This is a genomic window from Flavobacterium sp. GW821-FHT12A05 (assembly GCF_058807735.1).
Map to the genome: position 1 here is coordinate 1 of NZ_JBXAQY010000001.1, position 852408 is coordinate 852408.

Sequence of the window (852408 nt, forward strand, 5' to 3'; positions counted from 1 at the left end):
CTTTTGTTTTTTTCTTTAAAAAACAAAAGATTAAGCGGACAGCCCGGCCCGCCGCGGCGGGAAACGCCATAATTATTATATTAATTAATATGAAACTGGTTATTAGTTAATTGTGGATTTATGAATTAGATTTTTTTAGTATCAACGTCATTAATAAACTGGATTACGCCATTCATAAAGACTTTTTGATCGTCCCACATAGCTAAATGACTTCCGTTTGGACAAAATAAATAACGTCCTTTTTTGACTAATTTACTTTGTTCTTCCATTGCTTTCGGATCCATGGTATCGTATTTCGCACCAATCATAAGCGTAGGAATTGTAATTTCATGCAATCGGTTTTTGATATCCCATTTGGCTAATCTTCCGCTGATACCAAATTCGCTCGGGCCTTGCATTAAGGTATAAATTTCTCCATTTACATGTTTACTGGCACGATTTAATCCGTCTGGCCATTCTTTTAATCGGCATAGATGTTCTTTGTAAAAGTTTGGCAACAGTAATTCCATATATCTTGGGTTTCCGAAATCTTTTTTACTTTCTAAAGCTCTTATTTCCGCAAGAACTTCTGGTTTCATTTGTTTTGCTAAAACTTCATCAGCATATTTTCCGTACTCAGGAGCGCTGGCCATCATATTAGAGACTAATAATCCTTTCATGTTTTGTTGGTATTTCAGCACATATTCCATTGCCAGAATACCTCCCCAAGAGTTTCCAAGAACATAAAAATTTTCTTTATCGGCATTGATTGCTTTTCGTACCTGCTCGACTTCGTCAACAAATCTGTCAATTGTCCATAAACTACTGTCTTTTGGCTGGTCGCTGTAATAAGATCCGAGCTGATCGTATTCGTAAAACTCGAAACCTTCTCGTTGAAAAAATGTTTCAAAGCATTCCATATATTCATGGGTCATTGCCGGACCTCCGTGTAATAATAAGATTTTTATTTTTGGATTATTACCAAAACGTTTTGTCCAGACTTTAAATTCTCCTATTGGTGTTTTTATAGGAATCATTTTTACGCCTGCAGATTCTGGATTGTCTTGGCTGTAAGTGAAATAATTGGAGAGATTTGTACTATTTTCTTTTTTGCAAGATGTCATAAGTAATATAGCTGTAAAAGCAAGAATGTAACGCATTTGGTTATAATTTAATGGTTTTGACTAAGTTACAAATTAATGATTACGGATTTTAAAAACTTTAAAAGTTTCTTAAATAGATTTGATCGTGATTTTTCTTGCAGTAAATTAGTAATACAATACTTAAATAAATGGATTATGAAAAATGGAATATTTATAGCCGTAACATTGTTTTTATTGACAATTTCGACCAGTGCACAGAAAAAAATTGAAGTTACAGAACTGCCAAAACCTGCGCAGGAATTTTTGAAAAAGCATTTTAGCCACACTACAGTTGTAAGTGCTAAAAAAGATGCAGAACATGGTGAGAAGGGTTTTGAGGTTAAATTAAAAGACGGAACAGAAGTCGAATTCTGGAAAGACGGATCTTATAGAGAAGTGGATGGAGGAGACAAACCAATTCCGACCGCTTTTATCCCGGATAATATTAAAGCGTATGTTGCTAAAAATCATCCAAACGAAAAAATAACGCACATAGATTATGGACACAAAGATTTGGATGTTGATTTAACAAACAATATTGATTTGGAATTTACAAAAGAAGGTAAAATTCTAAAGGATAAAAAAGACAAATAAAAAACTATTGCTAAAAAGTTCCTGAATAATCTGCCATTTGAATAGCAGGTTATTCAGGATTTTTTTTGTTTACTCAATTTTAAGAAAAAGCATCTTGATAGAAAATAGTTTATATTTACAGCTCTATTTTTGTTTGAAAAGAGCCGCCCGGTAAAGTATAAATAAGAAAAATATAATTGTCATCTATGGATACGATTACACTTCCCGATGAAATGAATTTGGGAGAAGTACAATTAGTACATGTTGTGGATTATAGAAGTTCTCATGATGTTTCTAAACAGCAGATTATTCTAAATCAAAATATAATTAGTTTTCTTATTGAAGGAACAAAAGAAGCTATTTTTGATAATGCAGTATTGTCTGTAGATTCTTCCAGGTTTTTAATAATGAGGTCTGGTAATTGTTTAATGACTGAAAAAAAGATTTCTGAAGACTCTAATTACAGAAGCGTACTGCTGTTTTTCTCTAATGAAATGGTTTATAATTTCATCAGAAAAATGGAATTTAGTGATTTTGATGCTATAGATTCAAAATCTGTTTATGCTTTTGAATATGATGAATTTATACAACGGTTTGTTTTTAGCTTAGTTGATATTTCTAAACTTTCAGGAGATATTAAAATTAAATTATTAGAAATTAAGTTTGAAGAAATCATGCTTTATTTAACCGGAAAGTATGGAACTGAATTTCTATATTCATTAACTGTAAACAGTGATAATACCACTCAGAAATTTATTCAGGTAATCGAAAACAGCCACTTGAGTAAGTTAACCTTGAAAGAATTGGCCTTTTTATGTAATATGAGCATTTCGACATTCAAAAGAGAATTTGAAAAGCATTATGCTGAATCTCCTATAAAATGGTTTCAAAATAAAAGACTGGAATTTGCACATTATTTACTGCAGCATGAGCAAAAGAATCCATCGGAAATTTATTTTGAAGCAGGTTATGAAAACTTATCCAGTTTTACACAGGCTTATAAACTAAAGTATGGTGTTACGCCTAAACAAAATCAGAAAAACTGGACTTTTAGCAATAGTTTTTGATCCTTTCTCTAAAGTTTTTTTGACATAGCTGAACCTAAATTTGCTTAAAATTTTAAAACGAAATAAAATGAAAAAGCTAAATTTAATTTTGGTGTTGTCTTTAATTTTCACAACAACAATTTTTGCCCAAAAAACATTTACCTTAACGAGTAAAGATTTAGGAGGAGAAACGACTAAAATTCAGGAATTCAACGGATTTGGATGTTCTGGTGAGAATCAATCTCCGGAATTGTCATGGAAAAATGCTCCCGAAGGAACCAAAAGTTTTGCCATCACGATGTATGATCCCGATGCTCCAACAGGAAGCGGTTTCTGGCATTGGGTAGTCGTTGATATTCCGGCAAACGTAAATGAACTGGTAACTAATGCTGGTACAAAAAGCAACTTAATTCCAAAAGGAGCTATTCAAAGTATTACAGATTATGGAATTAAAGGGTTTGGAGGACCTTGTCCGCCGGTTGGTCATGGATTTCACCAATACATCATTACGGTTTATGCATTAAAAAAGGATAAATTAGGAACAAACGAAAATACGAATCCAGCTGTAGTTGGTTTTAATCTTTGGAACCAAACCTTAGCAAAAGCAAGTATTGTAGCTTATTACAAACGATAAAAAACAAATAAAGAATATCGAAATTTTAGGTTTTCAATTCTTGAATGTAACCCCGAAAAAGCAGGATAGTTTTTATAATTATCCTGCTTTTATTTGTTATAGAGATATGTTTTAGGAATTGTTATTTTATGTAGAATATGTGTTTTTTTAAAATAAAAAAGAATTTGATTTTCGGAATGTAATAAATTACTAGAGGAAAAAATATTTATAACTAACAATTTAAATATAAAAAGTATTTTTTTATTAATGAGTTTTAATTATTTTAGCATACCAGAACAGAACGGAACAGTATGCTAAACGAAGAACAAGAAAAATTTGTATTTACTATAAATCACGATAGTGATATTCCGAAATACCAGCAATTGGTAAATGGAATAAATAATGCAATTGCGGAGAATATTTTACAAAAAGGAGATTTGCTTCCTTCGGTAAATAGTATTTGTAAAACGAATCAGTTATCGAGAGATACGGTTTTTAAAGCCTATACGATTTTAAAGGATCAAAAAACGATCGATTCTGTCCCTAATAAAGGCTATTACGTTTCGGGTGAGACGAGAAAAGTGCTTTTGGTTTTAGACACTTTTAAGGCGTATAAAGAGGTTTTGTACCATTCGTTTGTCAATAATCTGCCGGATAATGTGATTACAGATGTGCAGTTTCATCATTATAATATAGATGTTTTTAAAACGATCATCAACAACGGAATAGGAAAGTATTACAAATATGTGGTAATGAATTTTGATCATGAAGATATTGCTCCGGCTTTGTCTGCAATCTCAAAAGATAAACTGCTTTTGATTGACTGGAATATTCAGGCAGATGAAAGTTATAATTATGTTTTTCAGGATTTTGGTAAAGCCTTTTATGAGTCTTTGACAAAAGCGGTCGATTTGTTTAAAAAGTACAAAAAGATACAATTTGTGTATCCGGATTTTACAAATCACCCAAAGGAAACAGTTGATTTTTTTAAGAAATTCTGTGCTGATTTCCGTTTTGAACATGAAATTATTACTGATGCTAAAAAGTTCAATATTGAGAAAGAAATGGCTTATATCAGCGTAAGTGACAGGGTTTTAGGGTACTTTCTAGAGCAGTGTAAAGAGAAAGATCTAGAACCCGGAAAAGACGTCGGTTTTTTGTCGTATAACGAAACGCCAATGAAGAAATTTATTTATAAAGGAATTTCGGTTGTATCAACTGATTTTAAAGAATTAGGAACCAAAGCAGCGGCATTTATTACACACGACGAAGAAACGAAGTGTTATGTGCCGACAAAATTAATAATAAGAGAATCATTATAAGTATGTATTATATCGGATATGATATTGGAAGTTCGTCTGTTAAGACAGCTGTGGTAGAAGCAGAAACGGGCAAAAAAATAATTGTTTTGCATGAACCGCAAAACGAAATGGAAATTTTATCTCTTCACCCGGACTGGGCAGAGCAGGATCCTGAAATTTGGTGGCAGCACATTTGTACAGCGACTAAAAGAGCAATTAAAGAAGCTAATATCGATGCATCTAAAATTCAGGGAATTGGTATTTCGTACCAAATGCACGGATTAGTGATTGTGGATGCAGCTGGAAATGCCCTTCGAAATTCGATTATTTGGTGTGACAGCCGTGCGATTGAAATTGGAAATAAGGCTTTCGCCGAAATAGGACCTGAAAAATGTTCAGAGCATTTGTTGAATTCCCCAGGAAATTTTACGGCTTCGAAACTAAAATGGGTCAAAGAAAATGAGCCTGACATTTATAATAAAATTGATAAATACATGCTTCCTGGAGATTACATCGCATTGAAATTGACAGGCGAAGTAACGACTACTAAAAATGGTTTATCTGAAGGAATGCTTTGGGATTATAAAGAAAATAAAGTGGCCCACTGGCTTTTGGATTATTACGCAATTGACCAATCACTGACGCCAAAAATTGTAGAGAATTTTACAAATCAGGGTGTTGTTACTCAACAAGCTTCAAAGGAATCTGGGCTTCCGGCAGGAATTCCAATTGTTTACAGAGCAGGAGATCAGCCTAATAATGCCTTGGCTTTAAATGTTTTGAATCCGGGAGAAGTGGCGGCTACGGGCGGTACTTCGGGGGTATTTTATGCAATAAGCGAAATATCTTCTGGAAAAAGCACACGAGTAAACAATTTTGTTCACGTAAACTACGAGTTAGAAACGCCTAGAATAGGGAAACTTTTAAATATTAATGGAGCAGGAATTCAATACAGATGGCTTCGAAATAATATGGGCAGCGAAACGTATGAATCGATGAACGAGAAAGCTTCAAAAATCGCAATTGGATCAGAGGGCGTTGTCGTGATTCCGTTTGGGAATGGTGCTGAGCGTATGTTCAACAATAAAAACATAGGAACACATTTTTTAAATCTCAACTTAAATATTCATAATAGTGCGCATTTATTTAGAGCTTCTTTAGAAGGAATTGCGTTTTCGTTTGTGTATGGAATGGAATGTTTGAAAGATGATAATGTAGCAATTAATGTCATTAGAGCCGGGAATGACAATTTATTCCGCTCAGAAATTTTCTCCAATACGGTGGCAACTTTAATTGGCCACGAAATTGAAATTTACAATACAACCGGAGCAGTCGGAGCAGCAAGAGCAGTGGGTTTAAAAGATAGTGATTACAACAAATTTGGTTCGAGCATTACGATCAACGATCATGTAATGACGTTTTTTCCATTGAAAAATGCCGAACCTTATAAAACGGCTTACCAAAAATGGAAACAAGAATTAGAAATAATATTAACAACTAAATAAAAGCATTACATGATAGTTTTAGGAGATAAAGAATACTACAAAGGTATTGGTCAAATTAAATTTGAAGGAAAAGAATCTGATAATCCATTGGCATTTAAATATTACAATCCGGATCAGGTTGTAGCAGGAAAAACCATGCGTGAACATTTTAAATTTGCAATCGCATACTGGCATACCTTCTGCGGACAAGGAAGCGATCCATTCGGGCCAGGAACACAGCAATTTGCCTGGGATCAGTCTTCTGACCCGTATCAGGCAGCAAAGGATAAGGCGGATGCGGCTTTTGAATTTATCAGTAAAATGGGATTTGATTATTTCTGTTTTCATGATTATGATTTAATTGCTGAAGGCGCCACTTTCGCAGAATCAGAAAAACGTTTGACATTTATTACAGAATACCTAAAACAGAAAAAAGCAGCATCTGAAATTAAATTGCTTTGGGGGACTTCAAACTGTTTTTCAAACCCAAGATTCATGAACGGAGCGGCTACAAATCCTGATTTTAACGTTGTGGCAAGAGCCGGAGGACAGGTAAAATTAGCACTTGATGCAACGATTGCTTTAGGTGGAGAAAACTATGTATTCTGGGGAGGCAGAGAAGGTTATATGTCGCTGCTAAACACAGATATGGGAAGAGAATTAGATCACATGGCGCAATTCCTTGCAATGTCTAGAGATTATGCAAGAGCGCAAGGTTTTAAAGGAACTTTCTTTATCGAACCAAAACCAATGGAGCCCTCTAAGCACCAATACGATTTTGACACGGCAACTGCAATTGGATTTTTAAAAGAATATGGTTTAGATAAAGATTTTAAAATTAATATCGAAGTAAACCACGCTACATTAGCACAGCACACTTTTCAGCATGAATTAGAAGTGGCAGCAAAAGCGGGAATGTTAGGAAGTATAGATGCTAACAGAGGAGATTACCAAAATGGGTGGGATACAGACCAGTTTCCAAATAACATTCAGGAAACGACCGAAGCGATGTTGGTTTTCTTAAAAGCTGGCGGATTGCAGGGCGGAGGCGTTAATTTTGATGCAAAAATTAGAAGAAATTCTACAGATCTGGAAGATGTTTTCTTAGCTCACATTGGCGGGGCTGATACTTTTGCAAGAGCTTTATTGACCGCAGACAAAATCATCACTTCTTCTCCTTACGAAAAATTAAGAACAGAAAGATACAGCTCTTTTGATTCTGGAAAAGGAAAAGATTTTGCTGATGGAAAATTAAACCTTAAAGATTTATACGATATCGCAAATCAAAACGGAGAATTAACACTTCAAAGCGGTAAACAGGAATTGTTTGAAAATATCATTAATCAATATATTTAATTGGTTATTTAGAGCTTTGTCAAAGTTTCAAATTTTGACAAAGCTTTTACATTGAAGGTCTACTTCAAATTATCCATAAGTGTTTCTAAAAAAACAATCATCGCTTTTTTCTCATACACATCTTTCAAAGAAATAAGCATTGCGGTTCGCGTCATTTTTTCTCCTTTTATAGGGATTGCAAACAATTCCTTTTCGTTTTCGATTGTGGTTTTCGTTAAGATCGTATGCCATTTTCCGGTTTTAATTAATTCCAGTAAAGTGGGAATATCGTTTATTTCGATCGTTACTTTTGGATTTAAATTGTTCTTTTCAAAAGCTTTATTGATAAACTGCGTGGTGCTGAAACCACTTGAAGGAAGTGCAAGCGGTAATGAACTTACCTCAGCAAGAGAAATACTTTTTTTGTGAATAAATGGGGTTTCAGAAGAAGTAACCAAAGCCATTGGAGAAGTAAATAATTCCCGGTATTTAAAATGCGCTTCAGAAGCAATTTCTTCAAAAGTCAAAATGACGTCAAGTTCAAAATGATTTAGTTTTTGAACTAATTCCTGCGAAGTTCCAAATACAATTTCGAATTGAATTTTAGGAAATTCAGAACTAAAAACAATCAATGCTTTTGTCACCACATGACGCAAAGCATACGTTACGCCAATGGCAATTTTTCCGGTTTCGAGCGTATTCAAATCCTTTAATACTTCAAGTCCGTCAGCCGCTTTACTAATAGATTGCTGCGCATAAACCGAAAATAGTTTTCCGGCTTCTGTAAGTGTAATTCTTTTTCCAATTCGGTTAAAAAGAGGTACTTGCAACTCATCTTCCAATTGCTTAATTTGTTGTGATAAAGTGCTTTGACTGATAAAAAGTGCCGAAGCGGCTTCGGTAAAATTCAATAATTCCTTAGCTTTAAGAAAATATTTGAGCTGTCTGAGTTCCATTTCTAAATCGGTTTTAGCGATTGATTTTATCGAAAAATAAGGTTTTACAAATATAGAAATTCTTAAGAACTTTGCTGTACTGCAAATTAGAGCAAGAAACAAAATGAAAATTATAGCTTTACAAGAAGGAAATTATATCGCCGATTCTAAAAAAGAATTCAAACTTATAACAGAAAATACAACAGATTTAGGACTAAAAATGGCAATTCAGCCTTTTGTGGTTGTTACAGAAAATGATGTTATATTATTAGATTTTGGTTTGGGATTTGTAAATGACGGAATTCCTTTTATTCATCAAATGCTGAAAAAGAATAATATTGAACCGGAGCAGATTACAAAAGTTTTGGTTTCGCATCTTCATAAAGATCATATCGAAGGAATTGGTTATTTTGATGCCGATACTTTTGTTCCTAATTTCCCTAATGCAACTATTTACATTCAAAAAAGGGAAATAGATTTTGCTTTAGAACAAATCAATAACCCGTCGTATGTTTTTGAAATATTGAATCAGTTAGAAAAGCTTCCAAATGTTGAGTTATTGAATACTGACTGCGGACAAATTACAGATGAGATTTTCTATGAAGTTTCGGCTGGACATACCAAATTTCATCAGGTATTTTGGATTAAAGCCAATGACGAAATTGTTTTTTATGGTGCCGATGATTTACCTCAAAAAGTTTATTTATCTATGCATGTGGCCTACAAAACAGATTTTGACGGAAAACGTGCCATGGAATCGCGTAAAAAATGGGAGCAGCAGGCAAAAGAACAAAATTGGAAAGTGCTTTTGTATCACGATATGAAAATGCCGGTTTTAGAGTTTTAGTTGAAGAGAGGGGAGAGAATAGAAACAAGAGGTAAGATAGCAGATAGAATTTAGAGAATAGTGTAAGATGAAAGATTTAGAAGTAATTCCGGCTTTAATTATTTACGGATCACTGGCGCCGGGCGAGTCGAATCATTCGGTTATGGATCCTATAAAAGGAGAATGGCGGAAAGCGATTATAAGAGGTAAACTGCAAGAAGGAGGCTGGGGATCTTCTTTGGGGTATAATGGTTTTATTCTTGTAAATACGGAAGAAGCCTCAACTATTAATTGTTATGTTCTTTTCTCTAAAGATTTACTCTTGCACTGGGATTACCTCGATGAATTTGAAGGCGATGGTTATAAACGCATTCAAACTGAATACGAACTCGAAAACGGACAAAAGGGAAGTGCCTATATTTATGCTTTAAATCAATAAAATTAAATATTCAATTTTTGCAACAAACCCGACAGGTTTTAAAAACCTGTCGAGTTTACGATTGTAAATATTATAAAACGTCATCACATTTTACTAAAAACATTCCAAAACCGTTGTTGGTCGAAATAACAACACTTAGAATAGTAATTTACATTAATATTGTGTTGTTCCTATTTTAATAATACGTTATGAATTGCCGTACGATGAAAAATGTTTTTCTTTTCTTGTGTTCTCTCTGCGTTACAATTGCTGTAAACAGCCAAAATACTGTAAAAGCGCCGGAACCTTTTGGTCCGCTGCCTACGCAAAAACAAATTAACTGGCAGGAAATGGAATTTTATGCTTTTGTGCATTTTTCGTTAAATACTTTTACCAATAAAGAATGGGGTTACGGCGACGAATCTCCGGCCTTATTTAATCCAACAAATTTAGATGTTCGTCAATGGGCGCGTATTGTGAAAGCAGCCGGAATGAAAGGGATTATTTTGGTTGCCAAACATCATGACGGATTCTGTTTATGGCCGTCGGCGTATACAGAACGTTCTGTAAAAAATTCTCCGTGGAAAAACGGAAAAGGTGATTTGGTTAAAGAATTGGCAGAAGCCTGTAAAGAATACGATTTAAAATTAGGCTTGTACCTTTCGCCTTGGGACAGAAACCGTGCCGATTATGGCAAACCGGAATATGTTACCTATTTCAGAAATCAGCTAAAAGAATTATTGACTAATTATGGCGATGTTTTCGAAATGTGGTTTGACGGCGCAAACGGCGGTGACGGCTATTACGGCGGAGCCAATGAAACCCGAAAAATCAATACGCTTGAATATTACAATTGGGATGAAACGTATAAATTAATTTACAAAACTGCGCCTAAAACTTTGGTTTGGGGAGTTGGTCCTTCAGAAGCCAGATGGATTGGAAATGAAGAAGGACGCGCCGGAAAAACAAATTGGTCTCTTTTGCGCCAAAAAGACGAACTGGCCGGAAAGGTACATTATTCCGAATTTACGTCGGGACATGAAGACGGCGAAAAATGGGTTCCGGGCGAAGCCGATGTTTCAATCAGACCGGGATGGTTTTATCATTCGGTTGAAGACGATAAAGTACGTTCGCTGGATGAAATGGTCGATATTTATTACGAATCAATTGGTCGAAATGCAACTTTATTGCTGAATCTTCCGGTTGATAAAAGAGGTTTGGTTCACGAAAATGATGAAGCAAGATTAAAAGAATTGGTTTCGACTATAAAAGCCGATTTTAAAACCGAATTATTATCCAAAACAAAAATTACGGCTGATAATGTTAGAGGCAGCAGCGAATCATTTGCAGGAAAAAATACGGCCGACCGAAATAAAAATACCTATTGGGCAACCGATGATAATATAAAAACCGCTTCTATAACTTTTGAATTTGACAAACCAACAGCTGTAAACCGCATTTTACTTCAGGAATATATTGCGCTTGGACAACGTGTAAAAGCATTTAATGTTGAAGTTAAAGTAGATGGAAACTGGAAAACCGCTGCAAACGAAACCACCATTGGCTACAAAAGAATTTTAAGAATCGACCGCGTTACAGCATCGGCATTAAGAATCAATATTACTGATTCTAAAGCCAGTATCGTGATTTCGAATATTGAGGCATACAACGCACCGACTTTTGTGCGAATGCCGGAAATTAACCGTGATAAAAACGGCGATATAACGATTAAATCTGAAGATGGAAATCCAGTTTATTATTCGCTTGACGGAAAAAATCCAACGAAAAAAAGTACTTTATATAAAGGAGTGTTTCAAAATAAAAAAGCGGTTACGATAAAAGCATTAGCTATTGATGCAGCTGAAAATATAAGCAGCGCTGTAAAAATAGTAAAATACGGTGCATCAAAAGAAAACTGGAAAATTGTAACGGTTTCCAGCGGTGATATAAATACTGCAAACCGAATTATCGATGGAAATTTAGATACAGACTGGAGTTTTGGAAATGAAAATAACAAACTCCCACAACAAGTTACCATAGATTTAGGAAGTCTTTTAACCTTAAATGGTTTTACTTATGTGCCTCAGCAAGTGGGCAATAATCTTAATTTAATATCAAATTATGAGTTCTACACCAGTACAGATAATGTTAACTGGATCTTACAATCTGAAGGCGAATTTTCGAATATAAAACACAACCCAATCGAGCAGGTTAAGACTTTCAAAAAAGTAAAAGCAAAATATATTCGTTTCGTTGCGAAGTCGGCAGTAGCGAAGGGATCGACGGTTTCTATTGCAGAAATAAATGTTATTGAAACCTTATAATTACTTTTTAATTTGTAATCGTTTTGTTTAAAGTTTCCAATTTTGTTTTTTAGCGAAGCTTACAGGTTATTAGTCGAATTTTTGATTATTTACATTGTGTAATATTTAATTTTATACTAAATAATTACAACAACAGGCAAATGATTAAAGAAAGTATAAATTTCAAAGAAGCTGGAAAGTTCGAAGAAACCCGTTTTGAGAAGATACATAATGTAATTTTCGACTCATCTCAGGAAGCTTCAATTCTAGTCGCTCAGGAAATCGCCAATATAATTCAGAGAAAAGAAGAATTAAACGAACCTTGCATTTTAGGATTAGCAACAGGATCGTCTCCTGTAAAAGTATACGAAGAATTAGTTCGTCTTCATAAAGAAGAAGGGTTGAGTTTTGCAAATGTGGTTACTTTCAACTTAGATGAGTATTATCCAATGGATAAAAACAACATTCAAAGTTACTGGTACTTTATGCACGAGCATCTTTTTAATCATGTAAATATTCAGCCTCAAAATATCAATATTCCTGACGGAAACATCAGCAGTGAAGACTTGCAGCAATATTGTATTGATTATGAAATGAAAATTAAAGCTTACGGCGGATTGGATTTTCAGCTTTTAGGAATTGGAAGAACGGGACATATCGGGTTTAACGAACCAGGATCTCACGTAAATTCAGGAACCAGAAGCATTACACTAGATCACTTAACGCGTGTTGATGCCGCATCATCATTTTTAGGAATTGATAATGTACCTAGAAAAGCGATTACAATGGGAATTGGTACGGTAAAAAATGCCAAAAGAATTGTACTTCTTGGATGGGGAATCAGCAAAGCAGAAATTATAAAGAAAACAATCGAAGGTGAAATTTCATCTCGGGTTCCGGCGACGTATTTACAACAGCACAACAACACAACTTTTGTTTTAGATACCGAAGCTTCATCAGAATTAACTCGTGTAAAAACACCTTGGCTGGTAAAATCTGTAATCTGGACAGACGAATTAAAATTGAAAGCTGTGGCTTGGTTAAGTGAATTGACCAAAAAACCTTTCCTTAAACTGACTGACAAAGATTACAACGATAACGGAATGTCGAGTGTTTTAACCGAAGAAGGAACTGCATACGATTTGAATATTAAAATGTTCAATAAAATGCAGCAGACTATTACGGGATGGCCGGGAGGAAAACCCAACGCCGATGATACGTACAGACCAGAGCGTGCCACACCGGAAAGAAAAAGAATTATCATTTTTAGTCCGCATCCGGATGATGATGTTATTTCGATGGGAGGAACTTTTGATCGATTGGTAGAGCAGGGACATGATGTACATATTGCCTATCAGACTTCGGGAAATATTGCGGTTTCGAATGAAGAAGCTTTAAAATTTGCTGAAATTTCGAAAGCATTAAACGCTAATTCTGTTGAGTCTGAAAACATTATTAACTTTTTGAAAAACAAAAAAAGCAATGATGTAGACTCACTTGAAGTTAGAAAACTAAAAGGTTTAATTAGAAGAAGCGAATCTGTCGCAGCAACCCGATATCTAGGCGTACCGGATTCTAATGTAAACTTCCTTGATCTTCCTTTTTATGAAACAGGAACGGTGAAGAAAAACAATCTTGGCGAAGCCGATATCGAAATTATGTGTGAGATTATCGAAAGAATAAAACCGCATCAAATTTACGCAGCCGGAGATTTAGCAGACCCGCACGGAACACACAAAGTATGTCTGGATAGTTTGTTTGAAGCTTTGAAACGATTAAAACATAAAAGCTTTATGGATGATTGCTGGGTTTGGTTATACCGAGGTGCTTGGCACGAATGGGAAACGTACCAAATTGAAATGGCGGTTCCAATGAGTCCGGATCAGGTGCTTAAAAAACGTCACGCAATTTTCTACCACCAGTCTCAAAAAGACGGTGTAATGTTCCAGGGTGATGACAGCAGGGAATTCTGGATTAGAGCAGAAGACAGAAACAGATTAACAGCAGAAAAATATCACGCTTTAGGTTTAGCAGATTACTCGGCTATCGAAGCCTTTAAAAGATATCATTTCTAGTTTTTAATTTTTACAATATAATAGACTATTTCATGTGGTTTATTTGGTTAGTTACCAACTTTGAAAATGCAGCTGTGGTTGGCTGCATTTTTTTTATGCTTTTTTTTACCGCAAAGTTTTTTTACCACAAAGTTCACTAAGGTTTACACAAAGAGCAAAAAGATTTTTTTGTTTGATCTAAAAATATAAAAAAAGTTCGCAAAGCTATGTGAATAAACTTTGCGAACTTTGCGTAAACCTTAGCGCTCTTTGCGATTAAATACTATATAGAAGAATTCAAAATTCTCTGTTTTACATGATCGATATACGATCTCCCAATAACATATCTCAGGCCTTCAATTTCAATACTGTTTCCTTCAACGGCGTCAATTTTATCGATGGCAATTGTGTACGAACGGTGAATTCTCAGGAAATTCTTTTCCGGCAGTAAATCTGTAAAGTCAGATAAAGTACTGTGAATAATATATTTTCCCGTTAAGGTGTTTATTTTTAAATAGTCTTTCAAGCTTTCGATCACTAAAATTTCATTGAAGAAAATCTTCTTCATTCTCTTTTTATCGATTTTTACAAAAATAAAAGGACTGTCAGGATTGCTTTCTTGTGGCGAACTGGCTTTGTTCTCTAACCTTTTACTGATTTTATTCAGCGTTTTCATTAACCTCGGAAACTCGATTGGTTTTACCAGATAATCTAAAACGTCTAATTCGTAAGTTTCGATCGCAAACTGACTATAAGCACTTGTAATGACCAATAAAGGTGGATTTTCAAGACTTTTTATAAAATTAATTCCGTCCAGAACAGGCATATTAATATCAAGAAAAATTACATCAACTTTATTGTTCTTAAGAAAATTCAATCCTTCAATAGGATTACTAAAGGTTTCTATTACCTCAAAATTTTCAATTGGCTCTAAGTAATTTTTAATAACATTGATTGCCAAAGGCTCATCGTCAATAATCAAACATTTTATTCTCATTTCTATAATCTTAGTTATTTGAGCGAAATAATTTAGCAGGTAAACTTATATACGAGGAAAAACGGTGTTAGGATACTTTAATCACCAGCTTTACGACAAAAATATCTTTTTTATTTTTAAATGAAAGCTTATAGTCACTTTTATTATAACCTAATTCGAGTCTTTTTTTAACATTCTCAATCCCTATACCACTTGACTTGTTAAAATTATCATGATGCTGCGTAATTTCTGGCGTTGGGTTTGAAATTGTAAAGTGCAGGAAATCATCTTTTACCTTAAATTTAATATCGATTTTTACTTTTCCGGTGTTTTTGTTTACACCATGTTTAAAAGCATTTTCGACAAAAGTCAGTAAAATCACCGGCGAAATTTCTTTATCATGAATATCTCCGGAAACTTCCATGTTTACTTCTAAACGTTCGTCGTTTCGTATTCGCTCTAAATCCAGATAATTTTGAATACATAAAATCTCATTTTCTAAACTTTGTTTTTTACCGCTTGTGTCATAAAGCATATAACGCATTAGTTCAGAAAGTTTTAAAACAATCTTAGGCGTTTTATTCGATTTCTCTACAGATAACGAATAAATATTATTCAAAGTATTGAAGAAAAAGTGCGGTGAAATCTGCGATTTCAGGAAAAGCAATTCGGTTTCTAATTGTGATTTCTCCAAATCGGTTACTCTTTTCTGTTCTTTCAAAAAGTCCAGCGTGATTTTAATTGCTGTAACAAAAGTAATTACATACAATTCTCCCATCATCATATCGATCGTATAATTGAGAGTTAACTTATCGATTGTCTGCGGACCTTCGGGCCATACATTGTGCGTGATGAAAAGATAAGTCAGGTTAAATTTTACGATTACCATCAAAAATATGGCAGACAAAACAGCAATGACATACAGTACATATTTTTTTCGGTAAACCAAATACGGCATAAATACCAGAATATTCAAATAACAAAGTGTCATGTGAATGGGAAATCCAAGCAAGTTGGTTTTGATAGAATACCAGTAATCGTTAAAGTAGCTTCCCCATCTAAAAGTATTAAATAGGAAATAAGTAAGCCAAAAAATTACATGATAATGCAAAGGTACGCGGTATAATTTATTAGAATTGAAATTCATAATATGAGTATGTTTTGTGACTTTTTTTGATGTTTATCTAAGTTTATGCGTTGTCCGTCTAAATTAGTTTTAATAAAAAGTCAGTTTATTTAAATTTAAAGTTAAATTAAGGTTGTTTTATATGAAGAAATTTCTCGTGCCTGCTTTATTTGTAATTCTGGTTACAAGTTGTAAAATAAAGTCATACAAAAATAATAATCAAGAAAATATTTTTGTTAATCATGTAGATCCGTTTATTGGAACTGGCGGGCATGGCCATACATACCCTGGAGCAACGGTTCCTTTTGGTATGCTGCAAGTAAGTCCTGATAACGGGATCTCAAGCTGGGACTGGTGTTCGGGCTATCATTATTCAGATTCTATCGTTTCTGGTTTCAGTCATTTACATTTAAGCGGAACAGGAATTGGCGATTTGGCCGACATTTTATTTATGCCGACAAACAAAAAAGTCGATTTAACATTAAAAACAACTTCACGCGATCAATTACCTTATAAATCATTTTACAGTCATGTTAACGAAAAAGCAGCACCGGGCTCTTACCAGGTTTTTCTTGAAGATCCTAAAATCAATGTAGAATTAACTTCTTCACAAAGAACAGCATATCATAAATATACGTTTGCCAAAAATGACAAACAATCCGTAGTAATCGATTTAGGATTTGCCATAAACTGGGACAAAGCCCTAAAAACCTCGATTACAATAGAAGACGAATATACGATAAGCGGTTACAGATACAGCAAAGGCTGGGCATTAAACCAAAAAGTATTTTTTGTGGCTAAGTTTTCAAAACCCATTACAGAATCAGTTTTAACAGCTGATAAACAAATTGTTAATTCCAAAAAAGCAGAAGGCGAAAATACATCGGCACAATTATTTTTTGATCCGAAAAATTCTGATGAACTATTTATAAAAGTCGCTTTATCATCTGTAAGTGCGGCCAACGCCAAAGACAATTTAGATGCAGAAAAAGCAACATTCGATACGACCAAAAAAGAAGCATCTTCGATTTGGAACAAAGCATTGAGCAAAATTAAAGTTGAAACACCAGTAGATTCGTTAAAAACGATCTTTTACACTGCGATGTATCACGCACAAGTTGCCCCTGTAACCTATAGTGATAAAAACGGTCAATTTAGAAAAGAGGATGATCAAATTGTAACTGCAAAAGATTATACCGCTTATTCGACCTTATCACTATGGGATACTTTTAGAGCCGAAAATCCTTTATTGACTCTATTGGCTCCAGACAAAACTTCAGACATTGTAAACTCAATGTTAGCCTATTACGATACCAAGAAAATATTACCGGTCTGGACACTATACGCCAATGAGACCAATACTATGACAGGATACCATTCCATTCCGGTAATTACTGATGCCTATTTAAAAGGAATAAAAGGTTTTGATGCCGAAAAAGCATTCGAAGCCATGAAAACCACCATGATGCAGGACGAACGTGGTTTAAATTTCTACAAAAAATACGGTTATATTCCGTATAACTTATTAGACGAATCGGTTACGATTACGCTGGAATATGCTTACGACGATTGGTGTGTGGCGCAAATGGCAAAAGCTTTAGGAAAAAATGCTGATTATGAATTTTTCTTAAAACGCTCTCAGGCTTATCAACATTTATTTGATCCGAAAACAGGATTCATGAGAGGGAAATCAGAAGACGGAAAATCATGGAACGAACCTTTTGATCCTAAACATTCCAACCACAGAGAACACACAGATTATACCGAAGGAAACGCCTGGCAGCACAGTTGGTTTGTACCGCAAAACGTCGATAATTTAATTTCGATTCACGGTGGGAATGAAACCTTTACCAAACGTTTAGAGCAGTTGTTTACCGAAAGTTCAGAAATTACAGGAAACAATGTTTCGGCAGATATTTCAGGTTTAATTGGGCAGTACGCACACGGAAACGAGCCAAGTCATCATATCGCGTATATGTTCAATCATGCAGGTCAGCCTTGGAGAACGCAATATTGGGTGCGTCATATTTTAGATACACAATACAATACAACACCAAATGGATTAAGCGGTAACGAAGATTGCGGACAAATGTCGGCTTGGTATGTTTTCAGTTCAATGGGATTATACCCAATGAATCCAGCTTCTGGAGAATACGAAATTGGAAGCCCGATTTTTGAAAAAGCAACCCTCAATCTTGAAAAAGGTAAAACGTTTGTAATCGAAGCCCAAAATGTTTCAGACAAAAACTTTTACATCCAGTCGGCAACTTTAAATGGAGTCGAATTCAATCAAACAGCAATCACACATCAGCAGATTTTAAAAGGCGGCGTTCTTCATTTTGTAATGGGACCTCAGCCAAATAAAAACTGGGGAACAAAAAAATAAACAAAAACAAAAAACGTAACTAACCCTAACAAACAAATAATTTAATGGATATTATTGACGTATCGATAATCGTAGCTTACATCCTGCTCTCTGTGAGTATAGGAATTTGGATTTCAAGAAAAGCAAAAAAAGGATTAGATGACTATTTTCTTGGCGGAAAAACAATCAAATGGTATTTTTTAGGTCTAAGTAACGGATCTGGAATGTTTGATGTTTCCGGAACTTCCTGGATGATTGGGGTACTTTTTCTATACGGAGTAAAAAGTTTTATGTTCATGTGGCTTTGGCCAATCTGGAACCAGATTTTCGTGATGATGTTTCTCGCTGTCTGGATTAGAAGATCAAAAGTAATGACAGGTTCTGAGTGGATTTTAACTCGTTTTGGAAGCGACAGAGCCGGAAAAGCATCGCATATTATTGTGGCCATTTTTGCCATTATTTCTACAATTGGTTTTATCGCTTATTTCTTCGAAGGAATCGGGAAATTTGTAACCATCATTCTTCCTTGGGATTTAGCGCTTCATTATGGCGATATGATTTTATTAACTTCAGAGCGTTCTTATGCCTTAATCATCATCTTTTTAACTACAATTTATACCGTAAAAGGCGGTATGTTTTCTGTAGTAGCCACTGAGGTTGTACAATACTTAATTATGATTGTAGCCGGAGTTTTAATTGCCGGATATGCTTTTGTTAATTATACGGATATTCAAATAAATTCGGTTATTACCGAGGAATGGAAAAATGTTTTCTTCGGATGGCAGTTTGAAACCCAGTGGAGTGATAAATTCCAAACCTTCAATGATTTAATTGATTCCGAAGGCTATAAAATGTTTGGTGCTTTCATCGGAATGACGTTGTTCAAAGGATTTTTTGCGAGCGTGGCGGGACCAACGCCGAGTTACGATTTACAACGTGTACTTTCAACTAAATCAGTAAAAGAAGCGGCTTATATGAGTGGTTTCACCAACTTAATTTTATTTATTCCGAGATATTTATTAATCACCGGAATCGTAGTAATAGCGTTAGTAAACTTAGCGCCGGAATTAAATGCAAACACAAGTTTAACCGGAGCCGATTTAGAATTATTAATGCCAAAAGTGGTCAATTTATACATTCCGGTTGGAATAAAAGGAATCCTTTTAGCAGGTTTATTAGCTGCATTTATGTCGGGATTCTCAGCTTTCGTAAATGCAGGACCGGCCTATATTGTAAATGATATTTATAAAAAATACTTTAAGCCGGTTGCCTCCAATGCACATTATATTAAAGTAAGCCAGATTTCCTCTTTCCTTGTAGTAGGTTTAGGAGTTTTTATGGGATTCTTTGCAGACTCAATCAATTCCTTAACGCTTTGGATTACAAGTGCTTTATACGGAGGTTACGTAGCAGCCAATTTCCTAAAATGGATTTGGTGGCGTTTTAACGGATGGGGTTATTTCTGGGGAATGTTTGCCGGATTAATCGTAGCTTCTTTGCAATTTGCTTTAGGTCAGGCCAAAGGAAGTTTAACCGAAGGATCATTCTTATACGATTTAGCACAAGTACAAGCGATTTACTTGTTCCCAATAATATTTGGTTTTTCTATTTTAGGATGTATTCTGGGAACGTTCTTAAGCAAACCAACAGATATGGAAGTTCTAAAATCGTTCTATGCCAACGTAAGACCTTGGGGATTCTGGGGTCCTGTTTATAAACAATTAAAGGCAGAAGATTTTACTTTCGAAAAAAACAATGATTTCTGGAGAGATATGATGAATTGTGCGATTGGAATTGTGTGGCAGTCCAGTATGATTCTGCTTCCAATATTCTTCATTATCAGAGATTATCCAAAAGCAATAACCGCTTTGATTGTGTTTTTAGTAACCACTACGATATTAAAATTCACCTGGTTAGATAGGGTTAGAAAAATAGAAGATTAGAGAATTAGAAAATTAGTCAATTAGAAAATTTAAGCACGCGACAACTTTGACAAAGTTTACGAAACAATAAACAATAAACTACAAACAATAAATAAAAAGATAATGAGCAGTATTCCTTGGCAAGACAGACCCGAAAACAGTAACGATGTAATGTGGAGATATTCTGAAAATCCAATTATCGACAGATATGCAATACCATCATCAAACAGTATTTTTAACAGTGCTGTAGTTCCTTTTGAAGATGGTTATGCGGGAGTTTTCAGATGTGATAACAAAGCGGTTCAAATGAATATTTTTGCCGGTTTTAGTAAAAACGGAATCGATTGGGACATCAACCACGAACCAATCGTAATGCAGTCTGGTAATACAGACATGATCGAATCTGCTTATAAATACGATCCGCGTGTGGTTTTCATCGAAGACCGTTACTGGATTACCTGGTGTAATGGTTACAACGGACCAACAATTGGTATTGGATATACTTTTGACTTTAAGGAGTTTTTTCAATGCGAAAATGCCTTTTTACCATTCAACAGAAATGGCGTTTTATTCCCTCAAAAAATAAACGGAAAATATGCCATGTTAAGTCGTCCGAGTGATAATGGGCATACACCATTTGGAGATATCTGGATCAGCTACAGTCCGGATATGAAATATTGGGGCGAACATAGATTGGTTATGAAACCAAGTCCGTTTGAGCAAAGTGCCTGGCAGTGTACAAAAGTAGGAGCAGGACCAATTCCTATTTTAACAAACGAAGGCTGGCTGATGATTTATCACGGCGTTATCAATACCTGCAACGGTTTCCGTTATGCAATGGGATCAGCACTTTTAGATGTTGATTCGCCGGATCAGGTAAAATACAGAACACAGCCGTATTTATTAGGACCTGCAGAAATTTATGAAATGGTAGGCGATGTGCCAAATGTTGTTTTCCCATGTGCCGCTTTACACAATACAGAAGAAGATAAACTGGCCGTATATTATGGTGCAGCAGATACTGCCGTAGCCATTGCATTTGGAAAATTAAGTGAAGTAATTCAGTTTACAAAAGATAACAGTTTATAGAAAAAGCATGCGTTTAAAATTTAAATGGTTAACAGTTGTTTTAGTTTCTTTTTCGGTTGTAGGTTTTTCACAATCGAAGAAAAACACAATTATTCCGAAAACATACGTTGCATCAAAAACAGCAAGTCCAATTATAATTGACGGAGACGAATCTGACGCTTCATGGAGCAAAGCAGATTGGACGGATCTTTTTGAAGATATTGAAAATGACATTAAACCCAAATATGCAACAAAAGTTAAAATGCTCTGGGATGAAACCAATTTTTATATTTTAGCTAAGATAGATGAGCCGCATGTTTGGGCCAATTTAAAACAGCGTGATACCATAATTTTTTACAACAATGACTTTGAAGTTTTTATAGATCCCGACAGCGATACCTTTAACTATTACGAATTAGAAATAAACGCCTTGAACACTGCTTGGGATCTATTTTTGTCAAAACCTTACAGAGAAAACGACAATGTAGTTTTAAACGACTGGAATATTCCGGGTTTAAAATCGGCAGTTAAAATTCATGGAACGCTTAATAATCCTAATGACATTGATCAGGGCTGGGTTTTAGAAATGGCGATTCCGTGGGCAGCTTATAAAACCTCTTATTTTGATCAAAACGTACCCATAGATAAATTCTGGAGAGTCAATTTCTCAAGAGTAAACTGGCAGCATTCTCTTGTTGATGGTAAATACGAACGCAAAAAAGACGCTGACGGAAAGTTTCTGCCAGAGTACAACTGGGTTTGGTCGCCAATGGGTGTAATTAATATGCATGAACCTGAAAAATGGGGCTATGTTTATTTTTCTTCAAAAGAAGGAAAAGATATCTTTACGATTCCGCAGGATGAAAAGATAAAATGGGAACTTTATAATTTATACAGAGCCCAAAAAGGATATTATCAAAAAAACAAAGACTGGGCAAAATCGCTGGTAAATCTAACGAAAGAAACCATCAAAGTCGATAATAAAATTTTAAAACCTATCTTAGAAAACCATTCTTCGGGATATAATATTGCAATAAAAAGCCCTTTTTCAAATCAAACTTTGATCATAAGGCAGGACGGTAAAATAATCACAAAATAAACCACAATGAAACTACCAAAACTATTATTTTTTTTACTGGCACTGAGCATTTTTTCTTGTGCCAAAAAAGAAGAAACAACCACATTTAAATTTGGAGTCTGGACCACAGCCGATGCCAAAAAATCAGACGCAGACTACACCAAAGAATTCAAAAAATACAAAGACGGCGGTATCGATGAAGTATTAATTAATACTACAACAGATCCTAAACTTTTAAAAAGATTAGTGCCTCTTGCCACTAAAGAAGGCCTAAAAGTTCACGCTTGGATTATGGCAATGAACAGACCGGGAGATTCAATTGCGTTACAGCACCCGGAATGGTATCAGGTAAGCAAAGAAGGAAAATCCTGCTTTGATAACCGCCCTTATGTCGATTACTACCAATGGTTATGTCCAACCAGAAAAGAATCAAGAGAACATGTTTTACATTTAGTGGAAGAACTGGCAAAAGTAGACGGAATTGAAAGCGTTCACTTAGATTATATCCGTTTCCCGGACATCTTTTTACCAATTAGTTTACTGCCAAAATACAACTTGGTTCAGGATGTAGAATTACCTCAATTCGACTTTTGTTATTGCGACGAATGTGTAAAAGCATTCGAAAAAATTCACCATAAAAACCCAAAACAAAGTCATAACACTTCTATCGATATGGAGTGGAAAAACTTCCGTTTAAATGCTGTACAAGCCGTTGTAAACGATGCTTATGAAATTGTACACAAACACAACAAACAATTAACAGCAGCTGTATTTCCTTATCCTGAAATGGCAGATCACATGGTGCGCCAGCGTTGGGACAAATGGAATATCGACGAAGTATATCCAATGATTTACCATAGTTTTTACGACGAAGAAATTGACTGGGTAGGTTACGCTACAAAACAAGGTGTTGCAGATTTACAAGACAAAAAAACGAAAATCAATACAGGAATCTACATTCCGGGATTGAAAAATGATAAAGAACTAAAAGAAGCGATTTTGTTAGCAAAAGAAAATGGAGCCACAGGAGTTTCCTTTTTCGACGGAAATGCATTGTCTGAAAGTAATTTAAAGACAATCAAAGAAACAAAAGCAAGTTTAAAATAATATTTTCTTAAAAGTAAGCAGCATGTCAAATAGAAGAGACTTTATCAAAAAAGCAGCTTTAGGCGCAGCAGCCGTAAGTTCTGTAGGCTTTAGCGGATTTGCGAAAGAAAAAGAAGAAGAAGGCGCATTAGAATTTCCTTCAAAAAAAGTAAAAAAACCAATCGTAATTTCGACATGGAATCACGGTTTACCGGCTAATAAAGAAACCTGGAAAGAATTAAAAGCCGGAAAACCAGCTTTAGATGCGATTGAAGCCGGTATGAAAATTCCTGAGGCAGATCCGAATGTCCGCAGTGTTGGTTATGGAGGATATCCGGATCGCGAAGGAAAAGTAACCCTTGATGCCTGTATTATGGATCACAACAGCAATTGTGGTTCGGTTTGTTTTTTGCAAGGCATTATGCATCCAATTTCGGTAGCCAAAAGAGTATTGCAAAATACACCTCACGTAATGCTGGCCGGACAAGGTGCTTTGCAGTTTGCTTTATCAGAAGGATTTAAAGAAGAAAATTTGCTGACTCCTGAATCTGAAAGAGACTGGAAAAAATGGCTGGAAGATTCTAAATACAAACCCGTTATTAATATAGAAAACCACGATACCATAAGCATGCTGATGTTAGATCAGGACGGAAATCTTGCTGGAGGATGTACAACAAGCGGTGCTGCCTGGAAAATGCACGGACGTGTAGGCGATTCTCCAATAATCGGTGCGGGTCTTTTTCTGGATAACGAAGTAGGAGCTGCGGCAGCAACCGGTTTGGGCGAAGCCGTAATTAGAACCGCAGGAAGCGCCATGGTGGTCGAATTAATGCGTCAGGGGAAATCGCCCTTTGATGCCTGTAAAGAAATCACAGAACGTATTTACAACAAACACAAAAACCACAAAGACATGGAGTATCTGCAAGTTGGTTTTATCGCCTTAAATAAAAACGGCGAACATGCAGGTTACAGCCTTCGATCGGGTTTTAATTACGCCGTTTCTGATGACGAAAAAGGCCACAGAATGGAAGACGCGAAATTTAAAATGTCGTGGGATAAATAAAATTCGTGTTTGAGCTTTGTCAAAGTTTCAAAATTTGACAAAGCTTTACGACAAACTTTGCAAAATACCATAGTGTAGTTTGAACTTTGTCAAAGTTTTAAACTTTGACAAAGTTGAATTACATAAACTAGTTCTCTATGTGTTTGAAAAAATTCACACAGAGAAACCAAAAAACAAAGAATGAAAAAAACAATATCCATATTAACCTTATTACTTTCAGTATTATCTGTAAATGCACAGGAAAAAGTTCCGTTTTGGCAGAATGAAAAAATCAATGAAGATAATAGAGAGCCCATGCACGCTGCCTATTATGTTTTTGAAAATGAAACATTAGCTGCTAAAAACGAATGGAGACAATCTAAAAACTATCTGGATATTAACGGAGCGTGGAAATTTAAATATGTAGAGAATCCAGCGGCGCTTCCAAAAGATTTTGAGAAAACCAATTTTAATGATACTGTCTGGGATAATTTTAAAATTCCGGCAAGCTGGGATGTAAACGGTTATGGATATCCGGTTTATGTGAATACAACTTACGATTTCGATTATTTAATGGCGCCAAATCCGCCGTTTGTTCCAACAAAATATAACCCGACAGGCGTTTACAGACGAGAAATCAACATTGATAAATCGTGGGAAGGAAAAGATATTTTTCTTCATATCGGAACAGCAAAATCAAATCTTACCGTTTGGGTAAATGGTGTATATGTAGGTTATGGCGAAGACGGGAAACTGCCATCGGAATTCAAATTAAACAAATACGTAAAAACCGGAAAAAACACGATTGTGCTTCAGGTTATGAAATGGAACGACGGTTCGTATTTAGAATGTCAGGATATGTGGAGAATGAGCGGTATTACACGTGATTCTTATTTAGTTGCCAGAAACAAAGCGCATTTAAAAGACTTCGAAATCATTCCGGATTTGGATGCCAATTACGTAAATGGAAGTTTAAAAATCACAACTCAATTTTCAGATTTAGATAAAAAAGACAATTATACTTTAGACGTTCAGTTAAAAGACGGCGACAAAATTATAACTTCAAAAGTGATTGCCGCTTTAAGCGAAAAACAAACTTTTGATTTTGCTGTAAACAACCCGAAGAAATGGAGCGCAGAAATTCCGAATCTATATCAAATCAGTTTTATTTTAAAAGATAAAAAAGGGAAAGCAGTCGAAGTTATCAATCAAAATGTTGGCTTTAGAAAAGTAGAAATTAAAGGCGGACAGCTTTTAGTAAACGGAAAAGCGATTTACATAAAAGGAGTAAACCGTCATGAAGTGGATCCCGTTACAGGACAGACCATTTCACGAGAAAGAATGGAACAGGATATTAAATTGATGAAAGAATTTAATATCAATGCGGTGCGAATGTCGCATTATCCAAACGATGAATATTTCTACGAATTATGCGATAAATACGGAATATATGTGGTTGATGAAGCCAATATAGAATCACACGGAATGGGGTATGATATTACCAAAACACTGGGCAATAAACCAGATTGGGAATTGGCTCACATTCAGCGTATGCAGCGTATGATCGAAAGGGATAAAAATCATACTTCGATCATTATCTGGAGTATGGGTAACGAAGCCGGGAACGGTTACAATTTTTACAGAGGTTATTTGTGGATTAAAAATCGTGATAAATCAAGACCAATTCAGTACGAAAGAGCCACTGCCGGAGCCTGGGACGGAAAGGATTTAAAATTCGAATGGGATTCAGATATTATTGATCCAATGTACAGTTCTCCAAACAAAATGGAAGAATATATCTTAGCAAACCCAAATCCGTCAAGACCTTACATTCAGTGTGAGTATGCGCACGCAATGGGAAATTCGATGGGGAATTTTAAAGACTATTGGGATGTTATTCGCAAATATCCAAACTTTCAGGGCGGTTTCATTTGGGATATGATCGATCAGTCGGTTTACAAAAAACTGGATAACGGAACTACGATTTTAGCTTATGGAGGAGATTTTGGACCTAAAGACGTAAAAAGCGATAATAACTTTGTAAACAACGGAGTTTTTACAGTAGACAGAAAACCAAATCCGCATGCTTTTGAAGTAAAAAATGTGCAGCAAAATATTTTGACTTCTTGGGAAAATCAGGAAACCGCAACGATAAAAGTATACAATGAATTCTCGTTTAAAGATTTAAGCAACGTGACTTTGCATTGGACATTATTTTTAGATGGAGTTAAAGAGGCAAACGGAATTATCGATTATTTAGCAATCGATCCAACGCAGTCTAAAACCTATACATTGCCAATAAAACTAGGAGATAAAAAATTTCAGGAAGCTTTTGTCAACATCAGTTATCAGCTAAAAGAAGAAGAACCATTTTTACCAAAAGGTTTCGAAATCGCAGCAGAACAATTGGCCTATAAAGGAACCTGGAAAAATGATATTACGGTAAAAGGAGACGGCAAAATTACGGTGGAGAAAAAAGCAAACAGCACCGTTTTTAAAAGCGATAAAACCGAGATTATTTTCGACAAGAAAACCGGATTTATCAGTGGTTATTCATTCAATAATCAACCCATTATAAAAGACGGATATCAATTGCGTCCTAATTTTTGGAGAGCACCAAACGATAATGATTTTGGAGCTAATTTTCAGAAAACCTTAGTCGCCTGGAAAAATGCAACAGAAAATCCAACGCTTGTAAATTGGACATTTTCTGCATTAAAAGACAATAAGATTTTAGTAAAAGCAACTTACAATCTGCCTCAGGTTTCTTCGACTTTAGAATTAAATTATGAGTTTAATGCAAACGGAGAATTAGCCGTAAAAGAAGTTTTAACTATCGATAAAAATAAAGAACAGCCTATTCTGCCAAGATTTGGAATGGAAGTAATTGTTCCGAAAGATTTCAGTAATTTGACTTATTATGGAAAAGGTCCGCACGAAAATTACATCGACAGAAATTACAGTTCTAAAGTGGGATTGTATACACAAACAGTTTCAGAACAATATTATCCTTACATTCGCCCGCAGGAAACAGGAAATAAAACCGAGGTGCGTTTCTTAGCATTATCAGGCGATAAGCTAAAGTTAACTGTAACATCTGACGAATTATTGGCTGTAACCGCTTTGCATTTCTTAAATGAAGATTTAGACGATGGTTTAGAAAAAGACCAAAGACACGCGGCCGAATTGAAAGAAAGAGATTTAACAAGTCTAAAAATCGATTCGAAGCAAATGGGAGTAGGAGGAATCGACAGCTGGCAGGCATGGCCAATGGAAAAATATCTTTTAAGAGACAAAAATTATCAGTATCAATTTAAAATAACCCCATCTTTAAAATAAAAATTATGAGATCATTAAAAACCTTATTCGTCTTAATCTTCTTAACTGTTTTCAGTTTGGGTTATAGTCAAAAAGTTTTTACTGCAAAAGACATTCAAATTATCCCAAAGCCAAACCAATTATTGATACAGCCGGGAAGTTTTGAGTTTTCTAAAAATACCGTTTTTGTTGCCAATACTGATTTTCAAAAGGAAATTTCAAATGCCTTAATCAGCAAATTTGAAGTTGCGGCAGGCTGGCGTCCGGTTTTGGGAGCAAAAGCACCGCAGAATAATTTTGTTCAGTTTAAAACAGATGTTAATCTGCATAAAGAAGCTTATAAAGTTGAGGTAATTAACAATACCATTACTATTACAGCAAAAGGAAATGCCGGTTTTATTTACGGATTAGAAACCATTAGACAATTGCTTCCCGTTGCGATTGAAAGTAAATATGCTATAACATCTGCAAAATGGCAGATTCCAAATGTATCGATTACAGACGAACCGCGTTTTCAATGGAGAGGTTTAATGTTGGATTTATCACGTCATTTCTTCGATAAAAATTATATTCTGGCAACGATCGATCGTTTGGCTATGCACAAAATGAACGTGCTGCATTTGCATTTAGTAGACGATCAGGGATGGAGAATCGAAATTAAAAAATATCCAAAACTAACAGAAGTTGGAGCTTGGAGAGTCGATCAGGAAAACATAGCCTGGAACGGAAGATTAACTACAAATCCGGATGAAAAAGGAACGTACGGAGGATTTTTTACACAGGAAGAATTAAAGGAAATTGTAAAATATGCCGCAACAAAAAACATCGAAGTAATTCCTGAAATCGAAATGCCGGCACACGTAAGCAGTGCGATTGCAGCGTATCCGGAATTGTCTTGTTTTGAGCAGCGCATTGGCGTTCCGTCTGGCGGTGTCTGGCCCATAACCGATATTTATTGTGCAGGAAAAGAATCTACGTTTGAATTTCTGGAGAATGTATTAGACGAAGTAATGACCATTTTTCCGTCAAAATACATTCATATTGGAGGTGACGAAGCAACAAAAACCAATTGGGCTAAATGTCCGCATTGTCAAAAAAGAATGAAGGATCAGGGTTTAAAAAATGTAGACGAACTGCAAAGTTATTTTGTAAAACGTATTGAAAAATACATCAATTCTAAAGGTAAAAAAGTAATTGGCTGGGATGAAATTGTAGAAGGAGGTTTAGCTCCCGAAGCAACTGTGATGAGCTGGAGAGGAACAAAAGGCGGCATTGAAGCGGCAGACCAAGGTCATGATGTAATTATGACTCCTGAATCGCATTGTTATTTTAATTTCTATCAAGGACCACAAAACGAAGAGCCTTTAGCTTTTGACGGCTATACGCCATTGAGCAAAGTGTATGAATTTGATCCGGTTGTGCTTACAATGTCGCTTATTGAAGCTAATCATGTTTTGGGCGGACAAGCCAATTTATGGGCAGAACATTTATCAACGCCAAAAGATTCAGAATACATGATTTTTCCAAGACTGGCTGCAATGGCCGAAGTTTTATGGAGTTCAAAAGAAAGCCGCAACTGGAATGATTTTACAACAAGATTAGCACCGTTATTAAAGCGTTATGATTATATGGGAATCAATTATGCAAAAAGTGCTTATTTGGTAACCGCTTCTGCCACTGCAGATTTGGCTAAAAAACAGGTTAATGTGACATTGAAAAATGAATTTCCAAATCCGGATATTCGTTATGTAACTGGTGATAAAAGTATCGATCATCATGCTGTGAAATATGTCAGCCCAATAGAATTTAAGGAAACTACTTTATTAAAAGCTTCTTTATTTCAGGATGACAAACCAGTAGGAAAAACATTTACAGATACAATTGTTTTTCATAAAGCGGTGGCTCAAAAAGTAAAATACCTTACACCATACAATGAAAATTACAAAGGCAACGGACCTTATACATTAACCAATACCGTAAGAGGAAGCAAAAATTTCCATGACGGCGAATGGCAGGCCTGGCTTGTAAATGATATGGAACTGGTAATTGATTTTGAAAAGCAGGAAAGTGTAGAACAAGTAATTGTTGGGACTTTAGAAAGTCAGGGTTCCGGCGTTAATTTTCCTGTAAAAGTTAAAGTTTTGGTTTCAAATGACGGAATTAAATACAGAGAAGTAGGGAAGATATCACGTCCGTATGCTCCAAATGTAACAGCTGAATTAAAAGATTTTAAAATCAATTTCGCCAAAACCGATACCCGATTTATCAAGGTAATCGCGTATAACCTAAAGAAAAGCCCAAAAGGAGAAAGTTCATGGTTATTTGTTGATGAGATTCTTGTGAATTAATAAAGATTTAGCACGTTTCTAACTTTGTCAAAGTTTTAAACTTTGACAAAGTTGATTAACACCAAAGGAACCACAATCTTGTAAAAGCTTTGTCAAAGGTTTAAATCCTGACAAAGCTGGGATTCTACATTTTTATATTTAAATGTAATTTCTACAATTAAAAAACAAAAAAACAACACCTAAAATAGAATAAAGATGAAAAAAGGAATATTGATAATCGCATTGTTATTTTCCGTTCAAATGTTTTCGCAGGCCATTTATGAAGATGAACGTTATGTACCGGAAACAGATCCGGCCGTATTGAAGAATTTAGAAGCATGGCAGGGCAAAAAGTTTGGATTATTAATGCACTGGGGAACATACAGTCAATGGGGAATTGTAGAATCATGGTCAATATGCCCGGAAGATTATGGATGGTGTGAACGTAAAAAAGGAAGCAATCCGGCTAATTATAACCAATATGTAGCCGATTATGAAGGTTTAAAAAAGACTTTTAACCCAACCAAATTTGATCCTGTAAAATGGGCAAAAGCAGCAAAAGCAGCCGGAATGAAATACATGGTTTTTACAACCAAACACCATGACGGATTTAATATGTACGACACCAAATATTCTGATTATAAGGTAACAGATGCAGCTTGTCCTTTCAGTACCAATCCAAAAGCTGATATTTTAAAAGAAGTTTTCAATGCTTTTAGAGCCGAGAATATTTCAACCGGAGCGTATTTTTCTAAACCAGACTGGCATAACGAAAATTACTGGGATCCGTATTTTCCTCCTTTCGACAGAAACGTAAATTACGATCCGTCATTATATCCGGAGAAATGGCAGAAATATGTTGATTTTACGCACAACCAAATTTTAGAAATCCTGACGAATTATGGTAAAGTAGATATTTTATGGCTTGACGGAGGATGGGTTAGAAAAAGAGATCAGCAGAATTTAAAAGAAAACTACGACGAGAAATTTGCAGAAAACGAATCTAAAAACGGTTTCATCAAACACAGAGTAGTAGATCAGGATCCTAAAATGGACGAATTGGTTGTAAAAGCACGTCAGAAACAACCGGGATTAATTGTAGTAGACAGAGCTGTTCACGGAAAAAATCAAAATTACTTAACTCCGGAAGGCCGTGTTCCTGCTAAAACACTGCCTTATCCTTGGGAATCTTGTATTACATCCGGCGGAGGATGGTCGTATTCTCCAGATGCAACGTATATGACAGGAAGACAAGGAATTCACATGTTAGTTGATATTGTCGCAAAAGGGGGTAATTTATTATTAAACGTTGCGCCAAGTCCGGAAGGAGAATGGCAGCAAGGTGCTTATGATTTATTGCAAGCTTACGCAGATTGGATGAAAGTAAACAGCACAGCGATTTACGAAACAAAACCAATCGAGCCTTATAAGGAAGATAATATCTGCTTTACACAAAATAAAGCCGGAAATGTATTCGCATTTTATTTAGCTAAAGAAGGAGAAGATAAAATTCCTGCCGAAGTTACCGTAAAATCTATCAGCCCTAAAAAGGGAACAAAAATTACAATGTTAGGGTCTAAAACTTCTTTAAAATGGACAAAAGAAGGAAACGGATTTAAAGTGGTAATTCCGGAAAGTCTTAGAAATAATTTGCCTGCAAAAGAAGCCTGGACTTTAAAAATTGAGGCAATTAACAGATAAAAATGAAACCTATGGTTTTAAATACAAATAAATTTCAAACAGCATGTATTTTTTGCATGCTGTTTTTTAGCATCACTATTTTTGCGCAGGAGCCTGCTGATTTTGTAAATCCGTTTATTGGGACTTCCAATTTTGGAGCGGCTTTTCCGGGACCAATTGCGCCTCGTGGTATGGCGAGTATAAGTCCGTTTAATGTTGCCGGAATAAAAAATACACCAATGGAAAAAGACAGCCAGTGGTTGTCGAATCCTTATGTAAACGAAAATACCTTTTTAACCGGATTTAGTCAGGTTAATTTAAGCGGTGTGGGCTGTCCGGAATTGGGTGTCATTTTATTGATGCCAACAACCGGAGAGCTTGAAGTTGATCATTTAAAATACGGATCTACGTATTCTAATGAAGTCGCAAAAGCCGGATATTACAGCGTAAACCTCAACAAGTATAAAGTTAAAGGCGAATTTACAGCCTCAAAACGAGTTGGAGTGAGCAGATTCACTTTCCCGAAAGGGCAGTCTAATATTTTATTAAATCTTGGATTGGGATTAACCAATGAAGAAGGCGCGATGATAAAAGTCGTATCGCGAACAGAAATTGAAGGAATGCGTTCTGTAGGCTCATTTTGTTACAATAGTCCGGAAGACGCTTATCCGGTTTATTTCGTAGCGAAGTTTTCTAAACCGGCAGCTAAATTTGGAGTTTGGAAAAAACCTTCGAAATATAACGGTGTTGAAGCTCAATGGATGGGATACAATGGAAAAGCGAGAATAATGGATAATACCATTAAAACGGTTGTAGGGGATAGTATTGGAAGTTATTTCAGATATAATTTTGACAAAGAAGAAACGGTTGAAGTGAAAATTGGGATCTCTTATGTAAGTATTGAAAATGCCCGTGACAACTTAGAAAAAGAAACCGGAAACAAATCATTTGATGCCGTTTATAAAGAAACGTATAACGAATGGAATGAAGAACTTTCTAAAATTTCAGTTGAAGGCGGTTCAAAAGACGACAATACGATTTTCTACACGGCTTTGTATCACACTTTAATTCATCCCAATATTTTAAATGATTTTAATGGCGAATATCCAGTAATCAAAAGAAGTAGAATTGGTAAAACCGATGGCACTCGTTATACGGTATTTTCATTGTGGGATACGTACAGAAATGTGCATCAGTTGATGTCATTGGTTTACCCAAAACAGCAATCTGATATGGTAAAAAGTATGCTTGAAATGTTCGATGAAAACAGTTGGTTACCCAAATGGGAATTGAACTCAACAGAGACTTTTACCATGGTTGGAGATCCGGCAAGTATTGTAATTACAGATACTTACTTGAAAGGAATTCATGATTTTGATGTTCAGAAAGCGTATTATGCGATGCTGAAAGGAGCAGATCAGATTGAAAATAATCCGCTTCGTCCGGGATTGAAAGATTATATCAAAAAAGGATATTTGACAACCGATTACAAAGGCCCGGTTTCGACGACTCAGGAATACAATATTTCAGATTATTCTATTTCGCTTATGGCCAACGAATTTGGTGATAAAGCCAATGTAAAACGTTTTAAAGAACGTTCGTTATCCTACAGAAAATTATTCGATAAAAACTTAAACCTGCTTCGTCCAAGAACGGCTGACGGAAAATGGTACGAGCCATTTGATCCTGCTTCCGGAGCTAATTTTGAAGAAAATGTTGGCTTTATCGAAGGGAATGCCTGGCAGTACGCTTTTATGGTGCCGCACGACATTAACGGATTAAAAAAGTTAATGGGCGGTGATATAGCATTTTCGGCGCAATTGCAGAAAATATTCGATACGAAACAATTTGACATGGCAAACGAGCCGGACATTGCCAATCCGTATTTATTCAATTATGTGAAAGGAGAAGAATATAGATCTCAGGAAATGGTAAAGAAATTGGTTCGCGAATATTTCAAAAATGAACCAAAAGGACTGCCGGGAAATGATGATACAGGAACAATGTCGGCTTGGTTAGTGTATTCGATGATGGGAATTTATCCAATATCGCCGGGAGATCCAATTTACACTATTACAACACCAATGTTTCATAGAGTCACGATCAAATTAGATCCAAGATATTATAAAAAAGAAAACATCGTAATTGAAAGACAAGAAAATAATGGCGGGAAAATCAATTCGATTGAGCTAAACGGAAAAACACTTAACAGCTTTTTTATTTCGCATGATGATTTTGTGAATGGAACAAAGCTTAAAGTGATTCAAAACTAAACACACACAACTATGTTACAATTAAAAATGAAGAAAACGGCCATTATTTTTGTAATGGCTGTTGGTTTTTTTAACCAAACCCATGCCCAGAAAAAGTATCTGTATCAAGATGCCCAGGCGCCTGTTGAAGATAGAGTAAAAGACTTGTTAAGCCGTATGACACTTGAAGAAAAAGTGCGTCAGATGGATATGTACAGAGGAGACTTTTTTAAAGATAAAGAAGATTTTGCGAAATCTAAATCGGCAGAAAAAATTGGGAAATTAGGAATTGGAGCGATTCATGATATTTATCCGCGTTCGGCGAAAATGATCAATGATCTTCAGACTAATGTCATCAAAGGAAACCGCTGGGGAATTCCAGCGCTGATTATGTGTGAAATGCTTCACGGTTATTTAGATGAAGGAAGTACCGCTTTTCCCATGAATATTGGTCTTGGTGCAACTTGGGATATCGCTGTAATGGACAAAGTTGGAAAAGTTATTGGCGCAGAGGCCAGAGCACATGGAGTTCATTTTGGATTTGGACCAAACTTAGATTTAGGACGAGAGCCAAGATGGGGACGTGTTGCTGAAACTTTTGGTGAAGATGCGTACTTGAACAGCGAAATTGGTTTGGCCATGATTAAAGGAATGCAGGGCGATGATTTAAAATCAGATCGTTCGATTATTGCAGAACCTAAACACTTTGCCGTTCATGGTATTCCACAAGCTGGAGGAAATTCTTCTCCAATTTTAGTGGGAGAACGTTCTGCGAGAGAAGATCATCTGCCTTCATTTGAAAAAGCATTTAGAAAAGGAGGTGCGTTAGGAACAATGTGTGCGTATTCTGAATTAGACGGAATTCCTTGTGCTGCAAACCATTGGTTATTAACCGAAGTTTTACGAAACGAATGGGGTTTTAAAGGACTTGTAGTTTCAGATTTAGGAGCGATCAAATACATTCAAACAACTCATAAAGTGGCTGATTCTCCAAAAGAAAGTATTCGCGAAGCAGTTTCTGCTGGAGTTGATATGCAGTTTTATGATTTTAGTAATGAATTTTGGCAGAACACCATTATTGAGTTAGTAAATGAAAAGAAACTGACAATGGAGAACATCGACCGTGCTGCGGGAGGAGTTTTGCGTTTGAAATTCTTATTGGGATTATTTGAAAATCCGTACACAGAAAAAAATCTGATTAAAGAGCGTTTTCATACCAAAGAAAATCAAGCTGTTGCTTTAGAAGCGGCTCAAAAATCTATGGTTTTATTGAAAAATGAGAATAATACTTTGCCTTTAAGTAAATCGTTAAAAAACATTGCAGTTATTGGACCAAATGCAAATGCTTCAAGATTGGGAGGTTATGCTCCTAAAAATAGCGTTGGTATGACAGTTTATGAAGGAGTTAAGGAATTGGTTGGAAAAACGGCCAATGTAGTTTATGAAGAAGGTGTGCCCTTAATTGTAAAAGGACAAATTATTCCATCTAAATATTTGTTTACTCCGGATGAAGCTCAAAACGGATTAAAAGGAGAATATTTTAACAACAGAAATCTGGAAGGAACTCCGGCATTGACTCGTATTGACAGTCAGTTAGAGTTTGACTGGCCTTGGGCGCCAGGTGATGGTGTCAATGTAGATGATTTTTCTATTAGATGGACAGGATTCTTAAAATCAGAACAGGCATTGGATGGCTGGTTAGGTTTAAGTTCTGATGACGGAATCAGAATGTATATTGATGACCAATTGGTAATAGACAACTGGACAAAAGGAGCGACAAGCATGGTGACGGTTCCAAAAAATATCGAAAAAGGTAAAAAGTATAAAGTCCGCATTGAAATGTGGGAAGGAGGCTGGGGTGCCAGAGCTCATTTCCGTTGGAATTTAGAAAAAGTAAACTTACAGCCGGCAATCGAAGCCGCTAAAAAAGCCGATGTTGCGATTGTAGTTTTAGGAGAATCTAACGAATTGGTAGAAGAAAACAGAGATGTTGCTTCTTTAGACTTATTTGGAATACAACAGCAATTAATCGAAGAGATTCAGAAAACAGGAACTCCTGTAGTTTGTGTATTATTAAACGGCCGTCCGCTTTCTACCAACTGGATTGCTGAAAATATTCCGGCAGTTTTAGAAGGCTGGTTTCCGGGAGAATTAGGAGGAAGAGCAGTGGCTGATGTTTTATTTGGAGATTATAATCCGGGTGGAAGACTGCCAATTACAGTTCCAAAATCGGTTGGACAGTTACCTATCTATTACAACCAAAAACCATCGGCGATTCATAAATATGTGGCCGAGAGTGAACATCCCTTATACACATTTGGTTACGGATTAAGTTATACCAAGTTTGAATATTCAAATTTAAAAGTCAGTTCGAAAGAAATTAAAACAAACGGAGAAGTAAAAATTTCTGTAGATGTTAAAAATGTTGGAGACAGAGATGGAGACGAAGTGGTTCAGTTATATATTAATGATGTTTATAGTTCTGTTACCACACCAGAAAAAACATTAAAAGGATTTAAGAGATTAAATATTAAGAAAGGCGAAACTAAAATGGTCGAATTTACCATTACCCCAGACGAGCTATCTCTTTGGAACAGAGAAATGAAGCGCGTTGTTGAGCCTGGAGATTTTGAAGTTATGGTGGGAGGAAATTCGACAGATTTACTTAAATCTACTTTTAAGGTTTTGAACTAAAAGGGGTTAAAAGTAATAATATGTTTAACGATTAAGAGAATTAAAAATGAATGCTGTTAAAAAATCGATAAATCGCTTAGATTAATTCGAAAGGTGTTTGGGAAATAAAGCGGATAAAGCTTACAATTTATAACGTTTTCGTACCCTAAAAATATAAATGTATTCCCAACACCTTTTCAAAATTGTCATTTGTCGAAATTTTAATTTGTTAACAGATTGTATTCTTAAGTTTAACATGTTATTAACTCAAAAAACAACTAAATATGTTCAAGAACGTACTAAAACTACTGTTCGTAGTGTGCTTATTTGGATTTCAGAATCTAAAAGCACAAACAACAGTAAAAGGAACGATAACAGATGCTCAAAGCGGAATTCCGATTCCGGGAGCAAATGTTGTTGTGAAGGGAACAAAAACAAGTGCCTCATCAGATTTTGATGGAAAGTACACGATTACAGTTCCAAATCAGTCAGCAGTTTTGGTTTTCTCTTATGTTGGTTCAGCTTCAAAAGAGGTAGCCGTAGGAACTCAAACTACAATTAATGCGGCTTTAGGCGCTGCAACACAACAATTAGGAGAAGTAGTGGTAACCGCTCTTGGTATTAAAAGAGAGAAAAAAGCCATTACGTATTCGGCACAAAACATTTCAGTAGACGAGCTTTCAGAAGCAAGATCATTAAACGTTGCCAACTCACTTTCAGGTAAAGTTGCGGGTCTTAACTTCTCTACGACATCAAATGGTGTTGGTTCTTCTTCCAGAATTACATTAAGAGGTAATAGATCGCTTACTGGTAACAACCAGCCTCTTTATGTAGTAGATGGTGTGCCAATTAGTAACGGAACCGGTGCTGGTAATGACAATGTTGATACAGGAGGTACAACACAGCCAGACGGTATTTCGAATATTAATCCGGAAGATATTGCTTCGATGACGGTTTTAAAAGGACCATCGGCAGCAGCACTTTACGGAACCAGAGCAAGTAATGGTGTTATTGTTATTACTACAAAATCTGGTAAAGCTGGAAAAATGTCGGTTTCGTTGTCATCTAATTTTATGGCTTCGACTGCTTACGACTTGACAAATTTCCAAAATGAATACGGACAGGGAGATTTAGGAAACTACAGTTCGTCTTCGACTTCAAGCTGGGGACCAAAGTTTGACGGAAGACAAGTTCCGGCATGGCAGCTTGTTCGTAATCCTGACTATGCAGGACCTGCAACGACAGATTACACCCCGCAGCCAAATAATGTTATGGATTTTTATAAAACAGGTTATAACTTAGCTAATACATTGGCTATTACAGCTGGAAATGAAAAATCGCAGGGTTATTTCTCTTATACCAACACGCGCGCAGAAGGTATAGTAGGAGGAAACCAATTAGACAGGCATAATATTAATTTAAGATTTACAAGCAAGCTTACAGAGAAATTATCATTAGATGCCAAAACAAATTATATTGTTCAGGATATCGATAATTTGTTAAGAACGGGAGAGGAGTCTATTGGTACATCTGCTTATTTATTGCCTCGTAGTATTAAATACAATGATTACAAAGATTTTGAATACCGTGATGCGGCAGGACAATTACAAAAAAATTACTTCGTAGATCAGGCTGGAACTCCGGGAGGGAATCCGTTTTGGTCAGCATTGCGTGACAACGATCGTCAGGACAAAAGAAACAGATTCATAGGTCTTGCGTCTCTTAAATATGATTTTACAAGTTCTTTAAGCTTACAAGTAAGAACTGGTCTAGATCAGACAACAAATAAAATTATTACAAAAAAATATGCTACTGTAGAGTTCAACCAAAATGTGGGTAACTACAATGAATTTTATGAAACAGCAACAGAATTCAATACAGATGCTTTGCTTTCTTACAACAAGAAATTTGGAGATTTTGCTGTAGGGATCAATGCTGGAGCTAATATGTTGAAACAAAATAGTTCTTCGCTGAGTGCCGGAGGACGTTTAGGAAAAAGAAATTATTTTGCCATGTCGAATGTGCCTGTTGTTGCGGCAACTTCTGCAAGTTCAGAAAGACAAATTAATTCTGTATATGGTTTTTCTCAAATCGGATTCAGAAACTATTTATTCTTAGATTTAACAGCCAGAAATGACTGGTCTTCAGCTTTACCATCAGATAATAGATCTTTCTTTTATCCTTCTGTAGGTTTATCAGGAGTTATTTCAGATATGGTTACGTTGCCGGAAGTTATCAGCTTTGCTAAATTAAGAGCTTCTTACGCAAAAGTGGGTAACGATACAGATCCTTACCAAACAAGTTCAAGATTAAGATATATTGGCGGTAACGGTGGTATTTTATTTCCACAGTCTACAGCAGGAAATCCTAATTTAAAACCAGAAATGTCTAATTCGATAGAATTTGGTGCCGATGTTAGATTCTTTAAAGGTCGTTTAGGATTAGATCTTACTTATTTTAAAACCAATACCAAAGATCAGATTTTCTACATCAATACTCCTGAATCTTCTTCAAAAGAAAGAGCGATTGTTAACGGCGGCGAGATTCAAAATAAAGGTTTTGAGGCGGTGCTTACAGCAACTCCAATTCAAACTGCAAACTTTACTTGGGATATTACAACCAACTTTGCAACTTACAAATCTGAAGTAAAATCTATTTACGGAGGAAGAGATGAATTAGTTTTAGGTCAGGGAAGATTAGTAAGAAGTAAAGTAGTATTAGGCGGCGAATACGGAGATTTATACGTGAAAGGTTTCCAAAGAGATCCAAACGGAAATATTATTGTAAACAGTGCAGGTCTTCCATTGGCAACAAACGGATTTGATGTAAGAGCCGGAAACTTTAACCCAGATTGGACTGCAGGTTTTAGAAACAGCTTTAAATACAAAGATTTCTCTTTAAGTTTCCTTGTTGATTTTAGAATTGGCGGCGAAGTTATTTCATATACTCAGGCGAGAATGGCTGGTTTAGGAGTAAGTGATATTACACTTAACGGCAGAGCAGGAGGAATTGTAGTTCCTGGTGTAGTTGACAACGGTAACGGAACTTATTCTCCAAACACTACCAGTATTACAGCAGAACAATACTGGACATCAATTGGACAAAGAGATCCGGTAGCAGAGCCTTTTATTTATGATGCTACCAATATTCGATTAAGAGAACTTGTTTTTGGATATTCTTTACCAAAACGTTTATTAGGCGATTCAGGTTTTTCAAGTATTGATTTCTCATTAGTAGGAAGAAATTTATTCTTCTTCATGAATAAAGCTAAATATTTTGATCCAGAAGCAGGTGCTGGTACAGGAAACCTGCAAGGTGTAGAGTCTTTCAACATTCCTTCGACGAGAGATTATGGGGTAAATGTTAAATTCGGATTTTAATTAAAAAAAGAGATATCATGAAATATAGTTTTAAAATAAAAACAATAGGAGTTGTATTAGCAGCGGTTTCTATTTTGTCAAGCTGTACAAGCGATTTTGATGAAATAAATACTGATCCTAATTCACTAACTGAAGATCAGTTAGATGCTTCTATGACAGGACCGGCATTTGCAACAGCCCTTTATGCAGGTATTCACAACGGAGCCGGTGAAACTACCGGATATGCAGATGATCAGGGAACCTGGGGTATTGCAACAGGTATTTTATCTTCTACATTCGTTCAATATCTTTCTTGTGGTTATGGTACAGAAAGAAATGATTTCGTAAACGGTTATGAGTCACGCGGATGGACAAGATTTTACACAATCGCAGTTCCAAGTTTAAATTATGCTTTTAAAGCTGCCGAAGGAAATGCAGAGGCTACCGCAATCCTTAAAATCTGGAAAGTGTTTATGTACAACCAAATGGTTGATGCTTATGGGCCAATTCCGTACTCTGAAGCAGGAAATAATAAAGAAAAAGTATCTTATGACAGCGTAGAATCTATTTACGAAGATTTCTTTAAATTATTAAATGAATCTAATGCAGTATTAAGTTCTACTTCTGTAAATACAGTTTTAGGTTTTGAGTCAAACGATAGAGTTTATCAGGGGAATACCGATAAATGGAGAATTTTTGGAAATAGCTTAAGATTGCGTTTAGCCTTAAGAATTTCTGATGTACAGCCTGCTAAAGCAAAAACAGAAGCAGAAGCCGCTGTTGCTGCAGGAATCATGCAAAACAATCAGCAGAGTGCTTATTTCTTAGTTAGTACCATTACACCAAACAACTTAAACATGGTTGTTGGCGGATGGGGCTACAAAATGACTGCTTCTATGGAAAGCCTTTTGTTAGGTTACAGTGATCCAAGGTTGCAAAAATGGTTCTCACCAGGAAGCACAGGTATATACATTGGCCGACCAGTTGGTACTATAAACAATTATTTCGATCAGGAAAAAAATAAAGTTTTCTCTCCTTTTAATGAAAATGTTTTAGGTTTAGGACCAAATCCCGGTTCTTCTCCTTTAAGCAATAGTAAAAATATAGAAATATTCATGGCTTCTGAAAACTACTTTACAAGAGCAGAAGGAGCATTAAACGGATGGAATATGGGCGGAAGCGCTCAGGCATTGTATGAAGAAGGAATTAGATTGTCTATGTCGCAATGGGGAATTACAGATCCTGCAGCGATTAACAACTACATTGCCGGAACTTCATTGCCAACAGCTCCAAATGTAAACACAATTTACCCTGGTTTAGTTACAGAAAGTATTCCGGTTAAGTTACCAGTTGCATGGTCGGCTTCTGTTGCAGATCAGCGTACGCAGATTGCAGTTCAGAAATATTTAGCAATTTTCCCAGAATCATGGGAGTCATTCTCTGATTTAAGAAGAAGCGATGCTAAAGTAATCTATCAGCCGCTTAATACAGACAACAATGATGCAGGAGTTGGAAAAAGCCTGCTAAAAAGAATTGTCTATGTTACAAACGAATATTCTTCAAACAGAGATGCTGTTCTGGATGGTATTTCAAAATTAAAAGGTCCTGATACCGGAGGAACAAAACTTTGGTGGGATACTAAATAATTAATTTGGTTGAGTAAAGAAACACACATTCTTTACTTAAAGGTAAAAGGAGAGGAAACTCTCCTTTTGCTATATATAAAAGTTAGATTATGAATTTTAAAATATATTACCCAGTTGTTTTATTGCTTTTTGTTTCCTGCACTTCGGTAAAGTACGAACCAAAAGCCATAAATATCACCCAAAATTATATTGCTGCAAATCCGGTTACTACGGCCAGTCATGCTTCAACAATAACAGAATTAGAAAATAATACGCTTTTAGCCGCTTGGTTTGGCGGTAAATACGAAGGCGCTAAGGATGTTGGTATTTATGTTTCTTCTTATAAAGAACAAAAATGGTCAACACCAAAAGAACTTATAAAACCTTTAATTAAAGACGGAGATACACTGCCATGCTGGAATCCGGTTTTGTTTAAAAGCAAAAGCCAGAATTTGTATTTGTTTTATAAAATTGGGAAAAATCCAAGAGAATGGTTTGGCGCCATGATTGTTTCTAAAGATGATGGAAAAACGTGGAGCGATTCAAAATATCTTCCAAAAGGTATTTTAGGCCCAATCAGAAACAAACCTATCGAAACTATTCCCGGCGTTATTTTATGTGGCAGCAGCACCGAAAGTATCGACGATAATAAATGGCGGGTTTTTATAGAAACCTACACAGAAACAACCGACAGCTGGACGATTAAGGATATTAACGACAAGAAAAATTTTGATATAATTCAGCCCACATTTTTAGTTCATTCTGATAAAGAAATCCAGATTTTATCCCGAAGCCGGCATAATAAATTAATTTCAAGCTGGTCTGAAGATAAAGGAAAAACATGGCAGAAAACAGACAGCATTAATGTAGTAAATTCAAACTCAGGAGTTGATGCGGTAACACTATCAGATCAATCCTTTTTATTGGTAAACAACCCTTTAAAAATGGGAAAAGACTGGTTTAACGGAAGAAATGTTCTGGATGTAGAATATTCGAAAGATGGCGTTTCGTGGAAGAAATTATTTGATTTAGAAAATCAGAAAGAAGGAGAGTTTAGTTATCCGGCCATTATTCAGACTTCAGATAAAAAAGTTCATATATTGTACACCTATAATCGAAAGTTTATCAAGCATACCACATTCGATTTAAAATAAAAACAGAGATTATGCAGAAATACTGTCTTGCCTTAGATTTAAATAACCACCCAGATTTAATTGCCGAATACATCGAATATCATAAAAACGTTTGGCCTGAAATCCAGAAAAGTATTAAAGATTCCGGAATCACCAATTTAGAGATTTACAATATAGGTGATCGCTTGTTTATGATTATGGAAACCAATGCCGATTTCTCATTTGCAGAAAAAGCAAAACGAGATGCCGAAAATCCGAAAGTGCAGGAATGGGAAACTTTAATGTGGAAATTCCAGAAAGCACTACCTCAAGCCAAATCTGGTGAAAAATGGATTTTAATGGATAAGATTTTTGAACTGAAATAAAGTTTTTTGGCACACGGATGAAACGGATTTGCTTCGCAAAAGCACGGATAAGCACTGATTTGTTTTGAAATCTATAAATAAAATCCGTTTAAATCTGCGTTTTCGCGATGCGAATCAGTAAAATCTGCGTCTAAATTTTAGATAATTAATTAAATATGAAATTTTTGCAAAACCTCAACTTTAAATTCATTTACGGCTTATTTTTTTTGAGCCTCATTACCAATGCTCAAAACAATAAAATGGCACAGACTTTTTACAAACATGATAAATATCTTTCTTCGGATAAATTAGAAGGTCGTTTCGTAGGAACAAAAGGGAATAATGACGCTGCAGCTTACATCAAAAAATATTTTAAAAAGTATGGTTTACAAAAGTTTAATGATACGTACGATCAGCCTTTTAAAGTATTTGTAAAAGAAGGAATCAACAAAGCAAAATCCGACAGTGTTTCGACCCAAAATGTTTTTGGATTTATTGAAGGTTCTGATGAAAAACTCAAAAATGAATTTATCGTTATAGGTGCGCACTACGACCATTGGGGCTGGGGCGGAAAAGGTTCCGGAAGCAAAAAGAAAGATACCATTGCGATTCATAACGGTGCAGATGATAACGCATCTGGAGTTTCGGCTTTGTTGTGTATTTTAGAAGAAGTTTCGAAATTGAAAGTTAAACCCAAACGAAGTATCATTTTTATTTCTTTCAGCGGAGAAGAAGAAGGTTTATTAGGTTCGAAATATTTCATAAATCATTTACCAGTCAAAAAAGAAGCCGTAAAAGTAATGCTGAATATGGATATGGTAGGAAGACTAAATGCCGAAAAACAAATTTATATGGGGGGTGCCGGAACTTTCCCCAACGGTGTTGAACTCATGAAAAAACTAGGAGAAAACAGCGGACTAAATCCGGTAGTTTTCGCAGGAGATGTCGGCGGTTCTGATCACGTTTCTTTTTACAAAGCTTCCATTTCCGCTATAGGATTCCACACAGGTGGACATCCGCAATACCACACTCCCGAAGACGATATTGATTTAATAAATTTTGAAGGTGGTGCTTTGGTTTCAAAATATATTTATAATGCTTTGGTAAGTATTGCGAATTATAATGAGGAATTGGTTTTTATAAAGCGGGATTAGAAGTGAAAACTGCGCAAAGTCAGAGACATTTGCGCAGTTTTTTGTTGGATATTTCAGAGAATAGATTAAATGAGACAAGTAATTCAATTCGTCGCTCCCGCACGAATCCTTTCGTGTGGTTATATGCTAATTAAAGTCTAGTTTTCAGAACGTATCATAACATTGTTAAAGCTTTTCTTTATATTCTTTGCCGATTATCTTTGTGCCACACGAAAGGATTCGTGCGGGAGCGGGGTTTTCTAGAATTTACGTAGCTTTTATTAATTATTTTGATATGAATCTATTTAGTTACTTGTAAGTTTTTCCTTCGCATTGCCAAGATAATGATAAAATTGTATCTTTTTTATGAATATTAAAAATTACTTCCCCCTTTCTTTTGATTATTGTATCTCCTATTGAAATAAGATTATTATATTCACTCCATCCATCATTTTGATATTCAATTTTTTGACCTGTTACAGGATTAATTCCTTTGATGTTAAATCTGTAAAATCCTGTATTAGGAACATCTTTAACGACGATAAAAAACTCATCGTTTTTTCTTTTTTCAAATAAACTCTCACAATCTGCTTTTAAACAAGAATTGAAGACAAAAAAAAGTGGGAAATATAAGTAATGTCTCATTTTAGTTTTTTTTTGAGTTATAAAAAATTATAGTTCTTGATCCTGTAGCTCCTCCATTAAATCCAGCTTGTAAGTTTAAACTTTTTGTTTCTACACCTTTATCTGAAACTTTAAAATCACTTTCTGCTGATTTAGTATATGTGCCACCAAAAATCAACGAGCCTGTATAGCCAACTGAATAATCTCGCATTCCAGAGAAAACATCCGTGTTACCTCCGTAATTATCATACATATCGTAAGATAAGCCAAAACCAAATTTAGGCATTCCAATAGTTCCGTTATAACCGATATTGCCTCCATAACTTCCAAAGAAAACATAATTGTTATTTTGGTCAAATGCAAATCCTATCGTCGCATGAAATTCTCCAAAAATACCTGTTGATACATTAACATTGGCAGAAAGGCCAATAGCATCAGGAATATACGGTGAATAAGGATTTGGACCATCTATATACTTATAACTATCAAAATAGCCTTTATAATAATTTTGAAAAAAGGAAAGTTTTTTCTTTTTAGAAGTAAAAAAAGTTTCATTTAATTCGGTCGCTTGTATCCAAGACCCATCAGGGTTAGCTTGATAAGCTGTGTTGTCACTTTTATCATAATACGTTTCCCCAGGTGCTCCTTTCCATTTGGGCTCAATATCATTATTAGAATTACTTGCTTGGTGCCTATCTGCCCAAGTTTGATGCCTTCCATTTATATTCTGACTATCATGAGTGTAATCTTTTGCTTCCATTCCATCTGGATCAATAAAATACATAGGGTTATTAAGTGCATACGTATATGGGTTAAATTTTCTTGATGTTTCTGCTAAAGGATCAATATTCATCCAACGCCCTAGTGCCAGGTCATAATTCCTTGCCCCATAGTCATAAAAATTGAGCTCCAGTTCGTCCTGCAGTTCTTTACCATTGTATTTATATTTATTTTCTACGCCAATTTTAACACCGTTATATCCTATATGTTTTAAACCAAAAGGATAATAGTTGTTTTCTTCCTGAATAGTTAAGCTTTTATCATAACTCAGACGGATGTTACCCAGATGATCTTTATACTGGTAAATATATCTATAAGAACCACCGGAAGGCTCCACATAGCCTTCAGCTGTTGGGAAGAACTTCAAAGAGGTGTTCTCGTATTGATATACTCCCAAATAATCTGTAATTGTCGGTTGCGGAACTCCGGTTCGATTTACGATTTTCTGTATTTTCTGTCCCTGCGCATTGTAAATGTAAAGAATATTTCCAGTTGAGGCAAAGGTTACTTTAAGGGGCAGGTTTAAATGGTTGTAGGTAATAGAAGTAATCTCTTTATTGGTATCTAAGATCATATTACCATTGGCATCATATTTATATTGGTCTGCTGCGTTTGTCTGCGCAATTTGAGTAGTAAAACCAAAATAATTGTTTCCTTCTTCTTTTACTCTGTTTAACTGGTTTCCGTTGTAGGAATAAATCATGTAATCCATCCACTCTAAATTTGCCTGCGAAACTACATCTCCGGAACGGTGCAGGAAAGTAATATTACCGTTTTTGTCGTATTGTAATTTTTCAAAATAACTTGAATTCTCGGCAGAGGTCGTATTGTTTCTAAAATCAGCATTTGTCAGCCTGTTGAGTTTGTCATAGGTGTAATTATAATTTCGAATTATATTTTCTGAATTAGAGGTTTTCCAATGGGTCTGGCTTATATTTCCATTGTATAATGGACTTCCTCCAGATGTTGGGCTGTTGTAATTAATCTGGAAAGCAAACAAATCTTTCGGGTCGCCTGGCTTAGAAAGCGCACCTACGTCATTAATTGCAGTAAGCCATCCTCTGGTGTTATAGCTGTAGTTAATGTTCTGAGTATTGTTTCCGACTTTTTTAGAAATAAGCTGTCCGAGTTCATCATAATCATTATTAGCAATAACCTCCACAGGTCCATTATTTATCTGGTGGGTCTGAGTTATTAATCTATCTTGAGCCGAGTAAGTAAAACTGTCTCTGGTTGTAAGCTCGGCATCAGATGCTGTTCTTTTGTGTCTGGTGATACTGTATTCTGGTTTTCCTGTAAAATCGAGTTTAATATCGCTGTAAGTATACCCTCCTAAATGGTTCAGATTATAGACTCTGACAGGTCTTGCACTCTCGTCATAGAAAGTAACAGTGATTTCTGCTAGTGTTTCTAAGGATGAGGTAAGCACTCTTGTCCAGGAAGCAGAGGCAAGTCCTTTAATTGAAGCCAGAATATTCTGTCCTTCTACACCACTTAGGAGTGGTACCGAAATTGCCGATAGATTAGGGAAATTATAATTATCATAATAATTAACGCTCAACAATTTAAAGGCTTTTGGTTCTGTATTATTGGTGTAATAAGCAGGGATTCCGTCTAAGGTGCCTGAGGTTGTTTTACTTTCGTTAATTACAGTAAGGCTGTTCTGTGTATTCTGCAGTGAGGCTCTTCCGGCAGAAGAGGCAGGCGCAGACGTTGACCATCCGGTATAAACAGGTCGGTTAAAAGCATCGTATTTGGTTATAATCCATCCCGCAGCGCTTAAATCAGAAAAAGGAGAGTTTGCAGGTCCTGTGGCAACAGGTCTGTCGAGTTTATCATACACGATAAATTCCCATTGTTTTCCAGGGAGTTTTTTCTCTGCCATACGGTTACGGCTGTCGTATTTGTACTGATAACATAAATCATCTAAAATTCTTTGTGTACCATTATTAATAACAGCCGAAAAAGTGCTTCCCGCCTGGGCATGAAAACCCGTTAGGAGTTTAATAGAATTTGAAGCTGTTAAGTTTAACGTATTTCCGGAAGTTATCACCGCTGTTGAGGTTAAATCTGCCTGCAGGCTTGTCGTGCCGTCAATTAAATCAGCTGCTTTTGGCGGGATAACAAAGGTAAGATTTCCGTAAATATCATAAACATAATAAGTATCATGTCTGGCCTGTGCATCATATGTTCTTTTAAGCACAACCTGTCCTTCCTTGTTTTTAAATTCTACTGTTGATCCGTTGATTTCAAGCGGAGCTGCAGCTGTATTTTCATCATAAGTGACAGTTTTGTAGAGTTCATTGTTATTATAATATCCGTTATTTATTAAGGTAACAGTATAAAGTCCCAATGAAGCATCCCAGCTGGTATTGGCCGAAAACAGTTTAACCTGATCTGCGGCAGTATTAGCCTGATAATCTATTTTTATTTCATGTCCATTTCCCAGTCTCCAGTCGTTTCCGGGAGCAGCTTGTTTCAGGACACGGTTAAGAGGAGAGGCTTCAAATTCTTTTTTACTGAAAGGATAGCTTGTGGCTTCCATGGCAGGATTTCCGTTAACTGCCGGATTTGGATTTGCATAATACGACAATGCATTTGCTTCAGCACCTGGGTCAAAAGCCATATTGGTGCTGGCAGATTTAAAAGGCAGGTAATCTGCTTCCTGTCTTCCAAAGCCATCATATTTTATAGGAGTAATGATATCATTTCCTGATTTAGACTGCTGAAAGGCTGTCTGCTGGATTGGTCTTCCCAGTCCGTCAAAGTAGGTTACATTCTGTGCGGCCTGAGAAACAGCAGGCGATGGTATTTTTACAGTGCTGCGTACTTTATATTTTACAGTTTTGATATAGTTTTCAGTCTGTGTCTGGCTGTTTACAATAAAAGGAAACAAAACCAAAAGAAGTTTTAGTATATTTTTCATGATGCTTTTGGTTTATTGTTTGTAATTGTACTGGTTCTCAGAAAGGATGTTTCCTTTGTCGTCTTTTACAAATTCAAGTCTTCCAAAACTGTCATAGGTGTAGGTTATGGTTTGTCCTTTTGGATCAGTTATGGTGCTTACTCCCACCAATGGAATATAGGTGTAAGTGGTAATCATCGCATCTGGCAGGGAATTCCTTAATGCATTTAAAGCTAAAATAAAGTTTGCCTCACTGCTTGTATTGGAATGATTCTGCAGATTTGATACATATGGAGCGACTTGGTTGTAAGAAGCATTTTCGATTTTTGCAATAGGCTGTGTTTTATTGTAACCCCAGATTATTGAAACGGGTGTACCGTTTTCAATTGAATATTCCAGAACGTTTCCGTTTCCTACTGTAACGCCGTTAATTATATCAGTATCATATAAAGTAAAGTTTATTTTTCGGTTTGCATCATTAAAAGGAAAAGTTTCGATTAATCCTTTTGAAGAATGAATTTCTTTTGGCAAAAGCAGGTTACCTGTAGCACTGCTCAGTTCATATTTAGTATTAGATTCTGATGTTTGTACATCGTTGACAAAAGTTTCTGTTTTTATAGGCTTGTCAATTTTGTTTTGGTTTATTAAGCCCTGCATTTCTACGCTTTGTTCTGTTGATACTAAATCCTGAGGATAGCTCAATTTAGTTTTCAAAGTTTCAGCTTTACTGTTTTTAGTTTCAGTTTTCGTTACTTGATAATGTGCTGGATTTTCATAACTATAAGTGGTTGTTTTTTGAGTTGTTGGATTCTCATTACTATCATAATCTGTCTCAATAGTATTAGTTATTACTTTTTTACCTTGTGACGTTTTCCCTACTGCATAGTAAAACTGGCCTGAGTAGTAATCATTACCTTGAACATACGGTAAGTTAAAAGATGCAGGATAATCTCCAGGAGTTTGTTGAGAGGGAAAATTATTAAAAACAACGTTATAAGAGAGAGCTGACTCTTTTAAAATAGTATATTGATTAACGACACTTTTAATTAGTTTAAACGTATTAGGAGTTCCAGCATTTTTATAAGTATTTGTTCTAAGTAACGATCCTTGATTCCAAAGATCATTTTTATAAAAAGCAAAATTAGTTAGGTACTGTAAGGGTAAACCTATATTAAAAGATTGGTTTATATTGAAAAAAGGGCTTTTGAAAAGAGTTGGCAAGTTTAGGGCATATATTTCAAAAAGACGACTCGATGGAATATTTTCATACAAGTATTCTGTTTTGCCGTTTTGGAGACTATTTTGAATGTCAGTGTCAAATTCTGTTACTTTGCCATAAGTAATTGCTGGTGAGCCCCCCGTATTATTATCGAAAATTGCCGAAGTAGAAAGTACCGGAATAATGTCTGATTTTACATTTAGTTCAAACATTCCTCTAACATAAGTTCCATTACCTTCTTTTACTAATACATTTTCATTTTCGTATAGAAATTGTTTTGTAGTGCTGGGATTACTATTTTTTCCATCATAATTTTTGATTGATTTTATTCTTAATCCTCCAATGAATTTAGTAGTAGGAGTAGTGGTAGATCCTGCACTTTCCGACCAGCTTACACTTATTGAAGTAATAGGACATCCATTAGCTCCAATATTACCAGATCTGTATTCATTTGCTGTTATAGTATGTGTGCCAGAAACTTCTTTTTTCATATAAAGGCTTCCTCCTGCTGTAAAAGGTAAAGGTCGATAGTAGGCTTGACCATCAAATGTCACATTTGCAGTTCCTCCAGATTCTTGGGTTGCCGGCATAAAATTAATAGATATTTCACCTGAACCTGAAATATAATTATTTGTAGTAAATGTTTTAGATTCAAAGCTGGGCAGATTTGGATTGGTACATCCTTTTCCAAATGCAGCCACAGAAGCACTTCTATAAGTAATTACTGGGGTAGTAACATTTTCAATGTATCTGTTTGCTTCGTATTCAAAAGAAGAGTATCCTCCCTCCGGGTAAGTTATTTTTTGAAGAATTCCGGATTTCATTCTAGCCTCGTTAGCAGATCTATTTCCGTTACCAATTGTTATTGTACCATCTTGATTAGCATAGTCGGATGTTCGTCTTAATAGAGTAGCGGGGGTTAAATTACCAGAATTATTGTTGATATAACCCCAGTAATCTTTTTGTGTTGTACCTCTTATTGGTAAAGTTGTACTTTCATATTCAAAAGTATGCTTAGTGTTTAAAATATTGTTTTTTAATTGCAATAGCCTTAAAGATTTAGATCTACTATTTTCATCTCGCTGTGATGGCATATAATAGGGATTAGCTGTTGTGATATAACCACCGCTTCTATTATAATAGTCATAAACAAAACTATATTCTTGTAAGAGTGTTTCACTTGATTGATTTGTTCGAAAAACACTAATTTTATCTAATTTGTAATCGTCTCCTAAATCGATTCTGTCTTTTGCAGATGTAAACTTTATTATTCCATTATTAAATTTTATAGACTCTAAAAAAAGTTTATTTGAAATTGTACTAAGGGAAAGCATAGATTTAAGATAGGCAGATGAAGAAGAAGCGTTAAAAGAGCCAATTAGTGATTCACCTGTAACAATAGGGTAATCAATAACGCTTGGGATATTTTTATAATAAAAATAAATGTTATCATTTGGGCTTTTACTATTTGGTGGAATTATCTCTTTTAAAAACCAAGATGTAACATACGTACGTAGATTTGAAGAACTGTTATTTTGGCTGACTGATTCAGTCGCATCTTGTGAATCTAAACCTACGCCAAAGTGATAAATAGTTCCATCGTCTTTAGTAATTTCAATTGTCTGCTGATTATTTATAAATTTGACTACTGTATTTTGTAAATCTTTAAAAACAGCCTTATTATTTACAAAATAATATGTACCAGATAAACCAGGTGCATTTACTATAAATTCGTCATATGCAGTATCATTGTCACCATATACTCTCGGATCTGCTTTGAATTGATTGTATAAAACAGCATAGCTTTGAGCATTAAATGACAAATTTGATAAATCTGGTATTGGAGTACCGTTGTCTGGTATTCCTTTAACATTTCTTACAATGGCACCTCCTGCATTTAAGTTCCAGCCCAAGCCTACCCAAGATGCAAGTTCGTCTAACTGTATACCGGCACTATTATAGCTTAGATTAATTGGTACAGTTAATTCTTTTGTTTTGATAGTATAAATAGGAATACTGATGTTTATTTTTCCAGTTGAATAATCTACTGGAAATAAACCTGGTTTAGCAAATGAAGCCGCATTTGGACTTACTGGAAAGTAATTAGGGACATCTTTGGTAACTTGCGCTAGTAATGAACTTGGAATTAATAAAATAATGAATATTACTTTTAGAATAGTAGTTTTGGTCATATAGGCTAATTAATTTATAAAGTAAATTTTGTTTGTAAGAATACTACAATGATAATTATAATTTTGTAGTATAACAGTCAAAATATGTGAATTAATATTAACAAAACTATTCTTTATTGTTAATATGTGTAAAATGTAATTAGCTAGTTAATCGCACTGCTTAAAGGAAATAAGGTAAATGAATTACTGCTCGTAACAAAGATTAAACTTAGTTCGGCAGATTAATAATTCAACCTTGCAGGATATAAAAAAGAAAACCTCGTAGTAGTTACGAGGTTTTGTAATTAAAATTATTAGTCAGTTATTTACTGATTTTGCTCAAAGAAAGATTTCCTAAAACGATTTCAGCTTTAGGACCTTGATTGGTATTTTGTAAACTTTGGACTTTCCATCCTATTGTCCTTTTTTTAGGCAATGTGTCAAGATTTATAATAATATTATTTTGATAACCTTTATAAAAAGCATCCTTATCTGTGTAATCAGAACCTATAAACCATGTTGAGTAATATCCTTTTAAACTTTCCTTATCACTAACTATAATTAATTGATATTTATCGTTAACTATTTCTGCTTTTTCGTTTTCTGCTCCTGAATATCTCCATTGATATTCTAACCATGCAGATTTAACGTTTATTGATAAAGTATCATTAATCTTGTACTGTTTTTTACTAGTTGCATATTCCTTAATAAAAACAGCTCTTGCTTTTGATTCTTCTATATTTGTGCTTGCTCCAATACCGCCATTTTCAACAAAGAAATTACAAGAAAAACAAGATATTGAAATCAGTATGCAGAATAAAACACGCAAGGACTCCTTTTTTTTAAGCGAGTAATCTAGAAAAGTTTTAAGCTTCATGACGTTTTTTTTAAATTAATAGATTTATTCAAGCGGCCCTGCAATAACTTTATATTGTGGTTTAGTTGGAAGATTTGGTAAATGTATTACTCTTCCTTAATAGTCTTAGCGATCAAAGCTAGAAACTTTTAATAGTGATTGTAGATTTAACCTAATTGATAGATTGGCTTAAGTTTATGAGGAAAACAAAAAACCTGTGCAAATTTATTATGCACAGGTTTTATTTTTAGGTTAGTGATTAAATCTTATTGTTTTGGATTTAAAAAACCAATTGGTATTAATAGAATTACAAAAACAACACTTAGAATAATGATTTTAAAAGGATTATTACCCATATAATTTTTATCAACAAAAAAATCGTTTTTTGAATCATACAGAAAAAGTGCTTTTTGTCCAATAATATAATTTTCGCAATCCTCTGTACTAGTATTAATAATGTATGTTTTTGTTTGAAAATTAATTTTCACATAAGTTTTAATTGATGGAGCAGTACTACATCTTTTGTCTACTATTAAACATTTTTTTACTTCTTTTGTTTCTTTAGATTTAGCATAATCAATGCTATAATAAACGAGCAATAAAAATGTTATTGCTATAAAAAAGATTCTATTTTTGCTATAATTTTTCATGTTTATTCGACTACTCCACCTTCTTCAAGAGTCCCAACTGAAACTGTTGATTTACTTGAACTTGACGAGTCATTTTTAAATAATGTATCTGTTAAAGCATTAAATCCTCCTTCTTTAAAAGCATTCAGTACTGTATTTACTCCGTGATATCCCGCTTCATAATTTTCGAACTTAATTTGAGCTTTATCTAATTTATCTTGTAATTTCCATTTTTTTCTTAAGTTATTTGCCTGACTTATTTTTTCTTTAAGCTTGGCAACTTTAGCAGCACTTTTATTCATTTTACTAAATAATTTGCTTTCTAATTTATCGATATATTTTTGAGGAATAATATTTCCTGCGACTGCCTCAAGTAACCCTCCGGTTAAAGATTTCCAGAAATTGAATTCTCCCTTTCCTGCATCTTTCATAACATTTTCGACAGTTCCTACAAGAAGGTCTACTCCAAAATTAATCATTTTTTTAAACATCTCCTTTCCAACTGGACTTGTAAGTACTGTTTTAAAAGAAGAAATCCCTCCTGATAATGCTCCAGATGCACCTGAGACAGTTAAAGACCATATACTAATGTCAGTGGTCATAGAGGTTTCTAAATCATGCTTGTCAAAAAAATAACTAAAACCTGCTTGGGCAATATAGTCAGATACAACTCCTATAACAAAGCCTACAGGGCCAGGCATTTTTCCATCATCATCAATAAAATTTAATGGATCATTATAAACATAAGCAAAGGGAGAATGGTCAGGATTTAATTCTGATAATGGATCAATGTTCATCCATCTGCCAAGAGAAGGATCATAATTTCTGGCATCGTAATCGTATAGATCTAATTCTTCTTGTAGTTCCATGCCATTATACTTATACTTTTGTCCAGCGCTATTTCCTTTACCAGCATAATCGGTTACAAAATTGTATCCCTTTTGCTTTAAGCCAAAAGGATAATAATTATTTTCTTCTATGATTTCTAGATCATCTGTTACGGTATTTTTAGTATAACTTAATCGTACACTGCCTAGATGATCTCTATATTGATATATATAGTCGAAATTTCCATTATTTTTAGCAACATATCCTTCGGGTTGTGGAAAGAATTTAAGGACATCATTTTCATAAATAAAACCAGAAGCATATTTTGTGGTGTTATTACCAATTTTTTTACTTTGTTTTGCTCCTAACGCATCGTATTTATAATCAATAACAGTTCCATTTGTAAGGGTAATCTGTGTAGGTAGATTTATGTGATTATAAGCAATTGATAATATACCTTTGTTAGTGTCACTTATCATATTTCCATTATTGTCATAACTGTAGTCATCGGTATTGTCTATAGCTGTATTTATAGCATCATCTTTAAATCCGAACCCATCAATTGGTGCTGAATCAGTTACCTTTAATAGTCTATTTCCTCCATCATAGTAATAATTAAGATCATCCATTGTACCAAAATCATTTGGATTAGTAATTAGGGGAACGGGGCTTCCTGTAACGATTGCCCCTAAACGTTTTAAATATGTAATATTTCCATTTTTATCATACTTAATAGTTTCGTTGAACTTATTTAAGTTATCAGTTGCATTAATTAATCTGTTTAAACTATCATAAGTATAATGATAACTTTTTAAGCTGGGATCATCGTTGGCTGTTTTCCAAAGAGTCTCACTTATGCTTCCATTAAATAATTTATCTGTTTGACTGTCATTATAATTGATTTGGAAACCAAATAGATCGTTTGCTGCTAAAGTTATTGTGCTATTATTTGTGTCTGAATCATTAATACTTTTTAGCCATCCTCTAATATTGTAACTAAGATTAACATTTTGTAAACGTGATTGATTTACTTTACCTCCAACATCTTTTGTAATTAAGTGTCCAAGATTATCATAAGTATTTGCCACTACAATTTCTTCTGTTTGATTATTAATCTTTTGCTTATGGATTGTCATTCTTCCCATATGATCATAAGTAAATACATCCACAATTGTAATTAATGCTTCGTTTAGTTTTTGATGTGTATTTATCGATTCAAGTATTTTACCTCCAAAATCAAATTGCCTTTTTGCAGTACTTACTATACTAAGATAATTGTTTTTGTTATAGTTATAAATGGGTCTTTCTTTTGAGTCATAGTAAACAACATTTGTAATCCAATCAGAAGTCTCTAGAACACGAATTTTAGAACAAGTGCTTAATCCTTTTGGATTTACAATTGGTGTTATGCCGTAGGATATACTAGAATCACCACCATTTAATTCAGTTGTTAAATTAAGATAATTATCATAATAATTTACGGTAAATAGTTCAACTCCTGTATTTGGTAAAGATCCAACAGGAAAAGAAATATTAGTATAATTAGCAGTTCCTGTTCCAATAATAGTAGAACTAGTAGTTCTGGTTTCGTATAAATTGCTATTTGCATTAGCCGCAGATTGAACAGCTGCTCTTGTAAGATTTACGGCATCTGTATATTCTCCGGTATAAACAATTCTATTAAATGCGTCATACTTAGTAAATAGCCATTTGTTTTTTGTTCTTTGATTAGCGTCTTGAGTTAAAATTTCTCTGTCAAGCTTATCATAAACAATATATTCCCAATCTTTTCCAGGTAGTTTTTTCTCCACCAATCTATTTTTTGTATCGTACTTATATTGGTAACATAAATCATTTAATATAGCTGTAGTAAAAGCTCCATCTGCTTTAGGGGGTAACACAAAAGTCAGATTGCCATAGTCATCATAAATGTAATATGTTTCATGAGATGTATTAACTTCTACGTTATTAACAACTGAGACGCCATATGTTTTTTTAAGTATTAAATGACCATCTTTATCTGTAAATTCTTCAGTAGTGTTATTAGTTCCACTTGTCCAATTTTCATCTTTAATAATAGTTTTAAATAGCTGACCAGTTTGATAATAAGTGGTTGAGGAAGGGATTGCATTGTAGGCGTTGTCTGATAAATTTAATGCTACAGTATACAGTTTTACTTCATTTGCTAAATTGGTTTGGTAATCTGTTTTTATTTCATGACCACTGCCTAAAGCCCAATCTGTTCCTGGCGCTGCCTGCTGTAGAACACGATCATCTGGAGAATCTTCAAATTTTTTCTGAGAAAATGGATTTGGAGTAGTACTACTAATTTCGTTTGGGAAATTTGAAATATAATAATTACTTGTACCCAAAGAAGCATTATTTCGATATGACGCTGTGGGATCAATAATTTCTGCATATGGAAGATAATCTTTATCTTTGCGCCCTATATTATCATATCCAATATAAGTAACAATATCTTTATATGATGGAGATCCTTTTATAGCGATTTTCTGCATTGGGCGACCCAAACCATCATAATAAACAATACTTTCTATAACATCTTTATTTGAAGTAATCTCAGAGCTGCTTTTTAATGCTTTTTGATAATTTCGATTAAAAATATAGTTTTCATTGCTAAACGTTAAAGCAGTGTAAGCATCTGAGGAAATTTTTGCGGTAAAAGTACTTCCAAATTGAATAATAGAAGTAGGTTTAATTATTATACTTTGAGTGGCAACAAGAGTTTGTGGACCACTTTCAGGAGTAACTGTATAATCTGTTTTTGTTATTGTTTCGGAAGTTTGAGCCTGAAACTGACCACTTGTAAAAAGAAATAGTATTGTTAAGTATTTTAATGTATTTATCATTGTACTACTAGTTTTTATATTTATATGTGTTTTCGGAAATAATATTTCCATCGGCGTCTTTTACAAGTTTTAGACGATTTAACTCATCATAATGATAGTAGGTAATATTACCCTTAGGATCAGTAACGGTACTTATCCCAATAAGTGGTTTATAGGTATAAGTAATTACCATAGCATTTGGTAAATTCGTTCTTAATTTATTAAGTTCCGTTATTAATAATTGCTCGTCCATACCATTAGAAAGAGTTTGCAAATTTGATATGTAAGGGTCTACTTGGCTTGAAGTTGCATTGTCAATTTGCGCAATAGGTTTGGTCTGGTTATAGCCCCATATGTAAACAGTAGATACCCCGTCTTTTTTACTGGCCTCTTTCACGTTTCCATTTGCATAATAACTTTGAAAATTAACATCTTCAAAATAATTGACTGATTTTGTAAAGTTTAAAATAGGTTTACTATCCTTAAGGTAAGAATCTATAAAAGCAGTGTTAGATCTTTCTAATTTATATATTTTAGATTTAACTATATTGGTGTTGTCATACTTATATTCTGTTAATGAAGAGGATAGGACTTTTTCTGTGCCATTATTTATTGTTTTTTTAACCTCTATTGGAAATTGTAAATTGATATCATTCATTCCTTTAATGACTTGGCCGAAAACGTCCAAAATATAGTTGTTTTCAGGCTGACAAGGACACCAAACGTTATAACAGTTTTGATCTGTTCCACATTTATATTTATTATCAATTTCGCATTGTTTTCTAAAAGCAACACAGTCGACAGTATATTTAATGTTAGTATTATAGTCAGCAGGGTATTTATAATATGTTGATAATTCTTGGCCTTTACTATTTATAGTTTTTATCTTTTTTATAAGATTAATAGTTGGATGATATTCGTTTTCCTCTGTTTCTACTACAGGATTTAATTCATTATTGTCATATGTTGTAGTTACTTTTTTTGTCAAATTATTTTGATAACTAAATATTCTATAACCATGGCTAAAATCCATTGCCCAATTAGACCCCATACTATTCAGATTATAGCGATTAGGATCATCATTATAAAAAAAGGAGATCGTGCTAACTTTTTTCTTGTTAGCATTGTAGACACTTAATTCTTTTAATTTACCTCTCTCTATAGAAGTATCATCAAAACGCACAGCATTCATTACATGAGATTTATTATCTGGATTTGCTAGGAAAGTATTAAGTTCTGCAGATTGAAGATTGGTTATATCTGGATTTGTTAAATTTGTGCTGAATTTTGAAATTTTTGTGCCTCCATTTTTATAAACTTCTGCTACCTCAGAGTATGTGATGTAATTATCATTATAGTTCATGTAACCTATATTGTCGCCTGCAAGTGAATGTATTCTCCATTGAGAAGCCGGGTAACTATAATAAACTAATGCACCAATCCAACCTGATGATGCTGACCTTACATAAGTCATTCTAGTGACATATTTTGGCCAATAATTTATGATACCACTTGATATTCCTGGTGTTGGGCTGTTATAATTTTGGATATATTTAAACTCGCGAACATTTTGGTTTCCTTTATTATCGTTGTCGGTAATTTTTGAGATTCTAATTCCTCCAGCCAAAGGAATATTTGCGTAGTCATAAAGTTTCGGATAAAAATTATTATCAGATTTACGTTCTAGTTTTTTTGAATATGTATGTAATTCGTATTCAAACTCAGATGTACCTTTTGTTGGATAGGTTACAGAAGTTAATACTGCAGTATTTGAATAAGAATTAGGTTCTTTTATGTTTGAAGTGTATTGAATATCGCCGCTTTGGCTGAAGTTAAAAGTAGGAAGCTGTAATTCACCAGTATCATTTCCGCCATTCCAAAAACCCCAATAATCTTTACTGTTTGTAAGCGGGTTAGGCAGGATTTGATTTTGTTTATAAGTAAACTTATAAGGACTTCCAAATTTTTCTTCAACATCAGTTAAAAATACTCTGTTATAATAATTTTGATATTTAAAATTAAACTCTTTTACAGTTTGAGTATCATATTTAATTTGAATACCATCGAGTTTTAAATTTTTCTGATTGAATCTTTGATTTAATCCAATGCTTCCTAAATCACTGGTATTATAAAAAGTATAATCATTTTCGATATAACTAAAATTAATCGTTGTTTTGTCAACAGTAATTTTTTCCAGATAAGAAGTTTTAGTTGCAGTATGATATCTTCCAGATCTAGGTCCAAGAGTATTTCCAGTGGTTTCATTATAGGATAGATTGAACCAGTTTCCTGCATTAAACAAATAATGCTGAGTGTCGCTGGTAGTTCCCGATGGATTGTTGAAATTCTTGTATTCGTATATAAGTTCTCTTCCATTAGGCGCTTTAACTTTTCGTAAATTCCAAGAGGTAATTTTTGGTGCCAGCCCATAGTCGTGATCCAAATCTAAACCCATCGAATATTCTAAATATTTTTTACTTCCTCCAAATGTGTAAACGTAACCTTTAGAATCAGTTATTGTGATTTCAGAATCGACTAATTCAGATTCATGTGTAGCAGCATTACATCTTTGGGCAGCGAATTTTGTTAAGTCAACCTTAAAATTTCCATCCGCTATGACATGTACTTCACCATTGAGGTCAAAGAAAAATTTTCCAGAGTATCCCATAAAATTGAAATTGAACATATCTGGACTTGTTTCATAATTTTTTGAATTATACCTTATTTTAATATCCGGTATAAATACATAATCAGAAGCATTTAAACTTCGATTAAGAAAGGCCTTTTGTTTTGCTAATGCATAATAACCTGAAGTAATAACTTCTATACAACCGCTGCAAGTTACTGATTGATCAACCACATCATCTGGTAAACCCTCTATAGAACGTGTTATGCTTCCTCCGGCATTTATATACCAGTCTAGGCCAACTGCACTAGAACGTTTATTAGGTTTGAAACCTGCAGTATTATAATTAATATCAACTCCAAAAGAGAAATCATTATCAGAATACTTATAAATTGGAACCGAAAGATTCAATGAGCCTGTATACTGAGAAACAGGAATATTTCCATATCTTATAAAATCATAAGTTTGAGGAGAAGGAATATCTATCCTATTTTGACTATAAGCGAAAGAACAAATAAATATTAAACTGGTTATTAAAATTTTTTTCATTGGCTGATTAGGAATTGGTTTAGATTTTGTTTCCCAAAACTAATGAATAATTCTGTCAAAAAAACTGTTGTAGTTTTAATTTTATAGAAAAAATGTTAATAATTTAAAATTAATAACAGGAAATTACAGTGAAATAAGGATAATTGGTAAGTTTTTGTGATTTTTCAATGTGAATAACTCTTTTTAAGTTTTTATTGTTTGCTACCCAATAGCACTGCTCAACTGGAACATTGGCAAATACATTGCTACTAATAAAACAGCAACTAAAACACCAACAAAAAGAATAATAAATGGCTCCAATACCGTTGTCATTACTTTAGATTGCTGTACAACTTCCTGATTGTATTGTTCGCTTAACTGCTTAAAAACATACTCGGTTTGGTTGGTTTCTTCGGCAACTTTTACAAGGGAAATAATTCGGTTATCGAAGAGAGGAGTGTTTTTTAAACTTGCGCTTAAACTGTTTCCTTTTAAAATGCTATTTTCGACCTGTTCGAGTGCTTCCTGAAGCGGTACAAAATGAATCATCTTTTTCACCATTTGAATACTGTTTAACAACGGAACTTTGGCAGTCGTAAGCAAGGTTACAGCCTGAGTAAATTGTGCCAGATAAACTTTTGTCATAAATGCGCCTAATACAGGAACTTTTACTAAAAAATAATGCAGTGCTTTTTTGTATTTATGGTTGTTCTTAAAAAACTGAGTTGAAAAAATGAAGACGATTATTCCCAATAAAAAATAAAGCCCGTAAGTTTTAGTCCACACCGAGAGTTTTACAATTAACTGGGTCAAAAATGGAAGCTCCATATTGTTTTGTTTGAAGATATCCTGAAACATAGGTACTACATAACTCAACATAAAAATTACCACTAAAACGGCTGTACTTAATACAATAGAAGGGTAGGTTAGTGCTGCAATTATAATTCTTTTTTGTTCGTTTTTACGTTCAAAAAAATGACCAAGTTCCTGGCATACTTGTGCTGTTGTACCAGTTTCTTCACCAATTTGAATAGAATAATACTCATACTCAGTAAACGATTTTGACTTACGTAAGGCTTCAGAAAAAGGCATTCCGTTTACAACATTATTTAATATGGTTTGAATTAAATCTTTATCGGCACTTTTCTTTAATGATTCAATAATCAATGATAATCCTTCCTTAAAACTAACTCCTGCTTTTAATAAAACTGCAAGTTCCAGATAAAAAGCCTGCTTCTTTTTATTATTAAAGCTGTCGCCAAAAAACGTGATTTCTTTCTTTAATAGACTTTCAATACTACTTGGGTTTGCAGATTGAATAGTTTTTTTATTTGGGGTGTTTTCTATTTTAAAGGCCATTTTCCTGATTCATAAAAAAGGTTAAATCATTTTTTTTTGAAACAAAAATTTGATAATCCGGTAATTCTGTTTCTGCAAATATTGACATAGCATCTATTTGTCCGCTGCTAATTTCTTTTCCTCTAAAAAAAGCTTTTTTAGGAATAACTTTTAATTTAATAGTATCCCGATTTCGCATGCTGAACTTCTCCTGAAAAGAATAAGTTACAGTATCGATTTCTGAAGTCATTATTAATAACTGTTTAGAACTATCGTACATGATATTATGAGGTTCATTAAAGTCCTGCCAAAGCTTTTGTTCGAAAAGGGATAATGTGGTAGTTTTTTCAAAATTAGTTTGAATGGTATGAATTTGTTTTTGAACAATTCGTAAAACACTAAATGCCATACCAACAACAATAGCCGTTATAATCATAACCACTATTAATTCTGAAAGTGTAAATGATTTTAATTTTCTTGCAGCCATATCACTTGTTGTTTTGTAATTTCTTTTTTAGAAATGTTATTTACTGCCGAAATTGAAATTATTTTTTTTGTAGAAATGGTTTCCAATTCAATATTAATATCCCAATTTTTAAAATTTTCCTGATAAGGTAATTTTATGGTATTGTTTTGAATTTCATATTCCAGTTCGTTGATTCTGGTTTCTACATTGTGCGTGTTTTTCGAAAAAGTATTAAAAACTAAATTATTTAATATTAAGCTGGCAATGATGAAAATAATGACCACCAAAACTGTAGCCACAATGGCTTCAACTAATGTCGCCGATTTTACTTTTTTTAGTATAACCATTTCAAAACAGTTTTAGGTTCTTGTTCTAAAATTATGCCTCCATAAATTGCAGGTATATTTTCATTTTCGATAGTAGCATTATAGACATGATTCATGAAAATCGAACCCGCCTGATTTGCAACAAATTGTTTCGTATAAACGGATCCGGAAACGGTGCCTTTTATTTCAAAATTTCCATTGCAATATACCTGGCCTTTTATTTTTGAGTCTTTTTCTAATACGATTTGGGTTTTAAAATCGGGTTTTTCTTTTGTCTGGAAATAGGTCACACACCCTTTTAAGGTACATCCTTCACCTATAAAAATTTGATTTTCTAATAAGCTGTTATAATTAGAGTTATTATCGGGATCGTTTTTATTGTCCTGAAATAAAAGCAAAGCCGATGGATAACTTAAATTGCATTTTTTTCCTAGGGTGATTTTTTTTGAAGCAATTGCCTGGAAATTCCCCATAGTTTCGTCTTCAATTTCAATACTGGGGGCAATTAAAATTATATCATTCAATAAAGCTGTTTTCTTTACCTTAATGGCTGTTTCTGATTTAATTATAATATTTCCTGAAATTATTTTATTTTCTAATGTTATGGCATTTTCGGAGTAAAAACCTTTTGTATTTTCTTTAAAAGAATTTAAAATCTTAATCCCAGAATTTAAGTTGATGTAGTCTTCCTGACGGTTAATTTTATATTCTTTTATATAAAAATTTATCGCATCGAGAAAAGTTTTTTCCATTTTTGGAAGGTTATCAGTACTCTTTTCAATACGGCCATAAATTAATTGCGAACCATAATAACTGTTTCCCGCAATATAACCTGAATTGACACCTTGTTTGGGTAAATAAGCAATACCGGTAATTTTAGTATTGCCCACAACAGTAAGGGCATTATGAGTTTCCTGCAGAAATAGAGTAGGGGTTTTATCTGCAAGGAGAAGAGATCCAATTATAGCAGTTTTGGTAAATTTCTTTTTACGAAATTGTGTCACTGTAATTCCTTTTTGAAATACTCCCCATTGCGATAAATGAGTTTTTATAATTTGATTTTCTTTTTTAACAAAATCAATTTGCGCAGTATCAGTATTTAATTCCTTTTGTTCTAAAAGTGACTGAATGCCAATATCGGCGATTTGAATGTTTTCAATGGCACCTTTCGATTGCTCTTTCATGTAAATAAAAGTATACGCATACAAAACCAAGCCAGCTAAAAGCAAAGCAATTAATACAGCAATAAAAACTGTAAATTGTAAAGCGCCAGATTTTATTTTAAGTTTTAATCTCAATCCTGAAGCATTATAAGATTAAGATTTCCTTTGTATTTTACGTAAATAGATTCCTTATCGCCGCTTTTAAGAAAAATTTCATTTTCAGTTTCCCCAATTTTCATGTAATAATTTTTGCCATCTATAATAAGCATGAAAAGCGTGTTTTTACCTTTTGAATCTGCGATTAAACCTTTATACACAATATTTGGCCAAACTAATTCTGGTTTTTTGACAACTTTTTTAATACTCTTATTACTTGTTTTTGCGTGAGAAACAGTTTCAGGATTGTACATTTTACCTAAAAAAGGATCTCGATAATTTACATTAATTGCAAATGATTCTCTTTTATTAACCTTTAGAGGTTTAAAAGTAAACTCAGGATTATCGGCAGGAGTTATTTCATCAGATTTTGTAAATGAAAACACCTGAAACAAAACAGCGCCCCAGACAAATAAAACCAGAGGCAAAAGGATATATATGTTTTTTTTGTTTTTCATTAATTTATTTTTGATTCATTTTTTTCTCGATTTTTGCTACTCGCAAAGCTAAAGCTTTTAATGTTTCAATTTCTTTTGACTGCTCTTCAATTTTTTTATTTTGTTGAATAGAGTATAAAGTCAGCTCTTCAATTTTTTGAAGCAGTTTAGCATTCATTTCACCCAAATTAATTCCATTTTTTAAAACCTCATCTTCACTTGGAATATTTTGTAAATGACCATTTGCAGCAATATGTTTTTCTACTTCTTCAAGTGTTGGCAATTTATATTCTTTTTTAAAAACAAAATCAGACCAATTAGTCATGTCTACTTTTACTTCTTGAGAATGTATGGTTCCTTTGACATCGAGTTTGTTTAATGGATTTGTAACGCCAATTCCAACATTGCCACCAAATGGATTTAGATTTAAAGAATTGGCGGATAAAGTAGTGCTATTAAAAGATTGTATAAATGGCATATCAGAATTCAAATATCCAAAGCCCAAGCTAATTGCGGGATTAGCTGTATTAATACATTGTGTTAGGGTACTATTTATATTGGTCAATGATGTTGTTATTCCGCCACCAGTAACTTCAAATTTGGAATTTGAAACGATTGAATTTCCTATTACTAAGTTTCCATTAATACTTTGATTTCCATTAAACGTATTACTTCCTCTAGTTGCCAGTTCTATCCACTCAGGATTTTTTGGATCAAGACTTCCTGCAATTTTTCTAAAAAATAAACGATCATTCATCGCATAGGATGAAGAAAGCTGCAGTTGATGATTATTTGCATCATTAGAGTGTCTAATTACAAATAAATGCTGCCATGAGTAGACTTGAGTGTCAGGATTCAGACCGTTTGGTAATGATCCTTGATAAGCTCCTGATTTTAAAGGTGCCGAAAAATCGGTTATTTCCAAAGCACGGCCATCTCCAATTTGTTGAGCAGAAGAAATGAATCCGAATAGGAGTAGAGTTATTGTGACAGCTCTTATTTTCATATTATTTCGTTTTAGAAGATATCAGGTTTTTAAGATTTTTTATTTCTTCGTTCTGTTTCTCATTTTGCTTTTCATTCTCTTTTTTTATCTCAATAATATAAAGCGTCAATTCTTCAATTTTTTGCAAGAGTTTGATATTCATTTCAGAAAGATTAATTCCGTCTTTTTGCATTTCTTTAGCCGAAGCAATTTCTGGTAAGTGTTTATTTTCTTTAATGAATTTATCTACAGATTCCAGAGAAGGTAAATTATAATCATTTTCAAAAACAAAATCGGCTCCGGCATCTACAGTAACTTTTACTTCGCGTGAAGCAATGTTTCCTGCAACGGTTAGCATTGAAGACGGATTTATGGTGCCAATGCCTACATTGCCATTTGCTTTTATTGCCATTTTTACGCTGGAATCTGTGGCAAAATTAATTCCGCCATGTTGACCTCCGGTATGATTATTTACAATGTTAAGATCAAAATAGCCTCCTAAACGGTGACCGCTATTGCTATATCCAGAGTTGACTTCAAAATCGCAGGTGTTATGATACCCAAACCGTACAATACTGCTGCCTCCGGTTCCCGTAGCAAATCTTTTTAATGAAGCGACAACTTCATTATTATTTGTATTAAACGTATTTGAGACTTCAAATTTGACTAAAGGATTATCGACGCCAATTCCAACATTCCCATTTGTAATTTTCATTACGCTATTACCTGTTAAGTCTCCAAAACGTATTCCGCCATACCAATGTAAATCTAAACCAGATGAACCGGGAACCTCATAAGTACTAATTCTATAATTCGGAGCATCGCCATGCCCAATTATTGGTAAGTTTTGACCATAAAATGAAAGAGATGCTATTGAGAAAAGAAACAAAATAACATGTTTTTTAAAATTCAGGACTTTCATATTAGACATTATTTATTTTGATTTTTTTCAAGATTTTCAATTCTTTTATTTTGTTCTATCATATAAAGCGTCATCTCTTCAATTTTTTTTAATAAAGCGATGTTCATTTCGGCAAGCATTAAACCGTTTTTTTCTATTTCTTTAGCAGATGGAATTTCAGGTAAATGTTTGTTGGTTTTTATGTATTCTTCAATTTCTAATAAAGATTTAAGTTTATAGTCATTTTCAAAAACGTAATCAGGCACGTTACCGGCATCAACTGTCACTTTTACTTCGCGTGAAGCAATATTTCCTGCAACGGTCAGCATTGAAGTTGGATTTGTTGTGCCAATCCCTACATTGCCATTTTTTATATAATGATTTCCAGATCCTGTAATTCTTAAATTGTAGTTTAAATCGTTATTTTCAGCAAAATCAGGAATATTGGTTCCTATAGGATTTGGATCAATTTTGATTTGATTGAAATCTGTAAGGATATCTACTTTTTCTTGTAAATAAGTAATTTTAATTTTATACATCGCATAATATCTTACATCAAAATAAATGGGTAGTTTTCTATTTATTTGATCCCCAATACCAGTTGATAAATCTACAGGAGTTCCTAATACAATCTTGCCAGAATGAATAAATCCATGTGATTCTACTAGTTTAAGTACTGCCGAACTGCCGGTTGATCCTTGGCCATAACCATTCTCTATAATATATTTTTCATAGCCTGTTGAATAGTATTTGTTAAAAAGTTCAATAATAATTAAACCTCCGTGCTGCCAATGGTAGGAGTTATATCCTATTGAAGCTATTTCGTATCTTTTTGCCTGTTCATTTTCTGCATATAATGGACCAATAACGGTCGATTTTAACCCATTTTGATCTGAATTAATTTGAGAAAATGTATTAAAAGCAGTAAGAAAGAAAATCACTGTAACTAGATTTTTAATCATGATTTAGTGGTTTATTTAAGTCTTTTTTTTAATAACTCAATTTCTTTATTCTGTAACTCAATTTGGTTATTTTGAGTTTTTAATTGCTTATTCTGTTCAATCATATAAAGTGTCATTTCTTCAATTTTCTGTAAGAGTTTAATATTCATTTCAGAAAGATTAATCCCGTCTTTTTGCATTTCTTTTGCTGATGCAATTTCTGGTAAATGCTTATTTTCTTTAATGAATTTGTCTAAAGACTCCAGAGAAGGTAAATTATAATTGTTTTCAAAAACAAAATCGGCACCGGCATCAACTGTCACTTTTACTTCGCGTGAAGCAATATTTCCTGCTACAGTAAGTTTTGATGTAGGATTTGAAGTTCCTATACCTACGTTACCATTTGATGAAACTCTCATTCTTTCTTGTAAGTTGTTGATTGCAGGATTATCAGTATCTCCTTCCCAGCCGGAATAAAAGACTAAAGCTTTTCTTCCATAATTTAGATCTCCAACTCCACGTAAAGCAACTCCATTGTTAGGTAAATATCCGCCGGTTAAAAGTAAATATGGAGTATTGGTGTTGTTATTACCTTGTGCGGAATGAATTCGAAGTCCCGCATCATTATTAGAAGCGTCTATTTGGAATTTTTTCTCTGGATTATTGGTGCCAATACCACTATTGCCTGTTCCTAAAATTCTTAAATTACCTGATGAAGCCACATCACTTTTTGAATCTAATAAATTTCTCCATTCTCCCCAGGTATCTTGACTGTAAAATGCACTTCTGTACATAATTTGGCCGCCCTGCCAATTGTTGTTAAAATAAAGCTGAGAAACAAGATGGCCATGTTGTCCATATATTTCTAATAAGCTTCCATATTGAGAAGGTGCATTTAAACCATTATAATTATCCCAAAGTTTTAATGACATGTCTGCAACACCAACTCGGGGAGGGCTATTGAAATCTTTCTGTTCTCTGGACCATTTTAAACTATTAGTACCTAATTCGAATGTTTGACTATATGCAAGAGTCTGAAATGCAATGAAAGCTAAGAGAAATACTTTTTTCATGTATGTTATTTTATTTTTTGTTCTAATTGAGACAATCTCTCAAGAATAGATTTTATGGCTTCGTTTTCCTTTTTTAGTAGCTCAATTTGATTATTGGATTTTTCAATTTCTTCTGATTGCTTTTTGTTTTTCTTTTCTTGCTCAATTATATAAAGCGTCATCTCTTCAATTTTCTGCAAGAGTTTGATATTCATTTCAGATAAATTAATCCCGTCTTTTTGCATTTCTTTTGCCGAAGCAATTTCTGGTAAGTGCTTATTTTCTTTAATGAATTTGTCTACAGACTCCAGGGAAGGTAAATTATAATTGTTTTCAAAAACAAAATCGGCCCCGGCATCTACGGTAACTTTTACTTCACGTGAAGCAATGTTTCCTGCTACAGTTAGCATTGAAGATGGATTTGTTGTACCGATACCAACATTTCCGTTTGTGAGAATTGACATTCTTACTCTGTAACTGCTTATTAAATGTAATGGATGCTCACTTTCTGTACCTACAAAACCGCCGCCGCCATACCATTCTTGATTATGAGAAAAAATACCAACTCTATATGTTGAATTTACTGAAGTAGCTAAAATTTTTGAGTGATCAGCTCCAGCAACGTCAAGTACATTGCCCCATCCTTGTAAATTTGATGGATATTCAGTTCCAATACCAACATTTCCATTATTACGAATTGTTAATCTGGGATTTGAAAAATCGCCTTTGCTTACAATCCATGATTGATCATGTAATGCGCCAAAATACCAATTATTTGTACCATCAAGCATTTTTGTTTGTATTCCAGCTGTAAACCCTCCTATATCTTCACTTCTTTGTAAAATTAGGTTTGGTGAATAACTACGTATTGTAACATCTCCTATTGTCGGATATTGATTTGTTTGTCCAGATACCAAATTTGTTAAGAACAAGGAGAAAACCAATTTTAAAAATGTGTTTATTTTCATTTTGTACTTTCTAATTTTGTTAACCTTATTTTAATTTCGTTTAAATCTTTGTTATCTTTTTTTAGTTCAATGATTTCTTTTTGCTGCTTTGACAATAATTTATTTTGCTCAATTATATAAAGCGTCATCTCTTCAATTTTCTGCAAGAGTTTGATATTCATTTCAGATAAATTAATCCCGTCTTTTTGCATTTCTTTTGCCGAAGCTATTTCAGGTAAATGTTTGTTTTCTTTAATGAATTTGTCTACAGATTCCAGAGAAGGTAAATTATAATTGTTTTCAAAAACAAAATCGGCTCCGGCATCAACTGTAACTTTTACTTCGCGTGAAGCAATGTTTCCTGCTACAGTTAGCATTGAAGATGGATTTGCTGTACCAATACCAACTCTGGCAGCATCTAAAACGAGAGGTTGATCTCCTGAACCTGTTTTTAAGAAAACGGGATATTGATTATTAACAAATGTTGCAAAATTAGCTGTATTGCTAATCTCTAATGATCTTGCATCTCCACTTCCAATTCTGGCCGGAAAAAAATTAGAAACACCATAAACAGTTAAGGGAACGTTTGGCTGATAAGTTCCAATACCAACATTTCCATTATTAGATATATGAAAATAAGGTGTAGATTGATTCTCTGACCAATTGTAAATTGAAAAACTAGATTCAGTTATCATATTTGCCCCGGAACTTATGGCCCAGGTTTTTCCTGCTGGATTTTTCAGAAATATTTTTGTAGTGTTTGCATTTACACTTTCGCTACCAATAGTTAATGCACCATTGGCATGTAATCTGGTTTCTGGATTGCTTAAGCCAATACCAAAATTTCCGGAGTATACAAATGAATTTCCTCCGTCTTTAAAATAAACATCATTTCCAATTCTTGTTCCTCCTTTAAAGTCACTTTCAAAGTTTAGGGATAAAACATTATGATCTGCATGTACAAAAGCCCTTCCTCCTGAACCTCTTTCTGGATACTTAAAAATAACATCGGCTGCACCGTTGTAATAAAAAATATTATTTCCGCTTGGTGAGAGAATTTGTGAAAATGCATTCAATGAAGTTATAATGAATAAAAGGCAGACTAATTTTTTCATTGTTTATTTTGGTTTTTCTTTAGTAATTCGATTTCTTTTTTCATTTCGATCATATAAAGCGTCATCTCTTCAATTTTCTGCAAAAGTTTGATATTCATTTCAGATAAATTAATCCCGTCTTTTTGCATTTCTTTTGCTGAAGCAATTTCTGGTAAATGCTTATTTTCTTTAATGAATCTATCTACAGATTCCAGAGAGGGTAAAGTGTAATCATTTTCAAAAACGAAATCGGCTCCGGCATCTACGGTAACTTTTACTTCGCGTGAAGCAATATTTCCAGCTACTGTTAATTTTGAATCTGTTTTTGCAGTTCCAATTCCAACATTCCCGTTAATACCATTAATCACTAAAGCATCGTTTGTAATTAATGTTCCATTTCCATTGTATACCTGAACATGTAGATTTTTATCAGTTCCTCCGTTATTTATTTGAAAAGCCTGACCATTTGGATCAAAAATTTCTCCATTAAATGATTCTCTGTTAAAGGCTAAAGTTCCAAAATAAGGTGCCGTTCCTGGGTGAATACTAACTCCCGTTCCTCCTGATTTAATAGTTAGTTTTGATTGTGGATTTGTGGTTCCAATACCTAAATTTCCTTCAATATTTTGATTACCTATAAAATTATTTGTTCCTCTGGTGGCTACCTCATTCCAAGTAGGATTAATCGAAGAAAGGTTATAGTTTGCCGCTTTTCTAAAAAACAACCTATCATTATCAGTAAAACTTGAAGCAATTTGAAGTTCATGATTATTTAAACTATTTGAATGTCTCGTGACAAGTAAATGCTGCCAGCCGCTATAACTCAAATCAGGGATTGATCCAATGGGATTAATTGCTTCATAAACACCAGAATTTAATGGAACAGTTAAATCAGTAATTCCAAGAGCTTTTCCGTCTCCAATTTGTTGAGAAAAAGCTGTAACTGTAATTAATATGACAGCAATTATTGTAATAACTTTGACTTTCATTTTTTTGTTATTTAGATGATATTTTAGATTTCAGAAATTTGATCTCTTCATTTTGTTTTACATTTTCTTTCTTCATTTCGATCATATAAAGTGTCATCTCTTCAATTTTTTGCAAAAGCTTAATATTCATTTCAGAAAGATTGATTCCGTCTTTTTGCATCTCTTTTGCAGAAGCAATTTCAGGTAAATGCTTGTTTTCTTTAATGAACTTATCTACAGATTCGAGAGAGGGTAAATTGTAATCATTTTCAAAAACAAAATCGGCTCCGGCATCTACAGTAACTTTTACTTCGCGTGAAGCAATGTTTCCAGCAACTGTAAGCATTGAAGATGGTTTTGTTGTACCAATACCAACAAAACCGTTTCCTTTTATAATAAACGGAACCCAATTTCCAGCACCAATATCCCGTACTCTAAAATAGCTGCTTCTTGCTGCATTTTCAGCCGTTCCAAATGAACTGACATCAATAGTAAAAGCATCAATTTGATCTCCGCTTCCGGGAACACTTAAATTTATTTTTGAGGTATTTAAAGTTTTGGCCGTAAAATCGGTACTTGAATTGTTTAGATTCCCCGAATGCCAAATTTTACTCCAGCCTTTCCATCCGTAAGCCCATCTTCCAAAATAAAAATCGTTTGTTCCAACCGCATTTACTAAGCTGGCATAATTATTAACATCAAAACCAAAATTTAATCCCTGATAATAATTTGCGCCGAGTGTACTGTTAGCCGGGCTAATTGCAAGCCATTGTCCATTTACTTTAGAAAATGATTCTAGATTGGTTTCCATAGTTCCTGAAGGAAAATAGGTTTGCGAATGAATAATTGAAGTAAATATTAGAAATAAAACGATATAAATATTATGGATGTTTTTCATTTAGATTTTTACTTTGAATTGTTTTCTATTTTTTTTAATCGGTTTTCTAAAACTTCGATTTTTTTATTTTGTTTTTGAAGATCCTCTATCTTTTTATTTTGTTCGATCATATATAATGTCATTTCTTCCATTTTTTTTAATAGCGCCATGTTCATTTCGGCGAGCATTAGTCCATTTTTCTCTATTTCTTTTGCCGATGGAATTTCTGGAAGATGTTTGTTTTCTTTAATATAACTTTCAACTTCTTGCAAAGTTTTAAGTTTGTAATCATTTTCGAAAACATAATCAGGAACTAACGGTCCGGCCATATCAACTCTTACTTCCTGCGTATGGATCTTTCCTTTTACGGTTAGTTTTTCGTCTGGAGATAATGTTCCAATACCTACATTAGAAGCGAAATAAGCATTTCGATTTTGATAAACACCTGTTGTTGTAGCATATTCATCTACTGTAGTTTTAAAATTATGTACAGGACCATTCACCTCATTATACGGTAATGAATTTTGTACGCCGTCATAAACAGTTGGAAAAACGGAATAATTAGATTGGTAATTATAACTTGTACCGCCACCACGCAGCCATATTATTACACATACGCAAGTTCCATTTGCTGTAGCATCCCGCCAACCACTAATAAAATTACTGTTTAAACCGTTTGATGGTTTTATATCAGCATCTACAAAGGATGAACCATGGCCGTAGTTTGAAACGTGGTATTGAAAAGAGGCAATTAAACTTCCTCTCCAATCTGAATCATTATGAACATTGCTTCTTCCTAATTTTAAAATTGTTGCAACATTCGATCCCCATCCACCATCATAAAATGTAACAGGGTAAAATTTATCAAGATCTCCACCAACACTAAAACTTCCTGATATCTGTCCAAAACTTTGTTTTGAAAAAATGATTAATAAGCTGATAAGTAATATTTTCTTCATGCTCTATTATTTTTTGAAATTTTTAAATTCTTGTTCAAGTAGTTTTTGATTGTTTTTAAGAACCTCATTTTCCTTTTTCATTTCAATCATATATAGTGTCATTTCTTCCATCTTTTTTAATAGCGCCATGTTCATTTCGGCCAGCATTAAGCCGTTTTTCTCTATTTCTTTTGCCGATGGAATTTCAGGAAGATGTTTATTTTCTTTTATAAATTCTTCAACTTCTGGTAAAGTTTTAAGTTTATAATCATTTTCGAAAACATAATCAGGAACTAACGGTCCAGTCATATCAACACGTACTTCCTGAGTATGGATTTTTCCTTTTACAGTTAGTTTTTCATCTGGAGATAATGTTCCGATGCCAACATTTGTCATGAAATAAGCATTTCGACCTTGATAAGTTCCTGTTGTTACAGCATATTCTTCTACTGTAGTTTTATAGTTGTGCGCAGGGCCATTTACTTCATTGTAAGGAAGTGCATTTTGAATGCCATCATAAACTACTGGGTTTACAGCATAATTGGATTGACAATAATAAGTAGTTGACCCGCCGCGAAGCCAAATGATAATTCTGCGTTCAGCATTAGACACAGATGCATCTTTCCAGGCTGCAATAAAGTTGGTATGTGAACCGTAAACTGAATTTGAAGGGGTTATTTTGGCTGTAATAAATTCTGAGTTATTTCCCCATTCAGTAACATGGTAATCGAAAGTTGCCATAAGTGAACCTCTCCAAGAAGAATCTGTATGAACATAACTTCTGCCTAAAACTAAGTTTGTAGGTACGTTATATGCCCATCCTCCATCATAAAAAGTAACGGGATAAAACTTATTAATGTCTCCTCCAACACTAAAACTGCTTGTTACCTGGGCATGATTTATCGTTGAAACAAAAATCAAAGAGAATAAAAAATATAGTTTTTTCATGAAGTTATTTTTTTAGTTTTAATTCTGAGATATCTTTTTTCATTTCTTCATTTTCTTTTTTCATTTCAATCATATAGAGTGTCATTTCCTCCATCTTTTTTAATAAAGCCATATTCATTTCGGCCAGCATTAAGCCGTTTTTCTCTATTTCTCTTGCCGATGGAATTTCTGGTAGGTGTTTGTTTTCTTTTATAAACTCTTCAACTTCTGGTAAAGTTTTAAGTTTATAATCATTTTCAAAAACATAATCAGGAACTAACGGTCCAGCCATATCAACACGAACTTCCTGTGTATGGATTTTTCCTTTTACAGTTAGTTTTTCGTCTGGAGATAATGTTCCAATCCCAACTTTATTTCCCAGTATCAAGAAGTTATTTACCTGATGAGTCTCGTTTATATTAGGTATGTAATCTTGTATGTTTGAAAGAATATCTGTGTTTATTGGAGCGCCACTTAATTCATAAGCTACTGATTTCATATTTTCGCCACTTGACTTTGTCCAGCCTGCAAAATTAAAACCCCAATCATGAAAGGCTGGTGAGTAAGGAACATCGAGAGCCAAATACTTTTTACCATTATAGATACAAGTTTTTAAAATCCAATTACCTGCGTCGTCAAACGATTTTATAGAAGCAGTAATACCATCGTATGATGATGATGAATTTATTTCGACTACATTAATTCTGTTAAAGGATGCTGCAGTACCTCTAAATGCTGTTATTGTTCCAATAGCATTATTCATAGGTAATAGCGTTCCATTATATATTTCATGAAGTAAAATTAAATTTCGGGTATAATCACCTTTGGTATTATTACCAATGTCGATAATTTTATAACTTCCTGCTAAGGGTATTGTTGAAACTTGTGCGTTAGTAAATACAGGAATTGCGAATATTGCTATAAAAATAAGTTTTAGCGTTTTAGTCATTACAAGTACTTTTTAGTTTGTTTTCAAGTGCTTGTATTTTATTATTTTGCTTTTCACTTTCCTTTTTCATTTCAATCATGTACAACGTCATTTCTTCCATTTTTTTTAATAGCGCCATATTCATTTCTGCCAGCATTAAGCCGTTTTTCTCTATTTCTTTTGCCGATGGAATTTCTGGAAGATGTTTATTTTCTTTTATATATTCTTCAACTTCTGGTAAAGTTTTAAGCTTATAATCATTTTCAAAAACGTAATCAGGGACTAACGCTCCGGCCATATCAACTCTTACTTCTTGTGTATGGATTTTTCCTTTTACTGTTAGTTTTTCGTCTGGAATCGCGGTTCCAATTCCCACATTTCCATTTTGGATCGCTTTTATGGCAAGAGTCGCACCATCTGCAACAAAAACATTTCCAACATATAAATCCCAATCAGAAGTCATTGGTACGAATTTAGAAACGGTTGTGTCGTTTCCAGTAGTATTTAAAGCAGTAAAAGTACCATTTGTATTTAAAGAAGTTACCTTGATATAAACCGTAATAGGAGTATTTATTCCTAAAGTATTTATTGCTCTTATTCTAAATCGGGGATTTGCATATTGTGTATTACAATCAATTGTAAAATTAACCCCTGATCCTACATAAGGATTATTGTTTACTCTTCCGGCCTCTCTCCATAAAGCGGGATTGGAATGAGATATTGAGGCAACATGAGTTGCTGCCGAAGCAACATTTCCTCTTGTATAATTTATGGAGATTTGATAATAACCACTGGCTCCAGCAGAAGCTGGATTTACACTTAAAAATTCGATATAATCACCAACAATATATCCTGCAGGGAAAGTAACACTGCTTTCATATTCTGTTGCATATACTAAACTATTTGATTTAGCAGAAAGTTGAATAAAAAATAAAACGGTAAACAGTAAAAGTAATTTTCTTTTCATTTTAAGGATTATTTAGTTAGGATTGTTTCGATTTTCTTTTCTAGATTTTCAATTTTTTTATTTTGTTCGATCATGTACAACGTCATCTCTTCCATTTTTTTTAATAAAGACATGTTCATTTCAGCCAGCATTAAGCCGTTTTTCTCTATTTCTTTTGCCGATGGAATTTCTGGCAGATGTTTGTTTTCTTTTATAAATTCTTCAACTTCGGGTAAAGTTTTAAGTTTATAATCATTTTCAAAAACATAATCAGGAACTAACGCTCCAGTCATATCAACACGCACTTCCTGCGTATGGATTTTTCCTTTTACGGTAAGTTTTTCATCTGGATTCATTGTTCCAATACCAACATTATTTCCCATTACCAAAAAGTTATTTACCAAATGGGTTTCGTTCATGTTTGGAATGTAATTTTGAATATCCGAAAGTTTATCAGTATTAACCGCTTGACCGTTTACTTGATAATTAACAGATTTCATGTTTTCTCCTGTTGATTTCGTCCAACCAGTAAATTGATATCCCCAATCATGGTGAGAATCGGCGTACGGAACATCAACGGCTAGATATTTCTTACCATTATAAATACAGGTTTTCAAAAGCCATTCGCCATTTCCGTCATAAGTTCTTAATGTTGCAAATGTGCCATTATAAGCTGATGAACTATTTATTTCTATGATATTTGTTCTATTATAAGATCCTGCAGTACCTCTAAAAGCAGTTAGTGTTCCTACAGCATTATTCATTGAGATTAAACCTCCATTGAAAATTTCATGAATCAAAATTAAATTTTTGGTGAAGTCTCCACCGTTTGTTCCTATTTCAATGATTTTGTAATCAGAAGATAAGGGAGTTGTTACCTGCGCACTTATAATAAAAGGAGAAAATAATAGCAGAAAATGAAAAATGGCGATTTTTTTATACATTGGTTTACTTTTTTAATTTCTTTTCAAGAGCCAATATTTTATCGTTTTGTTTTTCATTCTCCTTTTTCATATCAATAATATATAGCGTTAGCTCTTCCACTTTTTGTAAAAGTTTGATATTCATTTCAGATAAATTAATGCCGTCTTTTTGCATTTCTTTTGCAGAAGCAATTTCCGGTAAATGTTTATTTTCTTTAATGAATTTATCTACAGATTCTAAAGAAGGTAAATCGTAGTTGTTTTCAAAAACAAAATCAGCTCCGGCATCAACTGTTACTTTTACTTCACGCGCACCAATAGTTCCTGCAACGGTAAGTTTTGAAGCTGGGGTCATTGTACCAATGCCTATATTTCCTGATGGTAAAAATGTCATATATTGATTATTCCAATCTACTCCTATATAACTGCAATTAATAGAACTAACGCCATTTGAAGTGCCTCCAAATGAACCTAATGCGATATAATTTTTATCACCAGTTTCATTTGAAACTGAAAAAGCTCTTGCCCAGCCACTAGTTACTCCAGGGAAATTGGCCTTAATTTTCACACCATAACCAGGAGCGTCAGTACCAATCGAAACATTATTAAAAGTTGTATTTTGCGAAGTCGCTCCAATACTTATACAAAGAAAAATGGTAACTAATGAAATTATTTTTTTCATAAAAATTTTAATTTTTGGGTTGGTTAAATAGACAAAAGAGATTTCTTAAAAGGATTTTAATTTATAGTAAAATTAAAAACAGTACTTCTGGCACTTTGGTTTCCGGCTTCATCAAATGATCTTACAAACCAGTAATAAGTTCCGTTAGTCATGGTTTTATTATAAGGGCTTGTGCCTCGATCTTTAAAACTTAAATTTGTCAATGCACTTTCTTTGTAGACATATATACTGTCTCTTTCGGCACTTCCCGGAACAGCAGTTCTACTCCATTCAAAATTTATACTCTTGTTAGTTGTAGTGCTGGCATTTAAAGGACTAGATAGAGTAGGTGTATTTGGAACTTTAGTATCTACTGTAATTGATCTCGAAGTATAAAGCGTTTGCGCAGTACCATTACTTGCTCGTACTTTCCAAGTATATTTCCCTTCATCAAAAGTAAAATTAAGAAGTGTTGTTTCTGAAGTTTGATCTTTTACTAGGGTGTTGTTTTCGTCTAAAACCTGAATCTGGTAATTTGTAGCTCCAATGATAGCATCCCAGGATAATTTTTGTGACGCCGTTTTAGTAATTAAATTGTTACTTGGAGTTAATAATACAACAGTATTGTTTTGGAAATCATCATTATTTAAAATTTCAAAACTTCTTTTAGTATATACGGTTTCATAGGCACTATTAATTGCTCTTATTCTCCATTCGTATTTTCCAATATTTAACTGCTGTGTATAAGAGTTTTTTGAAACTACGGTGTCAAGGATGATCTGCCTTGCGGCTTCAAAACTTGGAATTGCAATTTGAAGCTGATATTTATCTGCACCTTCAACAGTTTCCCAAGAAAATGTAACTCCCGATGTTGATAGAATAGCATTGTTTGCCGGAGCAGTTAATGATACTTCCTTTTTGGTTATATCGTCGACCATTAGTATTTCTTCACAAGAAAAAAAAGAAAGAAGAAAGAAAAGGGAAAAATACTTAAGTGAAATTTTATTCATGATTTTTTAGAATAGTCTTAATTTATAATTTTAAAAACAAAATGCCGAAGCCATTACATATCAAACAAATCTTTATTGCTTTTTTTCTCGTTTGCTTTACTTTTTGTTATTCCGGTACAGCTGTTTTGTTCGTTTATTATATCGGCAATATTCCAAGTGCCTTTAATTGATTTTACCCAGCAAAAAGAGCTTACCTGATACGCCACAATTGTTTCTGGGTTTATATCAATATTGTCTGTTTTTTTTCCACTTTTAAACAAAGCAATTGTATATTTTTTGTATTGATTATTGGTTAAATAATAAGCATCGGCTTGTCGTATTTTAGCAATTTCTTCATTAGATAAACTGACAGCAAGACTTGAGATTATTTTTAACCCCTGAGTGTCTGTTAATAGTTTTAAAAGAGACGCATTATAATCGGCGTTTATTTCCTGAACAAGACCTGCGACATCCAAAATTTTAATCGTTACCAATTCTGGCTTAATTGGAAGACTGTCTATAAAAGCAACCTTAGTTTGGTTTTGATTGTATTTGGCTTTTGATTTATAAATCTTATTTAGTTTTTTGTTGTAAGGCACAACCCCAATTTCTACTCTAATATTATTTTCCAGTTTAGGAAGTCCTTTTGTTTCAAATGTATTTAGATTGTATGATAGTTTAGATGTCCCGATACTCCCCAGTTCTACTACTGAAGAAGAGAATTTGTAGTTGTCATTTTTTATTTTGGTTGTCTGGCATGCACTGCAGATTAAGACTATCAAGACAACAATTTTTTTTAACATAATGCGATGTTTTATAAATGAAAGATGTGAATTTTAATAACAATTAAAAATGAATTTTGACAGATTATTTCTATTATCATTAATTTAACAAATCTAGTAAAATGGATGTAATATATTGTTAAAAAAAATCTTTTATTTCAACAGAAAAACAATCTATTGTTAAGTAATATCTTATATTTGAATTCTATTTTTAAAACCTAATTATGAAAAAAACAATACTCTTTTTTGCATTTTTGTTATGTCAGATTACAAACGGTCAAACGTTTTCAACGAACTTAACTCCAGTAGGCTGGGAGCATAACACTTTATTTAATGCTACTACACGTTATACAGTAACACAACAAGGACCAACGGTTCATCTTCCAACATTTTTTGACGGAGGTATGAATCCTTACTATATTTCTGGTGTTACTCCTAGTAATCCTTCTGTTATTTTGATTGAAGGTTTATCAGCACTGCATACTCAAGCAGGAGCGTGGGTTGGATGGACAACGCGATATCTTCCGGCGACTCGGTTTAAGATAGAAGGTTATGATGAATACAATTCTGCCAACACATGGAGAATTATAGCAGATTATTCAACTGTTGATTATGCAGGTTTTAATTTTTCGGTTAGAATTCCGGTTGGCGGAAGTTATACTAAATTAAAATTTACATTTTACAGCGGTCAAGATTATAATGGAGGAAATGGAACAGTTGGGATTTCTGAATTGTTTTTTATACATCCGGAAGCAACTTATCCTTATGCAGGCTTACTAGCGACTGCTCAAGGTAACTGGCAGAATAACGGATCTGATTTAGTATTTAATACCGGAAATGTAGGTATAGGAATAGCAAAACCAAATAACAAATTAGATGTAAACGGAACAATCCATGCTAGAGAAGTGAAAGTTGATGTGGAAAAATGGTCTGATTTTGTTTTCAAAAAAGAATATAGTTTACCAACACTTCAAGAAGTCGAAAAACACATTATTGAAAAAGGCCACTTAGAAAATATCCCAAATGAAGAAGAAGTTCTAAAAAATGGAATTTCTTTAGGAGAAATGAATTCAAAGCTATTGCAGAAAATAGAGGAACTTACACTTTATATTATTCATCAGAATAAAGAAATCGAGGTTTTAAAAAATCTAGAAAAAAGTAATGCTGCGATTTCTATTAAAGTTGAGGAATTGCAAAATGAGATTCAAAAATTAAAAACAAAATAAAAATGCATAAGACTAGAAAAAAGATTTTAGGTAATTCTTATTACATTGTTTTTAAATTTTTCATTGTATTCACAAACAGGTAATAATTTTGATTTTACGCTCACAACTCCAATGTTTCCAAATGGGACTGCAAATCAGGCAGTAAATATTCAATTTCCGAATGTTCCTATCTGGGGATGGATAGAAGTGACAGTTACCTCTTTTTACAATTCGCAATTCAGCCCAGGAAAACTTACAAAGCGATATCAAATTGGCCATAATCCCAATGGTGGATATTTTAATCAGAAAACAGAAGTTGCTGATGCATTTGGGGCAGTCGCAAGTCAGTGGTATATAGGTGATTTTAATAAGGATACTAATAGTATACCAATCTATCATTTAGTAACTACAAGTAATTTTTTGGTTATAAAAATAGAAGGTGTTTTAGCAGATTCGACTTATGCTAACACATTGAAAACCGGAACAACAGTAAGTGCATTAGAAACAGTTGTATTTTCAGGGACACGTCAATATATGAGTATTATGCAAGATAGGGTAGGGATTGGTACAAATACACCAGATAGTGCTCTTGCAGTAAATGGAACTGTACACTCTAAAGAAGTAAAAGTGGATGTAACTGGCTGGCCAGATTATGTTTTCAAAAAAGAATATAATTTGCCTACTCTTCAAGAAGTCGAAAAACATATTATTGAAAAAGGACACTTAGAAAATATCCCAAGCGAAGAAGAAGTTCTAAAAAATGGAATTTCTTTAGGAGAAATGAACTCAAAGCTATTGCAGAAAATAGAGGAACTTACTTTGTATATGATTGAGGTAAATAAAAAAGTAAATGATCTTCAGGATAGTAATGATAAGCTTCTTAAAGAGAATAACGTATTAGTTTCGAAAGTCGAAAGATTGGAGAAAAAGTAATTGTAATATTTAGATTACATTTCTAAAAAAGTCGATTTATAAAGGTTAGATGTCAAAAACCTCGCATTATTGCGAGGTTCTTCCCTTTTTATTCTTTAATTTTATATATATTATTAACTCGAAAGGATTCTTTTTGGGGGGAGAACTAATATTTTTTAACATAATCCTTCCAATCATTTGGATATTTCTCTTTAATTTTTTCCAGTATATAATCAGGCATAGGCTCTTTGCTGTAATCCAAACCTTTTTCTTTCAAAAATTTTATTACTTCGAGCTTACTTTTATACTGCTCAGAATTTAGGTCAATTATACATTTTCGTAGTGCTTCTAGAATGTAAACCTCTTTTTCATCTACGGTTTTATATAAACTTAAATTAAAATCAGCACCGTTTTGTAAAAGATATACAGCAACATCCATTTTTCTAGCTGTAATTGCTTCTGCAATTGGTAGATTTGTGATTACTCCAGGGCTTTTTTTATAATAATTAATATCTGCACCAGCTTCAACTAATAGTTTAACTTTCTTCAGGCTGTTTGGGTCTACAAGATTAATAGCGGCTAATAAAGCTGTATTTCTAACTTGGTCATTCTCTTTAAACGCAGCATTTTCAACAGCATTAGGATTTCCTTTGTATTTTAGAACTAATTCGAGATATTGTGGGTTATCATTACTGGCAGCATTGATAACAGCCGTTTCACCTCTATATGAGTCCGCAACATTTGGATTAGCACCTAATTTCAGTAATGTTTTGGCGCTTTGATATTGACTATTCATTATAGATAGAGATAACAAGGTGCCTCCAAATTTAGGCTCTTTAAAATCAATATCAACTTTCTTATTGCTTAGAATCGCTTTCATTTTGACATTATCTTCATCTTCAACTGCTTTTGCTAATTCCCAAGCGGGAGTTTTTTGAAACAATCGATAATCATTTCCCAATAATCTTTTTTTATCAACAATGTTTTCTCTGTTATTGCAACTAATAAACGAAAATATCGTGATAAGGTATATAATTAGTTTTTTCATAATCTGCTTTGTCGATATTCTATGCGTCACAAGAAAGGATTCGTGCGGGAGCGGGGAAGCGGAGTAATATTTAATTAGATAAAAGCAATTGCCAATCTTTACTATTCCAAAAACGAATATCATCAAAATTAATGTCTCTTTTTTTATTATTTTTTTCTAAACGATTTAAAGTTGCTTCTCTTAACAGTGTTGAATTTTGCTTATAGCTTTTTGAATTAGTGAATGAATACTTATAAAAATAGACATCAAAACTATTTCCTGTTTTCTGTCCTATAAAACCATTACCATCAAAATGGGAACCTTCATATGGTAAATTACCATATTTTTCTAAATTGCTTGCTTCTTTTTTTGCTATTCCTTTATATAATTTTTTATTATCGTTTTCAACAATAACTAAAAAGGCAATTTTATTAAAATTTGGGCTATAAAAAATACTGTCAATATGTATTCTAGTCAAACTATCATTTATAAAATTACTATTCCTATTTATCACAATGGCATTGCTGTATGGCTCCTTGTGATTTTTTATTTTGTCGCTAATTATTGACACAAGAAGTAAACTGTCTTTTGAGTACTGATCTTTAGAAACTTGCACCAATGATTTAAATTCTTTCTTAGTATAATTATTACTTCTAAGTTCTAGCCATCCGAATATGTTTTTAAAATATATTAAAACTGAAATAATAATGATTAAACCGATAACATATATTACTGACTTTGTTTTCATGATTTACTTACTTATTGTTTTACTCAGCTAGTGCCATTCCAACTATATATTCCTAGTTTCCGCATAAATCTTTTTATATTTACAAAATCAATGTTATCTCTATCATTTCTCATTAGGTTTGTTTCAAACTTATCAAATAACAAATGCATAAATAACCTCTAAAAGACTTATTTAAAAAGCTATAAGACAAAAAAAACCTCGCATCTCTGCAAGGCTTTCTTTATATGCTTTTCTGCTATCAACCAAACGAAAGGATTCTTTTGAGGGAGAGAGCTAATATTTTTTAACATAATCCTTCCAATCATTTGGATATTTCTCTTTAATTTTTGCCAATATATAATCAGGTATAGGCTCTTTACTGTAATCCAAACCTTTTTCTTTCAAAAATTTTATTACTCCGAGCTTACTTTTATACTGCTCAGAATTTAGGTCAATTATACATTTTCGTAATGCTTCTAAAATATAGACTTTATGCCCATCTATCATTTCATACATGATTAAATTACTATCTGCTCCGTTTTGTAAAAGATATAATACAACATCCATTTTTCTAGCTGTAATCGCTTCTGAAAGAGGTAAATCTGTATGTCCTGGATTATGATAATTTACATTTGCACCAGATTCAACTAGAAGCTTAACTTTCCTCAGACTATTTGGGTCTAAAAAATTAATTGCTGCCAGCAAAGCTGTTTTCCTAGCTTCATCACCTTCTTTAAAAGGGGCAGTTTCAATTGCATTAGCATTTCCTTTATATTCGAGAATTAGTTCAAGATATTTAGGATCATCATTGCTAGCGGCAAAAATCACTGAAGAGGTCTTTCTATATGAATCTTGAACATTTGGATTCGCTCCCATTTGCAATAATGTTCTGGCACTTACATATTGACTATTAATTATAGATAGCATTAACAATGTACTGCCGAATTTAGGCTCTTTAAAATCAATATCACTCTTCTTATTTTTGAGAATTTCTTTTATTTTGATAGTGTCTTCATCTTCAACTGCTTTTGCTAATTCCCAAGCGGGAGTTTTTTGAAACAGTCGATAATCATCACCCAATAATCTTTGTTTATCAACAATGTTTTCTCTGTTATTGCAGCTAATAAACGAAAATATCGTGACAAGATATATAATTAGTTTTTTCATAATTTTAAATTATTTATACTTGTTCCACCAATTTGATACTGAATTTTTAACAAATCCTCCAATAGATTGTGTTTTTAAGCCTTCTATAACTGAATCAATGCTATGACCATTAGCGGCTCCTTGAGTACTTCCTGGCTCAATGAAATGCTTTTTCCCTCCAGCAGTTGGTAATCCAGTCCCCCCTTGTAAGGCATTAAGTGGATCGGTTGTAACGATATATGCATCTGTTTTGTCTGACTTTTGTAGCCCACCTGGTGAAAATACAGATAATCCCGCTGCATTAAAAGTAACGGCATTATCGCCTGTTGCAATTGAATTTGCTTCAGCTAACCCTCCCCCTAGAGAATGTCCTGTATAAGTTAATTCAGCATTGCCAATTTTATCTTTTAATTTTCCTGCAACTACAACAGATTCACTATATTGTTCTGACTTGCCAAATATCTGTTTTACATCTTGTTTAGTATCTTTCATGTCCTCCGTACCCGCAGTGGCATAAGTGTATTCTGTTTTACCTTTAACTGTTCGCTCATAAACCTGAGATTTGAATCCTGTTCTGTCATTATTTAATGCTAGTCCATTTCCTTTGTTAGAAACTTTCCAACCACCTATTAATTTAACATCATCACCATACACATGCTTTGACATAATAGCTGCTTCTAATGGTGATGGTATTGCATACATTCCATCAGGGTCAATGAAATAGACAGGATTATCAAGAGCATACGTATACGGATTAAATCTTCGACTTTTCTCTGCCAGGGGATCAATATTCATCCAACGCCCAAGTGCAGGGTCATAATTCCTAGCTCCATAGTCATAAAAGTTAAGCCCCAGCTCATCTTGTAATTCCTTTCCGTTGTACTTATATTTATTCTCTACACCAATTTTAACTCCGTTATAACCTATATGTTTTAAACCAAAAGCATAATAATTGTTTTCTTCCTGAATGATTAAGTTTTTGTCATAACTCAGTCGGATATTACCCAGATGATCCTTGTACTGATAAACATATTTATAAGAACCGCTTGAAGATTCCACATAACCTTCGGCTGTTGGGAAGAACTTCAAAGAGCTGTTCTCGTATTGATATCCTCCCAGATAATCTGTTGTAACAGATGCTGTACCGTTACGGTTTACAATTTTCTGTACTTTTTGTCCCTGCGCATTGTAAATGTAAACAATATTTCCAGCTGAGGCAAAGGTTACTTTAAGAGGCAGGTTTAAATGATTGTAGGTAATAGAAGTGATGCTTTTATTGGCATCAGAGATCATATTTCCGTTAAGGTCATAAGTATAAGCGTCAGTTGTCTGGGCATTATCTATAAAGCCCAGTGTTTTGTTACTGCTGTCGATTACTTTTATCAGCTGGTTGCTTTTGTTGTCATTAGCATAAGTATAAGCCAGATTATCAATCTGCTGAGCAGTTTCGCTTTCTCCGTTACGGGTAAGACCTGTAATGTTTCCGTTTTTATCGTACCACAAAGTCTCGTTGTAAGCATTGTTTACCACTCCGCTTTTTGCAGAAATACTTTCTTTTAAACGGTTGAGATTATCGTATTTATAACCATAGGATCTTACAATTCCGTTGTCTGAATTAGTCGCCCACTGGGTCTCAGAGATATTTCCGTTATAGAGTTTGTCTGCCCCGCTGAAAGAGGAGGGAAGGTTATAATTAATTTTAAAGGCAAACAAATCTTTCGGGTCGCCTGGTTTAGAAAGTGCACCGACATCATTAATTGCAGTAAGCCATCCTCTAATGTTGTAGGTGTAGTTAATGTTCTGAGTATTATTTCCAACTTTTTTAGAAATAAGCTGTCCCAGCTCGTCATAATCATTGTTGGCAATAACCTCAACGGGTCCGTTGTTTATCTGGTGGGTCTGAGTCATTAATCTATCCTGAGCTGAGTAGGTAAATCCGTCTTTAGTTATAAGCTCGGCATCAGATGCTGTTCTTTTGTGTCTGGTGATGCTGTACTCTGGTTTTCCTGTAAAATCGAGTTTGCTGTCGCTATAAGCATAACCTCCCAAATGGTTCAGGGTATATACTCTGACTGGTCTTGCATTCTCTTCATAGAATGTAGCAGTGGTTTCTGCAAGTGTTTCTAAGGATGAGGTAAGCACCCTTGTCCAGGAAGCAGAGGCAAGTCCTTTAATCTGATAAGTGTTCAGGATATTCTGTCCCTCTACACTCGCCAGTACAGGAATAGCTGATAAATTAGGGAAAGTATAATTATCATAATAATTTACCGTAAGCAGTTTAAAGGCTTTCGGTTCTGTATTATTGGTATAATAAGCAGGGATTCCGTCTAAGGTGCCTGAGGTTGTTTTACTTTCATTAATTACGGTAAGACTGTTCTGTATGTTCTGCAGTGAGGATCTTCCGGCAGAAGAGGCAGGAGCAGAAGCTGACCATCCGGTATAAACAGGTCGGTTAAAAGCATCGTATTTGGTTATAATCCATCCCACAGAACTTAAATCAGAGAAAGGAGAATTGGCAGGTCCTGCGGCAACAGGTCTGTCGAGTTTATCATACACGATAAATTCCCATTGTTTTCCGGGAAGTTTTTTCTCTGCCAGACGGTTACGGCTGTCGTATTTGTACTGATAACATAAATCATCTAAAATTCTCTGGTTTCCTGTTCTAATAGCGGCCGAAAAAAGACTTCCTTTTTGAGAGCGAAAACCAGACAGAAGTTTAACAGACTTTGAAGCGGCTAAGTGTAGTGTATTTCCGGAAGTTACCACCGCTGTTGAGGTTATATCTGCCTGCAGGTTTGCTGTACCGTCGATTAAATCAGCTGCTTTTGGCGGGATAACAAAGGTAAGATTTCCGTAAATATCATAAACATAGTAAATATCATGCCTTGCCTGCGCATCGTAGGTTCTTTTAAGCACAACCTGTCCTTCTTTGTTTTTAAATTCTACAGTTGATCCGTTGATTTCAGTCGGAGCTGCAGCTGTATTTTCATCATAAGTGACAGTTTTGTAGAGTTCATTGTTATTATAATATCCGTTATTTATTAAGGTAACAGTATAAAGTCCCAATGAAGCATCCCAATTGGTATTGGCAGAGAACAATTTAACCTGATCTGCGGCAGTATTGGCCTGATACTCTATTTTTATTTCATGTCCATTTCCCAGTCTCCAGTCGTTTCCGGGAGCAGCCTGTTTCAGGACACGGTTAAGAGGAGAGGTTTCAAATTCTTTTTTACTGAAAGGATAGTTTGTGGCTTCCATGGCAGGATTTCCGTTAACAGCCGGATTTGGATTTGCATAATAAGACAATGCATTTGCTTCTGCACCTGGGTCAAAAGCCATATTGGTATTAGCGGATTTAAAAGGCAGATAATCTTCTGCCTGTCTTCCAAAGCCGTCATATTTAATAAGAGTAATGATATCATTTCCGGATTTAGACTGCTGGAAGGCTGTCTGCTGGATCGGCCTTCCCAATCCGTCAAAATAGGTTACATTCTGTGCGGCCTGAGAAACAGCAGGCGATGGTATTTTTACAGTGCTGGGCACCTTATATTTTACTGTTTTAATGTAGTTTTCAGTCTGTGTTTGGCTGTTTGCCATTAAAGGGAACAAAACCAAAAGAAGTTTTAGTATATTTTTCATGATGCTTTTGGTTTATTGTTTGTAATTGTACTGGTTCTCAGAAAGGATGTTTCCTTTGTTGTCTTTTACAAATTCAAGTCTTCCAGCATTATCATATGTATACATTATTTTATCTCTTTTAGGATCGGTAATAGTACTTACTCCAATAAGAGGAATGTGAGTGTATGTAGTAACCATTGCATTGGGTAATAAAGTGCGTAAATTATCAATTTGAGATAATTGATTTTCAGTATAGGTGTTCAAAACTGATGTTGTTATTCCTAATACATTTGCAATTTCTAAATAGCTTGCATTTTCGATTTTTGCAATGGGTAAACTTTTATTGTATCCCCAAATAATAGATACAGTAGTGCCGCTTTCAGGAGTGTATTGTAAAATATTACCTTTGCTGTCATATTTATCATAAGTAATTTTTCTGTCAATATTATAGTTTATAATACCTTCTCCTTTATTAGAATAGATAAATTTTGGAAGTAATAAATTATTGGTTGTAATATCATTTTTATACTCTGTTTCTTGTTCGGCTATCTTTGTTCCGGATATAAAATTTTTCGTTGTTAAAGGTATTCCCGTTATGTTGCTGGAAATTAATTCACTTCTAAAAGGTTTGTTTACCATTTCTAAATCCTGAGGATAGAAAAATTTGGTTTCCAAAATGTCATCTTTTGAGTTACTGGCTGTTTGTGAACTTAACTGTAAATGACTAGGACTGGTATATAAATATTTATATACCGTTTTTAGATCCTGACCATTTAAATTTTCAGAAATAATTTTGCTCTTTAATTCGAATGTGTTGAAGTATTTCTTATATCCCTGAACCCAGCTTCCACTCATGTGGTTTATGGACACATAGTTATTGTTGTCGATCATTGAATTAGGATTATAATCAATAGGATCGTTATATTGATACTCAATAGTTTTTTTGCTTTTACCATCTTCGCCTATAAAACTTTCTTTTAATTTTAAGCCTCTTAAAGAGCTGTAATCTAAACCATATAAGTTTTTAAAATTTTTATCTAAATTTTCGGGAACCCTTACTGTTATATTGTCATTTGACCATTTGCGCAAGTTATTAGTATAAGGTGCAGCAATATCAGGTGTATTAGCATAATTGTAAAAGGAATGTTCAATGTATCCATTTCCTTTATTTATTTCATATACCTTAGAATAGCCCACATTATAGCTGTCTAGTGTGTTTTGCTGTACATTACTGCTGGATTTTAAAAACAGTTTCTCTGTAAAACCAGGAAAGCTGGATTCAAAGTAATAAATATATCTAGGCCAGTTCGATAAAATACCAGAAGATACTGTATTGGAAATATCTGAACTGTATCGATATTCTTTTTGGTTAGAAATAATACCTTGAGCAGAATAATCAGATTGTCTATAAATTCTGGCTCCGCCGCAAAGGCCTTGAGCATCCATTAAAACAGGTAAGAACATACTGTTTGAAGTCCTTTCAATTCTTTTACTATAGAGTTGAGGCTCATATTCAAAAATAGTATATCCTTTTGTTGGATAAATTATCTTATTTAATAACCCAGCTGATCCATACAAATAATTCGGATCTCGACTCGTATTGTTTAATGTATAATCTCCAGTTGCTGTATTATAAGTGTCAAATGGGGCATATTGAGTGTTTAAATCATTTCCATTCCAAAACCCCCAATGATCAATACCTGTTGTATAATAAGTTGGCAGTTTGTCTGTTTTACTATACTCAAAAGAATATTTTTTGTTAGAATCTGCTTCTTCAAAACCTGTTAAAAAAGGTCTTTTATTAGTGCCTCCAAAGTCTTTGTAATCAAACAAATATTTATTGACAAGTGATAAGCCATTCTTAATTTCAATATTATCGATAAGATATTCATTAAAATATAAGTTAGAACTCTCAAAATGCTTTATTGGATATCCCTGATCTTTATAATTAAATACTATATTTATATTATTGTATGTTATTTTTTCCAGCAAGGATCTTTTTAAAAGTGTGTACGAAGTGCTGCTGGTTGGACTTCCTTGTGATGAATTAAGACATGCTGAAATTCCTCCGGGACAATTTACGGCCTGCTCAATTCTTGTACCTTCTTGAAAATAGCTGTCTAAACTTAAAACTTTTGTGTTTTCTTTTAAATTAGCGGAGCTGGTCATCATCTGACAAAAATTACTTGCCAAAGTATCTTTATAATAATCAAAGGTTATAATTTCATTATTTGCCATTATAATCTTAGAAATATTGAAAGAGTTTATGGTTGGAAAGCCCGAAAAACCATTTTTACTTAAACCAGGCGAATTTCGATTGTATGTTATTTCGTATTTTGAGAAATCACCTCCAAAAAAATATTTGTTACCGCTTCCGTCTATTAGTATAATTTCTGAATCAGGAGGAATACAGTAGCCACCTCCTCCATAAGTTTTTAATCCGGTTATATCAACTTTTAGGTTTGGATCATTAGATTCAACTTTTACAACACCATCATTGCCTATCATAAATTTGCCTCTAAGCGCCAAAATACTAAAACTGTATAAATCAGGTTCTCCTTCATACCCATTACTATCAGAACTTAATTTCCAAGTATAGGGTCCTCCAGAGCCTGCACCGCTATTTAAATCATAAACCTGTTCTTTAGAAAAGGGTTTTATTCGAACGCCTTTTAAGAATCCGTGCAGATCAAGTCCAAAAAAAAGACCCAGAGCATTAGACCCAGGATTTCCTTCATATTCATCAGGAATTCCATTAATATTTCTAGAAATTTTTCCTCCTGCAATCAAAGACCAATTAGTGCCCGTAAGATCTGTTTTTTTATGAGGTACAAAACCAGAGGAATCATATGAGAGCGTTATTGGAATATTCAATAATTTCGCTTGTATATTGTAAATTGGAATTTTTAAATCAATAGATCCTGCATAAAGATTTATAGGAACATTTCCTGCTTTTTCAAAAGAATTTGTTTCAGGAGATTTAATCTGGATTGGGTTGCTCGATTGAGAATTTACAATATTAGCTAATGCTAAAAAAATGATTATTATTTTATTTTTTAAAATCATATTCTTTATTGTTTAAATATTGCTAAAAGTAAATTTCAGCAAATCGTATACATGAGTTTTTTATTACAAATATTTAATATTTTAAGCTAAAAACCTATTAAAATTTAAAATAATTGTAGGTAATATTTTACTTATTAGGCATATAAAGATATCTGATTGAAATTTAGCCATATAGCGCAGTCTGGTTAAACAAAATAGATTTTGAGTCTTTAAACTATTTGATCATTTAGACTTTTTCGACTGCTTTTTATGTTAGATTAATTTTGTATTTCTAAATATTTCTTAACAAATTAATTCTCATGTTTACCCTCTTTGTTTTCTCGATAAAAAAGATATATTTGTAAAAATTAATTTATATTTTGTTTTGAAGAAAAATCTATTAAAAAAACTGCCGTCTTTCAATCTTCAGGAAATGTTGATTGTTCTTGCGATCATCGGAATATTGCTTTTAATTGCTTTGCCAAACCTAATGCCGTTAATTACAAAAGCCAAAAGTGTAGAGGCTCAGGTACAGCTAAAGGCGATTTATAATGCTGAAAAACAGTACTATTTTATGTACTCTAAATACAGCCCTAATTTTACCGAAATAGATTTTGAAGCACCAAAAACGACAAAAGAAAACGGAAGCGCCAACTATGTGTATGAAATTGTACACTCAAGCAATAATGAGTTTAAAGTAAAGGCAACAGCCATTACTGATTTTAATGGAAATGGTGTTTTTAATGTTTGGGAAATAGATCAAAATGGTGTTCCAAAACAAATTACAAATGATTAATGTGGTATTTAAAATTAATATTAGTAATTGTATTTGCTTTTGTACTGTACCAAGACTTTAAAAGTCGTTTGGTTTACTGGTTTTTATACCCAATTATAGGTGTTTTAGCATTTGCAATTCAATTACAAAATTTACCAGTTTCAATTGCCCTGACTAACTTAGGATTTAATTTATTATTTGTAGTTTTAATTTTATTGGTTAGCACACTTTACATTAAATTCAGAAATTTAGATTTTAAAAACACAATTGGAATAGGAGATATTCTATTTTTTCTTTTTATAGCCGGCACTTTTTCTATAGTTTCCTTTCTTATTTTATTTGTTTTTTCGCTTGTATTTTCTTTGATTTTGCATATAGTTTTAAATAATAAAAAAGAGCAGACTACGGTTCCTTTAGCGGGTTATATGTCACTTTTTTTTGGTGTTGTTTATGCAGTTTCGTTTTGCTTTAACAATGCTTTTTTATATGCTTATTAGATGGAGAATTTTGATATTCCAATAGAATTTCAGCAGCTTGTAAAGTCAGAACAAGCTTATTATTACAGGATAATTCCGGTTGGAAAAGATCAGAACACTGTCATCTTAAAAACGGATGCGTCTGATATTGTAAGCCTGCAGAATGAATTAAGTATTTTACTTAGTTTTCAGGTTCAGCTAGAAACCGATTCTACAGAAAATGTAAACCGTTTTTTAAGTACCAATTATAGAAAAACTTCTAATAACGTTTCCGAGATTCATTACACTTCTGATTTTTTGGAGAAGATCGTTTTGAATGCCAAAGAAATAGGAAGCAGTGATATTCATTTTGAACCTTATGAGAAAAATGCAAGAGTTCGTTTTCGCTTAGATGGTAAGTTAAAAGAACAGTTTCATATTTCGGTAGAAGAATATCCAATTATTGTAAATAAAATTAAGATTCGCGCACAGCTTGATATTTCTGAAAAAAGACTACCTCAAGATGGACGTATTACGATGGTTACAGATTATCAGGATTTTGATGTTCGTGTTTCTGTTTTACCCACTTTGCATGGCGAAAAAGTAGTACTGCGTATTTTAAGTAAAGATACGAGTCATATTGATATTAACTCTCTTGGTTTTACTGATAAAGAACTAGCAGCCTATCTCGAAAATATAAAGCGTCCAAATGGAATTGTACTTATTTCTGGGCCAACCGGTTCAGGTAAAACGACCACTTTGTATGCTACTTTAAAAAGGCTAAACGTTCCTAACACCAATATTCTAACAGTAGAAGATCCAATAGAATATACATTAGAGGGAATCAATCAGGTTCAGTTAAAAGAAAATATCGGACTTGATTTTGCAGCTACTCTAAGGACTTTTTTACGACAAGATCCCGATATTATAATGGTAGGGGAGATACGTGATGTTAATACCGCTAATATGGCAATTCGTGCTGCCTTAACGGGGCATCTTGTTTTGTCTACGATACATACAAATTCAGCTTGGGCAACAGTTTCAAGATTAATTGATATGGGCATACCATCATTCTTAATTGCAAGTACGCTGAATATTAGCGTTGCACAAAGATTGGTTCGTAAACTTTGTAATTCTTGTAAAACAGAAGAAACAATTAATCCGGAAATTTTTCCAAGTGGTTTTGAGATTCCAAATGACTTAACTTCGCACCATATTGCCGTAGGATGTGAACACTGTTATCATACTGGTTATTCCGGAAGAAAAGCCATTTATGAGATCCTGCCTATAGGTTCAGAATTGTCTAATTTGATAAAAAACAATCAATTAGATATTAATGATTACTTAGAAGAGAAAGACATTTTTACACTAAAACGTAACGCATTGTTATTAATAAAAGAAGGAATTACTTCGGTCGACGAAGTTTTTTCATTACTATTGTAAAACAAATAAAATCCTACAACTGATATAATTTCATGAGAAAAATAATTACGCTGTTTTTTATACTAATTTTTCAATTTTCATTTTCGCAAGAAAATCGGATTCAACAGCTAAAAAATAATATTGAGTCCATTTCTGCCGATGCTCCTGGATTAAATGAAAAAGTAAATGTTAATATAAAAGAAGCTTCTCTTTCAAGCTTTTTATTGGCTGTTTCGCAAATTCATAAATTAAATTTTAGCGTTGCCGGAAACTTAAGCCAAATAAATATTGTAAATAATTTTTCGGATGTAACTGTGGGAGATCTGCTTATATTTTTATGTAAAGAATATAATCTTACGATTGATTTTACAGGAAATATTCTGGCTATTAAATCGTATGTAAAACCAACAGAAATTCCTGCTTTAAAAGCTATTGATGTATCATACGATCTGGCAAATAATTTACTTTCACTGAATTTGAAAGATGATAAATTGTATGATGTTTTCAGAAAGATTATGGACGAAAGCGGTAAGAATCTTGTTTTTGCGCCTGGTCTGGAAAATCAACTGCTTACTGCATATATTAAAAGCATGCCTTTTGATGCTGCTTTGAATAAACTAGCATTTGCAAATAATTTAAGTGTAACCAAATCACGAGATAACTTCTACATTTTTGATAAAGTAGAAGGGAATTTTGTAAGCGAAGGAACATCAGATCCAAATGCCATACGTCAGAATAAACCTCAACGAGCACGCAAATCTAATTTTTTCTTTACGGTTGTTGATGCCGATAAAAAACTGCTAAACGTTGATTTTGAGAATACTCCAATTTCAAGCATTGTTTATGATATAGGCAATGAATTGGATATAGATATGTTTATTTCGAGTCCGTTAGAAAGTGCCGGAAACGGAACAGTTAAAGCAAAAAACATCACTTTTGATGAACTTTTAGCAAAACTATTTGAAACTAAATCTGATGGTGGTGCTTCACAAGGAAATAATTCGCAGCAGTTTAGTAATAACAATTCGGGAGCACCAATGGCAGCTTCTGGCGGAGGCGGCTATACATTTAAAAGAAGCGGCTCTGTTTATTATTTTGGAACAAAAGATCAATTAGTGGTACGAAATATTAAATCGATTCCGTTAATGCATCGTTCTATTGAACTTTTAAGTGATCCTTCAAAAGAGGGCAGAAGTGCCGGTCGATTAAATAATACGAATAACTATTCTAACTATAATTCTTTCGATAACAATAGTAATAGATCCAATTCTAATTCAAACTACTCTAATCAAAACAGTAGTTTTAATAGTGGAGGAGGCAGCAGTAATTATTCGTCTTCAAGCGGAAGCAGCAGCAGTAATCCATCAGAATCTATTTTGACAATTATTCCTGATGAAATAAAGAAAGATCTAGACATAAAAATTGATAAAGAACTCAATAGCTTTTTAGTAAATGGCCCTGCGGCTAACATTGAAAGATTTGAATCTTTTATACACTACATAGACAAAGCTGTTCCGGTAATTTTAATTGAAGTGATGCTGTTAGAAGTTAATAGAAGTGCTACTGTAGAAACGGGGATTCAAGCCGGAATTGGTGATAAACCTGTGACTACAAAAGGAACTGTTTTTCCTAATGCCGATATTAATTTAGGAGCTTCGACAATCAATAAAATTATAGACGGTTTCAGCGGATTTGGTTCTTTAAACATTGGTCAGGTTGTTCCTAATTTTTATTTGAGTTTAAAAGCTATGGAAACAAACGGAAATCTAAAAGTACGTTCTTCCCCTAGATTATCAACTTTAAATGGACATAAAGCCTATTTGTCTATTGGAGAAACAACGTATTATGTTGTGACCAATCAGAATTATTATGGATCGCAGATTCCGCAGGCTTCTGAAGTAAAAAATTACCAGCCTATCGATGCTGAATTATCAGTAACTATTATGCCTTTGGTTTCTGGTAACGGACAAATTACTATGGATATTAAAGTGATTCAGTCTAGTTTTAACGGCCAAAAAGTAGATAAAGATGCGCCTCCGGGAATTAATTCAAGGGAGTTTACTTCAATTATTAGAGTTAAAGATCAGGACTTAATTGTTCTGGGCGGACTGGAAGAATCTGTAAAAAATGATTCAGGAACGGGTGTGCCATTGTTATCCAGAATTCCAATTATTAAATGGATTTTTAGTTCGAGAAAAAGAGAAGATTCAAAGAAAAAGTTGAGTGTGTTAATTAAACCTACAGTTATTTACTAATGGCCATATTATCCTTAAATACCTTTTTGCTTGGAAAACAATACATTGGTGTTGAGCACTTCACTATAAATAACGAAGATAAAGTTGCCTTACTTTTAGTTGAAAAGAAAAAAGAAGGATTAGTAATTACCAAAAAAGACAGGGTTAGTTATAACAGAAAAATAGCTGAAAAGTGGGATACTAAACTGCCTTTCTTTTTAGTAATAAATTCCAATCAGGTTATACAAAAAGAAGTTTTAGGTATCGAACCATCTGATGAAAAACTGCTTCATAAATCTTTCCCTAATACAAATTGGGATGAGTTTTATTATGAAATTTGGAGGTTAAAAACAAAATCTGTAATTGCAATAGCGAGAAAATCGTATATAAGCACTTTGCTTGAAGATTACGAAAATCAAAAAATATCGATTGCCGGAATCAGTCTTGGTGTATGTTCTATAGCAGATATTATTGCTTATACAGATGAAAGTGAACTTTATACAAATCATCAGAGCATTTCAAAAGAAGAAACACAAATAATTTCAGCAAGTGTTTTAGAATCGGCAATAACCTATACCATAAACGATCTTCAGATTGAGAACAGACAATTGCTGTCTTTTTCCGGAATTTTAAGATTAATATTAAATAATACACTGAATACAGGTTCTATAATTTCTTATAGCGACCAATTGTATAATGATTACAATCAGAAAACATTCTTTAATAAAGGAATTAAAATAATGGTTGGGATTGTTTTAGGAATCTTACTTCTTAATTTCGTTTTCTTTACACACTATTATAAACTAGCTCAGGAATCATCTGAAATTTTGTTGGTTAATAAATCTTCAATTGAAGATGTTAGTAAAATAAAACAAAGAATTATTGTAAAAGAAGAAAAAGTTAAAGGTATAGATGGAAGAATGACTTCGAGAAGTTCCTTAATTATTAATGAAATTACAAGTAAAGTTCCCTCTTCTATTTTGTTGACCGAACTTACTTTTAATCCTCTGGAAAAGAAAATCAAAGCCGAAGAACAAATACTTACAAAGGATAAAGTCATCTCAATTTCAGGAACTACAATTGCTAATGCTTCTTTTACTAAATGGGTAGAAGATATCGAAAAGCTAAATTGGGTTGATAAAGTTTTAATTACCCATTTTGGAAAAGATGAAAATAATGAAACAACGTTTTCTATAAACTTAACTCTGAAGTAAAATGAACTTGAATAAAAAAAACAAACTGCTTGTAATTGGTTTTTTTGTAGTGCTCTACGTTTGTTATTCTTTTGCGATATCAAATACCATAAATTATTATAAAGAATACCAGAATAAACAACAGGAGATAGTCGAGGATAGTGATATGCCCAAACTTGTGGCGCAGCTGGTTCAAAAAGAAAAACAACTGGACCAGATTTTATCTACTTATGATGTAATTATATCAGACTCATTTCAGAATGATTTATTAAAGCAATTAACTTCTTACAGTGATAGTTATCATTTAAAAATTGTTGATTTTAAAGAACCTCATATCATCTCTCAAAAAGGATTTACCACAACCAGTTATACCTTTTCTTTAGAAGGATCATTTAACGGATGTCTGGCCCTGCTTAATAAAGTAGAGAACAATCCGATGCTGGGGAATATTAAGCACTTAAATTTTGTAAAAAAGAGAAATTATAAAACCAATACAGACCAATTGTTTGTAGAGGTTATCATGCAAAAAAATAAAGGAGTTTAGGCAAAACTCATTATTAAAAACAAAACATAAACAAATTATGAAAAAGACTTTTTTATTATTTGTGGCATTTGCCGCACAGGTTAGTTATGCCCAACAAACTTCTGAAATAGGATCAATGAAAATTATTAATGACGGTGTTCATAATACTTTATTTGCAAGCGGTGGTATTGCGAGAATGAACATGGGATTTGATGGAAAAGGATATATAAAATTTGGAGCTCACACAGGCGGAGGACAAAGAGAAAATATTCTTTATATGAGAGGCAGTGATGGAAATGTAGGAATTGGAACAGATAATCCTGTTAGCAAATTGACCGTTACGGGTTCTTTAGCAATAGATGGTGGATTAGGGAATACCTATTCTCGACCATTAATTTCACATGGGACATTATTGAATGGAGAAATTAGAGGGTACAGTAATGCAACAGACTTAGCAGATGATGGATTTCTAAGAATTTCTGCGGGAGCAGGTACAAATTCATCTACAAAATCTTTTATTGATTTATCGGGGTATTCAACAGTTCCGGACATGGATCGAAATATTTTATTTGGAACTTCTGGTGGTGAACGAATGAGAATTAATAATGTAGGCAATGTTGGAATTGGAACATTAAATCCGCAGCAAAAATTTGTAGTTTCTAATAATGGCGGCGAAGGATTTGAAGTTTATTTAGATCCCGCCCTTACTGTTGTGGGACTACAGTCTTATAATAGAGCTTTAAGTTCTCATTCAAAAATGCAATTTGATGCGAGTCAATTTTCGTTTATGTATGGTAATGTTGGAATTGGAACATTAAATCCGCAGCAAAAATTTGCAGTTTCTAACAATGGTGCCGAAGGATTTGAAGTTTATTTGGACCCCGCTAATAGTATTGTAGGATTGCAGTCTTACGATAGAATTTCAAATACTTATTCAAAGTTGCAATTAGATGCGAGTCAATTTTCGTTTATGTACGGTAATGTTGGTATTGGTACATCAAGCCCAAACAATAAATTAGATGTAAACGGGACAATTCATTCTAGAGAGGTAAATGTCGATTTGAATTTTCCGGCTCCAGACTATGTGTTTGCAAGCGGTTATAAATTAAGATCACTTGAAGAAGTGGAAAAGTATGTGAAAGAAAACAGTCATTTACCAGAAATCCCTTCGGCAAAAGAATTCGAACAAAACGGAATTTATTTAGCTGAAATGAATATGGCTCTTTTAAAGAAAGTTGAAGAATTGACTTTGTACATGATCGAAATGAAAAAGGAGAATGATGCAGTAAAAAAAGAAAATTTATTGATGAAAAAAAATCAACTTGATTTAGAAAAGAGAATATCTAAAATTGAAAATAAATAATTATGAAAAAAACTTTTTTACTCATTATTGCATTTGCTGCACAGATAAATTTTGCTCAAAATACATTTCCATTTCCTGCTAATGATAATGTGGGGATTGGAACGATGACCCCAATAAACGGTTTGCAAGTTTTTAAACTTAATGATTTTAATGGAGGTTCCATAAGACTTGGTCACAGTGGCTCATCTGATGGAATTCTTAGTTTTGGGTGGAATCCTCAAACATTAAGCGATGCTTTTAAAATTTCTTATAGTCCTCATAATTCAGTTATTAGTACTACAGATTTATTAACAATTGGAGTAAATGGTAATGTTGGTGTTGGTACATCGAATCCATCTCAGAAATTGGACGTACTAGGGAATGGTATGTTCCAGGGAGCAATTATTAGCTCTATTCAAGATGATGCGGGAGGTCATATACAATTGAAAAACCCATCTAAAGGAGGTAATGGGATTGCAAATACCTGGATGATTTATAATATGACAGGAGTATATGGTAATAGTTTGCAATTTTGGGCTTATGATGATTTGGGTTGTGCCGGAGGAATGTGCAATAATCGCTTTACCGTTATGGATAATGGCAATGTAGGTATAGGATCAACGAATCCACAAAACAAGCTAGACGTAAACGGCACTATTCATTCTAAAGAAGTAAAAGTTGATATAAATTTTCCAGCGCCAGACTATGTGTTTGCAAGCGATTATAAATTAAGAACACTTGAAGAAGTGGAAAAGTATGTAAAAGAAAACAGTCATTTACCAGAAATTCCTTCGGCAAAAGAATTCGAACAAAACGGAATTTATTTAGCCGAAATGAATATGGCTCTTTTAAAGAAAGTTGAAGAATTGACTTTGTATATGATTGAAATGAAGAAAGAGAATGAAGCAGTAAAAAAAGAAAACCAAAAATTTCAAGAAATATTCGAACGACTAAATAAAATTGAAAATCAATTAAAATAAAATCTATAGTTATGAAAAACAAACTGATTTTTATTAGCGCTGTTATATTTTCTTTATCTGTTAAAGCACAATTATATACACCAAATAGCGGAAATGTAGGTATAGGAATAGAAAATCCACAAACTAAATTAGATGTAGCAGGTACAGGGCGTTTTAAAGTTCCGGATGATGAATCGGGTGTAGGAGGACTTACTATCGAAACAAATAATGGAACTAATTTAAAAATGGGAGGAAATACAACTTACAGCTGGATACAATCTCACATGTCACTGCCTTTATATATTAATGAACTTGGTAATAATACAATACTAAATCCAAGATATGGTAATGTAGGAATTGGTACAGCAGCACCAAGTGGTACTTTAGATTTAAAAAGACTAAATTCTAATCTGGTTTTTGATTTAAACACTAACAATTTCTGCAGAATTGTAAGTAAGGGATGGAATGCAAATATTGATATGCATACATTTCAAATCGACGGTACAGAAAATGTAAATCAATTTCATTTAAATGCAAATGGTAATGTAGGAATTGGGACTTCGGAACCAATTGGCATTTTAGATTTAAAAAAGTTAAACTCCAACTTAGTTTTTGATTTAAATACTAATAATTTCTGTAGAATAGTAAGTAAGGGTTGGAATGCAAATATTGATATGCATACATTCAAGATTGATGGTACAGAAAATTTGAATCAATTCCATTTAAATACAAATGGGAATGTTGGTATTGGAACATTAGATCCAACTTCAAAACTCGATGTAGCGGGGCAAATAAAAAGTTATAATGCAGCTTTTGGCCAAATAGATACAGAAACAAGTACTAAAGCTTATGCTAATTTTAGTACCAATAATCATGGAACTGTTTTGATGTCATCTAACTTATACATTTCTAATGGCGAAGACTTGAAAGTTGCCAATACACACCCTTCAATGTCTGGTGGCGCCATATTACTTCCAGGTAATGGAAGGTCTAATCAAGGATCCATTTTATTTTATACAAATAATTCCAAATCAGTATTGAAAGATGAATCTTTTTCAGGTTCTATTTCAATGAAAATAAGTGGAAATGGTAATGTTGGCATAGGAGAAACGAATCCAACTAATAAACTAGATGTAAAAGGAACTATTCACTCTCAGGAAGTAAAAGTAGATATGAAAGATTGGTCAGATTTTGTCTTTAAAAAAGAATACAATTTGCCAACACTTCAAGAAGTTGAAAAACACATTAACGAAAAAGGACATTTAGAAAATATCCCAAATGAAGAAGAAGTTTTAAAAAACGGAATTAATTTGGGAGAAATGAATGCGAAGCTTTTGCAGAAAATTGAAGAATTAACTTTGTATGTAATTGAGCAAAATAAGCGTTTAGATAAAGTTGAAAAAGAAAATGCAGATTTGAAAAGTCAGATAAATTCATCTAAAAAATAATACAATATGAAATTGAAAATTTTAATATTAGTTTTATCCGTCCAAATTAGTTTTTCTCAAAGTATTTTCCCTACTGATGGAGGTAATGTTGGTATTGGAACAAATACACCATTATATAAATTAAATGTATTTGGTTCCCATAGTGATGCTAGAATTTTATTGCATTCTATTGGAGGAGGCGATGATGCACGCCAAGCCGATTTAATGCTTTGGGCTAGTGAACCCCAAGTAAGTTATTCAGGGGTTGGAATAGGAAATAATGTAAGTGTATCAAGTGCCAGAGGATTACATTTATTAAATACTATAAGAGGAGGATCTTATATGAGATTATTAGACAATTCGATTTCGATAGGAATAGTTTCATCTGCTGGAACAATAAAAGAAACAATAAATGTAAATACAGAGGGAAATATTGGTTTTGGAACAAATTCTCCAGTAAGTAAATTATCTGTTGCAGGCTCTTTAACACTAGGTGGAGGAGTTGGTAATAATACTTTGCCAAGACCATTAATTACAGCTGGAACTTTACCAAATGGAGAAATTAGAGGATATAGTGGTGCAGGAAATGCATATGATGATGGATTTCTAAGATTATCTGGCGGAGGCGGAACAACTTCTTCTGTTAAAACATTTATCGACTTATCGGGTTATTCTACCGTTCCGGATATGAATGGTAATATAGTTTTTGGGACTTATGGTACTGAACGTATGCGTATTGATCGAAATGGTTACGTATCAATTGGTACAAAAGCTCCAGATGCGCTACTTACCGTAAATGGTACAATTCATTCAAGCGAGGTAAAAGTCAATTTAAACTTCCCTGCACCAGATTATGTTTTTGCAAACGATTATAAATTGAGAAGTCTGCAGGAAGTTGAAAATTATATAAAAGAAAATAGTCATTTACCCGAAATTCCATCAGCAAAAGAATTTGAGAAAAACGGAATTAATGTTTCTGAAATGAATATGGCGCTTTTAAAGAAAGTAGAAGAGTTGACTCTGTATTCTATTGAGCAGCAAAAAAATACTGAAAAGCTCTATTTATATATTGATGAACAACAAAAAAGATACGATGAAATGGCATTGCAGCTAAAAAAGCAAAATGAACGTTTAGAAAAGCTCGAAAAAAAGAATAATAATTAAGAAAATAAAAATGAAAAAAGTATTTAGATTAAGTTCCCTGCTCTTGTTTTTATGTTTTCAAAAAAGTATTTCACAAGGATTTATTACAGCAGCAGATAATAGTGTAAACGCAATTAATGCTTCTTCTGGTGTAATTCCTAAAACAGAACCTAGTACTGCAATGTGGACAGCAACAAATGCGTACTGGGCTACGCCTCTTATTTATAGAACAAGAAGATTTCCTGATGATGGAACAGGAGCTTTTCCTTTTAATAATTATGGCGAATTAATGATTCAGGGAACATCTCACGGAAACATGTATAATAAAGGAATTAGTTTTTTAACATGGGATGGATCTGGTGCAGAACCACAAATTAGAATGAGAGTTTCACCAGAAGGAAACATTGGTATTGGGACTTTGTCGCCAGATGCAAAATTAACCGTAAATGGTAAAATCCGTTCGCGTGAAGTAAAAGTCGATTTAAACTTTCCTGCACCAGATTATGTTTTTGCACCAGATTATAAATTGAGAAGCCTGCAGGAAGTTGAAAATTATATAAAAGAAAATAGTCATTTACCTGAAATTCCATCAGCAAAAGAATTTGAGAAAAACGGAATCAATGTTTCTGAAATGAATATGGCGCTTTTAAAGAAAGTTGAGGAATTAACTTTATATATGATCGAAATGCAAAAAGATATTTCTGTTTTGAAACAAGAAAATAAAGAATTGAAATCACAGATTAAAAGTAATTAACCTCATCTAAATAATACTTAAAAACCTATGAAACAAAAATATTTGATTTTGATATTGTTTTTTACAATCATCAGCAGCGCACAGAATTATAATAATATAGTAAACTATTCAATTAATGGTACTCCGGTTAATGGTGTTAAAATTAAAACCAATCTGCCTTTTGCAGCAGCAAGTCAAATGCCTACTATAACAATAACAGGGTTTAATTATCAGACTGCAGAGACGATAAACCTAACGATTGTTTATTATATATATTATAACGGACCAGATTCAGGAAATGCATCAAGTTATTATTTTCATACACCAAAAATGTCTTCATCAGGAAGTTATACCCCATCGGTTTACTTATCTAATGAAAATGGTAAAGTAGTTATTTTTATTAACGATAAAGTTTATTTTCAAAGATTTACAGTAAGTGCTTATGCGCAGGGTATGGCAGAAACGAGTAGTTGGTTTCAAGGATGGACAGCCGTTGATGAGCCTATGACAGGAACTAAAACAGTAGAAATTCCGTATCAAAATAGATTTAAAGGCAATGTTTATCTTTCCGGAGGAAGTATTTGGAATGCAGCAGGAAATGTTGGTATAGGAACTGAAAATCCAGATGCAAAACTGGCTGTAAATGGTACAATACATTCAAAAGAAATAAAAGTTGATTTAACCGTTCCTGCTCCTGATTATGTTTTTGCAAGTGATTATAAATTAAAAGACCTAAAAGAAGTTGAAAAGTATATAAAAGAAAACAGTCATTTACCCGAAATTCCATCAGCAAAAGAATTTGAGAAAAACGGAATCAATGTTTCTGAAATGAATATGGCGCTTTTGAAAAAAGTGGAAGAGTTAACTCTTTATACTATTGAGCAACAAAAGAATACCGAGAAGTTAATGAAGATTATCCAAGAGCAGAGTAGGAGGTTAGAGATTCTGGAAAAGAAAAGATAATTTAACCAAATAACATTAAGCCTAAAATAAGAAAACCGCTTTTATAATGAAGCGGTTTTTTATTTAAAATGGTTTGGGGTTTAGAATCTGAAAAAGAAAACATAACTTAACTTAACTACAGAAGTTAATTAATATGAAATTACTTCTTTTATATTGTTGTTATATCATTTTCCATGTCCCATTTCTATAACTTTCCCATTTTTAGACGAAATTTTTATGTGAAAAACCCCACCAAATCCAATTTTAAGAAACCTCCCTTTAATATCCCAAATACTGTCATTTTCTTTAACAACAATATATGGTCGTTGTGATTTAATTTGATCTTCGCCATAATTTTCAAATAATATTATTTCGGCTATCCCAACGGCAGTTTTTTCTTTTGTAACTAAGCATTCTTCACATTTTATATCACCTATAGAATTATACCATTCATAGTGATTGTTTTTTACTAAGCTCATTATTAGTAAAATAGCTAGTATTGCTATTATGAGAAATGGAATTATTTTTTTCTTCATGATATTGAATTTTTAATTAGTTTAATGTAAACCAGCCTCTTGTCGGTTCATTTTTCGGAAGAGTCTTAGAAGGAACACCTTTTTTTCCAGGGTGACTAGGATCAAATGGCACAGATTTGTGTATTCTTGTAGTCATAAGTGTTTCGACATCATACTTTAAAACTTCTCCAAGAGGAGTCGCTAAGTATGCATCAAGACCAGTAAAATTTGCCATGTTTAGATCATCTGGTGAAAAAATATCATTGTCATATTTTATACTCCAATTTGAATGAGTATGAACTGCTCCAACTAAAGTAGCATTTTTTATATTTACAAATTTAGGAATTACTCCATTTTCTCTGCCCCCAATATTAGGGACACTATATGTATAGTAACTACTTCCACTTTTTAAATCTATTCTGTAGATAGTTGCTCCATATTCTTTTTTATCTAGAATTGAGTTATCATTATATCGTTGTGCAAAGTTAATAGCTGCTCTTTCAGGAGATCTAAAAATACCCATTCCTCCAACACCTCCCGTATTATTGTATCTAGTGCCTCCAAAAGTAGTATTAATATCCATTCCATTCCCATCTGCGGATGCAGTACCAGATCTAACTCCCCAATCACCATTAATTTCGCTTTTGAAGACTGTGCCACCATTCCATAATGAATGCCATGCTGCTCCAATCCATGATGCCCATCCACCATCAGAATCAATAGAAGAAACGGGATTATTTCCCATTCCTAAATAAGGTGAATTATATTGACCATAAGGGTCAATAGACAGCCATCTTCCAATTCTTCCGTCCCAAAGACGTAATTTAAAAGCCTCCATTCCAGTTTCTGTATCTAATTCTTGTCCTTGAAAGGCGTATCGATAATTTAAAGAATTTCGGGTTGGTAATGGTTCTCCAAAAGGGTAATAATCAGCAAATGATTTAATAGCTGGATTGCCACTTTCTTTCTCTATAACAGCTCTAACATTTCCTAAGTGATCTTTGATTTCATAACTAGTAATTCCACTTGTTTTATTATAAACACCTAAACGATTTAATCCATACACAGGTAATTCTACTTGCGTAATATTTCCGTTGACGAGTAAATTATAGATTGCCATAGGATTTCCAGCAAGATCTAACTGATAAAAAGTTGTTGCTTGTAAGTTGTAAGGAGAACTTGTATTGTAACTTTCTTTTTTGATACGCTGCCCTCTTTCGTTATAAAAGAATTTTATTAAAGAAACATTATCTTTCTTTATTTCTGTTACTAGTCCTTGCGTATTGTAAATATAATTTAATTTTTCAGAAACATTTTCTATCAATTGACCAATTGCATCATATTTATAATTTTTTGGGTCAGTTTGATTTTTTATATCATCTGAATTAGGAATGATTTTACCACTATCAGTAACTTGGTTTAATTGGTTTTTATCAGCGTAAATATAAGTTAGATTATCAATAACCTCACCTGCATTATTAGTTCGCTTAAGGGTTTTTATGTTTCCATTTGGATCATAAGTTAATCCTCCTTCAGTTAGTATATTGTTGCTATTAATTGAAGCAGTCAATGGGTCAACACTACCAAATACTGCGTCGGTAAGCCAGTTGTTTCTATCATAATTATATAAATATGCAACTTGATCGCCAGCTTTTCCTTTGTTGGCCCATCTGGTTGCTTTTATGTTTCCGTTATAATCTACTCCGACAGTAGGTGAGGAGGTAATGTTTCGACCAGTGCGTGAATAATCACCGTTATAATAGTCAAGTGTTAAACCAAATACGTCATTTGTATCACCCCCAGGATCTTTAGAAGCTTCTAAACTTGGGTGGTTAATGGTTTTAAGCTGTCCTCCAAGAGTATAAACATAATCTAACCCTTGTATTCCTTGTGCAATATTTACTCTTTTTAATTCACCAGTTTTATAATAACTATAATCTGCATGCCTTGTAATAGGTTTATCAATTGTTGAAGTTTCTACGTTTGTTAATGCATCATTTGCGTTGTAGATATATTTGTGTACAAATAATTCAGTATCTTTATTTTTTTGAAACAAAATATTTTTTAGATTACCTCTATAATCATACTCATAATGAATAGTTTTTGCACCAATGCCTTCATTATATTGAACTATCCATTCTGTTCTTCCATTTATGTCATAACTGTACCAAGTAATCGCTGAAATTGTTGATGCTGGTTTTGTATATGTTACAGCTATATTTCCTGATAAATTATTTTGAGTATAATTTGTAATGCTTATTCCCGCAGTTGCTAATACACCAGACAAAGTTAAATTAGTTGGGGTTGTAGGTAATGCTATAGATGTTAAGTTATTTTCAGAATAATCATAAATTGTAAAGATTTGCTCAGAACGTACTCCGTTTATTAATGGACCATTTGGATTTGAAACAGCAGAAGTCCATATCCCATTACTTCCATTAATAACACCACTTTCTATTGGTCTACCTAACGAATCATAGTCAGTATAAGAAACCTGTGTGTCAGCTTGTAATGCACTTTGTGAATATCGGATCTTTCCATCATTTCTATAAGCAAATTTACTAGTTCCCTGATCTGGATTTGATGATTCAATTACTTGTCCTAGTCCATTATAAGTAAAAATTGATACAAAGTTAGCAGAAGTCATATGAGCAGGATTTGCAGTTATTAATGTATTATTTATATAACCTTTAGGTTGTATTGATTTTATTAACTGACTTGTTTTATTGTATATGTTTACAGCATATTCATAATAATTTACATTATAAGTTATTCCTAGTGAACCAGCATCATATGTCGGCGCTCCAGAAGAAATATAAACTTTTGGGTCTGAAGCAGGAGGTATTTTTGCTTCTATTCTGTATGTATTTCCACCAGTTATATTTGAAGTGATTAACCCTGTTTTTAAATTATATACATTATATAAATTGGCTGCTCCTATTAAACTCCCTGATGCAATACCTTTTGGAATATGCACATCTACGAATCCCTGAGTTCCTATAAGTGAAACAACCGGATATGAAACTCCTCCTTCTGAGCCTGATCTAGCAGAAGCTAATAATTTGCCTTCACCATCAGTAAAAACTACATTTTCATTACCATTAGCATCAACACTTATAGATTTGTAAAACTTAGTAATTACTTCTTCTCTTCCGTTAGAAATTGGGCCATCATAAAAATCAGAGCCATATACATAGTACATTTCCTGTGCAGCAGGAACAACATAAGAATAGCCCGTTTTCCATTCTCCATTTATTTTATTACCACCCACTACATTAATAACGTTATCGGGGTTTAATGAGTCATAATTGGTTTGAGTGAAAGGATGAGTGGCTGTAGCCTGATAAGGTTCGTCAGTATTATTGTCACTATAATAATTTGCTAAGCTTGCATTTGCTGAAATATCTGGTAGATTAGCAGCTGTAATTATAAAACTGCTTCCTGCCGTCGCAGTTACTGTAAAAGTATTTCCTAAATTTATACTTGGTGCAGTTAAAGTTACATTCAATCCCGAACCTACAGTACCAGTAGCTGTTATAGATTGCGATGCTTTATATGAATCACTTATTACAATATTATTTAATGGCAGAATAGAAGGATAGGCAGAAGCTGTTGACTCAGCAGTACTTTTTAGAAAATTAGTTTTGTTAAAAGTTGTAAGAGATGATGGTGCAATGAAAGAGGTCTTATCCGACCTTCCAAAATTATCATATGTTGTTTCTGTACCCCAAATTTTATTTGTAACATAATCCTTAGATAAGTTCACATCTGATTTTCCTAAATCATCAAAGTAAGACCTAGACTGGTTTTTTACATTTCCTTTGCTGTCATATGAAACGCTATGAACCCAATTGTAAAGATTATCATTAGAAATGAAAATTTCTTCACTGTCGCCAAGATCTTTACTAAAAGTTAAATAGCAGGCAGGTATAATGGGGGAAGTGGCCCCTGTATGGTAAAATACTAGATAATTAGATTCTATTTTAGCTCTGTAGTTAGTATCAACACTACCTTGTTTAATTATTCCTAATTCAGTATTTTGTAAAGGTACTCCGGTATTTAAGTAGAGAATTTGACCTGTTTTTAGTGTACAAGAACTAGACCAAGCACCTGTGATGCTTAGGTTTACTGTACCGTTTTTTATGGATATACTGCCATTACTGCTTCCTTCTCCGGTTGTACAAGTAAAAACGCTTGGCAGTACATTAGAGTAATTAACTCCTGCTGCATAGTTAGATGGTGATATGCTTATATTGGTATTTACACTTGTAACTAAATTTGCAGCATCATAAATTACTAAACTATTATTTTCAATTTTTGCATTATATCCGCTTGGAACACCGTTCGGGGTTATAAGTATGGGACCTAATTCAAGATTGGGCAGACTTGGAGAAATAGTTAATACTTTTATGACTCCAGTTTTCATTACAGTTGGCTGCCACCTGCCGCCAAAAACAAGAGATAAGACATTATTTGTAACAGATAAACTTCCTGAAACAGATCCATTTGAATTGACTAGATCTGATAAAATTAAATTTACCGTATAATTTGGATAGTTTCCAAAGGCGTCTAAATTGTATGAACCAGCTTTTTTATTATGAGTAATTCCCGGATTTCCAAAAATAAATATCGGAAATAAGATAAAATAGTATATATATTTTTTCATCGATTTTCTATTAGGTTAACAAACTCTTATTTATATAAAATTGATCTTATAAATATTTATTATTATATGTATTTGATTTAGCTAATTTAAAACCACCAGTGATTCCATTATTAGCATCATCAAGAATTTCCGAATACGTTTTAATTAATCTTCCAGCGGCATCGTATTCAAATCTTGTTGCAAGGCCATTGTTTGAAATAATATGGGTTAACTCATCCCATTCATTATAAACATATCCTGTTATTGATGCAGCCACAGGACGGATCATAAGATCATCAAAATATACTATTGAAGTATCTGCTGAAACTAAATAGATTGTATGCACCCCTGCAGCTACATTTACATAACCAGATTTCAGTACCCAGTTTCCGGCAGTGTATGATTCTGTAAAATCCACTATAGTACTATTATTATTTATCCTTGCTTTTGCAGCGTTTGATTTTTCAACCCAAACAGATACTTTGTATTTACCAGGTCTATGTTGACCACTTCTCATAGCGACCCCAAATTGTGAACTTGATGAGGCTGCAATTGATTTTTTGCCTGTATGATAATAAGTAGAATTTATTGAGGCATTATTCATTATCACTTCTGGTTCTATAAAGTTAACGAAACCTGTCATAGGGGCATTTTCACCACCAGCAAAAAATATTTCGTTATAACCTGCATTTCCTACAACAGTTACTTTGGTATTATTATCTCCCATTTTTGTTGATGTATAATTACCATTTATATCTTTTGTTTCAAGTGGTGCCGAAAAATGATCATATAATGTTATTTCAGAAATTTGCTTCCATTTAGAAGATTGTGGGTCATTTAAAGGAGAATTCCATTTAAAATCATCATCAGTGTCATAATTATTGCCACTGATATAACCTTTAAAAATACCATTGCTGTCTTTTTCTCCATTCCAAGTATAAGATTTATGTTTTCTCCAGATTTTTTCATTTAATAAAGTTGGAGATTGCGTTGCTCCAGCCATGTCTTTATATGACCATATATTATTCCATGTTGTAATACCAACACCAGTTTCTTTCCATGGTTTACTTGCACCGCCATTTTTATCAAAAATATAAGAATAATTAACTGCTACCTGAGATAACATGTTTTTGTATGTATTAGGATTATCAACTTTTGATCCCATTCCTCCATGTCTTAAATATGCTGGTACAATTTTAGTTTTGGTTATTTCTCCAGTACTATTTATTGTTCTTGTTTCAGTTGCCTGACCAGTTAAAAAGTCATAATTATCATAATAATTTGTAGACGACCAACCTCCATTTATTGTGGTTGTACTTTCTAATCTTGATGGAAAAACAACTTTTCCAATAGAATTGAAAGTATATCTGAAATCTTTTGCATTTATTGAATTTCTCTTTGTATATTCTTGTATAGCATATTTAAAGCTTTCTTGCGAAATACCATTTTCTTTGTCATCATATTGAAATTTTTTATATTTATTAATAGTTTGACTTATCAATTGCTGTTTAGAATTAAAATGCCTTACACTTAATAGTTGTCCTAATGACGAAAAATTATCGTACAACATGATCTTAGAAGTAGATACTTGACGATAATTGGAATTAAATTCTCTTCTACTGCCTCCGAAAAATTTTAAATAAAACTGATCTCCAAATTTATAATCATATTCTCCCTCATTCTGATTACTTTGCATCAGATCGTCCATTACTCTAAAATTAAAAAGAGAACTGGATAATGTTTCAGAATTGTTTTTTATAGTTGCCGTTACATATTCATATTGTACATTAGGTGAAGGAATTTCTTCTACAGCCTGAATATTATCTGCCACTTGCGGGTTATCTGATGGCTCAAAAGAAGTTACTCCTGATATATTTGTTGTGTAAGGATTTCTATAGTCATAATCCGTAAATAAAATATTACCATTATTAAAATCTGAAGTAGTAATTCGTCTAACTCTCAGTCCGCCTCCATTCTTTCCATTTCGGCCATATTGGGCAACTAATCGATTGTAATTAGCAATAATCTTAAAACTAAATGCGTATTCAGCCTGATTTGGTTCAGAATAAGTATATTGTTTTATCTCAAAATTTCCAGTACCACTGCTATGATAGCAAGATGGACCTTCGAAAAATCTTCTTTGAAGAGTAATATCTGTTTTATTGTTAGGCTTTAGAGTTAATTTTTTATTTGGATTATCTATACCAATAATGGTGTAATTATTTGTGTACTCATTCATGCGGGAATAATGAGTAGGATCTTTAAATTTAAAAGTTAAATCGATTTCTTGGTTTAAGCTAAATACGTCATTTAAATTATCGGATGAATATTTAAAATCTGTATTTATTGTTATAATATCATCTTGTACGGTATATTTAACAGGAGTATTGGTTAAAGGCTGGCGAACTCTATAATAATCAGCAGCAGAACTCGCGACTGTATTAGTGTTTAAAGCTGCTTCTCTCGAAAATGAATCAGGTTCGTAATCAATTTTTATTTTACCCCCAATAGGTGTTATAATTTCATTTAAACTCCATGCATCGGGGTTATCTTTTACATAGCCCCAATTATCTGAATTAGTGAAATTATACGGAACAGTACTTTTTAAGTAATTGAACTTATATGCAGGCATCGTTTTAATGTTATTTTTTCCATTAAGTTCAAGACTTCTTAAAGCCAGTCTTCCGTTATTTGCATTAGGTAAATTATTTCCTAGACTATAGTCATAATTAAAATTGATGACTTTTACAGCCTTGGTCTGAATATCAAAGCCTTGTGATTGATTTAAGATGTTAATATCTTCTGTATCAAGTACATTTTGATCAGTGTTAATATCCGAAACTTTTACATCATAAGGATTTTTACGGCATACATCATATGCTCCAAAAAAACCAAAATCAAAATAAGTGTAACCTTTCTTCCTATTGGTTCCAGTCCCTAAATTTTTATTTGCATTTGCAGCATCATTATTTTTTAACAGTATTATTTTATCAAGTTTCAAACTTAAATTCTCAGGTAAGTCTACATATTTATAGGTTCTATGCTTATAATCGTAGTCAAAGTTAAAATTCAAGGACTGGTATGTATTAGAACCACTTGATACGGGTACATAATAATATCCTTGCTCTATTGGTCTGGCTATTCTGTCTTGAAATGTTTGGGTTAAGTTTATAGGCATTGCACCAGACTGATATTGTCCATTTCGGTATTGTATAGAGGTACTTTTGTCATCTTCTCTAACTGACTTAACAAATAAAGCAGTATGGGTACGGGTTTTAACTTTATCTAAGTAGTAAATTTCTTTTCGGCCCCAAAAAAAGAAATTTTTACTATTATATGTTTTTCCTCCAACTTTTGGAGATCTCCACCCATATCCATCTGACCATTTTCCATACTCAAATTGAACATAATATCCATAATCATCCTTGTCAATAATGTTGTTATTGTTAATGTCTACATAATCAGGACCTGTAACAGCAGTTAATAGCCAATGTGTTGCATATGGTTTTGTTTTAATTGTTTCTAAAAATTTATCATTTTCATTACTCGTATTTGAGTAATTTTTATAAACTTCCTCAAAGCTGTATACAGGTAGTGAATAATGATATACTTTCCCATCTAAAGCGGTAATTCTGTAGGCTCCAATTCCATTTTCTGCAATATTTTTATAGTACTGTCTATCATAATTTGATGCTTCCAGAAAAGGAGTTGAACCTGTATTTCCATCTACAATTTGTTTATTTGTAAAAGCCTCAATGTACTGTCCATCTCTTTTTCTGTTACCAACCTTAGTTAATTGCCCATCTTTATTATAATTAGAGCTAAAAGTATTATCAGTATCGGTAACAATATTATTTACAAATCTTCCCATTTCATTTGAACCGTTGGAATTGACAGTATTATTGTCTAAATTAAATGTAGGGTCAAGGGATTTAAAATCTCCTGTTTGTGTTCTTAAAAAGGAAGAATTTACATTATCAAAATAAAAAAACAGTTTGTTGTTTAATTTATAGTTACTATCATTTGTGTTTGCAGGATATGTTAAATATGTTGCAAGATCATTTGCTTCATCTCCTTTGCCATAGAGCATAACTTCATCATAAATTCTTGGAGAAAATGAGCCGGACATTCCCTGTGCTGTTGCAGAATAGTTGTCATAATCAGGTAATGTTATTTCTGCTTGTGTAAACATTCCTGTGCTAGATGGACGATTTTTATCTACAACGTTATGAGTTCTAACATCCATTGAATATTTTATGTCCTGTTTGTATTGGGATTCTTTTTTTGAATCGAAAAGATTTAAAGTTCCAGAATTATAGCTGTTGGTAAGTTTAAAAAGCGAATATTCAATGTGTGTATGCTGATAAGCTATCCAAAAGAAACCAGCTGCATTTAAATCAAACCCACGATTAAAGTTATTTATATAATAATCTGAGTTTGTAACGGGCGTACTATTATTGCTCGAGACATTTAAAAATTGTGAAGTTACTTTGTTTGAAGCAGTACTATAAGAAACACCCAAAGCAGAGGCTTTTACTTCTCCGCTGGTATTTATAGTAAGGCCATTGTATGAGGCACCTGTTGCAGATAGAGTGTATGAACCGGAAACTTTTTTTGAATCTAAATTATATCCAACACCAACTCCTGCATATGAAACCTCAATTTGTTCAGAACCTACTCCAATTCCTACTCCTGCATACCCCACAGTTCCCCCCCAGGCTTTATGTGCTCCCCATGATCTACTCATTCCAATTGTTATACCATTAGGCAGAGTACCTCCTATTGAGAAGCTATAGTAGTTTAAATTTTGTCCTTGATCGTATAATAATTCTGAAACTCTTGTTTTATCCCAATCATCTGGAACTCCTTTTACGGATCTATTTATAGCACCAGGATTTAGACTCCATCCAAGACCAACCCAAGAAGCTTCTTCGTCCATTGCTATTCCCGCATGATTTGATAATGTAAGCGGATAACCTCCTTCTGGACTTGGTACATTTAATAAAGGCAAAACATAAGACATGTCTCCTGTATTAAGATTAACCATATCTGTGGCATCTATAGGTTCAAAACTAGTAGCTTCTGGAGCAACTGGTCCATTATTAGAAGCAAATAGATTATTAGGTAATAATGTTGGAAAAAATATCAACAAGAAAAAAGTGGCAATAATACGATGGCGCTTGTGGTATTTGGTCATTGGTTTATGATTTTAAAAAACTAGTTGAGGTTCGTTTATTAAGGCTTTGGTATTTATTTTGAATTTAACATCTCCGGTATTAAGACCCAAATCTTCGATTACAAAATTTAGATAGTCTTGTTTTAGATATTTTTCGTCACGGGGATAGACTATCATAATAGAAGTTGAGTTACTCATGCCGTACATTCTTGGATAAATAAAGTCGGCTAGGGCAAGGGTATCTTTTGCAGGGGTGTAAACATGTAGTTTTTCCTCCATTCCAAAAGCTAAATCATTGACCATTTGACCAAATTTTGCTTTGTCTTGCGCAACACTATTTAATAACTCCTGATTGTTTTTTGACATTGAAAGATTGAAATACAAAAACTTATTGTATTGCTTCCTTAATTTCTCTATCTCAGAAGGACTATTGTTTTCTGTTAATTCCTGTTTTACTAATAAATCAGTTGGTCTATATTGTAAAACATAATCAACACCAGATACCGTTTTTTTATAATGATAGCCGTTATCTTCGTCTTGTATATAAGCATTCATTTCCTCTTGTGTATCAAATGATTTGTTACAAGAGGAAATAAATAATAGTAAAATAAATGGTAAAAGTTTATTTCTTATCATATTCAGCATTAAGGCCTTTTAAAACTTTTTCGGTCAAGTCAGTAGATTCATCTGCATACATGATGTTTCCGCCGCCACTTGCGCCAAATATGATTTTGTAGTTGTGATTTTTTCCGTATTCTTTGATATAATCGTTAATATCGTTAATTACGGTTTGTGTTACTTTTTTATCTTCTTCCTGAATTTTTTTCTGAATAGCTTCTTGATAACCGTTAATTTGCTGCTGTTTGTTAGATAACAATTCTTGCTTTAATTTTAACTCTTTAGGAGATAAAGAAGCTCTCTCTTTTTCGTAGTTTTTTAATTCATTTTGCCAGTTACTGATTAAGGAATCTACATTGGCTTTCATTAAAGAGGCTTTTTTATCAAATTCTGCTTTTGCAACTTTTGTTTTACTATATCCAGTGATTAATTTATTAACATCAACATATACTAATTCTGAACTTGACTTTGCAAAATAGATTGCAAGAATGCTTAACACAACTGCTAAACAAGCAGCATACAAGGGGATTTTTTTCATTTTGTTTATTAGGATAATTTTAACAATATTAATCAATTAATTGCTAATTTAATCAGATGTATATTATTTTTTTAACATTTTTAATTGATTGATTTTTAACAAATTATCTATTTTTTATCTCAATTAATCAAATTTAACTAAATGAAAACTATCTGAATTATCTCTAAAAATCATACAAATATGTTTTTTTTATTTTAAATTTCTTTACGGGAAACCACATTATCACATTTTTTCTTAAAAAAATAAATTAGATGATTTAAGTTCATTTTCTTAACAAAAAAAGAGCAAAACTTTAAAGTTTTGCTCTTTTCAAAATAAGGTTAATTTTGCTAATTTTTATGTCGAAAAAGTCAGTCCTTTAGCTTTAAAATTGCTAAACAAAACTTGTTTGGCTGTGCTTATCGTTTCTTCTGTTCTGTAAATACTGCACCAGAATTTAATTTGTAATTTGAATTTTCCATCAGAAATAGAATTGTAATAAATCTGAGATGGTTTATCGTTGTTTACTAAAGGAAGATTTTCAAGAGAATTTAAAATAATGGCATTAATTTCTTCCGGAGCTGCATCTCCACTTATTTCAATAGAAATATCTACTAGTTTAAAGTTATCTGTATAGGTCCAGTTAGTAATATTTTGAGATAATAAATTACCATTCGGAATAATGATTTCTGCGCCATTTGGGGCATTGATTTTGGTGGTTCTCAATCCCATCGATTTTACGCGTCCTCTTTCAGAACTAATATCAATAACATCTCCAATTTGAATAGGTTTATCAAAAATTAAAATGATACCAGAAACGAAATTGTTTACTACGTTTTGAAGTCCAAGTCCAACACCAACACCTAATGCTCCTAAGAGAATACTCAGTTTATCTAAAGGCATTCCTGAAGCAGCAACGGCTAAAAGATACCCTACAATTAATACAACAAGTCTTGTAATGAGTAATTTAGAATGTTGTCTTTTGTTGATGTTTTCTTCGTTTTCATCTTCAATCTCTCCAAAAAAGTAAGCTACATAATTCTGTAATAAATGCGCAGCCCAAACAATGATAAAGAATAATACAATATTTCCTAACGTAAAAGTGATGCTTCCAATAGTATTTGGACGACTTAGTAAAGTACCCAGAGACGAACGTAACGATTCCCAAATGTTTAAATTGGAAGCAATTACAACCAGCCACATATAACTGATTACTATTATAAATGGTTTTTTCAATGTATCGGATAAATTCTCATAATCAAAAATCTTTTCGATACCACGTTTTACTCGGGTTGTGTAAATCTGTAAAAGAATAATTTCCAGAATAATTTTTAAAAGAACGCTTAATGCCACAATTTGAGTCAGCGAAATAAAAGCGGTTAAGCTCAACATATTAGACAGAGAAACTCTTCCGAAAAGATTATAAAGTATCGATAAAACATTTAATCCAATAAAAATGATGCTTGCCCATTTAAAAAATCCTTTAATATACAATTGATCTTTTAAACTTTTAATCTGAACCAAACCATAGCGGATTCCTAGAGCATTGATAATGATAAATGAACAACGTTGAAATAATCCAACTTCGATAAAAAGGTCCAGGAAACAAAGCGCAAAAAATAACCCGAAAAGCAATAACCAGTTCCGCATTGATTTTCCAGACCAATCATTTCTAAATAAAATAGTCAGAACACCTAATAAAGCCAATTGAAGTAATTCTAAAAACAGGGCAGGAGCGTATAAATTTGTTACTACGGCAATGTTCAGCGTTATTACAAGAACTGGAAGAATTATACCTTTGTTTAAATATTTAAAATTAAAAAGAGCAAGATTTTCTGCATGACCATTAGATTTTAGGTATTTCAAATTACGTGAAATATACCAGGCTAAAAGTCCCATAAAGAAGCATAAAGTAATTAACCCGCCGGCTTTGTAGCTTAAATAATAAGCGGCAACATTTTCCTCAATTATAACTTTTGCTTTAATGTTGTGCGATACTACTTTTTTAGATGTAGTATCTGAGCTCCATAATGAAGGATATTCTTTTTTTAGAATACTGATTCCTGATTTTTCTAGTTTAGTTTCTACCGTTGTCAAGGCATTTGAAACGGCAATTTTATGCTCAACAGTCAATCTCTTTTTTAGATTTAAAGTCTCCTGATTTTTGGTCATCAGACTGTCGGCTTTTAGATATCTTTTTTTAAGATTCGCTAATTCTGTTTTGAATTGCTTTCTTAAAACAGTATCCTTTATTAGCGTAAATAAAGTTTTGTCTTTGCGTAGATCGATAATCCTGTTTTTAATTTTTTCAAGATTCTGATTACGCGTGTTTATCGCTGTATTTTGATCGTTTAATTCTTGTTCAATTTCTTTCAAAACGATGCGATACATTTGCTGATTGCGCACATTTGGGTTGGCGCCTTTCAAGCTTGCTAATATTAAATCGAGCTTGCTTTCGGTTCTCTTAATGTCTCCAAACAAATGGAATGTGCTTCCTTCAAATTCAGCATCATTTGCGGCAGATTCTAAAACATCTCCGGCTTTTTCAATAGCCATCAAATAATCACTGTCGGTAGCGGTTTCTTCAAATAATTTGGATTTGTTTTCTGCTTTAGGAGCTGAAGCAGGTGTCTGTGAATACGAAAATGATGTAAAAAAGAACATCATCAATAAGGCTGATAAATAGAACGAATTTCTTTTTGAATTCATAATTAATTTGGTGTTTAAAAGTCACCAAATTTAATCGTTTTTTGGATAGGATTGGTTTAGGCAGAAGGAAAAATGATGAAGTCAAGTCTAGTGGGGATAAAAGACAAAATATCTATTAGTATTTTAAAAATGCTAATAGATATTTGTAGATTTTTTTTAGCTTTTTATTAGATTTGGTAAGCCTAATATTTAGTCTAGGTTGTATACTAATAGATTATGTTATAGGTAATTAATTATTGCCTTTCTAAAGCTTACTGCAGACACTAGGTCACCATCTGGAGCTCCTGCATTGACGGTTGCCATACTTGAGTGTACATTAATAATACAACCTGTTTTTATATTTTGAAAAATGGCATCTTGATTTAGTGTGGCTCCAATTTTTGTACATACTGGAGCATAAATTGATTCTAAAGAAGTACAATCTCTAAAAATATAATATCCTCCGCTTCCCATATTGGTTAATTTAGGTACGTTTACCGTTTTTAATGAGTAGCAGTAATCAAAATGATGTCCTCCGGAAAAAGTTGTACATTCAGGCAGACTTATATTAATTATTCCAGAATGATTGAAGGGGCCAGCACCACTACCATTGCCTTGTAAGACTAATAGTTTTGGAAAATTACACCATCTAAAATTTAGAGTACTCCCGAAAGCACTTGGATATAATTGTGTCACTAATCCATTTTTATCATCGAAGTATGTAATGTTTGAATCTGAAGCAAAAGTACTTGAAGCGATTGAATAAGTACCAATAACCATAAATTGAATATCATTTCCAATAATCGAAAAAGATTTGATTCTTGCTATTGGTAAACGTAATTTGGCGGCGACTAATTCTGGAGTATTGAGGGTACTTGCAACACCCCCAATAAAAGTATTTGCCCTATATTTATTATTACCAAATATGGTATTTTGTAATAAGCAGCTCATGATTAAATTTTATAATTAAAAATTGGTGTTTATCTCTAAATTGTACATTACAATTAAATTATGGAGATACATAAACAATGTTTGCTCCTCTTGCTCCAGAAGCATATATTAAATCACCATCAGGAGCACCGGCATTTATTGTTTGTAGAGCTGCCGGTACAGTTATTGTAATTCCTGTCTTTATGTTGTTAAATACAAGGTCATCTTCTGTTGTCGTTCCGCAAGATTCAAGTAAAGGGGCATTTATTGATGAATATGCGGAGCATTCTTGAAAGGCTTGATTTCCAAATGAAACGCAGTTTGTTAAATCAATTCCTGATCCAGTCAATAAAGCACAACCATGAAAGGCTTGTTTTCCAACACCTTTTATTTTAGATGTAGTCAAATTGCTTAACTTAGAGCACATATAAAAAGTACAGGTATCAATATCACCAGTTAGAAGCGGAGCATAAAATGTATTTAAGTTTAGGTTATTGTTAAAACAAAATCCAGTTTTAATCAGGTTTCCTCCTGTTATAGCTGTTAATTTTGGAGCAGAAAAAGTAACAAGAGAGGTATTAGATCCGAATGTTCCCTGTGCTAGACTATTTCCAATACTTTGGATGGTTTTTAATTCTGGGAAATTATAGGAAGTGATTTTAGAACATTTTAAAAATGCGCCGTTATTAATTGTAGTTACTTTATTTGCTGTAAAATTAGTCAACAAATTACATCCGCTAAATGTTTCCGATTCAATAATTAATAACTCATTTAAGGAATTTATAGTAGTAAGCTTAGTACAGTTAAAAAATGCTTGTGCTCCGATTACGGTAGATGTTGATAAATCAATGTTAGTTAATTCAGAGCAAGAATAAAAAGCTTGTGTGCCAACACCTTTTATTTCAGATGTAGTTAAATTATTTAACTTCGAGCACATATAAAAAGTACAGGCAGCAATATCACCAGTTAGGAGCGGAGCATAAAATGTAGTTAAGTTTGGATTACTGTTAAAACAAAATCCAGTTTTCGTCAGGTTTCCTCCTGCTATAGTTGTTAATTTTGGAGCAGAAAAAGTAACAAGAGAGGTATTTGATCCAAATGTTCCCTGCGCTTGACTATTTCCAATACTTTGGATGGTTGTTAATTCTGGAAAATTATAAGAAGTGATCGTGGAACATTTTAAAAATGCACTACTATTAATTGTGGTTACTTTATTTGCTGTAAAATTAGTCAACAAATTACATTCCCTGAATGTTTCTGATTCAATAATTAATAACTCATTTAAGGAATTTATAGAAGTAAGTTTAGTACAGTTAAGAAATGCTTGTGCTCCGATTACTATAGATGTTGATAAATCAATGTTAGTTAATGCAGAGCAAGAATAAAAAGCTTGTGTGCCAATACCAGTTAGTATTGATGAAGTAAAAGAACTTAACTTCGCGCACATGTAAAAAGTACAGGCAGCAATATCACCGGTTAGAAGCGGAGCATAAAATGTAGTTAAGTTTGGATTACTGTTAAAACAAAATCCTGTTTTCGTCAGGTTTCCTCCTGCTATAGTTGTTAATTTTGGAGCAGAAAAAGTAACAAGAGAGGTATTTGATCCAAATGTTCCCTGCGCTTGATTATTTCCAATACTTTGAATGGTTGTTAATTCTGGAAAATTATAGGAAGTTGCAGAAGTGCATCCCCAAAATGCTTGATTATTTATTGTTGTCACTAATCCCGAGGGATCATTATAGTATGTGAGTGCTGTAACTCCATTAAAAGCACTATTAGGAATAGAATAATTTCCTCCAATAACTGCAAATTGAATATCATTCTGAACGACAGCAAAAGATTTGATTCTTGCAATTGATAAACCAAGCTTAGATGCAATTAACGCTGGAGTATTAAGTGTATTTGCAACTCCTCCAATAAAAGTATTTGCCCTATATTTATTATTGCCAAATATGGTATTTTGTAATAAGCTGCTCATGATTAAGTTATATAATAAAATTGTTGTTTGTCTTTTTTTATAAATAAATTTAATTTGATATTGCTATAGCTTGATAATCGAATGTAATACCTTTTTGAGTCCAAGTCATACCAAAATCAGAGGATGAATAAATATACCCGCCAGATACTGCAATGACTTGAATTTTTCCATCTTTTGACATATCAAGACAAGAATAATAAACATTGTTAAACGTATTTGTTTTAACAGTCCAAGTGACGCCAAAATCAGAAGATATATGTACAAATTTATTTTGTCCAATCACAGTTTGATATTTACCATCAATACTCATTGCGACTTTTGGAAAGGCAAAGTTTCCATAAGCTGTTTTGCTTGTCCACGTTAAGCCGCCATCATTAGACACTTTTATCGTACTTCCACTTGATACAGCTGTTATGTATTGCCCATCATCAGAACAACAGACAGCTGAAACAATACCGTTTCCTGTTATAGGTGTCCATGAAAGACCATAATCAATTGACCTCACTATACTTGCGCCGTCAATATTTGTTGCAAGCATATATTGACCTGTTCCGCTTACAAAACAATCTCTTCTTCCGCCATATACAGCAAGATTCCATGTTACTCCATAATCTGTTGATAAATATGTACTTCCGCTCGATGCTGATGCTAACATATATTGCCCTGTATCACTCACAGATACACAAAAATATGTTGCCCCAGCTAAAGTTGTATTTGTAAAAGATTTACCAAAATCAGAAGATAACACTACACCAGAGTTATGCGCAAGAAGAACATATTTATTATTTGCAGATATTGATAACCCTCTGGTAGATGATTGAAAACCTCCGCTTGCAAAACTAACGCCATTATCTGTTGACTTTTGAAAGTTTGCTCCATAAGCACCAACAATAATAATACCTTGGTAAATTATTGTGGCACCTCTTGTTCCTGATGCATAAGTCAAATCACCATCAGGCGAACCATTGTTTACGGTTTTAAGATATGACGAGACTGTTATTGTAGCTCCTGGTTTAATGTTAAAAAAAACATTGTTAGTTCCTAAATCTGTACCGCATTTATTTAATGCCGGCATGTAAATATTTGCAAGCTGCGAACAACCACTAAAAAAACCATCATTTATAGAAGTAACTAAACCAACTGTGAAATTTATTAGTTTACTGCAGTTTAGGAACATATAAAGGCCTAAAGTTCCAGTCAATTTGGGAGCGATAAAATCTTGCATATTAACACAGCCGTTAAAAGCTCCTCCGGTTCCAGTAATATCAGTTAAATTATTAGCTGTAAAACTGACACAACCAGTATTATTTTGAAAAGTTCCACTAGTTCCGGCACTTGTACTTGTGGTAAAACTTAACAATGATGGAAAATTATAATGTATTACTGAATAGCAGTTATAAAAAGCGGTTGCGCCGATAGAAGTTACCGAGTTGGCAGAAAAACTTGGGAGTAAATAACAGTTTTTAAATGAATTTGATCCAATGGTCAACACATTATTCATATTATTGATATCATTCAAAACTACATTTCCATTAAAAGCATCATTTCCTATAGATGTTGCTGTGCTTAAGTCTAACCTAGTCAATTTTGTATTACCCATAAAAGCACTATCCTGAATTTCAGTAATTGCACCTATGGTGATTGATGTAAGATTAACATTATTTCTGAAGGAATATAAAGGTATTTTACCGTTTAAATTTGGTGCATTGAAAATCGTACAGGCTGAGTTTCCTTCGAACGCTGACCCAGTACCTAGTAATGATGTTAAACTTGGAAATGAAAAAGAAAGACAACTTGTGTTGTTTTGAAAAGTTCCACTTGTTCCGGAACTGGTATTACTAGTAATAGTTGTTACAGCAGGAAATAAATAGTCTACAGCATTTGTACACCCAAAAAAAGCTGCTATATTGATACTAGTGACTAAACCACTACGATCACGAAAATACGTCAAAGAAGTGTTACCGCTAAAAGCATTTAAAGGAATAGAATAATTCCCTCCAATTACCATAAATTGAATATCATTCTGAACGACAGCAAAAGATTTAATTCTTGCTATTGGTAAACCTAGCTTTGATGCAATTAACGCAGGTGTATTGAGTGTACTTGCAACTCCTCCTATAAAAGTATTTGCCCTATATTTATTATTACCAAATATGGTGTTTTGTAGTAAAGAACTCATAATATATTTAATTAAAATTATAATAAGAGCTGACTTGTTCAGTTTAATGGAATGAGTCAGCGTCTTATATAATGTATTGAAGTTTAATTTTTAGTTTATCAAGAAACTACTTTTTTACAAGGTTTAGTTTCAATTTTATACCCATAGTTTTTATATAAGTATTAATTTTCTTGGGCTATATTCCTCCATCTGTTATTACCCAATTATTTGGTGCAGATGTTAAAATTGCTTTTCCCGAACTAGAAGCCGATGTAGATTTTGCTGTTCCGAAAGTAATTATGAGGGAAGGTTTTAAGTTTTTTGAACTCCATCCGTTATAAATTGCATCTAAATTTGCTGTTGAAAAGTTTGCGGGAGATTTATTTATCATGAAATTGGTAAAATTAGTTACGTTGCTTACATCCCAATTTCCAATATTTTGATTAAAGGCAACGCTTCCTGCTGTAGCACCAAACATTTGAGACATATTGGTTACTGCTGATGTATTCCAATTTCCAATAGGTTGATTAAATGTGGTTAAATTATGAATATTAACATTGGAAAACATTTGATTCATGTTAACAGTCCCAGTTGTTTTTATAGCCCAATTATTTATATCCGGACTACCTCCATTATTGAACGGTTTTGCTCCTAAAAACATATTTGAAAAATCAGAAACTTTTGAAACATCCCAAGCACCAATGTTTTGATTAAATGATCCTCCATCAGTACCTCCCTGACTAAACATACTAGACATTGTTACTACATTTGAAGTATTCCAATTTCCAATTGGCTGATTGAAATAATGAAGTCCATTTCCTGTTTTTTGAAACATACCGCTCATATCTGTAACTGCAATTGTATTCCAGTTTCCAATTGGCTGGTTAAAACTCATGGGGTAACTGCCTCCACCACCTTGAAACATAGTACTTAAACTAACAGTTCCGGTTGTTTTTAAAGTCCAATTATTTATATCTGAACTGCCTCCATTATTGAAAACAAATGCACTATTAAACATTGATGAAAAAGAACCTACCTTACTGACATTCCAAGAGCCTAGATTTTGGTTGAATTTATTCGCTCCTTGAAACATTTGTGACATATTTGTTACGTTTTCAGTATTCCAATCTTTTAGCGGCTGATTAAAAATTATTGCATTTAAAAACATTTGCGGCATTGCTGTAACTGCAGATGTATTCCAATTATTTAACGGTTGATTAAATGACGATGCATTGGTAAACATTGATTTTAATGTTACCGGACCAGTGGTTTTTAATGACCAGTTATTAATATCAGAACTTCCACCATTGTTAAATAATGTTGAACCATAAAACATTAAAGAAAAATCACTAACATTCGACACATCCCAAGATCCTATGTTTTGATTGAATTTAGAAAAATAAAATGTATAGGATAAATCTGTAACACTTGAAGTATTCCATTCATTAATCCTATTAATGTAAGTAATTGTCGAGCAGTTGGTAAAAGCATGCTGTAGAGATGTAGTTCCGGTTAAGTCTAAAATATCGGCTACAGTACTTAAATTTAGATTTTGGCAGCCATAGAAATAAAGGCCTTGGTTTGTTCCCAATTTTAAATTACCCCATTTTGATATTGACAATATTTTCAGTTTATCACCTACATCTTTAAATTGCCACCCAACACATGTTCCTGTAATTGTTACGGTATAATTTCCAGGTAAAGAATAGTTATGAGTAGTTTGTGATTGATTCCATGCGGTTATTTTGTTAGTTGTTCCATCTCCCCAGTCAACAATAAAATTATAATTTCCTGAATTAATTAATGGCAGTTTTATTTGAGAAGCAGTACTCGATCCGTTCGAAATATTATCAGTTTTCCACGTAGAAATAAAAGGTTTATAAGTTAATTTATTTCGTCCAAAAACGGTATTCTGTAATAAGCCGCTCATTTTAAACGCCTAATAATAAAACACTATTTGTATTTCCTCTTTTAGTAAAGGTAAAAATTTGTTTTTCGGCAGTTACAGAAGGTGTTCCAAATAACCAAGTATGAGGAGCAGTAATAGCCCATGTAACATTTACTCCAGGCAGGGTGATTCCGTTAAAAATAAAACTTTCTAGTAACGAAGCAGGAACAGTAATTGTACAGCTGGTAGTAAACAATACTGTTTTACCATGCCAATCAGACGGAATAGTTTGACTTGCACTTACTTCAACCTGATTAGCAATGTCTTGTTTTTTCGATAAATCAATATTTCCGGTTCCAACGATAGATTCTCCATTTACTGTTTTAAAATTATTAGAAGTAACTAAAGTTCCGCTTGTTGAAGGAAAATTTAAATTTAAATCAGTTGGTACATCCGTATTAAAACGAATAGTTTTGTAAGAGTCATTTGTTCCTATCGCCAATTGATTAGGTGCGGTGGTATATACTGTTCCTCCAGAAGCACCTAATATAATAGCTCTGGGATGCTGATTTCCAGCTCCTGCATAATAACCCAAAGCGGTAACCATTTCTTGAATTGTTCCGTTACCTGCATTTTTACCAATAAAAGTTGATTTACGGCTAAGACCGGCCATACCACCGGATCCCACCTGAACTGCATCTTCACTTTCTGCTCCAACAAAGATCTGTTTACCTTCGTTACCAATCCACATATTTTTTGTTGCAGAATTGCCTGTTTCCAGAACGGATTGTAAATCCTGCTTACTTGCTATGCTGAATTCCAATTCTCCTTTTTGGTTTGTTATTAAAGTTTTATTAGGTGCACCTGTTTCTAAATCAGATACTTTTATTCTATTGTGATTTGTTGTCTCCATGTTTTTTTAATTAGAATTTTATAATAAATGCTTTCGGAATTACCGATTGCTGTCTGTTTTTAATACGTTGATTGAATAATTTTAGCAGCTTATTGAACTTTAAAGAAGATTTAATGGTTGAGTAAGAATGAGATCAGTTTTAGGAATACTTTTGTCCCGAATATGATAGAAAAACTATTTAACATATTCGACTTTACATATTTAGCGGTTTCTCAAATCTTACTTCAATTATTTACTTCTTTATACTATTATGAGTTTACCATTTATATCGTATGGTTTTGATAAATCAAATTCGTAAATACTGCTGGTGTAAGAGCTCCAAAACATTTTTAAACCGTCAATACTAAAATTAACAGCATAAAAGTTAGCAGCTGGAATGACTGTAGACAAATTAATTGAAGCAGAAGTATTTGCTCCAGCTAATTCATAAGGAGCTTTTAATGAAATTTTCATAACGGATCTTTCACCAACTAATTTTGGGTGAAATATTGTTTTACCATCAGGAGTAAAAACAAATGAATTAGCTGAAAAATTGATGCTTTGCGAAGATACAGCAGTATTCAAATCCCAGGGTGTCGTCAATAAGTATTTTATTAATGAACTTCCTGTATGATTAAAAAAACTCATCCCGTCTGGTGTAAAGGCAATTGTATTAGTATAAATCCCAAAACTCTTAAATCCTAAATAACTTGCGGTGCTGACATCCCAAGGGGTGGATAAAAGGTAACTTAAAACAGAACCAGAAGATGTACCTGATACAAATAATCTAGTACCATCGGGTGATATATAATGTCCCCTTGGCTGGCTTTCTCCATTTTGATTTATTGTCAAAGAACGATTTAAGTATACAGCTGTACTAATGTCCCAGGGTGTTGATAAAGAATATTGAGCCACTGAGTCAGGACCATTGTGCAGCGTAAGATATAATCTTGTTCCAGTAGGATTGAAAGAACTATACATCTGAGTAGATAAATTTATTCTATTTTTTCCTCGATAGTATATTGTACTTACTTTAGACCTTCCAAATATTGTTTTTCTTAATCCCATAATTATAGACCTAAAATCATTATTGAATGCTGACCATCGTTTTGCATAAAGGTAAATATCTGTTTTTCCCCTACTGTTGGAGGTGTTCCAAACTCAAATGTTTTAGGAGACGCAATAGACCAGCTTAATGAAGTTCCTATTTTTGTGATTCCTTCAAAACACATTCCTGAGTTAATAAATGAACTAGGAATTGACAGTGTTCCAGTACCGGTAAACTTTACCGTTTTTCCGTGCCATGTATCTTGAATAATTGCAGGTAATGTTACATTGATTTGATTTGATATATCTTGTTTCTTTGAAAAATCAATATTTCCATTTCCAAGAATTGATTCTCCATTAATCGTTTTTAAGTTTAAAGAAGATGTTATATCATTAAACTCTAATTCACCATTTTCATTAGTCACTAAAACTTTATCTCGCTGATTCGTTTCTAAATCCGCAACTTTTATTCTGTTATGATTTGTGTTCATAAGTTATTTTTAGTTAAAATTGACATTCTAAATAGATCTCACCAGTTTCGGCAGATATTGATAATACTGGTCTGTTATTGCTGCCAGGTGCAAAATCCTCTTTATCACCATTAGAAATTAGAAAAAAGTTGTAGGCTTGTCCTGAAACTAGTAAGTCTAATTGAGAAGGAGTCAGATTTATTTCGTTGTATGCTGTAGAATTAATTGGAACAGAAACACTATTGATGAATGTAGTTGAGTCCCAATCGTTCCAATCCTGAAGTTGAAAAGCTTGATTTAATGGGATTAAAATATTTGCAGCAAATAAATTAAAAGTCAATGCGTTACCAACTGTATTTTCGGCAAACTTAAATTTTATTTTAGCAGATTGCGGTTTCACTGTGATCGAAGAAGTATCGATAACGCCTCTATATCTATTAACATAATAGAAACTATCGCCTCCAGCTCCAATAAAAGTATTATTGATATGCTGTAAATCTGCAGCAATGGCATTCTTGCAATCATTCCATGACGAAGCTTGTTTTTCAAAAATAACAGACTTTGCTGCAGCCAGAGATAGAATAGAAGGAAGTGTTGTGATGTTTAAAACATTACTATTACTTGAATTTCCTGATGCATCTTTTGCTTTTACATAAAAACCGTATGTAGTAGATCCTGACAAACCTGTTATAGGATAACTAAGTACATCAGCTGAAGTTGAGCTTAGTAAAATTCCATTTTTGTAAATGTCGTAACCCGCAACTATTCCATTGTCAGTCGATGCAGTCCATGATAATGTTAATGTACTTGTGGTAATTGAAGACGCGCTTAAAAATGGACTTGTAGGCGGAGTTGAATCAGGAATACAAGTTCCTAAATTATTCGCATAAATTTGAGCATTATTTTCGAGCCAGACAATGGCTTGATTATTCGCATCGATTATACTTTCAGATGAAACAAATTGATTGGCATAAGCAATAAGTTCAACTTCAGTACCTGTTTCTCCGGCAAAGCAATTATTTTTTGCAACAGTTTTAGTTTGTTGCGTATTATAATATCGAACGGCAGGGGGGCACATTGTTGTATCTAAAGCCGGTGCGAGATAATCTGGATCTGTGGTTACATTAGGTTTTATTTCTCCAGTTGGAGTATTGTCATCAGTATAGTATTTTTCTAAAAAAGCAAAAGACATGTATCCTGTGTTTTCCATATTTTTAATAAGTTATTACAACCTTTGCAGTTGATTGGTTATTAGAATAATTAATGTAGCCAATAGGAGCAGCTTGATCTATTGAGAGTTGTTTACCCTGTACTGAAATATTTTTCGAAAAATTTAATTGCTGTACTTGGTTACCGTCATTATTTATAATGTCTTTACCTTCTTTTATCATTGTACCGCCAAGGAAAGTGGTAATTTCTACATCAATATTTCCGCTAGCCTTAGAAACCCACCAAACTCCAGCCATTCTAATTTGAATATCATTCAGATTAGAATAAACTTCTTTTACTTTTTTAAAGTTTACCAAACAAGTTTCGGTACCTGTTACATCCTGAATGTCACCGCCCCACATAATGTAAGAATCCTGTGCAATTGCGCTAGTCGGAATTTCATTTCCGAGTCCAAATCCTACCCATTTATTGTCTAAAGCACTAAGACCTGTATTTATAAAACCAGTAAAAGTATCTAAATCAACGCCGGCACCTGGAGCCCATTTGTATTTAATTACCATATAATCAAAAGGTAATAATGTTGTTGACGGTTCTAATACACATGAAGGATTCGCCCCACGCCATGCCGTAGGTCTAATTGTGCAGGCTCCAGTGTTGTTGGCATAAGCCTGAACATTTGCTTCGAGCCATGATTGGGCTTGCTCGTTTGCTTCGGCAATACTTATTGTGGATACAAATTTATTAGCACCAGCAGTTAAAGTAACAGGATTTCCAGTTGTTCCTTTTGAGCAGTCATTTTTTTTAACCGTTAACGTTTTTTCGGTATTGTAATAAACCTGTGTACCTTCTATTGGCGTATAATCGTCTAAATAAGAAAAGGGTTTATATGTTGTGTTTTCTTCCATACATTATGTTTTAGTAAGTAATAATGTTGTTTTTTTGTTTTCTAAAACCATTAAAAAGTTGTTGAGCAATTTTTTTATTACAATGGTTTTGAAGGCCAGACAATAGACGTTAAATCATCAAGATCAGTTAAATCTCTTAGTGCTTGTCTGTAATTTTTCCATTCTGTTTTTTTCTCATCAGAAAGAGGCGAATCTTCTACTTGAGTCCAGTCAGTTTCAGCAAGTAATATGTTTCTGGTTGTTCTTAAATTTTCCAGAATATCATCCTGACTTTGAACGAAAGTAGAGTAGGCATGTTTACCATTGATTACTTTGTAATCTTTAGATAAAGCTTGCTGCCATTCTTCTTCAGTTAATTCAATATTTGGCTGCGGAATATTCTCATGGATTCCTTCAACATAAAAGCCTGTGTATTCTCCGTTTTCGTTGTATGTTCCTTTGTACATCATTTTTTATTTTAAAGTTTTATTATTAATAACCAATTGCAAACATGTATCCAGAGCTGCCATCAATAATTGCATTGTATGATGTGTTTGTAACATTATAAACATGATTAAAACCTTTACTTCCAGAATCACGTCTATAAGTTGAAAGCACAACACTGCATGCTCTGTAAGGCCATGCAATAGGAAAACCGTAGTTAGTAGAACCAGATGTTATGTAAGCCCATTGAAGGATTAAGCCATTACTGAATTTTTGATATCCGCTGGCTAACGGCATAGTGTAATAGGAATGTCCGGCATCATAATCAGAACCTGTAGATGTAGATACAGAACCATCTGCCATTAAATATTGGTTAGAAGTACCTCCTGGTTTAATAAAACCTTTACTTTCAATTGCTTCTGTAAAAGTTTTATTTCCTTTAATAGATTGATTTGTAGTTAAATCAACATATTTTGTATTCAATTCAGGATCTGTTAAAGAAATTGGACCGGCATACCAATAATCGACTTCAATATTACGATTGCTTATTGGTGCAGAAAATTTAACAATTTTACTGCCGTCAACGATAGAATAGTCTTTGTTTTCTCTAAGCAGCTGACCGTTTTTATATATTCTCGCGCTGTATGTTAGAGGTGTTTCTTTTAACGTGATAGTGTCACTATTAAAAGTTAGTTCACTAAAATTTTCTTTGTAGGGAATGGATGCTTTACCAAACATTGAATCAGAACCGCCAGATGTTGGATTGATATTCTTAAACCAATAATTTACTTCAATGTTTCGACTGGTTATTATTCCAGAAAAAGCAATTACTCCAGTATTATGATTTAATGTATAATCTTTTTTTTCTTCTAATAGCTGCCCATTTTTAAATACTTTAACACTGTTTTCAATAGGCTGATGCTCTAATTCTATTGATGAACCCGTAAAATCATCTATAAACTCTTTGTAAGGAGCATAGCCGTTTCCGGAAAGAATTCCAGAGTTTTGAAAAACAGCTTTTAAAAGTGCCGGAGTAATATAATGTTCGTTTGATGTACCAGCTTCGACTATTTGAAAATTAGCTTTGTCTTCGTCTTTATGAACGAAACTTTCAAAGATCAGATCAAAGTCACTTTGCGTTGGTATATCCTTGTCCTGGAATTTAGTGCGAATATCATTTCTGCGTGTTGTTGCCATGTTGTTTAATTTTATTTCTTGCTTTAAATTTTATTGTTTAGCTTGATTTTAGTACCAATGAAATAACTTCATTGGTACTAAGTAGAATTTTTAAAGAGTTAAGATTTTTTCTTCACTGCTGAACATTCCTGAAGAGTTTTCAGCAATTAATTTGAAATGATGATAAATTCTTTCACCATTTTCATTTTTAATAATTAATTCATCTGTAAAAGATTTTACACTTTCCAATGGAAGAATGACATCTTTTAAGTTAGAAGAAACTTCATGAATCTTTTCCCAGTTTCCAGAGCGGGTCATTTTATATAAATGATATTTACCATTATGAACAGTTTTCTTCCAATTGAAAATTACAGGTTTTAAGATTTCAGCATTTACTCCGGTTACGTTTCCTGATGCTTCTAATAGAGGCGATTCTGGCGAAATAGTATCGGCAATAACTGTAGCTGTAATTTTTGAAGGTTGTGAAGGCGCATAGTCAACATTAATGATCGGGTTTTCTCTAGTCGAAGCAGGATCTGCATATTCAATTTTTCTTGAAACCGTAATTCGGTAGAAAAGACCATCGCCAAACGGAACAAATTCTAGACCTTCAAATTCGTCATAAACGGTCCAGACATTATCAAACTCTTTCGATAAAGTATCTTCATCAATTAAAATTTCTTTAGCCAGTGTCATCGTTCTTATCGACTGCGCATCCAGCATTGAAGAGGCGCGATAAATATTGATTTTTCCAATTTTATATTCTGGCTGGTAAGCATTTATTTCAAACTGAATCGAAGGCTTAATTCCTAAAACCTGATTTTCAAGAATTGGCATGATCCTCTTAATTTCCGGAGTTTGAGGCGGATTTGAAGCTACCAGTTTTACAGGTCCTATAGGATCACTAAGTTCACTGAAATTCATTTTAATATCCATTTCGCGAACTGCATAGAAATAAATACTTTGCGAATTTCCATCTAAATTAAAATCGGTAAACTGCGTTATATTTTTAGCTTCATTAATGATTTTCATCATTGGTGCAATGTCAAAATCCGGATCAGTTGGTTTTAAGGCATGACCGTTTTTATCTTTAATAGTCTGCTTTTTATTGTTTGGGACATAATTTTTGTCTTTAATGTATTCATACACAACCGGTACTTCTGTTAACGGAACATAGGCTGATTTTATCGCTTCTTCAATGAAATAAGATGCTAATACAGGTTTTTCAACTCCTTTTGAGATTATTGCCTTATTAAGTGCAGTTAATGAAGTAATTGTAGGCTCTTCAAGATCCGGATTGGCCTTATTATGCCATTCTATAAAATCGTTAATTAAACCTATAAATTCTTTATTATCCGGTAATGGAAATCTGTATTTTGGACCAGATCCATTTTCAGGAAAGGTTTGGTAATTACTATTAGTTTCAAGGTAATTAAAGTTTAAAAAGTTTTTCCATCTTTTCTCAAAATCAGGTTCTTCATTTCCTCCAAGTTTATTTAGCTCTTTGCGAATCGTATTAATAGTCTCTGTTTCATACAAAAGATTTAGAAAATCTTGTTCATTAGCTCTATAATGTAATGCACCATAAGGTTTACGTCCTATTTTGTATTCAGTAGTAAAAGTAAAAGTCGAACGATTGTAAAAATCAGGCCTTGTGGCATATAAATTATAACCTTCTGTAATTACAGGTTTTTCGGCTTTTTCAATTTTAACCGCATACATCGGACTAGGAATACTAATTTTTGATTTGTATTCGAAAGTTGGTCGAACAGCATGCGAACTAATCCCGAAAATAGAGTAGTGTGTACTTTCATCTGCTCTTGGCTGAATATTTGCTTTAGTAATTCCAGCAGCTTGATCTTTATACAGATATACTTTATAACTAGGATAATAGTTTACTTCTCGATCTCCAATAATGATTTCATCGTGTTTTTCATGCATTATTTGATTTACATAATCTCCTAATTTGAAATCGGTATCGTTTACATATAAAATTAAATTTCCTGTTTTACCAATATTTTCGGTTCGAACAACTTTAAACTCTTTTCTGGTTTTTACCGGAACTGAAACTCCTTGCTTAACAGAGCTTTTTGTAAACAAACGAACAATACCATTAGACCATTCTACAGAGTTTTCGTTTTCTGGTTTAAACTGAGGATGCTGAGGTAAATTAAAATCAGAAAAAGTGATTTGATATAAACCTAAGTGTTTTTTGTCAGCTAATTTGATTGGCTTTTCATCTTTATCCAATTCATATTGACCGTTTTCATCCATCTTGTATGTCTCTTCCAACACTCTTTCGATCTTGGCAGATTCCCAAATTCCTCTTGTTTTTTCTACTTGCAGCTCTTTAGTGTTTTCGCTTTCCGGCTGAATAACTTCACGATGAATCGCATTTAAGCCTGCAGGATATTGAACTTCAAAATCAATTTCCGGTTTATGCCAGTTAGTGTCTGTTAACATGTTTTGAACCAGAGTACACAATTTACTCTCAGGCATTTCAACGCCTTTAATTTGGTCAGAATCAATAGTTGCTTCTCCATCAGCATGAGCGCTGTCACTTACTTCTTTTTTAAGTACTGTTATGTCAGCATAATCAAATTCGTCAGGATCTTGAGGATATTGTTTTTGTTTCATAAAAACATTAATATCTTGAATGACATAGTTTTGATCACCAACTGTTAGAATTCCTCCGGTAAATCTTGTTTTATTGTTTTCCGTTAAGGTTACTTTAACTTCTTCACCGCTGCTAAGAACTTTATAGCTTTTAATTTTAATAATTGAGGTAAGTTCATTAAGATTATCAATTTTTTCAATTTCACCATATTCTACCTCTGGAAGTCCGTCTTTATAGTACAGTTTAAAATGATCTGCGAATATTTCTTCACTATCAGGAAAAATACTGTCTTTATTTTGCTCCGCTTCTTGAACAGACATTTCTGAAGGAACAGTATAACTTACTAATTCCTGAGCCGAATAATAGTCGAACAAAATTCTAATTAACGTTTGATCATCTCCTATAATCTTACCAAGACGCTCTTGTTCTGATTGAGAGGTAAAAATCAACGGGTTTTCTTCAGTAACTAACAATGCATTAATGCCAGTTGGAGGCATTAAATTGTTTGCAGGTTTAATTTCAGATTCAATACTTATCTGTCTTCCGGCTGTTGCTCTTGAGAAAATATTAATACCATATCCTTGATAGATGTATGTTTTTTTACCTACTTCTTCCTGGCGGACATTTAAAATGGATTTGCCAGAATCAGGAATAATAATTGGAACAGGTTCATAATTTGATTTGTTAAGATCTTTGTCGATATTACGGTATTCTAAATCAAAGGATAATTCTGGTTTTCTCCAGTCTGTTTCACCATCAATTTTAAAGTCGACACCTAGATAAACTGGAAATGTAAATGTACTTCCGTCATACTCAAATGAAGATTTAAAAAAGTCATTACCATCTTTAGATGTAATATCATAATCCATCACATCGTCCATAAATAAACTTACATATCTTTTCTTTCCATCAAAACTATATCCATTTGGATCTGTAATTTGAGCATTTTGAGTTTCATCGGCACCTACATTTAAACCAGGTTCAATTTTATTTAATTGAACTGGCAGAGAAAAACGTTCTGTGGCTATAGAAGTTGGAATACTCATAGAAAGATGCTGTACTTCACGCGCTCCCGCGCCATCTCCCAAATCACCAAAAGTGGTATATTCTGTTAGATAAACATACTCTCCCGAAAGAACTTCATCGTCAATATCAATGAAACCTAAACCTAGCATACGTGCGACATGATAGTCGTTTGCAGCGATATTTAATAAATCAAGATTTGATATTTTCGTTGCATCATCTTGTTCTTCTCCTGGTTGTGGTGCTTTGTTTGCATCAAGATCTCCAAAATTGATAGGATCTAAAGCAGTTGGATCATTTGGATTTTCACTTAATTCGATATAACGTTCAACGATTGACTTAATGTTTTTGTCGCTTTTATCACCTGGAACGGTTGGTCTGTTCCATTTTTCTTTATAATTGGCAATATTTACATATTCGTTATCATTGTATTTTAACCATTTTCCGTGTACTGCGTTGATTTTTGGTTCTAATTGTTCAAAAACCTGAATATCATTTTTGTTTAAACCATATTGTCCTTTTAGGTTCCAATCTCCGCTAGTATTGGCATGAGTAATAAAGTCAGAGTAATACTCAAAATCGATAGAACTCAAAAGACAGTTGTTAGCTTTTAATCGAATACTTCTTCCATTTTCAGCAAGTAAACGAATATTGTTTACCTGTGTTGAAGAATAGGTTTTACGATTTGTGACTCTTTTGGCAGCAATAATAGTATTCTCGGCAACAGATAAAGTTTCTAACTTAACATTGCTTAAAGAGGTTATAGACGAAAAGTTTAATTCAGCAGCAAAAAATAATTCGGTTTTATTTTCAATTTCAATCAAATTGTTTCCATACGCTTGTAAAAAAGCAACAGGATTAACTAATGGATCTATACCAAATTTAATCAGCTTATATTTTTCTATATTTTGAAATGTTACATAAATCGATCTCTTTGAATCTGTTGTTTTATAAATCCACAACGCTTTTTTGTTATCCACAACATTTGGCCCTTGTGTTAAATCTAGGGTATGGCTTACTTTGCTGTACGGAGCCCTGTACACTTTTACAAAGTCTTTTGGTTTATTAAAATTAATCTTTTCACCAGTGTATAGATCTCCCTTTGGAAGATGGTTTTTTCCTAATTTACCAGCAAGAAGCCATCTAAGATGAATTCCCATTGTACTGTCAGCCCCTTTCGAGCCTGCTGCTGCAATTTGCAAATAAGTAGACTGCAGATTTGTTTTTCCTGAAGTAATATCAATTACAGATGATTCTTTACCAACTCTAAAACTGATGCTAAAACCGTAAGGATTTTTAACATTGTTTAAAACAATTGGAGCAGAAAAATTTCCAAGCGCTGCAGGTTTTCCTTCAATTAGAATAGCAGCTTCAATTTCTGCCGAACCTGGAATTGTAACAGCATTTTGAAGTTTAAAGGTTAAACCATTTAAGCTGCCCTCGCTGTGTATTCTTGTTCCGGCACTTAAAGAAAGAGGGATTCGGCTTTTGTTTCTAAGAACCAAAGTTCCGGCTTGCTTACTTATTTTTTGGTCTTTCTTTAAAGCAGGATAATCAATTTTGTTTTTAATAATACTTACGTTCGAAATACAGCCTATTTGAGCAGTAGTTAAATCAGCAGCAAGTTTATTTAACTCTGTTCCTAAGGTGCCAAAATCAGGAACTCTAATATAATCTGAATCCAGAGCCGAAAGCTTATTCTCCTTTAATTTAGGTGTTCTTTCTAAAAAGGTATTTAAAGGTGTGGTTAATTCCTTAATATCCTCAGCAGTACTGGTCACACCATAAACAAAAACCTGTGATTTTAAATTTAAGTCAGTGAATAAACCTTTTAAAAATTCAGAATTGTTTACCTGAATACCATCGGTTATAACAAAAACAATATCAGGAGCTACAGTCAAATTCTTGGCGGTTTGCAAACCAGATGCCCAATAATCAGACTGGATAGTAACTTTACCATTGCCATATAGATTAATCCAGCTTAAAAAATCCTGTTCGTTACCAGCAATTTTTTTCTGAATAACATTATCGGTTCTGACAGCTGTATCGCTGTCAGACATTCCGATTAATGAAAGTGTGATTTTACTTTGACCCTGAGAAGTAATAAAGGCAGTAAGTCCATCTTTAATTTGCTGAGCCTCATCTGGGTTTATAGAACCAGATTCGTCAACAACAATTGCGATATATTTTTCGCAGCCTGCAGATTGATTTTCTACATTGAAATTAATTTTAAATCCATTGGTATTGTTAACATTATTAATAGCAATTAACCTTGAAAGATTACCAATATTTAACGGTGTTCCTTTTACAGAAAGCGGCACTTCTAATGTTGAACCCGCAGCAATAGTTACCGTATTTTTGATAACAAAACTTAATCCCTGCAGAGATGCTTCGCTGTGAATTTTTGTATCAGCAGTAAGCGTAAGGTCAATGCGGCTTTTGTTTTTGAGAACCAAACTTCCGGAATCACTATTGATAAAACTTCCAGCTTCTAATTTTGGATATTGAATTTTATTTTCAATAATATCAACATTAGCTATACAACCAACATTGGCAGAAGCTAAATCTGCTGTAAGTTGAGTTAATTCATTGTTTAATGTTGTAAAATTGGATAATTCAATATAATCAGCGGTTAAAATATTGTTATTAGCAGTCTTTAATAAAGGTGCTTTTCCTAAGTAATAAGTAAGAGCTGAATTTAAATTTGTCCATCTGTCTGTTTGATAAAAATTCGATGAAACACCATAAATAAAAACATGAGATTTAAGGTTTATTGCACTCAATAAATTTTTCAATTTATTGGTTTCTGTTATTTGTAAACCATCAGTTATTACAATTACAATATCAGGTGTTGTATTTAAATTATTTACAACGTCTAAGCCTGATGCCCAATAATCTGATTGGGCATTTATACTTGGAGCTCTGAAATCGCGAATCCAGTTTGAAAACTCCGTACTGTTGTTTGAAATTCTTTTTTCAATAACATGATCAGATCTTAAATTCGTATCAGTATGAGACATTCCAATCAAGGAAAGTGTAATATTACTTTGAGCTTGAGAGTTGATAAATGAAGTTAAGCCCTGGCGAATTTGCTGCGCTTCGGCTGAATCAATTGATGCTGAATCATCTACTACAATTGCTATATAAGTTTCGCAGCCTGAAGTCTGGCTGGCTTGAAGATTTATAGAACTCATTTTTTATTGTTTTTTTTAAAGATTTATATTTTCTGATTCTTCTTGTAGTTTTACTTGTATGTCCTGCTTGTCAATTGATGAAGTCAATACTCTGGTTTCATTTACAGCAATTGCTTCGTTATTCCACATTCTGTAATCAAACATGATAGACAGATTAGGTTCTAAAATGAATTTATTATCGTGCATGATCAATACCTGCGAATAATCTTTTGAATGCAATACTTTGTAAGCGTCTTTTTTAGTATATTCTTTCTTTTCGCCTTCAGTGATAGTTACCACAGAAATAGTATTCTGGATTTCCTTCAATGGTATTTTCGGAATATTAAATGGCTCCGGATTGCGAATTAAAAGTGCTATGATCTTACCTGTATTGGTATCAATGATTTTATTTACCTCGGTATTTTGAGCCGGATCAAGAGGAGACAGTTTTAATACTCCCTCAATGGCGCGATCAAACGAATGCTGGTATTTTAATACCATTGCATCACTTAATGCATTTGATTCGGTTTTTGCTGCTGTTAAATGATATAAGGCATCAATTTGTTCCTGATTAACGTTTACATTTACATTAAACAGGGCTTTACGTTCTGTGGCTGTATCAATGTTGTAACTCTGAATTTGTTCTTCAAAATTTTTGTAACGAGAAGTCTGGAATCCGTATTGATGTACTAAAACATTTTCTTTTTCATCTACTTCCTTGTTTTGGTTAACATCATAATAATTATTAGCTAAAACGGTATATAGTTTTGAAGGTTGTAAATCTGTTAGTTTTACTTCATAACCAAGAGATTTTGGTTGTAAAGGATCGCCCAGCAGTATACCGCACTTCATTTCAGGATGAGCATTGATAAAGTTGTTTAGCAGCTGAACACTCAATGGAATTCTAGGATCATTATCGCTTACCCATTTTGCATCTTTTTCTTTTGCTCTTGGATAGGTTACAGTTTCTTCTTCTAGAAGGGGATAAGGAATAAGAGTATCATTTAAAGGATCTTTTATAATAAGATTCAATGAACCCAGAATTTCACCTCTCTTTTCGCCATAACTTGACCAGCCTTTAAACATGTGATAAACATAAGGACTTGTAAAAAACATCGAGATCTTACATTGTTCATTGCCATAGAATACAGGTTTTGATTGCAATAAACTTCCATCAGCGTTTGGATAAGAACGGTTGTAATCCAGATATTGTCTTAACGAAGTCAATGGTGATTTCGATAGATCTGTCAATTCATTCTTTGCCGGAGGCAGCTCACCTGGTAATAAAGGCTCAGGAATAGGATCTGGAACAGGATAATGCCCAACAGGCCCTAATGTTTTAAATCCATAGAAATAATAAAAATCTTCTGTTTTTTTATCATCTACTGTATCAGTTAGTTTAAATTCTAAGCAATATGTCGTATTAGGTCTCCAGATTGGCTGCACCGTATTTTGTACAGCAGCTGTCATTGCCTCTCTATCTTTATCTATATCGTCTTGCTGAGGAATTGTTGTATTATGGAAATAGCTTTCTTTACTTAACCATTCGATACTTTGAACGCTGGTTGTATAGTCTAATTCAGGATCTTCATCAGCATATCCGTTTGAACAAATTGTATCATTAACCGTAATTAATTTAGAATTTTTGGTCCCTTTGTTATAAGCCACATTGGCAGTTAAAGAAAGTGCTGTTACACTTGTTGCTCCAGTTGTTAATGCTGATACAGATGTACTCAGCGTAACATTTTCTGCGGCATATAAAGAACAGTTATCAAACTGATTATTAAACAATGAGAAGTAAACTCCTTTTTCTTTTGGTTTAGAGGAAAGCATCAGGATTTCATTTGCAGAAGGTTCATTTTGAATATGAATAATCGATGCATTTTCAATCGTAGTTCCTCTTTTAATTAATCTGATAAGTTCCAATGCTGAGCCAAAAACAAATAAATAATCTTTATTATAGGCAATAATCGAATTGTCGGCTAAAGTCTTGTTAGATAAGTAAATTGCTGAATCGAAAATGGCATCTTGTTTTACAATATCTAATGAGTTTCCTGTAATTTGAGCCAGACCAAATTTTCCGTTTGAAAATTGAACCGTTACCAGCGTTTTTCCGTCTGAAATAACCGCATCGATAATTTCAGATACAGATGCATCAGAAAGCACTTTTGTATCGGTTACAAAAATTGCTTTCGTATTTGTATTTAAATTAAAGCGGATAATTTCTTTCCCTTTTGTAATCAAGCTAAATTCAGTATCATTATGCTGAAGCACTTTAATTGCTGTTCCATTTATTTTTACACGCTGAACAAGAGCACGATCACTTTCGTTAACCCAATTAATTTGTGTTTCATTTTCTAAAGTATTTATCCAAAGCAATTCATTATTAGCTAAAGACAATACTTTGTTAAACCCTAAAGAATAACTGTTTAGATATTGTACACCGGTACTTAAATTCAGTTCGTCATCCAATTCAATAAGAGCCATTGCATCGATAGAAGATTCGCACCCAATAATAAAATCAAGATCGATAATTGCTTCTCCAATTCCTTTGCATTGAGCTGCTTTTAGCGCCTGCGTTACTAATAATTTTCCATTTACAACCTGCATTGAAGTCACAACTCCGTTTAGAAAGCGTTCTCTTACAATAGCTCCATTTGAGTTAATTTGTAAAAGCACAGTTGTATTAGCCTGCGGGTGGAAAGAAATAATATAAGTATCGTTGTACTTGACTACTTTGTCAAAAGCATATAAAACTTTTCCTTTGTATCCGTAATAGTGAGTGAAGGTTAATGCGTTTGGTGTTTCTTCCTGGATATTATCATTTCCGGCATTAGCTTTTAATTCGTTTAATTTTGCAATTAATAAATCATACTTTTCAAGATCACGAGGTCCAGACATTTCGAAATCTCCATTTGCGCTTGTATAAGTAGTATCAAACAATGCTGCAATTTGGTTTCTGATATCTTTAATTTCGGCTGCTTTTGCTGCAATTGGCGTAATTACAATTTTGTCGATTTTGGTTTTAGAAACAACATCAATTTCTTTATTGTATAAAGTGATTTCTTTTAATAACTCCGCTTTTGTATAGGTTAATTCTTGAGAAACATCTTCAGTAGAAGTTTTTCTTATGTCTACAATTTCATAAACAGGAAGTTTAGCTCCTTCTTTAATAACAGAAGTATAAGCTTTTATTTTTACTTCTTTTGCCTGCGTTGTAAGCTTAAATGATGGTTCAATAGCCGATTGAGGGAAAATAACCTCTAACTCATTATAGTTTTTGAATGCTAACGATTTAGTGAATTTATGAGGATTTCTTTCTCCGGTAATGCTCATGAAATCGCCTTCAATAACTTGGCTGTTTTCCAGAACTTCCGGAACTTCTCCAATTAATTTAAAAAACAATCCGTTAATTTTATCGGCGGTGTATTGTGTTGGAACATAATAACGCTGTCCAATTTTTTTTCTAAGAAAATCAGTATGCTCTTTTTTAATTTTATCAGATTGACAGAACAATTTTGAAGGTGTAATTCCGAATTGTTCCGGCGCATGCCAGCCTGGTTCCCCAGAGCTTAAAAATGAAAACGGATTTGTTGCTAATACACGAATACTGTCGTATTGGTCAATTGCTTTCTGCCATTGTGCCCAAGGTAAATCTGCAACCAGTTTACGAGCTTCAAGGGTATCTTCTACAACTGCTTCAAAAGGATGATAATCTTCCCAATTAGAACCATTCCACGATTTTAAATCAATCGATTTAATTTCATATCTATGTTTAACCTGGCGAATTGGTCTTCCGGCAATTTTTTCAACTGGCGGCATCATATCTGTATAGTTTTTAGCATCACCAGTATATCCTCCAATTTTGTTAAATAATGATGGATCTGGTAATAAACCTTTAGCCATTTTAATATCGATATACGTATCCAGCGGAATTGTATTTGTAATTAACTCTGCTTTTGGCATTCCGTTATAAAATTGAGCTTCATTATAGCCTTTCTCTCCTGGCGATTTGAAATAATCAAGAGCAAAAGCTTGGTTGGTAAGCATATGAACACCTTTTACATTTTCTAATGTTCTGTTATCCTGATCGTCTCCAAATGTACCTTTAGGAAGCGGGCTGTATGGTGTACGATCAACAATTCGGTTAATATCCCATTGAAGTTCTACAACAAAGTTTTTACGAACTCTTACAAAAGCAATTTTAATACGAACACTTAGTTCCAGTTTTGCATAAATCAGGAATGGTCTAAAGGATTCGACAGAGAAAATAGTATCCAGAGCAACTTCAACATTAATAATTAAAAGTTTAATCTGTATGCCACCGCCGGCAGTAATATAACCACCCATTTGCGGACGTTTGAACGAAATTTTTCCGCCTAATTCTAAATATGCCCACAATTTTACTTTAGCAGGGCCAAAGCTTTTTTCGAGTTTAAAGTCTAATCGGGCACCAGCCTCAATTCCCTGAGCCGAAAGCATGATAAAAGCTTTAGCAGAAAATAAAGTCAGGATTCTGGCCATAATTGGGTCTTTTCTGGATCCAATATTTACATACCAAGGTTTTTGATTTTTAAAGAAGAATCCTGCTTCTAATAGTGCATGAAGCTGGAAAATTTCTCCACTGTCTTTTGGGATACTAAAATCTGCTCCGGCAGCCAGCTCTAACGAATCATCTCCAAATGCCACCATAGCAAAGAAAGGAGGATTGCTAGGATCATCTTCAATAAGACCTAATCGACCGGCAATAACATTTAATCCTGCTTCGATATAAAATAGAGTAGGAAGGGATAATAGCAGCATGGCTCTTAAAGACAATACATGTCCGCCATCGGCAATGGTTCCAAAAGTAGCTCCGGCTCCAATAGAAAATGGCGATTTATACTGCATAGAGTCAGGCGGACCGCTAAATTTATTGATATTAATTCCAGGTTTTGGATGTTTGTAAAACTCATACCAAGAATTGTCTTTTTTTAATCCTGCGGCTTCTTTAGTCGCTACATATCTATATCCTAACAAACCTCTAAAAGCAGAAATAGCAAGAAATCCTAACGGAATAGGTGTAGGCAGTTCAATATAAGCATCAACTAAAAACGCCGGATACTTAGGCATAAAGCGCATGGCAACACCACCGGCAATTTTTGCTTTAGGCAGTTTTAAAGAAACCTCACCTTTAAATTCTTGAGATTTTCCAGGCTCAGGAAGCGAAACCATACCGTTGATGATGGCCATTGCAGATGCTTCTGTAGCCGTTCCCGGAATGATTAAATCAACTTTTATGGTTTGAATTCTGATAAACGAGTCTTCGTGGCCTTCCTCTGTACAGTAATAGTATTTAACACCTTCACCACGAGCGTCAACTCCAAGCGGATTGATGCTGATAGCGCCGTCAAAACCAAAGAAATTATATTTACGGCCGTTAATTTGGGTAGAACCAAAGTTTACGTTTGTAACCGACATCTTAACCGGACCAAGCTCTAATGAAAAGTTGATAGGAATTGGGATCGAACCTCCTTCAACCTCAATACTTCCGTCGCTGTAAATTCGAAGTTTTTCAATGTTAATTCCTTGTCCTTTCATTAATCTCTGCATGACAACGCTTGGAAATGAAACATAACATGAAGTTCCTACATAGTAATCTTTATCTTCTTTGCCTAGTTCAAAACTGTAAAATTCAAAATCAACAAGCTTAAGTAAATTGGCACGTGGAGCTGTTTCTTTAGGAAAAGAAGCAGTAAGATTAAAGTCGCCGTCATCGTATAAATGTCCTTCAAGAATGGCGCTAAAAGGCCTTTCTGGTTCACCTTCTCGTATTATTTTAAGTTTTTCAAAAAGTAGTTTTCCTTTAATATTAGAACCAATTACTTTGTTTTGTTTAAATGAGATATCAAATTTGTTGAAACCAATTTTGAAACCATTTTGTGGAGAACCAATAGTTTTCCAAAGTGTATTATCTTTATTTAATTCGGATAAAAAACTTTGATATTCCTTAGCATTGCTAAAACTATAAGTTGCCGAGGACTTAATAGTGGTAGAAGCTAAATTAGAAAGTGTTGTTAATGATAAAGGATAATCAAAAGCATAAGGTTTTCCTTTGCTGTTTAATTCTTGTAAAAAGACAATTAAAGATTCATAATCAACAATTTCTTCTTTATTTACAACGCCGTCTTCACCATTATCGAACATGGCGATTGGGTAATTGAAATTGAATTTGTCGTTAAAATAATTAAAATCAGTACCCATACTTCTAACAGTTTCCAGGTAAATATTTCCCGAAATACCACCAGAACCTACTAATAAATCTGAAGCACCAATTTTTAATGTTTTATTTTCATTTTCAGAACCAGCTGCAGGATTTTGAAACCATCTTGAAGGTAATGTAACCGAAATGGCGCGTGCATAAACTCCAACGAAATCATTAGGACGTCCATCAGCATCTGCTTCAGGAATATTGGTTTTCTTGCTTAAATCGACTTTTAAAGTATCTAATTCAAGAATTAAGCCCGTATTACCAATCATAGCAAATTTGGTTGGACTTAAACTTCCGCCTAGCTCTAATTGGTAACCAATTCCGGCTTCAGTATCGGCGTATAATTGTGCCTTACCAAATACAAACATTGATTTAGCACTTAGATCTTTATAAAAAGAACCGTCTTCATTAGTTGGTCTTAATATATTTTGAGGGAACTCAATACCGGCACTCAAAGCTAAAGTTGCTTTGGCTTTTGGAGTAATGATTCTTTTAATATGAGCTTCTATACCATCTGGAGCGATGATATTATAGAATTCCTGAAGTTTTTGCTTCGTTGTGCTTAAATCTTCATTTAAAATGTAAGTGGCAAACAACAATAACGGAATTGTCTCTGTAATAACCGTATTGGTGTTGATAACCGTGATTACACTATTAATAGATTGTTCAACACCTTCAGGTAGTTTTAGTTTTTGTGCTTCGGGTAAATTAAGAAGCCCGTTAATATCTTCTACAAGCGTTTCATATTTTGTTTTTCCTTCTTCGGCTTCAACAAAAATGTTCAGCATGTGGGCTACAACTTGTTCTTCGCTGATGCGGAAAACCTGTAAACCAACAGAATAAAAATCTTTTACCGAAAAAGAGAAATTACTAGAACTGAAAGTCTTCAGGAAAGCTAAAATTTCCCATTGATATTCTAAAGTAATAGGGAACGAGGAAATAGTAGAATCTCCATCAAGATCTGGATTAAGTACAAGCCCTAAACCAAATGGTAACGGCAGGGCAAGCCTGTCGCTGGTAACGATATCAAGGCTGTAAAAAGCCGAGTCGCCGCGATATCCTTTAGAGTATTGTAAGTTTTTGTAGTGAATTTTGTCAAAGATGGCATTTAAACCATTTTCGACAAACGATAAAAATTCTGGTAAATCGTCTACAGTGATTATCTCCGATAATCGGGGATAATATCTTGGTGCAGGAATTGGAACCGCTGGAATAGGATTAGTTGGCATATTCTAATGTGTTTTTGACTTTAATTTTGTTCATATTCTGAATGAGTAAATTGTTGTTCGATCAAACCATTTTTTGCGATTAAAGGCATACTTTTTTGGTTAGCTGTATTGTTGAGGTCTGCTTTATTCATTCAAGCTTATTACTGCTTTAAAAAAGGTTTTTTTCTGTTTTTTTAGCACGGTTTATTCCTTTTGACAGTGTAAAGATCAGCCTAAATAAGGGGTTTAAAAAGCAGGTGCTTAGTGGTTTAACATGGGTGTTCTGGGGCTTTACAGAGTTGTAAAGTAAGTGGATGGGGAATTAAATTTTAACTTTGAAAAAAGTAAATAAAAGAGCTGGAGACTAATGTTTTTTTAGTTTCCAAAAATATTTCCAGATAAGAATTCGTTTAGTAAAAAATGCAGTTGAGAAAATTATAATGGAAGTCAAAAAGAAACTAATAAGGAGTTTCTTTTTGACTTAATTTTTATCGTATGGTTTCTATATTATTGTTTCTATAAAGAGAGCGTAATTATTAGTTCTCAAGAGTACCATTGTATTTAGACCATTGACATTTGTTGCATCTTCAAAATCTAAAGTATTAACAAAAACAAAACTAAAAGATGCTTCAGATGCTCCAAGAGTTCTTGTATTTAAAGCATCTCTTAAATAATAAGATCTATCAGTGCTTTTGACATCACCATCGATGAAAGTTTTTTCAGGAAATACAATTGTAGACCATTGTGCCTTAGATATGTCAGAATTTTGAATATCAAATAATAAAAGATCTTGATAGTTTTTATATCCATAAATATTAAAACCTGAGTATTCCATAATTTTAACTTGATTTACAGCACCTAACCCCGACCAATGTGTTGCAAATAATCCGTTATTAATTCTTAAAAAAACTTCAATTTTACAAGTAGTTGGTTTATTAGGATTTGAATTCCAAAATGTACAATTAGTTAATGTTGTCGCGTTGAGTCTTTGAACTGATTTATTTGCAATTTTACCAATAGCACTGCTGCTTGATACATATTGTTTTGTTTCTGACATTGAAGTTTGTAGATAAACTTCCAATGTATTTAAGAACTTATAGGCAAGTAAAATTAAATTGTCAGAGGTAGAAATTAATCTAGATCTTATGCCACTATGGGTTTCCCATATCTGACCATTCGAATCTCGTTCTATTGATCCATTTTGTAAATTAGAGGTTAAATCTCCGTTAGGTATAACAAGAGGTGGAGTATCTTTAGTACCAGAGGTTAGTGTGACTTTGTTAGAAAAATTCCAGGCTCCGGAAATGGTTTGTGTTTGTGATTTAATCCACTGCCACCAATTAAACAGTTTCGAACGGCTCACAACTTTGTTATCTTCTGTAACTGCAGTTGTTATTTGTGTTTCTTGATCAGTTGAAAGGTTAATATTTTTGTTATCAATCATATCCTTTAATACTTTTCCTTGTCTGGCGTCGAGTGCTTTGCCTTCGGTAGTGCAGTCAAGAGCATTATAATTTTCGGCTTGAAGATTGCTTAGATCGCTAAACTCTAATTCACCATTCAGGTTAGTTTTTAAAATTTTGTTGGACTGATTTGTTTCTAAATCTGCTACTTTAATTCTGTTGTGATTTGTACTCATTTTTAATTAATTATTACGGGTTTTAAAAATTACAGATGTGTATTCAGTTATTTTAGGGAGAACCGTAATTAATTCAGACTAAAGAATATCATTAAAAGGAATTTTTTAGGTTTTTTTGATGATACGATGGCAGTCTGAAAAATTATTGTTTTAAAAATTGTGTTAGTGGCGTCACAATAGGGTTTTGGTTTACATCGCTGTAAAACAAATAAGTAAAGTTTGGGTATTGGCTTAGATATAGCCAATAGGAGAGTGGGGAAACTTATAGATTAAGTTCCCTGAGTTTTTTTTAATGTAATTTTTTGGAGTTTAAGAGATTTGGTTCTCTTTTTTGATTTTAAAACAACTCAAAGATTTTTTTCTTTGAGTTGCTTTTATGTTTTTTGTATATCTTTTTTAAGATAAGACAAGAACCTAAAAATTAGGAATTGGCAATAACTCGTCTGTGAGGAAATAATTCATTTGTTCATTAGTTAGATCACAAATTTGTCTGCATGTTTCAATATCTAATGGAGCTGGCTGATTAGGAAAAAAATATTCTTTATCATAAGTGCTCTGTGAATTTAAAAAAATCTCTTTTAAACTACCATCTTCATTATATGAAGCACTAAAGACTTGAAAATCTTTGTCGAGAATTGTACCATCCTCTAAATTTGGAACACAATAATTATTATAAATATCTTCACTGTAAAAATACTTGACGGAACCTTTATGTCTAGGTAGATTTGTATGTATGTCAATCTGATTATACGCAATTACTCTTCCACTGCTATCTCTTAGTAAATTATTTTTTAAAAATAAATTTCGCTGTTTAATGTAATCTTCAACCTCAAATGTAAGATTATTTAAAACCTGTCTAGTTCTAATCTTAAAAACTTCAACATTAGGATATTCAAGAGATAAACTTTCTAAAGCATTCTGTTCATTCTCATCTTTATAATAGGTAACCTGCAGATTTCCACTGGCGTAATTAGTTTCTATTTTCTTAACAGTATTGTTAGTTTGAAACTCTTTCTTATAAGCATTCATTTTTAATGCCTGAGTTTCTGAAATTGATTCATTAAAAAAATTTTTATATATAATTGCCATAATTAGTTTGTTTTTATTGATAAATCCGGTTGTAGTCTCCTATCTGTTATAGTGACATCAAATAAATTAAAATCTGTAGATTTTGGTGTATTTGGTTTATTTTTCATATTAGAAATATCTTCTGCTAATGTATAAATATTTCCATCATCATCTATCCTAAAAAGAGCATGTCCATTAATTTGATCATTTTTATTTGCGTTATAAAGAGCTTTCTCGATTTTGTCAAGATACCAGAGCTCGTCTCTTATTATTAATTGTTCAGAAATAATAGCCCTATTTTTTTCGAAAAAATCAATATTTTTTGCAGTTAAATTTCGTATATGTTTTCTTCTAATATATCCAGAAATATCCATATCAGGGGGATTTAATTTATACAAAGCAGAACCAGAAATTTGATACTCATCTAAATAATTTAGAAGTTTTATATTTCCGCCATAATCATATTTGCTCAATATACTTAAAAATTCGGTTTTAAAATCAATAAAGTGTTTTGCATCATCTACTAGGCTGAAACAAAATGGTACTTTTTCTCTTTCTGTGAGGAATGTTTTGTAAAACCTCATTTGTTCAATAACTTCAGCTTTAGTTTTTTGTTTTATGGTCCTAAAACTTTTAAGGATGAAATGTTCGGTTACATCATTTGTGTTTTTAAAACGAATATCTGTTAGTTCATCTATTTCTAAAGATTTACCAATATCAATCATTTCTTGCAGCTCAGCTTCAGTATGTAAATATACATCTCCTCCCGTTACTCTTTTCCAAAGTTTGTTAGGTACAACTTCTATGTACTTGTATAATGAGAATCTCGGTAATTTTGAAAAAACAGCATTTTCATTTAAAGGAGTATTTTCTAAAATAGTAACAGATTCACGATAAAGTTTATTTTGTGCAAGTAATAACGTGTTTTTTAATTTTCTATAAAGCGCTAATGCAATTAGATCAATAGGTAATGAGTTTAACCGTCCTAATAATAAAATTCTAGTAGAAACTTCATCAATTATTTCTGGTGATGCGTTTGAACCTAATTGTTGTAATTTTGATTTTAAATTAGCAATTGTTTCAGAATCATTTGCGCCTTCACCAGCAATTTTGAGTAATTTAGCAGCTTCTCTTTTTGCAATTAAAGAGGCAATTCCAGTACCAACATTAGTAGTGAGACATGCCAATTGGAAAACTGCAATAAACGTTTTCATTCCTTGGCAGAAAGAATCATTTTCACTACACTCCACGAAGTTGGCAAAAAAGCCTAGAACTCCAGCAGTAAATTCAACTCCTCCAACAACAATCTTTAAACCTTCTAATGATTTTAATGCGACTTCACCTGCTTTTAATCCAGATGCCCCCCACTTGAGATGTTTTAGTTTTGCTAAATTTCCAATACCTGTAAAAGTTGTTGCTACATCAACAACATATCCTAAAATAGATTCGGCATCACTACTGTCTCCGTCTTTGTCAATAAATGACAAAACAAAAAGAGGGATGAAAGAATTTATATTTTGGCCATTAATTGAAATATTTTGGCCATTTACAGTAGATAAAGCAGACCTAGTTTCAATATCTGTGCTTAATAAAGTAACTGGTTGAAAAAGATCATATACTCCGTATTGAACCTCATTTTGTTCAACTAGAGTAAAGTTTTCGTCACTCCTTGATGATATTACGGGCAAAGATTGATAAGCAATTATTTTATTGCCACTTAGGCTAAAATTAAAATTATCAAAATATATGCCTAGAATTTTTGAAGATTGATACGGCATCAAAATAGGAGAAGCATCTGGTCTTGAAATTTTGTACTCTTTTATTTCTTGTGATGAATTTGTCCAATAAACTGGATCATAAGCGACATAATGTGTATAATTAAATAAAGAATGAGTGGTGCTGTCAGATGAAAAACTTGCAATTGAATTAGAACTTCTAAAGTCAATTGTTGAGTTTTTTAATTTGCCATAGTCATCAAAAGGATTATATTTACTAAACTGCCACAACATGTATAGTGCCATAACAAATTGCCCTTTCGTTGTTGTAGGTTGGTATTGAGTACCTAATACCCAGTTTGACAAGCCTAATAAACCTTGTTTCATATTAGTACTTGTACTCATACTATTATATAGTATTTCATAGAACGTAGTCTTTTTTTCTGTTCCTGTTTCGTATGGGTATAGAAAGAAGCTTAAAAATTGATCTATTTCATTAATATTAGATAAGTTAAAAGAATATAATAAATTTATAACAAGCTCTTCTTCTTTTATTCTTTCAAAATTATTGCTTAATTTATTTTTTATTAAATAATACAATATTTTCCATTTCTCATTGACTGGTAATCCTGATAAGGATTGAGAGCTAAGTCCCATTGCTAACCAGTAAAGTTTTTCTGTTCCTGAGGATTCTAATATTTTTAATTGATTTGAGTATGCAACTTTGTAATAATCGGTTATATTTTGATAGAACTCCGCAAGAGTTTCCAAACTAGGATTTATAAGAATTTCATCAGATAACCATTCCGTAATTTGATTATTTGTATAAGAAATTAGATCTTCATTTTGAGCAAATAATGGAAAGATTTCACGCTCAATTTTGTTAATCATTATAGCAGTTTTAGTAATTAGGAACGCTGCAGAGTCTTTTTCTTTAATTTCGTTAAAAGTATTAGCTATAGAAATTCTTTTAGTATAAAATTGCTTAGAAGTTATAGTTGCTTTATCAAAATTAATTATAACGGGCTCTTTATCAATAGGAATAATAATATTTTGATTACTATCTACAACAGGAATGTTTTTTATATAACCAATATTAAACTTCTCTTGTTTATAGAAATAATTATATGGTGATTTAATATGCAAACGAAATACTTCAATTTGATCACCATCCTTAGCAAAAATTAAGTCAGAATCTTTTAAAACATATTCATTTAATTTTTTAAGAGTTATAATATTTGCTATATATTTTAAAAATTCGCTTTGTAAGTAATAACCTGCTGAAATTGGTTTGTCATAACCATCTAAATCTTGGAGGTTAAAATTCTCTTTATTAACATGTTTGTAGATTCTGTCTGAATTTCCAATTGCAAATTGATCGGCAAAACCTTGCAAATCGATTTTTAAAGAACCAGAAATAAAAGTGGATTTTCTAACTACTTTTCCTGTTTTTAATATTACGGCATTTTCCATTTTTATTCCGTTTCTAAGTTTATATTTAAATCTAATTCTAACTTTGTTAAAATTGTATCTGGCATATACTCACTATACCCCTTACTAAAATGATATCTCCTATCAAGCGAATACACAAAAACAGCTTCGTTAGGTTGAGATAGTTTGTTTTCACCTTTAATATCTTCAGCTACAATTGCAACCTTATATTTTTGGTATTTGATGTTTTCAGGAGAAACAATCTCGTTTTCATCTTCAAATAAATCAATCAAAAACAAGCGGGGATTTTTTGTATCGTCTGTGATTAATGCTTTTATAGCATCATTTTCGGTCTTAGTTAATCCCAAAATGATTTTAGTTGGAGTAGAACCATCTAATGTTTTTAATTCCAGACCGGTAATGGTTTGAGTACTGTCTGTAAACATTTTGAGGTTATAGTAGTAAGGTTCTGGTAATTCGTAAGTTTTGCTTTTTGTAACGGAACCACTTGCAGAAGCTGTTGTTTTGGTATCCGGCGTGCTGCTTCCGGTTGCAGAAACAGCGTTGTTCATAACATCGATTGGTTCTGTAATGTAGGTAACACGAGAAACGGTTGAAGGTTCGTCAATTCCGGTTTCGATGACATCGTTAACTGTTAAAGTCTGTACTATCGAAATTCCCTGCTGCTTTTTATCGTAAAACTCATTGATAAGATTCAGTTTCTCAGAAGTCATTCTGGAATAACTTTTGTCACTGCTCAATTTTAATAATGGTTCTGAGTCAATTAAACTGAAAACATTATCAAAAAAGTTGGCTTGTCCGTATAAAATAATAAGATCTCCGTTTTCATCTAATGTTGTTCCTGCTGTATATTGATTCGTTTTTCCGTGATAAAGCAAAATGTTAAGGGATGCAATGTTTTTGCCTTGAACTGCAGGAGTGGTAAGCTGAATAGTTGAAGTTAGATTGCTATAATTTCCTGTTTCATCTGGAGGTAATCGTAAGCCGTCGGCATTGATGAAATTATCTTTTTGAGCATTGGCCACATTTGCAATTTGTCCGTAAAAAGCAGTGTTATTGTTATTGTCGGTTGGAAATTGCAGGTAAAGATTGTTTTTGGTAACTGTATTGGCTTGCGACTGATTGTTAATTAAAACCGGCCATCCAAAAGTGCCATAAGTTTCAGTACTCATTGGGACAACTTTAGTAGCAGGATCTTCTAACAAACCAGTTTTAAGGTTTTCAGTACTTTCTCCTAATTTATAGTTTCCGTAAAAATCATAACTGCGTGTGCGATCACTTTGAATGTAAACATACCAGTTGTTTTTTGTATAAAAACTATTGATAATACTGTTAAAAATTTCAGTGCCCTTTTTATTGGTTTTAGTTCCAGCAGAAACTACATCTATAGAATATTCAGGAACAAACAAACCATAAAAAGCAGCGATATCAACAAATTGCGTACTTTGTTCGCGTTGTAGTTTTTTCTTATAATCTGTAGAACCATCTGCAATAATTTTTGCATTTTTTGTACGCGCATATCCTAAATCAAAAACAAATTCGCCAGTTGCCAGGTTGTTTTTATAATCGCCATAATTTAAGACAACATCGATTCCGCATTCACCTTCGGCAAAATTTCCTAAAGATTTTCCTATATCAATCATAGGAAGTTCAAAAGGATCTTTTTCTTTAACTGTACCGTTTATATTTTCAAATTCAGATTCTTTAAAAAAGACATCTGAAAGTAAAGTACTGTCTGGAGTTGTGATGTCATAGCCAATATAAGAGGCTTTAAATGGAGGAACAGGAATTTCAGTAACCGTTTCGCCATTTTTAACTTTTCGGCCTTCATGAAAAGCTAAAAAATCTTTATTTATTTTGTCGATAAAATCAGAATACGTTCCTTCATTTTTAACGACTAAAGGATCTGTATCATTAGTGAAAAAATCACTTTTTTGTAAGCCTCTATAAATAAAATATTTGATATTTAATCCCGGAAAAGGCTGTTTGTAAGGTCTAAGAATTAGATTTACTTTGTTAGAATTGCCAGTTTGCGGCTGAATTAAAACAACACCTTTGCAAATGGAATAGGCTTTTTTGGAAGAAGCTAAAGAAAAGCTGGAGGTGAGGTTAAACTGGTCACTTGAGACGGGGCCAAACGCTTGTTCCTTAATTTGCGTAAGGCCTCCTGACTCTATAAAAAAATGAGACTGTGCAGACATATTTATGTGTTATTTAAAAGTTGAATTATTTAAGCCACAAAGACTTATAGATTTTGTACACGAATCTTGCAATTAGAAATAGAAGAATAAGAAGAAGCAGTCTTCCCATCCAGATTTGTACTTTTTGCCAAAAGGTTAAATGATTGACAAACTTGGTAATCGTGATTGTTTTTTCCTGAACATCTTTTACCTGTTTCGATTTCCAATGGGCGTAGAGTTCTTGTTCTTTCAGGTTGCAGTCAACACTGAGTTTATTGTTATCAAGTCGAACCCTTGGGCTTTTTAATGTACGCCCTGGTTCGGCCTGAATAACATTTTTAAGAACTGCTTTTCCGTTAATACAATCAAGTAATGCATTGTAAGAGCTGCTGTCTTTAGCGATTTTAAAAACAGTATCGTGTAAAGTTTCTGTGATTGTGATGGTTTGTACTTTATTTTCGTTTTGCACCGGTTTCGGACTTCGGCATGAAATCACGATTAGGATAAGAAATAATGAAACAGCGAAACATTTTAGTTTTTTAGTCATAAATAGAGTTGGTTTTTAAATTTAGTTTTGCAGACGTAAAAAGCCTTTTATACTTTTTATATCTCGTTTTCTTCTGGCTACTTTGTAACCCTCACGACCGCCGGTATCATTTGTGTTTCCTTCGATGGTGTAAATCGTGCTTCCGGCTACTTTTTCTACAAATCCGGTATGGCCTAAACCATTTTTTAAATCCATAATAAAAACATCTCCAGGCTGCGGAATTTTCTTTACCAAAAGCGGTCTCGAATTATATTGATCCAGAACACCTGCTGTTTTCTTTAAAGGATTTTTTGCATTAATCTGTAAGGATGCTTTTTGCGTGCACCAGTAAACAAAAGCCATGCACCAGGCATATCCTTTTGAAAGGCCGACGCTTCTTAAATAAATTTCGACTTCGGGGCCGGAGTTGCTGTTTCTGGGAATTTCTTCGACACCAATTTGTGCCGTGGCGATTTCTAAGGTTTTTTGGGTTAGTGTCATGAATTTTTTCCGTTTAGTTGTTTAAATTTTTGTAATTCATCAACCAGCTGCTGGTTGATAAGCATAAGTTCTTTGTGCTGTATTTCCATTTTTTTGATGGTATCTGTAGCTGAAGTAAGTCGGGCAGTAAGATCATCGAGAAGGTCACGGTAATATTTTACGGCACTTACGGCGTTGTCAAGTTCAGCGGCTCTGTCTTCGGCCAATGATTTTCGCATAGAAAAAAACCAGGTAATAAAAGCAGCAAAAAATGCGGTTAGAGTGGGGTATAGAAATTGCTCCATTGAATGTAATTAATGTTGAATGTTAGGTTAAATATGTTTCTGAGAAAACAACAGAAGCGTGTTGTTTTTTTAAGAAAGTACAATCCTTATAATAGCAGTTGGATTGCTGTGGTTCTTTCCTTTTGAGATTGCAAAGATTGGGTAAAAAAAGCCCTAAAAAAAACGAATGCAAGGTATGTGAACATTTGTATTCTAGGGCTTTACATAGTTGTAAAGAAAGCGAACAGAGCTCGTTTTTAAAGCAGAAAACCACTCATCTTTGCACCATAAAAACAATGTTTTTTACAGGTTAAAAGATTCGCTTTCTTTTTTATAATGATTAAGAAGACTTTTCCTGATTGCTCATAAGTTCTTCTATTTTTTTTAATTCTGAAGTAATAGGTGTACAAAGAATTTCATACAAAGTAGTTCGTGAAATTGGATAAACCGGATAAACGTATTTACGCCATACTACCGTAGTAGGAATATCTTCCGTTTTATGTTTTTGATACAATTCTTTAACAAGTTTGTAACGCAGTAATTTATTTTTTTGAATTCCGAGGCTTCTGTTTGAAGATATAGGCATGAGATAATATTTAGAGTGATAGAAAATGAAGAAGATTTTTTGAAAAGAGAAGAGTTATTAAAATGAAGATTTAATCATGATAAAAAATATTTGAATACTAAATGATGACATAAAGAATTACAGCAGCCAAACCATTTAATCTTTTTTAAGTAATGGTTTTTCTACTTCAATTGCCATTTTTTTGAACCTCGTTCTGAGGTGATATTTGTTAAAGATTATTTTTTAACAATTGAGGTCAGTACACTTCCTATCATGATCTCGTTCCACAGCTCTAAAGACTGGGAACTTTATAGAAAGAATGTTTTTTGGCTGCTTTTTTTGGGTAAAAACCGCCCATCTTCGGTTCCTGTTTTCCTTCAAAAGAAGTGATAAACAGGAACCATTTTTTTATGCCTGCTAAAGTTTTTTAGAATACAGGCTGTAAGGGATCTTTTTAGCCTTTGTAAGTGGCTGTTGTATGTTTTTTGAATCTCGGATTTTTAATTACGATGCTTTCATATTGGTTAAAAGCCTGCCGTTCTTTATTAGATAAATCATTTTTACAGTTCCAGTTTCCGAGTCCGTCTTTAAAAATAGTATGTTCATTAACCTTGTAACTTTCGTGGTCTGTAATTGGTTTTATTTTTACGCTCATTTAGATATTGTTTAAAAATTATTTTGATTCTGAAATAAAGCCATTCACGAAATAAAAGAATGGGTTTTAAGTTGGTTGCAATAAGCAGAAGGGCTAAAAGAGCCGACGCGTAAATATCATTATTAGGCTGCATGGCTTTGTTCGTTTTGCTGATTAAAGAAATTAAAAGCATATCCCTGTAAAAAGTCTACAGAAGACATAGACAACGGAATATTAGTTCTCACACCATTTTCGTCAATTCTGCTTGCCTCAATAAACCAGCTCGAGCGGATTGGTTTAAAAGACGAAGCAATAATTTCAACACCATCGGTAAATTCTTCATTATTAAATTCTTTAGTCAATTTTTGAAGCTCTAAAACGCGCGAGCCTTTTAAATTTCCTTTCGCATCCTTTTTTAATAAATTGAAAACAATTTTTACCAATGATGCCGTTTCTTTACTCGTAGAAAGCGACGAAATATAATTTTGCACCTTTTCAATACCAATGGTCACAGTATCGTCCCAGCCTTCGTTAATACGATATCCAATCGTAATTTCTTCCTTGTCATTAGAAAACGTATGCGACATTTGTTTTTCTTTAAAACCATAAACCTGATTCTTTAAATCCAGAATAGTTTCAAACAATTGAAAAGTTTCTGTTTTCGCATTTCTCATCATTTCAGAAGTCTCATGCAATCTCGAAAGTGCTTTCGGAATAGTTTCGGCGACTAATTTTTTATAAGCATCTCTTTCTTCATTTTTTTTATTTTCAATTCGGTTTAAAGCATCTTTTAATTGCTGTGCAGAAAAATGAGATAAATCTAAAGATGGATTGATTGTGTTTGTTACGGCAGTGTTCATAGTATATTGGCTTTTAGTTACGTAATAAAATTTCTTCTTTAAAAGGATCACCATAATAAGGTTTGAAATGATAATAATCAGCAAGTTTCCAGACCTCTTTTAATTTATTTTCAATTGTTTGCGAAACAGGTCGTGGAGAAGCCGTTTCGTTATCCAGAATATGCATCCATTGAAAACGTTCCTGATTGATGCAGATTCTCTCGCCTGGACTAAAAGTTTTTGTTCTTTCTGAGCAGTATTGCAATGCGAGATATAATAAAGCAATACGTTCTTCGATTTGTTTTTTACCCATGATTTTTTTCTAATAGAGTTCTTAATTTATTTATATCAGATTCGATTAAATTTCTTTCAGGACTATTTGGATTTTCAATCAGCCAATTTTCCAGTTCCTGAATTTTTTCTTTGATTTGAATTGCTTCCATTTTTATGATTTTTAATGCGTAATGAATGAGGTTTTTTGCATCTTAGTGATTAATATTACTGGTTAAGCGTAGTTTTATTCTTATTTGACGTAGTATGTTTTGTTTTATTTCTCAGTACCTTAAATTGTATATAATGCGCTGATTTTTAGTTGTATGTATAGGTATTTTGTTTTTAATTTGATTTTTTCTTTGCATAAATTTGTATGTAATTGTCTTGTTTTTGATATTTATTTTTCTTTACTTTGCAAATATAATGTAAAATAATACATCAAAACAAATTTTTAACGTAAAAAAATACATCTTTTTATGGGATCAACGGAAAGAATGAGGGAATATCTTGATTATAAAGGGATTAGTAAGTATAAATTCTGTAATGATTTGGGCTTTTCTAATAAGTTTTTAGATAATAGCAGTAATATGGGAACGGATAAAGCGTGTAAAATTTTACACTATTATCCAGACATCAGTTCTGAGTGGCTTTTAACCGGAAATGGACCCATGATAAAAGAGGATAATACTAATATTGTAATTATGAGTAACGACCGAAAAACAATCGATTCACTGCATGTGAGCCAGGAAATACCTTTATATGATTTAGAAGCCGTGGCAGGTTTACGAGAATTATTCAACAGCGGCAAACCACAAAGGGTACTGGATACGATAAAAATTCCCAATCTGCCAAAATGCGACGGAGCAATTTCTGTAACAGGCGATAGTATGTATCCGCTTTTAAAATCCGGAGATATTGTCCTTTATAAAGAAACCGAATTTGAAAATATCTTTTTTGGCGAAATGTATCTTTTAAGCGTGAAGTTAAATGACTGGGAAGAATACATTACAGTAAAATATGTTCAGAAATCAGATCAGGGATCAGATTTTGTGAAATTGGTAAGTCAGAATTCGCATCATCAGCCAAAAGATATCCATATTTCAAAAATTTCGGCATTGGCACTTATAAAAGCAAGCATTCGTATTAATACGATGATGTAAAATTTGATGATTCTCAGTAGTAAAATCTAAAAACCTTTAAATGATTAGTTTAGAGGTTTATGGGCTTTATTATTTAGAAATCATTTTATATAAAAAGTACAAATACCCCCCTTAAAAAGAAAAAATAACGACATCTCTTTTTTTGTATTAGATTTATCTTGCAGTGCGTTTGGTTTATTTTTTTTCTAAGTTTAGAACAAATAAATCGAACACATTAATTTAGCATTGATCTGTAAGTAAATCAATTTATGAAGAACGTTAAAAGCCGTATTTTAAGCCTTGTATTATTTCTTTCCGTTTCCTTTAGTGCTGGGGCGCAGGGATCAGATTTATATTTTGATCATATTGATTACGATGTGAGTTTTTCGCAGAGTATGATTTCGAGTATCCATCAAACTAAAACAGGGTTTATTTGGATAGGAACCGCAAACGGACTAATTAGTTACGACGGATATAATTTCTTAAGATATGTCTACAACAAAGACATTCTAAATACGATCAGCAACAACCATATCAATGTAATTCTAGAAGATAATCAAAAGGAACTTTGGATAGGAACCAACAACGGACTAAATCTCTTCAATAAAAAAGAAAATAACTTTTTAAGAGTCGACGTCCAAAAAGTAAAAGGCGGCAGAAACTACATTTCATCTATCATTCAGGACGATCAAAACAGGATCTGGGTTGGAACTTTTGGCGGTATAAAACTTTTAAACAGAAAGCAGTATTTACTAGAAGAAATTTCCAACGATCATAATTCCCCTTTTAGAAAAAGCAGGGTTTTGTCACTGTTTTATGATCGTAATTATGGTGTTTTAGTAGGCACAGCAAAAGGATTAGAATGTTTTGATCCTAAAAATGGGTCGCGAAAAGAACTTCCGAAAGTTTTAAAAGAAAACGACGCTTTACTGCATTCGAAAATTTGGAAAATCATCAAAGAAAAAAACGGCGATTTATGGTTTGCGACGGAAGCTAATGGCGTTTTCCATTATAACGCAGCCGGAAATTCCGTGAAGAATTATCTCCAAAATTCGGGCAATAAAAACAGTTTATCATCAAATTGGGTAAATGATATTGTTGCCGTAGATGCCAATACCATTTGGTTTGCTACAAAAAATGGCTTGTGCGTTTATAAAAAAGACAAAAATGAATTTACCAAATACCAGCACAATCCGTTAACTAACTACAGTTTGTCAGACGATGATATAAAATGTTTCTTAAAAGACCGTCACGATGATATCTGGATTGGAACCAATGGCGGAGGGGTGAACTTTTTTCAGAAAACCAACACGAATTTCACCAATGTAAGAGAAGTTATAAAACCCAATTTCGGATTAAACAGCGCCTTGGTAAATGCTGTTTCCAAAGAAAATAACAATGCGGTTTGGGTAGGAACAAACGGCGGCGGTTTGAATTTTCTTGATTTCAGAAATAACAAGAATTCCTCGTATTTAATCGATACTAATGATTTTGATAAAAGCGTAAATATGATCACCGCTTTGGTCAGTCAGAATCAGGAAAATTTGTTTTGCGGCACTTTTAACGGCTTATATAAGTTCAATAAAAACAGCAAAATCTTCAGTAAAATTCCGCTTTCTCCAAATCCGAAAGAGCGAAATCGGCCTATAACGGCCTTATTAATCGATAATGGAGATTTATGGGTAGGAACAAACGGAAACGGATTAAAAAAAATACTGCCAGACGGAACCATAGAAAGTTATATGGCCGACGGGACCTCGAATGCACTCAGCGATAATTTTATTACAGATATAGCAAACCGCGAAAATGGTTTGTGGATTGCCACACAATACGGATTGAACTTTTTTGATAAGAAACTAAAAAGGGTTACAAAAATCTATAAATCAGGAAAAGTCAGCGGACTGCCAAATAATAGCCTTACGGTCTTGTTTACTGATTCGAAGAAAAGATTTTGGGTAGGTTCTGAAAGTGGTGGCATCAATTTGTTGAATGAAAAAACCGGACACTTTTTCGAAATAAACCGCGCGCTGGGTTTTACAGATGAAACCATAAAAAGCATTTCAGAAGATGCAGAAGGAAATATCTGGATCAGCGATAATAATTTGCTGTATAAAATCAGAACCAAGAAATTTAGAACAACTCCCGCTATTTCTGATTTTGAAATTACTTCTTACTCCGCAAAAGACGGTTTAAAAGTAAAACAGTTTTCAAACAACAGCAGTTTAAAATTAAATGATAACCAATTGATCTTCGGATCTTCAAACGGATTGATCGTTTTTAATCCGTCTAAACTCATCAAATCTCCGGATAATGCAGAAATCGTTTTAACGAAACTTATCGTAAACAATGCAGAAATCAGACCCGGAAGTAAAGAAGTGGAACTAAAAGAAGATATAAGCGAAACTCAGGAAATTACCCTGCATCACGATCAGGGATATATTGGTTTGGAATTCAGCGCAATGAATTTTGTTTCTCCCGAAAAAAACGAATATGCCTATAAACTCGAAAGTTCCTTTAATAAAGATGATTGGCATACCATTGGTTCACAGCATTATATCAATCTTACCAATTTAAATTCGGGAACTTATCTCTTAAAAATTAAAACAGCAGATGGAGGCGGAAAATGGAATCCAGCCATTAAAACCTTAAAAATAATTATGTTACCACCCTGGTGGAAAACATGGTGGGCTTATATTTTCTATTTCGGATTATTACTAGCCGGATCCGTTTTATTGTTTAGATTTTTTAGAAATCGAGAATTATTAAAACAAGCTTTTTATCTGGAACAAGTCGAGAAAGAAAGACAAGAGGAATTATACAAAATGAAACTCGACTTTTTTACCAATGTTTCGCATGAAATCAGAACACCGCTGACATTAATCAGCGGACCGGTTGAGGAACTTTTAAATAGTGCCGAGAAAAATTCGAATCTCGAACACAAACTAAAAGTCATCAAAAACAATTCAGACCGATTATTAAAATTGGTCAATGAATTAATGGATTTTAGAAAAGCTGAAAAAGGAAGCATGAAAATTTATTGCGAACAGCAGGACATCGTTTCTTTCTGTTTTGATATTTACGAATCCTTTCGCGGATTTGCTGTTGAGAAAAAAATCGATTACAAATTTGTTCTCAACATCAATACCGCTTTGATTTATTTTGATAAAAATCAGATGGAGAAAGTGATTTACAATCTGCTTTCGAATGCTTTTAAATTTACCAGTAAAAACGGCCGAATCACTTTGGCTGTAGAACAAAAAGAAGCATCAGATTCCATCGAAATTAAAGTTAAAGACAACGGAATTGGAATTCCTGAAAATAGAAAAAAGAAAATTTTTAAAAACTTTTTCCAATTAGATGATCGCGGAAGTGCCAATTTAGGAAGCGGAATTGGTCTTGCTTTAAGCAAAAGTATTGTAGAACTGCATCACGGAGAAATTAAAGTACAAACAGAAGCCGATGCCAATTTCAACACCATATTTACCATTACTTTAAAGAAAGGAAAAGATCATTTTAAGAAATCTCAGATTGTTGAAAATGCCATTAAAATAGAAGAAAATGCAAATCCAATTTCTGATGTTCAAACCGAAATTGAAACCTATGAAGCAGAATATCTGGAAGAACCGGAAAACAGCTCCAAAAAGACCATTCTCGTTATAGAAGACAATGAAGAAGTGCTTTCTTTTGTGTATGATATTTTATACAGTGATTACAAAGTCCTGAAATTTACAGACGGAATAAAAGCGCTCGAATATATGGAAAAAGAAATTCCGGATCTTATTGTAAGCGATGTCATGATGCCAGAAATGGACGGTTTTGAATTGTGTAAAATTCTAAAAACAAATCTCAATACCAATCATATTCCGGTTATTTTATTGACGGCTAAATCATCAACTTTAAATAGAATCGAAGGACTTTCGACAGGAGCAGATGCCTATATTTCGAAACCTTTCAGCATAGAAGAATTAAAACTGACGATTGCCAATTTATTATCGGCCAAAGAAATAATGCGTCAGAAATACGGCGAAAGATTTATTTCAGATTCTGAACAAGAAAATGTAAATACGCCCGAAGGTTTATTCGTAAAAAAACTAACCCAGATCATCGAAGCCAATATCGACAATACCGATTTTGATGTTAATGATTTAGTCCGCGAAATAGGAATGAGCAGAACTGTGCTTTACAAAAAAGTACAAACTCTCACGAATCAGTCGGTCGCAGGATTTATAAAAAATATGCGATTAAAAAAAGCCGCTAGTTTATTACTCAATACCAGTTATTCCGTATCAGAAGTAACCAATATGGTAGGATTTAATGATCGAAAACACTTTAGTAAAGAGTTTAAACGATTTTACAATTTATCACCTAGTGAATATAAAGCTGCGAAAAATTAACCGTAAATATTTTTAACCGCAAAGTTCGCAATCCCGATAGCTATCGGGAACGCAAAGTCCGCAAAGTTTATTAAAGCTTTGCGGACTTTGCGTTTTTATTCTTTGTGTGCTTTGCGGTTAATTTTTTTCTCAAATTAATCAAATTTCAGTTTTTTAAGTTTTTTATTACGAATACTGTTTTTAAATAGCTGAAATTGCAAATAAACACATTGACGCCCCTAAAAACGAATATCTTCCTCCCTTCAAACCGTCATTTATTAATCACATTTGCAATGAAAATCACAACGATTTACTAACTAACCAAAAAAATTAAAATGAAAAATTACAAACACGTAAAGATGCTTTTTCTTGAGGGAAATTATCTAAAACTAGTTTTAATTCTGTTTATGTGTATGCTCACTTTTAATATGAGTGCGCAGGAAAGTTCGATTTCTGGAAAAGTAGTCGACAATGCAGGATTGCCTTTACCGGGTGTAAACGTACATGTTAAAGGAACAACAAAAGGAACTCAAACTGATTTTGACGGTAACTTTACTATAAGTACAGCTTCAAAAAGTACGCTTGTTTTTTCTTTCATCGGGATGGATGAGGTTTCAGTTGAAACAGAAAACAAAAAGAATCTAAAAGTGGTTTTAAAACCAAGCTCTCAGGCATTAGACGAAATTATAGTAGTGGGTTACGGTACCAAAAAGAAAAGCGACGTAATAAGTTCTGTTGCGTCTGTAAAACCGGGCGACATGATAAAAGTAGCTACTTCTGACGTTGGAGAAATGTTAAGAGGTAAAGCAGCCGGAGTTCAGGTTAGTTTGGCCGACGGCGGTCCGGGAAGTTCATCTTCTATACAAATTAGAGGAAAAAAATCGATTAACGGAAGCAACGAACCAATCGTTATTGCAGATGGTATTGTAATAGGAAACATCAACGATATTAATGCCAATGATATTGCTTCTTTAGAAATTTTAAAAGATGCCGCCGCACAGTCTATTTATGGAGCAAGAGCATCAAATGGAGTTATTTTAATTACAACCAAAAGAGGAAAAACAGGAAAAGCAAGAATCGCTTACAATGGTTTTTCGGGCGTGCAGACGGTAAATAGAAATTTTGATATTTACAACGGAGAAGAATTTGCACAGCTAAAAAGAGAAGCCTACAGAACAAGCAACGGAGGAGTTTACAGACCAGACGATCAGGTTTTCTCTCCGCTAGAACTGGAATCGGTAAAATCAGGAAAATATATCGATTGGGAAAAATACGCTTTAAGAACCGGAGTAACCAATAACCATAGTTTGAGCGTTTCATCGGGAACAGAAAAATCGAGCATTTTTACCAGTTTAAACTACATTAATACATCGGGTGTTGTGCCTAATACCGACTTTGAAAAAGTAGCTATGAGAATTAATGTCGATCAGAGAATTAACGACTGGTTAAAAGTAGGGATGAATCTTTCGCTTCAATTTTCAGATTCAAATCGTCCAAATGTGGGGAATATTTTGAATAATTCCATTAACACATCACCATTAGGAAAAATTTACAACGATGATGGTTCTTTTCGCCATCTTCCGGGAGGAATTCAGGAAACACCAAATCCGCTTATTGATATTTACGAAACCAATACAAAAGAGTTAAATAGAAACGATATCATGAATGTATTTCTGGATATCAACATTCTAAAAGGATTCACTTATAAATTAAATGCCAGCCGCAGGTCGTGGAATTATAAAGGAACAAGTTTTAATTCTTCCAGATCACTTTCTGGAATTGCAAATTCTGGGCAGGGAAGCGGCAGTATTTTGTATAAAGACAATGTCGAATATCAGTTAAGTAATATTTTGAATTACAACTTTAAACTGGCCGAAAAAAATCATTTCAGTGCTACTGGAGTTTACGAAATAACATCATCAGAATACAGCGAATTTAAAAATTCGGCAAGCAGAATTCCGAGTGATATTTTAGGGATTTATGGTTTAGAAAGCGCTTTCCTGAATACGCCTGAAATTGCAGCTAACGATCGATCGCTTATTTCATTTGCAGGAAAATTAGAATATGATTTTGACAGCCGTTATTATTTTACCGTTTCTGGCAGAGCCGATGGATCATCAGTATTTGGTAAAAATAATAAATGGGGATTTTTTCCGGCTGTAAATGCGGCGTGGAATGTTTCAAATGAAAATTTCATGAAAGAACACGTTCCTGTAATCAGCAATTTAAAATTAAGAGCCAGTTATGGTAAAGTAGGGAATCAGCCCAAAGATCCGTACCAAAGTATGGCCGTAGCAGACCAGAGAGATTATATTATAAACGGAATAAAAGTTTCAGGATATGTACCGGGAACACAATTGTCGAATCCCGATTTACGCTGGGAAACATCAACACAATTAAACCTTGCAGCAGATTTTGGTTTATTCAAAAACAGATTAACGGGAACAGTTGAGGTTTATAATACCGATACTTCAGATTTATTGATTTACGAAACCTTAAATGCCAATACAGGATATACACGAAAACTTTCGAATATCGGAAAAGTAAACAATAAAGGTTTAGAAATTACCCTAAATGGCGACGTTATCAAAAAGAAAGATTTCAGACTGGGCTTAGGCGCAACTTTCACCAAAAACAAAAACAGTATCGTAAGCATTTATGGTAAAGATGCCAACGGAGACGGAAGAGAAGACGACGATGTTGGAAACTTATGGTTTATTGGAAAACCAATCGATGTTTATTACAGATATAAAGCTGTTGGAATTTATCAGCAGGGAGAAAATATTCCAATTGTTACCGGAACAACTCTGTATCCGGGAGATATAAAATTATACGATGCAGATCCGTCAAATGGTGCAAATCCAAATCCGGATCAGGACAGGGTTATCACTTCAAAATTACCGGATTGGTTCGGAACCTTTTCTGTGAGTTTAGAATACAAACGTTTTGATTTCTCGGCAGATATCTATACCGTTCAGGGCGTTACAAAAGACAATTTGTTCTTGTACGATTATGTAAAAGGAGGTTCACTAAGAGGAGTAAAAAATGGTGTAAAACAAGATTACTGGACGCCTGAAAATCCGGGAGGAAACTGGCCGAGACCAAGAGATGGAAACGATCCGCCGTACATCAATACTTTAGGATTACAAGATGCCTCTTATATCCGTTTACAAAACGTATCGGTTGGATTTAAATTCCCTGAAAACACTCTTAAATCATTAGGGTTGAGTAATATGAGACTTTATTTAACAGGCAGTAATTTAATTACCATTACAGATTATCAATCCTATAGTCCAGAAAAAGATATAAACGATTATCCGGAACCTGTTACGTGTGTTATAGGCTTACAAGTAGGTTTTTAACAGCATTTAATAAATTAAAAAAATAACAAGATCATGAAAAATATAAATTTTCTATTTGTTTTGATATTCGGGATTTCTTTAGGATTGACTTCATGCGAAGATTTTCTGGAAGAAAACGTAAAAGATCAGATCGCTGTAGATTATATCTACAATTCTCCAGCCGGACTAGAAGTTGGAGTAAATGCACTTTACAACCAAATGAGGTACTATAATTCACCATCTGGAGATAATAATGATTTATGGGCCAATGTTTTCTTTATGGTTGCCACAGATCTAGGATTGCACAGAACCTGGAATACACCTTATGGAACCGGACATAATCCGCAGTCATTTACAGGATCAAAATGGATTCAGGGATATAAAATTATCGACAGATGTTCTGCCATTATCACTTCGGCAAGAAACATTAATATGGATGAAAATGCCAAGAAAAGATTAGTAGCACAGGCTCGCGTTATAAGAGGCGAATTGTATCTGGATTTAAAGCAGATGTATGGCGGTATTTTAATCGACACGATTCCAACAACGCCTGAAAATATTAACGACCCGGTAACCTACAAAGTAGCCAGCGATGCAGATGTTTACAAATTAATCGATGGAGATTTGGATTACGCCATTGCCAATCTTCCGTTTAAAGTAGATGCCGGACGTTATGGACAAGGCGTTGCCAGACACATACGCGGTAAAAGTGCTTTATGGCAGGAAAATTGGACCGAAGCTGCAGCGCAATTTGATGCCATTATCAACGACGGAACTCACGCTTTAGTTCCATTGGCTGAGGTTTGGGGACAAAACGCAAACCATAAAGAATCGCTTTTTACTTATCAAAGAGATTTTCTACTAGGTCCGAGTGATGATTTGGCAGGTGGCGGCGGTTTCTGGCTGGGAAGTGTTTTTACACAGCGAACATACGAATTAAATGCAAGCGAACTAACTCAGGATGTGGCTTATGGAGGTCAGTCTTTAGGATGGTTTTATCCAAATAATTATTTGAAATCACTTTATGATCAGACCAACGATTTAAGATTTAAAACCTATTACTATTCAGATAATTATCTGGATTATAAAATTAATGTTCCTGGAAATCCAAAATTCGGTCAGCCAATTACCAATCCGGCAATTGCAGCTCCAAATGGGAATTACAGAGCCTGGCACTGGAGTTTGAAAAAATACCATGATACAGAAAAACTGCCGATGACATCCAACAGTTATAAAGATTATATGTATTACAGATTAGCCGAAACTTATTTACTGGCATCAGAAGCTTATCATAATCTGGGCAACGATACAAAAGCACTTTTATATCTAAACAAAGTAAGAAGAAGAGGTTACACGGGCGATCCTTTAAGTGCAGTGGCAACTTATGACATTAAAGTCTGGACAGTAAATAATTATCTGGACGAATCAGCGAGAGAATTAGCTTTTGAAAACAACAGATGGTTCTTGCTGAAAAGGTTAGGGCTTTTGGTTGAAAGACAAAATTTATATTTCCGTTCAAGTCCATCCGGAACGAGTGCCGGAGAAGTGCCTTTAAAAATGACGCCTGCAATGGTTAACATGCCAATTCCGCAAAGTCAGATTGATTTAATGGGAAAACCGGCAGGATTTAACGCTGGATATTAATTCCGTTTTAGAAAAAGAAGTTTTTTGTTAGTAACAATAGATATGGAAATCAGATTCAGTTTTGATTTCCAGATCAAATAAAAAGGAACACAATGATAAAGAAACAATATATTTTAGGTCTATTAACCATTTTGTTGTTCGCCTCTTGCAGCAACGACGAAAAAACGGTTTTCATTAACGTAGACGATGATACTCCGGTTAATCCGAATCCTGTAACGCAGACTTTAAAAGAAAAAGCAAAGTTTAAAATTGGAGCTGCCGTTAAAATGAAAGATTTACAAGGCGAAGCTAATTATAAAAACGCAGTGCTGAAACACTACAGCCAGATTACTGCCGAATATGAAATGAAAATGGCCAGCATTTGGACTTCGGCCACAGCTTACAATTACACAGCAGGCGATTATCTGGCTAATTTTGCAAAAGATAATAATCTGGAAATACACGGACACACCTTAGTTTGGTACGATTCATTTCCGGATTGGTTTAAAAATGCAAAATACGATTCTATTGCTTTTGAAGCCAAAGTCAAAGTTTATATTACCGATGTTGTAGGACATTACAAAGGAAAAGTAAAAAGCTGGGATGTGGTAAATGAGGTTTTTGCAGATGGCGGTGCTTTAAGAAACGAAACGGTTATAAATCCGATTTTTAAAGACCCGATTGGCTTTTACGGAAGATGTTTTAAATACGCAAAAGCAGCCGATCCTGATGCCAAATTATTCTACAATGATTACAGCGTTGTAATTGATGGAGGAAAAAGAGCAGCCATCAAAAAAATGGTCACAAGATTCAAAGCCAATGGAGTGCCAATTGATGGTGTAGGAGACCAGTTTCATTACGCGACAGATACAAATAGACAAACCATGAAAACCGGTTTTACAGACCTTGCTTCTACAGGATTGTTAATTCATATTTCAGAATTGGACATAAAAGTAAACACCGGAAAATCAGATTCGTATGTGTTTAATGATGTCGAACAGCAAAAGCAGTCAGAAACCTACAAATACATTACCGCGATGTATGAAGAACTGCCTCAAAACCAAAAATTTGCCATCTCAACCTGGGGTGTAACCGATAAATATACCTGGCTCACAAGCTTCTGGCATTCAAAAGAATATCCGTTGCTTTTAGATGCTGATTACAACAAAAAACCAGCTTACCAAGGATTTTTAGACGGATTAAAATAGAGTTTAGAATATATATAGAAGAAAGAATATAGAGAATAGAATAAAGAGGAGAGAACCAAGATTTGAGAAGAAGTCTTTTCTCTATATTCTTTCTTCTATTTTCTAAAAAAAGATCAAATGAAAAAAACAATTACCATACTGCTGCTTACTTTTTACTGTACTGCTGTGACAGCGCAAAAGAGTGCGGAGAAAAATACGGCAGATAAAAAAATAGCAGAGCTTTTGTCGAAAATGACTCTTGAGGAAAAAATCGGGCAGATGACTCAGATTACTTTAGGAACTTTTGAAGACAAAGGAAAACCGGGTTTTAATACAGCAAAATTGAACGAAGGAATCCAGAAGTATCATATTGGGTCTGTATTAAATACACCATATCCGTATGCGCCAACGGTAAAAGGATGGCAGGATATTATGACAGCCATTCAAACGGCAGCTAATAAAACAAGACTTAAAATTCCGGTATTATATGGTATTGATGCCATACACGGAGCGAGTTATACGCAGGGCGCAACTTTGTTTCCGCAGCAAATTGGGATGGCAGCTACTTTTAATCCGGAAATTGTAAAAAAAGGGGCTGAAATTTCGGCTTACGAAACAAGAGCTTCTTCGATTCCGTGGGTATTTTCTCCAGATTTAGATTTGCCGAGAAATCCAGCGTGGTCTAGAATTTGGGAATCTTTTGGAGAAGATACGTACTTGTCTGCTAAAATGGGCGAAGCCATGGTAAACGGTTTTGAAGGCGGAAACATTGGTTCAAAATACCATGTTGCTTCCTGTATGAAACATTTTATTGGTTACGGAAGCACAACGACAGGAAAAGACAGAACACCAAGCATTATTCCCGAAAGAGTTTTAAGACAGTTTGATCTTCCTATTTACGAAGCGGCGATTAAAGCGGGCGCAAAAAGCGTCATGATTAGTTCAGGGGAAATAAACGGAACGCCGGTTCACGCCAGTAAATATTTGATTACAGATGTTCTGAAAAAGGAGCTAGGTTTTCAAGGCGTTGTCGTAACCGACTGGAAGGATATCATTTATCTGCATACGCGTCATAAAGTTGCCGAAACCAATAGAGAAGCGGTAAAAATAGCCGTTTTGGCTGGGCTAGACATGAGTATGGTTCCAGAAGATTATTCGTTTTGCAATGATTTGTTAGACTTAGTAAACAAAGGCGAAGTGCCAATGTCACGTATTGACGATGCCGTAAGCCGAATTCTAAAACTGAAAATCGAATTGAATTTGTTCGATAATACAATTGCCGATACAAAGCAATATCCAAAATTTGGTTCTTCAGAATTCATAAAAGAAGCCTATAATGCAGCTGCAGAGTCGATCACTTTGTTAAAGAACAAAAATGCGATTCTGCCTTTAAACAAAAACGAAAAAATTCTCGTAACCGGTCCAACGGCAAATAGTATGATTTCGTTAAACGGAGGATGGACGTACACTTGGCAGGGAGAAAAAACAGATGAAATTGCAGCAGACAAATTCACTATTCTCGAAGCGATGCAGCAAAAAGCAAGAAAAGAAAACATTCTTTACACAAAAGGTGCTGATCTGGCTTTAGAAAACGAAGACGAAATCAACAAAGCTATTGCATTGGCAAAAGATGCTTCGAAGATTGTTTTGTGTTTAGGCGAAAAGAATTATACCGAAACGCCAGGCGATATTACCAATTTGTATATCAGTGCTTCGCAGATCAAATTAGCGCTGGCATTATCTAAACTAAACAAACCTGTCATTTTGGTTTTAAATGAAGGAAGACCTCGATTAATTAGTGATTTTGAGGACAAAATGGACGCCATTGTTCAATGTTACTTACCCGGAAATGAAGGAGGAAGAGCTTTGGCGGATATTTTGTATGGCGATGTAAATCCAAGCGGAAGACTTCCGTATAACTATCCGAGATATCCAAATTCATTAGAAAAATACAATCGAAAATACACAGAAAGTCTGGCCGATAATGAGCAGAATGATGACGCAAAATACCAAAGAAGTTATCAGCCTCAATTTGAATTTGGAACCGGTTTATCGTATACCACTTTTGCGTATTCAAATCTTCAATTCGATAAAAACGAAATGAATTCCAATGAAGAAATTACGGTAAGCGTTGAGGTTAAAAATACGGGAAAACTGGCTGGAAAAGAAGCTGTTTTACTTTACCTGAGTGATTTATACGCCAGTATTACACCCGAAGTAAAAGCCTTAAAACGTTTCGAGAAAATAGATCTTGCCCCAAATGAAACAAAAACCGTTCGCTTTACTTTAAACCAAAAAGATTTGCAGTTTGTCAATAACGACTTAAAATGGATTTCGGAAAAAGGCACTTTTAAAGTCCAGATCGGGAATCAGATTAAACAGTTTGTATTGAAATAATTTTTACCGATTAACTAACTATTACTAACCAAAAAATTTGAAATCATGACTTTACAACTAAATCATATATCTAAATTAAAATACCTGTTTTTAGTGCTTTTCATAGGTTTATTTTCCTGTGAAGATGATGTACGCGAAGTATATCTTTATAAAAAAGGCGAATTAAATGCCGTTTCGACCAACACTTCTGTAAAAGCAGGAGAAACGGTAACTTATACCGATTCATCAACCAAAGTCCGTGCTGTAAAATGGACTTTTCAAAGCGGCTCTCCGGGCTCTTCAATCGAGCGAAATGTTGAGGTAAAATATACCAAAGGAGGAACTTTTACATCGACTCTCGAAATCACTTTTGTTGATAATACCACCCAAAAGAAAACCTTTACAGTAGAGGTTGAGGCTCCAGCAACACCGCCAATTGTTATCCCGGCTGATGCTCTTAAAATTTACTCTGAAAATCCCGATTTTACCAAAACAGCTCCTGTTTTAAATTGGGTTTCAAGCAATCAGTTTGTAATTAAAGAAGTGGCTGTTGATGGTTATGAAGGAGCGTACAGAAATTTTTCTCTTCCAGCAACACCGCCTGCAGCCGAAGCTAAATGGGCAATGGCAATTCTGTCGTTTGTAAATTTCACAGATATCTCCTCTTACACTTATATTAATATGGCGGTAAGAACGACCAGCACCGGAAAAATCAGATTTAGAATGAAAGATGCCTCAAATACAGGTTATGTAGAATTTGATGCCACAAGTAATTTGTACGGACTTAAAAGAGATGGAAGCTGGAATATGGTTAAAATTCCAATTGCCGAATACAAAAAGCAAAATCCGGCATTAGACCTGACAAAAATCAAAGATATTTTGGTTTTAAGAAGCGTGGATCCAGAAGACGTAAGAGCTTTAAATAATTACGTTTTCGATTTCGATCATATTTATTTGTCTAAATAATCTTTTAAACACATAGAGTGAACTCAGTTCTCAGTTTTCAGTCACAGTTTTCAGTCACAGTTTTCAGTCATGCTAAACTGAATACTGCGACTGCGACTGATACTGAATACTAAAAATACCTCTCAAAAAAATAAAAACTAATGTAATGAAGCATTTTCTTTATCTAATATTCTGTTTTACAAACCTGATTTCCCTGCAGGCACAAAATACGATTGCCTACCAAAAAGTCGAAGCCAGACAAAATGCCTTAGATCCAAAATGGGTTTCGTATGAAGCCAAAACGATTGATAAACTTCCCGGTTTTAAAATTAAAAAACAAGAACCTATTTCAATTTACGGCGGATCAAAAGCCTGGCAGAAAGAAGCAACAGGATTTTTTAGAACCCAAAAAATAGACAACAGATGGTGGATTATTGACCCCGAAGGTTATCCGTTTATTTACAAAGGAGTTGCCGTTTTTAATGCCGGACGATCTGTAAATCAGCAAAAAGCATTTGATAAAAAATTTGGAAGTTCTGAAAATTGGCTGAAACAAGAATCGAAATTACTTCGCGATAACGGATTTAATGGAGTAGGTGCGTGGTCGAATGTAGACTTGGTGAGAAAAGGAGAAAATCCGCTGGTTTATACTGTAATTATTTCGCCAATGGGCATGTATCATTCCGATCATATTAAAAAATTTGGCGGAAAATATAAAGAAGCCAGCTGGCAGAATTACCGTTTTGATTTGGTTATGGTTTTTGATAAAGAGTTTGATACTTACATCGAAAAAGCGTTCAAAGACCTTTCTCAATATAAAAATGATAAGTATTTGATGGGTTATTTTACAGATAATGAACTTCCGTGGTATAACGACGCATTAGATAAACATTTAACTTTATTGGCCAAAGATGAACAAGGATATATTGCTGCAAAAGAATGGTTCGATCAAAGAAAAGGTTTTAGCGCTTCGGCCTCAGATATTACTCAGGAAGACCGCATGGCGTTTACTGCTTTTTACTTTGAAACCTATATGAAAAAGGTAACCGAGGCGCTTCGAAAAGCAGATCCTAATCATCTTTATTTAGGATGCCGATTTAATCAGGATAAAGAGCAGGAATTAACGAATCCGGAGATTTTTAAAGTGGCCGGAAAGTACATGGACATCATTTCGATTAACCATTACAGAAAATGGGAACCGAGTCAGGATTTAATGAACAAATGGGGAGAATGGTCCGGAAAACCGTTTTTAATTACAGAATGGTACACTAAAGGAGAAGATTCCGGATTGCCCAATAATACCGGCGCAGGATGGCTGGTTCGAACTCAAAAAGAGCGAGGGCTTTTTTACCAGAATTTCACATTAGAATTGCTTAAAAATAAAAATTCGGTTGGCTGGCATTGGTTTAAATATATGGACAACGATCCGGAAGATTTAAGCACTGATTATTCTAACAGAGATTCGAATAAAGGAATTGTAAACAGTGCATTTGAACCGTATAAACCTTTATTAAAAGAGATGAAAATAATCAATGATAATGCGTTTGAACTGACAAAGTATTTTGATAAACAATAAATTTTAATTTTTTTAATTGAAGTAATCATAATCAATGCAATCGCATAGTATTACTCGTGATATTGTCATTTCGACGGAGGAGAAATCTTCGCAAGAAATTAACACAGAGTGTATAGTTTGTCGAGCTACTAACGGAGATTGCTTCGCCAGTTCGCTATCGCTCGTGTCCTCGTTCCTCGGAATGACAATATTGTGGTTAAATCTTGTCGAAATGAAATATTAAACGAAAACATTCTAATGAAAATGAATGCCCTAGCCCCGATAGAAGTGGAAATCCTTTTGTGCCGGTGTTCGGCACAAAAGATTGCAACGTATAGCGGGATTAGCTCCTAAAAAAATGTCATGGAAATCAGAATGACAAAAGTGCGAATAAGAATTTATAATTAAAAATAAAAAACAATTTTGACTATGAGAAAAATAATAATGCTGTGCTGTACTTTTCTATTAATGGGAAAAGCAATGGCGCAGGAAATTCCGTTACTATCCAATATTTCAGCTCGAAATAACATCACCTTAAATGGAAAATGGAGTTATATTGTAGATCCGCTCGAAAACGGATATTACGATTATCGCTTAATGCCTTTTAAAAACAACGGATTTTTCGAAAATAAAAAATTCAACACCACAGATTTAACCGAATATAATTTTGCAACATCGGCGACGATGGATATTCCGTCTGATTGGAATTCAAAAGACGAAAGATTGTTTTTTTACGAAGGAACGGTTTGGTTTGAGAAAGACTTCAACTATAAAAAGAGTTCTCAAACCAAAGGGATTCTTCATTTTGGAGCAGTCAATTACGATGCAAAAGTATATGTAAACGGGAAATTAGCAGGAACTCATGTTGGCGGTTATACACCTTTTAATTTTGATGTAACCAATTTGCTTGTTGACGGAAATAATTTTGTGGTGGTAAAAGTCGACAACAAACGTCATAAAGATAATGTTCCAACCGTAAACATGGATTGGTGGAATTACGGCGGTATTACAAGAGACGTTACTTTGGCTCAGGTTCCCAATACTTATATCGAAGATTATCTGGTTCAATTAGATAAAAAAGACCGAACAAAAATTTCGGGCTGGGTAAAGCTGAACAGTGAAACGGCAAATCAGTCGGTTTCGATTACAATTCCAGAACTAAAAATCAAAAAAAGCATCCCAACAGATGCAAAAGGAATCGCCTATTTTGAAATTAAAACCAATCCCGTTTTATGGACACCGGAAAAACCAAAATTATACGACGTAACCATTGACAAAGCCGATGAAAGTATTGCAGATAAAATTGGTTTTAGAACCATTGAAACCAAAGGAAGAGAAATTCTGTTAAACGGAAAAAAAGTCTTTTTACGCGGGATCAGCATTCACGAAGAAGCGCCGTTTAGATCCGGAAGAGGATGGTCTACCGAAGATGCGGTTACATTGTTAACCTGGGCAAAAGAATTAGGCTGTAACTATGTTCGTCTGGCGCATTATCCGCATAACGAAAACATGGTAAGAGAAGCCGAAAAAATGGGATTGATGATTTGGTCTGAAGTTCCGGTGTATTGGACCATTTCGTGGACAAATCCGGATACCTACGCCAATGCCGAACGTCAGCTGCACGATATGATTTACAGAGATAAAAACCGCTGCGGCATCGTAATTTGGTCTATAGCAAACGAAACACCGCATGGAGATGATAGAGATATCTTTTTGAGCAAACTCGCTAAATATGCCCGTACACAGGATAATTCCCGTTTAATAAGTATGGCAATGGAAGTAACCAAGAGTCCAAATAATGTAAACACGCTTCATGACAATATGAACGAATATGTAGATATTGTGAGTTTTAACCAATATTTAGGCTGGTACAGAGGAACAAACGAATCGTGTAAAGACATGCAATGGGTAATTCCGTATAACAAACCCGTTATCATCAGCGAATTTGGAGGCGAAGCACTGCAAGGTTTACACGGAGACAAAACACAACGCTGGAACGAAGAATATCAGGAAGAATTGTACGTACAAAACACGCAAATGTTCAATCGAATAGAAGGTCTAGCCGGAGTTTCCCCATGGATTTTAGTCGATTTTAGATCACCACGCAGGCAGTTACCTAATATTCAGGATTTCTTTAACCGCAAAGGTTTGATCTCGGATCAGGGAATTAAAAAGAAAGCTTTTTACGTAATGAAAGATTGGTACGCGCAAAAAGAAAAGGAATATAAATAAAGTAAGTTTTAGATAAAGTTGGAGAAGCCTTCAAAGTCAGAAATGATTTTGGAGGTTTTTTTGTTTGGAAATTATTTGGGATTGTTTTTCGAATATTTAATTAATTTAGCGAACCAAATTGTACGAATACGGTTGTGTTTTTTTGCAAAATAAAAAGCGTCGAATTTCGTAAAACTTAAACCATCCAAAAACCAAATTAATGAAAGAAAAAATTAAAAATTACACTATCCATTTTATTAAAGAAATCATTCCGGTAATTGCAGGTATTCTAATAGCTCTTTTTATTGATAATTGGAATTCTGAACGAAAAGATGAAGCTTATATTAATCAGGTATTTTCAACTATAAATAGTGAATTAAGGGAATCAAAAGAAGATATCATAATTACTATTCCGCAGCAAAAATCTTTAATTGATTCCTTACAATTTTATTCTGATAACAAAAACGTCAAAGTATTAGATATTGTTATGAAATCTAAAGGAATCTATATACCAAAAGTTAAAATTAATGCATGGAAATCTGTTGCCAGTACTAAAATTGATTTAATTGATTATAAAAAAGTAGCTTTACTTTCTAACATTGAAGAATTAAAAGAAATACTAAATAATAAAAGTGAATTTTTAATGACTTATCTGTATACAAACATAAATGAAACGGATAAAAATATAAAGCAGACTTCAAAAATGATTCTTTTGGATATTATTCAAACCGAAAAAACAATGCAGCAAACTATTGAACGATTTGAAGAAAAATAAGGAGTGTTTTTTAGATAAGAACCATAAAAAAGACAGCAAATTAGCTGTCTTTTTTTATTTTCCAATTATAATAAAATTTTAATTTGTTTCGTGTTGCATTTAAATCAAATGGTTTTTTTGTTAAGTAAACTTAAAAAAAAGAAGCATAAAGCTTTGTTGAACTACAAAGAGTATAAAAAAACAAAACCCTTAACAGATGTTAAGGGTTTTAAGTTCTGCGGAGAAAGAGGGATTCGAACCCCCGGACCTGTTACAGTCAACAGTTTTCAAGACTGCCGCATTCGACCGCTCTGCCATTTCTCCAGTATGTCGCTGTCATTTTCTGATTGCGAGTGCAAATATAAGGGGATTTTTTGATTGTGAAAACTTTTTTGGAACTATTTGCAAAGAAAATAATAGAATAAAAACCTGCAGGCCTTAATTTTTGTTAAGGCTTGCAGGTTTTGCTGTGAAAGAAGTACTTGAACTAATTAATCATTTTAGTTAATCATTTCTTAATCCTATAAGAAAGTCATGAGTATTAATATAAATTCGTCCTAACAAATCGTATGAAATAGGTTATGTTTTTAAAAAAGATTCATTAGCATAATTTCCCAAAAAACAAATTTTAAAAAAGAACTTTATCTAAAAAAATTGATATATACAACACTTTTAAACATTGCGGTTTTTCAAGGAATAGTCTTAGGCTTAATTATTTTAAAGTCTTCCATATTCAATAGTAGTTCAAATAAATATCTGGTATATTTAATATTTACACTTTCCATTATTTTATTGAATCATGTTTTTGAGATTGAAGATGCATTTAAATCCTATCCTGTTCTGCGGTTTATAGATCATATCGAATGGGTATTTCTAATTCCTGCTTTCTTATTTCTGTTTGTCATAAACAGGATTGATGATGCTGTAAAAAACAAGCAGAAGTTTTATTTGTGTTTTATTCCATTTGGTTATTCCGCTGTCCTTAATATTACATACGATCTTGATCGTGTTGCAGGAATTTATACTATTCCTGAGTCAGGTATCGATTTAATTAAAATACTTGGACTGATCCAGCTTATTTTAGCTGTAACATTTATTCCATTTCTGCTATTCTATTCTTATTTTATAACAAGATATTTAAAAGACCTGCAGGAAAAAAAATGGATAATTACCTTACTAACAATTATTTCCTCGTTAGTATTCGCTTTTCTTATTATATATCTCGCCAGCTTATTCTTTCAATTCAATCTTTCTTCGACTATGAGTGTTTTGGCTTTACTAGCAACATTCATAATACATTGGACAGCTTATATAGGTATTTACAAATACAAATTGGCAAAAAACACCGATGCTGTTTATAATTTTCTGAATACAGATTTAGCTCTTTCGTATACCAGTCAGCAAATTGTAGAAGATAGTATAACAGAAGAATATAGAGAATCTATCACTGCAGATAATCTATATTTTCAAAAGCTCGAACTTCTCTGCAAAGAGCAGCACATTTATACCGACAGTACATTAAACAGAGAAAAAGTGGCTGAAAAACTAGGTATAAGCGCTGGATATGTTTCGCTAATTGTAAACACGATTACAGGAGATAACTTTGCGAACTACATTAATCAATATAGGGTTGAAGCTGTAAAGGAAATGATTTCAAATTCTGAATATGAAAACTATAATTTGCTGGCCATGGGATTAGAATCTGGGTTTACTTCAAAGACGACTTTTTATAAAGCCTTTAAAAAAGTTACCGGTCAGACACCAAATGAATATAAAAACACTGGTAAATAAGTACCAATTTGTACATTCTTGAGGTTTTGAAACCTTTTCTATTTTCTCTTATGCGAATTTTGGGGCTAAATAAATCAAATCACTTTTTATGAAAAATTTTTTACTACTAGCTGTTGTTACAGTTTTAGGATTTACAAATGTTAATGCCCAGGAAATTAAATTTGGTGCTAAAGGAGGTTTAAACTTCTCAACTGTCAGTGGAGATAATACCAAAGCTATTGATTACGTGACATCATTTAATTTTGGTGTTTTATCAGAAATTCCAATTTCAGAGAAATTTTCTTTTCAACCTGAAATAATGTATTCTGGTCAGGGATATAGTTTCAATGATAATACAGTTGCTTTAAGTTATCTGAATATTCCTTTAATGGGAAAATATTATGTAACAAAAGGATTGAGTCTTGAAGCAGGACCACAAATAGGTTTTTTACTTTCTGCTAAAAATGAAAAAATCAATGTAAAAGATTCATTTAATACTTTCGATTTTGGGGTTAATTTTGGTTTAGGCTATAAACTGGATAACGGACTTAATTTTGGTGCAAGATATAACCTTGGATTAACTGATATTAATAATGTAGAAGGTTCTTCGAGTAAAAATAAAAACAGCGTATTTCAAGTGTCTGTTGGGTATTTCTTTTTCTAAAACTTAATAGCATTATAAAAAATCCTTATTCATCTTTTGAATAAGGATTTTTTTATGAAACTTATACTTCTTGCTTTTGTGAATGCGCCAAGAAGATTTTTTAGTGCTTTTCTAATAGCAAAATGACCTATTCGAACAACCGATTGTGTAAAAAGTGTTTATGAAAAAGAAATATCTTCTAAGAAATATTTGAAAAATAATTGATTGTTAAAAGAGGTTAAATTTTATGATATACTAAATGCGTAGAGAATGAATTGTAATATAATTAAAATAATTACATTTACTTATTATACTATAGTAAGTAATGGAAGAACATAAACACGTAACGATATATGATATTGCCGAGAAGCTTAATCTTGCGACATCAACAATTTCGAGAGCTTTAAAAGATCATCATACTATTAGCGATAAGACAATTAAAAAAGTAAAGCAGACAGCCAAGGAAATGGGTTTTGTTCCAAATACTCTGGCTGCGGGTTTACGTGGTAATAAATCAAGAACTATTGGTGTTTTAATCCCAACGATAACCCAGCCCTTTTTGTCTTCTTTGATTAGTGGTATTGAAATTGCGGCTCAAAAATCTGAATATTCGGTACTTATTATGCAGTCGCATGATTCATACGAGACAGAAGTGGACTTGGCTAAGTCCTTATATAGTAACAGGGTAAGTGGGGTTATTTGCTCTCTGGCCATGGAGACTAAGGATACTTCTCATTTTCAACAATTTTCCAATAATAATATTCCCCTTGTGTTTGTTGACAGGGTTCCAAGAGATTACGATACTTTTCGTGTTGTAATTAATAATTACCTTGCAGGTTATAAGGCAACAAAACACCTGATTGAACAAGGATGCAGGAGAATTGCACATTTAACTGCAGGCTCTGAATTTGGAACTCTTTATAATGAAAGGAAAAGAGGTTATATGGATGCATTATTAGAGCATGAACTCTTGGTAGACGAAGATCTGATTATAAGTCTAAAAGAAATGACGTATGAAGATGGTGTAAAGGCTTGCAATAAATTATTTGATTTAAAGCTTCCTCCTGATGGTCTTTTTGCACCCGGAGATATTCTTGCTGTAAGCGCAGTTCAAACAGCTAAAAAAAGAGGTATTAAAATACCGGAAGATTTTGCAGTAATAGGATTTAACAACGATCCAATATCGGAAATCATTGAACCTAATATTTCAACTATCACACATCCTGCAGAGAAAATGGGCAAGGCCGCAGCCGAACTAATTATCAAAAATCTAAAATCTACTAAAGAAGAAGAGGATGCTAAAGAAATAACATTTTTAAATACACAAGTCCTTATTCGGGAATCTTCTAAGCGAATCTAAGATTCATTTAAAGCTATTTATAACCTGTTAATACTCTATTAACAGGTTATTTTTTGCTGTAAAACTCCTTGTTTGTTTCCTTTGTTGATAATTGAACATCCTGGCAGAAAGAATAAAATTTGAAAATAAATCGTTTTTTATTTTTTTATTAGCATATTTTTGTATTTTAGCACAACCGATTGCAAAATGTTTAATATTCTTAATAGTATATTTTTTTAGCATTTTTTTTGCTAAATATTGATGTTTTTAGCTGAATCTGTAATTTGTGCTTGGAAAATAATTTTAAAAACCGCAGCTAATAAAATGACACAATTAAAAAAGATTTTTTTCAAATCCATTTTACTTCTTTTTGTAGTTTGTTGGTCTGCTTCGGCTCAAAAAGACTATAAATTATGGTTACAATACAATGAGATTAGTGATGCCGATCTGGTAACAGAATATCTTTCTAATATTCGGGGAATTATTCCTGTTGGAAATTCAGAGACTATAAAAATTGCCTGTACTGAATTACAATTGGGTTTGGATGGGATGTTAGGAAAGAAATTTGAAAACATCTCAGTGACTGGAGGAGATCGTATTATTGTTGTGGGGTCTAGGGAATCGTTAGATCTTGAAATTCAAAAAGAAATTGGAAGTTTTGATCAGATTAATAAAGAAGGTTTTATCATAAAATCAATTTCCATAAAAAATAAGAAGCAAATTGTCATTACCGGAAAAAGTGATGTTGGGGTTTTGTATGGTGTTTATCGGTTTTTAAGATTAATTCAAACCAATAAATCAATCATAAATTTAAACATCGCTGATTCTCCTAAAATAAACCTTAGGATATTAAACCATTGGGATAATTTAGACCGAACTGTTGAGCGCGGTTATGCCGGTTTTTCGTTATGGAACTGGCAAAAATTACCTGATTTTATCGATCAGCGTTATATTGATTACGCCAGAGCAAATGCCTCAATCGGAATTAACGGAACAGTTTTGACCAATGTAAATGCAAATGCGTTGATTTTGACTCCTCAGTATTTGGAGAAAGTAGAGGCTTTAGCTAATGTATTTCGTCCTTATGGAATAAAAGTATATTTAACTGCCCGTTTTTCTGCACCAATAGAAATTGGAGGTTTAAAAACGGCTGATCCAAAAGATGCTGCAGTAGTGAATTGGTGGAAAGAGAAAGCAAAAGAGATTTATAAAAGAATTCCAGATTTTGGAGGATTTTTGGTAAAAGCAAATTCTGAGGGACAACCCGGACCTCAAAATTATGGAAGGGATCACGTTGACGGCGCTAATATGCTGGCAGATGCTGTAGCGCCTTTTGGAGGCGTAATTATGTGGAGAGCATTTGTATATTCTGAACATGATGTAAATGACAGGGCAAAACAGGCTTACGCCGAATTTCAGCCCTATGACGGAAAATTTAGAGACAATGTAATTGTTCAGGTAAAAAATGGTGCAATAGATTTTCAGCCCAGAGAACCTTTTCATCCTTTATTTGGTGCAATGCCAAAAACGCCAATAATGATGGAATTTCAAATCACGCAGGAATATTTAGGTTTTAGTACACATTTGGTTTTTCTGCCAAAATTATTTCAGGAAGTTTTAGAATCAGATACCTTTCAAAAAGGAAAAGGTTCGACAGTTGCCAAAGTCGTAGATGGAACTTTAAGTCCACATAAGCTTACAGGAATTGCCGGGGTTTCAAATATAGGTAATGATCTCAACTGGACCGGGCATCCTTTTGCGCAGGCAAATTGGTACGGTTTCGGAAGATTAGCATGGGATCCTTATTTAAATTCGGAAATAATTGCTGATGAATGGCTGCGATGTACTTTTTCGAACAATGAAAATTTCATCAAGCCAATTAAAAAAATAATGATAGAGTCAAGAGAAGCGGTTGTAAATTATATGACGCCGCTTGGGCTGCATCATATTATGGATACAGGACATCATTATGGTCCTGGACCATGGGTTTCTAATTTATCCAGACCAGAATGGAATCCAACTTATTATCACAAAGCCGATAAAAACGGAATTGGTTTTGACAGATCAAAAACGGGAACAAATGCAACTTCTCAATATGCACCGGATGTGGAGAAAGTTTTTGACAATCTCGAAACTTGTCCTGAACAGGATTTATTATGGTTTCATCATGTTTCGTGGGATTATAAACTGAAAAATGGACAGACACTCTGGAATGGTATGGCTTTAAAATACCAAGAAGGTGTAAATCAGGTTCAGGAAATGCAAAATACCTGGAATAAAGCAGGAAAATATATTGACAGTGATCGTTTTAAGGAAGTTCAAATGTTACTGGAAATTCAATACAAAGAGGCAAAATGGTGGCGTGATGCCTGTTTGCTGTATTTTCAGCAATATTCGGGTAAAGAATTGCCTGTTGGAGTAGAAAAACCAAAGCAGACTTTAGAATATTTCAAATCATTAAAATTTCCCTTTGCACCTGGGAATTAATTATATAAAAGAAAAGAATATGAATACAAAAACCGCAATTGTAACCGGAGGAAATTCGGGTTTAGGTTTTGCAACAGCGAAGAAATTATGCGATAACGGAATAACAACGTATATCATTGGAAGATCAAAAGAGAAAACAGAAGAAGCTTGCGCGGAAATTGGTGCCAATGCAATTCCGGTTATATATGATTTAAATGATATTGCAGGCATTCCGGCTATGATTGAAGAAATACAAAAAAATAACCCCATCGATATTTTGGTAAATAATGCCGGAATTAATTTAAAGAAAGAGTTTTTGGATGTAACCGATGAAGATTTTCTATCGATAATTCACACTAATTTGTTAAGTGTTTTTGCTGTGAGTAAAGCTGTAGTAAAAAACATGAAAGAAAATAACGGAGGAAATATTATCAATATTAGTTCAATGGCATCGCAATACGGAATTCCAAAAGTAATTGCGTATTCGGCAAGTAAAGGCGCAATAGAATCTATGACACGAGCGATGGCGGTAGAATTGGCCCCGTTTGGCATTCGTGTTAATTGTGTGGCTCCTGGGTTTATCAAAACCAAAATGTCGGCGAAAGCCTTAGATAATGATCCCGAAAGAAAAAATAAAGTATTGGGCAGAACTCCAATGGGAATTTTGGGAGAACCATCAGATATTGCTGATGCAGTTTATTATTTTGCATCAAACGAATCTAAATTTACAACGGGAACTATTTTGCCGGTTGATGGCGGAAATAGCATTGGTTTTTAATCAAAAAGAATAAATATCATGATCAAAATGCAGCAAACCATGCGTTGGTTTGGTCCTCAGGATTCTGTAAAATTAATAGATATAAAACAAGCCGGAGCAACCGGAATTGTAACGGCTCTGCATCAAATTCCGGTTGGAACTGTCTGGACAATTGAGGATATCAAAGAAAGACAGAAAATCATTAGAGAGGCGGGATTAGAATGGACAGTTGTAGAAAGTCTGCCGGTTCACGAAGAGATTAAAAGAGCAAGCGGAAACTATTTACAATACATTGAAAATTATAAAATAAGTATAAAGAACCTTTCGGATTGTGGTATAAAAGTAATCACTTATAATTTTATGCCCATTTTAGACTGGGTTCGAACAGATCATGATTTTGTAAATGAAGATGGAAGTAAAGCTTTATTATACAATCAGGAAGCATTTATTTACTTTGATCTTTATCTTTTAAAAAGACCAAATGCTGAAAAAGATTATTTTGAAATTGAAAAAGAAAATGCACGGAGATTTGGTGATAAACTTTCTGAAGATGAAAAAGCATTATTGTTCAAAAATGTGCTTTTAGGACTTCCGGGAAGTAAAATCAATTTTACGGCAGAACAAATTCTTTCGTTATTAGATAATTATGCTAATATCGATAATGATAAATTAAGAGAAAACCTGATTTACTTTTTATCCCAAGTTGCTCCGGCTGCTCAGGAATTAGGCTCAAAATTAGCGATTCATCCTGATGATCCGCCATTTTCGGTTTTGGGATTGCCAAGAATCGTCTCTACGGAAAATGATCTTAATGCGATTTTTGAAGCAGTTCCTTTAGACTCAAATGGATTGTGTTATTGTACCGGTTCTTTAGGTGCAAATCCTGAAAATAATCTGGAAAAAATTATAGATGATTACGGGGGGCGAATCCACTTTTTGCATCTTCGAAATACTTTCCGCGAAAGCGAAACTGTTTTCAGGGAATCAGAACACTTAAAAGGAGATACAAAAATGGAAGTTATTGTAGAAAAACTGCTTCTTTTAATGAATAAAACAAAAGTGAGTTTACCCATGCGTCCAGATCATGGTTTTTTGCATGCGATAGATGAAACCAAAGAAACTTATCCCGGTTATTCTCTAGTGGGAAGATTAAAAGGATTAGCCGAATTAAGAGGACTGGAAATGGGAATTGCTTATAAAATGAAACCGTTGTTGTAAAACGATTAAATAAAGTAAAGAACTATTAACCTTATAACCACAAAAAATGAAATTAATTAATCACCAATTGTTGCTTTTGTCTCTCGTAATTTTAAGCAGCTGCAATGCAAAAAAAGAAACAGAAGCTATTTCTTTAAAAAACAGTTTTAAAAATGATTTCTATATAGGAACAGCTTTGAGTAAAGATCAGATCGAAGAAAAAAATGCCAAAGAAGACTCTTTGATTAAAAAAGAGTTTAATGCGATAACGGCAGAAAATATTATGAAATCGATGTTTATTCATCCTGCAAAAGATAAATATGATTTTACATTATCGGATAAGTTTGTAGCTTATGGTGAGAAGAATAAAATGTTTATTCACGGTCATACCTTAATCTGGCACAGCCAATTGGCGCCGTGGATGGAAAAAATTAAGGACAGTACAGAAATGAAAGCTTTTATGAAAGATCATATCACGACAATTGTATCTAAATACAAAGGCAGAGTTGATTCCTGGGATGTGGTGAATGAAGCTTTAAATGAAGATGGAACTTTAAGAAAATCAATTTTTTTAAATACACTTGGAGAAAAATACCTTGTTGATGCTTTCAAATTAGCCGCCGCTGCAGATCCGAAAGTAGATTTATATTACAATGATTATAATAATGAAGAGCCGGCAAAAAGAGAAGGAAATATTAATTTGATCAAAAAAATCAAAGCAGGCGGCGGAAAAATTGACGGGGTAGGTATTCAGGCGCATTGGAAATTGAATTATCCATCATTAGAAGAAATCGAGAAAAGTATTTTGGACTATTCTGCTCTTGGTGTTAAAGTTGCATTTACAGAATTGGATATTTCGGTATTACCAAATCCAAAAGATTTAAATGGTGCCGATGTCAATCAGAATTTTGAAGGAAATGTTGAAATGAATCCTTATCCTAAAGCACTTCCGGATTCTGTTCAGGTTAAACTTGCTGAACGTTATGCTTCAATCTTTAAATTATTTTTAAAACATAAAGACAAAATCAGCCGTGTAACATTTTGGGGAGTTCATGATGGGCAGTCGTGGTTAAATGACTGGCCTGTAAAAGGGAGAACAAATTATCCGTTGTTATTCGATAAAGACCTCAAACCCAAAAAAGCGTACTACGAGGTAATGAAGCTGAAAGATGTAAAATAATAAAAAATGATGCTTAAAAGCCTTTTTTATTATCAATTACACAACCGAATGTGTTTAGAAATTGTATTCATATAATAGTTTATTATACAGTTGTTTATTCTGTATTTTTTTATAATTTTACACAACCGATTGTTTTAATAAACTATACCAATTTTCAGTACTAATTATCTATTTTGAATTTAGAAAAACAGAATCTAATTTCAAGCCAAAATAACCACATAAATAATGAATTACATTTCACAAAAATTATCCATAAAAGAAAAAATAGGCTATAGTCTAGGAGACCTTGCTGCAAATTTAGTTTTCCAGACTTTGATGACTTATCTGGCTTATTTCTATACAGATATTTATGGATTGTCTCCCACGCATTCTTCTATCATTATGCTTGTTGTAGGGCTAATTGCAGCTTTTATTTTTAATCCCATTATTGGTATACTGGCAGACCGGACCATTACAAAATGGGGAAAATTCAGACCATGGATATTAATAACGGCCATACCGCTGGGTATAATTGCATTACTGGCTTTTACAACACCCAATTTCTCCTATCAGGGAAAAGTAATTTATGCCGTTGTAACCTATACCTTATTATTGCTTTTTTATGCCGGTAACAATTTGCCTTATTCCGCTTTAAGCGGAGTAATTACGGGTGATATGAAAGAAAGAAACAGTTTGTCTTCGTATCGTTTTGTAGCGGTAATGTTTGCGCAATTTTTTGTTCAGGTTTTCATGCTCGGAATTATTAAAAGTGCCGGAAATGGAGACAAGGCAATTGGTATCGAAAAAGTGATGACAGTTTTAGCAATCATTGGTACAATAATGCTGCTCATTACATTTTTAACAACAAAAGAACGCATTATTCCAAAACCGGAGCAAAAATCCACCGTGCGTGAAGATTTAAGCGATTTAATAAAAAACAAGCCTTGGGTAATTATGCTGAGTCTTACAACATTAGTATTTATTACCCTTGCCATGAAAGGAGGTTCTTATGTATACTATTTTGAAAATTATGTAGATAAAGAACAGTTAGCACTTTTTATACAGCCCATTTTAGAGGTATTGTCAAAAGCAGGGTTGAATCATTTTGGGAATGATCCGGTTTCTGCAGGATTTGGATTGTTTAATGCAGGCGGAATTATCTTTATGATCGTTGGAATTACCATGTCTAAAAGTTTGGCTGATAAATATGGCAAGAGAAATATATTTGGATTGTTTTTATTTATTTCGACCTTATTTATTCTCTCCTTTTATTTCTTTTCGCCAAAAGCTATTGGTTTTATCTTTTTCTCTCAGATTTTACATGGATTTTTCTACGGAATCACAATTCCGCTTCTATGGGCAATGATTGCCGATGTTGCTGATTATTCAGAATGGCTCAATAACCGTCGGGCCACAGCTATCATATTTTCGGCCATGATGGTAGGTTTAAAAGCAGGCTTAAGTATTGGCGGTTCATTGACGACCTTGTTTTTAGGATATTTTCATTACGTACCAAATTCTCTAACCCAAACAGATTTAGCTATAAACGGAATCAAATTATTGGTCAGTGTTTTTCCTGCAATCCCCTTTTTAACTGGTGTTGCCCTGTTGTTTTTCTATAAAATTGATAAAAAAACAGAAGTGCAGATAGAGGCAGATTTAAAAGAAAGAAGAACTTAATTATTTTATATAAAACAAAAAAACGACTATGCCTGAAGATAGTATTGAAGAAATTAATTTCGAGCAAATTAATAAAGAAGCCATTTCACAACCCTTAGTATCCCATATTTATACAGCAGATCCATCTGCACATGTATTTAATGGTAAAATTTATATTTATCCCTCACACGACATCGATGCCGGTATTCCTTTTAATGATAATGGAGATCATTTTGGTATGGAAGATTATCATGTGTTTTCGATGGAGAATATCAATTCGGAAACTTTAGATAATGGTGTTGCATTGCATGTAAACGATGTACCATGGGCAGAAAAGCAAATGTGGGCACCTGATGCAGCTTGTAAAAACGGAAAATATTATTTGTATTTTCCTGCGAAACGTGCTGACGGAATTTTCCAGATTGGAGTCGCAAGCAGTGATTCGCCTATTGGCCCTTTTTTACCGGAGCCAGAACCTATTAAAGGAAGTTATAGTATTGATCCTGCCGTTTTTGAAGATACAGATGGGAAACATTATATCTATTTTGGAGGTATTTGGGGAGGACAACTTCAAAAATACAGAAACAATAAGTACGATAATAATTATGAAGAACCAACCGATAATGAGCCTGCTTTAGGTCCAATAGTAGCGTTATTAACGCAGGATATGCTGGGATTTGCCGAAGAGCCAAAAGAAATAAAAATTTTGGATGAAAACGGAGAAGTATTATTGGCCGGAAATAATGAGAAACGTTTTTTTGAAGCGTCCTGGGTGCATAAATACAATGGAAAATATTATTTTTCATACTCTACAGGTGATACTCATTTTATCTGTTATGCCACAGGTGATAATCCTTACGGGCCGTTTACTTATCAGGGGCGAATCTTAAATCCAGTAGTAGGCTGGACCTCACATCATTCTATTTGTAAAGTGGGAGAGGAATGGTATTTGTTTTATCATGATTCGAGTTTGTCAAAAGGAATAACTCATTTAAGAAGTATGAAGGTAACCAAAATCGATTATCTCGAGGATGGAAAGATTGTTACTATAGATCCCTATGGAGCACAAAGAGCACAATAGACTAAGATTTCTATTAATTGAAACAGTAATAGTTTGAAATTTATTTTCTATGGAAAAGGGAGATGAAAGAGCTGAAAAAATCACCAAAGAATATAGTGTTAAAAAAAATCGAAATTGATTGTGTAATATTCAATTTCAAAAATAAAAGTCTTGAGGTTTTATTAGTAAAACAAGAAGATAATGAAGGGCTTATAACCTGGGGTCTGGCCAGTGATTATATAAAAGAAAGTGAAACCATATTGAGTACTGCCCATAATATTCTGAAGAATTATACAGGTGGCGATCACTTTTTCTTAGAGCAGTTAAAAGCGTTTAGTTATATGCCTTCACCTTCGTTACAAGAGGATATTTCCATTGCTTATTATGCCTTGGTAAAACTGGATAATAAGATCAAAGATTCTAATTATGCTGATGCGAAGTGGTTTAGTATTAATGACATTCTTGGTTTAAACGACAAGCATAAAATAATATTAGATTTTAGTTTAAAAGAATTGCGGGCAAGTATCTGCAAAAGCACCGTAGGGTTTAATTTACTGCCGGAGAAATTTACACTATTACAGGTTATAAATCTTTATGAAGAGATTTTAGGAATCGAAATAAACAAATCAAATTTTAGAAGAAAGCTGCTGCAGACAGGAATCCTGCATGATTCAAATGAAAAAGAAGAAGATGTTTCGCACAGAGCTGCAAGATTTTACAGCCTGAATTTAAAAAGTCACGAGTTGTTATCGTACGGAGAATTCAATTTTAATTTTTAAAGAATTTTTTGTGCTCATGATAGTGAATTTCATTTGGATCAAGTATTACAACTAACGATCATGTAATGACGTTTTTGCCTTTGAAAAATGATGAACCTTACAAAACGGCTTATCAAGAATGGAAACAAGAATTAGAGTTTATACTAACACATAAAAAAATAAAAAAATGATAGTTTTAGGAGATAAAGAATACTACAAAGGTATTGGTCAAATTAAATTTGAAGGAAAAGAATCGGATAATCCACTGGCATTTAAATATTACAATCCAGACCAGGTTGTAGCAGGAAAAACCATGCGCGAACACTTTAAATTTGCAATCGCCTACTGGCATACTTTCTGCGGACAGGGAAGTGATCCGTTTGGTCCGGGAACGCAAAATTTTAGATGGGATCAGTCTTCTGACCCGTATCAGGCAGCAAAAGATAAGGCAGATGCTGCTTTTGAATTTATCAGCAAAATGGGATTTGATTATTTCTGTTTCCATGATTATGATTTAATTGCTGAAGGAGCAACTTTTGCAGAATCAGAAAAACGTTTGGCATTTATTACGGAATACTTAAAACAGAAAAAAACAGCATCTGGAATTAAATTGCTATGGGGAACTTCAAACTGTTTTTCAAACCCAAGATTCATGAACGGAGCGGCCACAAATCCTGATTTTAATGTAGTAGCAAGAGCCGGAGGACAGGTAAAATTAGCCCTTGATGCAACGATTGCTTTAGGTGGAGAAAATTACGTTTTCTGGGGCGGACGTGAAGGTTATATGTCTCTTTTAAATACTGATATGGGAAGAGAATTAGACCACATGGCGCAATTCCTTGCAATGTCAAGAGATTACGCAAGGGCGCAAGGTTTTAAAGGAACTTTCTTTATCGAGCCAAAACCAATGGAGCCCTCTAAACACCAATACGATTTTGACACGGCAACTGCAATTGGATTTTTAAAAGAATATGGTTTAGATAAAGATTTCAAAATCAATATCGAGGTAAACCACGCTACATTGGCACAGCACACTTTTCAGCATGAATTAGAAGTGGCAGCAAAAGCAGGAATGTTAGGAAGTATCGATGCCAATAGAGGAGATTACCAAAATGGATGGGATACAGACCAGTTTCCAAATAACATTCAGGAAACGACCGAAGCGATGCTGGTTTTCTTAAAAGCCGGCGGATTGCAGGGCGGAGGCGTTAATTTTGATGCAAAAATTAGAAGAAATTCTACAGATCTGGAAGATGTTTTCTTAGCGCACATTGGCGGAGCAGATACTTTTGCAAGAGCTTTATTGACCGCAGATAAAATCATCACTTCTTCTCCTTACGAAAAATTAAGAACAGAAAGATACAGCTCTTTCGATTCTGGAAAAGGGAAAGATTTTGCTGATGGAAAATTAAACCTTAAAGATCTTTATACTATCGCTCACGAGAATGGAGAATTAACACTTCAAAGCGGAAAACAGGAATTGTTTGAAAATATCATTAATCAATATATTTAATAATTAATATGTGATAGCTATAGAAGGTTAATTCCTAAAACAACTATTTGATACTATTTTGTGCGCACATCTTTATCAAAATTTAAAGCTTTGATAAAGATGTGCGCAACCACTAACCAAATTAAAACAAAAAGCATGAAATTTTTTATTGATACAGCTAATTTACAAGACATTAAAGAAGCGCAGGAACTTGGCGTTTTAGATGGTGTAACAACAAATCCGTCATTAATGGCGAAAGAAGGTATTACGGGAAAAGATAATATTTTGAAGCATTATCTGGATATTTGCACTATTGTCGATGGAGATGTTTCGGCAGAAGTTGTTTCAACAGATTTTGAAGGAATGGTAAGAGAAGGAGAAGAACTTGCTGCATTGCATCCGCAAATTGTGGTGAAGCTACCTATGATCGCAGATGGAGTGAAGGCCTGTAAATATTTTTCGTTAAAAGGAGTCAAAACCAATGTTACATTGGTCTTTTCGGCAGGGCAGGCCCTTTTGGCAGCCAAAGCAGGGGCAACTTATGTTTCTCCTTTTTTAGGAAGACTAGACGATATTTCAACCGACGGAATGCATTTAATTGAGGAGATTAGAGAAATCTATGATAACTATGAATACAAAACCCAAATTCTCTCAGCTTCAATAAGACATACCATGCATATTGTAAATTGTGCAAAAGCAGGCTCAGATGTTATGACTGGACCGCTTTCTGCAATTAAAGGACTGCTAAAACACCCGCTAACAGATATTGGACTTAATCAATTTATTGAAGATGCCAAAAAAATGAAATTATAATACTCTTATTACTAGTTTGATAAAACATTTTTATAACAGCAAAAGCTTCTTTTGAATTTAATTTAAAAGAAGCTTTTTTATTTTTAATAACAACCGATTGCTTTTTGTGCTTTTTTTGACTAATTTTTTAGAAAATAAACGGAGATAAATAGCTATTAATGGCAAATACAGGGCTTTATTATTCTGCTTTGTTGTTTTTTAACAATATTTTTACTTTAAAAAAGAGCTGTTTTATGACTGCAGCCTAATCACTTTTACTTTTATGTTTTTTTTAATTAAATTTTAATAATGCCTCAGTATTATTAAAATTACAATTAAAATTAATTGAGTTAATACGGATAGTTTATTATTTTAAGTTATTAATTAAGTAAAATATTTTTTAAACTGCATTTTTTTGTGAAATATTTAAAATAAAAGTAAACAACCGATTGTGTGTTGATTCCTTTTTTTTATATTTGTTTTAAATACACTTATTAACTAAACCAAAATTAAATTTTAACTATCTAACATCAATTTTTATGACTAACTTTTTTGTTACAAGTAAAACGAAGTATCTAAAATGCTTTTGTTTTTTGATATTAATGTTTGCGATATCGCTCCATTCGAGTGCACAGACAAAAGTTACCGGAACCGTATCAGATACCAATGGGCCAATTCCGGGAGCTAACGTAAATTTAAAAGGAACAAAAAATGGCGTAAGTACAAGTTTTGACGGTACTTATTCTATAGATGTACCTTCTAGTGGCGTTCTTGTTTTCAGTTTTATAGGTTTAAAAAACAAAGAAATAGCCGTAAACGGACAAACTCAAATTAATGTAAAACTTGAAGAAGACGCTGGTCAGCTAAAAGAAGTAATTGTTATTGGGTATGGAACACAAAGAAAAGAAGCTGTAACAGGATCTGTAGCATCTATTGGAGGCAAGGAATTAAATGAAGTACCTGCTGCCAACGTAACTCAGGCATTACAAGGAAGACTCGCCGGTGTAGATTTAACACAAACTTCTACAAAACCGGGAGCAGCAATGCAGATACGCATACGCGGTACCAGATCTTTAACAGGAAGCAATGATCCTTTAATTGTTTTGGATGGTGTTCCGTTTGCAGGTTCTATAGGAGATATAAATCCTGTTGATATAAAATCTGTCGATGTTTTAAAAGATGCTTCTGCAACTGCTATTTATGGTTCGCGTGGTGCGAATGGGGTAATATTAATTACAAGTAATAAAGGGCGTAAAAATCAAAAAGCTACATTTAACTATAATGGATTCAGTGGGATAAAGCAGGTTTTTGGTAAATACGATATGATGGACGGTGCTAAGTTTGCAGCACTTCGCGATTATTCAACTTTATATACAGATGGAATTGATGAATCAAGAGGCACCAATACAGACTGGCAGAATTCGCTTTACGGAGCAGGTGAAATGATTAGTCATGATGTTAGTGTATCAGGTGGAACTGAGAATGGAGCCTATAATGCAGGTTTAGGTTATTATAAAGAAGAGTCTGTACTGCCGGGCCAAAAATATGAACGCTTTAGTATCAGAGCGGGTTTAGATCAGCAGGTTGGAGGCGCTTTTCGTATAGGATTTAATACTAATAGTAACTATGCTGTAACTAATGGCGATAACATTGGTACAGGAACTATTCTGGCAACCTCTCCGTTAGCCAATCCTTATAATCCCGATGGATCTTTAAAGAGAACAGTTAGAATGGGAGGAGATGAAAACTGGGTTTACACCAGAGAATCCATTAATAATTTAGGAGAATCTTATGTTAATCAAACCAGAGCTTTTAGTTCTTATAATAATATTTTTGCCGAGGTGAAAATACCAGGAGTACAAGGTTTGAAATACCGTATGAACACGGGGTTAAATTTGCGTTTGTCTAATAGTGGTTATTATGAAGGACAAGGAGTATTTGATGTAAATCCTACTACGATCTCTAATGCATCTATTAGTAATACATTATCGACACAATGGCTTATTGAAAACCTGATAACATACGATAAAACTTTTGCAGAAAAACATACTGTAAATTTTGTTGGATTATATTCAAATGAGCAGTTTACATCAAATACTTCGCAAATATCAAGAAACGGAATTACTTCGGATGCCTTTCAATTTTACAACTTAGGTCAAAGTGAAGAAGAGGCTGTTATAAATCCTGCAAATCAGGATTACACACAATGGGGTTTGAGTTCTTACATGGCCAGAGCAATGTATTCATACGATAATAAATATTTTATTTCGGGAACAATTCGTTCAGATGGTTCGTCAAGATTAGCCAAAGGAAATAAATGGGTAACGTATCCGGCTGTTTCTGCAGGATGGACAATTTCAAACGAATCTTTTATGAAAAAACTCTCATGGGTTAATTTACTAAAAGTACGTGCAGGATACGGAGAAACTTCTAATCAGGCTGTAGATCCGTATCAAACTTTGGGAGCATTAAGTACAAGACCTTATAATTTTGGAACTACGAATTCTACAGGTGTATATGTTACAACATTGCCTAATCCAAATTTAGGATGGGAATATTCTACAACATGGAATTACGGATTGGATTTTGCATTCTTAAATAATCGCTTGTCAGGAACAATCGAATATTATAAAACAAATACAAAAGATTTGCTGCAAAGAGTAAATCTTCCGGCAACAAACGGAGTTAGCAGTTATGTGGGTAATGTTGGAGAAACTGAAAACAAAGGGTACGAAATCGCTTTGAACGGTGTTATTCTTGATAATCCAAAAGGGTTGAGCTGGACAGTGGGCGTTAATTTATATGCCAACCAAAACAAACTGGTTAAACTGGCATCAGGATCTCAAAGAGATGAAGGTAACTCGTGGTTCGTAGGTTATAATATCAATTCTATTTATGATTATCAAAAAGTAGGTATCTGGCAGGAAGGCGACCCATATATGTCTGTGTATGAGCCAGGACCAACGAATATTAACCAACAGGGAACTGTAGTAGGATCTATCAAAGTTAAATATACCGGAGATTTTAATCCTGATGGTTCACCAACACGTGCCATTAATGCAAGTGACAGACAAATAATAGAAACTGATCCTGATTTTCAAGGCGGTTTTAATACCAGTTTAACCTATAAAGGATTCGATTTTTCTGCTGTTGGAGCATTTAAAAGCGGAGGTATATTAGTAAGTACACTTTATGGAGGTAACAGTTACTTAAATCTTTTAAATGGACGTAGAAGTAATGTCGATGTAGATTACTGGACACCGGATAACAGAGATGCTGAATTTCCTAATCCGCGAGGTATCAGAAGCGGAGATAACCCAAAATATATGTCAACAATGGGCTATTTTGACGCCTCTTACGTAAAAATCAGAGCCTTAACACTTGGATATACTTTAGATGAAAAACTCATGAAAAGTTTAGGTATTGAAAGACTAAGACTTTATTGTACGGCACAAAATCCTTTTGTATTCTTTTCTCCTTATCATAAAATGTCTGGAATGGATCCTGAAACAAATTCTTATGGAGATGAAAATCAGGCAGTAAATTCATACCAACGCAGGTTTTTGGTTATTGGAACAAATACACCTTCGACCAGAAATTTTTTATTCGGACTTAATTTAACATTTTAATCAAGAAGAACTATGAAACGATATATTTTTAAAAATTTAATTATAGGATCAGTAGTTTTGTTCTCCTTTGCAGGCTGCTCTGATATTTTAGAAGAAAAACCACATGATTTTTATGAACCTGGTTATTTTAAAACCGAACAGGGAGTGCTGCAAGGATTAACTTCGCATTATGCACATTTGCGCTGGATATATGGGCAGGCATATTATTACAATTCTGTTCAGACTGGTACAGATGAAAATACTTATGGACAGCAAGCCGACGGAAATTTTAAAGACCATGATTTATCCGGAGTTGGGGTCATTAATGCCACCTCAAGCAGAGCTGATGTAGTATGGAACAATTCGTATAACGACATCAATACCGCAAGCGGCATTATCGAAAATGCAGCAGCAGTAGGTGTGGCAAACAGCTTAATTGCAGAATCTAAATTCTTCAGGGCTTTTGATTATTTTTTATTAGTACAGAATTTTGGAGGGGTTCCTTTAGATTTAGGAGCGGGAGAACTAAAATTTAATAGTAAACCCACGAGATCTTCAAAACGAAATACAGTAACAGAGGTATATACAAAAGCTATTTTCCCAGATTTAGCAGCAGCAGTAAAAGAATTGCCTGATGCGCCAAGATTAACAGGTACGGCAACTAAAACTTTAGCCCGTTTAATGTTATCAAAAGCTTATCTTACATATGCATGGTGGTTAGAAAATCCTAACAATATCCCTACTTATCCTGATACGCCAAGAACAGATCCAGATGGACATAATGCACAATGGTATTTTCAAGAGGCCTATAATATAGCTTTAGACGGAATTAATAATCCGGGATCTTATGCATTATTGCCTTATTATTATGATGTAAATTTAGGGTCTAATGATCGAAATAAAGAATTAATGCTTTATGCAGATCATACAGAGGCCAGTGAATATTATAATGGAGCAAGTCTTACTTATGGAAGCGGAGGATCACCGGATAATTTTGCAGGTTGGATGGGAACATGGAATTATACGGCTATAAGAAGTAAAAATGCTTCTGGTGCTGCAGTTTCTACTGTGCAGCGTGCAGCTGATCAATTCTTAGGACGTCCGTGGGTAAGAATGGTACCGCCTATTGAAGTTTTTACAAAAACTTTTGCGGATAAAACGAACGATTCAAGATATGACGGAACATTTGCGGCTGTTTATCGTGGAAACTGGAACTTACTTGGAACAGGATTAACCGACGTAGCAACATTATACAATGCTAACGGATTACCGGTAAAACCAGGCGATGCTATTGTAACTTTTCTTAATGATGAACCCGCCACACCAATTGCATATCCTGCTGGAGCAGGCGATAACGGTGTTGGTGCCGGAGTGTTACCAGGCAGATCTGATTATGTAATTTCTCCATCAGGAATAAATAGAATAGTATATCCGGGTTTATGGAAATTAGGGCCATACCGTACTGATAATGCCGGAGGATTAGGACAGCCAAATGCAGGAAGTACAAGACCATATCCTATTGCTAAGTTTTCAGAACTTTATTTTGTTGCGGCAGAAGCGGCAGTAAAAGGAGCAACAGGCGCTATATCAGCAAGAGATCTTATCAATGTAATAAGAGCCCGTGCAGGAAAGTGGCGTTGGGACAATAATGGTAAAGTGGCAAAAACAGCAGACAATAGCGCTTTGCTGACAAGTGCAACTCCTGCCGTAATTGATATTAATTATATTCTGGCAGAACGTTCCCGTGAATATTACGGCGAAGGGTATCGCTGGTACGATTTGGTAAGAACCCAAAAATGGAATGAACTTGCCGGAAAATATACAATAGGCGGATCAAATTACGGACAGCATACACCAGCGGTTGTTACAAGAACGATACAACCGTATCACTATCTGAGACCTATTCCACAAGGACAATTAGATGGTATGGAAATGTCAGATGCAGACAAGAAAGCCTATCAGAATCCGGGGTATTAATCTTTTTGCAAAAGCAAATTTGATCCTATTATAAGTGTTGATTTTTTAGAGCGGCACAATAAGTTAGTTTTTTCAAATTTGCTTTAGTTTGAAGCCGGGGGATAATTCCTTCGGCTTTTAAATATTTTAAAATATAACCTAACATTTTTATAAAGATGTTAATAATAAATGAGTTAGTACAAATGAAATATCGACAACTATTTTTCTTATTACCATTATTGTTTCTTTTTTCGTTTAAAGGAACACAGGTTAACGATACCCTTATAAAAAGGCAAATTCAAAAGGCACCTGTTTTTTCTAATGTTGTTTATCAGGGAGATGACAATATTTATAAAAATAATCCATTAAAATCAGATGAATTTTATTCTCCGGTTTTACAAGGATGTTATCCTGATCCTGCAATTACCAGAAAAGGAGATGATTATTTTATGGTATGTTCTTCATTTGCCATGTTTCCGGGAGTACCCATTTTTCATTCTAAAGATTTAGTAAACTGGACAGATCTTGGCGGCGTATTAAATAAAGTATCCGAATTTAATCCGCATGATACAGGTATTAGTGCCGGAGTTTATGCGCCGGGTATAACATACAATCCTCACAATGACACTTTCTATATGATTGTAACGGCATTTTCTGGAGGTCTGGGCAATATTATAGTAAAAACAAAAGATCCTATGAAAGGATGGGGAAGTCCGATAAAATTAGGTTTTGAAGGAATTGATCCATGTATATTTTTTGATGATAACGGAAAAGGATATGTAGTTCATAACGATGCTCCTGACAAAGGAAAAGAATTGTATCAGGGACATCGTGTTATTAAAATTTGGGAATATGATCTGGCAAAAGATCAGGTGATTCCCGGTACAGATAAAATTATAGTTGATGGAGGTGTAGATCTTTCTAAAAAACCAATCTGGATAGAAGCGCCGCATTTATATAAAAAAGACGGTCATTATTATTTAATGTGTGCCGAAGGAGGTACAGGAGGAAATCATAGCGAAGTTATTTTTATCAGTGACAACCCAAAAGGGCCTTTTAAACCGGCATCAAATAACCCGATTCTTACCCAGAGATATTTTCCTCAAAACAGAACCGATAAAGTAGACTGGGCCGGACATGCAGATTTAGTGCTTGGACCTGATAATAAATATTATGGCGTATTTCTTGGTATTCGCCCAAATAATAAAGACAGAGTTAATACCGGCCGTGAAACTTTTATGCTGCCTGTAGACTGGTCAGGAACTTTTCCGGTATTTGAAAACGGATTAGTGCCTTTGGAGCCAAAAATAAAAATGCCCAAAGGAGTTACCGAAAACAAAACAGGTAAAGACGGTTTTTTTCCGAATGGCAATTTTAAGTTTACCGAAAACTTCACTTCTGATAAATTAGATTACAGATGGATAGGACTCAGAGGGCCGCGAGAAAATTTTATTACTGTAACCAAAAAAGGACTTCAGATTAATCCTTTTGAAGTTAATATTAAAGAAGTAAAACCCACTTCGACACTTTTTTACAGACAAATGCACAACAGTTTTTCTTTTGCAGCAACAATAGATTATAAACCTCAATCAGAGAAAGATCTGGCTGGAATTGTCTGCCTGCAGAATGAGCATTTTAATTATGTTTTTGGAATAACAAAAAAAGGAAAAGATACTTACATCTTACTGGAAAGAACAGAAAAAGGAGCCTCAAAAATTATTGCAAGCACTAAAATTGATATCAAAAAAACAGTGCGTCTGCAGGTAAAGGCAGCCGGAGACAGCTACGAATTTAGTTATGCGTTAAACGGCGATGATTTTAAAAATTTAGGCGAAAGCGTTTCAGGAGATATTCTTTCAACAAATGTTGCTGGAGGTTTTACGGGAGCATTGGTAGGATTGTATGCAACGGCAGCAAACGATGCCCGTCCACAATAATAAACTACAGCAAAAAAGTACCAAACAGATAATAATCTTTAAAACGTTAAACATGCAAAAGGAATATTTAAAATGGCTGTTATTTCTACATCTCTTTTTTTGGGGATGTATATCAAATCAGTCATTTTTAATAGCACAAAGCAAAGCAAACAATGAGAATTGGGTTGGTACGTGGGCTTGCGCACAAATGCAGGTAGAACCCAATAATATGCCTCCCGCTCCGGGTCTTTCAGAAAATACACTTCGGCAGATTATTAGAGTTTCTATAGGAGGAAATCGCATGAGATTGCGTTTCTCTAATATCTTCAGCGATCAGCCAACAGTTTTAAAATCTGTAAGTATTGCAAATGTTGTCAACGCACCGATTATTGATATAAAAACTCAAAAAGTACTTAGCTTTAATGGAAATTCTGAAATAACAATAAGTCCGGAGCAGGAAGTATTTTCGGATGTTTTTGATTTTGAATTACAGCCGGGTCAGCTTCTGGCCATTACTATTCATTATGGAGCGACTTCGGTAAAAACATCCGGACATCCGGGATCACGTACCACTTCTTATATTCTTGAGGGAGATAATATCCAAAATGCCGCTTTTGAGGGAGCTATAAAAACAGATCACTGGTATTCAATTATGGGATTAGATGTCATTGCCAATAAATCTTCTGCAGCAATAGTTTGTTTAGGAAATTCTATTACAGACGGACGCGGATCCGGTACCAACAAACAAAATCGATGGACAGATATTTTATCCGCAAGATTACTGGCAAATAAAAAAACACAAAATATAGGAGTTTTGAATTTAGGAATTGGAGGAAATTGTGTCATTAAAGGCGGATTAGGACCTACTGCATTAAATCGTTTTGATAGAGATGTACTTTCACAAAAAGGTACAAAATGGCTCGTACTTCTGGAAGGGATCAACGATATCGGAGGAATTAAAGATCCGAAAGATGCACCTGTTAAAGCTCAGGAACTTATTGAAGCTTACAAAGTGATGATCGATAAAGCACATGCTAAAGGAATTAAAGTGTACGGTTGTACTATTTTGCCCTTTGCAAAATCATTTTATGATGCGCCACACAAACAAGAAACCCGCGATATTGTAAATGACTGGATTAGAAATAGTAAAGTCTTTGATGGAGTAATTGATTTTGATAAAGCAATGGTTTCAGAAAAAGATTCAAAAACCATTTTGTCTAACATGCATGATGGTGATTTTTTGCATCCAAACCAAGCAGGTTATCTGAGAATGGGAGAAGCAATAGATCTGAATTTGTTTAAATAATAGCTTCCTATTGTAATTACTATTCTATTTCAATCCACATTTAAAACGATTTTTTGATAATAAAACAGCTTTAAAATGAAATCAATAATTAAGTTTTTCGCATTTATTTTTCTTTTTTCGGTAGTACAAAAAGGGTATTCTCAAGATGCTGATTTTCATATTTATTTGAGCCTTGGCCAATCAAATATGGAAGGATATGCTAAAATAGAACCACAGGATAAAGTTGGTATCGATGATCGGTTTCAGGTTTTGCAGGCAGTTAATTGCCCGGAACTTAAACGAACAAAAGGGAATTGGTATACCGCCATACCGCCCTTATGCCGCTGCAATACGGGATTAACACCAGTAGATTATTTTGGGCGAAATATGACTGCCAATCTTCCAAAAAATGTAAAAGTGGGCGTTATCAACGTAGCAGTTGGAGGCTGTAAAATTGAACTTTTTGATAAAGACAAGTCGGCAGATTATATTGCAGCAGCACCAGACTGGATGAAAGGCATGATTAAGGAATATGATGGAAATCCGTATCAGCGACTTGTGGAGCTGGCCAAAATAGCGCAAAAGAAAGGAATAATAAAAGGTATCCTGCTGCATCAGGGAGAATCGAATACAGGTGATACACTCTGGCCGAAAAAAGTAAAAATTGTCTACGATAACTTAATGAAAGATCTGAATCTGGATCCTAAAAAAGTGCCTTTACTTTCAGGAGAAACTGTAAACGAAGACCAAAATGGTAAATGTGGAAGCATGAATAAAATTATTGCCACACTGCCAAAAACAATAGCTAATTCATATGTAATTTTATCTAAAGGATGTACCGCTGAAGCTGATTTTTTACATTTTAATGCTGCAGGTTACAGAGAATTAGGAAGACGCTATGCTGATAAAATGCTTTCGTTATTGGGATATAAATTCTCAGAAGGCAAAGCGCCCTTCATAATACAGGCTCCGCTTGGTTTTGATCAAACAAATATTAGTATACCAGCGGGAAAAATAGAAAGTATCAGTTATGAATCCAAAACTGTTGGCACAATTAGAAAAGCTGTCGTTTATACACCTCCGGGATTCAATAAAAAGAAAAAATATCCTGTGTTATACCTTTTACACGGAATAGGCGGGGATGAAAAAGAATGGCTCAATGGAGGAAGTCCGCAGATTATATTAGATAATCTTTATGCAGAAGGAAAAATTGAACCCATGATTGTCGTAATGCCAAACGGCAGGGCTATGAAAGACGACAGTGCTTCGGGAAATATAATGGCACCGGATAAAGTACAGGCATTTGCTGCTTTCGAAAAAGACTTATTAAATGACCTGATTCCCTTTATCGAAAAAAAATACCCAACTTATAAAGACAGTGAACACCGCGCCATCGCAGGTTTGTCTATGGGCGGAGGACAATCCCTGAATTTTGGATTGGGGAATCTGGATAAATTTGCCTGGGTAGGCGCTTTCTCAGCTGCGCCAAATACTAAGGCGCCGGAAGAACTGCTTCCTAATCCCGAAGCAGCAAAAAAGAAATTAAAACTGCTTTGGATTTCCTGTGGAGATAACGACTGGCTTATAGAGAATAGTAAAAGAACTCACGATTATTTATATAAAAATGATGTGCCTCATATTTATTATATCGAGCCCGGTGTCCACGATTTTAAAGTGTGGAAAAACGGGTTATACATGTTTTCACAGTTCTTATTTAAACCGGTTGATCAGTCTGTTTTTTCAGCGTATACCATTTTGGATAATACTGAGAAAAATAATCCGTAATGTAAAATATGCCGTGAATTTCAACAAGAGTTTTTCACGCAGATTTAAAAAGATTTTAGCAGATTATATTAAAATAAATCTGCTAAAATTTGCATAATCTGCGTGAAACAAAATCTTTTTAATCTGTACAATCTGTGGCAAAAAAGCTTAGTGATTTTGCGTCTCTGCGAGAAAAAGATCAAGGATAATTTGCTAAAAGAAAGCTTGATTTAATGATATTGCCCTACGAGACAAATATTGACATAAATTAATTGATTTTGATTAATAAATAAAAATACAATGAATAGATTTTCAACATATATCCTAACATTTCTTATCACCTTTATTTTTAATAACTTAAAGGCAGCTCAACCGTTTATAACGACTCAAAAAGTTGGAGATGTTGTCGTACTGAAAGAGAAATCTTCGCATCTTTCTTTTTTTGTTAGTAACGGAACAGATCCAGGTATTTTACGTGCAATTAGTAATTTACAAACTGATTTTGAAAAAGTAACGGGCGAGAAACCTGCTATTTTTAATCAGAAGCCAAATTCTTCGACACCGCTGATTATCATTGGAACAATCGGAACCAATTCTATAATTGATGCTTTAATTAAAGAAAATAAAATCGATGGAAAATTGCTTAAAGGCAAAAATGAAAAATTTATTATTCAAAACATAAAAAATCCATTTAAAGGAGTTGAAGAAGCCGTTGTTATTGCCGGCAGCGACAAACGCGGAACAATTTACGGAATTTACGAATTATCTGCGCAAATTGGTGTTTCGCCCTGGTATTACTGGGCTGATGTTCCCGTAGAGAAAAAAGAGACTGTTTATTTTGTAAAAGGAACCTACAGTGATGGAGAACCTGCAGTGCAATACAGAGGAATTTTTATCAATGATGAAGCTCCTGCATTAAGCGGTTGGGCAAAAGCAACATTTGGCGGATTTAACAGTAAGTTTTATGAAAAAGTTTTTGAATTACTGCTTCGGCTAAAAGCCAATTATATCTGGCCGGCCATGTGGGGAAATGCTTTTTATGATGATGATTCTGCCAGCGGACCTTTGGCTCATGAAATGGGAATTGTCATAGGTACATCACATCATGAACCAATGGCTTTGGCACAAACAGACTGGCATCGGTATATTAAAAAAAACAATCTCCCTAATGTTTGGGATTATTCTAAAAATAAAACCGTTTTAGATGAATTCTGGAAAGGCGGAATAGAACGCAGTAAAAATTGGGAAAAAATTGTAACCGTAGGAATGCGTGGAGACGGCGATGAAGCAATGAGCGAAGGAACCAACATAAGTTTACTGGAAAATATCGTAAAAGAACAACGTAAAATTATTGCGGATGTAACACAAAAAAAAGCAGAAAAAACACCTCAGGTTTGGGCTTTGTATAAAGAAGTACAGGATTATTACGATCAGGGAATGCGTGTTCCGAATGATGTTATTTTATTGTTCTGTGATGACAATTGGGGAAATGTGCGTAAACTTCCGGACTTGTCAAAACCGTTACATAAAGGCGGTTACGGAATGTATTATCATTTTGATTATGTAGGAGGTCCAAGAAATTCCAAATGGATTAATATCAGTCCCATACAAAGAGTCTGGGAACAGATGAATCTAAGCTGGGAACATGGTGTTGATAAAATCTGGATTGTTAATGTGGGAGATCTTAAACCAATGGAATTTCCAATTAGTTTCTTTTTAGAAATGGCATGGAATCCCAAAAAGTTCAACTCACAGAATCTTTTTGAGTTTACCCAGAAATGGGCAGCAGATCAATTTGGAACAAAACACGCCAAAGAGATTGCGAGGCTATTAAATACGTATCCAAAATTTAACCGAAGAGTCACTCCCGAAATGCTGGACAGCAAAACTTACAGTCTTGAAAATTATAATGAATTTCAAACTGTAGTTAATGATTACAAGAATCTGGCACTTGATGCTTACAGAATTTACAATGACATTCCAGAACAATACAAGGATGCCTATTTTCAACTGGTTTTATATCCTATAGATGCCTGCAGTAATCTTTATGAAATGTATTTTGCACAGGCGAATAACAGAAAACTGGTCTTAGAAAAGAATATTTTGGCCAATGGTTTTGCTGATCAGGTAAAAAGCAATTTTGCAAGAGATTCCATTCTTCAAAATAAATACAATAATGAAATTTCAGGCGGAAAATGGACTCATATAATGGATCAGATGAGAATTGGCTACAAAAGCTGGCACGATACACCTAAAAATATTTTGCCAGAAATAAGTTATGTATCAGAAAAAGAGCAGGTTGTAAGAAAAATATTCACAGAAAAAGAAGGCTGTGTTTCTATTGAAGCAGAGCATTTTTCGAAGTTAAATAACGCAAAGAATATTCATTGGGAAGTGATTCCCGATTTTGGAAAAACCAAAAGCGGTATCACCACTTTTCCACAAAACAAATATCCAACTTCGAACGATAATGTTTTTGTTGAATATGAAATTGATTTTATTTCTACGGGAGAATTTGATGTAGAACTGCTTTTGGCTCCTACACTTAACTTTAACAGCAACAAAGGACTTCGCTATGAAATTTCCTTTGATGGAGAAAAGCCGCAAACAATAAATTTTAACGGACAATATCGTGGAGAGTTAGGGAAATGGCAGGCAGAACACCTGATACATTCGACAACTAAACATTCGATTTCCAAAGCAGGAAAACATATTTTACGTTTCCGTGTTTTAGATCCCGGAATTGTCCTGCAAAACATTCTGATCAATACCGGAGGATTAAAATCTTCTTATCTGGGAGCACCTGAAAGTGAAAGGATTGCAGAGTAGAAAAGTTTGTTATAGTTACAACAGCTAAATATAAAACCTTTGGATAGTAGTCCAGCTTATTTATAAGACTGAAAAGGACAAAATCTACCATTTTCTAACCAAATGATAATATGAAAAATCTTTTGATAAAATATAAAATCGTGTATTATCTGTTGGGCTTATTACTAACCTCTTCGGCAGCAGCTCAAATGCAATTGTTTGATCTAAAAGAAATAAGGTTAAAAGAAAGTCCGTTCAAAAATGCGCAGGATGTTGATCTTAGATACATTTTAGAACTGAATCCCGACAGACTTTTAGCTCCGTACTTCATTGCTTCCGGTTTGCCTGTAAAAGCAGAACGATACGGTAATTGGGAGAGTATTGGACTTGACGGACATATTGCTGGACATTATCTTTCTGCTTTGGCGATGATGTATGCTTCTACAGGAAATATTGAACTCAAAAACCGTTTAGATTATATGATTTCAGAATTGGCCATCTGTCAGGAAAAGAATCGGAATGGTTATTTGGGAGGAATTCCGCAGGGAAAAGTTTTTTGGGACCGAATTCATAACGGAGATATCGACGGAAGTAATTTTGGATTAAACAATACCTGGGTGCCGCTGTATAATATTCATAAGCTTTTTGCAGGTTTAACCGATGCTTATCGTTATGCAGATAATAAAAAAGCAAAAGATATTTTGATAAAACTGGGAGATTGGTTTATCGAATTAATTCGTCCGCTTTCTGATGAGCAGATTCAAAACATTTTAAAAACAGAACATGGCGGAATAAATGAATCTTTTGCAGATTTGTATATCATCACTAAAAACAAAAAATATCTTGACACAGCCGAAAAACTTTCGCACTTAGCCATTTTAAAACCACTTGAGAATAAGGAAGATAAATTAACAGGACTGCATGCCAATACCCAAATACCAAAAGTGATTGGATTTGAGAAAATCGGCGTACTTTCAGGCGATAAAAAATGGTCAGATGCAGCTGAGTTTTTCTGGGAAAATGTGACCCAAAAACGCAGTGTAGCTTTTGGAGGAAACAGTTTTGCCGAACATTTTAATCCAACCGATGATTTTAGCGGTATGGTAAAATCAAATCAGGGGCCTGAAACGTGTAACTCCTACAATATGGAGCGTTTAGGCAAGGCTTTATTTCTGGATAAAAATGATGTATCCTATCTTGATTTTTACGAGCGTACCCTTTACAATCATATTCTGTCGAGCCAGCATCCTCAAAAAGGCGGTTTTGTTTATTTTACTCCCATCAGACCCAATCATTATCGGGTTTATTCGCAGCCCGAAACAAGTATGTGGTGCTGTGTAGGTTCAGGGCTTGAAAACCATTCTAAATATGGAGAATTAATATACAGTCATTCGGATAACGATGTTTTTATCAATCTTTTTATTCCTTCAGCATTAGACTGGAAAGAAAAAAATATGTATTTGGAACAAAGCACAAAATTTCCATTTGAAAATAATACAACTCTTGTTTTAAAACTGAAAAAAAGCAAAACATTCTCGGTGAATATTCGCTGCCCGAAATGGGCAGAAAACTTTGAAATCTCTATAAATGGAAAAATTCAAAAAATAGAAACGAAGCCTTCCAGTTATGTAACTCTCAACAGGAAATGGAAATCAGGAGATCAAATATCTGTTAAGTTTAAAACTTCGACACATTTAGAAAATTTACCCGACGGCTCAAATTGGAGCGCTTTTGTCAACGGACCTATTGTGCTGGCTGCCAAAACATCAAACAAAGATTTAGACGGATTATTTGCTGATGATAGTCGAATGGGACATGTCGCGTCAGGTAAATATTATCCTCTCGATCAGGCGTATGCCATGATAGGGGAAAAGGCAGGTTATATCGCAAAACTGAAAGAATTAGGAGATCTGCATTTCCGTTTAGATTCGTTAGAATTACAGCCTTTTTTTGAAATTCATGATGCAAGATATCAAATGTATTTTCAAAATTATACCAAAGAAGAATACAAACAAAAACACGATTTACTGAAACAACAGGAAATCGAAGCAATGGCTTTGGAATCTAAAACGATCGATAAAATTAATTGCGGCGAACAGCAGTCAGAAGTTGATCATGGTTATAAAGGCGAAAAAAGTGATTCGGGCTACGACGACACTAACGCCTGGAGAAGTACTCGTTCGTATATTTCGTATCAATTATTAAATAAAAGTAAGGCAGGGAAATTTTTAGATCTGAGCTGTATTGATGAATTTGAAACAGATAAAATCACGATTTTTATTAATGAGAAACCGGCGCAGATTATTTCTTTAGAAAACAAAATCATCCGGTTAAATATTGATAACGTTGAAATGGTAAACATCAAAATAAAAGCTAATGATGGCAATAATAGCCCGAAGTTTCATCAATTCAGAATTTTAAAAGATTAAAAATGATGCAAAATAAAACGAAGATAAAAATTAGAAACACTTTTTTTAGTCTTGTTCTGCTTGTTAATTGGGGTATTAATTATGCACAAAACAAAGCAAAGAATCCGGTCATTTTTGCTGATGTTCCTGATATGTCTATCATTCGGGTAAATGATATTTATTACATGAGCAGTACGACAATGCACATGAATCCAGGGGTTCCAATTATGAAATCTAATGATTTAGTCAATTGGAAAATCATCAACTATGCCTATCAGACATTAGAAGACGATAATGATAAACTAAATCTGGAAAATGGTAAAAATGATTACGGAAGAGGTTCATGGGCCAGCAGTCTTCGTTATCACAACGGGATTTATTATGTAAGCACTTTTTCAGGCACAACGAACAAAACCTATATTTTTTCTACAAAAGATATCGAAAAAGGTACTTGGAAAAGAACCGTTTTAGACAATTCTTATCACGATCATTCTATTTTTTTTGATGATGATGGAAAGATTTACATGGTTTGGGGAGCCGGAAAACTACAGATTGCAGAATTAAAATCGGATTTATCAGATGTAAAAGAAGAAACAAAAAGAATCTTGATAGAAAATGCCAGCGCTCCAGCCGGAAACAATATCATGCTGCAATCAGAAGGTTCACAGCTTTTTAAAATTAAAGGAAAATATTATCTGTTTAATATCGTCTGGCCAAAAGACGGAATGCGCACGGTAATTATACACAGGGCCGATAAAATTTCAGGTCCTTGGGAAGGAAAAATTGGATTGCAGGATTTGGGCGTGGCACAAGGAGGATTAATTGACACACCAGATGGAAAATGGTTTTCTTATCTGTTCAGGGATTTTGGCGGTGTAGGACGGATTCCTTATTTAATTCCGGTTAAATGGCAAGAGGACTGGCCAATATTAGGCGAAAACAGTAAAGTACCGGAATATCTGGACTTACCGGCAAGTAAAGGTTTAATTCCGGGAATTGTAAACTCAGATGATTTTAATCGGAAAAAAAACGAGAAAGATTTGCCTTTAGTCTGGCAATGGAATCACAATCCTGATCATTCGCTTTGGTCTTTAAAAGAAAGAAAAGGTTATTTAAGACTAAAAACCGGAAGAATAGACAGTAGTTTTCTTCAGGCAAAAAACACTTTAACGCAAAGAACCTTTGGCCCTGAAAGTACAGGAACTATTTTGATGGAAGTTTCTAAAATGAAAGAAGGCGACTTTGCAGGACTTTCTTTATTACAAAAAGAGTATGGGCTTGCGGGCGTAAAAGTTGAAAAGGATTCCAAAAAAATAATAATGATTGAAGTTCTTAAAGATATTCCAACAGAAATAGAAAGTATTCCTCTCACGCAGGATAAAGTATACCTCAAGGCAGAATGCAATTTTAAAGACAAAGCCGATAGCGGAAGTTTTTTTTACAGCCTTGATGGCAAAAAATGGAATAAAATAGGAAACGCAATAAAACTGCCCTATACACTTCCGCATTTTATGGGGTATCGATTTGGCTTGTTCAATTATGCAGCAAAAAATGTGGGAGGATTTGTTGATTTCGATTATTTCCATATCTCAGATCAAATTTCAAAAAATAATTAGTTTAAGATTTAACCAAAATAAAATACTCATCATATATTAATTCTAATAGAATAATCATGAAAAATACATATCTGTTTATCTTAAGTTTAGTTTCTATATTGAGTGTCAACGCACAGCAATATCGTTTTAAAGATGCATCTCTGAGTTCAAAAGAACGTGCCGAAGATTTAATTTCACGATTAACACTTGAAGAAAAAGCAGCATTAATGTGTGACCAAAGTGATGCCATACCCAGACTTGGAATTAAGAAATTTAACTGGTGGAGTGAAGCTCTGCATGGTTATGCCAACAACGATAATGTGACTGTTTTTCCGGAACCCATAGGCATGGCAGCATCATTTGACGATCAGTTGTTGTATCGTGTTTTTAATGCTGTTTCTGATGAAGCCCGCGCAAAATACAATCAATGGATTAAAAATGGTAATGAAAACAAGCGATTTTTGAGCCTTTCGGTTTGGACGCCTAACGTCAATATTTTTAGAGATCCGCGTTGGGGACGTGGTCAGGAAACTTACGGAGAAGATCCTTATCTTACTTCGCAAATGGGAATAGCAGTTGTAAGAGGATTACAAGGTCCTGCAGATGCGAAATACCGAAAACTTTTGGCCTGTGCCAAACATTTTGCCGTTCATTCAGGACCGGAATGGAGCAGACACGAACTGAATTTGAATAATGTAGATCCACGTGAATTATATGAAACCTATCTGCCGGCCTTTAAAGCATTAGTACAAGATGCCGATGTGCGTCAGGTAATGTGTGCTTATCAGCGATTGGATGATGAACCTTGTTGCAGTAATACGCGTTTATTACAGCGTATTTTGCGTGATGAGTGGGGGTATAAATACATGGTGGTTTCAGATTGTGGAGCTGTTACGGATTTTTATACCACACATAAAGTTTCCTCAGATGCAACACATGCAGCATCAAAAGCTGTACTTGCAGGAACCGATGTAGAATGTGTCTGGGAAAAATATCCTTTTAAAAATTTACCGGAGGCCGTTGAGAAAGACCTAATTAAAGAAGCCGATATTAATAAAAGTCTGCTTCGTGTTTTAACCGGCCGTTTTGATTTAGGCGAAATGGATGACGACGCCATTGTGCCTTGGGCTCAAATTCCGGCATCGGTGCTTAATAGTAAAGAACATCAGCAGTTAACGCTCGAAATGGCGCAAAAATCAATGACACTTTTGCAAAATAAAAATAACATTCTTCCTTTAAATAAAAACATAAACAAAGTAGCAGTTATAGGCCCAAATGCAGATAATGAACCTATGTTATGGGGAAATTATAATGGAACGCCGGTTAAAACAATCACCATTAAAAGCGGAATAGAATCAAAAATTGCCGAAAATAAAATGGTTTATGATAAAGCCTGCGATTTGGTAGAAGACAAAGTAAATCAAAGTTATTTTGACCAAATCTCATTTGAAGGCAAAAAAGGAATGAAAGCCACTTATTGGAATAATCCAAACAGAGAAGGCAATAGTGTTGTATCGCAGCAAATTTTAAATCCGATAAAAATGACAACTGCCGGACAGCATGAGTTTGCGTCGGGAGTGAAACTGGAAGGATTTTCGGCAAAATATGAAACAGAATTTCTGGCCAAAGAAAATGATAATCTTGTTTTCAATACCGGTGCGACCGGAGCTTTTGAATTATTTGTTAATGGAGAATCCGCAGCAAAATATACCAACTGGCGCACGGTTCCCGGAAAAATTGCCTTTGCAGTAGAGGCGGGTAAAAAATATAAAATAGAAATTCTGTATGCCCAATCCAACAATTGGCAGGCCAATCTTGAATTTGATTTCGGAAAAGAACACGATATAGATTTCGGGGCATTAATTCAAAAATTAAAAGGTACCGATACCGTAATTTTCGTTGGCGGACTCTCTACACTTCTTGAAGGAGAAGAAATGCCGGTTTCTTTTCCCGGTTTTAAGGGCGGCGACAGAACCAATATTGAACTTCCGGCAGTTCAGAGAAAATGTTTGCAGGAACTCAAAGCTGCCGGTAAAAAGGTAGTTTTTGTAAACTGCTCCGGTTCTGCAATTGCTTTTACACCAGAAACAGCAAGTTGTGACGCCATTTTGCAAGCTTGGTATCCGGGAGAATCAGGCGGTCAGGCTGTCGCCGATGTTCTTTTTGGAGATTATAATCCTGCAGGAAAATTGCCGGTGTCATTTTATAAAAATTCAGACATCTTAGGAGATTTTGAAGATTACTCGATGAAAGGACGTACTTATAGATACACAACAAATGTTTTGTTTCCATTTGGTTTTGGTTTAAGTTATTCTAAATTCCAAATTGGTACAGCAAATCTCAGTAAGACAAAGATAAAATCAAATGAAAATACACAGCTGAATTTTTCGATAAAAAATATCAGCAAACGAGAAGGAACAGAGATTGTGCAGGTATATGTTCGAAAAGTTAATGATAAAGACGGGCCTTTAAAATCGTTGAAAGCTTTTAAACGAATCAATTTAAAAGCCGGCGAAAAGCAAAATGCAACGATCGATTTACCTGCTGCTTCATTTGAATTTTATGATGCCAAAACCAGAGGAATAAATATAACTTCGGGTGAATATGAAGTATATTATGGTACCAGTTCTGATGTAAAGGATTTAAAAATGACAAAAGTATTTGTACAATAACGATTTCATCTTGTAGAAATAAAAATAAACCAATTAATCTAAGGCTGTTATGAGTTTTAAATATGTTATATGTTTATGTCTGTTTAGTTTTTTAAAATTAAATGCACAATCAATTGTAAATAGTCCTGATGGAAAACTTAAAGTTTCTGTTTCGATTTCAGGCGGAGTACCTTTCTACAGTATTTCGTATAATGAAAAAAAGTTTCTGGAAAATTCTCCGCTTGGTTTAAAAACTAATGCCGGTGATTTTACAACAGGATTAAATTTAAAACCTGATGCAGCTCAAAATAAAATTGAGGAACAATATGAGCTGCCCAACATCAAGCAGCGCCATGTGCATTATGAGGCTAATGAAGCCGTTTTTACTTTTACGAAAGAAAATAAACCTGCTATAGATGTACTATTTAGGGTGAGCAATAACAATGTCGCTTTTAAATATAAAATATATTCACAAAATGAAACCCGCTCCTGTGTAGTACAGGAAGAAGCATCTGGTTTTATTTTGCCAGAGGGAACCACTACATTTCTTTGTCCGCAAAGCAAGCCAATGACAGGATTTGCCAGAACGGCCCCAAGCTATGAAACATCCTATACATTAGATGCTCCAATGGGCAAAAATGGTCTGGGAGAAGGCTATACATTTCCGTGTCTTTTTAAAGTAAATAATAATGGCTGGGTTTTAATATCAGAGACAGGCGTAGATGGTAATTATTGCGGCAGCAGACTGATTGGTCATGAAAAAGGATTATATACGATTGGTTTTCCAATGGTTGGAGAAAATAACGGAAACGGAACAACCGCTCCGGGAATAGCACTTCCTGGCGAAACGCCATGGCGAACTATTACGGTAGGCGAAACGCTGGCTCCGGTTGTAGCAACCACAATTGCGTTTGATTTGGTTAAACCAAAATTCAAGGCTTCACAAGAATATAAATATACCAAAGGTTCCTGGAGCTGGATTATAAAAATGGATGAGAACACTACTTTTCCGGTACAAAAACAATACATAGATTTTAGTGCCGCAATGGGATATGAAACTATTTTAATTGATGCGCTTTGGGATACACAAATTGGTAAAGATAAAATCGCAGAACTGGCTGATTATGGAGCTGCAAAAGGTGTTGGTTTGTATTTGTGGTACAACTCTAATGGCTATTGGAATGATGCACCTCAGGGCCCAAGAGGAATGATGGACAATTCAACAATTCGCCGTCATGAAATGGCATGGATGAAAAGTATTGGCATAAAAGGAATAAAAGTAGATTTTTTTGGAGGCGACAAACAAGTTACCATGAAGTTGTATGAAGATATCCTGACAGATGCAAATGATTTTGGGTTAATGGTTATTTTTCACGGTTGTACATTACCAAGAGGATGGGAGCGTATGTATCCAAATTTTGCCGCTAGTGAGGCTGTTTTGGCAAGCGAAAATCTGCATTTCGGACAAGGAAGCTGTGACAATGAAGCCACTAATGCCGCGACACATACTTTTATTAGAAACGTGGCAGGAAGTATGGATTTTGGCGGAAGCGCCTTAAATAAATTTTATAATAGTGATAATATCCCCAATAAAGGTTCAAAACGAATGACCTCTGATGTTTTTGCTTTAGCGACGGCAGTACTTTTTCAAAGCGGCGTTCAGCATTTTGCATTGGCACCAAATAATTTAACCGATGCACCGGCATGGGCGATCGATTTTATGAAAGAAGTTCCAACTACCTGGGATGAGGTTCGTTTTTTAGAAGGTTATCCGGGTAAATATGCAGTAATTGCCCGCCGAAAAGGAACAAAGTGGTATATAGCAGGTATTAATGCTCAAAAAGAAACACTGAAAATTAAAACGAAACTCTCAATGATTGCTTCAGGAACGGTATTAAAATGTTACTCCGATGATGAACAATTAAACGGAAAAACAGAAAAAATAAAACTTAAAAACAGCCAGGAAATTGAAATTAAAATTCCCTGCAACGGCGGAATAGTTTTATTGAATTAATAGCAAATAATAAGTTTCGATTAAAAGAGCATATATTTATTTTAATTTACTAACCATTGTATAATGTCCAAAAAAAAATATTTTAGAGTTCTTGTTATCTTATTTTTTACAATAAATAGTTTGTTTTCTCAAAATACATTTGAAGACTATCAATTTCGGTTATTAAATAAGGAGACTTCAAAAAGTGGCATATATACCATTACACAGGACCAGTCAGGTTTTTTGTGGATTGGTACCAATGGTGCAGGTTTATTTAAATATGATGGAATAAGTTATGTGGCTTATGAGCAAAACTCTAAAATCCCTAATTCTATCAATAGTAATCTTATTTATGTTACTTATGTAGACACTCACAATAGGTTATGGATAGGTACAGATGAAGGATTATGCCTCTATAATCGAAATTTAAATACTTTTGAAAGTATTGATATTCAAAAAAAAATAAAAAAAGAAACTGTAATTTCTGTAAAGAGTATTTTAGAAGATAACAATGGGAATCTTTTTTTAGGAACATTTAACAGTGATTTGCTGAAACTAAATATTAAATCCCGCGAAATTACCAAGATTAAAACGAATGTTTCAAATACAGAAAATTACCTTATCAATTGCTTGGTAAAAGATAAAAAAGGGACGATTTATTTAGGAACTAACTTTGGTTTAAAAGCAGTTGATCCTATAAAAAATGAGATTAAAGAATTAAACATTGGTAAAAACAATGAAATGCTTTCTTTAAATATTGTTTCAATGTTTATAGACAGCAGGCAGAATCTCTGGATTGGCAATGGATTTAAAGGACTTGTAAAGGTCGATTTAAATTCGAAGGTTAAAGAGGCTGCTTATTATCCTATTACCAGAAAAAGAATTATGTCAATACTGGCAACAGATTATAAGACAATTCTTTGCGCCACCGAAAATGATGGTTTAATCATTGTAAACGATCAGGGTCTTGTTCAAAAAAAATATGTAAACAGTAAATACAGTAATCGCAGTTTAGGTTCAAATTCTGTTTGGTCTTTATTTTTAGATAAAGAAAATAGAATCTGGCTGGGGTATTACAATAAAGGCTTAGGTGTTTTTGATAAAATAAACAGTAAAGTAAGTATTATCGAAAGTTTGCCCGGAAATTTACAGTCTTTACAAACCAATTGTGTTACCGGTATTGCCAAGGATCATCAAGATCAGTTGTGGATTTCTATGGAAGGCGGGGGAGTTGATGTTTACAATACAACAACTAAAAGTTTTAAGCATATTACCAAATCTGACCCAAGTTTTTATTCTGGATTAACCAATGATAATATAACGAATGTATTTATTGATAAAAAGCAAAATATTTGGTTATCAAGCTGGAATGAAGGTGTTTTTGTTTTAAAAAAAGGAAGCAGTAAGTTTATTAACTATAACACAAAAAACACTCCCGGTTTGGCATCAGACAATATCATGAGTATTGCTGAAGATTCCAGAGGCGTAATCTGGATCGGAACCTTTTCAAAAGGGCTGCATTATTACACTCCTTCAGATGGTCAATTTCATCATTGTAATTCTAAACCATTTTATGAAAGTGGAATAATAAATTCAGACATTAGAAAAATAATGGCAGATTCAGATGATGCTGTCTGGGTTGGTTCAACAACAGGTTTGTACAAGGTTAATACAAATGATTTTCTTTCTTTTTCAGTAACTTCTTTTCGGGATAAAATGTCTGAAAAACTTAAAAATCATAAAAGTATACATACTATTAATACCTTATATGAGTCCAAAAACAAAGAAATTTGGATCGGTACTGATGGAGCCGGATTATTTAGATACGATAAAAAAACAGACAACATAAAATGGTATATAAACTTCAAAGGTCTGAACGAAAAGTCAATTTCGTCTATTGTAGAATCAAATGACGGATGTATTTGGCTAAGCGGAAAAAAAGGAATTACAAAACTTGATTTAAAAAACAATACTACCGCTAATTACTCTATTTATGACGGCTTATTGGGAAATGATTTTAATAACAATGCTGTACTGAAAGACGAAAAAGGATTGCTTTATTTTGGAAGCTATGAAGGTTTAAATTATTTTAATCCTGCCAGTTTAGTTAAAAGTAAAAAACAACTGCCGGTTTACTTAACAGATTTGAAACTTTTTAATAAGTCAGTAGGGCCACTTGAAAAAAACTCACCTTTAATAAAAGTAATATCGCAGACAAAAAAGATAATTCTAAAGCATGATCAGTCTGTATTTACGATTGATTTTATTGCCGTTAATTATTCTTTTCCTGCCAGAAATGAATTTGCTTATTATTTAGAAGGATTTGAAGATTCATGGAATTATGTGGGCAGTAAACGGTCAGCAACCTATACTAACTTAGCACCTGGAAAGTACGTTTTTAAGGTGAAAGCTTCCGAAAAAAATGGAGTCTGGAATCAAAATCCGCTAGAATTAGAAATTGAAATTTTACCGCCTTGGTGGAAAACGCCTTTTGCTTATCTATTTTATTCCCTGTTATTATTAGCGGCAATTTATTTTGCCAATCAATACTATCAAAATCGTTTTAAACAAAAACAAATGATAGAATTTGAACAGAAAAAAGCAATTCAAATTGAAAAATTAAACAATAAGAAATTACAATTTTTCACCAATATCTCGCATGAATTTAGAACGCCGCTTACTTTAATTTTAAATCCGTTAGGAGATATACTGAAGAACAATAACCTGGATTTACCAGTGAATGTATTGAGTAAGTTACAGACTATTCAGAAAAGTTCTGACCGACTTTCAAGATTAATCAATGAGCTGATGGATTTCAATCAGCTGCAATTTAATAAAATGCCTTTAAAGGTACAACTTGTTGAAATAATTGGTTTTACAAAGGAAATTGTGAGTTATTTTAATGAAGAAGCCTTAAGCAGAGGAATTCAATTGCACTATGAATCAAATGAAAAAACATTAAAGGATTGGGTAGACCCTAAAATGTTTGAGAAAATTATTTTTAACGTAATTTCAAATGCCTTTAAGGTTACTCCTGATAATGGAGAAATAGCAATAAAAATAGTGGTCAACGAAGAATTAATTCATTTTCCTTTAATAGATTCAACCAATTTCAGCCCTTCTTTTGAAGTTATTGTTGAAGACACAGGTTCGGGATTGGATAAAAAAGATATTAAGAAAATTTTTGACCGTTTTTATCAGGTAAATAATTTGAATAAAGCCTATTATGGAAGCACAGGAATAGGACTGGAAGTTGTTCGCGGATTTGTAGAATTGCATAAAGGAAAAATCGAAGTAGAAAGCAAATTGGGTTTTGGCACAACTTTTAAACTGCTATTTCCACTGGGAAAAGAATTCTTTAATGAAAACGAAGTGGTGCCGGAGGAATTTAAGAAGGAGAAAAAAATAAGTTTCACACCAATTGCCGAAAAATCTGTCGTTCAATTATTAGATGACGAGGAAAAAGAAGATAGAGTTTACACCATTTTGATTGTTGAAGATAATGCTGAATTACGAAATTATTTAAAAAATGAGCTAAAAAAGGAGTACAAAGTTATAACAGCAGAAAATGGTCAGGTTGGTTTGGAATTAGCTTTGCAAAAACTGCCTGATTTGATTTTAACAGATGTTATTATGCCCGTTATGAATGGTTTAGAACTGTGTTCGAGTATTAAAGCAGATTTAAAAACCAGTCATATTCCGTTGATGATGTTGTCTGCAAAGGCATTGGTTAAAGACAAATTAGAGGGCATTGATTCTGGTGCAGATATGTATTTGAGCAAACCTTTTAATATGGATATTCTACGATCCAGCTTAATTCAGCTCATAAAAAGCAGACAGATTATGTTTAATAAATTTTATAACGGAATTACTCCAAAAGCAAAAGAAAAAACAACGACTTTGGATAATGAATTTATAAAAAATGTTCTGAATTACATTAATCAAAACATTAGCGAGTATGAGTTGAGTGTTGAGGTTCTGGCGTCGAACGTATTTTTAAGCAGAAGTCAATTATACCGAAAAATAAAAACGCTAACAGGTGTAACCGTAAATGAATTTATACGTAATGTTCGTTTAGAAAAAGCAAAAGAACTAATAGAGCTGGGTAATGATAATATGTCTGAGATTAGTATTAAAGTTGGTTTTAGTTCTCCTTCTTATTTTACAAAATGTTATAAAGAAAAATTCGGATATCTGCCTACGCATAATAAGAAGCAATAGTGTTATTGAACCAAAAAAGAAGAACTTTCAAAAGCTCTTGAGCATTGAATATTAGAGTTTCAGTTTGATAGAGTCTCACTAAAAAAAACAGAAAAAGAGACTGTTTCACTTACTTGTGAGACAGTCTCTTTTTTTTTTGCTTCAATAAATAACCGCTTTTAGAAATACCTCAGGATTAATTTATTGAAAACAGAATGAATTAACATTAAAAATCATTTTTAAATAATTATTAAAAAACTATAAATCATATTTTTTTTTATTTCATACTCAAAAAACCGATAGCAATATTACGAATAGTCTATTTGGATGCTTTGTGTTTAAATATTTGATAAATAGGTAATTATGTGTTTTTTAAAGGTTTCGTGCTACAAATTTGATAGTTTTTGCAACATTTTTAATAGGTGAAATGTATGTTAACCTTATATTTTTGGATTCAAAGAAAATCAAACAATTTAAGAAGTAAGTATTAACATTTTTTAAAAAATTACAGTATGAAATGAAAACCAAAATTATTTATTGTCAGCCTTTTTTTAATCAATTTAAAAGGAACTAAAAATAGCTTATAAGCTCTTTGATAATCAAAACAATAAATAAGCTTTACAACCAAACAACTATTTAAACTAATCAAAAAACCACTAAAAATGATTTTAAAATTCAGAATTGCAATAATCACATTGCTAATAATCTGCAGTCAGAATCTGATTGCACAATCAAAGACGGTACAAGGGGTAATTACCGATCCATCGGGATTTCCTTTGCCTGGTGCCAGTGTGAATGTAGAGGGATCAAAAAACAGCACATCAACAGATTTTGATGGTAAATACACCCTAAAAGACGTTAGCCCTACAGATAAGATTACGTATTCTTTTGTAGGTTTGATTTCACAAACAATAACGGTTGGTACCAGAACTACAATTGATGTTGTACTAGCATTATCGACACAAAACTTAAATGAAGTGATCGTAGGTTATGGTACCCAAAAGAGAACTAAGGTAACCGGAGCAATTTCAACAGTTGGCTCAAAAGATATCGCGGCTGTACCTATTACTAATGCGGAGTCAGCTTTACAAGGCAGGGCCGCAGGTGTGACTGTTGTAAATGGTGCTCCGGGTTCTAATCCTACAGTTACCATTAGAGGTTTAGCCACAATGGGAAACAGTGCTCCCTTATATGTAATTGACGGCGTTTTAACGAATAATTTATCAGGATTAAGCCCTAATGATATAGAATCAATGTCGGTATTAAAAGATGCTTCGACAACGGCTTTATATGGTTCAAAGGCTTTTAATGGTGTAATTATGGTAACTACAAAAAAAGGAAAAAAAGGCCCGGGTCAGTTAAACTTTAGCACTTATATCGGTTATCAGACAATTACGAAAAGGTATGATGTATTGAATACGCAGCAATATCTTCAGTATGCCAAAGATTTAGGAAGTGATTTAACAGCAAGAGCGGCAGAATTTGGAAATATAAACACCAACTGGCAGGACCAAATTTTTCAAAATGGTTTGATGCAGGATTATAATTTAAGTTTCTCAAACGGTACAGAGACTTCCACAAGCCGTTATTCTGCTGAATATTTAAAGCAGGAAGGTGCCGTTATTAATACCGGTTTTGAACGTTATTCTTTCAGAGCTAATAATACGCAGGATATTGGCAGACTTAAGGTTGGAAGTAATATTGGAGTATCTTTTAGTACCATAAATCCAGAGCGTAGTTCAGGAGGAAGAACCTTATTGGAACATGCTATTAAAATGGCGCCGTATTTACCAATATACAATGATGCAAATTTAGGCGGATATCAAGGACCTAGTGCTATTGATGGTAATGATGCCGAAAATCCAGTACGTGTAGCAAATTTAGGATATCAGAAAATTAATAATTTATCTATAATAGGAAATATTTACGCCGAATTAGAAATTTTCAAAGGCTTAAAATTCAGATCACAGGTTTCATTAGATTATTACACTGGTAAAGACCATACATTTGTTCCTAGTTATAATGACGGTTCCTATCATAAACAAGCATTTTCTACAACTAATGAAACAAATGCACAGGGACAAAATATTGTTTTTGATAATAGTTTAACTTATAAAACTACTATTGCTGCCAAGCATAATATTGAGGTATTAGGAGTTATAACTAAAATTGATGGAAAAGGACAAAATTTAGCTGCAGGAAGCCGTTACAATATTTCGGACGAAATTGATCAACTGAGATATAATGAGGGAAGTTTAAGTTCTTCAAATTTTGTCGAAAAAAACATAGGATATATTGCCCGTATCAATTATGATTATGATGATAAATATATATTTGCAGCCTCAGGACGCAGGGATGCTTCTTCTCGTTTTGGAGCAAATAACCGCTGGGGTAATTTTTACTCATTTGCTGTGGGTTGGAATATAGCTAAGGAAAGTTTTATGGAAAATTCTGTTTTTAGCACATTAAAACTTAGAGCAAGTACAGGAACAACAGGAAATGACAGAATAGACAATTATCAATACGCCGCAACATTACTCGCAGATTACAATTATCCAATCAACGGAGGAAATGCACCTGGTGTTTCTCTGGGAGTTGCGTCTAATCCGGATTTGAAATGGGAATCTAAAAAAGACAGAAACATAGGTTTGGATTTTGGTTTTTTTGATGAAAAACTAACCGGATCTTTCGAGTATTTCAACAATAAAAGCAGCGATATTCTATTTGCGGTTCCATTAGCAGCTTCTGTAGGATCTGCAGGTGGAGGAACTCAAATCCAGAATATTGCCGACGTAAAAGTATCAGGATACGAAATATCATTAGGCTACAATGATAGAAAAGGAGATTTTACATGGTCAGCCATAGCTAATTTTGGAACAAGTAAAAATGAAGTGACAAGTTTAGCGCCGGGCGTTACCAGTGTATTGGGCGGTCCAACAGCAAGAGCTGGTTTAGAAAACTTTTCAAGACTAGAAGTAGGTCAGCCATTATTCTATTTTTATGGCTATCAAACAAATGGAATTTATCAAAACCAGGCAGAAGTAGATGCTGTTTTTGGACCCGGGCAAACTATTATAAAACCGGGTGATATTAAAATCGTTGATCGTGATGGCAATAAAGTTATTAATTCAAATGACAAAACAAATATTGGAAATCCATATCCGGATTTTACATACGGTTTAAATCTGACGGCAGCTTATAAAAAATTTGATTTTAATTGTTTCATAACAGGAGTTCAAGGAAACGACATTTATAATGCCAATAAATTTGACTTGACAGGCATGAATCGTTTGTTTAATGCTAGTACAGAAGTTCTGGACAGAGCAATTGTAGTAAACGGAGTAGTTACCAATCCATCAGCCACTTTACCCAGAGCGCAGGGTGCAGATATTAACTGGTCTTCTGCTAATCAGCGCTATATCGAAGATGGTTCGTATACAAGATTGAAAAATATTACTTTAGGATATACATTATCAGGAGAAACATTTGACAATCATTTTTCAAATATAAGATTCTATATAAGCGGGCAAAATCTTATCACTATAACCAATTATTCTGGTTTAGATCCTGAAATTGCACGTGCAGATGCTAATGCAAATTCCGCAGGTATTGACTTAGGAAGATACCCACAGCCAAAATCAGTAATTTTTGGACTGGATGTTAAATTTTAATATATAAGATGATGAGAAAAATAAAATATATAGTTGCAGTATTGTTGGGAGTTTTTGCATTAAATTCATGTGACACTCAGGATTTAGAATTAACTAATCCAAATACTTTATCGCCTGACACTTTCTTTAAAACCGAAGCGCAGGTTGAGTCTTCTGTAAATGCAGCTTATGCAAATTTGCAGACAAGAGGACTTTATGCAAGGAATCTTGCTTTTGCAATGGATCTTATGGGGCAGGATGCTGCTGGAAATCCACAGTTAGAAGGAAATAAAAAACCATTTCAGGATTTTTCTTTTAATGCTGGAAATGATATTATTCAGTACTACTGGGAATCTTGCTTTTTAGGAATATCCAGAGCAAATTTTGTATTAGATAATGAGGCTAAGATTAACGCTTTATCAGAGTCAGTTTTATCACAGGAAAGAAAGAATAAATTTTTAGGAGAAGCCCATTTTTTAAGAGCCTATTACTATTTTCTTTTAGTAAATCGTTTTGGAGATCTGCCCATTTATAAAACCGGAACAATCGTAGGTGCAGCAAGAAGTCCTAAGGCAGAAATTTATAATTTGATTAGAGCCGATTTAGAATTTGCTTCTCAAAACCTATTGTCTAAAAGTGTAGAACAAAAAGGAAGAGCGACCAAAGAAGCAGCTTATGCTTATTTAGGTAAAGTATTATTGTATGAAAAAAAATACGATCAGGCTTTAACTGCTTTAAATAATGTTACAGGATTCAGTCTGGAAGATAAAGGCAGTTTTTACAACAACTTTATGGAAGAAACGGAGCACGGTAAAGAATCTATTTACGAAATTGAATTTAATGAAAACAATGGAACGGGGAATAAATGGGATGATGCCGGAAATAGCGGCGGAACCGGTTTTGCTGAGTCCACTCTGAGAGGTCAGGAATATGGTAATTTAAGCTGGTTCAATGTATATCCTCCAGACAATTTATTAAATTCATTTGAACCGGGAGATTTACGTTTTGGAGATACTTTTTATGTGCCGGGATCTAAATATTTAAATGGAACCCTTACTATGACAGCAGAAAATTTTAATACATCTGCAGGCCTTAGAAAAGCGGGCTGGAAAAAATATCAAAACTATTATAAAAAAGAAGATGAGGCTACGCAATCCAGTATTAACTTCAAAGTTATGCGTTATTCAGATGTATTGCTTATGAAAGCAGAATGCGAAAACCAAAGAGATGGAGGTTCACAAACTGCCGCCATTGCCTATATCAAACAGGTTAGAGATCGTGCAGGTTTAACAACTTCGATTGCACCCACAAAAGATGCAGTTTTTACTGCCATTGTGCATGAACGTAAAGTAGAGTTTGCAGGTGAGCAAAGCCGTTTTGATGATATTATGAGATGGGGCAACGCCAGTACTGAATTGGCTAATACTGGTTTTCAGGCTGGTAAGAATGAGTTATGGCCGATACCTAATAGAGAAACATCTTCTAATCCTAATATAAAACCAAGTGATAATAATCCTGGTTACTAAAAAATTAAATTTTGGTAGTTTGAGTTAAGTTAGTAATTGGCAAACAGCGCATTTTTAATGCGCTGTTTGTTTTTTTAGTATAGAGAATCACTTTCTTTTTTACAAGTCGTATCTACATTCGACAATCAACAATCTACAATCAACAATCCAGAAGCAACAATCAACAATCAACAATCCACAATTCTATAATCAACAATCTATAATCTATAATCTATAATCTATAATCTATAATCTATAATCTACAATCTATAATCTATAATCTACAATCTATAATCTACAATCTATAATCTACAATTTACAATCTACAATCTACAAAACAATCCCTCAGCATTCTCTTCTTTGCTTTAAATCTGTTTCAATCTGTATTTCCATTTTTTTATCTATGTTGTAAAAACACAACAAGACTGCACTAATAATGAATATAAAGCCAGGATAAATACTTACCGAAAGTTTAATTCCTTCTACAGCTGCCGGTATTTGACTGACTTCTTCGGCTACGTAACCATATTTAGATAAAAAAGCCGCACCTAATGCCCCGCCAATGCTTATTCCTATTTTTAGCCCGAAAATCATTACCGAAAAAACAGTAGCAGTCGCTCTTCGGTTGTTTATCCATTCACTGTAATCAGCCACATCGGCAATCATAGTCCATAATAAAGGAATAGTTATTCCGTAAATAAACCCATGTAGTAATTGGGTCAAAAAAACCATTGCAATAGCCGTTCTATTATAAAAATTAAATAGCAGCAAACTAAGAGCAGATAAAAAAATAAAAGTGATGTAAATATTTCTTTTACCAAAGGAATCTGCAAGAAGTTTTGAAAACATAATTCCAAAGATCATAAAAATAATACCTCCGGCATTGAAAAGACTAAATGCTGAAGTAGGAGCATCTTTTGGCCATTGGAAACTAACAAATCCCATCGATGTTAATGAATTATTCAGATGGTCGATAAATGCAGTAAATCCAATATCATTTAAAAAAATACTTTGTGCAGCAGGATCTAAATAATATTTAAAATAGAAAACATACATTCCTCCTTTTAAAGACAAGGTTATAAATACCAGAACAGTAACCAGCAGCATAACCAGCCAAGGCCTGTTTTTAGACAAATCAATAAAATCCTGTTTAATGGAAGATTCCTGATTCTTTGCAGGTGTAATTCTTTCCTTGGTGGTAAAAAAAGTGATTAATAAACAAATAATTCCCGTAATAGCAAATAAGATCATGGTATTTTGAAATCCAACTGCTTTATCACCATGTCCCAGTATGGAAACAAATGGCAATAAAAGGGATTGAATTATAAATTGGGCAATCATTACTGCTACAAAACGATAGGAGGAAAGACTGTTTCTTTCTTTCATGTCTCCCGTTAAAACACCGCTTAAAGCAACATATGGCAAATTGTTTGCTGAATAAATCAACACCAGAAAAAAGTAAGTCAGCAAAGCGTAAATTATTTTGCCGTTTTGACCAAAATTTGGAGTTAAAAAAGAGAGAACAGCGGCAATTCCAAACGGTAAGGCCGTCCATAATATCCATGGCCTGAATTTTCCCCATCGGGTTTGGGTTCGATCAGCAATTATTCCCATAATAATATTAAAAAAGGCTCCGATAAAACCACCCGTAAAGATAATAATACTTGCTGTGCCGGCAGGAATTTTATAGACATCAGTATAAAAGAAAGCAAGGAAAGTGAGCAAAGTCTGAAAAATGAGGTTCGCGGCAAAATCACCTAAACCATAACCTGTTTTTTCTACTATAGAAAGTTTTTGCGATGTATTACTCCCCAATATACCTGCTGTTTTTTCTTTGCTTTTTACCATTGTACTTATTGAAAATTATTTTATAAAGATCTTTTATCAAAAAGCGAATACTTCTTTTTGCTTCAGTTTTAATAAAAATACTAAGGGTAAAAATAGCTGTAAAGTTGAAATAAAGATTGTCAATTTTGAAGCTATTAATAACATATTTGAAGCATCATTTTTGTTTCAATTATTGTCAATAGAAGTTTTTCTTGTCTTAAAAAGCAGTTTTTGTTTTTTTATTGGTTTTTGCTTGTTTCAATAGATTTTGAGATTTACTTTGTAATTTTAGATCTTGCTTATTTATTAATTGCAAAAACCACTATTTTAATTTAAAATAGTGGTTTTATTTTTTACTCTAAACTTAATAATCCTGTTGTAATCTTTGCGGTAAAACAAATTAATGGTTTAAGGATTTTACAATGATTAAAAAACTTCATTATTAATTTAACTTGTTTGAAATGAAGACTGTATTTTTTTTAATTAATTTCAAAATAAAAATCAACTATAGTATAAATTAAATTGGTCTTTTGTAAACTGTTACATCATCTACCCACATCATTACAGTCGAAAACAAATTGATTTTATTAGGGTCTATAAAATTGGAATCTTTTGATCCAACATTTAGATTAAATATAATTGAATGCGGCCCGAAATTATTTAAGTTAAGATTGCCTGCACTACCATTAGTATATGTTGCTACGGTTACATTATCTACCATTATAGTAACTGTTACGACATTGTTTTTCATTTTCCAATAAGACTCATATAAATGCCATCCACCATTTCCGTTTATATCAAAATTGCCCGGATAGTTTCTCTCTGCAGAATTTCCTAATAGGTTTGCTCCGCTGGAAGTTCCATAAAAAAGATTTGAAGTAAAGCGACTTGAATTAGGGGCAAAAGAATAACCTTCCATAATATCAATTTCCCCTTTTGTTGGCCAGGCATTTTGCTGTACAGACCAGAAGGCAGGCCAGGCACCGTAAGTTTGTGTGAAAGACTTGTAAGTTCCGCCATCCATCGCTACGAGTTTAATATTGGCAGAAAGCATATATTCTGTATTGTTTTCAGGCTTATATTGATAATTAGAAGAAATAAACCCGGATTGATATTTGTATGTGCTCAATTTTGTCGTCTTGATTTCCAAACATTGTTTTCCGTCTCTCCATTGTGTTGTAGGTACTGAACTAGCATAGTCGCAATACCAGGAATTATAATCTGCTCGTTGTTCTTTTGTCCATTGTGACAAACTTGAACCTACATCAAAAGTATCTTCAAATTGTTTGATCCATGGCGCACCGGCTGCTTTGCTCGTACTGATTTTTGTACTCGCATTTGCAGATTGATCTTTTGCTGCCGGGGTTACGTCATCTCCGCAGGAAGTAAATCCTAAACCTAATACACATGTCACTGTTAATGCTAACAAATTTAATTTTTTCATAATTTAATTTTTTGGTTTATTAATAGTTGAAGTAAAGTATTATAGTTTTAAAAAATTTAATCTAAGCCTTCCAGAAATCCAGTATGAGAGCTTTTAATTGCAAAATTTGAATCGTACAATAAAGGCCAGTCATTTCCCGGGTGGTTAAGTTCCGTACTAAACGGAATCCAGGATTCATTATCTTTCATTCCCCAAATTGTTAAGGCATATTTATTTGCTGCAGGAAGTGCATTATAGAGCTGCACAATCTCTTTGTATTTTGCTTTTTGAGCCAGTCTTCTTTCATTTGTGAAAGTTGAAATGTCATTCGACTGATTTACTTGTATATCTAATTCCGAAATATGAATTTTCAGACCTTTTGCTGCCGCTTTGTTAAGATCGGTTTCGATTTGAGTTTTTGTTGGATTTAAATAGTTGTTGTGCATTTGAAAACCAATGCCATCAATAAGGTTACTTGCTTTTAAATCATCTGCAAGGCTAAAAACTTTGTTTTGTTTTGGGATATTAGTTGAGGTTGCATAATCATTATAAAACAATAATAAGGATGTATCTCCTGCTGCGGTTGCTGCATTTCTTGCCCATTGAAAACAATCTTTTACATAATTTGCACCCATTCGCTGCAGAAAAATAGTATTTCTCATAGCTCCGCCATTGTCATCTACTGCTTCGTTAACTACGTCCCACGATTTTACTTTTCCGGCATAATGAGTAACAACATCTGTAATGTACTTTTTTACTTCTGCTTTAAATTCGGCATCGGTACCAGAAAAATCTTTTAACCATTTTGGCACTGAATTATGCCAAACCAAAGCATGACCGTGAACATTGATTCCGTTAGTATTTCCGTAAGCAACAATTTTATCCGCCACAGTCCAGTTGTAAACGCCGCTTGCGGTAGAAATTTGATCCATTTTCATCTCGTATTCAGCAGAAATACTACTGAATTCATTTTTCAAAATAACATCATAAGGACTTCCAGTAGTTAATTGTGAAGCTTTTATTGCCATACCTACAAAAAATGGATGTGCCAATTTATTTGCTTTTACTTTTAAGAATGTAGGATCTTCAGGAATGTTGCTCGAACCTGTGGTAACAACACTAATAACATTTGAATAACCCGAAGTTTCTGTCTCATTTTTTGCTCTAACTCGGTAATAATATTGTGAACCTCCAGTTAAACCTACGATAACTTCGTTTAAATCAGTAACTTCTTTTGCATTGTAATTTGGGACAAAAGAGGAGAAATTCTCGCTTGTTGAAACATCCAAAAGATAACTTTTTGCATGGGAAACGTACATCCATTTTGCTCTAAAACCTGCATCGTTTATGTCTTTTGGTGCGTTTGCAACAGGTGTTTCTAAAGTATTAGTGGCTATATTGTCTTCTTTTGAACAAGAATTCAAAAAAAAGAAAATACCAGTCAGCATTAGTAAAAATTTAATTTTCATACTGTTTTTTTATTATAGAATATCCTTTTGTGATTTTGAATACTCTTATTTATAGTTTCTGCTTTTTTTGTTATTAAAGAGGTTGTTTTTGTGGCACAACCTCTTTTTTTAGTTTAAAGATTAAAACACAAGACCAATAATTATTGGTATCGAATTTTAATATTATCGTATTTTATTGCACTAGGATTTGGTGAATCTCCCTGAGCAACTCCAACTTTAATTTCGTTGATTTTAGAAGGATCTAATGTTGCAGCTGTATTCGAACCAAATCCGTAATTATCTTTAAAATCACTTAATAATATGGTTTTTGTGGTCCAGTTTACATCGGTTACTTTAAAATTAAAACCATAGTTTACACCATCAATAGTATTTAATTGAATCGCAAATTGAGCACCCACAACATTGGCACTTACATCAATATCTATGAAAGTTTTTGAAGCATCATTATTTGAAGCACTTAAGAAACCAGCCCCGCCTCCAGCGCTGCTTCCGTTGTAACCATTAGCAGTAGAACCTGCCCATACTAATGTTGCATAACTGCCAGATGGGCCGCCAGTAGTATTTGCGTTAAAACTATCGATATCGCCATAAGCGGTCCAATCGCGTCTGCTGCCGTTTCCGTCAAAATCAGATACAAGAACTACGGTGGCAAAATTGATTGTTTTCTTTGCAGAACCTCCCGGAGTGGTTACGACAAGCTCTGATCCTGAAACGGCATCTGAAGGTAAACCGATTATAATCGAAGAAGACGATTTTAGCGTATAACTTAGTGTTTTGCCTCCTAAAGTAATCGAAGAAACATTATAAAACCAGGTTCCTTCTATTTCCAATGGAAATCCAGGAGTTGCAACAGCCGGAGTTGTTTTTGTAATGGTTGGAACTGGCTGTAAAATCTCAATATTTTTGGTTACTGAACCTGATCCTGTTACAAACGTAATAGGCTGTACACCAAATCTGCTTCCTAGTTTTTCATCAAAAGGAATAGTAAAAATAAACGCTTTATCTGAATTATAATTTGGATTGAAACTAATATCAATTTTATTGTCCAGCGTAATTTTTTTTAATCCTTTTAAACCTTCACCTTCAACTCTGACTTTGTTTAACGGAAAAGCCTGATTCAACAGATCTCCCGGTTCAGCAACCATTGCATCTATATTTGCAGTAGTCGCATCGTCATTTTGGCAAGCTGTAAAAGACACCAATGCCAAAAGAATTATAATTCTATATGTTATTTTCTTAATCATGGTAAAAGTTAGTTAAAGTTAAAAGGAACCGGAGGCTCTAATAATGATGGATTAGTATCAATAGCAGTTTGCGGTAACGGCAGTTCAAAATAGCTGCTTCCCGGAGTAATCTTTCTGGAAACCAATTCGGTTCTGGCATCATCAGAATAAAAACCTACTTCCTGCTGTGAAATAATTGCTGTTGCTTCTGCCAGACCACGACGTTTTAAGTCGAAGAAATATTGTCCTTCAAGTGCAAATTCAATTCTTCTTTCGTTAAATAAGTCATTTCTTGTAAGTATCGTTTTGGCTGGCAATCCGGCTCTGGCTCTTACTTCATTAAATGAGCTTAAAGCTGCTGCAGAAGTGGTTGAACCCGCTCCAGCTAAAATCGCTTCGGAATTCATTAGTAAAACATCAGAATATCTAAGTATAATTGTGTTTTGTGACGTTCTCATAAAAAACACATCGTTTCTTTCGGCAGCAGAACCTACAATATACTTTCTGAAATTAGCCGCAGTCGAAGAGTATATTTTTTTATATCTAAAACCACCTTGATTTTTTAATAATTCAGGATAAAAGTCACCATCTGTCATGATTGTGCTTTTTTTTCTGGTATCATTTGGCTCAAAGCCGTTTTGCAATGAAATAGAAGGCAGATAAACTCCCCAGCCGTCTCCACCGCCAGTTATTCCGGTACCTCCCGGAACTATATAGGCCTGATTTGTATTTTGTGTTCCCCATTCTGTAGCAACTGCTTTCCATTGCAGGGCAAACATACTTTCGGCACTATTGTTATTCTCCGGACTGCTAAATAAGTTTCCGTAATCTTGAATCAAAGTATATTGATTTCCGATAATTTTCTGGGTTAAAGCAGCACATTCTCCATATTCGTTTAACGTTAAATGCACTTTTGCAAGAATTCCCATTGCTGCAAATTTGGTAACATATCCTTTTTTTACTGAAGTTGCAGGTAAATTTTCAATAGCATATTCCAGATCTTGTTTTATGAATTTGTAAACATCTGTTACAAGATTTCTTTTTGGCTGAGGTGCCGTTCCTGCTTTATTAATAATAGGTACTGCTCCAAAGCTTCTTACCAAATAAAAATAGGCATTGGCTCTCATAAATCTTGAAATTGCTATGGCATTTTTATAAGACGCTTCGGGCAATTCGCTTTTTCTGTTTTCAACTAAACTCATTAAATTATTGGATTGATCGATAACCGAAAACAAAGAAGTGTATCCTTCTGTCAGGATTGGGTTTTGTGAGGTTACCTGAGCATCTTTAAACTGTGCATAAGCGCCGTCAAAGGTAAAAGCATTGCCGGCATACATATCTCCAACAGCAATCAGGAATTTATCATTAAAAGTAAACCAGGGTTTAAAATACAAACTCTCAGCAATTCCGTCAAAAGCGGTAACTCCTTCCGGTAAATCGCCCGGCGTTAATTGATTTTCAGATGGTGCATCCAAAAAATCATCAGAACAGGAAAACAAAGACAGTAATGGTATTAGCATTCCCATCATAAAAAGTTTAAAAAGTTTTTTCATGACTATTTTTTTTTATTTTAATGACTATGAATCATTAAGTTAATTGTGTTTTTTATCAATTTTAGAATTCTAAATTTAAACCCATAGAAGTAGTTCTTGGCACTGGATAACGTCCCAGATCAATACCGCTAAGCGTTATATTTTGATCTAAATTTCCTAAAGCAGGATCAAAACCGGAGTATTTTGTCCATGTGTATAAGTTTTGAACATTGACATACAATCTCATTTTAGATATAATAGAATTTTTGAATATCTGGCTTGGTAAATCGTAGCTCAAAGAAACATTCTGAATTCTTAAGTAAGAACCATCTTCAACAAATCTGTTTGAGATTCTTCCATTTCCATTTGGATCATTAAGCGTAATTCTTGGTTCATTTGTGTTTTCGTTTACTCCCGGCTCAAAAGCATTTATAGCCCTTGTACTCACGTTTGCAAATCGATCTCCAAACCCAGGATAAATACCATCAGTATAATGACGCGTAAAGTTGTAGATTTCATTGCCCTGACTTCCGGTTAAAACAACAGATAAACTAAGGTTTTTATACTTAAAATTATTCGTAAATGAATAGGTGAAATCAGGAATTGCGCTTCCTATAGCTTTTTGATCTTTAGCATCAATTTTTCCGTCGCCATTAAGATCTTTAAAGCGAATATCGCCAATTCCTGTTCCTGTTTCCTGAATTGGTCCTGCGGCTAATTCTGCAGCATTTTTAAATAATCCGTCGGTAACATATCCGTAGAATTGTCCAACTGGTTGACCTTCTGTAGTTCTGGTAACGTTATACAAGTCAAATTGTACTTTTCCTAATAATGATTTCCCTGCACCTTGAAAACTTGTTAGTTCATTATTGTATTTTGAAAAGATAATGGTACTGTCCCATGTAAAATTTTCTGTAACAATGTTTCTGGTATTCAGGGTAAGTTCAACTCCTTTCGTTTCAATTTCACCCGTATTCAAATAATAATTAAGTGCACTTTGATTCGACTCATCATTGATTTGTTTTGTTAGGAAATTAGAAGAATGTTTAACATAATAATCAAAGTCTAATTTTACTCTGTTATTAAGCATTCCTAATTCAAAACCAACATCAAAAGACTTAAGTGATTCCCATTTAATATTAGGATTACCCAAGTTGTCAATTGTTGGAGATACGCCTCCAAATGGAGATGCCGTTAAGGAAAGAATCGTTTGGTATCTGTTTGCCGGAATATTTTGATTTCCTACAGAACCATAACCTGCTCTAAATTTTAAATAATTTACTGTAGAAGATAAAGGCTCAAAAAACTTTTCGTTACTAACAGTCCAACCTGCAGCAAATGAAGGGAAGTAACCCCATTTATTATTAGGTCCAAAATTTGAAGAAGCATCTGCTCTTAAAGACGCCGAAAAAGAATAACGATCAGAAAAACTATAATTTAATCTCGAAATATAAGAAGTCATAGACCATCTGCCAGAGCCATTTCCGTTAACTGCAGTATCTATATCGCCAATGTTTAAGTTGTTAAAATTTTTGCTTAGGAAATCACCCGATCTGTAACCGCTCAAATATTCGTATTGACTTTCCTGTGCTTCCTGACCAAGTAAAAAAGTAAAATTGTGTTTCTCGTTGAACGTTTTATTATAAGTTAAATAGTTTTTTAAACTCCAATAAAAGCTTTGATCCTGTTGTTTGAATGATTTATTTAAAAGCTCAGACACATTTCCTAAAGTATATTTAGGTGCAAAAGAGCTGCTTTTTGCAAAATTTAAATCATATCCCAATTCCGTTCTAAAAACCAAACCTTTGGTAAGAGTGAAATCGGCAAATACATTTCCATTGATTTTATAGCGATCCGTTTTTGCGTTATTGTATTCTGATAAAGCAATTGGATTTGTTGCTTCATTTGCTGACGAACCCAAACCACTTGTAGGACCGGCAAAAGAACCGTCAGCATATCTAACCGGTAATTCTGGAGATTGTCTTAACGTATTCATTACTAAACCACCTCTGTCATCGTTTCTGACAACTTGTTGAGATGATTTACTGATCGACATATTGTTACCAATTTTCAGCCATGATTTTACAGTTGAATCGATGTTTAATCGCATCGACATTCTGTTGAAATCTGAATTTAGAACAATACCTTCCTGATCAAAATAATTCAAAGACGTATAATATCTTGTTCCTTCTTTTTCACCTGAAAATGATATTTGATGATTGTACATGGTCGCAGTTCTAAAAAGTTCGTCCTGCCAGTTTGTTCCATTTCCTAATAAATCAGGTTTTTGATATTGATACGGAATTGGTTCGCCATTCATTTTGAAAATTTTAGCCTGATAAGCTGCATATTGAGGCAAGTTTAAAACATCAACTGAATTTGTCACTTGCTGAGTTCCCATATACGTTTCATATGAAAAAGTCGATTTTCCTTTTTTTCCCTTTTTAGTTGTAATCAAAACAACACCATTTGCACCATTTGCACCGTATATTGCCGTTGATGAAGCGTCTTTTAGAATATCTATAGTTTCGATATCCGAAATATTCAATCCTGACAAAGCCGAGTTTTTAGTTTGCCCGTTTCCTCCGCCTAAAGCACTAAATGAAAATGAATCGTTATTTTTATCCGCAAAAACCGGAGTTCCGTCAATTACATACAAAGGTTCATTTCCGTTAATAGAAGTAATTCCTCGAATTTGTACCGAAATTCCTCCTCCTGGTGTACCCGAATTTTGAGTCACATTTACACCCGCAGCTTTACCCACAAGTGCCTGATCAATAGAAGTAAAAGGCTTGTCCTGAATCTCAGAAGCTTTGATGGAAGAAATTGCACCATTTACATCTTTTCTTTTTGAAGTTCCGTAACCAATTACGACTACTTCATTTAATTTTTCAAGGTCATTAACCATATTGATTTTCATCACTGATTTTGTGTCTGCTGGCATAGACACATTTTTGTAACCGATGTAACTAAAGATCAATGTGCTTTTTGGATCTACATTGTTTAGGATAAAACCTCCGTCAAAATCGGTGGTAGTTGCATTTTTTGTTCCTTCTACTATTACACCAACACCCGGTAAGCCAAGTCCTCCTGATGTTACTTTTCCTTTAACAGTTTGAGCAAAGAAAAAATTTCCCCACATACATACTATTAAGCACAATAGTTTTTTTAATGTTCTTTTCTGCATAAAAATTGGTTAATTAAGTTAGTTAGTTTTTTATTGGAAAATATTTAATAGAAAGGTTTTTTGCATACTCAAAATTAGAGTTACGAGAAGAAAACTTTTTTCTTAAATATTTCTTAACGAAAGTAAAATCTAGTGGGTTGCTATTGTAGAACAGATGAAGCATATTGTACAACAAATGATGCAAAAAAAGATGCGAAAACGTTATTATTGCTAAAAAGAGACAATTGAGATATAAAAACAGATACTGAAGTATTGCTAGTAAAATGACGCAAAAAGTATTGTTTGTATAAAAAAAGGAAATAATATTTTAGAAATGTCAATTTTTGTTTCAAATTACTAAAGATACTTTTTGAAAAAATTGACTTACAAAAAAAGAGCTCCGATTTTTATTTCAGAGCTCTTTTAACGGCGTATTTTAGCGCTTATTCTTATGTCTTTTTTTCTTTTGTAGGCAAGTGTCCGTATTTAATCTTATAACATTTGGAGAAATAGGAGGGAGAAGTAAATCCTACTTTATAGCTTATTTCGTTGATATTATTATTTCCTTTTTCGATCAGTTGTTTTGCTTTTTCTAAACGTACGTTTCTGATAAATTCATTAACCGAAACGCCTGTTAATGTTTTTATCTTTCGATACAACTGACTTCTGCTCAGGAAAATTTTAGAAGATAAAAGTTCTACAGTCAATTCAGGTTCACTAATGTTTTCGTTAATAAAATGCAGAATCTTTTGAATGAAATCATTATCAAGTGACGTAGTTTTTTCTTTGCCATCTTTTGTGATTCCGCTATAAAATTTCTTAAACATAATTTGTCTGCTTGTAATAAGCTGTGCCAGACTCGATTTTAGAATATCTAACTCAAATGGTTTGCTTAAATACATATCTGCACCGGAATCGATACCTTCTAATCGGTCTTTTACCATTGCTTTTGCCGAAAGCATTAACAAAGGAATATGGCTTGTTTTTAAATCTCCTTTTATGTTTTTACACAATTGTAAACCGTCCATTACGGGCATAATAACGTCTGTAATGATTAAATCCGGTAATTTCTGAACAGCAAGTTCATAGCCTTTCTGACCATTTTCGGCGACAATAACCTTATATAATTTGCTTAGTTCATGTTTAAGATAATTTCTTAATTCAGGATTGTCTTCAACAATTAAAACCGTGTATGGTTTTGCAGTTTCGACAACATCATTTTCAACAGATTGATCCGTGTCATAATCATCATCAGAAGAATGATTAACAGATTCAGACAGAAATTGGTTTTTAGTTTTTTCTGTTTTAAAAACCTCGTCGATTATTTCACTTTTCTTATACAAAGATTTACCTAAAGGAAAAGTTACCGTAAATTTTGTGCCTTCTCCAACCTGACTTTCAACATCAATTCTTCCTTTATGAAGCTCAACAAATTCTTTTACAACCTCTAAACCAATTCCTGTACTTCCATAATAATCTTTATTGACATTATTGACCTGATAAAATCTGTCAAAGATTCTTTTGAGATCTTTTTTATGAATTCCGGAACCGGTATCAGTAATTGTTATTGAAAAAGAAGGAACGCTGTCACCGTTAATTAACAATGAATTATCCGTATCTGATTTGGCTATAGAAATGGTAATAGAACCATTATCCGGAGTAAATTTAAATGCGTTTGAAATGATATTAAAGAGTATTTTTTCGAGCATTTTAGGGTCTAACCAGTCTTCAAGTTCATCAAATGCAGATTTGAAATTAATTGTAATATTTCGGGCTGCAGCTTCTTCATCAAAATAACCAATGATGCCTTGTGTAAATGTTACAACTTCAATTTTTTTGGCCTGAAGGGAAATTTTGTTGAACTCTAATTTATTAAAATCCATAAGCTCATTGATAAGTCTCGAAAGCCTATCGGAACTTTTGTGTACAATTTTTAGTTTATTATGTATTTCAGGAGATAAATTTTTACTTCTTAAAATATCTTCCAATGGATTTATAATCAATGTTAATGGCGTTCTGAATTCATGCGAAATATTAGTAAAGAATTGTAATTTCTTATTGTTCAATTTCTCTGACTGAATGTTTTTTTCTTTTTCTAAAAGTATAGCTTGTTTGGCTTTAAAGCGATTTTGATAAATTTTATTAAGATATATAATCAGGAAAACTAAAATAGAAGTATATAATAAATAAGCCCAAAAAGTTTTCCACCACGGAGGCAGAATTTTTATTTTTAATTCTAATGGAGTATTACTCCAGGAACCATCTGCATTTGCCGATTTAACTTTAAAAATATAATCGCCAGGCGCCAGATTGGTATAAGTTGCCGTTCTGTTATTCCCCACATAATTCCAATCTTTTTCAAAGCCTTGCAGATAATAAGCGTATTGGTTTTTCTTAGAATAATTATAATTGATTCCTACATATTCAATCGTAAAAACAGATTGTGTATAGTTGAGAATAATTTCTTTAGTCTGAGCAATTACTTTGGTTAACGGCGAAGCATCTTCATTAGGTTTTACAGATTTATTGAATAATTTAAAATCGCTGAAATACAATTTTGGCGCTTTTTCTGTTTTTTTAATCTCGTTAGGATTAAAATAATTTACTCCCTCGTAACTGCCAAAATATAGCTCCCCATTTCCATCTTTAAAGACAGCATTATTGTTAAAATCATTATCAACAAGACCATCATCTTTAGTGAAATTGGTACTTTTTTTATTTTTAAAATCCAGTTTCGTTAATCCAGATCCGCCGCTTATCCATAAAGAACCATTATTGTCAGCAATTATCGCACGAACAGATTTTTCTTTAAAACCAGGAAAATTATTAAAGTTCGAAAATGTCTTATCTTTTTTATTATAATTAAACAATCCTTCGCCATCAGTTCCTATCCAAATTGTTTTATCATTGGATTCATAAATCGATAAAATGGTCTGAATGCTGTTGTACTTCGTTTTGTCCTTGAACATGGCATCTCGCATATTGGTCACTTTAAAATCAAAGCCGTCTTTTAAACTTACCTGATATAAACCTAAGATGGTCCCAACCCACAAAACATTATCAGAATCCACAAAAACTTTACGGATAAAAGCGTTGTCTAACGCGTTGTCTGTAAATGATTTCGACTCACAATGAACAAAAGTATTGGTCTTATTATCAAAATAATGCAATCCTTTTATAAAAGTTCCAATCCAGATTCGGCCTTTTGAATCTTCCGAAAAAGTAAAAATCCTATTCGATTTTAATCCCGAAGTATTTGCCGTATTATAGTTTATGAATCGGGTAGTGCCATTTTTTAAAAAGTAGATGCCGCGATCCCAGCTTCCTATCCAGATATTTTGTTGACTGTCTATAAATATCGTCTGAATATCAGCAGCATCCAAACCGGAATAGTAGCTTTGATTGTTTTTGTTTACGTGAATGTAACTTTTAGCAGCAAGATTATAAATGTCAAGTCCTCCGCCTTCATTACTGATTAAAAGATTTCCTTTTTTATCTTTTATAACAGATGTAACGTAACTGGTTTGCAGTGAATTATCGTTGTTTACTTGTGATTCGAGAGAATTGAATTTGTTATTAGGTTTGTCAAATACACCAAGTCCTTTATTAAAATAGCCTAACCAAAGACGCTTTTCTTTATCCTCATATAAAGACCAAACCGAATTCGATTTTAAACTAAAATCATTGTATTTACTGTGTAAATATTTCTGTAATACCTGCCCTTTATAATTTACAACCAATAATCCGTCATTTTCGGTACCGCAAATGATATAATCGTGACTGCTTTCTATAATCGATAAGATTTTATTTTTGGTAATAGAAAAGTTTTCAAATTGGTAATTATCAGTTTCCGGTTTAATTTTTATCAGGCCGTTTTCCGTTGTTCCCAGCCATATATATCCAAATTTATCAACAACAAGATTTTCGATATCATCTAATAAGGGTTCCCTTTTAAACTTGTCTTTATAAACCTGTTTTAGTTTTCCGTTTAAATCGAGTTCCAAAAGACCATAACTTGTTCCTAAATAAATAATTCCGTGCTTATTTTTTACCGAAGATTTTATTAGAAAATTAAATTTGTCCAGCACTTTTGACGGAATCAGAGAAGCTTTTAAAGTTTTTATATTGAGTTTGAACAATCCAAAACCATACGTACCTAAAATTAAATTGCCGTTGTTATCCTGAATAATTGTTTTTACGGTAATAGGTTCGTCATAACCTTTTCGAATAACATCTTCAATATTGATTTTGGTAAAATTATCTAAATCCCTGTTGTACAAACACAAACCGTCATCGGTACCCACCCATAAGTTATTTTCAGAATCAATAAAAGTGGCATAAATAAAGTTACTGTTTAATGAACCGGGTTTTTTATTGTATTCATATCCAAAATAATTTACACCATCATATCGGTACAAACCCGTGCCGTTTGTACCGATCCAAATAAAACCGTTTTTATCCTGAATAATCGAAGAAATGGCTCTTTTTGAAGTAGTTTCCTGTATACTTCTAAATTGGTAATTGTCAAATTTATCTTGAGAAAACAGGCAATTTAGACCTATAAAGAAGCATACAAGAATGTATTTAATATTTTTCATTTAATAGTATTATTGATCAATTCTCCTTGAAGATTTCCTTTTACTTTAAGTGTAATAAAAACAATATTAATAAAACTAAATAGGAAATATACTTTTTAAGTGTAAATTTTATCATATTGCCAAAAACCTGAGCCCAATTATTAATTAATCATGCTCAGGTTATTAGATTGTTTACTTAAGAATAATCCCGACGCTTCGGGCAATTTCATTGAGTTAAGATTTTAAAAAATAAAATTATTGCAAATCAAATCCGTTTTTATCCGTGTCTTTACCAAGTAAATCTGTTTTATCCGCGTCAAAATTAGACACTGATTTTACTTATTAGCTAAAGCGAAAACGCTGATAAAAACGGATTTTTTCAATTATTTTTTAGAAAAACTTTATTTTAGTTCAAATTTGCTGGTAAGACCTTCATTAGAATTCCAGCCAACCATGATATTAAAGAAACCAGATTCTACTAAATATTTGCCTTCGTTATCATAAAAACCAAGTTCCTTTTCAGTCAATGTAAATTGAATTGTTTTAGTTTCTCCCTTTTTTAAGGCAACAAGTTCAAAACCTTTTAGCTCTTTAATAGGTCTTACTATACTGGCAACAGGATCATTTATGTATAATTGAACGACTTCTTTTCCGTCATAATTTCCTGTGTTTGTTACGTCAACAGTTACTTGAATTTTTTCTCCTTTTGCAAAAGCAGTTTTATTTAGCTTAAGATTTTTATAATCGAAAGTGGTGTAACTCAACCCAAAACCAAACGGAAACTGAGGTGTTTTTTCTACATCCATATAATGTGACCAAAACACATTTTTGTCGCTGTCAATTGGTCTTCCCGTACTGTATTTGTTGTAATATATTGGCGCCTGACCTACATTTCTCGGAAACGACATAGGTAGTTTTCCACTCGGGTTATAATCTCCATATAAAACCTGCGCAACCGCATTTCCGGTTTGAGTTCCTAAATGCCAGGCTTCTACAATAGCCGGAATATTTTGAGCAGCCCACGGAATACTCAGCGGACGACCATTGTTTAAAACCAAAACCACATTTGGATTTACCTTATAGATTTCCTCTAATAATTCCTGTTGAACTCCAGGCAAATTTAGATCAGTTCTGCTTCTTGCTTCTCCACTTTGAAAACCATATTCACCTAAAACCATCACCACAACATCAGCATTTTTTGCAGCTGTTTTTGCCGCTTCAAATCCGCTTTTGTCAGTTGTGTTAAAAACAGTTTCAGTTAAGAAAGTTGCTTTTTGTTTCAATAAGTCGGCTCCTTTTTCAAAAAACAATTGATTGTCTTTGTATTGCTGCATTCCTTCTAAAACCGAAACCGCAGTATTATCATCGGCTGCGATTCTCCAGCTTCCAAGCGGACTGTTTTTATCATTTGCCAAAGCGCCAATCAAAGCAATTTTCTGCCCTGATTTTTTCAGCGGAAGTAAATTCCTTTCGTTCTTCAACAAAACAATAGATTTTTTTGCCATGTCCAAAACGCCTTCATTATTAGCTTTACTTCCTACAACCGCTTTCTCGCGTTTTTCATCACAATATCTGTACGGATCATCAAATAAACCTAATTCAAATTTCACGCGTAAAATTCGGCGTACTGCATCATCAACCAAAGATTCTTTTACCTTTCCAGATTTCACCAAATCAACCAGTTTTGCCACATACAAATACGATTCCATATCCATATCAGAACCCGCAATTACAGCTTTTGCCGTTGCATCAGCTTCATCTTTTGCATAACCGTGAGCAATCATTTCGCGAATAGAAGCATAATCCGAAACCACAAATCCGTCGAAATTCCATTTTCCTTTTAGAATATCTCTTTGTAAAAATGCATTTCCCGTTGCCGGAATACCGTTTAATGTATTGAATGAATTCATAAACGTGCGAATTCCTGCATCAACTGTTGCTTTAAAAGGCGGTAAAACCGAGTTGTATAATTTAGAATTACTGATGTCTACCATATTATATTCCAATCCTGCCTCAACAAAACCGTATGCCGCAAAGTGTTTTGCACAAGCTGCAATCGTATTTACTTTAGCCAAATCGGCAACAGTTTCTCCCTGAAAACCTTTTACTCTTGCATAACCAATTTTACTTCCCAAATAAGGATCTTCACCGGCACCTTCCATAACACGTCCCCAGCGCGCATCATTTGAAACGTCGACATTTGGTGCAAAAGTCCAGTTAATTCCCGATGCAGAAGCTTCATCTGCCGCAATTGCCGCCGACTTTTTTATTGCTTCCAAATCCCAGCTTGCTGCTTCTGCCAGCGGAATTGGACTCAAAGTTTTATAACCATGAATAACGTCAAAACCAATAATTAAAGGAATTCCTAAACGGGTTTCTTCTACCGCGATTTTCTGTACAGCACGAACTTCTTTTACACCGCGAACCGTAAGCATCGATCCAACAAGACCTTTTCTTAAATGTTCGTATTTTAATTCAGCACTTCCGCCTTTTGGAGCGGGTCCTGTAACATCCCAAAAACCATTGTACTGATTCATTTGTCCAACTTTTTCTTCTAATGTCATTTCTTTCATTAAAAGTGAAATTCGGTCTTCAATTGGTTTTTTGGTATCCATATACTTTTTTGTTTGAGCATATCCGTTTCCGAAAATGATTAGCACTAAAAAGGCATACTTTTTAATTTGTTTTTTCATCATTGTGGTTTTTAGTTTTATGGTAAAGCTGTTTAAATTGTCTTTTTATCTTGAATAATAATTTTATAGGTTTATTTATATGAAATCAATAAATATAAAGTTGTAAATGTAGTTTTACACTATCAATCAGAGTAGTAAATTTGATGCATTAAGTAATACAAATGATGCATTTTGACATTTAGACAAAAGAAAATGTGGTTTGGAACTATAGTTTTGAGGAATGATAAAGGTGTAATAATTTACGATTTAAATCTTTTAGTGTTGTCCCATTGACTTTTACTTTTAAAGTTAAGATTTATCTTTTCTTTTTTGAATTTTATAAAAGTAGAAACGTGGTTTTAGTTATGTTAAACCTCTCCAGCGTTGCGCCGGTATAACCATTGCCTGCGAGAGCTTTCAAAAAGAAAATTAACCCAAAGCTTTTCTCCAGCATAATTCAACTTATTAGATTAGTAAATGTAGAATTATAACGCGGTTTAAATAAGATGTAAATGTGATTACCCCCTTTGCATGTTGGAATTAAGGACTATTTTGTGCAGTTTTAAAATATTGAAAATGTGTATAAAAGACAAAACCCTGCAAATCGTTTGATTTGCAGGGTTTATTGTGAATTTTGGCCTTTTTGTAAACTTTAAAAAGTCTCTTTTAAGCTCTCAGCGGAGAAAGAGGGATTCGAACCCCCGGACCTGTTACAGTCAACAGTTTTCAAGACTGCCGCATTCGACCGCTCTGCCATTTCTCCAGTATGTCGCTATCGTTTTGTGATTGCGAGTGCAAATATAGTGCGCTTTTCCGATTATAAAAACTTTTTCAGCGATTTTTTTGAGATAATTTTTAAGTGCTTAATTATCAGTATTTCTGAAAATGTTTTTTTTGAAAAATTATTCCAAATTGTCTAAAATCGGTGTTGGTTTTTTGTTTTCATCTACTGCAACAAACGAAAAAGTTCCTGAAACTACCGTTTCGCGAAGCTCAGAATACATTTGTTCCATGAAAATATCAACGTGAATTTTACAGCTTGTTCTTCCAACACTGTCCACTTTTGCTACTAATTCGATTAAAGTTCCGGCCGGAATTGCTTTTTTAAAGTCAATTTGGCCAGTCGATATCGTTACCACTTTTTTACGGCTGAAGCGTGTAGCGCAAATAAAAGCAACTTCATCCATTAAATGCAGCGCTGTTCCTCCAAATAAAGTGTCGTAATGATTTGTTGTACTCGGGAAAACCGCTTTAAAAATTCGTGTTTCCGATTTTAAGATTCTTTCTTCTACTGTTCCCATAGATTAGTAAGTTACATATTCAGTTATTTCAAGGCCGTATCCAATCATTCCCACACGTTTTGTTTGTTCCGTGTTCGAAACTAATCTGATTTTAGAAATATCAATATCGTGAAGGATTTGAGCCCCAATTCCGTAATCTTTACTGTCTATAATTATCTTAGGAGCTTTTAATGTTCCTTTAGATTGTAATGATTTAAGTTCAGCAATTCGGTTTAATAAATTCACTGCAGTCATATCTTGGTTAATAAAAATAACAGCGCCTTTGCCATTTTCATTAATAACCTTAAACATATCGTCTAACTGCTGTTCGGCATTATTAGTTAAAGTACCTAATAAATCATTATTTACCTGCGAAGAGTGGATTCTGGTTAAGATTGGTTCTCCAAGATTCCATGTTCCTTTTGTTAAAGCAATATGTATTTGTTTATTTGTCGTTTGCTCGTAAGCTCTTAATCTAAAAGTTCCAAAACGAGTTTCGATATCAAAATCTTCTTTTTTAACGATCAGGCTGTCGTGCTGCATTCTGTAAGCAACTAAATCCTCAATCGAAACTAATTTTAAGTCGAATTTCTTTGCTACTTTAATAAGTTCCGGTAAACGAGACATTGTTCCGTCTTCATTTAAAATTTCGCAGATAACACCTGCAGGTTTAAAACCAGCCAATCTTGCAAAATCGATAGCAGCCTCAGTATGGCCTGTTCTTCTTAAAACACCGCCTTGTTTGGCGATCAATGGAAAAATATGTCCCGGACGAGCTAAATCGTGTGGTTTTGTATTTGGGTCAACTAATGATTGAACTGTTCTTGATCTATCAGAAGCAGAAATTCCTGTCGTTACGCCATTTCCTTTTAAATCTACCGAAACTGTAAAAGCAGTTTCCATATGGTCTGTATTATTAGTAACCATGGCACGTAAATCAAGTTCTTTGCAGCGGCTTTCTGTAAGTGGTGTACAAATTAATCCGCGTCCGTGTGTAGCCATGAAATTGATCATTTCAGGTGTTACTTTCTCGGCTGCGGCCAAAAAATCACCTTCATTTTCGCGATCTTCATCATCGACTACAATAATTACTTTACCTTGACGAATATCCTCTATAGCTTCCTCAATGGTATTAAGTTGAATTTTTGTTGACATAATTATTGTTTGTTTTGAGCAGGAAAGAACCGCTCAGAAATTTTTTGAAATAGTTGTGAAATAGGAGTCGTTATCGCATCAAAATTAATTAATCCGTTGTCGTTTGTAGCACGATACGTTAATAATATAGCCAATGGAGATAATATAAAAGATGACATCCAGGATCCCATAAAAGGAGTCATTCCGCCTTCTTGTGATAATCTTTTTCCAAAAGTATTGATGAAATGGAACGTAATAAAAATTAAAACGGCAAAAACGATTGGTAAACCAAGTCCGCCTTTTCGGATAATGGCTCCAAGAGGCGCGCCAATAAAAAACATTAAAAAGCAGGCAAAAGCAATCACAAACTTTTCATACAATGCTGTTAAGTGTTTGTTGATTTCGCGCTGTTTGTCTTTTAAATCTTTTTGAGTCGATTCAATAGAGTAAATGTTACTGGTAACATTACTGCTGGCCATTTTTAAAACGTCAGATTTTTGCTTGTTTGTATATAAAGACAAAAGATCGTTTGGTAACGTTTTTTTGTTTCTGGCTTTATCAATTTCAGTTGGAGCAAGTGATTTTCTAATTCCAACGCGTTGGTTTATATTCTCAGAAAATGAAATAATTTCATTATTCAAATTCTTGTTTAATGAATCTAAAGTATAACGTAACTCGTTTACATTCAGCATTGCATTTGTTCCGGCAATACTTTCTTTACTGTCGTCAACTTTATTTAATTCTGATAAGTCAATGTTGATGATGTGTTTTTTAAACGCCGCTTTAATAAAAGGAAGTTTCGCACGATCTTCGTATTTTTTTGGCGTAACATCTTGGTAATAGTAACCATCATTTAAAACCAATTTTAAAATACTTGATTTCTCGTTACTCAATAACTTACCGTCTTTTGCTTTAATAACGGTTTTGTTTTCACCAATATTAACTGCTTTTTCGTGAATGGTAACTCCGGTTAATATGTTTCCGTTCTCGCCGGATTTTTTATTAACTTTGATATTGTAGGTTCCAACATCATTAAACTGCCCTTCGGCAATTGCCATTGCCGGTTTTGCCTGAGCAATATTTTTACGGAAGTTAACGAACTTATATTCGGCGTAAGGAATAACATTATTGGCGAACCAAAAGGCAACAATACTCAAAACGAATATAAAAACGATTAAACCTCTCATGGCTCTTTGAAGTGAGATTCCGGAAGATTTCATAGCAGCGAATTCGTAGTTTTCGGCCAAATTTCCGAAAGTCATAATCGAAGCCAATAAAACCGAAAGCGGTAAAACCAGCGGAATAATACGGGGCATAGAAAAAAGCAGGAATTTCACGACCAGTATTAAGTCGAGATCTTTACCTGCTAGTTCTGATATAAATAGCCATACTGTCTGCAGTATGAATATGAAAAATAAGATTACAAATACCGTAGTAAATGTAAGTAAGAATGTCTTTAATAAGTATTTGTCTAGAATTTTCAACCTTCTGATTAATCTAATTTATTGATGTAGTATTTCGGGTATTTACTCGCTACAAAGGTAAATTGATTTTTTGATAATGGCTGATTGGTTTTAAAAGAATTAACGGTTAAAGTTGTTTTTGTTCCGTTTTTTCCAGTTTCAATCAAATTATAGATGTGTTTAGTCTGAACATCAATACCTAAGAGAATTTCTTTTCTTTGATCTTTTCCAGTAGTTGGCACTAATTTGATGTATTGGATCTTTCTTCCTTTTACATTTTGAACAATATCCATGTTGTATTTGTATCCGGAATTAAAGAAAGTAAGCATTTTTGAAGGCGTAATAGCATTATCGTCTTTTTCGTTTACTTTAGACACAGTAACTTCTTCGTCTTCAGGGACAATTGTGTATGTTTTTTGACCGTCAAAAATTTTAGTAACGCCCATAAAGTTCAATACATATTGATTTCCTTTCATGGTTACATTTCCTTTACTGTCCTGATTGATATTTTCTTTGGCGTTATTTAGAGAGTATTTAAAATCAATAACAATATTGTCGTAGCTTTTTATTTTAGAAGTTACTTCGTTCAATAAATCTTTGGCTTTTTTATCCTGAGCTTGAATAGAAGTGAAGCTCAAAAGCAATAAAACGGCCATTTGAGCACACTTTTTAGTCATGTTAGTGATAGAATTGTTTTTGATTTCCTGAATTTTTGTTCTCATGATGGGGTTAATTTTGTTCATTATTAAAAAATTGATCAAGAGCACTTAAGTCTAAAATATTCACACTTCTTGCTTTACTGCCTTCAAATGGGCCTACAATTCCTGCTGCTTCCAGCTGATCGATCAAACGACCGGCTCTGTTGTAGCCTAATTTCAATTTTCTTTGCAGTAACGAAGCAGAACCTTGCTGCGCATTTACAATAATCTCGGCAGCTTCTCTAAATAAGGTATCTCTTTCAGAAATATCCATATCAAGATTAATGCCAGTTTCTTCTCCAACGAACTCTGGAAGCAAATAAGCCGTAGCGTAAGCTTTTTGCCCTCCTATAAAATCTGTAATTTTTTCTACTTCTGGCGTATCAATAAAAGCACACTGAACACGAACAACATCATTTCCGTTAGTGTACAGTAAATCTCCACGACCAATTAACTGATCTGCTCCTTGTGTGTCAAGAATCGTTCTAGAGTCAATTTTTGAAGTTACTCTAAACGCAATCCTTGCAGGGAAATTGGCTTTAATTAAACCTGTAATAACGTTAACAGATGGTCTTTGTGTAGCAATAATTAAGTGAATACCAATAGCACGTGCTAACTGAGCCAGACGCGCAATCGGAATTTCGACTTCTTTTCCTGCCGTCATAATTAAATCGGCGAACTCATCGACAACCAAAACGATGTAAGGTAAAAATCGATGTCCGGCTTCCGGATTTAATTTTCTCGATTTGAATTTTTCGTTGTATTCCTTAATATTACGAACCATCGCATCCTTTAATAAAGAATAACGATTATCCATTTCAACACAAAGTGAGTTTAAGGTGTTTACTACTTTTGCGTTATCTGTAATAATAGCGTCTTCTGTATCTGGAAGTTTGGCTAAATAATGTCTTTCTATTTTATTGAAAAGCGTAAGCTCTACTTTTTTCGGATCGACCAAAACGAATTTTACTTCGGCTGGATGTTTTTTGTATAAAAGCGAAGTTAAAACCGCATTTAATCCAACAGATTTTCCTTGTCCTGTAGCACCCGCCATCAATAAGTGAGGCATCTTGGCTAAATCGACTACAAAAGTTTCATTCGAAATAGTTTTTCCTAAAGCAATTGGCAGTTCCATTTCGGCTTCCTGAAATTTAGCTGAACCAATAACACTTTTCATCGAAACCATAGTAGGATTCTTGTTAGGAACCTCAATACCAATTGTTCCTTTTCCTGGAATTGGCGCAATAATACGAATTCCTAATGCTGAAAGTGAAAGCGCAATATCATCTTCTAAACTCTTAATTTTAGAAATTCTGATTCCGGCTTCGGGTACAATTTCATATAAAGTAACCGATGGTCCAACGGTTGCCTTAATTTGTGCAATTTCAATTTTGTAGTTACGAAGTGTATCTACAATCTTATTTTTATTTTCTTCTAATTCTTCCTGATTAATGGTAATTCCTCCAGTCGAATATTCTTTTAATAAATCGATGGTTGGAAATTTGTAATTGGATAAATCTAAAGTTGGATCAAATAATCCAAAATCAGCAACAAGACGAGAAGCCAGATTTTCTTCGATAATATCTTCTTCTTCCGATTTTTCTATTACGAAAGCTTCATCAGGAGAAACTAATGGCAGTTCTTGTTTTGGTGTAATTGGCTTTAAAACTGGATTTAATTCAATTTCAGACGAATGATTGATCGTTGGTTTTAAAGCTTCTTTGTTGATTTCGAATTGAGTATCTTGTGTTTTTAGATGGATATTATCTAATTCAGGATCTTCTTCTTCAATGGCAAATTCCTCTAAATTATAAGCACTTTCCGGCTGTGTTACAGGTTTTAAAGAACCTAATTCTGATTTGAATTCTTTTTTAGTTGAATCAAAATAAGATTGAATTTTTTCAGGCGATAGTTTTATTTTAAAGATCAAATAAACAATCAATCCGAAAAGCAACGTCAGTAAAGTTCCGGTTTTCCCGATGTAATCCTGAAGAAATAGATTTAATTCGTAACCAATTGTTCCGCCTAATTCGGGAGCCGAAGTAGCGAAAAATCCAAATAAAACCGAAACAATAATAATGGCAAATAAATCCCAGAACCAGGTATTTTTTAATTTTTTGGTCGAAAGTTCCAATGCCATGAATAGTCCGGTTAGGAAAAATAAACGAACAATTATGAAAGATGCAATTCCGAAACCTCTGTAAACGATTAAATCAGCAAGAAAAGCTCCGAATTTTCCGAGCCAGTTTTCTACCACTTCGCCGCGATCCCCAATCTGAGTAACCGCACTTTGGTCTGTCTGCCATTGTCCGTTGACATAAAAAGAAATAAATGCAACCAGTAATGCAATAGAAAAGAGTACCAAAAGGCAGCCCAACACAAATTTTTGTGGTTTGGATAATGTCCAAGATCTGATGCTTGCGACTTTTGATTCGGTTTTTTTGTCTACAGTTTCTTTTTTTGTTTTTGCCATTCTTGCGTTCCGCCTATATAAATTTTGGAATATAAATAATCAAACCAATTGCTATTGCTGTCATGGCGGCAAAAAATACCGCTCCTGCAGCAATATCTTTAATAAAACCAATTCGTCTGCTGTAATCAGGATGAATAAAATCGGCAATTTTTTCAACTGCTGTATTTAATCCTTCAATACTTAAAACCAAACCAATGGCTAAGGTTTGACAGAGCCATTCGGTTTGAGAAATATGAAAATAGAAACCAGCGATTGTCATGATAATTCCCAAAGAGAATTGCACCATAACGCTGTGTTCTGTTTTAATCAATTTTACAGCTCCTTTAAAAGCATACGTAACACTTTTTAGTCGGCCTGTAACAAAGGTATTATCTTTTTGAAACTCCATTTATTGGAAAATATTATAGTGCTGCTAAAGCTGCTTCGTAATTTGGTTCGTTTGCAATTTCTGCAACTTGTTCTGTGTGCGTGATAGTTCCGTCAGCATCAACCACAATAATTGCTCTTGAGTGTAAACCCGCTAAAGGTCCGTCAACGATTTCTAAACCGTTTGCTTTACCAAAACTTCCTTCTTGAAAATCAGATAAATTAACTACATTTTCTAAACCTTCTGCACCACAAAAACGTTTTTGAGCGAAAGGTAAATCTCTAGAAATACATAAAACAGTAGTGTTTTCTAATCCGCTTGCGCTTTGGTTGAATTTTCTAACAGATGCTGCACAAGTTCCTGTGTCAACACTTGGAAAAATGTTTAAAACTAGTTTTTTACCAGCGAAATTACTTAATGAAGCAACTGATAAATCGTTTTGTACTAATTTGAAGTCAGCCAATTTTGAACCAACTGCTGGTAATTCGCCTGATGTATGAACTGGATTTCCTCCTAATGTGATTGAAGCCATGATTTTTCTTTAATTTTAATGAGGTTCAAAAGTAAGGATTAATATTTGAATCTAAAAGTATTTGTTATGGGTTTAAGGAGAGATTAAGGATGAGGTTTTTCTATATTGGTTTGTGTATAATGGCACGCAGATGACACAGATTAAACGGATTTTAGTATGTCTTTGCGAGGAACGAAGCAATCTCACTATCAAAATTTATAAACATAAAATGTCTAATCTGCGTGAGGTTGCTTCGTTCCTCGCAATGACTTTGCTTGCGAAAAGTATAGACAAAAAAAAAAGCGCTTCTTGGGGGAAACGCTTTCTCAGTCATGTTTTTTTGTTTTGTTTTTGAAAAAGTGGCCGATGTTATTTATCGATTGAGCCTAAAACGCGTTTCATGAATGCGTTAAGAGCTTCTTTTTTATCTGTTCCCTGAGAAACCATTTTGTGTACTTCAAGAGCACCGTACATATTCGAAATCAATTCGCCAATTACGTCTAATTCTTCGTCTTTAAGAGAAGGAATTTCGGTCATAGCTTCCAGAACTTCGATTGTTTCGATGATATAATCCTGATCGTTTTCTTCGATGAACTGCGTTAATTGCTTTATTACTGGTAATTTCATAGTTTAGATTTCTTAGATTTCTTAGATTTTTAGACATTCTTAGACTTCTTAGACTTTTTTAAATTGTAGACAACATCTAAGAAGTCTAAAAATCTAAGCCAGTCTAACGATCTAAATTTAAGCAATTGCGTTTACCAAGTCGATTAGAACTTCTTGTTTGTTGGTTTGAGTTTCGCCAACTAATTGTCCGTTTACGAAAGTTGCAAATGTTGGCAGGTTGCTCACATTAGCTAATTTTCTTGATTCAGGAGAATTTTCTGCATCAACCAAAACAAAAGTGATAGCTTCATTTTCTGTTGCTAATTTTTTGAATTTTGGTTTCATAATACGGCAATTTCCACACCATGAAGCTGAATATTGTACTACTACTTTTTCGTTTTTAGCAACTAAATCTGCTAACGTATCTTCGTTTAAGTCGATTAACATAGTTTTTATTTTTTAAGGTGCTAAGTCGCTGAGGTACTAAGGTTCTAAGTTTTTTTAGCCCTTAGTCCATAAAATGACTTAACGTTAAAATTGTTTTTTGAGATCTAAAGTCATCAAGGTTCTAAGATTCTAAGTGTTAATCTTAGAACCTGATAACTGTATTGTAGAATTGTATTTAAGATTTGAAAGTTCAGTAAAAAGCTTAGTGCCTCAGTACCTTAGAACCTCAGAGCCTTAAAAAAATTAGTTTGCGCTTAAGTATTCAGCAGTACTAACTCTGTCAGCAGACATAGCTTCTTTACCAGCTTCCCAGTTTGCAGGACAAACTTCACCTTTAGTTTGGATGTGAGTGTAAGCGTCAACCATTCTTAAGTATTCGTTTACGTTACGTCCTAATGGCATATCGTTTACGCTTTCGTGGAAGATTTTTCCAGTTTCGTCAATAAGGTAAGTAGCTCTGTAAGTTACGTTTGAACCTTCAACGATTACTGAATCAGTATCTTCGCTGTAGCTTGTAGATTCGATATCAAGAATACCTAAAATGTTAGCTAAGTTACGGTTTGTATCAGCTAAGATTGGGTAAGTAACACCTTCGATTCCACCATTGTTTTTTGGTGTGTTTAACCAAGCAAAGTGAACTTCGTTTGTGTCGCAAGAAGCACCAATTACGATAGTATTTCTTTTTTCAAATTCTGGTAATGCAGCTTGAAAGGCGTGTAATTCAGTTGGACATACAAAAGTAAAATCTTTTGGGTACCAAAATAAAAGTACTTTTTTATTGTTGTTTACTGCTTCTTCAAAAATGTTGATTTTTAAATTGTCACCCATTTCTGAGATAGCATCTACTGCAATACTTGGGAATTTTTTTCCTACTAAAGACATATTTTTCGTTTTACGTTAAAAATTTATTTCTGATGCAAAAGTAGGGTATAAGTACAGATTCTTACAATAAGATGTGATTATAAAAATTTATAAGTTGATAAATTTTGACTATTAAGTGTTTTAACTTATTGAATTTCAATATTTACCGGAAGAACGCCGTTGAAACTATTTTTTTCTAAAAACTGAATTCCTGCTGTTTTTTGAAATTCTTCAAAATCCTGATATGCCTGAATTAGTCCGGAAGCTTTTTCCAGGTTAGGAATTAAAGGCAATGCATACGGATTTCCGAAAACATAAACGATACATTTTTTGGTTTGAAGCAAAACAGAAAGCAATTCTAAAACCGAATCGTCAATTTCGAAGTTATTCATTGGTTTTGCCTTTGGAACAAATAATGAAATTAGAATGGTATCGAAAGTTTCTAATTGTTTTTTTATTGAATTAATATCTGAAACTTCAGCGTTCTCAAAAGCAAATTCCATTGAAGGTAATTTTGCATTTAAGGTTTTGAAAAATGTATTTTCGGTATTTTTATATAAACTCAGTTTAGCTAATTTGTTATTTTTCTGTGCTTCAAACGCTAATTCTGCACTCGAGTTATCGATGATTTTAGTAATTGCATTTTGCGCAATTTCTAAATTTATTTTTGATGTTTTTTCGAAATCCAATTCGCCGGAAGCTGCAGTATTTCCAGAAAGAATTCCTGCTTTTTCTTTAGCCCTCATAATTCGGTTATAGCTTTCGAAAATGCGGTCTGGCGAAGCATTTTTAAAGATTGCTTCAATTCCTTCTGGAACATTTTCGGCGAAGCATAAAACGTCATTTCCGGCATTGAAAGCTTCCCATTCTAATTGTCCTTTAGTTTCATATAATTTAGAAACGCTGTGCATATTTAAGGCATCCGAAATTACCAAGCCATCATAACCTAATTTATCGCGCAATAAATCCTGAATAACCGCTTTGGATAATGTTGCAGATGTGTCTTTTCCGTCATTTAAACTCGGAACGGCCAAATGCCCAATCATAATCGAATCGACATTGTTTTCGATTCCTTTAATGAACGGATATAATTCGTTTTCCATTAATTCTTCCAGAGTTTCCTTTAAAACAGGTAATCCTAAATGCGAATCGACATTGGTATTTCCGTGTCCGGGAAAATGTTTCAGACAGCCAAGAACGCCAACTTCCGACATTCCTTTTAAATATTCAATCGAAAAATCGGCTACTTTTTCTTTGTTTTCACCAAAAGAACGATATCCAATAACCGGATTATTTGGATTATTGTTGATGTCTGCCAAAGGCGATAAATTGTACTGAATTCCAGCTGCTTTTAAATCCAATCCAATTTGTTTACCAACTTCGTAAACCAAATCAGCTTTATTTTCTGGTAAAGCGCCAAGTGTAATCGCATACGGATATTGAGGTGTTTTTTCAATTCGCATTGCCAAGCCCCATTCAGCATCAATACTAATTAAAAGTGGAGTAGAAGCGGCTTTTTGATAGCGAACAATTAAAGCTTTAATTTTTTCGTAGCTGTCATCATTAAAGACTACTTTTTTCTTGCTTTCGTAATTGGTTGCAGCGCTAGCCCGACTATGGAAAAAGGTCAATCCACCAATATTGTGTTCTTTTATAAGGCGTTCTGTTTCCTGAATGTTTTCTTCAGTATCGTTTATAAAAACGGCAGGAAAGAAAAATTGTCCTATTTTTTGTCGTAATGCTTCGGCAGTAATTTTCATTTATTATAAAGTCTTTTTCATGCAAACGCTGTTATCCATTTTTTCGTAAGGCGGATAATTGGGAATGATGGTATAATTTAATTTTTGATATAAGTTGATGGCTTCCGGCTGGTTTTTTCCGGTTTCGAGAATCGTGTAGGTGTAACCGACTTCTTTTGCCCAAATTTCTAATGCTGCTAAAACGGCAGAAGCAATTCCTCTTTTTCTATAGTCAGGATGAACGTACATTCGCTTGATTTCGGTCTTATCGCTTTCTTTTTCTCTAAAAGCGCCGCAGCCAACAGGAATGTCATTTTCATAATACACGAGAACATGTTTTATCTTATCGGTTTTATTAAACTGATTGTAAAAAGCATGATCGTCTCCATCTCTTACTGCTAAATCCTTATCTAATAAAGCAACGAGATTTATAAAATCGATGTCGTCAGAATTGGTTCGTTTTATCGTAATCATGATAAAAATTATGAAAGTATTTTTATTTCAATTTCGCTTTCTTTTGTTTTGCTAATTGTTTTTTGGTTTCAATTGCTTTTTCTAATCGGTTTTTAAAACGGAAAAGTTTTGGCAAACCCTCAATTCTATCTTCGATTGTAATTCCTTCATACACTACAATAGCTTTTTCTAAAATCCGGATCTCGTTGTCGAGATCGTTTTGATTTTTGTAGATCGTAGCCAGTCGATCATAAGGATGATTTCCTTTAAAGCTTTCCTTGACATTTTCCTCATATAATTCAATTGCCTTTTCAAGGTTTCCGGTTTTTTCGAACTCAGCTCCTTTTAAGTTGCGTTCGGCCTGCAAATTTTCATTGATTTCCATATGTAAGATGTTTGATTTGGGGTTAAACTTCTTCTGATTTTTTCCCAAAATCTTTCGGGAAAGTTAAAAAACGTGATAAAATAAGACCTGGAATTGTAGCGATAAGAACCCAAATAAAGAAGTTGTCATAGCCTAAATATTTCTGAATATAACCGCTTAACATTCCCGGAAGCATCATTCCTAATGCCATAAAACCAGTTGCAAGTGCATAGTGTGCTGTTTTTGATTCTCCTTCGGCAACATGAATTAAATACATCATGAAGGCCGTAAAACCAAAACCGTAACCAAATTGTTCTAAAATCACGACGGCATAAATGTAATAAATTGAGGTTGGATGAAAAAAGGCCAATAAAATGAATCCAATAATGGGTAAATGCATCGTTAAAAACATGGGAAGCATCCATTTGGTAAGACCTTGTTTAGAAATCGCGATTCCGCCTAAAATTCCACCCAGGGTCAAAGCACCAACACCAAAAGTTCCGTAAATTATTCCAACGGCTTCGGTATCTAATCCCATTCCGCCTAGTTCTTTTCCGTCCAATAAAAACGGACTTAACATTTTAAGCAATTGCGATTCTCCTAATCTGAAAACCAGAATGAAAGCCAGAATTAACCCAATTTGTTTTTTCTTGAAAAAGCTGATAAAAACTGTAGCAAAATTTTGGTTTTTGTGAGTCTCTTTATTATCTGCAACCGCATTTATTTCGTTTTTTGGAGTAAAAATGAAATTGTAAACCGTTATGAAAGTCATTAGTAAACCAACCGCAATCATGGTGTACGACCAAGCTTTAGTGTTGTCACCGTATTTATGTTCCAGATATCCTGCAAAAAGTACAATTAATCCATTTCCGGCAAGTAAAGAAAGTCTGTAAAAAGTACTTCTGATGCCGAGGAAAAATGATTGTTGATTTTCGGGTAAAACCAATAAATAAAAGCCATCACTCGCAATATCATTAGATGCCGAAGCAAAAGCCGCAACCCAGAAAATCGCCAGCGTCATTATAAAAAATCCATTCGCAGGAATCGTTAATCCGACTAATAAAAACGCAATCGAAATTAATAACTGCATCGATAAAAACCATTTTCTTTTGGTTCCGTGAAGCTCGATAAACGGACTCCATAAAGGTTTTATAACCCAAGGCAGATATAACAAACTGGTGTAAACGCCAATATCTTCATTTGAAATACCTAAATTTTTGTACATAATTACCGAAACCGAAATAATAACGGCGTACGGCAATCCAGAGGCGAAGTTAAGAAGCGGAATCCAAAACCAAGGTTTGTTATCTATTTTCATTAGGCTGAGCTGGGGAATAAATTTTAAAATTCTTTTTTAAATCGGCAGCAGCTGGTGTGCTTTCGTTTGCAAAATAATCAATAAATGTTACAGCGCAAGCTTTATACATGTTGATTTTTTCGGCAGGGATAGAAAAAGAAATAACACCGTCTTTTTCAACAGCTCTAACTTTGTCAATTATTTTCTCGGCATCATTTGTATTGACTTTCGAAATATGTTCGCCGCCATAAATTACAATATAACGCACTTTTGTATTAAGAGGACTTTTGATGCTGAATGTATATTTTAAACTGTCTTTTGTAAATTCAGTAAAAACCGGATTGTCTATTATAATGCGTTTCAGGTTAGGGACCGCCGCCGGAATTGCCGGATATTTATATTGATTTTCTTCAAGAAGACGAACAATATCATAGTTTTTATTCATAAACCATTTAGCACTGAAATAAGCACTTCCGGAAACGTTTTTAAAACTTCTGGCAAAATCAATCTGATTTGGAATTTCGGTTGCAAAATTCCAGCTTTTATCGCTGTCGCCTCTAATTTTATAACTAGAATGACCTATATATATAGCGGTATTATTGGAGTTTTCTGACCACCATTTTACTAATTTTGAGTAAGAAGCTCTCGTGTTATTCATGCTCCAATACAATTGAGGCAGAATGTAATCGATCCATTTTTGATCCATCCATAACATAGGATCAGCGTATAAATCATCATAATTTGAAGTCGACTGCGTTTCAGAACCTCTCGGATCCTGAGATTTATTGCGCCAAACCCCAAACGGACTTATTCCGAATTGAACCCAGGGTTTGCTCTCTTTTATAGTGGTTGAAATGGTGTGTACAAAGTTGCTCACATTGGCACGTCGCCAGTCAGAAAGACTTAAACCCGAACCGTATTTTTTGTATGAAGCTGTATCGTTAAAAACTTTTCCTGGAACAGCATACGGATAAAAATAATCATCAAAATGAATGGCGTCGATGTCATATTTGTCTACAACCTCTTTTACCACTTTGGTTAAATGTGTCTGAACTTCTGGCAGTGCGGGATCATAATACCATTTTCCGCCGTATTCGATCATCCATTCCGGATGTTTAAAAATATCGTGATTTGGGCTTAAAAGGTTTTTATTTAAATCGAAAGTTGCACGATACGGATTCAGCCACGCATGAAATTCAAAACCTCTGTTATGCGCTTCTTCTATCATCCAGGCCAATGCATCATAATACGGGTTTGGAGCTGTGCCTTCTTTTCCGGTTAAGAATCGTGACCAAGGCGCAAATTCTGAGGGATAAAAAGCATCGCCAACACTTCTAATCTGAACGATAACAGCGTTGTAGTTTAGTTTTTTGTAAGTATTTAAGATTTCTAAATAATCAGCTTTTTCTTTTTCGACATTGTCAATTGCCGTTTTAGGCCAGTCAATATTTACTACAGTCGCAATCCAGACCCCTCTAAATTCATTTTTAGGATGCATTATTTTTTCTTGTGAGAAAGATTTCCACCCAAAGAAAAATAAAAGTATAATAGAATATAGTAAGTGCTGATTTTTATGCATTTCAATCTTTATTTTAACAAGAACCAAAAATAGTTTTTTTAAACGATTATAATTAATAACGCTGCGTTTTTTCCGTCACGAATTTTTTTATAGCCACAGATTACAGGATTTTATGGATTAATCTTTTTAATCCTTTAATTTGTGGCGAATAATCTGTGACAAACTTATTCTTTAATCTGGAAAAGAAATTTTCCCCATTGTTACGGATGGAATTCCTTTTTGTGAACCAAAATTATAATTACCGCCTGCAACAGTTTCATTAGCTAAAACAGCAAACAAAACCGCTTCTTTTGCATCGCCAGAAATACCCAGAACGTCGCTTTTTTCAAATTTACAAGGCAACAATTCCTCTAACCAGCTCACCAATAACGGATTTCGCGCGCCTCCGCCAGACATATAAACTGTAAACTCTTCGATAGGTGTTTTAGTATTTTGTACAACAAACAAAACCGCTTCGGCAATTGTCTCGGCACTAAAGCGTGTTAAAGTCGCCAGCAAATCTGGTGCCGAAATATTATGCAAACCTAATTTTACCAAAGCCGAGTTCACAAATTCATAATTGAATAATTCCTGTCCAATGGTTTTTGGGAAGCTTTTCTGGAAGAAAGCATCGCTTTTTAATTCACTTAAAAGTTCTTGATTTACGGTGCCTTGTTTCGCGATTTCAGCATCTTTATCGAAACTTTTTTCAGAGAAAAATTGTTTGGTGAAAATATCGATTAAAGTATTTGCAGTTCCAGTATCGGTTACAAAGACTTCTTCGGCATTTTGTGAGGCGGGTAAATAGGTGAAATTCGCAATACCGCCCATGTTCAGCATAATTCGGTTTTCATCTTTTTTGCTGAATAACAAATAATCACCGTAAACGGCCAAAGGCGCGCCTTCGCCACCTGCAGCAACGTGTTTTTGTCTGAAATCAGATAAAGTGATAATTCCGGTTTTTACCGCAATATGATCGCCGTCGCCAATTTGCAAAGTCGCATTGGGGAATTTTTCCTGTTGATGCAGAAACTTTGGCGCATGTAAAACCGTTTGTCCGTGTGAAGCTATCAAATCGACTTCGCTTGCGGGAATATTCCATTTAGAAAGACAATCGTTAATCATTTCGGCATGTAAATCTGCAATCCATTCGTTTAGTAAAACCAAATGCTGAAAATCGATTGTTTTTTTAGCAAATACTTTTCGGATTTCGGTTTTAATATCGTCGTTGTAATCAACGGTTTCAAATTGCTGGATTTTTACAACCGTGTTTCCGCCTTCGCCCGAAACTTCGCAAAGAGCCAAGTCAAGTCCGTCAAGCGAAGTTCCTGACATTAAACCGAGTATTTTTCTAGTCTCTTTTTGAGCTATTTCGTAGAGTGCTTTTATATTTTTATTCATTTCAAGTAATCTTAAAAAACGCATTTAATTTGCAAACGCTAAAATGGGATTATTTTGAATATAAATTTAGAAAAAAGGAAATTTATTGTTGCGAATATGAAGAATTAACAGAAATCCCATAGGGATTAAATATTTATAGAGGAATTAATGTAAAAGAAGAAAAGCCCCATCGGGATGAAATATTGATGTTTAAAAAGATTTCGCTCCGCTGGAGCTTCTATGGAAACAAATCAAAATAGCTATAACTATTACGCTTCTCCGAAGCTAATGCGAGATAGATTGAAATGTAATTAGTGAGTTGTCAATCTAAAGGAGTGTTTTCAGAAAAGATGAATTAGAGTAAATATCCAGGCAGTTTGTCATTTCGAGCGAAGGGAGAAATCTCCACGAGAAACTCGACAAAGATTGGCTTTACGTTGCGGAGTTACTTGCGAAGATTTCTCCCTTCGCTCGAAATGACAAGATTGGGGAATCTCTTTGGAAAATAACATTTTTAGATTTAGATTTGAACTTCAAATTATGATCGAAAAAATCTTAACCGACTACATCACATTTATCCGAAGCTTTGAAGATTTATTAAAGGATAAATACAAACAATCCATAAACCCATGTTCGTTTTCTCGAACTTTTTTTGAGAGAATAGGGGCAATTGAAGGTATTGAATATTATTTTCATGGAAGTGGATGCACTGCTAAAAAAGACGATATTATTTATACGTACGATATTTCAATAAATGAAATAACTTTCACAGAATGGGATCTCACAGAGCTTATTAGAACTCATCCTGAATATCAAAAATTAAATTATAGCGCTGAATTTATCGAATTTGAACTTTATAAGCTTATAAATAAAGGAATTTTAGAATGGTTAACTTTTGAAGGAATTGAAGGAAAGGCTTTTGGATGTGTTTTTAAATGTTATAGAGTTGTAGAGGAATCGTTTTTTGTTTACTAAATCTTCTAATAAAACCAAGTGTCCTAGCCCTGATGGAAGCGACATCCTTTTGCGCCGGGGTTCGGCGTAAAAGATATAGCGGACAGTAGGAAATGGCTTCTAAAAAATAAAATTCTAATTTTTGTAAGTGCCAAATTCCAAAAGAAGAAATTTGTTTTTCATAAACCTTCTCCCGATAACTATTGTGATCGCTCAGGATGACAATAGGGTTAAATTCCAAAAATGAAATTCCAAATTCCAACTCCAAAAACAATCTCAAAGAAAACCTTTGTCACTTTGTAACTCTGAACCTTTGAACCTAAAAAAATACCTATTTTTGTATTTCAAAAGAAAGCAAGAATGTCAATACTTAAGGATTTAGAGCAATTAGCCGACGAACTCGAAGGCACACTTTTATACGATGATCTTCATAAAACACTTTATTCGACAGACGCATCGGTGTATCGGATTCGGCCAAATGCGGTGGCTTTGCCTAAATCTACAGCCGATATCAGCAAGTTAATTCGCTTTGCGGGAGAACATGATATTTCGATTACGCCAAGAACTGCCGGAACTTCGCTTGCCGGACAAGCAGTTGGAGACGGACTTGTGGTGGATGTTTCGAAACATTTTACCAAGATATTAGGTTACGATGCCGAGAAAAAAACGGTTACGGTTCAGCCTGGTGTTATTCGCGATGAGTTGAATTTGTATCTGAAACCTTTTGGTGTATTTTTCGCGCCAATTACATCAACTTCAAACCGTGCAATGATTGGCGGAATGGTGGGAAATAATTCCTCTGGAACCACTTCGATTCGGTATGGTGTTACGCGTGATAAAATTGCTGAAGTAAAAGCGATTTTGAGCGACGGCACGGAAGTGGCTTTTGGAGAATTGACTTCGGCAGAATTTATCGAGAAAACCAAAGGCGATTCTTTAGAAAATAAAATCTACAAAAGCGTTTACGACGAACTTTCGGTAAAAGAAAATCAGGAAGAAATTATAAAAGAGTTTCCGAAGCCGGAAATTCACAGACGAAATACAGGTTACGCCGTTGACATTCTATTAAAATCAGAATTATTTGGCGGAACAGAACCTACAATAAACCTCGGAAAATTACTTTGCGGAAGCGAAGGAACTCTGGCCTTTACAACCGAAATTACTTTAAAAGTAGACGATTTACCCCCGGCACATAATATTATGGTGGTGGCGCATTATCATACGATTCAGGAATCGTTAGAATCTGTTGTCGTGGCGATGAAACATCATTTGTACACGTGCGAAATGATCGACGATACGATTTTGGATTGTACCAAAACCAATCGGGAACACATTAAAAACCGTTTCTTTTTGGTTGGAGAACCAAAAGCAATTATGTTGTTTGAAGTGGCTTCTCACACTTTAGACGATGCAGAAAAACAAGCTGATGCTTTGATTGCTGATTTAGAAAAAAACAATTTTGGCTACGCGCTCGTAAAAATTTATGGTCCTGATATTGATAAAGCCAACGAGCTGAGAAAAGCTGGACTCGGACTTTTAGGAAGTATTGTAGGCGACAACAAAGCTGCGGATTCTATTGAAGATACAGCAGTAGAGTTAAGCGATTTACCAGCTTATATTGCAGAGTTTTCGGCGATGATGTTACGTCACGGACAAGAAGCGATTTATTATGCGCATGCCGGTGCGGGAGAACTGCATTTGCGTCCGGTTTTGAATTTGAAGAAAACGGAAGATTTAAAATTATTCAGAACCATTGCGACCGATGTGGCACATTTGGTAAAAAAATACAGAGGTTCGCTAAGCGGTGAACATGGCGACGGAATTGTGCGCGGAGAGTTTATTCCGTTTATGATTGGCGATAAGAATTACGAATTGCTGAAAAGAATCAAATTAGCGTTTGACCCGAATTCGGTTTTAAATATCGGAAAGATTGTCAATGCCTTGAAAATGGACGAAAACCATCGTGTAATTTCAGGAAGGGTAGAACCGGATATTAAAACGTTTCAGGATTTTTCAGACAGTTTAGGGATTTTGCGTGCTGCTGAAAAATGCAACGGTTCTGGCGATTGCCGAAAAATGCCATCGGCAGGAGGAGCAATGTGTCCGAGTTATCGTGCGACCCGAAATGAGAAAGAAACCACTCGTGCGAGAGCAAACGCTTTGCGCGAATATTTGACGTATTCTGAAAAAGAAAATAAATTTGACCAGAAAGAATTATACGAAGTTTTTGAGTTGTGCGTAAGCTGTAAAGCCTGCGCCAGCGAATGTCCGAGTAATGTAGACGTCGCAACTCTTAAAGCGGAATTTTTATATCAATACCAAAAAGCAAACGGATTTTCGACTAGAAATAAGATTTTTGCTAATAATGCGAAACTGAACAAAATGGGAAGCAAATTTCCGTCAATTACGAATTTTATTTCGAATCAGTCTTTGGTTAAAAAAACAATGGGAATTGCACCGGAAAGACAAGTGCCGCTTTTGGCGAAAAAGACGTTTAGAAAATGGTATGAAAATAATAAACCTAAAAACGCCGATTTCCCAAACGGAAAATTGTATTTGTTTGTAGATGAATTTACGAATTATTACGACGTAAATATCGGGATTGATGCTTTTGAATTGTTGACGAAATTAGGTTACGAAGTTTTAATCGTAGATCACGAAGAAAGTGGGAGGACGTATCTTTCTAAAGGATTTTTGGAAGAGGCGAAAAAGATTACGGATATTAATGTCAATATTTTCAAGGATTTAATTTCTAGCAATGCGCCGTTAATAGGAATTGAACCTTCGGCAATTTTGACTTTTAGAGATGAATATTTGCGATTGGCATCGGATAAAGAAAATGCAGAACGTATTTCGCAAAATGCGTTTACCATTGAGGAATTCTTCAAAAAAGAAATTATCGACGGAAAAATAACGCCGGATTCTTTCTCTGAAGAAACGAAAGAAATTAAAATTCACGGACATTGTCATCAAAAGTCATTAAGTTCTGTTGAAGCGACTTTCGCAATGCTGAATCTGCCTAAAAATAATACGGTTACGATTTACAATTCGGGATGTTGCGGCATGGCGGGTTCTTTTGGTTATGAAAAAGAACATTACAAAGTGAGCATGCAAATGGGAGAGGATACGCTTTTTCCAAAAGTGCGCAATACTGCCCAAAACGTAAAAATTGCTGCTGCAGGAACCAGCTGCCGTCATCAAATTTATGACGGAACAAAACGAGAAGCTCAACATCCGGTTAGTATTTTGAGGAATTGTCTGCGTTGAGAAATGGCACGCGGATGATACGGATTCACTTCGTGAAAACGCGGATAACAACGGTTTTTTTGTTTTATTTTAAGATTAGTATGATTTTGTTTCACGCAGATTTGGCAGATTGAGCGGATTTAATTTAGATTTTTGTTAAAAATAATCTGCGAACATCAGCTTAAATCTTTTTAAATCTGCGTGAAATAAATATTTAAAAAAATCTATAGTAATCATTTTAATCTGTGGCAAAAAAAACAATCAGCACAAACCAGTTAAATCCGTACAATCCGCGGGCAAAAAATATTCACGTAAAACAAAATCGTTTTATATATTTGAAATAAGGATAATTTTTGCATTATTTGCAAAATAAAACAAAAACGACTGAATTAAATTAATTTATAACAGTAAAACATATATGGCATTATCAAGTTTATTCCGAAAAAAAACAGTGCAGGATATTCTGAAGCAAGTTGCTCAGAACGAAACAGACGGTCATAATGCATTAGGAAAACATTTGACTACAAGAGACTTAACTGCATTCGGGATAGCAGCGATTGTTGGAGCGGGAATTTTTAGTACGATTGGAAAAGCCAGTGCAGACGGTGGACCAGCTGTTATTTTCCTATTCTTATTTACAGCTTTGGCCTGTAGTTTTGCTGCTTTTGCTTACGCCGAATTTGCTTCTATGGTTCCGGTTTCAGGAAGTGCTTATACGTACTCTTATGTTGCTTTTGGAGAATTAATTGCCTGGATTATTGGCTGGGCTTTAATCATGGAATATGCTGTTGGAAATATAACCGTCGCCATATCGTGGAGTGATTATTTTACCGGACTTCTCAAGAGCGGCGGTATTAATTTACCGCAATGGATTCAAATGGATTATTTAACCGCTTCAAACGGATTTAAAGATGCCGAAGCTTTAATGCGAGGCGGAAAATCATTCGGAAATTTAAGTACTGCTTTACAAGATGCCCATACAGCCTGGACAACAGCGCCAACATTTGGTTCTTTTCATTTTGTGACTGATATCCCTGCATTATTTATCATTATTTTGATTACAGCTTTGGTATATAGAGGAATGAAAGAATCTCGTAACGCCAGTAATTTAATGGTTGTTATAAAACTTTGTGTGGTGCTGCTGGTAATTGCAGTTGGAGTATTTTATGTTGATACAGCAAACTGGGATCCGTTTGCTCCAAATGGAGTTGGAGGAGTTTTAAAAGGAGTTTCTGCCGTATTCTTTGCTTATATTGGTTTTGACGCTATTTCTACAACTGCCGAAGAATGTAAAAATCCGCAGAGAGATTTACCACGAGGTATGATGTGGGCCATTATCATTTGTACGATTCTTTATATTGCTATTGCGTTGGTTTTAACCGGAATGGTAAAATATCACGAACTAAATGTTGGAGATCCTCTTGCATTTGTTTTCGAAAAATTAGACTTAAAATGGATGTCGGGAATTATTGCCGTTAGTGCAGTAGTTGCTATGGCGAGTGTTTTATTGGTTTTCCAGATGGGACAGCCTCGTATCTGGATGAGTATGAGCCGTGATGGTTTATTGCCAAAGAAATTTTCTACTGTTCATCCAAAATTCAAAACACCGTCTTTTGCAACTATCGTTACAGGATTTGTGGTAGCAATTCCAGCATTATTCTTAAACCTTACAATGGTTACCGATTTGTGCAGTATTGGAACCTTATTTGCCTTTGTATTAGTTTGTGCAGGAGTTTTGGTGTTACAAAACAAACCTGAAATTCCAAGAGGAAAATTCAAAACACCTTATATCAATTCAAAGTTTATTCTGCCAATATTAATGATCGCCGGATTGTATTATGCTTTTGCTTTCAATAATAAAGCAACAATGGCTTTTATCAATAACGATCCGCAGATTTACGATGCAACTTCAATTGTAACTTCGTTAGATAAATCAGAATCAGAGCAGGTTTTTAAATACTTAGAAAGTATCGAAGTAAATAATAAAACTGCCGAAACATCAGATTTAGAGCATTTATTAGGACAATATCAAGAAAACGAAGTAAAATATGCCGAAGTTGTAAAAGGCCTGCCAATTGCAGATTCAGCAAAATACGAATCAGGATTCAGTTTATTCAAACACAAAATCCCAATGTGGATCTTCTTATTCGTTTTAGTTGGATTAGCGGTTTGGGCATTCAGAAAAAATCTATCGTTAATTCCGCTTTTAGGATTAATCTGCTGTCTGTACATGATGGCCGAATTAAGCGTTTGGAACTGGATTTATTTTACGGTTTGGTTAATAATCGGATTACTGATTTATTTTGGCTACAGCCGAAAAAATAGTAAACTAAATGTAGCCAAAGTTTAAATTAGAAATAAAAAGTAATAAAAAAGCCGTTCTGAGATTAGAACGGCTTTTTTATGCAAAAAAAAATCCGCTTAGAGAAATCTCCAGCGGATTCAAACAACTAATAAAAAATCTTGCAAATTTATTTATAAAGAAGTGTTTGCTTTTATAGCGATCCATTTTTAATTCCCACGGAATTTTACCAGAGTTCCATCGGAACGGCTATATTGTAGGGATGGATTTTAATCCGTCCCAGATCAAAAATCAAAAAATTAAACCAGCGTAAACCCGTTAAACCTGTAAAACCCGTGGGCTGGAAAGTTTCAATATTCCAAGTTCAACCATACATTGCTTCATCATTTCATAAGTACGATCAATATCATTGTCTAATCCAATAGAAAAACGAATCAAACCATCTGTTAATCGCATCTCTTTCTGTTCTTCCAGCGGAATTTCACTCGAAGTTGAGGTTCCCGGCGCGCTGAATAACGTTTTGTAAAAACCTAAACTTACCGCCAGATACCCTAAATTTCGGGCCTGCATCAGCTCCATTAATTCATTTGCTTTTTCCAAAGTTCCAACATCAATTGTCAGCATGCCGCCAAAGCCATATTCCGGATTAATCATCGTTTTGTATAACTCATGACTCGGGTGACTTTTTAATCCGGGATAAACCGTTTTTAAACCATCTTTCTCAAATTGATCGGCTAAGAAATGCGCATTATGACTGTGCTGTTTAATTCTAATATGAAGTGTTCTCAGGTTTTTCATCACACTTGCCGAACGTAAGCTATCCATTGTTGGCCCTAAAAGCATACTCGCGCCAGAATTTACATTTTTCAAAGCGTTGATAAATTCCTTTGACGCACAAGTCACGCCTCCAACTGTATCACTGCTTCCGTTAATGTATTTCGTTAAACTATGAATTACAATATCGGCCCCCAATTTTGCAGGAGACACAGAAAGCGGCGAAAAAGTATTATCGACAACCAATTTCAAATTATGTTTTTTAGCAATTTTAGCCAAACCAGCAATATCAGCTACTTCCAATAACGGATTACTAACCGTTTCGCAATACAAAACTTTCGTTTTTGGAGTAATTGCGGCCTCTACAATATCCAGTTTTGTGATGTCAACAAAGCTCGTTTCAATTGCAAATCGTGGAGTGAAATTTTTCAGGAAAGCATAAGTACCGCCATAAATAGTTCGGCTCGAAACAATGTGATCGCCCGCACCGCATAATTGCAATAGAGTAGGCGTTATCGCTCCCATTCCCGAAGCCGAAACATTTGCTGTTTCCGTTCCTTCCATCGCCGCCAAAGCCTGATCCAAATACAAATTACTTGGCGACGAATGACGCGAATATAAATAACAGCCTTCCATATTTCCCTCAAAAGTGTCAAACATGGTTTTAGCCGAAAGAAAAGTATAAGTCGAAGAATCAGAAATCGACGGATTTACACCGCCAAATTCACCAAAGTATTGCAAATCCTGAATTTTATCTGCTGGGTTAAAGTCTTTCATTTTTTTGTCATTGCGAGGAACGAAGCAATCTCCTCTGGTTAGTATTATTGTTTAAGAGCTATTCCAGCTTTCCGTTGCAAGTCCTCATAAAAAATGCAAAGTTTCTAATGTTTTAAAAAGAGCTTCCGTTGGTCGCTTTTTTAAAACAAGAAACTAATGCCTTTTTTATTCCGGGCTTTCCACTTCAAATGAAATTCACTGAACTCTGATTAAAATAAAAGTATAGTGAAGTAATCTGGGCTAGGGCTCTCATTTTTAAAAGAAATTCTATTCAAAATAAGATCTATTTAGAATATTAATCAATAAGTAGTTAAATAATTAGATTTTAAAACTATAAAAATGTATTTATTATGATTTTTAATCTAAATTTGAAATAAAAAGTGTGATTTGATAGATTTTCTTTCTTTTCACAATAGACAACAAACCATTAACAACAAACTATAAAAATGATTCTTGACGAAATCGATAAAAAACTTCTGGTTTTGCTTCAAACTGACAGTAAAAAGACAAACAAAGAATTGTCTTTAAAACTCAATCTTTCTGTAACCGCAGTTTACGAACGAATCAAGAAACTCGAGCGCGAAGGAATTATAAAAAACTATGCAGCCTTAGTCGATAAATCCAAAATCGAAAAAGGATTTGTAGTTTTCTGCCATTTAAAACTCATTCAGCATACCAAAGAATTCCTAACCAAATTCGAAAGCGAAGTCATCAAACTCAACGAAGTTTTAGAATGCCATCACGTAAGCGGTGATTACGATTATATTCTGAAAGTCTTGGTAAAAGATATGGAAGCGTACAGGGAATTTTTGGTTACAAAACTCACCAGTTTACAGCACATTGGAAGCACCCAAAGTATGTTTATGATTAGTGAAGTGAAGAATTCAACGGTAATTTCTTTTTGAGAGGTTCAAAGGTTCAGAGTGACAAAGGTTCAAAGGTTTTTTTTAAGGAACTAAGATTCTAAGTTGCTAAGGTTCTAAGTTTCTAAGATTTTTAATCTCATGACCTGGATATTTATCATCAGTGAAATAGCAAGATTTTTAATTGCCTCCAGCTTTAGCTGGAGGTTTTATATTTAGGCAGTAAAAGGCTTTAGCCTAATTTGCGTTAGTTTGGCTAAAGCCTTTCATGTTGTCCATATTTTTCATCCAGCTAAAGCTGGACGCTATTCAATCTTAACTCAAAAAACTTTGCGGTTCTGTGTCTTTGCGAGAATAAAATAAAAACAAAAAAATAAAAAACTTTGTGTCTTTGAGCCTTTGTAGCAGAAAACCTTCAGCCCAAAATTTCACGCAAAAAACATTGAAAATTAAACTTCAAACAAAACTTTATTCCTTAATTTTGTAACCGCTAAAATAAAAACAAAATACTATGAGTTCATTTGACGTAGTCATTATAGGTTCAGGTCCTGGAGGATATGTATCAGCAATTCGTTGCGCACAATTAGGTTTCAAAACTGCAATTGTAGAAAAATATAATTCATTAGGCGGAACTTGCCTTAACGTAGGTTGTATTCCTTCAAAAGCATTATTATCTTCTTCTCATCATTATGCTGAAATCGCTCATTTCGCAGATCACGGAATCGAAGTTTCTGGAGATGTAAAAATCAATTTAGAGAAAATGATCGCACGCAAACAAGCCGTTGTAGATCAAACTGTAGGTGGTATCAACTACTTAATGGATAAAAATAAAATTACTGTTTTCAATGGTTTAGGTTCTTTCGTAGACGCAACGCACATTGCGGTTGCAAAAGCTGACGGAACATCTGAAACTATCGAAGCAAAATATACTGTAATTGCTACAGGATCAAAACCATCTTCTTTACCATTCATCAAAATTGATAAAGAGAGAATTATCACTTCTACTGAAGCTTTAGCTTTAAAAGAAGTTCCAAAACACTTAGTTATTATTGGTGGAGGAGTTATCGGAATCGAGCTTGGACAAGTTTACCTTCGTTTAGGAGCTCAGGTTTCTGTAGTTGAATTCATGGACAGAATTATTCCTGGAATGGACGGTTCTCTTTCTAAAGAATTAACTAAAGTATTGAAAAAACAAGGAATGAAATTCTACGTTTCTCACAAAGTAAAATCAGTAGAAAGAAACGGCGATTCTGTGACAGTTCAGGCTGAAAATGCAAAAGGAGAAACTATTACTCTTGAAGGAGATTATTCATTAGTTTCTGTTGGTCGTCGTCCTTACACAGACGGATTAAACGCTGACAAAGCCGGAGTTAAAATTTCAGACAGAGGACAAGTTGAAGTAAACGACCATTTACAAACTAACGTTCCAAATATCTATGCAATTGGTGATGTTGTTCGCGGTGCGATGTTAGCTCACAAAGCAGAGGAAGAAGGAACAATGGTTGCTGAAATCTTAGCAGGCCAAAAACCTCATATCGATTATAACTTAATTCCTGGTGTAGTGTACACTTGGCCTGAAGTTGCTGCAGTTGGACAAACTGAAGAGCAATTAAAAGCGGCTGGAGTTGCTTACAAATCTGGAAGTTTCCCATTCAAAGCGTTAGGACGTGCAAGAGCAAGTGCTGACTTAGATGGATTCGTAAAAATCCTGGCTGACGAAAAAACAGATGAGGTTTTAGGAGTTCACATGATTGGTGCACGTACAGCTGATTTAATTGCTGAAGCGGTTACTGCAATGGAATTCAAAGCTTCTGCTGAAGATATTTCAAGAATGAGCCATGCGCATCCAACTTTCGCGGAAGCGGTAAAAGAAGCAGCATTAGCAGCTACTGAAAATAGAGCAATACACGTATAATATTTACGTAAAATTATATTTTAAAAACCGTCTCGTTTTTTAACGAGACGGTTTTTTTTTATTGCTTTATTATCTTGAAAATATAATAAGTTTCTTTATTTTTTAGATAAACACTATATGTATCATTCTCTTCACTAAATATCTTATAGAGATATTTTTCACCTTTAACGCTTAAGTTTTCTCTTGAAAAGTTATTACTTTCAATAAATTCCAATTCAAATTGACAATTACTTTTTTTTCTATAATACAATTTTGAATAAGTATTGTCTTCAAATTTTTCAACCCATAAATTATCATTTAAAGTTACTTCTACTTTTTTACCTTCGTTTTCAATGTAATAGTATTTTGAGGTTTTATCAAAACGATCACATTGTTCTTTAGATATGTTAATTAAGGGTTCTTTATTTTGTTCGTTATAACCATTTGAGAATGCTTCCGCTGGAAAAAGAGTTTTAAATTCATCACAATTTTTTAGTAATCGATAATAAATCTGAGAAAATAATTTTCTTTGAATTATTGTATCATTAAATTTTGATAAGTATGGGAATATGTGAAATTTTTCCATTGTATTCATTCTTATTTCATTGTCCAGATTTTTATTTTGAACTAATGATTTACAAATTTCAACATTTAAAGAATCTACAGATTTAATTGATTGTGATCTCGAAAAATTGGCACAAAATAAAAGAACTATAAACACGTATTTTTTCATTTAAGAGCAAAGTTTTAACCAAATATAATCGTTTCCTAAAACTATTTATAGATTTTGATTTTATTCTTATCTATAAAAATATAAAATCAAAGAAAAATTTTGTAAATTAGATGTGTAATTCTGATGCTATCTTTATGAAAATAAAAAGATTACATCATGAAAAATAAATATATAGCTCCAGTTTTGTTAGGAGCAGGAATTGCATTCGTACTTTATTCTTGTGGTTCAACAATTCCTAAAAACGCAGCTGCGGTCACTAATTTTGACAAAGCAAAATATCTGGGAAAATGGTACGAAATCGCCAGATTAGATTATAAATGGGAAAAAGATTTAGATAACGTTTCTGCCGAATATTCTTTGAATGAAAACGGTACAATAAAAGTCGATAATAAGGGCTATAATGTCAAAAAAGACAAATGGGAGGAGAGCATCGGGAAAGCCAAGCTTGTCAAAAAGGACAATGTTGGTATGCTTAAGGTTTCATTTTTTGGTCCTTTTTATTCAGGGTATAACGTTATTGCCGTAGATCCGGATTATAAATATGCACTTGTGGCGGGAGAAAGCTTGAAATACATGTGGATACTTTCGAGAGAAACTACAATGCCGGAAAGCATTAAAGCAGATTTCCTTATTAAAGCTCAGGAAATTGGATACAACATATCAAATTTGGTTTGGGTAAAACACGATAAATCAAAATAAATAAAAAACCCGGCATTTTAATGTCGGGTTTGTTTTTTTATACGATACAAAATCAAGGCGTAAAGACAGTTTTATAATTATCCCAATATCTGTAAATCAAGAATAAATTTCCTAGAAAAAGCAGTCCGGCAATAGGAAGACCTTCTGGCGCTAAGAAATAATTGATAAACAAAATATTGATCGTAATTGGTAAAATCAGAATGTTTGCTAAGGTTACAAACTTACCTGACACAAACGAAAGACCACAAAGCAATTCAACCGTTTTTGCAAGAGGCAATAAATAAGTCGAAGCAACTAAACCCATATTAAATGCCTTAAAATTACCTGTTGTTTCTGGTTCCGGCGCAAGTTTAAAAAAGAACGAAATAGAGGCAAACAGCAGTAATAGGCCGATTAAAACGCGGACAATAATAGTAGCAATTTTCATAATACTTAAAATTTTGAATAGGTTAAAATGATATAATTAGTGTGCTGAAAATGCAAATCAATATTCTTCAAATAAAATAGAAATCTGTTTTAAGCATCATTTTATTGAGAATTTAACAATCAAAAATATTCTATTTTGGGATTAGTTTAAAAGCTATATCAAATATAACGAATTTTTTCTTATAAAATTACTGTTATATTAACAGTTTAGGTTAATTATTTCTATTTTTTAGTTGTTAAGTCACAATCGATAATTTTTTCTGATTACCCTGCCAACGGAATTTTTTGTTGTAATTTTGAAATTTAAAAATCCATTCATTTTTGAGAGTTTCTATTACCAAGCCTATTTCAAATCCGGAGCAGTTTAAACAACAGCTTTTAAACTGGGCACAGCAATTTCGTGAAGTCGTTTTTCTTGACAGTAATTCTTATCCGCAGGAATATTCAAGTTTTGACTGTATGCTGGCGGTCGATGCTTTTACGTCTATAAAAACCGATTTTCAAAATGCTTTTGAAGACTTAAAGCAATATCAGCAAACTACAAAAGACTGGCTGTTTGGTTACTTATCTTATGATTTAAAAAACGACGTTGAAGAGCTGAAATCTAATAATTTTGACGGATTAGACTTTCCTGATTTATTCTTTTTTCAGCCAAAAAAAATATTTACGCTAAAAGATAATCAGCTTGAAATTCAGTATTTATTACTTTGTGATGATGAGCTTGAAGAAGATTTTAATGAAATAGTTGAGAGTCAAACTGAAACATTTGTCACACTGAGCGGAGTCGAAGTGAAGCAGCGCATTTCAAAAGAATTATATGTTGAAAAAGTAAATAAAATGCTGGAGCATATTCATAAAGGCGATATGTACGAAGCTAATTTTTGCATGGAATTTTTTGCTGAAAATACGATAATCAATCCTTTGGAAAAATTCGGAAAGCTGAATGAAATTTCACAAGCTCCATTTTCGGTTTTTTTTAAAAATCACAAACAATATTTATTGTCCGCTTCTCCAGAACGTTATCTGAAAAAAGTGGGAGATAAAATTATTTCGCAGCCCATAAAAGGAACTTCTAAACGTTTTTTAGATCCAATCGAAGATCAAAAATCAAAAGAATATTTAGAATCTGATGCAAAAGAACGTGCTGAGAATATCATGATTACAGATTTGGTTCGAAATGATTTGTCGCATACTGCGCAAAAAGGTTCGGTTGAGGTTGGAGAGCTTTGCAAGATCTATTCTTTCCTGCAGGTTCATCAAATGATTTCGACTATAACATCAAAAGTAGATCCTCAATATTCGGCTGTAGATGTTTTAAAAACAACTTTTCCAATGGGAAGTATGACAGGAGCACCAAAAATTTCGGTGATGAAAATCATCGAAAATCTTGAAGAAACCAAACGCGGACTTTACAGCGGGGCCGTAGGATATTTTACCCCTGATGGCGATTTTGATTTTAATGTTGTAATTCGCAGTATATTATACAATCAGGATAAAAAATATGTGTCGTTTTCTGTTGGAAGTGCCATAACATCACTTTCTATTCCTGAAAAAGAATACGAAGAATGTCTGCTGAAAGCCAAGGCAATGCACGAGGTTTTACGTTAATTTTTAAATTATTAGCCACAGATTAAAGGGGTAAAATGATTAAAAAATCTGTCTAAATCTTTTAATCTGTGGCAAAAAAAATAATTCGTGGCAAATAAAATACCACGCTTAACATTTCATTTAAAAATAGATAGAATTTAATTTTTTACATTTATCAAATGTTTACAAAATTCCAAAATCATATCGTTTCCAGGTTTCCATTCTTGGCAGAAAAAAAGCTTTTTCTGGCCGTTAGCGGTGGTTTAGACAGTATGGTTTTATTGCATTTGCTGCAGCAATTATCTTATGAAATAGCGGTTTTGCATTGCAATTTCCAGCTTAGGGGCTTAGAAAGTTTTGGAGATCAGAATTTTATTCAGGATTATTGCGATCAAAATAAAATTCCTGTTTTTGTAACTCAATTTGATACCGAGGCTTTTGCAAAAGATTATAAATTATCAACCCAAGTTGCTGCAAGAGAGCTTCGTTACAGTTGGTTTTATGAACTTTTAGAAGAAAAAAACTTCGATTATATTGCTACGGCGCATCATGCAGATGATAATCTGGAAACCTTTATCATCAACCTCACACGCGGAACTGGATTAGACGGTTTAACAGGAATTCCGGAAGAAAATGATAAAATTATTCGGCCGTTGCTGCCATTTTCAAGAGAAGAAATCCTGAAATACGCAGAAGAAAATAAAATAGAATGGCGCGAAGACAGCAGTAATGCATCCAATAAATATTTACGAAATAAAATTCGTCATGATTTAGTTCCCATTTTAAAAGAAATCAATCCTAATTTCCTGAATGCTTTTCAAAAAACGCAATCATATCTGCAAGAATCAAAAGAAATGGTCGAAGATGCTTCGATTATGATTTATCAGCAGGTTGCAAAAGAAGCGGGAGATGATATTCATTTCGATTTAAATCAGCTTAAAAAACTTCCTAATTATAAATCGTATTTGTACCAATGGTTAAACGAGTTTGGCTTTTCGGCATGGAACGATATTTATGATTTAGTTGAAGGACAATCGGGAAAACAAGTTCTTTCGGAAGAATTTAGATTGCTGAAAAACAGAGAAACGCTGATTTTGAGTCCGATTTTGGAAACAGCAGAAAAAGAGGAATTTCAAATTGAGGCAAACGATACAGAAGTTAATTTTCCCTTAAATTTGAGGCTTTGTCAAGTAGACGACATTACAATAGATTCAAATAGAGCTATATTTGTCGACGCCGAAAAAATCCGGTTTCCTCTGATTTTACGTAAATGGAATGAAGGAGATGTTTTTCAGCCTTTTGGGATGCATGGAAAATCTAAAAAAGTAAGTAAGCTTTTTAAAGATGAAAAATTATCCTTGATCGACAAGGAAAAAACCTGGATTTTATCATCTGATAATCAAATTGTTTGGGTTGTTGGAATTAGGCAGGACGAACGTTTTAAAATAAAAAATACCACAAATAAAATACTTAAAATAGAATTGCAATAATGAACTTTAATCAAAATCACAACGCGATACTTTCTAGAGGTGTCTGGAATAAAATCACTATCTTTCTTCTGTTTTTCTTTTTTGCTTTGGCAAGTAATGCTCAAATTTTAGAGCCGGTAAAATGGACTTCTAAAATTGAGAAAAAAGGAAATAACGCTGTCTTAATTTTTGATGGAACGATCGAAAAAGACTGGCACATGTATTCGCAGTTTACACCAGATGGCGGACCGCTTGCATTAGAAATTTCGTTTAAGAATCAAAAAGGAAATTACGAGCTAATTGGTAAAGCCAAAGAAGGAAAAACCAGAACTGCTTTTAATGATGTATTTGGTGTAAATGAAACTTTTTTTGAAGGAAAAGCACATATCGAACAAGAAATAAAAATCATAAACCCGAACTTAAAAACGGTTGATGTAGAATTTGATTTTCAGGTTTGTAAAGAAGTTTGTATCAATTCAAGTAAGAAATTTTCTATTGCAGTTCCTTCAACCTTTAAAATGGAAGAAGTTCCGGTTGTAACAGAATCAAAATTAGACGAAACAAAAACTGCTGCTTTAGCTGTTGATACCGTTAAAAAAGAAGTTGCAGCAGTTACAGATAAAACTGTAAAAGCAGAAACAGAAACCGCTGCTAATGAAGAAATTCCTGCACCGGCTCCGTCAAGAAGTTTATGGTCGATCTTTTTTATTGCGTTTTTATCAGGATTTGCGGCTTTGTTAACACCTTGCGTTTTTCCAATGATTCCAATGACGGTAAGTTTTTTTACGAAACAAAGTAAAAGCAGAGCAAAAGGAATTAGAAATGCTATTATTTACGGATTTTCGATCATTGCAATTTATGTAATTTTAGGACTTATAGTAACTAAAATATTTGGTGCCGATGCTTTAAATGCATTGTCTACCGATGTTTGGTTTAACTTAATTTTCTTTATAATCTTAATCATTTTTGCTACTTCATTTTTGGGAGCTTTCGAAATTATGCTTCCAAATTCATGGGCAAATAAAGCAGATCAGCAGGCAGATAAAGGCGGATTAATCGGGATATTGTTCATGGCTTTGGCTCTTGCCATTGTATCATTTTCTTGTACAGGACCAATTGTTGGAACTTTATTGGTTGAAGCAGCTTCAAACGGAGGAATTGCTCCGGTAGTTGGAATGCTTGGTTTTTCATCTGCATTAGCGCTTCCATTTATGTTATTTGCCATGTTCCCGGGCTGGTTAAATTCTTTGCCAAAATCTGGAGGCTGGTTAAATACTGTAAAAGTTGTTTTAGGATTTTTAGAATTGGCATTAGCATTTAAATTTTTATCAAATGCCGATTTAGTTTTACAATTGCATTTCTTAGAAAGAGAAGTTTTCATCGCGATCTGGATTGCTATTTTTGGAGCTTTGACTTTATATTTATTCGGAAAAATTACATTGCCTCACGATAGTCCAATGCAGCATATTTCTGTTGGAAGATTGTATTTAGGATTGCTTACTTTGGTATTTACCATGTATTTAATTCCTGGGCTTTGGGGAGCACCTTTAAAATTAATCAGCGCATTTCCGCCGCCGCCGCAATACAGTGAAAGTCCGTTTGGAGTAGGAGGCGCAGGTAACGGAGCTGTTTCATCAGAATCGATAAAAGGACTTCCGGAAGGAGCTGAGTTAGGGCCGCACGGAATTATGGTTTTCCACGATTACGAAGATGGATTGGCTTATGCAAAAGAAATCAATAAGCCTATTATGCTTGATTTTACAGGTTATGCCTGCGTAAACTGTAGAAAAATGGAAAATAATGTTTGGTCTGAACCAACCATTTTACCAATCCTAAAAAATGATGTTGTTTTGATTTCTCTGTATGTTGATGATAAGCGCGAATTGCCAAAAGAAGAACAATTTGTAACGGCTTCTGGAGATAAAATCATTACAGTTGGCGATAAATGGACCGATTTTATGATCTCAAAATATAAAACCAATACACAGCCATTATATGTAATTACAGATTTAGAAGGTAAAAATATGAACACTTCTAAACCAACCATTAGTTACGTAAACGCAGATGAATATCTGCATTGGCTAAAAGAAGGGATTTCAAACTTTAAATAGATTTCTAGAAAATAGAAGCTAGAAAATAGAAAATAGAAAATAGAAGCTAGAGAATAGATAGTTTGAAAGTTAGTATATAATCTAAAATCAGCAATCTACAATCTAAAATATTAAGAAAGGTTAATTCAAGCAAAAAGCACTCTAAATTTAAACTTAGAGTGCTTTTTTATTTAAGGGAAAAAGGGGAAAATTAATTCTTATAAGAATTCTCCGTGTTGAGAGATATCTAAACCTAGTTCTTCTTTTTCTTCCGTAACTCTTAGAGGAGTAATTTTATTTACAACGAAGAATAAAATATAAGAACCTACAAAAGCAAAGATAGATACTACAACTAAAGCGGTTAATTGATTGATAAACAAAGTTGGAGTTCCGAAAATCAAACCTTGGTTATCTCCAACGGCCGGGTTAATTGCTTTTGAAGCGAAAACTCCAGTTAACAACATACCTACCATACCACCAACACCGTGACAAGCAAATACATCCAGAGCATCATCGATTTTTCCTTTAGGGAATTTGCTTACTACAAGGTTACTTACAATGGCAGCAAATAAACCAATAAAGATGGCGTGAGAAATACTTACGAAACCAGCAGCCGGTGTAATAGCAACAAGACCTACAACAGCTCCAATACAAGCTCCAAGTGCAGATAATTTGTGACCTAAAATTTTATCAAGGAAAACCCAGGCCATAGCCGCTGCAGCAGCTGCAACAGTAGTTGTTCCTAATGCTTGTACAGCTAAACCATTTGCTCCTAAAGCAGATCCTGCATTAAAACCAAACCATCCAAACCATAATAAACCTGTACCTAATAATACATACGTAATTCTCGCAGGATTAACTTTTTGAACTTTTCTTTTACCTAAGAACATTGCTCCGGCCAATGCTGCCCATCCAGCGCTCATGTGTACTACAGTTCCACCAGCGAAGTCAAGAACTCCCATTTTAAAGAAAACTCCATCAGGATGCCATGTCATGTGAGCAAGAGGAGAATATATAAATATGATAAATAAAACCATGAATAACAAATAAGCCCAGAAACGTACACGTTCTGCAAAAGCACCTGTAATTAATGCAGGAGTAATGATGGCAAATTTGGCCTGAAATAACGCGAATAACATAAACGGAATCGTTGGTGCAAGGCTCCAGGCAGTGCTGGTTCCAACTCCTTCAAAGAATAAATTAGTAGATGGATTTCCGATGATTCCTCCAATTGTAGGACCAAAAGCCAACCCAAAAGCAACAACAACCCATAAAATTGTAACAATTACCATTGCCATAAAACTTTGAAGCATAGTACTGATAACGTTTTTCTTACCTACCATTCCTCCGTAGAAAAATCCTAATCCTGGCGTCATTAACAATACAAAAGCAGTTGCAACGATCATCCAAGCTGTATCTCCTGTGTCAAATTTTACAGCTTCTGCCGGAATTGGGTTATCAGCGATGATAAAATTCGATATAAAGGTTAGTACCAAAATAGTGATAAGAATCACACTTAAAATAATTTTTCGCATAGTTATTTAGTTTTAAAATTTTTGATAAAAGTATAAAATCATTTAATACCCCATAAAAAAATAGGGTTGTATGTTTAATTTTTGTTAAATTTTAAATTTAACCCCTATGATTTTGCGTGAACTTCTTAAAACAAACTTAAAATTTACAATTTGACAACATTTTTTTTTCCTTAATGCCATTTTTGATAATTTTTGGGGTAATTGATTACTGTTTTTTGTAGGATAATAGATATTTGTTGTTTAAAAAATATCTATTTGGTGTTGTGTGGGATATTTTTTAAGCCTTTTTAACAATTTAAGTGATTATTTGTGAATGGGAAATATAAGCATTCGAAACAAATGAATTTATATCGCTTTAAAGCATATTAAAATAGTTTGGATTTGAGTAGAATTGTGAAGGAGATTAAAAACTCAGATTGAACTTTTATTTTAAATAATTATAAAATGTAATAAAATATTTACATTTTAATATTTTTTGATTAGTTTTAAAAACAATTAATGAAAGGAATATTATGTTAGTAAAAGTTTACGGAAGTGCGGTTTTTGGAGTAGAAGCCACAACGATTACGATCGAAGTGCATATGGATAAAGGGATTGGTTATCATTTAGTTGGACTTCCGGATAATGCAATAAAAGAAAGCAGTTATAGAATTGCAGCAGCTCTTAAAAATAATGGTTTAAGTTTTCCGGGAAAAAAAATCACGATAAATATGGCGCCCGCCGACCTTAGAAAAGAAGGTTCTGCGTATGATTTACCATTAGCAATGGGAATTTTAGTTGGTTCAGATCAGATAAAAGCACCGGAAATTGAGCAATATATTATAATGGGAGAACTTTCTCTTGACGGAAGTTTACAGCCTATTCGCGGTGCACTGCCTATTGCCATAAAAGCAAAAGAAGAAGGATATAAAGGTTTTTTTCTGCCTGTTCAAAATGTAAAAGATTTTGCATTTCTTTACTTATAGGAAGTGAAATATTTTTTAAAGAACTGATATTCAGTACTTATTAAGCTGTTGAAATTCAGGTAATATTTCTTCTAAATGATTAAAACTATGTTTATAACATAATTAGGTGCGCTAATTATTAAACAATCATTATACTAACTTTGTTTAAGAACTTTTAAACGCATAATGATGAGCAAAAATATTCCTAAGATTTCAGATAGTATTCTTAAAATCGCTGAGCAAGCTGAAAAGTTTAATAAAAATATAGCGGGCGAACATCTTAAGGTTTTAAGTAAGCTTCAAACTACAAATCATTTTGCTGCAAATAATACTATATTAAAATTAGCAACTGAACTTACTGCTTCACAAAAAATAGGAAAAACTTTAAGTAATTATAAAGTTCAAAACAGTAAAACAGCTGAGCTATTAACCCAAATTCATAAAAGCGTTGAAGCGATAAATCTGGCGTCGAATGTAAATAAGATTGATTTTAGTGCCTATTCAAATGCTAATGCTGGAAACATTTTACTTAATATTTCCAAATCTTTAAAGGAACTAAACTTTAACACTTCAAATATAATTGGTAATTATAATTTACGGGTTTCCTCATTAGCAATTAATAGTGAGCTAATGGATGCAATAAGTTTTACCGAAGAAAATGTTTCTTCAAATGAACTTCAAGAAATCGAAAAAATTATAGATGATACTAATACTATTATTGATGATGCTATTCAGAAAACTGATAATGGGGTAGAGATTTTGATGACGTATTTAAATACTCTTTCCGAAAGCAAGTTTGCAAGTAAGGCGAAGGAATATACAATGCAAATAATTATCGCAATTGTAGCAAATATTTTATATACTATTATTGCTGAAAAAATTCATCTAGTTGAAGATAAGCAAAGTATTGTCGTCAATCAATATAATACAGTTGTTAATGTAAATTCAAATGAACTAACTGTACCGCCAAGTACAGTGATTTATTCTGTGGGAAAAACTTATACTACTTTAGTACAAAAAAGCCTAGAGAAATTTAAAAGAAAGACTATAAATGGTCTTGTTAAAATCCCAATTGGGTCAAAAATATTAGTAAAGGCTGTATATCCTAAGTGGATTGAAATTTCAGTTTTAATTGATGGTCAAGAAAAAATAGGTTTTACACAGAAAGATGGCTTAGCTGAAATTTAATAAATTATGGAAGGTAGAGGATATATTATTTACATTGTTATTTTTCTAACTGGTTTAATCCCAACATTGATAAGTCTTTGGTTAAACGAAAGGGTTAAAGGAAGTGTAAAAAGTTTTTTTGATTCAAAGTTAGAAGTTCTTAAAAAAGAACATTCAAAAGAAATTGCTCAGTTTCAATCTGAGATAAATTATCTTAAATCTAAAGAGAATTTTAAGTTTACCAAACTTCACGAGGAAAGACTTATCGTTCTGGCTCAAACTTACCAATACATAAATGAAAATTTATTGTTATTGAAAAAATGCACTTCCGCTCTTAAAGATGAGCCAGGTGAAAATTTTGCCTCAATAGAAGAACAAGTATTCAAGATGGAGTATCTAAATGCTTATAGAAAATTCTTGGAATATTTTGGTGCTAAAGCAATATATTTTGATGAAGACATTGAGAATTTGATTGCTGATTTTTTTGAGGTTGCTGCAGGTGTTTATCTAGACCACAATTATAAACAAAGTGAAATTGATGCGGGCGCATTTCCAAAAGAGGAAATTAATTTCGTAGCTCTTGAATCCTATAATGCCATCACTGTAAAACTAGCACCTATCAAAAAACAAATAGAAATTAAATTTAGAGAGCTTCTTGGATAGTTAATGTTGAAAAAAAATCTTACTTTAGAGCGAACTAAAAACTATCAATTATGGCTTTATCAGATTTTTTCAGAATCAATTTACCTTACGGTATTCATAGAAATTCAAATAATGAATGGAGTGCATTTAATAGAGAATATATGCCTCTAGGATGGAATGAAATCAATACAATTGATACTACAGGTATCACGGAAAGGGGAACAGATAAACCAATTTATACAAAGTATAGTAAATTAACAGAGAAAAAATTATTAGAAATTGCTGGCTCTGCGAATATGGTAAATTATGATTCAGAGGGAAAAATTTATAGAGTATTTTTATATGATGATGGCAGTGTGCCAAGTCGAAAAAATCCCTCAAAAAAAGATTGGGATAATTATTTTGAAAAAATAAAAATGCTAAGTGGTCTAATTGCAACAAATAAATAAAATATGGGTCACAAAGTAATAAAAATCGAAGATTTAAGTATTGCAGATTTAAAAGCTGCTTATGATTTTAATGCGATGGAAAGAAAAGATTTAAGGAAATTACTAAAAGCTAGTAATACTGTTGACTATAATAGTAATGCAGGTTACAAAGAGCTAATGGTGATTCAAGAGAATCTTTATACTGCATTAGAGAACAGGGTCAGTTCTATCGAGATGATATGGTAAAATGAGAATTCACTTAAAAAAGCTACTTATTTCTAAGTAGCTTTTGTTTAGGCTGCTTAACTGTCAAGTATTTCATTTGATGTTATGATGAAATCATCAATTGCATCTTTGAATTCTTTTTGATTGTTTTCATACCTTTTTATTTCAAACATTATTTTGTTTAAAATTTCATCTTCGGGTGTTGGTTGTTCGTTGCTCATTTGGTTAGTTTTTAAGTTTTATTAGGTTTCTTTTGTTGATGTTGAAGCCAACAAAATCTTTTAAAACCATTCTTGTGTCACCGCAAGTTGTTTTTGGAGCGTATGCAGGGAAGCTTTCATACTTCTTATCATACTGGAGTCTTTCGAAGTAACATTGGTTGTCTGTATAGAAGAAAAAGATTATTGGCTCGTGGTTGATGTCTTTTGTGTGCTCCTGCATAAATTCAACCTTGGATAATTCGATTGCCGTGTTGTATGTGTAAGCTGATGCAGGATTGTTTCGACATTTAACTTCAAATACATATTCACTCCCAGTTTTACCTGTGTAGTAGCCTTCGATTCTGTCATATGAGGTTGATTCGGTGAAGGTGTATGCTGTTATTCCTTGTTGCTGAAAAAGCTCTGTCATTTTTTGTCTTTCTTTTTCTGATGCTCTTATAAAATCATTCATTTTGTTTTTAAATTAGTACTGCTTTTAGTCTGTGACCATTATTGTTTGGTATACCTATAAATATCTAGGTTTTAATGAAAACCGCTAATCGATATGTTAATATTTTGTTAATTTATTTTTGCAACTTTCATTATTTCTAAACCAGCATCTATATCTTTAATGGTATTTGTGCTTCCATTTTCTATTGAACGAGTTATTACTTTCAAATGGTAGCTATCTCTGAAGTAGTAGTTCTCTAAATGCTTCAATAAGTCATTAATTGGAATTGTTTCTTCACCAATTGTAATGTCCACATCAATTTGACCACCTTCAATTTTGAGTAATTTAGGTTCAGTTTCTTTTAGTTGAAGCTGTTTTTCTTTTATGTCTTGGTTCAGTTCTTTTACGTATTCTTTAAATTCGCTCCAATAAGTTTTAACGGTACGCTCTGACATCCCAACGATTTGTACAATACCTTTTATAGTTATTTTGTTTGGTTTATCCCAGCTTTCAATTGCTTGATAAATAGTTTCTTTTGTTTTGTCTTTTTTAAGTAATCCCATTTCAGAATTGATTATTTGCATTTTTTCTTTTTTAGATAAATTGAATTTATCATCAAAGATTATTTTTCTTAATTTATTTGGCACAGGTGTTAGCTCACCTTCTTTATCTCTTAGGTCGAATATCATATTGCAAACTCTGGTAATTGAGGTGATTGTCAACGGTGTTGATATGATTGCCTGTAGTGCGTTTATGCTTGATAAGTAGCTGTATAGTAAATTGAAATTTAATTCAGGGTTAAGACTTAAGAATGTCTTTCCAATTGAGAAGAGGAACTTTTCTCTTTTACCATATTCAATGTTTCTTGGAAGATTTATTTGGCAGACCATAATTCCTTCAGGAAATATTTGGTACTGCGAACCATTAGTGACAAAATCACTGGCGTTTGTTGTTCTTAGTAATGAAAGTAATGTTTCATCTGTTTTGTTTTGCTTTTGCATTTACTTGATTATTGACCTTTTATGTTATGCTGACCGTTTTTTTTCTGGTAGGTCAACCCTTGGGTAATTAGTCCAAGGGAAACCAGAACCAACTTGTAGGAAAATAACCTTAGTTGGATAGACAATAAATACTAACAAATTCAGGAAAAGTCAATAGAAATTGCACCTTTTTTTAAGAATTATTTTTAAATAACTGTTATTCAGTTGTTTGTATTTTGAAAAAAAGTGCAGAAATTTTTAGTTGAGAGTTGTTATGAATGAAAGGTGCAATGCCTTCTCATTATTACGTTGAGATGAGATATAACGTAAAGGTGCAATCCGTTCTCATTATTCAGTTGAAGTGGTATTGCCTTGCACTATGCAATTCCTTCGCATATTGCCGTAGGCTTAACTAATTAAAAAAATATTAATTTATTCTAATCTTATTAATAAATAAAAAGTGCAAAACGTTAGTTATTATAAAGTAATGAGAAGGGATTGCACCTTTTTGCAGGAACAATACTTCAACGCAAACCAAAGAAAGAACCATACTTCAACTTAGAAATATATCTCAACGCATAGGGCATAAAGGTATACTTCAACTAGACAAAAAGATAGGACTACACTTCAACGAAAGACCAGGTATGTGGTAACAGGTTTTAATGAACTTAAAAACGCCACCAACCACCAACGCAGGGAGAGACCCAGCCCGATACTACAATGGGTGTAAGGGATTAAATCAGATGTTTTAAGCCTTTAAAATTGTAAATTGGTGTTCACGCATCTAATAGTTAAAAGCAAGTCGGAAAAGGGGTATGTGTTAAACATATGCCAAAGTAGTTGCACGGATAGAATAAATATCGTACATTTGTGCCGTGAAGTTTTTAAAAGTATCGTAAGTATGGTTTACGACCACGACAAAGATATGAACAAAAATTGAAATAAATAATATTATTTGAAAATTTAACATTTTAAACTAAAAAAATTATGGGATTAGGTAAAGAAATTAAAAAAGAAATCAACGATGACATCGTAAAGTACAATGAAGAGATTGAAAATGACAAGGTTAAACACGAAGATGAACTTAAAGAGTATAACAAAAAATACGATGATGAACTTAATGACGAATTAGAATAATTCGTCATTTAAAACAAATAACCTTAAAAATTAGATTATGTGACAGATAAAAATGAATTAAATTAACTACTAAAAATTAACTATAAAATAAATACAATGACAATATACAGTAAAACAGAAAATGACTTTCACGGGAATGAGGTGACGGTAGGAGATACTAAATACATTCCAGATTTTGTAATTAGATTTCCAGTAAATAAAGATATAATCGACATAGATAATTGCATTTGTGTGTTCTCGATTTTAAATAGAAAAAATCTTTATGTCCGTCAATATGTAGGTGCAGAATTTTTTGAAAATTTGAACAACGAAAATATAGAGAAATCAATAAATGGGTATCTGCCTGAAACCGTATTTTGTTTTAGTAAAACAAAATTTCCACTTGAAGAATTTATTGAAGAAAAGGATTTTAAGCCTTTCTTTAAGATTAATTAAATTAAAACAACATTGACGTGAACACAAAGTAAGGAGCTTTTTACAGCTCTTTTTTTGTTTTTATAATTTACAAAATCCATATCGACAGTATAGTTGATGTAATGGATTTGATAAAAAAAAATGTAATACTTCATCTATGTGCCGATATTGGCAGTGATACGAGATACTTCAACGAAAGCAAAAACTTTGAGGTAATAAAGATTGGGGAAGAAATTGGTGTGGAAAATTATACACCGCCTAAGAATGTATATGGTGTTGTAGCTAATCCCGTATGTACACAACTATCAACAGCAAGTGGATTTCATAAACAAAATGACCTTGATAAGGGTATGTTTCTTGTCAACCACTGCATAAGAATAATTACCGAATGTATGCCTAAATGGTGGGTCATAGAGAACCCCGCAAACGGTCGATTAAAAGACGTTCTCGGTAAACCGAACTACGTGTATCAGCCTTGGCAGTACGGGTCTCCTTGGACTAAAAAAACGGCTCTATGGACAGGTGGCGAATTCGTTATGCCAGACCCAATTTATACTAATTGGGATGATGTGCCAAAGAATAAATATCTCTATGTAAGACCAACCAGACCAAAGCCAGCGTTAGCATTTCTACACAAAAGCGCAATCAAGCACATTCCAGAGTTCGAAACATTTAAGCCGTTTGTGAAAAATGATGCTGATTTCCGTTCATTATGTTCACAGGGTTTTGCTAAAGCAATGTTCGTGAGCAATAGTACTATCTAATTCAACTTTACTTTTTTGGCTTGTATGGTATCATTTGGTTATGAATCATATACAACAATTTCAATTTCAAAATGGACTAACTGCTGATGGTATCATTGGTAAAAAGACAGTTTTAAAACTTAAGGAAGTGCTTAAGATATCAAGTGATGAATCACTCGCACATTTTCTCGGTCAAATTGCACACGAGACGGGAAACTTTACACTTGATACTGAGAATCTAAATTACTCAGCTAAAGGATTACAATTGACCTTCAAGAAATACTTTCCAACCGAAGATTCAACAATTGGTTATGTAGGGGAACCAGAAAAAATAGGTTCAAAGGTCTATGCAAATCGTATGGGTAACGGTAATGAAGAATCACGTGATGGATATTTCTACCGTGGAAGAGGTGCATTGCAAACTACTGGCAAGGATAATTACTTAGCATTTGCAAAATATGTTGATGATGAAGATGTTGTTAAATATCCTGAATTATTAAATTCCAAGTACTTCTTTGAATCAGCCAAATTCTTTTTCGATAAAAACAAATTGTGGAACTTAACAAAAAAAGTAGATGATTCTTCAATAACTGCTTTGAGTAAAAGAATAAATGGTGGTAAAACTGGTCTTCAAGATAGGATTGCCAAAACAAAAGAATTTTACAAATTACTTCAGTAATCCCTAATGATAATTAGGTACTTCTTTACATCTCCAACACTCTATAGTATAGTTCCAGTATATGATAGGAACGATATATATAAACGGAGTAATTGGAGAAGATACCACACTTTTAGATGTTATCAAACAAGTTAAAGCACAATCAACATCAGAATCATTTTTAGTAAAAATCGATTCGCAAGGTGGTTATGTTGATGCTGGAAATGATATTTATAACTACTTAAAAAACTTACCTCAATCAATCACAACTTACACAACAAGAGCATACTCAATTGCCAGTGTAATTTTTATGTCTGGTGACAACAGAATCATTCCTGATGGTGCTGAAAATGCTTTGATGATTCACTTGCCTTGGCTTGAGGCTGCTGGAGACTATTCAACTCTGAATGAATATTTAGGTGAACTAAAAGCTACTGAAGATAAGCTTGTGAAATTCTATGCTGAAGCACTTGATTTAGATAAAGAGACAATTCATTCACTGCTTAAGAGTGAAACATACTTAAATGCAACGCAAGCCATCGAATTAGGCTTTGCAACACAACTACAGGTTGCACAAAAAGCGGTTGCAATATTACACAATAACAAAGAAGAAAAAGAAGAAGGTTTAATGAATAAACTAAACAGAAAAATTGATAGCATAATGAATTTGTTATCAGGAAAAATAAAAGCTGAATTAATTCTTCAAGATGCAACTGGTGTTGAATTGGTCTTTCCAGATTTAGATTCAACCGAAGTACCAACTGCTGATGCAACCGTAACGGTTGATAGCAAGCCAGCTGAAGGTGAGTTTATAATGCCTGATGGTTCAACAATCATTGCTAATAACGGTATTGTAACTGAAATCAAAACATCTGAGGGTGAAGAACCAATTGAAGAAACTGAATCTGAAACAGAAGAACCACTAGCAAAAGCTGAGATTATCAAAGAGGTTGCAAAATGGGAAATCAACGTGAACAACACAAGTTTTGAGGTTGGCGAGATTTTGAAATATACCTACGAAGAAGTTGAGTACAGTGTGTCAGCAGGAGAATATGAACTAACAGACGGTAGCAGAGTAATTGCTGATGCTGATGGGAAAATTGTTGAAATCAAACCAGCTATTGCAGAACCAGCGGTTGATGACACTGAGACAGAAGAGCCAGTTGAGAGTAACAATGAAGACGTTGAAAAATTACTTGAAGTAATCGAAGCAATGGCAAAAAAGAATTCAGAATTGGAAAATAAATTCAACGTTTTGGCAAAAAATATTGGTTCTGATTTCAACACAAAAAGTACAAAGGAAAACAAAACAAACGTGAAAGCTTCAGCCGAAAACACAAGCAGAGCCTTTCAAATATTAACCTCAAAAACAAAATAACATAAGGAAAAAAACAAAAACAAAAATGGCATATAATGTAAGTCAATTGGCGAACTATACGGAAGAACAAAATTTTCCAATTTTAAAAGCTTCAATCTTAGGAGCTAAAACAGCCTCTTTATTCCAATTGCAGACAGGAATTAAATCAAGCTCTGCTATCAACTTAATGGATGTTGATGTTGTATTACAAAATGATTCAGTTGGTTCTGATGTAGCTGGTGGTGGTGACGTGAAATTTTCACAAAGAATGCTTTCAGTTGCTCCAATTGCTGTACGTGAATTCTTTGACCCAAAAGTATTAAACCAAAAGTACGTTCAATCACAAATGAAAGCTGGTTCAGCTGATGACGAAGTTGTATTTGAAAAAGAAATAGTTGACGCTGTAACTGATAAAGTTGCCGCTAAAATGGAAAATGCACTTTGGAAAGGTGATGTAACACTTACTTCAAATTCGGATTTGAAACACTTCGACGGATATTTAAAACTTATCAATGGTGCTACTGGTGTAACTTCAACAACAGCTGCAACATTTACAACTGCAAATGCAATTGCATCAATTGACTCATTATATGCTCTAATTCCAGTTGAAGTACTTGATGCTGAAGATATGTGTGTTTATATGGGTAGAGATTACTTCAGAACATACACAACTGCATTGAAAACTGCAAACTTATTCCACTACAACGCTGATTCAACTGACGGAGAAATTACGATTCCTGGCACTCAAATTAAAATCATTGCTTTAAACGGATTAAACGGTGCAAAAGCTGTGGTTGCTGGTAGAAAATCAAACTTCTGGATTGGAACTGATTTAGAAGGTGAAGAAGATAATGCTTCAACTGTTTACATCGATGCAATCGAGAAAGTTAAGATGAAAATCGCTTTCAAATATGGTGCGCAAATCGCATTCCCACAAGAATTAACAGTATTAAAAGTAACTGCATAATTTACCTAAAGAACTGGGTGCTGTTAGTAAGTACCCAAATCTTTGAATAATAACGAAAAGAAAAAAAGATGGAATAAAATATGTCTTGTATAAATAAATTAACTGCCAATATCGCTTATGATTGTAATGCTACAAACAGAGCAAAAGGTGGTTTAGAATCAAAAGCTGTACTAATTAATACAGTTGACATTGATTTAACAGCTCTTACTCAATCAGGTGCTACAGTAACGAACTTAACGCTTAATGCTGGCGCAACAGGTTATGAAATTGGTTGGATTAAACAATTAGGTTCAACTGCTAGTGAGTTTGCAGTTAACGATGGATTAGATACTTTCTCTCACTCATTTGCTTGTAGAGTTTTTGGTCAAGGTTCAGCGGATGCTGAAAGAATTAAAGAATTATCTCAAGGTGAATTTGTGGTTGTTGTTGAAACAAAATATAAAGGAACTGGAAATGTGGATAGTTATAAAGTGTTTGGAATTGAAAACGGATTAAAAATGTCAGAAGGTTCATTTACATCTTTAGAAAATGATGGTTCATTCTTATTCACACTTTCAAGTGTAGAAAACTTCGGTGAATCTTATCCTTACAAAATATACTTAGAAGGAACTTATGCTGCTTCAAAAGCAAAATTTGAAGATTTATTTGCTAGTGCGTAAATCACTTTACAAAGAGCGATGACAATCGTATAATTAAGGTAGATGGTGTTGAGCTATCTACCTTTTTTAATTTATAAAACAATGGAAAAAACAAATAAAACTTGTTGCAAAAAAACTGCTAAGGTCAAAGTTGAAACGCTTATATCAACTATTAATAATGAAGTGATTGTAGAAAGTAATTTCAAATTAAGAAGTGATTTAGGTGTTACAAGAATAACATTTAATGACGGTCAATCAATTTCGCAAACTGATGCACCAGATGAAACTTGTATGGGTTTCTTAAAAGCTAATCCAAGCAGAATATCAATGTTTGAGAAATATCCAGAAAACTGGCAGGAATTGATTAAAAATAACGAAAAAGAAAATGAAGATGAATAGTGAAGATAAAGCTAGTTGATGTTGATAATAGATTATCAATAAAATATAACAGTGTAGATGGAATTTTTAATTGGGGTCTTGATAATGCATACCCTCAACTGGTTAAAAGTCTTATCAATTCAAGTGTTACCTCTAAACAATGTGTTGACCTAAATTCAAAATACATTTATGGAAAAGGTTTTGAATTCACTAAAAATACAACTGACAAGAATAGTCTTATTGTAAATAAGCGTGGCTTAAACATAAATCAATTACTTAGAGTTGTTAGCCGAGAGTTCTCAGAGCAAAATAATGTGTTCTTACACATAAATTATAATGCTTTATATGAAATTATATCAGTTGATTTATTAACTGCTGAGGACGTTCGAATTGGGAAATCTGATTCAACAGGATATTCGGGTAAGTTCGTGGTCTATGACAACTGGGACAAATCAAAAAGTAAAAAAATTGAAAAAAAAGAATTTAATCTAATAGATAGATATAATTCATCACCAAATATAATTGAAGCACAAGTTGAATCTGCTGGTGGATGGAATAAATATAAAGGACAAATATTACACATTACCGCTGACTTCAACGAATTGTACAGTTTAAGTGATGTTGATTCAGTGTTATACGATTCAGATTCGGAATTTCAAGCATCTGTATTTAAAAATTCAGGTTTAAGAAAAGGTTTTTTTGGAGCTAAATTATTTGTTACAAAGCCATTTGAAAATGATATTGAGCGTAGAGACTTTGAGAAAACTATTAACGATTTAAAAGGTTCTGAAAATTCAAGTGGTGTATTGTTACTAGAATCAAATAATGCTACAGATATTTTAGCTGACCAAATGATAATTCAAAACATTGATTCAAATATCGATGATAAACAATTTGAATCGAGTGAACAATCTTCAGCAAAAAATATTAGAAAAGCTTTTGGTGTACCATCAATTTTAATTGAAGATGGAGATAATTCAATATTTGGTCAATCTGGCGAACTTTTAAAGGAAGCCAAAAAAACGCACTGGGAGAACAAAGAAGAAGAAAGAAATATCATTACAGATGCTTTTGAACTATTGTTTTCAAACTTTCATCAACCGATTAATCCAGATAACAATTGGACAATAACGCCAATCATTCAAATAGCAGAGCCAACAAATGAATAATCTCTTAACTCCTGAGCAAATAAAAAATTATAAGGATATAGGTACCAAAACTGATAATAATAAAATCAATCCAATTATTGAGCAAGCCCAAATTGTGGAATTGAAATCTACTCTTGGTGACCGTTTTTATTTTGATGTTTTAGCCAATAAAGATAATCCAGATTACGCATCATTATTCAGTGGTTGTGCATTCACATATCTTAATGTGAACTATTACCAAGATGGATTGAATTCATTATTGGCAGATTACTTTATGTCCAAATATGTACTTCAGATAAATATCAACTTCACACCTTTCGGAGCGACTCAAAAGCTTTCAAATGATAGCGAAGCAACTGATAGAAACTCGCTTAAAGATGTAAGCACCCAACACCTACAATTGGCTGGTGCTAGATGGGAAATCATCTACTTATATCTTAATGCAAATCCAGCTTTGTTTCCAAACTGGAAAAATAACATTTTCGGTTCTGAATCATCATTAGACGGTAACAGAACATTTAGATTCAGAAAAATATAAATGCAAGTAATTAACAATGTAAATTCAACGACTTTTACAATTAATGGATTAAAATATGTAAAAAACTTTATTGTAATAAAGCAAGGTTCAAACAACATTGCCATACATAACTATTTTGATACGAACTTTCAATTAATGCCTAGCACACCTTTTAACCAAGTGCAGGTTGATGGAAGTATTTATACAAGTCAAAGCCAATTGATGTCTGTTTTGTCGCCTCTTTTATTTGTAAAAGAAGGTGGTTCTGGTGGTGGAGATGTAGAAAGCGTAAACGGAAAAACGGGTGTTGTTATCCTTACTAAAGATGATTTTGGATTATCTAATGTTGACAATACTTCTGATGCTAATAAGCCAGTTTCAACAGCTCAAGCATCAGCTATTAATACAGCACAATCTAATGCTGTCAATTCAGCAAACGCCTATACTGACTCTAAAGTTTTATGGAGTGTTGGCACTGGACTAGATGCAATATTGTCAAAAAATGCAAGTAATATTGCTTCAGGTGCTTATTCAGTAGCTTATGGTAATTCAAATATTGCATCGGGAACTTATTCTAATGCTACGGGTTATTTTACGACTGCTTCGGGTAATTCTTCTCACGCTGAAGGTGAATACACATTCTCGATGGGTCAAGCTTCACACGCTGAAGGTTGGGCTACATCTGCCACTACGTATACAGCACACGCAGAAGGACATCAAACAAAAGCTATCGGTTATGGTTCACACTCGCAAGGTGCTGATACTATCGCTTCGGGCGAAACATCACACGCTGAAGGTCACACTACTCGTGCTTTAGGAAATTCTTCTCACGCAGAAGGTAGATTAAGTATTGCACAAGGTGATTGGTCTCACGTTGAAGGTCGTTCAGGTATTGCTGGTGGATTAGGTTCTCACGTTGAAGGTCTATCTGGTGCAACTTCTACCAATGCTATTTATTCTCACGTTGAAGGTATTGGTTCAAAAACTGATGGTACTTATGCTCACGCAGAAGGTTACTTCACTCAGGCAAACGGAAATAATTCACATTCAGAAGGTGCCGCTACACAAGCTATTGGGGCTCAATCACACTCTGAAGGTACAAATACTGTAGCAAGTGGTAATTCATCACACGCTGAGGGACAATTTTCTCAAGCAATTGGTAATTACAGTCACGCTGAAGGCAATTCAACTGAAGCTAGAGGTTTAGGAACTCACACAGAAGGTGGTTTAACAGTTGCTATTGGTCAGTATTCACACGCAGAAGGTTATTCTTCAGAGGCAAACGGACAATATGCTCACGCTGAAGGTTATGATACAAGTGCTTTTGGAGTTTATTCTCACTCACAAAACAAAAATACAACAGCAAATGGATTTGGTTCGCACGCTGGTGGTGTTGAAAGTGTTGCTTGGGGTGACGCTTCATTTGTACACGGTTCAGGTTCAACTGCTAATAATGACCACGTAATTGTTTTGGGTGCTGGAATTACTGGTAATACCGCTCATACAACATTTGTAGACCAGTTAAATATTAAAAGAGTTGGTACTGGTATTGTTGCAAATAATTTAGGTATTGATTCAACAGGTAAAGTCGTTATCGGCTCAGCTGGTTCTGGTGGAACTGGAACAAATTATTGGTCAGCTTCAACTGGGACGAATTCATTTGTAACTGTAAATTCAAATTCTGTTGCATCTGGTGATTATTCAATCGCTACTGGTAATGGGTCAAAAGCTACTGGATATACTTCACACGCTGAAGGTTTTGAAACACTAGCTGGTGGTAACGACTCGCACGCTGAAGGTTCATCAACTAAAGCATTAGGTAATAACTCTCACGCTGAAGGTGGAGCTACAAGAGCAACAGGAAGTGAAGCACACTCTGAAGGTCTTAATACGTTAGCTTCTGGTAATCAATCACACGCAGAAGGTTATGGAACTTCTGCAACTACACAATCATCTCACGCAGAAGGACACTACACCAGAGCATCAGGTTCATACAGCCACGCTCAAGGTTATGGTTCTCAAGCATTGGGATTTTATTCACACGCACAGGGTGTTAATACTATTGCGTTAGGTGAGGCAACATTTGCAAGTGGTAGAGATTCACAAGCATCAGCTGTAAACTCATTCGTTCACGGTTCAGGTTCAACTGCCACTGGTGTAAATTCAGTTGTTTTAGGTGCGAATATCATTGGTGGATTTGATAATACAACTTTCGTTGATAAATTAAGCATCAAAACTATTCATAATGGAACACCATTGTTTAACTTAGGTTTAGATGTAAATGGTTTAGTTGTAACAGGAACAACAGGTGGCAGTATATCATCATATTGGTCAGCTGGAACTGGTATTAACGCTATTGTTCAAATTGGCTCAGGGTCAAAAGCATCTGGCGATTCAGCAGTAGCTATCGGTTTACAAACAAACGCAGGTGGTTCTTACTCATTGGCTGAAGGAGCTAGCACATTCGCATTGGGTACGTCATCACACGCTGAAGGTTTTAATACTCAAGCATTAGGCTATTCATCACACGCTGAAGGTAATTATTCAATTGCATCTGGTTCAGCATCACACGCTGGTGGTTATCAAACTAAAGCAAATGGATTTTCATCATTTGTTCACGGTAGTGGTTCAACAGTAAATGGAGATAACTCAATAGTATTAGGAGCAAATATTACTGGTAATACAGCTAACACGACATATGTCGATAAATTCAATATCAAAAATTTAGGTCTAGGAACACCAGTTAATAATTTAGCTGTTGATGCTTCTGGAAATGTTGTTATTGGAGCGAGTGGTTCAACAGTTGCTTCTTTGTGGGAAGCTGGTTCTGGAGCTAATTCTGTAAAAGTAGTTGGAGCTAGTACACAGGCAAATGGAATGTTTTCTGTTGCAGTTGGCACTTCTGGCAGAGCTATAGGTTACGCCTCATTTGCTGAGGGTTATAATGGTAGAGCAAATGGTGATTTTTCACACGTTGAAGGTGGTGGATGTATTACATCTGGTCAATCATCACACGCAGAAGGTAACACAACCCAAGCTTTGTCAGTTGCTGCTCACTCAGAAGGTATTGGTACAATTGCAAGAGCTGAATATTCACACGCTGAAGGAATTCAATCAGAAGCAAATAATACAGGCGCTCACGCAGAAGGTTTGGCTTCAAAAGCAAATGGACAATATTCACACGCAGAAGGAGCGCATACACAATCAAATGGTGAAAGTTCTCACGCACAAGGTTCTTATAGCAAAGCTAATGGTTATGTTTCTCACGCTGGAGGTTACGTAACAGAAGCAAATGGTAATGCTTCTTTTGTACACGGAACTGGCTCGACAGCTAACGGTGATTTCTCAATTGTGTTAGGTCAAAATATTACTGGTAATACTGATAATACAACCTATGTTGATAGATTAAATGTAAAACGTTTAGCTTCAGGTACTGCTGTAAATAATCTAGGAATTGATGCAAGCGGTAATATAGTTGCAGGAACAAGCGGTTCAACAGGTGGTGGTTCAGGAATTACAAACTCTGGAACAACAGGAACAATTCCATTAACATTTGCTGGTGGTAATTTAGGTGATTCTATCGCTAAACAATCAGGTAACACTGTAAGTTTTGGTACTGTAATAACAGGTCAAACAATTGCGAGTGGTTTTGAAGGTGGTGTTTTAGCTCCATTTACGACTTCAAGTCCATCTTGGATTGTTCAAAGTGCTGTTACAAGAACTGGTACTTATGCCGTTAAATCTGGTACAGCTAGTGTTAGTGATAAATCTACTATGCAATATATAAATACAAGTAATAGTGTTGTAACTGTTTCATTGTATTATAAAACCAGTATGTCATATGCTGAATTTATAATAACAATTAATGATGTTAATGTAATAACGCCAGTTAACAGTACTGTTAACTGGACATTAGCAACATTCAATATGAGTTATAATGATGTGTTGAAGATAACTCTTCAGACAGATTATTTCAATGATGCTATTGCTTATGTTGATGATTTCTTAGTTACAAATGTCACTGTCAATACTGGTGATGTAAAAGCCGCTAAATTCATTAAATATGGTGGAACTTCAAGTGAAGTTTTATTAGCCGATGGTAGCTCAAGATTATTAACAACTAATTGGTATGCTGAACCACCAACACCACCAGCTGTTGCACCATTTATTGAGTCAGGTAAATATAGTTTAGTTTTCGGTGACGGAGCTAAGTCTTATGGAACTGGACAAATTGTTATGGGTGATGGTGCTGGTAGAACAAATACCTATACTGATAATACAATTATAATTGGAAGAAATGCTGGTACTAGTGCAAATAATTATGGTCTTAACGATTCAGTTCTTATTGGAGCTGGGGCTGGTCAAGACTGTTATGCTAGTAATGCATTGATGATTGGTAATTCGGCTGGTCAATATAGTCAATCAAATAATGGTTTATTCTTAGGACAAAGTGCTGGTTCACAAACAAATTTTGCAAATGATTGTATTTTTATTGGTTATAATTCTGGTAGTAGTTCGGTTAATCCAGAGTATTGTACATTTATTGGTTCATTTGCTGGTTCAAGTGTTAAGGAAACTGATTACTCTTTCTTTGCAGGGTATTCCGCTGGTCAAAGTGCTTCAGGTGCGAGTAATTCAATTGTAATTGGTCGTAGAGCTGGTTCAGTTGATAGCAGTTCAAGAAGCTATGGTGAAAACAATATTATTCTTGGAACAAATATCTCATTAACATCAGGTGTTACAAACACTTTAAATATTGGTGGTGTTTTATTTGGTACTGGCTTATATAATGATGCTAATGGAGATACATCTTATTCAGCTCAAACTAATGGTAAAATTGGTATTGGTGTTACATCACCAACCGAAAAATTAGACATAGCAGGAGCAGTTAAAATTGGTGATGGTGGTTATACTTCAATTACTAATGGTGCTACCACACCAATACCAAGTGGTGGTGCTGGAACAATGGTTTTCTTAAGTGGTCACTTCTTTGGTTTTGATGGAACAAATTGGAAACAATTAGATAATTAATAGCCCAAAATAACATAAAACTCTAAAATATGAGTGAATAAATTAATTGATTTAAAAAATTGAAAATTATTATTTTATGCGTTTCGATAATCGCAACGTTCCTAACTCCGATAGCTGGCTTACTTTGGCTTATGCTGTTCTTTGTTGTACTTGATACAGCATTTGGAATTTATTCCAGTATTAAATTAGAAGGAATAAAATCTTTTAAAAGTCATAAACTTTTCAATATAGTAATCAAACTATTTTTTTATCTAATGACAATTATAATGTCGTTTCTGATAAACAAATATATTTTACCAGAAACACTTTTTGGAATCCAATTTCTAATACCAAAAATCACTACAGCACTTTGGTGTTACATAGAAATCAAATCAATCGACGAGAGTTCAATGAAGCTTGGGAATAAATCATTTTGGGTTCTAATTAAAGAAATGATAAGTAAGTTGAAAGGTATCAAATCAGATTTAAATGAATTAATTGAAGACAAGAAAGACAAAAAGGATTAAAATAAAAAACCACCTAATAAGGTGGTTTTTTATTTATTCTATTGTATTTTTTCTTTTTGTAATTAGAAAGGAAGAATACCTATTTTATCATTAACTGATGTATTAATATCCCAAAATTCAAAACCCATTTTATGCTCACTATGTATTGTTTTATATATAGTTTCAGCTTTAGAATCACACGTTACAAAGCAGTTGATGCTTTCCTCAATTGATGCTTGAGCAAACAGTTTAGTGTCATTCGGTATAATACTTCTTAACTCAGTACTGACAGCACCATTTTTTTTATGTCTAAATACGATTTCGGCAAAAGTACCCGCAAGATGGGCGTGTGGCAAATTGAAGTTTATTAACTGTAAATTTCTTATCGGTATATCTTCGAAATCTCCCCTTACACAATATTCAGCAATTGAAATAGTAGATATCTTCATCACAATTTTTTCTTTTAGAAAATATTGAAAATATCCCAATGCATTTTGATGTAAGTCACTAGTTTTATCCAAAAGTTTAATTAAGAAACAAGTATCAATTAGTACAGCTTTAAGCATCGTAGCCTCCTCTCATTTCATCTAGCCATTTATCACTATCAAAATTTTGCCATTTTGGTGTAGCTTTATTTATACAGGAATTGAGGTAATCTTCATCAAAATTTGAATCATAGGATATTAGTTCCAAAAATACAATCGACGATTTATCTATTTCACCAGTAGTTGAATGCTGTTTAGTCTTAATTCTTGCACCGAAATTACGATAAAGAGGATTGCCTTCGAGTTCCTTAATTATATCTTTAGAAACTTGTATAGTTAATGCGCCATATTCTACCGTATCCAAATGTAAATTTGGTTTAGTTCTACCACCGGCATCTGTAAGTTCTCCGTATACATATAATTCAGTCTCAACAAAATAATCTTTAGTTATAACAAAATTAGTTTGAGGATTAATTTCTAATATAACAGAATCAGATTCTGAAGAACTTATTTCGAACGTATAATTTTTTTGATATGCTACTTTTTGAATTACCTCTATTGCTTTGGCAGTCTGTGGTTCTAAATGTTCAGTAGATTGTGCTTCTTGCACACTAGCAAAGATTGCAGTAGATGATATTACTGCTTGAACAGTAGTTTTAAATTTATTCAATACAGAACCTTCACCCAATTCATATGCTATGAGAGGGCGGTTTTTTTGATTAGGGTACAATATATCTTCAATGTTAGTCAAAAGACCAATTATCTCTTTTATATCGTAGTTAGACGGGGTTAATTTATCTCCTTTCGTCTCACCTAATACACGTATAACTAGTGTACCTGTATTTTCCATTTAGTAGCAATTATACAACAAAATTTTGTTTTGGAGTGAAAATGGAATTACTTTTTTGAAAACTCTTATTGAGTAGTTTTTATTTTTTGGGCTTTACTAACAACCGTAACAATAGTATAATTAGGATATAAACTATAATACTATGCGAAATGAAATTGAAAAGAAAGTTGCTGGAAGACCATTTAAAATGGAATCTTGGCTTCATCAGTTAAATATTGTACTTGAAGATGAAGACATTCTTTTCCTGTCAGATAAAGATTTAGTCTTTCTAGTAAATAGAGAACTTCTACCAGAACATCAAATATCAGATTCAACTTTTGAAAAATGGAAAGCTGGAAAATATGCACCAAATGAAGAGATTGGAAGAGAGTTTATAAGGTGTATTCATTTGGCATTGATAAGACAAAAACAACTGCTTTCAAAAAAAATGATGGAAGATAATAACGGTCAATGGACAAGATACGCTTGGATTATGGAACGTAAGTTTTCGGAATGGAATCTTAAACATATCTCCGAGAATATCAACAAGAATGAGCAGGCAACTATTATAAATATTACTGCAGGAACTGACGAGCAAAAAGCATTGATAGACAATATTATCAATGCAGACTTTGAAGAAGTAAAACCACTTCAAGTAAAACAAACGAATGTTGAACAAAATAACGAAAAAGAAGATGATTTGCCGTTTTAATGATTACACCAACAACTGCATTTACAAAAATTGCAAAGCTGACACAACCAATTCGAGTTGTGCAAGGTGGTACATCAGCAGGTAAAACGTATTCAATTCTTCAATACCTGATTTTATTATCACTAAACAAAAAGAATAATTTTCTAATCTCAATTGTAGCTGAATCAATTCCCGTTCTTAAACGTGGAGCGTACAAAGATTTCCAAGATATCCTAATTCAGATGGGTATCTATAATGAATCAAATCATAATAAAACAGACAGAACATACACAAATAACAATTGCACATTTGAGTTTTTTTCTGCCGATGATTCAACAAAGTTACGTGGTTCAAGGCGTGATATTCTATTTATTAACGAAGCAAATAATATTTCATTTGAAGCATATCAGGAGCTTAATGTCCGAACAAGAAAATTCACATTCTTAGATTACAATCCATCTGCTCCCTTCTATGCTCATACCGAATTGATTGATAAGGATGGAGTTGATTTCTTAGTTCTAACTTATAAGGATAACGAGTTTCTTGACGATAAGATTATACAAGAAATTGAAAGCTGGGAAGCAAAAGCATTAACTTCAGATTATTGGGCTAACCGCTGGAAAGTGATGGGATTGGGTCAACTTGGGCTTCAATCTGGTGCAATCTTTACTGACTGGAAAGAAATTGATTCAGTTCCAGAAAATGCTGAACTACTTGGTTCAGGTCTCGATTTCGGTTTTACAAATGACCCGTCAGCACTTGTAAGCATCTATCGTTATAATGGAGAAGTTATAGTTGATGAGGTTGTTTATCAGAAAGGATTACTCAATTCACAATTAGCATCATTAATAAATTCAAGCAATTCTAGAAATGCAATTATATATGCCGATTCTGCTGAACCAAAATCAATTGCAGAATTAAAGTATTATGGTTTAACAGTTCTGCCAGTTGTTAAAGGAAAAGATTCAATTAATTATGGAATTCAGTTAATTCAAGAACAACCATTCAGAGTTACTTCACGAAGTTTAAACTTGATAAAGGAACTCCAAAATTATACTTGGATGAAGGATAAAGAAGGAAATTCTACTTCAGTGCCAATTGATACTTACAATCACATTATCGACGCATTGAGATATTTCTTTTTGATGAAATTCAGTAAGAAAAGCACACACTTCAACTTGAAATGGAAAAGATAATAAACTATAAAATTAAAGACTTCTTTCAACTTCAAGATGAGAATTTAGTTCGTGATTATTTGATGCTTTTAGAACTACTTAATCCATTGAAAGAAATAAAGAGTCCTAACTATAAATGGTACAAACGGAATGATAGAACGCTTCGAATTAAGTCAGTTAAAGAATTATCATTTGGTGAAGTGACTAACATCAGAAACAATTTTAATAATCCATCAATCCAGTCAATAATTGATTCAATTAAAACAGTAACTGATTTGGAAGATAAACAGGTTTTACGCTTTACAATACTCAAATTTTATGGTATTATTTCATATATCAAAAGTGGGCTGTTAGAAATTACAAATATGGAAAACAACGAACTGATAGATGACACTTTTGATATTAATGTTGAAGCAGTAAATGCCAAGCAAAGAATGGGAAGGTTCGGAGCATTAAATGTAATTGACTCATTGGCAAAAGAAAATATTCTTCAATGGGAAGCAATAGAAAAATTACCATATATGACCGTGTTTTCAAAACTGGTTATGGATTATGAAAAGAATAAAATTCAACAAGAGATTGCTGAATTACAGAGAAAAAAACAAAGTAAAACTTAATGTATGAGTTCTTAAATAATATCGCATTATTAAATGATTGGGTATTTGAATACTCACGTGCTGACTATCAAAATCTATATGATGAGATGGACAACGGGAAAATTCATTTATTCGTTGACCCAATCGTAATTGATAGCTCATTTTCGGATTCTGGAAATGAAACCAAAACATATTCTGGAAAGTTTATGTTATTGCTTTCGTCTGATGTTGATGAAGATTATTCAACTAAATATAATATCTACATCAAGCCATTAATTGATAATGGAATGCAATCAGTTAAAGATGTTTTACTGTGTAGTGAATTTCAAATTAACAAACTCCAAGTGGTTGAAGTAATCAATCTTTTCGATTACAATCTTGATGGTGTTCTTGTGAATTATAGTGTTACAGTTAACGACTAATGAACAATATTGAGGAACAAAATCAGAAGATACTTATTGAAGAAATGGAAGCGATTAAAGCTGATATTTTAACAGTTTATAACGCTTCAGGCAAAAGAACATCAGGTGAATTTGAAAGAGGCTTGGAACTAAAAATTGAGTCTGATAAAACAACCTTGCTTGGTTACGAGTACTTAGCTGGTAGACAAGCAGGAAAGATGCCGCCAATAAAAGCAATTGAAGATTGGTTAAATGCAAAAGGAATAAAACCAATCGAAGATAAGATGACAGTTTCATCACTTGCTTTTCTAATTGCAAGAAAGATTTCTCAAGAAGGAACACGAAAGGAATCGCAACTACAGATTTATAAGCAGGTGATTACACCGCAGAGAATACAAGAGATAATGACAAAAATAACCCAAATCAATGTGCAACTATTTGTTTGGGAGCTTAACCAAATGCTAAGCAGTTTAGAAGAAAATCAATGATAAATTTTACCAAACAACCACTAACGATAAATCCTGCTTACAATGATTCGATAATAGAATATTCATCAACACTTACGGGAGTAACATATTCTAATATTTATGTGGGAACTAATGTATTTAAAACATATCCAGTTTCTGGTGTTTTCAGTTATAACTTCAAACCAGTTGTATCTGTTCTAATAAATAAAAATCAATTCAAAGATTCAATAGTCCCTGATTTCACAGATGCTTACATATATGAAGACAATACATTAAACTACAATTTGCAACCAGTTATTAGAGTATATAATAACAGTACATACGAAGAAATAATTCCAAGTTGGCAGTTTATTAAATCAGTTGAACAACTACCTGGATATCGTGAAAAATCTGAAATTGAAAAATCTATAAGAGTACTATTACCAACCAATAATAAAACAGATTATTTTCTTCCATACTTTGAAGGATATCCAACAGACTTTGCCATTTATGGTATTCCAGAAGGAGCGACATATTATTTCAAAAACATAACGACAATTAGCCAATCGCCAACTTTTACAGGTGAAACATTTGGAACACATCGAGTTTATCTTTCTGATGGAGGGCAAAATGAATACGAGTCTAATTTCCTTGGATTATCTACAACAGATAACCTTGTCGAATTATGGGTGAATGGAAGTTTTAATTCTAATATAACCATCAAAAGAAATAATTCCAGATGTGGTGTTTATCTTAAATGGTTTAATAATTCGGGTTCATACTCTTATTGGTTGTTTGACCCAGTTTATAACGAAACCGTACAAACCAAAACACTTGATGATTTAAATGGAGAGTGGGATAACTTACAGAATGTTAGCGCAACAAGTCGCATCGCTGGTAAATCTGCTTTCAAAACGCTAAAAGTTTCAACTCGCTATACTCTACAAGAAAAAGCATATATCAGTTCAATACTAACCAGTCCACTGGTTGAAATGTATGTTGATGATAAACCATTTAGCAAAACCGATATCAACAAATTTATCGGTGTGACTATCAATGATGGCTCAACACCAAGCACTAATAAATCCACAAATAATAAAATGGATTTGACAATAACACTCCCTGCTATTTACACACAAACAATATAATGTCATTAATTGAAAGAGAAAGACTTTTTATAAACGAAATTGAAATTGAACTCGCTACAGACGAAAGTTCATTCGCTCGAACACTTCAAGTAAATGATTTGGTAAACATCGAAAACCGTCAAACCAATTTTACAAAAAATATCAAAGTTCCCAAAACACCAAAGAATATTCAAACATTTGGCTGGCTTGGTGTAGCTGGTAATCTTTCGCAATTTCCTTACCAAAAGAATACTGCAAAGTATATGATTGGTAATGAGTTTTTAATCTATGAAGGTTGGGCTATCATTAATCAAACTGATGATTTTTATAACATTAGTATCTATGATGGTGCAATTGATTTGTATAAGGCAATTGAAAATGTAACTCTTGCTGAATTATCAATTGATGAAATTGACCATACCAAAAATATTGAAAATGTTATTTCATCATTTGGTGATGTTTTACAGTACAAGTATATCGTAGCTGATTATAATGGACAATCTCAATATTCATCCAGCGGTGGTACAGTGAATGATACAGTAAATATTGATTATCTAGTGCCGTCAACAAAGATTGGATATTTACTAGACAAAACATTTGAATATGCTAATGCAACTTATGACGGAAGTATATTTAATACTGATGATTTTAAAAACACATATATTTCTTATCTTAGAAAGAATGATGGAACAGAAGTAAATCAGGTAATTTATAATGGCTCTGGTGAAAATTATTCATACGGTGGAGCAATCCAAAATAATGTTGTAAGTGTTAAACATAACGTTATAAGCGGTGTCACTGGTGGAGGTACATTTGATGCTGATACGATTGCATTTACTGTTGATTCATCAGGTATTTATGAAATATCTTATTTCTGGTCAATATTCGCAGATGTTGATTCAGGAAGTTATTTTTATCAAAACCAAAGATTGCTTCCAAAAGTGCTGGTCAATGATACATTCTATTATCCTCTTTCTTTTAGTGATAGTGCAATTAGTGGAAGTACACAAGTTCCATTAAATGCTGGCGATTCATTTAAAATAGTTGCTACAACTACACTTGGAAATATTTTATATCCATTAAGATTTGGAATCAGTGATTCAATGATTCCAATCCCTTTATGGTTTCATCTTCAATACAAATTTGTATCAACAAGTTCTGAAACTTCCAGAAAAGCATTAGGTGAATTCAAGGTCAAAGAATTCTTGAATGAAATACTTTGGAAGTATGGATTGACGATGTATAAAGATAAGTATAGAAATCACTATACTTTCAAAAACTTGTCTGAGATAATCAATGAAAACAATGTCATCGACTGGTCAGATAAATTCCAAAGTGTAAATAGTGAATCATACTTGTATGGTACTTATGCACAGTCAAATCAATTAGCACTAAAATATAATTCCGATAATGTTAATTATGATGACGGTTATATAACAGTCAACAACAAAAACTTAAATGATTCAAAAGTTGTTATTCAATCTAAAATATATGCAAAGGAAGAAGAAAAGACATCGAACCTGGGATATGAATCAAACTTATATAAGTATTGGGATAAGGAAATAAATGATGAAGGTGAAGTAAATTACAAATCTTTATCAAGTAGGTTTTATTGGATGTCCTATACAAATAAAAATTATCCTGCTGGAAAATGGTTTGGTTCACAATCTCAAGCAACAAGAGCAAAAGCATATATTGTTCCTGAAGAATCAAATGTAAATCAATCATTTAATTATAGTGTTACCAAATATTATGGTGAGTTTAATAAAATTCTTGATAATGCTAAAATAGTTACAGCTAATATATGGTTGACTTATCTTGATGTGATTGATTTTGATTTTAGCAAATTGTATTTCATTAAACAATTGGGTGCATACTTCTTGGTAAATAAAATAATCAACTTTCAACTAAATAAAACTACAAGCGTTGAATTAATTCAAATAGATAATCCACTAAGTAATACAACTGTTGAACCCCCTTTATCACTTAACGGTGTAGTTGTAACACCTTATCAAGATAGCACTGGTTTTTATCTGACTTTTGAAATACCAATAAATGATGGCTACACTCAACTTGAATTAGAAGCAACATTTATGCGAATCAATGGTACAATGACAACGATTGAGAATATTACTAATGTTGGCAACGTATACAAATTCAGAACTGGAAGAGTTGCAACAACAGCTAGTGGTGGCGGTATATTGTTAGACGCAACAAGATTTAATTTCTTCAACGTCTATAACAAAGTAATGTCTAGTAGTGCAGTACTGTATTTTTCACCAAGTCAAGTGACGGCAAATACACCAAAAGAAATGATACTTGAAGCAATCTACGAGTAACAAATACAAACAATAACATAAAAAGAAATACTATGAATTAGAATGGCAAACCAAGTAGAGGTTCTACAATTGGATATTAATACATCAGCACTTATTGCCAAAATGACGGCAACACGTGCTGAGATTGATAAAATTAAACAGTCCCAAAAAGAACTAACTAGTGCAAATCAACAGTCAACAGATGCATTCACAAAGAATGAGGTGGAGCTTAAAAGATTGCAAACTCTTTACGGACAACAAAAGAATGTTGTCACACAATTAAATACATCAACCAACGCATTCGCAAATGGAACTGAAGCACTGACTGAAGCACTTGATAAAGAAATTGTTTCAATTGATGCCGCAACTGAAAACAATAAACAGTTAAAGGCAATAAGAAATCAACTTAACACAGCAACGGAAGAAGGAGCACAAGCTCTTGCTGAAATCAACCAAAAAATTGATGAAAACACAGCTTTTATAAAAGCTAACGTAAGTGCCGCAGAGAAGCAGAAGATGGAAATTGGTGCTTACAAAGACCAAATTAAAGAAGCATTTGCTGAGATAAATATCTTCAACGGTGGTCTACTAGGTTTTGTTGATAGAGCTAAAGAAGCTGGCGGTGTCGCACCATTACTTAAAAATGGATTTGGAACAATCACAACCGCTATTGGTGGAATGATTAAAGCATCGCTTGCATTTATCGCTACACCACTTGGTGCCGCAATTGCTGCAATCGCTGTTGTTGTTGGTCTTGTTGTTGGAGCATTTAAGTTTATGACTGCTTCAATGAATTCAACTGAAGCAGGTTCACAAAAGCTAGCTAAAGTAACAGCAACTATCACTGGTATCTTCAGAGGCTTATTCAATGTAATTAAACCTTTTGGTGAATGGTTAGGAAATGCATTCGTTAAGTATTTCGAAACAGCCATTGCGATTGCAGAGAAAGGTGCAAGAATTATATCTGCTGGTTTGAAAATGATTGGAGCAAATTCAGCTGCCGCTGGAATTGATAAGTTCACAAACTCAGTTAAGCAAGGAGCAAAAGCTGCCACAGATTTAGCTACTGCTGAAGCTAAACTTCAAACAATGCAACGTCAATCGCAAAAGATAGTTCTGGATTATCAAAAGCAAGCTGAGAAGCTTAGACAGCAACGTGATGATGAGACTAATTCAATTGCAAAGAGAATGCAGATAAATGAACAGCTTGGTGCAGTTTTAAAAAAACAATCAGCTTCAGAGATGCAAATTGCAAATCAACAATTAAAAGTTGCCAATCTAAGAATAGCCGCAGAAGGTAAAACAACAGAAGCCTTAGATGCTAAAGCGGAAGCTGAAACAAACATTAGTGATATTCAAGAACGTATTACTGGACAAGAATCTGAGCAATTAGCAAACTTGAATTCGTTAAGAAAAGAAGCTTCAGACAAAGCTAAAGAAGCTAATGATAAAAGAGTTGCCGACCACCAGAAAGCAGTAGATGCTGTTATCCAAAAGAATAAAGAGGAACTTGATTTATATGTTGCACAGGAAGGAAAGTTAAAGAAAACAATGTCAGAGCAATTGGCATTTGAAGAATCTTTAAAAGATAAAAAACTTGCCAATCTCAAAGCTGAATTTGATGCTGGGAAAATCTCAAAGACAAAATATGAAACTGATAAGTTAAATATAACAAATGAGTTTGCTCAAAAACAAATTGATATAGCTATTGCAAATGCCGATAAAGAGCTTGAATTATTTATTGCAAATAATCAAACAAAACTTGACAACAGCAAATTTATAAGTGATGCAATATATCAACAAGAAATAGATAGGCTAAACAGGATTTCAGAAGCAGAAGCATCAGCTCAAACAACCCGCTTACAGAACGGTTTAATTTCTGCTGAAGAATATGCTATAGCTATAAAAGCAATTGATGACAAGTTCTATGCTGATAAAAAATCAATTGATTTACAGAGAGAAGAAGAAGCAAAACAAAAGAAAGAACTTGATTTACAAAATAAGATAGTTGCTGATGGTGAGGCATTCGCTATTGATTTAGCATTGCAAACTGAGCAAGAGAACCTAAGATACCAAGCCGAACTTGCGTCTGCTGAAAAGACTGGTGCTGATACAGATTTAATAAAACAGAAGCACGCAACAATCCAAAAAGGAATTGAAAGAAGTGTTCAAGAAAATAAAGTTCAATTAGCATCTGATACATTTGGAAACCTTGCAACAATTTTAGGTAAGGAATCTAAAGCAGGTAAAGCAATGGCTATTGCTCAAGCGACAATGGACACATATAAGGCCGCAACATCAGCTTATTCAGCGATGGCTGGTATTCCAATAGTTGGTCCAGTTCTAGGGGCTGTTGCTGCAGGTGCCGCAGTTGTTGCTGGTATTGCAAATGTAAAGAAGATTACTTCAACTAAAGAAGCAAGCGTTCCAACACGTGCATCAGGTGGAGCAATTCCAACTCTTAGGAGCGGTCTAATAAACAGTGGTTCAAACTTATCAGTACCGCTATCAAATGGAGATGATACGCTTGCTTATGTTCGTCAGGGTGAAATGATTCTGAATGAAGAACAACAAGCAAGAGCAGGTGGTCACAGGTTCTTTCAATCAATTGGAGTGCCAACATTCGCAAACGGTGGATATATTGGTTCACCAAGCTATTCACAAGCCAATGCAAGTTATTCAATAGATTATGAAAAGCTTGCCAATTCAATAGCACAAGCGAATTCAACATTGCCAGCACCAGTTGTAAATGTAACTGATATCACAAGTCAGCAAAATAGGGTGCAGGTCATTGAGAACTATGCCAACTTACAATAATCAATAGCCTACAACGCAAAAAAGAATTGTAGGCTATTTATTTTCACTAAACTATGTTCTTTTTCCTTTTTCTCGATATTTATTAATAAACGAAAATTATGAAATATGAAAAACAAACAATCAACAAAAAGTATTATCAAGACTTATCAAAATTTGATACACTAACTAAAGAACAGATTAAAGATTTGTATGTCTTAATCAAACAGGATGATAAAAAAGCAATAGATAAATTGATTACTTCAAACCTAAAGCTGGTTATCTATTACGCCAAAAACTATAGGTCAATGCTTCATAAAACGAATGCAATTGAACTTGATGATTTAATCAGTGAAGGAAATATTGGATTGATTAAGGCAATTAAAATGTATAATCCAGATTTGGATATTAAATTTTCTTATTATGCTGGATTCTGGATTAAGAAAGCAATTAATGAATTATTTATAAATGAAGGTTTTACAATCAGAAGCCCACAATGTAAGGTAATGTCGGATAGTAAGATTGGTAAAGTGGTTGATGAATTATTTCAAAAGAATCAATATGATATATTTCAAAGTGATATTGAAGCACTAAACCAATTTACCCAATCAGAAATAAATCACTTCTTTTATTCTAAACCTCACGTGAACAGATTTGAAGAAACAGATGATTTTAAAGAGGTTGAAGAAACTGAAGATTCAGAAGAAAAACTAAAACTTAGATTTCATTTGAATTGCTTAACACCACAAGAAAGAACCGTTATAGAATTGTATTACGGATTTGAGAATGGTAAAAAGATGGTACTTAAAGATATTGGTATCAGACTAGGTTTAACCAAAATGAGAATCAAACAAATCAGAGATGGAGCACTAATTAAACTCAAAGGAAAAATGCTTTAAACCCAGCCTTCACTAACATAACAATAGAAAAAAACACATCAACGATAAATGAACAGATATGAACTATTAAAAACAAATGAAAACATTATATTCCAATTTGTAAAGAATGGAATTCTATCTTATATGATGATTAGAGATATTGAAATAATGGAACAATATTATTCCCTTGAAGAAAACATAACTAAGGAAATGAAATACATAATACTTGCTGAACAATATGAGCTGTCAGTGAAAAGGATAGAGCAAATAATATACAATATGCTAAATGAAATCAAGTAGTGATTTTACCATACACATCTATTTCAATAGAATACTTTCCAATGGTTTTATTTGGATGCTTACCTGTAATTAAAAGCGCACCGTACTCAACATACATTGTTCGATGTTTTGGTTTAAAAACAGTTGGATAATATTCATTATCCAATTTGTTTAATACGGTTACTTTTGCATCATCTACACTAACCAGAACTTCGCAGTTGATTAATTCAAAATTATTTTCTGTACGAATAAAGTAGGCACAATCTAATTTAGCTGTTGTGGTTTCAGGTGGGAAATCGTTCTCAAGTAAAAAATCCCTCAGTATCTGCTTATCATTTCCGAAGTACTTAAATATCATTTGCGTATGTATTTAATTGATAATGATAAAGTTATGAATTAAAATAAATCCTTGGATAGAATTTTGTTAAATATTATTATGCCTTAGTTAAAAGGCTTTCAAATAATTCAATTAGATATAGGAATGTGAACATAAAAACTGATTTCTAGAAATATATTCTTACATTTTATATATGAAATTTGTAAGAAATGCTATTAACAGGAGATTTTTTGAATGTAATTCATCGACTATATTAGCAGTTTAACGATTGTTTGGGGGTTTTGAGAAAATTCATACACAACATTATAATGTTATTGGTAAATTTGTAGAGTAGTAATTAATGAGAATTCAATTACTATAAGGGACAAAAAAAACCCTCTCGCAAAGGGTTTTTTGGGTATAGCTTATTTACTAATTAAAATAAATAAACCGAATGAATAAGGTTATAATTGTGCTAATGCTGATTCTAACAATCATCTTAGCAATGAAAAACTAGTTGTAAGAGCCACTTCAAAAGAGTGGCTTTTATTTTTTACAAAAATAATTAAAAAAAGTATTGCTTACACATAATGTGTAAGTAATTTTTGGTCACAGATAAAATTCTAATTAAAAGGATATAGGCTAAATACGTGAATAAACTATGAGAAAAGCACATTCTTGGAGTAAATGTAACATAACTGTATATATTTAGGGTGGTTTTAAATATACACTTATGTAGTAATGAATACGTTATAAAATATTTTGCATTTTGTATTAAAATAGAGTATAGTTTATTTGCATACATTAATGTAATTGCATACCTTTGAATTGTTCAAATAAAGAACGATACAAGTTAATTGAAATATTGAGAATACTACCAAATAAAAAAGGGTTGCGCTAACAACCCTTAATTTATCAGCACCAAATTCTTTCGAATTTAATACATATGACTATGGCAAATTTAAATAAAAGATTTGAGAATATCGAAGAATTGGTACAACGTGAATTCGACGTTGATGAAACTCTAAAACTACTTCAACAAAACCAAAACATATTTTGGAGTTGGGGCGTTGAGAAAGTGCTTAGAGTTAAGAACAAAGGTTTGTTCTTATTGGTTAATGGACATCATCATAAAGGATGGGTCTTTATCGTGTTAGGTTGGAATGATACTTACAGTTACTATCTAATTGAGGATGTAAAGAGTATCAAGAAAGAAGTGACCGATGTTTATTTTGATGAACTTCAGGATAGGCTTGATAAGGACATTGAATACATTGAAGATTATAAATAATATATAACCAGAAAGAATAGGTGCTGAGGTGGTTTTCTTAATATACTAATAAAGATGCATTATGAAACAAGCACTTAAAGCACGTTACGTCAGAGTGTCCAGCGGGTCACAGAATACAATCAGACAAACGATTAAACAACATCCAGATGAACAGGTCTTTATAGACGTTATAAGTGGTGCTGTTGCATTCAACGAAAGACCACAGGCACAACTATTGATGCAAGCAATTGAAGCTGGTACAGTTAATTATTTGACGGTCGAGTCAATCGATAGAATTGGACGTGATGCCTTCAATATTCAATCCACAATCCAATACTTTAACGGTAAAGGTGTAAACCTTAAGGTTGAAAACTTAGGTGTTGAGTCATTAGTCAATGGTAAAGTATCAATGACCTTTAAGATGATTTCTGATATCCTTGCAAACGTGGCAGAACTGACTCGTAACAACATTAGAGAAGCACAGGCACAAGGTATTAAGATAGCTGTTGCACAAGGAAAATTCAAGGGTAGGGCTAAAGGTTCTTCTGCGAGTGACGAAGAAGTCTTGAATAAATATAAGAGTGTCGTAAAAGCGATAAAACAACACCCTGAATTGTCGTATAGAAAGATTGCCAGCATTGCGGACGTGTCGCTTGGTACAGTTCAGAAAGTTAAAGGTATCTTGGATAAAAATTAACAATAATTACTTAAGCAAATCTGATATAGAAAAAGCTTACATTAGCAAATATTAATTCAAACAGATATATGTTTATGATTGAAATTTTAAAAGATGCGTGGAAAGCGATAGTTGGATTACTTATAGTTGTTTTTCTTCCAAAACAAATATTTATTGCATTTAGAGAATTCGTATTATTTGGATTTAAATCTATTGTTAAATACTGGATAGTTAATTTTCTTACATCTGTTCTTATTGCAATCCTTTACTTTAAAACGGTCTTGTTTAATGGGGTTGATTTTGTCTACCTAATCATTGCTTTAATTTCGTTGATATTTATTTGTTCCACCTTTTTTCATCTAATTTCTATTTATCTAAAATTAAATAAAAATAACTCCCTTGTGATATATGGTAGTTATTCTAGTAAGGAAAAGGAATATCTTTTTTTGGATTTGGATGCCGAACTTCTAAATGATAGATTAAAAAGGGAATGTGAACAACTAAACCGAAATTCTTTTGTTCTAAAGTCAAATATTATTAACCTTAATTTTATAGAATTACCCAAATTCACACCTATTATTTTAGGTTATAGAGGAACAATTAGGTTGTTTGAAAAGTTTGTTTTAAAAAGGAAACATTTAAGTTCGCTCTACTTTCTTAGGGATGTATCAGACCAAAAAATTTTGACTATCATAGTTGAAGAACCAAGTAACTTTATTAATGGAGATTTACCACCAAATTTGATAGCACTTCAAAATAAAATTTCAAATGAAAAAATTGATATTAAAGAAATTGCAGTTATCAATTTGAAGCTGTATGTTTTGGTTTTCGGGCAAACTTATCTCGATTCATTCTTAGTGACAAAAGATTATAATACTGTGAAGGATATTCTTGATGATACAGAAAAGTTGTTACTAGAAATAAAAGAGCAAATTGAACAAAATGTAAATTCAGAAATAAAAGAGTTTACAGAATTTAATACCTTCTGGAAATCAAATATTTTAAGATATCGGGCTATCCTTTTAATTGAGCAGGACGAATTAAGGGGGGCAATTTCATACACTATAAATGCAATAAAATTAAATCCATATTATCCCTATTCTAATTATGAAACTTTTAAAATAAATTTTACAAAGCGGTACGGTGTAGAACTCTCATATAGTATCGAATCAAAATTTAAAGAGATGGAAGTTGAAGTTGAAGGTGAAACTGATTTTGATGCAATAAGAGCAAGAATTACAAATACTATAGTAGCTAAAGACTCTGAGTTTAACACTAAGTTACTTCTTGAGGTTATTAGAAAAGATACAAAACAGCAACATCTAAAATTTTTAGAAGAAGAATTAAAAACATTGGATTCTACAAATATTGCAGTTCTATTATTAAAGTCTGACGTATTAAAGATTTTACCCGATGAAACGGAAAAGGTTCAAGAAGTTTACTTGGGTAGAATTGAAGAAATTGTTTCAACATTATATGAGATATTAGCTTTAGATGGTTCATTTGCACTAGTGAAAACAAAAGTAGGCTCCCTGCATATGAGCAGAGGATTTCATACTGACGATGAGGTTGAGGTCGAAAAAGGACTTAAAATATGGACTGAAGGAATGCATTTTTTAACTGAATTAGGATTTAAAACACAATGAAAAGCACAGACGAAATTAGAATAAAAGTTTTGAATTATTCTTTATCATTAGAAAAAGCCGCCAGCCATATACTTGGTTTTATATTGGATATCAAGGATTACAAAGAATCTAAAAGCTTTGGTAATAAATCTACTTCATTATCATTCAATCAAAAAATAAACTTACTTCTTGACTATGGTGCTATTGAAAAGGATGAAAAAGTTATTTTAGATTCAGCGATGAATATTAGAAACCAACTTATGCATAATTTTGATTGTTCGAATTATCAAGATGTATTCAATTGTATAGACGGTCTAGAAAATAGACTTAAAAAATCACATAGCGCATACTTTGAAAATAGTGATAACGAAGTCAATTTAGCAAAATGTGTTGACAACATCTTTAGTGAGTCCTTAAAAATCATCATTTCATTGAAAGGAGGAGTCGAACAGAAAATTATTTCAATAACAGAAAATGAATTTAACAAGCAGGCTATCAAATCATATTTAAACATTGGAACTCAAAAGTTCGAAGAAATCACACACGAAATTCACGAAGATAAAATTGATTTTCAAAATAAAAAAGTTTTAATTGACAGGCTTTTAAAATTAAATGGCGATATATTGAAAGAATCAATATCAGAAATTTTCGTAGATATTCAGAAGCTAAAAAACTTTTAGACCATCATTAACAGAATAGGTATTAATACCTATTCTGTTAATGGATATGTATCTTCAATAAGAATTAAATTCTCTTTTGGAACATCAATAATTGCAGGTGTACTAGTTAATGTAAAGCCAGCTGAATTATATAGTTCAAGTTCCTGTTGGTATTGCTCAACCTTGCGATGGTATTCGTTTAGTATATCTTCTTTATCTACTTTCAAAATATTATCAACATAAACTGGGTCGTTTTCCATCTTAACAATTTGCATATACTGATACTTTCGATTTTCTTTAAACCTAACAGCTTTAATACCGCCAACATTAATTATCGTTTTAACTGTACTATTTAAAGTAACACCATTTAAATTAATAAACATAGTTACAAGCGTATATTTCTTATCCAGTGTATTGATTATAAGTTTACCTATGAATTGTTTAAAGATGGCTCTTAATTCACTTCGATTTGATTTTGCTTTAACCAACATTTCAATTGTAGCAGTTTCCTTATCGTGATTAGCCAGAATTAATTTCTTTGAAAATAATTCACGCTCTATTAAATTAATTTTGCTTTTGATTGATTCTAGTTCTTGAAGCTTTTCATTTTGCTGCTTTTCGTATATTTCAAGTAAAAAAGTATTGCTACTTGCAAATAATTTAACAAGTCTTTCAATTTCATTTAGTTTTATTGCGTGAGCACCCTTTTCATTTAATAATGATTGTTCAAGTCTAACAATATCAGCTTCAATATCCTTAATTAAATCATTTGGATTTTCTAATAGCTTTAGTAGGCTTTCGGAACTCATTAACTGGTCATAGATTACACTTTCAATAAGGCTAATATTAATCCCTAGGTTTCCACAAGCACCACCTCTTGTTAATGTTGAGGTGCATTTGTATATTTTACTGTCTTTAACTCTCGTTGAATAAACCGCCATATATTTTTTACCACAACAACCGCAATAAATCATATCACGTAAAAGATATTCATACGTTGTTAGAAAATTTCTGTGTGTTTTTCCTAGTCGGATGGCTGTGCATTCATCGAAAAGGTCTTCAGATATGATTGCTGGACAATCAAACGTTACTTGTTTGTAAACACGTTTACCTTTGTAGGTTGTATTTTTTAAAATTTGTCTTATTGTGGCGTCGCTCCACGTGACGGTTGACCCTAATTTCACACTGTTAGTATTTTTGAATGAAATATTTTTGTTACTATGTGTTGTTGCAAGTCTTGTTTTGATACCCATTTGGTTAAGTGTATGAGCAATTGCCTGTGTTCCGTTACCTTCTTTGTAAAGTTGGAAGATGTTTTCAACTACAACCGATTCATCAGGATTGACGACAAACATTTTATCAACGTTCATATAACCATAGGCTTGATTAGCACCAGAAACCTTACCTTCTTTGGTTACTTTTTGCAGTTTCCCAGACCTCATTCTGGACTTCATTTGAAGTACCTCTTGACCCGAAAATTCCATAAGCACCTGCAACACTATATTTACGATATAATTTCGTTGTCCATTGTCGTCAATTGTTTTCTGATTTATGGATTGAATGTAAATCGGAACACCCAATTCTGATACTCTATCAATAAATAATCTCGTACTTTGAGGGTCTCTTCCGATTCTGGAAATTTCCTGAACGTAAAGACACTTGTATAAATTTGGTTCGCTTTCAATTTTATTTAGTAGCTTGGTCAACTGGGGGCGGTCTGAAGTTTTTTTGAATCCTGATATGTTTTCAGAATAGTAATCTATTTGGTTAAGATTGTAACCTTGTGCAGTGATAACTGCTTCAAGGTCACTAATTTGTCTGTCAAATTGTTGATGTTCTATAGTAGATACACGAGCGTACAAGCAAACTCTTTCCATAATTTTTAATTTTATAAAGGCAAATCTACTCCAACAAGTTTACATTTGCAAAAGAAGCAGCAATTGTATCTGATTTAGAGGTTTACGGTGTTTCTAATCTACAGGAAATCATCGATTTTTTTGCCGGAAAAGGAACATTACAGCCAACGGTAATTGATACTCGAGCCGAATTCTATAAAACCTTAGATTTTCCTGAATTTGATTTTTCTGATGTTCGCGGACAGGAAAGTATAAAGAGATGTATGGAAATTGCCGCTGCCGGAGGGCATAATATTATTTTAATTGGTCCGCCTGGTGCTGGAAAAACAATGCTGGCGAAACGTGTTCCGAGTATTTTACCTCCCATGACATTGCGTGAAGCACTTGAAACTACTAAAATTCATAGCGTTGCCGGAAAATTAAAAGAAGTAGGATTAATGAATCAAAGGCCTTTTAGAAGTCCGCATCATACGATTTCTAATGTGGCTTTGGTTGGAGGAGGAAGTTATCCGCAGCCGGGAGAAATTTCGATGGCACATAATGGTGTTTTGTTTTTGGATGAATTGCCGGAATTTAAACGTGATGTTTTAGAAGTAATGCGTCAGCCGTTAGAAGACCGTGAAGTCACGATTTCGCGTGCTAAATTTACCGTGACTTATCCATCGTCGTTTATGCTGGTGGCGAGCATGAACCCAAGTCCGAGTGGATTTTTTAATGATCCGAGCATGCCTAATACAACATCTCCACATGAAATGCAGCGTTATATGAGCAAAATTTCGGGGCCGCTTTTAGACCGAATTGATATTCATATTGAAGTTACGCCCGTTCCGTTTGAAAAACTGGCCGATGATCGCAAAGCCGAAAGCAGCGTTGAAATTCGGAAACGTGTAACTGCTGCGCGTGAGATTCAAACCAAACGTTTTGCAGAAATAGAAAACATTCATTACAATGCACAAATGAGCAGCAAACTAATCCGCGAGTTTTGTGTTCTCGATGAACAATCAAAAGAACTGCTGAAAAATGCGATGGAAAGGCTTAATCTTTCAGCAAGAGCTTATGACAGAATCTTAAAAGTTTCCAGAACCATAGCCGATCTGGATAATGCACCAACTGTAGTCTCCCATCACATTGCCGAAGCTATTCAATATCGAAGTCTGGATCGTGAAGGATGGCTGGGGTAGTTTTATTTTAGATTTTAGGTTTCAGATTTTAGATTTAATTGCCAATGCATCTGTCAGCCTGAGAGAAGTCGAAGGCTTATTAGTCTGAAACCTGAAACCTGAAATTTTAATCCAACTCAATAAAATCTTCCACTTTTATCTCCTCCAAAAAATGAACGTCATGCGAAACCACAATTAAAGTTCCCTGATATTCATTAATTGCAGCAGTCAGAATTTCAATATTCTGAATGTCGAGATTGTTTGTTGGTTCGTCTAAAATAATTATATCCGGCGCTTGATTATTGATGGTTAAACAACAAAGCATCAGACGCATTTTTTCTCCTCCGCTTAAAGCGGAACAAGGCTTATTCCAGTCGTTTTGTGAAAATAAAAACTTATTCAGTTTCATTTTTATATCATGTTCCTGTAAACCCGAAACATTAAATTTCTGAGCCTGCTCGTAAACCGAAATTCTGTTTTCGATAAGTGAATAATCCTGATCGATATATATCGATTTGGATTCAGCTTTGTAAAAAGTTCCAATTGTTGGAATTAATTCACCCATTATTATTTTAATCAAAGTGGTTTTTCCGGAGCCATTTAAACCTTTCAATGCCAAACGCTGACCGCTTAAGATTTGAAAACTAAGCGGTTTTTTCCACAATAATCGATTTTCATAACTATGATTAATTTCGGCTGCTGTAAAAAGTGTCTTTCCTTTGTGTAAATCTGTTTTGTCAAAGCCAAATTTCATTTGATCGATATCAGGTAAAGACGATCGCAATTCTTGTAAATCTTTAGAAATTCCTCCAATCTTTTCGGCATGAACCCCTTTCGTTTTTGCGGTACTGTTTTCGGCACTGTTGCGTAAAGTGTTCATCATAATTCTCGAAACTCCGGCTTTTTTCTGTTTCTTTTCACCACGAGAATCCAGTTTGTTCTGACGTTCGAGAGTCTCGCGTTCTTTTTCTTTCGCTTTGCGTAAAGCCTTTTCTTTACTCTGAATATCCTGACTCAAAGCATTATTTTCAATCTGTTTTTGTTCTGCATAAAACTCATAATTACCGCCATAAACCGTGATCCCGTGTTTCGATAATTCATACACAGCATTTAATAAGTTCAATAATTTTCGATCATGACTTACTATAATTAAGGTCGAAGCAGTACTTTTTATAAAATTGTACAATAATTCTCTTCCGGCAATATCCAAATGATTACTGGGTTCATCGAGCAAAACAAGTTCAGGCTGATGAATTGAAATACCGGCCAGAAAAACTTTTGTTTTTTGTCCGCCGCTCAGCGTTTCCAATTTCTGATTCAAATCTAAATCCTGAAGCTGCCAATAGTACAGTGCTTCATTACAGCGATCCTCAATTGTCCAGTCGTCGTTTAGGGTATTGAGATTTTCTTCAGAAACATTTCCGTTCAGGATTTCCTGAAGTGCATTTAGTTTATCTTCAACCAGCAAAGCCTGGGCAATAGTAAGATGATTAAACTGCCCGAAAATCTGCGGCAGATAATAAGGTTTAGAATCTGTTTTTAAGAGACCATCGGCAGGTTGTAATTCGCCTGCAATAATTTTTAACAATGTCGATTTTCCAACGCCGTTATTGCCAATTAAAGCAATCTTTTCGTGTTGATTAATTGTAAAAGTAATTTTATCAAACAACAAATCTTTGTTTGAATGTAAGTATGAGATATTCTGTAAAATAACCATAATTTCTTTCTTTAAGGAATAAACAAATGAGCAAGCCGTTTTTACAGCTTACCTTAAAATTGTCCGAAAGAAATTTTTATTCACATAGAGATTGTGCGGTTTATTTAGTATTGCAAAGATATAAAAAATATTTTTTACGATTTGAATGTCAAATTATTCAAATTTTAGATTCGCATTTTTAGACATTAAATAGGAGGTGAGCTTTTTTATTTTGCTATTTTTCATTTCAAAAACATCGCAAAAAACAGCATCTAGTTTATTTCCATTTTTCATGTTTCCTTGTACGGCGCCTTCGGCAATTACAATGTCATTTTCTTCAATTAATTTAATAATCTTAATTGTTGGACTGCCAACAAAATTGTCGTTTTCAATCTCTTTATCAAATGCCTCTTTTCCAACATGCTGATAAATTCCCGGCATTTCCCAAATTACGTCATCAGTAAGGCAGGCCAAAATTCTTTTGTGGTCACTTACTCTAAAAGCGGCCATGTATTCACTTACGGTTTGTTTATTTGGTGTCATATTTTATAATGTTTACTGTAAAATTACTTCTTTTTTGGTATTCGTTTTTATGTTGTAACTGCAATTTTTTATGATTTTTTTAAATTTTTATGAGTTAATAATGATAAAAAATGTGAATTGAATATCTTGAATGTTCTTTTTTTTGAAAATGATAAAAAAAACAGTATAAAATTCATAATCTGATAATTGTCATATTACTGCGAGAATTTACCTCATAAATTTGAAATAAAAAAATAAGGGAAATATTATGGTAAAGATTTTAAATTATGTATTGCCACCTCGTAAATGGGTACCCTTTGTTATAGTGGCAGTTGGAATAGGAATGGGTTTATTTGCCTACTTATTGTATGTCTCAAATGCAGTATCCTATCTTTCAGATGATCCAAAAACATGTGTTAACTGCCATGTAATGACTCCTTTTTATGCTACATGGCAGCATAGTTCGCATGCACGGGTTACCACTTGTAATGATTGTCATGTACCACACAATAATGCATTAAACAAATACTTCTTTAAAGCAAAAGACGGTATCTACCACGCAACAGTTTTTACGTGGAGAGCAGAGCCACAAGTCATTCATATTAAAGAAGCTGGTACAGATGTGGTTCAGAAAAACTGCCAGCGCTGCCATGGAGATCTTAATGCTAATGTAAGCACGCTGGGAGTTACGCTTGAAAGTAAACAGCATGGTGAAGGAAAATTATGCTGGGACTGCCATAGAGAAGTACCGCATGGTAAGGTTAACAGTTTGTCATCTGTACCCAATGCCCAGGTTCCGTTGTTGGAATCGCCAGTTCCAGAATGGCTGCAAAAACAGACTGATAGTATTAGTAATGCAAAAGAGAATAAATCAAAACAAAAACTAAAAAATTAAATACAGAATAATTATGGCACCATTAAAAGAAATTATAAAAAGCAAACCATGGTTAGGATGGGTCATGTTTGGCCTTACAATGCTGGTTGTGTTCATACTGGGTTTACTGGTAAATAGTGTGATGGAACGACGTACAGAAGCTTTGTTTGTAAATAAGGTATTAGCACCTGTAGGTGAATTTGAATCTAAAAATGAAGTGTGGGGAGCTAATTATCCGCGTGAATTTCAGACTTATTATGAAACTGCAGATACTTCTTTCGTGAGTAAATACGGAGGCAGCAAAATGAGAGATATGCTGCATGATGATCCTAGAATGGTGGTGTTATGGGCTGGTTATGCTTTTTCTAAAGATTACAATCAAGGAAGAGGCCACTTTTATGCTTTAGAAGATATCTATAATACCTTAAGAACCGGAGCTCCAAAAGAACCTCAGGATGGTCCACAGCCATCAAGCTGCTGGGTTTGTAAATCTCCGGATGTACCTCGTATGATGGATAAGTTAGGGATAGACGAATTTTACAAACAAACCTGGGCATCTTTAGTGCCAGAAATTGTAAATCCAATTGGTTGTGCTGATTGTCATGATTCTAAAACAATGAATCTAAAAATTACGCGTCCTGCTTTAATTGAAGCTTATAAAGAACAAGGAAAAGATATTACAAAGGCAACTCATAATGAAATGCGTTCATTGGTTTGTGCCCAATGTCACGTAGAATACTATTTCGATAAGAAATCTGTTGAAGGAGCCGCGAGAGTTAAATTTCCTTGGAAAAATGGTATGACGGTAGAAAATATGGAGAAATATTATGATGATATTGAATTCTCAGACTTTACGCATGCATTAAGTAAAGCACCAATTCTTAAGGCCCAGCATCCGGATTACGAAATTCATCAAATGGGTATTCACGGACAAAGAGGGGTTTCTTGTGCAGATTGCCACATGCCTTATAAAAGCGAAGGGGGACAAAAATTTACAGATCATAAAATACAATCTCCTCTTAACAACGTAGCGAATTCTTGTCAGGTATGTCACCGTGAAGAAGAAAGTAAACTAGTAGCAAACGTAAATGAGCGTCAGGATAAAATTCAGCAGATACGTATTGAGCTTGAAGATCAATTGGTAAAAGCACATTTAGAAGCAAAATTAGCCTGGGATAAAGGAGCAACTGAGGTGCAAATGAAGAATGTTCTTAAATTAATTCGTCAGGCACAGTGGAGATGGGATTTTACAGCAGCATCTCACGGAGGATCATTCCACGCACCACTTGAAACGGCACGTGTTATCACAAATGGTTTAAACAAAGCGGCTGAAGCAAGAATTGATTTGAGTAAAGTATTGGCATCATTAGGGCAAAATACTCCGATACAATATCCTGATATTTCAACTAAAGAAAAAGCACAGAAATTTATTGGTCTGGATATGGCTAAAGAAAGAGCTAATAAAGCTGAATTCAAAAAAACAGTTTTACCAAAATGGCTTGAAGAAGCAAAGAAAAAATAAGTACAGCTAAACAATAGTAAAGAATATTGAAAAGGGTTCGAACAAATTATTCAAAATTTGTGAGAACCCCTTTTCCGATTATAGCTTTCAAATTCGAAACAAGAATGGGAACATTTAATTTAGAAAAAAACAATCTTCATAAAAAGAAGCTTTGGCATTTCCCCTGGGATTACAAAGAGTCCTTTATCATTGCTGCAGGATTACTGATTACAGGATATTTATTGCAGATCGCAACAAGAACCAATATTAAAGCAGTAAGTGCTCCTGTAAATTATATAATTGCGGGATTGTTTATTGGAATGCTGTTGCTGCTTCATTTTACCAGTAGATCACATCCGTGGGTAAAGTGGCTCAGATCAGTTCCTGCCTCGGTTAGTGCTATTGCTTTGGTTTTAATTCAGGCAGTAATTATGGGAACGCTTCCACAGCAAAATTTTGTTGAAGGAGTAAAACCAGACGCATTTGGTTTTTCATTTGTACTAAACAGCTGGCCGTTTTTAATTGCGCAATTGTATTTTCTTACGACACTTGGGCTAGCAACGCTTAACAGAATGATGCCCTGGCAATGGAAAAACTGGGGATTTGTCTTAAATCATTTAGGTCTTTTTATTGCAATGACTGCAGGAATTTTAGGAAGCGGAGATTTACAGCGCTATACGATGAAATTGTACGAAAATCAATTGGTATGGGGAGCAGAAACTGAAAAAGGAGTCATGATACCAATGCCTTTAGCTTTTGAACTTACCAGTTTTGATATGGAAACTTTTGCTCCAAAATTGGCATTTGCAGACATAAAAAACAATAGTATTGAGACCAAAGGAGTTAACGCTCTTAGAATGATTGCAAAAGGAGATAGTTATGATTATAAAGGTTATAAAATTAAGGTTGTTGATTATATCGAGAACAGCAAATTTACAGGCAATAGCTACTTTCATGTAAATGAAGAAGGAGCAACGCCATCTGCTTTAATCGAAGTGAAATCGGCGGTTATAGATACTACAGCCTGGATTAGCTGCGGAAGTTTTGCAACCCAGTATTCTTACCTGCAATTGAATGATAAGGAAGCAATTGTGATGTTGCAGCCTGAAGCAAAAAAATACAGTTCTCACGTAAATGTGTTTGTAAAAGGCGGAAAGAACGATAAAACGGTAATAGAAGTTAATAAACCTTATAAAGTGGATGGATGGAAAGTGTATCAGCTGAGTTATGATGAAAAATACGGAAAATGGTCTAAGTTGAGCGTTGTCGAATTGGTTCGAGATCCTTGGCTTCCGGTTGTTTATTCCGGAATTTTCATGATGATAATTGGTGCTATCTATTTAATATTTAAAGGAAGAGGAACTGTGATTTAACCGTTATGTTATTCCTTAAAATGAATGTTGATATTTAAATAAAGATTTTAAATGAATTACTGGATCTATTTTTCTAATTACGCCATAACAGCAATTATTTGCTGGCTGGTTTGTATATTTTTTCAAGTACTAAAAAGTACCCGTCATAAATCCTTTCTAATGTTGTTGTTTGCAGCGCTGGGAACTTTTTCTATGGCCGTATTTATCTTTAATTTATGGCAGAATTTAGGCCGTCCGCCTATGCGTACATTGGGCGAAACCAGACTTTGGTATGCGCTTTTCCTGCCTGTAATTGGAACAATTACTTATTTAAGATGGAAATATAAATGGCTTTTGAATTACAGCTTGGCAATGGCTGTGATGTTTTTAATTATTAACTACTGTAATCCGGATACTTATAACAAGGCTTTAATGCCAGCTTTACAGAGTGTATGGTTTGTACCTCATGTATTAGTTTATATCTTTTCGTACGCCTTACTTGCAGCTTCGTCAATTGTAGCCTGTTATGGACTATTCGAATATTATAGAGGAAATTACAAAGACACGATATTACAATTAGCTAATAATTTAGTGTATGTTGGATTTGGTTTCCTTTCGCTGGGTTTATTGTTTGGCGCATTATGGGCAAAAGAAGCGTGGGGGCATTACTGGACTTGGGATCCTAAAGAAACCTGGGCAATGCTGACTTGGCTGGGATATTTAATTTATATACACATGCGTTATCGTTATCCAAACAGTATAAAACCAGTTTTAATATCCTTAGCGCTGGCATTTGTTGTATTGCTGCTTTGCTGGTTCGGCGTAAATTATATGCCTTCTGCGGCGCAAAGTGTTCATACTTATTCAAATACTTAAAAAAAGAGCAGAAATTATATTACAATTTCTGCTCTTTTTCTTTATTAATTAAGGAATATAATTGATTATAAATTTTTAGAAATATTCCAGAAACTCATTTTTCTTCGTGTAATAAAACCTAATTTTTCATAAAGTTTTATCGCTCCAAGATTGCTTTCTACAACATGTAAAAACGGAATTTTACCTTCATCAAAAATGTTATTTACAACATACGAAGTCAGTTGTTTGGCATATCCTTTTCCGGTATGATCGGGATGCGTTATAATCGCGCTCACTTCTGTAAAGTTATTCATTTTCATACGTTCGCCGGCAATTGAAACTAGTTTTCCATTAGTGAAAATTCCGTAATAACTGCCTAACAAAAAGGTATTGCTTTTAAAATATCCTGGTTGTACTAAATTGACCAAATCCAATAATTCTTCCTTATGCTCTTCGGTTAGTCTGATAATTTCATTCTCAAAAGACAGTTGAACTTTTTCATGAATTATCATTTGAAGGCAAACCAGTTCTTTTACAATTTTTAAAGTATCAGGGAGATTTGGTTTTTCGCCAACAATAAAGAAATTGCCACACAATGAAGCATATACAGTTGTGGCTTCTAAAGTATCTTCAAGCTTTACAAATCCTCCAAACGGACAATAATCCGGATTATAAAATTGGACTCCGTTGTAATCTAAAGCAAATTTTTGATGACTCTCAGAAAGTGAATTCCAAACCGGATTATCTAATTTATTTTCATCTGTAATCATTTATTCTTTTGTTTGAGGATAAAAGAATTTAAAAGAATTTGAAACTGCCGGATGTAAAATTGTTCCGTGGTTTTCCTCTGGGAAATAATCAAAATAAACTTTGATATTTTTGCTTTTTGAAGCTTTTATTTTTTCTGCCAATAAATTAGCATCAACTTCCATCACTCTCGGAATCTCAGTTGGAGTAAGGCCTTCTTTGCCAACGGCAACATAAATTTCGATTTGCTGTTTAAAGTTTTCCTGAAAAATTTCAGAATCCGTATTTAACAAAGAACCGTTATTCCACCATAAACTTGGACTTACGATTACATATTTATTAAAAAGAGACGGTTTTTTAAATAGAATTTCGGTTTCTAATAATCCTCCTAACGATTGGCCAATGATGGTTTTAGACTCGGTTGTTTTGTATTTTTTGTCAATGAAAGGCTGTAATTCTTTTTCGATAAAAGCAATAAATTTATCTGAATGTCCTGTAGTTGGAAATCTCGTTTTATCATTTTCTACAGTAGTAGGAAAAGTAAAATCGCGTCTTCGGTCTACCGTTGCAATACCCACTACAATAGATTTTGGAACCTGATTGATCCATTCAAAACTGTTAAATTGCACCAATCCCGAAATATGAATAAAATCTTCATCGGCAGAACCATCCAATAAATAAATTACAGGATATTTTGCTTCATCTTTAGGATTGTAGCCTTCAGGAAGATAAATGTTTAAAATTCTTTTTTCGCCTAATTCTTTAGACTGAATTTCATCTATAACCCCAAGTACAAAAGGCTTACTAGTTTCGGTTGATTTTGATTTATTGTTTTGGCTGAAAATAAGCGTTGAAGTAAAAAACAGGAAGGCAAGCGTAAGAAATCGATTCATTGTAATGTATTTAATAATCCACAGAAAGTTGTGGTTTTGTTGAGGTTTTAAAAAGTGTTTTTCTGTAAAGTGAAATTACAAATTTTAAACAACAATGAAGCAATTTGTTTTATTTCGGCTTATCGATCACTTTTTTTACATCGTTTAAAAAGTCATAAACAGGAAAAGAATCACCTTGATTTGTAAGTGCAATCAAAGTAATGTTGTGATCTAAATCTCTCCAAAACAAACTTCTAAAACCATTTAATCCTCCTGTATGCATTGCGATTTTGGTGTTTTTTTCATTAAAAATAAACCATCCAAATCCGTACTCGCCTTTCTTTTTATTTTCTAAGAGTGGTGTTTCATACATTAATTTGGAGTTTTCTTTGTTAATTAATGTGCCATTTCGTAGTGCTTTATCTAGTTTATAGAGATCTAAAGGTGTCGAATAAATACCACCGTCGCCGGTAGTAAGCTGGTTATAATCGTCAATTTGTTTTTCGTTATTATATCCCGTTGCTTTATTGGGAATTTCAGGTTTAGTTTCATCATAGATAAATGTGTGTTCCATTTTTAATGGTGTCAAAACATTTTCTTCAATAAAATCTTTAAAGCTTTTACCGCTGCTGTTTTCAATAATTAAGGATAAAAGAATATAACCGCTGTTAGTATATTCATATTTAGTTCCCGACGGAAAGTTTAGAGAAGATAAACCTTGCAGCCATTTTAAAACCGATTCGTTCGTTAAGTTTTTATTTTGCTTTAAAATGCCTTCATAATCTTTTAATCCAGAAGTATGTGTTAGCAGCTGATAGATCGTTATTTGCTGTGCATAACTAGGCAGTTCTTTGATATATTTTGATGCTTTGTCATTATAGTTCAACATTCCTTTTTGCTGTAAAAGCATTATAGCGATTGCAGTAAAAGGTTTGCTTAACGAAGCAATATAAACAGGGGTATTTTTATTTAAAAGTACTTTTTCTTTGAAATTACTATACCCAAGAGCAGTATCGCAAATGATAGAGTCATTTTTTATTAAAAGTACAGAACCATTTAGGTTTCCTGCATTATGATATTCTGTAACAAGATCTTTTGCTGTTTTTTCTTTGCAGGAAGTAAAAAACAGAAGTGAAAGAAAACCTAGATATAAACTTATTTTATTCATAAACTTGATCTCGTTATTTTCAGATTACCGAAAATACGAATTTAAGCAATACCGAAAGGATATAAAAAAAATCCCGCTTCGAACAGAAACGGGATAATTTTATATCTGGATTAAAAGTTCTTTTAAAAAAACGAGTAACCTAAAATAAGAGCAGTTGTTTGGTAAGATGAAGTCCAAACAGGATTATCCGCCAAAAGACCTCTTGAAGTTTGATATCTTACTTCTAAACTAACTTTATCTTTAAATTTGCAGCCTAATCCAAGGCCAAAATTAATTCCAGATTTAATTTCTAATTCATTTAATGGAGAACCGTCTTTTCTTGTTACAGTTACTGATGAATTTGTACTGAAATCTACAATCATTGAAGCATTTGCAAAGATTTTAAAAGCGTCGTTAACGAAGAAGTAGCGTCTCACACCTACAGGTAATTCAACAGATTTGTAATCTACTTTTCCTGTCAGCGTTCCTCCAACAACCTGATTGGTTTGTATGGTTTGTTCTCCTTTGTAAGATTGATAAGTAGGCTCTACAATAACCGACCATCTGTCTTTGTTGAATGGTAAAATAAATTCAGCCTCAATTCCTAAACTGATACTTGATTTTTTATCAAAATCAAAACTTAGTACATTATATTCAGAATTTTCAAGAGACAATGAACTAATGGTGTATCTAGGTCTAAGGGTTAAATTAAATAAATCTTTTTTCTCCTTTACATCAAGATCTACAAAGTTCGAATCGCTGCATTTGTTGTATTTTGCAAAAAATCGCTCCAAGTCTTTTTTAGTATAAGTTAGTTTTTCATATTCGTTCATTAAAACCCCATCGCATTTTAAGTCAATAAATAATTGTTCTCTAAATTGATTGTTTTTAGCCGTATGATCATCATCTGCCAGATAGGTTTTATAAACCAATTGTTTTATTTCAGAATTATCTGTTTTATAAAAAAAGCGTCTTACAGTTCCGTCATTGTACAAATATAAATTAGCTTTTCCTTCCATTAGAACTTGTAAAAAGAGTTTTTCAGTGCTAAAAACAGGATTCTTGTCTTTTGTCATGAACTCAATTCTCTTAGATGAACGGTCTATTTTTACAACAGAGCTAATAAATTTAAACTGTCCGCTAACGGCAAATTCTTTTATGGTTTTAATATCAGCAGTTTTAATTTCTCCGCTTTCGTCTAGTTTGTAACGAAAATTGACAGGAGTATTTTTCCAGTCCATATTTTCGATTAAGCAGCTTGTTTTTTGATTGTTTTCACTTATGAAATAGCCATTTTCAAAAATGACTTGCGAAAAAGAATTAACACTTACAATTAGTGCTAAGACAAGAAATAAAAATTGTTTTCTCATTGAAATTAATAGGTAATTATTATTGGTTTTTAGTTTATATAAGTAGTTAAGGAAGCAATATTCTTTTTAATGGAGTTCAATGAAAAAGTATGCATTTGTTATTATTTTTTTGAACGGCAAATATAGGAGTTGAACACTTGAATAAATTACGGGAAACCGTAAAATGTTATTTTAATTTATGCAATAAAAAAAATGCGCAATGTCTTAGACAAATGCGCATTTTTTGAGGATTTAATTTTCTTATTTCTCTGCAAAAATCTTGTCCAGACCTTCCATTGCAATAGTAAAACCTTCTTTGAAACCCATTTCGATAATCTTTTCTAAATCAGATAATTTATCGTGTTTAATGGTGATATCAACGATGGTTGAATTTCCTTGTTCGCTAAAATTTACATTCCAGTCAGAACGCGGAAAATCAGTATTTAAATTCCCTTCGCTGTCGCTAAAGGCATCCAGATATTTAAAATTGGTTTTCGGATTAATCGAAGTAAAATCGGCAATTGCCCAATGTTCTTCGCCTTGCGGACCAACCATGGCATATAATCTTCTGCCGCCTTCTTTAAATTCCATGGTTTTTGTTTTGGATTTCCACGGAGCCGGCGCCCACCATTGATCTAAAATTTCAGCTTCTGTCCAGGCTGACCAAACGTTTGCTAACGATGCATCAAACTCACGTTTTACAATTACAGTACTATTTTCTTTGTCTACAGTAAAATTCATTAAAAGATTTGATTTCATATTCTTTAGATTTTTAAGTTGATTACTATTTTGTTGACTCTGTTTTTATTTTTGTGCTTCAAAAATTTTATCCAAGGTTTTCATAGTAGCCGTGATTCCTTCTTTAAAACCCATTGCAACTATTTTTTCTAATTCTTCCAGACTGTCTCGTTTAATGGCGATATCTACAACGGTCAAATCGCCTTGTTCAGAAAAAGTTAAATCCCAATACGAACTCCCAAAAATTGAATTTGGATTTCCTTCGGCATCACAAAAAGTAGACGAATGCTTAAAGTTTGTTTTAGGAGAAATCGAAGTATATTCAAAAGAACTCCAGCGTTTTTCACCATCGGGACCAACCATGGCATATAATCTGCGTCCGCCTTCTTTAAAATCCATAATTGTGGTTTCAGATTTAAACGGAGCCGGCGCCCACCATTGATCTAAAATTTCTGCTTCTGTCCATGCCGACCAAACGTTTGCAAGCGAAGCTTCGAATTCTCGTTTTATGTTTACGGTATTATTTTCCTTGTCTACAGTAAAATTCATTAATAGATTAGCTTTCATTTTCTTTAGATTTTAGATTGATTAATACTTGATCCAGCTGACTAAAACGGCTTTCCCAGATTTTTTTGAATTGCTCGAGCCATTGGTCAACTTCTTTCATTTTTTCGATTTTGAGCTGGTAATAAATTTCCCTGCCCATTTTTTTTTCGTCGAGCAATTCACATTCATTTAGAATTTTAATATGTTTAGAAACCGCTTGTCTTGTAGTATTGAATTGTTCTGCAATGGCATTTGGAGTTAATGCATTGGCCGAAATTAAAACTAAAATTGCTCTTCGCGTAGGATCGGCAATGGCTTGAAAAATATCTCTTTTCATTTTAAATATAATTTACGCAACTAATCAGTTGCAAATATAAGCAACTTTTTGGTTGCGCAATTGTTTTTTTGTGATTTTTTTATTGGCAGAAATAAAAAAAGACGCAAAATGCGTCTTTTATATGCTTGATATTTAGCTTCTAAATTTATTCCGAACGATAATATCTTTAAGTCTTGCTTTTAAATCTTCGCCCGTATCAAACACCATTTGTTCGTTATTTGGGAACGGAACGGCGCGTTTATTAAAATAAGAGATATAATTATCGTCGCAGGCATTTCTGTCACCTTTGTAAGTCGAATAAACATTTTCGAAAATAAACTCACTGCTAACCGGAAAAGTCTGAATAAGTTCATTCGTTTTTAAATCAACATAATCTACTTTTGCCGTTACCTGACACGATTTAAATTGTCTGAATTCGTAAACATTAGCACGAAGTATTCTATAGTTGTCAACTTTTATTTCTCTGCCTAAGCTGTCTCTTACTGGTCTTCCGCGACTGTCTAAAAGCGTTTTTACACCATCTTTTATCTGTCTTTCTTTAATAAATTCCTTCTCTTTTATTTGTTCCGGCGAAATAATAATTTGTCTGAAATTGATAATAAGACTGTAATCATACACCACATTTTTTTGTCTTGCATTGTGGTAAACCGTCCATTTATCATTTAATCCGTAGGTTTTAAAATCCAGTAAATCGTCCTGAAGCAATTTCGGAATCACCATATCGGTTTCGTTTTTGGCATAAACATCGACAAAATCAGTTCCTTTAAACTGAGCGTCGTCCATTAATTTCTTGGCGTTTTTGTAATTCGGACTTATACTTTCCAGATAAGCCAGATCATCATAAGCTTTTCTAAAATCCAGTTTATTTTTCGATTTTAAAAGCGTCGAAGCATTTTCATATAGATATTTCGAAAGTGCAATTTTGCTGCTTATAATTTGATTTGAATAATCATCAAAAGCAAAAGTCGCATTTTTCCCTAGTTTTAATAAAGGCAAAGGCAATAAAGGCCTTATTTTTTCCTGACGGTTACTTAGTTGTAAATACGTATTATAAACACGTTCGGCATTGTTTGGCGTTGCCTCTTTTATCATTAAATCAAGACTGCGTAAATCTCTGTCTTTGGCTTTTGCAAAAGCTTCTTCGAGCAAATACACATAATCCTGTTTTCCTTTAGAATCTTTTTTAGTTCGAAGTCCCTCAACCGCACGATTTATTGCACCGTCGTAATCGCCGTCGCTTAAAAGAGACTGTGTGGTTTTAACTCCGCACGAAGAAAGAGCTAAAAATAGTATAGAAAATAAAAAAGTAATTTTTTGCATGGCATTCTGTTTGAAGGTGTAAATATATCTTTTTTAATTTTCAACAACCATGCCTTTTTTTAAAATATTTTAAGGAGCAGAATAGACAATTTCAGAAGAACGTTTACTCCCGCTTTCGCCTTTATCTCTGCGAGGATATTGGCTCTATCGGGGCTAGAGTACACGTATATTTTTCATAAGAAATATAGCGGATTAAACTTTTAATCTGGCTTTTATTCCGTTAATAGTTTTTTAATTAAAACAATCTGACCCAAATGATAATAACTGTGTTCGATCATGGCGTCAATATTTCTTTTGTAAGTTCCGTATTTCTCGTCAATAAAAACCTGATCCAGATTTTCGTCGGGCATTTGTTCTACAAACGAGGCAAATTCTTCTGTGGCATTCCAGAATTTAGCTAAAAAATCCTGCCATTCCTGCTGCGAATTGATAGGAGGGAAGTCAAAACTAAATTTGTCCTTAATGTCCAGCAGTCCGCCTTTAAAGACATTATTTATTCCGTTAATGTAATAATGAATATGCTGTGCCAAAAGCGAAATGGTATTGAGGTTTTTTACCGGAGTTACGGCAATTTTCCAATCTAAATTTTCCAGTTGATCCTTGTAATTGGTATTAGCAATCCAGGTTCCGTTTAAAATGGTTTCTCTAAAACGATTTGCAATTTCTGAAGTGTTTTTCATATTTCAATATTTTAGAATTTATAATAACATTTAACTTATTCCTGCTGAATCCAATTGTATTTTCCATTGTTCAGATAAATAATGCCGCCTCCGCAGCTTTCATCAGCATGAATAAATATACCGTCATTTGGCAATTTGATTTTATCTTCTTCTTTTATTTCTTCATCTCCCATAATTTCGCCGTCTTCATTTACATTGTTCCAGACAATTTCTCCTTTCGATGCTTTTTCAAATATTCCGGCCCAGTCAATTTCGTCAAAACCTTGATTAAGAACCGTATTTCCCATTCCGAAATAATCTGTCCGATTTCCGTTTCCAAAAACTATTCTCAGTCCGCTTTTATCATTTTTTGTACTTCTTACAATCTCAACAATTTCGTTTTTTCCGTCTCCGTCTAAATCGCATACAATTTTGTTCGTTTTATGTTTGGCCGAAATTACAATCGTATCAGATTCTTTTTTTGTAATTTCTTTTTGTTCTGATATTTGAGCAGTGTCTTTTACTGTAACTGGCGTTGTTTCAATTTCGGTTTTTTGTTCTTTTTTGCAAGAGATAAAAATAAGGGCAGATAAAAGTAAAATTTTAAATTTCATGTTTAAGATTGCAATTTATTACTATTTGAAATAGCTAAAATATAAAAAAAAGTTTACAAGAAAGTTGCAGGAAATGAAATTTGTAGAGACGCACCGCAGCACATCTTTACATTATTGAGAATGTATTTTTTGAATTCATTTTGCTCACGAACGAGATGTTCGCGCACTTATAAAAATGCTCCAGAGGAGCATAATATTTTATAGAAATTATATACAATAGATTTCAAGCTCCAGCGGAGCGACATGTGTTATTGAAAATTATGCCGCTCCGCTGGAGCTTTTGTAGATAGAAATAAATTGTGCTATAAATATGCAGCTCCTCTGGAGCTTTCATAATAAATAGAAAATTTACTGTTTATTGCAAAATCGCTTCAATTTTGGTTTCTGATTTTTCTTTAACAGGACTGTCAGGACGAAAACTCCAAATAATTAGAAATTTTCCTTTCGCCAGATATTCTTCCGGATGTTCATCAGTTGGCTGGCCGGCTTTTCCCCATAATAATCCTTGCAGAAATCTATCACCTTTAAAAACGTGTTCAAATTCAAAATACATAATAGAACCGCTGTCGGCTCTATTTTTAAAACTTTGAATTTGTTTGCTTTTTACCGTTCCAACAATGTTGCTGTAGGTTTCGATATCGGTATAAAAATTACAAGCCTGCGGCGTAACACAAATCTGACCGTCGTTATTAGTATATCCTTTTGGAATTTCTTTGGGTTTTAGTTTTAAATCAGCAAGCGTCTGACTGAATGCAGTAGTAGTAAGTAACATTAATAACGCCGACAGGGCAATCGAAATTTTCATGGTTTTGGTATTTTAGATTTGGGGAGTTTTGCTATTTAGATTTATGATTTTCTAATTTTTACCTGATACACAATTTCCCAAAAGATAATAGAGAAAACAGCATTGGCAAATATGGCAGTTTTAACCTGATACGGATCGTAATCTATAAAGAAATGCAGATTGGTGAATTTTAAAGCCAGAAATAAAGCCAAAGCAGCAATTACGACAGCAGATAATACATTCAGCAGCGGTTTCCACTTTAACCCTAAAAAGGCATAAATAAGATTCAATCCTGCAAAGCCACAACCTAAAGTGATGTAAGGATCGGTTTTTAATATTTCTCCCAGCGAAAGAAAAAAAGAAGTAGAAGTAAGATATAAAAAGAATAGGATTGAGTAAAGCAGAATGCGTATTTGTGGTTTCATTTTGAAATTTTTTTATTGATGCAAGTTAATAAAAATAATTCCAGTGAATACTTTTGCTTACGCACTTTATAGGACGGATAAAAATTTAGATTATTTGGTTTTATATTAATACCTGACTTGTGGCAGCGGAGAATTATAAAAGCCGCTTTTTTTAAGTTTTAAATTATTTAGTAAACCCGACAGGTTTTTAAAACCTGTTGGGTTTGGCGTTTAAAATAAGTTCGCACCAGTATGAAATATGATTGCGTATAACTTTGTCAAAGTTTCAAACTTTGACAAAGTTTTTCCTTACTAGCATTAGAAGGAAGTTATAAGAGAAAATCCGTTTTAATCCGCGTTTTCGCGAAGCGAATCAGCGTCATCTGTGTTCTATCTCGGCGATTTGCTTTGCGTAGGCTTCTCCCGAAACCTCGGGATCGCTCAGCCTGACAAAGCATTAATCTAAAATCTAAAGTCAGAAATCTAAAATAAAAAAATCCCGCCTCAATTAAGAAACGGGACTAAAGTGATATTCTCTTTTTTTCTATTTTTAAACCGTAGCTGCAATTTCTTGTGGTAACGGAATTTGATTTTTAAGTAAATCTTCGAATGTTTCGGCTTGGCGAATCAAGATTCCCTGACCATTCATCCATAAAACTTCGGCTGGTTTGTATCTTGAATTGTAGTTCGAAGACATTGAGAAACAGTATGCTCCGGCATTTCTGAAAGCAAGGATATCGCCTTCGGTAATTTCAGAAATTCTGCGGTTGTTGGCAAAAGTATCGGTTTCGCAAATGTAACCTACAACAGAATAGAAACGCTCTTTTCCTTTTGGGTTAGAGATGTTTTCGATATGGTGTGAAGATCCGTACAACATTGGACGAATTAAGTGGTTGAAACCACTGTCGACACCAGCAAAAACTGTTGAAGTTGTTTGTTTTACGACGTTTACTTTTACTAAGAAATGACCTGCTTCGCTCACTAGGAATTTTCCTGGTTCGAAAATCAAGGTTAAATCTCTGCCATATTCTGCGCAGAATGCATTGAATCTTTTTGATAATTTTTTACCTAATTCTTCGATGTCGGTTTCGATATCGTCTTTTTTGTAAGGAACTTTGAATCCGCTTCCGAAATCTAAAAATTCCAGATCTTTGAAGTTTTTTGCGGTATCGAACAAGATTTCGGCTGCATACAAGAATACTTCGATATCTAAAATATCAGATCCTGTGTGCATGTGAATTCCCACGATGCTCATTTTTGTGTTCTCTACAATTCGCAAGATATGCGGAATTTGATGTACAGAGATTCCGAATTTACTATCGATGTGTCCTACAGAAATATTAGCATTTCCGCCTGCCATTACGTGTGGATTGATACGGATACATACCGGAATTTGTGGATATTTTGTTCCGAATTGCTCCAGAATAGATAAGTTATCAATATTGATTTGTACACCCATTGCAGCAACTTCTTCGATTTCTTCTAAAGAAACTCCGTTTGGTGTAAAGAAAATCTTGTCAGGATCATAGCCAGCATGAAGTCCCAATAAAACCTCTTGAATTGATACAGTATCTAAACCAGACCCCATGTTCTTTAATAACTGAAGAATCGCAACGTTAGACAATGCCTTCATGGCATAATTAACTCTTAAGTTTTCTACCTTAGAGAAAGCTTTAGTTAACCTAGTATACTGAGATTGGATTTTTTCGGCATCATATACATATAATGGACTTCCAAATTGGTCTGCTAACTGCAGTAAATCTTTTGCTTGCATTTTTAAATCATTTTGGGCAAAGTTATTACACTTTTATCTACTGACAAATAATTTGTAGAAAAATAACAAATTATAACAAATTGTTTAATTTTAAACAAAAAGTTCGTGTTTTTGGAATTTTATAACCTTTTTGAAGAGGCTAAGGTTCTGAGATACTAAGGTACTAAGTTTTTTTAGCCACGAATTCACGAATTTAATTAATTTTTGAATGCTGGTGAAATTGTTTTTTGACAAGATTGGCGAATAAAATCTATTTAATCTTTTAATCTGTGGCAAAAAAACAAAACCCCTGAATGTATTCAAGGGTTTGTTAGTAGTTATGTTGTTTATCGGAAAAGATTATTAAAATGCAAGGAAAAAAATCTTAGAACCTTAGCATCTTAGAACCTCAGTACCTTAATTATAAGCTCGGTAAATCTCCTTTTCCTTTAGTAGGCAGGTTGGTAGAGCCCATTAAGAACAAATCTACCTCTCTTGCTGCTTCGCGACCTTCTGAAATAGCCCACACGATTAATGATTGTCCTCTTCTCATATCACCTGCTGTGAAAATGTGAGGCACGTTTGTCTGATAGTTATGTGCTTTATAATTGCTTCTAAAATCAGTTTCGATTCCTAATTGCTCGCTTAATGTTTTCTCTGGACCTGTAAATCCAAGAGCTAATAAAGCCAAATCGCAAGGCCAGATTTTCTCAGAACCTTCTTTTTCGATCAATTCTGGACGTTGACCCGGAGTCATTTTCCATTGCACTTCAACGGTTTTTAATCCGGTTAATTCACCTTTATCGTTAGAAATGAATTCTTTAGTATTGATTAACCAGTTTCTGTTACAGCCTTCTTCGTGAGAAGATGATGTTTTTAGCTGTAACGGCCAGAAAGGCCATGGAGTTGTTTCGCTTCTTCCAACTGGAGGTTTTGGTAAAATCTCAAAGTTGGTTACTGATTTTGCTCCGTGTCTGTTTGAAGTTCCAATACAGTCAGAACCAGTGTCTCCACCACCAATAACGATTACATCTTTACCAGTTGCTTTAACCTGATCTGGAATTGATTCTCCAAATAAAACTTTAGTCTGCTGTGTTAAGAAATCCATTGCCTGAACAACGCCTTTGCTTTCGATTCCTTTAGTTGGTAAACTTCTTCTTTCTGTTGCTCCTCCGCATAAAACGATAGAATCGAATGCGTTTAATTCTTCTACGCTAAAGTTAACTCCAACATTTACATTGGTTTTAAAAGTAATTCCTTCTGCTTCAAGAATAGCAACTCGTCTGTCGATGATTTGTTTTTCTAATTTGAAATTCGGGATTCCGTAACGTAATAAACCTCCAATTGCATTGTCTCTTTCAAAAACAGTAACGGTGTGTCCCGCTCTGTTTAATTGCTGAGCTGCTGCAAGACCTGCAGGTCCGGAACCAATAACGGCAACGGTTTTTCCTGTTCTCGTTTTTGGTGCTTGTGGTTTAATCCATCCTTCGGCAAAACCTCTTTCAACAATGTTTTTTTCGATGTTTTCGATAGATACAGGATCTTTAATGATTCCTAATACACATGCTTTTTCGCATGGAGCAGGGCATAAACGACCTGTAAATTCAGGAAAGTTATTAGTCGATTGTAAAATCTCTAATGCACTTTGCCATTCTTCCTGATGTACCATATCGTTGAAGTCCGGAATTAAATTTCCTAACGGACAACCGCTGTGGCAAAAAGGAATACCACAATCCATACATCTCGAACCTTGTTCTTTTATTTTATCTTTTGCTAACGGAATAGTAAACTCGTTGTAGTTCGAAACGCGTTCTGCTACTGCTAAATTACTTTCGTCGGCTCTGTTATATTCTTTAAATCCGCCTATTTTACCCATGACATTTTTAATTAAATGTAAATGATAATTCTAAAGTTCTAATTTTTTTAACCGCAATCCCGATAGCTATCGGGAGCAAAGGCTTTTTGCTTTTTTGAGTGTTTAAGTTCGCAAAGCTTTGCGGTTAAGTATTAATCTAAAATCTAAACTCTAAAATCTAAACTCATTTATCCCGCTATTAGTTCTTCTATTTGTTTTTCTTCTGCAATTCGTTTTAATGCTTTTTTGTAATCAGTTGGCATTACTTTTACGAAGTGCTGTTGTTGGTTTTCCCAGTCTGCTAAAATTCTTTTTGCTAATGGACTGCTGGTGTACAATGAATGATTTTTAATCAATCGTCTTAGTTTTGTAAGATCTTCTTCTTCCAACGGATCGAATGCAACCATTTCCATGTTACAAACTGTTGAGTCGAATTTCTTATTCGGATCGTAAACATAAGCTACACCACCGCTCATACCAGCTGCGAAGTTTCTGCCTGTTTTTCCTAAAACAACCACTGTACCACCGGTCATGTACTCGCATCCGTGATCTCCAATTCCTTCAACAACAGCTGTTGCTCCAGAATTTCTAACACAGAAACGCTCTCCGGCCATTCCATTAATATAAGCCTCTCCGGTAATAGCTCCGTAAAGGGCAACGTTTCCAATAATGATATTGTCTTCTGGTTTAAAAGTTGCAGTAGGAGGTACTTTTACAATTAGTTTTCCTCCAGAAAGTCCTTTTCCTAAGTAATCATTACAGTTTCCGTGAATTTTAAATGACAATCCGTTTGTTGCAAAAGCACCAAAACTTTGTCCGGCAGAACCTTCAAAATCAACTAAAATAGTGTCATCAGGTAATCCTTGTGCGCCGTAGATTTTTGAGATTTCGTTACTCAAAATTGCACCTACAGAACGGTCTGTATTTTTAATTTTAAATGTTACTCTTGTTTTTTCTTTTCTATAAATAGACGGAATCGCTTCTTTAATGATATCAAAATCTAATACATTTTCAAGTTGGTGATCTTGTTGAGTTGTATTGTGATTTGGCTGTGTTTTCGCTTTTTCCGGTTTGTATAGAATTGGTGATAAATCTAAACCATTTGCTTTATAATGTTTGATCGCTTTGTTCACATTTAATTTTTGTGACTGACCCACCATTTCTTTTAAAGTTCTGAAACCTAACTGTGCCATGATTTCTCTTAACTCCTCAGCAATGAAATACATAAAGTTGATTACGTGCTCTGGTGTTCCTTTGAAATTTTTTCTCAATTCTGGATCCTGAGTGGCAATACCAACCGGACAAGTATTTAAGTGACAAGCTCTCATCATGATACATCCAGAAGCTACAAGTGGTGCAGTTGCAAAACCAAATTCTTCAGCTCCTAATAAAGCTGCAATTGCTACATCACGACCTGTTTTCAATTGTCCGTCGCACTCAAGAACTACACGGCTTCTTAAATCATTTAAGATCAAAGTTTGCTGTGCCTCGGCTAAACCAAGTTCCCACGGAATACCTGTGTGCTGCAAAGATGTTAATGGTGCAGCTCCCGTTCCTCCGTCGTAACCAGAAATTAAGATAACGTCAGCTTTTGCTTTGGCAACACCGGCAGCGATGGTTCCAACTCCAACTTCAGAAACTAATTTTACGTTTACACGTGCTTCACGATTGGCATTTTTCAAATCGTAAATCAACTGAGATAAATCCTCAATTGAGTAAATATCGTGGTGAGGAGGAGGCGAAATCAAACCTACATAAGGTGTAGAGTTTCTGGTTTCAGCAATCCAAGGCACCACTTTTTCTCCAGGTAACTGACCACCTTCACCAGGTTTTGCTCCCTGAGCCATTTTAATCTGGATTTCTTTAGCGTTTGTCAAATAGTTGATCGATACACCAAAACGTCCCGAAGCAACTTGTTTGATCGCACTGTTTCTAGAATCTCCGTTAATTTCTTTCTGGAAACGTTTAGGATCTTCTCCACCTTCTCCAGAGTTACTTTTTCCGCCAATTCTGTTCATTGCAATGGCTAAATTCTCGTGTGCTTCTCTAGAAATAGATCCGTAAGACATGGCACCTGTTTTGAATTTCTTTACAATTTCTGTCCAAGGTTCTACTTCGTCAATAGAAATAGGATCTAAATTGTTGAATTCAAATAAACCTCTAATGGTCATTAAGTTTGAGCTTTGCTCGTTAACGGCATTTGAGTATTCTTTATAACTTTCCGGGCTGTTTAAACGAACCGCTTGTTGTAATTTAGAAATAGTAGTTGGGTTAAACATGTGTTTTTCACCACCGCGTCTCCATCTGTAAATACCTCCAATTTCAAGAGAAAGCAAACTTGCTACTTTTGAATTTGGGAAAGCTTTTTGGAAACGTTTTTTAACTTCTTTTTCTACTTCCATTAAACCAATACCTTCAATTCTTGATGGAGTGTAAGGGAAATATTTAGATGTAAATGTTTTGTTTAAACCTAAAATCTCGAAAATCTGAGCAGCTCTGTATGAATGTAAAGTAGAGATACCAATTTTGTTCATGATTTTAACGATTCCTTTTGCAATTGCTTTGTTGTAATTTACAATTGCATAATCCGCTTTTACTCCGGTAATGAAACCTTGTTCTACCTGATCGTAAATAATTTCGTTTACCATGTAAGGATTGATGGCACTTGCACCGTATCCGAACAATAAAGCAAAATGATGAGGCTCGCGTGGTTCTGCAGATTCGATTATGATTCCGAATTTAGAACGAACTTGTAAAATATTTAAAGAGTGGTGAATGTAAGAACAAGCCAATAACATTGGGATTGGAGCTAATTGTTCGCTTACACCTCTATCTGATAAAATAATGATGTTACATCCTTCAGAAACTGCTTTGTAAGTTGCCTGAACACATTTTTCAAGCGCACGCTCTAAACCGTTAACTCCTTTTTCTATTTTGTATAAAGTAGAAATGGTAGCCGATTTGAAATCTGCGTGGTCGATATTTCTGATTTTATCTAAATCCTCATTCGAAATAACCGGATTTTGGATTTTTAGCTTTTTACATTGTTTAGATTCAATTTCGAAAATATTGAAATCACCTCCAATTGCTAAACTGATATCCGTAATGATTTCTTCACGAATACCATCCAAAGGCGGGTTAGTAACCTGAGCAAATAATTGTTTGAAATAGTTGTACAATAACTGAGGCTGATCTGACAATACTGCTAATGGCGTATCGTTACCCATAGAACTGATCGCTTCAGCTCCCTGACCTCCCATTGGGTTAATGATTGTTTTTAAATCTTCAATTGTATAGCCAAATAAACGCTGTCTTGTTAAGAAATCTAGTTTTTCAACAGGAGTAGGGTTATTGGTGTAAGGAACGCTGGCTAATGGCAATAAGTTTTCGTCAATCCATTGCTGGTAAGGACGTTTTGTAACGATTGCTTTTTTAACTTCTTCATCTTCAATAATACGGCCTTCGTTCATATCAACCAAGAACATTTTTCCTGGCTCTAAACGACCGTGCTGAATTACATCTTCCGGATCGATATCTAGTACACCAATTTCTGATGACATGATTACGAAACCGCTGTGTGTTAAAGTATAACGAGAAGGACGAAGTCCGTTTCTGTCTAATAAAGCACCAATTACGTTTCCATCTGTAAACGGAATAGAAGCTGGACCATCCCAAGGCTCCATTATACAAGCGTTAAACTCGTAGAAAGCTCTTTTTTCCGGAGACATTGTCTGGTGTTTTTCCCAAGCTTCAGGAACTACCATCATCATTGCTTCCGGCAATGAACGGCCTGTCATTAATAAAAGTTCTACTACCATATCCATAGAAGCAGAATCTGATTTTCCTTCTAAGATAATTGGGAATAGTTTTTTAATATCATCGCCAAAAACTTTGCTCTGCATAAGCTCTTCACGAGCACGCATACGGCTTACGTTTCCACGAAGTGTGTTGATCTCACCATTATGACACATGTATCTAAATGGCTGCGCTAAGTCCCAAGAAGGGAATGTATTGGTAGAGAAACGCTGGTGTACAAGTGCAAGACGAGTTACCAGGTCCGGATCTTTCAAATCTATATAATAACGGCTGATGTCTTCCGGCATCAATAGACCTTTATATATTATAGTAGTGGTCGATAAACTAGTAAAATAAAACATGTGGCTTTCTGAGGTTTTAGATCCTCTTACGGCATGTTCGGCAATTTTTCTAGCTGCAAAAAGTTTTGCATTAAATTCTTGTTCAGTTAAATCCTGTCCGTTTTTAGAAACGAAAACTTGTTTAATTGTTGGTTCTTTTTCTGCGGCAATCTGTCCTAAATTTTCAACGTCAACAGGTACATCTCTCCAACCTAAGATCTTTAAGTTTTGATCTTTAATAGTTGCTTCAAATGCATTGATACAAAAAGATACCTGGTTTTTGCTTTTTGGTAAAAAAACCATTCCTACTGCATACTCACGTGTTTCCGGGATTTCAAAGTCACATACTTTCTTAAAAAAATCGTGAGGGATGTCGAATAAAATTCCGGCCCCGTCTCCAGTTCGTCCATCAGAACTAACGGCACCACGATGTTCCAATTTAATTAAGATGTCTAATGCTTTGTGAATAATATCATTTGATTTAATACCATTCAAATTACAAATAAATCCTGCACCACAATTGTCGTGTTCAAATTCAGGCAGATAAAGCCCTTGTTCTTTAACTTTCATTCTTGATATTTTTTCTACAAAAATAAAGATTTCGTTAAATATAATGTATTGAAATAATGGATTCGCTTACATTTTTGTTGTAATATTAGAAAAAGGCTTCTTAATTGATAATAATATTATATTAACCATTGCGAATTGATAAATTGACAATTCAGATTAAAATATATTAAGAAAAATCGCCGTAGGGCTAATAAATACGGTGATGTTTTTGTTAAATATCAAACGTTTTAGTGGTTTTCCGTTAACTTTAACAAATTGTTTAGTTAACTATTTCTTTGCGTTCAAAAAGAATAAACGTTTAATACCTATAGGTGCTGTTTTTTTAATAGAAAAAGATTTTACTATTAAGTTGTATTTTGTTACTTTTGTCCCACTTTTATTCTGAAATAAATTCAGAACCAGACAAATTCTATATTATGAACATACACGAATATCAAGGAAAAGAAATTTTAGCGAGTTACGGAGTACGCATTCAACGCGGAATTGTGGCTAATAATGCAGTTGAAGCTGTGGCTGCTGCAAAACAATTAACTGCCGAGACTGGTACAGGATGGCACGTAATTAAAGCACAAATTCACGCAGGTGGTCGTGGAAAAGGTGGTGGAGTTAAACTTGCTAAAAATTTACAACAAGTTGAAGAAATTGCAGGACAAATTATCGGAATGCAATTAATTACACCTCAAACTTCTGCTGAGGGTAAAAAAGTAAACAAAGTTTTAGTTGCCGAAGATGTTTACTATCCTGGTGAAAGTGAAACTTCTGAATTTTATGTTTCTGTTTTATTGAATAGAGCTACAGGACGCAACATGATTATGTATTCTACTGAAGGTGGAATGGATATTGAAGAAGTTGCTGAGCACACTCCTCATTTAATCTTTACTGAAGAAATCGATCCATCTGTTGGATTACAAGGTTTCCAAGCTAGAAGAATTGCCTTTAACTTAGGTCTTTCTGGAAATGCTTTCAAAGAAATGGTTAAATTCATCGATGCACTTTACAATGCTTACATTGGTTCTGATGCTTCTATGTTCGAAATCAACCCAGTTTTAAAAACTTCTGATAACAAAATTTTAGCTGTTGATGCTAAAGTTAACATCGACGATAACGCTTTATACAGACAACCTAAATATGCTGAAATGAGAGATATCCGTGAGGAGAATCCAATCGAAGTTGAAGCTAAAGAAGTTGGTCTTAACTATGTTGACCTTGACGGTACTGTAGGATGTATGGTAAACGGAGCTGGTCTTGCAATGGCAACAATGGACTTAATTAAATACGCTGGTTTTGAGCCTGCTAACTTCTTAGACGTTGGTGGAACTGCTGATGCAAAACGTGTTGAAACTGCTTTCAGAATTATCTTGAAAGATCCAAACGTAAAAGCGATCTTAATTAATATCTTCGGAGGAATCGTTCGTTGTGACCGTGTTGCTCAAGGTGTTGTTGATGCTTACAAAAACATGGGAGACGCTATCAATGTGCCAATCATCGTTCGTTTGCAAGGAACAAATGCTGAAATTGCAAAAGAATTAATTGACAATTCTGGTATGCCAATCTTATCAGCTGTTCAATTCCAAGAAGCTGCTGACCAAGTTAAAGCTGCTCTTTCTTAATTAAATAAGAAATCAATTTATATAGAAAATCCATTCCGAAAGGAGTGGATTTTTTTTGTGATTTAACCGCAAAGCACGCAAGGATTTTAATCTGCAAAACTTAATACAAACGCAAGGTTCGCAAAGCTTTATCCATATAGCTTTGCGAACCTTGCGTTTATGTAGATTCTTATATGTAAAAATCCTTGCGTGCTTTGCGGTTAAAAAACACTATTTCAAAACAGTAGATAACTCCACAATTTCAAATTCTGGGTCATGTGCTAGAAATTCTCTCAGCATTGCAGCGTGTCCAGCTCCAAGTAAAACCATAATTTTATTGTCTTTGCTTTCGGTTAATTTTTGAACTAAAGAATACATGTATAAGTTTCTTTTATACCAATTTGAAACCAAAGAAGCTCCTGTAAAGTCGTCTGGATTTCCAGCTCTGTTTGCTACTTCTAAATACCATTGAATGTTATTTTCATTAGACGCTTTTTCATTGTAATAAAGCATAAGATCTGTTAAAGAACTTTTAGTCATTCTTTCGTTATTATCTTTTACAAACTTTTCTGTTGACTCCGTAGTTTTTTTTATTAAATCCTTCTGATTGGCTTTTTCCATTGACATCATTAAACTATCATAAGGAAAACGAGTACGATAATCAATTCCATACATCTTTTTGTGATTCAGTTTTTTAGCCGTACGTAATGCTAATTGAGTAATTTCATTTGCATCTTTTTTTAGTAAACTATCCGTATTTTTATTGTAATATTTATCTAAATCGGCTTGTTTGCTAAATTTCCATTCTACAAATATTTTATCCGGACCAAATTTCTTGATTTTGTTACTTATTACTTCGAGTTCCTTTTGGCTCTTTTCAGACATTATATCAAAAGTATTTATCTTGGCGACATCATGACCTGGATTTGCGTAATGAAAAGTTCCAATTAGTAATATTTGTTTTTTCTTAGCTTGCTGCGCAGAAGTGATACTAAATGTTACAAGGGCTAATAATAGAATAATTTTTTGCATGGTATTTTTGTTTTTAAATTCAATGCAAATGTATGGGCAGATTTAGAGCGTTTTTTCTGTTTTTGATGAACACCAGATTCTGTATGATTAACTCCGGAAATTCCTCTTTCAAAATTTTCATATAAAGTTTTTCATGTTTCGTCACTAAAAAAATGAGGTTTTGTATAAACACGATTTTCATTTAAAGCCATAATCGTATTTTTGATCTTATAACCCGTATTTATGAAACTCAAAATTCCTTTTTATTATCATATTGTTCTTTTCCTTGGATTGTTTTTAACTTATTTACTTTGGGATTACGGCATTAACGATAAAGCAAAAATAGTACAGCATACCAGGCTTTATTTATGGATTACATCAACATTTTTTCTTTCTGTTTTTATCGTTTACGTCATAAACTTTTATACGTTTTGTGATTGGTTCCTGCATAAAAAGAAAATTCATTTTTACTTTTTAAGTATCCCCTTTTCATTATTAATTTTTGCAGGTGTTCGCTACGTAATTCAGGAAGTTATTGTGTATCATATTATCGGAATACATAATTATGATGTACGCGATTTAGAATGGGGATATTACATTCGTGATAATTTCTTTTTTGGACTTCCGGCTGTTATTTTTAGTGCCTTGAGTTATTTGTTTTGGCAGTTTCAAACTACGCAGCAGTACAATCAGGAATTGCTTTTGGAGAATAAAAAAGCCGAATTTCAAATGCTGAAAGCGCAGGTTAGTCCGCATTTTTTGTTTAATACACTGAATTCATTTTACAGTCAGTTGATTTTAAAAGATGACGAAATGGCTTCGGATGTTTTGGTACTTTCGGATTTACTTCGTTATGTAATTACCGAAACAGAGAAAGATGAAGCCATACTTTCAAAAGAAATTCAGTTTATTCAGAATTATATTCATTTACAAAAAAAACGTTTTGAAGATCAGCTTTATCTTGATTTTTCTGTTGAAGGAAACTACGGGACAGAAAAGATTTTATCCTCGGCTTTAATTCATTTTATTGAAAATGTTTTTAAACACGGAAAACTGAATAATCCTGAACAAAAGGCCAATATTGCTATAAAAATAAAAGAAGATTTTTTGGAGATTTCGACCTTTAATTATTGTGTAAACGGCGAGAACTATTCTTCAACCGGAATTGGTTTCGAAAACCTCATAAAAAGGCTCGAATATACGTATAAAGACAAATTTGTTCTTGAAAAAACCGAAGAAAATAATACCTTTAAAACTTACCTAAAAATACCACTAAAAAAATAATATATGGCTTTTAAATGTATCATTCTGGATGATGAACCGCCTGCAACGCGTATTCTTGAAAATTATATTGATAAAGTTAATTTTCTCGAAAAAGCCGGTGTTTTTCATGACTCCTTAAAAGCATTGGAGTTTTTAAATACGCAGACTGTCGATGTTATTTTTTTAGATATTCAAATGCCTCAATTAACAGGTTTACAGATTTCAAGAATCATTTCAAAAGATATAAAAGTCATTTTTACAACAGCTTACCCTGATTTTGCTTTAGAAGGTTTCGAATTAAACGCAGTTGATTATTTATTAAAACCAATTGCATTCGAACGATTTTATCAGGCAATTTCTAAGCTCAATGCTGAAACAAAAACGGTTGTTTCAAGTCAGAATAATGCTCCCGATTTTTTATTTGTTAAAACAGATGGAAAGAATAAGTTTCAGAAGATTTTCCTGAGTGATATTTTATATGTCGAAAGTCTGCAGAATTATGTTTGCATTCATACTTCAAAACAACAGGTTATTACGCATTCTTCTTTAAAAAATATAGCAGAGTCACTCCCCGAAAATGATTTTATCCAGATACAAAAATCGTATGTTGTTTCTTTACAGCATATTGAATCAACAGATAATTTTTCGGTATTTATAAATGGAAAAGAACTTCCAATTGGGGCGACTTTTAAAGATGCTTTTTTTGATAAAATAGAGGAGAATAAGATGTAGATTTTTAACCGCAAAGCACGCAAAGATTTTTTACTTAGGATTGAGAATACAAACGCAAAGTTCGCAAAGCTTATCTATATAACTTTGCGAACTTTGCGTTTATATTTAGTTTTTTAAGTAAGAACCTTGCGTTCTTTGCGGTTAAATCCTCAATTACGATTTTTTCTTATTACCGTTTTTGAAAACCACTTTTTCTACAACAGATTGTTTTCCATTTCCTTTTGGGAATGTTTTCTTTTTAGGTTTTCCTGCTGATGAACCTGACTTTGATGAACTTTGATCACCTCTGTACTTTTCTGAATCTTTTGGAGCCGCTTTAAATTCTGGTCTTTCTTTAGAAGTTTCTTTCTTTGGAATTTCCGCTTTATGTTTCGCTAAAACGTCTGTTGGATTTTTAGGATTTTCTTTCGTTCCTCTTAAATGAATCACCAATCCGTTTAAGAAGTTTCTTAAAACCTGATCGCCGCATTCCATATAATTTGGATGATCTTCGGCTCTAAAAAAAGCGCCTAATTCTGATTTTGAAATTCTAAAATCTACCAGTTCTAAAATTTCAACTATTTGGTCATCACGGAGCATCAAAGCCACGCGAAGTTTTTTAAGTATATCGTTATTTGTCATCGTTTATTTTTTACAAAGGTACGTTTTAAAAGCAAAGATTTGGAGTCTTTTTTTTGCCACAAATTACACAAATTTGCACTAATTCATTTTTAAAATTTTAATTCGTGAAAATTTGTGTAATTCGTGGCTATTTTTTATGATTTAAAACCTGAATTAACTTATCTAAATCTTCTTTTAAATGGTTTGCTGTAATTACAATTCGATTTAAAGGTTTTGCTTCTTTTGTGTATTTAAAACTGGCAATAATAATTTTTTCAGACTTTAATTTTTCTACTAACTCATTTGATAATAAATAAATTAAAGGATAGTTTTTGTCGAATATGATAGTACTGTTTTTAATTAAAATCGAATCTAAGTAACTTAAATTGTCTTTTAATTTTTGATGCTGCATTTTATAAATTTCTGCAGCTTCCGAAAGCGTTTGTACAAAAGCAGGATTCATTCCCGCTGCGCTTGTGAAAGTTTCGATTTCTTTTATTTCGTTAATGAATTCAAAATCTGATGCAATAACGCCACCTGTTAATCCAAAAGCTTTTCCGAGAGACGAAACCAGGATTTTTCTTTTAATGGGATATTGAATTGAAGCATAAATTCCAGAACCATTTTCGTTTACAATTCCCAACGAATGCGATTCGTCAATAACTAATGTAATTTCTTTTTGATTTGAAATTTCCTTTAAAAAAGATAAATCAACAGGCTGAGTTTGAAATGAAGGAACGCCGTCCGTAAGAATCGTTATTTTTTCTGGTTTTGAATCTAATAAACGATCATTTAGTTTATTGTTTACAAATACAGGAAGACTATTTTCAGTCTGTATAGCCGAATGAATTTCATTTACATGATAAAAACAATCGCTTTGCTTTTTCAGCTTTTCCAGAACCAGTTTCCCGGCCAGCATTCCAGAAGAAACAGTAACAGTACTTTCTGATCCAATATGTGATGCCAAAAAGTTTTCGCCTGCATCATAAGCACTTAATTTGATGTTGGCCGTTCTGGAACTTCCGTAAGTAGTTCCCCAATTTAGAATGTTTTGTACAACCAAATCCTGAAAACGTTTGTTTGTTGGCAAACCTAAATAAGCGGTGCCGCCAAAATACAAATATTGTTTCTGGTTAATTTCAATAACTCTATCGGGAAATTTTTCTACTATCATTTTTATAGAAGTGTAACTCCGGTTCCGTTAAGATTAGAATAGCTTACAACGCCATCTTTTATAGTTACTCCAGTTGCAATATCTTCTGCCAGAAGAAGCGCACCATCCATATCTACATAATCAAGCTGAGGCAGTAAATGTGCAATTGCCGAAATTCCAACAGTAGATTCGGTCATACAGCCTACCATTGTTTTTAAGCCCAGTTTTTTGGCTTCTTCAATCATTCGTTTTCCTGGAGTTAAACCGCCGCATTTTACCAATTTGACATTTACGCCATGAAAATGATTGAAACATTTCGCTACATCTTCTTCAATAATACAGCTTTCATCGGCAATTACAGGAAGAGCAGAATGTTTAAAAACTTCTTTGTGACCTTCCCAATTGTCGGCTTTCATAGGCTGTTCTAAAAACTCAACGCCCAGTTTTTTTAGTTCAATAGAATTATTAATGGTTTGTTCAACTCCCCAGCCGCAGTTGGCATCAATTCTAAAAATGGCATTGGTGTGTTTTCTAAGCTCTTTTACAATTTCGATATCTTCTTTAGTTCCTAATTTAATTTTATAAATAGGCCACGGAAGTTCCTGCATTTTGGAAACCATTTTATCTATAGAAGCAATTCCGATGGTATAATCTGTAAGCGGATTTTTTTCGGTTGTGTAGTTCCATAATTCGTATAACTTTTTGCCTTTTTTACGGGCATACAAATCATTATAAGCCAAATCTAAAGCGCAAAGAGCAAACATATCGTCTTTTAAATGCGGATAGATTTTGGCCCAAAATGCATCTGGAGTTTCATTTTCTGTGCTTTCGATAATGCTTCTTATTTTTTCCAAATCCTGCATCATCATGGGCACAGTCGTATTGTAATACGGATTTGAAGTGGCTTCTCCAAAACCAGAAAATCCTTCGCTTTGCAATTCAACAATCAAAGAAGGCTGGAAATCAATAGATTCTCTTGAAATGGTAAAAGTATGTTTTAGCTTGAGATTATATTCTCTTAAAATTAATTTCATGGTTAATAAACTTGTTTTTGAGTTTTTTGTTTGGTTTAAAAAATAGAATTTCAGCTCTTTTTAATGGACATTTTTACGCCTATTCCAGTTTGTAAATCGGGTGCATTATCTAAATTTAAATCTTCCCTAAGGTAAACAAAATATGAGAATCGTTTCGTAGAATAGGTACAAATAAAACTCCATCCTTCTACATCTTCGTATAAGTGTGAAATTGTTTTCTGCCAATGGGTATTTATTCTTTCCCCGGTTAACACCATATAATCCAAGTCTTTTTTCTTGTTATAAGAATTTTGAAAATTATAATTGATGCCATAAGAAATTCGGTTGTTGTTTCTCAGTCTTACTTTGTAATCAATCAGCCCTTCAAAACTGCAGAAAAAATCCTGATTGCTTATGTTTACTCCGTCTCCGTATTCTAAAACATGCTGACGTAAAACTCCCGCGCTTAAGCCAAAACTTAAAATGTTTTTATTTTTGATGATCATTTTTTTTAGAATAGAAGAAGAAACTCCAAAATCGGCAGCGGGATTGTATCTGGAAGTATTGATGCCCAGTTGTGCGCCAAAATTCAAATAAATATGATGTTTTTTATTCATTTCTAATTTGGGATAATAGGTATAATTCAGATCAATTCCCGAAATCATAAAATCATTATTATCCATTTTTAGAACCTTATCGTTTTCGTCTTTATATACTATTCCGGCCTTATTTATACCGTAATGATATCTTGAAAACGGATCTTTTCCGCCGGCAATATTACGATGAAACCATTCAATAAATTCATCCGAAGTAAAAACAGAAAATGGATATTTCCCCCGATCAAGTGAATTGGCTCTTAAACTGAAATTAAGTTCATGATTAACCGTCAGCGGTAATATAAAATTGAATCGATAGGAGCGGATAACACCATCGGCTATAAATTCTTTGGTTTTGGAAGGTGATTTGTCTAAATCGAATGCATACTCACGCACGTGCCAAACCAAATTTTTAGACTTTTCGCGATCATTAGGATCGGTTAGTTCGTATGATTTTACATAAGGAAGCACCACATTTCCGCTTGAAACTTCAAACGAAAAGGAATATTTATCCGGAGAACGAACATTAAAATTATGGTTTAATCTGGAAATGAAAATTCCAAAAGGATGTGTAGAAAGTGTATAAGGTTTTATAATATCTGAAGAATTCTCTATTTCATGATTCCAAAAATCATCCTGATTGGACTGTGCCGAGGAAAAGAGATTAAAAATTAAAAAAATAAAAAAGAGTAAATAATATTTCATTTTAGAATTTAAAAATTTTGTTAAATCTAATAATTTTAAAAATATTAGATTCGATAATTTTTAAAAAATGAATTTCTTTATTTACTCTTTTTAACTTTTTTAAAACAAAGCGGTTAAGCCAATTGTTCCTGTAGTTTTTTAATATCGTCACGAAGTTTGGCTGCCTGCATAAAGTCAAGTTCTTTAGCTGCTTTTTCCATTGATTTTCGTTTTTCGCGAATCATTTTTTCTAATTCTGCTTTAGATAAATAAGCAGTTTCAGGTTCGGCGGCAGATGGTAAAGTATGTCCTAATTCGTATTCTACCAAAGGATTTTTAGTAAATGCGCTGTCTATTTTTTTGTTTAATGCCTGAGGCGTAATTCCGTTTTCGGTATTAAAATTAATTTGTTTTGTTCTTCTATAAGTAGTTTCGTCGATTGTTCGCTGCATACTTGCCGTAATTTTATCGGCATACATAATCGCTTTACCATTTAAGTTTCTCGCTGCACGACCAATAGTTTGAGTCAAAGATCTGTGATTTCTTAAAAAACCTTCTTTATCGGCATCTAAAATAGCAACAAGTGAAACCTCGGGTAAATCCAAACCTTCACGAAGTAAGTTTACTCCAATTAAAACATCAAAAATACCTTTTCGTAAATCCTGCATGATTTCGATACGCTCCAAAGTATCAACTTCAGAATGAATGTAACGGCAGCGAATATTTACTTTAGTTAAGTATTTTGCCAGTTCTTCGGCCATTCTTTTGGTTAAAGTGGTCACTAAAACTCTTTCGTCTAATTCGCATCGAACCTGAATTTCTTCGATTAAATCATCGATCTGATTTAAACTTGGGCGAACCTCAATAACAGGATCTAATAATCCTGTCGGACGAATAATTTGTTCTACATAAATACCATCTGATTTCTGTAATTCATAATCGGCCGGAGTAGCCGAAACGTAAATTACTTGATTTTGCAGCGCTTCGAATTCTTCAAATTTCAAAGGTCGGTTATCCATTGCGGCCGGTAATCTAAAACCGTATTCTACCAGGTTTTCTTTACGGCTGCGGTCGCCTCCGTACATGGCATGAACCTGCGAAACAGTTACGTGGCTTTCGTCAACAACCATTAAAAAATCATTCGGGAAATAATCTAAAAGACAGAAAGGTCGGGTTCCAGCTTGTCTTCCGTCAAGATAACGCGAATAATTCTCAATTCCGGAACAATAACCCAATTCGCGGATCATTTCTAAATCGAAATTGGTTCTTTCTTCCAGACGTTTGGCTTCTAAATGTTTGCCTATTTCTTTAAAATAATCAACTTGTTTAACCAAATCTTGTTGAATTTCCCAAATAGCGCCTTGTAAAACTTCTGGAGAAGTCACAAACATATTGGCAGGATAGATGGTAAGTCGTTTGAATTTCTCAATAACCTGAGAAGTTTTGACATCAAAAGATTCTATTTCTTCGATTTCATCTCCAAAAAAGTGAATTCGATAAGCGTCATCAGCATAACTTGGATATACTTCAACCGTATCGCCTTTAATCCTGAAAGTTCCCGGATTAAAATCGGCTTCGGTTCTGGCGTATAAACTCTGCACCAGACTATGAAGGAGTTTGGTTCTCGAAATAACCTGATCTCTGGTAACTTCGATTACGTTTTTCTTAAACTCAACGGGATTTCCAATACCATATAAACAAGAAACGGAAGCTACAACCAAAACATCACGACGCCCGGAAAGCAGGGAAGAAGTGGTGCTTAAACGCATCTTTTCAAGCTCTTCGTTGATAGATAAATCTTTTTCAATAAAAACTCCCGTTACGGGCATAAAAGCTTCTGGCTGATAATAATCGTAGTAAGAAACGAAATATTCAACCGCATTATTTGGGAAAAACTGTTTGAACTCAGAATACAACTGTGCCGCCAAGGTTTTGTTGTGTGCCAAAACCAAAGTAGGACGCTGTACTTCCTGAATAACATTGGCCACAGTAAATGTTTTACCGGACCCTGTAACCCCTAATAAAGTTTGATATTTTTCTCCGTCGACAACGCCTTGCGCCAATTTTTGTATGGCTTGAGGCTGATCTCCTTTTGGACTATAATCTGAAGTTACTTGGAAATTCATTTTTTATTGATGAAAAGTTGGTTTTGTAAAGATACAAAGTTTCAATGCTATTCTAAAAAATTAATAATCGCATCATTTGTAATTTTGGGCTGATCTATGGTCAGGAAATGCCCCGCATCTTTTATGATTTGAGTTTTGCTGTTGACTAAATATTTTTTTGCTCGTTCCAGACTTTCTTCGGAGTTGATAACGTCTTTATCGCCAATTAAAACCAAAACAGGATTTTGTATCGATTCTAATTCTTTGTCTGAAAACGGATGCATTTTAAACATACTCGAGTTTGATTTTGCATATTTATTGGCCAGATAAAATTGTCTTTTGTAAACCGGACTTATCTTTTCTGGATGTGTAGAAAACGTGTTCAATGTTTTACCGAATTTCTTTTCACTCGGGAAAAGTTTCAGCATTAATGCCGAAGTTGTTTTTCCGACTTTATCGATAAATTTAAAGGTCTGCGCCGGACTCAATAAAACTATTTTGTCTATTGAATTTGTTTTTTGTGAGGCCAGTAATGTTGCCATCCAGCCGCCTCTTGATGCGCCAATAATATCAAATTTCTTTAGTTTGTAATAGGTGAAAATTTCATTGTACCAAACCACAATTTCTTCAGAGGAAAGCGGTTTTGAAGTCAAGTTTGATTTTCCGGGTTCCATTAAAAAATCGATGGCATAAATACGATGATTTTTGGCTAAAGCCTTAATATTTGGATACCACATGGTTGAGCTGGCGTCCATTCCGTGAAGTAAAACCAAATCTTTTCCGTGCTTTGACCCGGCGATAATAACGTGTGCTGTTCCAAAACTGGTTTTTACGTTTTCTTCGGTATAAGGAATGTCCCAAAGTTTTAAAGCTTTGTCGTAAGCGGTTTGATAAGTTTGTTTTTCTGTTTTGGTTTCGAAAATATAATCATCAAATTTTGCTTTTTTGGTTGAAGCGCAACTTGTAACTAAAAGCAGTAATACTGCTAATCTGAAGTATAATTTAGGCATAGTAAATTTAATTTTGAAACTTAAAGTTACGATTATAGCAAATCAACGATGTATCAAAATTTTATTTTAAAATATCATAATTACAATCTGTTATGCTTTTTTAGATGTCAAATAATACACCTGAACCAAAGCCAAAATGGCATTTGGAATAATTACGGGCAAAAGCCATTGGTTAAGATCCCGATAATCGTTTAAGAAAATACCATAGATTACAAAACAAATGCAGCCAAACATATTAATGAATCTAATTGCTCTGAGGTTTTTCAACAAGAAACCTCCAACAATAAAAACAGAAGCGAGATAACCTATATATTCTGCCATAATATTGATTTTAAATAGTTTGTACTAAATGTAGCAAAAGCAAATTATAAAATCAAGGGTTGATTTTGAAAATCACATGTTTGATTGGCTTTAGAAGCGTTTTTGTGAAAAATAAAATTATAGTTTTTTAGGATTTATTTTTCCACTGTTCAATTTGGTTTTTTATCTCAATATGAGTGTAGTAAAAATCGTTTGTGATTTCTTCTTCGGCTAACTCCAGTTCTTTATTATATTGGTTTAATTCAGAATCCAAAATAAAAATAGTATCATCAACTTCTTTCATAATTCTTAAAATTTCCAAGATTTTTGTTCAGCATGATTTAAAAAGCTCCACGCCACAATACGACTATTTTTTTGTCCTTGCGACATTTCTATTGTTTTAACCGAAACGGCGTTTACCTTTTTTAAGGTTTTATAAATAGAAGAAAGATTTTCTTTTTTAGAAACCAAGGTTGTAAACCATAAAACCTGCGAAGCATATTTAGCACTTTCGTAAATCATTTGGGTTACAAAACCAATTTCGCCTCCATTACACCATAATTCGGCATTTTTACCTCCAAAGTTTAAAACAGGATTTGTGTTTTTTTTGTCCTTCGGATTTAAATTCGAGACTTTTCTTGAAGTGCTTTTGTTTGCTTCTTCTGCCGATGCATGAAAAGGCGGATTGCACATCGTGAATGTAAAACGGTCTTCCGGAATTATAATATTTTTGAAAATAAAACGAGATTCTGTCTGCTGCTGTAAACTTATCGCATCTATTAATCTTGGGTTTACTTCGATAATTTTACTGGCGTTTTCGATTGATGTTTTGTAAATATCGGTTGCGACAAAACTCCAATTGTAAATCGAATTTCCTAATATCGGATAGATTAAATTTGCACCTGTCCCGATATCAAGCCCCATAACAGAATTACCTTCTGGAATTTGTCCGTTATTCGTTTCGGCCAATAAATCGGCTATGTAGTGAATATAATCGGCACGACCGGGAATAGGCGGGCAAAGATAATCTTTGGGAATATCCCAGTTTTGAATATCATAATACGTTTGCAGTAAAGCTTTGTTTAATGTTTTTACAGCAAGCGGATTACTGAAATCTACAGTTTCAATTCCGAATTTGTTTATGGAAACAAAAGCTTTTAATTCAGGACAATTAGAAGTAAGAAGTTCGAAATCATATCGTGAACGATGAAGGTTTCTTGGATGTAAATTGTCTTTTTGTGAATTGTTTTCTGCTTTCATTTTGATTTATTTCTGTGCAAAGATAGGTATTCCTTTTTTGGGATTGAGAATTCCGAAGGAATGATAAATATTGTAGCAACGGATTTTAATCCGTTGAAATTAATTGACGATGTATAAATGAGTTCCATCGGTACGATTCATATTGTGTTTAAAAATGTACTGAACCTACGGTTCTTTAATTCTGATATGGATTTTTTTTAACCGGATTAAAATCCGGCCCTACAGAATTTATTGAGCCGATGGCTCTCTCTTGACTTAAAATGATATTAATCAAAACATTCCATTAACAATAAATCGCCGTTGGTATGAGAAATCGTTACAAGACCATCGTTTTCGACAGAATTACTGCTTCCGGTTCTGTAGCCCATTGTTAAGGTATCATTTTGGAGTGGATACTGTAAATTGGTAGAATAAATTCCGTTTACAACACCAATAGGAATCAATGAAATTGGCGTTTTAGCCGTATACCATTTTTCGAATTTTGTTGGAAGTAAAAATATTTTTGAATGATCGTCGAGAATTACAATTTTAAGTAAATCGCGGTAACGAACAATATTGGTTAAATTGGTAATGGTATGATCTGCACGTCTTCCGGTTGCCCAGACTACGTTTACGGCGGGAATTTTTCTTTTAACGAGATAATCAAAAGCTTTTTCTAAATCGGTTTTATCCTGATCCGGTGTGTGTACAATTTCGATAGGATATTGCGATGTTTTATAGATTTCGGGATCAAAACCACGATCAAAATCTCCTAAAAGTACATCGACTTTAATTCCTAATTCAGCCACCCTTTCCATTGCTGAATCTAAAACGATAACCAGCGGTGACCATTCCAGCAATTGTCCTAATAGTTCAGGATTGCAGGCGGCTCCATTTGCAATTATTAAAGCGGGTTCCTGATCGTCGCGAACTATATGGTGTGATGACATGTGATTTTTTTTGAATGTTGTGCAAAGGTACTGTTAGTATTTTAGAATTCAGATTTTAGATTTTAGATTTTTCAGCGCATTTCAAATAATCTAAAATCTACAATCTGCAATCTACAATCAAATCAGCCTTCGGTGGTAATTTATTTGTCCTAAATGATAGGCGAGATGTGTAGAAAGATGAACGAGGAAAAATCCGGTTGTCATTTCTTTTTCGAAAACAATCTGCGGATAAATGTCTTGTAAATCGGCTTCGGTTAAAGAATCTAAAGCATTATTTACCACTACAATAGTGTCTTCGATTTTCTCGATTAATTCTGATTTTGGAATATCTTTTAGAGAAAATTCTAAAGGACGGTTTCTAATGTAATCTGTTTTTCCAATTTCGGCTCCAATATAAGTATTGATGTTCCCAATTAAATGCAGGCAAAGGTTACCGCCAGAATTAGAAATATCGTTGTTTACTGCCCAAATTTGATTTTCGAATTCATACGATTCGATTTCAAATTTGAGCTTATTTAAATCTCTGTTAAAAAGTATTTTGAGTGTTTCGAGCAGCATGTTTTTTAGCTGAAAGTTAAGAAGAATAATTTACAGCCGGGAAATCAATCTCTATTTTTTATCGGAATCCAGATTTCTTCTTCAGATTCCGGATCGTCTTTTTTGTATTTATGATCCATTACAGCAAAATGTGGTCTGTCGTCTACCGTATATGCTGAATTTGGAAGCCATTCTGCAAAAATCGAATGATAGGTTTTGTGCCCTTCAGATGCAGGTCCGTAATGAACAAAAACAGCATATAAGCCATGAGGAATTACCAGTGTTTCAAAGTTTGCCGGAATTTGATCGTAATTTTCGACTTCTACAGCAGCCCATTTTTGAAATGGTTTAGCCGGATCAAAATTGTCAAAATGATTTGGAGAGAAAACTTCTAAAGAATACAAGTTCTCATCAACAACGTTTTTAATTTCCTTTCGTTTTGGCATAAAATTACTCCATAACTCAAATGTTTTGTTTTCGATGAAAGACATATCGATATGTTTTCCAATTAGCTTTTTTTCGGCTGCGGTTTTAATTTGTGCTTCCATTTTTTATTTTGTACTTATTTTATATTTAGCTGTAGAAGTTTCGCAAAGAGAGAAATAACCTAAAGGATAATTTTCTTTATTGGTTACATTGACAATATTTCCTTTTACGGTTGCAGGCGGAGATTGAAACGGCCCTCCAACATTGTTTCCGGCAATGCTGACTAAAATACTCATATAATTGTAGTATTGTTTTGAGATTCCAAAATGTGTGATTTCGATTTCATTTCCAATTTTTAAATCTTCGTCATCAGAAAGACTGAAAAATTCATTACCATTAAAAAATTTATCTTCATCTACATAAAAGGTTGATTTTATTTTATTGGAGTATACATATTTGTACAAATAAAAATTAGCGGCATCGGCAGGATCATTATAAAACGCTTTAATTTCAATATCTTTTCCTGTAAAACCGCCTTCGTTGTTTTGCTCGATTCGCATAATAGGTGCTACAGATTTTAAAGTTTCAGTTGCAATGTATCTACTTCCTCTGCTGACTACGGTTAAGGTATATTGCTCGTCGATAACAGGAACGAAATTATTGCAGATATATACACCGCTTTTTTTAACTTCTATAAAATTAAATTTGTCACCGCGACTGTTCTTTATATCGATAAGGGCACCGGAAACTGTTGGAATTACGTTTTCAAAATAACCGGTTGTTGTAGTCAGTTTTATGGTCTGCTCATTTCCAGTTGTGCCTTTCTCCCAATTGATAGCCGCTTCGATTACTAATTTTGGAGGTGCAGTATCTAAATCTACATCTACAACTTCCTCACAGCTTGCGAAGAAAAGCGATATAAAAAACACGATTAGTAAGATGGTTTTTTTCATAGTATATTTTTTATTTTCCTTTTACAGAAATGAATTTTTAAAATTTAAAATTATAACTCACAGCGGGTACAATTCCAAAAATGGATGTTTTAACGGCCTCGTTTACACCTGTATCAGAATTTTGCCTGAAGTTAATTGAGGCAGCATTCTGGCGGTTGTATAAATTGTAAATGCTGAAAACCCATTCGCCTTTCCAGTTTCTGTCTTTGTTTTTTCTAGGCGTTAAAGTTGCCGAAACATCTAAATGATGATAAGCAGGAAGTCGGTTTTCGTTTCGTAATCCGTAACTTGGAACTGTAATTCCGAGGTATACATACTGCCCGTTTGGATACGTAACCGGCTGTCCCGACTGTAAAGCAAAGTTAGCACCAAAAGACCATTTTTCGTTTAAGTTATAGGCCGATGTAATGGCTAAATTATGTCTTTTATCATAAGCAGAGCTGTACCATTGTCCGTTATTGATGCCCGTTTCTTCGGGAGTTCTTCCCGGTGTCTGCTGTTCTGATTTTGATAGCGTATACGAAATCCATCCGTTGAATTTGCCTTCGTTTTTCTTCAGCATAATTTCTAAACCATACGCCCGCATTCTTCCGTTCAGGATTACTTGTTCTATCGCGTTATTGGCAATTAAATCGGCACCGTCAATATAATCGAGTCTGTTTTGAATCTTTTTATAATAGGTTTCTACTTCTAAGGAATAAGCGCCATTTTTAATGTTTCTAAAATAACCCAAAGCCACCTGATCTGCAATTTGTGGTTTGATGTAATTATCGCTTGGCATCCAGACATCAAGCGGAGTAGGTGATGAGGTATTTGAAATTAATTGAAGATATTGTGCCATACGATTATAACTCGCTTTTATGGACTGATCGTCATTTAATTGATACGAAACGGCAAGTCTTGGCTCGAGATTGTTGTAATCTTTAATGACTTTATTTTTTCCGAAATATTGTGTTGAAGTGGGTGTTCCTTTTTCATAAATGCCCATGGCGGAGTTGAAAACTACCGGATTATTATTGTCGTAGTAGTTTATAGTAGAAGCGCCTAAACGATAAAATAAACTGTAACGCAAACCGTAAGCAACGGTGATTCGTTTAGAAAGCTGATTTTCGGCATCTAAATAAATAGAAGGTTCAAAGGCATATTTTTTATCCAGCTGATCCGGATTAATTCCAGAATCGATGCTGCTTGGTTTAATTGTTCCGGGATTAAACTGATAGTAAATTCCGTTTAAGCCATAATTCAATTTGAATTTATCCGAAATATAGTGTTTGAAATCGTATTTGATGTTGTAGTTTTTAATTCCTGAATCCCAATTGAAACCAACAAAATCCAAGTCAAGTCCGTAATAATAATCGCTGTAGATTAACGATAAATTAGAAAACAGTTTGTTAGAATATAAATGATTCCAGCGCAGGTTTAAAGTTGAATTTCCGTAAGTATTGGTAAAACTTTTATTTAAGCTGAAAACATCACGGCCAAAATATCCAGATAAGTATAAACTGTTATTATCGTTTAGTTTATAACTGAATTTTGCATTTAGATCGTAGAAATAAGCAGAATTGTCTTTGTTTTCTTCTGAAAGTTTTAAAAATAAATGAGCATACGAAGCGCGTCCTCCAATTAAAAAAGAACCCTTGTCTTTTACAATTGGACCTTCTACAAGAAGCCGGCTTGAGATTAAACCAATTCCTCCGTTTGCATGAAATTCTTTACTGCTTCCGTCTTTCTGATAAATTTCTAAAACAGAAGAAGCTCTTCCGCCAAATCGTGCCGGGATGCCGCCTTTGTATAATTTTAAATCTTTGATCGCATCCGGATTAAAAACCGAGAAAAATCCGAAAACGTGAGAGGAATTGAAAATAGTAGCTTCGTCTAATAGAATTAAATTTTGGTCAGCACCACCGCCGCGAACATTAAATCCAGAAGCGCCTTCTCCGGCATTGGTAACTCCGGGAAGTAATAAAATAGATTTTAAAACATCGACTTCGCCCATTACAACAGGCATTTTTTTAATCGCCGAAATCGAGAGTTTATTAACGCTCATTTCCGGCGATTTAATATTTAGTTTGCCTTTGTTGTCTTTAATAATTACTTCCTGAAGTTCTTCGCCGCTTTCGCTGATGGCAAAATTGTTTTTGGTATTTTGGTTTAGATTAATGGTCTGCTGAATGGTTTGGTAGCCTAAGTAACTAATTTCTATTTGATGTTCGCCTTTTGGGACTGTAATAGAATAAAAGCCGTATTCGTTTGTTGTGGTTCCAATTTTTAAAACCGGAATATATACGTTTACACCAATTAAAGTCTCGTTGTTTTTTGAATCTTTTATTGTACCGCTTAGCGTGAATTTATCCTGAGAAAAAGAAGTAAAAGTCGTAAAGAGAATAATTAGAAAAATATTGATTTTTTTTGTAATCATTGTTCTGGTTTTGATCTACATAGATAGTCATTCTTACTAAATATTACGTCCGGACTTTTGTTAAAGATAAGTTAAGAATAAAAAAAAGGACAACTTTGGGAGTTGTCCTTTTGATATTTGTAAAAACGCTTAGCGTTTTTGAATTATTTTATTTCAGCAACAATAGCATTGAATGTTTCACTAGGACGCATTGCTTTGCTTACTAACTCAGGAGTTGGCTGGTAGTAACCTCCAATATTCTGAGCTTTTCCTTGTGCACCAATTAATTCTGTATTGATTTTAGCTTCGTTTGCTTCAAATTGAGCAGCAATTGGAGTAAAGATCGCTTTTAATTCTGCATCTTTATTTTGAGCAGCTAAAGCCTGAGCCCAATAGAATGCAAGGTAAAAGTGAGACCCACGGTTATCAATCTGACCCACTTTACGAGCCGGAGATTTATCGTTTGCTAAGAATTTATCGTTTGCTTCGTCTAAAGTTTCAGCTAAAACAATAGCTTTAGAATTGTCTAAAGTTTGTCCTAAATGCTCTAATGAAGCACCAAGAGCTAAAAATTCTCCTAATGAATCCCAACGTAAATATCCTTCTTCTGTAAATTGCTCAACGTGTTTAGGAGCAGATCCTCCAGCACCAGTTTCGAACAATCCACCGCCGTTCATTAACGGAACGATAGATAACATTTTTGCAGAAGTTCCTAATTCTAAAATTGGGAATAAATCTGTAAGGTAATCACGTAAAACGTTTCCTGTTACAGAAATTGTATCTAAACCTTTGATGATTCTGTCTAAAGTAAATTCAGTAGCAGCAATTGGGTTTAAAATACGGATATCTAGGTTTGTAGTATCGTAATCTTTAAGGTATTTTTGAACTTTTACGATTAATTCTCTATCGTGTGCTCTGTTTTCGTCTAACCAGAAAACAGCTGGAGTATGAGATAAACGAGCTCTGTTTACAGCTAGTTTAACCCAGTCCTGAATAGGAGCATCTTTTGCCTGACACATTCTGAAGATATCGTTTGTTTCAACGTTTTGTTCCATTAAAACAGTTCCGTTTGCATCAACAACACGAACAACACCATCTCCTTTTATTTGGAAAGTTTTATCGTGAGATCCGTATTCTTCTGCTTTTTGAGCCATTAATCCAACGTTAGGAACACTTCCCATTGTTTTAGGATCAAAAGCACCGTGTTTTTTACAGAAATCAATAGTTGCTGTATAAACACCAGAATAAGAACGGTCTGGAATAAGAGCGATTGTATCTTGTGCCTTACCTTCTTTGTTCCACATTTGTCCAGATGTACGAATCATTGCCGGCATAGAAGCATCAACAATAACATCAGAAGGAACGTGTAAGTTTGTAATTCCTTTATCAGAATTTACCATTGCCAAAGCTGGTCCGTTTTCGATCGCTTTAGTAATATCAGCTTCAACTTCAGCCTGCTCAGGTCTTCCGGCAATTTTAGCATAGATATCACCTAAACCGTTTCTTGTATCAATATTTAATTCTGTAAATAAAGTTTCGTGTTTTTTGAAAAGATCAGCAAAATATACTTCAACGATAGCGCCAAAGATAATTGGATCTGAAACTTTCATCATTGTAGCTTTTAAATGCACAGAAAGTAACACACCTTCTTTTTTTGCTTCAGCGATTGCTTCAGCAGCAAACTCTTTTAATTTTTTTACACTTAAAACAGAGCTGTCGATGATCTCTCCAGCTTTAAGCGGCGTGCTTGCTTTTAAAACTGTTGTAGTTCCGTCTTTTGCAACAAATTCGATTTTTACATCGTTAGCATCTGCTACAGTAAGCGATTTTTCACTTCCGTAAAAATCACCGTTTGACATAGAAGCCACTTTAGTTTTAGAGTCAGCAGACCAGGCACCCATTGAGTGCGGATTTGCTTTTGCAAAGTTCTTAACTGCTCTTGGAGCTCTACGATCAGAGTTTCCTTCACGTAAAACTGGGTTTACCGCAGAACCTAAAACTTTTGCATATTTTGCTTTAATTTCCTTTTCAGCATCATTTTGAGGATCTTCCGGAAAATTAGGAACATTGTAACCGTGAGATTGCAATTCAGCAATAGCAGCTTTTAATTGTGGTACCGATGCTGAGATGTTTGGTAACTTAATGATGTTAGCTTCTGGTTTAGTAGCTAATTGACCCAATTCTGCAAGAGCATCTACTGTTTTTTGAGCATCTGTTAAAGACTCAGGAAAATTAGATAAAATTCTTCCTGCCAACGAGATATCTCTAGTTTCAATAGCAATACCTGCAGTAGAAGTAAAAGCTTGAACAATAGGTAATAAAGAATAAGTCGCTAATAAAGGCGCCTCATCAGTTAAGGTGTAAAAAATTTTTGAATTCTGTGTCATTTTTTTTTTTTTTATAATCGTGTCGTCAAAAGATGGCGATGTAAATGGTAAAAGTCGGCTCAAAAACGAGCGGAGCAAATATAATAAAAACAGTCCGAAAACGGTGTAGTTTTATCTAGAAAAGGTTGAATTATCAGATTGTTATTTCGTGCTCTTTAAATTGTCAAATTGGTGATTTTGATATTAAAAAATTACAGTTTTGATGAATCATAAGGAAAAGGAGAACATTTCGAAAAACTATTGAAAAAATAAAACCCCAATTTTTCATTAAAATACAAACTAATACTTTATGAGTGTCGTTTTTTTATTTTGGGCGTGGTTTCGCCGCGGCGAATCGGGCTATCCGTTTCAAGTCCTCGCACTTCCTTCGTCAGGCTGTGGGCTTTCCACTTCTATCCCTCACGCAAACCGTGAAACAAGAACTTTTTTATGAAAATGATTGCCCTAGCCCCGATAGAAGTGGAAATCCTTTTGTGTCTCGTTTCTTTAACGAGACACAAAAGATTGAAACGGATAGCGGGATTAGCTCCTGAAAATTTTAAAAAATAAGCACAAAAAAAAACTCGTTTCAAACGATATGAAACGAGTTTTTTATAACAATTAGATAAATGATTATCTTCTTTTATCTTTAATCTTAGCTTTTTTACCAGTAAGTTCTCTGAAGTAGAAAATTCTAGCTCTACGAACTGCACCTTTTTTGTTGATTTCGATTTTTTGTAAAGCTGGTAAGTTTACTGGGAAGATACGCTCAACTCCAATAGCTCCAGACATTTTACGAATCGTGAAAGTTTCTGTGTTACCAGAACCTCTTCTTTGAATAACAACTCCTTTAAAAAACTGAGTTCTTGTTTTTTCACCCTCTTTAATTTCGTAGTAAACTGTGATTGTGTCTCCAGCTCCAAATTCAGGGAAATCTTTTTTAGCAACGAATTCGTTTTGAACGAATTTTAATAAATCTGCCATGATAATTTTATTATTATAGTTTTATATAGAGTAACATTCACGGATCTCGCCAGAGGTTAGTCCAATTCGGGTGCAAATGTAGAAAATAATTATAAATTATGAATTATAAATTGTGAATTATTTTAAGTTGTTGATAGATTGTGTGTTAGTGATCAGTATTCAGTCTCAGTATTCAGTCTCAGTTTACAGTCGCGGTCGTAATAATACTGCAAACTGTGACTGCGACTGAACACTAAATACTGAGACCGTAAACTGCGACTGAATACCGCGACTGTAAACTGAATACTGCGACTGAATACTGAATACTTAACACTGTAAACTCACTTAGGTTGTTGCTGCGTAACGCAATGAATCATTCCTCCGTTTGCGTATAAATTGCGGACATCAATTCCAATTACTTTTCTGGATGGATACAAACTTTGAATAAGCTGATTAGCCACAGCATCATTTGGGTCATTATAATTAGGAACCAGTACAACCGTATTTCCTATATAAAAGTTTACATACGAACCCTTGTAGCCTAATTTTTTTCCATAAGTTGTAACTACATTATTTTTAGATAAAGGCAGTTTTAGAAACGTATAACCTTTTCCGTTTTTGTCTTTTGAATTGTATAGCGTATTAATGTCTTTTTGCGGAACTTCCCAATACAATAAATCATCTTCGTTCATGGTTACAATCGTGTTTGTATTGCCAAAACGGGCAAAACCATCAATATGCATATCAGTGATTTCTCTTCCGGCTTTGCCGTCTAACCAAATAAAATGTGTTGTTCCGAGGTATTTTTTAAAAATCGCTTCGGCTTGTTGCTGCGTCATCGAAGGATTACGGTTTGAATTTAAGATCGAACTTTTGGTTGCCATTAAAGTGCCGTTTCCGTCTATTTCTACAGCACCGCCTTCGTTAATCATAACAGCATTTAAATCTAAAACCGTCATTTTTTGATCTGCCGCGATTTGGGATGGAATTGTATTGCAATTTAGGAAATCTGCTTTTTCGCCCCAGCCATTAAAACCCCAATCCTGAATTACCAGCTTATTATTTTTGTCTTTTACATAAATAGGACCATTATCTCTTACCCAAACGTCATCGGTTTTGTATATTTTAAACTCAATAGAAGATAAGGAAACTCCTGATTGTTGCAGTAAAGCTTTAATTCTGTTTTTTTCAACGGTATCATAAGCGATAATAAAAACCTTTTCGCCTTGTATTAAGGATTTGGTCATAGCAATCCATGTGGCATCTAAATCATTTCTGTAATCAACGCCATATTGATATTGATGTGGCCATTGCAGCCAGGTTCCTTCATGCGGAGCCGATTCTTCCGGCATTGTATACATAACTTCGGTATTTTTTAATTCGTCTGTAATCGTGTTTATTTCATCTCCCTGACAAGAGGAAAGAAGAGGAAGAAATAATGCTGTTAGAAATAAATTTTTCATCTTAGTTGATTTAATTTTAAATGTTTAGCGTCATTTTGTATCGATAACTTGACGATGCAAATGTATTTCTAAAGCGTAATTCGATAGTTGTCCAAAATGGACAAATTAAACAAGAGGAATAAAAATCGCCGTAAGATAATCGGCTGAGGTATCACAATTTGAATCGTTTTTAATATACTGTTCAATAACGGGTAAATGAGATATTTCGATATCATGATTAAGAAACCATCCTCCAAAGATCTCCTGATAAGTATCTTCTAAGGTTTCGTAGCATCCGTGATGAAAAAAACGAGCGTATCGGCCTCCAAAAAGTTTTTTTACAGGAAGGTTTTTAAGCACGGCTTCGGTAACAATACAAGCTTCATAAGTACATTTCGATTTTTCGGTAATCACGATATCATCTGTAATAATGCCAAAGAAATCTGAAATAGGAGCTGGTATTTCATTTTCTAATAAAGTATCCCAAAGAGTTTCAATTTCGGGATTGATATAAGAGGTTTTACAGCTCGAATAATAAGCCGTTATTTCTGGAATAAAAAGAATTTCAGGTTTTAAAACAGAAGGAATAGATTCCTGCGGATGAAAATCATTTAGCAGTAATTCTTTTTGATTTCGCGCTGTAGAAGGAGAAAATCCAAAATGTTTTTTGAACGTTTTCGAGAAAGACTGCACATCTGCAAAACCTACTTCGAGCGCAATGTCTGAAATTTGTTTGTTCGAATACAAAAGTTTTTTATATCCGTTTTCGACTTTCAGACGGGTTTGGTAAGCGCCGATTGTTTCCTTAAATAAAGAATAAAAAACGCGCTGCAGGTTTCTATAAGAATAACTGGAAATATCCTCAAGAGCACTTATTGAGATAATCTGATTGTAATGTATCTCGATATGATTCCGGGTATTGTAAATGCGTTTCAGATTCATTTTTTTTCTAGTTTTCAGTCACAGTATTCAGTTTTCAGTCTCAACGTGCTGAATACTGAGACTGAAAACTGAATACTGTGACTGCGACTATAAACTGCGACTGAACACTGAATACTTAATGTCCTTCCAGCAAATCAGGGCGTCTGTTTTTTGTATGTTCATACGCCATATCTTCGCGCCATTTATCGATTTTGGCAAAATGGCCGCTGGTTAAAACTTCAGGTACTTTCCATCCTTTGTAATCTGCGGGTCTTGTATATATTGGTCCAGAAAGTAAATTGTCCTGAAAACTATCTGTTAAAGCTGAAGTTTCGTCACTTAAAACTCCAGGAATAAGTCTGATTAAGGCATCAGATAAAACTAATGCGCCTAATTCTCCTCCAGATAAAACATAATCACCAATCGAAATTTCTTTGGTAATAAAATGATCTCTAACGCGTTGATCTACACCTTTATAATGACCGCATAAAATGATAATATTTTCATACATCGACATTGTATTGGCCATTTTTTGATTTAAAGTTTCACCGTCAGGCGACATATAAATGATTTCGTCGTATTCGCGTTCACTTTTTAAGTGTGTTATACAAGCATCAATAGGCTGTACCGTCATTACCATTCCGGCGCCTCCGCCAAACGGATAATCGTCTACGCTTTTTTGTTTGTTTGTTGTATAATCGCGCAAATTATGAAAATGTACTTCAACTAAACCTTTGTCAATAGCACGTTTCATAATCGAAGCCTCAAACGGACTTTTTAGTAATTCCGGCAAAATCGTTATAATGTCAATTCGCATTTTTTATCTCTAATTTATTCTAAGGTGCAAAGATACAAGTTAATATTTGGCATAAAAAAACAATAGTCAAATAACTCGAAATCTTGTTGTGCAGCAATATTAACTTTTCTTCAAAAAAAGTGTAAAATTCAATCAATTGCAGATTAGATTGTTAAATAATAATTCTGTAACATTAAAAAGCAATTCTGTAAATATTTATTTACTAATTTTCAGTATTATTACAGTGCCTAATTATATAAATACCAACTACAACCATCCAAAAACATTCTTATGAAAAAGATACTAGTAACCGCCGCAATCCTAATTTTGCATGTTTCATGCACGAGTACTAAAACTTCAATGGCCTCAACAATTGGAGAAAGTAAATCAAAACTAATTAAAACCTGGGGAAGTCCCGTAAGAACTTTAGCTGATAATAAAGAAGGAGAAATTCTAGTCTATGCAGATCAGGTTTTTGTGAATGAGGATCATTCTGACGGGCCAAAAATGGCAGGTCAAAACTACTGGAACTACAATTATGTATATATTGGAAAAGAGGGAAAAGTGACTTCAACAAGACAAGAAAAACAAAATTATCCGCCTCAGGCACTTGATTCCCAAAAAATAACAGGAATGAATTTATTGACTGCAAAGTGATTTGTTAATTGCAAATAAAACCATAATTCTAAATGTTTTGACACTGCATAAAAAATGTTAAAATATTTTTTATTTGAAATATAAAGTAGCTGTTTTTTGAATATATTTAGCAAAAAGTATATGAAAAAAATAGCTATTCTCATTTTTATAATATTTTGTTCTTGCAGTGAACATCAAGACCCGTATTTCGGGCATATCAAGAAGAATGATATTAAACTGCCGGAACCAGTTTATGGAGACTGGCTGTTTTCTCATAAAGAAAAAGGACAGACTTTTGAGCAATATCAAAAATCTAAACATGTTGTTCCGTCAAAAAAATCGAATATTATTTATCTGCGTCCAATTGGAAATTTTGATGTTTTGCAAAAACGACAAATCGAATTACTGAATGAGTATTTAGAAATTTACTTTCAATTAAAAACAAAAACTCTAGAACCAATTTCAAATGATATCGTTCCGGCTTCTGCCAGAAGAATGCTTTATGAAGACCACGAACAGTTTTTGGCCGGATATCTTTTAGACAGCGTTTTAAAAAAAGAAAAATCTTTAAATAGAATTGCCTTAATGGGACTTACAGAAGTAGATTTGTTCCCGAAACCGGAATGGAATTATGTTTTTGGCCTGGCATCTTATCAGAGATAAAGTAGGTGTAAGTTCTATTTATAGACTTCAGGACGGAGAATTAACTTCTGAAAATTTTAACCGATGTTTATCCAGATTACTAAAAATAAGTTCTCACGAAATTGGACACATGTTTGGTTTGCATCATTGTATTAATGCAGATTGCGTGATGAACGGAACTAACAGCATGGAAGAAACCGACAGGCATTCGATACGATTGTGTTCTGTCTGTCAGCAAAAATTGTATTCGTGTATTAAATATGATAATAAAAAGCGACTGGCAGATTTAGAAAAATACTTTAACAGGAATAATTTAGTCGAAGAATATAAATTAATGAAAAAAGATATTGACATTATTCAATAAAAATAAATCACCTTTTGAATTAGTAAGCAAAAATGATCACAAGAAGAAATTTTTTAATCAATACAAGTCTGGCTGCTACGGCGGTTTTGGCTTTGCCATCATTAGCATTTTCTATGAATAAAAAAGAAATTGGGTTACAGTTATATACATTGCGCGATGAACTTCCAAAAAATGTAAAACAGACTCTGGAAAAAGTCGCGGCTTCTGGATATACAACGGTAGAAACGTATGGTTTTTCGATAAAAGATCAGTTTTGGGGATTGCCGCCAATTGAATTGAAAAAGATTTTAGACGAAAACAATTTAAAAGCAGTAAGCGGACATTATAATTTAGGGAGCTTTTTGTACGACGGAAATACAACTGAACTTATAGCAGCTATTGAAGCAGCAAAGATTTTAAAAAGTGAGTTTTTGACCGTTCCCTGGGTCGATGAACCTTTTAGAAAAAATATCGAAGATTATAAAAAGATTGCGTCCCGCTTAAATCAGGCAGCTAAAATGTGTGCCGATGCGGGTTTAAAATTAGCCTACCACAATCACGATTTTGAATTTCACAAACATGACGGTGTTACAGGATATGAGATTTTATTGAACGAAACCGATAAAAAACTAGTCTATTTTGAATTAGATTTATACTGGGTAGTTCGTTCCGGAAATGATCCGCTTAAATTGTTTAAAGCAAATCCCGGCCGTTTTAAAATGTGGCATGTAAAGGATATGGACAAGAAAAATCAGGCTTTAAATACCGAAGTTGGATCTGGATTAATTGATTTTAAACCTTTTTTCAAAGAAGCAAAACAATCCGGAATGGTTCACTTTTTTGTAGAGCAGGAAAATAATTATGCTGGAAATTCTTTTCAGGCCATTAAAACAAGCGCTGATTTTATTTCAAAAGAATTGATTTAAAACAGAATCAGCAAAATGTCTTATTTTTGTAAAAATCAATTTTAAAAGTTATGTCGGATATAGGAACAAGCAAAGAATTTATAAAAGGAGACGAAATAGAATGGGAGGTTGTAGGCGAAGGCATCAAACGCAAAATTTTGGCTTTTGATGACAGAGTGATGCTGGTAAACGTACATTTTGAAACCGGAGGAATTGGCGTTTTGCACGAACACTATCATACACAGGTTACCTATGTGGCAAGCGGAAAATTTGATGTTACGATAAATGGCGTAACAGAAACTTTAAAAGAAGGAGATAGTTTTTACATTCCGCCTCATGCAATTCATGGAGTTGTATGCTTGGAAAGCGGAATGCTTACAGATGTTTTTGGCCCTGCAAGAGAAGATTTTTTGAAATAGATTTTATAAAAAAAATAACTTTTATTATAAGTTTAGATTAAATATTGATGGTATTTTTGCAAAATGAATTTATCCAAAACCAACGTCCTGTTTATGGCAGTTTGCACTGGTCTTATCGTTGCAAATCTTTATTACTGCCAGCCTTTGATTGTTTTAATTGCCAACGAATTTAAAATTCCGGAAGCCAGCGCTGGAACGATAACCTATTTAACTCAAGCCGGTTATGCAATTGGTTTGTTTTTTATGGTACCGCTTGGTGATAAGTTAGAACGAAAAAAGCAGATTTTAGTCACCACTTTTGCTTCGGTAATTGCTTTATTAATTGCAGCGACAGCAAAAAGTTTTCTTATTTTACAAATTGCCTCTTTACTTATTGGAGTCACTTCGATTGTGCCGCAGCTTATTTTGCCTTTGGCGGCTTCATTAAGTACGCCGGAACAACGCGGAAAAGTTATTGGAACAATCATGAGTGGTTTACTTGTCGGGATTTTGCTTTCCAGAACCTTAAGCGGATTTATTGGTCAGGTTTTAGGCTGGAGATCGATGTTTTATATCGCTGCCGGTATTTGTCTTTTAATCTTTTTTGTCATTCAAAATAAATTCCCCGTTAATAAACCTCAGTTTAAAGGAACTTACGGTCAGTTAATCCAATCTTTATTTACACTTATAAAAACACAGCCTGTTTTGCGTGAAGCTACAGCAATTAATGTTTTCAGTTTTGCCCAGTTTGGAGCTTTCTGGACTACAATGGTTTTATTGCTTTCGGGAGAACCGTTTCATTTCAATAGTGCTACAATTGGTTTATTCGGAATCGTTGGTGCATCTGGAGCTTTGGCAGCGCCTTTGGTAGGGAAAATTGGCGACAAAGGAAACTCAAGAATTGCAGTAGGTTATGGATGTTTATTGATCTTAATCAGCTTTCTGATTTTCTATTTTTCTATAGAAAGCGTCATTGGTATTGCAATAGGAATTGTATTTATTGATATAGGAATTCAGGGAGTTCATATTTCGAACCAAACCAGAGTTTATTCGTTATTGCCAGAAGCAAGAAACAGATTAAATACCGTATTTATGTCGTTCAGCTTTTTAGGAACTGCTGCCGGATCTGCTTATGGATTATTATTGTGGAAACTGGGCGGATGGCACGCTGTAACAATTGGCTGTATAGTATTAGCCTTACTGTCATTAACCGTTTACGGACTTACTTATAAATCGAAATCTAAAAAACAAAAAGCGCAAATTGATTAAGAAATTAATTTGTAAATTTGCGTTCAAATTAAAAATAACAACAATGGAAAACGGAATATACGCTAAATTCAACACTAGTAAAGGTTCGATTTTAGTAAAACTTACACACGATTTAACACCAGGAACCGTAGGGAATTTTGTAGCTCTTGCAGAAGGAAATATGGAAAATAAAGTAAAACCTCAAGGACAAAAATTCTATGACGGATTAACATTCCATAGAGTTATTCCTGATTTTATGATTCAGGGTGGATGCCCAAAAGGAACTGGAACTGGAGATCCGGGATATAAATTTGATGATGAATTTGTACCAAGTTTAAAACACGATCGTCCGGGAGTTTTATCTATGGCAAACTCTGGTCCAGGAAGCAACGGTTCTCAATTTTTTATCACACACGTTCCAACTCCTTGGTTAGATGGAAAACACAGTGTTTTTGGTCACGTAGTAGAAGGGCAGGATATTGTTGATGCTGTAGCTCAAGGTGATAATCTTGATACTTTAGAAATTATTAGAGTTGGAGAAGAAGCTCAAAATTGGAATGCTATCGAAGCTTTTATTGGTTTAAAAGGTGCTCGTCTTAAACGTGAAGCAGCTTTAAAAGCAGAATCTGAAGCAAAAATGGAACAATTAGCTGCTGGTTTTGATAAAACAGAAAGCGGTTTACGTTACAAAATGATTCAAAAAGGAGAAGGTAAAAGAGCTGAAGCTGGAAAAACTGTTTCTGTTCACTACGAAGGATCTTTAGAAAACGGAAAAGTTTTTGATTCGTCTTACCCACGTAAAAAACCAATCGAATTCAAATTAGGAATTGGACAGGTTATCGAAGGATGGGACGAAGGTATTGCTTTATTGCAAGTTGGAGACAAAGCTCGTTTTGTAATTCCATCTGATTTAGCTTACGGACCAGCTGGAGCTGGAGGAGTTATCCCGCCAAACGCTACTTTGATTTTTGACGTTGAATTAATGGACGTAAAATAAGAATTTAAAAGCAATTTAGTATTGTTTTAAATAGTAATCCCATTCGCATGCCGAATGGGATTTTTTTTATATTTACTTTCAAAAACAAAGTAAATGAAAAACATTTTAATCCTTGCGGGACTTGCATTTTTCGTGGTTTCCTGCGGAACACAGAAAACTGCAGCTGTTGCTTCAGCTCCAGTTGAACCTGCAAAAACTACAGTATCAACAGCTGATCTGGAAGCAGGTAAAAACCTATATGATAACAATTGTGCAAAATGCCACAAATTGTATGAGCCAAAGAGTTTTACTAAAGAAGATTGGACGCCAATTTTGGTGAAAATGGGTAAAAAAGCAAAGCTGGATGAAACCCAAATGGCATCAATTACAAACTATATCGATTCGCAATTGTAATTGGATATTTTAAGACAAAGCATAAAAAAAGTGTTCAAGATATTGAACACTTTTTTTATTTTCAAATAGATATAAAAAAACACCTTCACAGAATGAGGTGTTTAAAAAGTTATGAATGATGTACAGCCGTATTGTCTACTGCTACTATTTTTAAAGTTTTGATTCCAGCCGGCATTTCCCAATCTACTTCGTCATTTTCTTTAAAACCAATAATAGCAACACTTAAAGGTGCGAGAATTGAGATTTTAGATTGTTTTACGTCAGCAGATGAAGGTAAAACGATTTGAATTTTCATTTGTTTTTTTGCCTTTACATCTTCAATTGTTACCATAGAATTAATCCTGATCACAGAATGGTCTAAATCGCTTTCCTTGCTTATTACAGCACGATCCAGTTCTTGCGAAAGCTGATTGGCTTCTTTGGTATTAGTTGAGTTTTTACTTTTTAAAATCAATTCTCTTAAAAATTGATAATCTGATTTACAGAAAGTGGGTGTTGGTTTCATATCTATATTGAATTTATTGTTATACTATTTGAATGATTTTTCTTCTTTTATGCTTTGTAAAGCGAGTTGTTTTGCCACCTGTTTCAAAAAACAGGGTATGCGTTTAAAATGTTTGATTTGAAAAACAAAAAAATATCTGACCAAAATTTAATTTTGTCAAATAATTAAAAGTTTAAATTGTGGTATAAATCCTCCGCCTGAAAGAAGAATTGAAATAGACGGAGGCCTAATTAATAAAGGCCTTACTATGTGAAATAAATACAGCAGAAAGCGGCTTTCTTGTAAAAGAAAACAGCAAGGCAGAAACTGTAAATATTGTTATAGTGCTCACAATGAGTAATGTTAATTGATTTGCAAAGATAGGTAAAGTTTTTTAAATGCAAACAATCTTTATTTCCATTTAATATTGCAGCCAATACTCGGCTTCTGAATCTCGTTTAAAATTCGGTTATAAATCAGGGCGTCGATGGCATTTCTTAAATCTGTTCCGCTTAACGGAATTCCGTTTCCGGGTCTTGAATCGTCTAATTGACCTCTGTAAAACAAGTGGTCCTGATTGTCGAATAAATAAAAATCAGGCGTACAGGCAGCGTCATAAGCTTTGGCCGTTTCCTGAGTTTCATCAAACAAATAAGGAAAATCAACTTTATGCTGTAAAGCAAAATCAGTCATTAATTCTGGGGCATCTTCGGGATATTTTACAATATCATTGCTTGATATAGCAATTACGCCAAGTCCCTGCACGCGGTAATCATTGGCAATCATGACGATTTCATTGATTACATGAAGCACAAACGGACAATGATTGCACATAAAAATAACAAGAGTTCCTTTTGATCCTTTTAAATCCTCAAACGAATAGATGTTATTCGAATTTGTATCCGGTAGATTAAATTCTGGAGCGATTGTTCCAAGCGGAATCATATTTGAAGGAGTTCGTGCCATTTTTATAGAGAATTAATTCTCAAAAATAGCTTTAAAATTCTGGAAATGAAAGAGTGTAATAAGAAATATTGCTTTAACAGAGATGTAATTTTTTTAGCCACAGATTAAACGGATTAAGATGATTGCAAAATTTAAAAATCAATTTAATCTGCAAAAATCCGTTTAATCTGTGTAATCTGTGGCTAAATTTATTTTATGAATTCAAAAATTCAAGTAAGTCTTTATTTAGTTTGTCTTTTTCAGTATAAAACAAACCATGCGGTGCACCTTCGTAAACAATGAAAGTATTGTCTTTTATTGCTTTGGCTGTTTTTTCTGAACTGACTTCAATAGGAACGTTTTTATCGTCGTTTCCGTGAATTATTAAGGTTGGAACTTTGATCGTATGAAGTTCATCTCTAAAATCGGTAAAGTTTAAAGATTCGGCACATTGCAAAGTTGCTCGTGGTGAAGCTGCCGAACATAAGTTTCGGTAATATTCTAACAAGGGCGTGCTTAAAGGTTTATTGATGATGTTGACACCAAAGAATATTTTCCCAAAATTATCCAAAAAGCCAATTCGGTCTTCATTTATAGACGCAGCTGTTGCTTCACTTTTCTCCTTTGGACGTCCTTCTGGGTTATCATCAGTTTTTAATAAGAATGGAATGATGGATGAAATTAAAGCTGCTTTTTCAACATTTTTTCCCTGATGTCTGCTAAAGTAACGAACTACTTCGCCGCCACCCATTGAAAAACCTACCAAGGTCACATTTTCTAATTGAAGCTGTTCTATAATTTCGCTTAAATCATCGGATAAAGTATCGTAATCGTAGCCATCCCAAGGTTGAGAAGATTTACCAAAACCACGACGGTCATAAGCAATAACTCTATAATTGTTTTGAACCAAAAATTCAATTTGATATTCCCACATTTCATTAGAAAGCGGCCATCCGTGAATTAAAATAACGGGTTTTCCTTTTCCGTAATCTTTTACATAAAGCTTTACGTTTTTGGCTGTTTCGATATATTTATCTGTGTTAAGCTGATGGATATCAAAGTCTAAATCTCTTAGAGATGGATTGGCATTAATTACACTATTTTCCATTTTTTTATATTTTTTACTAATTAGTTACTAAAACCTGTACCGTAAAATTAAAACGAGAGTAAAAAAATGGGTTATAGAATTAGTTGTATTAATTACAAAATTTATAGGTTTGTAAATAAACAATTTTTTAAAATGGATTTAACCTGGAACGAATTTGAAAGGACAGATATGCGAATTGGAACTATCATCGAAGTAAATGATTTTCCTGAAGCAAGAAAACCTGCATTTCAACTTACAATAGATTTTGGTGCCGAAATCGGAATCAGAAAATCATCGGCACAAATTACAAAACGCTACCAAAAGGAAGATTTAGTAAACCGTCAAATCGTAGCGGTTGTTAATTTCCCAAGAAAACAAATCGGAAAATTTATGAGTGAATGTCTTGTCCTTGGCGCTGTAGGCGAGGAGGGAGATGTTATTTTACTTGCACCTGATTTTAAAATACCAAACGGACTGCGTATAGGGTAGTTTACAGTCTCAGTATTCAGTCTCAGTCTCAGCGTAAAACTGTAAACTGAGACTGAAAACTGTAAACTGAAAACTGAGACTGAATACTGAGACTGAGACTGCGAACTATTTAACTTTAGAAATTAACTGTTGCAAAATAACCTGTCCTTCTTCCCAATATTTTAAATCAGAGTCAGAGTTGATGTGGCCTTGTCTGCCTACGTTTACGAAATCGCTTCCCCATTGTGCTGCAAAATATTGTTTTCTTTCAAAGGAGGCGTAAGGATCATTTTCGCTTGCTACCACTATCGATGGAAATGGCAGTTTGTAAATTGGCATTGGCGAAAAATTTCGGATAATATCTGGCGTATGTTGAGGTGAATCTACATCGGCAGGAGCCACAAGTAAAGCACCTATAATGTTTTTATTACTGTTTGCTGCAGCCCAATGCAGTACTAATGAAACAGCCAAACTGTGAGCTACTAAAATGGTTGGGGCTTCAAGTTTAGCAACTTCTTCGTTTAGGCGAGCAATCCAGTCTTCGCGAACAGGTTCGTCCCAATTGTCCTGAACTACGCGAATAGAATTTTTAAATTTTTCATGCCAGAAGGTCTGCCAGTGTTTCTCTCCGGAATTTCCTAATCCGGGTAAAATTAATAGTTGAGTTTCCATTGCCGTGGAGTTATATAATTATTTTTTAGTTTGTTTCTCTTTTAAAATTCGGTTGACTTCGTTAACCAGCAGCGGAAAACCAGGTTCAGTCATTCCGTGGCCATAACCGTCTAATTCGTATAGCTTTGTTTGTGTATGTCCAACCAGTTTCATCATTCTGGCCATATAAGCGTTTTCTTCATAACGCCCTAACATTTCCAATTCGCGGTCGCCGGTAATCAATAAAAGAGGCGGAGCATCGGCGCGAACGTGGTATAAGGGCGCAAAAGCATCAATCACAGGCTGTTTTTCCGGAATTCCGTTTTCACGTCTAATTTCAAAATGCGTAATACATTGTCCGCTAAACGGGATAAGTCCCGCAATTTTATTCGCATCAATTCCTTCTTTTTGAAGATATTTTTTATCTAAACCAATCATCATTCCTAAATATCCTCCAGCGGAATGTCCGGAAACAAATACTAAAGACGAATCGCCTCCATAATTAGAAATGTTATTAAAAGCCCAGCTTACGGCAGCTGCAGCGTCTTCGATTGCTTTTGCTGCTTTTGCTTTTGGAGACAATCTGTAGTTAACGCCAATAATAGCAAAGCCTTTATTTTTTAAAGCTTCGGGAATTTCTTTATTGCCGCCGGTTAAGCCGCCACCATGAAACCAAACAATGGTAGCAAAACCTTTTTTGTTTTTTGGGTAATAAATATCCAGAACACATCTTTCGTTAATGTAGCTGTCGGATTTGTTTGTTGCGGCGTTATAATACTGAATGTTGGTTTTTGTTTCGTATTCTAAATTCTGTGAAAAGGAAGAAATCCCGATAAATAAGAAACAAAGTAAAAGAGTTATTTTTTTCATTTTAAATAGTTAATAGTTTTAAATCTTAAATTTTTAAAATTCCAAATTCCAAAATCTGCATTCTAAAATCTAAAATCGACAACTTAAATATATAAAAAAAGTCCAAAATGCGGGACATATTGGACTTGTACTTTTTAAAAAAGTTATATCGGATTAAATATCGTCAAAATCAATATCAGTAAAGCTTGTTCTTTGCGTTTCAGCTTTATCAGAACCGTATTCTTTCTTGAAATCTTTTTGGTGTCTTTCAGAAATTACTTCTTCGCCTTTGTGGTTCAAAACGTATGAAGTCATTTCTTCTAATATTTCAGCAAAAGCACTAAAATCTTCTTTGTATAAGTAAATTTTGTGTTTTTTAAAATGAAAAGAACCGTCTTCTTCGGTAAATTTTTTGCTTTCGGTAATCGTGATATAATAATCGTCAGCTTTAGTAGCTCTCACATCAAAGAAATAAGTTCTTCTTCCTGCTCGTAATACTTTAGAAAAAATCTCTTCTTTTTCTAACATGTCATTTTCTCTCATAATACGTTCTATCATTTTTGGAATTAATAGTACTCAAAAATCATAAAAAATTATCTATTACGCAACAATTAAAGTAATTCTTTTTCCGAAAGTTGTTTTAAATATAACGATGCATAATAACCTTCTTGATTTATTAATTGATTATGAGACCCTTGTTGAATGATTCTGCCATCTTCAAGAATGATGATTTTGTCGGCATTTTTAGCCGATGAAACTCGATGACTGACAATTATTGTAGTTTTATCTTTACAAATTTCAAATAGATTATGTAGGATTGTTTCTTCAGTTTCGGTATCAACGGCAGACAAACAATCATCAAAAAGTAAAATAGCCGGATTTTTAATAATTGCCCTCGCAATAGACACGCGCTGCTTTTGTCCGCCCGAAAGTGTAATACCTCGTTCGCCCAAAATGGTGTCATATTGTTTGTTAAAAGCAATGATATTATCATGAACTACAGCGTTTTTGGCTGCTTCTATTACTTCTTCATCCGTCGCATTTTGATTCCCAAATTTGATGTTATTTTTTATAGTATCCGAAAACAAGAAAGCGTCTTGAGGTACAATTCCAATGTTGTTTCTAAGATCGTTTAAGTTCAGAGTACTAATCTCGTTTCCATCAATTGTAATCTGGCCTTCGGTAACATCATATAAACGAGAAATCAATGATAATATTGTGGACTTTCCGGAACCTGTTTTTCCTAAAATAGCCAGTGTTTCGCCTTTTTTTACGGTAAACGTAACATTTTTTAAAGCTTCGATATTGGTATCTTCATAAGTGTAGCTTACATTCTCGAAAGCAATGGAACCCTGAATGTCTGAAGAATTTGGATTGTTGTTTTTGATTTCCGGTTCAATTTTCAAAAATTCATTCAAACGCTTTTGCGAAGCTTCGGCTTCCTGAACCATCGACGATACCCATCCTAGAGACGCAACCGGCCAGGTTAACATATTAACATATAAAATGAATTCGGCAATTGTACCAATATTCGGAATCGTACCATTGATGTACATTACACCTCCAAAATAAATTACAACTAAATTACTGATTCCAATAAGGGCAATCATCAACGGACCAAACAACGATTGTACTTTGGCTAAATCCAAACTCTTGCGTTTGCTTTCGTCGGCAAGGTTCACCATGTTATTTTGATGCTGATCTTCTAATGAATTCGCTTTTATGACTCTTATTCCAGAAAATATTTCCTGGGTAAAACTCGAAACTTTAGATAAATACTGCTGAAAAGTCGTGCTTCGTTTATTGATTTCTGAACTCAGTTTAAAAATACAATACGATAAAATAGGCAGGGGAAGAATAGTATATAAAGTAAGCAAAGGCGAAACATTATACATATATAGTATAACGATCGCAAAACGAATAAATGTATTGATGGTATACATTACAGCCGGCCCAACATACATGCGGACTTTAGAAACGTCTTCGCTAATTCTGTTCATTAAATCTCCTGTACGGTTCTGCTTATAGAAATTTTGAGAAAGATTTTCGTATTGCCTAAAAACTTCATTTTTTAAATCAAACTCAATATGGCGTGACATTACAATTAAAGTCTGGCGCATTAAAAAAGTCAGGAACCCCGCAACAATAGTTGTTGCAATGATTAACAGTACGTTATGAATTAAATCCTGACGATAAGAGTCAATTACAACCTGTTTTATTTGTTCAGCAGCCGGTAATTTGTCAAACGTTTCGATCGCGTTTAACGACTTGCTGATTAGTTTAGGAGTAAATAAAGAAAAAATTTGTGCGATTATGGTGATTAAAATTCCGAGTGAAAAACTATATTTATATTTAATAAAATATTTGTTTAAATAGCTTAATTCTTTCATTTTTTTAAGAGATTCAATATTGTATTGATTTAATTTTATGAATTATTCTTAATTAAAAGTATAATAAATTACAATTTAATCAAAATAAAAATATTGTATAATTGTTATTTTATAGATAAAAAATTATGACAAGTTCATTTTTTGTTTATGTTTGAGAAGTCTTTTTGACGAATTCATAATTTCTAAACAAATTTAAAACTTATACTATGGATGCAGCTTTCGCAACTGGAAAGGAACTTCAAAAAATGGATCCTGTTTTTGGTCAGTTATCTTTTGACGATCACGAACAAATTGTATTTTGCAATGACAAAGATACAGGTTTAAAAGCAATTATTGGTATTCATAATTCGGTTATGGGGCCAGCTTTGGGTGGTACCAGAATGTGGAATTATAATACGGAGTGGGAAGCGTTAAATGATGTTTTGCGTCTTTCTAGAGGTATGACTTACAAATCAGCTATTACCGGTTTGAATATTGGTGGTGGTAAAGCCGTAATTATTGGGGATGCAAAAACACAAAAAACGCCTGAATTAATGCGTAAGTTTGGTGAATTTGTTCACTCTTTAAGCGGAAGATATATTACAGCTGAAGATGTTGGAATGGAAACTAAAGACATGGACACTGTAAGAGATGTAACGCCTTATGTTACGGGAATCTCTGAAGAAAGAGGCGGTTCTGGAAATCCTTCTCCTGTTACAGCTTACGGAGTTTATTTAGGAATGAAAGCCGCTGCTAAAAGTCAGTTTGGTTCTGATGTTTTAGACGGTAAAAAAGTTTTGGTTCAGGGAATTGGACACGTTGGTGAAACTTTAGTTGAATATTTAACTAAAGAAGGAGCTCAGGTAACAATTACGGATATTAACGAAGAAAAATTATACCAGGTTGCTTCAAAATATAATGCGTCTATTTATACTGGTGAAGATTTATACACGGCAGATGTCGATATCTACGCGCCATGTGCAATGGGAGCAACAATTAATGACGATACAGTAAACAAAATTAAAGCTAAAGTTATTGCAGGTGCTGCAAACAACCAGTTGGCTGATGAAAATGTTCACGGTGCAAGATTACAGGAAAGAGGAATTTTATATGCTCCGGACTTCTTAATCAATGCTGGTGGAATCATCAATGTTTATGCTGAATTAGAGCATTATGGTAAAGCTGAAATCATGGCTAAAACCGAAAATATCTACAACACAACTTTAGAAATTATCGATTACGCGGTGAAAAACGGAATCACTACTCATAAAGCTGCACTTACAATTGCTCAAAATCGTATTGATGCAAGAAAAATTGAAAACGCTGCTAAGAAGTAATTTTTAGAGTTTTTCAGTCTCAGTTTTCAGTTTACAGTCTCAGTCCCGGTTTTCAGTTTGAAAATTGAGACTGAGATTTTTTTTATGCTCCGCTATTGAAAACTGAGACAGAGACTGTAAACTGAAAACTGAGACTAAAAACGGAGACTTTTTTAACTATTTTCTGCAGTATTGAAAACTGTGACTGAAAACTGTGACTAAAAATTGCGAATTAATTTTAATATCAGGATTGAAATTCCTAATTTTGCAGACTAATTTTTAAATGTTCTTACGAGGTGGTAAATAGAAGACACATACGGGTTAAAGTAATGCAATCCATTTATGCAATGCATCAAAGCGGTTCTGATAATATGGAAAAAGAAGAGAAGTTTCTTTTTTACAGTATAGACAATATTCAGGATTTATATCTTATAATGCTTTCTTCATTAATTGAAATTTGCAAAAAAGAATCTGTTTTTTTACATCTTTCAAGTAAAAAACATCTTGCCACAGCAGCAGAACGTAATCCGAATGAAAAATTTATCAAAAACAAAATTTTTCAGCTTCTTGCCGAAAGCAACTCACTTAGTATTGCTTTAGAGAATCGCAAAATCAACAACTGGACATTAAACGACGATTATATCATTTTACTTTTAAATGATATTAAAGCAAGCGATTTGTATAAAAAATACATGAGCAACAATGTCAATACTTTTGAAGAAGACAAACAATTTATTGCTGATTTATTTGCAGAGGTTATTGTTCCTAATGATAAATTATATGAGTATTTAGAGGATGATAAATTGACTTGGGTTGATGATATTCCGGTTGTAAATACACATATTATCAAACAATTGAAAGCAATTAAAACCGAAGATCCGGACGATTTTAGAGTTCCTAAATTGTACAAAGATGTTGAGGATAAAGATTTTGCTAAAGATTTATTTAGAAGAACAGTTTTAAACGAGTCAGTTCTGGCTAAAGAATACGATGATAAAACGCCAAATTGGGACAGCGAAAGGATTGCAGAAATTGATACTATTATCTTGAAAATGGCAATTTGCGAATTCCTGAAATTCCCATCGATTCCAGTAAAAGTAACTCTTAACGAATATTTAGAAATTGCAAAAGAGTATTCTACACCAAAAAGTAGTATTTTTATCAACGGAATTTTAGATAATCTTGTAAAAGAACTTGAAGCCAATAAAAAAATGGTGAAAGTGGGAAGAGGGTTAATGTAAAAGAGGAAAAATTCCAGAAAAATAAATAACAAATTCCAATTATAGGTGTCACTCTGAGCGATCCCGAGGCTTCGGGAGAAGAGCTAACTCCAAAGAAAATATTAATATAAATTAAAAAACAGAATTTAAAATTATGGGACAATTAACTCAATTTGCGCCATTTCTATTAATGTTTGTGGTAATCTATTTTTTCATGATTAGACCACAACAAAAAAGAGCGAAAAACGAAAAAGAATTTGAAAGCAGCCTAAAAGTAGGTGACAAAATAATTACTAAAAGTGGTTTCCACGGTAAAGTTGTAGAACTTGCTGAAACTTCAGTTATTATCGAAACAATGTCTGGAAAATTAAAAATTGAGCGTTCAGCTATTTCTATGGAAATGAGTGCTGCTTTGAATAAAAAAGCTTAATTTTTTTAATTACAATATCGAAATCCCAAATTCCAAATGGAGTTTGGGATTTTTTTTGTTTAAAACGGAATGAGTCATTGCTTCGTTCCTCGCAATGACGGACGAAAAAAAACCTTTGTCAAAGTTTTAAACTTTGACAAAGGTCTATAGATTGGAATTTAGATTTTAAAAATTGAAGTTTTCCAAAAAATTATCGGTATTTATCATTCAGACCGATATTTTCTAAAATCATAGGAATCAGTTTTTCGATTCTCGCGAGTTTCGTTTTTTCCTGTTTGGCGCTTTCAATATATTCCAGAAATTCATATTGTTTGTATGGAGCAAACTTTTTAAAAGCTTCGGCTAAAGCGGGATTTTGAATCATTTCTTTTTCGAGAAGTTCTGAAACGATAGCTTCTTTCTTTGAAGGTTTAATGATTTTACCCTGCTTTTCATTTTCAATTGCTTCTGCGATATATTCTAGAATATCTCTTTCGTTTACTTCTTCTTTTGAAGTAAAACGCCATTGACGCAGTGATTTAGTTTTGTCTTCCTGAGCGTTAATGAGTTTCTTTTTCTCGTCTTTCAGGAAAACCCCATTAAAGAACCAAATTGTAAAATAATCTTTAAAGCCTCCAAGGCCAAGGACATTCTTTTTCTCGTAAACATAAACCGGACCGCCCCATTTTGTGGTTTCTTTAAGTTCGGTTTTGTCAATGATAGACTTAAGAAGAAGGAGTTCTTCTTCCCATTGGCTGCCATATTTCCAAATGCCTTTATTTTCGGAAGCGGTTTCCAATTATCTTCTTGTTTTAGGTTTTTCTTTTGTATCAAAAATACCCGGAATTGCGGTAAGTTCTGCAATTTTTACAATAACTTCTGTTGCTTTCTGGATGCTTTCTGCGGGAACGTATTCGTATTTTCCGTGGAAATTATGACCTCCGGCAAAAATATTCGGACAAGGTAATCCCATAAAAGATAACTGAGATCCATCGGTTCCGCCGCGAATAGGTTTAATGATTGGTTTGATGTTTAATTCGCGCATTGCTTTTTCGGCAATGTCAACAATATGTTTAACCGGAAGTACTTTTTCCTTCATATTGTAATATTGATCTCTAATTTCGGTAATTACAATGTCTTCTCCGAATTTCTTAGCAAATTTTTTATTGAATTTCTTGGCGATTTTTTCAATCAGCTCTTTGCGTTTTTCGAATTTCTTTTTGTTGTGATCGCGGATAATTAATTCTAAAACAGTTTCTTCGATACTTCCTGTTAAATGGTGAACATGGAAAAAACCTTCGTAACCTTTTGTTTCCTGAGGCGTTTCGCCTTTTGGAAGTTCGTTGATAAACTCATTGGCAAGTAACATGGAGTTAATCATTTTTCCCTTAGCATAACCAGGGTGAACGCTTTTTCCTTTAAAAGTAATTTTGGCTCCGGCTGCATTAAAATTTTCATATTCTAATTCGCCAATCTGGCTTCCGTCCATGGTGTATGCCCATTGAGCACCAAATTTTTCAACATCAAAATGATGAGCACCGCGTCCAATTTCTTCATCGGGAGTAAAACCAATTCTAATTTTTCCGTGTTTAATTTCCGGATGCTGAATAAGGTATTCCATTGCCGAAACAATCTCGGTAATTCCCGCTTTATCATCGGCACCAAGCAAAGTTGTTCCGTCGGTGGTAATAATCGTCTGACCTTTGTATTGTAATAAATCTTTGAAATAGTCTGGAGATAAAATAATGTTTTTTTCAGCGTTTAAAACAATGTCTTTTCCGTCGTAATTTTCAACAATCTGAGGTTTTACATTTGCGCCGCTAAAGTCTGGAGAAGTATCAAAATGAGAAACAAAACCAATTGTAGGAACTTCATGATCGACATTACTAGGCAGGGTTGCCATAATATAGGCTTTATCGTCTATCGTAACATCTGTTAAACCAATTGTTTTTAGTTCTTCGACTAATTTATTAGCAAGATTCCATTGTTTTTCTGTACTTGGGGTTGTTTTTGAATTCGGATCTGATTCAGTATCAATTGTTACATAACTGATAAAACGATCTATGATATGTTGCATTTCTTTTTATTTTTAGCAAATATAAACATTTTTTTTAGCAGATATCTTTTGGGGTTTATCTTCAAAAAAACAAAAAAGGATTCTGTTTAGAGAATCCTTCTTCTTGTAGTTTTTATCTTTTTAAATACTTTTTACGCATCTAAAACCAAGATGATTCGCCGCAGACCTGATTTCACCTTTTCCTCTGGTTCCCACCATATATCGCGTACAATATTGGTCTGTACATAAAAAGGAACCGCCGCGATGTACTCGTTTTATTTGTGTTGGATCATTAGGATCGTTATAAGCATTTGGCCCTTGCGGATTTTTAGCTACTTTTCCGCTTTCGCTTAATGATTTATAATAATCTACGCTGTACCAGTCGTTTGTCCATTCCCAAACATTTCCAGCAACATCATACAAGCCGTAAGCATTTGGCGGATATTGTTTTACGGGTGCAATACCTTTAAATCCATCTTCTCCGGTATCGCCGTCTTTAATTGGGAAATGTCCCTGATAGATATTCGCCTGAAATTTTCCGTTTGGTTTAAGCGTATTTCCCCAGGCATAAATTTCTCCTGTTTTTCCTCCTCTAGCAGCAAATTCCCATTCGGCTTCGGTTGGAAGTCTTTTTCCAGCCCATTTTGCATACGCTGCGGCATCTTCATACGTAATATGTACGACAGGATAATTTTCTTTTCCTTTAATAGAGCTTTGAGGTCCAAGCGGATGTTTCCAGTCAGTTCCGCCCACATAAGACCACCATTGTAAAAAATTGTTCAAATTTACTGCAGATGGAGTTGGGGTAAATATTACCGATCCTGTAATTAAATCTTCTTCAGATGCCGTTGGAAATTCTTCTTTAGTTGGTTTTTGTTCTGCCACGGTAATATAACCGGTTGCTTTTACAAATTTTTCGAATTCTTCATTGGTCACTTCGGTTTCATCCATATAATAGCCATCAACATACACGCGATGAATAGGAGCCGCATCTTTTGTTACACCAGATAAACTGCACAGACTTTCATCTTCAACATTACTTCCCATTGAGAATTCACCGCCCGGAATCCAAACCATTCCTTTTGGCGCTTTTCCAGCAGGTTTATTTTTGTTTTCAATAGTTGGTTTAAAAGCAGAAGCCTCCGAAGTATTTGGAACTTCGTGACATTCCATAGCGGTTTCCGTTACTTTTTCTTTAGGTGTAATTAGTTTTGTAACGCCATACGTTATTGAAATTATGGAAATTGTAAGTATTGCGAAAATCCAAAAGGTTTTATTTTTCATTGTAATGTTTTTTTTAGTGGTATTGGGTGTCAATAGGTTGAGTCAAAAATATAAAAATAACTTTTAATAGTATAGTAATTTTATAGATTTAGTAAAACTATTTGTCTTTTTCAACCTGAGCTACTTCATATTTGTTTTTACCGTCAATTTGTACAGGTTGATAATAGGTTTCTCCAAATTTCACATATTTTACATCACCAACCGTAACTTCTTCACCGCCTTCGGGTAAATTGTCTACTATGGTTCCGGCAGTTGGTGCAACGACAGTATATTTGCCTCCGTCTTTTTCGTAATAAGTTCCTCCGTAATAATAATTGTTGACGGTTCCGGTATTGACAGTTTCTGCGCCGCTTGGAATATTATTTACCGTTCCTCCAACTGGCGCCGGTACAGCGGTATAGCCTCCGTTTGTTGAGGTGTACCAAACTCCCTGATCATAATGGTATTGAGTACTTTCTACGCTTACTACGATTGCAGTAACGGCCAGAGTAGCTACAAAAAATCCCCACGGGTGCCAAACTGGTCCCCAATAAAAAGGTGTGTACGGACGAGGATAATAAGGATGATAACAATTGTATCGATAACCGCCATATACATAAGGAGGACGAACATAAGGTCTTACACCAGGTCTCACTATCGTATTACGATTATTTTGTACATGAATGCTGTTGTTCACATTAATATTGACATTGTTTCTGTTTCTATTTACTGTGTTGCCGCTAATATTAGTATTTCGGTTACCCGAATTTCTAATGTTATTGCTATTTATATTTCCGTTTCTATTGTTAATGTTTGTGTTTGATGCGCTGGAAGGTCTGTTTATTTTAGTGCCGGAACCGTTAGAACCGGGTCTTGTCGTTGCAGGTCTGTTTACCGCTGGACGCGATTGATTAGCTGGTCTTGATATTGCAGGTCTGGATTGACCGCCGCCGGCTCTGTGAATCCCGCCACCTCCGCCGCCACGACGCTGCGCCATACTGTCAATTGAAATCAAAAAAAACGATCCGGCTAAACATGCTAGTGCTGTTTTTCTTATTGTTTTGTTTATGGTTTTCATTTTCAGGATTTTAAGTTAGTTAAAGTTATTAAAAAAAAGAACTTGTATTAAAAAGTAAAGTAAGTATTTTAGGATAGTTTGAGATCTTAAAACATTGATCGAAAAGAGATTAGTATTCCCGTTGCTTATTTTTTGAAATTCCTAAAGTTTAAATGGCTTAAAATTAAATAATTAATAATCTAAACAACTTGTCAGGGGATTTGAACTCGTTTCATTTTATAACTTGCAACATCATAGTAACAATTTTACTTCTCATTTTTTTGGTTTTGTAAAATGTTTCGTTTTTTAAGATTAAAACCAGCTCAAAAACTCTTATAATTTGTTTTCTGTAAAAGAGCACCTTTTTAAACTATAATATTTAAATTTGCAGCCAAAATAACAACAACACAACTCTTATGTATAAATTGATAATTCGTCCGATACTTTTTTGGTTTGATCCAGAAGAAGTGCATTACTTTACTTTTTCATTTGTAAAATTCATTTCAAAAATCCCTGGAGTTTCGTCGATTATAAGATCAATTTATGAAGTAAAAGATACTCGTTTAGAAAGAGAAGTTTTTGGAATTAAATTTAAAAATCCGGTTGGACTTGCCGCAGGATTTGACAAAGATGCCAAGCTGTATAAAGAGCTTTCTGATTTTGGTTTTGGTTTTATCGAAATTGGAACCGTAACGCCGGTTGGCCAGGAAGGGAATCCTAAAAAACGTTTGTTTCGTTTAAAAGAAGATCAGGCGATTATTAACCGAATGGGTTTTAATAACGGCGGTGTTCTTGAAGCTGTAGAACGTTTGAAAAAGAATTCGGGGGTTTTAATTGGAGGAAATATTGGTAAAAATAAAGTTACGCCAAACGAAAATGCGGTTGATGATTATATCATTTGTTTTGATGCTTTGTTCGATCACGTAGATTATTTTGTGGTAAATGTGAGTTCTCCAAACACGCCAAATCTAAGAGCTTTGCAGGATAAAGAACCTTTAACGGCTTTATTACAGACTTTGCAAAACAGAAACATCGAAAAGCAAAAAAAGAGCACTCAAAAAGTAAAACCAATTCTTTTAAAAATTGCTCCGGACCTTACAGACGAGCAATTATTAGATATTATTGATATTGTAAAAATAACCCAGATTGCAGGTGTTATTGCAACGAACACAACTATTTCAAGAGACGGATTAGAATCTCAAAACCAATCTGAAACAGGAGGCTTGTCTGGAAAACCATTAACGAAACGTTCTACAGAAGTAATCCGTTTTCTTTCGGAAAAAAGCAACAAAGCGTTCCCGATTATTGGAGTAGGAGGAATTCATTCTGCCGATGATGCCATCGAAAAACTAAATGCAGGAGCAAGTTTAGTGCAGTTGTATACAGGTTTTATTTATGAAGGGCCAGCGTTGATAAAAGCAATCAACAAAAAAGTTTTAGGGAAGTAATAACAGCGCCTGAACAATTAATCCGGTCAGTATTGCGATTCCAAAACTAATCAAGGTGCCAATTAAAACGTATTCTGTTAGTTTTCGGTCTTTGGCTTCTTTTAAATCCCCAAATCTAAAAATAGATTTTGCGGCTAATAAAAATCCAATTGCTTCAAAATGTCCGGTTAAAATAAACCCGAACACAAATAAGCGTTCTAATATACCAATATAATTTCCGGCAGCTATCAGCGAATTATCCTGATGGCTGTTTTGGCTTTCGGGAGCCCAGATTGAAATAATGGTTTTAATGAAAATAGACGTAGGTTTACTAATCAATAAAATTCCCGTTATCAAAATCCAGAAATCATTATTCTGCCAAAAATAGATCATGCTTTTGTTTTCGTATAAAAGAACGACGCCTGTTAAAACCAAAACATGAGCAATTTGGTCCAATACAAACCAGATGCGTTTTGTTTTGTTTTTTTGGAAATTCAGTTTAATCAAATCGATAATTCCGTGTGTAACGGCAATTAAAAGTGCGTAAGGAATAAAGCGGATTTCTCCAGCCAGAATTGCTGCCAAAACACCGTGTAGTAAAACATGTAGATATAGGTAAATACTTTTATGTTTTTTTCTTTCTTTATCGATAACCCAGGAATTAGGCTGCCAGATAAAATCGCCTAATAAATGTGCCAAAAGCAGTTTTATAAATAAAATCATGGGGCTGTAAGTTGTTTTATTTGTGTTCTAAAATAACGATCTAAATTCATAACCAAATCAAACTGAGCACGTTTTTGTCTTCGGCTCACGGCAGCTTGATTAATGCCTAATTTTTGTCCCAATTCTTCTTGCGAAAGTGTTGGGTTTTCTATCGCCGCAGCGACAAATTCTGCCGATTGCGCCAGCCAGTTGTCCATAAAAGTCAACGCCAGCTGGATCATTAAATTCAGTTTTTCATCAATATCAATATCGTCGGTACGCAGGGCTAAAGTTACTTTTTGTTTTTTTAAAGTCTCAAAAAGTTCTCCCGAGTTTATAAAAGCCGTTCCGTTGCTTTCGGATATTTTTTGAGCATTGTGTGTTTTATCTCCAAAACCAATACTCATACGTGCATCAGATTTTAAGGCTCTTAAATGTGCTTTTACTAAAACAGCAGTCAAAAAAGCATCTTCAGGATTTTTAACTTCTATTTGAAATTCATCACCCCGGTATACTTCCCATTGACTTGGTGTTTCGCCAAGCGGAGCCAGGACTTTTTTTAAATCCTCCACCCAATGCTGCGATTCCTGTTGTCTTGAACCAATTATGTCACCTGTAATTACACTAGTCATAACAATCAAATATAATTAAAAAATAATAAAACTTGTATTACAAATATAAGTAATATTTTTAATTATTACACTTTTTGGTAATATTTTACAATATTACGTTTTTAGGTAATAAATTTAGCTATTACAATATTGTGTAATAATTAAGGAATGAAGACATCTTCATTTGAACTAACAGAAAATTAAATGGACTGATAGTACTTATATGGTTTTGAAAATAAGCAGAATAAATACTTAATTTTTATTTCTTTAAAAAAGGAACTAACTTAGCCTTAACAAATGCATAAGTTTTGAATAAAGAGATCAAGATTATCGAATGTCCACGAGATGCCATGCAAGGTATCAAGACTTTTATTCCAACAAAAAATAAAGTTACTTATATACAAGCCCTGCTTCGTGTAGGCTTTGATACAATTGATTTTGGAAGTTTTGTATCGCCAAAAGCGATTCCGCAAATGCAGGATACGGCCGAAGTTTTGGCGCAGTTAGATTTGTCTCAAACGAGTAGTAAGCTGCTGTCGATAATTGCTAATACACAAGGCGCAGCTTCAGCAGCAGAACACGAGGCAATTCAATATTTAGGGTTTCCTTTTTCTATTTCTGAAAATTTTCAGATGCGTAATACGCATAAAACAATCGCTGAATCTTTGATTACGCTGGAAGAAATTCTGGAAATTGCCGATAAAAAAAATAAAGAAGTAGTAACGTATCTTTCAATGGGATTTGGAAATCCATACGGAGATCCGTGGAATGTTGAAATTGTAGCCGAATGGACTGAAAAACTCGCTGGAATGGGCGTGAAAATTTTATCCCTTTCTGATACTGTTGGGAGTTCTACGCCGGATGTTATTACGTATTTGTTTTCGAATTTAATTCCGAAATATCCTGAAATTGAGTTTGGAGCGCATTTGCACACAACGCCCGACAGCTGGTTCGAAAAAATAGATGCTGCAGCAAAAGCAGGCTGTATTCGTTTTGACGGCGCAATTCAGGGTTTTGGCGGATGCCCAATGGCAACGGATAAACTAACCGGAAATATGCCTACAGAAAAGTTAATCTCTTATTTTACGGCCAATAAAAAAATAACAGGACTTAATTCTTTAAGCTTTGAAAGTGCTTATAACGAAGCATCGAAATTGTTTGGAAAATTTCATTAAAAAAGGGAATTATTCGTACATTTAAATAATATATTGCAAAGTAATAACGTTGTAATTTATCTCATAAAAAATCTATATGAAGTCAAATTTCATAAATAAAATCTCCATTATATTATTTTCGACAGTATTATTTCTCTCTTGTTCGAGTGAGTTAGATTTTGATCAGGTTGATGATTTTAAAATTGAGCCTGTTCTGGTTGCTAACCTTGCTTTTTTTAATTTAAGGGCAAATCAAATTCCAGATGATGGACAGGCGCACCAAATACCGCCGGATGTAGAAGAATTTGATGTTTTTAGAAATAAATATTTAAACGAAGATCTAGTAAAAGCTGAACTCAATTTCGAAATCGAAAATACGATGAATAGAGGTTTTAAGGTCGAATTGGCACTCATCGATGCAAACGATCAGATACTGGAAACAATTCATTTAGATGTTCCTGCTTATACAGGCGGTTCTAATATTATAAAATATCCTGCCGAAGTTTATGAAGGAGATAGGCTGGCTTTGTTAAAGAAAACGATGAAAGTTGGCTTTACGGTTACGGTTGAAGCCGGAACCGGGAATATCTCAGGCAATTTAAAATTAAAATCAGGTGCAATCGCTTATATGAGATTCGAATGAGAAAGGCACTTTTAATTTTGATACTTCTTGTGCAGTTTTCTTTTGCCCAAAATAAACAAATCCTGTACAACTTTACGTCAATTCCGCAGTCTTCACTTGTAAATCCGGGTGCTGATGTTTCGTATAAATATTATTTTGGTATTCCGTTATTGTCTGGAGTTTCTGTAAATACAGGTTCAAGCAGTTTCTCGGCTTATGATTTATTTGCCAACAATGGCGTAGATTTTAATGATAAAGTCCGAAACATAATCAATAAATCATCGGCTAATGATAAAACCCAGGTCAACGAACAGCTTGAAATATTTTCGGGCGGCTTTAGAGTAGGAGGCAGGGAAAGTCAGTCTTATATTTCATTTGGAGTTTATCAGGAATTTGATTTCTTAATGTATTTTCCAAAAGATCTTGCTATTTTGGCCGTAGACGGGAATCAGAATTATATTGGAAAATCCTTCAATTTAGGCGACTTAAATGTCCGTGCCGAGGTGCTTTCTGTTTTTCATGTCGGTTTTCATAAAAAACTCAGTAAAAAACTGGTTTTAGGCGGACGTGCCAAAATTTATTCCAGCGGTGCGAATGCGACTTCAACCCGAAATTCAGGATATATCTATACCGGTCCGGGTACGGGAGTTAATATGTACACCCAAATGGTCGAATCGAACTTAGAACTTAAAACTTCTGGTATCGCGAAATTTACAAAAGACGAATACGAGGGCAGTGTTGCAAGCGATATGGCTCATAATACTTTTTTTAACGGAAGTCTGGGTTTAGGTTTTGATGCCGGAGTTACCTATAATATGAAAGACAATCTGCAGCTTACGGCCAGTATACTCGATGTTGGTTTTATAAGACAGTCAAAAGATGTTGAAACCAGAAGATATAAAGGGAACTATATATACAATGGTGTAAATCCAATTTTTGATAGTACTGATAAACCGGGAAATATTTTCGACGATTTTGAAGACGCTATTCCAGAGGAGAAAATTTATAAAAAATACACTACCTGGCGTCCGGTTAAATTCAACTCTTCTGTACAATATTCTTTTGGAGAATCAAGATATGATGGTGATTGTAATTGCAAAGGTTCAGACGAAAAAAGATATTTAAACGGAGTTGGAGCACAATTATTTCTGATGACAATGCCTAACGAACCCTACGTTGCTTTAACAGCTTTTTACAAACGAAGTATTTTCGAAAAACTCGATGTAAAAGCTACTTATACATTCGATCCCTATTCTAATACCAATGTTGGTTTAGGCGTTTCGGGCACAATCGGGAAATTTAATATTTATGCTTTAGTAGATAATATTTTTGAATATAAAGATGTTTCTAAAGCCAATAGTGCTGCTTTTCAATTTGGATTTAATTTCATTTTTCAAAACTCAAAAGAATAATTTTTCTCAACTTTATAAGTGAAATAAGCTCATTTAATTCTTCTGTCAGTTCAAGCAAAATCGAGAACTTTTAGAGGTTTTGTTTTGGAATTTAGAATTTAATTTTTGGAATTTAAAATCATAGGTATTTTCCTGTAAAGTTAAATTTATGAATAAGTTAGTATTTAAGTTAGCAATTTATTCACTATATTTGCACGCAATTCAACTAGAAATTGCACCATGATAGCACACAACTCCAAGATTATCGGCGAAGGTTTAACTTACGACGATGTATTATTAGTACCTAACTACTCGAATGTGCTTCCCCGCGAAGTGAGTATCAAATCAAAATTCTCAAGAAACATAACATTAAACGTTCCAATTGTATCTGCTGCTATGGATACAGTGACCGAAAGTGCAATGGCAATCGCTATGGCACAAGAAGGTGGAATTGGAGTTTTACATAAAAACATGACCATCGAGCAGCAAGCGGCGAAGGTTAGAAAAGTGAAGCGTGCCGAAGCAGGAATGATTATCGATCCGGTAACATTACCAATGAATTCAACTATCGCCGACGCTAAAAACGCCATGAAAGAATTCGGAATTGGCGGTATTCCAATCGTTGACGAAAACAAAATCCTTAAAGGAATCGTTACGAATCGTGACTTGCGTTTCGAAAAAAACGGAGCAAGACCAATCGTTGAGGTAATGACAAGTGCAAACTTGGTTACTGTTGCAGAAGGAACTTCATTAGAGCAGGCCGAAGTAGTTTTGCAAGGTCATAAAATCGAAAAATTACCGGTTGTAAACGCTAAAAACGAATTAGTTGGTTTAATTACGTTTAGAGATATTACAAAACTGACTCAAAAACCAATCGCAAACAAAGATACTTTTGGCCGATTGAGAGTTGCAGCTGCAATTGGGGTTACCGGAGATGCAGTTTTAAGAGCTGAAGCTTTAGTAGCAGCAGGTGTAGATGCGATCATTATCGATACTGCACACGGACATACTGAAGGTGTGGTAAATACCTTAAAAGAAGTAAAATCAAAATTCCCTCAAATAGATGTTATTGTTGGAAACATTGCAACTCCGGAAGCTGCTAAATATTTAGTAGAAAATGGTGCTGATGGCGTTAAAGTAGGAATTGGACCTGGTTCAATCTGTACAACACGTATCGTTGCAGGTGTTGGTTTTCCTCAATTCTCGGCAGTATTAGAAGTTGCTGCAGCAATTAAAGGAACCGGAGTTCCAGTTATTGCCGATGGTGGAATTCGTTATACTGGAGATATTCCTAAAGCAATCGCTGCAGGTGCTGACTGTGTAATGTTAGGTTCATTATTAGCAGGAACAAAAGAATCTCCGGGAGAAACGATCATTTTTGAAGGAAGAAAATTCAAGTCTTACCGAGGAATGGGTTCTGTTGAAGCGATGCAGACAGGTTCAAAAGACCGTTATTTCCAGGATGTTGAAGACGACGTTAAAAAATTAGTTCCGGAAGGAATTGTGGGTCGTGTTCCTTATAAAGGAGAATTAAACGAAAGTATGCTTCAGTTTATTGGAGGTCTTCGTGCCGGAATGGGATACTGTGGTTCAAAAGATATTCCTACTTTACAAGAAACGGGACGTTTTGTTAGAATCACGTCAAGCGGAATCACGGAAAGTCACCCTCATAACGTAACAATTACAAAAGAAGCGCCAAATTATTCTAGATAATTTAAAGCTTTTCAAATATAAAAAGGCATAAGAAATCGTTTCTTATGCCTTTTTTGATTTTATAAATTGAGTTTAGATTTAATTTTTAGGAAATTGAAAATCTAAGGTCAAAATTTTAAAGCGCTGCGGTATGTTGTTCCGTTTCTCTCAATTTTTGATTCTCTAAAATCTTTTGAATAAACGGTTTTACTTCATTTTCAATTTCATTTTCAGAAATATTCAAAGCTTTTGGATCAGAAGATAATTGTAACCACGGTTTTGGACCGTCAAAATCATAACTTCCAAAAACGATAACCGGAGTTCCTTTTACTTTTACATTTTCTTTGTCTTTTAGAATCCACTCGTCGGCAAATTTGTAAAGGTATTTAGCATCTTTTTCTAATAATCTCAAACAAGAATGCGAAGCCGGATAGCCTGGTAAAGCATATTCGTGAAAACCAACTCCAAGTTTATTTTCGATGTTGAAATTCCATTTTAAATCCCATTCGTCGTTAAACGTGCTGGTTGTTTTTTCGGCTTTCCAGTTGGTGAAAAATAATCCTGTTGGTGTAGGATCTTTTTTTCTTCCCATATTTGTTGGACCCGTATAAACCAATTCTCCATTTTCGTAAGCGGCAAAAGTTTGTGTTGGATAAGAGAAAATAATAATCTTATCAACTTCTTCTAAAGCCGAAACATGTAGCGGAAATGGAAGATAATAAACCAAATCGCCGCTAAAGTCTGTTGGAACTACAACAGAATCCAGCTTTTTAAGATTCGCTTTATCTGTTCTGTTTAAAGCGTAAACAATATCCAGTTTACTGCTGTCTGCTTCATTTATTTTTAACCAGTCTTTTGTTTTGTCAAGTTGATAAGAAACAGAAGATTCCGGTTTCTTGTATTCTATTTTTTTCTTTGGTTTCGCTTTATCGGTATTGTCGGTCAGGTTTATAGTATCGCTTTTTTTGCAAGAAGCTACCAAAGCCAACATTAATATAAGTACTACGTTTGCTGTATAATATAACTTTTTCATAGGTCGTGTTTTTATGAAAATAAAATTATAACTATACTAGGTAATATGCCTTACACAATTTTTTGAATTGTTTGCTTGATTTTCATTTTAGGGCTATAACATTGTTTGAAATTTGAATACGAAACGTAACAAAAAAAGCTTTGTCAAAGTTTTAAACTTTGACAAAGCTCTCAATACACGATATCAAGAGTCTAACTTTATTTCTCCTCAATTAATTTCAAAGTATATTCAAACTGCGTGTCTTTGTTTTGTATAAAATCTTCAAAAGTTTGTTTGACTTCACGATCTGGGATAATGCCGCGTCCAAAAATCTGATTGGCTTTTTTGGGTACGTCCTGTTCTAAATTTACTATAGAAAATTGTGTTTTTATTTTAGTGTTTGGCAATTCATACTCGATAGGAGTGTGACCGTTATGTCCATAATAACCACCCATGCTTTCTTCGCCAATTGTTATGGCATTTGTGTTACCAGCAACCAAAGCGGCAAATAATGATCCTGCAGAGGCGACACGCGGACTTATAAGTAAATAAATCTGACCTTTAAAATTGTTTTGATCAGGTTGCAACACCTGATTGAATTTTTGATCCTGAGTATATATTTTACCTTTTAATGTGGGATATTCTTCTTTAAGTTCTTCTTCAAAATCATTTTTTTCTTCCAGTTTCTTTGCTGGATCTGTTTCTTCGTAAACAAAGTAATCAAGAAATGGAATTTTTTGAAAATTGATGAAAGCATCTGAATTTTCGCGAAACGCTTTTTGAGTCAGATAAGAAAAGGTCAAAAGATCATTTGGATCCGTCCCTCCGCCATTATTTCTAATATCTACAATTAAATTCTTGATTTCCGGATGTGCCGAAAGCATTTGAAAACAGCTGTCCAGATATTTTTTATAAACCTGATGTTCCTTGGCTTTGGCATTTCCTCCAATGTTAAAAGAATGAACGGCTAATAAAGCTGTATTGGGAGAAATCGTTTTAAAGGAATATTTGTTCTTGCTTTTGCTGCCGTATTGCAAGCTGTCGCTGGGAAATGAATGACGATTTTTAAAGTTTTCTTTTCGTTCATCAGCCGAAACTCCGGCGATACCTTTAGATTGTTTTTGTGTTTCGCCGGGAAGGGAATATTCTACTAAAAACGTTTCTTTACCTCCATATTCCAGTTCTAAATATCTTGAAAAAGAACCATTAATTGCAATTGATTTCCCAGACTTATTAAAACCGTCTGTGGTGTAATATTTAGATAAATCGCGTATCATTTTATCACTTTTAATTCCGTTAATGCTTATAATTTCGGAACCAAGAGGGATTTCGGTATTTTTTAAATTAATTACAATTTTACTGTTGATTAATTTTACCGGATACGGAAAAAATACTTTTCCTAATGTACGTTTTTTAAATGCATCAGGAAGAGAAGTATTGTTGTGTACACTGCCTTCAAAATCTGTGATTTTTAAAATGATTTTATAAAAATCCAGCAGTGTCTGCGGTTGTTTTACTTTCGAAAATGCCCACGAATAAATACTGTCAATTTGCTTTTTGGTCCGGTACTTATAAATTCCAGAATTTGCTTTTTCTCTTATTTCTTTAAAAAGGGTAAGATCCTGGTTTAATTTTACGGCGGGTATTTTTTCGTTTTGGGCAGTTAGAAGTAAAGGAAAAAATAGAAAAATGAATATTTTAAATTTGAGCATTTTACGAATTTTTAGATTCTAAAAATACTTAAAAAATCTAAATCAGTCCTTTTATTTTTGCGTGCTGTAATAATAAAATAGTTTTAGCGTCTGTAATCTCTCCAGATTCAATCATTGCGTAAGCTTCATCAAAAGTATATTCCAGAACTTCGATATTTTCCTGTTCAGCATCGAGTCCGCCTCCGGCACTTACTTTCATGCTTTCGTCATATTCTCCAACAAACAAATACAGAATTTCGGTTACAGATCCCGGAGACATATAAGTTTCGATTACTTTTTGAACCTTTTTTAAGCGATAACCCGTTTCTTCTTCTGTTTCGCGAATAATAGCCTGCTCAGCATTGTCTTTATCTAAAAGTCCGGCACAAACCTCAATCATCATTCCGGTTTTGTTTCCGTTAAGGTAGGTTGGTAAGCGAAATTGTCTCGTAAGGATAACTGTTTTTTTAGCAGTATTATATAATAATATACCAGCGCCATTACCTCGGTCGTATACTTCGCGAATATGTGATTCTGTTTTTTCGCTTTCTTTTTTGTAGTTAAAAGTAACTTTATTTAATACGTACCAATTATCAGATAATAACTTGGTTTCGGTTATTTCAATTTCTGGATTTTTTCTCATTTCGAAAATAGTTTCATAAAAAAACGCCCTGATTTTCAGAGCGTTTAAATGTATTATTTTGTTATTGTTTGTTTTCTGTCTGGTCCAACCGATACAATTTTGATTGGCACTTCGATTTCTTTTTCAATAAACTCAATATATTCTTTTAGCTCTTTTGGTAACTGATCGTAAGTTGTCAATCCAGTTAAATCTTGTTTCCAACCTTTAAATTCTTTGTAAACCGGAGTAACGTTTTCTGGTTCAATGTTGTAAGGGAAGTGAGAAATGTTTTGTCCTTTGTAGTTATACTCTGTACAAACTTTTAAAGTTTCGAATCCAGAAAGAACGTCACCTTTCATCATCATTAACTGCGTAACTCCATTTACCTGAACAGCATATTTTAAAGCCACAAGGTCTAACCATCCACAGCGTCTTTGTCTTCCTGTTACAGATCCGAATTCGTTACCAACTCTTGCCATTGTAGCTCCAACTTCGTCAAAAAGTTCAGTTGGAAAAGGGCCGCTTCCTACACGAGTAACGTAAGCTTTAAAAATTCCGTATACTTCTTTGATTTTGTTAGGCGCAATTCCTAAACCAGTACAAGCTCCTGCAGCAGTAGTATTTGATGAAGTTACAAAAGGATAAGTTCCAAAGTCAACATCTAATAATGAACCTTGAGCTCCTTCGCAAAGAATAGATTTACCTGCTTTTTGAGCTTGGTGCATGTATTCTTCACTGTCAATAAAATCTAATTTTTTTAATTCTTCAATAGCTTCGAAAAATTCTTTTTCAAGTTCAGCTAAATTGTATTGGATATTAACATCATAGAAAGCAATCATAGCTTCGTGCTTGTCAGCTAAAGCTCTGTAACGATCTTTAAAATCTTCTAATTCGATATCACCCACACGTAAACCGTTTCTACCCGTTTTGTCCATGTAAGTAGGGCCAATTCCTTTAAGAGTAGAACCAATTTTTGCTTTTCCTTTTGATGCTTCAGAAGCAGCATCAAGTAAACGGTGCGTTGGTAAAATTAAATGTGCTTTTCTAGAAATGATTAATTTCTTTTTGATATCAAGGTTAAATTTCTCTAAACCTTCAATTTCTTTTTGAAAAACTACTGGATCAATTACAACACCATTTCCGATGATATTTACTGAATTTTTGTGGAAAATTCCAGAAGGAATAGTTCTAAGTACGTGCTTAATTCCGTCAAATTCTAATGTATGTCCTGCATTTGGTCCTCCTTGAAAACGTGCAATAATATCATAATTTGAGGTAAGAACGTCAACAATTTTTCCTTTACCTTCATCTCCCCATTGTAATCCTAGTAATAAATCTACGGTCATTCTGTTTTTAATTTGCGTTGGGACAATCTAAGTTGTCCTACTGATTATGTAGTTAATTTTCTTTTTTTAATTTTTTTGAAAAAGTCTTTTCTTAAGACTGTGAACTTTGCTTTTTGTTTCCGTAGAAATAAAGCGAGTGATTTGTGATTTCAATATCAAAAATTTCTTCGATCGTTTTTTTGATGGTTTGAATTCTTGGATCGCAAAATTCAATTACTTCGCCCGAATCTGTCATGATAATATGATCGTGCTGTTTGTCGAAATATGATTTTTCGTAGTAAGCCTGATTTTGTCCAAATTGATGTTTTCTAACCAAAGCGCAGTCTAACAATAACTCAATCGTGTTGTAAAGCGTAGCCCTGCTCACACGGTAGTTTTTGTTTTTCATTTTGATGTATAGGTTTTCTATGTCAAAATGTTCCTCGCTATCGTAAATTTCCTGAAGTATAGCATAACGCTCAGGAGTTTTGCGATGCCCTTTTTGTTCAAGATACATTGTAAAAACATTTTTTACAATTTCTTGATTCTTAGTGTTGTCAGTTGAAATAAGTGTCATATCCTGCAAAGATAATTTTTTATTTTTAATGAATAAAAGTTTCGGGTTTAAAGTTTCGTTACAAAAAACTTATAGTTTCCCTAAAAAGTTAGGTTCTGTACTCTCTTGTAACCTTATCAACACCGTCAATTTTCTTAATAGCATTGATCATTTTTTTCAAAATGGTATTGTTTTGAACAATAACGGCAATCTGTCCGTGAAAAATTCCGGCATCGGTACTCAAAGAAATACTTTGAATATTAACGCTCATATTATTCGAAATTACACGGGTTAATTGATTCGTAAGTCCTAAAACATCCATTCCGGTAATATTGATAATCGCTTTAAATTCTTCTTGCGATGAGTCGATCCATTTGGCGCTCATGATACGGTAGGCATAATTAGACTGCATTCCAATAGCGTTTGGACAATCTTTTTTGTGCACTTTAATGCCTTCGTTTATGGTTACGAAACCAAAAACATCATCGCCCGGAATTGGATTACAGCATTGTGAAAGTTTATAATCTAATTTATCATGTTCTGTTCCAAAAACCAGCATGTCGTAATTACTGCTGATAACTGGTCTGTGGATATCCTCGGCAGCAGTTGTATCTTTATTTCTTTTAATTTTATTTTTAAAGAAATTGATAAACGTATTGCTTTTTTGGGCGGCGTAATCTTTTAACTGCTGATTTTCGATCGCACCAATTCCAACACGGTAAAATAAATCTAAACTGGTTTTTAATTTAAAAAAGTTAACTAATTCGTTTGTTACTTGTTCGTTAAGTGTAATTTTTAAATGTTTAAGTTTTCTGGTAAGCAGTTCTTTTCCTTCTTCACCAATTTTTTTGGTGTTCTCGTTAAGAACGTTTTTAATTTTATTTTTGGCTCGTGAAGTTGTTACATATTCCAGCCAGTTAACGGTTGGTTTTTGGTTGGCCGATGTTATAACTTCCACCTGATCACCGCTTTTTAATTCGTGATTTAAAGGAACAAGGCGGCCGTTTACACGAGTTCCTCTTGTTTTTATTCCAATTTCAGAGTGTATGCTGAAGGCGAAATCAAGAGAAGTCGCACCTTTTGGCAGCGATTTTATTTCCCCTTTTGGAGTAAAGATGAAGATTTCTTTTGAATATAAATTCATTTTAAAATCCTCAACAAAATCTACCGCATTGGTTTCTGGATTCTCTAATGCTTCACGAAGTAAATTCAGCCAGACATCTAAGCCGCTTTCTTCTGTTGCGCCATTTTTGTATTTGTAATGCGCTGCATATCCTTTTTCGGCAATTTCATCCATACGCTCGCTTCGAACCTGAACTTCAACCCAACGGCCTTTTGGTCCCATAACGGTTATGTGAAGTGCTTCATATCCAGTCGATTTTGGAGATGAAATCCAGTCACGCAAACGACTTGGGCTGGGTCTGTAATGATCTGTTACGATCGAATAGATTTTCCAGGCAATGAATTTTTCATCGTGCGGATCTGATTTATAAACAATTCGAAGTGCAAATTTGTCGTATACTTCGTCAAAACTTACATTTTGCGCACGCATTTTACGTCGAATCGAATAAATAGATTTCGGACGGCCTTTTATGATATAATCGATATTTTCGACATCTAAAGATTTCTTTAAAACATCCGAAATATCTTTGATGTAAGCATCCTGTTCTTCTTTCGTTTCTCTGATTTTGCTTACAATATCATTGTATACGGCTGGTTCTGTATATTTCAATCCCAAATCTTCTAATTTGGTTTTGATGTTATAAAGTCCTAAACGATGGGCGAGAGGAGCATAAATATAAAGCGTTTCAGATGCGATTTTGGTTTGTTTGTATTCCGCCATCGAATCCATGGTCTGCATATTATGAAGACGATCGGCCAGTTTTATCAAAATTACGCGTACATCATCGTTCAGAGTCAGAATCATTTTCCTGAAATTCTCCGCCTGCATGGATGCATTTAAGTCTTTTTGAACTAACGAAATCTTAGTTAAACCTTCGACCAATTGAGCCACTTTCGGGTTAAATAAGCGCTCAATATCTTCCACCGTCATGGGTGTATCTTCGACAACATCGTGTAATAAAGCCGCGGCAATAGAGGTCGCGCCCAGACCAATTTCTGAGGCAACAATTTTCGCAACTGCAATAGGATGAAAGATATACGCTTCGCCAGATTTACGTCTTTGCTCTTTGTGAGCATCAACGGCAACGTCAAAAGCTTTCCGAATTAATTTTTTGTCAGTAGGGGTTAAAGTCTGGTAACTAATTCGAAGTAATTCCTTGTATTCCTGCGCAATCGCTTTGTTTTCTTTTTCAATATCTATTTCTATCATAACGGCATAGTTCAAGTACTAAAAATAAGAATAAGTTCGAACATACGCAAGGGAATGGATTGTTGATTTTAGAGTTTAGATTTTAGATTTTTTGAGGTGTGATTTTAGAATTTTTGTTATTGAAAAGGACTTCGACTTCGCTCAGTCTGACAATTGAAAAAGAGACTTAAAATTAAATTCCAATTTTAAAAATTCCAAATTCCAAAAAAAAGAGCAGAGCGATTTTTTAAACAATTAACAATTAACAATTAACAATTAACAATTAACAATTAACAATTAACAATTAACAATTAATCTAAAATCCTCTTTGTCTTTTGGCTTCAAAAATTAAAATTGCAGCGGCAACCGAAACATTCATGCTGTCGATTTCTCCCTGCATTGGTATAATGATATTTTGAGTTGCGGCGTCACGCCATTTCTGCGTTAAGCCGGTAGCTTCTGTACCCACAACCAAAGCAGTTGGAGTCGTGAAATTTTGGGTATGATAAGAAGTTGAATTTTGTAAAGTTGCCGAATAAAAGCTGATCTTTTTTTCTTTTAAAAAAGCAATAATTTCTTCGGTTGTTCCGGTAGCAATTTGGTTGGTAAACAAGCAGCCAACGCTGGAACGCACAATATTTGGATTGTATAAATCGCTTTTTGGGTCTGCGATTAAAACAGCATCTAAGTTTGCAGCATCTGCTGTACGTAAAACAGCGCCGACATTTCCTGGTTTTTCCAGAGATTCGGCTACTAAAATTAATGGATTATCGGATAATTTTAAATCAGATAATTTTAAAGATTTGGTTTTGGCTACAGCCAAAATACCTTCGGTAGTATCGCGGTAAGCCAGTTTTTGATAAACTTCTTTATTGATTTCGATTAGTTGCACTGGTTGAGCAACCAATTTATTAATTTGATTTTCAGTAACTAATTCAGGTAAAAATAGAATCGTTTCAATTTCGTAACCGCCCTTTATCGCTAATGAAATTTCACGCTGTCCTTCAATCAAAAATGTTCCGGTCTGCTTTCTGGCTTTTGCTTTTTCCTGTAATAAAGCAAGCGATTTTATAAACGGATTTTGTACCGAAGTGATTTGTTTCATTTTTTTTAAGGCTCAAAGTTGCAAAGGCCCAAAGGTACAGAGTTTTTTTCTTCCTGCAAGGTTTTTAAAACCTTGTAGGTTTAGAGATGAAGTGTTTTCTGCCACGAATTACACGAATTTACACGAATTATAATTGAGGGTAACCCAAATAAATTTGTGTAAATTCGTGTAATTCGCGGCGAAAAAAAAACTAAAATTATTTTTCGAAAACTTCTTTAACCTCGCTGTCTACAGGATGATCTGTTGTGAAATTATAGCCCATGATTTTTGCAATGGTTTGAGCAAATTGTTTTTGGTAGACTTGAGAATCGGTTTTGATTTCGCCTTTTGGCGCAATTTCCGGCCCCATTGCGGCAAACCAAATTTGAGATGCACCCGCAATATCAGCTCCGTGGTCTGTCCATTGCGATTTTATTTTGTCGCCGCGTCCGTGATCAACGGTAATAAGTAAAGTGGTTTTGTTTTTATACTGAGGATCGTTTTGTACAAAATTCCAGATTTCTCCAATCCATTTATCTACCTGATTGGCAACGTCTAAATAAGATCTGTAATGACCATGATGCGCCCATTCGTCGGTTTCGCCGTAAGCGATGTATAATACTTTTGGTTTCTTGGTTTTAAGTTCATCCATTGCCTGATAATGCGTAAAAACATCCAGACATTCATCTTCATGAAATGGCTTATACGAGTTATTTCGCATTTCGTTTAGCAGTTTTTGAGTTGCATTTGGTTTATTACCGCCCACATTATCAAAAGCAGAAATTACAGGAAACCCGCTTCTTTCTTCATTTAATATTCGGTCAAAAGCGTCCCATGCGCCAAAAGCGGCAACTTTACCTTTTAGTTTGGACTGTTTATTCAAAAATTCTAAAACATTTACATTTGGATTCGCTTTGTAACCGTTAGAGTTTACTTTAACATCAACGTTTCCAGTCATGATTTCGCTGTAGCCGGGATAGCTAAACCAATACGGATTTGCCACATCAACTTTGTTTCCAAGATCACGATTACCGTAAATTTGTCCTTTTGATACAATTTCCGACCAAAAGAAAGGCATGATTTTTTGGCGTGAAGCTGCAAAATCTGAAGCCGAATATTTTTTATAGATATAAGTACTGTCTCCCTGATTGAATTTTTTATCATTAGCAATCGCCGGATCTAATCCTTTAAAAACTTCCTGCCATCTAAAACCGTCAGTAGTTATAATGATAATGTTTTCTGTTTTTTGTGCAGAAGATAAAAAGCTTGTTAAGATGAATAGAATTAAAATTGATTTTTTCATATTTTTTGATTTACGAAGATTCATGGAAACAAAGGTTCAAAGATTTTTAATCATTCTTAAATTTAAGCTATGAACTTGATGTCTTAATAATACTCATTTTACATTTTCACAACATACATTTCACATCTTTACAAAATCCCTCTCGACTTAATTTCTAAATATTTATTAATTGCGTCTAAAGTTAGATTTTCAGGCTGTGTTAAAACCGAGTGTATTCCGTATTTCTTTAGTTCATTAGCGATAAGTCGTTTTTCGAACATGAATTTTTCAGCAATTACTTTATCATAAACTTCCTGAATGGTATCGGTTTTTGTATTGATGATGTCGTTTAATTCTGTATTCTGAAAAAAGACGACAACCAATAAATGGTTTTTTGCAATTCCTTTTAAATAAGGAAGCTGCCGATTTAAACCGTCCATGGTTTCAAAATTGGTATACAGAATAATTAAACTTCTTTGATTGATGTTTTTCTTAATATCAACATACAAACGGCTGTAATCGCTTTCAAAAAAATCAGTTCTAATGTTGTATAAAGTCTCCAGGATTTTTTGCATCTGTGAGCCTCTTCTTTCAGCAAAAACTCGGTTTTCTACTTTTTTAGAGAAAGAGAAAAGACCGGCTTTGTCTTGTTTTTTTAGAATCACATTTGATAAAACCAAAGTCGAATTTATCGCATAATCTAATAAGCTTAAACCGTCAAAAGGCATTTGCATAACACGTCCTTTATCAATCGCCATATAAACCGACTGTGATTTTTCGTCCTGAAACTGATTGACCATCAGGGCATTTTTCTTTGCAGTAGCTTTCCAGTTTAAAGTTCGAAGATCGTCGCCCTGAACATATTCTTTAATTTGCTCGAATTCCATGGTATGTCCAATTCGGCGGATTTTCTTGATTCCGTATTGAAATAAATTATTCGAAAATGCCAGTAAATCGTATTTTCTTAACTGAATATACGACGGATAGGTAGGCACCATTTGATCTTTTGCAAAAGAAAATCTTCTCGAAATCAATCGTAAAGGCGAAGAAACGTAAATATTTAAATAACCAAAATGATATTCGCCGCGTTGTGTTGGACGAAGATCATAACCAAATTCTCCTTGATCTGATGCTTTTATGGTTTTTACCATTTTAAAGTTCCGAATTTGAAACTGAAACGGAATTTCATCAATAATCTTGACTAAAATAGGAAAGGTATAATGATTTTTAATTTGAATGCTTATTGGGTTTAAATCTCCATTTGAAAGCTTTTCGGGTGCGATTCTTTCGCCTTCAATTCCTGTTTTTGTTAAGTACAAAATCAGAATATCAAGCGCGAGAAAAGTAATTAAAATCAAAAACACAAACCAAACCGCATTGTATAAATTCGGAAATATAAAAGCACAGACAAATAATACTATAATGCCTAAAAGCACATAGAAGAAGAAATTATTCAGGTATAAAGATTTTATAAATTTCAAGTTTCTTAGTTTTTATATTTTGCTAATATATTTTAGTGAACTCATCAAAATTAAAGCCTTGCAGATAAGAAATTTTCCAAACGCCATTTTCTTTTACTGCTTCAGCTTTATATTTAAAATCGCCCTTCCATGACCAAGTCCAGTAAAAAGAAGCCTTATTGTTTTCTATTTTGACATTGTTTATAGCCATTGTTTTCCAATACGCATCCGGATAATCCTGACAGTTGCACCACGCATTAGAATCGCCGCCAAATGGAGGCATATCTCCAACAAGCCATTCTATCTTTTTACTTTTAAGGTTGGCATCAAGTTTTAGTGCAATTTTATTGTAATTGTCTAAAAATTGCTGCGAGAAGAAATTCGTTTTTTTAAGTTCTTCTAATCTTTTCTTATGCGTATTTAGGTTTAAGCCAACATATTTATCTCCTTTTTTATTTTCAACAGGATCAAAATCCTGGTTTGAATTTTTAGTTTCTACCCATTCATAGGTTTTACGAAGTAAACTTTCAAGCTGTTGTTTGTCAGTTGCGAAATAAAATGTTTTCTTTTCGTTTTCTAAAGCAGGTTTATCTGATGGTTTAAAGCTGACCGCCAGAATCCAAAGTGAGAATACGAAAAATAGTTTATTGTAATTCAATGTTTTTATTGTTTAAAGGTTTTCCAGTCTCAGTTTTCAGTTTTCAGTCGCAGTTTCCAGTCTCAGTTTTCAGTTTTTAGTGTTCAGTCTAACTGTAAACTGCGACTGAATACTGTGACTGAATACTGAGGCTGAATACTGTAAACTAAAAACTAAAAACTAAAAACTGAACACTTATCTAGGTATCTCAACCGTTTCGATGATTTGTTTAATAATTTCTGAGCTCGAAATCCCTTCCATTTCGCGTTCCGGTACTACGATAACACGGTGTTGTAAAACCGGAATTGCCGCTTCTTTAATATCTTCAGGAGTTACGAAATCGCGTCCGTGAATGGCGGCGAAACCTTTAGAAGCATTTAAAATCGCGATCGAAGCACGAGGCGAAGCTCCTAAATATAAAAAGGCATTTTCGCGTGTGTTTACTACTATTCGGGCAATATATTCTAATAAGTTTTGCTCGACTCTAATCTGCTTGATTAATCCTTGATATTGATTTATTTCAGCGGCTGAAAGAATCGTTTTTATGGCTTCTAATTTGCCATGATCCTGCAGCAAATGTTCTCTTTGTATAATCTGGATTTCTTCGTTTAATTTTGGATAATCGATCGTAATTTTAAACAAGAAACGGTCTAATTGTGCCTCAGGTAAACGATACGTTCCTTCCTGTTCAATTGGGTTTTGTGTTGCAATAACCAAAAACGGAGCTTCTAATTGATAAGCTGAACCGTCAATAGTAATCTGGCGTTCTTCCATAACTTCAAAAAGAGCGGCCTGGGTTTTTGCCGGAGCACGGTTGATCTCATCAATTAAAATTAAATTAGAAAAGATTGGTCCTTTTTTGAACTCAAATTCTGAATTTTTTAAGTTGAAAATAGACGTTCCTAAAATATCCGAAGGCATTAAATCCGGCGTAAACTGAATTCGGCTAAAGCCAACATTTAACGTTTTGGCAAGCAGTTTTGCCGTAATCGTTTTTGCCACACCAGGAACACCTTCTAACAAAACATGCCCGTTTGATAAAATCGCCACCAAAAGCTGATCGACCATTTTATGCTGCCCAACAATTACGGTTTCTAATTCTTTTTTAATCGCATTAACGTGATCTAAAAGCGGCGCTAAGTTTATTCGGGTTTCAAAATTCACATTTTCATTTGTGATTTCTGCTTCTGGGGTATTAATATCGTCCATGATCTATATTTTTTCTTTGAATGGGTTATCTTTTACTGCTTTTTTTAATTTTTAGCAGGTGCTATTTAGTGTATTATTTTTTCGATGGCATTATTAATTCGGATTAAATCTTCCTCAATACTGGCATGGTAACTATTTCGGTGTTCGTTGATTAAAAATACAAGTTCCTGAATATCTTTTTCGTCTTTTCCGGTTTTATGCTGCAATTTTTTTACAAAATCATCATCTAACTTTGTGGTATCAATTAAATATTCTGTTCGTATTTTTTCTAAGAAATAAATGATTTTTTTATCAATTATATTTTTATGATCGCCTTCCTGATAATAGAGGTTTCCAATTGTTTTGGTAAAATCTATGGTCGAATTAGACAATGGTTGTAAAATAGGCACAACGCGTTGTTTTCTTTTGGCATTGAATATCATAAAAATCAACATTCCGATTAAGAATAAATACCAGGCCCATTTTAAAGCCGGCTGGCTGAAAATATAGCGAAGCGGAGATCCGGAAATATTTTCGTCATGCTGCATTTTTGTGTACCAAAAAATATCTCCTTTCGGGATGTATGATAATACATTTTCGGCATATTGGTAACGGTCTTTTTTAAGCAGATTGTAATTTGTAAAAGCTACAGGATGCATGTGCAGAAAGAAGTATCCATTTTTATAAGGCACTTTTATAAAATTGATGTTTTTCTTTATTTTAGGATTTCCCTGATAACCCAAAACGGTTGTGTTTAAGGTGTCTATTTTAGAAAAATAATCGGCAATATCGCTTGTAGATTTGTATACTTTTGGACTTACTTTTTTATTGGCCAGCCAAACCGAAGCATTTTTGGTTTGCAATAAATTCGAAGTATATTCAAATTTTAAACTGTCTAATAAAGGTTTTGGGAAATTTGCCATGCTTAAAAAAGCATTATTTCCGTGTGATACAAAATACATCAGTTCTTTTATCGATTGATCGTCGATGTTATTTTGCTGCGAAATATTAACAAATGTTCCTTTTATTTTATAGGTTTCAACCAAAGTATCGTCATCATACTTGGAATCTAAAAATTCATACGGCGTTACAGCAGCAATTCTTTGGATTTTTTGTTTCTTTAAAATACCGTCAATTTCTTTGTCAAAAACATATAACCCAAAAGGGATTTTGTCGTTGACAGAATAGGTTGGCCGCCAGTCAATTGGTTTTTGCTGGTTATAATCTCCAATTAAAATTAAGATTAGAATAAAAACCAGTACAGCTATGTATATTTTAATACTTTTACTCATTAGCTAAAGGTTTTTAAAGCATTCTTAAATCGTTTTTCGGCTTTATTGAAAGTGGTATCGTCAATTTCAAATTCGCCATACCAAATATAATTGTACAGATAAGACAAATAGGTAAACTCTTCTTTATGTTTTGGGTTTTGAATCTCGTACAGATAATCTGAATTTGTTTTTTCGATATCCCATTCAATATAATGATGCTGTGCCATTGTTTTTAAAAGCCATAAATAATAGTATCGAATGGCAGTACGTTTTTCACCAGATTCAAGACTTTCCTTAATTAGTTTTTCAAAATCTAAAAGGTGAATATTTTTTTCAAGGTCTGAATAATAAACGGTTCTCTTATTGGCGTTTTTTCCAAAAATCCATTGGCCTTCTTTATTAATTATCGCTTTTACAATTAAATAAATAACAATAACAATTACGATCACAGCAACGATACGCAATAGTATAGCAACAAAATTTAAAGAAGTCTGCGGGTCGCTGAAAGAAAATAGTTTTCTAAAAATACCCGCCAGCCAATCTTTAAAACGATCCCAAAGATTTTTTTCGGGAGCTTTGTGTTCGTATACGAAATCGTCATCAGTATATTTCTTTTGATAGTCTTTGGAAAACGTTTTGGGGTCAACCGATTCTGAATCTATCTGAATGTCTTTTTCGGTGTATTTTACTGAACTAATTTTTGGAGGTTCTTCCGTCAGTAAAGAATCCTGCGCATTCGAAATGCCGCAGAAGAAAAGAAAATATAAAATAAAGAAAATTCTATTCATTACTGGTTTTATTAATTCGATTTGGCTGATAGGTTTTGCATTTTCTTGTGAACAATGAACGGATAAACTAAGTAATAAAATGAAATTATTCCAAGAGTTACTAATATAATAAAACTGCTTAGCCAATTTGGCATATCAATCGAATATCGGGTAATAAAACCTTCTAGAAATCCGGCACCAATTGTAAAAGGGAAAGTACTTAAAAATATTTTAAAGCTGTTTTTAAAGCCCATTTTAAAAGAGTTCATTCTCGAAAAAGTTTTAGGAAACAGGATAGAAGCACCTAAAATAAATCCTGCAGCCGACTCAATTACAATGGCGAAAATTTCCATAGAACCGTGAATCCAGATCCCGCGGACACTTTTCCAGAATACATTCTGCTCGTAAAAAAAGTATTGAAACGACCCCAGCATTAAAGAGTTTTGAAGGAAAATATAAAACGTGCCAATGCCGCCAAAAATACCGTATAAGTAACATCTTGCCCCCACGAAAAGATTGTTCATGGTAATACCTATAAAACTTCCCCAGTTTGAACCGGATCCGTAAACGGCCATTGGATTTCCTTTTTTGATGTTTTCTAAAGTCATGTTGACGTAATCATCGCCCAATATTAAACGAACAAAGTTTTGATCGTAACGAGCCGAAACTACCCCCATGGCAACTGTGGCAAAAAACAGGACAAAAGCATACAGTAAATATCTTTTGTAATCGTAAAGCAGCAGCGGTACTTCGGTCTTGAAAAATTCAACAAATCTGTTTTTTTCCGTGCGTTTGGTTTTATAAATTTTTTGGTAAATCTGCGATGCAAGATGATTTAAATAAATAACAGTCTTACTCTTAGGATAATAAGTCTGCGCATACGATAAGTCATTCATTAATTGAATGTACAAATTAGCTAATTCGTCAGGATTTTTCTTAGCTTTACCAAAAATAGCTAGCTCAAATTCCAGCCATTTTTCTTTATTTTGTTTTATAAATGCAACTTCTCTCATTGAGGGCTAAAATATAAAATATGTCAGAATTATCTATTAATACAACACAAAATGTCAAAATAAATTTTATAGCCGCCACAGTAGGCGAGCGTATAGGAGCTTATTTTATAGATTTGGGTATTAAACTTTCTTATATACTTGTTGTTTCTCTAATTGTTTTTTACTGGCTTAATCTTGGGCAGGTACTAGACGGCCTGGATCCGTGGTCCAGAGGCGCGATATTTATCATACTTTATTTTCCGCTTATTATTTACTCCATAACCTTAGAAAGCATTTTTGAAGGGCAGTCTATTGGTAAAAAACTTGTGAAGATAAAAGTCGTAAAAATAGATGGATATCAGGCAGGTTTTGGCGATTATTTAATGCGATGGTTTTTTAGAATAATTGACTTTACTGCATTTTATGGTCTTGTTGCTGTAATAGCCATTGTTTCTAGTAAAAAAGGACAGCGTTTGGGCGACATGGTCGCGGGTACAGCCGTTATTACACTCAAAAATAAAATTAATATAAGCCATACTATTTTGGAAGAAATAGGAGAGGCGTATGTACCAACTTATCCTTTGGTTATCAAATTATCTGATAATGATATGCGAATTATTAAAGAAACATATCATAAAGCGGTGGCCAAAAACGATCACGAAATCATTTATAAATTGGTTGCCAAAATCGAAAGCGTAACCGGAATTAAAAACCAATCCGGAAATAATGCTGATTTTATCAGGGTAGTTTTAAAAGATTACAATTTTTACACCCAGCACATGTAATTTTTACCAAAGTTAAAATGCTGTATTTGTTTTTCTTAACCTAATTATCATTTAATTTTTATAATTTTAACATACTTGTTTAAAAAAGAAGTTCTGTAAACTAATTATTAAGGAAACTAAATTGTAAAATCATGATAATTAAAAAAATAACTGCCGTATTAATACTGTTTCTGGTTTCTGCTTTTACTTTTGCCCAAAGCGGAAAAAAGCTGGATAAAATTATCAAAAGAGATTATCAGATTATAGAAGGTACAATTTCTAAAATATCGGATAAAACCGTAGAATATTCTCTGCCGGGCGAAACTTTAGTAATTTCTTTGGATGTTTCGCAGATTGCCAAAATTGATTTTGCCAGCGGACGCTCGCAGACTTTTGATGTAAGTCAGGGAAGTAGTTCTTCCTCTTCGGGTTCTTCGCCGATAGAAGCAGTGGAAATTAAACAAAATACCATAGCGGTACTTCCAGTTCCGTATTTAAATTCAGATACTCAGGAAAGCTCAGAAGATATGGCAAAATTTGCGCAGAATGATCTTTACAATAAACTGCTGGACAAATCTTCTAATATTTTTCCGTTAACGGTTCAGGATTTAAGAACCACAAACAGCCTGCTTCATAAAGCTGGAATTGATTATAAAAATATCGACGAAACGCCAATTTCAGATCTGGAAAAAATTCTGGGAGTCGATAATATTGTGGCAGCGAAGGTTTCATATACTATGAATTCAGGCACAACTTCGACTACTTACGACAGCGGCAATGCAAAAGTCAGCGACAATAATAAGAAAATAAAAACCAATGATGTGTCGACTACTACAGCCAATACGCAGGTTTATTATTACTACACCGTTTATTTTGATATGTATAAAAACACCTCAAAAATATATTCGCAGACCCGCAAACCGTTTCTGGCCGTAAAAGACAGCTGGATCGATTCGATTTCCTATCTATTAAAAAGAAGTCCTATTTACGTTAAAAGATAATAAATTAATTGAAGTAGAAATAGTACTAAAAAAACAGGAGAAATACTAAAAATCTCTGCACCTTTGCATCTTTGTAACTTAAGAAAAAATGTTTCATTTATTAGATATTATTGGCACAATGGCGTTTGCAATGTCCGGCGCTTTAACAGCAATGCATAAAAAATTAGATCCGTTTGGGGTTTTTATTATTGCCTTTGTTACAGCCGTTGGAGGCGGAACACTTCGTGATGTTTTAATTGGCAGAACACCCGTAGGATGGATGATGAACCTGCAATATGTTTACGTCATTATTTTAGGTTTTTTTCTGGCTATTATATTCAGAAAAAAGTTTGATAAACTGCGAACTTCGCTGTTTTTGTTTGATACAATTGGTTTAGGTGTTTTTACGCTGATAGGTCTCGAAAGAGGAATTTTAACCGGTCTTCATCCTGTAATTTGTGTCGCATTAGGAACCATGACAGCTTGTTTTGGAGGTGTAATCCGTGATATTTTATGTACAGAGATTCCAACTATTTTTAGAAGAGAAATCTACGCAACCATTTGCATTTTTGGAGGCATCGTATTTTTTGGACTTAAAAAATTAAATTTAGAAGATGATGTGCTGTATCTTGTAACCTCTGTTGTAATCATTTCAGTGCGTTTATTGGCCGTAAAATTCAAATGGTATCTTCCGGCTTTTGAGCATAAATAAGATTTTAAAAAGAAATATTAGCCACAGATTAAACAGATTTAAAGGATTTTTTTTGGCTAAAGAATAAGAAAAAATCATTGTATTCATAAAAATCTGTGGCAGAAAAATGAAAAACCTTACCGTAAAGAAATACGATCAAAACGATTACAAGATTTGGAATGACTTTGTGAGTCAGGCCAAAAATGCTACGTTTTTATTCCACCGTGATTTTATGGAATACCACCAGGATCGTTTTCAGGATTTTTCACTTTTAATTTTTGAAGAAGAAAAACTAAAAGCCATTCTTCCGGCTAATAAAAACGGCAATGCTGTTTATTCGCATCAGGGACTTACGTATGGCGGATTGGTTTTTTTAAGAAAACTGAATGGAGAAAAAGCCGAACTCATTCTGGACTCAGTCTTGGGGTTTTTTAAAGAAAATGATATTGAGACTTTTTATTACAAACCAATTCCCAACTTTTATTTTCCCGACGGAAATCAGGAAATTGACTTTTTTTTATTGAAAAGAGGCGCCGTTATAGAACGAAAAGAAATGAATTTGGCTGTAAATCTAAATCTGCCTTTAAAAATTTCAAAAAGCAAACTGAAACATTTTAGAAGAATTGAAAATCTGGATTTAGATATTATAGAAGAAGATACTTTTGAGCCGTTTTGGACCGAGGTTTTAGAACCAAGATTAACCGAAAAATTCAATGCAAAACCCGTTCACTCAAAAGAAGAAATGGCACTTTTAAAAAGTAAATTTCCGCAGCACATCAAACAATATTCGGTTTATCAAAATGACAAAATTATTGCAGGAATAACCCTTTTTGAAACCAAAAATGTTGTAAAATCGCAATACGGAGCTACGACTAAAAACGGAGAAGAAGTAAGAGCACTTGATTTTTTATTCATTAATTTGATTCATAAATACAAACGCAAAGCCAAGCATTTTTTTGATATGGGAATTGTAAATGAAGATAATGAATTGGGTTATCATCCCGGACTTTTAAAACAAAAAGAAGAATTGGGCTGTACCGTTTACAATCAGGATTTTTATAAATTAAATATAAAATGATACCATTTCTGGATCTTAAAAAAATGAACGAACCGTATGAAACTGCTTTTCAGGAAAAACTGAAAACTGTTTTAGACAATGGCTGGTATATTTTAGGAAAGGAATTAGAAACATTTGAAAAGGCTTTCGCCGAATATTGCCAAACCCAATACTGCATAGGAGTAGGAAATGGTTTCGATGCTTTGGTTTTAATTTTTAAAGGTTATATCGAACTCGGAAAACTCAATAAAGGAGACGAAGTTATAGTACCGGCAAACACTTATATCGCTAGTATTCTGGCAATTCTCCAAGCCGATTTAATTCCGGTTTTGGTTGAACCAAAATTAGAAACCTACAACATAAATCCTAATTTGATTCGGGAGAAAATAACATCAAAAACAAAAGCGATTCTAGCCGTTCACTTATACGGACAATCCGCAGAAATGGACAAAATAAATGAAATTGCGCAAGAACATAATTTTATTGTTGTAGAAGATTGTGCGCAATCGCATGGAATTAAAAAATCTCAAAATTTAAATTCCAAATTCCAAACTGGCGAAAATCTAAAATCTAAAATCTACAATCTAAAATCATCATCTGCATTTAGTTTTTACCCTGGAAAGAACTTGGGATGTCTTGGTGATGGCGGTGCTATTACTACAAACGATTCTGAATTAGCAAAAGTGTTTTTTTCGCTTCGCAATTATGGTTCTGAAAAGAAATATTATAACGATTATATCGGTGTAAATTCTAGACTAGACGAATTACAGGCTGGATTTTTGAATCTGAAACTACCAAACTTAGATGCCGATAATGATAAACGCAGAGCAATTGCAAAACGATATTTAAATGAAATAAAAAACGATAAAATTGAATTGCCATTTTGGGATTTATCCAATAATCATGTTTTTCATTTGTTTGTTATCCGAACAGAAAACAGAGCAGAATTACAAGAATATTTAACCCAGAATAATATCCAAACCGTTATTCATTATCCAGTACCACCACATAAGCAGAAAGCTTTTTCGGATTGGAATACTTTATCTTTTCCCATAACAGAGAAAATCCATAATGAGGTTTTAAGTCTGCCAATGAGTCCGGTTTTAACGGATTCTGAAGTTGATTTTATTGTTGCCGTTTTAAATACATATTAGTTTGAGGGCAGTAAAAAAAATAGTCAATTCTACTTTGTTTAAGATCACTTCGTTAAACAGTTTTAGCGTAGGACTTAAAATAGGGATTGGATTAATAACTTCAAAAATACTGGCCATTTTTGTGGGACCCAGCGGAATGGCTTTGGTGGGTAATCTTCGTAATTTCTTGACTTCTTTAGAAAGTATTTCAATATTGGGTTTTCAGAACGGAATAGTAAAATATATTGCCGAAAATCAAAAGAATGAAGAAGAATTAAAAAAAATAATCGCAACAGTTTTTATTAGTTTAATCTGCGTTGCCCTTATTTTAAGCGGTGTTTTATATTTTTTTGCTTCCTTTTGGGACGATAAAATTTTAGAACACAATACAGATAATACTTTAGTATTTAGAGTTCTGGCACTCGCTTTACCGTGGTATACCGTTTCTGTTTTTCTGCTTTCTGTTTTAAATGGTTTAAGTAAATTCACCAAAGTAATTTGGGTAAACATTACAGGAAACTTAATTGGTTTGCTGGTTTCTCTGATCATGATATTAAAATTCCAGACTTTAGGCGCCTTATTGGCCATTGTAATAACGCCTTCGCTCTTGTTTTTTGTCACTTTTTATTTTGTACAGAAAGAGATTCAATTTCTAAAAATTATTCGCCTGCAATTATATGATTTTACCATTATAAAAAACTTACTGCCTTATTCCTTAATGGCTTTGGTATCCTCTGTTTTAGGCCCAATAGTTTTATTAGCCGTTCGAAATAATCTTATTGAAAAGTTAGGATTAGATCAAGCCGGTTTTTGGGAAACCATGACTAGGATCTCGTCTTATTATTTACTTTTTGTAAGCACAATTCTAACCGTTTACTTTTTGCCCAAACTTTCAAAAGCTCAGGATAATGACCAAACAAAATCTATTTTTTGGCAGTTTTATAAAACAATTTTACCCGTTTTCTGCCTTGGCTTACTTGTAATTTATTTTAGCCGCTATTTCATAATTCAATTATTGTTTACCAAAGAATTTTTACCCGTGGCATCGCTTTTTTTCTGGCAGTTAATTGGTGATGTTTTTAAAGTAGCTGCATTAATTTTGGGTTATCAGTTTTTTGCCAAAAAACTAACCAAAGCTTTCATTATTTCAGAATTGTTTTCTCTTGGAACTTTGTATTTTTTGAGTCTGCTTTTTGTGAATTATTATGGAATAGAAGGAATGGTTATGGCTCAGGCTTTAGACAACTTTCTTTATTTTGTGGTGTTAGCGGTTTATTTTAGAAAAAGCTTAATTTAAATAAAACCATATTTCGATCATTTGTACTATTTTTATTGAAGTTATATTTGCTCAGGATGAAATTAAAACGCCTTCAATTCTATTTTTATAAATGCTAAATATTAAATTTTTGAATCCATTTTTCACGAAAGAAATTAGAGTTTTAATTTGCGCCGGATTCCTTTTTCGTGCTTTATTATCCATTTTATATTTTCACGTAACGCTGTTTCCTGATTCGGAAGGATATTTATTTTTAGCTGAAAAAATCTTAAGTTTTGATCTTAATTTTTATAACGGAGAAAGAACTCCGGGATATCCGTTGTTTATTGCTTTAGCATTAGGTTCTACAATCTTGACCGTTGTGTATCAGGTTGTTTTAGGGATTTTCACTTCTGTTTATTGGTATAAAACCATTTTAAAACTAAATTTCGATTCAAAAACAGCATTATACATTACGCTTTTTTTACAAAGCTTTCTCCAGATTCATTTTTACGAAAGAATAATATTGGTAGAATCTGTAACTCTCTTTTTTGTTTCGGTATTATTTTACTATTTAGCTGCTGATTATTTAGAAAATAAAAATTTTAAAAGAGACTTTATCGTCGCATTAGTTCTTGGTATACTTGTTTTGATTAAACCATTTTATGCCTTTATTCCATTTGTTATTTATGGCTTTAGTGTAGCGAAGAATTTTAAAATTTCAAAAATTATAAATTCTAAACTCATTATTCTGTTATTCCCTTTGATCTCTTATTTTGGATGGTCTTATGTCAATAAAATAAATACCGGATATTTTGTTTCGACCACATTTTTTGGACTTAATTTATCGCAAAACTGTGTTTATTTTGCCGAAAAAACAACACCGGAATACCAATGGATTGGATCTGTTTACGCCAAACACCGAGATAAATTAATAGCTGAAAATAACCAATTAGAACCACATCTTCAAACCGATATTGCGATGACGATTTGGGATGCTCAAACTGAATTACTGCCCAAAACAGCCGGAAATTTTGCTTTACTTTCGGCAGAACTTGGCGGTTATGCTAAAGCGACGATAAAAAAGAATCCGCTGGAATATGTAAAACAAGTTGTTTTTAGATCCTGGTTTGATTTCTGGAAACCAAAAATATATTGGGATTATAACAGTTTTTCACTGCCTTTTGTAAATAAAATATTTTTAGGAATCTGGTATTTGCAGACGCTTTTAATTTGGATTTTTAAAGTCTTTTTTGTGCTTTTAATTCCGTATCATTTTGGTTTGTTTTTAAAGAATCGCAGCATTACAAAAGAACTTCTTTTTACGACAATTATTTTTCTAACCTCTGTGCTGCAGGCATTAGTTACGTATGGAGGCAATGCTAGATTCAGCTTTCCTTTTGAATATATTATGATGTTGGTTGTTATTTTATTCGTCAGGGAAAATATTTTGAATAAGAGAAAAAAACTTGAAGTTTAGTTTATTTCAAATTCCAGGCATTAAGGTATTTTTGCGCAATTTTGATATAATCGTGTTCTTGCTCTATAAAAGCTCTGGCACGTTTTCCTATTGCCGTAATTTCATCCGGATTTTCAATTAAAAAAGACAATTCGTTTACTAGATAACCAACATCAGGAATTGCATTTATACAAACTCTTTCAGTTAAATTGTAATGTGCTGTAAATTCATTTTCTGCTCCGGTAAAAACCACTTTTCCTTTTGCCATTGCTTCCAAGGCATTATAACCCTGATCGTAGCCGTAAACCTGATCCAGTAAAATATGAGACTGATTATATAAAGCGATATATTCGTTATACGGCACATCTTCAACCTTTATAATGTCGACTTTAGAACCATATTTTTTTTGAATTATCGAAACAGCATCTTCAAAAAATACTGTTCCTTTTTTAATGGCGCTGCTGTTATTTTTACCCAGAAAAACGATTACTTTCTCAGAAACAGTTATAGGTTCAAAAGCAATTTTATCTGTGTTTACAGGGTTTGGAATTAATGTTTTTTCGGGTAATGCAATTTTATAATCCAAATCAGAAACCATTATTTTGGAAACTTTTTTACTGACAAAATCATATAAATCACGATAATTTTTACGCGTATATTTTAATGAAAAACGATAGTTGGGTGCTAATTTTTTGTTTTGTAAAAGAGGTGTCAAAATCGAATACTTTACTTCATCTTTCAATAAAAAATCGATAACCGGAGTATCTTCACCGCAAACCAAAAGAAAGCTTTTTTTGTTTTGATTGAAAAGCTTTTTCAAAAGGTATTTTGAAAAAAACGGATACGTTTCAATCGCATTCGAGTTGATTAATTGTACAACATCGTAGTTTTTTAATTTTGGAAGAAAGAACCAAAACAGAATTCCTTTTTCGGCCAATTGTAAATCAGTCTTAAAAATTCGGAAGAAAACTTTATTACAAAAAACTAAAAATTTATTGTCCAGAAAATACTTTGGGTGAATAGAATAATCAACAGGAAATTTTTTAAAATTATCGCCCGTTGCAATAATCGAAACTTCGTGTTGTAAGGCTTCTAATCCTTCTTTTAAAGAATTATGTAATCGGCTGTATTCTCCTACCAAGAGTATTCTCATTTCTGCGGGAAATATTTATATTTACGTAAATATATATGAAAATGTTAAATGTTTTTTCTGAAAATGATTTTGAAATTCTAATTGCGACCAAAGATAGGTCCAATTTAGATTTTTTACAGCCCATGTTTCCGTTTGAACATTTTTCAACTTTCAATTTATTGATTGTAAATCAAACCGAGAATACTTTTTTAGAATCTGATTTTGATTCGGTTAGGGTTTTAAATGTGAATGAAAAAGGCTTGTCGAAAAGCAGAAATAAAGCGATTCAGAGCGCATCAAAAAACATTTGCCTTTTTACTGATGATGATGTCGTTTTTACAGAAAATTTAAAAACGAAGATTCTTTCTGCTTTCGAAAAAGATTCGAAAGCAAGCATTATTACCTTTAATCATGTCAGAATTGGAGATACCGAACCTCAAAAAAAGGCAATTAAAACTTTTATTCACGACCAAAAAAGCATCTGGAATGTAAGTTCGATCGAAATTGCTTTTAAATTAAACGACATAAAAGAAAACAATATTTCTTTTGATGAAAACTTCGGGCTTGGTTCTTTTTTCGAAACCGCCGAAGAGTTTTTGTTTTTAAAATCGGCTTTAAGCCAAAATTTAAAAGTTAGTTTTAATCCTGAAATTATCGTTTCACACCCGCAATTTTCATCAGGAAAAGATGAAGGTTCAGATTCTATAATTTACGCCAGATCGGCTTTATTTTATAAGCTGTACCACAATTTTGCTTATGTTTGGCTTATCAAATATGTCTTTTTCTTAATTCGAAGAAAAAGCATTAAAATCTCGGAAATACCTAAAAAAATTAAAGCAGGAATAAACGGAATTTCAAAATTTAAAGAAGTAACCAAAAGCAAATTATGACCACAAATGCCGATATTCAATTAATTGAAATTCCAAAAATTCAAGACCGACGAGGGAATCTCGCTGTTATTGAAAAAGATACGATTCCGTTTGTTTCAAAAAGAGTGTATTATTTGTTTGATGTTCCAAGCGGAAGCAAACGCGGCGGACATGCTCATAAAGAACAGCACGAGCTTTTAATTGCTTTAAGCGGGAGTTTTGATGTTGTTTTAAAAGATGGTAAAACAATAAAAACAGAAACGCTGAACAAGCCCAATATTGGTTTACTGATTGTAAACGGAATTTGGAGAGAATTAAAGAATTTTTCATCGGGAGCCGTATGTTTGGTTTTGGCTTCAGACGAATTTGACGAAAACGATTATATCCGGGAATACAAAGATTTTAAGCTATTTAAAAACAGATGAACCCAATCCGAGTTCGGCCAGTTTAAGTTTTAAACCAATTAAAATCTGCAATAAACTTGAGGGAAGAGTCAGCAATATTCTTTTTTTAAGGCTTAGATTTTTTAAATTAATTCCGTGGTAATAATAGTTGAACTGCGTTTTATTATGGATAAGTTTACTCTTTACAGCCAGCGAAAACCGGTTTAAATCCAAAAAATATTTAAGGTCAGGATTGGATTTTTCAAGTTCCAGAAACTTAGAAAAATCCATTTTAGAATTCATTAAAGAGGAGTTTTTAGAAAGGCTGTTTTCATCATGAATGTAGCGCACCAATATTTTCCAGATAAATAAAACAGGATAAACAATCCCAATTCTAATCCATAAATCCGTGTCTTGTCCGCTTTTTATGTTAGGATCAAAAACGCCTGTTTTTTTAAAAATACTTTTATTAAAAACAGTTCCCGAAGTTAGGATTACAGATTCTTTTGTACTTGCTCTAAAATAATTTACAAATTCAAAATCTCCTGTTTTGCGTATTGAATATGCAGCAGGAAATGTTTTTTTGGATGTTTCGATTTCTATAGCTGCAGCAAATACTTTTTGTTCTGGAAAAATTACAGCATAATGATGCATTGTTTCTAAAAAATCAGGATACCAATAATCATCGGCATCCAGAAAGGTTACGAAATCAGCATTTGCCTCGGCTAAACCAAAATTTCGGGTTTGAGAAACACCTTCATTTTTTTTGCTGAAATATCGAATTCGATCGTCTTTAAAGTGTAAAACCTTTTCTTCACTTTTATCTGTAGATCCGTCATTTACTATAATAATTTCGAAATCCTGAAAAGTCTGTTTCAATACACTTTGTATCGTATTCTCGATAAATTTTTCTTTGTTGTACAACGGAATTATGATAGAAAAAAAAGCCATTTTAGTTTATTTTAAAGTGCAATAATAACCCAAACGGTAAAGATCAAAAAGAAAAAGAGATGGTTTTTTGCATAATAACTGCTTTACAAATAAAGGTTTTAAAACTCTAAAACCAAAAGCAATTAAAGCAGTAAGATGATATTTTTTTATGACTTGAAAATAATGCGACAGTTTCACATAATCGGTAGAGATTAAATTGGAATCGACTAAATTTTTCAAACCCAAAACTGCTTCTTCAGATTTTTGCAGAAATGTTTTACTGTCTTCAATTCCCAAATGAAAAACAGGATTTTCGATATGAAGAATTTCAATTTGTTTCTGCTTTAATTCAAAAGAAAATAAAGTGTCCTCGTGTCTGAGATTTGGAATGCTTTCATTAAAACGGACTTTCTGAAAAATACTTTTACTAGTCAAAAAGTTTAAAGTTAAAAAGGAAAGATAAGGATTTTTATTTCGGTCAGCAACAAGTAAAGCTTCTCTTTTTTTTCCATAAATCCATCTTAAAAGTTTATTTTTTGAAGGTTGATTACTTTCGTATAAAATGCCTCCATAAACTATTTTTTCATTATTATTAATCAGCGAAATATAATTTGAAATAAAATTCTCGTGAACAGGAAAGGTATCGGCATCAAGAAATAATAAATTTTCATAAAGGGCTTTTTCCGCCAATAAATTCCGAATTGCGCTGCGTCCGATATTATTATCTAAAACAACAAAAGAACAGTTTTGTAAACGATTAATTTCTTGGTTTTCAGTTTTAAAAAGATCTGAGGCGTCATCCAGACAAATAATTTCAAAAGTGATATTTAATTCCACGGCTTGATTATGCAGTTTTTCAACTAATGAAAATGCATCATAATTGTAAACCGGAATTAAAATGGAAAGCATTACACGCTTCTTTGCACTACTTCAAAAATTCTTTCATCTTCACATTTTAATGTTTTCGATGGAAATTTCATCAATAAAGCATAATCGTGAGTAGCCATGATAACAGTTTTACCATTGGCATTGATGGTTTTTAAAACTTCTAAAACTTCAGAACTGGTCTGCGGATCAAGGTTTCCTGTAGGTTCATCGGCAAGAATAAATTCCGGATCGTTAAGCAAAGCTCTTGCAATCGCAACACGCTGCTGTTCACCACCAGAAAGCTGGTGAGGCATTTTGTTTAGAAAATCTTTCATGCCTACTTTGTCTAAAACCTCGTCGATTTTATGTTCCATTGCTTCTTTTTCGGTCCAGCCGGTTGCTTTTAAAACAAAAAGCATATTGTCTTTAACAGAGCGGTCCGGAAGCAATTTGAAGTCTTGAAAAACAATCCCAATTTTACGTCTCAAATACGGAATATCTTTTTCTTTTAAAGTTGCCAAATCAAAGTCAACAATATGAGCTTCACCTTCAGTTAAAGGCAGATCAGCGTACAAAGTTTTTAAGAAGCTGCTTTTTCCGGAACCGGTTTTACCAATGATGTAGATAAATTCTCCGTGTTGAACATCCAGATTAATATGAGATAAAATTTTTCTTCCTTCTTGATATATAGTGACTTCTTTAAGAGATAGTACGGTTTGTGACATAATAAAATTGATTTGAATGGTAAAAGTAATAAGATAACGTTTGGATTCAAAATAAATTTCAATCATTTCTTAAGAAAATTTGTCGAAAAAGAATTGAAAATATAAACCATATAAGTAATGTAAGTTCATTTTAGTTAATCTGCTAAAAGTTCCTAGCTTATAATTACTTATGTAACTTATATGGTTCATTTTAAATTTTTGTAAAGCCTTTAAAATGTTCGTTATTCAATGTTTGTTCATAATAAATTCAAGAAACGTTTCGTTATAAACGGTATAAAATGATAAATTTGAATACTAAATATAACTAAAATGCATAGACTTTCCTGGTTCTTTTTATTCCAAATTATCCTTACTTCGACCATAGTTTCGGCACAAAAATCAGCTATTTATACTTACGATTTAAAGGATTTTGACAAAGCACTGGCTTTATATAACGATAAACAATACGCCTCGGCACAACATATTTTTGAATATGTAAAAAATAACGCAGCAACTGAAGAAGTAAAATCAGACTGTGCGTATTACATTGCCAATTGTGCGATTAGAACAAATCAGGCCAATGCCGATGCTTTGATGGAAAAATTCGTTGACGATTACCCTACAAGCACCAAGCAAAACCAAGCTTACATTGAAGTGGCACAATATTTCTTCGAGCAAGGAAATTATCCAAAAGCTTTGCAGTGGTTTGACAAGGTAGATGAAGGCTACATGAGCAAAAAAGAATCGGATAAATTTAATTTCCAAAAAGGATACAGCTACTTTAACGCTAAAAAGAAAAAAGAAGCAACGACTTATTTTAATAAAGTCGTAAACTCTCCTGAATATGGTTCTCAAGCCAAATATTATTTAGGATTTATGGCCTATGAAGGAGATGATTACAAAGAAGCAACGAAATATTTTGATGAAGTTTCGGGCGAAGAAAAGTACAAAGAAAAACTTTCGTACTATCAGGCCGATATGAATTTTAAATTAGGAAATTTCCAAAAAGCAATCGATTTGGGCCAAAAAGCAATGGCGAAATCAAATGATATTGAGAAATCTGAATTGAATAAAATTATTGGTGAAAGTTATTTCAATTTAAAACAATACGACAAAGCAATTCCTTATTTAGAGCAATACGCCGGTAAAAAAGGAAAGTGGAATAATACTGATTTCTATCAATTGGGTTATGCTTATTATGAGCAGAAAAACTATGAAAAAGCAATTTCTCAATTTAATAAAATCATTGAAGGAAAAGATTTTGTAGCTCAAAATGCTTATTATCATTTAGGTTTGAGTTATTTAAATACAGGTAAAAAGCAAGAAGCTTTAAACGCATTTAAGAACGCTTCTGAAATGGATTTCAATGCGCAGATTCAGGAAGATGCGGCTTTAAACTACGCTAAAGTGAGTTATGATATTGGAAACGCCTACCAAACCGTTCCGGGAATTTTACTTGATTTCTTAAAAAAATACCCAAACAATTCAAGCAGGGCAGAAGTAGAAAAATTGTTGGTTGACTCTTATATTTCGACTAAAAACTATAAGGAAGCTTTGGTTTTATTAGAAAAAAACAGATCGGCAGAAAATAAAGCAGCTTATCAAAAAGTACTTTTTTACAGAGGAGTGGAATTGTATAATGAATCAAATTATACCGAAGCCGGAAAAATGTTTAAAAACGCGATTAACGAACAAAAAACACCTGAGTTTACAGCACGTGCGACATTCTGGAAAGCAGAAACGGAATATCTTAACGACGATATGCAAAACGCCTTGATAACCTACAAGCAATTTGCAGGACTTGCAGCGGCAAAATCTACAGACGAATACAAAAACATCAACTACAATATTGGTTACACGTATTTTAAACTGAAAGAATACGATCAGGCTGCAAATTCATTTCAGGCGCAGATTGATACTAATAAAGAAGATAAAGTTCGTTTAAACGATTCGTATCTGCGTTTAGGAGATTCACGTTTTGTGAATTCTAAATACGCTCAGGCAATGGAAGCGTATGGAAAAGCGATGGATGCAAAAAGCGTCGATGCTGATTATGCTCAGTTTCAAAAAGCGCTTTCATACGGTTTTATGTCTAAAAATGAGCAGAAAATCAATGAGTTGAATAACTTCCTTAAAATGTATAAAAAATCAGAATATCGTGATGATGCTTTATACGAATTAGGAAATACGTATGTGGCTGATAAAAAGAACGATTTGGCGATTAAAACTTTTGACCAGCTGATTTCTGAATACAAAAACGGTTCGTTTACTTCAAAATCAATCTTAAAACAAGGTTTGATTTATTATAATTCAGATCGTGATGAACAAGCATTGGCAAAATTCAAAAAAGTAGCAGCAGAGTTCCCAAAAACACCAGAAGCGCTTGAAGCCGTTTCTACAGCAAGATTAATTTATGTCGATTCAGGAAAAGTAGATGAATATGCAGCCTGGGTTAGAACTTTAGATTTCGTTTCGGTTACAGATGCGGAATTGGATAACGATACTTACGATGCAGCTTTCAAACAATACGGGCAAAGCAACAGCAAAGCGGCAATGACTGGTTTTGCAGGTTATGTGAGCAAATTCCCGGCAGGATTACATGCTTTAGAGGCTAATTTCTATTTGGCGCAGTTGTATTATGCTGAGGGTTCAGAAACAAAATCAATTTCTAATTACCAATATGTAATCGATCAGCCAAGAAGCGAATTTACAGAGCAGGCGTTAAACAGACTGGCTCAGATTTACTTAAAAGCAAAAGATTGTGATAAATCGATTCCGGTTTTAGTTCGTTTAGAAAGCGAAGCCGATTATCCTCAAAATAAAAACTTTGCTCAGGCAAACCTAATGAAATGTTATTATGACAAAAAGGATTATGACAATTCGGTTATTGCTGCAGACAAAGTATTGGCTAATCCAAAAGCCGATGCCAATGTAAAAGCCGATGCGCAGATTATTGTAGCTCGTGCTGCGATTCAAACAGGAAATGAAGATAAAGCAAAAGCAGCATACGCAAAACTGTCTACTACTTCAAAAGGAGAATTAGCAGCCGAAGCGTTGTATTATGATGCTTATTTTAAAACAAAAGAAGGAAAATTTGAAGCTTCGAATACTGCCGTTCAAAAACTGGCAAAAAGTTATTCTGCTTACAAATATTACGGTGCAAAAGGTTTGGTTTTAATGGCGAAAAACTTCTACGGGTTGAAAGACAGCTATCAGGCGACTTATATTTTAGATAACGTAATTAACAATTTTACAGATTATCCGGATGTTGTAGAAGAAGCTAAAAAAGAATTGAGCGCGATTAAATTAGAAGAGTCTAAAACGAATTCGTCAATTAATAAATAAGAATAAGAGAGTATAGAATATAGAAAAAAGAATATAGATTAAAAAAAACAAAGATTTGAAGTCTATTCTCTTTATTCTGTTCTCTATTTTCTTAAAAAAAAATAAAAACAATGAGCTTACCCTTTTATATAGTTGATGTTTTTGCTGATAAAAAATATGCCGGAAATCAGCTGGCGGTATTTTTAGAAGCCCAAAATTTAAGTTCGGAAGAAATGCAGCAGATTGCGCGCGAGATTAATTTCGCCGAAAGCACCTTCATTACCAAACTGGATAAGGAAAATAATAAAGCAGAAATTAAAATATTTACGCCCTCTCAGGAAATGCAGTTTGCGGGGCATCCGATAATTGGAACTTCCTGGGTTTTGATTAATAAGATATTCGAAAATTCGCCTGAAAAGATAACTTTGAATGTTCCGATTGGGCCAATTCAAATTAATCGGTCAGAAGGATTGATTTGGTTAAAAGCAGCGCAGCCAAAGTTTTGGGATATTTTTTCAAAAGAAGATTTCCCTTCTTTTAGTAATCTGAACAAGGAAGATTTTGAAAATCAATTTCCAATTCAGGAGGTTACAACCGGAAGCGCCTTTGTAATGGTTGGATTAAGCAGTAAAAGAGCACTGGAAAATTTGGTTTTGGATAAAGATAAAACAGATGAATGGCTGAAAAAGCATTGCAAAACATCGCACAGAGGCTTGTATTTTTATTATTTGGAAGGCTCGAAATTGTTTAGCCGAATGCTTTGTATCGAACACAATCAATTGGTAGAAGATGCTGCAACAGGAAGCGCAAGTACGTGTCTGCAGGCGTTTCTGTTAAAATATCATAAACCTGAATTTGAATTAATTAATTATCAGGGAGATTATATAGGCCGTCCGTCTGAGATTTATTTCAAAGGAAAATTAACCGAGAATCAGTTTGATATTAGTATTGGCGGAAAAGCTCAGTTTGTAGCCAAAGGAGAGTGGGAAGCTTGATTAAGAAAATAGAACAAAGAAAATAGAACAAAGAGAATAGACAAAGAAAATAGATTTTAGAATATAGAACAGAACAAGAGTTGGAGCTTAAGAATGAAGAAATGGCATAAGTCTATTTTCTATACTCTTTTCTCGATACTCTTAAAAAGAAGAAATATGAAAATTAACTGCCGAAATAAAATTATTGTTTTACTAGTGTTATTTGTCTGCCAGCTATCGTTTTCGCAGGTTAAGAAAAATGAAAGCATTGGAACCGAAACAGTAAACGTAGTAAAACCTTATTCGCCAACAATTTCCGACGCTTTTAAAGTGAAAGAAACGCCTTCGCTTGACGATGCCGGAAATCAGCCGAAAGAAACGATAAAGTATAGTATTTTATCTGTTCCGGTGGCTTCGACTTTTACACCGTCAAAAGGAAATGCACAAGGTGTGGATAAATCTAAAAAAGAAAGATTGTTCAATAATTATGCAACGCTTGGAGTTGGAAATTACGGAACATTAAATGCTGAATTATTCGTAACTCAGGATTTAGGAAACAACGATTATTTGGCTGGAATGCTGCGTCATCATTCTTCGCAGGGAGGAATTAAAGATGTGAATTTAAATGATGAATTTTACGATACAGGCCTGAACATTGGTTATGGACAAAATAACCGTGATATGTCTTGGGGAGTTGATGCAGGATATCAAAATCAGGTTTATAACTGGTACGGACTACCGGCTGATTTTGGAATGACTTTACCGCCGGCAACACAGGAAGATTTAATTAGAGGAATTAATCCAAACCATTCTTATAATACGATTTCATTGGGCGGAAATGCCGAATTTAATGAAGGCATTTTCAGTAAAGTTTCGGCAAGGTTTACTCATTTTTCAGATAGCTTTTCTTCTTCGGAAAATCGTTTTTATGTAAAGCCTACTTTTAAAGTTGATGTAATGGATCAGGCCATTAACACTAATATTATTATAGACCATGTAAGCGGTTCTTTTAAACATAATTATGCTTGGGACAATGTTGAGCCTTTAAAATACAGTTTAACTAATTTTGGTATTGAACCTAGTTTTGTAGTGCATGAAAATGACTGGACATTAGAATTAGGAGCTGGTTTATTTTATGCTTTAGATTCTGAAAACAGCGGAAACAAATTTTATATCTACCCAAAAGTAAATGCATCGTACAAATTGGTTGGCGATTTAATGATTTTCTATACGGGAGTAAATGGAGGTTTAAACCAGAATTCGTATGCTGATTTTGTAACCGATAATCCGTTTTTGTCTCCAACTTTAAATATGAGACCAAGCAGTACGCAGTACAATGTTTTTGCCGGATTAAAAGGTAAATTAGCAAACAATGTCAATTATAACGTAACAGCTTCGTACTTAAACGAAAAAGACAAAGCATTGTTTAAAAGCAATGATTATACAGAGGATTTTTCGAACCAGAATTATGCTTTCGGAAACTCGTTTGGGGTAGTGTATGAAGATATTAGAACTTTCCGTTTTTATGGAGAATTAAAAGCCGATTTTTCGCAGAATGTTACTTTTGGAATCAACGGAACTTTTAATAGTTATAGCACAGATAACGGAATTGAAGCATGGAATTTACCTTCGATGAAATTAAGTTCGACTTTAGACGTTAATATTACTAAGCAGTGGTATGCTGGTTTTAATATTTTCTATGTGGGAGAACGTAAAGACATGCAGTCTAATTTAAATGCGGGTGTAGATCCGGTTATCACGACTTTAAAAAGTTATTTTGATGCCAATGCACATTTAGGATATAAATACAACGAGCGTTTAACTTTCTTCTTAAAATTAAATAATATAGGAAACCAAGCTTACGAAAGATGGCTGAATTATCCGGTTCAGGGATTCCAGGTTTTAGTGGGAGGAAATTATAAATTCGATTTTTAAAGAGGTTTCGCAAGAAAAATACAGAGGCACTAAGATGATGTAAAGTATAAAAAGTGCCTTTTTTTTAGCCATGAGTTCGTGAATTTTTTGGAGTAAATTCGTGAATTCGTGGCTAATTTTTTTTACATCGTCAAAAACCTTTGCATCTTTGCAGCTTAGAACCTCAGTACCTTCAAAAAAATGAACTTCAAACAAAAAATACATTCTCATTACACGCAAATGGTTCAGGACCGAATCGATGTTTTTAAAGACATGATTTCGGGATTAACGGAAGATTCTAAAAACGATGCCAAAGGTTCAGCCGGCGATAAGCACGAAACCGCTTTATCGATGATGCATATCGAACAGGAAAAACTGACCAATAAACTCAAAGAAGCGATTGCTCAAAAAGCAGTTTTAGATAAAATTGATCCAGCTAAAGTAACAGAAAACATTATTTCCGGCAGTTTGGTAAAAGCAAACGGAATCTATTTATATGTAAGCGTTGCGCTTCCTAAAATTGCAATTGACGGTATTAATGTAATTGCACTTTCTGCACAATCACCTTTAGGGAATCATTTAATGGGTAATAAAGCTGGTTTTGAATTCGAGATCAACAAAACGCATTATACTATTCAAAGCGTTGAATAGATTTTTCATTCGATTGCATATGATGGATTAAAATCCATCCCTACAATATGTATCATTTCTCCGGAATTTTCAAGCAAGTGTTTTTAAGAACTTTGGCAAAGTTTTAAACTTTGACAAAGTTGAATAACCCAAAGTTTGTCACTGAAAGAAGACTCTGAATTTTTTATTTTATGAGAAAGCTTCAGAGGAGCTGCATATTTATAGCATAATTTATTTCCATCCACAAAAGCTCCAGCGGAGCGATATATATATATCGCTCCGCTGGAGCTTGAAATCACGGTGTAGATAATTTGCTATAAATATTATGCTCCAATGGAGCTTTTTTTTATTGAATCAAATGGCAGGTAGATATTAAATATAAAATAATTTCCTAACAGCTTTTTCTATTCTACTTGAGAATCTTTCATGAATAATTAAAATTCTCAAAATTTAATTCAAAGATTTCTTTAAAACATTAAATTTTACTCGTGTTTTGTCTTCAAAATTGAAATTTATAAGTTTAGGGCAATTTTTAAAGCTAAAATTTTACATTTTATATGTAAAAACAATTTTATGCTTTTAAATTATAACTGAAATAAGGTTTTGTGTTTTTCAATTATAATCAATACCGCATCTTTGCCCTATCAAAATGAAATTTTAAAAAATAAAAATATAAAATTATGTGTGGAATTGTATGTGCCTTTGATCTAAAGCAAAAAGCCGAGACTTTAAGACCTCAAGTATTAGAAATGTCTAAAATCATTCGTCACCGCGGACCAGACTGGAGCGGAATCTATAGTAATGATAAAGCAATTCTTTCTCATGAGCGTTTGGCAATTGTAGATCCAGCTTCAGGAAAACAACCTTTATTTACAGAAGATAAAAAATTGGTTTTGGCTGCAAATGGTGAAATTTACAATCATAGAGAACTGCGCAAACAATTTGAAGGAAAATATAACTTTCAGACTGAAAGTGACTGCGAAGTTATCCTGGCATTATACAGAGAAAAAGGAGTAAGTTTTGTTGATGAATTAAACGGAATCTTTGGTTTTGCAATTTACGATGTAGATAAAGATGAGTATTTCGTTGCTCGTGACCACATGGGAATTATTCCATTGTATATTGGATGGGATCAGCACGGAACTTTCTACGTTGCTTCTGAGTTAAAAGCTTTGGAAGGATATTGCACCAAAATCGAATTATTTCCTCCGGGACATTATTTATCAAGTAAAGATGGTGAATTTGTACAGTGGTACAAAAGAGACTGGGTTGATTACGATGCGGTTAAAGACAACGAAACGAGTATTCCTGAAATCAAAAAAGCACTTGAAGCAGCGGTTCACAGACAATTAATGAGTGATGTTCCTTATGGAGTTTTACTTTCTGGAGGATTAGATTCGTCTATCACTTCGGCTGTAGCCAAAAAATTTGCGCAAAAACGTATTGAATCAGATGATACTACAGATGCCTGGTATCCGCAATTGCATTCATTCTCTGTAGGTTTAGAAGGTTCTCCGGATTTAGCTGCAGCAAGAAAAGTGGCAGATCATATTGGAACGATTCATCACGAAATTAAATTTACAATTCAGGAAGGTTTAGATGCTGTTCGTGATGTAATTTACAACCTTGAAACTTATGATGTAACTACAGTTAGAGCTTCGACTCCAATGTGGTTAATGGCAAGAGTTATCAAATCAATGGGAATTAAAATGGTGTTGTCTGGCGAAGGTGCAGATGAGTTATTTGGAGGATATTTATATTTTCATAAAGCGCCAAATGCTAGAGAGTTTCACGAAGAAAACGTTCGTAAATTAGGAAAACTTCACATGTACGATTGTTTACGTGCTAACAAAAGTTTGGCAGCGTGGGGAATTGAAGGTCGTGTTCCTTTTTTAGATAAAGAATTTATGGATGTTGCGATGCGTATTAACCCGCAGGATAAAATGATCAACAAAGAACATCCAATGGAAAAATGGGTTGTTCGTAAAGCTTTTGAAGATATGCTTCCGGAAAGTGTAGCATGGAGACAAAAAGAACAATTCTCTGATGGAGTAGGTTACAGCTGGATCGATACTTTGAAAGAAGTAGTTGGAAGAGAAGTTTCGGATGAGCAATTAGCAAACGCGAAATACAAATTCCCATTGCAGACACCAACTTCAAAAGAAGAATATTACTATCGTTCTATTTTCTCAGAGCATTTCCCAAGTGATGCAGCGGCATTATGTGTACCTCAGGAAGCAAGTGTGGCTTGTAGTACAAAAATCGCTTTAGAATGGGATGAAGCGTTCAAAAACATGAACGATCCTTCAGGTAGAGCAGTGGCAAGTGTTCACGATGATGCTTACGTGAAAGCTTAAAACAAGTTAATTTTTAGAATTAGTGTATATATTGCAGAAAGGCGTTCTTTTTTTGAGAACGTCTTTCTTGTCTAAAATTGTTAAATTCTATATTTCAGTTGTTTATAATTTTTTTTCGGTAATTATTTAACTTACTTTTTTTATATTTGGCATTCGCCCGAAAAAAGTTAACCGATAATATTTAGCATTGAAAATGTAGGAAAGCAAAAAATAATATTTAGTTTTGCTTTTAACATCAATTTTAATGATTTTTTAATGTTTGGCTTATTTTGGCTCGACATAAAAGAATAAAAATAAAAAATAGAATAGTATGTCTGGATTATTGGCCGTTATAGGTAAAGGAAAAGACCCACAGCTTGTAAAACAACTTTCTGAAAGAATGTCGCACCGCGGCCCTGATGAGAGCGATTTACATATTATGGAAAATGGAAGTGTGCTTTGTCATGAAAGTTTATCTATTATCGATTTAAATTCGGGTAAACAGCCTATTCAGGGAACAAACAAAGCCTGGATGGTTCACGATGGTGAGATTTATAATTATCAGGAATTAAAAGATACGGTTTTAAAAGACCATACATTCAGAACAAAATCGGATTCAGAAGTTATTGTGCATTTGTACGAAGAATTTGGATATGATTTTTGTAATAAATTAGACGGAGATTTTGCTTTCGTCATTATCGACGGAGACAAATACATCGCCGGACGTGATCCTATTGGAGTAAAACCTTTGTATTATGGTTTAGATGAAAGAGGAAGAATTTATTTTTCTTCAGAAATGAAATCAATTGCAGATCAATGTAAATCATTTTCGACTTTTCCTCCGGGACATTATTATACAGCAAAAAGTGGTTTTGTAAAATATTACCATCCAGAATACGAAGATCATAAAAACGCAACGCAGTCACTTGATTTAAATTTAATTAGAGAAAGTTTAATCGAGGCAACGCGTAAACGTTTAATGAGCGAAGTTCCGGTTGGAGCAGTTTTATCAGGAGGTTTAGATACTTCGTTGATTTCGTCAATTGCTTCAAGACTGCTAAAAGATAGCGGTAAAAAGTTACCCACTTTTTCTATTGGTTTAGATGCAAATGCGCCAGATAATGTTATGGCTCGAAAAGCAGCAGAATTTCTGGGAACAGACCATCATGAAGTACATTTTACGGTAGCAGAAGGAGTATCGGTATTGGAGAAAGTGATTTCGCATATCGAAACCTATGATATTATTTCGGTGCGTTCAGGAGTTCCAATGTATTTATTGTCTAAAGCAATCAGCGAAAAAGGAATAAAAGTGGTGCTTTCCGGAGAAGGTGCCGATGAAATTTTTGGAGGACATTTGTATTTTAGAAATGCGCCTTCGGCAGAAGAATTTCAGGACGAAACAATAGAAAGAGTTCAAAAACTATTTACTGCCGATTTACTTCGCGTAGATAAAACAACAATGGCAAACGGAATCGAAGCCAGAGTTCCGTTTTTGGATGCTTCATTTTTGGATGTTACCATTCGCGTAAAAACCGAAGAAAAACAGCCTAAAACGTATGAGGGAGTTGAAAAATACATTTTAAGAAAAGCTTTTGATACACCAGAAGATGCTTATTTACCGGCTGAGGTTTTATGGCGTCAAAAAGAACAATTTTCAGACGGAGTTGGATACAAGTGGGTTGATGAATTAATCGAATATTGTGCAACTCAGGTTACAGATGAACAATTGGCCGGAGCAAGCGCAGAATTCCCATACAATACGCCAACAACAAAAGAGGCTTATTACTATAGATCAATTTTTCATAAATACTATCCGCAGGTCAGCGCGGCACAGACAGTTCGTAAATGGATTCCGAAATGGCAGGAAAACCTTGATCCAAGCGGAAGAGCCAATGCAGCGCATTTACAAGGAAACTTCGAAAGCGTAAAGTCTGAAGCTGCTGTTTAAGGTAAATTTCAATAAAAGAAATTCTAAATTCCAAATTCCAAAATTCAAATTCCAATTGGAACTTAAAAATACGAAAAGCCGAAATGCATTAAAAATGTAGTTTCGGTTTTTTATTTTGTGGTTTCCCGTAAATTGCTAAAACTAAGTTAATAAGAATAAATCGTGTTTCGGAAAAATACTATATTTGATTACCAAGTACAATTAAATAACCCTTAAACACAATTTATGAAAAACTTATTTCTAAGTGGAATTTTATGCTGTTCGCTGGTTTCAGTGAGCTCGGTTTATGCACAAAAATCAGAGGCGCCCAAGTACATTACCAACGTCGAGGGTGTCAAAGAATATTCTTTAAATAACGGATTAAAAGTTCTTTTAATTCCAGATGCGTCTCAAAGTAATATGGTAGTCAATATTGTTTACAATGTTGGTTCCAGAAATGAGGGTTATGGCGAAAAAGGAATGGCGCACTTATTAGAACACATGCTTTTTAAAAGCACTAAGAATTTAGGCGATATTAAAAAGATGCTTTCGGATAAGGGAGGAAACGCTAATGGAACCACTTGGTTAGACAGAACAAATTACTATGAAGTTTTTCCATCAAGCGATGAAAATTTAAAATGGAGTATCGAAATGGAAGCAGACCGAATGGTGAATGCGACTATTCTACAAACGGATTTGGAGAAAGAATTTTCGGTAGTTAGAAATGAGTTTGAAATAGGAGAAAATAATCCGGATGGAGTTTTGCAGGAAAGAATTCTTTCAACAGCTTATTTATGGCACAATTACGGAAACAGCACCATTGGAAGTAAAGAAGATATTGAAAGGGTAAAAGCAAATACACTGCGTGTTTTTTACGAGAAATATTATCAGCCGGATAATGCAACGGTAATTATAGCAGGAAAATTTGACGAACAAAAAGCATTACAATATGTGGGGCAGTATTTTGGAGCAATTCCGAGACCTAAAAGAGTTTTGGATAAGACCTATACTATTGAACCAGCTCAGGACGGAGAAAAGTTTGTAGAACTTAAAAGAGCCGGAGACAGCAAGAATGTTGGAGTAGTATATCACACGGCATCTTATGCTGATAAAGATTATGCTGCGATCGATGCTTTAGGTGAAATTTTAACGGCAGATCCATCAGGATATTTGTATAAAACATTAGTAGAAACTCAAAAAGTATCGAGCATCTATTTTTGGCAGCCAACTGTAAGAGATGCGGGGTATATTTATTTTGGAGTAGCCATTCCTAATGATAAAGATGTTAAAGCAGTACAGCAAACTGTTAGAGACGAGATGGATAAAATTGGCGGGACAAAATATACAGATCAGGATGTAAGCAGAGCAAAAGCAAAAATCATAAAACAAATAGAAGCCGTAAAAAACAATACGATTTCATACGCGATCAATATGACTGAAATTATTGGAGCCGGCGATTATAGATTGGGTTTCTTGTATAGAGATGCTATTGAAAAGCTGACGAAAGAAGATATTCAAAGAGTGGCCGAGAAATATTTCAGATCAAACAATAGAACGGTTGGAGTATTTATTCCTTCTAAAGATGAAATTAGAGTAAAACCAATTGAATATACAGATGAACAATTGGTTGCGTTTACTAAAGATTACAAAGGAAAAGCTTTAGAAAAAGAAGCGGCTCCGTTTGAAGCTTCGATTAAAAATTTAAAACAAAATTTTGCAGAAGGAAAACTAACAAACGGTGCTAAATACGGATTAATCAAAAAAGAAATAAAAGGCGGTAAAGTTCTGGCGAATTTTAAATTTCCGGTAAGTAATGAAAAAGACTTAAACGGAAAAACAGATGTGGCTGGAATTTTGGCACAATTGTTAAAAACAGGAACTAAAACACAGACCAAAGAACAAATTCAGGATCGATTAGATCAATTAAAATCGTCTGTCTATTTTAATTTCTCAAGACAAACTTTATCGGTTAATATTAGTACTTATAAAGAGAATTTTAAAGAAGTAATGGGTATTTTAGCAGATTTGCTGGCAAACTCTACTTTTCCTGAAAATGAACTTACAAAAACAATCAGCGAATACAATACTTATTTAGAGTCTAGTTTGAATGATCCACAGTCTGTTGCGTTTACCGAAATTACAAGACAAACTACAAAATATCCTAAAGGCAGTATTTTTTACACCCCAACAATTCAGGAACAAATAGATGCTTTTAAAAAGATAAAACAATCAGAAATTGTTGATTTCTACAAAAATGTTTTAGGAGGAAATAATGGTGTTGGAAGTGTTGTAGGAGATCTTGATGCAAAATCTACAGCAGAGATTTTAGAAAGTACTTTTGGTAAATGGAATTCTAAATCGAAATACGAAATTGCACAGCCTACTTATTTTGAAACACAAAAATCAGATAAAGATATTATTACGCCGGACAAAGAAAATGCAGTTGCATTGGGTAGAATAAGTTTTAAAATGGATAGAAAAAGTGCTGATTATCCTGCATTTATCATGGCAAATGAAATACTTGGAAGCGGCGGATTTTTGAGTGCCAGAATTCCAATGCGTTTAAGAGAAAAAGAAGGAATTAGTTATGGTGCTGGTTCGTTTATCGATGTGCCAATTACGAACGATGTTGCGGCTTGGTCATACTACGCATTTTTGAATCCAACAAAAAAGAATGCTGTTGAAACTGCAGCAAAAGAAGAAATTGCAAAAGCCTTAAAAGACGGATTTACAGCCGAAGAATTAAAATCAAATTTAGTAAGCTGGCAAAATGAAAGAAAAACGAGATTAGGAGTTGATAATACTTTAATGGAATTGGCGAATACTTATTTACAGTACGGAATACCATTAGAAGATTATGATAATCTGGAAGAAAAAGTAAAAGCCTTAAAAGTGGATGAGGTAAACAGAGTTTTGAAAAAATATCTGTCTTTAGATAAAATGACATCTGTTTATGCCGGAGATTTTAATAAAAAACAATAAGGCTTAGAAATATATTCAATATAAAAATTCCATTTTAAGGAGTTTTTAAATCATAAAACCGAAATGCATTTTATAATGATATTTCGGTTTTTTATTTTCCAGTTTCAACGTTGGAATTTGGATTTTTTAATATTGGAATTTCAATTTAAGAATTTGAAATTTAATATTTTTTTATGTTTTTCCTATTTTTGGATTTTGGAATTTATGAAAATTGGAATTTAAGTCCTCTTTTAAGCATATTTTTAGGTTTTTCAGACAATTGTGTTGATAACTTAAGTGCTTTAAGTCGGAATTTTATGGGTATATAGTCCGCGTTTTTATATATTTGCGTGTTAGACAATAATTACATTTTTTAGAATAGATTATATGAGCGAAGAAATCAAGAAGAACAATTATTCAGCAGATAGTATTCAGGCATTAGAAGGAATGGAGCACGTAAGAATGCGTCCTTCGATGTATATTGGAGATGTAGGTGTTCGAGGGCTGCATCATTTGGTTTATGAAGTTGTAGATAACTCTATTGATGAGGCGATGGGCGGACATTGTGATACTATTGGTGTTGCAATAAACGAAGATGGTTCGATTACAGTTGAAGATAACGGACGTGGTATTCCAGTTGATTTACATAAAAAAGAAGGAGTTTCTGCACTAGAGGTTGTAATGACTAAAATTGGTGCCGGAGGTAAATTTGATAAAGATTCTTATAAAGTTTCAGGAGGACTTCACGGTGTTGGGGTTTCTGTAGTAAACGCACTTTCGGTTCACATGAAATCGACTGTTTTTAGAGAAGGAAAAATCTACGAACAGGAATACGAAAGAGGAAAAGCATTATATCCGGTAAAACAAATCGGAGAAACAGATAAAAGAGGTACACGTCAGACTTTTTATCCTGATAATACGATCTTTACACAAACTACAGAGTTCTCTTATGATACATTATCAGCGCGTATGCGTGAGCTTTCTTTCTTAAACAAAGGAATCACAATTACGTTTACAGATAAAAGAGAAGTTGATGATAAAGGCGAATTCAGAACTGAAGTTTTTCACTCTGATGAAGGACTTAAAGAATACATCCGTTACTTAGATGGTAACCGTGAGCCAATTGTTTCTCACGTTATCAGTATGGATAATGATAAAGGTGAAATTCCGGTTGAGGTTGCCTTAATTTACAATACAAGTTATACAGAGAATATTTTCTCTTATGTAAATAATATCAACACTCACGAAGGAGGAACGCATTTACAAGGTTTTAGAAGTGGTTTAACAAGAACCCTTAAAAAATATGCCGATGCTTCTGGTTTGTTGGACAAATTAAAATTCGAAATTGCGGGAGATGATTTCCGTGAAGGATTAACTGCGATTATTTCGGTAAAAGTAGCTGAGCCTCAATTCGAAGGTCAAACTAAAACGAAGCTTGGAAACAGAGAGGTTGTTTCTCCTGTTTCTCAAGCAGTAGGAGAGATGCTGGAAAATTATTTGGAAGAAAATCCAAATGATGCCAAATTAATTATTCAGAAAGTAATTTTAGCAGCTCAGGCTCGTCACGCAGCGAAAAAAGCGCGTGAAATGGTACAGCGTAAAACCGTTATGGGCGGTGGCGGACTACCAGGAAAATTATCTGATTGTTCTGAACAAGATCCTGCAAGATGTGAGGTTTACCTAGTCGAGGGAGATTCGGCTGGTGGAACAGCAAAACAAGGTCGTGATCGTAACTTTCAGGCTATTTTGCCATTGCGTGGTAAGATTTTGAACGTTGAAAAAGCAATGCACCACAAAGTGTTTGAAAACGAAGAAATTCGAAATATCTTTACCGCTTTAGGGGTTACCGTTGGTACAGCCGAAGATAGTAAAGCACTTAATATAGAAAAACTTCGCTACCATAAGGTAATCATCATGTGTGATGCCGATGTCGATGGTAGTCACATTTCTACCTTAATATTAACGTTCTTCTTCCGTTTCATGAAAGAATTAATCGAAGAAGGACACGTTTACATCGCAGCACCGCCTTTATACTTAGTTAAAAAAGGAAATAAAAAAGAATATGCGTGGAATGATGTACAACGCGATCAGGCGAATGAGAGAATGGGAGGAAGTGCCGCAATCCAGCGTTATAAAGGTCTTGGAGAGATGAACGCAGAACAATTGTGGGAAACGACAATGGATCCAAGCTTTAGAACATTACGTCAGGTAACGATCGATAGTTTAGCAGAAGCAGATAGAGTTTTCTCAATGCTTATGGGAGACGAAGTACCGCCTCGTAGAGAGTTTATCGAGAAAAATGCGGTTTACGCAAATATCGATGCTTAATAAATTTTAACACGATAATTCGTTTAATTGTTTAAATTTGTTTAAACGATTAAACGAATTGTTGATTTATAAAATAAACAATTAATTAATAACCGATAAAGTTAAAAATATGAAAGTTACTATTGTAGGAGCAGGAAATGTTGGAGCTACATGTGCAGACGTTATTTCTTATAGAGGAATTGCAAGTGAAGTAGTATTGTTGGATATTAAAGAAGGCTTTGCTGAAGGTAAAGCGTTGGATATTACACAATGTGCCACAAATACTGGTTTTAATACTAAAGTGTCTGGTGTTACCAACGATTATTCTAAAACCGCCGGAAGTGATGTAGTGGTTATTACATCAGGAATTCCAAGAAAACCAGGAATGACAAGAGAAGAATTAATAGGTATAAATGCAGGAATTGTGAAAACAGTTGCCGAAAACGTACTTAAATATTCTCCTGACACTATAATAGTTGTAGTTTCTAACCCAATGGATACTATGACTTACTTGGCTTTAAAAGCTACAGGATTACCAAAAAACAGAATTATAGGTATGGGAGGTGCATTAGACAGCTCTCGTTTTAGAACTTATCTTTCTTTGGCTTTAGATAAACCTGCAAATGATGTTTCAGCAATGGTAATTGGAGGTCATGGAGATACAACTATGATTCCTTTAACACGTTTGGCATCTTATAACGGAATTCCGGTATCACAATTCCTTTCAGAAGAGGTATTGCAAAAAGTAGCTGCTGATACTATGGTTGGCGGTGCCACTTTAACCGGACTTTTAGGAACTTCTGCTTGGTATGCTCCCGGAGCTTCTGTTGCATACTTGGTAGATAGTATCTTAAACGATCAAAAGAAAATGATTGCGTGCTCTGTTTTTGTAGAAGGAGAGTATGGTCAAAACGATATATGTATAGGAGTACCATGTATAATTGGTAAAAATGGAGTGGAAGAGATTGTAGATATTAATCTAAACGATCAGGAAAAGGCTCTTTTTGCTAAAAGTGCAGATGCTGTTCGCAGCATGAATGATGCTCTAAAATCGATTTTAGTATAATAAAAACACTAAAAAAAGGAAAAGGCTGCACTTTTGCAGTCTTTTTTTTGAGATTAATTAATAAATAAATTGGTTAATCTTTTCGTTAATTATATATTTGCTCGATTTAAAAAAAATGTAGTAATTCGTGATCTCGATTTTTTAGTTTTAAAAACTCATGTCAGGGCTTATTTTTAGGGGATTTAAAACCAAAAACAAACATAAAACATAATTAATTTTTAGTAATAATGCAGAATAAAGGACTTATTAAATTTTTCGCAATTCTATTTGCATTGGTAAGTATTTACCAACTTTCTTTCACTTTTGTGGCAAATAATGTCAAAAGTGAAGCAAAAGCTTTTGCAGGAGACAATCCTGATAAAGAGCTAAAATATTTAGATTCTATTGGTAAAGAAAAAGTGTTTAATCTTGGTTTTACAGACTTCACTTATAATGAAGTTAAAAACAAGCAGCTAAACAAAGGTCTTGACTTAGAAGGAGGAATCAACGTTATTCTTCAAATCTCTGTTAAAGATGTTTTAAAAGGTTTAGCAAACAATTCTAAAAATCCAGTATTTAATAAATCATTAGCTGATGCAACTGCGAACTTAGAAGGAAATAAGACCTATTTAAATAAATTTTTTGAAGCATTTGAGGCAAACTCAAACGGAAAAGTAAGATTAGCTTCACCTGATATCTTTGCAAACAGAAGTTTACAAGGAGATGGTGGTATCGATTTTCAAATGTCTGATGCGCAAGTTCAAAAAGTAATTAAAAGAAAAGTTGATGAGTCTATCGAAAGTGCTTACAAAGTATTAAGAGAGCGTATCGACAAATTTGGTGTAACACAACCAAACATTCAAAAATTAGGAGAAACAGGAAGAATCTTAGTGGAGCTTCCAGGTGCTAAAGATGTTGATAGAATTAAAAAATTATTAGGTGGAAAAGCTCAATTAGAGTTTTGGGAAACTTATAAAATTGAAGAAGTTGGTAACTTCTTAGTTGCTGCTAACGAAGCTTTAAAAAAGACTGAAGTTAAGAAAACAGAAACTAAAGCTGTAGCTAAAGATTCATTGAATGCTTTATTAACAGACAATTCTAAAGATTCACTTGATACTAAAAAAGGGAATAATCCTTTATTCGACAAAATGATTGTTCAGGGTGGTGGTCCAGTTTTAGGATACTTCGCTACTAAAGATACTGCAGCAGTTAACAGTTATTTCAAGAGACCAGAAATTAGAATTTTATTGGGCGCTGACCAACACAATGCAAAATTTGTTTGGAGCAAACCAACTACTATAAAAGATGCTAAATCTAAAGATGTTGAAGCAGTAGAATTATACGCTTTAAAAGGAAACAGAGATAACGTACCTGCTATGAGCGGTGGTGTTGTAACTGATGCTAAAGATACTTTTGACCAAATGGGTAAACCAGCTGTTTCTATGCAAATGAACAGTCAGGGAGCTAAAGTTTGGGAAGAATTAACAGGAAGAGCTTTCTCTCAAAAAGGTTATATCGCTATTGTTTTAGATAACATCGTATATTCTGCGCCAGGTGTTACTAGTGGTCCAATTGCTGGAGGAAGATCTGAAATTACAGGTTCTTTTGATGTTGCTGAAACTAAAGATTTAGCTAACGTATTAAATGCAGGTAAATTACCAGCTTCTGCAGATATTATTCAATCTACAGTTGTAGGACCATCTTTAGGTCAGGCTGCAATTGATGCAGGAACTATTTCATCTGTATTAGGATTCTTATTAGTTTGTGTTTGGATGGTATTCTATTATGGTAAAGCTGGATGGTACGCTAACCTTGCTTTATTATTAAACTTACTATTCTTATTCGGAATTATGGCAAGTTTTGGTTTTGTATTAACATTACCAGGTATTGCAGGTATCGTATTAACATTAGGTACTGCGGTAGATGCGAACATTATTATTTATGAAAGAGCGAAAGAAGAATTACGTGAAGGTAAATCATTGTCAGAAGCTGTAGCAGCATCTTACGGATGGCACGGTGCAATGCGTTCTATTATTGATGCTAACGTAACTCACGTTTTAACTGGAGCTATCTTATTTATCTTTGGTACAGGACCAATTAAAGGTTTCGCTTTAACATTACTTATTGGTATCGTAACTTCATTGTTTACTTCTATCTTTATTGCTAGAATTTTCATTGACAGAAATATTGCTGGAAAAGGTGATTTAACTTTCTCTACAAGTATTACTAAAAACTGGTTTACAAACTTCCACTTTGACTTTATTAAAGTGAAGAAATTCACTTATATCTTCTCTTCTATTGTAACAATAGTAAGTTTAACTTCGATCTTCTTTATTAACGGATTAGATGAAGGTGTTGATTTTGTTGGAGGTAGAACTTTTCAGGTTAAATTCGAAAAACCAATCGATGCAACTACAGTTTCAGATGAATTATCTGCTGCTTTTGGTACTCCGGTTGAAGCTAAAATTTTAGGTGATGACGATCAGTTGAAAATCACAACTAAATATAAAATTAAAGAAGACGGTGTTGCTGTTGACGAAGAAGTAAACCAAAAATTATACAAAGCATTACAAAAGTATTACCCAAATACTTCTTACGATAAATTCATCAACTCTTTTGACGGTAAAAAAGTTGGAGTTTTACAAGCTTCTAAAGTTGGAGCTTCTATCTCAGAAGATATTAAAACAAACTCTTACTGGGCAGTTCTCGGAGCAATGGCAGTTATTTTCTTATACTTAATGGTATCTTTCCGTAAATGGCAGTATTCATTAGGTGCGATTGCAGCTGTTGCGCACGACGTAATCTTTGTATTAGGTATCTACTCTTTATGTTATAAATTTATGCCATTCCACATGGAGATGGATCAGCACTTTATCGCTGCGATTCTTACTGTAATTGGTTACTCAATGAATGATACTGTAATTGTATTTGACAGGGTGAGAGAGTTTATCATCGGAAACCGTAAAGGTAGTTTCGAAGATATCGTAAACGCTTCTATTAATACTACTTTATCAAGAACATTGAATACTTCATTAATGATGATCATTGTATTATTAACAATGTTTATCTTCGGTGGAGAATCAATTAGAGGATTTATCTTCGCTATGTTAATTGGTATTATCGTAGGTACTTATTCTTCTTTATTTATCGCTACGCCAGTATTGGTTGATACGATTTCTAAAGATGAAAAACATACAATCGAAGACAAACACAATAAAGCATAATTAATTGCTTAAATTATATTAAAAAAGATCCAGTGAAAGCTGGATCTTTTTTTTGTGCTATATTTAATGGAATTTTAAAATAGTTTATGACAGGAAAATTACTTTTAAGTTTGTTGTTTCTTTTGAGTGCAGGAAATATAATGGCACAAGAAAAGGATTCGCGTCTTTCAATTGGATTTAATTACGGATTCGGAAGCGAATTCAGTAATACAGATTACACTTTTACCAATCACTTTTATAAACTCCAGTTGTATTATAAGCTGAAGGAAGCTAAACATTTTCAGTATGAAGTATTAATACAGCCCGAAATTAATTTTGCAGAACATCAGTTGCTTAACTTCTATTTTGTTAAGCCTGAAAAGCCAGATTATCAGCAAAAAAGAGACGAATATACGCAGTTAAAAGAGGTGAGGGAATATGTGTTGAATCTTGGGTTTTTAGTTCGGAAACCAATCAATAAAAACTGCTCTTTTTATGTCTTGGGAAGTATTGGTCCGATGATAAATGACACCGAAACCGAAAGGATGTCAAAAGGATTCGCTTTTGCTGATGTTTTAGCGCTTGGTTTTTCTTTTAGGGTGCAGAAGATACAATTTGATATTCGGCCCGAAATAAGGCACGTTTCGAATGGAGGATTGGGCGGTAAAAATGCAGGTTACAATACAAAGAATATCGAATTTGGAGTTTCGTATTCGTTATAAATATAAAGCCCGGTATTATGAAAATACCGGGCTTTATATTTTTGAATTATTCTTCTAAACTTAAGAAGCAGATAATGGATTTCTTTTGGCTCTGATAATGAAGAAAAGACCAATAATGATAAAAGGAATACTTAACCATTGTCCTGTTGAGAATAAACCTAATTCTTCTTCGATGCCGCCCTGACTTTCTTTTACAAATTCAACGATAAAGCGAACTACAAATAAAAGTACTAAAAACAATCCGAATAAATATCCTGATCTAAGTCTTGCGTTAGTTTTCCAGTACAAGAAATATAAGATGGCAAATACAAAGATGTAGCAAAATGCTTCGTACAACTGCGTTGGGTGTTTTGCAGGAACTTGTGCTAATAAATCAGCAAATTTAGGGTCTGTTGCAATGGCATTATAAGCCTCTTTTGGATTTGCAATTTGTGTTGCGTTTACCGCTTCGGCTTTGCTGAATTTATCGTGTAAAAATCGGATTCCAAATGCTGATGTCGTTTCGTGACCAATAATTTCTGAGTTCATGAAGTTTCCTATACGAACAAATATTGCACCGCTGGCAACAGGAATTACAACGCGGTCTAAAATCCATAATAAAGGACGTTTTAGGATTATTTTGCTGTAAAAATACATCGCCAAGATAATGGCAATGGCAGCACCGTGACTTGCTAAACCTTGAAATCCTGTGAATTCGAATTTTGGTTCGAATCTAAAAGGTAAAAATATTTCAAGTAAATGATTTCTAAAATACTCCCAATCGTAAAATAAAACATGTCCTAAACGAGCTCCAACTAACGTTGATAAAACAGTCCAAACAAAAAGAGAATCTAATTTATCAATTGGTTCATGTTCGCGTTCGAAAATCTTTTTCATTAGGAACCATCCTAAACCAAAAGCAATTACGAACATTAAACTGTAATAACGAATCATAAAAAATCCTAAATCTATTCCTTCCGAAGGATTCCAAACGATGTTTAAAGGCTGTGTCATATAGTGTAATGTTTTATTATATTTTGTAAAAATAGAGATTAAATATGGAGCAAATCTTTAGAAAAAGTTAATGTTTGTGTGAACATTTCTTTTCGGGAACCGGATCGTAACCTGTCCTTCCCCAAGGGTGACAGCTTAAGATTCGCTTCATTCCTAAATATCCTCCATAGAATAATCCATGTATTTGTAATGCCTGAATCATATAAGTTGAGCATGTTGGCTCAAACCTGCATGAAGCGGGCGTAAAAGGTGAAATCGCAGTTTGATAAAAGCGCACCAGTATTACAAACGGATATATTAGAATTTTTGAAAACATATTTTTTCAGTCATCAGTGATCAGTATTTAGTAATCAGTTTAAATCTGAATACTTTAAACTGATTACTGAACACTTCGTTTTTAAATACTAAAAGAAGTTCCTTCTTTACCGTCTTTTAATTGAATTCCTAAGGCGATTAACTGATCGCGAATTTGATCTGAAAGTGCAAAATTCTTATCAGCTCTTGCCTGATTTCTCATTCCGATAAGCATGTTTACAACACCTTCTAATTTGTCGTTGTTGCCATCGGCAGCTTTCTCGTCACTTAAACCTAAAACATCAAAAACAAAAGCGTTTATAGCTGCAGAGAATGATTTTAGATCTTCGGCAGAAATGGTTTCTTTTCCTTCTTTTAATAAATTGATATAACGTACGGCTTCAAATAACTGCGCAATTAAAATTGGCGTATTAAAATCGTCGTTCATAGCATCATAACAAGCTTGTTTCCAAGAAGAAAAATCAATAGAACTAGAAGAACTTGGGTTAATTGCCGGCAAAGCTTCAATAGCTTCTATTAGTCTTTTATACCCTTTTTCGGCAGCTGTAATAGCATCATCAGAGAAATCTAAAATACTTCTGTAATGTGCCTGCAGCATGAAAAATCTAGTTACAGAAGCAGAAAATGCCTTACTTAGAATAGTATTGTCGCCACTTAAAATTTCTCCCGGTAAAATATTATTTCCGGTAGATTTAGCCATTTTCTTTCCGTTAAGAGTAAGCATGTTGGCGTGCATCCAGTAATTTACCGGCGACTGTCCTGTGCAAGCTTCATTTTGAGCAATTTCGCATTCGTGGTGAGGGAATTTTAAATCCATTCCGCCTCCGTGAATGTCAAAATGATTTCCTAAATATTTAGTACTCATTGCAGTACATTCTAAGTGCCAGCCTGGAAAACCGTCACTCCAAGGAGAAGGCCATCTCATGATGTGTTCTGGTTCTGCTTTTTTCCAAAGTGCAAAATCCTGCGGATTTCTTTTGTCTGATTGGCCATCAAGATCACGGGTATTGGCAAGCATATCTTCGATATTTCGGCCGCTTAAAATTCCGTAATTGTTGGTTTCGTTATATTTCACCACATCAAAATAAACAGATCCGTTGGCAACATAACCAATTCCGGTATCAATGATTTTTTTGATGATTTCGATTTGTTCAATAATATGTCCTGTAGCTGTAGGCTCAATACTTGGCGGTAAAAAGTTGAAAGCTTTTAGAATGTCATGAAAATCTACCGTATAGCGTTGTACGACCTCCATTGGTTCTAATTGCTCTAAACGTGCTTTTTTGGCAATTTTATCTTCACCTTCATCAACGTCGTCTACAATGTGCCCCACATCGGTAATGTTACGAACATAACGCACTTTGTAATCCAGATGTAAAAAGTATCTGAAAATTACGTCGAAAGACATAAAAGTTCTCACGTTTCCTAAATGCACATTACTATAAACCGTTGGTCCGCAAACATACATTCCAACATTTCCTTCATGGATTGGTTTGAAATTTTCTTTTTCACCCGAAAGCGAGTTGTATATTTTTAGTGGCTGCGTTGTATATAAAGGCATATTTTTTTTTTGCTGTTTAACCGTTTAATTGTTGATTTGTTTAATCGTGTAAACGTTTTTTTTGTTTTTTAATTTACTGCGTATTATTCTTTTGAAAGATAATACTTTTTTAAACTATTTATCTGATTACAGATTTTTTCAATTTTTTCACGAGATGCTGTATATTCTGTCTCGGAAACATAATTTAAATCTTTTGAAATAATTAAATGATTCAAAGTTTCCATCGCTGATGAATAAGAAATCGTTAAAAAATGAGCTTTGTCTTTATTCGTATTTCTTGAAGTTCCTTCAGCAATATTAGTAGCAATTGATGATGAACTTCTTTTAATTTGAGAAGTTATTCCGAACAATTCATTTGACGGAAATTTACTAGTTAATTTGTAAATATCCAAAATAAACATTCTTGCATTTTGCCAAACTTCCAGCTTTTCAAATGAAAAAACATACATGTTTTTGGGTTTAATCGTTTAACCGTTTATTTGTTTAACTGTTTTCGATTAAACGATTTAACAAATAAACGATTAACCAAATATTTAAAACTGTGTTTCTAGTTTAATGTAATCAAGAAATTCTCTTTTTGTTTGAGGATCTTTGAATTTTCCGCCAAATTCAGATGTTACAGTACTGCTTTCGATGTCTTTAATTCCTCTTGAGTTTACGCAAAGGTGTTTCGCATCGATAACGCAGGCAACATCTTCGGTGCCTAACGCTTTTTGAAGTTCCTGAACAATCTGCATCGTTAAACGCTCCTGAACCTGAGGTCTTTTTGCATAATATTCAACAATACGGTTCATTTTAGATAAACCAATAACTCTTCCACTTGAAATATAAGCAACATGAGCGCGTCCTATAATTGGCAGTAAGTGATGTTCGCAGGTAGAATAAACCGTAATGTTTTTCTCCACCAGCATTTCGCCATATTTGTAATTATTGTCGAAAGTTGAAGCTTTTGGTTGTTTAGAAGGATTTAAACCTCCAAAAATCTCCTTTACAAACATTTTAGCTACTCGGTTTGGAGTACCTTTTATGCTGTCATCTGTTAAATCCATTCCAAGAGTCTGCAGAATGTTTTCAACATCTTTTTTAATTTTTTCTATTTTTTCATCATCAGTTAAGTCGAAAGCATCTTCTCTAAGAGGGTTTTTTGCGTTACTGCTGAAGTGATTGTCACCTATTTCGTCTAAAAAATCTTCGTTATTTATCATTAAAAACTACTATTATAATGGGTATATCTTTTTAAGGCGGTAAAGATAATTAATAAATAGGAAACCTTTTCTATGCTTTTTACTATTTAATCGATCCTTTTTGGATATAATCTAAATTTGGTCTAATTACGACTTTTTAAAAATACAAAAGACAATAACACAAGCGGTTATTGTCTTTTGAAAGTTAAGTTTAGTTTGTTTTTTATTTGTTATTGTAAGCCAAAAGCGCTTCTTTTAAAATATTTACAGCACTTATTAGGTCTTTTTTGTTTAAAACATAGGCAATTCGAACCTGATTTAACCCCATTCCCGGAGTCGAATAAAATCCTTTTGCAGGAGCAACCATTACCGTTTCTCCGTTTAAGCTGTAGCTTTCTAAAAGCCATTGCGCAAAAGCATCAGAATCGTCGATTGGTAATTGTGCAATACAGTAAAATGCACCTTTTGGTTTCGTTACAATTACACCTTCAATTTTGTTTAACTCTGCAATTAAAGTGTTACGGCGTTCTTTGTATTCTGAAATTACTTCGTCAAAATAACTTTGCGGCGTATCGATAGCAGCTTCGCATGCAATCTGCTCAATTGTTGGCGGACTTAAACGCGCCTGAGCGAATTTCATAACCGTTGCCAGAACTTCTTTGTTTTTTGTAATCAAGCAGCCAATTCTTGCGCCGCACATACTGTAACGTTTAGAAACTGAATCTACCATGATTACATTTTGCTGTACATCTTCTAAGTTCATTACAGAAAAATGCACATCATCTCCATCATATAAAAACTCACGATAAACTTCGTCAGCAATTAAATACAGATCGTATTTTTTAATTAAACCGGCTAATTGTTTAATCTCGGCTTCAGTATATAAATATCCGGTTGGATTACCAGGATTACAAATTAAAATTGCTTTAGTTTTTGGCGTAATCAATTTTTCAACTTCTTCGATACTTGGCAAAGCAAATGCCGTTTCGATAGTCGAAACAAGAGGCACCACAGTTGCACTTGTAGAAGAGGCAAAGGCGTGATAGTTCGCATAAAAAGGTTCAGGAATAATGATTTCATCTCCTGGGTCTGTAATCGTGGCCAGTGCAAACAAAAGGGCTTCAGAGCCACCAGTCGTAACGATGATGTCTTCTGAGTTAACATTTACATTTTGGCGTTGGTAAAATTGAGCTAATTTTTTTCTGTAACTTTCATATCCGGCTGACGGACTGTACTCGATAAGAGTTAAATCAATATTTTTTACCGCCTCGATGGCCACTTCGGGTGTCTTGATATCCGGTTGACCAATGTTTAAGTGATACACTTTGTGTCCTTTTTTCTTTGCGATATCCGCATAAGGAGCAAGCTTACGTATCGGTGATTCGGGCATGTTTCTGCCTTTGCTTGAAATTGTTGGCATGAGATTTTTTATTGAAGTGCAAATTTGCATTTTTTTTTCGAATTTAACGTAAACAATGCATAGACTTATAAAAATCTAACAATAATAAATATATTTACTAATTTTATAATAAAATATTGTCAATGAAAAAATATATTGTGTTGTTTTTTGTGGTATTGCTGCCTTTTTGTTTAAAAGCTCAAGATAATTTCATTATCTCAAACAACAAAAAAAAGGTCGTCATCCCTTTTAAATTGATAAATAACCTGATTTTTATTCCGATAAAAGTAAACGGAATAGAGCTGAATTTTCTTTTAGACTCTGGTGTCGAGGAAACTATTTTGTTCAGTATGGATGAAATGCAGGAGGTTAAGTTTAATAATGTGGAGAAAATCAAACTTAGAGGACTGGGTTCTGAAAAAGAAATAGAAGGACTTAAATCAACGAACAATACTTTTGAAACTTATGGGCTTAGATCAAATAATCATATGCTGTATGTTATTTTAGATCAGAGTTTTAATTTGTCGTCGCATATTGGTATTCCGGTAAATGGAATTATTGGATACAAATTTTTCAAGAACAATATAGTGGAGATTAATTATGAAAAACGAAAAATTACCGTGTATGAAGACAAACAGGAAATCCAGAAAAAGCTGGATAAAAAGTTTAAACTAATCCCGATAACAATAGAAAAATCCAAGCCTTATATTTATACAACAGCCGTTGTTGACAGCATGGAAATTGATGCAAAACTGCTAATTGATATTGGTAACAGCGATGCTTTCTGGATTTTCGAAAATTCAAAAATTAAACTTCCTAAAAAGAACTTTCCTGATTTTTTAGGAAAAGGATTTAGCGGCGATATCGAAGGGCATCGTGCACGAATTCAGATGTTTTCAATCGATGAGTTTGATTTTAAAAGACCAATAGTTGCTTTTCCTGATTCGTTATCTATTGCGAATGTTAAAATGGTTAAAGATAGAATTGGTTCAGTTGGAGGAGAAGTTTTAAAACGATTCAATATTGTTTTAGATTACAGGGATCAAAAGCTTTATCTGAAAAAAAACAACAAATTCTCAGATCCTTTTACGTATAATAAAAGTGGTATAACTATTCAGCATAATGGATTGCAATGGGTTCAGGAAACGGTTCATTTAGAGACAGTTCAAGTGGTTTCGAGTGTGAGTGAAACGGAAAGAAATCAAAATAATAACGGAAGTAATTTTAGATACAAGTTTTTGTTAAAACCAGTATACGAAATTGTAAACATCAGAAAACATTCAGCTGCTGAAAAATGTGGCTTACAAAAAGGCGATATCATTATCAGTATTAATAACGAAAGACCTTACAAGTATTCTTTGCAGCAAATTAATCAGCTTTTAAAATCCGAAGAAGACAGATGGATTACTATTGATGTAGAAAGAAACAGCCTTATTTTAAAATTTAGGTTCAGACTTGAAGACGAGTTGTAATTTCTTTTTTATTAAATTCTTTCCGATATTCAAATTTGCAGCTTAGTTTGTATGTATTTTAAAAATTAATAAGAAAATTAAGTTTTTTAGGAAGTAAGCACATATTTTATTATGTTTAACAAAAATAATAATATATGGTCAAAAACTACATTAATTTCTTACAATTCTTATTGTTTTTTACTTTTCTAACAGTTTTTTCTCCAAAAATTTATTCACAATGTGCTGGTACAGATGCACATGTTGATATTTGTACAATAGAAGATCCTGTAAATCAAAACATATCGTTATTTTCTTTGTTAGGAGGCAGTCCTGTACCGGGCGGAACATGGACAGGAGACGATACTTCCCGAGGATTAAACCCCGCTTTGGGAACTTTAAATGCGCAGCTCATCAGTCAGGGAGGAAACTATCGATATACTTATACAGTACCTGCTGCTACGGGATGCACAGATAATAAAGCTACAGTAACCCTTACTATTGGCGCTTATGCCGGAGTTCCAGCTCCGCATGCCACGGTGTGCAGTGATGAGGAGTTTTTTAACCTCTTTACAGCATTCAATGGAACTGTAATGGCACCGCATACAAATGGAACATGGAGAAATAGTACCGGACAAATTGTAGACCAGCTTATTCCAATTAAAGGAATTGGAGGAACTTTTCAATTTACTTATACAGTACCACCTGTGCTGGCGTGTTCTCCAAATTCGCCATCTTCTACCGTAATTGTAACGATTAGAAAAGCGCCGGAAGTAGGAAAGGCAAGGAATTTATTGCTTTGTGCAGAAACTGATCTTGCTTTTTATACCAACTTAGATTTAAGCACCAGACTTACAGGGCAGGATAAGGGAGGCGAGTGGAGAGGTCCCGGTTTAACATCTTTAAGCGATAATTTTGTTAATCTGCAGGAAGTCTATGATGCTGGCGGGCCGGGATCCTATACGTATACCTATACTGTTTATGCAACTCCAAATAATAAAGTATGCCCTGATAAAACAGAGCCTATAGTAATTACGATTGAAAAAAGACTCGATTTTACAGGAGCGAAAATTGAAGTTATAAAAGATATTTGTGAACCAGATATTCCAACGGCAACTTATTCAGCTGTATTAACAAGAGGTGCTCAGCCTATTCCTAACGGGCAATATCGCGTTACATTTGCTGTTTCAGGACCCAATGGCGGTTCTCAAACCATTGTGGCTAACTTTGTAAACGGAGTTTTAAACTTTCCAATTTCTTCTTCTTATTTCAGACAAGTAGGTAAGTTTACGGTATCAATTATCAATATTGTGGATGTTGCAAGCGAAGGAGCTTGTAATAATATTGTAAATGATTTATCAGATGAACTCGAAGTACATCCTATTCCGCGTTTAGATGGTGCGGTTTTAACTTTAGAACCAACATGCCAGAATAAAAATGCATTGGCACATCTTACAAATGCTTTGCGTTTACCAGATGGAAAATATAGTATTCGTTATAATATCTCTGGCGACAATTCGGCACTAGGACAAACGGCAAATATTACGGTTACAGGTGGCAATGCAAATTTTATTATTCCGGGAAGTTTAAATATAAAGAGTGGTGTGTCAATTATCACCATTACGAATATCACAAATACAGTAACAGGCTGTACCAACACAGCTGCGATAAGAGGAGATGTAACTATAAATCCGCTGCCAAATGCTTCAACAGTAAGCGTGGTCGTTAATGATCGTTGTCTTCATGATCCAGTTCCGGTAACAATTTCCGGATTAGGAACTTTGACTGATGTTACGATTTCATATATGCTTCAAGATAGTAATTTAAGCACTTCAGAAACAGTTGTACTGCCTGTTACTGGCGGAAAAGCAAGTTTCGAAATTCCGCCGGATTTACTTTTAAATACAGGATCTACCATTATCTCAATAACCAATTTAAAGAATAATATAACCAATTGCGATGTTGATTTAACGAATGTATTAGACAGTTTTATTATAAATCCAATTCCTGCTGCGCCAATTGCAAGGCCGCAGTCTTTTTGTAAATTTGACGAAGCTTCGATTGCGAATTTATTTCCAAAAGGGCCTCAATATAAATGGTATAATTCAGCAGCAGCGACAACAGCTCTTCTGGATACTACTATTTTAGAATCAGGAAATTATTATGTTAAAGAAACTTCGCCTGCTGGCTGTACATCAGAAGCGGCAATGGTTTTGGTTACCGTAAACGATTCGCCTGCTCCGGTTTTAAATACAGATGGAGCAGATTTCTGCGGCTTAAATAATCCAACGATTGCAGATTTATCAAATAATACCAATGTGCCTTCAACTGTAGTTTGGTACGATGCAGAAACCAACGGAAATTTATTGTCAGCATCCACTCGTTTAACAGAACAGGGAGAATATTACGGATTCAATTTTCCGAGTTCAGATTGTTTTTCTTCGGAACATATTAAAGTCACGGTTAAATTAACAGATTGCGACGATGTGCCAAATGACTTTTTTATTCCCGATGGATTTTCGCCAAACGGAGACGGCGTAAACGATTCGTTTGTAATAAAAGATATCGAGTTTTTATACCCCAATTATACCCTTGAAATTTTTAACAGATACGGAAACGGAATGTATAAAGGAGATAAAAATAAACCGGCTTGGGACGGGATGAATTATGAAAAGAGCGGTATTGCGGGAGGTATTGCACCAAACGGCGTTTATTTTTACGTGCTGCATTTTAATAAAGACAATAAACCGCCAAAACAAGGCCGTCTTTATTTAAACCGATAAATCTCTTTTTATATTATTTAATATAATTTTCAAATGAAAAAAATAATACTCTTTATAAATTTCCTCTTTTATTTGTCCGTTTCTGCGCAGCAAGATCCAGAATACACGCATTATATGTACAATATGAGTGTGATAAATCCGGCTTATGCAACAGGAGTTCCGGCCATGATGAATTTTGGAGGATTGTATAGAACACAATGGGTGGGTGCCGTTGGCGCGCCAAAAACATTCACCTTTTTTGGACACAGCGCTATAACAGAAAAAGTCGAAGTGGGTTTGTCATTCATTTCAGATGATATTGGAGACGGCGCCAAAAAAGAAAATAATGTGTATGCTGATTTTGCCTACGTACTGAAATTGGGCGGGCAAAACAAACTTTCACTCGGGCTTAAAGCTGGATTTTCGTCGATACAAAGTAATTTCAATGGATTTCGTTTTACAGATCCTCAAACTGATTTTGCTTTCGCAGAAAATATAAACGCCACTAAACCAAATATTGGAGTAGGAGCTTATTATTTCAGAGACAATCTATATGTGGGATTATCAGTTCCCAATTTACTTAAATCAAAATATATCGAAGAAAAATCAGGGATAAACGCTTTTGGATCGGAACAAATACACACTTTTTTAACCGCGGGTTATGTTTTTCAGCTTAATGATATGTGGAAGTTAAAGCCTGCTTTTATGTCAAAATTTGTAAAAGGCGCTCCCATAACTTTAGACATTACGGCCAATGTTTTGTTTAACGAGAAATTTGAATTTGGTGCTGCTTACAGGATCGACGATTCGGTAAGTGCGTTGTTCAATATCAACGTTACGCCATCGCTTAGAGTAGGCTATGCATACGATTATACCACTACTAATTTTGGTCAGTTCAATTCGGGAACACACGAAATTATGCTGCTTTTTGATTTGGATTTATTAGGAAAAGGATATGATAAATCACCTAGATTCTTTTAAAATGAAAAATATGAAAAAACTACTCGTTATTATATTCGTATTTTCAATACAGTTTATAAATGCCCAAAATCAGGAATTGTCTAGAGCTAAGAAATTTTTCGACAGAACCTATTACAGCGAAGCCATTATTTTATACGAAAGACTGGCCGAAGAAAAACCTTCGCAGGAAGTAATTAAAAACCTGGCAGATTCTTATTTCTATACCAACAATTTGGTCAAAGCCCAGCGTTATTACCGCCTTTTGGTAAAAAGCTACAATAATAATTTAGACAGAGAATACTATTTTAGATATGCCCAGACTTTAAAAGCAACCAATAGTTATGACGATGCAAACGAAGTTTTAAAAGAATATTATGCAAAATCAACCAATCCTGAGGATATTTCTAATTTCGAAAAAGACCTTAAAACCTTAGAGAACGTATCGGCAATTGGAAAACGATTTGAGATTAAAAATCTGCCGATAAATACGCCAAATTCTGAGTTTGGAGCGGTTGAATACAAAGGTAATCTGGTATTTGCAGGCGTTAAATTAAAACCTGGAATATTCGATAAAAAATTTAAATGGGACAACGAAACCTATTTAAATTTGGTTGCAATTCCGCTGCAAAACATAAATACGGCAGATTCTACGGTACATTATTTTTCCAAAGAATTAAAAACCGGAATGCACGAATCGAATGCCATTTTTACCAAAGACGGCAAAACAATGTATTTTACCCGAAACAATTCTAAAAACGGAAGAAAAAAGAAAGACGACAAAAAAGTATCAAACCTGCAGATTTTTAAAGCCGAATTGGTTGAAGGAAAATGGACCAATGTTACATCGCTTCCGTTTAATAGTCCTAATTATTCTGTTGAACATCCTGCTTTAAGTGCTGACGAAAAAGTATTGTATTTTGCTTCAGATATGCCGGGATCTTTAGGATCTTTTGATATTTATTCGGTTAACGTAAACAAAGGCGCATTTGATACACCAAAGAATTTAGGACCGGAAATTAATACCAGTAAAAGAGAGCAATTTCCTTTCGCTTCCGCGGATGATAAACTGTATTTTTCTTCGGATGGACATTTAGGTTACGGATCTTTGGATGTTTTTGTGTCTGAAATAAACGGAAATACGTATTCAAAACCTGTAAATATCGGTTTGCCGTTAAATTCAAATTTAGATGATTTTGCCTTCAATATTAATTCTGAAACCAAAGAAGGGTATTTTGCTTCTAACAGAGAAGGAGGAAAGGGCAGCGATGATATTTATAAATTTAAAGAAATCAAAGACTTAATTGTAGAAGACTGCAAACAGTTTATCGCCGGAATTATTACAGATGTTGATACCAAACTGGCTTTAGAAAATGCAACCGTAATTTTACAGGATTCAGAAAATAAAACCCTGAATATCATTACGACTTCGGCCGATGGAAAATTTAGTTTTACCGCTGCCTGTGAAGCATCTTATAAAGTTTCGGCTTTTAAGGAAAAATATACGAATGAGTCTGTAATCTTGACTTTGGATAAAACCCGAGACAAAGTAAACGATGCTTCTTTAGCATTACGATCTTTAGATGCAATTAAACTCGAAGAAAAGGAAAATGCCGAAAAGAAAAGAAAGCAGGAACTTATTATAGAAGAAGAAAACAAGAAAAAAGAAGCACTTGCCGCCATAGAATTAAAGCAAAAAGAGAAGAAAGCTAAAGAAGCTGAAATCGTTGCTGCCGAAGTCAAAAAGAATGAGAAAGTAAAAGAGATTTTAGAGAAGGAAAAAGACGTTATAAGAGATAAAGATCGTTTGATTATTAAAACAGATCCTATTTATTTCGATTACAATTTGTGGTACATCCGTAAAGAATCTAAAGTTATTTTAGGCCGTGTTGTTGAGTTAATGAATAAATATCCTGGAATGGTAATCGAAATTGGATCGCATACCGATTCGCGCGGAAATGAAAAATTCAACGCCGATTTATCTCAAAAAAGAGCCAATTCTACCAGAGAATTTATCATTCAATCCGGAATCGATGCTAAACGCGTTTCGGCAAAAGGTTATGGAGAATCGGTGCCCATTATAAAATGCAAACCCGATGAAGCCTGCTCCGAAGAAGAACACGAATTAAACAGAAGATCTGAATTTGTAATTAAGAATTTATAGTTTTTTTACTGCACTATACCAACCCGACAGTCCCGAAGCCTCGGGATAAAACCTGTTGGGTTTTATTTTGAAGTCAATATTTTTTAAAACTCTTTTTTTTAGCTTCTTTTTTATTTAATTTTATAGAATAACCTTGAACAAAATATTGAAATATGAAAAATCTAGTTTTACCTTGTCTGCTTGTAATCTGTTTAGGATTCCAAAGTTGTAAAAATGATGAAAAACAAAAAGAAGCCGAAGCTGCAAAAGCGGAGGGAGAAAAGATTGTAAGCACAGATTGCTTTAAAGCGATATACGAAAAGGATACAATAGATTTAAAATTGAATACTTTAAAAAACGGAAAATTAACCGGAGATATGGTAATGAAAGTAGCTCCTTCGACAGTAAGAACGGGTGAAGTTGCAGGAGAATTTCACGGAGATACCTTATTTATAGATTATACGTTTAAGGATTCAGCCAGTAAAGACAAAATTTTTAAAAACCCAATGGCGCTTTTAAAACGTGACAAACAGCTTATTTTAGGAAACGGAACCATGCAGACTACAATGGGAGTAACCTATTTGGTTAAAGATAAACCAATCGATTTTGATCGCGTAAAATATAAATTCGAAACCGCAGAATGCGCTGAGAAAAAATAATAATCTCTCCAAACAAACCCGACAGGTTTCAAAAACTTGTCGGGTTTAATTTTAGAATCCAAATAAAAAAGCCGTTTCTAATTAAAGAAACGGCTTTTACTATTTTTAGGATTTATTTTTTTATAAAACTTCTCCCTTAATTTTAAGGGCAACTCGGCCATCAGGATAGTTTACGGCATTTGTTTCTACAGTAATTGTTTTACGAATAGGTCCGGCAGCCATATTATATTTTACATCTATTTTGCCTTTTTTACCAGGCATTACAGCTGCTGCGGGTTTAGTAACAACTATAGAACTAACTGTAGATTCTGCACCAATAATTAAAAGCGGCGCATCGCCTGTATTAGTAAACTCAAAGGAGCGTACTCCATTGTCAGTCTTTGAAATTTTACCATAATCAATGGTATTGTCCGGGGCTGCAAATTCAATTTTTGGGCCGTTTTGTGCATAACCTATTGCGCTAAACAATAAGACTGCAATAAAAGAGGCTGCATTTTTCATTTTGAAATTGTTTTTAAGTTGTAAGTAAATATACATTCTTTTAATTAACACACAAATTATTAATTCGTTTTTTATAGTCTACTTAATTATTTACTTTTGCTGTCAGATATAATTACAAAAATTGAACCAAAGTTTCGTTTATTTGTTTTTCTGTTTAATCGTTTAATTGATTGGGATTGAGTTTACATTGCTAAAATTTCAAAAAATAACGATTAAACGAATTAACAATTAAACGAATCAACAAAAAAAATAAACGATTAAACAACCTAATAAATGACAATTCCAGCACAATTTGACGCTAAGACGATTGAGAACAAATGGTATGAGTATTGGATGAAAAACAATTATTTTCATTCAGAGCCAGATCATAGAACGCCGTATACTATTGTAATTCCTCCTCCAAACGTCACTGGTGTCTTGCATATGGGACATATGCTGAATAATACTATTCAGGATGTTTTAATTCGTAGAGCCCGTCTTAAAGGTTTCAATGCCTGCTGGGTTCCTGGAACGGACCATGCTTCTATTGCAACTGAGGCAAAAGTCGTAGCGAAACTAAAAGCAGAAGGAATCAATAAAAATGATTTGTCCCGCGAAGAATTTTTGGCACATGCCTGGGAATGGACACATAAATATGGCGGCACAATCCTTGAACAACTTAAGAAATTAGGTGCTTCATGCGATTGGGAACGTACCAAATTTACGATGGATCCTGACATGTCGGCAGCTGTTATTAAATCGTTTGTAGATTTATACAACAAAGGATTAATCTACAGAGGATACCGAATGGTAAACTGGGATCCGGAAGCTAAAACTACTTTATCTGACGAAGAAGTAATTTACGAAGAACAACAAGGAAAATTATTTTTCTTAAAATATAAAATCGAAGGTTCAGAAGATTTCCTGACTATCGCAACAACACGTCCGGAAACTATTTTTGGAGATACTGCCATCTGTATCAACCCGAACGATGAGCGTTTTACACATTTAAAAGGTAAAAAAGCTATCGTTCCTATTTGCGGCAGAGTAATTCCAATTATCGAAGACGAGTATGTAGATGTAGAATTCGGAACAGGATGTTTAAAAGTAACTCCTGCTCACGATATGAACGATAAAACGCTAAGAGAGAAACATGATCTTGAAATCGTTGATATTTTTAATGAAGATGCTACATTAAACAGTTTCGGATTACATTATCAAGGAAAAGATCGTTTTGTAGTTCGTACTGAAATAGCAAAAGAATTAGAAGAAATTGGAGCTTTGGCAAAAACCGAAATCCATTTGAATAAAGTAGGAACATCTGAAAGAACCAAAGCGGTAATCGAGCCAAGATTATCAGATCAATGGTTTTTAAAGATGGATGAATTGGTAAAACCTGCAATTAAGTCGGTTTTAGAAACGGGTGATATTAAATTACATCCAAAACGTTTCGAAAACACTTACGCGCATTGGTTAAACAATATTCGCGATTGGAATATCTCTCGTCAGTTATGGTGGGGACACAGAATTCCTGCTTTTTATTACGGAGACGGAAAAGAAGATTTTGTAGTTGCTGAAAACATCGAAGATGCATTAAAATTAGCACAAGAAAGAACTAACAATTCACAATTAACCATTAACAATTTAAGGCAGGATGTTGATGCTTTAGATACTTGGTTTTCTGCTTGGTTATGGCCAATGTCAGTTTTTGATGGTGTTGTGAATCCTGAAAACGAAGATTTTAAATATTATTATCCAACAAATGACTTGGTTACAGGTCCGGATATTTTATTTTTCTGGGTTGCCAGAATGATCATTGCTGGTTACGAATATACAGGCGAAAAACCGTTTAAAAATGTATACTTAACAGGTTTAGTACGTGATAAACAACGTCGTAAAATGTCTAAATCATTAGGAAATTCTCCTGATCCTTTAGACTTGATAGAAAAATTTGGTGCCGATGGTGTTCGTGTAGGATTGCTTTTAAGTGCTTCTGCAGGAAATGATATTATGTTTGATGAAGAATTATGCCTGCAGGGAAAATCATTCACAAACAAAATATGGAATGCTTTTAAATTGATTAAAGGCTGGGAAGTTTCTGAAACAATTCCGCAGCCGGAATCATCAAAAGTAGCAATCGAATGGTACGAAGCGAAGTTGCAGCAAACGTTGGTTGACATTGAAGATAATTTCGAGAAATACAGAATTTCAGATTCATTAATGGCAATCTACAAATTGGTTTGGGATGATTTCTGTTCTTGGTTTCTTGAAATGATCAAACCAGCGTATCAACAGCCAGTTGATAAAGCAACGTTCGACAAAGCAATCGAAATGTTAGAAAGTAACTTAAAATTACTTCACCCATTTATGCCTTTCTTAACAGAGGAAATTTGGCACTTAATTGCTGACAGAACTCCGGAAGAAGCTTTAATTGTTTCAACCTGGCCAGAATTAAAACCTTTTAATGCAGGTTTAATTACTGATTTTGAAAGTACAATCGAAGTAATTTCTGGAATCAGAACGATTAGAAAAGATAAAAATATTCCGTTTAAAGATGCTATCGAATTAAAAGCAATCAACAGCGAAAATATCTCTACTTATTTTGATACTATTGTATCGAAATTAGGAAACATTACGGCTTTCGAATATGTTTCGGCTAAAGTTGATGGAGCGTTATCTTTCCGTGTAAAATCAAATGAATATTTCATCCCGATTTCTGGAGGAAACATTGATGTTGAGGCTGAAATTGCAAAACTAACCGCAGAGTTGGTTTATACGCAAGGATTTTTAAAATCAGTTCAGGCAAAATTATCAAACGAGAAATTCGTTGCCGGAGCACCAGAGAAAGTATTAGCAAACGAAAAACAAAAAGAAGCGGATGCTTTAGCAAAAATTGCTACAATCGAGCAAAGTATTGCTGGTTTGAAATAAAAATCAGATTGATTTAAAATAGAAAAGCTGTCCAAAGTGGACAGCTTTTTTATCTTGTATTATTCTGAATAACTGTGAATCGCAAATTTTAATTTTCGTAGAAATTATCTTTAATATAGAAAACAGTGTCTATAAATTGAAGTATACCATTTTCTGTTAATACGTTTTCGTCGTGAAGATCTTCTAGTATAATTCCTAAATCAGGATTATAATAATCATTATTCTTAGTATTTAAAAATCCATTTGCAAGCATAAATTTTCTCACAGTTTCTAGATCTGTTGGTTCTGTTGCTTTTACAAAAGGTTGTTCGACGACTGCAAATATTGTATCTGCATTTTTAAAAAAGCCTAGTAAATTATATGCTGTATCAGGAAAAAAGAAGTTATTTAATAGTAAGTTATTAAAGTAATCAATCCATGAGTTATAGTAAATAGAGTCATTAAGTTTGATAACATTTTTACCATCTTTTAGAAAAACTTTTTGTTCTGCCCCTTCGGAAACATAATTATCAAGATTAATATCTAAAATCCAAAGGTTATTTATATCAATAATTTTTCTAAGGTCTCTTTTTCTTGTTTTTTGAAATGCTTGAATCCTTCAGCCATTGCACTTGAGCTTTGGCTTCTTCTAAGGTAACAGGCTGCTGCTTGGATAATTGTTCCATGCTTAACTTTGCTCTTTCCTGAAATGATAAGTTGTAATTCATATTTCAGATAATAAAATGTAAAAGTACCACATTTTATTTGTAATGTCAAACGCTATATCGTTTTTGTAGTCTTTGTATTATGTTTTGCTTCTTTCTTAAAACTAAAAAAATGAGAAATAACTTTAACGTCAACAACGATGCTTATTATTGTCTATGTATACCAAATAAAAAACCTCACCTTTTTTAAAGATGAGGTTTAAATTTTCCGAAAACATTTTTATTTCTGATAATCAGAAAAGATTCCGAAAGTAAAAATCTAATTCAAAATTTAGAATTTATAACGTAAACTTGTCATTATCTGACGGGGTGCTATTGGGTTTACACTGTAATTTTCGTGTACTGTATAATTCAACTCGTTTGTAATATTAGATAATTTGCAAAGAATCGAAATTTTTCTCCAGGTATATCCAGCCGAAACATCGATTGTGGTATAAGCTTCTAACGGAATATCACGATCTCTAATGGTTACAATATAAGCAGGATCTGGTTTAGGATTTGCAGGTGTAGGTTTAACAGCTGTCCATAAATAATCATCATTCCATCCGCCTAAACGGTTTCCGATATAATTTCCAATTGCTCCAACCGAAACACCTTTAAAGAATCCTTCTGGTACCGTGTAAAAGAAACTTAAATTAGCTGTAGTTGCAGGAGTTCTTGCTACACGGTCGCCTGTTACAAAACTTCCGCTAGTTCCAGATGTATTGGTATAACGCATATCATTGTAGCTGTAACCTCCAATAATACTTAAGCCTTCAACAGGTCTTGCGGTAATATCAATTTCAACTCCTTTACTTTTTGTTCCGCCGCCTAAAGTCTTTTTAGTTGTATCGGTATTAAGGGATCCATCAGGATTTAATTCAGCAGTTTGTGCTAAGTTGCTATTTGTAATTTGATATACTGTTACGTTTGTACTTAAAGCACCATCCCAGAAATCTTTTTTGATTCCGGCTTCATATTGATTTATAATTGAAGCTTCTAGTGGTTTTAAATCAACTGTTGTTCCTGTATTTGGTGTAAATGAACTAGAATAACTAGCAAATAATGACATGTCTTTTAAAGGCTGATATACTAATCCAACTTTTGGAGAAAATGCATTATCTAAACGTTTTGGAGTAATAGTTGGCACGGCATTTTCCGGCGCAACAGTTTGTTTTGATCCTACAAGTGTTTCTTTGTATGTGCTTACTTCGGCTTCCTGCCAAGACCAGCGAATACCAGCTAATACTTTAAATTTATCTGTAACAGAAATTAAATCCTGAAAGTAAACCCCAAAACGATTTGTTTCTGTTTTTGCTATTTGAGTCGCTCTGTCTGTAGTTGGGATATCTGTTCTTTGCTTGCTCGGGTCAAAAGCGAATAAGTTTATTGTGTCATAAAGTGTTGGACCATAAACTGGTTTACCATCTTTTACACCTGTTTGGACATATTTTTCATCAAATGTATATGTATAAGCGGTTGCAAAAGAATTTTCCCAGTCTACACCTGTAAAGATTTGATGTTTTACAGATCCAGTATTAAAGTTTCCTTGCAAGCTCAATTGGTCTCCAAGTATTTGTTCTAAGTTTTTATTTTTTGATAAACCTCTGTTCCATTCACCCGGAGTTGCATAGGTTTCTAATCCTGATAATTGTGCAGTAGAATAACTTCCTCTATTGTAGGTTTGGAAAGAAGAATTAAAATTCAATTTCCAGTTTCTGTTAAAATCGTGATTTACCAATACCGATGCACTTGCTGATTTTGTATTACCATTTGACCAAAGTGATCCGTAAAAAGCATTACGAGGTAAGTTTAAAATTTGTTTTCCAATAATTCCGGTTCCAAAATCTGGAGTCCAGTCGGCAGTTAAATAATCTCCCTGTACTGTAATTTGTGTTTTTGGGCTTACATCAAAAAGAAACGATGGGTTGATGTATAAACGTTCGTTTTTAACTACATCTCTAAAACTTTCTGAGTTTTCGTAAGAACCATTAATTCTAAAAGCGATTGATTTGCTTAACGGACCGTAAAAATCGATAGAGGGTTTATAGTAAGCAAAACTTCCCATTTGCATAGAAATTTCGCCTCCTCTTTTAAACTGCGGAGTTTTTGTAACCAAATTTACAATTCCTCCCGGAGCTACGTTTCCAAACATTAAAGCCGATCCTCCTTTAAGAAACTCCACTTTATCTAAACCTGAAACATCCGGAATAGAACCTGCATTATAGCGAAATCCGTTTTTAAACATATTGTTAGCCGACATGTCGTATCCTCTTGAGAAAAAAGATTCCTGAGCGCCTCCACGTGCCGAACCAACATAAACACCGTTAGCATTTTTAAGTACTTCGCTTAATCTGATGGCTTGTTGCTGTTCGATTACTTCAGCACCAATAACTTGTATGGCCTGCGGATTATCCATAGGTTTTAATCCGGAACGAACAGCAGTTACCGGTTTTGGCTCTTTACCTTTGGTAACAATTACTTCGTTTAAAATTTCTCCTTTTTTACCTTTTACGGTATCAGAGGCTGTACTGTTTTCTATACTTGTATAGTTTTGACTATAAGATGCAAAGCTTATTAAAGATAAAAGCAATAGTAAATAATGTCTCATGGTATTTATTTAGATTCAATAAAAATTATCGAATGCAAATATAAAGACACAAATACCTTAACAGAAAATTATGATGTCCTTTTCTTTCTTAATATTTAATTAGTTTTGTCTTAAGATTAGCTTAAGAATTTTATAATGTTATTCTAATTTTGTATTAGTCGTACAAAAAAAACCTTGCCCAAGAACAAGGTTTAATTGAAAATTAAATCTAAAATAGTTTATAAACTATTTAACGGTAATTTGGTAAGTCGCCATTTTCCAAATTTCATCGTATTTTTTTCCGTTATGTTCGCCAGAAGCTTTATCTGTGTGAGCATATTCTACCATATAGTTTCCAGACCAGATTGGTGTAAAAGAGAACTCGCCTTTATCGTTTGTCCATAATTCTTTTTCCCATCCGTTAGGAGCAATTACTTTAATTTTTGTTTCTTTTGCGATAGCGCCGTCATAAGAAGCAACTCCGGTAATTTTGGTATCTTTTTTTGCAGCATCTGCATTTTCTGAGAATACAGCAATTTTGTTAGTGTTTGATGCAATGGTATTTCCTGCTGCTTTGTTGCCCACAACTACATTTGCACTTGAGTTGTAATCCAGTTTCATTGTACCGTAAACATCTTTAACTGTATGCTGCATTACAATAGTGTAAACGCCGTCTTCTGTTGGTGTAAAGAAAGCCTGGTATTTATTATCCAACGCTTTTGAAGTAAGTTTAGTTTCTTTTTTTGAAGGAGAAATTACGATTAAAGTGAAATCTTTTAAATCAGAAAACCATTTATCTGCTTTTGTAATGTCGTTATCAGAGAATTCTCCAAAGTAAACAGAAATTTCCTGAGCTTTTCCTTTTGTTCCTGTCGCTTTAGTTTCGATCCAAAGTGCGTGGGCAAAAAGCTGCGGTGCTGCAAAAAGCATTAAAAATGCAAACGTTATTAACTTAAAAGTTTTTGATTTCATGAGGTATGATTTAAAATTAATATTAAAAAAATCCCGCTTAAATGCTCAGATTTTTAATTCATTGGTTATTTTTTGTTGTTTACAAATGTAAGATTTAATATTAGTTAAACAATGCTTATTTAGACTAATTATCAATAAAAACAATGAAATTTCTAGTGATTAGTTTAGAATGGATTTCTGTTTGTAAGCTTCAGAGAAGCTAAATATTTATAGCAAAGGAATGTTTTAGAACATGAAGCTCCGTAAGAGCGACATATTTTTCTATAGTTATTATATATGCCGCTCCTGCGGAGCTTTTTTAATTGTCTAATTGTAATTCTATAAATATTTTACCCCGCCGGGGTTTTATAGATAAAATGAATATTCCAGTGAGCAAACAAGCTGCCTTTTAAGACAGCTTGTTTTTAGAATTTATAAGCAAAACTTGCCACAACATTTCTAGGTTTTTGCGGATTTACTGTAGACCAGCCTCCGTTAAAATAATCTTTATTGGTAATGTTGTTAACGTTTAAGCTTACACGGAATTTATTTGAATTGTAAAATACAGAACCGTTGATAACAGTATAAGCAGGTAAAATGAATTTTCCGGTAACTTCGCTGTCTAAAATGGCATTGTCGCTTGCATAATTTCCTCCAAAACCAAGACCGAAATTTTCTAACAATCCTTCTGTAAACTTATAAGTTGCCCAAAGGTTTACTAAGTTTTTTGGTCCAGCCCAGAAAGGTCTTTTTCCTTGATCTAACCAAACGTTGTTTTCGTCTCCTTTAGTAATTTTACTATCGTTATGACTGAATCCGGCAATAATGCTTAAACCTTTTATTGGCGATGCATTCAAATCAAATTCAAAACCTTTGCTTCTGGCTTTACCGCCTTGTGCACTGTACATTGGATTGCTTGTTACTAAATTGGCAACGTTAATAATATAAAAACTGGCGGTTGCTGTTAATTTATCTGAAAACAAATCTGTTTTTACTCCAGTTTCGAACTGGTTGGCATGTTCAGGTTCAAAAGTTTGAGATCCAACAAATTTTCCGTCATTATCGTATTTTACTGCCGGAGCGATGTTTTTAAAGCCGTTCATGTAATTGGCAAATAAAGATAATTGATCTTTTATTGGCTGATAGACAACTCCAAATTTTGGAGATAAAGCGGTTTGATTATAATTGTCGTCGGTTGTTTTAACGTTTCCTTCAGTATCAAAATAATCGACTCTTAGACTTGCCATAGCTAACAAAGTTGGCGTTATATTTAATACATCAGATACGTAAGCGCTGTAAGTAGCATCTTTAGAATGATAATCAGGCCCGGCTTCTCCAGAAAGAATATTATCTACAGATTCTACAGTTAGATAATTTGGATTAAGATCATCAAATTGTCTTACTTCTCCTTGTGCTGTAACATTATAAATTTTTCCATAACCGGTACCTCTAAAAGTTACATCTCTTTTAAAGTAATCGAAACCTATTACGATACGGTTTCTCATAGGACCAATTTTAAAATCGCCTATAAAGTTTTGCTGAATATCTGTAGTTGAGGTTTGTGATTTTTCTTTGGTAATCCATAAGGCGAAATCTTTGTTGCCATCTTCATTATCATAGATGTAAGAGTAGTAACCGTTTGATTTAGTAGTTCCTCTTGAAAATACAGTCTGCGAAGTCCATTTAGATGAAATTTTATAATTCATGTGGGCCTGCAAATTGAATCGGGGATTTTTTATAGATAAGTCGTCACTGTAAAATGATAAATTAGTATTATAGTTTAACTCGGCCAAATTAGCAAATTGTAAAGGCTTATCTCGCCCTAAGAATAACATTGACGGTGTTGTTTTTTCTTCTTCCATAAATTCTGTATTAAGTAAAAACGAAAGCTTTTCGTTTACTTTATAAGACAAAGATGGAGCTATAAAATAAGAAGTTCTAAATCCAGCATCCTGAAAACTATTTTCTGTCTGGAAAGAAGAATTTACTCTAAATAAAATATTCTTATTATCATCCAGCGGTGTATTGATGTCTGCTGTAGCTCGGTTCAAACCAAAGCTTCCAACAATATACGAAATCTCTCCTCCAAAACCACTGTAAGGCTTTTTGGTAACGGTATTAATAAGCCCGCCATAGCTAACCAAACTGCTTCCAAATAAAGTCCCAGACGGCCCTTTTATCACTTCAATGCGTTCGATATTTGAAGGATCTAATGTTCCGCTTGTTAAACCAGGTAATCCGTTTACGATATTCGCCTGAACTTCAAAACCACGAAGCGAATAATAAGAACCTCCGTCGCCGCCACGTCCTGTAGATTCCCATAATTTCTGGATTCCGGGAACATTTTTTAAAGCATCTTCATAATTGGTAATTACTTGTTCTTTCATCAATTCAGATGAAACTACATTGTAAACCTGAGGATTTTCAATGTTTTTAAGAGGCAGTTTTGATACATAATTACTTTGTTTCGGGAAAGCTTTTCCTCTATTATTAGTAATAACAACTTCTTTTAATTGTTTGTTAGAAACCGTTAATTTTAGATTTAGACCAGTTGTTTCATTAGGAGTTACGATTATTTGTTTTTCTAATGTCTCATAACCTGATAATGAGACCTGAAGTGTATATGTATTTGCTTTTAATCGGCCAAATTCAAAATCACCATTTTCATCAGAAACAGTTCCGTACTTTGAGTTTTTAAGTATGATATTTACGCCAACAGCATTTTCTCCGTCAGATGTTGTGATGTTTCCTTTGATTTTACCATGGTTTTGCTGGGCAGTTATAGTACCAATGCAAATAAAGAACAAGCAGATGGTATAGAGGAACTGCTTTGTAATTTGGTTAAAATAATTCATGATTCTTTTTCTTTTTTTTGGTTAGCGCAATTATTTAGAATAAATATAAACAAAGCAAATGTAAAAATTATAATTTTTTCAACAACGAAAAGGCAGATTTTATATGTGATGCTTTTATTATTTTTTTGTTATAAAACAAAGGGGTTATAAAGCAAAAACCATTCGTGTTAACGAATGGTTTTTGTATAAATGTGGTTAAAGTCTTAGGGTTAAGTTAACCAGGAAGTTAGCCGGATTTTGAGCCATTCCGTAGGAATCCCAATATTTAGTATCGGTAATATTATTGAATTTAACGCCAATTCTCCATACTGGTCTGTCATAAAATACCGTTGCGCTGTAGGTTGAATAAGATGGTGCGTAAAAGCTTTCGTTTTCAAACTTATATTGTTTGTCTACATAATTACCTCCAAAACCAAAACCTAAATCTTTTAGTTTGTTTTGAAATTTATAAGACAACCAAAAGTTCACCACATTTTCCGGCGCACCGCTGGCTTTGTTTCCTTCAATAGAAACATCAGATGATTTTACTATACGATTGTCATTATACGCATAACCTGCTATAATATTTAAACCGGCAAAAGGATTGGCAATAAATTCAAAATCAATCCCTTTACTTACTTGTTTTCCATCCTGAATATTAAATCCGGTTGGAGTTGTTCTTGTAGCATTATCAATTGTAATGTTGTAATAGCTAAGTGTTGTGCTTATTTTTTTATCAAATCCTTCTACTTTTATACCACCTTCGTATTGATTTGCATAAATTGGTTTTAAGATCAATAACGTTTGGTCAGGCTGACTTACAGGTCCAGAATTTTGAAAACCGTTCATGTAATTTCCAAATAACGAAACCTGATCTTTTACAACTTCATACACTAAACCTAATTTTGGAGATAAAGCAGTTTGATTGTAACCCGGAGTATCTTCTAATTTTTTCTGAACAAAATTATCAAAACGAAGACTCAGCATTGCCGACAAACGATCTGTAAAACTAATAACATCTGAAGCATATACGCTGAAAGTCTGCTCATCTGGCACGCCAAATTCCATACCTTTTAAAGCAGGATCAACCTGATCTTTTCTAATAGGCGTAAAATCTTTTGTTACATCTACTACATCCAGAACCGGCGTTGTTGCGTATTTAAAAGTTCCTTTTGTAAATCTGTAGTTAATACCGGTTAATAATTTATGTTTGATACTTCCGGTAGAAAATTCACCATTAATATTTTGCTGTATGTTGGTGAAAGTGTTGTGAATTGGTCCAAAACGAGATACCATTCTTTCTACTTGCGTTGGCGATTTCCATGACGTATAATATTGATAACTATGGCTTACTCTTTCGTCTACCCAAGAAAATAGAGTGGTAGATTTCCAGTTTTCAGATAACTTATATTCTCCCTGAAAATATATTTTAGGAGATGATGTTCTGGCATCGGCATCATCTGCAAACAAACTTTTTCTATAATCTATTTTTAGATCTGTTGGGTTTGTAATTCCGGCTGCGTACGAACGGCCGTAAGTAGGGCGGGTATTGTTTGTGTTGAAAATCTCGGTGTCTAAGCTAAACGTTAATTTGTCTGTTGCTTTATAAATAACACTTGGTGCAAACAAAACTGTTTTATTAAAACCATAATCTAAGAAACTGTTTTCGGTATTGGCAGAAGTATTCAGTCTAAACAAAACTTTTTTGTCCTGAGTAAGAGGCATATTGAAATCTACTGCAATACGCTGCAATCCGAAACTTCCTCCTGTATATGAGATTTCTGTTTTTTTACTTTCAAAAGGTTTTTTGGTAACTAAATTTACAACTCCTCCAAAAGAAGAAACAGAAGAACCAAATAAGGTTCCCGAAGGTCCTTTTAATACTTCAATTCGTTCTGCGTTATCTATAGAAAGCGAACTTCTTCCGGAAAGCGTTTCCATACCATTTCTGGCGTTAACTCCGGTGCTGAATCCTCTAAAGCTAATTTCAAGTCCGCCCGAAGGATAAATTTTTGACGTTACACCAGGCGCATTTTGAACTGCACTTCTAATATCTACCGCAACTTGTTCCTGCAAAAGTTCTTTATGGATAACATTGTAAACTTGCGGATTTTCTAAATTCTTAAGAGGCATTCTCGCAACGTAATCAGTCTTTTTAGATAGATTGCTTTTCTTGCCGTTAACCACAACTTCTTTCAATTCTTTGTTTGAAACCTTTAGTTTTAAATTAATTTCTGTGGTTTCACTTTCGGCAACAATTACTTCGCTTTCAAGAGTTTCGTATCCTGCTAGTGAAACTTGTAAAATATAAGTATTTGGTTTTACTCGGTTAAAATCAAAATTTCCATTATCATCTGAGATTGTCCAGTATTTTGATTTTTTTAAAACTATGTTAACGCCGGCTGCTTCTTCGCCGTCTGAGGTGGTAATGGTTCCTTTTATTTTTCCGTTGTTTTGCTGAGAAAACGCCGCAAGAAATGTAAATAGAAAACCGATTGTAAGTAGAAAACGAGATGTTTTCAAATTAAGGTAATTCATTGTTTCTTTTTAATTGGTTTATAATTAATTTTATTTAGAATAAATAAAAACAACACAAATGTAAAAATTATAATTTCCTTAACAAATATTATTTAAACGGATTTATAATCGAGGCTTTATATAGCTGAATAAGAAAGAAAAGTCTTTTGTTTTGAGTGAAATAAAACTGAAAATTTGTACGTATATATTAAAGTGTAAAACGAACAATAATTCGTTTTAAAAGGTTTAATTTTGCAATCTGAAAATAAGACTTCATGATTTTACCTTTCTTCAAAAAAATTCAAAATACACCCCGAGGTTATCGTATAGCAAACACGGTATTTTTCTTCCTTTCCGGATTTGGATATTCTTCCTGGGTATCGAGAATTCCGCATATACAAGCACAATTGCATTTGTCCGAAGCTCAGTTTGGGGCTGTTTTATTTGCTTTTCCAATAGGTTTAATGCTAACAATGCCGTTTACAGGAAAGCTGTTAAACAAATACAGCAGTCGGTATATTATGCTTTTAGGAGCTATTATGTTTAATATCGTTTTGTCTTTGCCTGGTTTAGTTGCTTTTGTTTGGCAGCTGGTTATTGTTCTTTTAATTTTTGGAGCTTCTCGTAATATTTTCAATTTATCAATTAATGCACAATCTCTGGAGGTGCAAAAATTATATCCAAAATCTATTATAACCCGTTTTCATGCAGTTTGGAGTATTGCCGTTTTTTCAGGTGCTGGTTTGGGATATGTAATGGTGACACAAAAGATAGCGCCTTCTCACCATTTATTGGGCGTAAGTGTTTTTATGCTTGCTCTGACGGCTTGTTTTTATCCTATGAGTATTCATAATGAGCCTGTTCCGGTTAAAAAGAAGTTCTTTTCAATGCCGGAAAAGAATCTGGTCAAGTTTGCCTTGATCTGTTTTGTCTCTATGGCTTGCGAAAATACGATGTACGACTGGAGCGGTATTTATTTTGAAAATATTCTAAAAGCTTCGCCAAAACTTACCAGTGCTGCTTTTGTGTTTTTTGCCACGGCAGTAACCCTCGGGCGTTTGTTTGGAGATTATGGCGTAATGAAATTTGGAACTAAAAAAATCCTGCTTTACAGCGGTATATTAATCACTACAGGTTTTGGAATTTGTTTTATTCTGCCGTATGCTTATCCCACTATTTTTGGTTATGTTTTAATTGGATTTGGGGTTTCCTGCGTGGTTCCATTAGTGTTTAGTATTGCCGGAAGATCTTCAAAATTAAGCAGCGGTTCGGCATTAACTTCTATTTCTACAATTGGTTACCTTGGGTTTTTATTGGTACCGCCAATGGTTGGTTTTATCTCTGAATATCTAAGTATGAAATGGGCGTTTTTAATTATGGCGCTTCTAGGGATTCTCATGATTTTTATGGTGAATAAGATAGGGGAGAATGAGTAGATTTTTTTAAAGCTGCTAAGATTCTAAGGGGCTGAGGGGCTAAGGTTTTTTAACGGTTTTTGCCACGAAGGCGCTAAGACGCAAAGTTTAGTAATTCCGAAGGAATGGATCATATTGTAGCAACTCCCGATAGCTATCGGGATTAATCCGTTGGAAATTGAATTCGCAAGAAATTTAGAGTTCCGTAGGAACGGAACATTTTAAGTCTGCTATTTTTTCGTCATTACAAACTTTTCCGAACTCGGTTTTCCGTTTAAATTTCCTGAAATCTCAGCGGTAAGCGTATTGTTTGCGCCTTTTGTATAGGTGATTTTTTGCGGGTAATCGTGTTTTGCGTTTTCAAAAACCAATTGTTTGTCGGATTCAGAAGTTGAGGCAAAAGCAACCGCTTTGTCTTCATTTTGTCCTTTTACAGTTGCAAAATAGGTAAGGGTTTCGCCTTTTTGAGCCAGGACTATGGTTTCAAAATGCAGGGTATCTTTCCCTTTTATATAATAAGAAGATGCATTGAAAGTACTGTCATTTAATTTTTCCCAGTTTTCAGTTAAAACACCTTCATCCGTTTTATTTTCCCAGTTTCCGATAAGCCAGTCGGCAATTTTGATTTTATCTTTCTCTGCAGATTCTTTCTTCTGACAAGAAACAACAGCTAATACAAGTGCTAAAAGAGTAATTTTCTGAAACATAATTTATAGGTTTTGATAGTACTAAAGTATGAAAAAAAATGTTGCCACAAATTACACTAATTTCCACAAATTAATTTCTGAATATAGTAATGTAATATTTGCCACAGATTGAAGGATTAAAAAGATTTTTTTCACGCAGATTTAGCAGATAACCGCAGATTATATAATTCAGTATCAAAATTAAATCTACTAAATCTGCGAGAAAAAATTAGTGTAAATTCGTGTAATTCGTGGCAAAACAAATAAAAAAATCTTTGCTAATCCATATAATCTGTGGCAAAAAAACTAAACGCTTTCCTCTAAAATAGAGTAGACTAGTTCCTTCGTTGGTTTTTGATCTTTTAGTTTGGTTCTGACTTCATCAAATGTGACTTTAAAATCACAGCCTGATTTATATTCGGAGCATCCGTAAGCGGTTTTTCCTTTTAGGATGGTTCCTTTTTTACATTTCGGGCACATTAATGAATCGGATGTTTCTTCTTTAGCTTTTTTCGGTTCTGTTTTCTTTGGCTCTAATTTAAGCTTGTAATTTTCTTCAAAACGAATTAAACCTTCCACCGTTCCAGATTCGGTTTTAAAACCTTTTATGTTTACGGTTGATCCTTTTTGAACTAGTCGTAAATATTGGCTTTCAGTAATTTTTTTATCCGAGAAAACATAAGGCAGTACAAAATCGCAGCCCGATTTATATTCACTGCATCCAAATGCAGATTTTCCTTTAATAAGGTTTCCTTTTTGACATTTCGGACAGGTTTCGGCCAAAATTCCTCCGGCGACTTTCTTTTTCTCTGCTTTTACAACTGGTTTTTGAATCGTTGCCGCATGCGAAATATTGGCATGTTTCGTTTCGCTTCGGACTTCATAAACCAAAGCTTCGACCATGCGTTTCATGTTTTTAATAAAGGCTGCAGCGGTAAAAGAACCTTTTTCGATATCTTTCAGCTGTTTCTCCCAAGAACCTGTAAGTTCAGCCGATTTTATTAACTCATTCTGAATCGTATCAATTAACTGAATTCCGGTTATAGTGGGCAAAACCTGTTTTTTGTTTCGAACGATATATTGACGTTTAAAAAGTGTTTCGATTATATTCGCACGCGTAGACGGACGTCCGATTCCGTTTTCTTTCATCAATTCGCGTAAATCTTCGTCGTCAACTTGTTTTCCTGCGGTTTCCATGGCGCGCAGTAAAGTGGCTTCGGTAAAATGATTGGGCGGTTTGGTTTCTTTTTGAAGGAACGAAGGTTCGTGCGGACCTTTTTCGCCCACAACGAAACTCGGCAATAAATCGGGTTCTTTTTCTTTGGCGTTTGGATCTTCAAAAACAACACGGAAACCTTTTTTAAGGATTTCTTTTCCTGTCGTTTTAAAAGTTACGTCTGCTGCTTTTCCAATTACGGTAGTGTTGGCAACAAGACAATCGTCGTAAAATACGGCAATAAAACGTTTTACAATTATATCATAAACCTGCTGTTGATTGTGCGGCAGATTAATTTCGATTCCTGTTGGAATAATCGCGTGGTGATCGGTTACTTTTTTGTCATTGAAAACCTTAGGCGATTTTTTTATTTTCTTTCCTAAAAGCGGTTCTGTTAAATGGCTGTAATTTGTCAGTTTTTGTAAAATACCAGGTACTTTTGGGTAAATATCTCCAGGAAGGAAAGTCGTATCAACTCTGGGATACGTAATGGCTTTTTGTTCGTACAAAGTCTGTGCAATTTTAAGCGTTTCTTCTGCCGAAAATCCAAATTTTTGATTCGAATAAACTTGTAATCCCGTTAAATCAAACAGTTTTGGAGCGTATTCGTTTCCGTTCTTTTTATCGACAGAAACAATTTCGAAATCACTTTCTTTTACTTTTTCAGCCAGAATTTCTCCATCTTCTTTTTTTAGAAAACGCCCTTCTTCATAACTAAAAAGAGTTTCTCTGTATAAAGTCTGTAATTCCCAATACGGCTGTGGTTTAAAGTTTTCAATTTCTTTAAATCGATCTACCACCATTGCCAATGTTGGCGTTTGCACGCGTCCAATAGACAATACTTGTTTATAACCGCCATGTTTTACGGTATACAAACGTGTAGCATTCATCCCCAGAAGCCAGTCGCCAATCGCTCTTGAAAATCCGGCGTAGAATAAATTATCGTAGTTTTCAGAAGGTTTTAAGTTGTCAAAACCTTCTTTTATGGCTTCGGTAGTTAGGGACGAAATCCAAAGACGTTTTATTTCTCCTTTGTAATGCGCTTCGTTCATTACCCAGCGCTGAATTAATTCTCCTTCCTGTCCGGCATCCCCACAGTTTATAACTAATTCGGCTTTATCAAAGAGACTTTTAATGATTTTAAACTGCTTCTGGATTCCCGAATTCTCAACAACTTTAGTTTCGAATTTTTCAGGAAGCATGGGCAGATTGTTTAAATCCCAGCTTTTCCAGTGCGGTTTGTAATCGTTAGGTTCTTTTAAGGTACATAAATGCCCAAAAGTGTAGGTTACGGCATAACCATTTCCTTCATAATATCCGTCATGTTTGGTATTGGCGCCCAAAACGGATGCTATTTCGCGTGCTACACTTGGTTTCTCAGCAATACAGACCTTCATTTATCCTTTCTTATTTAAAGGCGAAATTAAGATTTTTTTTTGGGTTTGCCACAAAGACACTAGGACGCTAAGTTTTTTATGCTGTTGTTTTGGTTTTCGTGAAGGCGTAAATACGTGGACTTTTGTCATTGCGAGGAACGAAAGTAATCTTATTTGGTTTTGTTGACCGTTTTAAAAATATTTAAACCTTAAAAACATCAATTCTTTTCATCCAGCTAATTCCTGATGCTAAAAACTGAAGTTTGGTCTTCACTATTTTATCGCTTTTATCTCTTGGGTTTTTGGTTATAAATCTTGCTGTTGAATTATTAAAATCCAACGTATATTTTTCGTTTAAATCTTCTTTTTTGTCTGTATAAAAAGTGATCATATTGTCTTTTGAAGTCCATTTTCCTTTTCCGTATTTATTTACTTCTGGCGGAGTTCCGCCCTGCATTTTTGAATACGAGTGAAATTCAAATGTTTCGTCTTGATTTAAAGTCAGTTTATATTCAATTATATGTTTTCCTTCTTCAGAAAGTGAACGCGTATAATCGCCTGCAAATTGATTCGATTGTGCAAATAAAATAGAGTTGAAAATAAAAAGTAAGATACTAAGTATTAGTTTCATTGGTTTGGTTTAAGTTAAAAGCTTTTCCCAAAAGTAGTGTGTTTAAAATTTAGATCCTTACGTGAAGCCGTAAAGACTATTTAGTAAAAATGCTCCAGCGGAGCATTTATAGCATTACATACACCGTGATTTCAAGCTCCAGCGGAGCGAAATATGTATTGTGTAAAAAATATCGCTCCACTGGAGCTTTATCTGTTTGGAAATAAATTTTGCTATAAATATGCAGCTCCTCCGGAGCTTTCATTGTGAATTTTTAATTTCGTTTCAATAAAAAGAATAGAAGCACTAGAAAACCAGCCTTTAAAAGCTGTTATATTTGTTTTTTGTAAGAAAAGAATGTATCTTGCAGCCTGATTATAATATCATTATGGTAACTGCAAAATCTTATTTAGTAAATAGCTGTTTAATGTGCTTAATGTGCACATTATTGTATTTGCATGATGATACTTTCTTGAAAAGCTCAAAAGAGTTTATTCATTGTGCCCTGTCGCAACTCTAGGCAGGGAACCTCCATTTTTTAAGTTTATTTATTTAATCTTCATTTTTTAGGATATGATATCACTGAAAGCAATGCGCTATTTGGTGAAGAGTTGTTGTTATGCCCTATATAAAATGAAGCAAACAAGAAAGTTATGTCACAAAATATTATTTTAACAACAGGAACATACGATTTAATTAAGGATCACGTAAGAAGAAAAAAGGTAACACCGCAAGAAGAAGAGTTGTTATTAGGACAATTAAAACATGCAACTCAGGTATTGAGAAGAAACCTGCCTGAAGATATTGTTTCGGTAAACCGAAGAGTTACTTATAAAGACCATCTCAACAACGAAGAAAAAACGATTCTGCTTGTTGGTCCTGAAAAGGCAAAAACAAGTAAGAATAAAATTTCGGTTCTTTCTGATGAAGGTATCGCCATGATTGGCTACAAAGTTGGAGATCTGGTAGAATGGCCTGCAAAAAAAGGTAATTTAAAACTTGAAATTTTAAAAGTAGAAGAGGAAGCTTAAGAGCCTTATAGTTTTCGATTTAAGTATAGTAACATCCCAAAAGAGTTTTCTTTTGGGATGTTTTTTTTATATCAAAAATGAAAGTAAAATAATAAGATAATTACCTCAAAAAAATGTTCATTGAAAGATTAAAATAATTAAATTCGTTCTTCTCAAACTAACCATAACCAATTATAAATGAGTATGAAACAAGCTAATACTATAGACGAAGTAATTCAGTTTTTGGATGAAATAATAGAAAAGTCAAAAATAGATCAAAGCAATATCGGTTTATTTGCGACCCTGTACCGTGAAGTTACGGTAAGAGTAAAACTGGGTATTCAGGATGGTTCTTTTCAGAATGGTGAACGAATGGAAAAGCTGGATGTTATTTTTGCCAATCGATATTTAAAGGCCTATTATCAATATCAAGCCAAAGAAAAACCATCGGAATGCTGGGGATTTGCCTTTGAACAAGCCGAAAAGTTTTGGCCAATAGTTTTACAGCATTTACTTCTCGGGATCAATGCGCATATTAACCTCGATTTAGGAATAGCCTCGGCCGAAGTCAGTACGGTAGAAGATATTGAGGATTTAAAAGCTGATTTTGATAAAATAAACTTTATTCTAAGCAATTTGGTGGGCGGTGTCGAAAAATGCTTAATTAAAATTTGGCCTACACTTACGTGGATACTAAAAGTTACAGGTAAAATAGACACCTTCTTTATTGATTTCAGCATGGAAACAGCAAGAAACGGAGCCTGGAAATTTGCCAACGAATTTGTAGCCGTTCCAGAAAACGAAAGAGAATCCTGTAAAAACCTAAGAGATCAAAGAATAACCGAAATCGCCCGATTAGTTTCGAACCCGGGATATTTTGTGAGTGCTGTTTTTAAAATCATTCGCTTATTCGAACGAGGAAGTATCGCTCAAAAAATAATCGACATGCAAATTGCCGAACAAAATAATGTGGAATGTGTTGCGGCATGATTTTGTTTATCTCGATTTTTTAAGATCTTGTTTTCATCACTTTTATTAGTTTCTCATTGCGTTTATCGGCTCTTGAATTTTGTAAAGAAATTACAGCCCAAATTGCAGCAGGAATCCAACCTATTAATGTTATCTGCAGGATAAGACAAATAATTGAAGTTAATATTCTTCCTCTCAAAAAGAAAGAAACAAAGGGAAAGAAAATAGCAATTAGTGTCATCATTTTTTTGGTTTGTTTTGGTGTAAATATAAAAAAAAGCTGCATGATTTTTTGCAGCTTTTTTTGATGTTTTTTTATTGTGTTTTATAAGCTTGCGAGAACGCCTCGCCTATGACACTTAAATGATTTAATTAAAATTATAATCGTGAAAACTTGTTTTTATAAAATCGTATATAATTCATCGAGAAGTTCCATTTCATCATCAGGAAGGAGTTTTTTTGCCATTTCGAGTAAAAGCGCCGCATCGTGTCCAGAATTGTATTCTTCATTTCTAAGAATAGCTATACTGGTTCTAATAAGTGAAGTAATGGTAAGCATTAAGTCAGTATAAGTGTCTATTTTAAAACGAGCTGTAAGCGAAGTATCGATTGTATAATCTGGTTCTAATTTTGTAAAATAATGTTTTTTACCAGCGGTTTCTAAAAAATGAGCTAGTTGTTTACGGTTTTCGGTCATGATGTGTAGTTGAAAATTAATGTAAAAATCTTACTTTTGTAAAACAGCCGGCAAGTAACTCACAATTTTTGCTATAAAAAAACAAAATGCTTAGTATCACACAAACAGAGTTGGTTTTTTACCCAAAACCTATTTTTCTTTACAAATTTTAAATATCTTTGATTCATGAGTACAACAGCAAAACCAAAACATATAGGCAGAAATATCAGCCGAATTCGAGAATTAAAAGGCATGAAGCAAGAAGCGCTTGCAATTGCTATTGGTGTTAGTCAGCAGACAGTTTCAAACATTGAAGCAAGTGAAAATGTAGAGGAAAACAAACTAATTGAAATTGCTAAAGCACTTGACGTAAGTGTTGAAGTAATTAAGAATTTTTCGGAAGAAGCTGTTTTAAATATTATTGGGAATACTTATAATGATAGTAGTATCGTGCATAATGGAAACGGAGCTTATAATAGTGAATGCACTTTTAATCCTTTAGATAAGGTTGTTGAACTTTATGAGCGTCTAGTTCAAGCAGAAAAAGATAAGAATGAATATTTAGAAAGAATGTTGGGAGGGAAGTAAGGTTTTCTCTTTTTTATAAAATAGAAATGCGCAAAGGCCTTTTAAAAGGATTTTGCGCATTTTGGATGATTATATTATTTTATAATTGTTTTGAGTTGTAATTTAAAACCTTCAAGTTTAATTAAATAGAATGTAGAAAATAACAAAACCCAACCTATAAAAGTTAAAAATAAATTGGTTAATGAGTTTCCTGTAAACTGTAAATATTGACATAAAAAGCCGAAGAATAAAAGCAGAAAAAAATTATACAAAATCGCATTTTTCAAACTCATTTTAATTCCGCCGGTTAAAAAATTCCAACTTTCCAGATAATCCGAAACAATAATTTTTGAAGGATTTGATAAATCAATTACCACATTTTGAGAAAATTCAAGAGTTACAATAATACTATCGTTTTTCAATTTGTATTTATAATCGTATTTTTCTAATATTTCTATAATTTTATTTAGTTCCATATTTTGTATTGTGGTTAGTTGATTTATTATTTCTTAAAAAATTGGAAACTCATCCTCAGTTGGAGCATCCATATATGGTATAGCTTCATTGACAAATAATGAGCAAAGTCCTCCTGAAATTATAGCCATTGGTCCGCTGTAAACAAACATAAGCGATCCCATCATGTCAGCAACAATTGCTTTAGAACCTGGTTTACTGCTCATGTTTTTTGTTGTATTGCTTTTAGAGTTCCAATATTGATTTGAACTTTTTAAAACATCTTCCAGTACAACTAACTCATTTGTTTCATCGATTGTTAAAGAGTTATTTGTTTTAGATTGATAATAAGTCTTTTTGAAATTCTCAATTTGAGCAATACATTCATTGTAACTCATATTATTTTCAAGCATGTTATCGACTAAAATCCCTACTCGTTTAGATACTTTGTTAGAAGTATATAATTCCTCTTTTTTTGAATTCCAAAATGAATTTGTATCAAAGCTTTTAGGATCAACATTTTGAAAAAACAGTTTTACATCATTGACGTTTATATCTTTAAACTCGTTAGGATATTTAAGTTTAAGTTCAGCTGTCATTTCGTCAATTATAACCCCAGCTGTTTTTCCTTCAATTCCATCATACTTTTTGTAGTATAAATCTAAAGCCTCGTTATGGTAAAAACCATAGTCAGTTAAAGGAATCTCAGATTTTTCTTTTGATAAAGAGGAATCTTTGGAATCCTGTTCTTTTGAACAACCCACAAATAAAACATTTGTTGAAATTACTAGCAGTAAAATAAATTTAATTCTTTTCATTATTATTAAGATTAGAGTTAATACAATTTAATTGCTTCGTATTCAGCTTAGGCATAAAATTTCTAATTGACTTAGTTATTTCTTAAATTAATTTTCTAATTAAAGAATAACAGATAAGTCAATTTCTTTGAAGCAAATTGAGGATTAAATTTTATTTTGGAAGATCCATTTTTACACCTGTAATGGTTGGTGTTTATTTTTAATGGAATAGTGGAGTTTTAGTATGAGTATCTTTTCATACAGTCACAAAGTAAGTAAAAAGATTATGTTTTTCGCTAAAAATTTGGCTTGTATATTACTAATAGAATTTGTTTTTTAACAAAGGACAGATTTAAAATTCAAGTTGATAAATATGTAAACTTTTTTCAGGATGAGACAGGGATCAAAAAAAAATGATACAACGGTCTATTTGGCGATACAATCGCGCTCGCGTTAACGAGAGTTATAGTATATATCTCCGTTTGTGTTTTCGACCAATTAGTTCAATTATTTTTTTATAATTCTTTTTTTCAACACCTTTGGCTTCTTTAAACAAGGGTAACATACGCTCTGAAACAAATTTTTCAGTTGCAATATCAGCTAATGTACTACCAATAGGATGATTTGTTTTAAGTTCTTCAAGTAAATAAGTTATTGTCTCTTCTGTAAAATAATCTAATTTCAAGTCATTCATTTTTGAAAGAATTAATTGATTTATTATTTTACGGTATTTCGATTTTGGATTGTTAAATTCACTAATAAATTCTTGTCGCTTGTCTTTGGATGTGCAATTAGTAATTACTGTTGATACTCGATCTGTAAACATCCAATCTTTACTTTTTGATTCTAAGAACTCTTTAAACCATTCAAGCCACCAATTTATTGATCCAATATCAAAAATAGGGCTATTATCATTTTCGTGATAAAGAGCTAATTTATCACATAAATTATATGCTAATTTTATATTTTGTAGTTTTAAAAGCTTTACGAATAATTGTTCATTACCAATCCAATTTAAATCATTCATATGCGATATAAGATCAAAATTTTCTTTTTGTAGATTTTTAGAATCTACATTTAATAAATCTTTGAATGCCTGAAATACTAAATCGTATTCTTTTGATTTAGAAACTAAGTAGCATAAAGCAACTTTTAAAATTCCAGTTTTTTTGTCTATATTTTTCTCAGCAAGATATTTTAAATCTTCTCTTTTTTCAAAAATTTTGTTTAATGAACCTAATGCCCAACCTGCATTCATACTATCCTTTTTTGAAACGATATCTAAGAGAGAATTAATATGACTTGATTCAAAAATTAAATAGTTTATTTTTTTTTCTTTTTTAATGAAACGTAAGATAAAGTACATTTCTACTGCAGCTTTATCAATATCTAATAGTAAAAGTTTAGTACAAATTTTAAGAGATTTATTATTTCTGGAATTACGTAAAAATTGACATAAAACTTTAATTTGTATATATTGTTCTTTATGATTTAATTTCTTATCGTAAAATGTAGTAAAAACTATTTTCGGTTTCAAGCTTGTCATTATCTTGCCTAATGCTGAATCAAAGCCATCAAATTTATCAATTTTTAAAACTTTAGTTTTTTCTTGTACGTTCTTACACATAGTTAAAAGAATCGGAAGATCATCTTCGTTTACATATTTTTTAATGTTACGAGCTATTTCAGAACAAAAATTATAATCATCATAATGATCTACTAAAAGATTAAAAATTTCATTTTTAACATCGCCTCCATATAGATCTATTAAACAACCCGCTGCAGCACCTCCTAATAAGTTACCTTTTTTTATTATTTGCTTTAATATATCTATATGCAAATATTGGATAGGTAAACTATATCTTATTTTATAGGCAATTCGGCTCTCTGAATCAAAATCTCTGTATGTAGTGTTGTTAATTTCTCTTAAAAGTCGCTCTACAATTTTACTAGAATCCTCTTCTAAATACTTTACTGCTGACATAGCCAGACCAAAATCAATTTTTATTACAGTTTCCAAAAATTTATCAGCATCTTCTTTTTTTAATAAGCTTAAACATAGAAATAAAGCTTGATCCCAACGTCTGAAACTCAGTTTTTCTTTTAAAATTTCATTGTTTTTTATAAAATCTATAGCAAGTTTTGTTGCAGCTAAATATTCGGTAATAGATTGGTGAAAGAAACTAATTCTTTCATTAATTAAAGGAGTAATAAAATTTTGACTCACGAGCCAGTTTATTACGTCTGTGTTTGAGACGTATGCTGCGCTAGTTTTCTTAAACTCTAAATCTATTTGTTTTTTTAATAATTCAAGCTTAAAAGCTTCTTCTCCGTTATCTAGTGCATTCATCGCTACACTTGCTAATGGATCTATTAAATTTATGTTGATGTCAAATCGATCATTAAGCCTTTTATTTATTAGGCTAATTAAATTATGATAGATTTTTTGAGGACTCGTTTCAGGCTCAATTTTGAATTTATTTTCAAATATGAGTTTGTAGAAAAAAGGTTTTTGTAATAGTGTTATTATTTCATCTCTAAATATACCTTTTAGTTCGATTTCATTTTGCGATAAACTTGTTTTGATAAATTCTTCATCAATAGAGTCCAAATTAAATGCAGGAAATTCCAATTCTTCCAAGCCATCAATACTACGTGATGAAATTATTAGAGATAAGCTATAGTTTTCTAAAAGATATGAAAAATCAGAATTCCAATTCTTTGACTCAATGTATTCTTTAGGAATTTCATTAAAGGCATCTAGATACAATTTAACTTTAAAATTTGAACATAAAAGAGATAAATTTATTCCAACAGGAATATTTTGCTCAATCAATTCGACAAGATTTCCTTCATATAGTTTTAAATCTACATATACTGGAACAATGGTCTGGTTTATTTTTATAGAATCTTCAATACAGGCCTTACTTAATATTTTTGATAATCTTGCAACACTTGCTTTAAGTGAATAACTTTTTCCCCCTCCTGGAAGACCTATTAATATTATTTTTTCATTTCCGTTATCAAGTAGTTCTTCAATTGCAGATTTATAAAACTGAAAATTCTGTTTTTGGATTTTATTGTTTATAATTGATTGTACAATTAAAGGAAAATGTAATTTTGAAGTTTCAAAGCCAGAATACTTTGCTGAATGCCTATTTAAATTTAAAATAAATTCAGAACTTAAAACAAATGTAGAGGCAATCGGTTCAATTTGAATAGTTTTTAAACTATCTAATAGATTTAAAATTGGAGAATGATCCCTTTTTCCGTCAGCATTAATGATAGTTTGATAATCTATTAAGTGAATACCAAAATTTCTTCGCCAATAATCTTTTTCTTGCTCATTAACATCGGCCATGATTGCATAATGGTCTCTCGCTCCTCCTTTATATGTATTTATTATTAAATCTTTTAAATATAAGAAATCAGGATCTCTTAATCCAAATCCAATATAAACTATTGGTCTACTTAACATCAATGTTTTTGCAGTTTCTAGCGCATGATTAAGTTCTCCTCCATTATTTAAAGCTCTGTATTGTTCTCTGGTTAGAATTATGCTATCAGAATTTTCTACATCACCATGAAGTTTAAATAAAAATTTGATTGCTCGTGCCCCGACAATTTCAGCAGTTTCTGTAAGTTGCGTATTTACAACAGTTCGAAAATATGTGTTAGATTTCCATTTTTGAAACCCCATTTCAAGCAACTTATCATAATTCGTGGTTATAAAACAAGTTGGTCCCAAAGCAATAATTTTATTGTGAATATCATGAGGTTGAGAAGTTTCAATACGACATGCTTTCCTGATAAATTGTGCGAAATATTGTTTGGTTAATCTATCAAAACCATAACTAGCTGCCTGTAAAAGATCACCTCTTCTTAATTCTTGCTCTGTTAAGTTTGCGTCTAAACCATTTTCCTTGATAAAATCTATTAATTCTTGAATTAAACCGGACCAAGTTGGTAGACCAGACCAAAGGGAAACTCCAGACCCAATGAATAAAACAGTGTCTTCTTGTTGGAGTATTTTTTTTAAATTTTCAATCATATGTTTAAGTTAAAGATCGCATTAAAACTCATTAAATTCGTTTAGATTCGATTTTTTTTTAAAAAATACACTAATAAATTTGCGTATTTCTAAATATTCTATAAAAGAAATCTTAGCAGTTAATTTTCAGAACTGAAGAATTCTTCAAAACATAATTATCTAAAAAAACTTACGAGAAACCATAAAAAAAGATGTTGAAAACAAATTTTCGAGTCTTTTTTGAATGTTAATGGTAACATCCTTATTTAATAAAGCTTTAATTTGATATTTAAAAAACAAACATCGCATTAAATTTAAATTTACAACCACGTAAAAACCCCTGATTTTTGTTTTAAATAGCTTTTGTCAAAAATAAATCCCTTTAATTGAATGATTTTACGGAAATCCATAAAAGCAAATTAAAACCCCAAAAGCCCTAGCCCTGATAGAAGCGGTATCCTTTTTCTGGCTTCTTTAGCCAGGAAAAGATATAGCGGATAGGCAGTCCCGATAATTATCGGGATCCTAAAACGATCCTAATTCCACTAAATTTTCTCTTTAAATTTCCCAAAAAAACAACAGTAGAATTTTCCACAAAAATTTCGTAATTTTGCAGTCCAATAAAAGGAATTAGAAAATGTTAGATAGACTTCAATATGTAAAGCAGCGTTTTGATGAGATTTCGGATTTGATTATTCAGCCGGATGTTATTGCTGATCAAAAACGTTATGTGCAGCTTAACCAGGAATATAAAAGCATAAAAGCACTGGTTGAAAAGAGAGAAGAATACATTCTTGTTTTAGCAAATATTGACGAAGCAAACGAAATTATTGCTGACGGAAGCGATGCTGATATGGTGGAAATGGCCAAAATGCAGCTGGACGAAGCAAAGGAACGCTTGCCTCAACTGGAGGAGGAAATCAAATTTATGTTGATTCCTAAAGATCCTGAAGATGCTAAAAATGTAATGGTGGAGATTCGTGCCGGAACGGGTGGGGATGAAGCTAGTATTTTTGCAGGGGATTTATTTAGAATGTATACGAAATACTGCGAAGCACAAGGATGGAGAACATCTGTTGTGGATATGAACGAAGGAACTTCCGGCGGTTTCAAAGAGGTTATCTTTGAGGTTTCGGGAGAGGATGTTTACGGTACTTTGAAGTTTGAAGCTGGAGTTCACCGTGTACAGCGTGTTCCTCAGACAGAAACACAAGGTCGTGTGCATACATCGGCTGCTACTGTTATGGTTTTACCAGAAGCAGAAGAGTTTGATGTACAAATCGATATGAACGATGTTCGTGTAGATTTCTTCTGTTCGTCTGGACCTGGAGGACAATCTGTAAATACTACGAAATCGGCAGTACGTTTAACGCACATTCCAACCGGATTAGTAGCACAATGCCAGGATCAGAAATCGCAGCATAAAAACAAAGATAAGGCGTTAACGGTTTTACGTTCTCGTTTATACGAAATGGAATTGGCTAAGAAAGAAGCTGAAGATGCTACAAAACGTACTTCTCAGGTTAGTTCTGGTGACCGTTCGGCTAAAATTCGTACTTATAACTATGCTCAAGGTCGTGTAACCGATCATAGAGTTGGTTTAACTCTTTATGATCTAGGAAACATCATGAATGGTGATATCCAAAAAATTGTTGCCGAATTACAATTGGTAAACAATATGGAGAAATTGAAAGAAGCTTCGGAGGTGTACTAATCGTACAGGTTCAAAGGGACATAGATACAAAGGTTCAAAGGTTTTATTTTGGACGATAATAGATGAAAAAGCCGAACTTATGTTCGGCTTTTTTATTTAGGTAAGGTTCTGTCCCTGTGAACCTCTGTCCCTGTGAACCTCTGTCCCTTTGAGCCTTTGTCCCTTTGAACCTTTACCCCCTTTGTACCCTTTTTACCCACATTCCTCTACCAACTATAAAGCTTTTCTTAAAAACTCAGAACCTCAGTATCTTAGCTTCTAAGAACCTTAAAAAAAAGTTTTTTTTTGATATTTTTTGTCTAATATTTGTGTGCCTTTATCAGGAAAAGGCAAAAATGCTAATCAACCAATTCAAATTAATTCTATGAAGAAAACTTTACTATTATGCAGCTTCTTTGGAAGCTTTTTTTATGCCAGCGGGCAGTCGTATTTTGGGTTTCGGGACGATAATTATGCCGGAATTCAGGGCGTGTTGTTTAATCCGTCTGCGATTGTTGATTCTAAATACAGAGCCGATGTTACTATTTTTTCGGCAAGCGGAACAGCCCAAAATGATCTATATGGAGTTAATTTTGCCGAAGTTTTAAGCGGAGACTACGATTTAGACAAAGATGCAAGTAAAAATTTTAAATCGAATAACAGAGGGAATTTTAATGCCGATATTTTAGGCCCTTCGTTTATGCTGAATATTGACCCGGTGAATAGTATTGGAATTTTTACTCGTGTACGCAGCGTAACAAATATGGTAGGTGTAAACGGTGAACTTGTAGATGAGGTTAATAAGGATATAAGTGCTTCAAAGAGTTTTTTAATTACTGGCGGAAACCCAAATGGAGTTACAAATTCCTGGGCAGAAATAGGAGCGAGCTACGGAACGGTTTTGTTAGATCGCGATGAGCATTTTATTAAAGGCGGTATTACGGTTAAATATTTAATGGCGGGCGTAAACGGCTATATTAACGGAAGTAATTTGAGCGTTGCTTTTACTAAAAATGAGGCTAATCCAGCTTTGAGTCAATATACTTCGACAGGAACGGTAAAAACAGCGGCGAGTTATGATTATGAAAATGGGAAAGATCCTAAGTTCGATATGACTTCGGCTGGTGTCGGCGTTGATTTGGGATTTACTTATGAATATCGTACCAATTGTCATACTTGTATGGGAAACAGATATAAGTTTAAAGTAGCAGCTTCGGTTACAGATATTGGTAAAATTAATTATAAAGATGTTACCGAAAACACCTATAATTTAACTGGAAGTGTTTCTCAGAATGATATTGACGATGCGAGTGATATTTTCGAATTTTTTAATAACAATTATACAAAAATAGCTTCGAGAAAAGGAGTAAAGGCAAACTTGCCAACGGCTTTGCACACCAATTTTGACTGGAATATCAACCAAAGGTTTTATTTAAATTTAAGTACAGATTTTGGATTAGTTGATGCCAAAAAAGTAAACGGAACTGCGATTGCAAATTCAGTTACCTTTACGCCAAGATACGAAACAAGGCAGTTTAGTTTTTACCTTCCGGTAACGTATATGGAGTATAGCGGTACGCAGCTTGGTGCTGGTTTTAGAGCCGGTCCGTTGTTTATTGGTTCCGGATCTTTGGTTTCTAATTTGTTTTCGAATAAATCAAAAGCGAGTAATTTGTACGTAGGTTTGAAATTACCGATTTATCAAAATTATAGGTAGAGGTTCTGAGGGACTAAGATGCTAAGGAGCTAAGGTTTTTTGTGGTGCTTTTAATAGCTTAGCATCTAAAAAAATAGAAGCTAAAAAAAAAGAGATTGTTTCACTTGTGTGAGACAATCTCTTTTTCGATTCTGAACCTTTTGCTTAGATACACAGTATCTAAAAACTTAGAACCTTAGTTCCTCAGCAGCTCAGAACCTTAAAAATATAGTGAAGTATTAACTGTTTAACCGTTTGTTTTAGTTGAAACGTATAAACGAGTTAGATACCGAAAAATACTCGTGTGTATTCAAAACATTTATATAGATTAGAGTACATGTATACACCATTTTTTAATACTATGTGGCTTAATTTTTCCATAATGTTTAAAATTTCTGTTAAACAAATTACTCTCTAGATGGTTCATATTGTGATGATTCTTCTGGTGAAGTCTCATGAGAAGATTCGCTTGGTTTAGAAACCAGATTCGTTACAATAAGCTGTACGATTGAGCCTAAAATTCCTTTAAACATAGAATCGCCTTTTCCTACTATAAACCTTTTGGCTATGTATCCAATTCCAATGCTGATTGCAGATTGTGCCAGATGACTTTTAAAACCTACAGTTTCGTTGATTTCTTCAACCGTATTCCGAATCAGGTTAATGGGTTTTAAATTATCTTTAAGATCTTCAATATGATCTTTAATTGCACACCATTCTGTATCTTGTCGATCTTCTAACAATTTTATTTTCTGATTTAATTGATCAATAGTGTAAATAGGCTCCATGATTAGTCTTTTTTAGTTATTAATTTTTAAATCAGTTTTTATTTCTCTTTTAGAATACTCGAAATAATCGAGTTTCCAATAGGAGTTTTAATAAGTCTATGATGTGATTTGTGTATTATAATGGCAACAATTAAATAGAAAAGTGCCATGATAAAAAATCCAAAATAATACTCTCCAAGTTCTTTCCCAATCCATAAACTAAGGCCAACATTAAGGAACAAGGTAAAAAATGCAACAACAACGCCAACTGCGATCTTAGACGCTAATGATGATACACCATCGGCAACTGAACATACAGTTTTAAGTTTTAGTAGTTCTAAACTCGTTTTTGTATAGTTTTCAGCTTTTTCGTATAGATTTAAATCTTCGTTTGTTGTTGCATTTGGTTCCATGATATTTGGTATTTATGGTTTGAAAAAATCACTTTTTTTAGTAGTTCGATTTTACAGTTTTAGCTTCATCTTTAACTGCATTGAAATCATCTTTTACCTGGTTGAATTTTGCTTTTCCTTCCTCGATGATGTCTTTACCGTTTGAAGAGATTGTGCTTACAATACCATCAAATTTTGTTTTGATATTATCTCCGTAATCTTTTGATTTATCTTTGATTTTTTTTCTAGTATTTGAACCTTTGTCCGGAGCAAATAAAACTCCTAATAATGCTCCTGCCGCTGCAGCTCCTACGATTCCTAAAATTGTGTTACTTGCTTTCATAATATTGATTTTTAATAGATTAATATATTTATTTAATGTTGATTAATTTTAAACCTCCCGGCCTTTAATAAGTCTTAGCAGTACTGCAATAATTGCAATTACAAGCAGTATATGAATAATACTTCCAAAACTGTAAACAAAGAACCCAAGAGCCCACAGAATAACAAGTATTACTGCGATGGTATATAATAGGTTTGACATGGTTTTTTATTTAATGGTTAATAAATCAGTTAGTTCAACTTATACGATAAGTATATAGACAAATTGCTGTTTTTTGCATCTGGAAACGTATAAGTTGTTCCTGCAACTGTTCTTTCTTTTCCAACTGTAGTAAGACCGTAATTGTAACGTACACCAATGCTTAACGGACTAAAATCTACACCTACACCAGCAGAAAGACCTGCATCAAATTTGTTTAAATCGTTTGTGTCGATATCTTCATCAAAATCAAAATCACCATTTCCTTTTACTTTAGAACTTACCAGGTACGATGCATATCCACCGGCATGAACATTAAAGTTTTTTGTAATATTTACTCTCACTAATAAAGGAACTTCGATATAGTTTAATTTAAACTTCGCATTTCCTGAAACAAGAGCGTTGTTGTATTCTAATTCAGCACCTTTTGTTGTAAATAAAACCTCCGGCTGAATGGCAATAAAATCTGAAATAGGCAATGTGGCATAAACACCGGCATTAAAACCGTATAAAATGTTGTTGTCGTCTACATCGTCTCCGCTATTGTAAAGGTTAGACATGTTGAATCCTCCTTTTACACCAAACTCGGTATTTACATTATTGTCCTGAGCGTGCAGCATTCCAAATGAAGCTGAAATAAAAAGGGTTAAGGCGCATAAAAAATTGGTTTGCATTTTCATAATAAAATAATTTAGTTAGTAATCTGGGCTTTTAATAATCGTTTTTTAATTTCTTTCTTTAATCGTTCTCTCCGTTTCTCTTAAGAGATCAAATTGTTCAGGCAAATACTTCAATACTAATTTTAAAATTATTTTATCGTTGGTGTCTTTCGAGACGTTTTCTAATAATTTAATTTGCTCTTCGAGGCATTCTTTCATAGAATTCAAATAAACTCTGTTGAATTTCGCCGGATTTGCGGTAATCAATTCGTAAGTATCTCTTCTGTGTGCGGCATTAATTTCAGATATTATAATAAGTTTCTTATTGGCCAATTCTGTTATTTCCTGCAGCAGTCGATTTTGATTATTTTCGATTTTTTTACCTAAAATGACTATTGAATTTTCTGAACTTTGTTTTTGTGCAATTTGACTTTTCGAAATAATTGTTTTTCCAAGATTTGCCGTTTCAATAAAAAAAAAGGCTACTTTTTCTTCTTCTTCATTTTTTGTAAAAGCTTCATTTTTTTTGAATGTATTTTCTATCGAATTATTTTTTTTGCATGATGATGCACACATTATAAATGATAAAATAACTACTCTAAAAATCGCAGCTTTTAGTACGGGAATTTCTTTCATTATTACTTCTTGAAGTATTACATTACAAAGATGCTAACGAATACAACGTTTTGCTTTACAGCATAAAAAAGAAACGTTATATAATTCCCATAATGAATTTATATAACGTTTAAGATGTAGTGTTTTAAGGTGTTGCGAGAGTTAGTCCGGAAGAAATATGGTAAAAACAGATCCCTTATCAGGTTCACTGTCGGCCATAATATAACCCTTATGATTGTCGACGATTTTCTTACAAATGGCCAAGCCAATTCCGGTTCCCGGATAATCTGTTTTTGAATGCAGACGTTGAAACAAAATAAAGATCGTTTCTTTAAACTGAGGGTCAAATCCCATTCCGTTATCTGTAAAAGTTATTTTATGAAACTTTTTGATATTTTGGTCCAATTCAGGATAATCAGATGAGTTTACTTTTGTACAGTCAATTGTAATAGCAGGAATTGTATTTGGTCTGCTGTATTTTAAAGAGTTTCCAATTAAGTTGATGAAAAGCTGTTCAATCTGATAAGGAATAACCAAAAGTTTTGGAAGTTTTGTAGCCATAATCACGGCACTTTTTTCTTCGATAATTTCAGTTAGTTCAGATTCGGCACTTTCCAGCAATTCATTTAAATTCGATTTTATGAATTCTTTTTTGGTTGTATTTGTTCTGGAGAATAAAAGAAGATCATCAATTAAAACGCGCATTCTTTTTGCCGAAACTTCGATTTTGGAAATATAATCTCGTGCACTTTGAGACATAACCGCTTTATCGGCATCTGAAACTCTGGAAATAAAAGTCTGGATTTTTCTAAGCGGTTCCTGCAAATCATGACTCGCAACGTGATTAAACGAGGCTAGTTCTTTATTGCTTTTTTCTAATTCTTTATTACGTTCCTGTAATTCTATATTTAGCAGATGCTCATCGGTAATATCAAAATTAATTCCCAGTAAAATTTTACTTCCCTGCTGATCTGTTACTAATTTTCCTGTAGATTTAAAATATCTTATTTCCTGGGTCGGAAGGAGTACTTTATAATAAACAAAAGGTAATTGTCTGTGTTTTAAAATACCTTCAATAGAATTAGCTACATTTTCTTTATCATCCGGATGCACAAAATCTAAAAAGGTTTCTTTTACCGGAACAAATGAACCCGGTTCGTGACCCAGTAAACGATATTGATTGTCTGAATAATCGATTTTATTAGCATCTAAATCCCATTGCCAGGTGCTGAATTTACCAATCGATTCAGATTCTGCAATTAATCCGTTTGAAATTAAAAGTTTTTTGTTGAAAATTTTCAAACGCTGAAAATCTTTACTGATTTGTCTGTAAGCTAACAGGATAAAAAATAAAGCCGTTAAGAATAAAGAAATAGAGAAAAGCGGACTTAACGAAATTTCGTCGTCGTAAATTTTAAGTCTGTTTTTAAGATACGTTTTCTCGATGTCGTTCATTTCGTCTACCTTAAAACGAATGTTTTCCATCAAGATTCGTCCCCCAAACATATGATTGTCGAGTTTTCGTTTATCATATGTTTTGGGATCGCTGTATTTTAAACAATTTTCGAAAGAAACAAAACGCTGAATAATAAGCTTAAACAACTTTCGAAGGTTTTCCTGCTGTACGGGATTGTCTGCAGTTAGTTTTTTTAATGTAATGAATGACGTATTTACTTTGTCTCTCGAATAAATATACGGAGTTAAAAAACGTGCATTTCTGGTAATAATATATCCTCTTTGTCCTGTTTCGGCATCTTTTATGGCCGACATTAAGCGTTCGAGCTGAATGTTTATTTCATACGTATGCATAACCACTTTACTTGATTCGTTCAAGTCCTGGTTATGTTTGTAAGCAATTGAGGAAAGAAATAACAGAATGAAAACTGCGATTACAAAAATAACTCTCAAAGAGTTTGAAGAATTAAAATTTGGTATCCATTTCATCGTGGTATACTATTATTTTTATTTTAGTCGCAGCAAGAAATTATCACGGTTTAACCCTGAGGTATGATAGTGCCAGTTTACGGTCACGACTTCATTAATTATTTTTTTCAGCGTATTAAAATCACTTGGTTTCTTGATGTAAATGTTTGCGCCCTGAATAAAAGTATCTTCAATATCTTCTTCAGATGACGAAGTAGAGTAAATAGCGATAATAATATTTTTAAGATGTTCTGTTTTTTTAATTTCAATCAAACACTCTTTACCAGTCTTTTTCGGCATATTTAAATCCAGAAACAAAATATCCGGAAGTTTAGTTTCGGGATCCATTAAATGATCCATTAACTGCATTCCATCGTGAACAAATTCTACATTAGTTTGTATTTTTATTTCTTCAAAAGCATCTTTAAAGAAAAGACGATCATCTTCATCATCATCCGCCAATAAAATATATAATGCGTTTTTTTGCATTTTAGTGTGGTATTTGGGTTTTTATTTTAAATTTTCTCTACGTTTCTTAATTATTCTCTGAAATGCCGACGGGGTAATTCCGGTCGTATTTTTAAATTGTGTACTTAAATGCGCAACACTAGAATAATTTAGTAAGAATGCGATTTCAGTCAAACTCATTTCGTTGATAATAATTAATTGTTTTGCTCTTTCAATTTTTTGTAAAATGATGAAGTTTTCGATAGACGAATACGTCACTTCCGAGAAAACATTAGATAAATAACCATAACTATGGTTAAGTTTCTCAGCCAAAAATACAGAACTTTTATAATTGTTGCTGTCTTCCATAAAGACAAGCTCAATTATAGCATCCTTTATTTTTTGAACTAAAACACTTTTCTGATTTTCAACAACTTCAAAGCCACACGGACTCAAATTATTTTTTAAAGTTTCGAGCGCCTGAGCGTCAATATTATCATCAATTTCAATTTCTCCAAAACCTAAACTGGTAAAATTAATATTATTTTGTTCCAGATTTTGTTTTAGATAAAGTGAACAAATGGTGTTAATGTCGAACTTTATAAATAGTTTCATTTTATAGAAAATTTTGGTTAAAGATAATTAATTTATTCGGGCTTACAGCGTTTAATGTTTTTTTAGAATTAGTAAACATCAATACTGTTAAATACAATTCTCAAAAAAATACCGTCTAATATTTTGTTACTAGACGGTATTTCCTGATTGAGTCAGAAGGTTTACAGATCTGACAGCATTTGATGAAATTCTTCTTTAGTTTTTCCCAGTTTTTGCTGTAGTTTTCCGTACATTTCGTCTTCCTTACCTTCAGCAAACATCAAATCGTCGTCTGTTAATTCAGCATATTTTTGCTTTAATTTTCCTTTTAACTCATTCCAGTTTCCTTTTATCTCTGTAGTATTCATGATCGTGTTTTTTTGTTTGTATTAATAGTTATGTAAAGTTGCATTTTCTGTGGCTGTTTGTTGTTACATCAATTTCGAAGAACGCTGCATAATTCACATTTTGTTTTTTTTATGCTTGATATCGTCTAAGAACCCAGGCCATTTTTTCGTGTTCCTGTAATAGTCCGGTAACGAAATCTGCTGAACCCGCATCTTTGGTTTCGTCCTCAAAAATTGGAATGTAGTTTCTAAACTCTGTAACCAATTGTTCGTGGTTTTCTAAAAGTTCTTCGAGCATGTGTTTTTGCGAAGTATATTCTTTTGGAGATTCTTTAAGAGTAGAGTTTTCGATAAACTCTTTCATGGTTCCAATCGTTTTTTCGCCAAGCTGGCTGATTCTTTCTGCAACCTCGTCAATTTGGGCTTCCAGAATTCGGTATTGTTCTTCAAATAATTTATGCAGTTCCATAAAACTATTTCCTGAAATATTCCAGTGAAACTTTCTGGTTTTTACATAAAGAGTCATTTCGTTAGATAAAATCGTGGCTAATATAGAGGAGCTCTTTTTTAAGTTGGCTTGTGATATTCCGATATTTGGAGTCATAATTGTCTGATTAAGGGTTTATTCCAAAATTAGAAAAGTACATGACTTTTTTTCTTACACAATTTTTCTAAGTTGTTATATGAATTCAATGTAGTCTAGAACTATATATAAAAAATTAACCGCAAAGAGCGCAATGCTTTTCTACAGCTTTATGAAATGGAAAAGTTCGCAAAGCTTTGTGTACATTTAGCTTTGCGAACTTTGTGTTTTTGAACATAATCTAGGCAGAAAAACTTTGCGTGCTTTGCGGTAAAAATCCATTAATATTATTTGTAATTTTGCCGCACAAGTAAAACACAATATGACAACACAACAACTACACGAACAAATTCTTCAAAAAAAATCATTCTTATGCGTAGGCTTAGATCCTGATTTAGATAAAATTCCGGCGCATTTATTAGAAACCGAAGACCCTATTTTCGAATTTAATAAAGCCATAATCGATGCTACTCACGATTTAACGGTAGGATATAAGCCTAACACGGCTTTTTTTGAGGCATACGGAATAAAAGGATGGATGTCGCTGCAAAAAACAATTAATTACATCAACGAAAATTATCCGGATATCTTTACCATTGCCGATGCTAAACGCGGCGATATAGGGAATACTTCGAGCATGTATGCCAAAGCTTTTTTTGAAGATTTAAATTTTGATAGTGTAACCGTTGCTCCTTATATGGGAAAAGATTCAGTTGAACCTTTTCTGGCTTTCGAAAACAAACATACGATTATGCTGGCTTTAACGTCAAATGAAGGAGCGTTCGATTTTCAGACTTTAAACACCAACGGAACAGAATTATACAAACAAGTTTTAGAAACTTCTAAAACATGGAAAAACAGCCAAAACTTAATGTATGTTGTGGGCGCTACAAAAGCAGAATATTTTGCCGACATAAGAAAAATTGTTCCAGACAGTTTTTTATTGGTTCCTGGAATTGGCGCTCAAGGCGGAAGCTTATCAGAAGTTTGTAAATACGGAATGAACGATAAAATTGGTTTATTAGTAAACTCGGCAAGAGCTATTATCTACGCTTCCAAAGGAACTGATTTTGCAGAAAAGGCAAGGGAAGAAGCTTTGAAAGTACAACAGGAAATGGAGGAGATTATCGCTAATAAATAAAGTTTTCAGTTTCAGTCGCAGTCTCAGTTTACAGCTTCAAGTTAGACTGAAAACTGAGACTAAAAACTGCAATAATCATTGCGACTGTAAACTGCGACTGAATACTGAATACTGCGACTAAAAAATATGAAACAATTTAAAGACCAATTAGGAACTTTACATTCTTTTGAGATGACTCCGAAGCGTATTATTTCTTTGGTTCCTTCTCAAACCGAATTATTATATGATTTGGGTTTAGAAGATAAGATTATTGGGATTACAAAGTTTTGTGTACATCCGTATCACTTAAAATCGACCAAAAAAGTTGTAGGCGGTACAAAGAAAATTCATTTCGAAAAAATAAAACTGCTCCAGCCGGACATTATTATTTGCAACAAAGAAGAAAATACAGAAGAAATCGTAAACCAATTAAAGGAAATCTGTCCGGTTTGGGTTACGAACATTGTTTCTGTTGAAGATAATTTTCAGATGATTTCAGATTTTGGTCAATTGTTCAATTGCAGAACCGAATCGCAAAAGTGGAATGACAAATTAACTTTCGCCTTGAGCGATTTCAAAAAATACATTCAGGATATTGAAATAAAGAAGGCAGCTTATTTCATCTGGAAAAATCCCTACATGGTCGCCGGAAAAGATACTTATATAAATGAATTACTAAAGCTGAATCATTTTGAAAATATCTACGAAGATAAAGGCCACTATCCTGAAATCGAACTTAAAAAAATGCGCTTAGAGGGCGATCCGGATATCGTATTTCTTTCGTCAGAACCTTATCCTTTTAAAGAAGAAGATGCTTTTGAAATAGGAAGGTTTACACATCACGCCAAAACCATTTTCGTCGACGGCGAAATGTTCTCCTGGCACGGCACCCGATTATTAAAGGCTTTTCCTTATTTTAAATTACTTCACGAAAGATTGAAGAATTAATATAACATAGTTTAACCGCAAAGAGCGCTATCCCGATTGCTATCGGGAACGCAAAGTTCGCAAAGTTTTTTTTCATAAAGCTTTGCGAACTTTTGTTGTTTATTTATTTGCCACGAATTGCACGAATTACCACGAATTGAATTAGTGAAATCAGTGTAATTCGTGGCAAAAAAACTTAGCGAACTTTGCGCAAATCTTTGCGCTCTTTGCGGTTAAATTATGTTTAAAGGAAAGGAAGTTAATATAAAAAAAGAATGCCGACATCTCGAAGACGCCGGCATTATTTAACTAACCAAAACCAAAATAATAAATAACCAGTTTATTACATTACAAAGATCCGACATATATCAATGTTATGCTGTTAAGATCTTGTTATTACTTTGTTGGATATAAGTTAATGTCTCTAAATTCTATAAAAAAAGAATGCCGGCATCTCGAAGACGCCGGCATCATTTAACTAACCAAAACCAAAATAATAAATAACCAGTTTATTACATTACAAATGTCCGACATATATCAATCTTAAGCTGTTAAGGTTTTGTTATTACTTTGTTGACCATAAGTTAAGATTTGTTGAAACCTGTTTTTGAGCTTTCTGCAGCGTTAAATAATTTTTGGCTATCAAAATATAATAACAATCAATTTTGTTTATGAATATGCTGCGAATAAGTTTGTATATTTGATAAAACATTAAAAATCAGCGATATGGATTCGAACAAAAAATTAACAACTGCAACGGGAACTCCAGTTCCAGACAATCAAAACATTCAAACAGCCGGGCCTCGCGGACCTGTTTTATTACAAGATTTTTGGTTTTTAGAAAAAATGGCTCATTTTGATCGTGAGGTAATTCCGGAACGAAGAATGCACGCTAAAGGGTCTGGTGCTTATGGTACTTTTACTGTAACTCATGACATTACAAAATATACAAGAGCCGATTTGTTTTCGGAAATTGGTAAAAAAACGGAAATGTTTGCGCGTTTTTCTACTGTTGCAGGAGAAAGAGGTGCAGCCGACGCCGAAAGAGATATTCGAGGTTTTGCTTTAAAATTCTATACTAACGAAGGAAACTGGGATTTGGTAGGAAATAATACGCCTGTATTCTTTTTTAGAGACCCAATGAAGTTTCCTGATTTAAATCACGCTGTAAAACGCGATCCAAAAACCAATTTAAGAAGTGCTGATAACAATTGGGATTTTTGGACATTATTACCCGAAGCGCTGCATCAGGTTACGATTGTAATGAGCGACAGAGGAATTCCGAGATCATACAGACAAATGCACGGATTTGGAAGTCACACTTTTAGTTTCATCAATCATCAAAACGAAAGACATTATGTGAAATTTCACTTTGTAACCCAACAAGGAATCGATAACCTTTCTGATGAAGAAGCGGCTCAATTAGTAGGAGGAGACAGAGAAAGCCACCAAAGAGATTTATTTGATGCTATTGAAGAAGGAAACTTCCCAAAATGGAAATTATTCGTTCAAATCATGACCGAAGAACAAGCTGATAATTATCGTTTCCATCCTTTTGATTTGACCAAAGTTTGGTTAAAAAGCGACTTCCCATTAATTCCGGTTGGAGAATTTGAATTAAACAAAAACCCTGAAAACTATTTTGCCGAAGTAGAACAAGCTGCGTTTAATCCGGCGCATGTTGTTCCTGGAATTAGTTTCTCACCAGATAAAATGCTTCAGGCTCGTTTGTTCTCTTATGGAGATGCACACAGATACCGTTTGGGAGTGAATAATTTCCAGATTCCGGTAAACTCATCAAGATGTCCTTATAACACTTTCCATAGAGACGGAGCCATGCGTGTTGATGGAAATAATGGATCAAAGAAACACTACGAACCAAATAGTTTTGGAGAATTACAAGAACAGCCAGAATTTAAAGAACCACCTTTAAAACTTCATGGTGATGCCTGGGCACATAATTTTAGAGATGATGACAATGACTACTTTACGCAGCCAGGTTTATTATTCCGTTTATTAACTCCGGAGAAAAAACAATTGTTGTTTAAAAATACGGCAGCACAAGTAGGCGGCGCGCAAAAATTCATTCAGATTCGTCACATTAGAAACTGTTTCAAAGCTGATCCTGCTTACGGAGAAGGAGTTGCAAACGCTTTAGGTCTAACAATGGCTGAAGTAGATGCCTTTGAAGATCCTAGATTGAACATAGTAGTTCGTTAAAAAGGTTCTGAGATGCTAAGTTGCTGAGAGACTAAGGTTCAAAGCGACAAAGGCCTTTATTATAACTTAAAATTAAACCCGACAGGTAAAAGCCTGTCGGGTTTGCTATTTTATGGTGTCAGGCTGAGCGAAGTCGAAGCCCTTTTGCGTAAAGCAAGCCTTCGACTTCGCTCAGGATGACAATCGTTTTGTTAGTTTCAGATTTAAAAGGCATTCAAATTAAAAATAAACCAGCGAATACCCGTTTAATCCGTTTTATTCGTGGGCAAAACCTTAGTACCTCAGTATCTTAGTCCCTTAGCGACTAAGAAAAAACAACTGTCTTATTGCTGTAAACCATTGTTTTGCGTTCTGCATGCAGTTTTATAGCTCTTGCTAAAACAATTCTCTCTAGATCTCGTCCTTTCATGATAAAATCTTCAACAGAGTGGATGTGAGAAACTCTGGCAATATCCTGCTCGATAATTGGTCCTTCGTCTAATTCTTCGGTAACATAATGGCTTGTTGCACCAATAATCTTTACCCCTCGTTTAAAAGCCGAATGATACGGTTTTGCACCCGGAAAAGCCGGTAAAAACGAATGATGGATATTGATGATTTTATTTTCGTAAAGCGAAATTAATTTAGGTGTAATAATCTGCATATAGCGCGCCAGAACGATAAAATTGATTTCGTATCGTTTTAACAATTCGATTTGTTTGGCTTCGCCTTCTTCTTTATTATCTTTTGTAAAAGGCACACAATGAAACGGAATATCAAAGCGTTCTGCAATCGATCTTAATTCGTTGTGATTGCTGATAATTACTGGAATTTCAACATTTAATTCATCGGCGCTGTATCGTCCTAAAATATCAAACAAACAGTGATCGTACTTAGAAACAAACAAAGCCATTTTTGGTTTTTGCTCCTGATTGTACAAATCCCATGACATATTAAAATCGGTGGCGAGTGTTTTGTCGAATTCTTCTTTTAGGGATTCAATTGTAACTTTCGGATTGGTAAATTCACATTCCAATCGCATAAAAAATACGTTTTGCTCTACATCAACATGCTGGTCAATGTAAGTAATGTTTCCTTCTACTTTTGCAATAAAAGTAGTCACTGCGGCAATAATACCTTTTTGGTCTTTACAGTGAATCAGAATGGTTATTTTTTGCATTTTGGTTAATTGGTTTTGGGTTAGTGACAAAGGTTCAAAGGTTCATAGGAGCAAAGGATACTTTGTCCCTTTGTTGCTCTGAACCTTTGAACCTTAGCAGAAAAATTATTTTTTATCCTGCATAGCAAATACTTTTTGCAATAAAGGAGTTGTTCTTGCATTAATGTTAGTACGGATATCTTTTTCTTCAACAGCAATCATTTTAAAAACTCCTGATAAAGCCTGATTCGTAGTATAATCTGTTAAATCTGGATTTACTTTTCGCACTAACGGAATCGTGTTGTATTTATTGATGATATTTTTCCAAACTACATCGGCGCCCACTTTTTCGAAAGAGCTTTTAATTACCGGATTAAACTTAGCGTACAAAGCCGTATTAGTACCATTTTGTAAATAAGTAGTTGCTGCATTTTCACTGCCTAATAAAATATTTTTAGCATCTGTAAACGACATATTTTTTACTGCCGTAACAAATATTGGGGTTGCTTCTTTCACAGCATCTTCAGCTGCACGGTTTAATACTTTTATACCTTCATCAGCAAGAGAACCTAAACCTACTTTACGTAACGTTGCGTCTACTTTTTGTAATTCTTCGGGCATTAAAATTTTTACGGCTTCATTTTTATAAAAACCATCTACTGCGGTTAATTTACTCACTTGGTCAGTAATTCCTTTATTAAGAGCTTCTTTTAATCCGGAAGCAATATCTACGCCGCTAGAACCTGTAATTTTGGTTGATAGTTTTGCAAGTTTTTGAGCTAGAGTTTCTTTTACCTGAGCATGAGAGCTAAGAGAAAACATAAGCAATAAAATTAAAATCTTTTTCATTAGTAGGTTTTATTAAGTTTCAAAAATACTACATATTCAAAAATAAAGCCACAATTTTATTTAAGCACACATAACATTTTGTTGTAAACTTAACATAAGGGAACTTAGCGGCTTAGTATCTTAAAAACTTTTCGTCTCAAATATTACGGCCACGCCATTCGAACAGTATAATCGTAATACGTTTTGCTCGAAATGTAAGCAGGCTGCGACTGTATTATTGGCTTATTATTTATATCGAAGTATTGAACGCGGATGATTTTTTCTTTGCTATCATCCTTCATATCAATATTTCCTTCGGCATCATCGATTATTTTTTTCTTTTTCAAGTACAAATCCGGCTTTTCAATTGTGTATTCTGTAACCGCTTCTCCGTTTAACTTTAGATTACATCCAATTAAATTTCCGTTACTGTCAAGCGATTCAATTTTTCTCAGATAATTATTTTCATAATAATAGATTTCAAAAACAATATTGCAAGATCCTTTTTGAGGTTTGTTATGATTTAATCGAAAACGAAGCACGTGATTTTTTGGGTTTGTAAATTCAATATAACCATTTCCCTGCGCATCAACATTACTATGCAGTATTCTCGCAGGTTTGGAGAACTGCTTAATTTTATCGGCATAAATTTGATAGTTTCCCGCAGTTTGGGCAAATGAAGAAGTAAACAGAAAAAATCCTGCGAACAAAAAGAAAGTAAATTTCATTTAAAAATAGTATTGGTTTAATAGATTATCGTTTTTGAAGTAAATCTATTTCTTCATCCGTTTTATCAATGTAAACCGACATTTGTTCGTATTTCCATTTTCCTCTTTTGGAACCAATTACAAATAAAGTTCCTTTTCCTTTTGGGCCTTTCAGCGGAATTTGCAAATCGCATTCGCCGGTATTATTGCTTGTGCTGATGCTGCCAGAGATCATTCCGTCGGTTTCAATTGGATTTCCGAGTTTTTCAACAACTAATTTATTGTTTTGTACCGTTGTCATAGATTCTTTATAAGCATCTGAATCTTTCATCATAGAAGTAATGCCCAAAAAAATGCCGCCAACGAAAAGGCCAAAAATAATAATAAGGCTTAAACAGCCCGTTGGAACAAACCATTTCCAGTTTCTGTCCCACCAATTTTGTTTAGGTTGATAATGATCGTCATGCATAAAAGAGGGATATTTTTTGATTCGGTTAATTTGCAGAAAGATATTAATTTTCTAATCAAACAGAAACTCTTTGTGTTTTTTATGTAAGACATTTATTAAAATAAAAAAAATCACCTTATAAAAGATATAAGATGATTTAGATTAAGCGATGACAAGCGCAAAGAGCAATTTTTTTTGTTAGAGTTGTAGGTGTTAAATTGCTCTTTTGCCTTGAAGTATTATAATTTTTGTTTGGGACAAAAAAGGCTTTAAACGTATTGCAGGCAATATAAATTTGGGTTGTAAATTGGATTAATTCGATTTAAATCGGCCAATATATTGTGTGTGTAATCTTTACCGCCTATTGCCAGATAAAATAAAGATTTAGAAACATAAAAAGGTCTTAAAGGGAAATTTCGCCATCCTTGCGATAAATTTTTTAAGAAATGTTTTAAGGCATATTTGAATGTTTTTTCTTCGGGACGTACAAAATAAATACTTTTAAGTTTAGACATTATATTAGGAAACATTACAAATTTTCCGCCTTGTTGTATCAATAAATTAATTTCGAAAAGGGTTAATCCCTCAATATTCTCAGTTTTCATGATAATAAAAATTAGTGGTATTAATTATGAAGCAAAGGTCGGCAGGATTTGAATGTTTTTTTAGACTTAAAAGTTTAAAGAATAATATATTAAGGTTTTTTTTGGTACAAAAAAAATCGGGAACCCAACTGAATGAGTTCCCGATTTATACTTGATTTTAAATAAATTAATTTACAGTAACAGATTTTTCAGTATTAGTTAAATCAGTATCTTTTTCATAAACATCCTGAAAGAAACCAATTTCTCCGTTTTCATTTACTAATGAAGTAAAATAGGTAATATAAATAGGTACTTTTTTGGCTAATTTAAAACTGTTTTCGGTTTTACCTTCCATCGCTTTATCAATTTTAGCCTGAGTCCATTCCGGATAATCTTTTAGCATTGCAACGGCTAATTCTTTGGCCATTTTTACGTTGATACAACCGTGGCTGAAAGTTCTTTTTTCAAAATCGAATAAAGTTTTAGACGGCGTATCGTGCATGTAAATATCATCTGGATTAGGGAACATGAATTTAACCAATCCTAATGAATTTCCCGGACCCGGTTTTTGTCTTACCTGACCATTTACGATTTCCATATTTTTTTCTGCAAGATAATTTGGATCAGCGGCAATTTTAGATTTCAATTCATTGTTTACAATACTTTGAGGAACGGTCCAGTACGGGCTGAAAACGATTCGGTCAATTTCGCCGTTAAAAATAGTTGTTTTAGTTAAAGGCGCTCCAACAAATACATTTGATGTCAGCGCGATTTTTCCGTTCTTAACGTAAATCAATTCATAAGAAGGAACATTTACTAATACATACTCATCGCTATTGGCAATTTGAGCCGAAATCGCACGACATCTTTCCATATTAAGTTTTAATGTTTCCATTTTATCAGCAAGAGGCACATTCATTTCTTTAATATGTTCTTCAGATAAAATATAGTTGGGTTTAAAACCATTACGAACTTTGTATTTCATAACCGCATCCATCAATTCGCGGTCGTAAACATTACTTTTAGAATCATTTTTTAAATCCCCTAATAAATATAAACGAGTTCTAACCTGGGCAATCGTGCTGGAAACAGCATCTGGGCGTAAATCTTTATAAGGCGTTTCTTCTGGAATAATAGGTTTCCATTTGTTAGAACGGTCTAATTTTTTGTATTTTTTTAGAACGTCCTGCAATTTATAATATTGATCGTATTCTACTTTTACATCTGCAGATGTTGAGGCAGTTGCTTCTTCGATTGTGCTATAGTTTAAGAAATCTTTCAACATAGCATCATAAGACAATTTTTTATTAGAATCTGAATTGGTTTTTTTGGCGTATACAATATATAGAGAGCTTAAAAGCATATCCGCATCCGTTCTCGAAAGATTGGTTTCTGAAGAATTAATAAGCTGCTCTATTTCTTTTTGATAAGGAATAACCAAATCATTTGTTTTTTTTGCTTTTTCGTACAATACAGTACCAAATTCATTAATCTGGTCTTCGTCGTACCAAATAGTTCCCAGAGATCTATTTTTGTATAATGACATTACATCAGATTTGTACTTCTTTAAATCAGTATATTTTCTGAAGAATTCATTTGAAACATTGTTTTTTACATCATCATTATCGTTGGTGTAAAATGTCAGGGTGTTTGGAGTGGTGCGCTCTTTAGATTCAATATTTTCATACTTACTAAAAGATACAATACTAAAGCTAAGAGCTAAAATTAAGCTTAGTGGATATAATGTTTTCATTTTCATTTTAATTTTTACGTTACTACTTAGATTCGAAAGTTTTGGTAAAAATTTGGGGCCTTTTCTACATTGCTAAATTACTTTAGGATGCTGAGAATGAGTTGCTTTATTCAATTTAGATTTTTCAAAATTGCCATGTTGTAGGTTTATATAGTATAAATCAAATAGTTAGTAAAATTGTTACCCTATTAAATCACGAAATCGATATATTTTTTAAAAACATAAAGCTTCGGGAGTAAACAAATATTAAAATATTTTGTAAATTGCCCTCATAAAATTATCATATTCATAAAATGGAACAACAAATACCATATATTCCTAAAAATAAAGTAAGAATTGTTACCGCTGCTTCGCTTTTTGACGGACATGACGCAGCCATAAATATTATGCGCCGTATTATACAGTCAACGGGAGTTGAGGTAATTCACCTTGGTCATGATAGAAGTGTAGAAGAAGTGGTAAATACCGCAATCCAGGAAGATGCTAATGCAATTGCGATGACTTCTTACCAGGGAGGACATAATGAATACTTTAAATATATGTATGATTTGCTTCGCGAAAAAGGAGCAGGACATATTAAAATTTTTGGAGGCGGAGGCGGTGTAATTCTGCCAAGCGAGATTTCAGAATTACATGAATATGGTATTACGAGAATTTATGCTCCAGATGACGGCCGTTCGCTGGGACTTCAGGGAATGATTAATGATTTGGTTCAGCAGTCAGATTTTCCTATTGGAGATAAACTAAACGGAGAAATCGATCATATCGAAAATAAAGTGCCAACCGCAATTGCGCGTTTAATTTCGGCAGCTGAGAATTTCCCTGAAATTGCAAAACCAGTTTTCGATAAAATTCACGAAAGCAACGAAAGTTCTAAAATTCCTGTTTTGGGAATTACAGGAACGGGAGGAGCAGGAAAATCGTCTTTGGTAGACGAATTGGTTCGTCGATTTTTAATTGATTTCCCAGAGAAAACAATCGGATTAATTTCTGTTGATCCTTCAAAAAGAAAAACAGGAGGAGCGCTTTTAGGAGACAGAATCCGTATGAATGCGATTAATAATCCTCGTGTATATATGCGCTCGCTGGCAACACGTCAGTCGAATTTGGCTTTATCTAAATATGTAGCCGAAGCGATTCAGGTTTTAAAAGCAGCAAAATACGATTTGATTATTCTGGAAACTTCGGGAATCGGGCAGTCTGATACCGAGATTATGGATCATTCTGATGTATCCTTATATGTAATGACACCAGAATTTGGAGCCGCAACACAATTAGAAAAAATTGACATGCTTGATTTTGCTGATTTAGTGGCTTTAAACAAATTTGATAAACGCGGCGCACTTGATGCTTTGCGCGATGTAAAAAAACAATATCAGCGTAACCATAATTTATGGGATAGAAATCCAGACGAAATGCCGGTTTTCGGGACCATTGCTTCGCAGTTTAATGATCCGGGAATGAACACGCTTTATAAAGCGATTATGGATAAAGTGGTCGAAAAAACCGATTCTGAATTGAAATCGACTTTTGAGATTACGAAAGAAATGAGTGAGAAAATCTTCGTAATTCCGCCACACAGAACACGTTATTTATCTGAAATTGCCGAAAATAACCGCAGTTATGACGAAATCGCGGTTTCGCAGCAAAAAGTAGCACAGAAATTATACGGAATTTTCAAAACCATAGAATCGGTTTCAGGAAAAGTGCCTCAAATTAATAAAGCAGGAATCGATGATTCGACTGTTTTACCAAGCGCAGCCGAACCACACGACGAAAACAGAATCTTTTTAAATCTATTGCTGAATCAGTTTGATAAAGTAAAAATGGATTTAGATCCGTACAATTGGGAAATTATTCTGAATTGGGATGAAAAAGTAGCCAAATATAAAAATCCGGTTTACTCGTTTAAAGTTCGTGATAAAGAAATCAAGATTGCAACGCATTCTGAAAGTTTATCGCATTTACAAATCCCAAAAATTGCTTTGCCTAAATACGAAGGCTGGGGCGATATCCTGCGTTGGAATTTACAGGAAAATGTTCCCGGAGAATTTCCGTTTGCATCAGGATTATATCCGTTTAAACGTGAAGGCGAAGATCCGTCTAGAATGTTTGCGGGCGAGGGCGGACCAGAGAGAACCAATAAACGTTTTCATTATGTAAGTGCGGGCTTGCCGGCAAAACGACTTTCAACTGCTTTTGACAGCGTTACTTTATACGGAAACGATCCAGATTTGCGTCCGGATATTTACGGGAAAATTGGTAATGCCGGAGTTTCAATCTGCTGTTTAGACGATGCTAAAAAACTGTATTCAGGTTTCGATTTAGTTCATGCTTTAACATCAGTAAGTATGACGATAAACGGGCCTGCGCCAATGCTGCTTGGTTTCTTTATGAATGCTGCAATCGATCAACAATGCGAATTGTACATTAAAGCCAACGAATTAGAAAAAGACGTTGAAGCTAAAATCAAAAAAATATACGCAGCCAAAGGTATCGAAAGACCAAAATACCAAGGCGATTTACCAGAAGGAAACAACGGTTTAGGATTAATGCTTTTGGGCGTTACCGGAGATCAGGTTTTGCCTCTGGAAGTATATAATGAAATAAAAGTTAAAACCTTATCGCAGGTTCGTGGAACGGTTCAGGCCGATATTTTAAAAGAAGATCAGGCACAGAATACTTGTATTTTCTCAACCGAATTTGCTTTGCGTTTAATGGGCGACGTTCAGGAATATTTTATTACTAAAAACGTTCGTAATTTCTATTCGGTTTCGATTTCAGGATATCATATTGCCGAGGCAGGAGCAAATCCAATTACGCAATTGGCCTTTACGCTTTCAAATGGTTTCACTTATGTGGAATATTATTTGAGCCGCGGAATGAACATCAACGATTTTGGTCCGAATTTATCTTTCTTCTTCTCTAACGGAGTTGATCCGGAATATTCGGTTATTGGACGTGTGGCGCGCAAAATTTGGGCAAAAGCCATGAAAAACAAATACGGAGCCAACGAAAGAGCGCAAATGCTGAAATATCATATTCAAACATCTGGACGTTCGTTACACGCTCAGGAAATTGATTTCAACGATATCAGAACGACTTTACAGGCTTTATACGCTATTTATGACAACTGTAATTCGCTACACACCAATGCGTACGACGAAGCGATTACAACGCCAACAGAAGAATCTGTACGTCGTGCGATGGCAATTCAGTTAATTATTAATAAAGAATTAGGTTTAGCCAAAAACGAAAACCCAATTCAAGGTTCGTTCATCATAGAAGAATTAACCGATTTAGTTGAAGCTGCGGTTCTACAGGAATTCGATAGAATTACAGAACGTGGAGGAGTTTTAGGTGCAATGGAAACCATGTACCAAAGATCTAAAATTCAGGAAGAAAGTTTGTATTATGAAACCTTAAAACACAACGGCGATTTCCCAATTGTGGGTGTAAACACGTTCCTGAGTTCAAAAGGTTCACCAACGGTAATTCCGGCCGAAGTGATTCGCGCCACCGAAGAAGAAAAACAATATCAAATTACAATGCTGGACAACCTGCATAAATTCCACGAAGCAAAAGTAAACGAGCATTTAAATAATCTGCAACAAGCGGCTATTAAAAACGAAAACTTATTCGACCATTTAATGGAAGCGACAAAGGTTTGTTCTTTAGGTCAGATTACTTCGGCTTTGTTTGAAGTAGGAGGGCAGTATAGAAGGAATATGTAATCTTTTTGATTTTTAATGATATGGAAAAACCTCTCAAGATTTTTGGGAGGTTTTTTTTGTTTTACGAAAGTTGAAATGCCTAATAAAACGGGATGTTTTAGTTTTTTTCTTAACAAAAAACTTAAGTTAAATTTACTTCTAATTTAAAAACTTTATCAAGTTATTTTATTGAAAATCAGGTATTTGTACTCTTTTTGCCTTTAGTGTAAATGTTTAATTTTATTGAATATTTAAATACTTGTATTTTAAACGGGATTCAAAATGATATGTCGTGTTAGATTTATAGTTGCTGTTTTCTGGCGGATTTAAATAAGTTGATGGCAAGCATAGTAGAGGTTTAAAAGTTGAGAATGGTTAAGATAAAAACTTAATAATATGTCTGATATAACTCAATTAATTTTTAAAAGCAGTGTATGGCTTTTAACTGGATTAGTTTTATACTATGTTCTATCAACGATCAAAGTTTTTTTACTTGTCAAAGTACAATCACAATTGTTTCACTCTGAGGTACCCGAATTAAGCATTGAAAAACTTTTTCCCAAATACATAAAAGAGTTTATTGGGAATGTGATGCTGCACCAATGTACAATAAATTATTTAATCAATAAGGGCGGAAAGAGTACTTGGAAGCTTGTTGGAAACAAAAAAATAAATTTCTACTACAATTTTCTAAATACTATTACTGTAATGTTAAAACCTTTTTTGATAATAGCAATACTATGGGCTATCCTAAAGTTTTTAATTTTAAAGCATATTGCTTTTGATGAATTACAGATCTCACTTGGTCAAATTCAAATAGTCATTTCTTATCTAAAATCGCTAAAAGGTCTTGAGTTTTTTGACCATTATAAAGTTTTCTTATTTATTTTGATTGTTATTTTTTGCGGAATTTTTGGGGTAGTCAAAAAAAATGAAGCAAAAATTAATCGGTCTAAGTCAATAATTTATACATGTTTTACAATACTTTCCATTTTATCAGGTCTAAGTTTTTTTGGTTCCGATTTAAGTAAAACAAAAAATGATAATCTTCAAAAACTAGGTGACTTAGATTTGAAAGTTAGAGAGATACATGAAAACATCTATCGTGATGTAGCTAAAGCTGTAGTTTATGAAGATTTATCACAGGCAATTAAAGAAGATATCAAAAATAATGAAAAGGAGAGCCAACGGCTAGATTCTTTGTATAACAAAGCATTTGAGATAATTACTCGCCAAGAAATCAAAAACAAGCTTTCTGAGAAGTTTAATACACAGAAAGAAGAGTATGATAAGTTAATTTCACTTGAAGTTAATAAAAAAGACGATGTTAAAAATAATATGGAAAATAAATTTGTGTTTTCACATTTTATAAAAGAGCATTTTAATAACTCTCAATCAAATAAGAATTCAACAGTTCAAGATTATTGGACAAACCAAAATAATTGGAATAAAGCTACTGGTTTGAGTTTTACAAAATCAATCGAGGAATTAAAATCACATAAATATTTTACTGGCAAAACTGAAAGCGAAGTTCGTATAATTGTTGAGAACGTTGTTGAGAACCTTGTTGACTATCTCGTTGAAGAAATTTTTAATAAAACGGCTAAATATTTTGGCATTGAAAAATTAGAACTGCCTAAATCAATTGCTTCATTTTTAGCAATAGAAAAATGCAAAGAGTGCTTTGTACCAAAGATTATTGATGTAGTTAAAGTGTTTGGAAATAAAACCAAAATGTTTAATAAATTAAAGACTTTTTACTGTTTTAATAAACAAGGTAAAAGCTTAGAACGCATAAATGCTGTCAAAGAAGAACATAATGCCACATACAATGATAATTTAGCTCAAGCAGAGAAAGAGCAAATGATTGCAATTGCAAATGAAAAAGCAGAAAATTTGATAAGAGAGAAAATAACCAAAATAGTTAAAGGCTATGATCCTGAAAATTCAGCTAGATATGAAGGTTTTATTGACGAAGTAATCAAAAAATATAAAGTGCAAATTGATATAGAAAATATGTCAGAAGAATCTTTTAATAAATTAATTACAACTAATCAAATAAGTGATGCGGTTTTAAAAGATATACTATCGAATGTTAAAATAAAGTTTCATCCTTTTCCACCACCACCTGAATGCCCAATTTGTGCTTTTCAATTTGGATTTAAACTTCTCAAATAAATATTTACGATAACTCCTAACGCGTGCGTCTCGCTAGTGAACGCAAAGTAATGCACGAGCGAGACGCTCACACCAGCGATTGAAAAATTTTCAGTTGACTTTATTTTATAGTCAACTAAAAAAATCAGATAGTGTTCCGGTCACAGCAGACAAGATTGCGGTTATTTCTATGAAGTTCTATAAAAGTTCCGAAGGAACAAAACATATTGTAGGGACGGATTTTAATCCGTCCAGAGCAAAGAAATTCCGTAATCAAAATCCATTAGCGCCAGCAAAACAGCAAAAAATCCAATTGTCAAATATAGCCCGTGGTTTCAACCACGGGACTACAATACGAGCAAGACAATATTACGTTCCCGTGGTTGAAACCACGGGCTATGTTTATACGTTTTAGAATAGTAAAATAAAAATCATTCCCCAACCATTTCCTCTACATAACCCAAAAACTCCATTTCGTTTAAAGGAAACAATTGCAAGATAGTTTCCAGAATAAGGCCCACATTAATAGATTGGTTTTTCTTTTCTTTAACATTGTGCATATCGTGATCGAGTGCGAGAATACATAATTTTAGCATATCACTGATAATGCATCCCAACTCCAAATAATTTAAAATCTTGATTTGAACGGTATAATCTTTTGAATTGTCGGAATCAGGTTTTAGAGTGCTAAAATGCATAGAAGTTAAACGTTTTAGGTTTTTTACAATTTCAATTTCATTTGTTTCCATAAGGCATATAATTTTGTTGTGTTTAATTACTTTACAATTTGACTTTTATAAATTTATTATAAGAAAAATTGTACTTTTGTTTGGTTCGACGAAGGAAGAAATACATTGTATTTTACCAAACCGATTTGGCTGGTATTCTACCGCCTAAATAAGTTTTTTACCAGTTGAAGATTTTCACACTTAATTATTATCTTTGAATTATGAGCACATTATCAAAACCAAATCATATAGGGCGAAAAATAAGCCGTATTCGTGAACTTCGTGATATGAAACAGGAAGCTTTGGCGCAGGCTTTGGGAATAAGTCAGCAGACAATATCGGCAATTGAAAACAGCGAAACCGTAGAAGAAGAAAGACTTGTTGAAGTTGCAAAAGCACTCGGAGTAACTGTTGATGCAATTAAGAATTTTTCGGAAGAAGCTGCAATTAATTATTTCAATAGTTTTAATGAAGCTGTACATAATAGTCACTTTGGGAATAATAATCATTGCACTTTCAATCCATTAGACAAATTAATGGAAACGGTAGAAGAAAATAAAAAACTTTACGAACGTTTGCTTCAGGCAGAAAAAGACAAAATAGAATATTTAGAGCAATTATTAAAAGGTAAATAATAGACCTTTAAGCATATAGAAAACCTCCCGGAAATGGGAGGTTTTTGTTTTATAGATAATATTAAAAAAGTATTATATTTGAACGAATTTATTTATAAAAAATACGCATGAATATTCCGCAGTTACTCATTCTTTTAAGGCTTTTAATGTCGCCTGTAATTTTATTTATTGGCTGGAAATTTGGTGTAGATGGCGCTTTGGCAATTTTGATTCTTATGTATATCGGTTTATTTAGTGATATTTTTGATGGAATAATTGCCAGGAAACAAAATATTTCAACTGAAAAACTACGCCGATTGGATAGTCAGGTCGATATGCTGTTTTGGGTTTCAATAGGAATTAGTTCATGGTTTATATATCCGGAACTAATTAATTCAAATATTTATTATGTAGGTTTGGTTTTTGGTATGGAAATTCTATGCTATATAATCAGCTTTATTAAATTTGGAAAAGAAACCTTTACACATGCTTTTCTTTCAAAAATTTGGGGATTAACCCTGCTTGCTGCTTTTACTTCTATTTTTGGATTTGGTCATACCGGATTTCCATTTGCTATAGCAATTATAATGGGATTGATATCGCATTTAGATGTTATTATGATCATTTTAATTTTACCAAAATGGCAGCATGATATTCCAAGTTCGTATCATGCTTATTTGATTAGAAAAGGTATTGCGTTTAAAAAGAGTAAACTCTTAAACAGTTAGTATTTAATTTGATCAACAAATAAAAAAGCAGCTTCTTTATTCAGAAGCTGCTTTTTCTAATTTTTCTTGGGGCAAAAAATTAACGACGGAAAGATGGACTTTCATTAACTGACTGGTCTAACTTTACAGTCTTCATTTTTTTAGCAGCAACTTTAATTTCGTGTTTAGCAATTTTATCGTTTGCTTTTACTTCAAGAACATAAGTTCCGGCAGGAAAACTTTCCAGGCTTATTGTTTTTGAAACTTCCAATTTGTTTGCTGCAGATTCTCCCGCATAAAGTAAATTGTGATTTTCGTCGTAGATAGAAAAAGATGATTTTTCAACCGTGTCTAAAGTAAAGCTAACTACTTTTCCGTTTCCGGTTTGAATGTGTAAAATGTAATCTCCTTTTCCATCAATGGCGTAAGTGAATAATGTTGCTAAAAAAAAGGCAGCAACTAAACCTGTTTTGGTAAATTTTGTCATGTTTTTTTTAATGTTTATTACTAAATGTGGAACGGTCAAAACTACAAATAGAAATTTAATTTTCTGCAAAAATATCACCTTTTTTGATACATAAAATGCTGAATTAAAACTATTTCTGTGTTTTGCCTACGCTATGTACGTAAATACGGGGCTTGCGGATTTATTTTTTTTGATATTTTTTAATGTGGTATAAATCAGCTATCTAGATTTATTAAGAATAATTTTTCAAAAAAAATTAAAGAAGAAATTTTAGCTCAGTTTAGAGCAAAAAAAAAACAGCCCAATAACCACAAAGAGCTGTTTTTAAAACAATCACAGTTTTAACTTTACTAACTATCTAACCTTATTTTATACTTTATGAGAAGTATAACTTTTTTAGCGCACTGCTACGCTTGTATTTTTAGCAGAAAATCCTGCTTTATAAACTGATGAAACTGCTTTTGAAGATAATACAGTTGTATCATCAGTAATTGTAATTTCATGTCTCACTTTTTTTACATTATCTTCGGCTTCTAAGAAATAAGTTCCTTCTGGAAATTCTTCTAAGCTGAATGTTCTCAAAATTCCATCTTTACCCGAAGCAGTTTCAGAATAAATTAGAGATCCGTCTTTGTCGTAAATTGCCAAGTTTGCTTTTTGTACTCTGTTAAGTGCAAATGTTATAAGCTTTCCGTTAGCTTTAATTACATGAAGATTAAAATCTTCGTTGCCATCAATTGCATATGTACTCATTCCTGTGAATAGTACTGCACATACTAAACTCAATTTTAAAATCTTTTTCATAGTTCTTAGTTTTTAAATTATTAGTTTAATTCTCTGATGTAAAATTACTTAAGGACTACAAAAAAAGTATCTGCTCTATTTTCCAATTTCGATGCTGTATTCTCATTTACGAAACCGTTATAGGTTAAAATTTGAATTATATTTATTGTTTTGGTTAATTCGGTTATTATTTTTCAACGTTTTTGCAATTTATTGAATTTACCTTTATCTTACAATTTAGTAATAATCGATCCGAAATAACAAACTTGATGTTAATCCTGTTTTACTAAAAAGTAAAGCACAAAAAAAACAGCCCAATAACCACAAAGAGCTGTTTCTAAAACTTACGTTTTTAAACTTTACTAACTATCTAACCTCATTTTTATACTGTATGCGAGTATAAATTTTTCAATGCATTGCTGCATTTATATTTTTAGCAGAAAAACTGCGAATTAAAATGCCGAAAGCGGTTTTGAAGACAAAACAGAAGTTTCGTTTGTAATCGTAATTTCGTGTCTTGCTTTTTTGTAATTATCTTCGATTTCTAAGAAATAAGTTCCTGCCGGAAATTCTTCTAAACTGAAAGTTCTTAAAATACCTTCTTTACCAGATGCATTTTCAGAGTAGATTAAACTGCCGTTTTTGTCATATATACTAATGTTTGCTTTTTGAACCTGGTTTAAAGCAAAAGTTATCAATTTTCCATTAGCTTTTAATACGTGTAAGTTAAAAGCGTTACCACCATCAATTGCATAAGTACTTAACCCTGATAAAAGTACAGCACATACTAAACTCAATTTTAAATTCTTTTTCATAGTATTTTGTTTTTGAAATTATATCTCTAATTCTCTGATGTAAAATTACTGTGGACATATCTATTTTATATCAACTCTATTTTCCAATTTCGATGCTGTATTCTCATTTACGAAACCGATATAGGTTAAAATTTGAATTATATCTATCGTTTTCGTTAATTCAGTGGTTATTTTTCAAGGTTTTTTGCAAAGGGACAAAGATTCAGAGGTTCAAAGGGACAAAGGTTTCAAAGGTGCAGAGGTTCAGAGGTTCAAAGGTTCAAAGGTTCAAATGTTTATAGGGACAAAGTTTCAGAGGTTCAAAGTTTCAGAGGTTCAAAGGTTTAAAGAGACAAAGGTGCAGAGAGGCTGATATTGAATAAGACTTTGTAGAATGATGTAGATTTAATTTAGAAAAATCTAAAGAAATATAGCCAGCGGTTTCAACCGCTGGAACGCAATATAAATAATGTGGTATTTCAATATTTATCCCCGTGGTTGAAACCACGGGCTATGTTTTAATTAAATTGAGATTAAAGAAATCAAAAAAGCATAGTAAATCTGCTATATCTGCTAAATCTGCGAGAAACTAAAATTCACCACAAAGATTATCTGCAATCTAAAATCCGCAATCTAAAATCCGCAATCTAAAATCTGCAATCTAAAATCTGCAATCTAAAATCTGCAATCTAAAATCTGCAATCTAAAATCTGCAATCTAAAATCTAAAATCCACAAAAAGTTTAGAGCAAAAAAAAACAGCCCAATAACCACAAAGAGCTGTTTTTAAAACTTACGTTTTTACTTTACTAACTATCTAACCTTAGTTTTATACTTATGAGAAGTATAACTTGTTTAGCGTACTGCTACGCTTGTATTTTTTTCAGCTGTTGTTTTGTAAACAGATGATATAGCTTTTGGAGACAAAGTAGTAACTTCATTATTTACTTTAATCTCGTATCTTGATTTTTTAGCGTTGTCTTCAACTTCTAAAAAGTAAGTTCCGTTAGGGAAATCCTGCAAACTAAAAGTTCTTAAAATTCCATCTTTACCTGAAGCATTTTCAGAATAGAATAAAGTACCATCTTGATCGTATATAGCCAATTTTGCTTTTTGCAATTGGTTAAGACCAAAAGTGATTAATTTACCGTTTTTTAATACATGAAGATTAAAGTCCTCATTCCCATCAATTGCATAAGTGCTGAATCCTGATAAAAGCACTGCACATACTAAACTTAATTTGATAATCTTTTTCATAGTATTTGTTTTTGAAATTATATCTCTAATTCTCTGATGTAAAATTACTCAGGCTGTATCATTTTTATATCAACTCTATTTTCCAATTTATGTGCTATATTCTCATTTACGAAACCGTTATAGGTTAAAATTTGAATTATTTTAGGTGTTTTTGTTAATTCAGCTATTATTTTTCAAGTATTTGTATTTGTTAATGTTTTTTTAAAAGATCTAATATTCTTACAGAAATGATGAATGTCTATAAAACAGGTCGATTTAATACGATATCTTAAAAAAATCCTTGATAAAAATATTGGTCGTTTAAAAAATAGCCGTTTTTAACGGATTTCGAAATTAGTATTTTAGCTGTTTTGATAAAAAATTCTCATTTACGAAACCGTTATAGGTTAATTTTTGCATTATATTAGGTGATTTTGTTAAATTTGCTATTATTTTTTAAAAGGTTTTATCATGAAGACAATTGCCCCAGCTCTTGAAGTGATAACTAACTCATACGGAAGTTCTTTTACCTACACTAAACACGCCGAAAAGACCAATAGCAAAGCTCATTTATGGCATTATCATCCAGAGATTGAGTTGGTTTATATAAATGGCGGGGCAGGAAAAAGACAAATAGGAAGCCATGTTTCCTATTATACAAATGGTAGTTTGATCTTGATAGGCTCTAATTTACCGCATTGCGGTTTTACGAACGAACAAACGGGAAATGTAAACGAGATTGTTATTCATATTAAACCTGAATTTTTAGGGAATGACTTTTTTGCAGTACCGGAAATGAGAAAAATTCAAAATGTTTTGAGTCAGTCCAAAGGCGGAATCGCTTTTGGAGGTGAAACGAAAAAACAGATTGGAAAAAAAATCGAAATGATGGAGCGCCAGCTTCCGTTCGAGCGTCTGCTTACGCTTTTGAGTATTTTAGATGAATTGGATTCGTCTGAAGAATACACCATGCTCAATGCAGATGGTTTTGCAATGGAGCTCCAAACGCAGGACAGCGATCGTATGAATGTGGTTTTTAATTTTGTTAAAGATAATTTTCAGCAGTCAATCGCGATCGATGAGGTTTCGAGTCTGGTAAGTATGACGACTCCTTCGTTCTGTCGTTATTTTAAAAAAATATCCAATAAAACATTTACCGAGTTTGTAAACGAATATCGTTTGGTACACGCTTCAAAGCTTTTGGCCGAAAAACCAATGAGTATTAATGAAGTCTGCTACGAAAGCGGTTTTAATAACTTTAGCCACTTTAGTAAATCGTTTAAACAATATACAGGTAAAAGCGCATCGCAATACCGTCATGAACATAAAATTATAATCAGCTAATTAGTTTTATTTTTTTGCCACAGATTATACTGATTAAAGGGATTTTTTTTCTGCCACTAATTACACGAATTTCCACAAATTAGTTTGTGAAGAATGCGTGATATTTTTTGCCACTGATTAAAGGATTGTTAGAATCTTTGATATAAGTCAAACAAAAAATAAATTCGTGGAAATTTGTGTATCCCGATAGCTATCGGGAGTGGCAGATCAGCTTTAAGAGAAAATAATCCTCAGAATCATTTTTAATCTGTGGCAAAAAAAAAATAAATCCGATTAGCATAAAGCTGGTCGGATTTTTCATATAGTTTAGTCGGAAAAAAGTATATTTACATTCCTTTAATCGAAAAAAACTATCAAAATGAAAAAGCTTAAAATTTTAGTATTCTTCTTTTTTCTTTGTATTTCGTCCATGTCATACGCTGCAAAAGTAGATACTTTACAAATTGCAAGTACAGCCATGAGTAAAACCTATAAAGCGGCTGTAGTTTTGCCAAATTCTTATGCCAAAAGCAAAACAGCGTTTCCGGTTATGTATTTATTACACGGAGCTTACGGGCATTTTAGCGATTGGTTAAAAAATACTCCAAACAAAAAACTAGTTCAAAACTTATCTGATCAATATAATCTGATTATCGTAATGCCCGAAGGCGAAACCTTTAGTTTTTATCTGGACAGTCCGGTAAATAAAGGAAGTCAGTTTGAAACTTTTATTACGCAGGAAGTAATCCAGAAAGTCGATAAAACATACAGAACCATAAACAATAGAAACGGACGTGTAATTACAGGACTTTCTATGGGCGGACACGGCGCGCTTTATCTATCGACCAAACATCCGGATTTATTTTGCGCAGCCGGCAGTATGAGCGGGGCAGTAGATATGAGTACGATGCTTAATCGCGAATCTTCGGCTCAGGTTGTAAAATTAATGCAGCCCGTTTTTGGAGATAAAAGTGACAACTCAGACTTATACGCACAGCACGCCGTTATGGGAATGCTCGACCAAATAAAAGCCAACAAATTACCTTTAATTATTGACTGTGGCGTTGATGATTTTTTAATTGAACCCAACAGAGAATTACACCGCCGAATGGTATACGATAAAATAGAACACGATTATACCGAACGTCCGGGCGCACATACTTGGGAATATTGGGAAAATTCACTACCTTTCCATGTGTTATTTTTTAATAAAATTCTGCTTAAAAATCAGGTTGTTACAAAAAAATAATCACTAATTTTAATTAAAAACCAGCTTAACAAAATTTTTGGTTTGGTTTTTGGAATACCACTATAAATTTTTAAAAACAAATATTATGAAAAAGATACTTACACTATTCGCAGTTGTTGGTCTATTTGCATTTTCTAGTTGTGAAGGAGATGAAGGGCCTCAGGGACCAGCAGGGCCTCCAGGTTATATTAATGAGATTTTCGAAGTTACAGTTAATTTTAATACGGGTAACAATTTTGGAATGACGTTTCCATTAAATCCAGTCATAGCTAAAAGTGATAACATTTTGGTTTATGAATTAACTGGTGTAAGTGGGGGAATCGATACTTGGGCGCTTCTGCCACAAGTTTACTATTTTCCAAATGGTACAGCACAATATAATTTTGATTTCTCATTTGATCAGTTTTCAATTTTTATCGACTCTAATTTGCCATTGACTTCATTACCTGCTTCATTTACAAATGGAAAAGTTTTTAGAGTGGTTATAATACCAGGAGCGGTTTATAATAAGTCTGTTAATAAACCTGATTACTCAGATTATAATGCTGTAATTAAGAGATATAATATTGATGATAGCAATGTAAAAAGATTAAATTAGTTAAATAATTTGATAAAATAATTAAAAAGGAAATCGTGAGATTTCCTTTTTTTATTGTTTTATCTACGTCCTCCTTCACTTGGTTTAATTTCTACGTTAAGGGAAGGGTCAAACGGTTTTTCTGTAATCTTAATTATTGGCAATGCCATTGTGTAATCATTAAGTGGGATAGCTGTTGATCCGTCTGAAATTTTTGGATGAAGTGAGATTAATAAAGCTCTTTTTTCTTCTGTAGGAGAGAATTTGAAATTAATATACTTTTCTACTTGTCCTCGGCTGTCTAAAGTAAAAGATCTAGTGTTATTTACATAATCAGTAGCAGCTAGGTTAATCACTCCATCTTTGATACATGGGTCAAGATTTACGTTTCTAAGATTTTCTGGACTAATTATTCCATCATCTTTTAATTGGGCATATAATGTTGGGAAACCATCGCTGAATTTTTTATATATTAAGTATCTATTGTCGTAGAATATGACTGTAAGATTTATTTCATAGCTAACATTTGCTTTAAAAGGATATTCAATTGAAATAGCAGAACCTTGTTTGTCATTACGGCTTGTAACTCTGCCTCTTACATCAGTTCTTTTTTCTTCTTTATTGCTTACAAATAAAACTAATGAATTATAATATATGTTATGATGCGGTTTACCATAACCTCTTACTAAATATCCATTATTTTGAGGATATGGGTTAGCACCATATACTCCTGCATCTGTGTAATATTCTTTATTTCCGTTATATCTTTTAACTGTGCATCCACTATTTGTACGGTCGTACATTCCATGGTTAAAATCTAAGACAGTAGATTGTTCGGAAGTTTTGGTGGTTATGTCTTTATTTGTTTCTGTTTGTTGAACTGGAATGTCATATATAAATATAGGTTTTTTAGGTTTTGAGCCATCAGTGATATCAGCGTAATATTCAATGTCACCATTAATAATATATAGTTGTTTATTATTAATTGTTTGGCTTTTCGATGGTAACTCTTCTTTGTTGTCGCAACTTAAAAAAGCAGCAGTTAAAAATAAATAGGCATAAATTTTTCTCATAATATAAAATTTTTAAAGGTTTATAATGAGATAAATGTATATATAAAATATGTAATATCTTATTTTTATATGTTAAAATATATTACTTATCTTACAATTTAACTTTTGAACTGAAAGAGGATACAATTGATTATGAAATTTTTATTAACGTTGCGTAGACGCACTGCAGTGCGCCTCTACAAATCAGAACAGGCGTAATTATTATAAAAAACAAAAAATCAACACAAAGTATATCGTAGAGATACACAGCAGTGCGTCTTATGCGCAAAGAAAGTTGATTATGGTTACAGCTCCAGAGGAGCATAATATTTATAGAAAAGCAATTACGCGCACCAAATAAAGCTCCGGAGGAGCGACATTGTCAAGAGTCTTGATTTATATCACCCCGCTGGGGCTCTTACTATATGTGTGTTATCTCTATGTTATAAATATTTAATCCCTCTGGGATTATTAATAAAAGACAGATTTAGAAATAAGGAAGGAAGTGTTGTTTGTAAAAGATGTGCCTGCATAAAAAAAAGGAAACCGTAAGATTTCCTTTTTTTTATCTATAACATTAGGCTATGTTTATTAAAATAAGTGAAACGCCTTTGTAAGTATTCTAATCCTATATTTCTATGTGTTAGAATATCGACTAAAAGTATCAATGATGATCTAAATCAGAATCCGTTAATACTTTTTCTTTTCCAAATTTAAGAGAAACTAAAATTCCCACTAAAAGCGAAAGCGCGATGAATCCTAAAGACGCCCATTCCGGAACGTGAAAGAAATCGTGTAAAAGCATTTTTAATCCTACAAAAGCTAAAATAGCGACTAAACTGTATTCTAAATAACTGAATTTTGTCAGCATATTAGCCAGGAAGAAATACATAGAACGCAATCCAAGAATGGCAAAAATATTAGAGCTGAATACTAAAAATGGGTCTTTGGTAATAGCTAAAATGGCTGGAACGCTGTCTACCGCAAACAAAACGTCCATTACTTCAATAACAATTAAAGCTACAAATAATGGAGTTGCTGCTTTTTTTGCCGTTTTGGTTGAAATGAAAAATTTCTCTCCATCCATTTCAGATGTAATAGGCATAACTTTCCCAAGTGTTTTGTAAACGAAAGAATCTTTTGGGTGAAAATCTTCTTCTTCTCCCGAAAAAAGCATTTTTACTGCAGTAAACAATAAGAATAGTCCAAATACATAAGTGGTCCAGGTAAATTTATTGATTAACATTACCCCAAAGAAAATCATTAAACCACGGAAAACAATGGCGCCCAAAATTCCCCAGAATAAAACGCGGTGCTGGTATTTTTGCGGAATTTTAAAGGAAGCAAATATAATGGCAATAACAAAAATGTTATCGACACTTAAAGACAGCTCAATTAAATAACCGGTAATAAACTTCATCGAAGCTACTGCAGGTTTGAGTCCGTCAGGGTTTTCGATATAATTAGTGCTGTAAAGCCAATAGATTACGCCCGAGAAAAGAAAAGACAAAGTAACCCAGATCAAAGTCCATTTGCTGGCTTCTTTGGTACTAATGATGTGCGGTGTTTTGTTGAATACACCTAAATCTAAAGCAAGAATAAAAACTACGGCCAGCAAAAACAAAGTCCAGACTATCATGATGATTTTTTTAAATGATTTACACAAAGATAAGTTATGATGTTTAACTTAAAAATTAATTATTAAAAAGTTGTGTTTAAATTCTGAATAAAGCTTAAAGATTTTCTAAGTTAACGATACTAGTTTTATGTATGATGAGAAGATTGTGGTAAATAGCACGCGGATGATACGGATTCGCTATCGCGAAAACACGGATTTGTGCAGATTTTAATTGTTTTTTTTGTCAGGCTGAGCGGAGTCTAAACTTCGGGAGCGTATTAGCCCCTGAAAAAAAAATATAAATATCGAAATGACAAACTAGGTGTTTGGAAAAGATAAAATAAAAAACAAACCCGTTTAATTCGTGTCATCTGCGTGCCATTACACATAGCTTTGCGCTATATCAGTAGTGTGATTGCTTCGTTCCTCGCAATGACAAACAAGAATAAAAAAAGTGCCATCATTGAAGACGGCACTTTTAAGATATATTCTAAGCTTTAAATTATATCGCTGATTTAACAGTTTTGATAATTCTAGCAGCGATTTTGTATGGATCTCCGTTTGAAGCTGGTCTTCTGTCTTCTAACCAACCTTTCCATCCTTTTTGAACTGTCATTAAAGGAATTCTGATTGAACATCCTCTGTCTGAAACTCCATAAGAGAAATCGTGAATAGAAGCTGTTTCATGTTTACCAGTTAAACGTTGGTCGTTGTAAGCTCCGTAAACTGCGATGTGCTCAGCAGTAACAGGACGGAAAGCTTCACAAATTCTTTCGTAAGTAGCTTGGTCTCCACATGTTCTTAACACCTCGTTAGAGAAGTTAGCGTGCATTCCAGAACCATTCCAGTCTGTGTCACCAAGTGGTTTAGGGTGATATTCAATATAGTAACCATATTTCTCAGTCAAACGGTCTAATAAGTAACGAGCAACCCAGATTTCGTCTCCCGCTTTTTTAGCACCTTTAGCGAATAATTGGAACTCCCATTGTCCGCAGGCAACCTCTTGGTTGATACCTTCAAAGTTGATTCCTGCAGCGATACATAAATCAGCGTGTTCTTCTACTAATTTTCTTCCGTGAGTGTTTTTTCCACCTACAGAACAGTAGTACATACCTTGTGGCGCAGGGTACCCTCCAACTGGAAACCCAAGTGGAAGTTGTGTTTTAGTATCCATAATGAAATACTCTTGTTCGAAACCAAACCAAAAATCATCATTATCATCATCAATTGTAGCTCTACCGTTAGAAGGGTGTGGTGTTCCATCAGCGTACATAACTTCAGACATTACTAGCCATCCATTAATACGAGTTGGATCTGGATAAATTGCAACAGGAACTAATAAACAGTCAGAAGATCCACCTTCAGCTTGTTTTGTTGACGAACCATCAAATGACCAATTTCCAAGTTCTTCTAATGTTCCTTTGAAATTTTCGTGCTCTTCAACTTTAGTTTTACTTCTTAGATTTTGAGTTGGTTCGTATCCATCTAACCAAATGTACTCTAACTTAATTTTAGCCATAATAATATAAATTTATTTTTTTTGTTTTTTCGCTGGGTCAAATATAGATTTATTTTTTTAGTCCTAAAAATTAGGGGGCTATTTTGTTTAACTGACTACTATTTTTTTTAGAAGCGCAATTTTCTAAGGGGTATATTTTTAAAAAAGTAATTTTTAACACCATAAAAAAATAAATTCGTAAAAATAAAGGGAAGTTTTTGGATTTTAGGGTTAAGGAATTATGAAAAAATGTTTATTTAATGAATATTACTAAGGTTTTTTGTTATATTTCTTTATAAGGTAATCATTATTCTTTGTAAAAAGCTTCTTCTGTTGAAAAATTGTTTCCTAAAATTCTAAAATATAGCTGTAAAACAGGGCCATTTATTGTTTATATTTGTCGATCATTTTTTAGTGAAAATTATTACGAATATTTAAAATTATATACATGTCAACATTACGTTTCCAAGCTTTAAAAGAAGCTTCTACAAGAAAGCCGGTGCATTTTGAAGAAATTGATAGAAAGTCTAATCTTTTTGGTTCAAATGTTTTTAATGAAAAAGCCATGAAGCAGTTTTTGACTTCAGATGCTTTAAAAGGAGTAAGAGATGCCATTCAGCATGGAACTAAGATAGAACGAAAACTGGCCGATTATATCGCCATGGGAATGAAAGAATGGGCATTATCTAAAGGTGTTACACATTATACACACTGGTTTCAGCCTCTTACAGGAACAACGGCAGAAAAACACGACGCTTTTTTTGAAGTTTCATACGACGGAAGCGATCCTGTAGAAAAATTTGGCGGCGCACAATTAGTACAACAGGAACCAGATGCATCAAGTTTTCCTAACGGCGGTATCAGAAACACATTTGAAGCAAGAGGTTACACAGCCTGGGATCCAACTTCGCCAGCCTTTATATATGGTACAACTTTATGTATTCCGACTGTTTTTATTGCATACACAGGAGAAGCTTTAGATAATAAGATACCATTATTAAGAGCATTATCTGCAATTGATGAAGCCGCAACAGAGGTTTGTAAATATTTTGACAAAAACGTAAAAAAGGTAACCGCAACTTTAGGATGGGAACAGGAATACTTTTTGATCGACAAAGCTTTGGCAAATTCTCGTCCTGACTTAATGATGACAGGAAGAACCTTATTAGGACATACATCTGCAAAAGGACAGCAGTTAGACGATCATTATTTCGGATCGATCCCAACTCGCGCACTTACTTATATGAGAGATTTGGAACAGGAATGTATGTTATTAGGAATTCCGGTAAAAACACGTCATAACGAAGTGGCACCAAATCAGTTTGAGCTGGCACCAATTTTTGAAGAAACCAATCTTGCCGTAGATCATAACTCTTTATTAATGGATGTAATGCAAAGAGTAGCAGAGCGTCATGATTTTAAAGTATTATTTCACGAAAAACCATTTAAAGGAGTAAACGGTTCAGGAAAACACAACAACTGGTCATTGGCAACAGACACTGGAGTTAATTTATTGAGTCCGAGTAAAACGCCAATGAGCAACTTACAATTCTTAACTTTCTTTATTAATACTATAAAAGCGGTAAACGATAACGAAACTTTATTAAGAGCTTCTATCGCAACAGCAAGCAACGATCATAGGTTAGGGGCAAACGAAGCGCCTCCGGCTATTATGTCTGTATTTATTGGAGCGCAGTTAACAAAAGTATTATCTGAATTAGAAAGCGTAACAACCGGAAAATTATCTCCAGAAGAAAAAACAGATCTTAAACTAAACGTAGTGGGTAAAATTCCTGATGTATTATTAGACAATACAGATCGTAACAGAACTTCGCCTTTTGCTTTTACAGGAAACAAATGGGAATTTAGAGCCGTTGGTTCAAATTCAAACTGTTCTAATGCCATGACAACGCTTAATGCCATTGTAGCAAAACAATTAAAAGATTTTAAAAATGAAGTAGAGAACTTAATCGAGTCGAAAGACATGAAAAAGGACGATGCTATTTTTAATGTTTTAAGAGAATACATTAAACAATCTAAAAAAATCCTTTTTGAAGGCGACGGTTACAGCGAAGCATGGGAAAAAGAAGCAGGAAAAAGAGGTTTAAGTAACTTTAAAACAACTCCGGAAGCGATTAAAGCGAAAGTTTCTAAACAAGCTTTGGATTTATTTGCCGAATTGGGAATCTTTAATCACGTTGAAGCCGAGGCGCGTTACGAAATTGAATTAGAAGAATACACTAAGAAAATTCAAATTGAAGGACGTGTTTTAGGAGATATTGCAAGAAACCACGTAATTCCTACTGCGATTCGTTACCAAAATACCTTAATTGAAAATGTAAAAGGTTTAAAAGAAATCTTCGGGAAAGAGTTTGAAACGATTGCAAAAGAACAAATTACTTTAATTAAAGAAATTTCAGGACATATTGAAGGCATCAATACTAAAGTATTAGCGATGACTAATGAAAGAAAAAAAGCCAATCAATTGACAGATGCTCAAAAAATGGCCGAAGCTTATTGCAATAAAGTAAAACCTTATTTTGAAGATATTCGTAACCACTGCGACAAATTAGAACTTTTAGTTGATGACGAAAGCTGGACCTTGACTAAATACAGAGAATTGTTATTTACGAAGTAAAATAAATCCATCACATTTCTATAAAGCCCATCTAATTAAAGATGGGCTTTTTTTATTGTTATGTTAAAATAACACATAATGAATATCGTTTTTAACAAATGTTTGGGGTTAAATGTAAAGAAATTGTAATAAGAGAGTATTTTCCTACTTATGTTTTTTAAGAATTTAGTAGTTCATCGAGATAGTTTTACAGTTCATCGAAAAGAGGTTAAGTAATTGAAAAATAGCTATTTTTAGTTGATTTGGATATGGATAAGTTTTCTAATTTTGGTCAAGAGAAAAGAAAATAAGATTTCAATTTTTATTTTCAAATGAAGATGTAAAGCCCCCAAGACTTTCCCCCCAAATCAAAACCTGCATAATAAGTTGTATTAATAACCAATTAAATATATTTATTATGAAAAAAGTAATTTTAAGCATCTCAGCGATGCTGTTTGTGGGAGTAGCGGCGTTTGCCCAAGGAAACACCTCTTCAGTAAACCAAGTTGGAAATTCTGACACTGGTATTGTGAATCAAAATGGTTTAACAAATGATTCTAAAATTGACCAATTAGGAAATGATAACAAATCTGAGGTTTATCAAGGAATTCAACCAGGTTTATATGCAGCTAAAAACAACAAAGCAGATGTAAAACAAGACGGAAACAACAATGGAGCATTTATCTCACAAAGTAACGAGAAAAATGAAGCTTACCAAACTCAAAAAGGAGATCTTAACAAAGCGACTATCTGGCAAGATCAAATTGCAGGACCAGCATCTGCACTTGGAGGAAACGACAAAGCATGGCAGACTCAAACTGGTAAAAGCAATACAGCTACTGTAGACCAGGGAACTACTGGAAACGAAAAACCAACAGGGCTTCCTTTCAATGCCACTCAATTAGGACACGTAGCTGCGGTTAATGTTCCTTTTGCACCTCACAACAACAATAAAGCATGGCAAACTCAAACTGGAGACAACAACACAGCTTATGCAAGCCAAGGTGGTGTTAAAAATGAGTCTACACAAACTCAAACTTCTCCTGGAGGAACTTCTGCTGCAGATGGAAACAAATCAAACCACTACCAATATGGTGATGAAAACAAAGCTACATCTGTACAAAACGGTACTAAGTTAACTGAAAACACTTTACAAATAGGAAACAAAAATACTGCTACTGTAACTCAAACTGGTGCAGGCCACAACAGTATTGCTTTCTCTAAAGGTAATTTGAACACAATTACCGTTACTCAAAGCAACTAAGGGCTTAAAATAAAAATGTGATAGTCGTAGAACGACTATCACATTTTATTAATTTAAAATGTATCAAGATGAAAACTTTCATTCTAATTATACTATTGTTAATTCTTTATTGCCCTGCATTTTACGGGCAGAATAATAAAGACGACAACAATTCATTATTTAATAATTATAGTTCCTCTCTTTTCAATTCCAAAGAAAGTGCCATGAGTGTAGTTTCGGTTTTGGATAAAAAAGCGGTGAACGATTTAAACTCAAAAATCCAGCCCGGAATTCAGATCCAGCAGATTGGAGATTTAAATAAAGTCAGAGCCAATTTACAATCAAATGAAACCAAAGTTTCTGTTGACCAAAAAGGCAATATAAACGAATTGCTTTTAGACAAAAAAGCCAAAACGATTACGCAAAATGTTGTACAGCAAGGAAACAACAATAAGATCAATGATTTTACATTAAACACAAACTATAATGTAAATATGGAAATGATTCAAAAAGGCGATAATCAAAACATTCAAAATATTGGAACCAATTCACTGTCAAAAAACATGAAAATTACCCAGACAGGAAATGGAGCTTCAATAATTCTTATCAACAAATAAATTAAAACATGCGTTTTTTAAACAGACATATTACCCTTTTAATGCTGCTTTTTACACTGGTTTTTTACGGTCAGGTGCCGCAGGATAAAATAAAAGCAAAATTAGAAATTGAAAAGGTCGAAGGTAACGTGAAAATTACCGGTACAGCAGAAAACTTAACAGATGTTATAAGAAGCGCTGCGTACAGATTGTCTGTAATAAAAAATAATAATAAAAGTAATAATCAGTCAAATAATGACCAAGTTGGAATTTTTACCCTGCAGCCAAATGAAATACAAAAATTGTCTACATCGCAGATAAACCTTCTCGAAGATGATGAAGTAGTGGTACTGCTTTTATTTTACGATGAAAACAAGCAGATCATCTCAAAAGACCGCGTGGTTTTGGGTGAAGAAAAAAAAAAGATGATCCAATAATTCTTCCCGTTGACGGATTTGTGTTAAGAGGAATTATTACGGATGATACCAAAACCAAAATGGGTAAAGATTTTTATGACAGGTATTATTACAAGTACAATGATATTGGAATAAACGCTGACAAAATAGTTACAATAGGTGAAGAATATAGTTTTGCAAGAAACACTGCTATAACCGTGTCTATCGACAATGAGGTTATATACGAGTTTTTGGCCAGACCAGACGACGAATTTTTAGACGCTGTTGCAGAAGAATCTGTAAATGCAACTTTTACCTATTTGAAAGAAAAAGAAAAAGAGCGCAAATATTTCACTCAGTATTAATTTTATTATTAACGACATGAAATTTATAACCACCCTCGCAGTATTCCTGCTTATTTCTCCCTTTATAAATGCGCAGGCTTTAGTTTATAAACCTGTAAACCCTGCATTTGGCGGAGACACTTTTAATTATCAATGGCTTTTGAGCAGTGCAGAAGCTCAGAATAAGCAAAAAGATAAAACAGCCGAAACAAAACCGCAGACAGACTTAGAGCGATTTAAAGCCAATTTAAATTCCCAGCTGTTAAGTCAGATTTCGAGCACACTCTACAAACAACAGTTTGGTACTGATGGAATTAAAGAAGGATCTTACACCTTCGGAAGTTATTCTATTGACGTTTATCCATCAGCAGATGGACTTACTCTTAATATCTTAGACACCAATACCGGCGAACAAACTCAGGTAATTATCCCAAATAAATAACCATGAGATTACATTACTACTTATCTACACTGATCGCATTACTTTTTGCGGGCTGCGGGGCTTACTATAATCAGCCTACAGGAGTTCAAAAAGCAATTTTAGGAGAAAATACTCCTGCGACATCTTTATTAAAAGAACTGCCAAAACCAAAAGAACAGGTTGTGGTTGGGGTTTATAAATTCAGGGATTTAACGGGACAATATAAACCACAGGACAACGGAAGCAGTTTTAGTACGGCCGTAACACAAGGAGCAACTTCAATTTTAATAAAGGCTTTAGAAGATTCAAAATGGTTTATACCTATTGAACGTGAAAATATAGGCAACCTGCTTCAGGAACGAAATTTGATTCGTGCCACAAGACAGGAATATGTAAAAAATGCCAATCCAAACGAACCACAGTTAACTCCTTTATTATATGCAGGAGTTTTATTAGAAGGCGGTATCGTTTCATACGATTCTAATATTATAACCGGAGGTTTTGGAGCGCGGTATTTTGGAGCCGGAGCATCTGTAAAATACCGTCAGGATCGTGTAACGATTTATTTAAGAATGATTTCAACATCAAACGGAAAAATTTTAAAATCAGTTTATATCTCCAAAACCATATTATCTCAGGCAATCGATGAAAGTTTGTTTCGATATGTAAACTTTAAAAGACTTTTAGAAGTTGAAACAGGTTATACTACAAATGAACCGGTACACATGGCCGTAACCGAAGCCATAGAAAAAGCAGTAGAATCGCTGGTTCTCGAAGGTTTACAAGATAATATCTGGGAAGCTGATGCACCAAAATGGCAGGTTGATAATTTGCTGAAAGCTTATAATGAAGAAACCAAAACTGCCGATGCAACTGCTTTATACGGAAGAGAACTTGAAAACAGAAGAAGCAAATTTGCAATCGAGATTTCGGGCGGTGCCACCTTGATGGACGGCGATTACAAAGATCCGCTTTTAAGACCTTTTGGACGCGGTGCTTTAAAATACTTTATAACACCCGGATTTAATATCAGCGCTTCGACAAACGTTGTAAATCTTGCCAATAAAAATTTACTCGATGTAGGTTACATCACTTACGATCTTAATCTCGAATGGATTTTGCTTCCCAAAGATAAATTAACGCCTTATTTATACGGCGGCGGCGGATTAGCAATGAACAGGAAATTCGAGAATACATACGGTAAAGTTCAATATGGCTTAGGGTTAGAATATATGGCATCTGATAAAATTGGAATAAAATTGTTTGCAGAACAAAACATCAATTTTAGTGATAATGTCGATTATATAAAAGCAGGAACCAGAGACGATTACTATTATAAATTTGGTTTTGGACTTACTTATTATTTCGCAAAAAAGAAAAAGTAAAAGAGCATATTTCAAAGTAAAAAAATGAAATTTAAATTTAAAAACATAGTAGTAATGAAGTATTTATACAAAATAGCAAGCGTACTTTTTTTATTGTTTTTGGTTTCTTGCAGCGAAGAAAAAATAGGCGAATCAGAGTATGGAACTGTGACCGGAAAAGTAGTTTCGGCAGATACTTTTGAGCCGATGGAAAACGTAAAAATATTGTCAAGTCCAACATCAAGCACCGTATTTACAGATGAAACCGGAAAATTTACCGTTTCGAACGTAAAAGTAGGTGAATATTCTTTTCAGGCACAAAAAGAAGGATATGTAGCCAAATTTGAAGCCATAAGCGTAACCGCAAACAACACATCAGAAATTGTATTCGAACTTAGTAAATCGACAGCAAATAATAAACCGCCAACAGCTCCGGTTTTAGTAAGTCCGGCTGATAACAGCACCGCACAGGCCGTTTCGCTGGATTTAACCTGGACAGCCACAGATCCTAATAACGATGTACTGACTTTTAAAATAATACTGAGAAATGACAGCAACAGCGATGTAAAAACTTTTGAAAATATAAAAGACAAAAAACTAACACTGACAGATCTTTCATTTGGAACAAAATATTACTGGCAGATTGAGGTTAGCGACGGAATAAACACACCGGTTTTAAGTAATGTAAGTACTTTTACAACCATAGCATTCCCTACTACAAGATATTTATTTGTGAAGAAAATAGGCGACAATAACGTAATTTTTACCTCAGACGATGCCGGAAAACAATATCAGTTAACCAGTTCAGATAAAAACTCATGGCGTCCGAGAAGAAACCAGCAGTCGAAAAAAATAGCTTTTATAGCAACAAACGGTTCTCAGAACGATATTTATACCATGAATTTTGATGGAACCGAAATTAAACGAGTGACAAATTCAGTTCCAATTGCAGGTTTTAATTCAGATTATATAGGCTATTCCTGGAACGCCGTTGGAAGTGAATTTGTGTATCCGAATTTTGATAAACTGTACCGAATAAGCAGTGACGGAAGCGGATTAACCAAAATTTTCCAAACGCCAAATGGTAAATTTATATCCGAATGCGATTGGAGTACCGATGGAACCAAGATTGCCCTAAAAGTAAACGACGCAACCGGATACAATGCCGAAATTTATGTTATCAATACTTCAGGCGCGATTATAACCTCTATAATTGCCGGACAAACCGGAGCAGTTGGCGGTCTTCATTTCTCCGTTACCGGATTAAGATTGGTTTACACCAGAGACATTTCGGGTTTTGAAAACTCAACTTATCGCCAGTTAGATTCCAGAATTTTCGAATACAATTTCGTAACCGCTTCTTCGTATCAAATTGCAACCGAAAAAACTTCGGGAACGAATGATTTAGATGTTCGATATTCGCCAAACGAGTCAGAACTTATCTTTACCAATACTTCAAACGATGGTATTTCAATAAAAAATATTGTAAAAACCAGCATTGGAGTTGCCAATTCAAGAGCCGTTCTGTTCACCGGAAGTTCAATGCCCGATTGGGAATAATGTAGAAATGCCAAAATAACCAACATAATTTAATCTGAGAAAATCGGCGGTATCCAAATCTGCCGATTTTTTTTGTGAAACAGGCACAGGAATCAACAAAAGAATTAAAAAAAAGCCATTATCTTTGCACCACATCAACACAAACTAATTTTCATGAGTTCAGATTCTAGCAAAAGATATGCACAAAGAGGTGTTTCGGCATCAAAAGAAGACGTACATAACGCTATAAAAAATATTGACAAAGGTTTATTTCCGCAAGCATTCTGTAAAATTGTTCCGGATTATTTAACTCAGGACAACGACCACTGCTTAATTATGCATGCTGACGGAGCGGGTACAAAATCGTCTTTGGCATACATGTACTGGAAAGAAACCGGAGATCTTTCGGTTTGGAAAGGAATCGCTCAGGATGCTTTAATCATGAATATTGACGATTTATTATGTGTTGGCGCAACCGATAATATTTTGCTTTCATCCACCATTGGAAGAAACAAAAATTTAATTCCGGCTGAGGTTATCTCAGCAATCATTAACGGAACCGAAGAATTAATCAACGAATTAAAATCATTTGGCGTAACCATTCATTCAACTGGAGGTGAAACCGCGGATGTTGGAGATGTAGTTCGTACCATTATTGTAGATTCTACAGTAACAGCTCGTATGAAACGCGCAGATGTAGTAGACAATGCCAATATTAAAGCTGGAGATGTAATTGTTGGTTTGGCTTCTTTTGGTCAGGCTAGCTATGAAAAAGGATACAACGGCGGAATGGGAAGCAACGGATTAACTTCTGCCCGTCACGACGTTTTCGGAAAATATTTAGCTAAAAAATACCCGGAAAGTTATGATGCAGCAGTTCCGGAAGAATTAATTTATTCAGGTCAGGTAAATTTAACCGATGCCGTAGAAAACAGTCCAATAAACGCAGGTCAACTAGTACTTTCTCCAACCAGAACGTATGCGCCAATTATCAAGAAAATTTTAGATAAATACACTCCAAACGACATTCACGGAATGGTGCATTGCAGCGGTGGAGCGCAGACTAAAATTTTACATTTTGTTCAAAATTTACACATCATAAAAGACAATTTATTTCCAGTTCCGCCATTGTTCAAGTTAATTCAGGAACAATCAAAAACAGACTGGAAAGAAATGTATCAGGTTTTCAACTGCGGTCACCGTATGGAAATTTACGTTCCTGAGAACATCGCACAAGATATCATCGAAATTTCAAAATCATTCAATGTCGACGCACAAATCGTAGGTAGAGTAGAAGCAGCCGATGCTAAAAAACTAACCATTACCAGCGAGTACGGAACATTTGAATATTAATATTTTTGAGTTACAAAGTCACAAAGGTTCTGAGTTGCTAAGGTTTTTTTACTGGAGTTTACAACAGAACCTTTTTTATTAATAATCAGCTTTTTTAGGAGCTAATCCCGCTATCCGTTACAATCTTTTATTTTTTAAAGAAAAAAACAAAAGGATTTTCACTTCTATCGGGGCTAAAACACACATTATGTACGAACTGCTTTTTTGGAGATATTTAGACGAAATTTACCTAAACCATCAAGAGGTTTACGAAGCTCTTGTTGAAAAAGAAGAAGTAGAAGGTCTTGCAGAACTTCCTGTTGAGGTAATCATCAATCGTATTAATTCTGTTTTTTCAAAATGGGAACGAGTAGACGAAAACAGCTGGAAAAACAACAGCGGTAAAGGTGCATTCCAGGTTATTACAACACCACAAAGCGTACAAATTGACTGTTATGGAACCGAAGGCAAAACCATGAATCAGTTAGTAGATATAATGGAAGAATTCAAATGTCCGCTTTACGATCCGCAGATTCCGGAACGTTATGATGAAATGAGCGAATAAAAAGCTAATTAATTCAATGTAAATCAAGATAATCTATATGAAAGTTTATTTAGAGAATTATAAAACGTTAAGACTTGAATTAAAAAATATCTTGTATATATGTATATTTTTCATATTTTTAATAGAATTCATTTTATCTGACATAACTGAATTATTTCCAAAAGCAAGTATTATTGGTAACGTGGTTTTAAAATTATGTTATTCTTATATTTCGGCACTAATTTTCTATTTTTTAGTAGTTCATTTTAAAAGACAGAATGAGAAAAGGAATTATTATAAAGTACTAGATAGAAATTTAAGTGTATTATTGAATCAAGGTACTTCTTTATCTAGCACCTTGAAAAAAATCTCTCAAGAAGAAGTATTTGACAATTTGAAACTTGAAGATTTAAAAAAGGTTTTACAAAAAATTGATCCTAATACTAACTTTCCGGATTTTGTTGATATTGTAATTGGAAGAATTAATTGGTATAAATATTTATTATATTTAACTCAAACAGCTCAAAAAGAAATAGATCTAATTTTTAAAAATTCTATGCTACTTGAGGCGGAGTTAATATCACTTTTGAATGAACTATATAAATGCTACTTGTTTACTCAGATTCATATGTTTAATAGTGGGAAATTTGCAAATGAAAGTTTAGATAATTTTGAATCAATTTTTCAAAATTATTTTGAAAGATTGTACGATATTCAGAAGTATAAAGCTAAGGAAATTGATAAATATCTTAAATAATTAAGGTTGTTTTTGCTTTTTCATAATTAAATTATAATTTGTAATAATCTCTACAATTAAAATATTTTTATAATGATTTTTAATTTCTTAGACCAAATAATTTTAGAAGACGATGCTGTTTTACTACGTTCACTTCAAGAATCAGACGTAGAAAATTTACTTGAAATTTCGATCAACGAACCAGAAACCTGGAAATATTCCTTAGTAGGTGCAGACGGAAAAGAAAATCTGATTCATTATATTCAATTGGCAATCAAGGCAAGAGAAAACCAAAAAGAATTTCCGTTTATAGTTTTCGATAAAAAATCCCAAAAATACGCCGGTTCAACACGATTTTATGATATCAGCCTTGAATTCAAAACCTTACAATTAGGTTATACGTGGTACGGATCTGCTTTTAGAGGAACCGGACTAAACAAACACTGCAAATATCTATTACTACAATTTGCCTTCGAAACCCTTGGAATGGAACGAGTAGAATTCCGCGCAGATAATAATAACGAACGCAGCATTGCCGCAATGAAAAGCATTGGCTGTAAAGTAGAAGGCGTTTTAAGAAGCCACATGCCAACTGCAAACAGCGATGTCCGTCGTGATTCGATCGTTTTAAGCATCCTAAAAAACGAATGGTTCAACGAAGTAAAAGAAAATCTAAAAAATAAGCTTTAAAAGAGCCGTTAGGCTCGCCCATATTGTAGGGCTGGATTTTAATCCAGTCTAAAGAGACAAAAAGGAAAAAAGAACCATAGGTTCGACCCATTTTACAAGGCAACAATATGGACCGTTCCTACGGAACTCCGCGATGTGTAAACCATTTTTTTTCAACGGATTAATCCCGATAGCTATCGGGAGTTGCTACAATTGTACCGTTCCTACGGAACTCATGAATACAACGTATAATTTTTCAACGGATTAATCCCGATAGCTATCGGGAGTTGCTACAATATTTACCATTCCATTCCTACGGAATTCTTGAATTGGAATTCATAATTAACCATTCACCATTCACCATTCACAATTCATAATTAACCATCAACCATTAACCATTAACAATCAACCCCTACCCATCTTTCAAAAGCAAATTCTGTTCTTTTCTAAGCTTTACCACCAATTGATCAATGTGAGTTTTTATCTTTTGAGGTAAAGAATTCCAGCTGGCATCTTTTTTAAAACTTCTGCAATAATCCAGATCGCATTCAACCGCTCGTATTACGTACTTTTTGTTTTTGTAAACCGTAATAATTTTTACACGTCTTATTTCGCCATATTCCGTTTTTGATCCGTACACAATTACAGGATCAATGTAGCCATCACCATCAAGATCTTTGGTGCTGCAATATTTTGTCCAGAACCAAAGTGTAGTTTCTTTCGGTTCATAATCTTCCAGTACATCGTTAATTCCCCATTTTTCCAGAAAACCACCATGATCGTTCATGACGCAGATCGCCTGAATCTTAGTATTCAAAGTATCTTTTTTCGAAATATTCTTTTGATTTTCGGCCAAAACCAAATTCGTAACACCGCCTTTATCGCTGTATTCAAAAGCACGATAAATAGGAAAATCTGAAATTCCGTTAAGTTCCCTTTGAACGATTTGTTCTTTAGTTAATTTATAGCTTTCCACTTTTTGCGAAAAACCAAATGCAGTATTTAATAGAAAGATCAGTATCGCAATTTTTTTCATTTTGGCAGTTGTGTTTAGAAAACCAAAGATATTCAAATGCAGATTAGTTTAAAATTTAAATTTTTTAAAAGAGTAATTTTATTGTAATTTTCTAAACTGAAAACAATTAACAACGCCTCATGAATCGTATACCAAAAACAGGTTTTCATTTTTTAATTGGAATCTTCCTATTTGCTTTTGCTGAAAACAGTAATGCGCAGAAAAAAACAGACAATCTTAAAAATTTAATTCAATATGTTGATCCAATAATTGGAACAGCAAAAATGGGACACACCTATCCCGGTGCAACTGTGCCTTTTGGAAGCGTACAGTTAAGTCCCGAAACTGATACTATTGCCTACAGTTTAAACGGAAAATATAATGGCGACGTTTATAAATACTGCGCCGGATATCAATATGAAGACAAAACCATTGTAGGTTTCAGCCATACCCATTTTAGCGGAACCGGTCATTCAGATTTAGGCGATTTTCTAATCATGCCCACAACCGGAAAATTGCAATTGAATCCAGGCGTTGCCTCAAAACCATTATCAGGTTACAGATCAGCATTTTCTCATTCAACAGAAAAAGCCGAACCAGCATATTACAGCGTTCTTCTGGAAGATCATAATATTAAAGCAGAACTTACGGCAACAACCAGAGTCGGGATGCATCAATATACCTTTCCAAAATCAGATGAAGCACATATTATTTTGGATTTAACCTCAGGTATTTACAATTACGATAAAAAGAATGTCTGGACTTTTGTACGTATAGAAAACGATACTTTAATTACAGGATATCGTCAGACCAATGGCTGGGCAAGAACCAGAATCGTTTATTTTGCCATGTCTTTCAATAAACCCATTAAAAGTTACGGACAAGCTGCACAGGAAAAAAGCGTTTACAGAGGTTTTTGGGGAAGATTCGATCAAACGAAAAACTTTCCCGAAATGGCAGGACAAAACCTAAAACTGTTCTTTGATTTTGATACCAATGAAGGAGAAAAAATCAAAATTAAAATGGCTTTATCGCCTGTAAGTTCTGCCGGCGCATTAGAAAATATGAAAAAAGAAATTCCGCATTGGGATTTTGAACGCGTTAAAAAGCAAAGTCAGGAAACTTGGAATAAAGAGCTTAATAAAATTCAGGTTGAAACCATTCAAAAAGAAGATTTAGTGAATTTTTATACCGCCATGTATCACGCCTTTTTGGGTCCAACAGAATATATGGACTTAGACGGAAATTACAAAGGTTTGGACATGAATGTTCACAAAGCCGAAAACTTTAAAAATTACACCAGTTATTCGCTTTGGGATACCTATAGAGCTTTGCATCCTCTATTTAATATTGTACAGCCTTCCAGAAACTCAGATATGATCAATTCGATGCTGGTGCATTCAGATCAAAGCGTTCATAAAATGCTGCCTATTTGGTCTCATTATGCCAACGAAAACTGGTGTATGATTGGGTATCATTCCGTTTCTGTCATTGCCGATGCTATTGTGAAAGGAAATACCAATTTTGATGCTGAAAAAGCACTTCAGGCTTGTGTAAATACGGCCAAAGTGCCTTATTTTGACGGATTAGAATATTATATGAAAAAAGGATATGTTCCCGAGGATAAAAACGGAGCATCGGTTTCTAAAACTTTAGAATATGCTTATGACGACTGGGCAATTGCGCAGGCTGCAAAGAAATTAGGAAAAACGGATATTTATACTGAATTCATCGAAAGAGCTAAGAATTATAAAAATGTTTACGATGAGAAAACAGGTTTTATGCGCCCGAAATTAAACGACGGAACTTTCAAAAAAGAATTTGATCCGCTGGATACACACGGACAGGGATTTATTGAAGGAAATTCGTGGAATTACAGTTTGTATGTGCCGCAAGATCCCGCAGATATGATTAAAATGATGGGAGGAAACGAGAAGTTTAAAGTCCGTTTAGATTCATTATTTAATATGCATTTACCGGATAAATATTTCGAAAATACCGAAGATATTACAAGAGACGGAATCATCGGGAATTATGTTCACGGAAACGAGCCTTCGCATCACGTGGTATATTTATACAATTGGACCGATTCGCCTTGGAAATCGCAGGACAAAATTAGAATGATTTTGAAGAAAATGTACCGAAATGGTGCCGATGGTTTGGGCGGAAATGACGATTTCGGACAAATGAGTGCCTGGTATATTTTCAGCAGTTTAGGATTCTATCCCGTTGCACCGGGTTCTGATGAATATGCATTGGGAAGTCCGCTGGTTAAAAAAGCCGTTTTTAATTTAGAAAGCGGAAAAAACTTTGAAGTAGAAACCGTAAATCAATCTGATAAAAATGTATTTGTGAGTAAAGTTTTGCTGAACGGAAAACAATTGAACAAGCCTTTCTTAAAGCATTCAGATGTTATCAATGGCGGGAAAATTACATTTTATATGAGTTCAAAACCAAACAAAAAGAGTTATTAAAATTAAGATGGACCACTGATTATACTGGTAAAACGGATTTACATTAGTTTATTTTGCGGTGTCACCCTGAGCGAAGTCGAAGGGGTTTCACAACGAAAAAGGCTTCTCCCGACGCCTTGAGATCGTTCAGCCTGACAGCAAAGATGACTCAACCTGACAAGAGAGCCAAGATTAAATTCGTGAAAATTAGTGGAATTCGTGGCAAAATCAAAATTAGTTAGACCACAGATTATACTGGTAAAACGGATTTACATTAGTTTATTTTGCGGTGTCATTCTGAGCGAAGTCGAAGGGCTTTCACAACGAAAAATGGCTTCTCCCGACGCCTTGAGATCGCTCAGCCTGACAGCAAAGATGACTCAAATTGACAAGAGAGCCAAGATTAAATTAGTATAATTCGTGAATTCGCGGCGAATAACAAAAAAACTTTCCGAAATTTGCATTTCAAATAAAGACAATCAAATATGAAAATAAATTTAAAATCAGGAATTGATAAACTGCTTTTCGGAATGAAGCAGAACGATGTTACAGCTGTTTTAGGAAAACCTGATAAAAATTATAAAGACGAAGATGATAATGTGATTTTTGTATATAATGCACACAAAATCAGATTGACATTTTATGAAGAAGAAGATTCGAAACTAGGTTATATTGTTGCTTCAAGCAGCGATTTAGAAGTTTTCGGATTCAAAATAATCGGAAGAAAAATTGCTGATGTAAAGAAAGATTTTGCTGCAAAAGGAATTACAAAATACAATCAGGAAACTTTTGATACTTTCGAAAATTACTTCAACGAAGACAATTGGTTTATTCTTCAAACCGAATTTGATGAGGTTGTAAAATTCGAAATTGGAGCCATTATCAATAGTAAAGACGAGTTTGACTGGAAATTTCCAGTGAAGAAATAAAAATAACACACGCATAGTCATTGCGAGGAACGAAGCAACCACACTAAAATAAGTTCCAATCAGAAATAAAATACTATCCAAGATGAGATTAGCTAACGCTCAGTTCGCTGACGCTCGATTGCTTCGTTCCTCGCAATGACAAAATAAAAAAAACCGACAATCACTTGTCGGTTTTTTTTATGAGTTTAAAAGAATTATCCTTTTAACCATGCATTTCTAAGTTTGTCTTTTGAAGCATCAGTTGCTTTAAAAGTTTCAGACTCTTCGAATGGTAATTTTACAGTTCCTTTTATTGTTTCTTCTTTAGTACCACGTTTAATTTTTAACGTGATAGGATCGTTTTCTTTCCAGTTTTCACTTTCACCAATAAGGTCGTAAATGTTGTCTAAAGAATACGGTTTGTTGTTTACAGCTAAGATTTTATCGCCGCCTTTTAAATTAAGGTTTTTAAAGAAGTCATTTGGCTCAATATCAGAACGAACAATGATTTCTTTTGTCTGTTTGTCAATCGTAATATACGGAGTTTGTCCTTTTAAGAAAACAGGACCTGCTTTTTTCTCTGATGCTTTTGCCACACCAACTTTTGCTAAATAAAAATCGTAAGGAATTGGAGTTGTTCCCTGAACATATTTAGTTAGAAATTCACCAACTTCAGGATAAGTAAGCTGCGTGATTTTTGCAAATAATTCGTCGTCATTAAAAGGTTTTTCAACCCCATATTCAGATGATAATTTATGCATTAAATCAAGAATTCCTCTTTCGCCGTTGCTTTTTTCTCTAATGATAATATCGATGCACATACCAATTAGCGCCCCTTTTTGATATACGTTTAAGTATTGGTCTTTGTATGGCTGCTCTAATACATTTTTACTCATTAAAGTAAATGACATAGTATCATTTAAGCCTTTTGCCTGTTCGATTTTATCAGCAATACGAGTGTAAAATTCTGCTTCATCAATTAAACCCTGATTGATTTGGAAAAGATTTGCGAAATATTCTGTTACACCTTCATACATCCATAAATGCTCAGACATTTTTGGTGCGTTATAGTCAAAATACTGGATTTCTTTTGAGTGAATTGTCAAAGGAGTTACAATATGGAAAAACTCGTGCGAAACCACATCTTTCATTGATTCTACCAATTTTTCTTTTGGCATAGATTCAGGAAGTACAACTGTAGTGGCAGTAGGGTGCTCTAAAGCTCCAAATCCGTGTGCATCATCTTTTGCCATGCTCGATAAATACAATAAAACGGTATATTTTTTAGTCGCATTTACTTTACCCAAAAAGTTCTTTTGAGCGGTCATCATGGTTTTCATTTCCGGTGTGATACTTTCGGCAGTAAATTTCCCTGTTGGAGAATAAACAGCAATTAAAATATCCATTCCGTTTACGTTGAAAGTAGTGTAATCTGGTTTAGAGTACATAATTGGATTTTCAACCAAAACAGCGTAACGAGGCGTTGTAAAAACATCGCTTGTTTTGCTTGCATCTTCATCGGTCATAGAAGTTGCACCCCAAAGTGTTTCAGGATGTGTAATCGTAACTTTGTACGGAATTTCTAAATTGTCTTTAAAATACCCTACAAAACCATGTGTATTTACCATGAAATTTACACCTGCATTGATATTGGTTCCTGCCGGAGAGAAAACGTCGTCATTACCAAATCCGGTTCCTTTTTCAGTATCAAAAGTATCATTAACTAAATACGTGATTTTCTTTAACGCTTTAGCATTAGAAATAGACCAGGAGTTGTCGTCAATTCTTTTTACAGTCAAAGCATTTCCTTTGGCATCAAAAGCTTTAAAATCTTCTGAATATTTTCCGTAGTTATCCGTAGAATAAGTTCCCGGAACTGTTTTTGGAATGCTGTAGACGATTTCATCCGTTTTAATCTGCGGAGGAGTTACCGTTACCAAAACTTTGTCGTCTTTTACATCAACTAGATTAATGTTAACTCCTACGAAATTTGCTTTCCCAGAAGAAGTACCTGTTTTACAACTCCAAAGCGTTACCGCAAGAGCCAGGGTGTAAAGTATTTTTTTCATTTGTTTACGTTTAGTTATATGCATTTGACTTCAAAAATATATAAAAGTTACAAGAGAATTTAAAATATAAAAAAAACTCCCGAAAAACAGGAGTTTTAGATCTTAGTCAAACTTATTTTTTATGTAATATTTGCCGTCCAAATCTTCGTCAAAATCGTCAATTTTAACGGGTTTAGGTTTTGGTTTATTCGCAATAGCCTTCTTTTTCCACATCTCAAATTTTTCAAGAGGCATTTTCTTTTTCATGATCTCAAGAACTTCTTTTTCTGCCAATCCAAATTCTTTTTTTATAATTTCAAATGGATTTCTTTCTTCTAAGGCCAACGAAACTAATTTTTCCGTTTGTTCCCAATTCAATTCTTTGCGGTTACTCTTTTTCATCTCGTGAAAATTAATTCAAATAGAGGGTTAATGATTAATAGATTGATTTTCATTTTGTATATCAATATTAATAAAAAAAATAATTAGTTGGTTCGCTCAGGTATATTTTTTTTATTGATTTTTAGTGTTTTTTGCAGATCTCGATTTTTGAAACGGAATTTTTAATAAATTCTTCAGTTTATTGTTTTCTTCGGCCGCCATGTGAGTGTCTACGCCATAAATTATTTCTTCTTTAGGAAGACTGGTAAAAGTGCCAAACAATCTGTCCCAAACCGAAAAAATATTCCCATAATTGCTGTCAGTGTAAGGTAACATGTAGTGATGGTGTACTTTATGCATATTAGGAGATACAATAAAATAGCTCAAAAAAACATCCAGCTTATTAGGCAATGAAATATTAGCATGATTAAACTGTGAAGCTACGACTGATAAAGACTGGTACAGAAAAACCATCCACATAGGGCTTCCAACAATTAAAACACCAAGTGTGGTAAAAATAAAACGAATTACACTTTCGCCAGGATGGTGTCTGTTTGCGGTTGTTGTATCGATCCAGGTATCGGTATGATGAATGAGGTGAAAACGCCATAAAAACTTTGTTTTATGCTGTACAAAGTGGGCAAGATAAGCGCCAATTAGATCAAGCAGAAGTAACCCAATAATGGTGTAAAGCCAAATTGGAATCTGCGGTATCCATTGCAGAATTCCGAAATCATTTTTGGTTGTCCATTCTGCTGTTTTTATTAAAATAAAAGCCAGAATAAAATTGACAATTATGGTAGTTATGGTAAAGAAAATATTGATTCCGGCATGATGCCATTTTTTGTATTGCATTTGAAACAACGGAAAAGTATTTTCGATTAGCCAGAAAATCGTAATACCGCCCACTAAAATTAAACTTCTATGAGAAGACGGGATCGTGCTGAAGTAAGAAATAATTTCGTTCATAACAAATTAAGATTGGAGTTGAAATGAATTTTTTCTTTTCGGTTTTATTCAAAGAAAAAGAGAAAACCTGATATAAATATATCTGATTTTCTCTTTAAATTTTATAAAAAGCAAAATATTTTTAAGCTTCTGCGTGGTTTTGTAACAATGATTTGTAAATAAATCCGGCAACAATAGCGCCTAAAATTGGAGCAACCCAAAACAGCCAAACCTGAGAAAGAGGTTCTCCTCCGGCAAAAATAGCCTGAGATAAAGATCTTGCAGGGTTCACAGATGTATTTGTAATAGGAATGCTTATTAAATGTATAAGCGTTAAGCCAAGACCAATTGCAATTCCGGCAAATCTACCGTTTGCAAATTTATCTGTTGCACCTAAAATTATTAATAAGAAGAATAAAGTCAGGACAAACTCTGCGATAAAGGCAGATTGAAGCGAATAACCGTCTGGAGAAAACGCTCCAAAACCATTTGAAGCAAAAGCCCCGGCTTTCGTATTATCGATAACAAATCCGGCTTTTCCTGAAGCTATAGTATACAAAGTACCTGCTGCAGCAATTGCACCAATACATTGGGCAATAATGTACGAAACAAGGTCTTTGGCAGGAAATCTTCCGCCGGCCCATAAACCAAAGGAAACAGCAGGGTTAAAATGCCCTCCCGAAATATGCCCGACAGCATAAGCCATTGTTAAAACAGTTAAACCAAATGCAAGTGCAACACCAGCAAACCCAATCCCTAAATCAGGATATCCTGCTGCAAAAATAGCGCTCCCGCAACCTCCAAAAACAAGCCAATAAGTTCCAAAGAACTCTGCAAACAATTTTTTCATAATAAAATAATTTTAGATTAATAGATTTGATTGTTAAAGGGTATATTGGAATGCCCAAACAATCAAAACGATTTGTAAGGGCAAACGTACAAATAAAATCCATTTTGGTAAACCAAAACTTGCTTTTTTATTTTGAAACATATAAAAATTGGCAGGAAATATGGCAATTAGTAATGCAATAATTCCCCATGCTGCATATTTGGTTGTAAACGAAAGCATTAGCAAAATGCCTAAAATCACTTCGGCGAGTCCGCTTACAGTATTTAATAATTTAGGGTTTTTAAAAAAAGGAGGAATGATCCTAATGTACATTCCGGGATTTCGAAAATGATTTAAACCGGCAAGTATATAAAGTATCGCCATTAAATATAAATGCCAGGGTAAGTTCATGATAATTAATTATTTATCACGAATTTATAAAAAAAATTAACACTTATTACGCTACAAGGCTATTTATTTTAAGATGATGTAAAAAAATCTTAAATTTTACGTTTAAAATTGACATTCATAATAACGATCGCAAGAATGATTAAAATAATTCCAATCCATTGTAAAAGAATTACTTTTTCATTCAATAAAACAAAGGCCATCATAACAGAAACCGGAAGTTCTAAAGCAGAAACGATACTTCCTAATCCAATCCCGGTTAACGGAAAACCTAAATTCATAAGCATAGGAGGGATGATAGTTCCAAATAAGGATAGAATAATTCCCCATTTTAAGAAAATCGATAAGTTGAAAGGTGTAACCTGAGTAATAAAGCCAAAAGTAAATACAATTACCGCACCGCCAAGAAGCATGTATAAGCTTCGTTGTGCCGAAGAAATTTCGGTAGCGACACTATTTGCAGTAAACATGGTAGTTGTAAACGAAGCAGCTGCTAAAACTCCCCAAACCATACCGCGCCAATCCAGCTGAATGTCGTTATTGATAATGTTTGTTGCCAAAGCGGTTCCAACAAGTACAATTACAACGGCTATAACTTTTTGTTTTGAAGGCAGTTTCTTTTCTATAATCATTTCCAGTAAAACCCCCATCCAAACGGTTTGCATTAATAAAACGATTCCAATAGAAACCGGAATGTATTTTACTGCTAAATAATAAAACAAACTTGTCATTCCTAAGGAAGTTCCGGCAAGCATTAAGTTGAATATATTTTTTGGAGATGCTTTTACAACCTTTTCTTTGTTTTTTGCTTTTTGGAATGCGTTAGTAATCAAAATACCAATTATACCCAGTATAAATTGAGAAGTTGTTACTTCTGCTGTTGTATATCCTTCGGTGTAAGCCATTTTTACGAAAGTAGCTAACATTCCGTAACTTGTAGCTCCTAAAGCAACTAAAAATACTCCTTTTAATACGTTGTTTTGTGACATTTTGATTGTTTGTTTTTAAAAATTCAAGCCGGCAAAGGTAAGCTATTTTGTTTAGGAATTAATAGAAAATATGCGCAAACGTTATCATTGTACTTGTTTGCTGCGTTTTATTGAATTGAAATTTGAAGATTCAGCAGAATAGAATAAATGAAAAAGCCGTTAAAAAATACATTTTAACGGCTTTACTATATTTAAAAAAAGAGTTTAAATATTATTTCGCTGGCTGGTTTTGATACGTTTCAATTTCAAAAATCAAAGTAGCGTTTGGCGGAATTACGCCTCCGGCACCTTTATCTCCGTAAGCTAAATTTGAAGGTATGAAGAAAATTGCTTTTTCTCCGTCTGTCATCATATCCAGCGCTTCGATAAAACCAGGAATCATGCCGTCTTTTTTACCAACTGTAAAAGGAAAGGCTTTGTAACCACCTTGTGCATCCCTGTTTGCATCGTATTTTCCGTATGCTTTTGCAACTTCTGCCATACTGCTGTCAAAAAGAGTTCCATCTTCAAAATATCCTGCATAATGAAAAAAGATATTAGAACCTTCGGCACCTTTTACGCCAGTTCCTTTTTTCGTAATTACATATTTTAAATTAGATGGAGTTGTAGTTGCTTTGGCTTTTTCTGCTGTAAAATAAGCTGCTTTTGCTCCTGTTACTTTTTTAGATTCTTCTTTTTTAGCCTGCTCTTTTTTTACGTCATCGCTTAAAACTTTTAAAGCATCAAATTTTTTAGCTGCAACACCTTTGCGTGTAATCGTAATTTTGTTCATGACATCATCCTGAACAATTTTATTTACAACGTCCATTCCAGAAACTACATGTCCAAAAATAGTATGTTTTCCGTTTAACCAAGGTGTATCTTTATGTGTAATGAAAAATTGGCTTCCGTTTGTTGCCGGACCTGAATTTGCCATAGCTAAAACACCGCCTTTTTCAAATTTTAAATTGTCTACAAATTCATCTTTAAAAGAGAATCCCGGACCGCCAGAACCATTTCCGTCCGGATCACCTCCCTGAATCATAAAATCATTTATAACTCTGTGGAATTTTAAACCATTATAAAATGGTTTTCCTTTTAGAGATGCTTTTACATTAGGGTTTGTTCCTTCTGCCAAAGTGATAAAGTTTGCAACTGTTACAGGAGCTTTTACATATTCTAATGATAGTACGATATCTCCTTTAGTTGTAGAAATAGTAGCAAAAATTCCTTCGTTTGGATTTGCTGCAACAGCTGTTTTAGAAGCTGTAGTTTTTGCAGCTGCGGGTTTTACCGGTGAAGGTTTTCTAACTTGCGCCTGAATGTTTACAACAGCCAGACAGAATAAAAATAGAAATTTAAATTTCATTGTATTTTGAATTTTAGTCGGTAAAAGTAATTATAAGAAATTAATTATAAAAATAATTATGGTTTCTCTAACAATTGAACTTCAAAAATAATATTTGCATTTGGCGGAATAACTCCTCCTGCACCAGCTTCTCCGTATGCTAGGTGAGATGGAATGAAAAGAACTGCTTTGTCTCCAAAAGAAAGTTTCTCAATACCTTCTATGAATCCTGGGATTAAACCGTCTTTTTTTCCTGCCTGAAAAGGAATTGGCTGATAACCGTGCTGCTCAGCTCTGGCTGCATCGAATTTTCCAAAAGCCTTATTAACGTCTTCAATGCTTGAATCAAACAATGTTCCGTCTTCTAAGAAACCTGCGTAGTGAATGTAAAGCTGAGTACCTGTTGCAGGTTTTTTACCAGCACCTTTTTCAGTTATTACATATTCTAAACCACTTGGTGTTTTAGTTGCTTTTGGTTTTAATGAAGCATAATATTCTACTTTTTCTTTTTGAACACCAGCAAATTTGCTTTTTTCTTTAGCGATTTCAGCGAAGTAATCGTGAAATACTTTTACGGCATCAAACTTTTTAGCTGCTTCACCATTTCTGATAATTGTTACAGAAACGATATTATCACCTTGAATTACTTTATTTACCACTTCCTGATCTTTAGCATCAACAACATGACCAAAAATGGTGTGTTTGTTATCTAACCAAGGAGTTTCAACGTGTGTAATAAAAAATTGGCTGCTGTTTGTTCCTGGTCCGTTGTTAGCCATTGCTAAAACACCAGCTTTATCGAATTTTAAATCTGAGAATTCATCTTTAAATTTATATCCTGTATCTCCAGAACCAGTTCCAAGCGGATCTCCTGACTGAATCATGAAATCTTCGATAACTCTGTGAAATTTTAATCCGTCAAAAAAAGGTTTCTTTTTTAGGTTTTCAGATACAAATTCGTTTTTGCCTTCTGCTAATGTTACAAAGTTTGCAACAGTAACGGGTGCTTTTTTATAATCTAATTCAACAATAATATGTCCTTTATTAGTTTCGATATCAGCATATAAGCCATCAGGCAGGTTGCTGTGGTCGTCTTTACAAGAATAAAATGAGCTAGTGGCAAGTAGTAATACTAAAATACTTTTTTTCATTTTTTAAAATGTTTTTATGGGTTTAATGTATCTTTTTTAGTTGGAGCGGCTGGTTTAACCGTTGCAGGTTTTGCAGCTGCAGGTTTTGGAGTTTGTGCCGATGTTGCAGCCGGTGTTTTTTGTGCAGCCGGATCCGGAACAAAATTACGTAGTGTAACCGTGCAGATTAAGGATTGATTTGGTCCAATCTTTTTGTTATCTCCATGATAGCCATAAGCCATGTGAGACGGAAACAAAAAAGTAACCGTTTCATTTTTTTTCATGTATTTGATTCCGTCACGCAATCCCATCATGATGTCTTGTTTGTCTACGTAATACGTTTGCGGACCAAGATCGGCTTCAGAATAAATTATTTTGCCTGTAATGTCTTTAACTTCTAAATTAAAGTAAGCAATATCTCCTTTGCGCGGTGCAGTGGTTTCTGTAGTGCTTTTTTCATCATAACTAAACCAATATCCTTTTTTTGTAGCGTAATATTTTACTTTAGGATTGCTTTTGATGATTTTTTTAATAACCTCTTCTTCGCTTGCCACTAACTTTTTGTTTCTGTCTGCTGATTTTTTCATAAAAGTACCCGAAGCTCTGGAAATAGGTCTTCGCGCTTCTTCATGGTGCTTACAGCCTGCCAATAAAACTGCAAAAAGCAGTGAGTAAATGCTAAGTTTTAAGTAGTTCATATTGGTTTTATAATTTTAGTTTCGTTACTAAATCTTCAAACTTTTTAAGCGTTTCTTCCATTGAAGTTTCAGATCTTCCGCCGGCTGCATTCACATGTCCGCCTCCGTTAAAATGATCGCGTGCAAACTGATTTACATCAAATCCTCCTTGCGAACGGAATGAAATTTTAATGATTTTTTCGTCTTTATTTTCGATAAAGATAGCAGTAAATACAATTCCGCGTATGCTTAAACCATAATTTACAATTCCCTCAGTATCACCTTTTACATAATGAAAAGAATCTAATTCTTCCTGCGTAAGAGAGGTGTAAGATGTTTTATGATCTTCAAAAACTTTCATGTTTTGAAGTGCACGTCCTAACAATTGCAAACGGCTGTAAGAACTGTTATCGTATAATAAAACCGGAATTTGAGTATTCTCAACCCCAAGATCAATTAACTCGGCAATAATTCTATGTGTGTTTCCAGTTGTTCCCGGAAAACGAAATGAACCAGAATCAGTTAAAATGCCGGTATAAATGCAAGTGGCAATGGTTTTGTCGATATCTTCTTTTTTGTTTAAGAAAGAAATAAAGTTGTAAACCATCTCGCAAGTCGATCCGTATGAAGTATCAGAATAAGTGTAAGCGGCGTAATCATGAGGTTTTTCGTGATGATCGATCATGATAAACGGAGCAGTAAGCTTTACTAAAGTATGTTCCATTTCGCCTGTGCGATGAAAAGCATTAAAGTCTAGTGTAAAGATTAACTCGGCTTCTTCTAATATTTTGGTACAGTTTTCAGTGTCTTTTTCAAAGATTTTTACGGTTTCAGAACCTGGTAACCAAGCTAAAAAATCAGGAAAATCATTTGGAGCAATCACCGTTGGCTGATGATTGTTTTTTAATAGAAAATGGTATAATGCCAAAGTAGAACCCATAGCGTCGCCATCTGGTCCTCTGTGCGGAATTATTACGATTTTCTTTGGAGCAGCAAGCAATAATTGAATTGCCTGAATATCTTGTATTTTCATAGTGTGCGAATTTACATTTTTTTAATGTAATGCTGAAAATATTTTAGTCTCGATTTTTAGTTTTCAGTCGCAGTGTCAGTTTTCAGTTTATTTGGGGTTATTTTTGTTTTGAGATTAAATTGTGGTGTGTGAAATTGGCACACGGATGACGCGGATTCGCTTTCGCGAAAAGGCTGATTTTGACGGATTTTTTTTGATGTTAGAATTCCGTAGGAACGGGATATATAAATCTGGGATTTGGGATTTTAAAATTTGAAATTTATTTTACAAATGTTCCAATTCTTTTTTCTGAAATTTTTGATACAATTTATGTTTGGCACCTTTCACGATTTGTGATTTGTAAATACCCACAGAACCTGATGAAAAATAGGCAATAATGCATCCAATAGCAATGAAAATTCCAGGCTGGAGGCCGAATAATTCTAATCCCATAATAGTGCAGGCGATAGGAGTGTGGGTTGCGCCTGAGAAAACGGCAACGAATCCAATTCCGGCTAAAAGTGCAATGGGCATCGGAATAAATAAAGATAATGCGCTTCCTAGAGTGGCGCCTACAAAAAACAAAGGAGTTACTTCTCCACCTTTAAAACCGGCTCCCAGAGTAAATCCGGTAAATAAAATTTTAAGCAGGAAATCGTACCATTCACTTTGACTTGAAAAGGAATCGACAATAACAGGAACGCCAAGTCCGGAGAATTTAGTAAATCCCAAACCGGCAATGGCAATGGCTAAAGCTACACCGCCAATAACGGGACGAAGCGGCGGATATTTAATGTTTTTTGAAAAAAGTGAACCCCAGAAATGAGTACTTCTTGAAAATAATAAAGCAGCAAATCCTGAAAGAAGCCCAACTAAAACAGTATAAAATAGGTTGTCTATACTAAGTTCCGGAACAATTGGAATGCTGTAATGCGTATGTTTGATTTCCCAAAATTCTACCGTAAAATAAGCAGCATAAGCCACTATAAAAGAAAGAACAATACTTTTGAAATTGATTTTACTGAAATAGAGCACTTCCAACGCAAAAACAGCACCAGCTAAAGGTGTTCCAAAAACGGAAGCAAAACCAGCACTGATTCCCAGAATGATTAAAATTCTGCGTTCTGAATTGTCTAGTTTGAAAATCTTCGTGAATTGATCGGCGATAGCGCCTCCCATTTGTACTGCTGTGCCTTCGCGTCCGGCAGAACCTCCAAATAAATGGGTTAGTAAAGTTCCTAAAAGAACCAAAGGCGCCATTTTAAACGGAATTGTTTTTTTAGGTTTTTCGTATTCTTCGAGCAGTAAATTGTTTCCTTTTGCAACAGATTCTCCCCAATAATAATAACTCAATCCAACCAAAAATCCGCCGAAAGGCAAAAGCCAGATAATCCAGTCGTGATGAATTCTAAACTGTGTTACCCATTCTAAAGAGACTAGGAAAAATGCCGATGCAGATCCTGAAAGTATGCCTATTAAGACACAAATTATAATCCATTTTGGAATGGAAATTAGTAATTGTTTCAGGTTTTGGGAAGTCATTAATTGTGTATGATATTTTTCTGCCACGAATTTCATGAATTTCCACGAATTAATGTGTTTTTAATTAAAGAAAGTAAAACAGCATTTTAAAATTCTTTAAAAATAAATTAGTGGAAATTCGTGAAATTCGTGGCAAAAACTTTTACTGTACAACAGCTGTAAATTCTATTTCAACTAGATATTCCGGAGCAACTAGTTTACTGATTCCGTAAAAACCTGTTGTTGGTTTTACATCTTTAAAGAAAGCCGAATGTGCTCTGGCAACTTCTTCAAAAGTAGAAACATCGGTTGTAAAAATGCGGGTTCTGATCACGTCTTTTATTCCAACATTTAAATCTTCTAAAACCTTTTCAACGCGCTCAATTATATTATACGTCTGTGCATAAGCGTCATCGGCCTTTACTTTATCGCCGTCGACAATGGCTACCGTGCCCGAAACTTCAATGATATTGCCAATTCTTACAGCGCGGCAGTATCCCATTTTGTCTTCCCACGGCGATCCTGTTAAGATGTTTTCTCTTTTCATTTTATGAGTTTTTTTGAATTGTTTTTTTACGGTTTTTAAAAACAAATTCAGGTTAATTAATGCGCTGCAATTTATGAAATATGCCTTTTAAAAGAGAATTATTCGATTGAAATCACACCGAAAATCTTTCTTTTTTGTGATATTTTAAAAAGAAAAATTCAGCATTATTCTGGTTGATTTTCTTCGTAAAGTCGGAGTTTGTTTTGAGTGCTTGTTAAATGCTGCTGTAAAACTTCAATTTTATTCAATAGATGATAAATAGCGTCAATTCCTTCCAGATTGATGTTAAGATCATAATGCATACGAATCATTTTTTCGATTACAGGAAGTTGTTCCGGCTGCAGATATTCGTCATTTTTTTCAATAACAATTTCAACTAAACCGTAATTGCTGAGTTCTTTTATAAAAGTGTTTTCAATTTCGTGATAAACGCAAAACTGTTTTATTTGTATTAAGTTCCTGTTACTCATGATTTCTAAGTTTAGATAATTCTGTAAACAATTCTTTTTCTTTTTCAGATAATTTGGTTGGGATTTTTAGGTTATACGTTACATATAAATCCCCAAACTGATTGTCTTTTTTATAAACAGGAAAACCTTTTCCTTTTAATTTAACTTTTGTTCCGGTTTGTGTTTCGGGCGATACTTTAATTTTTACTTTTCCATCAAAAGTATTGATGTTGACTTCACCGCCTAAAACAGCGGTGTAAAGATCCAAATCGACATTGGAGTATAAATTGTTACCTTCTCTTTTAAAATCAGAATTGTTTTCAATTAGAAACGTAATATATAAATCGCCATTTGGCCCGCCGTTTGCACCAGGACCGCCATGTCCGGGAATTTTTATAACCTGACCGTTTTCGACTCCGGCCGGAATTGTAATTCGGATATTTTTGCCGTTTACGGTTAAACTTTGTTTATGCGTTGTGTAGGCTGCAGCAAGATCCAATTGCAGTTCGGCATTAAAATCCTGTCCTCTGTATTTAGATTGGCCTCGGCTGCTTCGTCCCGATGAACCATACATAGAGTTGAAAAAATCAGAGAAATCACTTCCAGAAAAATCTCCTCCGCCAAAACCAGAAAAATCCTGTTGCCCGCCGCTTTGTTGTCTGGAATATTGCTGTTGGTTTGGATCGTAACCGGCTTTTTCAAATTCATCAGCGTGTTTCCAGTCTTTTCCGTATTTATCGTATTTTTTACGATTTTCGGGATTACTCAAAACTTCGTTTGCTTCGTTGATTTCTTTGAATTTTTTCTCAGCTTCTTTATCATTCGGATTCAAATCTGGATGATATTTTCTGGCCAGTTTTCGATATGCCTTTTTGATCTCGGCTTCAGTAGCTGATTTTGTTATGTCTAATACTTTATAATAGTCGATATAATCCATCTTTTTTAATTTTTAGGATAAGAAAAATTGAGGTATTGAAGTTAATAATAAGTTGTTAACTATCAAAGTAATGTCTGTGTTTAAAATAAAATCTCAATTGCTTTTAGAATTTGTAATTTTTTAATTGGAATTTATTTTTACAGAATCAGTATTTTTTGGCAGGTTTTTTGATTCCAAAAATTAGCCTAATATATTGTTATAATAGTCTTAAAGTTGTCGCGCCAAACTAATTTATGTTATTTTTGTGATGCTATACTTGAGTTCTATAAAAAATTTTAAAGCCGATTCGATAATCTATATTCAATGAAGCATATCTTATTATTCATACTATTTTTTACCGCTGTTAGTGTTTCAGCGCAAACGGAATTTGGTACCAAATTCAAACCAATTCCGGCCCCAAAGTTTAGCGCAAAGAAAAAAACACCAATTCCTCAGATAAAAAATCCGCAGGCAGAAACTGCCGATATTCCCAGTATAAAAACGCCTAATGTTTTTGATAATACGACTATAACTCAAAAATCTCAATTTCAGATCGGGCAGGAGAAAAGTAAATTCAGCATGTCTACAGAAAATGATTTTGCCAATCCAGGCGATCAATATGTGGCCAAAATGGAAAAAGATTTAGATAAAGCGCTTCGTGATGCAGGTTTAAAAGAAGGCCGAGGTACATTGGTTAAGAAAAATATCTCTCTTGGAGATTTTAAAACCAAATCAGAATATTTTATTGTAAAATTCCGTGATTTTGGAGCAATCGACGGCGACTTGGTAAAAGTTTCTTCTAATGATAAAGTAATTCAGGATCACTTACTTTTAGATTCTAATTTTAAAGATGTTAAAATCATTCTGGCCAATGGTTTTAATAAATTAGATTTTGAAGCCTTAAATATTGGTTCTTTGGGCGGAAATACGGCTGAAATCAGGGTTTATGACGATAAAGGCCAATTGATTACCAATGATTATTGGGATAATCTTGCAGCTGGTTTTAAAGCTTCGATTATAGTAACAAAAGAAGAATAAGATAAGATCAATATTTCGTGATCTTACCTTATTTGAGATTGTTATTTCTTCTTATATAATAACTCTTCCAGAGTTTGTTGTTTTTCCTTCTCCGGTTTCCTTCAACAGAAAACTTACTAAAATCGCGATCGCAATGCCGACAATCCAGAATAAACCTGCTTGCTGAAAATGTACTGTTTTATCAAGAGTATCTTCGAGCGTTCGGCCAAATAAACGGCTGAATAACGGACTTAAAAGTGTGGTTACTCCAAAAGTGATGAAGTTAATGGCTCCTGTTGCACTTCCTTTTACATTATCAGGATTGGCTTCTTTAATAATAGAATAAGGAATCATAGCCGCTCCCGAAGCAACGCCTAGCAAAAACATACTGTATTTAGCGGTAAGTACATCTGGGAAATACAATAACTGAATTAACGCAGCAATCATCAATGCGGCGCCAAATACTAAAACGGGTTTTCGTTTTTTTAGTTTATCTGTAATATATCCTAGGAGCGGGCATCCAAATACCCATCCAAAAGCAACCATTGCACTTGATATTGTCGCAGTATGAAAGTCTAAGGCGCGGTCTTTTTGAAAAAAGTCAACAGCCCATGTCATCGAAAATATAGTGGTTGGGGCAAACAACAATCCGGAGATTATACCGCAAAACCAGGATTGCGGATTACTAAAAACGATTTTATAAGGATCCAGCAGACTTTGTTTCTTTTGCGTGCTTTCTGTTGTTTTTTCCGGATAGTTTGCAGGAGTTATAAACCAAAGCCCGAATGCAACAATTATGGTGAAAATTCCAATGGAAAGCCAAAAGGTATCGATATGCATTCCTTCTTCAATTAACGGACCAACAACAAACTGGCCTGCCGATCCTCCAAGCATTCCGAGGCATTGTGTAAATCCAATGGCTGTTGCGAGCGATTTTGCCGAAAATCCTTTACTGGCCAAATATACACATCCCGGAAAAGCAAAAGCACATCCGGCACCTTGAAATAACCTGCCTGTAACACCGCTAAACTGACTGGAAATCATAAACAGTAAACAGCCAATTCCTAAAATCAACGCTCCGGCAAAAAGCGAATATTTGGCTCCAAATCGGTCTAAAGCGATTCCGGCAATTAAACTGCAGGTTGAATAGGTATAATAATAAGTTCCAATAATAGTGACTAATCGAATCTCATTTACCGAGAAATTCTGCGAAAGTTCCGGCAGCATTACCGCCGGAGCAGAACGTATTACATAATCTAAAAAATAAAAAACGAGGCCAAATACCCATGCAATGATGTAATATTTGGTATACGATTTAGTACTATTTATATCCATAAGATTGCTTTTTTGAATAGCCAATTTATAAACCTTCTTTTAGATGTTTATAATTTGATTTGATGGTGTCTAAAACTTCTTCCATTTTGCCTCCAAGCATTAATCTGGTCATGGATTTTGCCATACCCACAACTTGTTCCCATTCTACTTTTGGAGGCATTGCCAAAGCGTTTGGATTGGTGAAAATATTTAGTAAAACCGGACCATTGTGTCTAAATGCGTTTTCAATTGCTCCTTGAACTTCTTCGGGTTTATGAACATTTATTCCTTGGAATCCCATTGCTTGAGCAATTAGACCAAAGTCCGGATTAACCATATCGGTTTCGTTATCCGGCAGTCCGTTAACTTCCATTTCGAGTTTTACCATTCCCAAAGCGCGATTGTTGAATACGATAATTTTTACAGGAATATTATATTGATGAATCGTAGCCAAATCCCCCAATAACATAGACAAACCTCCGTCGCCGCACATGGCAATAACTTGCCTTTCAGGATGCGATAAAGCAGCTCCAATTGCCATAGGCATTGCATTTGCCATCGATCCGTGGTTAAAAGAACCCAGCATTTTTCGTTCGCCGGTTCCTTTAATAAAACGAGCTCCCCAAACGCAGGTCATTCCGGTATCAACGGTAAAAATGGCGTCTTTACTGGCTAATCTATCAATGATATGTGCCACATATTCGGGTTGAATCGTGTCTTCTCCGCCGTTATCATTAATATAGGTATTCATGTTTTCTTTTACGCTGTTGTAGAATTTTAGCTGTGCTTCTAAAAAACTATCGTCGGTTTTGGTTTCAAGGAGCGGAAGCAAAGCCTCAATAGTATCGGCAACATCGCCGCACAATCCCATATAAAGATTGGCTCTACGGCCTAAACGTTCAGAACTCGTATCAATTTGAATAATTTTATTATCGGCAGGCATGAATTTATCATACGGAAAATCAGTTCCCAGCAATAAAACCAGATGAGATTCGTGCATACTATGATAAGCAGAAGGCTGTCCCAATAAACCTGTCATTCCTATTTCGTTTGGATTGTTGGGCTGAATGCTCATTTTTCCTCTAAAAGAATATCCTACGGGAGCTTTGATATGATGGGATAATTGTACTACCTGGTCGTGCGCTTTTTCTGCTCCAATACCGCAGAACAAAGTTATTTTGGAACTTTCGTTAATGACTTTTGCTAAGTGCTTTAATTCAGTATCAGAAGGCCTGATAACAGGATTGCAATGAAAATACTGTGTTGAAATATTGCTTTCAACCGCTTTTAATTGAGAAACATCGCCTGGTAAACCAATTACGGCAACGCCTTTTTTACCTAAAGCATGCTGTATGGCAGTTTGTATAATTCGGGGCGCTTGCTCAGCCGTCATAATCATTTGATTGTAATAACTGCAATCGTCAAAAAGTTTAATGGTATTGGTTTCCTGAAAATAATCCATACCCATTTCGCCCGTATTAATTGTAGAAGCAATGGCTAGTAAAGGTACATGTGAACGATGTGCATCATACAAACCGTTAATTAAGTGAACGTGCCCCGGACCGCAGCTTCCGGCACAAACCGCAAATCCGTCCAGTTCTGCTTCTGCAGCAGCGGCATACGCTCCAACTTCCTCATGCCGAACATGAATCCATTTTATTTTTCCGTTTCTGCGTATCGCATCATTAAAATGATTTAAACTATCTCCCGTAACCGCATAAACGCGTTTTACACCGGCCTCTACCAACATGTCAACTAATTGTTCCGCAACTATTTTACTCATGTGTTCTATTTTTAAAATTAATATTTAGAAGTTCACATTGGTTATGGTTTACTTTCTTAATGATTAGATTTTAATATATCTGGGGCAATGATGTAAAAGGGTTTTATAAAATTAAGGAAAAGATTTGGTTTTTTTAGAGGTTCTGAGTTACTAAGGTTCTAAGATGCTAAGTTTTTTTATTTTGAAGTTACTGAGATACTAAGGATTTAAGATTCTAAGGTTTTTAATTAAATTAGAAAAGGTTCAGAGAAACAAAGTTTTTATACCTTATTCCTCTGAACCTTTTAGTTCATAATCTTAGCATCTTAGTCCCTTAGAGCCTTAGCAGCTTAGACTAAAACGGATCCGCAGTAACTCTAAAGTTCATTTTTGCTTTAACAGTTACATCTTTAGTTAATGTTTCTTTTAAAGTAACCTGAGTTCTTATTTTATAACTGTCGGCTTTTATGTATTGATCTAATCTGGCATCGGTGCAAACCAAATCAATTGTATTGCTGGATGAATTGATATTATCCTGAGACGCCAGTTCTATTTCATCAGAATCTGTTGTAGAAATGTACAAATGAATCGATTTTAAAAACGTAAATGTTTTGTCAGACGGATCAGAAATAGTCAGTTTAAGCGATTTGATTTTTACATCTTTTACCAGACTGGCTTTGGTTTTGTTGTTCTGAAATTCGGCTGAAGAATTGGTGGTTACATCCGGAGTGATAATTTCCGAAGGCAGATTAATAGGCGATGAGCTTTTAATTTTTATCGAAGCTTCATTCGAAATTGTAAAAGTTAATAAATCATCTACAGCATCGCAAGAAGTCAGCGACAGCGATAATAAAAAGGCAATGGCAATAAATTTTGATTTCATAGTTAAATTTAAGGGGGTTTTTGAGTAAATACGAAATATTTTGGTTTTTGGATTTTTTGCGAAGATACTAAGTTGCTAAGATTCTAAGGAGCTAAGTTTTTATTTTTTGAGGTTTTAAAAAAAGCTCAGAATCTTAGCATCTTAGCACCTTAGAAACTGCAATGAAAAAAAAAAAAAATTTTCATTGTTCCGATTTTTCAATTTCGAATATAAAAAGTATTTTTGCGCATGCAACACAACGTACTTATTTTAGATTTCGGATCGCAATATACTCAGCTTATTGCGCGTAGAGTTCGCGAATTAAATATATTCTGCGAAATTTTTCCTTACAATCACTTTCCTAGTGATTTATCAGCTTACAAAGCAGTAATTTTAGGCGGAAGCCCTTTTTCTGTTCGTGCAGAAGATGCTCCGCATCCTGATTTATCTCAAATTAGAGGTAAACTTCCAATGCTTGCCGTTTGTTACGGAGCGCAATATTTAGCTCATTTTAGCGGGGGCGAAGTTGCAGCTTCTAATACTAGAGAATACGGTAGAGCGAATTTATCTTATATTAAAGATAATGAAGTTTTCTTCGAAGGAGTTTCAGAAAACAGTCAGGTTTGGATGAGCCACAGCGATAGTATCAAAGCACTTCCAACAAATGCTGTAAAATTAGCAAGCACACATGACGTAGAATTTGCCGCTTATAAAATTGAAGGCGAAACAACATACGGAATTCAATATCATCCAGAAGTTTTCCATTCTACAGATGGATCAAAAATGCTGGAGAACTTTTTAGTGAAAATTGCCGAAGTTCCTCAAAATTTTACACCAAATGCTTTCGTAGAAGAAATGGTGGGAGAATTAAAAGAGAAATTAGGAAACGATAAAGTAGTTTTAGGATTATCAGGCGGAGTAGATTCTACTGTAGCAGCGGTTTTGTTAAACCAGGCAATTGGTAAAAACCTGTACTGTATTTTCGTAAACAACGGATTACTTCGTAAAAACGAATTCCAAAATGTATTAGATCAATACAAAGGAATGGGATTAAATGTAAAAGGTGTTGATGCAGGAGATCGTTTTCTTTCTGAACTTGCCGGAATCAGCGATCCTGAAACAAAACGTAAAACGATTGGGCGTGTATTTATCGAAGTTTTTGATGATGAATCGCATTTAATCGAAGACGTAAAATGGTTAGCACAAGGAACAATTTACCCAGATGTAATTGAATCTGTTTCGGTAAAAGGACCATCGGCAACTATTAAATCGCACCATAACGTAGGTGGATTGCCGGATTATATGAAATTAAAAATTGTAGAACCGCTTAGAATGTTGTTTAAAGACGAGGTTCGCAGAGTTGGAGCTACTTTAGGAATAGATCCTGAATTATTAGGAAGACACCCTTTCCCGGGACCAGGATTATCAATTAGAATTTTAGGAGATATTACGCCGGAGAAAGTACAAATTTTACAAGATGTTGATTCTGTTTTTATCGAAGGATTAAAATCTTGGGGATTATACGACAAAGTTTGGCAGGCTGGAGCGATTTTGCTTCCGGTAAACAGTGTTGGAGTTATGGGCGATGAGCGTACTTATGAAAAAGTAGTAGCACTTAGAGCAGTAGAATCAACAGATGGAATGACGGCTGACTGGGTTCATTTACCTTACGATTTCCTGATGAAAGTATCTAACGATATTATCAATAAGGTAAAAGGCGTGAATCGTGTAGTTTACGATATTAGTTCAAAACCACCAGCAACAATTGAGTGGGAATAGCAGCGTATTTTAAAATTAAGGTCTTACATTTGTAAGGCCTTAATTTTTTATAACCTACTATTTATGAGAGAACTTTTAACGATTTCTCTTGTGTTTGTTTTGTCTTTTAACAAAATAGCTGCACAAGATTCAATTATTGAGCACAAGATTCAAAAAGGAGAAACTGCTTATTTTATTGCCCAAAAGTATAAGGTTTCTGTAGATGAGATTTACAAACTCAACCCCGAGTCGCAAAACGGAATTAAAGACAACCAAATTATTAAGATTCCGGTTCATGCTGCAGAAAAGCAAAATTCAAATCAGCAAATTACACATGTTGTCGGCGAAAAAGAAACGCTTTATGGTTTGTCAAAACAATATCATGTTTCGGTAGAGGCAATTCAAAATGCCAACCCAATTCTTGCCAGCGGACTTCAGATTGGCCAGGAATTAATTATTCCAAATGCTTCAAATCTTCCTAAAACTGAAATTCCAGCTTCATCAAAAGTAACACATCTGGTTGCGGCGAAAGAATCTTTATTCAGCATTGCCAGACAATACAATGTTTCGGTTCAGGATTTAGAAAATCTCAACAAAGAATTACTTCAAAACGGTTTACAGATTGGTCAGACAATTGCCATTCCAAACAAGCGAAAAACCCTTGATGGCAGAGTTCGTGTAATTAATCAGGAAACTATTTTTCATGTGGTTGAACCAAAGGAAACCAAATTTTCGATTGCCAAAAAATACGGAATTTCAATCGATCAGCTGGAATCTCAAAATCCGGAAATTGTAAACGGATTGATCGTAGGAAATAAATTAGCCATCAATACAAAAGAAATTAAACCGGCAAACGAAAGTGAAGAATTGATGCTGGCTCTTGCCGAAAAACAAGTGGTGGTGGAGAAAACAAAAGCCAAAACGGTTGAAATTGATGACTTAAAAGATCGTCTTGTTATTCAGAAAGAAATGAATCAGAAGATTATAAAAATCAACGATTTAAAAGTGAATTTGAATGACATGAACGGTTCTCCTGAAAATTCGGTTGAGAAATTACGTCTGGTTCTTGAAGCCAATAAAAATGTGCAGGATGTTTTAATGGCAAAATTAGATTCGCTGGTTAGTACAATGAATTCTGATTTAAAAGAATTAAAAAGAATGGATATTTTAAATGTGGATGAATCGAAACGACTGGAAAAGAAATCGTATGAAAGTATTGGGAAGACAAGTGAATTATCTTCTCAATTAAAAAAAGAACTGGCCGAAAACAGAAAAGCGTATGCGGGCTTAATGAATAAGGTAGAGAAAATTGCTGTTGAAGAAAATCAGGAATACAAGAAGAAAATCCGCGAAAGCGAAAAAAACAGTAATGCTGCTTCTATACAGCAAAGACTTTCTTTAGACGAAATTAAACGTTATAAAATCGAACAGGAGCAAGGCGATGCCAAAAACCAATTGTTGATTTCTAAAATTGACTCGCTCGATACTCAAAAACAAATTGAGGTAAAACGCCACATCAGTAAAGCTTCTTATTATAGTATGGAAGCGAGAAAATTTGATGACAAACTGGCTTTGGTTAAACTGAAAAAATATCAGGATGAAGCGATAAAAAAATCAAATTCTGACCAAACTTCAAAAGCCGTTTCAGTAGAAGAAATGCGCCGTGAGCTTAAGGAAAACCCGTTTAAGAATGAAAAAAATGTAAAGATTGAAGTTTATGATAATCTTAAAGAAGTTTCAAACGGCTATTACTTAGTTTTAGGTATATTTACAGACGCAACACTGAGAGATAAGTTAATTATGAAACTTATTGATTCAGGCGACTTTAACGCTAGTTTCTTCTTTAATATAAACAGTCTTTCGTATTATGTTTACTCAGATAAGTTCCAAAATATGGAAGAAGTGCTATATCAATGCAAGAAAAAAGAGGAAGATGAGTTATATAAGAATGTAGTTATTGCTAAATTAGAAGTTGATCTTCGATAATTTTGGCAGGAATTGACAACTGGCGTGAATCTTGTATGAGAGAAATTAGTATCTTGTTTTTGAATTAAAAATTAAAATTGTTTTAAGCCTTATTTATGAAATATTATTCGACATTATTTTTACTTGTTTTTTTTATAACCTGTTCTGCTTTTTCGCAAGGAAAAGTGGTAAAATACACGGTTTCAAGTGGAGAAACGATTAACCAAATTGCTCAAAAATTTAAGGTTACGCCTTTTGATATTTATGAGTTAAATCCTGACGCAAGAAGAGGATTAGTGCCAAATACCGTTTTGTTAATTCCGGCTGCAACAAATAAAAATGCAGATAAAAGTGAAACAGCAGCGGTAAAACCAGCTGGAAATTCAAAGGAAATTATTCATGAAGTCCAGCCAAAGGAAACTTTTTACAGCATTGAAAAAAAATATGGCATTTCGGACGAAGCTTTAAAAGCGGCAAATCCGTTTCTTGAAAAAACCGGAGTGCAGATTGGTCAGAAACTGGTAATTCCGGCAAAAGGCGCGGCTGCAAAAAATACATTGGCAGCAGATAAAAAGCCGAAAGAAAAAGGACCTGAAAAGTATGTTTATCACGATGTTCAGGCAAAAGAAACGAAGTATTCTATTGCAAAACAATACAATACAACGGTTGAAGATTTAGAAAAAAGAAATCCTGAAATTGTGGCAAGCCTTCCGGTTGGATATAGAGTGACAATAAAAGGAACTGCTCCAAAAACGGAAAATGCAGCTCCTGCAGCGACAGTAAAAACTGAAGAACATAAAAAACCTGCTGAATCTAAAAAAGCGGTTTCTTATATGGAATATCAGGTAAAACCAAAAGAGACTTTCTATAGTTTAGGAAAGGTTTTTCATTTATCTCAGGAAGAATTAGTGGCTTTAAATCCGTCATTATCTGAAGGGGTAAAAGAAGGAATGGTTTTAAAAGTTCCTGCCGGATATATAGCGCCTGCACCAATTATCGCACAAGCGCAGCCAGCGGAAAAAACAACACCTGCCGTAATTGAAAAAACTGTAGAAAATACAGGCGGAGGCGGTATTAAAATTGTAGATAAAGTAAAATCTGAAACGGTTTCTGCAGATCCTGAAATTGTAGAACTGACTAAAAAGAGAGGACAAAGCGAACGTAAAAAAGTCGTTTTACTGCTTCCGTTTAATCTGGCAAAATTACAAAGCGATACAACCGGAACGGCTGCACGTTTAAAAACAGATAAGTTTTTAAATATGACGCTGGATTTTTATTCAGGAGCCATGATGGCAATCGATTCGGCTAAGACTTTGAAACTTCCTATTGATGTTTCGATTTACGATTCGCAGGAAACCAAAACAGCATCTAATATTTCGGCTTTAATTGCACAAAATAAATTACAGGATGCTGATGCTGTTGTAGGGCCTTTTTACCAAAGTAATGCAGAGTCTACTGCAAATGCACTTCATTCATATAATGTTCCTGTTATTTCGCCATTGTCAAAAGATGCGGCAAATCCTATCGATAATTTGTACCAGACAATCCCTTCAAATGATGTGGTTAGAAATACGGTTTTTGATTACATGCGCGCTAAAAATGGAAATATTGTAGCGGTTGTAGACAAGAAAAAAGAATCGGTTATCAGTTATATTAAACAAAATCAAAAAGGAGTTGTTTTTGCCGCTTTAACAGAAACGGGCGGTTTAGATGTTGCCAATTTGAAAAGCTTATTGCTGCCAAACCGAATGAATTACGTAGTAATGGAAACCGGAAACACGGCCATGATTAAAACGACTATTAAAGCTTTAATGGATGCTCAAAAAACATGTCAGGTGCAGTTGGTAATTTTAGAGACAAACAGCACATTGGATACAGATGAGATTAATTATGAAAATTTGATACAATTGAAATTAATGTATCCATCTGTTACGCGTGACAGCGATGATCAGGCAGTTTCAATTTTCAAAAAAGAATACAAACTGAAAAACAAAGCCTATCCAAATACGTATGCAACCAGAGGTTTTGATGTAACTTTTGATACCATGATGCGTTTGGTACAAGGAAAAACATATCAGGAAACAGCAGATTTAATGACAACACAACAGGTTGACAATAAATTTCAATTTTATAAAAAAGAAGATGGCGGACACGCAAATAAAGGTGTCTACATTTTATATTACGATACAGACTTAACTATAAAAGCAGCAAATTAATGACATCAAAAGTAACCTATTTAGGCGATTTAAGAACAAAATCAATTCATGTGCAATCTGGAAGCGAAATCATTTCTGATGCACCTTTAGATAATAACGGAAAAGGTGAGGCTTTTTCTCCAACAGATACTGTTGCCAATGCTTTAGCAAGCTGTATGATGACCATTATGGGAATTAAAGCCCGTGATTTAGAAGTTGATTTAGTTGATTCGACTGCAGAAGTAACTAAAATAATGAATGCTGAACCACGCCGAATTGGTGCAATTGAAATTGTATTTGAAATGAAAGGTGTTGCCGATGAAAAAAACAAAACCATTTTAGAACGTGCCGCAATGACCTGCCCGGTATTTTTAAGCTTAAGCAGCGAAATTGAAAAAAACGTAACGTTTAACTGGAAGTAATACATCATTATACATTAAATAGAAAAGGGTGCTCTTAACAAAGAGCACCCTTTTCTGCAATAACTAACCACCAAAAATATTTATTATTCTGAGAACTCTAATTTTTTTAATTTATTCCAGCCTCCTCGGGTAAAATCTGGGATTTCTACAGGAGATGAATTGTGATCCAGAGAAATTTCGGTTAACGGACCTAAACAAGACCATTCGGCTAAATCGTATACATCCATGTCTAGCGGAAGCCCTTTTTGTAAACAATAAATCAAGCGATAATCCATAATAAAATCCATACCGCCGTGACCGCCTACTTTTTTGGCCTGTTCCTCAATTCCTTTTACGATAGGGTGTTTGTATTTTGCCATTAATGCTTTTTTGACATCTTCCGGAACAAAAGAATGAGCGCTTAATTTTTCGTGATTTGGTTTTACATCATCGCTTAATTCTTTTCCGTCTAAGGCATAACCTTCTAACGGATATTTGTTTGCAAAACCTTTGGTACCGCTCAACTGATACATTCTGCTGTACGGACGAGGAGAGGTAACATCATGCTGAATTTGTATTGTTTTTCCATTTTCGGTACGAATCATGGTCATGGTGTGATCTCCATTTCTAAAGTCTTTAATTTCCTGACCTGATTTTTCTTTAATATAAGCCGGATTTCCAACCGCTTTTGTATCCATAGAAACTAAGAAATTCATTTTATCTCCACGATGAATATTCAAAGCCTGACAGGCAGGACCCATTCCGTGTGTGGCATAAACATCGCCGCGATGTTTAATGTTATAATCCATTCTCCAGTTGTTCCAGTATTCTCCCCAAAAAGGCTGTAAACCGTGAATATACGATCCTTCAGCGTGAAGAATTTCTCCAAACAAACCTTGCTGTGCCATATTTAAAGTCGTAAGTTCGAAAAAGTCATAAACGCAATTTTCGAGCTGCATGCAGTGTTTTCGGGTTTTTTCTGAAGTATCGATTAATTCCCAGATTTCTTTCATGGTTAAAGCGCCCGGAACTTCAATCGCAACATGTTTTCCATCTTTCATGGCCTGAACTCCAATTACGGCATGATGTAACCAATCTGTGGCAACATACACTAAATCGACATTTGGAAGAGCGGTGACTTTTCTCCAGGCATTTTCATCTCCAAAAAATTCCTGCGCTTTCGGCAGTCCTTGTTTGGTTAAAATTTCGTTTGCCGATTGTGTGTTTTTCTCTAACATATCGCAAAGCGCAACAATTTCGACACCCGGAATATGCGTCATGCGTTCTACCGCTCCCGGACCGCGCATTCCGAGTCCGATGAAAGCAACGCGAACTGTTGGAATTGCCGGTGCAGCCAAACGTAAAACATCTTGCTGGCCTTTGGCACGAGACGGAGTTTTGGTTTTGATTATTTGTGCCGATAATGTGCATCCAAACAAGATAAAAGCCGCTAATATAAATTTTGATAAACTGGATTTCATGGTAAAATGGGTTTTGAAATGGTTTCGAAAATGAAGTGTTTTTTTGAACCTCTCTAATGAACCAAATTAGAGAGGCTTCAAAAAACAAACAATTCTAAATCACCTTGATTTTTTCTGCGTTCAGAACGTACTTAAATCACTAATTATAGAATATACTTTACTACTTTTGACTGCTAAATCTTTTCATTAATGGCGTTACATGTTTTTGGGTATCGTCATCTAATGAAGCCAATGCTTTATCAGCTTCGGCTGGCGCATATTTTGCAATTCCTGCTAATCCTGCTGCAATCACGTTGTACGATTGCTCTTTAGTACTTTCTTCCATTAAACTTTTATAAGAAGTATCGCCAGTAGAAGCTAATTTAACAATGGCATTTGCTCTGGCAATGGTCTTTTTATCATTTTTAGCCATATCAAGAAGCGTTTTTAAAACCTGATCTTTGGTTTGTTTTTCATTTAGATCAATTGCTTTTATGCTGAGAACTCTTAAATCTTCCTGCTGATCTTTTAAACCTTCCAGTAAAATAAGCTGTGATTCCTGACTTCTGTCTTTTGAAGCAAATTTTATAGCTTCGATTCGGTTGTAATACGATGGCGCATTTTTATATTGAAAAAGATAATCAGCTGCCGTTTTTTTATCTACATTCACTTCACCGACTAAGATTTTATCTGGATCTAAGTCTATAAAATCAGGTTTTGCAGAAAGATCGAAACTGAAACTTTGCGTTCTTGTATTAATTAAAATGTCTTTTCTAATTTTAGTTCCGTTTACGTAAAAATCAACTTTTAAAGGCAGCGTAAAGGTTTGCACTGCACTATCCTGAGATTGACTTATCGTAATGATCATTTTTCCGTTAGCATATTTGTAAGCCACATCCAGAATTGGACTTCCGGCATTATAATACCACTGATCAAAATAAGGCAGCCAGTCTTTTCCTGTTACTTCTTCCATCGATAAACGCAGTTGATGCGGTTCGCCGGATTTGTAAGCATTTGTTGTTAAATAATGATTTAGTCCTTTAAAAAAGGCTTCGTCACCCATTTGGTTTTTCATGGCATACAAAATAATCGAGCCTTTAGAATAGCTGATATTATCAAACATATCGTCTGCGTTTTTGTAATGAAAACGTGCTAAAATAGGACTATCGCCATTTTTTTGAGAACGTAAATAATTCTGCAATTTTTCATAACGCGATCTGTCTTCTGCATCTTGTCCGGCATCGTGACCGTGCCAAAGTACTTCTCCAAAAGTGGCAAAAGATTCGTTCATTGTTAAGTTTGACCACGACTCAGCCGTTACATAATCTCCAAACCATTGATGAAAAAGTTCGTGAGCAATGGTACTTTCCTGATTATCATCTAACAATTCTCGTTCGGTTTTTTGTACATATTCGCCATGAACAGTCGCAGAAGTATTTTCCATTGCGCCTCCAAAATAATCTTTCACGACAATTTGTGCATATTTTGCCCAGGGATATTCTACGCCAAGCATTTTGCCGTAAAAATTCATCATATCCGGCGTTTTGTAAAAAATCTGTTTGGCATACGGCGCATATTTAGGCTCTAAATAATAGCTTACTTCTTTGCCATTATAGGAATCTTTATAGATTTTAAAATCACCAACAGCCATCATAAACAAATAAGGCGCATTTGGCTGTTCCATTTTCCAGATATCCGTTCTGGTCCCGTCTTTATTTACTTTTTGAGAAGCTAATTTACCGTTTGAAAGTGTGGTATATTTCGCCTCAACTGTCATTGCAATTTCAGAAGTTGTTTTCTGGTTTGGTTTGTCAATTGTCGGGAACCAGCAAGACGAAGCTTCAGTCTCGCCCTGCGTCCATATTTGTATTGGTTTGTCTCCCTTTCCGTCAGGATTAATAAAATACAATCCGTTTGAATTGGTAATCGATTCGCCGGCTTTGCTTTTCAGTTCTGCTGGTTTTGCCGTGTAATTAATGAAAATCGTGTACTTTTCAGTTCTTTTGTATTTTCTGTTTAAAGCGATTGAAAGTTCCTCGTTATCGTATTTGTATTGAAGCGGAATACTTTTTTTTCCGTCAATAATAGCAATTTCTTTAAAATCCATTCCTTTTGCATCGAGCTTAAGCGAATCGGTTTCGTAGAAATGAGGCTTTAAAGTAATCCATTCTTTTCCGTACAAATAACGTTTTCCGTAATCGAACGAAACTTCCAGTTTGGTATGAATTAAATCATGCATTTTTAAAGGAGTTGTGCGATAAATAGATAATTCATCGACCTTTTCTGTTTTGTTTTGTGCTTCTATTTTTGGACTCACCAAAAGGACAAGACCCAAAAAAGTATATTTAAAAAAATGGTTTTTCATTTTTATTGTTTTAGAAAGTTCTTTATAGTTTTTCGATGATTCTAACTTCACCGTCTTTTTCATCTTCACTTAAAATATTCGATTGTTTTTTGGTGTAAGACAATAAAGTCCACTGCACTATTTTATTTGCCGGATATAAATTGGCCTGAGTTTTAAGCCATTTTTCTGCTTCTTGTGCCGAAGAAGTTTTTTCTATCGCCCAAGCCGAAACCAATTGATTTGCCGGCAGAAAGTTCATTACTGTATTGTCTACTTTTGGATTAAATGCCACGATTTTTTGCAGCGATTTATCTGCCGTTTCTTTACTGCCTAAATTGGTATAACATTGATAATCTAACCAATTTTCTAATCTTTCGTCGATATCTTCTTCGTATGGTTTTCCTACGCCTAAATTTTCAGGAAACAGTTTGGCGTCGGCAATAAATTGTAATGCTTTTTTGTACTGTTTGTTTTTCATTTCTGCCAAAGCCTGCATCAGTTTGGCTTCGTGATACAATTGTCTTCCGGCAGTTGCGCCTTCAAACGGAAGAATTTCCAGTTTGGTTAAAAAGGTATCGGCTTCTTTGTATTTTTTATTAAGCAGCAAAGTTTTGGCATACAACATCCCGATAAGGTAATTTTCCTGATGTTTTTTGTAAAACGGTTCTGTAATAGCAAGTGCTTTATCAAATTGTTTTTGAGCAATGTAGTGCTCTGCTAATAGTTTTGGATATCTCCAGCTTTGATTGTCTAATTTAATGGCTTGCTGCAGACTTGTAATTACAACTTGTGAATCATCTTTAAATAAAGAAGCTTTTGATGCGTAAAATGCAGGATCAACAGGTTTTGTACCGCATTGCAGGAACAATTCTTTTGCTTTTGAAATGTTGTTACGATTCCATTCAATTAATCCTAAATGATATTTTAGCTGATATTGTTCATTTTTCTGAATTAAACGCTCCAGAATAGCAGCGGTTTCCGGACGGAAAGGAAAACTTGTTCCGGGCTTAATTTTGCTGATGTCTGCTGGCTTGTTTTCTAAAAAGGACTGCCAATATATAATTTCAGCACTTGGAGCCGCCAAAGCAAAGACTTTTAAAGCTTCGTCTTTACGGCCCAGATGCTGATACCATATTCCTAGTTCTAAATACGTTTGCTCCGGCATTTCGTTTTGAATTGTCGAGGTGAAATGCGATTTTGATGTTTCTGATTTTTCCGAAAGGAATTTTTCAAAACCAGCAAAATGATTTAAAGGATCAACGAGATTGATTTTATTTAGCATTTCATTTGCTTTAGCAGAATTACTTTGCAAACGGTAAATCACAGCCAAAAGCTGTAAACCTTCTAAATTGTTTTGATTGTATGTGAGACTTTTTTCGGCATATTCTGCTGCTTTTGCCAGATCATTTTCGGTAAAATAAATTTTGCTTAAGGCTGTGTAAGCCGGACTGCGAAATTCGACACTTGCTGCGGCGATATCAAAACCGTCTTTGGCATCTGTACTTTTTCCTAAATGAAGATTTGCCAAAGCATAGTAATAATTGGCCGCAGGATCGTAAGTATTTATTGCTAATGCTTTTTCTGCTGTTGCAATGGCTTCTTTATACTGAAACTTTCTTATTTGTAATTGAGCAAGATCAGAAAGGGCAGGAGCAAAGTTTGGATCTTTTTGCAGACAGGCATTCAGTTTTTCTTCGGCTAAAATATAATCTTTAAAACTGATGTAATTTTTACCCTGCAGATATAATCCGTAAACCGAATTGTGATCGAAATCTTTTGGAAGTTCTACCGGGCGTGCTATATTTCCATCTTCGGGAGCTGCGTTCCAGACTAATTTATTTTCGCCAATAGTTAATCGTATTTTATTTTGATCGACAGCTGTGCGAACAGAATCTTTGAATATTTCTAAAGTTTTAACGGCAATATCTTTAGAATAGATTTTTTTATCGCCTTCAAAAACTTCAATTTTTTCATTTAAGTTTTGAAGCGGAGAAAAATAAATTTTCAGCCAGCCGTTTTCGTTTTTAACATTGACAGAACCATAATTGTTTGCTTTTACAAAACCTTTGGTTTCTTTTACCGGAAACCAATATTCGGTCCATGAATCTGTTTGGTAAGGTGCAAAAGAGCGCTGTTTAAAAGGGGTTAAACTGCTGCTTTCGCTCGCCTGATTAAACAATCTGCCGCTTTGTACTTCTACATATTGTCCGTCAGTATCGGTTAATAATTTTTCCCAAATCATACCTTGCTGCGACAATCCCCAAATCCAGATTTTTTTCCCTGGTTTGTCGTCGTGGTTTCCATATCTTCCCATTCCAAAATCTTCGTCATGCCAATATCCTCCAAAGAAATCATTGTATTTCCCAAAGACATGATACGATTTGTAACCGCCAAAATCGTTGTTTTTGTAAAACGATAAATCTTTACCATTTTCTTTGTCTATTGGCCAGGAATGAAAATCGCCATTGTGGCCAATGTAAGTTTGTCCCGGATAGATAAACTGCAGATTTCCTGCGGCTTTAATTCCGGTATTCATCCACGTATAATAGGGCTGTTCTAATTCCGTTGAATTGAACCAAAAGGAGTTTGTTGTAAAATAAGCTTTGTCTTTTGGTACATTGATATCCAGTTTCCACGATGTTCTGGTTAGTAAATCTAAAACGCCAATTACACAGCTTATGCTCCCGTCTTCTCGGTTTATAATCGTATAATCTACAGGGGTGGCACAGTTTGGAGTGTGACCGATGATTCCATAATTTCCTTCGACACCGCCGCTTGTCCACGGACCGCGCATCGCAATGTCTCTAAATTTGATGACGTGATTGTTGTAAACAAAGTCTTTTCCGGTTGATTTTTCTATAGCCGACCAGACTTTTCCGCCTATTTCCGGCAGAATCATCAGTTTGATATAATCGTTTTCTATTTCAATAACTTTCCATTCTTTCTGAACGGGTTTATCGGTAAAACCATCAAAACGGAAATACGGATAAAACTTGGTATCCGGTTTCGGAATTGGATCGGGATCTGAAAAAGGGTAGGTGGTGAATATTTTTTTGTATTCTTTTATAGTGGGTTTATTTTGTCCTGTGACAAAGAGGCTTCCAAAGAGCAAAAGGGATAGTAATGGTCTAAATTTCATGATGGAGAGCTGGTTAATTTGTGGTTATTTTTTTGCCTGATAATTAGGTTGTTTTCCTGTATTTTGTCATTGCGAGGAACGAAGCAATCTCACTAACAATAAGACGCAAAGTTTGATTTAGCAAATGAGATTGCTTCGTTCCTCGCAAAGACAAACGAGACGGTGTAGCAATGTTACTTAACAATCAACAGCCAGCCTTTTCCTTTTGAAACCGGAATTTCATCTTTTGCTGTAAAGGTTTTTGCTGGTTGGAAATTTATAATTTCGGGTGCTGTAATAGTTGCTTTTGATGGATTAATTCCTAGTTTTTTCCAGTCGATGTTCAGTTTTACATTTACATCAGTATCAGCCCAGCTTGCAATCGAGATTAAAGCTGTTCCGTTCTTTTTGTAAACTGTTGCCAGAACTTTTTCGTTGTTGGTTTTTACCGGACAGTTTTCGCTCCAGTATCCAATCATTTCAGAACCTTTAATTCCGAAAGTATCCCACAATTTCCAAATGTTTCTTGGATCGGCATTATTGCTCCACGGAAGTCTGTTTGTCATTCCGTAAACCATTCCTCTCCACGGATTTCCGCCATCCTGAAGCATTTCTCCCATTAATCCAAACGGGATTCCACTTACTTCGGTTAAGAAAAAATCAGGCTGATTTTTTTCGTAATCAAAATATTCTCCAAACCATAATTTGTTGATGTACGGAAAGTGTTCCATGTATAAATTGGCACTATTATTAAATCCATCACTTTTATTGTACTGATTCGCGCTGTGCAAATCGATAATTCCCGGGTGATTGTCCTGAGTTAAAACTCTTTTAATACGTTTCATCGTGATTCTGTCAAAAGCTACATCATCGAGATAAATTCCGTCTATACCTACGTTTTGAGTTAACCAGTTCATTCCTTCAACGTAATAATTATGCCAACGGTTCATACCGCTGTTTACAATTGCCGCATCTTTAATTTCAGGTACAAACCAAGCCGCGATATAATCGTCGCCAACGTGTTCTTGCAGCCAGGAGAATCCTCCTCCTTTTCCCGGAGAATAAATTTCGTGTCCTAAACTTCTTAAAGCGAAAGTTTCATAAGCTTTGTTCGAAACCTCTCTTACGGTATTGTAAATTTTTACTTTTAATCCTTTTTCATGTGCCTCATCGATATAGGTTTTCATCTTTTTAAATTCAATAAAAGGATAATTGATATAAGGATTAATCGCGTTTGCGTGGTGAATATTAATTACCGTTGCCCCAGTTTTAGCAATAGAATCGATTGGACTGTATTTGTGATAAAATTTACTGTCCCATTGAAAATCAGTATTTATGCTGTGGAATGGAGTAATTAACAAGTTGAAATTATAATACAAAACATCACCTTTTTTAATTGTTCTGGCACCACTGTAAGCGTTTACTAAAACTGATTTTGGATTTGGCGTTATGGTAATTCCACCTTTATTTTCGTTACCCCAAGAAGCTGGCAATAACAATGGTTTTTGTAAATAGAAATTCGTATTTAACGGACGGCTGTATTTTTCGTCTCTTAAAGAAAACTGCAATCCGGAGTTTACAGCGCCAATCCAGGCACCATCTTGGTTTTTATGCGCTACATCCCATTTCCAGTCAAAAGAAGCAGGACGATCGCCTCCTTTTTGACCCAATCCCATCATGTATTTTGCAGATGCAGGCTGCATAGGCAATTCAAAATTAATATCGCTGAAAGAAGCATCTTCAAGAGCTATAACTTTTACAGTATAATGTACAAAACCATCAAATTCAACAGAAGCGTTTACATCCATTTGTACCGATTGTGAAGTCGAAGTGCTTTCCCAAGAAACTGTTCCGGCTTCTTTTTTAGTAAATTTTAAACCGTTATTTTTCCATTGCAAAGTTTCTTTTCCTGACGCATCTTTAAAATGAAATGCAATAGGAGAACTTAAAATATCATTTGGTTTTGTTGTAACCGATGTCATTTCCGGCGTAAAGAACGTCTGAATTTGTGCCGGAAATCCATTTGGAGCCAAAGTCAATTTTCTCCCTAATAAAGAGATTTCAGTATCTTTTACAGTTAATGGTGTATAAGGCGGAATAACGGTATTTTCCTGTGCTAAAGTTGAGTTTAACCATTTTAAACGCGTCATTTTTTCCGGACTGTCGATACCGCCGTTTTTAGTTACTTCGTTTGAAACGGTTATTTGAAGTGTGATTTCTTTCGATTTTCCGTCAGCAATAACAGTTGCTTTTCCGCTGTATGTTCCCGTTGCTGCAGTCTGTGGTACATCGATGCCGCACCACATGGCCTGAATTTTTCCTTTTGATACGGAAACGGTATTGGTAAAAGGAGTACCATCATATTTTGTTCCGTCAGTATTAATACAGCTGATATCTTTACCCTCAATAGTTGCTCCGTTTGTGCTTACTAAATTGGTAAAAGATACTTTTACATTTTTTAAATCTTCAAGGGCGTAAACTCCTAATTGAAAAGCTAAATATTCACCTTTCTTTGCGGTATCAGAAAAAGTGTTTTGAGCGCCTTTCTGAATCCATCTTTGTGGTAAATCGGTTTTCATTTTGATAGAATGTTCTCTGTCTTCCGGGAAAACCAAAAAAGAACTGCCGCTATTTTTTGCGATAATATCTTTTGTTTCTGCTGCCGTTGCAATTACTTCCATCGGGTAGAAACTATTGAAAGTATTTACACTTTCGATTTCGGTTACGGTGCAATTGTCTTTTAGGTCTGTTTTTATTTTAGAAAGCCATTGCGCGTCGGCTTTATTTTCTGGTTTTGCGTAAATTCCTTTAGGATAATTGGCATCGCCTTCGTCAATATACGGCATGTAATACACATAATAAGTTCCTTTGCCCGAAATTGGTTCGAAGATAATGGTACCGTTTTCGCGGTTAATATTTTCTGTTTTTAAATTTAAAACTTCCTTGCCTGATGCATCTTGAACAATAATTTTTTTCAACTGCGGATTTTCATCTCTTCTTCGCCATTCGATAGTCGCTTTTGCTGTATTTCCTGTTCCCGAAAAAAGAATAACAGCACGATGATTTCCTAGTAAATTAGGATTCCAGCTGTCGTTTCCGTCTGCGTATTTTATTTGTGCCGTAATTGGAATACTGATCATGAAAAGACACATGATCAAGATTCTATTTAAGATTTTTGTGTTTTTTAGGTTTAGTTTCATTTGTTGTATGTTCAAGTTAAAAGGGTGTAGTTAGTTTGAAATTTAGTAAACGGCTTTCCATCCATTTTTCTTCCAATATGCAATAATAGGTTTATATGGGCCATATTTGTGCTGTTCTTCAGAAAAATTATCACTAAACGGACTGTGCGCATAATCGATTGGTTTGCCCATTTTGTTTGGATAATCGAATGTTTTAGGATTGGGTCTGGTGTGAATGGCATCGTCGTTTACATAAGCTGCAATATCAAGTGCTTCTTTGTCTGTAAGATAAGGTTTGCCCGGAGTTACTTTGTCATACGGCATATTGTTTTTTAACCATTGTGCCTGTTTGATAACTCTGTGCATGCTTGAACCTGGCTGGTAGCCATATTGTCCCCAAAGCGGCGGATAGGTGTAACCCGATTTATCGGCGTTGTATTGTCCTTCTCCGTCATTTCCGTGACAGCGTGCACAATTTTCTATGAAAAGTGTTTTTCCTCTTTCCGGGCTTGCAGCAACATCTGGGAATTCTATTTCTAAATTTTTTGCTCCTTTAAAATTACCGTCTTTTGGCACAAACTTGCTTATCCATTTAAAATAAGATAAAAAAGCCACCATTTCTTTTCCGTCAAGCGGAAGGGGTTTGCCGGAGTGAGGTCTCATAATGCAGTTGTTAACACGTTCAGCAAGTGTTAAGACTTTATTTTCGCGTCCGCGGTATTGCGGATAATTATCGTGTGAGGACATTAAATTGAAAGCGTGAGCTTTTGTACCGGCATCCTGATGACAGTTGGTACAATTCATTTTATTGCCTAAATATTTTCCGTTGATTCCGTTTGGGCCAATATAATAAGCCGTTTTCAGCATCAATTCTCGTCCATAACGAACCGATTCACCAAATTGATCGTCTGGAATTTGTGAAGTATCAATGGTAATGTAACCTTCCTCTTCTTCATCAGCAGTTTTTGCTGTTAAAGTTTGAGAATTAGATTTGGTGCAGGAATTGAAAACAACCATTGGCAATGCTGAAAATAGACCAATAAGAATTATTTTTTTCATGTTGTAAATTTTTAATCTGATGGTATAATTATACCTACAAGGTTTGCAAAACCTTGCAGGAGCGTTACTTTCTAATTTAAAAGAAAGGGTTTTACTTTTTCTTCGGGAATAAACTGAGTGCGATACGGCGGAATTTCAGATTCTAAAGCCCAAAGCAAAACTCCTTTTCTGTTGGTTAAAACCGTTATATGTCTTTTAGAACAGCAGCATAATATGGCATCTTTGTCGATCATATAAGCGCTTCCCATTCTGTCATTATAAATATCCTTTGGTAATTTTGTCTGGAAATCCAGATTTACGGTGTTTGCTTTTTCGTTTACTTTTAAGGCAAAAACCGATGATTGTTTTTTGTCTACACCATTATCAAAAAACATTAAACTTCCTTCCTCATTAATGTGTGCAGCATGCGCCTGAGTAAAATCAATATTGGCATCCATTTTAAAAGTACCTCCTTTTCCTAATTTCCAGATTACTTTTCCGGTTTTAGAATCGATTTTCCAAATCTGGCCGTTGTTATAAAAAGAGATTAGAAAATTTCCGTCTTTATCATAATTAAGGCTGTTGGCATGCATCCAGTCTTTTTTGGTTTTTAAAAGTGCTTTGTCTTTCATTGGATCTAAATCGTCAAAAACACTCCATTTCCAGATTTGTTTTCCTTTTTTATCCAAAATCAAAATCCCGTCTCCGTTGATAGTATCTTTCTTTTTTCCTCCAATAGAAGTTAGATCGGTTATTTTTACATCAACAAATAAAGTAACAATTTCATTGGTTGATTTTTTTATAATTTCATGGTGGATGACTTGTTTTAAATCGCCTTGTCCTTTTTTAATATGAGTTAAAGTATCGCCCTGAAGGTTGATTTCCAGAATTTCGCTTCCGTAACTTGTAGGTTCGTCATTTTTTCCAAGAATAGACAAAATCGTTTGGTCTTTAGTAAAATGGGTTACTTTAAAACCTTTTCCTTCAACGGTATGATACCATCTTAAGTTTCCTTTGTAATCTACTATATAAGCCGTTCCGGGAGTTTCTCTTTTGGCCAAAAGCATAAAACCTTTTTTGAAGTTTTGCGGCAGAAGTTCCGGTTTTGGACAATTTGCCTTAAACTGATTTTGAAGCCATTCTGGTAATTTTCTGGATTTAAAAGTATAGACTTTGCTTGAATCTTTTTCTTTGCCATTTACGGTAATCAATTGAAAACTATAATTCGTTTCGGGAGTTATGTTGCAGAGTACCAAAGAATGGGAGAGACCTGTTTTTGAAATGGGAGAAGTTATTTTATTTTTTGTTCCGTTTTTGTCAGCCCAATAGACAGCATATACCTGTGCATTTTCATTCGTGGTAACATCGAGCTGAATTTTCAATTCGTTGTTGCCATGAGTCCCAATATTGATATTTGTAATACGAACCTGTTTTTTAGAACAACCTGCCAAAGCAAGAAATACTAAAATAAAACTCCCTTTTAAAATTAATTTTTTGATCATTTGAAAGCTATCTTTAATGAAACAGAAAAATACTTGTTTTGAATATAATCAGGAACAGACGTTTTAAAATTGCCTGTTCCTGATTGTAATACTTTTATTGTCTGTCGGCGTTGCTTAAATTTGGATTAAGGTTTACCTGACTCTGCGGATAAGTGTAATACTTATTTTGCGGCATTTTTATAAGTGCAGCTTCTCCAACTCTAAGATGATAAGCGTTTACCAGAACATCATATTTGTTCATTCTAATTAAATCCTGACGACGCTTTCCTTCGTAGAAAAGTTCCCATCCTCTTTCTTGCAAAATAGCATCTCTTAAACTAGCCTGAGTATGTTCTCCTAAAACCAGAAGTTTGGCGTGTGATCTTCCTTTGACCTGATTGATCAACCCGATAGCTTCACTGGTTGGACCGCTTATTTCGTTTAAGGCTTCGGCTCTGCTTAATAATACATCGGCATAACGAAGGATGTTTACACTATGACCATCGTAATAGGTCGTAGTTTCATCATCGGCATATTTTCTGGTAGAAACGTCTGGCATATAAAATACACCTGCAGGCGGTTCAGCACCTAATGACGGAGCTTGTTTGTGCAATAATTTGTCAGTACCCATAAATTCCGGGAAGAAACATTGTTTTCTTTCGTCTTCGTCTCCAAAAGTGTTGTAGAAATCCCAGTTTACAGTATAATACTGCCATCTGTTTTCTACAACAGGATGATCGATAGGACCAAAGTGATTTAATAATTCTGTTCCGTTTACATTGGCGTCACTTAAAGACGAAAAGATATTTTCACTGCACCATTTATTACTTTCTTTAAATAAACCAAGGTAAGTAGGGTAAAGGCTGTATTCGCCTAAGTTCATTACTTGCTGCGTAAGTGCAGCTACTTTTTGCCAGTCGTGTCTGCGCAGGTATAGTTTTGCTAATAAAGTAAGCGCTGCACCTTTTGTAGCACGTGCTACATCATTAGTTTCATAAATTGGATTTTGTTTGTAATTAACCGGTAAAACATCTGCAGCTTCTGTTAGTTCTTTGATCATAAACGCATCAATTTCTTCAACAGATGAAGGCGGAGTCTGCTCTAAATATTTCGGATTTTCTAAATTAGCTTCTGTTATTAAAATGACAGGTCCCCAGGCATCTGTTAAATCCATATAAGAAGAAGCTCTTAAGAATTTAGCTTCGGCTATAAACTGCGCTTTTTCGGCACTTGAAATACCGCCCATTTTTGCAATATTGAAAATCGAAAAATTGGCATTGGCAATCAATTTGTACATCGCATTCCAATCTTCAAGAAGCAAACCGTTGCTGGAATTCCAGGTTCCCAGAGATAATTGTCCCGGATCGCCGCCATATTGGCAATGTCCAAGATCTGTAGCAATATCTGTTAAGGCGAAGTGTCTTGTTGCCCAATAAGAAAAGTTATCTCCAACAGACGGGCCTTTTAATCTTCCGTAAATTGAATTGATAGAAGCGATGGCATCTGACTTGGTTTGAAATCCGTTGGTATTGGTCAAATTACTATACACCGTAGGATCAAGATCCTGATTGCACGAAAACTGTGCACCAGCGGTAAGTAAGAGTAATAGAATTGTATATTTTTTCATTTTAATAAATTTAAATGTTACTAAAAAACGTTAGACTAGTGAATGGCAACCTTGATACCTAAGATAAACGTTCTTGAAGCCGGGAATGAATTAAAATCAATTCCACCGCCTAAGTTTTGTTTTGTCGCATCGGTAGTGTAATGTCCGTTTACCTCAGGATCATTTCCAGAATAATTCGTAATTGTCAGTAAGTTTTGACCAATAGCATATAACCTGATGCTGTCTATGAATTTAGCTGTTTTTAAAACGCTTTCCGGAATAGAGTATCCAATAGAAACATTTTTTAAACGCAGGTAAGAGGCTTCTTCAACAAATTTTGAGTTTACATAACTTCCGTAAGTGCTTTTGTAGTAACCGTCTCTTGGAATGTTGGTATTTTCATTTGTACCAGCCACCCAGCGGTTTAATGCATCTGTACTTGTTGTAGATTCGCCTACCATTTTGGTCATGTTGTAAACAGAATAATCAAAAGCGCCCTGGAAGAAGATATTTAAATCGAAATTTCCGTATTTAAAATCGTTATTAAAACCAGCAGTGTAATGAGGAGTAGAATTTCCTAAATACGTTCTGTCATCAGCTGTGATTTTACCATCTCCGTTAACATCTTCATATTTTGGATCTCCTGGAACAGAAAGAGGCTGAGCCGCATAAGTTTCGCCCGTTTTGATAACTCCAGCATATTTATATCCAAATAAAACGCCCATTTCTCGGCCTGGTTCCAGTCTCGTAAATTCCTGACCAGAAACTGTACCGCTTGGATTAGAAGTATTGGTACTGATGATTTTTACATTATCAGCAAGTGATACAATTTTTTGTTTATTGTAAGCCACGTTTAATGAAGTCGTCCATGTAAATTTATCTGTTCTAAAATTGGTAGTGCTGATTCCTAATTCAATACCTTGATTGTCAATAACACCTGAGTTAATTCTTTGTGTGCCAAATCCCCACCATCCTCCAACAGGAATGTTTAAAAGAGCATCAGTCGTTCTTTTTTTGTACACATCAATTGTAGCCGTAAGTTTATCGTTAAAGAATCCCATGTCTAAACCAATATCGGTTTGCGCAGTTTCTTCCCATTTTAAGTCAGGGTTTGCTAAATTTTCAGGTTCATTACCTCCGGCAAAAACGTCTGAAATGGTAACTCCCCAAGGTTTTAATCTTGGCATGTATTGATAATCTCCAATACCGTCATTTCCGGTAATACCGTAACTAACTCTTAATTTAAGATCAGAAAAAGTATTTAAATTTTGAATAAACGATTCGTTAGACATCTTCCAGGCAATCGCCCCAGAAGGGAAAATACCAAATTTATTGTTTGGACCAAAACGAGAAGAACCGTCTTTTCTGATTGTGAAAGAAGCTAAGTATTTATCATTAAATGAATAATTTAACCTTCCGAAGTAGGAAGTCAGTTTGGTTTCTGTTTTTTCTGTTTCCGGTCTCAGATAAACTTTTGCTGCTTCAAGTTTATAATACGTTAATATGTCATTAGAAAAACCAGTTCCGGCCGCTCTAACTCTTTCAAAAGTATCTTTTTGATTAGAAGTTCCAATCATGGCACTTACAGAATGTTCTTTTATATTGAATTTATACGTTAAATATTGTTCTGTACTCCATCTAAAATAAGTTTTGTTTTCTTCAGATCCAGATCCTTTTAAGGCTGCTCCGGCCACTAAAGTACTTGGAGTATATTTTCCCTGAATATTTTCCTGCCATTCAGCACCGGCACCAAAATGGTAAGTAAGCCCTTTGATAATTTCATAATCTAAAAACATATTACCGTTTACGACTCTGTTAATAGTGTGGTCAGTTGGCTCTACTAAAAGTGCCAAAGCATTGTCTTTTCCTTGGTATTTATAGAAAGAACCATCAGGATTGTAAATTGGAATACTAGGAATAGCGGTTTGTATAGAAAACATTGGTGACAGAATATTATCTCCAAAATCGCTGTTATTTCCTTCACTTGCAGCGCCGTACACGTTGGTACCCATATTTAATCTTTCATTAAATCTTTTCTCACCGCCCATTCTCACTGTATACCTTTTAAAATCAGTATTTTCGATTGATCCGGTTTGTTTTAAATAGTTTCCTGAAAGAAAGAATTTAGATGTTTTATCGCTTCCGCTAAAGGTGATCGTTCTGTTTAAAACCTCACCCGGACGAGTCGCTGCTTCAAACCAATTGGTATTAGCAATAGGAAAACTTGACGGAAAAACGGGTGGTCTTCCGTTTTCTTTTGCAATTGCATTTTGAATATCAGCATATTGCTGTCCTGTTAGTAAAGACGGTTCTTTAATGATATTTTGAAAACCATCTGAGATTTCGGCCTCAACCTGCATTTTTCCTGATTTTCCTTTTTTAGTCGTAATAATGATAACACCATTTCCTCCTCTTGCACCATAAATAGCAGTAGAAGAAGCATCTTTTAAAATTTGAATGTTTTCGATGTCATTTGGGCTGATAGAAGCACCTGTACTGGTAATAAATCCATCTACAACATACAAAGGAGCATTAGAAGTATTAATAGAGTTTCCTCCTCTAATTACTACAGATGGAGTACTTCCGGGCGCATAACTATTTTGCTGTACCTGAACTCCCGAAGCACGTCCCTGAAGTGCCTGTCCAACATTGGCAATAGTTCCGCCAAGATTTAGGTTTTCTTTTCCAATAGAACTTACAGAACCGGTAAGGTCTTTTTTCTTCGCTTTTCCGTATCCAATAACAATTTCTTCTAATTTTTGTCCTACCTCTTTCATTACAATTTTTAGAGGAGAACTGCTAACCGAAACTTCCTGATCTTCCATACCAATGTAGCTCACAACAAGTTTGGTTACGTTATCGGCAACAGTAATGGCAAAACTTCCGTCAACATCCGTTTGAACACCTTTGGTTGAGCCTTTTACCACTACATTGGCGCCCGGAAGAGGTAAACCATTTTGATCTGTTACTGTACCTTTTACTGTTTTTTCAAAATAAATTGAAATATTGTTTTTGTCAGCGTTGTTTATTGATGAAGATGCCGAAGCGTGAAATGTAAAAACTAATAACGAAAGAATCGTTAGTTTGATTTCTTTACTGGATAGATTGTTAATCCGAAAATCCCTTGGTTTTTTTTGGGTTAATAATTTCATACTTGAATAGGTTTTGGTTAATGTTTAATTGCTTTTTTTGTTTGTAGGTTTTAGACTTCTTTTTTTACTAAAAAAATGATCTTCATTGTTTATTTGGTTTTAAGAGTGAGTTTCTTTTTCTTCAAATCAAGCATCTGCCGTTAATCTTATTTTATGGGTTATTTGATGTTATTTCTCTGGTTTTTTTAATGAAAAACCGATCAAAAAAATCGCTTTATTAACTTAGTTTTAAGATTAATTCCTGACGAAACTATTGATTATATTTTTATTAAACAAGAAAAAACAGGAAAAATGTGCTCGAACACACAAAATTTATGTTCTCGAGCACATAAAATTATGCAAAACGTTTTTTTTAATATAAAATGCTATGATTATTATAAAATATTTTGGAAATTCGCTGATACTATAATTTGAGCATTTTTTTGATCAAATCAATGTTTAAGTAGATAATGTGCAAAGATTTTGAAAATTCTTATTAATTATACAATGATAGAATAAAATGAATAGTATTTAGCTGTGTTTCTTTTATTGATTATTTATCATAAAAAAAGAAGTTTTTATAACAATGTGTCTTTAAAAAAATGCACACTTTTTATCCGCTGATTTTGAAGTAAATTTGCAGCTTCTAAAAAAGCCCAAAAACAAAATTTAGAATTGTAGTTTTTCAATTTCAAAAAATAAAAAATTAACAAAATTTAGCATTTCAAAAAAGTGAAAGAATATCAAGTCATTTTAATCCAAAAAACTCAAAAAAAAACGAATGCGATTTTAGATTTTTCCGATTGGGAAAAAGCAAATTGTTTAACCGATTTTTGTTCGCCCTGGAAAAAGAATTCTTTTTCTAAAATTGAATTTAGAGCACTTTGGGATTTTGAAAATCTGTATTTTCAATTTAAAGTTTTTGATACTGAAATATATATTGATAAAAAAGATGACAGCATCGACAGCATTGGAAACTCGGACAGGGTAGAGCTTTTTTTTAGAAAAGATGAAAATCTCAGCCCATATTATTGTTTAGAAATGGATTCTGAAACCAGATTAATGGACTTTGAAGCATATCCGGACTGGAATTTTGATTTTAACTGGAACTGGCCCAAAGAGCATTTAGAACTTACAAAATCAAAAAACGAAGAAGGTTTTAGAGTTGAAGGACGTATTAGTATTTCGTCTTTGAAGGATTTAAATCTAATTCAGAATAACAGTATTGAAACGGGAATTTACAGAGCTAAGTTTTCTAAAAATGAAAAACAAGCGTATGAACCCACATGGATTTCATGGGTAAACCCAAATACAGAAACCCCAAATTTTCATATCGCATCTTCTTTTGGAAAATTAGTTTTTTTCAAAGGTTCTTAGGTGCTAAGGTTCTAAGGGACAAAGGGACAAAGGTTTTTGCCCACAGGTTTTACTGATTAAAAGGGTTTTCGCGGAGTTTTATTAAAGATATAATCGTAGAGGCGCACTGCAGTGCGTCTTTTTATGCGCAAAAAATAAAATAATCTCTGTGTAAATCTGCTAGATCTGCTAAATCTGCGAGCCATTTTTTTTAGCCCGCGGGTTTTACTGATTAAACGGGTTTACGCAGAGTTTTATTAAAGATATAATCGTAGAGGCGCACTGCAGTGCGTCTTTTTATGCGCAAAAAATAAAAAAATCTCTGTGTAAATCTGCCAAATCTGCTAAATCTGTGAGCCATTTTTTTAGCCCGCGGATTTTACTGATTAAAAGGGTTTTCGCGGAGTTTTATTAAAATATTTTTTATACGCAAAAAATAAAAAAATGATTTAACACATAGAGACATAGGTTTTTGTATGTATAAAAGAATACAAAAAGAAACAAGTTTCTAACACATAGCTCTATGTTTGTTTTAATAAGTGAAACGCCTTTTTTGAGATTGCTAAATCTATGTCTCTATATGTTAAAATTTAATTATTCAGCAGATAAAAATAATACCTGCGAAAACCCGTTCAACCCGCACAATCTGTGCGCCATGTCATTTTACAATCACTAAAAAAACTCAGCACCTCAGTATCTTAGAACCTTAGCACCTTTAGATATAAAATGCCGCATTTTCAGCATTGATAATATCAATTGGCAGTAAAATAGTTTCCTGAATTTCTTTTCCAAATAAAAAATGCTCTACTAAAGTACTTACGCCCAAATAAGCCTGTCTTTTTTGATTTTGGTGAATTAGAAAATGTACCAGTCCCTGATTTAAATAACTAACATTTTTCTCTATTAAGTCATAACCAATAATGGCAATTTTCTTGTTTTTAAGCGCATCTAAATGCGAAGCGATTTGATATGCTTTTGAAGTCGTAATAAAAATGCCGCTTAAGTTTGGATTTTCTTCTAAGAAAGCCGAAAACTTAGCCTCAATATTCGAATGTTTTAGTTTTAAGGTGGTTAAGGAGAAGTTAGAAAGTTTCTTTTCATCAAAATAATTTCTAAAACCCTTTTCCTTTTCCTGCATGTGCACGGCGTTTTTAAGGCTTTCATCGATATGGATTATGGCAATTTGGCCTTCAGTTAAAACCAGGTTTATTAAACTTGCTGCTACGCGTCCGCTTTTATGTAAATCCTGTCCGACAAAACTTTTTATCGAAGCCGATTCTACCTGATTGTTAAACGTATTGACGATAACCTCCAGTTCATCGTATTGTTTTACAATTTCTAAAGTTTCTTTATGGAAAAGCGGCGCAATTAAAACAGCATCCGGAGATTGTTTGATGATCGTTTCATTTGTGCTTAAAAACGATTTGGTACTTTCGGGATTAAAATAATGCGTTTCAATAACTACGCTATAAGCCTTAAATTCTTTTATGGCATCCTGAATTCCGGTTACACACGGAAGCCAGTAGGGATCAATTTCAGGATCGGGAAGTAAAACACAAATACGGTAAACCTTATTGTTTTTTAAATTTCTCGCAATTAAGTTGGGCTCGTAGTTGATGACATTTAAAACTTCGTTTATTTTGTCAAGAGCTGTAGGAGAAACCTTTCCTCTATTATGCAATACTCTGTCAACAGTTCCTTTAGAAACTCCTGCCATATTTGCGATATCCTTAATTGTATATTTTTTTTCCATATAAACAAATATAGAAACTTTGATTTAATTATGGTAAAATAGTTATAAGATTTCAATTGTGTGCTCGAGAACATTTTTATAGTGTGTTCGAGCACATTTTATTGTTTTTTCTTGTTTTATAAAAATATAATATATAGTTTCGTGAAATAAAACCAAAAATACCAAAAAATAAATCTAACCATAAGCCTATTTTAATTCATTGAATTTTAGTGGTTTAAAGTCTTTTTTAAATGAAAAAAATTACTTCGCTTGCTCCCGGCCGAACCTGCCTTTTTGGAGACCATCAGGATTATTTAGGGCTGCCTGTTATTGCCTGTGCTATAAATCGGAATATAAAACTAACTGCAAAGCAAAATGACTCAAATTTGTTTGTGCTGAATATGATTGATATTAATGAAGTCCGCACGATCGATATTAATGCCGTTTTCGACACGCTGGAACCGCGTGATTATTTCGCATCATCATTGCGTGTACTTCGACGATATGGCTGTGTGCCAAATACAGGTTATAATATTACAATTGTGGGAGATATTCCCATTAATTCCGGAACTTCAAGTTCGTCAGCTTTGCTAATGGCCTGGATTTATTTTTTAATAACTGCTTTTGGAGTTGATAATGAAGTTACGCCTGAATTTATTGCTAAAATAGGATACGAATCTGAAGTTCTCGAACATGGAGAACCGGGCGGTATGATGGATCATTTCAGCATTGGCGTTGGAAATATTGTGTACATCAATACAAAAGATCCTTTTTCGTATCAAATTATCGGCACAGAACTAAACGGACTCATAACTGGAGTTTCCGGCGTTCCTAAAGAAACTATTGGTTTAATTGGGGAGTTAAAAGGAAATGCGCTGATGGCAATTGATATCGTGAAACAAAACTATCCCAATTTTGATCTAAATGCTTCAAAAATAGAAGATTTAGATTTGTACCGAAACTGCCTTCCGGATCGGTTAATTCCATTTTTTGAAGCAGCTCTAAAAAATTACCATTATACCAAAGAGGCTTTAAAAGAATTTGAAAAGCCAACGCTGGATTTAAAAAAGATTGGTTCACTGATGAACGATCATCATGCTGTTTTGCGAGACCTGCTCAAAATTACCGTTCCCAGAATCGACGATATGATTAATGCGGCCTTGCGTGCCGGAGCTTATGGTGCTAAAATCGTAGGATCGGGCGGAGGAGGCAGTATTGTGGTTATTGCAGATCCTGCTAAAGTAAATTTGGTTATCGATGCCATTTTAAAAGCCGGAGCCGAAGAAGCGTATGCCGTAAGCGTTGATCCGGGCGCAAGAATTATTGAAAATTTAGAAATTTAGAAAAAATGAGTATGCACAATAATTTAGTTATTCTTGCTGGCGGCGCATCGTCCCGCATGAAAAAAGAAGCTGTTTTAGATAATTTATCTCAAGAAGAAATCGCTCAGGCCAACGAAAGAAGCAAAGGTTTAATAGGTGTTGGATCAAGCGGAAGACCTCTATTAGATTATCTTTTATTGAATGCTAAAAAAGCCGGATATCAAAACATTTATATAATTATAGGCGAGCAGGGAGAATTGTTTAAGGAATTTTACGGAAGCCAGAATACAAATAATAATTTTTACGGACTCAGCATTTCATTTGCTGTGCAGTATATTCCCGAAGGACGCGTAAAACCTTTTGGCACAGCCGATGCTTTGTTTCAGGCGGTAGAACAATTCCCGGAATTAAACTCGCAGGAATACTCTGTTTGCAACAGCGATAATTTATATTCTGCCGAAGCTTTGCTTGCGTTGAGGGAAACAGAAAGTCCAAATGCTTTTATAAGTTATGATCGCGATGCTTTGGAATTTCCATCAGAAAGAATTTCGCGTTTTGCTATCGCTAAATTAGATCAAAACAATCAATTGCTGGATATTTTGGAAAAGCCTACAGCCGATGATTTAGAACATTATAAAGATGTAGAAGGAAAAATAAGAGTAAGCATGAATGCTTTTAAATTTACCGGAAAAACGTTGTACACACATCTTAAAAACTGTCCTGTAAACCCCGAAAGAGACGAAAAAGAACTGCCAACCGTACTTTTAAATTCAGTAAAAGAAAATCCAAATACCACTATCGGAATTCCATTTTCCGAGCATGTTCCGGACTTAACCGCCAAGGAAGATATTGCCGATGTAAAAGAATATCTGAAGAAAAATTATCCTGTACTAAACTGGGATTTTTAAAAATTAACAAAAATTTCATATCTAAATTAGTGGAAATTGTAACTTATTACATTACTTTTGCAATGCAAAAAAAACGCAAATAATTGCGTAAAAAACGCAAAATAATATAAAAGTGTTGATTTTCATTTTAGATTGAGTAACTAATCTATTAACCAAATCAACCCAATTATTATGTCGAACATTGAAAGTGCCATACAAGTAGATAAAAAGAGTACTGTTATTCCTATGATGATTTTAACAGCATTGTTTTTCATTCTTGGATTTGTAACCTGGCTCAACGGACCTTTAATTCCCTTTTTTCAATTAGCATGTGAGCTTACATCGTCTCAGGCTTATTTTGTGACTTTTGCCTTTTATATTGCCTATTTTGTAATGGCGGTTCCGTCATCGTGGATCATTGAAAAAGTAGGTTATAAAAATGGTATTTCATTAGGACTGCTCATTATCGCATTAGGTGCCTTTATGTTTTATCCGGCTGCAGAAAGCCGCACTTTTATATTTTTCCTGATCGCATTATTTGTTATGGGAACTGGTTTGGCGATTCTTCAGACAGCATCAAATCCGTATGTGGTGGTGATTGGTCCCAGAGAAAGTGCAGCTGCCCGAATCAGTGTATTAGGAATCGCAAATAAAGTAGCGGGATTCGTTGCTCCCTTGATATTGACAGCATTGGTTTTGTCTAATATGCAGGACTTTACGGCAGATAAAATCGCCCTTTTGGATACTGCTTCAAAAACAAATGCCTTAAATATTCTTGCATTACAATTGCAAAGACCTTACCTTTATATGGGATTGATTATTACGGTTTTAGCACTATTGGTAAAATTATCTCCGCTGCCGGAAATTGATTTAGATGAAGAAGGAAATGTAGCGCATTTGAGCATTTTTAAACAAATAAAAAATGCTTTTAGACGTCCGCAGCTTGTTTTGGGAGTGATAACCTTAATGTTGTATCTGTCTGCCGAAGTTTTAGCCGGGGATTCTATTGGAGCCTTTGGAAAACAGCTTGGAGTATATGGAAGCGAAGGAAATTTTTATTTAAAATTAACTTCTTTCACTATGTCGGCAATGGTGGTGGGGTATGTATTAGGAATTACACTGATTCCAAAATATGTATCGCAGGTAACAGCCTTAAAAGCTTCAGGAATTTTAGGTGTCATTTTGGTTTTGGTGATTGTATGGATTTCTCCAAAAATCATGATCCAGCTGCCGGGAATTCCAAATCTGCCCGTAGTAATTCTTTTAGTAGCATTATTAGGTTTGGCAAATGCACTTTGCTGGCCGGCAATTTGGCCAATGGCTTTAGAGGATTTGGGCGGTTATACTAAAATAGGAAGTGCCATTTTAATTATGGGAATTATTGGCGGTGCTGTTTTTCCTTTATTTTATGGCTTCATAACAGAACATATAAATACATTAAATGTAGCGGCAGGAACGCACGAAGTTTCAAAAAGCGGCAATCAAATTGCCTATTTAATGTTATTGCCATCTTATTTAATGATTCTTTTTTATGCAGTTAAAGGTCATAAATATCGAAAATGGTAATTTGAAAAGAGTAAATTAAAAAAACTATATCATGTTAAAAAGTAAAATCGACAAAGCAACAGGATTCGAAAAACGATTCGAAAACATCAATACGGTTGTTTTTGAAAATTCTTCAGAAGCTTCAAAAGCAGTTGCTCAGGAAATTGCAGCTTTAATTCAATCCAAACAAAAAGAAAATCAGCCATGTATTTTAGGTCTGGCAACAGGTTCTTCTCCAAAAGGATTGTACGCTGAATTAGTTCGCCTGCATAAAGAAGAGGGATTGAGTTTTAAAAACGTAATCAGTTTTAACCTGGACGAATATTACCCAATGGAGCCAAACTCTATTAACAGTTATGTTCGTTTTATGAAAGAATTACTGTTTGATCATGTCGATATTTTACCTGAAAACGCTCATGTTCCAGACGGACTTTTAACAAAAGAACAAATTGCCGATTACTGCCACGAATATGAAGCTAAAATCGAAGCTTTAGGCGGAATCGATCTTCAGATTCTTGGAATTGGAGGAAACGGACATATTGGTTTTAATGAATCTGGATCGCTTCAAAACTCTAAGACGCGTTTAGTTGCATTAGACCATATTACAAGAGTTGCGGCTAGTAAAGATTTCTTCGGATTAAATAATACACCAAGAACAGCTATTACGCTTGGAGTTAAAAAAATCATGGAAGCCAAAAGAGTTATCTTATTAGCTTGGGGTGAAGGAAAAGCAAATATTGTAAAAAAATCGGTAGAAGATGAAGTAACTAACCGAGTTCCAGCTTCGTTTTTGCAAGAGCACAACAATGCAGTTTTTATTTTAGATAAAGAAGCTTCTTCAAAACTAACCAGAATTAACAAACCTTGGCTGGTTGAGAAAATCGTATGGACAGATAAATTAACTCGTAAAGCAGTTTTAGGATTAGCATTAGATCTTAAAAAACCAATTTTAATGCTTACTGATGCAGATTATATCGAAAACGGAATGAGCGATTTATTGGCAGATTCTGGTCCGGCATACGACATCAACATTAAAATATTCAATAAACTTCAAAATACCATTACCGGCTGGCCGGGCGGAAAACCAAATGCCGAAGATGCAAATCGTCCTGAAAGAGCAGAGCCTGCTAAAAAACGTGTATTGATTTTCAGTCCGCACCCTGATGATGATATTATTAGTATGGGAGGAACTTTCATGCGTTTGCAGGAACAAGGGCATGAGGTGCATGTGGCGTACCAGACTTCAGGAAATATCGCTGTCGCGGATGATGAAGCACTGCGTTTTGCAAGATTCGTGATTGATTACAACGAAAAATTCGGAATCAAAAGCGAGGAAGCCGATAACATTTACAAAAAAGCGCAAACCTTTTTAGAGAATAAAAAGAACAGCGAAATTGATATTCCGGAAGTTCGTTACATTAAAGGATTAATCAGAAAAGGTGAGGCGAGAGCAACAAGTCATTTTGTTGGTTTAACCGATGATCAGATTCATTTTATGGAATTACCATTTTATGAAACAGGAACAATTGAAAAGAAACCAATTGGACCAGAAGATATTCAGCTTACAATGGATTTAATTGAGAAAATTAAACCGCACCAAATATACGCTGCAGGAGATTTGGCAGATCCGCACGGAACACACAAAGTTTGTCTTGATGCTATTTTTGAAGCTGTAAAAGCTTTAAAACCAAAACCATTTATGGACGATTGTTGGTTATGGTTATACCGTGGTGCTTGGCAGGAATGGGGAATTGACGAAGTCGAAATGGCTGTGCCAATGAGCCCGGACCAGGTTTTGGCAAAACGTCACGGAATCTTCAAACATCAGTCGCAAAAAGACGGTGTTGTTTTCCAGGGAACTGATGCCAGAGAATTTTGGCAGAGAGCCGAAGACAGAAACAGCGAAACTGCAGCCTTGTATCAACAATTAGGTTTAGCAACTTATGCTGCAATGGAAGCTTTTGTGAGATGGCATTATTAAGATGCTGAGGTTCTGAGGGACTAAGATTCTAAGTTTTCAGTTTTCAGTCTCAGTTTTCAGTCTCAGTGAACAGTAAGTTTAAAACTGAGACTGTATACTGAGACTGAAAACTATCTTTTAATCTGTGGCATAAGAAAAAAAAAATAATAGCTTTGTACCAACTAGAAGCAAGAAAGAGAATGAATCTATATTCTCTTCTCTTGCTTCTTTCTTCTTTAAAAAAAATGGAACAAGACAAAAAACTTCTCATAAAATTAGCTCATACCAAAATGCCTTTCGGGAAATACGAAGGACGTTTTTTAATCGATTTACCAGAATATTATGTTGTTTGGTATCATAATAAAGGTTTTCCAAAAGGAGAATTGGGTCAGCAATTACAGCTTATTTACGAGTTAAAACTTAACGGTTTAGAAGAATTAATACGAAATATCAAGAAACAATATCCTAAATCGATATAAATAGTAAGAAAAATCTTTGGAAGTTTCGAATTTTTTATTTAAGTTTGAAATACAAAAATATTATAATTTCTAAAAACAAAATGATACCACAGAATTCAAGACTGAATTCATAAATGTGTACAAGTCAGTGTTTTTAAATTATAATATTTTTTTTGTTTAAAAACCTGCCAGAAAAGTATACAATAATTATTACTGTAGAAAACAGACGCAGTACTTCTTCATTTTTTACATTTATTTTCTTTCAAAGCATCCTTAAAAAAATTTTAGACTCAGAATTAAAGACATTCTGCAAAAAAAATCTCTAATTAAAAGTTAAAATTATCGATTACAAAACCAAGTAATCGATCTGTTTAAAAATTTGCAAATTATCTCATTCTCTAATTGATAAATTATCTAATTAAATTTGTACTTTTGCCAAGTTTTTTACACAACTACAATACAAACTACAACAGAATGAATCAAACAAAATATATTTTTGTTACAGGCGGTGTGACTTCTTCATTAGGAAAAGGGATTATCGCGGCATCTTTAGCAAAATTGTTACAAGGAAGAGGATACCGTACAACTATTCAAAAATTTGATCCGTATATCAATGTGGATCCGGGAACGTTAAACCCGTACGAGCACGGAGAATGTTATGTAACAGATGATGGTGCAGAAACAGATTTAGATTTAGGTCATTACGAGCGTTTTCTTAACGTTCCTACTTCTCAGGCAAATAACGTTACAACAGGAAGAGTATACCTTTCAGTTATTGAAAAAGAAAGAAGAGGAGAATTTTTAGGAAAAACAGTTCAGGTTGTTCCTCATATTACAAACGAAATCAAAGACAGAATGCAATTGCTGGGTAAATCTGGCGATTACGATATTGTAATTACTGAAATTGGTGGAACTGTTGGTGATATTGAATCATTACCTTATATAGAATCTGTTCGTCAGTTAGTTTGGGAATTAGGAGAAAATAACGGAATTGTTATTCATTTAACATTAGTTCCATTTTTGGCAGCTGCGGGTGAATTGAAAACAAAACCTACACAGCACTCTGTAAAAACGTTGATGGAAAGCGGAATCAAAGCAGATATTTTGGTTTGTAGAACTGAGCATGAATTGTCTCAGGAATTACGTCAAAAACTAGCTTTGTTTTGTAATGTTAAAAAAGAAGCAGTTATTCAGTCAATTGATGCTTCAACAATATACGAAGTTCCAAATTTAATGCTTGAAGAAGGATTAGATGTTGTGGCTTTGAAAAAATTAGATTTGCCTAAAAAAGCATCTCCGGACCTTAAAAACTGGAATACTTTCTTAAAAAGATTAAAAAATCCAAAGCAGACTGTAAATATTGGTTTGATTGGTAAATATGTAGAAATGCAGGATTGCTACAAATCTATTTTAGAGGCGTTCATTCATGCTGGTGCTGCAAACGAAACTAAAGTTAATGTAATTTCTATTCACTCAGAACACATTAATATTGACAATGTAGAAGAAAAATTAAGCGTTCTTGATGGAGTTTTAGTTGCACCTGGATTTGGAGAAAGAGGTATTGAAGGAAAAATCGAAGCAGTTCGTTATGCACGTGAAAACAATATTCCATTTTTCGGAATTTGTTTAGGAATGCAGATGTCTGTTATCGAATATTCTAGAAATATTTTAGGTTATGCTGATGCCAATTCAACAGAGATGAACGAGAAAACGCCTCATCCGGTTGTGAATTTAATGGAAGAACAAAAAAATGTTACAGATAAAGGCGGAACAATGCGTTTAGGAGCTTGGAAATGTGATATTAAACCAAATACGCTGGCACACAAAATTTACGGTGAAACAACAATTTCAGAGCGTCACCGTCACCGTTATGAGTACAATAACAAATATGCTGACGAATTGCAAAAAGCTGGTTTAAAAGCTTCTGGAGTAAACCCTGATACTGGATTAGTAGAAATTGTGGAACTTGAAAACCATCCATTCTTTATAGGTGTTCAATACCATCCGGAATACAAAAGTACAGTGGCAAATCCGCACCCAATATTTGTAAACTTTGTGGCAGCTGCCGTAAATGCGCATAAAAAATAATAATTAATATTCTAAGAAGCTGTAACTTTTGAGATCGACTCATTACTAATAAGCATCAACGAATAACTTTTTTTAAATTAATAATGGAAGAAAAAAAATTAGACCTTAATTCAATCATTGGTTTTGTATTGATATTCGGAATTTTGATTTGGATTTTTTATCAAAATCAACCTTCTGAGAAAGAAATTGCTGCTGAAAAAGCCAAGAAAGAATTAGTAGCTAAACAAGAAGCTCAGGCAAAAGCTGAAAAAGCTAAAACTGCAATTGCACCAATCGTTGCTGCAACTCCTGGTGATACTGCTCAATTAGCACAATTGCAAAAAACTTTAGGCGGGTTCGCATATTCTGCTACGCTTCCTTCTGCAAAAGAATCTTTTACTACAATTGAAAACGAAAAGATCAAACTTACAATCGCTAATAAAGGTGGTTATATAGTTGAAGCTACTTTAAAGGAATTCAAAAAGTTTGAGAAAAATTCAGGACAATTAGTTGAATTAATTAAAGACAATAATTCTCATTTAAACATTCAATTACAAACAGTTGACAACAGAACTTTAAACTCTAAAGATTTGTATTTCGAGCCGACTTTGGAAAAAATTGGTGCAGATCAGGTTTTATCAATGCGTTTGAAAGCTGGAGCTAATGAATTTTTAGAATATAAATACATCTTAAAACCAAACGATTATTTAGTTGGTTTCGATATTCGTTCTCAAGGATTAAACAGAGTTTTAAATTCTTCTAAACCATTAGATTTACAATGGGATTTAAAAACGTTTAGAAACGAAAAAAGTATTTCTTATGAAAACCGTTATGCCGAAATTTATTATGAGCATGAAGATGGAAAAATAAACTATGCAGGTTTAGGGAAACATGAAGAAGAAACAGTTGAAAAAGTTAGTTTTATAGCTTATAAACAACACTTCTTTACTTCTATATTAGTAACAGACAAACCGTTTGCAACTTCTAAATTAGAATCGACTAATTTAGTAAATGACGAAAAAATCGATACTGTTTTTACGAAACAGTTTAAAACAAATGTTCCTTTGGCATTTTCAAATGGAGAGATTGATTATAAAATGCAATGGTATTTTGGACCAGCAGATTATAAGGTTTTAAAATCGTATGACAAAAATTTCCAAAAAATCATTCCATTAGGATGGGGGATTTTTGGATGGATTAACAGATTGATTTTTATTCCATTATTCGGATTCTTAAGTTCAACAATTGGATTGTCATTAGGAATTGCCATTATCATTTTTACTATTATTATTAAATTGGCCATGTCGCCAATTACATATAAATCATTCTTGTCGCAGGCTAAAATGAAAGTTTTACGTCCTGATATTGCTGAGTTGGGAGAAAAATTCAAAAAAGACCCAATGAAGAAACAGCAAGAAACGATGAAACTGTACAATAAAGCAGGAGTAAACCCAATGGCAGGATGTATTCCGGCTTTGATTCAGCTTCCGTTTATGTATGCGTCATTCCAGTTCTTCCCATCAGCTTTTGAGTTAAGACAAAAAGGTTTCCTTTGGGCAGACGATTTATCATCTTTTGATGCGGTTGTAAAATTACCTTTCAATATTCCATTGTACGGAGATCATATCAGTTTGTTTCCAATTTTGGCAGCAATTGCGATTTTCTTCTACATGAAAATGACATCAGGAGATCAACAAATGGCAGCTCCTCAGCAAGAAGGTATGCCGGACATGGCGAAGATGATGAAAATCATGATTTACGTTTCGCCATTAATGATGTTAATTTTCTTTAATAGTTATGGTGCCGGATTAAGTTTGTATAACTTTATTTCAAACTTAATTACAATTGGAATCATGTTCGTTATCAAAAATTATATTGTTGACAGCGATAAGATTCACGCTCAAATTCAGGAAAATAAATTGAGAGAACCTAAAAAGCCAAGTAAGTTCCAGCAGCGTCTTCAGGATGTAATGGAGCAGCAAGAGGCAGCTAAGAAAGCTCAAGGCAAAAAATAAATAAGTTTTTAAAATCCCGATTTAATCGGGATTTTTTTATTTTGTGAGGGAAGTTTCTTTTCGAAAAGAAAAATGAAAATTTTAACTTTGAGAAGAATTAAAATATACTTTATGAAGCGAATTTTCGTTTAAGTTTTAAATTGAATAACAAATGATTTCTAAAAGAATACTAATTGGACTGGCATTATTGAATGTTTTGTTTCTAAGCGCTCAAACCGAATTTAATAAATTAGATGCCAACGGAAAAAAAGACGGCATCTGGAAAGGCACTTATGAGTCGAAACGTCCTCGATATGAAGGAACTTTCAGCCACGGAAAAGAAACTGGAATTTTCAACTTTTTTGATGATACTCAAAAAGGCGATGTAATTGCTACACGCGATTTTACTGCCAATGACGGAAGCTCGTACACTATTTTTTACGACCAGAAAAAGAATAAAGTAAGCGAAGGAAAAGAAATAGGAAAAGACAGAGAAGGAGAGTGGAAATATTACCACAAAGCTTCAAAGGTTTTAATGACTTCTGAAAACTATAAAAAAGGTAAACTAGACGGACAAAGAACGGTGTATTATCCAAATGCTAAGGTTGCTGAGGAAATGGCTTACAAAAACGGTTTAAGAGAAGGAAATTATAAAAGATATGGACAAAACGGCATTCTTTTAGAAGACGCAATGTATAAAAATAATGAGTTTAACGGCGATGCTGTTTTTTATGATTCAGATGGGGCTATTGCTTCTAAAGGGAAATTTTTAAACGGAAAAAAAGCCGGAATGTGGCAGTTTTACGTCAGAGGAAAATTAACCAAAGAAGTGAATATGAGCGATCCAAAAGCGAGTTATAAAGCCGATTCTAAAGCTAAAAATGAATAATACAATTATTGCCCGCCATGCGGGCATTTTTTTTGCCGCGAATTACACTAATTTACACGAATTAATTTTTTCGCTCTTTGTTTAATAAAATTAGTGCAAATTCGTGTAATTCGTGGCAAACCATTTTTGTTTAAAATAAATTCATGAATTCGTGGCTGAATTTTTCCCAATTGTTTAAATTTGATTTGCTAATATTTTGATTCAATGGATTTAAACGAACTTGCCGGACGATTTTTATTGTTGTTTTTTTCGATTTTAGTTTTGTATTTTTTCTCTAACAGAAAAGATAATGAAACCATAAATCCATTAATGGTCATTGTGGGGCTTTGTACCTTTTCGCTTTGTTATTTGTTTACAAAAATCGAAATTGGAGTTGGAATTGGTTTTGGCTTATTTGCCATTTTTTCTATTCTAAGATTCAGGACACAATCGTTTACCGTAAACGCCATAATATTTCTTTTTGCCACAATTACCCTTTCTATTTTAGACATCATGTATCCGTTTGAAAAAATAGAAATTCTTCTCTTTTTTCAAGTAATCATCATCGGTTTTTATATTGTGGCATCCATAATTGTCAATAAAAAAGCTTCAAATTATTTAAATGTTGTCGATGTAAAAATCCCGCTTATAAGCGATTTTTCTTTAGAAAACGGAAACATCCGCAAAGCCGTTCAGGAAAAAATAAACATTCAGGATTTCGATTTTAAAATTGTCTTGGTCAATACCGTTACAAACGAAATAGATCTTTTGGTGTATTATTAATCTGCCAAATCTGCGAGAGTTTTACCAGCACATTTTATAAATCATTTTAATTCCCTAATCTGTGGCTAATCATTAAAAGGACGAACTTGTTTTATATATAAATCCCTGTTTTCTCCCACGATCTTAAATTCCATATCAACAGGGTGAAACTGACTTTTTCTCCAATAACGGTACATTCTTTCCTCGATTTTTTTACTCACCATAAAAAGCCGGCTCATTTCTTTTCTGCTTAACAGCGGTTCATTGTTGTTGAGATTTGAATTTGAAGTATAATCGACATCAAAATCATCATCGTTAGTTCCGGAGTTAAAATGATAAGCAACAAATTGCTCGCAGATTTCTCCTTTTTCGGGCTTTACAACCGAGTTTTCTCCTTTTTGAACATTGACTGTAATTCCTGGAAAGTTTTGCCTAAAAATGTTCTTTGTAATTACAACGCCATTGGCCAGTTCATCCGGAAAAGAACGATGAACCAAAACACCCATCGCAATATTTTGCTGATCGATTCCAAAAAGTTCTCTTTCGTTGTACGAAGCTTCATTCCAGACACTTGCCCAAACTTGTTTAATCGCTTTTTCAAATGTTTTAATGCTGTCGCCTAAAATTCCGGTTTTAGAATCATATAATCCAGCGCCATTAAAATCGTCGAGATCTTCGGCATTTGTAGAAGATCGAAATCTAAAATTTTTAAACTTCGCATTTTTAAAAGCCAAGTTTAATTTTGAAATTAATTCAGGATCAACAGGTTCTTTTTTTATCGCATCGCGTATTTTTTTCAATTGCTGATTTACCCAAACCGTCGAATCTTTCTTCGGAAAAGCCAAAAGTTCCTTTATCAAAGGAGAAATAGACTCTTTCTGAATGTGTTTAGAATAATAATAAAACGGAATAGCGTGCGCATCTTCCGGAGTTTTAAACGGAATTTCTTTAGCAATAGCAATTAAATATGCCATGTTTTGAGCTTTCGATCCAATATAATTGACGCCTTTTTTAGGAATTTTTGATAAATCGACTAAATCTGTAACTGTGGTGTCAATGGTTAGCTTTTTGGTTTTGGAACTGGTTTTAACCACTATTTTTTTATCGGTTTCTTTGATAAAAAAAGTATCGACTTTAATTTTAAGTTCTACTTTTTTAGAAAGCAGTTTCTGTATGTTTTCATCTTTCAAAGCCAATGTATAAGCCATGATAGGAATTTTTCTGTTTTTTCCTAAAAGAACTAAATGGCTCAACGGCGTTTGTAAATCGGTTACAATAATTCCCTTTACATTTGGCAGAATATCCGGTGTTCCGTCTAAAACTATAATCTCATCCGGTTTAGGTTTTGTTTTGTCTAAATCCTTGATTTTGTATTGTTTTAAAATGCCAATATTAGTTCCGGAAACGACTTCCTGATATTTTATTTCATTAAAAATATAATCTGATTTTACACATGGAATTTTAAATTGTTCCAGACGAAACCATTCCATCTGTTCCGGATTATTCAAATAAAACTTTAAATTTTCGCCAATAAAAGTTGATTTTTTGACCAGGTTGAAAAAACGTTCAATAAGATCAATAGGCATGTGATCTGACGCGGCCAACTCGAAAATCCATTTCTCAGTTCCTTTAATATGATTTAGATTTCCTAGTAAAAAATCACGGTTTTTTTGAGTATTGCTGTAGTTGTTATTATTAAAAACTTCTAAATCCTGATTGTAATACAGGTAATTAATCACAAAATCGTAATGAAGCGGAATCAATGTACTGTTGAAATAATACATTTTTTGTTTCCTTAAATCATAAATCACTTTTACCGATTCGATATTCGAGAATTTATCCGATAAAGGTTTTCCTCTAAATGCCTTGTAAGTTTCATAATTGGCTAATGATGAAGAATATCTTTGTGCGCTTAAAGACATAAAAATGAAAAAGAAAAATAAGCTGTAGATGTATTTTTTCATGACAATTTTATTGAATATTAAAAGTAAGTATTTAAACCATAAGTTTTATCTACTGTCGAATTATATAAACCAATCAAAACCACTGTAATTTTCTAAAATATGGCGTATCTTTGCACCCTTGTAAAAATAAAAATTTTAAAATGAAACGAGTAGTAGTTGGTCTTTCTGGTGGAGTAGATTCTAGTGTTGCAGCTTATTTATTGCAGCAGCAAGGATACGAAGTTATTGGGCTTTTTATGAAAAATTGGCACGATGATTCGGTTACTATTTCTAACGAATGTCCTTGGTTAGAAGATAGTAACGATGCTTTATTGGTTGCAGAAAAACTTGGAATACCGTTTCAAACTGTTGATTTAAGCGAAGAATACAAAGAAAAAATCGTTGATTATATGTTCAATGAATACGAAAAAGGACGAACTCCAAATCCTGACGTGCTTTGTAACCGCGAAATCAAATTTGATGTTTTTATGAAAATCGCCCTAAGTCTTGGGGCCGATTATGTTGCGACTGGACATTACTGCCAAAAAAGCGAAATTGAAGTGGACGGAAAAACGGTTTATCAATTAATTGCAGGAAACGATGTTAATAAAGATCAGTCGTATTTCTTATGCCAGTTATCTCAGGAACAATTGTCTAAAGCTTTGTTTCCAATTGGGGCGTTGACAAAACCTGAAGTTCGCGAAATCGCTGCTGAAATGGAATTGGTTACGGCCGAAAAGAAAGATTCTCAAGGACTTTGCTTTATTGGAAAAGTACGTTTGCCTGAATTTTTGCAGCAAAAATTACAGCCAAAAGAAGGTAAAATTGTTCAAATTGATAAAAATGATCCAATTTATACAATTGAAAAACCAGCTGGAATATCTTTAGAAGACGAATTAAAAATTGAATCTCAAAAACTGAATTATCTTCCAACAATGGGGAAATTCATGGGGAAACATCAGGGAGCGCATTATTTTACTAACGGACAAAGAAAAGGACTGAACGTTGGAGGTACTACAGATCCGTTATTTGTAATTGCTACCGATGTAGATAGTAATACGATTTATACAGGTTTAACAAGCAATCATCCTGGATTGTTTAAAAAAGCTTTGTTTGTGGGAAACTCCGAAGTGCACTGGGTTCGCGAAGATTTGAAATTGAATGAAGGCGAAAAAATGGAAGTAATGGCGAGAATTCGCTATCGTCAGCCATTGCAAAAAGCAACTTTACATCAATTTGAAGGCGGTATGTACGTTCGTTTTGAAGAGCCGCAGTCTGCTATAACAGAAGGTCAGTTCGTAGCCTGGTATTTAGAAAATGAATTAGTTGGTTCGGGAGTAATTTCTTAGCTTTATACTTTCTTAGGAAGAAATTCCGCTAAAAAGTATAATATGAGATACAGCTTTACTTTACTAGTATTACTTCTTTCGTTTACTGCATTTTCTCAGGAAGAAGCCTGGGTTTATTTTAATGCGAAACCAAATGCTCAGGCATTCTTTAATAATCCGCTGTCGGAGCTTTCTCAAAGAGCTTTAGACAGGCGAACGAATCAAGGCATAGCTTTAGATGCAACAGATGCTCCTGTAGAAACTTCCTATGTAAATCAAATAAAAGCCAGTACAGGAATAACAGTGATGGCGCAGTCTAAATGGCTGAATGCGTTGCATATTCGTGGTACACAGGCTAATATCAATGCTTTGAAATCATTATCTTTTGTTCAAAAAGTAGATTTTGCTGATAAAAGCTTAAATGTTACCGGAAAAAAAGTTTCTCAAACAAATACTGTCCAAACACTTGATAAGCTAAAAACAACAATTGATTATTCTTACGGTAATTCGGCCAATCAAATTCAGATGCTGAACGGGCAGGCTTTGCATAAGCAGAATTTTACCGGAGAGGGAAAAATTATTGCCGTTTTAGATGGAGGATTTCCGGGTGTAAATACCGCGCAGCCATTTGAAAATCTTAGAAATAATAACCGAATTCTGGGCGGTTACGACTATACGACTAGAAACGCCAATTTTTATACTGGAGATAGTCACGGAACTTTAGTACTCTCAACTATGGGAGGTTACAAAGAAAACGCTTTGGTGGGAACAGCTCCAAATGCATCTTATTATCTTTTTATTACAGAAATTGGACCCATAGAAAACCCTGTTGAAGAATCACTTTGGGTTGAAGCTGCTGAAAAAGCCGATGCTTTAGGAGTAGATATTATAACGAGTTCATTGGGGTATTTTAATCAAAGAGATGAACCACGTTATAATCATACTTACAGCGATATGAACGGAACAACTAATTTCGTTTCGCGTGGTGCTGAAATCGCCTTTAGTAAAGGAATCTTAGTTCTAGCTTCTGCTGGAAATGAGGGTGCAAAAGCGGAAAATCATATTGGTTCTCCGGCCGATGCGGTTTCTGTATTAGCCATTGGCTCGGTTACGGCTTCTAGAATAAAGTCTGGTTTTAGTTCGATAGGGCCAAGTTTTGATGGAAGAATTAAACCGGATGTTATGGCACAAGGATCTTCTGCGGTAGTTGCTAATGTAAATGGAACTATAGGCGCAGCTGATGGAACTTCTTTTTCGTGCCCTATTATGGCCGGAATGGCAGCATCTTTATGGCAGGCTTTTCCAACTAAAACTAATAAAGAAATCAGACAAATGATTTTGACTTCTTCAGATAGATTTACTAATCCTGATAATAATTATGGATATGGAATCCCAAATTTTGGCGCTAATCTGGGTGTAGAAAATTTCAAGACTTATGTAGATTTTCTGGTTTATCCAAATCCCGTAAAATCAGATATTTCTTTTTTGTTCCAAAATGAAACGGCTTCAGTTTCTATTTATTCGTTATTAGGACAAAAACTGATCGAGAAACAAATAACAAATCAAAATCCTGTTCTTTCTGTTGAAGGTTTAACAAACGGTCTTTATTTTTATACTTTCGATGCAGGAGAATTACATAAAACAGGAAAAATAATAAAGCAATAAAAGTTTTAATGAATAGAATTACACAGCTTTTCAATATAAAATATCCAATTATTCAAGGCGGTATGATCTGGAATAGTGGTTATAAATTAGCATCGGCAGTAAGCAATGCCGGCGGATTAGGTTTAATTGGTGCAGGATCAATGTACCCGGATGTTTTAAGAGAACATATTCAGAAATGTAAAAAAGCTACAGATAAACCTTTTGGGGTTAATATTCCGATGTTATATCCTAATATTGAGGAAATCATGAATATCGTTGTCGAAGAAGGCGTTAAGATCGTTTTTACTTCGGCAGGAAATCCCAAAACATGGACTTCATTTTTAAAAGAAAAAGGAATTACAGTGGTTCATGTGGTAAGCAGTAGTGTTTTTGCTTTAAAAGCACAAGAAGCTGGTGTTGATGCTATTGTTGCCGAAGGTTTTGAAGCCGGAGGACACAACGGCCGTGATGAAACGACAACTTTAACTTTGATTCCGATGGTGAAGAAAAAAATTCAAATTCCAATTTTAGCAGCAGGAGGAATAGCCACCGGAAGAGGAATGCTGGCTGCTATGGTTTTAGGTGCCGATGGTGTTCAGGTAGGAAGTCGTTTTGCAGCCTCTATAGAATCTTCTGCCCACAATAATTTTAAGCAAACAATAGTTAATATAAAAGAAGGAGATACGCAGTTGACTTTAAAAGAATTAGCTCCTGTTCGATTGGTTAAGAATAAATTTTATAATGACGTTCAGGCGCTGTATGAAAAGTGCCCTTCAAAGGAAGATTTAATCCAGCTTTTAGGAAGAGCAAGAGCCAAAAAAGGAATGTTTGAAGGCGATCTGGAAGAGGGTGAACTCGAAATAGGACAAATTGCCGGATTGATTCATGAAATTTTGCCTGTCGAACAAATTATTCAAGAAATGATCGCCGATTTTAAAGCCGCTCGCAAAGAAAAAGCTACATTTGAGTTTTAATTATCTGCAAGAAATATTTTATGACTTCTATACGCACTTATATACTATTATTGTTTTTAGGGTTTGGATTGCAACAGGTTCAAAGTCAGTCTTATCATTTTAAAACTTCGGGATTTAGTGTTTTAGAAAAAAATGAAAGAGGTAAGTGGGGAGAATGGTCGAACCTTGATTTAGTGAATCTTTCGGTTGTTTTAGATACTGACAAACATAGAATTGTAGTGTATTCTCAGGAAATTCAGCTTTTTAGCATTTTAGATTATATAGAACGCGAAGAAAACGATACCGATATTGTATATTCTTTTATCTGCAAAGACAACGACGGTAAAGAATGCAAACTTTCAATTATTACCCGCAAAAAACAAGATTACCGCAAACAGCTTTACATAAACTATGACGATCATATTATAGTTTATAATATTTTTAATGTTTAAAATAAGTTTCTAAGGTACTGAGTTTCTAAGATGCTAAGTACTTTTAATTGAATAATAAAAACCTATGAAATTAAAAACTACTTTCTCCTTTTTGATTTTTTTTATTGCAGCAAAATCTTTTTCGCAAGATTTATTTATACCTAATGGTACAAACGGAGTATCTAATTCAAGTAATAATAATGTTGGAATTGGAGTATCAGATCCTGTGACAAAATTTGAAGTGGGAGGAGATGTTACTTTGGATTTTAAAACGATTTATTTTGATCGTTCATTAAATAGGGAACAATATAAAATTAGTAATCCTGCTTGGGATGATGGATTCCAATTTCATCATTATACTTCTCATAAGTTTTTTACAATGGGAAATGAAAGGCTTAGGATTCAGCAAAATGGTAATGTTGGAATTGGAGTATCAGATCCTCAAACAAAATTTGAAGTAGGAGGAGATATCACCTTAGATTTTAAAAGTATATATTTTGATCGATCAATAAATAGGGAACACTATAGAATCAGTAATCCTGCATGGAATGATGCCCTTCAATTTCATCATTATACTTCTCATAAATTTTTTATTGCTGGCGGTGAACGTATGAGGATATCAAATACAGGTATAATTGATGTTTTTGGAACTTTAAGAGCCGAAGAAGTTAAAGTATGTTTGAACCGAGGATGTGATTTTGTTTTTGAAAATGATTACGATTTGTTACCTCTTAATGAATTGGAAAATTATATAAAACTTAATAAACATCTTCCTGAGATCGATCCTGCTGCTAAAATGGAAAGTGAAGGCATAAATCTTAGCGAAATGAATGCTAAATTATTGCAAAAGATTGAAGAATTGACTTTATATGTAATTGAACAGAATAAAAAACTAGAACTTCAAAACAGCAAAATTATAAGTTTAGAAAATCAAAATAAAGATATAATGGAGATTAAAGCTATGTTGAAGCTGCAAAATCAGAAATGATTTTGAGATATTAGATATTCAAATTAAACTGCATGAAATAAACAAACGCTTATTGAAATAAATCTATTTCAATAAGCGTTTCCTATTTTTCAGAAGTATAAAAAACCTCTGTATCTTAGCACCTCAGAACCTTAGAAGCTATAAAGAATCAATATCCTTAATAAACTCATCATACTCCAGATAGAACATTTCGAGAGCGTGCATGTTTTCGTTGAAGAAATCAAAAATTGAATCCCAGTTATTGCGATTGCTAAAACCGACTCCCGTTTTTTCGACCCAGATTCGGCTTATGGTTTTACCGCTTTCTAAAGTGTAGTTTTTTTCGAAAACCAAATCTTTGATGAATTCCTCTTCCAGAATATTTTTTAAAGCTTCAATTTTTTCATAATAAGCATTTCGTTTTTCATCGCTTCGGTGTTCAATGTCAATTAAAACCTGGGCTTTTTTATTGTCTACAAAAAATTTAAAAGAGAAATCTTTAATCTTGGTATCATAAAGAACCCATTTTCTTGGATACTTTTCTGCAAAAGCAACCCAAAATTCCCTTTTTATTCTTTGTGATTCTTCTCTGCTGTACATTTTTATGGCTTTGTTTTAGAAAACTTGTAGAACCGCATTTTCTAGAGTATATTTATATTTTATTTGAAAGTACAAAAATAAACTTTGAATATGGATTTTCAAGATTTTTTGCAATATGTTCCTAATTTAATTCCGGTTGAACTGCCGGCAGAAACTGCGCACGCAAAAATGGCCCCGAAAGAACGTATTCAGGAGTTGAAAAACTTAAATATCGAAGCAAAAAATCCGAGGATTGCTGCGGTTATGATGTTGTTTTATCCTAAAAAAGAAAAAACACATATAGTTTTGATTGTCCGCAATGCTTATAACGGCGTACATTCCTCACAAATAGCATTTCCGGGTGGTAAATATGAAACTACAGATGCTGATTTTCAGGAAACAGCTTTACGCGAAACCAACGAAGAAATTGGAATCCTTCCTGAAAAAATTGAGGTAATAAAGCATTTTACGCCCATGTATATTCCGCCAAGTAATTTTTTAGTTCATCCCTATTTAGGAATTGCCAAAGAAGAACTTTCATTTTATCCGGATATTAGAGAAGTTGCCTCCATCATTGAACTGCCCTTGTCTGTTTTCTTAGACGACGAAATTATTATCGAAGCCACATTGTCAACTTCTTATGCAAATAATGCTTTAGTTCCTGCGTTTAATATTCAAAATCATATTGTTTGGGGAGCAACGGCAATGATTTTAAGCGAACTGCGTGATGTTTTAAAATTTACTTTTGCAGAAAATTCGTAATAGAATAAAATTAACAATTTGATATTCATCGCGGTAGTGATTTATTTACGTAAATTTATAAATCTATTGCTAAAAGAATAATTTTTGTATGTTTGCGACTTAACTGAAAAATACAAAACAAAGCTATGGGATTGTTTAAACGAAATCCTTTTGGACATATATTATTCATCAAGAAATGGTTAATCCGTGTTTTGGGTGCCATGACTCATAGAAGATACAGGGGTTTTAACGAATTGCAGATTGAAGGATCTGAAATTATTAAAACACTTCCTGATACAAATGTTTTGTTTATATCCAATCACCAGACTTATTTTGCCGATGTTGTGGCAATGTTTCATGTGTTTAACGCAAGTTTAAGCGGACGTCAAGATACTATTAAGAACATTGGTTATTTATGGCAGCCAAAAATGAATATCTATTATGTTGCTGCAAAAGAAACCATGCAGGCAGGATTATTACCTAGAATTTTAGCCTACGTTGGAGCTATAACCGTTGAAAGAACCTGGCGTGCAAAAGGGGTAGACGTAACCGAAAAACGCGAAGTAAACCCAAACGATACAGAAAATATCAGAATTGCGCTTGAAGATGGCTGGGTTATTACATTTCCGCAGGGAACAACAAAATCTTTTAAACCCGTTCGTAAAGGAACAGCACATATTATAAAACAGCATAAACCTATTGTAATTCCTATTGTAATAGACGGTTTCCGTCGTTCTTTTGATAAAAAAGGACTTCGTATGAAAAAGAAAAATATCCTGCAGTCTTTCATCATCAAAGAACCTCTTGAAATTGATTATGAAAATGACACAATCGACGAAATCGTTGAAAAAGTAGAATATGCAATCGAACAACATCCTTCATTTTTAAAAGTTATTCCAGCCGAAGTAATCAAAGTGGAAGAAGAACTTAACGAAATGAGAAGATGGAGTTACAAAGCCTCAGAAAACGAAAGTTAGAATTTTTTGTTTCAGGTTTCAAGTTTCAAAACTCAGCACCTTAGTTCCTTAGAACCTTAGCCCCTTCATTAGAAATCAATTTTCTTCAACTCCTTATAATTCACGTACAGTCTGCGTAATAGAGTTCCGTACAATAGTCTGTAAAAACACCAGAATAACCCAAAGAAGCCTAATATAACCAAGGTTAAAATACCTATTGTGGTAAACATTGCTTTTCCGTTTACAGCTAATTTTTCTCTTAAGAAAGCCATATCAGGATTGTAAACAAAAGCAATGAAGAAGCTTAAAATAGATGTAATTACAATCATTCCTAAATTATACCACACATAATACTGAACCGTTTTTCTGGTTCTTAAAATAGCGCTCATTAAAGATTTTGTGGCCACTGTGGTCGAAATCGTAGTGTAGTTTTTGTAGAAGATAAACACAAAAATTAAGCCTACTAAGTAATTTAAGTATGTTAAATATTCAAGCGTAACCACAATTTCCGGATGATTTATTTTTCGTAAAACATCATCGGTATTAATAAATAAGTTTGAAAAAGTCCAAAACGAAATCTCCAAAATACTGATAATCAAAATCCATTTCACAATTGAAGATGATTTTTTGTGAATCATTTTATAGATTTCTTTTTCAGAAATTTGTTCAAAAGAATCAGAGTTCTTTTTCCAGTCTTTTTTTAGTAAATCCAGTTCTTTCATAATAATTTTTAAGGATTTAGTATTTTTTTAAGTTTCCCTTTAATTCTGTTCATTTTCACGCGCGCATTCACTTCGCTGATCCCTAAGGTTTCAGCTATTTCTTGATAATCTTTGTCTTCTAAATACATAAAAACTAATGCTTTTTCGATGTCGTTAAGCTGGTAAACTGCCTTGTACATCAATTTAATCTGTTCTTCCTCTTCATAATTGTAATCTACATCTTTTACAAAATGCTGATGACTTTCATAATCTACGGTCGATATGGTTCTTTTGGTTTTTCGGTATAAGGTAATTGCGGTATTTAAAGCAACACGATAAGTCCAGGTAGAAAACTTACTGTCGCCTCTAAATTTTGGATACGCTTTCCAGAGCTGTATAGTGATTTCCTGAAACAAGTCTTTATGAGCGTCTTCGCCGGCAGTATATAACCTACAAATCTTGTGGATTATATTCTGATTTGCCTGCAATTGCGCAACAAATGACTGTTCTAGATTTTCGCTCATAAAAGTATTAGTAGTGTTGAAATCACTTTTGTTACAGTTGGATTTGTTTTTTTTGCCACAGATTGAATGATTAAAAATAAAAATCATTTAAATCTGTGTAATCAGTGGCAAAACTATAATTCTTTTGTTTTATAATAATTAATCATCAAATCGATAAACTTACTGTAGCTATCTATTCCGTCTTTCTGATTGTTTGATTTCAGGAAATTATCATATAAAAAATGAAAACCTTTGTCTATAAAAGTATCATACTTTTTCCAAAAATCCTGGCTTTCCTGATAGTTTTTTAAAATTCCAGGGTTTACTTGTTTCTTCAAAACATCGAAAATCTTCTCATTTTTGAATTTCCAAATTCCAAGACAATAACGCAAAACAAAGCTATATCCGGAATATTGGTAATATAGATTTTCATTTTTAACCGAAGCCAAAACACCAATAAAGTTGCATTCACTTTCACTTGCAAAACCAATTTGATGTGCCATTTCATGCGAAGTTGTAACTGGAAAATTATACATTGGCAATAAATCATTTACCTGAGCTTCGTTGGTAAACGGATTTAAATAACCGCCAAATCCCATATAGGTTAGCGGAACGCTGAATAGTGATTTTTTAACGCTTAAGATTTCATATTTAAAATAAGGATGTTCTTTTGCTAAATTGTCATAACCGTTTAAAATCATTCGAAATGATTCTTTTTGCGAATAAGGAAAAACAATTTTTTTGTTTTTATTCTTGGTGATTGCCAATTGAATTTCATTCGTTTTTACAATTAATCTTTTTGTAAAAGTTAAAAGATCAACATCGTTATATTCTCTTTTGATTTCCATTTTTTCAAAAAGAGGTTCACGATAATAATTGAATGCCCAGAGAAGATGGAAAAGAAAGTAAAAGACAGAAATTTTTCCTAACATTTTTAGTAAGTGATCTTTCCAATCCGTTCTCCATGTTTTTCGTATTTTCCAAAACCAGCTTATTATAGATAAAATCAGAATAGCGTAAATACAATCGCCAACAGAAAATGGAATTTTACCTAAAACAGTTCTGGAAAAGTGCGATATTCTAACATATAAATTGTTGCTGTAAAAACCTTCGACAAAATCTGGAAAATATCTCAGGATTCTTAAAAAGAGGATTTGAACTAAAAGAAATAAGGGAAGTATATATTTTCGCGTCACGGTTTTACTTTTTGGTTAAAAATAATAATTAAAATAGTAGTTCGTTTTCTTTTTTGTAAATTTGTTATTCAACAACAAGGAAAATGACACAAATCACTTTAAATATTCCGGATAACGAATTGTCTTTCTTTATGCAGTTAATTGAAAAATTCAATTACGAAACTGTAATTAATGAGTTTTCTGTGACTGAAGAAATGAAAAATTTGTTGGATGAAAGAAGAGCAACTTCAAAAGCGGATGATTTTCTGCCTTGGAATGAAGCAAAAAAACAGTTACGATTTAAATCTGAGAAATGATTTTTAATGTTGTAATTGAGCCAAGAGCACTTGTTGATATACAAGATGCGATTGATTATTATGATTCCAAAAAGTCTGGTTTAGGTGAATATTTTTATCAAATGATTGATGAGCACTTAGACACTATATCTAGAAATCCTTTTTTTGAAATCAGATATAAGGATTATCGCGGCCTTCCTGTTAAAAAATTCCCATTTATTATCTTTTATTTTATTGATGAAGAGCTGAAAACAGTACACATTTTGTCTGTTTTTAATACTTCGTTGAATCCTTCAAAATACCCTATATAACAACCTAAGACTTTCTTTTGAAGTTTCCAGTTTTTATGCAGTCTCATTTTATAGTTGTTATAATTAGTGCTAATTCGTGAAATTTGTGGCGAAAAAAAATATAAACTTTGTAACTTTGACATTCTTAATTGTTAAACTTCAAACAAAATATAATGAGTCAGGAAATAAGAAATCTGGAGCCAAAAGCACTTTGGAATAAATTCGCAGATTTGAATGCCGTTCCGCGTCCGTCAAAGAAGGAAGAACGTGTAATCGAGTTTATGAAAAACTTTGGAAACAGCTTAGGTTTAGAAACTTTTGAAGATGAAATCCGAAATGTAATCATCAGAAAACCGGCAACTCCGGGAATGGAAAATCGAAAAGCAATTGTAATGCAGGGACACCTTGATATGGTGCACCAAAAAAATGCTGACACTGTTTTTGATTTTGATACTCAGGGAATCGATATGTACGTTGACGGTGACTGGGTTCGTGCCCGCGGTACAACGCTTGGTGCTGACAATGGGTTAGGAGTAGCTACAATTATGGCAATTTTAGAAAGTAAAGATATTCCGCATCCGGCAATTGAAGCTTTGTTTACAATTGACGAAGAAACCGGAATGACAGGTGCTTTAAATTTAAAAGGCGGCATTCTTCAAGGTCAGATTTTATTGAATTTAGATACTGAAGAAGATGATGAAATTGATATTGGATGTGCTGGTGGAATCGATGTAACGGCTACAAGAACATATAATGAAGAAGAAGTTCCGGAAAGCTCTGTTGGGTATACTATTACCGTAAAAGGCTTAAATGGAGGTCATTCAGGAATGGATATTCATAAAGGTTTAGGAAACGCAAATAAAATCATGAACCGTTTATTATTTGATGGTTTTGAAAACTTTGGATTGCAGGTTTCTGAAATTAACGGAGGAAGTCTTAGAAATGCAATTCCTAGAGAAAGTGTGGCTAAGGTAATTATTTCTCAAATGTTTGATGAAGCTTATGTGTATGATATGCAGGAAATTATTACTGATATCAAAGCAGAATATAAAACAACTGAACCAAATTTATCTATCGAAATCGTGAAAACCGATTTGCCGGAGAAAATAATGGATTTAGGTGTTCAGGAAGGAATTATAAGAGCAATTTACGCTGCTCATAACGGAGTTTACAGAATGAGTGCTGATATGGCTGACTTGGTAGAAACTTCAAACAATATTGCTCGTGTTATTGTAAAAGACGGAGAGATTTTGGTTGGATGTTTAACTCGTTCTTCTGTAGAATCTTCTAAATTCGATTTGGCTAATTCTTTACGTTCAGCTTTTGAATTAGTAGGATGCGAGGTTGAACTTTCTGGTTCTTATCCGGGTTGGACTCCAAACGTAAATTCTGAAATATTAGATACTTTGGTTGGAATCTACGAAAAACAAAATGGAGAAAAACCTAAAGTTGTAGCCTGTCACGCTGGTTTAGAATGCGGCATCTTAGGTACAAATTATCCAGATATGGATATGATTTCTTTTGGACCAACAATTCACGGAGCGCACTCTCCAGACGAAAGAGCTAGTATCTCATCTGCACAAAAATATTGGAAATTTGTTTTAGAAATTCTTTCTAATATTCCGGTGAAATAGTCACAGTATTCAGTCCAGTCTCAGTATGCAGTTTTAAGAACTGTAAACTGAGACTGTAAACTGAGACTGAAAATTTAATCTCTCTTAGGAGAATTTTTCTTCTCTCTTTTTTCTTCTTTCTTTTCTTTAGCCGTTTTTAGCGGTTCTTTTTTTGCTGTTTTTTTAGCATCGTGGCTTTTTGACATGGCTTTTCAGTATTAATAATTGAATTATAAAGTAAAGGTAATGAGTATTTTATTGATAGATCAGATCATTTGGGTTTATTTATCATTTTGCTGATATACTTCGATCGAATCTTTCTTAAGTCTTTCCTTTAGCCACATTTTCATTTTATTTTTTGTTTCCAGATCCATTTTTTTCTTGCTTTCAAAAAGAATTACAGGAATGACTTTAGATTTGTTTTCTTCGTTTTCGGTATTGTAATTTCCTATTTTGAGCGAAGTTATAGCAGGGAAAAGTATTTTGGCTTCATTGCTGATTTGGATATTATTGAATTGATATTGTGCTAATTGATTTCTCAAGTCGTTAATGATAATATCTTTTTGATCTATTGCACTCTGGTTGCTGTTAATCTGATTCATGATATCCTTTCTTAAATTGACAGTGTCTTGCCGGATGATCAACTTTGTGTTTGGTAAATCGTAATTGGATAATTTTTTATTAAGATCGATAATCTCAGTGTCGTTGAATTTTTTAGCTAAAAAGGCCAATTCGATTTTTTTAGGATCAGTGTTGTATTTAATTTTTTTATAGATGATAGGGTAATCCTTGTCTAAAAATTCTTTTTGAATAAAGATTTCTGTTTTTGAATTGTAGTTTTTTTGTATGTATAATTGGTAGGCAAAATAAATACTGGGTACAATTAAAAGTAATATCAAAATTGAAACAATATACTTTACGCGTTTTTGATGTTGTAGGTCTAATTGCTTTGCGATGGGATAGTTTAAGTATTTTACAATGGCAAAAGTGGCAATGCAAATAAACACACAGTTGATCATATAAAGGTATAAGGCACCAAAAAAATAAATATAATTTCCAAGTGCCAGACCGTATCCGGCAGTACAAAGCGGTGGCATTAATGCAGTAGCAATTGCAACTCCGGGAATTGGATTTCCTTTCTCTACGCGTGTCACGGCAATTACACCAACTAAGCCTCCAAAGAACGCAATTAAAACATCGTAAATGTTTGGTGATGTTCTGGCTAGTAATTCGGATTGGGCTTCTTTAAAAGGGCTTAAATAAAAATAGATTGTCGAAGTTGTCAGGCTGACAATTGTAGCAATAAGTAAATTTTTTATAGATTTCTTTAAGAGCTCAAAATCATACATTCCTAAGCCAAAACCAGCACCAACAATTGGTCCCATTAATGGAGAAATTAACATTGCTCCAATAATTACCGCTGTTGAATTAACATTTAAACCTACAGAAGCAATAATGATAGCGCAAGCCAAAATCCAGATGTTTGAACCTCTAAATGATATGGTGCTTGTTATGTTTTCGATAACTGATTTTTTGTTTTCTTCGCCTTTATGAAGGTCAATGAAGTTTAAAACTTTTTTAGTTATATCTGTCATGAATGTTTAATGAAATTAGGATTGAAAGCGGTGTTTCTTATAAAAATGAGAAGTCTAATTTAATCAAAAAAAGTGCTAAAACCTATCTTTATAAGGGTGAAGAAGAATGAAAGGATAAAAGTAAAGGAGATTTTATAAAATAAAAAATCCCCAATTTTTAAATTGAGGATTTGTATTTTATGGTAAGAGTAAAGTTTTAATTCCTTTTAAGTACTTTATATTGTTCATAACAACCGCTTATGGCGTCTAAAATTTGAAGATCATTTGCTGTCTGGATAAAAGCATCAGAGTAATTACAACGATGCATGATTTCAGGGATTTCGTCTTTGCTTATTCCTAAAAGAACCGCTATGGTTTCGCGATCGTATTTAGTTTCAAGGAGATTTCTAATCGTATCGTCTTTTTTCATGTCCTTGAGTTTTTTGAGTTCTCGTCCGTTTTTCCCAAAGAAATTATAAAGCATATCGGCCGGATTAAAAATAGATCCCAATACTTTTCCAAAAGCATTTGGAGAATATTCACCTGCTTCATAACCTTGCGTAAGCCCCGAAATACTGTAACGGTAGTTTTCTTTTGTTGGAATTAATTTCGAGTCAATTTCAAGATAACCTGTTAGGCTGAAAGGAGCAATAACAACTTCTTCAAGTGCGATAGCTTTTTCAGTAAGCTGAATTCGGGTTACTTTATTTTTTATCCAGTCATTTGTTACTCTGATTCTTAAAGATTGAAATCCTAAAAGAGAGAAGTGAATGGTGTCGTTAGGCTGTACATCAATTTCAAAATACCCTTTTGCATCTGATTTTGCACCGCGTACTTTGTTTGTGTTAATGATATTTACGTTAGAAAGAGGTTGTTTACTATCATCGTTTATAATGTAACCTGAAACTCTTTGCGGGGTTGTTGATTCAACATCTTGCGCAAAACTAACGGCGGAGAATAGTAAAAAAAAGAAAACTGCGAAATATTTCATATCCTGATTTAAAGCACTAAAAGTAGTAAATCGAGATTAAATATTTTGCAGTCTTGGAATATAATTATAAGAAAATTAACAAAGGCAGCAGTTTGCTTTTAGTATTTAAATAAAAAGGGATAAGGAAGATTAAATTGTATTGATTTTGAATTACAAAACTCATTTATAGAGCGTAAGATTCTTAATGCAAAAAAAATCCCAGATTCCAATTATGTCTGGAACCTGGGATTTTGTATTTTAAGATATTAAATCATTAATCTCTTCTTGGTCTTCTTGGTCTTGGTGAATCACCAAAACTTTCAGAACGTCTTGGAGCTCTGTCAGAACCTCCTTCGTTTCTTCTGAAACCACCTTCTCTTGGAGCTGCGTTTCTGTCGCTTCTAAAACCTCCACCAGAACCTTCACGTCTTGGAGCAGAGTTTCTATCGCTTCTAAATCCTCCACCAGAACCTTCACGTCTTGGAGCGAAGTTTCCTTCTCTTCTTGGTCCAGAACTACGTCCGCCACCGTTACGCCCATTATGATCGCGTCTTCCGCCTCCGTCATTTTTAGAAATTTCAACATTAATACGACGTCCTTCTAATTGAACGTTGTTTAATATTTCCATTACTTTGTCAGTATGCTCAGGATCAGTGTTGAAGAAAGAGAAGCCTTCTTTAACATCAACCTTGAAAACGTCATCACGACCTAAATCTAAAGTTTCTTTCAGGTAATCTTTTAAAGACATCCAGTCGAAATTGTCTCTAGAACCAATGTTTACAAAGTAACGAACTGCCCCGTTATTGTTGAATTCTCTTGGTTCAGAATCGTTTCTTTCACGTCTTTCTCCAGAAGATTGAGTAGAGATATCTCTATTCTTTTTGTAGTAAGCAATAAAACGGTTAAATTCTACCGAAACCATTTTCTTAATCAATTCTTCTTTAGATAAATCTTCTAAAACATTGTTAATTGCTGGTAAATAGTTGTCAATTTCGTGATCAACCTCAGTATCTTTAATTTTGTTTGCTAAGTGCAATAATTGAATTTCGCAGATTTCGATTCCAGATGGAATAGTTTTTTCTTCAAACTTTTGTTTGATGATTCTCTCGATAGAAGAAATTTTACGTAACTCACTTTTTGTAACGATTACAATAGAAGTTCCTAATTTTCCAGCTCTACCAGTACGTCCAGAACGGTGATTGTAAGTTTCGATTTCGTCTGGTAATTGGTAGTTAACAACGTGAGTTACGTTATCAACGTCAATACCACGTGCAGCAACGTCAGTAGCAACAAGCATCTGAATTTGTCTTCCACGGAAAGATTTCATTACACCGTCACGCTGTGCCTGAGATAAATCTCCGTGCAATGCAGCAGCACTGTATCCATCTTCAATTAATTTCTCGGCAATAGCCTGAGTATCTCTTTTTGTACGACAGAAAACCACAGAGAAAATATCCGGGTTAGCATCTGCCAAACGTTTTAGAGCTTCGTAACGATCACGAGCATTAACTAAATAAAATTCGTGAGAAACTGTAGATGAACCAGAGTTTTTAGTTCCAACAGTAATTTCAACTGGTTCGCTCATGAATTGTTTTGCAATTCTGGCAACCTCCTGCGGCATTGTTGCAGAGAACAACCATGTGCTTTTTTCGTCTGGAGTATCGGATAAAATAGATACGATATCCTCATAGAATCCCATGTTTAACATTTCGTCAGCCTCATCAAGAATACAGTAATCTATATTTTTAATGTTTACCAGACCTCTGTTAATCATGTCTTGCATTCTTCCTGGAGTAGCTACGATAATTTGTGCTCCTCTTTTTATTTCTCTTGCCTGCTCTGTAATACTAGCCCCGCCGTAAACTGCTACCACATTAATACCTTTCTCGTATTTTGAGTAGTTTTTAAGTTCGTTAGTAATCTGTAAACAAAGTTCGCGTGTTGGCGATAAAACTAATGCTTGTGTATTTCTGTTGTCAGCATCAATCTTTTGAATTAGCGGAAAACCGAAAGCTGCCGTTTTCCCTGTCCCTGTCTGAGCCAACGCAACCATATCCGTGTCTTTTTCCAATAATAGGGGAATCGCCTTTTCCTGTACCTCTGACGGATTTTCAAATCCTAGATCTAAAATCGCCTTCAGTAACGATTCATTCAATCCTAATTGTTCAAATTTATTCATATGTGTTTTTAAAATAGGGTGCAAAATTACTGTTAATTATTCAGATATACTAATGCAATTTTAAGATTTATGGATTTGTTATGATTTGATTATCAAAAAGTTATGTTTGGTGTAAAATGATTTTTCAAAGAAATTCAAGAAATCATACAAAAAATACGTCGTGAAATATCAATTTTGAGCACTAAAATGTTGGATTTTAAACAATTATTTTCCTGAATTCAGAAAATCAATAAGTTGCTCAGTTGCTTTTGCACGATGGCTGATTTTATTTTTAATTTCGGATGCTAATTCGGCGAAAGTTTCTGTATAATTTTCCGGCTGAAATATCGGATCATAACCAAAACCATGATTTCCAGTTTTATTCAAAGTAATATTTCCTTTTGCCAAACCAGTAAAAAGGTGTTGCTTTCCTTCTAAATTTAAGGCAATAACGGTCTTGAACTGTGCACTGCGGTTTTCTTCATTTTTTAAAGCTTCCAGAAGCTTATTCATATTATCATCGGCATTTTTTTGCTCTCCGGCATATCGGGCAGAATAAACGCCTGGTTCTCCATTTAAAGCTTTTACTTCCAATCCTGTATCATCGGCAAAACAATCATAACCGTATTTTTCGGTTACATAATTGGCTTTTAAAATTGCGTTGCCTTCTATGGTATCGGCAGTTTCCGGGATTTCTTCATGACAGCCAATATCTTCTAAACTTAATAATTGTATAGATCCGTTTAATATACTTTGTATTTCCTTGATTTTGTTTAAGTTATTTGAAGCGAAAACGAGTTTCATAGGTTTTGTTTTTAGAGGTGTATTAATTTTAATGACAAATTTAGAATTCTTATATTTGATATATTACCTAAAATTCAAAATAAATGCAATTATCCCTACTTTATCAAAAAATAATGCCTTTTGTAAAGCCATACAGGAAAATGGTAATTGCGACTTTACTGCTTACATTTTTAGGATCATTTGCAGCTCAGGTCAATGCTCTAATACTAAAATATACTGTAGATACCATCAATAACTTAATGGTGGCGCACGAACCTTTGTCTAAAGGATTTCATTTATTGGGTATAATTAGTGTTGTACTGCTTACCAAAGAACTGGTAAACTCTGTGGTGCAATTTGGGCAAAAATTTTACGGAGAAAAACTGCGTATTTTTATTACCCGCGATATTTCTCAAACCATAGTCGAAAAAATTCTGAGTTACAGAATGGAATTTTATACTTCTGATGAAAATGAAAGCGGGAAACTTCAAACTAGAATTGATCTCGGCATAAGCAGTTTAACACGATTGGTCCAGAACTTTTTTATTGATATTCTGCCTTTGTTTGCCAATGCTTTTGTGGCTTTGGTTATTATGTTTTATGCCAATGTTTATGTGGGATTGGTGAGTTTGTGTATTATTCCTATTTACTTTTATATCAGTCAGCTGCAAGCTACAAAGTTAAGCGGATTTAGAAGAAGAATGCGTAATTACCGTGAAACCAAAAACAACGGAATCATTAGTTTAATTGAATCTATAACGGTGATTAAATCTTTTGTACGCGAATCTACAGAAGCAGACCGACATGAAAAAATTCAGTTTGAAATGACCGAAAATCAACTGGAAACCAGAAAAACCAGTTTTATTTTCGAAAGCATTAAAAGTTTTGTCGAGCAGATAGGAGTGGTGATTATTATAATCCTGACGGCTTATTTTGTTTTAAATAATGTCATGACAATTGGTGCGATCATGTTTCATATTATGTTGTTTAATAATGTTTCGTCGCCAATAAGACAACTGCATCGTATTTATGACGAGGTAAACGATGCTTTAATTTATTCTGAAGGTTTTTTCGATATTTTAGAAGCTGATAAAGAAATAGAAAACAGCGGTACTTATATTCCGGCAAAAGTTACGGGATTGATAGAAGTGAAGAACGTAGATTTTGTTTATCCAAACGGAACACAGGCACTTTATGATATTAATTTTACGGTCAAGCCGAATGAAACAACGGCTTTGGTTGGATTAAGCGGGGCAGGAAAAAGCACTGTCATTAATTTATTGGATAAATTTTATCTCCCATCGTCAGGTCATATTTTTTTAGATGGAGTTGATCTGGTAGATTATGATACAGATTTTCTCCGCAAAAATATCGGATTGGTTTTGCAGAAGAACCATATTTTTAAAGGTACTGTTGGAGAAAATATCTTATACGGAAATCCCGAAGCTTCGCAGTCAGAGATTATTGAAGCGGCAAAGCAGGCTTATATTCACGATCAGGTTATGCAATTGCCAAAAGGATACGATTCTGATGCACATTTACTTTCGGGCGGACAACAGCAGCGAATTGCTATTGCAAGGCTTTTTCTCAAAAATCCGCCTATTATTTTTCTGGATGAACCCACAGCCAGTTTAGATGCGATTGCTACACAACAAATTAAAAAATCTCTTGACGCAATTAAAAAAGACCGAACTGTAATTATAATATCGCATAGTATTTCTCAAATTATAGATGCATCAAATATTATAGTTTTAGAAAAAGGAAGATGCGTCGAAAAAGGAACTCACGATCAATTGTATGATAATAAAGGAACCTATTACCAAATATTTATGGCAATGGCCAACAGTTTAAATATTGAAAAAATCACGCAGACTTTTGATTGATGTACTTCAAAATCAGTTTTTCAATAATGAAAGCTGTAATAATCCCAAATGTATAAGCCAAAATATCTGACCAAAGAAATCCCTGACCTAAAACATATCTTCCAAAAAGTGTTTTTCTAAGTTCAATCATCCATTCGCCTTGATAAAGCTGTAAAAACTCAATGCTGTAACATATTAAAAGAGAAAGCAAAACTATTAATGAAGCTTTCTTAACAGGAAAGAATATCCGAACCAAAGCATAAATCATTACTGCGTAAAGAAAATCCCCAATCCACAACGGAATAAAAGATATTTTCCGAGAAAGAATCCCTAGAAAAATTATAAAGACAAAAAGTAAGAAATAATAGATTCGGATTTTTTTCAAGTTTAGATTGGTTTAGTTAGGGGCAAATTTAGACTAAATCTTTCATTTGTAGATAAAGTTTGTCATTGCGAGGAACGAAGCAACCACACTAACAAAGGTTGCAAAGCTGTGTGTAATGGCACACAGATGACGCAGATTTAAACAGATTTTTATTGTTTGATGAATGACAAACCAAAAGAAACCAGCACAAAACAGTACTTTAATAGTACATTTTTAGGGAATGAAAAATACAAACGCTTAGATAAGTTTAGTTTATTTTATAAATTTATCGGTTCAACAAAAATTATCTATCAAAAATAACCACATGAATTCAAAATTTTTTACCCTGATTGCGGCTTTGTTTCTTTTAGGAAATCAAACGTATGCGCAAAAGAACAATTCGTTTAACGTTCAAAAACAATTGGATTATTGCGCAGAACAGGCCTCAAAAACCTTAAAAGTAATTCCGAATGACGGCACTTCTCCAAGAACAGTTCCTAATGGAAGCAAAGATTGGAAATTTGTTAGCTACAAAGACTGGACAAGCGGTTTTTGGCCTGGTGAATTATGGTATTTGTATGAAGCAACAAAAGATAAAAAATGGGAAAAAGAAGCCGATAAATTTTCACGTTTCTTAACGCCTTTGTCTGTTAGCAAAGCGGCAGACCATGATTTAGGTTTTCAGATTTTTAATAGTTTCGGAAATGGATATCGATTGACTAAAAATCCGGAATACAAAGAAATTATCCTAAAAACAGCCGATACTCTGGCGACACTTTTTAATCCGAAAGTGGGAACTATACAGTCTTGGCCTCATAATAAAATGGGCGGACATAATACGATTATTGATAATATGATGAATTTGGAACTTCTTTTTTGGGCTTCAAAAAATGGAGGAAACAAAAAACTATATGATATTGCTGTTAAACATGCCGAAACTACAATGGCAAATCATTTTAGACCAGATAATACTTCTTATCACGTGATTATTTATGATTATGAAACCGGGAAAAAAATAAAAGGCAGAACTGCTCAGGGATATAGCGACGACAGTATGTGGGCGCGCGGCCAGGCTTGGGCAATTTACGGATATACGATGGTGTACAGAGAAACTAAAGATCCTAAATTTTTAGATTTTGCACACAAATTAACTCGTGTTTATTTAGATAAATTAACCACAGAAGATTTAATACCGTATTGGGATTTTAATGCACCGGATATTCCAAATGCGCCTAGAGATGCTTCGGCAGCTGCGATTGTTTCTTCGGCACTTTTAGAGTTAAGTACTTATACAAAAGATAAGACTTTGAAAAATGAATATTTAACTAAATCTAAAAAAATGATCGTCTCACTTTCAGATCATTACCAAAGCCGAGATGTCAATTCAGCCTTCTTATTGCATTCAACAGGACACAAACCTGCAGGAAGCGAAATAGATTGTTCTATAAATTACGCAGATTATTACTATCTTGAAGCACTTTTAAGACTTCAAAAAACAAAGTAAATTTAGAACTATGATTAAGAAAATAAGCCAAATCTCATTTGCGATTATGATGGTGTTGATGCTTGTAAGCTGTAAAAATACCAAACAGAAACTGCAGGAATTTGTTGTTAATTACAACGCAACAGCTTCTAGTTTTAGAGCCGAAAACGTTAATCTTACAACTGCCCGAGGTTATATTAATGATAATAAAATCGAATTGCGATTTGAAACCGATTTAGAGCAAAATGCAGCCAATAAAACAGCGGCGAATACAACTTTTCCTAAGCTGTTAAAAGATATGTTCGACAAAAATCAAATTCCGGAAGAATTGGTAAAAGAAGGAATTCAGTTTGATGCCTATTATTTAGCCGATGATAATACTGTTTTTGTAAAAGAAGTGATAACTAAAGAATCACTTGCAGAACTATTGAAAGATTAATTCAGGAATAAACAACCTAAAAAAAGTCTCTTTAAAATTAGTTTTTAAAGAGGCTTTTTTAATTTATCTAAGGTTAATCTTTTGATTTTTATGTTTGCGTAATTGATTTGTAGTCAAATAATTACATTTTTAAAATTTATGATTTGGTTTTGCTTTTTCGTTTAAATTTCGTTATGTTTGAGTTAAAAATTAACTAATAAACCAAAAAATTATGAAAAAAATTACCCAAATCGCATTTGCTTTTGCTCTTGCATTAGTACTGATAAGTTGTAAAAATACCAAACAAAAAATTCAGGAACATGTAAGCACCTACAACAATTCATCGTCAATTAAAGGCCACGGAATTACCAGCACAACTGCTAAAGCCTTTTTGAACGACAATAAAATCGAGATTAGAATTGAAACTAATTTAGAAGAAAATGACGAAAATAAATTAGCTTACAAAGATTCATTTCCGGATTTGTTAAAAGAGATGATCAAGAACGATCAAATATCTACAGAATTAATTAACGAAGGAGTAAAATTTGATGTTTATTTCTTAGCTTACAATAATGCCATATTAGCACAGCAGTTGGTAGATAAAGAAGAATTAGCTGTTTTAGAAAACGGAGCTGCCACAGGAAGTAAAGAAACTGCTAAACTCTAAAACTACCTTTACATAAAAAAGCAAAAGCCTCTTTGTAAATATCAAAGAGGCTTTTGCTTTTTAATTTCGTTTAGTAACATTCGTTAAATTATCAGGGAAATATAGTTCTGATAGATTCGTAAATTCGTCACCACGCATAAAGATATTGATGTCAACATCTGCAAAAGACGTTTTTCCGGCTGCGGCCAAAAGCTCATTTGCAGCATGAAGCGTGTTTTTATGAAAATGATACACACGATCTGATTTATCGGTAACAACCAAACCTTTCATAAGCATTTTGTTTTGAGTGGCAACTCCCGTTGGACATTCGTTATTATGGCAGCGCAATGCCTGAATACATCCCAAAGAGAACATAAACCCCCTCGCGCTGTTGCACATATCTGCACCTAAAGCAACGGCATGCAGAATAGAATATCCGGAAATGATTTTACCGCTTCCTATAATTCTTATTTTGTCACGAATATTCAATCCAATTAAAGTTTTGTTTACGAAAATCAATGCCGGTTCAAATGGCATACCAACTCCGTCTGCAAATTCCAGCGGTGCAGCTCCGGTTCCGCCTTCGGCACCATCAATGGTAATAAAATCCGGATAGATATCTTCGGAAATCATGTCATGGCAGATCGCTTCAAATTCAGCAGTATTTCCAATACATAATTTAAAGCCAACTGGTTTTCCGTTTGATAATTCGCGTAATTGTTTCACAAATTGAAGCAGTCCTTTTGTATCAGAAAAAGAAGTATGGCCAGGAGGAGAAAGAATCATGGTATGCGGTACAACTCCTCTAATTTTGGCAATCTGTTCTGTGTTTTTAGCCGCCGGAAGCACACCTCCGTGACCTGGTTTTGCACCTTGAGAAAGCTTAATTTCGATCATTTTTACATTTGGAAGATTGGCTTTTTCCGAGAATTTTTCAGGACTGAAATTTCCTTCGGCATCACGGCATCCAAAATAACCCGTACCAATCTGCCAGGTAATATCACCTCCGCCTTCAAGATGATAATCGGTTAAACCTCCTTCACCTGTGTTTTGGTAGAAGTTTCCTTTTTTGGCACCAATATTAATGGCACGAACAGCATTTTCGCTCAATGAACCAAAACTCATTGCCGAAACATTAAATAAAGAAGCAGAATAAGGCTGTCTGCAATCTTTTCCGCCCACTAAAACTCTTGGAAGTTCTTCGTTTACCTTTGCCGGAAAAATAGAATGTTTTATTCCTTCATAAGTTTCCGTATTTAGGTTTTGCTGCGTACCGAAAGGCGTGCTCGAATCGATATTTTTAGCTCTTTGATAAACTAAAGAACGCTGATTTCTGGAGAAAGGTTTTCCGTCTGTAGATCTTTCAATAAAATACTGTTGAATTTCGGGCGCAATCATTTCAAATAAATATCTGAAATAACCCAAAACCGGAAAGTTCCTTAAAATAGCATGCTTTTTTTGAGTAGCATTATAAACTCCAATAACCAATAAAATTGGAATAATAAAAACGAGTAAATAAGCTCGCCCGGTGTAATAGTAAATTGCAAGAACAATTAGAAACAATAAGAATCCGTAAATGAAGAATTTTTTTCTCATGTTTTTAAGTAATAAGGAATAATTTAATTAGTTGAATCTTAATCGGACATAAACGTGTTTAATGCCCTTTTTATCAGATTCTCTTTCGTCGATTTCGAGAATATCTGTCAATGATTTCAGCATTGGCGTAAGCTTAGAATAACCATAATTTCTAGGATCAAATTCTGGTTTTTTCTTTACAATCAGGTTTCCAACATCGCCTAGAAATGCCCATCCGTCATCATCTTCAATATCTTCAATAGTGGCTTCGATAAGTTCGATGGTTTGTTTATCAATTTTATGAAGCGCTTTTTCTGTTGGTTTTTCGATTGGTTTTTTGGTGTCGGCTGCGGTTGCTTTTGGTTTTTTCTTCTGGATTGCTCCATCTAAAACCTCAATATAAATAAATCTGTCGCAGGCTACAATAAACGAACTTGGGGTTTTCTTTTCTCCAATACCAATTACTTTCATGCCAGATTCGCGAAGTCTGACTGCCAGACGTGTAAAATCGCTGTCGCTGGAAACGATGCAAAAACCGTCTAACTTACCGGAATAAAGCAAATCCATTGCATCGATAATTAAGGCAGAATCTGATGAGTTTTTTCCAACCGTATAACTGTATTGTTGAATAGGAGTAATGGCATGTTCAAGTAAAACAGCTTTCCAGCCATTAGCATTAGGCTTTGTCCAGTCAGCATAAATACGTTTGGTAGTAGGTGTTCCAAACTTTGCAATTTCTTCCATCATCCCTTTTACATTACTGTAAGGCACATTATCGGCATCAATCAGAACAGCTAATTTTAAATCTTTTGAGTTGCTTAATGGCATTTTTTAGATATTAGAAATTATGTAATCTCAAAGTTAAAATTAAAATTGGTTTTTATACGAATTTGCTGCTGAATATATGCTTTATCTAGTCTAAATTATTTTGGTTATAAATAACTTTTTGTGATATAAAATTAATTAAAGATAAATTTGTCTTTTATATTCAATGTGTATATCTTTGTAAAGAATTAATCAGGAAAGTATGTTTTCAAAAGCGTGTGAATACGGAATTAGGGCTTCAATATTTATTGCAACCAAATCTTCTAAAGGAATTAGAGTTGGAATAAAAGATGTAGCAAAAGAAATTGATTCTCCGGAACCCTTTACGGCCAAGATTATGCAGATTTTGACCAAAAACGGAATCATACATTCGGCAAAAGGAGTAGGAGGAGGTTTTGAAGTTTCGAATGAAGCTGTAAAATCAATTAGATTAATCCAGATTGTAGATGCAATCGACGGTAATAAAATTTACAGTGGATGCGGCATTGGACTTAAAGAATGCTCAGAGGAACATCCTTGTCCGGTTCATCATGAATTTAAAAAAATTAGAGGGCTGCTTTTAGAAATGCTGACTAAAACCACTTTAGAACAGCTGGCTACAGATGTAAAATCAGGCGATTTCTTTCTTAAAACATTAAATATCAACGATTAAATTTTAATAAATTATTTTAACAATGAATACAAAAACCAAAATTTCACTATTAATCCTAATGGGATTTTTAACTATAACTTCCTGCGGTAAAAAAGAAACAGCTCCGGTTGAAGAACAAACAGAAACTACTGCCGAAGGAGAAGCTGCTCCGGTAACTTCAACTGCCGAAAATGTATTGGTTATTGAAGGAAATGACCAAATGCAGTTTAATACAAATGAATTAAAAGCGGTTGCAGGTAAGCCAATTAAACTGACTTTGAAACATGTTGGTAAAATTCCTAAAGAAGCAATGGGGCATAATCTGGTTATTCTTCAGGAAGGAACAGACGAAGCATCTTTTGCTTTAAAAGCAAATGATGCTAAAGCAACCGATTATATTCCGGAATCTGAAAAAGCTTCGATTATTGCTCACACTAAATTATTAGGAGGAGGCGAAGAAGATACGATCGAATTTACAATTGATAAAAAAGGATCTTACCCGTTTATTTGTTCTTTCCCTGGCCACGTGGCTATGATGAAAGGTGTATTAATTGTTGAGTAAATAGTAAAAAACTCCAAGTAAAAGTTTGGAGTTTTTTTAAGAACTAATAAAGGATGAAATTGTCTTTTATTGAATTAAAAAAAGATGAAAAGAGAAAAAAAATTATGGATCGTATTTGCATTGGTGATGAGTGTATCATTTGCAGTACTGGGTTATTATGGTTATGAAATTTACCAGCAGGCACCGCCAATGCCAAAACAAATAGTTTCAGACAGCGAAAAAAATATTTTTTCTGAAGCCGAAATTAAAGACGGGCAAAATATCTGGCAGAGTATAGGAGGTCAGGAAGTAGGATCTATCTGGGGGCACGGATCTTATGTTGCTCCGGACTGGACAGCTGACTGGCTGCATCGTGAAGCGCTTTTTATACTGAATAAATTTGCAAAAGAAGATTTTAATAAAAAATTTGATGAGCTTGATGCGGAGAAGCAGGCAGCGCTAAAAATTCGTTTGCAAAAAGACCTGCGAACCAATCGATACGATGCGACTTCGGGAGTTCTTACGATATCTGAAAATCGTGTTGAAGCAATTCAAAGTCTAAGCGAATATTATAGAGGACTGTTTACAAATGATCCTCAGTTTGATAAATTGAGAGAAGAATATGCTATCCCGAAAAATTCGATTAAAGATGAAGCACGAATGCACAAAATGAATGCATTTTTCTTTTGGTCAACCTGGGCAACGGTCACCAATCGTCCTGATTCTGATATTTCGTATACGCACAACTGGCCTTCAGATGAATTAGTGGGAAATAAAGCAACCAAAGAACTTTTGGCTTGGTCTGGAGTAAGTATTATTCTGCTGATTTTCAGTATTGGAATTTTAGTTTTCTATCATGCAAAATCTGGTGAAGAAGAAGAATTTCCGCTTCCAAAAGAAGACCCAATTATCAATCAGGGTAAAACGCCATCGATGAAATTGGTTGTGAAATATTTCTGGATTGTAAGTTTATTGATGATTTTACAAATGACTTTTGGAATCATTACAGCACATTACGGCGTTGAAGGAAACGGGCTTTACGGAATTCCAATCGATCAGATTTTACCTTACGCCGTGACTCGTACCTGGCATACACAGCTGGCGATTTTCTGGATAGCAACGGCTTGGCTGGCAACAGGATTGTATATTGCTCCGGCAGTTTCGGGTAAAGATCCTAAATTTCAATGTTTCGGAATAAATTTCCTGTTTGTTGCTTTACTCATTATTGTTTTGGGTTCAATGGCCGGACAATGGTTTGGCGTTATGCAGAAATTAGATTTGGTACAAAATTTCTGGTTTGGTCATCAGGGTTATGAATATGTCGATTTAGGACGTTTTTGGCAGATTTTCCTTTTAGTGGGACTGTTTTTATGGCTGGCTTTAATGGTTCGACCGTTAATTCCAATTTTAAAGAAAAAAACACAAGAAAAAAATCTAATCATTTTATTCCTGATTTCTTGCGCCGCAATTGCCATGTTTTACGGAGCAGGATTAATGTGGGGAAGACAAACCAACTTAGCTATAGCCGAATACTGGAGATGGTGGGTGGGTCATCTTTGGGTTGAAGGTTTCTTCGAAGTATTTGCAACCGTTGTTATGGCATTTTTATTTGTTCGATTAGGATTATTGAAAACCAAAACAGCGACTTTAAATGTTTTATTTGCGACAATTATTTTCATGTCGGGTGGTATTTTAGGAACATTCCATCACTTGTATTTCTCTGGAACTCCAACCGCAATTATGGCGTTGGGAGCAACTTTCAGCGCGCTCGAAGTTGTGCCTTTAACCTTAATAGGATTTGAAGCTTATCAAAACTATAAAATCTCAAAATCGACACAATGGATTACCGATTATAAATGGCCTATTTATTTTATGATTTCAGTAGCATTCTGGAATTTCCTCGGCGCCGGCGTTTTCGGATTCATCATCAACCCGCCAATTGCACTTTATTATGTACAAGGTTTAAATACAACACCGCTGCATGGGCATACGGCTTTGTTTGGAGTATACGGAATGTTAGGAATTGGTTTGGTGTTGTTCGTTCTAAGAAGTTTGTACCGAAATGTAAACTGGAATACCAAGCTGCTTAAAATTACTTTTTGGTCGCTGAATATTGGGCTGTTTTTAATGGCAATATTAAGTCTGCTCCCAATAGGAATCTGGCAGGCTGTAGAAAGTATCGATCACGGAATGTGGTACGCCCGTTCATCAGAATTAATGCAGCAACCCGCCATGATTACCTTAAAATGGCTTCGTGCGATAGGAGATTCTATTTTTGGAATCGGATTTATTACAATGGCGTGGTTTGTATTTGACTTGACTTTAAAAAATAAAAATAAATAAAAAATAGATTATCATGGAAAATTTAAAAAACAGAACAATAGGATCATTTGTGGCTCAGGACTATAGAACTGCAGCGGTATTTTCTAAATACAAAATTGATTTTTGCTGTAAAGGCGACCGAACTGTAAATGAAGTATGTGACAAACAAAATATAAATTCTGATGCTTTGCTGCAAAGTATAGATGAAGTAGTGCAATCAGAAAATAACGGTTCAATCGATTTTAATTCATGGCCTTTGGATTTACTGGCAGATTATATTGAAAAAACACATCATCGTTATGTGGAGGATAAAACGCAGACGCTTCTTCCTTTTTTAGATAAATTATGTAAAGTTCACGGCGGACGCCATCCTGAATTATTCAAAATAAATGAATTGTTTATAGGATGTGCTGCCGAATTGTCTCAACACATGAAAAAAGAAGAATTGATTTTGTTTCCTTTCGTAAAAAGAATGGTAAAAACAAAAGATTCTGACGGCGTTTTATTGCAGCCGTCTTTTGGAAGTGTATCCAATCCTATTGCTATGATGATGCACGAGCACAACAACGAAGGCGAGCGTTTTAGAGAAATTGCAGCTCTTACAGATAATTATACACCTCCGGCAGATGCTTGTACAACTTACAGAGTAACTTTTGCAATGCTTAAAGAGTTTGAAGAAGATTTGCATAAACACATTCACTTAGAGAATAATATCTTGTTTCCAAAAGCAGTTGCATTGGAAAAAGATTTTGTTGAAGTAGAATAAAAATAAATTTTGATAATGAAAAAACACCGATGAATACTAAGTTAGAAAAGTATTGTCGGTGTTTTTGTTCTTATAATTTACTTCCTAGTTTATTACTTTTAATGATTGAGTTTAATTTGACAAGATTAAACACATAGATACATAGTTTTGTAAACTTAGAAAGGCGTTTCACTTTCATTAACAAACATAGCTAGGTGTGAAAATATAGATTTTTTAAAAATTATCTTTTGTAATGTTTAAAATCTATGTTTCTATGTGTTTAAATAAACAATTTTCTAAAATGAATTCTCAAAAAACCTGGATTATCTGCTGTTTTTTAAATTTCTTAATTGCCTGCCTATTTGGGTTGATAATGCGGTTGGTATATCTTTATCCTATAAATTGGATAAACTACGGCTTTTTACTTCACTCACATTCGCATGTGGCCATGCTGGGCTGGGTTTATCTGATGATTTATGTTTTAGTGGTTCGGTTTTTTATTCCGAAAGAAAAAAGCCAGAAACGAATTTATAACCGATTATTCTGGCTGACTGAATTTTCGGTTATCGGAATGATGATTACTTTTCCTCTTCAGGGATATGCTTTGTTTTCGATTATTTTTTCAACGCTTCATATTTTGCTGAGCTATGCTTTCTGCCGATTGGTTTGGAAAGACATTTTTAAAGAAAAAACACCGCAGCAAAAACTTTTGCGTGTTTCTGTTTTGTTTATGATCTTGTCGACTTTGGGAGTTTGGTGTTTAGGACCGGCTGTGAGTACGCTGGGTAAACAAAGCGTATTTTATCAAATCGCCATTCAGTTTTTTCTGCATTTTCAGTTTAACGGCTGGTTTATGTTTGCTGTTTTGGCCTTGTTTTTAAAACAATTTCAGCATAAAATGGAAGAAAGAAAGTTTGAGAAATTTTATTTTCTTTTAATCGTTTCGACCTTTTTAACGCTGGCATTTCCAATTCGATGGTTTGCAGCAATCAATATTTTAAACTGGATCAATGCTTTTGGGGTAATCTTGCAATTAGGCGCTTTTGTATATTTCTATCAAATGCTGCAACCTCAAATAAAGGATTTTAAAAAAGGTTTAGATGAAAGTGCTAAACTCGTTTATGGTCTGGCTTTATGTTCGTTATTTTTGAAAATAGGAATTCAGTTATTGACCATTTTTCCAAATATCACTCAGGTTTCGCATCAAATAAGGAATTTTGTAATTGGTTTTATTCACCTGACAACTTTGGGAATTATAACCGGATTTTTGTTTGGAATTTTGCTTCAGAATAAAATACTTTCTGCTCATTCTTCTGTCTTAAAAATAGGAGTAAAAAGTTTTATATTAGGTTATTTAGCAACCGAAATCCTGCTGTTTTTTCAAGGTGTGCTTCTTTATTTTGGCAGCGGGATGCTTTCAGGATATTATGAGAGTATTTTTGTTTGCAGCTTGATTTTGGTTTTTGGATTAGTTTTGATGATGTTATCTGTAATAGATTTACAATCAAATAATTTTGCTAAATAAGTCCCAGAGGGACAAAATATTTATAGAATATCAATTAATATATTAAAAGCCCCATCGGGGCGACATGTTTATAGGATTGTAAAAGCATATATATCGCTCCGCTGGAGCTTTGAATCAATTGCAAATTTTAGCTATAAATATTTAAGCTCCGCTGGAGCTAAAAATAGAACCTAGTTAAAAAACAAAAAACAAGAGTCGATCCATTCCTACAAAATCTCCCCTTGTTTTTCTACTAAATCAAAATGAATAATCTTTATATTTTTCCTGTTTCAAGGTTTATTATTGTTTTTTTTCTGCTAAACCATCTTGAATTTGGTTTAATTTCTAAGCAAAAGTAAAAGATAGATCTGTCTTTTATTGTGATAAAAGTCATGATTTACTTACTGCTTTTTATTTATATTGTGAACTAAAAGTTCTAGTTTAGAGGGATAGAGCGGAATGTTGAATATTTTTTAATAAAAATAAATGACTCTCTGAATTTTAGAATAATAATGATTATTTTTGCTCGCTGATTAAGTTAAAAAATTACTACACTATATTATGGTAAAAGATTTATTCGAAAGAATTCAGGACAATAAAGGACCTTTAGGAAAATGGGCTTCGCAGGCAGAAGGCTATTATGTTTTCCCAAAGTTAGAAGGAGAGTTGGGTCCTAGAATGACATTTCATGGAAAAAATATTCTAAACTGGAGTTTAAATGATTATTTAGGTTTAGCAAATCATCCTGAAGTTCGTAAAGCCGATACAGATGCTGCGGCTCAGTATGGTGCAGCTTACCCTATGGGTGCTCGTATGATGTCTGGACACACGACTTATCATGAGCAATTAGAAAATGAATTAGCTGCTTTTGTAATGAAAGAATCAGCTTATTTATTGAATTTTGGTTACCAGGGAATGGTGTCTATTATTGATGCTTTGGTTACTAAAAATGATATCATTGTTTACGATGTAGATTCGCATGCTTGTATCATTGATGGTGTTCGTTTGCACATGGGTAAACGTTTTACTTACAAGCACAACGATCTTGAAAGTATGGAAAAAAACCTGCAGCGTGCTACTAAAATGGCAGAAGAAACAGGCGGAGGTATTTTATTTATTACCGAAGGTGTTTTTGGAATGCGCGGACAGCAGGGTAAACTAAAAGAAATTGTTGCTTTGAAGCAAAAATACAATTTCCGTTTGTTAGTAGATGATGCACACGGTTTTGGAACACTTGGTAAAACAGGTGCCGGAGCAGGTGAGGAGCAGGGAGTTCAGGCAGATATTGATGTTTACTTCTCTACTTTTGCTAAATCTATGGCTAATATTGGTGCTTTTGTAGCAGCAGATAAAACAGTTATTGACTATTTAAAATACAACTTACGTTCGCAGATGTTTGCTAAAGCGTTACCAATGATCCAGACAATTGGTTCATTAAAACGTTTAGAGTTATTGCGTAATTCTTCTGAAATTAAAGACAAACTTTGGGAGAATGTAAATGCATTACAAAGCGGTTTAAGAGAAAAAGGATTCAATATTGGAGATACAAATACTTGTATTACTCCGGTTTACCTTGAAGGAAGTATTCCTGAGGCAATGGTAATGGTTAACGATTTAAGAGAAAACTACGGTATTTTCCTTTCTATTGTTGTTTATCCGGTTATACCTAAAGGAATTATTTTGTTAAGAATGATTCCAACAGCTTCTCATACTTTAGCTGATATTGATGAAACGTTAACGGCTTTCGAAGCGATTCGCGAGAAATTAGTAAACGGAACTTATAAAGATATTGCAGAACGTACTACAGTAGACGTTTCGTAATTAATTTAAAAATAGATTTCCTTAAGTGGAAATTATGTAAAAAAATCCATTCGTAGAACGAATGGATTTTTTTTTATTTAAGTTAACTTTATATCATAATCACAAAATAAAAATAACTATTATGAAAAAAGTATTAGCAATATCAACTCTTATTTTAACGGTTTTTATTTCCTGTAAAAAAGAAACTACAACGACAGAGCCGGTACAAATTACTCCAAGTCCGCCAAAAGAAGCTGAAATTGCGGAACCGGCAGGAGATCAGTGTTATACGTGGAAATCGAATGGAAGTACTATTGAGATGAGCTTTAATGTAAACTCTCATCAGGAAGTAAACGGAAAATTAAGCTATAACTTAGTAGGGAAAGATAAAAACGAAGGAACTTTAATCGGAAACATGAAAGGCGATACTTTAATTGCCGATTATACTTTTAATTCTGAAGGAGTTTCATCAGTAAGAGAAGTTGCTTTTTTACAAAGAGAAAATACCTTTATTGAAGGATATGGAGATGTTGTACAAGCCAATGATAAAGTAACTTTTAAAGATAAAACAAAACTAAAATTTGACCAGAAAAACACATTGGTCAAAGTAGATTGCAAAGTGGAATAATGAATTGTTATGAATGCAAAAAATCCATTCGTTTGGGGGCGAATGGATTTTTTATGTTTTTATATAATCTCGGGAAAAGCTGAAAACTGAGACCGAAAACTGAAAACTCTTCTAGAGATTTTTCAAATACGTTTTTCTTTGACAGTGAATTTTAGGATCAAAGTTTTTCCACAGTAAATGAATTGCCGTATTCTCTGCTAATTCTGGAGTTCTAATACAATTTTGAATTCCTTTCTCTGAAAAAGTTTTGTAATATTCATCAAAAATAATCGCGGTAACGCCTTTATTTTGGTAATCAGGATGAACACCGATAAGATAAAAAACGACATCTTTACTTTTCTTTCTTGCTTTAAGCAGATGAAGAAAACCAAACGGAAAAAGTTTTCCTTTTGCTTTTTGCAATGCTTCGCTAAAACTTGGCATTACAATGCTGAAAGCAACCAGATTATCATCTTTATCGACTACAAATTTTATGTATTCCGGATTAATAAAGCTGATGTATTTCTTCTTAAAATATTCTTTCTGAACATCTGAAATAGCTACAAATGAAGCTAGTTTTGCATACGATTCATTAAACAAATCAAACATTTTGTCTACATGAGGCATAATGTCTTTTGTTTTGGTAAATGTCAAGGAGCGAAGTCCGTAGCGTTTTTTAATTAACTCCTGCGCTTTTAAGAAAAATTCAGGTTTTACATTAGAAAAAGGGAAAATACTTTCGATATATTCTTTCTCGACCTGAAAGCCTAATTGTTCAAAATGAGTTACATAATAAGGATTATTGTACCATGTAATCATAGTTCCCATCTGATCGTAACCTTCGGTAAGAACACCTACTTTGTCTAGGTTTGAAAAACCCATTGGACCTTCGGTATGTTCAAGATTATGTTTTCGGCCTAGTTCATATACTTTTTCAAGAAGCGCTTTGGTAACTTCAATATCATCAATAACATCAAACCATCCAAAACGAACTTTTCGTTTATGCTGGTTATTCACTTCTGCCCAATTAATGATAGCTGTAATTCTTCCAACAATTTCATTGTCTTTATAAGCCAGGTAAAAATAAGCTTCGGCATTATCAAAAGCAGGATTTTTAGTTTTATCAAATGACTCTAATTCATCTGCAATAATGGGCGGTACCCAATACGGATTGTCTTTATAAAGTGAAAACGGAAATTTGATATAATCTGTTAATTCCTTTTTGGTTATGGCTTCTTTAATTGTAATCATTAACTTGTTGTTTGCTCTTGATTAAGAGATATTTTTATTGTTTATTTATTCGTATTTGGCTTTACGTTTTCGTTCTTTTTCCTGATAATCAATTTCTTTTTTGTTGTCAGGGTTCTTTTTCGCTCTATCTCTGTTTTTTAGTTCAATTTGTTTGGTTTTATACCAGCCATCATAACGCCATGAAAAACCAACGCCGCCATATAAAACAGAAGGTGTGTTTTTAAAGTTGGTGCTTATAGAAGCATCAATTTGCATATTTCGAGACAAAAGAAAAGCTGCACCGCCGCGCACGATGGCATCGCTGTAAAAATCGCTTTTATATCCTTGATTTTCTACAAAACCAGACCATCTGTCGTTAAATCCGTGAGTAAGAGTTAAAATATAACCATAACTTGGATAATCCGTACTTATATAATCGGCAATAATATTCGTTACAAAAACCCATGATCCGCCTCCTAACATGTTTTGAGTAATAAGGGAAATCTTAGGAGAAATGGCACCGTCCGGAGAAAAATAATACGGATTATCAGCACCCACAAAATTAGCTCCTGCAAAAATCGAAACAGCCGGAATCAATTCGCGCCATTGAAAGTTTCGATTGGCTTTGTAGCTGTAAATATTAGCTTCTCTTGTATAGTTTTTGTAAGGATCGTAAATTAGGTATTTTGCTCCTAAAACGGTTTGTCTGAAATTGTTCTTTTTATAGCTGGTATAAGGTGTGTCGAAGTTTTCCCTTTGATATTGAACATCCAAAACAAACTCCAGCTTTTCAAGAAAAGCACCGTATCTAATGCTTAAATCGGTACCAAAACCAGAAGCGTCGTAATCTAATAAATCGTGTTTTTCTTTAATTGCATACACGCCAATTTCGCCTTGAATAACTGATTTTCCAACTGCATAAGCAGACATGGTTTCGCCCGGACGGTTGGAATTAATTACATCAGTGTATTGAGCAAAGAAAATTTGCGGTGTTAAAAAAAGAGCGGTAAAAAGTAATTTTTTAATTTTCAACATAATTATTTGGGGATTAGAAAAATAATAACGCAATTCAAATGTACTATATTTTATTATTTATTTAAGATTGATATTTTAATTTTAAACAACGGATTTACTAATTTTGGAAAAAAATTATATGATCATGCAAGAAGCATCTTTTACAAATTTGTTTAAAACGATAATGTGGATTATTGCGTTTTATTATATTTTTAAATTTTTGGCTAGAATCTTTTTACCGGTATTGGTAAAAAAAGCAGTTGAAAAAGCAGGAGAGAATTTTCAAAGACAACAACAATACGGCCAGAATAACACATGGCAGCAAACACGCACTAACAATAATGATGAGATAATCATCGATACTGCTAATGCAAAAAAGCCGCGCGAAACCAAAAAAGTGGGCGATTATGTTGATTACGAAGAAATAGATTAAGTTTGCATCCTTAATAAGCAGGATTCATCATTTAACCAAACCAGCCAAAATTGAAAATAGTAAATAAATTCTATCCGCACGCCCTTGTAGTACTGGGCTTTATTCTCGTTTCTTTAATTTATTTTTATCCGGTTCTACAGGGAAAACAAATTTTCCAGTCTGATATTGCTCAATACACCGGAATGGCCAAAGAGCAAAATGACTTTAGAGCCGCAGAACATGCAGAGCCTTATTGGACAAATTCGGCTTTTGGCGGAATGCCAACGTATCAGTTAGGAGCCAATTATCCTAATGATGTTGTGGGGAAAATAGATGATGTTTTACGTTTCTTACCACGTCCGGCTGATTATTTATTTCTATATTTTTTAGGCTTTTATGGTTTGTTATTGGTTTTAAAAACAGACCCTTTAAAAGCTTTTATAGGCGCACTTGCGTTTGGTTTTTCGACCTATTTAATTATTATTCTGGGTGTTGGGCACAATGCAAAAGCGCATGCCATTGCTTATATGCCATTGGTTATAGCCGGATTTATACTCGTTTTTCAGAAAAAATACATTTGGGGAGGCTTGCTCACCATGTTTGCGGTTGCATTAGAAGTTAATGCCAATCACTTTCAAATGACCTATTATTTATTGATATTCTTATTGATACTTTCAGGTTATTATGCCTTCAATTTTATAAAAGATAAAGAATACAAACCGCTTTTAATTGCAATTGGAACCCTTGCCGTGGCAGGTATTTTTGCCATTGGTGCCAATGCGGCCAATTTATTAGCAACAAGTGAATATGCTAAATTTAGTACACGAAGCAACAGCGAATTAACTTTTAATCCTGACGGAACAAAAAAAGCAAACGAAAATGCATTAAGCCGTGAATATATTACTGAATACAGTTACGGAATTGCCGAAAGTTTCAACCTTATTGCTCCTAGAATTTTTGGAGGTTCAAATCATGAAAATGTAGGAGTAGACAGCCGTATGTATTCTTTTATGTTAGAGCAGGGAGTACCGGCAAGTCAGGCAGAAGATTTCGTTTCAGGAATGCCTACTTATTGGGGAGATCAGCCAATTGTGGCAGCACCGGCATATATTGGTGTTGTGGTGTTTTTCCTCGCAGTTTTGGCATTGTTTATTGATGATAGAAAAATAAAATATGTATTTCTTTCAGGAGCATTATTCTCATTGGTGCTTTCTTGGGGTAAAAACTTTTCTCTGTTAACAGATTTCTTTATTGATTATGTTCCGATGTATGATAAGTTTAGAGCTGTATCGTCTATTCAGGTCATTTTAGAATTATGTTTTCCAGTATTGGCAGTAATGGGAATTCAATCCTTTTTTAAAGCAAAAGAAGAACCTAAATTACAGCAAAAAGCACTTATACAAACCGGAGTTTTTGGTTTGGGAGTTATTTTAATTCTAGTATTTGCAAAAGGATTTTTCCACTTTACAGGAAGCAGCGATAATTATTTCTTACAAAGTTACGGACCAGCATTTGTAGATGCTTTAAAAGAAGACAGAATGTCTTTATATTCTGCCGATTTACTTCGCTCAGGATTCTTTATAGTAGTTACTTTTGGTGTATTATGGCTGTTTATTAAAAAGAAATTTTCACAAACTACAGCATTGGTTATTGTGGCTGTTTTAATGATTTTTGATTTGTTTTTTGTAGACAAAAAATATGTTTCGGCTAAAGATTTTGTTAGTCCGGTTCAAATTGCGGCTCCATTTCAGGAAACACCTGCCGATGCTAAAATTTTAGAAGATACGACTCATTATAGAGTTTTTGAAGTAAACGGAAATATGTCAAGCGCAAGAGCTTCTTATTTTCATCATTCTATAGGTGGTTATCACGCTGCGAAACCAAGAAGAATGCAGCAGTTATTTGATTATCAAATTGCTAAAAACAATCTGGAAGTGCTTAATATGTTAAATGTTAAGTATGTAATTCAGACAGATAAAGAAGGAAAAGAAATTCCAACCATAAATCCGGATGCAAATGGAAATGCTTGGTTTGTAAGCGCATTAAAACTGGTTAATAAACCAGATGATGTTATGAAAGCATTAGATCATCTGGATACTAAAGAAGTAGCAGTTTTTAATGTTCACGATCATGAAGGTAAATTTAAAAATGCCCGAATGAAAAAACAATGGGATACAACCGGAACAATAAAATTAGTTCAATATAAGCCAAACTACATCAAATATCAATCAGATAACGGAAAAGATGGTTTAGCTGTTTTCTCTGAAATGTATTATGAAAACGGATGGAACGCTTATATTGACGGACAATTAACGGATCATTTTCCTGTAGATTATGTTTTAAGAGCAATGGAAGTTCCCGGCGGAAAACATACAATCGAATTTAAGTTTGAACCAAAAGTTGTAAAAACCGGAGGAACAATTAATTTGGTTAGTTCAATTGGAATGTTCCTGCTTTTAATTGGAGGAGTTTATTTCGAGAGAAAGAAGTTTAGTGAGCAGTCTCAGTAATCAGTCTCAGTTTACATTTTAAAACAATAATCGATTTTCATTGGAACAAAAAAAGCTCTTAATTATAACGTATTACTTTCCTCCAGCTGGCGGACCGGGAGTACAGCGCTGGCTGAAATTTACAAAATACCTGCCTGATTTTGGCGTTCAGCCCATTGTTTATGTTCCAGAAAACCCAACATATCCAATTGTTGATGAAGGTTTGGTAAGCGAAATATCAGATAAAGTAATTGTTCTTAAAAACAAAATTTGGGAGCCTTACCAATTGGCTTCTGTTTTTTCAAAAAATAAAACCAAGAAAATCAGTTCCGGAATTTTTCCACATAAAAAAAAGCAGACTTTTTTAGACAAAGCTTTTCTTTGGGTACGCGGTAATTTATTTATTCCGGATGCCCGCGTTTTTTGGGTAAAACCTTCTGTCGCTTATCTTGAAAAATACATCAAAGAAAACAATATTGATACGATAGTTACTTCCGGGCCTCCGCATAGTCTGCATTTAATTGGTTTAGAATTAAAAGAAAAACTAAATGTAAAATGGTTCGCTGATTTCCGTGATCCATGGACAACGATTGGGTATCATAAAGCACTTCGTTTGTCTGGTTACGCTGCCAAAAAACATAAAAATTTAGAACATAAAGTGCTGAATGCTGCCGATACTATTATTGTAACAAGTAAAACTACAAAAGTAGAATTTGAGGCCATTACCAATAAACCAATAGCAGTAATTACAAACGGTTACGATATTGAAAAGGTCGAAAAACAGCCTTTGGATACAAAGTTTACCCTTGCTCATATTGGATCATTTTTGTCAGACAGAAATCCTAAGTTTTTATGGGAATGTCTGGTTGAACTGCTTCAGGAAATCCCTGATTTTAAATCTCATTTAGAAATTAAGTTAATTGGAGCCGTAAGTCAGGAAGTTTTAGATGCTATAGAAGATTTTAAACTGAATGATTATTTGAATCTTTTAGGATATGTTTCGCATAATGAAGCGATTGCCCACCAAAAAAAATCTCAGGTTTTACTTTTAATTGAGATTAATTCTGAAGATACAAAAAGTATTATTCCGGGGAAATTGTTTGAATATATGGTATCAAACCGTCCAATTATTGCCATTGGACCTGAAGGTTCTGATTTTGCCGATATCATAAAAGAAACCAATACAGGAGTATTTTTTGATTATTCAGAAAAAGCGAAATTAAAAAGTGTAATTTTGGACTTTTATAATCAATTCTTAGAAGGGAAATTACAAGCTAATGGTGTTGGTTTGCAACAATATTCAAGAAAAAACCTGACTAAACAATTAGTACAGCTGATTAATTAAAAACAATAGTTTCAAAAGTTAACAAAAAATCTACCCCGATAGCTATCGGGGCTACAATTTAAACTCTGCAATCAAAAAATGGGTATTGTCTTAAACCAGTCTTTTAAAAACACTATTATAACATACATTGGCTTTGGAATTGGGGCGATCAATACACTTTATTTATATCCTGTTTTTTTGGGCGCTACTTTTTATGGTTTAACAAATTATATTACGTCTGCGGCAAATGTGATTATGCCTTTGTTTGCTATTGGAATGCAGAACACTTTGGTTAAATTTTATTCGCAATACCAAACAGACGAAGAAAAATCCCGTTTTTTATCCTTTACCGTTTTATTCCCATTACTCTTAATAATCCCGCTTTTACTAATTGGTCTTGTTTTTTATGATGAGATTATATTCTTTGTGTCTAAAAAGAATGCGATTGTAAAAAGTTATATCTGGTTAATCCCATTTATAGGATTGTGTATGGCTTATTTTGAAATTTTTTATGCCTGGCTCCGAGTAAATATGCATTCCGTTTTTGGAAACTTTATTAAGGAAGTAGGTTTACGATTATTTTCATTATTTCTGTTAATAGGCGTTTACTACGGTTGGCTTAGTGTAGAAGGCTTTGTATACGCAACAGCAGTTTTATACTTTTTAGCATTTTTGGTAACCATGTTATATGCATTTAGTATCCAGAAACCAACTTTTCAATTTACAATACCAACAAATACAAAAGATATATTAGTCTATACTTTTTATATTATTTTATCTGGAAGCGTTGCAAACTTACTTTTAGATGGAGATAAGATGATATTAAACCAATATATGCAGATTGAAAATATCGCCTTCTATTCTGTTGCTACCTATATTGCTTTGGTAATTTCTGTTCCAAGCCGTGCCATGCATCAAATTGTGTATCCAATTACAGCAAAATTAATGCACGAGAATAAACACGATGAGTTGAATCAGCTTTATAAAAAAACGTCTATAAACCTGCAGATTGTGGGTGGTTTTGTAATGCTTTGTATATTCGTAAATATTAATCAATTATACGAGTTAGTTCCAAAAGAATACAGCGGCGGAATTGCAGTTGTATTTATGATAGGTTTGTCTAAATATTTCGATTTAATTTTAGGAAACAATAACGCAATCATTTTTAATACTAAATATTACCGAATGGTATTGTATTTAGGATTAATGCTGGTTGTACTGACAGTAGTTTTAAACATGATTTTTATTCCAATTTTTGGAATATTCGGATCTGCTTTTGCTACTTTATTGTCGATTACTTTATACAGTTTGGCAAAACTTCTTTTCGTGGTTAAAAAGCTTAATTTATATCCGTTTACCAAAGAAACAATCTCCTCGATGGTATTAACGTTTATCTTGTTTCTGGTGTTTTACTTTTGGGAGTTTCCGTTTTTCCAGCTTATCAGTATTGCTTTAAAATCAATATTGGTAACGATTGTGTATGTTTATTTAAATTACAGATTTAATATCTCTCCGGATATTAATAAAGTGATAGATATGCTGCTGCGAAAAATTGGAATTAAAATTTAGTACGATTTTATTTAGAAACTGAGAACTAATTTATTTTTGAATCTATTTTGTTTTTATATTTGTTAGTAAGTACCACTAACTTTATATAAAATGAATATGAGAAATAAATTACTATGGTTTTTAGTCCTTTTAGTTGTTTCATTTTATTCGGTTTCATTTGCTCAAAATACTCGGGACACTTTAAATAAAAGTGATCTCAAGGTGAAATTAAAAGCTTACCCGGTTGTTCCCTTTAAGGATACGCTTTTTTATGTTTACAATAAAGTGGGGTCGTTTTCTGCCGAAAACAGAGCGCACGCCATTACAGAAAAAATCAGAAAGTTGTATGAAGATTCTTTTTTCGAAAAAGATTCTTTATTGGTGGTTCCATCTGATATCTCTCAGGACATTATATATAAAAATGATTTTATTATTATGTCTATTTTGGAAGTCGATGCAAAAGCAGAAAACCAGACTATTGACTTTATTGCAAAACGGAATAGCAACCTTATAAAACGTGCCGTTATTTATCAGAATGAAAACTATTCGATGTTGCCAAAAAGGCTTGGTTATACGGCATTGCTGGTACTGATTATAGGGCTTGTTTTGTATTTTACAGGGAAGATTTTTAACAGAATAAAACTTTATATCTTAAAAAACAGCGATCGGTATTTTAAAGGTTTTAGTTATAATAATATAAATATCCTTTCGCCTCAAAAACAGCAATCGTTATTAATGCGGTTGTATAGTTTAATAAAAGGGATTACACTGATTTTGATTGTTTATCTTTCGCTGCCTGCATTATTCAGCATTTTTCCGGCTACAGAAGCTTACACGACAACTTTACTGCATTGGATTCTTTCTCCGGCAAAATTAGCCGTAATGGGCTTTGTTCATTTCCTGCCTAGTTTAGTGACTATAATCGTGATTATCTTTATTTTTAAATATACTATAAAAGTAATCCGATTCTTTTTTGATGAAATAAAAAAAGAGAATATTAAAATTGATGGTTTTTACAGCGATTGGGCAATGCCGACATTTAATATTATCAGATTTCTGCTTTTGGCATTTATGGTCGTAGTCATTTTTCCTTATCTGCCGGGTTCAGATTCTCCTATTTTTAAAGGTGTTTCGGTATTTGTGGGTATCCTGTTTTCATTAGGTTCTTCAAATGCGATTGCTAATATGGTAGCAGGATTAGTTATCACTTATATGCGACCGTTTAAGATTGGCGATTTTATAAAAATTGCGGATGTAAGCGGCGAGGTCATAGAAAAAACAGCTTTGGTAACCCGAATCAGGACGACAAAATTTGAAGATATTACTATTCCTAATTCTACAGTTTTATCGAGTACTTCGACAAATTATTCTTCGAATACAAAGAATACCAATAATGGTTTATTAATTCATACTACTGTTACAATTGGCTATGATGTACCTTGGGCATCTATTCATAAAGCTTTGATTGAAGCGGCATTGAAAACAGATTCGATAGAAACAACGCCGACACCTTTTGTTTTACAAACCAGTTTAGATGATTTTTATGTTTCGTACCAAATTAATGTTTACACAAAACATCCAACCAAACAGCCTTTAATTTATTCTTCCCTGCATCAAAATATTCAGGATTCATTTAATGCAGCGGGAATTGAGATAATGTCACCTCATTACAGTGCCCTTAGAGACGGAAATACCACGACTATTCCGGAGAATTATTTAAAAAACGATTATGAGCCTCCATTTTTTAATATTAAGAACAAAAGCTAGCTTCTTTTTGTAAGAAATTAAAAATGTGAAAATAATCTTAAATTTTTCTGCTCATTTCTTTGAAATTCAATTTATTAAAATTAATTTTATGTTTCGTTTTAATATTGTTTTCGATCTAAAGATGCAAAAAATATCTTTCAAAATACAATAAAAAGAGATTTGTAAGTGTTTACTAAGATAGGATGCTTTATTATAACCATTGAAATTTAAAGTAGTATCACGTAGCAGACAAACCCAAACAAATGATTATGAAAGGCAGTAAGCTAAGTCAGGAACAAAGTGTACAGGTGTTTTCCAATATGATATCAAACAAAGTTCATAACGGATTTACATTAGAAGAAAGAAATGATGAATTACTTTTTGCAGTTCTTTCTAAAGGCGGAAAAGTAGTCAACCACAGTTTAAATTTCATGATTTTTTGTTTAACCCTCGGATTATGGTCATTTGCGTGGCTGTATCTTACCTTCGAGGCCTCCAAACAAAAAAAGGTGTTAGTTGCCATCGACGAGGATGGTTTTCCTTTTGAAGAAAAATGTTTAGTTGCTTAGCAGCTTAAAGCACAAAATTAAAAAATTCCAAATTCCAAACATGATGAATCAAGTCATTGGAATTTGGAATTTTTATTTATTGTCAGTTAAAGCTCTAAAAAAAAAAGAACCTTAGCATCTCAGCAACTTAGAACCTCAGAACCTTATAGCTTATCCTTTAAATAAACCCCAGTAACCGATTCTTTAACCTTCACAATATCTTCAGGCGTTCCGGCCGCTAATAAATGTCCGCCATTTTCACCGCCTTCCGGACCCAGATCTATAATCCAGTCCGCACATTTTATTAAATCAAGATTATGCTCAATAACAATTATCGAATGCCCTTTTTCGATTAAGGCATCGAATGAAGCTAATAGTTTTTTAATGTCATGAAAATGCAGACCCGTTGTAGGTTCATCAAAAACAAATAAAGCTTTGTCTTTTGTTGCTCCTTTTACTAAAAATGAAGCCAGTTTAATACGCTGTGCTTCACCACCTGAAAGAGTAGAAGAAGATTGTCCTAACTGAACATATCCTAAACCAACATCTTGCAAAGGCTGTAATTTCTGCGTGATTTTAGACTGCTTGTTTTTTTCAAAGAAAGCAATGGCATCATCAATGGTCATGGTTAAAATATCGTTGATGTTCTGGTCGTCAAAAGTTACTTCCAGAATCTCTTTTTTAAATCGTTTACCGCCGCAAGTTTCACATGGAAGAGAAACATCGGCCATAAAGACCATTTCAACGTTTATAGAGCCTTCTCCTTTACAAGTTTCGCATCGCCCTCCATCAACATTAAAAGAAAAATGTTTGGCCTGATAACCTCTTATTTTAGATAGTTTTTCTTTTGCATACAAATCACGAATGTCATCATACGCTTTTATATACGTAACAGGATTTGATCTCGAGCTTCTTCCAATAGGGTTTTGATCTACATATTCAATATGTTTTATCTGAGAAAAAGATCCTGATATTTCACTGAATTGCCCCGCTTTTTCGGCCGCATTTTCCAGTTTTTTCTGCATGGCAGGAAATAAAATTTTCTTAATCAAAGTACTTTTTCCGCTTCCTGAAACTCCGGTTACAACCGTTAAAATGTCAAGAGGGAAAGTAACATTAATATTTTTAAGGTTATTTTCTCGCGCGCCGATAATATCAATATGATTTTTGAATTTTCGCCTTTTCTTAGGAACAGAAATCTCTAAATCACCATTTAAATATTTAGAAGTAAGAGAATCTGATTTTAAAATCTCCTGGTACGTTCCCTGCGCCACAAGATTTCCTCCAAAAGTACCTGCTTCCGGCCCAATATCGATAATCATATCGGCGGCTTTCATGATATCTTCGTCGTGTTCTACCACAATTACAGTATTTCCTAAATCACGAAGAGAAAGCAATACTTTTATCAATCGTTCTGAATCTTTTGGATGAAGACCAATACTTGGTTCATCGAGAATGTACATCGAACCAACCAAACTGCTTCCAAGAGAAGTCGCCAGGTTAATACGCTGCGATTCTCCTCCCGAAAGAGTAGAAGAGTTTCTATTTAAGGTTAAATAGTCTAAACCAACTTCGGTTAAAAAAGACAAACGATTGTTGATTTCGACCATCAAACGTTTTGCAATTTGCTGTTCGTATGGATTTAATTCAAGGTTTTTGAAAAAAGTAACCAAATGTTTAATAGGAAGATCAACTAAGTCTGAAACCGTTTTTCCGCCAATTTTTACATACGAAGCTTCTTCGCGTAAGCGTTTGCCGCGGCAAGCATGACATTTAGTTTTTCCGCGGTAACGCGAAAGCATTACACGATTTTGGATTTTATAATTTTTCTCTTCTAATTCTCTAAAGAAATCATTCAGACCTTGAAAATACTGATTTCCTTTCCAAAGCAAATCTTTTTGATCGTCTGAAAGTTCAAAATAAGGTTTATGAATTGGGAAATCGAATTTGTAGGCATGTTTTACCAATTCGTCTTTGTACCAGCTCATGCTGTCACCGCGCCAAGGATAAATGGCACTTTCAAAAACCGATAAAGAGGTATTTGGAACCACAAGATCAGCATCGATGCCGATAATGTTTCCGTAGCCTTCGCAAACCGGACAAGCTCCGTAAGGATTATTAAAACTAAACAAATGAACGTTTGGTTCTAAAAATGTAATGCCGTCTAATTCAAAATTATTAGAATACGAAAATCTTTTATTTGAACCGACTTCCTGCAGGTAACAAATTCCTTTACCTTCAAAAAAAGCAGTTTGTACGGCATCAGAAAGACGATTGTAAAATTCTTCTTCTTCCTTAACTACAATACGGTCAATAATCAATAAGATGTCTTTATTGTCTAATTTATGTATTTCTGTCGGTGTAAACTCATCTAAACGAATCATTTCGTTATCGACTAAAATACGGGCAAAACCTTGCTGCAAAAGCACTTTAAGTTTGTCTTCAAGCTGACGTCCCTGCTCTAAATGAATAGGAGCAAGAAGCAGCCATCTGCTGTCAATCTCAAGTGTTTTTACATCAGAAACAACATCGGTTACTGTATTTTTTTTGACTTCCTGTCCCGAAATAGGAGAATAAGTTCTTCCAATTCTGGCGAATAAAAGTTTTATATAATCGTAGATTTCTGTTGAAGTTCCTACGGTTGATCGGGCATTGGTCGTGTTTACTTTTTGCTCAATTGCTATGGCAGGCGCAATTCCTTTTATATATTCAACTTTTGGTTTGTCTAAACGACCCAAAAACTGGCGTGCGTATGAAGATAAACTTTCAACATAACGACGTTGTCCTTCGGCATATAAAGTGTCAAAAGCCAAACTTGATTTTCCTGATCCTGAAAGTCCTGTAATGACTACAAGTTTGTTTCGCGGAATAGCCACATCTACATTTTTTAAATTATGTACTTGTGCGCCTTTTATTATAATATTTTGCTTCGGGTCGAGTGTAGAAAGATCAATTTGCATAAAAAAAGTCAATTTTTACAAAAGTAATCAATTTTGAACAGAGTTTTGTTAAGGAGATTGTTCCAAATCTTAACAGAATTACCATGTCGATTTTTTGATATTCAATAACAAAGCGATAAAATAAAACACCATCTATTTAAAACATTGCCAGCGGTTTCAACCGCTGGGACGCAATGTATGATCGCAATTGGCTTCCCGTGATTGAAATATAATAATGCCCTGAAATTGTTCCTCGTGGTTGAAACCACGGGCTATGTTAAAATTTGTCGTAATTCCGCGAAATCTTTTTTTACTAAAAAAAGTATTGTTTCAACTATAAAATATTCTATTTTAGGACTGTTTTAGTACTATTTTAATATCCTGACCAAATTTTGAAAACTAAACTTTCTATCCTGTTGTTTTTAACGAATTTCCTGTTGTTCTCGCAGGAATTTCCGCCAATTGTAAAATATTCGCCTTCTGTATATGGTGCCGGAAATCAAAGCTGGATGATTTCGCAGGACGCTAATAATTATTTGTATTTCGCCAATAACGATGGACTTCTGGAATATAACGGAACCAGCTGGCAGTTGTATCCGGGGCCAAACGAAACTATTATTCGATCTGTAAAAGTAATTGGGAACAAAGTCTACACGGGCAGTTATATGAATTTTGGTTACTGGACCAGACAACCAGACGGAAAATTGAAATATTCTTCGCTGAGCGATACGATAAAAAATAAGATTTTAGACGATGAGCAATTTTGGAATATTCTAAAATACGATCAATGGATTTTGTTTCAGTCCCTAAACCGAATTTATATTTATGATACAAAAACGAAACAGTTTAAAATAATTGCGCCTCAAAATGGTGTTGTAAAGTCGTTTGCGACAAAAAATGCGATTTATTTTCAGACTTTAAAAGAAGGACTTTTTGAAATTGAAAGCGGTAAAGCCAAATTAGTATCAGATCATACTACTCTTAAAAAATTTACGATTGCCAATGTTTTTACTACAGATGAAGGATTGCTGATTCCAACGCAGTTAGACGGAATTTACAAATTAGCAGGGAATGTATTAACGCCAGTTTCTACTGATGTGGATGCCGAATTAAAATCGAGTTTTGTTTACAGCAGTCAGCGTCTGCAGGACGGAAGTTTTGCATTGGGAACAGTTTCGAACGGAATTTTTATTTTATCCGATAAAGGAAAACTGAAATATCATCTTACACAAAGCAAAGGATTGAGCAATAACACAGCCTTGTCTCTTTTTGAGGATAAAGACCAAAACCTATGGACAGGTCTCGATAACGGAATTAACTGTGTAAATATGCAGTCGCCAGTACATAGTTTTACTGATGATTCCGGAGTTTTGGGAACGGTTTACGCATCGGCGATTTATAACGGAATGCTGTATATAGGAACTAATCAGGGATTGTTTTGTAAAGCGAATCAAAGTAATCAGGAATTTAAATTTATAAACGGAACAAAAGGGCAGGTTTGGTCTTTGTTTGTATACGATAATACGCTTTTCTGCGCACACGATTCGGGGACTTTTGTTGTGGTAAATGATACCGCCAAAAACATATTTTCGGCTTCGGGAACCTGGAAATTTGAAGCTGTTCCGAATAATAAGAACCAATTGCTTCAGGGAAATTATTATGGTATTTCGGTTTTAGAAAAAATAAACAATCAATGGGTTTTTAAAAATAAAATTCAGGGATTTGATTATTCGTCCCGTTATTTTGAAATTGGAGACAATCTCGATGTCTATGTCAGCCATGAATACAAAGGTATATTTCGATTAAAACTAGATCATTCACTGCTTAAAACCCAGGGTTTTTATGCTTATAAATATCCTGATAAAGGAAAATATGCCAGTTTAACTAAATTCAATAATTCTATTTATTACGCTTTTAAAGGCGGTATTTTTAAGCTGAATAACAAAACAAAACAATTTGAGAAAGACAATCTGCTGAGTTCAATTTTTGAGAAAGACGAATATACTTCGGGTAAATTAATCGTTGATAATTCAAGCAAAATTTGGCTTTTCTCTAAAAATTACATTCATTATTTCTCAGCCAGTAAATTGAGCAATCAATTAAAGGAAAATATAATCCCGATTCCGTCGTCGTTAACCAATTCGATGTTAGGATATGAAAATATTACTCAAATTTCTAAATCGACCTATTTAATAGGAACTACAGACGGATATTATACGCTTAATATCGACGATTTAACGTTTAAGAATTACAATGTTTTTATTACCGATATTACCATAAACAAACAAAATGAAACGTTTAAAAATGTCGGAATCTGGAACGAAGGAAGTTTTAAATCGACAGAAAACAACATTACGCTCAATTATACTGTTCCGGAATACAATAAATATATTAATTCTGAATATCAGTATCTATTAGAAGGCTTTCAGAACGAATGGAGCGAATGGAGTACAAAAGCAACGGTGAACTTTAAAAATCTTCCACCGGGAAAATATACTTTTAGAGTCAGGGCCAAATATGCTAATACTATTTTACAAAATGCAGCTTCGTATACATTTGTTGTTTTAAAACCGTGGTATTTAACCAATCTGGCGTATTTTATTTATTTCCTTTTAATTCTTACGATGGCTTATTTTATCAATAAGGCGTATCGAAATTATTATCAAAAGCAAAAAGAAAAACTAATTGAGGAGAATAACCTTTTATTAGAAATTAAAGAGCTTGAAAACGAACAACAGTTAATGAAACTTCGAAACGAACAGCTTTCGCAGGACGTGGATAATAAAAATCGTGAATTGGCAGTTTCGACGATGAGTTTGAACAGTAAAAACGAATTGCTGGCCTTTATCAAGGATGATTTGAAAAAAACGGCCCAAACGGACAGTTTAAACATCAAATCTGTAATTAGCACAATTAATAAAAATATTACCGAAGAAGATTCCTGGAAGGTTTTTAAAGAAGCTTTTGACAGCGCCGATAAAGATTTCCTAAAAAGAATAAAACAAATGCATCCGGCTTTAACGCCTAATGATCTTAGACTTTGCGCTTATCTTCGATTGAATTTGTCTTCAAAGGAAATCGCGCCTATGTTTAATATTTCGGTTCGAAGTGTGGAGATAAAACGATACCGTTTGCGTAAAAAAATGGAATTAGAGCACGAAATCGGTTTAGTTGAATATATTCTGGCTGTATAGTAGTTCAAAAATTGGCTCAAAAAAACTATACATTACCACAACATTATGGTTTTGTTGGGAAATTGCGAGGTAAATGTTAAGGAAATTAACATTCATGAATTATAGTAATACGGCACTCTATTTTATGATATTTTGATTTTAGCATTGGTTTTTTTATGATGTATGTTTTTTGTTGAGGTTAATTTTAACGTTTTGATAAACGGAACAGATAAATTTAGCTTTCAATAAAAACTAACTAATTATGAAATCTAAATTATTACTAACGGTACTATTACTGTTTACATCTTTTGCGTTTTCGCAGAACTTAGATGTATCAGGAACAGTATTAGATGCTTCTGGTTTATCATTGCCAGGTGTAAATGTAAAAGTTAAAAATTCGTCTAAGAGTACAACCACCGATTTTGACGGATCTTTTAAACTAACCGATGTTCCAAAAGGAACTCCAATTGTTTTCAGTTATATAGGTTACAGAACACAAGAAGTTGCTGTAACTGGAACTAAAATGACTGTAAAAATGAGCGACGATGCTAAATCATTAGAAGAAGTCGTGGTTATTGGTTACGGAAGCCAAAAGAAAAGAGAAGTTACAGGAGCTGTAGCCGTTTTAGACAGTAAAACACTGGATATCTTGAAACCAGCAAGAATCGAACAGGCATTACAAGGAACTATTTCGGGAGTTAACGTAACAACACAATCCGGAGCGCCGGGTGCACCGCTTGATATTCGTATACGTGGTATAGCCACAAATGGTGAAAATAAACCAGCAACGATTATTGACGGATATGTTGGAGATTTAGGACTTTTGAATCCTAACGATATAGAAACTATTACGGTTTTAAAAGATTCTCAGGCCGCTATCTATGGAGTACTTGGAGCAAATGGTATTATATTGGTAACAACTAAAACAGGAAAAAAGAACTCTAAAACCCGAGTTTCTTTTAATAGTTATACAGGTTATCAGCAGACTTCAAGAAAACTGCCTACTTTAAACGCAACAGAATATGCAATGCTTTTAAATGAAAGCTATGCAAATAGTGGTAAACCACTGCCTTACCCTAATGTAAGTGCACTTGGTAAAGGAACCAACTGGCAGGATGAAGTTTTTCAAACTGCTCCTATAATCAATAATGATTTGACAATTTCCGGAGGATCTGATAAAATTACGTATTCTATAAGTGGTTCGCACTTAGATCAGGAAGGAATTGTAGGCGGAGATAAATCAGGATTTTTAAGAAACACTGCCAGAATTGCTCTTGGTGCTGATTTAAGTGATAAAATCAAATTGAAAACCAATGTAATTTATACTTATTTTACCAGAAACACATTAAACGAAAACGGTCTTGGTTCGGTTCTTTTTAATGCCTTAAACGTTCCGGCAACATTAAGCCCTTACGATGCAAATGGAGAATTTACTTTGGTACCAAGCACAACAGGTTTAGGAAACGAGATTATTAACCCATTGGCACAAATTGCTAATACATACAACGACTATAATTACAAGAAACTAAATGGAAATTTTGGTTTAGATTATAAAATCTTTAAAGGATTTACCTTATCATCATCTATAGGTTTTAATACATCAAACAGCGAATCAAAAACATTTAACAAGCTGATTAGTTATGGCGGAAAAGTTTTTGACGTACAAAGAAGTTCTGTTACGCAAGGAACTGTAAACGACAATAATTATTCGTTTGACCTTTTTGCAACCTACAATACTAAAATTGCAGATGCTCATAATATTACCGGAACTTTAGGAACAACAATTTTTAAAGAATGGGGTAATGGTCTTACTGCTACAGGTTTTGATGTACCAAATAATACTTGGGAAAATGCGGATATCTCTTTAACAAAAGGAACATCAGAAACACTTACAAATAGTTCTTATGTTTACGATCAAAGAAGACTTTCTTATTTTGCAAGAGCTCAATACGATTTTAAAGGGAGATATTTATTTTCTGCATTAATAAGACGTGATGCTTCTACAAAGTTTGGTCCGGGCCATAAAGTAGGTTATTTCCCTTCTTTAACTGCAGGATGGGTAGTGTCTGACGAAAGTTTCTTTGGGCAGCCTAAATTTATTAATTTCTTAAAACTTAGAGCGAGTTACGGAACTTTAGGAAATGACCAGATTCCGAATTTTGGTTATTTAGGATTATTAAATGGTGAAGCAACTTATGTTTTTAACGGAACTTTAGTTAACGGAACTGCAAACGGACAAGTGCCAAATCCTGATTTGAAATGGGAAGAAGCGCAGAAGTTTGATGTTGGTTTGGACTTTAAAATATTAAACGATAAAATATTTGTTGTAGCCGATTATTTTGTGGATACCAGAAAAGATTTATTGATCCCGAATATTCCGGTTTCAGGTATTAACGGTACTGGTGCGCCAGGTTCTAGTGCCCCAACTTTAAATGCAGGAACAGTTAAAAATTCAGGTTTTGAATTTGCAATAGACTATAAAGATAAATTTTCAGATGCCTTTACTTTCAGCGTAGGCTACAACGTAACTTTCCTTAAAAATAAAGTAACCGAAGTAAACAACGGAACAGGCTTTATCGAAGGCGGTGCTTTTGGTGTAGGACAACCGGCGCCTTCAAGAATGGAAATTGGTAAGCCAATGGGATATTTCTACGGATATAAAACAGACGGTATTTTCCAAAATCAGGCAGAAATAGATGCACATCCATCTCAGGTAGCGTTAGGAGCAGCTGCAGCACCAGGAGATATTCGCTATGTTGATTTAAACGGCGATGGTGTAATCGATACCAAAGACAAAACCAATATTGGAGATCCAATTCCAGATGCTACTATGGGTTTCAATTTACAATTAAATTATAAAGCACTAGATTTCGCAGTATATACATTTGCTTCAGTAGGAAACGATATGGTACGTAACTACGAAAGAACACTTTCTGATGCCAATCGTATCAATTATGTTTTAGACAGATGGACAGGACCGGGTACAAGCAATTCTACGCCAAGAGTAACAACAGGAGCAACATCAAACAATGTTTTCTCAGATTATTTTGTTGAAGATGCTTCGTACTTAAGAATCCAAAATGTACAGCTTGGTTACACACTTAATCCGGCTATATCTCAAAAAGCAGGAGTTTCTAAATTAAGACTTTATGCAGGAGTAAATAACCTTTACACATTTACAAAATACAAAGGTTTTGATCCGGGCGCTTCAAACGGAGCTCCAATTGGAGGAGGAATCGATTACGGTTTCTATCCAATCCCAAGAACTTATTTATTGGGCTTAAACATTAATTTTTAATTTCAATTAAAATGAAAAAGTATTTAATTATTTCCACTATAACACTGGTTTTGTTCTCGACCGCACTAACTTCATGTTCGGATGAGTTTGTAGATCCAAAACCTGAATATTCTATTGACTCTGAGAATTATTTTAATTCTAAAGAAGAATATGACAACGCATTAATCGCAGCTTACGATTTACTTCAATCTACTTATGTAAATGTTTTATTAGGAGAAATTGCTTCAGATAATACACTTTGCGGAGGAGAAAGCCCAACAGACGTTATTGGTTTTCAGCAAATCGACGATATGATCCATACACCCACAAACAGCAATTTAAGAGACATCTGGAATTGGATGTTTGCTGGAGTGCAAAGAGCAAATTATATCTTGGAGTTTAAGGATAAAACCGATTTCCCGGGGAAAAACCAAATCATTGCAGAAGCACGTTTTTTAAGAGCGTACTATCAATTTGAATTAGTTAAATGGTTTGGAGGAATCCCAATGAAAGGAGATGCGAGATTTAAAATTGGAGACGAAAAAATAATCCCTCGTTCATCAGTTCAGGAAGTATACGCATCTATTGAAGCCGATTTGATTTTTGCATCGGCTAATTTATCTCCAAATGCGGCACAGCAAGGACGTATTACTAAAGGCGCTGCTCAGGCATTATTAGGAAAAGCTTATTTGTTTGAAAAGAAATACGCTCAGGCAGCCACTGTTTTAGATGCTGTCATTACCTCTGGAAAATATTCTTTAGTAACAGATTATAATTCCATTTTTGAAGCGGCTGGAGAAAACGGTTCGGAATCTGTTTTTGAAGTTCAGTATACAGATATAGAAGGAGCAGGATTTGGATGTCTGCAATGCAGCGAAGGAAACGTTGCTGTTGGTTTTAGCGGTGTACGTAATTTTTCAGGCCCTTTATTTTCTTCAGGTTTTAGTTTTAATATTCCAACTGCTGAGTCTGCAAATGCATTTCAAAGCGGTGATAAACGTAAAGATGTAGCAATTCTTGATATCGCGGCTTTTGCTGCGGCAAATGCATCTTATGATAACGGAAAAGGAGTAACTTTTGGAAAAGGAAATGAAGATACAGGTTTCTTCAATAGAAAATATTTACCAAGAAAAAGAAGCAAAGATGCTGCAGGAGATTTGAACCTAACAAATCCAAACAATTACAGAGCAATACGTTATGCCGATGTGTTGTTAATGGCGGCAGAAGCTTATAATAAAGGAGGAATCGATGACGCAAAAGCAAGAACATACCTTAATTTGGTTAGAAAACGTGCTTTTGGCGATGACAATCATGATGTTACGACTTCGGGAGCTGCTTTAACAGATAATATTTTAACCGAAAGAAGATTAGAGCTTTTTGGCGAAGGACATCGTTTCTTCGACTTAGTAAGAACTGGACAGGCGGCTGCAAAAATACCTGGCTTTAAAGCAGATAAAAACGAATTATTTCCACTTCCTATTGAAGAAATTCAGTTTGCAAACGGAAACTGGAAACAAAATCCTGGATATTAAAAAACATCGATCATGAAAAAAATACATTTTATTATAAATCTTTTCGTTTTAGCCATTTTGATAGGCTGTGCAAACGATGACTTGGATATTGATTTGGACGGAATTCCTGTTCCAGCAAATATTTCGGCTTTAGCAACCGTTACACAAGACAATACCGGAAAAGTGACCTTTTTGCCAAAAGGCGAAGGAGCAACACAGTATAAAATTAATTTTGGAGACGGAAGTCCGGAATCAGATTATATAGCAGTGGGAGCAACGGTTTCTCACGTTTATAAAGAAGGAGTTTATAAATCTAAAATTATTGCAGTTGGATTGAACGGAAAAACAACCGAAGTTGAGAAAGAAGTAATAGTTTCTTTTAGAGCTCCGGAAAATTTGGTAGTGGAAGTTACAAACGATTTATCTGTTTCTAAAAAGGTAAATATTAAAGCAACTGCTGATTTTGCCCTTTTCTATGATGTTTATTTTGGAGAAACAGGAAAACCAGATCCGGTTTCGGCTAATAATGGAGAAACGGCTTCTTATACTTATAAAGAGGCAGGAGTTTACACCATTAGAGTAGTGGCTAAAAGTGCAGCGGTTAAAACAACTGAATATACAGCGCAAATTACGGCGAAATTAGTATTGAACCCAACAACATCGGCACCAGCGCCGCCAAGCAGACAAGCGGGAGATGTAATTTCTATTTACAGTTCTAAATATACAGATGTAGCAGGAACTAACTTTAACCCAAATTGGGGACAATCAGGAACTTTTGCTGAATTTGACCTGAATGGAGATAAAATGCTTAACTATATCAAACTAAGCTATCAGGGAATTGCATTGGCAGACAATGTAACAATTGATGTTTCGGGTATGGAATACTTACACATGGATGTTTGGACGGCAGATTTAGAGAAATTAGAAACCTCTTTAATTAAACCGGGACCAGACGAAAGAGCTGTAACAAAAGACCTTACAGCCAATCAATGGACAAGTATTGATATTCCAATTTCGGCATTTACAAGTCAGGGATTAACCGTAAATAATATATTCCAGTTAAAACTTGTTGCAAAACCAAACGCTGGAGGAACTATATATGTAGACAATATTTACTTCTATAAAGCAGCCGGCGAATCAATATCTTTACCAATTGATTTTGAGTCTACAAGCTTAACTTATGCTTGGGGCGGATTTGGAAACGTAGATGCTGCTGTAGTAACAAACCCTAATAAAACAGGATTAAATGTTTCTAATAAAGTAGTTAAAGTAGATAAAAAAACCGGAGCAGAAACCTGGGGAGGAGCAAGTTTAAACCTTGAAAACCCATTTGATGCCACAAAAGGAACCAAAGTAAAAGTGGCAGTCTGGTCTCCAAAAGCCGGAGCGGTTATATTATACAAAATGGAACTTTCGACTTCGCCTAAAGACGGAAACGGAAATCCAAGTGTAAATGTAGAGGTACAGGCTAAAACAACGGTGGCAAATGCATGGGAAGTTTTAACATTCGACCTTACAAGTGTACCGGCTTTTGGCAGTACTATTAAATACGACAGAGTAATTTTGTTTCCGGACTTTGGAACTACAGGAGCAGGAGAAACATATTATTTTGATGATATAAAACAATCCAATTAAAACAAGAAATCATGAGCAAGAAATTAATTATAAAGATAGTATCCCTATTTACGATTCTCTTGATGACGGGTTGTCAGAAAGATGATTTTACATTCGGATCAATAAATACACCAACAAATCTAAAGGTAACTTACGAAATTGTAGGTAAAACAGCCGATGCTCCTTATGGAGACGGATCTGGTATAGTAAAATTTGCAGCAACTGCGGATAATGCTATTTCGTTTAAATACGTTTACAGCGACGGAAGTTCTGATAACGCTCCAAACGGAAAAATCTCTAAAAGATTTACTAAAACCGGAGTAAACACTTATACTGTAGCGGTAGTAGCTTCAGGAAAAGGAGGATCAGCAACCAATATAACGGTTGATGTTGAGGTGCAAAGTGATTTCAGCGATGACGAAGCTGTACAATTACTTTCGGGAGGAACTTCTAAAAAATGGTATTGGGCAGCATCAGAGCCAGGTCATCTTGGTGTAGGTCAAAACGATGGCGATGCGACCAAAAACTATTTCCCTAATTATTACAGCGCAGGAGCATTTGAAAAAGCAGCGTCGCCAAACAGCAGCTGTTTATACGATAACGTATTGACTTTCTCTGTTGACGGAGATCAGCTTAAATTCAAATTAGATAATGGAGGCGCAACTTTCTTCAACAAAGATTTTGGAAGCGTTGCAGGAGCAACATTATCTGAAGATATGTGTCTGGCTTATAATACAGGTGCTGTGAAAAATGTTTCGTTAAGTCCATCAGAATCAGTTATCATGGGCAATCCTAAACATGCAGAGCAGACTAGAGGAACTACAATGAACTTCTCTGACAACGGATTTATGGGCTACTACATTGGTCAAAGTTCTTACGAGATTCTATCACTTACAGCTAACCGTATGGTTGTTAGAGCAGTAATGGGCGGAAATCCGGCATTAGCCTGGTATCATACCTTTACTACAACTCCTCCAAATCAAAATCCAACGACAGATTATACAAACTTAATCTGGTCAGACGATTTTAATGTTGATGGAGCGCCAGATGCCGCAAAATGGTCTTATGATTTAGGAAGAGGAGATAATGGATGGGGAAATAACGAAAAACAAAATTATACCAATTCAGCTTCTAACATTATCGTTCAGGGAGGATTTTTAAAAATTACAGCCAAAAAAGAAGCTTCTGGAGGAGCAGATTATTCTTCTGCAAGAATAAAAACCGATGCTAAATTCAAATTTACGTATGGAAAAGTTGAGGTTCGTGCAAAATTACCAATTGGCGGCGGTACCTGGCCGGCAATTTGGATGCTGGGCCAAAACTATGCAACAAAAACATGGCCTGCCTGCGGAGAAATTGACATAATGGAACACGTTGGAAACAGTCAGAACCTGATTCATGGAACACTGCATTACCCTGGACATTCGGGCGGAAATGCCAATTCAGGCTCAAAAACAATTCCTAATGTTTCGACAGAATTTCATATCTATAAAACAATCTGGAGTCCTGCATCTGTAGCAATATATGTAGACGATACCTTAATACATACAGTGCCAAACGATGCTACATTACCTTTTAACAGCGATTTTTTCCTGATTTTAAATGTAGCAATGGGAGGTAACTTTGGCGGTAATATTGATAGTTCTTTCACACAATCTACCCTGGAGATTGACTATGTAAAAGTATATCAATAGAGTTTAAGTTAATTAATTAGTAATTAGAGAAGGTCAGTTTCGGCTGGCCTTCTTAATTTTGTAATCTTAAAAACAGAATATGAATAAAATAGTTTTACTATTGTTAGTCTGCAGTTTTTCGTATGCACAGGAAACAAAAAGAAAATTAGTCTGGGAAGAAAATTTCAGCAAAAAAAGTATAAACGAAAAAGACTGGAATTTCGAACTTGGCGACGGCTGTCCTAATCTTTGTGGTTACGGTAATAACGAACGACAAATTTATACCAAAACAAACCACGAAATTAAAGACGGAAACCTAATAATCGAAGCCAGAAAAGAAGGAAACAAATACACTTCGACAAAGATTACCACAAAAGGCAAAAAAGAGTTTAAATACGGCCGAATAGAAGCCAGAGCAAAACTGCCAATTGGCCACGGTTTATGGCCGGCTTTCTGGATGCTGGGCGCTAATATTGATGAAGTAAAATGGCCAAAAACAGGCGAAATTGATATTTTAGAATATATCGGAAGAGATCCTCACATGGTGTATACAACCCTGCATACACAAGACAGCCACGGAAATACCATAAATACAAAACGAACAGAATTTCTAAATATTGAACAAGGATATCACGTATACGCAATTGAATGGAATAAAGATAAAATCGATTTTTTTGTCGATACAACTTTAGTCTATACTTTCAACCCTGAAGTTAAAAATGAAGATACCTGGCCTTTCGATAAGCCATTTTATATTATTGTAAATTTAGCAATTGGAGGTAATTTTGGAGGACCAGAAGTAGATGATTCTGTTTTTCCACAAAAATATTATGTAGATTATGTAAGAGTTTACCAATAAAACTAAAGCAGTTAAAAAACAAAGAGCGAAAGCAGTTGTAAATAGCTTAAAACGTTAATTGTAAGTTATTTACGACTGTTTTTTAATCGCAGAAACAATACTTAAAAATCGCATTTTTTTAACGATTTTTACCAAAAAGAAACTTTGCAGTAAAAAACTTAACGATTTAATGTTAATTATTATTGCATTTGTTTGCTTTTTAAAATAATAATTTGTTAAATTTGGTCACAATATTAACATAACTCAAAACTAGAGACGCCTATTAAATAAAACTACTTTTTAGAAAAATTACTCCAAATTATTAAAACTAAAAAATAGTATTATGGCTGATCTGCATATTCCAGACGCTTTATTAGTAAAAAATTATGTTGAGGGCAGCGAATCTGCTCTGGAAACATTAATTAAAAGGCACGAATCTAAAATATATGGTTTTATATATTCTAAGATTGCTGATAGAGATATTTCAAATGATATTTTTCAAGACACTTTTATTAAAGTAATCAAAACTTTAAAAAGTAATTCCTATAACGAAGAAGGTAAATTTCTTCCGTGGGTAATGCGTATTTCACACAACTTAATTGTGGATCACTTTCGCAAAACCAAAAAAATGCCAATGTACAGAGAAACCGAAGAGTTTTCAATCTTCTCGATCATGTCTGACGATTCGTTAAACATCGAAAGCAGAATGATTGTAGATCAGGTTGAGGTAGATTTGAAAAAACTTATTGAAGAACTTCCTGAAGATCAAAAAGAAGTTTTGGTAATGAGAATGTACCAGGACATGAGTTTTAAAGAAATATCAGAATTAACTGACGTAAGTATTAATACCGCATTAGGAAGAATGCGTTATGCGTTGATGAATTTGAGAAAAATTATCGACAAACATCAAATTATTTTGACCAACTAATACTATTTTGAAAATTAGCCCGTTATACTAATATAAAACATTTGCATAGTATGGCGAAAATTTACTCAAAAAAAGCATTAGCTTCGAAAGATTTAAAACCTAAAAAAGAAGTAGTTTCTTTTTTACTAAGTTACTCACAAGCTTTAAAAGTTGTGAAAATTGAAGATAAAAGTTTTGAAATTATAGCTAATTAAACAGCCCGCCGCTTTAGCCGGATGTTTATTTCGAAAGAAAAACCAAATGGTCGTTTTGGTTAAAAGCTCACTATTTGTATGAAAATACAAGTAGTGAGTTTTTTTTATTTTAAACACAGCCCGTGGTTTCAACCACGGGAAACGTATTTTGATATATTGCACTTTAATGATTAAAAAAATAAATCTGCATTATAAAATTTTATAAGGTTTTTATGCTGCTTTTTCTGTGTTTTGTTAAAATTTAATATTTTGACTCAATTTTGTATGTTTATTTAATATTTAATTTTATTTTAGTTAAAAAGTAAATTTTTGTTTACTAAAAATGCTTTAAAGGAGTATTTTTCATATTGTAAGAAGATTGACTTTTTTAGGGATAAATAACGATAATAAATTAATAATTAAATACTTATAAACTAAAACCAGATAATTTATGAAGAAAAACTACCCTGCTTTATTTAGTTAAGTTTGCCCCATTTGATTTTTAGCATAAATATTTGGACCAGAAAATATTATGCAAGTAGTAAAAAGTAACCTGTGTTGTCTTTTTTGCTATGCCTCAGGAATACCAAAAGAATCAGCTAACCACCAAAACTTAACCCCAAATGAAAGAGAACATTAGAATACTATCATGTTTTTTATTGATGAGTATAGGCGCATTTGCCCAAAAAGAACAAATCAAAGAAGCCCTTTCTTTGTATGATAAAGGAAAAAGCCAGGAAGCTTTGGCAATTTTAAACAAAACAGAATATCTTATTCTTAACGCCTCTGATGAAGAAAAATCAGATTATTATTTCCTAAAAGGGAATGTTTTAAAAGATTTGGCTGTAAAAAATATCGACGCAGCCAATAATTTCACGTTGGCATCACAAGCGTATCAGGACGTATTTTTGTATGAAAACGAATCAGGAAAATTCAAATTCACTGTTAAAGCAAATGCTGCGCTTAAAGACATGAAATCCAGTCTTGTAAACGGTGCGATGTCAGATTTTAAAGCCGGTAATTTTAAAGAAAGTGCAGAGAAAAGTTATAAAGTGTATTTGTTCGATAAAAAAGACACCTTAAACTTATACAACGCCGCCTCATCTTCTATAAATGCCAAAGATTACGACTCGGCAATTAAATATTACGAACTCTTAAAAAAGATCAATTTCTCAGGAAAAGGAGTTTTGTTTTATGCGACAAACAAAAAGACAAAAGAAGAAGATGCTTTCGTTTCAACAAAAGCCAGAGAATCTGCCATTCAGCAAGGACTTTACGAAAAACCGAGAACAGAAACCGTTCAATCTAAAAAAGTAGAAGTAAACAATAATTTAGCTTATGCCTATTTAGAGAAAAAAGACTACTCAAAAGCCGAAGTTATTTACAATTATGTTTTAGAGCTCAATCCTAATTATGTTGATGCTTATATCAATATGGCCTATTTAAAATTACAATTGAAAAAAGACCTGTCAGAAGAAATAGCATCTTTAGGAACTTCGCCGGCAGAAATGAAAAAATACGATAAATTAAATGCCAGAAAAGACGATATTACCCGCAGTGCAATACCGTATCTTAAAAAAGTATTGACTATCGAACCCAAAAATACCGATGCTACAAAAATACTTTTAGGAGTATATAGATCGCTCGATATGACAAATGAATACAACGCCCTAAAAAGCAGTATGTAAATAAAAAAAGAAGCTGCTAAACTTATTTTTTAGCAGCTTCTTCTATAACCGATTTTTTTCCAACAGTCCTTGTAATAATATCCTTTTCAAGACTCCATCCGCGGGCAGGCGAATATTCACGTCCGTACCAAATAATCTGCAAATGCAGGTCGTTCCACAAATCCCTCGGAAATAATCGTTTAGCATCCTTTTCAGTCTGCGCTACGTTTTTTCCATTCGAAAGATTCCATCGGTACATCAATCTATGAATATGAGTATCAACCGGAAAAGCCGGAACTCCAAAAGCCTGAGACATTACCACACTCGCCGTTTTATGGCCAACAGCCGGTAACTCTTCTAGTGCTTCAAAACTCTGCGGAACTTGTCCGTTATGTTTGGCGATCAAAATTTCAGACAAACCATGAATTCCCTTAGATTTCATTGGCGACAAACCACACGGACGAATAATTTCCTTAATTTCCTCAATAGACATCTTCACCATATCATACGGATTATCCGCTTTTGCAAACAACAAAGGCGTAATTTGGTTCACACGAACATCAGTACATTGCGCCGAAAGCAAAACAGCAATTAACAGAGTATAAGGATCTTTATGGTCAAGCGGTACAGGTATAGTAGGGTAGAGTTCTTTTAACGTATTTATAACAAATTGTACTCGGGCTTCTTTATTCATTTCCGTAATTTTAATCCCGTAAAAATAGCATAATTTTTATGATGTGCCTAATCCAGCTTTCCGTTTCAACTCCTCGTTGTAACAGCAGCATTTTTAAGCCTTAATAAAGCTTCCGCTGGTCGCTTTCTTAATGCAAAAAATGCAAGCCGTTCCAACTCCGGGGTTTCCACTGCAATCTGGGGCAGAATAATTATTAATTGTTAATTATGAATTATGAATTATGAATTATGAATTATGAATTATGAATTATTTTAAAGTTAGACCAAGTCAATCTAAAATCTAAAATCTAAAGTCTAACATCTATTATCTATTATCTTGCATCTAAAATCTAAAATCAAAAAATATATGACAACATTAAAAGCCGGTGATAAAGCGCCAAACTTTTCAGGAGTAGACCAAGACGGAAAATCACATAAACTGGCAGATTACGCCGGAAAAAAACTAGTAGTATTCTTTTATCCAAAAGCAAGTACGCCGGGATGTACAGCAGAAGCCTGCGACTTAAGAGATAATTTTGAACGATTTAAAGCCAATAACTACGAACTCTTGGGTGTAAGCGCCGACAGTCAAAAAGCACAGTTAAAATTCAAAGACAAATACGAATTCCCTTTTCCATTATTGGCAGATGAAGATAAATCGGTTATCAATGCATTTGGCGTTTGGGGACCAAAGAAATTCATGGGAAAAGAATACGACGGAATCCATAGAACCACTTTTGTAATCGACGAAAAAGGAATCATCGAAGAAGTAATCGAAAAAGTAAAAACAAAAGAACATGCTTCGCAGATTTTGAAGTAGTTTCTTGTTTCAAGTTTCACGTTGTCAGGCTGAGCAAAGTCGAAGCCCTATTTTTACTTTGAACATAATTTTACCGCAAAGCACGCTAAGATTTTTTTACTAAGCAAGGTTTTTAAAAACACAAAGTTCTCAAAGCTTAATCAACACAAAGCTTTGCGAGCTTTGCATTTTTATAAAAACCAGTATATCAAAAAAGCTTAGCGTGCTTTGCGGTTAAATTTCGCTCAGTTCAAAACCTGAAACCAGAAACCTGAAACAAAAAAAAGTCCCAACAAAGGGACTTTTTTTTAAGTATTCTGCTCCAGTTCTTTCTGCGGATGATATCCAAAAAGGTGGTGCTCTTTTATAATTTCTGCAATACCCGGCGGAAGCATTGGTTCCCAGCCTTTTTTGCCTTGGTTGATCATTTTTAAAACCTCGCGAGAGAAAACCTCCAAGTTATGCGGATCGTAATCGGTAACATCGACCACTTTTCCGTTAAATTTAAAGAACTTGTAAAGCTCTTTCATTCTTGGATGAACTTTTAAGTTTGTTGAGTTCATCAATACACCATTTTCGTCCAGCATTGGGTAAAGGAAAACTTTCATGTCTCGGTAGAATAATTTACCAAATGCTTCCAAAATTCCACCGCTTAAATGACGGTAATATTTCTCATCAAAAATATCAACAAGGTTGTTTACACCCATTGCCAATCCCATACGGGCTTTGGTATAATTAGCGAAATATTCAACCACTTTATAATATTCCTGGAAATTCGAAATCATAACCGTCTGGCCAAGCGAACAAAGTAATTCGGCTCTGTCCATAAAGTCGCGTTCGTCGATTTCACCATCAGAACGTAAATTCGAAAGTGTAATTTCAAAAACAACTAATGTATTGTCTTTATCAACTTTGTTTTCTTCAAGGAACATTTTCAGCGATTTCTCGTACATGTCCATATTTACTTTCGTAACAGGGCGGAAACTTCCTCTTAAAGCCAAAAGGTTCTTTTTGTATAAAATGGCAGCCGGTAAAATGTTTTTCCCTTCAGGGTTAAACATTACGGCATCCGTCATTCCGTTTTTAACCAACTGTAAACTCATCAAACGATTGTCTACATCAGCAAAACGAGGTCCCGAAAAGTTAATCGTATCGATCTCTAATTGATCCTTGTCTAAGTGATCGTATAAATAACGCAGTAAACGTTTTGGGTCATTATATTTGTAGAAAGCACCGTAAATTAAGTTTACACCTAAAATTCCTAGTGTTTCTTGTTGTAATCTGGCATCGGTTTCCTTAAAACGAATGTGAAGAATAATTTCGTTGTAAGCTTCGTCTGGTTCAATCTGGTATCGAATTCCAACCCAGCCGTGTCCTTTAAATTGTTTGGCAAAATCTATTGTTGCTACCGTATTAGCGTAGCTGAAGAAAAGTTTATTTGGGTGTTTTTCTCTGCTTAATCGTTCCTCGATCAATTCCCCTTCAAACGTAAGCATTTTTTTTAGTCGGTTTTCGGTCACGTATCTTCCGTCACTTTCAATCCCGTAAACAGCGTCACTAAAATCTTTATCGTAAGCTGACATCGCTTTTGCAATAGTTCCTGAAGAACCTCCGGATCTAAAAAAATGCCTAACAGTCTCTTGTCCAGCACCAATTTCAGCAAATGTTCCGTAAATATTCTCGTTTAAATTAATGCGTAACGCTTTGTCTTTTATAGAAGGAATCTGTTCGATGACCTTGTCACCTTTGAGTTTTATTTCTGTACCCATTTTATTTTAAATAGATTTGTTACAAAGTTAGTAAATTAGGCTTCTAATGAAAGAGAAATAATCCTATTTTTGTAAAAAAATTAAGTTCAATTGAAGGTCTATTTTTTAGGTACTGGTACTTCTCAAGGCATTCCGATTATCGGAATCGATCATCCCGTTTGTAAAAGCACTGATGTTAAGGATAAAAGGCTCCGTGTATCCATTTGGATCACGTGGGACGAGCACTCATTTGTAATCGATTGCGGTCCTGATTTTAGACAGCAAATGCTTTCCTGCGGATGCCGTAAACTCGACGCTATTTTATTTACTCATGAACACGCAGACCATACTGCAGGTTTAGATGATATACGTCCGTTTAACTTCCGTCAGGGAGAAATTCCAATTTACGGGCACAAACGCGTTCTCGATAACTTAAGACGCCGTTTTGATTATGTTTTCGAAACCGTAAACAAATATCCGGGAGCGCCGAGCGTAAAAACAATCGAAGTAAAAAACGATGAATCATTTGCTGTTGGCGATAAAATGGCAGTTCCAATAAATGCCATGCACGGTGATTTGCAGGTTTTTGGATATAGAATTGAAGATTTTGCCTATTTAACCGATGTAAAAACAATCGAACAAAAAGAAATTGATAAACTTAAAGGCTTAAAAGTATTAGTGGTAAACGCATTGCGCGTTGAACCGCACGATACACATTTTAACCTGCAGGAAGCGCTGGATTTTATCAATCTGGTAAAACCGGAAAAAGCTTATTTAACGCACATCAGCCACGTTTTGGGTTTTCACGAAGAAGTACAGAAACAACTTCCGGAAAATGTTTTTCTGGCCTATGACAACTTAGAAATTACAATTTAATTATAACAAAGAAATGAAAAAATCCTTAATGCTTTACCTTTTTATCCTTGCGATATTAATGAATGTTTTTACTTATATGTTTTACAGCCGTGAAGTAAAATTTGGTGAAGAAAGATACGAGAAAACAACAAAAAAGCTAAGAGACAGTATCAATTTAGTAACAACTAAATTAGCCGAAGCAGATTATTTTTCTTTAGAACACAATGAAAATGCACAAAATTATTTTGACAACAGCGCTTCTGGAGGAAAAGTAATTTTATTTGAAAAACTAATTCCGGTTGTAACAGAGAAATTATTAGACTTCAATGCAAGCCCAAAAGGAAATCCTTATACAGGACAAGATCAAATAGGTCCAAATAAATTTATCATCAATAAAGTAAAACTTTTAAATCATAGATGGATCATTGCAGATTACAGTAATGGTGAATTATGGGGAGAAGTCTTGTTAAAATATTTTGTTGATAACGATGATAATATTACTTTTGAAGTAAATCAAACTTGGTTATATCAAAAATAGGATTTTATAATCCTATTTTTTTTGTCTAATATTAAAAATTCAGGATTATGAAAAAGATGTTTTTGTTCACAATTATCGTGGCTTCGGCCTTTTCTTGCGGGAAAAAAGTTTCTCAGGAAAATGCAGCAACAAAAGAGCCAAAAAAAGAAGTTGTAGTAGGAGGAGATGCTGATGCGCACGGATGTAAAGCCTCTGCCGGTTATATCTGGTCTACATTAAAAAAAGAATGTATCCGAATTTTTGAAGGTACAAGGTTAAACCATGCCGAAGATGGAAAAACATATACTACAGCAGCTTATGTGATTTTTGACGGCAATAAAGCAGAACTTTTTCTGGACACGCAAAAAGAATCCATCATTTTAGAAAGAAAATCCGAAGGGGATTCTTGGAATAAAGACGACTACCAGTTAATTCCGTGGAAAGGATATGTGCTAAAAAAAGCCGGGAAGATTATTTATACAGGGGAATAATTTAGTATTCAGTCTCAGTTTACAGTATTTAGTTGCCGTTTACAGTTTAGAACTTTGTCAAAGTTTCAAACTTTGACAAAGTTTTTTAAGTTGTAATTTACAGATCAAAACTGAAAACTGAAAACTGAAAACTGCGACTGAATACTGAATACTGTAAACTTACAAAGCAAGCCAATTCTTAAAATCAAAGAAATTCTGCGGTGCAACACCGTGACCAACAGGATACTCTTTGTAAGTAAGCGGAATATTTAATTTTTCTAAAATTGCAGGTGTTTTTCTAGCCCATTCAATCGGGATAACCTGATCTACAGTTCCGTGTGAAGCGAATATTTTTAGGTTTTTAAAGTCGTTTTTCTCAAAACCTTCTTTGATAATTTCTTCATTAAAATAACCGCTCATCGCCACAACTCTCTGAATTTTTTCAGGATAGGAAAGTGCAGCAGCATAACTCAAAATAGAACCCTGACTAAAACCGACTAAAGTTACATTATTAGCATCAATAGGGTAATTGGCTACTAATTCGTCTATAAAAGCAGCGATTGTGTCTCTTGAAGTTTTAGCTTGCTCATTATCTGAAAATTTATTCTGATCTGCATCAAAATTGATAGCGTACCAAGCGTAAGCTCCGTATTGTAAATCATAAGGCGCTCGAGCCGAAATGATATAATAATTATCCGGAAGTTCTGTAGCAAACGAAAATAAATCGGCTTCGTTGCTGCCGTATCCGTGTAATAAAAGCAATAATGGATTTTTATCTAAAATTACTTTTGGTTCTTGTATTTTATATTCTAAAGATAGATTCATTTTTAATTGTTAATTGTAAGTTGTGAATTGTTAGTTCTCAGTCTCAGTCTTTAACTTTGTCAAAGTTTGAAACTTTGACAAAGTTCTTGGAATTTGGAATTTAAAAATTGGAATTTAAATTAACCAATAGATTTAAACCATTTTTGAAAAAGTCCGCCAACTAAAGGAATTGGTCTTGCCTGCCCTTGAATAGCGCTAAAAATACCATAAGTCCACAGAATTGAAATACAAATCCACATTGGGAAAGTGATAAAAAAGCTGTCGAAATTGCTGATAATAGCCCCAAAAGAAATAAAAGTGAGCGATAAACCTAAAGCCTGACGAATATGAAAAGACGCAAAACTATTTTTATTTTCAGAATTCATAGACATGGCAATCAAAACACCAATAATTAAAATGTAACTGGTAATGGCGATTGATTTTCCTTCTTCGATTGTATTCTTCATTATATTATTTTGTAACAAGTTGATTTTGATTTAAAATTCCGTACACAGAACCTTTAACCTCAGTTCCTAAGAAAGCAGAATTTTTAGATTTTGAAAGAATATTTTCTTTTGTAAAAGTCGATTTTCCTTCTGGTGTAAAGAAGGTGAAATTAGCTTTTGCGCCTTCTTCGATTATGTTGCTTTCCAAACCAAAAACAGCTTTTCCCGAAGTTAGTTTTGCAACCACGGTTTCTAAAGGTAAAACCGTTAATAAGGCACTAAAAGCACTTTCTAAACCAATAGTTCCGTTTTTAGCGGTATCAAATTCCATTTTTTTGAATTCAATATCAATTGGGTTATGGTCAGACGTAATCATGTCGATTGTTCCATCAGCGATTCCGTTTAGCAAAGCCTGTCTGTCAACTTCAGTTCGTAACGGCGGAGTCACTTTAAAACGAGTATCAAAACCGTCTAGTTTTTCATCGGTTAAAACCAAATGATGTACAGATGCACTCGCGGTTACGTTTAAACCTTTTGCTTTAGCTTCTCTAATTAACTGAACTGATTTTGCTGTAGAAATAGTTGTAATATGAAGTTTTCCGCCAGTATATTCCAGTAAAAACAAGTTTCTTGAAATTTGTAATTCTTCTGCTAAATTCGGAATTCCTTTTAAACCTAATCTTGTCGAAACGATTCCTTCGTTGACAACACCATTTCCTTTTATATTTGGATCTTGCGAGTAGGCAATAACCAAACCATCAAAATCCTGTACGTATTGCAAGGCAATTTTCAGCAAATTAGCATTGTCGATACTTTTGTTGTAATCTCCAAAAGCTACAGCTCCGGATTTTTTCATGTCATAAAGTTCTGCCATATCTTTTCCTTCACTGGCTTTTGTTAAAGCGCCAATTGGGAAAATTTCTGTAGCAAATCCATTTGCTTTATTTTTTACAAAATTTACCTGAGACTGATTGTCGATAATAGGGAAGGAGTTAGGCTGCAGCGCAATTGCCGTAAAACCGCTTTTTGCGGCAACATTTAATCCGTTTGCAATGGTTTCCCTGTCTTCGTAACCTGGTTCGCCCAGCGAAACACTGCTGTCAAACCATCCTTGAGAAACATGAAGATTATCGAATCGTACTTCTTCTGCATCGTCATTTGGAAGTGAAACGCCTATTTTTTCTATTAAACCATCTGCAATTAAAAGATCAACAGTCTGGTTATGAAACGGACTTTTTGAGTCGATAATTTTGGCGCTTTTGATGATTATTTTCATATGTAGAGATTTTTTGTCGTAAAATGTTTTTTGTAAAAAGTAAAACGTTTTAGAAATAATCGTTTAAATCTATTTTACAAATTTGATTATTGCCATTTCTAATGCTAAAAATAACAGTGCAAAGATAACAAACCATTTCCAAATTTGGCTGTCAGTCCGTTCCGTTTGCAAGGTGTTAAAAATGGTCGAAATCGTATCGGCAGTTTTAAAATCAGAAACCACGTTGGTGTTTACCTGACTTAAATCGCTTTCGGTTCTTTTGTAATTGAAACTCAAATTTTCAACCCATTCTTTTTTGTCAAAAATGCTGTAATTTCCAGCTGTTTCAGGGAAATCATTAAACGTTAATTTGACTTTGTTATTCAAAATCTGTTGAATCGGAATAAACGAATCTTCTGTTCCTTTTACTTCCAGAATAGCATCTTTTGTCAATAAAACATCAACAAAATAAGGCTGATTATTTCCAATTGTTAAAGCATTCACTCCTGTTTTTTGATTGTTTTGCGCCATTTTATAAAACAACGGAACAATTAACGGCGACTGCTGGAAATTTGAATTTGATGCATTTATTGGTGCCGAGAATACGGTAATTCCGGCAGTTGGATTTTGAATGGCAGTTACAAACGTGCTTTGATCTTCATAAGATAAAACTGCCGGATATGGGCTTGAGAGATCAAATGAACTGTTTGTTTTTGGGTATTGGAAATTTGTGATTTTATTTTCGAAAACTCCAGAAAATAAAGGATGATCGAAATTGATTTTGGTAATGAGTTTACTTTCTGTTTTAAGATTGTTAAACTGAACTTTTCCAAAATTTCCTAAAAAAGAATTTAAATTTGAAATGGAGCTTTTTTCAGAAGGAATCACAACTAAGTTACCGCCTTTAGAAACAAAGGCTTTTAATGTAGTTTGTAAAGCCTGCGGAATTTCAACTAATTCGTTTAAGATTATGGTGTTTTGTTTTTCTAAGCTATTATAATCTAAAGAACCAATAGAGTAATTGTTGTAATTGAATTCAGCAGAAGTATAAATTCTCGATAAGAAATTACTTTTTTCAGGCTCACCAATGCTGATTACGTTTGTTTTTTTGTTTTTAGAAATGCTGAAAAACAATTTGTTATCGTAAGTCAGGCCATTGTCTTCGATAGAAACATAACCATGAAAAGCTTCTTTGGGAATCGTGAAGTTGATTTTCTTTTTCTTTGTATCAAAATTGATAATCGTTTTGGCAATCAGTTTGTTTTGATTGTACAAAGCAGTTGAAATAGGTTTGAAATCTTCTCCATAACCGGATAAATTCACACTTATTTCATAGAAATTCTCTAAAGTCTGATTAATGTAAACGCTGTCTATTGAAATGTTGTTTTTTTGTTCGGCTTCCGGAATTATGAAATACGGTTTTTCTTCTGAATCGATGTTTTTAATATCGTTTTCGGTTAAACCTACTGCATCCGAAATAATCACAATATCTTTATTATGAGCCGATTTATGTGCTTTTACTTTTGCCATAATCGACGAAAGTTCAAATGGCGTCGCGCTGTAGTTTAAGTTTTGTAAAGCACTTTTAACCGATTTGATATCTGTATTCCAATAATTCTCAGTATTAGTCAATAAAGAAAATTGAGCAGTTTCGGGCGTGTTTTCCAGTAATTCCTGAACGGCACGTTTTAGTAATTCTCCTTTTTTGCCTTTTGCCTGCATACTAAAAGAATTGTCTAAAATGATATACATTTCGTTTGATGCATTCTTGCTGTCTTTGGCTTCAAAAAAAGGCTGGGCAAAAGCTAAAATAATGCAGGTAAGCAGTAAAAGACGAGTTGCAAGCAATAATCGTTTTTTGATTTTGGAGCTTTTGCGAGTCTGAACGGCCAGTTCTTTTAAAAAACGAACATTGGTAAAATAAGAGGTTTTAAAACGTCGTAATTGAAATAAGTGAACCAAAATTGGAACAATCAATAAAAAAAGAAAGTATAGAATTTCGGGGTGTTTAAAGTGCATTCTGGCTTCGATTTACTTCACTACGTTTTATTTTTCGCGAAGATGCTCGTCAAAAATACAAATTTTTTGTTTGAACCATATAAGTTCATGTAAGAGATTATAAGTAAAAAAATATTTAAGTGCTGTAAAATGAACTTATATGGTTTATATGGTGGATATTCTTTTTTAGAAATGTAACTTTTCTGGTTTGATTTGTAATGCCAAAAAAGATATTATTGCTTATTTTAGCGTATTCAAAAAAACAAACTATGAAAAGAATATATCTAGTTTTATTTTCCGCTCTGGCAGTCACAACTGCAAGCGCCCAAAATAAATTTAACCTATTGGTTGGAACTTATACCAATACGTGCCAAAGCAACGGAATCTATGTGTATGAATTCGATGCTGGTTCGGGTGATTTTAAAATGAAAAGTTCTTCAGAAAATGTGGTAAGCCCGAGTTATTTATCGGTTTCGGCAGATAATAAATTTATTTATGCCGTAAACGAAAACGGAACACATAGTACTGTAAGTGCATTTGGTTATGATGCGGCTTCGGGTAAAATTAATTTTTTGAATAAAAATGATGCTTTAGGAGCTGATCCGTGCCATTTAATAAACGATGACAAAAATGTAATTGTGGCAAATTATTCGGGTGGTAATATTGTGGTGTATAAAAAGAATACGGATGGAAGTATATCTGAAGTACAGCAATTGATTCAGCATGAAGGAAAAGGACCAAACGCAGCACGTCAGGAAAAAGCACACGTGCACATGGTTGTTTTTTCTCCGGATAAAAAGTTTGTATTGTCGAATGATTTAGGTCTGGATAAAGTGTTTATTTATAAATACAATCCGAATTCTAAAAATGAAATTCTGACTCTAAAGGGAAGTGTTGATGTTAAACCAGGAAGTGGTCCGAGACATTTAACATTCAGTAAAGATGGTAAATTCGTTTATTTGGTTCAGGAATTAGATGGTACGCTGACTACTTTTAGTTACGATAAAGCCGGAACCTTAAAAGTAATCGCCGAAACGAGTATTTTACCAAAAGGATTTAAAGGCGGAACTGGAGCGGCAGCGATTAAAATTTCGTCTGACGGAAACTTTTTATACGTTTCTGATCGTGTAGATGCTAATTCGATTTCGGTTTATAAGATTCTTAAAACCGGAAATATTGAACTGGTAGAGCAGGTGAGTACTTTAGGAAAAGGCCCAAGAGATTTTGCTATTGATCCAACAGGAAATTACTTATTAGTTGGACATCAATATACCAATGATATTGTAATCTTTAAAAGAGACATCGCAACCGGAAAAATAACCGATACAGGAAAAAGAATTCAGCTGTGTTCACCTGTGGGACTGGTTTTTACGAAAATGTAATTTTAAGGTTCAAAGAGGCAAAGGTTCAAAGAGGCAAAGGTTCAGAGATGCAAAGATTTGAATGTAGTCACGTAAAAAGGCTCAAAAGCGAAAAAAATGTTTTTCGTTTTTGAGCCTTTTTTATACTTTGTCGCTTTGTTCCTTTGAACCTTTGCTCCTAAAAATTACTTATTATTATCTTTCCTCTTCTTATCTCTCGTTTTCAACATATTTCGATTGACAGAACCATGGGTTTTCTTTTTTGTTTTTGAAGGGCCTCCTAAATTGACTTTTTTGTTCTTTTTAGATTTTTCGTGAAAAGCTCCTTCGCCTTCAAGTTTTACTTTTTTCATTAAAAACTTAATTGGCTGTTTGTCTTTTTCAGGTTCAATTAGTTTAGATGAAACTTCCACTTCTTCAGGGAAATCAGTCACATCCAGTTCCTGATTCATTAAAACTTCCACTTCAATTTTAAATTCTTCTTCTCTTGGTGTTACAAAACTAATTGCTGTTCCCGTAGCATCTGCACGACCTGTACGACCAATTCTGTGCATGTACAATTCAGGTTCTTCCGGAAGTTCGAAATTTATTACGTGTGTAATATCAGAAATATCTAAACCTCTTGCCATAATATCTGTCGTGATCAAACCACGAAGATTTCCTTCCTGAAATTCAGCCATTGTACTCAAACGGTAATTTTGAGATTTATTAGAGTGAATTACACCAAATTGACCTTCAAATTCTTCTTCAATTCGGGTATGCAGCATATCTGAAATCTTTTTATTGTTTACGAAAACCAAAACACGACTCATGTTTTCGTCATTCTGCAATAAATGTTTTAGAAGATTTACTTTGGTATTAAAATTTGGAACGTTATAGGTAATTTGAGTGATTTTTTCAAGCGGAGTTCCAGAGGCAGCAAGAGTTACTTCTTCCGGAAAATCAAAAAAGTCATTCAATACAGCATCTACTTCGTCTGTCATGGTTGCAGAGAACAATATATTTTGACGTTTCGCTTTCATCATAGCCAAAAGTGCTGTCAATTGGGTACGGAAACCAAGATTCAGCATTTCGTCAAACTCATCGATTACCAGTTTTTGAGTTTCATCAAAACGTACAACTGCGTCTAAAGCTAAGTCCATTGTACGGCCCGGAGTTCCAACTAAAATATCGACACCTTCGTAAACCGCTTTTTTTTGTGTATTGATGTTTACACCTCCGTAAATACCAAGTGTTTTAACCGACATGTATTTAGTCAGTTTTTCAACTTCTTCTACCACCTGAACTACTAATTCACGTGTTGGAACAAGTACAACGATTTTTGGCGTATTGGTATTAGTAAACTTGTAAAGCTTTAAAAGAGGTAGTAAATAGGCAAATGTTTTACCAGTTCCAGTTTGTGCAATTCCCATCATATCGCGTCCAGACATGATTACAGAGAAAGATTTTTCCTGAATAGGAGTTGGTGTAACAAATCCCAGTTCGTCAATAGCTTTTTGTAATGATTTTGGAAGATTGAATTTTTCGAAAGTGCTCATTTGCATTAAATTTTGTGCAAATGTACGTTAAAATGATGGTTTTTTTGCTGATTTTGTTTTTTTGATACTAAAGTGTCACCCTGAGCGAAGTCGAAGGGGCGTTCCAATTGGAGCGTGAGGGCTTCTCCCGAAGCCTCGGGATCGCTCAGCCTGACAATTAAAAAATCAAATATTTTTTTGATTTTCAAATTTAAAACCCTTCAAAAACACCTAATCCAAATAAGGCAAAATCGTATTTTACAGGATCTTGCGCGTCCATTATGCGGAGTTTTTTATCTAATTCGGCTAAGGCTTTTGCATCGTTTTGTTTTCGTTCTAAAATACCCAGTTTTCTGGCAACGTTACCGGAATGTACATCAAGCGGACAAGACAATACAGCTGGGGAAATGGTTTTCCAGATTCCTAAATCGACACCTTTTGTGTCCTGACGAACCATCCAGCGCAAATACATATTAATTCGTTTTGCAGCCGAATTATTCAACGGATCTGAAATGTGTTTTTGAGTTCGTGCTAAATGATCGATCTCAAAAAATATTTTTTTAAATTCGCTGATGCTTTTCTGTAAACTGTCTTTTTCTTGGTTTTTAGCAAAAACCGCTTCGAGTCCGTTATGGTTTTTGTAGATGTGCTGTAAACCTTTAATGAATCCGCCAAAATCTTTTCCGTTGAAAGTGCGGTGAACAAAAGTTTCTAAATCGGCTAAGTTGTCTTCAGAATGTGACATGACGAAATCGTAAGGTGTATTGCCCATTAATTCCATCATTTTATGCGAATTCTTGATAATCATTTTACGATTTCCCCAAGCGATTGAAGCGCTTAAGAAACCGGCAATTTCAATGTCTTCTTTTTGAGAAAACAAATGCGGAATCTGAACAGGATCACTTTCGATAAAGTCCTGATTGTTATATTGAATGACTTTCTCGTCGAGAAATTCTTTTAGTTCTTTTTGATTCATGCTGAAATGAAATGTTCTTGTTATTCGAGAGTCCTAGCCCTGATGGAAGCGACATCTCCCGATTTAGAAAAACAAGGCTTTTTAGCCGTAGTTTTTGTTTATCGGGAATATAGCGGACAGCAGGATTAGCTTCTAATTACTAATCTGACCGTCGACCATAACCAGTTTTCTGTCGGCCATATTGGCTAATTCTTCGTTGTGGGTTACAATTACAAAGGTCTGCCCGAATTCGTCACGAAGCTGGAAAAACAATTGATGCAGGTTTTCGGCAGAATGCGTGTCGAGATTTCCAGACGGTTCATCGGCAAAAATAACATCGGGTTTGTTAATTAAAGCTCTCGCAACGGCAACGCGCTGCTGTTCTCCGCCCGAAAGTTCGCTTGGTTTATGATTAATTCTATGTGATAATCCTAAATACTCCAGGATTTTTTTAGCTTCTTTTTCAGTTTCGGCTTTTGGTTTGTTGGCCATAAAAGCTGGAATACAAACGTTTTCTAAAGCGGTAAACTCTGGTAATAATTGATGAAACTGAAAAATAAACCCAAGGTTTAAATTTCTGAAATCAGATAATATTTTGTCTTGTTTGCTTTTTCTTTTGAAATATCGGTTATAATAAACAAGCATGGAAATTATGGGTAAAAATAAAACGCCAAGAACTACTAATCGTAATGTTTCGTCGAAGATTTTGGTTCTAAAAAACAACAAATAAACCGCCAGAATTATAATATAAACAGATCCTGCCCAGCTTATGATTTTAAATGTTTTTTCTTCTTTTGAGTTGTCAGTTTCAACATTCTGAAGTTTTAGAATATTTTTTCCGTTGATTGTTAATGAAGATTCCGAATTGATTTCGGGCTTATCTAAAGTTCCTAATATCTGCAATAAAGTTGTTTTTCCGGCACCCGAAGCTCCAACAATAGAAACAATTTCTCCTTTTTTAATATGAAGATCAACTCCTTTTAAAACTTCAAGTTTATCGTAGAATTTATGAATATTTTTTGCGTGTATCATTTAGCGAAACTGTTTTTACAAAGAAACAAAGATTATGGTTAGAATCAAATTACAAAAAATCTAAAATTTTGAAAATTCCAAATTCCAAATCCTTCGACTTCGCTCAGGAAGACATTCTTTGTTAAATTGATAGTTTTAAAAAAGAAATTCCAATTCCTGATTTGGTTAGAAAAGAATATCAAATAAATCTAAAATCAACAATCAAAAATCTAAAATTTAAAAAGGGGTACGTTTCTTGATATGGGAATTTTGAAAGTTTTTTTATTGAATAAATAAATCAGTTAATTGAATTATTTTTATTTTTGAATTTAACTAAATCTATCTTAAAATGCAGGAATTGAATATTGTAGAGAAAAAAGATAATATGATGTCAAAATTAATTATTGGTTTAATTTTGGACGGAATTGGTATGATTTCTTTTTCGATCCCGCTTCTGGGCGAATTTTCGGATGTAATCTGGGCACCTATAGCTGCTATTATTATGACCAGAATGTACAAAGGCAGAGTAGGGAAAGTAGCCAGTGTTTTGACTTTTATTGAGGAGATAATTCCGTTTACAGATATAATTCCGTCTTTTACGCTTACCTGGATTTATACGTATTTCTTTTCGGGAGAACGCACGAAGATTTAATCTTTGAATAAAAATCCTAATCCCATATTTTTGAGCATTTTCTTTTCGAAGTTCCAAAAGAATCTGAACTGGCCAAAGATGGTTCCAATTGCAACTAATAAAACCTGATAAATAGGGAATATTATAATTAGACGGATTAAGGTAAACCATCCTCCAAAATCTTCTTTTGTGATGCCTAACCAAATGCAAAATGGTTTAGACAGCCACGCAGATGCCGATCCTGTAATGGCAAAAACGGTAAGTATTATTATGGCTTGTAGATTTGAGGTAATTCCCCAACGTTTCTTTAATCTATTCATTGCTATTTGTAATGATTACAAATATAGTAACATTATCTTGAAGGAACATTACCCCAAAGCTTTTGTTTGTAAGTATTTTGAAAATAAATCATGTAATTGTAAATTAAGTAATTTACTTCGTAGCCATAATGAATATTTGGGCGGTAATCTATTGTCATTTCGTATAAATTTGGGTTGTAACGCTGCGGTTGTAACACACGATTATTCCATTCTGTTACATACAAGTAGTTTTTGTTTTCCAGAAAAGCCAGCGAATGATAGTTTCTTGGTAGAGCTCTTGAAGCAAGCCAGGTATTAAATCCGTTATCAATTATAATAACTTCGTATTCTAAAGAATCGTTGGCAATTCGCACGGTATCACCTCCTTTTTTAGGTAAATCTGTACTCGCAAGCTGTTTCGAAGTTGTAGAACAAGCCACGATAATAAGTAAAAGGATCAATATGGAAATACACTTTTTCATAACTTTTCTTCGAGACTTAAATGTACGGATTTTTTTTGAGCTGCTAAGGTTCTGAGGTGCTAAGTTTTTTTAAGTGGCTAAGGTTCTGAGGTACTAAGTTTTTCTAAGTTGCTAAGGTTCTGAGGTACTAAGTTGCTAAGTTACTGAGATTTTAAAATGAACAAAAAAAGTCGTTTATGAAAATAAACGACTTTTTAATATTTTACTTAGAATCCTAAAGCCTCAGTACCTTAGCGCCTCAGCAACTTAGCACCTTTACTTGCTTCCAAACAATTTACCAATAAAACCAGCTATACCGCCTTTACTTTTAGTAACTACTAATACATCTGCAACGTCAACTTTTCCGTCGTTGTTTTGGTCAAGGCCAAATTGCATACCGTATTTTGAGATCGTATCCATAATTCCTGATGCTTGTCCGCTGTTTCCTGTAATCGAACTGATTATATCCGAAATTTGAAAACTACTGTCGTTTGGATCTTTTGCTTTGTTTACTAGGGAATTTAAAATCTGCGGAATCATACCTGAAGCCACACCAGAAGAAGCCTCACTGCTTAAACCAAATTTTTGTCCCAAGTTTCCTGATAATTGCTGCGTAATTTGCTGCACAACAGGATTAGAACTGTCTATAGGAGTTTTTCCGCTGAATAAGCCGGCAAGCTGCTCGCCTCCGCCTTCTGAAGCAATTTTTTGTAAACCTGCAAAAATAGAATTGCTGGTTTCGCTTATTACGGCTTCGTTATGTTCATTTGGGACAGCGTTATTGTTTACAACAGCAGCGCCTCCGTATTGTTGTACTAACTGGGTTAATTGTTCAAACATAATATTTAAGGTTTAAAATTATACGCCAAAATTAATAAAAAAGAAAGGGATTTACTACAAATAAGTAGTAAATCCCTCTAAAGATAATCTATTTTTTTATTACTTAGCTTAACAAAGTAATAATTTGTGAAGCTAATTCTGTACCAATTCTGTCTTGTGCCTCACCAGTAGCAGCTCCAATGTGCGGAGTCAATGAGATTTTAGAGTGCATTAAGATTGCCATTTCTGGTTTTGGTTCGCTTTCAAAAACGTCTAAACCTGCAAAAGCAACTTTTCCAGAATCTAAAGCTTTTACTAAAGCAACTTCGTCAATAACACCACCACGAGCACAGTTTACGATTCCCACACCGTCTTTCATGATTGCCAATTCTTTTTCTCCAATGATGTAACCATCCTGAGCAGGAACGTGTAAGGTAATGAAATCAGATTCTTTAAACAATGATTCCAAAGATTGAGAAACGATTGTAGTCGTGATAGATTGTCCGTCGAAAAATTCTACTTTTATATCTACCTGCGGAATAAAACTATCAGCAGCGATAACTTTCATACCTAAACCAAGCGCCATTTTTGCAGTAGCTTGTCCAATACGTCCAATACCCACAATTCCAAGCGTTTTTCCTCTTAATTCGATTCCGTTTGCATACGCTTTTTTCAAGCCGTCAAAGTTAGAATCTCCTTCAAGAGGCATATTTCTGTTAGAGTCATGTAAGAAACGAACACCAGAAAATAAGTGTCCAAATACCAATTCAGCAACAGATTCTGAAGATGAAGCCGGTGTATTAATTACATGAATTCCTTTGCTTTTAGCATATTCAACATCGATATTATCCATACCAACACCACCACGACCGATGATTTTGATTCCAGGACAAGAATCGATAATATCTTTACGAACTTTAGTGGCGCTGCGCACTAAAATTACGTCTACATTATTTTCATTAATAAAGTTAGCTACTTGTTCCTGAGCTACTTTTGTAGTTATAACTTCAAATCCACCTTTTTCTAAGGCTAGAATTCCACTTTTAGAAATTCCGTCATTTGCTAATACTTTCATTGCATTTATTGTTTATTTGGTTAATCGTTTAATTGTTTAATCGATAAACCAGCTATTTGATTTTTCTTTTTTGATATTTTAAAGGAAGCATTTTTTGACGATTAAACAGTTAAACAAATTAACGATTAACCGAAAAAAAACTAAACTTTAGTTTCAAGTGCTTTCATTACATCAACTAAAACCTGAACACTTTCGATAGGCATAGCGTTGTAAATAGAAGCTCTGTAACCACCCACAGAACGGTGTCCTGGCAATCCAGATATGTTTGCTGCTTTCCATAAAGCATCAAAAGTTTCAGTATGATCAGGGTTGTTTAATAAGAAAGTCACATTCATTTTAGAACGGTCTTCTACCGCAGCTGCACCTTTAAATAATGGGTTTCTGTCGATTTCAGCATAAAGTAAATCTGCTTTTGCGTTGTTTAATTTTTCAACAGCAGCGATTCCGCCTTTTTCTTTAATCCATTGTAGAGTTAATAGAGAAACATATACAGAAAAAACAGGCGGCGTATTGTACATACTTTCTGCTTTAATATGTTTAGCGTAATCCAGCATACTAGGAATTGTTCTTCCGTTTTTGCCTAAGATTTCTTCTTTTACCACAACAAGAGTTGTTCCTGCAGGACCCATATTTTTTTGAGCACCAGCATAGATTAAATCAAATTTAGAAAAATCTAATTGACGAGAGAAAATATCAGAACTCATATCGCATACTACCGGAACAGTAGTCGATGGGAATTCCTGCATTTGAGTTCCAAAAATTGTGTTGTTACTTGTACAGTGAAAATAATCAGCATCACTTGGTATTTCGTAACCTTTTGGAATATGTGTATAATTATCATCTTTTGAGGAAGCTACGACAATAGTTTCTCCAAAAAGTTTAGCTTCTTTAATCGCCGCAGTTGCCCACGTTCCTGAATCTAAATAAGCTGCTTTTCCGTTTTCTTTCAATAAGTTATAAGGAGCCATCAAGAATGCAGTACTTGCACCACCTTGTAAAAACAAAGCCTGATATCCTTTTCCCTGAAGTCCTAATAATTCTAAAGCCAGCGAACGAGCTTCTTCCATAACAGCAACAAAATCTTTGCTTCGGTGCGAAATTTCAAGAATAGATAATCCTGAATCATTAAAATTTAAAATTGCTTTTGATGCCTTCTCAAAAACTTCCTGAGGTAAAATACTTGGTCCTGCGCTGTAGTTGTGTTTTTTCATGGTTGTTGTTAATAGTCGAAAATTTTAAAGACGCAAATTTCGGCAATAGGAGCCGAAAAAGCGATAAATTATTCGAAATAATTAAACATATTTTTACTTTGTTGTTAACAAAAACGTTATAGTATCTACGTTATCTGCATAATCCCACAAACGTGGATTTTGGGTCTGCCCAAAAGAAGTGCTGTTTTTGATTAAATCATTGCTTACGATGCATTGAATTTGTTCAGAATCAGCTTCAAGACGAGTTTGCAAATCTTCGATATTATCGTAGAATTCATAAAAAACACTCGAAATAGGCGAGGCGTAACTCTGGTCTTCTTTAATAGTTAGAAAACCATTGTCTAATAATTTAAAATTACTCATTAAAAATACGGCCTTATTATAATCATAATTATTAGCGTATTTTTCATAATGAATTACATCCTGATATTTGAAAATTGCTTCAAAAAAAGCATCAAATGAATAACCTTTGGGTACAAAAAGTTTAGAAACATTACGGCATCCAAGTCCAAAATATCTAAAAATATCTTCGCCTAAATTTTCTAAATCTTCTTTCGTTTCTTTTCCGTTTAAAACGGCGGCAGAATTTCTGTTTTTTCGGATAATAGAAGGTTTGTCTTTAAAATAATATTCAAAATAACGGGCAGTATTATTGCTTCCGGTGGCGATTACGGTATCAAAGTTTTCCAGTTTTCCTTCCACGAAAGTGATTTTATCTTTTAGATTTTCATCAACAGCAATTAAATACTTCGCTAAAAACGGCAGTAAATGCTGATCGTTTGATGAAGTTTTGATTAAAGCTTTGTTTCCGGTGATTAAAACCGATAGAAAATCATGAAAACCCACAAGCGGAATATTTCCGGCCAAAATCAAAGCAACGGTTTTTTCTTTTCTGTCTGCTGCAAAAGCATCAGTATATTGAGAAACCCATTTGTCAATGTTTTCCGGAGTCAGTGCATCGGCCCAGGATTTTACAGCAAAGTACACTTGTTCAGGCGTGTACCAGCCATTATGAGATTGCGATAAATGAATCAGATTTTTAAAATCTTCAAAAAAGATCTCATTATATAAAACGTCAGATTTTTTCACGGATTGCGCTTCAGAAAACTGACTTAAAAATTTTCCTAATTCAACAAAAACACTTTTTTTTGTTTCTAATGTCATAATGTTTGCTTATGAATTGTTTTGATTGTAATTTTGCACAAAAATAAGCATAATTAAGTCGAAAGTCAAAAGTCATCAAGCCAAAAGCTATGCTTGTCTTTATTTTGACTTTAGAACTTTAAGACTTTTAACTTTAAGACTAATAAACGATGGCAATAATTATAACTGACGAATGCATAAACTGTGGGGCTTGCGAACCGGAATGCCCAAATACAGCAATATATGAAGGAGCAGATGATTGGAGATATAAAGATGGAACAAGTTTAAAAGGTACTGTAATTTTACCTGATGGAACTGAAGTTGACGCTGATGATGCGCAAACTCCAATTTCTGACGAGATTTATTACATCGTTCCTGGAAAATGTACAGAGTGTAAAGGTTTTCATGATGAACCTCAATGTGCTGCTGTTTGTCCTGTTGATTGTTGTGTGCCAGACGATAATCACGTAGAAGATGAAGAAACCTTGTTGAACAGACAAGCGTTTTTGCATGGTGATGAATAAATTGTTTTATTTAAGATATAGAAAATCCTGAGTATTAACTCAGGATTTTTTTTTTGCGTAATTCGAAATCTAAAAATCTTATTATATTGGTTTGTAATATTTTATATTTCAACTCTTATTTTATTAACAAAAAATTAATACTTTAGGTGAAAATTTAATAAGCTTATGAGGAAAATCATACTTTTATTTTTTGTCTTATTTACTGTAAGTGTTTTTTCGCAAAGCGAAGAATACTCTATAGTTGTAAAAGATATTGAGACATTGCTGCCTATTGAAAATGCTGCTGTTGTAGTTTTAAAAACAAAACAGATTTTGTTGAGTAATAAAGAAGGTAAGGTTACTTTTGTATTAAATGGATCTTCAAGTCTTGAAATTTCTGAAACTGATTATGAAAAAGTAACACTTCGATGGGGACCTTTAAAACCAGATCTATTTGTAGTTTATCTAAAAAGCAACAAGACTAAATTAGACGAAATTGTAGTTTCTAAAGCAAATCCCCAAAAAATCCTCCAGAAAATTGTGGCTAACTCAGCAGATAAACTGGCTTCATCTTACAGACTCAAAGTGTATGTAAGAGAATTTTTTAAGCTAGACAATCAATATTCATATTATAATGACGGATTGGTTAATTTTCAATTTTCCGGAAAACCTTCTACAACACTTTTGGTAGAGCAAAACAGGTCGTATGGTTTGCTGGAAACCGATGTAAGTGCAGATTTAAAAGGATATGATTTGAATAATATCATGGAGAATTATGCTGATTTTAAATACTTTGATCCGCTTTTAGAGCAAAAAGCAAAGAAAGAATATGATTTTATTGTAAAAGGACATCCTAAAAACAAAGATTATTATGTCATGATTATCACGCCTCTGGATAAAGCCAAAGAAGCGGTTGATAATTTTGAAATTATTTACGATCCGGAAAAGAAACTTATTGTTGAATTTACAATAGATATTACGCCCCAAAATCTGGATAAGATGGAAGAGAAATCAACTGTAAATGCTAAGAATATTACAAAATCGTTTATAAAAGTAAATTACAGGATAGATCGTGAGGATTATTATTTACTGAGTTCTAATGAAGAAATTGCGTATAATCTTATTTTGAAAGAAGAAGTTAAAAAGATTCACGTTCGCAATAGTTTTATAACGACAAATTTTAACCGACAGAATTTTACATACAGCGAAAGTGATGTTTTTAAAGATAAATCGCTTTTTAATAAAAAGAATAAAATTCTAACCAATTATTGGGATGTTTCCGGTTTTACCGCTACAGATGAAGAAAAAGCTATTGTAAGTTCATTAGAATTTAAAATGTAATTTTTTTTAATTGTTAATGGTTGATTGTTAATGGTTGATTGTTAATTGTAATGCTTTGATATAAAAAAATCCTGAACTTGTGTTCAGGATTTTTTGTTTATTGTCAGGCTGAGCGAAGTCGAAGCCCGCGCAAAGATTGTCTTTATTCTTTGTGGAGCTTCTTGTGCGTCCTTCGACTTCGCTCAGGATGACAAATCTAATAAGCTCGATTAAAAGTTAAATCCAAGTCGGGCGTAGTAGTAAGCACCGCTGAAACCCATTTGTACGGCATCCCAATAACCTCCGGCTTCGGTGTTGCCTTGCTCGTCTTGTTTTGTTGGATAAACATTAAATAAGTTATTGCTTCCTATGCTCAATTTTAAACTTTTACTTACTTGGTAACCCAAAGTCAAATCGGTTACTAATCTTGGGTTGTAAACGTCGTCTTCATCGGCATAATCAACCAAAACTACTTTGCTGAAACGCGTAAAGGCTAATCCGGCATCGAATTTATTTTTAGAATAATTTAAGTTTAAACCAAATTTATTGTCGGGAGCAGAAGCTAATAAAAAGGCTTTTTCACGTTTCCCGAAGAAAGTAGCTTCGTCTAAAGAACCATTTTTTACTTTGTCGATTTTCATATCATTGATGTTTCCTACTAAGGTGGCATTCAAGTTTCCGAAATCAAAAGCTTTTTTCCAAGAGAAAACTAAATCTAAACCGTGTGTGCTGGTGTCAACTCCATTGGCAAAAAACTGCGCTTCAGAAACGCCCAGATTTAAAGCACTCGCATCAAAATATCCAGTAAGTACAATACGATCTTTTACCTGAATGTAATAACCATCGACTGTTGCTGTAAAATCACCAAAAGAAGCGGTGAAACCCAAAGAAGCATTTACTGCTTTTTCTTCGTTTAATTTATCAATTCCAAAAGCTCTTGTAACCGGGCTGTCATTTGGTGCTAGTAAAACCTCGGTAGCACCGCTTGCATTAAAGTTGGTGAAACGTAAATTGTAATAAATCTGAGCTAATGACGGAGCACGGAAACCTGTACTTACAGATCCTCTTAAATTAATATGGTCGTTTAATTTTAATCTAGAGGCTAATTTTCCGTTTACTGTGCTTCCAAAATCGCTGTAATTCTCAAAACGAACGGCAGCGCTTACCATTAAAGCTTCGGTGATATCAAGCTCGCCATCTGCATATAATGAAAAGTTGGTTCGGCTTTTATTAACTTCGTTTGCAGGGCTGTAACCTGGAAAACCTTGAGAACTTCCCGGTCTTGGAATAGTTGGAGAAGAAGTTGGATCTGTTGGATCATAATCAGGATTAGGAATAGTTGGAGGACTTTGAGTTGTTGGATCTGTAATTGGTTTTCCATTAGTATCATAAGTGGTATAAGAACCCTCTTCGCCGGCAAAAATCTCAAATTTTTCAACTCTAAATTCTGATCCAAAAGCAATATTAAAACCGTTTAAAACGCTGTCGTAGTTTTTAGAAATATCAAAATTGGTTGTGTTTTGAAGTAAACTGTGTCCTCCTGCATCAAATTCGTGCGGTGATTTTTCTTCAAGCGAAGCGTTTATAGTTCCTTTGATATCGTATTGAAATTTATTTTTTCCAAAAGTATTACTCAAATCAAATTTCCATCCGCCGCCAGATTCGGTTCTAATTCCGGCTGCAATCGAATTGTCGTTAATTTTTGATGTAATTCTTGGGGTGTAACCTCCAGGATAAACCGATTCTACAACCCTTTCACCGTCATTTCTGGTAAAAGCATAAGCATCCGTATCTCTAAAGTTGCTTCCTCCAAAGGCATAAAATTCCGTTTTATCAGCAATAGGGACACCTAGATTTACAAATAAATTTACGCCTTGCATTTCGGCATCGCCAAAACCTTTTCTAAAATCGTAAGCAGGTCTTAATGTTTTGTTTTTGTTTAAAAATTCACCGGTAAAATTGGCATAACCGCCTTTGGTTCCTAATGCGACACCATAATTTGCCGCAACTCTTACCGAACCTCCGTCAAAATCCTGATCTTTTCCGTATGAATTTCCGTTTCCATGCTGATCTAATCTATAACCTTTCGTATTTGGAGTTCCCGGCAGGAAATCGCCTTTGGCATTAGTATTAAAAACGCCGTAAGTAATAGAACCTGTAAGTTCGTTTACATTATCATTTGTTACAATATTAATAACTCCCGCAATCGCATCAGAACCGTATTGTGCCGCCGCACCGTCGCGAAGGATTTCAATTCTTTTGATGGAAGCTGCCGGAATTGCATTTAAATCTGTACCGGTGTTTCCGCGGCCGCGAGTTCCAAACAAGTTAATTAAAGACGATTGGTGTCTTCTTTTTCCATTAATTAAAACCAAAGTCTGATCTGGTCCCATTCCTCTTAACGAAGCCGGATCAACGTGGTCTGCACCGTCAGAACCGGATTGCTTGTTCGCATTAAACGAAGGCGCTACATATTGCAGTAATTGGTTAATTTCGATTTTACCGCTTTGCGTCGTAACTTCTTTTACATTAATAACATCAATAGGAACGGCAGAATTTACGACGGTTCTTTTTGCATTTCTGGAACCTACGACCACAACATCGCTTAAAATTTGGCCGCCGCTTTCGTCTAAAACTATACTCATTTTGTCATTTGAAGCCGTTTTTTCGATCGTGCCAAAACCAACATAGCTGAAAATTAAGGTCGCACCTTCTTTAACTTTTATTCTAAAACCTCCTTCAAAATCGGTAGAAACTCCATTTGAAGTTCCTTTCTCAACAATATTAACTCCCGGAAGCGGTGCACCTGTCTTGTCTTTGACAACACCCGATACTTCTTTCTGAGCAAAAAGAAATGCTGAATTCAGCATTAATAGAAATAATGCAATCTTTTTCATGGTTATGTAATTTTTTGGTTTGTTTTTTGTTGTTAACTTTTATAAAAATACTATTTTTTAACAAAAATTTAATAAAAAGTTAAAAAATTTTCAAGAAGTAGCTTAAAATTATATTAATGCACATTTTTACTTCGGTTACGAGGTATTAAATCTTATATTTGCAAAATTTTAAAGCCAAAAAATATCATTTTGGCAGAAACAAAATAATATACACGTAAATCATAAATCATTACAATACAATTGTTAATGGCCAGACCTGATAAACTCAGAGTCGTATAAAATAAATAGAAACAACAGATGAAAGCAGGAATTGTAGGATTACCAAATGTTGGAAAATCAACATTATTTAATTGTTTATCTAATGCAAAAGCGCAAAGTGCCAACTTTCCGTTTTGTACAATCGAACCTAATATTGGTGTTGTAAACGTTCCGGATCCAAGAATCAACAAATTAGAAGAGTTGGTAAAACCAGAGCGTGTACAAATGGCAACCGTAGATATCGTAGATATTGCAGGTTTGGTAAAAGGAGCAAGTAAAGGGGAAGGACTAGGAAACCAGTTTTTAGGAAACATTAGAGAATGTAATGCTATCATTCACGTTTTACGTTGTTTTGATAATGATAATATTGTTCACGTTGACGGAAACGTAAACCCAATTCGTGACAAAGAAACGATCGATATCGAGTTGCAGTTAAAAGACTTAGAAACGATCGAAAAACGTTTAGAAAAAGTAAAACGTGCTGCAAAAACAGGAAACAAAGAAGCGCAGACAGAAGAAGCTTTATTAAACAGAATTAGAGAAGCTTTATTACAGGCAAAATCTGCCAGAACTGTTATTCCTCAAAATAATGACGAAGAAGTTTTAATGGAAGCTTTCCAGTTAATTACGGCTAAACCAGTTTTATATGTTTGTAATGTTGACGAAAGTTCTGCTGTAAACGGAAACAAATATGTAGATCAGGTTCGTGAATTAGTAAAGGATGAAGAAGCTGAAGTTATTATTCTTTCAGTAGGAGCAGAGGCTGATATTACAGAATTAGAAAGCTACGAAGAGCGTCAGGTTTTCCTTGAAGATATGGGATTAACTGAGCCGGGAGCATCAGTTTTAATTCGTGCAGCTTACAAATTATTAAAACAACAGACTTACTTTACCGCTGGTGTAAAAGAAGTTCGTGCCTGGACCATCAACATTGGAGCTACTGCACCTCAAGCTGCCGGAGTTATCCACACTGATTTTGAAAAAGGTTTCATCCGTGCCGAAGTTATTTCATACGAAGATTACGTTCAATACGGTTCTGAAGCAAAAGCAAAAGAAGCAGGAAAATTTAAAGTTGAAGGAAAAGAATACGTAGTAAAAGATGGTGATGTAATGCATTTCCGTTTTAACGTTTAATTTTTTTTCTTGAGATAAAATAGAGTAAAGAAGAAAGATAATAGACTAAAACTGCTGGAGAGATTCAGCAGTTTTTTTATTTTTAGTCATTGCGAGGAACGAAGCAATCACACGATAACCTGTAACCTCTTAGAATAAAAAATGTTTAACTGTATGTGATTGCTTCGTTCCTCGCAATGACAAAATCCGCGCTTTTGCGAAAGCGAATCAGTAAAATCCGTGTTCCATTTTTAAGAAATAAAATTTTTGGCTCAAAAATTGGTTACAGAAAAATTAACCAATTACTAATCTAAAATCAACCAATTAAAATGCTAAAAAAATCTTTCAAATTTCTGGGCTGGACACTTTTCGGAATCTTTAGTTTTCTTGTTTTATATATCGTTTCGGTTTATCTGATTTCTAAAATCACCGTTAATTCAGATATAGCAAAAGTCGAAGAACAAAATGCCGTTCCAATCTACATTCTTTCCAACGGCGTTCATACCGATATTGTAGTTCCAATAAAAAATGAAATCAAAGATTGGCGTAATGAAATACAGTTCAGTCAGACAAAATCAAAAGATTCCCTAATGAATTACATTGCTTTCGGCTGGGGCGACAAAGGTTTTTATTTAGAAACACCAGAATGGTCCGATTTAAAAGCAAGTACGGCTTTGAAAGCTGCATTTGGCGTGAGTTCATCGGCTATACACGCTACATTTTTTAAGCAATTAAGAGAAGGCGATGATTGTAAACGTATCTTAATTTCGGTAGAAGACTATCAAAAATTAGTCTCCTATATTTCAGAAAGTTTTAGCGATCCGGTTCATCCACAATGGATTGAAGGCGAAAGCTATGGACAAAAAGATGCCTTTTATGAAGCAAAAGGAAGTTATAGTCTTTTTTATACCTGCAATACCTGGGCAAACAATGCTTTGAAAGCAGCGAATCAAAAAGCAAGTTTATGGACGGTTTATGATAAAGGGATTTTTTGCCATTATAAATAATCGTATTATGAAAAAAGCAATTTTAATGATTGTTGTAATAATATGGATTACTTCTTGCAAAAAATCTGATGTTCCTCCTTGTGCAGACTGTATCGTTTTTTATTTTGAAAATCCGCAACCCAATAATGACTCAGAATTAGATCATTTTCCGAATAAATTTAAAGGATTATATATAGATAATGATTCAACTTTTATTAGAATTGAAGAAGGTAGAATTTTAAAAGAATATTTCTATGAAAAGATAATTCATAAAGGTTTTTTAGATTCATTAAAAGAAGAAGCTACAATTGTAAATGGAAAATTAATTCTAAAAGATTCTAAAATGGAATATGATTTAAAAACAAAAGGAGATTCTATCTTATTATCACAGAAAATGATTGATACTTTATTTAGATTTTCACTAAATCAAAAAGCAAAACGAATAGGGAATCAATTAATATTAAATACAAAAGATTCTATATATTGGAATGTTGAGTTTCTTTCAATTGAAAAAAACACGATTAAGTTTAAAAATATTTATGAAAAGGCTGACTTAAAAAAGCTTGATTCTATAACTAAAATAAAAGCAAAGATGTTAGATTCAATATCATATTTAATAAAGCCAACTAGAGGCGAATTAAAAAAAATATTGAAAATTAAAAATTTAGGTTACACCAATGAATATTGGAAACTGTCAAATTAAACATGGAAAAAATATAAAATCCTCCTAAAATCCAAGAATTCAAAATTTTTCATTATTGCGTAAATTTGAGAGAATATCAAATAAGCAGCAAATGAAAATCAAAAATATATTCTCAAAAACATGGTTTCTGTTAAAGAACACTTTCTTAGAATTTAATGATGACAACGCTATTAAATTGAGCGCCGCATTAGCATACTATACGATATTTGCGTTACCGCCTTTATTAATTATTATCATTACAATTTGTGGTTTCTTTTTTGGGGAAGAGGCTGTAACAGGAGAATTGTATGGGCAGATTAATGGTTTGGTAGGAAACGGCGCAGCAAGCCAGATTCAGGAAGCTATTAAAAATGTGCAATTATCCGGTGATAATATTTTTGCAACCGTATTTGGTATTGTAATGCTGTTAATTGGGGCTTCGGGGGTTTTTGCCGAAATACAAAGTTCGATTAATTTTATTTGGGGACTACGCGCAAAACCCGACAAAGGAATTAAGAAATTCATCCAAAACCGCTTGATGTCATTCTCTATGATTGCTTCGGTTGGTTTTTTAATGCTGGTCAGTCTTTTTATAAGTACAACTTTAGATTTGCTTAGTTCGCGTTTAAAAGTTTATTTTCCAGAAAGTACCGTTTACTTGTTTTATGTTGTGAATGTCGTGATTGTATTGGCAAGTATTACGCTTCTTTTTGCTATTATTTTTAGAACTTTACCAGACGGAAAAATAAGATGGAAAGATGCTTTTATAGGATCAGGAGTTACCGCAATTCTTTTTATGATAGGTAAATTTGCGATTGGATTTTATTTAGGAAGCTCGACAGTAGCTTCTGTTTATGGAGCGGCAGGTTCTGTGATAATAATTCTGGTTTGGGTTTATTATTCGGCAATAATTCTGTATTTTGGAGCAGAATTTACTAAAGTCTATGCTAAATCGTATGGAGGAAAAATCTATCCAAACGAATATTCAGTAGAAATAGCAAAAGAGATTTATGAAATTGACGGACCAAAAAAAGAACCAATAGAAGAATCATTACAAAAAGAAAAACCATGAAAATTATAGCCTTTGGAGGAAGTAACAGTCAGCAGTCTATCAACAAACATTTGGCAACTTATGCATCAAGTTTATTCGAAAATGCCGATGTTGAAGTTTTAGATCTTAACGATTTTGCGATGCCGGTATTTAGTGTTGATCTTGAAAAAGAAGTAGGACAGCACAAAGCAGCGCAGGCATTTTTAAATAAACTTAAAGAAGCTGATATACTTGTAGTTTCCATGGCAGAAAATAACGGAAACTATTCTGTTGCTTTCAAAAATGTTTTCGACTGGAGTTCCCGAATTGAAAAAGATGTTTTTCAGCATAAACCAATGTTGTTATTAGCAACTTCTCCTGGAGGAAGAGGCGGTGCATCTGTTTTAGGAATTGCTCAAAATCTTTTCCCGCGTTACGGAGCCGATATTAAGGGAAGTTTTTCATTGCCAGCCTTTGGCTCGAATTTTGATTTAAAAGATAATAAAATTTCAAATGTTGAGTTAGATCAAGAATTGAAAAATATTATCAAATCAAATTTTTAAATGCCACAAAAAAAGACTGCCCTTATTTTCTTTTTATTAAGTATTATTTCTATCCATTTTGCTTTTTCTCAAAAGATCAGCGAAGTTGATAAAATTGTTGCGAAATATCCCAAAAACTTTAGTTCAACAGAAAAACTTGCTGATAGAATTCAGGATGATTTTAAATCTGATGGAGATAAAGCAAGAGCTATTTTCAGCTGGATTGCTTTCAATATAAAATACGATTATGCTGCTTATTTAAATCCGCCAAGAGTGCAGGGATTTAGTTATTCTTCTGAAGCAGAAAAAGAAAGAAAAATCCAAGAGCTCAAGAATAAATTAATTCAAAAAGCATTTAACTCTAAAAAAGCCGTTTGCGAAGGATTTACAGCCTTATATCAGCATTTGGCCGAATCTGTTGGGTTAAAATGCGAAATAATCCGCGGAGATTCTAAAATTTCTTTGAGAGATATTGGTCGAAAAAACACTTTTTCAAATCATGCATGGAATACCGTTTTGATTGATAAAAGATGGTGTTTAATAGATGTTACCTGGGGGCAGGGTTATTATGACAGTAGTAAAGGCAGAATGGTAAATGAGTTTGCGCCTATTTATTTTGATACTGATCCTGATTATTTCTTCGCCAAACATTTTCCTGATTCGGGTTCTTATTTAGGTACGCAATTAAACAAAGAAGAATTTCTAAACGGACCCTTGATTTACAATAAAACAATCGAGAACGACTATAAAATTAAATCTCCGGAATCTGGAATCATTGAAGCCCGAAATGGAGAAAAACTTACTTTCGAAATTAAAAATGTGTCTAAGTCCAATCAGGTTTTTTATGTCAATAAAAAGAATCAGGCCGTTAAGGTTTTAAACCCAAAAGAAAAACGCGGAGGTTTAGAATTTCAAATTCCTTACGATAATAATGTAGGCGAGTATATCACCATTTTTATTGATACCAACAGTATTGTGTCTTATAAAGTGGTTCAGAAAGAAAGAATTTGATCTTTGTTTGATTGAATTTTCTTCTTTTATCGAATTGGCGTATCTTAGCAATTCAGGATTCGAATTAATATGCCATGGAAACAACTTTTTTGAAATCGATCTTAGACAATGATTTCTATAAATTCACGATGCAGCATACTGTAATAAAACTTTTTCCAAAGGCAAGAGTTCGTTATGGTTTTATAAACAGGGGAAAACATATTTTTCCGCCTGGATTTGCAGATTTACTTCGAAAATCGGTTGATGCAATGGCTGATTTGCGATTGACTAAAGAAGAAAAGCAGTACTTATCTCATCACTGCCCTTATTTAGATCCTACCTATTTCGACTTTTTGCATGGGTATGTTTATGATCCGTCAGAAGTTCAAATTAGCCAGGAAGGATCAGATATAAAAGTTACGGTTGAAGGATATTGGTATCGCACAATTTTATGGGAAGTGCCTTTGATGGCTTTGATCTCGGAACTTTTTTATAAATCCAATCATTTAATTCGTCTAAACGACGAAGCTATAAAAGAGCTTACGAAGAACAAAATGGACAATTATAACAAGCTTGGAGTTTCGATTTTAGAATTTGGAACACGACGTCGTCATTCTTATGATGTGCATGTTTTAATAAACGATACGCTTCGAACGTTTGGTTCAGAAAGTTATATAGGAACCAGCAATGTACATTTTGCAATGGTTAATAATATCAGGCCTTTAGGAACTCACGCACATGAATGGTTTATGTTTCATGCGGCGCAATACGGCTTTAAAATGGCTAATTTTATGAGTCTGGAACACTGGACACAAGTTTATGGAGGAGATTTAGGAATTGCCTTGACAGACACGTATACTACTGAGATTTTCTTTAGCCAATTTGACAAAAAATATTCTAAACTTTTTGATGGAGTTCGTCATGATAGCGGCGATCCAATTGAATTTGCGCAAAAAGTAATTTCGCATTATACTAAAATGGGAATTGATCCGAAATCTAAAGTTATCGTTTTCTCAGATTCTCTAAATTATGATAAAGTAAAAAGCATAACAGATTTTTGTAAAGACAAAATCAAGATGTCGTTTGGTATAGGAACCAATTTTACCAACGATGTAGGTTTGCCATCTATGAATATGGTTATAAAACTAACCGAAGTTAAACTTGAAAACAGACATTGGGAAGGAGTTGTAAAACTTTCTGACGAAAAAAATAAAAACACGGGAACTCCCGAAATGATTGCTTTGGCTAAAGACGTACTGGGAATCAAATAGTATTTTTTTGTTTCATCGCGGCTTTTTTATAATTTTAAAGGGCTTATTTTTTAAAATCAATTTAAATAGATTTAAAACCTGTTATTATTCATAACAAAAAAAGAATACGCTTTCATTTTTTGCCGATAAATGGTACATTAGCCAAAAATCCAATTCAACTTATGCTAGAGCAAAATCAATATACCGAAGATAACATTCGATCACTCGATTGGAAAGAACATATCCGTATGCGTCCGGGAATGTACATCGGAAAACTTGGAGACGGTTCTTCTCCAGATGATGGTATTTACATTCTATTAAAAGAGGTTTTAGATAACTGTATTGACGAGTTCGTAATGGGCTCCGGAAAAACTATTGAGGTAACGATAAAAGATAAAACGGTTTCTGTTCGTGATTACGGACGTGGAATTCCGTTAGGAAAAGTAGTCGATGTAGTTTCGAAAATGAATACCGGAGGAAAGTACGATTCTAAAGCTTTCCAGAAGTCAGTTGGTTTGAATGGTGTCGGAACAAAAGCGGTTAATGCGCTTTCCAATTATTTCAGAGTAGAATCTGTTCGTGATGATAAACAAAAAGCTGCTGAGTTTTCTGCCGGAAATCTAGTTTCAGAAGAAGATGTAATTGATACTACCAAACGTAAAGGAACAAAAGTAACTTTTACGCCAGATGAAACGATCTTCAAAAACTATAAATTCCGTTTAGAATACGTAATTAAAATGGTTAAAAACTATTGTTACTTAAACAATGGTTTGACTATTATTTTCAATGGAGAAAAATATTATTCAGAAAACGGACTTCGTGATTTATTAGAAGAGACAATCAGCGAAGAAGATTTAGAATACCCAATTATCCACTTAAAAGAGCACGATATCGAGGTTGCGTTAACACACAGTAAAACGCAGTACAGCGAAGAATATCACTCTTTTGTCAACGGTCAGAACACAACACAGGGAGGAACGCACTTAGCAGCCTATCGTGAAGCCGTTGTAAAAACAATTCGTGAATTTTACAATAAGAATTTCGAAGCATCAGACGTTCGTAAATCGATCGTAAGTGCGATTAGTATTAAAGTGATGGAACCGGTTTTTGAGTCTCAGACTAAAACAAAATTAGGTTCTACCGATATGGGTTCTGATGATGGAACGCCGGCGGTTTCGGTTCGTACTTTCGTAAACGATTTTATCAAAACCAAGTTAGATAATTACCTGCATAAAAATCCAACAACTGCCGAGGCTTTACTTCGTAAAATCCTGCAGGCAGAACGTGAGCGTAAAGAATTATCGGGAATTAGAAAACTGGCTACAGATCGTGCTAAGAAAGCCAATCTTCACAATAAAAAATTAAGAGATTGCAGAGCGCATCTTCCAGATACTAAAAATCCAAGAAACTTAGAAAGTACGCTTTTTATTACCGAGGGAGATTCGGCTTCCGGATCGATTACAAAATCGCGTGATGTAAATACACAAGCGGTTTTTAGTTTGCGTGGTAAGCCTTTGAATTCATACGGAATGACAAAGAAAATTGTGTATGAAAACGAAGAATTCAATTTACTGCAAGCTGCATTGGATATCGAAGACGGATTAGAAAAATTACGTTACAACAACATCGTAATCGCAACCGATGCCGATGTCGACGGAATGCACATTCGTTTGCTTTTAATTACTTTCTTTTTACAGTTTTTCCCAGAATTAATTAAAGAAGGGCATTTGTATATTTTGCAGACACCACTTTTCAGGGTTCGAAATAAAAAAGAAACGATTTACTGTTATTCTGAAGAAGAAAGAAAAGATGCGATTGAAAAACTAAAACCAAAACCGGAAATCACCCGATTTAAAGGTTTGGGAGAGATCTCGCCAGATGAGTTTAAAAACTTTATTGGAGACACCATCCGCCTAGATCCGGTTATGATGGATAAACATACTTCGATTGAGCAATTGTTGTCTTTCTACATGGGGAAAAATACACCAGACAGACAAGAGTTTATTATCAAAAATCTGAAGGTTGAGATTGATGAATTGGAGGAGGTTTAAATAAAAATCCGCGACAATGTTGCGGAATTTTTAATTTTGAAAAGCGCAGTCACTGTCTGCGTAATTGAAAAAATAAAATTTCGTCACCATTGATGACGAAATTTTATTTTTAGTTTACTTGGATTATCAATTACTTTGTGAACAGGTATGATCTGATTAAATTTTATAATTTAAAAAAGACTAAAATGATTAATAAAATATCGTTTAAAAATTTTAAACTTTTCAACGAAGACCAAGATGTTGAATTAAAACCAATGACTATTTTGATTGGAAAGAATAGTTCCGGAAAAAGTGCTTTGGCAAAATTACCGACATTAATATCAGAAAGCTTAAGTGGTAATATACAAAATCCATTTAATTGGGAAAATGAAGGTGTAATCTTGGGATCGAATTATTCAGATCTTAATTATGGTAAAGAAACAACAGGTCTTTTTAAGTTTAGCATTGAAAGTAATGATAAAAAATTATCTGTTGATGTTCAATTTGGAAAAAATACCTTATACATAAATTATTGGAATTATAATGATGAATTTATTTTAAAGTATGATTTATCGAGTAAAAAATATTTTTTAAATGCGGATATCGAAGGCAAGTCGTATGAATGTATTTTTAGAGGTTTTGAGTTAAATAAAGTAATCGATTCTAATATTAAAATACCAAATTTAGAAGATTTTAAATTTGATTTTGATTATATATGTTCGTATAGAGTTCAACCAAATAAAATTGAGCAAGACCAACCTAAGGATAAGAATATAAAAAAGGTGGGAATTGATGGTAGATATGCTTATGAAATTTTAATAAATGATTTTCTATATTCGGAAAATAAAATATTATCCCAAGTTAGTGAATGGTATAAGAAAAACTTTGAAGAATGGGGTATTAATATTGATAATGATGTATCTCGAAACAAGTTTTATTTTGAACTAAAAAGAGAAAATCCTTTAATCTTTAAAACAAGTTTAGACAATGTAGGTCAAGGAATTAGTCAGACACTTCCTTTAATTACGAAATCATTTCTAAAAGAAGATAAGCCATCATTAACAATAATTGAAGAACCAGAATTACATCTTCACCCTTCTGCTCATGGAGATTTAGCTGAAAGATTCGCAGAATCTTTAAAGGATAAAAATAAAAAGTATTTAATAGAAACACATTCAGAAAATTTTATTTTACGATTAAGAAGATTAATTGCAGAAGGTAAATTTGAGTATTTTACTGAAAATGATATAAAAATTTATTATGTTAAATACGATAAACATATAAATGAAAGTAATCTTGAAGAAGTAATTGTAGATAAGAATGGAAATGTTGAAAATTGGCCAAAAAATGTATTTAGGGAGTCTTTGGAAGAATTAATAGCTATTAAAAATGCCCAAAAGCAATAAATATGTGGATTAAAATTGAAAATGATATTTTTGAAAATGAAGAAATAAAAAAGATTTCATATTTATTAGGTGTTATATTTGATAAACCGATAAATTCCAAAAATAGTAGAGCAAAACCTTATGTGGATATACAAAATCTTAGCGAGTCAGAATCATTTCAGAAGTTAGATACGATTGATAGACAATTGTTGGAAGATTCATGGATGCAATTTTCTTATGAAGATAATACTAAAATGAAAATTGTAATATCAAATGAATCAGATTGTTATAGCTTGGAAGAAGGGACTGTTTTTTTGCAACAACCCTTGTGGATTGTTTTAGAGAATAGTACAAATGATTCAAACTTTATTAAATCAATTATTTATCACTTTGATGATGAAAATAAATACGTGACAGATTGCTTAAATAATAGATGGATTCAATTTGCAAATGCTGGAGGTTCGGGAGCAAAAAATCAAATAAAAGGAGAATTGTGTTCTTTTGAAGCTATGTGTTCTAAACATAATTCAGCTTCAAATAAATATTATAGAGGCTTTGTTTTGGTCGATAGTGATAATGATTATCTAGGACAAGGAATTAAGGAGGATTATATGAAATTAATAGAATTTTTAGATTTCTTTAAAATTGAATGGCACGTTTTAGAAAAGAGAGCGATGGAAAATTATATGCCAGATCAGGTTTTGTTTAATATTAGGAATAAAAAAATAGGTTCAACAAGACCTGATGATAGAGCTTGTGTAGCTTGGATTAATGTTTATGAGTATCTAAATGCTGTAGAAAAAGATTTTTTAAAATATAGTGGACAACCCCCATTTGAAAATTTACATAACTCTGCTCAAGATATTTATAAAAATCAATCTGAACATAATTATGAGATTCTAAAAAATGGAATTAATTATCGAGACAATAATAGTAAAGGAATAACTGATGATGAGAGAAGATTTAAAAATGCCTTTCCAAAATTATTTCTAACATCGCCATTTGTTAATAAAAGTAGTTTGGATGAAAGATGTGGTTCAAATGAATTGAAAGATATATATAACAAAATTAAGAATTTATTATGAGCTCATTAATTAATTTACAACCTTCAAATAATAATTTTGATGTTTACCTTAAAGAAATGAATAATGGGGTAATTCAAATTCCTGAATTTCAAAGAGATTTTGTTTGGGAATTAGAAAATGTTATGAACTTATTAAAGAGTATAAAAAAGAATTACCCAATAGGCTCATTTTTATTTTGGAAACCTGAAACACAATTTAAAATGGCTAAACAAATTGGCCCTTATTTTGTTAAAGAAGATATTATTAGTGATTTTGAATTAATTAATTGTAAGTATGTTTTAGATGGTTATCAAAGAATGTCATCTCTTTTTGGAGTTTTAACGAATCCAAATAACATAAAGAATTTTACAAAAGATAAGGATTTATACAATTCAACTTTTAATATTTTTTACGATTTAAAAGAAGAAGAATTTGTTAATTTTAGGGGTAAAGAAAAAGATAGGGAGAGATATATTGTTCCAGTATATATTTTATTAGATTTTGAAGGCTTCTTAACGGTTTCAGAATTGATTCAAAAAGAATACGATTCGGATATATCCAAATTATATACATCTCGCTTAAAAAAGATTGTCACTACATTTGAAAGATATCAAATGCCAGTTATTGAAATTGCAGGAGGAACTTTACAGGAAGCGATAGACATTTTTACCTTGCTCAATAAAGAAGGAAAGCCGATTACTCCTGACTGGATTCTATCTGCTAAAACTTATTCATCCAATTTTAGATTAGGAGATAAAATTGATGAGGTTCTTGAAAATTTAGAAGAATATAACTTCATAGATAAAAGACCAAAAGAGATTGCTGTAAGAGAGTTAATTTTTAGAAGTATACAAAGTTCATTTGGAGATTTGTATTTAGATAATAAAAAGACTGATATAATAACTTTATCTCAGAATCCTGATTTTAAAGAGCGGGTTGAAATGTCTATTGAAAGTATTAAACTTGCAGCTAAATTTGTTTTTGAAGAATTACTAGTTGTTGATAATAAATTGCTTCCAGCAAGTATGCAATTTATTTTTTTAGTTGAATTCTTTAATCATAAAAAAAAGCCTGTTGCTTCTGAAATTCAAGATTTAAAACGTTGGTTTTGGATTACTTCATATGCAAATTATTTTACAATATCTACACCTAGTAAAAGAAAAGAAGCTTTTAAATGGTTTCAAGATTTTTCGAAAGGTTTAAGGAATGAAACAATCTACAAAGAAAAAGCAGATAATCTTTTTTCTGTTCCTGAATTACCCAAAAAGGTAAATTTAGGAGCTGTTCGTTCTAAAGCACATATTTTATTTTTACTTAATTATTCAAATAATTTTCAAAGAATTAATTCTGATTTTGTTGAAGATTATAAAATATTAAGATTAATATCAGATGTAGATAATAATATATTAGATAGATATGGTGAAAGTTCAAACATGATTGTTACATTAAATAGTTTAGAGGATAATATTTTTATTTTTAAAAACAAAAAAGTTAAGGACTTGTCTTATTTATTGGATAAGGGATATAAAGGACAATATTCAGAATTTTTTATAACTGATAAAATGCGTGATGAATATGAAAAAGGAAATATAAATGAAGTTTTAAGATTAAGATCAGATTTGATTATTGAGAAAGAACAAGAGTTTTATTTTAAATATGGGCTTACTGATGATACAGTTCCATTTTAATTTTTTATTAAAATTTAAAATAGATTTTAGTAGTTATACTGAACAAAATATATGAAAGACGAAGAAGACGATAACATAATTCCAAACGACGACGAGAATAATCAAGATGAAAACCTGATGGATGACAATCAGGATGGAGATGACGATGATATTATTGACGTAGATGCTAAGCATTTTGAAGGACAGCATTTTTACGAAAATCAGGAAGAAGAAGGAGAGGACGTTATTACCAAAGTAACGGGAATGTACAAAGACTGGTTTTTGGATTATGCTTCGTATGTAATTCTGGAACGTGCAGTTCCTGCTATCGAGGACGGATTTAAACCCGTTCAGCGTCGTATTATGCACTCTTTAAAAGAGCTGGATGATGGTCGTTACAATAAAGTTGCCAACGTAGTAGGGCACACCATGCAGTATCACCCACACGGAGATGCGAGTATTGGTGATGCAATGGTACAAATTGGTCAAAAAGATTTATTAATTGACTGCCAGGGAAACTGGGGGAACATTTTAACGGGTGACGGAGCTGCAGCTTCGCGTTATATTGAGGCACGTTTATCTAAATTTGCTTTGGAGGTTTTGTATTCTCCAAAAATTACAGATTGGGGAGTTTCATACGATGGACGTCGTGCAGAACCAAACAATCTTCCGGTAAAATTCCCATTGCTTTTGGCACAAGGAGCAGAAGGTATTGCAGTTGGACTTTCTACAAAAGTACTTCCTCATAACTTTAATGAGTTAATCGATGCTTCGATTAAGATTTTAAAAGGAAAAGCTTTTACACTTTATCCTGATTTCATGACACAAGGTATTGCCGATGTGTCCAATTATAACGACGGTATGCGTGGCGGACGCGTGCGTGTGCGTGCTAAAATTTCGCAATTAGACAAAAATACATTGGTGATTACACAGATTCCGTTTTCGACCAATACATCAAGTTTAATTGACAGTATTTTGAAAGCCAATGATAAAGGTAAAATCAAAATCAAGAAAATTGAAGACAATACCGCGGCCGATGTTGAGATTTTAATTCATCTTTTCCCGGGTGTTTCTCCAGACAAAACAATTGATGCTTTGTTTGCTTTTACTGCCTGCGAAACTTCTGTAGCGCCTTTAGGATGTGTTATTGAAGACAATAAGCCATTGTTTATCGGGGTTTCTGAAATGTTAAAAATATCGACCCACAGAACGGTTGATTTACTTCGTCAGGAATTAGAGATTCAGTTAGAAGAATTAAAAAACAAATGGCATTTTTCTACTTTAGAAAAAATCTTCATTCGTGAAGAAATGTACATTGACTTTAAATTGTATGGAGACAGAGAATCTCTTTACAAATATTTATATGATAGATTTGAGCCTTTCAAGAAATCATTCGTTAGAGAAATTACCGACGAAGATTTACAGCGTTTGACTCAAATCCCGATGATTCGTATTACACGTTTTGACTCTGATAAAGCCGATGAATTGATTTCAAGGCTGGAAGAGGAAATGAAAGAGGTAGAGCATAACCTGGAGCATTTAACTGATTTTGCTATTGCTTATTTTACCAAATTAAAAGAGAAATACGGAAAAGGACGTGAACGTCAGACAGAACTTCGTGTCTTTGATAACGTTGAGGCTACAAAAGTAGTTTTACGTAATACAAAACTATACGTAAACCGTGAAGAAGGTTTCGTAGGCACGAGTTTAAAGAAAGACGAATATGTAGGGGATTGTTCTGATATTGATGATGTTATCGTGTTTTTGCGAGACGGAACATTGATGATAACCAAAGTCGACGCTAAAACTTTTATTGGAAAAGATATTATACATGCCGCTGTTTTTGATAAGAGTGATAAGCGTACCATTTATAATATGATGTACCGTGATGGTAAATCTGGACCTTCGTATATAAAACGTTTTAATGTTACCGGAGTTACGCGTGATAAAGCGTATGATTTAACAAATGGTACAAACGGTTCGCAGGTTGTTTATTTTTCGCATAATCCAAATGGAGAAGCTGAGGTTGTAACTATTTTATTGCGTCAGATTGGAACAATTAAAAAACTAAAATTCGATATTGATTTTGCTAAATTGGCAATTAAAGGCCGTGGATCAAAAGGAAACCTGGTTACCAAATACCCAATCAAAAAAATTGAATTAAAAGAAAAAGGAATTTCGACCTTACTGCCAAGAAAAGTTTGGTTTGATGATACCGTAAAACGTTTAAATGTTGATGCCAGAGGTGAATTGCTGGGAGAATTTAAACCAAGCGACAAAATCTTAGTAATAAGCCAGACAGGTAAATTGAAAGTTATAATTCCGGAATTATCGACTCATTTTGAGGAAGATATGATCGTTTTAGAGAAATGGAAGCCTAAAAAACCAATTTCGGCCATTTATTATGACGGAGAAAAAGAACGTTATTTCTTAAAACGTTTCCTTGTTGAAAATGAAGGCAAAGAAGAAAGTTTTATCACAGACCATCCAAACTCGCAATTAGAGATTGTATCGACAGATTATCGTCCGGTGGCACAATTAGTTTTTGCGAAAGTAAAAGGAGTTCAGAAAGAAGATTTACATATTGATGTTGAGGATTTCATAGCTGTAAAAGGTTTTAAAGCTTTAGGGAATCAATTAACAGCAGATAAATTAAGACAAGTTAATTTGTTAGACCCGCTGCCTTATGAAGAACCCGTTGAAGAAATTCCGGAAAAGCCAGAATTATCAGAAGATGATTCGGTTGAAACAGAATTAGACGACGATGGCCAGATAGGTTTGGTTTTAGATTAAAAAATGAAAATGCTAAGAAGTAATTCTTAGCATTTTTTTTTGAGTTGTAATTATTGAAATTAAAAGCTTATTGTTATAGTCTTAAAGCTTATGAAAGACTTTTGCTGAATATCCTGAATTTATATTTGTTCTAAATTATTTATTCCTGGGTAAATAACAAAATCAACAATCACAAACTAAATCTCAGTATGAAAAGTCGTTATCTTTTTCTAATATTATTATTTTGCAGCTGTACCAATAGTAACAAGTTTGATGGTTATGTATATGACTATGACACAGAAAAACCAATTCAAAATGTGTATGTTGATATCAATGGCAATACGGGTAAAACAGATAGTACTGGATATTTTTACATCAAATTAAAATCAAATTTGCCAAGTGTAATATGTCTGAAAAAAGAAGGATATTTTACTAAAAAAATATATCGAAAACCCGATTCATTAGGGAGATATAGTAAAGCAAAGATAAATTGGAACAGAATTTATCTATACAATAAAGAAAATGATTTCTAATTAGATTATTTAATATTTAAAAAAGCCGGAATATTCATTTTCCGGCTTTTCTTTCATAAGATTATGTTGGTTTTACTGATACTTTTTATCCGTAAGTGTTTTCATAAACGCAACCAGAGCTTGTTCTTCTTTTACAGTTAAATTTAGTTTGTCGAAAGGAAGAGTTTGATTTTCTACTTCGTAGCCTAAACCTTGTCCGCCGCCTTTGTTGTAAAAAGAAACCACTTCTTCAAGGGTTTTAAAAACACCGTTATGCATATAGGGTGCAGTAACCGCAGCATTTCGTACCGTTGGAGTTTTAAAAGCACCAACTAATTGAGGCATTTTATTGTATAAATAACGGCCTTTATCCGGGCTTAATGCTTTCCCCGAAGCTTCACTTGGAGTTCCTATAACTTCGTGTTCGGTTTTTGAATAACTAGGCGGAACCGTTCCGTTAAACAAAGGTGTAAAATGACAAGTTGCACATTTTGCTTTTCCCATAAACAAGTTCATTCCTTCAATTTCCTGATTATTAAGAATGTTTTTACTTCCTCTCATATATTCATCAAATCTGGAATCGAACGAATTTAAAGAACGTACATAACTTGCAATAGCATTTTGAATCTGCCAGGCTTCTGCTTTTGATGTTTTTGGATATGCTTTTTTAAACAATTTGATATAATCGTTATCCACTAGGATTTTTGCATGAATATTTTCCATAGAGCCATGCATTTCATCTTTATTCTGAATCACATCGACACTTTGTTTTTCTAAATCTAACTGGCGCATATCCCAAAACTGAGCATTTTGCAAAGAAGCGTAAGTCAGCGTTGGAGTATTTCGGGCTAAATTAGAACCCGTCAGCGAAACGTTTGTTTTCAAACCATCAGTAAAAGCTTTTCCAGGATGATGGCAGGAAGCACAGCTTCGATCATTGTTTTTAGAAAGGCTTTTATCATAAAATAATTTTTCGCCCAACGCAGCTTTATCTTTAGAAAAATTATATTCGTCTGAAAGTACAAACGCATTTACATCAAAAGCATCTTTGTCGAATAGAGTTTCAATAGTTGGTTTTAGCGGACTGCTTTTCTTTACATTTTTAATATTTTCCTCTATCTGAAAAGCTTTTAGTTTTTTCGAAATCGGATTAAGATATTGGCTTATAAAAACAGCTCTATTAAAAGCATTAAAGTTGTTGTTTTCCTCGCAATACTTTTGTGCTTTTAAAGTCAGGTTTTTTAATTCAGCCAAAGATTTATTATTAGCATTAATTTTATCCAGTGATTCCGGGATTACAATTAAACTTTGTCCGGCTTCTGGAATTGAAGACTGTAAAATTGGGCTGTCAAAACCTGTAATTCCCAAAGCAATCACTCGAAATACATTTTGCTGAATTGCATCTAAAACATAATCGTCGCTTATTGCAATAACCTCAAACGTACTTTTAAGCTGCTTGATATTCGATTGAAAGATATTCAGTTCTCGGGTTAGATCTTCTTTGCTTTCTTTAGCATTATATTCAGGATAAATCATTTCTTCCATTACCTGAAAACCGTGTGGTTCAAAAGACCTGTTTTCTTCTAATTCCATTTCATCCAAAGCCGGACCATTCATAAAACGAGCCGTTTCCGGAATAAAATATTCAATCGCCCATTCGACTTTTTTATAAACCAAACGTGATTTTTTAAATTGCTCGAGAATATCTTTTTGCGATGAGTTTTGATTTACAAGTTTCTGAAATTGTACAATTTCATTATTTAATTTGGTCAAATCTACAAGTAAATCTTGTTTAATCGTTGCTTTTGAAACTTCATTTTTTTGACATGAAAAGAAAAAGCAAAGCGTTAAAAACAGGAAAGTAAAGTGTTTTAATTTCATAATAGTACTGTAATAGAAACAACCCTTATTGAGAAAATAAGGGTTGTTTAATAGATTTTGGCTGTGCTTATTATCGTTGTACGTTTCTAATAATTACAGTTTGTCCTCCCTCTTTGTTCGTTTGAGTTCCTGAACCGTCAGCATTTTTAAATGCATCACTCTGCCAAGTGTGAGGGTGAATATTTACAGTAAAAGTATTTGGAACACCAATGATATCTGAAATATCCTGCATTGCACCAAATTCCCAGCTTCCAAATCTCATTTCACCAGTTTGGTTGTATAAAGTATTCCAGGCTGCATCTGTTCTTTTGTGGTTCATGTTTAACCACGCTTTGTTTTGTTTTGTAGCGATGTTGTATTGCCAGATGTATGAATCGTGCTTAGCATCGGCATAGTAACTGTCACCATCTTCCTGAATGTAAACGTAGTTTTCAGTTACGCATAAGTTATCAGGATTGATGATTCCGGTTCCTGGAGTGCTGTCACCTTCAACAGCTAATTCTAAAGTTCCTTTAAGCGGATCTGAAGCATCCATTTTCAATTTATAAACTCTTCCCCACATTGTATATCCATCAACCGGAGCATTATTAGTTGCTTGACCAGTTGCTGTAAAATAAACTTCTCTGTTGTTGCTTGCGCTTCCTTTTCTGTAATCTACGTCTTCAACTCTCGAAAAACGAATCGCTTTTAAGTCGTTTACAGTTGTGTTGATTACGGCTCCTGTTAAGTTTTTAGCATTTGGAATTTCAACAAAAGAAACAGGATATGAACTGCCTAACTTCATGTCTGTTTCTACTTGATTTCCGTCTGTTCTTTTTAAAGCATATAATTTTCCGTTAGTTAAATCACCAACTGAACTCATATACATAATCAATTGTCCAGCACTTACGTGTGAAGTAGCGTACGATTGATCTTCTCCAATAAGAATAACTGTTTTTCCTGGGTAAGCCTCTTTTGGAAGCGGTACAGCGTTTTCCATACTTGCTTTTCCTAAAGCTGGTAAAACTCTGTCAGTTCTGCTTTTGTCCGTAGACAATCCTAACGGATTAATTCCGTGAACCATACTTTCCTGACCACTTTCTCCAGCAGTTAAAAAGATAGGACCAAATCCGTGAATTTCCGGTGTTGCTAAAGTTGCAGAACACAAACGTGTTAAACCTCCAACTCCGTCAACTAAATAATCTCCTTTAACTGGCTTAAAAGTTTTGTCTAAATATACTCTTGAAACAGATTGAATGATTTCGTGGTTTGTAATCATAATATAACCCTCTCCGCTTGGATTTTTCATTAATCCGGCTCCATCAGGCTGTGCACCGTAAACAAATTTAGGAGAATCAGGAAGAACATCAGCACTTGTAATTAAAGTAGTGATATTTAGGTTTTCAAAACCTGCCATAGGATAAACAAAAGCTGGAATTTTTGAGTGAGAAGTAAAATCGATGCTTGTATTTACAGCATCGTCTGATGGTTTTTTGTTGTCATCATCATTACAGCTTATTACAGAGAAACCTGTAATAGCTAACAGCGCAGCTGATTTTAAAAAATTTGATTTCATAAACTGTGTTTTTATTTTTTTTGATAGAGACAAAGCTATCTCCCAAAATCAAAATGTATGTTATCTAAATTTTTTCTTATTGCTAACAAATAATAAGGCATGTATTACTAAATCGTAAATTTTAGGCTCAAATGTAAATTTAAGCTTCATAAAAATATCTTAATTATTTAAAAAGCTGGTTTAGAGAAACAGCCTTTTTCTCGCGCAATTTCTTTACAATTTTAAGAAACGCAATGGCAGTTATGTAAGCGTCGCCCAAAGCCGTGTGACGGTCTTTTTTAGAAATGTCAAATTTATCAGCGAGATCATCTAAAGTGTAATGATCCTTTCGCTCAAACAAATGCGACTTAATTAAAGTTTTTTTATACAAATGTGCTGTATCTAACATCATATTGGCGATTGGAGGCAGGCCGTTTCTTTCGAGTGCTTTATTAATCATGGTAACATCAAAAATGGTATGATGCGCAATGATAATTGAATCGCCCAGAAAAGCTAAAAACTGTTGTAAAGCCTCTAATTCTGTTGGACGTTGAAGTATGAAATCTCTTAATATGCCATGAATCTGTGCTGTCGATTTATCGTAATGATCTTGCTGTAAATAGATTTCAAGACTATCCTGAACCGAGATTATTCCGTTTTGAAGCACCAATGCACCAATACATAAAATGCGGTCATTTTCATAATCAAATCCGGTTGTTTCGGTATCCAAAACTACAAATCGGGTTTCTTCGATAGTGATACTTTCATCAAAGAGATTTTCTTCTTTTTTCCAAAAATTAAATAGACTCATCTTATACCAAATTTGAAATATTAAAACGTACCGAAATCAATTCCTGAAGTTCTTTAATCGTTTTAAAAGTACGTTTCAGTTTAATTTTTTCCATTTTAGTTAAAGATTCCAATTCGATAAATTGCCCCGAATCATGATGCAAAAGTCCTTGCTTGGTTCTAAATTTCAATAAAGCTTTAAACGAATACGAACAGGATAAATACAATTCTCTGTTATTAGGTTCTAATTCAGCCAGTTTCTCGAAACGTTCCGCCGTATTGCTGATTGATTTAACCGAATGCGATAAAATTAAAACACGAGCCGCATCAGTCAAAGGCATTAAAGCACGTCTTTTTATATCAAAATTATCTTTGTTTGCGCCATCCTGTTCTACTAAAAACTGCCTAAAGAAACCAGTAGGAGAAGGGCTTTGCAAAGCGCCGCTCACCAAATGCATATAAAAAATAGGATTTGCTTTTATGGTTTCAAAAATATAATCCGATAACTGATTTACTGTTTCGGAATCGCCGTACGTCATGCTGTAATCAAAGAAAATAAACGATAAAAGAACCTCGTTTTTCCCCGGATTCGTAATCCAATGATGTACCTGACTTTTCCATTCGTCAAGGCTCATACACCATTTCGGGTTTGAAGCCATCATTTCGGCTGGGCAATATTCGTAACCAATATCAAAAAGACCTTTGTTAACCAACGAAGCAAATTTTAAAAAGTATACTCTGGTTTCATCCCTAAAAACTTCCGAAACATTCTCATAAACAATCGCATTATCCTGATCTGTATGCAGCATTTGTTCGCCTCGTCCCTGGCTTCCAAGTGCCAGCCAGGCAAATTTAGCCGGCGGCGGACTGCTCATTTTTTTTAAACAAATCTCGATAACGCGGGTGGTACAAGCTTCGTTGAGTTCTGTTATAATTTTAGAAATCAACGTCATCGGAATATTTTGATCTAAATAACCCTGAAGCAATTGCATAATTCGGTTTCTGATCGGTTTTATTTCCTTTGTTTTTTTTGCTCTTTTCAAAGCCTTAATTAAAACAGCAGGATTATTTCCTAAAGCCACCATTACATCATGTTTCGATAAAATCCCAACAGCTTTGGTGTTTACTGTACCATCTTTGGTTAGGCATAAATGACTGATATTGCTTTTCATCATGGCCATTTGAGCCTCTGTAACCGTCATTTTTTTCGAATACGTAATAACAGGTTTCGTCATGATGGTTTCTGCTGTCGTGGTAATAGGAAAATCTCCTGTAACAATTTTATTTCGCAGATCTTTATCGGTCAAAATACCAATGGGCAGCATTTCATCGACAATTAAAATGGCACCGACTTTCTTTTTATTCATGATCGCGGCAATTTCCTTAACGGTTGTCGACGGACTGCAGGTTACGATTTTTTTAGAATATTTTATGGGCGCTAAGTCAAAAGAATCATTATTTGAATGTCTGTTTTCATTTAATAAATCATCATCGCCGTATAATTTGTCTTTATGAATATCTGAATACGGATTTCTAGTGTTCGAAGCATAACTTTCGATCAGGAAATTGCCTACATTTCTATTTTCGAGCGCATAAGGTTTAAAAACTGAAATTGGAATAGCGTACAGAATACTTTCTTCATGCGCCACGGCTTCCATAATATAATTTTCCTGTGCCAAAAGCGGACGCAAGCCAAAAATATCTCCTTCGTCGCACATGTCTAAAACCGTATTTTTTGTGCTTTTTTTCAAAGCAACAGCACCTTTATGAACCACATAAAAAGAATCATGTGTTTTATCATTTTCGGCAAAAATTACAGCGTCTTTATCTTTGTAAACAATCGAAATTTGTTCCGAAAGCTTTTCAAGATCCTTAGGATGCAGAAAATTAAACGGCGGATAACTTTTTAAAAAGTCGGCAACTCTTTGCGAAATGGTGTTTTTCATTGGGTTAGATTAGAGTTCTAAAATACTATTTAAAATAGAAATGTAAAAGAAACATTTTTTATTTTTTAAGAGGCAAAGGAGCAGAGGGGCAAAGGTTCAAAGGTTTTGCTTGACGTCAAACAGAATAGATTATGATTCTGGAAAAAATAAAAAAGCTCCATAATTGGAGCTTTAAATATTATAATCGTTTTTAATCAACCTTAAAAACTTTACCACGTTGTTTTTCTTCAGAACCCACCATTCCAAATTCAAATGTGTAGGAGTCTTTTGCAGTCGTTAAAATCTTCATGCTGATCGCTTTTTCCTCAGCCATATTTTTCGGATGTTTCTTTTGCAGTACATATTCACAGTCGCTTACCCAGCGTATAGTCGACGTATCTGTTTTTCCTTCAAAAGTTTCGATTTCAATACTGTCTTTACGTTCGAAAAAAGTTGTTTTTTTAACGCCGTTTACTTCAAACTCAAATTTGAATTTTCCGTTTTTAAAATCTTTACAGTTGTGCTCTGCGTTATAACAGGATACCAAAGCCAATACCGGAAATAAGAATAGTATTTTTTTCATTTTTTTATGCTTTATGCTTTAGGCAATAGGCTGTAAGCTTTGGGTAATAAGCAGTTTTGCTTATTGCATACAGCTTAAAGCTTATGGCTTTTATCATTTCAATTTCTTTAATTCATCATCGGTAAAGTTCTTGATTTCTTTTTCTTTGGCAAACTTTTCGGCGTTATAATTTCCTGATTTATTCTTCGGGATTGATAAACTTTCCCAGGAACTCTTTTTCAGTTGTTTGGCATAAAAAACAATCTGCCCAACATGATATGGATAATGAGCCAATTGTCGGTTTATAGCTTCAATAACCGTGTGGCCTTCATTTCTGATATAAATAATATCCGAAAGCTGTTCTGGTTTTAAACTCTCCAAAGCATTTTCCAGACATTTCCAGCCTTTATTCCAAAGTTCAAAAACTTCTTCTTTTGATTGTAAATCATTTTCGAATTCAGAGTCACGGTTTCGCCATTCCTTTTCACCATCAGAAGTCAAAAAATCTGTCCAGCGCGAAAGCATATTGCCGGAAATATGTTTTACAATTGTGGCGATGCTGTTTGTATCTTCATTTATTGCAGTAAAAAGCTGTTCCGGTTCTAATTGGTTCATTGCTTTTTCACCCAGCATTTTATAATACAAAAACTGCTTTTTAACGCTTTCTAAATAGGATTCAGTTGAGTTCATGACTATTTTTTTTCGCCGCGAATTACACAAATTTTCACAAATTTATATTACAGTTCAAATGATTAAAAACTATAATTCGTGCAAATTCGTGTAATTCGTGGCATTTTTTACACAATTTTAATATCGTATTTATTTAAAAGCCCCACAATTCCCTGAGTTGAGAATTGAGCTTTTCGCATGGCATTAAACTCGGGGTCAATTTTATAATTGTAAGCCGTTCTAAAATCGACTGCTGCCAATTGTGTTTCATTAAAAATAGCACCGTCTAAATTACAATCGTCAAATACAGAGCTGGTTAAATTGGTTCCAACAAAGGTTACTTCTCGAAGAGACGAATTTATAAATTTAGTTTTGGGCATTTTTTTATTAGAAAACGAAGCATAATCTAAAGTAGATTCTTCAAAATGCACCTGAAATAAAAAGTCATCGCATTCGTGAAAAGCGATTCCAAGAAGTTTACAATTTTTAAAAGTAACATTTTTTAAACTCGTTCCCGCCAAGCTCGTCATTGAAAGATTGCAGTCAATGAATTCGCAGTCTAAAAAAGAATTGGAATTAAAATTACTGTTCGAAAAATCACAGTTTTTAAAAACACAATCTTCAAACTCCCGATTGTTTATTTTTTTATCGATGTAAATAACTTTCTCGAATGTTTTCTGAATGTGAATTATACCTTCCATTTTATTTTAGCTAAATGTTTATTGTAGATCCTAATTAACCCAACAGGTTTCAAAAACCTGTCGGGTTTGTTTAAATGGCTGATTTAGTCATTAAACAAACCTTTCATAATGATTTTCAAACCTAAAAAAATCAAAACCATAGAACTCAAACAAGCTGCAATTCCAATTCCTAAAACCAAATAATGCCAATTAGTATGCTGATTCATAAAAGCATTGTAAATCAACGATGGTCCAAGAAACATTAAAGGCAGAGCGCCTGTTAAATATTTAATCCCTTTTCCTAATAATTGCTTGTTTGTTGCCATTTTGTTGTTTTGTTTTAAGTTTCAGGTTTCAAGTTTAAAACTTTGTGGTCTTATCTTTGTCAAAGTTTTAAACTTTGACAAAGATTCATTTAATTTAAACTTTGCGCACTTTGCGGTTAAAATAAACCCTTTTACTTATTATAATTGTCGACAGCATTTCGAACGCTGCCGTATTTTTTCAATAATTCCGAAGCTTCTTCATACGAAACCGGAATTTCTCCCATAATCATTTTCACGCCTCGATCAACCAGTTTCACATTACTTAACTGCATATCGACCATTTTGTTGCCTTTTACTTTTCCAAGCTGAATCATCGCTGCAGTCGAAATCATATTTAAAACCAATTTCTGAGCTGTTCCGGCTTTCATTCTCGAGCTTCCCGTAATAAATTCTGGTCCAACTACAACTTCAATAGGAAATTTTGCCGTTAATGACAGCGGACTTCCCGCATTATTAGTTATACAGCCTGTAACAATATTGTTTTGATTACAAGCTTCTAATCCGCCAATAACGTATGGAGTTGTTCCAGAAGCCGCAATACCAATAACCACATCATTTTGATCGATGTTGTGTGATTTTAGGTCAAGCCAAGCCTGCGTTGCGTTGTCTTCGGCATTTTCTACCGCACGACGAATTGCGGTATCACCGCCTGCAATAATTCCGTTTACTAAATCAAAGGGAACGCCAAAAGTAGGCGGACATTCTGATGCATCAACAACACCTAAGCGCCCTGATGTTCCTGCTCCTATATAAAATAATCGGCCTCCTAATTTTAGTTTTGCAACTATTTCAGGAATTAAAGCTTCTATTTGAGGTAAAGCTTTTTCGACTGCATAAGGAACAGTTTTGTCTTCCTCGTTAATATTTACTAACAATTCATGAACTGACATTTTTTCTAAATGTTCGTACTTTGATGCTTGCTCCGTGGTTTTTGTAAACGTCATTTTTCGTGTAATTGGTCGGGTCAAAATTAATGTTTTTTTATTTTAATCTAGAAATTTAGTACATAAAGTCACAGTTATTTATGATCTTTTTTCTACTATTTTTTAAGTATAGAGACTACTATCGCGACGCTTTGTTACACCAACTAAAATATTATATTTGTTATATATAAAAAGACAAATGGATAAATTAAGTTTTTTGAATGGCGTAGCCTGGATTGCGGTTTTTGTTTCCTTACTGCTTGCCTTTTTTTTATTAACGGTAAAAACAGAAAATAAGCTCGCAAACCGTTTATTTGCCATCTTTTTTATCTTAACCGCAGTTGATCTAAGCGGTTTTTTTGTCTACGATTTTATTTACGGAAAAGTTAATCTTGAGGTTTTTAGGTGGACAACTTGCTTAATCGAAATGCCGTTGTTTTATCTTTATGTGCTTTCTGTTTGTTATTCTGATTTTCGATTAAAATGGAAACATCTTTTGCACGCAATTCCTTTTTTAGTAGTGAATTTGGCTTTTGTGCCAAGATTTTATTTTGCACCTACAGCCGAAAAATTACATTTTTTTGAGTTTCACAATCAAATGCCCGAAATGCACTTTTTTCTTATTTTGGTCGAAGTTCAATATTTCTTTTACATTATAAGTGTCTTTTTAATCTTAAAAAAATACCGAGAAATTTATCTCGAAAATTACACCAACCCAAGCACATCGACTTATAAATGGCTTTTTCAAATTACGGCCGTTTTTCTGGGTTCACATACGCTTGTACTTTTAAAAGGTTTATTGCGATACACAGATTTTAATGAAACTTTTATTTGGGCCAATATATTGGTAGGAAGCGTGGCTTTGCTTGTTACCTGCTGGTTTGTGCTAAAGGCAATGAACCATCCGGAGCTTTTTAGAGGAATTAATTCTAAATTACAATTGGCAAAAGATATTCTTCCTAAAGAAAATCAGGCTGTCGCCGAAATAAAAGACAATCAAAATGATGCTGTTAAAACTCAAATTGAAGAATTAAAACAATATATGGCCGAGAAAGAGCCTTATCTCGATCCGTCGCTTACGATACAGGAACTGGCCAATCAAATTAATATTCCGGTTCGCGATCTGTCGGTTTTGATAAATCATTATATGGATCAGCATTTTTTTGATTTTGTAAACGAATATCGTATTCAAAAAGCCATGAATATTTTAAAAAATCCTTCTAAAAAAGAACTTACTGTTTTAGAAATTCTGTACGAAGTAGGTTTTAACTCCAAATCGTCGTTTAATACTTCATTTAAAAAATATACCAATTTAACGCCTACGGCTTACAGAAATAGTTGAAAATAAACGGTTTGTAAAAAGTCGTACTTCATAGCAAATAAAGTCGAACCAATTTCCTGATGAGAAAATGGTTCGACTTTTTTTTCTCGGTCGAATCTTGAAAATTTCTAAGGCAACTTTGCTTCAAATTAATCGAACAAGTTAAAATTAGAAATTATGAAAAAGTCAAATCTCCTTATCTTTTTATTATTGCCTTTATTTTGTTTAGCGCAGTCAACTTTAAAATTAAAAGGAAAAGTATCAAATGAAACTACGCCATTAGAATGGGCAGATGTTTCTATATTCAATTCAGAAGGAAAAATTATTGATGGATATACAACAAAACAAGATGGAACTTTTGAAATCAATCTTAAAAAAGGAAATTATAAAATAGGAATAAGTCTTTTGGGATATGCTGAATATGAAAAGGAACTTTCAATAGAAAATGATACTGATTTAGGAACTATCATTTTAAAAGAAACGGCAACCAATTTAGGTGAAGTTGTCATTAAAACCAAAAAGAATAGAGTAGAACAAAAAATTGATCGTGTTGTATATAATGTAGAAAACAATATTTCGGTTTCGGGCGGAGATGCGCTTATGGCAATTAATAAAGCTCCGGGTGTTGTGGTGCAGGGAAGTACAATTAATATTTTAGGAAAAGGCGCTTCGAGAGTAATGGTTGATGGCAGAATGATCGAATTATCCGGCGAAGAATTGAATAGTTTCCTGAAATCAATTTCGGCAAATGATATTAAAAGTATTGAAGTTATTGCAAATCCGCCGGCAAAATATGAAGCAAACGGAACTGGCGGTATTATTAATATTATTTTGAAAAAAGGAATGCACGATTCATGGAAAAACGCGGCTACAATGTCATACGATCAAAATAAATACGGAATTTATACTTTGAGAAACAGTTTTTTCTACAACAAAAATAAGTTCCGATTTGCTTTCAGCGGTAACGGACGCATTGGAAACACGAATAACACAGAGGATTTAGATATTTATTATCCAAAAGGGTTATGGCAGTTGAGAGATGTTTCTAAGCAGAAAGAAAACAGTATTTCGGGACGTTTTTCTTTAGATTATGATGTTTCTGATAAAACTACAATTGGATTTCAATATTTAAACGAAAGTTACAATCCGGATATGAATTCGAACACGGTTATCAAGATTTTTAATAACTCAAATTCAGTCGATTCGCTGCTGGTTAATAAAGGTTTTAATAACAAATATTCCGGAAGTCAGACTTATAATGCGCATTTGATTTCGAAATTAGATTCGATAGGAAGAAAAGTCAGTGTTGATTTAGATTATTTCAGCTACGATTCCAGGTTCGATAAAAACTTTGTTGCCAAAACATATCTTCCAGACGGAACGTATCAAAACATGAATCAGGCAGCGCGAAATAACTCCAACCAGGGAATTGATAATTTTAGCTTAAAAGCTGATATAGAACATCCTATGAAAGCTTTTGATTTGTCTTACGGAGGAAAAATAAGTTTTATAAAAAGTAACAGCGATGTGTTTTACTACAACACCATTTCCGGAAATGAAATTCTGGATCCAAATCAGTCGAATGTTTTTGAATACAAAGAAAACAATCAGGCGGTTTATATTAACGGAAACAAGAAATTCAACGATAAATTTTCGATTCAGCTGGGATTGAGATTAGAAAATACGCAAACTAACGGTTATTCTGAAACTTTAAAACAGGAAGTAAAAAACGATTATTTAAAACTGTTTCCGAGTTTGTATTTGGATTATCAATTAAATGATATTCATGGTTTTAATTTTACTTACGGAAAACGCATCAATCGTCCGGGATTTGGGTTGTTAAATCCGTTTCGCTCTTATATCAATAGTAATAGTTATTCCGAAGGGAATCCGTTTTTAAGACCATCTTTCAGCGATAATTTCGATTTTACCTATTCGTTTAAAAAGAATTTAAGAACCAATATTTTCTTTAACCAAACTACGAATGGCTACGGGGTTGTTTTTACTTCAAATCCAGAAATTAATACGCAGATAGTAACGAGAGAAAATTATTTTAATGAAAGTTCATTCGGGATTGGAGAAAGTTATTCAGCAGAAGTAACAAACTGGTTTGAAACGCAGACTTCGGTTTATCTTTTAGGATCAAAAACTTCGTTTACATCAAATATAAATGCGGTTCCTTCAAACAGCGGACAGCTTTATTTTACGACAGAAAATACTTTTTCGTTGAGTGAAACTACAAAATTGCAGGTAGAATATTTTTACAGTTCGCCTTTTAAAAGAGGTTTGTATGAAATTGGATATATGTCCGGGTTGAATCTTTCGGTAAGAAAAAGTTTTCTTAAAAACAACCTGCAAGTGAATTTATTGCTGAATGATATTTTTAATACTTCGTACTTAAAAGGGTATAAATCGATTGTAAACGGCGTAACTCAGGTTTACAGCCAGAATGAAAGTAATAGATTTGCGAGATTATCTGTAACGTATAATTTTGGGAATAAGAAAATTAAAGTTCAGGAACGTGATTTTGGAAATAAAGAGGAGAAAAAACGAACTGGGAAATAATTATTAATTATTAATTGTGAATTGTGAATTGTGAAATTTTGCCTTTTATAATTAGATAATTCAAAGCTCCATCGGAGCATAATATTTATAGCAATTATTTACACCATGATTTTAAGCTCCAGCGGAGCGATATATATCGCTCCGTTGGAGCTTTTGTATGCATAGAAATAAATTATGCTATAAATATTATGCTCCGATGGAGCATTTTTTTTTACTAAATTAAACTGATTTGTTTGCGTGAGGGATAGGAGCAGATTACCGAAGTAATGCGTATAGCCCGACCGAATTTGCGAAAGGCGCACATAAGCGGTTTGTTAAATAGCGCCTTTTGTAAATTGGGGCACGCTCAGATTATAAAAAGAATGCCAGTAAAATTCCAAGAACGATCATCGAAACTTTGGCGATATTAAATTTATGTCCTTCGCTGCTTTCAAAAATAATAGTCGACGAAATGTGGAATAAAATACCAATTACGATTGCAGTTATTTCGGTATAATAATCGTTTAAAAGAGGCAGATATTCTGATGCAATAGTTCCCAGTGGCGTCATGATGGCGAAAGTAAGCATAAAAGCAAAAATGGCTTTTTTGTTTAAGTCGGCATTGATGAAAAATGTGGTTAAAATTACAGCAATTGGCAAATGATGAATGGCAATTCCAACGGCTAAATCATGATGATGACTTACCGGAAAACCTTCTAAAAAAGCATGTATACACAAACTGATGAAAAGTAACCACGGAATCTGAGACATTTTTGCATGTCCGTGAACGTGTCCGTGTTCAGCTCCTTTGGAGAAAAATTCCAAAATGATCTGAAACAAAATCCCCACCATTATAAACAAACCAATCTTGTGATTGTGACTGCTGTAAACTTCCGGCAGAAGATGCATTACGGTTAACGATAATAAAAATGAACCGCTGAAAGCGAGTAGTAATTTTAAATTGGTTTTGTTTTCGGGTTTTATAAACAAAGCCACACTATATCCTAAAAGTACAGAAAATAAGGGTAGTAGATAATTCATTTTTAGTTTGTTTAACCGTTGATTTGTTTAATCGTTTAATTGTTTTTTTGTCTAGCGATTAAACGGTTAAACAATTAAACGATTCACCAATTTATTTAAAAATCATGATTAATCTTTCGCTTTCGGTTTTATGGAATTTTTTGAGTTTGTAATCTCCAAAAATATCTAAAAGATAAATTCCCGCTTCATCCATTAAATCCTGAAAGTCTTTTAGTGTTAAGGCTTTTACTTTTTCGGTAAAATGATATTTTCTGCCTTGGTCTTCAAAATCAATTTCTTTAAGGATATGTCCGTCTTCAACATATCTTTTAATATGAAAATCAATTTCGTCAACGGTTTTTACTTCTTCCGGAACCAAAGTTTCAATTACCTGATTGACATTCATGAAGTCAATTACGGCAAAACCATATTCAGATAAGCTGTCTTTGATTGCTTTAAGTGTTGTCAGGTTATCTTCGTCATTTTCGAAGTAACCAAAACTAGTAAAAAGATTAAAAATAGCATCGAATTTTTCTTCAAAAGGCTCACGCATATCGTGCACTTTAAAATGCAGGTGTTCGTTGCTGTTTTTGCTGGCTTCGGCAATGCTGTTTTCAGATAAATCTGCGCCTAATACATTATAACCTAATTGGTTTAGGTATATAGAATGGCGCCCTTTTCCGCAGGCTAAGTCAAGTACTTTTGCTTTTTCGGGCAGGTTTAAATAATGCGTTAAATTATCCATGAAAATCTGAGCTTCTCGGTAGTTTCGATCCTTATAAAGAATGTGATAATACGGAGTATCAAACCATGATGTAAACCAGTTTTCGGTATTTCTTTCCTGATTTGGTGTTGATGAGTTAGGTGCGTCAGACATTTATTCTATTTCAATTAATTCAAGTCCGGCAAATTTAGTGTATTTTTGCCGAAAAATAACTATTTCGCGAGGATACCTAAATATTTGGTAAAGACGCACTGCTGTGCGTCTCCGATTGGAGTTGTTTTTTAATACAAAAATAAAGATGGAAGAAAATTTTAGAATGATTGCCAAATGTTTTTTTGGCTTTGAAGAAATATTAGAAAAGGAATTACGAACTCTTGGCGCTCAGGATGTTGAAAAAGGCGTAAGAATGGTAAGTTTTAAGGGAGATAAAGGTTTTATGTACAAAGCTAATTTATCGCTTAGAACGGCGCTTAAGGTTTTGAAACCTATTTATTCTTTTAGGGCTAATAACGAACAGGCATTATATAAAGGAATTGGAGGCATAAACTGGTCGAAACTGCTTAATGCCAACCAAACTTTTGTTATTGATGCAACGGTGCATTCGACTTATTTTAATCATTCTGAGTTTGTTTCTCAAAAATGTAAAGATGCTATTGTGGACCAGTTTAGAGAAAGAACAGGACAAAGACCGAGCATTGATAAACAATATCCGGATTTAAGAATCAATGTTCATATTGATAAAGATCAGGTTTCGGTTGCTTTAGATACGTCTGGAAATTCACTTCATCAGCGTGGTTATAGAACAGCGACTAATATTGCGCCTATTAACGAGGTTTTAGCAGCTGGAATTCTATTGTTATCTGGCTGGGAAGGGCAGAGCCACTTTTTAGATCCAATGTGCGGATCTGGAACTTTTTTGGCAGAAGCAGCGATGATTGCCTGCAATATTCCGGCAAACATTAACCGTAAAGAATTTGCTTTTGAAAAATGGAAAGACTGGGACAATGATTTATTTGATCAGATTGTAAACAGTTTGATGAAGAAAACAAAAGAGTTTCATTATACTATAAAAGGTTTTGACAAAGCGCCAAGTGCGGTTAGCAAAGCAAAAGATAATATTAAAAATGCTAATCTGGAAGATTACGTAACGATTGAAGATAATAACTTTTTTGATACCGAAAAAGAGGTAGAAGGAAAGCTTCATATTGTTTTTAATCCGCCTTATGACGAGCGTTTGGATATTCACATGGAAGAATTCTACAAAAACATAGGCGATACTTTAAAGAAAAATTATCCGGGAACAAATGCGTGGTTTATTACCGCAAACCTTGAAGCTTTAAAATTCGTTGGATTAAAACCATCAAGAAAAATCAAACTTTTTAACGGAAGTCTTGAAGCGCGTTTGGTTAAATACGAAATGTACGAAGGAAGTAAGAGAACGAAATTTCAAATTTAAGGTTCTAAGATGCTAAGCTTCTAAGGGGCTGAGTTTCTACGATACTAAGATTTGTAATAAGATAATTTTAAGGTTCAGAAATATAAGTTCTAAGAAAAAAACTTAGAACCTTAGCACCTCAGAACCTTAGCAACTTTAAAAAAAAATGACAAAACTACAAGTAAGAGCCTTTCTATACCAATTAGGGTGTTTCGCAATTTTATTTATTTTAGGAAGATTTTTGGTGGCTATGTATACAGGGCTGACAGGACTTTGGATCCCGATGACTGCTTTTATTGCCGCTACTTTGATTTCGCCTAAATTTCAGGCTGTGAAAACTAAAGACGGTGAAAAACTTTTTATGAAATGGATTTTTATAAAAGGAATTAGAGAGATAGGATAAATTTTAAAATATCAGTATAATGAAAAAAATTGGACTTATTGGCGGTATAAGCTGGGTTTCGACTACAGATTATTATAAACTTATAAATCTTGGGATAAATGAAAAACTAGGCGGATTAAATTTCTCTGAATGTTTGGTTTATTCTTTTAATTATGCTGATATAAAGAAGAATAACGATAATAACGATTGGGATTCGACCTTTAATATGCTTTTTAAAGGCTGCGAGTTTTTAAAGTCGGGCGGGGCAGAAGCTATTATTTTGTGCGCTAATACCATGCATTTAATTGCCGACCGACTTCAGGAAGCGATTGATATACCAATTATTCATATTGCTAGTGAAACGGCAGTTGAGATTGAAAAACAACAACTTAAAAAAGTAGGTTTATTGGGAACCAAGTTTACAATGGAACTTGATTTCTTTAAAGAGAAACTGACTGATAAAGGAATTGAAACTATTATTCCGGCAAGTCAGGAAGATAGGGATTTTATACATTATACCGTTTTTGAAGAGTTGGGCAGAGGAATTGTAACCGATGAAACTAAAAAACGCTATTTGGAAATTGCTAACGAACTAATTAAAAATGGTGCAGAAGGAATTATTTTAGGATGCACCGAAATTCCAATGGTCATAAAACCGGGAGATTTATCGGTTCCTATTTTTGATACCACTGCAATACATGCGAATGCTGCTGTTGAATTTCAGCTTTCTTAAAACTATTAAATTTAAAAGCCCCGAATTCACGAATTCGGGGCTTTAATTTTTTATATAAAACTACTTCTTTTTAGGAGCTTCTTTTATAAGCGGCGGTACAATTGTTTTTTTCTTGTAAATCGGGATGAAATACGAAACGGTATAATTGAATCCTACTCCAAAATTTCCGTCATAAGTTCTGTTGAAACCCGGAATATAAAGATTATCAAATCCTGATGGTTTGTTGTTCATGGCTAAAAGTTTCAGCTGAATGCCAAATCCAACAAATATGTTATTGAAAACTTTAGCTTTAATTCCCATAGCGACTTCAAGCCATGCAGCAGATAAACCACTGTATTTTTGATTCGCTGTAATTGCCGGCTGTTCTCCCCAATACGGATTCGGGTTGTAAATTTTATAGCTGTTTAAATCCTGACTGAAAGAACTAAAACCACCTCTTAAACCTATTGTTATAAGGTTTTCCATATCAAGCCAGTTGTCGTATAAATTATAATCGAAACCTCCTTTGATGTATGTTCCGGATGCAGTCGAATTTAATCGGTCATCGTCTGTCGTTTTATCTTCGTAACCTAATTCGGCAGCGATATAATATTTTTTAGTCAAACGCCAGTCAGCTGTAAATTCAATACCTTTATAATCTTTGTCATAAAAAGCTCTGGTCAATTTATACAAATCGACACCCACTCTTAGACCATAACGATCTATTTTAGGCGGAATAATGGTGTCTTTTTTAACCTCTTGAGCTGCAGGTTTCGCCTTTTTTACCGGTTTTGCAGTTTCGACTGGCCTTTTATCATCAAGGTCTCTTACTGTTACCGTATCTTTTACTACTACCTGAGAATGTCCTAAAAACATTGATAAAAGAAAACAAAGACTAAAAGTATACTTTAACGTGTGTTTCATTTTCGAATTCGATATTAGATTTTAAGACATTAATATTCAGCATCCAAAACCCGTCGCCTGCCGGATCTGTTTTAATAAGTCCTGAATTGGCCGTAGCGTCACGAGGATTTAAGGTAAAAGTGGTTTTAAAACCGCAAGCTCTGGAAACATATACACTCTGTGTTTTATAATTGAATGTTAAAACATCTGTATTTGGGTTTGCACTTGTCGAATTAAATATAAATCTGTAAGAAGTGGTCTCGGCATCTGTTTTTAATGGAATCGAAATACTGCTTCCTGTTGCTAAATATTTAGTTACATCGGTTCCGTTTTTGTTAAAAATAATCGCTTCAGCATCTGTTTTACCTACGCCAACCACTTTTACGTTGGTTAAATCTTTAAGTACAGTAGGAGCTGCATTATCATAAAACGTTATTACTAGTCTGGGAGTTGTAGGTGTATTTGCATCGCAAATATCATCTTTCTCACAACTGGACAAGCCAAAAGTAAAAAGTAATAAAAGAGAGATTATTTTTTTCATTTATAATTTTATAATTATCGAAGTTCTAAAAGTACAACATTTTCAACATGATGCGTCTGCGGAAACATATCTACCGGACGTACGCGTGTAACTTTGTATTTTTCATCCATCAAAGCCAAATCACGTGCTTGTGTTGCAGAGTTACAACTTACATAAACTACTTTTTTAGGAGCAATTTTTAAAATTTGATCAATTACAGCTGCGTGCATTCCGTCTCTTGGAGGATCTGTAATAATAACATCTGGTTTTCCGTGTTGTGCAATAAATGCCTCGTTGAATACCACTTTCATGTCTCCAACAAAAAACTCACAATTCGTAATATTATTGCGTTCAGCATTTGCTTTAGCGTCTAAAATTGCCTCTGGAACACTTTCTACACCAATTACTTTTTTGGCCTTTTTAGAAACGAATTGTGCAATAGTTCCGGTTCCGGTATATAAATCGTAAACGGTTTCTTCTCCAGTTAATCCGGCATAATCACGAGTTATTTTGTATAATTCGTAAGCCTGATCAGAGTTAGTTTGGTAAAAAGATTTAGCATTGATGCTGAATTTTAAACCTTCCATTTCTTCTAAGATATAATCTCTTCCTTTGTAAAGTTTTATATCCTGATCGTAGATAGTATCGTTTTGTTTCGCATTTACTACATATTGTAATGAAGTAATTTGCGGGAATTTCTCGTATATATGATCTAAAACCAATTCGCGGTTTGCTTTATCATCTTCAAAAAACTGAATCAAAACCATGATCTCGCCAGTTGATGCTGTACGAATCATTAAAGTTCTTAAAAGACCAGAATGTTCTCTCGGATTAAAAAAGGCTAAATTATGCTCATTGGCAAAAGCTCTGATTTCGTTTCTAATAGCATTAGAAGGATCTTCTTGTAAATGACATTTTTCGATGTCCAGAATTTTATCCCACATTTTAGGAATATGAAATCCTAATGCATTTCTGTTTCCTAAATCTTCGGTGCTTCCAATTTCTTTTTCGGTTAACCAACGGCTGTTAGAAAACGAAAATTCCATTTTATTTCTGTAGAAAAACTGTTTTTCTGAACCCAAAATAGTTTCGAATTCAGGAAGTTCTACTTTTCCAATACGCTGTAAATGATTTTTTACTTCGTTTTGTTTGTAATACAGCTGCTGGCTGTATTTCATATTTTGCCATTTACATCCGCCGCAAACACCAAAATGCTCGCAGATAGGTTCAATGCGGTGTTCTGATAATTCGTGAAATTTTACGGCTTTTCCTTCGTAATATGCTTTTCTTTTTTTGAACGTTTGTACGTCAACTACATCACCAGGAACGACATTCGGAATAAAGATAACTTTTCCGTCAGGAGCTTTTGCAACTGACACTCCCTTTGCTCCGGCATCAAGAACCTGAATTTGATGAAAGACAACTTTGTCTGTATTTTTTCTTCCCATAGCGCAAAAATAAGGGTTTGTAAACTTTTACAAATTTTATTTTCATAATATTTTATCAAATTGTGTAATTTGCTAGTTTAATTAACTTTAAAAGTTAACTTTGTTTCTGCTATTAAGTCCCCAAGCTGCTGTATATAACCTATAGTTTTGTTATGTTTTTATGAAATTATATCATAACCTTTCGCAAATTAGCTTTTTGAAAAAAAGTTATGCGTTTAAATTTTTATTCGTTGCATTTATAGGAATTCATATTCCGTTAATTGGGATCCTTTTTTTTGTTCTCTTTTTCGATCATAGTATCTCGCCAACTTCTATTCTTGTTTTTTCTTTAATAATGACACTGCTGGCCACTGCTGTAACACTTGTAGTCTTAAAACAACTGATAGAACCTATTTCAATTGCTTCAAAATCTTTAGACGATTACAGGAATAAAAGAAAATTGTCTGTTCTCCCAACAGATTATACGGATGAAGCAGGTTTGTTAATGTGTAATATTCAGGAATCTATTTATGAATCTGAAAGTTTTATAAACGAAAAACAAGATTTAATTTATATGCTTTCGCATGATTTGAAAAACTTTGCCGGAAATCCGCAGGGTTTGGCAAAATTAATCTTAAGCGAAAATCCTTCTGATTCTGTAAAACATCTGGCCGATTTAATTTGTGAATCGACTAATCTGCAATTTAGATACATCGAAAATTTTATCAAGCTGTTAAAAGAACAAGATCAGGTTTCAAAAATAACAACCGAAGCCAAACTCATTTCTTTTGCTAATATTCTTCCTTTTATAAACGAACAAGTAGAACAGCGATTAATAGATAAAAACATCACACTTAATTTAAGTGTAGAAACAGATGAGGCTAAACTTAAAATAGACGAAGGTCTATTGGTTCAGGTTCTGGTAAATTTAATTAGCAACGCTATTAAGTTTTCTTATTTTGACAGCGAAATTAAAGCAAGAATCTATAAAGAAAATTCGAACTTAATTATAACGGTTGCCGATAAAGGAATTGGTTTTGATAAACATCAGATTGAGGAATTGTTTAAAAAATTCACCAAAATGAGCCGATTAGGTACTGCAAATGAATCTTCAACCGGAATTGGGCTTTATCTCTGCAAGAAAATCATCGAAAAAAACAAAGGCCGATTAAGTGCGGTAAGCGATGGAAAAAATAAAGGAGCTGAATTTAAAATTGAATTCGAAATCTAAGTTTTACTCTAAGTGACTAAGACTCTGAGATGCTAAGATTCTAAGTTTTTCTTTTGAATTTTGTATAATTCTCCATTGGTTCTTCATCGTCTCTTTCGCGGGAAAGAATTAACAAACAGATAACTTTCAGGTAAAAACGTAAACTTTTCATGGCGTATAGACTGTATTACTATTGTGTATATGTTATGTAGATGTTTATTTAATAAAATGGTTGCGTATAAAGAGGTACTAAGTTTTTAAGCTGCTAAGATACTAAGGTTCTAAGTTTAAAAAAAATCTCAGTACCTTAGAAACTTAGTATCTCAGAAACTTTTTTAAAATCTCAGCACCTTAGTATCTTAGAACCTCAGAAACTTAAAAGGAGTTACCAAAGCTGATGTACAGAAGGTTTTATGTACTCTTCGTAAATTTTATTCATTGCTGAAATTTTTTCCGGACTTAATTGAGGTAAATCATAAACAGAAAGGTTAGAAAGTACATGACTTTCTTTTGAAGCACCCGGAATAATACAGCTTATTTCATTAAAGCTCAAAATCCACTGTAAAGCAATAGGAGCAAGGTTTTCGGTTTCTGGAAACAAAGCTTTTAGTTCTTCGACCGCTTTCAAACCTAAATCATAATCAATTCCCGAAAAAGTTTCGCCTTTATCAAAGGCATCTCCGTTTCTGTTGAAATTACGGTGATCCTGTGCATCAAAAGTTGTTTTCGTATCAAATTTACCTGTTAAAAGTCCGCTTGCAAGAGGAACCCTTGCAATGATACCAATGTCTTTCTTTTTTGCTTCGGAGAAAAATAATTGCGACGGACGCTGACGAAACAAATTAAATATAATCTGAACCGTTGTTACATTCGGATATTCGATCGCTTTTAGCGCTTCTTCTACTTTTTCTACGCTTACGCCGAGATTTAAAATTTTCCCCTGCTCTTTTAAGCGGTCAAACATTTCAAAAATTTCAGGTCGGTAATATACTTCCGTCGGCGGACAATGCAGCTGAATTAAATCCAGAGTTTCTAATCCGGTTCTTTTCAAGCTGTCTTCAACAAACTTTTGAAGTACTTTTGGCTGATAGCCTTCATTCACATGCGGATTAATCTGGCGTCCGCATTTTGTGGCAACGTAAATACGCTCAGAACGCGAACGAACTACACGACCAACCGCAGTTTCGCTTAATCCGTTTTCGTAAACATCGGCAGTATCAATAAAATTTACACCGTTGTCAATAGCTGTATTTATGAGTTCGTCAGCTGTTTTATCATCAAATCCTGATCCCCATTTTCCGCCAACCTGCCAGGTTCCCAGAGAGATTTCAGAGATATTAAAGTTTGTTTTTCCTAGTTTTCTGTAGAGCATGTTTTTCTTTTTGAGGTTCAAAAGTAGCAAAGGTGCAAAGGTTCAGAGTGACAAAGCGACAAAGGTTTTTTGTAGAGGCGCACAGCAGTGCGTCTTTTGGAAGTTATAAGGGTTGTAACCAGTTGGTATAAACTTAGCTTTACGGCCTTTGTCCCTATGAACCTTTGTTGCTTTGTCCCTTTTTCTTAATCAAATAAATCCGAAGACAAATATCGATCGCCTCGATCGCAGATAACGGCAACGATAACTCCAGATTCTAATTGTTCTGCGATTTTAAGGGCAACGGCTACAGAACCACCGCTGCTCATTCCGGCGAAAACGCCTTCTTCAAGAGCTAGTCTTTTAGTCATTTCTCTGGCTTCTTCTTCACTTACATCAACAACCGTATCGACTTTTGAAGCATCAAAAATTTTAGGTAAATATTCCAGAGGCCATTTACGGATTCCGGGAATTTGAGATCCGTCGCTTGGCTGTGCGCCAATAATTTGAATCGCCGGATTCTTTTCTTTTAAATAAGTCGAAGTTCCAATGATGGTTCCGGTTGTTCCCATTGCCGAAACGAAATGCGTTACCGTTCCGTCAGTATCGTTCCAGATTTCAGGGCCTGTTGTTTTATAATGCGCTTTCCAGTTGTCGTCATTCGCAAACTGATTTAGCATGATATAACCGCCTTCTGCCACTTTTTTGTCGGCATAGTCCCTTGAGCCAATAATTCCATCTTCTGCAGGCGTTAAAATAACTGTAGCACCATAAGCACGCATCGTTTGTGTGCGTTCTTTTGTAGAATCTTCCGGTAAAATCAATTCGATTTCTATTTGAAATAATTGAGCAATCATAGCAAGGGCAATTCCGGTGTTGCCGCTTGTTGCTTCAATTAATTTATCTCCTTTTTTAATTTCGCCTCTTTCAAGAGCTGCTGCAATCATGTTATAAGCCGCTCTGTCTTTTACACTTCCGCCCGGATTGTTTCCTTCTAGTTTCAGTAAAAGTTTAACGTTTTTATTTTTAACCAAATTGACAGTTTCCATTAATGGAGTATTTCCAATTAGGTTTAGCAATTTCTGTGGACCCATTTTATCTTTTTTCTTTTATTTTAACTTCTGTTGTAGTGGTGTTTAATACAATTGAATCTTCGGGGATAGATTTGGTAACCCAGGAGTTTCCGCCAATAATGCTGTTTTTTCCAATTGTGGTTTCGCCTCCCAAAATCGTAGCATTGGCATAAATACAGACATTTGCCTCAACGGTTGGATGTCTTTTGGCATTTTTCATTTCTTTGCTTACGCTCAAAGCACCCAAAGTAACACCTTGATAAATCTTAACGTGTTTTTTAATCACGGTGGTTTCGCCAATAACAATTCCGGTTGCGTGATCTATAAAGAACGGCGAAGCGATGTCGGCTCCGGCATGAATATCAGTTCCGGTAATTCTATGTGCATATTCGCTCATTAATCTCGAAAACAATAATAAATCTAATTGGTATAATTCATGGCTCAATCTGTAAATCGCAATGGCATAAAAGCCCGGATATCCCAAATAAACTTCATCAATACTGTTGGATGCCGGATCATTTTCTAAGATATAAGCTGCATCTTCATTTAATTTTTCTAAAACGCCCGGAAGTTTTTCCAGAAAGCGGTCCCAAATCGATTCGCATAAATTTTCCGGCTTTTTGCAGGCTAAAACTGCAATTTCCTTAAACCTGATTTCGAGTTCATCAATGCTTTCATCAAGTGCCGCATTCGAATCAAAAAGAGTATAAAACAGCTTCTCGGTAAAATCTTCAGTTTTGGTTTTAATACCGTAATTTATATTAGAATGGCTTTTTAAAGCCTTGATATTTTGTATGATATTGTCTTTTGTCACAATAGTAAAATTGAGTGGATAATTTAAGACGTTAAAAGTAAGGCGTTTTTTGTAAATAAGGGCATGAATTAACTAAAGAAATTTTGTTGTAATAATCCTATTTGTGATAAATTAAAGATTGATAAAAGCTGATTTTTTATATGATTCTTAAGAAGTTAATTGTGTAAATTAGCAGATAAAATTCACAAAAATGAAAAATAATCCAGCTTTTAAAAGTGCTATTTCTAATGCTTCTTTTCCGGAAAGTGAGAAAATTTACGGGAAATCTATTCATGATCCTATTCTAAGTCTTATTGTTAAGGATCATCCTTCGTTTTGCGATGACGATTTTATTTCGGTGCAGGAATTAAATGAATACCGTCAAAAATACATTTCGAATTATTTGTCGGCAGAAATCGGGACGCTTTCAGATCTTGAAAAAAGTGTTATTTCTTCTTTAAAAGAAGATAAATCGATCGTAAGTATTGTGGAAGATGAAGATGAAACGAGAAGTTTTGGACAAAAAATAGCCGATAAAGTGGCTGATTTTGGCGGAAGCTGGACTTTTATTATTTCGTTTATGGTTTTTATTGTCGTTTGGATTGGCTCGAACGTTTATATTTTGGTTAATAAAGGCTTCGATCCCTATCCGTTTATTTTACTGAATTTAATTTTATCGTGTATTGCCGCACTTCAGGCTCCGGTAATTATGATGAGCCAGAATCGTCAGGAAGAAAAAGACCGAAACCGCGCTAAAAAAGATTATATGATTAACCTGAAATCTGAATTGGAAATAAGAATGATTCATGATAAAATTGATCATTTAATTATGCATCAGCAGCAAGAATTAATCGAAATTCAGAAAGTTCAAATCGAGATGATGAACGATATTTTGAATCAGGTTAAGAGGTAAATTGATCCGGAAAAACATCACATATAATAGTGTTTGTAGACGTAACCAATGCACATAAAAATGATATTGAGCGTTGCGGCTTTCCAAATAATTTTCTGATAATTTCTGGATTTATCCAAAAAATATAAAGCGACTAAAATTAAAAAAAGCAGGGTAGTGTAGATCGCCGGATACATGTAAAAAGCAGCCGAAAATTCGCCTTTAAAAAGTAAGAATAAAGAGCGCTGAAAACCACAGCCCAGACACTCAAAACCAAACAGTTTTTTGAACAGGCAGGGGATCATGTATTTCTCTAAATTCATGGGTTGATTTTTTTACAATTTTACAAAAAAATATTGGATAACATTTCAAGAGATAAACAACTGCTAGTTTAAAGTTTTATACTTTTGAATTCTTAAACTTTAAAAAATGAAAACTTTTAAAATTTTAATCATGATTCTTGCCATTTCGGTTGCCTTATACGAGCAGGTTTCAGATCAAAAAAATATCTATATAATGGTAATTGCTATTGCCGTTTTTATGTATGGAATGATGCAGTTAAGTGCAAAAATACCAAGTAAGAACCAAGAAAAAGAGGAGCAGGATGTTGACTAAAGGAGATAAGGTTTCAGTCTTAGACGAAGCGATAAACGGAACAGTAGTTTCGGTGAAAAACAACGAAGTTTTGATCGAAACTGAAGACGGATTCATGATGACATTTTTTGTCAATGAATTGCTTAAAATGCAAGATTCCAGTAATTTAATGAATTCTATTAAAAGAATTGATTTAGATGAGGTTTCAAAAGAGAAAACGGAACCAAAACCGCGAAGTTTTGTAAAAGAAAAGAAAGATAAACGTGAAATATCGGCTCCGGAATTTGATTTGCACATCGAAAAATTAGTTCCAAATAAACGCGGTATGTCTAATTATGATATTTTGACACTGCAGACAGAAACGGCAAAAAGACACATTGAATTTGCGATACGAAACCGCATTCCAAAAATCGTTTTTATTCACGGTGTCGGCGAAGGAATTTTAAAAGCCGAACTTGATTTTTTATTAGGCCGTTACGACGGAATTGATTTCCACGATGCCAATTATCAAAAATACGGCTTAGGTGCAACCGAAGTTTATATTCGCCAAAACAATAAATAAAATCTTTTTTGAAGCTTAGAAAAGCTGATTTTAAAGCATAAAAAAACGTCCGTTTTTCATTTGATTTTCTATTGAAATCAGTATGAAAAACGGACGTTTTTTTGTAAGAATTAAAATGGTCTATTTACAACAAATAATAATCTTTTTTGTGTAATAATTATTGTGTGACTTTACCAAGAGTGAAAACATTTCCAAGTTTAAAACTGCTGTTTCCTTTCGTTAGCAATACATTTTTTAATACAATGGTATGGATAAATTTGCCGGCTACTTCTTGTGTTGAAACTTCAATAGTTGCTTTAGTATCTAATGGGTCACTTGCACCAATCCAGGTTTCATTTACAGCTGGTACAGCAGGGGGTTGTGCAAGGCAAAAAGGATAAGCAGTTGTAATACTTCCTGTTCCCGGAACAAAATTTCTGTAAACCACTTTATTTGTAGTTGCCGTAACATCTGCTGTTCTTGGCTGTCCGGCAGGAGTAGCTTGGTTAATAATCAGGCCGGCAGACAAATTCTCTACTAATACAGTCATTGATGCACTGTAGTTGTATACTTTTGTTTTGTCATCACAAATAAATGCTTCACCAGTATCTGCATTTTGGAATGTTAAATCCGCAGGAGTAACTGTTGTTTGGAAAGTACCAAATTCAAATAAAGTTTCAACCTGAGGTCCTGCAGGTTTTAAAAAGGTAATATTTTCGAATGTAATTACGTGGTTGTACGCTTTAATTCGGAATGAATCATTAGCATCTGTTTCTGTTGGAACTTGTGATGTTACAATTTTTATTTTTCCTGCAGTTCCAATCCATTCTTCGGTAACATTTGGAGAACTTGGTGGAATTGTACCGCATACATTATCTTTTGATACAGTTCCGTTATAGGCTCTGTATAAAACACGATATTGTGAGTTGTCTATATCATATTCTTTAACACCGGGATCGTTTACAATACCAGCACCATTCGTTTTTGGCACCTGCAAAATAAGAGATTCCTGAGGTTTAAGTTTGTATATTATAAATGGATCTGTATTAAGGCTGTTTTCAACAAAAGGAATACAGCTTGTTGGAGTTACTGAATCAAAATTGATTTGTTCTACAGTTAAGTCTCCATCGTCGCACCCGTTTAAGAAAATAGCCAGTAATAGAAGGCTTGCATATTTTTTCATTAGTAATTTTATTTGGGTCAAAAATAGTGAAAAATTTGGCAAATGATATTTAAGATTAGACAATTGATATTTCATAACTTTGCAGTAATGAAAAAAGTATACCTCGATAACGCCTCAACTACTGCGATGCGCCCTGAAGTTATTCAGGAAATGACAAAAATTATGACAGAAGATTTTGGAAATCCATCTTCTACACATAGTTTTGGGCGAAATGCTAAAACCATTTTAGAGCTTTCCAGAAAAAATATAGCCAGACATTTAAATTGTACGGCACAGGAAATCCTTTTTACTTCTGGCGGAACAGAAGCGGATAACTGGATTTTAAGATCGGCGGTTGAAGATCTTAAAGTAGAGCGTATTATTACTTCACGAATAGAGCATCATGCAGTTTTGTATACAGCATTGGCCTTGCAGTCAGATTATAATATTAAGGTCGATTATGTAAAAGTAAATGCAGACGGAAGCATCGATTTAACAGATCTCTCTAATCTATTAGCTCAGGAAAAGAAAACAATCGTGAGTTTAATGCATGTAAACAACGAAACGGGAACTATTTTAGATATAGATAGAGTTGGGGTTATTTGTAAGCAATACAATGCCTTATTTCACTCCGATACGGTTCAGTCTATTGGTAAAACAGAAATTGATCTTCAAAAAACTCCTGTTGATTTTATTTTGGCCAGTGCACATAAATTCCACGGACCAAAAGGAGTTGGTTTTGCTTTTATCAGAAAAAATTCGGGTTTACAGCCTTTAATTTTTGGAGGAGAACAAGAAAAAGGCCTTCGTGCCGGAACAGAAGCGGTGCATCAAATTGCAGGAATGGCAAAAGCGCTGGCTGTTTCTTATGAAAATTTAGAGGAAGAAAGAAACTATATTTCCGACTTAAAAAAATATCTGATAGCACAATTAGAAGTTGATTTTCCAGGTTTTAGAATCAACGGAAAAAAAGATGATTTTTATAATATCATTAATATTACGCTTCCATTTTCTTCAGATAAAACTTCGATGCTTTTATTCAGTTTGGATATGAAAGGAATTGCGGTTTCGAGAGGAAGTGCGTGCCAATCCGGAAGTATAAAACCTTCGCATGTTTTAAAAGAAATGCTTTCTGAAGAAGATTTAAAACTGCCCAATCTCCGAATTTCTTTTAGCCATTACAACACAAAAGAAGATATCGATTGGTTGATTGAGAGTTTAGGAACTATTTAAGTTGCTAAGGTTCTGAGTTACTAAGATTCTAAGGCTCAAAGTTACAAAGGGACAAAGTTGCAAAGGTTTATTGGAATATCCTTCGACTTCGCTCAGGGTGACATTAAAAGCCTGAAACTAAAAGGTTGTCAGGCTGAGCGAAGTCGAAGCCGTTTTTCTTAAACGTCAAAAAAAGCATTAACAATTCACAATTAATAATTCACAATTATTTTCGAATTACTTTTACCTGCGAATCTTTTGTCAGTTTTATAATGGTTGACGGTTTTCCGGCAATTTTATCCTGATTTAGTTTTACAACATAATCAACGCCTTTAATAATTTCGGGACTAATGTCTTTAAAAGCAATAGGAGTTGGCTGTCCAGAAATATTAGCCGATGTTGAAACCAAAGGCTTTTTCATTCTTTCCATCAATTTAAAACAAAATGGTTCTTTGACTAATCTTATTCCCAGAGATTTGTCGGCTGCAATAATGTTCTGCGCTACGTTTCTGGCATCGTCTAAAATTAATGTTGTTGGTTTTTCAGATAAATCGAGAATCTGCCAGGCAACTTCCGGAATATCTTTAAAAACGTTGTACATCATCTTTTCTCCATTCATCAAAACAATCATACTTTGTGTTTCAGCACGCTGTTTTAGTTTGTAAATTTTGGCAACAGCATCCGGATTAGTAGCGTCGCAGCCAATTCCCCAAACGGTATCCGTTGGGTAAAGAATAATACCGCCTTCTTTTATAACTTCGTAAGCATTGTGAACTTCAGTGTTAATATCTTGACTCATAACCTAAATATTTTAATGATAACAAAACAGCTTTGTTATAAGGTTTGTTTGTTTATGATTTGAACTATTTTTTCTAAATCGGCAGGAGCGATTCCTACGTATAAAGGCAGGCATAAAACTCGTGATGCGATCGATTCAGAAATAGGCATTTTATCTCCTTTTGTATATTCTATAGTGTTTAAAGAGGGATAGAAATAACGTCGGGGAAATATATTTTTTTCCGCCAGCGCGCTCTGAACTTTCAATAAAACTTCTTCTGAGCTAAAAATTACAGGATAATAACTGTAATTCCATTCTGTATTTTCTCTTATTTTTAAAGCTTGTACCGTTTCAAAGTTTAAATTTTCATTGTAAAAATCAACTACTTTTTTTCTTTCGGCAATAATGTGTTCCATGTATGGAAATACCGCTAAGCCCAAAGCTGATTGCAGTTCGGAGATTTTTGCGTTTATTCCTAAACCATGAAATTCCAACGGGCCATTGTGGCCAAAGTTATGACTGTAATACAGCTGATGAAAAATTTCTTTATCATCGCAGAAGATGGCGCCGCCTTCACCTGTATGAAATAATTTGGTTGCATGAAAACTGCAGGTGCTTACGTCTCCAAAATTAAATACAGATTGGTTATTGTATTTTACTCCAAAACTGTGTGCAGCATCGTAAATAACTTTTAAATTATACTTTTTTGCAATTTTTTCTATTTCGATTACATGGCAGGGATTTCCAAAAACATGTGTTGCTAAAATGGCGGTTGTTTTTGGCGTAATGGCCGCTTCGATTTTCGTTTCGTCGATTGTTAAATAATCAGGATCGATATCTACAAAAACCGGCGTACAGTTTTCCCATACAATAGCTGCCGAAGTAGCTACGTAAGAAAATGGTGTTGTTATTATTTCGCCTCCTTTTCCAAATAACTTTAATGCAATTTGAATGGGAATTGTGCCGTTATTAGTAATGATTAAATTAGAAACGTCAAGAAAGTTTTTAAGCTTATCTTCTAATTCTAAAGTAAGTTCACCACGATTTGTAAGCCAAGCTTTGTCCCACGCGCGTTGTACATAAGAATTGTATTCTTCTTGCGGAGGCAAAAATGTTTTGGTTACGGGAATCATTTAATTATGGATTTAGTGAGTTTAATTTACCTTTAAGGATAACTATTGTTATATTTGCGGGGTAAAATTAGGAAAAGAAAGCTTAATTATTGATATAAGCCACTATTATAACATTGTAAGTTATGGAACTTGTTTTTAACTTAATTGGTTCACAATGTTTTAAGCGGATTTTTATTAAAATAAAAAGGTAAGTATTTTTTTGGTTTTTTGTAAGATCAATATAAACAATAACATAAAACAAATTTAATATTATTATGGAAATCAACACTTTTTTGCGAAATTTTGCAGATATTTTAGATGATACAGACGCGGCATTAATTACACAAGAAACTGTTTTTAGAGATTTAGACGAGTGGAATTCGTTAACAGCATTGTCATTAATCGCTATGGCTGATGAAGAATATGATGTAAAATTGACAGGAGACGAAATTAAATCTTCGAATTCATTAAACGATATCTTCGAAATTATTAAAAATAAAGGATAATTAAATGGCAGCTTTTTCAGTAAATGATATTGCAATAAAAGGTATTTCTTGCTGCGTTCCTAAAAATAAGGAACTAAACGTTGATTTAGAAATACTATCGCAGGAAGAAATTCAAAAATTCATTGATGCAACCGGAGTAGAAGAACGCCGTATTGCAACAAAAGAAATTTGTACTTCTGATTTATGCTGCGAAGCTGCTGAAAAATTAATCCAAGATTTAAATTGGCAGAAAGACGAAATAGAAATCCTGGTTTTTGTTTCTCAGACTGCCGATTATATTTTACCGGTTTCTGCAGCTATTCTTCAAGACAGATTAGGTTTTTCAACCAATTGTATTGCTTTTGATGTTCCTCTTGGATGTTCCGGTTATGTTTACGGAATGTCTATTATTGCCGGAATGATGAAGGCAACGGGTTTAAAAAAAGGTTTGCTTTTAGCGGGAGATACCAGCAGTAAACTGCTTTCTAAAACAGATAAAAGCACCATACCTCTTTTTGGTGACGGCGCAAGTGCTACAGCATTTGAATTTGATGAAAAAGCAGAAAGTTTACTTTTTGATTTAGGTACAGATGGTTCTGGTTATAAAGCTATTATTATTCCAGACGGAGGATCAAGAAGCAGAATTGATGAAAATTCTCTTCAAGTAAAAGATATTGAAGAAGGAATAAGCCGTAATTCCTGCAATTTAGTTCTTGACGGAATGGACGTTTTTGGTTTCGGAATCTCGCAGGCTCCTAAAACTGTAAAAAAACTGGTCGAAAAATTTGAAATTGATATAGATAAAATAGATCATTTTGTATTTCATCAAGCTAATTTAATGATGAATAAAATGATCGTTAAAAAATTAAAACTGCCTGTAGAGAAAGTTCCTTATTCGTTAAAAGAATTTGGAAACACATCATCTGCAACAATTCCTTTAACAATCGCTGCACAGCTCAAAGAGAGTTTAACAAATGCTTCTAAGGATTTAATTATTTGCGGATTTGGAGTAGGTTTATCTTGGGGAACAGCCAAAATAAGGCTGGATAATGTGGTGATTTCAGATTTAATAGAAATATGATAAAGAATTTAGATTATATAGACGAAGAAGTTTATTTAAAAGAAAAATCTTTGTTTTTTAATGAATCCTGGATTTTAGCAGCTCACAAAAACGAATTACTAAACAACAATGATTTTGTAGCTTTTGAGTACTACGGAAATAAGATTTTTATTCAAAATTTTAATGGTACCATTAAGTCTTTTCAAAACGTATGTCTGCACAGGTTTAATACCATACACGAAGAACCTTATGGAAACAGAGTTTCGTCTTGTTTGTATCATAATTGGACTTACGGAAAAAAAGGAAATGTTGTAGGGTTAATGTGCCGAAATTCATTTGAAAGAGATCATATTAACGAATTGAAACTGAAAGAATATGAAGTCGCTTTTTGTGGTGACTTTGTTTTTTTGAAACTAAACGACAAATTCGATAAAAGCCTAGAAGATTATTTAGGAAATATATTTGCACCGCTTCAGGAAATCAGCACGCATTTTGGAGCAAAAACAATAGATTACACTATTGAACACAAAGTAAACTGGAAACTTCTGATAGAAAATGTTCTGGAGTGTTATCACTGTACTTCGGTACATGAAAATTCCTTTGCAAAAATGGGATTTGGATCTGTTTCTCCCGAGAAATTTGATTTTTTTGACGGACACAGCTGGTGCGAATTTCCAAAAGGAGAAAATGTAAAGCCAAATAAGATTATCGAAAAATCATTGGCACAAAGAACCTTTAAAACGCAGGGATATTTTCATTTTTATATTTACCCAAATGCCTTTATAAGTACAGTTGAAGGAAAAGGATTTTATTTTGGATTTATGTTTCCGGAATCGCCTTCTAAAACAAATTTAAGAGTACGATATTTTGCTTCAAAATTTGAAAAAGAATTAAGTGAATCAGAACAAAATATTATTGACTTTATAAATAATAGTTCCAATGATTCTTTGGATTTGGTTTTAAATGAAGACAAAAAAATTGTAGAAAATATTCAATCCAATCTGGTAAATTTTAAAGATCATTCGCCAATATTTGGTGACGAGGAATTTAGAATTTTAAAGTTTTACGAGTATTTTAATAAACAAAAGAATAAAAACAGATATAATGAATCCATTTGATTTATCAGGAAAAAAAATATTAGTAACCGGGGCATCTTCGGGAATTGGTTATGAAACATGTCTGGCTATTGCAAGACAAGGTGGTACTTTTATAGCAATTGCAAGACGAAAAGATTTTCTGGAGAAATTGATAGCAGAATGCGGCGACAATAATAGTTTTATAACCGCAGATTTATCTAAAATGGAGGATATTAAATCTATTGTAGATACGATCGAAAATGTAGACGGAGTTGTGCATTCTGCCGGAATAGTTTCTTTGGCGCCCGTTAAATTTTATTCAGAAGAATTAATGAATGAAATGCGAAGCATCAATTTCGATTCGATCGCGTATTTGATTAATTTGATTTTTAAAAAGAAAAAAATTAATAAAGGAAGCTCGATTGTTTTGGTTTCGTCGGTTGCAGGTTTGTTTGGAATGAAAGGAAACGGAATTTACGCCGCAAGCAAAGGTGCGTTAATTGCGATTTCAAAAGTTTGGGCAAATGAATTTGCGGTAAGCAAAACGCGTGTGAATTGTGTTTCGCCGGGAATGGTGAAAACAGAAATTACGTCAAAATCTATCGAAGATTTATCTTTAGAAGTTATTCAGCAGGACGAAAAGAAATATCCGTTAGGATACGGAGATCCGGTTCAGGTTGCTAATCCAATTGTATTTTTATTATCTGAGGCAAGCAGCTGGATTACAGGTCAGAATTTAGTTTTAGACGGAGGAAGAACTTCAACAATATAATTTGAAAATGAAAGCAAGTATAAAAGCCATTTCTTATTATCTGCCCGAAGCGATTTTATCTAACGATTTAATTAATCAGGATTTTCCGGAATGGGATATTGAAAAAATAAGCTCAAAAACCGGAATCAATTCACGACATATAAGCGCGAGCGATGAATTTTCATCGGATATGGCGGTTAAGGCGGCCGAAAAATTATTTGAAGAACATAACATCGACAGATCGACTATAGATTATTTGTTGTTTTGTACACAAAGCCCGGATTATTTTTTGCCTACAACAGCTTGTATTATTCAGGATAAGTTAGGTTTAAATACTTCGATTGGTGCCTTAGATTTTAATTTAGGATGTTCTGGTTTTGTATACGGATTAAGTCTGGCAAAAGGTTTAATTGCCGGAGAAATGGCAAAGAATGTTTTGTTGATTACATCCGAAACGTATTCGAAATTTATTCATCCAAAAGATAAAAGCAATAAAACAATTTTTGGAGATGCAGCAGCAGCCACTTTAATTACAAGCCACGAAGGATTTTGTTCGATTGGTAATTTTGTTTTTGGCACCGACGGAAAAGGAGCCGAAAACTTAATTGTAAAGCAAGGCGGTATGCGTTTTCCTGTTTCAGAAGAAAATGAAGATATTAAGGATGAGTTTGGAAATATCAGAAATGATAAAAACTTATTCATGAATGGAACCGAGATTTTTAATTTCACTGGAGAATTTGTTCCAAAACTTACAGCATCAATTTTAGATAAATCGGGTTTAACCAAAGAGGATATTGATTTGTTTATTTTTCATCAGGCAAATAAATACATGCTCAATCATTTGAGAAAAAAGATCAAAATTCCGGAAGAGAAATTTTTTATTTCGATGGAACATTGCGGTAATACGGTTTCATCGACCATTCCTATAGCTTTATATGAAGCCCAAAAGGAAGGAAAAACTACAGATATTAAAAACTTAATATTAGCTGGTTTTGGCGTTGGATATTCTTGGGGAGCTTGTAATTTAATAATTAACGAATGAAAAATTTAGTAATAGTAGGAGCAAGAGGATTTGGTCGTGAGGTTTATGATCTTGCCACACAATGTTCTGGTTTTAATATTGAATATGTTGTAAAAGGTTTTTTAGACGACAAAGCGGATGCTCTTGAGGGTTTTGAAAATTATCCTCCAATTCTTTCCTCAGTAGAAGATTATAAAATTGAAGAAGACGATGTTTTCGTTTGTGCTTTAGGAACCGTAAAGTGGAAAAAACATTACGCTGAACTAATTCTAAAAAAAGGTGGTTCGTTTATCAATTTAATTCACCCTTCGACAAAACTGAATACCAATACTGTCGTGGGTACAGGTTTACTGGTTTTTATGTATGCGAATATCAGCAATGACTGTATTATTGAAGATTTTGTTACTATACAAGGATATGTTGGTTTAGGACACGATACCAAGATTCGTAAATGGGCTCATGTAAGCTCTTATTCTTTTACAGGTGGTTTTGTTGTTCTTGAAGAAGAAACTACGCTTAATACACGTGCTACAATATTGCCGCATGTAATTGTTCGCAAGGGCGCAACAGTAGGCGCAGCGAGTTTAGTTATCAGACATGTAAAAGAAAACACGACTGTTTTTGGAATTCCGGCAAAGAAACTGGATTTTTAGAATAAATTCTAAGCTTCAACCAATAAAATATTAATAAAAAAGTTACCGATAATATAATTTCATGAGGGATCAAGACAGCATTATTCTAAATTGGACCGGCGATATACAAAAACCAGTTGTAAGTATTTTATGTGATACTTTTAACCACGAAGGATTTATTAAAGAAACTTTAGAAGGTTTTTTAAAGCAGGAAACTACTTTTCCTTTTGAAATAATTGTACATGATGATGCCTCAAAAGATGCTACGCCTGCTATTTTAAAAGAATATGCCGAAAGATATCCGCTGATTATTAAAACCGTTTTGCAAAAAGAAAACCAATATTCTCAAAAAATCAATTTTTGGAGCGATGTTACTTTTCCAATGGCGCAGGGAAAATATATCGCATTATGCGAAGGAGATGATTATTGGATTGATGAATTAAAACTACAAAAACAGGTTGATTTCCTCGAAAACAATCCGGATTACGTTATAACCTGGACTGATTTTTATACCAGAAAAGGAACTGAATTAGTCCCAAATGATTTTAAAGAATCGTTGCCAGCTGTGTATACGGTAGATTTTGATACCCTTTTTAAACCTTATTGCACGTATACTTTAACGAGTCTTTTTAGAAAAGAAGCTGTAGATCCGCTTGATTATAAAAAATTCAAGTATGGTAAAGATAATACGCTTTATGCCCTTGCACTTTGTCATGGCAAAGGTGCTTTTCTGAATTTTCAGGCAGCAGTTTACAGATGGCATCCGGGAGGAGTTTATTCGTTAAAAACACCATTTTTCCAACGATATTCCTCTTATCAGAATATAAAAGAAATACTCGAAAAGATTCCGCAGGCCAGAACAAAAAATATAAAAGGTGTTATGGCATCTTTACTTAAAGCCTCGGCTTTTGAGGCTTTAAAATTGCGTAAAAATGAGGAGTTTAAAAACATCGAAGAACCTCAATTGGCAATCGATGAATTTTTAGATAAAGCGGGATTGTCTTTAAAACTTAAATATTTGTGGCGTTATATTAAACTCAATATTTAGTTTACCCAGCTAAAGACTTGAAGTAAATAATGATTTTATCCAATAAATTTACTTTTTGAAATAATTGTTTTTCGTTGTTTTTCAAATGCTTGAAAAAGGAAAGATTATAAGAACCGGCATTTCGAACCGTTCGTATCAGGTTTTTAGTGATATGTTTTTGAAGTACTTCGGAATTAAAATAACCTAATTTTTCATTCTGCGAAAGCAGAAATTTAGAGGCATTAATGGTTTCGATAATTTCCTCTGGAGAAAGTCTCTTTTTAAATGAAACAGCATTTAAGTAAAAATCAATTTTTGGATCAGTTGAATCGATCCCCAGATTTTGTAATTGATTGATTTTTACATTTCTTACAGCACGGTTTACATTATCGATTTTAGTTTTGCTGATATTGTTATTGTGCTGTCTGTAATCTAAAAGAGATTCCGGGATATTATAAAAGTTGGTTTTAGCCAATAATCGGCTCCATAAATCATAATCTTCCACCGGAACATAATCATTATCGAATTTTAAATCACTTAAAACTTCTTTTTTAAACATTACAGTTGGGTTTCCGATGTTACAACTGTGTAAAAAAGATACTTTTATTATATCGTGATTCGTATTGTGTTTTATGATTTTATTTTTTTCAGATCCAAAAAAAGTAAACCAGGTACCGCAGACACCAATTTCGGGATTGTTTTTAAATACAGCGATTTGTTTTTGAAAACGGGTTGGTGCAGCAATGTCATCTGCATCCATTAAGGCAATATATGTTCCTTTTGCAGCGTTGATACCTTCATTCCTTAGATTTGCCGGTCCAACGTTTTGTTCTTTGTCAATAATAGTAATTCGGTTATCCTTAGATTGAAGTTTTTTTATGATTTCTAAACTTTCATCTGTAGATTTGTCGTTTAGTACTATTAACTCAAAGTTAGAATAAGATTGATTTAAAATGCTTTCTATGCTCTCCTGTAAAAAAGGAGCTGCGTTAAAAACAGGAATTATAACAGAAATTTCAGGAATTTCGGAGTTTTGCATGATTTTTGTTTTAGCAATGCAAAGATAAGGTTAAAGTTAAAATTGTCTTAAAGAATCAGTGGTAATTTTTACTGATAATTTCGGAATGTTATTATCTTTGCCGCAACAAATTTAAATAAATGAAAAGAATTCAGGTCGGATTTTTGGTTTCATATGATTATGAATTGCTTAAAATTGCTATTCCTCAAGTATATAATGAATCTGACTCAATTTTTTTAGCAATTGATAAAGAAAGAAAAACCTGGAAGGGAGAGTCTTTTATTATAGAAGATGATTTTTTTCAATGGTTACGGTCTATTGATGTCGATTCTAAAATAGAAATACTCGAAGATAACTTTTATCATCCAGAGTTAACAAGCATGCAATGTGAGGTTCTGGAGCGAAAAAAACTTGCAGAAAAAATGGGAATAGGCAATTGGCTTATTCAATTGGATGCAGATGAATATTTCCTGGATTTTAAAGGGTTTGTAAAATTCTTAAAATCTAAAAATCATTTTCTAAAAAATCCTGAAAAAAATCAGGTTCAAATATCTCCATGTCTGATCAATCTTTACAAAAGAGTTGATTCAGGAATGCTGTATGTAAAAAAGCCAACCAAAATTATGGTGGCTACAAATTATCCTAATTATAAAATAGGAAGACAAACACGCAAAAGAATTATTTATTTTAGAGGGCCTATTTTACACGAATGTATTTCGAGAACAAAAGAAGAACTGGAAATGAAATTTAATAATTGGGGACATGACTGCGATATTAACAAGGAAGAGTTTTTGAATAAATGGGCAAATGTAAACGAAAGCAACTATAAAGACATGCGCAATTTCTTTTATATGGAACCTGAAAAATGGAAAAAATTAGCTTTTGTTAAAGGCTCAACTTTTAATGAAATAAAAAATAACTTAGACTTTTTTAAAGTACTGCCTTCAGATTTCTATATTTGGAAAAAGAACGTGGGGCAATGGTTTAAACATTTATAAAAAAAAACAGATCTTATTTTAAGATCTGTTTGTAAACATCAAAATATTGTGCAGCTGCAACTTTCCAGTCGAAACTTGCAGCTCTTTTTTTGAGTAAAGTTTCTATTTCAATTTTGTTGCTGTCAAAATGAGATAATCCGTTAAGAAGAACTTCTTTCATATATTCCGGATCAAAGTTTGTCCAATAATTAGAAACTTCGCCTCCAATTTCCGGTAATGAAGTTTTATCAGATAAAAATACGGGTTTACCAAAGCTCATCGCTTCAATTGGCGGCAAGCCGAAACCTTCGCGAATAGAAGGGAAAAGAAATGCGGTACAGTTTTTCATATAAAACTGTTTTCCTTCATCAGATACTTTTCCGGTCAAGAAAACCTGATTGCTTAAACCGTTATCTATAATTAATTTTTTAATTTCTTCGCCGTATTTTTTATCATTGTTTCCGGAAATGATCAAATTAAAATCTTTAATTCCTTTCATCATATTGATGATGGCACCGTAATTTTTTCTTTCTATAAAATCTCCAATAGAATAGAAAAAAGGTTTGTCTACAGGAACGGGCGAAATAAAAGCAGCAGTATCTAAAAGAGTCGAAATTGGGTTTCCGTTGTAAATGACATATTCAGGAACATTAGGTACATTAAAATGCTCGTGTGTATGTTTCTTGGCAAATTCTGAGATGTAAGTAATGGCAGTAGATCTTTCCAGCTTCTTTTTAAAAAGCTTATGCAGTTTGCCACTTTTGTCTGAAGAAACTTCTTCGACAAAATGAATATCATGAACCGTAAGTAAATAATTGCCTTTAAAAAAAGGTTCAACTTTAATGTTTTGATTTACCGAATGCCATAAGTCGTATTTTTTTCGAATTCTGAACAACGGATGACGTGAAAGACTACTGTATTTATGATACTTGAATTTGTCGTGAAACTCTTCCTTTAGAAGTTCCGGTTTTGAACTGTTTAAAGTTAGTTCGTAACCATTAAAATCTAATGCGGCTAATCCTTTTATTAATTCGTAATTAAAAGTTCCTAAACCCGTTGCTCTGTTGTTGATATTATGTGTTTCGAGAAAAATACTTTTTTGGGACATTATTTTCTTTTTTTACGAAAGTACAATAATAATTTGAAGTCTTAAATCGTATGCGTATTTTTGTCCTCTTATAAAAAACTACTGATGAATTTTAAAGTAAATCCTTCTTTTGAAAATAGTACTTCGTCAATTCTTGACAAAATCAAAACGTTTAATTCTTCGGGTGAACTTTTTGGAAATGGAGATCGTAATAAAATAAAATTATTCGAATTAGAAGGTAAAACGATTAATATTAAATCATTTAAAATTCCGAATATAGTAAATAAGGTTGCTTATCGTTATTTTAGAAAATCGAAAGCAAGACGTTCGTTTGAATATGCTACTATTTTATTAGAGAAAGGAATTGGAACGCCGCAACCCATTGCATTTTTGGAGAATTTTAATGTAATTGGTTTAAAAGACAGTTATTATGCCAGCGAACACTTGATTACAGAATTGACATATAGAGAACTGGTTGAAATTCCCGAATATCCGGATAACGATGCTATTTTAAGACAGTTTACAAAGTTTACTTTCGACCTTCATGAAAAAGGAGTAGAGTTTTTAGATCATTCTCCTGGAAATACATTAATAAAAAAGAACGAAAACAATCTTTATAGTTTCTTTTTAGTCGATTTAAACCGAATGAATTTTCATGAAAACATGAGTTTTGAGCAGCGTATGAACAACTTTAGCCGCTTAACGCCAAAAAAAGAAATGATTGCGGTAATGAGCAATGAATATGCTAAGTATTACACGGATAAAACCGAAGCTGAAATATTTGAAAAAATGTGGCAGGCAACGACTCATTTCCAAGATGAATTTGCCAGAAAGAAAAGATTGAAAAAGAAACTGAAATTCTGGAAATCTTAATTTCTCGATTGTAGTTTTTTAAGTTCCTTAAAGCGTACAGCAACGCTTAAAGCATTTAAATAACAGATAATTATTCCTTTCCTTCCATCCAGAAAACCACCTCGAACAATGTATTGATTTAAAAATTGATAAGTGGGTCTTATATGGGTATGAAAAAGCGTTGGCTGCGTATTTTTGGCCAATTCTTCTTGTGCCTTTAAATGTCCGTAAAAGATCATTTTTTGCTTGTAATCGTTGTAATTAGAGTAGGAGTAATGTATTAATCTGTTTTTTAGTTTTTTAATTTCTCCATTTACGATTAGTTTTTCGTGTACAATTTTATTGCAATTGTAACTTGCATTTTCCTTTTTGAAAAGTCGGATAATTTTGTCTGTCTGCCAGCCGCTAAAACGCAGTTTTTTATTTTCGAAAATAAAATTGCGATACATAAAATAAGCCGATGCACTATTTTCTTTATGAATCGTTTTATTGATTTCTTTTTGAAGTTCAGGAGTTATTCTTTCATCAGCATCAATGAAAAGAATCCACGGATTTGTGGCTAAATCTATAGTGAAGTTTCTCTGAAGAGCAAAATTATCAAAAACACGCTGCACCACTTTTACATTTTTATATTCAGAAGCAATTTCAAAAGTTTTATCGGTGCTAAAAGAATCTACAACGATTATTTCATCGGCAAAAGCCAAATTGTCGAGAACCGCTCTAATATTTGATTCCTCATTATAAGTAATCAATAATGCCGATAAAAGCTGCTTTTGAGAAGAAACCATCTTTTAGCTGATATTTTTTTCTAGAAACATTGCGATCTGATCTTTAAAGTAATCAGGTTTAAATTCCTGATATAAAGACAAAGCTTCTTTTTTAAGCATTTTTTCAGATTTACCTTCAAATAAATCTGCGCGATAATCTTTTAAATGTACCGAAAGATGATGGATTCCGTCTTCAAAAGTGGCCCAGATTTTCTTTTCGATCCAAGGAGAAAAAATGATAAAAGAAGGTTTTTCTAATGCTTTTGCCATGTTGATAGCGCCGCCATCATTTCCAATAATTAGATCACATTGATTCATAATAGCAATGAACGAACGTAAATCGCTGCCTAATAAATCAAAATATATTTTTTCCTTAGTCGAAGGTTTGCAGGCGTTAAAAATCGTTTTTGCATCTTCTAACTGTTTAGGAAAATAGTTGAATAGGATATTAACATCTGCATGATCTGCCACATAATCCACAACAGCCGACATGAATTCTAACGGATAAGTTTTTAGTTTTTCACTTCCTAAAAGGCTTATCATTATTGTTTTTCGGTCTTTTCGAACGTTATGTTTTTCGAATAATATTACAGCTTCTTGATTTTCTTTTTCAGAAACAAACAATTTCGGAATTGGATCAATTTTTATTTTTAAGTCTAATGGTTCTAATAATGAAAGTCTTCTTTCAATAGCCAAACCCAAATTTGTTTTCGGAAAAGGTTCAAACGGAACATTATCTGTATAAAGAAAATTTCTGCCCGGTTTTTTATAGGAGATTTTTTGTTTCGCGTTGCTTAATAAAACCAAAATCCAGCTTTCGAGCTTAGAATAAGCATCGATTAATAAATTGTATTTTTCTTTTCGAATCTGAAGTCCCAGATTCAGTAATTCTTTTTTACTTTTTCGATGTTTTTCTTCAAATAAAATGATGTTGTCAATATTTGAATTTCCTTCTAAAACAGGAGTTGTAGAAGCATAAACCAAATAGTCTATCTGTGCGTCAGGATAAGCATTGCGAAGATTGTTGCAGATAATACTGCTTATCAAAACATCGCCAATCATTTTTTGTTGAATAACAAGTATCTTCATGTAAAAATCTTAATCTTTTAAGAGGTTACAAATTGAAGCAAAAAAAATCCAAATTCCAATTGATAAGATTGGAATTTGGATTTTTTAATTTATTTATCTTTAAATATTATACTGCAACATCGTATTCACGAAGTGCATTATTTAATGAAGTTTTTAAATCTGTAGATGGTTTACGAGTACCAATGATTAAAGCACATGGAACTTGAAATTCTCCAGCAGCAAACTTTTTAGTATAACTTCCAGGAATTACTACAGAACGTGCAGGAACAAAACCTTTCATTTCTACTGGTTCATCACCAGTAACGTCGATAATTTTTGTCGAAGCAGTTAAACATACATTTGCACCAAGAACAGCTTCTTTACCAACATGAACACCTTCTACAACAATACAACGAGAACCAATAAAAGCACCGTCTTCGATAATTACCGGAGCAGCTTGTAATGGCTCTAAAACACCACCAATACCAACACCGCCGCTTAAGTGTACATTTTTACCAATTTGAGCACAGCTTCCTACAGTTGCCCAAGTATCAACCATAGTTCCTTCGTCAACATAAGCACCAATATTTACATAACTAGGCATTAAAATAACACCGCTTGAAATATACGCTCCGTAACGTGCTACCGCATTTGGTACTACACGAATTCCTTTTTCAGCATAACCTCTTTTAAGTAACATTTTATCGTGGTATTCGAAAATTCCAGATTCCCATGTTTCCATTTTTTGAATAGGGAAATACATTACAACCGCTTTCTTAACCCATTCGTTTACCTGCCATTTATCACCAACTGGTTCAGCGCAGCGTAATTTTCCTGCATCAACTAATTCGATAACTTCTCTAATAGCATCAGTTGTAGCTGTTTCTTGTAATAAAGCTCTGTTTTCCCAAGCTTGTTCAATTATAGTCTGTAAAGAATTCATAAGTTTTAATTTTTGGCAAAGATAGCTTATTTGTAGAAAAGCAAAAAAGTAAAACCTTTTTGAAAAAGTTACATTTGTAACATTTTGTTTTTAATTTGATAAATTTTCAAAACCACATAAGCATGATATTTTTAAAAAACATCCTGTAAAAGTTTTTTTTGTATCAAAATATGACAAATATCAGATTTTGAATTTTTTCTTCAACCTACTTTTGTTTGACCAATTCTAAGGAATTAGAATTATAAAATACCAATCCAAAAACATAATATAATCTACAAGACATGAATCAAGAAAATCAACTTCGAACGCCAGTTACTGTTATAGACAAAGAAGTTACATGGGATAAAACACAAGTAATTATGAGTAAAACAAATGCTTTTGGTATTATCGAATATGCCAATGAAGTTTTTGTTGATGTATGTGGTTATGAAGATTATGAATTAATGGGACAGCCGCATAATATTATTCGTCATCCTGATATGCCGAAAGTTATTTTTAAGGTACTTTGGGAAAACCTTAAAAACGGAAAAAACTTTCATGCTATTGTTAAGAATTTAGCGAAATCAGGAAGATACTATTGGGTAATTACAGATTTTGATATTGCAAGAGATGAAAATGGGGTTATTGTAAATTACTTTGGAAGAAGACAAGCTGTACCGCAAGAAGTTATCGCAATGCATATTGAGCCATTGTATAAAAAACTTCTTCAAATTGAATCGGCAAGCGGTGTTGAATTTAGTGAGAAATACTTAATTGGTTTCTTAGAAGAAAAAAAGAGATCTTATGTTGAATATATTAAAGAGTTAATTTATGAGCACGAAAAAGCTCAGGCAAAATTTGCTCATTATGAAGAAACACAAGACGAAGAGGAAGAAGAGCATAAGGGTTTTTTCAGTAGATTATTTAATCGATAGAATAATTCTTGGTTTTTAAATATTTAGGTTCGGGTCCGTTTTGAATTTTTCAAGGCGGGCCTTTTGGGTTTTTTATATGGAAGATTGAATGAATGGATTTTTTTGAGAACGTTAAATTGTAAAAACATCAATTCAAAAAGCTTTATATTTGTATTGTAAAATGAAGTATTATGGAAGCAATTAGATTAGAATTTCAGCCTGAAATTAAAGAAAAAATCTTAAAATTATTAAGTTCATTTTCTTCTGATGAATTGAAAATAGTTGAGGAGAGTAATTTTGTTGATCCAGATTTTATTAAGAATAAAAGAAAATTAGAAGCTGTAGCTGCTAAAATTGATAATGGTACAGCAAAGTTTTGTACGTTTGAAGAATTAGATGAAATCTTAGAAAAAACTATTTCTAAATATGAAAGTTAGTTTTACTGAAGATTTTGTGTTGCAGCTAAAAGAACTTGTAAGATATATAGCTAAAGATAAGTCAGTTGCTGCAAGAAAGTTTAAAAATGACTTAATAAAAAAGTTAAAGAAGGATTTAATTAATCCTTTTCATTTTAAAAAATCTATATATTTTGATGATGAAAATTTTAGAGATTATATTTTTAAAGGATATACTACAGTCATAAAAATTAACTCTGAAGCGGATACTGTTTATGTTATTGGTATTTTAAAGCATCGATTACTATTTTAATTAAATTTGCTAAAAAAATAAAATGCCAAGAATTCTCTCCATAGATTACGGACAAAAAAGAACCGGAATTGCTGTTACTGACGAAATGCAGATTATTGCATCAGGATTAACTACGATCCCAACTCATACTTTAATTGATTTTCTTAAGGATTATTTTGCTAAAGAAAAAGTAGAAGCGGTTTTAATTGGCGAACCAAAACAAATGAACGGCGAGCCATCAGAAAGTGCATCTGTGATTAAAGGTTTTGTTACGCATTTTTCAAATATTTTTCCTGATATGAAAGTAGTTCGTGTTGACGAACGCTTTACTTCTAAAATGGCATTTCAAACCATGATCGACAGCGGACTTAGTAAAAAACAACGTCAGAATAAAGGCTTGATCGACGAAATTTCGGCAACAATTATGCTTCAGGATTATCTCTCGTCTAAGCGTTTTTAAGTTTATTTCTGACTAATTTTTCTTTTTTAGAAAAAATTATAATTTCCTAACTTTTATCATGTAAAAATTAGTTTTTTTTTGCAATTGAAAGAAGTACCTTTGCACTTTAAAAACAAATTACTGTTATGCCTGACAATACAATACGTTCCAATAGTGAAGTAGTGCTTATTGGAGCTGGAATTATGAGTGCAACTCTTGGATTAATTTTAAAAGAGCTGCAACCAGATATAAAAATTGAAATTTATGAAAGACTAGATGTCGCAGCAGCTGAAAGCTCGGACGCCTGGAACAATGCAGGAACTGGACACTCTGCATTTTGTGAATTAAATTATACTCCAGAAAAAGCTGATGGAAGTATCGATCCTAAAAAAGCAATCAGCATAGCAGAATCTTTTGAAATATCACGCCAGTTTTGGTCGTATTTAGTACAAGAAAAGAAAGTACCTTCTCCAGAAAATTTTATTAAAAGCGTTCCTCACATGAGTTTTGTATGGGGAGATAAAAATGTAGAATACCTAAAAAAGAGATTCGAAGCACTTCAAAAAAATCCTATTTTCTCTGAAATGACATTCAGTACTGATTTTAATCAGCTAAAAGAATGGATGCCGCTTGTTATGGAAGGCAGAGAAGCTGGAGAAAAATTAGCAGCTACCCACATGGAAATTGGTACCGATGTTAATTTTGGTGCATTAACCAGAAGCATGTTCAATTATCTTGAAAAACTGGACGGAGTTACCTTATACTTTAACCATGAAGTTAAAAAATTAAGACAGCGCGAAGATAAATCGTGGAGAATTAAAATTACAGATTTAGCTACAGGTCAAAAAAGAAAAGCATATACCAAATTCGTATTTATTGGAGCAGGCGGTGGTTCACTGCCGTTGCTTGAAAAAGCAGATGTTCCGGAAGGTCATGGTTATGGCGGTTTCCCTGTTAGTGGTCAATGGTTAAAATGTACAAATCCGGAAGTTATTGCAAAACACCAGGCGAAAGTTTACGGAAAAGCAAGTGTTGGAGCGCCTCCTATGTCGGTTCCGCATATTGACACACGTGTAATTGATGGTGAAAAAGCGCTTCTTTTTGGACCTTTTGCCGGATTCTCAACACGTTTCTTGAAAAATGGATCGTATTTAGATTTACCATTATCAATAAAAGCAAATAATTTAATCCCAATGCTTTCTGCGGGATTCCACAATATTCCATTAACCAAATATTTAATAGAGCAGGTTCGTCAGTCTCCAAAAGACAGAATGCAGGCGCTTCGCGAATATTTGCCAAGTGCGCGTTCTAAAGACTGGAAATTAGAAAAAGCAGGACAACGTGTTCAGGTTATTAAAAAAGGTGAAAATGGCGGCGGCGTTTTAGAATTTGGTACAGAAGTAATTAGTACGCATGACGGAACTTTAGCAGTCTTATTAGGAGCTTCTCCTGGTGCTTCGACTGCGGTTGCGATTATGGTTGACCTGATCAGCAGATGTTTTACAAGCCAGGTTAAAACACCGGAATGGCAAAATAAAATGAAAAAAATGATCCCGTCTTACGGTACAACGCTAAACGATAAACCAGAGCTTTTAGCCGAATTAAGAAAACATACTGCTGAAGTTTTAAAAATTAAATAATCAGCTTTTCGATAAATAAAAAAGGACTTAGTTTTAAACTAAGTCCTTTTTTATTTTAATTATTTGATTGTTTAATCAGCTTTAACGGCTTTTAATTCTTTAGTTATTTTTAGAATTTTCTCCGCAAGATTACTCATCCATATTAATTGTTCAATTACCATTTGAGCTTCCTGCATTTTAGCTTGACGCGTTTCTTTATCCAATTCATCATCTTCTGCAAGACGAGTGAAATTTCTGCGTTTAAGTTCTTCAAACTGTAAAGTCACATCTTCCTTGTCAAAAAAGGTATCCGTTATAATGGTTTCATTTCTTAAAATGGCAATCGAATTATCTAGGTTGGATAAAATGGTTTTAATGATATAGTTGAATGAATCTGAAGCCGATGTCGTTTGATGCGACTGAATATAGGTCGATAATGAGGCTAAAGCCGATAAAAGCGAATGATTTAAAACAACCAGTTTATTAACCAAAGGCATTGTTTTTTGCTTCGATTTGGGTTCCTGCATCATACGCTGAAAAGAAGTCATCAAATTACCAATTTCAACAAAAGCATTTTTACGTGCCAATCTGTACGAAGTAGGAATTTCTCCTTTCAGATTATAAAAATCGGCAATTTCTTTAAGATAAATTCTATTGGATCTAATCGCATTTTCGATATGAATTGGCGTGTTTATAAACTCCCAGGCTGGCCATAAAAACTGGTTGGCAAGAAAGGCTAAAGTTGCGCCTGCAAGCGAGTCGACTATTCTAAACTGAATTACATCGACAACATTCGGTGTTAAAATTCCGTATATAAAAACCACATACATCGTTACAAACGTTGCGCTGATCTTGTAATTGATTTGAGTAAAAGAAATACCCAGAAGCATACACACAATCGAGAAAATACTCAAAGCAACATGATTTTGAACCACAGATACAACTCCAAAAGCCAGAAGTCCGCCCAAAATAGTTCCGAAAATTCTATTATAAGAACGTTCTTTAGTTAATCCGTATCCCGGACGCATGATGACGACTATGGTCAGTAAAATCCAATACACGTTTTGAAAAGGCAGGAATTTTCCAAGAAAGAAACCAATTAAAATCGTAATGGTCAATCGAAGCGAATGCCTGAAAATAGACGAAGAATAGCTTAAATTTTCAACAAGAGTTCTCAAAGGATAATATTGAGGCGTTAAGAATTTTTCTAATTCCTTATCCTTGTCTTTAAGTTTGTAAGACTGCATGGCTAATGACAAAGCACGTTGAATAATTTTAATTTTCCCAACCTGATTTTTAGCGTATTTCAGCATATTGGTAAGCATCAAAACGCCTTCGGCCGCTTCGTCTCTGCCTAAACTTTTTTCATAATCAAAAATGGCAAATTCAAGAGCATCTAATTCATTTTTAAGATCATTTTTGTCAACATAAACCGCAATATGATGTACATTTTTAGAAAGCTTTTTAAGTGTCGAAGCCAATTTGTAAGCTACATTTTGATAAGTGCGTAGAACTTCAGGATGTTTTGCGAATTTTTCGTGAAGTTTATTATGGTCAAACGAAGTATATAAAGCAAGTTCTTGAATTTCAACCAAAGTAATAAAAACCAAAAGCATTTTCCTGTTCTGAGTCGTAGTTGCCGATGCACTTTGATTGCCAATAAGCATTTTTCTTAAATCCTCGTGAATCAGGTTCAGATCGACCTGAATGGCCAATTGTTTTTCGATTATCTTTTCACGATTCGCTTCAGGACTCCATAAATCTCCTCTTAGTTTTAGGTATTTGGCTGTTAGTTTTATGCCTTCGGCAATTTGCAGCTCAATATATTTATAAGGTTGCACAAAGTGAAATACAAGTGAAACAACAAGATATAGAATTCCTCCAACAAAAATAAAACCTGAGTATTCAAAAGCTTCCCAGCCTTCGTGCAAATGCCCAAATGATAATGAGATAGATAATAAAGCAGAAAACGAAACCAATGTGGCACGCTGCCCGTAAACGGAAATCATCGAACATAAAAAGAGCAGAAATCCTAAAAACGGATAAAATAGAAAAGGATAAGGATAAGCAAGATTGACTAATAAATTTACTCCCGAAACTATAAAAGAAGCTACAATAAGTCCTTTAATTTTATGGCTTAACGAACTTGGAATGTCGCTGGGATAAGTGTAAAAAGCACCCAAGGCAATAGTAAAACCTATTTCAAAATGACCTAAAAAATTCAGAACCAGCACAGGAACAACAGAAGCGATAGTTACTTTTGAGGCGTTTAAAAATGAAGTACTATTTGTAAATTTTGATATTCGATCAAACATATAAAAGAGGTTGACTAACAAAGGTAAGAATTGTACGAATTAATTTGGCATAATTATGGATGAGATTTTGGCACGCAGTCAAAAAATAAGATATTATATGACGATTAGAATATTCATTGACTATTTTTTATTATTTTTGCCAGCTGAATTATGAGAACTTAAATTACAGTTTTCATTAGATAAAACATTAAATAAAAACAAATGATTTTACCAATTGTAGGATATGGTGACCCTGTTTTAAGAAAAGTAGGAGTGGCAGTTACGCCAGATTATCCAAACTTAAAAGAGACAATAGCAAACATGTACGAAACCATGTATAATGCTTACGGTGTTGGACTTGCTGCACCGCAGGTAGGTTTACCGGTTCGTATATTTGTTATCGATACAGCTCCTTTTAGTGAAGATGAAGATTTGCCATCAGATGAGCAGAAAGAATTAAAAGGTTTCAAAAAAACTTTTATCAATGCTAAAATCGTTAAAGAAGAAGGTGAGGAGTGGAGTTTTAATGAAGGATGCTTGAGTATTCCTGACGTTCGCGAGGATGTTTACAGAAAACCAACTGTTACGATTGAATATTGCGAAGAAGATTTCGTAATGAAAACAGAGGTTTTTGACGGTTTAGCTGCAAGAGTTATTCAACATGAATACGATCATATAGAAGGGGTTTTGTTTACAGACAAAATATCTTCTCTTAAAAAGCGTTTGATTCAAAAGAAATTAAAAAATATTACTGAAGGCAAAACGTTTCAAGAGTACAGAATGAAATTTGCTGCAGCTAAAAAAGGCAGATAAGTGTTCTATGATTTAGAACATTAAAAAAATACAATAAAATTCTTAATACTAATTTTAATAAACATGAATTTAGACAAAATTTTAGCCATTTCTGGAAAACCAGGATTATATGTATTGAAAGTACAGACTCGTACAGGTTTTGTGGCAGAATCATTATTAGATGGAAAAAAAATTACAGTAAACTTAAAAAGTAACGTAAGTTTATTATCAGAAATTTCAATTTATACATACGAAGGAGAAAAACCATTGACTGAAGTAATGCAAAAAATTGCAGCTAAAGAAAACAAAGGTCAGGCTCTTTCTCACAAAGAAGATAACGCAAAATTAAGTGCTTATTTCAAAGAAATTTTGCCAGAATATGATGAGGAAAGAGTTTATCCATCAGATATTAAAAAAGTATTAAACTGGTACAACACACTTCAGGCTAAAGGTTTAGTTACAGATTTAGCTCCAGCTGCTGTTGAAACTCCAGAAGAAGCTCCTGCTGCAGAAGAAAAACCAAAAAAAGCTCCGGCTGCTAAAAAAGCAAAAGCTAAAAAAGAAGAATAGTAATTTTTCTGAATTCAAAAATAGTAATCCTGTTAAGATCGTTTTCTTGGCAGGATTTTTTTATTCAATAAAATTTTATTTGTAAGACAAGTTTTATGTATTAAAAAACGTTTTTATGAGTTTTAATTTGTAACTATTTGATTGTTAGTGATTTTTTTATTTGTGTTTTGATTGATATTTAGAAAAAATAATTGAACTTTGAATTAATTTTTTAACCAACCAAAATAATAGTAGTATGAAAAATCTTGCAGTTATTTTATTATTAGTTTTAATTACAGCTTGTAATACTAAATCAAAAGAGACAGAACAATCTGGAACTTCTTCTGAACCGGAAAAAACTTCTGAGGAGCATCATAAAAAACATTGGAACTACGAAGGAGAAACCGGGCCGGAACATTGGTCAGAGATTGATCAGAACGATTGTGGAGGAAATGCACAGTCACCAGTTGATATTGTAGAGACTGAAAAAGATAAAACATTAAAACCAATTGATTTTCATTATAGTCAGAAAACCAGAATTCATGATGTTATAAACAACGGACACACTATTCAGTTTGATTTTGAACCTGGAGATTACATTGTAATTAATGGCGATCAATACGAACTAAAACAATTCCATTTTCATGAACCTGCAGAGCATACTATAAAAGGGATAAGATATCCTTTAGTTGTTCATATGGTTCATAAAAGTAAAGAAGGAAAATTTGCGGTTGTTGCTGTTATGGCTCAGGAAAATAAAGAAAGTGATGAAACTTTTGATTTTCTAGATAAATATCTGCCGTCAAAAGTAAATGATACAGTAAAGGTTAATGATGATTTTAATATCAATAATGTTCTTCCTCAAAATAGAACCTATTATACTTATACAGGTTCATTAACTACACCGCCATGTACCGAAGGGGTTCAATGGTTTATCTTTAAAAATCAGATCGATGTTTCTATTAAAATGATTAAAGATTTAAAGAAACTCATGCCTGCAAATAACTTTAGAAATGTGCAGGAATTAAATGGAAGAAAAATTAAAGAATCTATATAAATAAATCAGTAAATGTGTCTTCTTTTTTGTTTTATAGCGTAAAATAATCAACAAATTAATCTAAATTTGGGATATTAAAATATAAAAATGAGCAAAGAACTTCAATTAAAAGCTTTCGAAAGATTATTAATTATAATGGATGAACTTCGTGAGCAGTGTCCTTGGGATAAAAAGCAGACCTTGCAGACACTTAGACATCTTACAATTGAAGAAACCTACGAATTAGGCGATGCCATTTTAGACAATGATTTAAATGAAGTTAAAAAAGAACTTGGAGACTTGTTATTGCACATTGTTTTTTATGCTAAAATAGGCTCAGAAACAAACGATTTTGATATTGCCGATGTCTGCAACGAAATTTGCGATAAACTCATTCATCGTCATCCTCATATTTACAGTGATACAGTTGTAAAAGACGAAGAAGAAGTAAAGCAGAATTGGGAAAAACTTAAATTGAAAGAAGGTAAAAAATCTGTTTTAGAAGGCGTTCCAAGAAGTCTGCCTGCATTAGTAAAAGCAAGCCGCATTCAGGATAAGGTAAAAGGTGTTGGTTTTGATTGGGAAGAACCGCATCAGGTTTGGGATAAAGTTCAGGAAGAGCTTCAGGAATTACAAGTCGAAGTTGCAGCCGGCGATCAGGATAAAATTGAAGCCGAATTTGGAGATGTTCTATTCTCGATGATAAATTATGCCCGATTTTTAAATGTTAATCCAGAGGATGCCTTAGAACGCACAAATAAAAAATTCATTAAACGTTTTCAGTATTTAGAAAGTAAAGCCTCAGAATTAGGAAAACCTTTAATGGATATGACCTTGGCTGAAATGGATGTTTTTTGGAATGAAGCTAAAAAACAATAAGTTATTCGGATAGTTTTTTTAACGCTTTAATGTTTTTCAACATAATTTTTTTACCAACCAATTCAATTAATTCCAGTTTATTAAAATCAGATAATAATCGGATACAGCTTTCTGTTGCCGTTCCAATTATTCCGGCAAGTTCTTCTCTTGTAAGCTGTACTTTAAGAGTTTTGTCTGTGTTTTCGCCAAATTCGTCATGCAATTGCAGTAAAGTTTCGGCCAAACGCTGTTTTACCGTTTTTTGAACAAGAGCAATTTTATCATTATCTGATTCCTTTAAATCTTCGCATACAGACTGCATTAAGTTTAAAGAAAACTGATTGTTGTTATTAAAGAAATTGATAATTTCTGTTTTAGGAATAAAACAAACTTCCATATCAGCAATTGCCTTCGCAGATAAATTAGCAGGCTCGTTGCTTATCATAGAACGCTGACCTAAAAGTTCACCAGATTTAACCAGTTTTACAATTTGATCTTTTCCATTGGCACTTAACTTAGAAAGTTTGCCAATTCCGTCTTTTACACAAAAAACACCATTCGTAACTTCACCTTCCTCAAAAATAGCTTCACCTTTTTTAATAGTATAGGTGGTTTTGCTATTAGCCAATTTGATTACTTCATCTTTGTTAAGAGCTTTTAAAGAAGTTAGCTGCCTTACAATACATTGATCACACTTATTCATAGCAAAAAAATTTACTGCAAAATTAACGAATATTGCTGTTCAATGGTAGTTTTATCGCATAAAAAATGGAATAAATAGTCAATTCTTCAACTATAACGTTTTATTTCCATAAATTTAGAATTAGATTTAATTATACTATGATAAATGTCATAGTTATAATACCTACTTATTTGGAATATTTGTCGAATCTAAAAAGCAAATTATGAATGAGCAGAGTTGTTTTCATTGCGGGTTAGAAATACCTAAAAATGAAGAGATCAATTTTGATGAAAAAAAGTTTTGTTGTACTGGTTGTAAAACAGTCTACGAAATTTTTAGTCTTAATGATTTAACCTCTTATTATGAATTTGAAAAATCTCCAGGTGCCACCCCGCAAGACATTAAAGGAAAATACGACTTTTTAGAAAATGAATCTATTCTTGCTAAAATTCTTGAATTTCAGGAAGGAAATACAGCAATAGTTTCGCTTAACATTCCGCATATTCATTGCAGCTCTTGTATTTGGATTCTTGAAAATCTAAACCGTTTACAGCCGGGCATAAGTACATCTCAAGTTAATTTTCCGGAGAAAAAAGTTAGAATCACCTTTAATTCCGAAACTGTTTCACTCAAATCTATTGTCTATTTGTTAAGTTCAATTGGTTATGAACCCTATATTAGTTTAGAAAATTACGAAACCGGAAAAACAAAAGTAGACAGAAGCTTAACGTATAAACTTGGTGTTGCCTTTTTTTGCTTTGGAAACATTATGTTACTGTCATTTCCGGAGTATTTCGAGATGAAAGAATTTTGGTTAGATAGCTACAAACCGTTTTTTAGAGTTTTAATTTTTCTTTTGGCATTGCCAAGCTTTTTATATTCGGCAAGTGGTTATTATGTGTCTGCTTATCATAGTATTAAAACCAGAATGCTGAATATTGATATTCCAATTGCATTAGGGATTATCGTAATGTTCGTTCGAAGTACGTACGATATGGTTATGGATCATGGTCCAGGCTTTTTTGACAGCTTAGCCAGTTTGGTTTTCTTTATGCTGCTCGGAAAAATGTTCCAGATTAAAACCTATAGTTTTTTAAGTTTTGAAAGAGATTTTAAATCATATTTCCCTATTGCCGTAACCAGAATAAATTCAGATACAACTGAGGAAAGTGTACCCATTTATGATGTTTTAAAAGGAAACAGATTGTTGATTAGAAATCAGGAACTGATTCCGGTTGATGGTATTTTAATCAGCGAAAAAGCAGATATCGATTATAGTTTTGTAACTGGAGAATCAGTTCCAATTACTAAAAAATCCGGCGATAAAGTTTTTGCCGGTGGAAAACAGATTGGAAAAGTAATAGAAATGGAAGTTCTACATTCCGTTTCACAAAGTTACTTAACGCAGTTGTGGAGTAATGAGGTTTTTCAGAAAAAAGTACAGCAAAAACACAAAACCATTACAGATGCAATAAGTCGGTATTTCACCCCAATTCTACTGCTGATTGCATTTGCTGGTTTTGGTTATTGGATATTTATAGATGCTAATACCGCTTTTAATGTTTTCACTGCAGTTTTAATTGTAGCCTGCCCTTGTGCGCTGGCTCTTACGGCACCTTTTACTTTCGGAAATATTCTTCGAATTATGGGGAAACAAAAAATGTATCTCAAAAATGCTTTGGTAATAGAACAGCTGGCAAAAGTCGATACGATAGTATTTGATAAAACCGGAACAATTACAACCAATAAAAAATCAAATATCGCCTACGAAGGAAATGCTCTTTCTGATGAGGATTTTACGTTGATAAAAAATGTGCTTCTAGGATCTAATCACCCGTTAAGCCGAATGTTATATGACTTTTTGCCTGAGTATAAAAGAATTAAAATTGATGATTTTCAGGAGATTACCGGAAGAGGGATTTTGGCAGTCATTGATCATACAGAAGTAAAAATTGGATCATCAGTATTTGTAGAAAGTCCTGTTCTAGATTCATCTGATATAGAACGAACGGCACTTCATATTAAAATTGATAATTTGTATTATGGGAAGTTTGTATTCCAAAATCAATATAGGGAAGGTCTGGAGCAATTATTTTCAACGCTCAGCAAAGACTATAGTATAAAAGTGCTTTCGGGAGATAATGACGGGGAAAGAACCACGCTGGAAAATATTTTACCTAAAAATACAGAACTGGTTTTCAACCAAAAACCAGAGCAGAAATTGGAGTTTATTAAAAAACTTCAGGAAGATGGAAAAAACGTCATGATGGTAGGAGATGGTTTAAATGATGCCGGGGCTTTGGCGCAAAGTAATGTAGGAATTTCGGTTTCTGAAAATGTCAATGTCTTTTCGCCGGCTTGCGATGCTATTTTAGATGCAGGAGAATTTTCTCGGTTAAATTACTTTTTAAAGCTCTCTCATAAATCAATTTTAATAATCAAAATGAGTTTTACTTTATCATTACTTTATAACATTGTAGGACTTGCATTTGCGGTTACAGGAAATTTACTTCCATTGGTAGCTGCGATTATAATGCCTTTGAGTACAATTACGATCGTAAGTTTCGTGACAATTATGTCTAACTATTTCAGTAAGAGTAATTTAGAATAATTTTAAATAATTGTAAGAATATTTTTTCTAAATTTAACATTATTCTTCGATTATGATAATTATCATGTTTTAAACGCCGATCACCTAGTAATTTTGTTAACATAAATTTACGGTATGAGTGTTATTTATCTTTTAATTTCAGTAAGTATTTTCGTAGCGATTTGTTTCTTTATCGCTTTCATTGTCGCTGTCAAATCTGGTCAGTACGACGACGATTATACACCTTCAGTCAGAATGCTTTTTGACGACGAGACAAAAATTACCTCCCAAAATAATAATTCACCAATAGAAGAAAAACAAGTATAAATTATGGAAATGGAACAGTTTTATTACGACAACAAAATTGTAAAAAAATTCATTTATGCCACCATCCTTTTCGGGGTCGTAGGTATGTTAGTGGGGCTGACCTTAGCGGTTATGTACCTTTTTCCCAATATCACAGATGGGATATCATGGCTTAGTTATGGTCGTTTAAGACCTTTACACACAAATGCCGTTATTTTCGCCTTTGTTGGGAATGCTTTTTTTGCAGGTATGTATTATTCAATGCAAAGATTGCTGAAAGCCAGAATGTTTAGTGACTTTTTGAGTAACCTGCATTTTTGGGGCTGGCAGTTAATCATTGTAGCAGCGGCAATCACTTTACCATTAGGATATACTTCTTCTAAAGAATATGCAGAGCTTGAATGGCCTATTGATATTGCAATAGCGTTAATTTGGGTAGTAATGGGAATCAATATGATTGGTACGATGCTTCGTAGAAGAGAGCGCCACTTATATGTAGCGATTTGGTTTTACCTGGCTACGTTTGTTACCGTTGCGGTACTGCATATCTTTAATAACATCGAAATTCCGGTTTCAGCATTAAAAAGTTATTCAGTTTACGCTGGTGTTCAGGATGCTTTGGTACAGTGGTGGTACGGGCATAATGCAGTTGCATTCTTCTTAACAACACCATTCTTAGGATTGATGTATTACTTTGTTCCTAAAATTGCCAATCGTCCAATTTACTCTTATAGATTATCTATTATTCACTTTTGGTCTTTAATTTTTATCTATATCTGGGCAGGACCTCACCACTTATTATATTCAGCATTACCAAACTGGGCTCAAAATTTAGGTGTTGCATTTTCAGTAATGCTTATCGCTCCATCTTGGGGAGGTATGATCAACGGATTATTAACCTTAAGAGGTGCTTGGGATAAAGTTCGTGAAGAACCGGTTTTAAAATTCTTTGTAGTAGCGATTACTGGTTACGGAATGGCAACTTTTGAAGGGCCAATGTTATCTCTTAAAAATGTAAATGCTATTGCGCATTATACAGACTGGATCGTAGCACACGTACACGTTGGTGCATTAGCCTGGAATGGATTTATGTCGTTTGCAATTATTTACTGGTTGATTCCACGAATGACAAAAACAGCATTATTTTCTAAGAAATTAGCAAACTTCCATTTCTGGATAGGTACTTTAGGTATTATCGTATATACAATTCCATTATATGTAGCTGGTTTTCAACAAGCTTCTATGTGGAAACAATTTAACCCAGACGGAACTTTAACTTATGGAAACTTCCTTGAAACTGTAACTGCCATTATGCCAATGTATTGGATGAGAGCAATTGGTGGTAGTTTGTACTTAATTGGAATGTTAACCCTGGTTTATAACATTATCATGACAGTTAGAGCAGGGCAGACAATTGAAGATGAATTAGCTCAGGCTCCCGCTTTACAAAAAATCAGCAGCAGCAGACTTAGCGGTGAAAAATTCCACTCATGGTTAGAAAGAAAACCAATTCAGTTAACCATTTTGGCTACAATTGCAATTTTAATTGGAGGTATTATTCAAATTGTACCAACGATTATGGTCAAATCAAATATTCCAACTATTTCAAGTGTTAAGCCATATACACCGCTGGAACTTGAAGGACGTGATTTATACATTAGAGAAGGCTGCGTAGGTTGTCACTCGCAATCAGTTCGTCCGTTTAGAAGTGAAGTAGAACGTTATGGAGTTCAGTCAAAAGCAGGAGAATTTGTTTACGATCATCCATTCTTATGGGGATCAAAAAGAACAGGTCCGGATTTATTGAGAGTAGGTGGTAAGTATAATGATAACTGGCACTTTAACCATATGTGGAATCCGCAAAGTACTTCAGCAGGATCAATCATGCCAGGTTACAAATGGCTTTTTGATAATGAACCAATGGATATTTCTTTAACTCAAAAGAAAATGAAAGCTATGATTTCGCTTGGTGTTCCTTATACAGAAGCTGATGTTGCAAATGCACAAAAAACATTAAGAGATCAGGCGCTTAAAATTGAGAAAAATTTAGAAAGCGATCCTGACTACGTAAAAAGTTACGAAGACAGTAAGAAAAAAGCAGCTGCTAAAGGTGAGAAATTCATTCCTATGAATGAAAGAGAAATTGTTGCTTTGATTGCTTATATACAAAGACTTGGTACTGATATTAAAGTAAAAGAAACTTCTAAATAACAGCATTATGTTCGAACAAATAAAACACAATATGGAAACGATATCGGGTGTAGAAATTTACCCGATACTTTCCCTCTTGATTTTCTTTTTCTTTTTCGTAGGATTAGGCATTTGGGTGTTTTCTTATAAAAAAGATAAAATTCAGGAAATGAGTAATATACCTTTAGAAGAAGGACAAGTTGTAATCTCAAAAGATAGATAAAAAATGAAAAAGTTTTTCCCAGTATATGTTAGAGTACCGTTGATTTTCTTCATCGTATTTGCTTTGATGGAATTTTTTATAGACTCAGGTGATAAACCGGCATTTGTAAAGTACCCAATGGTATCTGTCTTTTTGTTTGTTTTCTTATTTATTTTGATTGCAATCGAAATCACGCTTAGTGCCGTTAATCGTATTATGTATCAATTGATGTCTCCGGAAGAAAAGGCAAAATTAGAATATGAAAACAGTTTAAGTTTACAAGAGAGTACTTGGTTCAAAGAACTAATGCACAAACTTACTAAAACGGAACCAATGTCTAAAGAAGCTGATTTATTGATGGATCATGATTATGACGGCATCAAAGAGCTTGATAATAATTTACCGCCATGGTGGGTTTATTTATTCTACATCTGTATCATTTTTGGTGTTATCTATGTAGTTCGTTACGATGTTTTAGGAGCGGATGATCAGGAAATGGAACTTAAAAAAGAAATGGCTCAGGCTAAAATTGATGTTGAAGAATATTTAAAAACAGCACCGGATTTAATGGATGAAAAGACTGTTGTCTTGCTTACAGATGAACCAAGTTTAGCTGCAGGAAAAGAAATCTTTACAACCAATTGTGCAGCTTGTCACCGCGCAGATGCAGGAGGACAGATTGGACCTAACTTAACAGACGACCGCTGGATTCTAGGAGGAGGAATTAAAAACCTGTTTCATACTATTACAAACGGAGGTCGTGACGGTAAAGGGATGATTGCCTGGAAAGGGACTCTTAAGCCAAAAGAAATTCAAAAAGTAGCGAGTTATATTCTATCGCTGCAAGGATCGAATCCAAAAGATCCAAAAGAAGCAGAAGGCGAAGTTTGGGTAGACGATAGTGCTCCTAAAACAGATGCAGCTGCAAACACACAAAAAGATACCACAGAAGTTAAAAAATAAGTAAAATATCATGTCAAATTTACCAGACGAAGCTTTTAGAGATACCATTGGAACTATTGATGAAGGTGGTAAACGAAAATTTATCTTTCCTAAGAAACCGTCTGGTAAATTTTATGATTACAGGAAAATTGTCAGCTACATTTTGCTGACAATTTTAATCGTAAATCCGTTTATAAAAGTAAACGGAAATCAATTTATGATGTTCAATATTCTGGAACGTCGTTTTAATATTTTTGGTTTTCCTTTCTGGCCTCAGGATTTTTACCTTTTTGTGATTTCAATGCTGGTAGGCGTTGTTTTCATAATTTTATTTACAGTTGTTTTTGGAAGAATATTTTGTGGATGGATTTGTCCCCAGACCATTTTCTTAGAAATGGTTTTCCGCCGAATTGAATATTGGATTGATGGAGATCGAGGCTCGCAATCCCGTTTGGCAAGGCAGGAATGGAATGCCGAAAAAATTAGAAAAAGAGCCCTTAAATGGACTATCTTCTTTATTATTTCCTTTGTTATTGCTAATGTTTTTCTGGCTTATCTGGTTGGCAGCGATGCTTTGTTATTAATGATTGAACAAGGGCCAATTCAGCAGGCAAGTAATTTTATAGCACTTCTTATTTTTACCGGAGTTTTTTATTTTGTCTTTGTATGGTTTCGTGAACAGGTTTGTATTATTGCCTGTCCTTACGGAAGATTACAAGGTGTTCTTTTGGATAATAAATCGATCAATGTCGCTTATGATTTTGTGAGAGGAGAAAAAGAAGAAGGCAGGGCAAAATTTAATAAAAAAGAAGACAGAGCTTTAACCGGAAAAGGAGATTGTATCGATTGTCTTCAATGTGTTCATGTCTGCCCAATGGGAATTGACATTAGAAACGGAACGCAGTTAGAATGTACAAACTGCACCGCTTGTATTGACGAATGTGACCATATAATGGAAAGCGTAGGATTACCTAAAGGGCTTATTCGTTATGCTTCTGAAGACGAAATCGCTAAAAAAGAGCCTTTTAAGTTTACCGCAAGAATGAAGGGGTATACGGCAGTTTTATTTATATTATTGAGTATTTTTGTTGGAATGTTATTTCTAAGAACTGATCTTCAGGCGGTTGTTTTACGTTTGCCTGGACAGCTTTTTCAGCATAAAGGAGATAAAATCAGTAATGTGTATACGTATAAAATTGTCAATAAGACAATGAAAGATTATAACGACATTCACTTTGAATTAATTGATCAGAAAGGTGAAATTACAAATGTTGGAAAAGAGCATTTTAAAGTGGCTAAAGAAGGAATTTCACAAGGAACATTATTTATAGAAATACAGGAAGTTTTACTGGAAAGCGATAAAACCAAAGTAAAAATTGGGGTTTACAACGGGAAAGAACTTCTTGAAACTACCACAACAAATTTCTTAGGACCACGAAGTTTTAATTAAAAACATAATTATCATGAAAATAAATTGGGGAACAGGAATTGTCATTGCATTTGCATTGTTTATGACATTTATTTTATATTTTGTTTTTGAAGTACAATCAAACAGTAAATACGATAATGATTTGGTTGTAGAAGAATATTATAAGCACGATTCTCATTTTCAGGAAGAAATGGCGCGTATTCAAAATGCACATGACTTACAGTATAAACCTTCAATTAAATTTGGTGAAGAAGGAGTAAAAGTTACCTTTCCAGCCACTTTTGAAAGCAGTAAAATAAAAGGAAACATTTTATTGTACCGACCTTCAAATAAAAAATTTGATTTTGATACTCAAATTGCTTTAACCAATTCTTCATTAGTTATTCCGCATAACAAATTAATTAAAGGACGCTGGGATGTTAATATGGAATGGCAGTATGAAGGTAAAAAATACCTAACAAAAGAAGTCATATACGTAAATTAATAAAAATGTTGCTTTCTGCTTTAATATTAGGTCTAATCAGTAGTCTGCATTGCGTTGGCATGTGCGGACCTATTGCTATGATGCTGCCTGTAGATCATCAAAATGAGGCTAAAAAAGTGACGCAGATTATTACGTATCATTTAGGAAGATTAACTGCCTACTCAACTATTGGTTTGATTTTTGGATTATTAGGCCGAGGTTTTTTCTTAGCTGGTATGCAGCAAAAAATGTCTATTTTTATTGGCGTTGCCATGATTTTAATAGTTTTAATACCAGAAAAGGTATTTGCGAAATACAATTTTTCAAAACCTGTTTATAAAGTTATTTCGAATATTAAATCAAGTTTAGGAAGTCAGTTTAAAAAGAAAAGCTATAAATCTCTTTTTACAATTGGTCTTTTAAACGGATTTCTGCCTTGCGGAATGGTTTATGTGGCCTTATTTGGTGCAATCGCCATGCAGAGCGCCGGATATGGCGTTTTATATATGCTGCTTTACGGTTTAGGCACGATTCCTTTAATGACGGTTGTAGTATACGTCAATTCATTATTAAAACTGCCATTTCGAAATAAAATTCAAAAAGCAATTCCTTATGTTGCTATAATAATTGGAGTGTTATTTATTTTAAGAGGATTAGGTTTAGGAATTCCTTATTTATCTCCTTCTACTATGAGTTTATTTGTACAAGGAACTCCTAATTGCCATTAAACCGTCATCGAAAACAAGTTTGTTTCCGGTGATTTTCTTTTTAAATGTAAATCAAAAGCCATACATATATTACGTACAAATGGTCTTCCGTCTTCTGTAATTTTGATTTTATCTTCTTGAATGATAATTAGTCCATCATTCTCTATTTCTTTTAGAGCAACTAAAACAAATGGTAATTCTTTAAAATATAAAGAATCATGAGTCCAGGAAGTTTGAAGTTCGCAGGTAAGATTTAAGATGTGTTTTCTAATTATAAGATCTTCATCATTTAAAATGTGACCTTTTATAATAGGAAGTTCATCCAATTCTAAGATTTGATAGTATTCTTCCAGGTTTTTGGTATTTTGGGCAAAACTATACCAGCTGTCGCTGATTGAAGAAACGCCTAACCCAATCATAAGCTGTGTTTTTGAAGCACTATATCCCATGAAATTTCGGTGCATTTTTTTGTTGTGTGCAGCATGAAACAAACTATCTGAAGACAAGGCAAAGTGATCCATTCCAATTTCATGATATCCATTGGCGGCAAGTAATTTTTTACCTGTTTCGTAAAGTTCTCTTTTTTCAGCATCTTTTGGAAGGTTTTCGTCATTAAAACCACGCTGGCCGTTTCCTTTAATCCACGGCACATGTGCATAGCTGTAAAAAGCCAATCTGTCCGGTTTTAAGGAGTTTGTTTTCTCTACGGTATCAATTACATCTTCGACAGTTTGAAAAGGCAATCCGAAGATGATATCGTGGCCGATAGATTTATAACCAATTTCTTTTGCCCAAAAAGTAACTTTTGCGACATTATGAAAAGGCTGTATACGATTGATTGCTTTTTGTACTTTTTCGGCATAATCCTGAACACCAAAACTTACTCGGTTAAAGCCTAAATCGTATAGTTTTTTTAACTGTTCGTAAGTTGTATTGTTAGGATGTCCTTCAAAACTAAATTCATGATTTTCTGCTTTATCCGCAAAATTAAAAATACCATGAATAAGCTTTTCTAAATTATTTGAAGAGAAAAAAGTAGGTGTTCCTCCGCCTAAATGAATTTCTTTTACAATTGGTCTTTCAGGCAGAAGATTGCAGTATAAATGCCATTCTTTTAAAACGGCCTGAATGTATTTTTCTTCTACAGAATGATTTTTTGTGATTCGCTTATTACAGCCGCAAAAAGTGCACATGCTTTCGCAGAAAGGCAGATGAATGTACAAACTAATTCCGTTTTCAGCATTACTTTCTGAAAATGATTTTTGAAAAGATGATTTCCATTCTTCTACTGTAAAAGCAGCTTCATTCCAATAAGGGACCGTAGGATAGCTGGTGTATCTTGGACCCGGCACGTTATACTTTTGAGTTAATGAAATTTTCATAAGACAAATTTAGTTCTCATCAAAATTAAGATTTACAGCGCGGGCAGAAAATGACAAATATCATGTAGAGATAAAAAAAAAGAGACCCATAAAGAGCCTCTTTTTACTTGAATTAAATAACTAACATTATATAGAATCCTGAATGATTTTAAGCCATTTTTTCGCAAACATATGATCCTGATAAGCGCTTATTTGTTTAATGCGATCATCATCAAAGTCATAGAATGGAATTGTAATTTTTTTAGAAGTTTCCTTATCCTGAAATTCAAAATCAATTTTTACAATTGTATCCGAATTTCCTTCTGTGGTTAAAGTTAGTTTGCAAGAAGAAACACTTTTTAAATCTACATAAGTTGATTCCTGTTGATTTGGATTGAAATTCATTAAAATGAATTTTTTGTTTTTTTGGTCAATCGTAAGTGTTTTATTGCTTTGAGATTCAGTTAAATCAAATTCCTGCGGATTGTTTGGATTGAATTTCTTTTTTATGTTTAAGATTTTTGTTTTGTTCGCAGCGCTCGATCGTGCCGAAAAATAAATAGGAATGGCTACTATGATCGCGATCACAATACCAATTATGGTTACACTTGTTTCCATTTTTTGATTTTAAATTTGGTGAAAATAATATGAAATGATAAACAGTTTTCTGACTGAAAACGGTTTAATTACTTTTGAAGAATTGCTTCTTCAGAATAAGATTTCAAGGTTTTATCTACCAAAAAAAATGGAAAGCGTAGAGCAATAGTAAGATTTTTTTGCTCTGAGTACTAAATTGATTAGTAAAGTTAAATGCAGATTTAACTGCTTTGTGCTGTGGAATAACGACCAAAAGAGCATCAAACCATTTAATTACGGCAGGGTGATCTGTTTTGATGTTTGCAGCAAATTGATAACTGCCCTGAGGCTGTATAAATGCAGATGAATCGGCGATATCTTTGCAGAAGTTCGTATCTGTTTTTTGACTTTCGATTTTGTCCACAGGAAACTCGTTTGCTTGTGCAGCAAAAAGAGCTATGATCAAAAGTGATACAAAAAATATAGCTTTACGAATCCAATTCATGGCTGCGAATTTAGTTCATAAAACACAATAAACGAAATTTTAAGTGCTAATTACTTCTTAAAAGTAGCTTTATTATTTTATCCTCAACTTTTGTTTACTAGTTGAGGATAAAATGATTTATTGCTGCATTTTAAAGTAATAGTCGGCAGAGTGTTTTCCTCCTCCGTAGAATAAGAAGAAGATGCAAAGCAGTAAAACTACAATTGCAAGCATTAAGCTTTGTGAATGCATGTGTCCCATAAAATTTACGAGAACTGCTCCAAATAGTATTGGTAATTGAGCCGCAATTGCCCAGCGGGTAAGCAGCCCGAATACAATCATTATACCTCCAATCATGTGTGCCGGGGCTATGTAATGCAGAAGAAACATTCCGCCCCCAAACTGATCTATAGGAGAAATTAAATCATGTAAATATTGAACGTTGGTTACAAACGAAATCCCTTTCATAAATAAAAAAACACCCAATATTATACGCACTAAATCTACTGGTAAATAAGTGTGCGAATTGGCCCACTTATTTAAGCTTTTAACATTTTCCATGATACTACGTGATTAAAAATTATATATAAAGTTACTAATTTTTTAATCATATATTTAATTTAAGTACTTGAAAATAAGTTTTTTACTATTTATTTAACATGATTGTAGAATTTCTAAAAAACTATACCTGAATAACTCCCAAATTAAAAGGTTTTTGAATAGGGGCGTGGTTGGCAGCTTCGATTCCCATAGAGATCCATTTTCTTGTGTCAAGCGGGTCAATTATGGCATCTGTCCATAATCTCGATGCGGCATAATACGGTGAAGTCTGCTCGTCGTAACGTGCTTTTATTTTGTTGAAAAGTTCAGCTTCTTTGGCTTCGTCGATAATTTCTCCTTTTGCTTTAAGCGAAGATGCTTCGATTTGTGCTAAAACTTTGGCAGCTTGTGTACCGCCCATAACGGCAAGTTCTGCACTTGGCCAGGCAAATATTAATCTCGGGTCATAGGCTTTGCCGCACATAGCATAATTTCCTGCCCCATAAGAATTACCTACAATTGCAGTAAATTTTGGTACAACCGAATTACTTACCGCGTTTACCATCTTGGCACCGTCTTTTATAATACCGCCGTGCTCCGATTTTGAACCCACCATAAAACCGGTTACATCTTGTAAAAATACCAATGGAATTTTCTTTTGATTACAATTGGCAATAAAACGGGTTGCTTTATCAGCACTGTCAGAATAAATAACACCGCCAAACTGCATTTCGCCTTTTTTGGTTTTTACCACTTTACGCTGGTTGGCAACAATACCAACAGCCCAGCCGTCGATTCTGGCATAACCTGTTATTATGGTTTGGCCGTAACCGTCTTTATAAGCTTCAAATTCTGAATTATCAACCAAACGATTGATAATTTCCATCATGTCATATTGTTCGTTTCGGGCTTTTGGCAAAATTCCGTAAATATCATTTTGCTCTAAAGCAGGTTTCTCTGCTTTGATTCGGCTATAGCCGGCTTTATCAAAATCCCCAATTTTATCTACTATATTTTTAATTTTGTCTAAAGCATCTTTGTCATCTTTAGCTTTATAATCTGTAACTCCAGAAATTTCGCAGTGCGTTGTAGCGCCGCCCAAAGTTTCATTGTCGATAGTTTCTCCAATTGCAGCTTTAACCAAATAACTTCCGGCAAGGAAAATACTGCCAGTTTTATCTACAATTAAAGCTTCATCGCTCATAATGGGCAGATAAGCACCTCCGGCAACACAGCTTCCCATTACGGCAGCTATTTGCGTAATTCCCATGCTGCTCATTTGAGCATTATTTCTAAAAATACGTCCGAAATGTTCTTTATCTGGAAAAATTTCATCCTGCATGGGTAAATAAACCCCGGCACTGTCTACCAAATAAATAATTGGAAGTCTGTTTTCGATTGCAATTTCCTGAGCACGTAGATTTTTTTTACCAGTTATTGGAAACCATGCACCAGCTTTTACAGTAGCATCATTGGCAACAACAATACATTGTTTTCCTTTTATGTAGCCTATTTTAACCACAACGCCACCAGATGGGCATCCGCCATGTTCTGCGTACATTCCTTCTCCGGCAAAACCGCCTATTTCAATATTATTTGAATTTTCATCTAATAAATAAGCGATACGTTCGCGAGCCGTCATTTTTCCTTCGGAATGTAATTTTTCGATTCGTTTTTCGCCTCCGCCTAATTTTACTTTGGCAAATTTTTGTTTTAAGTCTGAAAGTAATAGTTTATTGTGATCTTCGTTTTTATTGAAGTTTAAATCCATGATATAATATTGATTTTACAAAATAGTGTTGGCTAATTTACAAAATCCATTGAAATAAACGAGTTGCTTTGTGAATTTAGAAAAAATTTATTGTATTGTAGTTTTTATATTTAAAAACATAGAAACATAGGTTATTTATAAGCTAAAGAAGGAATAAAAAGAAACTAGTTTCTAACACATAGCTAAACTATGTTTGTTTAAACAAGTGAAACGCCTTTTTTAAATCTGCTAAATCTATCCCGATAGCTATCGGGACTATGTGTTAAGAATTTAATTACACCAATTATTTTTCTTTAATTTGTTTTTTCATACTAATCAGTATTTTTTATGTCAAAAGCAGCAAACACTCGGCTTACTATTCTTCATAAAGCATTTGAATTGATTTATACCAAAGGATATCAAACCACCAGTATTGATGAAATTATTGCAACCACTCAAGTTACAAAAGGAGCTTTTTATTACCATTTTAAAACGAAAGACGAAATGGGAGTTGCGATTATTGAGGAGATTTTGAAACCTACTATGCATGAGAATTTTATAAAACCTACCGAAGTTTCACAAAATCCAACTGAAGATTTTTATAATATGATCTCGTATTTATTGCTTGAAGATCCTTTTTTGCAGGTAAAATATGGTTGTCCGGTTGGCAATTTTACCCAGGAGATGACGCCGTGGAATACTAAGTTTAGTGAAGCTCTGGCTGAATTAGTCGATTTATGGAAATCCACTATTATAAATTCTATCGATAAAGGAAAAGAATCTGGTTTAATTCGAAAAGATGTGGTGGGTGAACAAGTGGCCTTTTTTATCTTATCCGGCTATTGGGGAATTAGAAATTTCGGAAAACTTCAAAATGATAATTCTTCTTATATCACTTATTTAAAGGAGCTTAAAAGTTATTTAAATGGCTTGAAATGAAATTGTTTTTCAAAAACATACTAATTAGTATGTTTTTAAATATATTTGCATTGTCTTAATCAAAAAACAATGTATCAAACTCTTTTAGTATGCCATTCTTTTATAAGGTGGCTCGTATTGGTAAGCTTGTTATATTCTATTTATACAGCTTACAAAGGTTATTCTCAAAAACTTCCATTTACAAGGAAAGATAACCTCGTCCGGCACTGGACAGCTACAATTGCCCATATTCAGCTTATTTTTGGAATATTGGTTTATGTACAAAGTCCAATTGTGAAATATTTTTGGAAAAACTTTAAAGAAGGAATCCAAAATTTAGATGCTTCTTTTTTCGGAATTATTCACATCGCTTTAATGTTAATCGCAATAGTTTTCATTACAATTGGTTCGGCTCTAGCCAAAAGAAAACTTTCTGATGAACAAAAATTCAAAACCATGTTTCTTTGGTTTTCTATTGCCTTATTAATCATTTTTATTGCCATTCCTTGGCCATTTTCACCTCTTGCCAACCGACCTTATTTTAGATAATTATGAAAAATTTACTCCTAACAAATACCGGAAGATTACGAATTATAGGATTTCTTGAAGGAACCTCGCTTTTAATTCTACTTTTTATAGCAATGCCAATGAAATATGTTTTTGAAATGCCATTTTTAACCCGCCCCATAGGAACGGTTCATGGTGCTTTGTTTCTGCTTTTTATTTTTAATACGCTGAGTGTTGGAGTAGAGCAGAACTGGAAATTTAAAGATACAACATGGAAAGTACTTTTGGCCTGCGTAATTCCGTTTGGAACTTTTTATATTGATTCTAAAATTTTAAGCAAAATTAAAAACCAGTAAAAGCGATGATTTTTGTATTCAAAACAAATGTTGACAGCATTTCGAAAGTAAAGAGAGTGACGCCAAAACTGAATCGATTATTTCCAAATTCAAAATGGAATTTTGATCTCGAAGACTGCGATAATATTCTAAGATTTGAATGTAAAGATAATATTATCGAAAAAGTTGTTTTTTTAATGAAAGTAATTGGCTTTGAATGCGAAGCTTTATAAAATAAAAAACATCCGTTTATAGCGGATGTTTTTTTATATCATTTAATTTGAATTATTTCTTAGGAGCGCAAGCAAGTCTTTTTAATGTTGCCCATTGTTTTAAAGCATCACGAGCTTCAACAGCCGGATAACCCAGCATTGTTTTTCCTGGTTCAACATCGCCTATAACACCAGATCCGGCTCCAATTACAGCACCGTCGCCAATTGTAGTATGATCTTTTATTGAGGCGCTTCCGCCAATGATAACACCGTTCCCTAAAGTTACAGAACCTGCTAAACCGCTGTTTCCTGCCATAATACAGAATCGGCCCAGTTTACTGTTATGTCCAATTTGAACTAAATTGTCGATTTTACATCCATCGCCTAAAATTGTCGAACTGAATTTTCCACGGTCTACGCAAGAATTAGCCCCAATTTCGACTCCGTTGCCAATAATTACATTTCCAATTTGCGGGATTTTCACCAAACCTTTTTCAGTACAAGGACGAAATCCAAAACCATCTGCTCCAATTGTTGCATTTGGGTGAATAATACAGTCGCTTCCAACATGACAACGCTCGCGAATAACTGTTCCAGACCAAATAATGGTGTTTTTTCCAATTGTAGATTCGTCTAAAATAGTCACGTTAGGATAAATTGTTGCATTGGCACCAATTTCAACTTTTGGCCCAATATAACAGCCGGCACCAATTTTTGCGCCGTCGGCAATTATTGCGGTTTCGTCAATAGTAGCAGTTTTGTGAATATTACTGCGAAATATAGGAGTAGGCGGGGCAAAAAGGGCAAGAATTTGCGACATGGCCAAATCGGCATTTTTTACTTTAATAAAAGCGCGATTTTCTCCAGGTTCAATCGAAATATCTTCATTAACAACTGCAATTGATGCATTTGAAGTCGACCAGTATTTTTCGTATTTTTTATTTCCTATAAAAGAAATCTCTGAAGTTGTAGCTTTTTCTAATTGCTCTGTTGCGGTAATGCTCTGCGAAGTAGTGCCGTAAATTACGCCATTAATTACTTCATTAATTTCTTGAATTGAATAGGATCTCATTGACAATTTTTAATCGACTTAGGGTTAATTTTTGCCAAATAAAATAAAATAGATTTTAATTACCTAATAAAATTTTTAAGTTTCTTAATAAATATTTAAAATAGAAGTCTAAATATTACAAAATTAACATTTTAACTATTAATTTACTGAAAGTTTTTTAAAGAATAGAATTGCTGTGACTGCATTTTTGAGTGAATTATCTTAAATACGAGCTGTAAGAAAATAAATATTTAATTGTTAAGTAGCTACTTACATTTCTTTTGTTAATTGTTTCGTGTCGTGAAGATTAAAAAAAAGCGATTCACTTTAAAAAAGGAATCGCTTCTAAATTATTCTTTGATTTTTGATAATGAAACTGCATTAATGCAATATCGTAAACCGCTTGGCGGCGGTCCGTCAGGGAAAACGTGGCCTAAATGTGCTTCGCAGACATTGCAAACGACCTCAACACGAATCATTCCGTATGATTTGTCAGCATGATATCCTACGGCATTTTCTTTTACCGGCTGTGTAAACGATGGCCATCCCGTTCCTGATTCAAATTTTTCACTTGCATCAAAAAGAACCGTTCCGCAGCATTTACACTCGTAAATTCCAGGATCAAATAAACTGCATAATTCAGAGCTGAAAGATCTTTCAGTTCCTTTTAAACGCGTTACCTGATATTCTTCGGGTGTTAAAAGCTGTTTCCATTCTTCATCCGTTTTCTCCACTTTTTTATCCGGAGTCGGATTTCCTTTATTTGTAAAATGAATTACATCTGCCCATTTTATCATAGCTGTTTTTTTTAGTTTTCAGTCGCAGTATTCAGTTTTCAGTAGCAGTATTCAGTTTACAGTCACAGTATTCAGTCACAATAAACTGCAAACTGCGACTGTAAACTGAATACTAAAAACTTTATTCCTCTTCCTTCTGTCCCATCATCATTAGATAGGCTTTTAGGAAAGCGTCTATATTTCCGTTCATTACACCGTCGACGTCGCTGGTTTCATAACCTGTACGAACGTCTTTTACTAATTTATAAGGCTGCATTACGTAATTACGAATCTGCGAACCCCATTCGATTTTCATTTTTCCAGCTTCAATATCGGCACGTTGTGCTTGTTGTTTCTTCAATTCAATTTCATACAATTGAGAACGAAGCATTTGCATAGCACGCTGCCTGTTATCTTGCTGTGATCTTGTTTCAGAACACTGAATCTGGATTCCGGTTGGTTTGTGTACCAATTGTACTTTGGTTTCCACCTTATTTACGTTCTGTCCTCCGGCACCGCTTGAGCGAGAAGTTGTAATTTCGATATCGGCAGGATTAATGTCGATTTCGATACTGTCATCAACTAACGGATAAACATAAACAGAAACAAACGAAGTATGGCGTTTGGCATTGCTATCAAAAGGAGAAATTCTCACCAAACGATGAACACCGTTTTCGCCTTTTAAATATCCAAACGAATAATCGCCTTCAAACTCTAATGTCACGGTTTTAATACCAGCAACATCACCTTCCTGAAAGTTAAGTTCTTTTATTTTATAACCATAACTTTCTCCCCACATCATGTACATACGCATCAGCATTCCGGCCCAGTCACAGCTTTCGGTTCCGCCGGCTCCGGCCGTGATTTGAACCACTGCACTTAAACTGTCTCCTTCGTCAGAAAGCATGTTTTTAAATTCGATGTTTTCAATATGCGATTGTGCTGCATTATATTGTTCATCTAATTCTTCTGTAGAAAGTTCCCCTTCTTTATAAAAATCATAAGCAAGCTGTAATTCGTCTGTAAGCGAGACAGCTTTATCATAATCTTCAATCCATTTTTTCTTGTTTCGAAGATTTTTTACAATATTCTCTGCTTCTTTTGGATTGTTCCAAAAATCAGGCGCAAAAGTTTTTTCTTCTTCGTTTGCAATTTCGATTAGCTTGGCATCAACGTCAAAGATACCTCCTCAACGCACCAAGGCGCTCCACAATACCTTTTACTTGTTCGGCTGTTGTCATAAATTAATAAGTAGTTTTTTTGTTTTTTGTAGATATTACGTTAATTTATGTCTAAAACTAATGCGTAATTTCGTTATACAAAAATAAGATTTAGTTTTTAGAATACAGCAATAAATTTAATTCGCTAACAAGATACTTAATAGTGCTTATACACAATAGTTTATGGATAATATAAGTAAATACGATCTGCATAAAAATGATTTTTCGAAACTGCATTTTGAAGTAAACGATGCAAAACCGTATTTAATAAAAAATCTGGATCATGCTTCGATTCCTCACCGACATAGTTTTTATCAAATTATTTGGTTTAAAACAGCAGGAAGACATTATATAGATTATGAAATTATTGATCATCCGGAGAATACCATATTCTTTATTAATACGAATCAAATACATTATTTCTGTCCTGATTCTATAAACGAAGGGGTTTTGTTTCATTTTAATGATTATTTTATTTCTCAGTTTAATCCGGAATTTCTGGAGCGCTTTTCATTGTCTATTTTTAATGAAATTGGAAAACCTTATTTAGTTCTTTCAGAAAATGAAATCGAACGCTTTTCTATTTTTACCACAATTATTGAAAGTGAACTCAAAGAAAATGATCTTTTAATGAAAGAGCAGGTATATGCTGTTTTTACCAGTTTGCTTTTTTTAATTGAACGCTTAAAAAGCAAAGAAACAAGTATTGATTTTAATTTGAATTTAGATTTCAAACTTGCTTATTCATTCAAAGCAGAAGTGTATAAAAACAAACAGTCTTTTTCTAATATTGATTTTTACAGTGATTTACTTCGGACGAATAATAAAAAGCTTACGAGTGTTGTAAAGCAGTATTTGGGAAACACTCCGGCGAATATTATTATCTTCATTAAAATATTAGAAGCGAAACGAAGATTGGCTAACGGGAAATTTTCTATTCAGGAAATTGCATACGATTTAGGTTTTGATCAGCCTACTTATTTTACAAAATACTTTAAAAAAGCGACTGGAATTACGCCCAAGGAATTTCAATCTTCCATATTTCCCTAAAATACCATTTGTTGTCTCGATTTTGCCATTTTAAATGAATTAATAAAAGGAATTTTGCCTTGTTAATTTAAACTACAAAATGATGAAATCACAAGCGTTAATATTAGGCGGAACAACCGGAATGGGAAAAGCTTCTGCCAAGCTACTATTACAACAAGACATAGAAGTAATTATTGTTGGCAGAGCCGATAAGAACTTAGAAACAACAAAGAAAGAATTGGAATCTTTCGGGACAATAAAAACAGCTGCGGTTGATTTATTAAATGAAGATCAGGTAACTAGTTTCGCAGCTTCATTAAAAACAATCGCTCCAAATTTAAAATACTTGATAAACGCCGCGGGATATTTTACCCCGAAACCATTTTTAGAGCATACCAAACAAGATTTTGATATCTATCATCACTTTAATAAGAGCTTTTTCTTTATTAGCCAGTCGGTTGTAAATATTATGAAAGAAAACGGAGAAGGATCGATTGTAAATATTGGGTCGATGTGGGCAAAACAGGCCATAAAAGCAACACCGTCTTCGGCATATTCAATGGCAAAAGCAGGTTTGCATAGTTTAACACAGCATTTGGCAATGGAGCTGGCAGATTTTAATATCAGGGTAAATGCTGTTTCTCCGGCCGTTGTAGTGACACCAATTTATAGTTCATTTATAGAAGAAAGTAAAATCGAAGAAACCTTGCAGGGATTTAATAGTTTTCATCCAATTGGCCGTGTCGGGAAACCTGAAGACATTGCAAAAACAATTTGTTTTTTATTGTCAGATGAAGCTTCCTGGGTTACCGGAGCTGTCTGGGATGTTGATGGAGGTGTTATGGCCGGAAGAAATTAATTTTAGAAGTAATTTTAAAAAGGAGTTTTTCATTGATTTGGAAAACTCTTTTTTTGTATAAAACACTGAATACATAATAAATACCAATTTTAGTAACGGTTAAATAAAATAGTTTCAAAAAATGTAAACAGTTTTTAAATTATTAATGCTAGTTTTATATGTTTTTTACAAATATTACGTTAATTTGGTTATATAGTAATTGACGAGTTAAAATTTATTAAAACTTGCCATCAATAACTAACAGTAATACGTAATTTTGCAGTCCAAAACAGATATAGTTTTATATGGAGATAAATTTAATTAGCGATACCATTACTAAGCCTACGTATGAGATGCTTCAGTATATGTTTAACGCTCAAGTTGGCGACGACGTATACAAACAAGATCCTACGGTTATTGAATTAGAGACAAGAGTAGCCGAATTTTTTGGTATGGAAGCTGGACTTTTTTTTCCGTCAGGAACTATGGCAAATCAAACTGCAATTAAACTGCACACACAGCCGGGTGAACAGTTAATAGCAGATAAATATGCACACGTTTATCATTATGAAGGTGGTGGTGTTTCTTTTAACAGCGGTGTTTCCTGCTGTTTGTTAGATGGACACAGAGGGATGATAAATGCTGCTCAGGTTGCTGCGGCAATAAATGATCCGGAGTTTTATCATAGTCCGCTAACGAGTTTGGTTTGTGTAGAAAACACAACCAATAAAGGAGGCGGTGCTTGTTATGAATTAGAAGATTTAAGAGAGATAAAAAAAGTCTGCGATGCTAATAATTTGAAGTTTCATTTAGATGGAGCCCGAATTTGGAATGCATTGGTAGCAAAAAGACAAAATCCGAAGGAATTTGGAGCTATTTTCGATACTATTTCGGTTTGTTTATCTAAAGGATTAGGCGCACCAATTGGATCTGTTTTGCTTGGAAGTAAAGCTGATATTCATAGAGCGTTGAGAATCAGAAAGATATTGGGTGGAGGAATGCGTCAGGTGGGTTATTTAGCCGCTGCCGGATTATATGCTTTGGCAAATAATATTGAAAGATTGGCCGAAGATCACCGCAGAGCCAAAGAAATAGGCGCCATTTTAAGTACAAAATCATGGATTGCTTCTGTAGAGCCAGTAGAAACCAATATTTTGATTTTCTCATTGGCCGAAGGTTACAGCGATCAGCTTTTAATAGAAAAATTAAAACAGAAAAATATTTTAATAAGTTCCTTAGGACACAATAAACTTAGGATTGTAACGCATCTGGATTATAAGGAAGTGATGCATACTTATGTGGTAGAAATGCTTTCAAAGATTTAGTAAAAAGGTACAAAGGAGCAAAGGCCCAGAGTTACAAAGGTTAAAAAAAAGACGCACTAACTGTGCGTCTTTTTTTTTACTCAAGATTTTCGCAATCAAAAACCTTTGAACCTTTGTCACTCTGAACCTTTGTATCTTAAAAAAAAAGATTATTTAAATAAATTATCCATTCCCGGAATCATCGGCATGTCCATTTTTGCAACAGCGTCAAGTTCTCTTTCGTTAATGCTCGTTGCTTTTTCGATAGCTTTGTTTAATGTTACAACTAAATAATCTTCTAATTGTTCTTTGTCTTCTAAAAGAGAATCATCGATAGAGACTGATTTTATTTTTCTACTTGCAGTAATTGTAATTTTTAATAATCCGTCAGCGCTTTGTTCGTCAATTAAAACTGTATCAAGGCGTTTCTTTGTATCTTCAATTTTTTGCTGGGTTTCTTTAAGTTTACCCATCATTCCCATTAAATCCATTTTTTGTTGATTTTTAAATTATTTCATACAAAATTAGTATATTGCTGTATGATAACAATAGAATATTTTATGAAAAAATTAATTTCGTTCTGTTGTGATTGTAGTATTTTTGCGTCTCCGAATTAAAAACCTAAGCTTAATTAAATCAATGCAGAACGATATACTGGCTCCAAAGGCCAAAGAAATTCCAAAATCATTAAAGAAACATAAAGAAACAAGAATCGATAATTATTTTTGGCTGAATGACAGAGAAAATCCAGAGGTTATCGATTATCTGAATAAAGAAAACGAGTATTACCAAAAAATGACCGCTCATACTAAGGATTTACAAGAATCTTTATATGAGGAAATGAAAGCAAGAATTAAGGAAGACGATTCGTCTGTGCCTTATTTTTACAATGGTTATTTCTATATTACCCGTTTTGAAACTGGTCAGGATTATCCCATTTTCGCCAGAAAAAAAGGAAGCCTTTCGGCAGAAGAAGAAATTCTGTTTAATTGTAATGAATTGGCAAAAGGTCATGCTTACTTTAAATTAGGAGGTTTAAGCATCAGTCCGGATAACAAATTTGCGACTTTTGGGACAGATCTTGTTGGTAGAAGAATTTACACTATCCAAATTAAAAATTTAGAAACAGGAGAAATTCTAGCCGATAAAATCGAGAATGCAACCGGAGGTTCTGTTTGGGCGAACGACAATAATACTATTTTTTATACCAGACAAGACGAAGTTACTTTAAGAGCCGATAAAATTTTCAGACATAAATTAAACACTAATTCAAAAGAAGATGTTTTAGTTTACAATGAAATTGATGACACTTTTAATGTTTCGGTAAGTAAAGAGAAATCTAGAAAATACATTGTAATTAGTTCTGGAAGTACTTTAACGACAGAATACAGAATTTTGAAGTCAGACAATCCGGATGGAGAATTTGAGGTTTTTCAGCCTCGTGTACGCGGACTAGAATATAGTATTTCTCATTACGAAGATTCGTTTTATATCCTGACAAACAAAGACAAGGCGACCAATTTTAAATTGATGAAAACGCCTGAGAATAAAACAGGAAAAAGAAACTGGGTCGATTTGATTCCGCATAGAGAAGATGTTTTATTAGAAGATATCGAGATTTTCAAAAACTATTTAGTTGTAGAAGAGCGTTCAAACGGTTTGAATCATATTAGAATCATGCCTTGGAATGGAGAGCCAGATTATTATCTGCCATTTGGAAGCGAAACTTATAATGCTTTCACAACTACCAATATTGATTTTGATACCGATATTTTGCGTTACAGCTATCAATCGCTTGCAACGCCATCATCAGTTATAGATTTTAATATGACCACTAAAACCAAAGAAATCTTAAAAGAACAACAGGTTTTGGGTGGTAAATTTGATAAAGAAAATTATATTGAAGAGCGAGTTTGGGCAACGGCAAGAGATGGAGTAAAAGTGCCAATTTCGATGATTTATAAAAAAGGACTGCAGAAAAACGGAAAAAATCCGCTGCTGCTTTATGCTTATGGTTCCTACGGAATTACCATGGATACTTATTTCTCATCAACAAGGCTTTCGTTGTTAGATCGCGGATTTGTTTATGCAATCGCTCATATTAGAGGAGGAGAGGACTTAGGAAGACAATGGTATGAAGACGGAAAACTGTTAAAAAAGAAAAATACCTTTACAGATTTCATCGATTGCTCTAAATTTGTAATAGACGAGAAATATACTTCGCCGCAACATCTTTATGCTGAAGGTGGATCTGCAGGAGGACTTTTAATGGGTGTTATAGTAAATGAAGCACCAGAATTATACAACGGCGTTATCGCTCAGGTACCTTTTGTAGATGTTATTACAACAATGCTGGATGACAGTATTCCGCTTACAACGGGAGAATATGACGAATGGGGGAACCCAAATAATAAAAAGTATTACGATTATATGTTGTCTTATTCGCCTTATGACAATGTAAAAGCGCAAAAATATCCTAACATGTACGTTTCTACAGGATTACACGATTCGCAGGTACAATATTGGGAGCCAGCCAAATGGGTAGCCAAGTTAAGAGATTTAAAGACAAATAATAATGTTTTGTTTTTAGATACTAATATGGATGCTGGACATGGCGGGGCTTCAGGACGTTTTGAGGCTTTAAAAGACTTAGCAAAAGAATTTAGTTTTTTATTAGATTTAGAAAAAATTAAAAGCTAATTAGAAATTTTTTGTTAAATTTGCAACCTATCAAGGTTATTTTAAAATGCCTTTGATTAACTATTTTTTTATGAAAGAAGAAATAAACGCTTATAATAATGTTTTAGAGTTAATAGGTAACACTCCACTTATTAAGCTAAATAAAATCACCGAAGAGTTAGAAGGAAATTTCTACGCAAAGGTAGAAGCTTTTAATCCAGGTCATTCCTCAAAAGATAGAATAGCGTTATATATTATTGAAGAAGCCGAAAGAAAAGGAATACTAACACCAGGCGATACCATTATAGAGACTACATCGGGTAATACAGGTTTCAGTTTAGCGATGGTAAGTATTATAAAGGGTTATAACTGTATTTTGGCCGTGAGCTCAAAATCATCTAAGGATAAAATTGACATGCTGCGAAGTTTAGGAGCTAAAGTGTATGTTTGTCCGGCGCACGTTTCTGCAGATGATGAAAGATCGTACTACAATGTAGCAAAACGATTACATGAGGAAACAAAAGGATCAGTTTACATTAATCAATATTTCAACCAGCTGAATATTGATGCCCATTATAACACTACAGGTCCCGAAATCTGGGAACAAACAAAAGGAAGAATTACTCATCTTGTTGCTTGCAGCGGAACCGGAGGAACAATCTCAGGAACAGCAAAATTCTTAAAAGAGCAAAACCCTAATATTAGAATTCTTGGTGTAGATGCTTTTGGATCAGTATTGAAAAAATACCACGAAACAAGAGAATTTGATAACAAAGAGATTTACCCATATCGTATTGAAGGTTTAGGTAAAAATTTAATTCCGTCAGCTACAGATTTTGATATCATCGATAAATTCATGAAAGTGACCGATGAAGAAAGTGCACACTCAGCAAGAGAAATCACTCGTAAAGAAGGTTTGTTTGTAGGGTATACATCTGGAGCAGTAATGCAGGCGATTAAACAATATGCAGAAGAAGGTGAGTTTACAAAAGAAAGTAATATTATAGCGATTTTCCCTGATCATGGTTCACGCTACATGAGTAAAGTATTCAGCGATGACTGGATGAATGAACAAGGTTTCTTTGACAGCGTTAATGAAGAAGAAGCTCAAAAAATTGAATTTGTAAAATAAGATAGAATTATCTCAAAATATTTAGAACTCCATTCGTACTCGAATGGAGTTTTTTTTATGTCTTATGTTTAAGTAGCTGCAGATTTCTTAAAACTAACTTTGGTAAATGTTAAAAGTTTTGATTTGTTTGTAAATAACGTATTTATACGTAGGAAAATAAGTTTTTAATTGAAGTAATTGTAGTGTTTTAATAAAAAATGCTAAAGTATAATAATCTCTTTTAAGTCAAAAAGTATCAAATTTGGTTACTTAAACGATTATTTAGGTCAGTTACCGAAAATATTTTCGACGAACAGCATATTAATATAGATTAGCGGTGTAAAATTAACACAATTAGTTTTAACCCTTAAATCTACAATCATGAAAAAATTACTACTCTCGTTACTGTTTGTAAGTTATTTGAATGTTGCTGCTCAAAATCCAATTCAGGAGTTTAATTTCAATGGGACTTTAAATAATGAATCTAATACAACTTCTTTCATGGGAACAAATGATTTTGTTGCTGATAGAGCCGGAGTTGCAAGAAATGCTCAAAGATTAAATAATAAAGCTTTAGAGGCTGTAATAGATGATCTGCCGCAAGGTAATACAGCTAGAACAGTTAGTATTTGGGTTAAGTTTAATGATATTGCTTCGGCAAATTATATTTGGGGATATGGATCAGCTTATAATGCGCAATATTTTGGCTTGTTACAGCAAGGAACAACCTCATCTAGTTCTGATTTAAGCCTGGCGGGCTGGGGAGCATCAAATGATGTGATTGTTTCAACTCCGCTGACAAAAGGAATATGGTATCAATATACCATTACATTTGATGGTACAGTTTCTAAAATGTATAGAAACGGTGAATTATTAAAATACATAAGCGGGTTAAAACGTTCAACGAAAGGAAATATATTCAGATTAGGTGAAATCAATACAACAGTAGGTATAAATGCTGATATAGACGATTTAAAGATCTATAATGCTGCTTTGACAGACGAACAGGTTTTGGAGTCTTACAATAGCTCAAAACCGCTGATTGCAGCAATTGCAGAAACGTCAGTTGCTGCAAAAGGAGTTAAACCGGCCGCAAAATCTAAAACAAATACAAAACCGGCATCAAGTTCTATAATTGCAAATAGAGATGTAAATGCGGGGTCAAAAAATATCGAAGTGTTTTCGCAAGGGGAGAAAGTGCTGGGGAATAATTCAATGAGTATAAGCGATCTTCCGGAAGGAACATATCTGCTGAAAATAACAAATACACCGAGCAAGAAAATTACTTCAAAATAAGGCATTACTTCATTTTTTAAATAGTTAGTTTTTTATATTTTTTAGTAGCAATCAGGTTTTGGAAAAGTAAAAGGCCTTCTGAGGTTTCAGGAGGCTTTTTCGTGTTTTAATGTTTATGATTTACGAGCTGTAGAATATATACTAAAACACTGCATTTTTAATTTTGTGAGAATTCTGTATTTACATGTAAGAGTTGTTTGGTGGTGCTGAATTAAAATTATAATTTTAACAAAATTTGTTTAAAAAACAGTCAAAATTTAGAGTAATGAAAATTGATTAGAAACTGATTAACAAATAATATACGCCCCAAACTCAATATATCTTATAAATCTATAAATATGGAAAAAATAGTACTTGCTTTGATGTTGGTATGTTTTTTTAATGCTGCTGCACAAAATCCTGTCCAGGAGTTTAACTTTAACGGAAGTTTAGGCAACACTGATAATACTATTTCTTTTTTAGGAACCCCCGTTTTTGTAAATGACAGAATGGGAGCACCAAAAGGAGCTTTACGTCTTACAGGTAAAGCTTATCAAGCAGTGGTTGGAGATCTTCCTCAAGCAAATAAACCAAGAACATTATCTATTTGGGTAAAGTTTAATGCGGTAACATTACCCAATTATATTTTAAGTTACGGTACTGCAGCAAATGCCCAATATTTTGGATTAACACAGCAAGTTTCGTCAGGAGGAAATTCTGAGGCAAGTTTTGTAGGCTGGGGAAGCGGTAATGATGTTACAGCTTCGGTGCCGCTTGCAAAAGAAACCTGGTACATGTACAGCATTACTTATGACGGAAATATTTCAAAAATTTACCGTAATGGAGAGTTATTAAAAGCCGAAGAAGGAATTGTTCGTTCCACCAAAGGCTATATTTTGAGTTTAGGGAAATTAAATACTGCAACAAGTATAAATGCCGATGTTGACGATTTGAGATTGTACAGCGTTGCCATGACAGACGAACAAGTTAAAGAAGCTTATGAAAGTTCAAAACCTGCTGTAGTAGTTAAGGAAACAGCCCCAGTTATAACTACAGCAAAAAAAGCGGTAATTTTACCAGCTAAAGCATCGGCATCGAATGCTTTGCCTTCGTCTCCAAGTGAAACAAGTAAAGGCGGTAAAAATGTTGAGGTTTTCTCTAACGGTCAAAAAGTTATAGGAATCAATGCTTCTAATATTGGTACTTTGCCGGAAGGAACTTATTTAATAAAAGTTACCAATTCAACAGCAAAATAATAATCTCTTTATTTATATCAAAAAGCCTTCTGATTTCAGAAGGCTTTTGTTTTTTTTTTTAGCTGATTACGCTTATTACTATAAATAATACTACTAGTAATATAATGGCGTATCTTGTGATTTTTGAGGCTTGCATAAATCGAAATTTAAATTAGTTTATTCCTATGAATCGCAAATATAAATTTTTATTTGAATTTAAAAAGCTAAAGTTTACAAACAAAAAAAAGCTCTGGAAATCCAGAGCTTTAAAAATGTATAAAAAGAGAAAGATTACTCCTCTTTCATCGTATGATAAACGTTCATAACGTCATCATCTTCTTCAATTTTTTCAATTAATTTTTCAACATCGGCGATTTGAGCTTCAGTTAATTCCTTTGTAATTTGAGGGATTCTTTCGAAACCAGAAGATAAAATTTCTAAACCTCTGCTTTCTAATTCTTTTTGTAAAGCACCAAAACTTCCAAAAGGCGCATAGATTAAAATTCCGTCCTCGTCTTCAAAAACTTCCTCAGCACCAAAATCAATTAGTTCAAGTTCTAATTCCTCAGCGTCAAGACCATTATTTGCAATTCTAAAGTTACAAGTATGATCAAACATAAACTCAACAGAACCCTGAGTTCCCATTGTTCCATTACATTTGTTAAAATAACTTCTAATGTTTGCTACCGTTCTGTTGTTGTTATCAGATGCAGTTTCAATTAAAATTGCAATTCCGTGAGGCGCATATCCTTCAAACAAAATCTCTTTATAGTTTGCAGTATCTTTATTACTTGCATTTTTTATCGCACGTTCAACATTGTCTTTCGGCATGTTGGCTGCTTTCGCGTTTTGTATAACAGCTCTTAATCTAGAATTGGCGTCAGGGTTAGGACCGCCTTCTTTAACAGCCATAACGATGTCTTTACCAATTCTGGTAAATGTTTTGGCCATTGCAGACCAACGTTTCATTTTTCTTCCTTTTCTAAATTCGAACGCTCTTCCCATTTCTAATTTTTAGTTTTGTGATGCAAAAATAAAGGTTATTCCTTATTTATCCAAAATCAATTCTATTCTTTTTTGTACATAAATTTAACCGCAAAGTTCGCAAAGTATTACGCAAAGCATGCAAAAGACAATAATAAGCGATTTGAAAAGAAGATCACAAAGCTTATATGGAATTAACTTTGTCAAAGTTGAAAACTTTGACAAAGTGATAAAAATCTAAAATCTAAAATCTAAAATCTAAAATCTAAAATCTAAAATCTAAAATCTAAAATCTAAAATCTCTACTTCGCTCCATTAAAGTCATTAATAATATTTACCGCTTCGTTTAAGTAAGGATTTGTTTTAAGATTATCCATTTGATATTGGTTAATCGTTTTGTCGTTTGGATAAGCACCCAGTAAAAACTGATTTACCGACGAATTATAGACATCCAGCGGATTATTCTCATCATTAAAAGTATTGATTTCTGTCCAAAGCGAATTCACGATTTTTTTCTGTTTAAAAACGGCGTCCAGAGTCATCGGAATTTCGGCTTTGGGAGTATTCACCAGCTGATCAATTTTTAGATTGATCTTTTTAATGTCGTTGAAATAGTAATTATCAGCAAGGCGTAAAGAACTGTTTTTAGCCAGTTTATCAATCAAACTGCGTTTTACATACGTTCTGTATTTTAAGAACGGTTCAATGCTGTCATTTTTCATTGCAGTAGGGAAATCACTTTCCTTTTGGTACACATCTTCATAAAATTCCGGAAGAACAACATCTGGAGTTACCCCAATATATTGATGACTTTTACCCGTAACGCGGTAGAATTTATTAATTGTAATTTTTAAGAAATCAGTATCCTTATGTTCGTCAAGCGAAAGAATTGTCTGCATTGTAGCCTTTCCAAGCGTACTGCTCCCTAATAAAAGCGCGCGATTATAATCTTGCATTATAGAGGAGAAAAATTCACTTGCCGATGCCGTATTACTATTTACCAAAACCACAATAGGGCCTTTGTAAATCAATCCTTTATAAGGATCATTTATAACTGATTTTTCATCGGTATGATCCACCACAATCGAAATTGGACCATAATCAATAAACATCCCGGCTAGTTTTATCGCTTCTTCCATCGAACCGCCGCCGTTATCAATTAAGTCAATTACCAAACCTTTGATATTGTCCCTTTCCAGTTTAATCACTTCGCGGGCAACATCATCGGCGCAGCCTTTTCTGCTTTTTCCATCTAAATCAGCGTAAAAACTCGGGATTTTGATGTATCCAATTTTACTTTCTTTGCCAATAATAAAACTGAAAACCGAATTTTCTTCGTCTTTCATGACCTGCTTTTCGATAAAAACCTCAAAGCTTTTGCCTGAGTTTCTTTTCAGTGTAAGCGTAAGACTTTTATTCGCCTCAGATAAAATCATGGTCGAAATAGATTCTAATGAAGCGCACGAAACCTGAAGCGTTTCTTTTTGGTTGGAAACCGAAATAATCTGATCGCCTTTTTTTATTTGCCCCGTTTGATACGCAGGCCCATTCGGATCAATTTCATGCACAATAATTTCGTTTTTTTCATTTAAATTAACCGTCATTCCCAAAGACAAATGCTCTTTAGACAGCGAGGCCACAAAACTCGATTTAGAATCATTACTAAAGTAAGCCGTATGCGGGTCAAAATAAGTACAAAAGAAATTATAGAAGTTTTCATCCTGTTTCGTTTTCGTCTCTAAAAGCGTACTGATGCGGCATATTTCATTCGAAAGAATCAATTTCTTTGATTTGGCTTCAATCGAATTATAGTTTGATTTAATAGAATCCAGATTGTTGCTTACTTCGGCTATATCATCGAGAATCTGATAGCGGAGTTTTTTACGCCATACTTTTTCAAGATCTTCTTTCTTAAGGTAAAACGGAAATGATTTTTTATAAAACCGAATCGTATCTTTCTTAGTATAATCAAAAGCAGTCGCCTGAATTTTTTCCAGAACAGCTTTTGTTCTAATCAAAGCGTTTACATATTTGGCTGTAATATCAGTTAAAAAACTACAATCATTCTCCAGTATTAAATCGTCTAAATTTAAACGATATTTGTCAGCCATTTCGTCGTATTCAGTTTTAAAGAAGAGGTTTCTCGACGGATCTAACTCATTCATTAAATTATCAAAAACAAAAACCGATAAACTGTCATCAACTGGTTTTGGTCTTAAATGCTCTGCCTGTATAAGAGCATTTATTTTATTGACTATTTCGCATGTTTCGGCGCTATTTTGACTAAATAGGAAAGAAGTAAACAATAAAAATAACGGCCAAAATTTTCTCATAAAGTTTAATGTCTACAGTGTTAATTAAAGTTACGTTTATTTTTTGAAAACGGTTTACATTTTTTCTAAAATTTCTTACACTAACTACATTTGTTTTAATTAAACAATTTCTGATTTACTTTGATGAAACTTTGCCACGAATTCACGAATTATTATAAAATAATAGGAATAAAAAATTCGTGAATTTGTGACAAATAAAAAATGCGTTACTTGTTAAAAAGTAACGCATTTTCAAAATTTGTATGTCTTTAAAAACTATTTCTTGTAGAAAGGCAATTTTACCACTTTTGCAGCAACATCATTTTTTCTAATTCTAATAAAAATATAGCTGTCAACAGCACTGTTTGCAACAGTTACATATCCTAAACCAATTCCTTTATTCATAGAAGGCGACATAGTTCCAGACGTTACGATTCCTATTACAGTGCCCGAAGCGTCAACAATTTCGTAATCATGTCTTGGCACTGCACGTTCCTGCATTTCAAAAGCAACTAATTTTTTAGAAACACCTTCTTCTTTTTGTTTTTTAAGAGCCTCAGAATTGGTAAAATCCTTAGTAAATTTAGTGATCCATCCTAAACCAGCTTCAAGCGGAGAAGTCGTATCATTAATATCGTTTCCGTACAAACAGAATCCCATTTCAAGACGTAAAGTATCGCGCGCTGCAAGACCAATTGGTTTAATTCCAAAAGCCGCACCAGCCTCAAAAACTTTATTCCAAATCGCTTCAGCATCGGCATTTTTGCAGTAGATTTCAAATCCTCCAGAACCAGTATAACCAGTTGCCGAAATAATTACATCATTAAATCCTGCAAAATCCGCCACTTCAAAATGATAATAAGTAATCGCAGACAAATCTACAGAAGTCAAAGCCTGCATAGCCTCAACCGCTTTTGGTCCCTGAATTGCCAATAATGAATAATCATCAGAGATATTTTTCATTTCAACACCCAAATCGTTGTGAGATGAAATCCAGTTCCAGTCTTTTTCAATATTCGAAGCATTTACCACAAGTAAATACTCTTCTTCTTTCATTTTATAAATAATCAAATCATCTACGATTCCGCCTTCATTGTTTGGCAGACAAGAATATTGTGCTCTTCCAATTGTTAAAGTCGAAGCATCATTCGAAGTCACTTTTTGAATCAAAGCCAAAGCATTTGGACCCGTTAACAAAAATTCACCCATGTGCGAAACATCAAAAACGCCCACACCATTACGAACCGTTTCGTGTTCAGCATTTACACCTTCGTATGTAATAGGCATGTTATAACCTGCAAAAGGCAGCATTTTCGCTCCCAAACTCTCATGTATGTGCGTAAGCGCAGTATTTTTCATTGTGTTGTTTTATAAAATTGTTTTGCAAATCTATTCAAAAAATATCTAATTTAAATGTCCGAAATTATAAATTTCGCAATAATTAGGAGCTATTTCCTGCTATCCGCTGTATTCCCGATAAACAAAAACTACGGCTAAAAAGCCTTGTTTTTCTAAATCGGGAGATGCCGCTTCTATCAGGGCTAGGACTCAGCGGTTACAATAAACATTCGTGCTTTTAATTTTTTATGTAACTTTATTATATAAAAGATGCCAGATGAAGTCTCCCTATTTAATCACAAAAGAAGAAATCTTAAAAATTTACAAACCCGTAAATCCGCATACACATAAAGGAATTCAAGGCCACGCTGTAATTATTGCCGGGAGTTACGGAAAAATAGGAGCAGCCGTTCTGGCCTCAAAATCCTGTTTAAAATCTGGATGCGGACTCGTAACCACTTTTACGCCCAAATGCGGTTATCAAATCCTTCAAATCTCTATTCCCGAAGTAATGACTGTAACAGATGAAAACACCAATTTTATCACCAATATTCATTTGCCATTACTACCGCAAGCAGTTGGAATAGGGCCGGGAATAGGAAAGGAGCTGGGTACACAAAAAGCGCTATTCGAATTTCTAAGAATCAACAAAGCGCCTTTAGTTCTGGATGCAGACGCATTGAATATTTTATCAGAAAACCAATCCTGGTTAGAATTAGTCCCGGAAGATACCATCTTAACACCTCATCCTAAAGAACTCGAACGTTTGATAGGTAAATGGAATTCGGAATCAGAAAAATTTCAAAAAACAATCGCCTTTTCAGAAAAATATAAAGTCATTATTGTCATGAAAGGCGCGCCAACATTTATCATCAACAGAACTTCCGTCTATGAAAATACAACCGGAAACGCAGCATTGGCAACTGCAGGAAGCGGCGACACCCTAACCGGAATCATCACAAGTCTGCTCGCGCAAGGCTACGAACCAAAATACGCCTCAAAACTAGGCGTCTATCTCCACGGATTAACTGCTGATATTGCTTTAGCCAAAACAGGTTATGAGTCTTTTACGGCTTCTACCATTACTAAGTATTTAGGAAAAGCGTTTTTGAGTTTAGTTTAACCGCAAGGTTTATTTTAACGCAAAGTTCGCAAAGGTTTTTCGCAAAGTTCGCAGAGTTTCTAAATAATGCTTTGCTTTTTGAGCTCTCAAAGCAGTATTCCCATTTTTTGTCATCCTGAGCGAAGTCGAAGGACCGCAAAGATATTCCTCAATGTTTAGTTTCTTTGTCGAGCTACTTGTGTCTCTTCGACTTCGCTCAGGGTGACAAGCTGAATCAAATAATATATAAGTTAAACTTTGTGAACTTAAAAAAGCAAAGCAAACTCAAAAAAAACTCTGCGAACTTTGCGTATCCTGATATCTATCGGGATTGTGCTCTCTGCGTTAAAAATCTCACCCCAATAAAAAAATCTAAAATCTACTCTCTAAAATCTAAAATCAAAAATTGTAAGTTTGTAATGTCAAAGATTAGAAACTTAGCTACTCAGTTTCTTAGCATCTTTGAATCTTTAAAAAAATGAAAAACAACTTCGATCTCAGAACGGTAAATGTTACCCGTTACATCACGCCACTGCGCGAAGGCGGTTCTTTACCCGCTTTGGCAGAAGCCGATGACGATTTTAAATACGTATTAAAATTTAGAGGTGCCGGACACGGCGTAAAAGCCCTTATAGCCGAATTAGTAGGCGGACAAATAGCAAAAGCCTTAAAACTCCAGCTTCCGGAATTAGTATTTGCTAATCTCGACGAAGCCTTTGGAAGAACCGAAGCCGATGAAGAAATTCAGGATTTACTGCAAGGAAGTCAGGGATTAAACCTGGCGCTTCATTTCTTGTCAGGCGCGATTACTTTTGATCCCGTAGTAACGACGGTCGATGCAAAATTAGCCTCGCAGATTGTCTGGCTGGATGCATATATAACCAATGTAGACAGAACTTTTAAAAATACCAATATGCTGATCTGGCATAAGGAATTGTGGTTAATTGATCATGGTGCCTCCTTGTATTTTCATCATTCCTGGAACAACTGGGAACAGCATGCTAAAAGTCCGTTTGCATTAATAAAGGACCACGTTTTACTGCCTCAGGCTTCACTTTTAAAAGAAGTTGACGCCGAATTTAAAGCGCTTTTAACACCGCAGATTTTAGAAGAAATTGTAAATACAATTCCGCTGGACTGGCTTCAGTGGGAAGATACAGACGAAACGCCCGAAGGTCTTCGAAATGTATACCTGCAATTTTTGCAAACCCGATTAAATAATTCAGAAATCTTTGTAAATCAAGCTCAAAATGCAAGATAATCACTTATACGAATATGCTGTGATTCGTGTTGTTCCAAGGGTAGAGCGCGAAGAATTCCTGAATATCGGGGTTATTTTGTTTTGTAAAAAAGCCAAATTTATAAAAGTACTTTTTCATCTTAATAAAGAAAAAATTCAAGCTCTTTCAGCCGATTTCGACATTGACCAATTAGAATGTAATCTAACTTCATTGGAAAAAATCACAAACGGAGCCAAAGACGGCGGCCCAATTGCTCAATTTGAGATTCCGGAGCGTTTTCGCTGGCTAACCGCAATTAGAAGCTCGGCAATACAAACCTCAAGACCTCATCCGGGATTGTGTCAGGATTTAGAGAAAACGATTCAGAGATTGTTTGAGGAGTTAGTTCTTTAGAGGAAAGGTTCAGAGGGACAGAGGCTCAAAGGGACAAAGGTTTTTTAACCGCAAAGAGCGCTAAGAATTACGCAAAGTTCGCAAAGTTTTTTAGGTAAAGCTTTGCGAACTTTGCGTTTGTATTAAGTCTTGCCTATAAAAAATCTTGCGTTCTTTGCGGTTAAATAAAAACCACATAAGAACTATAAAACAATCTAAGCTCAAAACTTAAATAACTTATATCTCTTATATGGTTTTAAAAATAAAAACTAAACTAACTCAGGTTTTTAAAATGATCCGCAGATATTACCGCCTAAAGTGGCTCCGGCATTAGCCGAAACATCAGCTTTTACGGCAGTTTTATTTAATTTTACAATAGTATAAGGCGGTGTAAAAGCAGTACCGCTTCCGGCTTGGTTTCCAGTTGTATTCGTGAAAACATTGTCAACTGCTGTTACAGCAGTAAAACCAGTCATTAAGTCGATAGGCGTTTTTACACCTTCAAAAACGTTGCTTTCTACACGAAGATCAGCTTCAAAACCTGCAGCAACACATTTATTGCTTACCGTACTGTTGAAGAAGTTGTTAAGTAAATGCACTTTTCCAAAACGAACTCTTGGCATTCTTTCTTTACATCCAGGCGCCCACCAGCATCTTGCAAAAGTGATTCTTAATTTTCCGCGGTCGGCAGTTGCACCGTCACTTGAACCAATTAAGTTCGAATATCTATGGTCGTCAGATCCGCCTGAACCTCCCGCTTTTGGTGGTTTTAAATAATGAAATTTACAATACGTAACCGAAATATAATCGGACTTGTTTTTGATGTCGAAGTTTCCGTCAACACCATCTCTAAATTCGCAGTGGTCTACCCAAACGTTTGTACATTCATCCAGAATCGCATTGTCCCAGCCGTCAGTATCGTAAGCGCCCGGTCCTTCAAAAATTAGATTTCTAATAATGATGTTTTTGCATCTTTTAATGTTGATGATTCCAGACGCATCTTTAGTCTGATTTGTCGAAACCAGTTTGGCACCGTTTGCACCATAAATAGTTTTACCCGATTGATCCTGAAATGACAATCTTGTCGTAACTGTAATAGTTCCCGAAACCTTAATCACTTTTACTGCACTGTTCTCAATAGCCGATTTCAATTGAGCATAAGTAGTAACAGTAGTTTCGGCTGCAGAACCACCGCCGGTGGTACTTCCGTTTTGAGAAGCCCAGCCCGGAACTTCGGAACAGTTTCCAATTTTAGCCGTTAAATTGTTTGAAGTTTCTGTTGAAGTTGTGGCTTCAACAATTGCGTTTTCGGTTTGAGAAGAACCAATTTCTTCGGTATTACATGCTGTAAAACCAAGTACCAGTGTTAGAAGAAACACCGAGAATGTTGTTTTAATTTTCATAATTTAAGTTTGGAGGTTATAAATAATTTAACAGCACAAAACTGCTTATAAATCCTGTTAAAAAAGTTGAACAAGTTCAAACTTTTAAAAATTTTTCTGTGAAAAGTGCATTTTTAACACTTGTTAGTTTACAAAAATGTATAAATAAATTACTTTTACGTAATCGATTACATTTTCTAACCCCCGAAAAGAGAAGTAATTACAAAACCTTATTTTCCACAAAAAATAACCACAACATGTACAACCTACTTAGAAAAAACATCGAACGAAAAGTTCCATTAACCGATGAGGAATGGAACAGCATTGTTTCAAGAACAGAACTCATTAAACTCAAAAAAAATCAGTTTTTGCAAACTCAGGATTCCCATAATAGTTATGAGGGATTCATTTTAAAAGGTTCTTTTAAAACGTATATCTTAAACGAAAACGGAACCGAAAGCGTCATTTTCTTTTCGTTTGAAAACGAATGGATGTGCGATCTCGAAAGTTTTTATCACCAAAAGCCGACAACCTACAACATTAAAGCGATAGAAGACAGTGAAATTTTGGTGATTAACAAACTCCAGAAAGCACAATTATTTGCAGAAATTCCAAAACTGATGCAGTTTCACGTCCTGATGATCGAACGTGCGAATGTTGCCATTCAGCAACGGCTTTTGGATGTTTTAAATAAAACGTCTAAGCAGCGCTATCTTGATTTTAAAGAACGTTATCCGCAAAAGGTAAGTTCTATAAATAATAAGAATTTGTCTTCGTATCTGGGTGTTTCTCACGAGTTTCTTTCGAAAATTAAGAGAACGGTTTCTTGATTTAGAAATTCAAAGGAAACAGAGTTACAGAGGAACAAAGCTGCAAAGGTTCAGAGGTTTTTTGTAGAGACGCACTGCTGTGCATATAACATATTGATATAAAATTCTTGTAAAGCCGCAAAGAAAATTAAACCATATAAGTTATGTAAGATCATTTCAGATTTAGCTTAAATTATCTACATAATTTATATGGTGAAGAAAAAACTTTTGAACACTCATCTGTTAATTTTTACAGGAAATCTTTATAAAGAAAATACCTGTTATTGTTTTTAATTTTTTAAGTTTGTTTCCGAACAAAAAACTGTCCATTTTAAATTTAAATCCCCTTGTAAATCCACAAAAAAAAGTATGAAATTTCAAAAATTATCATTGTTATCATTGGCCTTAATAATGCTTTCTCTTTCTTCTTGCTCATCAGATGATTCTTCAAAATCAGATGAAAAAACAGATCCCGTTGTAGTTGCTCCAGTAGAAGAAAAGCTGGTTTCTATCACGTATCCAAGAAGTGAAAAAATGGCTTATTCGGTAGACGATGAACAGTTTAAGTATGATGATCAAAAACGCGTTAATTTTATCGGATATTATTTATCTGTTTCTTATGTTAATGATGAATTGATTGAAACGAAAACAACAGGCGATGATATAACTAATGCTGATCTTGAAGAGAAGACTTCTATTAAACTAAAAAATAAAAATATTACCTCAATTATCGCTAATAGAACTTATAAAAAACTTACTGGAGAAACATCCTCGGTTTATAGAGATTCCAGTGTTTTCAGCTATGAAAATGAGTATCTTTCTAAAATCGTAACTTATGCTAAACGATCTGTTGATGGTGATGGAATATACCGTTTGAAAAGACAATTGGATTTTAAGGTTACTGCCGGAAATATTACACAGGTTAAAACTACCGATACTGATAAAGTAGTAATTACAAATTATACTTACGACAATACACCAAATGTTTTAATGGGAGATTTTGCATACGACACTCCAGTATCTTTAGTTAGAGGATATTATATCTTAACGCACGATAAATTAGGAAAAAGAAGTGCCAATAATATCATTGCCATGGAAAATGTATATACCAAAGCACCACTTCAAATATCTTATGAAAAACTTACTTACAAAAGAGTTTTGGATAAATCCGGAAGAATTAGTGAAATTTGGTTATCAGGTAATTCTATAACGAGTAATCAGGCGTATTATCCGCTTACCAATTTTACAGATCAAAAAGTGGTCTTTCAGTATAAATAAAAATAGTAAAAGAAGGATTTTATAAAGTAAAGCCGCAAAGAATATATAAAACTTTGCGGCTTCACTATTTTATGAGATTAAAGAAAACTTAGAGCTTTTTCTCTAAATAAATAAATTCTAAAGGTTCGTTAGAAACCGTAACATGAATTCCGCTTTCAGGGAAAGCTTCTCTTTCGCCTGTATCTACATAACCGCGGCGTTTGTACCAGGCAACAAGTTCATCGCGCACCGAAATAACGGTCATAATAATGCTGGACAATCCTAAAGTTTTAGCATGATTTTCGGCTTCAGCCAAAAGCTTTTTCCCAATGCCGCTATTTTGAAGTTCCGGAGAAACCGTCAGCATTCCTAAATACAATTGATTTCCTTTTTCGACCAATAAAACCGAACCGATAATTTTGTCGTTCTCGGTAAATTTCAGAATCGTATTTTTTGGGTCAAGGAAAATTTCAGTCATTTCGGGTTCATCGGTTCTTTTTCCTTCGAGTAAATGCGCTTCGGTTGTCCATCCTTTTTTAGAAGATTCGCCTCTGTATGCTGAATTGATTAAAGTTGTTAATGCTGGAATATCTTGTAATGTTGCTTTTGTAATCATGTTATGTAGTGAAAATATGAATTGCCTGCAGTTTTAGCCGGGGAAACAAAATTACAATAATTCCAATGTTCCGTAGAGGCATTTAGTAGAAAAATGAAGGCTTATATTTTCCCTTTTTTGATTTTCAATGACCAATAAATCATGAGGTTCCAGCTTGTATGGCGTTTCATTAATTGTAATAACAATTGAATGTAAAGCAAATAAAAGTATTATTTGAGCATTACAATTCTGATTACTGCTTGTTATTTCCAGTTTGTGATGCTTTATTTTTTCAGAAACCATCCAGTTAAAATCAGTACCTTTTGTATAAGAAGTCACTTCATCATCCGAATTAAATTCCATAATTTCATATCTCTCGTATACTTTTTTTTCTTTGTTGATTTCAACATCCAATGAGTTATCAAGCATAACCAAATATCGGGAATAGCCTTTAAATTTGGTAAATTCTGAAGGAACGGCTTCTATTGCAGCACTGCTTATTCTAAATATAAAATCTCTATTGCTGTAGATTGCCGTTTCGGGATAAATCATATATTCATATGTCAATCCGCCGCTCCAAATTGAGGCTGTTGTATCTTTTTTAGAAAAAAGGCGTAGGTTCATTTTTAATATTTTAAAATGAGTTTCAGGATTTTGAAAGTTTTCTCTCTTTAGCGAGAGCAAACAAAATTACATCAGAAAAATAGCTTTAACCTAATCTTTTTGATAGAACGCAGATTTAACGAATCCGTTAAATCTGCGTTCAAATATATAATTGAAAAGCGTATCTTACAAAAACAACTTTTGTTTTTTACCGAAATTTATTTTCGTTTAAGAATTTTAAATATCTTTGAATTATGAGTACAGCAATAAAACCAAAACATATCGGCAGAAATATAAGCCGTATTAGAGAGCTTAAAGATATGAAACAGGAAGCTCTGGCACAGGCTTTAGGAACAAGTCAGCAGACTATTTCGGCTATTGAAAACAGCGAAACTGTGGATGAAGAAAAATTAATTGAGATAGCTAAAGCTCTTGAAGTTTCTGTGGAAGCAATTAAAAATTTTTCGGAAGAAGCGGTTTTTAATATTATTGGAAATACTTTTCAAGACCACGGTGCTATTACTACAGGTAATTATGGTTGTACTTTTAATCCTTTAGACAAAGTTGTTGAACTTTACGAACGTTTGGTGCAAGCTGAAAAAGATAAAGTTGAGTATTTAGAGAAGTTATTGAACTCGAAATAGCCGTTTTAAAAAATATTAAATAAAAAAGAGATCTTAAAAGATCTCTTTTTTTGCTCTATTGCTAACGAGAGCATTCTATTTGCTCCAGGAATGAAGGCTTTTTATGTTGGTGTTGTAATGTCATTAAGTGATGACACTAATTCATATCTAAGTGTTGAAATCTTATTTCTAACTTCATCATCATTTAATATATAGATATCATTCATTAATTTCTTAATTGAATCTGCTTTGTTTTTAAGAGTTTCTTTATCCGAATCAGAGCTTATTTTTTTTAGGTTTCTTAAGGCGAAATTTAAATTTATAATGCAAGTTTCATAATGTTTCTTTTCTGGATCGTCATTATTACTTGCTTCTTTTTTTTCTTGGGAAGATTCGCCATGACCTTTAGATGCAGATATAAAATAAAAGAAAGCATTAAAATAATTTTTCTCTTTTTCAAAATGTAACGCTATAGATGTTGATAAATTAGCTTTGGCTAATTTTAAATCAGTTTTAGTTTCTTTAAGTTCTGATTTGTATTCATTAATTTCTTTTTTATGTTTTGCTAGTTTTTTGTCAGTTTCTTTTTTTGTTTTGTTTATTTCATACTTAAAAGCCCCGAAAGTAATTATTGAAAATAAAGCAAGAATTCCAGATATTATAATTGTAAATCTGTTTCCTTGATCGGCAAGAGCTGTAGAGTAAAAATCTTCTTTTACTTTATAATATAAGATTTCCCTGTTAAGTGAATCGGATTTATGATTTATTAATTTTTGGAGGTTTTCAATCTTTTTTTCATTGCTAATTTCTAACAATAACTTTTTATTGATTTTAGTATTCGATTCTTTTAAGTTTTTATTTTGAGAAAAAAAGGAAATAGATGATATTAGCAGTATTAATAAAATGATTTTCTTTTTCATTATTTTTTCTTTTAGATACGAAGGGATTAGTAAAAATGACAGATGAAGTAATCCTTGACTAGCTCATAGATATTTCTTTTTGAATTTCTTTGTATTCACGGCCAGGACGTTCGCGCTAGTGGGGTGGTATATCAGTTAGTTTTTTTTTAAAACTTTTTTATCTGATGTTTTGAGCAATAAAATTTAGACCACTATATATCCAACTTATTGCTTGAGTTGCTTCATGAGTTAAAATGATGTTATCCACTATTCTTTTAGTCTTTGTTAACCATTTGAAAATTCTTTTTTTATCAGGATTTTCTTCGTCTGTAATTTCTTCTTTTACGTTATGAAAATTAGTAATCAATGTTTCTTTATTTTCATCAGATAAGTTTTCTGTACGAATTATATTTATTAATTCGTCAATTTTATCTGTAATAGCTTTTTTTTCTTCTTGAGAAGTTGAGATAATTATGTCTTTGCCTATTATAATTTGTCCACTATTATTGGTAATATTGCCAACTTGAATATTGTCTCTCATTATATTGTTAATGATTGTTTGATAATTATTGGATTTAAATTTCTCGCAAAGTCGTATGATTGAGTTTCCGTATTTTTCATTTTTTATCTTTTCGAAACAGCCAAATTCATTTTTAGAACACAAATAATAACCTTTTTGCAGTTTTAAATTAAACGAGGTTAATTGGAGATTTAAGTCTAATAAGCATCCTATGTCATTATGTGGTTTTAAGTTTGTATATGAGCCAATAATACCACAAACAATTAAATGTAATATTGAATGTTTTTGGACTTCGTAATTATATTTTTCTTCTAATACATTCCATCCTAAATATTTTAAAGAAATTACACTTGTACATGGATTTTCTTCTGTAATATTTGAACCTGCACAGAATAAGTTTGATAGACCATGAGTTGTTGCCTTTAAGATACCATTGTAAAATGTTAAAACTAAATCTTCATTTTCATACTCATGCTGTTTTTTGAAAGCGTTCAAATACTGTAGCGTGTCTATTACCTCTGCGCTTGATTTATCAAGAGGTGAATTGGAAGATTTCGGTTGTGGAATTAAGTAAAAATTAAAGTCACTTTGACAAGTGTTTGCAAAATTTACAGCATCTCTGCATATATTTTCAACATGATTGTCTGGAATAATTATAACTTTAGGCATATTTTATTTTTAAATTATTTATTTGATAGTTAGTTTAATAGGATAAAAGTTATTTCCTAGCTATCGTGAGCGTCCGCTCGTGCACGCTCCAATTAGTTTCGCATTTCTTTGTATTCACGAGCGAGACGCTCGCGATAGCGAGGAAACTATTCTTTACTCATTACTTTTGCTATGATAGATATAATAAAAATTATACCATAACCTATAAGGGTTCTTTGCCATGCAAAATCTATAAAATCTTCAAAACAGAGCCGATTCTTATAGCCTAAATAAGTTAAAAAAACTTGTCCAGCAACGATTAATATTCCTGAACCAAAAATTAGATTTTCATAAATTAGTTCAATACCATTTCCACTAAAGAAACTTGAAAGCAATAGTGTTAAAGGAAAAATATTTAAAATGGTCCAACATAATGCTAATGCTAATGACAATCCAATTATTATTAAAAAATTACCACTCAATAAATGTTTCTTAAAAATATAGATTTGCATGAAACTAATTAAAAAAAGCCCAATAAATACCAAAAAGGTATTCTTTTGTTTTGATTCAATTTCAAAAAAATCTTTTATCATAATATTTAGTTTAAATGTCTATTAAGGTTTCAATTGTTAGCGCTAGCAAGAGTGAAACTTAAATCTTTTGAAGCTTAAGTTCATCATTTAACTCTATTGTATAAACTTCTTTTTCAGAATTTGCAAAGGTTATTTTAGAATCAACTATTTGTAATACTTCGATTTCAAATGATTCTAATTTGAAAGTTAATTGATAATCTCTTTCATCATCATTTATTAGATTTTCAGGGTTTATATCAAATGCTTGATGATATTTAAGGTGTAAGTGTTTATATTCATTATATCTACTAAAACCCAAAGTGTAATATTTTATGAATTTTGCAATATCAATATTTCCAATTTCATCAGTAACTTTACTATACTTATCTAGTAAGGAAACTTCGTTTGGATTTGTAAAGAAATTTTTTATGGTTGTCTTTACTTGTAAAATAAACTTTCCTTTAAATGGTTTTAAATATTGATTAGACATATTTAAATATTTAAGTTTTTAATTATACATTCTTTTAACCAGACATCCAACTATTCTATTAGAATATCATCAGTTTTCAAATATATTCAAAAACATAAGAGTATGATCAGGTATAAATACGTGCTTTTTATCATTATATTTTTGATATGTATATTTAATTATTAAATTTAATGCGCAAAATTTTGCGTATCAAAAATAACTCGGTACATTTGTACCTGTAAAATTATTACTAAGTAATATTAGTAATCCAATATTACTTAGTAATTACGGTTTTCCGTAATTTGAATAAAAAAGGAAAACCCAATAGCGGTAACTATTGAGTTTTCTGAGGTTAAAATTAATAAAAAGAGATTAGCCATCTTATTAATTCAATTATGCATGCGATGCATAAATTGACTAAGAAGTTTTCCAGCCATTCAATAATTGGTTTTTTATCCATTTTTGTTTGCTGATTAAAAGTTGATAATTCAGTTTGCAGAAGTAACCTCTACTGGTTTTCCATAATCTTAGAGTCGCTTTCATAATAATTGGATTAAATGAATTGATAAATAAAGAACTTATAAAACCCTCTTGCTTCTGCAAGGTAGGGTTTATTTTGTTTTGTAAAATTAAGCCTTACTTTGTATCATTACAAGTCATTCTTTTTAACAAAACAAAGCACTTATTAACAAAAAAGCCACTCTATCATAGAGTAGCTTTTTTAATTTTCTTTAATTAGGAAGCAAAAAGTAATACGCTAATTATCTCTGATTCTATAATAATCTAATGATATGGAGTATGTACATGTATTACCCCAGCTAGCGCGAGCGTCCCGCTCGTGCACGTTCCAGTTGGTTTTGAATTTCTTTGCTGGCACGGATTGCAAATCCGCGCGATCGGGTATTTATTTTGTTATTATCTTTAAGTTAGTTTTTAATTCAATAATAATAGAATCTTTTTGTGCGTTTCTATTTTCTAATTTTTTTTTATCAGACTTAAGTATTTCATTTTCTTTATTCATTTCTATTTTCTCTTTATCAAATTTTGAATTTCCATTATCAAATCCTAATTTGTAAGATCCGCTGACAGCAATAACTAAAACTGTCCAAAATAAATAATTTTTAATGAGAGATATAATTACGTTATCTTCTTTTGTTACGATTTTATTCGGTGCGATACTTTCGCAAGATTTTAAAGCTCCTAATAATTTTTTGATTTCTTCTTCAAAATCTGTTTGTTCATAATCCGTTAATTTTTTTCTGTTAAAAGTTTCAAATAATTTATAAGGACCACTTTCGTTATTATAATTATGTCGAATATAATCTTCGACTCTTGAAACCCAAGAGAGTAATTCATCAGTAGCACTGCTAAAAGTTCCGTAATTATTTCGCTTACAATTGTTTTGAAATGTAATTTGGTTTCCCTCAGTGATTAAATTTAGTAAAGTCTGATTCATTTTTTATTAGAAGTTGTATTAGATTTTTTGATTCTGAGTGGCATTAACGCTAACTCATCTATATGCGAAACAAACCTTGATATTTACACTTAAATTTTGGTAGACAAACGAAGGTTCGATTCGTTTTCTATTTTCAAATGTATGTTTTTTTTTCTTACTAAATTTTTAAATTTGGTATGGAATAATTATTTTTTTGAAAAACAAATCTAAAGAATGCCCCTGTTAGCGCGAGCATCCTGCTCGTGCCCTTTCCATTAGTTATTGAATTTCTTTGTGTTCACGAGCGGGACGCTCGCGCTAGCGAAGGGATATTGTAATTAAATATTATTCAAATATTCCCCAAATATATCTGTCGTCAACAATTGAATTTGGGTTCTCTTTTACTTTTTCTAAAAAAAGATCAAGATTACGATAGGCTCTGAATTTATAAGCTTTTTGTATGTCATTATCTTTTATAATTATTTTCCAAACTCTCCTTTTATTAATCATTACAGCGGTTCTTTGAACTTCAGTAATAGAAGATATCGGATGTTGAACCACTGGTAAATTTGATGTAATACAATAGAGATTGTTTTCATCAAAATAAAGAACAGGTTTTTGAAATATATTGTTTTCTAGACCAAAAAATAAAAATGTAGATGGAGCAGATAGTTTGTAAAGGTCATCTAAATTAAGATTGGTTCTTTTTTTAAACTCTATTGCTTTTTGCTCTTTAATATATTCAATGTATGAAAGTATTCTTTTGTAGTTAAGAAGTAGAATTATTAGTACTGCTAAAAGAATAATTATTTTTATGTTCATGTGAGTTTGTTATTTGAAATAGGAGATCAAACATAAGAAACTATCTATAAAAAGAAAACCACAAACTGCACAAATCTTCAAAATAAAATAGTGAAAATTAGTGCAGTTTGTGGCTTTAATTTTTTTTAGAAATTCTTATCCCAAGAAAGCCTTCAATTCCTCATAAGTCTTAATCTTAACGCTTACTTTTTCTTTATTCAAAACACTTTCAATTTGAGTTGGAATAGGAAGCGTAATGCCCAAAGCAGGTTCTACAACATCTAAGAATTTAATAGGATGTGCTGTTTCTAAGAAAATACCAATTGCGTTAGGGTGTTTTTCCAATTCTTTTTTCAGACCTAAATAACCAACAGCGCCATGTGGTTCTGCGATATAGCCGTCTGTATTGTAGATTTTCTTTAGCGCTTCAAGTGTTTCTTCATCAGTATAACTATAAGAAGAAAAGTCTTTTTCGAAAGCTTTTAAGTCGTTGTTGTACAGTTCCTGAATCCTGATAAAGTTGCTTGGGTTTCCAACGTCCATTGCGTTAGAAATTGTGGCTTTAGAAGGTTTTGGATCGTATTTTCCGTTTTCTAAGAATCTTGGCACCGTGTCGTTTACGTTTGTAGAAGCTACGAAATGCTCAATTGGCAATCCTAATTTCTTTGCCATAATTCCGGCGCAGATATTCCCGAAGTTTCCACTCGGACAAGAGAAAACCAACGGTTTGTTTTGGCTTTTCAAAGCTTTGTAAGCAAAGAAGAAATAAAACATTTGCGGTAACCAGCGCGCAATATTAATAGAGTTGGCCGAAGTCAGGTTTTTGTGCGCTAAAGTTTCGTCTAAAAACGCTTTTTTTACCATATCCTGGCAATCATCAAAAACACCGTCAACTTCAAGGGCTTTAATGTTTTGCCCTAAAGTAGTTAATTGTCTTTCCTGAATATCGCTCACCTTTCCTGACGGATATAAAATGACAACATCAACGCCGTCAACGCCTAAAAATCCGCTGGCAACTGCCCCGCCTGTATCACCGGAAGTGGCTACTAAAACCGTGTTTTTAGCGTCTTTTTTATCTTTATTGAAATAACCCAGACAACGTGACATAAAACGTGCTCCAACGTCTTTAAATGCCATGGTTGGGCCGTGAAATAATTCTAATGAATAAATTCCGTTTTCGACTTTCACAACCGGAAAATCAAAAACTAAAGTATCCGCAATAATTTCTTTTAGTGTTGAAGCCGGAATTTCATCGCCAACAAATTGTTTTATCGCTTCATAAGCAATGTGTTCGTGGCTTAAACTTTCTATTTTGTCAAAAAACGAAGGATCTAAAGGCGTAATGTTTTCCGGGAAATATAATCCTTTATCACTCGCTAATCCTTGTATTACAGCTTCCTGAAAAGAAACTTTTGGGGCATTATGGTTTAAACTGTAGTATTTCATTTTTTTAGATTTTTGATTTTAGATTTTAGATTTTTTGGAGAGTAAATTCCAGAGCTAAAATTCCAAATTCCAATAATTTATGTTTTCAATTATGTGCTGCTTTTGTCAGGCTGAGCGGAGTCGAAGCCCCGCAATGTAAAGACATAAAGTATAAACGCACTGTTTGTCATTTCGACGTGAAATATTCGCTAGTAACTCCGCAACGTTAATCCAATCTTTGTGGGCAACTCTTGTGATCCTTCGTTCCTCAGGATGACAAACTGTATGTTATAACAAACAGGATGTGTCATGCTTTGCGAGGGCTTCGACTTCGCTCAGCCTGACAAACTTTGTCTTAATACTTAATTCTTCGTATTTATTACTTTTCTACAAAATCCTAACACCGTCTGGATTGATTTTCGAAACGTGAATTTCATACGGTAAATTCATTTTTTCGTAAACGTCGCTCATGGCTTTTGCGATTTGGTCAGCGGTCGATTTTCCTCTGCTTAAAGCGAAGATCGAAGGACCTGAACCTGAAATTCCAGAACCTAATGCGCCGTTTTCAAGAGCCGTTTGTTTAATTTGATCGAATCCCGGAATTAAAACACTTCGCAAAGGTTCTACGATTTCGTCATGAAGCGAACGTCCAATTAAATCGTAATCTTTGGTGTAAAGACCAGCAACCAATCCGCCTACATTTCCCCATTGCATAATGGCGCTTTTTAGGGAAACGTTTTGTTTTAAAACCGAACGCGCATCAGATGTTTTCAATTCAATTTGCGGATGAACCACCGTTGCAAACAATTCTTCCGGACTGTCAATTTTAATAATATCCAATGGTGCATAACTTCTTACCAAAGTAAATCCGCCTAAAAGGGCAGGAGCAACATTGTCGGCGTGTGCATTGCCGCTGGCTAATTTCTCGCCCTGCATTGCAAACTGAACCAAATCTTTACGAGAATATGGTCGGCCAAGTAATTCGTTAATCCCGAAAACCGCTCCGGCAGAACTTGCAGCGCTGCTTCCAATACCGCTTCCGGCTTTAATGTGTTTGTAAATTTCGATTTCAAATCCGCAGTCAACATCAAGGGTTTCTAACATGGCCAGCGCCGCAACTCCAGAAACGTTTTTCTCGGTTTCCAAAGGTAAATCGGCACCCACAATTTTAGTGATTCGAACTCCTTTTTGATCGACTTTTCGAACAATCATTTCATCGCCCGCATTGTCTAAGCAAAGCCCCAATACGTCAAATCCGCAAGAGAGGTTCGCAATAGTTGCCGGGCAAAATAGTTTTATTTCCATTTTCTTTTTAAAGATTCTGAGGTTCTAAGATGCTAAGATTCTAAGGTTTCTGTAGCAGCTTTTTATTTTTAGTTTCTAAGGTTTTGAGGCTCTAAGAGACTAAGATTAAGTTTTGAAAAAAAACTCAGAAACTTAGCCTCTTAGAACCTTAGCACCTTTATATATTGCCTATTCGAATTACATCTGCAAAAATTCCTGATGCTGTTACTGCTGCTCCGGCACCGGCTCCCTTTATCAATAAAGGCTGATCTACGTAACGATCTGTGTAGAAAAGTACAATATTGTCTTTTCCTTCAAGATTGTAAAACGGATGATCTTTTGGGATGAATTGCAGACCAACGCTTGCTTTTCCGTTTTCGAATTGTGCCACGTATTTCAATCTTGAATCTTTCGCTAAAGCTTCGTTGTAAATACCTTCAAAGTGAGAAGCGTGTTTAATTAACGAAGCAAAAAAGTCTTCGTTGTTTGTTGTGGCTAAACAATCTGCTGGCAGGAACGATTCGTTTGCAATCGCATCAATATCCATTTCGTAACCGCTTTCGCGAATCAAAATCAGGATTTTACGCGCTACGTCGATGCCGCTTAAATCAATTTTTGGATCTGGTTCTGTGAAACCCTGAACTCCGGCTTCTTTCACCACATCGTGGAAAGAATTGTTTTTATCGAAATTGTTGAAAATGAAATTCAAACTTCCAGATAAAACCGCTTGGATTTTATGTACTTTATCGCCAGATGCAATAAGGTTTTTTACAGTATCGATAATGGGTAGTCCCGCACCAACATTCGTTTCAAACAAAAACGGAGCATTGTATTGGCGAGATAAACTTTTTAATTTTTTATAGTTGTCGTAAGCAGATGAACAAGCAATTTTATTACAAGTTACAACGGCAATACTTTCTTTTAAAAACTTCTCATACATTTCAGAAACGTTTGCATTTGCTGTAATATCAACAAAAATGCTGTTACGTAAATTCAATTCTCTGGCACGTGCAATGAATTCTGTTGGAATAGCAGCTTCTCCTTTTTCTAAAGTGGCCTGCCAGTCTTTTAAAGAAATTCCGTCTTCATCAAAAAGCATTTTTCTGGAGTTTGACAAAGCGATTACACGAACATTGATTTTTAAATTGTCTTTTAAGAACTTTCTTTGATTGTGAATCTGCTCGATGAATTTTTCGCCCACATTTCCAACTCCCATTACAAAAAGATTCAGCTGTTTTGTGTTTTCTTCAAAGAAGTTTTCGTGTAAAGTATTCAACGCTTTTTTAACGTCTCTTTCGTTGATTACAGTCGAAATATTACGCTCAGAAGCTCCTTGTGCAATGGCACGAATGTTTACGTTGTTTTTTCCTAAAGTGCTGAACATTCTGCCGCTTAAACCTTGGTGATTTTTCATGTTTTCGCCCACCAAAGCAATAATGCAAAGGTCTTTTTCTACAATGCAAGGATCGATTTTGTTCTGCGAAATTTCGATTTCAAATGCTCTGTTAATCGCTGCTTCGGCATTGTCAGCATCAGAATTTAAAATTCCGATACAGATAGAATGTTCAGAAGAAGCCTGAGTAATAAAAATCACGTTGATTTTTTCCTGAGACAATACTTCAAACAAACGTCTTGACGAACCGGCAACTCCAATCATTCCTGGGCCTTCAAGTGTTAAAAGCGAAATATGATCGATATGACTGATTCCTTTTACAACCGTGTCTTTAGATTGAACATGATCAGAAATTAAAGTTCCCTCGGCTTCCGGCTCAAAAGTATTTTTGATTAAAATGGGAATGTTTTTTCTTAAAACCGGCTGAATTGTTGGCGGATACAACACTTTGGCACCAAAATGCGACAATTCCATCGCTTCCTGATACGAAATGTTGGCAATAGGCTGTGCCTGTTTTACGATTTTAGGGTTTGCAGTAAACATTCCGTTTACGTCAGTCCAGATTTCCAGTTGGTCGGCGTCGATTGCTCCAGCGATAATCGCCGCAGTATAATCAGAACCGCCGCGGCCTAAAGTCGAAGTGATTCCGTCTAAAGTCTGAGCAATAAAACCGGGTAAAATATTGATTCTTGATTCATTCGAAGCAAAATACTCCTGAATCAATTGGTTTGAAATTTCGAAGTTAACACCGGCTTTTCCAAACTCAGCATTGGTTTTAATTAATTCGCGGCTGTCTTTGTAAACCGCATTTTTATCAATTTGCTGATAAGCCTGTGCGATAATATAAGACGAAAGTAATTCGCCAAAACTCAAAATAGTATCGGCAGTTCTTGGAGATAATTCGCCCAAAAGGAAACAGCCGTCTAATAAAGTTTCTAAATGATTGATGATTCTTTTTACGTGACTCAGCAAACTGCTTTGCTCGCTTACCGGAATAAGTTCTTTTAGCGTGTCAAGGTGTTTTTTCTCGATTTCGGCTACAATATTTCTAAAGTCTTCGTCATTTGCTGCCGCTTTTGCTGCTGCTAATTGCAATAAATCAGTCACTTTGCTAAGTGCAGAAACTACCACAACCAGTTGGTCATCTTTAGCTTTTTGATTAACAATTTCGAGAACGAGTTTTATATTTTGAGCATTGGCAACCGAAGTTCCGCCAAATTTTAATACTTTCATTTTTTGATATTTTTTAATAAGATGCAGAGATTTTGAGTAACAAAAGTTCAAAGATTATTAGCTCTGAACTGAAACTGAAAACTGCGTTTATTTTTTTTCTTTGTAAATGTTTTCATCTATCCAATACCTTTCTTCTTTTAAGAAAAAAGTATAGATAATCTGGATTATATGTAAAAATGTATACCCCTAAGGGGTAGTAGTTGTTGTAGTAGAAATAATGGTAGCAGCAATTGCAACTCCAGTTTGAGTTGTCATTGTAGATTGATATTTTACGCTGTTACTTTTCATTTTTGATTTTTCAAAAGTACAGTTTTTTAGAAGCATTAAAAATTTTTGAGGCCTTTTTACGAATATTTTAATAATTCAAATCTCAATAATTCAATATTGAGTATTTGTTAAAATTCAATATGCTAAATTGAAGTTTTGATATATTTCAGGACTCATTTGTGTGAAAAGGACTTCTGCAATAGATTGATTTTTAATGAAAAGATAGTCGAAAAGCATTGAAATACATCATTTTTGGCATTGAGAAAAAGTTAAAAGTGAAGAACGGCTTTTGGCAAAATTTTAATTATTGTGATAAAATGTTGCTTTTTAATATTGATTTGTTGAATTTTGACATCTTAAATTGAAAAACGTCATGAGAGAAATCCATTATATAAGTACTGAGACCATCACTTTAGAAACATTACAGGAAATTTTAGTAAACGATAAAGCCCTTGAGTTATCTGAAGAAGCAAAAGTAAATGTTCAAAAATGCCGCGATTATTTAGATAAGAAAATGGCATCGCATACCGCACCAATTTACGGTATCAATACTGGTTTTGGGTCACTTTATAGTGTGAAAATCTCAAATGAAAATCTTTCTAAACTTCAGGAAAACTTAGTAAAATCGCATGCTTGCGGAACTGGAGATGAAGTTCCGTTAGAGATTGTAAAAATGATGCTTTTGCTTAAAATTCAATCTTTAAGCTACGGACATTCAGGTGTGCAATTGCAGACTTTAAGCCGTTTGGTTGATTTTTACAACAATGATATTTTGCCTGTAATTTTTACTCAGGGTTCACTTGGTGCTTCTGGAGATTTAGCGCCGCTGGCACATTTATCTCTGCCTTTATTAGGAGAAGGTGAAGTTTATTTTGAAGGAAAAAAAGTGGCTTCTGCCGAAGTTTTAAAACGTTTTAACTGGGAGCCAATTGTTTTACAGTCGAAAGAAGGTTTGGCTTTGTTAAACGGAACACAGTTTATGAGTGCTTATGGCGCACATATTTTAATTAAAGCGTATAAATATTCGTATTTGGCAGATTTAATCGGAACCATTTCTTTAGAAGGTTTTGATGGAAAAATTGAACCTTTTAACGAATTGATACATTATATACGTCCGCATAAAGGACAAATCGTAACGGCGCAGCGTATTACGGAGTTTTTAGAAGGAAGCGAAATTATCGCTCAGGAAAAGAAACACGTTCAGGATCCGTATTCTTTCCGTTGTATGCCTCAGGTTCACGGCGCTTCTAAAGATGCGATTGATTACGTTAGAAAAGTATTTAAAACCGAAATTAACTCGGTTACAGATAACCCAAATATATTTATTGAAGCCGATCAGATTATTTCAGGCGGTAATTTCCACGGTCAGCCTTTGGCTTTGGCTTTAGATTTTATGGCTATTGCTTTGGCCGAATTAGGAAGTATTTCTGAAAGAAGAACCTATCAGTTAATTTCAGGATTGCGTAATCTTCCGGCATTTTTGGTTGATAATCCGGGATTAAACTCTGGTTTCATGATTCCACAGTATACTGCAGCAAGTATTGCAAGTCAAAATAAACAGCTGGCAACACCATCGAGCATTGACAGCATCGTTTCGAGCAATGGACAAGAAGACCATGTGAGCATGGGAGCAAACGGAGCGACAAAAGCCTTACGCATTTTAGATAATTTAGAGCGTATTCTGGCAATCGAATTATTAAACGCATCTCAGGCAATTGCTTACAGAGAGCCTTTAAAATCAAGCGATTTCATCGAAATGTTCCTAAGCAGTTATAGAGAAGTAGTGCCTTTGGTAAAAGAAGACAGAATCTTACATATCGACATTAAAAACACCGTTTCTTTCCTGGAGAGTTTCCAAATAGAAAACGATTTGTTAACAATGGCTTAACATTGTAAAATATTATTGAAGTAATTTTGCACTATCAAAAATATAAAAATGTCAATAAACAGTATTTTCCAATTTTTAGTGCCGAAAGACAAGAAATTCTTTCCACTTTTTGAAGAAGCTTCAAGCAATTTAATTGAATTAGCTTCTAACTTACACGAAGCTGTAAATCTTCCGTTAAAAGAAAGAGAAGTTCTTTTTCAAAAGATTGACGAATTAGAGCAAAAAGGTGAAGACATTACACGCCAAACCAATTTGGAATTAAGCAGAAACTTTATTACTCCATTTGATAGAGAGGATATCCATACTTTAATTACTTCTATTGATAACGTTGCTGATTACCTTCATGGTGCAGCAAGCCGTATGAGATTATATCAAGTTGATAAGATTACAAAATCTATCAGAAAAATGACTGAAATCAACCTTGAAGCTTGTCAAAACATTGACAGTGCTGTAAAAGAATTGAGAAATTTAAAGAATTTCAAAGTCATTAAAGATGCTTGTTCCAGAATTAATAAATTGGAAAACAAGTCAGATAACGTTTATAATAAAGCAGTTTTTGAAATTTTTGAAAACGAAACAGATGCTAAAAATATCATTAAATATAAAGAGGTATTATCTGTTTTAGAATCAGCAACAGATAAATGTAAAAGTGTTGCTAACATACTAGAATCTATTTCTGTAAAACATTCTTAATTCAATTTTTCATCCTGAAGTTATAATTTTATGACGCTACTTATATTAATTATAGTATTAGCCTTAATTTTTGATTACATCAATGGTTTTCATGATGCGGCAAATGCTATAGCGACTGTTGTTGCAACAAAGGTTCTAACGCCTTTTCAGGCCGTTCTTTGGGCAGCATTTTTTAATTTTTTAGCTTATTGGGTTTTCGGATTTGGTGTTGCAGATACTGTTGCTAAAACAGCGCACACAATGGAAATTAACCTGGTTGTAATTCTCGCCGGAGTAATTGCTGCAATCTGCTGGAATTTATTGACTTGGTGGTTAGGAATTCCTTCAAGTTCTTCGCATACATTAATTGGAGGTTTTGCAGGAGCAGCCGTAGCGCACGCTATTGCAGTTCATGGTTTTTCTGGTTATGTTGGAGAAGACGGTGCAACACATTATTGGTACGAAATTGTAAGCTGGTATAAGGCCGGAAAAGATGGCGGCATGCCGTCTGGGGTTCTTATTATTATTGCGTTTATCGTTTTAGCACCTTTATTAGGAGCTTTGGCTTCGTATTTAATTTCGATTTGGTTATTAAATGCTTCTCGTAAAAGTATTGGTCCAAAAATATTTACTATAGTTTTAATGCTTGTCACTATTTGGTTTGTATATGTTCAAATGGTTTCTTATGAAGAAATTGTAGAGCATGGAAAACCTCGTTTTGATTCTCATTTTTGGAGCGTAATTTTTGATTCGCATAATATTAAATGGTTTTTAGTTGCCTTTATCATCTTAACCGTAAGTACATTTTGTTTGATATTTAGCAGTTTAAATCTTCATCAGGCCGATGCTGCTTTGAAAAAAATGCAATTATTATCTTCTGCTGCTTTTAGTTTAGGTCACGGAGGAAACGACTCTCAAAAAGTAATGGGTATTATTGCTGCAGCTGTAGCGGTTTATATCAATACAAACCCTGGAGTTCACATGGATGCCTGGTTAGATGTTGTATTGCCTAATGATGATTTAGGAATAAAAGGAATAATGCCGGGATGGATTCCGTTAGCGTGTTATTCTGCAATTGCAGCAGGAACTTTGAGTGGTGGATGGAAAATTGTGAAAACAATGGGTTCTAAAATTACTAAAGTAAGTTCGTTTGAAGGTGTTGCTGCCGAAACTGCGGGAGCTTTAACGCTTTATTTTACAGAGCACTTAAAAATTCCGGTAAGTACAACGCACACGATTACAGGATCGATTATTGGTGTTGGATTAACAAAACGTGTATCTGCAGTTCGCTGGGGAGTTACAGTAAGTTTAATCTGGGCTTGGGTTTTAACTATTCCAATTTCGGCTTTATTAGCAGGTTTGGTTTATTTTATTCTAAGTGTATTTATATAATAAAATGATTATGTAAATGTGAGATATAAAATCACATTTGTAGATATATTTTAAAGCCGATTTCAATTTGAAATCGGCTTTTTTGTTTGCTTAAATCTCTTTTTCAACCATTATAAAGTGATATATTTGATGTCAATTTAAATGCCGTTTATGATCAATCAAAAAACTTTAAGCCAAATAGAGCGAATAAAGAAGAAGCTGATTTTAGCAAAAGACATTGACAAAGATTTTAAAGTTTTTGGTGCCGAGAGCCATCAATATATTTTAGGAAAAACAATAAGTAATGATGTTATTTTGAAGTTTGAGAACGATTTTAATGTTTCTCTTCCGGAGAGTTATAAAGCGTTCTTAATGCATATTGGAAACGGCGGCATATCGTATGAGAACTCCGCTGCAGGACCGTGTTACGGAATATTTCCTTTTGGTGAAAATGTTGATGAATTTGTTTATAGTAATCCTGAAAAATATTTAAAAGAAGGTTGTATTTTATATCCAGGATTGAGTGACGAATTTTGGAAAGAACTGACTAAAAAGATTGAGGAAGATGATGATATTTCTAACGAGGATTTTGAAACCGAATTAGGAAAAATATACAGCGGAATTTTACCAATCAGCAGTCAGGGTTGTACATATTATTATGGGCTTGTTTTAAGCGGAGAATATAAAGGACGAATTGTGAATGTTGATTTAGACAGGCAGAAACCTTTTTTTGCTTTTGAATCTAATTTTCTGGATTGGTATGAACGCTGGCTTGATGAAATTACATCAGAAAGCGGGGCAGAACAAACGGATTTGTTTTATTATACTTTGGGTGGAGCTGTAATTCATATTTTGAATGTATTTATTACTGTTGAAGACGAAGAAACAAAATTAGAATGCTTAAAAGGAATTTTAAGAAAGCAAAAAATAGATTCACAGAGTTTAGATGTTCTGGAAAAAGAATACAAATCGAGTAAAGGGGAAATCAGGGAAAAACTGCTTCAAATTCTTGTGAAATTTGATTATGATCGTGCTTATCCTTATTTGGTTGATTTTGTAAAAGAGGATATTTTGAGCGTGTTTCAATTTGTATTTTGGTATGCCAAAGAAAGAAGTTCTGACTGGCTGGAATTTATAAAACAAAATACGGAAAGAATAAACGATGAAGAAACCTTTCAATTTTGTACTTATCTGCTGCAAGAAATGAATCTGGATTATGGGGCTGTTATTCTTCCATTTGCATTGAATGAAAATAATGAAATAAGACGACAGCTGTACTATTCGCTTGGACAATTAGAAAATAAAAGAGATTATATCGATACTTTTATTATGGGATTAAATGATGATTCTAATTGGGTTATTCATTCTGCATTACAGGCTTTGGATGGAGTAGAAGAGGAAAAGCTTTTAATTCATTATAAGAGAATTGCGGAGAGATTTCCGAAAGAACAGGATTATATATTAGTAAACCTTAATCATCGTCTTAAGCCTTTTGGATTAACCAATAAAACGATAAAGAAGGTCAATTTTGAGAAGTATAAATAAGAGAATTTAAAAAGCCGATTTCCATTTGAAATCGGCTTTTTTATTGGTGGTTTATAAATGGAAAAAATGTCTATTTGTGCTATTTTTTTGACCTTTAAGGGGTGTTCTTACTATTTTATAAATTGATATTTACCGAATTACTCACCATTTAAATTCATTTTCGAAAGTATAAAGAGAAATGGGTTTTATAACTGACAGTTCCACTTGATGCACATCTTCACTAATAATAAACTTATCCGTTTTTTTCTCTTAGCTGTATCTTTTTTACTTTTTTCTTGCGGAAAAAATGATGATATACGAAGAATTCGCTTGAAAGTTGATCAAAAAAAAGTTGCCAGTAATCCAAGTGAGGAATCAGATAGAATTTCCTGTTTTATAAAGGAATCTGTCAGCAGATCTTTAAAAGGAATAGATATGAATAAACTAAAATATTATACGGTAGAAAGAAATGATACTATTTTAGTTATTGCTAAGGTTACAGATATGATAGGAATTCAAAAGGCTTCTCGAAAAAAAATGTTATTTGCAATAGAGAGCTGTCTGATTTCTTCCGAAAGATATTATATGAAAAAGATTTACATTGACGTCGAAGGAAATTTTAGTACGTTATTAGTAAAAACACCTATGCAGTATGATCTGGATGGCAAGTTTGCAAATGAGGACTTGCTTTTGTCATTTTATGGAAAATCAAAAATTCCATTTAGGAAATAAAGAATTTTTCTTAATTAAAATTTTTGAAGATTTTTATGATTGTGTTTGCGCTTATAATGCGTTTGTTTGAGGTGTTTTTTATCGTCAGAAATTATACTGATGGTTCCGTCAATTTCCAGCATGGCAAGTTTTACATCGGTTAAATGTTCTAAACCATGTTCGCGTGCGGCTTCTTTTAATTCTTCGTGAGAAATATCTAATTTGCTTAAAGCTTTAAAATCAAGTGTTCCGTTGTGAATTAATACTTCGGGTTTTTCTAATAATAAATCGTTTAAGCCTTTGTATTTATGAGTAAGTTTTTTGATGATGTAATTGATGATAAACAAAGCCAAAGCGGCAATTAAACCGCCAGAAAGACTCGTGTCTGGTCCAACCATAGCATTTTGAACCGAGTTACTGATTAATAAAATCAGGATAATATCGGCGGTATTGAGCTGCGAAAGTTCTTTTTTTCCAAAGACGCGTAAGGCAATGGTCATGAAAAAATAAACAGCTAAACTTCTTAAAATAATATCTAGATAAGGAAAAATCATGATTCTTAATTTTTTCAGATTTAAAAAAAGCTTTGTCAAAGTTTAAACTTTGACAAAGCTGCTAAATTATTGATGCGTAATTAAGTTTAAATGAACTTAACTCAATTTGAAATTCTTTTCGATTGCTTTAATCATTTCTCCAGCTACATCTTTGTTTGTTGCGCCTTCGATTCCTTCAAGACCAGGAGATGAGTTTACCTCAAGCAATAACGGCCCTTTTGAAGAACGAATAATATCAACACCGGCCACTTTTAAATCCATTGCTTTTGCGGCTTTAATAGCGATCTTTTTTTCTTCGGCAGTTACTTTTATTACAGATGCTGTTCCGCCAAGGTGAATATTGGCTCTGAACTCGCCCGGCATTGCTTCACGCTGAATGGCGGCAACCACTTTTCCGTCGATTACAAAACAGCGAATGTCTTTTCCGTTTGCTTCTTTAATAAATTCCTGAACTAAGATATTGGCATTTAAGCTTTTAAATGCATTGATAACACTTTCTGCAGCTTTTTTGGTTTCGGCTAAAACAACCCCTTTTCCTTGTGTTCCTTCTAATAATTTGACAATTAGGGGTGAACCTCCAACCATCTTAATTAAATTGTCTGTATCTAGCGGAGAATTGGCAAAACCAGTTGTTGGAATGTCAATGCCGCTGTTTAAAAGCAATTGTAACGAATATAGTTTGTCTCTCGATTGTGTTATGGCTGTCGCCGAATTTAAAACGAAAACCTTTAACGCTTCAAACTGACGTGTTAAGGCACAACCGTAAAAAGTGATGCTTGGTCTTATTCGGGGAATAATGGCGTCGAATTGATTTAAGATTTTTCCGCCTCTGTAATGAATCTCAGGCGTTTTGGCATCGAGTTTCATGTAACATTCCTTGATGTTCAAAAAATGCATTTCATGGCCTCGCATTTCGCCGGCTTCCATGATTCTTTTATTACTGTATAATTCCGGGTTACTGGCTAAAAGACCGATACGTAAACCAGAACTTGCTTTTTCTGAGTTTTGGTATAATTCCTTTAAAGCTTCGCTTGTAGGTTGTCCTAATAAATATTTTTCTTCCGGATCAACTAGTACACGTCCGCTCATGGCTTCACGGCCTAAAAGCATTCTAAAACCCATCGAGTCACGATTGGTTAATGTCATTTCGATTGGCCATTTTGCATCGCCAATTTTTAAACTGGTTTGAATAACGTAACGGTGTTCTCTGTAACCGCTCGAACTTTTTACAATTCGTTTGTCAACCAGCGGTGCTTCGCAATGAATAATGGTTTTAATGTTATTCTGAATTGGGTTAATATCGAATTTTACCCAATTGGCATCATTTTTTATAAAAGGAGCTATGTTGATGGCGTGCATTGCCGAAGTTTTGGCACCAGAATCGACACGAGCCTTGATTGTCGGGATTCCAAGTTCTGGAAATGAGCACCATTCTTCGCTGCCTAAAATGACTTTGTTTTGAAGCATACTTTGTTTTTTTGTTATAGAATTTAAATCCAAAAATAGCTATTTGCTTTTACTAAAGGTAGTAAATTATCCAAAAAAAATACCCGTTATGTTATGAAAACGTAACGGGTAAATTATTTTTGTTATAATTTTTAACTAATTTATTGATTTGTCGGCTCTTCGGCTTTATGAATTTCTACCGAAAGCTCTTGTGAGTCTTCTTTCAAATCCATCATGATTTCATCGCCTGAATGTATTTTCGAAGTGATGATTTCTTCGGCTAACAAATCTTCAACATATTTCTGAATTGCTCTTTTCAGAGGTCTTGCTCCAAATTGCTTATCAAAACCTTTGTCGGCAATAAATGCTTTGGCTTTGTCTGTTAAACTTAATTTGTAACCTAACTCTGCAATACGAGAATATAGTTTTTTCAATTCGATTTCGATAATCAAATCGATATCGGCTTTTTCTAAACTGTTGAATACGATTACGTCGTCAATTCTGTTTAAGAATTCAGGAGCAAAGGTTTTTTTTAATGCATTTTCGATAATGCTTTTTGAGTTTTCATCCGCTTGAGCCACTTTTGCAGCAGTTCCGAATCCTACACCTTGCCCGAAGTCTTTTAACTGACGTGCTCCAACGTTAGATGTCATGATTATGATCGTGTTTTTGAAGTCAATTTTGCGACCTAAACTATCTGTTAAATATCCGTCATCTAAAACTTGCAGCATCATATTAAACACATCCGGATGCGCTTTTTCGATCTCATCTAAAAGTACAACACAGTAAGGTTTTCTACGAACTTTTTCAGTCAATTGACCTCCTTCTTCGTAACCTACGTATCCCGGAGGCGCTCCAACTAAACGAGAAATAGCAAATTTTTCCATGTATTCGCTCATGTCAATACGAACTAACGCATCTTCAGAATCGAATAATTCTTTTGCTAAAACTTTAGCTAATTGAGTTTTACCAACTCCTGTTTGACCTAAGAAAATGAATGAACCAATTGGTTTATTAGGATCTTTAAGTCCGGCTCTGTTACGTTGAATAGAACGTGCAATTTTAAGAACAGCTTCATTTTGTCCAATTACTTTATTCTGAATCAATTCAGGTAATTGTGCTAATTTGTTGCTTTCTGTTTGTGCAATTCTGTTTACAGGAATTCCGGTCATCATAGAAACAACATCGGCAACATTATCTTCTGTAACTTCAATTCTGTTGTTTTTAGAATCTTCTTCCCATTGTTCTTGTGCTAAAGCTAGATCTTTTTCAATGCGTTTTTCATCATCGCGAAGTTTGGCTGCTTCTTCATATTTTTGTTTTTTAACAACCATATTTTTCATTTCGCGAACTTCTTCTAACTGACGCTCTAAATCTAAAATTTGTTTAGGAACATCAATATTAGTAATGTGTACACGAGATCCGGCTTCGTCCATTGCATCGATCGCTTTGTCTGGTAAGAAACGCTCAGACATATATCTGTTTGTTAATTTTACACAAGCTTCAATTGCTTCCTGAGTATAGGTTACATTGTGGTGGTCTTCGTATTTGTCTTTTACGTTGTTCAAAATTGCGATTGTTTCCTCAACCGAAGTTGGTTCAACAATTACTTTTTGGAAACGTCTTTCAAGAGCTCCATCTTTTTCTATATATTGTCTGTACTCGTCAAGAGTTGTGGCACCAATACATTGGATTTCTCCTCTTGCTAAAGCAGGTTTGAACATGTTTGAAGCGTCAAGAGAACCCGTTGCTCCACCAGCACCCACAATAGTATGAATTTCGTCAATGAAAAGAATGATATCGTCATTTTTCTCTAACTCATTCATTACAGCTTTCATTCTTTCTTCAAACTGTCCTCTGTATTTTGTTCCGGCAACTAAACTTGCCAAATCAAGGGTTACAACACGTTTGTGAAAAAGAATACGTGATACTTTCTTTTGAATGATACGTAAAGCAAGTCCTTCTGCAATAGCAGATTTACCAACTCCAGGTTCTCCAATAAGAAGCGGATTGTTCTTTTTTCTTCGGCTTAAAATTTGTGAGACACGTTCAATTTCTTTTTCGCGTCCTACAACAGGATCAAGTTTTCCTTCTTCTGCCATTTCTGTTAAATCTCTCCCAAAATTATCCAGAACCGGAGTTTTAGATTTTTTGTTTGACTTATTGGCTGGATTATTGAAACTACTTTCCTTTAGACTGTCATCTTGTCCTGAATCGTCATTGTACGATTCGTTTCTTGGCAAGTTTTCTAAGAATTCTTCTTCGTTTGGCGTCATGTTTAAATATTGTTCTTTAGCTATGTCATAATCTATTTTTAGTTTATTCAACAGCTTGGTTGTTGGATCGTTTTCGTTTCGTAGGATGCATAGAAGCAAATGAGCCGTGCTAATCGACGAACTTTGAAATACTTTAGCTTCAAGAAAAGTGGTCTTCAGTGCCCTTTCGGCCTGTCGGGTAAGATGAAGGTTTTTCTTTTCGGCATTTACCTCAACGCTCTGGTTGGCTGGACTCAGTATTTCTACCTTCCTGCGTAAATGGTCTAAATCGACTGCTAGGTTATTAAGTATATGAATAGCTTTTCCGTTACCATCTCTTAAAATGCCCAGCATTAGATGCTCAGTACCAATAAAGTCGTGTCCTAAACGAAGGGCTTCTTCCTTACTGTATGTAATAACATCTTTTACTCTTGGTGAAAAATTATCATCCATAATATATAATTGGTATTGTAAATTTAGTGAATTACAGTTTGAAAAACAAAAACCGTACCCATCGAGAACTACTGTCAGCTAATTGACAAAAAAAATAACAATAAAAGCGTTAAAAAACGCTTAATTTATTAACTAAAACCTAAAATAAAGTTGTTAATAAATCATTTAAATAAGTGTAAGGAAATAGCTGAAAAAATTTTAAAAAAACGTATCTTGGCACGCTTTGAAACTAATATAATTATTTAAACATAACAACTTATGTCTGAAGGAGAAAAGTTAATTCCTATTAACATTGAAGATGAAATGAAATCAGCTTACATCGATTATTCGATGTCAGTAATTGTATCGAGAGCGCTTCCTGATGTTAGAGATGGCTTGAAACCAGTACATCGAAGAGTTCTTTACGGAATGTATGATTTAGGTGTAACTTCAAGATCTGCTCATAAAAAATCTGCAAGAATCGTAGGGGAGGTTTTGGGTAAGTATCACCCGCATGGTGACACCTCTGTTTATGATGCAATGGTTCGTATGGCTCAGGAATGGAGTATGCGTTATTTATTAGTTGATGGTCAGGGTAACTTTGGTTCTGTCGATGGAGACAGCCCGGCAGCAATGCGTTATACTGAGGCCAGAATGCGCAAAATCTCAGAAGATATTATGGCAGATATCGAAAAAGAAACAGTTGATTTCCAGCTTAACTTTGACGATACCTTATATGAGCCTAAAGTAATGCCAACAAGAGTTCCTACCTTATTAGTAAACGGAGCTACAGGTATCGCAGTAGGTATGGCGACAAACATGCCGCCGCACAATTTAACCGAAGTTATCAATGGTACCCTTGCGTACTTGGATAATAATGATATTGAAGTTGACGAATTAATGACGCATATTAAAGCTCCGGATTTTCCAACCGGTGGTGTAATATATGGTTACGAAGGTGTTCGTGAAGCTTTTAAAACAGGTAGAGGACGTATCGTAATGCGTGCAAAAGTGGGCTTCGAAGAAGTTGACGGCAGAGAATGTATTATTGTTACGGAGATTCCATATCAGGTTAACAAGGCCGAAATGATTAAACGTACGGCTGATTTAGTTAACGAGAAAAAAATCGAAGGTATTGCGAATATTCGCGACGAGTCTGATAGAAACGGTATGCGTATCGTTTATATCCTGAAACGTGATGCTACACCAAACGTAGTATTAAATACCTTATATAAGTACACATCATTACAATCTTCTTTTAGTGTAAATAACATTGCACTTGTAAAAGGACGTCCTCAAATGCTGAATCTAAAAGATATGATTCACTATTTTATTGAGCACCGTCATGATGTTGTAGTACGTAGAACTCAATTTGAGTTACGTAAAGCAGAAGAAAGAGCGCATATTTTAGAAGGGTTAATTATTGCTTCAGATAATATTGATGAAGTAATTGCCATTATTAGAGGTTCTAAAAATACCGAAGAAGCTCGTGAGAAATTAATCGAAAGATTCAATTTGTCAGATATTCAGGCTCGTGCTATTGTTGAGATGCGTTTACGTCAGTTAACAGGACTGGAGCAGGATAAATTAAGAGCTGAGTTCGAAGAATTAATGAAATTAATCGAGCACTTAAAAGCATTATTAGCAGATGTTAATTTAAGAACTAACTTAATTAAGGAAGAACTTGAAGAAATCCGCGAAAAGTATGGAGATGCTCGTCGTTCGACTATTGAATATTCTGGTGGTGATGTAAGTATCGAGGATTTAATTGCCGATGAGAATGTGGTAATTACAATTTCTCATGCAGGATACATCAAACGTACTAACCTGACAGAATACAAAACACAAAACAGAGGAGGAGTTGGACAAAAAAGCGCCGGAACAAGAGATCAGGATTTCCTTGAGCACATGTTCGTTGCGACCAACCACCAATATATGATGTTCTTTACGCAAAAAGGAAAATGTTTCTGGATGCGTGTTTACGAAATTCCTGAAGGAAGTAAAACGGCAAAAGGAAGAGCGATTCAAAACTTGGTAAACATTGAAAGCGACGATAAAGTAAAAGCTTTCATTTGTACACAAGACTTAAAAGACAAAGATTACATCAACAGTCATAACCTTGTAATGGTAACGAAACAAGGACAGGTTAAGAAAACTTCTTTAGAGAAATATTCTAAACCTCGTGCTAATGGAGTTGCTGCAATTACAATTAAAGAAGGTGATGAGTTACTTGAAGCAAAATTAACAGATGGAGAAAGCCAAATTATCCTGGCAGTTAAGTCTGGTAAATTAGTTCGTTTTGAGGAAACAAAAACACGTCCGATGGGAAGAACAGCTTCTGGAGTTCGTGGAATCACTTTAAAAGATGAAACGGATGAAGTAATTGGTATGGTTACTGTTGCTAAAAACGATGTTGCCGATTCACAAATTCTTGTTGTAACTGAAAACGGATACGGTAAACGTACTAAATTAGTTGACGACGATGGAGAAGATGTGTACAGAATTACAAACCGTGGAGGTAAAGGGGTTAAAACTCTTAATATCACGGAAAAAACCGGAAAATTAATTTCGATTAATGCCGTAACAGATTCAGATGATTTAATGATTATCAACAAATCTGGATTAACAATTAGAATGGCAATTGAGGATTTACGTGTTATGGGACGTGCCACTCAAGGTGTTAGACTGATTAACTTAAAAGGAAAAGATTCTATCGCTGCCGTTACAAAAGTAATGAAAGACGATGCCGAAGAAGTTATTGTTGACGAAGATGGAAACGTTGTAGAATCGGTTATCGAAAGAGTTAAACCAGATTTAGAAGTTCTTGAAGACGATGGTGTTGTAGAAGATGATGACGATGATGATTCTGAAGAAGAATTAGAAGACGAAGATGATTCTGAAGAAGAAGAATCAGAAGAATAATTAACCACAAAAAATTAATTAAATATACAAATTGAACACTATGAAAAGTAAATATGTAATACTAGCGTCAGCATTACTGATCTCTGTAGCTACGTTTGCTCAAAAAGATCAAATTAAAAGTGCTGAAAAAGCATTAAAAAGCGGTGATGCTCAGGGAGCAATTACAATATTAAATGATGCTGAAAACATGGTAGCAAATGCTAAAGATGTTGAACAGGCACAATTTTATTTTGTAAAAGGAAATGCTTATCTAGACCTTGCAAACAAAAAAGTTGAAGAAAGCAAAAACTTATCTGCAGCTGCTGAAAGCTATAAAAAATTAATTGAAGTTGAAAAAGCATCTGGAAAGTTGAAATATTCAACTCAGGCAGCGGCATCAATTACTGAAATTAAAGGTAAATTGATTAACTCTGCAATTGCTGATACTCAGTCTAACAAAAGTGTTGAAGGTGCTAAAAAATTATACGATGCTTATTTGTTAGATAAAAACGATACAATCAACTTGTACTATGCTGCTTCTACAGCTGTAAATGCTCAGGATTTTGATTTAGCTCTTCCAATGTACGAAGACTTGAAAAAATTAAACTATTCTGGTAAAGGGACTATGTACACTGCTGTAAACAAAGCAAGCGGAAATGATGATAGTTTTGCTAACGCTAAAGAAAGAGATTTAGCTGTAAAATTAGGAACTCACGAAAAACCTAAAACAGAAGCTATTCCTTCTAAAAGAGGTGAAATCTACAAAAACTTAGCTTTAATCTTAGTTCAAAAAGGACGTACAGAAGATGCAAAGAAAGCGGTTGCTGATGCTAGAAAAACAAATCCGGATGATACTTCTTTAATCCTTACTGAGGCTAACTTATATCTTGAGACTAAAGATTTTGAAACGTACAAAAAATTAGTTGGTGAGGCTTTACAAAAAGAACCAAACAATGCTGATTTAGTTTTCAATTTAGGTGTATTGAGTGCTAATGCAAAAAACAATGCAGACGCTGAGAAATATTACTTAAAAGCGATCGAAATTAATCCAAACTATACAAATGCTTACCTTAACCTTGCTGCTTTAAAATTAGAAGCTGAAAAACCAATCATTGACGAGATGAATAAATTGGGTACTTCTGCAAAAGATATGAAGCGTTACGATGTTTTAAAAGCACAAAGAGAAGGTGTTTTCAAAGGAGTTATTCCTTACCTTAAAAAAGCTAACGAATTAGATCCTAAAAATGATGATGTTGCTAAAACATTATTAGGGGTTTACAAAGCATTAGAAATGAGTGCTGAGGCTAAAGCTTTAAAAGCGACAATGAACCAATAATTAGATTATTGAAATTATAATAAAAAACCATCCCGTTTTTTACGGGATGGTTTTTTTATGCTCTAAAATGATATTTTTTCTAAACTAACGTTGCAGATAAAGTAATCGTTGTGTTTAGGAGTTTAGAAATTGGGCAGATCTCTTTTGCTTTCGCTGCTGTTTTTTCAAATTCTTCTGCAGATATTGAAGGTACTTTTCCTTTTAAATCTAAATGAATTAAAGTGATAGTTCCGTCCTCAAAAGTAACTGTCGCTTCTGTAGATAAATCATCTGCAGTAAAACCACCTTCGTTAAGCAAAAAGCTTAATTGCATCGTAAAACAGCCAGAATGAGCTGCTGCGACTAATTCTTCAGGGTTTGTTCCAACTCCATCAGCAAATCTGGTTTTAAAAGACAATTGCGCGTTATCAAGAGTGGTGCTTTGTGTGCTGATTGTTCCTTTTCCTTCCATGCCGGTTCCTTTCCAGTTGGCGTTTGCTTTTCTTGTAAATTTCATATTCTTGTAATTTAAGATTAGTATTAAAATGTTATTTGTTTGATTATCAATAAGTCGTTATTATCAAATATAAACAATATTTTGCAGAATAGTTTTATGAAATTTAATTGTAATGTTAAGTTTAGGGTTTTTAAGTTGGTGAGAATTTAATCGCAAAGCACGCAAAGATTTTTAGTTAGATTGTGTCGATAAACGCAAAGTTCGCAAAGCTTTATTGGTATACTATTGCCAAAGTATGTCATCCTGAGGAACGAAGGATCTTCACAAGAAACTCACACAAAGTTTATCCGGCATGTCGAGTTGCTAACGAAGATCCTTCGTTCCTCAGGATGACAAAAATGAGGAGAAAATGAAACAAAAAAAAACTGCAATGAATTTCTTCACTGCAGTCTTTGTATTTAAATGGTTTTGCTTTCGCTTAACCTGAAAATTATTCTTGATTTAAGTTTCTCAACTGTTTCAATTTGTCTTTCCAAAGTTCCAGGCTTTCTTTGTGAACAGCGATGTTTTTACGAACTTCAAGAACTATTGAGTTTTCTTTTTTAGCATTTTTGGTATTCGTAAAAAACTGAATATTGTTTTCTAATTGGAAAATTTCATTTTGAACTTCTTCAATTTTGCGCATAATGAAAATCTTTTCATTATCTAGTTTGCGAGTATCGTTACTGTCTGACAAAGAATCAATTCTGTTTGAGAAACGCATCATTTCAGATTCTTTTTTGCTTAAACTTAATTTTTCAAAAAGAGCATCTAAAATTTTATTGAATTTCCCTTCAATATGACGTCTTGAAAAAGGAACTTTTCCATATCCTTTCCAGATTTCAATATGCTGTTTTATAGCATCTAAATCAGTTTTGTGATCTCCTGTTAACTGATAAGCTCTTAAAATATCTAAGTACGCCTTTTTGTTGTCGAAAGCACCAACTTCATCAGCATTTTCTTCTGATTTGTGTTCTTTTAATTTATCAAAATAATGGTTGCAGGCATCTTTAAATTCTTTCCAGATTTTATCTGAATATTTTTTAGGAACGTGGCCAATTTGTTTCCACTCTTCCTGAATTTGTTTCATGATTGGAGTAGTAGCGCCAAAATCTGTACTTTCCTGTAATTCTTTTGCTTTAGCAACAAGAGCCATTTTCTTGTTTAAGTTGTCGTTTTGGTCTTTTTTAATGTCTTTATAAAACGAGTTTTTAAAAGCATTAAAGTTTCTAACGGCAGTTTTAAAAGAAGCCCATGTTTCTTCGTTTACTTCGGTAGGAACTTTTCCGGCAGCGAAAAACTCATTTCTAAGTTCTTCTACTTTCTGGATCTGAATAAGCCATTGCGAATGTGAATTTACTTTTTCAGTTCCTAAAACTTCAATTTTAGCAATAATGTCTTTTTTAACTTCAAGATTTTGTTGTTCGTTTGCTCTTTGGCTTTCGAATAAAACTTCTCTCTTGTCGTGTATTTTTTTAGTCAGTTCGCTAAATTTATTCCAGATAGAATCACGGTGTTCTTTAGAAACAGGACCAATATCTTCTTTCCAAAGACGGTGTAAATCTTGCAATTCGCGGAAAGCTTTGCTTACATCGCTTTCGTTTACAAGTTCTTCAACTCTTGCGATAATTTTTTGTTTTTGATCCAGATTGTGTTTAAAATCTAAATCTCTTGCTTCACGATCTAAGTGCAGATAATCATAAAAATTCTCTACATGGAAATGGTAGTTATTCCAAACGTGATTGTATTTGTCTTTTGGAATTGCTCCGGCATTTTTCCATCTTTCTCTTAAATCATTAAAATGTTTAAGCGTATCTTTTATGTTTTCCTGAGGATTTATAAGTTCTTTTAATTCCTCAACAATAGCAAGTCTGTTTTCTAAATTTGACTTTAGATTGGTTTGTAAATGTTTAAAATGAGCGTTTCTTTTCTCTCTAAAAACATTATAGTATTCGTCAAATTTAGATTTTAAAGGAGAGTGGTATTCAAATTCTTCATTAGGATCTTCTTTTGAAGCATTGAATTCTTCTCTTTTTTCCTCTATAAGATGATTGTATTGCAGTAAAAATGATTTTTTAATTTCTTCGATATGGTCTTTTACAGACATTACTTTGTCTATATTAACCAGTTTTTTAAGCTCATCAACAAGTGCATCCAAAGAAAAAGTATCATAATCTTTCATTGGAATATCATGACGCTCTTTCAGCGTCTCATCTTCACTTTCCTCGGCATTAGAATTTGTTATAGCGTCTAATGCATCTTGATGATCTGTTTCTTCAGCTTCGGTTGTTGTTGCAGCTTCATTTTCAGCAGCAGCTTCAGTTGTTGTTACAGCTTCTTTTTCAGCTTCTAAAACAGGAGTTTCAGTCACAGTTTCAGAATCTGTTGTTTCAACAGTATCATTTTGTGCAGCATCAGTAATTTCGATTTCTAATTTTCCGTCTGCTTCTTGCAGGTTATCATTCTTTTCTTCTAACATTTTTAAATGTATAAGGTTTTTACTTTAAACATTGCGAAAGATAGTAAAGGTGTTTCTAACTACAAAATAAATCGTTTGTTTATGCAGTATTTTACGATGAAATTCTTATTCTTTACTTTGTTTTATAACTATGATATAGTGTTTTTTGTTGATTCTTTGAAAGATCTAAAAAACTCGATTTTCTATAATTTTAGAAAAAAGACAACTAAATATGTCCAGTTTAGTGGGATTTTTAAGTTTATTTCTAAATTAAAACAGAATCAGCATTCCAACTTCAATTCCAAAATTATACGTTTTATGTCCTCCAAATGCCACACTCGGATGAATGTAAGCCATGTCGTTTTTAGTTATTTTTCGCCCAAATTCTACAAAAGCATTATTAGGAAAACCTTTATTTGTTGCATTGTATCGAAAGGCTGCATCTACGGCGATCCAGTTTTTTCCTAAAATAAACATGAAATAGTTTTCGAGTGCCGTGGTATTAATATCGCTGCGGTTATCAGATCCGGCAAAACTCGATTGATTTTCTAAAGAAGCAATCCAAAGCATTTTTCTTTTGTTAAAATAAGCACCATAGAATATAGCAGGTGCGAAAACCCATTTTCCTGTTCCAAGAGCGGGATCAGCAGCTGAGTTTGAAATAACTCGTGCTCTAAAGGCAATTCCTTTGCTGTGATTTAAATAGGGGATATAACTGATGCCGGCACCAATATCTCCAATTCCGGTTTTATTGATTGAGTTGGTATTTGTTGATATTAAAGGGAGGTCAACTCTTAAATTCCAGGCCTTATTGGCAATGGGGTGTAGAAAACGGAGTTGGGTTGTGTTATAAGATCCTGTATCGGTATCTAAGTATTCGTTAAATAACAGAATAGTTTTGAGATAATAATGATAACGCGCTTCTGTATACGGATTTTTAGCCTGCTCTATAGTGTCCTGCGCGTTTACAGAAAACGCACACAGACAGCTAACTAAGTAAAACAGGTGATTTTGTTTCATAACTATCTACAAATGAGTAGACTAATTTACGAAAATTACCTTTGTGTTTTAAATTTGCTTGTTTTTTATTTATTCCAGATTTTCCATGCTTTTTCTGCCTGAAAAATAAGCATATCGTATCCGTTTTTAATTACAGCGCCTCTTTCTTTTGCATTTTTCAGGAATTGAGTTTCGGCTGGATTATAAATCAAATCGTAAGCGATATGTTTTTCTGTAAAAAACTCATACGGAAGATCCGGACAAGCTTCGATATTAGGACTTGTTCCTACTGGCGTACAGTTTATTATAATTTGGAAATTATCAAAAGTTGTAGCGTTGATTAAATTATAATCGATAATGTTTTCTTTTGCTTCTCTCGAGACAAAAGTGTACAAAATATCCAGCTCATCAAGAGCAAAAGCGACACCTTTAGACGCACCGCCAGTTCCCAGAATCAGCGCTTTTTTGTGATGCGGTTCCAGTAATGGTTTTAATGATTTTTTAAAGCCGTAATAGTCAGTGTTGTATCCTTTTAATTTCCCGTTTTTGGTAAATTTAATCGTGTTTACAGCACCAATCAAAGCTGCTTTTCTGGAAAGTTTATCTAAAAAAGGAATGACTTGTTCTTTGTAGGGAATCGTAACATTTAAACCTTTCAAATCCGGATTGTTTTTCAGTAATCCTGTAAGGTGATCAATTTCGGCAATATCAAAATTTTCGTAGCTGTTGCCTGCAAAAATTTCGTTATTGAATTTCTCTGTAAAATAACCTTTTGAAAATGAGTAACTAATATTACGGCCCAATAAGCCAAAACGCCTTTTTAAAATTCCAATCATTATTATTTTCTGTGTTTTTCGATATAATTTCTAACTGTTTTTTTGGTCCATACTACAGGGAATAAATCTTCGATTAAGATGTAATTATCGAAGTTTAAACGCAAACCATTACTTAAATGGAATTTTGCCTTAGTGTTGTCCTGAATCATAAAATACAGCCCGGCTAAACGATATTCAATTTCGTTTTCTTCCGGAAAATATTCTGTTGCCTGTAATAAAGTTTGAATTGCGCTTTCAAATTCTCCAAGAAACTGAAGGATATCAACCCAAAACAACCAAGTATCTAAAGCATGATCTCCAAATTCTACCGCTTTTCTGTATCCAAACTCAGCTTCTTCAAAAAAGTTCATTTGTTTGTTGATCGTTGCATAACGTTTCCAATACATACGATTTTGATTGTCGATGGCTAATGCTTTATTGACAAAAAATAAGGCTTTCTGGAAGTTTTTCTGGCGAACATGAAAATCGGTAATGGCAATCCATCCTTTATCTAAAAGCGGATCTTCGTGTACTGTTTGGTTGTAATATTGAAGTGCTTTTACAGCATTTCCTAATTTTTCATAACATTTTCCTATACGCAATAAGGCATACGAAGTTGCGTCGTCTAACTCGATTGTACGATTGTAACTTTCAATTGCTTCGTGATATTTTTTAAGACGCTCGTAAGCTTTTGCTTTTTCCATAAAAGCACCTAAAAATTCATCGTCAATTAAAGTAGCGTAATCAAAAGCGCGAATGGCATTTTCATATTCTTTTACGCCATAATGCAAACGTCCCAGCTGATGCCAGGCGATTTCACTATAAGGGTTTTTGTTGATATAATCGTTAAGATAAACAATAGCTTCCTGGTTTTGATCTAAAAATTCAAAACAATAGACTACGTTATACAAGGCAGACTGATCTTCTAAATCTTCTTCAAGACATTTGATGAAGCTCTCTTTTGCGAGCTCGAGATTATCCATAAAAAGATATTCCATTCCAATCAAGTTGTACACGTCAGCGTAGTCGTCAGTATATTGCAGGGCAATTTTAAGCAATTCTACCGCTTTTTCGTGTTGATCTCTCTTAGAACAAATATTGGCTTTCTGGATGTAAATTTCCTCGTTATTAGGTTCAATTGCATACAACTCGTTTAAAAGCTTCTCAGCGATTTCAAGTTTGTCTTCGTAAACCAGCATTTCTACTTGTACTAATTTTAAGCCTGTAGATTTTGGATGTTGGTCTAATGCAAGTTTTAAGGCCTTTTTTGCTAAATTAGCCTTGCCTATATCTAAATAATGAAGAATGATTTCTTCGAATTCTTCAGAATCAAAAAAGAGTACTTTGTTCGTTTTTAACATCGACTCAAATTTTGATAAGGATAGGTTATAATCTTCTTCTTCGTTGCTTAATTGCATACTTTGTTTTATTTGAAATTAGCCTGTTATAAATTTAGGCAACCATATAATTGATGTGGGGAAGGAAAATTAATTGTTTTGAACAATTTAATTAACAATATAGACAGAATTAATATGCTGTTTTTAGTTGTAATCTTTTGAAATTTAAAAGATTAATTAAGCTTGTTCTTTTTTTAATATTTCATCCATAACGTTTAAAATTATGGAACAGCCTTCTTTTATTTCTTCTTCAGAAATGGTTAACGGCGGTGTTATTCTTATTGCGCATCCTTCAAACAGCAGCCAGAATAATATTAATCCTTTGTCCTGACAATTTAAAATAACCTCATTGGTTATATCTGCTGTTTCGGTCATTGCAGCGAGCATTAATCCCTTTCCTCTAACTTCTTTTATCAAAGGATGTACCAAAAGCGATCTAAAGAGTTTTTCCTTCTCTAATGCTTCCTGCATTAAATTTGTTTCAGTTAATTCCTGCAAAGTAGCCAAACAAGCTGACGCAATGACAGGGTGTCCTCCAAAAGTGGTGATATGTCCTAATTTTGGGTTTTCGGTTAAAAGATCCATTTTTTCTGCCGATGCTGTAAAAGCTCCTACAGGCATTCCGCCTCCCATACCTTTTCCCATAACGACAATATCCGGTACAACATCGTAGTTTTGAAAACCAAAAAGTTTTCCGGTTCTTCCAAATCCGGGCTGGATTTCATCTACAATCATCATCGCTCCAACTTCATCGCAGCGCTTGCGGACTTTTTGCAGAAAATTATTTTCCGGTTGAATAAATCCGGCACCGCCTTGAATGGTTTCAAGAAGAATTGCCGCTGTTCTGGTTGTTATTTTTTCTAAATCGGCTTCGTTATTAAAGGTAATAAAATCAACATCTGGCAGTAAAGGTCTAAAAGCCTGCTTGCGCTCTTCAAATCCCATAACACTCATAGACCCCATTGTGTTTCCGTGATAGGCGTTATGACATGAAATAAGCTGACTGCGTCCTGTTGCTCTTTTGGCTAGTTTTAAGGCGCCTTCGATAGCCTCTGTACCTGAATTTACTAAATAGGTTTTGTTTAATGATTCCGGCAGGAGTGAAGCCATCAATTTGCAATATTGAACGGCCGGACTTTGAGAATATTCTCCGTAAACCATTACATGCGAATATTTGTCTAACTGATCTTTTATAGCCTGGTTGACTCTGGGATGCTGATGTCCAAGCGTACAAGCTGAAACTCCGGCAACAAAATCTAAATATTTTTTATCGTTTGTATCGTAAATATAGGAACCAACGGCATGCGAAACTTCCATTCCCAGAGGATAAGGAGAAGTTTGTGCCTGGTATTTTATAAAATCTGGATTCATTTTTTTAAAGGTTCAAAGTGGCAAAGGTACTAAGGTTCTGAGGTTTTTATTTCAGGTTTTTTGTTAGGTTCTGTAAACTGCGACTGAACACTGAATACTTAAAACTGTGACTAATTTTTACCGCAAAGATCGCAAAGATTTACGCAAAGTTTGTAAGCTTAAAATTAAGTTTGTATTTAATGCTAAGATCGCAAAGTCTTGTAAACTATAACTGAGACTGCGACTGAACACTGAACCCTGCGACTGAACACTAAAAACTACTTGCTCTTAGCTTTCGTTTCTTTCTTAGCAGTGGGCTTAACAGCCGGTTTCTTTTTGTCGTAATTCAAAGTTTCTTCCCTTACTTTCAGCGGTACATTTTTGTCTTTCGCTTCCTGGTCTTTACCTTCTTGTATTAATTTTTCATTTAGTTCATTATCTTCTTTAGAAAAAATATCGTCTTTAGATCGTATTCTTTCATCGCCGCGCCAGACAAATCCTCGCAGTTTACGGGCATTTTCGGGTAAATCGGCTTCGGGATAAATATCTCCGTCGACTTTATTGAAGAATGTAATCGTTTCAATTAGATTATTTTCAAGAATCAAATTGATTTTACTGCTCACATTTTTATTAATCCCGATGAGTTGATTGTCGTCATTTCGCATAAAATAGACGACTTCGGTATTTTTAATAACGTCTACATCATGGAGTTTTCCTTCTTTAAACTTTCCAAATAAATTGAGTCCCTTGACCTGATTATAACCCGTTCCGAGGGTATCCTTGGAAATTATAAAGGTATTGTTGAGGACTTTTAACGAATCTAGTTTTTTGGTGTTATTGTCGCCAATTAAATGCATTATGTCTCCGGTAATCTGACTTTCGCCATTCCAAATAATCGGATTTCCAATTAATTTGGTCAATGCCGTTTTAGAGTTTGAATGTATCGAATCGCATTTACCGCTCATGTCTGTTTTATAGAAACGAACGTTATTAAAAGCTCTTAAAATTCGTTCGCCTTCTTTTCCGGTAACCATTAATTTTTTTCCGTGAATGTAAACCGAATCGTTCTCGACTAAATTAATAGCCACGGCTCTTTTGGTGACAAACATCGAATCTTTCAATTTGAAAATTTCGGCGTAATGTCCTTTTACAATACCTTTATTTATAGAATCGGTGATTTTTACATTTCGCGTTGCCGACGCAAACTCGGTATTCCGATTATAAAATAAACTATCGCCTTCAATTCGCCTGTCGTCGTATTTTATATACGATTTCCTTAAAAAATGCGCGAGATTTTTCTTGGTGTCATAAAATCCCCGTTCTGTATAAATATAATTCGCTTTACTGGTAATAGTCGAAGGTCCAAGTAAATAGGTGTGTCCTGAGTTACTGTAATAATCCAGGTGATTGGATTTTATTACATATTTTGGATTTGTAATCGTAACTTCGGTAAGGAATTGAAACTTTTTTTCGGTTGCAAAATACCTTCCAGATTTACTAACTAAAGTATTGTCTTTGTTTACAATTGTACCTTTTGTGTTATAATAAGCCTGCTGAATATTACGATCAAAATGAATAGTGTCTGTTTGCAAAGTAGCGTCAGGAGAAGTCATAACAGCATCTCCAGTCGCAAAAGCCTGTTTTAAATTACCACTGTATTCGGCATATTTACTATTTAAAAATAAAGTATCACCTTGCACTAACTGTACATTTCCAAAGGCTTTAAGATAATTTTCTCCTTCAAAAATATAAGCCTTGTTGCAGGTAAGTACGATTCCGTCGTGATCTACTTTTACATTTCCGCTCAAAAGTACTGCTCCTGGAACTAAAGGTTCGTTACGTTCAAAATTATCAGCATGTTCTATGTGAATTTGTTTTGGAGCGGGTTTTGATGCTTGCGCAAAAGTGAATTGAACACTAAAAATAAGCAGGCAGAATATAAAAAAGAGTGATTTCTTCAAGTGATTAAATTTTTGTCAAATTTATGAAAAAGGTTATAACCTTAGATTGTTATTAGCATTAAATTATAGTTTTTAGGTACAAAGGTTTTTTTATTAGGTTCAAAGTTGCATAGGTTCAAAGGAACAAAGGTTTATTAGCTTTTTCTGTTAATGAATTTTATTCGTAATGTATATCGTAGAGACGCACTGCAGTGCGTCTAACATAGGGTTGGAGCTTCAAAGTCAAAAAATCAAAGTGATAATACTTTTAAGGTTTTCAAATTTTAAGTTTTGTAAAAAAACTTTGCCGCTCTGAACCTTTGCCACTTTGAACCTTTGTAATTTATCAACAAAAACAAGAACTCTCACGTTGTAGTTCACCATTTGTAATTTATAAAAAAACAAATCAGACTTAGTTTCTTCTGAGTTTTAAAAAATAAACTAAATTTAAGAATTGGTTTTGAGATTAAAGTTTCATTTCCATCTTGTTAAGTTAGATTAAAAAATATGATAAAAAGTAAATTTGTTGCTGCGGGATTGGCCGTATCAATGTTGTTTTCGGGCTGTAAAACAAAAGATTTAAAAATGAGTGAAGTAAAGCAGGAAAATTCAAAAGAACAAAAAGTTGTAGTCTATCAGGTTTTTACCCGTTTGTTTGGAAATAAAAACACAACCAATAAACCTTGGGGAACAATTGAAGAAAATGGTGTAGGGAAGTTTAATGATTTTACAGATAAAGCGCTTCATGAAATTAAAGATTTGGGTGTAACCTATATTTGGTATACGGGCGTATCTCATCATGCTTTGGTTCGTGATTATACCGCTTACGGAATTTCAAATGATGATCCCGAAGTGGTAAAAGGACGTGCAGGTTCTCCCTATGCAGTTAAGGATTATTACAATGTAAATCCGGATTTGGCTGTAAATCCTGCTAACAGACTTCAGGAATTTGAAGATTTAATTGCACGCACACATAATGCAGGTTTGAAACTCATTATTGATATTGTTCCTAATCATATTGCAAGGAAATATGAAGGAAAAAATAATCCCGAAGGTGTAAAAGATTTTGGTGTCGATGATAATGTAAATGTTGAATATGACAGAAATAATAACTTCTATTATATTCCGAAGGTTCATTTTGAAATTCCCGATGGAGATATTCCGTTAAATGGAGAAAAAAATCCAATGATTGATGGTTTTTTTGATGAAAATCCTGCAAAATGGACCGGAAATGGTTCCCGAAAAGTAAAACCGGATCAAAACGATTGGTACGAAACGGTAAAAGTAAATTATGGAGTCCGACCTGATGGAACCAAAGATTTTCCTGAGCTTCCTGTTGGTTTTGACCAAAAATCGTATGCAGAACATTTTGCTTTTTGGCAGGATAAAGACGTTCCGGATTCCTGGAAAAAGTTTAAATCTATTGCTTTGTACTGGACAGCAAAAGGTGTTGACGGATTTCGTTACGATATGGCCGAAATGGTTCCGTACGAATTTTGGAGTTATATGAACTCGTCCATCAAAATGAAAAATCCGAATGCATTTTTACTGGCAGAAGTATATAACCCAAATGAATACCGCAATTATATTCGTTTAGGAAAGATGGATTATTTGTATGATAAAGTAGAAACCTACGATAAACTGAAAGATATTATTAGAGGAAAATCGTCGCCGGATGGATTATCAGACATTCAAAAAGGAATGGCCGATATTGAACATCACATGCTTCATTTCTTGGATAATCATGATGAACAGCGTTTGGCTTCGCCTGAATTTGCAGGATCACCGGAAAGAGGAAAACCTTTAATGGTCGTTTCGACAACTTTAAGCACTTCGCCAACAATGGTTTATTTTGGGCAGGAAGTAGGAGAGGCCGGAAACGAAAATGCTGGTTTTGGAACGCGCTCCAGAACTTCGATTTTTGATTATATAGGTGTTCCAAATCATCAACGCTGGATGAACGACGGAAAGTTCGACGGCGGAAGATTATCTGATTCAGAGAAACAATTACGTGATTTTTATAAACGATTGCTGAATTTTTCGATAAAGAGCCCAGCTTTAATGGGAAGTTATCAGGAAATTCAATCTGCTAACCGTCAAAATAATCAAGGTTATGATGAATTGATTTATTCTTATGTTCGCTGGTCAGAAAATCAAAAACTAATTATTGCTGCCAATTTCTCATCGGAAAAAACAAGTGTGTTTAATTTGAAAATTCCATCTGATGTTATTTTAAAATGGGATTTAAAAGATGGTGAATATGTGCTTACAGATCAATTGTATTCGAATAAGAAGAATGTTTTGGTTGTAAAGAATGGAGAAGGAACTGTTATAGTTGAAATAGCGCCTTCGGAATCTTTTATTTATGAAGTGAACTAGTTTTAAATAAAATACTTTAAGTTCTAATTAAACCCGACAGGTTTTAAAACCTGTCGGGTTTGTTATATGAGACTAATTCTTATAAACAATAAAGCTGTTTGATTTCAGCAATTTGTTCCCCATTAAAATTTTAGCACTATTTGGGATTGTTATTTCTTTTTTTATACCAAAGTTGATTATAACCGTAATTTTTTCGCCTTCAAAAGATCTTGTAAATGAGATTTGATCTTTTTCAAATTCCAGATTTTCATAGGTTCCGTATTGCAAAACTTTTTCTTTGTTTCTTAATGCGATCAATTTTTTATAACGATTAAGAATAGATTTTTTTTGGGATTCAAGAACCTCAACATTTCTTTTTTTATAATCGGGATTGATTTTAATCCAGGTTTTTTCTTTAGAAAATCCGGCAAAAGCATCTGAATTCCATTGCATCGGACTGCGTGATTTATCGCGATTATGTTCGTTTCCTTCAAGAAGTGCTTCTGTGTCATTTTTGCCTTTTTCAATGGCCAAATTATAATGCGTTCTTCCTTGTATATCGACCATTTCGTCAATGTTTAGGGCGATAATATTATGTATTCCAATTTCTTCGCCATAATAAATAAACGGAACTCCTTTTGCGGTTAATATCAAAGCAGTTAATGCAACAGCTCGGTCTGTATTTCCATCGGCTAAACGGTCGATCATTCTGGGCATATCATGGCTTCCGAAAAATAGAGTAGGGTAATTGCTCATGTTTTTTTCCATGCTTTGCAATTCATCAAAAATTTGCTGAGCCGAAAATTCTTTTATACTTCCGAAGTTGAAATTAAAAACAACATCTAATAAATCCTGCGATTGGTATTGTTTTAGGACTTCGATTTTATCGCTTCCAATTTCTCCTACAATAAAGCGATTTTCATATTCGCTTACCGTAGATTTTATAATACGCATGGCATTTTTTACACCTTCCTGATCAATATCATTTATGTGATCTTGTTTTCCGTTTTTCATCGGATTATCTTCTGTGATTCCGTTTGTAGTCAGAAAGTTAATTACATCTAATCGGAAACCATCTACACCGGCATCCAGCCAAAAGCGCAATACATTCTGAATTTCTGATACTACTTTTGGATTCGACCAATTCAAATCGGCCATTCTTTTATCAAATTTATGATAGTAATATTGATTGGTTAAAGTATCTTTTTCCCAAGCTGTTCCGCCAAAAAACGATTCCCAATTGTTGGGTTTATCTTTCCAGATGTAATAATCACGATACGGATTGTCTTTTGATTTTCTAGATTCCTGAAACCATTTAGAATCAGTAGAAGTATGATTAAAAACCATATCGATAATCACTTTTATCTCTCTTTTATGCGCTTCGTTTAAAAAAGTGTCAAAGTCGGCTTTGGTGCCGTAAGTTGGATCTACTTCGTAATAATTGGCAACATCATAACCGTTATCTACTTTTGGTGAAGTAAGAAAAGGAGTGAGCCAAATACCTTTTATACCAAGTTCTTTTAGATAATCTAACTTTTGAGTCATTCCTTTAAAATCACCGTATCCGTCGCCATTGCTGTCAGCATAACTAGGCATGTAAATTTGATAAAATACAGCTTCTTTCCACCATTTTTGGTCTGCTGTTTTTTGTGCATTAATTGTGTTTATATTAAGCATTAGCAGAAGGGAAAAAGAAAAGTAGAATAAATTATGTTTCATAATACTTATTGTCTTGTTAAGTTAGCAGCGACGATACGTAAAGCTGTATTTAATAGCACACAGATGACACTGATTTAAACAGATTATCATTTTTAAATAAACATGTAAACAAATAGTTTGTCATTCCTGACGTAAGGAGGAATCGTACGAGTAATTCATCAATCGTTGTCGAACTTCGTGTGAGATCCTTCGTTAAAGATGACAAACTATAAGGATAATTCGTTGCTTATTTTTGCTGTGATTTATAATCAATCACAACTCCATCAACCAGCATTTTTTGACCTTCATAAGTTACTTTTCCATTAGAAGGAACGCAGACAATAACAGCTGAATTTAAAGCGCCGATATTTATTTTTGCAGATGAAGTAACATTTCTGACGATGAAACTTCCTGAAACGGTATTGTATAAATCTACTTTTTTGCCTTTTTCGGTTTTTATGGTAACCGTTTTGCTTGTGTTGTATGGATTATAATATAAATAAGATGGATAGGCTTTGTCGTTAAAAAAGTCTGTTGCTAGTAAGTCTAATTGCAATATTCCGCTAACATTAGTTGGTTGTATTATACTGCCAAAAATACCTACGTGTCCGCTTCCGTAAACGCTGAATTGCGATTCTTTAGGATTTTCTCCCAATACCCAAAGAGGGCCGTCGCCTTGAGCTACAGGACCTTTTAAATGTTCGTATTCTTTATAACTAGATTGCTTAATAATTCCTTCGTAAGCGATTACGCCTTTGGTTACATCAGCCAGTTCTGGAATAGTTTCATGTTCATCCGGCATATATTGCGGATAAAACAAACGAGATGCATTTGCTGCGTTCAACATCCATTTTCCAATTGCTGTCGCATAAGACTGGTCGTATCTTACCATTGGTACTAATGGCCAGGCAGCATCGTAAGTATTCATCAGGAAGCCGTAACCGCCATGATCAACTGTACTTCCAAATGTTCCCGAAATGTCCATACCGTTCCAGTTGCCTACTAATGCTCCCCAGCCTTCACGGCAAATAGGCGTTCCGTCAAATGTCCAGTCTAGCATTTTGTTTGTATTGTATTTTGCATCTTCTTCGGCATTTATTCTGGCTGCTAAATAAGCTCCAAATGGCATTAATACCTCATAAGTAGGATTTTTTGACTGCGATTCTAATGCTGCTAAGGCGCTTTTTGCTCCTTTTAAATATTTAGCATCGCCAAATTTTTTATACGCCATATACAATACCCAAGCATGTCCGGCGGCTGCATCTGGCTGTGCGCAAATATGATTGGTCATTGGCGTCATTTTATTGTAATCGAAATAAGAATAGTTATAGTTTCCGTTTAAGATTACATCGGCTTCGTAAAATTTATCGGCAATGCTTCGGGCTATTTCTATAAAACCGGGTTCGTTTGGATATTTATCATAAACGGCAAAAAACAAAAGGTTAGGATATACATCGTACCACCAGTCACGGCCGTAACCACCGCCTAATAAAGCGACTTCCGGACAGGTATTGTTCATCATAATATTCCAGTTGGTCTCTTTATTGAAATAGTTTTTCAGCATTCCAACATAATTAAGGTTGGGCTGGTTTTTGTCGATACCTACTAATGTTGCCCCTAAAGTCGCTCCCATTGTTGCAAGTGCTTCATGAAACATTCCGCTGTTATGATCTGGGCCTTGTCTAACATCGGCAACAGCCGTATATAATCCGACCACTTTTTGAGGAAAGTTTTTTTGTGTGTCATCTATCCAAACCATTGGCCAGTATTTGCCTTTGGCATTAAAATCGTAAACGGTTTTATCAAAGTCTAAAGCCAGTTTTTTATAATCAATAATTTTTAGTGGTTGCGGCAGATTGGGCATTTGGTCTACTCGAGGAATATTTTGCTGCTGTACTTGTGCTGTTGCATTTAAACTAAAGATAAACAGACACGAAGCTGTAATTTTTATAAATGTATTCATGGTGTTGATTTTTATTTTTAAAGTAATTTTACTGCCGCTTCTTCCAGAACTTTTGGATCTGTTACTTCTTCTGGCGAAAGCTCAATTCCTTGTTTAATAATTTTTTTGCTGATAAAAATGGAACATAGCTGCAAAAGGGCAATAATTCCGATGGCATATCTAAGGGCAAAATCCTCAGAAACCGCGTAGTATAATACTAAGAAGGTTCCTGCGCCTAAAAGTCTTCCGAGATATAAACCAGCTTCATGGTTTAAGATATAGGTAAACTCACCTCGCTTTTCGATACGTGATACAATATCAATCACTTTAAGCTGAATAGGGAAGTAGGCCAGATCCATTAAAGGTTTTGCAATAAGCAGCAATAATAAAAAGATAATTACGCCTGTTTTATCGAATAAAATTCCGTTGAGACAAGCGCCCAAAGCAAATAAAATTAATCCAACCGAAAAGGTTTTGATTCTATCTGACGGTTTAGAAAAACGACCAATAAAATAAATAATAATAGCAGCTAAAATTGCCCCAATAGATTGTGCCTGCCCAAGTGCTCCTTCTTCTCCTAAAATTTTAAAAATAAGCATTGCCGGTGCTGTTACCAGAAAGCCTTGTGCTAAGCCTTTAAAAGCAGCAAGAGATAATAGTTTATACCATAAAGGATGAAACTTAAAAAAGATGTATTTTTTTTGAGTTGGATTTTCAAATTTACCTCGATAACACACTATCGATGCTATAATGGTAATCAGAAAAACAATTCCGGTAATGATTACGTAGGCCTGATGTTTTTGATTTTCTCCCGTTTTAGATTGAATAAACCAGCCAATTGTTGCGGGTATTGCAATAGCGATTATGGTGTAGATAAAAGTTTCCAGACCATAGTAATAATTGCGGTTTTCATCGTTGGTAATAGACAAAGCAAGATAATCCCGGTTAGACCAATACAAACCAAACGAAAGCCCCATAGTAATTCCTGCTATACCAATACCAATAAGATCCAGCGATTTTAGCGACATCATAATAATCATGGAAACACCGCTGAGCATCATCCCGATTGAATATAGTTTGCGAATATTAAAGTGTTTGAGCAGAAAACCATTTAATAAAAACGTAAGCGGAATCCCGGTATAAATGGCCAGCTGATAAATAACAACTTTAGAAGTATCGTTTGAATTTCGCATGATATAAGCCGCAACAAAAATATCGATTACAGGTAATACCAGTGCATAAACCAGGTTTGTAAAAATCAGAATACGAAAATTATGGGTTTGGTTTTTAAAATGGTCAATTTCTGATAGGAGTTTTTTAAACATTAGTTATTTTTTAAAAGTAAAAGAATTTCTTGAATCGAAAATTGAGCACCACAGACAAATTCATCCGAAGCTCCGTAATAAATGGTAAGTGTATCTCCGTCTGGTTCTACAACATGACCGTTGGTAAATACTACGTTTCCAAAAAATCCGCTTAATTCATATTCTGTTGTTGGAACCATGATAGGCTCTACCGTTCTTGCGATTACTTTTGACGGATCTTTTAAATCCATTAAAAAAGCACCTAAACAATATTGATGGTTTTCATTTGCACCGTGATAAATTTCCAGCCAGCCTTGATCTGTTTTTATAGGAGCAGCTCCGGCACCCACTCTTTTGCTGTCCCAAAGTCCTTTTCTGGTTTTGATAATGCAGTGATGATTTCCCCAATGAATACCATCTGGAGACGAAGCCAGCCAGATATAGTTACCGCCAATATCGACACTGCTCGGACGGTGTAAGGCATAAAATAATCCGTTTATTTTTTCTTCAAAAATGGCGCAGTCTTTATTGTGTGCGGGTAATATCATACCGTGTTTAGTAAAGTCTTTCCAATTGGTGGTAGTTCGTAAACCAACGCCAACGCCATTATCGGATACCGAAGTAAAGGTTAAATAATACGTTCCTTCAATTAAAGCAACACGACAATCTTCGATGCCAAATGTTTCCAGCATGCCTTCGCCAACAAGTGATGGGTAATTTTCGGGTTCATAAAAATGATGTCCGTCTTCACTGCATAACAGACGCAAATGTGATAGTGTTGTTAAATAATCAACTCCTTTGTAATTAATTACTCTTGCATCTGTTGCGATAAGTTCAGGATCGTTTTTTGGAATTTCAATGATTTTGATTGCACCAGTTTCGGTTAATATCGGAAAAGAAATAACATCGTCTTTTTGTCTAGGTCTTTCTGCTACACGAACTACTAACCAGGTTTTATTCTCATATTGAAACACACCCGGATTTAGTAAACAGGTAATTTCTAATCCTTCGCGGCTTGCAGGAATATCTGTAGGGGATAAGAGCGGATTATCTGTAAAACGTTTTGCTATATCTTTCATGATTTTTAGTTTTTTATAAGTTTTAATTGCCTCCAGCTTTAGCTGGAGGTTGAAGAATTGATAATAAATTCGGCTTTAGCCAAAATAATTAAGCGTTTTTGGCTAAAACCTAATTCTCATTTCCTTTTTAGATCTCCAGCTAAAACTGGAGGCAATTAATAAATTGGAAATAGATTTGTATTAATATCCAGGGTTTTGAGTTAAAAGCCCTGCTGAAGCATCTATTTCTGACTGCGGAATTGGATACAGCATATGTTTGTCCTGAAAGTTTTTTCCATGAGCGTTCATTACTTGTTTTGCAATTCCCCATCTTTTCAAATCACCCATTCTGTGGCTTTCGAAACCAAGTTCGGCTCTTCTTTCAGAGATTAACCAGCCTTTTACAACCGTTTTATCTCCAGAAATTGGTCTGTCCGGCAATGTTCCGGCAGGTGGCGGCGGTCCAACAGAAGTAACAAGAATTGTTTTGCTCGGATCATCTGGAAAATCCGGATCTTGACTTCTAACCGTAACAGTTGTTACTGTATTTCTGGCTCTTGCTCTAACTTGATTTATAATGCTTACTGCTTCTGAATAATTATCAGTTTCATTAAGTGCTTCTGCTTTCCAAAGTAAAACATCGGCATAACGAATTAATACTTTATTGTTTGGCGCATCATCATCGCCTTTATTTCCTCCGTTTGTGGTTCCTAAAAGTTTATTAACCCATTGTTCCGGAACATTTACGGTGTATGCTTTTCTTGGATCATTTGGTTCAAACGACGCTAAAAAATCAGTGCTTGGAGCAAAAAATCCCCATCCAAGCGGTGCACAAATTCCATTTCCTCGTCTTGGATCAGCTTGTTTAACGTGGTTATAAGAAAAAATAACTTCGTTATCAGCATATTCCGTATTCATATTAAAGTTATCAAAATAATTGGCATCTAAATTATAAAAACCAGTTGCCTGCAATTCTGATACTGAACTTATTACGCCTGCCCAATCCTTGTTGTATAAAGCAGTTTTAGCCAGTAAAGCAATAACGGCTCCTTTTGAAATTCTCCAAGGTTCTTTATCAGATGAATATTTGGAGTTTGGCAGCAGTGTTTTAGCTGTAGTTAAATCGGTTTTAATTTGGCTCCATACGGCTTCTTTAGGTGCTCTTACCGCTCTGTCGAAAGCTTCCTGATATGTTTTTATTGGAGACAGAATTAAAGGAACATCGCCAAAATTAGTTACCAGAGAAAAATAATAATAGGACCGCAAAAAATAAGCTTCGCCTAATAATTGATTTTTTCTTTCGGGAGTTATTCCTGTAATAGATTCGATATCCGGATTTAATAGAAAACTCAAAGCAATGTTTGTTCTTTTAATCCCTTCATAATTGTATTTCCATAATCCGTTTGGACCACCGTTGGTAGAAGTAAAAGTAAAATTGTTGATTTCATCCATCCATGGCTGATCGCCATCAGGAGACCATTTTTTTTCCATATCGTCAGATGCGACATCTTCTATTATAATATCATTTTGGAACACTAAACCCCCATTCCAGTCCCACTCCGCCAATTGATTTAACTTATTGGATAACATATCGTAAGAGGAAGTTACCGAAGTTTCTACAGATTTTAATGTTGGTTTAGAATTGGCCTGTTCAAGAGTTTGCCCGCCTATGGGATCTGTAGTTAGTTCATCCTCACAACTTGTAAATGTAAATAGCGAAATCAAGATCGCAGTTATATATATGTTTTTCATGGTTAGCGTATTAGATTTTAAATTTTAAACCCATTAATATTGAAGTAGACTGCGGATAAGTTCCCTGATCTATTAAAGAAGTTGATTCTGGATCTAAACCGGTATATTTTGTAAAAGTCAATAAGTTTTGCCCCGATATATATAATCTTAAATATCTGTCGCCAATTATTTTAGGATCTAACGTATAGCCAATTTCAAGATTTTTTAATCTCAAATAAGATGCATCTTCAACAAATACACTTGAAACCTGACTTCCGCCATTGTCATTCATAGTATTTCTTGGAATTGTGTTACTGGTGCCTTCTCCGTTCCAGGCGTTTAATACTGCAGTTGTGGAGTTAAAAGGACGGCTGTCATAATCTAAAATTTGTTTTAAATCATTGTATCGGTCTACACCTGCAACTCCTTGAAAAAGAAATGACATATCAAATCTTTTATATGCTGCATTAAATGAAAAACCATATGTTATTTTTGGAATCGGACTTCCTATAAAGGTTCTGTCATCGGCATTAATCTGTCCGTCTCCGTTTAAATCTTTAAATTTAATATCACCCGGTTTTACTCCGTTTGTATTGGAGTAAAGTGTTGAATTTATTTCTGCCTGATTTTGATAAATACCATCAAATTTTAGTCCGTAGTAAGAACTTATCGGCTGTCCAACTACTGTTTTAGTATGTGTTTTATCATCGGTAATCTCGGTAACATATTGCTGTAGCTTTTCGACATTGTTTTTTAGAGTCGCAATATTTCCGCTGATTCCGTATTTAAATTCGTGATCATCGTTTTGAAAATTAGCTCCAAATTCAAAGCCTTTATTGCTTACAATTCCGGCATTAACATACGTTTTATTGATTTGGCCCACTGTTGCCGATGGTAATCCTACGGCTAATAAAATATCATCGGTAGTTTTGTCAAAATAATCAACAGAGAAGGTGAGTTTATTTTCGAAAACACCTAAATCAAGACCAAAGTTAGTTTGTGTCGTAGTTTCCCATTTTAAATCGGGATTACCATAACGAACCACTTTAATGATACCGCCAGTTTCGGTAACAAGCGTTTCGTAGGCATTATTTGGAATCTCCTGATTACCGGATTGTCCCCAGCTGGCTCTCCATTTTAAGTTAGAAATCCATTTTGCGCTTTCCATGAATTTTTCTTTAGACATTACCCAGCCTCCGGAAATCGAAGGGAAATATCCCCATTTGTTATTTGGACCAAAACGAGACGAACCATCGGCTCTTACAGTTCCAGAAACAAAATATTTATTGTCATATCCATAATTGGCAGAAGCGAAGAAGGAAATAAGATTCCACATTTGAGCAGATCCCGAACTGTTTTTATCCGTATCACTTCCGTAATCAAGATAACGGAAAGGATCAGAGGTATTATTGTAATTTGTTCTGCTGCCGCCCACAGCAGATTGATTGAAATTAACGGTTTCTTCTCCTAATAATGCATTTATACTATGCTTCTCTGCAAGAGTTTTAGTGTAGTTTAAGGTATTTGTAAAAGTAAAAGTTGTGGCTTCTCCGCGGTTCTCGTTTAAGTTCGAAGGTCTGTTCTGTCTGCCTTGACCCGGGTATAATTCGTTTGGATCATTGTCGTTATCATCGCCAAAATTTTCTCCAAAAGCTTTATTGTGGTCAAAAGTGATTTCTGCTCCAAAATTGCTTCTAAATTTCAGTGATTTATCAGCTAAAAAAGAATATTCACCATATACGTTGCCAAATGTTTTAAACAGCGATCTTACATCATCTGTATAATTAACAATTGCAATAGGGTTTGATGTTAGCTCATAATTACGGCTCCAGCCTCCATTAGGATTGTTGCTTACATAGAAAGGAAGGTCAGTATAAGGATTTTTTGCTTTGTATGTTGGATCATTTACATCTTTATACACTCCAAGTACAGAAGGGCGTAATAATGCATGTCTAATTACTCCTGGTGCGTCTCCGCTTGAAGACAATTTATCTTGTTTACTGCTTGTAATTTGAAAGTTTGTTCCAACTTTAAAACGATCCGTTACTTCGGTATTAATATTAGCTCTAAAATTAATACGCTGGTATGTATCTTTATCGCCCACAACAATACCATTTTGTCCAAAATAACCTCCAGAAATTAAGTATTGTGTTTTTTCTGAACCTCCGCTAAACGAAAGCTGTACATTGTCTGTTTTTCCTGCTCCAAATAATTGTTTTAACCAGTTCGTATCTGATAACGGTATTCCGTTCACTTTTCCATTCGCTCTGTCAATGCTGTAAGGACTTACAGCATTTGCCGGATTATTGTTAGAGTTATGCCAAGCCTGATCCATTACAGTTAAATACTGATTTGCATTTAGCATTTTAGGTAAGTTTGTGGCAAAGTTGGTTCCAGAATAATATTCGACTTCAATATTTGATCTTCCTTTTACACCGCTTTTGGTGGTTAGAATTACAACACCTCCAGCAGATCTAGAACCATAAATAGCAGTTGCAGCGGCATCTTTTAAAACCGTCATAGATTTTACGTCAGACATGTTCAGGAAAGAAATATCGCGCGTGGCAACACCGTCTACAACATACAATACTTCATTGTTTCCCAGCGTTCCTTCACCTCTAATGCGTATTTTAAGTCCGTCTCCAGGTGCACCTGTATTTGCTGAGACCGAAACACCGGCAACTTGCCCTTGAAGCGCCTGACCAACATCGGCTACTTTTGTTTTAGATAATTCAGCCATATCTACTGTAGCAACGGCACCTGTTATTGCTGATTTTTTTTCGCTTGTATATCCTACAATAACCACCTCGTTTAAGGTATTGGTATCTGTTGTAAGAGTTACATTTAGTTCTGTTTTGCCAGTCACAGATACTTCCTGAGTCAAGTATCCTATATAACTGAAAATTAATACAGCATTTGGGCTTGAGGTTTTAATGGTGTAATTACCATCAAAATCAGTTGTCGCATAGTTTGAAGTTCCTTTTTCGTTTACGTTTACCTGCGGCATCAGTCCGTCGGCATCCGAAACTGTACCTTTAAAAGTTTGAGCCTGCATCATGCTGCCCAGCATAATGGTTCCGAATAGGAATAGTTTGAATATAAATTTTTTCATAATCATAAGGTAGTGTTAATTGAATTACTAGTTAGATTGTTTTTTTGTGGTTTTTTTAAGGGTTAATTCTGTTTTGTGGTTTTACGATAACGTTTGAATTAATTATCAGTTATAAAATTAGTTTGAGGGCATAAAAAATCGTGTACACTATTTCTTCAAAAGTGTACACTGCAGTTTTTGTTTTTGGAAATCAGTGTTTTATTGGGTTTTTAGCTCTTTGATTTATATTTGAGCTGATAATTTTTGGGCGTTAAATCGTATAATTTTTTGAATTCACGATAAAAATAAGAGCGATTATTGAAGCCGGATTGGTAGCATACCTCCGAAACTGTCAATTTATTTTTCCTTAACAATTCGGCTGCATATTTTAATCGAATCGTCCGAATTAAATCACCCGGGGTAAAACCAAAAAGCTGCTTGGTTTTTCGATATAATTGCGAATTGCTGATACCCAGTTCTTTTTCGATAAATAAACTTTGAAGATTTTCATTGTCAATATTATTTCGAATGAGTTCAATGACTTTTTTTATAAAATCTTTTTCTTCGTTATTTATATTAAGATTAGGCAGATTTTCGGTCAGCGTATCTTGTTTAAAATGCCTCGAGATCAATTCTTTTTCTTCGAGTAACTTTTGTATTCTTATAAGTAAATGATCTGGATAAAAGGGTTTTGGAATATAAGAGTTCGCACCGCTTTCTATTCCTTCAATTCTATGTATAACCGAATCTTTTGCCGTTAGCATAATAAAAGGAATATTGCAGGTTTTAAGATTGGTTTTTACTTTTTTGCAAAGTTCAACACCATCCATATAAGGCATCATGACATCGCTGATAATAATGTCCGGCAATATATCTTCAATTATATTTAAAGCTTCAAGACCGTTAAAAGCGATAAGAAGCTTGTATTTTTCGCCCAGTAATTCGTTTAGGAGCACATGAATATCTTTTTCGTCCTCCACAATTAGAATTACTTTTCGATTATCAGCCAGTTCTTCCAGCGATAAAACCTTATTTGGAGTATCTTCCAGTTTAATGGGGTTTTCTTCCAGGATATTTTTTAAATGATGCGATATTAAAATAGGACTTACTGCGGTATCTAGTTCTTTTTCGCTAAAAGCTTCTTTATTACAAGGCAGCAAAATTGTAAAAGTTGTTTCTTTATTTAACGTGCTCGTAACTTGTATTTCACCTTTTAATACACTTACTAATTTTTTTACATAAGCAAGACCAATACCCGTTCTAAACATGTTGTTATCCGTTTCTTTGGTATTTGTATCGGCTAAGAAAAATTGAGTAAACACCGAGTCTAATTCTTCTTTTGGAATTCCTTTTCCGGTGTTTGTAATCGTAATGTTTAGTTTTTTAGAATCCTTGTCTTGAATATAAAATTTAAGTTCTATTTTTCCATTTACAGGAGTATATTTAAATGCATTCGACATTAGATTAAAAGCTATTTTTTCAATCTTATCCTTGTCAAACCAACCAGACAGTGCAGGAGGGATGTCGAGTTTGTATTCGATATTTTTATCCAAAGCCCATTCGTCAAACAATTCGGCAATTTGTTCGATCAGATTGACCAAATCAAATTTTTTCACGGTTACTTCTAAATAATCGTATTCGGCTTTTCTAAATTCAAGTAATTGCTGTGTTAAGAATAATAAACGAGAAGAATTTCGCTGAATCATTTGCACGAATTTCTGATTTCTTTCGTTGAGGTTTGCCGCTTCAGAAAGTTTCTGAATTGGCCCGACAATCAGCGTTAGCGGGGTTTGAAATTCGTGAGCAATATCAGTAAAAAAGGTAAGCCTGTTTTCGTGAAGTTCTTTTTCTCTTTGTCTAAAAAGAATGTTTTGAGTCAATGATTGACGTTTTTTATAATAACTAAGCACAAATAAAACAAAAGCCAAAAACAACATAGTATAAATGATCAGGGCAAGATTCGACTGCCAAAAAATCGGCTTGACACAAATATCAACTGCATGAACCGGCTTGCTCCAAACACCATCGCTGTTGGACCATTTTATCCATAAAGAATAATTCCCTTTAGGCACATTTGTAAAAGAGATAATTCTTCGGTTATTAATCGTATTCCAGCCTTTGTCAAAATTCATTAACTGATACGAATATTGACATTTTTCGGTATTGATATAGGTTAAAGCGGTTAATTTAATATCAAAAAAGTTCTGATTATGTTTTAATACAATCGATGGATAAGTATCAGAATCCGGCGTTATTACCAATCCTTGATAATAAGGAATTGATTGATTTTGACCGCTTATTTTATCTATAAAAAGATCCGGAATAATAGTAGATTCTTTTATTTTTTGAGGCAGAAAATAATTGAAACCTTTGATGCCTCCCATAAAAATAAATTCTGATGCCGAATCCTGATAAAAGGCGCCATCTGCAAATTCATTGTTCTGTAAACCTTCATTTTGGGTATAATTGGTAAATTTTAATTGAGCAGGATTAAAATTCGATAAACCAAAATTGGTGCTTAGCCAAAGATTATTTTTTTTATCAACAGCAATTCCGTGAATGGTATTATTAGGAAGACCATCTTTTACCGTAAAGCTTTTGAAAACGGCTTTAGAATTGTCTTTTATAGGATTTAATAAAGTAAGACCAAAACTGGTTCCTATCCAAAGTCTGTTTTGGGTATCGGTTTGCAGGCACAGGATATCGTTATTAGATAAACTTGCCGTGTCGCTGGGATTGTTTTTATAAACCGTAAAATGTTCTGATTTTTTATCGAATAAATTTAATCCTCCTAATCGGGTTCCAATCCAGAGCTGATTTTTATCTTTGGGAATTATAGAAAAAACAATATTGCTGCTTAAAGTATTTTTTCGATTATTAACAGCAAGATATCTTTTAAAATCAGTGATTTTTAAACTCTCGCCAGATCGTTCGATTTTGCATCGAATCATTCCGTAGCCGTTAGTTCCAAGCCAAATAAAGCCATCTTCATCCTGATAAATGGAATAAATAGATTTGAAGTAATCAGAATTTAGACTACCTGTAATAGCTGTCCAATTAATTAATTTAGATTTTTTAAGATCAAAAACAGAAATTCCTTCACCATCAGTACCAATAAAAATTAAGTCATTTTGTCCTTTACATAACGAAAATACGGCATTATTAATGTTGCTGTTATTTTCATTATAATTTTGATATTCAATTTGTTTTTCTGGGTTAAGATAAAAGTTTGAAGAAAAACGGAATAAGCCTTTTCCTTTTGTGCCCACTAAAAATGAATTTTTATCAACTTGCAGAAAGGTTCTAACAATTGCGCCATCTAATTCCGGAACTTCAGATTTAGAAATAAGATTAAAAGATTTCTTAAGCGGATACATTTTAATAATTCCATCACCGTCTGTTCCAGTCCACAGGATGTTTTCATTTCCTTTAATTATGGTAGTAGTTTTTTGTTTGTTGAGGTGTTTTAACCAATTGTGATTGATTATATTACCATCAGCATCAATAATGTAATGTCCGGTTTTACTTGAAACAACAAGTCCTTCGGGAATGTTTCCAATGCAGTTTTCAATATCTTTTTTAGGAAGTAATGTATTCTCGCGGGTCGTAAAAGAATATAAATTACTAGTTCCAGTAAGCGATACGGTGCATATTTTTTCTTTGGAAACAATGCCAAATGTTCGAATACGATCAGAAATTAATACTGTTTTAGAAATAACAGGTTTTTCGTTTGGTTTGTTTTTAAAGGATAAAGAATAGAGTTTATTGTCCTCAAATAATACTAGTAATTCACCGCTTAAAGTGAATTCCATTTTTTTTACTGCTTTTTTTAGAAACTTTTGATTGTTTAATAAATGAAAAGCATTGCCTTCAAAATAACCAATTCCCCAATCTTTTACGGCACAAAACACCTTTTTAGAAGTATCAAGCGCCATATTAAACTCAGATTCTGATAAAGGCGGAATATTTTCTCTGGAAAAATAATAATGCTGAAAAATACCGGTTTTTTTATCATAACGGTTAATGCCGTGTATGGTTAATATCCAGATTTTTCCGGTATTATCTTCATCTATTTTTAAAATGACCTGATTGCTCAGGCTGTTTTTATTGTTTAATTCTGGTCTAAAAATTTCGAAACTGTTTCCATCATATCGGTTTAAGCCATCCCAGGTTCCTATCCAAAGCAAGTTTTCGGAATCTTGAAATATGGTATTGATAGAACTGTTAGATAAACCTTTGGTATTGTCTAATTGTTCTAATGAGTATTCTGTATTAAGTGTTTTTGCAAGATCAAAAACAGACGCGGAGTTTTGGCTGTTAATTTTTAATTGAGAAGTTTCAAATAACTGATTAGCAGTTTTATTATTTGGGAAGACATTCTCTTTATTTTGACATGAAAAGGATAGTATACAAGTAAAATAAAGAAGGATGGTTTTGATTTTCAATTTTTTATTATTTATATATCCAGTAGAATATTTTTTACATTTTTGCTTTGTATAAATACTCTGGTTTAAGTTATTATATTGGCTCTAAAGTAAATAGATGAGTTACGCAAATGCATGACTTTTGTCATATTTGTTTTATTTTTATCGTCTTAAACAAGTATGCGATACAATTTAAGCAAAAAAAAGCTGATACTTAATTTGTATCAGCTTTTTTTGTTTTATACTTTCTTCACCTTTTTGAGGGCTTCGATATAATATTCGTTTACTTTTTCCCAGTTTATATGGTCGTAAAAAGCATCGATATAACTTCCTTTTCTGTTTTGGTAATCCAGATAATAAGCATGTTCCCATAAATCAATACCCATAATAGGTGTTCCCGGAGTTAATGCGTTTTTCATTAACGGATTATCTTGATTTTCTGTCGTTGTAATTTGAAGTTTTCCGTATCGGTCAACGACTAACCACACCCAGCCAGAACCAAATTGTTTATCAGCCTGACCTTTAAATTGATTGGTAAGATTATTAAAAGATCCAAACTCTTTGTTGATAGAACCCGCAAGTGTATCTTTTGGAGTTTGTTCTTTTGGAGTCAAAATATTAAAATACAAGGTGTGATTGTAATAACCACCCGCATTCTGACGAAGTTTTAGATTCGTTAAAGGCATTTTTTTTAAAATGTCTTCAAGAGGCATATTCTCAAATTCAGTCGAAACAATTTCTTTATTAAAAGCGTTAGTGTACGACAAATAATGTTTAGAGTAATGCGTTTCTAAAGTAAGCGATCGTAAAGCCGGACTTAAAGCATCGTAAGCAAAAGGCAGTTTTGTAAGTTCAAACGAACCCGGGTCTGCTTTTACATCATTTGGCGATCCAATTACAATTTTTTCTTCTTTAGTTGGCAATGGTACCTCCACAACCTCGGTCAGCTTATTGTTATCATTACAAGAAAATAATAGTAAAAATGAAGCTAAAATGCTGAATCGAACAATGTTTTTCTTCATAATCTTAAAGTTATTTTGCTGTTAGTGAATTAATAATTTCAATGTAACATTCTTTGGCTTCGTCAATTGATATATGGCTTATCTGCATCCAGGCATTTGTTTTAAAAGCATCTCTTAAATCAAAATTCTCAGATTGGTTGTAAACTGCTGTACCAAATGTTGCCTGTTTGTAATAGGCGTAAAGTCTTAGCTGCACATCTTGCGGCAGTGAGGCTTGGGTCATTTTTAATGCAATTTCTACAGCCTCAGAAAAGCGAGTATCTAAATCTTTTTCGGCCATTTAAGCTTTTGTAGCAATAATAGTTTTTCCACCAATTGCTTTTTGATTTAAGGCAACATTAATAGGCGTACCTAAAGGTAAAAATAAATCTACTCTCGATCCAAATTTAATAAAACCGGCATCAGTACCTTGAATAACCTGCATTCCTTCCTGAGCATAATTTACAATTCTACGTGCCAAAGCACCAGCAATTTGTCTGTAAAGTATTGCGCCAAAAGTGTCGTTTTCGATTACAACCGTAGTTCTTTCGTTTTCTTCACTTGCTTTTGGATGCCATGCTACTAAGAATTTTCCAGGGTGGTATTTACTGAATTTGATAATTCCGTCCATTGCGTAACGAGTAACGTGCACGTTGATAGGCGACATAAAGATAGAAACCTGTAAGCGTTTGTCTTTAAAATATTCACCTTCGTAAACTTCTTCAATTACTACTACTTTTCCATCAACCGGAGCAAGAATGTGATCGCTGTTTCTAACGGCAATTCTTTTTGGGTTTCTAAAAAATTGTAAAATAATAATCAAGACCAATAGCGCTGCTATCTGAACAAGCATTCTCAGCCAATTGATATCAATAAATCTATCAGCAATTACAAGTACGGCAACAGTAAAAACTGTTCCTAATAAAATAGATGGGGCTCCTTCTTTATGAAACATAATATAAAATTTGATAAAATAAAAATATAATTGGTGCTACAAATATAACACTATCTAATCGATCTAGTATACCTCCGTGGCCCGGCATAATCGAACCGCTGTCTTTTACTCCGGCAATTCGTTTAAATTTTGACTCAATCAAATCACCAATCGTTCCAAAAACACTCACAATTAAGGCGATAATTGTCCAAATTAAGATCGATCTGCCACTAAAAGCCGGATTAGGCTGTATGTATAGTTTTGAAATTAAAAAGCCCGCAAAAGCTGCAAAAATCATACCTCCAAGGAAACCTTCTATTGTTTTTTTAGGAGAAACACGTTCGAATAACTTATGTTTTCCCATTGATTTACCAACCAGATAAGCAAAAGTGTCATTTGTCCAGATTAATACAAACAAGCCAATGATGATTTTTGGATTGTAATCATTTGTACCAAAGGAGATTTTTACGATAAAAAGGAAAGGAAGTGTAATATATCCTAACAGATATAAATATTTTGATGAAATGCTTATTTTTTGAACAGAGTCATAAAATAAGAATAGTATACATTTAATAGAAACGACTATTGTTATGGCAAGCAGCACAAGGTCTAACTGCTGAATATTGGTTTCTAAAGTAATATTTGTTTTGAATGTATTATTTAAATACGCAGTGGTTTCTTTGTTGTAATGGCTTACCAGTACGACAGAAGAGTAGAGTATAGTCCCAAAAAGAATCGAAAAGACTTTATTTAGATTTACTAAATTCGAAAATTCGTAGATTGTAATGATTAGGAAAATACCAAAAAGAATGATGAAGCTTTCGGTAGAAAACAGTATTGAACTTAATAAAAGAGCAATATAAACAGCACCAGAAATGGTTCTCTTAAGCGTTTCATTCATCTTAAAGATCTTCTAAGAGCAGTAAATAAAGGTTCTTGGCAACACTTCCGTATTGTGTGAAATCTTCTTCTTTTGCTTTTTCGAAATATTTTATTGTAGTGATATTAGTTGGGATATCTCTATCGTATTTGCGTTTTATGGCACTCAAACCATCGCTTTTCATTGGAAGTATTTGGCTTGTAGTAGCAATAATTACAATATTTGCCGGTAAATCGTTTGGTTTGTTTTGTCTGATTTGTTTAGACGAAAATAAAATAGAACCTTCATCAGCAATTAAATTTTCGCAGGTTGCTAATAAAAATTTTGGTTTAGAAGGAGCGATGTAGAATAATTTGTTTTCTTCTAACAAACTAAAAAGAGCTGGTTCGTAACATAAAACTTCATTTTCGAACCAATCATTTTCTTCTAAAATATTTTCGAATTGTTCTGCAACTTCCTGACTGTTTTCACAGTACAAAAATTTACCGCCATTTTTCTTGAAATTAAAGATGAATTGTTCATCTAAAGATAAATGACTGTTTGGAGCAGGAGTTCCTGCGTATTCACTTTCGTGTTCTTCGTCAGAAGCAGATTCGCTGGAACCAAATATTTTTTTGAAAAAATTCATTTTTTATATGAAATACTTTACATGTTAATTGAAAACGTTCAAAGATAAAAAAATCTTAATTCAAAAGGGTATTTTGAATTAAGATTTTAAAAAATATTGCATATTTACTGATATATTTACGAAACCACCTCTTCTAAATTTTTGTCAAAAGTACGTTTTCCGAAAATTGCTTCTAAGTCATCTTTAAAAATAACTTCTTTTTCAATCAATATATCAGCAAGCTGATTTAACTTGTCTTTGTTTTCTTCAAGAATCTGAATAGCTCTTTGGTATTGACCTTCAATTAATTCTGAAATTTCTTTGTCGATAATTTTTGCAGTCTCGTCAGAATATGGTTTTGAGAAATTGTATTCGCTTTGTCCTGTTGAATCGTAATATGTAACATTTCCAATTTTTTCATTCAAACCGTAAATAGTTACCATAGCACGAGCTTGGCGTGTTACTTTCTCTAAATCGCTTAATGCACCAGTCGAAATTCTGTCAAAAGTTACTTTTTCAGCAGCTCTACCGCCCATAGTTGCACACATTTCGTCTAACATTTGATCTGTTCTTACGATTTGTCTTTCTTCTGGTAAATACCATGCAGCACCTAAACTTTGTCCGCGGGGTACGATAGTTACTTTAATAAGCGGCGCAGCATGTTCTAACATCCAGCTTACAGTAGCGTGACCAGCTTCGTGAATTGCGATTGCTCTTTTCTCGTCTGGAGTAATAATTTTATTTTTCTTTTCAAGACCACCAATGATTCTGTCAACAGCATCAAGGAAATCTTGCCTGTCTACTGCAGGTTTGTTATTACGGGCAGCAATTAAAGCCGCTTCGTTACAAACGTTGGCAATATCAGCACCAGAGAAACCTGGAGTTTGTTTTGCTAAGAAATCTAAATCAAGACCTTCTACTTTTTTGATAGGAGCTAAGTGAACTTTGAAGATTTCTGCTCTTTCACGGATGTCTGGTAAGTCAACAAAAATTTGTCTGTCAAAACGTCCTGCACGCATTAAAGCTTTATCAAGAACGTCAGCTCTGTTTGTTGCAGCTAAAACAATTACATTTGAGTTTGTACCAAAACCGTCCATTTCTGTTAGTAATTGATTCAAAGTATTTTCTCTTTCGTCGTTTCCGCCAGACATATTGCTTTTTCCACGGGCTCTACCTACAGCATCAATCTCGTCGATAAAGATAATTGCCGGAGATTTTTCTTTTGCCTGTTTAAACAAATCACGTACACGAGATGCACCAACTCCTACAAACATTTCTACGAAATCAGAACCTGATAAAGAGAAAAACGGAACCTGTGCTTCACCCGCAACTGCTTTTGCTAATAATGTTTTACCAGTTCCCGGAGGTCCTACAAGTAAAGCTCCTTTTGGGATTTTACCTCCAAGATTAGTGTATTTTTCAGGGTTTTTAAGGAATTCTACAATTTCTTGTATTTCTTCTTTAGCACCTTCTAAACCTGCTACATCTTTAAATGTAGTTTTGATATCTGTTTTTTCATCAAAAAGTTTAGCTTTAGATTTTCCAATGTTAAAAATTTGTCCGCCTCCGCCAGCGCCTCCGCCAGACATTTTACGCATAATGAAGATCCATACACCAATAATGATGATGATAGGAAGTAAGCTGATTAAAATATCGCTCCAGTTATTTTTTTGAAGAAAGTTGAAATCTTTCAGTTTTCCTTCGCCAACTGCTTTTTCCAGTTTAGTTTGAAAGATCTGGTCGTTACCAATTTCTAAAGTATAGTGAGGTCCTTTGTTTGGTCTTTCAAAAATATCTTTAGAAACTTTTTTGTTTGCCGCATCTTTAAGCGCTGCCTGAGTTAAGTAAACCTCAGCTTCGGCTTTATTATAAACGATCACTTTTTCAATTTGACCTTTTTCTAATAAAGTGTTGAATTTAGAAGAGGTCAATTGAGCAGGTTCGCTTAAATTAGATCCACCGGTTGCAAAACTTATAAATAAAAAAACTAAAAGTATTGCGGTATATATTAACCAGGGACTTATTTTAAATTTACTCGGATTTGGATTATTATCTTTAGCCATTTAGAAAAATTTTTCTTTAGTATTTGTTTTCGATTGTAGTTATTTTGGCGTCACCCCAAAGGCTCTCGATATTATAGTATTCACGTATGTGTTTCTGGAAAACATGTACCACGATATGCACATAATCCATAAGAACCCATTCTGCATTATCGGTTCCTTCTACGTGCCAAGGTTTATCTTTTAAGTCTTTAGATACTGTTTTTTGAATTGAGTTTACAATGGCGTTAACTTGGGTATTTGAGCTACCGTTGCAAATGACAAAATAGTCACAAACTGCTGTGTCTATATCTCTTAAGTCAAGAATGTCAATATCATTTCCTTTTACTTCCTCAATCCCTTTGATTATGTTCGCCAATAGAACATCATTATTAATAGTCTTTTTCGCCATGAATTATTTTATATGAATTTGTAAAGTTACCAAATTTTGTGATTATTTTTGAACCTTAACAAAATATTAAATTAAGTTATTTCAATTATTTAATGAAACTAATCAAACTCGATGCCATAGATTCTACAAATGATTTCCTAAAATCATTGTCAAGCCAGGATGAACTAGAGAATTTTACGGTGGTAACGGCTGAAAATCAGACAAAAGGCAAAGGACAAATGGGGGCGAAGTGGAACTCTGAAGCGGGTAAAAACTTAATTATGAGTGTTTTGGTTAAAGATTTTCTGTTTGATAACGAACAGGTTTTTAACCTTAGTGTCGTGGTTTCTTTATCAGTTTTAGATGTTTTAAAATCGTTAAATATTCCTGATTTATGTATAAAATGGCCAAATGACATCATGTCATACAATAAGAAAATTGGTGGCATACTTATAGAAAATACCCTAAAAAGTGATGGCAGGATCGTGTCAGTTGTCGGGATTGGAGTAAACGTAAATCAAACAAATTATGAAGAACTGCCGCGTGGTTCTTCTCTGGCCGTCATTTCCGGAAAAACTTTCGATAAAAACGAACTGACAATCCTAATCGCCGAAAAAATAAAAGAGAAAACTGAATTATGGCAAAATACAGCTTCTGTTTTTTGGGAAGATTATTTCAGTTCCCTTTTCAGAAAAGGCGTTCCAATGCCGTTTAAAAATCTCGAAAACCAAAATTTCATGGGAATTATTCAAGGCGTTTCCTCAGTTGGAAAACTGCAGGTTTTATTAGAAAACGATTCTGTTTCAGAATTTGAGATAAAAGAGATACAGATGCTTTATTGAGTTGCTAAGGTTCTGAGGTTCTGAGGTGCAGAGCGACAAAGGTGCAAAGGTTCTGAGGAGCTGAGATTCTAAGGTTTTCTGTAGTTAGACGCACTGCAGTGCGTCTAACGTATTCAAAAAAAAAGCCCGATCGTAAGATCAGGCTTTTCATTTATAATTCACAATTAATAATTAACCATTAATTATTAAAGCTTATGCATATTGTTTGCTAAAGTTTCAATAAACTTGCTGATAGGACCTTTAACCATCATCGCCATCATAGCGTTGAATTCACCTTCGAAGAATAATTGAACAGCACTTTCTGAATCAGAAATACTATCGATATTTGAAACCAAAGTAAACGGAAGTTTATCGCTTGCAGCACCCAAAACAATTTTGTTTGGAGCCACCTTTTCTTTCATTTTTAATTTGATTTCCGGCATACCTTTCAATCCAAAAATAAAAGCATCTTCGCCTGTTACTTCAAATTTAGCAATATTATCCGGCATTAATTTTTCAAAATTCTTAACATCAGTCAGTTGATCAAATAAATCCTGTGCTGATTTCTGAACAGTAACTTTTGGACTTTCTAAGTTCATATAGTGTTTTTTGTTTTGTTTTTTTTACTTAACTGCAAAGGAAATAAAATCCAATTTTCTAAATCCCAAATTCCAAAAAAAGAGCGAAGCGATTTTTTTAGAAAATCTAAAATCTAAAATCTAAAATCTAAAATCTAAAATCTAAAATCTAAAATCTAAAATCTAAAATCTAAAATCT

At 33.9% G+C, this 852408-nt stretch carries 679 protein-coding genes, 2 tRNA genes and 5 pseudogenes; 331 read left to right on the plus strand and 355 right to left on the minus strand.

The genetic code is table 11. From position 1 onward, the window contains the following. Positions 1-125: 125 nt before the first annotated feature. On the minus strand, positions 126-1139 hold the full coding sequence (locus AC1RRQ_RS00005) for a proline-specific peptidase family protein (protein WP_493020175.1): 1014 nt from the start codon (positions 1137-1139) through the stop codon (positions 126-128). A gap of 138 nt (positions 1140-1277) precedes the next feature. On the opposite strand from AC1RRQ_RS00005, the gene AC1RRQ_RS00010 reads away from it, so the two are divergent. From AC1RRQ_RS00010 to xylA (AC1RRQ_RS00035), 6 genes are all read left to right on the plus strand, one after another. Beyond that, positions 1278-1715 (plus strand): PepSY-like domain-containing protein, encoded by a 438-nt coding sequence (locus AC1RRQ_RS00010; RefSeq protein ID WP_493020177.1) that lies wholly within the window; start codon positions 1278-1280, stop codon positions 1713-1715. A gap of 185 nt (positions 1716-1900) precedes the next feature. Then, positions 1901-2761 (plus strand): helix-turn-helix domain-containing protein, encoded by an 861-nt coding sequence (locus tag AC1RRQ_RS00015; RefSeq protein ID WP_493020179.1) that lies wholly within the window; start codon positions 1901-1903, stop codon positions 2759-2761. Positions 2762-2828: 67 nt separating this feature from the next. Then, positions 2829-3374 (plus strand): YbhB/YbcL family Raf kinase inhibitor-like protein, encoded by a 546-nt coding sequence (locus tag AC1RRQ_RS00020; protein ID WP_493020181.1) that lies wholly within the window; start codon positions 2829-2831, stop codon positions 3372-3374. Between the two features lie 290 nt (positions 3375-3664). Further along, entirely contained in the window at positions 3665-4675 is a 1011-nt protein-coding gene (locus AC1RRQ_RS00025; RefSeq protein ID WP_493020183.1) for a GntR family transcriptional regulator, read from the plus strand. A 2-nt stretch (positions 4676-4677) separates the two neighbouring features. After that, on the plus strand, positions 4678-6159 hold the full coding sequence (locus AC1RRQ_RS00030) for a xylulokinase (protein WP_493020185.1): 1482 nt from the start codon (positions 4678-4680) through the stop codon (positions 6157-6159). A gap of 9 nt (positions 6160-6168) precedes the next feature. After that, a complete protein-coding gene (xylA, locus tag AC1RRQ_RS00035) occupies positions 6169-7494 on the plus strand; it encodes a xylose isomerase (RefSeq protein ID WP_493020187.1) in 1326 nt (441 codons plus the stop codon). A 59-nt stretch (positions 7495-7553) separates the two neighbouring features. Here xylA (AC1RRQ_RS00035) and AC1RRQ_RS00040 read toward each other — a convergent pair whose 3' ends face one another. Further along, positions 7554-8429 carry a LysR substrate-binding domain-containing protein gene (locus tag AC1RRQ_RS00040; protein WP_493020189.1) on the minus strand — a complete coding sequence of 292 codons (876 nt, stop codon included), beginning with the start codon at positions 8427-8429 and terminating at the stop codon, positions 7554-7556. Between the two features lie 103 nt (positions 8430-8532). Here AC1RRQ_RS00040 and AC1RRQ_RS00045 point away from each other — a divergent pair, with 103 nt between their 5' ends. The 4 genes from AC1RRQ_RS00045 (at position 8533) to nagB (AC1RRQ_RS00060) (ending at position 14030) form a co-directional block, all read left to right on the plus strand. Further along, complete coding sequence (locus AC1RRQ_RS00045; RefSeq protein WP_493020191.1) at positions 8533-9255, plus strand: MBL fold metallo-hydrolase; 723 nt, start codon at positions 8533-8535, stop codon at positions 9253-9255. A gap of 67 nt (positions 9256-9322) precedes the next feature. Continuing rightward, positions 9323-9673: a gamma-glutamylcyclotransferase family protein gene (locus AC1RRQ_RS00050; RefSeq protein WP_493020193.1), complete on the plus strand. Its 351-nt coding sequence runs from the start codon at positions 9323-9325 to the stop codon at positions 9671-9673. Between the two features lie 203 nt (positions 9674-9876). After that, positions 9877-11976 carry an alpha-L-fucosidase gene (locus AC1RRQ_RS00055; RefSeq protein ID WP_493020195.1) on the plus strand — a complete coding sequence of 700 codons (2100 nt, stop codon included), beginning with the start codon at positions 9877-9879 and terminating at the stop codon, positions 11974-11976. A gap of 140 nt (positions 11977-12116) precedes the next feature. Then, the gene (gene nagB, locus AC1RRQ_RS00060; protein ID WP_493020197.1) at positions 12117-14030 is read left to right on the plus strand and encodes a glucosamine-6-phosphate deaminase; all 1914 of its coding nucleotides are present in this window, start codon (positions 12117-12119) and stop codon (positions 14028-14030) included. Between the two features lie 262 nt (positions 14031-14292). On the opposite strand, the gene AC1RRQ_RS00065 is transcribed toward nagB (AC1RRQ_RS00060), so the two are convergent. Both AC1RRQ_RS00065 and AC1RRQ_RS00070 read right to left on the minus strand, forming a co-directional pair. Further along, positions 14293-15006: a LytR/AlgR family response regulator transcription factor gene (locus AC1RRQ_RS00065; protein WP_493020199.1), complete on the minus strand. Its 714-nt coding sequence runs from the start codon at positions 15004-15006 to the stop codon at positions 14293-14295. A gap of 67 nt (positions 15007-15073) precedes the next feature. Then, positions 15074-16132, minus strand: a complete 1059-nt coding sequence (locus AC1RRQ_RS00070) for a sensor histidine kinase (protein WP_493020201.1) — start codon at positions 16130-16132, stop codon at positions 15074-15076. Positions 16133-16253: 121 nt separating this feature from the next. On the opposite strand from AC1RRQ_RS00070, the gene AC1RRQ_RS00075 reads away from it, so the two are divergent. The 16 genes from AC1RRQ_RS00075 to AC1RRQ_RS00150 all read left to right on the plus strand — a co-directional run bounded on the left by AC1RRQ_RS00075 (position 16254) and on the right by AC1RRQ_RS00150 (position 44537). Further along, the gene (locus AC1RRQ_RS00075; protein ID WP_493020203.1) at positions 16254-18497 is read left to right on the plus strand and encodes a GH92 family glycosyl hydrolase; all 2244 of its coding nucleotides are present in this window, start codon (positions 16254-16256) and stop codon (positions 18495-18497) included. Positions 18498-18541: 44 nt separating this feature from the next. Further along, the gene (locus AC1RRQ_RS00080; protein WP_493020205.1) at positions 18542-20419 is read left to right on the plus strand and encodes a sodium:solute symporter family protein; all 1878 of its coding nucleotides are present in this window, start codon (positions 18542-18544) and stop codon (positions 20417-20419) included. A 102-nt stretch (positions 20420-20521) separates the two neighbouring features. Then, positions 20522-21487 carry a glycoside hydrolase family 130 protein gene (locus tag AC1RRQ_RS00085; RefSeq protein ID WP_493020207.1) on the plus strand — a complete coding sequence of 322 codons (966 nt, stop codon included), beginning with the start codon at positions 20522-20524 and terminating at the stop codon, positions 21485-21487. A 7-nt stretch (positions 21488-21494) separates the two neighbouring features. Further along, positions 21495-22565 (plus strand): carbohydrate-binding family 9-like protein, encoded by a 1071-nt coding sequence (locus tag AC1RRQ_RS00090; RefSeq protein ID WP_493020209.1) that lies wholly within the window; start codon positions 21495-21497, stop codon positions 22563-22565. Between the two features lie 6 nt (positions 22566-22571). Further along, entirely contained in the window at positions 22572-23651 is a 1080-nt protein-coding gene (locus tag AC1RRQ_RS00095) for a putative glycoside hydrolase (protein WP_493020211.1), read from the plus strand. A 22-nt stretch (positions 23652-23673) separates the two neighbouring features. After that, positions 23674-24693 (plus strand): isoaspartyl peptidase/L-asparaginase family protein, encoded by a 1020-nt coding sequence (locus tag AC1RRQ_RS00100; RefSeq protein ID WP_493020213.1) that lies wholly within the window; start codon positions 23674-23676, stop codon positions 24691-24693. Between the two features lie 180 nt (positions 24694-24873). Further along, complete coding sequence (gene lacZ / locus AC1RRQ_RS00105) at positions 24874-28011, plus strand: beta-galactosidase, LacZ type (RefSeq protein WP_493020215.1); 3138 nt, start codon at positions 24874-24876, stop codon at positions 28009-28011. Between the two features lie 5 nt (positions 28012-28016). After that, positions 28017-30338 (plus strand): family 20 glycosylhydrolase, encoded by a 2322-nt coding sequence (locus AC1RRQ_RS00110; protein ID WP_493020217.1) that lies wholly within the window; start codon positions 28017-28019, stop codon positions 30336-30338. A 195-nt stretch (positions 30339-30533) separates the two neighbouring features. Further along, positions 30534-32018 (plus strand): alpha-L-fucosidase, encoded by a 1485-nt coding sequence (locus tag AC1RRQ_RS00115; protein WP_493020219.1) that lies wholly within the window; start codon positions 30534-30536, stop codon positions 32016-32018. Between the two features lie 11 nt (positions 32019-32029). Beyond that, positions 32030-34270, plus strand: coding sequence for a GH92 family glycosyl hydrolase (locus AC1RRQ_RS00120; RefSeq protein WP_493020221.1), 2241 nt, complete (start codon positions 32030-32032; stop codon positions 34268-34270). Positions 34271-34282: 12 nt separating this feature from the next. Beyond that, positions 34283-36943 (plus strand): glycoside hydrolase family 3 protein, encoded by a 2661-nt coding sequence (locus tag AC1RRQ_RS00125; protein WP_493020223.1) that lies wholly within the window; start codon positions 34283-34285, stop codon positions 36941-36943. Positions 36944-37206: 263 nt separating this feature from the next. Next, on the plus strand, positions 37207-40302 hold the full coding sequence (locus tag AC1RRQ_RS00130) for a SusC/RagA family TonB-linked outer membrane protein (RefSeq protein ID WP_493020225.1): 3096 nt from the start codon (positions 37207-37209) through the stop codon (positions 40300-40302). A 17-nt stretch (positions 40303-40319) separates the two neighbouring features. Further along, positions 40320-41927 carry a SusD/RagB family nutrient-binding outer membrane lipoprotein gene (locus AC1RRQ_RS00135; protein WP_493020227.1) on the plus strand — a complete coding sequence of 536 codons (1608 nt, stop codon included), beginning with the start codon at positions 40320-40322 and terminating at the stop codon, positions 41925-41927. Positions 41928-42016: 89 nt separating this feature from the next. Next, positions 42017-43060 carry a sialidase family protein gene (locus AC1RRQ_RS00140; protein WP_493020229.1) on the plus strand — a complete coding sequence of 348 codons (1044 nt, stop codon included), beginning with the start codon at positions 42017-42019 and terminating at the stop codon, positions 43058-43060. 11 nt (positions 43061-43071) lie between these two features. Next, positions 43072-43404, plus strand: coding sequence for an L-rhamnose mutarotase (locus AC1RRQ_RS00145; protein WP_493020231.1), 333 nt, complete (start codon positions 43072-43074; stop codon positions 43402-43404). 239 nt (positions 43405-43643) lie between these two features. After that, the gene (locus tag AC1RRQ_RS00150) at positions 43644-44537 is read left to right on the plus strand and encodes a M20/M25/M40 family metallo-hydrolase (protein WP_493020233.1); all 894 of its coding nucleotides are present in this window, start codon (positions 43644-43646) and stop codon (positions 44535-44537) included. Between the two features lie 288 nt (positions 44538-44825). Here AC1RRQ_RS00150 and AC1RRQ_RS00155 read toward each other — a convergent pair whose 3' ends face one another. The 28 genes from AC1RRQ_RS00155 to AC1RRQ_RS00290 form a co-directional block, all read right to left on the minus strand. After that, positions 44826-45161 carry a hypothetical protein gene (locus tag AC1RRQ_RS00155; RefSeq protein WP_493020235.1) on the minus strand — a complete coding sequence of 112 codons (336 nt, stop codon included), beginning with the start codon at positions 45159-45161 and terminating at the stop codon, positions 44826-44828. 1 nt (position 45162) lies between these two features. Continuing rightward, complete coding sequence (locus AC1RRQ_RS00160) at positions 45163-48846, minus strand: DUF6443 domain-containing protein (protein ID WP_493020237.1); 3684 nt, start codon at positions 48844-48846, stop codon at positions 45163-45165. Positions 48847-48858: 12 nt separating this feature from the next. Then, on the minus strand, positions 48859-52236 hold the full coding sequence (locus AC1RRQ_RS00165) for an RHS repeat protein (protein WP_493020239.1): 3378 nt from the start codon (positions 52234-52236) through the stop codon (positions 48859-48861). A gap of 301 nt (positions 52237-52537) precedes the next feature. Then, entirely contained in the window at positions 52538-53092 is a 555-nt protein-coding gene (locus AC1RRQ_RS00170) for a hypothetical protein (RefSeq protein WP_493020241.1), read from the minus strand. 245 nt (positions 53093-53337) lie between these two features. Then, positions 53338-53721, minus strand: coding sequence for a hypothetical protein (locus tag AC1RRQ_RS00175; RefSeq protein ID WP_493020243.1), 384 nt, complete (start codon positions 53719-53721; stop codon positions 53338-53340). Positions 53722-53723: 2 nt separating this feature from the next. Then, the gene (locus AC1RRQ_RS00180) at positions 53724-57398 is read right to left on the minus strand and encodes a DUF6443 domain-containing protein (protein ID WP_493020245.1); all 3675 of its coding nucleotides are present in this window, start codon (positions 57396-57398) and stop codon (positions 53724-53726) included. 7 nt (positions 57399-57405) lie between these two features. Further along, entirely contained in the window at positions 57406-60414 is a 3009-nt protein-coding gene (locus AC1RRQ_RS00185; protein ID WP_493020247.1) for an RHS repeat domain-containing protein, read from the minus strand. A 339-nt stretch (positions 60415-60753) separates the two neighbouring features. Next, positions 60754-61890: a type II secretion system F family protein gene (locus tag AC1RRQ_RS00190; RefSeq protein ID WP_493020249.1), complete on the minus strand. Its 1137-nt coding sequence runs from the start codon at positions 61888-61890 to the stop codon at positions 60754-60756. Continuing rightward, a complete protein-coding gene (locus AC1RRQ_RS00195) occupies positions 61880-62356 on the minus strand; it encodes a PulJ/GspJ family protein (protein WP_493020251.1) in 477 nt (158 codons plus the stop codon). The genes AC1RRQ_RS00190 and AC1RRQ_RS00195 overlap by 11 nt, the downstream gene beginning before the upstream one ends. Further along, positions 62338-62682 (minus strand): hypothetical protein, encoded by a 345-nt coding sequence (locus AC1RRQ_RS00200; RefSeq protein ID WP_493020253.1) that lies wholly within the window; start codon positions 62680-62682, stop codon positions 62338-62340. The genes AC1RRQ_RS00195 and AC1RRQ_RS00200 overlap by 19 nt, the downstream gene beginning before the upstream one ends. Then, positions 62670-63959: a hypothetical protein gene (locus AC1RRQ_RS00205; RefSeq protein WP_493020255.1), complete on the minus strand. Its 1290-nt coding sequence runs from the start codon at positions 63957-63959 to the stop codon at positions 62670-62672. Before AC1RRQ_RS00205 ends, AC1RRQ_RS00200 begins: the two co-directional genes overlap by 13 nt. Continuing rightward, complete coding sequence (locus tag AC1RRQ_RS00210) at positions 63956-64438, minus strand: hypothetical protein (protein WP_493020257.1); 483 nt, start codon at positions 64436-64438, stop codon at positions 63956-63958. The genes AC1RRQ_RS00205 and AC1RRQ_RS00210 overlap by 4 nt, the downstream gene beginning before the upstream one ends. A gap of 4 nt (positions 64439-64442) precedes the next feature. Then, positions 64443-65423, minus strand: coding sequence for a hypothetical protein (locus AC1RRQ_RS00215; RefSeq protein WP_493020260.1), 981 nt, complete (start codon positions 65421-65423; stop codon positions 64443-64445). 1 nt (position 65424) lies between these two features. After that, positions 65425-66324, minus strand: coding sequence for a DUF4200 domain-containing protein (locus AC1RRQ_RS00220; protein WP_493020262.1), 900 nt, complete (start codon positions 66322-66324; stop codon positions 65425-65427). A gap of 8 nt (positions 66325-66332) precedes the next feature. Continuing rightward, positions 66333-67265, minus strand: coding sequence for a hypothetical protein (locus AC1RRQ_RS00225; protein ID WP_493020264.1), 933 nt, complete (start codon positions 67263-67265; stop codon positions 66333-66335). Between the two features lie 11 nt (positions 67266-67276). Next, entirely contained in the window at positions 67277-68317 is a 1041-nt protein-coding gene (locus AC1RRQ_RS00230) for a hypothetical protein (RefSeq protein ID WP_493020266.1), read from the minus strand. Positions 68318-68322: 5 nt separating this feature from the next. Continuing rightward, positions 68323-69264: a hypothetical protein gene (locus AC1RRQ_RS00235; RefSeq protein WP_493020268.1), complete on the minus strand. Its 942-nt coding sequence runs from the start codon at positions 69262-69264 to the stop codon at positions 68323-68325. Then, positions 69261-70358, minus strand: coding sequence for a hypothetical protein (locus tag AC1RRQ_RS00240; RefSeq protein WP_493020270.1), 1098 nt, complete (start codon positions 70356-70358; stop codon positions 69261-69263). Before AC1RRQ_RS00240 ends, AC1RRQ_RS00235 begins: the two co-directional genes overlap by 4 nt. After that, positions 70355-71326, minus strand: coding sequence for a hypothetical protein (locus AC1RRQ_RS00245; protein WP_493020272.1), 972 nt, complete (start codon positions 71324-71326; stop codon positions 70355-70357). The genes AC1RRQ_RS00240 and AC1RRQ_RS00245 overlap by 4 nt, the downstream gene beginning before the upstream one ends. Positions 71327-71333: 7 nt before the next feature. After that, positions 71334-72203: a hypothetical protein gene (locus tag AC1RRQ_RS00250; RefSeq protein ID WP_493020274.1), complete on the minus strand. Its 870-nt coding sequence runs from the start codon at positions 72201-72203 to the stop codon at positions 71334-71336. An 8-nt stretch (positions 72204-72211) separates the two neighbouring features. After that, positions 72212-73141 (minus strand): hypothetical protein, encoded by a 930-nt coding sequence (locus AC1RRQ_RS00255; protein WP_493020276.1) that lies wholly within the window; start codon positions 73139-73141, stop codon positions 72212-72214. A gap of 6 nt (positions 73142-73147) precedes the next feature. Further along, positions 73148-74068 carry a hypothetical protein gene (locus AC1RRQ_RS00260; RefSeq protein ID WP_493020278.1) on the minus strand — a complete coding sequence of 307 codons (921 nt, stop codon included), beginning with the start codon at positions 74066-74068 and terminating at the stop codon, positions 73148-73150. A 4-nt stretch (positions 74069-74072) separates the two neighbouring features. Then, positions 74073-74996, minus strand: a complete 924-nt coding sequence (locus AC1RRQ_RS00265; RefSeq protein ID WP_493020280.1) for a hypothetical protein — start codon at positions 74994-74996, stop codon at positions 74073-74075. After that, entirely contained in the window at positions 74989-75942 is a 954-nt protein-coding gene (locus tag AC1RRQ_RS00270; RefSeq protein WP_493020282.1) for a hypothetical protein, read from the minus strand. Before AC1RRQ_RS00270 ends, AC1RRQ_RS00265 begins: the two co-directional genes overlap by 8 nt. A gap of 8 nt (positions 75943-75950) precedes the next feature. Beyond that, a complete protein-coding gene (locus tag AC1RRQ_RS00275; RefSeq protein WP_493020284.1) occupies positions 75951-76865 on the minus strand; it encodes a hypothetical protein in 915 nt (304 codons plus the stop codon). Positions 76866-76869: 4 nt separating this feature from the next. After that, on the minus strand, positions 76870-77526 hold the full coding sequence (locus AC1RRQ_RS00280; protein WP_493020286.1) for a hypothetical protein: 657 nt from the start codon (positions 77524-77526) through the stop codon (positions 76870-76872). A gap of 56 nt (positions 77527-77582) precedes the next feature. Further along, complete coding sequence (locus tag AC1RRQ_RS00285) at positions 77583-78515, minus strand: hypothetical protein (protein ID WP_493020288.1); 933 nt, start codon at positions 78513-78515, stop codon at positions 77583-77585. A 53-nt stretch (positions 78516-78568) separates the two neighbouring features. Then, the gene (locus AC1RRQ_RS00290) at positions 78569-79297 is read right to left on the minus strand and encodes a hypothetical protein (protein WP_428231945.1); all 729 of its coding nucleotides are present in this window, start codon (positions 79295-79297) and stop codon (positions 78569-78571) included. Between the two features lie 203 nt (positions 79298-79500). On the opposite strand from AC1RRQ_RS00290, the gene AC1RRQ_RS00295 reads away from it, so the two are divergent. Next, on the plus strand, positions 79501-80502 hold the full coding sequence (locus AC1RRQ_RS00295; RefSeq protein WP_493020290.1) for a hypothetical protein: 1002 nt from the start codon (positions 79501-79503) through the stop codon (positions 80500-80502). 63 nt (positions 80503-80565) lie between these two features. After that, a complete protein-coding gene (locus AC1RRQ_RS00300) occupies positions 80566-81414 on the plus strand; it encodes a hypothetical protein (protein ID WP_493020292.1) in 849 nt (282 codons plus the stop codon). Between the two features lie 145 nt (positions 81415-81559). Here AC1RRQ_RS00300 and AC1RRQ_RS00305 read toward each other — a convergent pair whose 3' ends face one another. The 5 genes from AC1RRQ_RS00305 to AC1RRQ_RS00325 form a co-directional block, all read right to left on the minus strand. After that, positions 81560-82441: an ankyrin repeat domain-containing protein gene (locus AC1RRQ_RS00305; RefSeq protein WP_493020294.1), complete on the minus strand. Its 882-nt coding sequence runs from the start codon at positions 82439-82441 to the stop codon at positions 81560-81562. Between the two features lie 70 nt (positions 82442-82511). After that, positions 82512-83168 carry a hypothetical protein gene (locus AC1RRQ_RS00310; RefSeq protein ID WP_493020296.1) on the minus strand — a complete coding sequence of 219 codons (657 nt, stop codon included), beginning with the start codon at positions 83166-83168 and terminating at the stop codon, positions 82512-82514. A gap of 273 nt (positions 83169-83441) precedes the next feature. Then, positions 83442-84314, minus strand: a complete 873-nt coding sequence (locus AC1RRQ_RS00315; RefSeq protein WP_493020298.1) for an ankyrin repeat domain-containing protein — start codon at positions 84312-84314, stop codon at positions 83442-83444. A 9-nt stretch (positions 84315-84323) separates the two neighbouring features. Further along, entirely contained in the window at positions 84324-87932 is a 3609-nt protein-coding gene (locus AC1RRQ_RS00320; RefSeq protein WP_493020300.1) for a DUF6443 domain-containing protein, read from the minus strand. A gap of 12 nt (positions 87933-87944) precedes the next feature. Beyond that, a complete protein-coding gene (locus AC1RRQ_RS00325) occupies positions 87945-90977 on the minus strand; it encodes a hypothetical protein (protein WP_493020302.1) in 3033 nt (1010 codons plus the stop codon). Between the two features lie 364 nt (positions 90978-91341). On the opposite strand from AC1RRQ_RS00325, the gene AC1RRQ_RS00330 reads away from it, so the two are divergent. Genes AC1RRQ_RS00330 through AC1RRQ_RS00385 form a run of 12 tightly spaced genes read left to right on the plus strand, consistent with a single transcriptional unit; the run spans position 91342 to position 104125 of the window. Next, positions 91342-91752 carry a prepilin-type N-terminal cleavage/methylation domain-containing protein gene (locus tag AC1RRQ_RS00330; RefSeq protein WP_274252658.1) on the plus strand — a complete coding sequence of 137 codons (411 nt, stop codon included), beginning with the start codon at positions 91342-91344 and terminating at the stop codon, positions 91750-91752. Then, positions 91752-92228, plus strand: coding sequence for a hypothetical protein (locus AC1RRQ_RS00335; protein ID WP_493020304.1), 477 nt, complete (start codon positions 91752-91754; stop codon positions 92226-92228). The genes AC1RRQ_RS00330 and AC1RRQ_RS00335 overlap by 1 nt, the downstream gene beginning before the upstream one ends. Continuing rightward, a complete protein-coding gene (locus tag AC1RRQ_RS00340) occupies positions 92229-93629 on the plus strand; it encodes a GspE/PulE family protein (protein WP_493020306.1) in 1401 nt (466 codons plus the stop codon). A gap of 32 nt (positions 93630-93661) precedes the next feature. Continuing rightward, complete coding sequence (locus AC1RRQ_RS00345) at positions 93662-95863, plus strand: type II secretion system protein GspD (RefSeq protein ID WP_493020308.1); 2202 nt, start codon at positions 93662-93664, stop codon at positions 95861-95863. Further along, positions 95863-97056 carry a hypothetical protein gene (locus AC1RRQ_RS00350; protein ID WP_493020310.1) on the plus strand — a complete coding sequence of 398 codons (1194 nt, stop codon included), beginning with the start codon at positions 95863-95865 and terminating at the stop codon, positions 97054-97056. Before AC1RRQ_RS00345 ends, AC1RRQ_RS00350 begins: the two co-directional genes overlap by 1 nt. Before the next feature lies 1 nt (position 97057). Then, on the plus strand, positions 97058-97579 hold the full coding sequence (locus AC1RRQ_RS00355; RefSeq protein ID WP_493020312.1) for a hypothetical protein: 522 nt from the start codon (positions 97058-97060) through the stop codon (positions 97577-97579). Positions 97580-97616: 37 nt separating this feature from the next. Next, on the plus strand, positions 97617-98921 hold the full coding sequence (locus AC1RRQ_RS00360) for a hypothetical protein (protein WP_493020314.1): 1305 nt from the start codon (positions 97617-97619) through the stop codon (positions 98919-98921). Between the two features lie 2 nt (positions 98922-98923). Next, positions 98924-99880: a hypothetical protein gene (locus tag AC1RRQ_RS00365; protein ID WP_493020316.1), complete on the plus strand. Its 957-nt coding sequence runs from the start codon at positions 98924-98926 to the stop codon at positions 99878-99880. 11 nt (positions 99881-99891) lie between these two features. Beyond that, a complete protein-coding gene (locus AC1RRQ_RS00370) occupies positions 99892-101307 on the plus strand; it encodes a hypothetical protein (RefSeq protein WP_493020318.1) in 1416 nt (471 codons plus the stop codon). A 6-nt stretch (positions 101308-101313) separates the two neighbouring features. Further along, positions 101314-102450, plus strand: a complete 1137-nt coding sequence (locus AC1RRQ_RS00375; protein WP_493020320.1) for a hypothetical protein — start codon at positions 101314-101316, stop codon at positions 102448-102450. Between the two features lie 10 nt (positions 102451-102460). After that, positions 102461-103183 (plus strand): hypothetical protein, encoded by a 723-nt coding sequence (locus tag AC1RRQ_RS00380; RefSeq protein WP_493020322.1) that lies wholly within the window; start codon positions 102461-102463, stop codon positions 103181-103183. 27 nt (positions 103184-103210) lie between these two features. Further along, a complete protein-coding gene (locus AC1RRQ_RS00385; protein WP_493020324.1) occupies positions 103211-104125 on the plus strand; it encodes a hypothetical protein in 915 nt (304 codons plus the stop codon). Positions 104126-104289: 164 nt separating this feature from the next. Here AC1RRQ_RS00385 and AC1RRQ_RS00390 read toward each other — a convergent pair whose 3' ends face one another. From AC1RRQ_RS00390 to AC1RRQ_RS00540, 31 genes are all read right to left on the minus strand, one after another. After that, a complete protein-coding gene (locus AC1RRQ_RS00390; protein WP_493020326.1) occupies positions 104290-104640 on the minus strand; it encodes an NTF2 fold immunity protein in 351 nt (116 codons plus the stop codon). Positions 104641-104656: 16 nt separating this feature from the next. Then, positions 104657-109285 carry a DUF4329 domain-containing protein gene (locus AC1RRQ_RS00395; RefSeq protein WP_493020328.1) on the minus strand — a complete coding sequence of 1543 codons (4629 nt, stop codon included), beginning with the start codon at positions 109283-109285 and terminating at the stop codon, positions 104657-104659. A gap of 46 nt (positions 109286-109331) precedes the next feature. Further along, the gene (locus AC1RRQ_RS00400; RefSeq protein ID WP_493020330.1) at positions 109332-114461 is read right to left on the minus strand and encodes an RHS repeat domain-containing protein; all 5130 of its coding nucleotides are present in this window, start codon (positions 114459-114461) and stop codon (positions 109332-109334) included. 12 nt (positions 114462-114473) lie between these two features. Then, complete coding sequence (locus tag AC1RRQ_RS00405) at positions 114474-115085, minus strand: hypothetical protein (protein ID WP_493020332.1); 612 nt, start codon at positions 115083-115085, stop codon at positions 114474-114476. After that, positions 115063-115596, minus strand: a complete 534-nt coding sequence (locus AC1RRQ_RS00410; protein WP_493020334.1) for an OmpH/Skp family outer membrane protein — start codon at positions 115594-115596, stop codon at positions 115063-115065. Before AC1RRQ_RS00410 ends, AC1RRQ_RS00405 begins: the two co-directional genes overlap by 23 nt. A 336-nt stretch (positions 115597-115932) precedes the next feature. Continuing rightward, positions 115933-118284 carry a mechanosensitive ion channel family protein gene (locus AC1RRQ_RS00415; protein WP_493020336.1) on the minus strand — a complete coding sequence of 784 codons (2352 nt, stop codon included), beginning with the start codon at positions 118282-118284 and terminating at the stop codon, positions 115933-115935. A 219-nt stretch (positions 118285-118503) separates the two neighbouring features. Beyond that, a complete protein-coding gene (locus AC1RRQ_RS00420; protein WP_493020338.1) occupies positions 118504-119214 on the minus strand; it encodes a leucine-rich repeat protein in 711 nt (236 codons plus the stop codon). A gap of 58 nt (positions 119215-119272) precedes the next feature. Beyond that, positions 119273-121171 carry a leucine-rich repeat domain-containing protein gene (locus tag AC1RRQ_RS00425; protein WP_493020340.1) on the minus strand — a complete coding sequence of 633 codons (1899 nt, stop codon included), beginning with the start codon at positions 121169-121171 and terminating at the stop codon, positions 119273-119275. 49 nt (positions 121172-121220) lie between these two features. Beyond that, positions 121221-123350, minus strand: coding sequence for a leucine-rich repeat protein (locus tag AC1RRQ_RS00430; protein ID WP_493020342.1), 2130 nt, complete (start codon positions 123348-123350; stop codon positions 121221-121223). A 175-nt stretch (positions 123351-123525) separates the two neighbouring features. Further along, entirely contained in the window at positions 123526-125259 is a 1734-nt protein-coding gene (locus AC1RRQ_RS00435; RefSeq protein WP_493020344.1) for a BspA family leucine-rich repeat surface protein, read from the minus strand. A 1-nt stretch (position 125260) separates the two neighbouring features. Next, positions 125261-126130, minus strand: coding sequence for a hypothetical protein (locus tag AC1RRQ_RS00440; RefSeq protein WP_493020346.1), 870 nt, complete (start codon positions 126128-126130; stop codon positions 125261-125263). A gap of 240 nt (positions 126131-126370) precedes the next feature. Continuing rightward, the gene (locus AC1RRQ_RS00445) at positions 126371-127090 is read right to left on the minus strand and encodes a YncE family protein (protein WP_493020348.1); all 720 of its coding nucleotides are present in this window, start codon (positions 127088-127090) and stop codon (positions 126371-126373) included. An 89-nt stretch (positions 127091-127179) separates the two neighbouring features. Then, positions 127180-127647, minus strand: coding sequence for a hypothetical protein (locus AC1RRQ_RS00450; RefSeq protein WP_493020350.1), 468 nt, complete (start codon positions 127645-127647; stop codon positions 127180-127182). Between the two features lie 13 nt (positions 127648-127660). Continuing rightward, positions 127661-128836 (minus strand): DUF5977 domain-containing protein, encoded by a 1176-nt coding sequence (locus AC1RRQ_RS00455; protein WP_493020352.1) that lies wholly within the window; start codon positions 128834-128836, stop codon positions 127661-127663. A 4-nt stretch (positions 128837-128840) separates the two neighbouring features. After that, positions 128841-129701 (minus strand): DUF5977 domain-containing protein, encoded by an 861-nt coding sequence (locus AC1RRQ_RS00460; protein WP_493020354.1) that lies wholly within the window; start codon positions 129699-129701, stop codon positions 128841-128843. A gap of 77 nt (positions 129702-129778) precedes the next feature. Continuing rightward, positions 129779-130150 (minus strand): phage tail assembly chaperone, encoded by a 372-nt coding sequence (locus AC1RRQ_RS00465; RefSeq protein ID WP_493020356.1) that lies wholly within the window; start codon positions 130148-130150, stop codon positions 129779-129781. Between the two features lie 22 nt (positions 130151-130172). Then, complete coding sequence (locus tag AC1RRQ_RS00470) at positions 130173-131321, minus strand: gp53-like domain-containing protein (RefSeq protein WP_493020358.1); 1149 nt, start codon at positions 131319-131321, stop codon at positions 130173-130175. A 90-nt stretch (positions 131322-131411) separates the two neighbouring features. Next, positions 131412-138134 carry a vWA domain-containing protein gene (locus tag AC1RRQ_RS00475; protein ID WP_493020360.1) on the minus strand — a complete coding sequence of 2241 codons (6723 nt, stop codon included), beginning with the start codon at positions 138132-138134 and terminating at the stop codon, positions 131412-131414. Between the two features lie 15 nt (positions 138135-138149). Then, entirely contained in the window at positions 138150-145592 is a 7443-nt protein-coding gene (locus AC1RRQ_RS00480) for a hypothetical protein (RefSeq protein WP_493020362.1), read from the minus strand. A gap of 481 nt (positions 145593-146073) precedes the next feature. After that, positions 146074-147210 carry a hypothetical protein gene (locus tag AC1RRQ_RS00485; RefSeq protein WP_493020364.1) on the minus strand — a complete coding sequence of 379 codons (1137 nt, stop codon included), beginning with the start codon at positions 147208-147210 and terminating at the stop codon, positions 146074-146076. A gap of 414 nt (positions 147211-147624) precedes the next feature. Beyond that, positions 147625-148299, minus strand: a complete 675-nt coding sequence (locus tag AC1RRQ_RS00490; protein WP_493020366.1) for a hypothetical protein — start codon at positions 148297-148299, stop codon at positions 147625-147627. Between the two features lie 2 nt (positions 148300-148301). Next, positions 148302-151466, minus strand: coding sequence for a hypothetical protein (locus AC1RRQ_RS00495; protein ID WP_493020368.1), 3165 nt, complete (start codon positions 151464-151466; stop codon positions 148302-148304). Between the two features lie 2 nt (positions 151467-151468). Beyond that, positions 151469-153646: a hypothetical protein gene (locus AC1RRQ_RS00500; RefSeq protein ID WP_493020370.1), complete on the minus strand. Its 2178-nt coding sequence runs from the start codon at positions 153644-153646 to the stop codon at positions 151469-151471. A gap of 25 nt (positions 153647-153671) precedes the next feature. Next, complete coding sequence (locus AC1RRQ_RS00505) at positions 153672-154172, minus strand: hypothetical protein (RefSeq protein WP_493020372.1); 501 nt, start codon at positions 154170-154172, stop codon at positions 153672-153674. Between the two features lie 21 nt (positions 154173-154193). Beyond that, positions 154194-154652: a CHAP domain-containing protein gene (locus AC1RRQ_RS00510; RefSeq protein WP_493020374.1), complete on the minus strand. Its 459-nt coding sequence runs from the start codon at positions 154650-154652 to the stop codon at positions 154194-154196. After that, a complete protein-coding gene (locus tag AC1RRQ_RS00515; protein WP_263759968.1) occupies positions 154649-154936 on the minus strand; it encodes a cell wall anchor protein in 288 nt (95 codons plus the stop codon). Before AC1RRQ_RS00515 ends, AC1RRQ_RS00510 begins: the two co-directional genes overlap by 4 nt. Before the next feature lie 319 nt (positions 154937-155255). After that, positions 155256-155501 carry a hypothetical protein gene (locus AC1RRQ_RS00520; protein ID WP_053471137.1) on the minus strand — a complete coding sequence of 82 codons (246 nt, stop codon included), beginning with the start codon at positions 155499-155501 and terminating at the stop codon, positions 155256-155258. A 433-nt stretch (positions 155502-155934) separates the two neighbouring features. Continuing rightward, a complete protein-coding gene (locus tag AC1RRQ_RS00525) occupies positions 155935-156135 on the minus strand; it encodes a hypothetical protein (RefSeq protein ID WP_053471136.1) in 201 nt (66 codons plus the stop codon). A gap of 122 nt (positions 156136-156257) precedes the next feature. Next, positions 156258-156974, minus strand: a complete 717-nt coding sequence (locus AC1RRQ_RS00530) for a DUF3164 family protein (RefSeq protein ID WP_263759967.1) — start codon at positions 156972-156974, stop codon at positions 156258-156260. Between the two features lie 13 nt (positions 156975-156987). Beyond that, on the minus strand, positions 156988-157266 hold the full coding sequence (locus AC1RRQ_RS00535) for a hypothetical protein (RefSeq protein ID WP_263759966.1): 279 nt from the start codon (positions 157264-157266) through the stop codon (positions 156988-156990). Continuing rightward, entirely contained in the window at positions 157259-157396 is a 138-nt protein-coding gene (locus AC1RRQ_RS00540; protein WP_263759965.1) for a hypothetical protein, read from the minus strand. Before AC1RRQ_RS00540 ends, AC1RRQ_RS00535 begins: the two co-directional genes overlap by 8 nt. Before the next feature lie 306 nt (positions 157397-157702). Between AC1RRQ_RS00540 and AC1RRQ_RS00545 the strand changes: the two genes are divergently transcribed. The 10 genes from AC1RRQ_RS00545 to AC1RRQ_RS00590 all read left to right on the plus strand — a co-directional run bounded on the left by AC1RRQ_RS00545 (position 157703) and on the right by AC1RRQ_RS00590 (position 176751). Beyond that, the gene (locus AC1RRQ_RS00545; RefSeq protein ID WP_493020378.1) at positions 157703-158386 is read left to right on the plus strand and encodes a S24 family peptidase; all 684 of its coding nucleotides are present in this window, start codon (positions 157703-157705) and stop codon (positions 158384-158386) included. Between the two features lie 248 nt (positions 158387-158634). Beyond that, positions 158635-162759, plus strand: coding sequence for a hybrid sensor histidine kinase/response regulator transcription factor (locus tag AC1RRQ_RS00550; RefSeq protein ID WP_493020380.1), 4125 nt, complete (start codon positions 158635-158637; stop codon positions 162757-162759). 314 nt (positions 162760-163073) lie between these two features. After that, on the plus strand, positions 163074-166100 hold the full coding sequence (locus AC1RRQ_RS00555; protein ID WP_493020382.1) for a SusC/RagA family TonB-linked outer membrane protein: 3027 nt from the start codon (positions 163074-163076) through the stop codon (positions 166098-166100). Between the two features lie 33 nt (positions 166101-166133). Then, positions 166134-167723, plus strand: coding sequence for a RagB/SusD family nutrient uptake outer membrane protein (locus tag AC1RRQ_RS00560; protein ID WP_493020384.1), 1590 nt, complete (start codon positions 166134-166136; stop codon positions 167721-167723). 92 nt (positions 167724-167815) lie between these two features. After that, positions 167816-168910, plus strand: coding sequence for an endo-1,4-beta-xylanase (locus AC1RRQ_RS00565; protein ID WP_493020386.1), 1095 nt, complete (start codon positions 167816-167818; stop codon positions 168908-168910). 117 nt (positions 168911-169027) lie between these two features. After that, positions 169028-171286 carry a glycoside hydrolase family 3 N-terminal domain-containing protein gene (locus AC1RRQ_RS00570; protein WP_493020388.1) on the plus strand — a complete coding sequence of 753 codons (2259 nt, stop codon included), beginning with the start codon at positions 169028-169030 and terminating at the stop codon, positions 171284-171286. 45 nt (positions 171287-171331) lie between these two features. Next, positions 171332-172231 carry a PKD domain-containing protein gene (locus tag AC1RRQ_RS00575; RefSeq protein WP_493020390.1) on the plus strand — a complete coding sequence of 300 codons (900 nt, stop codon included), beginning with the start codon at positions 171332-171334 and terminating at the stop codon, positions 172229-172231. A 145-nt stretch (positions 172232-172376) separates the two neighbouring features. Further along, complete coding sequence (locus tag AC1RRQ_RS00580; RefSeq protein ID WP_493020392.1) at positions 172377-173786, plus strand: hypothetical protein; 1410 nt, start codon at positions 172377-172379, stop codon at positions 173784-173786. Between the two features lie 408 nt (positions 173787-174194). Beyond that, a complete protein-coding gene (locus AC1RRQ_RS00585) occupies positions 174195-175997 on the plus strand; it encodes a glycoside hydrolase family 2 protein (RefSeq protein ID WP_493020394.1) in 1803 nt (600 codons plus the stop codon). A 199-nt stretch (positions 175998-176196) separates the two neighbouring features. After that, positions 176197-176751, plus strand: coding sequence for a hypothetical protein (locus AC1RRQ_RS00590; protein ID WP_493020396.1), 555 nt, complete (start codon positions 176197-176199; stop codon positions 176749-176751). Between the two features lie 218 nt (positions 176752-176969). On the opposite strand, the gene AC1RRQ_RS00595 is transcribed toward AC1RRQ_RS00590, so the two are convergent. Next, positions 176970-177054: transfer RNA gene (locus AC1RRQ_RS00595), tRNA-Ser, on the minus strand. 330 nt (positions 177055-177384) lie between these two features. On the opposite strand from AC1RRQ_RS00595, the gene AC1RRQ_RS00600 reads away from it, so the two are divergent. The 25 genes from AC1RRQ_RS00600 to AC1RRQ_RS00720 all read left to right on the plus strand — a co-directional run bounded on the left by AC1RRQ_RS00600 (position 177385) and on the right by AC1RRQ_RS00720 (position 223182). After that, complete coding sequence (locus AC1RRQ_RS00600; protein WP_493020398.1) at positions 177385-178521, plus strand: helix-turn-helix domain-containing protein; 1137 nt, start codon at positions 177385-177387, stop codon at positions 178519-178521. Between the two features lie 88 nt (positions 178522-178609). Next, positions 178610-179164 carry a porin family protein gene (locus AC1RRQ_RS00605; RefSeq protein WP_493020400.1) on the plus strand — a complete coding sequence of 185 codons (555 nt, stop codon included), beginning with the start codon at positions 178610-178612 and terminating at the stop codon, positions 179162-179164. Between the two features lie 304 nt (positions 179165-179468). Then, positions 179469-180503 carry a LacI family DNA-binding transcriptional regulator gene (locus AC1RRQ_RS00610; protein WP_493020402.1) on the plus strand — a complete coding sequence of 345 codons (1035 nt, stop codon included), beginning with the start codon at positions 179469-179471 and terminating at the stop codon, positions 180501-180503. A 303-nt stretch (positions 180504-180806) separates the two neighbouring features. Then, positions 180807-182969 (plus strand): alpha-glucuronidase family glycosyl hydrolase, encoded by a 2163-nt coding sequence (locus tag AC1RRQ_RS00615; protein ID WP_493020404.1) that lies wholly within the window; start codon positions 180807-180809, stop codon positions 182967-182969. 19 nt (positions 182970-182988) lie between these two features. After that, positions 182989-183726 carry an SDR family NAD(P)-dependent oxidoreductase gene (locus AC1RRQ_RS00620; protein ID WP_493020406.1) on the plus strand — a complete coding sequence of 246 codons (738 nt, stop codon included), beginning with the start codon at positions 182989-182991 and terminating at the stop codon, positions 183724-183726. A gap of 18 nt (positions 183727-183744) precedes the next feature. After that, positions 183745-184923: a mannonate dehydratase gene (gene uxuA / locus AC1RRQ_RS00625; RefSeq protein WP_493020408.1), complete on the plus strand. Its 1179-nt coding sequence runs from the start codon at positions 183745-183747 to the stop codon at positions 184921-184923. A gap of 46 nt (positions 184924-184969) precedes the next feature. Continuing rightward, positions 184970-186082, plus strand: a complete 1113-nt coding sequence (locus AC1RRQ_RS00630; RefSeq protein WP_493020410.1) for an endo-1,4-beta-xylanase — start codon at positions 184970-184972, stop codon at positions 186080-186082. A 225-nt stretch (positions 186083-186307) separates the two neighbouring features. Further along, positions 186308-187741: an MFS transporter gene (locus tag AC1RRQ_RS00635; RefSeq protein WP_493020412.1), complete on the plus strand. Its 1434-nt coding sequence runs from the start codon at positions 186308-186310 to the stop codon at positions 187739-187741. A 28-nt stretch (positions 187742-187769) separates the two neighbouring features. Next, complete coding sequence (locus tag AC1RRQ_RS00640; RefSeq protein ID WP_493020414.1) at positions 187770-188801, plus strand: glycoside hydrolase family 43 protein; 1032 nt, start codon at positions 187770-187772, stop codon at positions 188799-188801. 62 nt (positions 188802-188863) lie between these two features. Then, a complete protein-coding gene (locus tag AC1RRQ_RS00645) occupies positions 188864-189559 on the plus strand; it encodes an NUDIX hydrolase (protein ID WP_493020416.1) in 696 nt (231 codons plus the stop codon). Positions 189560-189725: 166 nt separating this feature from the next. Then, a complete protein-coding gene (xylA, locus tag AC1RRQ_RS00650; RefSeq protein WP_493020418.1) occupies positions 189726-191051 on the plus strand; it encodes a xylose isomerase in 1326 nt (441 codons plus the stop codon). Between the two features lie 135 nt (positions 191052-191186). Continuing rightward, complete coding sequence (fsa, locus tag AC1RRQ_RS00655) at positions 191187-191843, plus strand: fructose-6-phosphate aldolase (protein ID WP_493020420.1); 657 nt, start codon at positions 191187-191189, stop codon at positions 191841-191843. 518 nt (positions 191844-192361) lie between these two features. After that, the gene (locus tag AC1RRQ_RS00660; RefSeq protein WP_493020422.1) at positions 192362-195451 is read left to right on the plus strand and encodes a SusC/RagA family TonB-linked outer membrane protein; all 3090 of its coding nucleotides are present in this window, start codon (positions 192362-192364) and stop codon (positions 195449-195451) included. Between the two features lie 12 nt (positions 195452-195463). Then, positions 195464-197407 carry a RagB/SusD family nutrient uptake outer membrane protein gene (locus tag AC1RRQ_RS00665; RefSeq protein WP_493020424.1) on the plus strand — a complete coding sequence of 648 codons (1944 nt, stop codon included), beginning with the start codon at positions 195464-195466 and terminating at the stop codon, positions 197405-197407. A 182-nt stretch (positions 197408-197589) separates the two neighbouring features. Next, entirely contained in the window at positions 197590-199323 is a 1734-nt protein-coding gene (locus tag AC1RRQ_RS00670) for a glycoside hydrolase family 43 protein (protein WP_493020426.1), read from the plus strand. A 52-nt stretch (positions 199324-199375) separates the two neighbouring features. Beyond that, positions 199376-200608 (plus strand): SGNH/GDSL hydrolase family protein, encoded by a 1233-nt coding sequence (locus tag AC1RRQ_RS00675; RefSeq protein WP_493020428.1) that lies wholly within the window; start codon positions 199376-199378, stop codon positions 200606-200608. A 75-nt stretch (positions 200609-200683) separates the two neighbouring features. Further along, positions 200684-202372, plus strand: coding sequence for a sialate O-acetylesterase (locus AC1RRQ_RS00680; RefSeq protein ID WP_493020430.1), 1689 nt, complete (start codon positions 200684-200686; stop codon positions 202370-202372). A gap of 279 nt (positions 202373-202651) precedes the next feature. Further along, on the plus strand, positions 202652-205180 hold the full coding sequence (locus AC1RRQ_RS00685) for a glycosyl hydrolase 115 family protein (RefSeq protein WP_493020432.1): 2529 nt from the start codon (positions 202652-202654) through the stop codon (positions 205178-205180). 110 nt (positions 205181-205290) lie between these two features. Beyond that, on the plus strand, positions 205291-207588 hold the full coding sequence (locus AC1RRQ_RS00690; RefSeq protein WP_493020434.1) for a glycoside hydrolase family 127 protein: 2298 nt from the start codon (positions 205291-205293) through the stop codon (positions 207586-207588). A gap of 2 nt (positions 207589-207590) precedes the next feature. Next, positions 207591-209183, plus strand: coding sequence for a glycoside hydrolase family 43 protein (locus AC1RRQ_RS00695; protein ID WP_493020436.1), 1593 nt, complete (start codon positions 207591-207593; stop codon positions 209181-209183). 56 nt (positions 209184-209239) lie between these two features. Continuing rightward, positions 209240-211834: a xylan 1,4-beta-xylosidase gene (gene xyl3A, locus AC1RRQ_RS00700; protein ID WP_493020438.1), complete on the plus strand. Its 2595-nt coding sequence runs from the start codon at positions 209240-209242 to the stop codon at positions 211832-211834. 49 nt (positions 211835-211883) lie between these two features. Further along, a complete protein-coding gene (locus AC1RRQ_RS00705) occupies positions 211884-213827 on the plus strand; it encodes a glycoside hydrolase family 97 protein (protein WP_493020440.1) in 1944 nt (647 codons plus the stop codon). Positions 213828-213890: 63 nt separating this feature from the next. Next, a complete protein-coding gene (locus AC1RRQ_RS00710) occupies positions 213891-218027 on the plus strand; it encodes a hybrid sensor histidine kinase/response regulator (protein WP_493020442.1) in 4137 nt (1378 codons plus the stop codon). Between the two features lie 641 nt (positions 218028-218668). Further along, the gene (locus tag AC1RRQ_RS00715) at positions 218669-221677 is read left to right on the plus strand and encodes a SusC/RagA family TonB-linked outer membrane protein (protein WP_493020444.1); all 3009 of its coding nucleotides are present in this window, start codon (positions 218669-218671) and stop codon (positions 221675-221677) included. 8 nt (positions 221678-221685) lie between these two features. Continuing rightward, the gene (locus tag AC1RRQ_RS00720) at positions 221686-223182 is read left to right on the plus strand and encodes a RagB/SusD family nutrient uptake outer membrane protein (RefSeq protein ID WP_493020446.1); all 1497 of its coding nucleotides are present in this window, start codon (positions 221686-221688) and stop codon (positions 223180-223182) included. 324 nt (positions 223183-223506) lie between these two features. On the opposite strand, the gene AC1RRQ_RS00725 is transcribed toward AC1RRQ_RS00720, so the two are convergent. The 25 genes from AC1RRQ_RS00725 to AC1RRQ_RS00845 all read right to left on the minus strand — a co-directional run bounded on the left by AC1RRQ_RS00725 (position 223507) and on the right by AC1RRQ_RS00845 (position 257702). Next, positions 223507-225009, minus strand: coding sequence for an MFS transporter (locus AC1RRQ_RS00725; protein WP_493020448.1), 1503 nt, complete (start codon positions 225007-225009; stop codon positions 223507-223509). 496 nt (positions 225010-225505) lie between these two features. After that, the gene (locus AC1RRQ_RS00730; RefSeq protein WP_493020450.1) at positions 225506-226432 is read right to left on the minus strand and encodes a glycoside hydrolase family 16 protein; all 927 of its coding nucleotides are present in this window, start codon (positions 226430-226432) and stop codon (positions 225506-225508) included. Between the two features lie 56 nt (positions 226433-226488). Next, on the minus strand, positions 226489-227880 hold the full coding sequence (locus AC1RRQ_RS00735) for an endo-1,4-beta-xylanase (protein ID WP_493020452.1): 1392 nt from the start codon (positions 227878-227880) through the stop codon (positions 226489-226491). Between the two features lie 140 nt (positions 227881-228020). Continuing rightward, positions 228021-229124 (minus strand): hypothetical protein, encoded by a 1104-nt coding sequence (locus AC1RRQ_RS00740; protein WP_493020454.1) that lies wholly within the window; start codon positions 229122-229124, stop codon positions 228021-228023. An 8-nt stretch (positions 229125-229132) separates the two neighbouring features. Continuing rightward, positions 229133-230656, minus strand: a complete 1524-nt coding sequence (locus AC1RRQ_RS00745; protein WP_493020456.1) for a RagB/SusD family nutrient uptake outer membrane protein — start codon at positions 230654-230656, stop codon at positions 229133-229135. A gap of 61 nt (positions 230657-230717) precedes the next feature. After that, the gene (locus tag AC1RRQ_RS00750) at positions 230718-233777 is read right to left on the minus strand and encodes a SusC/RagA family TonB-linked outer membrane protein (RefSeq protein ID WP_493020458.1); all 3060 of its coding nucleotides are present in this window, start codon (positions 233775-233777) and stop codon (positions 230718-230720) included. A 473-nt stretch (positions 233778-234250) separates the two neighbouring features. Next, entirely contained in the window at positions 234251-238399 is a 4149-nt protein-coding gene (locus AC1RRQ_RS00755; RefSeq protein ID WP_493020460.1) for a hybrid sensor histidine kinase/response regulator, read from the minus strand. 380 nt (positions 238400-238779) lie between these two features. Then, positions 238780-241071, minus strand: a complete 2292-nt coding sequence (gene bglX, locus AC1RRQ_RS00760; RefSeq protein WP_493020462.1) for a beta-glucosidase BglX — start codon at positions 241069-241071, stop codon at positions 238780-238782. A gap of 657 nt (positions 241072-241728) precedes the next feature. Further along, positions 241729-241813, minus strand: a tRNA-Ser gene (locus tag AC1RRQ_RS00765). 139 nt (positions 241814-241952) lie between these two features. After that, entirely contained in the window at positions 241953-242351 is a 399-nt protein-coding gene (locus AC1RRQ_RS00770; protein ID WP_493020464.1) for an acyl-CoA thioesterase, read from the minus strand. Positions 242352-242354: 3 nt separating this feature from the next. Then, positions 242355-243485: a 3,4-dihydroxy-2-butanone-4-phosphate synthase gene (ribB, locus tag AC1RRQ_RS00775; protein WP_493020466.1), complete on the minus strand. Its 1131-nt coding sequence runs from the start codon at positions 243483-243485 to the stop codon at positions 242355-242357. Positions 243486-243487: 2 nt separating this feature from the next. Then, entirely contained in the window at positions 243488-244948 is a 1461-nt protein-coding gene (locus tag AC1RRQ_RS00780) for an LptF/LptG family permease (RefSeq protein ID WP_493020468.1), read from the minus strand. A gap of 8 nt (positions 244949-244956) precedes the next feature. Then, a complete protein-coding gene (gene lolA1 / locus AC1RRQ_RS00785; protein ID WP_493021451.1) occupies positions 244957-245583 on the minus strand; it encodes an outer membrane lipoprotein periplasmic chaperone LolA1 in 627 nt (208 codons plus the stop codon). Between the two features lie 73 nt (positions 245584-245656). Then, positions 245657-248098, minus strand: coding sequence for an FtsK/SpoIIIE family DNA translocase (locus tag AC1RRQ_RS00790; RefSeq protein ID WP_493020470.1), 2442 nt, complete (start codon positions 248096-248098; stop codon positions 245657-245659). Positions 248099-248111: 13 nt separating this feature from the next. Further along, the gene (locus tag AC1RRQ_RS00795; RefSeq protein WP_180859357.1) at positions 248112-248486 is read right to left on the minus strand and encodes a diacylglycerol kinase; all 375 of its coding nucleotides are present in this window, start codon (positions 248484-248486) and stop codon (positions 248112-248114) included. 13 nt (positions 248487-248499) lie between these two features. Next, on the minus strand, positions 248500-248997 hold the full coding sequence (gene tpx, locus AC1RRQ_RS00800; RefSeq protein ID WP_071636766.1) for a thiol peroxidase: 498 nt from the start codon (positions 248995-248997) through the stop codon (positions 248500-248502). A gap of 348 nt (positions 248998-249345) precedes the next feature. Continuing rightward, positions 249346-249603 (minus strand): DUF6952 family protein, encoded by a 258-nt coding sequence (locus AC1RRQ_RS00805; protein WP_042566605.1) that lies wholly within the window; start codon positions 249601-249603, stop codon positions 249346-249348. A 117-nt stretch (positions 249604-249720) separates the two neighbouring features. Further along, the gene (locus AC1RRQ_RS00810) at positions 249721-250029 is read right to left on the minus strand and encodes a thioredoxin family protein (RefSeq protein WP_007805605.1); all 309 of its coding nucleotides are present in this window, start codon (positions 250027-250029) and stop codon (positions 249721-249723) included. Positions 250030-250272: 243 nt separating this feature from the next. After that, a complete protein-coding gene (locus tag AC1RRQ_RS00815) occupies positions 250273-250911 on the minus strand; it encodes a peroxiredoxin (RefSeq protein ID WP_031453682.1) in 639 nt (212 codons plus the stop codon). A 125-nt stretch (positions 250912-251036) separates the two neighbouring features. Beyond that, positions 251037-252650, minus strand: a complete 1614-nt coding sequence (locus AC1RRQ_RS00820) for a glycoside hydrolase family 3 protein (protein WP_493020475.1) — start codon at positions 252648-252650, stop codon at positions 251037-251039. A 3-nt stretch (positions 252651-252653) separates the two neighbouring features. Continuing rightward, positions 252654-253103, minus strand: coding sequence for a GNAT family N-acetyltransferase (locus AC1RRQ_RS00825; RefSeq protein WP_493020477.1), 450 nt, complete (start codon positions 253101-253103; stop codon positions 252654-252656). Between the two features lie 22 nt (positions 253104-253125). Continuing rightward, the gene (locus tag AC1RRQ_RS00830; protein ID WP_493020479.1) at positions 253126-253467 is read right to left on the minus strand and encodes a hypothetical protein; all 342 of its coding nucleotides are present in this window, start codon (positions 253465-253467) and stop codon (positions 253126-253128) included. Positions 253468-253489: 22 nt separating this feature from the next. Next, positions 253490-254764, minus strand: a complete 1275-nt coding sequence (locus AC1RRQ_RS00835) for an MFS transporter (protein ID WP_493020481.1) — start codon at positions 254762-254764, stop codon at positions 253490-253492. Continuing rightward, positions 254751-256322, minus strand: a complete 1572-nt coding sequence (locus AC1RRQ_RS00840; protein WP_493020483.1) for a glycoside hydrolase family 10-like protein — start codon at positions 256320-256322, stop codon at positions 254751-254753. Before AC1RRQ_RS00840 ends, AC1RRQ_RS00835 begins: the two co-directional genes overlap by 14 nt. Positions 256323-256493: 171 nt before the next feature. Next, positions 256494-257702, minus strand: coding sequence for an anhydro-N-acetylmuramic acid kinase (locus AC1RRQ_RS00845; RefSeq protein WP_493020485.1), 1209 nt, complete (start codon positions 257700-257702; stop codon positions 256494-256496). 519 nt (positions 257703-258221) lie between these two features. On the opposite strand from AC1RRQ_RS00845, the gene AC1RRQ_RS00850 reads away from it, so the two are divergent. The 3 genes from AC1RRQ_RS00850 to AC1RRQ_RS00860 all read left to right on the plus strand — a co-directional run bounded on the left by AC1RRQ_RS00850 (position 258222) and on the right by AC1RRQ_RS00860 (position 264231). Beyond that, positions 258222-258656, plus strand: coding sequence for a DUF6896 domain-containing protein (locus AC1RRQ_RS00850; RefSeq protein ID WP_493020487.1), 435 nt, complete (start codon positions 258222-258224; stop codon positions 258654-258656). A gap of 339 nt (positions 258657-258995) precedes the next feature. After that, on the plus strand, positions 258996-261902 hold the full coding sequence (locus AC1RRQ_RS00855) for an FAD-binding and (Fe-S)-binding domain-containing protein (protein WP_493020489.1): 2907 nt from the start codon (positions 258996-258998) through the stop codon (positions 261900-261902). Between the two features lie 397 nt (positions 261903-262299). Beyond that, positions 262300-264231, plus strand: a complete 1932-nt coding sequence (locus AC1RRQ_RS00860; protein ID WP_493020491.1) for an amino acid permease — start codon at positions 262300-262302, stop codon at positions 264229-264231. Positions 264232-264501: 270 nt separating this feature from the next. Here the strand turns inward: AC1RRQ_RS00860 and AC1RRQ_RS00865 are convergent, their stop codons facing one another. After that, entirely contained in the window at positions 264502-265734 is a 1233-nt protein-coding gene (locus AC1RRQ_RS00865; RefSeq protein ID WP_493020493.1) for an aminotransferase class I/II-fold pyridoxal phosphate-dependent enzyme, read from the minus strand. Between the two features lie 446 nt (positions 265735-266180). Here AC1RRQ_RS00865 and AC1RRQ_RS00870 point away from each other — a divergent pair, with 446 nt between their 5' ends. Together AC1RRQ_RS00870 and lpdA are read left to right on the plus strand one after the other, a co-directional pair. Further along, positions 266181-266639, plus strand: a complete 459-nt coding sequence (locus tag AC1RRQ_RS00870) for an Lrp/AsnC family transcriptional regulator (RefSeq protein ID WP_343539305.1) — start codon at positions 266181-266183, stop codon at positions 266637-266639. Between the two features lie 469 nt (positions 266640-267108). Further along, positions 267109-268512: a dihydrolipoyl dehydrogenase gene (lpdA, locus tag AC1RRQ_RS00875; protein WP_493020496.1), complete on the plus strand. Its 1404-nt coding sequence runs from the start codon at positions 267109-267111 to the stop codon at positions 268510-268512. 58 nt (positions 268513-268570) lie between these two features. On the opposite strand, the gene AC1RRQ_RS00880 is transcribed toward lpdA, so the two are convergent. Further along, positions 268571-269224, minus strand: a complete 654-nt coding sequence (locus AC1RRQ_RS00880; protein ID WP_493020498.1) for a hypothetical protein — start codon at positions 269222-269224, stop codon at positions 268571-268573. A gap of 156 nt (positions 269225-269380) precedes the next feature. Between AC1RRQ_RS00880 and AC1RRQ_RS00885 the strand changes: the two genes are divergently transcribed. After that, the gene (locus AC1RRQ_RS00885) at positions 269381-269923 is read left to right on the plus strand and encodes a lipocalin family protein (RefSeq protein WP_493020500.1); all 543 of its coding nucleotides are present in this window, start codon (positions 269381-269383) and stop codon (positions 269921-269923) included. Between the two features lie 52 nt (positions 269924-269975). On the opposite strand, the gene AC1RRQ_RS00890 is transcribed toward AC1RRQ_RS00885, so the two are convergent. Next, positions 269976-270350: a DoxX family membrane protein gene (locus AC1RRQ_RS00890; RefSeq protein ID WP_483095082.1), complete on the minus strand. Its 375-nt coding sequence runs from the start codon at positions 270348-270350 to the stop codon at positions 269976-269978. Between the two features lie 320 nt (positions 270351-270670). Between AC1RRQ_RS00890 and AC1RRQ_RS00895 the strand changes: the two genes are divergently transcribed. The 3 genes from AC1RRQ_RS00895 to AC1RRQ_RS00905 all read left to right on the plus strand — a co-directional run bounded on the left by AC1RRQ_RS00895 (position 270671) and on the right by AC1RRQ_RS00905 (position 275516). Next, positions 270671-271957, plus strand: coding sequence for an anthranilate synthase component I family protein (locus AC1RRQ_RS00895; RefSeq protein WP_493020503.1), 1287 nt, complete (start codon positions 270671-270673; stop codon positions 271955-271957). Positions 271958-272115: 158 nt separating this feature from the next. After that, entirely contained in the window at positions 272116-273426 is a 1311-nt protein-coding gene (gene tilS / locus AC1RRQ_RS00900; protein ID WP_493020505.1) for a tRNA lysidine(34) synthetase TilS, read from the plus strand. After that, on the plus strand, positions 273426-275516 hold the full coding sequence (locus AC1RRQ_RS00905) for a protein-disulfide reductase DsbD family protein (RefSeq protein ID WP_493020507.1): 2091 nt from the start codon (positions 273426-273428) through the stop codon (positions 275514-275516). The genes tilS and AC1RRQ_RS00905 overlap by 1 nt, the downstream gene beginning before the upstream one ends. A gap of 197 nt (positions 275517-275713) precedes the next feature. Here the strand turns inward: AC1RRQ_RS00905 and AC1RRQ_RS00910 are convergent, their stop codons facing one another. Next, positions 275714-277030 carry an ammonium transporter gene (locus tag AC1RRQ_RS00910; protein ID WP_493020509.1) on the minus strand — a complete coding sequence of 439 codons (1317 nt, stop codon included), beginning with the start codon at positions 277028-277030 and terminating at the stop codon, positions 275714-275716. 512 nt (positions 277031-277542) lie between these two features. Between AC1RRQ_RS00910 and AC1RRQ_RS00915 the strand changes: the two are divergent. From AC1RRQ_RS00915 to AC1RRQ_RS00935, 5 genes and pseudogenes are all read left to right on the plus strand, one after another. Then, positions 277543-277986: pseudogene (locus AC1RRQ_RS00915) on the plus strand (magnesium chelatase domain-containing protein); the annotation flags it as partial. A gap of 177 nt (positions 277987-278163) precedes the next feature. Further along, entirely contained in the window at positions 278164-279162 is a 999-nt protein-coding gene (locus AC1RRQ_RS00920) for a hypothetical protein (RefSeq protein WP_493020511.1), read from the plus strand. A 6-nt stretch (positions 279163-279168) separates the two neighbouring features. Next, the gene (locus AC1RRQ_RS00925; RefSeq protein ID WP_493020516.1) at positions 279169-279804 is read left to right on the plus strand and encodes a hypothetical protein; all 636 of its coding nucleotides are present in this window, start codon (positions 279169-279171) and stop codon (positions 279802-279804) included. Positions 279805-279854: 50 nt separating this feature from the next. Next, positions 279855-280232 carry a hypothetical protein gene (locus tag AC1RRQ_RS00930; protein WP_493020517.1) on the plus strand — a complete coding sequence of 126 codons (378 nt, stop codon included), beginning with the start codon at positions 279855-279857 and terminating at the stop codon, positions 280230-280232. Between the two features lie 3 nt (positions 280233-280235). Continuing rightward, positions 280236-280457: a hypothetical protein gene (locus AC1RRQ_RS00935; RefSeq protein WP_493020518.1), complete on the plus strand. Its 222-nt coding sequence runs from the start codon at positions 280236-280238 to the stop codon at positions 280455-280457. 56 nt (positions 280458-280513) lie between these two features. Here AC1RRQ_RS00935 and AC1RRQ_RS00940 read toward each other — a convergent pair whose 3' ends face one another. From AC1RRQ_RS00940 to AC1RRQ_RS00950, 3 genes are all read right to left on the minus strand, one after another. Then, positions 280514-280657, minus strand: a complete 144-nt coding sequence (locus AC1RRQ_RS00940; RefSeq protein WP_493020519.1) for a hypothetical protein — start codon at positions 280655-280657, stop codon at positions 280514-280516. A 4-nt stretch (positions 280658-280661) separates the two neighbouring features. After that, positions 280662-281108 (minus strand): hypothetical protein, encoded by a 447-nt coding sequence (locus AC1RRQ_RS00945; protein WP_493020521.1) that lies wholly within the window; start codon positions 281106-281108, stop codon positions 280662-280664. Between the two features lie 107 nt (positions 281109-281215). Next, entirely contained in the window at positions 281216-282088 is an 873-nt protein-coding gene (locus tag AC1RRQ_RS00950) for a hypothetical protein (protein ID WP_493020523.1), read from the minus strand. A 966-nt stretch (positions 282089-283054) separates the two neighbouring features. On the opposite strand from AC1RRQ_RS00950, the gene AC1RRQ_RS00955 reads away from it, so the two are divergent. The 12 genes from AC1RRQ_RS00955 to AC1RRQ_RS01010 all read left to right on the plus strand — a co-directional run bounded on the left by AC1RRQ_RS00955 (position 283055) and on the right by AC1RRQ_RS01010 (position 295561). Further along, the gene (locus tag AC1RRQ_RS00955; protein WP_493020525.1) at positions 283055-283204 is read left to right on the plus strand and encodes a hypothetical protein; all 150 of its coding nucleotides are present in this window, start codon (positions 283055-283057) and stop codon (positions 283202-283204) included. A gap of 96 nt (positions 283205-283300) precedes the next feature. Further along, positions 283301-283639, plus strand: coding sequence for a hypothetical protein (locus tag AC1RRQ_RS00960; protein WP_493020527.1), 339 nt, complete (start codon positions 283301-283303; stop codon positions 283637-283639). A gap of 101 nt (positions 283640-283740) precedes the next feature. Beyond that, positions 283741-284382, plus strand: a complete 642-nt coding sequence (locus AC1RRQ_RS00965; protein WP_493020529.1) for a hypothetical protein — start codon at positions 283741-283743, stop codon at positions 284380-284382. 40 nt (positions 284383-284422) lie between these two features. After that, on the plus strand, positions 284423-285040 hold the full coding sequence (locus tag AC1RRQ_RS00970; protein ID WP_493020531.1) for a glycoside hydrolase family 19 protein: 618 nt from the start codon (positions 284423-284425) through the stop codon (positions 285038-285040). A 61-nt stretch (positions 285041-285101) separates the two neighbouring features. Then, on the plus strand, positions 285102-286397 hold the full coding sequence (locus tag AC1RRQ_RS00975) for a Clp protease ClpP (protein ID WP_493020533.1): 1296 nt from the start codon (positions 285102-285104) through the stop codon (positions 286395-286397). A 25-nt stretch (positions 286398-286422) separates the two neighbouring features. Further along, complete coding sequence (locus AC1RRQ_RS00980) at positions 286423-287343, plus strand: hypothetical protein (RefSeq protein ID WP_493020535.1); 921 nt, start codon at positions 286423-286425, stop codon at positions 287341-287343. 80 nt (positions 287344-287423) lie between these two features. Beyond that, positions 287424-288002, plus strand: coding sequence for a hypothetical protein (locus AC1RRQ_RS00985; RefSeq protein ID WP_493020537.1), 579 nt, complete (start codon positions 287424-287426; stop codon positions 288000-288002). 81 nt (positions 288003-288083) lie between these two features. Further along, positions 288084-288380, plus strand: coding sequence for a hypothetical protein (locus tag AC1RRQ_RS00990; protein WP_493020539.1), 297 nt, complete (start codon positions 288084-288086; stop codon positions 288378-288380). Beyond that, positions 288380-289528, plus strand: a complete 1149-nt coding sequence (locus AC1RRQ_RS00995; protein ID WP_493020541.1) for a hypothetical protein — start codon at positions 288380-288382, stop codon at positions 289526-289528. The genes AC1RRQ_RS00990 and AC1RRQ_RS00995 overlap by 1 nt, the downstream gene beginning before the upstream one ends. Next, complete coding sequence (locus AC1RRQ_RS01000) at positions 289521-290045, plus strand: DUF6712 family protein (protein WP_493020543.1); 525 nt, start codon at positions 289521-289523, stop codon at positions 290043-290045. The genes AC1RRQ_RS00995 and AC1RRQ_RS01000 overlap by 8 nt, the downstream gene beginning before the upstream one ends. After that, positions 290046-295055 carry a beta strand repeat-containing protein gene (locus AC1RRQ_RS01005; RefSeq protein WP_493020545.1) on the plus strand — a complete coding sequence of 1670 codons (5010 nt, stop codon included), beginning with the start codon at positions 290046-290048 and terminating at the stop codon, positions 295053-295055. 59 nt (positions 295056-295114) lie between these two features. Next, the gene (locus AC1RRQ_RS01010) at positions 295115-295561 is read left to right on the plus strand and encodes a phage holin family protein (protein ID WP_493020547.1); all 447 of its coding nucleotides are present in this window, start codon (positions 295115-295117) and stop codon (positions 295559-295561) included. A 62-nt stretch (positions 295562-295623) separates the two neighbouring features. On the opposite strand, the gene AC1RRQ_RS01015 is transcribed toward AC1RRQ_RS01010, so the two are convergent. Both AC1RRQ_RS01015 and AC1RRQ_RS01020 read right to left on the minus strand, forming a co-directional pair. Next, positions 295624-296061, minus strand: coding sequence for a hypothetical protein (locus AC1RRQ_RS01015; RefSeq protein WP_493020549.1), 438 nt, complete (start codon positions 296059-296061; stop codon positions 295624-295626). Between the two features lie 37 nt (positions 296062-296098). Continuing rightward, complete coding sequence (locus AC1RRQ_RS01020; RefSeq protein ID WP_493020551.1) at positions 296099-296875, minus strand: hypothetical protein; 777 nt, start codon at positions 296873-296875, stop codon at positions 296099-296101. A 142-nt stretch (positions 296876-297017) separates the two neighbouring features. Between AC1RRQ_RS01020 and AC1RRQ_RS01025 the strand changes: the two genes are divergently transcribed. The 10 genes from AC1RRQ_RS01025 (at position 297018) to AC1RRQ_RS01070 (ending at position 307579) form a co-directional block, all read left to right on the plus strand. Further along, a complete protein-coding gene (locus AC1RRQ_RS01025; protein WP_493020553.1) occupies positions 297018-297566 on the plus strand; it encodes a hypothetical protein in 549 nt (182 codons plus the stop codon). Beyond that, on the plus strand, positions 297566-298741 hold the full coding sequence (locus AC1RRQ_RS01030) for a PBSX family phage terminase large subunit (protein ID WP_493020555.1): 1176 nt from the start codon (positions 297566-297568) through the stop codon (positions 298739-298741). The genes AC1RRQ_RS01025 and AC1RRQ_RS01030 overlap by 1 nt, the downstream gene beginning before the upstream one ends. Next, complete coding sequence (locus AC1RRQ_RS01035) at positions 298729-299337, plus strand: hypothetical protein (RefSeq protein WP_493020557.1); 609 nt, start codon at positions 298729-298731, stop codon at positions 299335-299337. Before AC1RRQ_RS01030 ends, AC1RRQ_RS01035 begins: the two co-directional genes overlap by 13 nt. Positions 299338-299423: 86 nt before the next feature. Further along, entirely contained in the window at positions 299424-299738 is a 315-nt protein-coding gene (locus AC1RRQ_RS01040) for a hypothetical protein (protein WP_493020559.1), read from the plus strand. Further along, positions 299738-300205: a hypothetical protein gene (locus tag AC1RRQ_RS01045; RefSeq protein ID WP_493020561.1), complete on the plus strand. Its 468-nt coding sequence runs from the start codon at positions 299738-299740 to the stop codon at positions 300203-300205. The genes AC1RRQ_RS01040 and AC1RRQ_RS01045 overlap by 1 nt, the downstream gene beginning before the upstream one ends. Continuing rightward, the gene (locus AC1RRQ_RS01050) at positions 300202-301311 is read left to right on the plus strand and encodes a hypothetical protein (protein ID WP_493020563.1); all 1110 of its coding nucleotides are present in this window, start codon (positions 300202-300204) and stop codon (positions 301309-301311) included. Before AC1RRQ_RS01045 ends, AC1RRQ_RS01050 begins: the two co-directional genes overlap by 4 nt. Continuing rightward, complete coding sequence (locus AC1RRQ_RS01055; RefSeq protein WP_493020565.1) at positions 301311-303629, plus strand: hypothetical protein; 2319 nt, start codon at positions 301311-301313, stop codon at positions 303627-303629. The genes AC1RRQ_RS01050 and AC1RRQ_RS01055 overlap by 1 nt, the downstream gene beginning before the upstream one ends. Positions 303630-303671: 42 nt before the next feature. Beyond that, positions 303672-306425: a hypothetical protein gene (locus AC1RRQ_RS01060; protein ID WP_493020567.1), complete on the plus strand. Its 2754-nt coding sequence runs from the start codon at positions 303672-303674 to the stop codon at positions 306423-306425. A 98-nt stretch (positions 306426-306523) separates the two neighbouring features. Beyond that, a complete protein-coding gene (locus tag AC1RRQ_RS01065; RefSeq protein WP_493020569.1) occupies positions 306524-307300 on the plus strand; it encodes a sigma-70 family RNA polymerase sigma factor in 777 nt (258 codons plus the stop codon). A 48-nt stretch (positions 307301-307348) separates the two neighbouring features. Then, on the plus strand, positions 307349-307579 hold the full coding sequence (locus AC1RRQ_RS01070; RefSeq protein WP_493020571.1) for a hypothetical protein: 231 nt from the start codon (positions 307349-307351) through the stop codon (positions 307577-307579). On the opposite strand, the gene AC1RRQ_RS01075 is transcribed toward AC1RRQ_RS01070, so the two are convergent. After that, positions 307572-307916 (minus strand): hypothetical protein, encoded by a 345-nt coding sequence (locus AC1RRQ_RS01075; protein ID WP_493020573.1) that lies wholly within the window; start codon positions 307914-307916, stop codon positions 307572-307574. The two genes, AC1RRQ_RS01070 and AC1RRQ_RS01075, sit on opposite strands and share 8 nt — an antisense overlap. 910 nt (positions 307917-308826) lie before the next feature. Here AC1RRQ_RS01075 and AC1RRQ_RS01080 point away from each other — a divergent pair. The 4 genes from AC1RRQ_RS01080 to AC1RRQ_RS01095 all read left to right on the plus strand — a co-directional run bounded on the left by AC1RRQ_RS01080 (position 308827) and on the right by AC1RRQ_RS01095 (position 312125). Further along, positions 308827-309165 carry a hypothetical protein gene (locus AC1RRQ_RS01080; RefSeq protein ID WP_493020575.1) on the plus strand — a complete coding sequence of 113 codons (339 nt, stop codon included), beginning with the start codon at positions 308827-308829 and terminating at the stop codon, positions 309163-309165. A 61-nt stretch (positions 309166-309226) separates the two neighbouring features. Next, a complete protein-coding gene (locus AC1RRQ_RS01085; protein ID WP_493020577.1) occupies positions 309227-309841 on the plus strand; it encodes a recombinase family protein in 615 nt (204 codons plus the stop codon). A gap of 74 nt (positions 309842-309915) precedes the next feature. Further along, positions 309916-311466 carry a hypothetical protein gene (locus AC1RRQ_RS01090; protein WP_493020579.1) on the plus strand — a complete coding sequence of 517 codons (1551 nt, stop codon included), beginning with the start codon at positions 309916-309918 and terminating at the stop codon, positions 311464-311466. After that, positions 311463-312125, plus strand: coding sequence for a hypothetical protein (locus AC1RRQ_RS01095; RefSeq protein WP_493020581.1), 663 nt, complete (start codon positions 311463-311465; stop codon positions 312123-312125). The genes AC1RRQ_RS01090 and AC1RRQ_RS01095 overlap by 4 nt, the downstream gene beginning before the upstream one ends. A gap of 29 nt (positions 312126-312154) precedes the next feature. Here AC1RRQ_RS01095 and AC1RRQ_RS01100 read toward each other — a convergent pair whose 3' ends face one another. Further along, positions 312155-313981, minus strand: coding sequence for a recombinase family protein (locus tag AC1RRQ_RS01100; protein ID WP_493020583.1), 1827 nt, complete (start codon positions 313979-313981; stop codon positions 312155-312157). Between the two features lie 50 nt (positions 313982-314031). On the opposite strand from AC1RRQ_RS01100, the pseudogene AC1RRQ_RS01105 reads away from it, so the two are divergent. Continuing rightward, a pseudogene (locus AC1RRQ_RS01105) lies at positions 314032-315141 on the plus strand (YifB family Mg chelatase-like AAA ATPase); the annotation flags it as partial. Positions 315142-315247: 106 nt separating this feature from the next. Here AC1RRQ_RS01105 and abc-f read toward each other — a convergent pair. Together abc-f and AC1RRQ_RS01115 are read right to left on the minus strand one after the other, a co-directional pair. Continuing rightward, entirely contained in the window at positions 315248-316837 is a 1590-nt protein-coding gene (abc-f, locus tag AC1RRQ_RS01110; RefSeq protein WP_493020585.1) for a ribosomal protection-like ABC-F family protein, read from the minus strand. A gap of 153 nt (positions 316838-316990) precedes the next feature. Continuing rightward, positions 316991-317359, minus strand: coding sequence for a nuclear transport factor 2 family protein (locus AC1RRQ_RS01115; protein WP_493020587.1), 369 nt, complete (start codon positions 317357-317359; stop codon positions 316991-316993). 247 nt (positions 317360-317606) lie between these two features. On the opposite strand from AC1RRQ_RS01115, the gene nrfH reads away from it, so the two are divergent. The 4 genes from nrfH to AC1RRQ_RS01135 all read left to right on the plus strand — a co-directional run bounded on the left by nrfH (position 317607) and on the right by AC1RRQ_RS01135 (position 321941). Continuing rightward, positions 317607-318233, plus strand: coding sequence for a cytochrome c nitrite reductase small subunit (gene nrfH, locus AC1RRQ_RS01120; protein ID WP_493020589.1), 627 nt, complete (start codon positions 317607-317609; stop codon positions 318231-318233). Positions 318234-318267: 34 nt separating this feature from the next. After that, the gene (nrfA, locus tag AC1RRQ_RS01125) at positions 318268-319734 is read left to right on the plus strand and encodes an ammonia-forming cytochrome c nitrite reductase (protein ID WP_493021453.1); all 1467 of its coding nucleotides are present in this window, start codon (positions 318268-318270) and stop codon (positions 319732-319734) included. 104 nt (positions 319735-319838) lie between these two features. Further along, a complete protein-coding gene (locus AC1RRQ_RS01130) occupies positions 319839-321086 on the plus strand; it encodes a cytochrome c biogenesis ResB family protein (RefSeq protein ID WP_493020591.1) in 1248 nt (415 codons plus the stop codon). Positions 321087-321137: 51 nt separating this feature from the next. After that, positions 321138-321941: a cytochrome c biogenesis protein gene (locus AC1RRQ_RS01135; RefSeq protein ID WP_493020593.1), complete on the plus strand. Its 804-nt coding sequence runs from the start codon at positions 321138-321140 to the stop codon at positions 321939-321941. 65 nt (positions 321942-322006) lie between these two features. On the opposite strand, the gene AC1RRQ_RS01140 is transcribed toward AC1RRQ_RS01135, so the two are convergent. From AC1RRQ_RS01140 to gltB, 15 genes and pseudogenes are all read right to left on the minus strand, one after another. Next, positions 322007-322690 carry a GNAT family N-acetyltransferase gene (locus tag AC1RRQ_RS01140; RefSeq protein WP_493020595.1) on the minus strand — a complete coding sequence of 228 codons (684 nt, stop codon included), beginning with the start codon at positions 322688-322690 and terminating at the stop codon, positions 322007-322009. Then, positions 322691-323560, minus strand: coding sequence for an alpha/beta hydrolase (locus tag AC1RRQ_RS01145; protein WP_493020597.1), 870 nt, complete (start codon positions 323558-323560; stop codon positions 322691-322693). A 109-nt stretch (positions 323561-323669) separates the two neighbouring features. Next, positions 323670-324707: a serine hydrolase domain-containing protein gene (locus AC1RRQ_RS01150; RefSeq protein ID WP_493020599.1), complete on the minus strand. Its 1038-nt coding sequence runs from the start codon at positions 324705-324707 to the stop codon at positions 323670-323672. A 122-nt stretch (positions 324708-324829) separates the two neighbouring features. Beyond that, a complete protein-coding gene (locus tag AC1RRQ_RS01155; RefSeq protein ID WP_493020600.1) occupies positions 324830-326056 on the minus strand; it encodes an outer membrane beta-barrel protein in 1227 nt (408 codons plus the stop codon). 240 nt (positions 326057-326296) lie between these two features. Next, a complete protein-coding gene (locus AC1RRQ_RS01160; RefSeq protein ID WP_493020602.1) occupies positions 326297-326794 on the minus strand; it encodes an SRPBCC family protein in 498 nt (165 codons plus the stop codon). A gap of 45 nt (positions 326795-326839) precedes the next feature. Next, positions 326840-327340 carry an SRPBCC family protein gene (locus AC1RRQ_RS01165; protein WP_493020604.1) on the minus strand — a complete coding sequence of 167 codons (501 nt, stop codon included), beginning with the start codon at positions 327338-327340 and terminating at the stop codon, positions 326840-326842. Then, entirely contained in the window at positions 327330-327656 is a 327-nt protein-coding gene (locus tag AC1RRQ_RS01170; protein WP_493020606.1) for an ArsR/SmtB family transcription factor, read from the minus strand. Before AC1RRQ_RS01170 ends, AC1RRQ_RS01165 begins: the two co-directional genes overlap by 11 nt. 132 nt (positions 327657-327788) lie before the next feature. Next, positions 327789-328976: a hypothetical protein gene (locus AC1RRQ_RS01175; RefSeq protein WP_493020608.1), complete on the minus strand. Its 1188-nt coding sequence runs from the start codon at positions 328974-328976 to the stop codon at positions 327789-327791. Between the two features lie 212 nt (positions 328977-329188). Continuing rightward, the gene (locus AC1RRQ_RS01180; protein ID WP_493020610.1) at positions 329189-329656 is read right to left on the minus strand and encodes a DUF1572 domain-containing protein; all 468 of its coding nucleotides are present in this window, start codon (positions 329654-329656) and stop codon (positions 329189-329191) included. A 35-nt stretch (positions 329657-329691) separates the two neighbouring features. Continuing rightward, a complete protein-coding gene (locus tag AC1RRQ_RS01185; RefSeq protein ID WP_493020612.1) occupies positions 329692-330249 on the minus strand; it encodes a hypothetical protein in 558 nt (185 codons plus the stop codon). Between the two features lie 355 nt (positions 330250-330604). Beyond that, positions 330605-331054 (minus strand): hypothetical protein, encoded by a 450-nt coding sequence (locus AC1RRQ_RS01190; RefSeq protein ID WP_493020614.1) that lies wholly within the window; start codon positions 331052-331054, stop codon positions 330605-330607. A 41-nt stretch (positions 331055-331095) separates the two neighbouring features. Beyond that, positions 331096-331458 carry a hypothetical protein gene (locus AC1RRQ_RS01195; protein WP_493020616.1) on the minus strand — a complete coding sequence of 121 codons (363 nt, stop codon included), beginning with the start codon at positions 331456-331458 and terminating at the stop codon, positions 331096-331098. Between the two features lie 529 nt (positions 331459-331987). Continuing rightward, positions 331988-333214: pseudogene (lysA, locus tag AC1RRQ_RS01200) on the minus strand (diaminopimelate decarboxylase); the annotation flags it as partial. 397 nt (positions 333215-333611) lie between these two features. Beyond that, positions 333612-335066 carry a glutamate synthase subunit beta gene (locus AC1RRQ_RS01205; protein ID WP_493020618.1) on the minus strand — a complete coding sequence of 485 codons (1455 nt, stop codon included), beginning with the start codon at positions 335064-335066 and terminating at the stop codon, positions 333612-333614. Positions 335067-335233: 167 nt separating this feature from the next. Then, a complete protein-coding gene (gene gltB / locus AC1RRQ_RS01210; protein ID WP_493020620.1) occupies positions 335234-339751 on the minus strand; it encodes a glutamate synthase large subunit in 4518 nt (1505 codons plus the stop codon). Between the two features lie 416 nt (positions 339752-340167). On the opposite strand from gltB, the gene sucC reads away from it, so the two are divergent. Then, a complete protein-coding gene (gene sucC, locus AC1RRQ_RS01215; RefSeq protein ID WP_493020622.1) occupies positions 340168-341361 on the plus strand; it encodes an ADP-forming succinate--CoA ligase subunit beta in 1194 nt (397 codons plus the stop codon). 210 nt (positions 341362-341571) lie between these two features. Here sucC and AC1RRQ_RS01220 read toward each other — a convergent pair whose 3' ends face one another. Then, a complete protein-coding gene (locus AC1RRQ_RS01220) occupies positions 341572-342372 on the minus strand; it encodes a DUF5694 domain-containing protein (protein ID WP_493020624.1) in 801 nt (266 codons plus the stop codon). 222 nt (positions 342373-342594) lie between these two features. On the opposite strand from AC1RRQ_RS01220, the gene AC1RRQ_RS01225 reads away from it, so the two are divergent. Then, on the plus strand, positions 342595-343635 hold the full coding sequence (locus AC1RRQ_RS01225) for a sensor histidine kinase (protein WP_493020626.1): 1041 nt from the start codon (positions 342595-342597) through the stop codon (positions 343633-343635). Between the two features lie 3 nt (positions 343636-343638). Continuing rightward, a complete protein-coding gene (locus AC1RRQ_RS01230; protein WP_493020628.1) occupies positions 343639-344346 on the plus strand; it encodes a LytR/AlgR family response regulator transcription factor in 708 nt (235 codons plus the stop codon). Positions 344347-344499: 153 nt separating this feature from the next. Here AC1RRQ_RS01230 and AC1RRQ_RS01235 read toward each other — a convergent pair whose 3' ends face one another. The 19 genes from AC1RRQ_RS01235 to trmD all read right to left on the minus strand — a co-directional run bounded on the left by AC1RRQ_RS01235 (position 344500) and on the right by trmD (position 364819). Further along, positions 344500-344967: a DUF1456 family protein gene (locus AC1RRQ_RS01235; RefSeq protein ID WP_493020630.1), complete on the minus strand. Its 468-nt coding sequence runs from the start codon at positions 344965-344967 to the stop codon at positions 344500-344502. A gap of 127 nt (positions 344968-345094) precedes the next feature. After that, entirely contained in the window at positions 345095-346120 is a 1026-nt protein-coding gene (locus AC1RRQ_RS01240) for an aminotransferase class I/II-fold pyridoxal phosphate-dependent enzyme (protein WP_493020632.1), read from the minus strand. Positions 346121-346122: 2 nt separating this feature from the next. Further along, entirely contained in the window at positions 346123-347133 is a 1011-nt protein-coding gene (locus AC1RRQ_RS01245) for a dipeptide epimerase (RefSeq protein WP_493020634.1), read from the minus strand. 50 nt (positions 347134-347183) lie between these two features. After that, on the minus strand, positions 347184-348413 hold the full coding sequence (locus tag AC1RRQ_RS01250) for a hypothetical protein (RefSeq protein ID WP_493020636.1): 1230 nt from the start codon (positions 348411-348413) through the stop codon (positions 347184-347186). Between the two features lie 113 nt (positions 348414-348526). Continuing rightward, positions 348527-350518 (minus strand): excinuclease ABC subunit UvrB, encoded by a 1992-nt coding sequence (gene uvrB / locus AC1RRQ_RS01255; protein WP_493020638.1) that lies wholly within the window; start codon positions 350516-350518, stop codon positions 348527-348529. Positions 350519-350565: 47 nt separating this feature from the next. Beyond that, positions 350566-351507, minus strand: a complete 942-nt coding sequence (locus tag AC1RRQ_RS01260) for an alpha/beta fold hydrolase (RefSeq protein WP_493020640.1) — start codon at positions 351505-351507, stop codon at positions 350566-350568. Between the two features lie 90 nt (positions 351508-351597). Then, the gene (locus AC1RRQ_RS01265; RefSeq protein ID WP_493020642.1) at positions 351598-351828 is read right to left on the minus strand and encodes a uroporphyrinogen decarboxylase; all 231 of its coding nucleotides are present in this window, start codon (positions 351826-351828) and stop codon (positions 351598-351600) included. A gap of 127 nt (positions 351829-351955) precedes the next feature. Continuing rightward, a complete protein-coding gene (locus AC1RRQ_RS01270) occupies positions 351956-352111 on the minus strand; it encodes a hypothetical protein (protein WP_493020644.1) in 156 nt (51 codons plus the stop codon). Positions 352112-352116: 5 nt separating this feature from the next. Beyond that, the gene (gene rlmF / locus AC1RRQ_RS01275) at positions 352117-353067 is read right to left on the minus strand and encodes a 23S rRNA (adenine(1618)-N(6))-methyltransferase RlmF (protein WP_493020646.1); all 951 of its coding nucleotides are present in this window, start codon (positions 353065-353067) and stop codon (positions 352117-352119) included. Between the two features lie 266 nt (positions 353068-353333). Then, entirely contained in the window at positions 353334-353996 is a 663-nt protein-coding gene (locus AC1RRQ_RS01280; RefSeq protein ID WP_493020648.1) for a thiamine diphosphokinase, read from the minus strand. Between the two features lie 117 nt (positions 353997-354113). Further along, the gene (locus AC1RRQ_RS01285; protein WP_493020650.1) at positions 354114-354554 is read right to left on the minus strand and encodes a DinB family protein; all 441 of its coding nucleotides are present in this window, start codon (positions 354552-354554) and stop codon (positions 354114-354116) included. Positions 354555-354598: 44 nt separating this feature from the next. Then, entirely contained in the window at positions 354599-355081 is a 483-nt protein-coding gene (locus AC1RRQ_RS01290; RefSeq protein WP_493020652.1) for a GyrI-like domain-containing protein, read from the minus strand. 3 nt (positions 355082-355084) lie between these two features. Beyond that, positions 355085-355912, minus strand: a complete 828-nt coding sequence (locus AC1RRQ_RS01295) for a DUF4249 domain-containing protein (protein WP_493020654.1) — start codon at positions 355910-355912, stop codon at positions 355085-355087. A gap of 37 nt (positions 355913-355949) precedes the next feature. Then, complete coding sequence (locus tag AC1RRQ_RS01300) at positions 355950-358331, minus strand: TonB-dependent receptor (RefSeq protein ID WP_493020656.1); 2382 nt, start codon at positions 358329-358331, stop codon at positions 355950-355952. A gap of 143 nt (positions 358332-358474) precedes the next feature. Then, complete coding sequence (locus AC1RRQ_RS01305; protein ID WP_493020658.1) at positions 358475-360697, minus strand: NADP-dependent isocitrate dehydrogenase; 2223 nt, start codon at positions 360695-360697, stop codon at positions 358475-358477. 612 nt (positions 360698-361309) lie between these two features. Beyond that, a complete protein-coding gene (rplS, locus tag AC1RRQ_RS01310; RefSeq protein WP_493020660.1) occupies positions 361310-361660 on the minus strand; it encodes a 50S ribosomal protein L19 in 351 nt (116 codons plus the stop codon). Positions 361661-361980: 320 nt separating this feature from the next. After that, positions 361981-363102 carry an agmatine deiminase family protein gene (locus AC1RRQ_RS01315; RefSeq protein WP_493020662.1) on the minus strand — a complete coding sequence of 374 codons (1122 nt, stop codon included), beginning with the start codon at positions 363100-363102 and terminating at the stop codon, positions 361981-361983. Positions 363103-363207: 105 nt separating this feature from the next. Next, positions 363208-364023: an AraC family transcriptional regulator gene (locus AC1RRQ_RS01320; protein ID WP_493020664.1), complete on the minus strand. Its 816-nt coding sequence runs from the start codon at positions 364021-364023 to the stop codon at positions 363208-363210. A 115-nt stretch (positions 364024-364138) separates the two neighbouring features. Next, positions 364139-364819, minus strand: coding sequence for a tRNA (guanosine(37)-N1)-methyltransferase TrmD (trmD, locus tag AC1RRQ_RS01325; protein WP_264536729.1), 681 nt, complete (start codon positions 364817-364819; stop codon positions 364139-364141). Positions 364820-365089: 270 nt separating this feature from the next. Here trmD and AC1RRQ_RS01330 point away from each other — a divergent pair, with 270 nt between their 5' ends. The 8 genes from AC1RRQ_RS01330 (at position 365090) to AC1RRQ_RS01365 (ending at position 370360) form a co-directional block, all read left to right on the plus strand. Then, positions 365090-365455: a hypothetical protein gene (locus AC1RRQ_RS01330; protein ID WP_493020666.1), complete on the plus strand. Its 366-nt coding sequence runs from the start codon at positions 365090-365092 to the stop codon at positions 365453-365455. A gap of 120 nt (positions 365456-365575) precedes the next feature. After that, on the plus strand, positions 365576-366097 hold the full coding sequence (locus AC1RRQ_RS01335) for a zinc metalloprotease (protein WP_493020668.1): 522 nt from the start codon (positions 365576-365578) through the stop codon (positions 366095-366097). Continuing rightward, positions 366066-366440: a M43 family zinc metalloprotease gene (locus AC1RRQ_RS01340; protein WP_493020670.1), complete on the plus strand. Its 375-nt coding sequence runs from the start codon at positions 366066-366068 to the stop codon at positions 366438-366440. Before AC1RRQ_RS01335 ends, AC1RRQ_RS01340 begins: the two co-directional genes overlap by 32 nt. A 32-nt stretch (positions 366441-366472) precedes the next feature. After that, the gene (locus AC1RRQ_RS01345) at positions 366473-367345 is read left to right on the plus strand and encodes a sugar phosphate isomerase/epimerase family protein (protein ID WP_493020672.1); all 873 of its coding nucleotides are present in this window, start codon (positions 366473-366475) and stop codon (positions 367343-367345) included. Positions 367346-367395: 50 nt separating this feature from the next. Next, positions 367396-367743: a cupin domain-containing protein gene (locus tag AC1RRQ_RS01350; protein ID WP_493020674.1), complete on the plus strand. Its 348-nt coding sequence runs from the start codon at positions 367396-367398 to the stop codon at positions 367741-367743. 93 nt (positions 367744-367836) lie between these two features. Further along, positions 367837-368991, plus strand: coding sequence for an MFS transporter (locus tag AC1RRQ_RS01355; protein WP_493020676.1), 1155 nt, complete (start codon positions 367837-367839; stop codon positions 368989-368991). 43 nt (positions 368992-369034) lie between these two features. Beyond that, a complete protein-coding gene (locus tag AC1RRQ_RS01360; RefSeq protein WP_493020678.1) occupies positions 369035-369967 on the plus strand; it encodes a peptidylprolyl isomerase in 933 nt (310 codons plus the stop codon). A 93-nt stretch (positions 369968-370060) separates the two neighbouring features. After that, positions 370061-370360, plus strand: a complete 300-nt coding sequence (locus AC1RRQ_RS01365) for a cytochrome c (RefSeq protein ID WP_493020680.1) — start codon at positions 370061-370063, stop codon at positions 370358-370360. Between the two features lie 109 nt (positions 370361-370469). Here the strand turns inward: AC1RRQ_RS01365 and AC1RRQ_RS01370 are convergent, their stop codons facing one another. The 3 genes from AC1RRQ_RS01370 to AC1RRQ_RS01380 form a co-directional block, all read right to left on the minus strand. Further along, positions 370470-370865, minus strand: a complete 396-nt coding sequence (locus AC1RRQ_RS01370; protein ID WP_493020682.1) for a GreA/GreB family elongation factor — start codon at positions 370863-370865, stop codon at positions 370470-370472. A 390-nt stretch (positions 370866-371255) separates the two neighbouring features. Then, positions 371256-371810: a thioredoxin family protein gene (locus AC1RRQ_RS01375; protein WP_493020684.1), complete on the minus strand. Its 555-nt coding sequence runs from the start codon at positions 371808-371810 to the stop codon at positions 371256-371258. A gap of 193 nt (positions 371811-372003) precedes the next feature. Beyond that, positions 372004-372897, minus strand: a complete 894-nt coding sequence (locus tag AC1RRQ_RS01380; protein WP_493020686.1) for an alpha/beta fold hydrolase — start codon at positions 372895-372897, stop codon at positions 372004-372006. A 132-nt stretch (positions 372898-373029) separates the two neighbouring features. Between AC1RRQ_RS01380 and AC1RRQ_RS01385 the strand changes: the two genes are divergently transcribed. After that, a complete protein-coding gene (locus tag AC1RRQ_RS01385; RefSeq protein WP_493020688.1) occupies positions 373030-373365 on the plus strand; it encodes a tRNA-binding protein in 336 nt (111 codons plus the stop codon). 105 nt (positions 373366-373470) lie between these two features. On the opposite strand, the gene AC1RRQ_RS01390 is transcribed toward AC1RRQ_RS01385, so the two are convergent. From AC1RRQ_RS01390 to AC1RRQ_RS01405, 4 genes are all read right to left on the minus strand, one after another. Next, positions 373471-374016 carry an RBBP9/YdeN family alpha/beta hydrolase gene (locus AC1RRQ_RS01390; protein WP_493020690.1) on the minus strand — a complete coding sequence of 182 codons (546 nt, stop codon included), beginning with the start codon at positions 374014-374016 and terminating at the stop codon, positions 373471-373473. Positions 374017-374034: 18 nt separating this feature from the next. Continuing rightward, a complete protein-coding gene (locus AC1RRQ_RS01395) occupies positions 374035-374865 on the minus strand; it encodes an alpha/beta hydrolase (protein ID WP_493020692.1) in 831 nt (276 codons plus the stop codon). Between the two features lie 153 nt (positions 374866-375018). Further along, positions 375019-375387: a PUR family DNA/RNA-binding protein gene (locus AC1RRQ_RS01400; protein WP_493021455.1), complete on the minus strand. Its 369-nt coding sequence runs from the start codon at positions 375385-375387 to the stop codon at positions 375019-375021. 68 nt (positions 375388-375455) lie between these two features. Next, positions 375456-377234, minus strand: a complete 1779-nt coding sequence (locus tag AC1RRQ_RS01405) for an ABC transporter ATP-binding protein (protein WP_493020694.1) — start codon at positions 377232-377234, stop codon at positions 375456-375458. A 206-nt stretch (positions 377235-377440) separates the two neighbouring features. Here AC1RRQ_RS01405 and AC1RRQ_RS01410 point away from each other — a divergent pair, with 206 nt between their 5' ends. The 3 genes from AC1RRQ_RS01410 (at position 377441) to yajC (ending at position 380179) form a co-directional block, all read left to right on the plus strand. Then, positions 377441-378550, plus strand: coding sequence for a Glu/Leu/Phe/Val family dehydrogenase (locus AC1RRQ_RS01410; RefSeq protein ID WP_493020696.1), 1110 nt, complete (start codon positions 377441-377443; stop codon positions 378548-378550). Between the two features lie 308 nt (positions 378551-378858). Beyond that, a complete protein-coding gene (gene nusB / locus AC1RRQ_RS01415) occupies positions 378859-379770 on the plus strand; it encodes a transcription antitermination factor NusB (RefSeq protein WP_493020698.1) in 912 nt (303 codons plus the stop codon). Between the two features lie 133 nt (positions 379771-379903). Next, on the plus strand, positions 379904-380179 hold the full coding sequence (gene yajC, locus AC1RRQ_RS01420) for a preprotein translocase subunit YajC (RefSeq protein ID WP_089055418.1): 276 nt from the start codon (positions 379904-379906) through the stop codon (positions 380177-380179). A 190-nt stretch (positions 380180-380369) separates the two neighbouring features. Here the strand turns inward: yajC and AC1RRQ_RS01425 are convergent, their stop codons facing one another. The 4 genes from AC1RRQ_RS01425 to AC1RRQ_RS01440 form a co-directional block, all read right to left on the minus strand. After that, the gene (locus tag AC1RRQ_RS01425) at positions 380370-380957 is read right to left on the minus strand and encodes a YdeI/OmpD-associated family protein (protein WP_493020700.1); all 588 of its coding nucleotides are present in this window, start codon (positions 380955-380957) and stop codon (positions 380370-380372) included. Next, entirely contained in the window at positions 380958-382235 is a 1278-nt protein-coding gene (gene pepT / locus AC1RRQ_RS01430) for a peptidase T (protein WP_493020702.1), read from the minus strand. A 120-nt stretch (positions 382236-382355) separates the two neighbouring features. Beyond that, positions 382356-383498: a formylglycine-generating enzyme family protein gene (locus AC1RRQ_RS01435; RefSeq protein WP_493020704.1), complete on the minus strand. Its 1143-nt coding sequence runs from the start codon at positions 383496-383498 to the stop codon at positions 382356-382358. Between the two features lie 97 nt (positions 383499-383595). Further along, entirely contained in the window at positions 383596-384555 is a 960-nt protein-coding gene (locus AC1RRQ_RS01440) for a DUF6515 family protein (RefSeq protein WP_493020706.1), read from the minus strand. 395 nt (positions 384556-384950) lie between these two features. Between AC1RRQ_RS01440 and AC1RRQ_RS01445 the strand changes: the two genes are divergently transcribed. After that, positions 384951-385982, plus strand: a complete 1032-nt coding sequence (locus AC1RRQ_RS01445; protein ID WP_493020708.1) for a quinone-dependent dihydroorotate dehydrogenase — start codon at positions 384951-384953, stop codon at positions 385980-385982. Here the strand turns inward: AC1RRQ_RS01445 and AC1RRQ_RS01450 are convergent. After that, positions 385971-386684: a DUF3307 domain-containing protein gene (locus AC1RRQ_RS01450; protein ID WP_493020710.1), complete on the minus strand. Its 714-nt coding sequence runs from the start codon at positions 386682-386684 to the stop codon at positions 385971-385973. The genes AC1RRQ_RS01445 and AC1RRQ_RS01450 overlap by 12 nt on opposite strands. Then, entirely contained in the window at positions 386681-387295 is a 615-nt protein-coding gene (locus AC1RRQ_RS01455) for a SatD family protein (protein ID WP_493020712.1), read from the minus strand. Before AC1RRQ_RS01455 ends, AC1RRQ_RS01450 begins: the two co-directional genes overlap by 4 nt. Before the next feature lie 287 nt (positions 387296-387582). On the opposite strand from AC1RRQ_RS01455, the gene AC1RRQ_RS01460 reads away from it, so the two are divergent. The 4 genes from AC1RRQ_RS01460 (at position 387583) to guaB (ending at position 392154) form a co-directional block, all read left to right on the plus strand. Continuing rightward, entirely contained in the window at positions 387583-388449 is an 867-nt protein-coding gene (locus tag AC1RRQ_RS01460; protein ID WP_493020714.1) for a hydroxymethylglutaryl-CoA lyase, read from the plus strand. A 76-nt stretch (positions 388450-388525) separates the two neighbouring features. Beyond that, entirely contained in the window at positions 388526-389071 is a 546-nt protein-coding gene (locus tag AC1RRQ_RS01465) for a hypothetical protein (RefSeq protein WP_493020716.1), read from the plus strand. After that, the gene (locus tag AC1RRQ_RS01470; RefSeq protein WP_493020718.1) at positions 389068-390462 is read left to right on the plus strand and encodes a DUF5723 family protein; all 1395 of its coding nucleotides are present in this window, start codon (positions 389068-389070) and stop codon (positions 390460-390462) included. Before AC1RRQ_RS01465 ends, AC1RRQ_RS01470 begins: the two co-directional genes overlap by 4 nt. A gap of 219 nt (positions 390463-390681) precedes the next feature. Continuing rightward, a complete protein-coding gene (guaB, locus tag AC1RRQ_RS01475; RefSeq protein ID WP_493020720.1) occupies positions 390682-392154 on the plus strand; it encodes an IMP dehydrogenase in 1473 nt (490 codons plus the stop codon). A 115-nt stretch (positions 392155-392269) separates the two neighbouring features. Here guaB and AC1RRQ_RS01480 read toward each other — a convergent pair whose 3' ends face one another. From AC1RRQ_RS01480 to AC1RRQ_RS01545, 14 genes are all read right to left on the minus strand, one after another. Continuing rightward, positions 392270-393166 carry a L,D-transpeptidase gene (locus tag AC1RRQ_RS01480; protein WP_493020722.1) on the minus strand — a complete coding sequence of 299 codons (897 nt, stop codon included), beginning with the start codon at positions 393164-393166 and terminating at the stop codon, positions 392270-392272. 197 nt (positions 393167-393363) lie between these two features. Beyond that, complete coding sequence (locus AC1RRQ_RS01485; RefSeq protein ID WP_493020724.1) at positions 393364-394857, minus strand: S41 family peptidase; 1494 nt, start codon at positions 394855-394857, stop codon at positions 393364-393366. A 37-nt stretch (positions 394858-394894) separates the two neighbouring features. Further along, positions 394895-395479, minus strand: coding sequence for an NUDIX domain-containing protein (locus AC1RRQ_RS01490; protein WP_493020726.1), 585 nt, complete (start codon positions 395477-395479; stop codon positions 394895-394897). Between the two features lie 53 nt (positions 395480-395532). After that, entirely contained in the window at positions 395533-396804 is a 1272-nt protein-coding gene (locus AC1RRQ_RS01495; protein ID WP_493020728.1) for an adenylosuccinate synthase, read from the minus strand. A gap of 91 nt (positions 396805-396895) precedes the next feature. Beyond that, entirely contained in the window at positions 396896-397360 is a 465-nt protein-coding gene (locus tag AC1RRQ_RS01500) for a Fur family transcriptional regulator (RefSeq protein ID WP_053471018.1), read from the minus strand. A gap of 88 nt (positions 397361-397448) precedes the next feature. Beyond that, the gene (locus tag AC1RRQ_RS01505; RefSeq protein WP_493020730.1) at positions 397449-399671 is read right to left on the minus strand and encodes a RelA/SpoT family protein; all 2223 of its coding nucleotides are present in this window, start codon (positions 399669-399671) and stop codon (positions 397449-397451) included. Between the two features lie 295 nt (positions 399672-399966). Next, on the minus strand, positions 399967-400755 hold the full coding sequence (locus AC1RRQ_RS01510) for a TrmH family RNA methyltransferase (protein ID WP_493020732.1): 789 nt from the start codon (positions 400753-400755) through the stop codon (positions 399967-399969). Positions 400756-400951: 196 nt separating this feature from the next. Continuing rightward, positions 400952-402037 carry a phosphoglyceromutase gene (locus tag AC1RRQ_RS01515; protein ID WP_493020734.1) on the minus strand — a complete coding sequence of 362 codons (1086 nt, stop codon included), beginning with the start codon at positions 402035-402037 and terminating at the stop codon, positions 400952-400954. A gap of 128 nt (positions 402038-402165) precedes the next feature. Continuing rightward, a complete protein-coding gene (locus tag AC1RRQ_RS01520; protein WP_493020736.1) occupies positions 402166-403497 on the minus strand; it encodes a DUF58 domain-containing protein in 1332 nt (443 codons plus the stop codon). 22 nt (positions 403498-403519) lie between these two features. Next, positions 403520-404134, minus strand: a complete 615-nt coding sequence (locus AC1RRQ_RS01525; RefSeq protein ID WP_493020738.1) for a hypothetical protein — start codon at positions 404132-404134, stop codon at positions 403520-403522. Between the two features lie 174 nt (positions 404135-404308). Continuing rightward, positions 404309-405322: an AAA family ATPase gene (locus AC1RRQ_RS01530; RefSeq protein ID WP_493020740.1), complete on the minus strand. Its 1014-nt coding sequence runs from the start codon at positions 405320-405322 to the stop codon at positions 404309-404311. Between the two features lie 65 nt (positions 405323-405387). Then, complete coding sequence (locus AC1RRQ_RS01535) at positions 405388-406593, minus strand: DUF4350 domain-containing protein (protein ID WP_493020742.1); 1206 nt, start codon at positions 406591-406593, stop codon at positions 405388-405390. Further along, a complete protein-coding gene (locus AC1RRQ_RS01540; RefSeq protein ID WP_493020744.1) occupies positions 406593-407360 on the minus strand; it encodes a DUF4129 domain-containing protein in 768 nt (255 codons plus the stop codon). Before AC1RRQ_RS01540 ends, AC1RRQ_RS01535 begins: the two co-directional genes overlap by 1 nt. Positions 407361-407371: 11 nt before the next feature. Further along, a complete protein-coding gene (locus tag AC1RRQ_RS01545; protein ID WP_493020746.1) occupies positions 407372-408352 on the minus strand; it encodes a stage II sporulation protein M in 981 nt (326 codons plus the stop codon). A gap of 20 nt (positions 408353-408372) precedes the next feature. Between AC1RRQ_RS01545 and AC1RRQ_RS01550 the strand changes: the two genes are divergently transcribed. The 7 genes from AC1RRQ_RS01550 to AC1RRQ_RS01580 all read left to right on the plus strand — a co-directional run bounded on the left by AC1RRQ_RS01550 (position 408373) and on the right by AC1RRQ_RS01580 (position 415691). Further along, positions 408373-409116, plus strand: coding sequence for an RDD family protein (locus tag AC1RRQ_RS01550; RefSeq protein ID WP_493020748.1), 744 nt, complete (start codon positions 408373-408375; stop codon positions 409114-409116). Between the two features lie 131 nt (positions 409117-409247). Next, positions 409248-410096, plus strand: a complete 849-nt coding sequence (locus AC1RRQ_RS01555; RefSeq protein ID WP_493020750.1) for a hypothetical protein — start codon at positions 409248-409250, stop codon at positions 410094-410096. An 88-nt stretch (positions 410097-410184) separates the two neighbouring features. Further along, on the plus strand, positions 410185-410787 hold the full coding sequence (locus AC1RRQ_RS01560) for a trimeric intracellular cation channel family protein (protein ID WP_493020752.1): 603 nt from the start codon (positions 410185-410187) through the stop codon (positions 410785-410787). 106 nt (positions 410788-410893) lie between these two features. Continuing rightward, positions 410894-411844 (plus strand): FemAB family protein, encoded by a 951-nt coding sequence (locus tag AC1RRQ_RS01565; RefSeq protein WP_493020754.1) that lies wholly within the window; start codon positions 410894-410896, stop codon positions 411842-411844. Continuing rightward, positions 411841-412977 carry a DegT/DnrJ/EryC1/StrS family aminotransferase gene (locus AC1RRQ_RS01570; protein ID WP_493020756.1) on the plus strand — a complete coding sequence of 379 codons (1137 nt, stop codon included), beginning with the start codon at positions 411841-411843 and terminating at the stop codon, positions 412975-412977. The genes AC1RRQ_RS01565 and AC1RRQ_RS01570 overlap by 4 nt, the downstream gene beginning before the upstream one ends. 1 nt (position 412978) lies before the next feature. Continuing rightward, positions 412979-414253, plus strand: coding sequence for an O-antigen translocase (locus AC1RRQ_RS01575; protein WP_493020758.1), 1275 nt, complete (start codon positions 412979-412981; stop codon positions 414251-414253). Between the two features lie 109 nt (positions 414254-414362). Next, a complete protein-coding gene (locus AC1RRQ_RS01580; protein WP_493020760.1) occupies positions 414363-415691 on the plus strand; it encodes a hypothetical protein in 1329 nt (442 codons plus the stop codon). A 1-nt stretch (position 415692) separates the two neighbouring features. Here AC1RRQ_RS01580 and AC1RRQ_RS01585 read toward each other — a convergent pair whose 3' ends face one another. Beyond that, entirely contained in the window at positions 415693-416823 is a 1131-nt protein-coding gene (locus AC1RRQ_RS01585) for a glycosyltransferase (RefSeq protein ID WP_493020762.1), read from the minus strand. Positions 416824-416858: 35 nt separating this feature from the next. Between AC1RRQ_RS01585 and AC1RRQ_RS01590 the strand changes: the two genes are divergently transcribed. After that, entirely contained in the window at positions 416859-417692 is an 834-nt protein-coding gene (locus AC1RRQ_RS01590) for a glycosyltransferase family 2 protein (RefSeq protein ID WP_493020764.1), read from the plus strand. Further along, a complete protein-coding gene (locus AC1RRQ_RS01595; RefSeq protein ID WP_493020766.1) occupies positions 417689-418096 on the plus strand; it encodes a sugar 3,4-ketoisomerase in 408 nt (135 codons plus the stop codon). Before AC1RRQ_RS01590 ends, AC1RRQ_RS01595 begins: the two co-directional genes overlap by 4 nt. Here AC1RRQ_RS01595 and AC1RRQ_RS01600 read toward each other — a convergent pair. Genes AC1RRQ_RS01600 through AC1RRQ_RS01610 form a run of 3 tightly spaced genes read right to left on the minus strand, consistent with a single transcriptional unit; the run spans position 418079 to position 420576 of the window. Further along, entirely contained in the window at positions 418079-419005 is a 927-nt protein-coding gene (locus tag AC1RRQ_RS01600) for a glycosyltransferase family 2 protein (protein WP_493020768.1), read from the minus strand. The genes AC1RRQ_RS01595 and AC1RRQ_RS01600 overlap by 18 nt on opposite strands. Before the next feature lie 6 nt (positions 419006-419011). Next, complete coding sequence (locus AC1RRQ_RS01605; protein WP_493020770.1) at positions 419012-419893, minus strand: glycosyltransferase family 2 protein; 882 nt, start codon at positions 419891-419893, stop codon at positions 419012-419014. Continuing rightward, positions 419893-420576, minus strand: a complete 684-nt coding sequence (locus AC1RRQ_RS01610) for a cell division ATP-binding protein FtsE (protein ID WP_493020772.1) — start codon at positions 420574-420576, stop codon at positions 419893-419895. Before AC1RRQ_RS01610 ends, AC1RRQ_RS01605 begins: the two co-directional genes overlap by 1 nt. Positions 420577-420885: 309 nt before the next feature. Here AC1RRQ_RS01610 and AC1RRQ_RS01615 point away from each other — a divergent pair, with 309 nt between their 5' ends. The 11 genes from AC1RRQ_RS01615 to AC1RRQ_RS01665 all read left to right on the plus strand — a co-directional run bounded on the left by AC1RRQ_RS01615 (position 420886) and on the right by AC1RRQ_RS01665 (position 441898). Continuing rightward, a complete protein-coding gene (locus AC1RRQ_RS01615) occupies positions 420886-423900 on the plus strand; it encodes a tetratricopeptide repeat protein (RefSeq protein ID WP_493020774.1) in 3015 nt (1004 codons plus the stop codon). A gap of 110 nt (positions 423901-424010) precedes the next feature. Continuing rightward, positions 424011-424874 (plus strand): PhzF family phenazine biosynthesis protein, encoded by an 864-nt coding sequence (locus tag AC1RRQ_RS01620; protein WP_493020776.1) that lies wholly within the window; start codon positions 424011-424013, stop codon positions 424872-424874. A 156-nt stretch (positions 424875-425030) separates the two neighbouring features. Next, complete coding sequence (locus tag AC1RRQ_RS01625) at positions 425031-426788, plus strand: TonB-dependent receptor (protein ID WP_493020778.1); 1758 nt, start codon at positions 425031-425033, stop codon at positions 426786-426788. 180 nt (positions 426789-426968) lie between these two features. Continuing rightward, positions 426969-427418 carry a hypothetical protein gene (locus AC1RRQ_RS01630; protein WP_493020780.1) on the plus strand — a complete coding sequence of 150 codons (450 nt, stop codon included), beginning with the start codon at positions 426969-426971 and terminating at the stop codon, positions 427416-427418. A gap of 659 nt (positions 427419-428077) precedes the next feature. Then, on the plus strand, positions 428078-429754 hold the full coding sequence (gene asnB / locus AC1RRQ_RS01635; protein ID WP_493020782.1) for an asparagine synthase B: 1677 nt from the start codon (positions 428078-428080) through the stop codon (positions 429752-429754). Between the two features lie 310 nt (positions 429755-430064). Then, positions 430065-431681 (plus strand): asparagine synthase B, encoded by a 1617-nt coding sequence (asnB, locus tag AC1RRQ_RS01640; RefSeq protein ID WP_493020784.1) that lies wholly within the window; start codon positions 430065-430067, stop codon positions 431679-431681. Between the two features lie 225 nt (positions 431682-431906). Next, entirely contained in the window at positions 431907-434642 is a 2736-nt protein-coding gene (locus AC1RRQ_RS01645; protein WP_493020786.1) for a M16 family metallopeptidase, read from the plus strand. 366 nt (positions 434643-435008) lie between these two features. Beyond that, positions 435009-436949: a DNA topoisomerase (ATP-hydrolyzing) subunit B gene (gene gyrB, locus AC1RRQ_RS01650; RefSeq protein WP_493020788.1), complete on the plus strand. Its 1941-nt coding sequence runs from the start codon at positions 435009-435011 to the stop codon at positions 436947-436949. Between the two features lie 109 nt (positions 436950-437058). Continuing rightward, on the plus strand, positions 437059-437994 hold the full coding sequence (gene mdh, locus AC1RRQ_RS01655) for a malate dehydrogenase (protein WP_493020790.1): 936 nt from the start codon (positions 437059-437061) through the stop codon (positions 437992-437994). Positions 437995-438221: 227 nt separating this feature from the next. Then, positions 438222-441197: a protein translocase subunit SecDF gene (gene secDF, locus AC1RRQ_RS01660; protein WP_493020792.1), complete on the plus strand. Its 2976-nt coding sequence runs from the start codon at positions 438222-438224 to the stop codon at positions 441195-441197. Between the two features lie 86 nt (positions 441198-441283). Beyond that, positions 441284-441898: an acyloxyacyl hydrolase gene (locus tag AC1RRQ_RS01665; RefSeq protein WP_493020794.1), complete on the plus strand. Its 615-nt coding sequence runs from the start codon at positions 441284-441286 to the stop codon at positions 441896-441898. A gap of 60 nt (positions 441899-441958) precedes the next feature. Here AC1RRQ_RS01665 and lgt read toward each other — a convergent pair whose 3' ends face one another. The 6 genes from lgt to AC1RRQ_RS01695 all read right to left on the minus strand — a co-directional run bounded on the left by lgt (position 441959) and on the right by AC1RRQ_RS01695 (position 447371). Beyond that, positions 441959-442891: a prolipoprotein diacylglyceryl transferase gene (gene lgt, locus AC1RRQ_RS01670; protein ID WP_493020796.1), complete on the minus strand. Its 933-nt coding sequence runs from the start codon at positions 442889-442891 to the stop codon at positions 441959-441961. A 67-nt stretch (positions 442892-442958) separates the two neighbouring features. After that, entirely contained in the window at positions 442959-443207 is a 249-nt protein-coding gene (yidD, locus tag AC1RRQ_RS01675) for a membrane protein insertion efficiency factor YidD (RefSeq protein ID WP_493020798.1), read from the minus strand. A gap of 81 nt (positions 443208-443288) precedes the next feature. Beyond that, a complete protein-coding gene (gene cysS / locus AC1RRQ_RS01680) occupies positions 443289-444767 on the minus strand; it encodes a cysteine--tRNA ligase (protein ID WP_493020800.1) in 1479 nt (492 codons plus the stop codon). A gap of 83 nt (positions 444768-444850) precedes the next feature. After that, a complete protein-coding gene (locus AC1RRQ_RS01685) occupies positions 444851-445216 on the minus strand; it encodes a four helix bundle protein (protein ID WP_493020802.1) in 366 nt (121 codons plus the stop codon). Between the two features lie 84 nt (positions 445217-445300). Next, complete coding sequence (gene folE / locus AC1RRQ_RS01690) at positions 445301-445972, minus strand: GTP cyclohydrolase I FolE (protein WP_493020804.1); 672 nt, start codon at positions 445970-445972, stop codon at positions 445301-445303. A 202-nt stretch (positions 445973-446174) separates the two neighbouring features. After that, positions 446175-447371, minus strand: coding sequence for a pyridoxal phosphate-dependent aminotransferase (locus AC1RRQ_RS01695; protein ID WP_493020806.1), 1197 nt, complete (start codon positions 447369-447371; stop codon positions 446175-446177). 122 nt (positions 447372-447493) lie between these two features. Between AC1RRQ_RS01695 and AC1RRQ_RS01700 the strand changes: the two genes are divergently transcribed. From AC1RRQ_RS01700 to AC1RRQ_RS01720, 5 genes are all read left to right on the plus strand, one after another. Next, entirely contained in the window at positions 447494-448822 is a 1329-nt protein-coding gene (locus AC1RRQ_RS01700; protein ID WP_493020808.1) for a PDZ domain-containing protein, read from the plus strand. A gap of 134 nt (positions 448823-448956) precedes the next feature. After that, entirely contained in the window at positions 448957-451581 is a 2625-nt protein-coding gene (locus tag AC1RRQ_RS01705; RefSeq protein ID WP_493020810.1) for a gliding motility-associated C-terminal domain-containing protein, read from the plus strand. Between the two features lie 33 nt (positions 451582-451614). Continuing rightward, a complete protein-coding gene (locus AC1RRQ_RS01710) occupies positions 451615-452541 on the plus strand; it encodes a PorP/SprF family type IX secretion system membrane protein (protein WP_493020812.1) in 927 nt (308 codons plus the stop codon). A 10-nt stretch (positions 452542-452551) separates the two neighbouring features. After that, the gene (locus AC1RRQ_RS01715) at positions 452552-454681 is read left to right on the plus strand and encodes an OmpA family protein (RefSeq protein WP_493020814.1); all 2130 of its coding nucleotides are present in this window, start codon (positions 452552-452554) and stop codon (positions 454679-454681) included. Between the two features lie 152 nt (positions 454682-454833). Next, positions 454834-455319, plus strand: coding sequence for a hypothetical protein (locus AC1RRQ_RS01720; protein ID WP_493020816.1), 486 nt, complete (start codon positions 454834-454836; stop codon positions 455317-455319). A 120-nt stretch (positions 455320-455439) separates the two neighbouring features. On the opposite strand, the gene AC1RRQ_RS01725 is transcribed toward AC1RRQ_RS01720, so the two are convergent. Beyond that, positions 455440-455820: a DUF1573 domain-containing protein gene (locus AC1RRQ_RS01725; RefSeq protein WP_493020818.1), complete on the minus strand. Its 381-nt coding sequence runs from the start codon at positions 455818-455820 to the stop codon at positions 455440-455442. A 273-nt stretch (positions 455821-456093) separates the two neighbouring features. Between AC1RRQ_RS01725 and AC1RRQ_RS01730 the strand changes: the two genes are divergently transcribed. After that, on the plus strand, positions 456094-458730 hold the full coding sequence (locus AC1RRQ_RS01730; protein WP_493020820.1) for a valine--tRNA ligase: 2637 nt from the start codon (positions 456094-456096) through the stop codon (positions 458728-458730). An 88-nt stretch (positions 458731-458818) separates the two neighbouring features. On the opposite strand, the gene AC1RRQ_RS01735 is transcribed toward AC1RRQ_RS01730, so the two are convergent. The 6 genes from AC1RRQ_RS01735 to AC1RRQ_RS01760 form a co-directional block, all read right to left on the minus strand. Then, positions 458819-459325: a putative polyvalent protein kinase domain-containing protein gene (locus AC1RRQ_RS01735; protein ID WP_493021457.1), complete on the minus strand. Its 507-nt coding sequence runs from the start codon at positions 459323-459325 to the stop codon at positions 458819-458821. Further along, positions 459271-459486, minus strand: a complete 216-nt coding sequence (locus AC1RRQ_RS01740; RefSeq protein WP_493020822.1) for a hypothetical protein — start codon at positions 459484-459486, stop codon at positions 459271-459273. Before AC1RRQ_RS01740 ends, AC1RRQ_RS01735 begins: the two co-directional genes overlap by 55 nt. Before the next feature lie 219 nt (positions 459487-459705). Then, positions 459706-462024, minus strand: a complete 2319-nt coding sequence (locus AC1RRQ_RS01745) for a TonB-dependent siderophore receptor (RefSeq protein ID WP_493020824.1) — start codon at positions 462022-462024, stop codon at positions 459706-459708. 225 nt (positions 462025-462249) lie between these two features. Continuing rightward, complete coding sequence (locus AC1RRQ_RS01750) at positions 462250-462975, minus strand: DUF4198 domain-containing protein (RefSeq protein ID WP_493020826.1); 726 nt, start codon at positions 462973-462975, stop codon at positions 462250-462252. A gap of 404 nt (positions 462976-463379) precedes the next feature. After that, the gene (locus AC1RRQ_RS01755) at positions 463380-465809 is read right to left on the minus strand and encodes a TonB-dependent siderophore receptor (RefSeq protein ID WP_493020828.1); all 2430 of its coding nucleotides are present in this window, start codon (positions 465807-465809) and stop codon (positions 463380-463382) included. A 195-nt stretch (positions 465810-466004) separates the two neighbouring features. Then, a complete protein-coding gene (locus AC1RRQ_RS01760; protein ID WP_493020830.1) occupies positions 466005-468326 on the minus strand; it encodes a TonB-dependent siderophore receptor in 2322 nt (773 codons plus the stop codon). 254 nt (positions 468327-468580) lie between these two features. On the opposite strand from AC1RRQ_RS01760, the gene AC1RRQ_RS01765 reads away from it, so the two are divergent. Beyond that, complete coding sequence (locus AC1RRQ_RS01765) at positions 468581-469741, plus strand: MFS transporter (RefSeq protein WP_071636902.1); 1161 nt, start codon at positions 468581-468583, stop codon at positions 469739-469741. 209 nt (positions 469742-469950) lie between these two features. Here AC1RRQ_RS01765 and AC1RRQ_RS01770 read toward each other — a convergent pair whose 3' ends face one another. From AC1RRQ_RS01770 to AC1RRQ_RS01780, 3 genes are all read right to left on the minus strand, one after another. After that, a complete protein-coding gene (locus AC1RRQ_RS01770) occupies positions 469951-470427 on the minus strand; it encodes a DUF6265 family protein (RefSeq protein ID WP_493020833.1) in 477 nt (158 codons plus the stop codon). A 285-nt stretch (positions 470428-470712) separates the two neighbouring features. Then, complete coding sequence (locus AC1RRQ_RS01775; protein WP_493020835.1) at positions 470713-473019, minus strand: type IA DNA topoisomerase; 2307 nt, start codon at positions 473017-473019, stop codon at positions 470713-470715. Positions 473020-473200: 181 nt separating this feature from the next. Then, entirely contained in the window at positions 473201-473629 is a 429-nt protein-coding gene (locus tag AC1RRQ_RS01780; protein ID WP_493020837.1) for a hypothetical protein, read from the minus strand. A gap of 632 nt (positions 473630-474261) precedes the next feature. Here AC1RRQ_RS01780 and AC1RRQ_RS01785 point away from each other — a divergent pair. Further along, complete coding sequence (locus tag AC1RRQ_RS01785; protein ID WP_493020839.1) at positions 474262-474639, plus strand: GreA/GreB family elongation factor; 378 nt, start codon at positions 474262-474264, stop codon at positions 474637-474639. A 177-nt stretch (positions 474640-474816) separates the two neighbouring features. Next, positions 474817-475608, plus strand: coding sequence for a DUF5995 family protein (locus AC1RRQ_RS01790; protein WP_493020841.1), 792 nt, complete (start codon positions 474817-474819; stop codon positions 475606-475608). Positions 475609-475627: 19 nt separating this feature from the next. On the opposite strand, the gene AC1RRQ_RS01795 is transcribed toward AC1RRQ_RS01790, so the two are convergent. Both AC1RRQ_RS01795 and AC1RRQ_RS01800 read right to left on the minus strand, forming a co-directional pair. Then, positions 475628-475831 carry a YqaE/Pmp3 family membrane protein gene (locus tag AC1RRQ_RS01795; RefSeq protein ID WP_493020843.1) on the minus strand — a complete coding sequence of 68 codons (204 nt, stop codon included), beginning with the start codon at positions 475829-475831 and terminating at the stop codon, positions 475628-475630. Positions 475832-475987: 156 nt separating this feature from the next. Next, a complete protein-coding gene (locus AC1RRQ_RS01800) occupies positions 475988-476284 on the minus strand; it encodes a hypothetical protein (RefSeq protein ID WP_493020845.1) in 297 nt (98 codons plus the stop codon). A 165-nt stretch (positions 476285-476449) separates the two neighbouring features. Between AC1RRQ_RS01800 and AC1RRQ_RS01805 the strand changes: the two genes are divergently transcribed. Beyond that, on the plus strand, positions 476450-476851 hold the full coding sequence (locus AC1RRQ_RS01805) for a helix-turn-helix transcriptional regulator (RefSeq protein ID WP_493020847.1): 402 nt from the start codon (positions 476450-476452) through the stop codon (positions 476849-476851). A gap of 74 nt (positions 476852-476925) precedes the next feature. On the opposite strand, the gene AC1RRQ_RS01810 is transcribed toward AC1RRQ_RS01805, so the two are convergent. From AC1RRQ_RS01810 to AC1RRQ_RS01820, 3 genes are all read right to left on the minus strand, one after another. Further along, positions 476926-477306, minus strand: coding sequence for a hypothetical protein (locus tag AC1RRQ_RS01810; RefSeq protein ID WP_493020849.1), 381 nt, complete (start codon positions 477304-477306; stop codon positions 476926-476928). Positions 477307-477339: 33 nt separating this feature from the next. Continuing rightward, positions 477340-478101 (minus strand): hypothetical protein, encoded by a 762-nt coding sequence (locus AC1RRQ_RS01815; protein ID WP_493020851.1) that lies wholly within the window; start codon positions 478099-478101, stop codon positions 477340-477342. A gap of 442 nt (positions 478102-478543) precedes the next feature. Then, on the minus strand, positions 478544-482131 hold the full coding sequence (locus tag AC1RRQ_RS01820) for an SIR2 family protein (RefSeq protein ID WP_493020853.1): 3588 nt from the start codon (positions 482129-482131) through the stop codon (positions 478544-478546). A 616-nt stretch (positions 482132-482747) separates the two neighbouring features. Between AC1RRQ_RS01820 and prfA the strand changes: the two genes are divergently transcribed. Both prfA and AC1RRQ_RS01830 read left to right on the plus strand, forming a co-directional pair. Then, on the plus strand, positions 482748-483824 hold the full coding sequence (gene prfA / locus AC1RRQ_RS01825) for a peptide chain release factor 1 (RefSeq protein WP_483095201.1): 1077 nt from the start codon (positions 482748-482750) through the stop codon (positions 483822-483824). A gap of 364 nt (positions 483825-484188) precedes the next feature. Continuing rightward, on the plus strand, positions 484189-485520 hold the full coding sequence (locus AC1RRQ_RS01830) for a DUF5723 family protein (protein WP_493020854.1): 1332 nt from the start codon (positions 484189-484191) through the stop codon (positions 485518-485520). 386 nt (positions 485521-485906) lie between these two features. On the opposite strand, the gene AC1RRQ_RS01835 is transcribed toward AC1RRQ_RS01830, so the two are convergent. The 11 genes from AC1RRQ_RS01835 to AC1RRQ_RS01885 form a co-directional block, all read right to left on the minus strand. Further along, the gene (locus tag AC1RRQ_RS01835; protein ID WP_493020855.1) at positions 485907-486287 is read right to left on the minus strand and encodes a hypothetical protein; all 381 of its coding nucleotides are present in this window, start codon (positions 486285-486287) and stop codon (positions 485907-485909) included. 38 nt (positions 486288-486325) lie between these two features. After that, positions 486326-486679, minus strand: coding sequence for a hypothetical protein (locus tag AC1RRQ_RS01840; protein ID WP_493020857.1), 354 nt, complete (start codon positions 486677-486679; stop codon positions 486326-486328). A 37-nt stretch (positions 486680-486716) separates the two neighbouring features. Further along, the gene (locus AC1RRQ_RS01845; protein WP_493020859.1) at positions 486717-487001 is read right to left on the minus strand and encodes a YtxH domain-containing protein; all 285 of its coding nucleotides are present in this window, start codon (positions 486999-487001) and stop codon (positions 486717-486719) included. Positions 487002-487049: 48 nt separating this feature from the next. Next, positions 487050-487202: a lmo0937 family membrane protein gene (locus tag AC1RRQ_RS01850; protein WP_111365189.1), complete on the minus strand. Its 153-nt coding sequence runs from the start codon at positions 487200-487202 to the stop codon at positions 487050-487052. A 29-nt stretch (positions 487203-487231) separates the two neighbouring features. Further along, positions 487232-487879, minus strand: a complete 648-nt coding sequence (locus tag AC1RRQ_RS01855; RefSeq protein WP_493020862.1) for a porin family protein — start codon at positions 487877-487879, stop codon at positions 487232-487234. A gap of 45 nt (positions 487880-487924) precedes the next feature. Beyond that, the gene (locus tag AC1RRQ_RS01860) at positions 487925-488494 is read right to left on the minus strand and encodes a DUF4142 domain-containing protein (protein WP_493020864.1); all 570 of its coding nucleotides are present in this window, start codon (positions 488492-488494) and stop codon (positions 487925-487927) included. 141 nt (positions 488495-488635) lie between these two features. After that, entirely contained in the window at positions 488636-490417 is a 1782-nt protein-coding gene (locus AC1RRQ_RS01865) for a sensor histidine kinase (protein ID WP_493020866.1), read from the minus strand. Between the two features lie 18 nt (positions 490418-490435). Further along, complete coding sequence (locus AC1RRQ_RS01870) at positions 490436-490885, minus strand: response regulator (protein WP_071636917.1); 450 nt, start codon at positions 490883-490885, stop codon at positions 490436-490438. Positions 490886-490906: 21 nt separating this feature from the next. Next, positions 490907-491458: a helix-turn-helix domain-containing protein gene (locus AC1RRQ_RS01875; protein WP_493020868.1), complete on the minus strand. Its 552-nt coding sequence runs from the start codon at positions 491456-491458 to the stop codon at positions 490907-490909. Between the two features lie 161 nt (positions 491459-491619). Then, positions 491620-491805 carry a CsbD family protein gene (locus AC1RRQ_RS01880; RefSeq protein WP_035648981.1) on the minus strand — a complete coding sequence of 62 codons (186 nt, stop codon included), beginning with the start codon at positions 491803-491805 and terminating at the stop codon, positions 491620-491622. A 109-nt stretch (positions 491806-491914) separates the two neighbouring features. Next, positions 491915-492388, minus strand: coding sequence for a Dps family protein (locus tag AC1RRQ_RS01885; protein WP_493020871.1), 474 nt, complete (start codon positions 492386-492388; stop codon positions 491915-491917). Between the two features lie 301 nt (positions 492389-492689). On the opposite strand from AC1RRQ_RS01885, the gene pyrF reads away from it, so the two are divergent. From pyrF to AC1RRQ_RS01900, 3 genes are all read left to right on the plus strand, one after another. Next, entirely contained in the window at positions 492690-493508 is an 819-nt protein-coding gene (gene pyrF, locus AC1RRQ_RS01890; RefSeq protein WP_493020873.1) for an orotidine-5'-phosphate decarboxylase, read from the plus strand. A gap of 126 nt (positions 493509-493634) precedes the next feature. Then, a complete protein-coding gene (locus AC1RRQ_RS01895) occupies positions 493635-494435 on the plus strand; it encodes an ABC transporter substrate-binding protein (RefSeq protein ID WP_493020875.1) in 801 nt (266 codons plus the stop codon). A 705-nt stretch (positions 494436-495140) separates the two neighbouring features. Further along, the gene (locus AC1RRQ_RS01900) at positions 495141-496634 is read left to right on the plus strand and encodes a catalase (RefSeq protein ID WP_493020877.1); all 1494 of its coding nucleotides are present in this window, start codon (positions 495141-495143) and stop codon (positions 496632-496634) included. A gap of 304 nt (positions 496635-496938) precedes the next feature. Here AC1RRQ_RS01900 and purU read toward each other — a convergent pair whose 3' ends face one another. The 6 genes from purU to AC1RRQ_RS01930 form a co-directional block, all read right to left on the minus strand. Next, on the minus strand, positions 496939-497793 hold the full coding sequence (purU, locus tag AC1RRQ_RS01905) for a formyltetrahydrofolate deformylase (protein WP_493020879.1): 855 nt from the start codon (positions 497791-497793) through the stop codon (positions 496939-496941). A gap of 105 nt (positions 497794-497898) precedes the next feature. Then, positions 497899-498621: a DUF4197 domain-containing protein gene (locus AC1RRQ_RS01910; RefSeq protein WP_493020881.1), complete on the minus strand. Its 723-nt coding sequence runs from the start codon at positions 498619-498621 to the stop codon at positions 497899-497901. A gap of 143 nt (positions 498622-498764) precedes the next feature. Next, complete coding sequence (locus AC1RRQ_RS01915; RefSeq protein WP_493020883.1) at positions 498765-499328, minus strand: hypothetical protein; 564 nt, start codon at positions 499326-499328, stop codon at positions 498765-498767. Between the two features lie 25 nt (positions 499329-499353). Beyond that, positions 499354-499776 carry a cytochrome c oxidase assembly factor Coa1 family protein gene (locus AC1RRQ_RS01920; RefSeq protein ID WP_493020885.1) on the minus strand — a complete coding sequence of 141 codons (423 nt, stop codon included), beginning with the start codon at positions 499774-499776 and terminating at the stop codon, positions 499354-499356. 248 nt (positions 499777-500024) lie between these two features. After that, positions 500025-500360: a hypothetical protein gene (locus AC1RRQ_RS01925; protein WP_493020887.1), complete on the minus strand. Its 336-nt coding sequence runs from the start codon at positions 500358-500360 to the stop codon at positions 500025-500027. Positions 500361-500526: 166 nt separating this feature from the next. Continuing rightward, a complete protein-coding gene (locus AC1RRQ_RS01930; RefSeq protein WP_493020889.1) occupies positions 500527-502092 on the minus strand; it encodes a L,D-transpeptidase family protein in 1566 nt (521 codons plus the stop codon). Between the two features lie 293 nt (positions 502093-502385). Here AC1RRQ_RS01930 and AC1RRQ_RS01935 point away from each other — a divergent pair, with 293 nt between their 5' ends. The 3 genes from AC1RRQ_RS01935 to AC1RRQ_RS01945 all read left to right on the plus strand — a co-directional run bounded on the left by AC1RRQ_RS01935 (position 502386) and on the right by AC1RRQ_RS01945 (position 508377). Beyond that, entirely contained in the window at positions 502386-505826 is a 3441-nt protein-coding gene (locus AC1RRQ_RS01935; RefSeq protein ID WP_493020891.1) for a methylmalonyl-CoA mutase family protein, read from the plus strand. Between the two features lie 375 nt (positions 505827-506201). Beyond that, on the plus strand, positions 506202-507983 hold the full coding sequence (locus AC1RRQ_RS01940; RefSeq protein ID WP_493020893.1) for a hypothetical protein: 1782 nt from the start codon (positions 506202-506204) through the stop codon (positions 507981-507983). A gap of 79 nt (positions 507984-508062) precedes the next feature. Next, positions 508063-508377: a hypothetical protein gene (locus AC1RRQ_RS01945; protein WP_493020895.1), complete on the plus strand. Its 315-nt coding sequence runs from the start codon at positions 508063-508065 to the stop codon at positions 508375-508377. A 16-nt stretch (positions 508378-508393) separates the two neighbouring features. Here AC1RRQ_RS01945 and AC1RRQ_RS01950 read toward each other — a convergent pair whose 3' ends face one another. Next, on the minus strand, positions 508394-508711 hold the full coding sequence (locus tag AC1RRQ_RS01950; RefSeq protein WP_493020897.1) for a hypothetical protein: 318 nt from the start codon (positions 508709-508711) through the stop codon (positions 508394-508396). A gap of 200 nt (positions 508712-508911) precedes the next feature. On the opposite strand from AC1RRQ_RS01950, the gene AC1RRQ_RS01955 reads away from it, so the two are divergent. Together AC1RRQ_RS01955 and AC1RRQ_RS01960 are read left to right on the plus strand one after the other, a co-directional pair. Beyond that, positions 508912-509325, plus strand: a complete 414-nt coding sequence (locus tag AC1RRQ_RS01955; RefSeq protein WP_493020899.1) for a helix-turn-helix domain-containing protein — start codon at positions 508912-508914, stop codon at positions 509323-509325. A gap of 107 nt (positions 509326-509432) precedes the next feature. Then, complete coding sequence (locus tag AC1RRQ_RS01960) at positions 509433-510032, plus strand: CDP-alcohol phosphatidyltransferase family protein (RefSeq protein ID WP_493020901.1); 600 nt, start codon at positions 509433-509435, stop codon at positions 510030-510032. A gap of 79 nt (positions 510033-510111) precedes the next feature. Here the strand turns inward: AC1RRQ_RS01960 and AC1RRQ_RS01965 are convergent, their stop codons facing one another. The 4 genes from AC1RRQ_RS01965 to AC1RRQ_RS01980 all read right to left on the minus strand — a co-directional run bounded on the left by AC1RRQ_RS01965 (position 510112) and on the right by AC1RRQ_RS01980 (position 513310). Next, positions 510112-510498, minus strand: coding sequence for a secretion protein (locus AC1RRQ_RS01965; RefSeq protein ID WP_493020903.1), 387 nt, complete (start codon positions 510496-510498; stop codon positions 510112-510114). A gap of 375 nt (positions 510499-510873) precedes the next feature. Next, positions 510874-511281 (minus strand): T9SS type A sorting domain-containing protein, encoded by a 408-nt coding sequence (locus tag AC1RRQ_RS01970; protein ID WP_493020905.1) that lies wholly within the window; start codon positions 511279-511281, stop codon positions 510874-510876. A 431-nt stretch (positions 511282-511712) separates the two neighbouring features. Further along, positions 511713-512075, minus strand: a complete 363-nt coding sequence (locus tag AC1RRQ_RS01975; protein WP_493020907.1) for a T9SS type A sorting domain-containing protein — start codon at positions 512073-512075, stop codon at positions 511713-511715. 833 nt (positions 512076-512908) lie between these two features. Next, complete coding sequence (locus AC1RRQ_RS01980; protein ID WP_493020909.1) at positions 512909-513310, minus strand: T9SS type A sorting domain-containing protein; 402 nt, start codon at positions 513308-513310, stop codon at positions 512909-512911. Between the two features lie 450 nt (positions 513311-513760). Here AC1RRQ_RS01980 and AC1RRQ_RS01985 point away from each other — a divergent pair, with 450 nt between their 5' ends. The 3 genes from AC1RRQ_RS01985 to AC1RRQ_RS01995 all read left to right on the plus strand — a co-directional run bounded on the left by AC1RRQ_RS01985 (position 513761) and on the right by AC1RRQ_RS01995 (position 516459). Next, the gene (locus tag AC1RRQ_RS01985) at positions 513761-514633 is read left to right on the plus strand and encodes an AraC family transcriptional regulator (RefSeq protein WP_493020911.1); all 873 of its coding nucleotides are present in this window, start codon (positions 513761-513763) and stop codon (positions 514631-514633) included. 358 nt (positions 514634-514991) lie between these two features. Beyond that, the gene (locus AC1RRQ_RS01990; protein WP_493020913.1) at positions 514992-515861 is read left to right on the plus strand and encodes an alpha/beta hydrolase; all 870 of its coding nucleotides are present in this window, start codon (positions 514992-514994) and stop codon (positions 515859-515861) included. An 85-nt stretch (positions 515862-515946) separates the two neighbouring features. Continuing rightward, complete coding sequence (locus AC1RRQ_RS01995; RefSeq protein WP_493020915.1) at positions 515947-516459, plus strand: hypothetical protein; 513 nt, start codon at positions 515947-515949, stop codon at positions 516457-516459. Between the two features lie 59 nt (positions 516460-516518). Here the strand turns inward: AC1RRQ_RS01995 and AC1RRQ_RS02000 are convergent, their stop codons facing one another. The 3 genes from AC1RRQ_RS02000 to AC1RRQ_RS02010 form a co-directional block, all read right to left on the minus strand. Continuing rightward, a complete protein-coding gene (locus AC1RRQ_RS02000) occupies positions 516519-517511 on the minus strand; it encodes a hypothetical protein (protein WP_493020917.1) in 993 nt (330 codons plus the stop codon). Positions 517512-518154: 643 nt separating this feature from the next. Further along, positions 518155-519129 carry a TerC family protein gene (locus tag AC1RRQ_RS02005; RefSeq protein ID WP_493020919.1) on the minus strand — a complete coding sequence of 325 codons (975 nt, stop codon included), beginning with the start codon at positions 519127-519129 and terminating at the stop codon, positions 518155-518157. 481 nt (positions 519130-519610) lie between these two features. Next, positions 519611-520627, minus strand: coding sequence for a glutamine synthetase beta-grasp domain-containing protein (locus AC1RRQ_RS02010; protein ID WP_347053121.1), 1017 nt, complete (start codon positions 520625-520627; stop codon positions 519611-519613). 427 nt (positions 520628-521054) lie between these two features. Here AC1RRQ_RS02010 and AC1RRQ_RS02015 point away from each other — a divergent pair, with 427 nt between their 5' ends. The 12 genes from AC1RRQ_RS02015 (at position 521055) to AC1RRQ_RS02070 (ending at position 532427) form a co-directional block, all read left to right on the plus strand. Continuing rightward, positions 521055-523244 (plus strand): glutamine synthetase III family protein, encoded by a 2190-nt coding sequence (locus AC1RRQ_RS02015; RefSeq protein ID WP_493020921.1) that lies wholly within the window; start codon positions 521055-521057, stop codon positions 523242-523244. Positions 523245-523641: 397 nt separating this feature from the next. Further along, positions 523642-524487: a hypothetical protein gene (locus AC1RRQ_RS02020; protein ID WP_493020923.1), complete on the plus strand. Its 846-nt coding sequence runs from the start codon at positions 523642-523644 to the stop codon at positions 524485-524487. A 68-nt stretch (positions 524488-524555) separates the two neighbouring features. After that, positions 524556-525083: a hypothetical protein gene (locus AC1RRQ_RS02025; protein WP_493020925.1), complete on the plus strand. Its 528-nt coding sequence runs from the start codon at positions 524556-524558 to the stop codon at positions 525081-525083. A gap of 8 nt (positions 525084-525091) precedes the next feature. Then, positions 525092-525499 (plus strand): hypothetical protein, encoded by a 408-nt coding sequence (locus tag AC1RRQ_RS02030; protein WP_493020927.1) that lies wholly within the window; start codon positions 525092-525094, stop codon positions 525497-525499. A gap of 20 nt (positions 525500-525519) precedes the next feature. After that, positions 525520-525822, plus strand: a complete 303-nt coding sequence (locus AC1RRQ_RS02035; RefSeq protein ID WP_493020929.1) for a CsgE family curli-type amyloid fiber assembly protein — start codon at positions 525520-525522, stop codon at positions 525820-525822. A 16-nt stretch (positions 525823-525838) separates the two neighbouring features. Continuing rightward, positions 525839-526243 (plus strand): curli production assembly/transport component CsgF, encoded by a 405-nt coding sequence (locus AC1RRQ_RS02040; protein WP_483095219.1) that lies wholly within the window; start codon positions 525839-525841, stop codon positions 526241-526243. 2 nt (positions 526244-526245) lie between these two features. After that, positions 526246-527607, plus strand: a complete 1362-nt coding sequence (locus AC1RRQ_RS02045) for a CsgG/HfaB family protein (protein ID WP_493020932.1) — start codon at positions 526246-526248, stop codon at positions 527605-527607. 54 nt (positions 527608-527661) lie between these two features. After that, positions 527662-529146 (plus strand): carboxypeptidase regulatory-like domain-containing protein, encoded by a 1485-nt coding sequence (locus tag AC1RRQ_RS02050; RefSeq protein WP_493020934.1) that lies wholly within the window; start codon positions 527662-527664, stop codon positions 529144-529146. Between the two features lie 153 nt (positions 529147-529299). Beyond that, positions 529300-530478: an AIR synthase related protein gene (locus AC1RRQ_RS02055; RefSeq protein WP_493020936.1), complete on the plus strand. Its 1179-nt coding sequence runs from the start codon at positions 529300-529302 to the stop codon at positions 530476-530478. A gap of 187 nt (positions 530479-530665) precedes the next feature. Next, positions 530666-531022, plus strand: a complete 357-nt coding sequence (locus AC1RRQ_RS02060) for a hypothetical protein (protein WP_493020938.1) — start codon at positions 530666-530668, stop codon at positions 531020-531022. A 37-nt stretch (positions 531023-531059) separates the two neighbouring features. Beyond that, a complete protein-coding gene (locus tag AC1RRQ_RS02065; protein ID WP_493020940.1) occupies positions 531060-531758 on the plus strand; it encodes a hypothetical protein in 699 nt (232 codons plus the stop codon). A gap of 72 nt (positions 531759-531830) precedes the next feature. After that, the gene (locus AC1RRQ_RS02070) at positions 531831-532427 is read left to right on the plus strand and encodes a GNAT family N-acetyltransferase (protein WP_493020942.1); all 597 of its coding nucleotides are present in this window, start codon (positions 531831-531833) and stop codon (positions 532425-532427) included. A 391-nt stretch (positions 532428-532818) separates the two neighbouring features. On the opposite strand, the gene AC1RRQ_RS02075 is transcribed toward AC1RRQ_RS02070, so the two are convergent. Beyond that, complete coding sequence (locus AC1RRQ_RS02075) at positions 532819-533442, minus strand: M949_RS01915 family surface polysaccharide biosynthesis protein (RefSeq protein ID WP_493020944.1); 624 nt, start codon at positions 533440-533442, stop codon at positions 532819-532821. A 119-nt stretch (positions 533443-533561) separates the two neighbouring features. Between AC1RRQ_RS02075 and AC1RRQ_RS02080 the strand changes: the two genes are divergently transcribed. Further along, the gene (locus AC1RRQ_RS02080) at positions 533562-535895 is read left to right on the plus strand and encodes a GH92 family glycosyl hydrolase (RefSeq protein WP_493020946.1); all 2334 of its coding nucleotides are present in this window, start codon (positions 533562-533564) and stop codon (positions 535893-535895) included. A 464-nt stretch (positions 535896-536359) separates the two neighbouring features. Continuing rightward, positions 536360-536803, plus strand: coding sequence for a hypothetical protein (locus AC1RRQ_RS02085; protein ID WP_493020948.1), 444 nt, complete (start codon positions 536360-536362; stop codon positions 536801-536803). A 194-nt stretch (positions 536804-536997) separates the two neighbouring features. On the opposite strand, the gene AC1RRQ_RS02090 is transcribed toward AC1RRQ_RS02085, so the two are convergent. From AC1RRQ_RS02090 to AC1RRQ_RS02155, 14 genes are all read right to left on the minus strand, one after another. Next, positions 536998-538851, minus strand: coding sequence for a M61 family metallopeptidase (locus AC1RRQ_RS02090; RefSeq protein ID WP_493020950.1), 1854 nt, complete (start codon positions 538849-538851; stop codon positions 536998-537000). A gap of 102 nt (positions 538852-538953) precedes the next feature. Next, complete coding sequence (locus AC1RRQ_RS02095; protein WP_253786232.1) at positions 538954-539232, minus strand: DUF2805 domain-containing protein; 279 nt, start codon at positions 539230-539232, stop codon at positions 538954-538956. A gap of 111 nt (positions 539233-539343) precedes the next feature. Next, the gene (locus AC1RRQ_RS02100) at positions 539344-540180 is read right to left on the minus strand and encodes a sterol desaturase family protein (protein ID WP_493020952.1); all 837 of its coding nucleotides are present in this window, start codon (positions 540178-540180) and stop codon (positions 539344-539346) included. Between the two features lie 121 nt (positions 540181-540301). After that, a complete protein-coding gene (gene aqpZ / locus AC1RRQ_RS02105; protein ID WP_493020954.1) occupies positions 540302-541009 on the minus strand; it encodes an aquaporin Z in 708 nt (235 codons plus the stop codon). A 33-nt stretch (positions 541010-541042) separates the two neighbouring features. Beyond that, positions 541043-541399 carry a DoxX family protein gene (locus AC1RRQ_RS02110; RefSeq protein ID WP_493020956.1) on the minus strand — a complete coding sequence of 119 codons (357 nt, stop codon included), beginning with the start codon at positions 541397-541399 and terminating at the stop codon, positions 541043-541045. 89 nt (positions 541400-541488) lie between these two features. Then, positions 541489-542385: an EamA family transporter gene (locus AC1RRQ_RS02115; RefSeq protein ID WP_493020958.1), complete on the minus strand. Its 897-nt coding sequence runs from the start codon at positions 542383-542385 to the stop codon at positions 541489-541491. 211 nt (positions 542386-542596) lie between these two features. Then, positions 542597-543733 (minus strand): peptidylprolyl isomerase, encoded by a 1137-nt coding sequence (locus AC1RRQ_RS02120; RefSeq protein WP_493020960.1) that lies wholly within the window; start codon positions 543731-543733, stop codon positions 542597-542599. Between the two features lie 56 nt (positions 543734-543789). Continuing rightward, positions 543790-544863, minus strand: a complete 1074-nt coding sequence (locus AC1RRQ_RS02125; protein ID WP_493020962.1) for a peptidylprolyl isomerase — start codon at positions 544861-544863, stop codon at positions 543790-543792. Between the two features lie 14 nt (positions 544864-544877). After that, positions 544878-545540, minus strand: coding sequence for a gliding motility-associated peptidyl-prolyl isomerase GldI (gene gldI / locus AC1RRQ_RS02130; protein ID WP_493020964.1), 663 nt, complete (start codon positions 545538-545540; stop codon positions 544878-544880). A gap of 7 nt (positions 545541-545547) precedes the next feature. Next, entirely contained in the window at positions 545548-546552 is a 1005-nt protein-coding gene (locus AC1RRQ_RS02135) for a DHH family phosphoesterase (protein ID WP_493020966.1), read from the minus strand. Positions 546553-546816: 264 nt separating this feature from the next. After that, on the minus strand, positions 546817-548073 hold the full coding sequence (locus AC1RRQ_RS02140) for a voltage-gated chloride channel family protein (RefSeq protein WP_493021459.1): 1257 nt from the start codon (positions 548071-548073) through the stop codon (positions 546817-546819). A gap of 142 nt (positions 548074-548215) precedes the next feature. Next, entirely contained in the window at positions 548216-548599 is a 384-nt protein-coding gene (locus AC1RRQ_RS02145) for a RidA family protein (RefSeq protein ID WP_056204327.1), read from the minus strand. A gap of 164 nt (positions 548600-548763) precedes the next feature. After that, positions 548764-549069: a chaperone modulator CbpM gene (locus AC1RRQ_RS02150; protein WP_493020969.1), complete on the minus strand. Its 306-nt coding sequence runs from the start codon at positions 549067-549069 to the stop codon at positions 548764-548766. Continuing rightward, complete coding sequence (locus AC1RRQ_RS02155) at positions 549062-549985, minus strand: DnaJ C-terminal domain-containing protein (RefSeq protein ID WP_493020971.1); 924 nt, start codon at positions 549983-549985, stop codon at positions 549062-549064. The genes AC1RRQ_RS02150 and AC1RRQ_RS02155 overlap by 8 nt, the downstream gene beginning before the upstream one ends. A 303-nt stretch (positions 549986-550288) precedes the next feature. Here AC1RRQ_RS02155 and AC1RRQ_RS02160 point away from each other — a divergent pair, with 303 nt between their 5' ends. Further along, entirely contained in the window at positions 550289-551002 is a 714-nt protein-coding gene (locus AC1RRQ_RS02160) for a hypothetical protein (RefSeq protein ID WP_493020973.1), read from the plus strand. Between the two features lie 51 nt (positions 551003-551053). Here the strand turns inward: AC1RRQ_RS02160 and AC1RRQ_RS02165 are convergent, their stop codons facing one another. The 3 genes from AC1RRQ_RS02165 to AC1RRQ_RS02175 form a co-directional block, all read right to left on the minus strand. After that, positions 551054-552316 carry an MFS transporter gene (locus tag AC1RRQ_RS02165; RefSeq protein WP_493020975.1) on the minus strand — a complete coding sequence of 421 codons (1263 nt, stop codon included), beginning with the start codon at positions 552314-552316 and terminating at the stop codon, positions 551054-551056. Between the two features lie 25 nt (positions 552317-552341). Beyond that, positions 552342-554078, minus strand: a complete 1737-nt coding sequence (locus AC1RRQ_RS02170) for a thiamine pyrophosphate-dependent enzyme (RefSeq protein WP_493020977.1) — start codon at positions 554076-554078, stop codon at positions 552342-552344. A 334-nt stretch (positions 554079-554412) separates the two neighbouring features. Next, a complete protein-coding gene (locus tag AC1RRQ_RS02175) occupies positions 554413-554940 on the minus strand; it encodes a hypothetical protein (protein WP_493020979.1) in 528 nt (175 codons plus the stop codon). Positions 554941-555168: 228 nt separating this feature from the next. Here AC1RRQ_RS02175 and guaA point away from each other — a divergent pair, with 228 nt between their 5' ends. The 4 genes from guaA (at position 555169) to AC1RRQ_RS02195 (ending at position 561259) form a co-directional block, all read left to right on the plus strand. Beyond that, on the plus strand, positions 555169-556698 hold the full coding sequence (gene guaA / locus AC1RRQ_RS02180) for a glutamine-hydrolyzing GMP synthase (RefSeq protein WP_071636969.1): 1530 nt from the start codon (positions 555169-555171) through the stop codon (positions 556696-556698). A gap of 63 nt (positions 556699-556761) precedes the next feature. After that, entirely contained in the window at positions 556762-558663 is a 1902-nt protein-coding gene (locus tag AC1RRQ_RS02185; protein ID WP_493020982.1) for a muramidase family protein, read from the plus strand. A gap of 95 nt (positions 558664-558758) precedes the next feature. After that, the gene (locus AC1RRQ_RS02190) at positions 558759-560858 is read left to right on the plus strand and encodes a PBP1 and LysM peptidoglycan-binding domain-containing protein (RefSeq protein ID WP_493020984.1); all 2100 of its coding nucleotides are present in this window, start codon (positions 558759-558761) and stop codon (positions 560856-560858) included. Then, complete coding sequence (locus AC1RRQ_RS02195) at positions 560858-561259, plus strand: OsmC family protein (RefSeq protein WP_493020986.1); 402 nt, start codon at positions 560858-560860, stop codon at positions 561257-561259. Before AC1RRQ_RS02190 ends, AC1RRQ_RS02195 begins: the two co-directional genes overlap by 1 nt. 83 nt (positions 561260-561342) lie before the next feature. Here AC1RRQ_RS02195 and AC1RRQ_RS02200 read toward each other — a convergent pair whose 3' ends face one another. The 8 genes from AC1RRQ_RS02200 to AC1RRQ_RS02235 all read right to left on the minus strand — a co-directional run bounded on the left by AC1RRQ_RS02200 (position 561343) and on the right by AC1RRQ_RS02235 (position 578616). Beyond that, complete coding sequence (locus tag AC1RRQ_RS02200; protein WP_493020988.1) at positions 561343-562719, minus strand: Gfo/Idh/MocA family protein; 1377 nt, start codon at positions 562717-562719, stop codon at positions 561343-561345. Between the two features lie 160 nt (positions 562720-562879). Continuing rightward, complete coding sequence (locus AC1RRQ_RS02205) at positions 562880-565063, minus strand: M1 family metallopeptidase (RefSeq protein WP_493020990.1); 2184 nt, start codon at positions 565061-565063, stop codon at positions 562880-562882. 22 nt (positions 565064-565085) lie between these two features. Further along, entirely contained in the window at positions 565086-568181 is a 3096-nt protein-coding gene (locus tag AC1RRQ_RS02210; RefSeq protein ID WP_493020992.1) for a DUF5107 domain-containing protein, read from the minus strand. A gap of 173 nt (positions 568182-568354) precedes the next feature. Then, entirely contained in the window at positions 568355-571360 is a 3006-nt protein-coding gene (locus tag AC1RRQ_RS02215) for a glycoside hydrolase domain-containing protein (RefSeq protein WP_493020994.1), read from the minus strand. Between the two features lie 42 nt (positions 571361-571402). Further along, positions 571403-572398 (minus strand): c-type cytochrome, encoded by a 996-nt coding sequence (locus tag AC1RRQ_RS02220; protein WP_493020996.1) that lies wholly within the window; start codon positions 572396-572398, stop codon positions 571403-571405. 71 nt (positions 572399-572469) lie between these two features. Beyond that, complete coding sequence (locus tag AC1RRQ_RS02225) at positions 572470-573879, minus strand: aryl-sulfate sulfotransferase (protein ID WP_493020998.1); 1410 nt, start codon at positions 573877-573879, stop codon at positions 572470-572472. Between the two features lie 94 nt (positions 573880-573973). Beyond that, positions 573974-575485, minus strand: coding sequence for a RagB/SusD family nutrient uptake outer membrane protein (locus AC1RRQ_RS02230; RefSeq protein ID WP_493021000.1), 1512 nt, complete (start codon positions 575483-575485; stop codon positions 573974-573976). A gap of 35 nt (positions 575486-575520) precedes the next feature. Beyond that, entirely contained in the window at positions 575521-578616 is a 3096-nt protein-coding gene (locus AC1RRQ_RS02235; RefSeq protein WP_493021002.1) for a SusC/RagA family TonB-linked outer membrane protein, read from the minus strand. A gap of 711 nt (positions 578617-579327) precedes the next feature. Here AC1RRQ_RS02235 and AC1RRQ_RS02240 point away from each other — a divergent pair. Continuing rightward, complete coding sequence (locus AC1RRQ_RS02240) at positions 579328-579972, plus strand: sugar-binding protein (protein ID WP_493021004.1); 645 nt, start codon at positions 579328-579330, stop codon at positions 579970-579972. A gap of 694 nt (positions 579973-580666) precedes the next feature. Here the strand turns inward: AC1RRQ_RS02240 and AC1RRQ_RS02245 are convergent. Beyond that, a complete protein-coding gene (locus AC1RRQ_RS02245; RefSeq protein WP_493021006.1) occupies positions 580667-581704 on the minus strand; it encodes a LacI family DNA-binding transcriptional regulator in 1038 nt (345 codons plus the stop codon). Between the two features lie 230 nt (positions 581705-581934). Here AC1RRQ_RS02245 and AC1RRQ_RS02250 point away from each other — a divergent pair, with 230 nt between their 5' ends. From AC1RRQ_RS02250 to AC1RRQ_RS02290, 9 genes are all read left to right on the plus strand, one after another. Further along, on the plus strand, positions 581935-583026 hold the full coding sequence (locus tag AC1RRQ_RS02250; RefSeq protein WP_493021008.1) for a mevalonate kinase family protein: 1092 nt from the start codon (positions 581935-581937) through the stop codon (positions 583024-583026). Positions 583027-583037: 11 nt separating this feature from the next. Next, a complete protein-coding gene (locus AC1RRQ_RS02255; RefSeq protein ID WP_493021010.1) occupies positions 583038-583913 on the plus strand; it encodes a sugar phosphate nucleotidyltransferase in 876 nt (291 codons plus the stop codon). Positions 583914-584084: 171 nt separating this feature from the next. After that, positions 584085-585458: a sugar MFS transporter gene (locus AC1RRQ_RS02260; protein WP_493021012.1), complete on the plus strand. Its 1374-nt coding sequence runs from the start codon at positions 584085-584087 to the stop codon at positions 585456-585458. A 31-nt stretch (positions 585459-585489) separates the two neighbouring features. Then, positions 585490-587418 carry a glucosamine-6-phosphate deaminase gene (gene nagB / locus AC1RRQ_RS02265; protein WP_493021014.1) on the plus strand — a complete coding sequence of 643 codons (1929 nt, stop codon included), beginning with the start codon at positions 585490-585492 and terminating at the stop codon, positions 587416-587418. A 224-nt stretch (positions 587419-587642) separates the two neighbouring features. Then, a complete protein-coding gene (locus AC1RRQ_RS02270; protein WP_493021016.1) occupies positions 587643-587876 on the plus strand; it encodes a DUF3820 family protein in 234 nt (77 codons plus the stop codon). Between the two features lie 453 nt (positions 587877-588329). Further along, positions 588330-589943 (plus strand): CTP synthase, encoded by a 1614-nt coding sequence (pyrG, locus tag AC1RRQ_RS02275; protein WP_493021017.1) that lies wholly within the window; start codon positions 588330-588332, stop codon positions 589941-589943. Positions 589944-590026: 83 nt separating this feature from the next. Then, on the plus strand, positions 590027-591937 hold the full coding sequence (yidC, locus tag AC1RRQ_RS02280) for a membrane protein insertase YidC (RefSeq protein WP_493021019.1): 1911 nt from the start codon (positions 590027-590029) through the stop codon (positions 591935-591937). Positions 591938-592088: 151 nt separating this feature from the next. Continuing rightward, on the plus strand, positions 592089-592805 hold the full coding sequence (locus AC1RRQ_RS02285) for a toxin-antitoxin system YwqK family antitoxin (protein WP_493021021.1): 717 nt from the start codon (positions 592089-592091) through the stop codon (positions 592803-592805). A 204-nt stretch (positions 592806-593009) separates the two neighbouring features. Beyond that, the gene (locus AC1RRQ_RS02290) at positions 593010-593567 is read left to right on the plus strand and encodes a DUF4956 domain-containing protein (RefSeq protein WP_493021023.1); all 558 of its coding nucleotides are present in this window, start codon (positions 593010-593012) and stop codon (positions 593565-593567) included. A 65-nt stretch (positions 593568-593632) separates the two neighbouring features. On the opposite strand, the gene AC1RRQ_RS02295 is transcribed toward AC1RRQ_RS02290, so the two are convergent. Beyond that, positions 593633-595510, minus strand: coding sequence for a PEP/pyruvate-binding domain-containing protein (locus AC1RRQ_RS02295; RefSeq protein WP_493021025.1), 1878 nt, complete (start codon positions 595508-595510; stop codon positions 593633-593635). Positions 595511-595650: 140 nt separating this feature from the next. Between AC1RRQ_RS02295 and mnmA the strand changes: the two genes are divergently transcribed. The 5 genes from mnmA to AC1RRQ_RS02320 all read left to right on the plus strand — a co-directional run bounded on the left by mnmA (position 595651) and on the right by AC1RRQ_RS02320 (position 600833). After that, positions 595651-596838, plus strand: coding sequence for a tRNA 2-thiouridine(34) synthase MnmA (gene mnmA / locus AC1RRQ_RS02300; protein ID WP_493021027.1), 1188 nt, complete (start codon positions 595651-595653; stop codon positions 596836-596838). A 42-nt stretch (positions 596839-596880) separates the two neighbouring features. Beyond that, positions 596881-598482, plus strand: a complete 1602-nt coding sequence (locus tag AC1RRQ_RS02305; protein ID WP_493021029.1) for a S8 family serine peptidase — start codon at positions 596881-596883, stop codon at positions 598480-598482. A gap of 8 nt (positions 598483-598490) precedes the next feature. After that, positions 598491-599435, plus strand: coding sequence for an NAD(P)H-dependent flavin oxidoreductase (locus tag AC1RRQ_RS02310; RefSeq protein ID WP_493021031.1), 945 nt, complete (start codon positions 598491-598493; stop codon positions 599433-599435). A gap of 20 nt (positions 599436-599455) precedes the next feature. Further along, entirely contained in the window at positions 599456-599866 is a 411-nt protein-coding gene (locus tag AC1RRQ_RS02315) for a hypothetical protein (RefSeq protein WP_493021033.1), read from the plus strand. 64 nt (positions 599867-599930) lie between these two features. After that, complete coding sequence (locus AC1RRQ_RS02320) at positions 599931-600833, plus strand: hypothetical protein (RefSeq protein WP_493021034.1); 903 nt, start codon at positions 599931-599933, stop codon at positions 600831-600833. Positions 600834-600971: 138 nt separating this feature from the next. Here AC1RRQ_RS02320 and AC1RRQ_RS02325 read toward each other — a convergent pair whose 3' ends face one another. After that, positions 600972-601412, minus strand: a complete 441-nt coding sequence (locus AC1RRQ_RS02325) for a DUF4268 domain-containing protein (RefSeq protein WP_493021036.1) — start codon at positions 601410-601412, stop codon at positions 600972-600974. A 90-nt stretch (positions 601413-601502) separates the two neighbouring features. Between AC1RRQ_RS02325 and AC1RRQ_RS02330 the strand changes: the two genes are divergently transcribed. Then, positions 601503-602153: an NUDIX hydrolase gene (locus AC1RRQ_RS02330; RefSeq protein ID WP_493021038.1), complete on the plus strand. Its 651-nt coding sequence runs from the start codon at positions 601503-601505 to the stop codon at positions 602151-602153. A 125-nt stretch (positions 602154-602278) separates the two neighbouring features. Further along, the gene (locus tag AC1RRQ_RS02335; protein WP_493021040.1) at positions 602279-603109 is read left to right on the plus strand and encodes a lysophospholipid acyltransferase family protein; all 831 of its coding nucleotides are present in this window, start codon (positions 602279-602281) and stop codon (positions 603107-603109) included. 68 nt (positions 603110-603177) lie between these two features. On the opposite strand, the gene AC1RRQ_RS02340 is transcribed toward AC1RRQ_RS02335, so the two are convergent. The 3 genes from AC1RRQ_RS02340 to AC1RRQ_RS02350 all read right to left on the minus strand — a co-directional run bounded on the left by AC1RRQ_RS02340 (position 603178) and on the right by AC1RRQ_RS02350 (position 605488). Then, positions 603178-603810 carry a DUF8845 family protein gene (locus AC1RRQ_RS02340; RefSeq protein ID WP_493021042.1) on the minus strand — a complete coding sequence of 211 codons (633 nt, stop codon included), beginning with the start codon at positions 603808-603810 and terminating at the stop codon, positions 603178-603180. A gap of 8 nt (positions 603811-603818) precedes the next feature. Further along, the gene (locus tag AC1RRQ_RS02345; protein ID WP_007810116.1) at positions 603819-604313 is read right to left on the minus strand and encodes an RNA polymerase sigma factor; all 495 of its coding nucleotides are present in this window, start codon (positions 604311-604313) and stop codon (positions 603819-603821) included. A 113-nt stretch (positions 604314-604426) separates the two neighbouring features. After that, the gene (locus tag AC1RRQ_RS02350) at positions 604427-605488 is read right to left on the minus strand and encodes a DUF3810 domain-containing protein (protein ID WP_493021045.1); all 1062 of its coding nucleotides are present in this window, start codon (positions 605486-605488) and stop codon (positions 604427-604429) included. A gap of 83 nt (positions 605489-605571) precedes the next feature. On the opposite strand from AC1RRQ_RS02350, the gene AC1RRQ_RS02355 reads away from it, so the two are divergent. The 3 genes from AC1RRQ_RS02355 to AC1RRQ_RS02365 all read left to right on the plus strand — a co-directional run bounded on the left by AC1RRQ_RS02355 (position 605572) and on the right by AC1RRQ_RS02365 (position 607687). After that, positions 605572-605784: a hypothetical protein gene (locus tag AC1RRQ_RS02355; RefSeq protein ID WP_493021047.1), complete on the plus strand. Its 213-nt coding sequence runs from the start codon at positions 605572-605574 to the stop codon at positions 605782-605784. Then, positions 605781-606074 (plus strand): type II toxin-antitoxin system RelE/ParE family toxin, encoded by a 294-nt coding sequence (locus tag AC1RRQ_RS02360; RefSeq protein ID WP_493021049.1) that lies wholly within the window; start codon positions 605781-605783, stop codon positions 606072-606074. The genes AC1RRQ_RS02355 and AC1RRQ_RS02360 overlap by 4 nt, the downstream gene beginning before the upstream one ends. Before the next feature lie 152 nt (positions 606075-606226). Then, complete coding sequence (locus AC1RRQ_RS02365) at positions 606227-607687, plus strand: aminoacyl-histidine dipeptidase (protein WP_493021051.1); 1461 nt, start codon at positions 606227-606229, stop codon at positions 607685-607687. Positions 607688-607947: 260 nt separating this feature from the next. Here the strand turns inward: AC1RRQ_RS02365 and AC1RRQ_RS02370 are convergent, their stop codons facing one another. From AC1RRQ_RS02370 to AC1RRQ_RS02385, 4 genes are all read right to left on the minus strand, one after another. Then, positions 607948-609261: a TIGR00341 family protein gene (locus AC1RRQ_RS02370; RefSeq protein ID WP_493021053.1), complete on the minus strand. Its 1314-nt coding sequence runs from the start codon at positions 609259-609261 to the stop codon at positions 607948-607950. A gap of 196 nt (positions 609262-609457) precedes the next feature. Beyond that, positions 609458-610231: a protein BamP4 gene (fjbamP4, locus tag AC1RRQ_RS02375; RefSeq protein WP_493021055.1), complete on the minus strand. Its 774-nt coding sequence runs from the start codon at positions 610229-610231 to the stop codon at positions 609458-609460. 253 nt (positions 610232-610484) lie between these two features. Beyond that, positions 610485-612389: a DEAD/DEAH box helicase gene (locus tag AC1RRQ_RS02380; RefSeq protein ID WP_493021057.1), complete on the minus strand. Its 1905-nt coding sequence runs from the start codon at positions 612387-612389 to the stop codon at positions 610485-610487. A 204-nt stretch (positions 612390-612593) separates the two neighbouring features. Beyond that, positions 612594-613172, minus strand: a complete 579-nt coding sequence (locus AC1RRQ_RS02385; RefSeq protein WP_493021059.1) for a non-canonical purine NTP diphosphatase — start codon at positions 613170-613172, stop codon at positions 612594-612596. An 83-nt stretch (positions 613173-613255) separates the two neighbouring features. On the opposite strand from AC1RRQ_RS02385, the gene AC1RRQ_RS02390 reads away from it, so the two are divergent. Further along, the gene (locus AC1RRQ_RS02390; protein WP_493021061.1) at positions 613256-615034 is read left to right on the plus strand and encodes an ABC transporter ATP-binding protein; all 1779 of its coding nucleotides are present in this window, start codon (positions 613256-613258) and stop codon (positions 615032-615034) included. Here AC1RRQ_RS02390 and AC1RRQ_RS02395 read toward each other — a convergent pair. After that, positions 615015-615398, minus strand: coding sequence for a ribosomal maturation YjgA family protein (locus tag AC1RRQ_RS02395; RefSeq protein ID WP_493021063.1), 384 nt, complete (start codon positions 615396-615398; stop codon positions 615015-615017). The genes AC1RRQ_RS02390 and AC1RRQ_RS02395 overlap by 20 nt on opposite strands. Positions 615399-615702: 304 nt before the next feature. Here AC1RRQ_RS02395 and AC1RRQ_RS02400 point away from each other — a divergent pair, with 304 nt between their 5' ends. The 3 genes from AC1RRQ_RS02400 (at position 615703) to AC1RRQ_RS02410 (ending at position 617945) form a co-directional block, all read left to right on the plus strand. Then, on the plus strand, positions 615703-616881 hold the full coding sequence (locus AC1RRQ_RS02400) for a glycoside hydrolase family 88 protein (protein WP_493021064.1): 1179 nt from the start codon (positions 615703-615705) through the stop codon (positions 616879-616881). 10 nt (positions 616882-616891) lie between these two features. Next, positions 616892-617299, plus strand: coding sequence for a hypothetical protein (locus AC1RRQ_RS02405; RefSeq protein ID WP_493021065.1), 408 nt, complete (start codon positions 616892-616894; stop codon positions 617297-617299). A gap of 211 nt (positions 617300-617510) precedes the next feature. Continuing rightward, a complete protein-coding gene (locus AC1RRQ_RS02410; RefSeq protein WP_493021066.1) occupies positions 617511-617945 on the plus strand; it encodes a hypothetical protein in 435 nt (144 codons plus the stop codon). Positions 617946-618005: 60 nt separating this feature from the next. Here the strand turns inward: AC1RRQ_RS02410 and AC1RRQ_RS02415 are convergent, their stop codons facing one another. Both AC1RRQ_RS02415 and AC1RRQ_RS02420 read right to left on the minus strand, forming a co-directional pair. Next, a complete protein-coding gene (locus AC1RRQ_RS02415) occupies positions 618006-619520 on the minus strand; it encodes an FMN-binding glutamate synthase family protein (RefSeq protein ID WP_493021068.1) in 1515 nt (504 codons plus the stop codon). A 27-nt stretch (positions 619521-619547) separates the two neighbouring features. Continuing rightward, a complete protein-coding gene (locus tag AC1RRQ_RS02420; RefSeq protein ID WP_493021070.1) occupies positions 619548-620327 on the minus strand; it encodes an NYN domain-containing protein in 780 nt (259 codons plus the stop codon). A gap of 199 nt (positions 620328-620526) precedes the next feature. On the opposite strand from AC1RRQ_RS02420, the gene AC1RRQ_RS02425 reads away from it, so the two are divergent. The 7 genes from AC1RRQ_RS02425 (at position 620527) to AC1RRQ_RS02455 (ending at position 628495) form a co-directional block, all read left to right on the plus strand. Next, entirely contained in the window at positions 620527-620976 is a 450-nt protein-coding gene (locus AC1RRQ_RS02425; protein ID WP_493021072.1) for an RrF2 family transcriptional regulator, read from the plus strand. Between the two features lie 22 nt (positions 620977-620998). After that, on the plus strand, positions 620999-621517 hold the full coding sequence (gene azu / locus AC1RRQ_RS02430; RefSeq protein WP_493021074.1) for an azurin: 519 nt from the start codon (positions 620999-621001) through the stop codon (positions 621515-621517). Positions 621518-621601: 84 nt separating this feature from the next. Next, positions 621602-623839: a nitric-oxide reductase large subunit gene (locus tag AC1RRQ_RS02435; protein WP_493021076.1), complete on the plus strand. Its 2238-nt coding sequence runs from the start codon at positions 621602-621604 to the stop codon at positions 623837-623839. Between the two features lie 13 nt (positions 623840-623852). After that, entirely contained in the window at positions 623853-624584 is a 732-nt protein-coding gene (gene ric / locus AC1RRQ_RS02440) for an iron-sulfur cluster repair di-iron protein (protein WP_493021078.1), read from the plus strand. 280 nt (positions 624585-624864) lie between these two features. Continuing rightward, positions 624865-626088 carry a hypothetical protein gene (locus tag AC1RRQ_RS02445; RefSeq protein ID WP_493021080.1) on the plus strand — a complete coding sequence of 408 codons (1224 nt, stop codon included), beginning with the start codon at positions 624865-624867 and terminating at the stop codon, positions 626086-626088. Positions 626089-626628: 540 nt separating this feature from the next. Continuing rightward, positions 626629-627888, plus strand: a complete 1260-nt coding sequence (gene capB, locus AC1RRQ_RS02450) for a cysteate-C-fatty acyltransferase (protein WP_493021082.1) — start codon at positions 626629-626631, stop codon at positions 627886-627888. A 121-nt stretch (positions 627889-628009) separates the two neighbouring features. Then, positions 628010-628495: a hypothetical protein gene (locus tag AC1RRQ_RS02455; protein WP_493021084.1), complete on the plus strand. Its 486-nt coding sequence runs from the start codon at positions 628010-628012 to the stop codon at positions 628493-628495. A 111-nt stretch (positions 628496-628606) separates the two neighbouring features. Here AC1RRQ_RS02455 and AC1RRQ_RS02460 read toward each other — a convergent pair whose 3' ends face one another. Next, complete coding sequence (locus tag AC1RRQ_RS02460) at positions 628607-629725, minus strand: GTP cyclohydrolase (RefSeq protein ID WP_493021086.1); 1119 nt, start codon at positions 629723-629725, stop codon at positions 628607-628609. A gap of 45 nt (positions 629726-629770) precedes the next feature. Further along, on the minus strand, positions 629771-630739 hold the full coding sequence (locus AC1RRQ_RS02465; protein WP_493021088.1) for a transporter: 969 nt from the start codon (positions 630737-630739) through the stop codon (positions 629771-629773). A 124-nt stretch (positions 630740-630863) separates the two neighbouring features. Between AC1RRQ_RS02465 and AC1RRQ_RS02470 the strand changes: the two genes are divergently transcribed. From AC1RRQ_RS02470 to AC1RRQ_RS02495, 6 genes are all read left to right on the plus strand, one after another. Further along, complete coding sequence (locus AC1RRQ_RS02470) at positions 630864-631151, plus strand: DUF4834 family protein (RefSeq protein WP_493021090.1); 288 nt, start codon at positions 630864-630866, stop codon at positions 631149-631151. Between the two features lie 50 nt (positions 631152-631201). After that, entirely contained in the window at positions 631202-633640 is a 2439-nt protein-coding gene (locus AC1RRQ_RS02475; protein WP_493021092.1) for a YfhO family protein, read from the plus strand. A 40-nt stretch (positions 633641-633680) separates the two neighbouring features. Next, complete coding sequence (locus AC1RRQ_RS02480) at positions 633681-634964, plus strand: glycosyltransferase family 4 protein (RefSeq protein ID WP_493021094.1); 1284 nt, start codon at positions 633681-633683, stop codon at positions 634962-634964. Positions 634965-635042: 78 nt separating this feature from the next. After that, positions 635043-636512 carry an oligosaccharide flippase family protein gene (locus tag AC1RRQ_RS02485; protein ID WP_493021096.1) on the plus strand — a complete coding sequence of 490 codons (1470 nt, stop codon included), beginning with the start codon at positions 635043-635045 and terminating at the stop codon, positions 636510-636512. 96 nt (positions 636513-636608) lie between these two features. Then, positions 636609-638258, plus strand: a complete 1650-nt coding sequence (locus AC1RRQ_RS02490; protein WP_493021098.1) for a mechanosensitive ion channel family protein — start codon at positions 636609-636611, stop codon at positions 638256-638258. 248 nt (positions 638259-638506) lie between these two features. Continuing rightward, positions 638507-638806 carry a DUF8108 domain-containing protein gene (locus AC1RRQ_RS02495; RefSeq protein WP_493021100.1) on the plus strand — a complete coding sequence of 100 codons (300 nt, stop codon included), beginning with the start codon at positions 638507-638509 and terminating at the stop codon, positions 638804-638806. 143 nt (positions 638807-638949) lie between these two features. Here AC1RRQ_RS02495 and uvrA read toward each other — a convergent pair whose 3' ends face one another. Next, a complete protein-coding gene (gene uvrA, locus AC1RRQ_RS02500) occupies positions 638950-641745 on the minus strand; it encodes an excinuclease ABC subunit UvrA (protein WP_493021102.1) in 2796 nt (931 codons plus the stop codon). A gap of 371 nt (positions 641746-642116) precedes the next feature. Between uvrA and AC1RRQ_RS02505 the strand changes: the two genes are divergently transcribed. From AC1RRQ_RS02505 to AC1RRQ_RS02545, 9 genes are all read left to right on the plus strand, one after another. Then, a complete protein-coding gene (locus AC1RRQ_RS02505; RefSeq protein WP_493021104.1) occupies positions 642117-644918 on the plus strand; it encodes a triple tyrosine motif-containing protein in 2802 nt (933 codons plus the stop codon). A 241-nt stretch (positions 644919-645159) separates the two neighbouring features. Continuing rightward, positions 645160-648195: a SusC/RagA family TonB-linked outer membrane protein gene (locus AC1RRQ_RS02510; RefSeq protein ID WP_493021106.1), complete on the plus strand. Its 3036-nt coding sequence runs from the start codon at positions 645160-645162 to the stop codon at positions 648193-648195. 11 nt (positions 648196-648206) lie between these two features. Continuing rightward, the gene (locus AC1RRQ_RS02515; RefSeq protein ID WP_493021108.1) at positions 648207-649706 is read left to right on the plus strand and encodes a RagB/SusD family nutrient uptake outer membrane protein; all 1500 of its coding nucleotides are present in this window, start codon (positions 648207-648209) and stop codon (positions 649704-649706) included. 12 nt (positions 649707-649718) lie between these two features. After that, entirely contained in the window at positions 649719-651320 is a 1602-nt protein-coding gene (locus tag AC1RRQ_RS02520; protein ID WP_493021110.1) for a PKD domain-containing protein, read from the plus strand. A gap of 11 nt (positions 651321-651331) precedes the next feature. Continuing rightward, complete coding sequence (locus AC1RRQ_RS02525) at positions 651332-652993, plus strand: glycoside hydrolase family 16 protein (RefSeq protein WP_493021112.1); 1662 nt, start codon at positions 651332-651334, stop codon at positions 652991-652993. A 79-nt stretch (positions 652994-653072) separates the two neighbouring features. Beyond that, on the plus strand, positions 653073-653831 hold the full coding sequence (locus AC1RRQ_RS02530) for a glycoside hydrolase family 16 protein (RefSeq protein ID WP_493021114.1): 759 nt from the start codon (positions 653073-653075) through the stop codon (positions 653829-653831). 322 nt (positions 653832-654153) lie between these two features. Then, entirely contained in the window at positions 654154-654738 is a 585-nt protein-coding gene (locus tag AC1RRQ_RS02535; RefSeq protein ID WP_493021116.1) for an RNA polymerase sigma factor, read from the plus strand. A 50-nt stretch (positions 654739-654788) separates the two neighbouring features. Continuing rightward, complete coding sequence (locus AC1RRQ_RS02540) at positions 654789-654932, plus strand: hypothetical protein (protein WP_165608771.1); 144 nt, start codon at positions 654789-654791, stop codon at positions 654930-654932. Between the two features lie 602 nt (positions 654933-655534). Then, the gene (locus tag AC1RRQ_RS02545; RefSeq protein ID WP_493021118.1) at positions 655535-656599 is read left to right on the plus strand and encodes a tetratricopeptide repeat protein; all 1065 of its coding nucleotides are present in this window, start codon (positions 655535-655537) and stop codon (positions 656597-656599) included. Positions 656600-656621: 22 nt separating this feature from the next. Here AC1RRQ_RS02545 and AC1RRQ_RS02550 read toward each other — a convergent pair whose 3' ends face one another. Continuing rightward, positions 656622-657272, minus strand: coding sequence for an endonuclease III domain-containing protein (locus AC1RRQ_RS02550; RefSeq protein WP_493021120.1), 651 nt, complete (start codon positions 657270-657272; stop codon positions 656622-656624). 345 nt (positions 657273-657617) lie between these two features. On the opposite strand from AC1RRQ_RS02550, the gene bcp reads away from it, so the two are divergent. Then, entirely contained in the window at positions 657618-658070 is a 453-nt protein-coding gene (bcp, locus tag AC1RRQ_RS02555; protein WP_493021122.1) for a thioredoxin-dependent thiol peroxidase, read from the plus strand. Positions 658071-658357: 287 nt separating this feature from the next. On the opposite strand, the gene AC1RRQ_RS02560 is transcribed toward bcp, so the two are convergent. Further along, on the minus strand, positions 658358-659818 hold the full coding sequence (locus AC1RRQ_RS02560) for a TonB-dependent receptor (RefSeq protein ID WP_493021124.1): 1461 nt from the start codon (positions 659816-659818) through the stop codon (positions 658358-658360). 90 nt (positions 659819-659908) lie between these two features. Here AC1RRQ_RS02560 and AC1RRQ_RS02565 point away from each other — a divergent pair, with 90 nt between their 5' ends. Genes AC1RRQ_RS02565 through AC1RRQ_RS02575 form a run of 3 tightly spaced genes read left to right on the plus strand, consistent with a single transcriptional unit; the run spans position 659909 to position 661660 of the window. Next, a complete protein-coding gene (locus tag AC1RRQ_RS02565) occupies positions 659909-660673 on the plus strand; it encodes an MBL fold metallo-hydrolase (protein WP_493021126.1) in 765 nt (254 codons plus the stop codon). 13 nt (positions 660674-660686) lie between these two features. Next, positions 660687-661190 (plus strand): hypothetical protein, encoded by a 504-nt coding sequence (locus tag AC1RRQ_RS02570; protein ID WP_493021128.1) that lies wholly within the window; start codon positions 660687-660689, stop codon positions 661188-661190. 47 nt (positions 661191-661237) lie between these two features. Further along, on the plus strand, positions 661238-661660 hold the full coding sequence (locus tag AC1RRQ_RS02575; protein ID WP_493021130.1) for a hypothetical protein: 423 nt from the start codon (positions 661238-661240) through the stop codon (positions 661658-661660). A 159-nt stretch (positions 661661-661819) separates the two neighbouring features. Here AC1RRQ_RS02575 and AC1RRQ_RS02580 read toward each other — a convergent pair whose 3' ends face one another. From AC1RRQ_RS02580 to AC1RRQ_RS02595, 4 genes are all read right to left on the minus strand, one after another. Beyond that, positions 661820-662464 (minus strand): alpha/beta hydrolase, encoded by a 645-nt coding sequence (locus AC1RRQ_RS02580; protein WP_493021132.1) that lies wholly within the window; start codon positions 662462-662464, stop codon positions 661820-661822. Between the two features lie 119 nt (positions 662465-662583). Continuing rightward, on the minus strand, positions 662584-662910 hold the full coding sequence (locus AC1RRQ_RS02585) for a hypothetical protein (RefSeq protein ID WP_493021134.1): 327 nt from the start codon (positions 662908-662910) through the stop codon (positions 662584-662586). A gap of 4 nt (positions 662911-662914) precedes the next feature. Next, a complete protein-coding gene (locus tag AC1RRQ_RS02590; RefSeq protein ID WP_493021136.1) occupies positions 662915-664165 on the minus strand; it encodes a dihydroorotase in 1251 nt (416 codons plus the stop codon). A gap of 69 nt (positions 664166-664234) precedes the next feature. Beyond that, positions 664235-666163, minus strand: a complete 1929-nt coding sequence (locus AC1RRQ_RS02595; protein WP_493021138.1) for a BatA domain-containing protein — start codon at positions 666161-666163, stop codon at positions 664235-664237. Positions 666164-666411: 248 nt separating this feature from the next. On the opposite strand from AC1RRQ_RS02595, the gene AC1RRQ_RS02600 reads away from it, so the two are divergent. Then, positions 666412-667524 (plus strand): lactonase family protein, encoded by a 1113-nt coding sequence (locus AC1RRQ_RS02600; protein ID WP_493021140.1) that lies wholly within the window; start codon positions 666412-666414, stop codon positions 667522-667524. A 164-nt stretch (positions 667525-667688) separates the two neighbouring features. Here AC1RRQ_RS02600 and AC1RRQ_RS02605 read toward each other — a convergent pair whose 3' ends face one another. From AC1RRQ_RS02605 to AC1RRQ_RS02620, 4 genes and pseudogenes are all read right to left on the minus strand, one after another. Then, a complete protein-coding gene (locus tag AC1RRQ_RS02605) occupies positions 667689-669041 on the minus strand; it encodes a DEAD/DEAH box helicase (RefSeq protein ID WP_493021142.1) in 1353 nt (450 codons plus the stop codon). Between the two features lie 190 nt (positions 669042-669231). Further along, the gene (locus AC1RRQ_RS02610; RefSeq protein ID WP_493021144.1) at positions 669232-669996 is read right to left on the minus strand and encodes a TIGR02757 family protein; all 765 of its coding nucleotides are present in this window, start codon (positions 669994-669996) and stop codon (positions 669232-669234) included. Positions 669997-670128: 132 nt separating this feature from the next. Continuing rightward, a pseudogene (locus tag AC1RRQ_RS02615) lies at positions 670129-670575 on the minus strand (ABC transporter ATP-binding protein); the annotation flags it as partial. Between the two features lie 213 nt (positions 670576-670788). Next, a pseudogene (locus tag AC1RRQ_RS02620) lies at positions 670789-671007 on the minus strand (ATP-binding cassette domain-containing protein); the annotation flags it as partial. Between the two features lie 328 nt (positions 671008-671335). On the opposite strand from AC1RRQ_RS02620, the gene AC1RRQ_RS02625 reads away from it, so the two are divergent. Further along, positions 671336-671638, plus strand: a complete 303-nt coding sequence (locus AC1RRQ_RS02625; RefSeq protein ID WP_493021146.1) for a hypothetical protein — start codon at positions 671336-671338, stop codon at positions 671636-671638. Here AC1RRQ_RS02625 and AC1RRQ_RS02630 read toward each other — a convergent pair. From AC1RRQ_RS02630 to AC1RRQ_RS02655, 6 genes are all read right to left on the minus strand, one after another. Next, a complete protein-coding gene (locus AC1RRQ_RS02630; RefSeq protein WP_493021148.1) occupies positions 671635-671937 on the minus strand; it encodes a DUF6787 family protein in 303 nt (100 codons plus the stop codon). The two genes, AC1RRQ_RS02625 and AC1RRQ_RS02630, sit on opposite strands and share 4 nt — an antisense overlap. Positions 671938-671969: 32 nt before the next feature. Next, a complete protein-coding gene (locus AC1RRQ_RS02635; RefSeq protein ID WP_493021150.1) occupies positions 671970-672398 on the minus strand; it encodes a DUF6146 family protein in 429 nt (142 codons plus the stop codon). Positions 672399-672653: 255 nt separating this feature from the next. Further along, entirely contained in the window at positions 672654-673217 is a 564-nt protein-coding gene (locus tag AC1RRQ_RS02640) for a hypothetical protein (protein ID WP_493021152.1), read from the minus strand. A gap of 103 nt (positions 673218-673320) precedes the next feature. Next, positions 673321-674271: a D-2-hydroxyacid dehydrogenase gene (locus AC1RRQ_RS02645; RefSeq protein ID WP_493021154.1), complete on the minus strand. Its 951-nt coding sequence runs from the start codon at positions 674269-674271 to the stop codon at positions 673321-673323. A 140-nt stretch (positions 674272-674411) separates the two neighbouring features. Continuing rightward, a complete protein-coding gene (gene serC / locus AC1RRQ_RS02650; protein WP_493021156.1) occupies positions 674412-675482 on the minus strand; it encodes a 3-phosphoserine/phosphohydroxythreonine transaminase in 1071 nt (356 codons plus the stop codon). 93 nt (positions 675483-675575) lie between these two features. After that, the gene (locus AC1RRQ_RS02655) at positions 675576-676646 is read right to left on the minus strand and encodes an acyl-CoA reductase (RefSeq protein WP_493021158.1); all 1071 of its coding nucleotides are present in this window, start codon (positions 676644-676646) and stop codon (positions 675576-675578) included. Positions 676647-676795: 149 nt separating this feature from the next. Between AC1RRQ_RS02655 and AC1RRQ_RS02660 the strand changes: the two genes are divergently transcribed. Both AC1RRQ_RS02660 and AC1RRQ_RS02665 read left to right on the plus strand, forming a co-directional pair. After that, positions 676796-677149: a 4Fe-4S dicluster domain-containing protein gene (locus AC1RRQ_RS02660; RefSeq protein ID WP_056206329.1), complete on the plus strand. Its 354-nt coding sequence runs from the start codon at positions 676796-676798 to the stop codon at positions 677147-677149. A gap of 165 nt (positions 677150-677314) precedes the next feature. After that, positions 677315-678469: a hypothetical protein gene (locus AC1RRQ_RS02665; RefSeq protein ID WP_493021160.1), complete on the plus strand. Its 1155-nt coding sequence runs from the start codon at positions 677315-677317 to the stop codon at positions 678467-678469. Between the two features lie 209 nt (positions 678470-678678). On the opposite strand, the gene AC1RRQ_RS02670 is transcribed toward AC1RRQ_RS02665, so the two are convergent. Further along, a complete protein-coding gene (locus tag AC1RRQ_RS02670; RefSeq protein WP_493021162.1) occupies positions 678679-681345 on the minus strand; it encodes a TonB-dependent receptor in 2667 nt (888 codons plus the stop codon). 297 nt (positions 681346-681642) lie between these two features. Here AC1RRQ_RS02670 and ychF point away from each other — a divergent pair, with 297 nt between their 5' ends. From ychF to AC1RRQ_RS02735, 13 genes are all read left to right on the plus strand, one after another. Continuing rightward, entirely contained in the window at positions 681643-682737 is a 1095-nt protein-coding gene (gene ychF / locus AC1RRQ_RS02675; protein WP_493021164.1) for a redox-regulated ATPase YchF, read from the plus strand. A gap of 308 nt (positions 682738-683045) precedes the next feature. After that, entirely contained in the window at positions 683046-683723 is a 678-nt protein-coding gene (locus tag AC1RRQ_RS02680; protein ID WP_493021166.1) for a TIGR02117 family protein, read from the plus strand. 7 nt (positions 683724-683730) lie between these two features. Beyond that, positions 683731-684405: a hypothetical protein gene (locus AC1RRQ_RS02685; RefSeq protein ID WP_493021168.1), complete on the plus strand. Its 675-nt coding sequence runs from the start codon at positions 683731-683733 to the stop codon at positions 684403-684405. A 91-nt stretch (positions 684406-684496) separates the two neighbouring features. Next, positions 684497-685456, plus strand: coding sequence for a YihY/virulence factor BrkB family protein (locus AC1RRQ_RS02690; protein WP_493021170.1), 960 nt, complete (start codon positions 684497-684499; stop codon positions 685454-685456). After that, the gene (locus AC1RRQ_RS02695) at positions 685453-685977 is read left to right on the plus strand and encodes an NADPH-dependent FMN reductase (protein ID WP_493021172.1); all 525 of its coding nucleotides are present in this window, start codon (positions 685453-685455) and stop codon (positions 685975-685977) included. Before AC1RRQ_RS02690 ends, AC1RRQ_RS02695 begins: the two co-directional genes overlap by 4 nt. After that, a complete protein-coding gene (locus AC1RRQ_RS02700; protein ID WP_493021174.1) occupies positions 685978-686967 on the plus strand; it encodes a transglutaminase domain-containing protein in 990 nt (329 codons plus the stop codon). It abuts the gene before it with no gap. 74 nt (positions 686968-687041) lie between these two features. Then, positions 687042-688217, plus strand: coding sequence for a nicotinate phosphoribosyltransferase (gene pncB, locus AC1RRQ_RS02705; RefSeq protein WP_493021176.1), 1176 nt, complete (start codon positions 687042-687044; stop codon positions 688215-688217). A gap of 161 nt (positions 688218-688378) precedes the next feature. Further along, entirely contained in the window at positions 688379-690247 is a 1869-nt protein-coding gene (locus AC1RRQ_RS02710) for a DNA topoisomerase IV subunit B (RefSeq protein WP_129025130.1), read from the plus strand. 185 nt (positions 690248-690432) lie between these two features. Further along, the gene (locus AC1RRQ_RS02715) at positions 690433-691632 is read left to right on the plus strand and encodes an AAA family ATPase (RefSeq protein ID WP_493021178.1); all 1200 of its coding nucleotides are present in this window, start codon (positions 690433-690435) and stop codon (positions 691630-691632) included. 2 nt (positions 691633-691634) lie between these two features. Beyond that, positions 691635-692696, plus strand: a complete 1062-nt coding sequence (locus tag AC1RRQ_RS02720; protein ID WP_493021180.1) for a hypothetical protein — start codon at positions 691635-691637, stop codon at positions 692694-692696. Beyond that, a complete protein-coding gene (locus AC1RRQ_RS02725; protein ID WP_493021181.1) occupies positions 692693-694363 on the plus strand; it encodes a DUF262 domain-containing protein in 1671 nt (556 codons plus the stop codon). The genes AC1RRQ_RS02720 and AC1RRQ_RS02725 overlap by 4 nt, the downstream gene beginning before the upstream one ends. A gap of 51 nt (positions 694364-694414) precedes the next feature. Continuing rightward, on the plus strand, positions 694415-697135 hold the full coding sequence (locus tag AC1RRQ_RS02730; protein WP_493021183.1) for a DNA gyrase/topoisomerase IV subunit A: 2721 nt from the start codon (positions 694415-694417) through the stop codon (positions 697133-697135). 188 nt (positions 697136-697323) lie between these two features. Beyond that, on the plus strand, positions 697324-697647 hold the full coding sequence (locus AC1RRQ_RS02735; protein WP_493021185.1) for a hypothetical protein: 324 nt from the start codon (positions 697324-697326) through the stop codon (positions 697645-697647). Positions 697648-697719: 72 nt separating this feature from the next. On the opposite strand, the gene AC1RRQ_RS02740 is transcribed toward AC1RRQ_RS02735, so the two are convergent. From AC1RRQ_RS02740 to murQ, 9 genes are all read right to left on the minus strand, one after another. Further along, complete coding sequence (locus AC1RRQ_RS02740; protein ID WP_493021187.1) at positions 697720-699507, minus strand: cytochrome-c peroxidase; 1788 nt, start codon at positions 699505-699507, stop codon at positions 697720-697722. Between the two features lie 70 nt (positions 699508-699577). After that, complete coding sequence (locus AC1RRQ_RS02745) at positions 699578-701062, minus strand: PhoX family protein (RefSeq protein ID WP_493021189.1); 1485 nt, start codon at positions 701060-701062, stop codon at positions 699578-699580. A gap of 163 nt (positions 701063-701225) precedes the next feature. Then, positions 701226-701852 carry a 3'-5' exonuclease gene (locus AC1RRQ_RS02750; RefSeq protein WP_493021191.1) on the minus strand — a complete coding sequence of 209 codons (627 nt, stop codon included), beginning with the start codon at positions 701850-701852 and terminating at the stop codon, positions 701226-701228. A gap of 1 nt (position 701853) precedes the next feature. Beyond that, positions 701854-703776, minus strand: a complete 1923-nt coding sequence (locus AC1RRQ_RS02755; protein WP_493021193.1) for a DUF294 nucleotidyltransferase-like domain-containing protein — start codon at positions 703774-703776, stop codon at positions 701854-701856. Between the two features lie 190 nt (positions 703777-703966). After that, on the minus strand, positions 703967-704338 hold the full coding sequence (locus AC1RRQ_RS02760) for a DNA topoisomerase IV (protein ID WP_493021195.1): 372 nt from the start codon (positions 704336-704338) through the stop codon (positions 703967-703969). A gap of 93 nt (positions 704339-704431) precedes the next feature. After that, positions 704432-705007, minus strand: a complete 576-nt coding sequence (locus AC1RRQ_RS02765; protein ID WP_493021197.1) for a DUF1572 family protein — start codon at positions 705005-705007, stop codon at positions 704432-704434. A 107-nt stretch (positions 705008-705114) separates the two neighbouring features. Next, on the minus strand, positions 705115-705687 hold the full coding sequence (locus AC1RRQ_RS02770; protein WP_493021199.1) for a pentapeptide repeat-containing protein: 573 nt from the start codon (positions 705685-705687) through the stop codon (positions 705115-705117). Between the two features lie 83 nt (positions 705688-705770). Beyond that, the gene (locus tag AC1RRQ_RS02775) at positions 705771-705992 is read right to left on the minus strand and encodes a DUF6095 family protein (protein ID WP_493021201.1); all 222 of its coding nucleotides are present in this window, start codon (positions 705990-705992) and stop codon (positions 705771-705773) included. 131 nt (positions 705993-706123) lie between these two features. Beyond that, positions 706124-706936 (minus strand): N-acetylmuramic acid 6-phosphate etherase, encoded by an 813-nt coding sequence (gene murQ, locus AC1RRQ_RS02780; protein WP_493021203.1) that lies wholly within the window; start codon positions 706934-706936, stop codon positions 706124-706126. Positions 706937-707114: 178 nt separating this feature from the next. On the opposite strand from murQ, the gene AC1RRQ_RS02785 reads away from it, so the two are divergent. Together AC1RRQ_RS02785 and AC1RRQ_RS02790 are read left to right on the plus strand one after the other, a co-directional pair. Further along, complete coding sequence (locus tag AC1RRQ_RS02785; protein ID WP_493021205.1) at positions 707115-708257, plus strand: helix-turn-helix domain-containing protein; 1143 nt, start codon at positions 707115-707117, stop codon at positions 708255-708257. 156 nt (positions 708258-708413) lie between these two features. Beyond that, positions 708414-710801, plus strand: a complete 2388-nt coding sequence (locus AC1RRQ_RS02790) for a TonB-dependent receptor (protein ID WP_493021207.1) — start codon at positions 708414-708416, stop codon at positions 710799-710801. 351 nt (positions 710802-711152) lie between these two features. On the opposite strand, the gene AC1RRQ_RS02795 is transcribed toward AC1RRQ_RS02790, so the two are convergent. Both AC1RRQ_RS02795 and AC1RRQ_RS02800 read right to left on the minus strand, forming a co-directional pair. Further along, positions 711153-711821 (minus strand): ZIP family metal transporter, encoded by a 669-nt coding sequence (locus AC1RRQ_RS02795; RefSeq protein ID WP_493021209.1) that lies wholly within the window; start codon positions 711819-711821, stop codon positions 711153-711155. 91 nt (positions 711822-711912) lie between these two features. After that, complete coding sequence (locus tag AC1RRQ_RS02800; RefSeq protein ID WP_493021211.1) at positions 711913-712677, minus strand: class I SAM-dependent methyltransferase; 765 nt, start codon at positions 712675-712677, stop codon at positions 711913-711915. A 145-nt stretch (positions 712678-712822) separates the two neighbouring features. Here AC1RRQ_RS02800 and AC1RRQ_RS02805 point away from each other — a divergent pair, with 145 nt between their 5' ends. From AC1RRQ_RS02805 to AC1RRQ_RS02815, 3 genes are all read left to right on the plus strand, one after another. Next, positions 712823-713980, plus strand: a complete 1158-nt coding sequence (locus tag AC1RRQ_RS02805; RefSeq protein ID WP_493021213.1) for a THUMP domain-containing class I SAM-dependent RNA methyltransferase — start codon at positions 712823-712825, stop codon at positions 713978-713980. A gap of 145 nt (positions 713981-714125) precedes the next feature. Continuing rightward, positions 714126-714362 (plus strand): hypothetical protein, encoded by a 237-nt coding sequence (locus AC1RRQ_RS02810; protein WP_012024562.1) that lies wholly within the window; start codon positions 714126-714128, stop codon positions 714360-714362. A 19-nt stretch (positions 714363-714381) separates the two neighbouring features. Then, complete coding sequence (locus tag AC1RRQ_RS02815; protein ID WP_493021216.1) at positions 714382-715074, plus strand: aspartate/glutamate racemase family protein; 693 nt, start codon at positions 714382-714384, stop codon at positions 715072-715074. Between the two features lie 60 nt (positions 715075-715134). Here AC1RRQ_RS02815 and AC1RRQ_RS02820 read toward each other — a convergent pair whose 3' ends face one another. Genes AC1RRQ_RS02820 through rlmD form a run of 3 tightly spaced genes read right to left on the minus strand, consistent with a single transcriptional unit; the run spans position 715135 to position 717924 of the window. Continuing rightward, positions 715135-715977, minus strand: a complete 843-nt coding sequence (locus AC1RRQ_RS02820) for a DUF6048 family protein (protein ID WP_493021218.1) — start codon at positions 715975-715977, stop codon at positions 715135-715137. Then, complete coding sequence (locus AC1RRQ_RS02825) at positions 715949-716497, minus strand: DUF6452 family protein (protein WP_493021220.1); 549 nt, start codon at positions 716495-716497, stop codon at positions 715949-715951. Before AC1RRQ_RS02825 ends, AC1RRQ_RS02820 begins: the two co-directional genes overlap by 29 nt. A 14-nt stretch (positions 716498-716511) precedes the next feature. Continuing rightward, positions 716512-717924, minus strand: coding sequence for a 23S rRNA (uracil(1939)-C(5))-methyltransferase RlmD (rlmD, locus tag AC1RRQ_RS02830; protein ID WP_071637083.1), 1413 nt, complete (start codon positions 717922-717924; stop codon positions 716512-716514). A gap of 334 nt (positions 717925-718258) precedes the next feature. Between rlmD and AC1RRQ_RS02835 the strand changes: the two genes are divergently transcribed. Further along, a complete protein-coding gene (locus AC1RRQ_RS02835; protein WP_493021222.1) occupies positions 718259-719134 on the plus strand; it encodes a sensor histidine kinase in 876 nt (291 codons plus the stop codon). 364 nt (positions 719135-719498) lie between these two features. Here the strand turns inward: AC1RRQ_RS02835 and AC1RRQ_RS02840 are convergent, their stop codons facing one another. From AC1RRQ_RS02840 to epsC, 3 genes are all read right to left on the minus strand, one after another. Continuing rightward, on the minus strand, positions 719499-720485 hold the full coding sequence (locus AC1RRQ_RS02840; protein ID WP_493021224.1) for an aldo/keto reductase: 987 nt from the start codon (positions 720483-720485) through the stop codon (positions 719499-719501). 185 nt (positions 720486-720670) lie between these two features. After that, positions 720671-721558, minus strand: a complete 888-nt coding sequence (gene cysM / locus AC1RRQ_RS02845) for a cysteine synthase CysM (protein ID WP_493021226.1) — start codon at positions 721556-721558, stop codon at positions 720671-720673. Position 721559: 1 nt separating this feature from the next. After that, positions 721560-722351 carry a serine O-acetyltransferase EpsC gene (epsC, locus tag AC1RRQ_RS02850; protein ID WP_493021228.1) on the minus strand — a complete coding sequence of 264 codons (792 nt, stop codon included), beginning with the start codon at positions 722349-722351 and terminating at the stop codon, positions 721560-721562. A 190-nt stretch (positions 722352-722541) separates the two neighbouring features. On the opposite strand from epsC, the gene AC1RRQ_RS02855 reads away from it, so the two are divergent. After that, positions 722542-723243, plus strand: a complete 702-nt coding sequence (locus tag AC1RRQ_RS02855) for a DUF1003 domain-containing protein (RefSeq protein ID WP_493021230.1) — start codon at positions 722542-722544, stop codon at positions 723241-723243. Positions 723244-723260: 17 nt separating this feature from the next. Here AC1RRQ_RS02855 and AC1RRQ_RS02860 read toward each other — a convergent pair whose 3' ends face one another. After that, on the minus strand, positions 723261-723545 hold the full coding sequence (locus tag AC1RRQ_RS02860) for a DUF2752 domain-containing protein (protein WP_493021232.1): 285 nt from the start codon (positions 723543-723545) through the stop codon (positions 723261-723263). A gap of 106 nt (positions 723546-723651) precedes the next feature. On the opposite strand from AC1RRQ_RS02860, the gene AC1RRQ_RS02865 reads away from it, so the two are divergent. Together AC1RRQ_RS02865 and AC1RRQ_RS02870 are read left to right on the plus strand one after the other, a co-directional pair. After that, complete coding sequence (locus tag AC1RRQ_RS02865) at positions 723652-723837, plus strand: hypothetical protein (RefSeq protein ID WP_493021234.1); 186 nt, start codon at positions 723652-723654, stop codon at positions 723835-723837. Then, positions 723827-724378 (plus strand): DUF8465 domain-containing protein, encoded by a 552-nt coding sequence (locus AC1RRQ_RS02870; protein ID WP_493021236.1) that lies wholly within the window; start codon positions 723827-723829, stop codon positions 724376-724378. The genes AC1RRQ_RS02865 and AC1RRQ_RS02870 overlap by 11 nt, the downstream gene beginning before the upstream one ends. A gap of 157 nt (positions 724379-724535) precedes the next feature. On the opposite strand, the gene AC1RRQ_RS02875 is transcribed toward AC1RRQ_RS02870, so the two are convergent. Next, positions 724536-725540, minus strand: a complete 1005-nt coding sequence (locus AC1RRQ_RS02875) for a hypothetical protein (protein WP_493021238.1) — start codon at positions 725538-725540, stop codon at positions 724536-724538. Positions 725541-725627: 87 nt separating this feature from the next. Between AC1RRQ_RS02875 and AC1RRQ_RS02880 the strand changes: the two genes are divergently transcribed. Next, positions 725628-726752, plus strand: a complete 1125-nt coding sequence (locus AC1RRQ_RS02880) for a cysteine desulfurase family protein (protein ID WP_493021240.1) — start codon at positions 725628-725630, stop codon at positions 726750-726752. Between the two features lie 205 nt (positions 726753-726957). On the opposite strand, the gene AC1RRQ_RS02885 is transcribed toward AC1RRQ_RS02880, so the two are convergent. Together AC1RRQ_RS02885 and AC1RRQ_RS02890 are read right to left on the minus strand one after the other, a co-directional pair. After that, on the minus strand, positions 726958-727530 hold the full coding sequence (locus AC1RRQ_RS02885) for an L-threonylcarbamoyladenylate synthase (protein WP_493021242.1): 573 nt from the start codon (positions 727528-727530) through the stop codon (positions 726958-726960). Positions 727531-727565: 35 nt separating this feature from the next. Continuing rightward, positions 727566-728642 carry a DegT/DnrJ/EryC1/StrS family aminotransferase gene (locus tag AC1RRQ_RS02890; RefSeq protein ID WP_493021244.1) on the minus strand — a complete coding sequence of 359 codons (1077 nt, stop codon included), beginning with the start codon at positions 728640-728642 and terminating at the stop codon, positions 727566-727568. Between the two features lie 254 nt (positions 728643-728896). Here AC1RRQ_RS02890 and AC1RRQ_RS02895 point away from each other — a divergent pair, with 254 nt between their 5' ends. The 7 genes from AC1RRQ_RS02895 (at position 728897) to AC1RRQ_RS02925 (ending at position 734694) form a co-directional block, all read left to right on the plus strand. Next, positions 728897-729127 (plus strand): phosphopantetheine-binding protein, encoded by a 231-nt coding sequence (locus AC1RRQ_RS02895; RefSeq protein ID WP_493021246.1) that lies wholly within the window; start codon positions 728897-728899, stop codon positions 729125-729127. A 4-nt stretch (positions 729128-729131) separates the two neighbouring features. Next, positions 729132-730187 carry a ketoacyl-ACP synthase III gene (locus AC1RRQ_RS02900; RefSeq protein ID WP_493021248.1) on the plus strand — a complete coding sequence of 352 codons (1056 nt, stop codon included), beginning with the start codon at positions 729132-729134 and terminating at the stop codon, positions 730185-730187. Beyond that, positions 730184-731284 carry an aromatic ring-hydroxylating oxygenase subunit alpha gene (locus AC1RRQ_RS02905; RefSeq protein ID WP_493021250.1) on the plus strand — a complete coding sequence of 367 codons (1101 nt, stop codon included), beginning with the start codon at positions 730184-730186 and terminating at the stop codon, positions 731282-731284. Before AC1RRQ_RS02900 ends, AC1RRQ_RS02905 begins: the two co-directional genes overlap by 4 nt. After that, entirely contained in the window at positions 731271-732014 is a 744-nt protein-coding gene (locus AC1RRQ_RS02910; protein ID WP_493021252.1) for an SDR family NAD(P)-dependent oxidoreductase, read from the plus strand. Before AC1RRQ_RS02905 ends, AC1RRQ_RS02910 begins: the two co-directional genes overlap by 14 nt. A gap of 7 nt (positions 732015-732021) precedes the next feature. Continuing rightward, complete coding sequence (locus tag AC1RRQ_RS02915) at positions 732022-733035, plus strand: 3-oxoacyl-ACP synthase III family protein (protein ID WP_493021254.1); 1014 nt, start codon at positions 732022-732024, stop codon at positions 733033-733035. Then, on the plus strand, positions 733032-733667 hold the full coding sequence (locus AC1RRQ_RS02920; RefSeq protein WP_493021256.1) for an acetyltransferase: 636 nt from the start codon (positions 733032-733034) through the stop codon (positions 733665-733667). Before AC1RRQ_RS02915 ends, AC1RRQ_RS02920 begins: the two co-directional genes overlap by 4 nt. Positions 733668-733728: 61 nt before the next feature. Continuing rightward, a complete protein-coding gene (locus tag AC1RRQ_RS02925) occupies positions 733729-734694 on the plus strand; it encodes a glycosyltransferase (RefSeq protein ID WP_493021258.1) in 966 nt (321 codons plus the stop codon). A gap of 1 nt (position 734695) precedes the next feature. On the opposite strand, the gene AC1RRQ_RS02930 is transcribed toward AC1RRQ_RS02925, so the two are convergent. Next, on the minus strand, positions 734696-735712 hold the full coding sequence (locus AC1RRQ_RS02930) for a glycosyltransferase family 2 protein (protein WP_493021260.1): 1017 nt from the start codon (positions 735710-735712) through the stop codon (positions 734696-734698). Between the two features lie 119 nt (positions 735713-735831). Between AC1RRQ_RS02930 and AC1RRQ_RS02935 the strand changes: the two genes are divergently transcribed. After that, positions 735832-736689: a hypothetical protein gene (locus AC1RRQ_RS02935; RefSeq protein WP_493021262.1), complete on the plus strand. Its 858-nt coding sequence runs from the start codon at positions 735832-735834 to the stop codon at positions 736687-736689. Positions 736690-736702: 13 nt separating this feature from the next. Here the strand turns inward: AC1RRQ_RS02935 and AC1RRQ_RS02940 are convergent, their stop codons facing one another. Then, positions 736703-737776 carry a glycosyltransferase family 4 protein gene (locus tag AC1RRQ_RS02940; RefSeq protein WP_493021264.1) on the minus strand — a complete coding sequence of 358 codons (1074 nt, stop codon included), beginning with the start codon at positions 737774-737776 and terminating at the stop codon, positions 736703-736705. 84 nt (positions 737777-737860) lie between these two features. On the opposite strand from AC1RRQ_RS02940, the gene AC1RRQ_RS02945 reads away from it, so the two are divergent. Next, positions 737861-738628, plus strand: a complete 768-nt coding sequence (locus AC1RRQ_RS02945; protein WP_493021266.1) for a Kdo domain containing protein — start codon at positions 737861-737863, stop codon at positions 738626-738628. Here the strand turns inward: AC1RRQ_RS02945 and AC1RRQ_RS02950 are convergent. From AC1RRQ_RS02950 to AC1RRQ_RS02960, 3 genes are all read right to left on the minus strand, one after another. Then, complete coding sequence (locus AC1RRQ_RS02950; protein WP_493021268.1) at positions 738625-739395, minus strand: glycosyltransferase family 2 protein; 771 nt, start codon at positions 739393-739395, stop codon at positions 738625-738627. The two genes, AC1RRQ_RS02945 and AC1RRQ_RS02950, sit on opposite strands and share 4 nt — an antisense overlap. A gap of 3 nt (positions 739396-739398) precedes the next feature. Further along, a complete protein-coding gene (locus AC1RRQ_RS02955; protein ID WP_493021270.1) occupies positions 739399-740463 on the minus strand; it encodes a glycosyltransferase family 9 protein in 1065 nt (354 codons plus the stop codon). Between the two features lie 106 nt (positions 740464-740569). Beyond that, positions 740570-741385: a 2,3,4,5-tetrahydropyridine-2,6-dicarboxylate N-succinyltransferase gene (locus AC1RRQ_RS02960; protein ID WP_035683702.1), complete on the minus strand. Its 816-nt coding sequence runs from the start codon at positions 741383-741385 to the stop codon at positions 740570-740572. Positions 741386-741666: 281 nt separating this feature from the next. Between AC1RRQ_RS02960 and AC1RRQ_RS02965 the strand changes: the two genes are divergently transcribed. The 5 genes from AC1RRQ_RS02965 (at position 741667) to AC1RRQ_RS02985 (ending at position 745044) form a co-directional block, all read left to right on the plus strand. Beyond that, entirely contained in the window at positions 741667-742299 is a 633-nt protein-coding gene (locus AC1RRQ_RS02965; protein ID WP_493021273.1) for a PAS domain-containing protein, read from the plus strand. 170 nt (positions 742300-742469) lie between these two features. Then, positions 742470-742715: a hypothetical protein gene (locus AC1RRQ_RS02970; RefSeq protein ID WP_493021275.1), complete on the plus strand. Its 246-nt coding sequence runs from the start codon at positions 742470-742472 to the stop codon at positions 742713-742715. Further along, positions 742705-742986, plus strand: a complete 282-nt coding sequence (locus tag AC1RRQ_RS02975; protein ID WP_493021277.1) for a type II toxin-antitoxin system RelE/ParE family toxin — start codon at positions 742705-742707, stop codon at positions 742984-742986. The genes AC1RRQ_RS02970 and AC1RRQ_RS02975 overlap by 11 nt, the downstream gene beginning before the upstream one ends. Positions 742987-743008: 22 nt before the next feature. Then, positions 743009-743425, plus strand: a complete 417-nt coding sequence (gene ruvX / locus AC1RRQ_RS02980) for a Holliday junction resolvase RuvX (protein ID WP_493021279.1) — start codon at positions 743009-743011, stop codon at positions 743423-743425. Between the two features lie 125 nt (positions 743426-743550). Beyond that, the gene (locus tag AC1RRQ_RS02985) at positions 743551-745044 is read left to right on the plus strand and encodes a malate:quinone oxidoreductase (RefSeq protein ID WP_493021280.1); all 1494 of its coding nucleotides are present in this window, start codon (positions 743551-743553) and stop codon (positions 745042-745044) included. Between the two features lie 71 nt (positions 745045-745115). Here the strand turns inward: AC1RRQ_RS02985 and AC1RRQ_RS02990 are convergent, their stop codons facing one another. After that, positions 745116-747338 (minus strand): FUSC family protein, encoded by a 2223-nt coding sequence (locus AC1RRQ_RS02990; protein ID WP_493021282.1) that lies wholly within the window; start codon positions 747336-747338, stop codon positions 745116-745118. Positions 747339-747539: 201 nt separating this feature from the next. Here AC1RRQ_RS02990 and def point away from each other — a divergent pair, with 201 nt between their 5' ends. From def to mazG, 4 genes are all read left to right on the plus strand, one after another. After that, on the plus strand, positions 747540-748130 hold the full coding sequence (gene def, locus AC1RRQ_RS02995; protein ID WP_493021284.1) for a peptide deformylase: 591 nt from the start codon (positions 747540-747542) through the stop codon (positions 748128-748130). Between the two features lie 63 nt (positions 748131-748193). Beyond that, complete coding sequence (locus tag AC1RRQ_RS03000; RefSeq protein WP_493021286.1) at positions 748194-748679, plus strand: DUF5606 family protein; 486 nt, start codon at positions 748194-748196, stop codon at positions 748677-748679. 235 nt (positions 748680-748914) lie between these two features. Continuing rightward, the gene (locus AC1RRQ_RS03005; RefSeq protein WP_493021288.1) at positions 748915-749715 is read left to right on the plus strand and encodes a carbonic anhydrase; all 801 of its coding nucleotides are present in this window, start codon (positions 748915-748917) and stop codon (positions 749713-749715) included. Between the two features lie 87 nt (positions 749716-749802). Beyond that, positions 749803-750573, plus strand: a complete 771-nt coding sequence (gene mazG / locus AC1RRQ_RS03010; RefSeq protein WP_493021290.1) for a nucleoside triphosphate pyrophosphohydrolase — start codon at positions 749803-749805, stop codon at positions 750571-750573. A 1-nt stretch (position 750574) separates the two neighbouring features. Here mazG and AC1RRQ_RS03015 read toward each other — a convergent pair whose 3' ends face one another. Then, a complete protein-coding gene (locus AC1RRQ_RS03015) occupies positions 750575-751255 on the minus strand; it encodes a Crp/Fnr family transcriptional regulator (protein ID WP_493021292.1) in 681 nt (226 codons plus the stop codon). Between the two features lie 202 nt (positions 751256-751457). On the opposite strand from AC1RRQ_RS03015, the gene AC1RRQ_RS03020 reads away from it, so the two are divergent. The 8 genes from AC1RRQ_RS03020 (at position 751458) to AC1RRQ_RS03055 (ending at position 760084) form a co-directional block, all read left to right on the plus strand. After that, positions 751458-753845 (plus strand): heavy metal translocating P-type ATPase, encoded by a 2388-nt coding sequence (locus AC1RRQ_RS03020; protein ID WP_493021294.1) that lies wholly within the window; start codon positions 751458-751460, stop codon positions 753843-753845. A 114-nt stretch (positions 753846-753959) separates the two neighbouring features. Further along, on the plus strand, positions 753960-754151 hold the full coding sequence (ccoS, locus tag AC1RRQ_RS03025; protein ID WP_493021296.1) for a cbb3-type cytochrome oxidase assembly protein CcoS: 192 nt from the start codon (positions 753960-753962) through the stop codon (positions 754149-754151). Positions 754152-754154: 3 nt separating this feature from the next. Continuing rightward, positions 754155-756341, plus strand: a complete 2187-nt coding sequence (gene ccoN, locus AC1RRQ_RS03030; protein ID WP_493021298.1) for a cytochrome-c oxidase, cbb3-type subunit I — start codon at positions 754155-754157, stop codon at positions 756339-756341. 7 nt (positions 756342-756348) lie between these two features. Beyond that, a complete protein-coding gene (locus AC1RRQ_RS03035) occupies positions 756349-756543 on the plus strand; it encodes a CcoQ/FixQ family Cbb3-type cytochrome c oxidase assembly chaperone (RefSeq protein ID WP_071637119.1) in 195 nt (64 codons plus the stop codon). 3 nt (positions 756544-756546) lie between these two features. Then, entirely contained in the window at positions 756547-757485 is a 939-nt protein-coding gene (locus AC1RRQ_RS03040) for a cbb3-type cytochrome c oxidase N-terminal domain-containing protein (RefSeq protein WP_493021300.1), read from the plus strand. A 10-nt stretch (positions 757486-757495) separates the two neighbouring features. Next, complete coding sequence (gene ccoG / locus AC1RRQ_RS03045) at positions 757496-758914, plus strand: cytochrome c oxidase accessory protein CcoG (protein ID WP_493021302.1); 1419 nt, start codon at positions 757496-757498, stop codon at positions 758912-758914. Positions 758915-758927: 13 nt separating this feature from the next. Next, a complete protein-coding gene (locus AC1RRQ_RS03050; RefSeq protein ID WP_493021304.1) occupies positions 758928-759377 on the plus strand; it encodes a FixH family protein in 450 nt (149 codons plus the stop codon). 5 nt (positions 759378-759382) lie between these two features. Next, the gene (locus tag AC1RRQ_RS03055) at positions 759383-760084 is read left to right on the plus strand and encodes a sulfite exporter TauE/SafE family protein (RefSeq protein WP_493021306.1); all 702 of its coding nucleotides are present in this window, start codon (positions 759383-759385) and stop codon (positions 760082-760084) included. On the opposite strand, the gene hemN is transcribed toward AC1RRQ_RS03055, so the two are convergent. The 5 genes from hemN to AC1RRQ_RS03080 all read right to left on the minus strand — a co-directional run bounded on the left by hemN (position 760081) and on the right by AC1RRQ_RS03080 (position 764795). Further along, positions 760081-761445: an oxygen-independent coproporphyrinogen III oxidase gene (gene hemN, locus AC1RRQ_RS03060; RefSeq protein ID WP_493021308.1), complete on the minus strand. Its 1365-nt coding sequence runs from the start codon at positions 761443-761445 to the stop codon at positions 760081-760083. The two genes, AC1RRQ_RS03055 and hemN, sit on opposite strands and share 4 nt — an antisense overlap. 126 nt (positions 761446-761571) lie before the next feature. Continuing rightward, entirely contained in the window at positions 761572-762042 is a 471-nt protein-coding gene (locus AC1RRQ_RS03065; RefSeq protein ID WP_493021310.1) for a hypothetical protein, read from the minus strand. 115 nt (positions 762043-762157) lie between these two features. Next, on the minus strand, positions 762158-762505 hold the full coding sequence (locus AC1RRQ_RS03070) for a hypothetical protein (protein ID WP_493021312.1): 348 nt from the start codon (positions 762503-762505) through the stop codon (positions 762158-762160). 117 nt (positions 762506-762622) lie between these two features. After that, complete coding sequence (locus tag AC1RRQ_RS03075) at positions 762623-763045, minus strand: DoxX family protein (RefSeq protein ID WP_493021314.1); 423 nt, start codon at positions 763043-763045, stop codon at positions 762623-762625. Positions 763046-763166: 121 nt separating this feature from the next. Beyond that, entirely contained in the window at positions 763167-764795 is a 1629-nt protein-coding gene (locus AC1RRQ_RS03080; protein WP_493021316.1) for an acyl-CoA carboxylase subunit beta, read from the minus strand. A 327-nt stretch (positions 764796-765122) separates the two neighbouring features. Here AC1RRQ_RS03080 and AC1RRQ_RS03085 point away from each other — a divergent pair, with 327 nt between their 5' ends. From AC1RRQ_RS03085 to AC1RRQ_RS03100, 4 genes are all read left to right on the plus strand, one after another. Further along, positions 765123-765713: a TetR/AcrR family transcriptional regulator gene (locus tag AC1RRQ_RS03085; protein WP_493021318.1), complete on the plus strand. Its 591-nt coding sequence runs from the start codon at positions 765123-765125 to the stop codon at positions 765711-765713. A 69-nt stretch (positions 765714-765782) separates the two neighbouring features. After that, positions 765783-766241 (plus strand): hypothetical protein, encoded by a 459-nt coding sequence (locus AC1RRQ_RS03090; RefSeq protein WP_493021320.1) that lies wholly within the window; start codon positions 765783-765785, stop codon positions 766239-766241. 2 nt (positions 766242-766243) lie between these two features. After that, on the plus strand, positions 766244-766555 hold the full coding sequence (locus tag AC1RRQ_RS03095; RefSeq protein WP_493021322.1) for a DUF3817 domain-containing protein: 312 nt from the start codon (positions 766244-766246) through the stop codon (positions 766553-766555). Between the two features lie 5 nt (positions 766556-766560). Continuing rightward, positions 766561-766767 (plus strand): hypothetical protein, encoded by a 207-nt coding sequence (locus AC1RRQ_RS03100; protein WP_493021324.1) that lies wholly within the window; start codon positions 766561-766563, stop codon positions 766765-766767. Positions 766768-766819: 52 nt separating this feature from the next. Here the strand turns inward: AC1RRQ_RS03100 and lpxD are convergent, their stop codons facing one another. The 3 genes from lpxD to prfB form a co-directional block, all read right to left on the minus strand. After that, entirely contained in the window at positions 766820-767818 is a 999-nt protein-coding gene (gene lpxD, locus AC1RRQ_RS03105) for a UDP-3-O-(3-hydroxymyristoyl)glucosamine N-acyltransferase (RefSeq protein ID WP_493021326.1), read from the minus strand. Between the two features lie 329 nt (positions 767819-768147). Beyond that, entirely contained in the window at positions 768148-768594 is a 447-nt protein-coding gene (gene msrB, locus AC1RRQ_RS03110) for a peptide-methionine (R)-S-oxide reductase MsrB (RefSeq protein ID WP_493021328.1), read from the minus strand. Between the two features lie 121 nt (positions 768595-768715). Continuing rightward, positions 768716-769814 (minus strand): peptide chain release factor 2 gene (gene prfB / locus AC1RRQ_RS03115; protein ID WP_493021330.1). Its coding sequence is split into 2 segments (ribosomal slippage): positions 768716-769750 and positions 769752-769814, totalling 1098 coding nucleotides; the frame shifts between segments, so codons are not numbered across the junction. A 162-nt stretch (positions 769815-769976) separates the two neighbouring features. Here prfB and AC1RRQ_RS03120 point away from each other — a divergent pair. From AC1RRQ_RS03120 to AC1RRQ_RS03130, 3 genes are all read left to right on the plus strand, one after another. Continuing rightward, complete coding sequence (locus AC1RRQ_RS03120; protein ID WP_493021332.1) at positions 769977-770843, plus strand: helix-turn-helix domain-containing protein; 867 nt, start codon at positions 769977-769979, stop codon at positions 770841-770843. Positions 770844-770922: 79 nt separating this feature from the next. Further along, complete coding sequence (locus AC1RRQ_RS03125; RefSeq protein ID WP_493021334.1) at positions 770923-771681, plus strand: SDR family NAD(P)-dependent oxidoreductase; 759 nt, start codon at positions 770923-770925, stop codon at positions 771679-771681. Positions 771682-771965: 284 nt separating this feature from the next. Continuing rightward, the gene (locus tag AC1RRQ_RS03130; RefSeq protein WP_483095360.1) at positions 771966-772985 is read left to right on the plus strand and encodes a threonine aldolase family protein; all 1020 of its coding nucleotides are present in this window, start codon (positions 771966-771968) and stop codon (positions 772983-772985) included. Positions 772986-773134: 149 nt separating this feature from the next. Here the strand turns inward: AC1RRQ_RS03130 and AC1RRQ_RS03135 are convergent, their stop codons facing one another. Beyond that, positions 773135-773455 (minus strand): YbaB/EbfC family nucleoid-associated protein, encoded by a 321-nt coding sequence (locus tag AC1RRQ_RS03135; protein ID WP_493021336.1) that lies wholly within the window; start codon positions 773453-773455, stop codon positions 773135-773137. A gap of 148 nt (positions 773456-773603) precedes the next feature. On the opposite strand from AC1RRQ_RS03135, the gene AC1RRQ_RS03140 reads away from it, so the two are divergent. The 4 genes from AC1RRQ_RS03140 to AC1RRQ_RS03155 all read left to right on the plus strand — a co-directional run bounded on the left by AC1RRQ_RS03140 (position 773604) and on the right by AC1RRQ_RS03155 (position 779285). Beyond that, a complete protein-coding gene (locus AC1RRQ_RS03140) occupies positions 773604-775664 on the plus strand; it encodes a S9 family peptidase (RefSeq protein ID WP_493021338.1) in 2061 nt (686 codons plus the stop codon). Between the two features lie 70 nt (positions 775665-775734). Next, entirely contained in the window at positions 775735-776775 is a 1041-nt protein-coding gene (gene capA, locus AC1RRQ_RS03145; protein WP_493021340.1) for a cysteate synthase, read from the plus strand. 360 nt (positions 776776-777135) lie between these two features. Beyond that, positions 777136-778050: a LamG domain-containing protein gene (locus AC1RRQ_RS03150; protein WP_493021342.1), complete on the plus strand. Its 915-nt coding sequence runs from the start codon at positions 777136-777138 to the stop codon at positions 778048-778050. Between the two features lie 338 nt (positions 778051-778388). Then, positions 778389-779285 carry a LamG domain-containing protein gene (locus AC1RRQ_RS03155; protein WP_493021344.1) on the plus strand — a complete coding sequence of 299 codons (897 nt, stop codon included), beginning with the start codon at positions 778389-778391 and terminating at the stop codon, positions 779283-779285. Between the two features lie 270 nt (positions 779286-779555). Here AC1RRQ_RS03155 and AC1RRQ_RS03160 read toward each other — a convergent pair whose 3' ends face one another. From AC1RRQ_RS03160 to gcvT, 3 genes are all read right to left on the minus strand, one after another. Beyond that, positions 779556-780269: a YebC/PmpR family DNA-binding transcriptional regulator gene (locus AC1RRQ_RS03160; RefSeq protein ID WP_493021346.1), complete on the minus strand. Its 714-nt coding sequence runs from the start codon at positions 780267-780269 to the stop codon at positions 779556-779558. Positions 780270-780550: 281 nt separating this feature from the next. Continuing rightward, positions 780551-782581: a S41 family peptidase gene (locus AC1RRQ_RS03165; RefSeq protein ID WP_493021347.1), complete on the minus strand. Its 2031-nt coding sequence runs from the start codon at positions 782579-782581 to the stop codon at positions 780551-780553. A gap of 255 nt (positions 782582-782836) precedes the next feature. Then, entirely contained in the window at positions 782837-783919 is a 1083-nt protein-coding gene (gene gcvT / locus AC1RRQ_RS03170) for a glycine cleavage system aminomethyltransferase GcvT (protein ID WP_493021349.1), read from the minus strand. Positions 783920-784175: 256 nt separating this feature from the next. Between gcvT and AC1RRQ_RS03175 the strand changes: the two genes are divergently transcribed. From AC1RRQ_RS03175 to AC1RRQ_RS03185, 3 genes are all read left to right on the plus strand, one after another. Further along, a complete protein-coding gene (locus AC1RRQ_RS03175) occupies positions 784176-785021 on the plus strand; it encodes an NAD(P)H-hydrate dehydratase (protein ID WP_493021351.1) in 846 nt (281 codons plus the stop codon). Between the two features lie 457 nt (positions 785022-785478). Beyond that, the gene (locus AC1RRQ_RS03180; protein ID WP_493021353.1) at positions 785479-786261 is read left to right on the plus strand and encodes a HipA family kinase; all 783 of its coding nucleotides are present in this window, start codon (positions 785479-785481) and stop codon (positions 786259-786261) included. After that, positions 786251-786634: a DUF3037 domain-containing protein gene (locus AC1RRQ_RS03185; RefSeq protein WP_493021355.1), complete on the plus strand. Its 384-nt coding sequence runs from the start codon at positions 786251-786253 to the stop codon at positions 786632-786634. The genes AC1RRQ_RS03180 and AC1RRQ_RS03185 overlap by 11 nt, the downstream gene beginning before the upstream one ends. Positions 786635-786900: 266 nt before the next feature. On the opposite strand, the gene AC1RRQ_RS03190 is transcribed toward AC1RRQ_RS03185, so the two are convergent. After that, entirely contained in the window at positions 786901-788016 is a 1116-nt protein-coding gene (locus tag AC1RRQ_RS03190; protein ID WP_493021357.1) for a pectate lyase family protein, read from the minus strand. 236 nt (positions 788017-788252) lie between these two features. Between AC1RRQ_RS03190 and AC1RRQ_RS03195 the strand changes: the two genes are divergently transcribed. Both AC1RRQ_RS03195 and AC1RRQ_RS03200 read left to right on the plus strand, forming a co-directional pair. Further along, on the plus strand, positions 788253-788825 hold the full coding sequence (locus AC1RRQ_RS03195) for a Crp/Fnr family transcriptional regulator (RefSeq protein ID WP_493021359.1): 573 nt from the start codon (positions 788253-788255) through the stop codon (positions 788823-788825). A 348-nt stretch (positions 788826-789173) separates the two neighbouring features. After that, on the plus strand, positions 789174-790082 hold the full coding sequence (locus AC1RRQ_RS03200) for a hypothetical protein (protein ID WP_493021361.1): 909 nt from the start codon (positions 789174-789176) through the stop codon (positions 790080-790082). Positions 790083-790170: 88 nt separating this feature from the next. On the opposite strand, the gene AC1RRQ_RS03205 is transcribed toward AC1RRQ_RS03200, so the two are convergent. Beyond that, positions 790171-790677: a GNAT family N-acetyltransferase gene (locus AC1RRQ_RS03205; RefSeq protein WP_493021363.1), complete on the minus strand. Its 507-nt coding sequence runs from the start codon at positions 790675-790677 to the stop codon at positions 790171-790173. A 51-nt stretch (positions 790678-790728) separates the two neighbouring features. After that, the gene (locus AC1RRQ_RS03210) at positions 790729-791280 is read right to left on the minus strand and encodes a HutD family protein (RefSeq protein WP_493021365.1); all 552 of its coding nucleotides are present in this window, start codon (positions 791278-791280) and stop codon (positions 790729-790731) included. A gap of 233 nt (positions 791281-791513) precedes the next feature. Between AC1RRQ_RS03210 and AC1RRQ_RS03215 the strand changes: the two genes are divergently transcribed. Beyond that, on the plus strand, positions 791514-791903 hold the full coding sequence (locus AC1RRQ_RS03215; RefSeq protein WP_493021367.1) for a helix-turn-helix domain-containing protein: 390 nt from the start codon (positions 791514-791516) through the stop codon (positions 791901-791903). A 101-nt stretch (positions 791904-792004) separates the two neighbouring features. Here the strand turns inward: AC1RRQ_RS03215 and AC1RRQ_RS03220 are convergent, their stop codons facing one another. From AC1RRQ_RS03220 to thrA, 9 genes are all read right to left on the minus strand, one after another. Continuing rightward, on the minus strand, positions 792005-792802 hold the full coding sequence (locus AC1RRQ_RS03220) for a hypothetical protein (protein WP_493021369.1): 798 nt from the start codon (positions 792800-792802) through the stop codon (positions 792005-792007). Positions 792803-792959: 157 nt separating this feature from the next. Further along, positions 792960-793970 carry a hypothetical protein gene (locus tag AC1RRQ_RS03225; protein WP_493021371.1) on the minus strand — a complete coding sequence of 337 codons (1011 nt, stop codon included), beginning with the start codon at positions 793968-793970 and terminating at the stop codon, positions 792960-792962. Between the two features lie 146 nt (positions 793971-794116). Further along, a complete protein-coding gene (locus AC1RRQ_RS03230; protein WP_493021373.1) occupies positions 794117-794542 on the minus strand; it encodes a hypothetical protein in 426 nt (141 codons plus the stop codon). 58 nt (positions 794543-794600) lie between these two features. Continuing rightward, the gene (locus AC1RRQ_RS03235; protein ID WP_493021375.1) at positions 794601-795011 is read right to left on the minus strand and encodes a hypothetical protein; all 411 of its coding nucleotides are present in this window, start codon (positions 795009-795011) and stop codon (positions 794601-794603) included. Positions 795012-795894: 883 nt separating this feature from the next. Further along, a complete protein-coding gene (locus AC1RRQ_RS03240) occupies positions 795895-796446 on the minus strand; it encodes a hypothetical protein (RefSeq protein WP_493021377.1) in 552 nt (183 codons plus the stop codon). A gap of 324 nt (positions 796447-796770) precedes the next feature. Next, complete coding sequence (locus AC1RRQ_RS03245; protein WP_493021379.1) at positions 796771-797247, minus strand: hypothetical protein; 477 nt, start codon at positions 797245-797247, stop codon at positions 796771-796773. Between the two features lie 135 nt (positions 797248-797382). Beyond that, on the minus strand, positions 797383-798672 hold the full coding sequence (gene thrC, locus AC1RRQ_RS03250; protein ID WP_493021381.1) for a threonine synthase: 1290 nt from the start codon (positions 798670-798672) through the stop codon (positions 797383-797385). 366 nt (positions 798673-799038) lie between these two features. Then, on the minus strand, positions 799039-799956 hold the full coding sequence (locus AC1RRQ_RS03255) for a homoserine kinase (RefSeq protein WP_493021383.1): 918 nt from the start codon (positions 799954-799956) through the stop codon (positions 799039-799041). Positions 799957-800113: 157 nt separating this feature from the next. Continuing rightward, entirely contained in the window at positions 800114-802561 is a 2448-nt protein-coding gene (gene thrA / locus AC1RRQ_RS03260) for a bifunctional aspartate kinase/homoserine dehydrogenase I (RefSeq protein ID WP_493021385.1), read from the minus strand. A gap of 640 nt (positions 802562-803201) precedes the next feature. On the opposite strand from thrA, the gene hutH reads away from it, so the two are divergent. From hutH to AC1RRQ_RS03285, 5 genes are all read left to right on the plus strand, one after another. Beyond that, a complete protein-coding gene (hutH, locus tag AC1RRQ_RS03265; protein WP_493021387.1) occupies positions 803202-804716 on the plus strand; it encodes a histidine ammonia-lyase in 1515 nt (504 codons plus the stop codon). A 48-nt stretch (positions 804717-804764) separates the two neighbouring features. Next, a complete protein-coding gene (locus tag AC1RRQ_RS03270; protein WP_095954688.1) occupies positions 804765-805409 on the plus strand; it encodes a DUF47 domain-containing protein in 645 nt (214 codons plus the stop codon). Positions 805410-805439: 30 nt separating this feature from the next. Beyond that, positions 805440-806780: an inorganic phosphate transporter gene (locus AC1RRQ_RS03275; protein WP_493021389.1), complete on the plus strand. Its 1341-nt coding sequence runs from the start codon at positions 805440-805442 to the stop codon at positions 806778-806780. A gap of 150 nt (positions 806781-806930) precedes the next feature. Beyond that, positions 806931-808304, plus strand: coding sequence for an SMI1/KNR4 family protein (locus AC1RRQ_RS03280; protein WP_493021391.1), 1374 nt, complete (start codon positions 806931-806933; stop codon positions 808302-808304). 207 nt (positions 808305-808511) lie between these two features. Next, positions 808512-809015 carry a hypothetical protein gene (locus AC1RRQ_RS03285; protein WP_493021393.1) on the plus strand — a complete coding sequence of 168 codons (504 nt, stop codon included), beginning with the start codon at positions 808512-808514 and terminating at the stop codon, positions 809013-809015. A 14-nt stretch (positions 809016-809029) separates the two neighbouring features. On the opposite strand, the gene AC1RRQ_RS03290 is transcribed toward AC1RRQ_RS03285, so the two are convergent. From AC1RRQ_RS03290 to AC1RRQ_RS03300, 3 genes are all read right to left on the minus strand, one after another. Further along, entirely contained in the window at positions 809030-809548 is a 519-nt protein-coding gene (locus tag AC1RRQ_RS03290) for a DUF421 domain-containing protein (protein ID WP_493021395.1), read from the minus strand. A gap of 96 nt (positions 809549-809644) precedes the next feature. Next, positions 809645-811015 carry a 30S ribosomal protein S6--L-glutamate ligase gene (gene rimK, locus AC1RRQ_RS03295; protein ID WP_493021397.1) on the minus strand — a complete coding sequence of 457 codons (1371 nt, stop codon included), beginning with the start codon at positions 811013-811015 and terminating at the stop codon, positions 809645-809647. Positions 811016-811155: 140 nt separating this feature from the next. Then, positions 811156-813702, minus strand: coding sequence for an ATP-dependent Clp protease ATP-binding subunit (locus AC1RRQ_RS03300; RefSeq protein WP_493021399.1), 2547 nt, complete (start codon positions 813700-813702; stop codon positions 811156-811158). A gap of 258 nt (positions 813703-813960) precedes the next feature. Between AC1RRQ_RS03300 and gyrA the strand changes: the two genes are divergently transcribed. Both gyrA and AC1RRQ_RS03310 read left to right on the plus strand, forming a co-directional pair. After that, on the plus strand, positions 813961-816603 hold the full coding sequence (gene gyrA, locus AC1RRQ_RS03305; protein WP_493021401.1) for a DNA gyrase subunit A: 2643 nt from the start codon (positions 813961-813963) through the stop codon (positions 816601-816603). Positions 816604-816643: 40 nt separating this feature from the next. After that, positions 816644-817918: a tetratricopeptide repeat protein gene (locus tag AC1RRQ_RS03310; RefSeq protein WP_493021403.1), complete on the plus strand. Its 1275-nt coding sequence runs from the start codon at positions 816644-816646 to the stop codon at positions 817916-817918. A gap of 79 nt (positions 817919-817997) precedes the next feature. On the opposite strand, the gene AC1RRQ_RS03315 is transcribed toward AC1RRQ_RS03310, so the two are convergent. The 7 genes from AC1RRQ_RS03315 to AC1RRQ_RS03345 form a co-directional block, all read right to left on the minus strand. Beyond that, a complete protein-coding gene (locus AC1RRQ_RS03315) occupies positions 817998-818414 on the minus strand; it encodes an OsmC family protein (RefSeq protein WP_493021405.1) in 417 nt (138 codons plus the stop codon). Positions 818415-818844: 430 nt separating this feature from the next. Further along, entirely contained in the window at positions 818845-820872 is a 2028-nt protein-coding gene (locus AC1RRQ_RS03320; protein ID WP_493021407.1) for a DUF349 domain-containing protein, read from the minus strand. Between the two features lie 249 nt (positions 820873-821121). Further along, entirely contained in the window at positions 821122-821871 is a 750-nt protein-coding gene (locus AC1RRQ_RS03325; protein WP_493021409.1) for a lipid A phosphoethanolamine transferase, read from the minus strand. A 65-nt stretch (positions 821872-821936) separates the two neighbouring features. Then, the gene (locus tag AC1RRQ_RS03330; RefSeq protein WP_493021411.1) at positions 821937-822686 is read right to left on the minus strand and encodes a shikimate dehydrogenase family protein; all 750 of its coding nucleotides are present in this window, start codon (positions 822684-822686) and stop codon (positions 821937-821939) included. Between the two features lie 2 nt (positions 822687-822688). Next, positions 822689-824083 carry a tetratricopeptide repeat protein gene (locus AC1RRQ_RS03335; RefSeq protein ID WP_493021413.1) on the minus strand — a complete coding sequence of 465 codons (1395 nt, stop codon included), beginning with the start codon at positions 824081-824083 and terminating at the stop codon, positions 822689-822691. Between the two features lie 156 nt (positions 824084-824239). Then, positions 824240-825433 (minus strand): aspartate aminotransferase family protein, encoded by a 1194-nt coding sequence (locus AC1RRQ_RS03340; RefSeq protein ID WP_493021414.1) that lies wholly within the window; start codon positions 825431-825433, stop codon positions 824240-824242. 257 nt (positions 825434-825690) lie between these two features. Next, positions 825691-827373 carry an OstA-like protein gene (locus AC1RRQ_RS03345; protein ID WP_493021416.1) on the minus strand — a complete coding sequence of 561 codons (1683 nt, stop codon included), beginning with the start codon at positions 827371-827373 and terminating at the stop codon, positions 825691-825693. Between the two features lie 486 nt (positions 827374-827859). Between AC1RRQ_RS03345 and AC1RRQ_RS03350 the strand changes: the two genes are divergently transcribed. Then, complete coding sequence (locus AC1RRQ_RS03350) at positions 827860-829731, plus strand: alpha-amylase family glycosyl hydrolase (protein ID WP_493021418.1); 1872 nt, start codon at positions 827860-827862, stop codon at positions 829729-829731. Positions 829732-829803: 72 nt separating this feature from the next. Here the strand turns inward: AC1RRQ_RS03350 and AC1RRQ_RS03355 are convergent, their stop codons facing one another. From AC1RRQ_RS03355 to rsfS, 14 genes are all read right to left on the minus strand, one after another. Beyond that, a complete protein-coding gene (locus AC1RRQ_RS03355) occupies positions 829804-831387 on the minus strand; it encodes an alpha-glucosidase (RefSeq protein WP_493021420.1) in 1584 nt (527 codons plus the stop codon). Between the two features lie 268 nt (positions 831388-831655). Beyond that, on the minus strand, positions 831656-833371 hold the full coding sequence (locus tag AC1RRQ_RS03360; protein WP_493021422.1) for a hypothetical protein: 1716 nt from the start codon (positions 833369-833371) through the stop codon (positions 831656-831658). A 17-nt stretch (positions 833372-833388) separates the two neighbouring features. Next, a complete protein-coding gene (locus AC1RRQ_RS03365; protein WP_493021424.1) occupies positions 833389-834675 on the minus strand; it encodes an MFS transporter in 1287 nt (428 codons plus the stop codon). Next, positions 834675-835733 carry a glycoside hydrolase family 130 protein gene (locus tag AC1RRQ_RS03370; protein WP_493021426.1) on the minus strand — a complete coding sequence of 353 codons (1059 nt, stop codon included), beginning with the start codon at positions 835731-835733 and terminating at the stop codon, positions 834675-834677. The genes AC1RRQ_RS03365 and AC1RRQ_RS03370 overlap by 1 nt, the downstream gene beginning before the upstream one ends. 180 nt (positions 835734-835913) lie before the next feature. Continuing rightward, on the minus strand, positions 835914-837464 hold the full coding sequence (locus AC1RRQ_RS03375) for a RagB/SusD family nutrient uptake outer membrane protein (protein WP_493021428.1): 1551 nt from the start codon (positions 837462-837464) through the stop codon (positions 835914-835916). Between the two features lie 10 nt (positions 837465-837474). Continuing rightward, a complete protein-coding gene (locus AC1RRQ_RS03380; protein WP_493021430.1) occupies positions 837475-840555 on the minus strand; it encodes a SusC/RagA family TonB-linked outer membrane protein in 3081 nt (1026 codons plus the stop codon). Positions 840556-840764: 209 nt separating this feature from the next. Continuing rightward, on the minus strand, positions 840765-844979 hold the full coding sequence (locus tag AC1RRQ_RS03385; protein WP_493021432.1) for a hybrid sensor histidine kinase/response regulator transcription factor: 4215 nt from the start codon (positions 844977-844979) through the stop codon (positions 840765-840767). Positions 844980-845197: 218 nt separating this feature from the next. Next, positions 845198-845980 (minus strand): superoxide dismutase, encoded by a 783-nt coding sequence (locus AC1RRQ_RS03390; protein ID WP_493021434.1) that lies wholly within the window; start codon positions 845978-845980, stop codon positions 845198-845200. A gap of 10 nt (positions 845981-845990) precedes the next feature. Then, positions 845991-846260, minus strand: a complete 270-nt coding sequence (locus tag AC1RRQ_RS03395) for an acyl-CoA-binding protein (protein ID WP_493021436.1) — start codon at positions 846258-846260, stop codon at positions 845991-845993. Next, a complete protein-coding gene (locus AC1RRQ_RS03400; protein WP_493021438.1) occupies positions 846261-846914 on the minus strand; it encodes a phosphatidylserine decarboxylase family protein in 654 nt (217 codons plus the stop codon). Beyond that, positions 846904-847794 carry a phosphatidate cytidylyltransferase gene (locus AC1RRQ_RS03405; protein ID WP_493021440.1) on the minus strand — a complete coding sequence of 297 codons (891 nt, stop codon included), beginning with the start codon at positions 847792-847794 and terminating at the stop codon, positions 846904-846906. Before AC1RRQ_RS03405 ends, AC1RRQ_RS03400 begins: the two co-directional genes overlap by 11 nt. 1 nt (position 847795) lies before the next feature. Then, on the minus strand, positions 847796-848401 hold the full coding sequence (locus AC1RRQ_RS03410) for a lactate utilization protein B/C (protein WP_493021442.1): 606 nt from the start codon (positions 848399-848401) through the stop codon (positions 847796-847798). 116 nt (positions 848402-848517) lie between these two features. Next, a complete protein-coding gene (gene ftsH, locus AC1RRQ_RS03415) occupies positions 848518-850443 on the minus strand; it encodes an ATP-dependent zinc metalloprotease FtsH (protein WP_493021444.1) in 1926 nt (641 codons plus the stop codon). A 16-nt stretch (positions 850444-850459) separates the two neighbouring features. Further along, positions 850460-850831 (minus strand): ribosome silencing factor, encoded by a 372-nt coding sequence (gene rsfS / locus AC1RRQ_RS03420; RefSeq protein ID WP_012024667.1) that lies wholly within the window; start codon positions 850829-850831, stop codon positions 850460-850462. A 92-nt stretch (positions 850832-850923) separates the two neighbouring features. Between rsfS and AC1RRQ_RS03425 the strand changes: the two genes are divergently transcribed. Beyond that, positions 850924-851652, plus strand: coding sequence for a biotin--[acetyl-CoA-carboxylase] ligase (locus AC1RRQ_RS03425; RefSeq protein ID WP_493021447.1), 729 nt, complete (start codon positions 850924-850926; stop codon positions 851650-851652). Positions 851653-851837: 185 nt separating this feature from the next. On the opposite strand, the gene AC1RRQ_RS03430 is transcribed toward AC1RRQ_RS03425, so the two are convergent. After that, positions 851838-852230: an SRPBCC family protein gene (locus tag AC1RRQ_RS03430; RefSeq protein ID WP_493021449.1), complete on the minus strand. Its 393-nt coding sequence runs from the start codon at positions 852228-852230 to the stop codon at positions 851838-851840. Positions 852231-852408 lie beyond the last annotated feature (178 nt).

Excerpts from the sequence above, each read along its gene's own strand:
- AC1RRQ_RS00005 (WP_493020175.1), bottom strand. The coding sequence starts at position 1,139 with ATGCGTTACATTCTTGCTTTTACAGCTATATTACTTATGACATCTTGC.
- AC1RRQ_RS00010 (WP_493020177.1), top strand. The coding sequence starts at position 1,278 with ATGAAAAATGGAATATTTATAGCCGTAACATTGTTTTTATTGACAATT.
- AC1RRQ_RS00015 (WP_493020179.1), top strand. The coding sequence starts at position 1,901 with ATGGATACGATTACACTTCCCGATGAAATGAATTTGGGAGAAGTACAA.
- AC1RRQ_RS00020 (WP_493020181.1), top strand. The coding sequence starts at position 2,829 with ATGAAAAAGCTAAATTTAATTTTGGTGTTGTCTTTAATTTTCACAACA.
- AC1RRQ_RS00025 (WP_493020183.1), top strand. The coding sequence starts at position 3,665 with ATGCTAAACGAAGAACAAGAAAAATTTGTATTTACTATAAATCACGAT.
- AC1RRQ_RS00030 (WP_493020185.1), top strand. The coding sequence starts at position 4,678 with ATGTATTATATCGGATATGATATTGGAAGTTCGTCTGTTAAGACAGCT.
- xylA (WP_493020187.1), top strand. The coding sequence starts at position 6,169 with ATGATAGTTTTAGGAGATAAAGAATACTACAAAGGTATTGGTCAAATT.
- AC1RRQ_RS00040 (WP_493020189.1), bottom strand. The coding sequence starts at position 8,429 with ATGGAACTCAGACAGCTCAAATATTTTCTTAAAGCTAAGGAATTATTG.
- AC1RRQ_RS00045 (WP_493020191.1), top strand. The coding sequence starts at position 8,533 with ATGAAAATTATAGCTTTACAAGAAGGAAATTATATCGCCGATTCTAAA.
- AC1RRQ_RS00050 (WP_493020193.1), top strand. The coding sequence starts at position 9,323 with ATGAAAGATTTAGAAGTAATTCCGGCTTTAATTATTTACGGATCACTG.
- AC1RRQ_RS00055 (WP_493020195.1), top strand. The coding sequence starts at position 9,877 with ATGAAAAATGTTTTTCTTTTCTTGTGTTCTCTCTGCGTTACAATTGCT.
- nagB (WP_493020197.1), top strand. The coding sequence starts at position 12,117 with ATGATTAAAGAAAGTATAAATTTCAAAGAAGCTGGAAAGTTCGAAGAA.
- AC1RRQ_RS00065 (WP_493020199.1), bottom strand. The coding sequence starts at position 15,006 with ATGAGAATAAAATGTTTGATTATTGACGATGAGCCTTTGGCAATCAAT.
- AC1RRQ_RS00070 (WP_493020201.1), bottom strand. The coding sequence starts at position 16,132 with ATGAATTTCAATTCTAATAAATTATACCGCGTACCTTTGCATTATCAT.
- AC1RRQ_RS00075 (WP_493020203.1), top strand. The coding sequence starts at position 16,254 with ATGAAGAAATTTCTCGTGCCTGCTTTATTTGTAATTCTGGTTACAAGT.
- AC1RRQ_RS00080 (WP_493020205.1), top strand. The coding sequence starts at position 18,542 with ATGGATATTATTGACGTATCGATAATCGTAGCTTACATCCTGCTCTCT.
- AC1RRQ_RS00085 (WP_493020207.1), top strand. The coding sequence starts at position 20,522 with ATGAGCAGTATTCCTTGGCAAGACAGACCCGAAAACAGTAACGATGTA.
- AC1RRQ_RS00090 (WP_493020209.1), top strand. The coding sequence starts at position 21,495 with ATGCGTTTAAAATTTAAATGGTTAACAGTTGTTTTAGTTTCTTTTTCG.
- AC1RRQ_RS00095 (WP_493020211.1), top strand. The coding sequence starts at position 22,572 with ATGAAACTACCAAAACTATTATTTTTTTTACTGGCACTGAGCATTTTT.
- AC1RRQ_RS00100 (WP_493020213.1), top strand. The coding sequence starts at position 23,674 with ATGTCAAATAGAAGAGACTTTATCAAAAAAGCAGCTTTAGGCGCAGCA.
- lacZ (WP_493020215.1), top strand. The coding sequence starts at position 24,874 with ATGAAAAAAACAATATCCATATTAACCTTATTACTTTCAGTATTATCT.
- AC1RRQ_RS00110 (WP_493020217.1), top strand. The coding sequence starts at position 28,017 with ATGAGATCATTAAAAACCTTATTCGTCTTAATCTTCTTAACTGTTTTC.
- AC1RRQ_RS00115 (WP_493020219.1), top strand. The coding sequence starts at position 30,534 with ATGAAAAAAGGAATATTGATAATCGCATTGTTATTTTCCGTTCAAATG.
- AC1RRQ_RS00120 (WP_493020221.1), top strand. The coding sequence starts at position 32,030 with ATGGTTTTAAATACAAATAAATTTCAAACAGCATGTATTTTTTGCATG.
- AC1RRQ_RS00125 (WP_493020223.1), top strand. The coding sequence starts at position 34,283 with ATGTTACAATTAAAAATGAAGAAAACGGCCATTATTTTTGTAATGGCT.
- AC1RRQ_RS00130 (WP_493020225.1), top strand. The coding sequence starts at position 37,207 with ATGTTCAAGAACGTACTAAAACTACTGTTCGTAGTGTGCTTATTTGGA.
- AC1RRQ_RS00135 (WP_493020227.1), top strand. The coding sequence starts at position 40,320 with ATGAAATATAGTTTTAAAATAAAAACAATAGGAGTTGTATTAGCAGCG.
- AC1RRQ_RS00140 (WP_493020229.1), top strand. The coding sequence starts at position 42,017 with ATGAATTTTAAAATATATTACCCAGTTGTTTTATTGCTTTTTGTTTCC.
- AC1RRQ_RS00145 (WP_493020231.1), top strand. The coding sequence starts at position 43,072 with ATGCAGAAATACTGTCTTGCCTTAGATTTAAATAACCACCCAGATTTA.
- AC1RRQ_RS00150 (WP_493020233.1), top strand. The coding sequence starts at position 43,644 with ATGGCACAGACTTTTTACAAACATGATAAATATCTTTCTTCGGATAAA.
- AC1RRQ_RS00155 (WP_493020235.1), bottom strand. The coding sequence starts at position 45,161 with ATGAGACATTACTTATATTTCCCACTTTTTTTTGTCTTCAATTCTTGT.
- AC1RRQ_RS00160 (WP_493020237.1), bottom strand. The coding sequence starts at position 48,846 with ATGAAAAATATACTAAAACTTCTTTTGGTTTTGTTTCCTTTTATTGTA.
- AC1RRQ_RS00165 (WP_493020239.1), bottom strand. The coding sequence starts at position 52,236 with ATGACCAAAACTACTATTCTAAAAGTAATATTCATTATTTTATTAATT.
- AC1RRQ_RS00170 (WP_493020241.1), bottom strand. The coding sequence starts at position 53,092 with ATGAAGCTTAAAACTTTTCTAGATTACTCGCTTAAAAAAAAGGAGTCC.
- AC1RRQ_RS00175 (WP_493020243.1), bottom strand. The coding sequence starts at position 53,721 with ATGAAAAATTATAGCAAAAATAGAATCTTTTTTATAGCAATAACATTT.
- AC1RRQ_RS00180 (WP_493020245.1), bottom strand. The coding sequence starts at position 57,398 with ATGATAAATACATTAAAATACTTAACAATACTATTTCTTTTTACAAGT.
- AC1RRQ_RS00190 (WP_493020249.1), bottom strand. The coding sequence starts at position 61,890 with ATGGCCTTTAAAATAGAAAACACCCCAAATAAAAAAACTATTCAATCT.
- AC1RRQ_RS00195 (WP_493020251.1), bottom strand. The coding sequence starts at position 62,356 with ATGGCTGCAAGAAAATTAAAATCATTTACACTTTCAGAATTAATAGTG.
- AC1RRQ_RS00200 (WP_493020253.1), bottom strand. The coding sequence starts at position 62,682 with ATGGTTATACTAAAAAAAGTAAAATCGGCGACATTAGTTGAAGCCATT.
- AC1RRQ_RS00210 (WP_493020257.1), bottom strand. The coding sequence starts at position 64,438 with ATGAAAAACAAAAAAAACATATATATCCTTTTGCCTCTGGTTTTATTT.
- AC1RRQ_RS00215 (WP_493020260.1), bottom strand. The coding sequence starts at position 65,423 with ATGAAAATAAGAGCTGTCACAATAACTCTACTCCTATTCGGATTCATT.
- AC1RRQ_RS00220 (WP_493020262.1), bottom strand. The coding sequence starts at position 66,324 with ATGAAAGTCCTGAATTTTAAAAAACATGTTATTTTGTTTCTTTTCTCA.
- AC1RRQ_RS00225 (WP_493020264.1), bottom strand. The coding sequence starts at position 67,265 with ATGATTAAAAATCTAGTTACAGTGATTTTCTTTCTTACTGCTTTTAAT.
- AC1RRQ_RS00230 (WP_493020266.1), bottom strand. The coding sequence starts at position 68,317 with ATGAAAAAAGTATTTCTCTTAGCTTTCATTGCATTTCAGACTCTTGCA.
- AC1RRQ_RS00235 (WP_493020268.1), bottom strand. The coding sequence starts at position 69,264 with ATGAAAATAAACACATTTTTAAAATTGGTTTTCTCCTTGTTCTTAACA.
- AC1RRQ_RS00240 (WP_493020270.1), bottom strand. The coding sequence starts at position 70,358 with ATGAAAAAATTAGTCTGCCTTTTATTCATTATAACTTCATTGAATGCA.
- AC1RRQ_RS00245 (WP_493020272.1), bottom strand. The coding sequence starts at position 71,326 with ATGAAAGTCAAAGTTATTACAATAATTGCTGTCATATTAATTACAGTT.
- AC1RRQ_RS00250 (WP_493020274.1), bottom strand. The coding sequence starts at position 72,203 with ATGAAAAACATCCATAATATTTATATCGTTTTATTTCTAATATTTACT.
- AC1RRQ_RS00255 (WP_493020276.1), bottom strand. The coding sequence starts at position 73,141 with ATGAAGAAAATATTACTTATCAGCTTATTAATCATTTTTTCAAAACAA.
- AC1RRQ_RS00260 (WP_493020278.1), bottom strand. The coding sequence starts at position 74,068 with ATGAAAAAACTATATTTTTTATTCTCTTTGATTTTTGTTTCAACGATA.
- AC1RRQ_RS00265 (WP_493020280.1), bottom strand. The coding sequence starts at position 74,996 with ATGACTAAAACGCTAAAACTTATTTTTATAGCAATATTCGCAATTCCT.
- AC1RRQ_RS00270 (WP_493020282.1), bottom strand. The coding sequence starts at position 75,942 with ATGAAAAGAAAATTACTTTTACTGTTTACCGTTTTATTTTTTATTCAA.
- AC1RRQ_RS00275 (WP_493020284.1), bottom strand. The coding sequence starts at position 76,865 with ATGTATAAAAAAATCGCCATTTTTCATTTTCTGCTATTATTTTCTCCT.
- AC1RRQ_RS00280 (WP_493020286.1), bottom strand. The coding sequence starts at position 77,526 with ATGAAAAAAATAATTTCATTAGTTACCATTTTTCTTTGTATAAGTATT.
- AC1RRQ_RS00285 (WP_493020288.1), bottom strand. The coding sequence starts at position 78,515 with ATGAATAAAATTTCACTTAAGTATTTTTCCCTTTTCTTTCTTCTTTCT.
- AC1RRQ_RS00290 (WP_428231945.1), bottom strand. The coding sequence starts at position 79,297 with ATGTTAAAAAAAATTGTTGTCTTGATAGTCTTAATCTGCAGTGCATGC.
- AC1RRQ_RS00295 (WP_493020290.1), top strand. The coding sequence starts at position 79,501 with ATGAAAAAAACAATACTCTTTTTTGCATTTTTGTTATGTCAGATTACA.
- AC1RRQ_RS00305 (WP_493020294.1), bottom strand. The coding sequence starts at position 82,441 with ATGAAAAAACTAATTATATACCTTATCACGATATTTTCGTTTATTAGT.
- AC1RRQ_RS00310 (WP_493020296.1), bottom strand. The coding sequence starts at position 83,168 with ATGAAAACAAAGTCAGTAATATATGTTATCGGTTTAATCATTATTATT.
- AC1RRQ_RS00315 (WP_493020298.1), bottom strand. The coding sequence starts at position 84,314 with ATGAAAAAACTAATTATATATCTTGTCACGATATTTTCGTTTATTAGC.
- AC1RRQ_RS00320 (WP_493020300.1), bottom strand. The coding sequence starts at position 87,932 with ATGAAAAATATACTAAAACTTCTTTTGGTTTTGTTCCCTTTAATGGCA.
- AC1RRQ_RS00325 (WP_493020302.1), bottom strand. The coding sequence starts at position 90,977 with ATGATTTTAAAAAATAAAATAATAATCATTTTTTTAGCATTAGCTAAT.
- AC1RRQ_RS00335 (WP_493020304.1), top strand. The coding sequence starts at position 91,752 with ATGTGGTATTTAAAATTAATATTAGTAATTGTATTTGCTTTTGTACTG.
- AC1RRQ_RS00340 (WP_493020306.1), top strand. The coding sequence starts at position 92,229 with ATGGAGAATTTTGATATTCCAATAGAATTTCAGCAGCTTGTAAAGTCA.
- AC1RRQ_RS00345 (WP_493020308.1), top strand. The coding sequence starts at position 93,662 with ATGAGAAAAATAATTACGCTGTTTTTTATACTAATTTTTCAATTTTCA.
- AC1RRQ_RS00350 (WP_493020310.1), top strand. The coding sequence starts at position 95,863 with ATGGCCATATTATCCTTAAATACCTTTTTGCTTGGAAAACAATACATT.
- AC1RRQ_RS00355 (WP_493020312.1), top strand. The coding sequence starts at position 97,058 with ATGAACTTGAATAAAAAAAACAAACTGCTTGTAATTGGTTTTTTTGTA.
- AC1RRQ_RS00360 (WP_493020314.1), top strand. The coding sequence starts at position 97,617 with ATGAAAAAGACTTTTTTATTATTTGTGGCATTTGCCGCACAGGTTAGT.
- AC1RRQ_RS00365 (WP_493020316.1), top strand. The coding sequence starts at position 98,924 with ATGAAAAAAACTTTTTTACTCATTATTGCATTTGCTGCACAGATAAAT.
- AC1RRQ_RS00370 (WP_493020318.1), top strand. The coding sequence starts at position 99,892 with ATGAAAAACAAACTGATTTTTATTAGCGCTGTTATATTTTCTTTATCT.
- AC1RRQ_RS00375 (WP_493020320.1), top strand. The coding sequence starts at position 101,314 with ATGAAATTGAAAATTTTAATATTAGTTTTATCCGTCCAAATTAGTTTT.
- AC1RRQ_RS00380 (WP_493020322.1), top strand. The coding sequence starts at position 102,461 with ATGAAAAAAGTATTTAGATTAAGTTCCCTGCTCTTGTTTTTATGTTTT.
- AC1RRQ_RS00385 (WP_493020324.1), top strand. The coding sequence starts at position 103,211 with ATGAAACAAAAATATTTGATTTTGATATTGTTTTTTACAATCATCAGC.
- AC1RRQ_RS00390 (WP_493020326.1), bottom strand. The coding sequence starts at position 104,640 with ATGAAGAAAAAAATAATTCCATTTCTCATAATAGCAATACTAGCTATT.
- AC1RRQ_RS00395 (WP_493020328.1), bottom strand. The coding sequence starts at position 109,285 with ATGAAAAAATATATATACTATTTTATCTTATTTCCGATATTTATTTTT.
- AC1RRQ_RS00400 (WP_493020330.1), bottom strand. The coding sequence starts at position 114,461 with ATGACCAAATACCACAAGCGCCATCGTATTATTGCCACTTTTTTCTTG.
- AC1RRQ_RS00405 (WP_493020332.1), bottom strand. The coding sequence starts at position 115,085 with ATGCTGAATATGATAAGAAATAAACTTTTACCATTTATTTTACTATTA.
- AC1RRQ_RS00410 (WP_493020334.1), bottom strand. The coding sequence starts at position 115,596 with ATGAAAAAAATCCCCTTGTATGCTGCTTGTTTAGCAGTTGTGTTAAGC.
- AC1RRQ_RS00415 (WP_493020336.1), bottom strand. The coding sequence starts at position 118,284 with ATGAATTCAAAAAGAAATTCGTTCTATTTATCAGCCTTATTGATGATG.
- AC1RRQ_RS00420 (WP_493020338.1), bottom strand. The coding sequence starts at position 119,214 with ATGAGCTGCTTATTACAAAATACCATATTTGGTAATAATAAATATAGG.
- AC1RRQ_RS00425 (WP_493020340.1), bottom strand. The coding sequence starts at position 121,171 with ATGAGCAGCTTATTACAAAATACCATATTTGGCAATAATAAATATAGG.
- AC1RRQ_RS00430 (WP_493020342.1), bottom strand. The coding sequence starts at position 123,350 with ATGAGTTCTTTACTACAAAACACCATATTTGGTAATAATAAATATAGG.
- AC1RRQ_RS00435 (WP_493020344.1), bottom strand. The coding sequence starts at position 125,259 with ATGAGCGGCTTATTACAGAATACCGTTTTTGGACGAAATAAATTAACT.
- AC1RRQ_RS00440 (WP_493020346.1), bottom strand. The coding sequence starts at position 126,130 with ATGGAGACAACAAATCACAATAGAATAAAAGTATCTGATTTAGAAACA.
- AC1RRQ_RS00445 (WP_493020348.1), bottom strand. The coding sequence starts at position 127,090 with ATGTATAGTTCTTTCAATCCTACTGGAACAAGATTATATCTTACGCTG.
- AC1RRQ_RS00450 (WP_493020350.1), bottom strand. The coding sequence starts at position 127,647 with ATGAACACAAATCATAACAGAATAAAAGTTGCGGATTTAGAAACGAAT.
- AC1RRQ_RS00455 (WP_493020352.1), bottom strand. The coding sequence starts at position 128,836 with ATGGAAAACACAGGATACATGTCTTTTGCTTTTTTAGAAAAATACTAT.
- AC1RRQ_RS00460 (WP_493020354.1), bottom strand. The coding sequence starts at position 129,701 with ATGGAAGAAAACACAACATATAAACCCTTTTCTTATTTAGACGATTAT.
- AC1RRQ_RS00465 (WP_493020356.1), bottom strand. The coding sequence starts at position 130,150 with ATGATGTACAAAGGAACATACAACGAAAACGGAGAATACACAGGCTTT.
- AC1RRQ_RS00470 (WP_493020358.1), bottom strand. The coding sequence starts at position 131,321 with ATGGCAACAACACGCAGAAATGATATTCGCACTAAATTCCAGGACAAG.
- AC1RRQ_RS00475 (WP_493020360.1), bottom strand. The coding sequence starts at position 138,134 with ATGAGTTCTATAAATCTTCAAGCCAGCCAGACTTCAGGCTGCGAAACT.
- AC1RRQ_RS00480 (WP_493020362.1), bottom strand. The coding sequence starts at position 145,592 with ATGCCAACTAATCCTATTCCAGCGGTTCCAATTCCTGCACCAAGATAT.
- AC1RRQ_RS00485 (WP_493020364.1), bottom strand. The coding sequence starts at position 147,210 with ATGAGTACAAATCACAACAGAATTAAAGTAGCAGATTTAGAAACAAAT.
- AC1RRQ_RS00490 (WP_493020366.1), bottom strand. The coding sequence starts at position 148,299 with ATGGCAATTATATATAAAAATTTTTTTAATGAATCAATTTCAGAAACT.
- AC1RRQ_RS00495 (WP_493020368.1), bottom strand. The coding sequence starts at position 151,466 with ATGGAAAATGCCGTAATATTAAAAACAGGAAAAGTAGTTAGAAAATCC.
- AC1RRQ_RS00500 (WP_493020370.1), bottom strand. The coding sequence starts at position 153,646 with ATGTCTGCACAGTCTCATTTTTTTATAGAGTCAGGAGGCCTTACGCAA.
- AC1RRQ_RS00505 (WP_493020372.1), bottom strand. The coding sequence starts at position 154,172 with ATGACTAAAAAACTAAAATGTTTCGCTGTTTCATTATTTCTTATCCTA.
- AC1RRQ_RS00510 (WP_493020374.1), bottom strand. The coding sequence starts at position 154,652 with ATGACACTAACCCAAAAAACCTTAGAAATCGCCACGGCACAAATTGGT.
- AC1RRQ_RS00515 (WP_263759968.1), bottom strand. The coding sequence starts at position 154,936 with ATGGAGCAATTTCTATACCCCACTCTAACCGCATTTTTTGCTGCTTTT.
- AC1RRQ_RS00520 (WP_053471137.1), bottom strand. The coding sequence starts at position 155,501 with ATGCCTATATCTTCAAACAGAAGCCTCGGAATTCAAAAAAATAAATTA.
- AC1RRQ_RS00525 (WP_053471136.1), bottom strand. The coding sequence starts at position 156,135 with ATGAGCGTAAAAATAAAACCAATTACAGACCACGAAAGTTACAAGGTT.
- AC1RRQ_RS00530 (WP_263759967.1), bottom strand. The coding sequence starts at position 156,974 with ATGAACACTGCCGTAACAAACACAATCAATCCATCTTTAGATTTATCT.
- AC1RRQ_RS00535 (WP_263759966.1), bottom strand. The coding sequence starts at position 157,266 with ATGGGTAAAAAACAAATCGAAGAACGTATTGCTTTATTATATCTCGCA.
- AC1RRQ_RS00540 (WP_263759965.1), bottom strand. The coding sequence starts at position 157,396 with ATGGAAGCAATTCAAATCAAAGAAAAAATTCAGGAACTGGAAAATTGG.
- AC1RRQ_RS00545 (WP_493020378.1), top strand. The coding sequence starts at position 157,703 with ATGGGATCAACGGAAAGAATGAGGGAATATCTTGATTATAAAGGGATT.
- AC1RRQ_RS00550 (WP_493020380.1), top strand. The coding sequence starts at position 158,635 with ATGAAGAACGTTAAAAGCCGTATTTTAAGCCTTGTATTATTTCTTTCC.
- AC1RRQ_RS00555 (WP_493020382.1), top strand. The coding sequence starts at position 163,074 with ATGAAAAATTACAAACACGTAAAGATGCTTTTTCTTGAGGGAAATTAT.
- AC1RRQ_RS00560 (WP_493020384.1), top strand. The coding sequence starts at position 166,134 with ATGAAAAATATAAATTTTCTATTTGTTTTGATATTCGGGATTTCTTTA.
- AC1RRQ_RS00565 (WP_493020386.1), top strand. The coding sequence starts at position 167,816 with ATGATAAAGAAACAATATATTTTAGGTCTATTAACCATTTTGTTGTTC.
- AC1RRQ_RS00570 (WP_493020388.1), top strand. The coding sequence starts at position 169,028 with ATGAAAAAAACAATTACCATACTGCTGCTTACTTTTTACTGTACTGCT.
- AC1RRQ_RS00575 (WP_493020390.1), top strand. The coding sequence starts at position 171,332 with ATGACTTTACAACTAAATCATATATCTAAATTAAAATACCTGTTTTTA.
- AC1RRQ_RS00580 (WP_493020392.1), top strand. The coding sequence starts at position 172,377 with ATGAAGCATTTTCTTTATCTAATATTCTGTTTTACAAACCTGATTTCC.
- AC1RRQ_RS00585 (WP_493020394.1), top strand. The coding sequence starts at position 174,195 with ATGAGAAAAATAATAATGCTGTGCTGTACTTTTCTATTAATGGGAAAA.
- AC1RRQ_RS00590 (WP_493020396.1), top strand. The coding sequence starts at position 176,197 with ATGAAAGAAAAAATTAAAAATTACACTATCCATTTTATTAAAGAAATC.
- AC1RRQ_RS00605 (WP_493020400.1), top strand. The coding sequence starts at position 178,610 with ATGAAAAATTTTTTACTACTAGCTGTTGTTACAGTTTTAGGATTTACA.
- AC1RRQ_RS00610 (WP_493020402.1), top strand. The coding sequence starts at position 179,469 with ATGGAAGAACATAAACACGTAACGATATATGATATTGCCGAGAAGCTT.
- AC1RRQ_RS00615 (WP_493020404.1), top strand. The coding sequence starts at position 180,807 with ATGACACAATTAAAAAAGATTTTTTTCAAATCCATTTTACTTCTTTTT.
- AC1RRQ_RS00620 (WP_493020406.1), top strand. The coding sequence starts at position 182,989 with ATGAATACAAAAACCGCAATTGTAACCGGAGGAAATTCGGGTTTAGGT.
- uxuA (WP_493020408.1), top strand. The coding sequence starts at position 183,745 with ATGATCAAAATGCAGCAAACCATGCGTTGGTTTGGTCCTCAGGATTCT.
- AC1RRQ_RS00630 (WP_493020410.1), top strand. The coding sequence starts at position 184,970 with ATGAAATTAATTAATCACCAATTGTTGCTTTTGTCTCTCGTAATTTTA.
- AC1RRQ_RS00635 (WP_493020412.1), top strand. The coding sequence starts at position 186,308 with ATGAATTACATTTCACAAAAATTATCCATAAAAGAAAAAATAGGCTAT.
- AC1RRQ_RS00640 (WP_493020414.1), top strand. The coding sequence starts at position 187,770 with ATGCCTGAAGATAGTATTGAAGAAATTAATTTCGAGCAAATTAATAAA.
- AC1RRQ_RS00645 (WP_493020416.1), top strand. The coding sequence starts at position 188,864 with ATGAAAGAGCTGAAAAAATCACCAAAGAATATAGTGTTAAAAAAAATC.
- xylA (WP_493020418.1), top strand. The coding sequence starts at position 189,726 with ATGATAGTTTTAGGAGATAAAGAATACTACAAAGGTATTGGTCAAATT.
- fsa (WP_493020420.1), top strand. The coding sequence starts at position 191,187 with ATGAAATTTTTTATTGATACAGCTAATTTACAAGACATTAAAGAAGCG.
- AC1RRQ_RS00660 (WP_493020422.1), top strand. The coding sequence starts at position 192,362 with ATGACTAACTTTTTTGTTACAAGTAAAACGAAGTATCTAAAATGCTTT.
- AC1RRQ_RS00665 (WP_493020424.1), top strand. The coding sequence starts at position 195,464 with ATGAAACGATATATTTTTAAAAATTTAATTATAGGATCAGTAGTTTTG.
- AC1RRQ_RS00670 (WP_493020426.1), top strand. The coding sequence starts at position 197,590 with ATGAAATATCGACAACTATTTTTCTTATTACCATTATTGTTTCTTTTT.
- AC1RRQ_RS00675 (WP_493020428.1), top strand. The coding sequence starts at position 199,376 with ATGCAAAAGGAATATTTAAAATGGCTGTTATTTCTACATCTCTTTTTT.
- AC1RRQ_RS00680 (WP_493020430.1), top strand. The coding sequence starts at position 200,684 with ATGAAATCAATAATTAAGTTTTTCGCATTTATTTTTCTTTTTTCGGTA.
- AC1RRQ_RS00685 (WP_493020432.1), top strand. The coding sequence starts at position 202,652 with ATGAATAGATTTTCAACATATATCCTAACATTTCTTATCACCTTTATT.
- AC1RRQ_RS00690 (WP_493020434.1), top strand. The coding sequence starts at position 205,291 with ATGAAAAATCTTTTGATAAAATATAAAATCGTGTATTATCTGTTGGGC.
- AC1RRQ_RS00695 (WP_493020436.1), top strand. The coding sequence starts at position 207,591 with ATGATGCAAAATAAAACGAAGATAAAAATTAGAAACACTTTTTTTAGT.
- xyl3A (WP_493020438.1), top strand. The coding sequence starts at position 209,240 with ATGAAAAATACATATCTGTTTATCTTAAGTTTAGTTTCTATATTGAGT.
- AC1RRQ_RS00705 (WP_493020440.1), top strand. The coding sequence starts at position 211,884 with ATGAGTTTTAAATATGTTATATGTTTATGTCTGTTTAGTTTTTTAAAA.
- AC1RRQ_RS00710 (WP_493020442.1), top strand. The coding sequence starts at position 213,891 with ATGTCCAAAAAAAAATATTTTAGAGTTCTTGTTATCTTATTTTTTACA.
- AC1RRQ_RS00715 (WP_493020444.1), top strand. The coding sequence starts at position 218,669 with ATGATTTTAAAATTCAGAATTGCAATAATCACATTGCTAATAATCTGC.
- AC1RRQ_RS00720 (WP_493020446.1), top strand. The coding sequence starts at position 221,686 with ATGATGAGAAAAATAAAATATATAGTTGCAGTATTGTTGGGAGTTTTT.
- AC1RRQ_RS00725 (WP_493020448.1), bottom strand. The coding sequence starts at position 225,009 with ATGGTAAAAAGCAAAGAAAAAACAGCAGGTATATTGGGGAGTAATACA.
- AC1RRQ_RS00730 (WP_493020450.1), bottom strand. The coding sequence starts at position 226,432 with ATGAAAAAATTAAATTTGTTAGCATTAACAGTGACATGTGTATTAGGT.
- AC1RRQ_RS00735 (WP_493020452.1), bottom strand. The coding sequence starts at position 227,880 with ATGAAAATTAAATTTTTACTAATGCTGACTGGTATTTTCTTTTTTTTG.
- AC1RRQ_RS00740 (WP_493020454.1), bottom strand. The coding sequence starts at position 229,124 with ATGATTAAGAAAATAACATATAGAATTATAATTCTTTTGGCATTGGTG.
- AC1RRQ_RS00745 (WP_493020456.1), bottom strand. The coding sequence starts at position 230,656 with ATGAAAAAACTTTTTAAACTTTTTATGATGGGAATGCTAATACCATTA.
- AC1RRQ_RS00750 (WP_493020458.1), bottom strand. The coding sequence starts at position 233,777 with ATGTGGGGAAATTTTTTCTTTGCTCAAACTGTTAAAGGAAAAGTAACA.
- AC1RRQ_RS00755 (WP_493020460.1), bottom strand. The coding sequence starts at position 238,399 with ATGAAAAATATTAAATACATTCTTGTATGCTTCTTTATAGGTCTAAAT.
- bglX (WP_493020462.1), bottom strand. The coding sequence starts at position 241,071 with ATGAAAAAACAAATTAAAAAGTATGCCTTTTTAGTGCTAATCATTTTC.
- AC1RRQ_RS00770 (WP_493020464.1), bottom strand. The coding sequence starts at position 242,351 with ATGGGAACAGTAGAAGAAAGAATCTTAAAATCGGAAACACGAATTTTT.
- ribB (WP_493020466.1), bottom strand. The coding sequence starts at position 243,485 with ATGTCAACAAAAATTCAACTTAATACCATTGAGGAAGCTATAGAGGAT.
- lolA1 (WP_493021451.1), bottom strand. The coding sequence starts at position 245,583 with ATGGCCGTTTTATTGCTTTTGAGCTTCACTTCTATTCAAGCTCAGGAT.
- AC1RRQ_RS00790 (WP_493020470.1), bottom strand. The coding sequence starts at position 248,098 with ATGGCAAAAACAAAAAAAGAAACTGTAGACAAAAAAACCGAATCAAAA.
- AC1RRQ_RS00795 (WP_180859357.1), bottom strand. The coding sequence starts at position 248,486 with ATGGAGTTTCAAAAAGATAATACCTTTGTTACAGGCCGACTAAAAAGT.
- tpx (WP_071636766.1), bottom strand. The coding sequence starts at position 248,997 with ATGGCTTCAATCACATTAGGAGGAAATCCAGTTCATACATCAGGCGAA.
- AC1RRQ_RS00805 (WP_042566605.1), bottom strand. The coding sequence starts at position 249,603 with ATGAAATTACCAGTAATAAAGCAATTAACGCAGTTCATCGAAGAAAAC.
- AC1RRQ_RS00810 (WP_007805605.1), bottom strand. The coding sequence starts at position 250,029 with ATGTTAATCGACTTAAACGAAGATACGTTAGCAGATTTAGTTGCTAAA.
- AC1RRQ_RS00815 (WP_031453682.1), bottom strand. The coding sequence starts at position 250,911 with ATGTCTTTAGTAGGAAAAAAATTCCCAAGTATTGCAGTAGATGCTATC.
- AC1RRQ_RS00820 (WP_493020475.1), bottom strand. The coding sequence starts at position 252,650 with ATGAAAATTACTGCCGAAGCATTACGACAAAAAATAGGACAATTTTTC.
- AC1RRQ_RS00825 (WP_493020477.1), bottom strand. The coding sequence starts at position 253,103 with ATGATTACGATAAAACGAACCAATTCTGACGACATCGATTTTATAAAT.
- AC1RRQ_RS00830 (WP_493020479.1), bottom strand. The coding sequence starts at position 253,467 with ATGGAAATCAATGAAAATTTGCAGGCCGAACGCAACTTAAAAGGAGCT.
- AC1RRQ_RS00835 (WP_493020481.1), bottom strand. The coding sequence starts at position 254,764 with ATGAAAATAGATAACAAACCTTGGTTTTGGATTCCGCTTCTTAACTTC.
- AC1RRQ_RS00840 (WP_493020483.1), bottom strand. The coding sequence starts at position 256,322 with ATGCATAAAAATCAGCACTTACTATATTCTATTATACTTTTATTTTTC.
- AC1RRQ_RS00845 (WP_493020485.1), bottom strand. The coding sequence starts at position 257,702 with ATGAATAAAAATATAAAAGCACTCTACGAAATAGCTCAAAAAGAGACT.
- AC1RRQ_RS00850 (WP_493020487.1), top strand. The coding sequence starts at position 258,222 with ATGATCGAAAAAATCTTAACCGACTACATCACATTTATCCGAAGCTTT.
- AC1RRQ_RS00855 (WP_493020489.1), top strand. The coding sequence starts at position 258,996 with ATGTCAATACTTAAGGATTTAGAGCAATTAGCCGACGAACTCGAAGGC.
- AC1RRQ_RS00860 (WP_493020491.1), top strand. The coding sequence starts at position 262,300 with ATGGCATTATCAAGTTTATTCCGAAAAAAAACAGTGCAGGATATTCTG.
- AC1RRQ_RS00865 (WP_493020493.1), bottom strand. The coding sequence starts at position 265,734 with ATGAAAGACTTTAACCCAGCAGATAAAATTCAGGATTTGCAATACTTT.
- AC1RRQ_RS00870 (WP_343539305.1), top strand. The coding sequence starts at position 266,181 with ATGATTCTTGACGAAATCGATAAAAAACTTCTGGTTTTGCTTCAAACT.
- lpdA (WP_493020496.1), top strand. The coding sequence starts at position 267,109 with ATGAGTTCATTTGACGTAGTCATTATAGGTTCAGGTCCTGGAGGATAT.
- AC1RRQ_RS00880 (WP_493020498.1), bottom strand. The coding sequence starts at position 269,224 with ATGAAAAAATACGTGTTTATAGTTCTTTTATTTTGTGCCAATTTTTCG.
- AC1RRQ_RS00885 (WP_493020500.1), top strand. The coding sequence starts at position 269,381 with ATGAAAAATAAATATATAGCTCCAGTTTTGTTAGGAGCAGGAATTGCA.
- AC1RRQ_RS00890 (WP_483095082.1), bottom strand. The coding sequence starts at position 270,350 with ATGAAAATTGCTACTATTATTGTCCGCGTTTTAATCGGCCTATTACTG.
- tilS (WP_493020505.1), top strand. The coding sequence starts at position 272,116 with ATGTTTACAAAATTCCAAAATCATATCGTTTCCAGGTTTCCATTCTTG.
- AC1RRQ_RS00905 (WP_493020507.1), top strand. The coding sequence starts at position 273,426 with ATGAACTTTAATCAAAATCACAACGCGATACTTTCTAGAGGTGTCTGG.
- AC1RRQ_RS00910 (WP_493020509.1), bottom strand. The coding sequence starts at position 277,030 with ATGCGAAAAATTATTTTAAGTGTGATTCTTATCACTATTTTGGTACTA.
- AC1RRQ_RS00920 (WP_493020511.1), top strand. The coding sequence starts at position 278,164 with ATGAGCAAAAATATTCCTAAGATTTCAGATAGTATTCTTAAAATCGCT.
- AC1RRQ_RS00925 (WP_493020516.1), top strand. The coding sequence starts at position 279,169 with ATGGAAGGTAGAGGATATATTATTTACATTGTTATTTTTCTAACTGGT.
- AC1RRQ_RS00930 (WP_493020517.1), top strand. The coding sequence starts at position 279,855 with ATGGCTTTATCAGATTTTTTCAGAATCAATTTACCTTACGGTATTCAT.
- AC1RRQ_RS00935 (WP_493020518.1), top strand. The coding sequence starts at position 280,236 with ATGGGTCACAAAGTAATAAAAATCGAAGATTTAAGTATTGCAGATTTA.
- AC1RRQ_RS00940 (WP_493020519.1), bottom strand. The coding sequence starts at position 280,657 with ATGAGCAACGAACAACCAACACCCGAAGATGAAATTTTAAACAAAATA.
- AC1RRQ_RS00945 (WP_493020521.1), bottom strand. The coding sequence starts at position 281,108 with ATGAATGATTTTATAAGAGCATCAGAAAAAGAAAGACAAAAAATGACA.
- AC1RRQ_RS00950 (WP_493020523.1), bottom strand. The coding sequence starts at position 282,088 with ATGCAAAAGCAAAACAAAACAGATGAAACATTACTTTCATTACTAAGA.
- AC1RRQ_RS00955 (WP_493020525.1), top strand. The coding sequence starts at position 283,055 with ATGGGATTAGGTAAAGAAATTAAAAAAGAAATCAACGATGACATCGTA.
- AC1RRQ_RS00960 (WP_493020527.1), top strand. The coding sequence starts at position 283,301 with ATGACAATATACAGTAAAACAGAAAATGACTTTCACGGGAATGAGGTG.
- AC1RRQ_RS00965 (WP_493020529.1), top strand. The coding sequence starts at position 283,741 with ATGGATTTGATAAAAAAAAATGTAATACTTCATCTATGTGCCGATATT.
- AC1RRQ_RS00970 (WP_493020531.1), top strand. The coding sequence starts at position 284,423 with ATGAATCATATACAACAATTTCAATTTCAAAATGGACTAACTGCTGAT.
- AC1RRQ_RS00975 (WP_493020533.1), top strand. The coding sequence starts at position 285,102 with ATGATAGGAACGATATATATAAACGGAGTAATTGGAGAAGATACCACA.
- AC1RRQ_RS00980 (WP_493020535.1), top strand. The coding sequence starts at position 286,423 with ATGGCATATAATGTAAGTCAATTGGCGAACTATACGGAAGAACAAAAT.
- AC1RRQ_RS00985 (WP_493020537.1), top strand. The coding sequence starts at position 287,424 with ATGTCTTGTATAAATAAATTAACTGCCAATATCGCTTATGATTGTAAT.
- AC1RRQ_RS00990 (WP_493020539.1), top strand. The coding sequence starts at position 288,084 with ATGGAAAAAACAAATAAAACTTGTTGCAAAAAAACTGCTAAGGTCAAA.
- AC1RRQ_RS01000 (WP_493020543.1), top strand. The coding sequence starts at position 289,521 with ATGAATAATCTCTTAACTCCTGAGCAAATAAAAAATTATAAGGATATA.
- AC1RRQ_RS01005 (WP_493020545.1), top strand. The coding sequence starts at position 290,046 with ATGCAAGTAATTAACAATGTAAATTCAACGACTTTTACAATTAATGGA.
- AC1RRQ_RS01020 (WP_493020551.1), bottom strand. The coding sequence starts at position 296,875 with ATGGAAAATACAGGTACACTAGTTATACGTGTATTAGGTGAGACGAAA.
- AC1RRQ_RS01025 (WP_493020553.1), top strand. The coding sequence starts at position 297,018 with ATGCGAAATGAAATTGAAAAGAAAGTTGCTGGAAGACCATTTAAAATG.
- AC1RRQ_RS01030 (WP_493020555.1), top strand. The coding sequence starts at position 297,566 with ATGATTACACCAACAACTGCATTTACAAAAATTGCAAAGCTGACACAA.
- AC1RRQ_RS01035 (WP_493020557.1), top strand. The coding sequence starts at position 298,729 with ATGGAAAAGATAATAAACTATAAAATTAAAGACTTCTTTCAACTTCAA.
- AC1RRQ_RS01040 (WP_493020559.1), top strand. The coding sequence starts at position 299,424 with ATGGACAACGGGAAAATTCATTTATTCGTTGACCCAATCGTAATTGAT.
- AC1RRQ_RS01045 (WP_493020561.1), top strand. The coding sequence starts at position 299,738 with ATGAACAATATTGAGGAACAAAATCAGAAGATACTTATTGAAGAAATG.
- AC1RRQ_RS01050 (WP_493020563.1), top strand. The coding sequence starts at position 300,202 with ATGATAAATTTTACCAAACAACCACTAACGATAAATCCTGCTTACAAT.
- AC1RRQ_RS01055 (WP_493020565.1), top strand. The coding sequence starts at position 301,311 with ATGTCATTAATTGAAAGAGAAAGACTTTTTATAAACGAAATTGAAATT.
- AC1RRQ_RS01060 (WP_493020567.1), top strand. The coding sequence starts at position 303,672 with ATGGCAAACCAAGTAGAGGTTCTACAATTGGATATTAATACATCAGCA.
- AC1RRQ_RS01065 (WP_493020569.1), top strand. The coding sequence starts at position 306,524 with ATGAAATATGAAAAACAAACAATCAACAAAAAGTATTATCAAGACTTA.
- AC1RRQ_RS01070 (WP_493020571.1), top strand. The coding sequence starts at position 307,349 with ATGAACAGATATGAACTATTAAAAACAAATGAAAACATTATATTCCAA.
- AC1RRQ_RS01075 (WP_493020573.1), bottom strand. The coding sequence starts at position 307,916 with ATGATATTTAAGTACTTCGGAAATGATAAGCAGATACTGAGGGATTTT.
- AC1RRQ_RS01080 (WP_493020575.1), top strand. The coding sequence starts at position 308,827 with ATGGCAAATTTAAATAAAAGATTTGAGAATATCGAAGAATTGGTACAA.
- AC1RRQ_RS01085 (WP_493020577.1), top strand. The coding sequence starts at position 309,227 with ATGAAACAAGCACTTAAAGCACGTTACGTCAGAGTGTCCAGCGGGTCA.
- AC1RRQ_RS01090 (WP_493020579.1), top strand. The coding sequence starts at position 309,916 with ATGATTGAAATTTTAAAAGATGCGTGGAAAGCGATAGTTGGATTACTT.
- AC1RRQ_RS01095 (WP_493020581.1), top strand. The coding sequence starts at position 311,463 with ATGAAAAGCACAGACGAAATTAGAATAAAAGTTTTGAATTATTCTTTA.
- AC1RRQ_RS01100 (WP_493020583.1), bottom strand. The coding sequence starts at position 313,981 with ATGGAAAGAGTTTGCTTGTACGCTCGTGTATCTACTATAGAACATCAA.
- abc-f (WP_493020585.1), bottom strand. The coding sequence starts at position 316,837 with ATGGTTATTTTACAGAATATCTCATACTTACATTCAAACAAAGATTTG.
- AC1RRQ_RS01115 (WP_493020587.1), bottom strand. The coding sequence starts at position 317,359 with ATGACACCAAATAAACAAACCGTAAGTGAATACATGGCCGCTTTTAGA.
- nrfH (WP_493020589.1), top strand. The coding sequence starts at position 317,607 with ATGGTAAAGATTTTAAATTATGTATTGCCACCTCGTAAATGGGTACCC.
- AC1RRQ_RS01130 (WP_493020591.1), top strand. The coding sequence starts at position 319,839 with ATGGGAACATTTAATTTAGAAAAAAACAATCTTCATAAAAAGAAGCTT.
- AC1RRQ_RS01135 (WP_493020593.1), top strand. The coding sequence starts at position 321,138 with ATGAATTACTGGATCTATTTTTCTAATTACGCCATAACAGCAATTATT.
- AC1RRQ_RS01140 (WP_493020595.1), bottom strand. The coding sequence starts at position 322,690 with ATGATTACAGATGAAAATAAATTAGATAATCCGGTTTGGAATTCACTT.
- AC1RRQ_RS01145 (WP_493020597.1), bottom strand. The coding sequence starts at position 323,560 with ATGAATCGATTTCTTACGCTTGCCTTCCTGTTTTTTACTTCAACGCTT.
- AC1RRQ_RS01150 (WP_493020599.1), bottom strand. The coding sequence starts at position 324,707 with ATGAATAAAATAAGTTTATATCTAGGTTTTCTTTCACTTCTGTTTTTT.
- AC1RRQ_RS01155 (WP_493020600.1), bottom strand. The coding sequence starts at position 326,056 with ATGAGAAAACAATTTTTATTTCTTGTCTTAGCACTAATTGTAAGTGTT.
- AC1RRQ_RS01160 (WP_493020602.1), bottom strand. The coding sequence starts at position 326,794 with ATGAAATCAAATCTTTTAATGAATTTTACTGTAGACAAAGAAAATAGT.
- AC1RRQ_RS01165 (WP_493020604.1), bottom strand. The coding sequence starts at position 327,340 with ATGAAAGCTAATCTATTAATGAATTTTACTGTAGACAAGGAAAATAAT.
- AC1RRQ_RS01170 (WP_493020606.1), bottom strand. The coding sequence starts at position 327,656 with ATGAAAAGAGATATTTTTCAAGCCATTGCCGATCCTACGCGAAGAGCA.
- AC1RRQ_RS01175 (WP_493020608.1), bottom strand. The coding sequence starts at position 328,976 with ATGCAAAAAATTACTTTTTTATTTTCTATACTATTTTTAGCTCTTTCT.
- AC1RRQ_RS01180 (WP_493020610.1), bottom strand. The coding sequence starts at position 329,656 with ATGAAAAACACTTCAGAAATTGCAAATCGTTTTAGAGAAACCATTTTA.
- AC1RRQ_RS01185 (WP_493020612.1), bottom strand. The coding sequence starts at position 330,249 with ATGAAATTTAAAATTTTACTTTTATCTGCCCTTATTTTTATCTCTTGC.
- AC1RRQ_RS01190 (WP_493020614.1), bottom strand. The coding sequence starts at position 331,054 with ATGAAAATTTCGATTGCCCTGTCGGCGTTATTAATGTTACTTACTACT.
- AC1RRQ_RS01195 (WP_493020616.1), bottom strand. The coding sequence starts at position 331,458 with ATGAAACCACAAATACGCATTCTGCTTTACTCAATCCTATTCTTTTTA.
- AC1RRQ_RS01205 (WP_493020618.1), bottom strand. The coding sequence starts at position 335,066 with ATGGGTAAAATAGGCGGATTTAAAGAATATAACAGAGCCGACGAAAGT.
- gltB (WP_493020620.1), bottom strand. The coding sequence starts at position 339,751 with ATGAAAGTTAAAGAACAAGGGCTTTATCTGCCTGAATTTGAACACGAC.
- sucC (WP_493020622.1), top strand. The coding sequence starts at position 340,168 with ATGAACATACACGAATATCAAGGAAAAGAAATTTTAGCGAGTTACGGA.
- AC1RRQ_RS01220 (WP_493020624.1), bottom strand. The coding sequence starts at position 342,372 with ATGCAAAAAATTATTCTATTATTAGCCCTTGTAACATTTAGTATCACT.
- AC1RRQ_RS01225 (WP_493020626.1), top strand. The coding sequence starts at position 342,595 with ATGAAACTCAAAATTCCTTTTTATTATCATATTGTTCTTTTCCTTGGA.
- AC1RRQ_RS01230 (WP_493020628.1), top strand. The coding sequence starts at position 343,639 with ATGGCTTTTAAATGTATCATTCTGGATGATGAACCGCCTGCAACGCGT.
- AC1RRQ_RS01235 (WP_493020630.1), bottom strand. The coding sequence starts at position 344,967 with ATGACAAATAACGATATACTTAAAAAACTTCGCGTGGCTTTGATGCTC.
- AC1RRQ_RS01240 (WP_493020632.1), bottom strand. The coding sequence starts at position 346,120 with ATGATAGTAGAAAAATTTCCCGATAGAGTTATTGAAATTAACCAGAAA.
- AC1RRQ_RS01245 (WP_493020634.1), bottom strand. The coding sequence starts at position 347,133 with ATGAAATTAATTTTAAGAGAATATAATCTCAAGCTAAAACATACTTTT.
- AC1RRQ_RS01250 (WP_493020636.1), bottom strand. The coding sequence starts at position 348,413 with ATGAAATATTATTTACTCTTTTTTATTTTTTTAATTTTTAATCTCTTT.
- uvrB (WP_493020638.1), bottom strand. The coding sequence starts at position 350,518 with ATGAATTTCCAAGTAACTTCAGATTATAGTCCAAAAGGAGATCAGCCT.
- AC1RRQ_RS01260 (WP_493020640.1), bottom strand. The coding sequence starts at position 351,507 with ATGCCTAAATTATACTTCAGATTAGCAGTATTACTGCTTTTAGTTACA.
- AC1RRQ_RS01265 (WP_493020642.1), bottom strand. The coding sequence starts at position 351,828 with ATGGCAGAATATATAGGTTATCTCGCTTCTGTTTTTATTGTTGGAGGT.
- AC1RRQ_RS01270 (WP_493020644.1), bottom strand. The coding sequence starts at position 352,111 with ATGAAAGAAGTTGATGATACTATTTTTATTTTGGATTCTGAATTAAAC.
- rlmF (WP_493020646.1), bottom strand. The coding sequence starts at position 353,067 with ATGAAAGCAGAAAACAATTCACAAAAAGACAATTTACATCCAAGAAAC.
- AC1RRQ_RS01280 (WP_493020648.1), bottom strand. The coding sequence starts at position 353,996 with ATGTCATCACACCATATAGTTCGCGACGATCAGGAACCCGCTTTAATA.
- AC1RRQ_RS01285 (WP_493020650.1), bottom strand. The coding sequence starts at position 354,554 with ATGCTGCTCGAAACACTCAAAATACTTTTTAACAGAGATTTAAATAAG.
- AC1RRQ_RS01290 (WP_493020652.1), bottom strand. The coding sequence starts at position 355,081 with ATGGAAGCACAAATTAAAACCGCAGCCGAAAAAAAGCTAATTGGAAAA.
- AC1RRQ_RS01295 (WP_493020654.1), bottom strand. The coding sequence starts at position 355,912 with ATGAAAAAAACCATCTTACTAATCGTGTTTTTTATATCGCTTTTCTTC.
- AC1RRQ_RS01300 (WP_493020656.1), bottom strand. The coding sequence starts at position 358,331 with ATGATTACAAAAAAAATCAATATTTTTCTAATTATTCTCTTTACGACT.
- AC1RRQ_RS01305 (WP_493020658.1), bottom strand. The coding sequence starts at position 360,697 with ATGACACAGAATTCAAAAATTTTTTACACCTTAACTGATGAGGCGCCT.
- rplS (WP_493020660.1), bottom strand. The coding sequence starts at position 361,660 with ATGGCAGATTTATTAAAATTCGTTCAAAACGAATTCGTTGCTAAAAAA.
- AC1RRQ_RS01315 (WP_493020662.1), bottom strand. The coding sequence starts at position 363,102 with ATGAAAAATTTATTTCTAACAGCATTATTTCTTCCTCTTCTTTCCTCT.
- AC1RRQ_RS01320 (WP_493020664.1), bottom strand. The coding sequence starts at position 364,023 with ATGAATCTGAAACGCATTTACAATACCCGGAATCATATCGAGATACAT.
- trmD (WP_264536729.1), bottom strand. The coding sequence starts at position 364,819 with ATGCGAATTGACATTATAACGATTTTGCCGGAATTACTAAAAAGTCCG.
- AC1RRQ_RS01330 (WP_493020666.1), top strand. The coding sequence starts at position 365,090 with ATGAAAAAGATACTAGTAACCGCCGCAATCCTAATTTTGCATGTTTCA.
- AC1RRQ_RS01335 (WP_493020668.1), top strand. The coding sequence starts at position 365,576 with ATGAAAAAAATAGCTATTCTCATTTTTATAATATTTTGTTCTTGCAGT.
- AC1RRQ_RS01340 (WP_493020670.1), top strand. The coding sequence starts at position 366,066 with ATGTTTTTGGCCTGGCATCTTATCAGAGATAAAGTAGGTGTAAGTTCT.
- AC1RRQ_RS01345 (WP_493020672.1), top strand. The coding sequence starts at position 366,473 with ATGATCACAAGAAGAAATTTTTTAATCAATACAAGTCTGGCTGCTACG.
- AC1RRQ_RS01350 (WP_493020674.1), top strand. The coding sequence starts at position 367,396 with ATGTCGGATATAGGAACAAGCAAAGAATTTATAAAAGGAGACGAAATA.
- AC1RRQ_RS01355 (WP_493020676.1), top strand. The coding sequence starts at position 367,837 with ATGGCAGTTTGCACTGGTCTTATCGTTGCAAATCTTTATTACTGCCAG.
- AC1RRQ_RS01360 (WP_493020678.1), top strand. The coding sequence starts at position 369,035 with ATGGAAAACGGAATATACGCTAAATTCAACACTAGTAAAGGTTCGATT.
- AC1RRQ_RS01365 (WP_493020680.1), top strand. The coding sequence starts at position 370,061 with ATGAAAAACATTTTAATCCTTGCGGGACTTGCATTTTTCGTGGTTTCC.
- AC1RRQ_RS01370 (WP_493020682.1), bottom strand. The coding sequence starts at position 370,865 with ATGAAACCAACACCCACTTTCTGTAAATCAGATTATCAATTTTTAAGA.
- AC1RRQ_RS01375 (WP_493020684.1), bottom strand. The coding sequence starts at position 371,810 with ATGGCACGAACTCCTTCAAATATGATTCCGCTTGGAACAATCGCTCCA.
- AC1RRQ_RS01380 (WP_493020686.1), bottom strand. The coding sequence starts at position 372,897 with ATGGAAAATAGTGTAATTAATGCCAATCCATCTCTAAGAGATTTAGAC.
- AC1RRQ_RS01385 (WP_493020688.1), top strand. The coding sequence starts at position 373,030 with ATGGATTTAACCTGGAACGAATTTGAAAGGACAGATATGCGAATTGGA.
- AC1RRQ_RS01390 (WP_493020690.1), bottom strand. The coding sequence starts at position 374,016 with ATGGAAACTCAACTATTAATTTTACCCGGATTAGGAAATTCCGGAGAG.
- AC1RRQ_RS01395 (WP_493020692.1), bottom strand. The coding sequence starts at position 374,865 with ATGAAAAAAATAACTCTTTTACTTTGTTTCTTATTTATCGGGATTTCT.
- AC1RRQ_RS01400 (WP_493021455.1), bottom strand. The coding sequence starts at position 375,387 with ATGAGAGAAAATGACATGTTAGAAAAAGAAGAGATTTTTTCTAAAGTA.
- AC1RRQ_RS01405 (WP_493020694.1), bottom strand. The coding sequence starts at position 377,234 with ATGAAAGAATTAAGCTATTTAAACAAATATTTTATTAAATATAAATAT.
- AC1RRQ_RS01410 (WP_493020696.1), top strand. The coding sequence starts at position 377,441 with ATGGATGCAGCTTTCGCAACTGGAAAGGAACTTCAAAAAATGGATCCT.
- nusB (WP_493020698.1), top strand. The coding sequence starts at position 378,859 with ATGCAATCCATTTATGCAATGCATCAAAGCGGTTCTGATAATATGGAA.
- yajC (WP_089055418.1), top strand. The coding sequence starts at position 379,904 with ATGGGACAATTAACTCAATTTGCGCCATTTCTATTAATGTTTGTGGTA.
- pepT (WP_493020702.1), bottom strand. The coding sequence starts at position 382,235 with ATGCAACATATCATAGATCGTTTTATCAGTTATGTAACAATTGATACT.
- AC1RRQ_RS01435 (WP_493020704.1), bottom strand. The coding sequence starts at position 383,498 with ATGAAAAATAAAACCTTTTGGATTTTCGCAATACTTACAATTTCCATA.
- AC1RRQ_RS01440 (WP_493020706.1), bottom strand. The coding sequence starts at position 384,555 with ATGAAAACCATAAACAAAACAATAAGAAAAACAGCACTAGCATGTTTA.
- AC1RRQ_RS01445 (WP_493020708.1), top strand. The coding sequence starts at position 384,951 with ATGTATAAATTGATAATTCGTCCGATACTTTTTTGGTTTGATCCAGAA.
- AC1RRQ_RS01450 (WP_493020710.1), bottom strand. The coding sequence starts at position 386,684 with ATGATTTTATTTATAAAACTGCTTTTGGCACATTTATTAGGCGATTTT.
- AC1RRQ_RS01455 (WP_493020712.1), bottom strand. The coding sequence starts at position 387,295 with ATGACTAGTGTAATTACAGGTGACATAATTGGTTCAAGACAACAGGAA.
- AC1RRQ_RS01465 (WP_493020716.1), top strand. The coding sequence starts at position 388,526 with ATGAAGTCAAATTTCATAAATAAAATCTCCATTATATTATTTTCGACA.
- AC1RRQ_RS01470 (WP_493020718.1), top strand. The coding sequence starts at position 389,068 with ATGAGAAAGGCACTTTTAATTTTGATACTTCTTGTGCAGTTTTCTTTT.
- guaB (WP_493020720.1), top strand. The coding sequence starts at position 390,682 with ATGATAGCACACAACTCCAAGATTATCGGCGAAGGTTTAACTTACGAC.
- AC1RRQ_RS01480 (WP_493020722.1), bottom strand. The coding sequence starts at position 393,166 with ATGAAAAAGTTATATTATACAGCAAACGTAGTACTTATATTAATGTTG.
- AC1RRQ_RS01485 (WP_493020724.1), bottom strand. The coding sequence starts at position 394,857 with ATGCTCAAATTTAAAATATTCATTTTTCTATTTTTTCCTTTACTTCTA.
- AC1RRQ_RS01490 (WP_493020726.1), bottom strand. The coding sequence starts at position 395,479 with ATGAGAAAAAATCCAGAAATTGAAATAACCGAAACCAAGTTATTATCT.
- AC1RRQ_RS01495 (WP_493020728.1), bottom strand. The coding sequence starts at position 396,804 with ATGACCGTAGATTTATTACTAGGATTACAATGGGGAGATGAAGGTAAA.
- AC1RRQ_RS01500 (WP_053471018.1), bottom strand. The coding sequence starts at position 397,360 with ATGACACTTATTTCAACTGACAACACTAAGAATCAAGAAATTGTAAAA.
- AC1RRQ_RS01505 (WP_493020730.1), bottom strand. The coding sequence starts at position 399,671 with ATGATAGAAATAGATATTGAAAAAGAAAACAAAGCGATTGCGCAGGAA.
- AC1RRQ_RS01510 (WP_493020732.1), bottom strand. The coding sequence starts at position 400,755 with ATGAAACAAATCACTTCGGTACAAAATCCGTTTATAAAATCGCTTGCT.
- AC1RRQ_RS01515 (WP_493020734.1), bottom strand. The coding sequence starts at position 402,037 with ATGAAAAAATCAATTTTAATTCTATTCATCTTAACAAGCTTTTTATCT.
- AC1RRQ_RS01530 (WP_493020740.1), bottom strand. The coding sequence starts at position 405,322 with ATGGACGATATTAATACCCCAGAAGCAGAAATCACAAATGAAAATGTG.
- AC1RRQ_RS01535 (WP_493020742.1), bottom strand. The coding sequence starts at position 406,593 with ATGAGTAAAAGTATTAAAATATACATAGCTGTACTGGTTTTTATTCTA.
- AC1RRQ_RS01540 (WP_493020744.1), bottom strand. The coding sequence starts at position 407,360 with ATGAATAGAATTTTCTTTATTTTATATTTTCTTTTCTTCTGCGGCATT.
- AC1RRQ_RS01545 (WP_493020746.1), bottom strand. The coding sequence starts at position 408,352 with ATGAGAGAAGTTGCATTTATAAAACAAAATAAAGAAAAATGGCTGGAA.
- AC1RRQ_RS01550 (WP_493020748.1), top strand. The coding sequence starts at position 408,373 with ATGTCAGAATTATCTATTAATACAACACAAAATGTCAAAATAAATTTT.
- AC1RRQ_RS01555 (WP_493020750.1), top strand. The coding sequence starts at position 409,248 with ATGATAATTAAAAAAATAACTGCCGTATTAATACTGTTTCTGGTTTCT.
- AC1RRQ_RS01560 (WP_493020752.1), top strand. The coding sequence starts at position 410,185 with ATGTTTCATTTATTAGATATTATTGGCACAATGGCGTTTGCAATGTCC.
- AC1RRQ_RS01565 (WP_493020754.1), top strand. The coding sequence starts at position 410,894 with ATGAAAAACCTTACCGTAAAGAAATACGATCAAAACGATTACAAGATT.
- AC1RRQ_RS01570 (WP_493020756.1), top strand. The coding sequence starts at position 411,841 with ATGATACCATTTCTGGATCTTAAAAAAATGAACGAACCGTATGAAACT.
- AC1RRQ_RS01585 (WP_493020762.1), bottom strand. The coding sequence starts at position 416,823 with ATGAGAATACTCTTGGTAGGAGAATACAGCCGATTACATAATTCTTTA.
- AC1RRQ_RS01590 (WP_493020764.1), top strand. The coding sequence starts at position 416,859 with ATGAAAATGTTAAATGTTTTTTCTGAAAATGATTTTGAAATTCTAATT.
- AC1RRQ_RS01595 (WP_493020766.1), top strand. The coding sequence starts at position 417,689 with ATGACCACAAATGCCGATATTCAATTAATTGAAATTCCAAAAATTCAA.
- AC1RRQ_RS01600 (WP_493020768.1), bottom strand. The coding sequence starts at position 419,005 with ATGGCTTTTTTTTCTATCATAATTCCGTTGTACAACAAAGAAAAATTT.
- AC1RRQ_RS01605 (WP_493020770.1), bottom strand. The coding sequence starts at position 419,893 with ATGCTTTCCATTTTAATTCCGGTTTACAATTATGATGCATTTTCATTA.
- AC1RRQ_RS01610 (WP_493020772.1), bottom strand. The coding sequence starts at position 420,576 with ATGTCACAAACCGTACTATCTCTTAAAGAAGTCACTATATATCAAGAA.
- AC1RRQ_RS01615 (WP_493020774.1), top strand. The coding sequence starts at position 420,886 with ATGCATAGACTTTCCTGGTTCTTTTTATTCCAAATTATCCTTACTTCG.
- AC1RRQ_RS01620 (WP_493020776.1), top strand. The coding sequence starts at position 424,011 with ATGAGCTTACCCTTTTATATAGTTGATGTTTTTGCTGATAAAAAATAT.
- AC1RRQ_RS01625 (WP_493020778.1), top strand. The coding sequence starts at position 425,031 with ATGAAAATTAACTGCCGAAATAAAATTATTGTTTTACTAGTGTTATTT.
- AC1RRQ_RS01630 (WP_493020780.1), top strand. The coding sequence starts at position 426,969 with ATGAACTTCAAACAAAAAATACATTCTCATTACACGCAAATGGTTCAG.
- asnB (WP_493020782.1), top strand. The coding sequence starts at position 428,078 with ATGTGTGGAATTGTATGTGCCTTTGATCTAAAGCAAAAAGCCGAGACT.
- asnB (WP_493020784.1), top strand. The coding sequence starts at position 430,065 with ATGTCTGGATTATTGGCCGTTATAGGTAAAGGAAAAGACCCACAGCTT.
- AC1RRQ_RS01645 (WP_493020786.1), top strand. The coding sequence starts at position 431,907 with ATGAAAAACTTATTTCTAAGTGGAATTTTATGCTGTTCGCTGGTTTCA.
- gyrB (WP_493020788.1), top strand. The coding sequence starts at position 435,009 with ATGAGCGAAGAAATCAAGAAGAACAATTATTCAGCAGATAGTATTCAG.
- mdh (WP_493020790.1), top strand. The coding sequence starts at position 437,059 with ATGAAAGTTACTATTGTAGGAGCAGGAAATGTTGGAGCTACATGTGCA.
- secDF (WP_493020792.1), top strand. The coding sequence starts at position 438,222 with ATGCAGAATAAAGGACTTATTAAATTTTTCGCAATTCTATTTGCATTG.
- AC1RRQ_RS01665 (WP_493020794.1), top strand. The coding sequence starts at position 441,284 with ATGACAGGAAAATTACTTTTAAGTTTGTTGTTTCTTTTGAGTGCAGGA.
- lgt (WP_493020796.1), bottom strand. The coding sequence starts at position 442,891 with ATGACACAGCCTTTAAACATCGTTTGGAATCCTTCGGAAGGAATAGAT.
- yidD (WP_493020798.1), bottom strand. The coding sequence starts at position 443,207 with ATGTTTTCAAAAATTCTAATATATCCGTTTGTAATACTGGTGCGCTTT.
- cysS (WP_493020800.1), bottom strand. The coding sequence starts at position 444,767 with ATGCCTTTATATACAACGCAGCCACTAAAAATATACAACTCGCTTTCG.
- AC1RRQ_RS01685 (WP_493020802.1), bottom strand. The coding sequence starts at position 445,216 with ATGTATGTTTTTTCATTTGAAAAGCTGGAAGTTTGGCAAAATGCAAGA.
- folE (WP_493020804.1), bottom strand. The coding sequence starts at position 445,972 with ATGATAAATAACGAAGATTTTTTAGACGAAATAGGTGACAATCACTTC.
- AC1RRQ_RS01695 (WP_493020806.1), bottom strand. The coding sequence starts at position 447,371 with ATGCCAACAATTTCAAGCAAAGGCAGAAACATGCCCGAATCACCGATA.
- AC1RRQ_RS01700 (WP_493020808.1), top strand. The coding sequence starts at position 447,494 with ATGAAAAAATATATTGTGTTGTTTTTTGTGGTATTGCTGCCTTTTTGT.
- AC1RRQ_RS01705 (WP_493020810.1), top strand. The coding sequence starts at position 448,957 with ATGGTCAAAAACTACATTAATTTCTTACAATTCTTATTGTTTTTTACT.
- AC1RRQ_RS01710 (WP_493020812.1), top strand. The coding sequence starts at position 451,615 with ATGAAAAAAATAATACTCTTTATAAATTTCCTCTTTTATTTGTCCGTT.
- AC1RRQ_RS01715 (WP_493020814.1), top strand. The coding sequence starts at position 452,552 with ATGAAAAAACTACTCGTTATTATATTCGTATTTTCAATACAGTTTATA.
- AC1RRQ_RS01720 (WP_493020816.1), top strand. The coding sequence starts at position 454,834 with ATGAAAAATCTAGTTTTACCTTGTCTGCTTGTAATCTGTTTAGGATTC.
- AC1RRQ_RS01725 (WP_493020818.1), bottom strand. The coding sequence starts at position 455,820 with ATGAAAAATGCAGCCTCTTTTATTGCAGTCTTATTGTTTAGCGCAATA.
- AC1RRQ_RS01730 (WP_493020820.1), top strand. The coding sequence starts at position 456,094 with ATGACAATTCCAGCACAATTTGACGCTAAGACGATTGAGAACAAATGG.
- AC1RRQ_RS01745 (WP_493020824.1), bottom strand. The coding sequence starts at position 462,024 with ATGAGACATTATTTACTATTGCTTTTATCTTTAATAAGCTTTGCATCT.
- AC1RRQ_RS01750 (WP_493020826.1), bottom strand. The coding sequence starts at position 462,975 with ATGAAATCAAAAACTTTTAAGTTAATAACGTTTGCATTTTTAATGCTT.
- AC1RRQ_RS01755 (WP_493020828.1), bottom strand. The coding sequence starts at position 465,809 with ATGAATTATTTTAACCAAATTACAAAGCAGTTCCTCTATACCATCTGC.
- AC1RRQ_RS01760 (WP_493020830.1), bottom strand. The coding sequence starts at position 468,326 with ATGAATTACCTTAATTTGAAAACATCTCGTTTTCTACTTACAATCGGT.
- AC1RRQ_RS01765 (WP_071636902.1), top strand. The coding sequence starts at position 468,581 with ATGATTTTACCTTTCTTCAAAAAAATTCAAAATACACCCCGAGGTTAT.
- AC1RRQ_RS01770 (WP_493020833.1), bottom strand. The coding sequence starts at position 470,427 with ATGTTTCAGAAAATTACTCTTTTAGCACTTGTATTAGCTGTTGTTTCT.
- AC1RRQ_RS01775 (WP_493020835.1), bottom strand. The coding sequence starts at position 473,019 with ATGAAGGTCTGTATTGCTGAGAAACCAAGTGTAGCACGCGAAATAGCA.
- AC1RRQ_RS01780 (WP_493020837.1), bottom strand. The coding sequence starts at position 473,629 with ATGAAACTAATACTTAGTATCTTACTTTTTATTTTCAACTCTATTTTA.
- AC1RRQ_RS01785 (WP_493020839.1), top strand. The coding sequence starts at position 474,262 with ATGTCACAAAATATTATTTTAACAACAGGAACATACGATTTAATTAAG.
- AC1RRQ_RS01790 (WP_493020841.1), top strand. The coding sequence starts at position 474,817 with ATGAGTATGAAACAAGCTAATACTATAGACGAAGTAATTCAGTTTTTG.
- AC1RRQ_RS01795 (WP_493020843.1), bottom strand. The coding sequence starts at position 475,831 with ATGATGACACTAATTGCTATTTTCTTTCCCTTTGTTTCTTTCTTTTTG.
- AC1RRQ_RS01800 (WP_493020845.1), bottom strand. The coding sequence starts at position 476,284 with ATGACCGAAAACCGTAAACAACTAGCTCATTTTTTAGAAACCGCTGGT.
- AC1RRQ_RS01805 (WP_493020847.1), top strand. The coding sequence starts at position 476,450 with ATGAGTACAACAGCAAAACCAAAACATATAGGCAGAAATATCAGCCGA.
- AC1RRQ_RS01810 (WP_493020849.1), bottom strand. The coding sequence starts at position 477,306 with ATGGAACTAAATAAAATTATAGAAATATTAGAAAAATACGATTATAAA.
- AC1RRQ_RS01815 (WP_493020851.1), bottom strand. The coding sequence starts at position 478,101 with ATGAAAAGAATTAAATTTATTTTACTGCTAGTAATTTCAACAAATGTT.
- AC1RRQ_RS01820 (WP_493020853.1), bottom strand. The coding sequence starts at position 482,131 with ATGATTGAAAATTTAAAAAAAATACTCCAACAAGAAGACACTGTTTTA.
- prfA (WP_483095201.1), top strand. The coding sequence starts at position 482,748 with ATGTTAGATAGACTTCAATATGTAAAGCAGCGTTTTGATGAGATTTCG.
- AC1RRQ_RS01830 (WP_493020854.1), top strand. The coding sequence starts at position 484,189 with ATGAAGAAAACTTTACTATTATGCAGCTTCTTTGGAAGCTTTTTTTAT.
- AC1RRQ_RS01835 (WP_493020855.1), bottom strand. The coding sequence starts at position 486,287 with ATGGAGCCTATTTACACTATTGATCAATTAAATCAGAAAATAAAATTG.
- AC1RRQ_RS01840 (WP_493020857.1), bottom strand. The coding sequence starts at position 486,679 with ATGGAACCAAATGCAACAACAAACGAAGATTTAAATCTATACGAAAAA.
- AC1RRQ_RS01845 (WP_493020859.1), bottom strand. The coding sequence starts at position 487,001 with ATGAAAGCAAGTAACACAATTTTAGGAATCGTAGGAGCTGCAGCGGCA.
- AC1RRQ_RS01850 (WP_111365189.1), bottom strand. The coding sequence starts at position 487,202 with ATGTCAAACCTATTATATACCATCGCAGTAATACTTGTTATTCTGTGG.
- AC1RRQ_RS01855 (WP_493020862.1), bottom strand. The coding sequence starts at position 487,879 with ATGAAAATGCAAACCAATTTTTTATGCGCCTTAACCCTTTTTATTTCA.
- AC1RRQ_RS01860 (WP_493020864.1), bottom strand. The coding sequence starts at position 488,494 with ATGAAAGAAATTCCCGTACTAAAAGCTGCGATTTTTAGAGTAGTTATT.
- AC1RRQ_RS01865 (WP_493020866.1), bottom strand. The coding sequence starts at position 490,417 with ATGAAATGGATACCAAATTTTAATTCTTCAAACTCTTTGAGAGTTATT.
- AC1RRQ_RS01870 (WP_071636917.1), bottom strand. The coding sequence starts at position 490,885 with ATGCAAAAAAACGCATTATATATTTTATTGGCGGATGATGATGAAGAT.
- AC1RRQ_RS01875 (WP_493020868.1), bottom strand. The coding sequence starts at position 491,458 with ATGAAACTATTTATAAAGTTCGACATTAACACCATTTGTTCACTTTAT.
- AC1RRQ_RS01880 (WP_035648981.1), bottom strand. The coding sequence starts at position 491,805 with ATGAATACTACAGAGATAAAAGGAAACTGGAATGAGTTAAAAGGAAAA.
- AC1RRQ_RS01885 (WP_493020871.1), bottom strand. The coding sequence starts at position 492,388 with ATGACTCCAAATATCGGAATATCACAAGCCAACTTAAAAAAGAGCTCC.
- pyrF (WP_493020873.1), top strand. The coding sequence starts at position 492,690 with ATGACAACACAACAACTACACGAACAAATTCTTCAAAAAAAATCATTC.
- AC1RRQ_RS01895 (WP_493020875.1), top strand. The coding sequence starts at position 493,635 with ATGAAACAATTTAAAGACCAATTAGGAACTTTACATTCTTTTGAGATG.
- AC1RRQ_RS01900 (WP_493020877.1), top strand. The coding sequence starts at position 495,141 with ATGGATTCGAACAAAAAATTAACAACTGCAACGGGAACTCCAGTTCCA.
- purU (WP_493020879.1), bottom strand. The coding sequence starts at position 497,793 with ATGCAAAAAATAACCATTCTGATTCACTGTAAAGACCAAAAAGGTATT.
- AC1RRQ_RS01910 (WP_493020881.1), bottom strand. The coding sequence starts at position 498,621 with ATGAAAAAGATTTTAATTTTATTGCTTATGTTTTCTCTTAGCTCTCAT.
- AC1RRQ_RS01915 (WP_493020883.1), bottom strand. The coding sequence starts at position 499,328 with ATGAAATTTACTTTCTTTTTGTTCGCAGGATTTTTTCTGTTTACTTCT.
- AC1RRQ_RS01920 (WP_493020885.1), bottom strand. The coding sequence starts at position 499,776 with ATGCATGACGATCATTATCAACCTAAACAAAATTGGTGGGACAGAAAC.
- AC1RRQ_RS01925 (WP_493020887.1), bottom strand. The coding sequence starts at position 500,360 with ATGAAAACTGAGAATATTGAGGGATTAACCCTTTTCGAAATTAATTTA.
- AC1RRQ_RS01930 (WP_493020889.1), bottom strand. The coding sequence starts at position 502,092 with ATGAAAACATTATATCCACTAAGCTTAATTTTAGCTCTTAGCTTTAGT.
- AC1RRQ_RS01935 (WP_493020891.1), top strand. The coding sequence starts at position 502,386 with ATGGAACAACAAATACCATATATTCCTAAAAATAAAGTAAGAATTGTT.
- AC1RRQ_RS01940 (WP_493020893.1), top strand. The coding sequence starts at position 506,202 with ATGTCTGATATAACTCAATTAATTTTTAAAAGCAGTGTATGGCTTTTA.
- AC1RRQ_RS01950 (WP_493020897.1), bottom strand. The coding sequence starts at position 508,711 with ATGGAAACAAATGAAATTGAAATTGTAAAAAACCTAAAACGTTTAACT.
- AC1RRQ_RS01955 (WP_493020899.1), top strand. The coding sequence starts at position 508,912 with ATGAGCACATTATCAAAACCAAATCATATAGGGCGAAAAATAAGCCGT.
- AC1RRQ_RS01960 (WP_493020901.1), top strand. The coding sequence starts at position 509,433 with ATGAATATTCCGCAGTTACTCATTCTTTTAAGGCTTTTAATGTCGCCT.
- AC1RRQ_RS01965 (WP_493020903.1), bottom strand. The coding sequence starts at position 510,498 with ATGACAAAATTTACCAAAACAGGTTTAGTTGCTGCCTTTTTTTTAGCA.
- AC1RRQ_RS01970 (WP_493020905.1), bottom strand. The coding sequence starts at position 511,281 with ATGAAAAAGATTTTAAAATTGAGTTTAGTATGTGCAGTACTATTCACA.
- AC1RRQ_RS01975 (WP_493020907.1), bottom strand. The coding sequence starts at position 512,075 with ATGAAAAAGAATTTAAAATTGAGTTTAGTATGTGCTGTACTTTTATCA.
- AC1RRQ_RS01980 (WP_493020909.1), bottom strand. The coding sequence starts at position 513,310 with ATGAAAAAGATTATCAAATTAAGTTTAGTATGTGCAGTGCTTTTATCA.
- AC1RRQ_RS01985 (WP_493020911.1), top strand. The coding sequence starts at position 513,761 with ATGAAGACAATTGCCCCAGCTCTTGAAGTGATAACTAACTCATACGGA.
- AC1RRQ_RS01990 (WP_493020913.1), top strand. The coding sequence starts at position 514,992 with ATGAAAAAGCTTAAAATTTTAGTATTCTTCTTTTTTCTTTGTATTTCG.
- AC1RRQ_RS01995 (WP_493020915.1), top strand. The coding sequence starts at position 515,947 with ATGAAAAAGATACTTACACTATTCGCAGTTGTTGGTCTATTTGCATTT.
- AC1RRQ_RS02000 (WP_493020917.1), bottom strand. The coding sequence starts at position 517,511 with ATGAGAAAAATTTATGCCTATTTATTTTTAACTGCTGCTTTTTTAAGT.
- AC1RRQ_RS02005 (WP_493020919.1), bottom strand. The coding sequence starts at position 519,129 with ATGATAGTCTGGACTTTGTTTTTGCTGGCCGTAGTTTTTATTCTTGCT.
- AC1RRQ_RS02010 (WP_347053121.1), bottom strand. The coding sequence starts at position 520,627 with ATGGCTAAAATTAAGTTAGAGTACATTTGGTTAGATGGATACGAACCA.
- AC1RRQ_RS02015 (WP_493020921.1), top strand. The coding sequence starts at position 521,055 with ATGTCAACATTACGTTTCCAAGCTTTAAAAGAAGCTTCTACAAGAAAG.
- AC1RRQ_RS02020 (WP_493020923.1), top strand. The coding sequence starts at position 523,642 with ATGAAAAAAGTAATTTTAAGCATCTCAGCGATGCTGTTTGTGGGAGTA.
- AC1RRQ_RS02025 (WP_493020925.1), top strand. The coding sequence starts at position 524,556 with ATGAAAACTTTCATTCTAATTATACTATTGTTAATTCTTTATTGCCCT.
- AC1RRQ_RS02030 (WP_493020927.1), top strand. The coding sequence starts at position 525,092 with ATGCGTTTTTTAAACAGACATATTACCCTTTTAATGCTGCTTTTTACA.
- AC1RRQ_RS02040 (WP_483095219.1), top strand. The coding sequence starts at position 525,839 with ATGAAATTTATAACCACCCTCGCAGTATTCCTGCTTATTTCTCCCTTT.
- AC1RRQ_RS02045 (WP_493020932.1), top strand. The coding sequence starts at position 526,246 with ATGAGATTACATTACTACTTATCTACACTGATCGCATTACTTTTTGCG.
- AC1RRQ_RS02050 (WP_493020934.1), top strand. The coding sequence starts at position 527,662 with ATGAAGTATTTATACAAAATAGCAAGCGTACTTTTTTTATTGTTTTTG.
- AC1RRQ_RS02055 (WP_493020936.1), top strand. The coding sequence starts at position 529,300 with ATGAGTTCAGATTCTAGCAAAAGATATGCACAAAGAGGTGTTTCGGCA.
- AC1RRQ_RS02060 (WP_493020938.1), top strand. The coding sequence starts at position 530,666 with ATGTACGAACTGCTTTTTTGGAGATATTTAGACGAAATTTACCTAAAC.
- AC1RRQ_RS02065 (WP_493020940.1), top strand. The coding sequence starts at position 531,060 with ATGAAAGTTTATTTAGAGAATTATAAAACGTTAAGACTTGAATTAAAA.
- AC1RRQ_RS02070 (WP_493020942.1), top strand. The coding sequence starts at position 531,831 with ATGATTTTTAATTTCTTAGACCAAATAATTTTAGAAGACGATGCTGTT.
- AC1RRQ_RS02075 (WP_493020944.1), bottom strand. The coding sequence starts at position 533,442 with ATGAAAAAAATTGCGATACTGATCTTTCTATTAAATACTGCATTTGGT.
- AC1RRQ_RS02080 (WP_493020946.1), top strand. The coding sequence starts at position 533,562 with ATGAATCGTATACCAAAAACAGGTTTTCATTTTTTAATTGGAATCTTC.
- AC1RRQ_RS02085 (WP_493020948.1), top strand. The coding sequence starts at position 536,360 with ATGAAAATAAATTTAAAATCAGGAATTGATAAACTGCTTTTCGGAATG.
- AC1RRQ_RS02090 (WP_493020950.1), bottom strand. The coding sequence starts at position 538,851 with ATGAAAAAAATACTTTACACCCTGGCTCTTGCGGTAACGCTTTGGAGT.
- AC1RRQ_RS02095 (WP_253786232.1), bottom strand. The coding sequence starts at position 539,232 with ATGAAAAAGAGTAACCGCAAAGAATTGAATTGGGAACAAACGGAAAAA.
- AC1RRQ_RS02100 (WP_493020952.1), bottom strand. The coding sequence starts at position 540,180 with ATGAACGAAATTATTTCTTACTTCAGCACGATCCCGTCTTCTCATAGA.
- aqpZ (WP_493020954.1), bottom strand. The coding sequence starts at position 541,009 with ATGAAAAAATTGTTTGCAGAGTTCTTTGGAACTTATTGGCTTGTTTTT.
- AC1RRQ_RS02110 (WP_493020956.1), bottom strand. The coding sequence starts at position 541,399 with ATGAACTTACCCTGGCATTTATATTTAATGGCGATACTTTATATACTT.
- AC1RRQ_RS02115 (WP_493020958.1), bottom strand. The coding sequence starts at position 542,385 with ATGTCACAAAACAACGTATTAAAAGGAGTATTTTTAGTTGCTTTAGGA.
- AC1RRQ_RS02120 (WP_493020960.1), bottom strand. The coding sequence starts at position 543,733 with ATGAAATTTAAATTTCTATTTTTATTCTGTCTGGCTGTTGTAAACATT.
- AC1RRQ_RS02125 (WP_493020962.1), bottom strand. The coding sequence starts at position 544,863 with ATGAAAAAAAGTATTTTAGTATTACTACTTGCCACTAGCTCATTTTAT.
- gldI (WP_493020964.1), bottom strand. The coding sequence starts at position 545,540 with ATGAACTACTTAAAACTTAGCATTTACTCACTGCTTTTTGCAGTTTTA.
- AC1RRQ_RS02135 (WP_493020966.1), bottom strand. The coding sequence starts at position 546,552 with ATGAAAATACAAGATATTCAGGCAATTCAATTATTGCTTGCTGCTCCA.
- AC1RRQ_RS02140 (WP_493021459.1), bottom strand. The coding sequence starts at position 548,073 with ATGACTTCCCAAAACCTGAAACAATTACTAATTTCCATTCCAAAATGG.
- AC1RRQ_RS02145 (WP_056204327.1), bottom strand. The coding sequence starts at position 548,599 with ATGAAAAGAGAAAACATCTTAACAGGATCGCCGTGGGAAGACAAAATG.
- AC1RRQ_RS02150 (WP_493020969.1), bottom strand. The coding sequence starts at position 549,069 with ATGAGTAACAGGAACTTAATACAAATAAAACAGTTTTGCGTTTATCAC.
- AC1RRQ_RS02155 (WP_493020971.1), bottom strand. The coding sequence starts at position 549,985 with ATGGATTATATCGACTATTATAAAGTATTAGACATAACAAAATCAGCT.
- AC1RRQ_RS02160 (WP_493020973.1), top strand. The coding sequence starts at position 550,289 with ATGAAGCATATCTTATTATTCATACTATTTTTTACCGCTGTTAGTGTT.
- AC1RRQ_RS02165 (WP_493020975.1), bottom strand. The coding sequence starts at position 552,316 with ATGGATATAAATAGTACTAAATCGTATACCAAATATTACATCATTGCA.
- AC1RRQ_RS02170 (WP_493020977.1), bottom strand. The coding sequence starts at position 554,078 with ATGAGTAAAATAGTTGCGGAACAATTAGTTGACATGTTGGTAGAGGCC.
- AC1RRQ_RS02175 (WP_493020979.1), bottom strand. The coding sequence starts at position 554,940 with ATGAAATCAAAATTTATTGCCATTGCCTTTTTATTATCGCTGTCGCTG.
- guaA (WP_071636969.1), top strand. The coding sequence starts at position 555,169 with ATGCAACACAACGTACTTATTTTAGATTTCGGATCGCAATATACTCAG.
- AC1RRQ_RS02185 (WP_493020982.1), top strand. The coding sequence starts at position 556,762 with ATGAGAGAACTTTTAACGATTTCTCTTGTGTTTGTTTTGTCTTTTAAC.
- AC1RRQ_RS02190 (WP_493020984.1), top strand. The coding sequence starts at position 558,759 with ATGAAATATTATTCGACATTATTTTTACTTGTTTTTTTTATAACCTGT.
- AC1RRQ_RS02195 (WP_493020986.1), top strand. The coding sequence starts at position 560,858 with ATGACATCAAAAGTAACCTATTTAGGCGATTTAAGAACAAAATCAATT.
- AC1RRQ_RS02200 (WP_493020988.1), bottom strand. The coding sequence starts at position 562,719 with ATGAAATCCAGTTTATCAAAATTTATATTAGCGGCTTTTATCTTGTTT.
- AC1RRQ_RS02205 (WP_493020990.1), bottom strand. The coding sequence starts at position 565,063 with ATGAAAAACCATTTTTTTAAATATACTTTTTTGGGTCTTGTCCTTTTG.
- AC1RRQ_RS02210 (WP_493020992.1), bottom strand. The coding sequence starts at position 568,181 with ATGAAATTTAGACCATTACTATCCCTTTTGCTCTTTGGAAGCCTCTTT.
- AC1RRQ_RS02215 (WP_493020994.1), bottom strand. The coding sequence starts at position 571,360 with ATGAAACTAAACCTAAAAAACACAAAAATCTTAAATAGAATCTTGATC.
- AC1RRQ_RS02220 (WP_493020996.1), bottom strand. The coding sequence starts at position 572,398 with ATGAAAAAAATAATTCTTATTGGTCTATTTTCAGCATTGCCAATGGTT.
- AC1RRQ_RS02225 (WP_493020998.1), bottom strand. The coding sequence starts at position 573,879 with ATGATCAAAAAATTAATTTTAAAAGGGAGTTTTATTTTAGTATTTCTT.
- AC1RRQ_RS02230 (WP_493021000.1), bottom strand. The coding sequence starts at position 575,485 with ATGAAAAAATATACAATTCTATTACTCTTACTTACCGCTGGTGCACAG.
- AC1RRQ_RS02235 (WP_493021002.1), bottom strand. The coding sequence starts at position 578,616 with ATGAAATTATTAACCCAAAAAAAACCAAGGGATTTTCGGATTAACAAT.
- AC1RRQ_RS02245 (WP_493021006.1), bottom strand. The coding sequence starts at position 581,704 with ATGGAAAAAAAATATACAATTAAGGATATCGCAAATATGGCAGGAGTT.
- AC1RRQ_RS02250 (WP_493021008.1), top strand. The coding sequence starts at position 581,935 with ATGAAAAAAATTACTTCGCTTGCTCCCGGCCGAACCTGCCTTTTTGGA.
- AC1RRQ_RS02255 (WP_493021010.1), top strand. The coding sequence starts at position 583,038 with ATGCACAATAATTTAGTTATTCTTGCTGGCGGCGCATCGTCCCGCATG.
- AC1RRQ_RS02260 (WP_493021012.1), top strand. The coding sequence starts at position 584,085 with ATGTCGAACATTGAAAGTGCCATACAAGTAGATAAAAAGAGTACTGTT.
- nagB (WP_493021014.1), top strand. The coding sequence starts at position 585,490 with ATGTTAAAAAGTAAAATCGACAAAGCAACAGGATTCGAAAAACGATTC.
- AC1RRQ_RS02270 (WP_493021016.1), top strand. The coding sequence starts at position 587,643 with ATGGAACAAGACAAAAAACTTCTCATAAAATTAGCTCATACCAAAATG.
- pyrG (WP_493021017.1), top strand. The coding sequence starts at position 588,330 with ATGAATCAAACAAAATATATTTTTGTTACAGGCGGTGTGACTTCTTCA.
- yidC (WP_493021019.1), top strand. The coding sequence starts at position 590,027 with ATGGAAGAAAAAAAATTAGACCTTAATTCAATCATTGGTTTTGTATTG.
- AC1RRQ_RS02285 (WP_493021021.1), top strand. The coding sequence starts at position 592,089 with ATGATTTCTAAAAGAATACTAATTGGACTGGCATTATTGAATGTTTTG.
- AC1RRQ_RS02290 (WP_493021023.1), top strand. The coding sequence starts at position 593,010 with ATGGATTTAAACGAACTTGCCGGACGATTTTTATTGTTGTTTTTTTCG.
- AC1RRQ_RS02295 (WP_493021025.1), bottom strand. The coding sequence starts at position 595,510 with ATGAAAAAATACATCTACAGCTTATTTTTCTTTTTCATTTTTATGTCT.
- mnmA (WP_493021027.1), top strand. The coding sequence starts at position 595,651 with ATGAAACGAGTAGTAGTTGGTCTTTCTGGTGGAGTAGATTCTAGTGTT.
- AC1RRQ_RS02305 (WP_493021029.1), top strand. The coding sequence starts at position 596,881 with ATGAGATACAGCTTTACTTTACTAGTATTACTTCTTTCGTTTACTGCA.
- AC1RRQ_RS02310 (WP_493021031.1), top strand. The coding sequence starts at position 598,491 with ATGAATAGAATTACACAGCTTTTCAATATAAAATATCCAATTATTCAA.
- AC1RRQ_RS02315 (WP_493021033.1), top strand. The coding sequence starts at position 599,456 with ATGACTTCTATACGCACTTATATACTATTATTGTTTTTAGGGTTTGGA.
- AC1RRQ_RS02320 (WP_493021034.1), top strand. The coding sequence starts at position 599,931 with ATGAAATTAAAAACTACTTTCTCCTTTTTGATTTTTTTTATTGCAGCA.
- AC1RRQ_RS02325 (WP_493021036.1), bottom strand. The coding sequence starts at position 601,412 with ATGTACAGCAGAGAAGAATCACAAAGAATAAAAAGGGAATTTTGGGTT.
- AC1RRQ_RS02330 (WP_493021038.1), top strand. The coding sequence starts at position 601,503 with ATGGATTTTCAAGATTTTTTGCAATATGTTCCTAATTTAATTCCGGTT.
- AC1RRQ_RS02335 (WP_493021040.1), top strand. The coding sequence starts at position 602,279 with ATGGGATTGTTTAAACGAAATCCTTTTGGACATATATTATTCATCAAG.
- AC1RRQ_RS02340 (WP_493021042.1), bottom strand. The coding sequence starts at position 603,810 with ATGAAAGAACTGGATTTACTAAAAAAAGACTGGAAAAAGAACTCTGAT.
- AC1RRQ_RS02345 (WP_007810116.1), bottom strand. The coding sequence starts at position 604,313 with ATGAGCGAAAATCTAGAACAGTCATTTGTTGCGCAATTGCAGGCAAAT.
- AC1RRQ_RS02355 (WP_493021047.1), top strand. The coding sequence starts at position 605,572 with ATGACACAAATCACTTTAAATATTCCGGATAACGAATTGTCTTTCTTT.
- AC1RRQ_RS02360 (WP_493021049.1), top strand. The coding sequence starts at position 605,781 with ATGATTTTTAATGTTGTAATTGAGCCAAGAGCACTTGTTGATATACAA.
- AC1RRQ_RS02365 (WP_493021051.1), top strand. The coding sequence starts at position 606,227 with ATGAGTCAGGAAATAAGAAATCTGGAGCCAAAAGCACTTTGGAATAAA.
- AC1RRQ_RS02370 (WP_493021053.1), bottom strand. The coding sequence starts at position 609,261 with ATGACAGATATAACTAAAAAAGTTTTAAACTTCATTGACCTTCATAAA.
- fjbamP4 (WP_493021055.1), bottom strand. The coding sequence starts at position 610,231 with ATGAAATATTTCGCAGTTTTCTTTTTTTTACTATTCTCCGCCGTTAGT.
- AC1RRQ_RS02380 (WP_493021057.1), bottom strand. The coding sequence starts at position 612,389 with ATGAATAAATTTGAACAATTAGGATTGAATGAATCGTTACTGAAGGCG.
- AC1RRQ_RS02385 (WP_493021059.1), bottom strand. The coding sequence starts at position 613,172 with ATGAAACTCGTTTTCGCTTCAAATAACTTAAACAAAATCAAGGAAATA.
- AC1RRQ_RS02390 (WP_493021061.1), top strand. The coding sequence starts at position 613,256 with ATGCAATTATCCCTACTTTATCAAAAAATAATGCCTTTTGTAAAGCCA.
- AC1RRQ_RS02400 (WP_493021064.1), top strand. The coding sequence starts at position 615,703 with ATGAATTCAAAATTTTTTACCCTGATTGCGGCTTTGTTTCTTTTAGGA.
- AC1RRQ_RS02405 (WP_493021065.1), top strand. The coding sequence starts at position 616,892 with ATGATTAAGAAAATAAGCCAAATCTCATTTGCGATTATGATGGTGTTG.
- AC1RRQ_RS02410 (WP_493021066.1), top strand. The coding sequence starts at position 617,511 with ATGAAAAAAATTACCCAAATCGCATTTGCTTTTGCTCTTGCATTAGTA.
- AC1RRQ_RS02415 (WP_493021068.1), bottom strand. The coding sequence starts at position 619,520 with ATGAGAAAAAAATTCTTCATTTACGGATTCTTATTGTTTCTAATTGTT.
- AC1RRQ_RS02420 (WP_493021070.1), bottom strand. The coding sequence starts at position 620,327 with ATGCCATTAAGCAACTCAAAAGATTTAAAATTAGCTGTTCTGATTGAT.
- AC1RRQ_RS02425 (WP_493021072.1), top strand. The coding sequence starts at position 620,527 with ATGTTTTCAAAAGCGTGTGAATACGGAATTAGGGCTTCAATATTTATT.
- azu (WP_493021074.1), top strand. The coding sequence starts at position 620,999 with ATGAATACAAAAACCAAAATTTCACTATTAATCCTAATGGGATTTTTA.
- AC1RRQ_RS02435 (WP_493021076.1), top strand. The coding sequence starts at position 621,602 with ATGAAAAGAGAAAAAAAATTATGGATCGTATTTGCATTGGTGATGAGT.
- ric (WP_493021078.1), top strand. The coding sequence starts at position 623,853 with ATGGAAAATTTAAAAAACAGAACAATAGGATCATTTGTGGCTCAGGAC.
- AC1RRQ_RS02445 (WP_493021080.1), top strand. The coding sequence starts at position 624,865 with ATGAATTCTCAAAAAACCTGGATTATCTGCTGTTTTTTAAATTTCTTA.
- capB (WP_493021082.1), top strand. The coding sequence starts at position 626,629 with ATGGTAAAAGATTTATTCGAAAGAATTCAGGACAATAAAGGACCTTTA.
- AC1RRQ_RS02455 (WP_493021084.1), top strand. The coding sequence starts at position 628,010 with ATGAAAAAAGTATTAGCAATATCAACTCTTATTTTAACGGTTTTTATT.
- AC1RRQ_RS02460 (WP_493021086.1), bottom strand. The coding sequence starts at position 629,725 with ATGATTACAATTAAAGAAGCCATAACCAAAAAGGAATTAACAGATTAT.
- AC1RRQ_RS02465 (WP_493021088.1), bottom strand. The coding sequence starts at position 630,739 with ATGTTGAAAATTAAAAAATTACTTTTTACCGCTCTTTTTTTAACACCG.
- AC1RRQ_RS02470 (WP_493021090.1), top strand. The coding sequence starts at position 630,864 with ATGCAAGAAGCATCTTTTACAAATTTGTTTAAAACGATAATGTGGATT.
- AC1RRQ_RS02485 (WP_493021096.1), top strand. The coding sequence starts at position 635,043 with ATGGGTATTGTCTTAAACCAGTCTTTTAAAAACACTATTATAACATAC.
- AC1RRQ_RS02490 (WP_493021098.1), top strand. The coding sequence starts at position 636,609 with ATGAGAAATAAATTACTATGGTTTTTAGTCCTTTTAGTTGTTTCATTT.
- AC1RRQ_RS02495 (WP_493021100.1), top strand. The coding sequence starts at position 638,507 with ATGAAAGGCAGTAAGCTAAGTCAGGAACAAAGTGTACAGGTGTTTTCC.
- uvrA (WP_493021102.1), bottom strand. The coding sequence starts at position 641,745 with ATGCAAATTGATCTTTCTACACTCGACCCGAAGCAAAATATTATAATA.
- AC1RRQ_RS02510 (WP_493021106.1), top strand. The coding sequence starts at position 645,160 with ATGAAATCTAAATTATTACTAACGGTACTATTACTGTTTACATCTTTT.
- AC1RRQ_RS02515 (WP_493021108.1), top strand. The coding sequence starts at position 648,207 with ATGAAAAAGTATTTAATTATTTCCACTATAACACTGGTTTTGTTCTCG.
- AC1RRQ_RS02520 (WP_493021110.1), top strand. The coding sequence starts at position 649,719 with ATGAAAAAAATACATTTTATTATAAATCTTTTCGTTTTAGCCATTTTG.
- AC1RRQ_RS02525 (WP_493021112.1), top strand. The coding sequence starts at position 651,332 with ATGAGCAAGAAATTAATTATAAAGATAGTATCCCTATTTACGATTCTC.
- AC1RRQ_RS02530 (WP_493021114.1), top strand. The coding sequence starts at position 653,073 with ATGAATAAAATAGTTTTACTATTGTTAGTCTGCAGTTTTTCGTATGCA.
- AC1RRQ_RS02535 (WP_493021116.1), top strand. The coding sequence starts at position 654,154 with ATGGCTGATCTGCATATTCCAGACGCTTTATTAGTAAAAAATTATGTT.
- AC1RRQ_RS02540 (WP_165608771.1), top strand. The coding sequence starts at position 654,789 with ATGGCGAAAATTTACTCAAAAAAAGCATTAGCTTCGAAAGATTTAAAA.
- AC1RRQ_RS02545 (WP_493021118.1), top strand. The coding sequence starts at position 655,535 with ATGAAAGAGAACATTAGAATACTATCATGTTTTTTATTGATGAGTATA.
- AC1RRQ_RS02550 (WP_493021120.1), bottom strand. The coding sequence starts at position 657,272 with ATGAATAAAGAAGCCCGAGTACAATTTGTTATAAATACGTTAAAAGAA.
- bcp (WP_493021122.1), top strand. The coding sequence starts at position 657,618 with ATGACAACATTAAAAGCCGGTGATAAAGCGCCAAACTTTTCAGGAGTA.
- AC1RRQ_RS02560 (WP_493021124.1), bottom strand. The coding sequence starts at position 659,818 with ATGGGTACAGAAATAAAACTCAAAGGTGACAAGGTCATCGAACAGATT.
- AC1RRQ_RS02570 (WP_493021128.1), top strand. The coding sequence starts at position 660,687 with ATGAAAAAATCCTTAATGCTTTACCTTTTTATCCTTGCGATATTAATG.
- AC1RRQ_RS02575 (WP_493021130.1), top strand. The coding sequence starts at position 661,238 with ATGAAAAAGATGTTTTTGTTCACAATTATCGTGGCTTCGGCCTTTTCT.
- AC1RRQ_RS02580 (WP_493021132.1), bottom strand. The coding sequence starts at position 662,464 with ATGAATCTATCTTTAGAATATAAAATACAAGAACCAAAAGTAATTTTA.
- AC1RRQ_RS02585 (WP_493021134.1), bottom strand. The coding sequence starts at position 662,910 with ATGAAGAATACAATCGAAGAAGGAAAATCAATCGCCATTACCAGTTAC.
- AC1RRQ_RS02590 (WP_493021136.1), bottom strand. The coding sequence starts at position 664,165 with ATGAAAATAATCATCAAAAGCGCCAAAATTATCGACTCAAAAAGTCCG.
- AC1RRQ_RS02595 (WP_493021138.1), bottom strand. The coding sequence starts at position 666,163 with ATGCACTTTAAACACCCCGAAATTCTATACTTTCTTTTTTTATTGATT.
- AC1RRQ_RS02600 (WP_493021140.1), top strand. The coding sequence starts at position 666,412 with ATGAAAAGAATATATCTAGTTTTATTTTCCGCTCTGGCAGTCACAACT.
- AC1RRQ_RS02605 (WP_493021142.1), bottom strand. The coding sequence starts at position 669,041 with ATGAGCACTTTCGAAAAATTCAATCTTCCAAAATCATTACAAAAAGCT.
- AC1RRQ_RS02610 (WP_493021144.1), bottom strand. The coding sequence starts at position 669,996 with ATGAATCAAAAAGAACTAAAAGAATTTCTCGACGAGAAAGTCATTCAA.
- AC1RRQ_RS02625 (WP_493021146.1), top strand. The coding sequence starts at position 671,336 with ATGCAGGAATTGAATATTGTAGAGAAAAAAGATAATATGATGTCAAAA.
- AC1RRQ_RS02630 (WP_493021148.1), bottom strand. The coding sequence starts at position 671,937 with ATGAATAGATTAAAGAAACGTTGGGGAATTACCTCAAATCTACAAGCC.
- AC1RRQ_RS02635 (WP_493021150.1), bottom strand. The coding sequence starts at position 672,398 with ATGAAAAAGTGTATTTCCATATTGATCCTTTTACTTATTATCGTGGCT.
- AC1RRQ_RS02640 (WP_493021152.1), bottom strand. The coding sequence starts at position 673,217 with ATGTTTGAACAATTAACCCAGTTAGTACAACAATACGGAGGCGCTGCT.
- AC1RRQ_RS02645 (WP_493021154.1), bottom strand. The coding sequence starts at position 674,271 with ATGAAAGTATTAGCAAATGACGGAATTTCTAAAAGTGGAATTCTAGCC.
- serC (WP_493021156.1), bottom strand. The coding sequence starts at position 675,482 with ATGAAAAAACACAACTACAGCGCAGGACCAAGTATTTTACCTCAGGAA.
- AC1RRQ_RS02655 (WP_493021158.1), bottom strand. The coding sequence starts at position 676,646 with ATGACATTAGAAACAAAAAAAAGTGTTTTTGTTGAATTAGGAAAATTT.
- AC1RRQ_RS02660 (WP_056206329.1), top strand. The coding sequence starts at position 676,796 with ATGGCAATAATTATAACTGACGAATGCATAAACTGTGGGGCTTGCGAA.
- AC1RRQ_RS02665 (WP_493021160.1), top strand. The coding sequence starts at position 677,315 with ATGAGGAAAATCATACTTTTATTTTTTGTCTTATTTACTGTAAGTGTT.
- AC1RRQ_RS02670 (WP_493021162.1), bottom strand. The coding sequence starts at position 681,345 with ATGAAAAAGATTGCATTATTTCTATTAATGCTGAATTCAGCATTTCTT.
- ychF (WP_493021164.1), top strand. The coding sequence starts at position 681,643 with ATGAAAGCAGGAATTGTAGGATTACCAAATGTTGGAAAATCAACATTA.
- AC1RRQ_RS02680 (WP_493021166.1), top strand. The coding sequence starts at position 683,046 with ATGCTAAAAAAATCTTTCAAATTTCTGGGCTGGACACTTTTCGGAATC.
- AC1RRQ_RS02685 (WP_493021168.1), top strand. The coding sequence starts at position 683,731 with ATGAAAAAAGCAATTTTAATGATTGTTGTAATAATATGGATTACTTCT.
- AC1RRQ_RS02690 (WP_493021170.1), top strand. The coding sequence starts at position 684,497 with ATGAAAATCAAAAATATATTCTCAAAAACATGGTTTCTGTTAAAGAAC.
- AC1RRQ_RS02695 (WP_493021172.1), top strand. The coding sequence starts at position 685,453 with ATGAAAATTATAGCCTTTGGAGGAAGTAACAGTCAGCAGTCTATCAAC.
- AC1RRQ_RS02700 (WP_493021174.1), top strand. The coding sequence starts at position 685,978 with ATGCCACAAAAAAAGACTGCCCTTATTTTCTTTTTATTAAGTATTATT.
- pncB (WP_493021176.1), top strand. The coding sequence starts at position 687,042 with ATGGAAACAACTTTTTTGAAATCGATCTTAGACAATGATTTCTATAAA.
- AC1RRQ_RS02710 (WP_129025130.1), top strand. The coding sequence starts at position 688,379 with ATGCTAGAGCAAAATCAATATACCGAAGATAACATTCGATCACTCGAT.
- AC1RRQ_RS02715 (WP_493021178.1), top strand. The coding sequence starts at position 690,433 with ATGATTAATAAAATATCGTTTAAAAATTTTAAACTTTTCAACGAAGAC.
- AC1RRQ_RS02720 (WP_493021180.1), top strand. The coding sequence starts at position 691,635 with ATGTGGATTAAAATTGAAAATGATATTTTTGAAAATGAAGAAATAAAA.
- AC1RRQ_RS02725 (WP_493021181.1), top strand. The coding sequence starts at position 692,693 with ATGAGCTCATTAATTAATTTACAACCTTCAAATAATAATTTTGATGTT.
- AC1RRQ_RS02730 (WP_493021183.1), top strand. The coding sequence starts at position 694,415 with ATGAAAGACGAAGAAGACGATAACATAATTCCAAACGACGACGAGAAT.
- AC1RRQ_RS02735 (WP_493021185.1), top strand. The coding sequence starts at position 697,324 with ATGAAAAGTCGTTATCTTTTTCTAATATTATTATTTTGCAGCTGTACC.
- AC1RRQ_RS02740 (WP_493021187.1), bottom strand. The coding sequence starts at position 699,507 with ATGAAATTAAAACACTTTACTTTCCTGTTTTTAACGCTTTGCTTTTTC.
- AC1RRQ_RS02745 (WP_493021189.1), bottom strand. The coding sequence starts at position 701,062 with ATGAAATCAAATTTTTTAAAATCAGCTGCGCTGTTAGCTATTACAGGT.
- AC1RRQ_RS02750 (WP_493021191.1), bottom strand. The coding sequence starts at position 701,852 with ATGAGTCTATTTAATTTTTGGAAAAAAGAAGAAAATCTCTTTGATGAA.
- AC1RRQ_RS02755 (WP_493021193.1), bottom strand. The coding sequence starts at position 703,776 with ATGAAAAACACCATTTCGCAAAGAGTTGCCGACTTTTTAAAAAGTTAT.
- AC1RRQ_RS02760 (WP_493021195.1), bottom strand. The coding sequence starts at position 704,338 with ATGAAAAAAATACTATTCTTATTTCCGGTATTGGCTTTGGTATCCTGT.
- AC1RRQ_RS02765 (WP_493021197.1), bottom strand. The coding sequence starts at position 705,007 with ATGAACTCAACTGAATCCTATTTAGAAAGCGTTAAAAAGCAGTTTTTG.
- AC1RRQ_RS02770 (WP_493021199.1), bottom strand. The coding sequence starts at position 705,687 with ATGGAAGGTATAATTCACATTCAGAAAACATTCGAGAAAGTTATTTAC.
- AC1RRQ_RS02775 (WP_493021201.1), bottom strand. The coding sequence starts at position 705,992 with ATGGCAACAAACAAGCAATTATTAGGAAAAGGGATTAAATATTTAACA.
- murQ (WP_493021203.1), bottom strand. The coding sequence starts at position 706,936 with ATGACGTTTACAAAAACCACGGAGCAAGCATCAAAGTACGAACATTTA.
- AC1RRQ_RS02785 (WP_493021205.1), top strand. The coding sequence starts at position 707,115 with ATGGATAAATTAAGTTTTTTGAATGGCGTAGCCTGGATTGCGGTTTTT.
- AC1RRQ_RS02790 (WP_493021207.1), top strand. The coding sequence starts at position 708,414 with ATGAAAAAGTCAAATCTCCTTATCTTTTTATTATTGCCTTTATTTTGT.
- AC1RRQ_RS02795 (WP_493021209.1), bottom strand. The coding sequence starts at position 711,821 with ATGAATTATCTACTACCCTTATTTTCTGTACTTTTAGGATATAGTGTG.
- AC1RRQ_RS02800 (WP_493021211.1), bottom strand. The coding sequence starts at position 712,677 with ATGTCTGACGCACCTAACTCATCAACACCAAATCAGGAAAGAAATACC.
- AC1RRQ_RS02805 (WP_493021213.1), top strand. The coding sequence starts at position 712,823 with ATGGAAGAAAATTTTAGAATGATTGCCAAATGTTTTTTTGGCTTTGAA.
- AC1RRQ_RS02810 (WP_012024562.1), top strand. The coding sequence starts at position 714,126 with ATGACAAAACTACAAGTAAGAGCCTTTCTATACCAATTAGGGTGTTTC.
- AC1RRQ_RS02815 (WP_493021216.1), top strand. The coding sequence starts at position 714,382 with ATGAAAAAAATTGGACTTATTGGCGGTATAAGCTGGGTTTCGACTACA.
- AC1RRQ_RS02820 (WP_493021218.1), bottom strand. The coding sequence starts at position 715,977 with ATGAAACACACGTTAAAGTATACTTTTAGTCTTTGTTTTCTTTTATCA.
- AC1RRQ_RS02825 (WP_493021220.1), bottom strand. The coding sequence starts at position 716,497 with ATGAAAAAAATAATCTCTCTTTTATTACTTTTTACTTTTGGCTTGTCC.
- rlmD (WP_071637083.1), bottom strand. The coding sequence starts at position 717,924 with ATGGGAAGAAAAAATACAGACAAAGTTGTCTTTCATCAAATTCAGGTT.
- AC1RRQ_RS02835 (WP_493021222.1), top strand. The coding sequence starts at position 718,259 with ATGACACTGCTGGCCACTGCTGTAACACTTGTAGTCTTAAAACAACTG.
- AC1RRQ_RS02840 (WP_493021224.1), bottom strand. The coding sequence starts at position 720,485 with ATGCTCTACAGAAAACTAGGAAAAACAAACTTTAATATCTCTGAAATC.
- cysM (WP_493021226.1), bottom strand. The coding sequence starts at position 721,558 with ATGGGTCCACAGAAATTGCTAAACCTAATTGGAAATACTCCATTAATG.
- AC1RRQ_RS02855 (WP_493021230.1), top strand. The coding sequence starts at position 722,542 with ATGAAAAATAATCCAGCTTTTAAAAGTGCTATTTCTAATGCTTCTTTT.
- AC1RRQ_RS02860 (WP_493021232.1), bottom strand. The coding sequence starts at position 723,545 with ATGAATTTAGAGAAATACATGATCCCCTGCCTGTTCAAAAAACTGTTT.
- AC1RRQ_RS02865 (WP_493021234.1), top strand. The coding sequence starts at position 723,652 with ATGAAAACTTTTAAAATTTTAATCATGATTCTTGCCATTTCGGTTGCC.
- AC1RRQ_RS02870 (WP_493021236.1), top strand. The coding sequence starts at position 723,827 with ATGTTGACTAAAGGAGATAAGGTTTCAGTCTTAGACGAAGCGATAAAC.
- AC1RRQ_RS02875 (WP_493021238.1), bottom strand. The coding sequence starts at position 725,540 with ATGAAAAAATATGCAAGCCTTCTATTACTGGCTATTTTCTTAAACGGG.
- AC1RRQ_RS02880 (WP_493021240.1), top strand. The coding sequence starts at position 725,628 with ATGAAAAAAGTATACCTCGATAACGCCTCAACTACTGCGATGCGCCCT.
- AC1RRQ_RS02885 (WP_493021242.1), bottom strand. The coding sequence starts at position 727,530 with ATGAGTCAAGATATTAACACTGAAGTTCACAATGCTTACGAAGTTATA.
- AC1RRQ_RS02890 (WP_493021244.1), bottom strand. The coding sequence starts at position 728,642 with ATGATTCCCGTAACCAAAACATTTTTGCCTCCGCAAGAAGAATACAAT.
- AC1RRQ_RS02895 (WP_493021246.1), top strand. The coding sequence starts at position 728,897 with ATGGAAATCAACACTTTTTTGCGAAATTTTGCAGATATTTTAGATGAT.
- AC1RRQ_RS02900 (WP_493021248.1), top strand. The coding sequence starts at position 729,132 with ATGGCAGCTTTTTCAGTAAATGATATTGCAATAAAAGGTATTTCTTGC.
- AC1RRQ_RS02905 (WP_493021250.1), top strand. The coding sequence starts at position 730,184 with ATGATAAAGAATTTAGATTATATAGACGAAGAAGTTTATTTAAAAGAA.
- AC1RRQ_RS02910 (WP_493021252.1), top strand. The coding sequence starts at position 731,271 with ATGAATCCATTTGATTTATCAGGAAAAAAAATATTAGTAACCGGGGCA.
- AC1RRQ_RS02915 (WP_493021254.1), top strand. The coding sequence starts at position 732,022 with ATGAAAGCAAGTATAAAAGCCATTTCTTATTATCTGCCCGAAGCGATT.
- AC1RRQ_RS02920 (WP_493021256.1), top strand. The coding sequence starts at position 733,032 with ATGAAAAATTTAGTAATAGTAGGAGCAAGAGGATTTGGTCGTGAGGTT.
- AC1RRQ_RS02925 (WP_493021258.1), top strand. The coding sequence starts at position 733,729 with ATGAGGGATCAAGACAGCATTATTCTAAATTGGACCGGCGATATACAA.
- AC1RRQ_RS02930 (WP_493021260.1), bottom strand. The coding sequence starts at position 735,712 with ATGCAAAACTCCGAAATTCCTGAAATTTCTGTTATAATTCCTGTTTTT.
- AC1RRQ_RS02935 (WP_493021262.1), top strand. The coding sequence starts at position 735,832 with ATGAAAAGAATTCAGGTCGGATTTTTGGTTTCATATGATTATGAATTG.
- AC1RRQ_RS02940 (WP_493021264.1), bottom strand. The coding sequence starts at position 737,776 with ATGTCCCAAAAAAGTATTTTTCTCGAAACACATAATATCAACAACAGA.
- AC1RRQ_RS02945 (WP_493021266.1), top strand. The coding sequence starts at position 737,861 with ATGAATTTTAAAGTAAATCCTTCTTTTGAAAATAGTACTTCGTCAATT.
- AC1RRQ_RS02950 (WP_493021268.1), bottom strand. The coding sequence starts at position 739,395 with ATGGTTTCTTCTCAAAAGCAGCTTTTATCGGCATTATTGATTACTTAT.
- AC1RRQ_RS02955 (WP_493021270.1), bottom strand. The coding sequence starts at position 740,463 with ATGAAGATACTTGTTATTCAACAAAAAATGATTGGCGATGTTTTGATA.
- AC1RRQ_RS02960 (WP_035683702.1), bottom strand. The coding sequence starts at position 741,385 with ATGAATTCTTTACAGACTATAATTGAACAAGCTTGGGAAAACAGAGCT.
- AC1RRQ_RS02965 (WP_493021273.1), top strand. The coding sequence starts at position 741,667 with ATGAATCAAGAAAATCAACTTCGAACGCCAGTTACTGTTATAGACAAA.
- AC1RRQ_RS02970 (WP_493021275.1), top strand. The coding sequence starts at position 742,470 with ATGGAAGCAATTAGATTAGAATTTCAGCCTGAAATTAAAGAAAAAATC.
- AC1RRQ_RS02975 (WP_493021277.1), top strand. The coding sequence starts at position 742,705 with ATGAAAGTTAGTTTTACTGAAGATTTTGTGTTGCAGCTAAAAGAACTT.
- ruvX (WP_493021279.1), top strand. The coding sequence starts at position 743,009 with ATGCCAAGAATTCTCTCCATAGATTACGGACAAAAAAGAACCGGAATT.
- AC1RRQ_RS02985 (WP_493021280.1), top strand. The coding sequence starts at position 743,551 with ATGCCTGACAATACAATACGTTCCAATAGTGAAGTAGTGCTTATTGGA.
- AC1RRQ_RS02990 (WP_493021282.1), bottom strand. The coding sequence starts at position 747,338 with ATGTTTGATCGAATATCAAAATTTACAAATAGTACTTCATTTTTAAAC.
- def (WP_493021284.1), top strand. The coding sequence starts at position 747,540 with ATGATTTTACCAATTGTAGGATATGGTGACCCTGTTTTAAGAAAAGTA.
- AC1RRQ_RS03000 (WP_493021286.1), top strand. The coding sequence starts at position 748,194 with ATGAATTTAGACAAAATTTTAGCCATTTCTGGAAAACCAGGATTATAT.
- AC1RRQ_RS03005 (WP_493021288.1), top strand. The coding sequence starts at position 748,915 with ATGAAAAATCTTGCAGTTATTTTATTATTAGTTTTAATTACAGCTTGT.
- mazG (WP_493021290.1), top strand. The coding sequence starts at position 749,803 with ATGAGCAAAGAACTTCAATTAAAAGCTTTCGAAAGATTATTAATTATA.
- AC1RRQ_RS03015 (WP_493021292.1), bottom strand. The coding sequence starts at position 751,255 with ATGAATAAGTGTGATCAATGTATTGTAAGGCAGCTAACTTCTTTAAAA.
- AC1RRQ_RS03020 (WP_493021294.1), top strand. The coding sequence starts at position 751,458 with ATGAATGAGCAGAGTTGTTTTCATTGCGGGTTAGAAATACCTAAAAAT.
- ccoS (WP_493021296.1), top strand. The coding sequence starts at position 753,960 with ATGAGTGTTATTTATCTTTTAATTTCAGTAAGTATTTTCGTAGCGATT.
- ccoN (WP_493021298.1), top strand. The coding sequence starts at position 754,155 with ATGGAAATGGAACAGTTTTATTACGACAACAAAATTGTAAAAAAATTC.
- AC1RRQ_RS03035 (WP_071637119.1), top strand. The coding sequence starts at position 756,349 with ATGTTCGAACAAATAAAACACAATATGGAAACGATATCGGGTGTAGAA.
- AC1RRQ_RS03040 (WP_493021300.1), top strand. The coding sequence starts at position 756,547 with ATGAAAAAGTTTTTCCCAGTATATGTTAGAGTACCGTTGATTTTCTTC.
- ccoG (WP_493021302.1), top strand. The coding sequence starts at position 757,496 with ATGTCAAATTTACCAGACGAAGCTTTTAGAGATACCATTGGAACTATT.
- AC1RRQ_RS03050 (WP_493021304.1), top strand. The coding sequence starts at position 758,928 with ATGAAAATAAATTGGGGAACAGGAATTGTCATTGCATTTGCATTGTTT.
- AC1RRQ_RS03055 (WP_493021306.1), top strand. The coding sequence starts at position 759,383 with ATGTTGCTTTCTGCTTTAATATTAGGTCTAATCAGTAGTCTGCATTGC.
- hemN (WP_493021308.1), bottom strand. The coding sequence starts at position 761,445 with ATGAAAATTTCATTAACTCAAAAGTATAACGTGCCGGGTCCAAGATAC.
- AC1RRQ_RS03065 (WP_493021310.1), bottom strand. The coding sequence starts at position 762,042 with ATGGAAACAAGTGTAACCATAATTGGTATTGTGATCGCGATCATAGTA.
- AC1RRQ_RS03070 (WP_493021312.1), bottom strand. The coding sequence starts at position 762,505 with ATGAATTGGATTCGTAAAGCTATATTTTTTGTATCACTTTTGATCATA.
- AC1RRQ_RS03075 (WP_493021314.1), bottom strand. The coding sequence starts at position 763,045 with ATGGAAAATGTTAAAAGCTTAAATAAGTGGGCCAATTCGCACACTTAT.
- AC1RRQ_RS03080 (WP_493021316.1), bottom strand. The coding sequence starts at position 764,795 with ATGGATTTAAACTTCAATAAAAACGAAGATCACAATAAACTATTACTT.
- AC1RRQ_RS03085 (WP_493021318.1), top strand. The coding sequence starts at position 765,123 with ATGTCAAAAGCAGCAAACACTCGGCTTACTATTCTTCATAAAGCATTT.
- AC1RRQ_RS03090 (WP_493021320.1), top strand. The coding sequence starts at position 765,783 with ATGTATCAAACTCTTTTAGTATGCCATTCTTTTATAAGGTGGCTCGTA.
- AC1RRQ_RS03095 (WP_493021322.1), top strand. The coding sequence starts at position 766,244 with ATGAAAAATTTACTCCTAACAAATACCGGAAGATTACGAATTATAGGA.
- AC1RRQ_RS03100 (WP_493021324.1), top strand. The coding sequence starts at position 766,561 with ATGATTTTTGTATTCAAAACAAATGTTGACAGCATTTCGAAAGTAAAG.
- lpxD (WP_493021326.1), bottom strand. The coding sequence starts at position 767,818 with ATGAGATCCTATTCAATTCAAGAAATTAATGAAGTAATTAATGGCGTA.
- msrB (WP_493021328.1), bottom strand. The coding sequence starts at position 768,594 with ATGATAAAATGGGCAGATGTAATTCATTTTACAAATAAAGGAAATCCG.
- AC1RRQ_RS03120 (WP_493021332.1), top strand. The coding sequence starts at position 769,977 with ATGGATAATATAAGTAAATACGATCTGCATAAAAATGATTTTTCGAAA.
- AC1RRQ_RS03125 (WP_493021334.1), top strand. The coding sequence starts at position 770,923 with ATGATGAAATCACAAGCGTTAATATTAGGCGGAACAACCGGAATGGGA.
- AC1RRQ_RS03130 (WP_483095360.1), top strand. The coding sequence starts at position 771,966 with ATGGAGATAAATTTAATTAGCGATACCATTACTAAGCCTACGTATGAG.
- AC1RRQ_RS03135 (WP_493021336.1), bottom strand. The coding sequence starts at position 773,455 with ATGGATTTAATGGGAATGATGGGTAAACTTAAAGAAACCCAGCAAAAA.
- AC1RRQ_RS03140 (WP_493021338.1), top strand. The coding sequence starts at position 773,604 with ATGCAGAACGATATACTGGCTCCAAAGGCCAAAGAAATTCCAAAATCA.
- capA (WP_493021340.1), top strand. The coding sequence starts at position 775,735 with ATGAAAGAAGAAATAAACGCTTATAATAATGTTTTAGAGTTAATAGGT.
- AC1RRQ_RS03150 (WP_493021342.1), top strand. The coding sequence starts at position 777,136 with ATGAAAAAATTACTACTCTCGTTACTGTTTGTAAGTTATTTGAATGTT.
- AC1RRQ_RS03155 (WP_493021344.1), top strand. The coding sequence starts at position 778,389 with ATGGAAAAAATAGTACTTGCTTTGATGTTGGTATGTTTTTTTAATGCT.
- AC1RRQ_RS03160 (WP_493021346.1), bottom strand. The coding sequence starts at position 780,269 with ATGGGAAGAGCGTTCGAATTTAGAAAAGGAAGAAAAATGAAACGTTGG.
- AC1RRQ_RS03165 (WP_493021347.1), bottom strand. The coding sequence starts at position 782,581 with ATGAGAAAATTTTGGCCGTTATTTTTATTGTTTACTTCTTTCCTATTT.
- gcvT (WP_493021349.1), bottom strand. The coding sequence starts at position 783,919 with ATGAAAAATACTGCGCTTACGCACATACATGAGAGTTTGGGAGCGAAA.
- AC1RRQ_RS03175 (WP_493021351.1), top strand. The coding sequence starts at position 784,176 with ATGAAGTCTCCCTATTTAATCACAAAAGAAGAAATCTTAAAAATTTAC.
- AC1RRQ_RS03180 (WP_493021353.1), top strand. The coding sequence starts at position 785,479 with ATGAAAAACAACTTCGATCTCAGAACGGTAAATGTTACCCGTTACATC.
- AC1RRQ_RS03185 (WP_493021355.1), top strand. The coding sequence starts at position 786,251 with ATGCAAGATAATCACTTATACGAATATGCTGTGATTCGTGTTGTTCCA.
- AC1RRQ_RS03190 (WP_493021357.1), bottom strand. The coding sequence starts at position 788,016 with ATGAAAATTAAAACAACATTCTCGGTGTTTCTTCTAACACTGGTACTT.
- AC1RRQ_RS03195 (WP_493021359.1), top strand. The coding sequence starts at position 788,253 with ATGTACAACCTACTTAGAAAAAACATCGAACGAAAAGTTCCATTAACC.
- AC1RRQ_RS03200 (WP_493021361.1), top strand. The coding sequence starts at position 789,174 with ATGAAATTTCAAAAATTATCATTGTTATCATTGGCCTTAATAATGCTT.
- AC1RRQ_RS03205 (WP_493021363.1), bottom strand. The coding sequence starts at position 790,677 with ATGATTACAAAAGCAACATTACAAGATATTCCAGCATTAACAACTTTA.
- AC1RRQ_RS03210 (WP_493021365.1), bottom strand. The coding sequence starts at position 791,280 with ATGAACCTACGCCTTTTTTCTAAAAAAGATACAACAGCCTCAATTTGG.
- AC1RRQ_RS03215 (WP_493021367.1), top strand. The coding sequence starts at position 791,514 with ATGAGTACAGCAATAAAACCAAAACATATCGGCAGAAATATAAGCCGT.
- AC1RRQ_RS03220 (WP_493021369.1), bottom strand. The coding sequence starts at position 792,802 with ATGAAAAAGAAAATCATTTTATTAATACTGCTAATATCATCTATTTCC.
- AC1RRQ_RS03225 (WP_493021371.1), bottom strand. The coding sequence starts at position 793,970 with ATGCCTAAAGTTATAATTATTCCAGACAATCATGTTGAAAATATATGC.
- AC1RRQ_RS03230 (WP_493021373.1), bottom strand. The coding sequence starts at position 794,542 with ATGATAAAAGATTTTTTTGAAATTGAATCAAAACAAAAGAATACCTTT.
- AC1RRQ_RS03235 (WP_493021375.1), bottom strand. The coding sequence starts at position 795,011 with ATGTCTAATCAATATTTAAAACCATTTAAAGGAAAGTTTATTTTACAA.
- AC1RRQ_RS03240 (WP_493021377.1), bottom strand. The coding sequence starts at position 796,446 with ATGAATCAGACTTTACTAAATTTAATCACTGAGGGAAACCAAATTACA.
- AC1RRQ_RS03245 (WP_493021379.1), bottom strand. The coding sequence starts at position 797,247 with ATGAACATAAAAATAATTATTCTTTTAGCAGTACTAATAATTCTACTT.
- thrC (WP_493021381.1), bottom strand. The coding sequence starts at position 798,672 with ATGAAATACTACAGTTTAAACCATAATGCCCCAAAAGTTTCTTTTCAG.
- AC1RRQ_RS03255 (WP_493021383.1), bottom strand. The coding sequence starts at position 799,956 with ATGGAAATAAAACTATTTTGCCCGGCAACTATTGCGAACCTCTCTTGC.
- thrA (WP_493021385.1), bottom strand. The coding sequence starts at position 802,561 with ATGAAAGTATTAAAATTTGGCGGAACTTCGGTTGCCAATGCTCAAAAT.
- hutH (WP_493021387.1), top strand. The coding sequence starts at position 803,202 with ATGAGAGAAATCCATTATATAAGTACTGAGACCATCACTTTAGAAACA.
- AC1RRQ_RS03270 (WP_095954688.1), top strand. The coding sequence starts at position 804,765 with ATGTCAATAAACAGTATTTTCCAATTTTTAGTGCCGAAAGACAAGAAA.
- AC1RRQ_RS03275 (WP_493021389.1), top strand. The coding sequence starts at position 805,440 with ATGACGCTACTTATATTAATTATAGTATTAGCCTTAATTTTTGATTAC.
- AC1RRQ_RS03280 (WP_493021391.1), top strand. The coding sequence starts at position 806,931 with ATGATCAATCAAAAAACTTTAAGCCAAATAGAGCGAATAAAGAAGAAG.
- AC1RRQ_RS03285 (WP_493021393.1), top strand. The coding sequence starts at position 808,512 with ATGCACATCTTCACTAATAATAAACTTATCCGTTTTTTTCTCTTAGCT.
- AC1RRQ_RS03290 (WP_493021395.1), bottom strand. The coding sequence starts at position 809,548 with ATGATTTTTCCTTATCTAGATATTATTTTAAGAAGTTTAGCTGTTTAT.
- rimK (WP_493021397.1), bottom strand. The coding sequence starts at position 811,015 with ATGCTTCAAAACAAAGTCATTTTAGGCAGCGAAGAATGGTGCTCATTT.
- AC1RRQ_RS03300 (WP_493021399.1), bottom strand. The coding sequence starts at position 813,702 with ATGGATGATAATTTTTCACCAAGAGTAAAAGATGTTATTACATACAGT.
- gyrA (WP_493021401.1), top strand. The coding sequence starts at position 813,961 with ATGTCTGAAGGAGAAAAGTTAATTCCTATTAACATTGAAGATGAAATG.
- AC1RRQ_RS03310 (WP_493021403.1), top strand. The coding sequence starts at position 816,644 with ATGAAAAGTAAATATGTAATACTAGCGTCAGCATTACTGATCTCTGTA.
- AC1RRQ_RS03315 (WP_493021405.1), bottom strand. The coding sequence starts at position 818,414 with ATGAAATTTACAAGAAAAGCAAACGCCAACTGGAAAGGAACCGGCATG.
- AC1RRQ_RS03320 (WP_493021407.1), bottom strand. The coding sequence starts at position 820,872 with ATGTTAGAAGAAAAGAATGATAACCTGCAAGAAGCAGACGGAAAATTA.
- AC1RRQ_RS03325 (WP_493021409.1), bottom strand. The coding sequence starts at position 821,871 with ATGAAACAAAATCACCTGTTTTACTTAGTTAGCTGTCTGTGTGCGTTT.
- AC1RRQ_RS03330 (WP_493021411.1), bottom strand. The coding sequence starts at position 822,686 with ATGATTGGAATTTTAAAAAGGCGTTTTGGCTTATTGGGCCGTAATATT.
- AC1RRQ_RS03335 (WP_493021413.1), bottom strand. The coding sequence starts at position 824,083 with ATGCAATTAAGCAACGAAGAAGAAGATTATAACCTATCCTTATCAAAA.
- AC1RRQ_RS03340 (WP_493021414.1), bottom strand. The coding sequence starts at position 825,433 with ATGAATCCAGATTTTATAAAATACCAGGCACAAACTTCTCCTTATCCT.
- AC1RRQ_RS03350 (WP_493021418.1), top strand. The coding sequence starts at position 827,860 with ATGATAAAAAGTAAATTTGTTGCTGCGGGATTGGCCGTATCAATGTTG.
- AC1RRQ_RS03355 (WP_493021420.1), bottom strand. The coding sequence starts at position 831,387 with ATGCTTAATATAAACACAATTAATGCACAAAAAACAGCAGACCAAAAA.
- AC1RRQ_RS03360 (WP_493021422.1), bottom strand. The coding sequence starts at position 833,371 with ATGAATACATTTATAAAAATTACAGCTTCGTGTCTGTTTATCTTTAGT.
- AC1RRQ_RS03365 (WP_493021424.1), bottom strand. The coding sequence starts at position 834,675 with ATGTTTAAAAAACTCCTATCAGAAATTGACCATTTTAAAAACCAAACC.
- AC1RRQ_RS03370 (WP_493021426.1), bottom strand. The coding sequence starts at position 835,733 with ATGAAAGATATAGCAAAACGTTTTACAGATAATCCGCTCTTATCCCCT.
- AC1RRQ_RS03375 (WP_493021428.1), bottom strand. The coding sequence starts at position 837,464 with ATGAAAAACATATATATAACTGCGATCTTGATTTCGCTATTTACATTT.
- AC1RRQ_RS03380 (WP_493021430.1), bottom strand. The coding sequence starts at position 840,555 with ATGAAAAAATTTATATTCAAACTATTCCTATTCGGAACCATTATGCTG.
- AC1RRQ_RS03390 (WP_493021434.1), bottom strand. The coding sequence starts at position 845,980 with ATGAAGAAAAACATTGTTCGATTCAGCATTTTAGCTTCATTTTTACTA.
- AC1RRQ_RS03395 (WP_493021436.1), bottom strand. The coding sequence starts at position 846,260 with ATGGCCGAAAAAGATTTAGATACTCGCTTTTCTGAGGCTGTAGAAATT.
- AC1RRQ_RS03400 (WP_493021438.1), bottom strand. The coding sequence starts at position 846,914 with ATGTTTCATAAAGAAGGAGCCCCATCTATTTTATTAGGAACAGTTTTT.
- AC1RRQ_RS03405 (WP_493021440.1), bottom strand. The coding sequence starts at position 847,794 with ATGAATGAAACGCTTAAGAGAACCATTTCTGGTGCTGTTTATATTGCT.
- AC1RRQ_RS03410 (WP_493021442.1), bottom strand. The coding sequence starts at position 848,401 with ATGAATTTTTTCAAAAAAATATTTGGTTCCAGCGAATCTGCTTCTGAC.
- ftsH (WP_493021444.1), bottom strand. The coding sequence starts at position 850,443 with ATGGCTAAAGATAATAATCCAAATCCGAGTAAATTTAAAATAAGTCCC.
- rsfS (WP_012024667.1), bottom strand. The coding sequence starts at position 850,831 with ATGGCGAAAAAGACTATTAATAATGATGTTCTATTGGCGAACATAATC.
- AC1RRQ_RS03425 (WP_493021447.1), top strand. The coding sequence starts at position 850,924 with ATGAAACTAATCAAACTCGATGCCATAGATTCTACAAATGATTTCCTA.
- AC1RRQ_RS03430 (WP_493021449.1), bottom strand. The coding sequence starts at position 852,230 with ATGAACTTAGAAAGTCCAAAAGTTACTGTTCAGAAATCAGCACAGGAT.